The organism is Serratia sp. SSNIH1, from assembly GCF_002935055.1.
GTDB lineage: Bacteria > Pseudomonadota > Gammaproteobacteria > Enterobacterales > Enterobacteriaceae > Serratia > Serratia nevei.
The window spans coordinates 3,055,521-3,973,408 of record NZ_CP026383.1; the positions used below are offsets into that span (position 1 = coordinate 3,055,521).

The following is a 917,888-nucleotide window of genomic DNA, read 5'->3' on the forward strand; positions in this document are numbered from 1 at the left end:
GTGAAGCACGGCGTAAAATGGTCGCGGTAAAGCTGCTCCACGTATTGCGCGATGCCGAGCGCCGCCGTCAGGCCGGTGGAGCGAATGCCCGCCACGCAGATCCACTGCCGATCGGGATAGGGCTGAATGCGGTAGTGTTTCTGTTCGGTCGCGGGCCGCAATCCGGCATAGCTGGCGGTCACGCTGTAATTTGCCAGCGTGGGCAGCAGCCGGGAGCCCTGCTCGATCAGCTCGCGCATTTTGGTTTCGTCCACCGTCGCCGTTTCGCGATCCTGCTGTTCTTCGGCGGTCGGCCCCAGCAACAGATTGCCGAAGATGGTTTTCGACAGCAGCACCCCTTTGGTGATCGCCGTCGGTACCGGCAAGATGATGGCGTTGACCTGCCCGGCGGCGGCCTTGTCGAACACCAGGAACTGCCCTTTGCGCGGGCGAATTTCAAACTCGGGCTGATGGCAGAAACTTTCTACCCGGTCGCCCTGATTGCCGGCGCAGTTGATGACGATCTTGCCGTGAAACTCGCCCCGGTTGCTGGTTAGCCGCCAGCCGGTCGGCACGCGTTCGGCGCCGGTCACCTCGGTATTGAAGCGATAGTCGCCGCCGTGTTTGACGCCCTGCGTCAGGTAAGCCAGCGGCGTGCTCCAGGGATCGATCACGCTCTCTCCCGGCACCTCTACCGCCGCCAACGCGCCGGGCGCCAGCTGCGGCTCACGGCGATACAGCTCGGCGGCGTCGATCTGCGTCACGTCAAGCACACCGTTGTCGTGCGCCTGCTGCACGATCGCGGGCAGCGCGGCCAACTGCTGCTCGTCCCAGGCCACGACCAGCGCGCCGGTGGGCAGCAGCGGCAGATTCATTCGTTCGCGGATGGCGATAAATTCCCGGTAGCCGGCCTGCATGCAACGCAGCTCCAGGCTGCCGCTGGGCGCATCGAAGCCGGTATGCAGCAGCGCGCTGTTGGCTTTGCTGGCGCCGGACAGGATATCGCCCCCCTTTTCCAACAGCAGCGTTCGGGCGCCCATCAGGCAGAATTGGCGGAATACCGCACACCCGACCACACCGCCGCCAATCACGACAATGTCCCAATCCGTTTGTTCTTCCATCATGCTGATGTCCCGTTTTGATGTGATAACCACAATAAAACCACACAACAACCGCATTTTAAATGGCAAAAACAACACAACTCCCAAAAAAAAGCCGCAGAACGCGATGATAAGCAAAAAGTATGAGGTCGATCACGCGGGGTTATTTTATCTTGTGATTTATGTTGCTTTAATGTGTGAAATTGAAGATAGATTATTAAAACAGTCACACAACCAACACCAGGCGCAATAAAAAAACAAAACCTATAAGAGAGCGAAGCAATGATGAATCAACGTTATGCCGCGATTGATCAGGGAACCACCGGCACCCGGGTCGTGGTGTTCGGCGAAGACGGCAGGCACCATTCGCCGGCCAGCATGCCGCACAAGCAGATCACCCCCAATCCGGGCTGGGTGGAACACGACGCCCTGGAGATTCTGGCGAATATCCGCCGCTGTCTCAGCCAGTGCGACATGGTGGACGCCATCGGTTTAGGGCATCAGGGCGAAAGCCTGTTGGCCTGGGACGCCGACAGCGGCCTGCCGCTGTACAACGCCATCGTTTGGCAAGATCAGCGCACCGAGCCGGAGATCCAGCGCCTGAAACGCGAAGGCGTCGAGCCGCTGGTGATGGCGAAAACCGGCCTGCCGCTCGATACCTACTTCTCCGCCAGCAAAATGGGCTGGCTGATGAACAACGCGCCGGGGGCCAGGCAGCTGGCGCAACGCGGCCGCCTGCGGCTCGGCACCATGGACGCCTTCTTCCTGTTCCACCTGTGCGGCCGGCATCTCACCGACTATAACTCCGCCTCGCGCACCTCGTTGTTCAACATTCATACCCTGCAGTGGGACGAGGAGCTGTGCCGTTTGTTCGGCGTGCCGATCGACAGCCTGCCCGAGGTCAGAGACAACATCGGCCACTTCGGCGACGTCGCGCTCAACGGCAAACCGGTGCCGCTGATGGCCTGCATCGTCGACCAGTTTGCCGGCACCTACGGCCACGGCTGCCATCAACCGGGGCAGATGAAAATCACCTTCGGTACCGGCGCCTTTTTACAGGCGATCACCGGGCCGCGCCCGATCGACGCCGGCGAGTCCGGCCTGTTGCCCACGCTGTGCTGGAAGCTGCCCGGCAGCGAGCCGGTGTATGGCCTGGACGGCGGCGTTTATAACGCGGCCTCCGCCATTAACTGGGCGAGAAAGATAGGCCTGTTCAACGACTTCGATGAATTCGGCGATTTCCCGGCCCAACCTGCCATCGCGCGCGGCCTGGCCTTTGTACCGGCGCTCTCCGGGCTGGCCTGCCCGTATTGGGATCGCTCCGCCGCCGGGGTATGGGCCGGCCTGTCGCTGGAAACCGAACGCAAGGATCTGCTGCAGTCGATCCTCGAAGGCATCGCCATGCGTTCCGCCGAGGTGATCAACGCCATGGATAAGTTGAAACCGATCGGCGACAGCATTTCGGTGGACGGCGGTCTGTCCGCCAACCGCTATTTCACGCAGTTCCTCGCCAACCTGATCCAAAAGCGCATCGTTACGCCCGCCAACAAAGAGATCACCGCTCAGGGCGTGGCGCAGTTGGCGCGCAAAGGGCTGGGCGTGGAACCGCCGCTCAAGGTGCTCAACCGCTATGAAGTGACGGAGCCCGCCGAGGTCGATATGGCGGTCTGGTTCGCCCGCTATCAGGAAATCATCGCCCGCTCGCGCGGCTTACGTTCATCGCAGGAGGAACACCATGGCTGAGTTCGGTAATTTCATCATTTATATCATCATGGCCGGCACCCTGATCGGTGCGCTGGCGTCGATCGTGAAACCGGAAGGTGAACTGGGGCGCGAGTTCGTCAACGGCATTCACGCCATCGGCCCGGTGTTTCTCGCCCAGGCAGGCATTATGGCGGCGATCCCGATCATCTCTTACCTGATCATGTACAGCATCGGCCCCTTCTTCTCGGCGCTCGGCTCCGACGCTTCGATCGCCGCGCTGGCGGTGATCGCCGTGGACATGGGCGGCTATCAGCTGGCCGACGCCATCGCCGCCAACCGCGACATGTGGATCGTCGCCATGCTGGTGGGTTACACCTCCGGCGCCAGCATCGTGTACCTGATCCCCGTCGGGCTTATCATGCTGAACCGCGACGACCATAAATATCTGGCGCTGGGCGCGATGGCGGGCCTGATCAGCATTCCGTTCGCCGTGCTGATCGCCCTGGTGACCATCACCTTCAACAACCTGCCGGTCAGGGAGATCATTTCCACCACCTCGCCCGCCGCGCACTATCTGCAGCTGGACTTCCTGCAGGCGCTGCGGCTGCTGTCGCCGCTGTTTGCCCTGTGTTTCCTGCTGGCGCTGGGCCTGAAGTTGCGGCCGGCGGCCATGGTGAAGGGGTTCCTGATCTTCGGCAAGGCGGCGGACGCCTTTATCAAGCTGGTGTTGGCGCTGTGCATCATCGAGCATTTCACCGGCGTGTTTAAAAAGGTGTTCGGCGGCTGGGTATTCGATCCGTTATTCGCCGACAAAGACGAATTATTCCGCGCTATCGAGATTGCCGGTTACATCGGCATTATGTTGGCGGGCACATTCCCCATTTGTTATTTGTTCCAGCGCTATTGCCGCAAGCCGATGCATTTCATCGGCAGAAAACTCGGCCTGTCGGATACCGGTGCCCTGGGCTTTATTATGGTGCTGGCCAATATCATCGCGGTTTATCACCTGTTCAAAGGCATGCGGGCGCGCGATAAGGTGCTGTGCGTCGCCTTCGGCATCTGTGCGCAAGCCACATTGGGCGATCACCTGGCGTTTACCGCCAACTTCCAACCTTCGCTGGTGCTGCCGATCATGATGGGCAAATTCCTCGGCGGCATGATTGCCGTGCTAATCGCCATCAAGATCTCGGTGCCGGAAGCCGAATTGCTGGAAAAAGAACAGACGCAAAGGCAGTCGACGGCCATCGCCACCGCCGCTCGCTGAATTTTCCCTAAGCCATAAAAAATAAACGGGGCGCCGCCTCACGGGGAAGCTGCGCCCTTTTTTCGCCCCGGATATCAATTATTGAGAGAGCAAACGGTAATGAGAAAGATATTTTTGGCCTGCCCCTACAGCCACACCGACGCCAACGTCGTGCAGCAACGCTTTATCGCCTGCAACGAGGTCGCCGCCGCTATCGTGCGCGCCGGCAGCGCCGTTTTTAGCCAGGTCAGCATGTCGCATCCGATCAACCTGTGTTTGCAAGAGCTCGACAAAACCGCCATCGGCAAGTTGTGGGCGCCGATCGACGCCCTGTTCATGGCGGCGATGGATGAGTTGATCGTGCTCGACTTGCCGGGTTGGCAAGAGAGCAGCGGCATCAAGCGCGAGATGGACTCTTTCGCCGCGCGCGGCTGCCGCGTCAGCCTGTGGTCCGAGGTTGCGGGCGAGTTCAATTGAGGCCTGCGCCCCGCCGCTTAGCGCGACGGGGCAGCAGCTTATTTTCCGTTGGCCAATTCGCCGTACACCACCTGACCGCGGAAACCGCGCCGCACCTGCTGGAACAGCTCGCGGAACGCCGGGTAATCCTGCGCCTGGCACAGCGCTTCCTTGCCGCGAATGGCGTTCACCTGCAGCTGATGATTGACGATCACCTGTTGCCCGTCGCGTCGCCACGCTACGCGATAGTCGCCCGCCGCATTGCGGAACTGTCTGTCTTGCGGAATGGCGATGATCGGCACGTTAGCCGGCAGCTGCAGACGGTAGGTTTCGTCGTAGCGCTGTGCGCTGCAGTAGAACGGCGTTTCGTTGCTCGGCGCCGCCGTGGTGGTATACAGCGTGCGGAACGATTTGCCGCCGGGCGGATTCGGCAGCGTCATGCCGCCCACTACGCCGAAATCGACGTAGTCGTCCGCCTTGAAGCGGAAGCGGTAACCGAACTGTTTTTTGAGATCCAGCGGATCGCTGTTCATCGCCACCTCGCCGCTGCCGTCGATGCCGGAGGCGGACATGATCGACGCTTCGGCCTGCGCCCGGTTCTGCCGGTTGATCTGCGAGAAGTAGCCCCGCAGGTCAATCTCTTCCACTTCGCTCAGCCGACGCTCGGTTTGCCCGTGCAGATTGCCCGCTTTGTCGAACACGAAATCGACGCTCAGCGCGCTCTTGACCGGCTGCTCGTCACTGCCCGGCGTACGCGCCAGTTTGGCGTCGCGCGTCAGCAGCACCGGCGCCCCCAGGTCGCCTTCCGGCAGTTGCCCGAACCGCGCCCACGGATTGGTGGAATCCAGGTACAGTTTGAACTCCGGCACGTAGGTGATGGCGTGGTTAAAGCGGCTGAGCAGCGGCACCTTAGGCAGTATCGGGCCTTCGTCCATGCCGATCAGCACCGGCGAGCTTGCAATGCCTTTGGCAGCGAGCAGCGCCTCCAGGATCACCACGTGGTCCTTACAGTCGCCGTAGTGGTTGTCGAGAATGCTCTGCGCCGAATTCGGCTCCAGCCCACCGTTGCCAAGATACACCGCCACGTAGCGAATGTTTTGCGCCACCCAGCGATAGAGGGCCTCCGCCTGCTCGCGCCGATCGCTGATGCCGGCGGTGATGTTGTCCGCCAGCGCCTGGATGCCCGGCGTCACCTGCGCCGCCGCGCCGGCCTTCAGCTGGTAGGCCTTGGCCAACTGCGGCCACTCGCGGTAGGTGCTGGCCATGATGGTCGGGCTGAAGGTCCAGCTGTCCGCCGCCCAGTTTTGTGATTTCATCGGCGCGCTGCGCGAATAATGCCAGCGCCAGTGCGCCTGCCCGTCGCGGATCTGCGGCTGGTCCCCGCCTTCCACGCCGCGCGTGAAGATATGCATCGGCAGCTTGGCCGGTGCCTGCAGCGTCACTTCGGCGTCGTCGAACTGATCGAAAACGCTGAACGTCTCCCACAGGCCGAAATAGTCGGGGAAATACGGGGTGTTTTGCGTGCGGCGCAGCTCATACACCACGCGCGATCCCGGCGCCAGGTTGGAGAACACGATGACGCGCACTTTGCGGTCTGCATACAGCGGCGCCGTGGCGCTGGAGTAGCTTTCCTGGGTATAGATGCGATCGGGCGCCACGTCGTGGCGCTGGCCGTCGGTGGTCAGCGTGTAGGCGGCGACCACCTCCAGCGTTTCCATTTTTTCGCTGTAGCTCAGGCGGATCTGGCTGAATTTCTCGACCGCCGCCTTGGTCTTCAGCAACACTTCGTAGCTTTCCGTCTTCACGTTGGTGGCGTTGGCGTTGACGCGGTAATCCGCGCGATAGCGTACGAAGCTGAAATCATTGTTGGCCGTGTCGTTCTGGCCCTGATCCGCCGCGGCGGGCGGTGCAACGGCTAACACGGTGGCCGGGTGCGTTGCCGTCAAACCGGCGAATAACAGCAGTGAAGGAATAGCGATTTTCATCTTCGGTCCTTGAAGGGCAATAAACGGCGATGCCGGGCTACGCGCCCGTCCCGGCGTCAAAACAGGCGGGCACACTAATATAATTGAGAATCATTTTCAATAAACGGACCTTCAACGCCGGGGCTAGCCCTGTTCGATCAGCATTACGGCGGTGGTCTCCGGTTCCAGCGCCTCGAAAACGTGCTCGCGATCGGCGGAGTAGCTGATGTAATCGCCGGCGCTCAGCTCCAGCGGCTGGTCCGCCGGCCCGAGGCGTGCTCGCCCGCTGCTGATAATCACATGCTCGACGGTGCCGGGGGGATGCGGCCGGGAAAGTTTGGCTTCGCCGGGCTGCACCCGCAGCCGGTAAATGTCGCGCTGCGCCCCCGGTGGGCAGGTGGCCAGCAGCGTGGCGGCGTAGTTGCCCTGCTCCGACAGCGCCGGCGTGCCTTCATGGGCGCGGATCACTTGCACCTGCCTGCTCGGCTGTGAAATCAGCCGGCTGACCGGCACGTCCAGCGCCATCGCCAGCGCCCACAGCGTTTCCAGGCTGGGATTGCCGCTGCCGGCTTCCAGCTGCGACAGCGTGGATTTGGCGATGCCCGCACGCTTCGCCAGTTCGGTCACCGACAGGTTCAACCGCTCCCGCTCGCGGCGGATTGCCGCCGACAGCAGGCCGATAGGCGTGATGTTCTGCATCCGATCGTCACTCATTGTTCGCTATACCATCCATTTGTTCGACTTGACGAACACTCGTGTTCATGTTCATCATAATGTTCGATTGTTCATTTTAATGATTAAGCCGCTTCACCACAAGTACGGCCAGGCAACGAAGGAAACAACATGAAAACGAAAACGCGCGGTGCAGTGCAAATGATCCTCGCCATGACCATCTCCGGCACCGTGGGGTGGCCGGTGCTCGTTTTGGGGCAGCCGCCTGCGACGGTGGTGTTTTGGCGCTGCGCGTTCGGCGCGCTGGCCATGCTGGCGACCTGCACCGCACTCGGTCAGTTGAAACAGGGCGCGATCAACCGCCGCCAGCTGGCCTTCGCCATTCTGGGAGGGATCGCCCTGGTGCTCAATTGGACGCTGCTGTTTGCCGCCTATAAGCATGCTTCGATCGCTGTCGCTACCGTCACCTACCACGTTCAGCCGTTCATGTTGGTGGCGCTGGGGGCGCTGCTGTTCGGCGAAAAACTGACGGCTGATCGGCTGGGCTGGCTTCTACTGGCGTTCGCGGGGATGGTGTTGATCGTCGCCGGCCGGCAAAACGGCGGCAGCGGCGATGGCTACCTGCTTGGCGTGGCGCTGGCGCTGGGCGCAGCCCTGATGTACGCCATTGCGGCGGCGATCGTCAAACAACTGGCCGCGCTGCCGCCGCAGCTGATCGTGTTGATTCAGCTGACCGTCGGCACGTTGGCGCTGGCGCCGTTCGCCGGCCTGGCTACGCCGCCTGCGGCCCCCATAGACTGGCTGCTGCTGGCAACCCTCGGCCTGGTGCATACCGGTTTGATGTCCACGCTGCTGTATGGCGCCATTCAGAAGATCCCCACTGCCCTGGTCGGCGCCCTGTCGTTCATCTACCCGGCGGTGGCGATCGTGGTGGACTGGGCGGTGTTCGGCCACCGCCTCAGCCTGCTGCAGCTGCTGGGCTCGCTGGCGATCCTGGGCGCCGCGGCGGGCATGATGTTTTATAAACGCCATTCAATCTCAGCAGCAGCCGAGCCTGCCGTCGTGAGACAGAAAAATAAGTGAGCATAAACGAATGCCAAAGTCTTTTTTGTCTAACCTTATTATCGATGCCGCCACTCAGCCTATTTAATCCATTCTAATTATTAAGCATGAAAATAATTAGAATATTTACCTTGCGTGTGGAGAAAATATCAATATGAGCAATACCGGTGAGACATTAATCAATGCCATCGTCAGCAATAATTATCTGATGGCAATAAATAATTGCCCTGGCGTCCCCGCCCAAATGAGCCGGGCCGTTTATGGCAAAACGCAGGACGATAGCGGGGCCGGAACCGCGATCGAAAATAACCGTGACATGCAAAAGAATATCAATATCGCGCTGGGGTTCTCTGGGGCGAACTCGGAAACCGCCGTTTGGCATTTCATGATTGGCCCGCCCGTCCACCATTTTGTGGTGATCCCCTGGTACCAGCATACGGCGCCGCACGGACGGGTCTACACCGTATTTATGGCCTACGAGAACCGGTATTCGGTTGGTGGCTATGTTCAGCATACGCCGCCGGCGCCTTCTGCGGTGAAAGGCTACCGTACCGTCTGGAGCGTGACCGACCTGGCGCAGATGTTTAGCGATTTGTTGACCAGTGCCACGGCGTGGCAAACCTATTTCGGTGCGGTGGGCGCAGCGCAGGCCAATAAAATAACCTATTGGAAATATAAGGTAACGTCTTTAGATTCCGCCGTGGCCAACGTCAATAAATACCGCTAATCCCATCCGGCGGGCAAGCTATGCACAATAAGGCATTCGTCTTGCGCCCGGCGCGGTGCTATTTATTTAAACCGTGTAGGGTAGAAGGAGTGTTCTATGTGGCATCACCGCCTGCAACGGCGCATCCGTTTCAGCTACTGGAACGAACTGTGCGTCGCAGAAAAATAAGGGAAGGCGCAAGCCTTCCCTTTTGTCATTCACCGTTCAGATCAGAAACGGTCGGTTTTTACCACGTCGTCGAACGGCAGTTTGCCGATGCGCGGATAAGGTTGCCCCGCCGCCTTACCGATGGCGACCATCAGCGCGATCTGATAGTGCGCCGGTTTGTTGATGATTTCGCCCACGGCGTCGAAATCAAACCCGTCCATCGGGCAAGAGTCGTAGCCCTGCGCCTTGGCCGCCAGCATCAGCGTCTGGGCGAAGATGCCGCTGCTGCGCATCACTTCGTCGCGCTGCACCTGCGGCTTACCGCGATAATACTGATCGACGGCCGGGATCATGAACTGCTGTACCGGCTCTGCCGCCTCGGCCCAAACGTTTTTTACCTGTGACTCCCAGCTCGACAGATCGCCGCACAGCACGACCAGCATCGATGCGTCGGTCACCTGCGCCTGCCCCCACGCCGCCTCGCGAATTTTCTCGCGCTGGGCGCGATCTTCGATCAGCAGCGGGCGCCAGTGCTGCAGGTTAAAAGCGCTGGGTGCGCCCTGCAGCGCGATAGTCAGCAACGCTTTTTTCTCTTCGAGCGTCATCACGTGCTGCGTATCGAACTGCTTGGTGGCGCGGCGCTGGCGGATTGCATCTAACGTATTCATTTTACTGCCTCTGTCCATGTGAAAGGCCCTATTGTCGCCAACGCGGCGTGCCTGTCCAGCCCCCGACTGCTATTTCTGCGCGGTTTCGGCGCGCAGGCGGCCGACCTGCGCCGCCAGATCGGGCCACGGCGCCTGACCGGCGTAGTGCTGCCGCAGGTAGTTGAGCAGGATCGCGATCTGCGCGTCATCCAGGTTATGGCGGAAGCCCGGCATATAGCCCAGCTCGGCGTTCGCCGGCCGCTGTATGCCATCCAGCACCACGCGAATGGCGTTGTCCGGCGCCTCGGCAAACAGGTTGGTGTTCAGCGCCAGAGACGGCCGCACTCCTGCCATCTGCGCGCCTTTTTCCTGCGCGTGGCAAGCCATGCAGGCGCCGGAAAACAGCCGCGCGCCTTGCGAGCTCAGGGGCTCCACCTGCCGTTCCGCCTGAGCGTTCAACGCGGCCGCCGTCGCGCCCACCGCCGTTTCAGGATGATAGCTGCGCAGATAGACGGCGATTGCCTGCAGATCGGCCTGCGGCAAGCGGGACAACCCTTCTTCGATCACCGGCGCCATCGGGCCGGCGGCCACGCCGTGGTTGGCTGAGTAGCCGGTACGCATGAAATCGACCAGATCCTGCTGCGTCCAATCGAGTGGCGCAGGCGAGCGGCCGGTCAACGCCGGCGCCGTCCAGCCTTCCGCCACGCCGCCGGCCAGGTGGTCGCTACCGGTTTTTTCGCCGAACAGCACGTTGCGCGGCGAGTGGCAGGCGCTGCAGTGCCCCAGCCCTTCGGCCAGATAAGCGCCGCGGTTCCAGGCGGCGCTTTGGGCCGGGTCTTCCTGCATCGCGCCCGGCGTCAGGAACAGCAGGTTCCAGGCGAAGATGCCCTGGCGGATATTGAACGGAAAGTGCAGATCGGTGGCCGGCGGCCGGGAGTTGACCGGCGGCTGCGACATCAGGTAGGCGTACAGCGCCTGCAGATCGTCGTCGCGGGTGCGGGTAAAGGCGGTATAGGGAAACGCCGGGTAAAGGTAGCGGCCCTGGCGATCGACGCCGGGCCGTCTTGCCAGTTCGCCTGTCGTTTCAGGGCTTCAATCAAGGCCACCGCACGCGGATCGTTCAGGTAGCGCAAACGAAACGCGATCGGATCCTCGCCGGCGCGCCAGGCCAGCTCGTCGATCCAGGACTCATGGGCGAACACGTTGGGCAGCGCCGAAACGCCGCGCATCCACGAAGCCCGCACGATCGGCGCGGCGTCCTGGCAGATCACCCGCATGTGCGGATACTCGTATTGCGGTATAGATAAGCCCGGTTTTATGATTGCTAACCGTGATTATTGGCGTTCGCCAACGCGGCCTCGGCGCCGTCGACCAACAGCCGGAGGCCGGCTTCGAACAGCGCGTCTGCCCCCTTGTCCTGCAGCTTTTCCCAGCCTCCACACAGCAGCGGGTAGCGCCGGCGATCGGCTTCGTTCAGCGCATCGTCGGGCTGCATTTGCTGCTCTTCCAGCACCCAACCCACCACGAAACGCCCGACGGCGAACAGTAGATTAACGGCGTGTTCCGGCGTAAAGCCCGCCCGGCACAGCAGCGCCACCTTAGCCTCGATAATGGCGAATTGCGGTTCCTGCGGCCGGGTGCCGGCGTGCAGGCGCGCCCCGTCGCGGTAAGCCAGCAACGCGCGGCGGAAATTGATCGCATTGGCGTGCCAGGGGATGTCGGCGGGCACCTCTTCGCGGTGGTCCAACATGATGGTTTCCGCCATCGCCTTCAGCAGCTCGGCCTTGTTTTTGAAGTGCCAATAGAGCGTGGGGGATTGCACGCCCAGATGCTGCGCCAGGCGACGGGTGCTCAGGGCGTCGATGCCGATGTCATCCAGTAACGCCAGCGCCCCGCGCAGGACGGTTTCACGCGTTAAACGCGCCGTAGTATTTTTTTTGCTCATCTCTCTATCACTGATAGGGTAACTATGGAATACTCCATACTCTATCACTGTTAGAGTCACAATTTTGAAAAAACCCATGCTGGTTATTTTGTTGACGGTGTTGCTGGATGCGGTGGGCATCGGTCTGATCATGCCTATTCTGCCGGCGCTGTTGCGCTCGCTGGGCGGTCTCGATGCCGGCAGCGTGCATTACGGCGCCCTGCTGGCGGCCTATGCGTTGATGCAATTTCTGTTTTCGCCGATCCTCGGCGCGCTGAGCGATCGTTTCGGGCGGCGGCCGGTGCTGTTGATTTCGCTCGCCGGCGCGGCGGCCGACTACCTGCTGATGGCGTTCGCGCCGACGCTGGCCTGGCTCTATCTGGGGCGGTTGCTGGCGGGCATCACCGGCGCCAACATGGCGGTCGCCACCGCTTACGTCACCGATATTACCCCCGCCGGCCAGCGCGCGCGGCGTTTCGGCCTGGTGGGCGCGGTGTTCGGCGTCGGCTTTATCGTCGGGCCGCTGCTCGGCGGATCGCTGGGCGAATGGCATCTGCATGCGCCCTTCCTGGCGGCGGCGATGATGAATACCCTCAACCTGGTGATGGCGTTTTTCCTGCTGCCCGAATCGCGTAAATCCCGCCCCCGCGCCGCCGAGAAAATTCGCCTTAATCCCTTCTCGTCATTGCGCCGGCTGCACGGCAAGCCTGGCCTGCTGCCGCTGGCCGGCATTTATCTGGTTATGGCGCTGGTTTCGCAGGCGCCGGCCACGCTGTGGATTTTATACGGTCAGGATCGTTTCGGCTGGAGCATGATGGTGGCGGGCCTGTCGCTGGCCGGCTACGGCACCTGCCACGCGCTGTCGCAGGCCTTTGCCATCGGCCCGCTGGTCGCGCGGCTTGGCGAGCGCAAGGCGCTGCTGATCGGCCTGGCCGCCGACGCCGTGGGCCTGGCGCTGTTGTCTGTCGCCACGCGCGGCTGGGTGCCGTTCGCCCTGCTGCCGTTCTTCGCTGCGGGCGGCATGGCGTTGCCCGCGCTGCAGGCGCTGATGGCGCACAAGGTGGACGACGATCATCAGGGCGAGCTGCAAGGGACGCTCGCCAGCATGGGCAGCCTGATCGGCGTCGCGGGGCCGCTGGTGGCGACAGCGCTGTATGCCGCCACGCGCGATGTCTGGCCCGGCCTGGTGTGGGCGTTGGCCGCCGCCCTGTACCTGGTGGTGCCGCCGCTGCTGGCACGCTCACGCGCCAGGGATGCGGCGCCATAACTTTGCCGTTCTTTCACTTTAGAAAGCAGAAACCGGCATTTTGCCGCCGGAGTAAGCTGACCTATGCTAACCCGGTGTGATGAAACGCGTTTTCATGGCATGTCTTCCGGAACGTTTTGCTTTATTTGTTCGTCGTGAACCCTGGGCCGCGCCTGACTGGTGCGGCTTTTCTTTTTGCCCGGCAGTGCCAGCAGCGGTGAATTTTGCTATGTTAACCCGCAGATAAGCTTCCCGTTTTCAGCCGCCGGACCGACTCATGTTTACCCATAAAGCAATCGCCGAGCTCAACGCCCTGGAGCTGATGGTTTATACCTACGTCAGCAAACACAAGAATCAAGTGATGTACATGACCATCCGCGAGCTGGCCGAGGCCGCCGGCGTGTCCACCACCACCGTGCTGCGGTTTTGCAAGAAAATGGGCTGTGACGGCTATTCGGAATTTCGCATCCGTTTCAAGCTGTACCTGGAACAAACCGATGCGCCGCCGGCCGATTCCGGCATCGGCGAAATCCTCAGTTTTTTTAAAAGCGTCAGCAACGAAGAGTTTAATCAGCTGATCGATCAGGCGGTGCACCATATCGCCGCCGCCGAGCGGATTATTTTCGTCGGTATCAGCACCTCAGGCGCGTTGGGGAAATATGGCGCGCGTTTCTTTTCCAACGTTGGGAAATTCAGCACCCACATCGACGATCCTTATTATCCCGTCAACAGCGACATGTATAAAAACGCGGTGGCGATCATGCTGTCGGTCACCGGCGAAACCGAAGAGATCCTGCGGCTGGCCAGCCAGTTCAGCCTGCACCACTGCAAGATCATCAGCATCACCAACAACGAAACCTCTTCGCTGGCGCGGCTGGCGGACTTCAACCTCTCCTACCACGTTCCGCAGCATTTGATCGGCGGGCATCACAATATCACCACGCAGATCCCCGTACTTTACATTATTGAAACCATCGGTAAACGGCTCGGGCATATTAATTCGGCAAAATAAAACAGGCTGTTTTTTTATTGTGACAAATCACTTTCCACGGTGATTTGTTATATCGTGACATTTCTTTCGGTCTTGCTACTCTATTCCCAACGCAGCGTTATTACCCTTCATTAAATAAACCGATGAGACATTGACGATGAAACAGTTGCCGAAGGATTTTCTGTGGGGGGGCGCGGTCGCCGCGCACCAGGTTGAAGGCGGTTGGGATCGGGGCGGCAAAGGGCCCAGCATCGCCGACGTGCTGTCCGGCGGCTCGCACGGCGTGGATCGCGTGATGACCGACGGCGTGCTCGACGGCTATCGCTACCCTAACCACGAAGCGGTGGATTTCTACGGCCGCTATAAGCAGGACGTGGCGCTGTTCGCCGAGATGGGCTTCAAATGCTTCCGCACCTCGATCGCCTGGACGCGCATCTTCCCGAACGGCGACGAAGCGACGCCGAACGAGGCCGGCCTGCAGTTTTACGACGATCTGTTCGACGAACTGCTGAAATACGGCATCCAGCCGGTGATCACCCTGTCCCACTTCGAAATGCCTTACCATCTGGTGAAGGCCTACGGCGGCTGGAAAAATCGCCGGGTGGTGGAGTTCTTCGTGCGCTTCAGCGAGGTGGTGATGCGCCGCTACCGCGAAAAAGTGAAGTACTGGATGACCTTCAACGAGATCAATAACCAGAGCAACTACCGCTATCCGCTGTTCGGCTACTGCTGCTCCGGCGTGGACTACACCCAGGAAGACAATCCGGAACAGGCGCTGTACCAGGTGCTGCACCACCAGTTCGTCGCCAGCGCGCAGGTGGTCAAACTCGGCCATCAGATCAACCCGGAATTCAAGATCGGCTGCATGCTGGCCTGCGTGCCGTTCTACCCGTATTCCTGCAAGCCGGACGACGTGATGTACGCCGTCGAGGCGATGCACCAACGCTATCTGTATACCGACGTGCAGATGCGCGGCTACTACCCAAGCTACCTGCTGCGCGATTGGGAACGCAAAGGGCTGAAGATCGAGATGCAGCCGCAGGACGCGCAGATCCTGCGCGAGGGCTGCACCGACTACATCGGCTTCAGCTATTACATGAGCAACGCCCTGCAGGCTAACGCGGTGGACGGCAGTGACGGCATGTTCGGCTTCCCGGGCAACGTGCCTAACCCGCACGTCAAAGCCTCCGACTGGGGCTGGCAGATCGATCCGGTCGGGCTGCGCTATTCGCTGAACGTGCTGTATGAACGCTACCAGAAGCCGCTGTTTATCGTGGAGAACGGCTTCGGTGCCTTCGACAAGGTGGAAGCGGACGGCCGGATCAACGATGACTATCGCATCGACTATCTGCGCGCCCATATCGAAGAGATGAAGAAAGCGGTGATTGAAGACGGCGTAGACCTGATCGGCTATACGCCGTGGGGCTGCATCGACTGCGTATCGTTCACCACCGGCGAGTACAGCAAACGCTACGGCTTCATCTACGTCGACAAGCATGACGACGGCACCGGCACGCTCGAGCGTTCACGCAAGAAGAGCTTCGACTGGTACCGCCGGGTGATCGCCAGCAACGGCGAACAGCTGTAACCGCACGGCAGGCAATCAGGGGCGATTTTCGCCCCTTTTTACTGCGCCTTATTCCGCCGCCTGCCCGGCGGCGAGATACTTCGCCATTTCCGCCGGCGGCACCATGCCGCCACCGGTCGCCCATACCAGGTGCGTCGCCTGCGCCAGACTCTCGGCGTTGATGCCTTGCTCGCTGAGCGCCTTCGCATGGGCTGCAACGCGCCACGGCCCGGCCATGCCGGCCAGCGCGGACGGCTCCAGCTGAAGATGCTCGTGCTTGTCCAACAGCCCGAGCAGCGCAAACATCTCTTCATCGCTCAGGGTGTAAAACGCGCTCAGCAGGCGCTCCATCGCCCGGCCGACAAAGCCGGAGGCGCGCCCCACCGCCAGCCCGTCCGCCGCGGTGCGGTTGTCGATGCCGAGATCTTGCACCGCAATGCCGTCATGCAGCCCGCTGTAGACGCCGAGCAGCATGCAGGGCGAATGGGTCGGTTCGGCGAAAATACAGTGAACGTGATCGCCGAACGCCAGCTTGAGGCCAAACGCCACGCCGCCCGGCCCGCCGCCGACGCCGCACGGCAGATACACGAACAGCGGGTGCTGCGCGTCCACCACGATGCCCTGCTCGGCGAACTGCCGCTTCAGGCGGCCGCCGGCCACCGCGTAGCCGAGGAACAGAGTTTGCGAGTTTTCATCGTCGATAAAGAAACAACGCGGATCGTTCGCCGCCTGCTTGCGCCCCTGCTCGACCGCCACGCCGTAATCTTCGGCGTACTCCACCACCGTGACGCCGTTTTCGCGCAGCTTTTGCTTCTTCCACGCCCGCGCATCCGCCGACATGTGCACGCTGACGTCAAACCCCAGCCGGGCGCTGATGATGCCGATGGATAATCCCAGATTGCCGGTCGATCCGACGGCGATGCGGTACTGGCTGAAGAACTGACGAAACTCGTCGGAAAACAGCCGGGTATAGTCGTCGCCGGTCTGCAGCAGCCCCGCCTCCAGCGCCAGCGTTTCCGCGTGCGTCAGCACCTCGTAGATGCCGCCGCGCGCCTTGATTGAGCCGGAGATCGGCAGATGGCTGTCCTTTTTCAGCAGCAGCTTCCCGCCAAGTTGCAGCCCATAGCGCCGATCCAACGCCTGCTGCATGGCGGGGATCGCCACCAGCTCGGATTCGATGATCCCCCCAGTGGGCTGGGTTTCGGGAAAGGCCGCGGCGAGATAAGGCGCGAAGCGCGCCAGGCGCTGCTCCGCTGCGGCGACGTCGGCGGCGGTCAGGCCGACATGGGGCAAGCCTGCGGCCAGCGTTGTCGCACGCGGATTGAACCAGGTGATAGGCTCGAGGGCGACCATTCGTTGCAGCAGCGGATGCTGCGCAACCCACGGTTGAATCTGTGATTTTTGCATAAATGTCCCTGACTGATTTGGCGTTGCCGTCACCATGCCGTGAACGCCGGCGGCTGACAAATGATAAATACTGAACTTGAGGTGCAGCAGATTGATGCAAGCGCGGCGCTAGCCGGCCGCGACGCCAAACAGCATGCCGACGCCGGAGGAAACCGCCATCGCCAGGGCGCTCCAGATCAGGATACGCGCCACGCCCGGCAAGATCGGCGCACCGCCGGTTTTCGCAGCGATGCCGCCGAGAATGCCGAGGGAAATCAGCGCCGATGCCACCAGCGCCGGACGTGTCCAGGCAACCGGCACCCACAGCGCCACCAGCAGCGGCAACAGCGCGCCGAGAGAGAAACTGAGGGCCGATGCCAACGCGGCTTGCAGCGGCCGGGCGCGCGTGGCGGCGGAAATGCCCAGTTCGTCGCGCGCGTGGGCCTCCAGCGCATCATGCGCCATCAGCTTTTCCGCTACCTGCCGGGCCAGCGCCGGATCCAGCCCGCGATGCACGTAGATAGACGTCAGTTCGCGGAACTCACCCGGATAGTCTTCGAGCAGCTCCGCCTGTTCCTCGGCCAGCGCGGCCTTTTCGGTGTCCGCCTGCGACGACACCGACACGTACTCGCCGGTGGCCATCGACATCGCGCCCGCCACCCACCCGGCGACGCCGGCGATCATCAGCGCGGAATGCGAGGCGCTGGCCGCCGCCACGCCCAGCAGCAGGCTGGCCGTTGAGACGATGCCGTCGTTGGCGCCGAGCACCGCCGCCCGCAGCCAGCCGATGCGTTCAATACTGTGCCGCTCTCGATGCATTCTTTCTCTCCCTCGTTCTCTTTCCGCTAGCCCCGCGCCGCCGCTTCCAGGCCGGCGATGTCGATTCTGCCCATCAGCAGCATCGCTTCCGTGACCCGTCGCACGCGCGCGGCGTCGGGGTCGTTCATCAACTCGGTCAGGCGCCGCGGCACGATCTGCCAGCACAACCCCCAGCGATCGCGCAGCCAGCCGCACTGTTCCGCTTCGCCGCCCTCGCTCAACGCATCCCACAGCCGGTCAACCTCCGCCTGATCGTCGCATTCCACCATCACGGAAAAGCTGTGATTGAACGGATCCAACGGCCCGGCCTCGATCGCCGCATAGCGCTGGTCGCCCAAGGTGAAGGAGGCCAGCTTCACGCTGCCGGCCGGGCCGCTCGGCGTATCCGCCGGCAGAACGGAAAACCAGTTCACGGACGAACCGGGGATCAGCGCGACGTAGCAATTCAGCGCCGCCTCCATGTCTTTTTCAAACCACAGATGTTGCGTAATTCTGGCCATCGGCGCCTCCTTCAGGCATCGAGGATCGTCGCGAACCCGCCAAAGATCATGCGTTTGCCGTCAAACGGCATTTCACCCAGCGCCTTCATGCGCGGATCGTTCATCATTTTCTGGTTGGCGGCGTCGCGCACCGCCTTGGAGGGGTACTCTATCCAGCTGAACACCACCACTTCGCCCTCCTGCGCCTTCACCGCGCCGCGAAAGTCGGTGAGTTTGCCGTCGGGCACGTCATCGCCCCAACACTCCACGATGCGCGTGGCGCCAAACTCTTTGAACAACGGCGCTGCAGCGGCCGCCAGCCGGTGATAAGCCTCCTTGTTGGCGGCCGGCACCGCCACCACAAACCCGTCTACGTATTTCATCCTGGTATCCTCTTGTCTGATTAAGGACAGTCGGTTCAGTACGGGCGGACGTTGCCCGTGCCCCTACCAGTTTAGACGGCGGGCGCGCGGCCCGGATCGGAAGTTCAGCGGCCCGGATCGTTCGGCGGGTAAGATTCCGGCGTGGCGACCCGGTTACGGCCGGCATTTTTCGCTTTGTATACCGCCAGATCCGCCAGTTTGAGCAGGTCGGCCAGGCTATGGCCGGAACCGCCCGGGCAGGTCACCATGCCGATGCTGACGGTGATCTGCAGCGGATGGCCGGCCGGCATGGTGATCGATTCCGCCTCAATGCGTTGCCGCAGCCGTTCGGCCAGCTGCAACCCCTGCTGCGGCTGGCCGAGCGTCGAGACGATGGCAAACTCTTCGCCGCCCATGCGGCCGAACAGATCGTTGACGTTCAGATCGGCGGCGATCGCACGGGTAAACGCCATCAGTGCCTGATCGCCACCGGCGTGGCCGAAACGGTCATTGATCGATTTGAAATAGTCGATGTCGAGCATCATGACGCACACCAGCTCGCCTTTCTGATCGATCACCCGCTCGCCGCGCTGCATAAACGCATTGCGCGTCAGCACGTGGGTCAACGCATCGTGATTCGCCACGTGCTCCAGCGTGCGCAACAACGCGTTGCGCGCATAGTTCATGCTGGCGACGGCGATCGGCCCCAGCGCCAGCAGCGCGATGCCCAGGCGCATGGATACCGCGTTCTGCAGCACCTTCATGTCGAGCGTGGTGCTAAGCAACCCGAAATCGATCGCCAGATGGCACCACAGCACGTAAACCAGCACCGCGATCATGGTGCTGAACAGCGAAAAGGACATCGCCAGCCACAGCAGCACCGGCATCGGGAAGATCACCGCGCCGGGGCCGCCGATCAGCACGCTGCAGACCGCCGCCAGCGCCAGCAGCGCCAACACCGCCAGTTTCCCCCCCGCCTGCGGCCATTGGCTGCGCTGTATCAACATGGCGCAGGCCGCGCGCAGGCGATGTCGCCAATCGGCGGGAAACACCAGAATGAACGGCATCAGCGTGACGTAGTTGGTGAATTCAGATGAGAACCACAGCGCCAGCGAGGTCAAATAGGGCCTGCCGAACAGCCACTGCGAGGCAGCGGCCCCCACCAAGCCGGTAGCGGCGGCGGCGGCCAGGCAGATACCGAACAGATACATGCTGGACGCACCGCGTTGCAACATGCGCGCCGGCGGCGACAGCCGCATGAACAGCAGATAGCCCACCACCACGCCGGCCAGATTGGCGGCGTTCAGCAGCAGCGCTTTCTCCAACGCGCTGCCGGTCAACAGATCCGCCGCCAGGTAGCCCAGCACCGCCATTCCCCAGCCGGCGCGCGTCGCCCACTGCGGGCGGCGCACCAAAACGGCCAGCAGCACGGCGTTAGCCGGCCAGAATAGCGCCAGAAAGCTGCCGGGACGGCTCACGATGCCCAGCAGACACAGAGTGAACACCAGTAAAAAAATAATGAGCGCGGGCCAGATTTTCCGGGTATCGGACAACGAGGTGGTTTGCATCTTGGATCCAGAGACTTCCGCTAGCGTAAGGTGACAGTCTTTGCGTGTCACAACCGTCGACGATGAGGAGAAGATAAACGGCCGACCCGCCTATTATTGCCAGTTTTGCCGGCCTGGACACCTGTTTATTCATCAAGGAAAAATATATTTGTGTATCAATATATTGACGATACTCACCCATCTGGCGCAGAAACTGCCAAGGCATCCCGACCGTCTTGATCATTATGGTCAACTCGTCGGATTTTTACCGCTAAAACCACCGTCTTTTTCTTTGATGACAAAATAAAATCGGGCAATGCGCGGATCTCTCCTTTGTCCTCTATCCAAGTCAATTAAATAATAATTATAATGATAATCGTTATTATTTATAATTCACCATGGAATGATATGCACCAGTCAGTTCTTCGCCACCCCAATAAAAGAAATAAAAATCACGTTCTGCGTACGCTGCCCCTGCTTGCCGGCCTGTTCCCCGCTCTGGCGATCGCCGCCGCGCCCGACGCAAAAAAGGAAGACGCCATCACAGTGACCGCCACCGCCCTGCCTGCCGGCAGCTATAGCGCCGATACCGCCTCAACCGGCAGCAAAACCGCCGCGCCAATCGGTGAACTGCCGCAATCGGTCAGCGTCGTTACCTCGCAGGTGATTGACGACTTCCAGGTCAAAAGCGTCAATGACGCGATGAAATTCGTCAGCGGCGTCACCCAGGGCAACACGCTCGGCGGCACCGAGGATGGCTTCGTCAAACGCGGCTTTGGGGTTAACTCCGACGGTTCGGTGTTCATCGACGGCGTGCGCAGCAACCAGGGGCTGAGCATGGACGCCACCACCGATCGCGTCGAGGTCCTGAAAGGTTCCGCTTCGCTGCTGTATGGCATCCTCAGCCCCGGCGGCGTCATCAACCTGATCAGCAAAAAACCGCAGTATGACTGGAACACCCGCATTAGCGGCGCCACCAACAGCTTCGGCGGCGGCAGCGGCAGCGTCGATGTGACCGGCCCGCTGGGCGGCGGCTTCGCCTTTCGCCTGATCGCCGAGCGCCAGCACGAGGATTACTGGCGCAACTTCGGCAGCGACGAACACACGCTGATCGCGCCTTCACTCAGCTGGTTCGGCGACCAGGCTTCCTTTAACATCGCCTACAGCGAATACAAGTACGACATTCCTTACGATCGCGGCACCGCGTTTATCGACGGCAAACCGGTCGACGTGCCCTATAACCGCCGGCTGGATGACTACGCCAACCGCGCCTGGGGCAAGAACAAACGCCTGAACGCCCATTATGAATATGCGCTGGATCCGATCTGGACCACCCGCCTCAACTACGCCTGGCTGCAGCGCCGTTACGACAGCAACGAAGTGCGCGCCACCGCGGTCGACACCACGACCGGCATCGTCTCGCGCCGCGCCGACGCCAACCGCGGCTTCAATCACCAGACCGATTATTATTCCTGGGATCTGACCGGTTCGCCGCAGCTGTTCGGCATGCAGCACGACCTGCTGCTGGGCGTGGACTACGAGAAGAACCAGACTTACAAGGCCTATTCCTACCGCGGCAAGGTCTCGAAGACCTTCAACATGTACGATCCGGCGTATGGCGAAACGCCGGTCACCGACAGCACCACCTACAGCGACGCGTCAAGCAACCTGCGCGCCACGCTGTTCAGCCGTTCCCTGTACGCCAAGGACAGCATTCATCTCACCGACCGGTGGATTGCGGTGCTCGGCGCACGCTATCAGTCGTATTACCAGAACAACAGCAACGGTTTCCAGAAGCCGAAAAATACGCTCAATGACAAAGACGATCAGTTTTTGCCGCAGGCGGGGCTGGTGTATAAGCTGACGCCGAACCTGTCTCTGTACGGTAACTACAGCCGTTCCTTCACGCCGTCCACCGCCATCGACGATAACGGCAACGTCGCCACGCCGGAAACCGGCACCACCTATGAGGTGGGCGGCAAATGGCAGATCGCCCCGGCGTTCGACGCCACGCTGGCGCTCTATCGTATCGATGAAAGCAATATGTCGATCTTTATCAACGGCGTGACCCGCAGCATTCCCAAAGCGCGTTCCACCGGCGTCGAACTGGAGTTGAACGGCGAAGTGGCGCGCAACTGGGATCTCACCGCCAACTACAGCTACGACAAAACCGAGATCGTCGAAGACAACCTCAACCCGACCAACGTCGGCAACCGGCTGGTCAACGCCCCGACCAACATGGGCGGCCTGTACCTCAGCCACCGCATGACGCTGCCGGTGGTGCCCGGCGAGGTGCGCGTCGGCGGCGGCGCACGCTATGTCGGCCGCCGCGCCGGCGATCCGGAGAACAGTTTCACCATGCCGGCCTATACCGTGGCGGATGCCTTTGTCGCCTGGGACAGCAAGCTGCTTGGCAAACATACCCAGCTGAAACTGAATGTGAAAAACCTGTTTAACCGCGAATACTATGCCTCCAGCGCCGGTAACCTGCGCGTGATTGAAGGCGAACCGCGCAGCCTCAGCCTCCAGGCGACGGTCGATTTTTAAGCCGCTCTCTCCGGGCGCCGTTTGGCGCCCGTTTTCTTTTCGCCAGGCGTCAAAGCACCTTGCGGTACATCACAAAACCGGGGCGTTCCGCCACTTTGTCATACAGCCGCATGGCGGTCTGGTTGGTTTCGTGGGTATTCCAGTAAACGCGCGGCAACCCCAGCTCCCGCGCACGCTCATAAACCGCCGCGATCAGCGCCCTCGCCACGCCTTTGCCGCGCACCGTCTCCGCAGTGAACAAATCCTGCAGATAACAGTTAGGTTGCAGCTGGATGGTGCTGCGGTGCAGGAGATAGTGCGTCAACCCGACCACCTGCCCCTGATGCTCCGCGATCAGCGCAAACATCGGTTCGTAGGCGTCGAAAAAGCGCCGCCAGGTGGTCTGCGTCACCTCATCCGGCAGCGCCGTTGCCCCCTCACGGCCGTAAAATGCGTTATACCCTTGCCACAGCGCCAGCCAGGCGGCGTAGTCCCGCGCTTCCAGCGGCCTGACCACAATGCTTTCGCTCATGTTGTCCTCTTCGATGATGTAAAAATGCCCCGTCTCCAGCATAGAACAGCGCACGTCAGCGCGCAGGCGGCGGCATCACATCGACGAGAAAATCCAACAGCGCGCGGTTGAACAATGCCGGCCGCTGCAGCGGCGCGAAGTGGCTGACGCCCGGCAGCGTCACCAGACGGGCGCCGGGGATGCTGCCGCTCAGGTAGGCAGCATGTTCGGCGCGGATAAACTCATCGTGTTCGCTGTGAACGACCGTCACCGGCACACGAATGGCCGCCAATTCCTGCGCGGTGTAGTTCGGCTGGCTGCTCATCATCAGGCTCACGGCGGCGACAAATTCATCGAACTCCTGCGGCGTCGGCGACAGCGCGGCATAGTCCTGCACGTGGCGCGCGAAGCAGCGCTCGACGATCGGATTGGCGGCCGGCGGTTTAACGCCGCTGGGATCCATATTGCAGCCGAAGAAAAAGACGCCGTCCACCCGCTGCGGCGCCCGATGGGCGGCGATAAGCGCGACACAGGCGCCGTCGCTCCAGCCCGCCAGCGCGGCGTGCGGGATTCGCAACGCGTCCATCACCGCCAACAGATCATCGGCCATGCGATCGTAACGGTAAGGCCGGGCGTCGCGCGTGCTGCGCCCGTGCCCACGGCTGTCGATGACCAGCACGCCATACCCGGCGGCCAGCAGCGCCGGCAGCTGATACCCCCAGTTGCCGCTGTGGCCCAGGCCGCCATGCAGCAGGATCACCGTCGGCGCCGAGCCATAGGCGGCATACCAGATGCGCGCCCCGTCATGTTCGACAAACCCCTGCCTGGACGTGGGCGGCAACGGCGGCGCGCCCTGCGCGGCAAAGCGGGTCAACTCGTCGTCGGTTTGCATCTTTTCCTCCTCATTCGCCGACGTTGTGCGCCAACAAGGCATCAAAGGAGTATATATCGCCCCGGCGAGCGGTGCCGTTCGCTTTCCCGACATATACTTAAGGGAGGAATCGCAATGGAGGACGGTGAGATGAAGAAAATAATTCTCGTGTTTTTGATGCTGATGCTGAGTGGGTGTATCGGCGGCGGCGGCCCGTCGAATGCGCCGTCGGCATCGCCGAATGAGCCTTATACCTGCACCAAATCCAGCGCCAACAGCGACTGCTCGCAATCGGTGGAGCCGTCGATGTACTAGCCGCGTTCGGCGGGCCGTCGCATAACGGCCCGCCGCCTTAGGGGGACTAGGAGGAGTGCTCCTCTTCGTTGGTCTGGTATCGCGTCGCCTGTTGCTTCATAAACACCACTTCCTGCGGGCTGGACAGGCTCACTTCCTGCGCGCGCAGCAGCTTGAGGATATTGAACAGCAGTTCGCTCTTGGTGGCGCCGACCATGCGCGGGCTCGGCACGTAGCCGGTCACGCTCAGGATAATGCCGTCCGGCCCCAGCTGGCTGAAGCGCACATAAGGCGCCGGCGTTTCCAGAATAGTTTCGTACTCGTTATAGGCGCTGAGCAAGATATTGCGCACCTGCTCCGGATCGATGGAGGTCGGGAACGTCAGCGCAATGGTCACCACCCCTTGCGCGTTGCCCATGGTGGCGTTGCGCACGTTCTGCGAGATCAGCTGCGAGTTCGGTACGATCATGGTGGAACGGTCGCTGAGCTGGATTTCGGTGGCGCGCACGTTGATGCGCCGCACGTCGCCTTCCACGCCGCCGATGCCGATCATATCCCCCACCTTCACCGGGCGTTCGGTCAGCAGGATCAGGCCGGAAATAAAGTTCTTCACGATCTCCTGCAAACCGAAACCGATACCGACCGACAGGGCGCTGACGATCCACGCCAGGTTGCTCCACTGGATGCCCAGCGCCGCCAGGGTGATCAGAATCACCAGCACATAGCCGATATTGCTGAACAGCGTCACCAGCGAGGCGCGAATGCCGACGTCCGAGATGGTTTTCGGCAGCAGTTCAGAACCCAGCCAGCGCCGCACTGCGCGCAAAATATAGATGCCGATCGCCAGGCAGATCACGGCGTTGAGCAGGTTGCCGGGCACGATGTTGAAACGCTGCAACCCTTCACCGGTCAGGATGGAGACGATTTTATCTATCAGCGAGCCCGGCGTGGTGCTGCCGAATGAGCCGTTAAACAGCGCGACGATCATCAACAGCAACAGGGAACATTTGGCCAGCGCGGTGGTGATGATCGACATCTGCTCCAGATGGCGATCCTTGAAGCTGAGCGTTTTCTTCAGCATCTTGCCGCTGACGGTCTGCGGCGAAAACAGCGCGGCGCACAAATCGGTGGCGAACAGCACCATAAAATAGAACGCCATCAGCACCAGAACCACCCAGATCAGCTGGTAGGTCAGGAAGCGGGCGAAGGCGATGTAGCCGATAAGCAGGGAAAACAGGATCACCATCGAACAGACCAGGGTGACGAGGTGCACCAGCCCGCCGACCAGCGTGCGTTTTTCCAGGGGCGCGCCCTGCTGTTCCAGACGGCGACGAATGCGCTGGCCGCGCAGCGGCGCCGCCAGCAGTACCATGCCGATCAGCCCCGCCACCAGGCCGTTGCCGAAGATGGTGGCGGCCAATGAAGCGCTGACGACGTTGTTGATCAGCTCCACGGTGCCGAACGCCAGCGCCAGGCCGGCCAGCAGCGGCGAGAAGTAACGCAGCCCGGCGGCCACGTCGTTATCCATGGACGCCAGACGCCACGACGGGCGATTCAACGACAGCGCCGCACGCCCCAGCCCGGCGATCAGCGCGCAGAAAATTCCCAGACGGTTGAAACCTTCCGCGAAATCCTCCAGCATCACCGGCAGCGGCTGCACGCGCACAAAGACGTAATACAGCAGGTTCAGCGCGATGGAGGTGGTCACCACCGTCACCGCCACGGTAACGATCGCCATGAAGCTGCGGCGCAAGCGCCCGTCCGGCAGGAAACGGATGCTGAACCAGGCGAGAAAACGCTCGGAAAAATAGCGCCCCCAGGACCAGACAATCACCGCCAGCGCCAGCAACGCCAGCGTGCCGTACCGCCACTCGTCCTGCCAACTGGCGTCCCAGGCCGCTTTCATCTCGGCGTTGAACTGATCCAGCCGCTGTACGTCATCCTCTGACGGCTGCACCACCGGCGCCCAGAATTTGATCCCCAAAATGCTGCCGGTATTCAGCGCCAGCTGGGTTTTAAACGCCACCCGGCGCAGATCGCCAATCTGCTGCCCCAGCTCGAAGGCACTACTCTTGATGGCCTGCGCGCGTTTCACCGCGTCATCCAGCTGCTTTTTGCTGTTGTTCAGCGCGTTGCGCTGCTGGGCCACCGCCGGGGTTTCCGGCAGCGCGCCGGCCGCCGGGGCCGGCCCCAGGACGTCCAGCTGCGCTTTCAGTTTGTCCTGCTCGGGCTGCAGATCGGTGGCAAGTTTTTCCATGCTGGCGACCAGATCGTCGGTCGCCAGCCGCAGTTTGCTGAGCTGGGTATCGGTGGTCGCTTTGGAAACCAGCTGCTTCATGCTGTCCAACTGCTTTTGCGCGGCTTTCAGCTGCGTGGCGGGATCGGGCGCGCTTTCGGCGGCGGGATCATCCTGGGTAGCGGCAACGGCGGCGAGTGGCGTCAGCTGCAAACCCAACAGCAATAACAACAACAGCAGGAACGGGCGAGGCTTTAACATAAATTCAGTGCTCAGCATCATTATCTGATAGACAGACGAACAGGCGGCGGATGAACCGCCGCTTAACCATAAACGCTAATTATAATAGCTGCTTAATGTCGGCCGAAATACAGTAATTATTCCCATTATGTGCCACGCGCTCCCACCGGACTTAGCCTGTTGATTATTCAGGCGCTTTTCCACTGGCGGCGCGGCGCAAAGCGCTCTATACTCCTGCCACCGATTAACCTGCAACCAATAAAAGGAGACTTACTATGCTGATGTGTGAATTGTTTTTTCACTCACACTTCTTTGGTAATCGTCGCCGCTCAAGCATTACCGGTATCGTGCTGCGATAACCCAGCTTGAGCGAAGCTTACTAAAATCCAGGATCTTCCCTCCGGCTTACCGGGTTGTCGTCAGCGATGTTTGACGATAGGCATTGTCATGCCTGTAACTCTTGAGTAAGCAATGAGCACACTACTGTCTGCACAATCTGTCGGTTACGACAACGCGTTCGGCGTCCTGCTGAACGAGATTTCCTTCAGCCTGAAAAAAGGCGATCGCATCGGTTTGATCGGCGACAACGGCTGCGGCAAAAGCACCCTGCTGCAACTGCTTAGCGGTGCCCTGCCCATCCACAGCGGAACGGTGACATTGTCACACCAATGTCTGATGGCGCGCATCGAACAACACCTGCCGCCTGAGCTGCACGCCAGCACCCTGCTGGATGCGGTACTGGCGCAGTTGCCCGCGGGCCAACACCTCAGCGAACGCTGGCGCTGTGAAGCGCTGCTTGCCGAGCTGGGGTTTGAACCGGTGAGCTGGACGTTGACCGCCGGCACCCTCAGCGGCGGCCAGCACACCCGCCTGCTGCTGGCGCGCGCGCTGATCCGCCAGCCCGATCTGCTGCTGCTCGACGAACCCAGCAACCACCTGGATCTGCCCACACTACTGTGGTTGGAGCAGTTCTTGCGCAGCTGGAGCGGCAGCTTCGTGCTGGTATCGCACGATCGCTATCTGCTCGATCAGGTGACCAACTGCACCTGGATCCTGCGCGACAAAACGCTGCAGTTCTTCCGTTTGCCCTGCTCCGCTGCGCGCGTCGCACTGGCGGAACAGGACGCTGCGGACGAGCATCGGCGCCAGGCGGAGCAAAAAGAGATAGACCGGGTGGAAAAAAGCGCCAAACGCCTGGCGATCTGGGGCAAAGTCTATGACAACGAAGATCTGGCGCGCAAAGCCAAGCAAATGGAAAAGCGCGTCGATCGGTTGAAGGAAGAACAGACCACCCTGACCGCCGGCAGCCCGTGGCGGCTGCGATTACAGGGAGAGGCGCTGGACGCCGATCGCCTGCTGGCGCTGCAGCAATGGGCCGTGCGCCCGGCGCCGGATGCGCCGGTGCTGTTCAGCCTGGAACATCTGCGCGTCAAAAGCGGCGATCGCATCGCCATCATCGGGCGCAACGGCTGCGGGAAATCGTCACTGCTGCGCTTGCTGTGGCAGGCGTATCAGCACCCCGCTGAACGCCCGGCGATCTTCCACCCGCGCGTGCGCATCGGCTATTACGATCAGAGCCTGCAACAGCTGCGCGATGAAGACACGTTGAGCGAAGCGCTGGCGCAGTTTGCGCCGCTGACCGAGGAACAGCGGAAAATGGCGCTGATCGGCGCCGGTTTCCCTTACCTGCGCCACCATCAGCAGATCCGTTCGCTGAGCGGCGGCGAGCGTTCGCGGCTGCTGTTCGTCGGCCTGACGCTGGCCAACCATTCGCTGCTGCTGGACGAGCCCACCAACCACCTGGACATGGCTGGCAAAGAAGAGCTGGCGGAAACGCTGCGCCAGTTCGCCGGCGCCGTCATATTGGTCACCCATGACCGGATGCTAATCGAACAGAGCTGCAACCGCTTTTGGCTGATCGACCAGCAAAAACTGGAGGAGTGGCACGATCTGGCGCCGGTGTATCAGCGCCTGGCGGGCGAAGCGCCGGCGCTGCCGACGGCGGACAAAGCCAACGCAGGCGGTCCGACGCCGGATGAGCGACTGGAAGGCGAAGAAGCGCTGTTGACGGCCCTGTTTGCCCTCGAAAGCAAACTGGAGGATGATCTGGCGCGCAAACCAAAGCACCAGAAACCGGCGCTTCAGGCACGCTGGCGCCGCGAGATTGCCGACATTACCGCCCGGTTGAATCTGGGCTAACCTTGACAGGCCGCCCTCCGGCGGCCTGTTTCTTGACGGAGTGCGACATGGCATTTTCCCTTGAGCAAGCTACACGCGCGCAGCGGCCGCTGCTGGCGGTCATGCTGTCCGATTGCCTTCGCGAGCTGGGCGCCGATGGCGATTACCCCTATCTGCCGCTCTACTGGCGCGAGGTCGGCCGCTACCCCTATTTGATTTTGAGCGATCGGCAAACGGCCGGTTTCGCGTTGGTCCGGTGCCTGGACAGCGCCACCGTCGAAATGGCGGAGTTCTACGTCAAGCCCGAGTGGCGGCGCACCGGGCTGGGGCAACGGGCCGCCCACGCCTTGTTCACGCAGCACCCCGGCGGCTGGTCGCTGTCGGTCAGCCCGGAGAATCCGCGCGGGCTGGCATTTTGGCGCGCGGTAATACCGGCCGGGGCCACGACCGAACCGCTTTCGGCCCCCGATGCCACAATGCAGCTGCGTTTTTCATCCCCACCGCGCTGAGCGACACATTACCTTCATCCTTTTATGGCAGGGTAAACCGATTCGTTCTTTGCTATTGAGCCTGTCATGACTTCACTTTCCCCACGGGACATCGAGGCGCGCTACCGCTTTGCGCGTGAGATCGCCCGCGCCGCCGCCGATCTCGCTTTCAGCTTTTATCAACGGCGGCAAAGCCTGGCTGTCAACTTCAAACAGGGGCTGCAGGACGTGGTCAGCGAGGCCGATCGCCGCGTCGAAGCGCTGATCCACCGTATGATCAGCCGCCGCTTTCCTCAGGACGGGTTTCTCGGCGAGGAAAGCGGCAGCACCGGCGAAAACGCCGCCTGCGTTTGGGTCGTCGATCCGATTGACGGCACCGCCTGCTTCCTGAACGGATTGCATACCTGGTGTATCGCGATAGGCGTGGTGATCGACGGCGAGCCGACGATAGGCGTGGTCTACGATCCCAACCACCGCGAGATGTTCCGCGCCTGTCGCGGCCACGGCGCCTTTCTCAACGGGGCACCGATCGGCGTGCATGCCGGGCGCAGCGTCGCGGATGGCGTGATGGGCGTCGGGATTTCACTGCGCGCTTCAGCGGCGGAATTCAGCGGCTTTCTCTGTCGCCTGCTGCAGGCGGGAGGGATGTTTGTGCGCAGCGGCTCCGGCGCGTTGATGACCGCCCAGGTGGCCGCCGGTCGGCTGCTGGGCTATTACGAACCGCACATGAATGCCTGGGACAGCCTGCCTGGGTGGGTGTTGACGCGCGAAGCCAGCGGCGTGGCGAATGACTTTATGCACAACGGCGGGTTGCGGCACGGCAACCCGCTGCTGCTGGCCAACGCGGCGCTCTACCCGCAGTTGGCCGAACTGATTCAAATGCCGGGCTTGATCGGCTCGACGTGCCCTATCGCACGCGTGATGGCAGGATAAAGCGAGCGCAGCCGGCGCTCGACCCGATCAACCGCATCGTGCGCGGCGGCGATGGTGACCGCCGGCGACACCCGGCAGTGGAAGTTGACGATAATGCCCCCGTCGGTCTTGCGCGCGCGGACGTTGTGTACGTCTTGCACGCTCTCCCCCTGCTCCAGCGCCGACTGCAAGATCCGCCGAATATCCGCCAGCTCCGTCGCATCGACATCCTCGCTGGTCAGCCAATGCGGCGTCTGCGGCTCCAGATGCGTCTCTATCTCGGTGTCTTCACCGATCGCCTGGCGCAGGATCCCCTCTATCTCCGTGGCAATGTCATGCGCCTGCGCCACGCTGGCGTTGGCCGGCACCGCCAAATCCATGCCGATCGCCATGCGCGTCGGCAGCTGCTGCAAGGTCACATTCTGCACCTGCGCACCGTGGTTGGCGGCAATCGCCCGAATGCGCGTCGCCATGTCTTCATCGCTGCGGGTCTGCGGCACCGCGATGACGGTGAATTCCGCGCTGGCGTACTGCTCCCGCAGCCGCTCGACGATCTCTCGCTTCAGCGCGTCGATGCGTTCCAGCGGCAAGGTGCGGCACACCGCCACCGTGATTTCGACGAACAGCACCGCGCCGGCGTTGCGGATACGCACGCTGTCGCAGGCCAGCACCGCCGGAAAACTTGCCAGCGTGGCGCGGATCGCCTCGGTAGCCCCGGCCGGTGCGGCATCCATCAACGAGTCAAAGGAGCGTTTGCCCAGTTTGATCGCGGCGACAAAGATAAAGCCGGCGACGATCAGCGCGGCGATGGCGTCCGCGCGGCCAAAGCCCAGCAGCACAAACACCATGCCCAGCAGCACCACGCCGGACGAAAGCATATCGGAGAAGAAATGCAGCGCATCCGCTTCCAGCGCCGCGCTGTCGGTCGCTTTGGCGACGCGGTTGAGCGCCCGCACGCGGAAGAAATCGACGCAGATGGAAATGAGCAGCACCGCAATCACCACCGGCGCGGCGACGATCTCATGCGGCTGCCCGAGCAGGCTGCTGCCCGCCTCATAAACGATCCAGCCGGCGGCGCCCAGCAACAGCAGCACCTCGAACAGCGCCGCCAGGTTTTCCACCTTGCCATGGCCAAAGTGGTGATCGTCATCGGCGGGCTTATCGCTGATGCGCACCGCCAGCCAGGTGATGCTGGTGGCGATAAAATCGGTAAAAGAGTGGATCCCTTCGGATATCAGGCCAATACTGCCGGTAAAAATACCGGCGACGAACTTGCCCGTAGCCAGCAACCCGCTGGCGATCATCGAGTTTCTGGCCACGGCCTGTTTTTCATTCTGCATTATGCTGCTCACATTCGGACGGTGATTTATTTTTTTACTTTAGAGGATAATTGCCAGACAAAGGCGATCAACAGCATACTGCCAGAAAATGTCAGCATGAGGCTAGTAAGAAAATTGGATTTTCCGGTGGAATAAAAATAAATCTCATTAACACCCACCGAGATCATTAAAATGGCGTAGAGCAATCCCAGAATAAGAATCGTCATTATTATCAACTCCCGTATCAGGCCGCACGTTCGGCGCGCCGCTAAAAATCCTCCCCATAATAAATAGCGGTTACGGGGAGGATGCATCTAGGCGGATCTTTTGCGTTCATCAATCATCCCATTTGGTGCTCATATAGGCCGCCAACAGGCCCAGTGAGCTGATCATTGCCAGGAACCCCATAAAAATAGTCATGTTTCCCATTATTTTGTCCTCAGGTTAAATGTTATCGATAAAAGCCCCTTGCGTTAAATATCGGGGTTGGTCGGTATCCATGTTTTTTAACGTCCTCCTCATTAAGGCTTTACATCTCCGCCCGCAACATCGGGCGGAGCGCGGTTAAATACCCAATACCTGCTGGGCAATTTTGAAATAAATAATCAGGCCGGTGCCGTCGATAAAGGTAGCGATAAACGGCGCCGATACCACCGCCGGATCGATGCCGAGACGTTTCAACAGCATCGGAATGATCGACGAGACAATCGCGCTCCACACGGTGATCGCCACCAGCGACAGGCTGACCACCAACGTCACCTCCATGCCGACGCCCATGATCCAGGCGCGTACCCAGGCCGCCAGGCCAATGGTGACGGCGATCAGCAGCGAGGTCGTCACTTCCTTGCGGATCACCGCGCCCAGGTTGCGCAGGCTGACCTCACCCAGCGCCATGGCGCGCACCAGCGTCGAGGTGATCTGGGTGCCGCTGTTGCCGCCGGTGCCGATCAGCAGCGGGATGAAGAACGCCAACGCGATCGCCGCTTCGAGCTGATCTTCAAACGCCTTCAGCACGTTGCCGGTGTAAGCTTCGGCGACGAACAGCATCAGCAGCCACACCGAACGTTTACGCCACAGCGCCCACGGGCTGGTCTCCAGATAAGGCTTGTCCAGCGGCAGGCTCGCGCCCTGGCGCTGTGCGTCTTCGGTGTTTTCATCCTCGACCAGGCGGGCGATCTCTCGCTCCCCCAGCACGCCGACCAGCGTGTTGTTCGCCACGACCGGCACCACGTCCAGGCCGCCCTTGCCGAGCAGATGCGCCACGTCGTTACGATCGTCGTCGGGCGAAACCTGAAAATAGCTGTGGTCCATCATCACGCCAACCGCTTTATCCCGCTCGTCGCACTGCAGCAGTTTTTTCACCGACAGCGTGCCGCGCAGATGATAATCGTCCGCGGTAATAAATACCCGGGTGGGAATTTCGTCCGTTTTTAGCTGTGAAAGTAAATATTCCCGGGCATGATTGACCGTCATCGTCGCGGGAACAGTAATGAAATCGGCGTTCATATAGCCGGCGACCGAGGTCTCGTCGAGAGTTTCGGTCGCGCTCAGCGCCGGAGAAGAATAATGTTGATGTGACTTTATCATTGTCAGTCCCTATTTCTGTTTTGAACTTCAACAGCGAATCGCATAGGGGCGTAACCACAGAGGGAGTGCAGACTGCCTATCTCCGCGTCCAGGTTTTAGCACTATACAACGTATCCGAATTGTTGCTCGGAAGTTACTTTGGGCTGAACCTTAATCCGATAAAGCCTGTCTTAACCTTGGGCATCTCTCGATGTCGTCAGATCAGTAACCTGTGTTTGTATAGGAGCCTCGCCAAACGAGATACTGCATATAAACTACCGGCGCAGTGTAGGCGGTATTTTCTTCAGCGGGAAGAAAAGATTGCCCGTCGTTTATGGAGTATTTAGGATAATGTTATTAAACGCGAATCTAAAAAAACGGCTGATATAAATCAGCCGTTTTTTTATTTCTCAGTGCTCGAGAAGATAGACGTTTTTATCGTACAAGGCACCTTGAGGGGTAAAATCGATCCCCTTCACGTAGGGTTTAATGAGCGTGGCGTTGGCCTCGTAGTACACCGGTGCCACCGGCGTATCGGCGGCCAGCACCGCCTCGGCCTGCTGGAAATATTGCTGCACCTGCTGCGGCGTCTGCGCCGCCGTCGCCTGATGCAGAATACGGTCATAGTCCGGGTTATGGTATTTAGGGCTGTTCTCGCTGCTGTCGGAACGGAACACGTTCAGGAAGGTGGATGGATCGTTGTAATCCGCCAGCCAGCGGGTAAAGGCCACGCCGTACTGCCCGCGGTTGATATTATCCAGCGTCACTTTACGCTCCTGGCTTTGCAAGCGGGCCTCTACCCCAAGGTTCTTTTTCCACATGGCGGCGGCGGCGATGACGATCTTCTTGATGGTGGCGTCGTTGCTGTACAGCACGGTAAAGCGCAGCGGGTTCTCGGCGTTGAAACCGGCCTGCGCCAGCAGTTGCTTCGCCTGGGCGTGCCGCTGTTCCGGCGTCCAGCCGGCCGCAGCGCCGGGCTGCAGGCTATAGCCACCCGCCCCCGTTGGGGTAAAGGTCCAGGCCGGCTGTTGCCCGTATCCCAGCACCTTGCCGGCGATAATCTCTTTGTCCAGCGCCAGATTCAGCGCCTGGCGCACCCGCAGGTCGTTAAACGGCGCCTGGCGGTTGTTGAAGGCGAAATAGCTGGTGGAGAGCAGCGGATAGGTCACCAGCTGTTGCTCGCCGAGCGTTTTTTTCAGCTGCTGATACAGCTCCGGCGGCGTGGTATACCCCAACTCAACCTCGCCGGCGCGAAAACGCGCCACTTCCGGGAAGCCCTGTATCGGCAAGAACGTCACCTTGTTGAGCACGGTGTTGGCGTTGTCCCAATACTGCGGGTTACGTTCCACCACCACCTTTTCGTTCACCACCCACTGTCTGAGGCGGAACGCGCCGTTGCCGACAAAATGCGCCGGTTGAGTCCAGTTCTTGCCGTACTGCTCCACCACCTTGCGGTTAACCGGCAAGACCGGGAAATGCACCAGCTGCTTGAGCAGGTAGGAATTGGGCTCCGACAGCGTCACCTGTAGGGTGTGCGCGTCCAGCGCCTTGACGCCCAGCTCGCTCGGCGGTTTGCTGCCGGCGTTGATCGCCGCGGCATTCAGCACGTAGGCCGAAGCCAGATAGCTGCCGTAAGGCGACGCGGTTTTCGGATCGGTGAGGCGCCGCCAGCTGTAGACGAAATCGTCGGCGGTCACCGGATCGCCGTTCGACCATTTGGCCTGCGGCCGCAGATGGAAGGTCCAGACGTTGCCCTGATGCTCCCATTTCTGCGCCAGCGCCGGGATCGCTTCGCCGTCTTTCCCGACGCGCAGCAAACCTTCGAACAGATCGTTGAAGATGTAGAACTCCACATTGCTCTCGGCCAGGTTCGGATCCAGCGTCGCCGGCTCATAGCCGTTGGCGCGCACCAATTCCTGTACCGGCGCCAGTTTAGTGCCCGCCGGTACGTCGGCCGCCTGAGCTGTCGTCGCGTTAAAAACCAGGAGGATTAAACCAGCCAATTTCTTGCCATTAAATGAATATTTCACGTCGATATCCCTGTTAAGTGTTTTATCGCGTTCAATATGCAATGTGGCAGTAGAATAAATTAAATCATTAATCGCTATGAGTCATAACCAAAAGCGGTGTTGAATTTCTTTCATTATCAACGAAATAGTGGCGAAAACTGACGAAAGCAAGCGGGAGGGCGCGGCGGCCGGCATCGCCGAACGGGAACGTCGCGAACCGACGGTGAAATAAATTCAGGCAATCAATACAGATTATTCCAGCCGAAACTTAACTTATCCTTAGGGCAATTCATTTTGTGAGCGATCGTCAAAAATAATTTAATACGAATCGTTTTCACTATCATTATTGATGTTCTTGGCTAAAATCGGGCTGCTTGCGCTTGCCAGGCGATATTCGTTTTCCTCATTCGAACGCTAAAAAGGATAACTGCATGAAGCTGCGTATTTCATCTCTCGGCCCCGTCGCCCTGCTCGCCTCCTCGATGATGCTGGCCTTCGGCGCTCAGGCGGCCTCCGCCGATCAGGGCATCGTCATTTACAACGCCCAACATGAAAACCTGGTGAAATCCTGGGTCGACGGGTTTACCAAAGACACCGGCATCAAGGTCACGCTGCGCAACGGCGGCGACAGCGAGCTGGGCAATCAGCTGGTGCAAGAAGGCAGCGCTTCACCTGCCGACGTCTTCCTGACGGAAAACTCCCCGGCGATGGTGTTGGTGGATAACGCCAAGCTGTTCGCCCCGCTGGACGCCGCGACGCTGGCCCAGGTGGAACCGCAGTATCGCCCAAGCCACGGCCGCTGGATCGGTATTGCCGCCCGCTCTACCGTGTTCGTCTACAACCCGGCCAAGCTGACCGAAGCGCAGCTGCCGAAGTCGCTGCTGGACCTGGCCAAGCCGGAATGGAAAGGCCGCTGGGCCGCCTCGCCGTCGGGCGCCGATTTCCAGGCGATCGTCAGCGCGCTGCTGGCGTTGAAAGGCGAGAAAGCGACGCTGGAATGGCTGAAAGCGATGAAAACCAACTTCACCGCCTATAAGGGCAACAGCACGGTAATGAAAGCGGTCAATGCCGGCCAGGTCGACAGCGGCGTGATCTATCACTACTACCCGTTCGTGGATGGCGCTAAAACCGGCGAAAACAGCAACAACATCAAGCTGTACTACTTCAAACATCAGGATCCGGGCGCGTTCGTCAGCATCTCCGGCGGCGGCGTGCTGGCTTCCAGCAAGCATCAGCAGCAGGCTCAGGCGTTCATCAAGTGGATCACCGGCAAACAGGGCCAAGAGATCCTGCGTACCAACAACGCCTTCGAATACGCCGTCGGCGTCGGCGCGGCCTCCAACCCGAAACTGGTGCCGCTGAAAGATCTGGACGCACCGAAAGTAGACGCCGCGCAGCTGAACAGTAAAAAAGTGGTCGAACTGATGACCGAAGCCGGCCTGCTGTAAGGCCCGCCGGCAAACCGAGAGTTTTTGATCGTTATGTCAAACTTGAGTACCCACGCCGCGCAGACCGCGCGGCGTTATTCTGTTATCCCCCGTCATCAGCGGCCGGGGACGATCGTAGTGACCAGCGCCGTGCTGCTGTCGCTGCTGGCGCTGTTGCCGCTGGGATTCGTTATCGGCGTGGCGTTTGAAACCGGCTGGCAAACGGTCAAAGCTCTGGTTTTCCGCCCGCGCGTGGCGGAACTGCTGTTGAACACCCTGCTGTTGGTGGTGCTGACGCTGCCGATTTGCGCCGTGCTGGGCGTGGCCCTGGCCTGGTTGACCGAGCGCACCACGCTGCCGGGCCGCCGTCTCTGGGCGGTACTGGCCACCGCGCCGCTGGCGGTGCCGGCCTTTGTGCAAAGCTATGCCTGGATCAGCCTGGTGCCGTCGATGCACGGCCTGGGCGCCGGGGTCTTTATCTCGGTGCTCGCCTATTTCCCGTTCATTTACCTACCGGCCGCCGCCGTGCTGCGCCGTCTGGATCCCGGTATCGAAGACGTCGCCACCTCGCTCGGTTCCCGGCCGCTGGCGGTCTTTTTCCGCGTGGTGCTGCCTCAGCTGAAGCTGGCGGTCTGGGGCGGTTCCCTGCTGATCGCATTGCACCTGCTGGCGGAGTATGGCCTGTATGCCATGATCCGCTTCGATACCTTCACCACCGCGATCTTCGATCAGTTCCAGTCGACCTTCAATGGCCCGGCGGCCAACATGCTGGCCGGCGTATTGGTGCTGTGCTGCCTCGGGTTACTGCTGCTTGAGGCTCTCAGCCGCGGCCGCGCGCGCTATGCTCGCGTCGGTTCCGGCAGCGCCCGCAGCCAAACGCCGCGTCGCCTTTCGCTGCCGCTCGCCGCGCTGGCGCTGCTGCTGCCGATTTCGCTGACCGCGCTGGCGCTGGGCGTGCCTTTCATTACCCTGGCCCGCTGGCTGTGGCTGGGGGGATTCGAGGTGTGGCGCAACGCCGAACTGTGGCCCGCGCTGTGGCAAACGCTGTCGCTGTCCGCCGTCGGCGCGTTGCTGATCACGCTGTGCGCCATTCCGATGGCCTGGCTGTCGGTGCGCTATCCGGCCCGGCTGTACCGCGTGCTGGAAGGCTGTAACTACGTGACCAGCTCGCTGCCCGGCATCGTGGTGGCGCTGGCCCTGGTGACCATCACCATTCACAGCTTCCGGCCGATTTACCAAACCGAAATCACCCTGCTGCTGGCGTATTTGCTGATGTTTATGCCGCGGGCGTTGATCAATCTGCGCGCCGGCATCGCACAGGCGCCGGTGGAATTGGAAAACGTGGCGCGCAGCCTCGGCAAATCGCCGGCGCAGGCGCTGTGGAGCACCACCTTGCGGCTGGCGGCGCCGGGTGCCGCAGCGGGCGCCGCGCTGGTGTTCCTGGCGATCGCCAATGAGCTGACCGCCACGCTGTTGCTGGCGCCGAACGGCACCCGCACGCTGGCCACCGGATTTTGGGCGCTGACCAGCGAGATAGACTACGTCGCCGCCGCGCCTTATGCGCTGATTATGGTGGCGCTGTCATTGCCGCTCACCTGGCTTCTTTATTCTCAATCTAAACGCACGGCGGGACTATGAGCACGCTCGAACTGCACGGTATCGAAAAATCTTATAACGCCATCAGGGTGCTGGAACACATCGACCTGCAGGTTGCCGCCGGCAGCCGCACGGCGATCGTCGGCCCTTCCGGCTCCGGCAAAACCACCCTGCTGCGCATCATCGCCGGCTTTGAAATTCCCGACGGCGGCCAGATCCTGCTGCAGGGGCAAGCCATGGGCAACGGCGGCGGCTGGGTGCCGGCGCATCTGCGCGGCATCGGCTTCGTCCCGCAGGATGGCGCGCTGTTCCCGCACTTTACCGTCGCCGGCAACATCGGTTTTGGCCTTAAAGGCAGCAAGCGTGAGAAACAGCGGCGCATCGAGGCGCTGATGGAGATGGTGGCGTTGGATCGCCGTCTGGCCGCGCTGTGGCCGCACGAGTTGTCCGGCGGGCAGCAGCAACGGGTCGCGCTGGCGCGTGCCCTGTCGCAGCAACCCCGGCTGATGCTGCTGGACGAACCGTTCTCGGCGCTGGATACCGGCCTGCGCGCCGCCACCCGCAAAGCGGTCGCCGAACTGCTGACGGAGGCCAAGGTGGCGTCGATCCTGGTCACCCACGATCAGAGCGAAGCGCTGTCGTTCGCCGATCAGGTGGCGGTGATGCGCAACGGCCGGCTGGCGCAGGTGGGCGCGCCGCAAGATCTCTATCTGCGGCCGGTCGATGAGCCGACCGCCAGCTTCCTTGGCGAAACGCTGGTGTTGACCGCCGAACTGGCGCACGGCTGGGCCGACTGCGCATTGGGGCGCATCGCCGTCGACGATCGGCAACGCAGCGGCCCGGCGCGCATCATGCTGCGCCCGGAGCAGATTCAAATCGGTTTGTCAGATCCGGCGCAGCACGGCCAGGCGGTGATCACCGGCATCGATTTCGCCGGCTTCGTCTCTACGCTCAACCTGCAAATGGCCGCCGGCGGCGCGCAAATCGAGATCAAAACCGTCAGCCGCGAAGGCCTGCAGCCCGGTTCTCAGGTCACTCTCAACGTGATGGGCCAGGCGCACATTTTCGCCGATTGACTCACTTTAGGCCGGGCTTCCGCCTGGCCTCCTCAACGGCAAGTCTTGTCGTGGCGCGGCTTTTTCGGCGCCAGCAGATAATCCACCACGCTTTCGTCAACGCAGCTGTCGATGCCGTTCAGCACCAGCGTATGCCCGTCGCGTTCGCGGGTGATCAGCGGGCTTTTAAAGGCGGCGGCCATCACTTGCGCGTTGCGGTACGGCGTGGTCGGATCGTAGCGCTGCGCGACGAACAGCAGCGGCGGCAACGCGGCAGACGCCACCGGCGTGTGCGGCCGATCTTTGCCGTGGTACGGCCATAGATCGCACATTTCCAGCGGATATTCGTGCAGCGGCAGATAGTGGGCATACATAGCGGCGGTATTGATCTCCTGCCGCTGCCGGCGCAGCAGCTGCGGATCGGCCGTCGGGTTGGCGACGTCGGCGCAGGTAATGACGTTCAGCGCGTCATCGGCATCCGGCGAATAGCTTTCGTCGATCAGATCGGAAACCTGCTGCCCGGCGATCCCGGCATCGAGCTGGCGCAGCACGGTCGCCAGCTCGTGCCAGCGCTCCGGCCACAGCAGCAGCGAACGTGTGACCGTCAGCACGTCGTCGGCGGAGATTTCATACCCCGCCGCGGTGACGAACGGCTGCTCATGCAGCTTGCGCAGCAAGGCATGATAACGCTGCAGCGCCTGATTGGCGCCGCCGCCCAGCTGGCAACTGTCGGTTTTGCCGCAGTAGGCGGCGAAGCGCAGGAAGCTTTGCTGGAAGCCCCGCTCCTGGTTCAGCCGCTGGGTGAAATCGTCTTCCGCCAGATCCACCACCCCGTCGAGCACCAGCGCGCGCGTTTTCTTCGGAAAACGTTCGGCATAGAGCGCCGCCACCTTGGTGCCGTAAGAGTACGCCACCGCCGTCAGCCCCGGTTCGCCCAGCGCGTGGCGGATCGCGTTCAGATCGTTGACCGCTTCGTCGGTGCCGATATGTTGGAGCACGTCCGCGCCGGTCTGTTTTATGCAGGCGGCAATCAGGGTGCGTGTCTGGTTCTCCGCACCGGCCACGTCGTTGTCGTCCGGTGACGGGGTTTCGTCGCCTTCGGCCACCTGACAGGAGATTTTCGGCGTCGATTGGCCGACGCCGCGCGGATCGTAACCGATGATGTCGTAGGATTTACGCAGCCTGGCGACGTGACCATCATTGCCCAAATAAGGATTGATGCCCGGCAGGCCCGGCCCGCCGCTGATTATCACCACGCTGCCCTTTTTCGGCCCGGTGGCGGGCAGCAGGGTCAGCGCCAAACGCACGGTCTGTTCGCCCGCCTGCGCCGCATGAGCGGGCGGCGTGGCGTAGGCTAACGGCACCTCAAGGTAACCGCAGCGCAGCCCCGGTGGTGGCGGCTCATCGAACCAGCGCTGAAAACCGCTGTTGAGACATGATTGCCAACGAATGCCGTTCTCAGCCGCCGCGCCGTGGAGCACAGGCTTGGCCTGGGCGGGCAACGCGGCGGCGGTCGCGGCGAGCAGCGCCAGAATACGCAGTACTGACATGGGGAGTCCTTTCAACTCAACGAATCGGTCAAAGGTTAACGATACCCGGTTAAACAGCTAGCCAATAGAACACAAAAAGCCGCGCGGGTGAAGCCGTCACCGCGTGCCCGGCAAGACTTTTCTCTGCTCGGATTGCTCTTATAACGCACAGAATGCTGCAAAAAACGGCGTCTACCTGCTAGGCTTAGGATTCGTTAACCCATAAGAATCAGGAGAGCAGCATGTTTGGTAAAGCGGAAGACAAAGCCAATGAAGCCGCAGGCGCGGTAGAAGAAGCGTTCGGCAAAGCCGTCGATTCGCCGGAGCATCAGGTGCGCGGTGCGGCGCGCAAATACGCCTCCCAGGCCAGCTATGCCGCCCGAGACGCAGCGGACAGCGTAAGAACACAGGTGGAAGCCAACCCGCTGGCCGGCGTGGCCGTTGCGGCGGCGGTCGGCATCGTTTTCGGCTTCTTGCTGGGACGCAAATAAGCGGCGAACGCGCCGCTCGACAACAGGCCCGTTACGGGCCTTTTTTTCGTCCTTTTCTCCCCCTGCGCGCAAACTTTCATCTATTACAGCCATCGCTTATAAAAACCAACGCCTTCAACTACGATTAGTTTATGACCAGAGCGAGGCTCTGCGATCCGGCAGATAACCCTATGAGGATTATCACCATTATCCATGCTGTTTAAGCCGCTCTCCTTCACGCGGCTAAGAAAGGTTGATTATGGCTCGCACCACCCCTATCGAACGTTACCGCAACATCGGCATCTCCGCGCATATCGATGCCGGCAAGACCACCACCACCGAGCGGATTCTGTTTTACACCGGGGTCAGCCACAAGCTGGGTGAAGTGCATGACGGCGCGGCGACCATGGACTGGATGGCGCAGGAACAGGAGCGCGGCATCACCATCACCTCGGCGGCCACCACCTGCTTTTGGAACGGCATGCAGCATAATTATCCGCAGCACCGCATCAATATCATCGACACCCCCGGGCACGTCGATTTCACCATTGAAGTGGAACGCTCGATGCGCGTGCTGGACGGCGCCGTGATGGTCTATGACTCGGTGGGCGGCGTGCAGCCGCAGTCGGAAACCGTCTGGCGCCAGGCCAACAAATACAAGGTGCCGCGGCTGGCGTTCGTCAACAAGATGGACCGCATCGGCGCGGACTTTTTCCGCGTGCGCAAAATGATGATCGAGCGCCTGAAAGCCAACCCGGTACCGATCGTCATTCCGATCGGCGCCGAAGACCACTTCAGCGGCGTGGTGGATCTGGTGCGGATGAAGGCCATCCTGTGGGACGAAGCCTCGCAGGGCATGAACTTCAGCTTCGAAGAGATCCCGGCCGAGCTGCGCGATTCGGCGCAGGAGTGGCGCGAAAACATGATTGAGGCCGCCGCTGAAGCCTCGGAAGAGCTGATGGAGAAATACCTCAACCAGGTACCGCTGAGCGAAGAGGAGATTGTCCACGGGCTGCGGGTGCGCACCGTCGCCGGCGAAATCCAGCCGATGCTGTGCGGTTCGGCGTTCCGCAACAAAGGGGTGCAGCGCATGCTGGATGCGGTAATTGAACTGATGCCTTCGCCGCTCGACGTGCCGCCGATGGAAGGCCACGGCGAACACGATGAAATCATCACCCGCAAAGCCGACGACAACGAAAAATTCTCGGCGCTGGCGTTCAAGCTGATGACCGACCCCTTCGTCGGCCAGCTGACCTTCGTACGCGTCTACTCCGGGGTGCTGGCCAAAGGCAGCAGCGTTTACAACCCGATCAAGGGCAAAAAGGAGCGCATCGGCCGCATAGTGCAGATGCACGCCAACGATCGTAAGGACATCGACGAGCTGCACGCCGGCGACATCGCCGCCTGCGTCGGCCTGAAAGACGTCACCACCGGCGATACGCTGTGCGACCCCGGCGCCATCATCACGCTGGAACGCATGACCTTCCCCGAGCCGGTGATCGCCCAGGCGATCGAGCCGAAGACCAAGGGCGACCAGGAGAAAATGGGCATCGCGCTGCAGCGCCTCTCTTCGGAAGATCCGTCGTTCCGCGTGCGCACCGATGAAGAATCCGGCCAGACCATCATCTACGGCATGGGCGAGCTGCACCTGGAGATCATCGTCGATCGCATGCGCCGCGAGTTCGGGGTGGAGACCACCACCGGCAAGCCGCAGGTGTCGTACCGCGAAACCATCCGCAAGCGGGTGGCCGACGTGGAAGGCAAGTTCGTGCGCCAGTCCGGCGGTAAAGGGCAATACGGCCACGTGGTGCTGACCGTCGAACCCAACGAACCCGGCAAAGGCTTCGAATTCTTCGATGAGATCAAGGGCGGCGTCATTCCGGGCGAATTTATCCCGGCGGTGAAAAAAGGCGTGCTCGAGGCGCTGAACAACGGCGTGCTGGCCGGTTATCAGGTGGTGGACGTCAAGGTGCACCTGACCTTCGGTTCTTACCATGACGTCGACTCGTCGGAACAGGCGTTCCGCATGGCGGCGATTTTCGGCTTCAAGGAAGCCTGCCGCCTGGCGGATCCGGTGATCCTTGAGCCGATCATGTCGGTGGAGGTGGAAACGCCGGAAGATTACGCCGGCAACGTGATGGGCGACCTCTCCTCACGCCGCGGTCTGGTGCAGGGCATGGAAGAGATCCCGGGCGGCGGCGGCAAGGAAATTCGTGCCAAGGTGCCGCTGTCCGAGATGTTCGGCTACTCGACGACCCTGCGTTCGATGTCGCAGGGCCGCGCCACCTACACCATGGAATTCAGCCACTACGCCGAAGCGCCGCGCAACGTGGCCGAAGAGATCATTCACCACAGCAAGCGTTAACCCTCGCGCCCGCCTTCGCGGCGGGCGTCACCCCTGCTTGTCCTCCAGCGCCACCACCACCGGCTGCGGCTTGATGCGCATGGCGTACACCACGCCGGCGATCAGGCAAACGATGCCGGCCAGCGTCAGCAGCGGCGGCCAGGTCTGGCGCAGCAGAAAGGTATAGGCCAACCCCGCCAGAATTTCGAACACGATGAGCGGCCCCACCAACACCGTCGGCAGGCGCTGGCTGGCTTCGTTCCAGCACAGCGCCCCCAGCCAGGAGCAGAACACGCCGATGACCAGCATCAGCGGGATAAACACCTCAGGGCGCGGGCCGAACGGCAAGGCGAACGCCGGTTCGCTCAGCGCCAATTGGCCGCAGACCGCCAGATAGCCCAGCAGCGCCAACGGCAGCGTCACCACCCCCTGCGCCGTGGCCCAGGTGGCCGGCCGCTGCGTCGGGTTCTCCCGCAGCCAGCGCGAGTTGCGCAGCGGGAACCAGGTCCAGCACGCTACCGCCAACACGGCCAGCCCCAGGCCGCTGAGATAACGCCAGCCATCGATCGGCAGCGCGTTGCCGCGCAGCTCGGCGACGTTCACGCACGCTAACCCGCAGACGATCAGCAGCAGCGCCGGCGCCAGCTTGCCCCAGGCCAGCCGCCCGTCGTGCCGGCCGTAAAACAGATTGGCGCAGAGGGCGATCACCACCGGCAGGGTACCGATGATCATGGTCGATACCGGTGCGCCGGTACGCTGAATGGCGCTGGCCAGGCACAGGTAGTACAGCAGATTGCCGATGGCCGTCAGCTTGAGCGCTTCCAGCCAATCCTGGCGCCGCAGCTTGCGCAGGCGGCGGCGATCGAACCACGCCAGCGGTAAGGTGATCAGCCCGAAGGCCAGATAGCGCCCGGTGGACTGCAGCGCGGCGGGATAATCCGGCACCAGCAGCGGGCCGACGAAGATCAATCCCCACATCAGCCCGGCGGCCAGGGCAAACACAACGCCAATGAACATAACGACTCCGACAAACGGCCGGCGCGGCCAACCCGCCCGACAAGACAGCGGCAGAGTAGCGAAAACGCGGGAAGGAATTATTGTAGCAGGTTGCTGTTTTAACCCAATTTCACCTGTTTCTGGAAACGCACTGGCGTGACGCCGTAACGATTGGCGAAGGCGCGCGTCAGGTGTGCCTGATCGGTCAGCCCCGCCGCCGCCGCCACCTGTGCGGCGGGCATGCCGCGCTCCAGCATGCGTTTGGCCTGCGACAGCCGGATCGCCATCAGCATCTGCTGCGGCGAAACGTGGTATTCGGCCTTGAACTTGCGCAGGAAATGGTACGGGCTGAGCGACACCAGCTCGGCCAGCTGATTGAGGGTCACCGCCTCGCCGAAGTTGTCGTGCAGGTAGCTTTTCACCACCTCGAAACGGTGCGCCGCCTCGGCTTTTTCCCGCCGCCCGGTGCGGATGTGCGGGTGCAGCAGCTCGACCGCCTCCAACAGCAGGCCGTCCAGCGTGAGCGGATCGTCGGTTTGCCACAGCGTGGCGAGAATGGCGGACAAGCGCTGCGCCGCCCGCGGATCGTGGCGCACCGCATCGGTGAACCACTGGCTCCGATCGCCGGACAGCTGCTCCAGCGCCTCGGGCGCCAGATAGAGCATGCGGTAACACCAGCCGCCCGGCGTTTCGGCTTCGCCGGTATGCAGCTCATCGGGGTTCATCAGCACCAGCGCGCCCGGCGCCGCCAGATGCTGCGCGCCGCGATAGCGGAAACGCTCCGCCCCGGTGTCTACGGTGCCGATAGCGAAGGCGTCGTGGGTATGCGGCTCGAAGGCATAGCGCTCGATATGCGCCTGATAAAGTTCGACGCCCGGCAGATGCGACAAATGCCGGAACTGCGCGCAATCCTTCTCGAACGGAAACTGTTGTGGTACCCCTTGCACCCGACCTCCTCGTCCGTGCTGACAATCTGCTCAGCATAGCCAAAACATCGCCGGTTGAGTAGCCACCCTGGCGCTTTCGTGCCCCTCGCCTGGACGATCGCCGCCATTCGGCGTAGGGTTAAGGTCCCTGTCCCTTTCAGGCGCGCCGCATCGCGAAGCTCATCGGCCCCTGACACTCCGCAAACAAGAGGCAACAATGTATCCGGATACTCAACTGTATATCGATGGACAATGGCGCAACGCGCTGGCCGGGAAAACCCTGCCGGTCACCAACCCCGCCACCGACGAAATAATCGGTCAGGTGGCGCACGCCGCCACAGAGGATCTCGATCTGGCGCTGGCCGCCACCGAGCGCGGATTTACCGTCTGGCGCGACACCGCCGCGCACCAGCGCGCCAACCTGATGCGCAAAGCGGCGGCGCTGCTGCGCGAACGCGCCAATGCCATCGCCGCCGTCATGACGCAGGAACAGGGCAAACCGGTGGCGCAGGCCAAAATCGAAATTCTCAACGCCGCCGACGTCATCGACTGGTTCGCCGGCGAAGCTACCCGCACCTACGGGCAGATCATTCCGTCCCGCGCCCGCGACGTACAGCAGCAAACCCTCAAGCTGCCGGTCGGCCCGGTGGCCGCTTTCACGCCGTGGAACTTCCCGATCAACCAGATCGTGCGCAAGCTGTCCGCCGCGCTGGCGGCGGGGTGTTCCATCATCGTCAAAGGCCCGGAAGAAACGCCGGCCTCGCCGGCTGAGCTGATCAAAGCCTTCGCCGACGCCGGGATCCCGGCCGGGGTGATCGCGCTGGTGTACGGCACCCCGGCGGAAATCTCGGAATACCTGATCCCGCATCCGACCATTCGCAAGATCTCCTTCACCGGCTCCACCCGCGTGGGCAAGCATCTGGCGGCGCTGGCCGGCCAGCATATGAAAAAGGCCACCATGGAGCTGGGCGGCCACGCGCCGGTGTTGATCTTCGACGACGCCGATCTCGACGCGGCGGCCAAAGAGCTGGCGCAGTCCAAGTTCCGCAACGCCGGCCAGGTCTGTATCGCCCCGACCCGCTTTCTGATCCAGCAAGGCGTTTATGAAGCCTTCGTGGAGAAATTCACCGCCGCCGTGCGTGAGCTCAAGCTCGGCAACGGGCTGGAAGACGGCGTGACCATGGGGCCGATGGTGCTGGGCCGCAGCGTCGACAATATCGAGGCGCTGGTGCAGGATGCCGTCGCCCACGGGGCAAAAGCCTGCAGCGGCGGCAAACGCGTGGCGGGCAAAGGCAACTTCTTCGAGCCGACGGTGCTGCGCGACGTGCCGCTGAGCGCCCGCGCCATGTCGGAAGAGCCGTTTGGCCCGGTCGCCCTGCTGCGCCCGTTCGCCACCTATGACGAGGCGATCGCCGAAGCCAACCGCCTGCCTTACGGGCTGGCCGCCTACGCTTACAGCCGCAACATCGCCACCGTCAATGCGCTGGGGCGCGACGTGGAGAGCGGCATGCTGAGCATCAACCACATCGGTTTCGGCCTGCCGGAAACGCCGTTTGGCGGCGTGAAAGACTCCGGTCACGGCACCGAAGGCGGCAGCGAAGCGATCGAATCCTACCTGGAAACCCGCTTCGTCACCGTCGCCGGCCGTTAATCGCGCGTCGGATGAATGAGTGCGGGTAATGCTGGTTAGTTAGCGTTTTTCTGAACGTATTTGTGTAGTTTTCGGTCGATAAAGGTGAGATGCGCCATGTGGCTCATACGCTTCGACCGAGCCAGGGGCCGAAGGCGCGGCCCCTGGCAACCCGCGCCTTTGCCCTATCAGACGGTTGGCTTTGCCAACGTTACTCAGCCCATCCCTGGGCCTCGCCCCTGCGGGGCCGCTGCAAGCAGCGTTCAAATCTGCGCCAGGCAGATTTGTCCTCTCTCCGCCATACCGCATTGAGGCCGGTTGCGACAGGCGTCCCTGCCTGTCTCGCCTGAAACCGCCGTCCATGGCGGTTTCGCCTATGCATCGCGACTGCGTTCGACGCCTTCAAGGGCGCTCAACACCGCGCTCATCTCCAACGCCTCTACCAAGGGACAGGTTGCCCGGTACCTTCCAGCTCGGGTGTTGACCTTTAGTGCGCATCACCGGCTGCCGAGCAAGACGGCGTTGTCAGGGGCAACCGGCCAGGGAAGGCCGGTTGAGGCGAGACTAACAGGGACGTTTGTCGCAGCCGACCCGCCCGACAACGCAGACGCGGCGAGGGTATCCGTGCAGCGGACAGGCGGTGTTAAGCAAAGGCGCGGGTGGAGGGGCCGCGCCATCGGCCCCTCCAATTGCCGTTCGCTACGGCATCAGAGAAATGCGAGGGGTTTACGGCAATTCCCCTGCACAGAACGCCCAGAGGATAGATAAAAAATGCCAGTCAGGCTTAACTGACCAGCATTACGCAGTGCGGGGCTTTTTTTTACTCGCGAGCCAGCTCGAACAGCCGCCGCGCCGCCGGGGTCAGCCCCAGCATGTGAATGCAGGCATGCACCATGCCCGGCAACCGTTCGCAGCGCACCGGCACGCCCGCCTCGCGCAGCCGCTGCGCATACTGCTCGGCCTCATCGCGCAGCGGATCATATTCGCAGCTCAGGATGGTGGCCGGCGGTAACCCGCGCAGCGTGGCGGCGTGCAGCGGCTCGGCGCCGGGATCGCGCCGCTGGGCCAGATACTGCTGCCAACAAAATACCATCGCGTCGCGCGTCAGAAAGTGCCCCTCGGCAAACTCGCGATAGCTCGTCGTCGCCATCTCGCGGCTGAGCGCCGGGTACAGCAGCAGCTGGCGCTCGATGTGCGGGCCGCCGCGATCCCGCGCCAGCAGCGCGACCGCCGCCGCCAGATTTCCCCCGGCGCTGTCGCCGCCCACCGCCAGGCGCTGCGCGTCGATCCCCAACTGCGGCGCCTGTTGCGCCACCCAGCAGAGCGCCTGATAGACATCTTCCAGCGGCTGCGGAAACGGGTATTCCGGCGCCAGACGGTAGTCGACTGACAGGATCACCCGGCCGGTGGCGTTGGCCAGCGCCTGACAGGGCCGATCGTACAGCGCCAGCGAACCGAGGCACCAGCCGCCGCCGTGGGCGAACAGCATTGCCGGCTGCGCGGCGGCGCAGTTTTCCCTCGCAGGGAGATAGGCGCGCAGCGCGATCCGATACCCATCGGCGGCGATCACCGTATAGTCCCTGACGCCGCCGCTCGGTTCCGCCTCGCCCTGCAGCCGGCGTAAACCGGTTTCCGTGGCCGCGCGCATTTCCGCCAGCGATGCGGGGGGCGGCGCATCGGCCGATGCCGTCAAAAAAGCGGCAATGCGTTCATCGAGCGGCATGGGGTTCTCCTGCCAGGAACGGCGTAATCAGTGCAATAAATTCCTCATGGCACTCCTCGGTAATGAAATGCCCGCAGCCGGCGACCGTTTCGCCCCGCAGATCGTGCGCATTGCCCCGCAGCGTCGTCAGCGGCGCGTCGCCGGTGGCGTGCTCCGCCCCCACCGTCAACACCGGCATCGTCAGGGGCGTGGCGGCGCGCAGGCGGTTTTGCCGCACGGTCTCCGGGATCGCCCGGTAATAGTCGAATCCGGCGCGCAGGCCGCCCGGCGCTGAGTAAGCAGCGATATACACCTCCGCCGCCACCCGATCGCGCCGATAGGACCAGCGGTTGAAGATATAGCCAAGATACTCCCGCTCACGCCCCTGGGTCAGGGTCTCCGGCAAATCCGCCAGCTGGTTGAACATGAAATGCCACAGGAAAATGTTCTCCTCCGGCGCGACGAAAATCGGCGGCGGCGGCGCCAGGCCGGGGATCACCGCTTCCGTCAGCACCAGGCGCTCCACCGCCTGCGGGAAATCGCTCGCCATGGCGTATCCAATCCACATGCCGATGTCGTGGCCAACCAGTTGGTAACGTTCATGGCCCAATTGCGCCATCATTGCGTGCAACGCCGCACCAATGCTGCCGGTGTCGTAGCCGCCAGCGGGCTTGTCAGAATCGCCGATGCCCGGCGGATCGACGGCGATCGCCTGAAAACCAGCCGCCGCCAGCGCTTGCATCACATGGCGCCAGGTGTACCAGGTTTGCGGCCAGCCGGGGATCAGCAGCACCGGCCGTCCTTCACCGGCCACCACGCAGTGAAGGCGCCGGCCGTTGACCTGGAGATAGACGTGTTCCGCCGCGAGATCCGCCAACGGGACCTCGTTCTGTAGGTATTGCATGGGGTAACTCCCTGAAAGATTAGGCTCAGCGAATGCCAAGCAAGGCATTGATCTGCTGTGGGTTGACCGGCGCGCCGGCGAAGTCGTCGAACACTTTGTCGGTGACGTGGATAATGCGATCGCGAATGAAAGCTGCGCCTTCGCGTGCACCGTCCTGCGGGTTTTTCAGGCAACATTCCCACTCCAGCGCCGCCCAGCCCGAATAACCGTACTGCGTCAGGCGTGAAAAGATGCCGTTGAAATCGACCTGGCCGTCACCCAGCGAGCGGAAGCGGCCGGCGCGATCGATCCAGGATTGATAGCCGCCGTAAATACCCTGCCGACCGGTCGGATTGAACTCGGCATCCTTGACGTGGAACATGCCGATAACCTCTTTATAGATATCGATAAACTCCAGATAGTTGAGCTGCTGCAGCACCATATGGCTCGGATCGAACAGCACCCGGCAGCGCGGATGATGGCCGACGCGCTCATGAAACATTTCGAATGTCACACCGTCGTGCAGATCCTCGCTCGGGTGAATTTCGTAACACAGGTTGATCCCCTGCTCGTCGCAGGCGTTAAGCACCGGCAGCCAGCGCCTGGCGAGCTCGTCGAACGCGGTATCGATCAGTCCTTCCGGACGCTGTGGGAACGGAAACAGATAGGGCCAGGCCAGCGAACCGGAAAAGGTGCCCAGCTCGCTGAGCCCGAGCCGCGCCGACGCCTTCACCGCCAACAGCATTTGCTGCCGCGCCCACTCGCCGCGCGCCTGCGGATTGCCCTGCAGCGCCGGCGGCGCGAAGCTGTCAAACAGCGCATCGTAAGCCGGGTGTACCGCCATCAGCTGGCCGAAGATATGGCTGGTCAATTCGCTGACCACCAACCCCTGTTCCGCCAACATGCCGGTCAGATCGTCGCAGTAAGTTTGGCTTTCCGCGGCGGTGGCCACGTCGAATAAACGCCGATCCCAGGCCGGGATCTGCAGCGCGCTAAAGCCGGTCTGCGCCGCCCACTCGGCGATGGCGGGCAGGCTGTTGAACGGCGCGTTCTCATCGCTGAACTGCGCGAGATGCAGGCTTGGACCTTTGAGGGTTTTCATCGTAAACTCCTATTAGTTGTCGATTGACAAACAATAGAAGCAAAGCGCGATGACCGCAAGAGAAATTTATAAAGACATTGGTATTCCCGCCGATTTAAGCGATCCTATGTCGCTGAATGGCACGTAAATTGGAGCAGCGAATGGCAGGCAGACCGCGCGAGTTCGACCGCGAACAGGCGCTCTTGAAAGCGCGAAACTTATTCTGGCGACAGGGTTACGAAGGCACCTCGATGTCGGATCTGGTGGCGGAATTGGGCATTGCTTCCGCACGCATCTACAAGGCGTTCGGCTCCAAAGAGCAGCTGTTCCGCGAGGCGATCGCCAGTTATGAAACCGAGGAAGGCGGCTTCGCCGATCGCGCCTTCGCGCAGGAAAGCGGCATTCGCCCGGCGATCCAACGTATGCTGGAAGATGCCGTGCGGCTCTACAGCCGGCCGGATCTGCCGCAGGGTTGCATGGTGGTATCCTCCGCCGCCAGCGTCAGTGCGGAAAACGACGGGCTCAAAACCTGGCTGGCTGAGCATCGGTTGCAGCGCACCCAGCAGATCGTCGAACGGCTGCGGCAGGCGGTGCAAGCCGGCGAACTGCCGGCCGACACCGACGCCGACAGTCTGGGTGACTTTTTCGCCGTCTTCCTGCACGGCCTGTCGATTCAGGCACGTGACGGCGTCACAGAAAAGCGATTGATGGCGGCGGTGAACGTGGCGCTCACCACCCTGGGCAACGCTTGATCTCTCTTTAACGCGAACGCGGCTAAGATCCTGGCGCGCTTTTTAAGTGGGGACGTATGGCTGAAGAGGAACTGCGTTTCTGACAAAATCCGCGACGTAAGGATTGGTATTTTCCGGCTTGTGGATCAGGGCAACCTGATACGGGATCTGTTCTCCACTCAGCGGGCAAAAAGAAACGTTTACCCAGCCGCTTTTTTGCATAAATTCAGGAACCAGGCTGACCCCTAATCCTGAAGCGACAAGGCCGACTATCGTTTCCATTTGTACGGCTCGCTGAACAACCTCAGGCATAAATCCTTCCTTTTCGCAGGCCTCAATAATAGAGCGATAAAGACCCGGCCCCTCCTGCTCCGGGAATAATATCCACGGCTCCTCGGCCAGGGCAGAGAGCGGGTCCGCAACGGCCTTAACCACCGTTCCCGTGTTGGTTATTCACTCAGGCCGGGATTTCTGGAGCCGGCCTGAAGATGTGGACGCCATCATGAAAGATGCCCCTTCAGCCGAAAAGCTGGTCATTCCTGAGGCAACCCATTTTGTCCATCTCGATAGAGATAATGCCGGCAGACAACGCTTTCTGCAGGGTGTTGTCAGATTTCTGACGCCGCCGCAGCCCAAAAACGGCGCTTAATCTTCCGGTAGATCGAAAATCACCAGCGTGCCTTCGCTGCCCGGCAACACGCGGTGCGGCATGCCGGCCGCGGCCTGATACAGCTGGCCGGCCTGCACCACAATCGTTTCCTCCGCCACCTGCAGCCGCAGCTGCCCGCGGATCACCAGCAGCCCTTCGCTGTAATCATGCACTTCATCCGCAATGCTGCGCTCATCCATGCGCAGCACTTTGATATTGGCCACACCGACGCGGCCCAGCACGGTAGAACGCCAGGCCTCAGGCAGTTCGGCCGCCTGCAGGTTTAAATCGAACAGCATCGGTATCCCCTGTGGTTATCGAACGTAGCAGCACTCTACGCCGACTGCGGCCGGCGTGGAAAGAATCCCGGGTTGTAGCTTATGCCCGCCAGGCCTATACCGGCACCCGGCGGCTGATCTCCACCACCTGATCGCTGGGCAGGTAATAATAATCCGTGACGTGCATGCCGTTGCGCACCATCAGCGCGAACAGGTTGCGCTGCCAGGACGGCAACCGGTCGTTCGCCTCGCGGCGCACCACGGTTTCATGGCCGAGATAATAAGTCGCCTCGTCGAAGTTCAGGCCGCATTTTTGCGCCTCGACGTGCTGCAGCAGCTGCGGGATGTTCGGCCGCTCCATAAAGCCGTAGCTGGCCACGCCGCACCAAAACCCCGGCGCCAGTTCGCGCATCACCAGGCGTTCGGCATTCGATACCCGCGGTTCATTGACGATGGCAATGGTCAGCGCCAGTACATTGGCGTGCAGCGAGCCGTTGCGTTTGACGTGCCATTTCATTACCGGCGGCGTGCCCTGCAGGCTGCGAGTGAGAAAGACCGCGGTGCCCGGCACCCGCGGCACGGATTCACGCTGGATTTTCGCCAGGAAATCCGCGATCGGCACTGTCGTCTCGCCAAGGGTGCGCACGGCCGCCAGCACCCCGCGATGCCAGATCAGCATCACGGTATAGACCGCGGCGGCCAGCAGCAGCGGGATGTAACCGCCCTGCAACACCTTGGTCAGGTTGGCCGTCAGGAAGCTCAGGTCGACCACGAAGAAACACCCCGCCACCAACAGGCTGGCGGCCAGCCCCCAGCGCCACACCTCGCGCATCGCCACGAACAGCAAGCCGGTGGTCATGATCATGGTCAACGAGACGGCGATGCCGTAGGCGGCGGCCAGATTGTCCGAGGATTTGAAGAACACCGTCAGGAACAGCGTCACCACCATCAGCAGCCAGTTGATGGCGCCGATGTAGATCTGCCCGTAGCTTTCCTCGGTGGTTTGTTTAACCCGCAGCCGCGGCAGCCACCCCAGCTGGATTGCCTGGCGGGTCATCGAAAACGCCCCGCTGATGATCGCCTGGCTGGCGATGATCGTCGCCAGCGTAGCCAGGATCACCAGCGGGATCAGCAGCGCCGGCGGGCACAGGCGGAAGAAGATGTTCTGCGTGACGTCGGCGCCGGCCAAAATCAGCGCGGCCTGGCCGGCGTAGTTGAGCAACAGGCTGGGAAACACAATGCCGAACCAGGCCAGCCAAATCGGCCGTTTGCCGAAGTGCCCCATGTCGGCGTACAGCGCTTCGGCGCCGGTGACGCACAGAAACACGCCGCCCAGCACCAGGAAGCTGGTCAGCCCGTTGGAGAACAGGAAATGAATGCCGTACAGCGGGTTCAGCGCCAGCAGCACCGCCGGGTGCTGGATGATGCCCCACACGCCCAGCGCGGCGATCGACAGGAACCACAGCGCCATGATCGGCCCGAACACGCGGCCGATGCGCGCGGTGCCCAGCGGCTGAATGGCGAACAGGCTGAGCAAAATCACCACCGCCGCCGGCAAAATGTAGGGCTGCGACGCCGGCAGCACGATGTTCAGCCCCTCGAGGGCGGAGAGCACCGAGATGGCCGGCGTGATGGCGCCGTCGCCGTAGATCAACGCCGCGCCGAACAGGCCGGCGAACAGCACCAGCGGCCGGGATTTCCGCCTGCTGACCAGCAGCGACATCAGCGCCATGATGCCACCCTCGCCGCGGTTGCCGATGCGCATGGCGAACATGGCGTATTTGAGCGAGGTGACGATCACCAGCGTCCAGAAAATCAGCGACAGCAGGCCAAGGATCACCGGCGCCGACGGCGCATCGCCGGAGAGAAACAGCACGGTTTTCAGGGTGTACAACGGGCTGGTGCCGATATCGCCGAACACCACGCCCAAAGCGCCCAGCGCCAACGGCGCCAGGCCGGTCTTGTTCGAGGTTTCCGTATCATTGCCGACAGACATCTGCTTGCTCCTTAGCCTTGCACAGTGAGTTGGAATTATTGTCACTTTATTGCCGCCGCGCCACTCGCACGGCAGCGACAAGCATAACCTAACCGTCATCTTCACGGGTTACAGTATCGCCCGTTTGCGGCACAGAAACCGCCGCCGGTGAGCAACGGTTTAGAATCGCCCGCGTCGGATGGTCTATAGTCCTTATGCGATTGTCACTTTCTTGTTTGCGCCCGCCGTGGGAGAAGTGAAATGAACGTCCGGCTCAACACCCATGTTTCCGCCCGGCGCCTGCTGCCCAATGGCTGGGACGTCATCGCCTTTCCGCTGATCATCGGCCTGATCGCCATGATGGCCATCGGCCTGCATCAAACTCTGCAACCGATCGTCACGCTGAAAACGCAGGCGATATCGCTCGATCCCGCCAACCTGCCGGAATACGCCCTGCGCACCACGCTGCGCATGCTGGTGGCGATGGTGGCCGCGCTGGCATTCTCGTTGGTCTATGGCACCCTGGCCGCCAAGAGCCGGCGCGCCGAGAAAGTGCTGGTGCCAATCCTCGATATCCTGCAGTCGGTGCCGGTACTCGGCTACATCTCTTTCACCGTCACCTTTTTCATCGCGCTGTTCCCCGGCCGGGTGCTGGGGGTCGAGCTGGCGGCGATGTTCGCCATCTTCACCAGCCAGGCATGGAATATGACCTTCAGCTTCTACCAGTCGCTGCGCACCGTGCCGCGCGATCTGCAAGAAGTGGCGCGCGGGTTTCACCTCAGCCCGTGGCAACGTTTCTGGAAGCTGGATGCGCCGTTCGCCATGCCGGGGCTGATTTGGAACATGATGATGTCGATGTCCGGCGGCTGGTTCTTTATCGTGGCGTCGGAAGCGATCACCGTCGGCAACAACACCTTTACGCTGCCGGGCATCGGCGCGTATCTCGCGCAGGCGATCCTCAGCCAGGATCTGCCCGCGATAGGTTGGGTGCTGCTCACCATGACGGTGGTAATCCTGGCCTACGATCAGCTGCTGTTCCGGCCATTGGTGGCATGGGCGGACAAATTCCGCATGGAAACCACCCGCTCGGCGAGCGCCCCCACTTCCTGGCTGTTGAACCTGATGCGCCGCACGCGCCTGATCCACCTGCTGCTGACGCCGCTGGGCGCGCTGCTGGCCAAAACCGCGCGCCTGAAACTGAGCCTGCCCGCCCGGCCGTTGCGCCGCGGCAATAGCGCCCAACGGCAGCGGCGTTCGCGCACGATCGATCGGTGTTGGAGCGCCATCGTCATCCTGCTGACGCTGGCGATCGCCTGGCGCGTCATTCTCTATGTACAGACCGGCGTGACGCTCAATGACGTGGGCCATGTGATGGTGCTGGGGCTGATCACGCTGCTGCGCGTGGCGGTGCTGATCGCCCTGTCGTCGCTGATCTGGGTGCCGCTCGGCGTGCTGATCGGCCTGCGCCCGACGCTGGCCGGGAAGATCCAGCCCATTGCCCAGTTTCTGGCCGCGTTTCCGGCCAACCTGCTGTTCCCGGTGTTCGTCATCACCATCGTCCACTTCCGGCTGAACCCCGATATCTGGCTGTCGCCGCTGATCGTGTTGGGCACCCAGTGGTACATTCTGTTCAACGTGGTGGCCGGCGCCACGGCGTTGCCCAACGACTATCGCGAGGCCGCCGCCAATTTTCACATTCGCGGTTGGCAATGGTGGCGCCAGGTGATGCTGCCGGGCATCTTCCCCTATTACATCACCGGCGCCATCACCGCGTCCGGCGGCGCCTGGAACGCCAGCATCGTGGCAGAGTTCGTGCAATGGGGAAGCACCCAGGTGAAAGCGCATGGGCTGGGTGCTTACATCGCCGAAACCACCGCCGCCGGCGATTTCCCCAAGATCATTTTGGGCATCGCCGTGATGTCACTGTTCGTTACGCTGTTCAACCGTCTGCTGTGGCGGCCGCTTTACGCCTACGCCGAATCCCGCTTCCGCATCGATTAAGGAGCCGTTCAGATGTCAGACCTTCACCCAACGCAGGCGACGCACTCGCCCGGCGAGGAAATTTTAGCGGTCAACGCGGTCAGCCATGGCTATGACAAGGCACACGGCGAGCTGCTGATCCTCGACGGGGTCAATCTGTCGCTGCGGGTGGGCGAGATCGTCGGGTTGCTGGGCCGCTCCGGCTCGGGAAAATCGACGCTGCTGCGCATCATCGCCGGTCTGGTTACCCCCACCGCCGGGACGGTGAACTACCTGGGGCAGCCGCTGAACGGCCCCGCCAAAGGCGTCGCCATGGTGTTTCAAACCTTCGCGCTGTTCCCCTGGTTGACGGTGCTGCAAAACGTTGAGGCTGGCCTCGAGGCGCTGGGCGTCGCCCCTGCCGAACGGCGCGAGCGGGCATTGGCGGCCATCGATCTTATCGGCCTGGACGGCTTCGAAAACGCCTACCCGCGCGAGCTTTCCGGCGGCATGCGCCAGCGCGTAGGCTTTGCGCGCGCGTTGGTGGTGGATCCGACGCTGCTGCTGATGGATGAGCCGTTCTCGGCGCTGGATGTGTTGACCGCCGAAACGCTACGCACCGACCTGCTGGATCTGTGGACCGAGGGGCGAATGCCGATCAAATCGGTGCTGATCGTCACGCACAACATCGAGGAAGCGGTCTTCATGTGCGATCGCATCCTGCTGCTCTCCTCCAACCCCGGCCGGGTGATCGCCGAAATCAAGGTGCCGTTCAGCCACCCGCGCAACAGGCTGGATCCGCAGTTCCGCCGTCTGGTAGACGATGTGTACGCCAAGATGACCGCCCGCCCGACCGACGGCAACGTCAAGAAAGGGCTGAAGCTCGGCACCCGACTGCCGCACGTTTCCACCAACCTGATCGCCGGCCTGATCGAAACCCTGGCCGCCGCGCCCTATTTCGGCCGCGCCGACATGCCGGAGATCGCCCTCTCGCTGCATCTGGAGGTGGATGAGCTGTTTCCCATCGCCGAAGTGCTGCAGTCGCTGGGCTTCGCCGACGTGCGCGAAGGCGACATCTTCCTGACGCCACCGGCGCGCGCCTTCGCCGACGGCGACGTTCAGGCGCGCAAAGTGCTGTTCGCGGAGCATCTGCTGCGCTATGTGCCGCTGGCCGCGCTGATCAAAAACGTGTTGGACGAGCGGCCAGGGCACCGCGCGCCGCGCGTGCGTTTCGAGCAGGAGCTGGAGGACTCGCTGTCGGACAGCGCCGCCAAAGAGACGCTGGATACGGTGATCAACTGGGGCCGTTACGGCGAAATATTCTCCTACAACGATCAAACGGCGTTTTTCAGCCTGGAGGACGTCGAGTTTTAAGCGAGCCGGCGCTCATCGGCCTCGCGGCGCAGCCACTGCCGCAGGTTTTCGCTCTCCTGCGACAGTTCGCTATCCAGGCGAGCGCACAGGTAATAATCCCGGCCGTCGTCTATCGGCAGATCGAACATTTTGATCAACTCGCCGCTTTCAAGGTACTGGGCGATTAACGGCTCGCGCATCAATGCACACCCCAATCCCGCCTGCACCGCCGCCAGCGTCAGCAACCCGTCTTCGAACATCGGTCCGATGCTGCGCAGCGGGCGTTTAACGCCGGCCAGCTGAAACCATTGCATCCAGGTATTACGCTCCTCGTCATGCAGCAGCGGCAGCGTCGCCAGCTGATCCGGCGTATCGAGCAAACCGTGCAGTTTGCTGAATGCCCGGCTGCACACCGGCACCATTTGGCCGGACATCAGCTTTTCGCTGCGATAGCCGGTCCACTGCCCAACCCCGAAGCGGATCGACAGATCGGCGGCGTCGCTCAGGTAATTGCGGTGGTTGGCGTAAACCACATTGATGTCGATATCCGGATTTTCGCGCAGAAAGCCGCGCAGCCTCGGAATGAACCAGCCCATGCCGAACAGCGGGATCAGGCTGATGGTGACCTGCCGCGACGCGGACTGCTCGCGAACGTGTTCGGTCGCCTGGCGCAGCACGTTAAACGCCGAGCGGATCGAGCGGTAATATTCCCGCCCCTCGCCGCGCAGCACCAGATGGCGCCCCTGCCTTTCGGTCAACGGCATCTGCAAGAATGCCTCCAGCGTTTTCAGCTGATGGCTGACCGCCGAAGGCGAAATCATCAGCTCCTTCGCCGCCGCGCTGATGCTGCCCAGGCGCGCGATGGCCTCGAACGCCCGCACGGCGCGCAGCGGCGGATCGTTCGGCAGCATCGGTAACGGCTCATCGTACTGTTCTGTTTTTTTCATATATCGATTGTTTTATGGAAAGTCCGGGAGAAGGGTTTATTTAATATACATAAAAATCAAAGCATTAAAATCACTCGTTTTTTGTATAAGAAAGTATTTTTCCGTATTTTACAATTTTTTTAAATTCTCTACTGTGAGCCTCCTGACTCATTATCTCCGGACTCTCCCTATGGATACGCTGGTACAGCAGACCGTCAACGGTTTGATGCTCGGCAGCCTCTATGCGCTGATCGCGCTCGGCTACACCATGGTGTACGGCATCCTGCGCATCATCAACTTCGCGCACGGCGACGTGCTGATGGTCGGGGCGCTCAGCGCGCTGTCGGCGATCGGCGTGTTGCAGCATCATTTTCCCGCGTTACCGCCCTACGCGACGCTGCTGCTGGCGTCCCTGTTCGCCATGGCCGTCTGCGCCATCACCTCGATGGCGATCGAACGTCTGGCCTATCGCCGGTTGCGCAATGCACCACGCCTGGCCCCGCTGATCAGCGGCATCGGCGTCTCGCTGCTGTTGCAAACCCTGGCGATGCTGATCTGGTCACGCAATCCCCTGATGTTTCCGCAGCTGTTGCCGATGACGCCCATCGCCTTGACCGCAGGCAGCGCCGAACATGCGCCGGCGGTGATCACCGGCACCGCGATCGTCACGCTGGCGGTGGCCGTGGCGGTCATGGCCGGCCTCTGGCTGCTGGTCGAACACAGCCGTTTCGGCCGCGCCATGCGCGCCACGGCGGAAAACCCGCAGGTCGCCGGCCTGATGGGCATCAGTCCTGACCGCATCATCGTTCTGACCTTTGCGCTCGGCGGCACGCTGGCGGCGATAGCCGGCATCATGATGGCCAGCAACTACGGCAACGCCGGTTTCTCGATGGGCTTTTTGCCCGGCATCAAAGCCTTTACCGCCGCCGTGCTCGGCGGCATCGGCAACCTGCGCGGCGCGATGCTCGGCGGTTTGCTGCTGGGGCTGTTCGAATCGCTGGGCACCGGCTATCTCGGCGAGCTGACCGGCGGCGTATTCGGCAGCAACTACCAGGACGTATTCGCGTTTCTGGTGCTGATCGCCGTGCTGGTCTTCCGCCCCTCCGGGCTGTTGGGCGAACGCATCGCCACGCGCGCATGAGGACATCACGATGACCGTTTTAACTTCCTCGCTTCCTCTGGCCACGCCTCGGCGCGCCAGGCTGGGGCTGACGCTGTTCATTCTCGCCCTGCTGCTGGCGCCCTGGGTCGCGGGCGCCGCCGGCGGCAACTACTGGGTGCGCGTCGTCGACTTCGCGCTGCTGTACCTGATGCTGGCGCTCGGGTTGAACATCGTGGTGGGCATGACCGGATTGCTGGACATGGGCTTTATCGCTTTTTACGCCGTTGGCGCCTATCTGGCCGCGCTGCTGTCGTCACCGCATCTGACGCAGCAGTTCCCGCTGCTGCTGCAGTGGTTCCCCGATGGGCTGCACCTGTCGATGCTGTGGCTGATCCCGCTGGCGGCCCTGCTGGCGGCGGCGTGCGGCATTCTGCTCGGCGCGCCGACGCTGCGGCTGCGCGGCGACTATCTGGCGATCGTCACGCTCGGTTTCGGCGAGATCGTGCGTATTTTGATGCGCAATCTCGACCGCCCGGTCAACCTCACCAACGGTCCCAAAGGCATTTCCGGCATCGACCCGGTCAGCCTGTTCGGCCTGAAGTTTTCCGGCATGCATGAGTGGTTCGGTGTGCGTTTCTCCGGCCTGTACCTCTATTACTATCTGTTCGCCGCGCTGCTGCTGGCGATCCTGTTTATCAGCCTGCGGCTGCAAAACTCGCGCATTGGCCGCGCGTGGACGGCGATCCGCGAAGACGAGGACGCCGCGCGGGCGATGGGCATCAACACCCGCAACTTCAAGCTGCTGGCCTTTGCCATCGGCGCCACCTTCGGCGGCGTGGCCGGCGCGCTGTTCGCCGCGTTTCAGGGCTTCGTGTCGCCGGAATCGTTCACCCTGCAAGAGTCGATCGCCGTACTGGCGATGGTGGTGCTCGGCGGCATGGGGCACATCCCCGGCGTGATCCTGGGCGCGCTGCTGCTGGCCGCCCTGCCGGAGCTGCTGCGCAGCAGCATGGGGCCGCTGCAGCAGGCGCTGTTCGGCCAGGTGCTGATCGACCCGGAAATTATCCGCCAACTGTTTTACGGCCTGGCGCTGATCCTGGTGATGCTGTATCGCCCGGCGGGCCTGTGGCCGGCCCGCCGCCTAAGAGGAAATGCCGCATGACGCCTTTGCTCGCTTTACACCACGTCAGCAAACGCTTCGGCGGCCTGACGGCGGTGGATGACGTCAGCATGAGCATCCGCCAGGGAGAAATCTACGGCCTGATCGGGCCGAACGGCGCCGGTAAAACCACCTGCTTCAATCTGATCACCGGTTTGTATCGCGCCGACGAGGGCGAATTTCGCCTGCAGGGCCAGCGCTACAGGCCCCAGGCGATCGATAAAGTGGCGCAGGCCGGCATCGCTCGCACCTTCCAGAACCTGCGGCTGTTCAACGGAATGAGCGTGCTGGAAAACGTGATGGTCGGCTGCCACGTACGCACCCGCAACGGCCTGTGGGCGGCGATCGCCCGCCACCGCCGCGCCAGGGAGGAAGAACAGGCGGTGCGCGACAAGGCCCATGCGCTGCTGGAGTATGTCGGCATCGGCCAATTCGCCCATTACCGCGCCGGGGATCTCGCCTACGGCCACCAGCGCCGTCTGGAGATCGCCCGCGCGCTGGCGACCGAGCCCCGGCTGCTGGCGCTGGACGAACCGGCGGCCGGCATGAACGCCGGAGAAAAAGTGGCGCTGCGCGAGCTGCTGCTGCGCATTCGCGACAGCGGCAAAACGCTGCTGTTGATCGAACACGACGTCAAGCTGGTGATGGGCCTGTGCGATCGCCTGACGGTGCTGGATTACGGCAAAGCGATTGCCGAAGGCGAACCGGCGCAGGTTCGGCGTGAACCGGCGGTCATTCAGGCCTATCTGGGAGGCGGCGCGCATGTCTGAAGCCCTGCTGAGCGTTAAACAACTCAAAGTGTCTTACGGCGGCATTCACGCGGTCAAAGGCATCGATTTTATGGTCAACGCCGGCGAACAGGTCACGCTGATCGGCGCCAATGGCGCAGGCAAGACCTCCAGCCTGCGGGCGCTGACCGGGCTGCAGCCGTTCGAGGGCGACATCCTGTTCGACGGCCGTTCGATTCGCGGCGTGCCGCCGCACCGCTTGCTGCAACAGGGGCTGGTGATGGTGCCGGAAGGTCGTGGCATTTTCACCCGCCTGACGGTGCGAGAAAACCTGCAGCTGGGCGCCTATGCGCGCCGTGACAAACCGGCGGTGCGGCACGATTTCGAACGGGTATGCGCCACCTTCCCGCGCCTGAACGAGCGCCTGCATCAACCGGCCGGGCTGCTTTCGGGCGGCGAGCAGCAGATGGTGGCGATGGGCCGTGCGCTGCTCAGCCGTCCGCGCCTGTTGATATTGGACGAACCGTCGATGGGGCTGGCGCCGATTGTGGTGGAGGCCATTTTTTCGGTCATCAAACAGTTAGCCCGTGACGGCGTCACGCTATTGCTGGTCGAGCAAAACGCCCGCCTGGCGCTGGAGTCTACCGATCGCGCCTATGTGTTGGACAGCGGCAGCCTGAGCCACAGCGGCCGCTCTGCCGAGATGCTGGACGATGAAAAAATCAAACAGATCTATTTGGGTGAATAACCGTTGCTACCTTTAACCGCACCAGGAGTATGACATGCAGCAGAACTTTCGCATCAAGCCGTTGGCGCTGGCCGCCGTGACGATGATCCTGAGCCTTCCGGCGCTGGCGGACGACACCGTGTTGATCGGCCTGGCCGGGCCGCTGACCGGCCCTTCCGCACGCATCGGCAAAGATCTCGAAAACGGCGCGCGCCTGGCGATCGCCGACGCCAACGCGCAAAAGCCGACGCTGAACGGCAAACCGGTCACCTTCAAATTGCTGTCCGAGGACGATCAGTCCGATCCGCGCACCGCCGTGGCCGTCGCGCAGCGTTTGGTCGACGAAGGCGTGGCCGGCGTGGTCGGCCACTGGAACACCGGCACCAGCATCCCGGCGGCGCGCATCTACCACGACGCCGGCATCGCTCAGGTGGCGCCGGTCGCCACCGGCCACGGCTACACGCAACAAGGCTTTGACACCAGCTTCCGCGTGATGGGCCACGACGACGACGGCGGCAACTATGCCGGGCAGTATGCGGTGAAAACGCTGAAAGCCCAGCGCATCGCGGTGATCGACGATCGCACCGCCTTCGGCCAGGGCCTGGCGGACGAGTTCATCAAATCGCTGCAGGCCCAGGGCGTGCAGCCGGTCACCCGCGAGTACGTCGACGACAAGACCGTCGATTTCAGCGCCGTACTGACCACCGTGCGCAGCAAAAACGCCGATCTGATCTTCTTCGGCGGCGTGGACTCCCAGGCGGCGCCGCTGGCACGCAAACTGAAACAGCTGGGCATGAACGCGCAGCTGATGGGCGCCGGCGGCTTTGTCAGCCAGACCTTCCTGACGCTGGCGCAGCGGGAAGGCGAAGGCGTGGTGGCGCTGGAGCCCGGGCTGCCGCTGGAACAGATGCCGGGCGGCAAGGCGTTTGAACAAGCCTACCGCGATCGCTACCACACCCACATCGAACTGCATGCGCCCTTCGCCTACGACGCCACCCGGGTGCTGATCGCCGCCATCGAACAGGCCGGCTCGGCCAATCCGGCCGATTACCTGCCGAAACTGCGCGCCATACATTACCAGGGCGTGACCGGCGCCATTGCCTTCGATGCGCAGGGCAACCTGCAACAGCCGAGCTTCACCCTGTACCGGGTAGTGGACGGCAAATGGCAGCCGCAAACCGTGTTGGGCGGCGCCAAACCACAATAAATCAAGAGGAGCAAGGCGATGAGCTGTGCAAACAACGAATTGGGCATTTTGGCCCGCAGAAAGATCGAAGCGGAGATCATCAAACCGATCTACCAGATCCTGGTGCGTGAAATCGGCAAGGTGCGCGCTCAGGCAGTGATCGGCGAAGCCATCGAGAATGCCGCCATCGCGGCAGGCAAGCAGTTCGCCGCACAGGAGCCGAACGGCGCGGATCTGCGCAGCTTCGCCGCCTTGCAGTACCTGTGGGAAAAAGACGATGCGCTGCGCGTCGAGGTGATCAACCAGGACGAACAGCACTTCGACTATAACGTCACCCGCTGCCGCTACGCCGAGATGTATCACGAGATGGGGCTGGGGGAAATCGGCCACCTGCTCTCCTGCGCACGCGACAGCCAGTTTATCGTCGGCTATGCCCCGGATGTCGAGCTGCAGCGCAGCCAAACCATCATGTCCGGCGCCCCCTGCTGCGATTTCCGCTACACCGCCAAAACGCCGGGAGAAGAACAATGACGTATCGGGTCAACGGCGAGCGCCTGTGGCAAAGCCTGCTCGCCATGGCGCAGTTCGGTGCCATCGCCGACAACGGCGTCACCCGCCTGGCGCTCAGCGAAGAGGACCGGCTGGCGCGCGACCAGCTGCGTCTCTGGGCACTGGAGGCTGGTTGCAGCGTGCGCGTCGATCGGATGGGCAACATGTTCCTGCGCCGCGAAGGCTCGCGGCCCGAGCTGGCGCCGGTGGTCACCGGTTCTCACGGCGACTCGCAGCCCCAGGGTGGCCGTTTCGACGGCATCTACGGCGTGCTGGCCGGGTTGGAGGTTATTCGCAGCCTTAACGATCGGCAGATCGTCACCGAACGCGCAATTGAAGTGATCAACTGGACCAACGAAGAAGGCGCGCGCTTCGCGCCGGCGATGATCGCCTCCGGGGTGTTCGCCGGGGTATTCGACCTGGAATACGGGCTGACGCGCCGCGACGAGCATGGCGTCAGCCTCGGTGAGGCGCTGGAACGCATCGGCTACGCCGGTGAGCATCCGGTGGGCGGCATGCCGATCCACGCCGCCTTCGAGCTGCACATCGAACAGGGGCCGATTCTGGAAGCGGAACACCTCGACATCGGCGTCGTGACCGCCGCACAAGGGCAGCGCTGGTACGAGCTGGAAGTCGTCGGCTTCAGCGCCCATGCCGGCACCACGCCGATGGATCGCCGCCGCGACGCCCTGCTGGGCTTCACCGAGCTGGTGACGGCGGTCAACGGTATCGGCTGGGATTTCGCGCCCGATGCGCGCGCCACAGTGGGCATGGCGCAAATCACCCCCAATTCACGCAACGTGGTGCCGGGCCGGGTCTTTTTCAGCGTCGAATTCCGTCATCCAGAGGAGGCAACCCTGGAGCAGATGGAGCAGCGCCTGCTGGCGGCGGTAAACCAAATCAACGGCGGCGGCCTGACCGCTCGCGCCGAGCGCATCTTTCAGTATCCTCCGATCGCTTTCGATCGGGGCTGCATCGACAGCGTACGCCACGCCGCACAAGCCTTGGGCTATCGCCATCGCGACATGATTTCCGGCGCCGGCCACGATGCCTGTTATCTTAATCGCGTCGCGCCGACCGCCATGATTTTCATTCCCTGCGTGGACGGTATCAGCCACAACGAACGGGAAGATATCACCCCCGCCTGGGCCGCCGCCGGTGCCGACGTCTTGCTGAACGCGCTGCTGGCACACGCCGACGCCTGAACCTCGCCCCGGTTTTTCGCCGGGGCAAAAAATATTCAACAAAACGGTTGAATATTAGCCCGCCTGTTCTATATTCAACCATATGGTTGAATTATCTTCCTCACAGCTGGACGCCATTTTTCATGCGCTGGCCGATCCGACCCGCCGTTCGATGTTACGCGCGTTGGCCGGCGGTGAGCGCAGCATCGGCGAACTGGCCGCGCCGCTGCAGATGTCGTTCGCCGGCGCCTCCAAGCACGTAAAAGCACTGGAACATGCGGGCCTGGTGCAACGCACCGTGCAAGGAAGAAACCATATCTGCCGGCTCGAACCCGAGCCTATGGCGCAGGCCATGCACTGGCTGCAAACCTATGAACATTTCTGGACTGAACGGCTGGATGCGCTCGAACAGGCGCTGCTGCAGCCCGAACAGCTTCCTCCCAAGGAGTGAACCATGAATGATTACGGCATGATTATCGAACCCGGCACGCTGCGCATCCAGCGGCTGCTGCCCGGCCCCATCGAGCGGGTGTGGGCCTACCTGACCGAATCCGACAAACGCGCCACCTGGCTGGCGGCCGGCGCCATGACGTTGGAAAACGGCGCGCCGCTGGAGCTGGAGTTTCGCAACTCCGATCTGGCGGGCGAGCACGAACCACCGCCGGCCAAGTACAAACAGCACGGCGGCTGCGTCAGCAACCGCGGCCACATCACCTGCCTGTTCCCGCCGCGCCTGCTGAGCTTTACCTGGGCCGAACAGGATCAGGGCCGCCCTTCCGAGGTGACTTTCGAACTGACGGAACAGGGAAGCGCCGTGCTGCTGACGGTCACCCACCGGCGCTTGGCCAACCGCGACGAAATGCTCAGCGTCGCCGGCGGCTGGCACACCCATCTGGATATCCTGCTGGATCGCCTGCACGATCGAGCGCCGCAGCCGTTCTGGAGCACCCATGCCCGGCTGGAAGAAGAGTACCGCGCCCGCCTGTAATTACGTCTCGTCCCTGCGCCTGAACGCCAGATAACCGGCGATCAGCGTAAAACTGCCGACCAGCAACACCAGCAGGATAAAACCGTGGTGATTGCTGGCCAGCGGGATCCCCCCCACGTTCATGCCGAAGAAACCGGCGACGATATTGATCGGCAGCGCCAGCACGGTGATCACCGTCAGCGTATAGAGCGTGCGGTTATTCTGCTCCATCAGCTTGGCGCCCAGCTCCTCCTGCAGCAGCCGGATGCGTTCGGTCAGGCTGGCGAGATCGTTCAATACCACGGTGAACTCTTCGGTAAACTGCCGCAGATCCTGTACCACCTCGCGGCTCAGCCAGGTCGGCGGCCGGTGCAACAGGCGAAACAGCGCGGCCGGCTCCGGCGCCAGCAGGCGCTGAAAGCGCAATAACATGCGGCGCATGCGCCCCAGCTCGGTGCGGTTGCGTTTGACGCGGCGGATCAACAAGCGGTCCTCAATGGTATCGACATACTGGTTGGCCTGCCGCACCACCTGTTCCAGCACGTCTTCCTGCTCTTCCAGCAGGTGCGCCAGCAGCTCAGTGGACGAGGCCAGCTGCAGCGCCGTCAGGCGGCCGAGCAGCCGTTCAATGAGTCGCACCGGTTTGTGACGCACGGTGACCACCAGCCCACGGCAGCAATAGAGCCACAGCGTCGCCGTCTCCGGGTTACTGTTCTCGGGGTGGAAAATCACGTCGTTGAGCACGGCGAACAGATCGTCGCCCTGGCGCTCGATGCGCGTGGTGTGGGAGCCGTGGCGAATCTCGTGAAAGAAAAAATCGGAAATGGCGAAATGATTTTTCAGCCACTTCTCCGCCGCCGCGTGGTTGAGATTGAGGTGCAGCCAGATAAAACCGTCGCCGGGCGGCAACGCCTGGTAGGCCTGGCAAACCTGCTGCGAGTTCAGGCGCGCCGGCGGCTCACCGGAACGAAACGCATGGCCGTAGATCAGCCCGGTCACTTCATCATCGAAATCCAGCTTGTGCATCTTTTCCGCTAACCGTTGCACCATAACGCCTTATCCTGCCTCTCGCCGTTAACCCAGATCGCCCCCGCTGTTATAGCAATCTTTATCTATCGGCGTTAATGATTTTCAGCGTTCCCGATAATTAATATTTTCGTCATAAAAACGTCATCGCCATTCAACATCGTTTTCATCCCTTGCCCGCTCAGCGACTGCACAATGGCAACATGAATATAGAGACTGGTACCCTCCATCACGCAAGACATATTTACTTAAGGAACACGACCAATAAGGAGATAACAACAATGAATACGTTTATTACAGGCGGATGGAGCCAGTCTCTGACTGGCCAGCCTCTCAAAGAGTTCGATGTCATGATGTATGGCATGGTCACTAACCTTGATGGATTGACCACGGGCACATCAGCGCATCCAGGATGGAGTCCGGAAAAGCAAAACAAACCCGATACTCTCCCAGGTTTTAAAGGAAAGACGCTCTGGGTTTATGGCGGCGGCGGATGCTCCCCACAGCAAAAGCCGGCAAATGAGGATGAAGTGTTGAGGATCGTCGAAGCCACGGTAGACCGGGGCTGGGACGGCGTCGATTTTGATGACGAATGCAATATGAACACCGAACGGGTCATCGAAGCCATGAAACGGCTAAAAGAGGCCCGAAAAGAGACCAGCCTGGGTTTTATTGCCGGCTATTCCTACAATCATCCCAATACGGAAAATGGTAAAAAGCTCAACGAGAAAGTCAGAAAAATCATCCTGTCAGGCCAGTGCGATCGCTTTATTCATTACTGCTATGCCGCAGCGATGTGGAGCAATGACGATATTCTCGCTAATGTCATCCCGGCATTAAAACAATCGTTGGCCAACGGCGCCGAGAATAAAAAATGCATTCTGGCCCTGACGACCCGGGGATTGACCGACTGGAATTTAAATTACTTTATCGATCAGGTTCTGGATTTTAATCTTGGCGGATTGTTTATTTGGAATTACGCCAACCTGACGGATGAACATAATAAAATCATCAAAAACAGGCTAGGCAATTAACACACCCCGTTTGCCCTCGCCTATCAAGAGACCGTCAAGGCGGCCACTTGATAGGCATTCAGACGTTACTCAATAAAACCCAGTTTAAACTGCGCCTTGCCCGCCAGTGAGGTCAGTTCAGGATCCTCCGGGTAGGTAGCCAGAAGCGGGAAAAAGACTGCACCGCCGATAATGCTGCGGCTTTTTGAATCTGCCGGGCGCAGGCCCCAGATATTTTGGTACGTCATCGGGACACTCCGGCCGTTAATCGCCGCATTGCCGATATACAGCATGATATGGCCCGGAATGTAGACCAGCGTGGTGAACGGCTTGCCATGCTCCTTGAGATAGCGCAGCCGCTCATCCGTGTTCGCCTGACTGAGATCGACCACTCGGCTTGCCGCCTCTATCTGCGCGGCGGAATTCCTGGGAAGAAACACCCCGAAAGGCATCAACAGGCTGCGCAGTTCGGCCGAGCAGTCATTATTAAAGTTATCATTCCCCCAGCCGTAGGGCCTGCCGCTCATCGAACGCATCAGCGTGGCAAGATGGTCTGGCGTCATTCGCCACGGCATGGCGGCAAACTCCCCCTCCGTTAAATCGATCCGGCGAATTTGCGCGCGCCCCTCCTCCCGGCGTACCGGCACGGCGACGCTAAAAACGCCCTGCCGATGGCGGTAAAATGGCAGAACCGTGCCATGACGCGCCGTAAAATAAAACAGTTCCCCTTCTTGTACCGACACCGGCTGCTGAATGAATGCCCCCAAATTTTTCCCTGCCAGCGCCAGCCATTCGCTGACAAACCGCCGATCCGCCGCCGCGATATCTTCGCTATGCACCCAGCCGATCACCGTAGGCGATATGACGTATTTCCAGCGTTTATCGCGGCTTTCCGTCACAACGTATACCGGTGTACCGGGGCGGATAGAAGAGTCCTGCAAATTATCAAAGGGATAACCTTGCCCTGCCAGACGCGGATCGTCATAAGCCGGATCGTCTGTCGGCAACATCCTGACCAGCGTTTCCCTAGTCGCAATACCTCTGGCCGAAGAATGATAAGCCTTGTCAATGCCGACAGACGCATTATTCCTGACCTGCTGTTTCCAGCGCTCAGCGTGGGTCCTGAAGTTTTCCCCCCAGGAAACGCTGTCATTTCCAAGATACTTATCCATTGCGGCATCACGGTGGCTTTCCGCTTCACGGCTCAAGACGGAAGCGATGTAATGCGGATTCCAGGGGGACTCCTCATTCGGCCCCATGCCAAAATAGTGGGATTTGAGGGCAGAAAAATGACGTTGCTGCGCAGCGTCATCCAGCACGGCGACCTGCCGCTGCGGGCCGGGGGGCAGCCATTTATCGACAGACTGCGAATATTTGTCCAACGGAAAAAGCGACTTGGTAGGATCGATAGGGGCAGACGCCGTGGCGTCGTGAGGTGGCGGTCTGACCGACGCGCTGTGGCAGGCCGACAGCAACAGCAAGAGAGTCAGGCACAGCGGTTTTATTCCATTAAGCATACGTTATCCACTCCGTGACAGGTTAAAGTCCGTTCTTTATCCTGAAGAGAAATCATACTAATTGATACTTATTAACATCGGCGATTGATTTCCCGTTGAAGAAGACAAAGCCGGTGGTATAGCAAGCGCCAATCGGATTTCCCGCCGCCGCGTAGAACGCGACCTGTCTCGCTGCCCCGCGCCGCCAAACCTGCTACCCTGCGGGTTTGTTTTTTGACAGGAGTCTTCCATGCGCCAACGCATCATTGTCTGCCCGCTGATTGAAAACGATAACGCCTTCCTGCTGTGCAAGATGGCCGCCCACAAGGGCGTATTCCCCGGCCAGTGGGCACTGTCCGGCGGCGGCGTCGAGCCGGGTGAGCAGATCGAACAGGCGCTGCGGCGCGAAGTGCGCGAAGAGCTGGGCGCCGCGCTGATCCTCGACAGCATCACGCCCTGGACCTTCCGCGACGACGTGCGCATCAAAACCTACGCCGACGGCAGCCGCGAGCAAATCTATATGATTTACCTGATTTTCGACTGCCATGCCGCCAACCGCGACGTGACGATCAACGACGAGTTTGACGACTACGCCTGGGTGCCGCGCGAGCGCCTGGCGAAGTACGATCTGAACGAGGCCACCCGCTTCACGCTGCAGCAGAAGGGATTGTTGTAACAGTTTGAGCGATTATCGCCCTATTTCCTTCACATTTGCCGGGCAGACTCTTTTGATATTTTTTAATCACTTAGGGTCACTATTTCCGCCGTTATGCTTTTATCTCACGCTTTTCTCCGTCTGCCCGTCCGGCGCTTCGGCGCCGCCCTCCTGTTCAGCCTGCTGTTCGTTTTGGCGCCCGTGCATGCCGCCACGCCGCCGCGGGTACTGAATGCCAAGTCGGTGCTGGTCGTCAATCAACGCACCGGAAAGACGCTCTATCAGAAGCAGCCGAACCGCGTGCTGCCGATCGCCTCGCTCACCAAACTGATGACCGCCATGGTCGCCCTGGACAGCAAACGCCCGATGGGCAGCCCGCTCAAGGTCACCGCCGCCGATCGCGACCTGCTGAAGAAAACCCACTCGCGCCTGACCATCGGCTCGGTACTCAGCCGCCGCGACATGCTGCACATCGCCCTGATGTCTTCGGAGAACCGCGCCGCTGCGGCGCTGAGCCGCAGCTATCCCGGCGGGCGCAAAGCCTTCGTGGCGAAAATGAACCAGAAAGCGCGCGCCATCGGCATGAAACGCAGCCGCTTCTACGATCCGACCGGGCTGACGCCGCGTAATGTGGCGACCGCCAACGATCTGCTCAAGATGGTCAATCACGCCTATCGCTACCCGTCGATTCGCCACTTCAGCACCGACAAGCAGCAGATCGTGCGCCCCGGCCGCGGCCAGCTGGTCTACCGCAGCTCCAACGGCCTGATCAATAACCCGGCCTGGCAGATTCAGCTGCAGAAAACCGGCTTTACCGACGAGGCCGGCCACTGCCTGGTGATGCGCACCACCATCAAAGGACAACCGGTGGTGATGATCCTGCTCGGCGCGCAGCCGCGCTACGGCCACTACCGTGACGCCATTCGTCTGAAGGCCTGGCTCGAGGGATAACATCGCGGCGCTTTACCGTTCTTCGCATATCCAAATCCGTTTTGGATCAATGGAATATCCTATCGCCAATCAGTATTAAGGCAAGCGCCGCCCGCATGGTATTTGTCAGGCATATCTGATGAGGAAAGGAGCGGGAAAATGGCTTATGCCTTGAGCATATTGGAAAAGAGTCCGATCGCCGACGGGGAAAGCGCCGCCCAGGCGCTGGCGCGCACGCTGCATCTGGCGCAACAGGCGGAACGCTGGGGCTATCGGCGTTTCTGGCTGGCGGAGCACCACAACACGCCGCAGCTCGCCTGCCCGTCGCCGGAAGTGCTGATCGGCTACCTGCTCGGCCAGACGTCGCGCATTCGCATCGGCTCCGGCGGCGTGATGCTGCAACACTACAGCGCCTACAAGGTGGCCGAAAACTTTAACCTGCTGGCGGCGCTGGCGCCGGGGCGCGTTGATCTCGGGGTGGGCAAAGCGCCCGGCGGGCTGCCGCTCGCCACCCAGGCGTTGCAGGCCGCCCATGACCGACAAAACAAACCGGCCTTTCCACAGCAGCTTTCGCAGCTGACCGCCTATCTGAACGACGACGCCGAGCCGGGACTGAGCGCCACGCCGCTGCCGCCGCACGCCGCCCAGCGCTTTCTGCTCGGCGCCAGCAAAGAGAGCGCGACGCTGGCGGCCGAATCCGGCTGGGCCTTCGTGTTCGCCGCGCATCTGAACGGCAATCCGCAGGATATCCGCGAGGCGCTGGCGCTCTACACCGCACTGAGCGGCGGCCGCAAGGCGCTGCTGGCGGTGGCGGCGATCGCGGCGCCAAGCGAGGAACAGGCCGCGGCGCTGGCGGCGGATATTCAGCAATACCGCGTGCACGTCGCCGGTGAGCAGAGTGTGACCGTCGGCAGCCTGGCGCAGGCGGAGAGTTTCGTGCAGCAGGCCGGCGCCACCGACTACCGCATCGAACCAAGAGAAAGCCATATCCTGCTCGGCACTGCGCCGCAGGTGCATCAGCAACTGGCGCAGCTGCAGCAGCGCTACGGCGTGGACGAGTTCATCATCGACACGCCGATCGGCGAACCGAGCGCCCGGCTCACCTCACTGCAGCTGCTGGCGGAGGAGAGCCTGACGCCGGCCTAGTTGATCGCCGCGCTGGCACGCATGGCGTCGGCCAGATCCTGCGCCAGCGGCGCCAGCTGCGCCGGCACGACGTTGGCCAGGCTGACGCGGATCGCAGGGTCGCCCTTCAGGCGGAAAGGTTCGCCGCCCTGCACCAGCCACCCCCGCTGCGCCATCAGCTGCGCGGCGGCGGTTTCCGACCGCACCGGCAACCACAGATGTAGCCCTTCACCCACCGCCAGCGCCGTGTGATTCAGCGCGTTGAGCCGTCGCACCAGCTCATCCCTTCTGGCTTGATACGCCTGTTGCGCCCGCTGCAGCTGCCCCTCCTGCAAGGCCTGCCCCCACAGTCTGGCGGCAATCTGCTGCAAGATATGGCTGACCCAGCGTTCGCTGATGTACTGATCGGCGCGCATCGCCTGCAGCAACGTCGGGTTGCCGCAGGCCAGCGCGATGCGCAGATCCGGGCTGAGAAACTTGCTCAGCGACAGCACGTACAGGCCGCGATCGCCGTCGAACGGCAGATGCAGCGGCTGCTGCGACAGCGGCCCCCAGAAATCGTCGACGATCGCCAGACACTGCGGATTAGCGCTGAGAAAACGCCGCCACTGCTGCGCGCGTTGCGCAGAAAGCGAGGCGCCGGTCGGATTGTGGGCGCGCGGCGTCAGGATCACCGCGCCAGCCGCTCCGCTTTCCGGCAACCGGCATCCCTGCTCATCCATCGCCAGCGGCAGCGGCCGCAAACGCAGGTGGCGCAGCAGCGTCAATAGCGGCGGCCAGCAGGGATCTTCCACCCACACCGCCGCGCCCGGCTGCATATGGCAGCGCAGCGCCTTTTCCATCGCGTCAAGCGCGCCGGAGAATACCGCAGGCTCCCCCAGGCTAACGCCCTGGCGGCCGAGCCACTCGCGCCCCAGGCCGGTCAGTACCGGGAGATCGCCGCTGATGTCATAGCCGTTTTGTTGCGGGAATCCCTCCGCCGCGCCCAGCGCCAACGCCGGCAACAGGGCGGCATCCAGATTGCCGCTGGCCAGATCGCACATTCCCGCCGGCACCTGGCGCGGCGTATAGGCCGCACTCACCGCCGCCAACGGCGGTTCCAGCACCACCGTTCCCGCCCGTCCACGCGTTGCCACCAGACCGGCATCGCGCAATCGGGCGTATGCGCTGGCGACAGTATTCGCATTGACCTCCAGCTCCGCCGCCAGCTGGCGTACCGGTGGCAGCAGCTCACCCGGCCGCAGCGTGCCGCCTTTGATGCGTGCGGCGATCTGCTCGGCAATCTGGACAGCGCCGCCGCCTTTTGCATACAATGAAGTCATACATAAATCCTTTTGTACTAGTTCAAACAAGGTTAGCAGCTTCCGCGGCCAAAAGTAAGGGGTTCCATGGATAAACATTACGTGCTCGACATTCAGTATGCAGGAAAAGCCTTTGCCCGCCTGGAGATGTTCACCCCCTGGGCCGCCGATCAGCTGGAGCAGGCGTGCGCGCTGTTCCCGGCCGCACAGGGTTATCAGGTGCAGCTCAGCCAGGTCAGCGAACGCCGCATCGTCTATCAGAGCGGCGCGCAAGGCATCACCGTGCTGGGCGAGTCGCTGGCGCTGACGCCGTTCACCCACGCTCACGAGGTTAAACAATGAAAAAAGCCGTCGCCATTCGACACGTCAATTTTGAAAACCTGGGCATCCTCGGTTCCCTGCTCTCGCTGCGTGGCTATCAGATCGACTATTACGATGCCGGCCGCGATGATATTCGTGCTATCAATAATGAAGACACCGATCTGTTGGTGGTGCTCGGCGGACCGATCAGCGCTGCCCAGCACTTTTCCGGTGCGCTGCGCTATGATTTTCTCGATCATGAATTGGCGCTGGTCAAACAGCGCCTGGCGCAGCGGCGGCCAACCCTCGGGGTGTGTCTCGGCGCTCAGGTGATCGCCCAGGCGCTGGGCGCCGACGTGATCTCGCTCGGCGTCAAAGAGATCGGCTTCGCCCCGCTGACCACGCTAGCGGCACAAGATGACTCGCCGCTGGCGCCGCTGGCCGATACGCCGGTGCTGCATTGGCACGGCGATATGTTCACGATCCCGGAGGGCGCCCGCTGCCTGGCCGGCACGGCGGTTTGCCCGCATCAGGCCTTCGACTATCAGGGGTTTGCGCTCGGCCTGCAGTTCCATCTGGAGGCAGATCATCGCGATATCGAACGCTGGCTGATTGGCCATGCCTGCGAGCTGGAACTGGCCGGCGTCGCGCCCCAAAGCCTGCGTGAACAGGCGGCGCGCCACGGCACACAGCTGGAACAGCGTGCGCGGCAGGTGTTCGCCCGCTGGCTGGATAATAACGAACCAAGGATGTAACTCATGCAACAGACTTCACCCTTACGGTCACCGTCCATCGACGTGATCAGCATTCAATCTCAGGTGGTCTACGGCAGCGTCGGCAACGGTATCGCCTACCGCGCCCTGCTGAAAAAGGGGCTGGAAGCGCTGCAGGTGCCCAGCGTGCTGTTCGGCTGCCCGCCCTATTACGGCAAACCGCACGGTGGCGTCATCTCCGGCGAGTGGTTCGGCGGCTTTCTCGACGATCTGATCGCCCGCGGCGTGATGAAACGCACCCGGGCGGTGATCGTCGGGTATCTGGGCGACGTGATGCAGTGCCATATTCTGGCCAACTGGCTGCAGCGGGTGCGCGCCCTCAATCCGCAGATAAAGATCTATATCGATCCGGTGATGGGCGATTACGGCGAAGGGATCTACGTGGATGAGCGCATCGTCAACTGCTATCGCTCGCCGTTCCTGCGGCTGGCCAACGGCCTGACGCCGAACGGTTTCGAACTGGAGCAGCTGTGCGGCCGCTCTTTGAGCAGCCGGGAGCAGACGCAACACGCCGCGCAGGCGCTGTTGAACGACACCACCGAATGGGTGCTGGTCACCAGCGCGCCGGGCGTGGCACAGCACGAAGACGAAGTGGGTTTAATGCTGGTCACCCGGCAGGAAGCGCAGTGCTTTACCCATCCGAAGGTCAAATCGGCGGTCAAAGGCACCGGCGATCTGTTCACCGCACTGCTGGTGAGCCATCTGCTGCACGGCGCCGCGCTCGACGCGGCAGTGGTTGCCGCCGGCGGCGAAGTGTGCGACGTGCTGGCCGAAGCGGCGCATTTCGGTTGGGAAGAGATCGGCAGCCTACGGGCGTTAACCTAAACCCTGACCTGGGGCAGCCTGCTGCCCCGCCTCATCCGTCTTGATTGCTCACCGTGGCAATCATTCCGCTGCGAATTTTATTTATTACTCCGTCAATGATGCGCACAGTAATGATAAATTAATTCACTATATATAAAAGATTAAACAACTAATGATTAGAGCCATTTAAAATCATAATCACACTCAACACATTGATTTATTAAAATTAAAGCCAATAAGAAAATAAAAACCGCAAAAAACATTCTGTTTTTTTTGATTTCTTAAACTATTCATCCTCTTTTACAACGCCGTGATTTTATTGATTATCTGTTATGCAAGAATAAACACTTAATTTATTTTTATGTATGTGTTGCTTTTTCAAGCGTCATTGCTATTGTTGAATGTGAGTAAAACGCGGCGACAAAGCGATTCACCACCTCCTTTTTATACCATCCTGCGTATAAGGATCTGACTATGCCTATTAAAAAGTATGTCATTCTTGATAGCGCGCCCAAAGCTGTCGGCAATTCCGATTTTATTCTATTAGGGTTAAAGAACGAAGGTTTTGCCAGAGGTTGCCCGATGTTATTTGGCGGCACCGCTGATGCTAGAGATGGTCCGGTCGATGGAAAAAACTTTGCGTTGAATGTAATAAAAAGAGAAACTTGGGAAGAAACCAATCAGAATATCGGTGTGGAACAGGTGGTAAGATATCAGGTTTACCCCAATGACATCAGCGTTTATACCAGTAAAGACTTCACTTTCACCGGGAAAGTGGCCATTGGCGGTGAGTTTGCCTGGATTCGAAAAGTGAGCAAAGGCAAAATAAAAACCTATTTTAAAAACAAACCCGCTGCCACTAAAGACATGTTTGCTCAAGAGCTTTACACAATGACGCTGGATGTCGATATTGAACCCACCGATGCGGAGTTCGAACAGTATTTATCTTCAGATTGCCTGAGCGCCATTTACGCTTACTGTAAAGAAACCTGCAAATAACGCCTGTTAAAAACGATGGGCACGCCATGATGATGGCGTGCATCTCTGGCAATGCCATTAATTTATTGGTGCCGATATTATGCTCGCAAAAGATTATACGTCAGATGAGAAACGCATCGTAAAAAACGTTATCGACCGATACGAGAACAGCGGCGTATTTCTTATCGAGCCAGGCGATCCGGTTTTAACCGAATTTTATGATATTCAATTAAAACTGGCCGGCGTCACCGCCGCCGCCGCACCGCAATTCACCCAGCTCTGGCAGCAGACGAAACGCGTCAAACGGGTCGCGGGCCGGATGAGCGAGGCCAACACCAGCGGCGCTCAGCCGGTGTACAGCATCGTCAGGCTGGATTCCACCGACGGTAAACGTTATCAAACCGACGCCATCGGCTCTCTGCCGGTTCAGGCGACCAATGTGACGCAAACCCTCGGTCTGTTCGACGGCGGCGCCGATAACGTCGGCAAGGTGGAATACAAAAGCGACTACGTTTACACGGCGGACTGCACCATCGGTGCCAGCGGTGACTATCCGCAAAGCCAGACCGGCGGCAGCTTTCCGGTTACGGTGATCTATACCTTCGCGCAAACGGTCGGCCAGCAAACCGTTTACGGCGCCGAAATCGTCACGACGCAAAGCTACCCGAAAGAAATGATCAACGATTCCCCGAGGAATCTGTATAACCAGCGCATGATCAAGATTTGCCTGACGCGTGACGATGGCGACTGTGATTATCGCACCGGCTACGATCAGGACGGCACGGTTAAAGTGCCGATAAAAGGCAACATCACCTATTTTGGCAATATTGATCTCAGCAATGGCAAGCCGGTCAACGCCAGCAATACCATTTATCTTATCCGCACCCGCGCCGGCGGCGATCCGATCACCCCTTACGGCGGCTATAATATTTTTAATTCTGCCGCAACCCGAATCAGCGGAAGTAACATCACCTGGGATCTTGACTGGCTGAAATTCAACCGCGTCGATTTTGAATCCGGTGAGATGGTTTATTACGTTTTTAAAATTACGCTTGATGTCGAAGGCCGCAGCATCGCCGCCTTTATTACTAACGCGCCAAAAGAAAGCGACCCGGATCGCCGCCTGCTCAATACCGTACAAATCAAACCGATGCAGATTATTTATGGCTGCCTGGCAGAGGATACGTTGATTTTAATGCAGGATGGGACAGAAAAGCCGCTCAATGCTCTCACGGCAGATGAATTCGTTATTTGCGGTAATAACCACCCCAGACGCATTGAGAATATCACCACGGGGCAGGAGCAGCATTACATTGATATTACCGCCCGCGACCAGGCGGCAGGTGAATATCGTATAAAAGCCAGCCTGGGGCACCCTTTCGTCACCGCAAACGGTATTTGTCTCGCCCGTGAATTAACCTCAGGCATGCGTCTTAAAACTCGGCACGGTGAGTGCGAAATTACCGCCCTCTCTCTCCAGCCCGGTGAGTTAACCGTCTATAACCTGCAACTCAGCGCTGACTCTCCGCTGCAAAAAACGCAATGCGCCCTCAGTACTTTTTATGCTAACGGCGTGCTGGTCGGTGACGCGCTGGTTCAACACCTCTATGAAGACGAATATCACCAACGCCCTAAAAACGTGCTGAAAATGCTGCCTGCCGAGTGGCGCCAGGATTACCACAATATGATCAATGCAGCGGAAGAATAATATCATGTATGAAGGCTACCCCGACTTCCAGCGCATTATTATCTGCGATGATCAACGTTTCGTCGCCGCGTATCGGCAAAACGACGCCTATTATTTATATCCGCAGGCGCTCAGCATTCTGGCGGCCGACCCGTTGGCTTTCTCGCTGGATATCGTGCGCAGCTACAGTACCGAAAGCCTCTACGGCTGGCTGAATTTCACCACGCAATTGCAGTTCGCCGGTGAACAAAGCCTGCAGGTATTCAAGCAACAGTATCCGGATTGTGCGGTGAAGGCGCTGCCGGTCTTACCGGGCAGCCTGGGATTCGACGTGCCCATCGACTACCACAGCGAACTGTACGGCCGGCACTACGACACCACCTGGTATTCGGCACAGTGCAGTCAATTCATCATTCTGCTCAATGCGGCAAGCACTCAGTTGATCGAGCGCACCCTGCTCGATGAGACGATAGGCTTCAACGCGCGTCTGGACGGTTTTGTCGAAGGCGTATCGCCGCGTCTGGCCTACCGGGTAGAATTTGATGCACGTGCGCTGATCCTGGCCCTGGCCGCCGGCGTGGAAGGTGCCCATGCCGTGGGCGATACCGGGATTGTCTTTCCCTACGACGGGCTGACCCTCTACCTCAGCCGCAACCTCACCCGCTTGCCGCTCGACATCGACCCACCGCCGCCGGCGAACGATCCGGCCGGGGATCTGTTGCTCAGTCAGGCTTTGCTCGATCGGCTATACAACCTGTACGGTGCGCCGTCTGCCGGTCCCGCCGCCGGCAATGTGGCGCAGATCCTTCTGACGCCGCCCCCGCATGCCGGTCGGACCCGGTGCGATCTGGCCAATGTCGCGCTGACTCAGCGGCCACTTTGCTTCACGTTGGATCCGTTCGCCGCCGCGCAGCAGATCGCCAAAGTTTCGCCCGATACCATTATCCATCGCACCACCGCACCGCCGCTGCCGGCGGGAGAGCGCGAGATCAATGTCTTTTACGCCTACCCGCTGGGGTTGCAATCCGGCGTTACGATCGATATTCAGCTGAGCGTACCGCCCGGCAATATCTACCCGATCGAGCAAACGCAAACGCTGGCGCTGCGCCCCGACCGCACCTGGTTAACCTTCAAGTTTCACAACAGCGCGCTGGATGCACAGCCGTTTTTCTACCAGATCCGCGTGAATTACCCGCAAGACGGCGTTTACCGCACGTTGCCCGGCGAACAACGTCGCTGCGACGAGGATAACCTGGTGCTGGATTACGCCGCGCTGCCTTGCCGCTTCCTGACCCTGTATCTCGACCCAACGTTCGCCCTGCAAAGCCGACTTGGCGGCCCCTATTACTCCGCCGACTGGCGCCAAACATGGGCGCTCAGCGCATCGGCACCCTATTTCAGCGCACCGATCCTGGGCGCCCCGACTTTTGCCGAAGCGACCGCCTATTCGCTTTCCGGCGACGGCGCCGTCCCGTTACCCGCCCCGATCGTGCAAAACGCCACCATCGGCGCCTACAGTTTTCCGCAGTTCGGCGCACAGCAGGCGACGATCACCGTTCGGCTGCCGCCGCAGTCGCTCAGCGCCGTACTGAGTTTTCAGCCGCAGGACAGCGAGCGCATCAGCGACCGCACTTTTACGCATTCGCAGCCGAGCTTCGTCTACAAATGGAACGTCACCTCCATTTTCGCCGCCGGCTTCCGCTACAAGACTCCCACTGGCCCCTGGTCGCCTTATGTCACCGGCGACCAAACGATCGATATCAAGGGTGATACACCATGACCGACGAATTGGATCCACAACGTACGTTGCAAAACTTCTTTCTGCTTGACCGCGCGCTGGCATTTCACGACCAAACGCGCCCCAGCGGCTGTTACACCTACGGCAACTACACGCCGCAGGTGGTGCAGGAAACGCCGGCCGGCAAGATCAGCTCGCTGCATTTGCTGACCAGCCCCGGCGGCGGCCTGGCGACTTTCATTGCACCGAAGCTGCCGGTCGACAGGGCTGCGATCGAGGACTATATCCGCCGCCATTTCGTCCCCGCTCCGGAAACCATCACCCTGGAGCAGGAGGAGATCCAGCAATCGCTGTGGCTGCACTTCGCGCAGCGGCCGGCTGCTGCCGCCTACAGCGTCGAATTTGAACAGTCCAAAATGGCGTTGACCCATGAGGAGTCTGGCCGGCTGGCGGGCGCGATCCAGGGAACAAAAGACCAGGTCTATTTTCTCACTCGCAGCCGATTCAGCGTCGACAGCCGCGTCAATGCCCGTTTGCAGGCCGATTGGGTCGCGTTTGTCACCCTGGCCTTCAACGAGCAGGCGCGGCAACCGGAAGCGATCGCCAGGCTGCTGAACCAACAGATCGACGCCGGCGTCGTCATTGTGCAAGCGCAGTTCGACAATGCGCCTTCAGAACAGACGCAAGCTCGTGTTCGCCAGGCGTTGGTAAACACCGCTTCACTGCTGATCGCCAACACGCTACGCAATATCTCGTCGCCAGAACAAATCCCCAACAAGCTGAATTACCAGATCGAATACGACAACACCGTGCCCCAGCGCTATCTGCTGGAGCAGCAACGCGACATTGCCGAACTGCTGAATCGGCTGCCGGCCGACGGCATCATCTCCTTTACCGCTACGCCCCTGCCGGAACCCAGCAGGCCGGATAAGCCGATCGAGCCTCAACGCTGCACCGTCAGCCTGGGATTTGATCCGAAAGTCTTCAATATCATGGCGATAGAACTGCGCTGGGCAGATCAACAGGCGCCGATGGCGTGGCCCAGCTTCCCGCCAGTGACGCTGGAAACGACAGCGGCGGTGAGCGATATCGCACTCAAGGTGACCTTCGCCGATTACACCAGCTTCGAGAGCCGGCTGGCGTGGCAGAACGCCATCGCGCTGACGCCGCAGGATGTGGGTTTCTATAGCCTGCTGTTCGACGCCGAGTCTTTGAAGTCCGAATTCAAAACGATCTCCGGCAGCGCCAGCTATCTCCCGGCGGGCCAGGGCAAGAAACAAAACTTCACCTTCGCCTTTTCCGCCGCGCAGTGGCAGGCCACCTGGTGGATCAACGCCCATGCCGCCGGCCTCAACGGCCGGGTGGACTATCGCTGGCAAGGGAAAACGGCGGCGCTATTCCCCAAAAACTACGACTCCGGCCCCCTGCAGGCCACCACCGGCCCCATCAAACTGCAATACCACAAGTGACATAAACAAGAGGACCGCCCTATGTTAACCACCGCTTTGCAGCAATCGATAAAAATCGACGTCACCGAGTATTTGGGCGTCAAGGAATACGCGTATACCTGCTACGGCGACAGCGACAGCAAGGATATCTTCTATGTGGTGCCGGAGATCCCGGTGTTTGCCAAACGGGATACCAATACGCCGAGCTTTATGTTTTACAAATACCGCAGCGAAGATACGCAAGGCGGCTACGCACAATTCACCGTGCAGCTGCCGCAGCCGAATGCGGAAATGAAAGACCGCATCCGCCTGCAGCTGTATAACGGCCTTGGCAGAAAAGACGGCCCACTGGATAAAAAATCCGAGCTCATTGTCGCCTACATCGAGGCGAAACAGCGCTATGAAGCAGACCCGGAAAACAACGAGAAGAAGACCAAGATGGACCAGGCGCAGAAGAATACCGGCCTGAGCGATGAACAGCTCAACCGGTTTGTCGCGCTCTATGACCCTACCAAAGGCAAGAGTCAATTCCTCAGCGAACTGATGCCGGCGGACGCCGCGAAAATCGAACTGATGCAGCCGCGCTACACCTCGGCGCAGGCCATGCTGATCCTTGACGGCAACGATAAGTTCTATCGCCAGATCCCAACGCCGCTGTCCCCCTCCGGCCTCGGCGACAACAATACCGTGTTCAGCCTGTCGCTGACCGGGGAAGGCGCCACACTGTTTGAACAGGTGCTGAAAGGCACCGATAAAAACGCCAGCGTCGGCGTGCGCTTCGACCTCTCTCTGGATGCCTCCATGTCGGCGGCCAAGGTGATCGTCACCTACAACAGCGAGCAGGCCAAGTCGGTGACGCAAACCATCAACCGTCACACCTGGTCGGCCGACGAGAAAAAGATCGAGCAGGAGTTTTACGCCAAGGAGGCGATCAAGGTGGACGTCCGGATCGGATTGACTGCACAAGAGATGGGCATGGAGTCCGGCGCCTATGAAAAATGGAAGGAAAGTCTGCGGAACTGGGGACAACAGCAGGTCGAGCAGATCCTGAGCAGCCAAACCGGCATCGACATGAGTCTCAATTTGCTGAACGACGTCGACGGCTTCGACAAATTCGAGTCCAAACTCTCGCAAACCCAGAGCTTCACCCGTGAATATGAAGAAAACGCCGTGGTGTCCTCCACCATTTACCCACAGACCCAGCTTCCGTCGATACGCTCAATCGTCGGCGAAGCCGATTTGGATCAGTACTTCAAAGAGTACGATCTCCACGACCCGTTCTATCAGTACATCCAGCCGGAGTTCTTCGTCACCGAAGACATGGCGAAGTATGACATCGCCAATATCGTGGTCACCGCAGTGTACGACAACGATCTCAAGAGCACGCTGACCTTTACTCCGAAGGATCCGGGGCCGAAAAAAACCGACAAGTGGTTTATCAAACCCGAACTGGGCCGTGCCTACCGTTATCATTACACCGTCAACTTCACCGGCATGCAGGCCAAGCCTTACCTGTCTGGGGAGATCCTGGTCAAAGACGATCTGGTGGTGACCATCAACGCGGCGCAAAGCGGCATCGTCTACGCAGATATCTCCACCCTGCTCAATCCGCTGGGCTGGGAGGTCTTCAGTCAGGTCGTGGTCAAGACCCTGTACGAAGACAAAGATCGCGGCGTTCAGCTCAAGAAATACTCCCAGGTAATCAAAGAAAATAACCCGCCGGTGCCGTTTATTTATCCGATCGGCACCAACGTGGAAAAGCCGCTTTACTATTCGGCCGACTACTATACGCTGGGCGGCGACAGCCTGACCTACCTCCCACCGGGCGTGGAAAGCAACCCGCAGCTGCCGGGCTATGGCGAAACACGTGGCAATCAGATCCTGATCGCCAACGCCCTGCCGAAACAGCAGAAGTACACCATCATCTTCAAACCGTCGCAAAAAGACGTTTCGCTGATCACCTTCGAGATGACGGTGAACTACCCGAAATGGGACTTCTCGCAGACGCAGCCCATTGCGTTAACCGAGTTCGACACCAAGTCACTCACGCAGTACCTGACATTCAACCTGATGCAGCAAGAGAAAGGCAACGAGCCGCAGATCAGCTACACCGCCACGGTCTATTACGGCGATAACCAGGAGAAAACCGTCACCAAGCCGATCACGGGCACCAGCACCATCGTGGTCGTGACCTTCTGACGGCCGGTCTCCGCCGGAGCAAGCACGCCTTGCTCCGGCTCCCTCTCCGATGACGTGGGGTTGCCGCTATGCGCGATCAGGTAATCATGCAAGACATCTGTTTTATTCGGGCTGACCCGGATCGGCCCGTGTATTACTACTGTGCCGCCGCGCCGAGCGTGCAGGTCGCCGCAGGCAATCAACCCGATGTCCAACTGCAAATTTTCAGAAACCTCAACCAGCCGGACGATCTCTACTACGCCACGCTGTCGTTGCAGACCCAGCTGGCCAGTTCGCCCGAAGCGGCGCAACGCGCCGCCGACGCCAGCCCGGACATGCCGCGCGATGCGATCTTATTGCCGCTGCAGGCCATCGCCTGCAGCGCGACGCTGAATATCCCCGATCTTATCCCCGGGCAGACCAGCAAAACCTCGCTGAGCGACCAGCAATATTGCTACCTGTCCGCCAAACTGAACGACGACGACGATATCCTGCTGCTGGCGAGCCTGATGCGCACACCGGCCTCGACGCCGATCGCCGTCAGTTACAAAATCGACTACCTGCAGCAACTGCCGCCGGCCACCTTCGAGCTGGAGGCCAACTGGGACCAGGTTTACCGTTACCTGCAGCGCTCAATAGGTTTTAACCTGCTGATCTTTACCGTCGGTATCGAGCAAACATCCACCCAGTTGATCAGCGAGAAAATCGTCACCGTCAAAGTCAGGGATACCGATCCCGACGGCCATATGGCGCAGGCGGCCGCCGAACTGACGCAGATCCTCACCAGCCAGTTCTTCACGCCGGTTATCGCCAACGAACCGCAGCAGACAAGCCCCAAAGCCGGCTTTTATCTGCAACAGGTCTCGGTGGAAAACATCGATCAACGTCGCCTGAGCGGCAAGATCAGCGAAACCACCGTCGTGCAGCGTTCGCTCTATCCGCAGGCCCTGTTCGCCCAGTTGGTCAACGGCACGGACTATCAGGCCGATCGCGCGATCGTCAAACGCGATCTTCAGGATGACTTTTTCGCCTATCGCGAAGTGCGGGTCAGCCTGCTGTCGGATGCGCTTGACGCCAATATCCTGCTAGTGACGGCACGGTTGCGCTATGGCTCAAACAGCCGACAGTTGAAATTTACCCGGGACGACTTCGGGCCCAAGCAGTTTAAGGAACCCAGCCTGCTCGACCCGAAAACGGGAAAAATGCTGTGGCCGGTCGAGTATGACTTCACCGTATATTTCAACCAGTCGATAGGCGGCGTGACCTCGGTCAGCTCCGGCAGCCTGCAAACGGAGATGAGCGAGGTCTTTCTGGACGTCGAGTCGCTCTACGGCCGCTATGATTTCGCGATCGAAGCAGCGCAACAGTTTGACTGGCAGCGCTATCAATCCGTGCTGGTCACGCTGCGCTATCGCCACCGGCAACAGCCGAACAGCAGCGTGTCGCGCAGCTTCCAACTTGACCAGACCAGCCCGCGAGCCCACTACCCGGTCATGCTGCCGGAGCCGGATGAATACCAATTCGACGTCAACAAAACCTACAGCGCCGCCGTCAACTCACCGCATATTTCCGCCGAGCTGCAAGAACCGACCGGCCAGGACGTCTACCTGTTCTCGACCCTGTATCGCCAGCGCGTGCTGACGCTGTCGGCCGACATGGACTGGCGCCGGGTGGAAATGGTCATCGTTTCCGCCAGCTACGCCTGCACGCCGGCGGAAACGCTGCAGCAGGTGTTTCAATTTACCGAATCCGATGCCGCCCCGCGGTGTTTCAGCGCCGATCAGCTTGATCCGGAGCAGATGAGCGTCGAACTGGATATCTGGTTTACCTATCAACCCGGCGAAGGCGGCGATCGGCCCGAAAACGTGCAGTGCTCGACCGACGCCAACGCTCTCGATCTCGCCACCCTCAGTTAACTAAGGAAACGCCATGTTATTACTCAGAGCCAAAACCGCCACCATCAACAACATCACCTTCTTCGCCGACGATTCAGACGATAACCAGTTCTGGTATCTGCCCGGTGATATCCACATTGCGCAGAAGTCGGGCGAACCGGTGTTTTCGCTGATCAAATACACCGGCGACGCCAGCGATCCGCAAGGGGGATACATCAACTTCGAGGTCAATACGGCGATCGACGAAGCGGTGTTGAACCGTGCCTTCAACGACTATCTGCGCAAACTGAACGTTGATCCCAAGAATGCCCGCAAGGCCCAGGTGCCGTATGATAAAGGCACGGTGAACTTCTTCGTGCTCGACGCGGGCGCCACCAACGGCGAGCTGATCAGCGCCCCTTGCCCCAGCCTGTTCGGCAACAACAGCGCCATTTTCAGCGCCAAGCTGACGCCGTCTCAGGCGGTGATCCTCGAAGCCGCGTTCACCCAGGCCAAGGCGCCGGCCGCCGTCGCCTATAACCTCAGCTTCACCGGCATCACGCCGGCGCTGAAGGTCGAAGTGACCGCACAGTTCGAAAGCATCTATAAAGAATTCGATCTGAAATTCGGCGCCAACATTCCCATTCCGGTTGAGACGCCTGCCAGCTTCTGGCTGGGCTTCGACAGCGTCATCAAAAAACTGCAGCAGGATCAGAAACTGGTGATCAAGGTCACCGAAAGCATGCCGGGCGACGAAGAGGCCAAAGAGAAAGAGTGGGCACTGCAGTTCGTCAAGGAAGAGATCTTGAAAAGCTTTTTCAGCGCCACGCTCAAACCTAACGACGACAGCAACCCGCAGGCGAAATCCGCCAGCGACGCTATTCTGGATTCGCTGATCGCCAGCGACAAGAAAGAAGGCGAAGAAGCCGGCAAAGGCGGCCTGTTCCCCAGCGCTTCGCTGGAGATCAAGCTGGTGCGGATCGAGGAAACCAAAAGCCTGAACTTCAACTACACCTCGTCGAAGGCCCTTAGCCAATCCGCCGTGCCGCAAAACTTCATCGGCAGCGATATTCTGCACGCCCAGAAAACTGCGCCCTACTTTATCCAGGTCAATGTCAACGATCCGTTCTTCCAACAGCTGGATTTGACCGTGCTCGGGCCGGACAGCTTTGAGGAATATGGCATCAAGGCCACCACCTTCAACATCCGTTACAACCACCAGGTGTATACCGCCGCGCCTTTCACCAAAGATGACGGTACATGGACCAAGCGCATCGCCCGCAGCAGCGATAAGAACGAGTTGTTCCATATCACCAGTGATTTCGCCTTCAAGTCCGTCGCCGCCTCTGGCTGGGAAGGCAGCAGCAGCTATCAGTCGCTGTCCCAATCGGCCTCGACGCTGCTGAACATGGATCCCGGTTCGGTGTTGTCTTTCAACGAGATAAGTATCTTCCTCGATCGCAAATTCTCTTGGGAAAACTGCAACCAGGTCATGGTGGAGCTGAGTTATCAGGATGACAAAGGAAGCCGCAAGATCAAGAGATATACCTTTAACCAAGATGCGCACGAGAGCCAAACGTTCAAATACCGCTGTATGACGGAGAACCCCTGGACGGTCAATTACACACTGATCTACTTCCTGGTTGGCGGGGAAACCGTCGAACGCAGCGGCAGCGAAAACCCGCCGGCGATCGTCATCCCCAACCTGGTTTAGGTGAGCACCATGAACGATCGCAACGCAGTGTTACCCGCGGCATGGAACGCCCTGGTCAACGCCCTGTGCAAGGAAGCGCCCCATTTGCAAAACACGCTGGCCCCGGACGTCGCCCGCTTCAGCCGGACGAAGGCGACGCCCGGCGGTTTGTCCGCTGCGTTTACCACCAGCCTGCTCGGTTATAACGGCAGCCCGCTGGAGTTCACCGTGTCGTCGGCCAAACCGCAGGGGCTCGCCTGCACGCTGGATCCCTTTTTACCGCGCTATGCGCAGCGCCGCAGCGCCGGCGCCTTTGCCCGACACTGTGAGGCGATCACCGCGGCCCCGCTCGCCGATCCCGCTAACAGCCTGGAGGCGGTGCGACGTATGCAATGTGCAAGCGTTCAGCCGCTGCGCTTCGGCGCCTGGCTGGGGCGAAAATACGCCCCGGACGCGATCAAAACCAAGGTCTACGTTGAAACCCCCGCGGACATGGCGGCCGCACCCGATGGCTTGCAAGGGCCGCTCACCGCCGAGGCCCGCCGCGCGGCGGGATTGACGCTGCTGATGGTGGGGTATTACCCGGAATCTGCCGACTCTCCGCGCGAATATTACTACCAGTGGCACAGTGCGCGGATCACGCGTGACGATATCCTCGCCGTCATGCGACTGTTCGAGGGAGAAAGCCGTTTTTCCGCCCTGATGCCGCTGCTGGACCGCGCGCTGCGGCAGCAGGACAGGCGGGACTTCCCCCCGACCACCTACGGATTCAGTCTGGGATACGCGCCGGACGGCAATCTGGAGAGTTTTACGCTGTTTGCCATGGCGGCAAGTTTTTTCGGCGACAACCGCCGCGTTTTCGACGGTATCACCGCGCTGCTGGCGCCCGATGGCCAAGCCATGCCGCTGCTTAACCGCGCGGTGAGCGAACAGGTTCCATTGCAGTACAACGTCGTCGGCTTTTCCTGCGATCGCCAGGGCAATCACAGCGTCAGCTGCACGTTCAGCCCGCAAAACGCGCATTTCGAAATCCTGCCATGCAAAGCGCGCGAAACGGCACCGCTTGTGCCATTGCCGTTGGCGGAGCTGTTGGCGCAGCAGTGTGCCAGCGGCGCCTTTCCCTCTCATGTCAGAACGCCGGATGGCCGCTGGCACAAGGATGAAAATGCTTTTGTCACCGCCCAGGTGCTGCGCACGCTGGATTATACCGCCCAGACCGCGCCCCATATCGAGCTCGCGCTCGACTTCTTGCTCAGTTGCGAGAGCCGCCCGCACCACTTCCATTTTTGGCCTGCCGGCAAGCACCCCGCCTGGATGGCGGGCCAGCGGATCGACGCTGACATCGACGATACCGCCATTATCACTGAGCTCTTGTATCGATTTCATCGGCGCTCGTTGGCGCAAGCCAGACAGACGCTGGCGCAGATGCAGGCTTATCAGGTACAGCGCGTCGAACGACGGCTGAAGACGACGCCCTATCCCTGGGCCGAGTGTTACGCCTTTCACACCTGGATGAAAGACGACGGCGACATCACGCAACTGGACTGCTGCGTGAATACCAACGCGCTGATTTTAATCCATGCGTTGACCGCCGCTCACGGCAGCCCGCCGCCGGCCTATCCGCGCATTATCCAAATGCTGAATCAGGCGGTGAGCTGGAGCGACGGCGATTACAACCGCCTCAACGCGTTAACGCCCTATTATGCCCACCCGCATGAGTGGCTAAGTACGCTGGAATACGCCAGGCGGCAAGGGGTGCCGCAGCTTGCACCGGCGATCGATGCGCTGGCCGCCTGGCGCTTGCCGGCGACCAACGACGAAAGCCCGCTCTATCGCCGTCACGACGGTCATTTTCTTTGGACTTCCGCCTGCCTGAACCAGTTCAGACATCTGGCACGCCTTTCTTCCCTGGAGGATCGCTATGAATATCTTTCTCAATGATCTGGTGACGCTGAACAAGGTCATTTTGGACAACGCGCGCAAACAGTTTCCCGACGCCGAAGCCCCCCGTCTGCGCTACCGCGCCGCGCCCGCGCCGGTGGCCGACGAACTGCAGGCCGATGTTTGTACCGAAGTCGTCTCGGGAGAGACGCGCTATCGCATCGCCACCAGCAGTGACGGTACGCGCTGGCATATGACGGTGGATTTCGCGCTCAGCCGCGCCGTTCAGCAGGTGCCTTACGTGGTGCTAACTTTCAGCACTTTCGGCAAGATTGAAGAAATGATCTTCGAACAGGTTTTGCTGGACGTCCCGCCGACCCGCTACCGCGCCCAGCTCGACCTGGACCGCCTGGAACAGCGTGACGCGCTGCTGCGAGCGCTGTCGGATTATGACTCGCAAACCACGCTGGTGGTCGCCATCGTCACCGATAACGGGCTCCTCAACACCATCACCTCGCCGAAAGTCTTCTACTTCGCCGAGAACTACTATCCCTATATCTATCAGGGCATCCTGCCGCCGCCGCCGCGCCTGCAGCTGATCCTCACGCCGCTGGCCTTCGGGCAGCTGTGGTACAACTACTATCAGGACTATGTACGAAAAAACTATCTTTATTACCTGCCGGATACTTTCCTGCTGGCGACCAACGCCGCCGATGACGACAAACCGATGCTGTCTATCTCGTTTTCTGCAGCGCCGCACGCAACCTCGCTCAACGATGTCGAGGTGACGTTCGACTATTTCCTGTCACCCAAGGTCAATCAGGCGCGCATCGGCGACGCCACCGCACAGTTCACGCAGATGCAACCGGACGGCAAGCTGGCACCGTTCGCCAACGCGGACACCCTGACGCTGCTGCTGGGGCTGCCGGACGGTAAAACGGAGGAAAAAAACGCGCTGATCAATCTGCAGAGCGGTATCGTGGATTCATTCACGCTGCCCGCCAGCCAATTTGGATTGATTTGGGATGCCTTCTTCGATCGGTCGCCGCAAAACCTGCTGCTCAAGGGGTATCTGGCGGTGCAATTCACCGGCTTCAACCCGGATAATCTGCCCGTAGCGCTGGCGCTGGACGCCAAATACCAGAACAGGCTGCCGGATTTCATCAAGCAATCCGCACCGGCGGACATCAATAAGACCGTGGAATTCCGCAGCGACACCGGCGCCTACGATCCTGCCGGACCGCGGCCGATCAAGCGCATGCTGGTCAGCATCGACAACCAGACCATTGAGCTGGACAAGGAGCACCCCGTTCAATCGGTTAACATCAAGATTTCCGTGCTGGAACTGATCCTGCATCCGGACAAGAAGCTGGTGTATCACTACGATTTGCAGATTATCTACGTCGACGGCGGCAAAAAGTCCTACTACGACAATACGTCCAGCTTTGAGATTATTTACGTCCCCTGAACGGGGAAAGAATGGCGGCGCGGCCGGGCGGCATCCAGCCCGGCGCGCCGGAACAGAGGATCAGCGTTTTTTCTTTTTGTTGAAATCCAGCTCGAAGGCGAACACCGCGCTCTGAATTTTGCGCTCCATCGCCAGCCCCAGCTTGAGGAAGCGGCATGACAGGCGCGAGAAGTGCACCACCTGATCGTTGTCGTCGGTTTCCTGATCGTCGTTGACCACCACCAGCTCCATGTTGACCTTGAAGCTGCCGTAGCTGCCCAGATCCAGCAGCGCTTTCTTGAACTGCAAGCCCGGCTGGAAGCATTCCGGCAGCGGGCCGTCGAAGCGCAAACCGACGCCGCCGGCGGACAGATCGTGGATCCGCAGCTCATAAGGCGTACCGTCCGGGTATTCGCCGGTGCAGAAGAATTGGCGCCAGTGCGGCGTGGTGATGCGGAACTGGCGACGGCGCTGAATGTAGACCAGCTCCTGCGGCAGACGGGTCGAGCAGGCCTGGACGCCCTGATGTTCGGTCAGCTCCGCCTGGCCGACGGAAAACTCGATTTTGGCGTCGTTGCTTTCAATCACGATGGTGCAGGCGCCGTCGATGGCGCTCGCGGCTTCCTCACCGCTAAACACGATATTGTCCGGCCCGACGCTCAATAACAGACTTTGAAACCGGTGCTGCTGATTTTCTACGCGCAGCGGCGTGCGTTGTTTGCAAATTTCACGCAGAATCGCCAGAACTTCAAAACGCTCCCGTTTGATAAACAGTCCGTTATCGCTGTGCTCCACACGTCTCTCCTGACTTTTTTTCTAATGACGTCTTACGTATTCCTTACGGTTATCATCTCTGGGAATATTCCTAAAGTCAAATTTGCCAGCGTTGCCAGGCCTGTGGCAACAGGCGCGCGAAACGTTTCGCCCACGCCTGCTGCCCGCGTTCGTCGGCGATCAGATCCTGGCGAATTTCGATGCCGACATAAGGCAAACCGCGGCGTTCAGCATGAACCGGCAACGTATAGTCGGTGGCGTCCGTCATTGCATAAGGTTCGTTGATGCCCACCTGCAAATCCCCTTCTTCACGCAGCAGCTCGGCCAGCAGATGGGCAAACTCCGGGTAGCGGTTAAACAGCAGCCCCACCTGCCAGGAGCGCGATTCCCCCTTGAACACCGGCGTAAAGCTGTGCATGGCGATCACCGCCGTCGGCAGTTCACGCAGTTGGCGTTGCCCCAAATGATCGTCGATGGCGTGATGATACGGCAAAAACACCTCGCGCTCGCGCGCCAGCGCGTGTTCGGCGTCGATACCGATATTGCCGGGGATCGGCGTCAGCTCGGACAAGTGCGGGATCGAGCTGGCGATGCCTGGCGCCCGGTTGCAGTCGATCACCAACCGCGAATAGCGCTGATGGATCAGCGTCGCGTCCAGCTGGCGGCTCAGATGGCGCGACACGCTCAGCGCGCCGATATCCCAGCCGATGTGGCGTTCGATCTCCCCTGGCGGTAAGCCGAGATCGCCGAGGGATTGCGGTATCGTCTTGCCGGCGTGATCGCACAGCAGCAAAAATGGCGCTTTGCCATGCGGGATTTCAACGGCGGCGGCAGAGGGTTCATCGGCGGACAATAACGGCGGGATAAAGGAGTGTGGCATGCAAGGCTCCGGCGGTGGAAAGCGAAACGTTTATCGTAGCGCTATCCCGTCACCGGCCCCAAGGTCGTGCTTAGATCAAAAAGGCATGAGTCAGACTACAATCATGCCGTCTCGGCTGGCTGCGGCTGATGCACCGCAATATAACGTTGATAGCGCGACGGCTTGAGCCGCGTGGTGTCCACCAGCACCAGCCCGTCGATGCAGTTGTTGAACGCCGGATCGGTGCCGAAGTCGATAAACTGCACCCCGCCCGGCTCGCACAGCTCGGTGTACTGTTTGTACAGCGTCGGAATCGAACAGCCTATGTTGCTGAGCAGGCTCTTCAGCCGCACCAGATCTTCCTGGTAGTTATCCCCGGCAAACTGCGCCAGCACCTGCGGCAGCGACGCCGGATAAGGCCGGCGCGACTGCGCGAAGGCATGGTCCGGCGAGAAGTAGAGCCGATAGAAGGCGATCAGCAGATCGCGCGCCGCCAACGGCATGCCGCCGGAGATCGACACCGGGCCGAACAGATAACGGTACTGCGGGTATTTCGACAGGTAGGCGCCGATGCCCAGCCACAAATAGTCCAGCCCGCGTTTGCCCCAATAGGCGGGCTGAATGAAGCTGCGCCCCAGCTCGATGCCCTGCGCCAGGATCGGTTCCATATCGCGGTCGTAGTGGAACAGGCTGTTGCTGTAGATGCTTTCCAGCCCTTTGCGTTCGATTTGTTCGGCGGTAGGGATAAAGCGATAGGCGCCGACGATCTCCAGCTCCTCCTCATCCCACAGCACCAGGTGATAATAGTCGTCGTCGTAGCTGTCCAGATCGCGGCGGCGGCCGGAGCCTTCCCCTACCGCACGGAAGGCGATCTCGCGCAGGCGACCCAGTTCGCGCAGGATCGGCGTGCGTGCTTCGTCGTGGCGGCGGTAGAGGTAGATGGTTTTACCGTCCGGCGTCACCCCCAACCGTTCGCAGTTCGCCAGCGCCTTTTTCAGCTCCAAACGCTCTTCCGGCAGCGCGATCGGCGATTCGCTGGCGAACAGCCCCGGTTTGCTCTGGCCCAGGCGATACACATGGCGGCGAAAACGCTCCGCCAGATCCTTGGCGCTGGTGTGACCGTCATGCCAGTTGGCGAACGGCACGCGGCCGCCGATGCGGATCTTGATGCGCCCGCCCCGCTGCTGGAACATTTCGCGCACCAGCAGCAGCGTCGACAGCGGCCGGTAGATCAGCGAAGTAAAGTAGAACAGGTTGCTGTTGCGCGCGCTGATGTGGATCGGCACGATCGGCGCGCGCGCCTTGGCGGCCAGGCGCAGAAAGCCGGTATGCCAGTGGCCGTCGCGGATGCCCTTCGGGCTCATGCGCGACACTTCGCCGGCCGGGAACAGGATCAGCGCGCCCTGATTGTCCAGCTGCTGCTGCATGCCTTCAATCTGCTTGCGGCTGGTTTTATAAGCGACGTTATCCACCGGCACGAACAGGTTGCGCAGCGGTTCGATGTAGGTCAGCAGCTGGCTGGCCACCACTTTCACATCCGGGCGCACCGCCGCGACGGCACGCAGCAGCACCAGGCCGTCGAGCGAGCCGATCGGGTGATTGGCCACGAGCACCACCGGCCCCTGGCTCGGAATGTTTTCCAGATCGCCGTCCACCAGCTCGCAGCTGAGGTTGAAGTAGTCCACCACCTGCTCGATCAGATCGAGCCCTTTCAGGTGGGGATAGTCGGCGGCGAACTGTTTGAATTCTTTTTCGAAGAGAAGGGTTCTTAGCAGGCTGCGCTGCCAGGCAGGGGTATTGCGGTGTGGAAATGCATCTTGCAACAGAGAATCCAGGCTGAACATCGCGTTATCTCCTGACGTAGTCGCTGCAAACTTAAGCCAGAGCCGTGACTCTGACGTGTCAGTTACATGACAATAAAATGAATCCATCGACTATCAGGTATAGCAAAGTAATGGCGATTCGGGAGCGAAAGACGCATTTTCGCCCCCATTGCCCCTCACATCGGCGCCAGCAACGCTTCGATGCGGCGGTTCACCGCTTCTCGCAGGCGCAGCAGCGGCCCGGCCTGGTGCGGATAACGCTTGAAGGTGATGCGCATGCCCAGCTCGCGTTCGATCAGCGCCTCCACCGTCGCCCGGTCGGTCAGACTCTCCAGCAGCTGCAGCGCGCGCATATCCTGCAGCCCCTGGTGCAGCACCCGCAGGCGCAGCGACTCCACCGGCTGCAGATCCTCGCCCGGATAGACCACGAACGGATCGCCGGAGGGAAACGCATGGCCGCTGTCGGTCACCGCGTACGGATTGATGCGCTCGCGCGAATGGGCGCTGTTATAGAAGTTGAATCCCCAATGCAGGAAGCCGGCGATGCGATACAGATACAGCTGCACGCCCAATATGCGGTTGCGCGCCGAAGGCTGGGCGAAGAACCGATTGGCGACCTCGGTCTTCTGCACGCAGCAGTAATAGGCCCACAGGCCGGGCACCCGGTGCTCGATAAAGGGATCGATATGATCGGTCGCGGCGACCGGGGTTTCCACCAGGCCTTGCTGATAGAAAGCGAAATCCGACAGCGCGTCGAAGGTGCGGAAGCCGTCCAGCAACGGCCGCAGCGCGGCGGCGGCGCGCCGGTAGGCCGCCAGGTTGTCCAGCGTCGGCTCATCGGAAACATGGAACCACACCTGCCGTTCCAGCCCCCGCTCGCGGAACCAGGCGGTCAATTCGGGCAGCAGCGCCTGCAGGAAACGCTGATACGGTTCGCCCTGCGCATCGGTGTGCCAGCCGAAAAGCGGTCGCGCCTCGCCCTGCTCCTCCACCACGATCTTCGGCGCATGCGCCGCGCCCCATTGGGTAAACAGCGGCGCGATTTCGAAGTGCTCTATGCCCTCTTCCTGCGCCAGCGCCACCCACTGCGCCAGGCGGCTGAAATCGAAGCCATACCCCTGCGCCGAACGCGTCACCCTCACCAGCTGCACCGTGGTACGTTCGCCGCCGACGGCGGTATCCAGCGGCGGCGTAAACAGCGGCGTCAGCAGCATATTAACCCCGGCATGCACCGCGCAGCGCACAAAGTGGCGCACTGCGCGCCAGTAATCCGGGCTGAACACCGCCAGACGGTAGTAATCCGCCAGGCAGTCGGTGTGCAGCCACTCGGTGTGCAACAGCGTTTGCGGCGGCAACGCCGCCGGCACCAGATGCAGCGTCAGCCTGGCCTCGGCCAGCGCCTCGCCGCTCTGGGCATCCAGCAGCCGCAGGGTCAACGGAAAGTCGCCGGCCAGTTGCGCGTCGGCCGGTGGCGTCAGGGTCAGCCACAGGCTGCCATAATAGCGGCAGGCGGCGAAAAAACGCCGTTGCGGCAGCGGCATCAGCGGATCGGGAAATAAGCCCGGCTCGGTCGTCAGGTAATTCTCGTCGGTCTCGCGATAACAGGGAAAACCGCTCGGCACCGATTGCACCTGGCGCACGCTGATATACTCCGCCAGCGGCCCGTCGAGTTGATAACACAGCTCATGGCGGGTTTCGTTGCCCGACGTTTGCAAACAGTACACCGCCTGCCAGGAAAGCACCTCGTTATTTAACCCGCTCAGCCGTTCTTCCACGGAAATAGGTGGCACACTGTGGCGATGAAATACTTTCTCCAGGCAATGAGTAAATACCAGAGACAGGCGCATGATGTTCGACTCTCTTTATTTTTAATGAATAAACACGGTGAAAATTCAGGCTAGCGCCTTTTATCGCCACAGACAATAGCCGGTAATAAAAATCGTTCCCATGCCCTTCTTTGACTGCCGCAACCCGATTTTTTTGTTTATTTGCATCACAAAAATGAAAGAAGCTGATGCTTGCACAATAAAAATGTTTTTAATCCCCATTATGGTGCAAGGGTTATCAGTTATTCCTATGCCTGCGAGGGCCGCTAAATGCCGCGACAGCAGGGAGAAAACCCATTGGAAGGTTAACAAAATGTGAATTAATCCACCTTTCACTTGGCCGTGAAAGCCTTTCGATTTTAACAACAATGAAACATTAGCGCCCCATTTTTGGGCGTCCGGGGGTGTATTGACACATTGAAAGTTAAGGGATAGAAAGAATTTACGTTGCGAAAAACGTTATTCGTCGCTCACCGAGGGGAAAGCAATGTCACCGATAAAAAATACCGGACGCCTGCTGGTGCACTCTATTCTTGCCAGCGCATTATTATTACCCACCCTGCTCCACGCCGCAGATAAAATAACATTGCGCTATGCCGTTTGGGACAGAAACCAATTACCTGCCGAACAGGAGATCGCCAAACGCTTTGAACAGGCCAATCCGGATATAAAAATAGAAATAGAATTAACGCCCTCTGCGCAATATTTCGTTAAATTGGATTCCGCTGCCGCCGGCGGCGTGGCGCCGGATATATTCTGGATCAATATGCCTTATTTTGTGCAATATGCCAAAAACGGCATTATGGAGCCGCTGGCGCCTTATATTAAGGACAGCGGCCTTAAGCTGGATGACGTGGTCGCCAGTTCGGTGAAAGCCTACCAGTACGACGGCCAACAGATGGCCATTCCGCGCGACGTCGACTCCATCGCCGTGTGGTACAACAAAAAACTGTTCGATCAGGCCGGCGTCAGCTACCCCACCAGCGACTGGAGCTGGGACGATCTGAAACACAAAGCCACCGCCCTGAAAAGCGGGCTGAAAGACGCCGCCTTCCCGCTGGTGATGGATCTCAGCATCGACGGCCAGGACAGCTATATGAACCTGCTGTTCCAAAACGGCAATCATATCGTGCCGAAAGACGGCCAACCCACCGACATCGCCAACGACAAATCCATCTGGGTCTACCAGCAGCTGCAGGGCATGATGAAAGACGGCCTGATGCCGAGCGCCCAGCAAATGAGCGAAGTCAAAACCGAGAACATCTTCCAGTCCAACCGCGCCGCGATGGTCTATGCCGGTTCCTGGCTGGCGGCGCCGTTCGCCAACAACCCGCTGATCAACGATCACATCGGCGTGGTGATGATGCCGAAAATTGAACGCCAGTCCGGTGTAGCGCACAGCCTGGCCTTCGCCATGTCGGCCAAAAGCGCCCACAAGCAGGCCGCCTGGAAATATATCGCCTTCATGAGCAGCGAAGCCTCGCAGGCGGAGCTGGCCAAGGTGGTGATCCCGGCCAACAAGACGGCGGCCAAGGTCTGGGCGCAGCAGATCCAGAAAGTCGACGTCTCGCCTTATATCCAGACCCTTGAAGTGACCCAGGCTTACCCCACCGCCGGCACCAATACGCCGAAATGGCAGAACATGTGGATCGCCAGCCTGAAGAAAATCTTTATGGGCGCGGACGCCAAGCAGGAAATGGACAAGTCGGTCAAGAAGATCGCGCGCGTCATGGAGCAGTAATCGCCCCGCCGCGGCGCGCTACCCCGAGTGTGCGCCGCGGTGGACCCACGCTGAAAGTGATAGGTGAGGAATGGCAACATGTCGCTGGCAGAAACGGCTACGGTCACCCTGAAATCATCCCGGCGCACCGCCCGCCCCGCGCTCAATCGGCTCGAACGCGCCGAACGCTTCTGGGGCTGGGTGATGATCCTGCCGCTGTTGTTGGGGGTGACGGTGTTTTACCTGATCCCCTTTTTGCAGAACATTTTTTACAGCTTTACCGATCTGAACCAGTTCATGCGCTGGAGCAGCATCAGCGTCGATAACTATCTCAACCTGTTCGAAGACGACGACTTCTACACCGCCGCCGCCAACACCCTGTTCTACGTGGTGGTGTGCGTACCGATCAGCCTGAGCCTGTCGCTGCTGTTGGCGATCGGCCTCAACCAGAACATCCGTGGCAAAGGCCTGCTGCGCACCCTGCTGTTCCTGCCGGCGGTCACCATGCCCGCGGCGGTGGCCATGGTGTGGCAATGGCTGTTCAACAAGGATTTCGGCCTGATCAACCAGGCGCTGGGCCTGCTGCACATTGCGCCGGTCGCCTGGCTGTCCGATCCGGACGTGGTGCGCATCAGCGTGTCCATCATCATCATCTGGTCGTCGCTGGCGCTGAAGATCATCATTTTGCTGGCCGGGCTGCAGAGCATTCCACGCCAGCTGTACGAGGCGGCGGATATCGACGGCATCGGCACCCTGCGGCGCTTCTTCTGCATCACGCTGCCGATGATGGTGCCGACGCTGTTCTTCGTGTCGGTGATGAGCTTTATCGAGATCCTGCAAATCTTCGACGTGGTGTTCCTGATGTTCGACCGCGCGCTGGTGGAAAACGACGTGATGACCGTCACCAACCTGTTCTACAAGTACGCGTTTTACCTGCAGGAAAAAGGCTACGCCTCCGCCATCACCGTGGTGCTGTTCGCCGTCACGCTGGTGATCACCCTGATTCAAATGGCGATCGGCAAGCGCCTGAAAGTCAGCTGAGGAGCTGCACATGAACGCAAGCAAGAAAACGCTGGTGTACCTGTTTATGGGGCTGGCGGCGCTGGCCTCGGTCGTGCCCTTTATCTGGATGCTGGTGACCTCGTTGAAAACCCAGGCCGAAAGCATCCAGATCCCGCTAACGCTGCTGCCGGCGCACCCCAGCCTGCAGGCCTACGGCCGGGTGATGCACGAAATCCCGTTCGCCGGTTTTTATCTCAACTCGCTGCTGGCGACCTTCTTCACCGTCACCCTGCAGATGGCGATCGCCACCCTGGCTGCCTATGGTTTCTCGCGCCTGCATTTTCGCGGCCGCGACGCGGTGTTCCTGGTGTGCGTGTCGATCCTGATGGTGCCCGGCCAGGCGTTTCTGATCCCGCAATTTCTGGTGGTACAGAAGCTGGGGCTGGTCAACAGCATCACCGGGTTGGTGCTGCCGGGCATTTTCAGCGTCTACGCCACCTTCCTGCTGCGCCAGTTCTTTCTGGCGGTGCCGAAGGAAATGGAAGAAGCGGCCTTGATCGACGGCTACAGCTACTTCGCCATCTTCTGGCGCATCATGCTGCCGCTGATCCGGCCGGGCATTATCGCCTGCGTCATCATCAACGGCCTGTGGAGCTGGAACAACCTGATGTGGCCGCTGATCGTCAATACCACCACCGAGAAGCTGACGCTGCCGGTTGGCCTCGCCTCGCTCTCCAGCCGCGCCGGGGTGGAATACCCGTTGCTGATGGCCGGGGCGCTGATGGCGGTGATCCCGATGCTGATGCTGTTCATTATTTTCCAACGCTATTTCATCCAGGGCATCGCCAGCGCCGGGGTGAAAGGCTAACGCGCAGATAAGGTAAATGACATGGCCGGAATTCAGTTAAACAGCGTTAAAAAAGTCTACCCCAACGGTTTCCACGCGCTGCACGGCGTCAATTTGGACATTGAGGACGGGGAATTTATGGTGTTCGTCGGCCCGTCCGGCTGCGCCAAATCCACCCTGCTGAGGATGATCGCCGGGCTGGAGAGTGTCAGCGAGGGGCAGATCCTGATCCACGATCGCTGCGTCAACGACAGCATGCCGAAGGATCGCGGCGTCGCCATGGTGTTCCAGAACTATGCGCTGTATCCGCACATGACGGTGTACAAGAACATGGCGTTCGGCCTGATCGGCAAAGAGAGCAAGGCCGAGATCGACCGCCGGGTGCGCGACGCGGCGGAAAAGCTGGAGATCACCAACCTGCTGCAGCGCAAGCCGGGCCAGCTCTCCGGCGGCCAGTGCCAGCGAGTGGCGGTCGGCCGCGCCATCGTGCGCAAGCCCAAGGTGTTCCTGTTCGATGAGCCGCTGTCCAACCTCGACGCCAAGCTGCGGGTGTCGATGCGCGTACAGCTGATTGAACTGCACAATCAGCTGAAACAGGAAGGCGCCGCCGCCACCATGGTGTACGTCACCCACGATCAGGTCGAGGCGATGACCATGGGCGATCGCATTTGCGTGATGAACCGCGGCGCCATCATGCAGGTGGATAAGCCGATCAACCTGTATCACCACCCCGCCAACCGTTTCGTCGCCGAGTTTATCGGCAGCCCGTCGATGAATTTGCACGATCTGGCGATCGTGCGCGACGGCCAAACGGTGCGGCTGCGCATCGGCCGGCAGCACCCGCTCGAGCTGCCGCCGGCGCTGCAACGGCAGTTGGCGGACTATCCGCATGCGCGGGTATGCCTCGGTATCCGGCCGGAATCCCTGCGGCTGTGCGCGCCCGGCAGCGCCAACTGCTTCCCGGCGCAGATCGTCACCATCGAGCGCATGGGCAACGAGGAGCTGCTGCACTGCGAACTGGCCGACCTGCGCTTCGTGCTGCGCATGGCGTCGCTGCCGGACTGGGAGCCGCGCCTCGGCGAAAGCGTTCATCTGGCATTCGATCTGACGCGCGCACATTTGTTCGACGAGCTCAGCGGCCAAAACCTCAAATAACAACAGCGGAGTATCAGCAATGTCGTCAACACAATCCAATAACGTTGCCCAGCGCCCGGTGCGGGTACTGGTAGTCGGCGCCGGCGCGCGCGGTGAAATCTACTCGCGCTATGCGCTGGCGCACCCCGATTTGATGCAGGTGGTGGCGGTGGCGGAACCGCGCGACGCCTACCGCGAGCAGTTCGTGGCACAGCACGCCATCGCGCCGGAAAACGTCTTCACCGACTGGCGCCAGGCCGCCGATGCCGGCAAGCTGGCCGACGCGGTGCTGATCTGTACTCAGGATCAGATGCACCTGGAACCGGCGCTGGCCTTCGCCCGCCAGGGCTACGCCATGCTGCTGGAAAAGCCGCTGTCGCCGGACGCCGACGAGTGCCGCGCCATCGTCGCCGAGGTGGTGCGCCAAAAGCTGATCTTCTCGGTCGGCCACGTGCTGCGCTACACCCGCTATACCCAAAAGCTCAAGCAGCTGCTGCGCGACGGCGCGATCGGCGACATCGTCAGCCTGCAACACCTGGAGCCGGTCGGCTACTGGCATCAGGCGCACTCCTTCGTGCGCGGCAACTGGCGCAACGATCGGCAGGCCGCCTTTATGCTGCTGCAGAAATCCTGCCACGACATCGATTGGATCCGCTACGTGATGGAGCAGCCCTGCGAACAGGTCAGCTCCTTCGGCAACCTGCGCCACTTCCGCCGGGAAAACCAACCGGCCGGCGCGGCGGACAACTGCCTGGATTGCGCGGTGGAGGCGTCCTGCCCCTATTCCGCCAAACGCATCTATCTGGGCGACGACCACAAGGCCACGCCCGGCTTTCTGCGCGTGCTGACGCCGGAACCCGACCAGACGACGCTGCGGGCGGCGCTGCGCGACGGGCCCTACGGCCGCTGCGTTTACCGCTGCGACAATAACGTGGTCGATCATCAGGTGGTCAACATGCAGTTCGCCGGCGGCCGTACCGCGTCGTTCACCATGACAGCCTTTACCCGCCACGAAGATCGCCACACCCGCATCTTCGGCAGCCGCGGCTGCCTGGAAGGTGACGGCCGCCATATCCGCATCACCTCGTTCCTCGACGACGGCGAAACGCATTACGACACCGACGCCGGCCAGGATCTGCACGCCATGGCCGGCCACGGCGGCGGTGACTACTACCTGATGCAGCACTTTATCGCGGCCATTCGCGCCAACGATCCGAGCCAGGTGCTGGCCGGCCCGGCGGAAGCGCTGGAGAGCCACCTGATGGTGTTCGCCGCCGAACGCGCGCGCCGCGAAGCGGCGGTGATCGCCCTGAACGGAGCCTGACCATGAGCACGAGAGAGATGCGTTACGGCTTCGACATCGGCGGCACCAAGATCGAAATGGCCGCTTACGATCGCCGGCTCAATCAGGTGCTGCTCCAGCGCGTGCGCACCCCAACCGGCGATTATGGCGAGTTCGTGGCCTGCATCGCCGGGCTGGTCGAGCAGGCGGACCGCGAGCTGCATACGCGCGGCAGCATCGGCATCGGCCTGCCGGGGATCACCGATCCCGTCAGTCGCCGCCAGCTGGCGGTCAACGTGCCCTGCCTGACCGGGCATTGCCTGGCGGATGATTTGACGCAGGCGCTGGCGCGGCCGATCGCCATCGAGAACGACTGCCGCTGTTTCGCGCTGTCGGAAGCCAGCACGCCGCAAACCGCCCATCTGCCGCTGGTGTTCGGCGCCATCATCGGCACCGGCGCCGGCGGTGGCCTGGTGGTGAACCGGCAATTGCACAAGGGGCGCAACGGGCTGGCGGGCGAATGGGGCCATATGCCGATCTCCGCCCAGCTGGCGCAGCGTTACGATCTGCCGCTGTTCGGCTGCAACTGCGGGCTGACCGGCTGCTTTGAACGCTACGTCTCCGGCAGCGGGCTGCTGGCGCTGAGCCGCCACCTTGCCCATCCGGCCGCCGACGTGCCGGCGCTGGTCGCCAGCTATCGCGCGGGGGATACGCTCGCACAGTGGCTGATGACCGTCTACGTCGACATTCTGGCCAGCGCGCTGGCCGGTTTGCAGCTGCTGCTGGACGTCGACGCCTTCGTGTTGGGCGGTGGGTTGTCGAACGTCGGCGAGCTGTATCGGCTGCTGCCGACGGCGATGCGGCACTGGCTGCTGCCGGGCGCGGAACCGGCAGCGGTATTCCCGCCGGTGCACGGTGACAGCAGCGGCGTGCGTGGCGCGGCGCTATTACAGGCGGCGGCATAAAAAACAGTGAAAGCCCGGCGGCTGTCGAATGCTCGCTGCGGCTTTCGCCGCCGCAGGGCCGAATAAAGCCATCGCGAGAATTGTCGACTGAAAAATAACGAATTTGCCGTTTTCACTTTGTGTTAATACCGCTTTCGGTTACCGCTAAACCGAAAGCAAAATTAAATATAACCAACTGATAGATATAGATATTTTAAAATTAATCGATTGCATTTCAGTATTTCGTTTGCTGTAATTCGTCACGAACAACTGAAAGCGCTCCGGTCGGTATCGCTGCGGCTTATTAAGCCGCGGTCGGGCACGGCTACAGGTAAATCAGGAGTCTGCGTTAATGATCAATACCGCAAAACGCCGGGAATTAATTATCGACCAGCTGTGCCGCGAAGGCTCGGTGCGCGTGGAACAGCTCAGCCAGCAGTTTTCGGTGTCCAGCGTCACCATCCGCAGCGATCTGCGCCAGCTGGAAAAACACGGCTGCGCGGTGCGCGCTTACGGCGGCGCCATGTTGAACAAACAGTTCGCCTTCGACCGCCCGCTGCAGGACAAGGGCCGCATCAACCGCGACGTAAAACACGCCATCGCCTGCGCGGCGGCGGCGCTGATTGAAGACGGCGACGCCGTCATCCTCGACTCCGGCTCCACCACCAGCCAGATGGCGCCGCAGCTGGCGGGGAAAAAGGATCTGGTGGTGATGACCAACGCGCTGAACATCGCCTTCGAGCTGGCCAACAACGAGCAGATCGATCTGATGGTGGTCGGCGGCAGCGTGCGCCGCAAGGCCTGGTCGCTGTACGGCCCCGCCGCCGAACAGCAGCTGCGCCAGTACCGGTTCGACAAGCTGTTTCTCGGCGTCGACGGTTTCGATCTGGCGGGCGGCATCACCACGCCGGATCCGGGCGAAGCGCAGCTGAACCGCGTGATGTGCGAGGTAGCTCGCGAAGTGATCGCCATCGCCGACGCCAGCAAATTCGGCCGCACCAGCTTTTGCATGATCCGCGAAATCGGCCAGATCCACCGCCTGGTCACCGACAGCCGCATTCCGGAACACTATCTGCAGGCGCTGCACCATTTAGGGATCGACGTGATTATCGCCGACCGTTAACCGAGGCTTTTAAGGAGTTGTCATCATGAACGCGTATTTCTCTTACGAGGCGGATTGGCTGAAGCAGCGCAACGCCTGGCACACCGCCGCAGAGATTTGGCAGCAGCCGGATCTGTGGGCGGCGCTGCACCGGCAACTGCAGGATCAACAGGCGCAGTGGCAGCCGTTCCTGGCGCCGCTGTTGGCCAATCCTCGGCTGCAAATCGTGCTGTGCGGCGCCGGCAGCTCGGCGTTCGCCGGCCGCGCCCTGGCGCCCTGGCTGCGCGAACGAACCGGCCGCGACGTGGCGGCCTACGGCACCACCGATATCGTCGCCAACCCGCGGCAGTATCTCGATCCTGAGCGGCCGACGCTGCTGGTCTCCTTCGCCCGCTCGGGCAACAGCCCGGAAAGCGTGGCGACGGTGGAGCTGGCCGACCAGCTGCTGCCGGAAAGCTACCACCTGATGCTGGTCTGCAACCCGGACAGCAAGCTGGCGCAGTATGCGCATCGGCGCGACAACGTCTGTTCGCTGGTGATGCCGCAAGGCTCCAACGATCAGAGCTTCGCCATGACCTCCAGCTTCAGCTGCATGATGCTGAGCGCCGCGCTGCTGCTCGGCCCGCTTTCGCTTGAGGCCGCCCAGGTGCCGCTGAACGCCATGGTGCAGCGCTGCCGCGCACTGCGCGAAACGCTGCAGCCACAGGTAAAGGCGCTGGCCGCCAGCGGTTTCCGCCGTTATATCACCCTCGGCGGCAGCTGCTTTACCGGCCTGGCGGAAGAGGCCTCGCTCAAGATGCTGGAGCTGACCGCCGGGCGCATCGTTACGCGCTACGACTCGCCGCTCGGCCTGCGCCACGGCCCGAAATTTATGATCGACGGCCAAACATTGGTGGTGGTGATGTTCTCCCACGACGACTACGCCCGCCAGTATGACCGCGATCTGTGGAACGAGCTGCAGCGCGACGGGTTGGTGATGCAATTGGTCGGTTTGACCGGCGAGCCCCGGACACCGTGCGATGCCCTGCTGCCTATGCACCAGGCCACGGACGACATCTGGCTGCTGTTCCCGTATCTGCTGTTCACCCAGATGCTGGCCTTCGAGAGTTCGCTGGCGCTGGGACTGACCCCAGACAACCCTTGCCCGACCGGCGAGGTTAACCGGGTGGTGAAAGGCGTGACGATTTACCGTTTCCCTTCCCCCGTGCTGTAAGGAGATCCCATGTATCTGATAGCCAACAGAGAAATGCTGCTCAAGGCGCAGCGCCAGGGTTACGCCGTCCCGGCGTTTAATGTCCACAATCTGGAAACCGTGCAGGTGGTGGCGGAAACCGCCGCCGAGCTGCGCTCGCCGGTGATCATGGCCGGCACGCCCGGCACCTTCAGCTACGCCGGCACCGACTACCTGATCGGCATTTGCCAATCGGCCGCGCACCACTACGATTTGCCGCTGGCGCTGCATCTGGATCATCACGAGGAGCTGGACGACATCGAGCACAAGGTGAAAAGCGGCATCCGCTCGGTGATGATCGACGGTTCCCATCTGCCGTTCGAGCAGAACATCGCCAAAGTGGCTGCTGCGGTCGCCTTGTGCCACCGCTATGGCGCCAGCGTGGAAGCGGAACTGGGCCGCCTGGGTGGGCAGGAAGACGATCTGATCGTCGATACGGCGGACAGTTTCTATACCGACCCGGTGGCGGCACGCGAGTTCGTCGCCGCCACCGGCATCGATTCGCTGGCGGTGGCGATCGGTTCCGCCCACGGCCTGTATCACGGCGAGCCGAAGCTGGACTTCGAGCGCCTGGCGTTGATCCGCGAACAGGTGGACGTGCCCCTGGTGCTGCACGGCGCCTCCGGCATTCCGGAAGCGATGGTCAAACGCGCGATCTCGCTCGGCGTCTGCAAAGTCAACGTCGCCACCGAACTGAAAATCGCCTTCGCCGATGCGGTGAAAAGCTACTTTTCACAGCATCCGGATGCCAACGACCCGCGCAAATATATCGTCCCCGGCAAGCTGGCGATGAAAGAAGTGGTGGCGGAAAAGATCCGCATCTGCGGCAGCAGCGGCATGCTGTAACCCCGCACTCGCCCCCGGTTTCAGTGGCGACACCACGGGGGCGAAAACACCCCGCCATTCCCGCTTTCCTGAGAGAACGATCACAGCCTTTTACCCTGCCCGCGCCGGAAACCATTAACCGGCCTTCACTATGATCCAAATCATGGTTTTACTCACCCTACCTCCCTATTATCAAATTCATTGGATGCAGGCAGTAGGATTTTTGCCCATTCGTTTTTATTTCGCCAGGCGAAATAGCTTATTTGATGAAAACAAGCGTGCTTGTTTTTTAATTGGCAGCATTTTTACTCTGAGAGGAACAGCGTATGAACCATTACTTAGCCGTATTAAGCGCATTGGTCATTCTGCCCTTCGCTCTGCAAGCAAAACCGCTTTCCGGCAGCCCGGTCGCCTCCGGCGTCGTGCGCTTCACCGGCGCCATTACCACCCCGGCCTGCACCATCACACATCAGGATGAACAGCTTATCTCCAACTGCTTCGGTAAAGTGACGGAATATCAGAACGGGTATATTTCCTCTTCGTTAAAAGAAATGCCAAAAGAATTAGTCTCTGCCGTCACCAGCGAAATGGTGAATAACGATCCCTATTTAAAGCGCGTGACCATCAGCTATAAGTAACGCCAAAGCGTTAATGTCTGATGAAATAATAAACAAGACACAACCTGCCTTGATGACTTATAAATTTATTTTATAAATTTAACGTGCAATGACTCCCCGCCTTACCCTGAGCCGGCTATTTGGGCAACCCTGCGGTTGCCCATCAGCATGTCCGAAATCCGCCATCGCTTCCCCCGCTTTCATGCGATAATCGCCATACCAAACCGAGGAGTGATCCAGATGCAGACTTTTTTGATTGATCGTACCGCCACGCCGGTGGGAGAACTGGTGCTGATTGCCGATGAACAGGGGCGCCTGCGGGCGATTGACTGGACCGATCACGAAGCGCGCCTGATGAAGCTGCTGAATACCCACTACCGCGCCGATCGCTTCACCCTGCGTGAGCAGCGCGATCCCAGCGGGCTGACCGACGCGATGCAACGCTATTTCGCCGGTGAGCTGAGCATTATCGATCGGCTGCCGGTGATGACCGCCGGCACCGAGTTCCAACGCACCGTGTGGCAACAGCTGCGCCAAATCCCCTGCGGCGAGATCCTGACCTACGGCCAGCTGGCGCAACGCATCGGCCGCCCAACCGCCTCACGCGCGGTCGGCATGGCCAACGGTTCGAATCCGATCAGCATCGTGGTGCCCTGCCACCGGGTGATCGGTTCGCAGGGCGCGCTGACCGGCTATGCCGGCGGCGTGCAGCGCAAGCAGTGGCTGCTGCAGCACGAAGGTTACCTGCCGCAGGATCTGCTCTCGCACTAACGCGGCACATAGTCCGGCGGGACGCCCTCCACCGGGGCGGCGGGATAGTAGTCCGGCGGCACCGGCGATGAGGTGGCCTCACCATAACCGTAGGCCACCGGCACCTGGTTACCTTTGGCGTACATGCACTGCGTATACACGGTATCGTAGCGGTCTTGCAGGTCATCGCTGCTACGCCAGGCCGAGTTATTGGCCATCGCGCTGCCGACCAGCAACCCGCCGCCCGCGCCGATTGCCCTGCCCTATGCCGCCGGAATGGCGACCGCACGTTGCGCATAAGTGCCAAATAAATCTAGCGACTTCAGCGCGATACAGAATAATCGGCGGCATGTGTGCGCAAAATTCGCACACAATACCCCTATTCATGCTAATGCCACCCTTATCAGCTGCAGCAAAAGATGTTAAAATTGACTCATATCAATTATTGAATGAGCGTAATCTATGATCCCGGAAAAACGCGTGATTCGTCGTATCCAGTCTGGTGGTTGTGCGATCCATTGCCAGGACTGCAGCATCAGCCAGCTGTGCATTCCTTTCACCCTTAATGCCCACGAGCTGGACCAGCTCGACAACATTATCGAGAGGAAAAAGCCCATCCAGAAAGGCCAGACCCTGTTCAAGGCCGGCGACGAGCTGAAGTCGCTGTACGCGATCCGTTCCGGGACCATCAAAAGCTACACCATCACCGAGCAAGGCGACGAGCAAATCACCGGTTTCCATCTGGCGGGTGATCTGGTGGGCTTCGACGCCATCGGCGGTCTGAAGCACCCAAGTTTCGCTCAGGCGCTGGAAACCTCGATGGTGTGCGAGATCCCATTCGAAACCCTCGACGATCTGTCCGGCAAAATGCCTAACCTGCGTCAGCAGATCATGCGATTGATGAGCGGCGAGATCAAAGGCGACCAGGACATGATCCTGCTGCTGTCGAAGAAAAACGCCGAAGAGCGCCTGGCGGCGTTCGTTTACAACCTGTCGCGCCGCTTCGCGGAGCGTGGCTTCTCGCCGCGCGAGTTCCGGTTGACCATGACCCGCGGCGACATCGGCAACTACCTCGGTCTGACGGTGGAAACCATCAGCCGCCTGCTGGGCCGCTTCCAGAAAAGCGAAATCCTCAGCGTGAAAGGCAAATACATCACCATCGAAAACGCCGACGCCCTGTCGGTGCTGGCCGGTACGCCACGCATCAACGTGACCGTCAACGCCTGATTCCCCTGCCGGATCAACATTTCACCGAAATTGTTGATCCGGCACGCTTCTGTTGTTGTTCTGTTTTTCAATGTTGGGTTACTCTGTAAATTAACAGACTGTTGATTTCAGCTGTAAGGAGGCCCTATGGCGAAGTATCAGAATCTTCTGGTGGCTATTGACCCCAATCAGGACGATCAGCCGGCATTGCGCCGCGCCGTGTACCTGGTAAAACGGAACGGCGGGCGCATCAAAGCCTTCCTGCCCATTTATGACTTCTCTTACGAAATGACGACCCTGCTCTCTCCGGACGAAAGAACGGCGATGCGGCAAGGTGTGATCAGCCAACGCGCCGCCTGGATCAACGAGCAGTGCCGTTTCTATCTCAACGACGGCGTGCCGATCGAAATCAAAGTGGTCTGGCATAACCGCCCCTTCGAAGCCATCATTCAGGAAGTGCTTTCCGGCCAGCATGATCTTCTGCTGAAAATGGCGCACCAGCACGACCGCTTGGAGTCGGTGATCTTCACCCCCACCGACTGGCACCTGCTGCGCAAATGCCCTTGCCCGGTGTGGATGGTAAAAGACCAACCCTGGCCGGAAGGCGGCAAAGCGCTGGTGGCGGTCAACCTGTCCAGCGAAGAACCCTATCACGACCCGCTCAATATCAAACTGGTGCAAGAAACCGTCGAACTGGCGCAGAACGTCAACCAGACCGAGGTTCACCTGGTCGGCGCCTATCCCGTTACCCCGATCAACATCGCCATCGAGCTGCCCGATTTCGATCCGAGCGTCTACAACGACGCCATCCGCGGCCAGCATCTGATCGCCATGAAGGCACTGCGGCAGAAATTCTGCATTAAGGAAGAGTTCACCCACGTGGAAAAAGGCCTGCCGGAAGAGGTGATCCCCGATCTGGCCGAACACCTGCAGGCCGGCGTGGTGGTTCTGGGCACCCTGGGCCGCACCGGCATTTCAGCGGCCTTTATCGGCAACACCGCGGAACATGTGATCGACCATCTGAAATGCGATCTGCTGGTGATTAAGCCGGAGAACTTCAACTGCCCGATCGAGGCGGATGAAGACGATGAGCACGACGACGAAGATTAACCTTCACGCATAAAAAAACGGGCCGCTAATAAGCGGCCCATTTTTTTGGTTGCCCAACTACTTTTGCAATGCCCGCAGAATCGCTTCCACGCTGTCTTTGGCGTCGCCGAACAGCATCTGGGTGTTCTCTTTGAAGAACAGCGGGTTCTGCACGCCGGCGTAGCCGGTGTTCATCGAGCGTTTAAACGCGATCACGTTCTGCGCTTTCCACACTTCCAATACCGGCATGCCGGCGATCGGGCTGCGCGGATCTTCCAGCGCCGCCGGGTTTACCGTGTCGTTGGCGCCAATCACCAGCACGGTGTCGGTATCCGGGAAATCTTCGTTGATTTCATCCATCTCCAGCACCACGTCGTACGGCACCTTCGCCTCCGCCAGCAGCACGTTCATGTGGCCCGGCAGACGCCCCGCGACCGGGTGAATGCCGAAGCGCACCTTCACGCCGCGCGCCCGCAGTTTCTCGGTGATTTCCGCCACCGGATATTGCGCCTGCGCCACCGCCATGCCGTAACCCGGCGTGATGATCACCGAGGTGGAATTCTTCAGCTGCTCGGCCACCTCTTCCGCCGTGGTTTCACGGTATTCGCCCATCTCTTCGGCATCGCCGGTAGACGAACCGTCACTGCCGAAACCGCCGGCGATCACGCTGATAAACGAGCGGTTCATTGCCTTACACATAATGTAAGACAGGATCGCACCCGAAGAGCCCACCAGCGCGCCGGTGACGATCAGCAGATCGTTGCTCAGCATGAAGCCCGCCGCGGCCGCCGCCCACCCCGAGTAGGAGTTGAGCATCGACACCACCACCGGCATGTCGGCGCCGCCGATCGAGGCCACCAGATGCCAGCCGAAAGCCAGTGCGATCGCCGTCATCAGCAGCAGCGTCACCACCTGCCAGCCCACGCTGTCGGTACGCACGAACGCCACCAGCAGCAGGAACGAGATCACCAGCGCCGCCAGATTCAGCTTGTGGCGGTTCGGCAGCATCAGCGGTTTGGAAGAGATGATGCCGCGCAGCTTGCCGAAGGCGACTATCGAACCGGTGAAGGTTACCGCGCCGATAAAGATGCCGAGGAACACTTCGGTCAGATGGATGTTCGCCATCACCGGCTCCATCGGCGCGCCGTGATCCAGGTAGCTGTTGAAACCAACCAGCACCGCTGCCAGGCCAACGAAGCTATGCAGCACCGCCACCAGCTCCGGCATTTCGGTCATCTCGACCTTCTTGGCCAGATAGACGCCGATCGAACCGCCGATGATCATGGCGATGATGATCCAGCCGACGTTGCCGGAATCCGGCCCCAGAATGGTGGCGATCAGCGCGATCGCCATGCCGGCGACGCCGAACAGGTTGCCCTGCTTCGACGTTTCATGGCGCGACAGGCCCGCCAGGCTGAAAATAAACAAAATAGCGGCAACAATGTATGCAGCTGTAACCAATCCTCCAGACATTTGTTACCCCTTAGTTCTTGCGAAACATCTTCAGCATGCGCTGAGTGACGGTGAACCCACCGAAAATATTGATGCTGGCGATCAGCACGGCGATAAAGGAGAGGAAACTCACCCAGCCACCATGGCCGATCTGCAACAGCGCACCGACCACGATAATTCCTGAGATCGCGTTGGTGACCGACATCAACGGGGTATGCAGCGCATGGCTGACGTTCCAGACCACGTAGTAACCGACCACGCAGGCCAGCGCGAACACGGTAAAGTGCGACAGAAACTCTTTCGGCGCCGCGTCCGCCAGCCAGCCGAACAGCAGGATCGCCAGGGCCATCAGGCCGTACTTCAGCCACGGCGAGGTCGGTTTGGCTTCGGGTTTGGCCACCGGTGCAGCGGCGGGCGCCGCTTTCGGCTGAGCGGAAACCTGGATCGGCGGCGCCGGCCAGGTGATTTCACCGCTGCGCACCACGGTAACGCCGCGGATCACCGTATCGTCGAAATCGATGTCGATCTCGCCGTTTTTCTCTTTCGACAGCAGCTTCAGCAGGTTGACCAGGTTGGTGCCGTAAAGCTGCGAAGATTGCGTCGGCAAGCGGCTCGGCAGGTCGGTGTAGCCGATGATTTTCACGCCGTTGTCGGTCACGGTAATGGTGTCGGCCACCGTCAGTTCGCAGTTGCCGCCGGTTTGCGCCGCCAGATCGACGATCACGCTGCCCGGTTTCATCGACGCCACCATCTCTTTGGTGATCAGCTTCGGCGCCGGTTTACCCGGGATCAGCGCGGTGGTGACGATGATATCGACCTCCGCCGCCTGCGCGGCGAACAGCGCCATCTCGGCCTTGATAAAGGCTTCAGACATCACTTTGGCGTAACCGTCGCCGCTGCCTGCTTCCTCTTCAAAATCCAGCTCGAGGAATTCCGCGCCCATGCTCTGCACCTGCTCTTTCACTTCCGGGCGGGTGTCGAAGGCGCGCACGATGGCGCCGAGGCTGCCCGCGGCGCCGATCGCCGCCAGGCCGGCCACGCCGGCACCGATGATCATCACCTTGGCCGGCGGCACTTTGCCGGCGGCGGTAATCTGGCCGGTGAAGAAGCGGCCGAACTCATGCGCCGCTTCGACGATCGCGCGGTAGCCGGCGATGTTGGCCATCGAGCTCAGCGCATCCATCGACTGGGCGCGCGAGATGCGCGGTACCGAGTCCATCGCCAGCGCGGTGACGTTGCGCGCCGCCAGCTTGGCCATCAATTCGGGATTTTGCGCCGGCCAGATAAAGCTGACCAGCGTGCTGCCTTCGCGCATCAAGGCGATCTCGTCGTCTTGCGGCGCGTTGACTTTCAGGATCAGATCCGACTGCCACACTTCGCTTTCGTCGACCAGCGCCGCACCGGCGGCTTCGTAGGCGACGTCCTCAAAACTGGCCAGTTTGCCCGCCTCGCGTTCAATCGCGACGGTAAAACCCAGCTTCAGCAGTTGTTCCACCGTTTTCGGCGTGGCTGCGACCCGGGCTTCATTGGCCAACCGCTCTCTTGGTACACCAATACGCATAATGTTCCCTTCTCACCTGTCTTGGATGATGTTTATTATTTTCCTGCCCATAGCATGACGCCAGCGGCGAGCGAGGCGTTAACTTGCCCGCACTGATTTCAGACGCCAACTATAACCTACTGAAAATAAGGTCGATGATCCATAATTGCTTACGCATTCAGCTCTGTTTTTACATAAAAACGCCGCGCGTGATATGACAAATCGCAATTTACCGTGAAAAAATCCATACAGAACAGCGCATTCTGCGTGACAAGAGGTTTACGCCCGGCGTAACGATTTATGGCCACGCGCGGTGAAAAAGCATAAAAGTTATCATTTTGTGAATAATTAACATTAATGACACCAGAGCCTTTATTATGGAAACTTATGACGATGGCGCCATCCGTGCGGCCCGCGTCACCGTCGGCGATTTGTCGCACGGGATAACATAAAATGCTGAGACAGTTTTCAGAATTACATGTAATAATCGACGGCTGAATTACACTTAAACAGTTCAGTACGTTATAAACGTTAATGCGCTAGGCGAAAGGATTTTTTATGAAGCTGAAGACCACGATCATCGCGTCAGCCTTGTTATCACTCACCGCGCTGTCTGCTCATGCGGCGCAGGAGTTAACTCCTGAGAAAGCAGCGGCGCTGAAGCCGTTTGATCGCATCACGATTACCGGCCGCTTCAATGCCATCAATGAAGCTGTCGACGCCGTCTCCCGCCGTGCAGACAAACTGGGTGCCGATTCCTTCTATATCCAGGACAGCAACAACAGCAACAACGGCGGCAACTGGCGCGTCACCGCAGACCTTTATCATAAAGATGCGCCAGAAGTGAGCAAAACACCAAAATACCGCGTATTTAACGGCGTGAACGAACTGCCTAAAGATGAAGCCTATCTGCTGGAGCCTTACGATACCGTGAGCGTCAGCGGTTTCTACCGCAGCCAGCCGGACATCAACGACGCCATCTCCAAAGAAGCGAAGAAAAAAGGTGCTGCATCCTTCTTCATCGTGCGCCAGGTTGACGCCAACTCCGGCGGTAACCAGTTCGTCACCGCCTACATCTATAAGGCCGATGCGCCAAAACGCCGCGTGCAGAGCCCGGATGCCATTCCGGCCGATTCTGACGCCGGCCGCGCCGCGCTGGCCGCCGGTGGCGCCGCTGCCGCGAAAGTCGAAATTCCTGGCGTCGCGTCTTCCGGTTCGCCAAGCCGCGACGTGGGCCGTTTCTTCGAAACCCAGTCCTCTACCGGCCAACGCTATACCGTCACGCTGCCTAACGGCACCAAGATCCAGGAAGTGAACAGCGTGACCGCCGCGCAGATGGTGCCGTTCGATTCCGTCACCTTCACCGGCCACTTCAACAGCATGACCGATGTCTCCACCGAAGTGGCGAAACGCGCGGCCGAGAAAGGCGCCAAGTACTACCACGTCACCCGCCAGTGGCAGAACAAGAGCGGCGGCAACCTGACCGTCAGCGCCGATCTGTTCAAATAAAACCCGCTTTTCGGTTTACCATCGGGCAGCCCTTGAGCTGCCCGTTTTTATTGCCGCTTTTTTCATCGCGCGTTGAATAGTTTTTTGTAAATTCCGCATATTCAATCATTGCATCTCTAATCATCCCTCCGTAAAATTTGCGCCAATTTTTAGGGCTATTGTCTATTCGCGCAGTGGTTGTTAATACATTGTTGCCACCAAGCAGTTCCCTTCCAGTTGTTTATTCTGCGTTCAGGATCCGTCATTGGAAAAAAAACTCGGTCTTACCGCGCTAACCGCTTTGGTGCTCAGCTCGATGCTGGGCGCCGGCGTGTTCAGTCTGCCGCAAAACATGGCGCAGGTCGCCAGCCCCGCCGCGCTGCTGCTGGGCTGGGGGATCACCGGCGTCGGCATTCTGTTTTTGGCCTTCGCCATGCTGCTGCTTACGCGTTTGCGTCCGGATCTGGACGGCGGCATCTTCACCTACGCCAAGGAAGGGTTCGGCGAGCTGGTGGGCTTCTGCTCCGCCTGGGGTTACTGGCTGTGCGCCGTGATCGCCAACGTCTCATATCTGGTGATCGTGTTCGCGGCGCTGAGTATCTTCACCGATCGCGGCGGCAGCGTCATTCTCGGTGACGGCAATACCTGGCAGGCGCTGATCGCCGAATCCGCCCTGCTGTGGATCGTGCATGCGCTGGTGTTGCGCGGCGTGCAAACCGCGGCCAGCATCAATCTGGCGGCCACCCTGGCCAAGCTGCTGCCGCTGGGGATGTTCGCCGTTCTGGCGGCGATCGCCTTTAAAATGGACGTGTTCACACTTGATTTCAAAGGCACCGCCTTAGGCAAACCGGTGTGGGAACAGGTCAAGGACACCATGCTGATCACCCTGTGGGTGTTTATCGGCGTGGAAGGCGCCGTAGTGGTTTCCGCCCGCGCCCGTAATAAGAAAGACGTGGGCCGCGCCACCATGCTGGCGGTGCTGTCGGCGCTGGCGGTGTATCTGATGGTCACGTTGCTGTCGCTGGGCGTGGTGCCGCGCAGCGAACTGGCCGAAATGCGCAACCCGTCGATGGCGGTGCTGATGGTGGAACTGATTGGCCCGTGGGGAGACGTGCTTATCGCCGCCGGCCTGATCATTTCCGTGTGCGGCGCCTACCTGAGCTGGACCATCATGGCGGCCGAAGTGCCGCTGCTGGCCGCGCAGCACGGCGCGTTTCCGCGCGTGTTCGGCAAGCAGAACCGCCATCACGCCCCGTCCTCTTCGCTGTGGCTGACCAACATCGCAGTGCAGCTGGCGCTGGTGCTGATCTGGCTGACCGGCAGCAACTACAACTCGCTGTTGACCATCGCTTCAGAAATGATCCTGGTGCCTTACTTCCTGGTCGGCGCGTTTCTGTTCAAGGTGGCTTACCGCCGCCGCGACAAGCGCCTGATCTTCGCCGCGACCGGCGCCTGTGTCTATGGCCTGTGGCTGCTGTACGCGTCCGGGCTGATGCACCTGCTGATGTCGGTGCTGCTGTATGCGCCAGGGCTGTTGGTGTTCATGTATGCCCGCCGCGGCCACCGGGATATCAATCTGCTGAATCGCCTGGAAAAGAGCAGCATCTTCTTGCTGCTGGTGGCCACGCTGCCTGCCGGCTGGTTTATGTTGCACTAACATCGCCTGCCAATGCGGCTGCCCTGCAGCCGCATTTCGTTTCCCCGCTTTCCTCTTTTTTACCTTTCTCCACGCTATTGATCCGCCGATTGCCACGCTTGCGATCTTAAATACAATTAATTATCATTATCATTTATAGCATCACCGGCAGGACACAGGTGAGGCCCCCGATGAGAAACATCAGGAGGTCTTGTTAAGACAGGCTGAAAATGGAAGGCATTTCATGGCTGAAAAACTGCTGCACGCACTCCCCCTGTTTGCCGCCTGGGAAGCGCTGATCGCCGAAGGCAACACGGCGTTCAATCAGCAACGCGATCGCCTGGCAATGACGCACTATCAACAGGCGCTGGAAGTCGCTCAGGCGATCCTCGCCGAGAAACCCTGGCTAAATACGGACTATACCGCCAGATTTGAAGCGCTGAATCTTTTCGAGTCAGCCCTTGCCGCGCTGATCGTCACGTTCAACAACATGACCCATCTGCGCCTGCGGCAAAAGCCCCTGCGCGGCGTTGAGCCGCACGTGCATCAGGCCCGGCTCGCCATCGAGCAGGTGATGGACGATACCTCGCTGTGCGAACAGATGCAGCAGGTCGCCGAACGGCACCTGCTGCGTTTCCGAATAGAGACGCTGCAGGTGCTGCGCGAACACCGGCTGCCGGAAACCAGCGTCTGCGCACCCGCGGCAAACCATTCCGCCACTGTGCATTAACAACGACACCACGACCTGAGGGGTAATCTGCCAATGAATGAATTGAATGACGACATGAAGAAAATGCTGGCCAAACAGCTGCCTGTACAGGCAACCAGCAGCCCGAGTGGCGTGCCCGATATCGGCCCCAAGCGCTCTCTGCGCCTCTATGATGACCGTACGCTGATTTACAACGAAAATACCGGTGGCCAGACGCTGCAAAATATCAGGGAGGGATCGAAAATGGCCGTCGTGGTCATCGACCGCGAGGCGCTGGACGGTTACCGCTTCGTCGGCACCCCGGAACTGTTCCTGGCGGGCAAGCCGTTTGACGACGCGTTGGCATTTGCAGAAAAAAATGGAATGAAGCCGCCGAAATACGCGGTGCTCATTCATATAGACAGTATTTATACCCTGCGCTCCGGCCCCAATGCCGGGACCCGGCTTTAAAGGCAGGCCGCTACGCAGCGCGGAATTTCACGTTCATGGTTAGGCCATCGGGTCAGTCAATTGCCTAACCATGAACGGGCGGCCGGTCGATGTACCCGATCAGCTTTTAGGGGGAATGGTGACGGTCATACGCTCACCCACCAGGGCAATCGCGATGCCTTCCGCGCACTCTTTCTGAATGGCCGCCAGCTGTTGAGTCTCCAGCGCATAGGGCAGCTGAATATCAAACACCGTCAGGCCCTGTTGCTGCGCCAGGTCAATCAGGCGCACGATATTGGTTTCATCGCTGACCTGCGTTGACACCACCTGCAGCGCCAGCTCTTTCAACTGCTCTTTGCGCGTTTGTGACGTGGTCACGCGCGATTTCAACACCATGCCGAAGATCGGCATCACACCATAAATAGCATCAACAAAGCGCCAGTGCTTCCTGCACGATGCGGACAGAAAATCCATGTAGTCGAAACAGATTTTCTCACTGCGCGCGATGGATGCAAGGTGATTGCTGTTCATCCCCTCATTCCTCTCATGGCCAGTGTTAACCCGTGGTCTTTCAAGCCGCCGCCGGGCGACAACCTGAAATGCATTGGGGATCTTACATCCAGAAATGGATAATCATGCGAAGCTTTAACGACTTTCCGCCGTATAATGGCATAATTCCCCTATTGTTTGCCAGTCTGTCCAGGAGCTTTAATCAATGGAACACCCCAACTCTGCCCCGGTGCTGATTACCGGCGGCGCGCGGCGCATCGGGCTGGCGCTCGCCAAAGCGTTTCTCGAGCGCGGCGTTCCCGTCATCATCGCCTATCGCAGCGAATATCCGGCGATGGCCGAGTTGAAAGCCTTGGGCGCCTGCTGCATTCAGGGCGACTTTTCCACGCACGAAGGCATCTACCTTTTCGCCGATCGGGTGCGGCAGGTGGCGCCCAAACTGCGCGCGGTGATCCACAACGCCAGCGCCTGGCAGGCCGAGTCGCCGGAGGTGCCGCCGGAGCAGGTAATGGCAGCGATGCTGCAGATTCACGTCTATACGCCCTATTTGCTCAATCAGCTGCTCGAATCCTGCCTGACCGGCCAGGGCCAGGCCGGCGCGGACATTATCCATCTGACCGACTACGTGGTGGAAAAAGGCAGCGACAAACACATCGCCTACGCCGCCAGCAAGGCCGCGCTGGACAATATGACCCGATCGTTTGCCCGCAAGCTGGCGCCGGAGGTCAAGGTCAACGCCATCGCGCCGGCGCTGATCATCTTCAATGCGGGCGACGATGAAGCCTATCGCCAGCAGGCGTTGGCGAAGTCGCTGATGAAAGTCGCACCGGGCGAGAGCGAAGTGGTCAACCTGGTGAACTACCTGCTGGAGAGCCGCTACGTGACCGGCCGCACCCACGGCGTCGATGGCGGGCGGCCGCTGCGCTGACGCAAAGATCCGCATGGCGCATCCTCGCAGGCCGCGCTATGCTGAAATCCGCTTTTCTTATTAAAACACGGGCATATGCATAAAATTGTTTTTGTGGAAGACGATCCTGAAGTCGGCAAACTGATCGCCGCCTATCTGGGCAAACACGACATCGAGGTGCTGATCGAGCCTCGCGGCGACAGCGCGCAGGCGCGCATCGAGCGCGAGCAACCCGATTTGGTGCTGCTGGACATCATGCTGCCCGGCAAAGACGGTATGACGCTGTGCCGCGATCTGCGCCCCACCTTCCCCGGCCCGATCGTGCTGCTCACCTCGCTCGACAGCGACATGAACCATATCCTGTCGCTGGAAATGGGCGCCAACGACTATATCCTGAAAACCACGCCGCCGGCGGTGTTGCTGGCGCGCCTGCGTTTGCACCTGCGCCAACACAGCCAGCAGCCGAAAGAAGAGACGGCTCAGCCGCTCACCCAGCACAACGCGCTGCATTTCGGGCTGTTGTGCATCGATCCGGTCAACCGGCAGGTCACGCTGGGCGAAGAAACCGTCACTCTGTCCACCTCGGATTTCGATTTGCTGTGGGAACTGGCGACCCACGCCGGGCAGATCATGGATCGCGAGGCGCTGCTGCAAAACCTGCGCGGCGTGAGCTATGACGGTATGGACCGCAGCATCGACGTGGCGATCTCCCGCCTGCGCCGCAAGCTGTACGACAACGCGCTGGAGCCGTTCCGCATTAAGACCGTGCGCAATAAAGGTTATCTGTTCGCCCCTAACGCCTGGGCATCGGTGCAACAATGAGAAAACTTTTCGTCCAGTTCTTCCTGTTGCTGTTCGTCTGTTTTCTGGTGATGGCGATGCTGGTCGGCCTGGTGTACAAAGTGACCGCCGAGCGCGCCGGCCGCCAGTCGATGGACGACCTGATGAAAAGTTCGCTGTACCTGATGCGCAGCGAGCTGCGCGAAATCCCGCTGAAGGACTGGAACAAGACCATCGCCACGCTGGATCTCAACCTGTCGTTCAAGCTGCATATCGAGCCGCTCGGCAAACAGGAGCTGAGCGAGGATCTGAAAAAACGGCTGCGGCTGGGGGAAATCATCGCCCTCGACGATCAGTACACCTTTATGCAGCGCATTCCGCGCAGCCACTACGTGTTGGTGGTCGGCCCCATTCCTTATCTGTTCTATCTGCATCAGATGCGCCTGCTGGATCTGGTGTTGCTGGTGTTTATCGGCATGTCGCTGGCGCTGCCGGTGTTCCTGTGGATGCGGCCGCACTGGCAAGACCTGCTCAAGCTGGAAAACGCCGCCCAGCGCCTCGGCGCCGGGCATCTGGATGAGCGTACCCACTTCGATCCCACCTCCAGCCTGAGCCGGCTCGGCGTGGCGTTCAACCAAATGGCCGACAACGTCAACACCCTGATCGCCAGCAAGAAACAGCTGATCGACGGCATCGCGCACGAGCTGCGCACGCCGCTGGTGCGCCTGCGTTATCGGCTCGAGATGAGCGATAACCTGTCCGACAGCGAGCTGCAGGCGTTGAACCGCGATATTGGCCAGCTGGAGTCGCTGATCGACGAGCTGCTGACCTATGCCCGTCTGGACCGTCCGCAGGTTGCGTTAAACATTGAACCCATCGATCTGCCAAAGTGGCTCGAGGACAAGGTCGATGATATCCGTCTTATTCATCAGGAACGCGACATCCAGCTCGATATCCCGCACGTCGGCGACTTCGGCGGCGTCGATCTGCGCCTGATGGAGCGCGTGCTCGATAACCTGGTCAACAACGCGCTGCGCTATTCCGAACAGCGTCTGCGCGTGGGCCTGTGGTTTGACGGCGACCTCGCCTGCTTGCAGGTCGAGGATGACGGGCCGGGCATTCCGCCGGAAGAGCGCGAACGGGTGTTTGAACCTTTCGTCCGTCTCGACCCCAGCCGCGATCGCGCTACCGGCGGCTGCGGATTGGGGCTGGCCATCGTCCATTCCATCGCCGTCGCCTACCAGGGACAGGTGTTCGTCGAAGGCAGTTCGCTCGGCGGCGCCAGCTTCCGTTTCTGCTGGCCGGTGAAGCCGACATTCAGTTTAAAAGCCGATCTGGCGTAATACCGCCGGACCTTCTCATTGGAGCCGAATAATAATGACATCTGCACATTCCAACACGTCTGCTTACGATCACCTGCGCGCCCTGTTCAGCCGGCTGTCGCGTTTCGGCCACCTGTCCGCCATCGCCGGTTGGGACATGCAAACCATGATGCCACCGGGCGGCAGCAAGGCGCGCTCCGAAGCGCTGGCCGAGCTGAGCGTGCTGCAGCACCAGATTTTAACGGCACAAAGCACCGGCGAGCTGTTGGATCGCGCACAGCAAGAGACGCTGGACGAAATCGATCGCGCCAACCTGCGCGAAATGCGCCGCCAATATGAAGACGCCGTGCTGCTGCCGGCGTCGCTGGTCGAAGCCAAGTCGCTCGCCGGCGCGCGCTGCGAACACGCCTGGCGCGCCCAGCGCCCGGCCAACGATTGGGACGGCTTCGTCGAGAACCTGCGCGAGGTGGTCAAGCTCAGTCGGGAAGAGGCGCAGATCCGCGCACAGGCGGCCGGCACCAGCCGTTACGACGCCCTGCTCAACCTGTATGAACCGGGCATGCGCAGCAGCGATCTCGACCGCATCTTCGGCGATCTGAAAACCTGGCTGCCCGAGCTACTGCAGCGCGTGGTGGCCAAGCAGGCCAATGAGCCTTGCCAGATGCCGCAGGGGCCGTTCAATGTGGATACCCAGCGCCAGCTGAGCCTCAGCGTGATGAAACTGCTCGGTTTCAACTTCGACAACGGCCGCGTCGACGTCAGCGCCCACCCGTTCTGCGGCGGCGTGCCGGAAGATGTGCGCATCACCACCCGTTACAACGAGAAAGAGTTTCTGACCGCGCTGCTCGGCATCGTGCATGAAACCGGCCACGCCCGCTACGAGCAGAATCTGCCGCGCGATCTGCTCGGCCAGCCGGTCGCCCTGGCCCGTTCCACCGCTATCCACGAATCGCAGAGCCTGCTGTTCGAAATGCAGCTGGCGCGCGGCAATGAATTCCTGAAAATCTTGCGTCCGCTGGTTACCGCGCAGTTTGGCGAACAGCCGGCGCTGGAAGAAACCAACTTCATTCGCCTCAACCAGCGCGTTAAACCGGGCCTGATCCGCGTCGACGCCGACGAGGTGAGCTATCCTGCCCACGTCATCCTGCGCTACGAAATTGAAAAAGCGCTGATCGAAGGCGATATCGAAGTGGAAGACATTCCGGCGCTGTGGAATGAGAAGATGCATGCTTACCTCGGCCTCGACACCATCGGCAACTACCGCAACGGCTGCATGCAGGATATTCACTGGACCGACGGCGCTTTCGGCTACTTCCCGACGTACACGCTCGGCGCGATGTACGCCGCGCAGCTGTTCCACAGCGTGCGTCAGGCCCTGCCTTCTCTCGGCGAGGACATCGCCGCCGGCAACCTGCAGCCGCTGTTCCACTGGCTGCAGCACAACATCTGGCGCCACGGCAGCCGTTTCCCGACCGAGACGCTGATCGCCAACGCAACCGGCGAAGCGCTCAACCCACGCTACTTCCGTCAGCATTTGGAAAACCGCTACCTGTAATCTCCCCTGGCGCGGCCCTGCCGCGCCCTCTTCCCGCCTGCAAGACCGGATAATGCTTCATAACGCACGTTCTGTGCCGACATCGCCTTGGCTACAGAGTGGCGAGTGGCCACCCACCATTAGTATGTTGTAACTAAAATAGCAAAAAACGCTGACATTCCGGCCTCTCATCCCAGCGCATGACGGGCGATCATCGCCGCCAGCTGCGGCCTCAACGGGGCCGGCAGATCATGCCCCATACCTGGCATAATATGTAATTTGGCGTTGGCGACCGCGCGGGCGATCGCCACCCCGCCCGCCTTGCGCACCAGCCGATCGCGATCGCCGTGAATGACCAGCGTCGGCGCGGCAATGCGCCGGCTGTAGCGACGCAGATCGCCGCTGCCGAGCAACGCGGAAAGTTGCCGCTGCATGCCTTCAGGATCTACGCCCCGCTTCAACAGCCGATGCACCAACGCATCCAGCTCCGCCTCCTCCGGCGGGTAAAACCGGGTGCCGAGCGCGCGCAGGAAGGCTTTCATCCCCTCGCGGCGCTGCTGCAGCGTCAGATCGGCGGCAGGTCGGCGCACCAACAGCCACAGCAGCGAAGGTGCCGGCGGCGGCAACAGTGGCTGATTGGTGCTGGAGAACAAGATGCACAACGAGGCGACACGCTGCGGATAGTCGGCGGCCAGCACCTGCGCGATCATGCCGCCCATCGAGGCGCCCAAGACGTGGGCCTGCGGGATACGCAGGTGATCGAGCAGATGCGTCGCGTCCGCCGCCATGTCCGCCAGGGTATAAGGCACCGGCGTTTGCCAACCGAGCTGGGCGCGCAGCATCAGCAGCCACAACGGTTGCGTGCGTTGCGCCTGCGTTTTGCCGGAAAGGCCAACGTCGCGGTTGTCATAACGGATCACCCGAAACCCCTTGGCCACCAGGGCACGGCAGAAATCGTCAGGCCACAGCAGAAGCTGTGCGCCGATGCCCATGATGAGCAGCAGCGGCGGGTGCGCCTCATCGCCCCAGTCCTCATAGGCCAGCGGCACCTCGCCCTGTTCAGTCACGCCACAGCGAATCGTTATCTCGTTCATTTTAAATCCCTTTTATCGCGCCTGGCGGTCATTATAGCAGCAATCCCCCTTGCCGCCGCCGCCCTGTACATTAGGTTACAAGCCGAAACCAATCACTCACGGAAAGCCGGGCGCCGTTTGCCTACTATCATCTCAACGGCCCCGCAGTGGGGTTGATACCCAAAAGTCATGTTGAGGATTCTGCGATGAAAAAAGTATTAGCTCTGGTTGTTGCCGCTGCAATGGGTCTGTCTTCCGTGGCTTTCGCTGCCGAGGCTGCCACCACCGCACCTGCGGCTACCGCAACCACCGCCACCGCTGCGCCGGCTAAAGCTCAGGTGAAACACCACGGCAAGAAAGCCCCGGTTCAGAAAGCTCAGGCGGCCAAAAAGCATCACAAGAAAGCCGGCAAAAAAGCCCCGGCGCAAAAAGCCCAGGCGGCTAAAAAGCACCACAAGAAAGCCAGCCACAAAAAAGCGTAATGACGTGAGGGTCCCCTCACCGCTTCAGGCTTGACGTATACGACACCCGGTTCGCCGGGTGTTTTTTCATCGGGGGGTTCTCATTGATGCTGCGCCGCTACTTGTTCGAGATCGTTCTGACCGCCCTGATCCTTTGTGGACTGATCGCCGTCTTTTTTTACCTGTAGCCTGCCGCATCGCCGGCGGGAAATTATTGAAAAATCAATTATTGCCCATCCACATGGCTGCTAAATCAGTCTATAGTTAGCATTCAGTGTGTTTATGGATGATCCGTATTTGTCAGGCAAGAGATCTATGCGCATATCCGTTTTACTGTTGCTGTGCTCACTCCCGCTCATCGCTGCTCAGGCGGCACGTGCCGACGGCCCGTCCAAGGCCGAGCAAACGCGTCTGTTTTTCGGCAAAGATGAACGAATCAAGGTCACGGATACCGCCGCCCAGCCGTGGCAGGCCATCGGCCAGGTCGAAACCGCCAGCGGCAATCTGTGCACCGCCACGCTGATCTCCCCGCACCTGGCGTTGACCGCCGGCCACTGCGTCCTGGCGCCGCCCGGGCAACTGGATAAAGCCATCGCTTTGCGCTTCGTGGCAGGCGATAAATCCTGGCAGTATCAAACCGGCAATATCGAGACCCTGGTCGACAGCAAGCTGGGCAAAAAGCTGAAGCCGGACGGTGATGGCTGGATCGTGCCGCCCGCCGCCGCCGCCTATGACTTTGCGCTGATCCGCCTGAAAGACAAAAAGCCGCTGCCGATCGCACCGTTGCCGCTGTGGCAAGGCGACAGCAAGGCGCTGACCCAGGCCCTGAAACAGGCCAAACGGCTGATTACTCAGGCGGGTTACCCGGCAGATCATCTGGATGACCTTTACAGCCACCAAAACTGCAAGGTGACCGGCTGGGCCCAGCAAGGCGTACTGTCGCACCAATGTGATACCCTGCCCGGCGACAGCGGTTCACCGCTGCTGTTGAAAACCGCCGACGGCTGGCAGCTGATCGCCATCCAAAGTTCGGCGCCGGCGGCGAAAGATCGCTATCGCGCCGATAACCGCGCCCTGGCGGTACCCGGCATCCGCGAAGCGCTGGACGCCCTGGCCGCAGGCAAATAATCCTCTCTCAGCGGCGCATTATGCGCCGTTGTGCTTTTTCAGCCCCCTTGCATATAGCGCCGCGGCGTGGTGCCGGTGAACTGACGGAAAAAGGCGATAAACGCGCTGTCGCTGGAAAACCCCAACCGCTGCGCCACCGCGCTGACCGACGGCAACGTCGCCAGCAGTTCGATCGCGCGCATCAACCGCCACTGCTGGCACCACTGCTGATAGCTCAGGCCGGTTTCCCGCACAAACAGCCGCGTCAACGTTTTGGCGTGCAGATTCAAGCGCTGCGCCAACGCCGCCAATCCCGGCAACTCGTCACTCTCCGGCAGCGTCGCCAGCCAGGCGGCAAGACGCCTATCCTGCGGCAACCGCAGCTGGGTATTCTCGCACTGCGCCTCGCTCAGCTCATTGATCAGTACCGCCAGCAAATCGCGCGCCTGGGGCTGTGCCAACGCAGAGTCCAGCGGCCAGTGCGCGATGCGCTCGACGATCGCCGCCAACAGCGGGTTCACCGCCAGCACCGCAGCCTGTGGCGGCATGGCGGCGGTCAGCACCGGGTCGAAATACAGCGAGCGATACGCGACGCGGCCGCGCAGCTGCACCCGATGCGCAATGCCGCCCGGTATCCAGACGCCGCGCGTCGGCGGCAGAATCAGCCACTGCTGCGCCAACGTGACCGTCATGCACCCCTGCGGCGCATACAGCAGCTGCGAGCGCTGATGCCAATGCAGCCCGGAGTCGTGCTCCGCCAGTTCGGCCGCAATGCCGAGCACCGGCGCCGGCAGCCGATCCGGATCGAACGGGTGATGCTGTTGAATCAGCGCCATCGGATTGTCCTATATCTGTTGTTTTTTGTCCGAATGATTGTAATCGAACAAAGCGCCGCTCCCTATACTGGCCGCATTAACTTTTAGGGAGAATGTGCATCATGCAACGCTTATCTTTACCGCTGCTCGTCATCGCCATCATGACGCCGCAGATCCTGGAAACGCTGTACAGCCCGGCGCTTACCGCCATCCGCAGCGATTTCGGCATCAGCGCCGCGCAGGCCGGGCAGACGTTATCCATCTATTTCTTCGCCTTCGCCCTCGGCGTCGCCTTTTGGGGAGCCTTCTGCGATCGATTCGGCCGCCGTCCGGCGATGCTGGCCGGCCTGGCGCTCTATCTGGTCGGCGCCGGCATCGCGCTGCTGAGCGGCAACTTCACGCTGTTGCTGGCCGCCCGTGCGTTGATCGCCTTCGGTGCCGCGGTCGGTTCAATCGTCACGCAAACCATGCTGCGTGACGTCTATCAAGGCCCGGCGCTGGGGCGCATGTTCGCGCTGGTCGGCATCGCGCTTTCCATCAGCCCGCTGCTGGGAATGTTTGCCGGTGGCGCACTGGTCGCCTGGGGCGGCAGCGCGGCGATCTTCATCGCGCAGGCGGCCTGGGCGCTAGCGCTGCTGCTGTGGAGCTACGGCACATTGCCGGAAACGCGGCAGCGGCAGACCGCAACGGCCGCCGCACCGGGCATTGCCCTGACGACGATGTTGCGCGATCGGCACATCTGGTGTTCGGCACTGCTGGTCGCCAGCTTCAATATCATGGTGTTCAGCTACTTCAGCCTGGCGCCGTTCATGTTCGAAAGGCTGGGGTTGAGCAGCCAGCAGTTTGGCTACTCGGGCGCGATGCTGGCTTTGGGCAGCCTGGCGGGAGCGCTGTTGAACCGCCACCTGCTGGCGCGCGGCGTCAGCGCCAAGCGTCAGATCCTGCTGGGCGGGTTGCTGGCGGTGGCCAGCGGCGTGGCATTGTTCTGGTGGCAACACAGCCTGTGGATGCTGCTTCCCTGCGCGCTGGTGATGCTGGCGTTCGGGTTGGCTATCCCGAATGTGCTGAGCCAGGCGCTGACCCGCTACCGGGAGCAACTCGGCACTGCCGGCGCGTTATTCGGGCTGCTGTACTATCTGCTGATCGGCCTGGGGTTGACGATCGCGGCGCGCGGGCAGGATTTGGCCGCCACGCTGCTGCTGTGCGGCCTGTTGAGCCTGTGGTGCGCCGGCCGCTTGCCGGCCGGCGCACCTGAGCTTAGCCCGAAAGCTGCTCGATAGTTTGCAAAATGCGCTTGTCGGAGATCGGGTAAGGCGTGCCCAACTGCTGCGCGAACAGGCTGACGCGCAGCTCTTCGATCATCCAGCGCACCGCTTTCACCTCTTCCTCCTGCTGGCGCTTCGGCGGTAGCTTGTTCAGCCACTGCTGCCACGCCTGCTGCACCTGCTCAACCCGCAACATCTGCGCGCGATCGCGATGCGGATCGATAGCCAGTTTTTCCAACCGGCGTTCGATCGCCTGCAGGTAACGCAGCGTGTCCGGCAGGCGTTTCCAGCCGTTGCCGGTCACGAAGCCGCGGTAAACCAGCCCGCCGAGCTGGGTCTTGATGTCCGACAGCGCCAGCGCTAACGACATGTCCACCCGGCCTTTCAGCCGTTTGTTGATGTTGAAAACCGCCGTCAGGATCTGCTCAACCTGCTTGGCCACCTCGACGACCGTGTCGTTCAGCTCGGCGCGGATCTGCTCCTGCAGGCGGGCAAAGCCTTCCTCATGCCAGACCGGGCCGCCGTGTTCGGCGATCAGCTTGTCGATGCCACACGAAATACAGTCGTCGATCAGCTCCAGCACCTTGCCGTACGGGTTGAAATAGAGCCCCAGCTTGGCCTTGTTCGGCAGCTTTTCATGCAGGTATTTGATCGGCGAAGGAATATTCAGCAACAGCAGGCGGCGCGTGCCCTGCCACATCGCCTGTTGCTGCTCGCTTTCGCTGTCGAACAGGCGGATCGCCACGCTGTCCTTTTCATCCACCAGCGCCGGGTAAGCCTTCATCGAATAGCCGCCGCGCTTCTGCTCGTAAAACGCCGGCAGTTGGCCAAAGCTCCAGACATGCAGATTGCTCTGCTCCAGCCCGTCGTCGGCCACCGCCGACAGCGTCTCCTGCACCTTCTCTTTCAGCTGCAGGCGCAACGCGGCCAGGTCTTTGCCTTCGCGCAGCGTCTGGTTTTTCTCGCCCACCACGCGGAAGGTCATCTTCAGGTGATCGGGCACCTGATCCCACTGCCAATCATCACGTGACACGGTCACGCCGGTCATGCGCCGCAGCTCGCGCTCCAGCGCGTCCAGCAGCGGCAATTCCAGCGCGGTGACGCGGCCAAGGAACGCCTCGGCGTAGTTCGGTGCCGGCACGAAGTTGCGGCGCACCGGCTTCGGCAGCGACTTGATCAGCGCAATCACCAGCTCGCGGCGGATGCCGGGGATCTGCCATTCGAAGCCCTGATCCTCCACCTGGTTGAGGATCGGCAGCGGAATGTGCACCGTCACGCCGTCGGCGTCGGTGCCCGGTTCGAACTGGTAGCTCAGCCGCAGCTTAAGGTTGCCCTGATGCCAGAAGTTCGGGTAGTCGAGCGCGCTGATCTTGTTGGCGCCGTCTTTGATCAGCATCTCTTTTTCGAAGTTCAGCAGGTCCGGCTGCTGTTTGGCCGCGCTCTTCCACCAGCTGTCGAAATGACGGCCGGAAACCACGTCGTTGGGAATACGGCGATCGTAGAAGCCGAACAGCGTTTCGTCGTCCACCAAAATGTCGCGGCGGCGCGATTTATGCTCCAGCTCCTCTACCTCGGCGCGCAGCTTTTGGTTTTCGCGGAAGAAGGCGTGGCGCGTCTGCCAGTCGCCCTCCACCAGCGCATGGCGGATAAACAGCTCGCGGCACAGCAGCGGATCGATGGAGCCGTAATTGACCTGGCGCGCCGCGACGATCGGCAGACCGAACAGCGTGACTTTTTCGCAGGCCATCACCGCCCCCTGCGATTTCGACCAGTGCGGCTCGCTGTAGCTGTGTTTCACCAGGTGCTGAGCCAGCGGCTCAATCCATTCCGGTTCAATGCGCGCGGCGATGCGCCCCCACAGGCGGCTGGTTTCCACCAGTTCGGCCACCATGGTCCACTTCGGCGGCTTCTTGAACAGGCCGGAGCCGGGGAAGATCGAGAAACGGGCGTTGCGCGCGCCGGTAAATTCCTGCTTGTCCGCATCCTTCTGGCCAATGTGCGACAGCAAGCCGGTCAGCAGCGCGGTGTGCACGCTGCGGTAGTCGGAAGGCGTGCTGTTGATCGGCAGCCCCAGCTCTTTCACCACCTGGCGCAGCTGGGTATAGATATCCTGCCACTCGCGCACCCGCAGGTAGTTGAGGAAATCGTTGCGGCACAGGCGGCGGAACTGGCTGGAAGAGTTCGCTTTTTGCTGCTCCTGCAGATAATCCCACAGGTTGACGAACGCCAGGAAGTCCGAGTCCTTGTCGGCAAAGCGGCGGTGTTTTTCATCCGAGGCCTGCTGCTTGTCCATCGGGCGCTCACGCGGATCCTGAATCGACAGCGCGGCGGTGATGATCATCACCTCGCGCACGCTGCCGCTCTTCTGCGCCTCCAGCACCATGCGCGCCAGACGCGGGTCAATCGGCAACTGCGCCAGCTGCCGGCCCTGCGGCGTCAGCTGATAGTGGCCGTTTTCGGCGGTGGCGATCGCCCCCAGCTCTTCCAGCAGGCGCACGCCATCCTGAATGTTGCGCTTGTCCGGCGCCTCGACGAACGGAAACGCTGCGATGTCGCCCAGCCCCAGCGAGGTCATCTGCAGAATGACCGACGCCAGGTTGGTGCGCAGAATTTCCGGATCGGTAAACGCCGGCCGAGACAGGAAATCCTGCTCGGAGTACAGACGGATGCACACCCCTTCCGACACGCGGCCGCAGCGCCCTTTACGCTGGTTGGCGGAGGCCTGCGACACCGGTTCGATCGGCAGGCGCTGCACCTTGGTGCGGAAACTGTAGCGGCTGATGCGCGCGGTGCCCGGATCGATGACGTACTTGATGCCCGGCACCGTCAGCGAGGTTTCCGCCACGTTGGTGGCCAGCACGATGCGGCGGCCGTGGTGCGACTGGAACACCCGGTTCTGCTCGCTGTTCGACAGGCGCGCATACAGCGGCAGCACCTCGGTATGCGGCAGATTGAGGCGGTTCAGGGCGTCGGCGGTATCGCGGATCTCGCGCTCGCCGCTCATGAAGATCAGAATGTCGCCCGGTCCTTCGCGCCCAAGCTCGTCCACCGCATCGAAAATCGCCTGCAGCTGGTCGCGATCGGTATCGTCGCCGTCGTCGACCACCGGGCGGTAGCGCACCTCCACCGGGTAGGTGCGGCCGGAAACCTCGATGATTGGCGCATTGTTGAAATGGCGCGAGAAGCGCTGCGGATCGATGGTCGCCGAGGTGATGATCACCTTGAGATCCGGGCGCTTCGGCAACAGTTCGCGCAGGTAGCCGAGAATAAAGTCGATATTGAGGCTGCGCTCGTGCGCTTCATCGATGATCAGCGTGTCGTACTGCATCAGCAGGCGGTCCTGCTGAATTTCCGCCAGCAAGATACCGTCGGTCATCAGCTTGACCAGGGTATTGTCCCCCACCTGATCGTTGAAGCGCACCTTATAGCCGACGCTGCCGCCGAGCGGGGTTTCCAGCTCGTCGGCAATGCGGTTGGCAACGGTGCGCGCCGCCAGGCGGCGCGGCTGGGTATGGCCGATCAGGCCTTTCACCCCGCGCCCCAGTTCCAGACAGATCTTCGGCAGCTGGGTGGTTTTCCCCGAGCCGGTTTCCCCGGCGACGATCACCACCTGGTGATCGCGAATGGCGTTTAAAATGTCCTGCTTTTTTTGGCTGACCGGCAGGCTTTCCGGATAGGTAATGCGCGGGCAAGACGCGGCGCGCACCTGCACTTTTTGCCGCGCCGCCGCGATGTCGCTTTCTACTTCGGCGGCAACCGTCAGCTGGGCATCGGGATTTTTGATTTTTCGTGCGCCCTGCAGGCGACGACGCAGGCGTTGTTGATCGCGGAGCATCAGCTCACCCAGTTGGGCCGGCAGTGCCTCGAGCGGAGATTTCACGTTCGGTGTTCCTTGTTTCTTCGCCGCCAAGGCCAGGCTTAGCAACGGTTTGATGTTTTTTTAGCGATTTTTTTACTTTAGCCGCACAGCCTATCACAAACGGCTTTTTCCCCCTACTTCCGCGAGTAAAGCGTCGCCATGTCATTCAATAAAATCGAACGAAGATCTCGAAATATTGCGCTATCACTGTTGGGGGAATGTGAATAGCATGTACTTCATGCAAGGGACGCTGAGTCCTGATGTCACTGTCACAACGTAAGGAATTATCGATGAGCAACGTATTGGTTCTGAAATCAAGCATCCTGGCGACCTACTCTCAGTCTAACCAACTGGCCGATTTCTTCGTAGAGCAATGGAGCAACGCCCACAGCGGCGACACCATCACCGTACGCGATCTGGCCGCGCAGCCAATCCCGGTGCTGGACGGTGAGCTGGTCGGCGCGCTGCGTCCTTCCGATGCTCCGTTGACCCCGCGTCAACAAGAAGCGCTGGCCCTGTCGGACGAGCTGATCGCCGAGCTGCAGGCCAATGACGTCATCGTGATTGCCGCGCCGATGTACAACTTTAACATCCCAACCCAGCTGAAAAACTATTTCGATCTGGTTGCCCGCGCCGGCGTAACCTTCCGCTATACCGAAAACGGTCCGGAAGGCCTGGTGAAAAACAAACGCGCCGTGATCCTGACCAGCCGCGGCGGCATCCACAAAGGCACTCCAACCGACCTGGTAGAACCTTACCTGCGTCTGTTCCTGGGCTTCATCGGCATCACCGACGTGGAGTTCGTCTTCGCGGAAGGCATCGCCTACGGCCCGGAAGTGGCGACCAAAGCCCAGGAAGACGCCAAGGCAGCCCTGTCTCAGGTGGTTGCTGCCTAAGACCCTGCGCAGGGGTGCCACACCCCTGCCGGACAAGACGCACGTCCTGTCAAACCTGCACTACCCTCATAATAATCATCTATCCGTATCTCTTGGCGCGCCAGACGGCGCGCTTTTTTTATTTCTGCAGCCACTGGCCGTTGATGCCGCGCACGTACTCGCCGCTCTGCGCCCGCGTCACCAGCTTCTGCCCGGCCATGCGCGCCACTTCGTCGACGGCGATATGGTTGCCGTCCGCCACTTCCTGATACTTCTCGGCGCGGCCGGCGTTGATGCGCTTCACCAGCGCCAGCGTTTCCGCGTCCTGCTTCACCGGCGCGATGTAGCCGCTCAGGGTTTCGCCTACCCGCCCTTGCTGCTTCGCCTCATCCAGCGTCAGCGCCATCGCCACGGCGCTGAACAACCAGGCGGCGCCGGCCAGCCACAAATAACGTTTTTTCATGTCGGCTCCTAGAACAGACCGCTTTGGGTTTTCAGCAGGTTCTCGACGTCCTTATCCACCTTGATATGAATTTCATGCTCGATCTTGACGTTCATATTGATGGTGATCGGATCCTTCGGCGTCGCCACCTCGATGCGCGGCACGCAGCCGCTCAGCAGCGAAACGCACAGCACCGCTGCCAGCGCCGGCACACTCATGATTTTCATTGTTGTTCCCCAGGTTGTGAGAGGGCCTGCTCCAGCCACTCCTGTAAATTGTCGCCGAAGCGCAAACTGCGCCACAGCTGAAACACGTTTTCCTGATGGCGATAGTTCAGGATCACCTCGCGCTTGGCGCTCTTCTGCGGGTTGATGCCGTCGATGCGCGCGCTCAGCGTCAGCTCGCCCAGGTTGTCGAGATCGACCCGGGCGTGCGAACGGTTGATTTCCATGTAGCGCAGCCAGTCGATCGCCGCGCCGGTCGCCAGGTTGTTGCTGCCGATGGCGTCGGCCATGTCTTTGTCCAGCCGCAGCGTCAGCGTGCCGGCGTTGGCGATCCAGCCGTTCTGCACCAGCCATTTCGGGTGGTTCAGGAACAGCGGCAGCTCGCCGTCGACGCGGCCGGACATGGCGAACTGCTTCGGTTTCAGGGCGGTGAACAGCGCGCTGAGATCGACCTTGTCCAGCTTCAACACCGCGGCGTCATGCTGCGGCAACCGCAGCGCCGACAGGCTGATATGCCCGTTGAGCATGTCCACGCCGACGTTGCTCAACGTCAGCGGCTGCCTTTCACTGTAGGGATAAGTGCCCTGCAGATCGGCGGAAATGTTCTGCATCTCGAACAGGTTGGTGAAGGACTTGATGCGCAGCGATACCGGCCGTTTGGCACCCAGCAACCACTGATGCTGCTTGAACCGGTACGACAGGATGAAATCCAGGCCGCTCATTTCGCCGTCCTTCAGCCACATGCCGCCGTTTTTCACCACCCAGTGGCCGCCGGCTTCGAAGCCCTGCTCGCGGGCAGCGGAAAACGCCGACTGCGCATAAAACTCGCCGTCGCGCAGCGTGAGATTGAGATCCGGCGCGAGCAGCGGCTGGAAGACCTTCAGCGACTGTTTCGGCCACCAGCCTTCGCCACGCAGGCGTTCGCCGTCCCAGCGGCCGCGCAGCGCGATCGGCCCGATCTGCTGCGCCTGCAGTTTGCCCTGCAGCTGGAAATTGTCCGGCGAACGGCCGTTCAGCTGCAGCGCCAGCACCGGCGCCGGCAGATGGCCGCCGTCGCTGAAGCTGACCTTATCCGCCGCCAGCTGCAGCTCGCCGTTGAACTGCGGGTTTTGTTCATCGCGCCGCCAGCGCAGCGGTTGGTTGAGGCTCAGGCGCGGCGCGGCGACCGTCACCAGACCGTACTTTAATTTGTCGAAGCCGGTGGAGAGTTTGTCGAGCACCAGCTCGCTGTCCTGCCAGCGGCCGCTGCCGGCAACGTCCCAGGCGGCCTGCAGCGGCGGCAACCGGCCGTTGCCCCAGTAGCGCCACTGCCAGTCACCCTTGTCCGGCCAGAAATCCTGCGCCTGGCCGTCCAGGTGCAGCTTGAAGCGCCCCCAATAACTGTCGCTGGCGCTCAAAATCGCCTGCAGGCGGCCGGTGATACCGGCGGCGGTCACCTTCACGCCTGCCAGCGGTAAACGCGCCTCCTCCAGCTTCATTTCCGGCGTCACCTTGCCCCACAGGCGCAGGAGCGACCCCGGCTGCAGCACCAGCGTCGGATTAAGAATGCTGCCGCCAATCACGCCCGGGATCGACGCGGTGGTGGAGAAATCGGCCAGATTGGCCTGGCCGGTCAGCTGGAAGCGCAGATCGCTGTCGGTCAACCCTACCTTGCCCGGCCCGAGAGTGAGCACCGCATTGCCCTTGCCGTTGTGGCCGGCGGTGATCACGTTCAGCCGCGCGCTGATCTCCGTTTCATCCCACCCTTTGCTCCAGTCATGCAGCGCGATGTTCAGGCCGCCGTTCAACGGCTGCCCGCTGTACGGCCAACGCCACTCGCCCTGCTTGATGCTGAGCCGCTGCGGCGCGACTTCCCACGGCAACACCGCCAGCGGGCGATCGTCGCCTTTTTCGCTCACCGTCAACACGCCCTGCTGCTGTTGCCAGCGCATGTCCAGCAACACCGGCTTTTCCAGATAGGCGGTCTGCATTTCCCCCTGCAACGCGCCCTGCGTCGGCAGGCTGGCCAAATCCAGCGGAATGGTTATCTTGCCGGCGAGGTGCAGCGGTTGCGCGCTGTTGGGCGGGACAATGGTCAGACTTTGCAACGTCAGCTGCTGTTTTTCATCCAGCTGCGCCTCGGCGCTGAGATTCGGCCCCTGATAATGCAGGCGTTGCCCGTCAGGGCCGGAGGAAAGCTGCAGCTTGCCGGCATAGCGCTGCCAGGGAATGAGCGTCAGGTCATTAAGGGTGAGATCCAGCGACGGCAGCTCCCGCTGCAGTTGATCGAGCGCCAGCGGCGCGCTGTTGGCGTCGCCGCCCGGCAGTTTTGACAAACAGGCGCTGTCGACGCTGACCTTATCGCTCGACAGCTGCCAGCGGCCCTGGTGATAAGCCAACCGCGTCGGCCCGACGTTGGCCAGCAGGCAATCTTGCGCGGTGAAACGCGCCCCCGCCAACGCCAGGCCGCCCTGACGCCAGTGCAAATTGCCCTGCAATTCCAGCCGGCTCCCCGCCGGTAACCAATGCGATAGCACTCCCGGCAGCCAGCGCGGCAGGGTTTGCCACAACGCCAACACCAGAATTGCACAGCCCGCCACCGTCCCTATGAATACTTTCAATCGCCTGGTCATTAAATGATTGCTTCGTTCCTGAGTTAGGCATTCGTTAAGTCTATGCCTGAATTGACAATAATGATGGCACGAATTTGACATAGGGTGAAGCTGAGTGCGGTTCCAGAAGCGATTTGCACCTTCTTGGCGCAAACGTGTGCGGGGTTGTAGATTTTCGTTACATATACATCACATAAATAGGACAGTTTTCAGACTTTTGTTATTGTCGTTACCGTTGATGATTAATAGTCTTGCAACCATTCTAATAAAAGTTTAGCTGCTAGCTAACTGTGTACTAGAGAAGCCATTCCCCACACCCCCGTGGGGATTTTTTTGCCGCCTGCCGCCACCGTCGCCTTCCCTCCACCGTATCACGCCTCCGCAACTGCCCGGCAGCGGCCATATCGCCCGCGTCGCAAAGGGCTAACTAATTGTCGAATTTACTAAAATCTGTTAAATTGATCACAAAATCACGGTGGAGAAACCACGATGAAATTGGCGATATACAGTACTAAACAGTATGACCGTAAATATCTCGAACTGGTGAATCAGCAGTTTGGCTACGAGCTGGAATTCTTCGACTTTTTACTCAGTAAAAAAACCGCCAAAACGGCCGCCGGTTGCAAGGCAGTGTGCCTCTTCGTTAACGACGACGGCAGCCGTGAAGTGCTCGAAGAACTGGCGGCGCTGGGCGTCGAAATTCTCGCCTTGCGCTGTGCCGGTTTTAATAACGTCGATCTGGACGCCGCCCAGGAACTGGGCATCAAAGTGGTGCGCGTGCCGGCCTATTCGCCGGAGGCCGTGGCAGAGCATGCGGTAGGCATGATGATGTGCCTGAACCGCCGTATTCACCGCGCCTATCAACGCACCCGCGACGCCAACTTCTCGCTGGAAGGGCTGATCGGCTTTAACATGCATAACCGCACCGCCGGCGTGATCGGCACCGGTAAAATCGGCATGGCGACGATGCGTATTCTGAAAGGCTTCGGCATGAAGCTGCTGGCCTACGATCCCTTCCCGAGCGAACAGGCGCTGGAACTGGGCGCGGAGTATGTCGATCTGAAAACGCTGTACGCGCAGTCCGACGTGATCACCCTGCACTGCCCGCTGACGCCGGAAAACCACCATCTGCTGAATGCCGATGCCTTCGCGATGATGAAAAACGGCGTGATGGTGATCAACACCAGCCGTGGCGCGCTGATCGACTCCACCGCCGCCATCGACGCGTTGAAGCAGCAGAAAATCGGCGCACTGGGGATGGACGTTTACGAGAACGAACGCGATCTGTTCTTCGAAGACAAGTCGAACGACGTGATTCAGGACGACGTGTTCCGCCGCCTCTCGGCCTGCCACAACGTGCTGTTTACCGGCCATCAGGCCTTCCTGACCGAAGAGGCGCTGACCAGCATTTCGCAAACCACGCTGCAGAACATCAGCCAGCTGGAACGCGGCGAAGCCTGCCCGAACCAGTTGAACGCCTGAGCGTAACCTCGGGGCGCCCTTGCGGCGCCCTGTTTATTTGAGAGAACGCGATGAGAAAAACCACGGCAACCGCCCTTGCGGCGCTGGCCTTAGCGGGGTGCAGCATGAAACCACACACGGCCGTCACGCCAGGCGATCTGTTACATCACAACTTTGTGTTGCAGAGCGTGGATGGCGAAACGGCGAAATCACCGGCGGGTGGCGGCCTGCTCAATCTAGAGTTCGGCGAGAGCCTGCATGTCTCCGGCGCGATGTGCAACCGCTTCTTCGGCCAGGGGCAATTACGCGACGGCGTGCTGACGGTAAAACCGCTGGCCACGACGCGCAGGCTGTGCCCTGATGAACAGCGCAACCGCTGGGATCGGGTGATCGGCAGCGTGCTGGAAAACGGCGCCGAAGTGACGCTAAACGCCCAGCAGCTGACGCTCAACGGCAGCGGCCACACGCTTATCTATACCCTGCGCGATTGGGTGTATTGATCCTGCACGCCAGGCCTGGCGCCGCGGGCTTACCCGGCGCAGCTGCCCAGGCCCAGCGTGCGTTCTTCGCACTGCTTGCCGTTCGGCATTTGGCACATGCGCAGCGCTTCACCGTTCAGGTTGTGCGCGATGGTGGTGACGCCGCCGACCGCCGCGCAGCCGGCGCTGGTCTGCAACGTATTGATTCTGGCACTGTTGCCCTGCTGTACTGGCTCTTCGTTATTGCTGCTGCAGGCGGCTAAAAGCAGCACGGCGCTGGCAAGCAGCCATTTTGATGTCGTCATTATCCCACTCCTGAACCCGGAACTGCGCTGTATAAAATCGCCATTGCTGATAACGCGCGTCACTTGGCGGACACGTTTCGCTATCTTTGATGCAAACTTGTTTAATCTAGCTCGATATATAAATAATGAAAATATATTCCAGCCATTATTTGTCGTTTTTTTGCATCGGCAGGGCATTTATTTTGTTTGCAGAATATTTCCACACCGGCACGCGGTGCCAAACGTGACGGCGCCACCCGCTACCCGGCCCCGGCCGCATGCAGAAAGTGATAACGTCACTGTTGCCGACGGGGAGATTTCTCCCGCAATATCGGCATTCATTATCTTCGCGTGCTTTCAGTATGACGGCGCATTTTTTGCTACCGGAGAGGAGGATATTAGCGTCTATGCTGGCGGCGCTAAGTAATTAGCATTCCACTATTTTCAGTGAATGATGGCTGAGTTCTTCAACCGGCGCGACTTGCTGTCACGCCGGCCTTTTTTCACATTAAAATAACACTCAGTGCACCGAGGCTTTGGACAGTAAATTAATCACCAGCACGCCGGCAATAATTAATCCCATACCGACGATCGCCGGCCAATCCAATTTTTGCTGATAAACGAATACCGCCGCGACCGACACCAGCACGATGCCCATGCCCGACCAGATCGCATATACGATGCCCAGCGGCATGCTCTTGACCACCATCGACAGCCCCCAAAATGCCACGCCGTAGCCCAGCACCACCAGCAGCGACGGCCACAGGCGGGTAAAGCCTTCGGAGGCTTTCAACATGGTGGTGGCGATCACTTCCGCGACTATCGCCATCGTCAAATACATAAATGCGCTCATGGTTTTCTTCTTCAATTTGCCGATGCGCAATTATGACGTGCCGGAAATAAATTGTCTTTAAACAGTGAAAACAATTATTGCCGCCGGCCCCCAATCGGCGAGGAAATACGACTTTGACGATTTATCACCCGCCACACAAACACGATAAAGCCGCGTTCAAACCCTCTGTTAGACTTTTTTCCATTACTGCGGAAGTGCGCTTTCGCGGCTTTGTGAGCAATGAAAAGGTAACGTCGATGATAACTACAGATGGTAATAATGCAGTCGCCTCCGTGGCCTATCGCACCAACGAAGTGATTGCCATCTACCCTATCACGCCGAGTTCCACCATGGCGGAACAGGCGGATGCCTGGTCCGGCGATGGCCGGCAAAACATCTGGGGCGACATCCCCCGGGTGGTGGAAATGCAGTCGGAAGGCGGCGCGATCGCCACCGTGCACGGCGCCTTGCAAACCGGCGCGCTGTCGACCTCGTTCACTTCATCGCAGGGCCTGCTGTTGATGATCCCGACGCTGTACAAACTGGCCGGCGAGCTGACGCCGTTTGTGCTGCACGTCGCCGCGCGTACCGTAGCCACGCACGCGCTGTCTATCTTCGGCGACCATTCGGACGTGATGGCGGTGCGCCAGACCGGCTGCGCTATGCTGTGCGCCGGCAGCGTGCAGGAAGCGCAGGACTTCGCGCTGATCTCGCAGACCGCCACCCTCAACGCACGCGTGCCGTTTATCCATTTCTTCGACGGCTTCCGCACCTCGCACGAAATCAACAAGATCGTGCCGCTCAGCGACGATACGCTGCGGCAAATGCTGCCACAGGCGGCGATCGACGCTCACCGCAGCCGAGCGCTGTCGCCGGATCATCCGGTGGTGCGCGGCACTTCCGCCAACCCGGACACCTATTTCCAATCGCGCGAAGCCACCAACCCGTGGTATGACGCCACCGGCCGGCACGTGATCGACGCCATGGCGGCCTTCGCCGCCCTTACCGGCCGCCACTATCGGCCGTTCGACTATTACGGCCACCCGCAGGCCGAGCGCGTGGTGGTGGTGATGGGGTCCGCCGCCGGCACCTGCGAAGAGGTGATCGACACCCTGCAGGCCCGCGGCGAGAAAGTCGGCGTCCTGAAGGTGCGGCTGTTCCGGCCGTTTTCCGCCCAGTATCTGCTCGACGCCCTGCCGGACAGCGTGCGCAGCGTCGCGGTGCTCGATCGCACCAAAGAGCCGGGCGCGCTGGCCGAACCGCTGTATCTGGACGTGATGACCGCGCTGGCGGAAGCCTACAGCCGGGGTGAGCGCGCCACGCTGCCGCGGGTGATCGGCGGCCGTTACGGCCTGTCGTCGAAAGAGTTCGGCCCGGACTGCGCGCTGGCGGTGTTCCGCGAGCTGGCCCAGCCGCAGCCGCGTCCGCGCTTTACCGTCGGCATCTTCGATGATGTCACCGGGCTTTCGCTGCCGCTGAGCGACGAAATCCTGCCACAGCGCGCCTCGCTGGAAGCGCTGTTCTACGGTTTGGGCAGCGACGGCTCGGTCTCGGCCACCAAGAACAACATCAAAATCATCGGCAACGCCACGCCGCTGTATGCCCAGGGCTATTTCGTCTACGACTCCAAAAAGGCCGGCGGCCTGACGGTGTCGCACCTGCGCGTCAGCGAGCAGCCGATCAACTCGGCCTACCTGGTCAGCCGCGCGGACTTCGTCGGCTGCCACCAGCTGCAATTTATCGATAAGTACCAAATGGTTGAACGCCTGAAGCCAGGCGGCACCTTCCTGCTCAATACCCCTTACGGCGCCGACGAGGTCTGGTCGCGCCTGCCGCAGGAGGTCCAGGCGCTGTTGCACCAACGCCAGGCGCGTTTCTATATCATCAACGCCGCCAAGCTGGCGCGCGAATGCCGGCTCGGCGCGCGCATCAACACCGTCATGCAGATGGCGTTTTTCCACCTGACGCAGATCCTGCCGAGTGACGTGGCGCTGCAACAGCTGCAGGACGCCATCGCCCGCAGCTACAGCAGCAAGGGCCAGGAGATCGTCGAGCGCAACTGGCAGGCGCTGGGTGCCACCCGCGCCGCGCTGACCGAGATCCCGCTGCAGCCGGTCGACGCCAGCAGCCCGATGCGCCCGCCGGTGGTCTCGGACGCCGCGCCGGACTTCGTCAAAACCGTCACCGCCGCGATGCTCGCCGGGCTGGGCGATGCGCTGCCGGTTTCCGCCTTCCCGCCGGACGGCACCTGGCCGGTGGGCACCACCCAATGGGAAAAGCGCAACATCGCCGAAGAGATCCCGGTCTGGCAGCCCGACCTGTGCACCCAGTGCAACCACTGCGTCGCCGCCTGCCCGCACTCCGCCATTCGCGCCAAGGTGGTTCAGCCGGCGGAGATGGAACACGCCCCCGCCTCCCTGCAATCACTGGATGTCAAAGCGCGCGATATGCGCGGCCAGAAATACGTGCTGCAGGTAGCGCCGGAAGATTGCACCGGCTGTAACCTGTGCGTTGAGGTCTGCCCGGCGAAAGATCGCCAGAACCCGGAGATCAAGGCCATCAACATGGCTTCGCGCCTCGATAATCTGACGGCGGAGAAAGACAACTACGACTTCTTCCTGCAGCTGCCGGAAATCGATCCGGCGCAGCTGGAGCGCATCGACATTCGCACTTCGCAGCTGATCACACCGCTGTTCGAGTATTCCGGCGCCTGTTCCGGCTGCGGCGAAACGCCGTACATCAAGCTGTTGACCCAGCTCTATGGCGACCGTTTGCTGATCGCCAACGCCACCGGCTGTTCGTCGATCTACGGCGGCAACCTGCCGACCACGCCGTACACCACCAACGCCGAAGGGCGCGGGCCGGCGTGGGCCAACTCGCTGTTCGAAGACAACGCCGAATTTGGCCTGGGCTTCCGCCTGACGGTCGATCAACATCGCGCGCGGGTGCTGCGCCTGCTGAATTCGCTGGCGCCGCAGCTGCCGGATCGGTTGGTCAATGCCCTGCAGATGGAGGATGTGGCGCCGGAGCCGCGCCGTAAGCAGATCGCCGAACTGCGCGCGCTGCTGGCGAGTCTCGAAGGCGCAGACGCACGCCAGCTGGCGGCCGACGCCGACTACCTGGTGGATAAATCCATCTGGCTCATCGGCGGTGACGGTTGGGCCTACGACATCGGCTTCGGCGGTTTGGATCACGTGCTCAGCCTGACGGAAAACGTCAACGTGCTGGTGCTCGACACCCAGTGTTACTCCAACACCGGCGGCCAGCAGTCGAAGGCCACGCCGCTCGGCGCGGTGACCAAGTTCGGTGAACACGGCAAGCGCAAGGCGCGCAAAGATTTGGGCGTCAGCATGATGATGTACGGCCATGTCTACGTCGCGCAGATCTCGCTGGGAGCGCAGCTTAACCAAACGGTGAAAGCGATTCAGGAGGCCGAAGCCTATCCGGGCCCGTCGCTGATCATCGCCTACAGCCCGTGCGAAGAGCACGGCTACGATCTGGCGTTCAGCCACGATCAGATGAAACAGCTGACCGCCACCGGCTTCTGGCCGCTGTACCGCTTCGATCCGCGCCGTAGCGCCGAGGGCAAGGCCGCATTGGCGCTGGACTCCCGGCCACCGAACAGCAGCCTGTCGGAAACGCTGCTGAAAGAACAGCGTTTCCGCCGCCTGAACTCGCAGCAGCCGGAAGTGGCCAGCGCGCTGTATCAGGCCGCTGAGAAAGAGCTGAAGGAGAAATACGACTTCCTCAGCCTGCTGGCCGGCAAGCCGGAAAAATCCGCCACTGAGTAATCCCCTTCAGGGCGCGAGCGATTCGCGCCCTGTTCTCTTACCGCCCGTGAAACGTTAACAACAAAACTTACTTATCAACAAATAATCAACAGTGATGGTTATCGTTTTCAAGAATTGACATTCTGAATGCTAATATTTAACCAAAACGGCAATAAGCATAAAAATGCGAGCTGTGCCCCTTAATTTTTGTGTTGATGGCGTGTATACTCCCTGCCGCTGAATACTGACGATAAAAAATAATCATGATACGAAAATTACTTTCTTTCGCCGGGGGGTGGCGTAAAGGCACAGCAGAAGAATATAGAGCATGTTACAACCTTTATGGCGGCAGTTTTGTCACTCATCCTGACGTTTTAAACTTCATGCAACGTCAGTTAAATCTGCGTCATAAGTACTACGTCATGCACGCCCCCAATGGTGCGCTCCTCGGTGGTTTCTGCACCAATGCTAATAAAGAAATCGCCATCGTTGGCCGAGCTTCTAAAAAAATCGGCATCGATAGCTTCATGTTCAATAAAGACGAAATGATTTTACCGATCAATCGTCGGATTAAAACGCTTATTCCCTATCGGTCTAAAATCCTTTCTTCCATCAATGGCCATTCCGTTATTAACTCAACGTTTTCGCTGAATAGTCAAAGAGAGATATGCCTCGCAAAAACCTGCGGCAAGGGCGGCTATTCATCATCGACCAAGAACAGCAGAAACCGCGAATTAAAAAAATTCCTAAATTCCGGAGGCGATGTCGTGGATCAGGCGCTATTAACGCCGAACCAGCTAGCGGACATTTATTTGGAGCTGTTTGAGAGGCGTTGGGGAGTCAAACCCGATAACAAGCAACAAATGGTTGATATGATTACGTCGCTGCGTGACATGATATTCGGCTATGTGTTGTTTTATAACGGCCAGCCCTGTGCATTCCAGTTCATAACCAGGGCGGACAGCCCCAAATGGATTTGCTTTGACTATGTCAACGGGGGGTATGATCGCGAACAGGATGGTTTTTGTCCTGGAACCATCGTCACCTGGTTAAACGTGCGGGCCGCCTATGAGCTATGCGAGCGAGAAGGTAAGGAAATGCGCTATTCCTTCGGCAAACCAACGGCGCCGTATAAAGACCGCTGGTGCGAGCGCGCACCGCTGGGACGCACGCTGGCGGTGTAAACCGCCAGCCGTTTTTAGCTCTGCACGCCCCTGCCCCAAACGTTATTCCGCTCCTGCAGTCTCCGTCTGGACGAATCTGTCGCTAAAACCTGCTGGCATTCCTGCGCGCAATCCGTACCATACAGGCCTCGCGTCGGGCGCGTGGAAGCTGGATGATGAATAATGATCAAAATTGGCCGGTTGAATGGTAAACTCGCGGTCTACAACGCCATGCCCCTAGTGCCCCCCATTGAGAATGAGCACGATTTAAATGTCAGAAAAGCAATCCGTTAGCCAAAAAGAGCAGTACAACCTGAATAAATTGCAAAAGCGCCTGCGCCGCAACGTGGGCGAAGCGATCGCCGATTTCAATATGATTGAAGAAGGCGACCGCATCATGGTCTGCCTGTCCGGCGGTAAAGACAGCTACACCATGCTTGAGATCCTGCGCAACCTGCAGCAGAGCGCGCCGATTAACTTCTCGTTAGTCGCGGTGAATCTCGATCAGAAACAGCCCGGCTTCCCGGAGCATATTCTACCCGCCTACCTGGAAAGCCTGGGGGTGGAGTACAAGATCGTCGAAGAGAACACCTACAGCATCGTCAAAGACAAGATCCCGGAAGGCAAAACCACCTGTTCACTGTGCTCGCGCCTGCGCCGCGGCATTCTGTACCGCACCGCCACCGAACTGGGTGCCACCAAGATAGCGCTGGGCCACCACCGCGACGACATTTTGCAAACGCTGTTCCTCAACATGTTCTACGGCGGCAAGATGAAAGGCATGCCGCCCAAGCTGATGAGCGACGACGGCAAACACGTGGTCATTCGCCCGCTGGCCTATTGCCGCGAGAAAGACATCGAGCGTTTCTCGATCGCCAAAGCCTTCCCGATCATTCCGTGCAACCTGTGCGGCTCGCAGCCTAATTTGCAGCGCCAGGTGATCGGCGACATGCTGCGCGACTGGGACAAGCGTTACCCTGGCCGATTGGAAACCATGTTCAGCGCCATGCAAAACGTGGTGCCTTCGCACCTGAGCGATATCAATCTGTTCGATTTCAAAGGCATTCACCACGGTAGCGCCGTGGTGGACGGCGGCGATTTGGCCTTCGATCGCGAAGACATCCCGATGCAACCGGTCGGTTGGCAGCCGGAAGACTCGGACGACGCGGTGCCAGCGCCAGAGCGGTTGAACGTGCTGGAAATCAAATAAGCCCCTCTCGCCGCTTGCCCTCTGCAAGCGGCGACATTCCCCGCTCTCGACGATCTCGATCCTGTTCACAGTTTGCGCAAAATTTACTGGGCAGTGCCGTTTTTACCCTATACTGTTTATTTATACAGTCAATTGGAGAGCGCGCAATGAATATTACCCCCTGCCTGTCCCACGTCTCGCTAGGCTCCAACGATTTCGAGGCCGCCGCGGCCTTTTACGATCGTGCGCTGGCCGCCTTGGGTTGCCGACGCGTGTTGGAACATCCCGGCGCCATCGGTTACGGCCGCGACTACCCGGAGTTTTGGCTGCAGGTGCCGATTGACGGCCTGCCTGCCTCCCCCGGCAACGGCACGCACGTCGGCTTTTTCGCGACCAGCAAGCAACAGGTGGATGAATTCCATCGGCAGGCGCTGCTGGCCGGCGCCGTCGATGAAGGCGCGCCCGGTTCGCGGCCGCACTACGGTGAGGCTTACTACGGCTGCTTTGTTCGGGATTTGGATGGGCACAAGATTGAAGCCAGCTTCTGGGATGAAAGCGCGGCCTGAAGAAGTGGGCAAGCCGAATAAAAAAATGCCGGTGATTAAACCGGCATTGTACGAATCAAATGTGCTATGCAGTAATTCAAAAATAAGAAAGTAAGACAATTATGGAGCGCAACGCCCATCGCTTGACGTTGCATTCACCTGCGAGAGAGATCATGCCCCATTTCCCCCGGCTAAATGTTGATATTGCTCAATGTTAACCGGGTTTTCGTCATTTTTGCCTACAGCCAGCGGCTGCGCTTCAGCCACCAGGCGACGCCGCCCACCAGGGCCAGCAGCATCAGGCAAAAGGTGACGAAACCAAACGGTGCACTGTTGCCCGGAATGCCGCCGAGGTTGACCCCAAACAGCCCGGTCAGGAAGGTGGTAGGTAAGAATACCATTGCTAATAATGACATGGTGTAAGTGCGGCGGTTCATCGCGTCGGCCATCACCGTGGTAATTTCGTCGGACAAGATGGCGGTGCGTGCGATGCTGCCGTCCAGATCGTCCAATCCCCGCCCCAGGCGATCGGCGATGTCCTGCATGCGGCGGCGATCGTCGTCGCTCATCCACGGCAGGCGATCGCTGGCCAGCCGAGCGAAGACGTCGCGCTGCGGCGCCATGTAACGGCGCAGCACGATCAGCTGTTTACGGATCAACGCCAGCTGGCCGCGCTCCGGCACCTGCTGCTCCAGCAAGGCGTCCTCCAGATCGATAATCTTGTCGTGCAGATCCTCGATAAATTCACTGGTGTGATCGGTCAACGCATCGGAAATCTCCACCAGCCAGCTACCGCTGTTGGTCGGCCCGGCGCCGCTCTGCAGATCGTTCACCACCTGATCGATGGAATACACCTTGCGGTGCCGGGTGGAGATAATCAGTTTATCGGTGATGTACACGCGGATGGTGACCAGCTGATCCGGCCGGGAGTTGGCGTTGAAGTTAATGCTGCGCAGAGTGATCATGGTGCCTTCACCCTGGCGGCTGACGCGCGGCCGTGAGCTTTCGCCTGAGAGCGCCTCACGCACCGAGTCCGGCAGCAGCGGCGTGGTGCTCAGCCATTCGGCGCTGGCTGGGTGCGCATAATCGAGATGCAGCCAGCACGGCGCGTCGCAGGTGATCTTGTCATCCTGCTCGATCGGCGTTACGCCCCCCCTTGCCGTCCAGCTGATAAGCATAAACCGCATCAGCGACCTGCAGCTCGCTCCCCTCAATCACATCCATTCATTTATCCCCTCAGTCTTGCTTATGTTGCTGAGTCTAGCGTTAACACCTTGGAGATCAAAGGCCAAGCTGTAACGCCAGTTTTCACGCCGGGCTAAAAGCGTGCTCTATACTTCAGGCGAAGCCACATTTGCGAACGGGTGAGGAACGACGATGGCGGGAAGCAGTGAATCAGGCGCAAGACATTTTGCATTGAACCTGGCTGTGCTGCGGCGCCTGTTCTGTACCATGGCGGCCCTGCTGCTGTTCGCCAGCCAACCGCTGCGCGCGGAGCCGGCGCTGGAACGCATGTCCAACCCTTTACGGGTCGCGACGCCCGGCGGCAATTTTTCTTACTATGTCGCCCATGAGCACAGCGCCCAGCCGCGTAACGCACTGGTGGTGATGCACGGTCATCCGCGCGACGCCGTTAAAACGCTGCAATCGGCGATCGACGCCGCGCAGGCGGCAGGAGCGGGAGGCGATACTTTACTGGCCGCCCCGCTGTTCCAGGTGCCGGAAAAACTCGCCGTCCACTGCCATTCCGCCGGTCTGCCCCAGCCGCAAGACGGCGACGCCCTGTGGCGCTGCGGCTCCTGGATCGAGGGCGGTTTGGATAATGCCGGGAAGACAGGTTCGTTCAACGCCATGGATAACCTGCTGGCCGATATGAAACGGCGCTGGCCGTCGCTGCAGACGATAACCGTGGCCGGTTTCTCTGCCGGCGCCCAGTTCGTGCAACATTATGTCGGCTTTGCCCATCCGCCAGGCGGGGTGCGGCTGCGCTATGTGGTGGCCGATCCCGGCAGCTGGCTCTATTTTGATCATCTGCGCCCCCAACCAATAAACGGGGGGAGCTGTGGCAGTGAAACAGCCTGCCGCTTCCATTGGCAAACGCTGAACGCCGGCCAGTGCCCACAGGCCAACCGGTGGAAATACGGCCTGGAATCGCTTCCCGCTCACCTGCATCGCACTGCCGATGCGGCACGCCGGCGCTATGCCGCTGCGGATATCTCCTACCTGGCCGCCGCCGATGATACCGGCACCGCGCCGTGCGCCTACTATCGGATACTCGACAAATCCTGCGCTGCCCAGCTGCAGGGCCCCTATCGATTGCAACGTGCCCTGGCCTATGCCGACTATGACCGGCGTTATCTGGCGCCGGATAAGCCGCATCGGTTAACGATCGTTCCCGGCTGCGGGCACAACGTCGCCTGCGTCTTTCCCGCCCCGGCGGCCAGGCAGGCGCTTTTCCCCATTAATGCAGACTAATAATAACGGCAATGAAATAAACCTTTGCCGACAAATCAGGCAATATCGCCGATAAAACGCTGGCAATGCCGTTATTATTATGACTTAACATATTGCTATCATTTTTAATTCAAAATGATAATAATAAATCAACACAAAGCTGTTTCAGCGCAAATTTTAGGGGCATATACTTTTCTCACTACGAGGAGGTAGTTATGTTACGCGACCATTTAAAAATAAACGCCAGCGATACGCTGGAAAAAATCAGTAATATCCATTTGCAAAACCAGGGCCAGGAAGAGATCAGTGAGTTTGTGGTGAAGAACGCCGCCGGCCTGCAGATTGGCAAGGTCTCCGTCCACGATCGTTTCAGCACCCGACGCTCGTACCCCACCAGCTACCGCATCACCCAGACCGACATGAGCGGCCGCGTGGTGGTGGATGCCATGCGGGACTGTCTATAAGCGTAACCTCTCTCTGAAATAACGAAATAATCATGTGATGATGGCAACCCTGTTTATTATTAAACGGGGTTTATCGCGTGGGAAAATTAATTACCTTCTTCGTTGCATCGTCGATAAAATAAAGCCCCCGCATTAGGCGGGGGCGATAAATAAATCGACTCAGTGTTTGATGATATACATCGTCTGGCTGTAGGCCACGTCTTCAGGGTTGGTGATCGGATAGCCTTTTACCCACGGTTTGATCAGGCGGCCGTTGGTGTACTGGTAAATCGGCGCGATCGGCGCCTGGTCGGCAATGATCTGCTCCATCTTGTTGTAATCGGCGGTCACCGCCGCAGGATTGGTTTCCCGCCCCGCCTGCGCCAGCAGCTTGTCGTAGTCCGCGTTCTTGAACTTGGCGATGTTGCCGCTGTGGGTCGAGGTCAGCAGCGACAGGAAGGTCGACGCTTCGTTATAGTCACCCACCCAGGAGGCGCGGATCACGTCGAAATTGCCGGTGTTGCGGCTGTCGATATAGGTTTTCCACTCCTGGTTTTGCAGCTTGACGTCAATGCCGAGCTTCTTCTTCCACATCGAGGCCACGGCGATGGCGATCTTCTGGTGGCTTTCCGAGGTGTTATAAAGCAACGTCAGCTTCAGCGGGTTGTTCGGGCCGTAGCCGGCCGCCTGCAGCAACGCCTTGGCCTGCGCGTCCAGCTCCGCCTGCGATTGCTGTTGCAGCAAACTCGCCTCCGGTTTGAAGCCGGCGGTCACGTCCGGCGTGAAGTGATAGGCCGGTTTTTCGCCGGTGCCCAGCACTTTTTCCGCGATAATCTTGCGATCGATGGCGTAGGACAAGGCCTGGCGCACCCGCACGTCGTTAGTCGGCGCGCGCTGGGTGTTGAACGCGTAGTAATAGGTGCCGAGCTGATCCGGTGTGTACACCTGCCCCGGAATGTCTTTCAGCAGCTTCTGATACATGTTTTTCGGGAAGGATTCGGTGATATCGATGTCACCCGCCAGGTAACGCTTGGTAGCGTTGGATTCCTGGTTGATGGGTACGAAGGTCACTTTGGTCAGCACGGTATGCGCATGATCCCAGTAATGATCGTTAGGCGTCAGCACCAGCTTCTCGTTCACCACCCGCTCCTGCAGTTTGAACGCGCCGTTGCCCACCAGATTGCCGACCTTGGTCCAGTCGTTGCCGTATTTTTCCACCACCGCCTTATTCACCGGGAACAGGCTGAAGTTGGCCGTCAGGCTGACGAAATAAGGCACCGGCTTGTCCAGCTGCACTTTGAGGGTGTAGTCGTCCGGCGCCGACACACCCAAACGCTCGGCCGGTAATTTGCCGCTGATGATCTGCTCGGCGTTCTGGATCCCCGCCAGCTGCGCGAACCAGGCGAACGGCGACAGGTTTTTCGGCTCTACCAGCCGCTGCCAGCTGTAGACGAAATCCTTCGCCGTGACAGGGTCACCGTTTGACCACCGCGCGTCTTTACGCAGATGGAAAATGTAAGTCTGATTGTCGCTGGTCTGCCAGCGCGTGGCGACGCCGGGGATCACTTTCCCGTTGGCGTCCTGATTGACCAGCCCTTCGAACAGATCGCGCGCCAGCTGGGCCTCCGGCAGGCCAACCGCTTTGATCGGATCGAGCGAGGCCGGTTCGTCTTTAATGTGGCGCACGATTTCCTGTTTGGCCGCCAGCGCGGTGCCCGGGGGAACCTGCGCCGCCATGGCGCTGCTCATACAGGCGCCGATCGCCGCCGCGCAAAGCGCCAAACGAAAACCTCGTTGCATTTTTCTTCCCGTCATTATGATGTTCCCCCGTTAACCATCTGAATTTTTTATCATATAGCACAAGATCCGTCCGGCCTAGCGCTCACGGCCGAGAAGTTGCAAAAAGTGGGATTCAGGCGATAAAAAAACCCGTGCGGCGCAGGGCGGCACGGGCGGTGTTTGCAGCAGCGACCGTCAGTCGTACAGGTGGATGCTGTTGATGCGGTAGCTGAACTCTTCGCCTTCTTCTTCATCGAACACGGTGAAAAAGCCTTTCTCGACCAGCGGACGGGCCGAAATATCGGTTTTTTGCAGCTGGCGCGCGTCGGCGTCGTCGTAGCCGTAATCAAGGTAGAAGACATCTTTCTGGTAATCGATATGCAGGGTGAACGGATAGTTCGATTCGTCCCCGCGCCCGTCGTCATTTTTCACCACGCCGAACCACTCCCCCTGACGGATCTGGTTTTCAGCGTCCACGCCGCACAGCAGTGTGATGGTGTCATTTTCATTTTCGCTATAGCTGGCGATAATTCTGGCTACTGGCATGTTAAATCCTCTTGCGGGTGATTGGCTTAGCACTGCCGTTAGTATAACAACAGCGTCAGGCCAGGTGCGGTTTAATTGGCGTTTTCGCCGCCGCCGCGTCACAGATCGCGCAAACGCCGCACAATTGCGATGGGAAAGATGCCTCAAAGCGTAATACACTGAATAAAATGACAATGACTCTCGGCCTTTTACTCAGGGACAACACCATGACCGAACATCGACCGCGCAGTGAACGTGGCCAGTTGGCCGTCGCAGGAGAGAACTACGGCAGCTCGCTGCTGGGCGCGCCGCTGCTCTATTTCCCGGCGGCGGTCAGCGGCCCGGAGACCGGGCTTATCATCGCCGGCACCCACGGCGATGAGAGCGCCGCCATCGTGACCCTGTCCTGCGCGCTGCGCAGCATCGCCCCCGATCGGTTGCGGCACCACGTGGTGCTGGCGGTCAACCCCGACGGCTGCCAACTGGGGCTGCGCGCCAATGCCAACGGCGTCGATCTGAACCGCAACTTCCCGGCCGCCAACTGGCGCTCCGGCGACACCGTCTACCGCTGGAACAGCGCGGCGCCGGTGCGCGACGTCAAGCTCTCCACCGGCGGGCGCCCCGGTTCCGAACCGGAAACTCAGGCGCTGTGTCACCTGATCCATCGCCTGAAGCCGCACTGGGTGGTGTCGTTCCATGAGCCGCTGGCCTGCATCGAAGATCCCGCCAGCTCGCGGCTCGGCGTTTGGCTGGCGCACAAGTTCGAGCTGCCGCTGGTGACCAGCGTCGGTTATGAAACGCCCGGTTCGTTCGGCAGCTGGTGCGCGGATCTGTCGCTGCCGTGCATCACCGCCGAATTCCCGCCGATCTCCGCCGATGCCGCCAGCGAGCGCTACATCGACGCGATGACCGAGCTGCTGACCTACCCGAATTAATCCCTACGGGGCGATATCGACGATCGCCCCGCATTCGAACGTCAGGCCCGGTTCGACGTCCCGCGCCAGCCAGGTTGGGCCGTCCAGATCGACGAAGCGCGCCGCCGGCGCCAGCGGCAAGGCGGCGGATATCGCCCGCGACGTGCATAACATGCAGCCGAGCATGATGGCGAACCCTTGTTCGCGCGCGGCCTGCGCCAGCGCCAACGCCTCGGTCAAACCGCCGGCTTTGTCCAGTTTGATGTTGACCATCTGATAGCGCTGCGCCAGCCGAGGTAGATCGGCGCGGGTGTGGCAGCTTTCATCGGCGCAGATCGGCAGCGGATGAATAAAGTGCTCCAGCGCGGCGTCGTCACCGGCCGGCAGCGGCTGCTCCAGCATCGCCACGCCGAGATCGGCCAGCAGTTGGCAGCGCGCCGCCAGCCCTTCCGCCTGCCAGGATTCATTGGCGTCGACGATCAGCGTCGCCTGGGGTACCGCGGCGCGGATCGCGACCAATCGTTCGCTGATATAGTGATCGTCGAGTTTGATCTTCAGCAGCGTAGCGCCCTGCTGCTCCAGTTCACGCGCGGCGAAGGCCATCGCTTCCGGCGTGCCGATGCTGACGGTCTGCGCCATACGGATATGCGCCGGGGCCGTCACGCCGCTGAGATGCCACAGGCTCTGCCCGTGCAGGCGGCACTCGAGATCCCACAGCGCCGAATCCAGCGCGTTGCGAGCGGCGCCCGCCGGCATCTGTACCAGCAGCTGTTCGCGGGTCATGCCTTGTGCGATCGCCGGCGCCATCTCTGCCAGCTGTGCCATCACCGACTCCTCGCTTTCGCCGTAGCGCGGGTACGGCGTACACTCACCGATGCCGCGCACGTCCTGCTGTTCGATTTCGACCACCACCACCCGGGCTTCGGTGCGGCTGCCGCGCGCAATCACGAAGGCGGTATGCAGCGGCCAGGCTTCCGGGTAAAAACGCATGTCTCTCATAACGGCTCCTGAGCGAAAACTGCGCATTCAGCCAGGCTGATGCGCCGGTGATGTTTTATAGAACAGCCTAATATATACAACTATTTAGCAAACTTTGATATCCAATCCGCCCCGGTTGTCATAAACTGGCGCCAGAGTGTGAACCTGATGTTAAATGCCGTTGCCGGTGCGCCGTTTCATCAGGTTCATACCCTTTGTATAAACACCTGTAAAAGGAATCTAGCAATGACTCAGACAGTACATTTTCAAGGCAATCCGGTCAGCGTAGCGGGCAAACTGCCACAGCAGGGCGAACAGGCCAAGGCCTTCTCACTGGTTGCCAAAGACCTGTCAGACGTGGCGCTGAGCAGCTTCGCGGGTAAACGCAAAGTCCTGAACATCTTCCCAAGCATCGATACCGGCGTCTGCGCGACGTCGGTGCGTAAATTCAACCAGCTGGCCAGCGGCCTGGATAACACCGTGGTGCTGTGCATCTCCGCCGATCTGCCGTTCGCGCAGTCTCGCTTCTGCGGCGCGGAAGGCCTGAGCAACGTGGTCACCCTGTCCACCCTGCGCGGCGCCGAGTTCAAGCAGGCATACGGCGTCGAAATCGCCGAAGGCCCGTTGGCAGGCCTGACCGCGCGTGCGGTCGTGGTGCTGGATGGCCAGGACAACGTGCTGTACAGCGAGCTGGTGAACGAAATCACCACCGAGCCGGACTACGACGCCGCGCTGGCTGCGCTGAAATAACAAAGCCGGCGAACGCCGGCTTTGGAAACCCGTTAAAGGCGCCGCAAGGCGCCTTTCTTATTCCTCGCCCTCGACACCGCCTTTACGGCTGCTCAGGCCATACTCGCGCAGCTTGTTGGCGATGGCGGTATGGGAAACGCCCAGGCGCTTCGCCAGCTTGCGGGTGCTGGGATAAGTGCGATACAGGCGCGTCAGCACCGAGCGCTCGAAACGCTTGCTGATGTCGTCCAGCGAGCCGTCCAGCACCTCGTCGCCCAGCGACATCTCCACCTCGAACTCCGGCAACACGATATCCTGCGGCCGTAGCTCGTAGCCTTCGGTTTGCGTCAGCGCGCGGTAGATGGCGTTTTTCAGCTGGCGCACGTTGCCCGGCCAGCCGTACTTGCTGAGGAAGCCGCCCAGATCGCTCGCCAGCTTGGGCCGCGCCACACCCTGTTCATCGGCGAAGCGCGCCACGAACAGCTCGGTCAGCGGCATGATGTCCTGCGGACGCTCGCGCAGCGGCGGGATGGTGATGGTCAGCACGTTGAGGCGGTAATAGAGGTCTTCGCGGAATTCGCCGCGCTGCACCAGCTCGGTGAGGTTTTTCTGGGTGGCACAGATAACGCGCACGTCGACGTGCACCTCATGCTCTTCGCCAACGCGGCGGAAGGTGCCGTCGTTGAGGAAACGCAGCAGTTTGGTCTGCATGCGCGGCGACATTTCGCCGATCTCATCCAACAGCACCGAACCGCCGTTGGCCTGCTCGAAGAAGCCTTTCTTGCCTTCCAGCGCGTTGGGATAAGCGCCCGGCGCATGGCCGAACAGCTCGCTCTCCACCACGTCATCCGGCAGTGCGGCGCAGTTCAGCGCCAGGAACGGTTGTTTGCCGCGCGGGCTGCGCAAATGGCAGGCGCGGGCCAGAATATCCTTGCCGGTACCGGTATCGCCGACGATCAGCAGCGGCGCATCGAGCATCGCCAACTTGCGCGCCTGCTCCAGCACGTGACGCATCTTGGCGCTTACCGCGACGATGTGGTCGAATTCGGTATCGTCGTTCACCGACAGATTTTGCAGCTGGCGGCCCATGCGCGCGGTGGACTTCAGCATCACCACCGCACCGACCGCGGCCGGCTGCTGCTGTTCGTCTTCCAGATAGATGGGCGTGATGTCCATCAGGAAGTCCTGGCTGCGGATCACCACCCGCTCGGAGTGCGGCGCCGTATGCTCGCTCTCCAGCCAGCGGCTGAAGTTATAGCCGCCGATCAGCGCCCCGGCGGTCTGGTTGCGGATCTTGTCTTCGTTCAGGCTGAACAGCGCCTGCGCCGCCGGGTTGGCCAGCTCGACCTTGCCCTTCATATCGATAGAGAACACCGGTTCCGGCATCGATTCCAGCAGCGCACGCAGCGCGCGATGCTCGCGTTCGGAAGGCATAAAGCTGACGGTGCGCACGTCGGTTACGCCGGCGATGCGGCGGATCTCCGCCATCAGCGCGCGGAAAGTATCGAAATCCAGCTGGGAGAAATTGAGGTAAATGCGGCCGATGGGATCGATCTCGATGCCACGTAAGTCAATGCTGCGCGATACCAAAAGATCGAGTAATTCTCGAGTGAGACCGAGGCGGTCTTCGCAAAATACTTCCAAACGCATCAGTGTTGGCCTTATCTCTGCAGGTGCGGGGATCGTTGACGATGATGATACTCCCTCGCACCGGGCGGTAGAAGCGATCTGTCAGCAAAAGTTGACAGAACTCTGATTTATTGCCGTGGTTGCCGATTTTAAACGCAAGCGGATAACAGCATCGGCGTCATTTTAGCCTACAAACAGAGAGTTATCACAACCAAAATTAATTTTTCAGAGATTTATCACGCACTCACAGGGGGATCGACTGTCGTCAAGTCTCGAGTACGTTCGGCGTCGGCGCCGTTGAGAAAACGGCGCTCCTGAGAGCGCCGTCGTGGGGGTTATTTGGCCTTGCCGTCGCTCTTTTTCAGCGTGTCTTTCAACTGGCCGATCAGCTGGCTGCGGAAATCGCCAAGCTTCGGCTTTTCCCCTTCCAGCCACGGCAGCGGGCGGCACAGTTCCATCGCCTTGATGCCGAGCCGCGCGGTCAACAACCCGGCGCCGATGCCCTGCGCCGCACGCGCCGACAGCCGCGCCGCCAGATCCTGCGACATCCAGTCCATGCCCACTTCGCGCACCAGCTCGGAAGCGCCGGCGAAGGCGATGTTCAACAGCACCAGCCGGAACAGACGAATGCGGCTGAAGTAGCCCAGCTCGATGCCGTACAGCGCGGCGATGCGGTTGATCAAACGGATGTTGCGCCAGGCGATAAACGCCATATCCACCAGCGCCAACGGGCTGACGGCGATCATCAGCGTCGACTCGGCGGCGGAGCGGCTGATTTCGCGCCGCGCCTGGTTATCGAGCACCGGCTGCACCAGTTTGGCGTACAGCTCCACCACTTCACGATCGTTTTGCGTTTCATGCAGCGACGCCTGCCAGCGCTGCAACGCCGGATGCCCCTGATCCAGCCCGGCCTGACGCGCCAGCTTCTCGCAGAATTCGCGCCCTTGCCCCAGCCCGTGGCTGTGCAGCAGCTCGCGCGCCACGTCGCGCTCTTCCGCGCGCTGGCGCAGCCGATACAAACGCCGCCACTCGGTGACCACCGAACCGACGCCAGCGAACACGATCAGGCCGCCGGCCACGCCGCCGCCCATGGCGATCCAGTCCTGCTGCACCCAGGCGGTATGCACCCACTGCACGCCCTGCGCCACCACGCTGACGCCGAACAGCGCCAGGCCAGCGGTGACCATTTTGCGCCACAGGCTGCGTTTAGGTTTCAGCGCGGCGTTGATGATGCCTTCGGCGCGCCCTTCTTCCTCTTCCTGCTGCAGCTCCGGCGCCGCCGGGAAAAAGCTTTCTGCCTGTTCGGCATCGAAAGCGACGCCGGCGCGCAACGCCGGCTCCTGCGGCGGCTGCAGCGGCTCGTCAAAATCGATACGCGGTTTGATCGGCTCGCTCATCGCAATTTGTCTCCCAATAAAAACTCCATCACCGCATCCAGACGGATGTGCGGCAACGGGCTGTCCACGCTCATGGCGCGCGGTCGAAACTCATCGAAGTGGAACCCCTGGCTCTGCCAGAACGCCGGCCCCGGCAGGCGGGCGGGCACTTCGCCGGGGAACACCGTCAGCGGCGCGCCGTCGCTCAGGCGGTTGCCCTTCAGCGCCGGAATACGTTGCCCCTGATGATCGACGATACCGCTCTCGGTCGCCTGCACCGAGGCCAGGCCGACGCAATCCATGCTGATGCCCTCGAACGCCGCATTCTGCCACGCCTCTTGCACCAGCTGTTGCAGCAACGACACCAGATTGGCGTGCTGATCGGCGGTGATATGGTCCGCCTTGGTGGCGGCGAACATCAGTTTGTCGATGGTCGGCGAGAACAAGCGGCGGAACAGCGTGCGCTTGCCGTAATGGAAGCTCTGCATCAGCTGGGTCAACGCCAGACGCATATCGTTGAACGCCTGCGGGCCGCTGTTGAGCGGCTGCAGGCAGTCGACCAGCACGATTTGCCGATCGAAACGGACGAAATGTTCTTTGTAGAAGTTTTTGACGATCGACTGGCAGTAGTAGTTGAAGCGAGCGCGCAACATGCCGATGTTGGTGTGTTTGTCGGCCTGCGCCAACTTCGATTCACCGATCGCAGCCACGTCGGGCCACGGGAAAAACTGCAGCGCCGGCGCGCCGGCCATATCGCCCGGCAGCACGAAGCGGCCCGGCTGAATAAAGTGCAGCCCTTCGCTTTTGCAGCGCAGCAGATAATCGGTGTAGGCCTGGGCGATCGCCGCCAGGCGGTTTTCATCGGCCGGGGCCAGCGGATCGCAGGCCTTGCACAGCTCAAGCCAGGGCTTGGCCCATTCGGCGCGTTCGCCCTGCAGCAGCCCGGCCATCTGGCGCGACCAGGCCAGGTAGTCCTGCTCGAGCATCGGCAAATCCAGCAACCATTCGCCGGGATAATCGACGATCTCCAGGTACAGCGTGGAGGTGTCTTTAAAGTGGCGCAGCAGCGAGTCGTTGGAGCGGTAACGCAGCGCCAGACGAATTTCGCTGACGCCGCGCGTCGGCGTCGGCCAGGCCGGCGGCGTGCCGTATAGCTGCGCCAGCCCTTCGTCATAGGTGAAACGCTGGATGCCGAGATCGCGCTGCGGGATGCGTTTGACGCCCAGCAGGCGCTCTTCGCGCACCGGTGAAAACAGCGGCATGCGCGCGCCGCTGTGCACATGCAGCAGTTGGTTGACGAAGGCGGTGATAAAGGCGGTTTTGCCGCTGCGGCTCAGGCCGGTCACCGCCAGGCGCAGATGGCGATCCATTCCGCGGTTAACCAGCGAGGTTAACTCATTTTGCAGTCGTTTCATTGCTCTCCTTGACGTAACGCCCGAATGCCTTGTTCAGGCCTTTACGGAACAGCGGTTCCAGCACCAGCGCCAGCACGAAGCGCACCGGTTTGCGGCCGACGGTCTTCAACAGCCAGCCGGCGGCGCCCGCCGGGCCATAGTTCAATAACGCTATGATGATGACTTTAGCCAATGTCTTCAACATTGCCGCCGCTCCTCGTTTAAATCCACCCGTTCTGGCGGTGTTTGCGACATCGATTTTATTCATGACAATGCCCTCCGGCACAAGACGATTAAGGTTACATTCACGGGATAACGGCGGCGAAGATACCCGGCCTATGCTGGCCGGGTATCGCAAGAAGGGTTACAGCTTGCGGAAACGGCTCTGTACGCCGAAGGTATCGGACGTCACGTAGCGCTCGACCTGACGCAGCTGCTGCTCGCCGCTGCCCAGCTCATACTCCAGCTGATCGAGCAGCTGGCGCGGCGTCTTCTGATGCTCGCCTTCGAAGCGGCTGGCCGGCGCTTCGTCCAACACGAACACCAGCGCGATATAGGCCACCAGCGTGAAGAAGAACAGCCCGAAGAACAGCGACAGCACCACCATCACGCGAATCAGGCGCACCGGCACGTCGAAATAGTGGGCCAAACCGGCGCAGACGCCTTTCACCATGCCTTCTTCGGGAACGCGATAAAGCTTTTTACTGCCCAGCGTCGTGCTCATCAGGACTGTCTCCAGTTCGGGTGTTCCGTATCTAGGATCTCTTCCAACGCCTGAATGCGTTCACGCATGCGTTTGGCGTCTTCCGCCAGCTGCGCCAGGCGCTGCATTTCTTGCTGACTCAGCTGGATGCCGGTCTGTTGCCGATTGCTGTAATGCAGCCAAAGCCAAATCGGCGCGACAAACAGCACGAAAATTGTCAGCGGAATGGCAAGTAATAAAGCACTCATTGTTATTCCTTCTTATCGGGTCCTGGATAGGCGGCCACCTCCGGCGTGTGGCCGCGGTTCGCCTTACTCTGAGCGGTTCATCTTGGCTTTCAGCGCCGCCAGTTGCTCACTGATGGCGTCGTCGGCCTTCAGTTCGGCAAACTCTTGGTCCAGCGACTTCTTTTTACCGATGCTGATGCTTTCCGCCTCGGCTTCCATGTGGTCGATGCGGCGCTCGAACTGTTCGAAACGCGCCATCGCCTCATCCAGCTTGCCGCTGTCGAGCTGGCGGCGCACGTCATGGGAAGAAGACGCGGCCTGATGACGCAGCGCCAGCGCCTGCTGCCGCGCGCGGGTTTCGGTCAGCTTGTTTTCCAGCTCGCCGATTTCGCTCTTCATGCGCGCCAGCGTTTCTTCTACGGTCGCCACTTCCTGCGTCAGCGTGGCGATCAGATCGGCCACCTTTTGTTTTTCGATCAGCGCCGCACGGGCCAAGTCTTCTTTATCTTTGCGCAGCGCCAGTTCGGCTTTTTCCTGCCAGTCGCTTACCTGGTTTTCACCCTGCTCAATGCGACGCAGCAGCTGCTTTTTCTCAGCCAGCGCGCGCGCCGACGTAGAGCGAACCTCAACCAGCGTGTCTTCCATCTCTTGGATCATCAACCGCACCAGCTTGTGCGGATCTTCCGCCTTGTCCAGCAGGGTGTTGATGTTGGCGTTCACGATGTCGGCAAAACGAGAAAAAATACCCATAATTCACTTCCTCTTGGTTCTGATGGCGTCTGAAGCGCCGAGTTAAGTCGTACAGCTTGCCCAAAGATATAATCAAAACCCGTGCCAACTTTTATATCACTGAAAAATAACGAATATTATTTTTTGACTCTCTGCACGCTTGCTGTAGAGTGATTATTTTCACCAAACATTGGCGAATTTCATCATGAACGAACAGCCAGAGAATTTGTTGGGCGAGGCAAACGCCTTTGTCGAAGTCTTGGAGCAAGTCTCCCAGGTCGCCAAGCTGGACAAGCCGGTGCTGGTGATCGGCGAGCGCGGCACCGGCAAGGAGCTGATCGCCCACCGTCTGCACTACCTCTCCAACCGCTGGCAAGGGCCGTTCATCTCGCTTAACTGCGCGGCGCTGAATGAAAACCTGCTGGATTCCGAGCTGTTCGGCCACGAGGCCGGCGCGTTTACCGGCGCGCAAAAGCGCCATCTGGGGCGCTTCGAGCGCGCCGACGGCGGCACGCTGTTTCTCGATGAGCTGGCGACCGCGCCGATGCTGGTGCAGGAGAAATTGCTGCGGGTGATCGAATACGGCCAGCTGGAGCGCGTGGGCGGCAGCCAGCCGCTGCGGGTGGATGTGCGCCTGGTGTGCGCCACCAACGACGATCTGCCGGCGCTGGCGGCGGCGGGCAAGTTCCGCGCCGATCTGCTGGATCGGCTGGCGTTCGACGTGGTGCAGCTGCCGCCGCTGCGCCAACGGCGGCCCGATATCATGCTGTTGGCCGAGCATTTTGCCATTCAAATGTGCCGCGAGCTGGCGCTGCCGCTGTTTCCCGGCTTTACCGAGCATGCCAGGCAAACGTTGCTCGAGTATGGCTGGCCGGGCAACGTGCGCGAACTGAAAAACGTGGTGGAGCGCTCGGTTTATCGCCACGGCGACAGCGACAGCCCGCTGGACGACATCGTCATCAACCCGTTTGCGCCACGCGAGGCCACGCCGGTCACGCCCGTTCCTGAAGGCGCCGGCGCGTTACCACCGCTGCCGCTGGATTTGAAACACTGGCAGCTTGAGCAGGAGAAGGCATTGATCGAAGCGGCGCTGCAGCAGGGGCGCTTCAATCAGCGCAAGGCGGCGCAGCTGCTGGGGCTCACCTATCACCAGCTGCGCGGCATGCTGAAAAAGCATGCGCTGCTGCAAAACGGCGAAGCGGACGAGGAATAACAGGCAAAAAAAAGCCAGCACCCGAGCTGGCTTAAAAAACACTGGAAGCAATGTGAGCAATGTCGTGCCTTCCACATCAGAGCCGCAAACTGTGGCCTTCCGTGAACTGCCAAACGATGATAATAGTTATCAGTATCGTCTGTAAAGCACTTTGTTGAGAATTTTTCTCATTACCACACGAAGATTGCGCAATTACCACTCAGGGAACGGGTCTGCCATGTCCAGCCAATAATCCACGCCGGCGGCCATTTCATCGTCGCTCAGCAGGCAGTCGTCCAGCAAACGCACGATCGTCGCCTGCTGCAGATGCTGGCCGATAAACACCAGTTCCTGGCGCATATCGCCAAACGGCTCCACCCATTTTTCCTGAATGTGCGCCCGCGCTTCGGGATCCTGCGGCCAATTATCTTGCGGGATGGCGCGCCAAAAGGTGCCCGCGAGGCCGTAGTGGGCGATGCCCCCTGCCTGGCTCCACTGCCCGGCCTGCCGCGGCCGCGTCGCCAGCCAGAAAAAGCCTTTCGAGCGCAGCAGCTTGCCGCCGCCCCAGTCGCCGTTGATCACGCGGTAAAACTTGTCCGGCGCAAACGGCCGCCGCGCCTGATAGACGAAGCTGCTGATGCCGTAGTTTTCCGTTTCCGGCACGTGTTCGCCGCGCAGCTCTTTCAGCCAGCCGGGCGCCTGCTGCGCCTTTTCAAAGCTGAAGCTGCCGGTATTCAGCACCGCCTCCAGCGGCAGTTTGCCCGGCGCGATCGGCACAATGCGGGCATCGGGGTTCAGGCTGGCCAGCAGCGCCATCACTTCGCCTTGCTGGGATGGCGTCAACAGATCGGTCTTACTGACCAGGATCACGTCGCAGAACTCAATTTGCTCAATCAGCAGATCCGCCACGCTGCGCAGATCGTCCTCGCCCAGGCTTTGGCCGGCCTCCTGCAGGCTTTGCGCCTGCTGGTACTGCTGGATGAAATTCACCCCGTCGACCACCGTCACCAGGGTATCCAGCCGGGCGAACTGCGACAGGCTTTCGCCCTTTTCATCCTCAAAGGTAAAGGTTTCCGCCACCGGCAGCGGCTCGGAGATGCCGCTCGATTCGATCAGCAGGTAATCGAAACGCCCGTCCTGCGCCAGCTCACGCACCGATACCAGCAGGTCTTCGCGCAGCGTGCAGCAAATGCAGCCGTTGCTCATCTCCACCAGCTTCTCTTCCTGGCGATCGAGATGCACGGCATTTTCCACCAGCGCGGCGTCGATGTTCACTTCGCTCATGTCGTTGACGATCACCGCCACGCGCATGCCCTGCCGGTTGTTCAGGATGTGGTTCAGCACCGTGGTTTTGCCGGCGCCGAGAAAGCCGGAAAGCACGGTCACGGGAAGTTGTTTCATGGGAGCCTCATTAAAATTCATTGCGTAATGCCTGGTAACCGCGCACCAACTCGACGTTAGTGGCGGCCACTTCTTCCGAAAACTGCAGCGCGCCGCGATCGACCTGGCGATAGCGCGACAGGTCGCTGTCCGGCCCTACGCGCTCGGTCGAGGGGATATAGCGGTTTTCCGGCAGCGTCACGCCGTCCACCACCGCGTTGTAGCGCACCACGCAGCCGGACTGGATGTGGCAGTTGAACAGCACGCTGTTGAAACCGATAAACACCCGATCGTCGATGCGACACGGGCCGTGGACGATGGCGCGGTGGGCGATCGAGCTGTAACGGCCAATGGTGACCGCCGCCCCGCTCTTGGAGTGGATCACCACGCCGTCCTGAATATTGGAGTGCGAGCCGATGACGATCGGCTCCATGTCGCCGGCGGCGTTCAACTCGTCGGCGCGGATCACCGCATAAGGGCCGACGTAGACGAAATCTTCGACGATCACCCGGCCGCAAATAATGGCGGTGGGGTCGATGTAGGCCAGCGGCGAGACCTGCGGCAGATGGCCGCTGGGATTTTTACGCAGCATGATTTTCTCCCCGCCAGCTCAGCTCAGCCACCGCATTGTGGGCATGCAGGCTCTCCTGATGCTCGACGCGCAGCGAGAAGGCGCGGTAATCGCACTGGCTGCGCAGCATGCGATACAAACGACGCGCCGCATCTTCGCAAAACATCAGGTTCTGACCGTTGGCCAGCGCGAAGGCCTGCTCGTCGCGGCGTTTCACCAGCGTTTGTACCGGCGTGCCCAGCGCGTGTTCGATGCGGTCGATCAATTTCACCGGTTCGAACGCCCGTTCATTCTCGGGTGTCACGGTGACCCAGGCCCAGCTGCGCTGGCTGTGAGGGGTGGCCGGCATTCCCTGCTCCAACAGCCACTCGCTCACCTGCCGTTGGCTGACCCGCTCCGCCGCCTGTTCAAAATCAAACTGAAACTGTTGCTGCGCCAACTGACGGCTGAGCGCCGCCGAACTCGGGCAGGTAGAGGAGTAAGGCACGCCGACGGTCAGCGCCAGCGTCAGCGTGTTAGTCAGGGTCGCCTCGATGCGCAGCGGGTAAGCCTTCCAGCCGCGCTGCGGCGACAGCAACGCCGGGCGCGACAGCAGCAGCTCGCCGCTGATCGCCAGTTTGGCGCGATCGCTGTGTTCCGGCTGCGAATCCAGAAAGGCCTGCAGCGTTCGGCCGATGCGCTGCGGCGTCAGCTCACCCTGCGTCAATTCATCCAGCGCCAGATACAGCCGCGACATGTGAATACCGCGCTCGCCCGCCGCTTCGGCGCGCAGGTTGATACCGGCGTCGACCTTCGCCATCAATGGCTTGCCGACCAGCTCCAGCGGCAGTGCGATCCCTTGCATCCCTACCCAATCGAGCCCGACATCACTCATTTCGCCGCGCCATGCCTGAGCATCCGGCAGCGAACGGCGTGGTGGAAGTGCAACTTCGTTCATACATCCCCTTGCGTTATTGTGACTTTGCCGGGGAACGGTAACATGATTTTGTTATATTATAACATAACATGAAAAACTTTTTTCTTGCCCCTGAAAGGGATGATTAATCAAGTCGCAGAAAACTCAGCGATTTTGCTCAATGGATTGGGCTGCCGGTCAGAGTGCGATACACTAACGCTATTGCTGATTAACCCATGAGCCTCTATGCGTGGTTTACCCTTTTGGATACTGTCGTTGTGCCTGACGGGCTCTGCCCTGGCCGCGACAACACCGCCCGCGCCCGCCGCGGCGCCGCTGCCGGACATTCGCCAGAGCGGCTTTGTCTATTGCGTCAGCGGCATACTGAATACCTTTAACCCGCAAATGGCCAGCAGCGGCCTGACGGTGGATACCCTGGCCGCCCAGCTGTACGATCGCCTGCTGGACGTCGATCCCTACACCTACCGGCTGATCCCCGAGCTGGCGCAAAGCTGGGAGGTGCTGGACAACGGCGCCACCTACCGCTTCCATCTGCGCAAGGACGTGCCGTTCCAGACCACCGCCTGGTTCACGCCTACCCGCAAGATGAACGCCGACGACGTGGTATTCAGCTTCGCCCGCGTATTCGATCAGAAACACCCTTATCACGACGTGAACGGCGGCGAATACCCCTATTTCGACAGCCTGCAGTTCGGCGATTCGGTGCAGAGCGTGAGAAAGCTCGACGACTATACGGTGGAGATTCGCCTGCAGTCGCCGGACGCCTCTTTCCTGTGGCACCTGGCGACCCACTATGCGCCGGTGCTGTCCGCCGAGTACGCCGATCTGCTGACGCGTGAGGGCCATCAGGAGCTGATCGACCGCGAGCCGGTCGGCAGCGGCCCGTTCCTGCTCAACGAATACCGCTCGGGGCAATATATTCGCCTGGCGCGCAACGCCGCCTACTGGAAAGGGCTGCCGCGCATGCCGCAGGTGGTGATCGACCTGGGCGCCGGCGGTACCGGCCGCCTCTCCAAGCTGCTGACCGGCGAATGCGACGTGCTGGCCTATCCGGCGGCCAGCCAGCTGTCTATCCTGCGCGACGATCCGCGCCTGCGCCTGACGCTGCGCCCGGGGATGAACATCGCCTACCTGGCGTTCAACACCCGCAAACCGCCACTCGACAACCTCAACGTGCGCCAGGCGATCTCGCTGGCGATCAACAACCAGCGGTTGATGCAGTCGATCTACTACGGCACGGCGGAAACCGCTGCCTCGATCCTGCCGCGCGCCTCCTGGGCCTATGACAACGACGCGCACGTCACCGAGTACGATCCGGCCAAATCGCGCGAGATGCTGCGGCAGGCCGGCGTCGGCCAGCTGAACCTGAAGCTGTGGGTGCCGACCGCCTCGCAGTCTTACAACCCGAGCCCGCTGAAAACCGCCGAGCTGATCCAGGCCGATCTCGGCCAGGTGGGCATCAACGTCACCATCGTGCCGGTAGAGGGGCGCTTTCAGGAGGCGCGCCTGATGGAGATGAACCACGATCTGACCCTGACCGGCTGGGCCACCGACAGCAACGACCCGGACAGCTTCTTCCGGCCGCTGCTGAGCTGCGCGGCAATCCGTTCGCAAACCAACTATGCTCACTGGTGTGACCCGGGCTTCGACGAGGTGTTGCAGAACGCGCTGTTGTCGCAGCAGCTGTCTCAGCGTATCGACAACTACCGCAAGGCGCAGAAGATCCTCGAGCAGCAACTGCCGGTGCTGCCGCTGGCCTCTTCCCTGCGGCTGCAGGCCTACCGCTACGACATCAAGGGATTGGTGCTGAGCCCGTTCGGCAACGCCTCGTTCGCCGGGGTGTACCGTGAATCCGCGCCGGAGGTGAAAAAGTGATTATCTTTACCCTGCGCCGCATTCTGCTGCTGCTGATCACGCTGTTCTTTCTGACGCTGGTCAGCTTCAGCCTGAGCTATTTCACGCCGCGCGCGCCGCTGAACGGCGCCGCCCTGCTGGACGCCTATCAGTTCTACTTCGTCAGCCTGCTGCACTGGGACTTCGGCGTTTCCAGCATCAACGGCCAGGCGATCAGCGAACAGCTGCGCGAAGTGTTCCCGGCTACCATGGAACTGTGCCTGCTGGCCTTCGCCCTGGCGCTGTTTATCGGCATTCCGCTGGGCATCATCGCCGGCGTGCTGCGCGGCAAATGGCAGGACACCGCCATCAGCACCTTCGCGCTGCTCGGCTTTTCGATGCCGGTGTTCTGGCTGGCGCTGCTGCTGATGCTGTTCTTCTCACTGCACTTGGGTTGGCTGCCGGTCTCCGGCCGTTTCGACCTGCTGTATCAGGTGAAGCCGATCACCGGTTTCGCGCTGATCGACGCCTGGCTGTCGGACTCGCCGTACCGCGCCGAGATGATCGGCAGCGCCCTGCGCCACATGATCCTACCGATCGCCGCGCTGGCGGTGGCTCCCACCACCGAAGTGGTGCGCCTGATGCGCATCAGCACCGACGACGTGCTGAGCCAAAACTACATCAAGGCCGCCGCCACCCGCGGCCTGTCGCGCTTCACCATCATTCGCCGCCACGTGTTGCACAATGCGCTGCCGCCGATCGTGCCCAAGCTGGGGCTGCAGTTCTCCACCATGCTCACGCTGGCGATGATCACCGAAGTGGTGTTCAGCTGGCCGGGCCTCGGCCGGTGGCTGATCAACGCCATTCGCCAGCAGGACTATGCGGCGATCTCCGCCGGCGTCATGGTGGTCGGCACGCTGGTGATCACCATTAACGTCCTGGCCGACATTCTGGGTGCGGCAACCAACCCGCTGAAACATAAGGAATGGTATGCCCTTCGATAACGTATACCGCGAGAAAAAGATGCCGAGCCCGCTGCGCTACACCTGGCGGATTTTCTACGGCGACGCGCTGGCGATGATCGGTTTTTACGGCGTGATCGCCCTGCTGCTGCTGTCGCTGTTCGGTAGCCTGCTGGCGCCCTACGCGCTGGATCAGCAGTTCCTCGGCTATCAGCTGCTGCCGCCTTCCTGGTCGCGCTACGGCAACGTGTCGTTCTTTCTCGGCACCGACGATCTCGGGCGCGACATCCTCAGCCGGCTGCTGACCGGCACTGCCGCCACCTTCGGCTCGGCGCTGGCGGTGACGCTGGCCGCGGCGTTCTGCGGGGTGATCCTCGGCGTATTCGCCGGCGTCACTCACGGGCTGCGCTCGGCGGTCCTTAACCATATTCTCGATACCCTGCTGTCCATTCCCTCGCTGCTGCTGGCGATCGTGGTGGTGGCGTTTATCGGCCCCAAACTTGAACACGCCATGCTGGCGGTATGGCTCGCCTTGCTGCCGCGCATGGTGCGCACCATCTACAGCGCGGTGCACGACGAGCTGGAGAAAGAATACGTGGTGGCGGCGCGGCTCGACGGCGCTTCCACGCTGCAGATCCTGTGGTACGCAGTGATGCCGAACATTGCGGCGGTGCTGGTGACCGAGTTCACCCGCGCGCTGTCGATGGCCATTTTGGATATCGCCGCGCTCGGCTTCCTCGATCTCGGCGCGCAGCTGCCTTCGCCGGAATGGGGAGCGATGCTCGGCGATTCGCTCGAGCTGGTGTACGTCGCGCCCTGGACGGTGATGCTGCCCGGCGCGGCCATCCTCGTCAGCGTGCTGCTGGTTAACCTGTTAGGCGACGGTATGCGCCGCGCAATCAATGCCGGGGTGGAATAATGCCGTTACTCGATATCCGCAATCTAACGATTGAATTTATGACCGCCGAAGGGCCGGTCAAGGCGGTCGATCGCGTCAGCATGACGCTGACCGAGGGCGAGGTGCGCGGCCTGGTGGGCGAATCGGGCTCCGGCAAGAGCCTGATCGCCAAAGCCATCTGCGGCGTAACCAAAGACAACTGGCGCGTCACCGCCGACCGTTTCCGCTTCGACGACATCGATCTGCTGCAGCTGAGCCCGCGCGAGCGGCGCAGGCTGGTGGGCCACAACGTCTCGATGATTTTTCAGGAGCCGCAGTCCTGTCTGGATCCTTCCGAGAGCATCGGCCGCCAGCTGGCGCAGGCCATTCCTGGCTGGACCTACAAGGGCCGCTGGTGGCAGCGCTTCAACTGGCGCAAACGCCGCGCCATCGAACTGCTGCACCGCGTCGGCATCAAGGATCACGACGACATCATGGGCAGCTTCCCGTACGAGCTGACCGAAGGCGAGTGCCAGAAAGTGATGATCGCCATCGCGCTGGCCAACCAGCCGCGTCTGCTGATCGCCGATGAGCCGACCAACGCCATGGAGCCAACCACCCAGGCGCAGATTTTCCGCCTGTTGGCGCGCCTCAACCAGAACAACAACACCACCATTTTGCTGATCAGCCACGATTTGCAGATGATGAGCAAGTGGGCCGACCGGGTGAACGTGCTGTACTGCGGGCAAACGGTGGAAAGCGCCCAGTGTGAAGAGCTGCTGGCGGCGCCGCACCACCCTTACACCCAGGCGCTGATCCGCGCCATGCCGGACTTCGGCCGCTCGCTGCCGCACAAGAGCCGGTTGAACACGCTGCCGGGCGCCATTCCTTCGCTGGAACACCTGCCGATCGGCTGCCGTCTGGGGCCGCGCTGCCCTTACGCGCAGAAGAAGTGCATCGAAACGCCGCGCCTGCGCCCGGTCAAAAACCACTTCTTTGCCTGCCACTTCCCGCTGAACATGGAGGAGCAATAACATGGAAACGCTGTTGGAAGTGCGCAACCTGAGCAAAACCTACCGCTACCGCACCGGGCTGTTCCGCCGCCAGCACGTCGAGGCGGTGAAATCGGTCAGCTTTACCCTGCGCGAAGGCCAGACGCTGGCGGTGATCGGCGAGAACGGCTCCGGCAAATCCACGCTGGCGAAGATGCTCTCCGGCATGGTGGAACCGACCGCCGGCGAACTGCTGATCGACGATCATCCGCTGGAATTCGGCGATTATCGCTATCGCAGCCAGCGCATTCGCATGATTTTTCAGGATCCGAGCACCTCGCTCAATCCGCGCCAGCGCATCGGCCAGCTGCTGGACGCGCCGCTGCGGCTGAATACCAGTCTGGAACCTGCCGAGCGCGAGCAGCGCATCAACCAAACGCTGCGCCAGGTCGGCATGCTGCCGGATCACGCTTACTACTATCCGCACATGCTGGCTTCCGGGCAAAAACAGCGCGTCGCGCTGGCGCGTGCGCTGATCCTGCAGCCGAAGGTGATCGTCGCCGATGAGGCGCTGGCCTCGCTGGACATGTCGATGCGCTCGCAAATCATCAACCTGATGCTGGAGCTGCAGGAAAAACACGGTATTTCCTATATCTATGTCACCCAGCACCTCGGCATGATGAAGCATATCAGCGACCAGGTGCTGGTGATGCACGAAGGGGAAATCGTCGAGCGCGGCAGCACCGCCGAGGTATTGGCGGCGCCGCTGCACGAATTGACCAAGCGCCTTATCGCCAGCCACTTCGGCGAGGCGCTGACCGCCGACGCCTGGCGACGCGACGGCGGTCGTTTTTGAGCCACGTCCTGGCCTGCAACAAACCCGCTGCGGCGGGTTTTTTATTGCCGTACACGCCTGCCGTTTAGCAAGAAAGCGCACATACAAATTACATTCTTGTTATATATCCTTATATTTTATTCCTTTCAGTTATTGATTAGTCCGTAACATTATTTTATCTCGCCAGGGCGATCGGTGAGGATATCCCCTACGTTGAGCCTCTCATACGACAGGATATCGCACTGATGAACAGCCTTCGCCATCGCCGCCTCACGCAGTTTCTGCTCACGCTGGCCGCCGGTTTCTCTGTTTACGGCCACGCGCTGTGCTGCGATGAGCTGCGCTAAATCCGCCTTCGCCCCGCCTGCGGGCATGTTGACTCTTTGTCCAGCCGCCGCTGCCGCACGCACCGGTGGCTGTTGCTCATGATTAAGGATTGACCCTATGGAACGACTCCGTCGACAACATAATGCCCAGTGGTATCACGAAACCCAAAGCAGCGTGCGGGGCGATGCGCCGCTGGAGCCGCAGGCGGCTACCCTGCGCGATCGTTTTCTGCTGGGGCTGGGCGCCTTCGCCGATGAAGCGTTAAACGCTGCGCTCGGCGCCCGCGCCGGGGTATTCAACGCCTCGCTGGCCGGTTACCACGCCCTGTTTCCCGACCAGGTGTCGCTATCACGATACGTGACACTGTCACCCTATGATCGCCTCAGTACCGCGCTGACCGTCGCTCAGGTGACCGGCGTGCAGTCGCTCTGTAGCCACTACGCCGCCCGCCTCGCCCCGCTGCACAGCCCGGACGCCTCCCGTGAAAGCAATATCCGCCTCGCCCAGATCACCCAATACGCCCGCCAGCTCGCCAGCCAGCCCACGCTGATTTGCCGCAGAGCGCTGCAGCAGCTTGGCGACGTCGGGCTAAGCCCGGCGGATATCGTCACCTTTTCGCAAATCATCGGTTTTGTCAGCTACCAAGCGCGCGTGGTGGCGGGCATAGCGGCGTTGGCCGGCCGACCGGCGGTAGTGGTGCCCGGCTTCCCGAATGTCGAAGACGCCGATGGCGTCACCTTCAGCACCGAAGAGTTAAGCTGGACTGCACGCCTGCCGCCAATCGACACGGAAGCCGCCGCCGCCGAACAGCTTGACGTGCTGGATCAAAGCCACCCGCAGGCGCGCGCCGAATCTTATTACCTGCTGCTGGCGCACGATGCCGCCGCACTGCGTGAGCGCAACGGCGTGTTTAACGGCATCAATGCCGAAGGGTACGGGTTGTCGAGCCGATTGAAAGCGCTGGCGACGCTGGCGGTCTCGCGCATCAACGGCAGCCGCTACTGCGCGGCTACGGTGGCACAAGAGCTACAGGATGACGGACTGGCGCAGGCGCTGTTCGCCGGGCTGCCTCAGGGATTGGCATTTACCGAGGACACGGTCAAACGCGCGGTGATCCACACCGCCGCCGAGCTGACGCGCGCACCGGAGAAATTCACCCCGCAGAGCGTGCAGCCCTTGTTCAACAGCGGCCTGAATCAGGCGCAGGCGCTGGAAGTGATCCTCACCACCGCGCTCTACGCCTGGGAAAATCGCCTGCGCCAAACGCTAGGCGATGCCGAATCTTTCATCGCCGCCGACTGAAGACCGCTACGCGGCCTGATTACCGGCCGCGATACGCCGCGTTTTAGACATTCTGCTGACGCAGCCACTCGCTGGCGGCGTCGAAGAATTTTTGCGCCAACGGCGTGGCGCGCTCTGCCATATCGACCACCACAGCCGCATGACGCGGCATGGCGCCGATGGCCACCGGACGGCGCTGCAACGCTGGCATCAGCGGCGATTGCAGCTGGCCGCGCGGAAACAGCCCGCAGCCCAGGCCGACGAAAATCCCCTCCAGCAGTTGGAAGATCGAGGCAGTCTCAAGCCGCGTGTGCAACGTCAACCCGGCGTCGCGGAAGTGTTGATCGAGATAGCGGCGGAAATAACGCGTCGGCTCGGCCAGGCACAGCGGCAAAGCGGCAACCGCCTCCAGCGGCAACGGCGTATCGCCCACCAGTTTCGGGAAGTGTTGTGGATGAAATACCAGCTCGACGCCGGTTTCCACCAGCGGTTGCGATTGGAAATGCAGCTCCTTTAAGGTCGACAGCTCGAAAAAGCCGATGCCGATGTCGACGGTATGCGCCGTCAGCGCCTCCAGCAGTTGATCGGCGCTCAGCACCGCCAGCCGGTAATCGAGATGCGGATAACGCTCGCTGACCGCCTTGAGCATTTCCGATACCGAGATACTGCACTGCGGCACCACACCAAGGCGCAGCGTGCCGTGCAAGCCGTGCTTGAGCGACTCCACCTCCAGCTTCAGCCCCTGGTAAACCGAGACGATCTCACGGGCCCACGCCAGCACCCGCTCGCCTTCGGCGGTAAAACCGCCGAAATGGTTTCCGCGGTTAATCAGCGAAACGCCCAGCTCTTTTTCCAGATTTTTCAATCGCATGGATAGCGTCGGCTGGCTAACGAAGCTGGCCTCCGCCGCCCGGCCGAAGTGACGTTCTCGTTCTAAATTACACAAATAAATCAGTTGTTTAATATCCATAGCGCGGCTCAATGATCGGCATTCGCACCAGTATACCACCGGGCACCGTCATCCGCCCGGCGAGTCAGAGCTTCAGCTTCACGTAATCCACCAGGCGCGAGAACACGCCGCCCTGCGGCACCGCCTGCAGCGCCACCAGCGGCAAGGTTTTCACCACCTGGCCATTGTCGCTGATGCGGATCTCGCCAACGGTCTGCCCTTTGCCAATCGGCGCTTCCAGCCGTGCGGTATTGATCACGTACTGCGCCTTCAGCTTGTCCGCCTCGCTTCTCGGCAGGCTGAGCGACTGCTCTTGCGCGCTACCGACCGGTAACCGGTGATTCTCGCCGTACCAAACCGGCTCTTCCCCCAGGCTTTGGCCGGCGCTGAACAGGTGTACGGTGGCAAAGTCACGCAGCCCCCAAGTCAACAGCTTACGCGCCTGCTCCTCACGCCCTTTAGAGCTTTTGCCGCCCATCACCACGGCGATCAGGCGGCGATCCCCTTCGGTAGCGGAGGCAATGATGTTGAAGCCGGCCGAGGCGGTGTGCCCGGTTTTCAGCCCATCGACGTGCAGCGTCTTATCCCACAGCAGGCCGTTGCGGTTCTGCTGCGTGATGCCATTCCAGGTCAGCGACTTCTCGCTGTACATATGGTATTCCGCCGGTTCACTCATGATGATGGCGCGCGCAATCACCGCCAGATCGCCGGCGGTGGTGAACTGCCCCGGCGCATCCAGCCCGTGTACCGTTTCGAAATGGGTGTTCTGCAGGCCCAGCTGCGCGCTCTTCTCGTTCATCAGCTTGACGAAGTTGGCCTGGCTGCCCGCCACATAGTCCGCCATCGCCACGCAGGCGTCGTTGCCGGAATCGATGATGATACCTCGGCTGAGATCGCGTACCGTGACCCTGTCACCTGGCTTCAGGAACATCAACGAAGATCCTTTGAACACCGGGTTGCCCTGCGCCCAGGCGTCTTTCCCCACGGTGACGACATCGTCGAGGCCAATCTTGTGCTGGTCGAGCGCGTGGTCGATCACCAACCCGGTCATGAGTTTAGTCAGGCTGGCCGGGTTGCGCCGTTCGTCGGCATTGCCGGCAGCCAACACCTGGCCGGTGGTGTAATCCATCAAAACGTAAGAGGCGGCGTCTATCGCCGGCGGGGTCATGGTAGGAAAATTGGGCGTCGTTTCCGCCGCCTGCGCCGCTAAAGGCAGCAATATGCCGCCGATTACCACTGATACTGAACGCTTCACGCTGTGTTCCTCAGGCCCGCAGGCTGAATAAAATGCCAATATAATCCGCGAGATAGACTGCATGAATTCACTTTCAGACGAAACCATTACTCTTTTGCAGCGGGTGTCTTTATGCAACCATTTGTTTACGGCACCGCCCGCCGGCGATAGATGCGCTCTATGCCGCCATTGTCCCATTCGATTAGACGCCACCCCGTAGCGCCCCTAAACTTGTGACATAAATACGCAAGACGCATAAAAAAGCGTTTACTTTTTAGCTACAACCACCTGCGAAGTGTCACCATGAAATTCAAACCGTCAATCAAGCCTTATACCGGCCCGGCGGGCGGCTGGGGTTCGCTTGAAGCCACCACCCGCTTTGTCCTCGACAGTAAACAAACGCTAAAAAACATGCGCAACCTGATGCGCGTCAACAAGGCTCGCGGCTTCGACTGCCCCGGTTGCGCCTGGGGCGACGACAATCACAGCACCTTCAGCTTCTGCGAAAACGGCGCCAAAGCGGTCAGTTGGGAAGCGACGCGCAGCGCCGTGGAGCCTGAGTTTTTCGCCGCCCACAGCGTCAGCACGCTGCAGCAGCAGAGCGACTATTTCCTCGAGTATCAGGGTCGCCTCACCCATCCGATGCGCTACAACGCCGAAACCGACCACTATGAACCTATCCATTGGCCGGACGCGCTGGCGCTGATCGCCAAACACATCAACGGCATGGACAACCCGAACCAGATCGAGCTGTATACCTCGGGCCGTGCCAGCAACGAAGCGTCGTACCTTTATCAGCTGTTCGGCCGCATGCTCGGCACCAGCAACTTCCCCGACTGCTCCAATATGTGCCACGAGGCGAGCGGCGTTGGGCTGAAGCAGAGCATCGGCGTCGGCAAAGGCACCATCCGCATCGATGACTTCGAAAAGGCCGACGCCATCTTCGTGTTTGGCCAAAACCCAGGCACCAACCACCCACGCATGCTGCACAGCCTGAAGAACGCCGCCCGACGCGGCGCGCGTATCGTCAGCTTCAACACCCTGCGCGAGCGCGGGCTGGAAAGGTTCGCCGATCCGCAGGATCCGGTACAGATGCTGACGCCAAAATCCTCGCCGATCAGCTCTTCCTATTACCAGCCGAATCTGGGCGGCGATATGGCGGCGGTGCGCGGCATGGTGAAAGCCCTGCTGGAAACCCACCGTCAGCGCCTGGCCGCCGGCGAGCCCGCCCTGTTCGACCTGGCGTTTATCGAGCGGCACAGCGTCGGCGTAGAGGCTTACCTGGCGCAGGTAGACGCCACCGAGTGGCAGACCATTACCGCGCAGTCGGGCCTGAGCGAAGCGCAGCTGCGCCAGGCGGCGGCCACCTATCAGGGCGCCGAACGGGTGATCTGCACCTGGGCGATGGGCGTGACTCAGCATAAACACTCTATTGCGACGGTACGTGAAATCACCAACCTGCAGCTGCTGTTCGGGCAGTTGGGCAAACCGGGCGCCGGCCTGTGCCCGGTACGCGGCCACAGCAACGTCCAGGGTAACCGCACCATGGGGATCGACGAGAAGTCGCCGAAGGCGCTGCTCGACAGCCTGGAGCGCCACTTTAACTTCACCGCCAATCGCGCGCTGGGCCACAACACGGTGGAAGCGATCGAAGCGATGCTGCGCGGCGAAGTGAAAGTGCTGATCGCGCTGGGCGGCAACCTGGCCGCCGCGGCGCCGGACACCGAACGCACCGCCCGCGCCCTGCGTAACTGCGATTTGACGGTGCATATCAGCACCAAGCTTAACCGCAGCCACCTGGTGACCGGCAAAGATGCGCTGATCCTGCCAACGCTCGGCCGCACCGAGCTGGACATGCAGGCCAGCGGCTCGCAGTACATTACGGTCGAGGATTCGTTCAGCATGGTCCACGCCTCGGAAGGCATCGGCAAGCCGCTGGCGGAGACCCAACGTTCGGAGACGGCGATCGTCTGCGGCATCGCCGACGCGGTGCTGGGCACCCAGCAGCTGGACTGGCTGGAATTGGCCGACGACTATTCGCTGATCCGCGATCACATCGCCGCCACCATTCCCGGCTTCGAAGATTTCAACCGGCGCTGCGACCAGCCCGGTGGTTTCTACCTCGGCAATGCCGCCGCCGAACTGCGCTTCGCCACGCCGAGCGGCAAGGCTGAGTTCAGCGCCGCCGCGCTGCCGACCACCCTGTTCCCACAGCTGGGCAGCGAAAAAGCGCCGTTCACCCTGCAAACGCTGCGCTCGCACGATCAGTACAACACCACCATCTATGGTCTGGATGACCGCTACCGCGGCGTTTACGGTCAGCGTGAAGTGTTGTTCATCCATCCGGAGGATCTGGCGGCGCTGGGCCTGCAGGATGGCGAACGGGTAGAGATAGAAACCCTGTGGAACGACGGCGTGGTGCGTAAAGTGGACGGGTTCAAGCTGGTGAGTTACGACATTCCGCGTGGCAACCTGGCGGCCTACTACCCGGAAACCAACCCGCTGGTGCCGCTGGCCAGCTTCGGCGACGGTACCGGTACCCCGACCTCGAAGTCGATCCCGGTGGCGATCCGCCGCAGCGAACGGCAACCTTCGCTGCGCATCGCCTGAAAACGCGCGCCCGGTTCACGCCGGGTGCGCCAATATCCCCAGGATGGTCTGCAACTCGTCCGACAGCTGATGCCGTCGCCAGACGAAGTACAGGTCGCTCAGCCCCTCTTCGCCCATTTCCACCACCTTTAGCCCCGGTGCCGGCATGATCAGCGGCAGCAACGAACCGGGGACGCAGGCGACACCACAACCGGCCTGTACGCAGGCCGCCATCGCGGCATAAGATTCCATTTCCAGCGTCATGCGCGGTTTCAGCCCGCGCGAGGCCAGCCAGTGATCCACCTTCAGGCGAAACGAACATTCGCGGCTGAACGTGTAAAACTCCAGCGGCGCCAGCGTGGCGGCGTCGGGTTCCCCGGCATCGGCCGGCATCAGCAATACCAGCCGTTCATCGAATGCCTTTTGGCTGGCCAGCAGCGGATGTTCAATCGGGCCGTCGGTGATCGCCAGGTCGAGATCGCTGTCGATCAGCATGCGTTCCAGCACCAGCGAGTCGCGGCTCAGCACGTTGATGTGCAGATGAGGCTGTAAACGGCGCAGCCGGGCAATGCGCGCCGGTAAATGGCTGACCAGCGAGAAATCCAGCGCCCCGAGGTTCAGCAGCCCATGCTGATGCTCGCCGGCGAACAGCTGCTTGCTGCGCTCCGCCTGCGCCACAATGTCGCGCGCCTGCTGATAGAACAGTCGCCCTTTGGGATTGACGTACAGCCGGTTCTTGTCGCGGAAAAACAGCTCGCCGCCCAGCGACTCCTCCAGTTCGCGCAGCCGCAGCGTGACGTTGGAAGGCACGCAGTGCAGCTCGCGCGCGGCGGCGGCGATGGTTTTGCACTCCACCACGGTACAGAAAAACTTCAGCTGGCTCAGCTTCATCTATCATTCACTTTTAGTTAGTGTTTTAGTTAAAAACAATCACTTTAGATTAGCATCGATTTCACCTACAGTCTGCCGACACCCTGAGGAGGATCTCTGATGCCACTGAATGATCTACTGACGCTGCCCGGCGTGGCGGCCCAACCGGAGGCGGTAACCGACGGTTACGTGTTCAACCACACCATGATCCGCGTGAAGGATCTGACCAAAGCGCTGGATTTCTACACCCGCGTGCTGGGCTTTACCCCGGTCTATCTGGAAACGTTCGAAGAAGCCGCTTTTACCATCTGCTACCTGACGCGCAGCCCGCGTGAACAGATCCCGCAGGACGACGACGAGCGCAAACGCTGGGCGCTGAGCCAGCCGGGCATTCTCGAACTGACCCATAACCACGGCACCGAAAATCAGACCGATTTCCACTACCACAACGGCAACGGCGAGCCGCGCGGCTTTGGCCACCTGTGCGTCACGGTGCCGGACGTGCGCGCCGCCTGCGAGCGGTTTGAGCGCCTCGGCGTCACCTTCCAAAAGCGCCTGCATGAAGGCCGCATGAACTACGTGGCGTTCATTCGCGATCCGGATGATTACTGGATTGAAATCCTGCAGCCGACGCCGCTGCGGGACTGATCGCCACCCGCCCTTCACCCCGGCCTTCACGCCGGGGTTTTCCATCGACAGCACTCCGATTGACCATTCTTGCGCAAAATCGCGTGGCAACGCGGGGTTCCGTGACGTTAGGCTTGCTCGCAGCGGGTGATTCGCGTAAAACTGTCAGCCGCAAATCTTGCCACTCACAACCCATTCACTGGACGATATGTTTCAAGATAACCCGCTGCTGGCGCAGCTTAAACAGCAACTTCACTCTCAGACCCCGCGCGTTGAAGGCGTAGTGAAAGGGACTGAGAAAGGCTTTGGCTTTCTTGAAGTAGACGGTCAAAAAAGTTACTTCATTCCGCCGCCGTACATGAAGAAAGTCATGCACGGGGATCGCATTATCGCCACCCTGCACACCGAGAAAGAGCGCGAAATCGCCGAGCCGGAAACCCTGGTCGAGCCGTTCCTGTCGCGCTTTGTCGGCCGCGTGCAAAAGCGCGACGACCGTCTGTCCATCGTGCCCGATCATCCGTTGCTGAAAGATGCGATTCCGTGCCGCCCGGTGCGTGAATTGACCCACAACTTCCAGGCCGGCGACTGGGCGGTGGCGGAAATGCGCCGTCACCCGCTGAAAGGCGATCGCAGCTTCAACGCCGATCTGACCCACTTTATCACCGAAGGTGAAGACCATTTCGCCCCGTGGTGGGTGACGCTGGCGCGTCACAACCTGGAGAAAGAAGCGCCGGAAATGCAGGCTCTCAGCGAGCCGGCCGCTGCGCTGGTGCGTGAAGACCTGACCGCGCTCGAATTCGTCACCATCGACAGCGCCAGCACCGAAGACATGGACGATGCGTTGTATGTGACCGACAACGGCGACGGTTCGCTGCAGTTGACCATCGCCATCGCCGATCCGACCGCCTACGTCGAGCAAGGCAGCAAGCTGGACGATATCGCCCGCGTGCGCGCCTTCACCAACTACCTGCCGGGCTTCAACATCCCGATGCTGCCGCGCGATCTGTCGGACAACCTGTGCTCGCTGCGCCCTAACGAGCGCCGCCAGGTGCTGGCTTGCCGCGTAACCATCGCCGCCGACGGCGCGCTGGGCGAGGATATTCAGTTCTTCGCCGCCGAGATCGAATCCAAAGCCAAGCTGGTATACGACGAAGTCTCCGACTGGCTGGAAGGCATTGCCGGCTGGCAGCCGCCGAGCGATGCCATCGCGCAACAAATCACCCTGCTGAAGCGCGTTTGCGACGCGCGCAACGCCTGGCGCCACCGGCATGCGCTGGTGTTCAAAGACCGCCCGGACTACCGCTTCGTGCTGGGTGAAAAAGGCGACGTACTCGAGATCGTTACCGAGCAGCGCCGCAGCGCCAACCGCATCGTTGAAGAGTGCATGATCGCCGCCAACGTCTGCGCCGCCGTCGTGCTGCGCGATCGCCTGGGCTTCGGCGTGTACAACGTGCACACCGGTTTCGATCCTGCTCTCGTCGAGCAAGCGGTCACCGTATTGCAGGCCAACGGTGTGGAAGCCGAAGCCGAGAAGCTGCTGACCCTCGACGGTTTCTGCGAACTGCGCCGCCACCTGGATGCGCAGCCGACCCAGTTCCTCGACAGCCGCATCCGCCGCTTCCAGACCTTCGCCGAGATCAGCACCACGCCGGGGCCACACTTCGGTCTGGGTCTGGAGGCTTACGCCACCTGGACATCGCCGATCCGTAAATACGGCGATATGGTCAACCATCGCTTGCTGAAGGCGATCATCAACCAGCAGCCGGCAGAAAAGCCGCAGGATGACGTCACGGTGCAGCTGGCGGAACGCCGCCGCCTGAACCGCATGGCGGAACGCGACGTCGGCGACTGGCTGTACGCCCGCTTCCTGCAGGACAAGGCAGGTACCGATACCCGCTTCAACGCCGAGATCATCGACGTGACCCGCGGCGGCCTGCGCGTGCGCCTGCTGGACAACGGCGCCGTTGCCTTCATCCCGGCACCGTTTATTCACGCGGTGCGCGACGAGATGCAGTGCAGCCAGGAAACCGGCACCGTGCAGATCAAGGGTGAAGTGGTTTACCGCCAGAGCGACACCTTGCAGGTCACCATCGCCGAAGTGCGCATGGAAACCCGCAGCGTGATCGCCCGTCCGGCGGCCTGAACGCCCGTCTGAAACGGCCGCAACGCAAAGCGCCGACGGTGAAAACCGCCGGCGTTTTTTTTCGGCTAGCGCAGCGGCTCGCCGCCGGTTTCACGCAGCAGCGGCAGCACCGCCAGCGAAGCCAGCGTCGCCAGCATCAGATAGACGGCGGGCGCCAGCAGCGAACCGCTCAGCGCGATCGACTGCGAAGCGATGTACTGAGCGAAGCCGCCGAAAATCGCCACCCCGAGGCTGTAGACCAAGGCAAACCCCAGCGCCCGAATGCGCTGCGGGAACAGCTCCGAAATCATCAGCATGGTCGGCACCGAACCGAGCGTGGTCAACCCGACCAGCACCGCGACAATCAGCAGCAGCACCGCCGGATGCGGTACCGCGCTCAGCCACCAAAATGCCGGCAGGGCCACGATCAGAATCGCGATCCGCGACCCGCGGATCAGCGGCAGACGGCCGTAACGATCGCACCAGTGCCCGACCAGCAGACTGCCGCCGAAGGTGACGAGCCCCGCCAGCAGCATCGCGGCATAGCCGTAAGCCTGCGCCATCCCCAGGTATTTCACCGCGTAGGTGCCGAGATAATACATCGAGATGTAAGTGGCGACGGTGGCGCCGATGGTCAACATCACGCCGAGCACCACCGCCCGCGAGTGCTTGCGCAACTGCGCAGGCGGCTCGTGAGCCCGCGCCGCCGACGGCCGATCGCTCTCCAACCCGAGGCGCAGCCAGCAACCGAGCGGCGCCAGCGCCACGCCGATAAAGAAAGGAATGCGCCATCCCCACTCGGCCATGGCGTTCGGCTCACCGGAAAGCACCGGCAAGGCCGCGCTGAGCGCCAGTGCGGTGACGCCGCCAACCACGGTGGCGATGCCCTGCGTCGCCAGCGACCAGCTGGAATAGAAGCCGCGCCGGTTGGGCGGCGCCGACTCCACCAGCAACGACATCGATGCCCCCACCTCGCCGCCCGCCGCCACGCCCTGGATCAGGCGCGCCGCCACCAGCGTGACGGTTCCCCAATAGCCGGCGCTGGCGTAGGTCGGCGCAAAGCCGATCATCGCCGTGCCCAGGCTCATCAAGGAAATCGTCAGGATCATCGCCGGCTTGCGGCCATGGCGATCGGCATAGGCGCCAATCAGAATGCCGCCCAGCGGCCGCATGAAGAAGCTGACGCCGAACGTGGCAAACGCCAACAGCAACGCCAGATGCGGATCGCTGGACGGCGGAAAGAACAATACGCTGATGTAAATAACGAAGAAGTTATAAATACCGAAATCGAAAAACTCCAGCGCATTGCCGAAGGAGGCGGCGAATATGACCTTTCTGCCACCGGCCTTCGGGGTCGATATTATTGCCGCCTGGGTTTCAGCCGTATTTTCACTCATCATTACCTTCCCTGTTATTATTTTCGAGTTTATTTTAAATAGGCTTCCGCCAACGCTCCCCAATACTGGCTGCCGGCCGCCAGGCAGCCGTCGTTAAAATCATATCCCGGGTTATGCACCATGCAGCTGCCTTCGCCATCGCCGTTGCCGATGATCAGGTAGCAGCCCTGCGGATGCGCATCGAGCATGAAGGCGAAATCTTCACTGCCCATCAGCGGCCGGGCGCCGTAGTGCGCGCGGTCATCGCCGAACTGCTGTTCCGCCACGCGGTGGGCGAAACGGGTCATCGCTTCGTCGTTGACCAGCACCGGCGTGCCGTTAACGTGTTCCACCACCGCGTGAGCGCCGAAGCTTGCCGCCTGCGTCTCGATCAGCGCCGGAATGCGTGCCAGCAAGGTGGCGCGCGCCTGGCGATCCAGCGAGCGCACGCTGAGCTTCATCTCCGCGCTGTCCGGGATCACGTTGGCCGCCTCACCGGCCTTGATGCTACCGACGGTGATCACCGCCGCCTCCAGCGGATCGATATTGCGCGAAACGATGCTCTGCAGCGCGACGGTGATATGCGAAGCCACCAGCACCGGATCGACCGTCAGCTGCGGAATGGCACCGTGGCCGCCGCGCCCCTGCACCCGCACGTTGAACTGATCCATCGAGGCCATAAACGGGCCGTGCTGGAAGAAGAATTCGCCGAGCGGCATCCCCGGCATGTTGTGCATGGCGAAGATGGCGTCGCAGGGGAAACGCTCGAACAGCCCCTGTTCCACCATGCGCGCGCCGCCGTTCAGCATCTCTTCCGCCGGCTGGAAAATCAGATGCAGCGTGCCGTTGAAGTTGCGCGTTTGCGCCAGGTAACGAGCGGCACCGAGCAGCATGGTGGTGTGACCGTCATGGCCACAGGCGTGCATGCGGTTGGCCACGCTGCTGCTCCAGGGCTTGCCGTTGTTCTCCTCGATCGGCAAGGCGTCCATATCGGCGCGCAGCCCGAGGCGTTTAACGCCATCGCCCACCCGCAGCGTGCCCACCACGCCGGTGCCCGCCAATCCGCGGTGCACCTCATAGCCCCACGAATTCAGATAATCCGCCACCAGATCGCTGGTGCGAAACTCTTCGAAACCCAGTTCAGGGTGTTGATGAATATCGTGCCGAATGGCCGTGAGCTGCGGTAAATACCCTTCGATGATTTCATTTATCATAATTAAATTCCTTTCGTGACTTTATTATTTATTTTATGAATGATTAAACCTGCGGGTTGAAATAAAGGTATAACACGGCACGGATGATTTTATTTCGGCACGCCTCGACAGATAAAATAATAATTCGCCAGACGCCGTACCCTGATAAAAAACGACGATGATTCGCTGTACGCGCCGTGAAAATGCAGAATGAATAACTGCCGGGGATTGCGTGGGCGGCAGCCTGCGCCAACGCGGTTTCATCACGTTGTTTTTACACTAAAACCCCACCTGCTTCACATTTCTCATCCGACCTGCCGCAGTTCGGCGGCAAAACTTCTACTGTTAAAACGTCATTCCTAATAACAACGTCGATTTTTACCTCTGTACGCCAAGGAGTTGTTTCATGAAAAACATCAGGTCAGGACTTATCTGGCTGCTGGTGGCGTTGGTCGGCGCCTTCGCCTTCGCCATGCTGGCGCTCAGCCGCGGCGAACATGTCAACGCCGTTTGGCTGGTGGTCGCCGCCGTCGCCTGCTACAGCATCGCCTATCGCTTCTACAGCAGGTTCATTGCCGACAAGGTCTTTGAACTGGACGACCGCCGTCTGACCCCGGCAGAACGTCACAACGACGGCCTGGACTATGTGCCCACCAACAAATGGGTGCTGTTCGGCCACCACTTTGCCGCCATCGCCGGCGCCGGGCCGCTGGTGGGGCCGATTCTGGCCGCGCAGATGGGCTTCCTGCCGGGAACCATCTGGATCCTGGTCGGCGTTATGCTGGCCGGCGCGGTGCAGGATTTCCTGGTGCTGTTCATCTCCACACGCCGCGACGGACGTTCGCTGGGGGAAATGGCCAAGCAAGAGCTGGGTGCATTCGCCGGGGTGATCACCATGCTCGGCGCGCTGGGGGTGATGATCATCATCCTGTCGGCGCTGGCGCTGGTGGTGGTAAAAGCCTTGGCCGACAGCCCGTGGGGGCTGTTCACCATCGCCGCCACCATCCCGATCGCCCTGTTCATGGGCATCTACATGCGCTTTATCCGCCCGGGCAAGATCGCTGAAATTTCGGTGATTGGCTTCGTGCTGATGCTGCTGGCGATCATTTACGGTGGCAACGTGGCGCAAGATCCTTACTGGGGGCCGTTCTTCACGCTGCACGGCACCACCCTGACCTGGGTGCTGGTGATCTACGGCTTCGTCGCTTCGGTGCTGCCGGTATGGCTGCTGCTGGCGCCGCGCGACTACCTTTCCACCTTTATGAAAATCGGCGTCATCATCGGCCTGGCCATCGGCATCGTCTTCGCCATGCCGGAGATGAAAATGCCGGCGGTCTCGCGCTTCATCGACGGCAGCGGCCCGGTGTTCGCCGGCGCCCTGTTCCCGTTCCTGTTCATCACCATCGCCTGCGGCGCCATTTCCGGCTTCCACGCGCTGGTCTCCAGCGGCACCACGCCCAAGCTGGTGGAACGTGAAAGCCACATCCGCTTTATCGGTTACGGCGCCATGCTGATGGAGTCTTTCGTCGCCATCATGGCGTTGATCTGCGCCTCGGTGCTGGATCCGGGCGTCTACTTCGCCATGAACTCGCCGGCGGCGCTAATCGGCACCACGGTGGAAAATGCTTCGCAGGTCATTAACAGCTGGGGCTTTATCGTCACGCCGGAAACGCTGGCGCTGATCGCCAAAGAGGTAGGTGAGAACTCCATCCTGTCGCGCGCCGGCGGTGCCCCAACCTTCGCCGTGGGCATGGCGCACATCATCAGCGAGGTGTTCAACAGCCGGGCGATGATGGCCTTCTGGTATCACTTCGCCATTCTGTTCGAAGCGCTGTTCATTCTGACCGCCGTCGACGCCGGCACCCGCGCCTGCCGCTTTATGGTGCAGGATCTGGTGGGCGTGGCGGTGCCGCAGCTGGCCAACAACCGTTCCTGGTTCGGCAATCTGGCGGGCACCACGGTGGCGGTGGCCGGCTGGGGCTTCTTCGTGTATCAAGGCGTGGTCGATCCGCTCGGCGGCATCAATACCCTGTGGCCGCTGTTCGGCATCGGCAACCAGATGCTGGCGTCAATGGCGCTGATCCTCGGCACCGTGGTGCTGTTCAAGATGAAAAAACAGCGTTACGCCTGGGTGACTATTCTGCCGACCGCCTGGCTGTTCGTGACCTCCATGACCGCCGGCTGGCAGAAGATCTTCCATGAGAAACCGAGCATCGGCTTCCTGGCGCAGGCGAAGAAATTCTCCACCGGCATCGAGCAAGGCACGATCATTGCGCCGGCCAAGTCGCTGAAAGACATGGAAACCATCGTATTCAGCAACCAGATCAACGCCGCGCTGTGCGGGTTCTTCATGCTGGTGGCGGTGACCATGCTGATCGCCGCCTTCTTCGCGATCCGCCGGGCGCTGCGCGCCGAACAGCCGACGGCGCATGAGGTCAGCGCCGCGCTGCGAGAGGAGACCGGCCGCAGCTGAGTCCGAGTTCAAGATAAACGGCCGGCCTCTGAGCAGAAACGCTGAGAGGCTGGGCCGTTATCCAACGGGCAATATTGCGTTATCGGCGGCATCCGCTTCATCGTTCAACGAACTGCCACGGTATTTTATCTCTCGTCCACCGAACAGGTCTTTTCGACCGATCTCATGCAATATAAGCTCCGGAACATTATCCACATCCGCTATTTTTCTGCTGTTAACAATAATCTGCCTCGCATTTTCATACCCGGGCCCCCACAAATCATTATTATCCGTTACGTTTTTGTAAACACAAATCAACGTTTTATTCCATGCGGCAGAAATATGTACGATCGACGTATCTGGGGATATAACTACATCAACCTCTCTAATCAATGCCATGACATGATGCAGTGAATTAAATGGATTTATAACAACACTATCCGAAAGGGATATATCCAGTTCTTTTCGATGATCAAGAATAATTACTTTTATATTGAACGATGCTTTATTAAGCATCTCAACAAGTCGGGAGAGTTGTTCTTTAGATAGGTTTCTCTCTGGACTCCCAGTGAAAGCATTAATTATAACCGTAACTTTATCATTCCAACCACTTAAATACCCCCTTACTTCAAAAGCTATATCATCTGGGATATGCAGGTCATAGGCACGACTATTTTTAAGATTAATCCCTACGGCATGGGCAACCAAAGCAATGGCTTTAGTCACGTGCTCCTTACCATTTTCAAATGAAATAGATTTGCTGTAATGGTTAATGCAATTCCATTTATTAAGACCAAGAACAAACCTTGCGTTTATATCGCTAAAAAGCATCATCCTATGTACCGGAGTATCAAACAAGCAAAGATCGACCACAAGGTCATAGTTATTCCCCCTCAACTTTTCAACCGTTGATTTCGCAACGGTATGAGTGAATCTTTTCAAGAAAACTTCATTATTACAATCCTCTGCCTCGTAGATATTCCTGACATAGGGGTTATGTTCCATCACCACGCTACTTGATTTTGTGAGCAATAAATCCACTGTATAACCCGACTCACAAAGACATTTCACTAGCGGCGTCGTAACCACAACATCTCCTACGGTCCCTTCATTGCGAAGGAGCAATACGGTTTTGACCGATTTGATATCAAACACACTTTTTCTACGCTTATCCCAGATAAGCTTTGCAATATAAATCTTAATGTTCAGCTTTACTTTCTTGAAATAATAATTGCGCCTCCTGTTCCATTCTCTTATTTTTCTGAATCGCCCTGTTGAGATGGAAACATCCAAATCCTTATGCATAACACACTCCATTAATTTTAATAAACAAAAGCCAATATCAAGAAGAAACCGTATGAAATTTACGTAGTAATTAATCTTTTTCGGTTGCCACAACAAGAAAATTTCCATGCGGAATTATTACCCACTACTTATCCACCCACTGCGAGAAATAATAATTCACCCATAAAATGATTACTCCAAAACACATTCACCATTTTTATCGTATCCAGGCGAGAATAATATCAATCACCTTGCCGAGGATTTAACCGTGACATGTTATCGCGTGGGTGAGTTACTTTACCACCAACATCGATGGCTGCCTAGACAGGTATTTCAGAGAAAGGATGCTTAATCTTAATTACAATTACGTTTATTTCCATACGTTCATCCAAGACATAACCCAGGTAGAAATAGATCTGAATTTTCCGACCAACCTGCTGTTTCTCGCTTTCACTCAGCTGCTGCGCCGTCTTGCCCGGGAACAGCTGGCCGGCAATGTAGCGCGCCGCCAATTCACCGCCACCCGCGCCCAGCCCCCCGGCAGCAGCCGACTGGTTGTTCAACTGCGCTGTCACTGCGCCCAGCACTGCATGCGCCATGGCGTTGGCCGCGACGTTGACCTCTTTCGTCTGCGGGTCGGTAGTCATCTCCTTGATTTTTGTTGCCAGGTACGGCGAAGCACCGCTCGCCAGCGCACCCGCCAGGTTATTGCCCGCCAGCGCCGTCAACGCCCCCGTCACCGCCTGCGCCGCCTTCTGCAGGTCGCTGCCGGTGCCGTATTGCCGCATCGCGTTGTCGTACGCCTGCTTCATCACCGCCGCATCGTTCGTCGGTTTACCGCTCTTCTCAAGCTGCTCCCTGGCCTGCGCCAGCGCCGCCGGGTCTTTCTGCGCCTTCAGCCCGGCGATATCGCCCTGCGTGCGGATGACGTCCATCGTCTGGCCGCCAATCTCTCCTATCAACTGCGCCTGCTTGAGCCGGTTTTGCTCCTTCTGCTTGTTGAATATCGGGCTGATGCTGCCGTCGTTGGCGCTATCCGGATCACGGTTTAGCTGCGCCACATCCTGCTGCTGTTTGTCTTTGTCGCGAACTATCAGCGTACCCTCACTGACGCCGGCCTTCGTCGCGCCCTCGGCATGCCCGCTGTGGTTGGCACCCGACAGCATGCCGCCGGCCATGTTGGTCAGCAGGTCTTTGCCCACCGGTCCGCCGGTACTGAAGCTGCCGCCGCTGTGCGTCGCGCTGTAGTCCGCCTGGTTGTGGATGTCCGTCCAGCCAACGCGCCAGTTCCCACCAGAACGTCAGGAAGTTCAGCGCAAACACCACGAACGTCACGGTAATCACCATCGTTATCCTCGTGGCCGACAGCTATTTTGCCCTGGGGTTGGAAGCGCTGCTTTACCACTACTTTACGCTCAGGTGTATACCGGTGCGCTTTTTACCCGAACAGTGCAGCGGCGAGGCGCAGCTGCTCTTTCAAAGTAAGGGTGTCAGCCGCAGCAGGCAGTTTTGTCGTCAGTATCATTTGGGTCACCGGCAACGGGTTATCACCGTGCTGGACACCCCGCGGCCCGTTATTACCAGCCGCCCCAACAGCCCTGCCTGAGCGAACAGAGTGTGATAGAGCACCACATCGGCGTAAAGGCCTTGCTGCTGGATGTTGAACGGGTGCTGGCACTCCCTGCCGAGCCCCCCCCCCCCGCACAACAGTGCCCCCGCTGCGCCCGGGCACTGACGCGACGCGAGTGGCAGGTACTGACGCTCCTGAGGTGCCAGCAGTCCGTCGGGGATATCGCCCGGCATCTGGGACTCAGTCCCAAGACGGTTTATACCTACAAACGCTGCACCATGCACAAACTGGGTTTTACCCGTAACACCGAGCTGTATCACTGGCTGATTAACTGTGGCCTGGACACTGAGAGAAAGGAAATTGCATGACTGCCCCCCACACTGCTGTTTACCGCATCACGCTACTGACCCTGTTCATCTACAGCACCTTCGCGCTGAGCGGATGCGGCGGTAAGCGCCCGGAATGACCGCAACAACCGGGAAAGCCCAACCAGACCGGGAAGCGGAGCGCCTGAGTCAATGCCAAAAAGAACTCGCCGCTCTCAAACTCATCGCGCCGGCACAACACCAGGCATTAAGCCAGGAATTTGGTTGTGTCGCGTTAACGGCGGCAAGTTAGCAAAAGGGGGGGGGCCGGTTATTTAGGCAGCCAACAAATAGAATTGTTCCACGGGTGACAATCCATCATGTTGTGGATGTTGATATTGTCCTTTGCGTATCATGTGGAGCAGTTCGATCCCGGCCAGCAGCGTCTGTGCACGGCGAAACGATTTGAATCTCAGCATCTGTCGTATCCGGCGTTTGATATTGCGGTGATCTTGCTCAACTAAGTTGTTCAGATACTTGCTTTGCCTGACGGTGATGCTTTCTTCAGCCGGCTTGTCGGCATTGAGCGTTGCCAGGGCGGCGGTATTGGCGCCGCTTTTATCGATCGTCACCACTTCAGGTTCGCCGTGGTGACGGATGGCCTTGCGAAAGAAACGCAGTGCGGCGGCGGCATCCCGTTTGGCGATCAACACAAAGTCTATGGTCTGCCCCGTGCTGTCGACGGCATGGTATAGATATTTCCACTGCCCTCTGACTTTGATGTAGGTTTCGTCCATGCGCCAGCGGCACCCCACGGCACGTTTATGTCGGCGAAATGCCTTATCCAGTAACGGCACCAGACGGATGACCCAACGATGGAGCATGGAATGGCCAACAACAATACCGCGCTCCGCCATCATTTCTTCCAGATTACGCAGGCTCAAGGCATAGGCCAGATACCAGCGAACACACTGGGCGATAATATCGACGGGATAATGCAGCCGCCGGAAGGCTTTTCGGATCAAGGGCATGGTCAGGTTACATCATAAAAAAACAGCATGTTACCCGACACAACCCTAGGAGGAGTGCTCCTCTTCGTTGGCCTGGTATCGTGTCGCCTGTTGCTTCATAAACACCACTTCCTGTGGGCTGGACAGGCTCACTTCCTGCGCGCGCAGCAGCTTGAGGATATTGAACAGCAGTTCGCTCTTGGTGGCGCCGACCATGCGCGGGCTCGTCACGTAGCCGGTCACGCTCAGGATGATGCCGTCCGGCCCCAGCTGGCTGAAGCGCACGTAAGGCGCCGGCGTTTCCAGAATAGTTTCGTACTCGTTATAGGCGCTGAGCAAGATATTGCGCACCTGCTCCGGATCGATGGAGGTCGGGAACGTCAGCGCAATGGTCACCACCCCTTGCGCGTTGCCCATGGTGGCGTTGCGCACGTTCTGCGAGATCAGCTGCGAGTTCGGTACGATCATGGTGGAACGGTCGCTGAGCTGGATTTCGGTGGCGCGCACGTTGATGCGCCGCACGTCGCCTTCCACGCCGCCGATGCCGATCATATCCCCCACCTTCACCGGGCGTTCGGTCAGCAGGATCAGGCCGGAAATAAAGTTCTTCACGATCTCCTGCAAACCGAAACCGATACCGACCGACAGGGCGCTGACGATCCATGCCAGGTTGCTCCACTGGATGCCCAGCGCCGCCAGGGTGATCAGAATCACCAGCACATAGCCGATATTGCTGAACAGCGTCACCAGCGAGGCGCGAATGCCGACGTCCGAGATGGTTTTCGGCAACAGTTCAGAACCCAGCCAGCGCCGCACTGCGCGCAAAATATAGATGCCGATCGCCAGGCAGATCATGGCGTTAAGCAGGTTGCCGGGCACGATGTTGAAACGCTGCAGCCCTTCACCGGTCAGGATGGAGACGATTTTCTCCATCAGCGAGCCCGGCGTGGTGCTGCCGAACGAGCCGTTGAACAACGCGACAATCATCAACAGCAACAGCGAACATTTGGCCAATGCAATAGTGATGGTCGACATCTGTTCCAAATGGCGATCCTTGAAGCTGAGCGTTTTCTTCAGCATCTTGCCGCTGACGGTCTGCGGCGAAAACAGCGCGGCGCACAAATCGGTGGTGAACAGCACCATAAAGTAGAACGTCATCAGCACCAGCACCACCCAGATCAGCTGGTAGGTCAGGAAGCGGGCGAAGGCGATGTAGCCGATGAGCAGAGAAAACAGGATCACCACCGAACAGACCAGGATGACGAGGTGCACCAGCCCACCGACCAGCGTGCGTTTTTCCAGGGGCGCGCCCTGCTGTTCCAGACGGCGACGAATGCGCTGGCCGCGCAGCGGCGCAGCCAGCAACACCATCCCGATCAGCCCCGCCACCAGGCCGTTGTCGAAGATGGTGGTGGCTAATGAGACACTGACGACGTTGTTAATCAGTTCCACGGTGCCGAATACCAGCGCCAGGCCGGCCAGCAGCGGCGAGAAGTAACGCAGCCCGGCAGCCACCTCGTTATCCATGGAAATCAAGCGCCACGACGGGCGACTCAACGACAGCGTCGCACGCCCCAGCCCGGAGATCAGCGCGCAGAAAACCCCCAGAAAGTTGAAACCTTCCGCGAAATCCTCCAGCATCACCGGCAGCGGCTGCACGCGCACAAAGACGTAATACAGCAGGTTCAGCGCGATGGAGGTGGTCACCACCGTCACCGCCACGGTGGCGATCGCCATGAAGCTGCGGCGCAAGCGCCCGTCCGGCAGGAAACGGATACTGACCCAGGCGAGAAAACGCTCGGAAAAATAGCGCCCCCAGGTCCAGATGATCACCGCCAGCGCCAGCAGCGCCAGCGTGCCGTACCGCCATTCGTCCTGCCAACTGGCGTCCCAGGCCGCTTTCATCTCTGCCTTGAACTGGTCCAGCCGTTGCACATCATCCGCGGATGGCTGCACCACCGGCGTCCAGAATTTGACGCCCAAAATGCTGCCAGTATTCAGCGTCAGCTGGGTTTTAAACGCCACCTGGCGCAGATCGCCGATCTGCTGCCCCAGATCGACGGCGCTGTTCTTGATGGCCCGCGCGTGTTTCACCGCGTCATCCAGCTGCTTTTTACTGCTGTTCAGCGTGTTGCGCTGCTGGGCCACCGCCGGGGTTTCCGGCAGTGCGTCGGCCACCGGGGGCGGTCCCAGCACGTCCAGCTGCGCTTTCAGTTTGTCCTGCTCGGGCTGCAGATCGGTGGCAAGTTTTTCCATGCTGGCGACCAGATCGTCGGTCGCCAGCCGCAATTTGCTGAGCTGGGTATCGGTGGTCGCTTTGGAAACCAGCTGCTTCATGTTGTCCAACTGCTTTTGCGCGGCTTTCAGCTGCGTGGCGGGATCGGGCGCGCTTTCGGCGGCGGGATCATCCTGGATGGCGGCGACGGCGCCGGGCGGTGTCAGCTGCAAACCCAGCAGCAATAACAATAACAGCAGGAACGGACGAGATTTTAACATAATCAGTACTCGCATCATTATCTGATAGGTAAACGAACAGGCGGCGGATGAACAGTCGCTTAACCATAAACGCTAATTATAATAGCTGCTTAATGTCGACCGAAATACCGTAATTATGGTTGTGTCGCGTTAACGGCGGCAAGTTAGCAAAAGGGGGCTCTACGCCGGAACCCCAGAAAATTCCGTCACCCAACTTCAGCTCGGCTAGGTTCGGCAGAACGGCGAGTTGATCATCGCTGGGGACTGGATCACCGAGTCTGGGATCACCGATGTGGCACAACTGGAGATCACCGCCGCGCCCAGAGTGATCCGGTTGCAGCGGCGGGAAGATGAGGTTTTCAGGGCTTAGAAGCAAAGACCCCGGCCAGTTGGCCGGGGTTAATTATTCGATTATTTTATTGATTTTTAATATATCTTTTCTTAAATCATCGTTAACGTCTGAGGGAGCTAGTTGATTTATAAGTTGCTTTATCTGGATAAAAATACGTTTATGCTCTTTTAGAGCATCGCCTTTTACCGTCGATAATGCTGCTATGAGTTCACCATCATAATATTCTCCAGCCAGCGGATCTTCAGTCAGAACATCCAACACTCTTGGCATTAGCTGATCAACACATAGATCCTGCCGAATGGCACGGCAAAGATCTTCTACCGCCAACTCTTCGATAGGTATATCAATGACGCGTTCGAACCATAGCTCAAGTGGAGACTGTTGACTTTGTTCCTTCGTTAGGTTGATGTTTCCTATCAATTTACGGAAGGTAATCATATCCCATATCCTTTCAAGGCCGATTCTATTTTATTAATGGCTTCGGTTGCTCTGCCGTATGCAGCTTGAGCCTCGGGGGTGTTTACGTTTTTCAGCGTATCCGCATGGTTCCGTAATCCCCTGAGAGTATTTTGCATTTCCTGCATATGATCCCAATAACCACCGTTCTCTTTAGGAACAGGATTACCATCCATATCCTTGAGGGTTCCTGTTATATCGTGATCTTTCAGAGCATTTTTTATAGTGTTATCAATCTTCTTGATCGCACTTTCTTGCTTCTGATTCAGCTTATCGACTTTTTTCTCTTCCGATTTATTCGGATCGTTTTCTGGCGGTGGCGGTGTTCCTGTTCCAGACCCCGAACCACCCAGCTCTTTCTTCTGCTCGTCCGTCAAGTCTTTGCCGAGATTCGGGTTCGAAGCTGCATCCGGTGCATATTTATCCTGAAGTGAACTGAGATACTTTCCGGTGATCTCGTCATTGCCCATCATCTTCAGGGTAACAAGGTGCTCCAGTTCATCGGACGTCATCTTGTCCGCAATATCTTTGATCGCGGCACCGGCCAACCCGGCGATACCTGCTTTTGCTCCGATCTCCAGCAGTTGCTCTGCAACCTTGCTACGACATGGGGCAGCAATGGCACAGCCTTCCGCAACAACCTTCAGGAAGTTATTCTCCACCGCATTCTTCCCAGCCTGCCCGCCGGTCACCGCTCCCGCAGTATCCCCCGTCGCCAGGCCGCCTGCAAGCCCTGCGGCCAACTGGCTCAGTGCGCTGACCTGCTGCTTCTCGCTTTCACTCAGCTGCTGCGCCGTCTTGCCCGGGAACAGCTGGCCGGCAATATAGCGCGCCGCCAATTCACCGCCACCCGCGCCCAGTCCCCTGCCGCGGCCGGCTTGGTTATTGAATAAATCACCTTTATCCATTCTACAGGCAGAAATCCAATCCTAGTCAACGCTAGGATTGGGTGATTATCCCTTCGAAATGGGTTACGTTTGTTTACGTGCTTTCATCCAAGCCATAAACCAGATGCCTATTCCCAGAGGAAGCCCTCCACTTAGACCATAGCTTAATGAATTTAATACCTCTCCCTCCCAACGGAAGTAAAACCTTCCATCTTGAAAATAAAAAACAATAGCTATACTAAGGCTGGCTAAAAAAACAGTCAAAAAAATGACAAAAAACCAATAAACACATAGTAAAAATAAGTTAATTAAACCTGTCTTATTTATTTTCATTGGCTTTTTTCCTTGCATCTAACTGGTCTGTTACCTTTCCGCCAACAACCTCCGAAGTTATAGAACCGACAACTGCACCACCAATTTCTGATGATACATTCTCAGTAATCTTACTAGCTCCAGACCCTATAGCCGAACCAACTCCAGCCCCAATCATCGCATTGGTGACCCTGACCCCGAATATGCTCCAGTCATAATCAGGAATAACCGGCTGTGGTGCCCCTGTTCCCAGACCTTTTGCCAGGTCGCTCTGCGCCTGCGTTACCTCTTGCGGCGTGGCACCATGCTCCGTCATAAACTTGCTCAGTGTCGAAGTGGCACGCCCTGCGTACATTAGCCCATTCGGCAAGCTCAGATGGTTATTCTCAATGACATTATTTCTGGAGATAGTTAAAAATGCTTGTCACTTCACCTGTATCTACTTTTTTTTGCATGCTGATAATAGATCCACCAACAGCCCGTAGCTATCAGTGACCCTGTGAAAAATGCTGCTTTGGTATACTTCCATGAGTCACTCCAAGTCAGCTCAAATGGAATGTGGTAGATCAATAAGAGATAGCCTCTAATGAGAACATATAAAAGTAAAAACAATACGATCATTGCTACATTACAGGCAAAAAATAGATAAGAAAAAATGAAGAACCAACAATTTTTGTTCATTTTTGGTTCCCTTTTTGGAATTTGGCATCTGCTTTACCAGCTTGATCATTGAGGATCTCCGTCGCCGCACTGCCCGAGGCATTACCTGCCATACCTGGCACTGGATTAATCGGCAGCGGTTTAGATATCCCCATACCAACATCAGTCCAGATCCAGTCTTTCCATGGTTTCATTGGGTTTAAAACTTTATCAAGCGGTAATTCAACCAATTTACCAACACCATAGCCCAGCCCAGATGCTGCCCCACTGATAGCGCCACCTTTCAACGGATCATCACCTTTAAGGTAGCTGGACGTAGCACCACTACCAACATTGACTGCCATAGTACCCCACAACCCAGTTCCTGCGGTGAATGCACCTGTCCAGTAACCAAGGATTACATCATTCGGATTCACTTCACCATTAATCAGTAAGCCCACACCAGCATTAGCTCCCGCGCCTATCAGACTTGTCGTTGCAGCAGCTCCAGGCAACAGCGGCCAAGCCATCACACTACCCGCCGCAACAACCATCGTCTGGCATGAAACTGGAGTACCACCGCTACATGCTTCCTTAATTGCAGCTTGTTGTTCAATTTGCCATTTATCAATAGTTCCGGGTTTGTTCTTCCCAGCCGCCGCCAGTACGTTGGCTAGGCCATTATTCTCAACCGCATTCTTCCCGGCCTGTCCACCGGTCACCGTTCCCGCAGTATCGCCCGTCGCCAGCCCGCCTGCAAGCCCTGCAGCCAGCTGGCTGAGCGTGCTCACCCGTTGTCTCTCGCTTTCGCTCAGCTGCTCCGCTGTCTTGCCCGGGAACAGCTGACCGGCAATGTAGCGCGCCGCCAATTCCTCGCCGCTAGCACCCAGTCCACCGGCCAATTCTGACTGGTTGTTCAGTTGCGCCATCACCGCGCCCAAATCGGTATACTGTGCCGTGCCGGCAAGCACCGATGCCGGCATTAGCAGAGGAAACAACGTCAGCAACATGCTGATTTTCATAGTGTGCACTTCTGCGTGGTTAGAATCTACACAGGGTTGCTACGACATGATCAGAAAGGTAGCAAAGAAGTCTTTAATTATTTCTAAAAATTTTTCTTCCCCTACGGGGTAAGTTCGTAGGGGCACGCCGATACTTGCTTCTGATATCTCAGTTGATTATTGCAGGGGACTAGCCCATCGAGTCTGCGACTAGCGTTGCGAGAATGTGAGAAATCACCGCTACATTCTCTTCACCCGATTGCAGCAGCAAGCTCGGGGAGGGAAAACACATAAAAAACAATGACCTGGGTCAACAGGCTGGGGGTTTTGTTAGTCATCGTATTGGAAGCGTATACTTATTTTTTCTTCTGGTATATCAACGGTTATTTCACATTTAGACCAGATAGTTTTCCCATTTGTTAAGTTGTTTTCTACAAAAAATTGCTTATAAGTAACCAAAGCATCCGTTAAATCTGCGACAGCCCTACCATCAGGATCAAACCAGTCCAGATCACCATTCTCATCAAGGTAGTCGAACTCATATGTGCCACCATCGTTATCAGAGAAAACCTTGGCCCTTACGATTATCTTTTGAGCATTACGAGGACCGCAATCAAATAAAGTTTGACCTATTTTTTGTTCAATATCAGCATGTTGCATCATTTACCTCCTGGAGAGTTTTTGAAGTCAACATTCACAGGTCTGCCGCCATCAATTGAGTATTTTACGATTACCCTATCAGGTCTAGTATTATTACCTGAATATATAGGTTGGATATTAACATCAACTTTTTTACCATCCTTCAAAGCTCTAGTCCACGTATTCTCCATGTCAGGGTCTGTTGATATTTACTTCAGCATCTTCATTAGCTCATTCATTAGTTCGGAAGCATCTTCTTTATAGTTTGATTCCCAGTGAGTTTTCCAATCTACTGGGCGTCCTTCATCCTCCCATTCTGATAGAGCAAGTGCATTGATGATTTCCAGTTCAAACCAGATCCTCTGATAATTATCTCTGCTTTTTTCGTCCTCAAACAACTCGTTTAATTGAGCCAAATCCTCTGCATAGCTTACGAACTTAGCAAAGCTAACAACATTATTTAGAGAACTAAACGCACACTCAAGAATAGTATCCTTCTTATTTGTCGCCATATTTAACCGTTACCACCCTTCCTGATTCGTTCGTTACCACTGACACCTTGCTTTCAGGGTCAAAATGGACTGTTGTTCCGCCGCGGCTAGGAGTCGATTTTCCATTTTTAATAGTATTCTCAACAACAGAAGGAGTTATTCCTCGATCCTGCATTCTATCTAAGGCATGACCGGAATACTCTCGGTTTCCTATTGTACCTGGTTGATTCCTGACGGGTTGATAAGATGGATTGCTTGGTTGATTCATCGGATTACGCTTACTTCCCATAGGGATCGTTGCCGATACTTCATCACTGGCCTTATTAATCAGCCTGGACGCTTCAACAACATCCCCTTTCTTCAGCGCTGTTTCGGCTGCCTTAATTGCCTTACCGGCTGCATCTCCAGCACCAGGAATGATGCCTATCGCCGCAACCAGATAATCCAGCGCACTCTGCGCTTCCGCAAAGCTCTTGATATCTCCAACCACCGGCACAAAATCTGCACCTGTCGACAGGATATCTTTCAGTTCTTCCCGTCGTTCAGTATACATCTTCACCGAGCACGCTTCCGCGCTCATTCCGGCACAGTTTTGCTGCTTATAGCGCTCGTTTTCTGCATCGACACGCTCTTCGGCTACCTGCTGAGGTGTCTTACCCTGAGATACAGCGTCAACAATATCACTCAGCGAGTTATTCTCCACCGCATTCTTGCCGGCCTGCCCGCCGGTCACCGCTCCTGCAGTATCGCCCGTCGCCAGCCCGCCTGCAAGCCCTGCGGCCAACTGGCTCAATGCGCTGACCTGCTGCTTCTCGCTTTCGCTCAGCTGCTCTGACGTCTTGCCCGGGAACAGCTGGCCGGCAATGTAGCGCGCCGCCAGTTCACCGCCACCCGCGCCCAGTCCCCCTGCCGCGACCGACTGGTTGTTCAGCTCCGCCGTCACCGCGCCCAGCACCGCGTGCGCCATCGCATTGGCGGCGATATTGTCTTCACCGACCCGCTTTTTAATTTCCGTCGCCAGGTACGGCGAGGCACCGCTCGCCAGCGCACCCGCCAGGTTATTGCCTGCCAGCGCCGTCAGCGCCCCCGTCACCGCCTGCGCCGCCTTCTGCAGGTCGCTGCCGGTGCCGTATTGCCGCATCGCGTTGTCATACGCCCGCTGCATCACCGCCGCGTCGCTCGCCGGTTTGCCGCTCTTCTCAAGCTGCTCCCTGGCCTGCGCCAGCGCCGCCGGGTCTTTCTGTGCCTTCAGCCCGGCGATATCGCCCTGCGTGCGAATCACGTCCATTGCCTGGCCGCCAATCTCCCCAATCAACTGCGCCTGCTTCAGCCGGTTCTGCTCCTTCTCCTTGTTGAATATCGGACTGATGCTGCCGTCGTTGGCATGCTCGGTATCCCGGTTTAGCTGCGCCACATCCTGCTGCTGTTTGTCTTTGTCGCGAACTATCAGCGTCCCTTCGCTAACCCCGGCCTTCGTCGTGCCCTCGGCATGCCCGCTGTTGTTGGCGCCCGACAGCATGCCGCCGGCCATGTTGGTCAGCAGGTCTTTGCCCACCGGCCCGCCGGTGCTGAATGAACCGCCGCTGTGCGTCGCGCTGTAGTCCGCCTTGTTGTGGATGTCCGTCCAGCCCAGCGTGCCGGTATCGAGGCGGTTATTCTCTTTGTCTGCTTGGCTTGCAATCACAGCGCCGTCGAGTTGGGTGTGTTCTTTGACCTTGACGTTATACCCGCCTTGGCCGGCAAACAGCCCGGTCTGCTCTTTCACCGAGTCGAAGTTGCTGTGCAACTTGTCCTTGCTGGCGCTCACGTTGGCCGAACCGGTCATCGAGCCGAAGGTGAAGCTGCCGCCCGCGCTGGCGTTTTGCTGTTTGGCGTCATAGCGGTCGCTGTCCTGTTCGCTTTCAAGCCGAAGGTCACGGCCCACGTCGACGGTGACCTTTTCGCCGCTGGCCTGCGCGCCGGTAAGCCGGGTGTCGCGGCCGCTGGTCACCTTGAGATTACTGCCCGCATCCAGGGTGGTTTCGGTATGAGTCAGGCCGTTGCCGTTCTCATGCCCCTTGCCGGCATATAACCGGCTGTGGTGCCCCTGTTCCCAGACCTTTTGCCAGGTCGCTCTGCGCCTGCGTTACCTCTTGCGGCGTGGCACCATGCTCCGTCATAAACTTGCTCAGTGTCGAAGTGGCACGCCCTGCGTACATTAGCCCATTCGGCAAGCTCAGATGGTTATTCTCAACAAAATTCCCGCTAGAAGAGGGAGAATTTGTTGTTTAAAATGTAAGTTCAGGGATAAAGACTGTCTTCATAAGGGCTGTTAATAAGTATCTCATCAAGATGACACTGCGCTTTTAGCCCCCAACTTTCATTTATCATGTGCATAAGCTCTATAATCTTATGAAAATATATGCGTCGACTGTCTTTTCCAGGAATTCGGTTAGAGAGTTCATAATCCACTGCAACAGCGTGTACAAAATCATAGATTATCCAATAAAGTAGCTCATCTATAGATGAAGTCACCTTTCTGGAAAACTCATATCCTCTCTCAGAACAGATATAATTATATTTTCCGTTCTCAAAAGAAATGTAGGGTGTACCATCACCGACAGGTGAAGTATGAAGAATGATCGACTGGGCTGGAAAATCAATTTTTGCAACCAGCATATCTACCTGTTTCTGAAGATCGTTAATATTTGTTAACATCTTAATTAACCTTCCGAATGTATTTGTTATCTAATAACCATTGCACATCTACTCGCTCCTTCATATCAGGCAGGAGCTGAATACCTCCGCCAGGTTCACCAAAAGCAGGCGCTATTTTTCCCTGGATAACGGGCAATGGTTTGAGAACCTCATATTGATGATACTGTTCCGCTAACGAGCCCGGCGCTAAAGCACGTTGTTCCTGTGGAGTACCCTGCGGTGATAAGAATGAGCCATTAGTTTTACCATATCTGTCAAGACGCGTTCCCACAGGGAGTGTTGCCTGAACTGGTTCCTCCGCAAAACCTAACTTTGCAGGCCAGTTCCAGTCACCTTTTCCATTACGATAATGGTCGTATTGCGACCATCCTGAGGCTTCTTCATCAGCAGCAATTCTATTTGGCTCTGGTGTTCTTCCGGCAGTTGGTTTGGACGGTTTGGCGGTATCTACTCCTGTCGGTTTTTCCATCATCCCGTACACCGCACCACCTATCGCCGCCGTGGTGTGTACAACCGCCATACCATCGTACAGATTAGCAGCCGTTTCCTTACTCACCCCCCAGTTTTCAGCAATACGATTAACGTTAGCTTCACGCTCGGCTTTTGCATCCGCGCTGGCATACTGCCACATCAGGGCGTCAACCTGACCTTTACCTTCCTTGTAAACACTACCCATATTACCGACATACTGGCCGTCGAGTTTCTCGTCGTAGCTTTTCGCCATCGCTGTCAGTTCTTGGCGCATTCCCTGGCAGGCGGTTGATGACAGTCCCTTGCATGCTGCATCCAGCTTCGCATCGAACTCCTTATCTTTGGCGTTCAGGTCGCTGATAAGTTTCTCAGCCTGATGTTTTTTATCCCCTTCCAGATACGGCAGCGACCACTTCGCATCCTGTCGTTTCTTATCATCTGTGGCTGACAGCGCATTATTCTCAACCGCATTCTTGCCGGCCTGACCTCCGGTCACCGCTCCCGCAGTATCGCCCGTCGCCAGCCCGCCTGCAAGCCCTGCGGCCAACTGGCTCAATGCGCTGACCTGCTGCTTCTCGCTTTCGCTCAGCTGCTCTGACGTCTTGCCCGGGAACAGCTGGCCGGCAATGTAGCGCGCCGCCAGTTCACCGCCACCCGCGCCCAGTCCCCCTGCCGCGACCGACTGGTTGTTCAGCTCCGCCGTCACCGCGCCCAGCACCGCGTGCGCCATCGCATTGGCGGCGATATTGTCTTCACCGACCCGCTTTTTAATTTCCGTCGCCAGGTACGGCGAGGCACCGCTCGCCAGCGCACCCGCCAGGTTATTGCCTGCCAGCGCCGTCAGCGCCCCCGTCACCGCCTGCGCCGCCTTCTGCAGGTCGCTGCCGGTGCCGTATTGCCGCATCGCGTTGTCATACGCCTGCTTCATCACCGCCGCGTCGCTCGCCGGTTTGCCGCTCTTCTCAAGCTGCTCCCTGGCCTGCGCCAGCGCGGCCGGGTCTTTCTGCGCCTTCAGCCCGGCAATCTCGCCCTGCGTGCGGATAACGTCCATCGCCTGGCCGCCAATCTCCCCAATCAACTGCGCCTGCTTCAGCCGGTTCTGCTCCTTCTCCTTGTTGAATATCGGGCTGATGCTGCCGTCGTTGGCATGCTCGGTATCCCGGTTCAGCTGCGCCACATCCTGCTGCTGTTTGTCTTTGTCGCGAACTATCAGCGTACCTTCGCTGACCCCGGCCTTCGTCGTACCCTCGGCATGCCCGCTGTTGTTGGCGCCCGACAGCATGCCGCCGGCCATGTTGGTCAGCAGGTCTTTGCCCACCGGCCCGCCGGTGCTGAAGCTGCCGCCGCTGTGTGTTGCGCTGTAGTCCGCCTGGTTGTGGATGTCCGTCCAGCCCAGCGTGCCGGTATCGAGGCGGTTTTTCTCTTTGTCCGCCTGGCTTGCAATAACGGCACCGTCGAGCTGGGTGTGTTCTTTGACCTTGACGTCATACCCGCCCTTGCCGGCAAACAGCCCGGTCTGCTCTTTCACCGAGTCGAAGTTGCTGTGCAGCTTGTCCTTGCTGGCGCTTACGTTGGCTGAGCCGGTCATCGAACCGAAGGTGAAGCTGCCGCCCGCGCTGGCGTTTTGCTGTTTGGCGTCATAGCGGTCGCTGTCCTGTTCGCTTTCAAGCCGAAGGTCACGGCCCACGTCGACGGTGACCTTTTCGCCGCTGGCCTGCGCGCCGGTAAGCCGGGTGTCGCGGCCGCTGGTCACCTTGAGATTACTGCCCGCATCCAGGGTGGTTTCGGTATGGGTCAGGCCGTTGCCGTTCTCATGCCCCTTGCCGGCATTGACGCCGGCCGAGACGCTGATGCCATAGCCGCCCGAGCCGGCGCCGATACCGACGCCAACGTTGCCGCCTTTGCTGCTGTTCTTGCCGACGGTGCTTTCGCTGTTCTGCGCCGACTGCAGGGTAATGTCCCGCGCCGCATCGAGCGACAGGTCTTTGCCCGCCTTCAACTGGCTACCGGTGATGGTGATATCGCCGCTTTGCGCATTGTGGTTCTTGCCGGTTGCCGTTATCGACAGGTTTTGCCCGGCGGTGAGCGTGCTGCCCTGCGACTGTCGGCTGTCGGTGCGGGTTTCGCTTTTCGACGACTGACTGCCGTAGGAGGCGCTGATGCCCACTGTGTTGGTGGCGCCTTTCCCCGCCTCTGTGTTGAGTTTGTCGAGTTCAGCAGCCTGTGCAGCCTGCACGCCGGACAGCGCCGCCTTGGTGTTTTGCAGCGCGGTCAGGCGCCCGTCGCCTTCTTTTCGTGCCTGTTGCGCCGAGCTGACGGCGGTGTTGAGCGCACCGCCCGCGGTGCCTGACAGCGCCACGCTCAGGCCGCTCTGCTTTTGCTCGAAGGTTTCTTGACGCGTACGCTGATCGAAGCCGGGGTCGATAGTCACGCTGTCGCCGGTAAGAGCCAGATCCTTGCCCGCCACCAGGTCGGCGCCGCCTATGTGCAGTTGGTTGCCCGCCGTGATGTTGACACTGCCCTGGCTGCTGCCGACGGTGCTGACGCTCTGGCTCTGGGTCCGGCCTTTTTCGTCGATTTCGTGTTTGCTCGACTGTTTGCCAATGGTGAACCCAATACCACCGCTGCCCAGCAGGCCGCTCTTTTTCTTCTCTTTCAACCGGTAGTGCGTGTCGGTCTCGGTGGCCGCACCGATATCGACGTTATTTCCGGCCTGCAGGTTCACGTCCCGGTCGGCGGCAATGGCCGAGCCGGAGACCGTCAGGTCATTGCCGGCGTTGACGCTGATGCTGTCGCCGCTGAGCAGGCTGCCTTTCTCGCGGGTGGTCGCATCGTTGGCGATACTGTGGCTGCTGCTTTTTTTCAGGAAGCCCTTTTTCTGTGACCGCTCTTCACTGAAGGTCGACTCGCGTTCGGTGGCGGTATTGAGGGTGACATCCTGCTTCGCCTGCAGGGCAACGGCACCCTGTTCGCTGTGCAGGGCGCTGGCCGTGGCGGTGATGCTGCCGTCCTGCGCCACCACAGTAACGCCGTCACGCCCGCTGAGGGTGCTGCCCACCACATTTTCCCGCAGGACTTCTTCGGCGCGCTCACCCTTGGTTTTCCGGCCGCGGCTCTCTTCGCTGGAGACGCGATGTTCGCTGTCGGTGGTGTGGTTAAGGACCACATCCTTTTTCGCCTGCAGGGCGATGGCACCCTGGTCACTGCTCAGGGTACTGCCGGTGACCGTAACGTCACCTTCACGCCCGATCACTGTCACGCCGTCGCGCGCGCTGAAAGTGCTGCCGGTGCTGATTTCACGTTCGGTCTGCTCTTCGCGATGGCTGCTTGTTCTGCCCTCGCGTTTGTTTTCACTGTCCTGGTCTTGCGTGCGGGTGCGCGCGTCTTTAATGGTCACGTCCTGTGCACTGACGCCAATACGCCCCTCTTTGCTGTCAATTTGCGCGCCTTCGGCCAACAGGCGGTTGCCCGCCACCAGGGTAACACCCTGGTCGCCACCGAGCGTGCTTAATGTCAGCCGCTCTTCCTGGCGGTCGTTGCTGACGGATGACGTTCGGCTGTTGGCGTCCAGGTGTGTGGTATTGGTGGTGCTTTCGGCCCCGATGTTGATATCGCCGCCGGCCTGCACGCGGGTGCTGCCGGCGGCGCTGGCCTGGCTGCCCGTGAACGTGACGTCTCGCCCGGCCGAAAGATTAAGGTTGCCGCCGGCGTTAAGTTCACTCCCCTGAGCCTGCTGCCATTCGCCGCTGACGTGCGCCATCCGGGAGCCTGCCGCTTCCGTGCCGCCGCGGGTGCGGTTGCCCATAGAGCCCGAGATAATCTCAAGGTCGGCGGTATGGCGGCTTTGCGCGGCGGTGATGGTCAGGTCGTTGCGCGCGCTCAGGTTGAGCGTATCAGTCGCATCAAGCTTCGCCCCCGTGAGCGTGATATCGGTGCCGCGCAGGCGAATGTCGCCGGCGCTCATCGTCGCCTGGCGCAGTGCGTCCTGCAGGTTAGTGCTCAGGGTCAGACTGTCGGCCTGCACGTCGATGCTGCCGGCTTTGATGTCGCCGCCCTGATGCAGGAACTGCCCGGCGTCGACCGTCAGGGCTTTGTCGGCAAACAGGTTGCCGGCATTGGTGATGCTGTTTGCCGAGAGCTGCAGGTCGCCACCGCCAATCACCGCGCCATCGCCGGTCAGGCGCAGCGTGGTCTGTGCCAGGTACACCTTCGGCACCCACACCGTTTGCGGGCCGCCTTCCGTTTGCACCGTCTCGCTCACCAGCCAGACGATATCCTGTTGCAGCGCCGCAATTTGCTCCGGCGTCAGGGCCACGCCCGGCACCAGATGGAAGTCCTGGGCGACTTTGCTGCCGTTGTTCATCAGTTGCTGATACTGCTCTATCGCATCCCAGCCCTTGACGGACGGTTTGCCGGTCAGCGCCAGCACCTGCTCGCGCACCAGACGCTGCTCGTAAAAGCCGTCGCCCAGGCGCTTATGGGCCTGCGCGGGGTCATACCCTACGCGTTCGAGCATGTAGTCGCTGCTGATAAAGTTGTCGCGGCGGGTAAAACGCTCGTCGGTCACCACCAGGAACGGGCTGCCGATCGCCGTATGTTGACTAAACAAGCCGTTATTGGGGATGGTGGTGGCCACATTGCCCAGATGCTGTAACTGCGTCAGCGCCAGCTCAGACGGCAGCAGCGGGCGCCCCAGCGGCGAGGACGGCGTGGCGCCGGGTTGCGTCATCTGTTCGCCCTGTGCCAGCGTCGTATCGCCGTCAGGTCGGGCAGCCCCCTCTACCGTGAAGGCCAGCGGATTGCGTTCAAGCTCGGCGCGTTCGGCATCTACCGCCTTCAATGCCGCATCCAGTTGACTGATTTGTGCCTGATTGACCGTGGTATTGGTGATACGGGCCCCGTTAATGGTGACCGTGCCGTTGCCGGAGATAATCCCATCAACGGTCGCCAGCGCCGTGGTCTCGTCTCGATTGAACGTCGGGTACCAGTGATGCGTGTCCTTGTCATAGTGGTCAACGATCGCCGCCTGGCGCCGTTCGTTAACCGAGTAACCGCGGTTGTCTACGCTGCCGCCGCCGTCCTGCGTCAGGTTGCCGTTGGCGGTAATGACGCTGGCGTCATTGAGCAATGCTCCCGTGATGCGCAGCACCATGTTGCCGCCCGCCAGAATACGCGCGCCGATACCTTCAGAGACCAGCCTGTCGCGCGTCAGCGTGCCGCTTTCGGTTCGCTCGCGGAAGTTGTTGTAATCGGTGATGAATGGCGCGCTGTCGATGTCGACATGCTTTTCGGGATCCCAGGTCATCACCTGCGTCCAGTCGTGCTCCCAGTGGAAGCCGTTTTGGTACGGCGTCGGGATAGTCGCCAGCTGATTTCCCCCCCGCGTCTCATAGAACGTCATCGCATAGCTGCCGTCGGCATTCGGCTTGAGCGCCAGGTAATTGACCCACAGGTCGGTCATTTGCCCTTTATTGTCCTTGACCCGTACCTGCGCGCGTTTGCCCGCCGCATCAATGACCAGCAGGGTACCGTAGCGGTAGGTTTGCGCCGCCGAATCATCCTGGAAGGTCAGCTGTTGGGTGGTCGGCGCCAGGGTGCTTTTGTCAGGGTTGACCTTTGAACCGTAGGAGCGCCAGTAGTAGTTGTAGCGGTGCCATTTGTAGTCGCTTTTCTCGGCGTCACGCTCAATCACCAGCCCTTCACGCAGGTTGTTCAGGCGACGGGCCTCAACGGTAGCGTCACCATCCGCTTCGATAAAGCTCGCCCGGTTCTCAATCAGGTCATCGCTGTGCAGATGCAGACGGTCGGCGCTGTAAATCAGCGCCCCCTCCCGGTTGGCCAGGCGTTCACCGGCCTGCACCGTCAGGCTGTGGGTCGCCGCCATCACCGCAGGCGCACCGTGGTTGTCGATGACACGCCCGCGCACGGTGATGTCATCCCCCATCAGCGCCGCGGCGTTGTCCAGGGTATCCACGTTCAGCGTCATGCTGTCCGCTTCAATACGCCCGGTGTTTTGCAGTGCCCCTGTCGTCAGCTGCAGCGTTTTACCCACCAACGTGGCCGGGTTGGTGATGCTGGCCGCATTGAGCGCCAGATTGCCCGGCAGCAACCAATCCGCCAGGTTGGTAAAGGCGCCGCTCAGGGAGAACGTCACCGTACCGTTACTGCTGATCGTTTCGCCGGCCTGACGGGTGTAGTCCTGCTGCGCGGACAGCGTCAGCGCCTGCAGCCCCAGCAGGGTACCGTTCTGATTATCCAAGGTACGCGCCTGCAGGGTAAGTTGCCCGGCGCTCTCCACTCGCCCGCCCTGGTTGAGCAGCGCCAGCGGCGAGTCGGTCCGTGACCGGTCAGTATTGATATTGAGGTTGCCGTTGGCCAGGAGACGCCCCTGGCGGTTGTCCAGCTGCGTTACCCCCGAGAGGGTCATCTGGCCGCTACTCTGCAGGCGGCCTGCGGTATTGTCGATATCACGAGAGGTGATATCGGTACGCGTGGTGCCCAGTATCAGTCCGCCATCGCGATTGTTCAGACGCTCGGCCTGCACATCCAGTTCCGCCTGGCTGCTGAGCGTGCCCTGTCCGCTGTTATCGAACGCTTTGGCCTTGAGCGTCAGGCCCTGAGTCGACACCAGTTGCCCACCCTGATTGTTGACCTGCGCCCCCTCAAGCGTGAGTGTGTCGCCGCTGTGCACCTTGCCGTGCTGATTGTTAAGCCGGTCGAGTCGGTAGATGCCCGAGCCCTGACTGATGAGCGTGCCGCCGGCGTTGTCCAGCTGCTTTGATGCCACCGTGATGCCGCCGCGGCTGCTGAATACGCCGCGCGTATTATTGATACCGGCCGCCGACACCTGCTGGCCGCCATTGCCGCGCACCGCGCCGCCGGTATTTTCCAGCAAGCCAAGAATACGCAGTGTCACCTGCTGCTGACCGTCTATCGTTCCGCCGGCGTTATTCAGCGCTTGTGCGTCAAGTTGAAGCGCCTCGCCACTTTGCACTTTCCCATCGCGGTTGTTCAGCGCATCGCTCAACATAAGGCGTTGTTGTTTGTGGCTGTACAGCAACCCACCCTGTGTATTATCGAGTGCACGGGCGGCGATAGTCAGCCCCTCGCCCGCCAGCCACTCGCCGCCGGCGTTATTGATGGTGCCAGCGTGCTCACCGTCAGCGGCCCCCTGTACAGACAGTTGCTCCTGCGCCGAGACCTTACCGCTGCGATTATCGATATCCTGTTTGATGCGCAGCGCCAGGTTTTGCGCCGATTGCATCACGCCTTTGGCGTTGTCCAACCAGTCAGCCGCCAGCTGTGCTTCCTGCTGGCTCTGAACACTACCCTCCGTATTGTCAAAACCGTCGCTTATGGCCCGCCAGCTCCCCTGGCTGCCCATCCAACCCTGCGCGTTGGAGATGGTCTGCCCCCGGAGCGTCTGAGACAGCGCGCTGAAAATACGCCCCTGTCCATTATCCAGCCGGTCGCTGAACTGCATGTCCAGGCTGCCCAGCGAATTGATGGTGCCCTGAGCATTGAGCAGACTGGCAGCGCGCACCTGCGTGCGGCCATTGCCGGTCAAAATGCCGTTTCGGTTGTCCCAGCCCCCCGCCAGCGTCAGAGAAAGTGCCTGACCGCCGAACACCACCCCTGCGGCGCGGTTAGTCAACCGGCCTCCCTGCAGAGACAGATCGCCGCCGCTCTGCAGTGAGCCGCCATCGTTGTCAAACACTCCGGCATCGCCAACCTGGATATCGAGAGCCTGCTGTGCGGTCAGTTTGCCCGTGCGATTGAGGATATTGCCGGCGGCATCAAGACCAAGATCGCCACCAGACTGCAGCCGGCCGCCGGTGTTGTCGAGCCTCTGCGCGGTGGCGGTGACCTGACGGCCGCCCTGCGCGATACCGCCGCGGTTGTCCCAGCCGCCTGTGCTTTTCACGGTGAGGACGTTACCGGCTTCAAGCCAGCCGGCGGTGTTGTTCAGCCCTTGCTGCGCCGTCAGGTTCGCATCCTGCCTGGCGACCATCTTGCCCTGAGCGTTATCCACCTGCTGCGCCGTTAGCGTGAGCGACTCGGCGCTGATTTTCCCCTCGCGGTTGCCAAGCGCCCCTGCCGCAGTGAGAGTGAGCCGTTGCCCACCCAGCAGCTTGCCGGCTTCGTTGCGTACGCTCCCAGCCGCTATGTGGGTTTGCCCGCTCCCCGATATCGTGCCACGGCGGTTATTCAGCTCACCGTCGGTCCGCACGGTCAACGCCTGGCCGGCACCCAGCAGCCCTTGCGTATTGTCCAACCCGTGGCGGGCATGCAGGTCAAGCTGCTCTTGGCCAATCACTTTGCCTTGCGTATTGTCGAGCCGGTCAGACTTCACCGCCAGCACCGCGGCGCTGATTTCGCCGCCGCGGTTGCTGGCATTACCCGAGGTCGTCAGGGTTGATGCCAGGCCTGACAGCAGCTTGCCGCCGTCGTTGTTGAGGGTCGTTGCCGTTGCCGTGACGGCCGTTTCGCCTTGCGCCGTACCGCCGCGGTTGTCCCAGTCGCCGGTATGGATATCCAGCGCCTTGCCGGCACCAATGAGGCCGCGTTGATTATCCAGGCGGCTGGATGTCAGATCGAGATTGCCCTGACCGATGACCTGCCCCTGCATGTTATCCAACCGCTGCGCCACCAGACGTACGTCATCACCGCTCAGGGTGCCGGACGCGTTATTCAGCTCGCTGCCCGCCTCAAGCGTCAGGTCGTTCCCGGCGAGCAGGTTGCCCCCGGCATTATTCACCGCGCCATCCGCATGGAGCGTAAGCCCCGCCTGGGTTTTTACCGTGCCGCTCTGATTATCGAGGCTGCCGGCTTCCAGGCGGAGATCGCCGTTGCTGCCCACCGTCCCACCGGCATTGTCGAGCAGGCCGCCGACCTGCCAGTGTTGCGCCGCGCCGCCCAGCGCCACCAGGCGGCCTCGCTGATTGACTAACTGGCCGGCCGAAAGCCGGAGGTTCTGCGCCTCGATGGTACCGTCACTGTTGTCCAACTTGCCCGCCAGGGTAACGCGGCTCTCACCGTCATCGGTTTGTGACCAAGTGGCCTGTTGGTTGAACAGGTTGTCGGCATCCACCGTCCAGCGCCCAGCCTTGACTTTGGCCTGCTGTGCATCCACATTTCCCTTCGTGCTCACGGCCAGCTCACCGCTATCAACGGTGGACTGGCGTAATGCCACGCCGCCTTCACGTGCCGTCAGCGCAGTACGGCCGGCTCCGACCTGCGCGCCGCTGATATCCACCCGGTGCCCGGTCGCGTTGACGTTCTTTTTAGCGAGCAGACTGCCACTGGCGCGGATATCGCCCTGGCTATCAAGCTTCAGGTTGGCTTCCTGGACCAGGGTGCTGTCGGCATTACTGCCCGCCAGCAGGTGGCCGCTGCTCTGGATACCGCGCGTGGCGTTCAGCTGTACATTCCCGGCCGCCGCCAGCGTCCCGGACTGCGTTAACATTCCCTCACGACTCTGCACGGCCAGTTGGCCACCGCTATACACTTTCCCGTGCGTCTCAATGTCACCTTTTGCCGCCAGTTGGATATCGCCGCCGGCCTGCGTAGCCGCATCCGGCGCATCAGACTGCCAACTGAGCTTACCTTCGCTGCTGACGGTGAGCGTTTTGCCGGCCTGAACCTGCCCGTTCTGGTTGCGCACGCCGACGCCGGCCTCGGTGCCAATCATACGGATACTGCCGCTGTACATGCCGCCCATCTGCCCCATGTCGATGGCAAGCTCTGGTCTGGTACTGCCGTCGTCCGAAAGCGGTTTCGCGGTTTTACCGTCCGCACTCACGCGGTTACGACCGGCCACCACCGACACGCCTTCTTTGGCCCAGACGCCGGCGTTGACTTCCACCGCACGTGCCAGAATGTCGACGTACTCGGTATCATGACGGGCATCACCGTTGAGTCCGCCACCCTCGATGCGCACCACGCCGCGCTCAACCTGGTAGCCCGCCACGCTGCCATCGGCGTTCAGTTGCGGTTTGCCGGTGGTCAGCGTCATGCGCCCGGCGTTGATGGTGCCGCAGCCGTTGCAGACGATGCCGGCGGGGTTGGCCACAATCACCTGCGCCTTGCCGCCGGCCACTTCCATAAAACCGCGCAACTGGCTGGGATTGTTGCTGTTGACTTCGTTGAGGATGACGCGCGCCGGCGCGGAATTGGGATTGAGGTTAGGGTTACCCTGGATCATCCCGGCCATCTGGGTCGAGGTCATCACCGCCGAGTTGTTGAGGATGGCGCCTTTGGTGTCGACATCGAACTGCTGATACTGATTATGTGAGACCCCAGCCTGGTTGGGGGCGGTGATGTTGACCTGCGGCAAGCCGTTCTGGGTATTGATGATCTCCGGCCGCAGGGAAGGATTGGCACCGCCGTCCGCCACAATGCCGTCTGCCATGACGGGGCCGGCGAACATCAACAGCCCAAGCAGCCACACTGGCCGACGCACGGTGACCCACAGACGACGTCCAGCCGTTATCCCTGAACCGATGCGCTGCCCCGGTTCGCTGCTGCAGCTGCGGGCCAGTTCGGACACCACTCGCAACTCCCCGTGAGTGCGGCTGAAAATAAGGCGATAACAATGTTTGTTCATGGGTCACATCCGTGAGAAAAGTCAGTCCGTTTAGATCGGTGTCGGCAATGCTGCCGGTATCGCGATGTTCAGATTTCCAGATTTACGCTAAAACCCGCGGTCGCACCGGAGGTATGGAACCCTGCGGGCTTGTACAGCGGAACGTCGGCAAACAGGTCATAGCTGAATCGCCCCCACAGCGCGCCGCGCACACCGAGCGCACTACCCGCCAACTGATGCCCCACCAGGTAACGGGTGTTTGGGCCGTCCACTCGGCCGTAATCGGCAGCCAGGTACAGTTCATGCCCGCGAGAAAACACGTTCCAGGCGATTTCATTGCGCCACAGCAGGCCCTTTTCGCCGGACAGCATCTGTTCGCCGTCAAAACCGCGCACCGTGTAACGCCCGGCAATGGCCATCCGCTCCTGCGGCGTCAGCGCATTCGGACTCCACTGGCCCCGTACGCTGGTGTATACCCGCCAAGGCTGCCCACCCCAGGAAAATGGCTGATTGATACCCAGGTCACCGAGCAACATGCCGGTACGTGCACTGCCTTCATGACGCGATTCTTCCGGGGCAGGTAGGGCATGGAATGCGCCGGTGCCGCGACGCCAGCTGATATTGGCGTCCAGCGTAGTGGTGCCGAAGTAGCTGCGCTGATTCAGCCCCAGCTCCCAGCCGGCGGTCCGACGTTTTTGCGACACAATATCAACGTCGTCCACGGCGTTAGTGGAATGTTTGCGGTAGCCGCGCAGGTTGAGCGTGGTCTTGTGCGATTGGTCGCGGTACAGCAATCGGGAGACGGTCAACTGAATGTTGTCGCTCTTGCCGCTGTAGCGCAGCACCTCGTTGGCGTTGGGGATGTTCTGATGGTAGGTGTAGTCGTTGTAGTTGGCCGAGAATGCCCAATACCCTACCGGAAAGAAATAGTTCAGCGTATGTGAACGGTTGCCGAACGGCCCGTGCTGGAACATGTCCTTGCCGATGTTGGCGTAGAATAGGTCATTCTGCGCCAACGGGGCATCGATAGCCAGGGTGGCTGAACCGAGATAGCGTCCGGTACTTTTGGAGCCACTGTCGTCCACTCCCAGACTGAGCCGCACCGGGCGCCCCTCGTGCCAGTTGACCTGCAGGTCACTGGTGCCATCCTCGGCGCCGGGTACGATTTTAATGTCGGCATTAACGCTGGGCACCCGCCTGAAGTTCTCCAGCCCCTGTTCGATATCGCGCAGGTTGAGAATATCGCCGCGCGAGGCCGGAATAGCGTTCCACAACCGCCCACGCCAAGAGACCGGTTCCTCAAAGCGGGTCTCACCGACACGCCCCGGTTGCAACGTCAGCGTCAATACTCCCGTAGTCAGGTCCTGCTCCTGCGCCATCACTCGTGTAGTGACATAGCCCTTGGCCAGTATGACGTTTTGCACCTTATTGATGATGAGCACAATGCCCTGGCTGCCCAGGCAGCGGCCTTTGGCATCCGCAGCGGCGTCCAGCGCCCATTGGAAGCGATCGGCAGACTCACCGACCAACGTTAGCTGGTTAATGATGAAACAAGGGCGTTCATCTGTAGGGTAATCGGGCAGCACAACGTCGGGACGGGAAAAGCGCGCATCGGCCTGCGGGGCGTTTTGCTGTTGCAGGGCGCGCTCGCGCTCCTGCTGGCGCTGCTGCTCGCGAGCATCAATGGATGCCACCCCTTCACTGGTAGATGCAGAGGCGGAAAACAGGGGTACAGCGCCGATCAATAATCCCGACAGCCCACAGCGGATAAAATAAAGTAAAGCACGAGCATTATCTGAGCGCATCCCTGGCTCCTCTCCGTTATTGCATGGTTATTTATTGAGTCACAACCATACATTATGTAAATAAATGTAAATAAAATTCCCTTGAGCGGATTATGGGCTTTAGAGGACAAAAATCAACTGCTTTATGCTACTGCAACGCATAAAGCCATACGGGAGGCGGCGGACACGAGAAGCGTTGCGAAACGGTAGGAGGATGACGCCCTATGCGCCATCCCTTAAAATTAATTGTCGATCGGGAGGAGGATCGTAAACGAGGCAGGCAGCTATCACCCCAGCAAATTGCTGCCGAACGCCCCCTGCCAATCCTGTTCGAATTTCTCGACTGCGGCCTGCACTGCCGGCGCATTCAGGAACTGCTCCGCGACATCCACCGGCAGCGTGATGGCCTGGCAGCCCGCCAACAGGCACTCCAGCGCCTGGCGCGGCGTTTTGAAGCTGGCGGCCAGCACCTGCGCCGACGGCGCGTGCAGGCTCAGCAGCTGCTGCAGCTCGTGCACCATTTCGATACCGTCGCCCCCCTGCGCGTCCACCCGATTGACGTAAGGCGCCACATATTCCGCCCCGGCCAAGGCCGCCAGCAGCCCCTGCCCGGCGCCGTATACCGCCGTGCCCAGCGTCGGGATGGACATCGTTTTAAGCTTCTTGATCGCTGCCAGCCCCTCGGCGGTTGCCGGGATCTTCACCACCAGCCCCGGTACGCGCTGGCTGAGCAGCGCCGCCTCCGCCACCATGCGCTCGGCATCGGCCGCCATCACCTGCGCGAACAGCTTGCCGGTGCCGCCGAGGGCATCGCGCAGCGCGGGCAGCACTTCCCAGATCGGCTTGCCTTCCTTCGCCACGATGCTCGGGTTGGTGGTGACGCCGTGCAGCGGCAGAATGCGCGCCAGGCGTTTTACCGCGGTCACATCGGCGGTATCGAGATAAAGCTCCATCACGGACTCCTGTGTCATGTTCTGTGGGCGGATTCAAACTCTGATCATCATAGGGCAAAAACCGCGCTAACTTTTGATCAGAGTCAATTCAACTTTCATTCGAAACATATTTAATGACGAAAGATTCAGCAACGCCAAACGGGTGACTCATGCTCTTCAATCTGCAGCGCTACTCGACCCATGACGGCCCGGGCATCCGCAGCGTGGTCTTTTTAAAAGGCTGCCCGCTGAGCTGCCGGTGGTGTCAGAACCCGGAAAGCCGCTCGCGCCACGCAGACCTGCTGTTTGACGAACGCCTGTGCCTGAGCGGCTGCACGCTGTGCGCCGAGCGTTGTCCGCAAGGGCTGCAGCGCACCGACGGGCCGCTGACGCTGCAACGCGAGCTGATTAGCGCAGACGATTATGCCGCCCTGGCCGCCGCCTGCCCGACCGGCGCGCTCAGCCTGTGCGGCAGCCCGATCAACCCCGACGATATCATGGCCGAGGTGATGCGGGATAAGCCTTTCTACCTGCGCAGCGGCGGCGGTTTAACGCTGTCCGGCGGCGAACCCTTTATGCAGCCGGACATCGCGGCGGACCTGCTGCGGCGCGGCCGCGAGGCCGGCATCCACACCGCCGTCGAATCCTGTCTGCACGTCCCATGGCGTTATATCGCCCCTTCGCTGCCGTGGCTGGATCTGCTGCTGGCCGATCTCAAACACACCGACGAAGCGCGCTTCAGAGCCTGGACCGGCGGTTCCGCCCGCCGGGTGATGAGCAATTTTCGTCGGCTGGCGGCGCACGGCACGCACATGACCGTACGCGTGCCGCTGATCCCCGATTTCAACGCCGATCGCCGCTCTGTCCGTGCGATCGTCGACTTCGCCGCCGACGAGATCGGCGTGTCGGAGATCCACTTTCTGCCGTACCACACGCTCGGCATCAACAAGTACCACCTGCTCGGCGAACCCTACCGTGCCGCCCGCACGCCACTGGACGCACCCGACCTGCTGGCCTTCGCCGAAGACTATGCCGGCGCCAAAGGCCTGACCGCCATTTTGCGAGGATAACACCATGACCACGTTGGATTTGACTACCCTGAGCGCCCGTATCCAGGCGCATAAGAATACGCTGATTCACATCGTCAAACCGCCGGTGTGCACCGAACGCGCGCAGCACTATACCGAGGCCTATCAGCAGCATCAGGACAAGCCGCTGCCTGTTCGCCGCGCCCTGGCGTTGGCCAACCATCTGGCGAAACGCAGCATCTGGATCGCCAACGACGAGCTGATCGTCGGCAACCAGGCCAGCGAGCTGCGCGCCGCGCCGATCTTTCCCGAATACACCGTCGGCTGGATAGAAAACGAAATAGACCAGTTGGCCGACCGGCCGGGCGCCGGCTTCTCGGTCAGCGAAGAGAACAAGGCGATTTTGCACCGTCTTTGCCCCTGGTGGCGCGGCCAAACGGTACAAGATCGCTGCTACGGCATGTTTACCGACGAGCAGAAGGCGCTGCTGGCCACCGGCATCATCAAGGCCGAGGGCAATATGACCTCCGGCGACGCCCATCTGGCGGTCAACTTCCCGCTGCTGCTGGAACAAGGCCTCGATGGCCTGCGTGAAAAAGTGAACGCGCGCCGCAGCCGCCTGCGTCTGACCGAGTGGGAAGATCTGCACAAGGCGCAGTTTCTCAACGCTATCGATATTGTGCTGACGGCGCTGAGCGGGCACATCCTGCGCTTCGCCCGCCTGGCGCGCGAGATGGCGCAAAACGAAGCCCGCGATTGGCGGCGCGCCGAGCTGCTGACCCTCGCGGACAACTGCGACCGGATCGCCCATCGCCCGCCGCAGACCTTCTGGCAGGCGCTGCAGCTGTGCTATTTCATCCAGCTGACGTTGCAGATCGAATCCAACGGCCATTCGGTTTCTTTTGGCCGCCTCGATCAGTATCTCTATCCCTGGTATCGGCGCGACGTGGAGCTGGAGCAAAACCTGACGCGGGAAAACGCCATCGAGCTGCTGCACAGCTGCTGGCTGAAGCTGCTGGAGGTTAACAAGATCCGCTCCGGCTCGCACTCCAAGGCCTCCGCCGGCAGCCCGCTGTACCAGAACGTCACCATCGGCGGGCAAAAACTGGTCGATGGCCGGCCGTGCGACGCGGTCAACCCGCTGTCCTACGCCATACTCGAATCCTGCGGCCGCCTGCGCTCCACCCAGCCCAACCTCAGCGTGCGTTACCACGCCGGGATGAGCGCCGATTTCCTCGACGCCTGCGTGCAGGTGATCCGCTGCGGCTTCGGCATGCCGGCGTTCAACAACGACGAAATCGTCATTCCCGAGTTCATCAAGCTGGGGGTCGAACCGCAGGACGCTTACGACTACGCCGCCATCGGCTGTATCGAGACCGCCGTCGGCGGCAAATGGGGCTATCGCTGCACCGGCATGAGCTTCATCAACTTCGCCCGCGTGCTGCTGGCGGCGCTGGAACAGGGCCGCGACGCCACCTCCGGGCAGATTTTCCTGCCGCAGGAACAGGCGCTGTCCAAAGGAAACTTCGCCGATTTCGAGCAGGTGATGGCGGCGTGGGATCGGCAAATCCGTTACTACACGCGCAAGTCAATTGAGATCGAATGCGTGGTGGACAGCGTGCTGGAGGAGAACGCCCACGATATCCTCTGCTCCGCGCTGGTGGATGACTGCATTGAACGCGGCAAAAGCATCAAGCAAGGCGGCGCCAAATACGATTGGGTTTCCGGCCTGCAGGTCGGCATCGCCAACCCGGGCAACAGCCTCGCGGCGGTGCGAAAACTGGTGTTCGACCAGGGGGCGATCGGCCAGCAGCAGCTGGCGACGGCGCTGGCCGAAGACTTCGCCGGGCTGGATGGCGAGCAGCTGCGTCAGCGGCTGCTTAACGCTGCGCCCAAATACGGCAACGATGTGGACGAGGTCGATCGGCTGCTGGTGCGCGCCTACCAAACCTACATCGAAGAACTGAAGCAGTATCGCAACACCCGCTTCGGCCGCGGGCCGATCGGCGGCGGCTATTACGCCGGCACCTCGTCGATTTCGGCCAACGTGCCCTTCGGCGCCGCCACCCTCGCCACACCGGATGGACGCAAGGCTGGCGCCCCGCTGGCGGAGGGCGCCAGCCCGGCGTCCGGCACCGACCACCTGGGGCCGACGGCGGTGTTCAATTCGCTCGCCAAGTTGCCGACCGAGGCGATCCTCGGCGGCGTGCTGCTCAACCAAAAGCTGAACCCGGCGACGCTGGACAACCCGCGCGATCGGGAGAAGCTGATGCTGATGTTGCGCACCTTCTTCGAGAGCTATCGCGGCTGGCATGTGCAGTACAACATCGTGTCGCGCGAAACGCTGCTGGCGGCGAAGCAACACCCTGACCAATATCGTGATTTAGTGGTTCGCGTAGCTGGCTATTCCGCCTTCTTTACCGCATTATCCCCTGAGGCGCAGGATGATATTATTGCGCGCACAGAACATACTCTTTAAACCTTTGACTCTTAGCGGCCGCACCTTGGCGGCCGCATCATCAGGCCGATATGAATTTACGACAACAGACCATATTGCAGTTGGTTAACGATCGCCGGCGGATCAGCGTCAATGAGCTGGCGCGCGCCTCGGGCGTCTCGGAAGTCACCATCCGGCAAGATCTCAACCTGCTGGAAAAGCGCAGCTATCTGAAACGGGTACATGGCTCCGCCGTGGCGCTGGAGAGCGACGACGTCGACGCCCGCATGATGTCCAACTTCACGCTCAAGCAGCGGCTGGCGCAGTACGCCGCCGCTCAGGTCAACGACGGCGAGACGATCTTTATCGAGAGCGGCAGCGCCAACGCCCTGCTGGCGCGCTACATCGCCGAACGCAAGCGCATTACGTTGATCACCGTCAGCCACTACATCGCCAACCTGCTCAAAGAAACCGACTGCGATGTGATTGTGCTGGGCGGCATGTATCAGAAGAAAAGCGAGACCGTGGTCGGCCCGCTCACGCGGCTGTGCATTCAGCAGGTGCATTTCAACAAAGCGTTTATCGGCATTGACGGCTTTCAGGCCGAAACCGGCTTTACCGGCCGCGACATGATGCGTGCCGACGTGGTCAGCGCGGTGCTGGCCAAGGGCGTGGAGAATATCGTGCTGACGGATTCCAGCAAATTCGGCCAGATCCAGCCCAACCCGCTGGCGCAGCCGGGCCAGATCAGCCGGGTGATCACCGATTCGCGTTTGGCGCTCGAGTATCAGCATCAGCTGAAACGCCAGGGCATACAGGTGGAGTTGGTCAACGACTAACGCGGGCCGCCACCGCACCAAGCGCGCCGCGCGGGCCATACCGCGCGCCTTTCCCCCTGCGCAGCGGGATTTTAAGACTATTTACCTGTTTATCCTTCCCGAGAAACCTATACTCAGTTTCGGCAACTTTTGGGCCTTAACTTGCTAATTATTCGGCTTTTAACAAAAAATGCCATTTTTTATATCGATACTGTATGGGAACCAACGGCAGGCCTGATTTATGGTTAACGCCTATACTTATAGGGCACTTCCATATAGCCAATGCTAAGGAGAAGTCATTATGATGATTATCAATAAACGTTTCGCCACCGCCGCTCTGGCACTGACTCTGGCGTTTTCACTCAGCGCCTGTTCCAACATGTCCAAACGCGATCGCAACACCGCAATCGGTGCCGGTGCCGGTGCAGTCGGCGGTGCAGTGCTGACCAACGGCAGCGCGTTGGGCACGCTGGGTGGGGCCGCGGTGGGGGGCATTATCGGTCACCAGGTTGGCAAATAACCTGACCGAGCGTCCTCGGCCGACAGGCTGGCAAAAGCGCCTCGGCGCTTTGACGTATTAACCAGAATAACGATGATTTCAGGTCTGTTTTACTTTAAGTCTATGGTTCTTTTGCCGTTAACGGGCTAACCCCCGGCAGCAACAACCTCAAGCCATGCCACGGCATTGCACCGCGGCATGGCGATTCAGCTCAACCGCCCGCCAGTTTGACCTTCATGCCTTTGGCTTCCAGCAGCTGCTTGAGCAGATCGCGTTTATCGCCCTGTATTTCGATGATCCCGTCTTTCACCGAGCCGCCGCAGCCACATTTCTTCTTCAGCTCGGCCGCCAGTTTGTCGAGCGCAGCGTCATCCAGATCGATACCTGCGATCAGGCACACGCCCTTCCCCTTGCGGCCGCTGGTTTGACGCTGGATGCGCACGATGCCGTCACCCTTGGCGCGTTGCGGTTTAACCTCTTCCTGCTTGATACGGCCGGTGTCCGTGGAATACACCAGGCGGCTGTTATCGTCATTCATTGGCGGTTCCTCAGGCCAAAGAGGCGCGGATCGCGCGCAGCGTCGCGGCCGGATCGGCAGATTGGGTGATCGGACGCCCAATCACCATGTAGTCCACGCCGGCGGCCTGTGCCTGCGCCGGCGTCATGATACGGCGCTGATCGCCCGCCGCGCTGCCCTCAGGGCGGATCCCCGGCGTAACCAGCTGGAATGCCTGCCCGCAGGCCGCCTTCAGCCGCTGCGCTTCGTGTGCCGAACACACCACGCCGTCCAGCCCGCAGTCGCGGGTCAGGCGCGCCAGGCGCTCGGCGTGTTCCGCCGGGCTGGCCTCGATGCCGATGCCGCGCAGATCTTCCGCTTCCATGCTGGTGAGCACCGTCACGGCAATCAGCAGCGGCGCATCCGCCCCGAATGACGCCAGCGCTTCTTTAGCGGCGGTCATCATGCGCGCGCCGCCGCTGGCGTGGACGTTGACCATCCAAACGCCCAGCTCGGCCGCCGCCGCGACCGCATGCGCGGTGGTATTGGGAATATCGTGGAATTTCAGGTCGAGAAACACGTCGAAGCCACGCCCATGCAGATCGCGCACCAGCTGCGGCCCAAACAGCGTGAACATTTCTTTGCCCACTTTCAGCCGGCAGTCTTGCGGATCGATACGGTCGGCGAACGCCAGCGCAGCGTTCTTATCGGCGTAATCCAACGCCACAACGATTGGAGATGATTTTAAGTCATTGTTATTAGTGTTATTTTCAGACTTCATTTCTTCTACCTTCTCTAAAATAGACATAATCAGGGACTCACCCGCGAAACTGACCGCCGCATTCTACATGTCGGGGGCCAGAAATCCCAGCCGCAGCACGCACCGGCGCTCTGTCATGTTACCTCTCACCTTTGTCATGGCGCGTCAACGAAAGCGCATCAGCGATAAACCACGCAGCGTAAAACGCCGTAAAGATGCGTAAATTGTTAATCAGATATTTTGAATGACTTACTCAGCATTATCAGATTTTCAATCTGTGCAGATGCTTTATTATTCAGCCCATCGGAAGCGAATGGCTTCCTTCCTAAATAAACAGACTGGAGTCACCCATGAAAACCATCAAATATTTTGCAGCCGCTGCCGCTATCGCACTGACCTCTTTCGCCACTTTGGCCGCTGAGCCGATCAACAGCCAGCAGGCCGATAGCCTGACCGCGACCGGCGTCATTTCCGCCGGCCACGCAACGACCCTCAGCAGCCTGGAGAAAAAACTGGCCGCTAAAGCAGATGCTCAGGGCGCCAGCAGCTACCGCATTATCTCCGCCGGCGGTAACAACATGTTGAGCGGCACCGCGATCATCTACAAATAAGGTTTCCGGTACAGGGCCCGAGATTTCGGGCCCTGCCTCTGTTTCCCGCTTGAAAACCCCGCATTTGCCCCGCTCTTTATTGTTACAAAAATATTAAATTTTTATTACACACTAGACACCCGATCGCCAGTGGCTTAGCTTGAAGGCATCTTCCTGCAGAAAGGCTTTCAAAATGAGCGAGATATCGACACTTACCATTAAAATTCCTCTGGAACTCAAGGAAAAAATCCGCGCTGCCGCCGCTGAAAACGAATTTTCATTGAGCGTGGAAGTGTGCCAGCGCCTGGAAAGCAGCTTCAGTACGCCCGCCGCCAAGGCAGAAAAAACGGCCAAAAAGGCGGATGAGCTGCACCATGGCGAGATCGACAACCAAAGCACCGAAGAAGAAATTGAACAGCCTCTGAGCCAGAAAGAGCTGAAGAAACTCCGCCAGCTGTTGAAAACCGGCGCCAAGGGCGGCAAAAAAAAGTAAACGACGAACAGACAAACTGACTAGTCCTGATATAGGTTGACACTTTTCAGCCGGATAACGCCCGATGAACCTCATCGGGCGTTTTGTATTTCAGCGACAGGTGCGGCCGCTGTGCGTTGTAGAGGTTCACCGACTCCCTGACCATCTTTTTTGCCTGTACGATGTCTTCTGGCCTGCCGAGCAGGTATTCCGTTTTAAGTATCCCATTTACCCGTTCCGCCAGCGCATTCTGGTAACAGTCATACCCGTCCGTCATCGAGCAGGTGATGCCATATCTCTGATGTAACGCCTGATATTCCTGTGAGCAGTACTGGATACCCCTGTCCGAGTGGTGCACCAGCGGCAAGTAGGTGATATCCGCCACCCATACCTGTTCCGGACGGCTGGCGATGACCTGATTGTCCCCCGCCTTCAGCAGGTTGGGATGACGATAAAAACGATGATGGCTCTGCGTCGTCTTGTGATATGCCCGCTTAGGCATCACCAGTAACCGCGCGCAACGCAAGATACTGAACAGCCGGTCGCGCCCCACATGCAACGCCGGTTCGGGGCGTTGCCGCAACAGGTGATGCAGCTTACGTGTCCCCAGTCGGGGCTGGTGCAAGCGGATGGCCGTCACCTGTTCGACGAGATGCCGGGCCTGCTCCTCTTTGCCTGCTTCACGCTGCAGGGACTGATACCACGCTTGTCGGCTGATGCCCATCCATCGGCAGGCCCGCGTTACTGTGAGTCCCGGTACTTGTGTTTGCGCGATAAGGCGGTTAGCTGCTTTTTTGTCAGCGTGGCGCCAAAGTCGGTGTTCATCACTTTGACGACAGCTTCGAAGAACTGGGCTTTGACTTCAGATTCAGCCAGTTGCTGCTCAAGTTCTTTAATACGCTGTTCGGGCGTCAGGGGGAGTTTGGGCATGTTGCCTCCGCACTTTTGGGTGGAAGGAGAGGTTCGCCAGTCAAGCTGACCGTATTTGCGCAGCCAGTTCATGACGGTTACGTTGCCTTGGATACCATAACGGTCTGTGGCCTGACGGCAAGTCATTTCGCCTTTTTCGACCTGTTCGACGACGGCCAGTTTAAAGGATAGAGAGTAATCGCGTTGTGTGCGTTTAATATACTGGTTCATCACATTTTCCTCTGTGCGTGAGTAAAATGTGTCAACGCTATTCAGGACGGGTCAAACATAAAAAAACGGGGCGATAAATCGCCCCGTTTTATTTTGGTGCCGCGGCGTTATTGGCCATCCAGGCCGCGGATCGGTTTAACCGATGACCAGGCGCGGCACGACGGGCAATGCCAATAGAGCGAGTGCGCGGTGAAGCCGCATTTGTGGCAGCGGTAACGCGGCTTGGTGCGAATTTGCTCGCCGACCATATCGCGCAACAGCAGCAGGCTCTCTTTCGCCCGGCCGTCTTCGGCGTCCGCCAGGTGATAATCCATCAGCCGGTAAAACACCCGCATGGTCGGATGGCGTTGCAGCTGGCGGTTGATATAGACCTGCACCACGTCGCGCCCTTCGTGCTGCTCGATGATCTCGGCCAGCATCAGATCGGCGGTGGCACCGGTGTTCTCTTCTACGCAGCGCTTCAGGAATTCAGCCCAGTTGTGCTGTTGTTCCGGCAGATGGGTGTAGCATTCCTGCAGCATCGGCAGCGTTTCGCTGACCAACTCTTTATCCTGACTCAATACGCGCTGCAGCGACTCCGCCGCTTTGGCGTAGTCGTTTTGCGCCATGTAAATGCGCCCGAACATGATGGACACGCGCGCACACTGTTTATCGGCTGCGTCCGCACGCTTGAGCAGGCTCATCGCCCGATCGAGATCGTCGCTGCCCATCGCCTGCAGCGCCAGTTCACAATAGAAGTGTGCGATCTCGACGCGTTGTTTCTCTTTACCCAGCTTGACCAACTTTTCCGCCACATCGATTGCTTTTTGCCAATCGCTGGTGGCCTGATGGATCACCAGCAGTTGCTGCAGCGCCGATACGCGAAAATCCTCTTCGTCAGTCAACTGGCTGAACATGTCTTCCGCGCGGTCGTAAAGCCCGGCCGCCATATAGTCGCGGCCCAGCTGCTGTACCGCCAGCAGACGCTGTTCGAAGGTCAGGGAGGCGCTTTCCATCAAGGCCTGATGGATGCGGATGGCGCGGTCGACTTCGCCACGCGAACGGAACAGGTTACCCAGCGTCAGGTGGGCTTCAACGGTGTTGCTGTCCTCTTTCAACATGTCGAGGAACAGATCGACCGCCTTGTCCTGCTGGTTGGAAAGCAGAAAGTTCACCCCTGCCACGTATTCACGCGACAGGCGGTTGGCTTCTTGCTGTTTATCCTGCTGAGCGCTTCTGCGCCCCATGTACCAACCGTACGCGGCAGCCACGGGCAGCAACAGAAACAGCAGTTCTAACATAGAGGATTATTCCTTGCTGACAACGGGCTGAGCCGCCGGTTCAGCGGGCTGCTCAAGCTGCAGCTCCAGCCTTTTGATCTTGCGCTCGGCGCGGCCCAGCGCAATGCGCGTGCGCAGGTAGAACAGACCGCAAATGATCCAGCCAAGAACGAAACCGCCGCCAAACAGCGTGGCCAACAGGGTCGATACGCGATAATCGCCCTGCGCAACCAGATAGTTAAAATTGACCACCTGATCGTTATGCGCACCCAAGGTGACGGAAATCACGAAGATCACCAGAACCAACAAAAAAATCAGCAAATATTTCACATTCTTTCCCGCGAGGCCGAGTGAATCGGATTAACGATGCCAAAACGTGGCGTCCCTAACCCTTAAGTTAGCATTTCCCGTTGCGGCAGGGAAACCCCGCGGCACGATAAAACCACATATCTGCTGGCATATTCGGCAGTAAACGGCCTTAGCGAACAAATTGATGAGAAAGCTTCTCAAAACGTCGAATTTATAAGGATATGGGGGCGGCCGGGCGGATTGCAATGGCGGGAAAATGTAAGCGGTTAATGCGGCGCCGATCCGACGCCGCCTTTTTGTGACATGGTCACATAACGATCATATCTCCGGCTTGCGCGCCGCGATTTCCTGCTGCTCTTGCGGCGGCGGCGTCAGCGGGCCGAACCAGCGCTGCGCCAGCCAGCAGGTAACCACCACCAGCAGCCAGCTGATCAGCGTGGCCATCGCCAGATCGCGCGGCCAGTGCATGCCCAACAGCAGACGGCTGCCCATCACGCCGGTCGCCCACACCATCAGCAGCGCGACGGTTTTATAATGGCGGCGCGGCCACAGCAGCCCTACGCCCAACAGCGCCCAGGTGGCGGCGAACATGGTGTGCCCCGACGGGAAAGCGAAACCGGTTTCAAACTGCCAGTGCTTGCGCAGCCAGTTCGGCACCAGCGTCTGATCCTGCAGTTGCTCGCGCACCAGCGCGCTGCGCTCTTTGCGATGCAGCGAATAGAAATATTTGCCGTCCACGCCGTGGGTTTGCTCCAGCCATACCACAAACGGCCGCGGCTCTTGCACCCGATCCTTGATTAACGACTTCACCCCCTGCCCGATCACCAGCGCGGCGAAAAGCAGGAGCGCCAGACCGATGGCCGCCTTCAGGCGAAAGCGCAGGCACCACAAAAACCAGCCGCAGAGGATAGCGCTGGTCAGAATGCCCCACGGCGAGGTCACGGTTTCGGTCACCCAGTACAGCGCTTTGAGCAGCGGCTCATTGCCGCCGGGTTGCCAGTGCCAACCGGATACCCAGACCGCCAGCGGCATCAACAGCAGCAGCAGTGCGCCGCCCGCCGTGCGTTTTGCTATCTCGTACATTCTATTCTTCCTCTGCGTGAATCAGGCAGCAGTGTAACAAGAGTGCAATATTGATAACACGCGAAAAATTAAACAGATAGGCAACCTATCGCAATAATAGGTGGCCAGAAAACGCCATCTGCTGGTTTGCTGAGCACCGCCCGGCAAGAAGTTGTGGCAAAATAGCCGATAATTAACGAAATAGAGATCGGCGTAGCACGTTTTAGTCTTGGTCAATTTACCGTACCGGACTTAGGATGCGCGACAATGATTGAATCGTACGCTTTTGTGGAGAGTGACATGCAGCTTAAACGGGTGGCAGAGGCTAAACTGCCGACACCTTGGGGCGATTTCCTGATGGTAGGATTCGAAGAACTGGCGACCGGGCATGACCATCTGGCGCTGGTATTCGGTGATATTTCCGGCGAAGCGCCGGTGCTCGCGCGCGTGCATTCCGAATGTCTGACCGGCGATGCTCTGTTCAGCCTGCGCTGCGACTGCGGTTTTCAACTGGAAGCCGCGCTGGAGCAGATTGCCGAAGAAGGCCGCGGCATCCTGCTTTATCATCGCCAGGAGGGCCGCAATATCGGCCTGTTGAACAAGATCCGCGCCTATGCCCTGCAGGATAAGGGCGCCGACACCGTGGAGGCCAACCATCAGCTCGGCTTCGCCGCCGACGAACGCGACTTCACCCTGTGCGCCGACATGTTCAAACTGCTGGGCGTCGACGCGGTGCGTTTGCTGACCAACAACCCGAAAAAGGTCGAGATCCTGACCGAAGCCGGTATCAACATCAGCGAGCGCGTGCCGCTGATCGTCGGCCGCAACCCGAAGAACGAACACTATCTGGCGACCAAGGCCGCCAAAATGGGCCATTTGCTCGACCAGAAGTGATCGCCGCCGCGGCGGAAACAATCAGGGCGCCTTACGGCGCCCTTTTTATTGCTTAATTACAGCATTTTCCTGATCACATAGTGCAGAATGCCGTCGTTTTCGTAGTAGGTCAGCTCATTGCCGGTATCGATGCGGCAACGGGTGTCGATCACTTCCTTGCGCCCGTCGGCATAGGTGATATGCACCGGCACCGTCTGGCCCGGCTGCAGCTGCTGCAGGCCGCCGACGCTGATCTGCTCATCCCCGGTCAGCCCCAGGGTTTTGCGCGTCACTCCCTGCGGGAACTCCAGCGGCAAAATCCCCATGCCGATCAGGTTGGAGCGGTGGATACGCTCGAAGGACTCGGCAATCACCACCCGCACGCCCAGCAGGCGCGGCCCTTTCGCCGCCCAGTCGCGGCTGGAGCCGGAACCGTACTCTTTACCGGCGATCACCGCCAGCGGCACCTTCTCCTGCTGATACTGCATGGCGGCGTCGTAGATAGACAGCTGCTGCTGCGACGGAGTATGGCGGGTATAGCCGCCTTCCACGCCCGGCACCATTTCGTTGCGGATGCGGATGTTGGCGAAGGTGCCGCGCATCATCACTTCGTGGTTGCCGCGGCGCGAGCCGTAGGAGTTGAAATCCTGCGGCGCCACGCCGTGCTCGCTCAGGTAGCGCCCTGCCGGGCTGTCGCGCTTGATGTTGCCCGCCGGCGAGATGTGGTCGGTGGTCACCGAATCGGCCAGAATCGCCAGAATGCGCGCGTCTTTGATGTCCTGCACCGGCTCCGGTTTCACCTTCATGGTGCTGAAGAACGGCGGATGGCGGATATAGGTAGAATCCTCCTGCCACTGATAGGTCGCCGAACCGGCCACCTGGATCGCTTGCCAGTTGGCGTCGCCGTCGAACACTTCGCCGTATTCCTTGTGGAACATCTCGGTGCGCACTTCTTCTACCGCCTGAGCGATGTCCTGGCTGCTCGGCCAGATATCCTTCAGGTAGACCGGTTGACCGTCGTTGCCCTCGCCCAGCGGCTCTTTGGTCAGATCAATCTTCATGCTGCCCGCCAGCGCATAAGCCACCACCAGCGGCGGCGAGGCCAGCCAGTTGGTTTTCACCAGCGGGTGAATACGCCCTTCGAAGTTGCGGTTGCCCGACAGCACCGCGCCCACGGTCAGATCGCCCTCTTTGATCGCCTGCTCGATCGGATCCGGCAGCGGCCCGGAGTTACCGATGCAGGTGGTGCAGCCATACCCCACCAGGTTGAACCCCAGCTCTTCCAGATAGGCGGTGAGTTTGGCGCTGTCGAAGTAGTCGGTTACCACTTTGGATCCCGGCGCCAGCGAGGTTTTTACCCAGGGTTTGCTGCGCAGCCCTTTCTTGACGGCATTTTTCGCCAGCAGGCCGGCCGCCATCATCACGCTCGGGTTGGAGGTGTTTGTGCAGGAGGTGATCGCCGCGATCACCACCGCGCCGTCGCGCAGTTCGTGCTGCTGCCCGTCCAGCGTAAAGGTTTTGCTGTCGGTATCGGCCTTGTGCCCCCCGATATCCAGCTCGGTGGCAGCCTTGAACGCCTGCGGCACATTCGGCAGCGCAACGCGATCCTGCGGGCGTTTCGGCCCGGCGAGGCTGGCTTCCACGGTTGACATGTCCAGCGCCAGCGAGCTGGTGAAGACCGGTTCATCACCCGGGTTACGCCACATGCCCTGCGCTTTGGCGTAGGCTTCCACCAGTGCGATTTGTTCGGCGCTGCGGCCGCTGAGCTTCATATAGCCGAGCGTAACGTCATCCACCGGGAAGAAGCCACAGGTGGCGCCGAACTCCGGCGACATGTTGGCGATGGTTGCCCGGTCCGCCAGCGGCAGATCGGCCAGCCCGTCGCCGTAAAACTCGACGAACTTGCCGACAACGCCGTGCTTGCGCAGCATTTGGGTCACGGTCAACACCAGGTCGGTGGCGGTAATGCCCTCGCGGAGCTTGCCGGTCAGCTTGAAGCCGACCACGTCCGGGATCAGCATCGACACCGGCTGGCCCAGCATCGCCGCCTCCGCTTCGATGCCGCCGACGCCCCAGCCGAGGATGCCGAGGCCGTTGATCATGGTGGTGTGGGAATCGGTGCCCACCAGCGTATCGGGATAAGCCACGCGTCGGCCGCTTTCGTCGCTGTGCCAGACCGTTTGGCCAAGGTATTCAAGGTTAACCTGGTGACAGATGCCGGTGCCCGGCGGCACTACGCGGAAGCGGTTGAAGGCTTTCTGCCCCCAGCGCAGAAAGGTGTAGCGCTCGTGGTTGCGCTGCATTTCGATACGCACGTTGTCTTCAAAGGCGTTGTCATCGCCAAATTCATCGACGGTAACCGAGTGGTCAATCACCAGATCCACCGGCGACAGCGGGTTCACCTGGTCGACGTTGCCGCCCAGCCGCCGTACCGCTTCGCGCATCGCCGCCAGATCCACCACCGCCGGTACGCCGGTAAAATCCTGCATCAGCACGCGCGCCGGACGGTAGGCGATCTCACGGTCAGCATGGCCGGTTTGCAGCCAGGCAACGATGGCCTTGAGGTCGTCAACCTGCACGGTGTCGCCATCCACATGGCGCAGCAGGTTCTCCAACAGCACTTTCATTGATTTCGGCAACCGGTCGATATCACCCAGTTGCTTCGCCGCCAGCGGCAGGCTGTAGTAGTAATACTCGCTATTCAGCGCAACCAGCTTATCCAGACTCGTTTCACGAAGATCGGACGACATAGCTCCTCCATTTCTTATTGTGACTAAAACAGGGTAATCAGTGAGGTCTTGTTTAAAGATACCACAAAGATAAGTTAACGTTTTGATAACAACACGATTTGATCACAACGATAGGCGGGAACAATCAGCAGGAAGGAAGTACGAGCGCCGCCAAGGGGTTAGGCAATGCGCCAACAAAAACGCCGCAGCGAGGCGGCGTTTTGGCAGGGAAAATCCCGCGGCTTTAGCGGGGTTTACGCATTAAGCGTTTGACGACGGCCATTAAAATAAATGTCGCGAGCAACATATAGGTTATCACCACGGGGAGAAACGCTGGATCAAACTCTCCATCACTTTTCGCTATGTTAGCGGCATTCATCCAATCACCAACCTGATTTACAGTCATATCAACCAGATTTTTAAGCACCGGGATTTTGTTAAGAATAAAAAACGACGCTATGAAACAAGTTGCAAACAGCATCAAATTCTTAAACATCGCAAGCCTCGTAGTTAGTTGAACCCGTAACATCTACCCTACCATAGGACATGATACCTACACGTGAGCCGGGGATTTTGAATTTTCTACGTTGGACGAGTGCGTGTCGAAATCGATTAAAATCAGCAATATGGTAGAAGGTAATGCAACCCCATGATTCTCCTTCGCCATTAGGTCTCAATGGATGAATGCGAAAGCCGCCTCGATCTTGTCCATTAATCCACAAATTATCGGTAAGCGTTTGGAAACTGAACAAACCAAGCCACGTAGAATGGTTTGTTCCATGCCATATGTCTTTACCTAATGACTCCAGCTGGTTTCGTATACTCCCATGAGGGCGATCAACAATCCAATACTGCCCCGGGGGTAGCGCCCCTTTGTCTCTGAAAGAGCAATCAGGACGATTTAGCATACTCGGCTTGCCTGAAAACACCGGAAACGTCCCCACCCAGTAGACGTGGAGTTTCAGCACGCGGCGGTCTGGAGAGGCATCGTTGTAGTTAAGTCTGCATATCTGCATATCTGCATAACGTTGAATTTCCTTATTCAATGATCCGAACGTTTGCACTCTACTCAGACGCTAACGGGTTGAAAAGAGGGCAGCGACTTTTCAGGATGATCCTGAGAAGCAAGAAGGCGCGGATTTCCGGGCTAAAAAAAACCCGGTTAGGCAGGCGCCTTTCCGGGTTTGATTTGATATCGTCGATAGTTACTTAATCGGCAGCTTGATGTCCTTGAACATCGCTTCGATCTCTTCGTTGGAGCGCAGCGCCACCGCGCTGTCGACCACATCGCGCGTCAGGTGCGGCGCGAAGCGCTGAATGAAGTCGTACATGTAGCTGCGCAGGAAGGTGCTGCGGCGGAAGCCGATCTTGGTGGTGCTGTAGGTGAAGATATCACGCGCATCCACCGTCACCAGATCCGGATCCTGAACCGGATCCACCGCCATGCTGGCGATCACCCCCACCCCCAATCCCAGACGCACGTAGGTTTTGATCACGTCGGCGTCGGTGGCGGTAAAGACGATGCGCGGCGTCAGGCCGGCGCGGTTGAAGGCGGTATCCAACTCCGAACGCCCGGTAAAGCCGAAGGTGTAAGTGACGATCGGATAAGCCGCCAGCTCTTCAATGCTGATGCTGCTTTTGCCCGCCAAAGGATGGTCGGGCTTCACGACTACCGCGCGGTTCCAGTGATAGCACGGCAGCATGATGAGATCGTCGTACAAGTGCAGCGCTTCGGTGGCGATGGCGAAATCGGCGGTCCCTTTGGAGACCGCTTCAGCGATCTGCGTCGGCGAGCCCTGATGCATGTGCAGCGAGACGCGCGGGTAACGCTCGATGAAGCCTTTGATTACGTTGGGCAAGGCGTAGCGAGCCTGGGTATGCGTGGTGGCGACGTACAGCGAGCCTTTGTCCGGGTAGGTGTGTTCACCGGCGACGGCTTTGATGGCGTCCACCTTGGACAGCACTTCACGTGCGATGCGAATGATTTCCTGGCCGGCCGGGGTGACCTGGGTCAGGTGTTTGCCGCTGCGGGCGAAAATCTGGATGCCCAGCTCATCTTCGAGCATGCGCACCTGTTTACTGATGCCGGGTTGCGAGGTATAGAGCCCTTCTGCCGTCGAGGAGACATTCAGGTTGTGGTTAACCACTTCCACAATGTAACGAAGCTGCTGCAATTTCATATCTTATACCATCCTAGGTTAAACACTGCGGCTTACCCGCAGCCAGGTATATCGGTGTCGCCCCGGTATGCTGAAACTCACAAGCCATAAACACCGTGTTTTACCCTGATGGTGAAGAAAACGCCGTTGTTAATAAGCTTTAATAATAAAAAAACTTTTTATATAACCACTATACCACGTTGCAGCTTCAAGTATAGATCCGCGTCACACTATGATAACGATTATTTTGCATTGGTATCAACGTGAAACGGCGGTGGCGGAGGGATAAAAACAGCAAAGGATAGATCCGTTTGCCGCTTTTCACCAATAAAAAAACCAGCCGCCGGGGCTGGTTTTTCATCTTACTGGCAGGACAGCGGCCTTACTTCTTGCCTTCGACCCACTTGCCGTCCACGTAGAACGCGGACCAACCGGTCGCCTTGCCATCTTTTTCAGAAGAGACGTACTGCTGTTTGGTTTTACGGCTGAAACGCACCAGCGTTTTATTGCCTTCGGCATCCGCCACCGGCGCATCGGCCAGATAGCGCAGCTTCTCCGGCAGGCGATCCTTGAAGCGAGCCAGCTCTTCCACCAGCGGCGCACGGGTCTCGCGCGATTTAGGGAAGGTGTTGGCCGCCAGGAACACGCCGGCAGCGCCGTCACGCAGCACGAAATAGGCGTCAGACTTCTCGCACGGCAGCTCCGGCAACGGCACCGGATCTTCCTTCGGCGGCGCGACATCGCCGTTACGCAGGATCTTGCGGGTGTTTTTACAGTTCTCGTTGGTACAGCCCATGTACTTGCCGAAACGCCCCATTTTCAGGTGCATTTCCGAGCCGCACTTGTCGCACTCCACCACCGGGCCATCGTAGCCTTTCAGGCGGAACTCGCCCTCTTCGATTTCATAGCCGTCACACGCCGGGTTGTTACCGCAAACGTGCAGCTTGCGCTGGTTGTCGATCAGATAGCTGTCCATCGCCGTACCACATTTCTTGCAGCGACGGCGGGCGCGCAGCGCGTTGGTTTCCGCGTCGTCGCCTTCGAGGATGTTGAGCACTTCCGCTTCAGGCACCAGATTGATGGTGGTTTTGCAGCGCTCCTTCGGCGGCAGCGCATAGCCGGAACAACCGAGGAACACGCCGGTGCTGGCAGTACGGATACCCATCTTGCGGCCGCAGGTCGGGCAGTCGATGCTGGTCATCACCATCTGGTTAGGCCGCATGCCGCCTTCTTCCGGATCTTTCTCCGCCGTTTCCAGCTGCTCGCTGAAGTCGACGAAGAACTCGTCCAGCACCGCTTTCCACTCGGCCTGGTTGTTGGCGACCTCATCGAGGCCGTCTTCCATGCGCGCGGTGAAGTCATAGTTCATCAGCTCGCGGAAGTTTTCTTCCAGACGATCGGTGACGATCTCGCCCATTTTCTCGGCATAGAAGCGGCGGCTTTCCACCCGCACATAACCGCGATCCTGAATGGTCGAGATGATGGAGGCGTAGGTGGACGGACGGCCGATACCGCGTTTTTCCAGCTCTTTCACCAGCGAGGCTTCGCTGTAGCGCGCCGGCGGCTTGGTGAAGTGCTGGCTCGGGATCAGTTTCTGCAGATCCAGTTCGCTGCCGATTTCGACGTATGGCAGGGTGCGATCTTCATCGCCCTTGCGCAGCGCCGGCATCACCTTGGTCCAGCCGTCAAAGCGCAGCGTACGGCCCTTGGCGCGCAGCTGATAATCGCCGGCTTTCACCGTCAGCGTGGTGGAATCGTATTGCGCCGGCGTCATCTGGCAGGCGACGAACTGGCGCCAGATCAGCTGATACAGCTTCTGCGCGTCCGCTTCCATGTCTTTCAACTGCTCGGCGAGCACGTTCACGTCCGAAGGACGGATCGCTTCGTGCGCTTCCTGCGAATTCTCTTTGCTGCTGTACTGATTCGGCGCCTTCGGCAGGTATTTGTCGCCGAAGTTGTCGCCGATGTAGCCACGCACCATGTTGAGCGCATCCTGGCTCAGGTTGGTGGAATCGGTACGCATATAGGTGATGTGGCCGGCTTCATACAGCCGTTGCGCCATCATCATGGTTTTCTTCACGCCGAAGCTCAGTCGGGTGCTGGCGGCCTGTTGCAGCGTGGAGGTAATGAAAGGCGCGCCCGGTTTGCTGCTGGTCGGTTTGTCTTCGCGATCCAGCACCGTGTAACGGGCTTTTTCCAGCAGCTTGACCGCGGCGTGAGTCTGCTCGCGGTTGACCGGCTTGAACGGTTTGTCGTGCGCGTGGGTCACTTCCATCTGCAGCGCGGTTTCACCCTTCGCCAGCAGATCGGCATGCAGCTCCCAGTACTCTTCCGGCACGAAGGCCTTGATGTCGCGCTCGCGCTCAACCACCAGGCGCACCGCCACCGACTGCACGCGGCCGGCGGACAGACCGCGGGCGATTTTCTTCCACAGCAGCGGCGAGACCATATAGCCCACCACGCGGTCCATGAACCGGCGCGCCTGCTGCGCGTTGACGCGGTCAATGTTCAGCTCGCCCGGCTGTTTGAACGCCTGCTGGATCGCGTTTTTGGTGATTTCGTTAAACACCACGCGGCTAAAACGTTTGTCATCCCCACCGATCACTTCCCGCAGGTGCCAGGCGATGGCTTCCCCTTCGCGGTCAAGGTCGGTTGCGAGATAAATGTGGTCGGCGTTTTCCGCCAACGATTTTAACTCGGCGACCACTTTTTCTTTACCCGGCAGGATTTCATAATGCGCTTTCCAGCCGTGGTAAGGGTCGACGCCCATGCGATTTACCAGCGCCGCCTTCTCATCTTTTTTAACTTTTTTCTTGGCTTTGTCTTCGGTTGAGTCAGCGCTCTTTTTGCTGGCTGAGCCACTGGTCGGCAAATCACGGATATGACCGACGCTGGACTTCACCACGTAGTCACTTCCTAAATATTTATTAATAGTTTTGGCTTTTGCCGGGGACTCAACTATTACGAGAGCTTTACCCATATTTACCTTTACCTAATTTATTTCTTCTAAAAAGAAGTCTTTTATCTCGCCGTGCCGCGGCAATTCGTGTCTCTTTTTTTATATTGCGGCAGTCTGGCAAGAGATCAACAGATTTTTTTCTTTTGGTTGCCCAACTGCTCAACCTGAACGCAAGTTGTTGATCCTGCCTGCTATTCACCCATGCCCCAGAAGTATGGCTGTGTGAGTTTTATTCATGGCGTAAACAAAACCTTCCACCTGACGCCGCAAAATCCCACACTGTACCTGATAAAAAGCGTCACGCAACCTAATTAGCACGGAAAGACCGATTTCGCCAACCGGCGGGCGCCCATGGCCATCCAGACGGCAAATAAACCTTAGTCGGTTTGCGGATAAAAGCGAACCGGCGTTAGAATATGTGCAGAGTTTTTAGTTTGGAGTCTAATAAATGCGCACAAATACTGCCCCTATCAGCCGCGAGGCCCTGCTGGCGGAGGCAAATAACATCATCCGCCAACACGAAGATTATCTGCACGGCATGATCGCCACCGACGTTGAACAAAAAAGCGGCGTTTTAGTTTTCCGCGGCGAATACTTTTTGGATGCCGATGGATTGCCCACCGCCAAAACCACCGCGGTATTTAATATGTTTAAACATTTGGCCCATCAGCTTTCGGAAAAATACCACCTGGTCGATTGAGAAAAGAAAACGGGGGCACCTGGCCCCCGTTGATTCACGCTATCGCCACCGTTACAGCAGCGGCTTTTCACCACGCTGCCACCAGCGCAACAGCAAGCGATCGACGCTTTCCGCCGCGCTGCCGGTGAAGCGATCCATCAGGCGTTTGCGGCGCGTATAGCGCACGGCGATCACTTCGTGGTTGTCCAGCTCGGCGATCAGCAAGTCATCGCTGGTGCCGATGGCGTCGATCAGCCCCTTCTCTTTCGCCTGTGAACCGAACCAGTGCTCACCGGTGGCGACGCTGTCGATGTCCAGCGACGGGCGCTGCTCATGCACGAAGCGCTTGAACAGCTCGTGGGTTTCGTTCAGATCTTCGCGGAACTTCTCCCGCCCCTGTTCGGTGTTTTCACCAAACAGCGTCAGCGTACGTTTAAACTGCCCGGCGGTGTGCAGCTCCACGTCGATGTCGTTCTTCTTCAGCAGGCGGTGGAAGTTCGGGATCTGCGCCACCACGCCGATGGAGCCGATGATGGCGAACGGCGCCGCCACGATGCGATCCGCGACGCAGGCCATCATGTAGCCGCCGCTGGCCGCCACTTTATCCACCGCTACCGTCAGGCGAATGCCGCCTTTGCGCAGGCGCTCCAGCTGCGAGGCCGCCAGGCCGTAGCCGTGCACCACCCCGCCCGGGCTTTCCAGGCGCAACAGAACTTCATCCTGCGCCGACGCTACCGCCAGCACCGCCGAGATCTCTTCGCGCAGCGAGGTCACCTCGTGCGCGTCCATGCTGCCCTTGAAGTCCAGCACATACAGGCACGGCTTAGTCACTTCCACCGCGCCGGACTTGGCACGCTGCTTCTTCAGCTTGTCGTCGGCCTTGGTCTGCTTCTTGAACTGTTTCAGCCAGACCTTCTGCTCGGTGGTATCCATACGCGCCAGGCGCATATCACGCTGCATCTCGCGATACTGTTCACCGAGATCGGTCAGCTGCAGCTCCCCTTTCTGGCGGTTCTTGCGTTGCCCCAAACTGACCGCCAGGATGGCCAACGCGGCGATGGCGAGCACCACCGTGGCGACCTTGGCCAGAAACAGGCCATAAACAGATATAAACTCCACAGATTCCGCCTTTATTTACAGGTTGTTAGTATACTTCTTTCCATTTTAGCCAACCGCAGCGGCTGCTGTCGCGGCTAAATGAAAATTCATTGCGCACGGATCATCACTATGGGGACGATTCAAGGCCGAACCAAGGCGCCGCCGCCGTGCTTTTGTTACAAAAGAATGCCATTTCAGCCTGCTACGCATTGAAAATGCCCACGGATTAAGGCATATAACACCCATTATTCATCAATACGATGAGACGGATTCGCTGCGCGGCCCGCAGACGGTCGAGCCTTTGCTCCCGCCCCGGCCGCGTGTTTCACCCTTGCTCCCCGATATTCGCGGGAGGACAGCCACCCAGGCGAGGATTTATCGTGCATTACCAACCCAAACAAGATCTGCTCGAACAACGTATCATTTTGGTCACCGGCGCCGGCGACGGCATCGGCCGCGAAGCGGCGCTGACCTACGCGCGCTTCGGCGCTCAGCTGGTGCTGCTGGGGCGCACCGAGAGCAAACTGCTGGCGGTACAACAAGAGATCGCGGCCCAGGGCAGCGCCCCGGCCCGGGTGGTGACGCTGGACTTGCTGCACGCTACTCAGGAGCAATGCCGGCAGGTAGCCGACGATCTGGCGAGCCAGATCCCCCGCCTTGACGGCGTGCTGCACAACGCCGGCCTGCTCGGCGACATCGCGCCGATGGCCGACCTGTCGATGACCATGTGGCAAGAGGTGATGCAGGTTAACGTCAACGCCACCTTTATGCTGACTCAGGCGCTGCTGCCGCTGCTGCTGAAATCCCACGCCGGTTCGCTGGTGTTCACCAGTTCCAGCGTCGGGCGCACCGGCCGCGCAGACTGGGGTGCCTATGCGGTGTCGAAGTTCGCCACCGAGGGAATGATGCAGGTGTTGGCCGACGAGTATAAAAACCGCAATTTGCGGGTGAACTGCATCAATCCGGGCGGCACCCGCACCAAAATGCGCGCATCTGCCTTTCCGCATGAAGACAAGAACAAGCTGAAAACCCCGGCCGATATCATGCCTCTGTATTTGTATCTGATGGGCGAAGACAGCCGCCGCAAAACCGGCATGAGCTTCGACGCACAGCCGAACCGTAAACCCGGCGCGGCCGAATAATAAGGAGCGTTTCATGGCGGAAGATCGTCATCAACAGCGCCAGCAGCGCCTGAAAGAACAGGTCGATGCCCGCATCGCCGCCGCGCAGGACACGCGCGGCCTGCTGCTGGTGTTTACCGGCAACGGCAAGGGTAAAACCACGGCCGCCTTCGGCACCGTCACCCGGGCGGTTGGCCACGGCATGCGCGCCGGGGTGATCCAGTTCATCAAGGGCGAGTGGCCCAATGGCGAAAAAAACCTGCTGCAGCAACACGGCGTTGAATTCCAGGTGATGGCCACCGGTTTTACCTGGGAGACGCAGAATAAAGCCGGCGATACCGCCGCCTGTCAGGCGGTGTGGCAGCACGGCAAACGCATGCTGGCCGACAGCAGCCTGGATCTGGTGCTGCTGGACGAAGTGACCTACATGCTGACCTACGATTATCTGGAACTGGAAGAGCTGAAGGCAGCGTTGCTGGGGCGCCCTGCGCACCAAACGGTGATCCTGACCGGGCGCGGTTGCCATCGCGATCTGCTGGAACTGGCGGATACGGTCACGGAGATGCGGCCGGTAAAACACGCGTTCGATGCAGGCGTGAAGGCGCAACAGGGGATCGATTGGTAACAAAAAGTTCTGGCCCCGAACGGGGCCAGAATGAGGGTTAGCTGCGTTTGCTTGGCTTGCCCGGTTTACCCGGCTTGCTACCTGGCGCACTGCGGCGGCCGCTGCCGGCCACCTGAGAGTGGCGCTTGACCGCGCGGCGGATCTGGTTGGCCTTCACGCGGCGGCGTTCACGCTCCACCGGCATTTTGCTGACCGTTTCCGGCTTCAATTCCACCAGCTCGCGCAGGTAGTTGATCGCCGGCAGATCCAGCTCGGCCCAGCCGCCGCGCGGCAGGCCTTTCGGCAGATCGATGTCGCCGTAGCGCACGCGGATCAGGCGGCTCACCTGCACACCCACCGCTTCCCACAGGCGACGCACTTCACGGTTACGACCTTCGGTCAGGGTCACGTTGTACCACTGGTTGAGGCCTTCACCGCCCTGGAAGCTGATGGTGCGGAAGGCGGCCGGGCCGTCTTCCAGCTGCACACCCTTGCTCAGCTGCTTCACTTTCGCATCGTCAACCTGGCCGAACACGCGTACCGCGTACTCGCGCTCCACTTCACGGCTCGGGTGCATCAGACGGTTGGCCAGTTCGCCATCGGTGGTGAACAGCAGCAGACCGGAGGTGTTGACGTCCAGTCGCCCTACCGCCACCCAGCGTGAACCACGCAGCTTCGGCAAGCGATCGAACACCGTCGGGCGGCCTTCAGGATCGCTGCGGGTACACAGCTCGCCTTCCGGTTTGTAGTAAGCCAGCACCCGGCAAACCACCTCTTCGGATTCTTTGATCGACAGGACATGGCCATCCAGACGAATTTTCATCGCTGGGGTCACTTCAACGCGATCGCCCAGCTTGGCGACCTTGCCGTCGACGCTGACGCGCCCGGCTTCAATCATGGTTTCGATTTCACGACGCGAGCCATGCCCGGCGCGCGCTAAAACTTTCTGTAACTTTTCGCTCATTGAGCAACCTCTAATGTCGCCTTCACAGGCGTCGGGGGGATAACCGCCGCGGCCAAGCGCCACCACGGTAATAATACGTTTATCAGGATCGAACCGCGCATTATACAGGCTTTCTAAGGTGTTGAAACCCACTTTATCGGCGGTGGCCCCCTTCAGACGGCGTTCACGGCGCCAAAAAATCCTCCACCGCCCACAGCACCGCGTCGGGCCGTTCCAGAATGCCGAGGTGAGTACGAGCCTCCCCTAACCGTACCACAGAGAAAAACGGCTGCTCGGCGGCAAAAGCCTGCTGCTGCCGCAGATAGTCGTCGCGGCGATCCAACGAGTAAATATGCCGGCACAGCGGCGGCGCGCTCATTCCCGCCAGGCGTTGCAGCGGCGAGCCGAATTGCCGGTAGGCCTGTTCGATGGCCACGCCGGCGGCACGCCAGAGCCGGTAATCTTCCTGCGCCATCTCGACCTCCAGATGGCGTTTGACCCGATCGTGGCGTATGCCCCCCTGCCAGAAGTCGAACAAGGCGTCGCGCGTCGCCAGCCACTGCTGCGGCTGCTGCATACGGCTCACAGCCGTAAAGAACGCCGGCTCCGGCTGCGTCATGATCCAGTCGAGAAACACCATGCCCCGTATCCGCTGCGGCAACGCTTCGGCCAACGCCACCGCCAGCCAGCTGGCATGCGCCACCGACAGAGTGATCACGTCATCCAAACGCAGCGCCGTCAGCAGCTGACGCACATCTTCCAGCAAATCGTCCGCCGCCAGCGACATCCCCGACGCTTTTGACGACAGGCCGTGGCCACGCCAGTCGATGCTGATCACCCGATAGCGTTCAGCCGCCAAGGCGATAAACGGCGCAAATACGGTTTTCGGCTCGCACCAGCCGGGCAGCAACACCAGCGTGAGCGGCCCTGAGCCGATATCCTGATAGTCGAGCATCATGTTGGCGCTGTGAAATGCGGTCATATTACCTCCTGCGCGTCTCTCCCCGACCCGTTCGGGAAATACCGAGGGGATAAGGTGACAGCGCAGCAGGCATTGATCTATTGAAGTTCGTGCGGAAAGAGCCCGAGCGCACCTTATGAAAAAATGCGCACGAATTGGAATAGGAACTTAATGACGCACGCAGGGATAGGCGGCGGTTAACGCCAGCATGATCACCGACGGCGCGGAATAATGCAGCTGCTCAGGATGCGCGTTCAAATACTGCATCACCGCGTCGGCGGCTACGCCGATGCTAATCCCGGCTTCGGGGCAAATATTGCGGTTGCCCTGCATGGAGTAGGTATCGAATACGCCGGCGACGTATCCCATGAACATGCCGCCATTCAGCGCTTCGGCCACGGTGGCTTCACCGCTTTTATTTTTTACGTAACCGCCGGATTCCGCCAGCAAACCGCTGCCCGAATAAAACCCCGCATTTGCCATTGAGGAAAATAATAAGGCCGCTAAAAAAGAAACCTGTTTAATCATTGCTGCGCATCCTGCCCATTATCAATTCTGAAGTATTCAAGAATAGCGGCTTTCATGCGAAATAGCGTCGCTTCAGCCGATTTTCAGACAATGGTCAAGGTGGCAACAATTGACATCAACGGAAAGGCGCCGCGTCACCCGCTCCTTCACGCACCACTTCCGGTGAGGATTCGGTCAGATCGATAACCGTCGTCGGCTGTTGGCCGAGGAAGCCGCCGTGGATCACCAGATCGACTACCTTGCCCAGGTGATCGCTGATCTCTTCCGGATCGGACTCGGCAAAGTCATTGCCCGGCAGCATCAGCGTGGTGGACATCATCGGTTCGTTCAGCGCCTCCAGCAGCGCCAATGCGATCGGGTTTGACGGCACGCGCAGGCCGATGGTTTTGCGCTTTTCATTCATCAAACGGCGCGGCACTTCTTTCGTCGCTTTCAGAATGAAGGTGTAGTTGCCCGGCGTATTGTTTTTGATCAGGCGAAACGCCGTATTATCGACGTGCGCATAGGTCGACAGCTCGGACAGATCGCGGCACATCAGGGTAAAGTTGTGGTTGCCGTCCAGCTGACGGATGCGGCAAATGCGTTCCATCGCCGCCTTCTCTTCCAGCATGCAACCCAGCGCATAGCCGGAATCGGTGGGATAAACGATCACCCCGCCCTTGCGCAGCACCTCAACCGCCTGGTTAATCAAACGCGGCTGCGGGTTGTCCGGGTGAATATAAAAAAGCTGACTCATGACTTGCTCCTAAAATGATGCCCGCGCGCGTTGCCACGCGCGTAAAATCAGACCGCCTCGCCCGGCTGCGGCCAATCGCGCCACACTGGCTCAACGCCGCCCGGCAGCCACAGTTTGCGGCCCAGTTCGATCCACGAACAAGGCTGATGAAAATCAGAGCCTTGCGAGGCCAACAGGCGGTAGTCCTGGGCGTATTTCGCCAATTGCGAGCGCTCATGCGGCGCCTGCTGACACTGCGCCACTTCCATGGCGTCGCCGCCGTGTTCGGCGAAATGCGCCAGCAAACGTTTCAACCACTTCGCGGTCAGATCGTAACGGCCGGGATGCGCCATCACCGCCTGACCGCCCGATTGATGAATCACATCAATGGCTTGTTCTATTGTACACCACTGCGGCGGCACGTAGCCGGTTTTGCCCTTGGCCAGGTATTTCTTGAATACCTGCGCCATGTTGTCAGCCACGCCAATCTCCACCAGGTAACGGGCGAAATGGCCGCGGGTCACCGCACCGGCCCCCGCCAACCGCTGGGCGCCGGCATAGGCGTCGGGAATGCGCGCCTTACCCAGACGCACGCCGATCTCCTGCGCACGGCGATTGCGGCGTTCGGTTTGTTCTGCCAATAGCGCCACCAGCGCCGGGTGCGCGACGTCCATGCCCAACCCAACGATATGGATCTCATGATTTTCCCACAGCGTCGAGATTTCCACCCCGTTGACCAACCGCAGCGGCAACGCCTGCTCCGCAATGGCGGCGGCGGCCTCGGCCAACCCGGCGGTGGTGTCGTGATCGGTGATCGCCAGCACGCCCACGCGCATCTCGACCGCCCGCTGCACCAGCTGCGTCGGCGTCAGGTAGCCGTCGGAGGCGGTCGTGTGGCTGTGGAGGTCGTACAGAGTAAAAGCGGTGGATTGGGGGTTACTGTCTGTCAAAACGGCTATCCGGCAATGGCTTGGATTTCTATCATACCCGCGATCGGCGGCCGGACGGAAATCTATTCTGCCCTGGCCGCAGGTGCCGGGCGGATGATGAATAGAATTCACGCTGACCGCTAAAACATTGTGCAAAAAGAGGGTTGACTTTGCCGCCTCGAACCAGTTAACTAGTACAAAAGTTCACGGCCGTGGCCGTGTCAGATGAGCGTTAACAGAGAGAGTCTGCAAATGAACAAATATATTTCTCTTCACGGTTGGTGGCGTACCTCCCTCTTGCGGGCGGTGTAATCGCGCATAGCTGTCATCTGACAATGCAGATTTCCTGAGCCCGCACCTGATGCGGGCTTTTTTATGGACAGAATTCACTGGAACCACCGATGATGAACACCAAACCACAACTGACATTGCTGAAGGCGCAAGCCAGCTACCGGGGCGACCCCACCACCATTTTCCACCAGCTGTGCGGTGCCCGTCCGGCCACCCTGCTGCTGGAATCGGCGGAAATCAACAGCAAACAGAATCTGCAGAGCCTGCTGGTGATTGACAGCGCGCTGCGCATTACCGCACTGGGTCATACCGTCAGCGTGCAGGCGCTGACCGCCAACGGCGCAGCGCTGCTGCCGCTGCTGGACGAAGCGCTGCCGCCCGAGGTGCGCAATCAGGCGCGCCCCAACGGCCGCGAACTGACCTTCCCGGCGATCGACGCGGTGCAGGACGAAGACGCCCGCTTGCGCTCACTGTCGGTGTTCGATGCGCTGCGCACGCTGCTGACCCTGGTGGACTCCCCGGCGGACGAGCGCGAAGCCGTGATGCTGGGCGGCCTGTTTGCCTACGATTTGGTCGCCGGTTTCGAAGACCTGCCGGCGCTGCGCCAGGATCAGCGCTGCCCGGACTTCTGCTTCTATCTGGCGGAAACCCTGCTGGTGCTGGATCACCAACGCGGTACGGCCCGTCTGCAGGCCAGCGTCTTCAGCGAGCAGGCGAGTGAAGCGCAGCGTTTGCAGCAACGTCTGGAACAGCTGCAGGCCGAATTGCAACAAACCCCGCAGCCGATCCCGCATCAAACGCTGGAGAACATGCAGCTGAGCTGCAACCAGAGCGACGAAGAGTACGGCGCGGTGGTCAGCGGGCTGCAAGAGGCTATCCGTCAGGGCGAGATTTTCCAGGTGGTGCCGTCGCGCCGCTTCTCCCTGCCTTGCCCGGCGCCGCTGGCGGCCTACCAGACCTTGAAAGACAACAACCCCAGCCCGTACATGTTCTTCATGCAGGATGATGACTTCACCCTGTTCGGCGCTTCGCCGGAGAGTGCGTTGAAATACGACGCGGGCAATCGCCAAATCGAAATCTACCCGATCGCCGGCACTCGCCCGCGCGGCCGCCGTGCCGATGGTTCGCTGGATCTGGATCTCGACAGCCGCATCGAACTGGAAATGCGCACCGACCACAAAGAGCTGGCTGAGCACCTGATGCTGGTCGATCTGGCGCGCAACGATCTGGCGCGCATCTGCCAGGCCGGCAGCCGCTACGTGGCCGACCTGACCAAGGTGGACCGCTATTCGTTCGTCATGCACCTGGTTTCCCGGGTGGTGGGTACCCTGCGCGCCGATCTCGACGTGCTGCACGCCTATCAGGCCTGCATGAACATGGGCACCCTGAGCGGCGCGCCGAAAGTGCGCGCGATGCAGCTGATCGCCGCCTCCGAAGGCACACGCCGCGGCAGCTACGGCGGCGCGGTAGGCTACTTCACCGCCACCGGCGATCTGGATACCTGCATCGTCATCCGTTCCGCCTACGTTGAAGACGGCATCGCCACCGTGCAGGCCGGCGCCGGCGTGGTGCTGGATTCCATCCCGCAGGCGGAAGCCGACGAAACCCGTAATAAAGCCCGTGCCGTGCTGCGCGCCATCGCCACTGCGCACCATGCCAAGGAGGTGTTCTGATGGCCGATATCCTGTTGCTCGACAACGTCGACTCCTTTACCTACAACCTGGTCGATCAGCTGCGCGCCAGCGGCCACCAGGTGGTGATTTACCGTAACCAGATCGCCGCCGAGGTGATCATCGAACGCCTGGAGCACATGACCCAGCCGGTGCTGATGCTGTCGCCCGGCCCCGGTACGCCGTCCGAAGCGGGCTGCATGCCGGAACTGCTGCAGCGCCTGCGCGGCCGGCTGCCGATCATCGGCATCTGTCTCGGTCACCAGGCGATCGTCGAAGCCTACGGCGGCCAGGTCGGCCAGGCGGGCGAGATCCTGCACGGCAAAGCCTCGGCAATCGTTCACGATGGCGCAGGCATGTTCGCCGGCATGGCCAACCCGCTGCCGGTGGCGCGCTACCACTCGCTGGTCGGCAGCAATATCCCGGCCGATCTTACCGTCAACGCCCGTTTCGGCGAGATGGTGATGGCGGTGCGCGACGACCGTCGCCGCGTGTGCGGCTTCCAGTTCCACCCGGAATCGATTCTGACCACCCACGGCGCGCGCCTGCTTGAGCAGACCCTGGCCTGGGCGCTGGCGAAGTAATATAAGGAACACGACGATGCAACCTATTCTTGAGAAACTGTACCGCGCCGAGTCGATGAGCCAGCAGGAAAGCCAACAGCTGTTCAGCGCCATCGTGCGCGGCGAACTGGAGCCGAGCCAACTGGCGGCGGCGTTGATCAGCATGAAAGTCCGCGGCGAGCGCCCGGAAGAGATCGCCGGCGCCGCCAAAGCGCTGCTGGACGACGCTCAGCCGTTCCCGCGCCCTGACTACCCGTTCGCCGATATCGTCGGCACCGGCGGCGACGGCACCAACAGCATCAATATTTCCACCGCCAGCGCCTTCGTCGCGGCGGCGTGCGGCGCGAAGATCGCCAAGCACGGCAACCGCAGCGTCTCCAGCCGCTCCGGCTCCTCGGATCTGCTCGCGGCGTTCGGCATCCGTCTGGATCTGCCGGCGGAAGAAGCGCGTAAGGCGCTGGACGATCTCGGCGTGTGTTTCCTGTTCGCGCCGCAGTACCACACCGGTTTTCGCCACGCCATGCCGGTGCGCCAGCAGCTGAAGACCCGCACGCTGTTCAACGTGCTGGGCCCGCTGATCAACCCGGCGCGTCCGCCGCTGGCGCTGATCGGCGTATACAGCCCGGAACTGGTGCTGCCGATTGCCGAAACCCTGCGCGTGCTGGGTTATCAGCGTGCGGCGGTGGTTCACGGCGGCGGCATGGACGAGGTGGCGATCCACGCCACGACGCACGTGGCGGAATTGCACAACGGCGAAATCAGCAGCTACCAGCTCACGCCGCAGTCCTTCGGATTGGAAACCTATCCGCTGGAAGCCTTGCTGGGCGGCACGCCGGAAGAAAACCGTGACATTTTGGCGCGGCTGTTACAAGGTAAAGGCGAGCCGGCGCACGCCGCGGCGGTCGCGGCCAACGTCGCGTTGCTTCTGAAGTTATTCGGACATGAAGACCTGCGCCAAAATGCGCGGCAGGCACTGGATATGATCAACAGCGGGCAGGCCTATGAGCGTGTCATCGCACTGGCGGCAAGAGGATAAATGATGCAGGAAACCGTGCTACACAAGATTGTCCGCGACAAAGCGCAATGGATCGCGGCGCGACAACAGCAACAGCCCCTGGCCGGCTTTCAGAATGATATCGTACCGAGCGAACGCAGCTTCTATCACGCGCTGCAGGGCACCCGTACGGCTTTCATTCTCGAATGCAAGAAGGCCTCGCCTTCCAAGGGACTGATTCGCGAGAACTTTGATCCGGTGGAGATCGCCACGGTCTATAAAGATTTCGCCTCGGCGATCTCGGTGCTGACCGACGAGAAATACTTCCAGGGCAGCTTCGATTTCCTGCCGCTGGTCAGTAAAACTGTCAGCCAACCGGTGTTGTGCAAAGACTTTATCATCGACCCGTATCAGATTTACCTGGCGCGCTACTATCAGGCCGACGCCATCCTGCTGATGCTGTCGGTGTTGACCGACGAGCAGTACCGCCAGCTGGCGGCGGTGGCCCACAGCCTGAACATGGGCGTGCTGACCGAAGTGATCAGTGAAGAAGAGCTGCAGCGCGCGATCGCGCTGGAGGCGCGCGTGGTCGGCATCAACAACCGCGATCTGCGCGATCTGAGCATCGACCTGAACCGCACCCGTCAGTTGGCGCCGCGCGTGCCGCATGGCGTGACGGTGATCAGCGAGTCGGGCATCAACAACTACGGGCAGATCCGCGAGCTGAGCCATTACGCCAACGGCTTCCTGATCGGCAGCGCGCTGATGTCGGAACCCGATCTGCGCGCCGCCGTGCGCCGCGTGATCCTGGGCGACAACAAAGTGTGCGGCCTGACCCGTCCGCAGGACGCCGCCGCCGCCTATCAGGCCGGCGCCATCTACGGCGGGCTGATTTTCGTCGGGCGTTCACCGCGCTATGTGGACATCACCCGCGCCCGCGAAGTGATCTCCGGCGCGCCGCTGAAGTACGTTGGCGTGTTCTGCGACGCCCAGGTCGATACCGTGGCGTTGACCGTTGAGCGCCTCGGGCTGCATGCGGTGCAATTGCACGGCGCGGAAGACCAGGCCTATATCAACGCCCTGCGCGCCCGCTTGCCGGCCGACTGCCGCATCTGGAAAGCGCTGAGCGTGAAAGATCGAGTGCCGGCGCGCGATCTGCAGCATGTTGACCGTTATCTGCTCGACAACGGCGCCGGCGGTACCGGCCAACGCTTCGACTGGTCGGTATTGCAAGGCGAAGATCTGACTAACGTGATGCTGGCGGGCGGCCTGCGCGCCGACAACTGCGTCGAAGCGGCCAAGCTCGGCTGCGCCGGGCTGGACTTCAACTCCGGCGTGGAAAGCGAACCGGGCATCAAAGATCCCGCGCGCCTGGCCTCGGTCTTCCAGACCCTGCGCGCCTACTGAATACGGCTCTATATTAATAACGGATAATAACGGGAACTCTCATGACGCTGCTTAACCCCTACTTCGGCGAATTTGGTGGCCAATACGTGCCGCAAATTCTGATGCCGGCCCTGAAACAACTGGAAGAAGCCTTTGTCAGCGCCCAGCGCGATCCGGCATTTCAGGCGGAATTTATCGATCTGCTGAAGAACTACGCGGGCCGCCCGACGGCGCTGACGCTGTGCAAAAACCTCACCGCCGGCAGCAACACCAAGCTTTATCTGAAGCGTGAAGACCTGCTGCACGGCGGCGCGCACAAGACCAACCAGGTGCTGGGCCAGGCGTTGCTGGCCAAGCGCATGGGCAAAACCGAGATCATCGCGGAAACCGGCGCCGGCCAGCACGGCGTCGCGTCGGCGCTGGCCTGCGCGCTGCTCGGCCTGAAATGTCGCATCTATATGGGCGCCAAAGACGTTGAGCGCCAGTCGCCGAACGTGTTCCGCATGCGGCTGATGGGCGCGGAAGTGATCCCGGTCCACAGCGGCTCCGCCACCCTGAAAGACGCCTGCAACGAAGCGCTGCGCGACTGGTCCGGCAGCTATGAAACCGCGCACTATATGCTCGGCACCGCCGCCGGCCCGCACCCGTACCCCACCATCGTGCGTGAATTCCAGCGCATGATCGGCGAAGAAACCAAAGCACAGGTGCTGGAGCGCGAAGGCCGCCTGCCGGATGCGGTCATCGCCTGCGTCGGCGGCGGCTCCAACGCCATCGGCATGTTCGCCGACTTTATCGATGACGCCGACGTTGGGCTGATCGGGGTGGAACCCGCCGGTCTGGGCATCGAAACCGGCCAACACGGCGCACCGCTCAAGCACGGCCACGTCGGCATCTACTTCGGCATGAAGGCACCGATGATGCAGACCGCCGAAGGCCAGATTGAAGAATCCTATTCAATTTCCGCCGGGCTGGACTTTCCGTCCGTCGGGCCGCAGCATGCCTACCTGAACAGCACCGGCCGCGCCGAATACGTGTCGATCACCGACGACGAAGCGCTGGAAGCGTTCAAGGCACTGTCGCGCCATGAAGGCATCATCCCGGCGCTGGAATCCTCACACGCCCTGGCACACGCGCTGAAAATGATCCGTGAAACGCCGCAGAAAGAGCAGATCCTGGTGGTCAACCTGTCCGGCCGCGGCGACAAAGACATATTTACCGTTCACGACATTTTGAAAGCACGGGGAGAAATCTGATGGAACGTTATCAGCAACTGTTCACGCGTCTGGAAAGCAGCAAGGAAGGCGCCTTTGTCCCGTTCGTGACGCTGGGCGATCCTAACCCGGCGCTCTCGCTGCAGATTATCGACACCCTGATCGAAGCCGGCGCGGACGCGCTGGAGCTGGGCATCCCCTTCTCCGATCCGCTGGCGGATGGCCCGACCATCCAGAGCGCGACGCTGCGCGCCTTTGCCGCCGGCGTCACGCCGACCCAGTGTTTCGAGATGCTGGCGGCCATCCGCCAGAAGCATCCGACCATTCCCATCGGCCTGCTGATGTACGCCAACCTGGTGTTCCATAAAGGCATCGATGCGTTTTACCAGCGCTGCGCCGAAGTGGGCGTGGATTCGGTGCTGGTCGCCGACGTGCCGTTTGAAGAGTCCGCGCCGTTCCGCGCCGCCGCCGCGCGCCACGGTATCGCACCGATCTTCATCTGCCCGCCGAACGCCGATGACGATCTACTGCGTGAAATCGCGTCACACGGCCGCGGCTACACCTACCTGCTGTCGCGCGCCGGGGTGACCGGCACCGAAAGCCGAGCGCAGCTGCCGTTGCATCACCTGGTGAACAAGCTGCGCGAGTATCACGCCGCGCCGCCGCTGCAGGGTTTCGGCATCTCCGAACCCGAGCAGGTAAAGGCCGCGCTGCAGGCCGGGGCCGCCGGCGCGATCTCCGGCTCGGCAATCGTCAAAATCATCGAACAGCACCATGCCAACCCGGCGGAGATGCTGACCAAGCTGGCGGCCTTCGCCAGCAGTATGAAGCGCGCCACCCGGGCGTGAGCCTCTCCAGCGAGCGCCCTGCCGGCGCTCGCTTTAACAGCTTGTTTCCCCTCAAAGTTTGTTCCATTTATTTACAGCAAAAATTTGAACAAACTCAGGTCTTGTCTCACAATGAACTTTGTTCGCTATGCATTTCTTCGTTTTATTTGGGGAATGCGCTCGCTGCGGCGAAAAACCGTAGCGAATTTCAACCATAACATTGCATGGAGAGTAATTTATGAAGCTGTTTAAAACCCTTTCAGCCTTGTGCATGGCAGCCGTTGTGGCGGTCGCGGTGAGCGCTTGCGCGCCGACGGCAAAATCAGAGGGAACAGGCGGTTATATCGATGACACCGTAGTCACCACCAAAGTGAAATCGGCGTTGCTGGCGGATAAAAACATCAAGTCGCGCGAGATCAGCGTGGAAACCTTTAAAGGACGCGTTCAGCTGAGCGGCTTCGTGACGTCAAGCGATGACGCCAACCGTGCGGTGCAGGTCACTCGTGGCGTGGCCGGCGTGAAATCGGTTGAAAACGTGATGCAGGTTAAATAATACCGACACAGGGAGGCGCAACGCCTCCCTGTTTGTGGCCATCATCAGAAGCGATAACCCGCCCCGAACATGAACACCCACGGATCCAGACGCGTATCGAAGCTGTGGTGCCCGCCATTCGCATCGTTGAAGCGAGTTTTGGTTTCGATGTTCATCCACCACACCGACATGTTTAGCATCCAGTGTTCATCCAGGTTGTAATCCAGGCCGGCCTGCGCCGCCACACCCCAGGAGTCTTTCAGGTCGAGGTTGCTCAACCCGGCGCTTTTGCCGTAGTCGTTGAACTTCTCGTCGAAGAAGGTGGTGTAGTTAACGCCGACGCCCAGGTAAGGCCGCAGTTTGTCCTGCTTGTCGCCGAAGTAGTATTGCGCCATCAGCGTAGGCGGCAATTGGTGAACGGTCGCCAGATCGGTGCCGCCCAGCGTAACCTTGTGGCGGAATGGCGTTGCGGCCAACAACTCAACGCCGATGTTGTCCGTCACCATGTAACCGAAGGTCAGACCGAGCTGGGTATTGTTTTTCGCATCCAGCGAACCCAACCCCAATACGTTGTCCGAACCCGCATTTGGACGCACCGTCGCGGTTCCCGCGCGGAACAGGAAATCACCGGCCTGATGCGCACTTGCCAACATAGGCGCCATCATCGTCGCCAATACCACCAGAGTTGTCTTTTTCATTATCCATTCCATTTGTGTGGTTAATCTCTCGAGGGGGAATATACCTACTTTCGGGTATTTGTGATCCCATCGAGATCACATCTTATGTGTAAAAATTTAAAATCCTACTAAAAACAAGGTTACCTAACCGCTTAATAAATCAAGGATTGATCTGCATCAAAAAATCGATTTTGTTGCAAATTATTTACATGTTCAAATTTCGGTTGCGGAGAAAAATGCGGCTGAGGTAATTTCATTTTCCGTGTTGGTTTTGGTTGGTGCCGTAAGGAGTCGGTGAGCAATCAAGATGAGCGAAATCCTTAATCCCTGTGTCAGCTGCGGCGCATGCTGCGGTTATTTTCGAGTGTCATTCTATTGGGCCGAAGCCGAAGACGGCGGCGGCACCGTTCCCCTTTCCTTAACGGAGCCTTTGACCCCGTTCCTGCGCTGCATGCAGGGGACCAACAGCAAGTCCCCCCGCTGCAACGCTCTGGACGGCGAGATCGGCAAAGCCGTGTCCTGCTCGATCTACCTCAATCGGCCCAGCCCGTGCAGAGAGTTCGATCAGTCCGGTGAAAACGGCCTGCGCAACGAAGCCTGCGATCGCGCCCGGGAACGCTACGGGCTGCCGCCCCTGCCGGTACCCCTGCCGCTCTCGCTGCCTGAGACGACGATCGTTGAAGAAATAGGCGTAGTGCAATTCGCGGGGTGCCACAGCGGCGTGGAACAGGGTACAATCACCCACTGATTTATCTCTGTTTTCCCGACGCCAAGGAGTCTGCATGCCTATCACGGCCAACGCTTTGTACCGTGACAGTTTTAACTTTTTACGCAACCAACTGGCCAGCATCCTGATGCTGGCGCTGTTGACGGCGTTTATCTCCGTACTGCTGAATCAGGCCTTCAGCCCCGATGCCGAACAGTTGGCGACGCTCGCTGCCACCACCAGCGATTTCGCTTCGTCTACCGGTATGGGCATTCAGGAAGTGATCCAGCAGATGACGCCGGAACAGCAGATGGTGTTGCTGAAAGTGTCGGCGGCCGCCACCTTCTCCGCGCTGGTCGGCAACGTGCTGCTGGTCGGCGGGATGCTGACGCTGATCCGTCTGGTGTCGCAAGGGGAACGCACCAGCGCCCTGCGCGCGCTCGGTGCCTCGGCGCCCGATCTGCCGCGTCTGCTGCTGCTGCTGTTTATCTGCACCCTGCTGATCCAGCTCGGCCTGACGCTGTTTGTGGTGCCGGGCGTGCTCATGGCGATCGCCTTCGCGCTGGCGCCGGTGATCGCCTCCGTCGACAAGAAAGGCGTGTTCGCTTCGCTCAAGCTGAGCAGCAAGTTGGCCTTCGGCAATGCGCGCGTGATCGTGCCGGCAATGATGCTGTGGCTGGCGGCCAAGCTGCTGGTGCTGTTTTTGGTGAGCCATCTGTCGGTGCTGACGCCGAACGTCGCCAGCGTGGTGTTGACCGCGTTGAGCAACCTGGTGTCTGCCCTGCTGCTGATCTACCTGTTCCGCCTGTACATGCTGCTGCGCGGCTAACGCCGACGCAACAAAAACCTAAGGGGCACGCTTCGGCGCGCCCCTTTTTATTTACCCCACCGTGGCGGCTTCCGCCTGCTCCTTACTCTGAATCAGCTTCAGCGCCAGATACAGGTCCGGCACCAAAATCAGCTCTTTGTCGCGCCCTAAGCGGTTGATGCGGAACCAGCGCGTCAGCTCGGTGCGGCGCCCCGCCAGCACCAGCTTAACGTTACGCTGTAACAGGTCGCGTTTCAGTTCGTCGATGGCCGCAAGCACGCTGATATCGGCATGGGTAAAACTGGCTACCGCATCCACCACTACCCAGCGCGGCTGGAACGGCGTGCCGTCGACCAAATTGAGAATACGGCGTTTGAAGTACGCCACGTTGAAATAGGTCAGTGGCGAATTGAAGCGATACATCATGACCCCAGGCACCGCCTTCACCCCATTGTTGTTGCCCATGGAGTGGATCATGCCTTCGTCGTTGACACCCAGCAGCTGCTCCGTCGGCCGGAAGACGGTGCGCAGAAACTGCATCAGCCCCAGCAACACCGCCAGCCCGATGCCGCTGATCACCCCCACCAGCAGCACGCTGAGGAAGGTAAACAGCGCCAGGCGAAACGCCTGCGCGTTGCGGCGGCGCAAAACCCAGATGCCGCGAATGTCCAGCAGCGACCAGGCCGCATACATCAGCACCACGCCCAATCCTGCCACCGGAATAAACTGCAGCGGCGCCATCAGGAACAGCAAGACGAAGGCGATGACCGCGGCGGCGATGACCGACACCAGCTGGCTCTTGCCGCCGTTGGCGTCATTCACCGCGGTGCGCGAGTCCGCACCGCTGATAGCGAAACCTTGCGACAGCGCGGAGACGATATTCACCAGCCCCAGCGCACGAAACTCGGCGTCGGCGTTCACCTCATAACCGTTCTTGGCGGCAAAGCTGCGGGCGGTGAGCATCATGCTGACAAAACTCACCACCGCCAGGTTAAGCGCCGGGATCACCATGTCGCGCAGCAAACCGGGCTGGAAGTCCGGCCACTGGACGATCGGCAACACGCCGCTGAAACCGCCCACCGTCACCACGCCATGCTGCTGCAGGCCGCCGGCCCAGGTGACGAACGCCGCCAGCACGATGGCAAACAGCGGCGCCGGCCAGTTAGGCCGCCATTTTTTAAATCCGAGCAGCGTCACCAGCGTCAACAACGACACCGCCATCGTCAGCCAGTCGCTGTGCAGCAGGTTACCGGGCAGCGCGTAGATACGCTCGATCAGCTGCGCCGGGCGCACCGTGAATCCCAACACCTTGCCGATCTGATCGACGATGATGGTGATCGCCACCCCGTTCAGCAGCCCGCTGAGGATCGGCCGCGACAGCAGATCCGCCAGCGCCCCCAGCTTGAACCGGCTGGCCAGCAGGCACCAGCCGCCCATCATCGCGGTCATCATGATGGTCAGTTGCCAATGGCGCTCCATATTACCCGCCGCCAGCGGCGTCACCACCGCGGCGATCACCGCACAGGTGGCGGCGTCGGGCCCGACGATCAGCTGGCGCGACGAGCCGAACAGCGCATAGGCCACCATTGGCAAGATACAGGAATAGAGCCCCACCACCGGGCTGACCCCGGCCAGCTCAGCATAGGCGATGGCCACCGGCAAGGCGACGGCGGCGACGGAAAGGCCGGCGCGAATATCCGGCTTGAGCCAGCTGCGTTGATACCCCAATAAATGCGTCAACCCCGGCGTCAGGGCCTGGAGAGATTTCCACTGCATGCTGTTTTCCGCGGTAAATTATCTGGTTATTATGACACTTACTATGCGGCCTGCGGCCCGCGCTGGCAATGTGCCCGCACTTTCTTGCGTAAGTTTATGCAAATTCCTGCTTTCGCGGCAGAAATCCGCCGGCCAAACGCCGATAATCGGCAACGCCCGGCGGTACACAGAGCTCGCCGAATCCGGTATAGTCGGCCGATGAACAGATGATGGATTGATTTATGAAGCAGTTTCTTGATTTCCTCCCGCTAATTGTCTTTTTCGCTTTTTACAAGCTGTACGACATTTACGTCGCTTCCGGCGCGTTAATTGTCGCCACCGCGCTGGCGCTGGTGTTCACCTGGGTGAAATACCGCAAGGTCGAGAAGATGACGCTGATCACCTTCCTGATGGTGCTGGTGTTCGGCACCCTAACGCTGGTGTTCCACAACGATTTGTTCATCAAATGGAAGGTCACGGTGATTTACGCGCTGTTCGCGCTGGCGCTGCTGATCAGCCAATGGGTGCTCAAAAAACCGCTGGTTCAACGCATGCTGGGCAAAGAGCTGACGCTGCCGGACAAAGTGTGGAGCAACCTCAACCTGGCCTGGGCAGTCTTCTTCCTGGCCTGTGGCCTGGCGAACATTTATGTCGCCTTCTGGCTGCCGCAAAGCGTCTGGGTCAATTTCAAAGTCTTTGGCCTGACGGTGCTGACGCTGGTCTTCACCCTCCTCAGCGGTATCTATATTTACCGGCACATGCCGGAAGAACAGAAAAAATAGTTACAAAATTGTTAATGCCTGCGGCGCTTGCCGCGGGCAGTATGATGTTATTCCCTCCTTTTAAAAGCAGACTGCTATGACACAACAACGACCTTTACCCAGCGGCGAGCTGGTGCTGCGCACGCTGGCCATGCCGGCCGATACCAATGCCAACGGTGATATCTTCGGCGGCTGGCTGATGTCGCAAATGGATATCGGCGGCGCCATCCAGGCAAAAGAGATCGCCGAAGGGCGCGTGGTGACCGTGCGCGTGGACGGCATGACCTTCCTGAAACCGGTGGCGGTAGGCGACGTGGTTTGCTGCTATGCGCACTGCATCCGCACCGGGCGCAGCTCGATCACCATCAATATCGAAGTGTGGGTCAAGAAAGTCTCTTCCGCGCCGATCGGCCAGCGCTACCGGGCGACCGAAGCGGTGTTCACCTATGTGGCAGTCGATGCGGAAGGCAACTCGCGCGCGCTGCCTGAGGGCAAAATGAATTTCCGCGTTGGCTTCGAAGAATAAGCCGGCGGCTGTACCGCAAATGCAAAAAGGGTCGCCGAGGCGACCCTTTCTTTTTTGGTGGTGACCGAACTCAGTTCAATTCGGTCGTGCCGTTCAGCTTGAAGCGGATAGTGACGGTGCGATCTTTCGCCTCTTTGGCCTCATAGCGCCATTTACGCATCGCCTGCTTCACTTCACGCTCGAACATATTGCGCGGCTCGGCCGACAAGATGCGCACGTTGCTGACGCGCCCGTCGCTGTCGATATCGAACTGTACCCGCACGTTGCCTTCGATCTGCAAAGCCTGGGCCCGCGGCGGATAGAGCGGATTGGCGCGGCTGATCGGTCTTGGCCCGACCTCGCGCGAGTTGCCCTGCACCGGCGCGGCAGGCGCCTGCTTCACCGGCGCTTTATCGATCGGTTTGGCCGGTGAATCGTTGTTGAACGGCGACGGCTCGCGCGGCTCAACCTTCTTCGGCTCCGGTTTAACCTGTTTTTCGACCTTCGGTTTCGGCTTAGGCTTCGGTTTCGGCTTGACCGGCTCGGGTTTCACGATCGCCTTCGGCGGCGGCTCCACGATAGGTTCCGGTTCTGGCTCCGGCTCAGGTTCGACCTGCGGCGGCTCCGGCTCGGCCGGCGCCGGTGGCGGCGGCTCGGCCATCGCGGCGGTGTTGACCATCATGACGCTGATCGGCGCGTCCTCTGGCTTCGGCAGCTCCACCACTTCTTTTACCGAAGCGTAAAGCAATCCCGCCACCAGGGCGCTGTGCAGGCCTACGGACAAGACGAAAGGCACGGATATACGGCGATTAAGGAACATCTTTTTTAGCGGCATAATGATTCTGTTTCCTCTGGTTCGCCAAGTTTAAATGCAAATAGCAATCATATTCAATAACGAAAGGCAAACTATCGCTTTAATCGTCAGTATGCGCGGCTAAAACCAGCAAACTCATAAGGATATTAACCTGGCCGTTGCTTTTTTATCGCCGGAACAACACGCTTCATTAACGTTTGGCCGGGCGTCAAAAAATAAAAAACCCGCCGTAGCGGGTTGATTGCGGTGATTATGCGTTATTCTTCATCGCCATAGTAAAGCACGCCCAGCTTAATCAGCGGCCGCCCTTGTGCCTTGCGGTGCAGGTTGGTGTCGCGCAGCGAATAGACGCAGCCGCAGTATTCCTGCTGATAGAAGCGTTCACGCTTGCTGATCTCTATCATGCGCGACGAACCGCCCTTCTTGCGCCAGTTGTAATCCCAGTACACCAAATCGGGATATTTTTCCGCCGCCCGGATGCCGCAGTCGGTGATCTGCTGCATGTTCTTCCAGCGCGAAATGCCCAACGAGCTGGAGATGGTGTCGTAACCGTGCTCATGCGCATACAGCGCCGTGCGCTCGAAACGCATGTCAAAACACATGGTGCAACGAATCCCGCGCTCCGGCTCATTCTCCATCCCCTTGGCGCGGGCGAACCAGTTGTCAGTGTCGTAATCGGCATCGATGATCGGCACCCCGTGCTGCTCGGCGAAGCGGATATTCTCTTCCTTGCGCAGCAGATACTCTTTTTGCGGGTGAATGTTGGGGTTATAGAAGAAAATGGCGTATTCGATCCCGGAGGCCTGGATCGCTTCCATCACCTCGCCGGAACAGGGCGCGCAGCAAGAGTGCAGCAGCAGTTTACTTTTGCCCGCCGGCAAATCGAGTTTTTCCCTTACCAGTTCCGTCATATCCTCACCTCAATGGCATATCAGTTTAAGCGCGCCGCACTATACGAATAAAAAGTAGCGGCTTCAAGGCATAAGCGCCAATCCGCCGGGAAATTCGCCGCGCACCGTTCCCCTGCCGCGCCTTTTGCGCTACCTTGGTAACACCGTTTTATAGCCATGATTTTAAAGGTGAAACATGCTTTATCTGATCTACGCGCAAGACGTCCCCAACTCGCTGGAAAACCGTCTGGCGGTACGCCCGGCACACCTGGCGCGCCTGCAGGCGCTGCGCGACGCCGGCCGCCTGGTGGTCGCCGGCCCTAACCCGGCCATCGACAGCAACGATCCCGGCGCCGCCGGCTTTACCGGGTCGACGGTGATCGCCGAATTCGAGTCGCTAGCGGAAGCCCAGGCCTGGGCGCAGCAGGATCCCTATATCGCCGCCGGCGTCTATGCCGACGTGACGGTGAAGCCGTTCAAACAGGTGTTCTGATCTCCAGCCCTCCCAATACCGGGAACGCCCGTTCGCGCACCGTTCCCGGATCAATGCGTGCTCTCACCCTAAGCCGTCGGTAGAAAAGATGCCCTCCCTCCAGGGGCTGTCGCGTCACCCGCCTATACTCTTCTGAACCCGCGGCATCGCCGCGAATTCCGGAGATCGACCGATGCGACTCGACGTACACGCTCACCTGTGGAGCACAGAGTATCTGGATCTTTTGCAAGCGCATGGCGTGCATGAAGTTGCCGCCTATCGGCACCTGGGCGCCGGCCTGAATGTGAAAGACTTCGCGATTGCCGGCGTTGACGGCGTTTCCGACGCGATTCATGCGGTGCAGGCCGGTGAAATGGTCTCTATCCTGCAAGATGCCAAAGGCCAGATGCAGGGCTCCATCGACGTCGCGCTGCGCGCCGTGAAAGGTGAAAGCTATCAACCTCAGTCGGATATCTGGAAGCAGTACGCCAAGGATCTGAAATGGGAGGGCGGCACGCAGAAGCATTACTACATTCCGTGGGCCGTCGTTACCGCAGAGAACGCCCAAGCGCTGTTGGACGCACGCAAATAATCCCTCGCCCCCTGGCTCCAGGGCACTTGCCCGCAAAAAAAAGCCAGCACGGAGTGGCTGGCTTAAAGGTTCTTCGAGGGAATATCTTGTTCGATAAACATACGCCTTTCGCCGCCCCCTTGACTAACTATCAGTGTGATAGGCGCCGCCGTCTGAGACTCTTTTTTGCCGTTGCATGGTAAAGCGCCGCCGCTGACCTACACTTGAGCCGTAGTCAAGATGCAGTTACGGGTCGTTTTTATCTTCCAAAAGGAATAATTATGAAGGCAACTAAATATCTCTTGGCACTGCTGGCGTTCACCTCATTCTCTTCCCTGGCGGCAATTGAAATCACGCGGGAAGAGGCAGCGAAACATACCGAGATCGGTCCGGTGACCATTTCACAAGACGGCGACGACACCGTGGGGATCGACCATGCGCGTCTGTCGAAAGCGGTAGATGAAAAAGGCGGTAAGTATTACGTCATTATCGGTCGCGAGGGGAAAACCACCTTCGAAACCATCAATGCGATAGCCTATAAATAATCAGGCTTAGCCCGCGGCAGGCTGCTTCCTGCCGCTTGTCCCTGCGTTTACTTGTCGCCGCCCGTCAATATCAATGCCTGCATATCGGCGAACATCGTTTCCCATTCCGCCTGGTCGATATCCATCAAACCAAAGTAACGCAGCATAAAGGCGCCTTCGGTGGCGAGAAACGCCAGGCGCGCGCGCTTGCCTTCTTCGGTCGTCAAATCCAAACCGGCGATGCGGCTGCGATACCATTCGCGCGTGCTCGCCAGATGCTCCGGCGTTTGAATCAGCGTTGCCATCAACCCGGCGGCCTTGGCGCTGGAAGTCTGATCCGAACTGTGGGTGGCCAGCATATGCGCCCGCACGGCGGTCTGCGGCGAAGGCTCGTCGCCGGCGATCGCCGTGAACAACGTCTCGTAGGCACTGCCCCAGCGATCGAACATGGCATCGATAAGGGCGTCTTTGCTGCCGAAACAATACTGCACCCCGCCCTTGGAGATCCCCATCGCTTTGGCGACGGCGTCGATGGTCAAGCCGGCGGCACCCTGGGTGGCGACGATCTCTTCGGCGGTGTCCAAAACCTTGTCGCGATCGATGCTGCGTTGACGTCCCATTAAGAAACCCTTCTTTTCAATACGAACGTATGGATATATATTATCATCAGTATACCACCCGGCATCGCCGGTGGGTTACCCCAATGGCGGCGCCTCCGCGCCGCCCACGTTAACTGGATATGAATTATGTACGCCAAGAACCGCTGGTTGATCCTGACGATGGTCGCCAGCGCCCTTTTCCTGATCGTCATCGATATGACGGTGTTATATACCGCCCTGCCGCGCTTAACCCAGGCGCTGGATGCCAGCGCCTCGCAAAAACTCTGGATCGTCAACGCCTACCCGCTGGTGGTGGCCGGCCTGCTGCCCGGCGCCGGCATGCTGAGCGACCGCATCGGCCATAAGCGGCTGTTTCTCGCCGGACTGCCGGTGTTTGCCGTCGCGTCGCTGTGCGCCGCGTTCTCGCCCACCGCCGAGTGGCTGATCGCCGCCCGCGTGTTCCTCGCCGTTGGCGCGGCAATGATGATGCCCGCGACGCTGTCCATCGTGCGCCACGTCTTTACCGACGAACGCGAACGCGCGCTGGCGATCGGCATCTGGGCCTCGGTGGCCTCCGGCGGCGCGGCCATCGGCCCGGTGGTCGGCGGCCTGCTGCTGGAGTATTTCTGGTGGGGGTCGGTGTTCCTGATCAATGTGCCGGTCGTACTGCTGGTCTGGCCGCTGGCGTGGAAACTGATCCCGCGCTGCGGTGGCGATAACCCGCGCCCTTCGGACATCGTCGGTTCGGTGCAGATCATGATGGGTCTGGTCGGCGCTATCTATGCGCTGAAGGAGCTGAGCAAGCCGACGCCTGATGTGAGCGCCTTGCTTGTGGCGGCCCTGATCGGCGTGTTGTTCCTGGTGCTGTTCGTGCGTCGTCAGCAGCGCAGCGCCCACCCGATGATCGATTTCTCCCTGTTCCGCAACCGGCTGTTCGCAGGCGGCATCGGCGTGGCCCTGCTGTCGATGGTGGCGCTGATCGGCGTCGAGCTGGTGCTCAGCCAACGCCTACAGCTGGTGCTCGGCCTCAGCCCGCTGCAGGCGGCGCTGTTTATTTTGCCGATCCCGCTGGCCTCGGCGCTGGCGGGGCCCGTAGCCGGCCTGCTGTTGCCGCGCTACGGCGAACGCAGCATCATCCTCGGCGGCTTTGTCCTGACTACCCTCGGCATCACCGGTCTTGCCGTGTGGTACCAGAGCGGCATGGCGCCGCAATTGGTCAGCCTGGCGCTGGTGGGCTTTGGCCTCGGCGGCGTGATCACCGCCGCTTCCACCGCCATCATGCTGAACGCGCCGGAGGAGAAGTCCGGCATGGCGGCGTCCATCGAAGACGTCTCCTACGAACTGGGTGGCGTGCTGGGCGTGACGCTGCTCGGCGGATTGATGACGGCGGTTTACAGCCACAGCCTGGCGCTGCCGGCGGAGCTGCCGGTCAGCGATTTGGCCTACGACAGCATCGACGAAGCCCTGCGGCTGGCGGCCGGGCTGGCGGCCGATCGCGCGCAGCAGCTGACGCAGCTGGCGCGCTTGGCCTTTGATCGCGCGTTTATTACGGTGCTGATCGCCGCCGCGCTGCTAATGGCGCTGGGCGCCGGCGCGGTGAAACTGGCGCTGCGCAAGTAACCGATAAAAGCGGCTTTTTTCGCCTGCGGATCCTGCGTAAACTGATTCGGCAATTTGCTCGACGGATTTATCGTCATCGGTTTTAGCGATGGCAATAATGCCTGTTATCGTGTTTAACCCTGCGATAAATCCGGTTACTGTAACAGCTATGGAAATTGATTCTGTCTACTATCGGAACAAATAATCAGGAGAAGATTATTATGGCAACGGCAAAGAAAGCAGCGAAAACCCATATCGGCCTCGACAGTAAACAATCGGCAAAACTCGCCGAGGCGCTGAACGCGCTGTTGGCGAACTATCAGGTATTGTATATGAACGTGCGCGGCTATCACTGGAATATTACCGGCCCGCAGTTCTTTGAACTGCACGCGAAATTCGAAGAGACATATAACGATCTGCTGACCAAGGTGGATGAGCTGGCGGAACGTATTCTGACGCTGGGCTCGCAGCCGCGTCACGCTTTCAGCGACTATCTGAAAACCGCCGACATCAAGGAACACACCAACGTGACCGATGATAAAGGCACGCTGCGCGGCCTGTTGGACGGGTATTCAGTCTTGCTGCAGCAGCAGCGTGAACTGCTGACGGTAGCGGCAGACGCCGGTGACGAAGGCACCGCGTCGCTGATGAGCGATTACATCAAAGAGCAGGAAAAACAGGTCTGGATGCTCAACGCCTATCTGGGCAAATAACCCAGGCGCCATAACAAAACAGTCCCTCACGGGACTGTTTTCGTTTTACCACTCGCAGGATACCGCAAACAGCAGCGCGCGCCGATGCTGATCGTCCAGGCGGCGCCGCACCCGGATAATATGGCGATTGCTGCACGACTGGCGTTCCAGCCAGCGATGCCGGCGGCGTTGACTCTGCCGCAACATGCGCCAGCGGCCCACTTCATTTCTACTGCGTCTCATAATTCCGTCACTTGTTCGTCTAATGCCAACCGCGGGCATTATAGCCCTTTCCGTCCGTGATCCAAGCCGCAGTTATCGGCGGCACAGCGGGTGCCACGCGGGCAAAAGCCGCCCTTTCATTTTCAGCAAGTGCCTTAACTTCATCATATTTATGTAACATAAGCGCCGATAAAAGGTTTCGCCTTGACCGATCTGTGCGTACACTCATCATTGGTGGTTTGCGAACGGGATTTTTCGCCTTTATGACAACATTTTATACCGTAATCAGTTGGCTCATGGTGTTCGGCTACTGGCTGCTGATCGCCGGCGTGACGATGCGCATTTTGATGAAACGCCGTGCGGTTCCCTCTGCCATGGCCTGGCTGCTGGTTATCTACATTCTGCCGCTGTTCGGCATCGTGGCCTATTTATCGTTCGGCGAGCTGCATCTGGGCAAGCGCCGGGCCGAGCGCGCCAAGGCCATGTGGCCGTCAACCGCCCGCTGGCTGAAGGAGCTGAAAGAGAGCCGCCGCATCTTCGCCACCGAGTACAGCGAGGTCGCCGAACCGCTGTTCCAGCTGTGCAACCGCCGCCAGGGCATCGACGGCGTCAAGGGCAACCAGCTGCAGCTGCTCACCACCACCGACGACACGCTGAAAGCGCTGATCCGCGACATCGAGCTGGCGCGCCACAACATCGAAATGGTGTTCTATATCTGGCAGCCCGGCGGCCTGGTCGATCAAGTGGCCGAATCGCTGATGGCCGCCGCCCGACGCGGCGTACACTGCCGCCTGATGCTCGACTCCGCCGGCAGCCTGCAATTTTTCCGCAGCCCCTACCCGGCGATGATGCGCAACGCCGGTATCGAAGTGGTCGAAGCGCTGAAGGTCAACCTGCTACGCGTGTTCTTGCGCCGCATGGACCTGCGTCAGCACCGCAAGGTGGTGCTGATCGACAACTACATCGCCTATACCGGCAGCATGAACATGGTCGATCCGCGTTACTTCAAGCAGGATGCGGGCGTCGGCCAATGGATCGATCTCATGGCGCGCATGGAAGGCCCGGTGGCCACCACCATGGGCATCGTCTATGCCTGCGACTGGGAGATTGAAACCGGCAAGCGCATTCTGCCACCGCCGCCGGACGTCAACATCATGCCGTTCGAGCAGGAAAGCGGCCATACCATTCAGGTGATCGCCTCTGGCCCCGGCTTCCCCGAGGAGATGATCCACCAGGCGCTGCTGACCGCGGTCTATTCCGCCCGCGAGCAGCTGATCATGACCACGCCGTACTTCGTGCCGAGCGACGATCTGCTGCACGCCATTTGCACCGCCGCCCTGCGCGGCGTCGAGGTCAGCATCATCGTGCCGCGCGACAACGATTCGATGATGGTGCGCTGGGCCAGCCGCGCGTTCTTCTCCGAGCTGCTGGAGGCCGGGGTTAAGATCTATCAGTTCGAAGGCGGCCTGCTGCATACCAAGAGCGTGCTGGTGGACGGCCAGCTCAGCCTGGTCGGCACCGTCAATCTGGACATGCGCAGCCTGTGGCTGAATTTCGAAATCACGCTGGTGATCGACGATGACGGCTTCGGCAGCGATTTGGCCTGCGTGCAGGAGGATTACATCGCCCGTTCCCAGCTGCTGAACGCCAAAGAGTGGCTGAAGCGGCCGTTCTGGCATCGTCTGGTCGAGCGCCTGTTCTACTTTTTCAGCCCGCTGCTGTAAAAGCCGCGGCGAGCGTGCTTTAATAGCGCCAAATCATTTGTTATCAGGATTTTTTTATGGATTTGAATAACCGCCTTACCGAAGACGAAACGCTGGAACAGGCCTACGACATCTTCCTCGAATTGGCCGGCGACAATCTGGATCCGGCGGATATTCTGCTGTTCAACCTGCAGTTTGAAGAGCGCGGCGGCGCCGAACTGTACGATCCGTCCGAAGACTGGAGCGAGCACGTGGATTACGACCTGAACCCGGACTTCTTCGCCGAGGTGGTGATCGGTCTGGCGGACAGCGACGGCGAGCCGATCAACGACGTGTTCGCCCGCGTGCTGATCTGCCGCGAGAAAGACCACAAGCTGTGCCACATTCTGTGGAAAGAGTGATTCGCCGTTAGCGCATCGGTAAAAAAAGCCCCGCTCATTCAGCGGGGCTTTTTGTTGCCGACTAGCAGCACATTACAGCGGATCGACCTTCAGGCAGGACACCGCGTGGCGGAAACTGCCCTCCAGCAGCGGACGCGTCTTGGCGCACTCCGGCCCGGCGATCGGGCAGCGGGTGCGGAACACGCAGCCGGTCGGCGGGTTGATCGGCGAAGGCAGCTCCCCTTCCAACAGCTGGATCTGCTTCTCCTTCTCCTTGTCCGGATCCGGGATCGGCACCGCCGACATCAGCGCTTTGGTGTAAGGGTGCTGCGGGTTGTGGTACACCTCGTCATAGGTGCCCAGCTCCACCGCATGGCCTAGGTACATCACCAGCACGCGATCGGAAATGTGCTTCACCACCGCCAAATCGTGGGCGATAAAGATTAATGACAGCCCCATCTCGCGCTGCAGCTGCTGCAACAGGTTCACCACCTGCGCCTGAATCGACACGTCCAGCGCGGAGACCGGTTCGTCGCAGATCACCAGCTTCGGCTCGAGGATCAGCGCGCGCGCGATGCCGATACGCTGGCACTGGCCGCCGGAGAACTCGTGCGGGTAGCGGTTGATCAGGTTAGGCAGCAGGCCGACCTTCAGCATCATCGCCTTGACCTTGTCCTTCACTTCCTGACGCGGCATTTTTGGGTAGTAGGTGCGCAGCGGCTCGGCGATGATCTCGCCGATGGTCATGCGCGGGTTGAGCGACGCCAGCGGATCCTGGAAGATCATCTGGATATCGCTGCGGGTTTTGCGCCAGTCGGCATCGCTCATGCCCAGCAGATCTTTCCCCAGCCAGGCAACGCGCCCGCTGGTGGCTTTCACCAGGCCGATGATGGCGCGCGCGAAGGTGGATTTACCGCAACCGGATTCGCCGACCACGCCCAGGGTTTCCCCCTCGAACAGCCGCAGCGTGACGCCATCGACCGCTTTCAGGGTTTTCGGCGGCTGCCAGAACCACTGTTTGTCGTCATGAATGTCGAAGTGCACTTTCAGATCGGCCACTTCGAGCAGCACTTTCTTGTCGGTTACCGCTGTCATACCAACGCCTCCACCGGTTTAAAGCAGGCGCGCAGGCGCCCTTCCCCAAATTGCTCCAACGGCGGAGCGCTCGCGCACTGCTCCATGGCGTACGGACAGCGCGGCTGGAACGGGCAGCCTTTAGGCAACCGCAGCAGGTTCGGCGGGTTGCCGGGAATGGTCAGCAACGCTTCGCCTTCGGCGTCGAGACGCGGCACCGCGTTCAACAGACCGATAGAGTACGGGTGGCTCGGCTGGTAGAACACCTCGCGCGCACTGCCGTATTCCATGGTGCGCCCGGCGTACATCACCAGCACCTTGTTGCAGATGCCGGCCACCACGCCCAGGTCATGGGTGATCATGATGATGGCGGTGTTGAACTCGCGCTTCAGCTCGTTGAGCAGCGTCATGATCTGCGCCTGGACGGTCACATCCAGCGCGGTGGTCGGTTCGTCGGCGATCAGCAGCTTCGGCCGACACAGCAGCGCCATGGCGATCATCACGCGCTGGCGCATGCCGCCGGAAAACTCATGCGGATACATACGCATGCGCTTGCGCGCTTCCGGCATTTTCACCGCGTCGAGCATGCGTACCGACTCTTCAAAGGCTTCGCTTTTGCTCATTTTCTTATGCAGCATCAGCACTTCCATCAGCTGTTCGCCAACGCGCATATAAGGGTTGAGCGAGGTCATCGGGTCCTGGAAGATCATCGAGATCTCTTCGGCCCGCAGCTTGTTGAGCTGATTTTCCGGCAGGTTGAGGATTTCACGGCCGTTGAATTTGGCCGAGCCGCCGATGCGGCCATTGCTGGCCAGCAGGCCCATCAGAGCGAACGCGGTCTGCGATTTACCGGAACCGGACTCACCGACGATGCCCAGCGTTTCTCCGGCCCGCAGGTCGAAGTTCAGATCGTTCACCGCCGTCACGTCGCCGTCCGGCGTGGAAAACGTGACGCGCAGGTCTTTCACGTCCAGCAGCGGCGACGTTTTGACCCCGGCGCCGGTTTGCAGTTGAGGATGTTCAATGGTGCTCATGATTGCACTCCTTAACGATCTTTCGGGTCGAGGGCGTCACGCAGGCCATCGCCGATAAAGTTGAAACAGAACAGAGTGACAACCAGGAAACCCGCCGGGAACAGCAGCAACCACGGTGAAACCTCCATTGAGTTGGCGCCGTCGCTGAGCAATGCGCCCCAGCTGCTGAGCGGCTCCTGCGTGCCCAGCCCCAGGAAACTGAGGAAGGATTCGAACAGGATCATGCTCGGCACCAGCAGCGACGCATACACCACCACCACGCCGAGCACGTTCGGCACGATATGGCGCAGCACGATATTGCGCGTGGAAACGCCGCACACCAGCGCCGCTTCGATGAATTCCTTACGCTTCAGGCCGAGGGTTTGGCCGCGCACGATACGCGCCATATCCAGCCACGACACCATGCCGATCGCCACGAAGATCAACAGGATGTTCTGGCCGAAGAAGGTCACCAGCAGGATCACGAAGAACATGAACGGGAAGGAGTTGAGGATCTCCAGCAGGCGCATCATCACCGAGTCGACCTTGCCGCCCAGATAGCCGGACATTGCGCCGTACAGCGTGCCGACCACCACCGCCACCAGTGCCGCCGCCACGCCGACCATCAGCGAGATACGCCCGCCGATCGCCACGCGCACCAGCAGATCGCGCCCGGAGGAGTCAGTGCCGAAATAGTGCCCCGATTCCACGCTTGGCGCGGCGGACATCATCGCCCAATCGGTATCGTCGTAGGCAAACTGCGACAGCATCGGCGCCAGCACCACAAACAGCGTGATCAACACCAGAATGAACAGGCTGCTGACCGCCGCACGGTTGTGCATAAAGCGCCGGCGCGCGTCTTGCCACAGGCTGCGCCCTTCCACTTCCAGCTTCTCGCTGAAGTGTTCCAGAGCTTCGCTGTTCTTTTTAGTCAACATCATTCGCGTGCTCCAGATTAATAACGGATTTTCGGATCGATGACCGCATACAGCACATCGACGATCGCGTTGAACAGAATGGTCAGGGCGCCCACCAGAATGGTCAGGCTCAGCACCAGGGAGTAGTCGCGGTTCAGCGCGCCGTTAACGAACAGCTGGCCGATCCCCGGCAGACCGTAGATGGTTTCGATCACCATCGATCCGGTGATGATACCGACGAACGCCGGCCCCATGTAGGACAGCACCGGCAACAGCGCCGGCTTCAGCGCGTGGCGGAAAATGATGCGACGCATCGGCAAGCCTTTGGCGCGCGCGGTACGGATGAAGTTGGAGTGCAGCACTTCAATCATCGAGCCACGCGTGATACGGGCGATGCTGGCGATATAGGCCAGCGACAACGCCACCATCGGCAGGATGATGAATTTAGGCGCGCCGCCGTTCCAGCCCCCCCCGGCAGCCATTTCAGCGTGATGGCGAAGATCAGCACCAGCAGCGGCGCCACCACGAAACTGGGTATCACCACCCCGGTCATGGCGAACCCCATCACCGTGTAGTCCCATTTGGTGTTCTGATTCAGCGCGGCGATAACGCCTGCGCTCACCCCCAGCACCACCGCCAGCAGAAACGCGGCCAGGCCGAGTTTGGCGGACACCGGGAAAGAGCTGGCAACCAGATCGTTCACCGAATAGTCCTTGTATTTAAAGGACGGGCCGAAGTCTCCCTGCGCAAGCTGCGCCAGATAATGACCGTACTGTTTCCAGATCGGGTCGTTCAAATGATATTTGGCTTCGATGTTCGCCATAACTTCCGGCGGCAATGCGCGTTCCCCGGTAAATGGACTGCCGGGTGCCAGGCGCATCATGAAGAATGAGATGGTGATAAGGATAAATAGTGTCGGGATCGCTTCCAACAAGCGACGAAGTATAAATTTAAGCATTGCCCTAACCCTGTGCGACAGCCTGATGACGGCTTATTATTCTCAACATGGGCCGGCGGCCTGCGCCGCCGGCTCTTACCGTATCAATGCTTGATGATGTACAGGTTTTTGTCGTACACGTTATCAAGCGGGTCTTTGCCGGTGTAACCCCCGACGTAAGGTTTCACCAAACGGGCGTTCACATAGTAATACAGCGGAACGATGGCGGAATCTTTATCCAGCTGAACTTCCGCTTTCTGATACAGCTCGGCGCGCTCGTCTTTGGTCTTCGCGGTCAACACGTTGGCCATCAGCTTGTCGAACTCGGCGCTCTTGTAGTGCGGGGTGTTACTGCTGCTGTCGGACAGCATCATGTTCAAGAACGAGCTCGGCTCGTTGTAGTCGGCACACCAACCGGCGCGCGCCACGTCATAGGTGCCCTGATGACGGGTATCCAGGAAGGTTTTCCACTCCTGGTTCACCAGCTTCACGTCCACGCCCAGGTTTTTCTTCCAGATGGAGGCGGCGGCGATCGCCAGCTTCTTGTGCAGATCGGAGGTGTTGTACAACAGGGAGAAGGTCAGCGGTTTGCCCGGGCCGTAGCCGGCGTCGGCCAGCAGTTTCTTCGCCACTTCGTTGCGTTTTTCCTGCGTCCAGCCGAACCACTCCGGTGCGGTCAGCTTGGCACCGTCGGTGTATGGTGGCGTAAAGCTGTAGGCCGGCAGGTCGCCCTGGTTTTTCACCTTGTTGACGATGATGTCGCGGTCCATGCCCAGCTTCAGCGCTTCACGCACGCGCGCATCGGTGAACGGTGCCTTCTGGTTGTTGATTTCGTAGTAATAGGTGCACAGGTAAGGATCGACATGCACCTCTTTCGGGATCTCTTTCTTCAGCTTCTGGAACAGTTCGATCGGCATGTTGTTGTAGGTCATGTCGATTTCACCGGTGCGGTAGCGGTTAACGTCGGTCACTTCCGACGAAATAGGCAGGAACGTCACTTTATTGATGATGGTTTTGGCGTTATCCCAATATTCCGGGTTGCGTTCCAGTACGATGCGTTCGTTGACAATCCAGTCTTTCAGTTTGTAAGCGCCGTTGCTGACGTAGTTGGCCGGCAGCGTCCACTTCTCGCCAAACTTCTCTACCGCGTCTTTGTAAACCGGCTTCATGGCGTAGTGCGGGGTCATTTCAACCAGATAAGGCACCGGCTCGCTCAGGGTCACCTGGAAGGTGTGGTCGTCGATGGCCTTCACGCCCAGCGTCGACTTGTCTTTTTTACCGGCGATGATGTCATCAACGTTTTCCACATGGGCGTACTGCAGGTAGCTGGCGTAAGGCGATGCGGTTTTCGGATCCACCACGCGCTGCCAGCTGTAGACGAAATCTTGCGCCGTCACCGGCTTGCCATTGGACCATTTTGCGTCTTTACGCAGGTGGAAGGTCCAGACTTTGAAATCCTTGTTATCCCAGCTTTCCGCGACGCCCGGCACGATGGAACCGTTCGGGCTGTTGTTCGCCAGGCCTTCCATCAGGTCGCGCGTGACGTTGTTTTCCGGCACGCCCTCGATCTTGTGCGGATCCAGCGACTGCACTTCGGAACCGTTGTTTTTGACGATTTCTTGCTTGTCGGCCAGCTGCACGCCCGCCGGGACGTCAGCGGCGAAAGCGCTGGTGGTTGCTGTGATACCCAGCGCGGCGATGACGCCGGCGGCAATGAGCGTTTTCTTCGTGATGTTGGTCATACTTATCGACTCCAGTTTTTTATTATCACAGGCTCTTCGTGGAACCTGCGTTGCCCGTAAGCGGACTCTGTTTTCCCGCCGCCGCGGAACGAATGCGGCGGCCGGCCTTCCCTATATTCCCCAGCGCCTCGGCGTGAGGAATATCCCTTTACTGCTTGATAATGTAAAGATTTTTAACGTCGGTATAGTCCAGCGGATCTTTGCCGGTGAACCCACCCACCGTCGGCTTGATCAAACGCGCGCTGACGCGGTAATAAACGGGGACCAACGCGGAGTCTTTGTCCAGCTGCGCTTCCGCCTGCTGATAGAGCGCGGCGCGCGCGGCCTCATCCGGCGCCTTCAGCGTGGCGGCCATGATGGCGTCGAACGCCGGGCTCTTGTAGAACACGGTATTGATGCTGCTGTTGGACAGGACCAGGTTCAGGAACGCGCTGGGTTCGTTGTAATCCCCGCACCAGGTGGCACGCGCCACGTCGTATTGCCCCTGATGGCGACTCTCCAGCGAAGTTTTCCATTCCTGGTTGCGCAGCGTGACCTCGGCGCCCAGATTCTTTTTCCACATCGACGCGGCAGCGATCGCCTGCTGTTTGTTTTGATCGGAGGTGTTGTACAGCAGCGAGAACTTCAGCGGCTTGGCGTCGCTGTAGCCCGCTTCCACCAGCAGTTTCCTGGCTTCGGCGTTGCGTTGCTCCTGACTCCAGCCGGCCCACGCAGGCTGAGTGAAGCTGGCGCCTTCCGTGAAGGTTGGCGTGAAGCTGTAGGCCGGGATTTGCCCCTGGCCCATGATCTTGTTGGCGATAATGTCGCGATCCAGCGTCATCTTCACCGCCGTACGCACGCGCGGATCGGTGAACGGCGCCCGCTTGTTATTGAGCTCGTAATAGAAGGTGCACAGATAAGGGTTAACGTGCAGCTGCTCGGGCATTTCGCGTTTCATCTTGACGTACAGGTACGGCGGAATGGCGCTGTTGGTGATGTCGATCTCGCCGCTGCGGAAGCGGTTGACGTCGCTGACTTCCGAGGTAATCGGCAGGAAGGTCGCCTGATTGATCACCGTTTGCTTGTTGTTCCAGTAGCTTGGGCTGCGCTCCAGCACAATGCGCTCGTTCACCACCCACGCTTTCAGGCGGTAAGCGCCGTTGCCGACATAGTTGGCGGGCAGCGTCCATTTATCGCCGAATTTCTCCACCACCGTACGTTTCACCGGTTTGAGCGACGTGTGGCTCAGCATGCTGATGAAATACGGCACCGGTTCGCTCAGGGTCACCTGCAGCGTCTGGTCGTCCAGCGCCTTAACGCCGAGGGTCTGCGGGCTCTTCTTGCCGGTCAGGATGTCGTCGATATTCTCGACTTTGGTGTATTGCAGGTAGCTGGCATAGGGCGAAGCGATTTTCGGATCGGCCAGACGCTGCCAGCTGTAGACGAAGTCTTGCGCGGTCACCGGGCTGCCGTCGCTCCACACCGCGCCGGGGCGCAGGTGGAAGGTCCACTGCTGATAATTCTGGTTTTCCCAGCTTGTCGCCGCCGCCGGCACCACATGCCCGTTGGCATCGGTGCTCACCAGCCCTTCCAGCAGGTTAAGAATGATATTGCTTTCCGGTACGCCCTCGACCTTATGCGGATCCAATGAAGCCACTTCGCTACCGTTGTTGATCACAATATTCTGCTGCTGCGCCAATTGGACGCCGGCCGGAACCTCTGCCGCCAAACTGCTATTTACGGCGCCGGCGCCCAGCGCGCCGCTAATCAACAAGGTCAAAGAAGTACGCTTCAGGGTTTGCTGCATAATCGAGGCTCCTTTTCACCGACAAGCATCGCTTATCGAAGTTTGTGAAGTGTTTATAAGAATTCTAAATAAACGGATACCAGCAAAAATCATTCCCGTTTTTGTGGCGCATTTCAGTTAATTGACCACGGGAAAGTTGCTCGGAAATTAGCAGAAGCCAAATTCCATAGCCAATAAATTTTACGAAAATGTTAAGCAATTCTCTTTTATCGCACGAAGCCCAATCCGGCCTCCAGGATAGAAGGCAGGAAAAATCGAGATCATCAGTATGATTTTAAAGACAAAAAAACCAAATTCATTTCAATCGAAACCATCAGCACGATCTCATCGCCGCAAAAAGAAACATTCAGTTAACAATCCAACCATTCAAAGAACAAACACCTGCCTATGTGCGGTTAATCACTAATAACACCTGGATGAAAGTGAGACAAGCCCCACAGAATGATGTGACTAATTTAACAACAGCGTGACCGTTTAGCGGGGGCGAAATGGGCAGAAATGGGGGAGGAAAAGTGATTGAAATAACGCTTAGCGTTTTTTTTGAGCAACAACATGAGATTTATGCAACATAAGAGTGCAACCGCATAAATTTTATTCATCCTGTGCACTATAATAATGCGAGCCAATAAATAATTTAAACTTTAAAATTAATTTTAGCCGCGCTAACGCGAAAGGTGCGCGGCTAAACAAGGTGTATTACAACAGGCCGGGGAATATCGCCTTAATGCCGGTAACGATAAACTCGATGCCGAGCGCCATCAGCAGCAGCCCCATGATACGGGTGATCACGTTGATGCCGGTCTGCCCCAGCAAACGCACCAACAGCGGCGCGGCACGGAACAACAGCCAGCAGCAAAAGGCGAACAAGGCGATAGCGACCGTAAAACCGAGCAGGCTTTGCCAGTTGTGATAACGGGAGCTCCACACGATAGTGGAACTGATCGCCCCGGGCCCCGCCATCAGCGGCAGCGCTAACGGCACCACGCCGATGCTTTCGCGGATCGCGCTCTCCGACTTCTCCTGTTTGTTCTGTTTGTCTTCCCCCAGCTTGCCGCTGATCATCGACATGGCGATGGTCACCACCAGAATACCGCCGGCGATGCGGAACGAATCGATAGAGATGCCGAACATCCGCAGGATCCCTTCCCCCAGGAACAGCGAGGTCCACAGAATGATGGCGACCGACAGGTTGGCGGTCAGGTTGGTTTTATTGCGCCCCGCTTCCGCCTGGTAACTGGTCATGCTGATGAACACCGGCAAAATGCCCACCGGGTTGACCAGTGCAAACAGACCGACGAAGAACTTGATAAAGCCGGAAAGATCCAACAGAGATTGGCCCACAGATGGCTCCGCGTTAAGTACTATAAAAAGGTGTGCTGCCTATGCGCGCTAATGTAATGGAATTGCCGCGGGTAATCCATCCGGCCAGAGCAGCATTTTTGACTGTCAGCAAGTTATGCAGCGAAACAAATGTCCTTTGTTAAAGTGATGTATGGCCTTTTGATTTTTTATGTTGAAAAAAGAGTCATTGCTCACAGTTATCAAGAATGATTCCCAATACCAGCAAGCTGAAAGGTGTCAGCTTGCAGTTTTCATGATTTAGATCACAAATCAACTACCCAACAGTGAGTAAGCTCTTAGTCGTAGGCAGGGAGTAGAACAAAGTGGGTGGCCACATCGCCGATTCCGTTCTCCTCACGGTCTGCCCCTCCGGCTAGCGTAGGGTAAAGCTCTTTAAGCAAATCAGCAGCATGCGAAGAAATAACGTGGGAAAGCCCCGGTATTCTCATCACCGTTTATTCCCGTTATGGCTATACTAGTGGCTCGCACGGCTTATTTACTGAAAGAGTTTAACATTATCAGGAGAGCATTATGGCTGTAACGAATGTCGCTGAACTGAACGAGCTTGTCGCACGTGTCAAAAAAGCCCAGCGCGAATATGCCAACTTCACTCAAGAGCAAGTGGATAAAATCTTCCGCGCTGCCGCCCTCGCCGCTGCTGATGCCCGTATCCCGTTGGCCAAAATGGCCGTGGAAGAATCCGGAATGGGTATCGTCGAAGACAAAGTGATCAAAAACCACTTCGCTTCCGAGTACATCTACAACGCCTATAAAGACGAAAAAACCTGTGGCATCCTGTCTGAAGATGACACCTTCGGTACCATCACCATCGCCGAACCTATCGGCTTGATTTGCGGTATCGTTCCTACCACCAACCCAACTTCTACCGCGATCTTCAAAGCGCTGATCAGCCTGAAAACCCGTAACGGCATCATCTTCTCGCCGCACCCGCGTGCGAAGAATGCCACCAATAAAGCCGCCGATATCGTGCTGCAAGCCGCTATCGCCGCCGGCGCGCCAAAAGACATCATCGGTTGGATCGACCAACCGACCGTCGAGCTGTCCAACCAGCTGATGCACCACCCGGACATCAACCTGATCCTGGCCACCGGTGGCCCGGGCATGGTGAAGGCAGCCTACAGCTCCGGCAAGCCTGCCATCGGCGTCGGCGCCGGTAATACCCCGGTCGTGGTAGACGAAACCGCAGACATCAAGCGCGTGGTCGCCTCTATCCTGATGTCCAAAACCTTCGACAGCGGCGTTATCTGCGCTTCCGAACAGTCGGTTATCGTCGTCGACTCTATTTATGATGCGGTACGCGAACGCTTCGCTTCCCACGGCGGCTATCTGCTGCAGGGTAAAGAACTGAAAGCGGTTCAGGACATCATCCTGAAAAACGGCGGTCTGAACGCGGCCATCGTGGGGCAATCCGCACCGAAAATCGCCGAGATGGCAGGCATCAAAGTGCCGGCCAACACCAAAGTGCTGATCGGCGAAGTGAAGCTGGTCGACGAGTCCGAGCCTTTCGCCCATGAAAAACTGTCGCCTACCCTGGCGATGTACCGGGCCAAAGACTTCGAAGACGCCGTCGCCAAAGCTGAAAAACTGGTCGCCATGGGCGGTATCGGCCACACCTCCTGCCTGTACACCGACCAGGATAACCAAACGGCTCGCATCGCCTACTTCGGCGATAAAATGAAAACGGCTCGTATCCTGATCAACACCCCGGCTTCTCAGGGCGGTATCGGCGACCTGTATAACTTCAAACTCGCGCCTTCGCTGACGCTGGGTTGCGGCTCCTGGGGTGGTAACTCCATCTCTGAGAACGTCGGACCTAAACACCTGATCAACAAGAAAACTGTAGCGAAGCGAGCAGAAAACATGTTGTGGCATAAACTTCCGAAATCGATCTACTTCCGCCGGGGCTCGCTGCCTATCGCGCTGGAAGAAGTGGCGACCGACGGGGCAAAACGCGCCTTCATCGTGACCGACCGCTTCCTGTTCAACAACGGCTATGCCGACCAGATCACCAAAGTTCTGAAGTCTCACGGCATCGAAACCGAAGTGTTCTTCGAAGTGGAAGCCGATCCGACGCTGAGCATCGTGCGCAAAGGCGCAGAGCAGATGAACTCCTTCAAACCGGACGTCATCATCGCGCTGGGCGGCGGTTCGCCGATGGACGCCGCGAAAATCATGTGGGTGCTGTACGAACACCCTGAAACCCACTTCGAGGATCTGGCGCTGCGCTTCATGGACATCCGTAAGCGTATCTACAAGTTCCCGAAAATGGGCGTGAAAGCGAAAATGATCGCCATCACTACCACGTCAGGCACCGGTTCGGAAGTCACGCCGTTTGCCGTCGTAACCGACGACACCACCGGACAGAAATACCCGTTGGCCGACTATGCGCTGACCCCGGACATGGCAATTGTCGATGCCAACCTGGTGATGAACATGCCGAAATCCCTGTGCGCCTTCGGCGGTCTGGATGCGGTCACCCACGCGCTGGAAGCCTACGTTTCAGTGCTGGCGAACGAATACTCCGACGGCCAGGCGTTGCAAGCGCTGAAACTGTTGAAAGAGTATCTGCCGGCCAGCTATAAAGAAGGCGCGAAAAATCCGGTTGCCCGTGAACGCGTGCACAACGCCGCCACCATCGCCGGTATCGCCTTCGCCAACGCCTTCCTCGGGGTCTGTCACTCCATGGCGCACAAGCTGGGTTCGGAGTTCCACATTCCGCACGGCCTGGCCAACGCGATGCTGATTTCCAACGTCATTCGCTACAACGCGAACGACAACCCGACCAAGCAGACGGCCTTCAGCCAGTACGACCGCCCTCAGGCGCGCCGCCGCTACGCTGAAATCGCCGACCACCTCGGCCTGAGCGCACCGGGCGACCGCACTGCGCAGAAGATTGAGAAACTGCTGGCCTGGCTGGACGAGCTGAAAACCGAGTTGGGCATCCCAACCTCCATCCGTGAGGCGGGTGTGCAGGAAGCGGACTTCCTGGCGAAAGTCGACAAGCTGTCGGAAGACGCATTCGACGACCAATGTACCGGCGCCAACCCACGCTATCCGCTGATTGCCGAGCTGAAGCAAATCATGCTGGATACCTTCTACGGCCGCGAATTCAGCGAAGCGGTAGAAGAGGAAGCGGCCGCTCCGGCTGCCGCCAAAACCGCGGTAAAGAAGCCCAAGAAATAACGGTTCCGTGAACCGATAAAAAAACCCGCCAACGGCGGGTTTTTTATTGCGCCTGAGGCGCTGCATTTCGACTCACGCCGCCAAAACGCTTCAGCGGGCTCTGACGGCGTTTTCACTCCTAATCCAGGGAGTGAATCGCCTCTTTATAATGCTTGCGGCAGACGGAGACATAGCTCTCGTTACCGCCTATCACCACCTGTTCGCCGGCATGCATCGCTTTGCCATTCTCGTCCAGTCGCAGCACCATATTGGCTTTGCGCCCGCAGTGACAGATGGTTTTCAATTCCACCAGCTTATCGGCCCAGGCCAGCAAATATTGGCTACCGGTAAACAACTCACCGAGAAAATCGGTGCGCAGGCCGTAACACAATACGGGAATGTCCAGTTGGTCCACCACATCGCACAATTGCTCAACCTGCGCTTTGGTCAGGAACTGGCTTTCATCGAGCAGCACACAATGCACCTGCTGCTGCTGATGCTCTTGCTGAATCATGGCGAAGAGCATTGAGTCGTTGTTATAGAGCTGGGCCTGCGAAGATAACCCGATGCGCGAGCTGACTTTGCCTACACCATAGCGGTGATCGATCTCCGCGGTGAACACCAGCGTGCGCATACCACGCTCTTGATAGTTATATGAAGACTGTAGCAGCGCGGTAGACTTGCCGGCATTCATCGCAGAGTAATAAAAATAAAGTTGAGCCATGGCCCCGCCACTCCGATGGTATAAGAAATATTCAAATGTTGATTAGGACGGTGAGTGTACCATAACCCGCCCCCCGGCTCAGCCCAAAGCGAACGAATATTGCGTTCGCCGTAATAATGCGCTTTCAAGCGAAACATATCGTTCTGTCGGCATGTTCTTTTTACAGCTATTTACAGGATAATGTATGCCTGTCATCACTATTAATTCTTGCTAATGGTTAGCCCCGGGCATTTGCCCATTAATGCATAGCTGCCCTTTCCCCTCCGCAGGCGCCGTAGCTGCGGCGGAACGCCTGTCTATTATACGTGAGGCCAATAACGGGCATTTAATCGCCTTCGCCGATGCCCCGACGTTACCTGACGCAATCTTTACCTATATACCCCTATTGTTTACAATGTCTGCCTTGCCATGGCGTGATTAAGCCCACAGAACCCATTGTAATATTGATATAAATTACGGCGATAACTTATCGATGAAAGCCTTGCGACACGCGCCCTTTAAAGCCTGTCTGCTGAAATTTTGACTTAAGCTCGATGAAGGTAATAGTTAACAGACCTTCCTATTATTTGTCGGACTGATCCGATTAACGGTTTCTTTAAAGGTAAATTTGAGTATTCAAGTCAATTTGGCTATTGCAGAAAAGAAAAGAGCACTCTATTATTATCGAGACGCCCCCCACCAATATAATTTGAGACTAGGACAATGAGCGAAGCATTAAAGATTTTGAACAACATCCGCACCCTGCGCGCCCAGGCAAGAGAATGCACTCTGGAAACGCTGGAAGAAATGCTCGAGAAACTGGAAGTTGTTGTGAACGAACGTCGCGAAGAAGACAGCCAGGCTCAAGCAGAAATCGAAGAACGCACTCGTAAGCTGCAGCAATACCGCGAAATGCTGATTGCTGACGGTATCGACCCGAATGAACTGCTGCAAACCATGGCTGCCAACAAGGCTGCCGGTAAAGCAAAACGTGCAGCACGTCCTGCTAAATACCAATATAAAGACGAAAACGGCGAGCTGAAAACCTGGACCGGCCAAGGCCGTACTCCTGCGGTGATTAAGAAAGCTATCGAAGAGCAAGGTAAATCTCTGGACGATTTCCTGCTGTAATAGCGATTCAGTCCGTATCAGAAAGGCTCCCTGCGGGGGGCCTTTTCATTTTAAAGCTTATCGTTCTGTACCCCCCTATCCTTTTAGTAAATATCCTAATTCGCTTTTCCTTCGATCATGAAATTTCAGTGAAAAAAAAGGGCCCCTAAGGCCCCCTTTATCGCATTTACCCACGTTCAATTATTGAACCTGGTAGAATGCCTTATACCAGTCAACGAAGCGCTTCACGCCCTCTTCAACGCTGGTTTCCGGTTTAAAACCAATGTCACGATAAAGCTCTTCCGTATCTGCGCTGGTATCCATCACGTCGCCAGGCTGCATCGGCAGCATATTCTTACGGGCGGTCACCCCCAATGCCTGCTCCAACGCACGGATATATTCCATCAGTTTAACAGGCGTGTTATTGCCGATATTATAAACATGATACGGTGCGGAACTGGTCGCCGGCGATCCCTGTTCAACGGTCCATGACGGATCCGCCTGCGGAATAACCGCCTGCAGCCGTACAATCGCCTCAGCGATATCATCAATGTAAGTAAAGTCACGGTGCATTTCACCGTGGTTATATACATCGATGCTCTCCCCCGCCAATATGGCCTTGGTGAATTTGAACAGCGCCATATCCGGACGCCCCCAAGGGCCATATACGGTAAAGAATCGCAGCCCCGTCGTCGGGAGACCGTATAAATGGGAGTAGCTGTGTGCCATCAGCTCATTGGCCTTTTTCGTTGCCGCATACAATGACACCGGATGATCAACCGAATCTTCGGTCGCAAACGGCAGCTTGCGATTCAGGCCATATACTGAACTGGAAGAGGCGTAGAGCAAATGCTCGACTTTATTATGACGGCAGCCTTCCAGAACGTTTAAATGGCCGATCAGGTTAGCATCCGCATAAGCCAACGGATTGACCAGCGAATAACGTACGCCGGCTTGAGCCCCCAAATGAATGACTCGTTGGAACTGATGCTCGGCGAACAGTGCCGCCATCCCTTCACGATCGGCCAAATCCAGCTTGATAAAGCGGAATCCCGGCTTATCCGCCAGTCTGTCCAGACGGGCCGTTTTCAGGCCCACGTCATAATAGTCGTTCAGGTTATCAATGCCGACAACCTGATGACCGGCGGTCAACAAACGCTCTGCAACGTGATAGCCAATAAATCCTGCGGCGCCTGTAACCAGGAATTTCATGCCCACTCCTTAAATAACCGGTTTAATCGAGGCGCCGCGGCCAATCGCGTAGTAGGTAAAGCCGCGATTCTCCAAACGCTCCGGATCGTACAGGTTACGTCCATCGAAGATCACCGGCTGTTTCAGTTCACTTTTGATCACGTCGAAGTCCGGTGCGCGGAAATTCTGCCATTCGGTGCAGATCACCAGAGCATCGGCGCCGTGCAGCGCAGCCTCTTTGGTACCCATCAGCTTTAAGTCGTCACGCTGGCCATAGATGCGTTGGACTTCGTTCATCGCTTCCGGATCGTAGGCTTGAACGGTGGCGCCGGCAGCCCATAGCTGTTCCATCAGCACGCGGCTGGACGCTTCACGCATGTCATCGGTATTCGGCTTGAACGCCAGGCCCCACAGCGCGAAGGTTTTGCCCTTCAGATCGCTGCCGAAGTAGTCTTTGATAAAGCTGTTCAGCTTGTCTTTCTGTTGGTAGTTGACCTGCTCAACCGCCTGCAGCAGCTTCGGTTGGTAACCGATCTGCTCCGCCGTGCGGATCAACGCCTGGACATCTTTCGGGAAGCAAGAACCACCGTAGCCGCAGCCAGGGTAGATGAAGTGATAACCGATGCGTGAGTCGGAACCGATGCCCTGACGCACTTTCTCAATGTCCGCCCCCAGCATTTCCGCCAGGTTGGACATTTCGTTCATAAAGCTGATCTTGGTCGCCAGCATGCAGTTAGCGGCATACTTGGTCAGCTCTGCGCTACGGATATCCATCATGATCATACGATCGTGATTGCGGTTAAACGGCTCGTACAGTTCGCGAATAGGTTCGATCACATCTTTATTATCGGTACCGATAACGATGCGCTCAGGGCGCATACAGTCTGCTACCGCCGCACCTTCCTTCAGGAATTCCGGGTTAGACACCACGTCGAACGGCACACTGCTGCCGCGTTTCGCCAGCGTTTCCGCCATCACCTGACGCACTTTGTCCGCCGTGCCGACCGGAACGGTGGACTTGTCGATCACCACTTTACGATCGGTCATGTGCTCGGCGATGGTGCGCGCAACCGCAGTGACATATTTCAGGTCAGCGGAACCGTCTTCATCCGGCGGCGTACCGACGGCGATGAACTGGATATTCCCGTGCGCCACGCCCGCTTTGGCATCGGTAGTGAAATGCAGACGGCCGGCCTCATAGTTTTGCTGCACCAGCGGCGTCAGGCCCGGTTCAAAAATCGGGATATTTCCTTTTTTCAGGTTTTCGACTTTTCGCTCATCGACGTCAATGCACATAACGTCATGGCCAACTTCAGCCAGCACGGCGGCCTGCACCAGACCCACATAACCAATACCAAAAACTGTTACTTTCATGTGAAAATCCTAGTTTTTCAAATTAAGACGAAAGATCACTCAATTATTTCTTGTCAGCGGCAACAACCTGTTGCAGCCACTGAGAAAATTCTTTACCGAGGCTGGCATGGCGCATGCCGTATTCCACAAATGCCTGCATGTAACCCAGTTTATTGCCACAATCATGGCTCACGCCTTTCAGGTGATACGCTTCCACCGTTTCCTGCTGCATCAACATTTCGATGCTGTCAGTCAGCTGAATTTCGTCGCCGGCGCCTGGAGGCGTTTTCGCCAACAGCGGCCAAATATCGGCGGACAGCACGTAACGACCGACAATCGCCAGGTTGGAAGGCGCTTTATCCGGCGACGGCTTCTCGACCACGCTGACCATCGGCGCGCTTTCACCAGGTTGCAGATCGACGCCCTTGCAGTCGGCTACGCCGTAGTTTCCGACATCCTTGTGCGGCACGGGTTCAACCATGATCTGGCTGACGCCGGTGGCTTCGAAGCGCTGCAGCATGTCGTGCAGGTTGTCTTTTTTCGGATCGGCGCTATATTCGTCGAGGATCACGTCCGGCAACACCACGGCGACCGGCTCATCGCCCACCATCGGGTAGGCGCACATGATAGCGTGTCCCAGGCCTTTAGCATTCCCCTGGCGGACTTGCATCACGGTAACGCCTTTCGGGCAGATCGACTGTACTTCATCCAGCAATTGGCGCTTGACGCGTTTTTCCAGCATCGCTTCCAGTTCGAAACTGGTATCAAAGTGGTTTTCGATCGAGTTTTTGGAGGAGTGAGTGACCAGCACAATCTCGTTAATCCCTGCCGCAATGCACTCATTGACGACGTATTGGATCAGCGGTTTATCAACCAGCGGCAGCATTTCTTTTGGAATGGCTTTGGTGGCCGGTAACATCCGCGTACCCAAGCCTGCAACCGGGATCACGGCTTTTCTGACTTTGCGATTTACAGCAGGCATTATTTCCTCTCTTAAAGCTAAAGCGCTCATTTTATGAGCTTGGGCTCGATATAAAAAAACCTTCGGAGTATACCAGCTTATGCGTGCCGAGCATTAGCCAGAACACAAATAGAAAACATTTAGGACTATTACCCGTTCTGATAATCGGGAGAATAAATAAACGGTTTAATTGCCGATAAGTGAATAGCTTAAGATCTCGCCGCTCGGGGCCCGTTATTCAGCGCTCAGCATCAGCCGCAATCGGCCCCCGCTGCCCCACACCTGACATTGCCAGGCGGTGCAACGTTGACTGATCTGGTTCATGTAGGTCGCCCCCAGCGTCCCCAGCGGTACGCCGTTGCTCAGCTGAATTTGATTATCCCCGGTATTGACGTTGGCATGCAGCCCGGCGGAGACCAGAATCAGGTTCTTATTTTCGGCGTGATAATATCCCAGCAACAGTGGGAATTGGCCATCTAATTTCCCCTGCCGCAATAATTGATTAACCTGCTTTAACAATGCTGACATTTGCGGCAGACGATGTTGTTGATTAGCCAGATGGTCTTGCAGCAACCCATTAAATAATGCGCGCAACAGCAATGCCGCCAATACGCCATTATCGCCGGCGCGCGTGACGTCCAGGCAGTAGAATGCCAGGTCTTTTTCTGACAACGCGGCAATATCCAGCACCAGGCCGGGATTTTCGCCCGTGGTTAACTGCCGATAGTTGATCCGGCAATGTGCAATGGTCTGCTGTACCGGCGGTTGCAGTTGTTTAAGCAGTTTGACGGCTTCTGAAGGGTTTTTGCTCAGCGCATCCCAATCCTGAAACAGCTCAACTTCTTCAATCGCCTGAGAGGTGAACATATTGGGGTATAAACACGCCAGCACCGCTTCACGCAGGCGATTGAGATCGGTCAGGGGCTTCAGCAGGACATCCTGTACGCCCAAGCGCAACACCTTGGCAATGTCGGCCATCTTGTCGGTGGCCGAGATCACCAGCACCGGGATCTGCCCCCCCTGCAAACGCAGGTGCTCAACGAATTCGATACCGCCCATTTCCGGCATCGCGAGATCGCACAGAATCAGATCGGGCTTGAAGTCATCGACGGCACTCAGCGCCTGCAAACCGTTGGTCGCCTCGCCGGTTTCAGCGCCCAGCGAGGTCAAATAACCGACCAGCACGGAACGAAAAACCTGTTCGTCCTCAACGATCAAGATGCGTTTGTGAGTGAGTGGTAATGCCATCAGCCGAGCCTCGTCCCTTTCCATAGTGTAATAGTGGCTCAAAAAGGTCACTTATGCTCGTCTGAATCAGACCGACCGCGCATTGCCAACCGAGAACCGAGAATTATCTATTTTTTATCAACGGCAACAACCGATCCAGTTGTTTTTCCACCGCCAGTAACCCTGCCTCGATTGCTTCATCGGCGCGGTGGAAATCCAGCGTCGAGATTTGCGGGCAGAAAGGTTGGATCAACACGTCCGGCGGATCGCTCGCCATCCGGTTACGCTTCAGGCGATTTTCCAGCATCTGAATCGAGGTGCCCATAATCTCCATCGCCGTCGGCGCCGTCGTCGGTTTACGCTGTCGCATTCTGCCGACGCGTTCTCTCAGACGCCCGCGCCAGGTATCAGCAGGCGCATCGTCCGAACTCTCGTCCTCAATGCGTACCGAGAACAAATCCTGCTGCATCAGGTGCGCGTCATGCTGCAGATCGACCGCGATGACGATATCGGCCCCCAGCGCCCGGCAAAGGGACACCGGCACCGGATTGACCACCGCGCCATCCACCAGCCAATAGCCGTCGGCCCACACCGGCGCCAACAGGCCAGGCATGCTGCAGGAAGCGCGCACCGCCTGATGAATATCGCCTTCGGTCAGCCACAGTTCGCGGCCGGTGCTGAGATTGGTCGTCACGGCGCCGAACTTCAGCGCGCATTCGGCAATATCGTTGATCTTCAACAGCTGTCCGACGGCGTTAAACACGCGATCGCCGCGTAACAAGCCACCACGCTGCCAGGAAAAGTCCATCAGACGAATCACGTCCCAATAGCTGAACGACCGCACCCACTGCTCCATCGCCGGCAGGCGATGGCTGGCGAACGCCGCGCCCACTAACGCACCGACAGAGCAGCCGGCAACGATATCGACCTCAATTCCCAGTTTCTTTAACGCATTGATCACGCCGATGTGCGCCCAGCCTTTAGCCGAGCCAGCTCCCAGCGCCAGTCCGATCTTGATTTGCCGCATAGCGCCATCCTCTCGGTAACAGGGGGTATCTGCTTTCAGGGTAGATTGTCACTGACGAATATTGTTAGGTAACATATGCGCTAAATTCATTTTCTGCCTCGTCTTCTCAGGAGTTATTTTGCCCGAATCATGCCCATGCGGCAGCGGACTGGCGTATAACGCGTGCTGTGCCCCTTTTATCAGCGGCAACCAACCGGCGCCGACGCCCGGCCAGCTGATGCGTTCACGCTTCACCGCCTACGTGAATCATAACGTCGATTATCTGATCGCTACCTGGCACCCCGACTGCGGTGCCGAGGCCTGGCGCAATGCGATCGTCGACAGCTTTAAAAATACCGAATGGCTGGGCCTGACGATCGTGGAAGAGAAAGCCGGTCATGAGCCGGACGCAGGCTTCGTCGAATTCATCGCACGTTTTACCGACGGCGAAAGCGGCGAACCGCAGGCGATGCATGAGCGCTCGCGCTTCCTTCGTCGCGATCAACGTTGGTATTATATCGACGGCACCAAACCCCAGCCCGGCAGAAATGCGATTTGTCCCTGTGGCTCAGGGAAAAAATACAAGAAGTGCTGCGGGCGCTAGCCGGCCGGCGCTTCACGTTTACGCCTGCGCAGACAGGCCGTTCAGTATCAGACAGGATCCTCAAACCCATGCCACACCAAAATGTTCAACGGAAAGTGTTACGCACCATCTGCCCGGACGCCAAAGGGCTGATCGCCAAGATCACCAACATCTGTTACAAGCACGAACTCAATATCGTTCAGAATAATGAGTTCGTCGATCACCGCACCGGGCGTTTCTTCATGCGTACCGAGCTGGAAGGCATTTTCAACGACAACACGCTGCTGGCCGATCTGGACAGCGCGCTGCCGGAAGGTTCGCTGCGCGAGCTGCACAGCACCGGACGCCGCCGCATCGTGGTGCTGGTCACCAAAGAGGCCCACTGCCTGGGCGATCTGTTGATGAAAAGCGCCTATGGCGGCCTCGACGTTGAAATCGCCGCCGTGATCGGCAACCACGACACGCTGCAATCGCTCGTGGAACGTTTCGATATTCCTTTCCATCTGGTGAGCCACGAAGGCTTGACGCGTGAACAGCACGACCGAGAAATGACGGCCCAGATCGATCAATATCAGCCGGATTACGTGGTGCTGGCCAAATATATGCGCGTGCTGACCCCGGCCTTCGTGCAGCATTATCCGAATCAGGTGATCAACATTCACCATTCGTTCCTGCCGGCGTTTATCGGCGCGCGCCCTTACCACCAGGCCTATGAGCGCGGGGTAAAAATCATCGGCGCCACCGCCCACTATGTTAACGACAATCTCGACGAAGGCCCGATCATCATGCAGGACGTGATCCACGTCGATCACACCTATTCCGCCGAGGATATGATGCGCGCCGGGCGCGACGTAGAGAAAAATGTGCTCAGCCGCGCGCTGTATCAGGTGCTGGCACAGCGCGTCTTCGTCTATGGCAACCGCACCGTTATTCTGTAATCGCTCAATAAATCGGTGCATTTCGTTCAGGGATGCACCGTCAAGAATAAAAAAACGGCAAACGATTCATTTTCTGCATTTCAATGCTTTACACATCCGCTTCATTTGATATGATGCGCCCCGCTTACCGAGACAGCGCTCTCGCAAGCAAGGCCAGTTAAATAGCCATGTATATGGTGGGGTTCCCGAGCGGCCAAAGGGAGCAGACTGTAAATCTGCCGTCACTGACTTCGAAGGTTCGAATCCTTCCCCCACCACCATCTTTTCGTTGCTGATACGCATTGGATTAAAGCGAATCAGAAAGGGAAGGATAACGTGCTTTAGCGCGGCCCGAAGGGTGAGGAACGAAGTGACGAATAATCCTTCCCCCACCACCATCTTTTCTCCGCCAGGAGCGAAGGGGCAGTAAAGAAGCCGGCCAGGTTTCTTCCGGATAAAACCGGAACAACAATTAGTAAATCCATGAATATCATGGTGGGGTTCCCGAGCGGCCAAAGGGAGCAGACTGTAAATCTGCCGTCACAGACTTCGAAGGTTCGAATCCTTCCCCCACCACCATTTCTTTATAGAAAATCCCAAACAAACTTAAAGCACATCGCACCCAATGCTCTCGTATCAATAAAACTCAATTTATCTCCCCTTATTCCCCGCTTTCACCTCGATGTTTTATTTCCTCACTCCCAGCCGTAACTTGAACTCCGGCCGACAATTCGCTATACCACTGGCTTCTTTAGTGCAGTAAGGAACAGGTGGATGCGAAACAATATTTGCGTTTTTTGTGGCGCCAGCGAAGGCGTCAATCCCGCTTATGCCGAGCAGGCTCGTCAACTGGGACAGCTGCTGGCCGCACAGGGGCGCCGTTTAATCTATGGCGGCGGCAAGAAAGGATTGATGGGGATCGTGGCAGATGCCGTGTTGGCGGCGGGCGGTGAAGCTGTCGGCATTATCCCCGAGCGCCTGGTTGAAGCGGAAACCGCGCATCGCGGCCTGACCGAACTGGAAGTGGTGCCTGATATGCATACGCGCAAAGCCCGTATGGCCGCGCTGGCGGACGGTTTTATCGCCCTGCCCGGCGGCATCGGCACGCTGGAAGAGCTGTTTGAAATCTGGACCTGGGGGCAAATCGGCTATCACAACAAGCCGGTCGGCCTGCTGAACGTTAACGGCTTCTACCGCCCGCTGAGCCAATTCCTCGAACACGTCGCCGATCAGGGCTTTATGCGCCACGACTATCTCGGCACCCTGCACATCAGTGAATCGGCGCAAACGCTGCTGCAACAGTTTGACGATTATCAACCCAAAAATTACGACCGCTGGGCGAAATAAACCCGCTGCGCAGCCAGCGGTCCTGCCGCTGTCTGCGTTACATTTCCCGCCAAACTCTGCTACTATCACAGCACATTTTTCTCGTGAAAACGGCACCGCTCATGAAGTTTGTCTCTTTTAATATCAATGGACTGCGCGCGCGTCCGCATCAGCTGGCGGCAATTATCGAACAGCACCAGCCCGACGTGATCGGCCTGCAAGAAACGAAAGTTCACGACGACATGTTCCCGCTGGAAGAAGTCAGCCAGCACGGGTATCACGTGTTCTATCACGGGCAAAAAGGCCATTACGGCGTAGCGCTGCTGACCAAAGCGGAGCCTCTGGCCGTGCGCCGCGGTTTCCCGACCGATGAAGAAGATGCGCAGCGTCGCATCATCATGGCCGATCTGGCGACGCCGCAGGGCACACTGACGGTGATCAACGGCTACTTCCCGCAAGGTGAAAGCCGCGACCACCCGATCAAATTCCCGGCTAAAACACGCTTTTATCAGGATTTGCAAAACTACCTGGAGCAGCAGCTGTCGGCGGAGTCCCCGGTGTTGATCATGGGTGACATGAACATCAGCCCGAGCGATTATGACATTGGCATCGGCGAAGACAGCCGTAAACGCTGGCTGCGCACCGGGAAGTGTTCCTTCCTGCCGGAAGAGCGCGAATGGATGGACCGCCTGCTGAACTGGGGCCTGGTAGACACCTATCGCCACGCCAACCCGGGGCGCAACGACGAATTCTCGTGGTTCGACTACCGTTCCAAAGGGTTCGACGACAACCGCGGCCTGCGTATCGATCTGCTGCTGGCCAGCACCCCGCTGGCTTCGCGCTGCATCGCCACCGGCATCGATTACCAAACCCGCAGCATGGAAAAACCTTCCGACCATGCGCCGGTCTGGGCGGAATTTACGCTGTAACCCCATCACCCCGGCGCTCGCCGGGGTTTTACCCTGTGAAGCCAATGAAAATTATCGACGTGGTAGCCGCTATTCTGGAACAGAACGGTCAAATTTTACTGGCCCAGCGCGGCACAGGCAGCGATCAGGCCGGTCAGTGGGAGTTTCCCGGCGGCAAGGTTGAAACGGGCGAAAGCCAGCCAGAAGCGCTGGCGCGCGAGCTGGATGAAGAATTGGGGATTTGCGCCCGTATCGGCGACTATGTGGGTAGCAATCAGTGGCAGCAAGGCGAACGCATCATCCGCCTGCACGCCTGGCAAGTCACGGAGTTCTCCGGTGAACTGCAACAGCGCTGCCACTCGGCGTTGGTCTGGGTTACGCCGCAGCAGGCGCAGGAATACGCCCTGGCGCCCGCCGACGTTCCACTGCTGGCGGACTATATCGCCGCGCAAAGCGGTGCACGCTGAGCGCGGCGACAGGTTACATTGTCACTTCTTCAATCGCACCCAAATCAAAGGGTTGGTGCCGATGGTGTTAGGCTCACGCACGCACTGCAGCACTTCCCCTTCCACTTTAAGCACCGCGCCCTCGGAATAGTTTTGATTCTGGTAGACGCAACAGCGGTTGCAGGGCTGTGCCGGCGGTGGGTTGACGCCGCTTTTGGCCGTGCCCCAAATCTCCGGCGAAACCGGTAACACCACGTCCACATCGCCGCGATTGGCGACCGCCAGGCCGGAAAACATCAGGGCCGCGGCAGCCAATACCCTACTGAGTCCACGCTTCATTCACTCTTCTCCTGCGCCTTGCCGGCGCTTTTCCTGCGTTTTTTGCCTCCGCTGGAGGGCGGCGGCGGCAATCCACGAAACGCCATGCTCGCCCGGCTCTGCTTAGCCTGATAAATCAGCTCTTGCAGCGTGCCGACCAACGGCTGCATAAAGTCCTGATAGCGACAGGATTTCTCGCTGATTTGCGTCAGCGTGGCCTCCCAGTTGGCCGTCATATCAGGGCGCGCAGCAAGATCCGGCAGCGAGTGAATCAACGCGCGCCCGGTTTCGCTGGAGTGAATATAGCGTCCCTTCTTGTACAGAAACGCCCGCTTGAACAGCAATTCGATGATCCCCGCTCGCGTCGCTTCCGTTCCTAAACCATCGGTCGCCCGCAGGATTTTCTTTAACGCTTTATCTTGTACGAATCGCGCGATGCCGGTCATAGCCGACAGCAGGCTGGCGTCGGTAAACGGCCGCGGCGGCTGCGTCTGGCGCTCCACCACTTCACCGCGCTCGCACAGCAGCTCATCGTCCTTGGCCACCACCGGCAGCGGTGCACCTTCGTTTTCCTCGTCGCGCTCCTTGCTGCCCAGCAGCGTGCGCCAGCCGGCCTCCGCCAGAAAACGCGCCTTGGCGATGAATTTGCCGCCGGCGATATCCAGCTCGATCACGCATTTGCGGAACACCGCATCCGGACAAAACTGCATCAGATACTGACGCGCCACCAGCCCATACACGTTCCGTTCATCCTGCGTCAAATTGACCTTGCCGGCGCGGGCGGTGGGAATGATGGCATGGTGCGCATCGACCTTTTTATCGTCCCAGCAGCGGTTGCGGCGATCGCTGTCGATCACCGGCTGCGGATACAGCTCGGGTTGGTGCACGCTGATGGCGTTCAGCACCGCGTGGCGGCCGGCAAAATGTTCTTCCGGCAGATAGCGGCAGTCGGAACGCGGATAGGTGATCAATTTGTGGGTTTCGTACAGCCGCTGGCAAACGTCCAGCACCTGTTGCGCGCTGAGGTTGTAGCGCCGGGCCGCCTCGATTTGCAGCGTGGAAAGCGAGAACGGCAGCGGTGCGGTATCTGATTCCCGTTTATCATTATAGGCCGTGACCAGGGCCGGCTGGCCCTCGATGCGCTTGACCACGTGTTCCGCCAACGGCCGGTGCAGCAAACGCCCTTCTTCATCCTGATAAGGTTCGCAGGAGTCGCTGGGTTGCCACAGCGCCACAAAGCGTTCTTCTTTCGGTGTGACGATGTGCGCCTTGACCTCAAAGAAGTCTTTTGGCACGAAGTTTTCGATCTCTTCGTCGCGGCGCACCACCAATCCGAGCACCGGCGTCTGCACCCTGCCCACCGACAGCACGCCGTCGTAACCGGCGTTGCGGCCCAACAGCGTATAGGCGCGGGTCATATTGATGCCGTACAGCCAGTCGGCGCGCGAACGCGCCAGCGCGGACACGCACAGCGGGATAAAGTCCCGATTGTCACGCAGGCGCTCGACCGCACGCGCCACCGCCTGCGGGTTGAGATCGTTGATCAGACAGCGGCGCACGTTCTGGCGTTTCTCCGCCGTCAAATCCAGGTAGTCCAGCACCTCATCCACCAGCAGTTGCCCTTCGCGATCCGGGTCACCGGCGTGAACCACTTCATCGGCTTCGCGCAGCAGCTTTTTAATCGCGTTGAGCTGTTTGCTGACCGAAGGCCGCGGCTGCAAGCGCCATTTTTCGGGGATGATCGGCAGATCCGCCAACGACCAGCGCGCATAGCGGCTGTCATAGGCGTCAGGCTGAGCCTGCTCCAGCAGGTGGCCGACGCACCAGGTCACCACGTCGTTGTTGCCACAGGCGATATAGCCGTCGCCGCGGCGATGCGGCTTGGGCAAGACGTCGGCAATGGCGCGCGCCAAACTCGGTTTCTCGGCTATGAACAGTCGCATTAATCACCGTTTTTCTGGCTGAACGTCATCAAGAATTCTCTTACTTCTGCATAGTTCCCACGGAAGACGATCCGCTGGGCTTTCTTTTCCAACTGATAGCAATACATCGGATCGTAGTACTGCTGCAACAGAGGCGCCAACCATTCGCGGTGCGCGTCGCCCTGGCCGCTGAGGCGCTGAGCCCGCAGCGCTGCCTCCAACCGCTGCGTCAGCTGCTGGAAGCGCTCCAGGCCCAAACGGCGGCGGATGGCGAACAGGCCGTGATGCAAATAGTCGTCGTACTGCCGCCAGCCTTCTTCCACGCCATAGGCCTGTTCGAACTGTTCGCGCATACCGTCGATATATTCCGCCTGCAGGCGCGCCAGGCGAATGTCGAACGGATCGTCGATCACCGCCACCGGTGCCTGCTGCATGCCGTTGAACAACGGCAACGGCAGATTGTTGCTGCCGATGATCCGCCCTTCGTCTTCCAGCACCCAACGGCGGCTGCCACCATGCTGTTTTTTCAGCAATAACACAGCCAGACGATTCTCAAAATCTATCTGCGAGCTCTGTCCCGCCAGCGTTCGGCCAAAAGATGAACCGCGATGGCGCGCCGCGCCTTCCAGATCGACGCCGTCGGCCAGCTCGTTGACCAGCAGCGTCTTGCCGCTGCCGGTATTGCCACCCACCAGGGCCATCGGCAATGCCGCGCTTTGCGTCAGTACACCGAGCAGATAATTGCGCAGTGCCTTATAACCGCCAGTGATACGCGGATAATCCACGCCGGCCTCATGCAGCCATTGCTGCACCAGCTGCGAGCGCAGCCCGCCGCGGAAGCAGTAAATATAGCCTGCTGGCCGCTCTGCGCAGGCCGCCAGCCAGGCGGCGGTGCGCTGTTCGCGCAGTTTGCCGTTCACCAGGCGGTGGCCGAGCGCGAGCGCCGCTTGTTGCCCATGCTGCTTATAGCAGGTACCGACCGCCTGGCGTTCGCTGTCGATCATCAGCGGTAAATTCACCGCCTGGGCGAAGGCGCCCTGCTGAAACTCGATCGGCGCGCGCACGTCAATCAGCGGCACGTCCTGCAGGAAAATGCGTGGGTAATCGTCGCTGTCCGGCCTTTCTTGCATGTTGGACACTACACAACCTCGATCAGCGGCTGTCCGGTCTGTGCGGCATGCAATTCACCGATAGCGTTGAGCGAGATACCGTGCTGTTCGGCAATCGCCAGCACCTGCGCCTCCGACTCAGGCAATACCGCCAACAGCAAGCCGCCGGAGGTTTGCGGATCGCACAGCAGCTGGCGCTGCAAATCGCTCATCTCACCCACCAGATGGCCATAGCTGTCAAAGTTGCGCCCGGTGCCGCCCGGCACGCAGCCTTCGGCAATATACGCCTCGACGTCCGGCAGCTTCGGCACCCGATCGAACCAGACCGTCGCCTGCAGACCGGAGCCCTGGCACACCTCGCTCAGGTGACCCAGCAGGCCAAAGCCGGTGATATCGGTCATCGCCGTAACGCCCGCCACCTCGGCAAAGTCGGCGCCCGGCTTGTTCAGGCGGCACATCACTTCCGTCGCCAGGCCCTGATGCTCAGGGCGCAGCTTGCTTTGCTTCTCGGCGGTCGTCAGCACGCCGATGCCCAGCGGTTTGGTCAGATAGAGTTTCGCACCGGCCTGTGCGGCGCTGTTTTTCTTCACCCGCTCGGTATTGACCACGCCGGTCACCGCCAGGCCAAAAATAGGTTCCGGCGCATCGATGGAATGGCCACCGGCCAGCGCGATGCCCGCCTGCTGGCAGGCGAAACGCCCGCCGTCGATCACCTGCTGCGCCACCTCCGGCGGCAGTTTGGCGATCGGCCAGCCGAGAATGGCGATCGCCATGATCGGTTTGCCGCCCATGGCGTACACGTCGCTGATGGCGTTGGCGGCCGCAATGCGGCCGAAATCGAACGGATCGTCGACGATCGGCATGAAGAAGTCGGTGGTGCTGATGATGCCGACGCCGTTGCCGATGTCGTACACCGCCGCGTCGTCGCGGGTTTCATTGCCGACCAGCAGACGCGGATCGACAAACTTTTCCCGCTCGCTGTGCAAGATGGTTTCGAGAACTTTCGGTGAGATTTTGCAGCCGCAGCCAGCGCCATGGCTGTACTGGGTTAAACGGATCGCTGGCGATGTCATAGTCCACTCCCTTCTGTAACGGCACTCAAGATATCATAGGGTAGCGCTTGCCGAGGGGATTGATAAGAGCGGGCCGCCGATAAGCGAACGGCCTGCTCAGAAACCATGCGATTTTGCGGGGTTTAGCGCATTTTCGGCGCGCCCCGCGGGAGAAAACTCAGAAATAGCTGACGAAAGGCGTGCTGTCCGGCGGCGTCACCTTGGTGGCGGCCTTCAGCTGTGGCGTGCCCAGATAGAGGAAACCGACGATCTCATCCTGCTCGCGGCAGCCGAAGGCTTCGCGCACCAGCGCATGCTCGGTCCAAGCGCCGGTGCGCCAGATGCCGTTAAAGCCCTGCGCCAGCGCCGCCATCTGCATCGCCTGCACCGCGCAACCGGCGGAAACCACCTGCTCCCAGCGCGGCACCTTGGTTTCTTCAGTACAATGGGCGATGACGGTGATGATCAGCGGTGCGCGGAACGGCGCCTTGGTGGCCTTTTCGATCGCCGCTTCGTCCAGTTGATCCTGCTTCGCCGCCGCCTGCAGCAGCTGGCTGAAGCGCTCCAGGCCCTGATTTTCGATCATCACGAAACGCCACGGCTGCAGCGTGCCGTGATCGGGCGCACGCAGGCCCGCGTTGATGATATTTTGGCGTACTTCCCCCGCCGGCGCCGGTTCCGCCAGGCGCGAAGCCGAGCGGCGATTCAATAAAAGATCCAGAGCATCCATCGTAAACTCCTGATAACAATTTTCATTCCGGCCACGTTAACATAGCTAAACGACGAGTTACAGCCTCGGCGATAGCGTCTGCGTGCCACGATTTAAAGCTGACATTTACTCGGCCGCTCATTAGGATAGCGGAACATTCTCGACTCTTGTTGGAGAGCACATGCGCACATTGTGGCAAATTATTGCCGGCATTTTCCGGTGGACATGGCGTCTGCTGAATTTTATCAGGGAACTGATCCTTAACCTGTTCCTGGTCTTGCTGATCCTGGTTGGGGTCGGCATCTATCTGTCCTTCCAAAGTTCCTCCACCTCGACGGCCCCGGCACGCGGCGCGCTGCTGGTCGACTTAAGCGGCGTGGTGGTCGATCAGCCTTCGGTAAACAACCGGGTACGGCAATGGGGCCGCGAGCTGTTGGGTGCCTCCAGCAGCCGCCTGCAGGAAAACTCGCTGTTCGACGTGGTGGACAGCATCCGCAAGGCCAAAGACGACAAAAACATTACCGGCATGGTGTTGCAGCTGAATGACTTCGCCGGTGCCGATCAACCGTCGCTGCGTTATATCGGTAAGGCACTGCGCGAGTTCCGCGACAGCGGCAAGCCGATCTTCGCCATCGGCGACAGCTATAACCAGACGCAATATTTCCTGGCCAGCTACGCCAACAAAATCTACCTGTCGCCGCAGGGCGCGGTCGATCTGCACGGTTTTGCCACCAACAACCTGTATTACAAGTCGTTGCTGGACATGCTTAAAGTCACCACCAATATCTTCCGCGTCGGCACCTATAAATCGGCGGTAGAGCCGCTGATCCGCGACGATATGTCCCCGGCGGCGCGCGAAGCGGACAGCCGCTGGATTGGCGGCCTGTGGCAGAACTATCTGGAGACTGTGGCGGCCAACCGCCAGCTGACGCCGCAGCAGCTGTTCCCGGGCGCTGCCGGTGTGCTGAGCGGCCTGCAGGCGGCCGGTGGCGACACCGCCCGCTATGCGCTGGACAATAAGCTGGTGGACGAGCTGGCGTCGCGCACCGCGATCGAAAATCAGTTGGTCAAGGCCTTCGGCTGGGATAAACAGGCGAACGATTTCAACGCCACCAGCATCTACGACTACCAGCCGAAGCCGGACGCCAACCAGGGCGGTAAGATCGCCGTGGTGTTCGCCAACGGCGCCATCATGGACGGCCCGCAGACGCCGGGTAACGTCGGGGGGGATACCACCGCCGCCGAGCTGCGCCAGGCGCGCCTGGATCCGGCCATCAAGGCCGTAGTGTTCCGCGTCAACAGCCCGGGCGGCAGCGTCAGCGCATCCGAAGTGATCCGCTCCGAACTGGCCGCCGTGCGCGCCGCCGGCAAGCCGGTGGTGGTCTCGATGGGCGGCATGGCCGCGTCGGGCGGCTACTGGGTTTCGACGCCGGCCGACTACATCATCGCCAGCCCGAGCACCCTGACCGGCTCCATCGGTATTTTCGGCATCATCAACACCTACGAGAAAACCCTGGATACGCTGGGCGTGCACACCGACGGCGTGGCAACCTCGCCGCTGGCCGACATTGCGGTCACCAAGGCATTGCCGCAAGAGTTCTCGCAGATGATGCAGCTGAACATCGAAAACGGGTATAAGAACTTCCTCGATTTAGTCGCCAAATCGCGCAAGATGACCCCGCAGCAGGTTGACCAAATCGCGCAAGGCCACGTCTGGCTCGGCAGCGACGCCAAGGCTAACGGCCTGGTCGATCAATTGGGCGATTTCGACGACGCGGTGAAGAAAGCCGCCGAGCTGGCGAAGCTGCAGCAGTGGCAGCTCGACTGGTTCGTCGATACCCCAAGCCTCAGCGATATGGTGCTCAGCCAGTTCGGCGTTTCCATTCACGCCATGCTGCCGGCGGCGATTCAATCCATGCTGCCCGCCCCGCTGGCCTCGGTCGCCAACGCGGTGAAAGAACAGCCGGGCTTGTTCAATAACCTGAACGATCCGCAAAACCGTTATGCGATCTGCCTGACCTGCGGAGAAGTCCGCTAACAAATAATTCTGCAGCCCGGCCATCGCCGGGCTTTTTTTCTGCCGCCATGCCCCTATAATTCAGCCCATCTTATCTTTGTTAAAATCATGACCATGCAAAAGAAATCCATTTACGTCGCCTACACCGGCGGCACCATCGGCATGCAGCGTTCCGATCACGGCTATATCCCGGTTTCCGGCCACCTGCAGCGCCAGCTGGCGCTGATGCCCGAATTCCATCGCCCGGAAATGCCGGATTTCACCATTCATGAATATGCGCCATTGATCGACTCTTCGGACATGACGCCGGAAGACTGGCAGCACATCGCCGACGACATCAAACAGAACTACGATCGCTACGACGGCTTCGTGATCCTGCACGGTACCGACACCATGGCGTTCACCGCATCGGCGCTCTCCTTCATGCTGGAAAACCTGGCTAAACCGGTGATCGTCACCGGTTCGCAGATTCCGCTGGCGGAGCTGCGCTCCGATGGCCAGACCAACCTGCTCAACGCGCTGTATCTGGCGGCTAACCATCCGGTGAACGAAGTCAGCCTGTTCTTCAACAACAAGCTGTTCCGCGGCAACCGCACCACCAAAGCGCACGCCGACGGCTTTGACGCCTTCGCCTCCCCGAATCTGCCGCCACTGCTGGAAGCCGGCATTCACATTCGTCGCCAGCACGGCATCGACAGCCCGGCTTGCAACGGCGCGCTGCGAGTGCACGACATCACGCCGCAACCGATCGGCGTGGTCACCATCTATCCGGGCATTTCCGGCGCGGTGGTGCGCAACTTCCTGCTGCAGCCGGTCAAGGCGCTGATCCTGCGCTCCTACGGCGTCGGTAACGCGCCGCAAAAGGCCGAGCTGATCGACGAGTTGCGTGCGGCCTCCGAACGCGGCATCGTGGTGGTCAACCTGACGCAGTGCATCTCCGGGCGCGTCAATATGGAAGGCTACGCCACCGGTAACGCGCTGGCGCACGCCGGGGTGATCAGCGGTTTCGACATGACGGTGGAAGCCGCCTTGACCAAGCTGCACTACCTGCTGAGCCAGCCGCTGACGCCGAAACAAATCCGCGCCCTGATGCAGCAAGACCTGCGCGGCGAACTGAGCATCAACGGTTAACCTACTGAACTCTGGAGCGGCGATGAAAACGGCCCTGTTGTTGATCGATCTGCAAAACGATTTTTGCCCCGGCGGCGCGCTGGCGGTCACGGCGGGCGACGCCGTCATCCCGGTTGCCAATCAGGCGATCGCTGCCTGTTTGGCGCGTGGCGAGCCGGTCGTGGCCAGCCAGGACTGGCACCCCGCCAATCACCGCAGCTTTGCGGTGAATTCCCATGCGCAGGTCGGCACCCTCGGCGAGCTGGAGGGCCTGCCGCAGGTGTGGTGGCCGGTGCACTGCGTGCAAGGGAGCCACGGTGCCGATTTTCACCCCCGGTTGCAGCGGCAACATATCAATGCCGTTTTTCGCAAAGGGCAGGAGACGGACATCGACAGCTACAGCGCGTTCTTCGATAACGGCCACCGTGCACAGACCGAACTGCACGGCTGGCTGCAATCGCAGGGCGTCCAGCGGCTGGCAATCATGGGCCTGGCGACCGACTACTGCGTCAAGTTCAGCGTACTGGATGCGCTGGCTGCCGGCTATCCAACGCAGGTGATCGTCGACGGCTGCCGCGGCGTGAATCTGCAGCCGGACGACAGCGGGCGGGCGCTGCAGGACATGGCGCGCGCCGGTGCGCAACTGGTTACCCTGTCACAATTTCTCGCCAACTAAATCCTCCGGGGCGCCACCGGCGCTCTCTCTGAGCGGCGGCGAAAATATCGACGCCGCTCACAATACCGCCCTTCTTCTTCCCCAACGGCTTGTGACCGGCAGGCGCTTTTGCTGTTATGACTGCGACGCTTTCGGCGTCAATCGGTTATACGCATCCGGGGCCCGCTGAGCCCGGCTTTATTGTGACCGCCTCTGGCGGTACGGTCGGCCTTGCCGACCCAAGGAGAAAGACATGAAAATCACCCGAAAACTGCTGCCTTTACTGGCGGCGGTGCAGTTGGCTATGGCCGGCGCAGGCACGGCTCAGGCGGCTTATCTCTCCGTCGGCTACTTCAACGGCGGCGGCGACGTCACCGCCGGCCCCGGTGGCGACATCGACAAGCTGGACGTCACGCAAATCACCCACCTCAACTATTCGTTCGGTCTGATCTACAACGGCGAGAAAGACGAAGCCAATGCGGCGCTGAAAGACCCCGCTCGCCGCCACCAGATCTACCTGTCGCCGAAGGTAACGGCCGATCTGCAGCGGCTGCCGGTGCTGCGCAAACAGAACCCCGAGCTGAAAGTGCTGCTGTCGGTCGGCGGCTGGGGCGCACGGGGCTTCTCCGCCGCCGCGGCGACTGCGGAAAACCGGGCGATATTCATCCGCTCCGCGCTGCAGGTGATCGAACAGTATCAGCTGGATGGTATCGATCTGGACTGGGAATATCCGGTCAACGGCGCCTGGGGACTGGTGGAAAGCCAACCGGCAGACCGCGACAACTTCACCCTGCTGCTGAAAGAGCTTCACCAGGCGCTGGGTAAAGGCAAGCTGTTAACTATCGCCGTCGGGGCCAACGTCAAAAGCCCGCAGGAGTGGGTCGATATGAAAAGCATTGCCCCTTACCTCGACTACATTAATCTGATGACCTACGACATGGCTTACGGCACGCAGTATTTCAATGCCAACCTTTACGATTCAAAGCGTTGGCCAACCGTGGCGGCCGCCGACCGTTACAGCGCCGATTTCGTGGTAAAGAATTATCTGGCTGCCGGACTGAAACCGGCACAGATGAACCTGGGCATCGGTTTCTACGGCCGGGTACCGAAGCGGGCGACCGAGGCGGGCATCGACTGGGACAAGCCGGACGCCGCCAAACATCCGGTGACGCAGCCATACTTCAGCACGCGCGAAACCGCCCTGTTCAACGCGCTGGGGCTGGATCTCGGCAAAGACACCTACTTTAAATACCACGATATCGTCAGCAAATTGCTCAACGATCCGCAGCATCGTTTTCGCGAGCACTGGGATGACGACGCCAAAGTACCTTACCTGACGCTGCAATCCGCCGCAGGCAAACCGCTGTTCGCTATCTCCTACGAGAACCCGCGTTCGGTGGCCATCAAGGCCGAGTACATCAAAAGCCAGGGATTGGGAGGGGCGATGTTCTGGGAGTACGGCGCGGACGATAACAACCGGCTGGCGCAGCAGCTGGCGGAATCGCTGGGTATCAAGGGTGAAAAACGGTGAACCGACGGGGCGATGGCGTCATCGCCCCGCTTTAGGACAACCTTACTGCGGTTTGAGTTTGGCCAGCGGCTCGGCAACGAACTGCTGTTTCAGCTCTTGCTTGCTCTTCATCACGATCTGCCCGTCGGTGCCGATGCTCATGTGCTGCGGATCGACGTTGTTCATCGACTGCCACAGCATCACCGCCTGCAGGCTGTTTTCTTTTTGCTCCGGCGTCAGCGCCACGCCGTCCGGCCATTTGCCCAGCTCAACCGCCTGTACCAGGCGCTGGTATATCTCGGGCGTCATCGCCGCAATCAGATCTTTCACGTCCATCAGAGCCCTTCTCGCTTACGGATGAATAATTTGCTGAATCGATTTTGTTGGTTAAATTACCACTTAGCCGGCCGTTTGGTCACCATTTTCGCCATCGGTGAAACTCAGCGAGGCGGAGTTGACGCAATAGCGGTCGCCGGTCGGCTGCGGGCCATCGGGGAAAACGTGCCCCAGGTGCGCGTCGCAATGGCCGCAGCGGATTTCAACACGGTGCATATTATGTGAATTATCATCAAGATAACGGATTGCATCGGCGGAAACCGGCTCATAAAAGCTCGGCCAGCCGCAGCCGGAATCGTATTTGGTTTCGGAATAGAACAGCGGCTGGTTACAGCACAGGCAATGGTACACGCCCTCGCGCTTATTGTGCAGCAATTTGCCGCTGAACGGCGCTTCGGTGCCGCGCTGTTGCGTCACATAACGTTGGATTTCATTCAGTTCCGTGACCGGATGACCGGGGGTTGTCTCTTTAGCCATTTGTGCTTATCTCTGAATGTGGATAATGTCAACGAAAACAATGATTAATAATAACAAAAAATTAACACCGCTGCAGGGATTTTTGGCCTAAACTGTAGCCCATAAAGGCCACGTCACGATGATATGTGATAGCGATCACACATCTTGCGTATGCTGACTTTATACTTGGCGGCTTGTCCCCATATAACGGATGAGGCCGAGCGCAAATGGACTGTGCAATAAGCGTGCAAAACCACCCTTCCGGTTTGACTTGCCGCAAGAATTGACACGATTCCGCTTGACGCTGGGTAAGGTTTTTGTAATTTTACAACCAACCTTTTATTCACTAACAAATAGCTGGTGGAATATATGACTATCAAAGTAGGTATCAACGGTTTTGGCCGTATCGGTCGCATTGTTTTCCGTGCTGCTCAAGAGCGTTCTGACATCGAGATCGTTGCAATCAACGACCTGTTGGACGCAGAGTACATGGCTTACATGCTGAAGTATGACTCTACCCACGGCCGTTTCAACGGTACGGTAGAAGTTAAAGACGGCCACCTGGTTGTTAACGGCAAAACCATCCGTGTTACCGCAGAGAAAGACCCGGCTAACCTGAAGTGGAACGAAGTGGGTGTTGACGTGGTTGCTGAAGCGACCGGTATCTTCCTGACCGACGAAACCGCACGTAAACACATCACCGCTGGCGCTAAAAAAGTCGTTCTGACTGGCCCATCCAAAGATGCGACCCCAATGTTCGTGCGTGGCGCCAACTTTGACAAATATGCCGGCCAGGACATCGTGTCCAACGCCTCTTGCACCACCAACTGCCTGGCGCCACTGGCTAAAGTCATCAACGACAACTTCGGTATCGTTGAAGGCCTGATGACCACCGTTCACGCGACCACCGCAACTCAGAAAACCGTTGATGGCCCGTCCCACAAAGACTGGCGTGGCGGCCGCGGCGCATCCCAGAACATCATCCCTTCTTCTACCGGCGCAGCGAAAGCGGTTGGCGTTGTTCTGCCAGAGCTGAAAGGCAAACTGACCGGTATGGCGTTCCGCGTACCGACGCCTAACGTATCCGTTGTTGACCTGACCGTGCGTCTGGAAAAAGCAGCTACCTACGAAGAAATCAAGAAAGCCATCAAAGATGCCGCTGAAGGTTCTATGAAAGGCGTTCTGGGCTACGTTGAAGACGACGTGGTTTCCACCGATTTCAACGGCGAAGTGCTGACTTCCGTGTTCGATGCCAAAGCCGGTATCGCACTGAACGACAACTTCGTGAAACTGGTTTCCTGGTACGACAACGAAACCGGTTATTCCAACAAAGTTCTGGACCTGATCGCTCACATCTCCAAGTAATGGCATGATGTTAAGCTGATAATGAGGGCGACATTTTTGTCGCCCTTTTTTATTTGTCTCTCCGGCAAACATTAAGGTAATGAAATGAACGAGAAAATTTTCACCCTGCCCGTTTCCGAACAGATTTCGCCTTACATCAGCCAGCGTCAACTCGATGAACTGGGCGTGGTTGTGGTGTCGCACCCGAAAGTGCGCGCGGCCGTCGCGCTGCAAGGCGCCCATTTGCTGGCCTGGCAGCCCAGCGGTGAGCAGCCGGTGATTTGGCTCAGCAGCAATACCCCCTTCGCCAAAGGCAAGGCCATCCGCGGCGGCGTGCCGATCTGCTGGCCGTGGTTCGGCCCGGTAGCGCAACCCTCCCACGGTTTTGCCCGCAATCAGTCCTGGAGCCTGACGGCGCACGATGAAGATGACAACGGCGTCATCCTGACCTTTACCCTGAAAGACAATGAGCAGACCCGCAAACTATGGCCGCACGCCTTCACGCTGATTGCCCGCTTCAAGCTGGGTGCGGAGTGCGAGATCGAGCTGGAATCGCACGGCGATTATCAGGCTACAGCGGCGCTGCACAGCTACTTCCAGGTCGGCGACATCGATCGGGTCAGCGTGGCGGGCCTAGGCGAGCCTTATATCGACAAGGTGGCGGGCGGCGCTGAGGCGCGCCAGGCGGGCGAAGTGACCTTCGTCGGCCAAACCGACCGCGTCTACACCCGCCCGGAGGCCTTCAGCCAGATCCGCGATCCGGCGCTCGCGCGCACCATCGAGGTTCACCACCATCATATGAGTGACGTTATCGCCTGGAACCCGGGCGTAGAGCTCTCCTGCAGCATGGGGGATATGCCGAACGACGGTTACAAGACCATGGTCTGCGTAGAGACCGGGCGCGTCAGTAAACCGCTGGTCGCCGCCGGCGAACAACCGGCCCGTTTGGGCGTGACCTTCCGCAGCCGTAAGAAAGCCTGAAAAGCCGTGCGCGGCAGCGCACCACAGATGTGCAAAAGGGGCGCCAGCGCCCCTTTTTGATGCACGCCATGCACGATGATCGTGCAATGCGTGATTAGAAGGTGTAGCTCACACCCGTCATCAACAAACCGGTGTAGGATTTATCCACCATCGGACTGTCTTTCACTTCATCAGACAACTTCACATAGCGGCCAACGAAGAAGGCATTCCAACTTTTGTTGATCTGGTAATTGGCGCTCAGCTCGAGATACGGCGCCCAGCTATCGCCTGGGGTGTAGCTGTCCAGGCCGCTGCGGCGCGATTCATTGGCGCTGACGCCATAGTAATATTTGTTCTGGTTCTTGCTGTTCCACATCACGCCCACGCCCGGGACCAGCGTCAGCGCGTCCAGATTAAACTTGTACAGGTAAGTCACATCGCCCACCAGGCCGTTGCTGTTGTTCAGCGTGTCGCCGGTGAAGGTGGTGCGGAGAGTGCCCCACTCGGCGTTGTGCGAGTAGGCCAGGCCGGCCATCAGCGTGCCGCGGCGCTTGTCGAGACGCTTCATGCGATCGTCGTCGCTGTCGCCCGGACGGTAGCCCCATGGCGTGTAGTAACCCATGATGCTCAGCTGGTTTTCTTGATCCTTCCACAGGTAGTAACCGGCGGTCAGAGTACGGAAGTAGAAGTCGTCACCTTCATAGTCAATAACGGGCACCGGATAAACGCGGTCCTGATAACCACGATACGCGTCCGGGCTAACCAGCGCGGCAGCGCCGAGTGACCAGGTTCCCGCCTGAGCACTTTGCGCACAAACCATTGCGGAAGCGATAATTGCTAGCGTTTTGAGTTTTGAAATCTTCACTGGTTCTTTTTCCATAAATTACAGGGTTAATAGCTGCAACAGTTTATGTGAAAATTTAGTTACGCGCCTAATCTTTACAATAGAAAACGACCAAGATCGAATAACTTATAGCGGAATTATGAATTAATCATGGCGGAACGATGACGTTTCATCCCGCAGGCCGCGCCAGACAAGGCATTTGGCTCGCACGGTAATAACTGAGTCATTGATATGACTTAAAAAAAGCTTTTTCTACGGCAGGAAATTTTCCGGCAAGCAAACTAAGCTTAAATCAGAAGGTGAATTTATCCTGGGCCCAGTGGCATACAGCGCAACTCGCGATAATAAGCGCACCAAGTTGGCATACGGGTTGCTGTACTCAGGCGTATTCTCATCTTTCGGGAGCCAGAACACTATCACACGCTCTCTTTAACCTGTGCTAATAACGAAAGGACGGGCATCATGAACATATTTGACCACTATCGCCAGCGCTACGAAGCTGCCAAGGACGAAGAGTTCACACTGCAGGAATTTCTTACCATTTGCCGGCAAGATCGCAGTGCCTATGCCAACGCGGCCGAACGTCTGCTGATGGCTATCGGTGAACCTGTGATGGTCGACACTGCGCTAGAATCACGCCTGTCGCGCCTGTTCTCCAACCGCGTGATCGCACGCTATCCGGCCTTCGAAGAATTCTACGGCATGGAAGAGGCCATCGAACAGATCGTCTCTTACCTGAAACACGCCGCGCAGGGCCTGGAAGAGAAGAAACAGATCCTGTACCTGCTCGGCCCGGTGGGCGGCGGTAAATCCTCGCTGGCAGAACGCCTGAAGGCGCTGATGCAGCGCGTGCCCATCTATACCCTCAGCGCCAACGGCGAACGCAGCCCGGTCAACGATCATCCGCTGTGCCTGTTCAATCCGCAGGAAGATGCCTCGATCCTGGAAAAAGAGTTCAACATCCCCAGTCGCTATCTCGGCACCATCATGTCGCCGTGGGCGGCGAAGCGCCTGCATGAGTTCGGCGGCGACATCACCAAGTTTAAAGTCGTGAAAGTGCGCCCTTCCATTCTGGAACAGATCGCCATCGCCAAAACCGAACCGGGCGACGAGAACAACCAGGACATCTCTGCGCTGGTCGGTAAAGTGGATATCCGTAAACTGGAGAACCACGCGCAGAACGATCCGGACGCCTACGGCTACTCCGGTGCCCTGTGCCGCGCCAACCAGGGGATAATGGAATTCGTCGAGATGTTCAAAGCGCCGATCAAGGTGCTGCACCCGCTGCTGACGGCGACCCAGGAAGGTAACTACAACGGTACCGAGGGCATCTCCGCCCTGCCGTTCAACGGCATTATTCTGGCGCACTCCAACGAATCCGAATGGGTGACCTTCCGCAACAACAAGAACAACGAAGCGTTCCTCGACCGCGTGTACATCGTCAAGGTGCCTTACTGCCTGCGCGTGTCGGAAGAGATCAAGATTTACGACAAATTGCTGGACCACAGCGAGCTGACCCACGCGCCCTGCGCGCCGGGCACCCTGGAGACGCTGGCGCGGTTTAGCGTGCTGTCGCGGCTGAAAGAGCCGGAAAACTCGAGCATTTACTCGAAAATGCGCGTGTACGACGGCGAAAGCCTCAAGGATACCGATCCGAAGGCCAAGTCCTATCAGGAGTACCGCGACTACGCCGGGGTTGACGAAGGTATGAACGGCCTCTCCACCCGTTTCGCCTTTAAAATCCTCTCGCGAGTGTTTAACTTCGATCACGCCGAGGTGGCGGCTAACCCGGTGCACCTGTTCTATGTGCTGGAACAGCAAATCGAACGCGAACAGTTCCCGCAGGATTTGGCCGAGAAATACCTGGAGCACCTGAAAGGCTACCTGATCCCGAAATACGCCGAGTTTATCGGCAAGGAGATCCAGACCGCCTATCTGGAATCCTACTCGGAATACGGACAGAACATTTTCGATCGCTACGTGACCTACGCGGACTTCTGGATTCAGGATCAGGAGTATCGCGATCCCGATACCGGTCAGCTGTTCGATCGTGAGTCCCTGAACGCCGAGCTGGAGAAAATTGAAAAGCCGGCCGGAATCAGCAACCCGAAAGATTTCCGTAACGAAATCGTGAACTTCGTGCTGCGTGCCCGCGCCAATAACAACGGCCGTAACCCGAACTGGACCAGCTACGAGAAGCTGCGCACCGTGATCGAGAAGAAAATGTTCTCCAATACCGAAGAGCTGTTGCCGGTGATTTCGTTCAACGCCAAAACCTCGACGGACGAGCAGAAAAAACACGACGACTTCGTCGACCGTATGATGGAGAAAGGCTATACCCGTAAGCAGGTGCGCCTGCTGTGTGAATGGTATCTGCGGGTCAGAAAATCCTCATAACGCCTCAGGTAAGCGGCATTATCAGGGCCATGTCCACAGTCATGGACGTTGCAGCGCAGCCCACGGAGGGGCTGCACATTGCGCTGCAGCGGCCGGGACATGAAGAGTTGGCAACGTCGTTTGGGGGAAGTATGGCCTATTTCATTGACCGACGGCTGAACGGCAAAAACAAGAGCATGGTGAACCGCCAGCGCTTCTTGCGTCGTTACAAGTCGCAAATCAAACAGTCGATTACCGAAGCCATCAACAAGCGTTCGGTCACCGACGTAGACAGCGGGGAATCGGTCTCCATCCCCACTGACGATATCAACGAACCGATGTTTCATCAGGGGCGCGGCGGCACGCGCCATCGGGTACATCCGGGCAACGACCACTTCGTGCAGAACGATCGCGTTGAGCGGCCTCAGGGCGGATCAGGCGGTGGCGGCGGCCAGGGCAACGCCAGCCAGGACGGTGAAGGCCAGGATGAGTTCGTCTTCCAGATTTCCAAAGACGAGTATCTCGATCTTTTGTTCGAAGATCTTGCCCTGCCCAACCTGAAAAAGAACCAGTACAAGCAGTTGACCGAGTTCAAAACCCACCGCGCAGGCTATACCGCCAACGGTGTGCCGGCCAACATCAGCGTCGTGCGATCGCTGCAAAACTCGCTGGCGCGGCGTACCGCCATGACCGCCGGGAAAAGGCGCGCGTTGCACGAACTGGAAGACGAGTTGAACCAGCTGGAAAACACTGAACCGGTGCAGTTGCTGGAAGAAGAACGGCTGCGCAAAGAGATTGCCGAACTGCGCAAGAAAATCGAAAGCGTGCCGTTTATCGACACCTTCGATCTGCGTTACAAAAACTACGAGCGCCGGCCGGAACCCTCCAGCCAGGCGGTGATGTTCTGCCTGATGGACGTATCCGGCTCGATGGATCAGGCGACCAAAGACATGGCCAAACGTTTTTACATTCTGCTTTATCTGTTCCTGAGCCGTACCTACAAAAACGTCGAGGTAGTCTATATTCGCCACCACACCCAGGCGAAAGAGGTGGACGAACAGGAGTTCTTCTATTCGCAAGAAACCGGCGGCACCATCGTCTCCAGCGCGCTGAAGCTGATGAACGACGTCGTCGAAGAGCGCTACGACCCGGCGCAATGGAATATCTACGCCGCGCAGGCGTCGGACGGTGACAACTGGGCCGACGATTCACCGCTGTGTCATGAGCTGTTGGCGAAGAAGATCCTGCCGATGGTGCGTTATTACAGCTATATAGAAATCACTCGTCGCGCTCATCAAACGCTGTGGCGCGAATATGAGGATCTGCAGGCGAAATTCGACAACTTCGCCATGCAGCATATCCGCGAACCGGACGATATTTATCCGGTATTCCGCGAACTGTTTCGCAAGCAAACCGTGTAATCATAAAACGGCCGGAGAACATATGCCCGGCCGTTTTTTTATTCTCAACGAACTCAAATGCTATTTCTGCGGGATACAGCCTGCGTCAATCAAAGTGGCAACTCACCTGAATACAACACGGGGCCCGTCGGCTGTTGGTTCGGTGAGCCGCCTAATGGCTCCAGGCTAATGGCAATCGTTGTTCCTTTCACTAAATTTGCATCTGCCAAATAAAACTGACTCACGTTCTTCGCGTTCACAAGTCCAATTGAAACGGGCTTATGGCCAACGGGAATCAGCCATAGTTCAAGACTTTTCCCGTCAGGAATAGCGGCCAGGCCTAAGGGGGTTATACGAACAATTTTTCTTTGGCCATCTGAACTCACAACCCACGTCCCTTGATGTGTTCCGTTCAGGACCACTAACGGTTTCAACTCAGGCGTACGCCAATAAAACCACGAGCTCAGGCTCAATACGCCTAATCCTGCCGCAAGCCCCCATGCAATATAATTTCGTCCGCGCCGTCGGGGCGAAGCGTATCGAGGCAGATTTAATTCAATTTTTTTCCAAACGCTTTCGGGGGGAGGTATCGGCGTTATACCAATATCCAGCCCCGACAACATATTTTGCCATTTTCCAACCTGGGTCGCCAAAACGCTATCCGATTTCAGACGGCGCTCAAAATGCAACCTTGCATACCCTCTGAGCGTGCCAAGCGCATATTCTGCAGCCAACATGTCATCACTTTTGCGTCTGTTCATAGGCCCAGGCAATCCTTCAGATGCGCTAGCGCCCTGCGGACCCAGCTTTTTACCGTACCCAGCGGTTGCTGCAACCAATCAGCGATATCCGCGTGCGACATCCCTTGATAATATGCCAGAACAATACTTTGCCGTTGTTCAGAAGTCAGATGCTTCAAACAGTCATTTAGCTTTTTCGCCTGCTCTCCCTCATCATCCAGATTTTCATTTTCCGACTGAGGGATTTGGTCACTATATTCTTCTTCCAGTTCGGCATGGCGTCCCTGCCGGCTGCGCAATCCATCAATGCATCGATTCCTTATAATGTGAGTAAGCCATGTCATAGGCGAGCTCTTGGCCGGATCATAATCCCCGGCACGCTGCCATACGGTAAGAAAACCGTCGACCATAACCTCTTCCGCCCACTGGCGATTACGCAACATGCGTAGCGCAATGGCGAACAAACATGACGATGTCGAACTGTACAAGCGTTCAAATGCTCGGCGATCGCCATTAGCGATCGCCTTTAAGCACATTATCTGGTTTTCTTTCAACGAGTGATCCATGCCATCCCTAAAGGGGTTAAACTTTGCCCATTTCGAGTATAGGCATTACTTGGGCATTAGTACGGTATCAATAACGTCGATTACACCGTTTTGCTGCCGCACGTCATAGGTGCTGATGTTGGCGACGTCGCCTTTAGCATCTTTGATCTGAATATTATGCGGGCCGTTATTCATAAACCATAGCGACTGACCATTGACGGTTTTGAGTTCCGCCCGTCCTCCGCCTTGCTCAATTTTTCTCTCCAGCGCTTTCATGTCATAGTTCCCCGCCACGACGTGATAGGTCAACACGCTGGTCAACAGAGTTTTGTTCTCAGGTTTTAGCAGATTATCCACCGTACCGGCCGGCAATTTGGCGAATGCGGCATTCGTTGGCGCAAAGACCGTATAAGGTCCTTTGCCTTGCAAGGTGTCGACCAAGCCGGCAGCTTTAACCGCCGCGACCAGCGTGGTATGATCTTTTGAATTCAGCGCATTTTGCACAATGTTTTTTGAGGGGTACATCGCAGCCCCCCCAACCATCACGGATGCCGAATCAGCGGCAACGGCCAGGGTTGCGGCGCTGAACAGTAATGAGCCGGTGAAGATAGTGGAGATAAGCGTTTTCATGATTAAGTCCTCAACGTAAGCGGAGCGGAAGTGTCGCTCATTACTGATATACGTATGAGGGGCGCCAAGTGGATGCACGGATGGCAAAAAATAACGCAAAAGGAAAAAGTACCTTTACAAAGATCCCTAACAAATACGTGCTCAGGTGCTGACGGCCACTTTCCATTCTTTCTTCTGAGGTTATTCCTAAACCTTCGCCTCCAGGCCCGCACGGCTTGATAGGAATATTCCCATTCAGTTATCGTTACCTCATCGCTTAAGTCCTTTCCTAAGCGAAATTTGCCTCATTTTATTTTTCCATGGCTTCTCAGCCCGCCACGGCGGGCATTTACCTGTCAGCAGGTTAGACATTATGATCGACTACACTCTCTATGGCCTCAACAAGCAAGATGTTGATGAATACCATAAGCAAATATGCTGCCTGCTCGGCAAAAGCGTGCTGCTGGTGCTGACCGCCAACAAGCCGATAACCAAACAGAATCTGCTCGCCTGCCTTATCCAGGAGGTGGAAAAACAGTCCGATGATTATTTTCAGAGACTGCATCGTGCAGCAATAGAAATGATCGGCGTCAACGGGCGTTAAGGCGATATGCGCAAGGCGGAAATCTACGCCATTATTGCCACCCTCGTGGTGTTAGTAATGATGCTCATTATTACCCTTGATAGCGATATCAACCCTTATCCTTAATAAGCGCCTATTACGCCGGCTCTTTAGCCCGGCGTAATAGACAGCGAAGGTGCAGACCGTCACCTTTTAGCCAGATTACCTTCCTGCCCTGGCTTTATTCAAAACCGGCCGCTTCGTCCATCAATCCCGCCGCCTCTTCGGCATGGGAAACCCGCAAAGCATGCCCCCCGCTGGCATAGCCAAATATCCCCTGCGCGACAACTCGAGGATGACCTTACTCCAGTGCGCGGCGCCGCCCCAGAATCCGTGTACCAGCACGATAGTGGGTTTTGTGCTCATTGCCGACTCCTTCATCATAGGGAAGCGCTATAGACAGATGAACTGCAGCCCTTAAGGGGCACGCCTTGCTACCGGCGACGTCACGCAGTCCTCATTTTATACAGTCAGGCTCGCGGCGTTCGGCAATAGCTACGACGGGTTAACGCACGCGATTTCCCGGCATCGCCATGGCCTATCCACGCAGCGCGCAAAGCAAAAAATCGGGATTAAAACTAGGATTTTTACCCATACCGATCTAAAATTTCGCGCAAAAACAAAGAGAAGTAAATTTAGCTCACCGGGAAAAGGAATGAAGTTGTGAAGGAAATGATCTCCATCGTTTTTATGGCATGCCTGCTGGCGCTGCTGTTTTCGTGGCTGTTCGTCTACGGTCTTAACATTCATTAAACCTGCGGCGGCAATAAATCCCCCTCCCTGGCTGGCAAGCAGCGCATCGGGACGATGCGCTAAAACCGGCCCCAAAAGTGCCCACGAAAGCGAAACCTGACGCTATCCCGCCTTAACCTTTCCGCCCACAGATACATCAATAATATTTACGGATAACAGTCTTATCCCCTTTCTGCGTCCCTCGTCGACTTTTTTCTGACCTGGCGCAGCCCCTCAAACAGAGGGCTTGCCCGACGCAAAATGTTACCGGTAACTATGTTGTTGATTTCTTTTTGTAATAACCGAAAAGCCGTTAATAACCCTACGTTCTTTATAGAAATAAATTATGCATTCTTATGGATAAAGGTATGAATAAACGGCCTTTGGTCATTGATTATCACCCGCCAAGCTCCTAGAATTCGCGCGTAAAAATACAACTGGGATCGGGTTTCATGTCGTCGCTGTGGGTTGCAACGCAATACTGTTATTTTATTGGTCTGTTAGTTTCTATGATTTTCACCTACCTGGTTAGCCGGGACACCGTTAAAATACGCTGTATCAGCGCATTGACCATCGGCTTAACCTGGCCGTTGAGCCTGCCGGTCGTGTTGCTGTTTTCGCTGTTCTAATCCCCCAACAGACCTCGCGGCGGGCTTGGGCTTTTAAACAGCCATGCTAATGAAAAGGGAAGGCCGCCGGCGTCGCGGATTTTTGGCGTGGGATAAAAAAAACGCCAGCGCAAGGCTGGCATGAAAACTGGAAGCAATGTGAGCAATGTCGTGCCGGCTCGGGGGGCACAGAAGGAGACAACCCTTTCCCCTCACCGGCGAAAAGATGATAATACGTCTCATTATTGACTGTAAAGTCATTTCCCTGCGCAACGTTTCCCCTTTGGGAAAATATCAGCCGCGCGGCGCTCGCCAGCACCGATACAACCGCCCCATCCCCCACACCAGCAGCCACAGCAAAATATTCATCCCCAACCAGAGCATCAACAAGTAGAAGAAAGTTTGGTAACCGGGTATGCCCCGGTCGGCCAAAAACGGGTTGAAGTGCAAAAATTTGACGATCGCGAAGGGGTTAAGATTGAAACGGTTGAACACGGCCGCCGTCAACAGCGGCGGCAACAGCGTGTAAAACGCCAGGCTGAACAGCAGCAGAATCTTAGTGCCCGAAGTGTTCTTATAATCTTTCATATCAATATATTGCGTCTTTCACCATGGTGCAGAAACCGCCAAATAGTCGCACGCCAGCCGACCCCGCGAGAGAAAAAGAGTTCCAGGCCAGCGCGTAAATAAAGCCGATCCCGTGTTTAATCGTCATTTAGCGCTCGGGTGATATATACCCTGTGAATTTTAAATTACGATGCCGCCGCGCCGTCTTCAACCGCAGCGTTTGCCTGGCATCATCAGGAGGCATTAATGAAACCGGACGCACTCTCTCTGCCGCCGAGCCTGAAAAAACTCAAAGTGATCTACGGCTGGTATATTTACGTGATCTATATCCTGCTGGTCTTCAACATTTACATGGCGGTCTACAACGTCTGCGTTCGGCATCCGCTTGAGGCGCCCCTGCTGTCGCTGTTTCACAGCCTGTTCCTCGCGCTGATGCTGCAGCAGGTGCTCAAAAAGAACGTCGTTTTCGCCTGGATCTTGCTGAGTTATTTTATTCTGATGCGCCTGTATTACGCCAATGTACTGCATGTTGAATTCACGCTGGTCAGCCGCGGCCTGGTGCTGCTGATTCTGACGCTGCTGCTTACCGGTGCCGTGGCCGTCGGGCAGCTGGCCACGCCCCCGCAGCGGCATGACTGGCTGGCGCGGCTGGGTTGGCGGCAATGGGGAGCGCTCACGGCGCTGGCGGCCATCCTGACCCCGTTGATTACCACTGACTACCTGGGGTAAACACGGCGCTATTTGGGGATATGGGGCTCGGAAATGTCTACGATGCGGCATATTTTGGTGTAGTTGCCCGCCTTCTCACAGATCTTGTCCGTGACGAACACGCTAAGGTAGCCCAGCAGCAGCAAGTAGCCAACCATGCACAGAATAAAGATAAGCGTTCTCACCGATAGCGACCAACCACACAAGAGTATCCCAAGCATCATAACCTGAACGCGGCGCTTTAAAAGGATTTCATGTGCACACCGGCCGCATCGGCGCACGTTCTGTAGTAACATTAAGCCACCACGCCACCCACCGGAAACGCCGATGCACCATCTGATGTTAGATATTGAAACCCTGGATATAAAACCCAGCGCCGTCATCCTGGTGGTTGCGGCGGTGTTTTTCGATCCCCGAACCGGGGAGCTGGGCGCCGAATTCGAAGCCGCCGTCAGCAGCCAGAAAGACCAACCGGGCCGTACCATCAGCCTGGATACGGTCGCCTGGTGGGCGAAGCAGTCCGATGAAGCGCGCAAGCAGGCCTTCGGCGGCACCGAGAGCCTGAAGCGCGTGCTGAGCAACCTTAGCCGCTTCATCCATATGAACAGCACCGATACGGTGAAAGTCTGGGGCAACGGCAAAGAGTTCGACTGCGCGATCCTCGAGCACGCCTTCCAGCAGCTGGAAATGCCCTGCCCGTGGAAATTCTGGGATACTCAGGATGTGCGTACGGTGATCACGCTGGCGGAACTGCACGGCTTTAACCCGAAAAAGACCCGCCCGTTCGAAGGCATGCCGCATCGCGCGCTGGATGATGCTCGCCACCAGGCCCGCTATGTGGCCGATACCGTCTCGGCGCTCTATTACCGCCAGGGGGCGCAGCGCTGACCCGCTTTGCCCCTTTTCATTTACCGCCAGAGTCTCTACTCTAGCCCTCTTTGTCACTCGGACGTGCCTTTCCTGTTATGCAAAAGTTTCTGTTTATGCTTCTCAGCCTGGTGCTGCTCGGCCCATTAGGCATCGATCTTTACCTGCCGACCATTCCCGCCATTGCCGTCGGCCTCGGCAGCAGTGAAGCGCTGATCCAATCCACCATATCGCTGTTTATACTGGTGCTCGGCCTCGGCCAGGTCATCGCCGGCCCGCTGGTCGATAACTATGGACGCAAGCCGGTGGCGCTGGCCGGCATTATCCTCTACATGATCGGCGCCGCGATGGCGGCGCTGGCCACCAGCCCGACGGTTTTCATCGCTTCGCGTCTGCTGCAAGGGGTAGCGGTTTGCTGCACCGCCGTCGTCGCCTTCAGCGGCGTGCGCGATCGCCTGAATGGCGACGACGCCGCCCGCGCTTTCGGTTTTCTTAACGGCACGCTGAACATCATCCCAGCGCTGGCGCCGCTGCTCGGTGGCCTGCTCGCCGAAGCCTTCGGCTGGCGCGCGCCTTTCTGGTTCCTGGTCGGCTATGCGCTGCTGGTGTTGGTGCTCATCGCGCTGCGCCTGCCGGAAACCCGCCCCGCTGATACCGTGCCGGTCAAAGGGCTGCCGGTGCGCCAATACGCGCGCATCCTCAGCGAATGCCGCTTCCTCTCCTTTGCGGTGGTGAACTCCGGGGCGATGGGCATGGCGCTGACCTACGTTTCTCTGGCACCGAACGTGTTGATGGGTACCGCCGGCCTGACCCCGCTGCAATTCTCGCTGGTGTTCGGCGCCAACGGTTTCTGGATCATGCTGGTCAGCTTCTTCGCCAACCGCATCATTCACAAGGTCGGCCGCCCGGTTTGTCTGGCGACCGGCGGCATGTTGATGGGGTTGGGCTGTCTGGGCCTGCTGCTGGGCGTCATGCTGTTGCCTGCAACGGCGCAAGCGCACTGGCTGGCGTATATGCTGCCGGTCGCCAGCGCCTGCGCCGGGTTGGCGTTCGTGATGGGCCCGGCCACCAGCTACGCTTTGGAGCCGTATTCCAATGAGGCCGGCGTCGCGTCCGCGCTGGTCGGTTTCGTGCAGATGGCGGGCGGCGCCGCGCTGGGTTTGGTGGCGATGGCGTTGCCGCTGCAACCCAAGCTCTCGCTGGCGCTGGTGATGCTGGCAGGCTGCCTGCTGGCGCTGCATGCGCGGCGGCTCAGCAAGCAGATTAAAGGGCAGATTAGAAAAGTCGCCTGAGCCACGGCTCAGGCTTCGGTGACGACCGGCACCCGCGCCGCTAAGGCCGACAGCAGCTCATAGCCTAACGTCCCTGCCGCCGTGGCCACCTCGTCCACCGGCAGGCGTTTCCCCCACAGCTCCACTTCGGCGCCCAGTTCGACTTGCGGACAGGGCGTCAGATCCACCGCCAGCATGTCCATCGATACCGTTCCCAGCGTGCGCGTCAGTACACCATCCACCCATACCGGCGTACCGGTCGGCGCATGGCGCGGATAGCCGTCGGCATAGCCGCAGGCCACCACGCCGATACGCTGTGCGCCGGCGGCGCTGTAACGGCCGCCATACCCCACGCGATCGCCAGACTTCAGCTGTTGAATGCCGATGATCTCGCTGCTCAGCGTCATCGCCGGCTGCAGCCCCGTTGCCGCAACATCATTCCAGCAACCGCTCGGCGAAGCGCCATACAGAATGATCCCAGGGCGGACCCAGCTGCCATGGGTCGAAGGGTGCCACAGCGTGGCGGCCGAGTTTGCCAGGCAGCGCGGCAGCGGTATATCGGTAGCCGCCGTCTCGATAGTGGCCATCTGCTGGGTTACGCCTTCCGGGCCGTCGGCGGTAGCGAAATGGCTCATCAGCGTAAGTTCGGCGATATTGGCAACCGCCAGCGCTCTTTGCCACACCTCGCGCAGCCGCTCGGGTGCAAACCCCAACCGATTCATGCCGCTGTTCACTTTCAGATAGACATTGAGCGGCGCGCTCAGCGTGGCGTCGGCGATCGCCGCCAGCTGCCAGTCGCTGTGCACCGCCGTCGTCAGGCGATAACGATCGAGCAACGCCAGATCCTGCGGCTGGAAGAAACCTTCCAGCAGTAGAATCGGCCCTTGCCAACCCAATTCGCGCAACAGCACCGCTTCGGCCAGATCCAGCATGGCGAAGCCGTCGGTTTGTGCCATGCTGCGCCAAACGTGGTTGATGCCGTGGCCATAGGCGTTGGCTTTGACCACCGCCCACACTTTGGCGCCGGGGGCGAAACGGCGCACCACCTGCAGGTTATTTTCAATCGCGCCGAGATGCATCGTGGCGGTTATGGGACGGGGCATCGGTTCTCCTTGGGGCAGCATACAGCGGCCACGCGCGCCTGCGCGTGGCCGGGAAAGTCTATGACAGCGTTGACGATTAACGTGCGGGATGCACGTCGCTCAGCGGAACTGCGTGTTGCTGGCGAAAACCGGCGCTGTAACGCGCCACCGCCAGATCATCGGAAGGGATCGCCGGCGTAATGCCGGACATCAGATCGGACAACAGCTGCCCGGAACCGCAGGCCATCGTCCAGCCCAACGTGCCATGCCCGGTATTGAGATACAGGTTCTTCAGCGAAGTGCGGCCGACAATTGGCGTGCCGTCCGGTGTCATCGGCCGCAGGCCGGTCCAGAACGTCGCGTCCGCCACTCTGCCGCCGTTCGGGTAGAGATCGCGTACCACCATCTCCAGCGTTTCACGCCGTTTTTGCTCCAGCTGCGTGTTGAAACCGACGATCTCCGCCATGCCGCCAACGCGAATACGCTGGTCGAAGCGCGTGATGGCGATTTTATACGTCTCATCCAATACCGTAGAGAACGGCGCCGCCGCTTCGTCGGTGATAGGAATGGTCAACGAATAGCCCTTCAGCGGGTAAACCGGTATCGACACCAGGCCGCGCAGCAGCGCCGTGGAGTAGGAGCCGAATGCCACCACGTAGCTATCGGCCTTGAACACTTCCTCGCCACACTGCACGCCGGCGATCTTGTCGCCCTCCACCAGCAGACGATCGACGCTGCGGTTGAACAGAAAAGTCACGCCCGCCTGCTCTGCCATCTTCGCCAGCTGTTGCGTAAACAGCTGGCAATCGCCGGTCTCGTCGTTCGGCAGCTGCAGACCACCGGTCAGCTTGTGCGCCACCTGGGCCAGCGCCGGCTCAACGCTGGCGAGCTGGCTGGCCTCCAGCAGTTTGTAAGGCACTCCGGCATCTTCCAATACCGCAATGTCTTTCGCTGCGTTTTCGAACTGTTGCTGGGTGCGGAACAGCTGCAGCGTGCCGCCCTGGCGGCCTTCGTACTGGATGCCGGTTTCCTGCCGCAGCGCCTTGATACAGTCGCGGCTATATTCTGCCAGGCGCACCATGCGGCCTTTGTTGGTCATGTAGTGTTCGGTGTTGCAATTTTTCAGCATCTGCCACATCCAGTTGAGCTGGAAGCTGCTGCCGTCGAAACGGATCGCCAACGGCGCATGGCGTTGGAACATCCACTTGATGGCCTTCAGCGGCACACCCGGTGCCGCCCAGGGAGCGGCATAGCCCGGTGAAATCTGCCCGGCGTTCGCCGCGCTGGTTTCCAATGCCGGGCCAGGCTGACGATCGATCACCGTCACCTCATGCCCCGCCTTCGCCAAATACCAGGCACTGGCTACGCCCACCACTCCACTACCTAAAATTACCACTCGCATCGCTGACTCCAGCTCAAGGCTTCACAAAGCATAATCTTCTGCTCACAGGAAATTAACTCAGTGAAAAAATCCGTCCAACAACTTCATCATCAAACGTGACAATATTCACAATTAATTTATCGTCGATGGCCCGCGCATTTGCAATAGCCGCCAGAAAATAGCGATAAGATACGGTTTAAGGGGGATTATGGCGCGAGGTCACCCCTGGATCGCTAGCATTGCTATCATTGATAGCATAGAAAATTGGCGTGATAAGCAACATGGATTTAACAGAATATAAAAATATCAGCCAACCAATAAATAGAATAAAAAACCACAAAAGAAAAAAATACCAAAACAACTGGCAAATAACGGCGCCCCCCGCTGCAGCAGAAAAATCGCGTAAACTTTCAGCCCTCAATAGCCTTATTTTTATTGCTGGAATAAAGCGGCCGCTCACTGTGGCGTCATCTTGTTTTCGCTGCAGCACGATATGAACGTTCAAGCCCCCAGCCGCACCTAGAGTTCATACTGTCGCTATTCAGGAGAACCTCGCATGTTCATCGCTCTCTATCAGTTCTCAGTCAAACCCGGACACGAACAAGCCTTTCGCCAGGCTTGGCTTGAATTGACCCAAGGCATTTATCTGCAGCGCGGCAGCCTCGGCTCCCGCCTGCACCGTGATATGGGCGGGCAGTTTATTGGCTACGCGCAGTGGCCAAGCCGCGCTGCATGGGAAAGCGCCGGTGATATTCAGTTGGATGAGCGCTATCGTCGCGCCCGGGAACGAATGCGCGCGACGTTATTGGCGGATGAAACGTTATTTGAAATGGCAGTGATGGACGATTACCTGCAAATCAGACCGTTTGACTGAGCACAAGCCCACGCAAGCGGGCTTGTGGTTGCGGGGGAACGGCATCAATGATGCAGCATCTCGTCCACGACTTCTTTAGTCTGCAGCTGGAATGGATAATAGGTCGGCCAGTTGTCCATCTCTTTCAGCAATGCCTCCTGTGACGTGTTGCCCATAAAGATATGGAAATGCGCCGATTTGCGCGGGCCAATAATGTGATCGCTGAACTGCACGAATTTCGGCGCCAGGCTGCCGGCATCCTGGCATTCGAACAGATAACGCACGCCCTTTTTACCGGAGACATACGTCAGAATCTTATGCCCGGCGTACTTATACTGACAGGCGCTGGATTGGTCGCCGCGATGAAACTCCATGACGCCGTTCTCAATGCCGATGGTATCCACATCGGTGGCATACCCTTTGCGGTAATAGGCCTTCACTTCTGCGAAGGTCTTGCTCTTATCCTGCTCCGCCTTCTTCTTGAACACCGGATCGAGATCCCCATTGAGCAGATAAGGATACACGGATTGCCACACGCCCTCCCAATCCGCCAGGTCGCGATCTTTGACGTCTTTATCGTCGAATACGCCCGCCTCCGCCTTTTTTTCCACTTCCGTCAGCGGCTTGCCATGTGAATGATGCCCGTGGGCAAGCGCCTGCCCGCCGATAAACAACGCTGCCAGCGCCACCGCCAGTTTGCCAAAATGCCTCGCCAAAAGATGCTCCTTGTCCGTCATTGAGAAAACAAAAAGTTACAATATAACATAACAAATTTCAATCCCTGTCGCGCTGCAGAGTATCTATTGCGCCCCCCTGCCGCAGGGTTATACTCGAAGAGGAAGCGCGGCGCTGCGCCGCCTTCTGCCGGGACGGACGCGGCGCCGGCGGGTGCTGGATTGACTGCCGTTCGCTCCCCTGCGTACCGACATTTTTATTTCACTGATTTGCAACGGTTAATTATGACTTGAACTATGCTTGTTACAGCTGAGTAAACCCCAATAAAACAATTAACAATCAGTTGGTTACCTAATTTTTAGTTCAAAAAAAACACTACAAAACAAGACAAAACACGACAATTCACTAACCATTAATCAAAAGGTTATGAGAAATAATGACCTGTTTTTTATATGACAGGCAGGTCATCCCACTCGCAAGACCGCATATCGTTCACGCAATACATCACCACTCCAAACACCTGGATTCCTTCTTCCGAATCCTCGTTGCCGAGTTCAGTTTCACGGCCAGACCCATCGAGAAACTCGAGCGCGCGATACGGATACCGCCGGCCACAATCTTCTGAGACGCTGGCAGCGCCACAGGAGCGTAGGCACCAGTGTTCGAGGTTTTGCGCAGGACGGTACCGGCCCTGAATACACCAGGCGAGTGGCGCGTACGCCTGGCGGGAGATATCAGTTATCCGGCTACCACGCCGGGCTGTTGGGGTGATAATGTGTGAGGTGTGCGGTCGGAATCCCGACCAAATCAATAGGGGTTAGTTGTGAGCAAAAAAGAACCGGTCCTGTGCTATACAAGTGGCCTTTACGATAAGCTATCTGGTATAGGTGACACATGGATAATTGAAAAAGATATCCCTCCAGGGAAAACCTTGTCTGGCGAGGAGTGGTATTATCCAGTAATAGTTGACAGTGAAGATTGTTTAATATGCACCTACCTAGGTAAATATCATAAAGAGTGGTACTTCCATGAGGAGAAGGAAAAACTAGAAAATACATCTGGGAAAAGAACTAAAGTTACTGAAGAATACTTATTTGAAAAAACAGTAATAGGTTTATAAGAAAGGCCGGATAAATCCGGCCAATAGATTCTTACCATTATCACGCAACGGCCTGCTCACCATAGGTTTTTTGGTAGAACGCGCGAACTTGGGCAGTAACTCGTTCATAGTCAGCATGCTTAGGATTGGTGTATGCCTCGGACTTCATCAGGTCTCGGATGATCTGCTGCTCTTCGAGATTGATTTGGCCATTGCCTACTGGGGTATCCTCGCCCATCTCCACACCGATTTTCGCCAGCATGCGGATCACCATCGGGTTGTTACCGATCTCGTCCATCTTGCCTTGATCGGCGGGGTCAGCCAGCGACATAAACGCGCGGTGCGCAAGCCCGATATTTTTCTGGAATTCCGCATCGGTTTTCCACGTTCCGCGCAGCTCGGTAGCCGCCGCCTCTTGATCCAGCTCTGCAGCACCACCCACCAGCGCCGGGGCGCGGTTCATGTACTTGCCGAGAATAAAGCCCATCTGATCGTTGGTGATGCCCTTGGCGTGCGCAGCCTTGAGGAATCCTTGCATCTCAGGGTCGGCCTTGAACTCATCCCACTTGAAGCCCTCAACGTCTACGGTAGGAGCATACTCGTCTACGGTTTTCGGTACCGCGCTGGTACCGCGCTGTTTTTCCAGGTGCGTGTAGGACTCGGCCAGCTTGCGTGCGGATCCTTCGATATTGAGTTTCCCGTCCTCGCCCATGACGCGGAATTTTTCAGGCACCCAATCATCGCCGCCTGGTTGATTCTGCGCGCCAGTGCTCAGCAAGGAAGTGCTGCCGACATCGCCGGTGCCTGGGTTGCCGCCGTCACCAGCGCCGCCACCTTCCCCACCTTCGCCCACTGCGTTCATGAATAAGTGTTTAAGCTTCCACATCGTCGTTTACTCCGTCTGCTCTGTTAAGTTGCAGCAAAATGAAATCGAGCACGGATCGTTGTCCGGCCCGGTAACAGGTTTCTCGGTCAGCCTCATGGCCGCCCTTCACATAAATTGCTTTCCCGAAACGCGCGGTCAGTTCGTCGAGAATCTCCGGGCCGCCGCGCATTTCGTTAAACAGGGTTTTGTAATCCTGCGGGCCTATCAGTTTCCTTGTCATTGCGACCCCGCCAATCGTTGGCCGATTGCCTCACCGGCGCTTTGTCCCGCCGCGCCTGCCGCCTGCTGGCCGGCCTGCATCAGCAATACCTGTTGCTGTTGTTGCTGCTGAGCCTTAGCACGCTGGTCGCGCAGCGTGGACACGTCCGCCGACGAGCGCATAACCTTGGCCGGTACACCCAGCGCCTCGCCGACAACGCGGCTTGCTTCGTCGCTGTCCATGTTGTCGATAATGTCCGGATAACCATTGTTTTTCGTCTTCGGTCGCCATGGTTCCCCCTATGCCGTGTAGTTGAGCAGTTGGGAGGCGGCGTTTTCTGCAGCCTGCTGATTGGGGAACGAGCGGAACAGAATGAAATTCCAGAGCACGTCGATAGTGGCTTTGTAGAGCTGGGCGAACTCGATATCGTCCATTTTGGCGAACGATACGCTACGGGGTTCTTTGCGCTCGCTGCCATCCGGCATCTGGTATGCGGTGTAGTGGCCGGATTGGATCGCTACCCAGGCGCGGAATACCTCGAACGATTTTGCGGCGCTGATATTTCCGGCGCGCTTTTCTGCCACATCCTGCAGACATTCGTCGGCGGCTGCCTGCAGCGTGCTTTCGTTCCCGGCGTAATACGCGAGGAATTTCACATAACCGGTAATCAGCTCTTTGTCGGTCGGCGATATGGTGCCGCCGGTCGGTTCCCAATACTGGAAGCCGAGATTCAGCAAAGAGAAATATTTGCGGTGAAATGCCGGGTTGCGAGCCTGGCTAAAATCGGCATACAGGACGGCGCCGATCTTCACTTTGGTTTTCAGGAATTCGATCTCGTCCGGAGTGGCCGGCACTAACAAATTTCCTGCGGATTTTACAAACGAATACTGCGCCATGGGCTTTCTCCGGTGGCGCAGCAGTTGCTCAGAATTAGAACGGGCTGGGTGTTCAGTCCAACCCGTTAATTATAGTGCATTTCCATCAGGTCTTACAATTGAATAACCTGCGGATTTTGCCAAAAAAATCAACACATTTAGTGATGCTATATGCTCATTATCTTCAACAATCCGAGCAGCTATTATAGATCCATTCTTACATGTGACAACTACCTTACCATTGTAGGGCAGGGCACCAATAAAACCTTCAGTATCAATCAATTAACCCCCTATTTATTTTATGCAACACTAACAGTAAAAACCGCCAATGAAGTTTTATAAAGGGTTATATTTTGTACTAGAAACAAAACAAATTATTACGCTTCGGTAAATTACTCGAATGCGATGTTTTACCCTCTAATACATATACTTACAAGCTTAGCAATAACTTCTCTAGCGCAATGCTTTTCATCCGCTATAATACTCTCACAGACTTCCCTTGTTATGTGATCATTATACCAGGATTCAGTGACAACAAGCTGCAACCCAAATGTCTTTTGCATTTCCTGTTTTGCTTGCTCTGCATCATTAATTTGTTTTGGAAATCCTTTAATTTTTAAAAGCATTCCTTCCAAACAAACTGGGACAGATTGAATAATCTCAATATCACGCCTCTTCGCTACTTTTAAAACCTCCTCAGTTAGTGGAATATCTGAGTCAATAAACAAGTATTTCTCATCAAAATCTCCTTGGAAATTTATTGCACGATTAAGAGCACCTTTAGGTCCGCCACCGCCTGCTTCATCAATCTGAACTTTCAAATTTCCTTTTCGATCTAAGAAAATTGATTTTATTTTTTCCATCAACTTTTTATCAGAGATTCCTTCACATATAACGAGCCTAGTGAAGTTGTTTACAACCCTTTGTTTTTTAATCGGCTTACTCATAAATCTGGCACTCCACCGAATACCCCCGCCAAATATTTAGCGGCCAGATTATCATCTACCCTTGCTTGAGATGAAGAGAAATCATCCAATCTAAAGCATTCGCTTTCATTGTATTTCTTTTCACAAATAATTATTCTATTTTTACCAAGATAATTAATTAACTCTGGCTTGTGGCAAGTAAATACTAATTGTGCGCCTAATGGATTACTTTCTCTATCACTAAATAATTCAAGTATAGGCTTAATCATATGAGGATGAAGGTCATCGCCTAGCTCATCTATAAAGCAATGTGCACCTGTATCCAAAGACAGTAATATATCATACAATCTTACATATGCACTTTTAGTCCCTGCAGACTCAAAAACAAATGGCAGATTGAAAGATTTCCCATCCTTTAATTTATGAACCCCGTAAGTATGATATCTAACCTGTTCTTCATCGGACTCATCTTTATTAATCTCTTCTTCAATAAGAATGTCATCCAACCCCAAATCCCATTTTTTGAGGATTCTCTTAACTCTAATAAAAACATCATTTTCTTTACTAAAGTATTTAGATGCTTTCTCAATATCTTGATATCCGTGCGACTTTCTTCCACTGAAAACAACATTCGTATTGCAGGCCATAAACATTGCCATATCAGCCGCAAGCTCATCACCTAATCTTCGAGCTGAAGAAATCACGCTAGTGTTACATGGCGTACGTTCACCTTCTAGTATCCCTAATGTAAACAAATTGTTTTTTTCTTTATAGCTATAGCGAATTTTTTTCAAGCAGTCTCCCAGTCCTTTAGAAGATGTTTCTTTAGCTAATTTTAACAGTTCCTCTCCAATTTCGTAAAAGTTATCGAGTATTGCCTCTCGTTTAAAAATATATGTGTACTGATTTCTCAGGTTTTTTGTATAGAGCGTTTCCTTTAAGATGAAGAATTTGCATGCAACTAACTCATACTTATATGTTTTGTTTTTATAAATAAATTCCACATTAATATGAACGAAGTCGCTTACCCCTCTATTAGCGCTCAAATACATATCATCTGTTATTTTTTCTGGAATCTTCCAAAACAGCCAAGCCAAAAATGGAATTGGTTTAAGTAATGTAGTTTTACCCGAACCATTCGCTCCCATAATAGCTGTGATTAAGTTTACTTTATGCTCACCCACTTCTTTGAATAACTCTTTGTGAGTATCTCTACTATGCGTTGTGAGATCAACTAGCCCCCCTTCGGAACCAAAGCTTCCGAAATTTTTAACCTCATACCATAAAAGTGCATTTTCCATGTTTACCTCTTACATACATTTTTTTGTTCATAATACCGATACACTACTAAAGTTCCAAAGATTTAACCAGGGGTATTTGAGATGAAGGTTGATGACATTGGCTGTACACAAACATCAACTGCCCCTCCATGCATGCCCTCGATTCGGCCGCCAAACGGCGCATGACGTCTTGTTCACGTGGAGGCAACCCACTTGCCACGCTTTTCTGTATTTCGCAGCGTACGGCCGTTAGAGGCTTCAGGATGTGCAGCACCCGAGCGAGGGGCATGCGGAGCATCAGCGCGATGCATTCGGGGGAGCGCCCCAGGCGCTGCAACTCGTAGATACCGGTCATCACTCGGCGGCCGTAGCTGATACGGTCACCGATTTTGACGATTGGGCCGGATTCAGCTGCCGGGCGGGCGACGCGCTGGGGTTTCGGAGGTGGGCAATACGGCGCGCGGGAACGGGCTCGGGCCGCCTGGTTGATTCTGTCCATGATGGCCGGCAGGTGATCGCAGCCGTCATCCATCACAAACCGCTTATCGCGGATCATTTCGTTGATAATGCTCATGGTCTTTCCTCGTTTTGATCGTTCAAGCGCTGGTCAGGCGCCGGTTAAAAACTCTTTGTCGCTTCGTTCTTGTCGGCGTAACGCCGCTCTCTCGCTTGCCCGGTTTGCGCCCGGCGCGCGGCCTCCTCGTCGGTTATGTCTCGGATATATCCGTTTTCCAAAAGCGCATACGCGGTGCCAGTGGCGCCCTCGCGGTTCAGGCGCAAAATCACTTCCATCAGCTGCGGGTCTGCACCTTTGTTGTATACGGCGTCGCGGTACAGGCCGATCCACACGTCGCAATCCTGCTCGATCTGGCCAGTGTCCTTACTGTCGCTCGGCACCGGGCGCTTGTCGGCACGGTCTTCGAGTTTGCGGTTCAGTTGGGTCAGCAGCAGCACCGGGCAATCCAATTCTTTGGCCAGATTTTTCAGGCCGGTGGTGATATCGCCATACGCAATATCGCGGCGCTCGGCTTCCTCGGCTTTCATCAGGGTCAGGTAGTCGATCGCCACCAGCCCCACCGTGCCGCGCTGGCGCTTAACTTTGCGGCACTCCGCCACGATGTGCGCCAGCGTTACGCCCGGCGTGCTGTCGATCATCAGATTCGACTCGGCCAGCTCGGTGGCCTTGGCCATGGCGCGCGCCATATCGCTGTCGTCGTGGGCGCCAACGTAGAAAATCTCCGATTTCACGCAGGCTTCCTGCGCAACCATTCGCTCGATGATCACTTCCCCCGCAGCGCGCAGGCCGCCGCGTTTGCCGGTTCTCGCATGGTCGGATACGGCGGTGATCATCTGCTGCACGCTGGCCAGCTTGTTCGCCGCGTCCATGCCGTTGTTGGCGCCCACCAGCTCAACGCAGGCGTAAAGTTTCTCCAGCGCATAGCGGAGAACAGCTTTCTCTCGCACTGCATGCGCATAGCTGACCATCGCCGGGACGCTGGTATTCCTGCCGGTTTTCCAGCAGCGCGCCGCGCAGGTTGAGCAAGTTATCGCTGAGCAATCGGCAGAGGATGGCGACAACCTCGGTATTTGGAACCGCGTTTGTAAAACCGACGCCAAGTTTACCAAGGCATTCAGCAATAACGGCGGCGGCACATCGATCAACGGCACCTACATGGTGATGCAGGCCACCAAAGTATTCGGGCCTCAGGGCATTAACTGGGGCGTAGAAATCATCGAGGAGCGTTTCGACAATGGCGCCTCAATCCTACGCCCGGTAGGCAGCAGGACGGGAGCACCATTCAAGAGATCATCCCGAACGGTGCCGGCGGGTATCACCCGGGCGTGTCGTGTGACCGACGACGCAATCGCTCAATTGCTGAAACCGAGGAAAGACCATGTCCAACAAATTGACCCTGGGGGAGTGGAATAAGCTGCTCCCGCGTCTGCGCAGCCATGAAACCGTTCGCCGCTGGATCCGCGCCGGGAAAATCTACCCGGCCCCGGGACTGGATGGCCGGGAATACCTTTTTGATGAACGGGCGGTAAAAATTGACCTTAAGACACAACGCCCGCCAATGAATACGCTACTGACGAGAATTAAGAATGGCCCGGAATCGAAACCACGCGCGGCGCGACCTGCCACCAAACCTATACGCCCGTAACGGTGGATATTATTGCTATCGCGATCCAAGAACCGGTAAAGAATATGGCCTTGGCCGCGTAAAGCGTGATGCGATAAACCAGGCTATTGAGGCCAATCTGCAGTTGATGGATTCAGCGGTAAGACTGGTTGATCGGATAAATGGAAAATCATGCATTACCTTTCATGCCTGGCTTTTGAGATACGACGAAATCGTGGCTAGCCGTGGCCTGAAGGCGAAAACCCTTGAAGATTATCGCAACAGAATTAAGGCCATAGAGCGAGGCTTTGCCGACATAGAGATCGACGCGATCACCACAAAGGACATTGCCGATTTCGTCAACGAATACGTTAAGCAGGGCAAGAATATGCGTGCTAAATCATTGCGCGCATCTCTCGTTGATATTTTCAAAGAGGCGATCGCCGACGGGCACACTCAAACAAACCCCGTTGATGCTACGCGCAACCCTAAAGCAGAGGTTCAGCGTGAACGGCTTACTCTTGACGATTATCTACGAATCCGCGATGCCGCAAATTCCCAGGCTGAATGGGTTGGGTTAAGCATGGATTTGGCATTGGTTACCGGTCAGCGAGTAAGCGATATCAGCAGCCTAAAATGGTCTGATATTCATGATGGTCGCGTTTGGATCACACAGCAGAAAACGAACGCGAGACTGGCCATTCCCGTTGATCTCGAGCTGGTTTCCGCCGGATTAAAACTTGATGCAGTGCTATCCCGGTGCAAGGTCGCTTTTGGTGAATGCGAAACCGTTCTGGCCAGCCACTTACGGAGCGCCCTTTCTCCAAGCACGATCTCGATGGGGTTTACCAAAGCACGCAAAGACTCCGGCCTTTCATGGACTAGGCCGCCCTCTTTCCATGAGTTGCGGAGCCTTTCCGCAAGACTATACTCGAAGGAAAAGGAGGGTGATTTTGCCCAGCGATTACTGGGGCATAAGACGGCGGAAATGACGGCAAAATATCAGGATGATCGCGGAAATAATTGGGTTAATGTCTAATGGATTGTGACTGAATAGTGGCTGATTATGACCTGTGGTTTTTATTTTACTGATTTTCAACGGTTAATTATGACTTGAACTATGCTTGTTACAGGGCCTGCCGTTTGAGCAAGACCCGTGAATAATGAGGGTGCGCTGATGACTACTTCAACACATGAAAAGGTTAAGGATGATAAACGTCTGAGCGATGGACCGGACTGGACGTTCGAGCTGCTGCAGGTGTATTTGGAGCAGATCGACCGCGTCGCCAAGCATTACCGGCTCGGCACCTACCCCCATCAGATCGAGGTGATCACCTCCGAACAGATGATGGACGCTTATTCGAGCGTCGGCATGCCGATCAACTATACCCATTGGTCCTTCGGCAAGAAGTTCATCGAAACCGAACAGCGCTACAAACAGGGGCAGCAAGGGCTGGCCTATGAAATCGTCATCAACTCCAATCCCTGCATCGCCTACCTGATGGAAGAGAACACCATCACCATGCAGGCGCTGGTGATGGCGCACGCCTGCTATGGCCATAACTCGTTCTTCAAGAATAACTATCTGTTCCGCAGCTGGACCGACGCCAGTTCCATCGTCGATTACCTGCTGTTCGCCCGCCACTACATCAGCCAGTGCGAAGAACGCTACGGCGTCGATGAAGTGGAGCGGTTGCTGGACTCCTGCCACGCGCTGATGAACTACGGCGTCGACAGGTACAAACGCCCGCAGAAAATCTCCCTGGTAGAAGAGAAAGCGCGCCAGAAAAGCCGCGAAGAGTATCTGCAAAGCCAGGTGAACACGCTGTGGAAGACCCTGCCGCGCGTCGAACGCGAAGAATCGCCGGAGCAGGCGCGCCGGTATCCGAGCGAACCGCAGGAAAATATCCTCTATTTCATCGAGAAGAATGCGCCGCTGTTGGAACCCTGGCAGCGTGAGGTGCTGCGCATCGTGCGCAAGGTCAGCCAGTATTTTTACCCGCAAAAGCAGACTCAGGTGATGAACGAGGGCTGGGCCACTTTCTGGCACTACACCATCCTCAACCATCTGTACGACGAGGGTCGGGTGACCGAGCGGTTTATGCTGGAGTTTTTGCACAGCCACACCAACGTGGTGTATCAGCCGCCGTATAACAGCCCGTACTATAACGGCATCAACCCGTATGCGCTGGGCTTCGCCATGTTCCAGGACATCAAGCGCATCTGCCAGTCGCCAACCGAAGAAGACCGCTACTGGTTCCCGGACATCGCCGGCAAAGACTGGCTGGACACCTTGCACTTCGCCATGCGCGACTTCAAGGACGAGAGCTTTATCAGCCAGTTCCTGTCGCCCAAAGTGATGCGCGATTTCCGGTTGTTCACCGTGCTGGACGACGATCGCAACAACTATCTGGAGATTGCCGCGATCCATAACGAAGCCGGTTACCGGGCGATCCGCCAGGAGCTGTCGGCGCAATACAACCTGAGCAACCATGAGCCGAACATTCAGATCTGGAACGTGGACCTGCGCGGCGACCGCTCGCTGACGTTGCGCTACATCCCGCAGGAACGCGCACCGCTGGATAAGAGCCGCCGCGACGTGTTGAAGCACCTGCATCGCCTGTGGGGCTTCGACGTGATCCTCGAGCAGCAAAACGAAGATGGCAGCGTGGAGTTGCTCGATCGTTGCCCGCCGCGGCCGACGCCGCTGTAACCGCCACAACGACAAAGGGCGCCGCAGGGCGCCCTTTCTGATTTCATGAATACGCGATTAGCGACGCGCTTCAGTCAGATCGCTCGGCATGGTGCCCTGCATGCTCTGCCAAATCGCCCCGCTGTCTTTACCGTAGTTGCGCACGGTATCCATCACCTGGTCGTACAGCTTCTCATGGCACAGCGTGGACAGCTTGCTGTAGAAGGTCAGCGCCAGCTTGCGCGCTTCCGGGTTGGAGAAGTAGTAACGGCCCACGCGGGTGTACAGCCCTTTCAGGCCGTTGAAAATCAGGCCGTAGATCGGGTTGCCGGAAGCAAACGCCAGGCCGCGGAAGATCTCATAATCGAGCAGATTGAAAGCGTCCGCCTGATCTTCTACCTCGGCGGCCTTCGCCAGCACTTCCTGGGCCTGTTCCGGATGATTGCGCACCGCGGCGCGAATAAAGATCGACGCGATATTGGTGCGCACCGACAGCAGGTTGTCGATCAGCTGCGGGACGCTCTTGTGATCGAGACGGGCCACGGTCTCAAGGATATTGAGGCCGGACGTTTCCCAGAAATTGTTCACTTTGGTCGGTTTGCCATGCTGAATGGTCAACCAGCCATCGCGGGCCAGACGTTGCAACACTTCACGTAACGTGGTGCGCGTGACGCCAATCAACTCCGAAAGCTCACGCTCCGCGGGCAAAATAGAGCCAGGGGGGAAGCGATTATTCCAAATACTCTCAATAATGTACTCTTCCGCGAAACCGGCAGGACTCTGCGCCTTTATGACCATGTGTTTGACGTTCCGTTGCGACGATAAAATCAGTAAAAGTAATCAGCTCATCATACCAGATCGTGCTGACATGACATAGCGTGAGCGAAAAACAATAAACGAAAGTGTGCATAAAGTGGCAAAAAACGCGCAAAAACACCGGCCGTCAGAAATTTGCCGCCGTAAAACAAGCTCCGGTTGCGCCCGCCCCCGCCGCATTGTTAGGGTACGTGCTACGACTGATTTAAGGATGCATAAAGGACAATGGAAACAACCCTGCGCAGCGCCCTGCTCAAAAACTTTCTGGGGCAATCTCCCGACTGGTACAAACTGACTATTCTCATTTTCTTGGCGATCAACCCCTTGGTGTTCTTCTTCGCCAGCCCGTTTGTCGCGGGTTGGCTGCTGGTGGTCGAGTTCATCTTTACCCTGGCGATGGCGTTGAAATGCTACCCGCTGCTGCCGGGCGGCCTGCTGGCGCTGGAGGCGGTGGCCATCGGCATGACCAGCCCGGCGCAGGTCTCGCAGGAAATCGAACATAACCTGGAAGTCTTGCTTCTGCTGGTCTTTATGGTGGCCGGCATCTACTTTATGAAGCAGCTGCTACTGTTCGTCTTCACCAAGCTGCTGCTCAACATCCGTTCGAAAACGCTGCTGTCGCTGGCGTTCTGCCTGGCCGCCGCCTTCCTTTCCGCCTTCCTCGACGCGCTGACGGTCGTGGCGGTAGTGATTAGCGTGGCCACCGGCTTTTATTCCATCTATCACAACGTGACGTCGAATCGCCCCGATGGCGACATCGGCGATGACAGCGATTTCACCGGTGAAGAACGCAAGCAGACGCTGGAACAATTCCGCGCCTTTCTGCGCAGCCTGCTGATGCACGCCGGCGTCGGCACCGCGCTCGGCGGGGTCATGACCATGGTAGGCGAGCCGCAAAACCTGATCATCGCCAAAAGCGCGGGCTGGGGCTTTATCGATTTCTTCCTGCGGATGGCGCCGGTCACGCTGCCGGTGTTGGTGTGCGGTCTGCTGGTCTGTTGGCTGGTAGAGCGTTTTCGCCTGTTTGGCTATGGCGCGCAGTTGCCGGCGGCGGTGCGCGACGTGCTGAAAGAGTATGATCGCAAAGCCACCGCCGGCCGCAGCAGGCAAGAACGCCTCAAGCTGGTGATGCAGGCGCTGATCGGCGTTTGGCTGGTGCTGGCGCTGGCCTTCCATCTGGCGGAAGTTGGGCTGATCGGCCTGTCGGTGATCATCCTCGCCACTTCCCTGTGCGGCGTAAACGACGAACACGCCATCGGCAAAGCGTTCCAGGAAGCGTTGCCGTTCACCGCCCTGCTGACGGTGTTTTTCACCGTGGTCGCGGTGATCATCGAGCAGCACCTGTTCAGCCCGGTGATCCAGTTTGTGCTGCGCGCCGACCCCGCCTCTCAGCTTTCGCTGTTCTACCTGTTCAACGGTCTGCTGTCGTCGGTTTCCGACAACGTGTTCGTCGGCACGGTCTACATTAACGAGGCGCGCACGGCGCTGGAGACCGGCACCATCGCGCTGAAGCAGTTTGAGCTGCTGGCGGTTGCCATCAATACCGGCACCAACCTGCCTTCGGTTGCCACCCCTAACGGCCAGGCCGCTTTCCTGTTCCTGCTGACGTCGGCATTGGCGCCGCTGGTGCGTCTGTCGTATGGCCGCATGGTGTGGATGGCCCTGCCTTATACGGTGGTTCTGACGGTGGTCGGTCTGCTGTGCGTCCAGTTCACTCTGGAGCCGGCGACCGAGCTGCTGACGCAGTGGCATTGGCTGGCGCTGCCGCCCATCGACGCCGTCGGCCACTAAGGCGGCGCCGGCAGGGTGAACCGACTATTTTTACGCTGAATCCGGCCCAGGTGGCTGGCAGCGAGAAGGAATTGGTTTACACTGCCGGTTCAATTGCTTACTGCATGGAAGAATCTAGATATGTTGCAATTCTTTAACCGCTGTTCACAAGGACGCGGCGCCTGGCTGCTGATGGCCCTGACAGCGTTGGTGTTGGAACTGGTCGCGCTCTATTTCCAGCACGTTATGCTGCTGCAGCCCTGCGTCATGTGCATTTACGAGCGTTGCGCGCTGTTCGGCATCCTCGGCGCCTCGCTGGTGGGTGCCATCGCGCCGAAAACCCCACTGCGCTATGTGGCGATCTTGCTGTGGATCTACAGCGCCTGGGAAGGCGTACAGCTGGCGTGGAAGCACACCATGATCCAGTTGCACCCTTCGCCGTTCAATACCTGCGATTTCTTCGTCAGCTTCCCTTCGTGGCTGCCGCTGGACAAATGGCTGCCGGCGGTGTTCCACGCTTCCGGCGACTGCTCCGTGCGCCAATGGCAGTTCCTGACGCTGGAAATGCCACAGTGGCTGGTCGGCATCTTCGGCGCCTATCTGCTGGTGGCGCTGATTGTGCTGATCGCACAATTTGTTCGCCCACGTCGCCGCGACCTGTTCGGCCGCTGATCGGCAGACAAACAAAAAACGGCGCCGAAAGGCGCCGTTTTTTTAGGGTATTGCGGTCAAATTCAGAGATAACCCCATTTCAGGTATGCGTAAGGAAATAAACGAGCACAATCAGCGCTCCAGCCACGGCAAACAGACGGATCATTTTCATTGTTATACTCTCGAACATGCGGGAGAGCGGCCAAATTACCCAACTTATCGTTTAAAAAGAAGCATTCCGGCTCGGTTAAGCGCGTAATTTACATAACATTAAACTTCTGCGATGTTGGCGGGCAACAACGGGCGGCAGCAGCGCTTTCCTTTCCGCCTTAGAGCAGCAATAAATTACCGTTACTTATGAACCACTGCGTCTTTGTCACATTCAGAGCACAATATTTTGGTGAAGTTTGCCCATAAAATCCTTATAGTATCGGCAAAGTGAGTATTACCGATTTCCCTGGTGTTGTTGTGTGTCTTGCCCCTCATCTTTGCAGGGGCTTTTTTCCTTCCTCCCTCATCTGATTGGCGAATATTCCCCTTTATCCCAAGCCCCGCTCACCGTTCGCGCACTAATGATTAAAATCATTCGCGATGCTTTCCTTATGCTGAATGACGTTGTGATTTTCACCCTTTCTTTCGGTGAGCCAGGCCCTGTCTCTGCCTGACTGCATAACGTCAATGACACCAAGGACACGATTCTATGCCGGATACCGCATTGACCCCTGCATCTCAGCGCCCCCTCCTGCGCCGCCTGCTGCTTAAGCCGGGAAAAGATTCCTGCGCTGGAACGGCCAGTTTCAGACCCGTCATTCGCTAATCTCGACTACGCCGCAGATCGGTAATCATGAATTTAACTGGGTGGCAACGCTGGAAGCCCATTGGCCGGCAATTCGGGCGGAGTTGGATCGGCTGCTGGAGCATCCGGAAGATATTCCCGCGTTCCACCAAATATCTCCGGATCAGAAACGCATCTCTAAAGGGGATAACTGGAAAACCTTCGGGCTGTTCGTCTACGGGCAGCGGGTTGATGAGAACTGCGCCATTTGCCCGCACACCGCACAGGCGGTCAGCGAGATCCCCGGCATGCGCACCGCGATGTTTTCGATCCTTAAACCGCACTATCACATCGTGCCCCACAAGGGCCCGACCCGTGCCGTGGTGCGTGCGCACCTGGGGTTGATCGTGCCAAAGGATCGGGAAAAGCTGTGGATCCGCGTTGACGATCAGATCCTGCACTGGGATGAGGGCAAGGTGATTCTGTTTGATGATTCCTACGAGCACGAGGTCCGCAACGACACCGACGAGCTGCGTGCGGTGCTGTTTATCGATATCGACCGGCCGATGGACAAGGTGGGTACGGCGGTGAATAAACTGCTGTTCAGCCTGATCAAAGCCAGCCCGTATGTGAAGCAGCCGCTGAAAAATCTGGCTAACTGGCATCGCCGCGATAAAAAAGCGTGAAGTGGCGGTTATGCCATAACCCCCACGCCCGACGGTAGCGCGCTAGATAGCGCAGAGGACGGAATGTCTGAATACGCCGCCCTCTTGCTGCCCAAGGGGTGACGTTACCTGGCCCAGTCCGGCTTGTTGAGGATATGATCCTGCCAGTCCACGACTTCGCTCTCGCGCACCGCGATATGCCGCACCGTGATGCGCTCGCCGTGCATCGCCGCCTTGGAGCCACTCAGCAGCGGATGCCAAGGGAACAGCGGTTTGCCTTCACCGATCAGGCGATAGGCGCAGGTCGGCGGCAACCAATCGAAGGTCGTGAGGTTCTCGCGCGTCAGTTTGATGCAGTCCTCTTCCAGCTCGAAGCGCCGCTCATAGTTACGGCATTGGCAGGATTTGATGTTGAGCTGGTTGCAGGCTACGTTGGTAAAATAAATCTCGTCGGTATCTTCGTCGATCAGCTTATTCAAACAGCATTGCCCGCACCCGTCGCACAGCGATTCCCACTCTTGTTCTGACATTTCCGCCAGCGTTTTCTGTTGCCAAAAAGCGAGTTGTGACATGTTAGCGTCCGGTTTCGGTAAATGGATAAGTCACCTGCGCACAGGTTCGAGGGGGGACTATATAGACATTTTAACCACAAGATGCAAGCTTTGCCGCCGACGGCGCCGGCGGCAAGAGAGATCAGATCACGCGGGTGCTGAGCGTTTTGCCGTTCAGGCTGATTTTAAGCATGTCGCCGGAGGCCATCGGGCCCACGCCCTGCGGCGTGCCGGTCAGGATGATGTCGCCGGCGCGCAGCGTGAAGAAACGGCTCATGTAGCTGATAAGCGGCAGGATCGGCGTGATCATGTCACGCGTATTGCCCTGCTGGCGCAGTTGATCGTTAACGGTCAGCGACAGCTCGGCATTTTGCGGATCGCCGAATTCCGCCACCGGGATAAACCCCGACATCGGGCAGGAACCGTCGAAGGCCTTGGCCTTTTCCCAAGGCTGACCGGCTTTTTTAAAGCCCGCCTGCAGATCGCGCAGCGTCAGATCGAGCGCCACACCGTAGCCGGCGATCGCCCGCGCAACGCGGTCTTCGTTGGCCTGTTTCAACGGCGTGCCGATCAGTACCGCCAGCTCCACCTCATGATGCACCGCACCGAACTCTTTCGGGATGGCCACCGGCTGGCGAATATCGCACAGCGCCGTTTCCGGTTTGATAAACACTACCGGCTCGACGGAAACCGCGCTGCCCATTTCCTTGATGTGATCGGCGTAGTTGCTGCCGACGCAGACCACCTTGTTCACCGGGAAATCGAGCAGCGAACCCTGCCAGTCTCTATGTTGATACATACCGCTTCTCCCAAACTGTAGAGGCTTGGCGCGCCAAGCCGATTATTGGTGGGCCGGATCAATGCCCGATCGCGTCCGCCATCATACCCACGGCGAGGGCGAAATAGTAAGAGCGATTCCAGTGCATGAGGGTGCGAAAATTATCATAGACCAGGAACGTCCGCCCCTGCAGGTCATCCGGCGCGATGATCCAACCGCGCTGAACGGCATGCGGCAACGCACTGCCATCCGCACGACGCACCCCGCGTTGTTGCCAGGCATTGACGCTGCGCGCCTGCGCGTCTTTCAACCCCAGCTCGGCCCGATTGAAACCGGCGGGCAATTTGACCTCACGCCCCCAGCCGATACCGGCCTGCCAGCCCTCTTTGGACAAATAACGGGCCGTAGACGCGAAGACATCATCAATGTTGTTCCAGATATCGATGCGCCCGTCACCGTCGCCGTCCGCCGCGTAGCGCAAGAAGGAGCTTGGCATAAACTGGCATTGCCCCATTGCGCCTGCCCAGGAGCCTTTCAGCGGCGTATCGCCGACATGCCCCTGCTCGACTATCTGCAACGCCGCCATCAGCTCCTGGCTGAAAAAGGCCTCGCGGCGCCCTTCAAACGCCAGCGTCGCCAGCGCAGACACCACGTCTTCCCGCCCCTGAATCTTACCGTAGGCGCTTTCCATGCCCCACAGCGCGATGATATAGCGCCCCGGCACCTGATAGCGCTCGCTGGCGCGCGTCCATTGTGCCTGGCGCTGCCGGTACAGTTCGCGCCCCTGGCGTACCTTGGCGGGCGACATCACACGCCGCAGGTAGTCATCCAGGGTGACCTTCTGCTCCGGCTGATTGCGATCGGCCTTGATCACCCGATCGACGAAATGTATTTGCGCAAAAGCACGGTCAAGGGTGCTCTGGCTGATGCCCTGCTCCCGCGCCTGGCGCTTGAGTTGCTCGACATACGCCGGGAACTGCGCCGGATCCCGGCCGCTCGCCGCCAGCGTCGCCTCCTGTGCCGCCTGCGGCGCGCCCGGTATCAGCACACCGCCCAGCGCCAGCCAGGCGGCCAATACGGTTCTTCTCGCCGAACGTGTCATCGCGCCTCCCCTGGCCATAGCCGCCGTCTCAGGCTTTGTCGCCCGCCAGATGCTGATTGAGCAGGTTTTCTACCGGCGGCGGGAACTGCAGGTAATAGCCTTCGTCTTTCAACGCCTGCTTCACCTTTTCGATATCCGCCGAGGCCAATTTCTTGCGCTCATCGAGCGAAAGCATCATGGCGAATTGCGGCACACCGAAACTTTTCATCAGCTCTTCCGGCACACGAGAGAAATCGTCTTTTTTTTCGACATAAAGATAAGTTTGATCGCGTTTCGGGCTTCTATAGATCACACAAAGCATTTTTTTAACTCTATTTAATTGAGGGAGCGTCTTGCCTGGATATAACTCTGACTATAACATGCTTATAGTACATCGGAATATCGCACCCCGAGTGGTATTCCGGGGATTTAAAGTTGCTGAGACTGAGTCAGGATAGATGTCACAATCGCCAATTGAGCTAAAAGGCAGCAGTTTTACCCTATCGGTTGTTCATTTGCATAATTCGCAGCCTGAGGTAATACGTCAGGCGTTACAGGAGAAAGTTGAGCAAGCGCCCGCTTTTCTGAAAAACGCCCCTGTTGTTATCAATGTCGCAACGCTGGATGGCGATGCGAACTGGAAAGAACTTCAACAGGCTGTCGCGGCAGCAGGTCTGCGCGTTGTGGGTATCAGCGGTTGCAGAGATGAGCGTCAAAAGCGCGCGATAGCCCGTGCCGGGCTGCCGCTGCTGAGCGAAGGCAAAGGCCAAAAGATGGCGGCGCCGGAGCCTGCGCCTGCGCCCGTGGTGGCGGATAACGCCCCCGCCAAAACGCGTATCATCAGCACGCCTGTCCGTTCCGGCCAACAGATTTACGCCCGCAACTGCGATCTTATCGTGACCAACAGCGTCAGCGCCGGCGCCGAATTGATTGCCGACGGCAACATTCATGTCTACGGCATGATGCGCGGTCGCGCACTGGCAGGCGCGTCAGGCGACACGCAATGTCAGATTTTTTGCACCCACCTGGCGGCTGAGCTAGTCTCTATCGCAGGGCAGTACTGGTTGAGCGACCAAATCCCGTCCGATTACGTCGGGCAGGCCGTACGACTCAGCCTGTTGGATAACGCTTTAACCATACAACCTTTAAACTAAGCCCTTTTGACAAGGAATCCATTTCATGGCACGCATTATTGTTGTTACATCGGGTAAAGGGGGCGTTGGCAAGACCACTTCGAGCGCGGCCATCGCTACCGGCCTGGCCCAGAAAGGCAAGAAAACCGTCGTGATCGATTTCGATATCGGCCTGCGTAATCTTGACCTGATCATGGGCTGCGAACGTCGGGTAGTGTATGATTTCGTGAACGTGATTCAGGGCGATGCCACGCTGAATCAGGCGTTGATCAAAGACAAACGCACTGAAAACCTCTATATCCTGCCTGCTTCGCAGACGCGCGACAAAGACGCGTTGACCCGCGAAGGCGTTGAAAAAATTCTCAACGATCTCGGCGAGATGGATTTTGACTTCGTGGTGTGCGATTCACCGGCCGGTATCGAAACCGGTGCGCTGATGGCGCTGTACTTCGCCGACGAAGCTATCATCACCACCAACCCGGAAGTGTCTTCGGTACGCGACTCCGACCGTATCCTGGGCATCCTCTCTTCCAAGTCACGCCGCGCCGAGAAAGGCGAATCGCCAATCAAGGAACACCTGCTGTTGACCCGTTACAACCCGGGCCGCGTCAGCCGTGGCGACATGCTGAGCATGGAAGACGTGCTGGAAATCCTGCGCATTCCACTGGTGGGTGTGATTCCGGAAGACCAGTCCGTGCTGCGCGCTTCCAACCAGGGTGAGCCTGTCATTCTGGATGCCGAGTCAGACGCCGGTAAGGCGTACGACGATACCGTTTGCCGCTTGTTGGGGGAAGAACGCCCATTCCGCTTCATTGAAGAAGAGAAGAAGGGTTTCCTGAAACGCCTTTTTGGGGGATAAACCATGGCCTTATTAGACTTCTTTCTGTCCCGCAAAAAACAGACAGCCAATATAGCCAAGGAACGGCTGCAGATTATCGTCGCAGAGCGTCGTCGCGGGGACAGTGAGCCCCCGTATCTGCCTGATCTGAAACGCGATATTCTGGCGGTTATTTGCAAATACATTCAGATCGATCCTGAAATGCTGCACGTGCAATTCGAGCAGAAAGGGGACGATATTTCGGTACTTGAACTTAACGTGACATTACCGGAATCGGAAGAAGCTGCTAAATGATTGCGACGCATTAATTACCCCCTGTATATTTTGTGCAGGGGGTAACTGTATGTGCATCCAGTTATTAAGCTTTATCGGCAGCAAAAAAGCGATTTTTCCCTTTGGGACAATTCCCAATTAACTTTGCCGCCGCCTCGTTTAAAGTAAATTCTGGCCAGATTTACCTTCAACGCATTATTTCCTGCCTATATTCACCCGAGCAGAGTTTCCCTACCCTGCCCTGGTGATAATCAGCGTTTAATAATCTTTCAGGATGTCCTGCAGCGGTGCCATTAATAGATCGCCGCGCCAGCCGCTGATTAATTCAGGGCGACTTTCGCCGTCCTTCAGTTTCCAATGCCAGTTCAGCAATTGGTTAATTTGGCGACGGGATGCCAGCAATTCGCTGCTCAACCCGCTTTGCTCGCTGACGGCAGCAATCGCCGCCTTGATGTCTTTGAACACCTTCTTGTAGCCCGGCTGATCGATAAGGTTAGCCAACGGCGCCGGCAACTCGGATTCTTCCAGCGCTTCGGCTTCCGCCACCAGCGCCAGCAGCGTTTTACCGTGATAACGGATCTCCGGCCCGCTCAGGCCCAGCGAATCCAGTTCTCCCAGCGAAGACGGCATATAGCGCGCCACCTGCCACAGGTTTTCCTCACGCACCACGAAGTTCACCGCCAGATCGCGCTCGCGCGCCTGGCGCAGCCGCCATTCCGCCAACTTCTGCAGACAACCGAGCTGACGCGGGCGCAGCTGCCAGGCGTTGCTGATTTCACGGTAGGCCAATGCCGGCGCCAGCGTCTCGCTACGGCGCTGGCACAGCAGCAGACACTCGTTATTGGCCGCCGCGGTCCAACCGGCCTCTTCCGTCTCCTGCACCAGCTGTTTGGCCATCGGCAGCAGATAGAACACGTCGGCAGCCGCGTACACACACTGCCTTTCGGTCAGCGGACGCGCCAGCCAGTCGGTGCGCGACTCGCTCTTGTCGAGCTCAACCTTCATGTACTCCGCCACCAGCGTCGCGAAGCCACAGGAGAGCGGCCGGCCGGTAAAGGCCGCCAGGATCTGGGTATCGACCATCGGCGTCGGCAGCGTTTTAAAGGCGTTGAGAAACACTTCGAGATCTTCACTGCCGGCATGCAGGAACTTCACCACGGCGGTGTCGGCCAGCAGGTCGACAAACGGCTGCCATTGCTTGATCGGCAGAGGATCTATGAGGGAGAGTTGTTCACCGTCGTAGAGCTGGATCAGGCCCAGCTGCGGATAGTAGGTGCGCGTTCTGACAAACTCGGTGTCCAGCGCAATCTGGGCATGCTTTCTCGCCTGCTCGCAGACCTGCTGCAATCCGGCATCGGTAGTGATCAACTGATAATTCAAAACATCATTCTCTTGTAGGATTCAAACACAACAACGCCGGCATTCACCGGCGTTGTTGATAGTCAGGCGCGAGAGCGACACCTAGGCGGCATCGGCCGGTTTTGGTGTTTTTTGCTCATCACGCAGTTCTCGCCGCAAAATCTTGCCGACGTTCGACTTCGGCAGTTCATCGCGGAACTCAACAATTTTAGGCACTTTATACCCGGTCAGGTGGCGACGGCAATGGGTCAACAGCTCTTCCTTGGTCAGCGAGGCGTCTTTCTTCACCACGCAGATCTTCACCGTTTCGCCGGAGACTTCGCTGGGCACGCCGATCGCCGCACATTCAAGCACCTTCGGATGCTGGCTGACCACGTCCTCGATTTCGTTCGGGTAAACGTTGAAACCGGAGACCAGGATCATGTCTTTCTTACGGTCGACGATGCGCACAAACCCCTGATCGTCTACGGTCACCACATCACCGGTCGCCAGCCAGCCGTCTTTCAGCACTTCGTCGGTGGCGTCCGGGCGCTGCCAATAGCCTAACATAACTTGCGGCCCTTTGACCCACAGTTCGCCGGGTTCGCCCGACGGCACATCGTGACCGTTGTCGTCAACCAGCCGAATGTCCGTCGACGGCACCGGCAAACCGATGCTGCCGCTGTAGTGTTTCAGATCGTAAGGGTTACCGGCCACCAGCGGCGCGCACTCCGTCAGGCCATAGCCTTCCAGCAGGTGTTTGCCGGTGGTTTGCTCCCACTTCTCGGCCACCGCTTTTTGCACCGACATCCCGCCGCCGACCGAGAAACGCAGCGTAGAGAAATCGAGCTTGTGGAAATCCTCGTTGTTCAGCAACGCGTTGAACAAGGTATTGACCCCGCTCATGACGGTGAACGGATATTTGCCGAGTTCCTTCACCAGCCCCGGAATATCGCGCGGATTAGTGATCAGCAAATTGCGCCCGCCCAGGTCGATAAACAGCAGGCAGTTCACCGTCAGCGCGAAAATGTGATACAGCGGCAACGCCGTCACCACCAGTTCCTGCCCTTCGCGGAACAGCGGCAAATAGGCGGCTTTGGCCTGCTCGAGGTTGGCCTGCATGTTGCGGTGCGTCAACATCGCGCCCTTTGCCACCCCGGTGGTGCCGCCGGTGTATTGCAGGAAGGCCAGATCGGCATTAATGATGTCCGGTTTCACATATTGCAGACGCCGGCCGCGCTGCAGCGCGCTGCGGAATGAAATGGCGTCCGGCAGGTTGTATTTCGGTACCAGGCGCTTAACGTACTTGACCACGAAGTTGACCAGCGTGCCTTTGGCGGCCGAAAGCTGATCGCCCATGCGCGTCAGGATCACGTGTTTGATCGGGGTGTTGAACACCACTTTTTCCAGCGTATGGGCAAAGTTGGAGACGATGACGATGGCGCTGGCACCGCTGTCGTTCAACTGGTGCTCCAGCTCGCGCGGGGTATACAGCGGGTTGACGTTGACCACCACCATGCCGGCGCGCAGAATGCCGAACAGCGCGATGGGGTATTGCAACAGGTTTGGCATCATCAGCGCGACGCGGTCGCCCTTCTTCAGGCCCAGTTCATTTTGCAGGTAAGCCGCGAAAGCCCGGCTGCGTTCTTCCAGTTTGCGGAAGGTCATCACCTCGCCCATGTTGATAAAGGCGGGCTGATCGGCATAGCGTTGCACGGCATGCTCAAACATTTCGATCAACGACGAATAGCGATCGGCATCAATCTCTGCGGGCACATCTGCCGGATACCGTTTTAACCAGACCTTATCCAAGGTATTACTCCTGAAATCATTACTAATTATCATCGCAGCCCTCAAACTCGCAGCCTAACCATAACAATATTTTAACTCAGCAGACCAGTTTGGGTTTTAAACATTATTCAGGTTGCGATGTACGTCACTAATTGTCGGATATTCCTTATCCCAAAAAACAAAAAGGCGGCCTGAGCCGCCCTGTCAAATTTGTTCACATCAAGCGTATGCTACTCGGTTACGATGGTTTGCACCTGTGCCGGGCCAGGGTTATACCAGCCATAGCCTGCCCCCCAACCGGGCCCCCACGGGCCACCGCGCCAGCCCCAAGGGCCCATCGGCGCCGGCGGCATCACCACCTGCTGCACCAGATGCCAGCGTTTGAAACCGGTCACGTTCATCGTCACGAAGCGATACGGCGTCATGCCGATCCGCCCCTCTTTCAGCCCGGTAATAGGGCCGACGACGGTCACCAACTGGCCTTTGAAATCAACCGGTTCGAGGAAGCCGTTTACCGTGGCCAGCAAGCGGCCGCGCGACGGTTCGCCCAGTATCGGCCGTGCACCGCTGTCGAGCGGCACCGCCGCAATCTCCAGCACCGTGCGCCCTTGCTCATTGGCGACGTTGACCACGGTGCCGCCGAAGCGGGCTTCCGCGCCGGTAAACAGGTTCGGTGCATTTTGTACCGAGGAAAGCTGAGTCACCGGCGAGGGGCTGGTGCCTTTGATCGCATCCGGTACGGTGACGCACCCGGTCAGAACCAGCGCGCCGCAGGCGACGGCCAGCAGCGACAGCTTTTTACTTGCAGTGCGGATTAACATGGTCGCAATCTCCTGAAATGCCTGTAACTTTGACCGCGTTTCATCGTTCAAGTTGCAGGCTTTCGTCGCCCGGCCTCAACAACAGCACAATACGCCGCGCTTACTCGCGGCCCGGCAGTTTTTTCCAGGTCACTTCATTGCGCAGATAGGTGGGCTCGGCGTTTTCCACCGCCACCGCCAACCCCTGTTGCCAGGCGTGCAGCGCCAGCGGCAGCATGTCTTGCGCCTGCGGCAACAGCATTTGGCCGTCGCGTACGCTCAGGGTTGAACCGTTGACCAGGTCGGGATAGGTTTGCCAGCCGGTTCCGACGTGGGCCCATTCGCCCTGCAGGCGCTGCGCACGCTCCAGCGCCTGCGCCGGCGACAGCACGGCTTCGCCTTCGCTTGCCAACCAGCTGCCGTCCACCTGGCGTTCGAACTGCCCCCAGTAGACTTCCCCCATACGCGCATCGATCGCCGCCAGCACGCGCGCCGCGCCGCTGACGCGCCAGGCGCCCTGCGCCATGGTTTGCAGCGTGGAAACGCCAATCATCGGCAGATCGGCGCCCAGCGCCAGGCCCTGAGCGATGCCGATGCCGATGCGCACCCCGGTAAAGCTGCCGGGGCCGCGACCGAAGGCCAGCGCGTCGAGCTGGTTGAGCGCCAGACCGGATTCCGCCAGCACCTGCTGCACCATAGGTAAAATTCGTTGCGTATGCTCGCGTGGGCACAGCTCAAACAGGGCGTGGATTTCGCCTTGATTCCAGACGGCGACGGAACAGGCTTCCGTCGCGGTATCGATCGCTAAAATTCGCGTGGACATGCCAACCTCTGGCGGGAATAAAACTGGGTTTTTCATACAGGGCGCGCATTGTAGCACAGCCCCGTAAGCCCTTCATCTTTCACGTGGCCGACGCATCGGCGGTCTGCAGGAAGGCGATGGCCTGCTTCAGATCGCGGGTGCGCGGCGTCGGCGGCAGGCTATTGAGGAACACCTCGCCATAAGGCCGCATCACCAGACGGTTATCGCAAATCACCAGCACGCCGCGGTCGTCAGTGTCGCGGATCAAGCGGCCGACGCCCTGTTTCAGGGTGATGACCGCATCCGGCAACTGCACGTCATTGAACGGGTCACCGCCGCGCAGGCGACAATCCTCAATGCGCGCCTTCAGCAGCGGATCGTCCGGTGAAGTAAACGGCAGTTTATCGATAATGACGCAGGACAGCGCGTCGCCGCGCACGTCCACCCCTTCCCAGAAGCTGCTGGTCGCCACCAGCAGCGCGTTACCGGCGGCGACGAACTGCGCGAGCAGCTGCCCTTTGCTGGTTTCCCCTTGCAACAGCACCGGCAGCGTCATCGTGGCGCGGAACTCTTCCGCCAACTCGCGCATCATCTGGTGCGAGGTGCATAAAAAGAAGCAGCGGCCGTTGTTGGCTTCGATTAATGGCCGCAGCATGCGCGCCAGCTGGCGGGCCCCGCCGGGCTGATTCGGCGAAGGCAAAAAGCGCGGCACGCACAGCAACGCCTGTTTGGCATAGTCGAACGGGCTCGGCAACAGCAGCGTTTTGGCCTTGGTCAGCCCCAGCCGTTCGGTGAAATGACCCAACTGGTCATTGACCGACAGCGTGGCCGAGGTAAAGATCCAGCTGCCCGGCTTGTCGTCCAGCATTTCGCGGAACCGATCGGCCACCGTCAGCGGCGTCAGCGCCAGCACGAAGTGGCGCGAGTTGCATTCATACCAATAGCTGTAGCCCGGCTCCGTCACCGCCTTCAGCCGCTTGAGCCGCGCGCGGTACAGCGTGGCGCGTTCAAAGGCAGCGTCCAGCAGCGCCGAACGCCCCAGCGACAGCTTCATCACGTCATAACACAGCTCCAGCGCGTCATCGAGCAGCAACAGAGCGCGCTGCACGTTGGGTTCGCCGAGCACGTCGCGCAGATTGCCGCGAAAACCCGGCTCGCCCAGATTCAGGCGAAAATCTTGCGTGCTCAGGCTGAGACGGTCGGCGCTTTTTTGCAGTTGAGCGGCGTCGCGCACCTCGGTGCGGTAGGCGATGGTGATGTCCTTCGCCAGATCCAACAGTTGGCGGCTGGTGAGCTGCTGGCCGAAATACTGGCTGGCGATGTCGGGGATTTGGTGCGCCTCGTCGAAAATCATCACCTCGGCTTCCGGGATCAGCTCGGCGAAACCGCCCTCTTTCACCACCATATCCGCCAGGAACAGGTGATGGTTCACCACCACCACATCCGCATCCATCGCGCGGCGACGCGCCTTGACCACGAAGCAATCCTGATACAGCGGGCAGTCGCTGCCCAGGCAGTTGTCATTGGTGCTGGTCACCAATGGCCAGACGAAGCTGTCTTCCGCCACTTCGCTGCAGGTGCTGATGTCGCCCTCTTTGGTCTGCGACGACCACTTGCGCAGCTGCACCAGATCGATCAGCGTCTGCCCCGCCAGTTCGCCGCCGGCCATCGACTGCTGCTCCAGCCGTTCCAGACACAGGTAGTTGGAGCGCCCCTTCAGCAGCGCCAGCTTGCCTTTGTACTTCAAGGCCTTGGCAACGGTAGGCAGATCGCGCGCATACAGCTGATCCTGCAACGCTTTCGAACCGGTCGAGATGATCACTTTACGATCGGCGCGCAGCGCCGGCGCCAGATAAGCGAAGGTTTTGCCGGTGCCGGTGCCGGCTTCCACCACCAGCTCCTGCTTGAAATTGATCGCCTCGGTAACGGCTTGCGCCATCTGCCGCTGCGGCTCACGCGGTTTGAATCCCTTGATAGCCTGCGCCAATGCGCCGTCTGTTGCAAAATCGTCTGTCACGCTGTCTCTCTGCCGGTGTCATTCAGCGGTGATTATGCCAAGCCTGCCGCTCGGCTACCACCCACTTTATCGCCGCGCATTTTCATGACCGGCTGTGCTACCCTTAGCGCGACTATGATATGGAGATAAGCAAATGAATATCGAAAGAATTGATCCCGATCAGCGCTGGTCCGAAGCCGTGGTGCACAACGAGACCGTTTACTACACCAGCGTGCCGGAAAACCTGGACGACGACGCGACCGCGCAGACCGCCAACGCCCTCGCCGCCATCGACGTGCTGCTGGCGCGCGTCGGTTCGGACAAAAGCCGCATTCTGGATGCCACCATCTTCCTGGCCAACACCGCCGACTTCGCCGCGATGAACGCCGCCTGGGACGCCTGGGTGGTCGCCGGCAGCGCGCCGGTGCGCTGCACGGTGCAGGCGCAGCTGATGAATCCGAAGTACAAGGTGGAAATCAAAATCATCGCCGCGCTGTAAGCCTGAGCGCAGACGAAAAAAACCGCAGACGGCAACGCCTGCGGTTTTTTTATTGCCGGCTATCAGGACAGTTTGAGGATCACCATCCCCGTCAGCAGCAGCGCCAGGCCAATCCAGCCTTTGGCGTTCAACCGCTGGCCGAACATGATCCAGCCTGCGGCGATGGTGGCGGCGATACCGAAACCGCCCCACAGCGCATAAGCGATCGACAGATCGATGCCCTTCACCGCCTGCGCCAGGGCGCTGAACGCGCCGAGTACCGACAGCAGCGACAACAGCCCCAGCCAAATTTTGCGGAAGCCGTCCGACATCTTCAGGAAGATGTTGGCGATGATTTCCAGCACGATCGCCAGTCCCAGGAACCCAATGTGGTACAACTCAAACTGTTGCATGGTTGTCACCTCGCGGGCTGACCTGTTTTCGCTCTTTGCGGGTGCCGGATTTCACCAGCATGATGCCGGCGATCAGCGTCGCCAGGCCCAACACCTTCAGCGCCGAGATCGGCTCGTCGAACCACAGCACGCTGAACAGGGTAATGAACAGAATGCCGATGCCTTCCCACAGCGCATAGGCCACGCCCAGCGCCACGCGTTTTACCGCCACCGACAGCAACACATAAGAAGCGGTGATCATCACGTACATCACGATGTGCCCGATCATGCCGCCATTGACGCTGGCGTATTTCATCGACAAGGTGCCGATGATTTCGGTCATGATGGCCAAACCTAAAAAGATCCAATAAATCATAATTTTTCTCCCAAACGGCGAATTACGCGCGCCAAGGCATATTTATCCCGATTTATCTCGTCGAACGGCCGTATTGCGGCGCGCAAGACGCAGAGATCCCTGGGGATAAACTGACCCAAACGCAAAAAGAATGTTTGCCCGGCTGAACGGTAGCGTGAAGGCCTAAGCCCGCCACCTGCACCGGTTAAGGGAGAAAGACGCTATAGCTCGCTGCACCAGTGATGCTCACTGGCAAGGATCGCAGACAGGAAGAGTTGGCAAGTAGAGGTTCTGAGGGTAGTTCCGTTAATAGTCATCATAATAGTTCTCTATTATCAGCCGCACACCGTGCGATTTGCCCAATATCCTCATAAAAGTAAAATTTTCGACTGAGATATTTTTACCACAGCCAAAATGAGAAAGCAAACTGCCGTTTTCATAAAAAAGCAGAAAAAAACGGGTTAAAAATAAGAAAGTTAATCTCGATAAAAATTAAAAAAGGCTCAACGAAGCGTTGAGCCTTGCGACATTCGCGGGTGCGCAAATAAGCGCCAACCCCAGGCGCGGTGCGGGTTACAACGCAGCCCCGCTGACGGCGCTGCGCGCCAGTTCAGTGATGCGCGCATAGTCGCCGCTTTCGAGCGCATCCGCCGGCACCAGCCAGGAACCGCCGATGCAAAGCACGCTTTTCAGCGCCAAATAATCGCGGTAGTTGCTCGGCGTAATGCCGCCGGTCGGGCAAAAACGCACCTGCGGGAACGGGCCGCCGATCGCCTGCAGCGCCTTCACGCCGCCGTTGGCTTCCGCCGGGAAGAATTTGAATTCGCGCAGGCCGTGATCCATACCTTGCATCAGCTCGGAAACGGTGCTGATGCCCGGGATCAGCGGGATAGGCCCCACCGTCGCCGCCTGCAGCAAGGCTTCGGTCAGCCCCGGGCTGATGGCGAACTGCGCCCCCGCCTCGGTCACCTCCCGCAGCTGCTGCGGATTGATCACCGTACCGGCGCCGATGATGGCCTCCGGCACCTCGTTGGCAATAGCGCGGATAGCCTCCAGCCCGCAGGCGGTGCGCAGCGTCACCTCCAGTACCCGCACGCCGCCGGCAACCAGCGCTTTCGCCAGCGGCACCGCCTGCTCCAGCTTGTTGATCACGATAACAGGCACCACCGGCCCTGCCGTCAGGATCTGCTCGGCGCTGGTTTTCCAGTTTTTCATCGTTATTTCTCCATTACTCGCGGTTAACAATGGCACGCCCCTGCCACAGGGCTCCGCGCAAATGCGCGGACGTCCGGCCGTACCGTAAGTGATGTGGCCCACGCGCAGATCGCAGGCAAAAAAAAAGCCGGCAGACAGGCTGCCGGCATTGCGCATTACTCGAACTCGTTCCAGGAACGGCCGTCGCGGGTGATCATCGCCACCGAGGCCACCGGCCCCCAGGTGCCCGCCTGATAAGGCTTCGGCGCCTCGTTGTCGGCTTTCCATGCGTCCATGATGGAGTCGACCCACTTCCAGGCTTCTTCCACTTCATCGCGGCGCACGAACAGCGCCTGAATGCCGCGCATGGTCTCCAGCAGCAGGCGCTCGTAGGCGTCCGCCACGTGCTCCTGGTTGAAGGTTTCCGAGAAGCTCAGGTCCAGCTTGGTGGTCTGCAGACGGTGCTTGTGATCCAGCCCCGGCACCTTGTTCAGCACCTGAATTTCGATGCCTTCGTCCGGCTGCAGGCGGATGGTCAGCTTGTTCTGCGGCAGCTGCTGGTAAGAATCGCTGAACAAGTTAAGCGGCGGGTTTTTGAAGTACACCACCACTTCCGAGCATTTGGTCGGCAGACGTTTACCGGTACGCAGGTAGAACGGCACCCCGGCCCATTGCCAGTTGTCGATATCCACGCGGATGGAGACGAAGGTTTCGGTGCTGCTGCTCTTGTTCGCCCCTTCCTCTTCCAGATAACCCGGCACTTTCTTGCCCTGGACGAAACCGGCGGTGTACTGACCGCGCACGGTGGTTTCCCGTACATTGGTCTGATCGATACGGCGCAGCGAGCGCAACACCTTCACCTTTTCGTCGCGGATACGGTCGGTGGTCAGATCCGCCGGCGGCGACATGGCGATCATGGTCAGGATCTGCAGCAGGTGGTTCTGGATCATGTCGCGCATCTGGCCGGCCTGGTCGAAGTAACCCCAACGCCCTTCGATGCCCACCTCTTCCGCCACGGTGATCTGCACCGAATCGATGGTGCGGTTATCCCAGTTGGATGCGAACAGCGAGTTGGCGAAACGCAGCGCCAACAGGTTCAGCACCGTCTCTTTGCCGAGATAGTGGTCGATACGGTAAACCTGGGATTCGTTGAAATACTCCGCTACCTGATCGTTGATCACGCGGGAGGACGCCAGATCGGTGCCCAACGGTTTTTCCATTACCACGCGCGCCGGCTCATGGTTCAGCTTGGCTTCGCCCAACCCTTTGCAGATGGCGCCGAAGGTGCTTGGCGGCATGGCGAAGTAGTTGATGGTGGTACGGTGTTTCTGATCCAGCATTTTACCCAGTTTGGTAAAGTTCTTGCTGTCGTTGACGTCCAGATTGCAGAAGTCCAGGCGTGCGCTCAGCGTGGCCCAGAGTTCATCATCCAACTTTTCTTTCATGAAGGTGCCAAGCGCTTCCTTGACCACTTCGGTATACGCTTTTTTATCCCACTCCGCGCGGCCGACGCCGATGATCCGCGTATCCGGGTGGATGTGTCCGGCTTTCTCTAACTGGTACAGGGAAGGCAGCAGCTTACGGCGCGCCAAATCACCTTTCGCGCCGAAAATAACCAGGTCACACGCCTGGGCTGTAGAGGTTACCGCCATGTTCATCTCCTCGTTGCAGGATATTTGTAATTTTCTTACATTACTAATGTACTCTGTTTGACTACGGCCAGCAAACCCGGTGCAGAAGCAGGAAAAAAGACCTCAAGATTCCAGCGGTAGCGCCAATGCACGCCAGAGCCCGCACAGGCGGGCAAAACTGTAATTTTTCGTCTTTTTTGACGCTCTGTTACCATTATGAAAGTTAGACACAGGTCATATTCTGGTGAAAAAAGCCTGCATACGCCCTGTCGAGACTGCCAACGGTTACCAGCACGTAGTATATTTTCACTAAACCGGCATTGATTTCTCCTTTGTTTGAAATCGACATACCCTATCGATTCCAGGTTACAGCCGCTCGTTTGGCGTCTGCGTGCGCGGCGAACACGGGCGAAATTCGGCGCTGTTGCTTGAAAGCCACAGGGATAAAACCATGAGTGACTCTCGTTATATGAATACGCTGGACAAAATCCAGAGCCATCTGGAACTCCTGAGCAAATCTGAAAGGAAAGTCGCCGAGGTGATCCTGGCCTCCCCACAGACCGCCATTCACTCCAGCATTGCCACGCTGGCGCGCATGGCCGACGTCAGCGAACCTACCGTCAACCGCTTTTGCCGCCGCCTTGATACCAAAGGCTTTCCCGATTTCAAACTGCACCTCGCCCAAAGCCTGGCTAACGGCACGCCCTACGTAAACCGTAACGTTGAGGAAGACGACAGCGTCGATTCCTATACCAGCAAGATCTTCGAATCGGTCATGGCCAGCCTGGATACAGTAAAGGCAAATTTGGATATTGCCGCAATCAATCGTGCGGTTGACCTGCTCACCCAGGCAAAAAAGATCTCTTTCTTCGGCCTGGGCGCCTCCGCGGCGGTGGCGCACGACGCGATGAACAAATTTTTCCGCTTCAATATCCCGGTGGTCTACTTCGATGACATCGTTATGCAACGCATGAGCTGCATGAACTCCGGCGAAGGGGACGTGGTGGTGTTGATCTCACACACCGGCCGCACCAAGAATCTGGTGGAGATGGCTCACCTGGCGCGAGAAAACGACGCCACGGTATTGGCTATCACCTCGCGCGACACCCCGCTCGCTCAGGCGGCGACCCTCCCTTTGCTGCTCGATGTGCCCGAAGACACCGACGTTTACATGCCGATGGTGTCGCGGATCGCGCAATTAACGCTCATTGACGTGCTCGCCACCGGATTTACCTTGCGCAGAGGGGCTAAATTCAGAGATAACTTGAAGCGGGTCAAAGAAGCGCTCAAAGAATCGCGCTTTGATAAAGGGGTGGTCATTCCCAACAGTTTTGACTCGTGACCTGACGAAGAAAAAATCGCCGTTCAACAGACATTTGAATGACGGCATCAGAGGCTGTACCCTGTTAATATGCTCATGCGGGTAACCCGGGTGAAATATCAGTGTTGTAAAATTACATTTCACGCCTGGTTTCGTTATCCGACGTTTATCGCAACACCAATATTTGCTTCACCAGTCAACGGAGTAATACATGTCCAGACGGCTCAGAAGAACCAAAATCGTTACCACCCTGGGTCCGGCTACAGACCGCGACAATAATCTGGAAAAGATCATTGCCGCCGGCGCCAACGTAGTTCGGCTTAACTTCTCCCACGGCAGCCCGGAAGACCACCAGGTTCGCGCTGACAAAGTGCGTGAAATCGCCGCCAAACTGGGACGTCACGTCGCTATCCTCGGCGATCTGCAAGGGCCGAAAATCCGCGTATCCACCTTCAAGGAAGGCAAAATCTTCCTCAACGTGGGCGATAAATTCCTGCTGGACGCCAACCTGTCAAAAGGCGAAGGCGATAAAGAAAAAGTCGGTATCGACTATAAAGGCCTGCCTGCCGACGTGGTGCCGGGCGATGTCCTGCTGCTCGACGACGGCCGCGTTCAGCTGAAAGTGCTCGAAGTTCAGGGCATGAAAGTGTTTACCGAAGTCACCGTCGGCGGCCCGCTGTCCAACAACAAGGGCATCAACAAACTCGGCGGTGGCCTGTCGGCCGAAGCGCTGACCGAGAAAGACAAGGCAGACATCGTGACCGCCGCCAAGATTGGCGTCGATTACCTGGCGGTCTCCTTCCCGCGTACCGGTGAAGACCTGAACTATGCTCGCCGCCTGGCGCGCGACGCCGGCTGCAATGCCAAGATCGTGTCCAAGGTTGAGCGCGCCGAAGCGGTCTGCAGCGACGAAGCGATGGACGACATTATTCTGGCCTCCGACGTGGTCATGGTTGCCCGTGGCGACCTCGGCGTCGAAATCGGCGATCCGGAACTGGTCGGCATTCAGAAGAAACTGATCCGCCGCGCCCGTACCCTGAACCGCGCGGTGATCACCGCGACCCAGATGATGGAGTCGATGATCACTAACCCGATGCCGACCCGCGCCGAAGTCATGGACGTGGCCAACGCCGTGCTGGACGGCACCGACGCCGTTATGCTGTCGGCGGAAACCGCCGCCGGCCAATACCCGGCGGAAACCGTGGCGGCGATGGCGCGCGTTTGTCTGGGCGCCGAGAAGATCCCAAGTATCAACGTCTCCAAACACCGCCTGGACGTGCAGTTCGACAACATCGAAGAAGCGATTGCCATGTCTTCGATGTATGCCGCCAACCACCTGAAAGGCGTTACCGCACTGATCGCCATGACAGAGTCCGGCCGTACCGCGCTGATGATGTCGCGCATCAGCTCCGGCCTGCCGATCTTCGCCATGTCGCGTCATGAGCACACGCTGAACCTGACCGCGCTGTATCGCGGCGTGACGCCGGTGTATTTCGACAGCCACAAAGACGGCGTGATCGCCGCCAATGAAGCCGTCAATCGCCTGCGCGACAAAGGCTTCCTGGTCTCCGGCGATCTGGTGATCGTCACCCAGGGCGACGTGATGGAAACCGTCGGCACCACCAATACCAGCCGTATCCTGCGCGTCGAATAATCCACGCCGCAGACGAAATGCCGGCCGGCTCACGTTGGCCGGCATTTTTTTTGCCCTGACACCGCCATAAAAGACGGAGAACGCCATGCTCCACCAACACACTCCCGCAGCGAGCGGTGATGAGCTCGATCTCGACGGCCACGGCCTGACGCAGCTCGACGAGTCGCCGTTGGCCGGCCACGCGCTGCGCAAGATTAGCCTGTACGACAATCTGCTGACGGCCTTCCCCACCCCGATCTTCCGGCACCGAAATCTGCGGGTGCTGAATATCTCCTGTAATCAGCTCGACCGCCTGCCGCCGGAGATTGGCCAGTTGCAACAGCTCGAGATGTTCGACTTTGGCCACAATCGCGCAAGCGAACTCCCCGAAGAACTGGGGCAGCTGCATCGGTTGAAATACCTCTATCTGAGCGATAACGGCTTTAGCGAGCTGCCGCGCTCGCTGGCGCAGCTGCAGCAGTTGGTTTACCTCAACGCGACCGACAACCATTTAACCGCTTTACCACAGGCAATACCGAGGCTTGTTGCATTGCAGGAGCTGCGTTTATACAACAACCGCATCGGCAGCCTGCCCGCCGAAATCGGGCAACTTCGCGCGCTGCGCGAACTGCATATCATGAAAAATGCCCTGACTTCGCTGCCGGCGGAAATGGCTCAGCTCGGTGAGCTGGAGATACTCGACGCGGCTAACAATGCCATCGCCGAGCTGCCGCAGGCCTTCTGCCGGCTGCCGCGGTTGAGCGAGCTGAACCTGCGTTTCAATCAGCTGTCGCGTCTGCCGGAAAATACCGGCGAGCTGACGGCGCTGAGAAGTCTGGACCTGCGCGCCAACCGCCTGAGCGACCTGCCGGAAAGCCTCGGCGAACTGAGCCGCCTGCGCAAGCTGGACCTGCGCTGGAATGATTTCACCCGCACGCCTAAAGTCGTCGACATCCTGCGGGCTCGCGGCTGTATGGTGCACATCTGAAGAGACGCCAGCCGGGTTGTGGCCCGGCCGGCGTTAGCGGGAGACAGGATTAACGATACAGATCGTCGCGCGAGTAAGGTTCAATCTCCCCTTCCTTGCGCGTCTTCAGCAGTTTGAGGATCCAGGTGTACTGCTCCGGGTTCGGGCCCACCAGATTTTCCACCTCTTCGTTCATGCGGCGGGCAATGCGCGGATCGTCGGCTTCGGCCAGGTCATCCATCGGCTCGCGGATATAAATGTCCAACATGCTGGTTTTGCCGTCGTACACCGGGAATAAAGGCACGATCGCCGCACGACACACTTTCATCAACCGGCCTACCGCCGGCAGCGTCGCCTTATAGGTCGCGAAGAAATCGACGAACTCGCTGTGCTCGGCGCCGTGATCCTGATCGGGCAGATAGTAGCCCCAATACCCCTGCCGTACCGAACTGATAAACGGTTTGATGCCGTCGTTCCGCGCGTGCATGCGGCCGCCGAATTTACGCCGCACGGCATTCCACAGGTAGTCGATCAGCTGATTACGCTGATTGTGGAACATCGCGGCCATCGGTTGGCCGCGCGCGGCCATCAGCATCGCCGGCACATCCACCGCCCAGCCGTGTGGCACCAGGAAAATGACGTTGCGCCCTTCCGCCCGGATCTTGTCCAACACCTCTTCACCGTGCCAACGCACGCGCTTGAGCACTTTCTCGGGCTTGGTGCAGGCCAGTTCCGCCATCAGCACCATCGACTGCGGCGCGCAGGCAAACATCTGGTCGATGATGTGCTCGCGTTCGCTTTCCGGCAGCTCCGGCAAGCAATAAAGCAAGTTGATGCGGGCACGACGGCGTGCGCCCTTCGCCAGCTTGCCGGCCAGTTTGCCGACCGCCCCCAGCACCGGATCGCGTAGGCGCGCAGGTACCAGCGAAATGCCGGCCATCACGCCGGTTCCCAACCACACGCCCCAGTAGCGCGGATATAAAAAGGCTTTCTGAAACTGCGGGATGAACTCTACGTTCGATTTCTTCTCGTTTTGCATGCACATGCTCTTCGCTTAGCGATTCGGCTAATCATAATTGCCATCACCGATTTTGCAATTAACAACCGCGAACCGCCCAGATAAAACAGCATCGGCCCGCAATCAGGCCGATGAAATTGACGGCGCCGAAGCGCCTGAAAAAGGGGGTATTAATCCAGCTGCAGCTGAGGAACCACTTCCTTCACCTGCGCCAGATAATCGCTGCGGTCTTTGCCGCTCAGCCCTTCGGAACGCGGCAGCTTGGCCGTCAGCGGGTTCACCGCCTGTTGGCCGGTCCACAGTTCAAAGTGCAGGTGCGGCCCGGTGGAACGCCCGGTGTTGCCGGAAAGCGCAATGCGATCACCGCGTTTCACCTTCTGGCCCGGTTTCACCAGCAGTTTTTTCAGGTGCATATAGCGCGTGGTGTACTGGCGACCGTGACGGATCGCCACATAGTTGCCCGCCGCGCCGCTGCGTTTGGCGATCACCACCTCACCGTCACCGACCGCCAACACCGGCGTGCCGACCGGCATGGCGAAATCGACGCCCTTGTGCGGCGCCACGCGGCCGGTCACCGGGTTCACGCGACGCGGGTTAAAGTTGGAGGAGATGCGGAACTGTTTCATGGTCGGGAAACGCATGAAGCCGCGCGCCAGGCCAGAGCCCTGGCGATCGTAGAATTTGCCGTCTTCGGCGCGGATCGCATAGTAATCTTTGCCGCCGGTGCGCAGACGCACGCCCAACAGCTGGCTTTGCGATTTTTTACCGTCGAAATGCTCGCGCGACATCAGCACGGAGAACTGGTCGCCTTTGCGCAGCTTGCGGAAATCGAGCTGCCACTGCAGCGCCTTGATCACCGCATTGATTTCGTTACGGCTCAGCCCGGCGTCGCCGGCGCTGCTGACGAAGCTGCCGTTGACCCGGCCGCTGATCACGTTGTTGCGCCATTCCCCCTGCTGCGCCTCTTTCGACTCTTTGAAGCTATTGCCGACGCGGTCATAGGTGCGGGTTTCGCGGCGGGAAACTTCCCAGGTCAACTGCTGCAGATCGCCCGCATCATTGACGGTCCACGACAGCTGTTGGCCGATCTTCAGATTACGCAGATCGCGGTTTTGCGAAGCCAGCAAGGTGACATCCGACATATCGATGCCGTACTGCGTCAGAATGCTGCCGAGGGTGTCGCCGGTGGAAACCACATATTCATGCACGCCATCGTCGCCGGCATCTTTTTGATCCAGCTCATCCTGCGGGATTTCGTCATCGGGGGTGGGTTGGTCGGCATCAATCGGTTCACTGGCTTCGGGGAGCAATGACCGCATCTGGCTGGATTCTAACTCGACGCTCTTGGCAATGGGGTTGTGTTCTGGGTGGTAAACAAAAGGCCGCCAAACAGCGACGGCCAATGTGACGACTGTCAGCGACCCCAGCATGACGCGGTGGGGCCGTGGCAGGTTGTTATACGCCAGAGCGATAGTTCGGACTATCTGCTGCACTCGATAATATCCTCATAAGCTTTACTTCAGGCAGCTCACGTACTGGTTTGACAGCTGAGTCAGGAATTTCCCGTAGCTGTCCTTCCCCAGCGCGATGCCGATGCCCAGCGGGTCCAGCGTTCCGGAACGCACTTTGGTACCCTTGGCGACGGCATTGATTACGGCCGGCCTGAATTGTGGCTCAGCAAAAACGCATACCGCTTTCTGCTCAACCAACTGTGTTCGAATTTGGTGTAGGCGCTGTGCTCCAGGCTGAATTTCGGGATTGACGGTGAAATGGCCCAGCGGACTCAAACCGTAGTGTTTCTCAAAGTAGCCGTAAGCATCATGAAAAACAAAATAACCCTTACCTTGCACAGGCGTAAGCATGTTACCAACATTTTTGTCAGTTTGCGTCAGCAGATTCTCGAACTGGCGCAGGTTTGCGTCTAATTTGTCCTTATTTTGCGGCATAAGTTCCAACAATCTGTCGTGAATCGCGATCGCGGTCACTTTTGCTATCTCCGGCGACAGCCAAACGTGCATATTGTACTCGCCGTGATGATGCCCATGATCGTCATCGGCATGGTTATGCGCTTCGCCTGCATGTTCATGATCGTCGTCATCTTCGCCTTTCATCAGCAACGGCTTCACCGCCGGCAGTTCGCTGATGGCCAGCTTGCGGGTTGCCGAGATCGGCACCAGCGCCTTGTTCAGGAACGCCTCCATATCCGGCCCGACCCACAGCACCAGGTCCGCAGAGCGCAAACGCTGAATATCGGAAGGACGCAGCGCAAAATCGTGCGGTGAAGCGCCGTCCGGCAGCAACACCTCGGTCGGCGTCACGCCGTCGGCGATGGCCGATGCGATAAAGCCTAGCGGACGAATCGAGGTCACCACCGCAGCGGAAGCGCTGCTCAGCGGGCCGGCCATCAACAGTGCGCTGGCCAGCAGCGTGCGCTGCAGCCATTTATTTTTCTTTGCCATCATCAGTAATCCCATCGTTTTCATCAACAAGGCGTGATATTATAACATTCGCTTCGTTCTGCAACCTGTAATCTCGAGATGTCTACACTGATAACGCTAAAAAATATCTCCGTCGCCTTCGGCAGCCGCAAGGTGCTGTCGAACATTTCCCTCAGCCTGCAACCCGGCCGTATTCTCACGCTGCTGGGTCCGAACGGCGCGGGCAAGTCTACGCTGGTGCGCGTGGTGCTGGGATTGGTCAAACCGACCGCCGGCACGCTGGAGCGTGAGCCCGATCTGCGCATTGGCTACGTGCCGCAAAAGCTGCACCTCGACGCCACCCTGCCGCTGACCGTCAGCCGCTTTATGCGTCTCAAGCCCGGCGTAAAGAAAGCCGACATTTTGCCGGCGCTCAAGCGCGTGCACGCCGCTCACCTGCTCGACCAGCCGATGCAAAAGCTCTCCGGGGGAGAAAACCAACGCGTGCTGCTGGCGCGAGCGCTGCTGAACAAACCGCAGCTGCTGGTGCTGGACGAACCCACGCAAGGGGTGGACGTCAACGGCCAGCTGGCGCTGTACGATCTCATCGATCAGCTGCGTAAAGAGCTGGGCTGCGCCGTGCTGATGGTCTCGCACGATCTGCATCTGGTGATGGCGAAAACCGACGAGGTCTTGTGCCTTAATCAGCACATCTGCTGCTCCGGGGCACCGGAGGTGGTGTCGATGCATCCCGAATTCATCGCCATGTTCGGCAACCGCGGCGCAGAGCAACTGGCGGTGTATCGCCACCATCACAACCACCGTCACGATCTGCAGGGAAGAATTGTTTTGAAGAAAACCGGGAGCCGCGAAGCATGATTGAACTGTTACTTCCCGGCTGGCTGGCCGGCGTGCTGTTGGCTGGCGCCGCCGGGCCGCTGGGTTCCTTCGTGGTCTGGCGCCGCATGTCCTACTTTGGCGATACCCTGGCGCACGCCTCGCTGCTGGGCGTCGCCTTTGGCCTGCTGCTGGACATCAATCCCTTCTATGCGGTGATCGCCATTACGCTGCTGCTGGCTTTGGCCCTGGTGTGGCTGGAACGCCGCCCGCAGCTTTCAGTGGATACCCTGCTCGGCATTCTGGCCCACAGCGCCCTGTCGCTCGGGCTGGTGGTGGTGGCGTTGATGTCTAACGTGCGGGTCGATCTGATGGCCTACCTGTTCGGCGATCTGCTGTCGGTCACGCTGAGCGATATCCTGATGATCGCCGGCGGCGTCGCCGTGGTGCTGCTGGTGCTGTGGTGGCAGTGGCGCGATCTGCTGTCGATGACCATCAGCCCGGAGCTGGCGCACGTCGACGGCGTTAACCTGGTGCGCGCACGCACCGTGTTGATGCTGGTCACCGCCTTGACCATCGGTCTGGCGATGAAATTCGTCGGTGCGCTGATCATCACCTCACTGCTGATCATTCCGGCCGCCACCGCTCGCCGCTTCGCGCGCACGCCGGAACAGATGGCCGGCGTCGCGGTGCTGCTCGGTATGGTGGCCGTCACCGGCGGCCTAACCTTCTCGGCGTTTTACGATACGCCGGCCGGCCCTTCGGTGGTGCTCTGCGCAGCCGTGCTGTTCACGCTGAGCCTGTTCAAAAAACAGCAGGCCTGATTAAAACCGGGATATGACAAGGGCCGCAGATGCGGCCCTTTTTTATGACGGGTGGAAAACTTATGCTTCGCGCTCGAGCCCGAAGTGCCGGTAGGCATGCTGCGTCGCCAAGCGGCCGCGCGGCGTGCGCTGGATAAAGCCCTGCTGGATCAGGAACGGCTCGATCACGTCCTCGATGGTTTCGCGCTCTTCGCCGATCGCCGCCGCCAGGTTGTCCAGCCCGACCGGGCCGCCGGTAAACTTGTCGATAATCGCCAGCAGCAGTTTGCGATCCATATAGTCGAAGCCTTCGGCATCGACGTTGAGCATATCGAGCGCCTGCGCCGCCACCGAACCGCTGATCACCCCGTTGGCGCGCACTTCGGCGAAGTCGCGCACCCGGCGCAACAGACGGTTGGCAATACGTGGCGTCCCCCGCGCCCGGCGCGCCACTTCATGGGCCCCCTCGTCGGACAGTTCCAACCCCAGGCACCCGGCGCTGCGCGAGACGATGTGCTGCAAATCCGCCACCTGATAAAACTCCAGCCGCTGGACAATGCCGAAGCGATCGCGCAGCGGCGAGGTCAGCGAGCCGGCGCGGGTGGTAGCGCCCACCAGCGTGAACGGCGGCAGATCGAGCTTAATCGAACGCGCCGCCGGCCCTTCACCGATCATGATATCCAGCTGGTAGTCTTCCATCGCCGGATACAGCACTTCTTCCACCACCGGTGACAAACGGTGGATTTCGTCGATGAACAAGACGTCATGCGGTTCGAGGTTGGTCAGCATCGCCGCCAAATCGCCCGCCTTCTCCAGCACCGGGCCGGAAGTGGTGCGCAAATTCACGCCCATTTCGTTGGCCACGATGTTGGCCAGGGTGGTTTTCCCCAACCCTGGCGGGCCAAAGATCAGTAAATGGTCGAGCGCGTCGCCGCGCTGCTTGGCCGCCTGAATGAAGATCTCCATCTGCTCGCGCACGTGCGGCTGGCCGACGTATTCGGTCAGCAGCTTGGGACGAATGGCGCGATCGAGGATCTCTTCTTCGTTGATCGGTTCGGCGGAAATCAGGCGATCGGCTTCAATCATTATCTACCCCTTTTCGGCCTTACAGGGCGGCGCGCAGCGCGTCGCGGATCAGGGTTTCGCAGTCGGCGCCCGGCTTGGCAATCTTGCTGACCATGCGGCTGGCTTCCTGCGGCTTATAGCCCAGCGCCACCAGCGCCGAAACGGCCTCGGCTTCCGCGTCCACATCCGGCGCTTTGTCGGCGGCGGACGGCAGGCTGATCTCGCTGCTGCTGTTGAACAGGTCGCCGTTAAGCCCTTTGAAACGGTCTTTCATCTCGACCACCAGGCGCTCGGCGGTTTTTTTGCCCACGCCCGGCAGCTTGACCAGTGCAGTGATCTCTTCGCGCTCTACCGCGCTGACGAACTGCTGCGCGGACATGCCCGACAGGATCGCCAGCGCCAGCTTAGGCCCGACGCCGTTGACCTTGATCAGCTCGCGGAACAGCGCGCGCTCCTGCTTGTCGTTGAAACCGTACAGCAGCTGCGCGTCTTCACGCACCACGAAGTGGGTAAACACGATGGCCTCTTGCCCCAGTTCCGGCAGCTCGTAAAAGCAGGTCATCGGCATGTGTACCTCATAGCCCACGCCGTTCGCCTCCAGTAACACCAGCGGCGGCTGCTTTTCCAGAATATTTCCTCTGAGACGACCTATCATTTACCCTCCTGCAGAATGACCGGGCATGGCGCCCTGCCATGCCGTTGCTGGTAAAGCTTATAACATAAAAAAGGCTGGATGAATATCCAGCCTGAGCAATCATCGCTTTGCGTCAGCGCAAACGCCCGCGCGCCAGGTTCAACCGCCCTTCGCTCATCCGCAGCACGTTCTGGCTGAGGTGGCAGTGGGTGATGGCGATGGCCAGGGCATCGGCGGCGTCCGCCTGAGGGTTGGCCGAGAGTTTGAGCAGCGAGCGCACCATGTGCTGTACCTGCGCCTTTTCGGCCGCGCCGGTGCCGACCACGGTCTGTTTGACCTGCCGCGCCGCATACTCGAACACTTCCAGATTCTGATTCACCGCCGCCACGATCGCGACGCCGCGCGCCTGGCCGAGCTTGAGCGCCGAATCCGGGTTCTTGGCCATAAACACCTGTTCGATGGCGAAGAAATCGGGCTGAAACTGGGTGATGATCTCACTGACGCCGGCGTAAATCAGCTTCAGCCGCGTCGGCATGTCGTCCACCACCGTGCGAATGCAGCCGCTGGCGATATAGCTCAACTGACGCCCCTGCTGGCGGATAAGGCCATAGCCGGTGACGCGTGAGCCGGGATCGATACCGAGTATGATCGCCATATCTACATCCACCTTGCATGCACGGCGCCGCCGAACGGCGGCGCCCGTTTTACCGGATTACAGCGTCGCCGCCACTTCGTCGGAGATTTCACCGTTATGGTAAACTTCCTGCACGTCGTCGCAGTCTTCCAGCATATCGATCAGGCGCAACAGCTTAGGCGCGGTTTCCGCGTCCATGTCGGCCTTGGTCGATGGGATCATCGACACTTCCGCCGCTTCGGCTTCGAAGCCCGCCGCGGTCAGCGCGTCTTTCACCGCGCCCAGGCTTTCCCAGGCGGTGAACACGTCGATGGCGCCATCGTCATAGGTCACGATGTCTTCCGCACCGGCTTCCAGCGCCGCTTCCATCACGGTGTCTTCATCCAGGCCCGGTGCGTAGGTGATCACGCCCTTCTTGGTGAACAGGTAAGCCACGGAACCGTCGGTGCCGAGGTTGCCGCCGCATTTGGTGAAGGCGTGGCGCACTTCCGCCACGGTGCGATTGCGGTTGTCGCTCAGGCATTCGATCATGACGGCGGTGCCGCCAGGACCGTAACCTTCATAGATGATGGTTTCCATATTGGTATCATCATCGCCGCCCACCCCGCGCGCAATGGCACGGTTCATGGTGTCGCGCGTCATGTTGTTCGACAGCGCCTTGTCCATCGCCGCGCGCAGACGCGGGTTGGAATCCGGATCGCCGCCGCCCAGCTTGGCGGCCGTGACCAGCTCACGAATAATCTTGGTGAAAATTTTACCGCGCTTGGCGTCCTGCGCCGCTTTACGGTGCTTTGTGTTGGCCCACTTACTATGACCTGCCATAAAAAAATCTCCGAAAAAAACTACTGGACTGAATTGATCACGAACTCTTCAATCGCCTGCTGATTGCTCCATGACTTGGTTAACTTCACGGCCTCGGCCGCCTCAAGCCATTGGTAAGCGTGATGTTCGGTAATCACCGGATCGCGCTCCTCGGGCAACGCCAGACAGAACCAGTGCTCTTTATTGCGCGTGGTTCCCGGCGCATAGCGATGTCGCAAATGGACAAAGAGTTCAAACTCCACGCAGCGCTGGCAATCGAACAACGGCAGGTGCTCTGCTTCGATATCGATGCCGACTTCTTCCATGACTTCACGCTGCGCGGCATGCGGCGGCGACTCATCCTGTTCCAGGCTGCCGGTGACCGACTGCCAGAACTCGGTATCGTCGCGCCGCTGTAACATCAGCACCCGACCACTGGATTTCGCGTAAATCACTACCAGGACAGATTCAGGGCGCTTGTAACTCATCACTCGCTCTCTTGTTCCGCACCGGCTTTCTTTACCACGCTGATAGCCAGCTCCTGCAGCGACGCCGGGTTGGCGAAGCTCGGTGCGTCGGTCATCAGACAGGCCGCCGCGGTGGTTTTCGGGAAGGCGATGACGTCGCGGATGTTGTCGGTGCCGGTCAACAGCATCACCAGACGATCCAGGCCGAAAGCCAGGCCGGCGTGCGGCGGCGTACCGTACTTCAACGCGTCCAGCAGGAAGCCGAACTTCTCGCGCTGTTCGTGTTCGTTAATGCCCAGAATGCTGAACACCGTCTGCTGCATTTCGCTGCGGTGGATACGCACCGAACCGCCGCCCACTTCGTAACCGTTGATCACCATGTCATAGGCGTTGGCGATGGCGTTGACCGGCGCTGCCGCCAGCTCTTCCGGGCTCATGTCGCGCGGCGAGGTGAACGGGTGGTGCATGGCCGCCAGGCCGCCCTCTTCGTCTTCTTCGAACATCGGGAAGTCAACCACCCACAGCGGTGCCCAGCTGTCGAGTTGCGTCAGCGCCAGATCGCGACCCAGCTTCAGACGCAGCGCGCCCATCGCATCGGTGACAATCTTGAAGCTGTCGGCGCCGAAGAACAGGATATCGCCGGTCTGCGCATCGGTGCGCGCCAGGATCGCTTCCAGCACGTCCGCGCTGAGGAATTTGGCGATCGGGCTCTGCACGCCTTCCATGCCGGCGGCGCGGTCGTTGACTTTCAGCCACGCCAGGCCTTTGGCGCCGTAGATGTTGACGAAAGCGCCGTACTCGTCGATCTGCTTGCGGGTCAGCTGTGCGCCGCCCGGTACGCGGATCGCCGCCACGCGGCCTTTAGCGTCGTTGGCCGGGCCGGAGAAGACTTTAAACTCGACGTCTTTGACCAGGTCAGCCACGTCCACCAGCTCCAGCGGGTTACGCAGGTCCGGCTTGTCGGAGCCAAAGCGACGCATCGCTTCGGCGAAAGTCATGACCGGGAAATCGCCCAGATCCACGCCCTTCACGTCCAGCCACAGTTCGCGCGCCAGTTTCTCCATCACTTCACGCACCTGATCGGCGGTCATGAAGGAGGTTTCGACGTCGATCTGGGTGAATTCAGGCTGACGGTCCGCACGCAGGTCTTCGTCACGGAAGCATTTGACGATCTGGTAGTAACGATCGAAGCCGGACATCATCAGCAGCTGTTTGAACAGCTGCGGGGACTGCGGCAGCGCGTAGAATTTGCCCTTGTGCACGCGGCTCGGCACCAGGTAATCGCGGGCGCCTTCCGGCGTCGCCTTGGTCAGCATCGGCGTTTCGATATCGAGGAAGCCGTGGCTGTCCATGAAGCGGCGAACGAAGCTGGTGATTTTGGCGCGGGTCTTCAGACGCTCGGCCATTTCCGGGCGACGCAGATCCAGGTAGCGGTATTTCAGGCGCGCTTCTTCGCTGTTGACCTGGTTGGAGTCCAGCGGCAACGGCTCGGAGCGGTTGATGATTTCCAGCGCGTGGGCGAACACTTCCACTTCGCCGGTGGCCATATCTTTATTGATCTGGCTGTCCGGACGCGCACGCACGGTGCCGACGATCTGGATGCAGAACTCATTGCGCAGGTCGTAGGCCTTGTCGAACGCCACTTTCTGGTCCGGATCGAAGAACACCTGCACGATGCCTTCGCGGTCGCGCATATCAATAAAGATCAGGCCGCCGAGATCGCGACGACGATTGACCCAACCACACAGAGTGACTTCCTGGCCCACGTGGGACAGATTCAACTGCCCGCAATATTCAGTACGCATACGCTATCCTTTTACACAGCCGATGCCGCGCCGGGCTACTGCGCCCCTGTCGCGCGGCTGTTATCTGATAAATTCTACTTGTTACCCGGTTTAAAATCCGTCGCATACCAGCCGGTACCCTTAAGCTGGAAACCGGAGGACGAGATCAACTTGGTCAACGCGGGCTGCCCACACGCCGGGCAGTCTGCCAGCGGCGCATCGGAAAATTTTTGCAATTTCTCTAACCGATGGTTGCAAGCACCACATGCATATTCATAAATCGGCATAGGTCGTTGGATTAAAGAGTGTTGAAAAAAGGGAGTCATTATAAAGGAAATTCATCCGCCCGATAAGTGCGAACACAGCATTGTTACTGCACTAAATGGCGCGTTTTTGTTCGAATCAACACATCGATTAACAAATTTCCCATTAACCTGCGACAGTTTTTTCACGTAGCCTGATTCTCCCCCGGTTTTGCGCCGTACGCTGCTCGCCTGGCGCGCCGAACATCTTTTATCCACTTCGCAACGAGATGAAATCCATGCTGAAACTTGACGCCCAAACCACCGCCCTGGTGCTGATCGATTTGCAAAACGGCATTCTGCCCTACGCCGGCGGCCCGCACAGCGCCGACCAGGTGGTGGCGAACGCCGCCCTGCTGGCCGCGCGTTTTCGTCTGCTGGGCGCGCCGGTGCTGCTGGTGCGCGTCGGCTGGTCCGACACCTTCGCCGAAGCGCTGAAACAGCCGGTGGACAAACCGGCTCCCGCGCCCACCTGCGGCTTGCCGGCCAGTTGGTGGGAGTTCCCCGCACCGCTGGCGGTCAATGACAGCGATATTCTGGTCACCAAACGCCAATGGGGCGCCTTCTACGGCACCGATCTGGATTTACAGCTGCGCCGCCGCAGCATCAAATCCGTGGTGCTGGGCGGCATCTCCACCAATATTGGCGTAGAGTCCACCGCTCGCGCCGCCTGGGAACACGGCTATGAACTGGTGATCGCCGAAGACGTCTGCAGCGCACAGAACGCGGAAATGCACCGCTTTGCTTTCGAACACATCTTCCCACGTCTGGCACGGGTGCGCGACACCGGCGAAATTCTTGCCGCGCTCGAGCGGTAACGTTAAGTTGTAGCCTGATGATCTAAGTAAAGGAAGTCGACGCCGTGATCTACATCGGATTGCCGCAGTGGCAACATGCGGCCTGGAACCGCATCGGGCTGCGAGACTTGGCGGATTACAGCCGCTACTTCAACTGCGTGGAAGGTAACACCACCTTCTACGCGCTGCCGAAGGTGGAAATCGTGCAGCGCTGGCGCGACATGACCGGCGACGATTTTCGCTTCTGCTTCAAATTCCCGTCGGACATCAGCCACAAGGCTGCCCTGCGTAACTGCGCCGCCGAGCTGCAGGCGTTTTACCACTGCCTGAGCCCGGTGCATCAGCGCATCGGCCAACTGTGGCTGCAGCTGCCCGCCGCCTTCGGCCCTGACGAGCTGGCGCGCATGTGGCAATTCTTCGAAAGCCTGCCGAAGGAATTCACCTACGGCGTTGAAGTGCGTCATCCGGCGTTTTTCGCCAAGGGCGACGCAGAGCGTGCGCTGAATCAGGGGTTGCACCAGCGCGGCATCAATCGGGTGATCCTCGACAGCCGCCCGGTGCATCACGCCGCCCCCCATACCGCCGCCGTGCGTGATGCGCAGCAGAAAAAACCGAAGCTGCCGGTGCATGCACTGGTCACCGCCGACCAGCCTCTGGTGCGCTTTATCGGCGGCGATCAGCTGGCCGACAACCTGCGCTGGTTCGAAGCCTGGCAGCAAAAACTGCCGCTGTGGCAGCAACAGCATCAGCCTTATCTGTTTATTCATACGCCGGACAACGGCGATTCGCCCCAGCAGGCGCAAAAAATTTGGCAGCAGCTACGCCTGGCGATCCCCAATTTGCCTGCGCCACCGGACTGGCCGGAACAGGATGCACTGTTTTGACCTATTAATCTGACCAATAACATCAAATATTTCCCCGCGACAGTGAATACAATGACGGCTATGATGCTGGCTGCCAGTTTTGGTTAGGGAACGGAGTTAAAAATGGTAAGCGCGCTTTATGTGGTGCTCGGCGCATTGTTGTTGATCAAACTCTCTTATGACGTAGTCAGATTAAGGATGCAGTACCGCGTAGCCTACGGAGACGGCGGTTTCTACGAATTGCAGACCGCCATCCGCGTGCATGGCAACGCCGTTGAATACATTCCGATCGCTGCCGTATTGCTGGTGATCATGGAGATGAACGGCGCGGAAATCTGGATGATTCACCTCTGCGGCCTGATGCTGATGGCCGGGCGGCTGGTGCATTACTACGGTTTGCGCAACCGCGAGGTTCGCTGGCGCCGTTCAGGCATGGCCGCGACCTATATCTCTTTGCTGTTGATGGTTCTGGCAAATATCTTCTATCTGCCCTGGGATCTGATTTTTAGCCTGCATTGATCCCGTTTTATCATCAGGCGGCCGCGCCGCCTGCTTCCGCTCCGCTTTTTTGCGCTTTTCTGTTAGACTACGCAGCTTCGAATTCTGAACTGATTTGCCGCTATGCCAAACCGCGATACCCTTTTCTCCGCCCCCATCGCCAAATTGGGCGACTGGACCTTCGACGAACGCGTTGCCGAAGTGTTCCCGGACATGATCCAACGCTCCGTTCCCGGCTATTCCAACATCATCTCGATGATCGGCATGCTGGCCGAACGCTTTGTGCAACCCGACAGCCGGGTGTATGACCTGGGCTGCTCGCTGGGCGCGGCGACGCTGTCGATGCGGCGGAATATCAAGGTGCCCGGCTGCAATATTGTCGCCGTCGACAATTCACCGGCGATGGTAGAACGTTGCCGCCGCCATATCGATGCCTTCCGCGCCGAGACGCCGGTCAGCGTCATCGAAGCCGACATTCGCGACATCGACATCGAGAACGCCTCGATGGTGGTGCTGAACTTTACGCTGCAGTTCCTCGAACCGGCCGATCGCCTGCGCCTGCTGGAGAAAATTTATCGCGGCCTGCGCCCGGGCGGCGCACTGGTGCTGTCGGAAAAGTTCAGCTTTGAAGACGCCGAAGTCGGCGAACTGCTGTTCAACATGCATCACGATTTCAAACGCGCCAATGGGTACAGCGAGCTGGAGATCAGCCAAAAACGCAGCATGCTGGAAAACGTGATGCTGACCGACTCGGTAGAGGCGCACAAGGCGCGCCTGCATCAAGCCGGGTTCGAGCATGCCGAAGTGTGGTTCCAATGCTTCAACTTCGGTTCGCTGATCGCCCTGAAAGCGGGGGATGCGCAATGATCGAGTTCGGTGACTTCTATCAGCACATTGCCAAAAGCCCCCTCAGCCATTGGCTGGACACTCTGCCTGCGCAGCTCAGCGCCTGGCAACGCGAATCGCTGCACGGCAAATTCAAACAGTGGTTCAACTCGGTCGAACATTTGCCGACGCTGACCCCCACCCGCCTCGATCTGCTGCACGGCGTACGCGCCGAGATGGAGCCCGCCCTGTCGCCGGGCCAGCTCGAGGGCATCGAGAAAATGCTGCGCACCCTGATGCCATGGCGTAAAGGGCCGTTCTCGCTGTATGGCATCGATATCGATACAGAATGGCATTCCGATTGGAAATGGGATCGCGTGCTGCCGCACATTTCTCCGCTGGCCGGCCGCACCATTCTCGACGTCGGCTGTGGCAGCGGCTATCACCTGTGGCGCATGATCGGCGCCGGCGCACACTTCGCCGTGGGTATCGATCCGATGCAGCTGTTCCTGTGTCAATTTGAAGCCGTGCGCAAACTGCTGGGCGGCGATCAGCGTGCCCACCTGCTGCCGCTCGGCATCGAGCAGTTGCCGGATTTGGCGGCATTCGACACCGTGTTCTCGATGGGGGTACTGTATCACCGCCGCTCGCCGCTCGATCATCTCTATCAGCTGAAAAATCAGCTGGTGGCTGAAGGTGAACTGGTGCTGGAAACGCTGGTGGTGGAAGGCGATCGCCACCAGGTGCTGGTGCCGGGCGATCGTTACGCGCAGATGCGCAACGTGTATTTTATCCCTTCCGCCGAGGCGCTGAAATGCTGGCTGGAGAAGTGCGGCTTCGTCGACGTGAAGATCGCCGATATGTGCGTCACCAGCCTCGACGAGCAGCGCCGCACCGACTGGATGACCAGCGAGTCGCTGGCCGAATTTCTCGATCCGAACGATCGCAGCAAAACGATCGAAGGCTATCCGGCACCCCTGCGCGCCGTGCTGACCGCCAAAAAACCCTAGCGTTCGCATATCGGGCCGGCCTGCGCCGGCCCGAATTTACCCGTTGTCGACATCGACAATCCGCAGCTCATACACCATGGTCGCGTTCGGCGGGATCTGCGGCGCATAGCCCGTTTCTCCATACGCCAACGCCGGCGGCACCACCATCGTCAGCGAGCCATGGTTTTTCAGATGGCCGATTGCCTCGCGGAACAACGGCGGATAGGCGGAGAGCGGCTGTGACATCACCTTCCCACTGCGATCCATATCCTGAATCACGCTGCCATCGGTTAAACTTTCCTTCACCACGATGTCCACCCGCGCGTTTTCCTTAATGGTTTCATCACCCGTATAATCGATGCGATACCAGAAACCGGAAGGCGACTTCTGCGTGCCCTTCTTCTTTTTGAACTCGGTGACGAAGGCCTCTCCCTTGCTGGTCTGCACCTTAGCCGCCTGGTTTCTGGCATCGTTCACCGCTTTTTCCGACTCCGCCAGCGCGCGGGTCAACTGCGCATCACTCAGTTGGTAATGGCCGTTGAAGGTATCGATCACGCCCGCCAGCAGCACGATCTTATCGGGATTGATGCCCCAATTTTTACGCTCCGCCAGCATCGTTTGAATATCGCGCCCCAAAGCGACACCGGCAGCATAGCTCTGTTGCTCCGGTTTTTTCTTGAGCGACTGCGTATCCGGCAGCCATTTGGCCCGCGATCTCAGCCCGTCCAGTTCCTCACGCAAGGCTTGCTGCGCCTGATGGGCGGCCGCCAGCTCCGTTGCCGTTTTATCCGCCTGCTGCGTCGCTTTATCTCGCTGCTGCACAGCCTGCGCGCTTTCTGTCGTTGCCGTTACCAGGCGTTGTTCCAGCGCCTTAGCCTGTTCGGTTTGCGTCTTGTTTTTTTCCTGCAGCTGCGCCAGTTGCTGCTGCAGTTCACCTGTCGCCTTGGCGGTTTCAGCCTTCTGCTGTTCCAGCGCCGTCTTCAGGCTTTTCTCTTGCCGCTCTGCCTGTTGGCGTTGGCCATCACGCTCTTTCTGCAGCTGCGCCAGTTGCTGCTGCAGTTCACCCGTCGCCTTGGCGGCTTCGGCCTTTTGCTGCGCCAGCGCCGTCTTCAGGCTTTTCTCTTGCTGCTCTGCCTGTAGGCGTTGGACATCCTGCTCTTTTTGCCGCTGCGCCAGTTGCTGCTGAAGTTCGCCTATCGCCTTGGCGGCTTCGGCCTTCTGCTGTTCCAGCGCCGTCTTCAGGCTTTTCTCTTGTTGCTCGGCCTGTTGGCGTTGACCATCACGCTCTTTCTGCAGCTGCGCCAGCTGCTGCTGAAGTTCGCCCGTCAGCCTGGCAGCCTCGGCCTTCTGCTGTTCCAGCTCAGCGGCGGCCGCTTTTTTATCCTGCTCATAACGCTGGCGAGCTTTATCGTTGGTGGTCTTGGCCGCCGCCAGTTTCTCCTGCCAAGCCTTATCCGCCTGCTCAGGCAACGCCGCCAGCCGTTGTTCCAGCAAGGCAATGCGCCGGTCGCGCTCCTCGGTTTGCTGCTTTTGCCGCGCTAACGCCGCCTGCGCTTCGGCGATCTGCGCCTGAGCCTTGCGCTCCTGCGGCGTCAGGTTCAGCGCCTGTCTTACGCCGCTGGCGAAGTCGCTCAACACGCTCAAATCAGGCGCCGGCGTCGGTTTATCGGCAGCGGTCAGGGACGACGCAACCCGCAACGCGGTCAGCTCCTGCTGCAGGGATTGAAGAGCGGCTTGCTGTTGCTCCAAGCGAGTCTCTTTCTCGCGCAGCGTCTTTTGCAACTGCGCCAGTTGCTTTCGCTGTGAGCTCGTTTCACGAGTTTGAACCGGCCGGGACGCCGGCTTTTGGCTTTCCTGGGATGGGGTAACCACGGTCTCGGCTGCCGGCGCGTCCTGGCGCTGGTAACGCTCGGCAAACTGCAATAATGCCGGCACATCGTCATCCGCCCCGGCCACCACGGGCGCAAACGCCAGCGGTATCATCAGGCTCAGTAATGCCTTTCTTGCACGAGGGGTCATTGGGCGCGTTCTCCGCGTTCAGCCAGGCCGGTCATCATGGCAGAACTGATGTCCGCGCAAAGACGGCTGGTGCGATAACGATACAGGGCATCGACGGTTTCCTGCGTGCCCGTGTTGACCCGCTGGCGTACCCCGGCATACTGCGCGGCGCCGCCCATCAAGGTATCGAATTCACGTTTGAATTTTTGGTATTTTTCGTTATCCATGCCGCGCATGGCATCCAACTCGCGCTGGCACTGCTGCATGCGCTCGGCCTCACGCTGCCGTTTGTCTTGTTCCGCAATTTCTTCTGCGCTGGGGGGCTGGCTTAATGTAGAAACAGGTCGCTTGGCGGTCTGGCAGCCGCTCAGGGCCAACGTCAGTAAAAGCGCCGCGCTCAAACAGTGTGCCGTTCGGGTCATTATCGTTATCTCCTTGTTTAGTCCGCCGTTAACGCGCCCTGCGGCTGCGCCGACGGCTCTCCTCAATTGATGCTGTGATGTTCCGGCCATAAGGCAGGCGATGAACAGGTAAAAATACCGGCGCGGTGACGAGCGGCAGAACGCAAATCATTCACCACGGCAATAAATACCAAAAAATCATTTAATATGATGATATTTAAAGGATTTTAACTCACAAACTTATCAGCAGGGCATGGCGAGCGCAAGAAGATATGGGGGACAGTTCGACCGAGAAACCGCCTTTAAACGGACACCGCGTCTTTGCAAAACATAAAAAAAGCCCCGGCAAAACGCCGGGGCCTGGTACTTGCGCAATCGCCGAGAGCTCAGTGACACGCAAAGGGGTCTTACGGCCCGGAAACCGGTTTTCAAACGCGGTTAGCTGCGTGTTTATGCGCTTTGCGCCAGAGGATCAACCAAGGCCAGCGCGTTTTTCATCGCCTCCACCATTTCGCCATCCACGCAATAATGGCTAAATTCGTCAAACTCGTTATCGGAGCACATAGTGACGCCCGCCTTGCGGTAACGCATGGTCGACGGCACCAAATGGCCGGAAGAGCTGTGCAGTTCATGCAGGCCGATATCGACAAACTTGTGCAGATTGCTGAGACGCACGCCGGCACCCGCCATGATCACCGGGCCGTGACTGGCCTGGCGCAAATCGCGCAGCAGCGGCAGGCCCAGTTCGGCGCTCTGCTGTTGGCCGGAGGTCAGAATGCGCGCCACGCCCAGCTCGGTCAGTTGTTCCAACGCCACCATCGGATTCTGGCACATGTCGAACGCGCGATGGAACGTCACCGCCATGCCCTCGCACAGCTTCATCACTTCGCGCATGCGCGGCAGATCGATGTGCCCTTCTTCGTCCAGCATGCCGACCACTACGCCGGGGAACCCCATCTCGCGGATCTGGCGGAGATCCTGTTTGATCACCTCGAAATCCACCGTGCCGTAGCAGAAATCGCCACCGCGAGGACGAACGATCGGATGCACCGGGATCGCAACCCGCTCGCGCGCCAGACGCAGCGTGCCATAGCTCGGCGTCAATCCCCCCTCGCTCTGGCTGGCGCACAACTCGATGCGATCGGCGCCTGCCCGTTCGGCCGTCAGCGCGCAGTCGACGCTAAAGCAACAAACTTCCAGTTTTATCATTGTCACCCCCAGATAACGGCCAACATACGGCGGCAATTGTTCATTTCTTCATTTCTCACGTAGGCTCATGCTTAGGCATAAACCGGCTCAGGGTTGTAACTATGGCATTCAATTTTGATCAATGGGTAGACCGCAGTCACAGTGACAGCGTTAAGTGGGATAAATATCGCGACCGCGACATTATTCCGCTTTGGGTCGCCGACAGCGATTTCACCTCACCGCCGGCGGTGATCGAAGCCTTGCAGCGCCGCGTGGCGCACGGCGTATTCGGCTACACCCAGCCATCCCCTGATCTTATTGAGGTTTTTACCCGCCGCATGGTAGAGCGCTACGGCTGGCACATCAAGCCCGAATGGATCATTTTCCTGCCTGGGCTGGTGTGCGGTCTGAACCTGTGCGTGCGCGCCTGCACCGAAGAACACCAGAGCACGCTGGCCCCCTCTCCCATTTATCCGCCGTTTCGCAAAGCGGCTAAATTCGCCGGGCGTAAACACCTCTCGGTGCCGCTAACGGCGGTAGGCCAACGTTGGGTGTTGGACTTCCCCGCGATGCGTGATCGGCTTAGCGGCAACGAGAAGCTCCTGTTGCTGTGCAACCCGCAGAATCCCGGTGGCACCGTTTATCGCCGGGATGAGCTGTTGCAGCACCATCAGTTCGCTCGCGAACACGATTTAATCGTCTGTTCCGATGAAATCCACTGCGAGCTGCTGCTTGAACCCGGCGTGCGGCATACCCCTTTCGCCACCCTGAATGACGATGCGGCCCAACGCAGCGTGACGCTGATGTCGCCGTCAAAAACGTTTAATCTCGCCGGGCTGGGCGCTTCACTGGCGATCGTTCCCAACGAAGCGCTGCGACAAAGGCTGAAACGCGCGCGCAGCGGCATCGTGCCGGAGGTCAATCTGCTGGCGCTGGTGGCGGCGCAGGCGGCTTATCAATACGGGCAGCCTTGGCTGGACGAGCAGCTGATTTATCTACGTGCCAATCGCGATCGGCTGACCAAGCGCATCAACGCCATGCCGGGGTTGACGGTTTTGCCAATCGAAGCCACCTACCTGGCGTGGATCGATTGCAGCGCTTTACCGGTGGACAACCCGCATCAGTTCTTCGAACGTGCGGGCGTAGGATTAAGCGCCGGTTTGGATTTCGGCGATCGGCGCTTTGTGCGGCTTAACTTTGGTTGCCGGTGGGCCCTGCTCGATGAAGCGCTCGATCGCATGGCGCGAGCCTGTGCGGCACTGCCTGGCTAACCTTGCTCGCTGGCGACGATATCTCGAATGGAATAAGGATGAAACTTGATCGTCACCGTTCCGTCGGTGATGGCCAGCGTCGGGTTCGGTAGCCGTTCGCCCTCGCCTTTTGGCGAGCTTTGCTTCAGTTTGATCCCCGGGGTCAGCAGCGCTTCATCGGCAAGGAGGCTCAACGCCCGAGCGTGCAGCGTCTGCGGATCGCCACTGAGCACTAATTCGACGTGTTCCCAGCCTTCGTGCGGATAGCGTTTCTCCCCGGGATACGGCAGCTCGACGCAGTCTATCTGCCACGGCCCCACGGCCAGCGGCTGCGACAAATCGAACAGACAGATAGGTCGCCCGTTGATCATCGACTCGGACAGCAGTGTCCCGCACTGCATCAGCCCCTGGCGCCAGCGTTCGGCAGTGGCGTTCTGATGACAGCGCAGAGAGATGTGATCGGCGGTAAACGCGGCCAGATCGAGCCGCAATTTGGCGGCAAATTGATGCAATGCCTGCTCGAAACGCGGCAGGTCAAGCACCAGGTCGTCCAGCTCGGCAATGGCCTGCAAGGGGGTGATCATAGAAACCTCAAAACAACGGAACGCATGTGAAACGCCGTAATTTACACGGTGGCGGCAGCGCTCGCCACCGTTGCGAGGTTTTTCGGTTACCGTTAAGAATGATTTTCGACTGTGTGCATGGGGAATAGAAACCTGAGAACTTATTAATATGACAGCTTATAAAATAAACAAAAAAAATAAAAAATAAGATTTTTCGCAGTTCATTAAACCCTTTTATCATGACGCTATGATTTAAGTTATTTTACACAAAATCGTACATGGCATGCAGGTCAAACTGATTGAATAGGTTGGCTTACTCAAGTCTTTCCCACTCATCAAAGCCGCACAAAATACGATGCACAACCTATTGTAAAAAAAGACAATAAAATCCAAAAACCGATAAAAATCTAAGGATTATCTTAATTTAACCCCGAGCAATTGATTCATCGAGGCAACTCAGCTACTTTGGAGGAAATTTAAATTCGAGATGATTATTATGTTATTACTGACGATTTCCTTGGTGTTGATAATTATCGCCGTATACGCCATCTACCGTCATTTTAAATCCCGCAGCACCAACACGCTGGATGCCAGACGCCACAATAAAAAACGTTAGTCTCCTAATCCTCTCCGCTACACGTTTTCTTTCATTCATCCTGCCTTTCCGCTTTCGGCCATCAACGCGCCGCACCCGACAACAGTTTCATCGCTGCGGCCGCGCCAACTGCTGACGGGCTCCGTCAGATCGGTTACAATTGCAGGCTGTTTTGTGGAGGTCGCCCATCGTGCCCGCCACCGTTGAATCCCACAGGGGTTGGCTTCAGCCCCTCGTTCGTCATTAAGGTAACCCGGTGAATATTCAGGTTCTTCTTTCAGATAAAGTCAGCCAGGCGCTGATCGCCGCTGGCGCGCCAGCCGATTGCGAAGCGCAGGTCCGCCCATCCGCCAAGGCGCAGTTTGGTGATTACCAGGCCAATGGCGTGATGTCCGTCGCCAAAAAGCTGGGCATGCCGCCCCGTCAACTGGCGGAAAAAGTGGTGCAACTGCTGGATCTCGGCGACGTCGCCGCTAAAGTGGAAATCGCCGGCCCCGGCTTTATCAACATTTTCCTGAACAGCGACTGGGTCGCGCGCCAGGCCGATCGGGTGCTGAACGCACCGAAATTGGGCATCGCACCGGTTGAGCCGCAAACTATCGTAATCGACTACTCCGCGCCGAACGTGGCGAAAGAGATGCACGTCGGCCACCTGCGCTCCACCATCATCGGCGACGCCGCGGCACGTACCCAAGAGTTTCTGGGCCATAAAGTGATCCGCGCCAACCACGTCGGCGACTGGGGCACCCAGTTCGGCATGCTGATTGCCTACCTGGAAAAAATGCAAAATGAAAACGCCAGCGACATGGGCCTGTCCGATTTGGAACAGTTCTACCGCGAAGCCAAGAAGCATTACGACGAAGATGCCGAGTTCGCCGAGCGCGCGCGCGCTTACGTCGTGAAGCTGCAGGGCGGCGATCAGTACTGCCTGAAAATGTGGCGCAAGCTGGTCGACATCACCATGGCGCAAAATCAGCTGACCTATAACCGCCTGAACGTCACGCTGACCGAAGACGACGTGATGGGCGAAAGCCTGTATAACGCGATGCTGCCGGGCATCGTCGCCGATCTGAAAGCCAAAGGGCTGGCGGTGGAAAGCGAAGGCGCTACCGTGGTGTTCCTCGACGAATACCAGAACAAGGACGGCGATCCGATGGGCGTCATCATCCAGAAAAAGGATGGCGGCTACCTCTACACCACCACCGACATCGCCTGCGCCAAGTATCGCTACGAAACCCTGGGTGCCAATCGCGTCCTGTATTACATCGACTCCCGTCAGCATCAGCACCTGATGCAGGCGTGGACCATCGTGCGCAAGGCCGGTTACGTGCCGGAGTCCGTCTCGCTGGAACACCACATGTTCGGCATGATGCTGGGCAAAGACGGCAAGCCGTTCAAAACCCGCTCGGGCGGTACGGTGAAGCTCTCCGACCTGCTGGATGAGGCCATCGAACGTGCCGAACAGCTGATCGCCGGCAAAAATCCGGATATGCCGGAAGACGAAATGAAAACCGTGGCCCGCGTGGTCGGTATCGGCGCGGTGAAATACGCCGATCTGTCGAAAAGCCGCACCACCGACTATGTCTTCGACTGGGATAACATGCTGGCCTTCGAAGGCAATACCGCGCCTTATATGCAATACGCCTATACCCGTGTGGCATCGGTATTCAAACGCGCCGGCATCGACGAAACCAGCCTGACGCTGCCGCTGACGCTGACCGAAGAGCGCGAAATTGCGCTGGCCACCCGCCTGCTGCAGTTCGAAGAAGTACTCACCACCGTCGCGCGTGAAGGCACGCCTCACGTCATGTGCAGCTACCTGTACGATCTGGCCGGCCTGTTCTCCGGTTTCTACGAGCACTGCCAGATCCTTAACGCCGACAGCGAAGAAGCGCGTCAGAGTCGCCTGAAGTTGGCGCTGCTGACCTCGAAAACGCTGAAAACCGGTCTGGATACGCTGGGCATCGAAACCGTCGAACGCATGTAAACTGCGCCGCCCAGAAAGCAAAAAGGTCGCCTAGGCGACCTTTTTTGTATGCTTACCTTTGGCTCAAGCGACCCGGCGCGCAAAATCGCGCGGGCGGAAGCCCAACCCGGCCAGCACGCCAAAGTACGCCACCACACCGGCCACCACCACCGCAGCCAAGCGCAGCAAACGCTCCAGCATGTTGCCCTGATCCCAGGCCGGCATCAGCCACATCACGCCAATCAACACGGCCGACATCACCAGTACGGCGATCACCAGCTTGGTGAGGAACAGCGCCCAACCCGGCTGCGGCTGGAAAATTTTCTGTTTGCGCAGCTGCCAATACAGCAGCGAGGCGTTCAGACAGGCCGCCAAACCGATTGACAGCGCCAGGCCGGCATGCTTCAGCGGGCCAATAAACGCCAGGTTCATCACCTGCGTCATGATCAGCGTGATGATGGCGATCTTGACCGGCGTTTTGATGTCCTGCCGCGAATAGAAGCCCGGCGCCAGCACTTTAACCACGATCAGCCCCATCAGCCCTACCGAGTAAGCCACCAGCGCACGCTGCGTCATCGCCGCGTCAAAGGCGCTGAACTTGCCATACTGGAACAGCGAAACGGTCAGCGGCTTGGCCAAAATGCCGAGCGCGATGGCGCTCGGCAACGCCAGCAGGAAGCACAGGCGTAGCCCCCAATCCATCAGGCGCGAATACTCATCGTGGTTGCCGCTCGAGAAGCTTTTGGCCAGCGACGGCAGCAGGATGGTGCCCAAGGCCACGCCCAGCACACCGGAAGGAAACTCCATCAGGCGGTCGGCGTAGTACATCCAGGATACCGAGCCGGACACCAGGAACGAAGCGAAAATGGTGTTGATGATCAGCGAGATTTGGCTGACCGACACCCCGAGGATCGCCGGCCCCATCTGACGCATCACGCGCCAGACCCCGGCATCGCCCAGCTTGAGGCGCGGCAATACCAGCATGCCGATCTTGCGCAGGTGCGGCAGCTGATACCCCAGCTGCAGCACGCCGCCCACCACCACCGCCCAGGCCAGCGCCAGCACCGGCGGATTGAAATACGGGGCCGCGAACAGCGCGAAGCCGATCATGCTGACGTTAAGCAGCGTTGGCGCAAAGGCCGGGATCGAGAAGCGGTTCCAGGTATTGAGGATCGCCCCCACCAGCGACGCCAGTGAGATCAACAGAATATAGGGGAACGTGATGCGCAGCAGCGCCGACGTCAGGGCAAACTTGTCGGGCGTATCGGTAAAGCCCGGCGCAGTAATGTAGATCACCCAGGGCGCAGCCAGCATCCCCAGCACCGTCACCACCGCCAGCACCAGCGTCAGCAGCCCGGAGACATAGGCGATAAAAGTGCGCGTCGCCTCTTCACCCTGCTGGCTCTTGTATTCGGCCAGGATCGGCACGAAGGCCTGCGAAAACGCCCCTTCGGCAAAGATACGGCGTAACAGATTAGGGAGTTTGAACGCCACGAAGAAGGCGTCCGTTGCCATGCCGGCCCCGAACACGCGCGCGACGATCGCATCGCGGGCAAAGCCCAACACCCGCGAAAACATCGTCATCGAGCTGACGGCAGCCAAGGATTTGAGTAGGTTCATGTGGTTGTCTGATAGGTACCGTAAATATCAACGCCTGCTACAGCAGGCGTCAGTGAAACAATCGGCTCAGTTTACGCATCCGGAAAAGAATAGCTACCGCCATATGTTACATAGAGTTATCCCGCAGTAAGCGCTCGACCACCCGCTGGGCGACCAGCGCCTGTTCGCCGCCGGTTTCCGGCGCGCTCTGGTTGGCAACGGCGCTGAGGAAATGCCGCACCGCCCCGTCGAAGCCGCGTTGCACCAGCGTGCTTTGCCAGCCCGGCACCGGCTGTTCCAACACGCCCTGCGCATCTTCACGCAGCCAGTGACGCATATCGGTCAACTGATACAGCGCGCCGTCGGTCACCGCCTGCACGCTTTCGCGCAGGCTGCCGCCGCGGCGATGCATGCTGGTCGTCACCTGCGTGCCCCCGCAGGCGAAGTGGTGCTCGGCGTACAGCATTTCGCCTGCGGCGTTGGCGCACAAGCTGCCGCTCAGCAGTTGTTCACCTCCGCCCGCCAGCCACAGCGCAGTGTCCACCACGTGCAGGTAATCATCCAACAGGGTAAAACGCAGATCGTGCGGGCCGACGCTGTCCGCCCGATGTTTATCCATGCGAATGGAGGCGGGCTGATTCATTTGCTGTTTGAGCTGCCGGTAAAGCGGCGCGAAACGGCGGTTGAACCCCACCATCAGCGTTTTGCCTCGCCGCTCGGCCAACTCAAGCAACTGCTCGCCCTGCTCCAGCGTTTCCGCCAGCGGCTTATCGACGTAAACGTGCACGCCGCGGTTCAGCAGCTCGCCTATCACGGAAAAATGGCTGGCGGTGCTGCTGTGGACAAAGGCCGCGTCGCACTGTTCGGCCAGGCTGTCCAGACGGGAGAAACAGGCCATGCGGTAGCTGTCGCACAGCGGCTGCGCTTTTTGCTGATTGGGCGAAAAACCGCCCACCAGCGTCCAATCCGCCGCCTGGCCGAGGATTGGCAGGTAAGCCTTCTGCGCAATACTGCCCAATCCCACCACGCCCACACGCAATTTAGTCATTCGTATCCCTCGCCAACAGATGTTGCACCAGCCGTTTCAATTCCGATACTTCGTTTTCCAATGCGCTGACCCTGGCGCTCAGGTCGCCGTCGTCCTCAGACTCAAGCGCCGCCGGCGCTTCATCAATCTGGCCGCTGAACAGATGCATGAACCGGCTTTCGCGTTTGCCCGGCTCACGCGCCAGGCGCACCACGAACGGACCATCTTCGCGCGTAGCCAGCTGCTGCAGCACCTGTTCGACCTCGCTGACATCGTTGAACTCGTGCATCCGGTTGGTGCGGGTGCGCAGCTCGCCCGGCGTTTGCGCGCCGCGCAGCAATAAGGTGGCGATCACCGCCAGTTCGGCCGGCGAGAGTTTCAGTTGGCCGAACTCGGAGTTGCAAAACCGCTGTTCGTACTTGACTACCCGATTGCCGAACCCGCTGAGTGTGCGCAGGAAATGTTTGCGCAGCAACAGATCGAGCAGTTGCTGCACCTCGCTTTCGCTCATATCCATTACCGGCTCGCGGTTGGTTTTTTGGTTGCACGCCAGGGTAATGGCGTTAAGCGAAAGCGGGTATTGGTCCGGGGTCGTGACCTGTTTTTCCAACAGGCAGCCGATGACCCGCGCCTCTTTGGCGTTCAATTCATATTTCATCGTTTGGCCTCAACGTTCGGGTAGCCACTCTTTATTGGTGTATGCCGTCAAAACGTGGTCTTGCCACTTGCCGTCGATCAGCAGGTAATCCTTGGCGTAACCTTCACGTTCGAATCCCAGACGCGTCAGCAGTGCGCCGCTGCGCTGGTTGTGAGGCATATAGTTGGCCATGATGCGGTGCATGCGCTGTTGGCGCAGCATATAGCGGATAGCGGACTGCAAGGCTTCGAACATCAGCCCTTGTCCCTGCCATTTCTCCCCCAGCGAATAACCGAGGAAACAGGCGTGAAACGAACCGCGCAGCACGTTGCTGAAGTTCGCCACGCCGCGCACTTCCTGCTCTTCCGGATCGAGCAGGATAAAATAGTAGGCGCTGCCCTGCTTTTGCATTTCGGTGATCATGCCCAGGCGCGCCTGCCAGCCGGAAGGATAACAGTGGCTTTCGTCGCGCACCGGCTCCCAGGGTTTGAGAAAGGTCCGGTTCTCGGCATAATAATCCGCCAGGCGATAGGCATCCCGTTCATGCACTAAACGGACCACCATCCGGTCGGTTGTAAGACGTACTTTTGGCGATGCAGAGCGATAGCCGAACATCATTTCCCCCGCAGTCAAAACGGTTCGATAAGAAGTATTTATTAGGAAGCCGAGCGGATCATTATCCTGTGTCGATCTTTTGCCATGGTTTTATTTTGCCAATAGCGCCGCAGAACTGCGCTTCCCTGCATTCAATATAACCGTAGCCCGCCCCCGAGGTAAAATCCCGGCCGCTCAGTAAATCGCCGAATACGCGTTTTACGGCGTTTTTCCGCCAATTTTGCAGCCCAGGTAACACCTTGACGATAAAAAAATATTATCTATGCCACCCCTGTCGCCGTACGGGAATTGGGTAGAGAATGGAACAGCTGTCTCCCCTTCTTTCTTGATTGCTCATGGTGAAGCATGTCTCTGGTGTCGCAAGCGCGCAGCTTGGGTAAATATTTTCTGTTGCTCGATAACCTGCTGGTGGTGTTAGGCTTCTTTGTCGTTTTTCCGCTTATTTCGATCCGCTTTGTCGATCAATTAGGATGGGCGGCGCTGATCGTCGGCATCGCGCTGGGTTTGCGCCAGCTGTTGCAACAAGGGCTCGGCATCTTTGGCGGCGCCATTGCCGATCGTTTCGGCGCCAAGCCGATGATCGTTACCGGCATGTTGCTGCGCGCCGCCGGGTTCGCCACCATGGCGATGGCCGATGAGCCCTGGATCCTGTGGTTCTCCTGTGCGCTTTCCGCCCTCGGCGGCACGTTATTCGATCCGCCGCGTACCGCTTTGGTGATCAAACTGACCCGTCCGCACGAGCGCGGCCGCTTTTTCTCGCTGCTGATGATGCAGGACAGCGCCGGCGCGGTGGTCGGCGCGCTGATCGGCAGTTGGCTGCTGCAGTACGATTTTCACTTTGTCTGCTGGGTCGGGGCGGCGATCTTCGTGCTGGCCGCCGGTTGGAATGCCTGGCTACTGCCGGCTTACCGCATCTCTACCGTGCGCATACCGATGAAGGAAGGCATGTTGCGGGTCCTGCGCGATCGCCGCTTTCTCACCTATGTCTTGACGCTGACCGGTTATTACATGTTAGCGGTACAGGTGATGCTGATGATGCCGATCGTGGTCAACGAAATCGCCGGTTCACCGGCGGCGGTGAAATGGATGTATGCGATTGAAGCGGCGCTGTCGTTGTCGCTGCTCTATCCGCTGGCGCGTTGGGGAGAAAAACACTTCCGGCTTGAGCAGCGCCTGATGGCGGGCCTGTTGCTGATGACGCTCAGCCTGCTGCCGATCGGTCTCGCCACCAGTTTGCAGGGCGTGTTCACGCTGATCTGTTGCTTCTATCTGGGATCGATCATCGCCGAACCGGCGCGCGAAACGCTGAGCGCTTCGCTGGCCGATCCGCGTGCGCGCGGCAGCTATATGGGCTTTAGCCGCCTGGGTCTGGCGCTGGGCGGCGCGTTGGGTTATACCGGCGGCGGTTGGATGTACGATACCGGGCGGACGATGAACATGCCGGAGCTGCCCTGGTTGCTGCTGGGGGCAGTAGGCTTCGCTACGTTGCTGGCACTGTACTGGCAGTTCAGCCCGCGGCGCAGTGCGTCGATGCTGCTTCCCGGCGGTTAACGCCATAGAAATCCGGCCGAATCGGCAACAGCTGCTATCCTGTTAGTAAAAACCCACAGGAGCCCGTAGGCATGATTGAAGAAGCGAAGTTACCGCAACTGCTCGAACATATGATACTGAACCTGCGCATGATTTATGCGCGCTCTACCCTGGTGGAAAAAGCGCTGGCCCACATCATCGCCGGCGACAGCGCGCTGAAAAGCGATATCATCAAACAGCTGCAGGTCGTCTCCGCCGCCAACGAGCGCGATCAGGTCGATCTGGAACAGGCCCGCATTCACCTGATCGATGTGCTCAACTCGGTACCGACCAAGAAATAACGCCCCTCGCCCGCGCCTGTTGCGCGGGCAATGTCGCAATAACGCACCATCCAACACACGCGCTTCAAGACAGCCTCGGTAAGCTGTGGTAACTATTGCTGTTAAAACCTGACAACCCGGAGCAAGCATGAAACTGTTCATTTACGATCATTGCCCCTTCTGCGTTAAAGCCCGCATGATTTTTGGCCTGAAGCGCCAGCCGATTCGGCTGGTCACCTTGCTCAACGACGATGAGACGACCCCGGTCAACCTGATCGGCGCAAAAATGGTGCCGATCCTGGTCAAAGACGACGGCGAAGCGATGCCGGAAAGCCTGGATATCGTGCGCTATGTCGATCGCCTGGACGGCAAGCCGGTGCTGACCGGCAGCACCAATCCGGCCATTGCCGAGTGGCTGCAGCGGGTCGACAGTTACAGCGCCAAATTGCTGCTGCCGCGTATTGCGCATGCCGATTTCGAAGAGTTTGCCACCGGCAGCGCCCGCCGCTACTTTATTGATAAGAAACAGGCGGCTATTGGTGATTTTGCCGAGCATCTCGCCAACAGTGCCGATCTGATCGCCGAGCTGGAAGCCGACCTGCAGGCGCTGTCGCCGCTGATCGTCGCCACCGACGCGGTAAACGGTGAGCTGTCCGAGGACGACATTCACCTGTTCCCGCTGTTGCGCTCGTTATCGATCGTCGCCGGAGTTGCGCTGCCGGACAACGTGGAAGCCTACCGCAACCGCATGGCGCAGCGCAGCGAGGTGCCGTTGCTGCTGGATATGGAACAATAACGTTCGAGAATGACAAATAAGGATATGGCGTACTGATGTTGAAAATGGTGCTCGCCACCGCCCGCGACCGGGCGCGGCTGAAGGAAATAACCTCCGTTCTGATTCGTTACGGTCTGCAAGACGTTTTGCGCCTGCTGGGCCTGGGGGCCTTGTTACGCGGCGCCCGCGGCGGAGCCGCCCCGCAGGATGCACAAACCCTGCCTGAGCGGCTGCGTGAAGCGCTCGAGGCGCTGGGCCCCACCTTCGTCAAATTCGGCCAGATTCTGGCCACGCGCTCTGACCTCCTGGATCCGGCCTGGACCGACGAACTGGATCGCCTGCACAGCCAGGCGGCGGTGTTGCCATGGGAAACGCTGGCGCCGCAAATCATCGCCGATCTGGGTGGCGAGCCCGAGCAGCGATTTGCCGAATTCGATCGCACGCCGCTGGCCGCGGCGTCGATGGCGCAAATCTACCGCGCGCGCTTGCACAGCGGCGAACAGGTAGTGGTAAAAGTGTTGCGACCCGGTCTGGCGAAAACCATCCACGCCGATCTGCGGCTGCTGGCCTCGCTGGCGGAGAGCGTGGAGCAGCAGAGCCCGGCGCTGGCGCGTTATCGGCCGCGGCAGATGGTCAGAGCGTTGGCAACGGCGCTCAATCACGAGCTGGACTTGACCCACGAAGGGCATAACTGCGACCGCGTTGCCGGGATGTTCGCGCGTCAACCCGACGTGGTGGTGCCGAAAATCTATTGGCAATACTCTTCGCCCCGCCTGTTAGTGCAGGAATACTTGCCCGGCACCGCGCCGGAAAACCCTGAAAAGCTGGCGGCGGCGGGCTTTGACGGCCCGCTGCTGGCGCAACGCGGCGCCCGCGCCTTTATGAGCATGGTGCTGGAGCATCGGCTGTATCACGCCGATCCGCACCCCGGCAACGTCATGGCGCTGAGCGGTGACCGCGTCGGTTTTATCGACTTCGGCATGGTGGGCCAGCTGTCCGAGCGGCGGCGTAACCAGTTGCTCCTGCTGCTGCAGGCCATCGCCGATCGCCAGTCCGAAGGTATCGTCAACACGCTGATCGCCTGGTCGGATAGCGAACCGTTGGACCTGATGGATTTGGAGTTGGCGGCACAAAACTTTCTCGACAAACAGGCCGCCGCCACCCTGACGCTGGGTAAAGCCTTGACCGACCTGCTGGTGATGGCGCGCGAACACCAGCTGGCGCTGCCGCCCGATCTGGTGCTGCTGTTCAAGGCATTAATCACCGCCGACGGCGTACTGCATCGGCTGGATCCGGCCTTCGACATCGTGGCCACGCTCAAGCCGATGCTGCAACAAACGGTGCTGCAGCGCTACGCCCCCGACGCCGTGCGCCAGCGGCTGTTGGCCCTGGGTGGGGAAGCGCTCGATGCCGGAGAAGAGCTGCCGCAAACTCTGCGGCTATTGGTTCGCCGCCTAAAACGCGGGCGACTCAATGCCGATATCAACGTCAGTAACCTCGGCCAGCTGAGCAAAGCGCTGGAACGCGCCGCCGTGACCCTGGCCATCGCCATCGTTACCGCCGCTTTTGCCCTGGGGCTGGCGCCTTATCTGATGCATTCGTCGCTGCGGCTGTGGGGCATTCCGCTGTTCCCGCTGTTGGGGGGCGCGGCCTGCCTGGCCGGCGTGGTGCTCTTGGCGCTGCGGCTGCGGCGCTGACGCTTTCGGCGTTATCCGATAGGTCTCGCCCGCTTTTGCGCGCACTATCCTCTGCACATCGCCGCCTGCCGTTTTCACGCGCAGGCGGAACGTTTATAATGATTAATCAATTATCTGCAGCACTTTTCGCCAGCAGTCGCAATGAGGCATGAATGAAGAAGATCCTGATGGGCGCAGCCGCCCTGCTGTTCGCCGGCGTATTGGCCGGTTGCAATCAACTGACCCAATACACCCTGAGCGAGCAGGAAGTGAATGATTACCTGCAGAAACACAACGACTATCAGAAGCAGATCGGCGTGCCCGGCCTGGTGGACGCCAACATCGTGCTGACTCAGCTGCAAAGCCAGATCGGTCGCAGCGAACCGGGTAAATTCACCCTTTCCGGCGACGCCAAGGTCAACATCACGTCGATTCTCGGCCCGCAGGTGGCGGACCTGAAGCTGACGCTGAAAGCGCAGCCGGTTTACGACCGTGCGCAGGGCGCCATTTACCTGAAGGATATGGAGTTGACCGATTACAGCGTGCAGCCGGAAAAAATGCAGACGGTGATGAAAGCGCTGACGCCATACCTGAACCAGTCGCTGAAGTCTTACTTCGACCAAAAGCCGGCTTATGTGCTGAATCCTGACAACAGCAAAACCGAAGCGCTGGCGAAAAAACTGGCGAAGGGATTGGAAGTGAAACCGGGTGAGTTGGTGATCCCGTTTAGCGACTGACCGCGTCTTGATGTATCAAGCCCGCCGATCGGCGGGCTTTTTATTACGGGAAAGTATTACTGCGGCGCGCTGTAGGCAATCTCGCCGGTGTTGCAGTTGAGTGTCACGCTGTAGGTTTTATCCATCTTGGTACCCCGCACCGTCAGCGGCACCTGCCACACCTGATCCTTGCCGGTGATGGCATCCGGGCTGACCCAAGCGATCGGGGTTGCGGTGCCCAGCAGCTTTTTGTCCGCCTCCCAGCGCGTGATGCGGTTCTGCAAGAAATCACGCTTGACCTGAGCGGCAATATCCGCCGGCTGCAGACCGGCACACTGCCCCACCTTGGCGGTGCGTTGCTCTTGATCCTGCGCCCACACCGCAGTCGATGCTCCCATCATGGCCAACAAGGCGATAGCCAAACCCGTTTTTTTCATATGTCCTCCCGTTGTGATTAGCGCTATCCGGGCGCCCATCCCTGGCTCACAACAGGGTTTCGGCAAAGAGTTACCGTTTGACGAACTCGATGACAAACAGCGCATCCAGACCCGGATAGATTTCCTTGATCACCTGCTTCAGCTCGCCCAGCGACATGTTCTCCTGCTGTGCGTGGCGTTCGGTCAGCGCATCCAGGCGCACCGGCGTTACCGACAGCACTTCGATAAAGCAGAAAAATACGCCGTCTTCATTGCGGCTTACGCGCAATACCTCACCCGGTTCGAAGTGCGACTCACTGGCATCCCGAATGGTGATGGTTTTACGCCCGGCCAGAATGTCTTGCTCAAAGCGGCTGAAGAAAGTTATTTCACGGCTCATTTTAGATCCTTTTTCATCACAACACCGCAACATAAGTCATTATGCCGCTTGCTTTTCTGACGCAGATCCCTCTTTTGAGTTAGATAGCGCTTTTTTCGCTTTCGCTTCCGTCGGTTTTTTGCCGGTTTCCGCCGGTGATGCGCCGCGCAAAATCAGACCCAGTGCGTCCTTATTCTCTGCCAGGAAGAAGCTCAGCCCTTCGCGCTGTTCGTCGTCCAGGTTCAGCGGCGCCTGTTGCAGCCACTCTCCGAGGTTATCCGCCAAATCCAGCATTTTGTCGTAGGCGTCGGCTTCTTTCTTGCTCGCGAAAGTCATTTTTTCCTCACCGTTTCTCACCACCACATATTTAACTTCAACCGCCATGCGTGCGTCCTCAAATACTCAAATAACTGTAATTATATACAGTATAAATAGATAGCGGCGGGAAGGCAAACCGCCGCCCGCCGTCGGCTTATTTCAGCAGCCGCACCTTGCAGCTCTTGCCTTTGATTTTGCCCTGCTGCAGCTGCTGCAGCGCCTTGCGCGCGCTGGCTTTACGGATCGCGACGTAGGCATGCACCGGGAACATGTCGATCTTGCCCACTTCCGCCGCCGTCAGCCCGGCATCGCCGGTCAGCGCGCCAAGGATATCGCCTGGGCGGATCTTCGCCTTACGGCCGCCGTCGATGCACAGCGTCACCATCTCCGCCTCCAGCGAACCGTTGGCGGCCCCGCTCAGCTCGGACACCGGCGCCCAGGCAATGGTCATCTGCAGGTAGTCTTCAATCGCGTGCGCCCGCGCCATTTCCTGCGGCGTGCACAGGCTGATCGCCAGCCCGCTCATGCCGGCGCGGCCGGTACGACCGATACGGTGCACATGCACTTCAGGATCGAACGCCAGTTCGTAGTTAACCACCAGCTCCAGCTCTTTGATGTCCAGCCCACGAGCGGCGACGTCGGTCGCTACCAACACCCGGCAACTGCGGTTGGCGAAACGCACCAACACCTGGTCGCGGTCGCGCTGCTCCAGATCGCCATGCAGCGCCAGTGCGCTGATGCCGCGGGCCTCCAGGGCCTCAAGCACCGTTTGGCAATCGCGTTTGGTATTGCAGAACACCACGCAGGACGCGGGTTGATGATAACGAATGGCCGACACCAGCAGCGCCGGGCGCTGATCGCGCGTGGTCTCATAGAAACGTTGTTCGATGGCGGTCTGCGCTTCGTCATCGTCCACTTCGACGCTCAGCGGCTGACGCTGAACGCGCTCGCTGATGCGTTCGATACCCGCCGGGTAGGTAGCGGAAAACAGCAGCGTCTGACGCTGCGGCGGCGTGTAACTGATCACATCGTCGATGTCGTCGGCGAAGCCCATGTCCAGCATACGGTCGGCCTCATCCAGCACCAGCACCTTCAGTTCGTCCAGCAGCAGCGTTTTCTTGCGCAGGTGTTCCTGGATGCGGCCCGGCGTTCCCACCACGATATGCGGCGCGTGCACCAGCGAATCGAGCTGTGGCCCCATCGGTTGGCCGCCGCACAGCGTCAGGATTTTGACGTTCTGCGTGAAGCGCGCCAGGCGGCGCAGTTCTTTGCTCACCTGATCGGCCAGCTCGCGGGTGGGACAGAGCACCAGCGCCTGCGTGGCAACCTGAGCAACGACGATGTTATTCAGCAAACCAATGCCGAACGCCGCCGTTTTACCGCTACCGGTTTTCGCCTTGGCGCGCACGTCTCGCCCTTGCAGGATGGCGGGCAACGCGGCGGCCTGTACCGGCGTCATTTTGGCGTACCCCAGTTCGTTGAGGTTGGCCAACTGTTCGGCTGGCAGAGGCAGGGAAGAAAAAGAAACTGTGCTCACGGCGATAACTCTTATATGACGAATGGAATGGCGGCGCGCCCGCAGGTTGGCGCCGAATCAGCGGTAAATGATAACAGAGATGGGCGGCGTTACGGGCAGCGGGCATAAAAAAACCCGCCGGCGGCGGGTTTCTTGGCGGCTCAGTCGTTAAATAGCAACGACGTTGGCTGCGGCTGGGCCACGTTGGCTGTCCTGGATGGAGAACTCAACCTGCTGGCCTTCAGCCAGGGTCTTGAAACCATCGCTGACGATAGCGGAAAAATGAACGAAAACGTCTTTAGAGCCGTCGGCAGGCGTGATGAAGCCGAAACCTTTGCTTTCGTTGAACCATTTAACGTGACCAGTGATCTTGCTCATTTGTGTTTCCTTTACTTGATAAACCTGCCTTGACGGCACGAGACGCGAAAACCTTGCTATATGTAGGCCTTCTTTCGCCGTCGCTTATTAACGCACAATCGCCCATGCAGGGCAAATATTTCTGCTTGTTATAAAAACAGTCAGTTAGCAACAAACTTGGCGCGGCGGCTGCGCACGCAATCGTTTTCGTATATACTGCCCGCCGATCATCAATCCGCTTACTTTCACCGATCCAGGTACGAAACTATGTTAACGATTGGAACCGCCCTGCGCCCTTCCGCCACCCGCGTTATGTTGCTCGGCTCCGGGGAGCTGGGTAAAGAAGTCGCCATTGAATGCCAGCGCCTCGGTCTGGAAGTGATCGCCGTCGATCGCTATCCCGACGCCCCCGCCATGCATGTGGCGCACCGCAGCCACGTCATCAATATGCTGGACGGTGACGCACTGAAAGCCGTTATCGAACAAGAGCGGCCGGACTATATCGTTCCCGAAATCGAAGCGATCGCCACCGCCATGCTGGTCGAACTTGAACGCCAGGGCCACCGCGTAGTGCCCTGCGCCGAAGCCACCCGCCTGACGATGAACCGTGAAGGCATCCGCCGCCTGGTGGCGGAAGAGCTTGGCCTGCCCACCTCCAGCTATCGCTTTGCCGACAGCGAGGCGACTTTCCGGCAGGCGGTCGAACACATCGGCTATCCGTGCATCGTCAAACCGGTGATGAGCTCTTCCGGCAAGGGGCAAAGCCTGATCCGCACGCCTGAGCAACTGCAAAGCGCCTGGGATTACGCCCAACAGGGCGGCCGCGCCGGCGGCGGCCGGGTGATCGTCGAAGGGCTGGTAAGATTCGATTTTGAAATTACGCTGCTGACCATCAGCGCCGTGGACGGCGTGCATTTCTGCGAGCCGATCGGCCATCGTCAGGAGGATGGGGACTATCGCGAATCCTGGCAGCCGCAACTGATGTCGGCGACGGCGCTGAGTCGGGCCCAGGCTATCGCGGAGAAAGTGGTGAAAGCCCTGGGCGGTTTCGGGCTGTTCGGCGTGGAGCTGTTCGTCTGTGGCGACGAAGTGATCTTCAGCGAGGTGTCACCGCGCCCGCACGATACCGGCATGGTCACGTTGATTTCACAGGATCTGTCTGAGTTCGCCCTGCACGTTCGCGCTTTTCTCGGGTTGCCGATCGGCGCCATTCGCCAGTTCGGCCCTTCCGCTTCGGCAGTGATCCTGCCTCAGCTCACCAGCAGCGATGTGCGTTTCAGCGGATTGGAAAATGCGCTACGCGGGCACAACCAGCTGCGCCTGTTCGGCAAACCGGAGATCGCCGGGCAACGTCGTCTTGGCGTAGCGCTGGCGACGGCGAGCACGACGGAACAGGCGGTGGAGCTGGCGAAACAAGCCGCTGCCGCCGTGGCGGTCAACGGCTGAAACTGACGGGGCCGCTTACGCGGCCCCGATAACATCAATAGTCTTCGTCTTCTTCAGCATCGTCATCCCGCGACGCCCCCGGTGCGGCATCATGCTGCTCGTCTTCATCATCGTCATCGAACAGTACCGCAACCTGAGCGCCCTGATGCTTCTCACGAATTTCCTGCGCAACGCGAGCAATGGCTTCACCGCTGCTCATGCCCTGCTCCATCAGTTGATGGATGCGATCCGCCGCTTCCTGCTGCTCCGCGTGACTCAGTAATGGCATACCTGCATGCATGTGTCGTTCTCTCCGGCAAAAGGGAGAAGGAGTATACGCGCTAACGCGACGGATCCCAACGTCTTGTGCCTCAGGCCACTTGCGAACAGCCGTTATCGCTGCGCCACTGCTTCAGGCGATGCCGCCACAGCATGACATGCCACCCCTGCTTCACGCCGCGCGCGTTGGCGAACATCGCTCTGTCGATGCCGCGCTGATAAAACTCTTCGGTAATCTGATTCTGGGCGACCGGATCCGGCTCACGGCGAATGCTGTGGCAAATACCCAACGCTTCACGGGTGATTTGCCAATGGAAAGCCGGACGAATGGCGATGCTGCCAGCATAGCGCAAATTGAGCCGCTCCAGCATTTCGACGATTTTCATATAGTGGCGTTGATAATCCACGTTTGCTTTGCCGGTGCGGCGACGATTGCTGATCGACTTGTCGTGTACCCGTTGACGGTACAGCGGCGTACTTAAATATTTGACCCGTTGGGCATTAAACATAACCTCGGTCGTCCAGGGAATATCCTGATGATGTAACCCCGGTTCAAAATAAAGCCGATGCCGGCGGATAAAATCGAGGCGATATATCGCCAACCATACAACATGAATAAATTTTCTCGATTTCAGCGCACGTTCGAACCACTGTACCCCGGTGATAACGTCAGTGGTCTGTAAACGTGCCTCGGGAAAAATCGGCTGTAATTCGTCTTCGCTGGCGAAATAGCGCTCGCCATTGCATTGCATCACGTCTAATTGGTGGCGCTCCGCCTGCTCCAGCAGCGTGGAATACATGTCCGGTGCCAGCAGATCGTCGGCATCGGGAAACGCCACGTATTTGCCCCGGGCCAATGCGAGCCCGGCATTACGCGCATTAGAAACACCGGCGTTGGCCTGATCGATGACCCGAATATGCGGATGCGCCGCCGCGTAACGGTGCGCGGTCTCTCCTGAACCGTCGGTAGAACCATCGTTGACGATGATCACCTCCAGGCGTTGTTCGCGTTGGGCCAGCAACGAAGCCAGGAAAGGTTCTAATAATTCTCCCACATTGTGCATCGGGACGATGACGCTCAGCATTAATGACATAGGCAGCTCTTCAATGATAATGTAACAAAATAATAATTTTATTTTTTTGAAAAAATATCAGTCTATTCAGCATCAGTTCGGAGGAATATGACTGAAGCACTCAGATTTCCGCAGCGAGCTAAATAAGATTTATCTTGTTTTGTCTTTTCATGCTTTCAGCAAGAAAAGCGGCGTCGAACCAACATCAATTTCTCAGAATGACCAGCGTGACAAAACACAGGCAAAACTTTTCCGCATCACCCAGTTAATAACCATGGGTAACAATAAATTGATGAAATTAACGAAGCGTTTTTGTATTTCTCGGGCCTTGTTCTCTCGATAAATGAGGCTTCCCGTTTATTTGACGTTAAATTTTTAACATACCGAGGTATAATGAATGGCGCAAAAAATGCCTTATTTCAGGTTTATTGAACTGCCGTTTATGTGAACTGTGCTGCATGCCTCGCATGGCAAAACATGCATGCCGTAGCCGTCTATGGCACACTAACGGCCAGACATTGCCGTCTTCACAGCCAGGTTTTTTGACGTTCATGAGCGTAACCGCCCCAAACATAAAGTCTTTGCCCTATAGCCGCAGTGCCCTGATGACGCTTTTCGCCCCGCTTTCAGCACAGCCCTGGGCGATGTTGCTGCATTCGGGCTTTGCCGATCACTCGCATAACCGCTTCGATATTCTGGTCGCACAGCCGCGCGTTACGCTCACCACGCGTGGCCCCGACACGGTAATTGAAAGTGACGGCGTAACCACTCAGTCGAAGGAAGATCCGTTTTCCCTGCTGCAGCAGCAGCTGGCGGCGCAAGGTTGGCAGCCGGCCTTTAACCCGGATCTGCCGTTTCAGGGCGGTGCCCTGGGGCTGTTCGGCTACGATCTTGGGCGCCGGGTGGAAACCTTGCCGCAGTTGGCCGAAGCCGACCTTGCGTTGCCGGACATGGCGGTGGGCATTTATGACTGGGCAGCGATCGCCGACCACCAATTGCAAACCCTGACGCTGCTCAGCTATGGCGATGTGGAGCAGCGCTGGCGCTGGCTCACTCGCCAAACCGCACCGGCGGAGCGCCCTTTCGCGCTGCTGAGCGGCTGGCGTGCCAATATGAGCCGACGGCAATACGGCGAGAAGTTCCAACGTATTCAGCACTACCTGCGCAGCGGCGACTGTTACCAAATTAATCTGGCACAGCGGTTCTCCGCCGACTACCAGGGGGATGAATGGCAGGCGTTTTGCCGACTGAGCGCCTGCAACCGCGCGCCGTTCTCGGCCTTCCTGCGGCTGCCGCACAACAGCGTGCTGAGCGTCTCTCCCGAGCGCTTCCTATGGCTGGAGCAACAGCGTATCCAAACCCGCCCGATCAAGGGCACGCTGCCGCGGCTGGCGGACGCAGAACAAGACGCCGCACAGGCTCGCCGTTTGGCCGATTCGCCCAAGGATCGCGCTGAAAATCTGATGATCGTCGATCTGTTGCGCAACGATATCGGCCGCGTCGCCCAGCCCGGCAGCGTAAGGGTGCCGGAACTGTTCGTCGTGGAGCCGTTCCCGGCGGTACATCACCTGGTGAGCACCATTACCGCCACCCTGCCGGAGCAGGCCTCGGCCACCGAGCTGCTGCGCGCCTGCTTCCCCGGCGGTTCGATCACCGGCGCGCCCAAGGTGCGAGCGATGGAAATCATCGAAGAGCTGGAGCCGCAGCGTCGCAACGCCTATTGCGGCAGCATCGGTTACCTGAGCGCCTGCGGCACCATGGACACCAACATCACCATCCGCACGCTCGTCACGGAAAACGGCCGCATCCACTGCTCCGCCGGCGGCGGCATCGTGGCAGACAGCCAGGAACAGGCGGAATACCAGGAAACCTTCGACAAGGTTGGCCGTATTCTGCCGCAGCTTGGGGAGTGCGCCCTGTCGTGATCCCATCGAATTCGCCGACCTCACTGCACGCCTTTATCAGCCGTTTTCAACTGCAGCTGCCGCAGGCGGCGCAGATCTCGCACAACGTGCGCCCGGCGGCGGTGCTGATCCCGATCGTTTGCCGCGCCGAGCCGACCCTGCTGTTGACCCGCCGTGCTGATTCGCTGCGCAAACATGCCGGTCAGGTAGCCTTCCCCGGCGGGAAAACCGATGCCGAAGACGGGTCGGCGATCGTCACAGCGTTGCGAGAAGCGCAGGAAGAAGTGGCGATACCGCCGAACGCGGTGACCGTACTCGGCCAAATGGCGCCGCTCGACAGCAGCACCGGATTTCAGGTCACGCCCATCGTCGGCCTCATCCCGCCGGACGTGCAGTTCCACGCCAACGAGGGCGAAGTGGCGGACGTGTTCGAGATGCCCCTGCGGGAAGCGCTGACCCTGTCGCGTTACTACCCGCTGGATATCCATCGCGCCGGCCACACGCACCGCATTTACCTCTCCTGGTATCACAGCCAGTTTATCTGGGGGCTGACCGCCGCCATTATTCGCCGCCTGGCGCAGCAGGTCAGTATTTGACCCGCATTGCGTGATCTGACTCGCAATCTGGCATGGCCGTCGACGTCCGCTGCAGGTAAAGCGATCGAAATCACTTCATTTGATCGCTTTTTCAACTACCGTTCCGGTTGAATGGTTTTAAAAAAACTGTAAACCCTCTCTTAAACCTTACGAAATACCTGTAAAATACCGCCGTCCGAGATAAACCACTGTAGAAACAGGGATTAAGCCGGCGGCGTTCAGCACGGAAAGCGGGCGCGATTACCGTTAATGGAGCTTGGGCGAAAGCGGATACCCCGCTTAAGGGTTCGCCCCGGGTAATCAGCAAAAAAGCGACACCACGGATTATTTAATTTCATGCGAAAAAGGCAGCCGAACCCGCACGGCCCTTTTACAATATCGCTGTTCCCTGCGCGGTTTTTAACCGCCGCAGCCATAACAATACGTCTCTTTAAGGAGTTTTAGCGTGATTAGCGTTTTCGACATGTTTAAGATCGGCATCGGCCCGTCCAGCTCTCATACGGTTGGACCGATGAAAGCCGGCAAACAGTTTGTCGACGATCTGGTAAATAAAGGCCTGATGCCTTCTATCACGCGTGTTGCCGTAGACGTTTACGGCTCACTCTCATTGACCGGTAAAGGTCACCATACCGATATCGCCATCATTCTCGGCCTGGCCGGCAATATGCCGGACACCGTCGATATCGATAGCATTCCGGGTTTTATTCGCGATGTAGAACAACGTCAACGCCTGATGCTGGCCAACGGCCTGCATGAAGTCGATTTCCCGCGCGACGGCGGCATGGTCTTCCGCAGCGACAACCTGCCGCTGCACGAAAACGGCATGCAGGTCCACGCCTTCGCCGGCGATAAAGAAGTGTACAGCAAGACCTACTACTCCATCGGCGGCGGCTTCATCGTCGATGAAGAGAACTTCGGCAAGGCCGCCGAGCAAGAGCTGCAAATGCCTTATCCGTTCAACTCCGCGCGCGAAATGCTCGACCACTGCCGCGAGACCGGCCTGTCGCTGTCCGGCATGGTGATGCAGAACGAGCTGGCGCTGCACAGCAAGCAAGATATCGACACCTACTTCGGTAACGTCTGGCAAACCATGCGCGCCTGTATCGATCGCGGTCTGAATACCGAAGGCGTGCTGCCGGGGCCGCTGCGCGTGCCGCGCCGTGCCTCCGCGCTGCGCCGCATGCTGGTGGCGTCGGACAAACTGTCCAACGATCCGATGAACGTGATCGACTGGGTCAACATGTTCGCGCTGGCGGTGAACGAAGAAAACGCCGCCGGCGGCCGCGTGGTCACCGCGCCGACCAACGGCGCCTGCGGCATCGTGCCTGCGGTGCTGGCTTACTACGATCACTTCATCGAATCCGTCAGCCCGGATATCTATATCCGCTACTTTATGGCGGCAGGCGCCATCGGCGCGCTGTACAAGATGAACGCTTCCATTTCCGGCGCCGAAGTTGGCTGCCAGGGTGAAGTCGGCGTGGCCTGCTCCATGGCGGCGGCCGGTCTGGCCGAGCTGCTCGGCGGCAGCCCTGAACAGGTGTGCGTGGCGGCGGAGATCGGCATGGAACACAACCTGGGTCTGACCTGCGACCCGGTTGCCGGCCAGGTACAGGTACCGTGCATCGAGCGCAACGCCATCGCTTCGGTCAAGGCGATCAACGCCGCCCGCATGGCCCTGCGCCGCACCAGCGAGCCGCGCGTTTCGCTGGATAAGGTGATCGAGACCATGTACGAAACCGGCAAAGACATGAACGCCAAGTACCGCGAAACGTCACGCGGCGGCCTGGCGATCAAGGTGCAATGCGACTGACAGACAACCCCGCCGCCCGGCGGGGTTTTTTATGAGTAATCAATTCATTGGCCGCTTTTAGTGACAATGTCACCAGAAAATATCCTGCATTTTTCTCATCGATCGGGCGGTTAGCCTGCAAATTGGCCTTCTGTTTTACCATACTGAAATAATTTACTGAGTTACCATCAATCTTGTATAACCTCAGGCTAGAATTAGCCGAGCGCAACTTAAGGATCTATGGCCTGACTGTGACTCGGAGCTGGATTACCGAACAAGGATTTACCGGATGTTGATGACCCACCTCGCCGCGTCCCGATATCGTTACTACCGTTGGCTGCTGGCCGGAGCGGTGGGCGTGGCTATTCTGTTGGTATCGCTGTATACCCGTTACTATCAAGAGGTCAAAAGCATCGAGCAGAGCCAGCAGACGTTGGCTACCCGCACCGTCGGCAAGATCAACCAATTGCTGACGCCGGCGCAGATGCAGGCGGAACGCAGTATGGACATGCTGGACCAACCCTGCGAAAACGTTTCATCGACCCTGCGCTTTCGCGCCGCGCAAAATCAGGCGCTACGCGCCATGTTGCTGGTGAAAAACGGTGTTATTTACTGCTCCAGCCTGTTTGGCGCCCGTCATTATCAGCTGGCCGCGGTGATGCCCACCTTCGTCGACAGCAACGCCAGGCTGGCGCTGCGCCCCTCTCTGGCGGTCAGCAAAGGCCTGCCCACGCTGGTGATGTGGACGCCATCCCCCCACGATAAAACCAGCGGCGTGCTGCACGTATTCAATATCGAGCTGCTGTCCAACTTTTTACTCGAACCGCAAGAGCCTTACGTTCAGCGAGTGGTCCTGAACGTGGACGACAGCAGCCTGGAATATGGCCGCCGCGAAATCCTGAGCCGCGACACCCTGACCAACGATCTGCGCTACACCGCCGGCTCCGCGCTGTACCCGTTCTCGATTTCACTGTTCGGTCCACAGATCGGCATGCTGGCGCTGTCCGCATTGCCGCGCCATATCCCGCTGGCGCTGTTGATCAGCCTGCTGGCAGCCTATGTGGTCTATCTGCTCACCGCCAACCGCATGAGCCTGTCTTACCACATCGGCCATGCCATCACTCATCGGGAGTTCCGCGTCTACTGTCAGCCTATCATCCACAGCGACACCGGGCGCTGCGCCGGCGTCGAGATGCTGCTGCGTTGGAAAAAGAAGCGACAAGGATGGATCTCGCCTGACGTGTTTATTCCGTTGGCCGAGCAGCATGAGCTCATCATTCCGCTCACTCGCTATCTGATGAACACCGTGACGGAAAATCTGCAGCTGTTCCCGCCACGACCGTCTTTCTACATCAGCATCAACGTCGCCGCCGAGCATTTTAAAACGCTCAACATCATCGACGATATCCGCCAGATTTGGCTGCCGGCGCACCCGATGCCCTCATTGATGCTGGAGCTGACCGAACGCACCGCGCTGTCGGCGATCCAGTATGACCAGATCCGCACGCTGAAAGACATGGGGATCATGCTGGCCATCGACGATTTCGGCACCGGCCACAGCTCACTGAGCTACCTGAAGAACCTCAGCCCGGACGTCTTGAAGATCGATCGCGGGTTTACCGCCGCCATCGGCACCGACGCGGTCAACGCTACGGTGACCGACACCATCATTACGCTGGCGCAGCGCCTGAAGCTGAAACTGGTGGCAGAGGGGGTGGAAACGGAGGAACAGGCCGACTATCTGCGCTCACGCGAGGTCAATGCCCTGCAGGGGTATTATTTCGCCAAGCCGATGCCGATTCATGTTTTCCCGCTGTGGCTGCAGCAGTACGAATCGCGCGTCAGGAAAGCGGAAGAGGATCCGCCGGAGGCCTGAGCCCCCGGCGGGAGGGTTACGCGTGCGCCGTCTCGTCCAGGGGGACGCGGGTAACGCGCACCAGTTCGATACGGTATTCGGACACCTCAACGATATCGAAACGCAGGTGGTTCAGCTCGATGGTATCTCCCACCACCGGCATCTGCCCGTAGTGGGCCAACAGCAGCCCCGCCAGGGTGGCGTAATCGGCGGTGGGGCTGACCAGGTCATCGCAGGCCAGCGCCTGTTCCAGCGAGTGCAGATCGGTTCCGCCCTTCACCAGCCAGCCGTCGCCTTCCGCCACGATGTCCGGCGTTTCGTCCTCGTCCGGGAATTCACCGGCAATCGCTTCCAGCACGTCCAGCGGCGTCACCAGCCCCTGCACGACGCCGAACTCATTGGTGACCACCACCAAACGCCCTTTGGCGCGACGCAGCACCGCCAGCAGCTTGATGACGTCCATGGTTTCCGGCACCACGATCGGCGGCGTGCGGGCGGCGAACTCGGCGATGTCTTCACCTTGCTCCAACGCCACCAGCAGATCCTTGGCGCGTACCACGCCGACGATCTCATCCACCGAATCACGACACACCGGGAACAGGCTGTGCGGCGTATCCAGCAGCTGTGCGCGTACCTCCTCGCGGGTGCGCTCGCAGTCGACCCAGGAAATGTCGGTGCGCGGCGTCATCACGCTGCGCAATGAACGCGAGGCCAGCGTCAACACGCCGCTGATCATATAGCGCTCTTCCGCCGCAAAGGTTTCATCCCTCGGCAAGGCGACCGCATCGTCCGTCTGCGGTGTACGCTGCTGCCCCATCAGGCGCATGATCGCTTCCGCGGTGCGCTCGCGCATCGGGCGACGCGCTTGATGCTTGATGAAGTTGCGACGCGCGATCTGGTTGAACAATTCAATCAGGATCGAGAAGCCGATAGCGGCATACAGGTAGCCTTTAGGAATGTGCAAACCGAAGCCTTCGGCGATCAGGCTAAGGCCAATCATCAACAGGAAGCTCAGGCACAGCACCACGATGGTCGGGTGCGCGTTGACGAAGTTGGTCAACGGCTTCGACGCCAACAGCATCACCGCCATCGCGATCACCACCGCCGCCATCATCACCGGCAGATCGTTCACCATACCCACGGCGGTAATCACCGCATCGAGCGAAAACACCGCGTCAAGAATCACGATCTGCACCACCACCGCCCAGAACTTGGCGTAACCGCGGTTGGCGCCGTCCTGGTGCGTCTGCCCCTCCAGCCGTTCGTGCAGCTCCATGGTAGCCTTGAACAGCAGGAACACCCCGCCGAACAGCAGGATCAAATCGCGGCCGGAGAAGCTGAAATCGCCGACGCTGAACAGCGGCGTGGTCAGGGTTACCATCCAGGAGATCACCGACAGCAGGCCCAAACGCATCAGCAACGCCAGCGACAGGCCAATGATGCGCGCCTTATCGCGCTGCTTCGGCGGCAGCTTGTCGGCCAAAATGGCGATGAACACCAGGTTGTCGATGCCCAGCACGATTTCCAGCACCACCAGCGTAAGCAACCCCGCCCAAATAGAGGGGTCCATTAAAAATTCCATATCAGACTCCAGAGAAAAGTGGGAATGAGCGCACGCAGCTCAGACGTGACGATGCCGCCGCTGCATGGGCGCAGTCGACAATAACAAAGTGACGGGATGGGGTTACCGGGAGATGGCCGAAGGGCCGAACAGCATATGCAACACCAGCAGGTGGCGGGTGAAACCTGGTAAAACAGTAACTTCGGTGACAGTCCATAGGGAGGGCTGAGGCCCTTCACTCCTTAGTGATGAAAGAGGAAATTACTGTATCAGGATTTTTCTGGGGGACAAAGCGGCTTTTTCAACGGCGGTTTAGCATGGCGCCACGCCATATCATCTGCGACAGCTAAGATTTCTCCGAGCATTCAATAACGGAGCAACGTCACAAAAAATATTTTTTCACTCACTAAAATAAATGTCGCGTTCGTGAAGCATCACGCACAGGCATTTGAAACTGCGTGAGAAATGTTAGGCGTGCGTTTCTTTTTTTCTACCATAATGTATCTGAACCGCGGAAGTGACTGCCAAGACGGCGCGGAGAAACGACACAAACCGCGCCTGGAGTTCAACGAGGAGGTAGCGAGTGGCAATAGCTATTATCATCGGCACACACGGGGCTGCAGCGGAACAACTGCTGAAAACGGCGGAGATGCTATTGGGCGAGCAGGACAACGTCGCCTTTATAGACTTCGTTCCCGGTGAGAATGCCGAAACGTTAATCGTCAAGTACAACGAAAAAATCAGTGGGTTGGATACCAGCGGCGGCGTGCTGTTCCTGGTGGATACCTGGGGCGGCAGCCCGTTCAACGCCGCCAGCCGCATTGCGGTCGACAAAGAAAACTATGAGGTCATCACCGGGGTCAACATTCCGATGCTGGTGGAAACCTTCATGGCGCGGGACGACAACCCCGCCTTCGATGAACTGGTGGCGCTGGCGTTGGAAACCGGCCGTGAAGGCGTGAAAGCGCTGAAAAAACCGCAGGAAGAACCCGCAAAACCCGCAGCACCCGTCGCCAAAGCCGCTGCCCCTCAGGCGCCGCTGGGGCCGAACGACCACATGAAAATCGGCCTGGCGCGCATCGATGACCGTTTAATTCACGGCCAGGTCGCCACTCGCTGGACCAAAGAAACCAACGTCAGCCGCATTATCGTCGTCAGCGATGAAGTCGCCGCCGACCATGTGCGCAAAACCCTGCTGACCCAGGTCGCCCCGCCGGGGGTCACCGCTCACGTGGTGGACGTGGCGAAGGCGATCCGCGTCTGGAACAACCCGAAGTACGCCAACGACCGCGTAATGCTGCTGTTTACCAACCCGACCGACGTCTTGCGCCTGGTGGAAGGCGGCGTGGATATTCAATCCGTCAATATCGGCGGCATGGCGTTCCGTCAGGGGAAAACCCAGGTGAACAACGCCGTTTCCGTCGATGAAAAAGATATCGAAGCGTTTAAGAAACTGAACGATCGCGGTATCGAGCTGGAAGTGCGTAAGGTCTCGTCCGACAGCCGGCTAAAAATGATGGACCTGATTAACAAACTCAATTAGTGGCGCCAGCCGCTGATTATTTTACTCAGAGCTTTTTGGTCATAGGAGAAGTGCAATGGAGATCACCACTCTTCAGATTGTGCTGATATTTATCGTTGCCTGTATCGCCGGGATGGGTTCCGTCCTCGACGAGTTCCAATTTCACCGTCCGCTGGTCGCCTGTACTCTGATCGGCTTCATTCTCGGCGATATGAAAACCGGCATCATCATCGGCGGTACGCTGGAAATGATCGCCCTGGGCTGGATGAACATCGGTGCGGCAGTCGCGCCGGATGCCGCCCTGGCCTCCATCATCTCGACCATTCTGGTCATCGCCGGTGGGCAAAGCGTCGGCGCCGGTATCGCCCTGGCCATTCCGCTTGCGGCGGCCGGCCAGGTGTTGACCATCATCGTACGTACCCTCACCGTGGCCTTCCAGCACGCGGCGGACAGCGCGGCGGAGCGCGGCAGCCTGCGGGCCATCACCTGGATCCACATCGGCGCTCTGCTGCTGCAGGCGATGCGTATCGCCATTCCGGCGGTCATCGTCGCCATCTCGGTTGGCACCGCCGGGGTACACGCCCTGCTCAACTCGATCCCGGAAGTGGTCACCAGCGGCCTGAACATCGCCGGCGGCATGATCGTGGTGGTCGGTTACGCGATGGTGATTAACATGATGCGCGCCGGCTACCTGATGCCGTTCTTCTACCTTGGTTTCGTGACCGCCGCCTTCACCAACTTCAACCTGGTTGCGCTCGGCGTCATCGGCGTGGTGATGGCCGTGCTGTATATCCAGCTCAGCCCGAAATACAACAAGTCTCAGGTTGTCCAGGCCGGCCCGGCTAATGCGAACGATCTTGATAACGAACTCGACTAGGAATAGGTGAGAGAAATGGTTGATACAACTGCTCAAAAGAAACTCACGCCGGCCGATATTCGCGGCGTATTCCTGCGCTCCAACCTGTTCCAGGGGTCGTGGAACTTCGAGCGCATGCAGGCGCTGGGTTTTTGCTTCTCGATGGTACCGGTGATCCGTCGCCTGTATCCGGAAAACAATGACGATCGCAAACAGGCGATCAAGCGCCACCTCGAGTTCTTCAACACCCACCCTTACGTGGCGGCGCCGGTGCTCGGCGTGACCATGGCGATGGAAGAGCAACGCGCCAACGGCGCGCCGATCGACGACGGTGCGATCAACGGCATCAAGGTCGGTCTGATGGGGCCATTGGCGGGCGTCGGTGACCCGATTTTCTGGGGCACCGTGCGGCCGGTGTTCGCCGCGCTCGGCGCCGGCATCGCCATGAGTGGCAGCCTGCTCGGGCCGATCCTGTTCTTCGTGCTGTTCAACCTGGTGCGCCTGCTGACCCGCTATTACGGCGTGGCCTACGGTTACCGTAAAGGGGTGGACATCGTCAACGACATGGGCGGCGGCTTCCTGCAAAAACTGACGGAAGGAGCGTCCATTCTCGGCCTGTTTGTTATGGGCGCCTTGGTCAACAAGTGGACGCACGTGAATATCCCGCTGGTGGTGTCCAAGATCACCGACCAGACCGGGCATACCAACGTCACCACGGTGCAGACCATCCTCGACCAGCTGATGCCGGGCCTGGTGCCGCTGCTGCTGACTTTCGCCTGTATGTGGCTGCTGCGCAAAAAAGTCAATGCGCTGTGGATCATCATCGGCTTCTTCGTCATCGGTATCTTTGGCTATTGGATTGGCCTGCTGGGCCTGTAATCGTTCGAATCGGCCGGGGGGCAACCCCCGGCTTTTTTATGTGTGGAGCAAGAGATGTCACTGACCGACGCCGTACTGATGCTGTTTATCGCCCTGCTGTTGCTGTACTCGCTGTATGACGAATTCGGCATGGACCTACTGAAAGGTAAAACGCGGCTTAAAGTGGCGCTCAAACGCCGTAACCGCCTCGACAGCCTGATTTTCGTCGGCCTGATCGCCATTCTGATTTACCGCAACGTCACCACCAACGGTGCGGTATTAACCACCTATTTGCTTATTTCTTTGGCGCTGCTCGCGATCTATATCTCTTATATTCGCACCCCCAAGATGGTGTTTAAAGCACAGGGTTTTTTCTTCGCGAACGTGTTTGTCGAATATAACCGCATTAAAGCCATGAATTTATCGGAGGACGGCATTCTGGCCGTCGACCTGGAACAGCGCAGACTGTTGGTTCAGGTGAACCACCTGGATGACCTGGAGCGGATTTATCATTTTTTCGTTGATAATCAATAAATAAATAAAAAATCTTTTTATTGCCGCTCAAACCTTGCGCTGCTTGTGGATAATTAATCGGCAGCGCCATTTTCACTCTGACTATTATTTCTGCAACATTGTTACCCACGTCTACATTATATTCCCGCATGAACTTAGATTAATGAAAACGAGTCTCAATTAAGAGCGAGCATGACTCTAGAATAAAGTTGTCGATGGCGGAAATAATATGGTATGGTTGCGCCGTCATTGGGGAGTAGCCGGTTTCTGGAGAATAAAACGCCAGAAACGCCCGTATCAACATACTCGTTTCGCCGTATGAAACGTGGTGCGGGCAGCCAGGTAAGGTTGGCGAGACCATAGACACGTAACTCCGTCGTTTGGTTGGGGGTGGGTTACGTGTATATGGAGCCACCCGGCCGAGGCTATTTCACATGAACCTTTCAGCTACACTCATTCTCGCTTTTGGCATGTCCATGGATGCTTTCGCCGCTTCGATCGGCAAAGGTGCCAGCCTGCATCAACCCCGTTTCCGCGAAGCGATCCGTACCGGCCTGATCTTCGGCGTGGTCGAAGCGATCACCCCGCTCATCGGTTGGGCCATCGGTCTGTTCGCCAGCCAATACATCATGGAATGGGACCACTGGGTCGCCTTCTCCCTGCTGTTCATTCTCGGCATGCGCATGATCGTCGAAGGGGTGCGCAACAGGCCCGATGAGGAAGAGAAGGTCAAACGCCACGGCTTCTGGATCTTGGTGGCCACCGCTATCGCCACCAGCCTCGACGCGATGGCTATCGGCGTCGGCCTGGCCTTCCTGCAGGTGAATATCGTGCATACCGCCATGGCCATCGGCTGCGCCACCATGATCATGGCGACGCTGGGCATGATGATTGGCCGCTTTATCGGCCCGCTGCTGGGCAAACGCGCCGAGATCCTCGGCGGCGTGGTGCTGATCGGTATCGGCGTCAACATTCTGCTGGAGCACCTCGGCTACCTGGCCTGAGGCGCTCGCTCTGCAAAAAACCTGCCGCGGCAGGTTTTTTTGTTTCACGATGACTCCAGCCCGGTAGTTCGCTGGACTGCGACGTAGCCCGATACAGCAGGTTTATCAATAGCTTACGCGCTTCCATCATATGCCGGTGCTTTCTGAAACTTGACCCGGTTCTCCCTCGCGCCGCTCCTATCTGGCTCCTGGAATCCGGGTCGTTCCAAGGAGTCATCATGGCAAAGATCAAGCTCACCAAGACCGCCGTAGAGTCGGCGCAACCCCAGGCGAAGGACATCGAACTACGGGATACCGTCGTGCCCGGCTTCCTTTGCAAGATTACCTCGACGGGACGCCGGGTGTTCATGCTCCAGTACCGCACGAACTCTGGCCAGCCCCGCAAGCCCTCGCTGGGACTCTACGGGGAGCTAACCGTCGAACAGGCGCGGGTCAAAGCGCAGGACTGGCTGGCCGAGGTTCGCCGGGGTGGTGATCCCGGCGGTGCCAAGGCCGAGGCGCGCAAGGCGCCCACGATGGCCGAGTTGTGCAAAAAGTTCATGGAGGACTACTCCAAGAAGCGCAACAAGGTCAGCACGCAGGACGGCTACCAGGGCGTCATCGACCGCAACATCATCCCGCTGCTGGGCCGCAAGAAGGTGCATGACGTGAAGCGGCCCGACATTGCGGGGCTCATGGAAAAGCTGGCCTACAAGCCGACCGAGGCCAACAAGACCTTCGGCGTGCTGCGCAAGATGTTCAACTTGGCCGAAGTCTGGGGCTTCCGCCCGGACGGCACGAATCCGTGCCGCCACGTCCCGATGTACCCGCCGGGCAAGGAAACCCGGCTCATCGTGGACGAGGAAATGGTGCGGATCTTCCGCCAGTTGGAGAAACTGGAGGCGGAGGGGCTGGAGAACTACGTCATCCCGTTGGCGATCCGGCTGCAATTCGAGTTTGCGGCGCGGCGCTCCGAAATCTGCCCGCTCGAATGGAGCTGGCTGGACTTCGAGAACCGGCGCGTGGTGTGGCCCGACAGCAAGGTTGGCGGCATTTCCAAGCCCATGAGCGAGGAAGCCTATCGGCTGCTTTCGACGGCGCCGCGTCTGGAAGGCTGCCCTTACGTCCTGCCGTCGCCGAACGACCCGGCCAAGCACCTGACCTTTGGCGAGCACTATGGCGGCTGGTGCCGGACGCTCAAGGCCGCCAGCGTGCCGCACGTAGGCACGCACGGCATCCGTCATCGCTCGACCACCGACATTGCCAATTCCGGTGTGCCGACCAAAGTGGGAATGAAGCTGACGGGCCACAAGACCGTGGCGATGTTCATGCACTACGTCCACACCGAGGACAAGCCGGTGCGCGAGGCGGCCGAGCTGGTGGCCAGCCGCCGCCAAGCCATCACGGGCGCGCGGCAGCTTGCGGAGGCGGTGGCATGAACGGGCGCCGGCCATCAGCAGCATCGCTCGCAGCGCCCGCGGCGCTGCTGGGCGACATTCGGGCACTGATCGAGGCGGCGCGCTTGCGCGCCGCCTCGACGGTGAATAGCGAGCTTACGATGCTCTACTGGCGCATCGGCCAACGCATCCACACGCAGGTCTTGGACAGGCGCCGGGGCGCCTACGGCAAGGAAGTTCTGCCCACCTTGGCTGCGCAGTTGGTGGAGGAGTACGGCAGCAGCTTTGCAGAGCAGAACTTGCGCCGCATGGTGCAGTTCGCCGCCACCTTCCCCGACGAGCGAATTCTCGTATCACTGATACGAGAATTGAGCTGGACGCACTTCATCGCCCTGATGCCGCTGAAAGACCCGCTCCAGCGGGACTACTACGCACAGATGGCCAGCACCCAACGCTGGAGCGTGCGGACGCTGCGCGAGCGTATCGACTCGATGCTGTACGAGCGCACGGCGCTTTCCCAAAAGCCGGAAGAAACCATAGCGCAGGAGTTGGCGACCCTGCGCGATGCGCAGCGCATGTCGCCGGCCCTGGTCATGCGCGACCCGTACATCCTCGACTTCCTGGGCCTGCGGGACACTTGGCAGGAAGGCGACTTGGAAGCGGCGATCATCCGTGAAATGGAGTCCTTCCTGCTGGAGCTGGGCGCGGGCTTCTCATTCGTCGCCCGGCAGAAGCGCATTCCGATCGACGACGAGGATTTCCACCTTGACCTTCTGTTCTACAACCGCAAGCTGCGGCGGCTGGTTGCGGTGGAGTTGAAGGTAGGTGACTTCAAGGCGGCCTACAAAGGGCAGATGGAGCTTTACCTTCGGTGGCTAGACAAGCACGAACGGGAGCCGGAGGAAGCCTCGCCGCTCGGGATCATCCTTTGCACCGGCAAGAAGCGCGAGCAGATCGAATTGCTGGAGCTGGACAAGTCCGGCATCCACGTTGCCGAGTATCTGACCGCCTTGCCGCCGAGGGGCGTGCTGGTGGAGCGGCTGCAACAGGCAACGCAACGGGCGCAGTTGCAAATCGAGCAGCGCAAGACGGACAACGAGTAGTCCTGTCCCAAGCAGTCGGGCGTCCCGGCGTGCCGCCGTCGCGCTGTCGTGCTGCGCATCGAGCTTCGCTGCGCGAGTCTCGCCCCTGTCGGGCTTCCATCACTGACGCCTCCGTCCCGGCTCGTTGATCCGGGCCTGCGCGCTCCGCTTGCCAAAAATCGACTCTGTGCAGTGGGCGGGTGTGGGCGGTCTTGCTGTTCCCTTCACCGTATCACGGCGTTCTCGCCGTCAAGGGCGGCGCGCGCCATGCGCGCTTGCGTCCTGGCGGCCGTCTGCGACCCCTGACTGCTTGCGCTGCGCCGTGCTGCCGCCGGTTCCGGGCAATTCCGCCCGAGCAACCGGAGCACGATCATGTCGCAACTGTCCTTTCCCTCGTTCGATTCCTGTCTGCTGGTGCGCGACGCGCACGGGCGCTATCTACCGGCATCGGCCGACGACATTCTGGAAGCTGCGCGCCAGGTCATTGACCGGAAAATGCGGCGCGGAGCAGAGTTCACTTCGCCGGCGGCGGTCAAGGAATACTTGCGTACAAAGTTGGCCAGCTTCGAGCATGAGGTGTTCGTAGTGCTGTTCATGGATACGCGCCATCGTCTGATCGAATACAGGGAGATGTTCCACGGCACTATTGACGGTGCGTCGGTGTATCCGCGCGAAGTGGTCAAGGAGGCGCTGCGGCTCAATGCGGCGGCGGTCGTCGTTTCGCACAACCATCCGAGCGGAAACCCCGAGCCGAGCGCGGCTGACCGGGCGCTGACCCAGCGGCTCAAGGAAGCGTTGGGTCTGGTGGACGTGCGCGTGCTCGATCACATCATCGTTGCGGGCAACGAAACGGCATCGTTCGCCGAGCATGGGCTGATCTAGCCCAAGGGGCTTCGGCCCCTTTTTGCTGCGCCTGGTGGCATAGCTATGGCCCTCGCGGCCTGATGCTCAGGCCGTCGCAACCTGAATCATCTCGTCGTAATGTTTCTTGTCCACCTCTTCCAGCCACTGGAAGATGTTCCCGATGACGCTGTGGCTTTCGCCTGCCAAGTTTTCTGCGGATTCCTCTGTTATCTCAATAACGTCGCTATGTGAATACTTATTGATAAAGCGGTAGATTTTTTCTTTAAGCTCTGGTGTCGTGATGGTGCAATCTTTTAGGCCAGCCTCCATCAATTGACTAATGTCGCTTCGACGCCTTGGATATTTGAAGGTGAAAAACGATTCAACAAGCTTTCGGGCGAGGTTGGCGGTCAAGAACGCCTCATCTCGATTGAGTGTTGTGTGCGCCCTATATTCGTAGAGCTTCTTGAAGATATAGTGGTACTCGGAACCGTAGTTCTTGAGTGAGTCGTCGGCATCCACAAGTAGGGAGTGACGAGGGGAGCCAGGTGGCGCATCCAGGCGATAAAAGAAGCAATTCTCGGCGTTGCCTTTTTTGACTCGATTCCTATTGGTGCCAGTGAACCAGTCTCTCACTAGCTTAAAGTAAGTGAAGTTGTGAGTCAGCACAAAAAGTTGCTTGGCTTCAGTGCATTGCGTTCTCAAAAACGAGTAGGCGTGAAACAAGTGATTAGAATCAAAGCTTGAGACCGGATCGTCAACGACGACGATCGTATCCTTGATGTTATTTCCATTTTCTTTGAGCTTCGTGATGAAATAGACAAATGCAATCGCAGTTTTCTCACCTTCGCTCAAATTCCCATCGTGCTCACCAACCCCGTTTCTGATGATCTCATAGCCTTTCTTCTTCTGATTGAAGTTCAGGCAAAGCTCAGAGCGGCCAATGAAGCGATGCAGGATGTCATTGAACTCCTTTGCCCCGACCGTTTCATTCGAGAGCGCCGCTTCTATGGCTCCGACCTCTAGACTAATTTTTTCAATTTCCTTATGGTCGTTCTTTGCTTCTGACTCAAGGTCATTGCACTTCTTCTCACTTCCAGCATAGTCAAACTCTTGCACCTCAGCCGCAGCAAAGTGAAGCTCCAGTGCCACCTTGCTTTTTGAGGTCTCAGATTTGAAATTTGAAGTCTTATTGTTGTGCTTTCCAACGAGAGCAACTGACCTGCCCCCACGATTAGATACAACACTCAGTTAGTAACGTCGGAATCTTCATTCTCAGAATGACCCTTTCTCCAGCCCGCTGCAAATTCAGACGGTGTCTGATAATTCAGCGTGGAGTGCGGGCGGCATTCGTTATAATCCTGCCGCCAGTCATTAATAATTTTCCTGGCATGAACGATATCGCTGAACCAGTGCTCATTCAAACATTCATCGCGAAATCGTCCGTTAAAGCTCTCAATAAATCCGTTCTGCGTTGGCTTGCCCGGCTGGATTAAGCGCAACTCAACACCATGCTCAAAGGCCCATTGATCCAGTGCACGGCAAGTGAACTCCGGCCCCTGGTCAGTTCTTATCGTCGCCGGATAGCCTCGAAACAGTGCAATGCTGTCCAGAATACGCGTGACCTGAACGCCTGAAATCCCAAAGGCAACAGTGACCGTCAGGCATTCCTTTGTGAAATCATCGACGCAGGTAAGACACTTGATCCTGCGACCGGTGGAAAGTGCGTCCATGACGAAATCCATCGACCAGGTCAGATTGGGCGCCGCCGGACGGAGCAGCGGCAGACGTTCTGTTGCCAGCCCTTTACGACGTCTTCTGCGTTTTACGCCCAGGCCACTGAGGTGATAAAGCCGGTACACGCGCTTATGATTAACATGAAGCCCTTCACGGCGCAGCAACTGCCAAATACGACGGTAGCCAAAACGCCTGCGCTCCAGTGCCAGCTCAGTGATGCGCCCTGATAAATGCGCATCAGCAGCCGGACGGTGAGCCTCATAGCGGCAGGTCGACAGGGATAAACCTGTAAGCCTGCAGGCACGACGTTGCGACAGACCGGTCGCATCACACATCAACATCACGGCTTCCCGCTTCTGGTCTGTCGTCAGTACTTTCGCCCAAGAGCCACCTGAAGCGCCTCTTTATCCAGCATGGCTTCGGCAAGCAGCTTCTTGAGTCTGGTGTTCTCTTCCTCAAGCGACTTCAGGCGCTTAACTTCAGGCACCTCCATACCGCCATACTTCTTACGCCAGGTGTAAAACGTGGCATCGGAAATGGCATGCTTGCGGCAGAGTTCACGGGCGGGTACCCCAGCTTCGGCTTCGCGGAGAATACTGATGATCTGTTCGTCGGAAAAACGCTTCTTCATGGGGATGTCCTCATGTGGCTTATGAAGACATTACTAACATCGGGGTGTACTAATCAACGGGGAGCAGGTCACAACAATCGATTTCAGGATGTCATTGAAATTGGTGACATCGTCTTCAACCACATCCGAGATCTGAATGTCTGTCTTCCCAGGGTCTGTGATCTTGGCCTTCAGGGCTTCCCGCCAGGCGTCGATTTGCTGGTCGATCTTTTCAGCAGCAGTTGCGTAGTCCTTTTGAAGCTTCTCTGCCTCGGCCGATAGTTCTTTATAAAACTCGGTCGATGCGGGAAACTGATTAGCTGGAGCGCCTTGAGATTCAATCCATGTCGCCGCGTTCTGAAGTCGGCTCTGAAACTCCGTGAACTCCTTGCTGAAGTGGGCAGCAAGCGCCTCGGCACGAAGCTGGGCGAACGGAGAGCCGCAGAACTCGCAGGATTGCGAGTCGTGGTTTTTATGGATTTCCAAGCCTGCTTGAACCCATTCGCGGATTTCCGGGTTATCGGTCAGCCGCTGGATTGCTTGATTGACCGCCGTAGTCCCAATCAAATCTCTGATGCGGCCCGCCGCTTTCTTAAAGTAGTCCGGCTCAATGGCCGTTGAGGCGAAAGCAATGCTTGGAAGCTGATCTGGCTTGGCGGCATTCGTAAGGTCGATAACCCTCTCATCTGGAAGAACCGACTCCGCCTTGATAATTGTCTCGCCGTTATTCTGTATGAAGTTGAAGAGCTTGCGGCGGTCGTAATTCAAGTAATAACTGTCGCTCGTATCAATCGCCTGAAGTCCAAGCTTCATTTTCTTGGCAGCATTGGTCAGGAACTTCTCTAATGCCTCACGCTGCTTCTTGATATCGCTTTGCTTGTCGTCGTGAGCCTTCTTTTTCGACTGAAGCTCGCTCTTCAGCTTCTCCAGCTTCTGCAAGTCATCAATCTTCTCTTTCGCAATAAGAAGGATGCTCTTTACGGATTTGTCCCAATCAATGTTCTCATGCACGAAGCGTTGATTGAAAACATGAATATTCAATTGGGATGAGTGGAGTGTGGATTCCGTGATCGTTGAGCCATCCTCCAGAACTACTGAAAATTGGCCCGTGCTGAAGCGGGGAACCATCGAGCGAAGCTCAAAGCAAGAGAATAGATTCGATAACGTTGACTTGCCTGTTCCATTCCAACCATAGACCAGGTTGTACCGGCCGAACTTTTGGATCTTCGTTCCATTGAAGTCGCTGAAGATTCCGAACTGTTTGAGGCGGTTGATGCAGACAATCATCTCTATATCTCCGTGTTCTTGCTTTCCCATCATTTGCTTGCGAAACAAATGGTAAACGAAGAGTCCTCTTGCGTCTCCGCTTCGCGGATCGCGCTGCTCCAGGTTCGCTAGTCGCTCATCCCTGGCGGGACTGGCTTCGCCAGCCTTCCGCATCGCTGACGCCTACGGCCCGGCTTCCAGCTTCGGGCCTGCGCGCTTCGCTTGCGTGCGGTCAGCACAAAGGGATGGCCGTTGCCTTGTCCAGCCGTCTCCCCTGACTTCATCACCTTACCCGCGACCGTAGCCCGCGACCGTGTGCCGTCAAGGCGCGCAGGGCCGTGTCCTCGGCTGCGCCTGCGGGCCGCACCAACCCTGCGCTTGGCTCCTTGACGGCCCCCGTCCGCGCGCTCCTTTGGGCGCGGGCGATGAACTCAGGAAAGACGGTGGCAACAGGGCCAACCGGGTTCCTCGTGCCGACCGCACCAAACAGCCGAAAGGCTGGGCTCCGAATCTAGAAATCCGGTGTGCGGTGTGAACAGCAAACCTCTTTTGTCAGGAGAAAGACCATGCAACTCGCATCCCGTTTCGCTTTCCGCTCCCCCTCGCTGCGCAGCGATTACCCGCTGTCCGACGACCAGATTCACCGCGTGGCCCCGTCCATCTTCGCGGATGCCCCGCACGAGAGCCGTTCGCAGCGGTACGCCTATATCCCCACCGCCGCCGTGCTGACCGAGCTTCGCAAAGAAGGCTTCCAGCCTTTCATGGTGACGCAAACCCGCGTGCGCGACGAAGGCAAGCGCGAGCACACCAAACACATGATTCGCTTGCGCCATGCCAGCCAGATCAACGGCGCGGAGGCCAACGAAATCGTGCTGCTGAACTCGCACGACGGCACCAGCAGCTATCAGATGCTGGCCGGAATGTTCCGGTTCGTGTGCAGCAATGGCCTTGTCTGCGGCAACACCGTGGCCGATGTGCGAGTGCCCCATAAAGGCGACGTGGCCGGTCTGGTCATTGAGGGGGCTTACGAAGTCTTGAGCGGTTTCGATCGGGTGAAGGAATCGCGCGATGCCATGCGCGGCATCACCTTGGACGATGGCGAATCCGAAGTGTTCGCCCGCGCCGCGCTCGCCCTCAAGTACGACGACCCCGACAAGCCCGCGCCCATCACGGAATCGCAAATCCTGATGCCGCGCCGCTTCGACGACCGCCGCCCCGACCTGTGGAGCGTGTTCAACCGCACCCAAGAAAACCTGACCCAAGGCGGGCTGCGTGGCCGCAGCGCCAACGGGCGCCGACAGCAAACCCGCCCGGTGCAGGGCATCGACCAAAACATCCGACTAAATCGCGCCCTCTGGCTGCTGGCCGATGGCATGCGCCAGTTGAAAGCCTGAATCCCCACGCGGCAGGGGCAGGCAGCAGCCCTTGTCGCTTTCTTCGCTGCTGCATCCCTGAACCGATAGGAGTTATCACCATGAACGCCGTTACCCAAACCGAAGCCCGCGCCATCAACACCGCCGCCGCTATCCCGCTGGAAGCCGCTGATCCGACCAAGAACCTGATTCTGGTTCCGCTGTCGCGGCTGGTGTCGCGTCCCACTGGCCGCAACGTGCGCAAGACCCCGCGCATGTCCATTCCCGAACTCGCCGCCAGCATCCAGCGTGTCGGCCTGCTGCAAAACCTCATCGTGATTGCCGCCGCCGATGGCGAGCATTACGAGGTCGTGGCCGGTGACCGTCGCCTCGCAGCGTTGAAGCTGCTGGCGAAAAAGCACCGCATTAGCAAGGAATGGGAGGTGCCTTGCCTGCTGGTGGCCGATGGCACCGCCCGCACGGCCAGCCTCACCGAGAACGTGCAGCGCGAAGCCATGCACCCCGCCGACCAGTTCGAGGCGTTCGCCGCGCTCGTGGCCGAAGGCCGCAGCATCGAGGACATTGCAGCGGATTTCAGCGTCACGCCGCTGGTGGTGCAGCGCCGTCTGAAACTCGCCAACGTGTCGCCGCGCCTGCTGGCCGACTACCGGGCCGAGGCCGTGAGCCTTGACCAGTTGATGGCCCTCGCCATCACCGACGACCATGCTGCGCAGGAAGCCGCGTTCTACGATGCGCCCACATGGCAGCGCGGCCCGCACAACCTGCGCGACCGCCTGACCGAACGCGAAATCGACGCCTACCGGCATCCGCTGGTGCGCTTTGTCGGGCTGGACGGCTACGAGCAGGAAGGCGGTGGCATCCGCCGCGACCTGTTCGCGGAGGGCGACAAAGGCGTGTATCTGACCGATGCCGCACTGCTGGAACGGCTGGCGCAGGACAAGCTGGCAGGTATCGCCGCCAAGGTGCAGGCCGAGGGCTGGGCGTGGGTGGATGCCACGCCGGGCATGACCCATGCCGATCTGCAAGCCTTCCAGCGTGCGCCAAGGGAACGCCGCAGTCCGAACAAGCGCGACGCGCAGCGCATCGAGAAGCTGCAAACCAAGCTGCACGAACTGGCCGAGGCGGTGGATGCCGCGCTGGACGACGAGGACGAGGAAAAGGCCGATGCCTTGCAGGAAGAAGGCGAACGCCTGGGCGAGCAGTTGCAGGCGCTGGAAGATGGCTTGCTGGACTATGCGGCCAACGTGAAGGCCGCAGCCGGTGCCATTGTCACCATCGACCGCGACGGGCAGGCCGCGATTCATCGCGGGCTGCTGCGCGAAGCGGAGGCCAAGGCACTGCGCACGCTGGAGCGGCTGCGGCAGGGTTTCGGCAGCGAAGGCGAAGCCGCGAACGAGGACGCAGGCGAGGACGACGAGCAGCCCAAGACCGCCGCCATGTCTGACCGACTGGCGCAGCGGTTGAGCGCGCACCGTACCGCTGCGCTGCAAATCGAAGTTGCACGGCATCCGCAAGCAGCGCTGGCCGCCGTGGTGCATGGCATGGTGCAGACCGTCTTGCAGGAAAGGCACTACGGGCACGACCTGCCGCTGGGTGTGCGCCTCACGGTGCAAGACCGGCTGGAAGGCATGGCCCCGGACTGGCCGGAATCACCCGCCGCCGTGGCGCTGCGCGAACTGCAACAGGTGGCAGGCGAAACCTTGCCGGAGGACAGCGCCGAACTGTTCGCCGCGCTGCTGGCGAAATCACAGGATGAACTGGTGCGGCTGTTGGCCGTGTGCTTAGCTTCCACGGTGGACGTGGTGACGCCTCGCGCCACGCCGCACCAGCCCGGCGCGGAACTGGCGCAGGCCGTGGGGCTGGATATGGCCGCGTGGTGGCAGCCCACCAATGAGGGTTACTTCCGGCATGTGCCGAAGGCCGCGATTCTGGAAGCCGTTGGCGGGTTCGCGCCCTCGCACGTCACCCGACTGGCGAAGTTGAAGAAGGGCGACATTGCCAGCGAAGCCGAACGGCTGGCCGCTGGCACCGGCTGGATGCCCGCCATCTTCCGCTCCGAAGGCCCGCAGCAGACCGGGCAGGACGCGCCGGCGGATGGCGAAGCCGAAGCACAGGAAGAAGTGGCCGCCGTGGCGGATGACCAGCCGCAGGCCGAGGCTTTGGCCGCGTGACTTCGCACCGTAGATAGCGCCCCGGTTCCGGCCGGGGCGCTTCATGTTGAGGATGCCTGCCATGACCCACCAACCCGCAAACCGCCCCCGCATAGCTGCGACCTATGCCTCCGGCACGGTGCGCGCCCGCCGCTGGCACGGCGACGGCGACGTGCGCGGCTACCGTCCGCCGCGTGGCTGGACGGCCCGCGCCGACCTGACCGATCTGCATCCCCTCACGGGCCGCGCCTTGCCGCGCGCCGTGTGGTGGATCATCGAAACCAAGGAATAACGAGCCGCACCGGCCCCAAGCCGTGCCGCCTTGGGGCCGGTGGTCGAAAACTCCGGGCGCGGCGGTGGCCGCGCCCGGTTTCACTGCTCAAAGCCAAAACGCCCCATCGCCGCCTTCGGACAGGCGGCGATGGGGCCACGCACAAGGGCGCTCGTGCGCGAAATCCACGAAGCCAGCAAGTGTGGCGGCGCATCGCGCCGCCAACGATTCGACCGAGCCCCGCCGCAATGGGCGGGGCTGGTGTGGCTACGCCCCGGCTTGCTGCGGCAGGTTGCACGAAAGCGTGCCGTCCCCGACGCTGGCGGTTCGTTGTCTGTACGTCACGAAAGACGGTTCACCGACACGCCGCCCAGCCTCGCTTCTATGGAGCTTCCACACCACGCCTCAGTATGTGGCCGTGAGCTGCGGCAGGGGCGCTCTGGCCTTGTCGTCGGGGCATTGACCTGGCCCGCGTCAGGGCGCAAGCCGGTGCAGCCGTCACGCGGGGATGCCGAGTTGGCCACGTCTCCATTCGGGAGCGGGCGGCCTGTGCGTCCTTGTCTTGTTGTGAATCCTGGCGGTGGCGCGGCTGCGCCTTGTGCTTGATGGCCGCAACCTTGCAGCGAAAACAATTTCCCCTGCGCTGCGCGCATTCCTCGCGGGACAAATTCTTTTCGCTTCCAGGTTCTCCACGTTGTTGCGACCGCTGTGCGGTGCGACCAGCCCATCCCCCGCCGGCCGGATCACAACAAGGACGCACTGGCGCGACCTTGTTCAACCCGAAAGGAGAAACATCATGGCTAACATCGGCACCTTCACCGCAGAGAAAGACGGCTTCACCGGCACGCTTCGCACCCTGACGCTCAACGTCAAGGTCAAGCTGGTTCCCAACGACAAGGGCGACACCGAGAACGCCCCCGACTTCCACCTGCAAGCGGCTGGCCACGAAGTCGGCGCAGCGTGGAAGAAGACCAGCGAGGCCGGGCGGGAATACCTGTCCGTATCCATCGACGACCCTTCGTTCCCGGCGACGGTCTATGCCCGCCTGATCGAGAACGAGGACGGCACGCACGACCTGATCTGGTCGCGCAACAAGCCGAAGGCGGCCTGACAGCCGCTTACCGCGTCCCGCCCACTGCGGCGGGGCGCGATGCTGCTGATCGCAGCACCGCACGCGCAGGATTTCTGCTGCTGCCGCGTGCTGGATACGCCCGTCACGGCGGGCCTGCATGCGTGCCTTGTGGCTCGCAATCCGTGTCAACGAGCGGTGTGTGGCGTGTCGGCGCTGTAAGCGCCGCCGGGCTTTCGGGCTTCGCCCCGTGCCGGCAAGCCGTCACGGCCATCCGGCTTCAATCCCTCACGCCTTCGCGCCTGCGGCGCTGCGCGCTCCGCTTGCTGCAATTCAGTACCACACGCCAACGCGCTAAGGCGTGTCGGGCTCTTCCAATATCGCCCTGAGTTCCTGGCGCACCTGTGCCAGCAATTCATCAGCTTCGCGGGTGCTGTCACCGGCATAAGCCAATGTGAGCAGCGTGAGCGGATGCACTTCCATGACCTCGCACAGATCGGCCAGCTTCTGGATGGTTGGGCTTTTCAGGTCGCGCTCCAGCGTGCTCATGTAGGTGCGACTGGACACGTTGGAGAACGCTTCCTGGCTCAAACCACGCGCCTTCCTTACCGTCCGAATCGCCGCTGCCAATGAGTTCTTCGCTGCCACCTATGGTTTCCCCAAAAAACCAAGATGACAGCCCATTGCGCCCTATAGGACTACAATCTATAGTGTTCATTTGGTGGTGATGTTTTCCTTTTCCGTGCTTTTACGGAGATCCGCATCTGCGGATTTCCTCAGACCCAGGGAACCGCATCCGTGTCTTTCCTGACTTCCACCAATACGCCTTCGTGCCTCTCCGCTTTTGCGGCTTCGTGCGCTTGCGCATACGTGCATCCGTCCGCAGGCACAGATGCGCCTCGGCGATTGCGTGTGTTCGTGGAAGGGGCGCGGCCTTGACCACGCTTGTCACCGAGGAAGACCGGGTGCACCTACTGGCCCACGGCCTCACCCGCGCCGCAGGCCAGGAATGTGACCCGCTGCCCGTGGTGCGCCTGTTCACACCGGACGCACATGCGACCTGGCTATTGGCCGCGCTCGATCCGACCGATGGCGATACGGCCTACGGCCTGATCGACCTCGGGATCGGGATGCCTGCCCTGGCGACGGTGAAGCTGTCCGATCTGGCGTCCATCGTCGGGCCGCTCAAGCAGCCCGTGATACGAGATCGGTATTTCCAGCCGACGCGGCCGCTGTCGGAATACGTTCGACTGGCTCAGGAAAACGGTTCGATCACCGATTGACGCATTCCAGCGCGACCAGGCAAAAAGTATCGCATTGTGACTATTTCGGTCTTAGCCAAGACCTGGCAAGTCTTGATCCGCATGCTTGCACCAGGGTGGTGCGCTCCTGACCAAAACAGTCATGATGCCAGGCGCGAGATTCGGCACGGTGTTCAATGCTGCACCCCATTTCCGGGCGGTGCAGTCGTCGCATTTAGACGATTTCGGCAATGCACTGGAGCGAATCTGTCTTGACACCAGCAGTTAAAGCGTAACCCGAGTTTGATGACCACTTGATGGCGATTCGATAGCTCCCGCACAGCGGAATTGTGGCGACGTTCCCAGAAACAGGGAGGTTTCGCCATGACTGACCGCAGCAGCCAACACTGGTATCCCACGGCCGCGTATCTCTACACGCTGCACCTCGATGGCCCAGCGCTGGCTTGGGAGTATTTGCGCAGGAATCCAAGCTACCGGCGCGACTGGCTACGCCGGCGTCGCAAGCCTGATGCGGCGCAGGCCTGGGGCCTGCGCCTGCTGGAAGATCCCGGCCTGGATGCGCGCGACGCACATCCTGCTTGGTTCCCCGATCACGATGCCGTGGTGCAGCTATACCCCGACGCCGACCCACCACCCGATGCGCATACCTTCGAGTTCTGGCGCATTCCTGGGCGCAAGCAACTGACCCACGACGGCAAGCGCCTGGTGCTCGTATCGCATTGGCCAGGCTGCTGCGTTCGGCTGGCACTCGCACCCGACCTGGAAGATGGTTCGGCCTATCTCTACGCCACACGCGCCTGCGCCACGCCCTGTGCGCGCTACCGCACGCTCGCTGCGAAGCTGGATGCGCTATCTGCCGCAACCGTGGCCACGCCTGTGGCAACAGCCCGCTCCCGCCCCACGCCCGCCGCGCTGCTGGAACTGCATACCTTGCAAGCGCTCGACGCGACCCTCGCGGGAGCCTCCTTGCGCGAGGTGGGCGAAGGTCTGTTCGGCGCGGATGCCGTCGCGGCCGACTGGCACAAAGACAGTGCATTGCGTGCCCGCGTACGGCGGCTGGTACGCCGCGGCGATGAGCTGATGCACGGCGGCTACCGCCGACTAGCGCAGCTTCCAATGTTCCCGTCGCATTAGGGGGGACGTTTCTCGACCCGTGCGAATCGTCCCTTAGCAAGAAGCCTTGCTTTCTTGAGAGTGCCTCTATCCGGCCGCGTGGTGTGGCCGGGCTTGATGGAGGTACATCCCATGCGACCTGCTCCCTCGCGGCCTGCCGCCGCTGCCGTCACTGCGACCTCGCAGCCTCAACGCTACCTGACAAACGACGAAGCCGCCGACTACCTGCGGCTGTCGCCGCGCACGCTGGAGAAGCAGCGGGTGATCGGCGGCGGCCCCAAGTTCCGCAAGTTCGGCCGCCGCGTCATGTACGCGGTGTCCGACCTCGATGCCTGGGCCGACCAGCGCAGCTACGAGGCCACGTCCGATCCCGAATACGCCGAGCGCCACGCGGGCGACTACCGTGATGGCCGCTGATCGTCGGCGCGTGGGTGGCCTTCGCCATGTCCAGCCCGCCAGGGCAAGCCTTGCCGCAGCGCGAACAGCTCGATCTGTTCCGCGCGCTGCCGGGCGACATGGCGCCACGCGATTCCCAGGACTTGATGGCCTTTCCGTTCTTCTCGCTTGCCAAGTCGCGGCGCACGGCGCCGATCGACTTCCGCAGCGGGAACGTCACCATTCGCGTGGAAGGCACGCAGGAGCACGGCATCGCAACGATATGGGATGCCGACGTGCTGATATGGGCCGCCTCGCAGATCGTGGAGGCGCGCGACGCGGGCCTGCGCCCGTCGCGCTGGATACGCGCCACGCCTTACGAGATTTTGCGCTTCATCGGGCGCGGCACGTCCCTCAACGACTACCAGCGCCTGAAGGCCGCCCTCGACCGGCTGCAATCGACCACGGTGGCCACGTCCATCCGCGAAACCACGGGAAGGCGCTTGCATCGCTTCTCGTGGATCAACGAGTGGAAGGAACTCGCCGACGCCAGCGGCACCCCGCTGGGCATCGAGCTGATCTTGCCGGACTGGTTCTATGCCGGCGTGCTCGACGCCGCCCTGGTGCTGACCATCGACCCGGCCTATTTCCGCTTGAAGGGCGGTATCGAACGCTGGCTGTACCGCCTGGTGCGCAAGCATGGCGGGCGGCAGGAGCACGGCTGGCAATTCGACTTCCGACACCTGTACCGCAAATCCGGCAGCGCGGCCCGCTTCTCGGACTTCGCCTACGACGTGCGCGCCCTGGTGGCGCGGCAGTCGTTGCCCGGCTACGTCCTCGGCATCGAGCGGATGCCGGACGACAACACCGAGCTGCTGACCTTCCGGCCCGTGCCGCACGCGGCACGGGGATAACTGCGGGAGAACCTGTGGACGGCCTCGTGCTATCAGGAGTACCGGGTATCGTGCTATCAGGAGTACGACCCTCGTGCTATCAGGAGTACGAAAACGCCGGAAAGCCAACAACGGCGCGGGTTTGCGTTCCCTCTAACTTACCTAACAAGAAATACATAACTTTTAGTAGAAGCGCGCCGTTTCGGTGGACAACCACGAAACGGCACGGCCAGGCCGGCTTTCCAGCTCGGAGGGCCGCGCCATGATCTTCGCGTTTCTCAACCAGAAAGGCGGCGTCGGCAAGACCACGCTCGCCACGCACATCGCCGGCGAACTGGCGATGCGCGGCCTGCATGTCATCCTGCTGGATGCCGACCCGCAGGGGTCATCGCTCGACTGGACGCAGCGGCGTAGCCAGCAGGGCCTGCCCCGTCTGTTCAGCGCCGTGGGCCTTGCCCGCGAAACGCTGCATCAGGAAGCGCCAGAACTCGCCAGGCGGGCCGATCACATCATCATCGACGGCCCGCCGCGCATCGCCGCCCTCGCGCGTTCCGCGCTGCTGGCGGCCGAGCGCGTGCTGATCCCCGTGCAGCCCAGCCCCTACGACGTATGGGCTTCTGCCGAGATGGTCGCACTGATCCGCGAAGCACAGGTGTTCCGGCCAGCGCTGCGCGCGGCCTTCGTCATCAACCGGCGCGTCAGCACCACCATCATCGGCAGGGAGGCACGGCAATCGCTGGCCGAACAGCCGCTGCCCGCGCTGCGCTCGGAGATCCACCAGCGCATCGTCTTTGCCGACAGCGTAGCCGCTGGCCGGCTCGCCCGCGAAACCGCGCCCGACAGCGCCGCTGCCCGCGAGATCGCCGCGCTCACCGACGAACTGCTGCGGTGGCCGACATGACTGGGAAGCCACCACCACGCAGCAAGCGCGTCGGCATCGGTGCGCGTCCCCCAGCGAATCCGCACGCCGAAGCGTGGATTCGCCAGGGCGACGCAGATGCCGTGCAGAAAGGCGACCTCTACACCGCTCGACTGACGCTCGACATCACGCCCGCCATGCGGGCGCGCATCAAGGTGTCGGCCTTCACGCGAGGCGTGACCGTAGCCGAACTGCTGCGCGACCTGCTGGAGCGGGAGTTTCCCCCGGAGGGCACGCCGTGAACGCATCCGCTTCGACCGCCCACACCCCCAAAGCAAGTGCGCCCACGGCTGCGCCGCCGCCGGCGCCTTCGACACTCGCCGGCCAGGCCGGCAACGTGCCGCTGACGCGCGTGGCGCTGGCCTACATCGAACCGCGCTTCAAGCTCTACCTGCGCTTCGGCGAACCGGCGCGCACGCTCCAGCTCGACCGCTGGCGGCGCTGCGCCGTGTTCCTGCCGAACGCGGTTCTGTGCCGCATCCGTTGGCAGGCCAACGACTACGGCACGATCCGCTGGCAGCTCATGGTGATGCAGACCGCCACGCCGCTGGACGCCGTGCAGCGCATCCCCGGCGTGCAGCCGGGCGCGCGTCTGCTGCTGCACGCCGAAGGCGATGCCAACGTGCGCGCCGTGCTGGAACGCATCGACGGCATCGAGGCGCTGGGCATCGCAGCCGCAGACACATCGCCCGCGTACTGGCGCACGCTCGCGAACCGGCTCGCAGCGCGCTCGGCGCTACCCACATACACCGCAGAACGGCACGCCGCCTGGCTGGCCGGGAGGGCATTGCCATGACCACGATTTCCACGACCGGCCCCGTGCCGCATCCTCGCTCGCGCCTGCGCGCTCGCCTCGTGCTGGCAGGCTTCGCCACCGTCGGCCTCGCTGCGCTGGCCTGGGCGGCGTTCGTGCAGCCCCTGCCGCGAATGGCCTACAACCCGTCCGACAGCGTGGCGGTCGGTTGGTATCGCATCGAACCGTTCGACCCGCGCACCGCCTCGCGGCCACGTCCGCTGTCCGTGGACAGCATCGTGCTGATGCCGCTGCCCGACAGGGCCGCCATGCTGGCTGCGCAGCGCGGCTACCTGCCGACCCGCGTTCCGCTGCTCAAACGTGTGGGCGCAGTCGCGCCACAACACGTTTGCATCGTCGCCGGCCAGGTTCGCATCGACGGCGTGCCGGTGGCCGCCGCCCTGCCTGCCGACCGGCTGGGCCGGCCGCTGCCATCCTTGCAGCTTTGCCGCCGTCTCCAACCGGGCGAACTGTTCCTGTTGAGCGCGACCAACCCGGCGTCGTTCGACAGCCGCTATTTCGGGCCGGTCAGCGCGTTCGCCGTGATCGGCGTTGCGCATCCGATCTGGCTGGAGACACGTCCATGATGGCCGCCGATTCGCTGCACTTTGCCGCGCCTCTCATCGTGCCATCGGGCATGTCGTTCTACTGTTCGTCGCCGTGTCGTCGCGCGTGCAGTGCGGGTGCATTCGCACCGCACTTCGCGCTGCCTTCGGCGCAGCCGCCCAACGTGCAGGCGTCTTGCCTCGAACGCGCCTGGCCTGCGGCCATTGGCGTGTTCGCCGGCGGGCTGGCTGCTCGTGCAGCAGCGCCGCCGGGCCGCCGATGCCCGGAGCGGGAGCGAGGGGCAAAGGCGGAAGGCAAGACAAAAGGGTTCGGCACTCTGCCGCCCGCAAAGCCAGTCTGCACGTGGGGGTGGCGCGGCACGGCGCGGCTTCGCCGCCGTGCCGCGTGGGGCGCGAGGCACGCGCCGATGCAGGCATGTCCGCGTGCTTCGCACGCTCGGACACGCCGGAGCTTGCAGGGAGCACAGCCATGACCGACCGCGGCGACCATGATTTCTGGGTGCGCCCTGGCGCGCCGAAGAACCGAGGCAAAGGCCAGGGCCAGAGCTTCGTTTCCAAGGTGCTCAAGCAGGCTGGCAAGGCCAGCGGCGGCAAGTCGGCGGTGCGCCGTCCTACCGCTGGCGGGAGCGGCCAGCACGCCGGCCAGCGGCCCGGCTCACGGCTTGGACGCGGCCATACGGCGGCGCGCTTCGCAGGCGCAAAGCTGACCCCTATGTCACGGCGCGTGACCATCAAGACGCTGCTGGTCAACCAGCGCAACGCCAGTCCGCAGTCGCTCGCCAAGCACCTGCGCTACATCGAGCGCGACGGTGCCGGCCGGAACGGCGAGCCGGGCCGTGCCTACGGGCCGCAGACCGACGAAGCCGACCTCGATGCCTTCAAGGAACGCTGCCAGGACGACCGACATCATTTCCGCTTCATCGTCTCACCTGAAGACAGTGCGGAGCTGGACGACCTGCGCACCTACACCCGGCACCTGATGAACCGGATGGAGGCCGACCTGGGGACGCGGCTGGATTGGGTGGCGGTCGATCACTGGAACACCGACAACCCGCACACGCACCTGATCGTGCGCGGACGCGACGATACCGGCAAAGACCTCATCATCGCGGGCGACTACATCGCCCACGGCTTCCGCCATCGCGCCGCCGAGCTGGCGACGGAATGGCTGGGGCCGCGCACCGAACTGGAGATCCAGCAGACCTTGCAGCGCGAGGTGGAGCAAGAGCGGTGGACGAGCCTCGACCGCACGTTGCAGCGCGAGGCCGGCGAGGATGGCCGGGTGCAGATCGAACGCTTCAACGAACCCCGGCTGCAACGCCAGCGCCTGCTGCTGATCGGCCGCCTGCAACACTTGCAGCGCCTGGGCCTGGCCGACGAGGTGCAGCCCGGCACCTGGGCCGTCCATGCGGACGCGGAGAAGACCTTGCGTGCCCTGGGCGAGCGTGGCGACATCATCCGAACGATGCAGCGGGCCATGAGCGGCAAGCCTCGCGAGCTGGCGGTGTTCGAGCCGGGCGACGACGGCCGCACTATCGTCGGTCGCGTGGCTGCTAAGGGTCTGGCCGACGAGCTGCACGACCGCGGCTATCTGGTCATCGACGGGTTGGACGGCAAAGCCCACTACGTCGCGTTGGACGCCCGCGACGAGCTGGCGAACTATCCCATCGGCGCGGTGGTGGAGGTACGCGGTTCCGCCGAGGTGCGGGCGGCCGACAAGAACATCGCCACGCTGGCGAGCAATGGCCTGTACCGCACCGATCACCACCTGGCGATCGAGCAAGGCCGAGCCAAGCCCGGCCGCGACCCGCAAGAGGCTGTGGCGGCCCATATCCGCCGGCTGGAAGCCCTACGGCGGGCCGGCATCGTGGAGCGCGTGGCCGAGGGGTTATGGAAGGTGCCGGACGACTTGGCCGAGCGTGGCCGCCAGTACGACGCGCAGCGGCTGGGCGGCGTGGCGGTCGAACTGAAATCGCATCTGCCGATTGAACGGCAGGCCCGCGTCATCGGCGCGACCTGGCTGGATCAGCAGTTGATCGGCGGCGGCAAGGGACTGGGCGACCTGGGCTTTGGCGGCGATGCTAGGCAAGCCTTGCAGCAGCGCGCCGACTTCCTCGAAGAACAGGGGCTGGCCCAGCGGCGCGGGCAGCGGCTGATTCTCTCCCGGAATCTGCTGGAAACGCTGCGCAATCGGGAGCTGGCGCAGGCCGCCCAGCACATTGCCGCCGATAGCGGATTGGAGCATCGGCACGTCACAGACGGGCAGCGCGTAGCCGGCATCTACCGGCGCTCGGTCATGCTCGCCAGCGGTCGCTATGCGCTGCTCGATGACGGCATGGGATTCAGTCTGGTGCCTTGGCGGCCGATAATCGAGCCACGACTGGGGCAGCAGATCGCCGCGACTGTACGCGGCGGCGGTGTGTCATGGGAGGTTGGACGGCAAAGAGGTCCTGGGATTGGATCGGGGCCGTAGGCTGTCGTACCGAGTTAAGGTGTCGAGCAGCGTTTTGGCCCTAGCTTCTGTGCTCCGTTAAGACGACTAGTCTGTGCTTATCGACGACGCTGTGGGTGCATGGTTGCTTGCCAATTCCGGTGCAACTCGCAAACGCGCTGCCCCGACCTGAACTGCCCATTCAACGATCTGCCCGGCCAATATATCCGTGGCGACACCGAACGCGCTCACCACATCGGCCTCTCGCTTGCTGCCTGTGGCTTGGATTGCTTCGAAGCGTCTACTGGCAATAGCAGTCCGTTTGGCCGGATCGACCAGTTGCACATCGAGCCGAACCGCGGCGATCGCTTCAGTGCCGCGGTATTCGAGCTGGAACGCCCGCAGCGTACTGCGCAACTCCATATCGGCGCTCATTGGGGTGCTATCGGTAATCACGGAAGTCGACCGCCCATCGCGCATGAAGGCTTCGACGATTCGGTCACGCAGCAGCACCGGTGCGGGGTCGGCCCAACGCACTCCTTGCCAAGCCGACAAGCGACCATCGGGCTGCGCAATGAACAGCCGCTCCGAATCCAGGACGCGACTACTCTCAGGGGCGTAGACGCGCAGCGCCCCGGGTCCCGGAACGGCGCGCGGCGTACTCTCCGCCTGGGCGATGTGATAGTCGGGCAATTTGTAGGTGACCATTGGAGCTGCTTTGGGAAGCACACTGCACGCGGACAAGCCGAGTACTAGCGTCATAGTCACGGCAGCGACGGGAATCATCCTGGCGGAAGTGTTCACGGCTTGGTTTCCTCAATGTTCTCTCCACCGAGCAGGTATTGCGCCGGATTGCGATCCAGTCGGCGCAGCACGGTGTTTAGATTGGCCAGCGCCTGCTGGAGTTCGTGCATGGCAGGACCTGTGGCGGCCAAGCCCTGGTTCAGCGATTCCTGATTGTTTTGCAGTAGCGTCTCAACCCTGAAAGCGGCGCGTTCGAGGGATGCCGTTGCATCACGCGTGTTCACCATGATTTGCTTACCATCGTTATTTAGTAGCAGGTTGGCATCGCGAAGAGTGCTATTTGCTTGGCGCACGGCAGCTGTCGATTCTCTGCTTGCTTCGGTCAGATTGCTGATTAACGTCGCGATCTCGGCCCTCTGGTCAGCGACCGCGCCCGTGGTCTGTTCAAGATTCACCAGACTGCGGTGCACAAGAGCCAAATTCTCCTTCGACAGTAACTCCTGCGTGCGCAGCAAGATGCCGTTGAGTGTCGTCATGCTGTTCCCCTCACCGGAGACCAGGGATGCCATCGCCGAACGTGGTGCGAGGATCAACGGTTCCTCGTCCTCTCTCCGATCCAGCAATGGCACGTTTGGCCCACCGTCGCTCAACTCGATCACCGCGTTGCCGGTAATTCCCGTGATGACCAATTCAGCGCGGGTATCCTGCCGGACCGGGATGGTGGCATTGATGCGTACGCGCGCTATCGCCCGCCTTGGGTCTCGCGGTGAAAGAGAAAGTGCAACGACTTCGCCAATCGTGATTCCGCTGTACTGAACCTGGCTGCCGGGCGTAAGCCCGGTCACTGGCTCATCGAACATAATCCGGTAATACTGGTAATCGTGGTCGGAACGTGTGTCGCTGAGCCAAAGCGCGAAGCCAATACCAATCGCACCGAGCAGCACGACGAACAGACCAATGAATACATGATGGGCACGTGGTTCCATGATCAGACCACCTCGTTCTCAGAGTTTAAATATTGCGTGCGCCCAGCCCAATGCGTGCGCGACGGAAGAATGATGCAGATGCGGAGGGGTTTCATGGCTGCGTCTCTTGGCTGGAAGCACCAGTGGCCTGTGCGGCCGCACGGCCACGGGGGCCGTGAAAGTATTCCTGTATCCACGGGTGCTTGAAGCGCTCGACTGCCTCGATGCCGTCGTTGATGAGTACCTTCTGGTTCGCCAGGACCGCGACACGGTCGCATATGGTGTACAGCGTATCGAGGTCGTGGGTTACCAGAAACACCGTGAGGCCCAGTGCATTGCGCAGGGTCAGAATCAATTGGTCGAAAGATGCAGCCCCGATTGGATCCAGTCCTGCGGTGGGTTCGTCAAGAAACAGGATGTTCGCATCAAGCGCCAAGGCTCTCGCCAGTGCTGCTCGTTTCACCATGCCTCCGGACAACGAGGCCGGATACTTGTCTCCCGCTCCGGCAGGCAACCCCACCAAGCCCAGCTTGCTTCTTGCCAAACGCTCGGCAAGAGGCCGCGCCAGACCGACATGCTCGATCAAAGGAAGAGCGACGTTCTCCAAGACGGTCAGCGATGAATACAACGCGCCCTTCTGGAACAGAATGCCGAACCTTCGCTCCATACGCGCGCGCGCAAGCCATTGGGCTCGCAGTAGGTCGCGCCCCCCGATACGGACCACGCCCGAATGCGGCTTCTGCAGCCCGACGACGCTACGCAAGAGCACGGATTTCCCGGTGCCTGACCCTCCCACCACGCCAAGGATTTCCCCGCGCCGCACGTCCAGGTCTAGGTCCTGATGGACCTGCTGGGTTCCAAACCTGTTGTCCAGGCCGCGCACTTCAATAGCGTGTCGCACACCGTTGTCGGTGTCTTGCTTCACCGCGCTCACCAGCCCATCTCCATGAAGAACAGTGCAGCGATGGCGTCTATCAGGATCACCATGAAGATTGATTGCACGACACTAGACGTCGTGTGGTCGCCTACCGACTCAGCGCTACCGGCGACCTTGAACCCTTCATGGCAGCCGATAGCGGCGATCATCACCGCGAAGAGCGGGGACTTGCTCATTCCGACAAGAAAATGGCGCACCTCGATTTTTTCCTGCACGATGGCAAGGAACTGTGCGGGAGGAATTTCCAAGCTCAGTGCGCATACGGTGGCGCCGCCCGCAATGCCAGCCAAGATGCCTACTAAGGTGAGCAGTGGCAAGGACACAAGAAGCGCCAGCACGCGTGGCAGCACCAGTAACTCGATGGGGTCGAGCGCGTTGGAGCGAAGCGCATCGATCTCTTCATTTGCCTTCATCGAACCGATTTGGGCGGTGTACGCGCTTGCGGTACGGCCTGCAATCAATATGGCCGGGAGCAGCACTCCGAACTCGCGCATGAACGAGAAGGCGACCAGATGCACCGAGAAGATGCTCGCACCGAAGTTGGCCAGCACCGTTGCTCCCAGGAACGCCACCACCATTCCTACCATGAAGCTCAGTAGCGCCACGATGGGAATGGCGTCCACCGCTGATCGCTGGATTTGAGCGATCACCGAGGTCGCGCGCCAGCGACGCGGGTGACGAACGGTACGGCTCCATGTTTCGATGATCTGGCCCACGAACCCGGCCAGACCAAGACACGCACGACAGCCCTGTTCCAAGGTCAGGCCTATGCGTCCCAGACCGCGGAGCAGAGGATTCCCGCTCACCGCTGCTTTCTCCGTCTTCTGCTGATCGGTAGCAGCGGCGGCCAGCGCTCTCATTAGGGCGAGGCGATCCGAGGACAGATTTGGAGCTGCCTCCGGCCGGTCGAGTATCGAGTCTGGCCCGAGAATTTCCACCAGCAGAGCCGCGCCGGCGGTGTCCAGTCTCTGGACTTGCGTCCAGTCGAGTAAGGGAGTGGCGTACCCCTCGGCATGACTGATGCGGGCGGCGGACACGGATTTTGCCAGACTGGCGTAGTGCTCTATCGTCCAGTCGCCACCCGCCAGCCATTTGTGATCACCGCCGACCATGGCATCCTGCCGGAGCCAAGCCTGTGAAGCGTTGCTCATGGCTGCGTGTCCCGCCAAGCGCTGTCGATGCGCTCGATGCAGTTCGTGATCGCCGCTTTGGCATGACCCAGCAATGTGTACGAACCGGCGAACTCTTTAATGACGTTGCCGCGCTCGAAGCAACTGGCGGCAGCAACCCGGCGTCCCGTCCTTAAATCGACTGCTTCGAACTCTAGGCTGGCACCACCCGTCGTCACGGGTCCAACCAGCAGGGTCGTCATTGCATTGACTGCCCGATTCGGTGTCTGCAGTTCGGTGACCGCTACACGCACCCGAACCTGTCCCGCGCCACCTGGGGGGGCGGGACTTTTGCCTTCCTGGCGTTTCAGTTCGCTCGTCACATGGTCTAGCACTTCGCGCTGCTGCGCGTCATCGAGCCCATCGATGCGACCCGAGGCGGTCTTGATCTGCGCTTCTTCCACCACGACAGCGGCATAACGCTTGGGCTCGAATCCCGCTGCGCGGTACATCAGTACGTTCTCGTATCGTGTCGGCGATAACTTCTCGTAGTCGCCGAGAAATCCGGAGCGCGTCATGCTGTTGGTCGCGCATCCAGAGAGCGCGCCTGCTACGCAAAAAAAGATGCCGCCGCGGATCAATGCAGTTTTGCTCTTCATAATGGGTCTCCTTGATCAAACGAAACTAAGACAGGCAATGCCTGCTGCGATGAGGGCGGTGCCAGACCAGCGCGTTACCGATGCGACATCGCCTAGTAGGAGGGCGCCGACGCCCAAGTTTCCAAGTAGCCCGATTCCTGCCCAGGCTGCAGAGGCCGCGCTGATCGGAATCCGCTTGAGCGCGAACCACAAAAGTGCGCCGCTGGCCGCCATGCACGTCACTGCCACACAGAGGCCGACCCAGCGCATCGGACCGCCCGCCGTGATGGCCCGCAGGCCCAGTGGATAGCCCGCTCCTAGAACCCCTGCGGCAATGACAATCGACCAGGATTTCCAGATCAGCGGATGGGTGCTGAATCGCATAAGCCTAGCGAGACATACGCATGAAGCGTGGGTGCATACGAATTCTGAGAATGCGCAGCACGCGGCGGCTCGCAAGAGACTCATGAGCGATCTCCATGCGCGGTGGCGACACTCAGGTTCCACGGCCCAATTCGCTTGATTCCAAACAGGACTTCGTAAAGCAGCGGAATCAAGCCCAACGTCACCAGCGTTCCGAGTGCCAGCCCACCGATCATCGCGATCGCCATCCCTTTCCATAATGGTCCGGAGAAGAGCATGAGTGGCACCAGTCCCGAAATGCAGGTGACCTTGGTCATCACGATTGGACGAAGCCGTTGTATCGCGGCCCCAACCAAGGCTTCATGGCGTGGCAGGCCTTCCGCTAGCCCCTGGTCGATGCGTTCCAGCAAGAGCACGGCGTTGTTGACAATGATCCCGAACAGGGCCAGTACGCCGAAGGTCGCCATGAAGCTGAAAGGTGTGCCGGTCAGCTTCAGAGCCAATACCACGCCGATAAGCGTGAAAGGGATCGTCGCGAGGATCACACCGAGCTTGCGGAAAGAATTGAACTGCCATACGAACAGCATCAGCATCGCCAGAAATGCGAGGGGCATGTAGGTCGACAGCGCGGCGTTCGATTCGGCGGCTTCCTCGATCTCGCCGCCAAGTTCAACCGAGTAGCCCGCGGGCAGGTCCAGGGCAGCGACGCTAGGCGCCAGGCGGTTGATGATCTCCTGGGCGGTGTAAGAGGTGTTCTGTCCTTGCACGGTGATCGTGCGGATGAGATTGCGCCGTTGGATGACCGAGGGCTCGCTCGCGAGCGATACGTCTGCGACCTGAGCCAGCGTCACCGCTGGACCGCCGTTGGTGGGATAGATGAGCGTCGCGCCTACGTCTGCCGTGCTGCGACGCTCGCTTACGATACTGCGCAGGACGATCGGGACGGAGGTGTCACCGTCGCGAATAACCGAGATCGATCTGCCGCTGTAGCGGACATCCAGCCCGCCAGCGATGTCTTCAGTCGTCACGCCCGCCCGACGCGCGCGGTCCTGGTCGACCCGTACGTCGATGCGGCCAACGCGCGTATCCCAATCGTTCTTGACGTTGATGGTGCCGGGCAGCTTGCGCAGCGCTGCTTCGATTTTGGACGCGGCCCCCAACAATACCTCCTCATCCGGACCGCTGACGCGATAAATGGCAGTCCCTGACTCGGTCGCACCGAGCGAGAAACGCTTGGGCTCGGCGCGCACGTCGCCATGTGCTTGCGCAAAGTAGCTGCGGGTGCGGGCGAGGACGGCGTCGATGTCGCTCTTCGGCTTCAATGTGACAACGAAGTACGCGATGTTCGATGCCGGCAGTGGTGGATTCAGGCTAAGGATGAAGCGCGGGCCACCATCGGCGACGTAGCCGATGTGATCGGAGACTTCTGGATTGATGTTCGTGTCGCCCAGCCAACCACTGATCTGCTTCACGCGGGCGAGCGTTTCGCGCGAGTCGGTACCGGGGGCGAGCTGCACCGGAATCTGGAACTGAAGCCGGTCGGACTTGGGCATGAAATCGTACGGCAGGGTGGTGAAGCCATACAGCGCAATGGCAAGCGCCGCGATCATCGACGCTACATAGACCGCCTTATGGTGGAGCACCCACTCCAGTACGCGCCGGTAGCCACGGTAGAAGCGGGTGTCATAGGCGTCGCCCTGCTCCTGCTTGTGATGGGGTTTGGCGAAGTGGTAGCACAATAGGGGCGTGACAGTCAGGCACAGCAGCCACGAAGCGAACAACGTCAGTGCCAGCACGACCACGAGATTGTGCAGATACTCGCTCGTGGCGTTCTGGCCAAAAAAGAACGGCGAGAACACGATCACGATCACGAGCGAGGACGTGAGCAGCGGAATGGCGAGCGTGCGGCCCGCCTCGAGGCAGGCATGCTTACGATCTTCGCCACCGGCCAGGCGGCGTTCGATGTCTTCGGCAATCACAATGCCGTTGTCCACCAACAAGCCGAGCGCAATGATGATGGCGCCCATCGAGACGTTCTGAAGCTCGATGTTCATCGCGCGCATGACGATGAGTGCACTGAGGATCGTCAACGGCACGATCATGCCCACGATGATCCCGGTGCGCCAACCGAGAAATAGCACGACGACACCGAGGACGACGATGATCGTCTCCATCATGACGTGGTTCATTTTGCCCATCTCGTGCTTGACGACATCGGCCTGGAAAGTGACGTATGACAGATCGAAACCCGCCGGCAGCAGCTTCTCCTGGTCTGCAACCCGTGCTTTGAGCGCTTTTCCGAACTGCTCCACGTTCTGACCGGAGGCCATCGAAACCGCCATGACGACAGCGGGCTGGCCTTTGTAGATGGCAGCAGATTCCGGCGGATCGGCTGGCCGCACACTCACCTGCGCCAGTTCACCCAATGCGATCGTCGGCACGGGCGCCGTACTACTTTGCGGTCGTGGCAGCGCGATCGGCATTGCTCGCAGGGAGGGAGCGTCACGCACTTCGCCACTGACCGCCAAGGTTGCATTGATGCCGCCGACAACAATTTGTCCACCCGAAGCGACGACGTTCTGTTTGACGAGTTGGTCGATCACCCCCTGTGGTGTCAGCTCCAATCGCGCGAGCCTAGGCCGATCGAATTCGAGATAGACGCGCTCTTCCTGCAGGCCGTAGAAAGTGATGCGCTCAATACCAGGCACGGTGTACAGGCGGTCGCGCATCTGCTTGAGCGCGACGCGCATCTCGCTCATGGAGTAACCTGGTGCAGTGACCGCAATCGAGGCAACCGCGACGCGGCCGAAGTCTTCGTCGACGAAAGGCCCCATCGTGCTCTGTGGTAAGGCATCCTTCGAATCGGCGACCTTGGCCCGGACGCGCTGCCAGATCGGTGCCAAGTCGGTGTAGCGGTCCCAGATCGTGACCTGGATCATGGCGCTGCCTGCGCGCACGGTGCTCGTCACGCGCTTGACCTCTGCCAGTTCGCGCAAGCGCTCCTCGATCGGCCGGGCAATGAGTTGCTCAACGCGTTCGGCGGGCAGCCCCGGGTTCAACGCCGTGACCATCGCATCGCGGACCGTGACAGTCGGCTCCTCCTGAGAAGGAAAATTCAGGAAGGTCGCGATGCCGGCGACGAAAATGATGAGCGCTACAAAGTAGGTAAGTCGACTGGCGCGCAGCGCCATCTCGGTGATCTTCATGATGAAGTAACCTGGTGGATCGCGTTAGCGCTTGGTCAATTGAGTGGTGGCTTCCAGTGGTGTCACTGGCTGTCCATCGGTGAGCCATCCTCCTCCGGCGGCAACCACCGTCTCGCCGGGCTTGAGTCCAGCGAGGACGCGCGCGCTGTCTCCTTCCTGTACCGGCGTGAAGCGCACCGCGCGACGGTGCACCTTCTTATCTTCAGGGGTGTAGACGAAGACGGAAGCCTCGCCCGGCTTCGTGCCGAGCACCAGCGAGGCATAAGGTATGGATACAGTCTCGGGCCGAGAGGTCTTGGAGGTTGCCGCAGGTGCGTCGAGCACGACCTGTACGGGAATACCTGGCCGAAGTGCGCGCGCTTGCGCGTTATCTTCAGGCACTAGCACCACGGGTAGGAGCGAGCCATTTTCGGCGCGCAGACCGACACGACGTACCACCGCTCGGATTGGTTGTTCGGCTCCGCTCCAGCTCAGTTCTGCGCGTTGGCCGACATCTATGTGAGGTGCCTGTGTAGTAGACGCGTTCGCGATGATCTCAGTGCCACTGCGCACGCCGTCGACCTGAAATACCGGCGCACCAGCAGCAATGTCGGTGAACGCCAAAGCCAGCTTTTCCGCCACGACACCATCGAAAGGAGCGACGATCATCGTGCCACGTTGTGCTCGTTCGGCCAGGCCAAGCGCCGCCTTGGCAGTGCGCGCTTGACCCTCTGCGACCGCTAGCTGCGCCTTCGCGCTCTCGAACGCAGCAGGGGAGATGACTTCGCTTTCGAGCAACCGGCGCTGTTGATCTGTCTGTACACGTCGATCCATCAGGCCGGCTTCGGCGGCCGCCAGGGATGCTTGCGCTTGTGTCACGCGAAGCCGGTCAGGTTGCGCATCAAGTTCTGCCAGGACTTGGCCGCGGGAGAACCGTTCACCCACGTCGACGTTCAACTTGGCGATCCGTCCTCCTGTTTCAAATCCTAGGATGCTGCGCTCGGTTGCTCGCGCCGAGCCAGTCAATTCGATGCGAGAGCTATGCGGGAGATCCGACTGCGCGGCGGCGAGCTTCACTGCGCGCGGAGGCTCGGATACGGTGGATTGCGAGTTTCCGCACCCTGAGAGCAGAGTCGAAATGGATAGTGTGCAAGCAACCGCCAAGGAGCGCGGTGCGCACGCGGTCATGACACCGCTACGGACGCGACTCATGTGCGTCCTTTTGCCGGGACAAGTTCGAGATGGCCCGAGGCGAGATCCTGGAGCGCCCGAAAGAAATGCCGCCGCTCTGCGGGTGCGAGTATTGGCAAACCCAGAAGATCGGCGAACAGGGCGCCATCCAATGCCAGCATGATGAGTGCCGCGGTCTCGGTGCCACGCGGGGATCGACGCACGCGTTCGTACTGCACGCGGTAACACTCGCGCAGTGGGTCGAGAAGTGTTGGATCTTCCGCAGCTGCCGCGAGCAGCGCTGCGCCCATCTTCTGCATCTCGTCGTCGGGCATCGCTTCCACCTGGCTCGACAGCCAGGGGTCCGGATCTCCGGCAAACCTGCGCTCGTGATTGGCTTGTACCGCGTCGAACGCCCGGATCATCTCGTCGATCAGTGTCACGAACAAATCGCGTTTGGTCTTGAAGTGATAGAGAAACGCCCCTTTGCTCAACCCGGCCCGCACAACGACGGCGTCCAGTGTCAAGCGACTGGCACCTTCCTCCAGCACCAGTTCGCGGGCGGCCTGCAGGATGCGGTCGCGAGTTCGCTGGGCTCCTTGCTGGAGGCCGGGCTGCGCATCGGCGCTGCTATGGGCAGTGGACGGGGGGGGCAACTTTGTTTTCGCGCGGGGCGGCATGGTCGTGCTCCAAAAAAGCTTGAGTCATATACAGTCCAGACGGTATAGTAGAAGCCATACAACAGTCCGTCAAGACTTTTTCGGAGCGCAAGGAGCTGCCATGTCTCAAATTCTTGAACGCTATCGCCTCATTGCCATGATTTCTCCGCTACTGCTTCTTGCGGCCTGCAGCCATGCCCCGCACTCTGCCGATCCACCTCGCCTGGATGTACCGGCCCATTTCTCAAATGAAGAGGGAGGTGAAGGCATCTTGGACAAATCGTCCCGCCGTACTCTTCCCGTCGATTGGTGGACGGCCTACGGCGATCCGCACCTCAATGCCTTGGTCCGGGCGGCGCTGGAGCGCAATACCGAACTGACGATTGCGCGAGCGCGCGTGGACGAGGCATCGGCCGCCACGCGGCGAGCACGGGCCTCCCTGCTCCCCTCGTTGTCCGCGGGCACGCAGGCAACTCGAGGACGCGACTATTCAGAGAACGTTGCAATCGGCAATGATGGCCGCGCCACGTTGTCCGCATCGTGGGAGGCAGACCTGTCGGGACGGCTTTCGCAGGCAGCAGAAGGTGCGCGCCTGGATGCGGTGGCAGCCGAACAAGCGTGGGTTGCCACGCGGTGGCAGGTCGCGTTTGAAACAGTGTCGGCGGCTGTGCAGCAGCGCCAAGCCAGTGAGCTCGAAGCGCTAGCCGCGGCGCGGCTGGCATCCGCAGAACGACTCGTCTTGCTGATGCAACGGAAGTTCGAGGCCGGACAAGCTACCGGCTTCGACATCGAGCGTACCCGCGCCGGCGTCGTCGCACTGCGCGTGGAGCAAGAGCAACTGCGGCGTGCGCGCGGCGAGGCGACGCATGCACTCGATGTACTAGTGGGACAAACGCCCGGAGCGCCTGCAGCTTCCCCAACTCTTGCGTCGCTCGCCGTCCCGGACTGGACACCGACACGCATACCTGCGGACCTGCTGAGTGAGCGGCCCGACGTGCGCGCCGCCGAAGCGAAGTTCGCCGCCGAAACCGCGCGCTGGAACGCAGCCGAAGGCGAACGCTTCCCCAGGCTGGTGTTGGACCTGAGCGGCGGACGGCAGCGCGTAGAGAGTGTGGGAACCCGCATCACTGGAAACATTTTTTCACTTGGGGCCGGGGTGTCGTTGCCGATCTTCGATGGTGGCGCGATCCGTGCCGGCATCGAGACCGGAGAGGCGCGCAGCCGAGCTGCCCGTGCGGAGTTCGAGCGCACTTTGTTGAGTGCTTTGCAGGACGTAGAGAACGCATATCTCGGTTGGCATACGCAGCACGCAGCACTGGAGCATCAGGCCGAGGGTGTCGCAGTCGCGGAGCGTCAGCTCGATCGCAGCCGACGTCTGTTCGAGGCGGGACAAGTGGACGCCACGGTGGTGGCCGAGGCTGAGGCCGGGGTGCTGTCAGCGCAGGCTTCGCTGATCCGCACGCGGGCCGAGACAGCCATGCAATGGGGCGTCCTGGCAAAAGCATTATCCGGCTCTCCTGTTTGATCGCAGAAACATGCTGGAGCAGCTTGCGAAGGCTAGCTAAATAGCGTGACGCAAGGCGAAGGTGGTGAGGCCTGAGTGATGAGGAATGCGAACATGGAAATTCGACACCTGCGCTACTTTCTGGCGGTGGCAGAGGAGCTGCACTTTGCCCGAGCCGCAGAGCGCCTCCACATAGAGACATCGCCGCTGTCGCGCGCCATCAAGGAACTTGAGGAAGAGTTGGGCGTAGCGCTATTTGCGAGAACCACTCGGAGCACCCGCTTGACTCGTGCGGGCAGGCTCTTCTTTGAGAGCGTGCCGCGTGTCTTCGCAGCTTTGCAGCAGGCGCGCGACAGTGTGAACGCCGCAGCCAATGGCTTTCATTGCCAGCTCCGTATTGCATTGTCTGATGGAATCACGCCATCGCGCCTGCCTGCGTTGTTGGCGCTCTGCCGGCAGGAAGAGCCGGAAGTGGAAGTTCGCTTCTTCGAGGTGCCTTTGGCACAGCAAATCAAGGGATTGTGTGGCGAACTGTACGATCTCGGCTTCGCTCAATCGGATGAAGTCGGCGAAGGCATCATCGCCGTGCCGGTGTGGAGTGACCCTCTGATGGTAGCTGTGCCCGCACGGCACCCCTTGCTATCCCACAAACAGATTCCCCTAGAAGAGCTGTTGCGGTATCCGCTGGTGCTCTGCGACGCGGTGGCGTGTGAGGGCCATGCTCGGCAAGTTGAACGGGTGCTACGTCGCGTGGACATAGAGCCACTGATTGCCGAACGCGTGACTTCCAGCGATCTAATGATGGTCCTGGTTTCGGCGGGACTTGCACTAGGCCTCACAGGAGGCGCGCATATCACAGCCAGCAGGGAACAGGGGGTGGTCGCACGGCCGCTGACTGGACGTTCGCCAATGCTCACGACCTATCTACTACGGCCGGCCAGCGAGCCGTCAGAAATGCTGACTCGCTTCATGGAACGCGTTCATTCGATCAAATCTCCAGATGCCAAAGGTCGGCGGTAAACCATCACACAATCTCCCAAAGAAAATTAACCATGAAGAAGATTGCTCTCATATTGCTTTCCTCGACATTGGCAGCCTGCAGCCCATCTGGGAAACCAGATAAAGCCAACCTTCCGACAGTCGATGAATTAGCGCTCAATCCTGAGCGTCTGAAAGAGTTGCGCAAGCAATGCAAGTTGGATCGACCAATGCTGGGCGACCAACTATGTAACCGGGTTGCCGAGGCTACGCGAAAGCGCTTTTACGAAGATGGCGATGTGCCCCACACCACGCCTAAAGAGCCGCCGAAGTTCTAAGCTGGTGGTCATGCCGGAGTATGTATGCCGGATATGAAAAATTTGAAGGAGAATCGCAATGGGTTGGATCTATCTTGTTTTGGCTGGATTGTTTGAAATCGGATGGCCGGTCGGGCTGAAAATGGCGCAAGAGCCAACATCGCGTTGGAGTGGGGTCGCAGTAGCCGTCTCTTTCATGACAATTAGCGGCGCCTTCCTATGGCTTGCTCAGCGTCAGATACCGATTGGGACTGCTTATGCGGTGTGGACGGGTATCGGAGCGGCGGGAACTTTCTTAGTCGGAATTCATTTCTATGGCGACCCAACCTCCCTGATGCGATACCTTGGCGTGGCGTTGATCATCCTGGGCGTTATCACGCTCAAGTTATCGAGTTGATCGCTAGCTCCATTGGTAGCGTAGTCGCTAGGCGACCCAGCTCCCAGAGTGGATCGGGCGCTGGGAACTCGTACGGTCACCTCCTCTCTCTAGTCGCTATGTGACGAGCTTGCCGGCGCCTCGGGAGAGTTCGAGCCAGTGCGCGTAAGGCGGTGGGAGCACCCATTCCGGGTGGCTCCACCTTCAGTGCCTGCGCCAAGGTGACCTGAGTACGAACTTTGTAGCCAGTCAGGCAGTGAGTTCGGAGGGGATGCTATCGGATTGGATCCAGTTGCGCCGGATCGTCGCCGGCGGTTTGTAAGCATGCGCGCTATGCGGCCGCTGCTCGTTGTAGAACTGTCGCCAACGTTCGATCAGCACCTTCGCTTCGGTCCGACTGCGGAACCATTCGCGGTTGAGCAGTTCGTCGCCCATCGTTGCCTGCGAAGTCAGGACCAGCAGAATCCTGAGGGGAGTTCTCATCATGGTTTTCTCCGTTCAGACGCTTGGGATCAAGCGGCCGGAGACCACTACGCCTGCTTGGCTTTGCGCGCTGCCTCGACCAAGCTGTCGAGCCAGTCCTGATGGCCGTTGATCATCGGGTTGGGTTTGGCGTTGTGCAGCTCCTCGGCCGGTTTGCCCTTCTGAGTTTCCTGCGTGAGGATGCGCACGCGCCTGCCGTCCAGGTTCTCAACCAGCCAGGCGTGATGCACATCCAGGCGCGTATCTGTGCCTTCCTCGCCGGACCAGCCGTGCCAGGCCACGCGGCCGGGTTGCCCATCCGCAGGTGGCACGTATTCGTTGCACTGCCCCTCTACCGGGAAGCCGAAGGTCTCGAAGTAAAACCGATCGCCGTCGGCCAGTACCGGGCCTTTGCCGTCATGAAAGCACACGTTAGCCGAGTTGGCGTAGTAGCTTGGCCACAGCGATGGTGTGACGAGTAGAGGCCATACGTCGGCCGCGCTCAAGCCGGCGGCGATGATCTCATTGGAGGCGAAATTCTCAGTAAAGCCCGGCGTGTAGCCTTCGGGCCAGAGGATGGCGTTCTGTTGCTTGCTCATATCGAAGCTCCTTCACAAAATGTCGATGACGCAACAGGGGTGGCTGCGTCATTCAAGTGGTCATGGAGCAAATCATGAGCCTCCATCTGCAATAAGTGAAATCCTAAGTTTCTATTTTTGATATCATAAAATATGATATCAAGGCCTAGGTTCTGCCATCCACCGACTAGGCTATCTCGCAGCGGCGCTACGAAAGGGCGCGTCTCCAATTGAGCCGACTGATTGCTTATTTGTAGTGCGAGGTAGAGTTGTGCTGAGCATGACGATAGGAGCGATCTTGCCTACTTGTTGTTAGCACAGGAAGTGAACAGCAGTGCTCGTATCCAGCGATGTGCTGGATCGTGATGGGTGCGTTCGTGCCAAGCAGCCGTCTTGGTGAACCCCGGTATCTTCACCGGCGGCAGGGAGATAGCCAGCTTGTCCATACCGGCGACCAAGCGGCTCGGCAAGATCGCAACCATGTCACTGGCACGCAGGATGTCTGGCAAGATCAGAAAGCTCTTGACCGACAGTGTGACGCTGCGTCGTTTGCCCAACTGTTCTAGCGCATCGTCGGTGACGCCGCGGAAACCTCCACCATCGTAGGAAACAAGCGCATGGTCGAGAGCACAGAACTGTTTAACGGTCAGCTTGCGCCCCATAGCCGCAGGATGGTCTTCCCGCAGGACACACACATAGTGTTCCTTGAACAGCTCTCGGGCATGCAGATTTGGCGGAGTGATCTCTGGCGTCAGGAGGGCTAAATCGATCTGACCGCGCTCAAGCTGGTTCTGTAGCTGCCCGCTCTCGACTGGCACTAATGAGACTCGTACACGCGGTGCGTGCCGTTTAAGTGCCGATAGAAATGGGACAGCAACGGCACGCAGCGCATAGTCCGTCGCGGCGATGGAGAAGGTCAGTTGTGCGGTGGCCGGATTGAAGGAAGGTGGCTGGAGCAGCGCGTCGATTTCGGCGAGCACCTGCTTGACAGGCATCCCTAGATCCAGCGCCCGCTGCGTTGGAACGATACCCCGCTGCGAGCGCGCGAAAAGCGGGTCACCGAAGCTCTCGCGCAACCGCGTCAGCATGCCACTCAAGGCCGGCTGGGTTAGTCCCAGACGGGCCGCCGCCCGTGTCACATTGCGTTCGTCTAACAATGCGTCCAGCGCCTTGAGCAAGTTGAGATCCATACTCTTGATATTTTTCATTTTTATTCCAATCTTAAATATCATCGTTTTTCATGATATCTAAATATTGCCTATGAGTGGAAGCAAGGCCCATTGACGGCTTTTTTTGGGTAACTTGCTTGGAACTCTGTATGCGCCGCAGTGCGCTTTCGCTTGCGGCGCTTTTCTTTGACTCGCCACCGCGCTCATTCTTTCTTTTCCCTCGACCATTGTGCTGCGAACGGTCTTTGACCGGCACTAGCCCAGAACCGATCCTGACGCCTGCGACACCCCCTGTGCAACGCTTTCAATGAGACACCAGCGCAGGAGAAATCGGAGGACAGGTCATGCAAGGGACGAACGTTCTGTTCGGCCAGATCGCTGTGGTAATCGGCATCGTGATCGCCGGCGTCTGGGGCGCCACACAATGGACAGCAGCGACCCTTGGCTATCAAGTACGCCTCGGATCGCCCTGGTTCGATCTTCTAGGTGTACCGGTTTATCACCCGTGGCGCTTGTTCGAATGGTGGTTCTTCTTTGATGCCTACGCGCCGCACGTCTTCGACACAGGCGGTGCGATTGCGGGTGGTAGCGGTTTGTTCGCTTTACTCGTCGCCATCGCCATGTCGGTATGGCGTTCTCGGCAGTCGCGGCTGGTTACGACTTATGGTTCGGCACGCTGGGCCGATGCCGTCGACATCCGCAAAGCTGGACTGACCCTCCCGGCGGGCGTCTTCCTCGGCCAACACGACGACCAATACCTCCGACATGAGGGGCCGGAACATGTCCTGAGCTTCGCACCCACGCGCTCGGGCAAGGGCGTGGGCTTGGTGGTGCCTACGTTGCTTTCGTGGCCGGCGTCCGCCGTCATTCACGACATTAAGGGAGAGAACTGGAAGATCACGGCGGGCTGGCGTTCGCGCTTTTCGCACTGCCTGCTTTTCAACCCCACCGATAGGCAGTCGGCCGCCTACAACCCGCTGCTTGAAGTCCGGCGCGGCGCACATGAAGTGCGCGACGTGCAGAACATCGCCGACATTCTGGTTGACCCTGAAGGTGCGTTAGAGAAGCGCAATCATTGGGAGAAGACCAGCCACGCGCTACTGGTCGGTGCAATCTTGCATGTTCTGTACGCAGGCGAGGACAAGACGCTGCGCGGCGTCGCCAACTTCCTCAGCGACCCGGCGTGTCCGTTCGAGCTGACGCTGCACCGGATGATGACGACGAAGCACCTGGGCGATGCGCCTCACCCGGTTGTCGCATCCGCTGCCCGCGAAGTGCTCAACAAGTCGGACAACGAGCGATCGGGCGTGCTCTCCACCGCCATGTCGTTTCTCGGCCTGTACCGCGACCCGACCGTGGCCGAAGTCACATCGCGCTGCGATTGGCGCATCGCCGACCTGATTTCCGCCGAGCACCCGGTATCGCTCTATCTGGTGGTGCCGCCCTCCGACATAAGCCGCACCAAGCCGCTGATCCGGCTCATCTTGAACCAGATCGGGCGGCGGCTGACCGAATCGCTCGACGGCAGCGATGGCATCGCGCGCCGGCACAAGCTGCTGCTGATGCTGGACGAGTTTCCGGCGCTGGGTCGCCTCGATTTTTTCGAGTCCGCGCTTGCCTTCATGGCCGGCTACGGCATCCGCAGCTTTCTCATCGCTCAAAGCCTGAACCAGATCGACAAGGCGTATGGGCAGAACCATTCCATCCTCGACAACTGCCATGTCCGGGTGACTTTCGCCACCAACGACGAAAGGACGGCGAAAAGGATTTCCGAAACCCTCGGCACCGCCACCGAGCTTCGCGCGCAGCGCAACTACGCGGGCCACCGCCTCGCTCCGTGGCTGGGGCACCTGATGGTGTCGCGTCAGGAAACTGCACGTCCGCTGCTGACGCCCGGCGAGGTGATGCAGCTTCCACCTGAGGACGCCGTAGTCATGGTGTCCAGCGTTGCCCCGATCCGCGCGAAGAAGCTGCGTTACTACGTCGACGCCAATTTCAAGGATCGCGTCCTGCCACCGCCCGTGCTCGCAGTCGGGAGGTACGCCGACGCGCCGCCAGCCCGCCCCGACGACTGGAGCGGCTTGGCGATCCCGGCCGTACCTACGGCGCCGACCTCGGTATCCGCCGATGGTCCGGGCGGCACCGATGACGGCGGCCCGCGCCGCCAGCTCGAACTCTCCGAAACCGTCGCCTACGAGCCCGAGTTGGACGCGTGTGCGAACGACCTGGAGCTGCTCGATGACGACGACCTGGCGCTCCCGCTTCCCGGCCAGCTCGACCCGGCCATGCAGCGCACGGCCCGGCTGGCTTCTCTCGACCCCAACGACGGAATCGACCTATGAGCCAATACCGCCTCAATCTTTTCATCCAGCCCGAGCACGCCAAGCGCCTGGATGAACTTGCCGCCAAGAAAGGCGTGTCCAAGTCCTCCATCGTCGCAGCGGCCTTGGCGTCCTGGCTGTCACCCGATGCGGGCGACCAGCGTGAGGCCGCCATTGCCAAGCGGCTGGATCGACTGTCGCGGCAGACCGAACGCATGGAGCGCGACCAGAACATCCAGATCGAAACGCTGGCGCTGTTCATCCGCTATTTCTTGACCATCAGCACGCCGGTGCCAGAAGCCCACAAGGACGCGGCCCGCGCCCAGGGCAAAGCGCGCTTCGAGCAGTTCGTCGAGCAGTTGGGTCGCCACCTGCTGCGTGGCCGCAGTCTGGTGCGCGACGTGGTGGAGGAACTGCACCCCGATCCGATGCGGATGGATGACGCAGCAGCGATGGCGTCCGCCGATGAGCGAGCTGCAGAGCGTGCGTCATGAGTGCCGTTCCGCAGATTCCGCCTGAATCTCGCTCATCCGCCGCGGCGTCCCAGGATCGCCGCATCCAGATGCTGCGCACGGCGATGGGGCCGCTGATCGCCGCTGCGCTCGAAGATCCGGATGTTGTGGAAATCATGCTCAACCCCGATCGCACCCTGTGGGTGGATCGGCTGTCGTCGGGTCGCTCGCCGCTGGGCGTGGAGATGCCCGAGGCCGATGGTGAACGCATCATCCGCCTGGTCGCCGCGCATGTCGGCGCGGAGGTGCATCGCGGCCAGCCGCTCTTGACCGCCGAGTTGCCGGAAACCGGCGAGCGTTTCGAGGGCATCCTGCCTCCGGCCGCCCCGGGGCCAGCCTTCGCGCTACGCAAGCGGGCCGTGAGCATCATCGGCCTGGATCGCTACGTGGCCGACGGCATCCTGACCGCCGGGCAGGCCGAGTTCCTGCGCCGCGCCGTGCGCGAGCGGCAGAACATCCTGATCGCCGGCGGCACCAGCACCGGCAAGACCACGCTGGCGAACGCGCTGCTGGCCGAGATCGCCGCCACAGGCGACCGCGTGCTGGTGCTCGAAGACACCATCGAGCTGCAATGCGCGGCCCGCGACCATGTGCCGCTGCGCACCCGCGCCGGCGTCGTCACAATGACCGAGCTGGTGCGGGCCACGATGCGCCTGCGGCCTGACCGCGTGATCGTCGGCGAAGTGCGTGGCGGCGAAGCCCTGGACTTGGTGAAGGTCTGGGGCACCGGCCACCCCGGCGGCATTGCCACCATCCATGCCGGCTCCGCCTTGGGCGCACTGCTGCGTCTGGAGCAACTGATCCTCGAAGTGGCAGTGAATCCGCCCCGCGCCCTGATCGCCGAGGCGGTCAACGTGGTGATTCACATCGCAGGCCGTGGCCGCAAACGTCACGTCGAAACCATCTCCCGTGTCGTCGGCTTCGACGGTGCGGGCTATCGCCTGACAGATGCGCTGGAAACGCCGTTTCCCGAGCTGCCGCCGGTTCCTCTTGCAGCCGCTGCCGCTGCGCCTTCCTCGACCCCTGACCAACCTGGAGAACTGCCATGACGCACGTTGATGCTTTCCGTCTTTCCGTAAATCCTATTTCTCGCCTGTCCAGCATGGCGCGGCTGCGCCACCTGGCCCGTCCCGCAGGGCAAGGGCTGCTGCTGGCCGCGCTGATGCTGTTGCTGGCGGGCACGGCGCAGGCCGCCGGTTCCTCGATGCCGTGGGAAGGGCCGCTGACCTCCATCCTCGAATCCATCCAAGGGCCAGTCGCCCGGATCGTGGCGGTGATCATCATCATCTCGACGGGGCTTGCGCTGGCGTTCGGTGATACCAGCGGCGGCTTTCGCAAGCTGATCCAGATCGTGTTCGGCCTGTCCATCGCGTTCGCCGCGTCCTCGTTCTTCCTGTCGTTCTTCAGCTTCTCCGGAGGGGCCGTCGTATGAGTAAGGCCACCGATCTTCCGGGCTTTGAAGTGCCGCTGCATCGCTCGCTGACCGAGCCGATCCTGCTGGGCGGTGCGCCGCGCACCGTGGCGATTGCCAACGGCACGCTAGCCGCCGCCGTCGGGCTGGGCCTGCAACTGTGGATTCCCGGCGTGGTGCTCTGGATCGTCGGCCACTCGCTGGCCGTATGGGGTGCGCGCGTCGATCCGCAGTTCATGCAGGTCTTCGCGCGGCATATCAAACACCGCCCGCTTCTGGACGTGTGAGGGGAGGACGCCATGCTGAACCTTGCCGAATATCGTCAGCGCCCGGCCTTGCTTGCCGACTGGCTGCCCTGGGCCGGGCTGGTCGCGCCGGGCGTTGTGCTGAACAAAGATGGTTCGTTTCAACGCACGTTCCAGTTTCGCGGCCCCGACTTGGACAGTGCGACACAGGGCGAGCTGATTGCCACGTCGGCGCGGCAGAACAACGCGCTTCGCCGTACCGGGTCTGGCTGGGCCTTCTATATCGAGGCCGAGCGGATGCGGGCATCGAGCTATCCGCAATCCTCCTTTCCCGAACCACTGTCCTGGCTGGTGGATGAGGAGCGACGCGCGGCGTTCGAGGAGTCGGATGGCCATTTCGAGAGCGTCTATCACTTCACGTTGCAACACCTACCGCCGCAAGAGTCTCGCGCCCGTGCGGCTGGGATGCTGTACGAGAACCGGCCCACTGAGGGTGTGGACTGGCGTGGTCGGCTTGATTCCTTCGTGGCAGAGACCGATCGCGTGTTCGACCTGCTCGATGGTGTGATGCCGGAGATTGCCTGGCTGGACGATAGCCAGACGCTGACCTACCTGCATGCCACAGTCTCCACGCGGCGCTATCGCGTCGGCGTGCCCGACGTGCCGTTCCATATCGACGCACTGCTGGCCGATGCCGCGCTGGTCGGCGGCCTGGCGCCCATGCTGGGCGATCAGCACCTGCGCGTGGTGTCGGTACGAGGCTTCCCGACCTCGACCTGGCCGGGGATCTTGGACGACCTCAACCGCCTGGGCTTTGCGTATCGCTGGAGTACGCGCTTCCTGTGCCTGGACAAAGCCGAGGCGGAACGGGAATTGGGGCGCTTGCGGCGCCAATGGTTCGCCAAGCGCAAGAACGTCATCGCGCTGCTGCGCGAAACGATCTTTCAGCAGGAAAGCCCGCTGGTCGATACCGATGCCAGCAACAAGGCCGCCGACGCCGATGCCGCCTTGCAGGAGCTGGGCAGCGATCAAGTCGCCTTCGGCTACCTCACCGCCACGGTGACGGTGCTCGACGCCGACCCGGCCGTGGCCGACGAGAAGCTGCGCATGGTGGAGCGCGTCATCCAGGGCCGGGGTTTCGTGACCATCCCCGAAACCCTCAACGCAGTCGATGCCTGGCTGTCGTCCGTCCCCGGCAACGCATACGCGAACGTGCGTCAGCCCATCGTTTCGACGCTGAACCTGGCGCACATGATGCCGATGTCAGCGGTATGGGCTGGGCCGGAGAAGAACGAACACCTCGATGGCCCGCCGCTGATCGTCACCCGCACCGATGGCGCGACGCCGTTCCGGCTGGTGACGCACATCGGCGACGTGGGGCACACCCTTGTCGCCGGGCCGACCGGCATGGGCAAGTCGGTGCTGCTCGCCATATTGGCCATGCAGTTCCGGCGCTACTTCGGCTCGCGGATCTTCGCCTTCGACATGGGGCGCTCGATGCGCGCCACCATCCTCGGCCTTGGCGGTGAGCACTACGACCTCGGTGCCGATGGCGGCATCGCCTTCCAGCCACTCGCGCGAATAGCCCACGAGGGCTACCGCACCTGGGCCGCCGAATGGGTGGAGGGCCGGCTGCTGCACGAAGGCGTGACGGTCGGCCCGGACGAGAAGGCTGCCATTTGGTCGGCGCTGCGAAGCCTTGCCGGTGCGCCAGTGGAGCAGCGCACCATGACCGGCTTGTCGGTGTTATTGCAGTCCAACGCGCTGCGCCAAGCGCTCGCGCCCTATGTGTTGGGCGGCGCCCACGGCAAGCTGCTGGACGCTGACCACGACCGGCTGGGCATGGCCGACGTGCAGGGCTTTGAGATGGAAGAACTGATGCACAGCCCCGCCGCCGTGCAAGCAGTGCTGCGCTACCTGTTCGCCCGCTTCGACGAACGTTTTGACGGCGCGCCCACGCTGCTGATCCTCGATGAAGCGTGGCTGTTCCTCGATGAGCCGTCCTTCGCGGCCCGCATCCGGCAATGGCTCAAGACGCTCAGAAAAAAGAACGTCAGCGTCATCTTTGCCACGCAGTCGCTGGCCGACATCAAGGACTCGACCATCGCGCCAGCCATCATCGAAAGCTGCGCGAGCAGGATCTTCTTACCTAACCCGCAGGCCACCGAGCCGCAGATTCGCACGATCTACGAAGGCTTCGGCTTGAACAGCCGCCAGATTGAGATCGTGGCGACCGCACAGCCCAAGCGCGATTACTACTACCAGTCGCGCCTCGGCAATCGCCTGTTCGACCTCGACCTGGGGCCTGTCGCGCTCGCATTCGCGGGCGCATCCACCCCTCAAGACCAACGCGATATTGACCGCGTGCTGACGCAGGCCGGCGCTCCCGGCTTCGCCGGCGCGTGGCTGCGCCATCGCGGCCTCGGCTGGGCCGCCGACCTGCTGCCGTCCGCTCCGGCGGCAGCTTCCTTTCTCGCTTCTCAACCGCTGGAGGTTTCACCATGAAGACCAAGCCCCGTTTGCTCTCTGTCTCACTCGCTGCCGTGCTGTCGGTATCGCTGCTGGCCGTGCAGCCCGCATCCGCGCTGACGGTGTTCGACCCGTCCAACTTCGTGCAGAACACGCTGACCGCCGTGCGCACGCTGGAACAGATCAACAACCAGATCAACCAGCTTCAGAACGAGGCGCAGATGTTGATGAACCAGGCCAGGAACCTGGCAAATCTCGACTTCAACATCGTCAACCGCCTGCGCTCGACGCTCGCCACCACCGAGCGCCTGATCGCCGAGGCGCGCGGCTTGGCCTACGACGTGCAGAGCATGGATGCCACGTTCGCCCGCCTGTACCCGGAACAGTACGCCGCCACCATCAGCGGCGACCGCATGGCACAGGACGCCCGCGAACGCTGGCAGAACACCTTGAACGGCTTGCACACCGCGATGCGGATGCAGGCGCAGGTGTCGCAGAACCTCGCCCAAGACGAAAGCGCGCTGGCCGATCTCGTGAGCCAGAGCCAGTCGGCCACCGGCGCGCTGCAAGCGATGCAGGCGACGAACCAGCTCCTGGCTTTGCAGGCCAAGCAGTCGATCCAGGCGCAGCAGCTCCAGATCACGCAAGACCGGGCCGCTTCACTGGAACTGGCGCGGCAAGCGGCGGCTATGGAGCGCGCCCGCGAAGTGCGGCGGCGCTTTCTGGGCACCGGCACGCCGTACACGCCGCAGTCCGTCAACTTCTATAACAACTGACCGGAGGCGGCCATGCGATGCGCTTCCGTCCTGATGGCCGTGCTGCTGACCGCGTGCGGCCAGCAGCCGGCCGAGAACCTGGCCGACGCCCTGGCCGCAGATCCGGTGCGGCTCAAGGCGTTGCGCGGGCAATGCGCGGCCGACCGGCAGGCCGTGGGCGAGGATGCCTGCCGCGCCGCCGCTGAAGCCTTCCGGCGGCGCTTCTTCGCCGGCCATACCGGGCCGGATGAATACAACTCGCTGGCTGAACTCCCGCCGATTCCGCCGAGCTTCGATACGCCCGCAGATGAATTGCCAGAGGGCGCCGTTCCGCTCACTCCGCCCGAGGATTCGCCATGAACGACGTGACCATCATCGACCGTTTCCTCGATACGTTCTCGCGCTACATCGACTCGGGCTTCGGCTTATTGCAGGGCGAAGTGGCATTTCTCACCGCCACGCTCATCGTCATCGACATGACGATCGCTGGCCTGTATTGGGCCATGAGCCACGCCACCGGCCAGGGCGACGACGTGATCGCCAAGCTGCTGCGCAAGGTGCTCTGTGTCGGCGCGTTCGCCTACATCATCGGCAACTTCAACTGGCTGGCGAGCATCGTGTTCCGCTCGTTCGCCGGCTTGGGAATTACCGCTACCGGCTCGGCCATCACGATGGAGAACTTCCTTCAGCCGGGCCGGCTGGCGAAGACCGGCATCGACGCAGCCGCGCCGATTCTGGAACAGATCGGGGACATGGCTGGGTTCCCCGAGGTGTTCGTGAACATCGACCCTATCGTGGTTCTGTTCATCGCCTGGCTGGTGGTGATCCTCTGCTTCTTCGTGCTGGCCGTACAGCTTTTCATCACGCTGATCGAGTTCAAACTGACTACGCTCGCCGGCTTCGTCTTGATCCCGTTTGCACTCTGGAACAAGACCTCGTTCCTCGCGGAAAAGGTGCTAGGCAACGTGGTGTCGTCAGGCATCAAGGTCTTGGTGCTGGCCGTCATCGTCGGCATCGGTTCAGGCCTGTTCGCCGAGTTCCAGGTGCATCCCGACGAACCATCCATCGACCACGCGCTGGTCGTGATGCTGGCCTCGCTCGCGCTGCTGGCGCTGGGCATTTTCGGCCCCGGTATCGCCACCGGCCTGGTGTCCGGTGCGCCACAGCTTGGTGCGGGCGCGATGGCTGGTGCTGCGGTCGGGGCTGTCGGCACCGGCGTTGCCATCGGCGCCGCCGTAACGGGCGTGGGCGGCGCCGTCATGGCCGGGGCACGAATGGCCCCGGCGGCCGCAAAGCTGGCCGGTGCCGGTGCGCGTGCCGCGACTTCGGCGGCCGGCAGTGCCCGATCGGCGTTCCAGGCCGGTTCCGCTGCGGCCGGCGGCGGTGCCAAGGGCGCGGCGGCTGGCCTCGGCAATGTCGCCAAGACTGGCGCACAAGCCGCAGGCCGCAGCGTCACCTCTGGTGCTTCCGCTGTTGGGCAGAAGGTGGCCGACTCCTTCCGCGCTGGCTGGAACGGCACAGAAGCCGGCAGCGACGGTGCTGGCCCCGGCCAGACCGCAGACGGCACCGCAGGCTCGCAGAAGCAACAGCAACCGACCTGGGCCAAGCGGATGCACCGCCGCCAGCAGGCTACCCATGCCGCGACCACTGCCGCCCACACGCTGCGCGGCGGCGACGGCGGCGGCTCCGGGCAAGGCCCGAGCCTGCGGGATTCCGATACCTAACCTTCAAGGAGAACACCCATGCGATTCAAACGACCGCAGGTGCGCTACGCCGATACGCCGCAGCCTGCCACCCCGTATCAAGCCGCCGCCCAGGTGTGGGACGACCGTATCGGCTCCGCCCGCGTGCAGGCGAAGAATTGGCGCCTGATGGCCTTCGGCTGCCTAGTGCTCGCGCTGTTGATGGCCGGCGGCCTGGTGTGGCGCTCGGCGCAGTCCATCGTGACGCCCTATGTCATCGAGGTCGATCAAGCCGGGCAGGTGCGCGCCGTGGGAGAGGCCGCCACGCCGTACCGGCCCGGCGACGCGCAGATCGCGCACCACCTGGCGCGCTTCGTGACGCTGGTTCGCTCGCTGTCCATCGACCCCATCGTGGTGCGGCAGAACTGGCTCGATGCCTACGACTACACCACCGACAAGGGCGCGGCGGTGCTCAACGACTACGCCCGCACCAATGACCCATTCGCCCGCATCGGCAAGGAATCGGTAACGGTGCAAATCACCAGCGTGGTTCGCGCGAGCGACACGTCTTTCAACGTGCGCTGGACAGAGCAGCGCTATGTCAACGGTGCGCCCGCCGGCACCGAACGCTGGAACGCCGTGCTTTCGACCGTCCTGCAAACCCCGCGTACTGAACAGCGCCTGCTCAAGAACCCATTGGGTATCTACGTCAACGGCCTGTCATGGAGCCGCGAACTGGATTCTTCCGAAGGAGCCAAACCATGAAACTTCGTTTCCGCCTTTACGTTGTTCCTTTGACGCTGCTGGCCCTCGCGGGCTGCGCCTCGCAGGGGAAGCCGCCGCCATCCATCTCGCTCGACGAGACGGTGCTGGCCCAGCCGTTGCCCGAACCGCCCAAGCCCGTCGAAGTCGTCGCCGTCCCTGAACCGCTGGCGCTGCCGGCGCAGTTGAAGCCCCTGCCGGAACTCGATGAGGCCCCCGTTGCGCCGGAGCCGGCCGACGAAAAGGTGCGCGTTTCCCGTGCCAATGCAGAAGCGCGTATCGCGCCTACCCGTGAGGGCTACGTCAACGCGATTCAGGTGTGGCCGTTCACCGATGGCGCGCTTTATCAGGTCTATGCGTCGCCGGGGCGCGTGACGGTGGTTTCGCTTCAACCGGGCGAGGAACTGGTAACGGTCGCCGCCGGCGATACCGTGCGCTGGATCGTGGGCGACACGTCCAGCGGCGGCGGGGCCGATCTGCGCGTCAATGTGCTGGTCAAGCCTATCCGCTCCGGTCTGAAAACCAATCTCGTCATCACCACCAGTCGGCGCACCTACCTGCTGGAGCTGACCTCGACCGAGAGGGCATGGATGGCGTCGGTGTCCTGGGACTATCCGAAAGACCGAATGCTCGCGTTGCAGCGCCAGGCGCAGGCAGCGCAGGCAACAACGCCTGTCGATACGGGCCTGTCGCTGGACAAGATCCGCTTCCGCTACGCGGTATCGGGCAGCAACCCGCCGTGGAAGCCTCTGCGCGCCTTCGATGATGGAGAGAAGGTCTATATCCAGTTCCCGCCGGGCATCGCCCAGGGCGAGCTGCCGCCGCTGTTTGTCATCGGCGCGCAGGGCGACGGGCAACTGGTGAACTACCGTTTTCGCTCGCCGTACTACGTCGTGGATCGCCTGTTCGGCGCGGCCGAACTGCGGCTGGGCGGCGATGGCGGCGACGTGGTGCGGATCGAGCGCACCGATGGTGTTGCACGGAGGAACTGACCATGAGCCAGGATGACACTCCCGACCTTGCCGCGCCGCAGGCGGACAAGGTGGCGCCGGAGGCAGTGGCGCTGCGCGCCCAGCCGCGTCCAGTCACACGCCTGAACCGGCGCTCGCTGGCCATCCTTGCCGGCGTCCTAGCGGTCGCCGTGCTCGGCGCGCTGATGTGGTCGCTGCAACCTCATCGACGCAGCACAGGCGAGCAGACCGAGCTTTACAACGTCGATCGCGTGTCAAAGTCGGAAGGACTGGATGCGCTGCCGACGGACTATTCCAAGCTGCCGCCGGCGTTGCTGCCTGCCGTTCCCGAACTAGGGCCACCGCTGCCGGGCGATCTTGGCCCGGCTATCGTGAAGTCGCAGCAACCGGCGACGGCTGCCTACGCGGCCCCCGGTCACGACCCGAACGATGCCCTGCGAAAAGAAGCCGAGGCGGCCGCGGCCTCGTCCGTGTTCTTCCGCTCGGGTGGGCAGAATGCGGCGCCGGTAGCGCAGACACAGGTGGCCGCTGCGCCGGGCTTCGCCGCCAATGCGGCGTTTGACCCGCTGGCGGCCGGGCCGGCCTCCACGGCGGCCCAACCTGCTGACCCGACAGCGGTGCAAAACCGGCAAGACCAGAAAGAGGCTTTCATGAAAGCTGGCCCCACTGAAACCCGTAATTCCGGCAATCTGACTCTGCCAATTTCGCCGTATCAGGTTATGGCCGGAACAGTGGTCGCAGGTGCCTTGGTGACGGGCATCAAGTCGGACTTGCCCGGCGACGTGATCGCCACGGTGACGGAGCCGGTCTATGACACAGCCACCGGGCGCTTCCTGCTGATTCCGCAGGGTTCGCGCATCCTGGGCAAATACAACAGCCAGGTCAGCTACGGGCAGAGCCGCGTTCAAGTCGTCTGGAACCGGATCATCCTGCCGGACACGTCTTCGCTCACGCTCGACAACCTGGCCGGCACCGACCCAGCCGGCTATGCCGGGCTGGAGGACGATGTGGACTACCACTGGGGCCGCATCTTTGCCGGTGCGGCACTCACCACGCTGCTGGGCGTCGGTGCCGAGCTGGCCGCGCCGGAGAACCGGCAGGATGGTGATCGCGTCATCATCGCTGGGCGCGACAGCGCGCAGGACAGCATCAATCAGGTCGGCCAGGAGATGACCCGGCGCAACCTCAACATCCAGCCGACCTTAACGCAACGGCCGGGCCTGCCGGTTCGCATCATCGTCAACCGGGATCTGGTGCTGCGGCCGTACCAGCCGCTGTTCTTCAACCGGGGGACTTCACGATGAGCACGACCAAGAAGCTGCGGCTCGGCCCGCTGCCGAAGACCGAGAGCACCAAGCTGACTTTCGTTTGCCCGACCAGCTTGAAAGTCGACCTCGACCGCTACGCCGCGCTACACGCGCAGGCGTATGGCGAGGCCGTTGATGCGGCGACGCTGATCCCGCATATGCTGGAAGCGTTCATGGCGGGGGATCGAGGATTCAGGAAGGGCACGGCGACCCGCAGCACACCACCGAAGCCGCCATGATTGCACCGCATGCTATTCAACGGCATCCATCGAACGCGCAGCCCAGGCTGCGCGTTCTTCATTCTGGATGCCGCCGAGCCTGTTGGGCTATGATGATGCGACAGGCCCGCCGTTCCTCGGCAATCCAGCACTACACAGTGCGATGCGGCTTTCTCTCCCAACGCTCCTATGTCGCTCCTAGCCGACAACGCCGCTCTTCTTCTAAGCGGCCCCGAAAGGAGCTAACCTACTGTCCCATATACGGTTTCAAGTCCTTCTTGATTTGCGCGAAAGAATTGACACCGGCACTTTTTTGTTTCTGGGCCCGGTGCGCCGGTTAAGCGCGGCGTCGGTACAGCGCCAACGCGAAATCCGTTTCGCACACGAACTCGCCGCCAGCCGCCAGCCGCTGCTGCACCTCCGGCGTAGCACGCCAGGCGAACGGTGTCATCTGCAGCAGGTTGGCGGCCTGTGTGCCCGGCAGGGTCATCGTATAGGCCAACGCCTCTTTACGCTCACACTCGAAACCGTCGAACTGTTCGTCCTGCTCGGCATGCAGCTGCACCTGTTGGTAGACCTGCTCTTTCAGCTGGTACAGATGACGCGGGCCCGGCGAGACCGTCACTACCACGCCACCCGGCTTCACCACCCGCGCCAGCTCCTCTGCCTTGCAGGGCGCATAAATGCGCAAGACCGCATCCAGCGCCGCGTCGGCGAACGGCAGACGGTGGCTGGAGGCGACGCAGAACGAGACCGCAGGATAACGTTTGGCGGCGTAGCGGATCGCTACCTTGGCGACGTCCAGCCCATAGACCGCCATATTGCGCGCCTGTGCCAGCCGTGCGGCCACGGCAGCGGTGTAATACCCTTCCCCACAGCCTATGTCCAACAACGCGCCAGCATCGGCCGCCAGCGCCAAATCCAGCCACTCGGCCACCTGCTGCTGCAGCGGTTGATAATAACCGCCGTCGAGAAACGCGCGCCGTGCCCGCATCATTTCCGCGCTGTCTCCCGGCTGCTTCGATCGTTTGTGCTGCACCGGCAGCAGATTGACGTAGCCTTCTTTGGCTTGATCGAACTGATGATTGCCGGCGCAACGCCAGTGTTGCGATGAAAAATGCAGCGGTTGATGACACAGAGGGCATTGATAAGACATGAATGGGCTTCCAGAAAGACAGGGCGCGGCTAGTCTAAAGAAGGCGTCGGCTCGATGCAAGGCGCATCCCCGCTCGCTTTCGCCGCCAACAACGCCTGGTCAAGCGGGGAAAAAGCTGGCTACACTGAGAGTCTGTTTTCTCACGCAGGTGAAAATAACTTATGAGCGATCGTTCCGCGCTGCTCAATGCGGTGCCCCACATTCAGCACGGCTTTGGCAGCAAACTCGCGCTGCTGCCCGGGCATCTGCTGCCCTACAGCGCCACGCTACCGGAAAAGAAGCAGGTGCACGGCACCCGTATCGTCGACGTGCTGCAACCGGCGCAGGCGTGCGGCGAGGCCGATGGTTTCTATACCCGCCAGCCCGGCATTCTGCTCAGCGTACTGACGGCGGACTGTCTGCCGGTGCTGTTCAGCCGCCGTGACGGGGGCGCCATCGCCGCGGTTCATGCCGGCTGGCGCGGTTTACTGGACGGCATTCTGGAACAGGTGGCAGCGCGCATTCGCCAGGATGGCGACACCGCCGATTGGGTGGCCTCTATCGGCCCTGCCGCCGGCCCGTGCTGCTACGAAGTCGATGAAGCGCTGGTGGAAAATTTTAAACAGCGCCTGCCGCTGCCCGCCACGCTGATCAGCCCACATTACCGGCATCTGGATTTGGCCGCGATTGCCGAATACAAGCTGGCGGCGCTCGGCTTCGCCGCCGTTGACCGCGCCGGCAGTTGCACCATCTGCACGCCGGACGTCGACCCACAGCGGCCACAGCGCTTCAAATACACCAGCTATCGCCGCAACAGCCACCGGCGCGCGCAGGATCCGACGCATCCGGGGATCAAAGGCCGCAACCAGTACGCCGGCATCATCATCGCCGCCGGATGACGGAAACGAAAAAGCCCGCTCGAAGGCGGGCTTTTTGTACAGCTGACGCTGATTAGATAGCAGTAACGTTTACTGCAGATGGGCCTTTCTGGCCATCTTGGATTTCGAACTCAACGTTCTGGCCTTCAGCCAGGGTTTTGAAGCCGTTACCCTGGATTGCAGAGAAGTGTACGAACACGTCTTTGCTGCCGTCAGCCGGGGTGATGAAACCGAAACCTTTAGACTCGTTGAACCACTTAACTTGACCTTTGATCTTTGCCATCTTGAGTATTTCCTTTGGATTGTTTAAACCGCCCGAGGGCGTTACATAGACAAACTAGAGTCGTTACTGCTTGAGGCACTAAGATAAGGATCGGCAGAGAAGCGGTATTCAACGCTAACGTCTTTACTCAGAACTTCTTTACTGAAAATGCCACACATATACAGAACTGTACCTCGTTTTACCCAGATGCGTTATCACATACTCTGTATGCGATGGCAAGCCATTTTTAATCACTGAACGACATGTCGCACATATTTGAAACGGTCGAGAGCCACATTTGCTTAAATAGGCCAAAAGATGTTGAAGCATCGGCTATTTTCTGCTTGCCAAACTCGCTGCGCCAGACCCCGCATTCTGATAGCGTTTTAACAAAACTTTCATCGTTTTGACGCATCTCCTTCTCGGCGTTTTCGCTTTTTTGTCGCTTATAGCGTTAAAAAATTTGAATCTTTATGGAATGTCATATGCAACATTTGAATATCGATGAACGGGGGCCAATTTATTCAATGCTCCTCCGCCCCTTTACCGTCGGAAAGCGCATTCACCATCGGCCTTCAGCCCTGTCACCGCACGGCATGCACCAGAGCGTGACGAGAGCCGGCGGCCGCGCTGACACGCCGACCAACGGCTGCATAAGCATGCAACGTCCTGACGCCTCCCCCGCTGGCCGGTGGCTTCATCCTAAATAATCCGAAACCCTAAATCTGAATAACCGGAATAACCTTATGAATAGCGAAAGTGCGGCATTGAATTAAATCCGGAAAATCGGGTGGTTATTTGGATCCCACCCCGCACTTATCAATTTTGCTAATTACTGCCACGCTTTCAAACCGTTGATCTTATTCTTTCCTCTGTACCACCGGGTGGATAGACAACGCTTGCTGCGAGTCCTGCAACGCGATGCGCTCGCCAATCTTCAGCGGATGGAATTGATGCTGTTCCAGCCCCGCCTCGCTCAGCGCCAGGTTCAGTTGCTGCGGCGGTTCGTCCAGCGATTCATCCGCCAGTTCGAATACCCCCCAATGGATGGGAATGGCTCGCGGCTGATTCAGCTCGCGATACAGCGCCACCGACTGCTGCGGATCCATATGCTGCTCCTGCATGAACCAGCGCGGCGCATAGGCGCCAATGGGCAGCGCCGCCACGTCGAACGGGCCCAGCCGTTGACCAATTTCCGCCAACCGTGCCGAATAGCCGCTGTCGCCGGAAAAATAGAACCGCAGCGCCGGATGATGGATCACCCAACCGCACCACAGCGAGCAATTGCGATCCCACAACGTGCGCATGCTCCAGTGCCGCGCCGGCGTGGCGTAGACCGTCAGCTCACCTAACGACAGGCTCTGCCACCAGTCCAGTTCATGCACCTTCAGCCGATAACGGCGGAACCAATGCTTCAAGCCGAGCGGCACGATAAACTCGGCCTGTGGGAAGCGCCGCGCCAGCTGCCGCACCGTGCGCCTGTCGAGATGGTCATAATGATTATGGGAGATCAGCACCGCATCCACCGCCGGCAATTGCTCCACCGTCAGCGGCGCCGGCGTTCTGCGCTTCGGCCCGTAGAAGCTCAGCGGCGAGGCGCGTTCGGACAACACCGGGTCGATCAGGATATAGCGGCCACCCAGCCGCAACAGCATGGATGCATGCCCCAGCCACCAGATGCTGTCATCGCTGCCGCTGAGATCGGCGGGTTGCCACCAGCGTTCGGTAAATTGCGCGTAGCCCTGCTGCGGCGGCCTGGGCAGCCCCTGCCGCTTGCGCTCATCCTGCCAACGCTGCAGGTCACCCTCCTGGCGCTGCGAGGGTTCCGGGTTGCGAAATCCCTCCGGCGTGTGATGCGCCTTGGCCGCGTCGTAATAACGATTGATTCTCTTCATCCAGCCCCTTCTCCTGTCCGCTGCGCCCCCTGCACGGGCGTGACTTCCAGTGTAACAAACCCGACGAGACTCGCACTTCGTCAGCCGTGCGCTGCATTGCGGGACCTTTTGCCGTATGCTGTTGTCTCACTCCGGTGAGACAGCCAGGGCCGCCAAGAGCCCGTTAAGACTCTCTTAAGATCTTTGTGATTGACTTGTAGGGCATACAGAAAAGGAGAAGTTATGAGTCGTTCTACATCCCGCAAATCAGGCTCAGGCCTGGGGCGCCGTATTCGCAGCGCGCTGCTGGCGCAGAAGCAATACTGGAAAATGTATTTCGCCATGAAGCTGCGCCGTCTGCGCGTACCGGCGCCACTGGTTCTGCTGGGCGGTTCGCTGCTCGGGTTTTTCATGCTGACCCTGCTGATGCTCAGCGTGGTCGCCATCGACGTGATCAGCACCCTGCTGCTGCTGTGCCGGAAACTGCTGGGACGGGGTCGTGAGGGGCGCGCCTTTATGCCGCGCGGCTGACGCACAAAAGAAGCGGAGGCGCAGACTACGCCTCCGCCGCATACCGATTAGCGCTTGGCGCCTTTACGGCGCGTCAGCATAAACCCGCACCACAGCACCGCAATCCAAACCGGCATCAGCAACACCGAAATGCGGATCCCTTCGCTGAAATACATAATCACCAGAATCAGGCCGAGGAACGCCAGGCACAGGTAGTTGCCGAACGGATACCACAGCGCCTTAAAGCTGGGGATGACGCCCTGGCGGTTCTTGGCGGCGCGGAATTTCAGGTGCGCCAGGCAAATCATCACCCAGTTGATCACCAACGTTGACACCACCAGCGCCATCAGCAGCTCAAACGCCTTGCCGGGCATCAGGTAGTTGATCAGCACGCCAATCGAGGTAATCAACGCCGACAGCGCGATGGACAATACCGGCACGCCGCGTTTATTCACGCGCGTCAGCGCCTGCGGCGCATTGCCCTGGCTGGCCAGCCCGAACAGCATGCGGCTGTTGGCGTAAACGCCGCTGTTGTAGACCGACAGCGCGGCGGTCAACACCACCACGTTGAGCACGGTCGCCACCAGATTGCTGTTCAGCGCATGGAAGATCAGTACGAACGGGCTACCGCCCTCCACCACTTGCCCCCACGGATAGAGCGACAGCAGCACGGTCAGCGAGCCGATATAGAAGATCAGAATGCGGTACACCACCTGATTGGTGGCTTTAGGAATGCTGCGGCGCGGATCGGCGGCTTCCGCCGCGGTGATGCCGACCATTTCCAGCCCGCCGAACGAGAACATGATGACCGCCATCGCCATCACCAGCCCGGAGAAGCCATGCGGCATAAAGCCGCCCTGCTGCCACAGGTTGGTGATGCTGGCCTGCGGGCCGCCGTTGCCGCTGACCAACAGCCAGGCGCCGAACACGATCATGCCGACAATCGCCACCACTTTGATGATGGCGAACCAGAACTCGGTTTCGCCGTACAGACGCACGTTCACCAGGTTAATCAGGTTGATTAGCACGAAAAACAGCGCGGCGGAGGCCCAGGTGGGGATTTCCGGCCACCAGTACTGAATGTAGATGCCGACGGCGGTCAATTCCGCCATGCCGACCAGAATGAACATTGCCCAGTAGTTCCAGCCGGAAAGGAAGCCGGCGAAATCACCCCAATATTTATAGGCAAAGTGGCTGAAAGATCCGGCGACCGGCTCCTCAACCACCATTTCGCCCAGCTGGCGCATGATTAAAAACGCGATAAAACCGCCGATGGCGTAGCCCAACAGCACGGCGGGGCCGGCCATTTTAATGGTTTGCGCAATGCCGAGAAATAAACCGGTACCGATGGCGCCCCCGAGGGCAATAAGCTGTATGTGTCTGTTTTTTAAACCGCGTTTTAGCGGAGTATCCTGATGCTGACCGCCCATCTTATCCTCATATGGCGTACACCCTTGCCGTTATCGGCCAAGATTTCACCAATCAATAAATGTATCTGCGGGCGGCTTTTTAACACTTAACCCCGTGAGCATCAAGGAGAAGCGCCCCGAGACGACGGGCCGGAGCGCGATTTTTTTACCGTGAGAAAGCGGATAAGGGCGGCGTTTAGCCGGGCATTCCGCACAGTTTGGTCAGGTTGCGCGCGCCGATCATCAGCGTGGCGACATAAGATTGGCTACGCGTGACCACTTCCACCGCCACGCGATCGTTTTGATATCTTATCAGGTAGGTCGAGGGCCAGCCCTGACGGCGCTGGCCGAAGCTTTCGGCATGACGATCGATCGCCGCATGGGCAATCACCAGATGAGACAAGTTTTTATCACCTTTGATAATGCGCTTCATAAACAGCCTCCGCCAACGACAGCTCTGTTATTAGAAAAAGGAGAAACTCTTACCAATCACCGGTATTGTTCGAATCAGTTAGCCTGCCGGCTCATCAGGAAGCAGATCATCGCCGCGCGCAGCGGGCTGACGCTGTCCGCCTGCCATTCACCGCCCTGGGTGCTCATGCGCGCCTGCCATTGCGGGCTGTCGCTTTGGTTATCGGGGTTCAGACTGATTTTGTTGGCGCAAATGATCGGCCAGGCATCGGAGGGATTCTTGCAGTAATCTTTACCTTTCACACCACCGTAGGGATACCACTTGTCCGGGTTCTCCCCGGTCAGCAGCGCGATGCTGCGGTTCACTTCGGCATCGCTTTCTTCGTACCATTTAATCATCGGCTTTATCCATCTTTCGTAAGGTTCGCGCTACATTACGATGTCTGTACGACAGTTTTATGACAGCGCCGCCGGTTTTCACATTATCTCTACTAATGCTTTGCCCCCTTTATCTTTCCTTAGCGCCTGCGTACACTTTTCCCTCTGTTCAGCGCCCAGGAAATGCATGCATGTTGACCGGCCTCAATCACCTGACGCTCGCCGTCAGCGATCTCGATCGCAGCTTCGAATTTTATCGTCATCTGTTGGGGTTTACCCCGCACGCCCGCTGGCAAGGCGGCGCTTATCTCTCGTTGGGGGCGTTGTGGCTGTGTCTGTCGCGGGATGAGGCCCGGGCGCAACAAAGCGCGCGCGATTACACCCATTACGCCTTCAGCGTAGCGCCGGAACACATTGAGCAGGTCAGCGAGCGGCTGCGCCAGAACGGCGTCAAAGAGTGGAAGAGCAATCGCAGCGAAGGCGAATCGCTCTATTTTCTCGATCCTGACGGGCACCAGTTGGAGATCCATGCCGGCGATCTGGCCAGCCGCCTGGCGGCATGCCGGGAAAAACCGTATCAGGGCATGGTGTTTTACTGAGGCGCCCCGGCGGCGCTGCCGCCGGACGGAGCATCATGCTCAACGTTCGGGGATAAAACCTTTGAAATCCAGCGCGGGGCTGAGATCGTCGTCTTCAGCAGCATCGCCGCCATCAGCGCGTGCACGGTGCGCCAGGCGTTTCAACAGCGCCGTTTGTTGGCGTTGTTGCTCGGCAATCTCCTGCAGCAGACGAATCTGCTCGTTGGCGCGCACGCTGGCGCGGTTCACCAGAAACCAAATCCACAGCCCAACCAGCAACGCCACGGCGGCGAGGGCCAGCGACAACAGGCCATTCTGGCCAAAACCTAAATCGTACATGGACAACCCTATTTACTGCAACATTCAGGCCGCCATCTTAACACTCGCGGCGGCCGTGCGAACATCCCTGCCAAAAATTGCTTACCAGGGCACGAAGCGCGTTACCGAGCAGATGCCCAGCGCAAAGTTTCCGCCATCGTCGCAATAACTGTCCAGCGCCAACAGGTAGAAAAACAGGCAGGCTGCGACGGCCGTCATTATCACGAGGATTTTTTTTCGCAACAAATTTAGCAGCCTCATTGTTATCTGGGTAATCTATCGCGCATGTTATCACAGCGAAGTTAAACGAAGTTTAACTTGTCGTTTAGATTTCTGGCTATCGCCCGGTTTTCAGACTGTTACCCTTGCCGTCATGCCGTTGTCGTGGCTAGATGGCCCCTCAGGGACAATGAGGAAGCACAATGAGCAGATTGATTAAGTGGGTACTGGTGTTGGCGGTCATTTACGGCGGCTTTTTGATCTCGGGTTACGGCGTGCTGATAGGCAGCAACAAGAACGTTGGCGGGTTGGGATTGCAGTGCAAATACCTGACGGCGCGCAACGTGGCGATCGCCCAGTACGTCAATGGCGACAACGGTTTCATCGGTGTAGCCGACTGCCCGCTGTTCAAGAAAATCGAAACGGTGGTGGACTAACCGCCACCGCCCGACGCCGCCGCCCTGCGGCGGCCCCGCCTCAGCTGCGGGTGAACTTCATCTCGATCAGCGCAATCGCCTTGTCAATCGCGCGGCGAGTCACCGGATCGGCGCCTGCAGGATGCGTGGAGAAATCGATGCTTTTAAGCTGACCCGCCATCTTGTCGCGCACTTCGGTAGGCGCAATCACGTCGATAACGTCCAGAATCTGTTTGATGACCAGTTGGCAAGCGACCAGATCGGAAGCCAGTTCCTGCTCGTTGCTCAGCATGTCAGACATAATAATTTTCCTCTTGATTCAAACGCCGCACAGAATAGCACGCCGCCTGCGGCATTGCCCGCTCTCCCCGCCTTTTTCCCCCTTCTGCGCACCGCCGGGCAAAAGTCCACGGCGGATTAGCCTATACTTGCAGCATGACGGTGGCAAAAACCACCCGTAAGCCACAACCAACAGGAGAAAATTATGGCGAATCACAATGTGAAATCCTGGGCGACAGTGCGTGAAACTTCGGTGGAAATCGCCGAAGCTATTTTTGAACTGGCAGGGAACGACGAAGTGTTGGCACAGAAGATCTGGGAAGAAGGCAGCGACGAAGCGTTGGAGAAGGCCTTTGCCAAAACCACCGCCGATCAGCTTTATTGGGGAGAGGAAACCGTCGAGCGGAAAAACGTTTGAGCGGCTACGCAACAAAAAGCCCGGGTTTCTGACCCAGGCTTTCCCGATTCTCGATCGCCCCGCTCAGCGGCGTGCTATGTCTCTTGCTCTCACGGTTCTTCACCTCCCACACCTTCCGCATTTTTCATGCTCATCACCGGCATCGCCATAAAAGCGCCGACGCCCACGATTACAACCAGAGTAATAATCACTGTCATTAACATGCGATCACCCCATCAACGTTGAGTTGTTACGGCTGACTCTGTTTTGGCGGTTACTTGCTGTGGCCTTTTCCGCGTCACCCACCGCGGCGGCGACAGTCTCAGATTAGCCGTTTTTCCTTTCTACTGACAAGCCGTGGTTGAACGGTTTTTCCGAATAATTGCCCCCCGTCACCGGCGGCGTTTTTGTCCGCGGCGGCAAGTTGTGTATACTTCACCGCTATGTAGATCTCACACTGACGCACTGATGATACAAGAACACCATCTCTCATTGGTCTGCGCCCTCAGCAAATGGGTCGAAACTCACCTTGGACGAGTGATCCATCTCGAAGAGCTGGCCGAGTACTCCGGCTACTCGCTGTGGCACATGCAGAAGCTGTTCAAAGAAGCGACAGGGATTTCGCTGGGCAAATACATTCGCGAACGCCGCCTGGCCGGCGCGGTTTACCAACTGCGCAGCAGTGAAGCGTCGATCTTCGATATCGCCCTGGACTTTGGCTTCGGCTCACAGTCCCACTTCACCTACATGTTCAGAAAGCGTTTTAATATCACGCCTTATGATTTCCGCCAGGATTTGAGCGTCGATCTGCACATCGACCCGCCGTTGCACGTCATTCACCAAAAATCCGCCTGACGCCCGCCGTGAACCGGCGGGTTAACGCCCCCCCCATACCGCCAGCATCGCGATCAAGGCCGGCAACGCCTGCACCCACAAGATCTTGCGGCTGGCGGTCAGCCCGCCGAACACCCCGGCCGCCAACACGCACCCGAGAAAGAACAGCTGCAGCGCCATGTCCTCACGCCAGTAGCCCCATGCCAGCCCCAGCGCCAGAAAACCGTTGTACAGCCCCTGATTGGCGGCCAATACCCGCGTGGCCGCGGCAAACTCCGCCGTTGTACCGAAGGCGCGTCTGCCGAGCGGCGCACGCCACAGGAACATTTCCAGCACCAGGATATAAAGATGGAGCACCGCGATGAGCAACAGCAAAATATCGGCAAACAGCTTCATGATTGTCCCTATCGCTTATTGAAGATGCCATTAAGTATAATCGCGTAGCTTCTATCGCCAGACAATGGCGATAAAAAAACCCGCCGAAGCGGGTTTATGCAGGAGTCATTTTTTGAGGTTAGTTTAATACGGCGACCAACAATGCCGCGACAGAGACCCAAAACAGCGCCGTAGCAATCACGACATGGGACAGTCTTGCACGATAAAGTACCTGGCTCATAATGACCTCACTGACATCTGACTAACGGGAGACAACCTGACTTCCTGAGGGTTATCCTAAACTTCTTCTCATTGTCATTATATGCGCCAGATCACTGTTCTGCCGATAAACCTTATTCTGCGGTAAAGCTGGAGCCGCGATCACAGTAATTTCGCCTTATTAGAGCGAAATAAGCCGAATAAGCGCGGCGATTATATCCTAACGCTATCAAACATCGCCCCAGGGCAGGCGTGGCGCGGTCATGCGCTCGCCGGAATAACCGCTCACCGGCGGAAAACGCGGCGCCCCTTGTTCCCAATCATGCTGGGCCCGAGTAATTTCAGCCTTGGTATGGCCAACGAAATTCCACCAGATAAGGATCTCTTCATTTAACGGCGCGCCGCCAATTAATAATCCCCTACTGCCCTTCCGTGCATTTAACTCGATAGAGTTATTCTTCATGCCCAAATAGGCAAACTCGTCAGGTGAAAAGGTTTCACCATTAAGTTCGAATGCCCCCATTAGGGGCAAGAAGCCGATTTCATAGTCATCGCGCAGCGGCAATTGCACCGTCGCCGCTTCCTGCCATTCCATATCAATGGCGATTAATGGCGAAAGGGTAAATACCGGCGAACGATAAGCGCCAAATTCCCCAACCAGCAAACGGTGATTCACGCCGCTATTCTGCCACTGCGGCAAGTCGGGATAATGATCGAAACGCGGTGCCATGTCGGCATGTTCGGCCGGCAACGCAATCCATAATTGTGCGGCATGCAATCGCCGCGGTTCGCCCACCGACTGTTCAGTATGTGCGATCCCGTGCCCGGCGGTCATCAGATTGACCTGGCCCGGACGGATCACCTGCTCGCTGCCGAGGCTGTCGCGGTGCAGCACTTCGCCTTCGATCATCCAGGTGAACGTTTGCAGACCGATGTGCGGATGCGGCCCCACATCCATGCCGGACGAGTTACCGCTGAATACCGTCGGCCCGGCGTGATCGAGAAAGCACCAGGCACCGACGGTGCGCCTTTCCCGGGTTGGCAGCGCGCGGTTGATCGGAATGCCCCCCACTTCGGCGTTACGTACGGCAATACGCTGGATCTGGCGCACGCCGTCAACGACGGGGCACTCGCGTGAGGGTGAAGAGAGCGTAGGACGGGACTGACTCATCGCAAAGACCTCCTGAATGGCGCCGATTCGCCAAGGGATAACCGTCCCAGCTTAACACAGGACAGCTCACCTCACAGATCGGCGGCGCTCAGGCGCATTCGCGCGGATTAGGACGCTTTGATATAGCAGCTTTTGATGTCAACATCGTCGTGCGCGTGCCTGAGATCGGAGAAATAGGTCACGCCAAAGAGAATTGATACCACCAGCAGCACGGAAACCAACAGGCCGATAATCGCCAGCAGTTTGGTTTCATCATGGAGATTAGGCTCCATTTTATCTCCCCTAGTTAATCGCGTCAGGTCACCCACAGCGTGACCGCCAGCGTAAAGATAATCAGTGAGCAGGACGCCACCGCCAACACGACGATAGCAAATTGCGCATCACCCAAGGTTTCTCGATAGTTTTTATCCGTTGAGGCGTTACGCTGTTGTTTCACTAAATCGGTTTTCACTCGTTCAACTGCTGGATTGCTGTTTGGCGGGGCAAAAGGCCCCCTCAGTATAAGGCGTTAACGCTGCCGCCTTGGGCATTCCGGCCTCAACCGGGGCATGACGCTATCAACTTTCCCCATCAGGGTCAACACCGCGCCTGCCGGCGAGCGAGCGGGTACACAGGGTAGATGTAACCGACATTGAGATCGCAGGGGAATAAGAGACGGCGATTACAGAGGACAAAAAAAAGCCCGGTACGCAACCGGGCTCTGGCAGAGCGACAGATTATTGCGGGATACGCAACACCTGCCCCGGATAGATCTTGTCCGGGCTCGACAGCATCGGCTTATTGGCTTCGAAAATCTTGTTGTACAGATTGGCGTTGCCGTACATCTCTTTGGAGATCGCGCTCAGCGTATCGCCCTTCTTCACGGTGTAGAAACGGCTCTCGGCGTCGGATTGCGCCACCGCCACCTTGTCTTCCACGCCGCTGATGCCGGCCACGTTGCCAATCGCCACCAGGATCTTCTCTTTCAGCTCCTGGCTGACGGCATCGCCGGTCACTACGGCTTTACCATCGACCACCTGCACATCGACTTTGTCGGTGCCTGGCAGGCCGCTCTTATCGAGATGCTCCTTGAGTTTGGCGCTTTGATCTTCGGCGGAGGCATTGCCGGTGACTGTGTCCCACAGTTTTTCGCCCGCTTCTTTGACGAAGTTAAACAAGCCCATATTCACTCCTTTTGATGGTTGCACTGATGCATTGAAGTAAGGCTTGTTAAGCTTAGCATCGTCAAAAGGATATGCCATCCGCTCCCGGCGTCAGAAACGGTTAGAGAATTCCGAAAGTGCCGTCAGCGGCGTCTCGATGGCGATTTATCACGCAATGATGCTGAAAAATCGCGCTTTTTTACCTACACTGTTGCCTACAGGGCGGTTCGACGAAGGAGGCATGCAACGATGTACGCATTGGTGATGTTTGTCTGTTATCTGGATGGCGGCTGCAGTGAAATGGTGGTCGATATATTGCGCGACGAACCGCAATGCCTGATCGCGATGAAGGAACAGAACCTGCGCCACGCCGGTTGTTATCCCATGGAAGAGTTTATCGACGGCTTTTGGTTACCGGCCAGCGAATATTCGGATTTTTAACGCCTTCCCCGGCCAATGCTGAGGAATTTCTGATTTCATCGGAAACTTCGTCTGCCTCCGAGGCTTTAGGCCGCTGTTTTGCTAAATTGCGGCTCCCGAAGAAGAAAGACAGAGAAAGGTCATGTCAGCATCAGCTCATTCCAACGAGCATTATGAAATGCTGCTGCGCAACGTCAGCCTGGCGCTAGGCGATGCGGTGTTGCAGTTAATCAAAAACCATAAAAAGGTCTCCGGCGGCAATATTCTTTCGCAGCTGGTGACAGAGATAGAGCGAGAGCAGGATCAGCAGCGGTTTGCCGCGCTGCGTTCGGCCATCGAGCTGGTGGGGTTGGCGCCAAAAGGCTGAGCGCGCGATACAAACGAAGGCAGGGCTTGCGCCCTCCCTGAGGTTAATGACAAACCTGATGACATTGGCAGGTTTACCGAAGACCACATTTAAAAATAAGGAAAATCAATTCATTGATTTTCGGCTGATAACCACAAAGGAGGAAAACCACGCTTTTTCCTCCTTTGTCATCAAGCTAAGGCAGGGCTTGCGCCCTGCCTGATTACCGATCCCGACACAGGATGAAGGTAATGATGGAAACTTAGAAGCGGTAGGTCAGGTTGACGGCAACGATGTCGTCGGTGTTCAGCTTCAGTTTGTTGTCGTCGTTCAACTGGTTGATCTTGTAGTCGACGTAGGTGTACATGTTTTTGTTGAAGTAGTAAGTCGCGCCCACTTCCACGTATTTCACCAGATCGACATCGCCAATCCCTTCAATATCCTTGCCTTTGGACTGTACGTAAGCCACGGACGGGCGCAAACCGTTCTCGAACTGGTACTGAGCCACAACTTCGAAGTTTTGCGTTTTGTTGGCGAAGCCCGACGTGCCGTTGACGCTGATCGGCGTCATGTTGCGGGTATCGGCATACATGGCCGCCAGATAGACCTGGTTGGCGTCATATTTGATTGCGGTGGTCCAGGCGGTGGCCTTGTCGCCTTTACCGTACTGCAGCGCCTTCTGATCGCTGGTGCGGCTGGAATCGGAGAACGCCGCCGCGACGCCGATGCCGCTGCCGCCGATGTCCTGATAGTCCAGAGACATGCCGTAGCCGTCGCCGTTTTGCTTGGTTACGCTGCGCTTGTCTTCGTTGTTTTTACCCTGGTACTGCAACGCCAGGTTCAGGCCTTCCACCAAACCGAAGAAGTCACGGTTGCGGTAGGTCGCCAGGCCGTTGGAGCGCGCGGTCATGTAGTTGTCGGTGTAGCTGTAGGAGTCGCCGCCGAATTCCGGCAGCATGTCGGTGTAAGCTTCGGCGTCGTACACCACGCCGTAGTTACGGCCGTAGTCGAACGAACCATAGTTGGCGAACTTCAGGCCGGCGAAGCCCAGACGGGTTTTGGTGCCGGTGGTGCCCTGCGCTTCGTCGTGGTTGGCCTGAACGTTGTATTCCCACTGGCCGTAGCCGGTCAACTGATCGTTGATCTGGGTTTCGCCTTTAAAGCCCAGACGAACGTACGTTTTATCTCCGTCTTCACTTTTATCTTTACTGAAAACGTGTTTGGCCGAAACGCGGCCGTACAGGTCGAGTTTATTGCCATCTTTATTGTAGATTTCAGCCGCGTTGGCGAAGGAGGTGATCGCCCCGAGGGCGACAGCTAAGGCTAATACACTGCGTTTCATCATTTATTTTCCTAGGGAAGGTGCGAACAAGTTCCTGATATGAGATCATCATATTCATCCGGAGCGCATCCCAGAGGGACATCATGAGCCATCAACTCACCTTCGCCGATAGTGAATTCAGCACTAAGCGCCGTCAGACCCGAAAAGAGATTTTCCTCTCCCGCATGGAGCAGATTCTGCCATGGCAGAATATGACCGCTGTCATCGAGCCGTTTTATCCCAAGGCGGGCAATGGCCGACGGCCCTATCCGCTGGAGACCATGCTGCGTATTCACTGCATGCAGCATTGGTACAACCTGAGCGACGGTGCCATGGAAGATGCCCTGTACGAAATCGCCTCCATGCGCCTGTTTGCCCGATTATCCCTGGATAGCGCCCTGCCGGATCGCACCACCATCATGAATTTCCGCCACCTGCTCGAGCAGCATCAACTGGCCCGTCAATTGTTCAAGACCATCAATCGCTGGCTGGCCGAAGCAGGCGTCATGATGACCCAAGGCACTTTGGTGGATGCCACCATCATTGAGGCACCCAGCTCTACCAAGAACAAAGAGCAGCAACGCGATCCGGAGATGCATCAGACCAAGAAAGGCAATCAGTGGCACTTTGGCATGAAGGCCCACATTGGTGTCGATGCCAAGAGTGGCCTGACCCACAGCCTAGTCACCACCGCGGCCAACGAGCATGACCTCAATCAGCTGGGTAATCTGCTTCATGGAGAGGAGCAATTTGTCTCAGCCGATGCCGGCTACCAAGGAGCGCCACAGCGCGAGGAGCTGGCCGAGGTGGATGTGGACTGGCTGATCGCCGAGCGTCCCGGCAGGGTAAAAACCTTGAAGCAGCATCCGCGCAAGAACAAAACGGCCATCAACATCGAATACATGAAAGCCAGCATCCGTGCCAAGGTGGAGCACCCGTTTCGCATCATCAAGCGGCAGTTCGGCTTCGTGAAAGCCAGATACAGGGGGCTGCTGAAAAACGATAACCAACTGGCGATGTTATTCACCCTGGCCAACCTGTTTCGGGTGGACCAAATGATACGTCAGTGGGAGAGATCTCAGTAAAAACCGGAAATAACGCCAGAAATGGTGGAAAAAATAGCCTAAATAGGCTGATTCGATGTGTTTGCGGGAAAAAAATCGGCCCAGATCCGCGAAATTTTAATCAGCGAGTCAGCTTGGGAAGAAATGACCTGCTTATTCGCACCTTCCCTAGATATTATAATTAGAACCCTGCCCGTCACGCCCAATTTATGATTTGGGCTGTGATTTTATCTTTTGGTATTTTATGAGCTCCCCTCATGCTGGGGTGATGTGACATTAGCATCATGAATCAAAACTTAAAATCAAAAAGTTCATGAAACAACGAGGAGAAAGCATGTTTATTTGTAACCATATATTTCAAAAAAGAGAACGCATAACCCATTGAATATAAAAAATTTTTATCACATAACTTATAACCAAAACGGTGCAACGCACCAATTTAGTGCATTTTGGTTTCGTTTTGCGTGCTTTCTGCGCGATTCAAAAGTAACAACAAGATTAGCATGGTTATTAAAAGCGTTACTTATTTCACATTTTTATCTTAACAAAGTCACCAGGCAATTAAGGCTTTCCGATAACGGCTGAATACGGCCTTTATTCATTCACATAAAGAAATCCCTATAGAACGAATAAAATTCGATTTATGGCCATTTAAATAGCGGGAAATAGCAGATTAAAATAATGAAAGGAATAAACGGCAGCGCGCTGACGGCGCCGCCGAGGATAAATTAATACAACGTAGAACGGGAAACTTCGCTCAACAACATGCCGGCGCGCAGGCCCAGCGCCACAGTGGGGTTAGGAAACAGTATCCACGCGCCCTCTTGGCCAACGCGATACTCCTCCTGCGGCTGCTCGCACAGCAACATCCCCGGTTTCAACTCGGTGAAGTTGGCGGTGTCATCATCCAGATGCAGCTTGAAATCCTCGCTGTGTTTGATCAACGAGTGCATCACACGGAATACCCGAATCTCATCGGCCGCACGCGCCGGCAGGGGCCCTTCACTGACCGCCGCCCGCAGAGCGAGATCGATGGCGGCGAACTGCTGCAGATCGTTGCTGCCGAACGGCCGCGCCTTGCCCAGCTCGAGCGTACAGCTCGCCGCATTGAGATGTTCGCTGGAATAGTGGCTGAAAGTGCCGCCCGGCGCGCTGTGTACCACCAGCGCATCCAGATCGGCCGCATCCAGCAGCTTCAACATCGGCTCGCTGTACGGGCGTTTCTGGAAAGGCAGAATGCCAAAGCGCGGCAAACGCGATTCACGGATGGCGGTGTGCAAATCGTAATGGAAACGCGCCGCCTGTTCGCCATCGAAAAAGGCGGCGAGCGCACGCTCCAGCTGCTGCGCACGCACGGTTTCGCCGCTGGCGGCGAAGTTGCGGTAGCGGCCGCCGAACATGCGGTTCATATCGCTGTGCAGATAACGCTTGCCGGCCCGCATCGCCGCCGGGTTACCCAGCACCACCAACAGCCGCACCCTCAGCGGCAACCGGCCGGTCAGCAGGTCGCCGACCAGCTGATTGAGCAGTTCGATCGGCGCGGTTTCGTTGCCGTGCACCCCCGCCGACATCACCATTGCCTGGCGGTAGGGCTGCCGCGGCGTGAGCTCCAGCACCCCTTCCCCCTGCCAGCGCCAGCGCAGCTGCGGGGTTTCACCTTGCCATTCGACGGGTTCGTTCCCTTCCAGCGTCAGGGGCAGTAGATCGATCATGACGCCTCCCTTAGCGTTGGAATGGATAGATGGAGCCGAGACCGAGGATCGACGTCAGCGAATCCAGCGCCTCGCGCCCTTCGCGCAGCAGCAGCGGATCGGCCAGATCATCCTGCGTCAGGCGATCGCGATAATGGCGGTCGACCCATTCGTTCAGCGTCGCGAACAGCCGCTCGTTCATCATTACGCGTGGGTTAACCGCCCGCAGCTCCTGCTCGTTAAGCGCCACCCGCAGCCGCAGGCAGGCTGGGCCGCCGCCGTTGCGCATGCTTTCACGCAGGTCGAACACGCGAATTTCATCGATCGGGCCGCCGCTGCCGACCATGTCGTTGAGATAACGCCACACGCCGGCGTGCTGACGCGACTCCTCCGGCACGACGATCATCATCTTGCCGTTCGGCTTGGTAAGAATTTGGCTGTTGAACAGGTAGGTCGCCACCGCGTCCGCCACCGAGACGCGCTCCGTCGGCACTTCGATCGCCACCAGCTCGCTGTCCAGCGTCGCCATCTTGCGGCGCACTTCATCCAGCGCCTGCTGCTGGCGGTAAAACGCCTGCTGGTGGTGGAACAGCACGTTCTGGTTACTGACCGCAATCACGTCGTTATGGAATACGCCCTGATCGATCACCGCCGGGTTTTGCTGCACGAAGACCGTATGCTGCTCGTCCAGCTGGTGCAGGCGAGCGATCGCCTCGCCGGCTTCGCGCGTCTGGCGCGCCGGATAACGCGCCGGCGCCGTTTCGCCGCCGAACTCCTGCCGACCGTAGACGAACACCTGCACGCTGCGTTTGGCGTAGTCGCCGCCCAAACGGTTGTGGTTGGCCGCCCCTTCGTCACCGAACAACGCCACCTGCGGCAGCGCCTCATGGTGGGCGAAATGCCGATCGTCGCTGAACATCGCCCGCAATACGGCGGTGGTGGTTTCCGCTTCGATGGCGCGGTGGAATTTGTTATTCAGGTTGGCGGCGGTGAAATGCACCTTGCCGTCGGCGCTGTCCGCCGAGGGCGACACGGTGGCCGCATTGGCGGTCCACATGCACGACGCCGAACTGAGCGCCGACAGCAGGCGCGGCGACTGACGCATCGCCTGCGCCAGCACCGCCTCATCGCTGCCGCTGAAGCCCAGGCGACGCAGCATCGGCAAATGCGGGCGTTCCTGCGGCGGCAATACCCCTTGCTGGAAACCGAGATCGGCCAGCGCCTTCATTTTCAGCAAGCCTTGTTTCGCCGCCAGCTTCGGGTTCGATACGCTGTTTTGATGCTGCGTCGACGCCTCGTTGCCGAACGACAGCCCGGCATAGTGGTGCGTCGGCCCCACCAAACCGTCGAAATTGACTTCATATCCTGACATGTTTATCCCCTGGGGATAGCGTACGGCGACGCCGGCGCGCCGCCGTAGACGATTAACGGAACGACAAGCCCGGCGAGAGCGTCGCCGGCAGCGACAGGCTTTCGCTTTCCAGCGACGCCATCGGCCAGGCGCAATAGTCCGCCGCATAGAAGGCGCTTGGGCGATGGTTGCCGGAGGCGCCCACGCCACCGAACGGCGCCGCGCTGGACGCTCCGGTCAGCGGCTTGTTCCAGTTGACGATGCCGGCGCGCGCTTCCAGCAGCAATCGCTCGAACAGCTCGCGCTGCGGCGATACCAGCCCTACCGACAGGCCGTAGCGCGTCCGGTTGGCCAGCTGCAGCGCCTCGTCGAAATCGCGGTAACGCACGATGGTGGTCAACGGCCCGAAATACTCTTCGTCCGGTACGCCGGCCACGCCGGTCAGATCGACGATGCCCGGGCTGAGCAGCGAGCTGCCCGGCTCCAGCAGGCGCATGGTCAGCAGCGATTTGCCGCCCAGCGCCAGCAAGTGCTGCTGCGCTTTCAGCATGTTTTCCGCCGCGGTTGCCGACACCACCCCGCCCATGAACGGCTGCGGTTCGGCATCCCAGCGGCCGACCCGCAGTTCGCCCGCCACCTGGACCAGACGCGCGATAAAGGCGTCGCCTTCGGCCCCCTGCTTCACCAGAATACGGCGTGAACAGGTGCAGCGTTGACCGGCGGAGATAAACGCCGATTGGATAGCCAGGTTGACCGCCGCATCGCGATCGTCGAAACCGTCGACGATCAGCGCGTTGTTGCCGCCCATCTCCAGCGCCAGGATCTTCTCCGGCTGCCCCGCCAGTTGGCGATGCAGGTGATAACCGGTGCCGGCGCTGCCGGTGAACAGCAGGCCGTCGATATCCGCACTGGCCGCCAGCGCTTCGCCGGTTTCACGGCCGCCTTGCACCAGGTTGATCACCCCGTCCGGCAGACCGGCCTGCAGCCACAGCTTGAGGGTCTCCTCGGCGGTCAGGGGCGTCAGCTCGCTCGGTTTGAATACCACGCAGTTACCGGCCAACAGCGCCGGCACGATATGGCCGTTCGGCAGATGGCCGGGGAAGTTGTAAGGCCCGAACACCGCCAGCACGCCGTGCGGACGATGGCGCAGCACCGAAGCGCCGTCAGCCATCGCCGCCTGGCTAAAGCCGGTGCGCGTCTGATAGGCCTGCAGCGAAATGCCCACTTTGCCGATCATCGCCTGAATTTCGGTCAGCGTTTCCCAGCGCGGTTTGCCGGTCTCGCGGCTGATGGTTTCCGCCAGCGACTGTTTATGTTCTTCCAGCAAAGCGGCGAAGCGTTTCACCAGCTGTTCGCGCTGCTCGAACGGCGTACGCGCCCAGCCGGGGAATGCGGCGCGCGCGGCTTCGCAGGCGGCGGCGACGTCATCGGCGTCGGCGGCGTTGGCACGCCACAGCGGCTGGTTGCCGACCGGATCGGCCTTGCCGAACTCCGCGCCGCGGCCCTGCCGCCAGACGCCGTTAATCAACAGTGCAGGATGGGACATCATGGTTTCTCCTGTGCAATAAGGGGGAGCACCCGCACCGGGCTGCCCTGCTCGACGCCCAGCGCCGCAGCGGTGGCGGCGTTGATATGCAGGCGGTCGTCATACAGATCGGCATTGACCAACAGTGCGCGGTAGTTCTGATAGTTGTCGTTGGCCACCAGATGCACCGGCGCATCGGCGCGCATCGGCGTGTCATCCAGCACCACTTTCACCAGGCGGCTCTGCTTCACCGCGCGGATGTGATCGATCTCGGCTTCCAGCGTCGGGCCGCCGTCGAAGATATCGACGTAGCCCTGATAGCTCAGGCCTTCCGCCTCCAGCAACCGGCGCGCCGGCAAAGTTTGCGGGTGCACCTCGCCGATCACTTTCTGCGCGTCTTCGGCCAGGAAATCGACATACAGCGGATGTTTCGGCATCAGCTCGGCGATAAACGCCTTTTGCCCGGTGCCGCTCAGGTAGTCCGCCTTGGCGAACTCGATGGAGAAGAAATGGTGGCCGACGCTCTCCCAGAACGGCGAACGGCCGTTTTCATCGGAGAAACCGCGCATCTCGGCGATCAGGCGCCGTGAGAAACGCTCGCGGAACGCGGCAATAAACAGGAAACGCACCTTCGACAGCAGCTTGCCGTTCTCGCCGTGACGATAATCCGGATCGAGGAACAGCGTGCACAGCTCCGAATGGCCGGTATGGTCGTTGCTGAGGAACAGCGTCGGCACCGATTTATAGACGTTCAGCTGTTTGGAAGCGTGCACCTGCGTGCCGACGCGGAAGCTGTACCAGGGTTCCGCCAGGCCGACGGCCACTTCAATCGCGCAGACACCCACCGCCTGCCGGCGCTCGCTGTCCTCCAACACGAACAAATAACACTGGTCACTTTGCGGAAGTTCGCCTTGCCAGGTTTTTAACGCCCGCTCAATGCGTGCCGACAGGGTATCTTCATTTTGCGGCAGTGAAGTGAGACCGATGCCGGATTTACCGGCAAGCGTCAGCAAATCCGCCAGATCGCGACGCTCTATAGGGCGAATAATCATCATAATGCGAACCTCTTCTGAATCAGGCTGCGCCGGTGAAGGCGCAGCCCGCTGATTAGCTGCAAATGCGCGCCACGGCGCGCGCGAATCGCGCCAGCCCCTCTTTCACATCCTGCTCAGGGATGATCAGCGACGGCGTGAAACGCACCACGTCCGGGCCGGCGATCAGCGCGATAACGCCTTCTTCATTGGCCAGCTGGGTGATCTGCTTCGCTTTGCCGGCATAGTCTTTCGTCAATTGGCAGCCGATCAGCAAACCGCCGCCGCGAATCTCGGCGAAAATCGGATACTGGCGGTTGATGTCGTTCAACCCGTCGATAAACCACTGGTGACGCTGTTTGACGCCTTCCAGCACTTCCGGGGTGTTGATGATGGAGAACACCGCTCCCGCCACCGCCGTCGCCAGCGGGTTGCCGCCGTAGGTCGTGCCGTGGGTGCCGACGCCCAGCGTTTTCGCCAGCGCATCGGTGGTCAGCATGGCGCCGATCGGGAAGCCGCCGCCCAGCGCTTTGGCCGTGGTCAGTACATCAGGCACCACGCCGTACTGCATGTAGGCATACAGATGGCCGGTGCGGCCGACGCCGGTCTGCACTTCGTCGAAGATCAGCAGCGCATTATGGCGATCGCACAGTTCACGCAGCCCCTGCAGGAAACTGCCTTCCGCCGGCAGCACGCCGCCTTCGCCCTGGATAGGCTCGACGATCACCGCACAGGTGCGATCGTTGATAAGCTCGGCCGCTGCGGCCAGATCGTTATACGGCGTATGGGTGATGCCGCCTGGCAGCGGCGCAAAGTCCTGCGAGTATTTTGGCTGGCCACCGGCGGACACCGTAAACAGCGTGCGGCCGTGGAACGCGTTGTTGAACGCCAAAATCTGATCTTTACCGGCGCCGTGCTGATCGTGCGCATGCTTGCGCGCCAGTTTCAGCGCCGCTTCGTTGGCTTCGGCGCCCGAGTTACAGAAGAACACCTTGTCGGCGAAGGTGGCGTCGATCAGCTTTTTGGCCAGGCGCAGCACCGGTTCGTTGGTATAGCCATTGCCCAGATGCCACAGTTTGCCCGCCTGCTCCACCAGCGCCGCCTTGACCGCCGGGTGCGCATGCCCCAACGCGTTAACCGCGATGCCGCCGGCGAAATCGATGTAAGACTTACCCTGCTGATCCCACACCTGCGATCCTTCTCCCCGCACCAGAATAAAATCGGCAGGGGCATAAACCGGGACCATCCAGTCATCGAAAGACTGACGGGTAACTGCGATTGGCTGTTCCATAGTGACCTCATAATCTCAGCAAAGGCTGAATTTTGACTGTAAGGACCGCTCAAGCCCGGCTAGGCCGCCACAATGCAAAAAAACCGTTGTTCAAAACCGACTTTCCGGGCGGAGAAAATGCTGTCCCTTACCGCTGATTTAGAAACAAATCTGTTACATAAAATCGGTTTTTCACTATTTATGGCGTATATCCGGTCCCTGAGCGGGGAGTAAATGTTAACGAGCAGTTAAAATACATGTCGTTTGATAAAGAGTGTAGAGCAGCTATCGTGCCAAAACGGGATTTTTGCCGGATTTTGCTATTTTTTACGTTAAAACAACGGCTTATAATGAATATTTATTCATTTTCTATGCATTGGTAATGCATAAATTAAAAAATAAGGCCTAAAATCATCCTTGCGCGCGAAATCCTATTCAATTACGAAAAACTTCAGGATTTCTGATCGGGCTCGCAAAAATAATTTCCCCCCTCTTTGCTCGCTGTCACACTTTTTGCCCCCATCGGGTGCAGCGGTGCGCCAAAATCGTGCAACGCGGCAGCGACGCAGAGATCCCACCCACCATGCTCCCGAAACAGGGCCGCGCTGACCGCGGCTCCTGCTTTGTGCGCCAGCGACTACACTGTGATCCTGACCGCCCCTTCTCTTCTGCGCACAAGGAGTCACCATGCCCAAGAAAACCGTCGATCTCAGCCAGCCGCACGCCCAGCACGACATCCACGCGTTTCTCGACGCGCTGAATACCGGCGGTGGTAAACCCATGGAACAGATGAAGCCCAAAGAGGCGCGCAGGGTCTTGGAGGACGCGCAACGCAGCGTCGAGGTGCCGCTGCGCGAGGTCGAGATCAGCGAGAAAACCATTCACGTAGAAGGTCAGGATATTCTGCTGCAGCTGGTGCGGCCGGCCAGGGTCAAAGAGGCGCTGCCGGTATTCATGTTCTTTCACGGCGGTGGCTGGGTGCTGGGCGATTTCCCCACCCATGAACGGCTGGTGCGCGATCTGGTGCACAGCTCAGGCGCGGCGGCGGTGTTCGTCAACTATCCCCGTTCACCGGAGGTGCGCTACCCTGAGGCGATCAACCTGGCTTACGCCGCCACCGAATGGGTGGCCGAGTACGGCGAGAAGATCAACGTCGACGGTTCGCGGCTGGCGGTGGTCGGCAACAGCGCCGGCGGCAATATGGCGGCGGTGGTCAGCCTGATGGCCAAAGAGAAAGGCATACCGGCGCTGCGTTGCCAGATCCTGCTGTGGCCCGTCACCCGCGCCCAGTTTGATACCGACTCCTATCATCAGTTCGCCGAAGGCCATTTCTTGACTCGCAACATGATGAAGTGGTTTTGGGACAGCTACGCGCCCGATAAGGCGCAGCGCAAAGACATCTACGCCTCGCCGCTCAACGCCACGCCGGAACAGCTGCGGGGTTTGCCGCCGGCGCTGGTGCAAACCGCCGAGCTGGACGTGCTGCGCGATGAGGGCGAAGCCTACGCGCGTCTGCTCGATACCGCCGGCGTCGAGGTCACCTCCACCCGCTATAACGGGCTGATCCACGACTACGGCCTGTTGAATCCGCTCGCCCACGTCCCGGCGGTGCATTCGGCGATCCATCAGGCCGGGCGCGCGTTGAAGCACTACCTGTCCTGACGCTAGCCGACCACGTGGCACGCCACCTGATGACCGGGCGCCACGCTACGCAGGCGCGGCGCCTGTTCACGGCACTGCGCCGTGGCCTGCGGGCAGCGCGGATGGAAACGGCAGCCGTGCGGCGGGTTGGCGGGATTGGGCGGCTCGCCGCTTGCTGCCCGCGGCGGAAAGCGATGTACATCCAGCGTCGGCACCGCCGCCAGCAAGGCCTGCGTGTAGGGATGCAGCGGCCGGCGAAATAACGCATCGCGGTCGGCGCTCTCGACAATCTGCCCCAGGTACATCACCGCCACGTCCTGACACAGATGCTCCACCACGCCGAGATCGTGCGAAATAAACAGCAGCGTCACCCCCTGCCGTTCTTGCAAATCGGAAAACAGATTGATGATCTGCGCCTGAATCGACACGTCGAGCGCCGATATCGGTTCGTCGGCGACGATAAACTCCGGCTGCAGGATCAGCGCGCGCGCGATGCCGATGCGCTGGCGCTGGCCACCGGAAAACTCATGCGGAAACCGCCCGTAATGCTGTGGAGACAGTCCGCAGATCGACAGGGTATCGAGCACCCGCTCGCGCAGTTCCGCCTTGCTCGCCAGGCCGTGCTGCAACAGCGCTTCGCCGATGGCGTCGCCCACGCGCAGGCGCGGATTCAGCGAGCTGTACGGATCCTGAAACACCAGCTGCATTTTCGGCCGCAGGGCGCGCAACGCCTCTTTGCTCAGGCTATCCAACGCCTGCCCTTTGAACATCACCTCGCCGGCGGTTTTGTCGTGCAGGCCAAGCAGCGTGCGGCCAACGGTGGTTTTGCCGCTGCCGGACTCGCCCACCAGCCCGAAAATGCGGCCCTTGCGAATGCTGAAGCTGACGTCGTCCACCGCCTTCAGCTGGCCGCTGGTTCGCCCGAACAGCCCGTCGCGCAGCGGGAAGTATTTCTTTAATCCTTTCACTTCCACCAGAGGTTCAGTCGACATGCGGGCGCCCTCCAGCGTTGAGGAAACAGGCGGACTGGCGCTGCGGCGTGCCGTACAGCGGCGGGATGCCATCGCGGCAGCGAGCGGAGGCCTGCGCACAGCGCTCGGCAAACGCACAGTGTTCTGGCAAGCGCGCCAGATCCGGCACCTGGCCGGGAATGGAATACAGACGGCGGAGCCGCTGGCCCGGCACCGGCCGCGAGGCGATCAGCCCCTGAGTATAAGGATGCCGCGGCTCGGCCAACACTTCCCGGGTCGTGCCCTGCTCGACGACGCGCCCGGCGTACATCACCGCCAGCCGGTCCGCCATCTGGGCGATCACCCCGAGATCGTGGGTGATCAAGATCATCGCCATGTTGTGTCGTCGGCTCTGCTCGCGCAGCAACGCCAGGATCTGCGCCTGTACCGTGACGTCGAGCGCCGTGGTCGGCTCATCGGCGATCAGCAGCGCCGGGCGGCATCCGATCGCCATGGCGATCATCACGCGCTGCAGCATGCCACCGGACAGTTGATGCGGGTAGCAGCGCATCAGCGCCTCCGCGCGCGCCAATCCCACTTCCGCCAGCCGTTGCACCGCCTGACCCCAGGCCGCTTTCGGCGACAGGGCCAGGTGGCGAATCAGCGGCTCCACCAGCTGTTCGCCGAGGGTCAACACCGGATTGAGTGCGCTCATCGGCTCCTGAAAGATCATCGCCAGCCGGTTGCCGCGCAGATCGGCCATCTTTGATGCCCGCAGCGACAGCAGGTTCTGCCCTTCAAAGCGAATTTCACCGCCGTCTACCTGCGCCAGCGGCTGCGGCAACAGCCCCATCAGCGCCATGGCGGTCACGCTTTTGCCGCAGCCCGACTCGCCGACGATCCCCAGCGTTTGCCCGGCCTGCAGCTCAAGGCTGACCTGCTGCACCGCCCGCACCGGCCCTTGCTCTCCCTGAAACGACACCGACAGTCGATCGAACGCCACCAGCGGTTGACTCATCGTGTTACCCCGTTCATTTTCGGATCGAGCGCGTCCCGCAGGCCGTCGCCCAAGATATTGATCGCCACCACGGTGACGAAGATCGCCAGCCCCGGCGGCATCCACAGCCAGGGGCGGCGCTGAAAGTCGATCAGGCTGTTGGCGGCATCCATCATGTTGCCCCACGATGGCGTCGGCGGCACCACGCCCAGCCCGAGGTAGCTCAGCGCCGATTCGCTGAGAATGGCGTTGGCCACCGCCATGGTGGCCACCACCACCAAAATCGGCACGGTGTTGGGCAGCAGATGGCCGAACAGACGCCGCCGGGTGGAGAGCCCCAGCACCTCGGTGGCCAGCATGAAATCCCGCTCGCGCAGCGACAGGATCTGGCCGCGCACCAGCCGCGCCAGCGACGGCCAGCCCAGCAGGCTCAGCATGATCATCACCATGTAGATGCGGTAGTCCGCCGAGACGTCGAGCTCGGTCAGCATCGCCCCCATAATGATCAGCAGCGGCAGGCCGGGGATGGTCATCAGCAGATCGGCGAAGCGCATGATCAGCCTGTCCGCCACGCCGCCCAGATAACCGGCAAGCGCCCCCAGCACATAGCCCAGCGTCACCGACAGCAGCATCGACACCAGGCCGATGGTCAGCGATATCCGCCCCGCCAGCAGCAGCCGGGTGCAGATATCGCGGCCGAGAAAGTCGGTACCCAACCAGTGCGCGCCGCTCGGCGCCTGATTGATATTCAGCACGTCGCCGGCGTCGTCGCGCCACGGCGACAACGACGGCCCAATCAGGCACAACAACGCCAACAGCACCAGCAACGCCAGCGAGATCATCGCCGGCCGGTGGCGGCGCAACCGTCGCCAGGCCTGCGCGGCGGGCGGCGGCGACAGTTGCGCCAGCGCCGGCAGCTGCGCCTGACGCCAGCGGCGGCGGCGGCCGAAAAACAGCGTAGCCAACATAGCGTTACCTCAAGCGAATGCGCGGATCGGCATAGGCGTACAGAATGTCCGCCAGCAGATTGCCGAGAATGGTCAGGGCCGCCAGAAACAGCGTGAATCCCATCAGTACCGGGTAATCACGCGCCGCCAGCGAATCGATATGGATATGCCCGGCGCCCGGCCAGTTGAAGATTTTTTCGGTGATCAGCGCGCCGGAGAACAATCCCGGCAGCTCGAACCCCAGCAGGGTGACGATCGGCAGCAGCGCATTGCGCAGCGCGTGTTTGAGGATCACCGTTTTCTCCCTGAGCCCCTTGGCGCGCGCGGTGCGGATATAGTCCATGCGGATCACGTCCAGCATGCTGGCGCGGAAATAGCGCGTCAGGCTGCCGGCCTGCAGCATCACCAGCGCCAGCACCGGCAGCAGCAGGTGCGCCGCCACCTCCAGTGCCCAGGCCAGCCCGCTCGCTTCGCTGCCGGTGCGCAGCATGCCGCCCGCCGGTAGCCAGTGCAGATCGACGGCGAACCATTTGATCAGCAGCAGACACAGGAAGAACGTCGGAAACGACATGGCGGCGAACACCGCCACGGTGATCAGATGATCGAACAGCGAATAGGGTTTCATCGCCGAGATCACCCCCACCGCCAGCGCGATGCCCCAATACAGCACCATCGCCACCGCCGCCAGCAGGAACGAGTTCCAGATGTATTGGTTCAGCAGCGTGCTGACCGGGATCTGATACTGCAGCGAAAAGCCGAGATCGCCCTGCAGCAGCCGGCCGAGCCAGTGCAGGTAACGGCTGAACAACGGCTGATCCAACCCGTACAGCGCCCGCAGCTCGGCGGCGCGTTGCGCGGTCAGGTTGATGTTGCCGTCGATAAAGTCGCCGGGCGCCAGGGCGAAGATGCAAAAAATCAGCAAGGAAGCCAACAGCAGCATCGGGATCGTCTGCAACAGACGGCGCAGGATAAAATTTCTCATCGCGAATTCCATCGCCACCGCCCGGAATGGCGCGGCGGCGTCAGGGCGTTACGGCGCCGGTTTGACGTTCGGCAGGCTGCCGACCAAGCCGTTGTAGATATCCGGTTTAAAGCCGGTGACGCGCGCGCTGCTGGCGCTCAAAATCTCGCGGTTGCCGAGCAGGATCACCGGCGGATCGTCCGCCAACGCCTGATACAGCTGATGGTACAACGGCTTGCGCTGCGCAATATCCAGCGTGGCGTTGGCCCTGGCGATCAGCGCATCCACCTGCGGGTTGTGATAACCGGTCTCGCTCTCGCGGCTGATGAAATCGCGCACGCCGTCGTGCGGATCGTTCAGCGTGCTGGTGCTGAGGGACGCCAGGTCATAGTTGCCCGCCTTGCGCTGCGCCAGCAGCGCGTTGAAATCCAATACCTGCGGTTTCAGCACCACGCCGAGCCGGCGGTAGTTGTCCTTGGCGATCGGCACCAGCGCATCGTTGATCAGCTTTTTGGTCACCAGCAGCGTCAGCTCCAGCTTTTTACCGTCTTTTTGCCGAATGCCGTCCGCGCCCACTCGCCAACCGGCCTCGTCCAACAGTTTCCCGGCCTTATCGAGATCGTAAGCGTAGGGATTGATGCCGTTGGCGTCGTAAGCCCAGGAGATCGGCGAGATCGGCTGGTTGGCGACCTTGCCGTAACCCTGGTACACCACGGCGATCAGCCTTTGCCGATCCAGGCCGTAGATCAGCGCCTGACGCACCCGTTTGTCCTGCAGCGCCGGGCGCTTGAGATTGAAGTCGATGCGGCTGTAATCGCTTGAGCTGTAGAGGTTGATATTGGCGAAGCCGAGCAGCTTGAGCTGTTCGATATCGTCCGGCTTGGCGGTAAAGGCGTCGTAGTCGGTCTCACCGGTCTGGAACAGCTGGAAGTTGGTGGCCGGGTTGGTGACGCGGTAGATAAAGCGCGCCATCGGCGGCGCACCGAGGTAGAAGTTCGGGTTGGCGTGGAAGCGGATCTCCTGCCCCGGCACGTACTTGTCGTAAATATAGGGGCCGTTGCCGAGCGGCTTGCCGTTCAAGGCGCGCACGCCGTCGAGCTTGCCGCGCTGATAGTCTTTGCCGTAGTAAGCCCGCGACAATACCGGCCCGCCGATCAGTTGCAACGTGGTCGCGCCCGGTTGGGTGGTGACGATCTGAATGGTGCGATCGTCGATCACCTTCAGGCCGCTGATGCCGGCCGCGGTGCCGTTTTTATACTCGGCGCCGCCCTGAATGTGCGCCGGCGTGATATCGGTATCGCCGTCATAGGCCGGATCGTGCAACAGCGTCAGGGTAAAGGCGATATCGTCGGCCTTCAGCGGCGAGCCGTCGCTGTAGAGCAGATTCGGCCGCAGCTTGATGGTGTAGGTCAGATTATCGGGGCTGACCTGCCAGGACTGCGCCAGGCGCCCTTCCGGTTTGCCCCGGCTGTCCAGGCCGATCAGGCGGCTGAAGATCACGTCGGTCACGTTCTCGTCCCAGCCGTTGGTGAACAGATACGGGTTGAAAATCCCCTGCGGCTCCGAGATGCCCGCCACCACGGTGTCTTTGCGCAGTTTGGCGGCGGCCGGCACCCGAGCGGCGTCGCTGGCCGGCGTGGTGCCTTCGGCCAGCGTTTCCGCCTGCGCGCCGGCGCTCAGCCCCAGCGCGCAGACCAACGCCAGCGGCGTCAGCCGATAGCGCAACAGTTTGTTTAGCCTATTTTTTATTCCACTCACCCACAGCCCCTCGTCTTCCCGTTGATAAAAATGTGACAAAATTTATCGCAGAGTAATGGGCGGCTGGAGGGCTGTCTAACAACGAAACCGGCATTCCATTGCCGAAAAAAGCATTATGAATTTTTCTGGGGCGAAGCGCCGTGCAAAATGCGGTTCAGCCTGCCGCCGCCAGCCCCCGGATAAGTTTGGCTAAGGTTTTGATCGCCTCTTCAAACCGATCGTTCCATTCAAAAGAGGCGTTGAGACGGAAGCAGTGGTTGAAATGGTCACCGGTCGTGAACATGCGCCCCGGCGCGATGCTGATCCCCCGGGAAAGGGCCCGCCGGTACAGTTCCATCGACGACAGCGCCGGATCCAGCTCCAGCCACAGGAAGTACCCGCCGTCGGGCTGGCTGACCTTCACCGTCGGCGGGAAATGGTGGGCGATCGCCTGACGCATCGCGCTTTGGCGCTGTGCCAGCAGGCGCCGCAGCCGCCGCAGATGGGTATCGTAGCCGCCGTGCAGCAGATAATCCGCCAGCGCCATTTGGGTCGGCACGCTGGTGGAAACGGTGCTCATCAGCTGCAAACGCTGGACCTGCTGCGCATAACGCCCCGCCGCCACCCAGCCGACGCGAAAGCCCGGCGCCAGGCATTTGGAAAACGACGAGCAATGCAGGATCTGGCCGCCGCTGTCGAGCGCTTTGGCCGGCAGCGGCCGTTCCGCGCTGAAGTACAGCTCACCGTAAACGTCATCTTCAATCAGCGAAATCTGCCGGTCGCGCAGCAGCGTCACCAGACGCTGTTTGTTGGCCTCCGGCAGGGTGGCGCCCTGCGGGTTCTGGAAGTGGGTCATCAGCCAGCAGGCTTTGATCGGATACTGTTCCACCGCCTGCTGCAGCGCGTCCAGATCGATACCGTCCTGCGGATGCGTGGCGATCGCCACCGCCTTTAACCGCAGCCGTTCCAGCGCCTGCAGCGCGCCGTAAAACGCCGGCGATTCGATCGCCACATAGTCGCCCGGTTGGGTCACCGCCTGCAGGCTGAGGCTGAGCGACTCCATCGCCCCGGCGGTGATGACGATTTCGTCCGGCGCGACCTGCATGCCGCTCAGCGCATAGCGTTGGGCGATGTGCCGCCGCAACGCGTCGTTGCCCGGCGGCAGGTTGGCCAGCGAACTGTGCGGCGTGAACTTGCGCGCTACGCTGCTCAGCGCCCGCGCCAGCTTCGGCTGGGCGAACAGCGTGGCGTCGGGAAAGGCCGAACCGAAAGGCACGATATCCGGATCCTTGCAGGCCTGCAGCACGTCGAAAATAAAGGCGTTGATGTCCACCTGCTCGCTCAGCAACAGCTTCTCGCCGCGCGAAGGCTGGGGCAGCGGCTGCGGGCGCGCCGCCACGTAGTAGCCCGACTGCGGCCGGGCGACGATCCATCCCTGGCTCTCCAGCAGTTGGTAAGACTGCACCACCGTCATCAGGCTTAATCCGGCGCGTTTGCCGCTCTCGCGCAGCGAAGGCAGCTTGTCACCCGCCCGCCACACCCGGTTTTGGATCTGTTCTCTAATCTGCTGCGCAAGCTGCTCGTATCGGGTCATAACCATTAACTGTTATATGAAAAAGTAAAATAACTGTCACTATTATAGTCACTGTACTCCGTGCTTAACTTAACGCCAAGTATTTCACATAAAAATGACAGCTATACTCAAGAGGCTAATTTATGTTCAACCCTAGGAGGCGCCATGCTGGGTCTTGATGCACTGGAACTCGCCAGAATACAGTTCGCCTTCACCGTGTCTTTCCATATCATCTTTCCCGCCATCACCATCGGTTTAGCCAGCTATCTGGCGGTGCTGGAAGGGTTATGGTTGAAAACGCACAATGAAGCCTATCGCGAGCTTTACCATTTCTGGTCAAAGATTTTCGCCGTTAACTTCGGCATGGGCGTGGTGTCCGGGCTGGTGATGGCCTATCAGTTCGGCACCAACTGGAGCTTCTTCTCCGAGTTCGCCGGCAGCATTACCGGGCCGCTGCTGACCTATGAAGTGCTGACCGCCTTCTTCCTCGAAGCCGGTTTCCTCGGCGTGATGCTGTTCGGCTGGAACCGCGTCGGCCCGGGGCTGCACTTCTTCGCCACCTGCATGGTGGCGCTCGGCACGCTGATCTCCACCTTCTGGATCCTGGCTTCCAACAGCTGGATGCAGACGCCGCAGGGGCATGAAATCATCAACGGCCAGGTGGTGCCGGTCGACTGGCTGAAGGTGATCTTCAACCCGTCCTTCCCGTACCGCCTGCTGCACATGTCCACCGCAGCCTTCCTCTCCTCGGCGTTCTTCGTCGGCGCCTCCGCCGCCTGGCACCTGCTGCGCGGCCGCGACACCCCGGCGATGCGCAAGATGCTGTCGATGGCGATGTGGATGGCGCTGATCGTCGCGCCGGTGCAGGCGCTGATCGGCGATGCGCACGGACTGAATACGCTGAAACACCAGCCGGCGAAGATCGCCGCCATTGAAGGCCACTGGGAAAACCCGCCGGGCGAAGCCACGCCGCTGATCCTGGTCGGTTGGCCGGACATGCAGCGCGAAGAGACCCGCTTCAAGCTGGAGGTGCCGTACCTCGGCAGCCTGATCCTGACCCACAGCCTGACCGAACAGGTACCGGCGCTCAAATCCTTCCCGCCGGAAGATCGCCCCAACTCCACCGTGGTGTTCTGGTCGTTCCGCATCATGGTCGGACTGGGCATGCTGATGATACTCGCCGGGGTGTGGAGCCTGTGGCTGCGCTGGCGCGGCGGGCTGTATCAGTCGCGTCCGTTCCTGTACTTCATCCTGTGGATGGGGCCTTCCGGATTGCTGGCGCTGCTGGCGGGCTGGTTCACCACCGAGATCGGCCGCCAGCCATGGGTGGTATACGGCCTGCTGCGCACCAAGGACGCGGTCTCCGCGCACGGCGACCTGCACATGAGCATCAGCCTGCTGGCGTTCATTATTGTCTACTGCTCGGTGTTCGGCGTGGGGTATTCCTACATGATGCGCCTGATCCGCAAAGGGCCGCAGCCGCATGAACACCAAGAAGACAATACCGAGGGCCGCCCGGCACGTCCGCTGTCCGCGGTCAACGACACTCTGGACGACAGGAGCTGAACATGGGTATCGATCTTCCGCTGATTTGGTTTGTGATCATCGTGTTCAGCACCATGATGTACGTGGTGATGGACGGTTTTGACTTGGGCATCGGCATCCTGTTTCCGTGGGTGAAAGAGAGCGGCGACCGCGATCTGATGATGAACACCGTCGCCCCGGTGTGGGACGGCAATGAAACCTGGCTGGTACTGGGCGGTGCGGCGCTGTTCGGCGCCTTCCCGCTGGCCTACTCGGTGATCCTCGACGCGCTGGCCATCCCGCTGACGCTGATGCTGATCGGGCTGATTTTCCGCGGCGTGGCCTTCGAGTTTCGCTTCAAGGCGAAGCCGGAGAAACGCCACATCTGGGATAAGGCGTTCATCTGGGGCTCTGTCTTCGCCACCTTCAGCCAGGGTGTGGTGGTAGGCGCCGTGATCAACGGCTTCCCGGTCGAAGGCCGCACCTACGCCGGCGGCGCGCTGGACTGGCTGACGCCGTTTGCGCTGTTCTGCGGGCTGGGGCTGGTGGTGACCTACGCCCTGCTCGGCTGTACCTGGCTGGTGATGAAAACCGCCGGTGACCTGCAGGCGCGCATGTATCACCTGGCGACACCGCTGCTGGCGATCCTGTTGCTGGTGCTGGCCGCGGTCAGTATTTGGACGCCGATCGCGCATCCGGAAATCGCCGCCCGCTGGTTTACGCTGCCGAACCTGTTCTGGCTGCTGCCGGTGCCGGTGCTGGTGCTGCTCAGCGCCTGGGGGATTCAACGCGGGGTGAAACGCGGCGCGCACTACTCGCCGTTCATACTGACGCTGCTGCTGGTGTTTCTCGGCCTGAGCGGGCTTGGCATCAGCATCTGGCCGCACCTGATCCCGCCGGCCATCAGCCTGTGGGACGCCGCCGCCCCGCCACAGAGCCTCGGCTTTATGCTGGTGGGCGCGCTGTTCATCATCCCGATCATTCTGGTCTACACCTTCTGGAGCTACTACGTGTTCCGCGGCAAGATCAGCCATGAACACGGCTATCACTGAGAAGGGAGGACGCTATGCAAGATAAAACGGCAACCGCCGCGCCGGCGCCCTGGTGGAAACGCATCGGTTGGCTGGTGATCATCTGGAGCGCCAGCGTGCTGGGGCTGTTCGTGGTCGCCTCGCTGTTCCGCCTGCTGATGACCGCGGCGGGCATGAAGTCGCATTGACGCGGCGCCTTATCGGGCCGCGCTGTTGGGAAAGTAGAAGGATACCACCAGCGTGACCAGCGGCAAGGCGCCGATCTTCACCAGTTCGAACGCTTGCCTCAGTGCTTCGTTTTTCTCCCAATACGCGTGGGCGGCAAATACGCCCACGCTAACCGCGAATATCCCGCACAGCACCTGGCGCGCCAGGCGCAGCCGCTCCATTTCGTCGAAGACCAAGACCTGCTCCAGATAAACCTGGCTGGCCTCATCGTGCAAATTACGGCTTTCGATGTTCATGGGAAGATCTCCACGACCCGCCCCACCGCTTCAAGCTGTTCACCCTTCTCCCGTACAATGCCAAGAGAAGTACCATCCTGTTTCATCCAGTACTTATCGGCAAGGGTAATCAGTGCAAACGCCATTTTGATTACCTCCGTTTTTTCCATCCCGTGACGCCGGGCAATATCGTTCAGATCATCATCAATTTTGTTCGATAACCGAATCGGCAAGCTGCGCATAGTCCACCTCCTGTGGCCGTTGATTCACAGGGGGAAAGTCTACTGGAAGGGCAAATATCGTTCAATTAGTGAACTGCGTAACGCCTCGCACGATCCACATGCAACGCTAATGCGGTTTGCGCCCCATCGCGCTGAGGAAGCGCTGCTGCAGGCGCAACAGCGCCTCCAGCTCCAGCAGGCGGTAGTCGATGCCGAAACGCGGCGCCACCTCGCCGATGATGCGGCTCAGCGCCGGGTAATGGCGGTGGCTCCAGTGCGGGAACAGATGATGCGTCAAATGCAGGTTCGCCCCGCCGAGCCAGTATCCCAGCCAGCGCGGCCGGGTCAGCCAGTCGAAGGTAGTGGCGAACACATGGTGATACCAGCCGTGCGGCATCGCACCCTGCGCCGGCGCCTGATAAAAATTGGCTTTGGCCCAGTGGGTGCCGATGATCAACATCACGAACAGCAATGAAGAAAGCATCTGGCTCAGCAAATAGACCAGCAGAATTTGCCCGATGCCGATGGCCGGCGGCAGCAGCCAGCACGGGATCGCCAGCGCCAGCAGCAGGTGCGCCGCCTTGCCCGCCAGAAATCCGCACCAGCCGCGCACGCCCTGCTGCGCCATGCGCGCCGCCACGCGGGTGCGGCCCGCCCGGTCCAGCCAGTCGAACAGCCAGATGTAGTACGGGAACGTCAGCGCCGCCACCAGCGGCCAATAGTAACGCTGGGCGCGCATAAAGGGCCGCCAGCGCTGGAACGGCGTTTGCCGCAGCACGCCGTTGGCGTCGATGTCGGGGTCGTAATGTTCGATATTGTTATGGGCATGGTGAAACAGCACGTGGCGCACGCGCCAGCAGTCGGGATCCAGCCCCAGTGGGACGCTCACCAGGGCGTTCAGCCAGCGGTTGGCCCAGGGCCGACGGAAAAACGCGTTATGCGAGGCGTCGTGCACCACGTTCACCGTCAGGAACATGCCGATAAAGATAAAGCCGAAATAACAGGCGAAAAACGCCCAGCCGTTTTGCTGCTGCAGGCTCAACCCGTAACACAGGCCGCACAGCGTCAACAACAGCGCCACCTTCACCAGCATGCCGCCGTCGGCGAAGCGGTGATCGCCGTTGGCCGCCAGATAATGCTGGGCGGCCTGCATCAGCGCGCGATGTAGCCCACTGTCGTCGCGCTGATAGGCTAACGGGCGCAGCGGTTTCATGGCTGCCCCATAAGGCGCAAGAAGCGCTGTTGCTGCGCCAGCAGTTCGCGATAGCCGATGCAGCGATACACCATGCCGTGCCGCTGCGCCACTTCCGCCACCGCGGCGGCCAGCGCCGGATAGTGGCGGTGATTCCAGCCGGGAAACAGGTGGTGGGTCAGGTGATAGTTCAGCCCGCCGGTCAGGTGCTCCAGCCAGCGCGGCTCAGGCTGCCAATCGCAGGCGGTGGCGAAATTGTGCCGGTACCAACCGTGCGGCATGCTGTCGCCCGCCGGCGCCGGGTAAAACTCGGCCTGCGCCCAGTGGGTGCCCAGCAGCAGGAACACCACCAGCAGCGAGGCAAACATCTGGCTGAGCGCGTAAGCCAACAGCACCCAGCCCCAACCGATGCCGTGCAGGTGGCACAGGATCAGCGGCACCACCAGCACCAGCGCCACATGGAGCAATTTGCACAGCACGAACAGCGCCCAACCGCCGCGCCCCGCCAGCACGCGTTTTTCCCGCAGCGGCGTTTTATCGAGCCGATCGGACCAATCGAAAATCCACGCGATGTAGGGTAGCGAGAGCGCGGCGATCAGCGGCCAGTACAGATGCTGATAGCGCATATGCGGCCGCCAGCGCTGGAACGGCGTCTGGCGGAAAAAGCCGTTCTCTTCGGTGTCCAGATCGTAGTGTTCGACGTTGGCGTAAACGTGGTGGTAATCCACGTGCCGCGTGCGCCAATAGTCCGGATCGACGCCCAGCGGCAGCGTCACCAACCGCCCCACCAGGCGATTGGCCCAGGGCGCGCGCAAGAAGGCGTTATGCGAAGCATCGTGATTGACGTTGACGTTGAGCAGCATGCCCATGGCCACGAACAGGAAATAGCAGAGGAAAAACGCCCAGGGCTGATGCTGCATCAGGCTCAGGGCATAAAACCCGACGCACAGCGCCAGCAACAGCGCGGCCTTGGCCAGCCGCGCGGTATCGGCATAGCGATGATCGCCCCCCAGGCAGGCGTGTGCCGCGCGCTTGAGATCGCGGTGAAACGCCTGCTCGCCATCGGTGGGGAAACGCAGCGGCGGTAATGATTCAGCCATGCGGTTCCTCCACGGCGGCCGGTGCGGCCACTCGCCCCCAGCCCAGCGCCACGCACAGGGCATGCAGCGCCACGGCGGCCATGGCGATATGCCAATAGCGCTGCGGCCAGCCAAGATAACCGATAAACAGCAGCGGCATGCCCAGCGCGATCAGCAGCCAGACGGCGCTCGCCCACGGCCGCCCTTCCGTCATGCCGCCCAGCGCCACCGAGCCCAACGCCAGCAGCACCAGCAGCGCCATTTGCGGCCAGCTGATGTCGCCGTAACCATAACCGTATTGGTAGACGTAACCGACCACCAGCGAGAACAACAGCATGGCGCCGCTGAAGACGCTGAGCGCCGAACGGCGGTCGCGCGGCCGGCCCGGTGCCGGGCGCCAGGCCAGACGGAAATAGCGCAGGAACGGCAGATTGCTCGCCCAGAATGGGTTCGCGGACGGCCGATCGCCGCTGACGCCGTAGCTGAACGGCGTGGTCGGTAGCGCCGGGCAGAACGTGCCGAACAGCTTGTCCCAAAAGATAAAGCTGCCGCCGAAGTTCTTATTGGAATACGCCATGTCCTTGACGTGATGCACCCGGTGGTGTGCCGGCGTGACCAGGATTTTTTCCAGCATGCCCAGCTTCGGCGTCAGCGCATTGTGGTTAAACAGCTGAATGCTGTAGTGAAAAATCGACACCGCGACGAACACCGACAGCGGCACGCCCGCCAGCGCCAGCAGCAAAAAGAACGGGATCGACGTCAACGACGAATACCAGGAGTTGCGCACCCCCAGCGACAGGTTGAAGTGCTCCCCCTGGTGGTGCACCACGTGTACCGCCCACAGCACGCGGAAGCGGTGGTGCAGGCGATGCAGCCAGTAGAAACCGAAGTCCCACGCCAGCAGGGCGAACAGCCACATCAGCAGCGGCGGCCAGGCATCCAGCAGCCCCAGGCTGAAATGCGCGGCCACGTAGCCGTAGCAGGTGATCTCCAGCCCGCGGAACAGCCACAGCATGATATGGCCGGAGTTCAGATTGAACACCAGATCGTGCCAGTTGACCGGCTCACGGCGCCCCCACTGCAGCGCCACCGCCTCGGCCACCACGATGAACAGCATGAACACTATCGGCAACGCCAGATCGCTCATCCCACTTCTCCTTTAACCACGCGCCGGCGCAGGGCCTTTATGCGCAGGGCCAGCCAGCCGGCGAACAGCGCCAGCAGCGCACCACCGGCCAGATCGACAAACAAATGGCGGCGCAGCTGCAGGATGGAGAACGCGATCGCCACGCCCCACAGCATCCACAGCGCCGTCCGCACTTTGCGCTCGCCGTCGCTCAGCGCCCACACCGCCAGCACCGTCAGCGCCATGTGCAACGACGGCAGGCAGTTTTGCGGCGAATCCACCTGCGTTAACGCCGCCAGCAGCTGCGCGCTGATCCCTACGCCCTCGTTCTGCGGGTAGGCCATGGTGGTCGGCCACAGCAGGTAAACTGCCCCGGCGCCGAGCGCCGTCAGCTGCATCGCCAGCGTCAGCCATTTGATTCGCTGCAGCGGCGCCAGCAAATAGCCCGCGGGGACGATGAGGAAGAACGAAAGATAGAGCCAAATGGCCGCCGGGTTAAACGGGATCGCCCGGTCAAGCGCCGACAGCGGCAGCAAAGTTCCCGCCCCCTGCAAACGATCGGTCAGGCTATACACGACCCCGACCGTCCCCCAGCCGAGCAACATGTGCCCTAGCCTGAACAGCGTATTCTTCATGCTTCCTCCGCCTGGCGCACGATACGCCGCCGCTTGCGATCGAACTGCGGCAAAACCGCCTGCGCCGTCAGCCGCCATTCGAGCCGATCGGTGGCGATGCCCTGGCGAGCGAACAGCGCGATCAGCTGCGCCTGGCAGTGCGCCAACGCCGCCGGGCTGCAATCGGCGATCAGCTCCAGCCGATGCTCGCCGCGCTGGATAAGGCGGTAATCGCTGGTCAGCGGCAACGCATTGGCGATCGTCCGGCTGCAGGCATCGGCGAACACCGCCTGCGGTTGCCGCTGCGCATCGGGTAACATCAGCTGATCGTCGCGCCGCCCTTCGATACGCGCAATCGCCCGCGTCGGCTGCCCGCACGGGCAGGGTTCCTTGCGCAGCACCAGCACATCGTCCAGCCGATAACGCACGATCGGCTGCGTGCTGCGGGTGAAATCAGTGATCAGCGGCGTAAAACGCTGCTCGTCGATCCACTGCGGTTCGATATGCAAAAACTCTTCGTTCAGATGCAGCGTGCCGTGCGCGCAGCTGGCGGCAAGGAACCCCTCGGTGGCCTGATACACTTCGCCGACCGCCGGGAACACCTGCATCAGCAGACGGCGATCCTGCTCTTCCAACACCTCGGCGACCGAGATCGCTTTTTTGACCGGCAGCTTCACCTGCCCGGCCAGCACCGCCAGCGCCAGGGCGCGCAGCACCTGCGCCGGGGCCACGATGATGCTGGGCGCCTGCCGTTCCAGTGCGGGCAGATGCTCGCTGAACGGCGCCAGCAGATCGTAAAACGCCAGGCTCAGCCAACGGTTGTTTACGCTGTGATAGAGATTATTGTCCGCCCGCAGAAACAGGGCGACGCGCTCGCCGGCCAACAGCCCGTCCGGCAGCATCTTCGCCAGCATGCCACCGGCCCACACCTGCTGTTCGCGCGGGCTGACGACAAACACGCCGCGCTGCCCGGAGGTGCCGGACGACAACCCGACGCTGTAGCGCCCGATCTTCGGCGTGAAATCGCGATCCGCCTCGCTGCGCTGCGCGCAGGCCAGCACCGCCTCCCGGCTCAGCCCGGCGGTATTCATCCGGTCAAACTGCGCCATCATCAGCGCCTTGTCCATCTGCGGCCATTCGGCGAACGGCCGGCGGTTGAAGCACTGAAAATAGGGGCTCTTGCTCAGCACCCGGCGGGCAAAGCCCGCGAGCTGCCGGGCCTGATGCGCCTCCAGCGCCGCACGATCGCCAAAGCGCAGGCGCCGGGCGCGGAAATAGTGCCACAGGGTCATGAAGGGGATCACAGGTCCCCCTCGTGGCACAGCAAAATGTTGACCTGGCCGCCCGCCCACAGTTGGTTAAGCCGTTCCAGCGTGCGGGTGTACGCCACCGCGTCGTCCATCACCAGATTGGCCAGGCGCGAAGGCCCGCGCAGCGTCTGGTAGCTCTGCGGCGACCAGGCGGCGTCGCTGGCCAACAGCGTCCAGCCGGCGTCGGTGAGGATAAAGGCGCCGATATGGCCGGCCGCATGCCCCGGCAGCGGCACCAGGACAATCTGCCCTTCGCTGCCCGGCAGCGCGTAACCGCGATCGAACGGCGCCAGCAGCGCGGGCAACGCCACCGAGGGAAAAGCCTCCATAAACTGCAGACGACTCTCGAAATCCGCCGGGATCAGGCCGGGAATAAAGGCGCGCTTGAGCGCCGCGAAACCGCGCAGCCCGCGGGTTTGCTGCCAGCCTTCGCCGGAGCAAATAAAATCGAGGTGGCTGAAATCCTGCAGCCCGGCGATGTGATCCGCGTGAAAGTGCGAGACGATCAGCGCCTGGATGTCGCCTTCGGCGTAGCCGGCTTCGCGCAGCTGATGCGCCAACGACTCGGCGGGATCGAAATAGACCGGCGTCATGCGGCGGTAAAGGCTGAATACCCCCGACTGCGTGTGCTGCTGAAAATAATGCGCGTAGCCGGTATCCCACAGCCAGCGGCGCTGCCCCACCTCCAGCAGATAGGCGCGTGCCGGGAATTTACACACCCGGAACCCGGCGCCGCGCAGCGCCATGCAGCCGATATGCGTGCAATAGCCCACTTCAAATACGGTGACCTTAGCCATGCTGTATGCCTCCTTGCTGCCGCAGCCACTCGCCGGTCAGGCGGATCCCCTCCTCCATTGAGTAACGCGGCCGATAGCCCAGCTCTTCGATCGCGCGGGTCTGGCTCAGGGTCATGTCAAAATGCACCGCCGCCACGCTGTAGCGCGTCAGCAGCGGTTCCTTGCCGCTCAGGCTTGCCCACAGCTCCATGCCGCCGGCCAGCGCCTGCAACAGTGGATACGGCACGGCCTGCAGCCGGTAACGCAGCCCCAGCTCCTGGCGCAGCAGCGCATCCAGCATCTCCGCCAGCCGCTGCGGTTGGTGGTTGGTGATGTTGTACACGGCGCCGGACGGCAATCCGCGTTGCCGGCTGGCCAGCTCCATGGCGTGCACCACGTTCGGAGCAAAGGTCAGATCCAGCAACGCCTGCCCGCCGCCGGGCAAGCGCAGCACGCCGCGATCGCGTTCGAGCTGTTGCAACAGCCGCGGCACGATCACCCGATCGTGCGGGCCAAACAGGCCGCGCGGCCGCAGAATAATATAGGTGGTTTGCGGGTAGATCTTCGCCTGCGCCAACAGCCGCTGCTCGGCGGCGTGCTTGCTGGCGGCATAGTGGTTGGCGAAGCGCCGGGCGCGATAACCCTCATCAAGATCGTAATGCGGCTGAAAATCGAAGTAGATTGCCGGCGTGGAGATATGCACGAAGCGCCGCACGCCGCAGCGCCCGGCCGCCTCCGCCAGCTTGTCCGTCGCTGCGGCGTTGATGCGGTGAAATTCCGCTTTGCTGCCCCAGGGCGAAGACTTGGCCGCACAGTGCCACACCCACTCGCAGTCGGTCACCAGCTCCCGGCACTGCTGCGGCGTGGCCTGCGCCAGATCGAGCGAGTAAAATTCGGCGCCCAGTTGACGCAACGCTTCGCCGGCCAGCTCATCGCGGCCGGTGGCGCGCACCTGATGCCCGGCCTCCAGCAACCACTCCGCCGCGTTGCGCCCCAGCCCGCTGGTCGCCCCGCTCACCAGCACCCTCATGGCAGCAACACCATGCCGGCCAGCGCCAGCCCGGCGGCGGTGCCGATCAGCATCACCGGCTGCCCGGGGTTGAAGCGCCCGGTGGTCACGGCGGCATGCAGCGCGGTCGGGATAGAGGCCGCCACCTGGTTGCCGTGATGGCGGTAGATGTCCACCAGCGCCTCGCTGGAGACGTGCAGCCGTTTGCGCATATGTTCGAGCGACAAATGGCTGGCCTGGTGCGGCACCACGGTGGCGATCTGCCCCAGGGTCAAGCCGCTGGCGCTCAGCAGCCGGTCGAGGTAGCCCTCAATCAGCGCCGACGCCTGACGGAACAGCGGCTTGCCCTGCATATGAAACAGGAAGTCTTGCTCGCACATGCCGGCGCGCGGGTTACGGCGCGTGCCGCCGGCGCGGATCTCGCACAGTTCGCTGCCGGCGGGATAGGTTTCCACCAGGCTGGCGAGGATACCGCCTGTGCCGTCACCGCGCTCCACGATGGCGCAGGCGGCGCCGTCGCCAAAGATCAGCGACGATTCTTCGTGCTGCCAGTCGATGCCGCGCGAAGCGAGATCCGCCGAGACGATGGCGATACGCCGATACGTCCCGGCGTTCAACAGCCCCGCCGCCACCTGCAGCGCAGAGATAAAGCTGACACAGCTGCTGTTGATGTCGAAGCCCGGCGTACCCGGTGCCAGTCCGGCGACCTTGAGAATATGCGCGGCGGTGCACGGCAGCGCCTGCACCGCTATCGCCGAGGCGGAGATCAAAAGGTCAATGGAGGCTGCCGGAATGGCGCTGCGGGCCAGCGCGTCTTGCAGCGCGGCGGCGGCGAGCTCGGCCTGGCTGGCGTCGTCGGCGGCATGATAGCGGTAAACGATGCCCGAGCGTTTTTCAACGTAGCCGGCCGGTTTCCCCAGGCGGGCATCGAGCGTAGAGGAGGCCACGCGGTTGGGCGGCAACGCAGCCCCGGTGGCGATGATTTTCAGAGGCAACAGCTCGGGTGAGCGACATTGTGTGGTCATTATTGTTGTTGATTAACCTGACTATCCATAAAGCGATTCTCCCGCACGGCGCAAAGGCCATGCGGATCATCCCCGGTTTTTATGTCCCAAAAGGCCTTTCATCAAGGCGGTATCTCTTGTTATCAGCTGGCGCGGGCCGACGTCCGTCGGCGGAAGCATAAGCGTAACATTACTGAGATATTCAGTTTACGGCAAGGCGGCGAGAATGGGCAGACGGCAGGGGAATTATCGGAATAGCGCCGCCGCTGGCAATCGGCGGCGGCGGGGTCAGGCTCAGCGGCGGTTGCGCACCAGCTGGTAACGACGGGTCAGATACTCTACCGGCGCACTCCAGATATGCACCAGGCGGCAGAACGGGAACAGCACGAACAGCGTCATGCCCAGCACCATGTGTAGCTTGAAGATCAGCGCCACGCCTTCCAGGTGCGCAGAGGCGCCGGCGTGGAAGGTCACCACCGCCTGCGCCCAGGCCACCAGCTTCATCATTTCGCTGCCGTCCATATGCTGGGCGGAGAACGGAATGGTCAGCAGGCCGAGGCACACCTGCACCACCAGCAACGTCAGGATCATGATGTCGGCGAAGCTGCTGGTGGCGCGCACCCGCGGATTGGTCAACCGGCGCTTCAGCAACAGCGCGCCGCCGATCAGCGTCATCAGGCCGCAGGCGCCGCCGGCGATCATCGCCAGCTTCTGCTTCACGTCGATCGGCAGGAAGGCCTCATACATCCAGTGCGGCGTCAGCATGCCGAGGAAGTGGCCCGCGAAGATGCCGATAATGCCGATGTGAAACAGGTTGGACGCCAGCCGCATGCCCTTTTTATCCAGCATCTGGCTGGAGCCGGCGCGCCAGCTGTACTGCCCGTAGTCGTAACGCAACCAGCTGCCGATCAGGAATACCGCGCCGGCCAGATAAGGGTAGATATCGAAGAAGAACTGATTCAAAAATTGCATGATTAGCGTCCTTTGGTTCCGGTTAACGCATCCGTCAGGTCCAGATACTGTGGTGCCACCGCGCCGGCGAAGCGCCGCTGGTGCGCCGTCTGCTGGGCGGAGGCGCAGCCCTGTTCGCCGAGAAACTTGACCTGCTCCTCTTCCCACACCGCATCCAACGCCTGCGGCGTATCGTCGCGCGCCTCTTGCGCCACCTGGGGCTCCAGCGCCTGTGCCTGCACCTCGCTGCCGGACAACGCCAGCAGCAGATCGAACAGCACCGCATACGGGCTTTCGCGCTGTTGCAGGCGCGCGCCCAGCAGCGCCAGGATCGGCGCGATGTCCTGCAGCCCTTCCCGCGCCTGCGCCGCGCTGCGGCTGGCCAGATACTCCAGATACAGCGGCAGGAAATCCGGCAGTTCGCGGCTGTCGATCTCCAGCCCGGCGGCGCGGTACTGCGCCATCAGGTCAACCATCGCCTGGCCGCGATCGCGCGACTCGCCGTGCACGTGCTCAAACAGCAGCAGTGAGGTGGCGCGGCCGCGATCGAACAGCTCGCAATAGTCGGCCTGCACGTCCAGTAGCGGGCGGGCGCACAGGCGGCGGATAAACAGAATCAGCTGCGCGCTGTGGTGCAGATCCAGCTCGCTGGCCGGCTCCAGCGCTTCGATGAGCGCCTGCTGATGGTCAAACAGGACCTGCTCCGGGTAATCCAGCAGGCGGGCGATCACTTTCAGGCTGATCATGAGGCGTCCTCCGGCCGTGCGGTTTTCGCGGTCACGTCGATGGCGTCGATACGGCGGCTGTTGAACAGGTTGAACTTGCCGTCGCTGCCGTGGCAGCCGTCGCCGAAGCTGAAACCGCAGCCTTTGCTTTCCGGGAAGGCTTCACGCGCCAGCTCGCGGTGGCTCGACGGCACCACGAAGCGATCTTCATAGTTGGCGATCGCCAGGTAGCGGTACATCTCCTGCGCCTGCGCTTCGCTCAGGCCAACCTGTTCCAACGCGCTGGTGTCCACCACGCCGTCGACGGTTTCCGCCCGCTTGTAGTGGCGCATCGCCAGCATGCGCTTCAGCGCCAGCAGCACCGGTTCGGTATCGCCGGCGGTCAGCAGGTTCGCCAGATACTGCACCGGAATGCGCAGGCTCTCGACGTCCGGCAGCACGCCGCTGTGCGCCAGCTCGCCGGCGTCGGCGGCGGACTGAATCGGCGACAACGGCGGCACGTACCACACCATCGGCAGCGTGCGGTATTCCGGGTGCAGCGGCAGCGCCAGCTTCCAGTCCATCGCCATTTTGTACACCGGCGACTGCTGGGCAGCTTCAATGACGCCCTGCGGCACGCCGTCCGCCAGCGCCTGAGCAATCACCTTCGGATCATGCGGATCGAGGAAGATATCGAGCTGGCTCTGGTACAGATCCTTGTCGTTCTCCACCGCCGCCGCCTGCTCGATGCGGTCGGCATCGTACAGCAGCACGCCGAGGTAGCGAATGCGGCCGACGCAGGTCTCCGAACACACCGTCGGCTGCCCGGCTTCGATGCGCGGGTAGCAGAAGATGCACTTCTCGGACTTGCCGCTCTTCCAGTTGAAGTAGATTTTCTTGTACGGACAGCCGGTCAGGCACATGCGCCAGCCGCGGCACTTGTCCTGGTCGATCAGCACAATGCCGTCTTCGCCGCGCTTGTAGATCGCCCCGCTCGGGCAGGTGGCGACGCAGGCCGGGTTGAGGCAGTGTTCGCACAGGCGCGGCAGGTACATCATGAAGGTGTTTTCGAACTGGCCGTACATCGCCTTCTGCAGGTTGTCGAAATTCTTGTCCTGCGAGCGTTTTTCGAATTCCCCGCCGAGGATCTCCTCCCAGTTCGGGCCGCTTTCGATCTTGTTCATGCGCCGGCCGGTGATCAGCGAGCGCGGGCGGGCCACCGGCTGGTGCTTGCCCTGTTTGGCGGTATGCAGATGCTGGTAGTCGTAATCGAACGGCTCGTAGTAGTCATCCAGCGCCGGCACGTCCGGGTTGGCGAAGATTTTCGCCAGCACGCCGACGCGGTTGCCCATGCGCGGCTCCAGCTTGCCGTTGATTTTACGTATCCAGCCGCCCTTCCATTTTTCCTGATCTTCCCAGGCGTGCGGATACCCGACGCCGGGCTTGCTTTCCACGTTATTGAACCAGGCGTATTCCATACCTTCACGGCTGGTCCAGACGTTTTTGCAGGTGACCGAACAGGTGTGGCAACCGATGCACTTGTCCAGATTCAGCACCATGCCGACTTGCGAACGAATTTTCATTTGCTGTTCTCCTGCTGACTGCCCTGCGCGTAGTCGTTGCCTTCGTCGTCCAACCAATCAATGCGGTTCATCTTGCGCACCACCACGAACTCGTCGCGGTTGGAGCCGACGGTGCCGTAGTAGTTGAAGCCGTAGGCCAGCTGCGCATAGCCGCCGATCATGTGGGTCGGCTTCGGACAGGCGCGGGTCACCGAGTTGTGGATGCCGCCACGCTGGCTGGTGATCTCCGAGCCCGGCAGGTTCACGATGCGCTCCTGCGCGTGGTACATCATGGTCATGCCGGCCGGGATACGCTGGCTGACCACCGCGCGCGCCGTCAGCGCGCCGTTGGCGTTGAAGGCCTCGATCCAGTCGTTGTCCGCGATGCCCAGATCTTTGGCGTCGTCTTCGCTCAGCCAGACGATCGGGCCGCCGCGCGACAGCGTCAGCATCAACAGGTTGTCGCTGTAGGTGGAGTGAATGCCCCACTTCTGGTGCGGCGTCAGGAAGTTCAGCGCCTTCTCCTTGTTGCCGTTCGGCTTGCTGTTGAGCAGCGGCTGCGCGGCGCGGGTGTCGATCGGCGGCCGGTATACCAGCAGGCTTTCACCGAAGGCGCGCATCCACTCGTGGTCCTGATACAGCTGTTGACGACCGCTGATAGTGCGCCACGGGATCAGCTCGTGCACGTTGGTGTAACAGGCGTTGTAGGAAACGTGTTCGTCTTCCAGACCGGACCAGGTCGGGCTGGAGATGATTTTGCGCGGCTGTGCCTGAATGTCGCGGAAGCGAATTTTCTCGTCTTCCTTGTTCAGCGCCAGATGCCGGTGATCGCGGCCGGTGACATTGCTCAGGGCCTCCCAGGCTTTTACCGCCACCTGGCCGTTGGTTTCCGGCGCCAGCGACAGGATCACTTCCGCCGCGTCTATTGCGCTCTCAATCTTCGGCCGCCCCGCCGCCGGGCCGTCGGCCTTGACGTAGTTAAGCTGCTTGAGGAAGTCGACCTCGGTTTGGGTGTTCCAGCTGATGCCCTTGCCGCCGTTGCCCAGTTTGTCCAGCAGCGGCCCCAGCGAGGTGAAGCGCTCGTAGGTGGCTGGGTAATCGCGTTCCACCGCGATGATGTGCGGCGCAGTTTTGCCCGGGATCAGATCGCACTCGCCTTTCTTCCAGTCCTGCACGCCGTAAGGCTGCGCCAGTTCGGCGGCGGAATCGTGCTGGATAGGCAGGGTCACCACGTCGGTTTCCTGGCCCAGATGGCCGACGCACACCTCGGAGAAGGCCTTGGCGATGCCCTTGTAGATCTCCCAGTCGCTCTTCGAATCCCAGGCCGGATCGACCGCCGCCGACAGCGGATGGATGAACGGGTGCATGTCGGAGGTGTTCATGTCGTCTTTTTCGTACCAGGTGGCGGTCGGCAGCACCACGTCGGAGTACAGGCAGGTACTCGACATGCGGAAATCGAGCGTTACCACCAGATCCAGCTTGCCTTCGCCGCCCTGCTCGCGCCATTCCACTTCCTGCGGCATCACGCCGCCCTGCTGGCCGAGATCTTTCCCCTGAATGCCGTTTTCGGTGCCCAACAGGTATTTGAGCATGTACTCATGGCCCTTGCCGGAGGAGCCCAGCAGGTTGGAGCGCCAGACGAACAGGTTGCGCGGGAAGTTCTGCGGATTGTCCGGCTGCTCGGCGGCGAAGCCCAGCGTGCCGTTCTTCAGGCTGTCGACGGTGAACTCGACCGGCGACTGACCGGCCGCGCGGGCCTGCTCCGCCAGGCGCAGCGGGTTGGTGCCCAGCTGCGGCGCCGAAGGCAGCCAGCCCATGCGCTCGGCGCGCACGTTGAAGTCGATCAGGCTGCCACCGAAGCGCGACTTGTCCGCCAGCGGCGACAGCAGCTCGTCGGTGCCGACGGTTTCATAGCGCCATTGGCTGGAATGGTTGTAGAAGAACGAGGTGCTGTTCATGTGGCGCGGCGGGCGCTGCCAGTCGAGGCCGAACGCCAGCGGCAGCCAGCCGGTTTGCGGCCGCAGTTTTTCCTGGCCGACGTAGTGCGCCCAGCCGCCGCCGCTCTGGCCGACGCAACCGCAGAAGATCAGCATATTGATCAGGCCGCGGTAGGTCATGTCCATGTGGTACCAGTGGTTGACGCCGGCGCCGACGATGATCATCGAACGGCCGTGGGTCTTCTCGGCGTTTTCCGCGAACTCGCGGGCAATGCGAATGATGTTGTGACGCGACACGCCGGTGATCTGCTCGGCCCAGGCCGGGCTGTAGGCCTTGACCTCGTCATAGTCGGCGGCGCAGTTGGCGTCGCCCAGCCCGCGCTCGAGGCCGTAGTTGGCAAGCTGCAGGTCGTACACGCTGGTCACCAGCGCTTCGCTGCCGTCCGCCAGCTGCAGGCGTTTCACCGGCAGCTTGTGCAGCAGGATCTCGTCCAGCGCCACGCTGTTGAAATGCTCGCTGTCGGCGCCGCCGAAGTACGGGAAGCCCACCTCGGCAACGTCGTCATGCATGCCCAACAGGCTGAGCTGCAGCTCGACTTCCTGTTGCGACTTGCCCTCGCGCTGTTCCAGGTTCCACTTGCCCTTCTCGCCCCAGCGGAAGCCGATGGAGCCCTGCGGCGCCACCAGATCGCCGCTGCGGCTGTCGATAGCGACGGTTTTCCACTCGGGGTTGTTTTCCTGGCCCAGCCCGTCCACCAGATCGGCGGCGCGCAGCAGGCGGCCGGCGGCGTAATGGCCGCCTTCACGCGCTTCCAGCAGCACCAGCATCGGCATATCGGTATAGCGGCGCACGTAGTCGCGGAAGTAGCCGACTTCGCGATCGAGATGGAACTCTTTCAGCATCACGTGGCCCATCGCCAGCGCCATCGCGCTGTCGGAGCCCTGCTTCGGATTCAGCCAGTGGTCGCACAGCTTGGCGACTTCGGCATAGTCCGGCGTCACCGCCACGGTTTTGGTGCCCTTGTAACGCACTTCGGTAAAGAAGTGGGCGTCCGGGGTGCGCGTCTGCGGCACGTTGGAGCCCCAGGCGATAATGTAGGAGGAGTTGTACCAGTCGGCGGATTCCGGCACGTCGGTCTGCTCGCCCCAGGTCATCGGCGAGGCCGGCGGTAGATCGCAATACCAGTCGTAGAAGCTCAGGCAGGCACCGCCGATCAGCGACAGGTAGCGGGCGCCGGCGGCGTAGGACACCATCGACATCGCCGGGATCGGCGAGAAGCCGATGATACGGTCCGGGCCGAAGGTTTTGGCGGTATAGACGTTGGCGGCGGCGATCAGTTCATTGACCTCCTGCCAGCTGGAGCGGACGAAGCCGCCGCGGCCGCGCGCCACCTTGTAGCTTTTGGCTTTTTCCGCATCGCCGACGATAGAGCCCCAGGCCGCGACCGGATCGCTGTGCTGCGCTTTCGCCTCGCGCCACAGCTTGAGCAGACGCTTGCGCATCAGCGGGTATTTCAGCCGGTTGGCGCTGTACAGGTACCAGGAGTAGCTGGCGCCGCGCGGGCAGCCGCGCGGCTCATGGTTGGGCAGATCGGGCCGGGTGCGCGGGTAGTCGGTTTGCTGAGTTTCCCAGGTCACCAGGCCATTCTTCACGTAGATCTTCCAACTGCAGGAACCGGTACAGTTCACGCCGTGGGTGGAACGCACCACTTTGTCGTGCTGCCAACGGCTGCGATAGCCGTCTTCCCAGTCGCGGTTGGTGTTCAAGGTCTGGCCGTGATCGCCAGAAAAAGGCTCCGCCAACTGCTTGAAATAGCGGAAACGGTCTAAAAATTTGCTCATCCGGAATGCTCCTGAAGGCTCTTGTCGTTATAAGAAGACATGCTCAATCTGCCGCCAGCCTACTGACGGCCAACCGACGGCAAATTGATTGCGATCAAGAGAAAGCGGGAGGCGACGCGCGTATCGGGTGAGAAATACCACCAAAGTATAGGTGCGGGATGTGATGTTAATAGATTGAATTTAAATGAATAAAAGAGGCTGTCATGACAAAGACTGGCGGAAGGGAGGCAAGGCGGGGTATTTGGGGGTAGGACGCGGGAGAACCCTCCCGCGTGACGTTCACTCGACGCATTCAGCGCTGGAGCCACAGCGTCGCGGTGCCCACGGCGGGCAACGCCAGCGTGATCTCCGCCCCCCCATCCTGCTGCCGCCAGCCCGCCGGAAGGCGCAATCGGGTGCTTCCCTCTCGATAGTAAGGATTGGCTACCAGCAGCAAGGCGCGATCGCCCAGAATAAACATCCGCGCCGGCATTTGCGGATCGCTTCCCGCCAGCGGCGTCGATTTTCCCGTCAGCAGATAAGGGGTGAAAGCGGCGATTTGCTGCGATACGGCAGCCACACCGCGCCAGGTGGCGTCAAACTCCCGTTGGTCGAAGCGGCCGGTTTTACGCTTGTAAAACAGATCGGTATAGGAATAAAACAACAGCCCCTTGGCACCGCCGATCAGCGCCTGCCAGGCCTGATTGCGGATTTCCGCCTCTGACGGCGGATGTGGCTTACGGCGGGCGTCATAAGCGGCGTGATCCATGATTTGCATCACCACCCAGGCCCCGCGCGATTGGCGGGCGGCCTGCACCGTGAGTGCGGTATAACGCGTGGTGCGCGTCAGATCGCTATCGTTCCCCACCGGGTAAGGGTCGGTCGCCAAAATGTCGCTGCTGTTGAAGTGTGCGTCCAACTCCCCGGTTTTGTTCAACACCTGGAAGGTGGGATGATCGCCGTCAAGCTGCTTTATTTGCAGGTTTTTTTCCTCGATCTTATCGAGATATTCCGGCCCCAGCTCATCGTTGATGTACCAGGCGAGCAGGTTGGGCTGAGAGCGCAAGCGCTGCACGTACCAGGCCGTCAGCGCCGCGTAGTCACCACCGCGCGCGGGCGGCGCGAAGCGGCTGCCGCGGTACTGATCTTTGACGGAGTAAATAACCAACAGCCCGCGCTGGCGTGCGTTGCGGAAAAAGGCATAAGGATCTTTCTTCTCCCCATAATCATAATTCAGCACCGTGTTGAATCCCGCCGATGCGATGCGCGCCAAATGCTCATCGGTAGCCACGTTGGCGTAAATACCCAACGGGAAAAGCCGTTGACCATCGCGCAGGGTAAAGCCTTCGCTGTCGATCGCCACTTTGGCCGCAGGCTGCCCTACGCGAAAAGACAGCTCGCTGTCCTGTGCCGGCTGGGATTGCTGCCCGGTGACCCGCTGGCGCAGGCGGTATTCCCCCTGGGCCAGGCCGGTCGGCAGTGGGTATTCGATACGGCGCTGCCCTTCAACCTGATAACGGTCGCGGCTACTGTGAACAACCTGCCCCTCGGCATTGAGCAATTCGCTGTTGACCTGCAAACGCTGCGGCTGCGAAGTGACCAACAGCGTGTCGACCTTCCCCTGCGCCGACGCGCCGAGCTGATACAGCGCCGGCGTAGACGCTCGAGCACACGCATAGGCGTCGTCAAACCAGGCGGTACCGGTGCTCCCCTTGCGCAGATAGACGCCAAAAGTGACTCGCGCCGCCTGCGGCGGCACGGTATAGCTGGCGCTCACCTGCCGCCAGCCGCTGTCGCCGGTCACCCCTGCCGGATAGCTGCCTTCCAGAAAGCGCCCCTGCGCATCGAAGCTCTGCAGATAAACCCCGGCGCCGCCGTCGCGGCTTTGCCCGCGTACGCCATGGGTCTTGAGCCAGACGCCGAAATCGATCGTCTGCCCGGGCGCAACCCGCAGCATCTGACTGAAGGTGCGGTACTGCGCGGCATCTGCATTGTCATAACGCAGACTGCCACGGCCGCTGTGCGCATCGCCGTCGGCCTGTGCGCCCTGCGCACGCCAGCCGCTGAGCCCCTCCTCAAAGCCGGGGTTGGCCAACAGATTGAGTTGGCAGCTCTGCGCCAGAGCCGAGGCGCTCCACCAGGCGCAGCAGCCCAGAGCCGCCATCTGATACATCCCCTTCATGGTCATTTCCTTTTCACCACGGCGTTGAACAGGTAAGTGGCGAACAGATAGCAGGATTTCTGGTAAGACAGCCCCAAATGCTGACGGTAAATCCGCCATTGCCAGTCCGCGGCGCGGATTTTGTTGCCCGACAGCGAGTGGGTAGACAATCGGTAACAGGCCAGCGGTTCGGGAATGCAGTAGGCCAGCCCGTTACGCGCCTTCTGCAGCACAGCCAGCCACATCAAATAGTCCTCATGACCCACTTTTTGCTGATACACCTTACCGATGCGCTTCTGGTTGTAAATCCCGGTGAGATTGCCGATCCAGTTGCTTTTCAACATGTCCTGATAGCCAATAAGTTCATCCGCACCACGGGTGTTTTTGATCAACTTCAGGTCGTCTTCGAAGGTGTAATAATGGGAACACACCACGTCGTAGCGGCGGGTTTGCAAAATGCTCGCCTGGCGCGACAGCTTGTTGGGGAGCCATACGTCATCACTGTCGCAGAAGGCGATATAGTCGCCTTTCGCCACCTCAATGCCGATGTTGCGCGTTTCCGCCACGCCCTGGTTATGCTCATTGCGTATGTAGGTGAGGCGATCGTGGATAAACGGCCGCACCACCTCGGCAGTGTCGTCGGTGGACGCATCATCGATCACATACAGGTGATAATCGGTAAATCGCTGATTCAGCACGCCTAGAATCGACTCTTTAATAGAGTTCGCCGCATTGTAGGCCGGCATTATCACGGATATCTTTTCCATTCTGTCCTCACTCGGTGAGCTGTTGCCACTCGGGATAAATACGTTCGGGAGAAAAACGACGGGACATCTCTAACGCGGCGAGAGAAAAGTGCTCACGCAAACCCGGATCGAGCATCAGTTTGATCACCCCTTCGCTGAAGGCGGCGGCGTCGTCATCGGGCACCAGATAGCCGTTGACACCATCGTCTATCAACTCGGCCGGGCCGGTCTTGCAGTCGTAGGCCACCAGCGGCAGGCCGAAACTCATGGCTTCGATCAGCACCATCGGCAACCCTTCATAGCGAGAAGTCATCAGATACAGGCTGGCTTGGCGATAATAGGCCGCCACGTCGGCGGTGGCCGGCAGCAGGCTCACCTGCCGCTCCAACCCGGCGTCTTCAATCTGCCGCCGCAATGCGTCGCGCTCCGGACCGTCGCCAATAATCAGCAGCCGCCAATCCGGCGCCTGCGCCGCCACTCCTCGCCACAACGCGATCAGACGATCGAAGCCTTTCTGATTGCTCAATCGCCCCACCGCCAGCGCCACCTTTTTCTGCAGCGTCGGCGTCGGCGCCTGCGTGCCGAACGGTGAAACGTTCTCGATCACCCGACATTTCCCGGCCCCCACCCAGCGAGCGATGGCATCGCTATCTTGCCGCGTCAGGAAAATCACGCGGTCACCCAGCCGGTAAACCAGCAACTTCAACCACTTAAATACGCGCGGATACTGGTGAAAGCTGACGTGTTCACTCAACAGCAGCCGGCTGCGGGCACAGAACAAACGCAGAAAAGGCGTCATCACCACCGACAGTTTCCCCATGGAAACGGTAATGATCACGTCCGCGCGTTCACGCCGCAGGGCCATCGCCAGCCGCCATGGCCAGAACAGCGAATCGCCGTCGCCGCAGCGCAGCCGGACGTCGTTCGCCAGCGGAAAGAAGCTCCGCTCGCCAAACAGCGAAAACAGCGCCACCTCGTAGCCCGGCAGACGCGCCAGCGCATTGGCCAAACCGCTGGCGACCCGTTCAGTTCCACCCTTGCCCGCTATATTTTCGATAACGATGATTACCTTGCGTGGTTGCATATCATCTCCTGAATCCCTGGCGCACATTGCGCAGCAGCCGGCCGCCAACCGAGAACAACCCCAACCGCGCCAGACAATCGCCATACCATTTGATCATCTTGAACTTGCCGCTCAGGCTGCGCCGCACGATGCGCGACGAGTAATAATTGAACGCCTGGGCGTTCTCCGAATACAGCGAGGCCAGCAGGTGTTTGCAGGCGAACCCGCTGATATGCCGATCGCTGGGACTGAGGAAGGTATTGATAAAGCGATCGCTGGCCTCCAGATTAAGCTTCGCCGTCATGCGCCCGTAGCGCCCTACGTCGAGAAACACCCCTCCGCCGGCGTCGTGCGCCACATGCGCGCCCAAATTGGTGGCATTGACCAAAAAACCCCAATCCTGATGCTTATTGAGGAACTCGGGAAATAAAAAGCGGCGATCGCTTTTTTTACGTATGCTGATGGTGGATGAACGAATATCGCCCATTTCCAGAAAAAGAAAATCTTCGCCGGAAGAGCCGGATTTGTAGTGGAAGTTGAAGTCACGTACCGAATCGCCGCTCACCTCCGCATAGTTACCGAAGATAATATCAATATGGCGATCTTCATGTTTATTCATGCGGCGGATAATATAGTTGGTTGTGAAGTAATCATCGGAATCGAGAAAAAACACGATCTCCGATTGCGCCAACTTGATGCCTAAGTTACGCGATACCGCCGCATTGCTCTTCTTTTTTTTCTCGTGCAGCATCACGTTGCTATTGGTTGCTGCTATCTGGCGAATATATTTGATATCATCCTCGTCAGAGCAATCATCAACCAAAATCACCTGATAGTCGAACCCCTGGCAAGCGTTGAAAACCCGCTTCAGAGTTTTAGGCAGATAGCGTGCACTATTGTAAATAGGGATCACGATCGAGAAATCCATTTCTTAACCCTCTAATTTAGAATTTATCATTTCTTTTCCACGGCAAAGCAACAATAACGACACGTTAAATACCGGGACCAAAAAATAGGTTTCCGTCAACGTTGTTAACAGGAAAACCACCACCACCCAGCGCATGAATCGACTCAGCTTGCGCATGTTACCCAACAGGTGAAAATAACAGAAAAGCATGACGACAGAGGCGATGCCACCGGCCGAATAAAACATGGCAATGAAGAAGAAATCGACGGGTTTATAAGGTTCTATATTCATGCCGAACAGCGGATTGGGTAACCCCACCGACTGAAGCATCTGCCAGGAGAACCAGACTCGCCCGGTCAACGCCTGGTTCAAGAGGACGTCCAATGCCGGATTGCTGCCCCAGAGCATAACGCTGGCGAATTGAAAGCCGACAATAACCAACGTCAGCACGATGCAGACTTTTCTATTGGGGGCCACACGCAGCAGCGGCGCCAGCCAAAACAGCAATAACATCAACAACGCCAGCATAAAACAGGTGCGAGAATAGGAATACATCAGCACCGGGAGAATTAACGCCGATACCGCCAACGACGCAATATTTTTCATTCCACGCGTTAATTTCGCATGGTCGATCAGGCACAGCAGTGTGGCGAACAAGGCAAAAGAATAATACGCCAGGGTATTCGGGTTATCGAAACCCAGCGTTAATCTGTTGCCGTAACGTTCATCAAGATAAACAAACCCATTGGTGTAAAAGCTATAGGGAATGACCATCAGCAACCCTGCCACCAAAAAGGCGACAGCAAACATTTCAGCGCCACGTCCCATGTCTATGCGGCGAAATAAAATGATCACCGCCGTGCTGAATACCGCGCCAAACAGATAATCCCCATGCCCGGTGGCAATATTAACCAGAAACAACAGAGCCAAAAAACCCGCAACCGCTTTTTCCGCCAGCGTAGCGATAAAAAATGCATAACCGACATAGAGCAACATCAGGCCATTAAGCCCCATCACGGTTTTATTAATCAGCTCGCTGTTGAACGATCCCGAGGTCAGGAAAGTTTTCACGAAAAACATCAGCAGAAAGGTCAATACGATGGATTGATTGACTAAATCCCGCGACTGATTATAACCGGGGTTGGCATGCATTTGAAAATTGGAGGCGACTCTTTGCATAAGTGTTTACTCAGTAAAATAACTGCCCCATTCCTGCTCAATGTTTTTCGGCATCAGCTTGCTTAACCCCGCGCCAGGCGTAAACGTCAACTCACCGAAATACACCTTCTCGCCGACCTGGTAGAAATCCACGCGGACATAAGAGAACTGCTGCGCTGCCTGGCGAGCCAAACGCGTCATTTCGTCCAGCCGCGTAGGGCGCGGCATCGGTTCGTCGGCATTCGGCAAGCTGATACGGATTTCGGTGCGGTTCCAGTCGATATCGAAAATATCGCGCCGATGAGTGCCGAAACGCTGATAATCCACCTGGATGAACATGCGAATTTCATGATTGTCGTTGAAACAATGAAACTTGATATCGTTCGGCACCTGCTCGCCATCCAGCAACAGGCGCTCCACCATGATGCAGGGTTCGATATCCAGATAATGCTTTTCGCGACTCTGCTCGTAAAAGTTGCTGCGCATCCACGCGTTGCTGAGATCGTATAACTCCGCGTAGCTAACCTGCCGCTTGTCGAACACCAACCGGTTATAACCGCTGCCGTGGTTGGCCTTCAGCACGAAGGCGTTGGGCAATTGCCTGAACATGTCGTAGCTGAGCTCAGTGCCATGCGCATACAGTTCCACCAGATACTCCTCGCCCCACAGACCGGCGATAAATTCACGTACCTTGAACTTGTCCGACAAGGTGGTGTAGATGCTGCGCGGATAAATTTTGCGACGCATGATCTTTTCGCTGAAGCCGGTCGGTTTTGACAGGTGCGGCAGCTTCTTGAAATAGAGCGCGTATTTAACCTGATGGTGCCAGGCATCGGGCAGGCGCTTGGAAATGTTTTTAACCAGGATGTTTAACATGTTCTCTCCTTAATTTGCTGACAAGACGCGGCAAGCAGTAAAAACAGGTCAGCTGCAGTCGGGTAATTTTTCCGCCACGGAATAAACTGTTCAGCACGAAGAACGAAATGAACTCCGCCAGCAGCGTAGACACCGCCGCACCGATCAGGCCGTAGCGCGGGATCAGCAGCAGATTCATCACCACGTTCGCCACGGCCACCAACGGCATCTTGATGGCGATAAAGCGATAGCCGGCGAACAGCACGATGCTGCGGTACGAAACCGTCCCCATGACCGAGAACAGCGAGGTCAGCGTACAAATAGCCAGGATGCTGGCGGCCGGTTGGAAAGCGGCACCGTACAGCAGCGCAATGGCCGGGTGAGCGAACCACCATAGGCCCAGCAACACCGGCAACGACAGGCCCAAGACCACCAGATAAAGCACCCGGATACGGTATTCCTGCTCCAACGGATCGCGACAGCTGGCAATGCCCGGCATCAACGAGGTGATCAGCGCCATCGGCACGAACACCCAGCCTTGGCTGAGGGTGGTGGCAGCACTGAACCAGCCTACCGCCTGCTCGCCGACCAGATTGCCCAGCATGATTTGATCGATGCGGGTATAGATCACTATCGACAGGCTGGAGATGGCCAGCGGCAGGCCCACCTTGAGCAAATAACGGCCATAGCGCCCGGCCTGGCGCGGCGTAACCCGCGGCGAGGCCGCAGCTTCCCCACGGAATAACCAGAGGCGCGCCAGGTAAGGTACGGCGCTGCTGAGGATGTAGGGCACCGCGAACCACACCAGCGGCAGCGCGGCGCTCACCAGTGCCAGCCGCAGCCCGATCGACAGCAGCAGCGCCAGGTTGTTGATCAGCGTATTGCGTTTCGACTGCAGGCGGGCATCGTAATAAATCTTGTACACGTCCTGAATCGAGAAATAGGCGCTGACAAGCAGCAACAACGTCATCAGTTGGCTGGCGGGCGATTGGCTGAAATAGCTCCATGTCAGTATCGGCAGCGTCACCGCCAGGAACAGCCAACGGCGCAGGCGTATTGACGCCAGCATCAGGCGAATGCCGCTCGGCTGTCGGCGGGCGACGCGGTTGAAAATGATGCTGTCGGCGCCCAACTGCACCAGTGGCACCACGATGGCAATCGTCGCCAACAGATAGTTGAGCGCGCCAAACTGCGCAGGCCCCAGATAGCGCGCAACGTAAATGGAGACGAAGATGCCGGACAGGCTGAGCGAAACGCGTTCGAGCATCAGCCACAGGGCATTGGTGATAATGGCCTTCACCCGCTTATTCCCCTGCCTGTGGGCGATCTTCCCGATGGCTTGGATAGGCGAAGTTGTAGTAGCTCATGTCGGTTGCCGCCTTTTTCACCATGCCGTTGAGGATCACGCCCTTGATCCCCACCCCATTCTGTTCGAAACGGCGCATGCTGGTTTCAATCTGCTTGACGGTGTTGACCTCAAAACGCACCACCAGCAGTGAGGTGCCGGCGTGATTGCCGACGATCGCCGCATCCGTCACCGCCAGAATCGGCGGCGTATCGATCAGCACCAGATCGTAGTTTTGCCCGGCCCAGCGCAGAAAATCGGCGAAACGGCGGTGCATCAGCAGTTCGGACGGGTTCGGCGGCACCTGGCCGCGCGGCACGAAGTCCAGATTGGCGATGGCGGTTTTCCGCACCGCCTGTTCCGCCATCACGTTGCCCACCAGCAGGTCGGACAGGCCCTGATGCCCGTCATCCGCCAGCCAGCGGTGCAGAAAGCCTTTGCGCATATCGGCGTCGATCAACAGCACCCGCTGCCCGGCCTGCGCCACCACCACCGCCAGGTTGGTACTGGTAAAGCTCTTGCCGCTTTCCGGGCTGGCACCGGAGACCATCAGAATGTTGTTCTTGGCCTCCATCATGGCGAAATGCAGGCTGGTGCGCAGGCTGCGGATCGCTTCCACCGACAGATCCGTCGGTTCGGCCACCGCCAGGATCGGCAAGCGCCGGCCGCCGGATTTGGGCAGCAAATGACGCTGTTCGCGGTTGCGCTTCACCTGCCACGGCGACAGCGGCACGGTGGCGTAGACGTTGATGCCCCGTCTCTCCAGGGTATCGATGTCATTGATGCCGCGATGGAAAGCCGCGCGCAACAGCACGACCGAGGCGGCGCCCGCCGCGCCCAGCAGCAGCGCCAACAGCACGATCAACGCCTTTTGCGGCTTAATCGGCCGGATAGCGGTTTCCGCCTCGTCGATGATGCGAACGTTGCCCACCGTGCCGGCCTTGCTGATGCTCAGCTCCTGCTGCTTGTTCATCAGCTGCATGTAAACCTGCTGATCCACCTGCACGTCGCGGGTGAGGCGCAGGATCTCCTGCTGCATTTTCGGCAGCGTCTGCACCTGTTTACCCAGCCGCGCCTTTTCCGCCTCCAGCGTGGCGCGCTTTTCCAGCAGCGCCCGGTAAGCCGGGTGCGCGCGGGTATAGAGCTTGGAGATCTCCGCTTCCTTGAAGGTCAGCTCGTTGAGCTGGGCCTCGAGCTGCACCTGCGTGTCCAACACCGATTTGGCTTCCAGCGACAGATCCACCGAGTCGTTTTGCTGGCGGAATTGATTGAGCTGGGTTTCGGCGTTGTTCAATGAGGTTTGCGTTTGCGGCAGCTGCTCTTGCAGGAACGCCAGCATACGCTGCGTCTCTTCCGTTTTGCGATCCACGTTCTGCTGCAGATAGTTGTCGGTGATGTTCTTCAGCATCGCCTCGGCATTCTGCGGATCTTCGCTCGGCAGCGTAAAGGTCATGATGCCGCTGTCCTTGCCACCCGACGCCACGTCCAGGTATTTACGCAGATCGTCCACCGCTTTTTGACGCGCGACTTTGACCACGGTAAAGCTGGCGCCCGGCGCCGCGTCCAGCGCCGAGACGGTCATGTTCCAACCGCCCTGCGCCACCGGCTGCCCGACCACGCCGCTGAACAGCTTGTCGCCGTCATGGCTCAATTCGTAATGCTGTCCGTCGCGCACCGTCAGCGTCAGCGTTTCGTCCAGCATGTCCTCCGGCGTCGTCAGCGTGGCAATGTCCAGGACCGGCGGCTTTTCGCCGCTCAGCCGGGCAAAGCCTTTGCCGAACACCGGGAAATAGTCCGGGCTGACGCGCACCGTCAGGCCGAGGGCGTCCACCGTTTTGCCCAGCACGTAGCGTGACTTGACCAGCGTCACCTCATCCTCCGTCGCCGAACTTTGCCCCATCGAGCTGTCCAGCGTTTCACGCAGCAGCGAATCGCCGGACAGCTGCTTCTCCACCTGCACCACCGCCGTGGCCTGGTATACCGGGGTGGCCAGCAGGGCGTAGGCGACACCCAGCACGCCGGCCAAACCGGTCACGGCGGCGATCCGCCAACGGTTATCCCACAGCGGCCCGATCAGGCGCTCCCACTCCAGCTTTTCATCTTGTTCGGCCACCATCACGGACAGCGCATTGTTTTTCATCTTCTGTTCCTTATTCACCCTGCGGAGTTACCAATTGCGCACGCGCAAGGTCGCCTCGCTGAGATCGTTAAAGCTGCTGATGGTCGGCACCAGCTGGCTGATCAAACGGTTCCAGCGCGCGACCGGCGCCGCAGTGACGTACACGACGTCGTAAGGTTGCAGCTGAAATTCAGCGCCCATCGCCAGCGCGCTGGCGTCTGAGAGATCGAACTGATACAGCGTCGCCAGCCGCTGCGGCGTTTTACCGCCGCTCGGCCGGATCACGAACACCCCGGTCGCATCCGCCACCGTCTGGCTGATCCCTTCGGAAGATCCGAGGGCTTCGGTCAGGGTCATGCCGCTGCGATCCATCTTCAGCGTCGCTTGCTTACCCACCTCGCCCATCACGAACACTTTCAGTTCGTCATTGCGCGGGATGTAGAGGATGTCGCCCGGCTGCAGCAGCGCGTTCTGGCTGATGTCGCCGCGCTGCATCAGCGCCTGCAGCGAGATAGCCCGCTCCTTGCCCTGATGGGTCAGCACTACGTTGCGCCAGTCGGCGTTGTCCGTCAGGCCGCCGGCGGCGTTGATCGCGTCCAGGATGGTCAACGGCACGTTGGTGATCGCCTGTTGGCCGGAGGTTTTCACTTCGCCGGTCACGTAAGCCTTCTGCGAGCGGAAAGCGGCGATGCTGACGTCCACCTGCGGGCTTTCCACATACTGCGCCAGACGGCCGGCAATCAGGCTGCGCACTTCGGTGACGGTCTTGCCCACCACCGCCACGCGCCCGATATAGGGATAAAAGATCGTGCCATCCGCATGCACCCAGTTGCCGGTGTCGCTGGCGCTGCGGTACTGCCCGGCCGGCGTGGTCAACTCGGGGTGATCCCAAACCGTGACGTTCAACACGTCGCCGACGCCGATGCGGTATTGATAACTCTGCAACCGCTGATCCAGCGCCGGGTTCGGCCGGGCGACCGGTTCTACGCGCCGCATTTTCTGCAGCAGCATCGGCGACATGCGATAGACCTGTACCTGGTTATTCAAATCGAAATCGTCGTCCTGCTGCACGACGATGGCTTTTCCACTGGTCGGTAAATGCGAGCCGGGGACCACCGTACAACCGCTCAACAGCGCGGAGGTGCAGACCAACGGCATCAAAAGGGCCAAATGAAGATTCATGGAGGTACCGTGATAAACGGGCTGCTGCCGCAGCCCGTGAGAGGATTATCGGCCAACGCTGGGGTTGTCGCGGAGTACCGTTGCCTGGCGCGGTTCACGCAGCATGGCGAAATAACCGCAGAAACAGAGCAGAAACGCCACCAGCATCAGGCTTTCCTGCAGCTTCAACACTTCGCTGCAAATGCCGACGCAGGCCAGCGTCACCGCCAGCATGGTGCTCATTGCCAGCGCCTGGCGCGCATTGAGCCCGCGGCGCATCAAAATATGGTGTAAGTGATCGCGGCCCGCTTTGAAGGGGCTTTGGCGGCGCAACAGGCGGCGCACCATCACAGTCACCATGTCCATCAGGGGAATGGCGATCAGCCACAGCGCGGTGACCGGGCGCATCACCGCCTGCGGCCCCTGCGTCGCCAGCAACACCAGCCACAGCACGCTAAAGCCGATCACCATGCTGCCGGCGTCTCCCATAAAGATCTTGTTGCGCGCACCGAACAGGCTCAGGTTAAACAGCAGATAAGCTGCCAGCGCGACGATCAGGCCCAGACACCACAACGCCAGGTCTTCCCGGCCGCCCAATCCGAACAGGATGGCCAACGCCACGAAGGTGACGCAGGACAAGGCGCCCAGCTGCCCATCGATGCCATCGACCATGTTGTAGGCGTTGATCGCCCCCCAGACCGCCAGCGGCGTAAGCAGCAGCGCGCCATAACCGAGCATCACTTCCTGATGGCCCCAGACATAGCCCAGTGAGGAAAGCTGCATCCCTGCCGCCAGCATCATCGCCAGCGCGATCCCTCCCTGCACCATGACGCGCGGCGCCACGGGCAGATCAAAGCGGTCATCCAGTACGCCCAACACCACCAGCGCCGTGACGCACAACAGATAGACGGCGCTGTCGGGCAGCCAGGCGGGTTGCCACAGCGTCATCAGCATCAGCGTCAGGTACACGGCGATGCCGCCGACCAGCGGAATATGCCCCAGATGTTGCTTGCGCGCATTGGGCTTATCCACCAACCCCACCACCAAAGCGGCCCGGCGGGCAATAAGCACCCAGGCGACCGCCAGCACAAATATCACGCTCAGTTGATATAACATCGTTCCTCCAGCGAATAAGCACGCTACCGCCCTTGAGTTACAGCTCCCAATGCGCTATTAACAAAAACAAAATTGATCCTGCCAGGATATAAGTCAGCATGAATTAATCCTGAAAAATGCAGATTTATCCGCTTTTCGGCGGAAAGAGGTAAATAACGCCAGCGTGCGATTAAGTTATCTCTCAGAAAACTCATGCTTAATGGTTCTTTCGATTGCCGAATCAAGTTCTACCGGCGCCACGAAGTCATTCCGCACACTACTTTTAAATTGCGTTCTGGCGCAGAATTTCTGCACTCTGACGCGGCTGATTGGGAATTTTTTGCGACTTATTTTACTGACAACATCCAAGGCGGTTGCGCCGCATATGCCTACGGCATAGGGAATGCGAATCGTCTTATTCTCTCTGCCCAGGGAAGAGGAAATAACGTCGACCAACTGATTCATCGTAAAGTCCGGTTTATCGACGTAGTTGCTGACCTGATACGTTGACTGTTGATCCAGCGCATGTTCCAGCCGCGCGGCAATATTTTCAACGTAGGCCATCGACTTCATATTATTACCGCTGCCAATCATCACGAATCGGCCGCTGGCGATCTGGCGGAACAGGTTATACACGTTGCCGCGGTTGCCTTCCCCGAAAACCACCGTCGGGCGGATGATGGTCAATTTGTTGGCGCTATCCGCCTTGCGCCAGGCTTCATAAACATATTCCGCTTCGAGCTTGGACTTGCCGTAATGGTTGAAGGGCTCGAAACGCCCCCCTTCATCGGTTTCCTGTTCAACGAACCCGTAAACGGCAACCGAGGAGGTGAAAATGATTTGGCGAATATTCAATGCGGAGGCGGTCATGCAGACATGGCGTGCGCCTTCGACATTGACCTGGTAATAGAGCGAAATAGGATCGACATTGTCCTGATGCTTCGCCGCCAGATTAATGATGGCGTCACAGCCCGCCAGCGGTTCTTGCAAGGTCTGGGGCTGCGTCACATCGCCATACTGATAGAGCGCCGGAAAATGTGCGCTGGGTTGCTTGTCAACGATGACCAACGTCAGGTCGTCGCGCTCACTGAGACGTTTCGCCAGGCGTGTTCCGATAAAACCGGAACCCCCGATAATAGCTACTTTACGCTTATCCATAATTTGTCACTCAGCAGGTTTCTCATTATTCCTGTCACCGCAATGGAAACAGGGCGCTAATATGCGTTAGGTAATGAGTTCCAGACTGGACAAATCGAACCTGGCTTTCAAATAACAAATAATGAAATAAAAGATTTCATCAAATGTAAAATTATCGCTAAAGATAAAACCTCATGCAGCGTTAATTTTTAACATCGTAAGCAACTTGATATTGCAAGGTTTTATTCGGCAATATGAGATTAATCCGACCTTTACCCGGCGTAGAAGAGGTCTCATATTTTACCGGCAATTTAAGCTGCCCTTGCTTAGGGTCGACACATTCGATGGTCGCCTGTTCCATGCTCTCGCCCTGGTACAGGCAGAACAGGGTTTGCGGGCTGTTGGTATGGGGATTATTCAGCGTCAGCGTCAACACGACGCGCGTGTTGTTCTGAATATCATTGATCACCGGTGGGCGAGTTTGGTTACCGAGCACATATGAAAAATGTGAAATAACCAGCAACGAAGCGAATACCGTCAGGTATTTCACTACGCGGCTGGCAGGCATGCTGAAAAAGCGACGCACTGCCGCCGGATTCTTTTCCTGCACCGGTGCTTTGGCTGATTCCATCGTTGCGACAGGTGCAGCAACAAGGGGCGATTTACGCGGCTTATCTATTTTCTCTTCGTTGATTTCAGGCGATTCACTTTCGTTTTCGGAAAGTTCCGCTTGAATATCAGCGCCAATATCATTGCCGTCATTTAATATATCGTCGTCAGCGTAGTCCTCATCTTCGGATATAAAGTGAAAAACGGCTTGATTTTCCACCTTGTAACCCAAACGAGGAATGGTTCTGATAAGCGTATGTTCCCCATCGCTAATTTTCTGACGAATAGATTTAATTGTTTGATTTATCGTTGAATCTGAACAATACGTTCCTTTCCAGATATTTTCTATAATTTCCGTTCGGGTAACCAGTTCTGGTGATCTGGCGACAAGCAGCGAAAGAATTTGATACTCCTTACAACGCAGACGGAATTTCTCCCCGGCAGGAGTCAGAACATCGAGATTCCTAATCTTTATTCTTTTATCAAGATTCACTTTTAATTTCCTTAGCGTGCCTGTCCTGCACACTTTGTATAGAAATATCAAAAAATGTTCAAGAAATTAAATGTAAACTCAACAGGTTGCATCCATTGGATATTGGCTTTTATAAAAATTTTCTGATTTCATTTTTTACATTAGGCCTTATTAAGAATGTTATGTTTATCCAAACGACTCTTTTTCCCTGTTGGCAACATGGATTTCTTTCATGATTACCGTAAAATTCAAACTAGCACCCAATTGATTTTAAAAGAAAAAGCCAGCAGTGTTGTTTGATTGTTAATCGAATAAAATTGTGAAATTTCATTCCGCCACGTGAATTCATCCTGTTTTTCCACCTAATCTGATTGCCAGATAGACTACAAAAAGCCGGAAAAAACAGAATGAGAGTTGTCTGATTTAACCCCGGTGTTCATTCCACTGGATGGGCGCAGCATCTAAGGAAGGTGCGAATAAGCAGGTCATTTCTTCCCAAGCTGACTCGCTGATTAAAATTTCGCGGATCTGGGCCGATTTTTTTCCCGCAAACACATCGAATCAGCCTATTTAGGCTATTTTTTCCACCATTTCTGGCGTTATTTCCGGTTTTTACTGAGATCTCTCCCACTGACGTATCATTTGGTCCACCCGAAACAGGTTGGCCAGGGTGAATAACATCGCCAGTTGGTTATCGTTTTTCAGCAGCCCCCTGTATCTGGCTTTCACGAAGCCGAACTGCCGCTTGATGATGCGAAACGGGTGCTCCACCTTGGCACGGATGCTGGCTTTCATGTATTCGATGTTGATGGCCGTTTTGTTCTTGCGCGGATGCTGCTTCAAGGTTTTTACCCTGCCGGGACGCTCGGCGATCAGCCAGTCCACATCCACCTCGGCCAGCTCCTCGCGCTGTGGCGCTCCTTGGTAGCCGGCATCGGCTGAGACAAATTGCTCCTCTCCATGAAGCAGATTACCCAGCTGATTGAGGTCATGCTCGTTGGCCGCGGTGGTGACCAGGCTGTGGGTCAGGCCACTCTTGGCATCGACACCAATGTGGGCCTTCATGCCAAAGTGCCACTGATTGCCTTTCTTGGTCTGATGCATCTCCGGATCGCGTTGCTGCTCTTTGTTCTTGGTAGAGCTGGGTGCCTCAATGATGGTGGCATCCACCAAAGTGCCTTGGGTCATCATGACGCCTGCTTCGGCCAGCCAGCGATTGATGGTCTTGAACAATTGACGGGCCAGTTGATGCTGCTCGAGCAGGTGGCGGAAATTCATGATGGTGGTGCGATCCGGCAGGGCGCTATCCAGGGATAATCGGGCAAACAGGCGCATGGAGGCGATTTCGTACAGGGCATCTTCCATGGCACCGTCGCTCAGGTTGTACCAATGCTGCATGCAGTGAATACGCAGCATGGTCTCCAGCGGATAGGGCCGTCGGCCATTGCCCGCCTTGGGATAAAACGGCTCGATGACAGCGGTCATATTCTGCCATGGCAGAATCTGCTCCATGCGGGAGAGGAAAATCTCTTTTCGGGTCTGACGGCGCTTAGTGCTGAATTCACTATCGGCGAAGGTGAGTTGATGGCTCATGATGTCCCTCTGGGATGCGCTCCGGATGAATATGATGATCTCATATCAGGAACTTGTTCGCACCTTCCCTAAGACAAAACCCTATAGATGATCTTATAACAATCGCACTAATTATGCCATACCCTCCCGGAAATTTCATTTAACCTGCGGGAAAGGCATTAATGATTTAATGCAGGAATACTCTCAATAAAAAGAAAAAACCGTGCAAATAATATAATCCGTTTACGCGAAAGCATTCTGACATTGAGAGATAGTGCTATAAAAAAAGAAAAAAACGGTAATCGGGGATGAGAATTTTACCTAAAGACAGAAAATTTCACTGAGGAGGAGAAAAGAGATGACTCGGAATGAACGAAATATCCCTCCCCTGTCGGGAAGGGATAGAGAAAGCCGTTTGATACTCAGGCCTTTTTCTTGCGGCCATACACCGCCCAAGTGATCACCACGCACAGGATATAAAACACCAGGAACACTTTCATCGCCCCCGCCGGCGAACCGGTCATCGCCAGCGAGGTGCCGAACGCCTGAGGAATGAAGAAACCGCCGGCCGCGCCAATCGCCGAGATAAAGCCCAATGCGGCAGCAGAGTCCGTCACCGCTTCACGCTGCGCGCTTTCATCGCTGCCGCCGGCCGCTTTGACGCGATCGACAGTGATTTTACGGAAAATGACGGCAATCATTTGGAAAGTCGAGCCGCTGCCCAGCCCCGCGGTGAGGAACAGCACCATAAAGATGCCGTAGAAGGCGATGAACGAACCTCCCTCCCCCGCACTCGGCAAGGTCAGGAACAACAGCGCGGCGAAAACGGCCATGACCACAAAGTTGATCAACGTCACCCGCACGCCGCCGAAGCGGTCAGACAGCGCACCGCCAACCGGTCGCGCCAGCGCCCCGAGGAACGGCCCGAAGAACGCGTAATGCAGGATCACCACGTCCGGGAACTGCGTCTTCGACAGCATGGCGAAGCCGGCGGAGAAACCGATGAAAGATCCGAAGGTCGCGAGGTACAGCAAACTCAGCATCCACAAATGCCCGCGCTTAAGCACCGGCAGTTGCTGACGTAATGATGCCTTGGCCGCCGCCAGATCGTTCATGCCGAACCAGGCCGCCAGCGTGGCCACCAGCAGGAACGGCACCCAGATCCAGGCGGCGTTTTCCAGCCACAGTTGGCCTCCCTCTGCCTGATTTTGCGCCGTACCGCCAAACAGGCCGAACAGGCTGAAAGAGATCGCCAGCGGCGCGACCAGCTGCATAACGCTGACGCCCAGATTTCCCAACCCGCCGTTAAGCCCCAACGCACCGCCCTGACGCGCTTTCGGGAAGAAGAAGCTGATGTTGGCCATGCTGGAGGCAAAGTTGGCGCCGGCGAAGCCGCACAGCAGGGAAATGATGACGAACACGCTGTACGGCGTGCTGCTGTCCTGTACCGCGAATCCCAACCACAGGCACGGCACCAGCAGGAAACAGGTGCTGATGGCGGTCCAGCGGCGGCCGCCAAACAGCGGGATCACGAATGAATACGGCACGCGTAAAATAGCGCCTGAAACCGACGGCAGCGCCGTCAGGAGGAACAGCTGGTCGGTAGTGAAAGTGAAGCCCACCTTGTTCAGGTTGACCGCGACGGCGCTGAACAGCATCCAGACGCAGAAGGCCAGCAGCAGACAGGGAATGGAAATCCACAGGTTGCGGGTGGCAATACGATGGCCACGCTGCTGCCAAAAGGCGCTGTCTTCAGGACGCCAGTCCTGAATCAGCGCACCGGTTTTCTTTGATGAAGGCGTTGCAAGTTGCGACATAAAAACCTCAGATACGGGGAATCATTCCGCACACCCTAGGGGGCGGCCCCGGCGGCAAAGTTGATGTATATCAACCCGAATGCAAGTAGTTGGCGCCGCAAATAGCGCCCTCATCCCCTTAGGGGTACGCCACAACTAAAAATTAAATCAATTAAAATCAATACATTGAAAATAAAACTCGCATCACTTTCATCGTCCTGCCCCCCCGCCGGAAACTAATGGGTACTTCATTCGAGGTATGGGGTTATGCTCAGGGATAATCAAAAATACGGCTGAATCGTTACTTGTTTACCTCCATCGCCGCCTTCGTCCCTGAGCCTCAGCGGCGCCAAACGCCAGGAATCCGTGCTTATGAAACGCCTGTTGGCCCCGCTTTCGATCGTGAATCAGGTCGCCCTGCTGATGTTGCTGTCGGGCATTCTGGGCGTGGCCGGCATGGGGATTTCCGCCTGGATGTCTCAGAGCATTCAGGGCAATGCGCACGCCATCAACAAGGCCGGCTCGCTGCGTATGCAAAGCTACCGGCTGCTGGCGCAGGTGCCGCTGGATGAACGGCATGAAACGTTGATCCGCGAACTGGAGCGCGACGAAAACAGCCCCGATCTGCAGCGTTCGGTGGAACAGGAAGGGCTGACGCAACCTTTCGACGCCCTGCGCGACTATTGGCAACAGACCCTGCAACCTCGCCTGCGCAGCGCGCAGCGCCCGGCCGACGCCGCGCCGCAGGTGGCGCACTTCGTGCAGCTGCTGGATAAGCTGGTCTCGGATATCGACAGGCAAACCGAGCGCCGCCTGCTGATGGTGACGCTGGTGCAAGCCGGTTTCATCGCGCTGACCCTGCTGCTGCTGATCGGCACCACCTGCTACCTGCGCCGCCGGTTGCTGCATCCGTGGCGACAGCTGGTGGAGATGGCGTTGGCGGTGGGCCGCGGCGACTTTAGCCGCCGCTTCGCACAGCGCGGCCACCAGGATGAAATGGCGTCGCTCGGCGGCGCGTTGAACACCATGTCCGACGAGTTGTCGGCCACCTACAGCGGGCTGGAGCAGCGCGTGGCCGAGAAGACCGCCGACCTGCAGCAGAAGAATCAGGTGCTGAGCTTCCTCTATCGCGCCAGCCGCCTGCTGCACGCCAGCGAACCGCTGTGCAGCCGCCTGACGCCGCTGCTCAATCAACTGCAAACCCTGACGCCGCTGCGCGCCATTCAGGTACGGCTGTACGAAAACGACAGCCGGGAGCCGCTGCTGCAGCTGAGCGGCAACCAGCCGCTGCGGCCGGAGCATTGCCATAATCCGGTGTGCAGCGCCTGCCTGAACGACAGCGACCGCCAGCATCCCGACAACCCGTCGCTGAGCTGGAGCCTGAGCGACAAGCTCGGCGACTACGGCGTGATCGTGGCGCAGCATGCGCCGCAACAGCCGCTGAATGATGAGCACCGCCAGTTGATCAACACCCTGGTGGAGCAGTTGACCAGCGTGCTGGCCATCGAGCGTCAGGTCGACCACCAGCAGCAGCTGATGCTGATGGAAGAACGGGCGGCGATCGCCCGCGAGCTGCACGACTCTATCGCCCAATCGCTCTCCTGCCTGAAAATGCAGATCGCCTGCCTGCAGATGCAGGGCGAAACGCTTTCGTCCGCCAGTCAGGCGCTGGTGCAGCAGATGCGCGAAGAGCTGAACGGCGCCTATCGCCAACTGCGCGAGCTGCTGACCACCTTCCGCCTGCAGCTGACCGAGCCGGGCCTGCTGGCGGCGTTGCAATCGACGGTCGCGGAGTTCAATCCCAAACTGGGCCTGACCATCCATCTCGATTATCAGCTGGGGCCGCGCACGGTGCCCGCCTACCAGGCCATTCACCTGCTGCAGATCGCCCGCGAGGCGCTCAGCAATATCCTGAAGCACGCCGCCGCCAGCCAGGTGAGCATTCAGGTCATCAACAAACGGGGCGAAGTGACCCTGAGCGTATGCGACAACGGACGCGGCCTGCCGGCCGAGACGTCCCGCCCCGATCATTACGGCTTGATCATCATGCGCGATCGCGCCAAGAGCCTGCACGGCCGCTGTGACATTTTACCGCGCAGCGGCGGCGGCACCGAGGTGCGAGTCAGCTTCACGCCGGATAACCACGCCATCGACTAACGGAGACACCATGACGACAGAAACCGCCGCCACAATCTTACTGATCGACGACCACCCGATGCTGCGCAACGGCGTAAAACAGCTGATTGGCATGGATGCTCGCCTACAGGTCATCGCCGAAGCCAGCAACGGTGAGCAAGGGGTCACGCTGGCAGAACAGCACGATCCGGATCTGATCCTGCTCGATCTGAACATGCCCGGCATCAACGGGCTGGAAACGCTGGATCGCCTGCGCCAGACCGACCTGTCAGGGCGCGTTGTGGTGTTCAGCGTGTCCAACCATGAAGACGACGTCGTCAGCGCGCTCAAGCGCGGCGCCGACGGTTACTTGTTGAAAGACATGGAGCCGGAGGACCTGCTGAAGGCGCTGCATCAGGCGGCGGCCGGGCAGATGGTGCTCAGCGAGACGCTGACGCCGATCCTCGCCGCCAGCCTGCGGGAAAACCGCCCCAGCGCCGATCGCGATATTCAGCAATTGACGCCGCGCGAGCGGGATATCCTGAAGCTGATCGCTCAGGGGCTGCCGAACAAGCTGATCGCCCGCCGCCTGACCATCACCGAAAGCACCGTCAAGGTACACGTCAAACACCTGCTGAAGAAGATGAAGCTAAAATCCCGCGTCGAGGCGGCCGTGTGGGTGCTTCAGGGTAAAAACGGTTAATCGCCGCCGTACAGCGGCCCGGTTTGCGCCGGAATGGGCGGCGGCGTCAGGGTTTTGATCGGCGGCAGGCCCGCGTCTTCCCCGGAGGTCGCGGTCAGCGGCGGCGCCACTTTCAGCTCTATCCAGTTCGAGGTCACGCGCTGCTGTTTATCGTCCTCCAGCGTGACCGACAGCCGGTAGCTGTTGGCGGCGCCCGGCGCGTCGTCCCATGGCGGCACGATCGCCGTCCAGCCCTGCGGATCGTTGGCGTTATGCGGCGGCGTCAGGCTCAGCGCCTGCGTATCCCCCTGCCAACTGACGTGAGAAATTCCGTTCAACGCCTTGATTTCCAGCACCAGCGGCACGGTTTCTCCCGCCTGCAGGCTCCACGGCGGCGTGGCCAGGAACACCTGCAGCGTCTTGCGCTGGCGGAACTCCAGCACCGGCACGTTCTTGCGTTCGATAGGATCGTAACGGCTGCCGCGCAGCGACTTGGCCTGCGCCACATACTCCGGCGAAATCTGCTTCACCAGCGGCACCCCGAGCCGATAGCTCAACGCCAATTCAACCTGCTCCTGGCTCTGCCCGCCCGCGCCAATCTTATGCAGCGCCTTCATCGTCACCAGCGGTACCGGGGTGTAATTGAGCCCCAGCTGCATGGCGCGCGGATCGTTTTGCTTTTTACCGCTGCCGAACAGATCGACATTGTCGCCCAGGTACTGCTCATAGCTGAGCGAACCGCCGATCTGGCGGTAAAACGGCAGATAGCCTTGCGTCGTGATGTCGTAACCGCGTGCCGGGCGGCTGAAAAACACCCCATTGCCGGGCTGCTGCGACAGCGCCGACAGCGGATAATAATAGTTGGTGGAGAAACGCAGGTAGTCTCCCCAGGCTTCCGCACCGACGCTGCCGCGATTGCGCTGCCGGGCGAAATCGCTGTCGAGCGCCGTGTTATACCCCAGCAGCCAGTCGCCGACGATCCAGCGCTGCCCCAGCGCAAAATTGCCCAGCGCCCCAGCGCTTTGCTGCAGCCAGCCGATCTGGCTGTAGGTCAGCAATCCGTCGACGTCGTACAGCGGGCTGAATAACTGCCCGTTGCTGCCGGTAAAGTCCCCCTCCCCGGTCATTTTCAACGATAGCCGCGCGGTGCCCAGCGGCGACAACAGTTCCTGCGCCTGTTGCTGCAGCGTGTCGGCCGCCTGGCCCAGCAAATAATCCTCGGCGCGGCTGCGCATCTGCTGACGTGAAACGTTGTTCAGATCTTTCTCGCCGAGCTGTTTGGCCATCTCGGCCCACTGTTTTTCACGCGCGGCGTCGTCGGGCGCACCACCCAGATCCGGCAAGTTCTCGGCCGGATCCGCGGCTTGCTGTTCGGAAGAAATAACGGCGTCCGGCGCCGGCGGGGATTCGGCGCACACGGGCACCATGCCGGCCAGCCACATCAGCGGCCCAGCCAGCCAGGCCGCCTGGCGACGGCGCCAAAATCGTTTTTGGGTCTTGATAAATCCTGTCTGAATCACGTCTGTCATGACACCGTTGGCTTCTCTCCCTCCTGGATCGCGCCAACCCACTGCTTTGCTATCGCCTTTCCCGCGACAGATCTGAAAAATCTTACGTCCCGGCCTGGCGGGGACGCCTCTCCCTTAAAGCCTAACGGCTTGGCGAACAGAAACAATAGGATAAACCCCAATCGCCCCCAGTGACGCCGTCACATCACACCATTGACTCGCCCCTCTCCGAACGCAGGTGAATTCACACTCTTTTAGCGCCGATTTTGCCGATAAAACGTGCAGTAACGCTGCGAGCCGACACGTAGCGGCTTGTTTCGCCATGCAATACGTAAAGCCGCGCTGCGCGCAACCGCGCATATCCCGCAGGCCGCCGCATTTCACCCCGGTGAAATACGCATTTTGCCGTTATTTTAAACATCTTTTTCACGACTGACGGAACCCTGATGTTTCTTTCCTCACTGTGGCACGTGCTGTTTTTCACCGCCCTGCTGTCGGCCGGCCTGCTCGCCTTCTCACTCATCACCCGGCTGGAGCGAACGGTAGCCGTACGCGCCAACCTACCGAAATTGCGCCGCCGCAGCCTGCTGTTGACAGCTCTGGGGTTGGCGTTGGCGACGCTGCCTTTCGACCTGTCGGCAGCGCACCGGCTGTGGTTGCCACCGGCTGCGGCGCTGCTGATCGCCCTGGCCTGGCTCGACGGGCGCCACCGATGGCTGCCGGACCGGCTAACCCAGCCGCTGCTGTGGGGCGGGCTGCTGTGCAACCTTGACGCCCGCTGGGCACCGCTGGATGATGCGGTTATCGGCGCGGCAGCCGGTTACGGGGCGCTGTGGCTCCTCAACGCGCTTTATCGGCAGGTGCGACGGCGTAACGGCATCGGCCAGGGCGATTTCAAACTGTTGGCGGCGCTGGGCGCCTGGCTCGGTTGGACGACGTTGCCGCTGTTGGTCTGCCTGGCGGCGGCGTTCGGGTTAGGCCTGGCGGTAAGGCGCGGCCGGCACCCGCGCCGCGGCTGGCGAACGCCGCAACCTTTCGGTATCGCCTTGGCGGCGGCCGGCTGGCTGCAGCTCTTGATGGGCGCCGACCAAAGCGCGCTGACGTTGTTCCGTTAGGTCTTCAGCGCCTCGATCAGCCGATTGAGTAATCCGGCCACTTCTGCCGTGCTGGCCGTTGTCGGATTGGCCAGTGGCTGGACCGCCGTGAGCCTGGTCGTGGATAACATCTCGTCGCTACGGATTTCCAACGCATCGGAGGGGGGCGCGCTCAACGAAGCGCCATCCGGCCGCCAGTAACTGCCGCGCGTAGTCTGCACCTGATAACTGCCAAAGCCGAAATCCTTCTCGACGCGATAATATATTTCGCAGCTCAACGGCCCGGTGCGCCGCAACATAAAGGCGCTTTTCGCGCTATAGCTGCCTCTATTGACGACAAAGGCGGTCGCCTGCGAAGACAGGTCGAACGTGATATATAAATCGCACGCCAGCACCTTGGTGCTTACGCCCTGCTGAAGCGTAATGTGCGTTGTGGGTTGCCGATCCGGCGCGGTCAGGGTGCCTAACAAAGTCCACGATGGCTGTTTCGAGATATTGCGCGGCAAATGATTGCTGGTGGAGGAAGGGGCAATAGCCCGCTCCCCCAGACTGTACATCGCTTCGACCCCGCTTAAAAACGACGTGACGTCGACGGTGCTTTTGCCGGCCACCGGGACGCCGCCGTTATAGACGTTACTGAAGGTTACCTCGGTATTGTTGTTGCAGGCGGCGATCGCCACCGGGAAAGGCGTTTTCGAACCGCTGTAAAGATTCAACTGACCGATATCCCAACGGGATTCGTTGATGAACCGGCACAGCACGCCCCCGCTCTCCACGTTCTGCGCGTCCTGGATATTGATATTGCCTATCGTGCCCTGGGCAAAGTTGGTGGACAGCACGCTGACACTGGCGGCGCGCTGCGTATTGCGGTTCTCACAGCCCAATGAATTTATCGTGCCGTTAAAATCTTTGAAATTGTAGATATCGCCGATGCAGTCATCCGCAGCCAACGAGCCGACCGTAGAGTAAAATCCTGAAATTCTGAACGCGGTGCCTTTGGCGCGAGCGGCGTAGAGCCCGTCGATAAAATTGGTGGTGCCGGATTTGTTCATCCACAGCACCCCATCCCCCGGGCGATTGGCGTTAGCTTCCATCTGCACGTTCACCAGCCAGTTAATGAACATGTCGCCCGACACAAACAGCGAATAACCGCCCACCTTGGTGTAGATGTCACGGATATCAAACTTCGTCATATTGAGATCGCTGAACCAGACGCCGTGGGTATCGTCTGCGCCGGTATCATCCCGCAACGTCAAGCCGTGCAGGGTCAGATTGGCGAAGCCTTTCACCACGATCACCGCTTTCTTGGTTTCGCCTTGTTCATTGGTATAGCTGCTGTCCGCGGTCTTGACGATTTTGGTCGCCCGCCCCAATCCGACCACCCGCAAACCGATGCCGCCGTAGATGTCCGTTGTCGTCTGAATGAGTACGTGCCCGGCGACCGTATACACCCGTTTGCCCAGGGACAACGTGCCGCCGGCTTGCAGCGCCGCCGCCGCCGCTTTGTTGATCGCCGGCCCCCAGTTGCTTCCGTCGCTGTCCTGATAAAACTGTTCCGGCGTCACAACCTCACCGGTGGCGAGCAAGGTTGCTGCGCGCTCCACTGCAGCGTTTCCGTAATTGTCCATAATATCTCCTGACGTGATGTGTCCGCATCATTGCGAACGACCGCGCTGAAAGGCGTAAACACCGCCGCCTTTCAGCGCCAATCTATCACCGCCACATGAGCACGTTATGAAATTTCATTTTATTTCACCTTGATACAACATCTCGCGTTTCGCGGTTGCAACAGCACGCGATTTCACAGGCTGTCGGCCTTTGGCGCGCCAGAAAGCCCGGCCAGGCGCGCGGCGCGGTCGCTACTTACTCACCCGGTCCAGATACAGCATGCTGTTGGCGATATCCACCCGGGCATCTTCAACGTTGTCCCGCAATGCCACCAGCGTTTGCCCCTGCAGAGCCACCACATAGGGTGAACTGACCTGCAGTTCACGTTGCAACGTGACGTAACGTGCGCTGCGCGCGGCGCTGTTGCCCTCCGCGGCCGCGGCACGCGTTTCCGCGCTGATGGCGGGAATGCCCCACTGGGTGCGCCAGGCCAGGGTTTTCGGCCCACCGGGCACGTTGTAGGCAAAGGCGCTGGCGTTGGTGTTCGGATCCAGGTAGTCGGCGCCCCAGTAGGTAAAGATTGCCTGAAAATCACGGCCGCGCATCTTGCCCCACAGATCGCTCTCCACCACCGGCTGGATATCCAGCCGCAGCCCGGCCTGCGCAAAGCTGGCCTGCAACGCCTGCGCGATGTCGGTATACGGCGGCTGGTTGATAACGATCAGACTGATGCGCGTCCCTTCGGCGATGCCGGCCTCGCGCAGGATCTGTCTGGCTTTGTCCACGTCGAGCTTAAATGGCCGATCGTCGAGCGCCCCGTCCAATCCCTGCGGCAAGAAGGCCTGATGCACCCGATATTGCCCTTTCAACAGCTGCTCGGCGATGCTCTGATAATCCACCAGCCAGCGCGCCGCCTGCCACAGTGCCGGATTGCCCAGCGCCGGGTTGTCTTTGCTGCCGGTGTTGAAACCGAGGTAATAGACCCGGGGCGCATCGGCCTGCTCGATGCGTACGCCCGGCGCATTGCGCAGCGAGTCGAACTGATCGGCCCCCAGATCGTAGGCCACGTCGGCATCCCCTTTCAGCAGCAACAAACGGCGGGTGCCGGCGTCGCTGACGTTCTTGAACAACACCGTTTTCAGTCTGGCCGGCGACGGCGCATAGTCGTTGCGGCCGAACAGCAGCGCCTCGTGCGGCACATAGTTGCTTACCCGATACGGACCGCCGCCGGCGGAATGGCTGCGCAGCCAGGCATTGCCGTAGTCCCCCTGCTGCGCGTGCTCGTTCAGCAGCTTCTCATCCACGATCGAGGCCACGTTCGCCGTCAGCAGCCTCAGCGCCAGCTCGCTGCCGATGTTGGCGGGCCAACGGAGCTGCACCTGGTTGTCTCCCACCTTCTTCAGCTGCTGCTCAACGTTATCCGGCGTCCAGCCAAACTCGCCGAGAATAAACGACGGCGCCTTGTTCAGCTTCACCGCGCGGACCAGCGAGAAAATGACGTCTTCGGGCCGCAGCGGATTGCCGGAAGCAAAGCGTTGCTGCGGTTTCAGGGTAAAGGTCAGGCTGCGGCCATCGGCGCCCGCTTGCCAACTGCCTGCGGCGTCCGGCGCCAGCTTTTGCGGCGCGGCGCGATCCGGTGCCACCAGGCGCTGATAAAGGTTGACCAGATTGGCCGAGCTGACGGTTTCAAAACTCTCCGCCGGATCGAGGCTGATAATGCCCTCCAGCGAACTGACCACCACCAAGGTATCCTGCGGGGTGGCGGCCTGCGCACCGAAAGCGGCCGCCAGCGCGCCGTACAATAAAGTTGGGATTAACCGTTTCATCAATACACTCTCCACAATCACGCGGTTGCGCTGTTTGTCGAGTGTAGGGGGTAAGAATTAACGGAAGAACGACGATAAATTGCTTTATTTATTACCCAGATGGATATGCCCGCCGCGTTGGCGGGCATAGGTTCAAACGATGATGCGGCCGTGCGCCATCGCCACCGAACGATCGCACATGTGGTCAATCACGTCCGCATCGTGGCTGACCAGCACCATAGTCAGATCGCCCGCCTGTTTCAGCTCGTTGAGCAGGTTGAGGATCTCCGCCTGCACCGACATGTCCAACGCCGAAGTCGGTTCATCCAGCAACAGCAGCTTCGGCCGCAGCAACAATGCGCGCACAATCGCCACGCGCTGCCGCTGGCCGCCCGACAGCTGATGCGGGTAGCGATCCAACAGGCGCGGATCCAACCCCACCTGGCGAAAGCCCGCGCTGACTTTACGTTCGATGTCGCTCTCCTTCAGCAGTTTGAGTGGCTCCGACAGCGTACGCAAAAGCCGGTGTTTGGGGTGTAGCGAAGCATAGGGATCTTGAAACACCATTTGCACCTCGCGCCGCAGTTCGCCGGTAAACGCCTGCCCAGGCTGCAGCCGCCGCCCCAGCAACTCAAAGCCGCCCTGCCAGCTGCCGTTCAGCCCGGCCAGCACCCACAGCAAAGAGGACTTGCCGCAGCCGGAAGGCCCCACCAGCCCGAAGCACTCGCCCGGTTCGATGCGCAGGTTAACCTCATGCACCACGGTGCGCAGTTCGTAGCCCTGGCGGTGACTGACGCTCAGGTTCTCCAGTGCAATCACGCTCATTTCAACGTCTCCAACAGCGCGCGATCCAGCACCGGCAGCGGTTGGCCGCGCGTCTCGCGGCTCGGCCGACACGCCCACAGCGTGCGGGTATAAGGGTGCGTTGCCTGCGCCAGCTCTGCCGCCGGCAGCTGATCCAACAGCTCACCTTTGTACATCACCAGTACCCGCTCGCAGTGGTGCGCCACCTGCTGCAAATCGTGGCTGATCAGGATCAGCCCCATATTGCGTTGCGCCACCAGATTGTCTATCAGCTGCAGCACCTGATCGCGCATCTGGTGATCCAGCGCCGAAGTCGGTTCGTCGGCAATCAACAGCTGCGGATCGTTGATCAGCGCAATGGCCAGCATCACCCGCTGCCCCATGCCGCCGGAGAGCTGATGCGGATAGCGGCGGCACATCGCCGCCGGATCGGGCAAGCCCACCGCCGCCAGCATCTCCAGCACTTTTTCACGCCGCTCGGCGCGACTCAGCTTTGTATGCAGCACCAGCGGCTCCTCCACCTGACGGCCGATCGGTTGATTGGGATTCAGCGCATGCTTGGGGTCTTGCATCACCATCGCCACCCGGTCGCCGCGCAGCCGGCTCCACTGGCGCTCGCTCAGGCGCGTTAAGTCTTCATCGCCCAACGTCAGGCGATGCGCCTGCAGCTGTAACGGCGGCGGCAATAGCCCCATCAGCGCACGCGCGGTCAACGACTTGCCGGAACCGGACTCACCGACCAGCGCCAGCCGCTCCCGCCCCATGCTGAACGAAATATTCTTCACCAGCGCCACCGGCTGTGGCTCCGGCACGCCGATCGCCAGGCGTTCGACGGTCAATAAGGTGTTATCAGTGCCCATGACGAGGATCCATTTTGTCGCGCAGGCCATCGCCCAGCAGGTTAAACGCCAGGCTGGCGAACAGGATCGCCCCGCCCGGCGCGGCGGCGACCCACCATTGATCGAAAATCACTTTACTGCCTTCGGCCACCATCGAGCCCCATTCGGCGGTCGGCGGCGCAACGCCCATGCCGAGGAACCCCAGACCGGCAGCGGACAGGATGATGCCCCCCAGACTCAGCGCCGCGCGCACCACCGCGCTCGGCAGGCATAAAGGCAAAATGTGGCCGACCATCAGCCGCAGCCCGTTGATGCCCTGCATGCGCGCCGCCGCCAGGTAGTCGCTGCGGCGCAGCGCCAGGGTTTCGGCCCGCGCCTGGCGGGCAAAGGCCGGCCAGCTGGTCAATGCCAGCGCCAGCGCGCCGTTCATCAGCCCCGGCCCCATGACCGCCACAAACGCCAGCGCGATCACCAGGCTCGGCAGCGACAGGAAAATGTCGGTCAGGCGCATCAAAATGCGCTCTACCCAGCCGCCGAGATAACCGGCGCCAATGCCGACCAACAGGCCGATGGGAATGGTCAACACCAGAATCAGCGACACCAGAATCAGCGTCGGCCGCGCGCCGTAAATCACGCGGGAGAGCAAATCGCGGCCGAAGCCGTCGGTGCCCAGCCAATGTGCGGCGGAAGGCGGCAATAACCGCAGCTCGATATGCTGCAGATTGGGATCGAAAGGCGCCAGCCACGGTGCCAGCAGCGCGGTGACGATCAAAATCGCCACCAGTGCCGCGCCCAGCGTCAGCGTGGTCAGGCGCCGACCGCGGCGGTAACCGACGGCCGGCTCGCTTTGCGGTTCGTGTTCAGAGAGATATTGGCTCATCGGGTTCGCGGATCCACTAAATAGGTCAAGGCGTCGGCCAGCGCATTCAACAGCACGAAACAGGTGCCGATCAGCAACGTGGCGCCGAGGATCGCCGGCGTGTCGGCGGCAAACAGCGCCGAGGTCAGATAACGCCCGACGCCGGGCCAGGCGAACACCGTTTCGGTCAATACCGCCCCTTCCAGCAGGCTGGCATAGGAGAGAGACAGTACGGTGATCAGCGTGCCCAGCACGTTGGGAAACACATGGCGCAGCAGAATGCGCAGGCGCCCGGCCCCCTTGGAACGCGCCAGCGTCACGTATTCCTTGTTGCACTCTTCCAGCATCGCCGCCCGCAGCAATCGGGTAATGCCCGCCATCGACAGCAGCGCCAACGCCACGACCGGCAGCCACAGGTGGCCGATGGCGTTATAGAACATGTCGCGATCGCCGGACAGCCAGCTGTCGATCAACACAAAACCACTGCGCGGCTCCATGCTGTACAAGTAGATGTCGTCAAGCCGCCCCGGCCCCGCCGACCAGTGCAGAGTGGCATAGAACAGCAGCAGCCCGAGCAGGCTCAGCCAGAAAATCGGCACCGAATAACCGATCAGCGACAGCAGACGCGCCGCGTTATCCAGCCAACTGCCTGGTTTGAGCACCGCCAGAAACGCCAGCGTAATGCCGCCGAGGGCGCCGAGGATAATGGCGCAGGTGGCCAGCTCCACCGTCGCCGGGAAGGTACGCAGCAGATCGCTCAACACCGGCTGGGCGGTGATGCGCGAAATGCCCAAATCGCCGTGCGCCAGGTGCACCAGATAACGCCAAAACTGCACCGGCAACGGCTGATCCAATCCCAGCTCGTGCCGCACCTGCGCATAGGTGGCTTCACTGGCGTGATCGCCCGCCACCTGCAGCGCCGAATCGATCGGCGCCAGATGCGACAGCATGAAGGTGAACAGCAGCAGGCCAAGCAACGTCAGCGCCAGCGACAGCACGCCGCCGAGCAGCCGCCCGCCCCAGCGCCAATACCGCCGGGCCGCCCCGGCGCTGGCGCACAGTTCAGCGGCCATTACTTGCTGACCTTGCTGTAGAACACCATGTCAGGGTTGATGCCCTGCACATAGCCCTTGAGGTTGTCACGCACCGCAATCAGGCTTCGCGCCTGCAGGCCGATGACGAACGGCGAGCTTTGCTGCACCTGTTTTTGCAGTTGCTGGTAGTCGGCCACCCGTTTGGCGGTGTCGTTTTCCGCGGTGGCGGCCAGCGTCAGCTTGCTCAGCGCCGGGATCTGCCAGTTGGCGCGCCAGGCCAGCGTCTTGCTGCCGTCTTCCGGGTTGTAGGCGAAGGCTGCGGCATTGGTGTTAGGGTCGAAATAATCCGGCCCCCAGGAAGTCAGCGTCGCATCGTAGTTAAGCGCTTTCACCTTGGTAGAGACCTGCGAACTGATGCCCGGCACCAGTTCCACCTTCACGCCGCCCTGGGCAAAGCTGGCCTGCAGCGCCTGGGCGATATCCAGGTACGGCGGCTGGTTGTTGACGTCCAGACGGAAACTGACGTTGCTGAGCCCCGCTTTGGCCAGTATCTCTTTGGCTTTTTGCGGATTGAAGCTGTACGGCTGATCCTTGAGCGCCCCCAGATAACCGTCCGGCAGGAATGCCTGATGGCTCTGGAACTGCCCTTTCAGCAGATCGTCGGCGATGCCTTTGTAATCAAACAGCCAGCGCGCCGCTTCCCAGAACGCCGGATTGCCGAGCGCCGGTGACGCCTTGGCGTTGAACTGCAGGAAATAAAGCGAAGCGTAAGGAATGGCCAGGGGTTTGACGCCCGGCTTGCCCTTTAAGGCCGCCATCTGGTCTGCCCCCAGGTTGCGCGCGATATCGGCATCACCCTGCTCGATCAGCAAGCGGCGCGCGGCCGGATCGGGCACGTTTTTGATCAGGATGGTTTTCAGCGTCGGCGCCCCTTCCGGCGAGCCTGGGTTGGCGTCCAGCACCACCACTTCGTGCGGCACATAGGTGCGGATTTTGTAAGGGCCGCTGCCGGCGGAGTGGCTGTTCAACCATTGGTGCCCCAGATCGTCGCCCTGCTGGTGCGCCAGCGCCTCTTTGGCGTCGACGATCGACGATACCGGCGCCGACAGCAGGCTGAGCACGAAGGCCGGGCTGACGTTTTCACTCCAGCTGATTTTAACCTGGTGGTCATCCACCTTGCTCAGGTGTTGCTCCACGTTCTTCGCGTTCCAGCCCAGCTGCGTCAGGATAAACGACGGCTCCAGATTGAGTTTTACCACCCGTGAAAGCGAGAAGATCACGTCTTCCGGCCGCAGCGGATTGCCGCTGGCGAATTTGGCATCCGGGCGCAGGCTGAAAGTCAGGCTGCGATTGTCGGCGCCGGCCTGCCAGCTGCTGGCCAATGTCGGCTTGAGATCGATAGGGTTGTGTGGATCGGACTGGATCAGACGTTGATACAGGCTGTTGAACGACTGCACCGTGGTTAACTCAAATCCCTGGGCCGGGTCAAAGCTGACCACGTCATCGATAGACTGCGCGATCACCAGCGTGTTGGCCGGCGTCGCCGCCTGCGCGTTAACGCTGGCAGCCACGGCTAAAAACAGCAAAGAAGGAACGAGCACTTTCATCTGAAACTCTCCAAGCGGATGGAATTTATAATAATTTCGCGAGTGTATGCGAGCACGATCGGCAGCTGAAGGTACTTAAATCACTATAGATATTCTTTTTATGTATATAGGTGGGATTTTGATTATTAGGGCGAGGATTGCGCGGCCGGTCGCACTCTCGTGGCACCTGGCCGCAATGGATAACTGTCTTTGCGGCGCGATTCGCAGCGATGAACGTCGAGGTTTGAGTCTGTTTCATTGGGTGATTAACGTGAGCTCGGTCACCCAAGGGACAAGAAAATGGAAAACCATCTATCAGAAAATGGCGCCTCACACCGGCATGAGAGAGCGATAGAGCAAACACTGGCGGACATGAACAGCGTCCTGCTTGAGTCGGATCTGTTTATGACTCGTCTGACGGTACAAGACCGGCGCTGGCAAAAAGGCAGAAAAAACGGGCATACGTTAAATTGGCGCTCTCTTTTTAAATATCGTGCCCAAACGCCGATGAGTTTCGCTTTCGTCTATCGGCAAATGGCCCGCCCGCTGAGCCGCGCCGGCTTTTGCCTGTGCCGTTATCTCCAGGCAGAGAACGTTATCGAACTTGTCGCGTTGGAGAATTTCTCCCTGCGTGAAGCGCAACATCCACTGAAAGGCAATATGCTGTGCAACTGCTTGCAGGTACTGTATCTGTATGGCCTGAACCTGCAAGAGCAGAGGCTAACGCCGGTGCCTCCGCCGGACATACTTATCAGCCACGCAATCAATCACCGCGTGTTGGCGCTGTATACTCGTCAGGCCGCCTTTGAGGTGATACCCGGTACCATGACATGTAAAACCAGCTTCAACGTACTGAAAAAGTACATACAATCGCTGGAAAAGTACGGGGCCAAATGTGATAAGGTGCGTATAAATAGCGAGCAGAAAGGCAGCCAAAATGGAAAATAAGGATCTGACCGACCCTACGCTCTCCATTCAAGAGCAAAAACGCATCGCCATCGAGATTTTGCGCCAACACCATCGCTGGGAGATGGCCAACCCGCGTCCGCCTGAAGAACTCCCGGAATGGGAAGCCATCGGCCCGTTCAGAAAAAGTGAACGTCACCTGATCGAACGTACCGACGACTAATCCCCCTTCCCCGTGGCAATCCGCCGGGGCACAGCTGTCCGACTAAATCTGGTAGTCAATCACCGCATCCAGCTGTGACGAGAAGACCTTGTCCTTGATTTCGGTCAGCGACAGCGTCGGGTTGCACAGCTGGATAAAACGCCAGGCATAGTTGCGCTGCAGCTGGCTGCGTTTCAGGCCCAGCCATACCGTATTGGGTTCAAACAGGTGCTCGGCGTTGAGGCTCACCAACCCGCGATCGCGCTCTTTTTCATACGACATGTCCGCCAGCACACCCACGCCCAACCCCAGCTCGACGTAAGTTTTAATCACGTCGGAATCCTGCGCACTGAGCGCGATGTCCGGCGTCAGGCCCGCCGCTTTGAACGCCGCATCCAGCTTCGCGCGCCCGGTAATGCCCTGACGGTAAGTGATCAGCGGCAAGGTGCTGAGCATCTCCAGCGTCACCTGCGGCTGACGCGTCAACTCGTGCCCTTCCGGCACCAGAATGGTGTGATGCCAGCGATAGTAGGGGAACGCCGCCAGCGATTCGTCGCTCATCAGCCGTTCGCTGGCGATGCCGATATCGGCTTCGCCGGCGGCCAGCATCGAAACGATCTCCTCCGGGCTGCCCTGATTGAGCACCACCCGCACCCGCGGGTAAAGCGCGCGAAACTCTTTGATTACCCCCGGCAGGCTGTAGCGCGCCTGGGTATGCGTCGTCGCGATATGCAGCTGTCCCGAATCGTTGCTGCTGAAGACGTCCGCCAGGCGACGGATGTTATTGGCGTCGTTGAGAATGCGTTCCGCCACCACCAGCAGCTCTTTGCCGGGTTCGGTCATGCCCAGCAGCCGCTTGCCGCGGCGAATGAATATTTCAATGCCCAGCTCTTCTTCCAGCTCGCGAATATGCCGGCTGACGCCGGACTGCGAAGTAAATAAGGTATTGGCGACCTCGGTCAGGTTGTAGTTGCAGCGCGCCGATTCGCGAATAATTTTTAATTGTTGAAAGTTCATCCCCGTCTCCCTGTTTCTTGCGGTAGCGTTTGCCATATTGATACGGAGTCCTGCGGGGCTGAACAAATAAGAAATAGCCTTTAGTTATGCAATTTAATACTAAGTGAATTATTTATCGTTACTCTTGGGGGATGAAGACGGGGGAAAATGATGAATGGCTTTAAAAATAACGAGATAAATAACCATACAAAGAAAGGGACTTAGATAATCATGCAGAATAAAGTTATTAAATAGAGGTATTAGATATATGAAAAAGGGCTCAGCGTGCTGAGCCCTTCACTGTTTGCCACCCTGCCAACGCCTCAGGCCGTGGCCTCCGCCCCGAAAGCGCCGGGCCGGTTCTGCTGCAACCATTGCCGTACATAGCGCACCAGATCGCCGATGCAATCATCCTGCATGCCGTGGTGCTTCAGCTCGTTATCCAGCGCAAACAGGTATTGCGCGTTGGTGCCCAGCGGGCCGCTGGCGCTGGCGATCAATGGCGCGATCACCTGGTGGCTGGTGTCTGCTTCAAACAGCGGGTGCTGCGCGTTCATCACGAACACCAGCGCAGTGACAACCTCACCGCCCTCCAGCTGCAGCTCACACCAGGTCGGCACGTAGCAATCGGTGATCATTTCGCGCTTCCACAGCAGCTCCAGCTCTTCGCGCAGCTTGCTTTCCGGCAGACGGAAGGCCAATCCGGTGGTCTGGCCGCCCTCTTTCAGCGCCAGCATGCGCCCCGGCTGATGCAGCGTGCCGCGCCCGGCGGTCAAGCGCATGCAGAACGCCCGGTGCCAACCCTGCAGCATGGCAGGCCGCACTTCTTCCGATTCAAAAACCGGGTTCCACATCAGCGAACCGTAACCGAATACCCAAACCGGGCTGTGATCCGGCCGGCGCGATAACGTGCAATCCAACGAGGCTGCGCGCTGTTCAGGCGTCAGCAACAGCGACTCCTCAATAGCGCCGAATGCGGTTTTGCAATCCGCTTTTTGCAGAAAATCTCGCGTTAACACTGTTACAACCTCCCGGGAATACGATTTCTCGTCCTCCCTCGCCACTACTGAACCTTTGCAATTTTATTTTTAGGTGCGGAATTTTATTAATTCAATAACCGCGCCGATTAATAATGACCATATTCTTTTCCCGCCGCGCAATCAAGTTGCAAAGCGGTGTTAACGTGGAAAAGTATTTGTACTGAGCAGCAATAATATTAATTGCCGGGTCAGCATAACGTCTGCGCGATTTTATCAGGCCATAAAGCGTTACTTTTTGTGCCAATGCTCATCGTCGCCCTTGCGATAGCTTTGCTTGACCGCCGCCCAGGCCACCTTGTGCGCCGTCTCCTCCCGGCTGTCGTCACCGCGTCGGTCTTCAGGATCCCGGTATTGTTGCCAGGCGCTGTTGAACGCTTCTTTATAGATCGCCTGAGCATGGGCCGGCAGCACATGCTTCACATTGTCCGGCAAGTCGTTCGTGTCTTGATAGGGCATCACGTCCTCCCGTGCGTATTCCGTGAAGCTTAAGCCTAGCTCACACGCCGTTGCGCCTCAATAAGCAAACAATTCTCATTATCAAACGGCATGATATACTCACCGCCAAACGAACTATAAGGAGATCCCCGTGACTACCGAAGCCCCTCGCTCACGCGCCCCCTACCTGATCGCCGTCAGCGCCGTACAGGATATTACGCCGCACCTGCGCCGCATCACCTTTACCGCACCCGATCTGCGCTACTACCCGGCCAACGCCGCCGCTGCGCACATCAAGGTCTTTTTGCCGCTCGCCGGCCAAACCCAGCCGGACCTGCCGACGCTGACCGAAAACGGTCCGCGCTGGGCGGCGGACGCCGTACGCCCGATCGTGCGTACCTATTCCATTCGCGCCGTGCGCCCGGAACAGGCGGAGGTGGACATCGAGTTCGCGATCCACGATCACCAGGGCCCGGCGGTCGACTTTGCGCGCCAGGCGAAAGCCGGCGATAAAATCGGCATCAGCAACCCAGGCGGCCCCAAACCGATGTTGCCGGCGGCCGATTTCTACTGCCTGGCGGGCGATCCTTCCTCACTGCCTGCGCTGGCCGCGCTGCTGGAGAATCTGCCGCCGCACAGCGCCGGGCGCGCTTTCGTCCGCGTCGACAGCACCGCCGACGTGATTGATCTGAGAAAACCGACCGGCATTGAGGTGAATTGGATCGTTGGCGGCACGGAGAACACCAACGACCTGATCGCCCGTTTCCGCGCGCAGTCCCTGCCGCAGGGCGAAACGCACTTCTGGCTCGCCGGTGAAGATCGCCTGGTGGTAGAGCTGCGCCGTTACCTGCGTCGTGAACGTCAATGCGATCGTAATCGTCTTTATGCCGTACCTTACTGGCGTGAGGGGCTAAATGAAGAGGGTTACCACAATAAACGGCATGAAATCATGGATAATATTGATGACTAACGGCTGTATTTTCCTTGATTAACCGCATACTAAATAAGTAAACACGACTTTTCTCATATCTAACGTTAAAAATTGGCGTTATTGCGTAAAAGTAAGTAAATAAAACCGCACCCCGTGCGGTTTTTTTGTTACCCTGATCACATAAAGCAAGCAATTGCTTTCTCAGATAAAAACAACATCACACCGGCGCCGTGGGTGTATCCTAATATAAAATACCTACTGTAAACGCAGAGTTGCCGCATCACGGCGACCGGCGCTGACGGGCTACGCTGTTTGAGAAGGAGTGCCACCCTCATGAAGTCGCAACACGATCCTGGCCGATCCACCAAATCTCGCCACACCGAATACTCGCTGATCTTCCCCATCGCCGCGCTGGTGGTGTTGAATCTGTGGAGCAGCACCACTCACTTTCCGCTGATCGTCGGCATCAATATTCTCGCGCTGGTGGGGATCCTCAGCAGCGCCTTCAGCGTGGTGCGCCACGCCGACGTGCTCGCCCACCGTTTGGGGGAACCCTACGGCTCGCTGATCCTCAGCCTGTCGGTGGTGATCCTCGAGGTCAGCCTGATCTCGGCGCTGATGGCCACCGGCGACGCCGCGCCGGCGCTGATGCGCGACACGCTGTATTCCATCATCATGATCGTTTCCGCCGGCCTGGTCGGTTTCGCGCTGCTGCTCGGCGGGCGCAAGTTCGCCACCCAGTACGTCAACCTGGGCGGTATTAAACAGTATCTGATGGCAATTTTCCCGCTGGCGGTGATCGTGCTGGTGTTCCCGAGCGCGCTGCCGGGCGGTAACTTCAGCACCGGGCAGGCGCTGCTGGTGGCGCTGATCTCCGCCGCCATGTATGGCGTGTTCCTGGTGATCCAGACCAAAACCCACCAGAGCCTGTTCGTGTACGAGCATGAAGACGACGATGGTGACCCGCACCACGGCAAGCCCTCTTCGCACAGCAGCGCCTGGCATGCCGCCTGGCTCGTCGTGCACCTGATCGCGGTTATCGCCGTCACCAAGTTCAACGCCAATCCGCTGGAAGGCCTGCTGACCAAGGTGAATGCGCCGGCGCAGTTCACCGGTTTCCTGGTGGCGCTGTTGATCCTGTCGCCTGAAGGGCTGGGCGCGCTGCGCGCCGTGTTGAACAATCAGGTGCAACGCGCCATGAACCTGTTCTTCGGTTCGGTGCTGGCGACCATCTCCCTGACGGTACCGGCGGTCACCATCATCGCCACCCTGACCGGGCAGACGCTGATCTTCGGGCTGCAAACGCCGCATATCGTGGTGATGCTGACGGTGTTGCTGCTGTGCCAGCTGTCGTTCTCGACCGGCCGCACCAACGTGCTGAACGGCACCGCCCACCTGGCGCTGTTCGCCGCCTACATGATGACTATCTTCGCCTGATCAAAAAGGGGCGCACACCGTGCGCCCCAGTCTTCGTTATACCGAGAAGAATATCGCCGCGGCGATCCCCCCGAACAAAATCCACTTGATGATGTAATAACCGGTGCGGTTCCAGGCCTTCAGGCGTTTCCCCACCCGGCGTATCGCATAGATGTATTTGAACATCTTATTGACGCCGCCGGTGCGATCGCCCTCTTCGTTCGGCGCGGTGGCGGCGCTCATCAGATTGCGCCCCAGCCAGTGGTTCACCGCCTGCGCCCAACGGTAGCGCATCGGCCGTTCGATGTCGCAGAACAGGATCAGACGATTCTGCCCGCTCTGATTTTCCGCGTAGTGCAGGTAAGTTTCATCGAACATCACGCCTTCACCGTCGCGCCAGCTGTAGCGCTCGCCGTCCACCTCAATAAAGCAGCGGTCATCGTTGGGGGTAATCAGCCCCAGGTGATAACGCAGTGAACCGGCGTAAGGATCGCGGTGGCGCGGCAAGCGGCTGCCGTCCGGCAGTTCGGCGAACATCGCCGCCTTGACCGAAGGCAGGCTGCGCAGCAGTTCAGTGGTCTGCGGGCACAGGGTCATGGCCGAAGGATGGCTGCCCTCATACCATTTCAGATAAAAGCGTTTCCAGCCGGTCTTGAAGAACGAGTTGAACCCGGCATCGTTGAATTGATCGGACGCTTTGATCTGCTGGATCTCCATCAGCTTCTGTCCTTCGTCGCGGATGGTTTCCCAATTCTCCCGCAGTACCGCCAGCTCAGGGAACTGCTCCGGCTTCAGGTACGGCGTGGTCGGCACGCGGGAAAACAGGTACATAAAGACGTTCAGCGGTGCGGTAAAGGTGGAATGGTCAGACAGCTGTCGCCACACGTTGTAGCGTACCCGCCCGCGGTAATGCACATAGACGACGCATAAAATAAGCAAAATCAGAATGATATATTTCATGTTTGAATCGCATCAAGGAACTCACGCTCAATGCGCCGCGCGGCGCACACCCCAGATAGTGTCCTTTTGGCGGCGCAGGCAAGTTGCGCGCCAATCTGGAACCCAATAATCATTATCGCTAACTCAACGAAAATCTATACAAAAAACCACAATAATTTACACAAAGGTTAAACGAGAGGGGAAATTGCGGAGATAAAAAAGGCTCCGAAGCGGCCTAGCAAAGATATATTAGTCATTTGAAGTAAAAGGATTTACTTCCAAGCGTGTCCACGCATTGACCACACTTCGAAAAAAGCCCCGGATTTCCGGGGTTTCTTCAATTGTCGCGGTAAGCGATGGCCTCGGAAATGCTTTTGCAGCCGTACGCGCTGATATAACCGAACGCGCGCAACCGCTGGCAAATCCCGGCCAGCGCCGTCGCCACCTCCAGCGGATCCAGCCCCGGCACGCCCAGAATACGAGGTTTCACACCGGTGACGGCCTGAGCAGTGAGCAAAGCTTTCATGCCGGTATAGCGGCCGTTTTCGTCCGCGCCGCCAATGATGTTTGACGTGGTTTCCGCTGCATCTTTGCCCTCTTCGACGCGCACAACAACCGTCACCGGCTTGCACTGGTCGCCAATGGCTGACAACGCTTTCGCCAGCGTGCCGGATTTCCCGGCCTTACCGGCAGCGGCAATCACATCGGTAATCAGTACCGGTGTGTTGAGCGGGAAAAGCTTCGGGTCGGCATCTTTGCCGGTGCAGACCATGCCGACGACAGCTGTCGAAACGGTAGAGATGACGCGCGTGCCGTCATTAATTTCGACGACGCGCACACCGTGATGATAATCGCCCATTAACTTGCTCCATGGTGAGTAGGTGCAAGCATGATGACGCCCGGCGCACCGGGCCGCACGCGGTAGGTGCTGGAAGGCCGACCAGACAACAGACCGGGCCGGATTGGAGAATTTTCAGGTAATAACGCTCGCATACACCATTTAACAATTCTATATTGGGCTACATAACCGAGTGGCAGGACTTTACCCAAAGATATAGGCGGTAAATCAATGTAATAGTTTTATCTAACGTTGTAATAATTAAAAACCTTGATAATTTAAGCAGCCAAATTTAATTATCTTTAAGCTGGTGCTTATAGCGTATTGAAGTTACATGGCCTCTTGATAAGGGACAGTTGAGTTGATATCAGAAAGTATCAACCGAGGATGAGGGGCAACCCAAGCCCCAATACTCACCCTCAACATAATAAATCACGTAAAATTCAAGGTAAATCTACAACATACTCATTTAAAAGAAAATGACTCACCTTCTTATAGATTTTATTGACAGATGCGCATTCCTCATGGCATTAATTAGTTGACGGCTATTTTTTGATATATGTTCCCTCATCAAGTGGACCGCTTTAGTCACATCACCGGAGCACATTGTTCTTAAAATCATTTCGTGCTCCTCATCACCATAAAAACCACCACCTTTAGAAAAATAACGCAATCGAGACAACTTATTTAAAACCTCATCGATAGTTCCAACAAAAAATCTATTCCCAGAAACCTTTGCCAACTCAACATGGAAGTTATAGCCATCAGGTTTGACTTTTCGTATGTCGGACAACATCACACTTAAACACTCAGTGGATTCGTTGTTACGCATAATATAGGAAACGACACCAGCCTCAATTGCTTCTCTATAAATGCAAATTTCTTCAATTTCATTATAATCAATCGGGGAGCAGATCCACTTTTTCCCCTCTCGCTCTACTAGCCCCTCATTTTGCAGGCGGACTAAAGCTTCTCTTATCGGTGTTCGAGAGACATTCAGAATGGTCTCCAACCATCTCTCAGTCAAACGTTCCCCCGGCGCTATATCCATTCTTATTATCATTTCACGCAGGGTGTTTAATGTTTGCATTTCGCCATCTTTTTTTATAATCATGTTCCCCTCACCCCAATAATTTAATAATAGTTTCAGTATCTAAAACCTCGGCCTGCATAGGTAGTATATCTTTCATTAGAAATCTGTGCACATGTTCTTCCCTATCTCCACAAGCATCTTCAGCAACAATTATCCTGTAATCCAAGTCAGATGCCTGTCTTACTGTCGATAGTATCACTCCGCTGGTACTTAGCCCAGCCAAAATCAGAGTTTTGACTTTGTTATTCTCAAGGTAACCCGAAAACTCAGATGAAGAAAATGCACTCACTCTATGTTTAATAAAAACCGATTCAGTCACCGATGGAATAATGCGTTCATCTAGACAAGTCCCTTCATCACCGATTTTAAGAATATCCAATTGTTTTATAGATGCAAATAGCTTATTCCACTCATCAATCTCTTCATATCTTTCGGAAAAGGCAACCTTGATATATAAAACTGGCACACCAGCCTCTCTAGCCTTTTCTCTTAACTTAAGAGTATTGATAATTGCACTTTCACTGACAGCAGTAGATACCATATTTTTAACAATGATCTGCTGAAAGTCCATAATAACAAAAACCGAATTAAAACTTAATTGCATAGATTTATTTACCATGTCTACTTATCAACTTGGCACTAAGATATGCTCCAAACATCATTATGATTGAAGTGTATAGAAATACAGGAGACAACCCTTGATAACCACCTATAAACCCTCCCATTAAAGGACCGACAACCTGTCCGCAGAACTGGGCCGAAACGGAAAAACCTAATATCTTACCCGCATTGTCATCATTAACATTCTTCTTGATTACTGCTGTAATACAAGGTAGTAGACCACCAAGGGCCAACCCCATTAAAAACCTCAATGCGATTAGCTGCCAACCATGGGTCACGAATGCTTGTGGAATAAGCAACAAGCCAGATACTAATAATGCGCTGGAGATCACTTTCTCATGTCCAATCCGATCTGCCAATTTACCTAACTGTGCTGCGGACAAAATACTTCCCAAAGCCGCTGCCGACATAACAAGGCCAGCAATAAATGTTGTATCTAACCCATTATTTGCAAGCTTATCAACATAAACTGTAATAATTGGCTCGATCGACATGTTTGCGAACATTAGCAAAAACGCCGTAATTAACATAGTAAATACGACACGATGATTCACTACAGGAGACTCATGCATCACATTCTTTTTATCTGAAAGCAATGCCGTTGTATGATTTTCTTTTACATAAAATGCTGTTAATAAAAATGATAAAAAAATCAGTATACCTGCCCCCCAAAATGTGGGGCGAATACCAATCAACGGTGGCATTACCCCACCGATAAGAGGTCCCATAAGATTACCGGCCATGACACCAGATGCTAAAACGCCTAAAGCCCACGCAGAACGAGCCTTAGGTGTTTGTATTGCAATCAATATAGTAGCTCCTGATGAATAGCCCCCTGCTAAACCAGCCAAAAGTCGTAGAAAAACTAGTTGCCAAATATTCGTAGCAAACCCCATAAGAGACATTACGATAGCCATACCTAAACTCGCCCTAACGAGCATAGATTTACGCCCATATTTATCTCCCAGATATCCCCATAATGGTGCAACAAGACCTGCTGCAAAAAACGTGGCACTAAACGCAATGCCAGACCACTGGACTACTTTTGTGTGCCCGACTACTCCTAACTCCTCCACATATACAGGCAAGAAAGGCAGCATCAGCGTCATTGCAAATACAGTTGTAAAAGCACCTAAAGTGCAAACTAACAAGTTGTTTTTCCAGTAGTTATCAATCAATTAAATCACCTCAAATCAACGACACTCAAAATCCAACCAAAATGGTATACCAAAACGGTATACAAAATCAATGTGGGTGAAGATGAAGCCAGCGCCTACTCAGCGACAATTAACTCGGTGTAAGTAAGTTTCCACTATCAATGTATAGGGGGAGGCAGACTAGATAACGATTTTGGGAGAGTTGTTGATTCTTGAAAGAATGACGATGGTTCGCGCCGATCAATAACGACGCATTGATCTATGCAATCAATTGCAGGGCTGCATGGTCGACAGTCTGGTTGAGTGGACGGACGTTAACCCCTATGCAAGCCGACCTTTCGATGACCGCCCGGTGTGGGTCGGCTATGACCCGGCGCACTCCGGCGACAGCGCCGGTTGTGTGGTGCTGGCCCCACCGATGATCACCGGCGGCAAATTCCGCATACTGGAGCGCCACCAGTGGAAAGGCATGGATTTCGCCACGCAGGCCGAATCCATCCGCAGGCTGACCGAAAAATACAACGTGGAATACATCGGTATCGACGCCACCGGCATCGGGCAAGGCGTTTTCCAACTGGTGCGCGCATTCTACCCGACCGCCCGCGAAATCCGCTACAGCGCCGAGGTGAAGACCGCCATGGTACTGAAGGCGAAAGACACCATCGGCAGCACCATCGGCAGCGGCAGCGGCAGCGGCAGCGGCAGGCTCGAATACGACACCGCGTATACCGACATCACCAAATCGTTTATGGCCATCCGCAAAACCATGACCGCCAGCGGCAGGGGCATGACCTACGAAGCGAGCCGCAGCGAAGAAGCCAGTCACGCCGATGTCGCGTGGGCCACCATGCACGCCCTGTTAAATGAACCGCTGACCGCCGCCAACGGCCAACCGTCTAAATCCATTCTGGACTTCAACCGATGAGCAAACGCAATCGCCGCAAGGCAAAAGAAAATCTGGCCGCCATCAAGCCGGACCAGAAAATGCAGGCGTTCACCTTTGGTGAGCCGTCGGCCGTGTTGGATCGCCGCGACATTCTGGATTACACGGAATGCGTCGGTAACGGTAAATGGATTGAGCCGCCCGTCAGCTTTTCCGGGCTGGCAAAAAGCCTGCGCGCCGCCGTGCACCACAGCTCACCCATTTACGTGAAGCGCCCTGATAAATGCGCATCAGCTACCGGACGCTGAGCCTCATAGCGGCAGGTCGACAGGGACAAACCTGTAAGCCTGCAGGCGCGACGTTGCGACAGACCGGTCGCATCACACATAAACTCAACGGCTTCTCGCTTCTGGCCTGTCGTCAGTACTTTCGCCCCAGAGCCACCTGAAGTGCCTCCTTATCCAGCATGGCTTCGGCAAATAGCTTCTTGAGGCGGGCGCTCTCCTCTTCAAGAGATTTAAGCCGCTTCACCTCAGGAACTTCCATGCCACCAAACTTCTTGCGCCAGGTGTAGAAAGTGGCATCGGAAATGGCGTGCTTACGGCAGAGCGCACGTGCAGAAACTCCGGCTTCCGCTTCGCGAAGAATATTGATGATCTGTTCGTCGGAAAAACGCTTCTTCATGGGGATGTCCTCATGTGGCTTATGAAGACATAACTAAATCGGGGTGTATTAATCAACGGGGAGCAGGTCACATGGGCAAGCATCCCATTCGTTACGCCATACATTCGCAACTCATTTCATGATGAACGGGGGCAATATCATCACGCTCCAGCGGATACTTGGCCATGCTCGGATTGAACAGACAATGAGCTACGCTCACTTTGCACCAGATTTTCTACAGGATGCAATTTCCTATAATCCGCCAGGAGGCAAAATCCATGTTTAGCGTCCACATCGCGTCCACACATAGATAGTTCCCTGAGGGTTATAGCTGTCTGCATTGCAACCTAACTATCTGTTTTATATAGATAATATTGATATTCAAGGCAAGAAAAAGGCCGCCGAAGCGGCCTTTCCATTAGCGGATAGGTTAACTGTAAGCGTTAAGCGTGCGCTGGCACAAAGCGGAGCGCACGCAGTCCTGTTTCTCAAAGCGGATAACGCCGATCATCTCGTCCTCTTCGAAGCGTTCCAGCGCGTCGCTGAGGCCGGATTTCACGCCGCGCGGCAAGTCGCACTGGGTCACGTCACCGTTAACGATAACCGTGACGTTTTCTCCCAGGCGGGTCAGGAACATTTTCATCTGGCTGGCGGTCACGTTCTGGGCTTCATCCAGGATAACGACCGCATTTTCGAAGGTGCGTCCGCGCATATAAGCGAACGGCGCAATCTCTACCTTGCCGATTTCGGGGCGCAGGCAGTACTGCATAAAGGAAGAGCCTAAACGGCGCACCAGAATGTCATACACCGGGCGGAAATAAGGCGCGAACTTCTCGGAGATATCACCCGGCAAGAAGCCAAGGTCTTCATCCGCCTGCAAAACAGGACGGGTAACGATAATCCGATCCACCTCTTTATGGATCAGCGCCTCCGCCGCCTTGGCGGCGCTGATGAATGTTTTGCCACAGCCGGCTTCGCCGGTGGCGAAGATCAGCTGCTTATTCTCTATGGCTGATAAGTAATGACCCTGAGCTTCGGTTCTAGCCTCGATGGGTGAGCTATCGCGCTTGTCTCGCGCCATGCCGATAGACTCGACTCCCCCCATTTGCACCAGCGAGGTCACAGACTCTTCTTCCAGCTGGCGATGACTACGAGCGTCACGACGAATAACGCGTTTCGCTTCACGACGTGCTTTGATCACTGCTTTCTGTCTACCCATAGTGGCACCTTACAGTTTGTTTCACCTACCGCAACGGCCAGGCCGCGCGATTATGTTTCACACACGTATTAGGTTTTGGCCTCCTCCGAGCCAATAAGAGCCAAGGGACAAGGTGAATCGACGGCAACGCTTAAGCGCCGTGTCTTCACGGACAACGCGGACTGCATCAATAAACGTGGAATAAAAAGTGATGAGATTCGATAGCGATAAGAGTGCGGGGTTGCCGGTAAAAGAGAGTCGGAGAGAGAACCCTCGTTACAACGAGAAATCAGGGGAGATGTGTTATTTTTTCTTTCCAGCCCAACCAAGGACTTTACCATTAGCGATCCCCGCAGTGATATTTACAGCTTCAAGCTGTGCACCGTGTGAAAACTACCGCCAGATGATTACAGTATAATGACATTCAATCCTGTCGCGTTACTAAAATGTAAAAAAATTTTATATCTTTTGTTTTCAGTTAGCGCAAAAACACTATATCACGCTCGGCACGTCATTCCAGAAAAATTTTTACCCTATAAATATCAATAAATTATAATTAAAAAGCGCGAATGACACTTTGGTTTACTGATTAAAATTTGCACAACCCAAAGTCGACGGGCCCTTCAGATTTTTTAATCCGCAGGCGACGAATTGAATTGAACTCCGTCGCTTAATGTCCCGCACAATAGGCAAGCCAACGTACAACGAGGCGGAAGATCCCGCCTCGTCATTGCGCGCTCAGGCTTTGAGTAGACCGCTGGCCAAATAGTCGCCGCCCTCTTTCACACCCGGCAATACGAAGAAATACCCGCCGCCGATCGGCTTGATGTATTCTTCCAGCGCTTCGCCGTTGAGCCTTTTTTGCACCGTCAGGAATCCTTTTTCCAGATCGGCCTGATAGCAGACGAACAGCAGCCCCATTTCCAGCTGCCCGGCATTGGAAACGCCAAGGGAATAGCTGTAGCCACGCCGCAGCATCAGGTTGCTTTGGCTTTCCGGCGTGCGGGGGTTAGCCAACCGGATGTGCGCGTCCATCGGGATCACCTTGCCGTCGGGATCGTTCGCGTAGTTCGGCTCGTCATGTTCATGCTTCATGCCGAGCGGCGCGCCGCTGTGCTTTTCGCGGCCGAAAATGGTTTCCTGCTCCTGCAGCGGCGTGCGATCCCAAAACTCCACGCGGAAGCGAATAATACGCGCTGCCTGGTAGCTGCCGCCCGCCGTCCACGCCGGCTCGCCGACGTTGTCGCCGACCCACACCACCTTATCCATCAGCGGTTTGTCGTCGGTTTTCGGGTTGGCGGTGCCGTCTTTGAAGCCCAGCAGGTTGATCGGCGTCTCTTTGCCTTTGCTGCGCGCCGCATGCGCGGAGATAAACCCTTCGCGCTTCCAGCGCACGCTGAGCAGATCCGGCGAATGCTTGATGATGTCGCGCAGTGCGTGAATCACCGTTTCATTGGTGTTGGCGCAGATCTGCAGCAGCAGATCGCCGTGGCAAAGCCCGGCGTCCAGCGCATCGTTGGGGAAGCGGGTCATTTTCTGCAACCGCAGCGGCTTTTGCGCCTGCAGGCCAAAGCGTTCGTCGAACAGCGATGCGCCGACCGAGACGGTGATGGTCAGGTTGTCCGGGTAAATCTCCGGCCCCATGATCCCCGAATCGAGCGGCGGCAATTTGGCGTCCACCTCCGGCGCCTTGCCGCCGTGGGTCAGGAACGCGATGCGGTCGGTCAGCAGCCGGAACAGGCGCTCCAGATCCGCTTTGCTGGTCGCCAGCACGTCGAACGCCACCAGCATCATCGCCGCCTGTTGCGGGGTCAGCACCCCGGCCTGATGGCGGCCATAAAACGGCTGTTTCTGCCAGCGCTCATCCTGCGGCGCCGCCAACGGCTCTGCCGCTTTGTCCGCCGCCTGCACCAGGCGGCTGCCGCCCAGTGCCAGCGCGCTCAGCCCCAGCCCCTGCAGCAAACGGCGGCGTGAAGGGGATGCCGCCTCCTGAGAGTGCGGGTGAGGCCCGTTATTCGGGCCTGCCTTGTTGCTCATAACCGTATGCCTCAGTCCAGACCCAATACGCCGCGCAGTTGGGAAAGGTCTTCCGCCAGCGTGGTGATCGGCCCTTTCAACGCATTGCGGTCGGCATCGGTCAGCTTCTCATAGGACTCATACCCCTCTTTGGTTTGGTACTTCGCCAAAATGGTGTCGACGGTTTTGAAGTTGGCGTCGATCTTGTCCAGCAGCGGCTTGTTGGCCTTAACCAACAGCGGGCGCAGCAGGTTGACGATCTTCTGCGCGCCGTCGACGTTGGCCTGGAAATCCCACAGGTCGGTGCGGCTGTAACGGTCTTCTTCACCGCTGATCTTACTGGCCGCCACTTCTTCGATCAGCCCGGCTGCGCCGCCCACCACCTTGCTCGGCGGGAAGGTCAGTTCACCCACGCGTTTTTGCAGTTCAACGGTGTCGTGATACAGACGATCGGCATATTTGCCCATGTCTTTGGTCGAGTTGTCGGCAAACAGCGCCTTCTCCAGACGGTGGAAGCCGGTAAAGTTCGGATCCGCCGATTTCTTCTCGTAGTCGTCTTCACGGGCGTCGATGCTGCCGTCCAGATCGGAGAACAGCTCGGCGATCGGCTCGATGCGCTCATAGTGCTGGCGGGTCGGCGCGTACAGCTTGCGCGCTTGCTCCACGTTGCCGGCCTTCACCGCGTCGGTGAACAGCTTGGTCTGTTTCACCAGCCCGTCGACTTCTTTGATGACGTAGACCTTGTATTCGGCGATCGGGCCAACCAGATCCAGCGCGTTCGGTTTGCCGTCGGTGGCGCCGTTGGTTGCCGCGGTGACGGTCAGTTTACCTTTCGGGTTGCTCAGCAGCCCGCAGGTCATGTCGTATTCGCCCGCTTCCAGCGTGGCGGTCATTTTCTGGGTGAAGCCCGGCGCGATGTTTTCGCGCTCTTCCACCACCATCACCCCTTTCAGGATTTCCCATTCGACGTTTTTCTGGCTGGTGTTATGCACCACAAACTGCGTCTTGCCGGCCGGCACCGTCAGCTGCATCGGTTCGCACTGCTTGTCGTTGACCGTGACCTTGACCTGCGGCACGTCCGCCGCCAACGCGTCGATGCTCAGCGCAAACGCCGGGATAGCCAGTAATGCTGCGTGCAACGCCTTGCGGCGAAATAACGGAGTAGACATACGAGATTCCCTATTAAACATTAATGATTGATTTTACGTTGCGCCGGGGCCGCTGCCGGCTCCGCGCGCTGCGGCAGGAAAAAGAAAATCAGCGCCGGGATCAGATACAGGAAATAGACGGCCACTTCGCTGACCGTCGGCGCTTCCTGATAACCGAGAATGCCTTCCAGCAGGGTGCCGAACAGCGAATGGGTCGATAGTGTACTGCTGAAATCGAAGGCGATGTCCTGGAAGTGGTTCCACAGGCCGGCTTCGTGGAAGGCGCGGATCGCCCCGGCGGCCAGGCCGGCGGCGACGAACAGAATGAACAGGCTGGTCCATTTGAAAAACTTGGCCAGGTGCAGCTTCACCCCGCCCCAATAAATCATCATGCCCAGCACGATGGCGGCCACCAGGCCGAGCACCGCGCCGATCGGCGCCGCGGCGCCCACGTCTTGCTGGAATGCCGCCAACAGGAAGAACACCGACTCCAGCCCTTCGCGCGCTACGGCGAAGAACACCATCGCCACCAGCGCCCAACCCTGCCCTTTACCGGCGCTGAGCGCCTGATCGATCGCCCCTTCCAGATGCATCTTGACCGACTTGGACACCTTACGCATCCAGAACACCATATAGGTGAGGATCCCCACCGCCACCACCGCCACGATCCCCTCGAACAGCTCCTGCTGCTTCTGCGGGAACTCGCCGGTGGTTTCATTGATGAAGATACCGAGCGCCAGACACAGCGCCGCAGCGACAATCACGCCGATCCACACCGCGCCCAGCCATTGGCTGCGCTGCGTGCGCTTCAGGTAGCTGGCGATCAGGCTGACGATCAGCGCGGCCTCCAGCCCCTCACGGAACATGATAAGAAAGGGAACGAACATAAATAATCACCCCTGAAAAGACCGCGGCGGCAGAGACGGTGGTTGCAAAATGAGCCGCGGCGACTATGTAAAGAAACGTAAAAACCAACGAGAGTGATTATCATTCTGCCAAGAATAAATACAAGAGGCATGACGGTGATTTTTTCTAATCAAATGTCGCCAGGTGTTACAGCCGGATGACGGCGATCGGCAGGCAAAAAAAGGGGCGCTCTGCGCGCCCCTTACCGACTGACATCGAACGACGTTACACCGTTTTGTACTCGGCTTCCGCCTGATCGAAACGCTCGGTCATGGTGGCGGAAGGCTGGCGGCCCATCAGGCTCACCACCACGATGGCGAGGCAGCCCAGGATGAAGCCCGGGATGATTTCATACAGCCCCAGCCATTCGTACTGTTTCCAGACGATCACCGTCACCGCACCGACCAGCATGCCGGCCAACGCGCCGTTGCGGGTCATGCGCGACCACATCACCGAAATCAGCACCACCGGACCGAAGGCGGCGCCGAAACCGGCCCAGGCGTAGCTCACCAGGCCCAGCACGCGGTTCTCCGGGTTGGCCGCCAGCGCGATGGCGATCAACGCCACCACCAGCACCATCACGCGGCCGACCCACACCAGCTCGCGCTGGCTGGCGCCTTTACGCAGGAACGCCTTGTACAGGTCTTCGGTGATCGCGCTGGAGCACACCAGCAGCTGGCAGCTCAGGGTACTCATGACCGCCGCCAGAATCGCCGACAGCAGCACGCCCGCTACCCATGGGTTGAACAGCAGCATCGCCAGTTCGATGAACACACGCTCCCCGTTCTGCGACACGTTACCGGCTTGACCCGGGTTGTTGGCGAAGTAAGCAATACCGAAGAAACCGACGGCGATGGTGCCGGCCAGGCACAGGATCATCCAGGTCATGCTGATGCGACGCGCGCTGCGGATGGTGCGGTGAGAATCCGCCGCCATGAAACGCGCCAGGATGTGCGGCTGGCCGAAGTAGCCCAGGCCCCACCCCAGCAGCGACAGGATGGCGACGAAGTTCAGCCCTTTCAGCATGTCGAGGTTAGCCGGGTTTTGCGCCTGGATCACCAGCATCGAAGTATCGATGCCGCCAACGGCGAAGATGACGATCACCGGCGTCAGGATCAGCGCGAAAATCATCAGGCTGGCCTGCACGGTATCGGTCCAGCTTACCGCCAGGAAACCGCCGATAAAGGTGTAGAGGATGGTCGCCGCGGCGCCGGCCCACAGGGCGGTTTCGTAGCTCATGCCGAAGGTGCTTTCGAACAGGCGCGCGCCGGCTACGATGCCGGAGGCGCAGTAAATGGTGAAGAACACCAGGATGACGATGGCCGAGATCACGCGCAGCAGCTTGCTGTTGTCTTCAAAGCGGCTGGTGAAATAATCCGGCAACGTCAGGGCGTTGTTGTTGGCTTCGGTATGTACGCGCAGCCTTCCTGCCACCAGCTTCCAGTTCAGGTAAGCGCCGATGGTCAGGCCGATAGCGATCCAGCTTTCGGAGATGCCGGAGAGGAAGATGGCGCCCGGCAGGCCCATCAGCAACCAGCCGCTCATGTCGGAAGCGCCGGCGGACAGCGCGGTCACCACGCTGCCCAAACTGCGGCCGCCGAGAATATAGTCATCAAAGTTGTTGGTTGCCCGGTAGGCAAGCAGGCCGATCAGCACCATCCCGAAAATGTACACCAGGAAGGTCACCAGCATAGGTGTGCTCATTGTCATTTAATTCTCCACTTTCATTATTATTCGCGTTTCGCTCCGGCCAAGCCGGCGCCGGTAAACCCACGCGCAATGCATTTCACTGGCCGCCGCGCCGGAACGTGGCGCAGCCTGCGAGCAAGTGCAGGTAAAATAGTTTCTGCCCGTAATTGTTGACCGTCGGTTATCCTAGATGAGCCTTTCATCAACCAACAAGATATTTAACAACAAAGTTACACAAAGTTTACCCTGCGTCACATTTACCGGGCCCAAAGGTTGCACTCACGACAAGCAAAATGAGTTGCACCTGGTTATTACCCTTATATACCGCAAGGTAAAGCGTCTGCGGCAGCATAAACCCCGCCGCATTCGCTCAATAACGCAACATTCGTGCCAACTGCCCATGTTAAAAAATCGATGAAACTCACACTTCGCTCATCAGCCTGATTTAACAAGGTTGCACAAAGTTGCAACATGCAGGATATTGTCTGCATTCTTGACACCACACATCTCACGAACCTATCCCAACAGGCTTTCCGGCCTGCTGTTTGTCTAGCCTGATGGGATAGGTTCTAAACACAGGAGTTGGATTGGCATGGGCACTACCACAATGGGCGTGAAACTCGACGAGGCAACACGCGACCGGATCAAGAGCGCCGCACAGCGTATCGATCGCACGCCGCACTGGCTCATCAAGCAGGCCATCTTTAATTACCTCGAGCGTCTCGAGAGCGGTTCCGATATTCCTGAAATTCCAGCGCTGGCCGCTGCGGGCCAGCCTGAAGCGGACGACATTATGCCGCAAGCGCAGGAAGAGTCACACCAGCCATTCCTCGATTTCGCCGAACAAATTCTGCCGCAGTCGGTTACCCGCGCCGCCATCACCGCCGCTTATCGTCGCCCGGAGACCGAAGCGGTGCCGATGTTGCTCGAACAGGCGCGATTACCCGCCGATCTTGCACAGGCCACTCACAAAATGGCCTATGGCATCGCCGAGAAGTTGCGTAACCAAAAAAGTGCAAACGGCCGCGCCGGCATGGTGCAAGGCCTGCTGCAAGAGTTCTCCCTCTCTTCGCAGGAAGGCGTGGCGCTGATGTGCCTGGCGGAAGCGCTGCTGCGCATTCCGGACAAACCGACCCGCGATGCCCTGATCCGCGACAAGATCAGCAACGGCAACTGGCACTCGCACCTCGGGCGCAGCCCGTCGCTGTTCGTCAACGCCGCGACCTGGGGCCTGCTGTTCACCGGCAAGCTGGTGTCCACGCATAACGAAGCCAATCTGTCCCGTTCGCTGAACCGCATTATCGGCAAGAGCGGCGAACCGCTGATCCGCAAAGGCGTGGACATGGCGATGCGCCTGATGGGCGAACAGTTCGTGACCGGCGAAACCATCGCCGAAGCGCTGGCCAACGCGCGCAAGCTCGAAGAAAAAGGCTTCCGCTACTCCTACGACATGCTGGGCGAAGCCGCCCTGACCGAAGCCGACGCCCAGGCCTACCTGGTTTCCTACCAGCAGGCGATCCACGCCATCGGCAAAGCCTCCAACGGCCGTGGCATCTATGAAGGCCCCGGCATCTCCATCAAGCTGTCCGCCCTGCACCCGCGCTACAGCCGCGCGCAGTACGAACGCGTCATGGAAGAGCTCTACCCGCGCCTACTGTCGCTGACCCTGCAGGCACGCCAGTACGATATCGGCATCAACATCGACGCCGAAGAGGCCGACCGCCTGGAGATCTCGCTCGATCTGCTGGAGAAGCTGTGCTTCGAACCGCAGCTGGCCGGCTGGAACGGCATCGGCTTCGTGATTCAGGCCTACCAGAAACGCTGCCCGTTCGCCATCGACGCGGTGATCGACATGGCGCAACGCAGCCGCCGTCGTCTGATGATCCGTCTGGTGAAGGGCGCCTACTGGGACAGCGAAATCAAACGCGCCCAGATGGACGGCCTGGAAGGCTACCCGGTCTACACCCGCAAGGTCTATACCGACGTTTCCTACCTGGCCTGCGCCCGCAAGCTGCTGTCGGTGCCGAACCTGATCTATCCGCAGTTCGCGACCCACAACGCCCATACCCTGAGCGCCATCTATCATCTGGCCGGCAACAACTACTACCCTGGCCAGTATGAGTTCCAGTGCCTGCACGGTATGGGTGAGCCGCTGTACGAGCAGGTGGTGGGTAAAGTGGCCGACGGCAAACTGAACCGCCCTTGCCGCATCTATGCGCCGGTCGGTACCCATGAAACGCTGCTGGCTTATCTGGTGCGCCGCCTGCTGGAAAACGGCGCCAACACCTCGTTCGTCAACCGCATCGCCGATGCCACCCTGCCGCTCGACGAGCTGGTGGCCGATCCGGTCAGCGCCGTGGAAGCGCTGGCGGCCAGCGAAGGCCAGATCGGCCTGCCGCATCCGCGCATTCCGCTGCCGCGCGAGCTGTACGGCGAGAAACGCACTAACTCCAGCGGTCTGGATCTGTCCAACGAACAGCGTCTGGCCTCGCTCTCCAGCGCCCTGCTCACCAGCGCCAGCCATCCGTGGCGCGCGGAACCGATCATCGATGCCGAATTGGATCAGGGCGTGGAGCAACCGGTGATCAACCCGGCCGAGCCGGGCGATGTGGTCGGCTACGTACGTGAAGCCACCGAAGGCGAAGTCAGCCGTGCGCTCGACGCCGCCGCGGCCGCCGGCCCAATCTGGTTCGCTACGCCGCCGACGGAGCGCGCCGCGATCCTCGAACGCGCCGCCGAGTTGATGGAGAGTCAGCTGCAAAGCCTGCTGGGCATTCTGGTGCGTGAAGCGGGTAAAACCTTCAACAACGCCATCGCCGAAGTGCGCGAAGCGGTGGACTTCCTGCACTACTACGCCGGCCAGGTGCGCGACGATTTCGCCAACGACAGCCACCGTCCGCTGGGCCCAGTGGTCTGCATCAGCCCGTGGAACTTCCCGCTGGCGATCTTCACCGGCCAAATCGCCGCGGCGCTGGCGGCGGGCAACAGCGTGCTGGCCAAACCGGCCGAGCAAACGCCATTGGTAGCCGCGCAGGCAGTGCGCATCCTGCTGGAAGCCGGCATTCCACAAGGCGTGCTGCAGCTGCTGCCGGGCCAGGGTGAAACCGTCGGCTCAACGCTGGTTAACGACGCCCGCGTCCGCGGCGTGATGTTCACCGGCTCCACCGACGTCGCCGGCATTCTGCAGCGCAGCATCGCCGGCCGTCTGGATCCGCAAGGCCGTCCGACGCCGCTGATCGCCGAAACCGGCGGCCTGAACGCCATGATCGTCGACTCCTCCGCCCTGACCGAACAGGTGGTGACCGACGTGGTGGCCTCCGCCTTCGACAGCGCCGGCCAGCGCTGCTCCGCGCTACGTATCCTGTGCATTCAGGAAGACGTGGCCGAGCACACGCTGCAAATGCTGCGCGGCGCGATGGCCGAATGCCGCATGGGCAACCCGGAGCGCCTGTCTACCGACGTGGGCCCGGTGATCGACGCCGAAGCCAAAACCGGCATCGAACGCCACATCCAGGCGATGCGCGCCAAAGGCCGCAAGGTGTACCAGGCCGCCAAAGGCAGCGCGCAGGATGAGAAAGAGTGGGCGCGCGGCACCTTCATCAAGCCGACGCTGATCGAGCTCGACAGCTTCGACGAGCTGCAAAAAGAGATCTTTGGCCCGGTGCTGCACGTGGTGCGCTTCCAGCGCAACAATCTGGACGCGCTGGTCGATCAGATCAACGCCGCCGGTTATGGCCTGACGCTGGGCATTCACACCCGTATCGATGAAACCATCGCCCGGGTGACCGAACGCGCCAAGGTCGGCAACCTGTATGTCAACCGTAACATGGTTGGTGCGGTGGTCGGCGTACAGCCGTTCGGCGGCGAAGGCCTGTCGGGCACCGGCCCGAAAGCCGGCGGCCCGCTGTACCTGTACCGTCTGCTGGCCAACCGTCCGGACGACGCGCTGCAGCGTACGCTGCACCGTCAGGACGATGAGCGCCCGATGGAAGCCACGGCGCGGCCGCAGCTGTTGGGCGCGCTGCAATCGCTGGAGAAATGGGCGGTCACCAGCCAACACGGCGAACTGGCGGCATTGGCGCAGCGCTATGCGGAACTGGGCCAGGGCGGCACCGTACGCCCGCTGCCGGGCCCGACCGGCGAGCGCAATACCTATGCCCTGCTGCCGCGTGAACGCGTGCTGTGCCTGGCGGATAACGAAGCCGACGCGCTGATCCAGTTGGCCGCCGTGCTGGCGGTCGGCAGCAGCGCGCTGTGGCCGGAAGCGGAACTGCAGCGCAATCTGTTCCGCCGCTTGCCGAACGATGTGCAGGCGCGCATCGCCTTCAGCAAAGACTGGCAGCAGGACAAGGTCGAGTTCGACGCCGCCATCTACCACGGCGATGCCGACCAGCTGCGCACCCTGTGCGAGCAGATCGCGCAGCGCGGCGGCGCCATCGTCTCGGTGCAGGGCTTCGCCCACGGTGAAACCAACATCCTGTTGGAACGCCTGCTGATCGAGCGTTCGCTGAGCGTCAACACCGCCGCCGCCGGCGGTAACGCCAGCCTGATGACCATCGGTTAACGCATCGTCAAGGCGGCCATGCATGGCCGCCTGATTGGCTCACTGCTACGTAAACCCTGCACTTGTGCAGGGTTTTTTATTGCCCGCAGCCCGGTCAGCCGTTAGCGTCTTGCTATCCTGGCACGAGGATGCGGCGCCTCATGGGCGATAACAACAGGGTGAACTCAGAACGAATTAGTCTGCTTGCAAACCGTGGCAGAACGCTACTCGTCACATTGACTCTCGGGTTCGGCAACACCCGGGATACGGTAGCCGCAGCGGGTTTCTCGCCGCCGCCGCGCGAAACGAGTTGTTGAAAACGGAGTGAATGCGAACGGGGGAAGCTCCCCCCCGCCGTCTTATTGATTCAAGAATTTGTCGAGGAATTGCTGAGTGCGCTGGTGCTGCGGGTTGGCGAACAGCGCTTTGGCCGGGCCCTGTTCAACGATGCGGCCGTGGTCCATAAAGATAACTCGGTCCGCCACGTCGCGGGCAAAGCTCATCTCATGGGTGACGATCACCATGGTGCGTTTCTCTTCCGCCAATGAGCGCATGGTATTGAGCACTTCCCCCACCAGCTCGGGATCGAGCGCCGACGTCGGCTCATCAAACAAGATCACCTCCGGCTGCATCGCCAGCGCGCGCGCAATAGCCACTCGCTGCTGTTGGCCGCCGGACAGCCGCCGCGGATACGCCTGCTCCTTGCCGCTCAACCCCACCTTGGCCAGCAACGCGCGAGCCCGCTGTTCCGCGCTGGCTTTCGCCTCGCCCTTGACGATAACCGGCCCTTCGATGATGTTTTCCAACACCGAACGGTGCGGGAACAGGTTGAAGTTCTGGAACACGAAACCGACCTGCTGGCGCAGCGCTCGCACCTGATTTTTCTGTTTGCTCAACGGCTTGCTGCCGTCGATCAGGATATCACCGACGCGAATGGTGCCGGAATCCGGCTCCTCCAGCAGGTTAATGCAGCGCAATAAGGTGGTTTTCCCCGAGCCGCTCGGCCCGATGATCGCCACCACTTCGCCGGCGTCCACCGCCAGATCGATCCCATGCAGCACCGTCTGACCCTTAAACTGCTTGGTCAATTGCTTAACTTCAATGGCACTCATGCACTACTCCTGATCCTGGCGATTAACGTGGGCTTCCAGACGGTTTTGCAGCGCGGAAAGCAGGGTCGCCATCACCCAGTAAATCAGCGATGCCGCCAGGTACATGGTGAACACTTCCAGCGTGCGCGAGGTGATCAGCTGCGCCTGACGGAACAGTTCCGGCACCTGAATGGTGGCGGCCAGCGAGGTGTCTTTCACGAGGCCGATGAAGCTGTTGCCCAGCGGCGGCAAGGCGGTGCGCGCCGCCTGCGGCAGGATCACTCGGCGCAGGGTTTGCCAACGGGTCATGCCGATGCTGGCGGCGGCTTCCCACTGCCCTTTGTCGATCGACGAAATCGCCGCACGCAGCGTTTCCGAGGTGTAGGCGGCGGTATTGAGCGACAGGCCAATCAGCGCCGCCGGGAAAGGATCGAACTCGATGCCGAACTGCGGCAGACCGTAGTAGATCATAAACAGCTGGGCGATCAACGGCGTGCCGCGGAACAGCGACACGTAAATGCGCGACAGCCACGACAGCGGCCACAGCGGCGAAAGGCGCATCAGCGCCAGCAGAAAACCGAGCAGCAACCCCAACGCCATGCCGCCCAGGCTGAGCTGAAGCGTCAGTATTGCGCCCTTCAATAAAAATGGCGCTGAATCCAGCGCCAGTTGAATACTTTCGTGCATTATTTAGTTACGTCCGCGCCAAACCATTTCTCGGAGATCTTCGCCAGCGTGCCGTCTTTTTGCATCTCGGCGATCGCCTGGTCAATCGCGGCCAGCAGCTCTGGGTTGTTCTTGCGCAGCGCCACGCCGGACTCCTGACGAGAGAACGCCGGGCCGGCTACCGCCAGCGTATCGCCGGTTTTCTTCACCAGATCCAGCGCCGCCAGGCGATCCACCAGAATGGCGTTAATGCGGCCAACGCGCAGATCCTGATACTTGGTCGGGTCGTCGTCGTAGGTGCGAACATCTACGCCCTGCACGTTCGCGCGCAGCCATTGCTCATAGTTGGTGCCCAGGCCAACGCCGACCTTCTTGCCCTTCAGGTCTTCCGGCTTGGTGATGGTGCCTTCGTTGCCTTTTTTCACCAGCGCCTGAATACCGGAAACGGTGTAAGGGGTGGAGAAGTCATATTTCTTCTTGCGCTCATCGGAGAGCGTCACCTGGTTGATGACCACGTCGATGCGCTTCGAATCCAGCGAAGCCAGCATGCCGTCCCACTTGGTCGGGTTCAGCTTGGCTTTCACGCCCAGGTGTTCCGCCAGCGCGTTGGCGAAATCCACTTCGAAACCGGCCAGCTTGCCGTCTTCCCCCTGGAAGCTGAACGGCGGATAGGTGCCTTCCAGGCCGACGATCAGCGTGCCGCGCTGCTTCACCTGCTGCAGCAGATTGTCGGCAGCGTAGGTTTGGGTCGCCAAACCGGCGGCCAACGCGACGCCCACCACGCCCAACAGCCATTGACGACGAACTTTTGCAAACATCATAAACACCCCTGTGTGTTATTTATCTTTTTTGATATCAGCACTTTAACAGTGCGACTGCCCGCATAAAGGAATATAACTTTATAAATATAGTTCAAAATGGAATAACAAGCGGTGTTTACACCTGCGGATGGTAGGCGAACAGCGCCGGCGCGCCGCCGGTGTGAACGAACAGAATAGGGCCTTCATCGCGGAAGCGCCGCTGGGCAATGCCGTCGATCAAACCGGCCATCGCTTTGCCGGTGTATACCGGATCCAGCAATACGCCCTCTTGCTGCGCCAGCAGCTGCACCGCCGCCATGCCCTCTTCGTTCGGCATGCCGTACTGCGGCGCGAAGTAATCGTCCCACAGCGCGATCGGCGCCAGTTCGTCGATATTCAGCGAACAGGCCAGAGCTTTCTGGATCTGCTCCACCTTCGGCAGCTGATCGATCACGGTGCGCGAGACGGTCACGCCGATCAGTTCGGTTTCCGGCAGCAGCTGCTGCAGCCCCACCGCCAGCCCGGCGTGGGTGCCGGCGCTGCCGGACGCCACCACCACCGAACTGAACGCCACATTGCTGCGTTGGCTCTGCTCGGCGATTTCCAATGCGCACTGCACGTATCCCAGCGCGCCCAGAGCATTGGAGCCGCCCACCGGCACCACGTAAGGGCGAAAGCCCTGCGCCTCAAGGCGCGTCGCCAGTTCCGCCAGCTGCTGCTGCGGATCGTGCAGCGCTTCGCACATCACCACCTCGGCGTTGAACAGGCCGAGCAACAGGCGGTTGCCGTTGGTCAGGTAGTTTTCCGCGCGGGTATCGATAGGGTTTTCCAGCAGCGCGACGCAGTGCAGGCCCAGTTTCGCCGCCACCGCCGCCGTCTGGCGCACGTGGTTGGATTGAATGGCGCCGGCGGTGACCAGCGTATCGGCACCTTGACGCAGCGCGTCGGCGGCCAAAAACTCAAGCTTTCTCAGCTTGTTGCCGCCCATGGCCATAGGAGTGACATCGTCACGTTTAAGGTAGATTTCGCGGCCGAGGTAGTCGGAGAGACGGGACAGCTTTTCGAGCGGTGTGGCGGTGCCAACCAGATCCAGACGCGGGAATTGCGCCAGTTGTTGTTGCAGGTTCACTACTTCCCCCCAGGGAATCGAATATCGACATCAGATAAGCGATAGATTTATCAGATGTGAACTGAATAATCATCCTTTATCACGGGGGAAACAGCAGGCCCCGGCCCAACGGCCGGGGAAAAGTCTCAGTAACTGCGCTGCCAGGCGAGATACTGATCGTATTTGCGCAGCGCAATGCGGTAGTTGTTGTGCGCCGCGGTAGGCAGATCGTCGATGATGCGCTGATGGCTGGCGCTGCTGGCGAACTTGTCCGCCGGGTAGTTGCGCGCCACCAGCATTTCGTCCAGCCGGCGCAGCCGCACCACATACTCACGGATGGTGCTGTGGCTCATCTCGGTCTGCTCGAACAGATACTGTTTGAACGCCATGATGTCGAAATAGCTGGGGTGGCTGTTGCAGGAGATCTCGCTGCAGAAGCGGCACAGCGCGGTCAGCTCGTGCTGCACGTTTTGCCAGACCGCATCGTCGATCGGCTGATCCATGCGCGCGATGGCTTCTTTATTGATAATCTTGCCGCGAAACACCAGCGCCATGCGGTCCAACAGTTTGCCGCACTGGGAGCAATGGGTCTGGCTGTGCTTGTAGTCTTTCAGGTAACGGCTAAGCGGCCGTTTCTTCAACAGTATTCCTGGCATAAAGGGCAGTCCGATTGTCGCATGAGTCATCGAGTTGAGGGGCGGTAGGCCGCCGTCAGGTATCGTTCGCCAGCCGCGCGCGCAGCCGTTTGATCGCCTGACTGTGCAATTGGCTGACGCGGGATTCCCCGACGTCCAGCACGGCGCCGATCTCTTTGAGATTCAACTCTTCCTGGTAATACAGCGTCAGCACCATTTTTTCGCGCTCCGGCAACGCCTCGATGGCGTCGATCACCCGCTGGCGCAGGCTGCCTTCCAACAGGTGATGCAGCGGGTTGGCCTCTTCATGCCCTTCCAGCATCGGTTCCGCGTTCTCGCCATGCTCCTCGCGCCATTCGTCGTAGGAGAAAAGCTGGCTGTTATTGGTGTCCAACAGAATTTGACGGTACTCATCCAGCGAGATATTCAGCGTCTGCGCCACTTCCGTCTCGCTCGCCGGACGGCCATAACGCTGTTCCAGTTGCCGCATCACCTGCGCGACCTCGCGCGCATGGCGCCGCACGCTGCGCGGCACCCAGTCGCGGCTGCGCAGTTCGTCGAGCATCGCGCCGCGAATGCGTTGCACCGCATAGGTGGTAAAGGCGGTTCCCTGTAGGGCGTCATAACGCTCAACGGCGTTCAATAACCCGATTCCCCCGGCCTGCAGCAAGTCGTCAAGCTCCACGCTGGCGGGCAACCTGACCTGCAGGCGCAACGCCTCGTGGCGCACTAACGGGACGTAGCGCAGCCAGAGAGAATTTTTGTCCATCACGCCTTCGGCGGTATACAGATCGCTCACTATGTCTTAAACCTGCGGATAAGAGAGTCAGCGCTATTATGCGTAGGGGGCGAAATGCCAATCGGCTGAACAGTCGCACAAAACGGGCTTTATTTGCGCCATGTAATAACCGCGCGGTGCGCGAGCATAAAAAAACCCCGCCGAAGCGGGGTTTCTTTGCGACAGTTAATCGGGAGAGACGATTAACGCAGCAGGGACAGCACGTTCTGAGTAGACTGGTTAGCCTGTGCCAGAACAGAGGTGCCAGCCTGTTGCAGGATGTTGGCACGGCTCATGTTGGACACTTCGGTCGCGTAATCAGCATCCTGGATACGGGACTGAGAAGCGGACAGGTTGTTCACGGTGCTGTTCAGGTTCTTGATAACAGAATCGAAACGGTTCTGTACCGCACCCAGGGAAGAACGCAGGGAGTCAACCTGAGACAGCGCTTTGTCCAGGGTAGCCAGTGGATCAGGCATGTTTACAGCTGCGCCCCCCTTAGCGAAGGTAACTTTTGCTGGAACGTCTGCAGTTGGAGGTGTTGCAGTTGGGTCACCAGCAACTGCAGCGGTAAATGTAGCCTTAGCTTCGGTATAAGACTTCTTACCGTCAGTGCCGGTAGACTCAATCATGTACAGAGCCTTTCCGTCTTTATCGGTACCAGATACAAATTTTTCGTTGGCAGCTAAACCGGTTGGGGCAACAACAGTAGCGTCAACGGTAGTGCCAGCGTTATCGTACTTGATGGTTGAGCCATCAACGATCTGAGAACCAACTTTGTTGCCTTTGTCGGTCACGTTGAAGGTATCCAGACCCAGTTGCTTAGCGTCGATTTTTTTCAGGTCAATATCGATGGTTTCGCCGTCGTTAGCGCCAACCTGAATGGTCAGTTTCTGATCGCTGCTCAGCACTTTCACGCCGTTGAAATCGGTCTGCTCGGAGATACGGTTGATTTCAGACAGACGCTGAGTGATTTCGTCCTGGATGGATTTCAGGTCGCTGGAAGAGTTGGAACCGTTCTGCGCCTGTACGGTCAGACGACGAATGTTCTGCAGGTTGTCGTTAACTTCGTTCAGTGCGCCTTCAGTGGTCTGCGCCAGGGAGATACCGTCGTTGGCGTTGCGAGAAGCCTGAGTCAGGCCCTTGATGTTCGCGGTGAAACGGTTGGAGATCGCCTGACCCGCAGCATCGTCTTTCGCGCTGTTGATACGCAGACCGGAAGACAGACGCTCAATCGCAGAGCCCAGAGAAGACTGAGATTTGTTCAGGTTGTTCTGCGCCATCAGCGACAGGCTGTTAGTGTTGATTACTTGTGCCATTGTTTGCTTTCCTTACGAGTCAGTTGCGTTCTTCGCAACACAGTTAAAAGGTTCGGGCTTGTTTGCCCACGGCGTCAACCACCGTCCCCTCAGGTATCGGCCCTCCCCTAACAACCTTTAGCAATTTTTTAAAATTTTTTGCGCCGGCGGCAATGGCGGAAATAACGCGGTTTTTCCCTCTTCTATTGCGCCATCGGTTTTTTGTTTTTTTCGGTAAACTTTTTCATCACTGGGCCGATAACGCGTAAAGCGAATAAAGTCATAATCAAGGAGAATTACTCATGGCAACGATCAGTTCATTAGGTCTCGGCTCAGGACTCGACCTCAACGGCTTGCTGGATAAGCTGACCAAAGCGGAACAACAGCGCCTGACCCCTTACACCACCAAACAATCCAGCTATAAAGCCCAGTTGACCGGTTACGGCACGCTGAAGGGCGCGTTGGAAAAGTTCGACAACCTCAGCAAAGAGATGGCGAAAGAGGACTTCTTCAAGGCCACCACCGCCACCGAACACGACGCCTTCAAGATCACCACCAACGCCAAGGCGGTGCCGGGCAACTATGTGGTGGAAGTGAAGAACCTGGCGCAGGCAGAAACCCTGACCACTCAGGCGAAAGTCAGCGACCAGGGCGCCAAGTTAGGCACCGAAGGCGCCACCGACCGCTCCCTGACCATCACCGCCGGCAACCCGCCGAAAGCCACCAAAATCCCGCTGAGCGACGATCAAACCTCGCTGGTTGAGCTGCGCGACGCCATCAACGGCGCCAAGGCCGGCGTCACCGCCAGCATCATGCGCGTCGGCGACAACGACTATCAGCTGGCGATCAGTTCCTCCACCACTGGTGAAAACAACAAGATTTCCCTCCAGGTCGACAACGACGACAAACTGGGCGATATCCTGAACTACACCGCCACCCGCGGCACCACCACCGCCATGAAGCAGACGGTCGCGCCGCAGGACGCGGAGCTGATGGTGAACGGCACGGCCATCAAACGCAGCACCAACTCGATCAGCGATGCCCTGCAGGGCGTCACCATCGATCTGAAAACCAAAACCAAAACCAATGAACCGCAACACCTGGTGATCAGCACCAACACCGCCGGCACCACCGACAAGATCAAAGAGTGGGTCGACAGCTATAACTCGCTGCTGGACACCTTCAACGCGTTGTCCAAGTTCACCCCGGTGAAAACCGGCGAAGCGCCAAACCCAACCAACGGCCCGCTGCTGGGCGACAACACCCTGCGCGGCATTCAGTCGTCGATCAAAAGCGCGCTGAGCGCCGCCCAAGACAATCCGGAATTAAAAGGTCTGGGCAACCTCGGCATCTCTACCAACACCAAAACCGGCAAGCTGGAAATCGACAGCGCCAAGCTGAAGAAAGCGATGGATGAAAAGCCGGATCAGGTCAGCAACTTCTTCGTCGGTAACGGCAAAGACACCGGCATGGCCACCGAGATCCACAACGAGATCCAGAGCTACATCAAATCCGGCGGCATCATCGAGAACTCGACCAAAAGCATCAACACTAACCTCGATCGCCTGAACAGCCAGATCACCACGGTCACGGCCAGCATTCAAAACACCATCGATCGTTATAAACAACAGTTCGTTCAGCTGGATACCATGATGTCGAAAATGAACGGCACCAGTAACTATTTGGCTCAACAGTTCAAATAACCCTTTAACAAGGCAAAGAAAACAGCATGTATAACCGTAGCGGCACTCAGGCCTATGCACAGGTCAGTCTGGAAAGCGGCGCCATGAGCGCCAGCCCGCACCAGTTAATCGTGATGTTGTTCGACGGGGCGCTCAGCGCCCTGCTTCGCGCACGCATCCTGATGAACCAGGGCGATATCGCCGGCAAAGGCCTGGCGCTGTCCAAAGCCATCAACATCATCGACAACGGCCTGAAAGGCGGCCTGGACCCTCAGCAGGGCGGCGAGATCGCCGAAAACCTGGCGGCGTTGTACGACTACATGAAGCGTCGGTTAATGCAGGCCAACCTGCATAACGACGAGGCGGCGATCGCCGAAGTGGTCAAACTGCTGGAGAACATCGCCGACGCATGGCGCCAGATCGGCCCCAACTACCAACCTTCGCAGGACGCCGTGTAATGGAACGTCAACAGCAGCTGTTAGCCGCTTATCAACAAATTTACAGCCTGAGCAGCCAGATGATCGCGCTGGCGCAAACCGGGCGCTGGGAAGAGCTCGTCGAACTCGAATTCGCCTACGTGACGGCGGTGGAAAAAACCGCCGCCTTTACCGGGCAAGCCGGCCCGTCTATGGCCTTGCAGGAGATGCTGCGCAATAAGCTGCAACAGATCCTCGACAACGAAACCGAGCTCAAGCGTCTGTTACAGCAGCGCATGGATGAGCTGAAAACGCTGATCGAGCAGTCCACGCGCCAGAACGTGGTCAACAATACCTACGGCCAGTTTCATGACCGCGCGCTGTTGCTGGGGGAACCACAGGTCCGATAAGATCGACAATACTGACGAAAATGGATTAAATAGCATCATGCGCTATTACTCTCGGGTTACGTTAGGATATTAATCTATGGCATTTGAATTATTCAGTTTATGGGTAATTGGTAAAATGCGCACTTCGAGCCTGGCTCTCACTTTAATGGATAAGCATCATCCCGACACGGACGTTTTCTGTTCAGCAGGAAATTGATTTTTGATAGATAAAACACGCCGCTGTGTTTCACAGCCCATGGAAAAATGTTGCTCCAACGCGGATCAAAGCGTAAAGATATTCCCAGATAATGGCTGCGAAATGAATATCGATGGAACGTACAATTAATCTCTGTCCAGGAATTGGTGCCTCAGCGCACATCGTTCAGCATACTGAATTATTATTCCCTTCAGTTTATTTTGAGCAACCACATCTGTATCTGATACAACAAGGCCATAAGCGCGTACGCTGGCAACAACACGAAGTGGTGGCTCATCCCGGCGAGCTGTTGATTATCGACGGGGGGCAAACGGTGGATATTATTAACGGCCCCTCCGAAGAGGGCGTGTTCAGCTGTCAGTTGCTGACCTGCGACCCTCTGCTGCTCACTTTTCAGCCTCCGGCCGAGGAAACGCCGGCGCCGATGCCGTTCGATGCCGTCCTGGCGCTGCGCAATCTACCCTGCGCCCTGAAGCACAGCTTTGAGACCACCAGCCTGGCGCTGGCGCTCCGGCAGCGTTTTCCCACCATCATCGTGCGGCACAAAATGCTGGAAATTCTGCTGTGGCTGGCCCAGTTCGGCATTCGCTTCATCCACAACGAAGCCAAAGACCTGACGCAGCGCGTGCGCCGCTGCCTGGCAACCGATCCGCACAGCATTTGGACCGCAGCCAAAGTCGCGGAGAGCCTGTCGATGAGTGAAGTGATGCTGCGCCGCAAACTGTCGATGGAAAATACCGCGTTGCGCAACCTGATGATCGACGTGCGCATGAGCAGTGCGCTGGCCCTGCTGCAATCCACCGACTGGCCGATATCCGCCATCGCACAACATGTCGGCTATGAAAGCGCGTCGCGTTTCGCCGAACGTTTTCGCAAGCGCTTCGGCTTTGCGCCGACCGCCATTCGCGGCCACCAAAGGATTATGGAACCTGGCCCCCTGGGGGCCGAAGCAATAGCCGCCGGAGAAACATAAATAAACGCGCAACAAAATGGCTTTATTTGGCACAGGTCCCTAACAGTTGTCACAACGCTGAGATAGGCTACGCAACGTCGAACCGCCGAAGAGCAAATTAAACGATGCTTAATGAAAAGCGATTATTTTCTCTGGCAATAATGTTGTTGGGGCTGTGGCTTTTAGCATTGCTGTATGAAGAAGACATGATGCGCTTACTTGCCGCACAATAAAATGGCCAGGCTTTTATCGCCTGGTCAGACTTCAGTCCAGTTTAACCAGAATGCCAATTAATACGACGAGTACCGTCAGCATTAAAATACTGATCAGACGCCATCTGGATTCGCTTTTCGTGCTCATTGACCTACCTCGAATAATAACCCTACTAATCAGGCCATAATAAAGGGTCATCTGGGCATTCAATAAGCCTGACAGCACCGTTTTCGTCCCTCTATTCGGTACATTAGCGCCCATTTCCTGTCGGTTGCGGCTCCGGCCCTTAGCGTTGTGATACCGACGGCGCCGCAAGCGCCAATTTCCCCGGCAGCTCCGCCACCAGTTTGTCCACCGCCAGTCTCACCTTGAGCGGCTGGTAAGGCATATAGGGCCATACCACATTCACCGGAAAACTGAGGCTGGACTCACCGCGCATGATCTCCACCAACGTCCCCGCCGCCAGCCGATCGCGTACCAGCCACTCCGGCAGCCAGGCAATACCGGCACCGGCGGAAACGGCATCGACGATCCCCTGCATGTCATCCATCATCATCTTGGCCGGTGGCCTGAACGGCTGCAGCTCGCCGTTTTCGCCGCGAAGTTGCCAGGGCAACACCGCGCCCGCGTGCAGATACCCCACCGCCTGATGGCGGCTTAACGCGTCCATCGTGCTCGGCTCACCGCTGCGCCGCAGGTAGTCGGGCGAAGCGCACAGGAGCATGCCGTGTTCCCCCAGGCGCCGGGCAACCAGACTGCCGCTGTCCGCCAGCTCGCCGATGCGTACCGCCAGATCGACCCCTTCGTCGACCAGATCGATCCTGCGGTCGCTGAACGAGATTTCCAGCGTCAGCAACGGATGCTCATTCGCCAGCGCCGTCAGCAAGGGGGCGATGCACAGGTGGCCGAACAACACCGGCACCGAGACCCTGAGCCGGCCGCTGACCTGCATCTTGCCGCTGTCCAGCTGATTTTCCGCCGCCTGTATGTTCGCCAACGCCTGCCGGCAGTGCTCGTAGTACAGTGCCCCCTCATCCGTCAGGCTCAGGCTGCGCGTAGTGCGCATAAACAACATCACGCCGAGCCGCGCCTCCAGCCGCGACACGATTTTGCTGACCGCGGAGCGCGTCAGATGCAGTTTTTCTGCGGCGGCGGCAAAACTGCCGCCTTCCGCCACGGCGACAAAAGCCGGCAGCGCGCTGAGATCGCTTTTCATTTTATAGTTTCCAAATTGGAATCAATTAAGTGAAAACCTATCACCACTGGTGAACACCAAGCAATGATAACCTGCAGTCATTCCGGAATTACCGGTGAAAACCACAGATGACCGTCAGAGGACAACCACATGAAAAAAATACTGGTGCTCAAATCCAGCATTATGGGAAATGACTCGCAGACCAATAACCTGATTGACCGCTATCTGGCGGAACGTCGGGCCAAAGGACACGAAGATAAGATCGTCGAGCACGACCTGACGGCGTTGGATCTGCCGGTATTGGACGGCGAGCTGTTCAGTGCGCTGCGCGGCGCGGAAAACACCAGCCCACGCGCCCAAGCGGCGGTGGCGCTGTCCGATCGGCTGATTGCCGAACTGAAAAGGAGCGATCTGCTGCTGATCGGGGCGCCAATGTACAACCTCAACGTACCGACCCAGCTGAAAAACTGGTTCGATCTGGTGGCCCGCGCCCGGGTAACGTTCAACTATACCGCCACCTACCCGGTCGGGTTGGTCGAGGGCGTCAATGCGCTGGTATTCAGTTCACGCGGCGGCGTACACGCCGGCCAGCCGACCGACGCCGTAACGCCCTACCTGCGGTCGGTGCTGGGGCTGATGGGGATCGGCGACGTGCAGTTTATCTATGCCGAAGGGCTGGATATGAAACCGCATGGCCTCGCGCAGGGACTGGCGAACGCTCACGAACGGATTGCGGAATTGGCGGACTAAAGTCGCCGCGTCGAGTCCCCATTGACGCAGTATCCGCGAGTGACCGCTCTGATACATACCAGGTCAGAGCGGCCATTTTAGCTGCACTTGAGATAAAACCATTCCCCCCATCTCCAGCGGTATTGGGCCATAAATGCTGCTGAAAATACGACGAAGAGAACATGATTAAAATGACCACTCGTTCTTTCAGTTTACAACGCCTAAAAAAACGGCCAGTATTGCCACACCTTCAAGTTTCGACATCATACATTTGAAAATAGAAACACTCATGTCAGCACTATTCTTTTGAAAAGCGCTCGCTAAACCGCCGCTCTCAGTGGCCACTCGACATAATGGCAATTAGGACCGGTTGTTATTGGTACCGAAAAACAACTCATATCAATGTGCCAATTAACACATTGGTCGGAGCTCTTGCGCTATTCGGAGAAAAACATTCACTATAGAAATGTTAACACACTATCGAATTTATTATGATCGCACAGATAACATACAAATCTCCTTTGACTCTCACCGTAGAAGTCTGTCTACCCTCCTTTTTCACTCTCCATCATAGCCTGGGCAGCATGGAATCAATACCGTGTGATTTATCTTAATTCAGGACAGAACACCACGCCTAACTTGTTAATCATTAAAAAATAGGCTATCTATATCGCTATTGTTTCACTTCCTGCCTTATGAAACCACATATCTGAAGGGTATAAAATGCAAAAACAAAAAATCGGTGGCCTCTGTTTGTTACAGGTTATCTTGTGTGTTTTTGTTGTATTAATTCACACTAGGCCTTTTATAAATTATCCATTCATAAACTCAATCACTTCGAACGGTATATTTAGAATAGCAGTCCCTTTGTTTTTTGTGATGAATGGGTATTTTTTTAGCTTCGATAAAGAACAATTCATTTCTAAATTAAAAAAGCTATTTGTTATTTATACCTTTCTCTTGATGCTATTTTTACCACTCTGGCTTGATTTGTCATCACCCTATGGGATAATGAAAACACTGACCTATAACATCGTCATTGGATGGTATCACCTATGGTATTTGTCATCACTCATCGTCGCCTCCGTTATTATTTATATCATGCGCAATAAAATCGGATTATTATTAATAACATCCACCCTTCTATTTATTTTGTCTTATTTTATTCAAAATTCTTATCTTTTACTCGACGGCGATATATTTGAAAAGTTAAACAGAAAGCTATACCTTTACAGGAACGCATTAACATTCGCCGTACCTTTCATGCTGATAGGGATTTATATTAGGAAGAATGAGAATTTAAAGGTTTCATTGCCATTGCTGGCTATTTCCATCGTGGCATTGTTAACTGAAGTTATAATTTTCGCACTCGCGGAGACGAAAGATAACATGGCGCGGGATTTATATGTCACATTGATGCTCACAGCACCAGTACTCTTTATATTCTTTAAAAATATGGCATTATCATTCGAAGAAAAAGTTTCTGGGAGAGTTTACTTTTACCACCCAATCTGCGAAATGATGTTCAAATTTGCAGGGTATACGGGTGGTCTGGTTATCTCTACTGCAACCCTTGTCTTTGCCTTTACCTTCGCCATCGTCATAGAGAAGATGAAAGAGAAAAACATGTTCTAACCCCCTATTTGTCGCGAACTAAGTAGAAGCCTATTTAGTTCGCGAGTGCGCGAATTCGCTGTAAGAAATTTACGCCATGGAGCGATGCATGGCGCCTCTCCTGCTACCGACACCCTCTGTGATATCCCTAGTAGCATGCTATAGCACAGCCCCATTAATTAGCGACAGTCTCAACTCGAATGTCAATAAGATGCTAGCCAAAGTTAAAAAATTTCAGAGGTTTTCTCTTTACCAGATTAATAATATTTTTTTCAACACACTCATGAAAAATCACCCCACTGAGAACGGTGAATATAATTGAGATCATAAATGCATATATCCCATCCATGCCATGTAAAAGTTTTACTGAAAGCTTCATTATAATTGGCAGTGAGAAAACCTGAACCAGATAAATAGAATAGGATGCATCGCCGATGTATGTAAAAAAACCTTTACGAAGATCAACACAAGCAATTGAAAAAGCAACCATAGCAAATGATATAATCCCGATAACTAATGGTCTACTCCAAGAGACAAGATCTATCGGCATATCGCTAATCATAAGCATGGTAACTAGGGTCACAATCAAAGGGATAAACCAAAAAGCGCTGAGTTTATTCTCTATCTTCAACCCATTGACCAAGTAATACAACAGGATACCGAATGAGAATTCTACCGCTACTGGTCTCATGAATCCCAAAAAGGACAGAATAAAAATAAGCGCAACCAACAAAGATATTTTTATGAATTGGTTTCTAATAAAAAGGCACAGTGCAAAAATCGCATAGAAAGTCATTTCAAGCTCAAGACTCCAACCAACATATATGGTTGGATAGTCATAACCTAACAGATAGCTAATAAAAAGCATCGATGAAATATTCTGCTCATTCGTGAATAAACCTTCTCTAAAGGCCTCCGGATAAACAGCCTGCATGAATATCATTAACAAGGTAAAGATCCAATAAACAGGAACAATCCTGACAAACCTATCTTTGATAAAACTTGCAGGCGTTTTACTTTTCACTTTGTCAATCATCGCCATGATATAACCAGATATCACAAAGAATATATCAACCCCACATGCCCCCCAATGTCCAACCTGTAAAAAGCCATCAGCATTGAAACCATATTTATAGACCAAACCTGATGAATGGTTTGCTATTACCATTAAAACAGCCAGAGCCCTAAGTAATTGTATATTATTTATCATTTTAGTAAAAAACCTTGTACTATTGATATTACTAAGAATATGAGTATATACCACCTTTTTTCAATGTAAATATTTGCAACTGCGCTAACTATGTGGTGGCAACCATTCTCATGCCGATGGGAATATCGCTAAAAAAAAACAATATTATTCAGCGGGATAGGAGAGAGGCTATGCCAAATGACTGCCCTGGCATTAATACGATGAAATGGCAATATAGGATTAGTATGATACCTCATAGCCAAAATAGTAAACGATTAAGAATGAGAGCGATTTAGACGACCGATAAAGAATGCTTGAATTAACAAACATAACGGGCAGCCATCAACCTGCTCACATTTCAAATACGATGCAATCGCCCTCCAGATGTGCACGACCAGGCTAACCTCATTCCTTAATCTAGCCACCGCTTAAAGCCAGTAGTCAGGTGTAGCGTTCATCATGAGTTTGGTGATGAACGCGATTTGAGCCTTGGCTGAGTGAGGTAACGACTAAGATGGGAAGCAAAAGTATCCATGGTGATCCCACCGAGCTGTACCTTCTCCCTCATGCAGGTATCAATAAACTGTTGAACGGTGGATTCAAGTTGACCGAATCGTCATGTCCCCCGTCACACCGGCATATTCATAATATCTTGGTAGGCCGCCACCAGCTTGTTGCGCACCTGCACGCCCAGCTGCAAAGAGACCGACGATTTCTGCAGATCGACCATCACATCGTTCAGGCTGATGCCCGGCACGCCCAGTTCGAAATCCTGCGCCTGCTTGCGCGCCGTTTGCTGGGTCTCGCTGATCTTGCCGAGCGCCGCGGTCAGTTCGCTGGCGAAGCTGACGCCCTGTGGCGCCGCATTCTGCCCCATTTTGCCGGCCTGAACCGCCATGGTCTGCATCTGCTGCAGTACCCCTTCAATGCCCTGAATCGCCATCTGATCCTCAATCATCTCGTCTCGCCGGGTGACGTTTCACCCTGCACTTCTCCAATGATGCACACCCTAGCACAGCGTTTTCAGACCTAAAGCGGCTAATTAACTGCAAAAAACCCGGCTTATCGGGCAATCAGAATCGTCTGACAAGGCGAATAATGGCCTGCCCAGAAATGGGAGCGCCGCTATTTAGAAGATATGTGTATCAGGGAGTCTGTTTTGTCACACAACGCTAACCATACCGTTCATCAGCCTGGCAGGGAGCTGCTCAGCGGCCCGTACGGGATCGTGAGCGCCATTGAAGGACGAGACCTAAAATGAGTGCTTCGATAACCGCCGGCGAAAGCCGCGACAACGGCCTGCAGGCCATCTGGAATCGTCTGCGCGCCAACCCGAAAATTCCGTTGCTGGTCGCCGCTTCCGCCGCGATCGCGATCGTCGTCGCGCTGCTGTTGTGGGTGAAAAGTCCCGACTACCGCGTGCTGTACAGCAATCTGAACGACCGCGACGGTGGCGCCATCGTCACCCAGCTGACGCAGATGAATATCCCTTACCGCTTTGCCGAAAATGGCGCAGCGCTGCTGATCCCGGCGGAAAAGGTGCATGAAACCCGCCTGCGCCTGGCGCAGCAAGGGCTGCCGAAAGGCGGCGCCGTCGGCTTCGAACTGCTGGATCAGGAAAAATTCGGCATCAGCCAGTTCAGCGAGCAGATCAACTATCAGCGTGCCCTCGAGGGCGAGCTGTCGCGCACTATCGAATCGCTGGGGCCGGTGCAAAACGCCCGCGTTCACCTGGCGCTGCCTAAACCTTCGCTGTTCGTGCGCGAACAAAAATCCCCTTCCGCGTCGGTAACGCTGACCCTGCAACCCGGCCGTGCGCTGGACGATGGCCAGATCAACGCCATCGTTTATATGGTGTCGAGCAGCGTCGCCGGCCTGCCGCCGGGCAACGTGACCGTGGTCGATCAGGCTGGCCGTCTGCTGACGCAGTCCGACGGCACCGGGCGCGATCTCAACGCCTCGCAGCTGAAATACGCCAACGAAGTGGAAAACGGCTTCCAGCGCCGCATCGAAGCGATCCTCGCCCCGGTGGTCGGCAGCGCCAACGTGCGCGCGCAGGTCACGGCGCAGATCGACTTCGCCACTCGCGAACAAACCGATGAACAGTACCAACCTAACCAACAGCCTGACAAAGCCGCTATCCGCTCTCAGCAAACCAGCCTGAGCGAGCAGATCGGCGGGCCACAGGTAGGCGGCGTGCCGGGCGCACTGTCCAATCAGCCGAGCGCGCCGGCCACGGCGCCGATTGAAACCGCCAAGCCGGCCATCGCGCCAGGCAACAATGCCAACGCCAACGCCACCGCGCAAAACGCCGCGACCACCCGCAGCGCGGCGGCCAGCGGCGTACCGCAAAATACCCGTCGCGACGCGACCACCAACTACGAGCTCGACCGCACCATTCGCCATACCCAGCAAAAAGCCGGCACCGTGCAGCGTTTGTCGGTCGCCGTGGTCGTCAACTATCTGGGCACCGATAAAGACGGCAAACCGCAGCCGATGAGCAAAGAGCAGCTGGCGCAGATCGAAGCGCTGGTGCGTGAAGCGATGGGTTACTCCAGCAGCCGTGGCGATACCCTGAACGTGGTCAACACGCCGTTTACCGACAGTCAGGTGACCGGTGGCGAACTGCCGTTCTGGCAAAGCCAGTCGTTTATCGATCGTCTGCTCGACGCGGGCCGCTATCTGCTGGTGCTGCTGGTGGCCTGGCTGCTGTGGCGCAAACTGGTGCGGCCGCAGCTGCAACAGCGCCAGGCGGCGCAACAGGCCGCCGCCGCCGCCGCCAACGCCCCTGCCGCCAAACCGGTCGACAGCAGCAAACCGAGCAACGAGGAGCTGGCGCAGCGTCGTAAATCGCAGCAGCGCGTCAGCGCAGAAGTCCAGAGCCAGCGGATCCGCGATCTGGCTGACAAAGACCCACGCGTGGTCGCTCTGGTAATCCGCCAATGGATGAGTAACGAGATATGAGCCTGACCGGAACCGACAAAAGCGCCATCCTGCTGATGACGCTGGGTGAAGATCGCGCGGCGGAGGTGTTCAAACACCTCTCCTCGCGCGAAGTACAGCTGCTGAGCGGCACCATGGCCGGCATGAGCCAGGTTTCGCACAAACAGCTCGGCGAAATACTGACCGAGTTTGAAGACGACGCCGAGCAATACGCGGCGCTGAGCGTCAACGCCAGCGACTACCTGCGTTCGGTGCTGGTCAAAGCGCTGGGCGAAGAGCGCGCCGCCAGCCTGCTGGAAGACATTCTCGAATCGCGCGAGACCACCACCGGCATGGAAACGCTCAACTTTATGGAGCCGCAGAGCGCTGCCGATCTGATCCGCGACGAACACCCGCAGATCATCGCCACCATTCTGGTGCACCTCAAACGCGGCCAGGCGGCAGATATCCTGGCCCTGTTCGACGAACGCCTGCGCAACGACGTGATGCTGCGTATCGCCACCTTCGGCGGCGTACAGCCGGCGGCGTTGGCGGAGTTGACCGAAGTGCTGAACAATCTGCTCGACGGCCAGAACCTCAAGCGCAGCAAAATGGGCGGGGTGCGCACCGCCGCCGAGATCATCAACCTGATGAAAACCCAGCAGGAAGAAGCGGTCATCGACGCGATGCGCGAATACGACGGCGAGCTGGCGCAGAAGATCATCGACGAGATGTTCCTGTTCGAAAACCTGGTGGAGGTCGACGATCGCAGTATCCAACGCCTGCTGCAGGAAGTGGAAGGCGAGTCGCTGCTGATTGCGTTGAAAGGCGCCGAGCAGCCGCTGCGCGAGAAGTTCCTCAAGAACATGTCGCAACGCGCTGCCGACATCCTGCGCGACGATCTGGCCAACCGTGGGCCGGTGCGCATGTCGCAGGTGGAGAACGAGCAGAAAGCCATCCTGCTGGTGGTAAGACGCCTGGCGGAAAGCGGCGAAATGATCATCGGCGGCGGCGAGGACACCTATGTCTGATCGCATTAACACCCTGCCCTGGCAGCCCTGGTCGCTCAACGACCTGGGCGAACAGAAACCGGCTGTCGAACTGCCGCAGTTGCCGGATCTCGAGCTTGACGATCCGTCGCCGGACGCACAGGCCGAATTGCAGCAGCAGTTGGCGACGCTGCGCCTGCAGGCGGAGCAACAGGGCCAGCAGTTGGGCTATGCCGACGGCCAGCAAAAAGGCTATGAGGCCGGTTTTCAGTCCGGACTGGAAGAAGGCCGCCAGCAAGGGCTGCTGGAAGCGCAACAGCAGCAGCAGCCGCTGACCGCCCACTGGCAGCAGCTGGTCACCGAATTCCAGCACACGCTGGACGCGCTCGACAGCGTGATCGCTTCGCGGCTGATGCAGCTGGCACTGACCGCCGCCAAACAGGTGCTGGGCCAGCCGCCGGTGTGCGACGGCACTGCCCTGCTGGCGCAGATCCAACAGCTGATCCAACAGGAACCGATGTTCAACGGCAAGCCGCAGCTGCGGGTGCACCCGGACGACTACCCGCGCGTCGAGCAGCAGCTGGGGGTCACCCTCAGCCTGCACGGCTGGCGCCTGCTGGCGGACGGCGAGCTGCACCCGGGCGGCTGCAAGGTCAGCGCCGAGGAAGGCGATCTCGACGCCAGCCTGGCGACGCGCTGGCATGAACTGTGCCGCCTGGCGGCACCGGGAGAAGTCTGATGACCGCGCGTCTCGGCCGCTGGCTGAGCTCTCTGGATACGCTGGAAAAACGCATCGCGCGCGCGCCGACGGTGCGCCGCTACGGTCGCCTGACCCGCGCTACCGGGCTGGTGCTGGAGGCCACCGGCCTGCAGCTGCCGCTCGGCGCGACCTGCCTCATCGAACGGCACGACGCCGGTGAGGTGCAGGAAGTGGAAAGCGAAGTGGTCGGCTTCAACGGCCAGCGGCTATTCCTGATGCCGCTGGAAGAAGTGGAAGGCATCGTGCCGGGCGCGCGGGTTTACGCCCGCATCGCGCCGGAAGGCCAAAGCGCCGGCAAACAGCTGCCGCTCGGCCCGGCGCTGTTGGGGCGGGTGCTGGACGGCAGCGCCAAACCGCTCGACGGCCTGCCTTCACCGGAAACCGGTTACCGCGCGCCGCTGATCACCGCGCCGTTCAACCCCTTGCAGCGCACGCCGATCGAGCAGGTGCTGGACGTGGGGGTGCGCACCATCAACGGACTGCTGACCGTCGGCCGCGGCCAGCGTATGGGCCTGTTCGCCGGCTCCGGCGTCGGCAAGAGCGTGCTGCTCGGCATGATGGCCCGTTATACCCAGGCGGATGTGATCGTCGTTGGCCTGATCGGCGAGCGTGGCCGCGAGGTCAAAGACTTTATCGAGAACATTCTCGGCGCCGAAGGCCGGGCGCGCTCGGTGGTGATCGCCGCGCCGGCGGACGTGTCGCCGCTGCTGCGCATGCAGGGGGCGGCCTACGCCACCCGCATCGCCGAAGATTTCCGCGATCGCGGGCAGCATGTGTTGCTGATCATGGATTCCCTCACCCGCTACGCCATGGCGCAGCGTGAGATCGCCCTGGCCATCGGCGAGCCGCCGGCGACCAAAGGCTATCCGCCTTCGGTCTTCGCCAAGCTGCCTGCGCTGGTGGAACGCGCGGGCAACGGCATCAGCGGCGGCGGTTCCATCACCGCCTTCTACACCGTGTTGACCGAAGGGGACGATCAGCAAGACCCGATCGCCGACTCGGCGCGCGCAATTCTCGATGGCCACGTGGTGCTGTCCCGGCGCCTGGCGGAAGCCGGTCACTACCCGGCGATCGACATCGAAGCGTCAATCAGCCGCGCCATGACGTCGCTGATCGACGAAGAGCATTACCGCCGGGTGCGCACCTTCAAACAGATGCTGGCCAGCTATCAGCGCAACCGCGATCTGATCAGCGTCGGCGCCTACGCGGCGGGCAGCGATCCGTTGCTGGACAAGGCGATGACGCTGTATCCGCAGATGGAAGCTTACCTGCAACAGGGCATCTTTGAACGCAGCGGCTATGATGAAGCCTGTCAACAGCTGCAGCAGTTGATTGTTTAACGTCACCAGAGGCGCACAGCGATGAAATCACAATCTCCCCTGATTACCCTGCGAGATCTGGCGCAGGATGCGGTGGAACAGGCCGCACAACAGCTGGGTCAGGTACGGCAGGCGCAGCAGGCGGCAGAGCAGCAGCTGTCGATGCTGCTCAACTATCAGGACGAATACCGCCAGAAGCTGAATCATACGCTCTGCGACGGCATGGACAGCTCACGCTGGCAAAACTACCAGCAGTTTATCGGCACGCTGGAACAGGCCATCGACCAACACCGCCAGCAGCTGCTGCAGTGGGGGCAGAAAGTGGATCATGCGGTGAAGCAATGGCAAGACAAACAACAGCGGCTGAACGCTTTCGAGACCCTGCATACCCGCGCTCTGACGGCGGAGCAGCAGCAGGAGAACAAACGGGATCAAAAACTGATGGATGAGTTCGCTCAACGCAGTGCACAAAGGAATATCAACCCATGAATCTGAACGCCCTGCCCGGCCTGGCCTTACCCGGCGACGCCGGCGGCCTGGCCGAACTGACGTCGGCGCTGGATGAGAGCCAGCTGTCGTCCGCTTTCGCCCAGCTGCTCGGCGCTCGTTTCGCGCCCGCCGCCGACGGCAAACAGCCGCCGGTCGCGCTGAGCGCGGACGAAGAACGCGCCCCGGCCCTGAGCCGCAACCAGCTCAATCAACTGCTGGCCACCTTCGGCGAGCGCGGCGGCCTGCTGCCGGGCCAGACCGTCTCAGCCGACGCGCTTTCAGCTGAGGGCGCCGAGGGCGAAGCGCCCGCCGCCGGCGACAAACCGGCGCAGCCGCCGATCGCCGCCGCCAAAGAGCTGGATGCCGCAACGCTGCAGGCGCTGTACGCCATGCTGCCGGCCGCGATCGTCGCCCAGGCGCAACCGGCCGAAGGCCAACGCTCGCTGCCGGTGGATAGCGCTGACGAAGCGACTGCGCTGCAGCCCGGCAATGGCCTGCTGAACATCGCGGCGGCCGGTGATAAAACCGCCGCGCGTTCATCGGCATCCCCCGCTCCGTCGCTGACAGGGGCGAAAACGTCGGCTACCGACGGCGATAATGCCAAGGCGGCGCTCCCGCAACCGACCAACGGCGAACGTGCAAGCACCGCACAACCGCTGCCGGCGAGCGATGCGCAGCAGCCACCGACGCTCAACCACGCCGTCGCCCTGGCCGCCGCCAGCCCAACGCAAACGGCCGCTCCTGCCAGCGCACTGGTGACCGCACCGCCTGCGCCGCAGCTCAACGCGCAGCTGGGCAGCCCGGAGTGGCAGCAGGCGTTGAACCAACAGGTGCTGATGTTCCACCGCAACGGCCAGCAAAGCGCCGAGCTGCGCCTGCACCCGCAGGAACTGGGCGCCCTGCAGATCACGCTGAAACTAGACGATCAGCAGGCGCAGCTGCACATCGCCTCCGCTCACGGCCAGGTGCGTGCGGCGGTGGAAGCGGCGATGCCGCAGCTGCGGCACGCGCTGGCGGAGAGCGGTATCAACCTGGGGCAGAGCAGCGTGGGCGGCGAGTCCACCCCGCAATGGCAGCAGCAGGCGCAACAGCAGGCTTCCAACGGCCAGGGGCGTTCCAGCTATGCTGAACATCATGGCGGTGACGGTGCAGCCGCCGAGGGCGTCAGCGCACCGGCGGCGCTGCAGCGTATGGCCAGCGCGGTCAACGGCGTCGATATTTTCGCCTAAGCCGCCGCAAACGCCCAAGCTGGCACCCATTTGCGCGTCTATTCAGGCTATTGCACGCCGCAATAGACGCGATAATACCTTTACCCGTCATACTTGAAGCTGCATCTTTGTTGGCTGCATTTGCGCGCCCCAGTCACATAGTTACCTATGCTCCTGGGGACTTACAAATTTGCCGCCGCGATGCAGCCCCAATTATTTTGGGTAAATTATGTCGTGCGTGCGGCTTTTATACGCGCTATGTACCCGATATCCGCGAGATACTCGGTTGCAGCTTGAAATATCAAGTATATATGCCCTATGGATTTCAAGTTGCAGCTAGGCGGCCAGCGCATGAGTCCCCAGGAGCTTACTCAAGTAAGTGACTGGGGTAAGTGCGTGCAGCCAACAACGCTGCGGCTTGAAAGACGACGGGTATAACAACAGGAATTAGATTTGGCTATGTCTCAGAACTCCCTTCCGGCAGCACCGAAACGCCCCCTTCTGGTCATCCTGCTGGTCTTGATCAGCGTCGTCGCCTGTGGCGCCGCGGGCTACAGCTGGTGGCTGCTGCAACAGCATAAAAACGGTGCCGAACCGGCCGCCGCCAAACAGCAACCGCCGGCCGCGCCGGTGTTTATGCCGCTCGACACCTTTACCGTCAACCTGGTGACGCCGGACAACAACCCGGATCGCGTGCTGTACATCGGCCTCACGCTGCGTCTGCCGGACGAAAGTACCCGCCGCCAGCTGAACGATTTTCTGCCGGAAGTGCGCAGCCGTCTGCTGATGCTGCTCTCCCGTCAGGAAGCGAGCCAGCTGGCCAATGAACAAGGGAAGCAACAGTTGGTGGCGCAGATTAAGGACGTGCTCAGCCCGCCGCTGGTTAAGGGACAACCGAAGCAGGTGGTCAGCGACGTGCTGTTCACCGCCTTCATACTGCGGTAATCACTATGGGCGATAGCATTCTTTCACAGGCAGAGATCGACGCCTTGCTCAACGGCGACAGCGCGGGTGATGAACCCGAAGCGATAGTCGGCAAAGAGAGCGAGGTCAAGCCTTACGATCCGAACACCCAGCGCCGCGTGGTGCGCGAGCGTCTGCACGCGCTGGAAATCATCAACGAACGTTTTGCCCGGCAGTTCCGCATGGGGTTGTTCAACCTGCTGCGCCGCAGCCCGGACATTACCGTCGGCCCGATCAAAATCCAGCCGTATCACGAGTTCGCCCGCAACCTGCCGGTGCCGACCAACCTGAACCTGGTGCATCTGAACCCGCTGCGCGGCACCGCCCTGTTCGTGTTCGCGCCGAGCCTGGTGTTCATCGCCGTCGATAACCTGTTCGGCGGCGACGGCCGCTTCCCGACCAAGGTCGAAGGCCGCGAGTTCACCCCGACCGAACAGCGGGTGATCAAGCGCATGCTGCGCCTGGCGCTGGACGCCTACGGCGACGCCTGGAGCGCCATCTACAAGATCGACGTAGAGTACGTGCGCGCCGAAATGCAGGTGAAGTTCACCAACATCACCACCTCGCCGAACGACATCGTGGTCACCACGCCGTTCCAGGTGGAGATCGGCGCGCTGACCGGCGAGTTCAACATCTGCATTCCGTTCGCGATGATCGAACCGCTGCGCGAGCTGTTGACCAACCCGCCGCTGGAAAATTCGCGGCAGGAAGACAGCCACTGGCGCGAAACCCTGGTGAAGCAGGTGCAACACTCCGAACTGGAGCTGATCGCCAACTTCGTCGATATCCCGATGCGGCTGTCGAAAGTCCTGAAGCTGCAGCCGGGCGATGTATTACCGATAGACAAGCCGGAACGCCTGATCGCCCATGTGGACGGCGTACCGGTTCTGACCAGCCAATACGGCACGTTGAACGGGCAATATGCCCTGCGTGTTGAACATTTGATTAACCCTATTTTGAATGCTCTGAGTGAGGAACAGCCCAATGAGTGATCCTAAGCAACCGTCTGGCGAAGGAAAGGAATCCGTAGACGATCTGTGGGCTGATGCGTTTAACGAGCAACAGTCGACAGAGAAATCCGGCGCAAGCACCGAAGGGGTGTTCAAGTCGCTGGAAGCTCAGGATGCGCTCGGCAGCCTGCAGGATATCGACCTGATCCTGGATATTCCGGTCAAGCTGACCGTGGAACTGGGGCGCACCAAGATGACCATCAAAGAGCTGCTGCGCCTGTCGCAAGGCTCGGTGGTGGCGCTGGACGGCCTGGCCGGCGAGCCGCTGGACATCCTGATCAACGGTTACCTGATCGCACAAGGTGAAGTGGTGGTGGTGGCCGACAAGTTCGGCGTGCGCATCACCGACATCATCACCCCGTCCGAACGCATGCGTCGACTGAGCCGCTGATGACCGTCGCGGCGCCCGTTACCGTCCAAAGTACTCAACCACCCGCCGCGCCGGCCTTGCCGGCCGGTTCGGTGTTGATGCAGGTCAGCAGCGCGCTCGGCGGCATTCTGCTGCTGATCCTGCTGGCCGGTTGGCTGTTCCGCCGGCTGGGCTTCGCCCCGCAGGCGCGCAACAACAAGCTGCTCAACCTGCGCGCCAGTTGCCAGGTCGGGCAGCGCGAGCGCGTGGTGGTGGTGGAAGTCGACGATACCTTGCTGGTATTGGGCGTCACCGCCCAGCAGATCACCCCGCTGCACACCCTGCCCGCCCCGCCGAAAGACGAAGGTGCGGCCGATGCGGCGACGCCGGCGGACTTCCGCCAACTGATGCAAAAAGTTCTGAAACGCCCGGAAAAATCGGCATGACCTCGACTCTTCATACCCTCGTCCGCCGTCCGGCGGTTTGGCTCCCTGCCGCCCTGCTGTTCATCAGCCCGGCGGCTTTGGCGCAACTGCCGGGGCTGATCAGTCAGCCGCTGGCCAACGGCGGCCAAAGCTGGTCGCTGCCGGTGCAGACGCTGGTGCTGTTGACCTCGCTGACCTTCCTGCCCGCCATGCTGCTGATGATGACCAGCTTTACCCGCATCATCATCGTGCTCGGGCTGCTGCGCAACGCGCTGGGCACCCCGTCGGCGCCGCCGAATCAGGTGATGCTGGGGCTGGCATTGTTCCTGACCTTCTTCATCATGTCGCCGGTGTTCGACAAGGTCTATCAGGACGCCTACCTGCCGTTCAGCCAGGACAAGATCGGGCTGGAGGTCGCGCTGGATAAAGGCGCACAGCCGCTGCGCGAATTCATGCTGCGCCAAACGCGCGAAACCGATCTCGCGCTGTACGCCAGGCTGGCCAATCAGCCGCCGCTGGCCGGCCCGGAGGCGGTGCCGATGCGCATCCTGCTGCCCGCCTACGTCACCAGCGAACTGAAAACCGCCTTCCAGATCGGCTTTACGGTGTTCATTCCGTTCCTGATTATCGACCTGGTGGTCGCCAGCGTGCTGATGGCGCTGGGGATGATGATGGTACCGCCGGCCACCATCTCGCTGCCGTTCAAGCTGATGCTGTTCGTGCTGGTCGATGGCTGGCAGCTGCTGCTCGGCTCGCTGGCGCAGAGTTTCTATTCGTAACCCCCGATCGGAGAACGCGAGATGACACCTGAATCGGTTATGGCGCTCGGCACCGAGGCGATGAAAGTGGCGCTGGCGCTGGCCGCGCCGCTGCTGCTGGCGGCGCTGATCAGCGGCCTGGTGGTCAGCCTGCTGCAGGCCGCCACCCAGATCAACGAAATGACGCTGTCGTTCATCCCCAAAATTCTGGCGGTGGTGGCCACCATCATCATCGCCGGCCCCTGGATGTTGAACCTGCTGCTGGACTACATGCGCACCCTGTTCAGCAACCTGCCCACCCTGATCGGCTAACCGTGCTCACCTTCGACAGCGCCCAGCTCACCGTCTGGCTCAGCCACTATTTTTGGCCGCTGCTGCGCATTCTGGCACTGATAAGCACCGCGCCGATATTCAGCGAAAAGCAAATCAGCAAAAAGGTCAAAATCGGCCTTGGCGGGCTGATCGTCATCCTGATCGCGCCGACGCTGCCCGCCAGCAATATCCCGATCTTCTCCGCCGCCGGCCTGTGGCTGGCGATTCAACAGATTCTGATCGGCGTGGCGCTGGGATTGACCATGCAGTTCGCCTTCGCGGCGGTGCGCCTGGCGGGGGAAGTGATCGGCATGCAGATGGGCCTGTCGTTCGCCACCTTCTTCGATCCCAGCGGCGGCCCGAACATGCCGGTGCTGGCGCGCCTGCTCAACCTGCTGGCGATGCTGCTGTTCCTCAGCTTCGACGGCCATCTGTGGCTGATTTCGCTGCTGGCGGACAGCTTCCACACCCTGCCTATCCAGACGCAGCCACTGAACGGCAACGGCTTCCTGGTGCTGACCCAAGTCGGCTCGCTGATCTTCATCAACGGCATGATGCTGGCGCTGCCGCTGATCTGCCTGCTGTTGACGCTGAACATGGCGCTCGGCTTGCTCAACCGCATGACGCCGCAGCTGTCGGTCTTCGTGATCGGCTTCCCGGTCACCATGACCTTCGGCATCATGACGCTGGGCATGATGATGCCGATGTTGGCCCCGTTCTGCGAGCATCTGTTCGGTGAAATCTTCGATCGGCTGGCGGCGGTGATCGGCGGCATGACCTTCTAAGCCCCTGCTCACCCCCTTCCTCCCCCGTTTTCGCCTGAGACAAAATGGCAATAAAAACGCTTTCTTGGGACAAAAGCCTGAGAAACGTCTTTTATCCGGATTAAGGTTCAAATGTCTCCGGTGGCTTGAATAAATAAAACCCTGACCTAGAATAGACCCGGCAACAAAAAATATCGCCTTGCACCCCTTATTTTTTGCAGCGATAACGTACGTTTATCTCGAGTAAAAAATAAGAATAACACAGCCACGCATTGTTAAATGCGCGGCAGATAACTTACACCCTGAATAAATGCGTCCGGCAGCCTGCCGGCTGCAGGGCGCAGCATCGACCTTTGCTAACCACAGGAGCGAGATCATGATTAAAGCGAAAAGCAACCGCAAAGCACGCCGGTTATTCGGCATGGCCCACTGGAAGAGCAACAAATTTAAAGTTGCCATCAGCGAAACGGCCGCTGGTGAAAAATGGAAAGTGGTGAAGAAAAAGAAATAATCCCGTACGGTTTTTAGCAAAATATTCCGGGTTGCGCCCGTATCCGGCCTCTGCTGCGCCATTCGACGCAGCACCGGGACGGCAACCCGGCTCCTGCCGTAACCGGCATTGATCACCCGTCGGCAAGTCATGTCGACATCCTGTGCATTTCATTGTCAGGAATGAAATAATGCAGCACGTCGCCCTCGCTGACACGCTAAATTTAAAGATAATGCATTAATAATTTGCTTTACTCACATCTCTTATTTATTCACTGACAAGAAAAATCGATTTCCCACCTTATTCCCCCAGCGTTATATTGGAAGAAACCTTGCAGACAGCACACTGCAAGTCTCGCCCAAATATAACCGGTGTAAATATGAAGATAAAATTCCAGCTGAGTGATTTATTCATCAGCGGCATCGCCCTTTTGATCATGAGCACTATTTTAAATACGCTGGGCTTTTCCTGGGGGTTATTTATTCTTCCGCCTGGCGTCGATAGTTTCGTCATCATCCCGTTTACTTTATTTGGCTCATTGAAGTTGGCCGAGTGCCTCTATACGCCAATACGGTGGCTGTTCAATGAGAGCCGCAAGCCTCAAATCGAAAACAACAACCCTAAAAATAACGCCAAGTCGCGTTAACAGGAGATCGACCTATGTTGAGAGAACTGGCCAGAGAAGAAATGCAACGGATGGGCGGTGCCGGCGACGGCAATAACGGCGGCGACCGAGATCGCGACTATGGCCGAAGCTCCTACGGCGCGCAGGCGAACGGCTTCCAGCCTAATTGGGCGGCTAAAGGCTATGGGCTATTTCAGGATCCTTGTACCGGCTCGGTGGTTACCGGTGCCATTGCCATGGCCGGCGCCCTGGCCAGCCGTAACGGCAGTGCGGTTGGCACTGCGGCGGCCTCAGCCTTCGTCAACATAGGCAGTCAATGCACTAAAGGGTCCGGCAACGATCGCGGCGTGCCTTTCCGCTAAGGCTTAAGGTGAATGGGGAACACGCAGACAAAAAAAGGCGCGTCACTCAGTCAGTAGTGGGAGAACGAGCGACGCGCCAAACGAGTGCGCCCGGTTTCAAGAAGCCTCCCTCCCCGCGGGGCGGAGAAGGCGTTTTCTAAGCGCACTAAAGGGAAACCCGTCGCGGTCAGGCAACGGGGTCTTGCTCTTAACGATTCATCTGGAACAGCGACATGCCCTGCATATCGCTGAAGGTTTTATACGACGCCTGCAGCGCCGCCTGCTGCATAAAGTAAGACGAGATAGACTCAGCCAGATCGGCGTCCGTCAACGCGCTCATCTGGACCTGGTTGGTCATGTCGCGCTCTTTACCGATGCTGTCCAACTGATCCATTTCCTGCAGCTGGCTGCCCAGCTCGGCGCGCACGCTCAGCACGTTGTTGTAGGAGTTGTCCAGGCCGCGGTTGGCTTTCGCCAGCGCATCGTTCACCTGCTGCTTGGTGGCCTCATCGGCGCCCTGCAGCGGTGTTTTCAGCGCGTTCAGCGCGATATCGATACTCTCGAACACGTTGCTGACCGGCGCGCTGCCGTCAGGCTCAGGCTTCGGGTTGCTGGTCAACGACATGAACACCGCGTTGCCGGTATGGCCGATGGTCATGGTGCGGTTGGCGTCCACCTTCTGCTGAACCGTCTTGTCGCCGCCCTGATAGCTGACGGTGCCGCCGTTGTCGACAAACGGCGCCTTGTCGTTCACGTATCCGCCGAACATATAGCGGCCGTTGCCGTCGGTGCTGTTGGCCTGGTTCAGCAGCTGATCTTTCAGCCCCTGCAGTTGGGTGGCCAACGACTGGCGGTCGTTATCGCTTTCCGTGCCGCCGGCGTTGACGATCAGCGCTTTCATGTCCGCGATGGTGGACGTCGCGCCGGCCAATACCGTTTCTTCCATCGAGACGCTTTGGCGAGCGAAAGTACGCGCCAGCGTGTATTGGCTGTTTTCCGCCTGCGACTGCGACAACATCACCGCGCGCGACGCCGCCAACGGATCGTCGGACGGGTTGATCACTCGCTTGCCGGAGGAAAGCTGCTCGGCGGCCTTCATGAACAGCGACTGGTTGCCCGTGATGCCGTTCATGTTTTGTTGGTACATCATGCCGGTACTCATGCGCATGCTGTGGGTTCCTTACTCTGAGCGACCGGCGCCGTTATCGGCGCCGGTTAACAATGAAATCAACGAATTTTCAGCAGCGCATCGAACAGCGAGCTGGCGGTCTGAATCACCTGCGCGTTGGCCATGTAGTACTGCTGGAAACGCAGCAGCTCGCCGTACTCTTCGTCAAGGTTAACGCCGGACATCGACTGCTGTTGCTCGCCCAGCTGCGTGACGATCTTGGCCTGCGAAGTGGCGATCGCCTTGGCGGCAGCGGTCTGGTTACCGACGCCGCTGACGATGCCGGCGTAAGCGCCGCTCAGGGTCGCCTTGCCGTCCACCAGGTTTTTGGTCTGCAGATCCAGCAGCTTCTTGGCGTTTTCGTTATCGCCGCGGCCGCTGTCGTCTTTACCGGCGGCGGCGATCTTGGACGAATCGGTGATGGCCACTTTCAGGTTGCCCGCCACGTCGCTGACCGGCTTCACGGTGAAGCTGTCTTTAGCCTGCGCATTGCCGTCGATGCTCACTTCCAGCCCATCGAAGTTCAGCGTCGGTTTGCCGTCCGCGCTGGTGCCCGGCGTGGCGTTGACTTTCACGTTGTCCGGCAGGCGGCTGACCTGCCAGTTGCTGCCGTCGAACTCGACGCGATAATCGTTGGCCTTCACCTTGCCGGTGTCGGTGTAGGCGACCGACAGCGACGCGTCGCCGGTGTTGCGGGTGTTATCCACCACCCGGCCACCGCTAAAGCTGAAGAAGTCGCCGCCTGCATCGCCGTTCAGGTCGAAACCGGCGCGATGCTGCTGGTTAAAGCTGTCCGCCATCGCCAGCGCCAACTGGCCCAGCTGATTGCGCACGCCGTCCAGCGTCTCGCTGCGGAATTTCAGCACACCGCTCAGCGTGCCGCTGGTGATCTGGCCTTCCGGCACTTCGCTGGCGCCATTGCCGCGGTTATAACCAATGGTCAGGCGGGAAGGATCGCTGCTGGAAGGCACGGCTTCCACCTGATACGTATTGCTGCCCTGCACCAGGGTCAAACCGTTGGCGAAGGAAACGGTATAGGCGTCGCCGTCCTGTTGCGTGACCTGCACGCCCACCAGCTGATTCAACTCGGTAACCAGCTGATCGCGCTGATCCAGCAACGCATTCGGCTCGCCGCCGGCGCTGCCGCGCAAACGGGTGATCTCGTCGTTCAGCTTGGCGATCTGTTGGCCGTAGCTGTTGATCTGCTGCGCCGTATCGCTGATCTGCTGATTGACGCCGTTGTCCATGTCGCGCAGGAATTTGTCGGTGTTATTGAACTGGTTCACCAGGCCGTTGGCCTTGCCCAACACCGTCTGGCGCGCGGCGTCGTCACCGGCGTTGCTCACCAGGTTCTGCAGGTTGGTGAAGAAATCCTGCATGTTGGTCGACAGCGGGTTGGTTTTGCTCGCCAGCAGGTTGTCTATCTGCGAAATCTTCTCGTAATAGGCGTTTTGCGCCCCGAAGGCGCTTTGCGCGCCGCGCAGCTGGTTGGTGATGAACTGGTTGTACTCGCGGTTGACGCTGGTGACGGTCACGCCGTTGCCGATAAAGCCGCTCATGGTGGCCATGCCGCCGTTCTGCGCCAGGATCGCGGTCTGGCGGTTATAGCCCGCCACGTTGTAGTTGGAGATGTTGTTGCTGACGGTACTGAGCGCCACCTGAGCCGCATTCAGCCCGCTCATCGCGGTATTGATTAAGCTATTGGACATCGGGATTCCTTATGCTGCGGCGCCGGTGGCCCACAGGGTTCTAATTGAGCTGCTGAGCCTGTTCGCTCAGCCTGTCTCGGTTATCGGCAAAAATGAGAAGAACTTGAGGAAAAAAAGCGGCAATGCGGTCAGCATCCAGCCAGCCTTCATTACCGCCTATCCCCTCAATAATTGGCGTCGCAGCAAGGCGACAAGCAAGGGCGTCCCCGGGAGCCTGGTTAAGCCAAGTGACCGGGGCGAGCTTGTGCAGTCAACGCCGCTGCGGCGTCAAGCCTGACGGGGATTTAGAACAAATCTTTCAGATCGTGGGTGTAAGCTTTGACCGCCTGTTCCCCCGCGCTCTTCATCTGCTGAATCACGCTGACCAGTTTGCTGGCGTACTGCGGATCGGTGGCGTAGCCGGCGCGCTGCAGCGCATGCGCCGCCTGCTCCGGGCTGCGCGCGGCGGCCACGTCGGCATAGCGCGGGTTGTTGGTCAGCAGCTTGACGTAATCGGCGATCGCCTCGACGTACGAGCCGTAGACGCGGAACTTCGCCTTCACCTTCTTCGCCGCACCCTGTTCGAACTCGGTGGTGGTGATCTCCGTCACCGGCCCGTTCCAGCTGCCGCCGGCCTTGATGCCGAACAGGTTGTAGCTCGGCGTGCCGTCCGAGGTCGGGATCTCGCGCTGCCCCCAGCCGGACTCCAGCGCCGCCTGCGCGACGATCAGCTGATGCGGAATGCCGCTCTGCTGGCTGGCGACCTTCGCCGGTATCGACAGGCGAGCGACGAAGTTGCCGTTGTTGAGCGACAGCGGCGCGGCGGCCGGCGGGGCTTTCGGCATCGCGCGGCGCACCATCTGCTCCAGCGCCTGGTTCGGCAGCGTTTGCAGCACCTCGTTGTCCAGCGCCATCGGCGACAGGCCCGCCGTTTCGCTCGGCACCGTGTTGGCGTTGCTCATCTGCTTGACCATCATGTCGGCCAGCCCCAGCCCTTTTTGCGACATCTGCTGGGCGATTTGCTGGTCGTACATCGAGGTATAGAGCCGCGTTTGATCGCTGCTCAATACCCCGTCCTGCGGCAAGGCGGAACGCATGCTTTTCAGCATCATCTGCACGAACATGCCTTCCACCTGCTGGGCCACCTGCTTGAGGTTGCCCTGCGGGTCGGCCGCCGCATCGCGCTTCAGGCCATTCAGCGCCTGGGCGTCATAGGCCGCGCCCGACATCGCCATCAGATCGCCGGCCATCAGATGATTTCCAGCTTGGCGCGCAGGCAGCCGGCGCTCTGCATCGCCTGCAGGATCGACATCAGATCGATCGGCGTGGCGCCCAGCGCGTTCAGCGCGCGGATCACGTTGTTCAGGTTGGCGCTGGCGTTCACCTTCTGCAGCGATCCGCCCTGCTGTTGCACCGAGATCTGGGTGTTTGGCGTCACCACCGTCTGGCCGCCACCGAACGGCGTCGTCGGTTGGCTGACGGTGTTCTGCCGATCGACCACCACCGACAGGTTGCCCTGGGCGACGGCGCAAGAGTCGAGGATCACATCGCGATTCATCACCACCGAACCCGTGCGCGAGTTGATGATCACTTTGGCATCCATCGCCCCGACGTTGACGGTGATGTTTTGAATCTCCGCCAGGAAGCGCACCTGAGAGCTGTTGCCCTGCGGCACCAGCACCTGGATCGTGCGGGCGTCGAGCGGCGTCGCGGTGCCGCCGCCGCGTTGGCGGTTGATGGCGTCGCTGATCTGCTGCGCCAGCGTGAAATCTTCGTCGTTCAGCTGCAGGTTGAGAACGCCGCCGCTGCCGAAGGTGGTCGGCAGCTCGCGCTCGATGGTGGCGCCGTTGCTGATGCGCCCGCCCGCCAGCTGGTTGACCTGCACGCTGCTGCCGCCGGCCGCCGCGCCCGCGCCGCCGACCAGCACGTTACCCTGCGCCAGCGCATAAACCTGGTTATCCACGCCTTTGAGCGGCGTCATCAGCAGGGTGCCGCCACGCAGGCTCTTGGCGTTGCCCATCGAAGAAACCACCACGTCGATGTTCTGCCCGGCGCGCGAGAACGGCGGCAGTTTGGCGGTCACCATCACCGCCGCCACGTTTTTCAGCTGCATGTTGGTGCCCGGCGGCACGGTGATGCCCAGCTGCGACAGCATGTTGCTCAGGCTTTGGGTGGTAAACGGCGTCTGCATGGTCTGGTCGCCGGAGCCGTCCAGCCCCACCACCAGGCCGTAGCCGATCAGGGCGTTGTCTCGCACGCCCTGCACCGTCACCAGATCGCGGATGCGCTCCGCCGCCGCCGGCAGACTCATCGTTCCGATCAGCAAAGCCATCAGGATTTTTTTTGTCATTAGAACCTCATTCGCCTTAGCCAAAAGGCGTTATTGTCGCAGGCAGTTTGAGGGCGGACAGCGCGCAGGAAACGGAGCGTACACGCAGTACGTGACGTTTCCGAGCACTGCCCAACCTCAAAATGGCAAGTAAAATAGCCTGTACTCAAAACGGTGAAACATTTAAGAAGAAGCGCTGCAGCCAGCCCATGGTCTGCGCTTCGTTGATATAGCCATTGCCGACGTATTCGATACGTGCGTCCGCCACCTGCGTCGAAGTCACCGAGTTGTTGCCGCTGATGGTGCGCGGATTGACGACGCCGGAGAAGCGGATGAATTCCGTGCCTTGGTTGATGGCGATCTGCTTTTCCCCTACCACGTGCAGGTTGCCGTTGGCCAGCACCTGGTTGACCGTCACCGTAATGGTGCCGTTGAAGGTGTTGTTGGCGTTGGCGCCGCCCTTGCCGCCGAAGGTGCTGTCGCCGGAAATGTCCATATCGGCGCGCGCATTGCCCAACAGGCCGTCGAGGTAACGCGGCGAGGTGGCGACGCCGAACTTGCTGGCGCCTTTGCGGCTGGCGTTGGCGGAGGAGCTTTTGCTGGCGCTGACGTTTTCCTGCAGCACGATGGTCAGGGTGTCGCCGACGTTGCGCGGACGGCGGTCCTCGAACAACGGCTGGTAGCCGTAGTTCATCGGCTGCACCGTCTGGAAGATCGAGCCGTTCGGCATCGGCGCGCTGGCCGGCGCGGGCTGCGCCGTGGTCGCGCCGTCCACCAGCGGTTTGTGCGGGATGTAGGCGCAGCCGCTCAGCGTCAGCATCACCATTCCCGCCAGCCAGCGTTGTCCCTGCCGCGGCAGGATTGCCATCGAATATGTGGTTACCACGGGTATCGCCTTTGTTTCACGAAAGAGAATGACGGGCGCGGCAAGCCGGCCCGTCAATGACAGATTACAGTTGCGTCAGCTTTTGCAGCATCTGATCGGAAGTCGAGACCGCTTTGCTGTTGATCTCGTAAGCGCGCTGAGTCTGAATCATGTTGACCAGCTCTTCCGCCACGTTGACGTTGGAGGTTTCCACGTAACCCTGATACAGCAAACCGGCACCGTTCAGCCCCGGGGTGCTCTCGTTCGGCGCGCCCGAGCTTTCGGTTTCCTGATACAGGTTCTCGCCCACGCTCTCCAGACCGCTGTCGTTGACGAACGTGGTCAGCGTCAGTTGGCCTACCTGCTGGGCGGCGGTTTGGCCCTGCTGGGTGACGCTGACGATGCCGTCGCGGCCGACGGTGATGGACAGCGCGTTAGCCGGAATGGTGATCGCCGGCTGCACCTGGAAACCGCTGGAGGTCACCAGCTGGCCGTTCTGATCGATCTGGAACGACCCGTCGCGGGTATAGGCCTGAGTGCCGTCCGGCAGCATCACCTGGAAGAAACCCTGCCCCTTGATGGCGACGTCTTTACTGTTGTTGGTCTGCGACAGGTTGCCCTGGCTGTGCAGACGCTCGGTCGCCACCGGACGCACGCCGGTCCCGATCTGCAGGCCGGAGGGCAGCGTGGTCTGCTCGGAGGACTGCGCCCCCGGCTGACGCATGGTCTGATACAGCAGGTCTTCAAATACCGCCCGCTGGCGTTTGAAGCCGTTGGTGCTGACGTTCGCCAGGTTGTTGGCGATCACGTCCATGTTGGTCTGCTGCGCGTCCAGACCGGTTTTGGCAATCCATAAGGATGGAATCATCGGTTATTTCCTTGCTGCTTAACTCATTGAGAGCAGTGAGTTGGCACGCTGTTCGTTTTCATCCACGCTGTGGATGACCTTCATTTGCATTTCAAAGCGGCGGGCGTTGGCGATCATGTCGACCATGGTTTCCACCGGCTTGACGTTGCTGCCTTCCAGCACGCCCGGCATCACCCGCACCTGCGGATCGTTTTGCAACTGATTGCCGCGCTGCTGTTGGGTTTCCGGCGTCAGGCGGAACAGCCCGTCGTCACCGCGCATCACTTCGCGCGCATCGGCTTTCACCAGCTTCAGGCGGCCGATCTGCGCGATGGTGTTCGGCGGATCGCCGGCGTTCAGCGCCGAAATGGTGCCGTCGGCCGCGATGGTGATCTCCGCCGACGGCGGCACCTCGATCGGGCCGCCGTCGCCCATCACCGGCAGCCCCTGCACCGTCAACTGCCCGGTGGAGGAGATCTGAATGTTGCCGTTGCGGGTATAGGCTTCCCCCCCACCCGGCAGGCTCACCGCCAGAAAACCGTCCTGCTGCAGCGCCACGTCCAGCGGACGCGACGTGTAGTTCAGCGCCCCCTGGCTCATGTCGGCGCCCGGCGTCGACGCGGTCACCAAGGTGCGCGTCGCCATACTCGGCCCGTCGACCGGTACCGCGCGCAACGCGGCGAGCTGGGCGCGAAAGCCCGGCGTCGACGCATTGGCCAGGTTGTTGGCGGTGATGGACTGCTGTTCCAGCGTTTGGCGCGCCGCGCCCATCGCGGTATAAATCGCGTGATCCATGACTCGGCCCTATTAGCGCAGGCTAACCAGCGTCTGCAGGATGGAGTCCTGCGTCTTGATGGTCTGGGCGTTGGACTGGTAGTTACGCTGTGCGACGATCATGTTCACCAGCTCCTGGCTCAGATCGACGTTGGAAGACTCCAGCGCGCCGCTGGTCAGCTTACCGAAGCCGCCGCCGCCCGACAGACCAACGCGCGGCTGGCCGGACGCACCGGTTTCCTGCCACACGTTATCGCCCTGCGACGCCAGCCCTTCCGGGTTGGAGAAGTTGGCCATGACGATCTGGCCCAGCACCTGGGTCTGCTGGTTGGAGTAGATGCCCACGACGGTACCGTCGTTGTTGATTTGGAAGTTGGTGTATTCACCGGCGGCATAGCCGTCCTGCGCCACTTTGCTCACCGAGTCGCTGCCCACGTTCTGCTGCATGCTGCCGGCGAAGCTCAGGGTGAAGTTTTGCGCCGGTGCACCGTCTTTGGCGGTCATCGGGATCACCATGTTGAACTCGCCCGGCGCGCCGTTGGTGCTGGTGGTTTTCACCAGGTTGCCGCTGGTGCTGAACTCCATGGTGCCGGCGTTCACTGGCGCTGCGCTGCCGTCCTGGGTATAGACCTGCCACTTGTTGTCTTCCGTCTTCACGAAGTAGGCGTTGATGTTGTGCGCATTACCCAGCGAGTCGTAGGCGGTGATGGTGTTGACGTAGTTGTAGCTGTCCTGTTTGGTCGGATCGAACGTCTTGTTCTCCGGCACTTTATGGGTGGACTTCAGGTTGGCGACCATCTCACCGGAGGTAGACGCCTTGGCGTTCATCATGCCTTCAGGAATGCTCAGCGGCACCGGGTTGGCACCCTGCTGGATGGTCGGCGGGGAACCGGCCGCCGGATAACCGGTCAGCTGCAGGCCCTGCATGTTGGTCAGGTTGCGGTTCTCGTCCAGCTTGAACTGGCCGTTACGGGTATAGAAGATGCCGCCGTCTTTATCCTGCATGCGGAAGAAGCCGTTGCCGTTGATGGCCACATCCAGCGCACGGCTGGTGCCGGTGGTGGTGCCGCCCTTAAAGTTCTGGGTGATGCCGGACACTTTAACGCCCAGCCCAACCTGCGAACCGGCGAACATGTCGGCGAAGGACACGCTGCCGGATTTGAAGCCCGCGGTCGCGGAGTTGGCGATGTTGTTACCGATCACGTCCAGGTTGGTTGCTGCCGCGTTCAAGCCGCTGACTGCCTGAGAAAAGGCCATGTTATTCTCCGAATAGTGGTCAGGCTATCGTCCGATTGAGCCTGATGCTTAGGGTTATAAGATCTGTCGCACGTCTTCCAGGGTGGCGTTGCCCGCCAGGCCGAGATCCAGCTTGGCGCCGTTGCCGTCGCGGATCACGCCGTTCACCAGCCCGAAGTGCAGGCTACGCGCCACCAACTGTTCACCGTTGCCTTTGGCATTAATCGCCACTTTGTAGGCGCCGTCTGGCGCGGTGGAGCCGTCATCCAGCGAACCGTCCCAGGTGAAGGCGTGTACGCCGGCGGTCAGGCCGCCGATTTCGATGGTGCGCACCACCTGCCCGCTGGCGTTGGTGATGGTGGCGGTCACCTGATCGGCGGCGCGCTCCAGTTCCACGCCAAACGGCGTGGTGCTGACCTTGCCATCCTTGCTGCCGACCAGAATGTTGTTGCCCGGCACCATCACGCCGTGACCGATCAGCGCCGTCGCCTGCAGCGACTGGTTGCTGTTGATCTGGCCGGAGATCGAGCCCAGCGTGGTGTTGAGTTTTTCGATGCCCTGAACGGTGTTGATCTGCGCCAGCTGCGAGGTCAGCTCGTTGTTCTGCATCGGATTGGTCGGATCCTGGTTTTTCAACTGCGCCACCAGCAGCGTCAGGAAGCTGTTGTGCAGATCCTGGCTGTTGGTATTTTTGCTGTTGTTACCGATGACGGTGTTGTCCAACGACTCGTTAGTGGTTGCGGCAATAGCCATGGGAACCTCCGGTTACTGACCCAGCGTCAGGGTTTTCATCATCATCGACTTGGTGGTGTTGAGCACCTCGACGTTGGCCTGGTAGCTGCGGGAAGCGGAGATGGTATTGACCATTTCCCCCACTACGTCGACGTTCGGCATGCGCACGTAGCCCTTGGCGTCCGCCAGCGGGTTGCCCGGCTGGTACACCAGACGCTCGGGCGCCGGATCGTCCACCACCTGGGCAACGCGCACGCCGCCGGTCGGCTGCCCGGGCGCCGCCGCGACCTGGAACACCACCTGCTTGGCGCGGTAAGGCTCGCCGTCCGGGCCGGTCACGCTGTCGGCGTTGGCCATGTTGCTGGCACTGACGTTCATGCGCTGGGATTGCGCCGATAACGCCGAGCCGGAGATATCAAAAATATTCAGTAAAGACATGCGCCTTATCCTTGTTGCAGCACGGACATCATCCCTTTGATCTGCCCGTTGAGCAGCGTCAGGTCGGTCTGATATTTCAGGCTGTTATCGGCAAAGTTGGTGCGTTCGCGATCCATGTCCACCGTGTTGCCGTCCATCGACGGCTGGTCCGGTACCCGGTACAACAGATCGAGCTGCGGCGGCTGCAGGGTTTGCGCCGGGATGTGGCGCGCCGCCGTCAGGTTCAGCGACATGCCGTTGCCGTTGACGCGCCCTTGTTCCAGCACTTTGTTCAATTGGCTGGCGAAATCGATATCCCGCGCCTGATAACCCGGTGTGTCTGCGTTGGCGATGTTGGCGGCCAGAATTTCCTGCCGCTGGGCGCGCAAGTTCAGCGCCTCTTGGCCAAAGCGCAGAGCCGCGTCCAGTTTGTCGAGCATGCTCCCTCCGCGAGGTTAGAATTTGGAGTCGACAGGATAAACGCCCCCAGCACCACCCTATCGCGGGAATAGACGCAAAATGGGGCGCTATTTATCTGCTTAGCCTGCGCGCGCTGCGGGTACACTTACGCGTATCCCGATGAAGCTTGAGAAGATGACGATGAAAGGTAAAATGCTGCTGCTTATCGGCCTGCTGTGCAGTCTGAACGCGCGCGCCGACGATCTGGCGACGCAAATCGATAGCTTCATCAAAGGCAAGTTCACCGGCGAGCCGGTACAGGTGAAAGTGCGGGTGCGCACGCCGCCGGCCCAATGGCCCGCCTGCGAACTGCCCCAGCTGTCGCTGCCGCCCAACGCGCGGATCGGCGGCAACGTCAGCATTTCGGCACGCTGTGGCCAGGAGCGGCGTTTTATCCAGACGCAGGTGCAGGTGTTCGGCCGCTATCTGGTTTCGGCGCGCGGCATCAGCGCCGGCAGCCGATTGACCGCAGCGGATCTGACGCTGAAGGAAGGCCGGCTCGATACCCTGCCGCCGCGCGCGCTGACCGAGGCGAGCAAAGCGTTAGGCGCCGTCAGCCTGCGCAACATCAGCCCCGGCCAACCGCTGACCCTCGCCATGCTGCGCCGCGCCTGGATTATCAAAGCCGGGCAACCGGTACAGGTCACCGCGCAGGGCGAAGGGTTCAACATCAGCGGTGCGGGCAAGGCGATGAACAACGCCGCCGCCGAAGACAGCGTGCGCGTGCGCATGGCGTCCGGGCAGATCGTCAGCGGCGTGGTCGGAGACGACGGCGCGATTCGCATTACGTTATAAAAAAGTAAAGGTTCCGCAAACCTTGCCGATAAGACAAATCAAGCAGCATTTTATTGGCCACCAGGGCCGCAAAACTTTCATTGCAGCGTCGTCGCCCCCGAGCGGTCACGGCGTAAACGGAGATGGACCATGAGTATCGATCGCACCCAGCGGTTACAGCCGGTTTCCACTGTGCAACCGCGTGAAACCCCGGCCGACAACCCGCTTCAACCGCGTAAGGCCGCCGTGGCCGAAACGGCCGTCAGCGGCACGCAGGTCAAACTGAGCGAGGCGCAGGCGCGCCTGATGCAGCCGGGCACCCAGGATATCGATATGGGCCGGGTCGAGGCCATCAAGCAGGCGATCCGCAACGGCGAACTGAAGATGGACGCCGGCAAAATCGCCGACGCGCTGCTGCAAGACGCGCAGAGCGACATTCAATGGAACGCCGGGCGCGACTGACGGCGCGGCGGCGAGTAGCGGTAAAGGATAAGTCATCACTATGGAAAACCTGGCACAACTGCTGGATAAACTGTTGGAAACGCTGCAGGCGCTCAATGGCGTGCTGGAGGAAGAGCACGACTTGCTGTGTTCCGGCCAGTTGCCCGGCGTGGCGTTGCAGCGTGTAACCGATGCCAAAAGCCAACTGCTGGCGACGGTCGCCTACCTCGAGCAACAACGCCTGGGGGAGGAAAAAGCCTGCGGGCAACGCGCCCCCTACGCCAACCATGCGCCCTTGGCCGATCGCTGGCAGCGCGTTCAACTGCTGAGCCAAACGCTACGCGAAAAGAATCAGCACAATGGCCTGCTGCTCAATCAGCAGATCGACCATAACGCTCAGGCGCTGGCGATCCTCAGTAAGAACAACAAATCGCTGTATGGCCCGGACGGCCAGTCGCACGCCGGCAGCCTGCTCGGCAGAAAAATCGGCGTCTGACCTGACTCATTTCGCCCGGTGAACGCACCGCCGGGCGCGGGTTTCCCCGGTTATGCGCAACCTCTCGCATTTTCTTCTTACCGCTTTCTGAATTCCCTTAACGCTATGCGCCAGGCTGCGCATGCCGTGAATTTGGCTGTTTCTTTCCCTTTGGCCGCTTGTCACCCTGTGGTTATTTTTAAACCACTTGAAATATACCCTTAACGGGTATAGATTCGCAGGAAGAGCGAATGGCCGATATTTATCTCACCAAAACCTTTCTGGGTTTTGCCGCGCGCGAACGCATCAGCGACGCCACGATAGTGAAAGCGGCGCGAGAGATGCAAAATCAGTTGTACGACGCCAGTCTTGGCGGTTGCATATACAAAAAGCGCATCGCTCGGACTGGTGCGGGCAAACGGGGCGGCTATCGGGTACCGATCGTTTTTCGCGATGAAGAACGCCTGTTTTTTATGCGCGGCTTTGCCAAAAGCGAGAGAGAAAACATCAGTACGGACGAGTTACAAGGATTGAAACATCTGGCTGCGCTGTATCTGGATTATTCGCCATTCAGACTTTACCAGCTGGCCAACAACAAGGAATTACGGAGGCTAAGCGATGAGTAAAATTCTTGCCGAGATCCACCAGGAAGTTCAGGGCCTGCACCGCGCCGGTTTCGTCGACGACGTGACCATGCGCACCTTCGACATGCTGTGCCTGCGGCCGGTGAAACAGTTCGGGCCGGCCGAGATCCGCGCATTGCGCGAACGCGAAAACGTCAGTCAGCCGGTGTTTGCGCTATATCTCAACGTCAGCAAAAAGGCGGTACAGAAATGGGAGCGCGGCGAAGCGCAACCGAACTCCGCCGCGATGAAGCTATTGACGTTGGTGGAACGCAACGGCCTGGCGATCCTGGCCTGAGCCGCCCCTCCCGCCACTTCGCTCATCGGATGAGGTCGGCAGCCGTCGGCCAGACAATCGATGTTGAAATCAGAACACATTAAACAGCCCTCGATACAACAAGGAACTATCCGATGTATATTATCGATTCTATTAATTGCTTCATATCGAGAGCCAGCGAATCGGCCTATTGAATAAAACGCTTCAGGGTATTTATATTCATACCATAAATGCCCGTAGCTTATATTTACCTTACCTATTTTTGTTACTTAAACGGCGTCAATTTAGACGCTCGCAGCTTATAAAGCTCTTTGTTTTTCGCTTTAAACTGCCCATCGATAATGCCGCCATACCAATCGCCATACATCGGATTCGGGAAGATAATAAAACGCTTGCCAAATTCTTGCTGCACATCCTCCATCATTTTATTCCTTTCAGCCTGGCTTTTACCTTTTGAATCAATAAAGTCAGCCAGATTGTCGCCAAAATACAGCACGACGTCATACTGGCTTTCCAACGCGTCGCGACGACTCTGTTTACCCTGCATCTCCGGTGTTTTTAACAACAGATTTTCTTTTTTCGCCTGAGGCAAATTAATGCGGCGTAAATTTTTTAGCGTCACGTCAATCTGCGACTGCTTTCTGTCACTCAGGTAGAAAATGGTAACGCCGTTTTCATCGGCAAACCTCAGGAAATCGATAGCGCCGGGCACGGCTTCCGCCGCTGCCATGTCGACCCATTCATCCCAACCGTCAAGCAAAAACGACTGGCTCTTTATCAACCAGGCCTGGTGCGGGCTGTCATCCAGCACGGTCTCATCAAGATCCAGCACGACGGCACGCGGCTTCTCCGATTTGTTCTTTAATTCCTGCTCAAGTCGGAGCTTGCCCAACTGATACCCTTGATAAAAAGCCGCCCGTGCCTCTGCCGCATTCTGATACCACAATACCGACATGGCGAATTGTTCCGTGAGGCAACTCGCGGGCAGTTCAGTCCGGGAAGGATCGCAGTGATTATTTGACGAAGCGGTGAAAGCCACGCATAAAAGTAATAATGGCATATATGATTTTAAAATTTTCATAGATACTCCATATAAGTTTAATTTTATGAGAGTACGGCGAGGGTTATTTATATAGTTGATACATTGCGCATAATTTACTGAGGGACGGGTAAATTAACGCGCTTCACGCACATCTAATCTTCATAAATTTGAAGATTAAGCGTAAATTACAATAAAACAAAGAGAGAAACAACGTATAAAAATAGGATTATGACTGTTGTCACACAAACAGGCTCCAGATTGTGCCGCGCGACAAAGGCGGCCGTGAGTCTTGAATTTCCAGGCTCATTTTATCGCTTAAGCATAACGCCGGCCGGCGCCAAACTACCCCGCCGAACCGGGCGGCGATCTATTCGTAATTGACGATCACCTGATTGCCAATCACGCGCAGCGGCGGATTCAACCCGCCTTGCGACTGCACGTAATAGACAAAGCGCAATTCCGCATTGGCCGGTTCGCCCTGCAGACCGTTGCTGCTGCCGCTGCCACCGCCGAGCGGAATGCAGCGGTTTACCGTGCAGAGCTGGGCCTGCAGCCCCACCGGCTCCGGCCCCAGCAAACGGTAGCGCCAACTGACGCGGGTGATGCGCGCATTGGCATCCGGCAACGCGTTCGGCGGCCGCAAACCGGCGGACTCATCGCGCATGCCGCCCTGTTCCAACGTCACGCCCCCCCCTTCGGCCACCCAAGAGCCGGACACCGCACCGGCGGTTAACGGCGCCAGCAAACACAACACGAACAGACAGCGTTTCATCAGGCGGCTCCAATGGTCGACGTCATGCGAATCTGGCGATCGTCGTTGATTTCGAGGTTGGACAACACCACGATCTGCGGCAGACTGCGGCGCAGGAAACGCGCCAGCAAGGCCCGCAGCGCATGGTTGACCAGCAGCACCGGCGGCGCGCTGAGCATCTCTTGCCGCTGCAGCGCCTGGCGCGCCTGATCCAGCAGGCGATCGGCCAGCCCCGGCTCCAGACCGCCACCGCCCTGCAACGCCTGCAACAACAGGCGCTCCAGTTGGGTATCCAAACCGATGACCTGAATCTCGCCGTTGCCCGGGAACCACTGCTGCGTGATCGCCCTGCCCAGCGCTACCCGCACCACGGTGGTCAGCTCATAAGGATCGCTTTGCGCCGGAGCATGCTCCGCCAGCGTTTCGACGATGGTGCGCATATCGCGGATAGAAACACGCTCGGCCAGCAGGTTTTGCAGCACCTTGTGCAGCGTGGTCAGTGATACCACGCCCGGCACGAAGTCTTCGGTCAGTTTCGGCATCTCCTGCGACACGCGATCCAGCAACTGTTGGGTTTCCTGGCGGCCAAACAGCTCGCTGGCGAACTGGCCGATCAGGTGATTGAGGTGTGTCGCCACCACGGTGCTGGCTTCCACCACGGTAAAGCCCTGGATCTGCGCCTGCTCGCGCAATGCGCTGTCGATCCACACCGCCTCGAGCCCAAAAGCCGGATCGACGGTTTTGTCTCCCGCCAGCTCGCCCACGGCATTGCCGGGGTTGATCGCCAGCCAGCGGCCCGGCTGCGCTTCACCGCTGCCGATCTCGACGCCTTTCATCAGGATGCGGTAGCTGGCAGGCGGCAGTTCCAGGTTGTCGCGAATGTGTACCACCGGCGGCAAATACCCCATGTCCTGCGCGAATTTCTTGCGAATACCGCGGATACGCCCCAGCAGCTCACCGTTTTGTTGAAAATCGACCATCGGAATCAGCCGGTAACCCACCTCCATCCCCAGCGGATCCTCCAACTGCACGTCGGCCCAGCTGGCTTCGGCGGCCTGCGGGTTGTCCGGCATCACCGGCGCCTCCACCGCTTTCGGTGCCTGTTGTTCACGGCCGCGCAGCCACCAGGCCAGGCCCAGCAAAGCGGCGGTAAACAGCAGGAACACCAGGTTCGGCATGCCCGGCACCAGGCCCAACAGCCCCAGTACCCCGGCGCTCAGCAGCATCACGCGCGGATTGTTGAACAGCTGGCCCACCATCTGCTCGCCGACGTCCTGATCGGTTGCGACGCGAGTGACGATAACGCCGGCGGCGGTAGAGATCACCAACGCCGGGATCTGCGCCACCAGGCCGTCGCCGATGGTCAGCAGCGTATAGCTTTCCGCTGCCGCCCCCAGCTCCATGCCGTGTTGCACCACGCCGACCAACAGGCCGCCGACCACGTTCAGCACCATGATCATCAGGCCGGCGATGGCGTCGCCGCGCACGAATTTACTGGCACCGTCCATTGAGCCGTAGAAATCGGCCTCCTGGGTGACTTCGGCGCGGCGTTTCTTCGCTTCGTCCTCGCCGATCAACCCGGCGTTCAGATCGGCGTCGATCGCCATCTGTTTACCCGGCATGCCGTCCAGGACGAAACGCGCGCCCACTTCGGCGATACGCCCGGCCCCCTTGGTGATGACCATGAAGTTGATCAATACCAGGATGATAAACACCACAATACCGATGGCGAAGTTGCCCCCCACCAGGAAGTGCCCGAAGGCCTCCACCACGCGGCCGGCCGCGGCGGAACCGGTGTGCCCTTCCAGCAGGATGATGCGCGTGGACGCGACGTTGAGCGACAAACGCAGCAGCGTGGAGAACAGCAGAATGGTCGGGAAGGCGGCGAATTCGAGCGTGCGCTGGGTGAACATCGCCACCAGCAGCACCATGATCGACAGCGCGATGTTGAAGGTAAACAGCAGGTCGAGGATAAACGCCGGCAACGGCAGCACCATCATCGACAGGATCAGCAGGATCAACACCGGGCCGGCCAACACCTGCCACTGCGTATCTTTAAAATTGCCCGGCAAACGAAGCAGGGAGGCCAAATTAGCCATCAGAGTCACTCTCTCTTGCAAAATCCAGTGCTTCCGGCACCGGTAAACGTTCAGGTTTTTTCGGGATCAGGCCGCCCTCGCGCCGCCAGCGGCGCAGTTGGTACACCCAGGCCAGCACTTCGGCGACCGCGGCATACAGGGTGGCCGGAATATGTTGTCCAATCTCGCTGTGTCGATACAGCGCACGCGCCAGCGGCGGCGCTTCCAGCATCGGGATGCGGTGCTCCGCACCGAGTTCGCGAATGCGCAAGGCGATTTCGCCCGCCCCCTTGGCCAGCACTTTCGGCGCACTCATTTTTTTGTCGTTGTATTGCAACGCGACGGCGTAGTGCGTCGGGTTGGTGACGATCACGTCCGCCTTGGGCACATCGGCCATCATGCGGCGCCGGGCGATCGCCCGCTGCTGCTGACGAATACGTCCCTTAACGTGCGGGTCCCCTTCCTGGTCTTTGAATTCGTCGCGAATATCCTGCTTGGTCATCTTCAGCTTTTTGAAGTGGCTCCACAGCTGGTAGAACACGTCGAACGCCACCATCGGCGTCAACCCCAGTACCACCAGAAAACCGCAGAACAGAATCATCTGCAGCGCATTGCCCAACGCGTCGAGCGGCTGTTGGGTCATCAGATGCAGCATTGCCGCCCAGTTGTGCCACAGATAGAGGCCGGTCACCCAGCCGACCAGCGTCGCTTTCAGGATCCCTTTCAGCAGTTCGGCCAGCACCTGGCTGGAAAAGATGCGCTTCAACCCGGACAACGGCTTCAGCCGCTTCAAATCGAATTTGATCGACTTGCCGCTGAACAGAATGCCCCCCAACAACATCGGCGCGGCGAGCGCCACCAGCACCAGCCCCGCCATGATTGGCAACAGCGCCAGTACGGCCTGGCGCAGCAACATGCCCAGCTGGCGCAGCATCTGTTTATCGTTGCTGACCATGCCATGGTCGAAGTTCAACCCCTGCGTGAGCATCGCCGCCAACTGTTGCGCCATGTTGCTGCCGGACATCAGGATGATCGCGAGGCCCGAGAGCAGCATCAGTACCGAGGTCAGTTCGCGGGAACGCGGGATCTGGCCGTCTTCACGCGCCTTCTCCAGCCTGTGGGGCGTGGGGGCCTCGCTTTTTTCCAGATCGCTGTCTTCAGCCACGAAACGCCGTTCCTGTGTCGAGAGGGTAAAGAATGGCGGTCAGCATGCCAAAAAATTGGCGATGTCATTGACGGAACAACGGGGGAAAAGGCGGGTTATTTAGGGGATGAGACCATCAGGGAGACGTTACAACCAATTTTCCAGCCGCAAACCCTCAACGCGCTCAAATTCGCGTCGATTATTGGTCACCAGGATCAATCCTTCGCTGCGCGCATGCCCGGCGATATGTAGATCGTTTACGCCAATAGGCGTTCCCTGGCGTTCCAGCACAGCCCGGATGTTGCCGTAGTGCGATGCCGCTTTGGCGCTGTAATCGAGAATGTCCAATCGGGAGACAAAATCCTCAACGACTCTGGCGTTCACCGCTGGGCGAGCGCTGTTCTCCACCCCGTGAACCAATTCGCCATAGGTAATCGACGAAATGACCATTTTACCTGCATAGCGATTGAATACCTCCAGCACTTCCAGCGGCCGGCGCTTAATGACATAGATAACAATGTTGGTGTCCAGCATATGGCTGAACATCAAAAATCTTCCCGCTCGCGTTGGTGCTGTCCGGCACGTTCATTGAGGAAATCATCGCTCACCTCATTTTCCGCACAGAAGAAGCTGTCCCAGGTATTCTCCAGGGGGGGCAAGAATGCGCTCTTTGCCCACTACGCGGACGGTCACTTTAGAAACGGTATCAGGGAAACGCACCTCTGCAGGCAGGCGTACAGCCTGTGTCCGATTATTGGTAAAGACAGAACCTAACGCCATGGCGACCTCCTTTAACTGGAGTACAAATTATAACCGCCATGATGTATATAGCAATGCCATATACATTAATCTTTGCGGGACACCGCGCAACTTTCGGGGCGCGCCGTCGCGCGCCCCGAAAAGCCTCAGAACCCGAGACTGTCGAGCAGATCGTCGACCTGTGCCTGGTTGGCGATCACGCCGACGCCGTTCTGGTCGAGCTGCGGGCCGTTCAGCAGGCTGTCGTTCGGCCGCTTTTCCTTCACCGGCTGCTCCGGCATGTTTTCCATCAGCACCATCAGCAGCTGCTTTTCGATCTCCTGCACCACGTCCATCATGCGCTTGATCACCTGACCGGTCAGATCCTGGAAATCCTGCGCCATCATGATTTCCAGCAGCTGGGCATTGGTGAAGGCCGTATGGCCCGGTACCTGATCCAGATACTGGCGCGTGTCGTTAACCAGAGAACGCGCGTCGTCCAGTTCGATGGGGTTGGCGAACCACTCGTCCCAGCGCCCTTTCAACGCGTTCGCCCCGGATTCCAGCTCCGCCTGGCGCGGTTGCGCCGCCTCCACGCAGTTCAACGCCCGTTCCGCCGCCTGCGCCGTCATGGTTACGACATAGTCAAGACGGTCGCGCGCATCCGGGATCGCCTCTGCCGCCTGGGCGATCGCCTGATCGAGCCCCAGTTCGCGCATGCTGTCGCGCAGCATTCGGGTCAGTTGGCCGATGCGGGAGATGATCTCTCCCGCGGTCGCTGCATCGCTGGCAGGCATTGGAATGTCTCTCATCGCCCTCTCCTTACATGCCCAATTTTTCAAAAATCTTGTTGAGCTTTTCTTCCAGCGTCGCCGCCGTAAAAGGTTTCACTACATAACCGCTGGCGCCGGCCTGCGCCGCCGCGATGATATTTTCTTTCTTGGCTTCCGCCGTCACCATCAGTACCGGCATCGCGGCCAGCGCGCTATCGGCGCGGATGGTTTGCAGCAGCTCCAGCCCGTCCATGTTCGGCATGTTCCAGTCGGACACCACGAAGTCGAAACCGCCGGCGCGCAGCTTGTTCAGCGCATCCGCGCCGTCTTCAGCTTCTTCGACGTTGTTGAAGCCCAGCTCTTTGAGCAAATTTCTGACGATGCGACGCATGGTGGAAAAATCGTCCACAACCAGAAATCTGAGGTTCTTGTCTGCCATTGTTACTCCTGAAAAAGTTAACCGTTTAATGATGCAAAACCGCAGGCCGCCGCGCGGCGAACCTGGGTCATATCGCCGCCGGGAAGACCCTGCGGACTAAAATCAAATGCGCAATGCCTGGCCGCCGGCGATCTGCGCCAGCATGCGCTGGCTCATCCTGTCCAGCTCAACCACTTCGCTGACGCCGCCGCTGGCGATCGCCTCGCGCGGCATGCCGAACACCACGCAGCTCGCCTCGTTCTGCGCCAGGGTATAGGCCCCGGCGCGGTGCATCTCCAGCATCCCCGCCGCTCCGTCGTTGCCCATCCCGGTGAGGATCACGCCCACCGCATTGCGGCCGGCATATTGCGCCACCGAGCGGAACAGCACGTCGACCGAGGGGCGATGGCGGTTGACCGCCGGGCCGTCATGCAGCTTTACCTGATAGTTGGCGCCGCTGCGCGTCAGCTCCAGGTGACGATCCCCCGGTGCGATGTAGGCGTGGCCCGGCAGTACGCGCTCGCCGTCCTCCGCTTCTTTCACCGTGATCTGGCACAGCTTGTTCAGCCGCTCGGCGAACGAACGGGTGAAACCCGGCGGCATGTGCTGGGTGATCAGCAGCGCCGGGCTGGTTGCCGGCAACGGCTGCAGCACCTGGCGGATCGCTTCGGTGCCGCCGGTGGAAGCGCCGATGGCGATCAGTTTTTCACTGCTCAGCAGCGGCGCATGGCTGAGGATCGCCGGCGCCGGGCTGCTGGAACGCTGCGGCAGGCGCGCTCTGGCGGCGGTGCGAATCTTCTCGGCAATCAGCTCGCTGTAGGCCAACATGCCCTCGCGAATGCCGAGCTGCGGTTTGGTCACGAAGTCCACCGCGCCCAGCTCCAGCGCGCGCAGCGTGATTTCCGAGCCTTTGCCGGTCAGCGAAGAGACCATCACCACCGGCATCGGCCGCAGGCGCATCAGCTTCTCGAGGAAATCCAGCCCGTCCATGCGCGGCATCTCGACGTCCAGCGTCAGCACCTGGGGATTAAATTTTTTGATCAGATCGCGCGCCACCAACGGATCCGGCGCGGTCGCCACCATCTCCATGTCGGCGTGGCCGTTCACGATTTCCGTCATCAGCTGGCGCATCAATGCCGAATCGTCTACGCATAACACTCTGATTTTACTCATTACCTCTCCTTGGTCAGCCCATACACGGTCTGCCCACGCAAGTAGAAATCCCGGCTGATCTGGCTGAAATTCTCGGAGTGGCCGGCAAACATCAGCCCCCCCGGCTTAAGCAAGGGAACGAAGCGGCGCAGGATGCGCTCCTGCGTCGCCTTATCGAAATAGATCATGACGTTGCGGCAAAAAATGGCGTCGAATTGCCCCGGCAGCGCCCACTCCGGCGCCAGCAGGTTCAGCGGCTGAAAGTTCACCCGCGCCGCCAGCTCCGGCCGCACGCGCACCAGCCCCTGATGCGGCCCGGTGCCGCGCAGAAAATAGCGCTGCATTTGGGTCGGCGTCAGGGTGCGCAGATCTTCCTGGCGGTAAACGCCCGCCTCCGCTTTTTCCAGCACCTGCGTATCGATGTCGCTGGCCCAGACCTGGCAACTGCCGGCCCGCTGGCCCAATGCATCGCTCAGCGTGATGGCGATCGAATACGGTTCTTCGCCGGTCGAGGCTGCGGTGCTCCAGACGCTGTAGCCGTTCGGCCGCGAGCGCGCGTGCTCCGCCAGGATCGGGAAGTGATGCGCCTCGCGGAAAAAGGCCGTCAGGTTGGTGGTCAGCGCGTTGATAAACGCCTGCCACTCCGCGCTGTTCGGGTCGCTTTCCAGCAGCGCCAGGTAGTCGCCGAAATCGTGCAATCCCAACAGCCGCAAACGGCGCACCAGGCGGTTGTAAACCATCTCGCGCTTATGCTCCGCCAGCACAATGCCGGCGCGTTGATAAATCAACTGGCTGATACGGCGAAAATGCACGTCCGACAGCGGCAGGCGCTGCACCATTTGCGTCAACATCGACGCAGTATCCCGGTTAGAAGTTGACGGCGCCTGTTTCATGCCACCTCACCGGGGAAAAACGTGCTGCTTATGCGGTTTAACAATCTTGGGCTTCCTTTACCACGGGTGAAACTGCGTTGTTGCTGTTACCTGGCGCGACGAAGTTATCGTCCGCCAGACGGAATACCGCGACCGCGTCGGCCAGGGTAATGGCCTGCTCTTCCAACGCGGTGGCGGCTGAAGCGGACTCTTCCACCAGCGCGGCGTTCTGCTGGGTGACCTGGTCCATCTGGGTCACCGCCTGCGTCACCTGCTCGATGCCGCGGCTCTGTTCATCCGAAGCCGACGCGATCTCGCCCATGATGTCGGTCACGCGGGTCACCGAACGCACGATGTCCTGCATGGTGGCGCCGGAGTTTTCCACCAGCACCGAGCCGTGTTTGACGCGGCTGACCGATTCGTCGATCAGCACCTTGATCTCTTTCGCCGCCTGCGCGCTGCGGCTCGCCAGGTTGCGCACTTCGCCGGCGACCACGGCGAAACCGCGCCCCTGTTCGCCGGCGCGCGCCGCTTCCACCGCCGCATTGAGGGCCAGAATGTTGGTCTGGAAAGCGATGCCGTCAATCACGCTGGTGATGGCGCCGATTTTCTGCGAACTGTTGGCGATATCGTGCATGGTGGTCACCACGTCGCCGGCCAGTTCGCCGCCCTTGGCCGCGGTGGCCGAGGCGTCGCGCGCCAGCTGAGAGGCCTGCCGCGCATTGTCGGCGTTCTGTTTCACCGTGGCGGTCAGCTGTTCCATGCTGGCGGCGGTCTCTTCCAGCGAAGCGGCCTGCTGCTCGGTGCGGGAAGAGAGATCGTTATTGCCTTCAGATATCTCCTGCAGGCCGATCAGAATCGACTCCGCCCCGTCGCGCACGGCGCCGACGGTGCCGATCAGCGACTGCTGCGTGCGTTGCAGGCTGGCGAACAGCATGCTGATTTCATTGCGGCCATACACCTGAATCGGCGTCGCCAAATCGCCGGCGGCGATGCGTTCAAAGTGGCTGCGGATTTGGTTCAGCGGCTGCACCAGCATGGTACGCAACCACCACATGGCGCTGCCGGTCACCACGATCAGCATCAAGACCGCCCCCGCCAGCATCAGGCCCGCCAGCGTGAAGGAGAACTGGTTGGCGTCTCTGGCTTCGCTGATGTCGCCGTTGACCAACTGCAGGTACTGCACGAAGTCGGCTTCGAACAGGTCCTGGGTTTTCTGCGTCGGCTGATCCATAAATGCCTGCAGCTCCCCCTTCTCCAGGAAGCCGATCAGTTCGCGCAGCGCGCCGCGCAGCCGCTCGTAGCTGGCCTTGGTCGTTGCCGTCTGCTGACTCTGTTGCTCACTGCTGCGCTCAACCGCCATAAATTGATTGAAATAGAGATCGGCCTTCTGCAGCGAACTGCGGGCGCTGCTCATCAATTCGTTCACCTGCTCCTGCGGCAGTTTCAGCGCCGCGCGGGTGCCGGCGCGGTTCAGCGTATTGCGCGCCTGCAACAGCGACACCCAGCTCAGGCTGAGCGAATCGCGCTGCTGGCTGCCGAGGGTGATGATGTCGAGGTTGTGGTTATCGGAGCGAAACGCGGAATACGACAGGCCGCTGCTGGCCAACTGCAGAACGCAGAAGGTCATCAACAACAGGAACAAGCTGGTAGAGATACGGATTCGGTTAAACACTGTGAACCTCCTTGCAGCCGGCCGGCGACCGGCCTACGTAGGGAAAAGGGCCTCTGCGAGAGAGGCCCGATACCGGTCAGAACGTTTCCCAGTTATCCTGCAGATCGCTGGCGTTCATTTTCTTATGATTGATTACCGGTGTTACCGTCGCCTTGCTGGTGACAGGCGCTTTAAACTCTTCCTGGCCTTCCGACCTCAGCCGGAATACCGCCACCGACTGGGTCAGCATGCTGGCCTGTTCTTCCAGCGCCGCCGCCGCCGAGGCGGATTCTTCCACCAACGAGGCGTTCTGCTGGGTCACGCGGTCCATTTCCGCTACCGCCTGGCCAACCTGATCGATACCGCGGCTCTGTTCGTCAGAAGCCGACGCGATTTCGCCCATGATGTCGGTCACGCGGGTGACGGCGTTGACGATGTCGCCCATGGTTTCACCGGCGCTTTCCACCAGCACGGAGCCCATATCGACGCGGCTGACCGAGTCTTCAATCAGGCCTTTGATCTCTTTCGCCGCCTGCGCGCTGCGCTGCGCCAGGTTGCGCACTTCACCGGCCACCACCGCGAAGCCGCGGCCCTGCTCGCCGGCGCGCGCGGCTTCCACCGCGGCGTTCAACGCCAGGATGTTGGTCTGGAAGGCGATGCCGTCGATCACGCCGGTGATATCGGCGATTTTCTGCGAGCTGCCGGCGATGTCGTGCATGGTCTGCACCACGTTGGCCACGACCTTGCCGCCTTTCTGCGCGGTTTCGGAGGCGCTCAGCGCCAGCTGTGAAGCCTGACGGGCGTTTTCGGCGTTCTGTTTCACCGTCGCGGTCAGCTGTTCCATGCTAGCGGCGGTCTCTTCCAGCGAAGCGGCCTGCTGCTCGGTGCGGGAGGAGAGATCGTTGTTGCCCGCGGCAATTTCCGACGCGCCGCTGTAGATGGCGTCCGCGCCCTGACGCACGCCGCTGACGGTTTCGATCAGCTCGCTTTGCATGTGTTTCAGGCTGGCCGCCAGCACGCCCATTTCGTTGCGGCTGGTCACGACGATCTGCTGAGTCAGGTCGCCGGCGGCGATCTGTTTGATGTGGTCAATCATGCGGTTCAGCGGGCGCACCAGGATATGATGGATGCCGGTCCAGGCCAGTACGATCACCGCCAGCACCACCACCAGAACCACGATCAGCGTCCAAATGGCCGAGTTGTAGGAGCTGTTGCTGCCGTCAACCGCGATTTGATACAGCTTGCCGTTTTGCTCCAGATAAACGTTGTAGCTCTGCTCAAAGTTGTCCTGGTAGCTCTGCGTAGGCTGATCGAAGAAGGCGTTAATCTTGCCCTCGCCCAGCAGTTGGATCAGTTCGGAGAGCGCACCGTACAGAATGTCGTACTGTTGCTTAACGCGCTCTGCCGACTGGGGATCCTGACGCGGATCCTGAGGGATTTTTTCGTAAGCGGCATAGTGTCTTTCCGCCTCGGCCAGCTCTTCTTTCGCTTTGCCCAGCAGTTCATCAATGGTGGCGCCGCTGCCGATCTTATTGGTATCCATCATGTAGCGAATACCGGCACGGTTCAGGGAGTTGCGCGCCTGCAGCAGGTCAACGCGGCTTTCACTCAGCTGCAGCTGCTGCTGGCGGATAGTTTGCAGGACGGTAAAGTTTTCCTTATCGCTTTTCAGCGAGGAGAAAAAGAGTCCGCCCGAAATCAACTGCAAGGCGCCAAACAGCACCAACACCAGCAACAGGCTGGTGACCACCTTCATACGATTTAACATGATTTCCCTTGTTGAAGCCCGCGCAGACAGGCTCTGATGACGTTGAATGTGAGAGTTATCGGCGCCGTGCGGCAAAACTTTATGCGGGAAAGTAACTATTTTTAGTGGGGGTTCCGGGCTCAGTCGGCGGCGTCGCGACAGGTCAGGAAGAGTGATGGATGAAGGGGGCAGCGCCCTGCCCCCTGGGGTCATGAATCAGACGCTTTTTGCCACGCTGTCGACCAGCGACATCTCTTCGCTGCTCAGCAGCTTTTCGATATCCACCAGGATCAGCATGCGCTCGCCCAGCGAACCGAGACCGGTGAGATATTCGGTCGCCAGCGTTACCGCGAACTCCGGCGCCGGGCGGATCTGCTCGGCGGTCAGCGACAGCACGTCGGAAACGCCGTCGACCACGATGCCCACCACGCGCTGGCCAAAGTTCAGCACGATCACCACGGTGTTTTCATCGTAAGACACGCTTTGCTGCGAGAATTTCACCCGCAGATCGATGATCGGGACGATCACGCCGCGCAGGTTAGTGACGCCCTTGATGAACGCCGGCGTGTTGGCGATACGGGTCACCTGATCGTAGCCGCGAATTTCCTGCACCTTGAGGATATCGATGCCGTACTCCTCGTTGCCCAGGGTAAAAATCAGAAACTCTTGCCCTACCGTTTCGCCAGCCAATTTGCTGACGGCTGCCAATCCTGCCATATCATTCACCTTTTAAATCAATAAACTCATTATTATGCGGCGGCGTCCGTCAGACGCTTTTCACGGTTCAAGGTTTGCAACGCCGAGACATCGACGATCAATGCTACGCTGCCGTCGCCCAAAATGGTCGCGGCGGAGATGCCCGGCACTTTGCGGTAGTTGCTTTCCAGATTCTTCACCACCACCTGATGTTGGCCAATCAGTTGATCCACCAGCAACGCATAGCGGCGACCGGCGCTTTGCAGGATAACGACGATGCCCTGCGTGGCATCGGTTTTGGCGCCTTCCACTTCAAATACCCGATACAGCTCCACCAGCGGCAGATATTCGCCGCGCACCTGCAGCACGCGTTCGCCTCCGGCCAGCGGATGCAGATCTTCCGCCTGCGGCTGCAGCGATTCCATCACCGCGTTCAGCGGCAGGATAAAGACTTCGTCGTTCACCTTAACCGACATGCCGTCGAGGATCGCCAGCGTCAGCGGCAGCAGGATGCGGATGGTGGTGCCTTTACCGGCCTGCGAACGGATCTCGACGTGGCCGCCCATTTCCTGAATATTCCGTTTCACCACGTCCATGCCGACGCCGCGGCCGGAAACGTCGGTCACCTGCTCGGCGGTGGAGAAGCCCGGTGCAAAGATCAGCATGCCGACCTCTTCATCGCTCATGCTGTCGCTCACCGCCAGCCCTTGCGACGCGGCCTTGGCGAGAATTTTTTCGCGGTTCAGGCCCGCGCCGTCGTCGATAACCTCAATACAGATGTTGCCGCCCTGGTGTTCGGCCGACAGCACCAGATTGCCGACCGCCGACTTGCCGGCGGCGATGCGGGTGGCCGGCTCTTCGATACCGTGATCGAGGCTGTTGCGCACCAGGTGCGTCAACGGATCGATAATGCGTTCGATCAGGCTCTTGTCCAGTTCGGTGGAACTGCCCTGCAGCGTCAGCTCCACCTGCTTGTTCAGCTTGCCGGCCAGATCGCGCACCAGGCGCGGATAGCGGCTGAAGACATATTCCATCGGCATCATGCGGATCGACATCACCGACTCCTGCAGATCGCGCGCGTTACGCTCCAGCTGACTCATGCTGTTCAGCAGGTCGCCGTGGTTCACCGGATCGAGCGTGCCGGAGCGCTGCGCCAGCATCGACTGGGTGATCACCAGCTCGCCCACCAGGTTGATCAGCTGATCCACCTTTTCCACCGCCACGCGAATGCTGGTGGACTCGCTCGCCTTGGCGCGCGCTTTCGGCACTTCCGCCGGAGCGGCGGCCGGTTTGGCGGCAGGCGGCGCGGCGTTCGCGACCGGCGCAGGCGCAGGTTCCGGCGCGGCGACCGCTGCCGGTAAGCTCGCTTCTGCAACGGCCGGTTCGCTCTGCGTCGGCGTCGAGAAGCTGATTTGTTCCGGCTCCAGCACGAAGCACAGCACGGCGCTGATGTCGTCTTCGCTGGCGGAGGTGAGCAACGTCACGTCCAGACTGTGTTCCGTCTGATGAGGGTCTTTAACCTCGCCGAGGTTGCCCAGCCCTTCCAACATCAAGGGGATTTCACTGGCTTTCAGCCCGTTCAGGCTGATGCGCATGCCGCCTTCGATCGCCGCCGGCGCAGCCGCCGGCTTCACGACAGGCTGCTGAACGGCCGGTTGAGCCGCAGGCGCCTCCTGCTGCTGTTGCGCCTCCAACGCCAGCTGGCGCAGCGCCTGGCAAATGTATTCAAAGCTTTCGGCATCAGGCTGTTGCGAGGTTTTATAGGCGTCCAGTTGCTCCTGCATAATGTCTTTGGTTTCCAGAAACAGGTTGATAATCTCGGTGCTCAGGCTCATTTCCTGGCGTCTTGCACCGTCCAGCAGGTTCTCCAGCAGGTGGGTCGTTTCCTGCAGCACCGAAAAGCCAAAGGTCGCCGCACCACCCTTGATCGAGTGCGCCGCGCGGAAGATGGCGTTTAACGGCTCGATATCGGGGGCCAGCGGATCCAGCTCCAGCAGGTGTTGCTCCATGTCGGCCAGCAACTCGTCCGCTTCATCAAAGAAGGTCTGATAAAAATCGCTAATGTCCATGCTCACGGGGTCACCTCTGGCTGTGAGTCGCGGTTAGTCGGTGCGGGTGCGGCCGCCGGTTGTTCCGGCGCTTGGCCGGCCGGGGCTATCGCCGGGGATGCCTGCGATTGAGCAACAGGGTCCGCCGCCGCCGGCGGCGTCGCTTGATCGGTCGGCGTTACCGCCTGGGGTTCCGGCGTTTGGCTGGCCGGCGCAGTCGCCGACGGCGCCAGCTGCTTCAGGCTATCCGGCTGGGCGATATCCATCGCGTTGCTTTCGGCATTTTCGTGTTCGATGCCTTCTTGCGTTTGCTTATTCAGCACCAGCACGGTGATGCGACGGTTAATCGCGTCATCGGCACCGTGCTGTTTCAGGCTCATGGTGGCCGCCATGCCTACCACCCGCAGCACCTTGCCTTCCGCCAGGCCGCCGGCGATCAGCTCGCGCCGGGAGGCGTTGGCGCGATCGGCCGACAGTTCCCAGTTGCTGTAGCCGCGCTCGCCGGTGGCGTAAGGGATATCATCGGTGTGGCCGGACAGGCTGATCTTGTTCGGCAGGTCGTTAAGGATCGGCGCTATCGCCCGCAGAATATCGCGCATGTAGCTCTCGACCTGCGCGCTGCCGGTTTTGAACATCGGCCGGTTCTGACTATCGATAATCTGGATGCGCAGCCCTTCGTCCATCATGTTGATCAACAGATGCGGACGCAGCGCCTTCAGGCGCGGGTCGGACTCAATCAATTCGTCCAGCTTTTCGCGCAGCTTGTTCAGGCGCAGCTCTTCGGCGCGCGAGTCCGGCGAGTCGACCTGCTTTCTCACCAGGCCGTGCTGCTGGGTAGGATCGTCGCCGCCGCCCGGGATCGGGCTGCTTTCGGAACTGCTCTTGTCGCCGCTGGTCAGGGCGACCTTGAGCGGCGTGCGGAAATATTCGGCGATTTGCGTCAGCTCCTGCGGGCTGGCGATCGCCAGCAGCCACATCACCAGGAAGAACGCCATCATCGCCGTCATAAAGTCGGCATAAGCGATCTTCCAGGAGCCGCCATGATGGGCGGCATGATGCGACTTGCGCTTTCTGACCAGAACGACCGGATGATTCTGTTTCATGCTTCTTCTTCTTCCGTCACCTGCTGCACCGGCGCTTTCACGCGGCGCACGTGTTCTTCCAGCTCAACGAAAGAAGGACGTTCGGTGGTATACAGCGTTTTGCGGCCAAACTCGACGGCGATCTGCGGCGCGTAACCGTTCAGGCTCGACAGCAGCGTGACCTTGATGCACTGCATCATCTTGACGTTTTCGGCGCTCTTCTGGCGCAGCAACGTGGCCAGCGGCGAGATAAAGCCGTAGGCCAGCAAAATGCCGAGGAAAGTACCGACCATGGCGTTAGCGATCAGCGCGCCCAGTTCCGCAGCCGGCCGATCGGCCGAAGCCAGGGCGTGCACCACCCCCATCACCGCCGCGACGATACCGAACGCCGGCAAGGAGTCGCCCACCATCGCCAGGCTGCCGGCGGGCACTTCACTTTCCTGCTCGTAGGTTTCGATCTCTTCGTCCATCAGCGCTTCGATCTCGAACGCATTCATATTGCCGCTCACCATCAGCCGTAAATAGTCGGTAATGAACTCCACCAGGGTGTTATCGGCAAGGATGCGCGGATAATTAGAGAAAATTTCACTTTCTTGCGGATTATCGATGTCGAACTCGAGCGACAGCATGCCTTGCTGACGCGATTTGGCCAGCAGGCGGAACAACAGCGCCATCAGATCCATGTACAGATCTTTGTTGTATTTGGAACGACGCATCAGCCGCGGCAGCGCGCGCAGCGTAGCCTTGATCGCCTTGCCGTTGTTGCCGACGATGAAAGCGCCGACCCCCGCCCCGCCGATAATCAGAAACTCCGCAGGTTGATATAACGCACCGAGATGACCGCCCACGATCAGGTAGCCGCCAAACACCGCACCCAATACCACGAGATAACCCAAAATAACTAGCACACGCATTCCTTAAATTAACAATGTGGATGGAAGGTGGGGCAAACGCGCCCTGGCGCGACAGACCAGGCTGCGTGTCTGGGGGCGGCATGCCGCCCCTGCGTATCACACGTCGGTATTCATTGCCGAGAGCCGGCAATGTGGCGGCTCAAATGGCGCGTTTGACCTGCTCGTCCAGCAGTTGAGGAATAATATCGGCCAGTTGCGGCGAAAGTTTACGTCTTTTTACGGCGCGGGATGGGGGTTGGCATAAACTGCAGATGAAACCGTTCAGCGGCTGGTGCGCGTGGGTGATAAATGCGCCGCCACAGCAGCTGCAGGCGGAAAGCTGCAGCATGCCGCTATCGACGAAACGCACCAGCGTCCAGGCACGGGTCAGCGCCAGCAGCGGCGCATCGCCGGCCTGCTGGGGGCACTGCTCCAGATAGAGGCGATAGGCTTTAATCACCGCTTCCACCCCGCTGCACTGCCCGCTTTTCATCAGAAACAGGTAGGCGTTGTAAAACATCGACGAGTGAATATTCTGTTCCCAGGTCATAAACCAGTCGGTTGAGAACGGCAACATCCCTTTTGGCGGCGGGCTACCGCGCAACTCCTTATAAAGTTTAATCAAGCGCCCGCGGCTGAGCTGGGTTTCGCTCTCCAGCATCTGCAAACGGGCTCCCAGTGAAATCAGCTCCATGGCGAGCTGAATGTCCTTGGCTTCTTGAACAATACTTTTCTCAACCATCATCAGGCTCTTTTCTTCGTCGGGCTAGCGTCTTTACTCGATAGCTCTTGCAGTAAATGGCTTGATAGCAAAATGCCGGTATGGATTTGTTGCAGATCGTCGACGCGCGACTCTTTGGTCAGGCGTTCGATGGTCTGGTGATCGTTAAAGCGGAAGTGGCAAACCAGCTGGTTGGTCTCGGCCAGTTTGACCATTTGCGGTAAAGTCAGCTGCGCCAACGCGTCGGCCATGGTTTCATCGATACCAAGGCGGAACATCGCGGACGCTTTTTCATCGTTGATCAAACGCTGTGCTAAAAGTAAATATGACAAATTGATGTCATAAATATGCTTAAGTAATTCAGACGTACCCATATTCCCCATCCCGACAGACTATGTTTAAAAACATACGCTGGGTGATAAATTTTATCGCCCGTGACCTGGGTTGTTTCCCAAAGTTGGCAAATTAATCTCTCAAAAACGACTGCTATAATTTTCGCCAATCGCTAAATTCGACCACTGTTCAGTATTTGCTACGAGCGTAAACCAACGTGTATGGATGTACAGCATTCTGCTTCGATAGTGTTTAGTCACCATGAAACTATTTTTACAAATTTAATAAGATTATTCCTAAAGCAGCGCAACTCTACCCCCGAACCATTAGCACACACAATGTAAGTGAGAGGCAATTTTAAATACAATGTGACATAGATCACAAAAATAAAAAATATTTAAGCCAAATACCCTCAAATACGCACATTTATTGACCACTATTTTGCTCACAAAACAGACACAGGTAAAAAAACGTCTTAAAAACAATGTTTATCAGCCAAAAAATTATCTTTTTTAGATCAATTCGAACAAAAGCATCACCAAACCAAAATAACAGAACAAAAATCTGCATGTAGCCGACAAACTCAGCATAAATAACCAGTTAAACCGCTAAAAAATATCCAAGCTGAAAAATAACCTCTGTAAACTATAAGGTTATTAGCTATCAGATTTGACTTAAGCCCCCTGCTTGAGGCTGTTCTAATTTTCAACATCAGGTGATTAAGCCTTATCAATGATTCGCTGGCGTAGTGAACAAGCAAACAGACGTAACGATATGTTTCCGTATCAGCACGGCGAAAGAATGGTCTTTTTACGTTAAATCACCCCTAAAACGGCATATCGGCAGCACACCCTAAAACTTTAATGCTTTTTTATTTCTTTTCTGTCACCGTTATAATTATTCCGCAGGTGAATAGATTATTAACCCGCCCCCGTTTCCATCCTTTCATTGCGATAAAATAAAACGCAGTTTTGTTTTACTCTCCCCAATCTTCAGCGTCAGAGAGGCAAAGCCTCAACGCAGGCGGCAATGACAAACACCGCGTAATGCCGTTGCGCCTCTTAGGGCGGGTGAAAAAAACGCCGCGAAAGCGACAGCGCGAACTGGCGCGCAGCAGGAACAGCGGCGCTTCTGCCGTCATCCGCGCAGCCTCGCCCTGAGACTTTCCCTATTTCTTCATTTATCAGCAGGATGAGATTGCTGATGGCGCACTTGCATATTATGATTTATCGAAGCGCCGCCGCAGGCGACGCCTCATTATTACCCAGTGCAATTTATCTACTTGAAATGATTTTTGTCAGGTCGTACATCACTGCCTCGGCGGCGTCGCCGTGAGCCGCTGATGTGTTATTCACCCGGCTTTAACTATTAACAGGCTATATTTTAATCATGACCGATACGCTCGAATATTTGCTGACATTCCGTAAATGCTCCTCTTTGGACAGCCTGGAAAAGGTGTACGACAAACTGAACTACTCCATTGAAAATGATACAGAAATTAGCAACATGTATCGCGCCGCCGACCACCGTCGCGCCGAGCTGGTTGCCGGTAAATTGTTCGATCTGGGCAAAGTGCCGAAAACGCTGTGGGCGCAGGTGCTTTAATTCAGCGAAATTACGTGCGGCAACGGTTTTATCTTTTATTGCTATATAACCGGGCAAACGCAGCTTTTATTGCCGCGCGTGATGCGAAACACATTTATTACGCCCATCAGGTTCTACCCTTTATCCGAGCGCAGCATGTTCTCTAAGGCCACCGACGCGGCAGCCTGAAACACGGCGTAGACAACAAGGAGTGGGATATGGGGTATCAAAACGTTCTGGTCACCGTCGCCGTCGCGCCTGACAGCCACCGCCTGGTGGAAAAGGCCGTCTCTATCGTCCGCCCCCACGCCGGCAACATCACCCTGTTAAGCACCCTCGCCAACCCGGAAATGTACAACAATTTCGCAGGGCCGATGCTGGGCGATTTACGCACGCTGATGGAGGAGGAAACCCGGCTGTTTATGGAAGAGCTGCGTCAACGCGCCGGTTACCCAATTGCCGATATGCTGATCGTGCACGGCGAACTGGGTGACAGCCTGGAATACGCCAGCCGCAGCAGGCCGTTCGACCTGCTGCTGTGCGGCAATCATCGCGACGGTATGATGAACAAAGTCTCCTGTTCCGCCGCCCGCTTCATCAATATCAGCCATATTGACGTACTGATCGTCCCGCTCTAAGGCTAAGCACATTCGGTAACGTTGCCTTGCCGCCCCTGAACTAGGCTTAACGAACCTTGTTTGTCGCAATGCAAAGGAGCTTTCTATGTCCCCTTCTCAACAGAACCGCCGCTTCCTGCTGGCCTCGCGCCCCCACGGCGAACCGACGGCGGCGAACTTCCGTCTCGACACTGTCCCCGTGCCGCAGCCCGGCGCGGGACAGCTGTTGTTGCGTACCGTCTATCTGTCGCTGGATCCTTATATGCGCGGGCGCATGAGCGATGCCCCTTCTTATGCACCGCCGGTTGAGATCGGTCAGGTGATGGTGGGCGGCACGGTCTCGCGCGTGGCGGTCTCACAGCATCCCGACTTCAACGTCGGCGATTGGGTGCTGGGCTATGACGGCTGGCAGGATTATGCCCTGTCCGACGGCAGCGGCCTGCGCAACCTCGGCCCACACCTGCCGCGCCCTTCCCGCCTGCTGGGCGTGCTGGGCATGCCGGGGTTTACCGCTTACATGGGATTGCTCGATATCGGCCAACCGCAGGCGGGTGAAACGCTGGTGGTGGCCGCCGCCAGCGGGGCAGTCGGTTCGGTGGTCGGCCAAATCGGGAAGCTGAAAGGCTGCCGCGTTGTCGGCGTTGCCGGCGGAGCGGAAAAGTGCCGCTATGCGGTGGAAGAATTGGGTTTCGACGCCTGCATCGATCACCGCGCGCCCGACTTTGCCGAGCAATTGGCCGCTGCCTGCCCGCAGGGCATCGACATCTATTATGAAAACGTCGGCGGTGCGGTGTTCGACGCCGTGTTGCCGCTGTTGAACGCCAAAGCCCGCATTCCGGTCTGCGGCATCATCGCCCATTACAATGCCACCGGATTACCCGCCGGGCCGGACCGTTTGCCGCTGCTGGAGGGGCTGATCCTTCGTAAACGCATTCGTATGCAAGGCTTTATCATCTTCGACGACTACGGCTCTCGCTTTGATGAGTTCCTGCAACAGATGAGCAGTTGGGTCGAGCAGGGGAAAATCAAGTTCCGCGAGGACATCGTCGACGGGCTGGAACAGGCGCCGCAGGCGTTTATCGGTCTGCTGCAGGGCAAGAACTTCGGCAAGCTGGTGATCCGCGTCGCCGACGAGTAACCGGTAACAGGGCGTGGTACACCACGCCCTGCTTTTAATGCACGGCACCGTCGCCGAATCGCGCATCCTCCTCTACCGTCAGCGTCACCTGCACGATAGTGCGTACCGCTTCCACCATCGTCGCCAGCGCCATACTCGGCTTACCCGGATGCGCCGCCGCCAGCGTGTGGCTGTACGGAATATGCACGAATCCCCCCCTGACCCTCGCGTGCTGCGTCTCCAGATAGTGCCGCAGACCGTAAAAGATATGGTTGCAGTTATAAGTGCCTGCCGTATAGGACACCCCCGCCGGGATCCCCTGCCGGCGCAGCTGCTGCACCGCGGCCTTGACGGGCAGCGTACTGAAATAGCCCGCCGGCCCGCCGGCGACTACCGGTACGTCGATCGGCTGCTTACCGGCATTGTCGGGAATGCGGGCATCGATCAGATTGATGGCCACCCGTTCCAGCGATATCTCGGCGCGGCCCCCGGCCAGCCCCAGACAAATCACCGCCAGCGGCTGCAATGCCTCGATCGCAGCGATCAACTGCAGGTTGGCCTGGCCCAATACGCAGGGCAGCTCGAGCACCGCGATCTCCGCGCCGGCGATCTGCTCACCGGCCAATGCCTGCGCAACCTGCCAGGAAGGGTTCACCGCGTCACCATCGAACGGCTCAATGCCGGTAACCAAGACTTTGTTCATCATTTCTCCTGACTGAAGGCCAAATTCGTGTGCTACCAGCCTAGAGAACGCAGTATGATTCTGGAAATGGATTATCTGTATATAGAGTATTCATAAAATGAATTTAGCCAACGTCGATCTCAACCTGCTGGTGGTGTTCGAGGCGTTGTATCAGACGCGCAACGTGACCGCCGCAGGCCGGCGTCTCAACCGCGCCCAGCCCTCCGTCAGCAATGCCTTGGCGCGGCTGCGCACGCTGCTGAACGATCCGCTGTTTGTTCGCAGCGGCGGCGGCATGGCGCCCACGCCGCGTGCCCATCAGCTTATGCCGCAGATACGGCAGGTACTTGAACAGATCCACCTGGCGTTGGCACCCCCTGCCCGTTTCGATCCGGCCACCGCCGGGCAACGGCGCTTTACGCTGGCGGCCGGCGACTATGCCGATATCTTGCTGCTGCCCGCCATCATCAGTCGGTTGCGTCAGACAGCGCCCGGCATCGATATTCGCGTTTCGCGTCTGGACCGTCACAATATTTACCGGCAGCTGGATCGTGGCGAGGTGGACATCGCGCTGGGAGGGCATCTTTCAGGTACGGAAAGCCACTATGTGCGCACGTTGTTTGAAGAGCACCTGGTGTGCATCGCCAGCCGTTCGCACCCACAGCTGGCGGATGACCGCTGGGATCTGGCGCGCTATCTCAGCCTGCCGCATGGGCTGTACGCACCGGCCGACGACGGCTCTGCCAGAGGATTGGTCGACCGTCGCCTGGCGGAAATCGGCGGCCGGCGGCGCGTCGCCGTAACCTTTTCGCATATTGTCGCTCTGCCGGCCGTGGTCGCCGACAGCGATCTGATCGCCACCCTGGCCGCCAGCGTGGCTCGGCGCTTTTCCGATCCGCAACGCGTACGTTTTCTCCCGCTGCCCGACGAGTTGGCCATCGCCCCTTTTCCCATTGAACTGATCGCCGGCCGGCAGGCGCAACGCGACCCGGCCTTAATCTGGCTCTGCGAACTGATCGGCCAAATTCCCCTCGATTTCTGCCCGGCTTAACGCCGGCACTCGCTGCATTTTCAACCGTTCAAACCCGCACCTCAGGCCCCGTCGCTGGGCCTTTTTTCGCCCACCAAATAGGAATCATCCGAATTCACATTCAACAAATTTATATATTTGATCATCTTTAACTGGCAAATGGTAAGGATAAAAAACAGTCAGTGACTTTTTTTACGAAAAAAAAGAGTTGTTTTATAAACACGTTGGTTTAAGTGTTACACATTTACTTTTTGGTATTACCAATTTCCCAATAATTTGATATAAAAAACGATCTGCTCGCATCTATATGTTTTAGATAATAAAAAACAAGATCGTGAGCAAGTTAACGAATTGAGCATTGATCCAAAAGGCTATTTTGCAAATGCAGAGCTCTATTGTAGACTGCACAAATCGTGCCTTTGTGTAAACTTTGTTAAATATTTCGTCAGTTCCTGTCTCAATTCGTGACAGATACGCCATCGGGATCGCGCGCCAATTCTCGTGCGGTAGCTATGCCTAAACCGGGGAATAGTATGGATCGCCTTATCATTGCGCACACGCCTTTGCCCTCCCATCAGCTGTTGTTCCGAAGCCTTTCCGGTGAGGAAAAACTGGCCGGGCTGTTCGAATTCGACGTCGAGCTGCTCAGCCCCGACAATCGGCTCGATCTGAAAGCACTGCTGGGACAAAAAATCACGCTGGAGCTGCGGGGCAATCCGTTGGCGCCGCGTTATCTCAACGGCAATATCACGCGCATGACGCTCTCCGGACGAGAAGCCGGCGGCAACCGTTACTATATCTACCGCGCCGTGCTGCGCCCCACGCTGTGGTATCTGACGCAAAACCGCGACTTTCGCATCTACCAGGAAAAGACCGTTCCCGACATCCTGACTCAGGTGCTGGGGCAGTATCAGGTGAAAATCGATAATCGCCTGAGCTACGACTACCGCATCTGGGGATACTGCGTGCAGTACCAGGAGAGCGATTTCGACTTCATCAGCCGCCTGATGGAACACGAAGGCATCTATTACTATTTCACGCACCAGCAAGACGGCCATACGTTGGTGCTGGCTGACGCGCCGTCGGCACATCAGGAACTCGCCGGCTACGCCAGCATTCCCTATCAGCTCGCAGAAGGCGGCCTGGTGGAAAATAAAGACAGCATCAACAGCTGGAGCGTCTCGGACGCCATTACGCCCAGCCTGTATAGTCTGGACGACTACGATTTTCGCAAACCGCGCGCGCGGTTGCTGGAGGCCCGGCAGAATCCCGCCTCGTTCGCGCAGGACAAAGCCGAGGTGTTCGACTGGCCCGGGCGTTATACCGATCACGCCCACGGCCAGTTTTACGTCAAGGTTCGCCAGCAGGAGTTCGAAGCGCAGCATGAACAGATGAGCGGCGAAGGCAGTTCGCAGGGCATTGCCCCCGGCTACCGTTTCCAACTGACTCAGGCGCCGCGCACGGAAGACAACCAGGCCTACCTGGTCGTCAGCGCGCATTACTTCATGCAGGAAAACAGCTACGCCAGCAATGATAACGACGCCGGCGAGCAACGTACCGAATTTCAGGTCGTTCCGGCGGGCATCAACTGGCGCCCCGCGCGCACCACGCCCTGGCCGAAAACCCATGGCCCGCAAACCGCCGAAGTGGTTGGCCCGGAAGGCGAAAGCATCTGGACCGATAAATATGGCCGGGTGAAACTCAAGTTCCGTTGGGATCGCCACGGCAACGGCAATGAAACCAGCTCGTGCTGGGTGCGCGTCTCCAGCGCCTGGGCCGGCTGGAAATACGGCGGGATCCAGATCCCGCGCGTGGGTGAGGAAGTGGTGGTCGACTTTATCAACGGCGATCCGGATCGCCCGATCATCACCGGCCGCGTTTACAACGAAGACAGCATGCCACCGTGGGATCTGCCCGGCGACGCCACCAAAATGGGCTTTATGAGCCGCAGCAAAGGCGGCGGCACCGACAACGCCAGCTTCCTGTTCCTGGAAGACGCGCCCGGCAACGAATCTTTCGACATGCACGCCGAACGCAACATGAACATGACGGTGGAAAACGACAAGAACGTCAATATTGACGGCAGTCGCACCACCACCATCGGCCGCCTGCAGGACGACACCGTCACCGGCGACGCCACATTCCTGTACAAAGCAAAACGCACCACCACCGTCAATGGGCTCGAAACCGCCAACCTGAACGCTCACCAGACGGTGAACATCAAAGGCGGCCGCGACCTGACGATTATCGACGGCGGTGATAAGATCGACATCACCGGCAATCAGTCCTTCAAGCTTGACGGCGCGCAGACGCAAGACATCACGCAGACGCAACATGTGACGGTGAAAGGCAATCAGACCCTCGACATTACCGAGGGGCAACAGACCAGCACCATCAACAAGGGGCAGACGGTCAACATCACCGCCGGCGGCCAGCACACCACCATCACCGCCGGCGGGCAAACCACTACGGTCACCGCAGGCGGTCAAACGCTGACGGTGGAGGCTGGCGGCCAGACCACCGACATCACGGGGAATGTCAAAGAAACCTACAAAAACGATCAGCAAACGACCATTAGCGGTTCGCTCACCATCACGGCAAAAACCATCAACATTACCAGCGAGGACGGCGTGTCTATTTCGGCGCCCACCTGGAAAGACAACTGCCATGGCTATAAGTGGACCGCGATAGGCGCCAACCTTGCCTTAACGGGGCTGAGCGTCAAACATACGATGTTCGATGTTTCCCATAACCCGCTTTCGATCAGCAAAACCAATTTCAAGCTAAGCAACGATCCCATGACGTTCACGCAGCTTGGGGCCTTAATAACCAACGGTTCTTTGCGATTGAGCAGCAAGGCGCTGGCGATCTTTTTATAAGTAGGGATGCCCATGTCAAAAGCCAAAAATATCTTCACCGTCATCGGTTTGATTTTATTGGCCCCTATCCTCAGCCTGGTGGGTTTTTTCAAATTCATCACGGTCGATATCTGGGGCTATTTCAAACATATCGGTTCTTCTCTCAGCGTGATGGAAAACGGCGTTTCCGCCTCCGGGCAAATCGTCAGCATTCGCCAGACCAATCTCTGGGACGGCAACCGACCGGTCTGTGAAGTCGAGATCAAGTACATCGCCCAAGACGGAAAGAACCATACGGCGGTGGCGAAAGGCCCGATCAGCGTCGTGGATCTGCCGCGATATCAGCCGGGTCATTTCACCGCGATAAAGTACGACCCGAAGAACCCCAAGAAAGCGGTGATCGAAGAGCTTTCCCGGCTTTGAGCGAAAATATACCTTTCAATCGACGCGTTCCGGTTTCTACGTGCTGAAAGCGACTTGTCGTCCATCAGTTCGCTAAATCACCTTGTATAAGGAAGTGTCACGATGGGTGCGTTTATTGCCTTTTCGACGCAGGACAGCCTTTGGGGACAAATCCTGTTTACCTTCTTTGGCATCCTGGTTGGCTGCGTCTTGCTCGCCGCGATCGGCAAAATCTTTTTGTCGGCAAGCCGGGCAGAGGCGTTACCTGTGCGGCTGCTGATCTTTGTCGCGCTGATGCTGGCGCTCCTGAAATACAACCAACAAGTGATGTCTGCGGTGAATGCGCCCGCAGAACTGATCGGGTTCCTGGTCTTGCCCGGTTTTTTGATGAGTTACCTGGGTGCGGCGGCACCCGGCAGACTGGCACTGGCGATAGAGCTGGGCTGTTTTGCAGCGCTGGCCGCGCTGTTGATTCTGGGCACCGCCGACATCGGCTTTTTTGCGCCCTATCACCTGGAAAGCGCCGGCCAATTTATCGCCAAGACGATCGCCGCGGCGTTGTCCGTGGCCACCGTGCTGCTGGTTCGCGGAATAAACGGGAAAGACAGCGCGCTGTCCTCTTGATCATCCATTTCGAAGCGGGGCTCGCTCCCCGCATTAACGTTCGGCGCTGAACGCCGCATCGTTTTCTTCATCTGTTGTGACATAGCCTGATATCTATTAAACCGAAAAACGGATTGTTTTTGAGCAAGCAGCCTGGCTGCCGGCTGATATCCACAGGAAGCTTTACACACACACAATGAAAGTCGTAAAACCTCTGCGCCTCAGCGCGCTTCATCGCCCCTTCTCTTGGCAAGGGCAAAATCATCTGGGCGTTTCCGTTTTGGCCTTGGCCGATATGGGGGCTTCCCCGCGCCTGCGCCCCGAACCGGAGCTGTGGCAGCTGGCTGCCGAAGAGCTCACGTTGAGCGGCGGCGTGCTCGACCTGGCTATCCCGAAAGCCTGTGCGGAGTTTCTCGCCACCGGCAACGCCTACACCCACCATCAGCAAGACAAAACCGCCTGCGCCGTGAAGATCCAGCTGGATTCGCTGGAGAAAACGCTGGTGGTTTTCGGCGATCGCCATTGGATCAACGATCGTCCTTCCACTCCCCTTCCTTTTGCAGAAATGCGTCTGGACTGGCGCCGGGCTTACGGCGGCACCCAGTTCGCCGATAATCCACACGGCATCGGCGCCACTCCGGAAACATTTCCGCAAGGCCGTATCCATCGCCTACCCAATATCGAACCGCTGCAGGAGCGCCTTACGTCGCCTCGGCATAGCGCGCAACCGGCAAGTTTTGACGCGTTGGATATCACCTGGCCGCGTCGCTTCTCCCGCATCGGTAAAAACTACGACGCCGACTGGTTGAAAAACGGCTTTCCCGGCTTCGCCAACGACATCGACTGGCGCCTGTTCAACATGGCAGACAGCGATCAGCAGTTTCCCCAGCGCGACACTCTGCCGCCCCAGGCCGCCTACCGGATATGGAACATGCATCCGTCGGAGCCGATGCAGCAAGGGCATTTACCGCCGTGGCGCGCACGCTGCTTCATCAACCGGCTGCGCGGCGGCGAAGCGCATTTCGGGGAAATCACGATGCGCCACACCACCGTGTGGTTCTTTCCCCATCGCGAACAAATGCTGTTGATCTACCAGGGCAGCCTTCCCATCAATGAAGACGATGCCGCAGACGTCATGCAGCTCATGCCGGCGCTGGAAATTGAGGGTAAAAGCCGCAGCGTCGCTCATTATCGGCAGGTGCTCGATCAGCGGCTTGATAAAGAGCATGGCGCTCTGCACGCTTTTCGTGAAAAAGATTTGCTGCCGGAGTGCTGTATCGGCCCCTGGCTGGATACGGAAACGCCGACGCTGCAAAGCCCGATGGTGGAAAACATCGCCGCCTACGAACATCACCAACGCGAACAACACCGCCAACGTCTGCAGCGCGAAGGCCGAGACATCGACGACATGTTTCCCGCACCGCCAGCGGAACCGATGCCCTCTTTGGAGAAGTTGGCCGAGTTTGTCGACGGCATGGAACAGCGCGCTGAAGCGCATTACCGTGAAATCCTTGATGGCGCGCAGGCAAACGGCATTGATATTGACGGCCCAGGCCCCGCCGACCTTTCCGGCGCGGAAAGCTACCAACAGCAGCGCGACCAGCTGTTTCAACAAGCGCGTCAACGCCCCGATGCGTTTAGCGACAAGCAGCTGGGGGAAAGCGAGCGCGCGCTGCACCAGATGTATTTAATGTCGGCACAGGCGCAAAACCCGGCGTTGCGTTTAAGCGGCGATCTGGCGCAAATCATTCGCCAACGCGTCACCGCTGCGATGCAGCGCGATAAAGATCTCAGCGGCCTGGACCTCACCGGCGCCGATCTGTCCGGCATGGACCTCAGCCATGCCACCTTGCGCGGCACGTTGCTGGAAAACGCCAATCTGCGCCAAACCCGGTTGGTGGGCTGTGACCTTCGCGAGGCGATGTTGGCGCGCGCCGATCTCAGCGGCGCCGTCTTGCAGCAGGCGGATCTGAGCCACGCCTCTTTGGCCCTGGCGAAATGCGAAGCGACGGATTTCGGCGGCGCGCAGCTGCACGAAACCAACATTCAACAAACCTTGTTTCAACGCTGCGATTTCACGATGGCGTCATTACGCGATTTGCTGGGATACGAAACCTTGCTCGGGCAGTGTGACTTCAACCGCGCCACGCTGGCCAACATTACGTTGATGGAACTGCAGCTGGAGCAGCTGATATTCAGCCACGCCCGGCTCGACAAAGTCAGCTTCATCAAATGCCGGCTGCTGGCGGTGAACTTCGATCGGGCGCGGCTGGAGAGCTGCGCCTGGGTTGATACCGAGACGCAAAGCCTCAGCTTCCGCGCCGCACGCCTCACCGCCTGCGCCTTCGCAGCGAAGACGCTGTTGCCGCAGGCGGATTTCAGCGACGCGACGCTGAACCAGTGCAATTTGCGCCAAATGCCGTTGCAGCGGGCTAATTTCAGCCGTGCGCGCCTCGATAACTGTGACCTGTCGGAAACCCAGCTGAACGAGGCCGATTTCCGTCAGGCCAACGGCAGCGGCAGCCTGTTCATTCGCAGCGATTTGTCCCAGGCCAACCTGCGCGACGCCAATTTCATCGCGGCGATCCTGCAAAAATGCGTGCTGTCAGGCGCCGACCTGCAGGGCACCAATCTGTTCCGGTCCGATTTGTCGCAGTCGCAGGTGGATCGGGCGACCCGGCTCGACGGTGCCTATACCGCCAGGGTGAAAACATTGCCTCGCCATAACGGGAAGGAAGTATGACCTCAAAACCTGAGCAGATACGCCAGCGCGTGAAACGCGGCGAGCTGATTGCCGGTGAGGATTTGCACGGCCTGTCATTCGCCGGTATGGATTTGGCCGGCGGCATGTTCAACGAGTTGAACCTGAGCGGCGTGAACTTCTCCGATTGCGATCTGCGCGACAGCGTCTTCAGCGATTGCCGGCTCGACCACGCGCAATTTGCACGAGCGAACCTGAAGCAAACGGCCTTCAATCAGTGCGCCATGTCGGGCGGCCGCTTCTGCGAGAGCCATATCGAACTGACGATGTTCAACAACTGCCGGCTTGAACAGAGCGACTTCAGCCGGCTGTCGCTCAATCAAAGCCACTGGATGTCATGCCAATTGGCCGGCGCGAACTTTTCCGCCACTCAGCACGATCGCACCACCTTTTACGAAAGCCCGCTCGACGGCGCCGCGTTGAATCATGCGCGGCTATCCCTTGTCACGTTCTTTCGATTAAACCTCTGTGAAACAGGGTTTGAAGGGGTAGATTTCGACCGCGTCACGTTTTTCGAATGTGACCATCGCGGCAAAAGTTACGCCGGGCAGCGCCTCGTCGCCTGCCAGTTTACCGATAACCAACTGGACGACGTCGATTTCAGCCAGGCGACGCTGCGTCAAAGCAACTTCAAGGGCGCTTCGCTGCGGCGCGCCAACCTGACGGGCGTGCAAGCGCAGCAGTCGCTGTGGCTGGAGGCCAATCTGACCCACGCGCAGTGCCGCAGCGGGCAGTTCGATCAGGCGATCTTCAGCGAAGCGACGCTGGATGCCGCCAACTTCAGCCAGGCGCGCCTGTATCAATGCGTGTTCCAACGCAGCCGCGCGGCACGCTGTGATTTCAGCGACAGCGACCTGACCTACGCCGATTTCTGTTATGCCGATCTCGGCGCTGCCGATTTCCGGCGCGCGCGCTTTATGCGCACCCGCATGCATCGTGCCCACCAGCAGCAAACGCGCTGGGGCGATCGCAGCGGGATTCTCGAGCGCGACGAAGAGCTGTACGCCGCCGAAACCTGGAGCGCACAGCGCCAGAGCCGAATCTGAATGCATTGACCACTTCACGAGGGGATCACCATGAGCGTTGCCAACACAACTCGCGCCGTCAACATCACACCGCCCCAGCAGGCCGCCGGCCAGGTCGTCAACCTGTTGCCGGACGGCAGCCTGGTGGTGGAGTGCGAAGGCCGCGGCTGGCACTGCCGCCGGGCGGCGAGCTGCCTGCTGACGCCGGCCCTCGGCGATAGCGTGCTGGTCGCCGGCTGCGGCCACCAGCTGTGGGCGATCGCCGTTCTCGAACGTGCGGAACCGCAAAGCGCGGCGCGGCTCTGCGTCACAGGCGATCTGCAAATTGAAACGCCGAGCGGTTCGCTGTCGCTGCACAGCGCGCAGGCGCTAAAGCTGAGCGGCGACGCCATGACGCTGCAGGCCAACAGCGGCGACTGCCACGTCGACAAGATGAAATACAGCGGCGAGGAGCTGTCGGCCTTTGTCAGCATCAGTCGCCTGGTCGGCAAGCGCTGCGAGTCGCTGTGGCATTCGGTCAGCCAGATCAGCCATTCGCTGTTCCGCAAAGTGCGCCAAACCGAGCACGTGCGCGCCGGGCAGCTGGATTATCAGGCGGAAGATTACGCCCGCATTCATGCCCGTAACACGCTCATTACCTCAAAAGACATCACCAAGCTGGATTCGGAACAAATCCACGTCGGATAACCTGCGGAGGCCTTTTATGTTTGCCAACAGCCAAATGATCGGCGTGGACCTGGCGTTTCCCGACGTCTGTCTGACGCCAAGCCCGGCGCCGGTGCCCGTGCCCTACCCGGATATCGCCCTGGCGCCGACCGCCATCCCGAACGCGTTCAACATTCTGTTCGTCGGCACCCCGGCGCACAACATGGCAACGGTGACGCCGCTGACCAACGGCGACAACCCCGGCGTGGCCACCGGCGTCGCCTCCGGGACGGTGATGGGGCCGTCCCGCCACCTGACCGGCGCCTTTACCGTATTGCTCAAAGGCACCCCGGCCACCCGGCTGACCAGCCTCAGCCTGCAGAATTCCACCAACGCGCTCGGCATGCGCATTGTGCCGAGCCAATTAAAAGTGTTGCTGCTTGCGCCCTGATGACGGCGCCTTATTACACAGCCATTCAATCAAGAAAAGAGGACATTGTGAAAACACGGATTACCCTGACGCTGTTGACCGCCCTGACGCTTGCCGGTTGTTCCACCCCGCCACCACCGCCGCCGGCGCTCAATAACGACGCTATCGTCAGCAGTGAAGTCAACGGCGTCACGCTGCAGCACCGCGCCGCGGTGAGCGCGCCGAAGCAGTTCAAGCCGATCGGTGAGGAGTACCGCAGCCTGTACGCCGCCAGCATCATGAGCAGCCCGAATTATACCGGCACCGCCGTCGGCAGCCTGGACAACGCCGCCGCGTTCTACGCGCTGGGCGAAGTGGAAAACAACTGGCTGGCGATCTCCGCTATCCGCGGTGGCGATCTGGTGGGGTATATCCAGGCCAACGCCGGCGTACCGGAAGCGCGCTACAAATCGACGCTGCGCAAAGATCTGCCGCGCCGCGCACGCGCCACCAAACAGGACTGCGTCAAAGTCGGCGGCGACAGCAAGGCGTGTAAAAACGCCGGTTCAGCTACCTGGATCCTCCAGTAGTCAGCACGCCTGCGGGCGACGAGATTCCCATGATGACAACCCCTATCACTTCCCGCTGGTGCGGGATGCTGTTTCTGCTGCTGGGCGCGTTGGCGCTCGGCGGCTGCATGTCTTCCGCCAAAAACGTGCCGTCGCGTTACAGCCTGGTGTTCGATGCCGATCGCCAGGTCAACGCCGCCGGCGCGCAACCGGCGCCGATCAAAATCCGCGTGCTGCTGCTGCGTTCGGATGCGGAATTTATGGATGCCGACTTCTTCAGTCTGCAAAACGACGCCAAAAGCGTGCTCGGCAACAGCCTGCTGGACAGCGATCAGTTCTTCCTGACGCCAGGCCAGACCGGCAAAAAGCTCGGCGGGCAAAGCGCGTTGGATGCGCGCTACATCGGCGTGATCGCCGAGTATCAAAATCTGGACGGCAAGACCTGGCGCATTTCACTGCCGCTGCCGGAACCCACCGAAACCAATTTCTACAAGGTATGGCAATTCTCGCCGGATGAGCTGGAAGCGCATATCGTCGCGGGCGTGAATGGCCTGCGCCCCGTAAAAAAGGTCGACTGACCTACCGCTGCGCTGAAGCGAAGTAACTATAGGTGTGATGATGAAAGATGCTCATAAGGTTGTCTGGACTGAGGGAATGTTTTTGCGCCCTCACCATTTCCAGCAGGCGGAAAACTATCTCGAAGGCTATATACGCAACTGGGGCCAGGCCCACAGCGGCTGTTTCTGGGGGTTCCTCACCCTGGATCTGGACCAAACGCTGCTGCGCCAGGGCAAGATTGCGCTCAACGCCGCCAGCGGCATCATGCCGGACGGCACGCCGTTTCGCTTCGCCGGCGCCCGGCAGGCACCCGCACCGCTGACCATCGCCGAAAACAAGACCGGTGAAAACGTGGTGCTGGCCCTGCCGACCTATCGTGCGGGGCGTGAAGACGTGATCTTTCAGGAAAGTCCGGAGGCGCTGGCGCGCTATCTGGCTTACGAGAACGAAGTCGACGATCTCAACGCCGTCTCGGTGGGCAGCGCGGCGCTGCAGTTCGGCCGCCTGCGCCTACGGCTGATGCTGGAGAGCGAACTCAACGCCGAATGGACCGCGCTCGGCGTGACCCGCGTGCTGGAAAAACGCGGCGACAACAGCCTGCGCCTCGATACCGCACAGATCCCGCCGATGCTGAACTGCCAGGGCAACCCGGCACTGAAAACCTTCATCAACGATCTGCAGGGCCTGCTGCAACAGCGCAGCCAGCAGATGAGCCAGCGCCTGCTGCAGCCGGGCCGCGGCGGCAGTTCCGAAATGGTCGATTTCATGCTGCTGCAGCTGATCAACCGCCATCTTGGCCAGGTGAGCCACGCCTACCACCTCGACCATCTGCACCCGGAGCGCCTGTTCGCCGATTGGCTGCAGTTCGCCACCGAGCTCGCCAGCTTCTCGGCGCAGCGCACCCCGGAAGGCCGCCTGCCGGTGTATGACCACGACAACCTGGCGCTGTGCTTCGGCAAGCTGATGCTGTTGCTGCGTCAGGGGCTGTCGGTGGTGCTGGAAGACAACGCCATTCAGCTGACGCTGGTCGAACGCTCCCACGGGCTGAACGTCGCCACCGTGCAGGACGCCAAAATGATGCGCGATTTCGGCTTCGTGCTGGCGGTGCGCGCCGACGTGGCCGCCGAGGTGTTGCTGACCCATTTCCCGGCGCAGATGAAGATCGCACCGGTCACGCGCATCCGCGATTTGGTGCAGCTGCAGCTGCCGGGCATCGGTTTGCGCACCATGCCCGCCGCGCCGCGCCAGATCCCCTATCACGCCGGCTACACCTACTTCGAGCTGGAAAAAGGCGGCGACCTGTGGAAACAGATGGAAAAATCCAGCGCCTTCGCCCTGCACCTGGCCGGCGAATTCCCGGGGCTGGACATGGAATTTTGGGCGATTCGCAGCCATACGGACCGGTAACCTATGACTCAGGAAAATAGCATGGCGCCGGCGGCCAATCCGCTGGTGGACGCCGCCAACCCGCTGCTGAACGCCATTTCGCAGATCCGCCAGTCGGCCACGCACGCCAACCCGGCGCAGCTGCGCCAACAGCTGATCGACGAAATGCGCCGCTTCGAGATCCGCGGCCAACGCGCCAACCTGCCGTACGAAGTGATCATCGGCGCGCGTTATTGCCTGTGCACCGCGCTGGATGAAGCGGCGGCGCTAACCCCGTGGGGCAGCAACAGCGTGTGGTCCGGCAGCGGGCTGCTGGTGACTTTCCATAACGAAACCTGGGGCGGCGAGAAGTTTTTCCAGCTGCTGGCCAAGCTGTCGCAAAGCCCGCGCGAGCACATCAACCTGCTGGAGCTGATCAATTATTGCCTGTTGCTGGGCTTTGAAGGCCGCTACCGAGTGATGGAAAACGGCCGATCGCAGCTGGAAACCATGAAGCAGCGCCTGTTGCAGCTGATCCGGTCGGTGCGCGGCGGCTATGCCCCGCCGCTGTCGCCTCATGCGCTGGATCTGCCGGTGCAGCAGAAGCTGTGGCGCCCGCTGGTGCCGCTGTGGGCCTGCGTGGCGTTGACCGGCTTCCTGGCTTCGCTGCTGTTCATCGCCCTCAACTGGCGGCTGGGCGACAACACCAGCCCGGTGCTGGCGGCAATTTACCAAACCAATCTGCCGCAGGTGGCGATCGGTAACCCGGCGCCGGCCGCGCCGCCGACGCTGAGCCTGAAAAGCTTCCTGCGCAAAGAGATCGCCGAAGGGCTGGTGGTGGTGCGCGACGAAGCGCAGCAAAGCGTGGTGATCCTCAAAGGCGACGGGCTGTTCGACTCCGCCGCCACCACGGTGCGCGCCAACTATATTCCGGTCATCGACCGCATCGCCGCCGCCATGAACGGCGTCAGCGGCAAGATCCTGGTCACCGGCTACAGCGACAACGTGCCGATCCGCAGCGCCCGTTTCGCCTCCAACTGGGAGCTGTCGCTGGCGCGCGCCGAAGCGGTCAGCGCCCGCTTGCAAAAGCACCTCGCCAACCCGCAGCGGGTCAAGGCCGAGGGCCGCGGCGAAAGCAACCCCGTCGCGCCGAACGATAACAAAGTGAACCGCGCGTTGAACCGCCGGGTAGAAATTACGCTGTTGGTCGCCCCGGAAAATACCCAGGCGGAAATCAACGGCTTGCCGCAAGGAACCGGAAAGTAATGCTCAGTACGTTATTCTCCATCATCACCAGCCGCCTGCTGTGGGGCTTTGTCGGCATCACCGCGCTGGCGTTCATCATCTGGATGATCGGCCCGCTGGTGGCCATCGGCGACTATCGCCCGCTGGAGCCGGAACTCAACCGCCAGATCGCCATCGGCGTTATCTACCTGATCTGGTTCCTGTGCCGCCTGATCCCGCGCCTTTACAGCGCCTGGTTCAACAGCCGTTTGCTAAGCAACCTGCGCGCCGCCGAAGCAGTACCGGCGGAAGACGGCAAGCCCGAGATTAAACAAGACGAACAGCTGGCGCAGCGCTTCGACGAAGCGACGCAGCTGCTGAAGAAGGCGCGCTTCGCACCGGGCCAGGAGGGCGGCAAGCACCGCTGGATGACCCGCTTTAGCCGCCAATACCTGTACCAGCTGCCGTGGTATGTGATCATCGGCGCGCCCGGCGCCGGCAAGACCACCGCGCTGGTCAATTCCGGCCTGCACTTCCCGCTGGCGGATCGCTTCGGCAAAACCGCGCTGCGCGGCGTGGGCGGCACCCGCAACTGCGACTGGTGGTTTACCAACGACGCCGTGCTGCTCGACACCGCCGGCCGCTATACCACCCAGGAAAGCCAGCGTGAAGAAGATGCCGGCGAATGGCAAAGCTTCGTCGCGCTGCTGAAAAAATACCGCACCCGCCAGCCGATCAACGGCGTGATGGTCACCATCAGCGTCGCCGATCTGTTGAGCGACAGCGCCGAAGCGCGCGCCGCCCAGGCCAGCGCGCTGCGCAAACGCCTGATCGAACTGCACGAACAGCTGGGCATTCACTTCCCGGTCTATGTGCTGGTGACCAAAACCGACCTGCTCAACGGCTTTATGGCCTATTTCGGCAGCTTCGACAAAGCGCAGCGCGACCAGATCTGGGGATTCACCTTCCCTTACGAACGCTCGCGGCAGCCGGACTTCAATCTGAACGCCGCTTTCGAACAACAATACGCCCTGCTGCAACAGCGCCTAGACGCGGCGCTGCCGGATACGCTGCTGATGGAACACGACGCGCGCCAGCGCGCCGAAAGTTACCTGTTCCCGCAGGAGTTCGCCGCGCTGCGCCCGCTGCTGGGCCAATACCTGGAACAGGTGTTCGCCACCTCCAGTTTTGAAACCCGCTTTACCCCGCGCGGTATCTATTTCACCAGCGGCACGCAGGAAGGTCTGCCGTTCGACCGGGTGATGGGCGAGCTGAACCGCTACCTGCAGCTGCCAACGGCAAACTCAGGGGCGCAGGCCAACGCGGCCTGGGACAGCGTGGGCCAGGAAGCGCCGATCCCGGCGGCCAAAGGCCAAAGCTTCTTCCTGAAAGAGACGCTGGAATCGGTGGTCTTCCAGGAGTCCGGGCTGGCGGGCAGCAACCGCTGGTGGGAATACCGCAATCGCGCCCTGCACTGGGCGGGTTACATCGCGCTGGCGGTGATCCTGGCAGTGCTGGCGATGCTCTGGTTCACCAGCTACGGCAACAACAAGGCCTATCTGGCGGAAGTGGCCGCCAAGGTGCCCGGCGTCGAGCGCCAGGGGCAAAACCTGACGCAGTTGGGTAACGGCGACATGTTCTCGCTGCTGCCGTTCCTCAATAGCCTGCTGCACCTGCCGGACAGCCAGAACTTTTCGCCGGACGATCCGCCGTTCACCTACCGCATGGGGCTGTTCCGCGGCGATCAGGTGGGCGACGCCGGCAATGCGCTGTACCAAAAAGCGCTGAAAGAGCTGCTGCTGCCGCAGGTGGCGCAACAGATCGCCACCACGCTGCGCAACGACAACCACGGCGATGCGGACTTCAGCTACGAAGCGCTGAAGGCCTATCAGATGCTGTATCTGCCAAAGCAGTACGACGGCAAATTCCTGCGCGCCTGGGTGATGCTCAACCTGCAGCGCAACCTGCCGCAGGGCAGCACGCAGAAACAGCTGCAGCAGATCGAATGGCACCTGAGCCAGCTGCTGGATACGCAGATCCAGGCCTCGCCTTACGCCAAAGACGAACAGTGGGTGGCGCAGGCGCAGACCGCCATCAATCGGGCGCCGCTGTCGCAGCGCGTCTATGGCCGCCTCAAACGTCTGCTGCTGAAACAGACCGACATCAAGCCGGTCAGCCTGGTCGATTTGGCCGGCCCGCAAACCGAGCTGGCGTTCAGCCGCAAAAGCGGCAAACCGGTCACCGACGGTGTGCCGGGCCTGTTCACCTCACAAGGGTACTGGAAAGCGTTCAGTGACAACATCGACCCGGTGACCGACACGCTGCGCAAAGAAGACGTCTGGGTGTTGAACAGCCCGACGCCGGAGCAGAAAAGCGCCGATCTGACCAAAACCATCCGCCAGCTGTACATGCAGGACTTTATCAGCGCCTGGGATGAGCTGCTGGGCGATATCCAACTGGCCAGCATCGGCAACCTGACCCAGCGCATCAGCAGCGCGCGCCTGCTGTCCGGCAATCCGTCGCCGATGCGCAATCTGCTGGTCAACGTCAGCAAAAACGTCACCCTGCGCGACGAGAAAAGCGACGCCGATTCCCGCTCGCTGCTGGCCAAAACCGAAGACAGGCTGAACCAAAACGCCAACCGCACGCTGGAGGCGTTGTTCACCAACCGGCCGGCCAGCGCCGACGGCGACGTGTCGGCCCAGCCGGAACAGCTGGTGATGGCGCACTTCGCGCCGCTGCTGGAGCTGGCGCAAAGCCAGGGCGAAGGCAATAAGGCGATCCCTTTCGACAGCGTGCTGAAGCAGGTCGATGAGCTGTACAGCTATCTGACGGCGGTACAGGGCGCGGCCAACAGCGGCATGTCGGCGCCGCCGAGCGACATCATCCCGCGTCTGCAGGCCGAATCCGGCCGTTTGCCGGTGCCGTTCAAACAGATGCTGCTGTCGCTGGCGATCGGCGCCAGCAGCGACACCCAGCGTAAAGAGATGGAGAACGTGAAAAAGCGTATCAGCTTCGAAGTCGGCAGCTTCTGCCGCCAGGCGATCGCCGGCCGTTATCCGCTGGTGGCCCGGGCGCGCCAGGACGTGACGCCGGACGATCTGGCACGCATGTTCGCGCCGAACAGCGGGCTGATGGACAGCTTCTTCCGCGACAATCTGCAGGGCAAGGTCGACACCACCCGCGCCAACTGGCGCTTTACCCCCGGCGTGGACGGCAAGACGCTGCCCGGCGGCGAAGGCATCCTGCGTTCGTTCCAGCAGGCGCAGCGCATCCGCGACGCCTTCTTCGCCAACGGTACCGCGACGCCCTCGTACCGCGTGACCGTGCGGCCGGTACGGATGGATAACGATATCCTCAACCTGACGCTGGATATCGACGGCCAGCTGTTCAAATACAGCCATGGTCCACAGGTGCCGCTGGTGGTCAGCTGGCCGGGCACCCGCAATACCAACCAGGTGCATTTGCAGCTGGCGCTGGCCAACGGCACCACCGCCAGCCTGGTGACCAGCGGGCCATGGGCGCTGAACCGCCTGGTAGACATGGCGCAATCCTCGGGCACCGGCGGCCTCGGCCGCCAGGCGACGTTCAACCTCGACGGCCATCGCGTCACGCTGGAGTTCACGCCCAACAGCATCCGCAATCCGTTCCAACTGCCGGCCTTCTCGTGCCCGTAGCCCCGAAAGGACATGATCATGAGCACTGATTCAAGCGCCCCGACGAGCCTCGGCTGGTACGGCAAACTTCCTTCCGCCGGCGATTTTCTGCAGCGCCGCCTGCCCGATCCGGTGGTCAACAACTGGGCCCACTGGTTCCATAACGGGCTGGTGAATTTGCAGCGCGATGCGCAGGGGCCAAACGGCCACCCGTTCAGCAACGCACCGGTGTGGAACTTCGTGATCCCCGCCACGCTCGGCAGCCCGTACGTGCAGATGGGCTGCCTGTTGCCGGCGCGCGATCGCGTCGGGCGGCGCTATCCGATCTGCGCGCTGCGCCTGTTCAGCCTGCAAGAATGGCGCCCGCAACAGCTGAACATGGCGGCGAGCTGGTACCAGCAGCTCGGCCATACCCTGCTGAACGGCGTGCGCAACGGTTTCTCCGCCGAACAGATCGACCGCACGCTGCAGGCAATCCCGGCGCTGCCCAGCCCGCCGGCGGAAGCGGATTCCGAGATATTGTCGATTATCGGTTTTCAGCATCCGGACGTGCCGGGTCTCGGCTGGCAACAGGCCGCCGACTGTTTCGACCCGGCGCAGTACACCAGCTTCTGGTGGACCAATCAGGCCGACGGACACCCGCTCTACACTCACGTACACAGCGGCAACCTCACCGTGCAGCTGTTTTCACTGCTGTTCGAGCCCAACGGCTGGGCACGCCCCGGCCGCGGCGGCCAGTACCCGCAAATGTTTGATTAACATCGTTCGTTGAAGGAAATTCTATGGCTATCGACACCGATACCCTGCTGGCCCCGGTTGACGCGGACAATCCCTGCGGCGACAACCTGGAATACGACGCCGACTTTCTGGCCATGGCGCGCGCCGCCACCGGCAAAGCCGAACAGCAGTTCGGCAGCACCATCATTCCGGAAGAAGCGCCGGATTGGGTGCAGGTCGAACGCCTCGCGACCTCGCTGCTGGCGCGCACCAAAGACCTGCGCGTCATGCTGTATCTCACCCGCGCCTGGACCCAGCTGCGCGGGTTGCCGGGCTACGCCGACGGGCTGACGCTGATCCACCAGTCGATACTCCGTTACTGGGATGCTCTGCAACCGGCATTGGAGTTCGACGGCGAAGCCGACCCGCTGTTTCGCATCAATGCGCTGGCCGACCTTGGCGACAAAGCCGCGCTGGCCGCCAGCGTGCGCACCGCGCCGCTGCTGAAAAGCGCCGCCGGTGAAATCTCGCTGCGCGATGCCGGCGCCCTGCTCGACGGCAGCAAGCAAGAGTGCCCCAACTTTCCCGGCGGCCGCGCACGGCTGCAGGATGAGCTGGCGCAGCAGGGCCGCCCCGAAGGCGCACTGGTGACGCACATTGCCAATACCCTGGGCGCCATTCGCAGTGAAGTGACCCGCCATCTGGGGGAAAGCGCCCTGCCGGAAATGGGCGCGCTGACCAAGGTATTTTCCCTGGTGGCGCTCGCCGGCCAGAGCGATGCCCCGGCCGCCGCCGAACCCGACGCCCCGCCGGAAACCGCCGCCCTGCAACAACCGGCTGCGATGCAAAACGCCACGGCACCGCTCAACTGGCGCAGCGCGCAGATCCAGTCGCGCGACGACGCCCAGCTGATGCTGGACAAGGTGAAAAACTATTTTCGTCTTCATGAGCCGAGCCACCCGGCGCCGCTGATGATCGATCGGGTCCAGCGGCTGATTACGCTGGACTTTATGCAAATCGTCCGCGATTTGGCGCCCGATGGGCTTAACCAACTGGAGACCATTCTCGGTCGCCCCGACCACGAGGAGAACAGCTAGCCGCCGACCTTTGTTCTCTTGACGCATCCGATACCGTCTGCCCCGGCGCAGACCCGAATCAGAACCTGACTCTCCCAGCCGGACGAGGCGCGTTCCCAATCGCCATTAGATGGAGTAAATCATGTCAAACTCGAAATCCCGCAGCGGGCAGAAATTCATCGCCCGCAACCGCGCGCCGCGCGTACAGATTGAATACGATGTCGAAATTTATGGCGCAGAGCGCAAAATCCAGCTGCCGTTCGTGATGGGCGTGATGGCAGATCTGGTGGGGAAAGCGGTCGATCCGCAAGCCAGCGTGGAAGAACGCAAGTTCATGGAGATCGACGTCGACAACTTCGACGAGCGCATGAAATCGCTGAAGCCGCGCGTCGCTTATCAGGTCGATAACACCCTGACCGGCGAAGGCAAGCTGAACATCGATCTGACCTTCGAAAGCATGGAAGACTTCTCCCCTGCCGCTATCGCCCGCAAGGTCGACTCGCTGGGCAATCTGCTGGACGCCCGCACCCAGCTTTCCAACCTGCTGTCTTATATGGACGGCAAGAACGGCGCCGAAGAGCTGATCTCCAAGATCCTGCAAAACCCGGCGCTGCTGCAATCCCTGACCGACGCGCCGAAGCCGGCGGTTAACGACGACAACAACGAGCGTGAGGATTAATCGATGAGCAACTCGCCTCAGCAACAAAATGCGTTGCAGACTACCGAGACTTTTTCCAGCGATGAATTCAGCGCGCTGTTGAACAAAGAGTTCCGGCCGAAGACCGATCAGGCCAAAGAAGCGGTCGAGAACGCGGTGAAAACCCTGGCGCAACAGGCGCTGGAAAACACCGTCACCGTCTCTTCCGACGCCTACCGCACTATCCAGGCGCTGATCGCGGAAATCGACGAAAAGCTGTCGCAGCAGATCAACCAGATCATTCACCACGACGACTTCCAGAAGCTGGAAGGCGCCTGGCACGGCCTGCATTATCTGGTCAACAACTCCGAAACCGACGAGATGCTGAAGATCCGCTTTATGAGCATTTCCAAACAGGAGCTGGGCCGCACGCTGAAGCGCTATAAAGGCGTGGGCTGGGACCAGAGCCCGATCTTCAAGAAAATCTACGAAGAAGAGTATGGCCAGTTCGGCGGCGAGCCGTTCGGCTGCCTGGTGGGCGACTACTACTTCGATCACAGCCCGCAGGACGTGGAGCTGCTGGGCGAAATGGCCAAGATCGGCGCCGCCTCGCACTGCCCGTTCATCGCCGGCACCGCGCCGAGCGTGATGCAGATGGAGTCCTGGCAGGAGCTGTCCAACCCACGCGATCTGACCAAGATTTTCCAGAACACCGAGTACGCCGCCTGGCGCAGCCTGCGCGAGTCGGAAGACGCACGCTACCTGGGCCTGGTGATGCCGCGCTTCCTGGCGCGCCTGCCGTACGGCATCCGCACCAACCCGGTGGACGAGTTTGACTTCGAAGAAGAAACCGACGGCGCGACCCATGGCAACTACACCTGGACCAACGCCGCCTACGCCATGGCCGCCAACATCAACCGTTCGTTCAAAGAGTTCGGCTGGTGCACCGCCATTCGCGGGGTGGAATCCGGCGGCGCGGTGGAAAACCTGCCGTGCCACACCTTCCCGAGCGACGACGGCGGCGTGGACATGAAGTGCCCGACCGAGATCGCCATCAGCGATCGCCGCGAAGCCGAGCTGGCCAAAAACGGCTTTATGCCGCTGGTGCACCGCAAAAACTCCGACTTCGCCGCCTTTATCGGCGCGCAGTCGCTGCAGAAGCCGGCGGAATACTACGATGCCGACGCCTCCGCCAACGCCCAGCTGTCCGCGCGCCTGCCGTACCTGTTCGCCTGCTGCCGCTTCGCGCACTACCTGAAGTGCATCGTGCGCGACAAAATTGGCTCCTTCCGCGAGCGCGACGACATGGAACGCTGGCTGAACGACTGGATCATGAACTACGTGGACGGCGATCCGGCCAACTCCTCGCAGGAAACCAAGTCGCGCAAACCGCTGGCCGCGGCGGAAGTGCAGGTGGAAGAGATCGAAGACAACCCGGGCTATTACAGCGCCAAGTTCTTCCTGCGCCCGCACTACCAGCTGGAAGGCCTGACCGTCTCCCTGCGCCTGGTGTCGAAGCTGCCTTCGCTGAAGCAAAACGACGCGTCCTGATGGACTGAAGTCAGGCCGCGAGAGTGCGGCCTGATAAATAAAACATGGAGGTAAATCATGGGAACAAGACCCCGTTTTCTGGCTGCCTGGACTGCGGCTAAAAATATTTATGACCCAAACGATCCTCTGGGAAAAGTTAAAAATACGATTGGCGGTGCCGTAAAACGAAACTTTGAGATACCCGCCGAATCAGGTGGCTGGGAAAACAGCTGTGCTGTAAGGATGAGTTACGTGCTCAATTACACAGGCCATCCAGTTCCCAGAATAGGTCAGTTAACCGTCTCAGGCGCAGATAAAAAATGGTACTTTTTCCGCGTGCGGGATTTGATTCCCTACCTGACTAAAACGTGGGGAAAACCTGACATGATTGTTAATTACCCTCAATTACCTGTTACGCAACTGGCCAACAAAAAAGGATTAATACTTTTTGAAGTATCAGGTTGGGGAAATGCGGGCGGGCACGCCACTTTCTGGAACGGAAACAGTTGTTCAGATCATTGCTATTTCAATGAGCCCGGAACCAATTACTCTACTCCGCGAGCCAATTTTTGGGAGTTGCCATGAACAAGTTAATCACAATCGGATTGGCAACTACCTTGTTGGGGCTCTCGCAGTCATCGCTCGCCAAGGACATTCAAGATCCGGTGGCATTTATCAAACAGATGCCTTATCACCAGGTCGTAAAAGAACTGGCATTGTCACGCTGCCTGGCACAGGTCTCCGATTCGGATAAAGCGTTCTCTCTTGATGCAGCCAGAACGGCGAATGCGATGAGAGAATGGATGCCATTCGATATCGAATCAGGTGATGAGAAAATCAATGCTCTCATCGGCAAATATAAATCCAGAGTCAATGAGTTTCACAGTGAAACCAAAGGCAAGAGTCAAGGTGTCACCTTAAACTGCCTGCGGTTGTACCATAGTCCGGAATTGGACAAGCTTTCCCGACAGCTCATTGCAGGCAATCCAGATCGCACGTGGAATCAAGATAACGCGAAATAATTAAGCATTGAGCCATTAGCACTTAATAGTGGCTCGGTAACCCGTACCGATAGTTTTCGGTATTTAAGAAGGTGCATGGCACAAGGATATAAATTGGTAATGCATTACCACACTTGCAATTCCTGCTGCTATTACCTGAGTTTTTCAACGTAACGTTAATACTACTGTTAACCCTTAATAAAGAGTGAAGAAACTATGGCTATTGATATGTTCCTGAAAGTTGAAGGTGCCAGCGGCGAATCCAAAGATTCGAATCACAAAGGCTGGACCGACATTACTTCTTTCTCCTGGGGCGCTTCTCAACCGGGCAATATGGGCGTTGGCGGCGGCGGTGGCGCCGGTAAAGTGTGCTTCAACGATCTGCACGTCAACGCGCTGATCGACAAGTCAACCCCGGCCTTGCTGAAACACTGCTCAAGCGGCAAACACCTGACCAAGATTGAGCTGTCGGTTTGTAAGGCGGGCGGTAGCCAGGTTGAATACGCAAAAATCACCCTGGAAGACGTGCTGGTCACCGCCGTGCAGTACACAGGCGCAGGCGGCGAAGACACCGTGGGCGTCACCTATTCCTTCCAGGCGGCGAAAGTGAAACAGCAATACTGGGAGCAGAGCGACAAAGGCGGCAAAGGCGCCGAAAGCAGCGCAGGTTGGAACATCAAAGAAAACCGCGAAGCTTAATCTGCATGCCCCCGGCTACGGCCGGGGGTTCATAACATGGATACAATGGAGAGTCAGGATGAAAAAACCTCTATTTGGGCCCGCATGGATTCGTTTTTCTGAAGTCAATGTCAATGTAAAAAAAGTGGGTGCATTGATTGGTGGAAAAGTAGAAAGCAATATTGAAAACGGTATTTTTGAAAATGCTTGTCCTATACGAATGAGTTATGTACTCAACTATACAGGCATACCAATTCCCTCTAACTCCGGTTATGCGACTGTGTCTGGTAAAGATAAAAAATGGTATCTTTATCGTGTTAACGATATGATTCTCTTTTTAGAAAAGAACTTCGGCAAGCCTGATATCACGGTGAAATCCCCTACCCCAGCTAAATTTTCAGGTAAAAAAGGGATAATGGTTATACAAGGAAATGGCTGGCGAAATGCCAGAGGACATGTCACATTATGGAACGGTGACATTTGCTCTGACTCTTGTCATTTCATGGGGGATCCTGAGAATGGATCTTTTGTTCCTGAAGTCGCATCACTTTGGATATTAAAATGAAGACTACCCACATCGCCCTTGCTCTTCTTCTCGTTTCTCCTATGTTGCTGGCGGAAGATATAAAAATAGAAAACTTACCTCAAAGCGAAATTTATGAAAATTGGCTGATTAGCCGCTGTATTGGGAAGTCTACTGACTCAGAAAAAACCAAGCAAGATGCCTTCCGTTCCGCTTCCGCCTATTTAGAATTCAGTAAACTCCCCATGGATGCATTCGAACAAGGCGAAAAACTGGCTGAACAGTACGCAAATAAAAATAGTCAAGGCTCAGTTAAAGGAAGTTATCATACTTTAGATTGCCTTTCGCTGCAGAGTTCCAGTGAGGCTAAAGCCATCTTCGAACGTTACTCTAATTAATAATTAATATTGTAAGTTGCAGTTTTATAAAACCATCAATTTAAGCAAATTAGAGTTTTATTAATTATTTTCACTGGGCATTAACCATCAAGCATTGAGATACTCATGCGCTGGTTATGTATTACTCTGCACAAACCATACGGATTTGGAGTGTTGAGATGAAAAAAATCCTTATCTCCTTTTTTTGTCTATATGCCACTTGTGCTATAGCACAGAAAAATCAAGAAGAACCGATTGAAAAGTGGCCACCGCAGGCAGCATACAGAAACTATTTGCAAAACTATAAAGATATCGCTCTAACCTACTGCATTTCAGTCGTTTATAAGACATCACCTGAAGCCAGCAAAGATGCAATTGCCTCATCGAATGGAATCGATGCTTGGTCATACTATGCAATTCGTGATGAAGAATCCCCTATCATTGCGCTGACAAAACAGTACTTGCAAAAGAATTACATTGCTCAGGACGGAAAAAGCCGCTTAGACTTAATGAAGTGCATGGATATGTACCATAGTGAAGATCTTGACAAACTTGCGAAAGACTATGTACAGCATCCTAATGATAATTGGGTGAAAGACAATCTGGATAGAGTAAATGAAAATCATCCTCGGAAATAATCAGTGCAAAAAATCTCACTCACTGTGGCCATCGCCGCAACGTTGAACGCTAATGCAGTGACAAAAATTGACTATTCCCCTGCCGAGTACCTCAGAAACTACGCGCTTAGCGTTTGTATCGCCGAGGGGTACTCCGCAAAAGAAGTCAAAAACGATGCCGCGGCCGCCGCTCGGGGTTACATGGAGTTCGGCGATTATTCTCTGGAAGCGCATACCGCCGTCAGGGCGCTGGCAAAAGAATTTCTGGCAAAGCCCTATGACAGCATGTCTGGGGAGCCGATGACGATGGCCAAGTGCATCGATCTTGTACACAGCCAAGAGCTGCAAGCCATCATCAAGAAATACCAAGGGAAAGGCGATAACTGAGAGTAAATCCGTATCCCTTCACAGGGTAAATGTTGGTATAAAGAATAGGAAAGGAATCCTTATGCAATACAAAACAAAAGCAGATCTGGATAGATCTATCGATGAACTCAAAAAACTATCAAGAACGTTTTCACGACAGTATCTATACACTAACGAATCCAGAGCTAATTTCTCACTGGAAATAGACCAACTTATTCAGTTTGCAAAAAGGGATATCAGTATACACTGCACATCCTACGCTGGGGCAATCAGGGACATTGAAGACGAGACCAATCATCTTAAACGCCAAGCCTTTGCTATCGACGCAGGAAGAAACACGCTCTATATATCAATAGAAAAAAAGAAGAGTAACAACACCACCAACCTTATTTTGAAGCAGATAGGTTTTGTCGGTGGCGGAACACAAATATTCGCCGGAGTCGGTACTTGTGCAGCGACTCTCGGTATGACGTGTGGCAGTTTTGGCTTACCGCTGATTGCTCAAGGCACGAACAATATTTATGAGAACGGTTACTATTTACTTTTCCGAAAAGATAAATCAGGCAGTGTAAGAAATGCCTATCGATATACTGCAAAAGCACTAGGATATAGTCAGGATACTGCGGATACAATTTATGGCACTGTAGACCTTAGCCTATCTGGATATGGAATAATCAGGAAAACATTAAAACCAGATGCCTGGAGATTATATAGGTATATCAATAGCGACTTCATTCGTGGTTGGCAAGAGATGGGCCGAACAGGTTTGACGATTGAGGTTATATCAGATTTAACAACCGGAAGCGGGATGTACGAACTCATAAAGGACAACCAAAGAAAATGACTCCAGACGTCACGCTATCAACTTACTCATATGGATTCTTACTTTCCTATTTCTCATTGTCACTCATCACTTTAGTGGCTTTATATTACTTAAAAAAATTATCGGCTCGCAAACACAATTATCCATTCTTTGTTTTCAACTGTCTCATTGTGGTTTTCATGGGTGTCATACAGCTCTCAACCTTTGCATACGGGAATGATTTTCTTAATCTTTTCTACCCACTAGGCAACGATAACTATGACTCTATACACTACGGCAGTTTGATATTCACCTTTATCTACTTAACTCAACTACCAAAAAACACCTATTACAAAAAAGAAAAGAATAGAAGTTAGCCATCAGATTAGATGACTAAATCAACATACGCCCAAAGCAGTCTACAATCCCCATCAGCAGGAATGCCTTATGCGATTTTCCATTGTAAAAAATAAAAGCGGCCAGGTTCCGCCGCAGAGCAGTTGCGATTTTCTGCCGCCGGGCGGCACCATCGGCCGCAGCGTGGACAACAACCTGGTGCTGCCGGACGAAGAGCGCGCCATTTCCCGCCTGCAGGCGATCGTGCATATTTCCGCTGACGGCGAATGCCGCATCACCAACCGCGGCAACGTTACCCGCGTGCTGCTGAACGACATTCCGCTGGAACGTGGCCGCCAGGTTGAACTGCAGGACGGCGACGTGCTCGGCATCGACGATTACCAGATTGAAGTCAGCGCGCTGCAGCAGCACGCCGCGCCACAGGCTCAACCGGTGGCCAAGGCCGCCGCCGTTGCCGCTGCTGCGGCCCCAACAGCCGCCGCCAAAGAAAAATCTGCCGCGCCCATCCCCAATGAAATCTGGGACAGCCTGGTGGAAGAATTTACCCCGAATGCGCCGGTCGCCGTCACGCCGCCGCCGGTCGCCAATCCTGGCAACCACCCGCTGCTGGACACCCCCGCTCGCGAGCTGAACCCGGCCGATCCGCTGGCGCAGCTGGCGGGCGATGTCGATCTGCGCCAGCTGCAGCAGCAGCAAACCGATCCGGCGGCGCTGTTCAACACCGACACCACCTTTGAGCGCGAACACATCCTGGCCGATACCACTCCCAGCGCGCTGCTGGCGGAACAGGCTGCGCCAGCGCGGCCGGCAACCCCGGCTCAGAATGCGCAGCAACCGGAGCAAGAGCTGGATCCGCTGGCGCTGTTCGGCGGTTCATCCGCTCCCGCGTCGCCCGAAGCGTTAAACAGCAACGATCCGCTGGGGCTGCTGATGGGCGGCGCCGTGCCGCTGGCTCAGCCGGACGAGCCGGTACAGCCGCCCGCACCGCCGTCTCCGCCACCGATCGCCGCACAACCGCAAGCGCCCCGCCCACAGCCGACGCCGCCACCCGTGCAGACGCCTGAGCCGCAACCCCAATCTGCGCCGCAGTTCTGCCAGCAGGAACCGCCTGCACAGCCGCCGCGCCCGCGCCAGGGCAACCGCCTGGGCATCGATCCAGTCGCCTACCAGTCCGCTCAACGGCAGCACGCCGCCGCGCCGAATGGCGACACCTTAGAGGGGCCGCTGCTGACGGCGCTGTTGCAAGGTATCGGCCTCGACGATCTGCAGCCGCAGCCGCACTTCGACGAACGGCAAATCCGCCAGGCCGGCCGCCTGCTGAGCCTGTTCTCGCAGGGCACCGTCGCCCTGCTTTCATCCCGCTCGATCCTCAAGCGCGGCGTGAAAGCCGAGATGACCATGATCCTCGACGAGGCCAACAACCCGTTCAAACTGCTGCCTTCGGGCAAAACGGTGCTGATGCAGATGTTCGGCAGCCAGATGCCGGGCTTTATGCCGCCGGAGCAGGCGGTGCGTGACGCGCTGATCGACCTGCAGGCGCACCAGCTGGGGATGATCGCCGGCATCCGCGCCATCATCGCCGCCATGCTGCAGTCGTTCAACCCGGAGCGCCTCGAAGAGGAAGCGCGCAAGGAAGGCGTGGCGCCGCGTCTGTCGCTGCCCGCCAACCGCAAGGCTGCGCTGTGGGACTACTTCGTGAAGAACTATCAGCAAACCTCCGGCGAGATCGAGGACGATTTCCACACCCTGTTCGGCGAAGCCTTCCTGCACGCCTATGACGTTGAAGTGAATCAATACAAAGACTCACAGACCAAACCGGACGCGTAATGAATATCACCATAGCCTCTACCTCCAACCAGGGCGGCCGCGCCTCCAACCAGGATCAGACCGGCGAGGTGCTCGGCAACCGCGCCGCCTGCTTCGTGGTGTGCGACGGCATCGCCGGCTTTCCGGGCGGCGATATCGCCGCCAAACTGGCGCGCGACACCATTTTGCATAACTTCGACGGCGAAAAGCACCTGAACGCCCAAAGCATTCGCCAGCACATTACGCGCGCCAACGCCGCCATCCACCAGCAACAGCGGCAATCGGACGAATACAGCAAGATGGGCACCACGCTGGTCAGCCTGTTTATCGATCGTGATTACCAGCTGGCCTACTGGGCGCACGCCGGCGACAGCCGCCTGTACCTGTTCCGCCGCGGCTACCTGCATGCCGTCACCACCGACCACAGCCTGATCCAGCAGATGCAGGACGCCGGCTATCAGACCAACGGCATCAACAGCAACCTGCTGTATTTCGCGCTGGGGCTGAACGAAGAGCGCGACGCCACCTACAGCGACGTGCTGCAGCTGGAAGACGGCGACGTTTTCCTGCTGTGCACCGACGGCTTCTGGCACAGCTTCAGCCAGGCCGAACTGGAACAGTCGCTGCACATGGTCAACTCCCCCAGCGAGTGGATCGCCCTGATGCAGCAGGCATGGAAGAAAAACAATAACAGCGATAACTACAGCGCTATCGCCGTCTGGATTGGCTCACCGCAGGAAACCACCCTGCTGCATTCGCTGGCGGATGCGGAACGGTTTCTGAGCCGCGACTGAGCAGCGCACATTCACAGCAAGGTTCACTATGAAATATTGGATGCCGGGGCTCGTCGCCCTGATGGCGGTACCGACCGCGCAGGCGATGAACTATCGCCTGGTTTACTCCCCCAGCCAGAAGCTGGAAGTGTTTATCGATGACGTCAAAAACAGCAATCCCGAAAGCTGGTGCGACAAGAGCATCCCGCTGCGCATCGTCGCGGCGCAAAGCCAAGATCCGGCGGTGCTGAACGACTTTCTGCCGCGCGTCGGCAATCTGTTGGAAAAACAGTGCCCGAAAGCCGGCCACCTGCCCTGGACGCTGACCGACAAGCGCGGTGAAAAGCTGGCCAGCGGCGAAGCCGCCAAAGCGCACGGCTGGAAACCGGTGGTCAAACAGGAGGCCGTCGAGCAGCCGGCGATCCCTGCTGCGGTAGCCGTGATCTCTCCGCAGGCGGACACCGCGCCGCCTCAGCGTTTCAACCTGCCGCAGGGCTGCCACTTCCGCACCTTCTGGCATGACGACGCCAACGGCGGCGCGCTGTTCATTCCCGCCGGCGACGCGCTGCGCTGCGGCGAGGACGGCTGGCTGCAGGGCAGCGGCGCGGTCACGCTGCAACAGGGTGGCCAAACCCTCTCGCCGACATTGTGGTTCCTGCAGGGCTATCCGCTGGCGCAGATCAACGGCGGCGATCGCGCGCTGACCGTCGTCAGCGCCAACGCCCAACGGCTCATTTTGGGCGGCAACCCGCAGGCGCCGGGCAGCTTCCTGCTGCTGACCTTCGAACCGCAGTTGCATGCCTGGGCGTTCAACGGTGAAGCGATCGTTGAAATGCCGCGTGTCGACGCCGCCGACGAGACCAAGATCACACAGCGCGTGCAGCAGGCGCAAACCGCCTGGCAGCCGCTGCTGAGCGCCGCCACCCCGCTGACCTTCAAGCTGGTGGAACAGTTGGCCGCAGACCGGGTCGATCCCGCCAGCGGCAGCTACCTGTCGGTTAACGGCGCCACTCACTGATATAAGGAAAGCCTGTGAAATCATTAGCAAGCATGCTGCAAGGCCACTCGATCGCCGCGGCCATCACCGCCGTCGAAAACGAGATCAAGGGAAAACCGGCGGATGCCGACCTGCGCGCCGCGCTGGTGCAACTGCTGTGCCTGAGCGGCAACTGGACGCGCGCCAACGCGCAGCTGAAATCCTGGCAGGCGCTGAAACCGATCGCCCAACCGACCACGCTGCTGCTGATGCAGTCGGTCAACGCCGAGCTGCAACGCCAGGCGGTGTTCGCCGGCACGGCCGCGCCGGCGCTGCTGCGGCAGGATCAGCCCTGGCTGAAACTGATGGTGCAGGCGCTGCATCAGGATGCGCAAGGCGCGGCCGAACAGGCCCAGGCGCTGCGTGACGAAGCGCTGGAGGCCGCCCCGGCCGGCGCCGGGCGGTTAACGCTGGCCGAAGGCGACCAAGAACGGCAGCTGAGTTTCGACTGGCTGACCGACGGTGACGGCCGCCTCGGGCCGGTGTGCGAGCTGGCGCTGAACGGCGTTTACTACTGGCTGCCGTTTGCCGACATCGCCACGATCCAGTTCCAGGCGCCGCAGAGCGCCATCGATCTGGTGTGGAGCCACGCGCTGGTGCGCCTCACCGACGGCCGCGAACAGGTGTGCCAACTGCCCGCCCGTTATCCGCTGGCCGAAGGCAGCGACGACGCGCTGCTGCTCGGCAAACGCACCGAATGGCAACCGCTGGGCGACGGCACCCACTATGCGGGGCTGGGCCTGAAGACCTGGCTCAGCGAAAGCGACGAATTCCCGCTGCACAGCCTGCGGCAGCTGAGCTTCGACGCGAGCGCCTGAACATGAACGATAAGCGCCCACCCCACTACGACGGCGGCGATCTGCGCCGCCAGGGCTATCGCTATCGTCAGGACAGCGAGCGCCTGACGTCGCGCGACAAAATGCAGCCGGTGCTGCTCGACATGCTGACCGACGACGAACCGCAGAAAAAGCAGGAAGCACAGGTGCGCAACCTGGTGTCGCACAGCGAGCTGCGCCGCCGGGTGCTGCGCGATCTGCAGTGGCTGTTCAACTGCGTCAACAGCGAATCCAATCTGGATCTCGGCGACTTTCCGCAGGTGCGGCGCTCCACCCTTAATTACGGCATCGCCTCGCTGGCGGGCAAGCGCATGTCGGACATCGAATGGCTCGACATTCAGCGCGCGCTGACCGAGTCCATTCTCCATTTCGAACCGCGCATTTTGCCCGAGGGGCTGCAGGTGCGCTGCATCTCGGACACCGGCTCGCTGGAGCTGCACAACGTGCTGTCGATCGAAATCAAGGGCCGCCTGTGGTGCGTGCCCTATCCGCTGGAGTTTCTGTTCCGTACCGACGTGGATCTGGAAAACGGCCACTTCGATCTGAAAGACATAGGGTAAGGCGATGGACAGTAAACTTTTAGACTATTACAACCGCGAGCTGGCCTATCTGCGTGAGATGGGCGCCGAGTTCGCCGAACAATACCCGAAGGTCGCGGGCCGTCTCGGCATGCGCGGCATCGACGTGGCGGATCCCTATATCGAGCGCCTGATGGAGGGCTTCGCCTTCCTCACCTCGCGCGTGCAGCTGAAAATGGACGCCGAGTTCCCGCGCTTTTCTCAGCGCTTGTTGGAGATCATCTACCCCAATTACCTGTCGCCGACGCCGTCGATGGCGATCGCCGAGCTGCAGCCGGACAGCAGCAAAGGCGACATCAGCAACGGCTTCGTGGTGCCGCGCGGCACCATGATGGACAGCCAGACGCTGAAGAAAAGCGGCATCACCTGCAGCTACACCACCGCCCATGACGTCACGCTGCAGCCAGTGCGCATCGCCGGCGTCGAGCTGGGCGGCATTCCGGCCGATATTCCGCTGGCCTCGCTGGGGCTGCAGCACAGCGGCTGTGTCAGCGCGCTGCGCATTCGTCTCGAGTGCTACGAAAGCGTGACGCTCAACAACCTGCAGCTGGATCAGCTGATGTTTTACCTGGCCGGGCCGGACATGCAGGCGCAGCAGTTGCTGGAACTGCTGATGCAGCACAGCGTCGGGCTTGTCTGCCAAACGGTGGAGCCGCAGCCGCAGCGGCGCGCGCTGGCGCTGGATGGGCTGCGGCAGGAGGGCTTCGCCGCCGATCAGGCGCTGCTGCCCAACGACCTGCGCAACTTCGAAGGCTACCGGCTGCTGCAGGAGTACTTCGCCTTCCCGGCGCGCTTCCAGTTCTTCAGCGTCAACGGCCTGCGCCCGCTGCTGCAAAGCGTGCGCGAAGGGAAAAAGGCGCTGCGCCAGTTCGAGATCGTGGTGCTGCTGGATCGGCACGACGCCGCGCTGGAACGGGTGGTCGACGCCGCCCATTTGGCGCTGCACTGCACGCCGGTGATCAACCTGTTTCCGAAGGTCGCCGAACGCATCGCAATCAACGAAAAAAACCACGAATACCATCTGGTGGTCGACAATATCCGGCCGCTGGATTACGAAGTGTTCTCGGTGCAGCGGCTCGGCGGCAGCGCCAGCGAAAAACGCTACGAGCAAGAGTTTCGGCCGTTTTACAGCACCCTGAGCGCGGACGACGGCAACTATGGCGCCTACTTCTCGCTGCGGCGCGAACAGCGTACGCTGTCGGAGCACGCCCGCCGCTACGGCACCCGCACCGGCTATGCCGGTTCGGAAGTGTTCGTGTCGCTGGTGGACGAGCGGCAATCGCCGTGGCACAGCGATCTGAAATACCTCACCGCCGACGTGCTGTGCACCAGCCGCGACCTGCCGTTGATGCTGCTGCAACAGGATCAGGGCAACTTCGTGATGCCCGACTCGATCCCGATCAAGCAGGTCTCGCTGCGCAAAGGCCCCACCCCGCCGCGCCCGGCGCTGGCCGAAGGCATGATCACCTGGCGGCTGATCAGCCAGCTGCAGCTGAACTACCTCAGCATGATGGACGGCGATCCGGAACAGGGCGCCGCCAGCCTGCGCCAGCTGATGGGGCTGTACGGCAACCTGAGCGAACCGGCGATCGCCAAACAAATTCAGGGCGTGCGCCACTGCAACCTGCGGCCGGTCTATCGGCGAGTGCCGGAGCCGGGCCCCATCGTGTTCGCACGCGGCATCGCCATCGATCTGACGGTCGATGAGCAGGCGTTCTCCGGCAACAGCCCCTATCTGCTCGGCAGCGTGCTGGAGCGCCTGTTCTCGCGCCTGGTGGCGATGAACACCTTCACCGAGATGACGCTCTCCAGCCAGCAGCGCGGCGAAATCGCCCACTGGCAGGCGCGCATGGGCAAAAGGACGCTGATATGAACGCGGAGATGATTGCCACCGAACTGGCGCCGCCGCAGATCAACGCGCTGTATCGCCTGCCGGACGACTTCTGGCCGCGGCTGCGCAGCGCGCCTTACAAGCACGATCTGTTTCAGCTGCTGCGCCGTATCGACGCCCAGGGCGGCCAACCCTACCTGCTGGGGCGCGCGCCGCTGCCGCGTCACGAGATGCTGCGCCTGGGCCAGGAGCCGTCGCTGTCATTCGCGCCCTCCACGCTGGCGCAGGTGGCGCCGCGCGCCAACAGCCCGCTGCACGACGTCTCGATCTTCAGCTTCGGCCTGTTCGGACCCAACGGACCGCTGCCGCTGCACCTGACCGAATACGTGCGCGAACGGGTGTACCACCATCAGGACACCACCCTGCTGGCGTTCACCAACCTGTTCCATCACCGGCTGACGCTGCTGTTTTACCGCGCCTGGGCCGACGCGCAGCCGACGGTGTCGCTGGATCGCCCGGACAACCGGCGCTTCGACGAATACCTGTCGAGCCTGATCGGCATCGGCCAGCCGGCGCAGCAGGAACGCGACAGCATCAACGCCCACGCCAAACATTTTATGGCCGGTCATCTGATTCGCCACAGCCGCGATCCGGAAGGCCTGAGCAAGATTTTGCAGCAGTATTTCAAGGTGCCGGTGCGCATCGTCGAAAACGTGCCGCACTGGCTGCGGGTGGAGCCGCGCGAGCAAGCTCGGCTCAAGGCCGGGCGCGGTGCGCCACGGCTCGGCGAGTCGGCCTTTCTCGGCATCGCGGTGCGCGATATTCAGCACAAATTCCGCATCGAGCTGGGGCCGATGCCGCAGCGGGACTATGACCGCTTCCTGCCCGGCGCCGACCTGTGCCGGCAGCTGCGCGACTGGGTGCGCCAATACCTGGGCATCGAGTTCGTCTGGGAAGTCCGTCTGATCCTGGCGAAGGAACAGGCGCACGGCCTCCAGCTCGGCGGCGCGCAACGATTGGGCCTGAGCAGCTGGTTGGCCGACGATCGGCGGCAACGCGATCTCGACGACCTGATCTTCAGCCCTGAACCGCTGGAAAATCCGTTCTGACCCTATTTCGGCCGGCGCCCTGCGGCGCCAGGCCACTCTGAGACCTGAGGAAAACCATGTCTGAAATCAGCCGCTCGGTATTATTTGGCAAACTGGATAGCCTGTTATTCACCTCTCTGGAAAGTGCGACGGCGTTTTGCAAGCTGCGCGGTAACCCCTACGTCGAACTGGCGCACTGGCTACATCAGCTGATGCAATCGCCGGACGGCGATCTGCAGCAGATCGTCCGCCACTTCGCGCTGGACGAGGGGCAGCTGGCGCGCGACATCGTCGAGGCGCTCGATCGCCTGCCGCGCGGCGCCAGCGCCATCTCCGATCTGTCCGAGCACATCGACAGCGCGGTAGAACGCGCCTGGGTCTATGGCTCATTGAAATTCGGCGCGACGCGCATCCGCGGCGGCCACCTGCTGCTCGGCATCCTGAAAACCTACAGTCTGCGCCATCTGCTGAAGGCCATTTCCCCGCAGTTCGAGCGCATCAACGCCGATCTGTTGATGGAGCAGTTCGCCGCCATCACCGCTCACTCGGCGGAAAACGCCCAGGATGCGCCGGCGGAAAGCAGCGCCGAGAACATATCCGGCGCGCCGCGCAGCGGTGAAAGCGTGCTGGCGCAGTATGCCCAGGACCTGACCGCCAAAGCGCGCAACGGCGAGATAGATCCGGTGGCCGGCCGCGACGAAGAGATCCGGCAAATCATCGATATCCTGATGCGCCGCCGCCAGAACAACCCGCTGCTGACCGGCGAGGCCGGCGTCGGGAAAACCGCGGTGGTGGAAGGCCTGGCGCTGCGCATCGTGGCCGGCGACGTGCCGCCGCAGCTGCGCGACGTGAAGCTGTGCCTGCTGGACATCGGCATGCTGCAGGCCGGCGCCGGCGTTAAAGGCGAGTTTGAAAAACGGCTGCAGGCGGTGATCGACGAAGTGCAGTCCAGCCCGACGCCGATCATCCTGTTTATCGACGAGATTCACACGCTCATCGGAGCCGGCGGCGCCCAGGGCACCGGCGATGCCGCCAACCTGCTGAAACCGGCGCTGGCGCGCGGCCAGCTGCGCACCCTCGGCGCCACCACCTGGTCGGAATATAAGAAATACATCGAGAAGGATCCGGCGCTCACCCGCCGTTTCCAGGTGGTGCAGGTACACGAGCCGAGCGAAGACAAGGCGCTGCTGATGCTGCGCAGCACCGTCAGCCCGCTGGAGCAACACCACCGCGTGCTGCTGCTGGATGAAGCGGTAGACGCCGCGGTGCGGCTGTCGCATCGCTATATTCCGGCCCGCCAGCTGCCGGACAAGGCGGTGGCGCTGCTGGATACCGCCTGCGCGCGCGTGGCGGTCAGCCAACACGCCGAGCCTGCCCAGGTCGAAGACTGCCGCCATCGCATCGATGCGCTGCAGATAGAGTTAGATATCGCCCGCCGCGAGACCAAAGTGGGCATCGGCGATCCCCTGCGCCCGCAGGAGATTGAAGCCCAGCTGACCGCGCTGCACCAGGAGTTGGAACAGTTGACCGACCGCTGGCAGCAGGAGCTGGCGCTGATCCAAGAGATCATCACACTGCGCGCCCAGCTGCACCGGCAGGAAGAAGAGTCTACTGAAGAAGAGACGCAGGCGGGCCCTGACGCGGACGCGCTGCGCGCCCAGTTGGGCGAACTGCAGCAGCAGCTGAGCGCGCTGCAGGGCGAAGCGCCGCTGATCTTCGCCGCTGTCGACGCCAACATCGTGGCGGCGGTAGTGGCCGACTGGACCGGCATCCCGCTGGGCCGCATGGTGAAAAACGAGATTGAAGCGGTGCTGCAACTCTCCGACACCCTGAACCAGCGCGTGATCGGCCAACGCCATGCGCTGGATCTGATCGCCCGCCGGGTGCGCACCTCACGGGCGCGGCTGGACGATCCGAACAAGCCGGTCGGGGTGTTCCTGCTGGCCGGGCCGTCCGGCGTCGGCAAGACCGAAACCGCGCTGGCGCTGGCGGAAACTCTGTACGGCGGCGAGCAGAACGTCATCACCATCAACATGAGCGAATTCCAGGAGTCGCACACCGTTTCGACGCTGAAAGGCGCGCCCCCCGGCTATGTCGGCTACGGCGAAGGCGGCGTGCTGACCGAGGCGGTGCGCCGCCGCCCATACAGCGTGGTGCTGCTGGACGAAATCGAGAAGGCGCACCCGGACGTGCATGAAATCTTCTTCCAGGTGTTCGACAAGGGCTGGATGGAGGACGGCGAAGGCCGCCATATCGATTTCCGCAACACCATCATCATTCTGACCTCCAACGTCGGCACCGATCTGATCGCCGGGCTGTGCAGCGATCCGGAGCTGCTGCCGGAGCCGGCAGCGCTGAGCGGCGCGCTGCGCCAGCCGCTGCTGTCGGTGTTCCCGGCCGCCTTGCTCGGCCGCCTGCTGGTGGTGCCGTATTACCCGCTGACCGATGCCACGCTGGGCAACATCGTGCGCCTGCAGCTGGGCCGCATCCAGCGTCGCCTGGCGGAGAATCACGAGATCGTCTGCACCTTCGACGACGCGGTCATCGAGCAGATCGTCAGCCGCTGCACCGAGGTAGAGTCCGGCGGCCGCATGGTCGACGCCATCCTGACCAACACCCTGCTGCCGCAGATCAGCCACACCCTGCTGACCGGCAGCGCCAACGACCAGCGCTATCGCCAGCTGCATATCGCGCTGCAGAACCACGAATTCATTTGTCAATTTCAGGCATAACGCCGCGGCCGCCGAGACGGCGGCCCTTTGAACACAGAGAGTCATCACTATGTCGGGAACCGGGATAACCAAACCGAATTCGAACAGCCTGCCGAGCGGCTATCGGTTCAACGAATTCGAGATCCAGGAAGCGATCGGCGAAGGCGGCTTCGGCATCGTCTATCGCGCCTACGATCACCAACTGGAACGCACCATCGCCATCAAAGAATACATGCCGACCTCGCTGGCGAAACGCAACGACGATCTCAGCATCGGGCTGCGCGGCGAGCGTTTCGGCAAAACCTTCCAGGCCGGGCTGAACAGCTTTATTCAGGAGGCGCGCCTGCTGGCCCGCTTCTCGCACCCCGGCCTGCTGCACGTGCTGCGCTTCTGGGAAGAGAACGGCACCGCCTACATGGGCACCCAGTTTTACAGCGGCACCACGCTGAAGAACCTGCAGGCGCAGCAGCCGGAGAAGATCGACGAGGCGTGGATCCGTCGGCTGCTGCCGCCGCTGTTCAGCGCCATCAACACCATCCATCAGGAAGGCTACCTGCACCGCGACATCTCGCTGGATAACATCCAGATCCAGGAGAGCCAGCTGCCGGTGCTGCTGGACTTCGGGTCGGCGCGCAAAGAGATCGGTAACCTGTCTGACGAAACGGAGATCATGCTGAAGCCAGGCTTCGCGCCGATCGAGCAGTACACCGAGAACAGCGACGGCGAGCAGGGGCCCTGGACCGATATCTACGCGCTGGGCGCCGTGCTGCACACGCTGATCGTCGGTTCACCGCCGCCGGTGAGCGTGGTGCGCAGCATCGAAGACAGCTATCAACCGCTGGCCGAGCGCCGCCCCGCCGGTTACTCGCCGGAACTGCTGCGCACCGTCGACCGCGCGCTGGCGCTGAAGCCGGAAGACCGGCCGCAGACCATCGATGAAATGGCCGAGCTGTTGCATCTGCCGATCGCCGATGAAAACGAAATCGTCAGCACCCCGGCCGCCGCGCCGGAGAACCTGCTGGTGGCCGCCAACCCGGCAGCCGCGGCCGCGGCCGCCGGCGCCGTTACCGCGCGCAGCACCCAATTCTCGCGGCCGATGATAGCCGGCGCCGGCGTCGCGGCGCTGCTGGTGATTGGCACCGTCGCCTGGCTGAGCGGCGGCAAGGACGATGCCCGGGCCGTAGCGCAAAATACCGAGGCGTCACCGGCGCAGAAAACCCTGACGGAGCAGCCGAGCGCGCCGCAAACCGCGCCATCTGCGCCGGTGGAACCAGAAAAGGCGGCGCCGCCACCGCAGCCGGTGGCGCTGGTGTACTTCAAACTGCAGCCGGGCGAACAGGTCAGCCTCGACGGCAAGCCGCAGCAGGTAACGCCCGGCGAAAACGGCTTCGCCAGCCTGAATCTGGCGCCGGGCCGTTATCAGCTGGAGATCCGCCACAACGATCGGCTCCGCCGGCAGCAACTCAGCATCGACACCGCCGGCACCTGGCTGGTCAATCCGGCCAGCGCCGGTTAATTCCGTTCTGAATCCCCGCCGCAGCGGGGTTTCCCCTATTTCATGAGACTGACGCACCGCTGCCCACCCTCATTGGCCGCGCGGCAAGGCCGCTGCAACGCTGGGGTAAGCAGAACACGACGTCAATCACAGAGGATGTTCTCATGTTGGATCGCATTATTGCGCACACGCCGCTGGGCCAGGAGCAACTGTTGTTCCGCTCACTGGACGGCATCGAAGCGCTTTCCACCCCTTTCGACTTCTCTATTGAATTGCTGAGCACCGACGCGCGGCTCGATCGCAAAGCGCTGCTCGGCCAACCGCTGACGCTGGAGATCCCGACTCAGGGCTTTCTCAGCGCCCCACGCTACCTGAACGGCAAGATCACCGCCATCGCCGTCAGCAGCGAAGAGATCGGCGGCACCCGTTACGCGGTGTATAGCCTGCACGTGCAGCCGGATCTGTGGCCGATGACCAAGGACCGCAACTTCCGCATCTTCCAGGAACAGACGGTGCCGCAGATCGTCAAGACTCTGCTGGCGGAGCACAACGTGCAGTTGGAAGATCAGCTGACCGGCGACTATCGCCTGTGGGGCTACTGCGTGCAGTACAACGAAAGCAGCTTCAACTTCATCAGCCGCCTGATGGAGCTGGAGGGCATCTATTACTATTTCAAACACGAGATGGGCAAACACACGCTGGTGCTCGGGGATGCGCCCCACCATCATCAGCCCTATCCCGGCTACGAGATGATCCCCTACCACCTGACGCCATCCGGCGGCAGCACCAGCAAGGAAGGCATCAGCCAGTGGACGTTGTCCGATCGCGTCACGCCGGGCATCTACAGCCTGGACGACTACGATTTCCGCAAGCCGAACGCCTGGCTGTTCCAGGCGCGGCAAAACCCGGTCTCGCCGACGCCGGGGCAGATTGACGTCTACGACTGGCCGGGCCGCTACACCGAGCATCAGCAGGGGGAGTTCTACGCCCGCGTGCGCCAGGAAGCCTGGCAGGCCGAGCATCAGCAGATCCGGGGCACCGCCACCGCGCTGGGCATCGCCCCCGGCAGCACCTTTACGCTGTATAACGCCCCGCACGCCGACGACAACCGCGAGTACCTGACGCTGCAGGCCAACTACCATCTGAAAGAGAACCGCTATGCCAGCGGCGACGATCAAAGCAGCGAACACCGTATCGATTTCATCGTGCTGCCGGCGGACGTGCCCTGGCACCCGCCGCAGCAGGCCACCTGGCCGAAAACCCACGGGCCGCAGACCGCCCGGGTGGTCGGCCCGGCCGGCGAATCAATTTGGACCGACAAATACGGCCGCATCAAGGTGAAATTCCACTGGGACCGCTTCGGGCCGAAGGACGACGGCAGCTCCTGCTGGGTGCGCGTCTCCAGCGCCTGGGCCGGCCAGGGCTACGGCGGCGTGCAGATCCCGCGCGTCAACGACGAAGTGGTGGTGGACTTTATCAACGGCGATCCGGATCGGCCGATCGTCACCGGGCGCGTTTATAACGAAGCCAGCATGCCGCCGTGGGCGCTGCCTGCCGCCGCCACCCAGATGGGCTTTATGAGCCGTTCCAAAAATGGTACACCTGATAATGCCAACGCTCTTAGGTTTGAGGATAAAATGGGCAAAGAGCAGGTTTGGATTCAGGCAGAACGCAATCTAGACGTTAATGTCAAGAACGATGCCAGTCGAACCATTGCAAACAATCATACTCACTATGTCGGTGCTGACGAGTTGTACCGTGTTGAAACAAATCGAGTTCAAGGAACCAAAAGTGAAGAGCATTTATTGACCGGAAAAGGAAAAAGTGACTCTGTCGTTGAGGACTATATTATTGCTTCAGGGACCCGCTTGCGCCTCGAATGTGGAGAAAGCGCTATTGAGCTTACTGCCGATGGACAAATTAATATTGTCGGTAAAAATTTTAACTTCCATGTAGAAAGTGATGGTTTTATCAACACGGGCGGTAAGCTTAACCTTAACGATGGAACGGGTGCCGCGATCGTCGCTCCTGGTTCGGGTCATAAAGAAGATATTAACAAAGCGGTAATCGAGCTGTTTCCCCCGAAAGAAAAGGGAAATTCGGCTTTGTCCCCGAGAGGGCCAAATGTGACTAAGTCAAACTCTTCTACAGCAACACCAGAAAAAACACCGTTGTTAAATTCAAACAGAGAAAAACCAGATAAAGCTACATTTGTCAAAGAGGTTCATGAAGCCGCGAAAATTGAGGAGCAAAAGACAGGTGTCCCTGCCGCCGTCACAACTGCGCAGGCGATACTAGAAACGGGCTATGGTAAGTCCGTTCCCACTGATGTCAACTCAGGAAAATATAGTCATAATCTCTTTGGCATAAAGGCGCATGGTAATCCTAATTATGTTGAGGTTTGGACACATGAAAACTTGAATGGTAAAAGAGTAAAGATCCTCGACAAGTTCGCTTCATATGACTCTTTCGAAGATAGTATTGCTGGCAGGACAGAGTTTCTGACAAAAAACAAAAGATATCATGATCTATTTAAGAGCACAGACCCTAAAGAATGGGCTCAAGGGTTGCAGGATAAAGGCTACGCTACGGATCCTGACTACGCTAAGAAACTTATTAGCATAATGAACTCACAAGGACTTCTTTAATGAAAAAATTATCAGCTCTACTTTTCCTGCTATCATTCAGCTCAATCGCCAATGTTAATTGTGATGTTCTGGACAAAAGAGCCCAAGATAATGCTGTACACTTTGAAAACTCAAATAATGGGTTTTCTGTTATCGGCAAAGGACGTTTGTATTTTCACTCTGCTCCCGACTTAAGATGTAAAGAAAGTGAGGTATTTATTATACCTAACGATAAGGTCAATGCTTACCTCGACTACCACGGTTACTATTACGTCATGTACTTCAATCGTAAAGGAGAACAAGTTGAGGGATGGGTAGATAGCAACCGACTAAAGGAAAACAATACGGGTATAGGTCCGGTAGAAAAATAAACTTACACTCTCGCTCGCCTGTTCACGTCCCTCTAAATTGAGCGGAATGACAATCACAGGCTGAATCGGCACATCCCATCGATTCAGCCTCTCTTCGCATCACCCTGCTCTCACCACTTCTTCACCGTCTGGTAAATCTCGAGGTCGAAATAGCCGTCGGCCTCGCAGTCGTTGAGATAGTGCTCATAGCTCACCCCCTCAACCGGCTGATAGCCGCTGGCCGGCAGCAGCTTCTGGTAGAACTCGCCCCAGACCCGTTCGAAATCGCCATCGCTGATGCGTACGTGGTAGACCGCATACTGCCCGGCGGGCAGCGTCTGCACGGCAACGCCCTCGCTGCCCGCCGGCAGCGCGAAATCGTCCGCCACGCTCATCACCACGTCGGCGCGCAGCTTTTCCGGCGCCACTTCCGCCGGATCGTCCCAGTACAACACCAGCCATTTGCCGAACGGCACGCCGTGGCGCTGACGCCAGGCCAGCAGTTGCTGCGAGCCCTGCGGAATCGTCTGCGGATACGGCCCCACGACTCTCACCCCCACCACCTTCTCCGCCGCCTTATCGATAATCCTCACGCTCATCGCCCTTCCCCCTCACATTGTCTCAGGCGCCGATTTCGGTACGCACGTCCAGCAGCTCGGGGAAAAAGGTCAGATCCAACGCCTTTTTCAGGAAGCTGACGCCGCTGGAACCGCCGGTGCCTGACTTAAAGCCGATGATCCGCTCCACCGTTTTCATATGGCGGAAGCGCCACAGATGGAAACTCTCTTCGATGTCCACCAGCTTCTCCGCCATTTCATACGCTTCCCAGTAGGTCTGCGGGTTGTCGTAGATCACTTTGAACGCCGGCAACAGATCCGGGTTGCGCTGGTAGGGCTGCGTCCAGTCGCGCTTGAGGCATTCCTGCGGGATCGGCAAACCGTGGCGCGCCAGGTACAGCAAGTATTCGTCGTACAGGCTCGGCGCTTCGAGGATCGCCTTCAGCGCGGCGTGTTTTTCCGCGTCGTTGCTGAACACCGCCAACATGGCGGCGTTCTTGTTGCCGAGCAGAAACTCGATCGACCGGTACTGGTGCGACTGGAAGCCCGACGAGCTGCCCAGCACATCGCGAAACTCGACGTATTCCGACGGCGTCAGCGTTTCCAGCACCGCCCACTGTTCGAACAGCAGCCGCTGGATCTGTTTGACGCGCGCAAGGATTTTGAAGCAGTGGCTGAGTTTGTCCTGCTGCACCAACCGCACCGCTGCCCGCAGCTCGTGCAGCATCAGCTTCATCCACAGTTCGGAGGTTTGGTGCTGTATCACGAACAGCATTTCGTCATGATGCGGCGGGTTGGAGAGCGGGTGCTGGCAGTTCAGCAGCGAGTCCAGGCACAGGTAGTCGCCGTAGCTCATGCGTTTGGAAAAATCGGTGACAATCGCGCTTTCTAATTCCCGTTTGTTCATCTGTGATCTCCGTTGCGCCCAGCGCCCCATCGGCCTGGAACGTGCCGCAAAGAGAAAACAATAGTACAGAACCCGCCGCCCCGAAGGGCGATAAACGAGAGGTGCTTCGCAGATCTCACTCATCTGCGTCAACACATTGCCGTCTCCCCACTGCTGTTTAGTAAACACCCGGCCCTGCGCCTGACGATTCTCACAAATGCGCGATCCCAAGCGCTCTGCGCCCCGGTTGCGGCTTGCCTGCGGCCGGCTTCCCTTATAGATTGCAGGCTAACGGCAGGCAGCAAGGGATCGGCAAATGGCAAATATTCGTGATGTCGCGCGGTTGGCCGGCGTCTCCATCAGCAGCGTGTCGAACCTGCTGAATAACCGCAGCCACCAGATGAGCGCGCAGACCCGTGAACGCATCGAACAGGCGATGGCGACCCTGGGGTATCGGCCGGCCCGGGCGGCGGCGCTGCCCGCACCGCAGGCCAAGATCATCGGCCTGCTGCTGCCGTCGATCGTCAACCCGAGCTTTTCAGCGCTGGCGCATGCGGTCGACGGCGCGGCGCGGGCTCACCGCTACCGCGTCTTGCTCGGCAACGCCTACCGCCAGGAACAGGAAGAGGCCGCGTTTATCGACGATATGTTCCTGCATGGCGTGCGCGGCATCATCGTGGCGGCGAGCGACATTCGCCAGACCCATTTTGTCCGGGCCGCCGAGCGGGGCATGAAGATCGTCAGCTACGACAATCCGTTTCCCGAGCGGGCGGCCATCGATACCCCGCTGTTCGACAGCGTCTCGATGGACAATGTCGCCGCCGGGCGCCTGGCCGCTCAGCACCTGCTCGAACGCGGCTGCCGACACATCGTGTTCGCCACCGAAGCGACGCTGACCGTCGGGCGCAGCCACAAAATCGACGGTTTTCTGAGTGCGCTGGGGCACAGCCTGAGCGAACGCCAACGGGTGATCGAAGGCAAAGCCAACAGCGCCTACGGCGACACGGAAATGTTTGAATTGGGGCTGACGCTGGCGCCGCGCGTGCTCGCGCTGACGCCGCGCCCGGACGGCATCGTGGCGATTAACGATGCGCTGGGTATCGGGCTGATGGTGGGATTGCGCGCCGCCGGCGTCCAGGTGCCCGCAGACATCTCGGTGATCGGCATCGATAATATCGCGCTGGCCGGCCTGGCCGAACCGGCGCTGACGTCCGTCAGGCCGCCGCTGGCGGAGATGGCACAGCTGATGGTCGAGCGCCTGATCGGCCGCATCAACAATGATGCACAACCGCCCGGCGAGTTTCTCTTCCCGCCGACGGTCATCAGCCGGCGCTCGGTCAAAGCCGCCGGCTAACTGAAATAACAGCGTCTTCCCCAGGCGATGCGCAGCGGCATCGTCCGGATCGGTGTCAGCCAAAAACAAAGGAAAAGGCCGTCGCGCTTAAGGGATGCCCACGCCTCAATGAATCAGCATCGTGCCGTTATTTAACGTTCAGCTCAGGGTTATGGGCCGGGCCTCTATTATTCCGATTAACCACATTGGAAATATCAAAATGAAAATAAGCAAGCCGCAGGATATTGAACGCAGCGCTATCAGGAAATTGACGCTGCATATTGTCCCTCTCATGATTTTATTGTATTTCCTGGCGTTTCTCGATCGCAATAACATGGCCTACGCCGCCAAAGCGCTGGAAGATAACCTGGGCCTGACTGCCTCGGCCTTCGGCTTCGCCTCCGGGATTTTCTTTATCGGGTATTTTCTGTTTGAAATACCCAGCAACGCCGGCACCATTAAATTCGGCCCGCGCATCTGGTTCGCCAGAATATTAATTTCCTGGGGCATCTTCGCGACCCTGCTCGGCTTTGTGCGCACGCCGCTGGAGCTGTATATCTGCCGTTTTATGCTGGGCGTGTGCGAAGCCGGATTCTTTCCCTCGGTGGTGTATTACTTCACGGTGTTCTTCCCGGAAAAATACCGCACCAAAATTCTCGGTATGTTCATCATCGTCCAGCCGCTGTCCAACGCCGTCGGCTCGCCGATTTCCGGCTTTATTCTCAATATTCAGCATGATTGGTTCGGGTTCGCTCCCTGGCAACTGCTGTTTATCCTCGAAGGGCTGCCGCCGATCGTCATCGGCCTGCTGATCCCGTTCCTGATCAAGAACTCGCCCAAGGACGTCGGCTATCTGAACGTGGAGGAAAAGGCCTGGCTGATGAGCAACGCCGGCCGCTCCAAATCCGGCTCTAAAATCACGCTGGGCGACTTCCTGAAAGGGATTAAAAACAAGAAATACCTGCTCTACGCGCTGCTCAACTTCGGCATGGTGTGCGGCATTTATGGCTTCGGCACCTGGCTGCCGTCGATCATTACCGCCCTTTCCGGCAGCGATATCTTCCGCGTTAGCCTGCTGGCGCTCATTCCCTACGGCCTGGCCGCGCTGCTGGTGTACCCGTGGAGCCTGTGGGCCAGCAAAACCAAAAAGCTTGGCGTGTTCGCCGGCCTCAGCATGGTGGTCGCCGCTATCGGCCTGATGGGGGCGGTAACGTTTTTTAAATACGATCCGCTCGTCGCGCTGTCGTTCCTGTGCATCGCCGCCATCGGCATCTACACCGCCGTACCGCCGTTTTTATCCATGCCCGCCAACATTTCCACCGGTGCGGCCGCGGCCGCCGGGCTGGCGGTGGTCAGCTGCATCGGCAATATCGGCGGCTTCGTCGCGCCTTATGCGGTGGGCGTGTTGAACGATCTGACCGGCAGCAGCGCGCCTGGGCTGTTTTTCCTGGCCTCGTGCCTGCTGGCCACCGGGTTGATCTGCATTTTCTACTGCGCGAAACAGCGTGAAGGCGTCATCAATGCTTAACGAACCAATGAACCAATAAGGAGTCAATTATGGGCGATCTTGCGGGCAAAAAGGTCTTTATCACCGGGGCGGAACAGGGCATCGGCCACGCCACCGCAGAGCGGCTGCTCAAGGCCGGTTGCGACATCTATTTTCACTATCACAGCGACGAAAGCGGCCCCAAAGCGCTGGTGGCGCTGGCCCATTCATTGGGGCAAAAGGCCGCTTACGGCTACGCCGATCTCATCGATACCGACGAAACGCTGCGCTGCGTCTCGGCCGGCGCCGAGTTTCTCGGCGGCATCGACATTCTGGTCAATAACGTCGGCGGCATCGTCGGGCGCAAATGGCTGGGCGAGATCGACCGCGCCTTCTGGCAAACCGTGATCGACGTGAACATGACCACCATGCTGAACGTGACCCAGAGCGCACTGCCGTTCCTGAAGGCGGCAAACGGCGCCAGCATCGTCAACCTGGCCTCGCAGGCCGGCCGCGCCGGCGGGCACTCCGGCTCGCTGGTCTATTCCGCCACCAAGGGTGCGGTGCTCACCTGGACGCGCTCGCTGGCAGCGGAGCTGGGTGAATACGGCATCCGGGTGAACGCGGTGGCGCCCGGCCTGATCCTCGGCACCCGTTTCCATAATCGCCACACCACCCAAGAATCGGCGGAGGAAACCGTTCGCGCCATTCCGCTGGGCCGCGCAGGTACGCCGGACGACGTGGCGCGCGCCATCGCCTTCCTGGCGGCGGAATACGACGGCTTCATTTCGGGTGCCACCCTCGACATCAACGGCGGCATCTACCGCATGTAGTTCAGCCGCGGGCGGCACGGCTGCCGCCCTTTCATTCAGGAATCGCTTTATGATCAAATCCGCCATCACCCACCCGCCGCTGCTCGCCGCGCTGGCGCAATGCGGGCATAAAACTCAGGTGCTGATCGCCGACGGCAACTACGCCTGCGTGACCCATGCGCCGAAAGACGCCACCGTGGTCTATCTGAACCTGGCGCCCGGCACGCTCGCCGCCCCGCCGATCCTGGAAAAACTGCTGGCCTGCATCAACGTGGAAAGCGCGGCGCTGATGGCCTGCCCGCCGGACTTCACCAACACCATCGAAGCCGAATACCGACAGCTGCTGCCGGCGCATTGCCCGGTAGAACACCTGCCGCGCGAGGCGTTTTACGCCGCGGTCAAATCGGATCGGACGCTGCTGGTGATCGCCTCCGGCGAACAGCGCCGCTTCGCCAACCTGCTGCTGACGGTGGCGCCGGTGGTGTGATGACGCCATTGCGTTAATGGCGGTTGTGCCCCAACCGCCATACCTGCGCTTTACGCCAGCTGCTGATTCACGATATCCGCCACTTCTTTCGGCTGATGATTGATGAAGAAATGATCCGACGAAACGGTGTGCAGACCGATATGCGCGCTTGTATAGCGCGCCCAAGCCGCCATGTCCGTCTTGGAAACAGTGCTGTCGCAGCTGCCGTGAATCAACACCAAAGGATAATTGATCGTCTTCTCCTTCAACGCCCGTTTCATATGAAAATTAATCGACAGCTCGTTGCGTATAATAGGAAAAAATAAGCTTCTGAAATCAACGTCATCCAAAATATCAGGTTGAGTTCCGCCATAACGACGCAATACTTCGGCCATTTCATCATCATCTGAATGCATCGGATCATGCTTAAAATCCGTAATGTGCGGCGGTGCTTCTGCGGCGATAAAAATTCGCGCCGGCGGTTTATCCTGAGCGATAAAACGACTCGCCAATTCAAAGGCGAATAATCCGCCATTGCTGTGACCAAGAAATGAGTACTGTTTTCCCGACATCAGGCTCGTGGCTTCTCGTTCAACCTCATCCAGAATTTTGCAGACATCATTGCACAACGCCTCTGAAAAGCGGCGTCCATTGCCGGGCAGTTGCATGGCGTACACGGACGTATTGCTATTGACGTAGTGAGAGAATGGCACGAATACCTCGGCATTTCCGGCGGCATAAGGGAAACAAAATAAAATATGCTCATCATCCCCACCGGTACCCCTTTTTATTTGCTCAAACCACATACGGCTTCCTCTGCTTTGCAAGAATATGACGCTATCCGCCACCGCGGAGAACGGGAGCGGCGTAATCAAAATCAATACCGTAGCGGGATCAGCGGAATAGTTTATCCCGCTGATTTCCTCTCAGGTATAGCGAACACACTGCGGCATCAAGCCAGCGTCCAATGCCCTAACCACGAAGTCATTTTTTCCGCCATCATTGCCGCGCCTTCTCCCGCGTTCATCGTCAGGTGGTTCCCCGGAATTACCTGCACCTCGAAGCGGCCCAACACCCAGGGATGCCAGAACTTGCTTTGATTTTCAGGAAAATCTGCAATCACCTCACGGTGAGAGAAAAACAGCACATCACTCATCAACGCATGCGGGTGGTAACGCTGCATCATCACGTTATGCCGTTGCCAGGTGCTCAAGTAACGAGGTAAGAACGCCGAGGAAAAGAGCGTTTCGGCCGCGGTTCCTTTGGTGATCTCAGATAAATAATGGATTTTATCCGCCATTTGGGTCATCGCCTTCCAGGCATCCCAATCAATATCCAGCGACACCAGGCCAAATGAAAGCAGGTAGTCCAAAATCTGTTCATCCGTCATGGCCGCAGGCAGATTTCCCTGTCCTGGAGAATCAATCATCACTACCGGCAGAGACACATGTTTTCCCTCTTGGTACTGCCGCGCCATTTCAAACGCGATAATACCGCCGAACGAAGAACCGGCCAGGCAACATTCGCCTCGCTCAAGATGCGGCTCCAGCAAAGCCAGATACTCCCCCGCCAATTGTTCGATGCTCTCGAAGACGCCCGAGCCATTGAGCAGAGGCGAACGTATGGCATAAATCGTTCTGCTGCTCCCCAAGCATTGAGCCAACTCCCGGTAGAAATAGATGTCACCGCCGATGGGGTGGATCAACACAAGTGGTATCATCCCCTCATCCTCACCGTCGCGCAGCCTCACCAAACCGCTTTCGCCCTGAGGCTTCGCTGTCGCATGAGCCTCCAGCGATTGCGCTATTTGCACGACGCTCGGCTGTTCCATGGCCATAAGCTCAAGACGTATACCGGTCATTTTTTGCAGGCGGCCAATCAGTTGCAATGCGCTCAGCGAGTCGCCGCCCAGTTCGAAGAACCCGCGTTGTGGATCGACCGACTCACACCCCAGAACCTCGTTGAACAACATTGCTACCCGTTGTTGCATATCCCCTTGGTGCACGGCTGCCTCCGCCGGAACCGGGGCCGGCCGCGAATGAGCGGGTGAATTCATCACACCGAACCAATGCCGCTGAGGCGCGAAAGGATATGCCGGTAGACGCAAAGACGCTTGCCCCGTGCACCGCCAGAAACGCTCCTGGTTGATTTCCACACCTGACATATGCAGCACGCCTACGGAACGCCACAGCATCTGCGCAGCCTGCCGCTCATCCGTAGCGTTGCGCGGTGAAGAAACGACAACGGCCGCATTCCCCAATGCCGGATGGCGCGACGCCAGCGTACTCAGAATTTGACGCGGCCCTACTTCCAGCAATACCCAGTTGTCATCGGCACGGCGTTCAAGCAAGGTGCGCAGGCCGGCGTCATATTGCACCGTATGCCGCAGGTGCTGCACCCAATATTCGGGCTGACAAACCTGTTCCGCCGTTGCCCACTGGCCGGTCAAATTGGAGATAAACGGTAACTGCGGCTCGTTGAAGGCAATTTCTTGCAGCGCGGTCTTAAACTCTGCCAACACAGGCTCCAATAAACGCGAATGGAACGCGTGTGAAACCTTAACCGGATGGCAAGATACCCCTTGGGCGATCAAGCTCGCCTGCAAAGAGGCGATTGCCGACGCCGCGCCGGAAATGACACAGCTTCCCGAGTCATTAACGACGGCGATATCGACGCCCAACGCGGCAGCCTGTTCGCTTATGCCCTCCGCCGACTGTTTGATAGCCAGCATCGCCCCCGGTGCGGTGTGCGCCAATAGCGCACCGCGTTTGAGCATCAACTTGAGCGCATCCTCCAGTGAAAATACGCCGGCGATACATGCGGCAACATATTCGCCCAGGCTATGACCAATCATCACCGTCGGCTCAACACCGAGGAAGCGATACCACTGCGCCAACGCATATTCATACACAAACAGCGCCACTTGAGTGACTGCGGTGTGGTGTACGCTCTCCCCGTTCGCCAATACGTCTTCCCGCGTTATTTCACCGCCCATCATCGGCTCGAGCAATGCGAGGCAACGATCGACCTCCGCTCGGAATTGCGGTTCGGCTTCATATAACGCCTGTGTCATGCCGACGAATTGTGCGCCCTGGCCCGGGAACATAAAGGCCACCTGCGCCTCGAACGCAGGTCGGGCCATCGTTTCACCCTTCTCGCGCAACTGCGCGACGACCGCTTCCCGTGAATCTCCGGATACCCAGCGTTGACATGCATAGCGGTGTCGCCGCGCCATCAGGGCATAGCCAACCGCCTCGATCGAATGCTCAGGATGCATTGCCAAATGATCGGCCAAAGCCTCACTCATCCGTTCGAGAGCTGCGTCATCCGCCGCAGAAACGCACAGCATATTGCGCTGAGCGGACCGAGGCGCGGTTGTCGGCGTGTTCGGCGCCTGCTGAAGGATAACGTGCGCGTTGGTGCCGCCAATGCCGAAAGCGCTGACGCCGGCGGTGCGGAGCCCTGAGGCGCTTTCCCAGTCGCGGGTTTCAACATTCACATAAAACGGCCCCTCAGCCAGTTTTAATGCCGGATTCTCACGCTGCATATGTAGCGTGGGAACTAACGTGCGATGCTGCAGGCACAACGCCGTTTTAATCAAGCCGGCGATGCCTGCCGCGACATCCAAATGCCCCAGGTTACTTTTCACCGAGCCTATTGCGCAGGCGTGTTCCGCCTGTTGTCCGGCGAAGGCCGCTTTCAACCCGGCAATTTCAATAGGGTCGCCCAATGGCGTGCCGGTGCCGTGCGCTTCGACATAGGAAATGTCCGCCGGCGTGACATCGGCATCGGCCAATGCCTTGGCAATCACCGCCTGTTGACGGCTCTCGCTTGGCGCAGTGAATCCCATTTTATCCCGCCCGTCATTATTTACGGCCGACCCTTTCACAACGGCATACACAGCATCACCGTCCGCCAGCGCTTGCGCCAAAGGTTTCAGCACGACAATACCTACCCCTTGTCCTTCAATGGTTCCCGACGCTTGCGCATCAAACGGACGGCAGTGACCATCAGGTGAGAAGATCATCCCTGGCTGGTACAGGTAACCACCGCGCGCTAATTGGCCAATGGAGATGCCGCCTGCCAATGCGACCTGACAGTCACCCACCTGCAAGGCACGACAAGCCTGATGAACAGCGACCAGCGAGGATGAACAAGCCGTTTGGATCGTCATCGCCGGCCCGGTCAAATTCAACTTGTACGCCGTTTTTGTCGCCAGGAAGTGGGATTGGTTATGAATCATCAACTGGTAATGATCGATCAAATCAGCCTGCGGCATGTTCGGTAGAACAACGTCTCTTTCGTAGTTGCTGTTGCCGATGGCCGCATAGACGCCGATATCACCGGCAAAGCGCTGCGGATCGCAGTTCGCATCTTCCAAAGCATGCCAGGCGCATTCCAGGAAAATTCGCTGCTGCGGATCCATCAAACGCGCTTCCTGAGCCGTACAGCCGAAGAAATCGGCGTCAAAGCGATCGATATCGTCGAGTATCCCCTGGGCGCGAACATAATGCGGATGATCCAGCAGTTCGGGGTCAACCGATGCCGCCAGCGCCTCGCGCGAGTAATGCGTAATAAACGCCTCGCCATCGCATAACCGTTGCCAGAATGCCGCCAGCGTTTGCGCGCCAGGGAAGCGGCCCGCCATCCCCACAATGGCGATATCGTCCCGGGCATTGATCGGTCCAGTCGTCGGCGCCGGCGCCGCTTCATGTTGGCGACCTTCGATATGCGCGGCAATGCGGGCAATGGTCGGCAGACGGAAGAGATCTATCAGACCGATTTTTTGCTGAACCTGGTCGGGTAACATGCCATAGAGCCGGGTCAACATGATGGAGTTCCCACCCAGTTCAAAGAACGAGGTATTGACGCCCACCGCCTCGCAACCGAGCAATTCTTGCCAGATAACCTGCAACTGCTTCACCAGCGGCGTAGCGATTTCGCTTTGCGCCGCTGGTGATGCTTCACCGGCGTCAACCGACGGCAACGCACGAACATCCAGCTTGCCGTTAGCGTTCAGCGGCAAGGCAGACAACGCAATCCAATAGGCAGGCACCATGTAGCCCGGCAGGTGTCGACCGACGTGTTCATTCAACAGCCCGGCGTCAATTTCGCCCTGCGCCACATAATAGGCAACCAACGCCTGACCGACGTTCCCATCTCCCGCCAGTTGGCATATTTGCACGGTGACCTGCAAGATCGACTCGTGCTGCAATATAACCTGCTCAATCTCGCCCTTCTCAATACGATGGCCGTGCAACTTGACTTGCTGATCCTGCCGCCCAAGGAATGCTATTTCACGATTTGGCAAAATGCGCGCGCGATCGCCGCTGCGATACCATATCCCCTCAGCGAACGACAGTGAGACAAAGCGTGAGGCGGTCAGCTCAGGCTGGTTGTGATAACCCTCGGCCACGCCGCTGCCCCCGATATAGAGCTCGCCGATGGCCCCGACGGGCAAAGGTCTGCCGGCCGGATCCAACACCAGACAACGTTCTCCCGGCAGAGGGCGGCCTATCGTTAAAACGCGATCCGTCGCAGCACGCCGATAATGTTTACCGGTTGACCAAATGCAGGTTTCCGTCGGACCGTAGACATTGACAAGCGCCGTGAAAACAGCCAGGGCCTTCTGCGCCAAATGCGGCTCAAGTTTTTCACCGCCGACCAGAAGTAAACATTCCTTGTCCCCCTGCAATACCGGCAGGACAATTTCCAGCATGCTGGGCGTTGACTGGATGAAATCGAACTTACGGCAATCCAGCGCAGTGACATGGTGAGTTCCCAAGGTAACGCAGCCACCGCTCAATAACGGCAAACCGTATTCAAGACCGAAAATGTCGAAAACGGGGTTGGTCATGCTGTACGTTTTCAGCGCTTCCCTGCCCTGGAAGTACTGCTGCCAGAAACCTCGCAATGTGGCGAGCAGCGCCCCATGCCCCACGCTAACCCCTTTGGGTTTACCCGTCGTGCCGGACGTGTAAAGTATGTAGGCGGTCTTCTCCGCCGCAGGTGTGAACATCGGCATCGTGGCCTGTTTGCGCCACAGCGCTTCTCCCGCGGTGCCGAACAAGGGAATAGACGGAATACCGTACTCGGCCCCTTCATCCCCAGACATCGTCAATACGGCAATAGCCTGGCTGTCACGCAGAATGAAATCGATACGCTCCTGCGGATAGTCTTTGTCCAGCGGCACATAAGCTGCGCCCAGTCGCCCTATCGCCAACAAGGCCATGACCGTCAAGACTTTGCTGTGCAGCCGCAAGGCAATAGGCGCGTGCGGCGTCTTCTCAAGGCTGCCGGCGATGAGATTGGCGAGTTGCGTCACTTCTGCGTCAAGCTGGGCGTAGTTCCAGCTGCGCTCGCCGTCACTCAGCGCCGGAGCGTCTGACCGGCTGCATGCGTAGTGCGCCAACACCTGCGATAAGGTGGCGGCATTCCCCGGCGCAGGAAGCAACAAGGGTTGCTCCGGCTCACAATAAACCGGAGCTATCGCCACCGTCTCCGTACTCGCGTCTTTCGCCATGTGGCCGACGATGTCCTTTAACAGTGCCATCGCTTGCCGCATCATCGCCGCATCAAAGTACTCCGCCGCATATTCCAGCTTAATCAGCAGAACGTCCGGCGCCTCCTCCACGCTGACGACCAATGGATAATCCCTCTGCTCATTGCGACCGACGAATTGATGACGCAGTTCGCGGTGGCGGTCTTCATCAGGCTGCGGGTAATTTTCATAAATGAACAACGAGTCAAACAGGCGTTGGCCCGCAGGCTGCAGATGAGCCAGATCGACCAGGCATCGGGTATTGGCTTCATTAATATCTTGCTGCAACCGATGTGCCTGCTGAATCAGAGGCACATCGCTTTGATGCTCCACCTTCAACGGCAGCGTATTGAGGAACATGCCCAGCGTGTTTTCAATACCATTCAACGGCAGCATCCTTCCCGCCACCACGGTGCCCACTACGGTCACGGCAGCACCGGAGTAGAGTGCGAGCACCTTGTGCCAGGCGTATTGCAGCAAGGCGTTCAGGGTCATGCCTTGGCGCTGGGCAGCGTCGAGCGCGCACCGGCGCTCTTCGGCGCTCAGTTCACAGCGGCAAATCCCCGCAGCGGAGACGCTCTTAATGGCTGCTAGCGCCGATGACTCCGCATCCGGACGGCGCCATCCGCTCAGATCCGGCGAGGTGTCGACCGAGCTCAGGTAATCGCGCCAGAAATCCGTGTCCCTATCGCGATACCGTTGAATGTAGCGCTGCACTGAAGCAAAGAGATCCGGTCTGTCCGCCGGCTCACGTCCGTGAGAAAAAGCCAGGTAAGCGTCATGCAGCGCCCCCACCAGCAGCGGACTGCTCCAACCATCGAGGATCGCGTGATGTACACAGAACAGGCAAGCGAAGTGATCATCCGCCAGTTTGACCAGGCAAACACGGTACAGTCCGCTTTGTTGGAGATCGAAGCTGACCTGCTGCTCACTTTCCTGCAGCCTGTGCAAGGCGTGTTCCCGCTCTTCAGGCGACAGATGGCTGATGTCATGGACGCGCCAAGGGAAGCGCCCTTCATGATCCACGACCTGCACGATTTCACCGCGCCAATCGAACCGCAACCGCAGGCAGGAGAACTGTTGTTGCACCCATTGCCACGCCCGCTTGAACGTCTCGGGCTCGATCGCACAGTGATAATCCCAGCGTGTAGCCACGCGATACACCCGATCGGCGTCGCCAAAAGCCAGCGAATGGTGCAACATCCCTTGCTGCAGACTATTGGCCATGAAGACCGCATCAACCGCCTGCGCATGTTGCAGCCGATCCAGATGGGATTGCGGGAGGGCGAAATCGACATCCGATTCGGTTAACCAACGCCAGGATGGCCAATTCATCGATACCAGGCCATCTTCCAACTCTCGAATAAGCCGCTGCGTCAACCAGGCCGCGTCATGCTCCCGCAGCCGGCTTTCGACCCGCAATTCAAGACGATCGCCAACGTTCAACACGACGATATCGATCAGATGCGTCCCTTCCTGGGAGGCATGGCGATGCAGCCCCACAAAGTGGTGATCCAGCGCCCAGTCACCCGCCGCCTCCATCTTGCCCAGGTAGTTGATGCTGATGCCGTCCTCTCTCACCACGGGCAAACCACACAGGACACCGAAGTTTTCCGCCCGCTGCGACCAACGTCTCAGATTATTTTTCACCGCGAGCAAATGTTCCCTGGCATCGCGTTGATAGCTAAAACGCACGGGATAACGACTGGTGAACCAGCCCATCGTCCTGGAGATATCCAGCGTTCGCTCATCCGTTTGCCGACCGTGCCCCTCAAACCATAGGCTAAAGGCGGTTTGTCCGGTCAAATCATGCAAAACGCGGCCAACCGCCCAGGCCACCATGTCCTGCGGCTGCATGCCGAACATGGCGAGGTGCTGCATCAAGCGACAGGATGGCCCTTCTCCCCACGCAAAGGCATGACGCGTCGTCGTGGTTCCGCCCAGCGCTTGCAACGCATGAACTTCGCTGCCCGGCAATTGCCCCAGCCACTCTTCACGTTCATGAGAGGTAATTTGCGCACGTTGCCGCAGATGGTTCACCCATTGGCGATAGCTGCTGGCCTTCTCCGGCAGCGTTTCCTCTTGGCTCAGGCGTCGTAAATCGTCGACGATCACCTGCAGACTGACCGCATCGACAATCAGGTGATGGCAAGCGACGAACACCCTGGCCTTGCCGTCCGCGTACCCTTCAAGAACGGCAAACGCGGCCAAAGGCCCGCTCTGCAGATCGAACGCCTGCTGCCAGTCGGCAAAACGCTGCAACAGCGCGGCGTCAAAATCCGGGTGGTCTTCCGGCAGCGACAATGCGCGAATGTCCAAAGCGTGGCAGGGCGGCAGCGCAGCCTGCGGCTGGTAACATTGACGCCATTCTCCTTGGGTATCTTTTTCGAAGCGCAGATTGAACGCGTCGTGCTGCGCCACGAGGCGCGGCAACAGGCATTGCAGGCGGGCCATTGTCATGCCAGGCGCCACCAACAGCCCGTACTGGTTCCACTACTGCGGATGCGGCAGATCATGTGCCAGGAACCATTGCTGGATGGGCAGCAGCGGAGCTGCGCCGCTCAAGGCCCCCGTTTCGCGCTGAACGGTCTGGATACCGCCAACGGTTTGACGGCCGAGCAGAGTGTCGTAGAACGATGCGATGGTGCGATACGTCAGCAACTCTTTCAGCGTGACATCCAGCTGCAATTCGCGTCTTAACCGCCCCGCCATTTGGATACTGGCGATACTGTCGATGCCCAACTGGAACAAATCCGCCTGGGTACTGAGTTCATCCGCCGGCACGTGCAGGATCTCGCCCCACAGCCGACACAGTTGATGTTCACGGTCGTCACGCGGCGGGCAGTAAGTCGCCTGCTCTTCGGCTGCGGGTAGCGGCAAGGCGTTGCGATCCAGTTTGCCATTCGCCGTCAGCGGCAAGGCATCCAAAGCGATAAGATGCGCCGGTACCATATATTCCGGCAATTGTTCAGCCAGCCGCGAACGGAGCATTTTCTCGTCAGCGTTCGCTTCGCCGACGTAATAAGCCACCAGCATCGGTGCCGGCTGCGCCATCACCAGTGCCACGGCCTGGTGGATCCCGCCGCATTGCAGAAGCCGGCTTTCAATCTCCCCGAGCTCAATGCGATGCCCGCGCAGCTTGACCTGGAAGTCGTTGCGCCCCAGGAATTCGACATAACCTGCCGCATGCCAGCGCCCTAAATCTCCCGTCTTGTATAGGAGTCCGTGACGAGGGTGCGAAATGAAACGCTCCGCCGTGAGCTGTGGATTTCGCCAATAATTTAATGCCACCCCCATCCCGCCAAGATAGAGCTCACCGGTCACGCCAACCGGACACATCTGTCCCTGCGGATCCAAAACATAAAGCGTCTGATGAGGCATCGCGGTGCCATAAGGGATGGAACGCCAGGCCGGATCGATCGCCTCTATCGGGTACCAAACGGACCAAATGCTGCCCTCGGTCGCCCCGCCCAGGCTGATGCAGTCAGCGTGCGGCCAAAGTGTGCGCAACGTCTCCGGCAGATTCAGCGGGATCCAATCACCGCTCATTAAAAACGCGCGCAGCCTTGGCAGTGAGCAGCCCTGCCGTGCCACGGCATCGGCCAGCAGCCCGGCAAGCTGTGGAACGCTGTTCCAGACGGTGACTTCACGCTCAGCAAGCAGCGGCAACCACCGTTCCGGATCTTTTACGCTCTCTTGAGCCGGTAAGACGATCTCCGCACCGACGCTAAGCGCGCCGAAGATGTCATAGACGGAGAGATCGAAGCTCAATTCAGACAGCGCGAACAGGGCATCTTCAGCGGTCAGCGAGAGGCGTCGATTCACCGCTTGCAGCGTATTCACTGCGCCACGGTGATCGATGGTGACCCCTTTTGGCCGCCCGGTGGAACCGGAAGTGAAAATGACATAGGCCACATCGGCGGCGCTGACGTGCGGCAAGCCGAAACACGGTGGCAAAGCGGTCGCCTCATCCAGCATATCCTCGATGACCAGAAGTTGATAACCCGCTTCGCTCAGTGTCCGGATATCCACACGCGCCGACTGTGCCCGGGTCAGCCAGAGCTGTTCTACACCGGCCTGTTGTAAAATATCGGCGATGCGCCCCGCCGGCCACTCCACATGCAACGGTAGATAGCCCTTGCCGGCCTTCATGATCGCCAGACAGGCACAGACCTGGGCGTAGCTTTTTTCCGCCAATACGGCAATCAGCGGCGCGGATGAACCTACCCCCTGCTGCGCCAAAGCATCGCTGTCTTGTTTCAATTGGCCATAGGTCATGCCGATCGCCGCTTCCCCGTCATACACCGCGATCGTTTCTCGATGCCGTGCTTGCGTCGCCAACAGATCGAACGCGCTGAACAGGGTTTCTTCACTGAGAGGCTGAGTGACGGCATTTGCCTGCTGCATCATTTCTCTTTGTGCTTCAGGCAAATAGTTTTCGCATCCCACCGGCATTTCCCAAGGCTGCTGCGCTAATAGCGAGATCAGCCGGCAATAGGCGCGATTCAGATGCGCAATGGTTTCTTCATCAAACAGCTGTTCGACATAAAGCCACTTGCTCATAAAGCGGCCATCGACTTCAATAGCCTGCAGGTCGATCCAAGCCTGAGAGGTTTGCGCACACCAATATCGCTGCTCGCGCGCCTCGCTGTCTTCCAGATACGCCTGTTTATCCCAATCGCCGGTTTGTTGCCCTACGACGCCAGTGAAGACCAACGGCGACACCGCCGAATGGCGATCCAGACCGTGCAGTTTCACCAGATCGCGCTGCACATCCAACCCGCTGTACAATGCATGCTGAATGTCGTCCCACATGCGCTTATGCGTCGTCTCGATGGTGGTGAACAGGTCCTCGCCGGCATCGCGAAAATGGAACAGGTTGGTCGAGGTAAAATCACCCAAAATGTCGTTTACGTCCTCGCAAACCGCGTAGCGGTTGAACAGCGTCATGGTAATGAGAAACTCGCTGTTGCCGGAATATCGCGCGATGAGGTAGCCATAGAGGCTCAGCAATACCGACGAGTATGAGACCTGATAATGCTGCGCTTGCCGTTTGAAATCCTGCCAAATTTGTTTGTCTATATATAGCGTATGCTCTGCAAAGCGCGGGTGTTCAACCGTGGCCGACGGCACCTTGAGCGGTAAGTTTGGCCGCAGCGGCATATCGGCCAGCTTGTCCTGCCAATAAGCGCAATCTCGTTGATACCAACGGGAGGCCTTCAGGTGGGCCAGATGCTCCTGGTAGTCTTTGAAGTTCACGGTTGCCAGCGGCGGCAAGACATTTCCCCGATACAGCGCATTAAGCAGTTGATACAGCGCCAGACGGCTTTGCACATCCAGCAAAATCAGATCGAGACTGATATGCAGCACGTCGCGATCGCGCAGCCGGCTGATTTCAAAAGTGAACAACGGGAAACGGTCGACCTGATAGACCTGATGGGACAGACGCTTGCGCGCACGCGCCAGCGCGGTAGCCTCATCGTCGAGGCGCAGATCATTCACCGCCAAGGCATAATGGCCGGCCTGCGACACCGAAATGAAGCGCTGAGTCATGCTTTCCGCGTCATACACGGTGCGCAGCACCGGACAGAGGGCGATCAATCGGTTAATCGCCAGCTCCAGACGTTCGTCATCAAGGCGCGGATAAACGAACTCGTTGTAGATGTGGTTGGCGACGTTGCCGATCTCATAGTTTTCAAAACGCCCAACCAGGTAGGCTTTCTGAATCTCGGTCATGGCAAAGCAGTCGCCGTTTTCGGCACCGCCCTGCAGAGGTAAATGCTGTAAGTCGCGTTCATCCGCAACATTGATGAAATCGCCAAGGCCGTATTGGGTTCTTCCCTGCCGTTCACAGCACGCTATCAGCGTGTCTATAGCCGCCTCCCAGGCCTCCAGCAACTGTTGATTTTGCTCACCGGACAGACCACTGACGACTTCGAGCTGCAACCGACCTTGCTCTATGTAGCTAAAGAGCGTAATACCGAAAGGCAAGCCGTTGTCAGGATGGCGCGTCTCACCGACCGGCGACATGACCAGCGCCCAATCCTTTTCATCCGGCGAAGTCAGCTGTCCCAGGTAGTTGAAACAAACATTGGGCAGCGGCAACCCTAGCTCACGGGCAAACGCGCCAAATCCTACGCCCTGATGAGGCACGCCGCGCAGTTGCGCTTTGGCCGCCTGCAAACGCATTGCCGGATCGGGAGAGGATGAGAGCGCACAGGGATAAAGTGACGTGAACCACCCGACGCAACGATGAACGTCCAGAGCGGCATCAATCTCTTCGCGTCCGTGCCCTTCAACGGTCACATGGGTCAGCTCTCCGTTAAACCAGTGAGCGAGCATGCCGTCTGCACACGCCAGCAAACATTCGTCGATTTTCGCATTGAAGGCACGTAAACCCTCGGTTTGCAGCGCCTGCGTCACTTTTATTGATAACGCGAGGCGGCTGCATGCCAGCGTAGCGCCGCGCGCAGCCGGCAACGCAACGTGGCGGTAGTCCGCCATCCTGTCCCGCCAGTAAGACGCCTCTTCCGCGTGATTGGCACAATATTGCTCGAAGTGCTCAGTCCACTGACGATAACTCGTTCCCTTATCCCCAAGGCTTTCACCGTGGTAGGCGTTCGCCAGATCGCGAGCCAGAATGCCCCAGCTGACGCTATCGAGCACCAAATGGTGGCAAGCGCAGAAAATACGGGCTCGCCCCTCGTCAAACCCCGTGACATAACCAAAACGATAAAGCGGCCCGTCGGCCAGATCGATATCGCTTTGCCATTCGGTCAGCACGGCGGACAGGGCCTCTTGCCATTGCGGCGCCGAGCGTTCGACATGATGACACCGCAGTTCGATGGCGTCCGTCATCGGTTGATAGCCTTGGCGCCAATGCGACGAATCCTCAGACGTAAACGTCAGGCGTAGCGCATCGTGATGTTGAATCAATGCGTGCAGCGCTTCGCGCAGGCGTTCGACGTCCAGCGCCGGCACATCCAGCAGAAACGCCTGGTTCCAATAACTCGGATAAGGGAATGCGCAATCAAAGAACCAGCGTTGGACAGGCAGCAGCGGCAGCTCGCCAACCAATACGCCCTGCTCCCGTTTACCTTCAATCATCACCTGCTGCTGATGCTGAGCGAGCCGTAAATGGAGTGCATGCACGGTTTTGCTGGCGAACACGTCTTTCACCCGGATCGATACGCCCATCGCCTGGCGCAATTTGCTCACCAGCTTGATCGCCATGATGCTGTCCAGCCCCAACTGATACAGGTTAGCCTCACAGCTGAAATGCGCTTCATCGATCCCCATCATTTCCGCAACAATGGCGGCGATCTGCGCTTCCTTCTCCGACTGCGGTGTGACACGTTCCTGTACGACCGGCAGAGACGGTTCAGGAAGCGCACGCCGATCCAGTTTGCCATTCACCGTGACGGGCCATTCTTTCAACCAGATAAAGGTCTCCGGCACCATGTACTCGGGCAAGGCGGCGGCAAGAAAGTGTTGTAGCGTCGCCTCCGGCAACGGTGCCTGCGCCGTGTAATAGGCCACGAGGCGGGGATGGGGCTGTTGATAAACCAGCGCCACCGCCTGGCGCACCAAGTCAAACGCTTCGAGATGCTGGGCGATTTCACCCAACTCAATGCGATATCCGCGTATTTTCACTTGAAAATCATTGCGGCCAACATAAACGATTTGCCCATCATTCCGCTGATACACCAAATCACCGGTTTTATACAAACAGGCATAGTCATCCGTCCGCTCATCCCATTCGGTGCAATACGGATTGACGATGAATTTCTCCGCCGTCAGCGCCGCTTTATTCAGATAGCCGCGCGCCAGTCCGACGCCGGAAAGGTAGAGTTCACCCACCGCACCGGGCGGCAAAAGCCGCTGCCCTTTGTCCAGGACCAACACTTTCATGTTATCAATCGGCCGCCCGATCGCGACGTTATCTATATCCGGATCGTTACAGTCGAAATACAGCACATCGATGGAGGCTTCGGTTGGCCCATAAAGATTGTGCAGGGCGATATGAGGCAAACACTGCTTAATCCCTTTGACCTGGGTCAGTTTGAGTTCTTCACCGCTGCAGAACACGTAGCGCAAGCTCGGCAAGCTGACGTTTCGATCGCGCTGAATACCCTGTAACGTCTCGGTAAAAGCCGCCAGCATTGATGGCACAAAATGCAGTACGGTGATGGTTTCGCGCTCGATCAGTTCAATCAGATAATCCGCGTCCTTGTGGCCGTCCGGATCGGCAAAAACGATGTTGGCACCGTAAAGAGAGGCCCAAATCAGTTCCCATACAGAGACATCAAAAATGTACGGCGTTTTTTGTAACACCCGATCGGCTGCCGTCAGCGGATAGGATTTATTCATCCATTGGATACGGTTGATCAAACCGCGGTGCGTGCACATCACCCCCTTGGGCTGCCCTGTGGTCCCGGAGGTATAGATGACATAGGCCAGATCGTTCGGTGATATCTGACGCGCCATGTTTTCATCGCTCAACAGCTCAAGCTCGTGGCGCAGCGATTCATCATCCAACACCACCAGCCGCCGCCCTGGCGCCGCCACCCGGTGTCGGTAGGCCTGATGGCAGATAATCACCTCGGCCCGGCTATCTTGTAGAATGTAATCGAGACGATCGTCGGGGAATGCCGGGTCGACAGGCAAATAGGCGGCCCCCAATTTCAGGATCGCCCAAATACCGACCAACAGCTCGACGCTGCGATCCAGACACAGCGCAACGCATGCGCCATGCCCCACCCCGCGTGCCGATAAGGCGGCCGCCAACTGATTGGCTTGTAGATTCAACTGGCGATACGTCAATTGCCGATGCCGATCCGCACAGGCGATATTGTCCGGCGTCAGCGCGACCTGCGCTTCCAATAAAGACGCAATATGCTCATCTTCTGAATAATCGCAGTGCGTGTCATTCCATTCGGACAGCACCTGCCGACGCTGGGCTGGCGTAATTAAATCGATTTGTTCGAGCGGCGTCTCCCAGGATTGCCGATCAAACTGGCCCAGCGCATAAACCAAAGCCTCGAGAATATTGCGAACGTAGTCCTCTTCGTAACGATTCTCCGCCGCGGTTAACGTGAAATCGATTTGACCGTCTCGTTGAGCGGCAAATAAGGACATGCCAAACTTTTCCGCCAGATCGGGATAAGGCTCCAGACGATATTCCACACCGGGGACGGCGATATCGCCGTTTTCAAAGTTATGGAAGGTAAACAGCAGCTGAACCAGTTCATTGATGCGCACCGCGCCACCGTCGATCTCCGGGGCCAAGTGCCCAATGTTTACCCACGGATGTTCCTGCAACTGCAGAATATCGTGCTGAATGCTTTTGACATTGCTCAACACGCTTTGGTCTGCGCGCAATGCGGCGATGACCGGCAGGGTGCTGATAAACGGCCCAATGGCGCGGCTGAACGCCTCGGGGCGATTCATCACTGTCAGTCCAATAGGGAAATCGCTGTCCTGGCCGCTAAAGGTCCGTAATACATGGGCGAACGTCGTAAACAACAGAGAATAGAGCGTCAGTCCCCGTTCGCCGCATGCCTGCGTCAAACGCGCGACAACCTCCGACGTCAATCCTGCCTGCACGGCAAAGGCACGATTCTCCACGCCAGAGAGATGGCGCTGCCGCAATGCCGGCGGTTCTGCCTGATTCAAACGGGCGGCCAACGATGTTCTGAACGCCTGAACATCATCTTGCCGCACCCGCCACTGTTGATATGCGGAGTAATCCAGGTACCCCGCTTCAGGCTGCGCCGATACAGACGGTGTGGCGTACGCACTCAACAGTTGATGAGCAAAATGCTGGACGGAAGGAGCATCAGACAGCATATGATGGTGAACGCACGCCAAAACGGCCTCTTGCGTCTCAGCCCGCACCAGCAGCACAAAGCGCGCAAACTGCCCTTCCGGCATCGGGAAGGTTTGTTGTGCCAACGCCCGTTTCTTACTTTCCAGCTCGGACCAGGAAATCCTTTCTACTTCCAGTGCAAACTGCTCAGGCGCCAGAAAAACGCGCGTCATATCGCTATCAATCGACTGACGCAACAGGGGCTGATGCCGTAAAAAGTTTTGCAGCGCGTTCCGCAACCGCGCGATATCCACCTGCGGCAATCCAATGAACAAGGGTACCGTATAGGTGTACGGCAAGCCGTCGATGTCGCTTTGCAGATACATGCCTTGCTGAATTGAGTCCAGCGCAAGTGGCCAGCTACTTGGCGGCAGCCTCAGAAAAGACTTTTCCTTCGCGAGCTGTTCGCTGGTCACGCCATTGTCCTGTAACAGCGTCAACAATTCGTCTTTGCGTGCCGCTACTTCAGCCTTCAGATCGGCATCAAAGCCGATATCCTTGTCGACAGAAAAACCCAACCGATCGTCCGCTTTGGCCCACAATAAAATGTTATTTTTTTTCAGGTTGTTCAATAAATCCGTCAACATCATTACAGCGCCCCTTCTTCTCTGCCGTTGCCACAAGGTTGCCCGGCGACCCACGCCGCCATTTCCTGAATCGTATTGTTGTTGTAGAGGTCTTCCAGACGCATCTCGGTTCCCGTCGCGAGGCTGATCTTGCGTACCAGTCGCATAGCCAGAAGCGAATTCCCCCCTTGAGTGAAAAAGCTTTGGTCACAACCGATTCGCTCTTCACGCTTGTCCAGAAGCTCCGCCCAAAGTCGGCGCATCCGTATCTCATCATCGCTGCGCGGAGCCAGACATTCGCGGTGCTTGACGACTTTCGGCAAGCGTGATGTATCGACCTTACCGTTGTTAGACAAGGGGATTTCCGGGATCAAAGTAATGTGCTGCGGCAACATATAGTCCGGCAAACGACGCGCCAAATGCCGTCTGATCGCCTGGGTCATCGAGACAGTGAGCGCAGGAACGTCAAAGGCCGGTTCATCTTCGGCCCGCGCATACCCTATCGCCATGCTGCACAACGTGTCCTCGGCCGGCGTGACGCCAAGAATGCAGCCGCCAATTCGCCGCTGGGCGGCGAGCGCGCCAAATCGCTGCATCATCCAGCCACTGGCCTGATAATGACACGCGTTCTTAGCGCCATGGACCTGCAACAACACCTGAGACGACTGCAACACCCCGTACACGTCTGATGATTCGGCCAGCACGGAGGTCTCGCCGAGGCAATAGTGTCGCCCTGACGCGCGAGCGACATAGGCGCCCCCCTCGTTTTCCATCACGCTGAAATCGACGCTGACTTGCGGCGGTGAAGTGACGGCGCAAGCGCCGAGATGGATCCGACACGCTAATGCGCCCTCGTCAGGTGAAACGGCGTCAGCGGGCTTGACGTAATAAGCGACGCCCAAAGACTGGAGATGCTCAGTCAGCAAGGCCAACATGTGGCCGACTTCGATCTGCGCCAAAGCGAATGCGCGCTCGGCATATAACGCGGTGATGGTTTCCCACCGAACCACCAAGTCCAGATAAGGCCCGGTGTGCTCCCCCGACGCTTCTGCCTGGTATAGATGCTGTTCCAGCGGATGGTAGTAGTAATAACCCGCGGCATATTCTCCCATCGCCGCCGGGAGCCCGAGATACACTTGCACCGCATAGAGGCTGCTGGCGGAAGGATAGCGATATTTTGGCAACGCGCGCTGCGGCGAACGGAAAGCGGCGCAGACGGCCAACAGCCCGGCCAAAGATGCAGGCGGCAGCGCGCTTCCCTCTTGCGCCATCTGTTGCGTCAACCACCCCGGCAGCGCTTCGTACAGACTGCTGATGGTTTCGGCGGATAACGCCTCCGCGGTAAACTGGCGAGTGCTCTTGCGGGCACGGTAAACCGTTTCATCCAGCGGATAGGGTATCGCTCGCGAAGATTGCAGATCTTGACGTAACGCCGGCAGCGAAAGCACGAATGCGTCGCGGTTAGCAAAATAGAGCGGCACCGGCTGTTGCGTCTCGGGAACAACGTAAGCCATGAGGTCACCTTCGCTGAGCCGCACGATCGTCTGCCGGATCCCAGGTAATTGGCTCAAGTTATTCTCGATATCCTCCAGCTCCACGCGATAACCGTTAAGCTTGACCTGGGCATCTCTTCGGCCGAGGAACTCGATATAGCCTTCCGCCGACCAGCGGCCCAGATCGCCGGTTTTGTACAGGCGTCCATAGGTTGGATGATAAATGAAACGTTCTCGAGTCAGCGTTTCAGCCTGCCAATATCCCTGAGCAACGCCGAGCCCACCGATATGTATTTCTCCGGTTACGCCGAAAGGACAAGCACTCCCCCACTCATCCAGCACCCACATCTGTTGATTCGGCATGGCGACGCCATAAGGAATGCTTTTCCACCTCGCGTCTACCCGTTCGATTTCATGCCAAATGGACCAGATGCTGCCCTCTGTCGCGCCCCCCAGGCTCACCATCTTGCCGTCTGGCGATTGGGTTTTCAGGCGATCGGGCAAATTGAGCGGCAACCAATCGCCGCTCAACAGGAACAGCCGTAACCGGGTTAGCGCCCGCGTCGCAGGTTCGACTTCGTCAACCAGCAGGCCCGCTAATTGCGGCACCGAGTTCCAGAGGGTCACGTCATGTCGGCGCAGCGCGGCCACCCAAGCTTGCGGTGCTTTGGTCTCACGCTGGGAAGGGATCACCACGCCGCCCCCCACAGCCAACAAGCCAAACAGATCGTAAACGGACAGATCAAAGCTCAGCTCGGACAGCGCCAGTATCCGGTCTTCCCGACCGACCGACCAACGTTGGTTAACAGCCAGGATGGTATTGACCGCCCCCTGGTGATCGATCGCTACCCCTTTCGGTTTACCGGTAGAGCCAGAGGTAAAAATAATGTAGGCCAGATCGTCAGCCCTGACGATCGGCCAGGCAACCTCCGTCGACGCACGTTCCTGCGCCGGCGCCACTATCTCGTCGAACACCAAAATCGTGATATCCGAAGGCAACGCCGACAGCTCATGTGCCAGGTCATGACACTGCTGAGCAGAGAGCAGCAAGATATCGCACCGGGCTTGCTGCAGAATGTCGCGTATGCGCTCCCATGGCCATTCGATGTGCAACGGCAAATAAGCGCCGCCGCTTCTCATGATCCCAAGGGTTGAGACGGCCTGCGCATACCCTTTCTCCAGCAGAATAGCGGTAATACGCCCCTTTTCGCCCTTGGTATGCCGCAATAGCGCACGCCCCAGCGTATTGCTGTCCTGTTCCAGCCTGGCGTAGGTAAAGTGGCGTTCGCCCTCGGTTTCGATCACCGCAATGCGCTCGGCCGTTTGCGGCGTTTCCAGACTGGAAAGGAACAACCCGTGCAGCGTTTGCTCCGACACCGTACTTTGCGTGGCATTCCAGCGCATGACCGCTTCCGCATGTTCCGCCGGCAGTTCAGGCTGCGGGAATGACATGGTTTCTCAATCGTGTTCTGCCACCCATCGAATCAGAGAACAATAGCCCTCGTGCATGGCCTTGATGGTTTTTTCATCAAACAATTGTTCGACATAATCCCACTCGGCAACGAACCCTTCATCGTTTTCGTAGGCTTTATGGTCGAGCCACACCTGAGACGTTTGAGAGATCGCGTATTGAACGCCGCGATATCCTTCATTAAGCGGCAATTCAAACATGCTCGCTTTATTGTTCATGCCAAGCACGCTGGTCAGCACCACCGGCGCGATAACCGTATTGGCGGATAGATTCCGCCGCTGTTTCAACAAACGCTGTACGTCAATGCCGTCAAATAAATTATTATCGACGTCATTAAGCAAGGTGCGGTGGATAGCCGATAGCTGCTCGCTCATCGCAACGCCATTTTGACGTTGGTAATTGAACAGGCTTAAAACGGTGAAATCGCCAATAATTTGCTCGACCTGAGAATGTAACGGCAAACGGTTGAACAGCGTTAAATTAAGGCAAAGGCTCTCTTGACCAGACCAATAACATAACGTTCTGCTGTAGAGCTCAAGGATCAGAGCGGTCGGACTAATATTGAAGCGCTGGCATTTGTCGACGATCTTTTGCCAGCTCGACATAGGTATCGTCGCAGACAAACGCCGGAAGCTCGGCTTATCGATCCTGGCGGGATGCGCGGCCAGCGGTAATCCGGCCTCCAGCGTATAGTCATCGATTTTCTGCAGCCAATATTGCTGCGCCCGCTCAAATAATGCGCCGCCGCGCAGGCGCTCGTACTGCAGCTGATAATCGCGGTAGCTGATGTCCAGCGGCGGCAGCACCAGATTTTCGTCGTGATATAACGCAATCCACTCGCCGAATAATATTTCAAAACTGGTCATGTCAATGATAATGGCATCAAAGCTGACATGCAGAAGGTATTTCCCTTGATACTCGCTCAGGAAAATATCGAACAGCGGATAACAATCCGGTTTGTAAACCTTGTGCGAGTACTCGGCGCGCAAAGCCAATAGCTCGTCTTCATTTCTCAGGGGGTGGTAGCCTATTTTGTAATGCGCTACCGCACTTAAAAATCGCTGTTCTCCCTCTTCAAATACGGTGCGCAACGCAGGATGGCGTGCAATAAGTTGATTATAGGCACGCTCCAATTTGTCGTGATCAATATGGTCGAAAATAAATTCATTATAAATATGGGTGGAGACCTCGCTGAGATCGAAACTTTTCATTCGTCCCAGATAATAAGATTGCTGAACATTATTCAGCGGAAAAGGATGGTACAGATGGGTCTCATCACATTGCGCAATCTGGTAGTCTTGGTAAAGAAAACTGCCGCGCCCGGCGGCCACCAATGGCGTTAACCTGGCCACATTTTTTCTTTCGAAAATATCTTTAACTTTCAGATCGCACTGAAGCGTACCGTTTATGCGATTTACCAAGCGAATGGCCGACAGGCTGTTGCCTCCCAAAGCAAAAAAGTCGTCGGTAATGCCGATTCGTCCGCTTTCGCTCCCCAATACATCCTGGAATAGCTGGCACAGGCATCGCTGGAACTCGTTTCCCGGCGCTACGTAATGCGCTTTATCTTGCGCTTGTACCGGCGGCAAGGCTTTACGATCCACTTTGCCATTCATATTCAAGGGGATCTCAGGCAGGTACATATAAGCGCTGGGGAGCATGTAGTCCGGAAGCAACGTCACCAGATAATCCTGCAATTGCTGGCGTGCCACCGGCGATTTGGCCTGATAATAGGCAACCAGGAACGCCTGTTGTTCTTCCTTGGCCGGCTGTAAATTTACAACAACCTGCTGCATCCCGGGGTAGGTTCGCAAAACCGACTCTATTTCACCCAGTTCGATCCGATGTCCCCGCAATTTTATCTGGTTATCCCATCGGCTGAGGTATTCAAATCTGCCGTCGGGCAAACAACGCACGCGATCGCCCGTCTTGTACATGATGCGACCGAACCAGGCTGACGGCGTGCTGGAACATATGTTCGGCAAAAAGCTTGCTTGCGTCTGACGCGCATTGCCGTAGTATTCGCGCGCAACGCCCAACCCCGAAATATACATTTCCCCGATCACGCCGGGAGGAAGTAAACGCCGCCGTTCGTCCAAGATAAAGCACTGGGTATTCGCCAGCGGGCGCCCAATGGTGACGCTATCAACCCCAGGCAACAGTTCATCCGCGGTAGACCAAACCGTCGTTTCGGTTGGCCCATACACATTCCACGCACGCTCGGTGTTTTCTGACAACCAACGCGCCACCGCATGCGGCACCGCTTCCCCACCGCACAATGCCCGAACGGGTAGCGTTGTCTCGGCATATTGCTGCGCGACCTGATGCCAAAAAGAAGGCGTCCCCTGCATCAGGCTCACGGAATGACTCGCGATAAACTGCGGCAAGTCATTATTCGCCAACAACGTCTTCTGGTCGGTTAATACCACCGTGGCGCCAAACATGAGCGGCATAAATATTTCCAGAGTTGAAATATCAAATGCCAACGTAGTGATCGCCAGAAAACGATCCTGATGCGTCACAGACATGCGTCGAGAAATATCGCTGGCGATATTCACAAAGCTGCGATGTTCTACGGCAACCCCTTTAGGCTTACCTGTCGTTCCCGAGGTGTAAATAATATAGGCCAATGCCGAAGCCTCAGCCTTGGAGGGGAATTCGTTGCAACCGTCGGCTCCAGCGAAAGGAGAAGCGGCATATTCACGCCAATCCAAATAATTCAGCCCTTGCGGCAGGCTGCCGGCTGACTGAGCATGCGCACCGATGATTAACGCCGGCTGGGCATCGGCCAAAATAGAATAGGTCCTCACTACGGGCGCATTTTTGTCGATCGGAATATAGGCGCACCCCAGCTTAAGCACGGCCATCAGGCATACTACCAACTCCGCCTCACGCGGCATCATCAAGGCAATTTTGTCGCCTGCCGCTACCCCATATTGCCGTTGCAGATAGTCGGCAAGGCGACTGGCCTGTTGCTGCAGCATTCGATAACTGAGCACTTCATTTTTCGTTATCACTGCAGGGTGATCGTTAAGCGCCCGTGCCTGTTGTTCAAACATCCCGACGATAGTCTGTCTCGGATATTCACATTGCGTGGCATTAATTTTCGCATAATAACGTTGGTAGCTATTTTCAGACACGCCGGTCAACGCATCTATATCCCCTTCATTACGCATGAATGTGGCGAGCGCCGCCATAAACTCATCGATATTAGCGGCTACAACGTCGAAAAATGGGTTTTCGCCATAAAATTGCAAACTGAGCGTACAGCGCGTGCTGTTCCATACGATCCTGACCGGGGCCGCTGCCGTGTCGACATCCCCCTCATCCATGATGACATCCACGCCAACCACAGATAAAAAACGGCCGTCATGATGGGATTCGTAGAATGGGTTCGCCGGGTCCCCCTGCAGTACCCGCACTAACCAAGGAGAGAGATCGGCGTATGTTTCCCCTCCGTTGAGTAACCGTAATACTTTGCTGCTGCGTTGCCTATCTTGCAATTGCAGTGCATAAAGCCCAGGCCGCCGTGCGTTGAGCAGAAACTGCAACTGGAAAGCCAACAGCAAAGCCTGTTGCGGCTGCGCAACGCCATCGATCGTCCGTTGAACCACTGCAGCATCGTTAACGGCAGACACTTCATCCCTCAGGTTGAAGCAGCCATAACGCAGTTCGTCGTTTTCCAGCGCTCGCTGCTCTTGCTGTACCCTCTGCTGGGCAACCAGCCAATCCGTAACTCGGTTTGGCCCTTCGGGCAGAGCAATATCCAGATCTTTCGCCTCACGGCTGAGCATGACCACGCCATCGATGAACAACTCGCCCAACACCGCCTGCGACAACGCTCTGCGGGCTTCCCGCCAATGCAGCTCACGCTGAGCTAACGCCCTGATATTCCCATCTTCTTCAGCATGAATCTGGAACAACACATTTTGTCGATCGGCGAAAACGGCTAACCGGACGATGGGGCCTCTCACCGATGCGCTTTCTTCGAGACAGAGCTCATAGTCGATACGCTGATCGCCAACGTCGGAATAGCAAAAGAGGTTGTGCTGTGAACCTGTCCAGCGCGTTCGCTCAGCGTCGCTCAGACCGATTAAGTAGACAAAGTGGCCGGCATCCAGCAAGTAACGGACAATATGGCTGCGCAACGGTTCTACGGTATGGTTGACGAGAATGTTCAGAATCTTCATGGATATTACTCTTTTGGGTTATCAGGGTTTTACCGCCACGAGAATCGGCAACACGCCGCGCGAGCTGTAGTTGATATCTTTAACCGTGAACCCTGCCTGGGTTATCTGTTGTCTGATCTCTGCTTCTGAAGTGAAATTAAGGTAGGTAGCCTGAATAATGTCGCCAAAGATCGCGAACTCCTGCAAAAGGTCCGCCATTGGCGTTTCATATTTATCCCACTCACCGGTGGGCGCGTTCTTTTCCGGTGGTGGCGTGAGGAAACTGAGCAACAAGGTTCCCCCTGGTTTCAATGCCTCGAAGAACCGACGATACAAAGCCACCAGCCTGTCCGGGTCAGACTCATACATATTCAGGCCGTTACTGGTAATCACATCGAAAGCGTTTTTTTCTTTTAACTCCCAGGCATTCTGCTGCGAGAATCGGCAACGGTTCGCCATGCCAACGCGCTTGGCCTTTTCGTTGGCGTGATAAAGTGACTCAGGGTCAAGATCAATGCCGGTCAATTGCACCGCGCCATGGCCGCTGTAATCCAGATCCAATAAATCATCCATCACGCCGCACGGGATTGAAGCCAGGGTCTCCGCCTGCGTAATCAACTCAGCCAGCAAGGTCTGATAACGGTAGTAACGCTCGCGCGCCCGGCACAGCAACGAGCGATTCAGAAGCCAGTCTTCCAAAACATGTTCAGCGGGTTTTCCGGCAGGATGCTGGAAAATGTAAGACGTCCAGTAGCCATTGAGGCCGCGGTTATGCAGGAGGAAACGACCGAGCTCAAACTCCGTCAATTGATCGACCAGTTCAAGATTTCTCTCTAATGGAAGAATAAGCGAATTGCTATTTCGTAAACGCGCTTTTATTTCATCGGCCAACATTTTTGTTTCAGTCAAACAGGCCAATTTAGAATGTGTTTTATGCGAGGCGAAACTATCCATACCCATCTCCATGATTAAATTATCCAACCAATATTTTCGAATCCCTGGCGCACTATCGGCGAATTCAGAATGCCGGTTCGTTTCAAAGCCATTAGCACGTTTTTGACAATGGGGACATCAGGCGTCACTTCAAAACCGCGATAAACCTTATTGATTGACTCCCGGCTGGCTTCGCAATCATGAGTTATCTTCGATAACAGCTCAATGTTAAACTGTTTCTCTGACTCAACATTCAAATACATTTTTACGAAATCAGCGATCTGCCCGCCGATCATCGCCTGATCGTTTTCATCCAACCTCGTCCAGATATAGCCAAGTAATTCGAGAAAGAAAATATAGTGTCTGGACTCATCGTTCATATGGTCATTAACATAGTATTTAATCGATGGATGAACGCCGTCACTATTAAAGAACTCCACCAGCTCTCTCACCAGGGTCGTTTCAAAAATGCACACCGCAATGATCTCGAAAATGTCATGGCAGCGCTCAGGTAACCGTTTCATCACCTCTGTAACGGCCACATAGGCGTCAGAATCCGGGTAACTCAGCGCACCGAGATCGGCATCATGTTCTCTAAGTTGATTGATCATATGTCGGGCGATATAAACATGGTAATACTCGTCGATGATGACGGTATAGGCATTCAATTTAATCTGTTCGTCGAATTTGACAGCGAGATCGCCGTAGATAATTTTATTGCATGCTGAGTTAATGAGTTTAATCTCAAGATTAACGATATCATTGAGGTATTTAAACAATGACTGAGTCAGTATTTTCGACTTCCTCTCATTGTCCATGCCGCTCATCATGTCAGCCAAAAATATCGGCTGATTCTCCTCGGGGAAAAATGCGCCAGGAATAGTAAAGTCGATAAATTTACCGGGGCGGGTTCTTATTGATGCGCGCTGTTCCCATTTATCAGTATAGGCGGCAGACAAACCGCCCTTCGAAACCATGGTTTCATTTTCCATAGATATTCTCCAGATGAAGGAATACATGTATTTAAAAAAGTCATGCCGAGCCCGGCCAAATATAAATATTTAGCCGGGAGTCACGCGAAAACGATTATTTATTCTTCAGCTTTGCTTGGGGATGCCACGATACTCAACATAGACAACAACACGACAACGCCTATCACACTCGCCATCACATAGCTCATTTCCTCCGGCCGCCCGATAAAGACGTAGCTGGCCATCCCCGTGATAGCCACAACCAGCAGCGAGCGCATGCTCATAATATAGGAGGCCGCCACACCGTAAATTTCAGGGTAGACACTCATGGAACGTGCGAACAGCGTCGGATAACAGATAGAAAACCCGAAGCAGAACAGGCTCATCAGCAGGGTGATCGCCCAAGGCGTTGTCGCCGTCAGTAGAGCTAGAATGCTGACGATGGCTAACGCCATACCGATTTTCTCAGCGCGCCGATCGCCACCAAATGCGGCGATAATACGGGCGGAAAAGAGGCTGGGGATTGAAAATGACGCCACGATAATAAAAAAGTGAACGACAAATGCCGACAGCGAGAACGCAAAGGTTTCACGGTAAAGAAAAGCACTGGAAGCGATGAATACCATATAAGCAGCGAAGAAAAGTGAAGGAATCAACGATAATCGCATGAATTGGAAGCTCGCCGTCAGCCGGGCATAGCTTCCCACAATGGCTTTGAGATCGAATGGCGTTTTTTCTTTCTTCGTTTCCGGCAGGAACAACAATTCCAGCAGTACCGCCGCTGCGGTGATCACCGCGACAACCGCATAGTTTCCTCTCCACCCCCAATGCTCATTAATCCACCCCCCGGCGATTGGCGCTAGCGACATGAAAATCGAGATACAGGCATTAACCAGACCGATCATGCTGTACATGGCCGCCCCTTGATACCGGTCTGCGATGATCGCGTAAGCTACTACCACCGGGGTGCAAGCCCCCAACCCCTGAATAAAGCGGGACAACATCAAAAGATCGATTGAAGTGGCGTAGGTACATCCCAGAGCACCCAACAGCATGATAGCCCCACCGATCAACATGGTTTTGCGTCGACCAATCGACTCTGACAGTGGGCCATAAATCAACGCACCAAACACAAACCCCAAGAAGTTATAGGTGATCGTACGCTGAATATGCCCTTCAGAAACACCGAAACTGGCAGCCATATCCGGAAAGCTGGGAACGGACATATCCACTTCAATACACCCAGCCAATAAGGAAACCACAAGGATAAAGGGCAGAGGCACCCACCTTCCTGTCAACATAGCCATACTCCAACAGAACATTAATCCGAATGTTAATAACCATGAGCAAACTAGGAGAACAATTGTTATATGTAAATATCACTAATGAATAAAGGATGATAAATAGTGTGTTACGTGAAGAAAATCACATAACAGGAAGAAAAGTAATGAAATTATTCGATGACGGAGGAAGTGGCTACATAAGGTATGCTGCACAGATAAAAATCATCAACTTAAGATCAACATGAGACATGCTAATGCATTGTTCAGGGCGCGTTCATACCCCATAAAAGAGGGGGCATGCCCCCTCTTCTGCCATGAACTCGTTACATCTCGAGGATGAATTTTTCCAGTTCTCCTGCAAGAGCCGCATCGATATAGCTGGTAGCCCAGCCAAACAGATAAGCGAAGGCGAAAATGCCCACCGTCGACGACACCAGCGTCGGCGCGAAAAACGCGGCGATAGCGGAGAGCGTGTAGCCTGCCCCGATGGACAACCCGAGTGCCTCAAGCTGATTACGGAACGCTTTCCAGCTGCCGGTAGAGAAACCCTCGATCGCGGCGTTTATCAGGTCAGCCCCTTTAATCGCCCAGTCCACGCCGGTAAACCCCTTGCCCAATACCCGCGCATTGCGGGCATACTGTTCCGCATCGATCTTTTTCAACCAGGCGACAATCGCCGCTTTATCCTGCGCCTTGAGCTTTTTGTTCAAGCCCTTCGTCAATTGCTCGTAGGTTTTCTCCGCATCCTGCACATTGCGGATATATCTGCCTTGAATTCCTGCCTCCAAATCCTTGGCGAGCTTGGCGTATTTCGCGCCGAGCTTTTCCGCGATATCTTTATTGATGCCGGCGGCCAGGCTGACGCCATCCTTGATCGCTTTTAATTCCGCATTTTGATATTCGACGAACTCCTTAACGATATTTTTTACCGAACCTGGAGATTTCACCGGCTTACCGTTGGCATATTTCAGCTCCATGCCATTCAGATTATCCCCTCTCACCACGGCGATAAATGCGGGCCGGTTCTTATTGGCCTTATAGTAGAGACTGTAGGCCACCATTCCGTCTTGCTTTTCCACCTTCAAATGATGAAAGCCGAAATAACTCCCGGTCGTGCGGGTCGTCGAGAATTCGCCGGTTTTGCCGTTGCCATGCCAGCCGCTGACGGGCCGATCGCGATGCGAGTCTGTCACGAAACTGCCTAACGAAGAGGCGCCGATCTGCCCGGCATTCAGGCCATTGTTGCTGCCTTTACCGGGGGTTGAGGGCTTGCGCGCATGGCCGGTTTCGATATCCCCAATCGCTACCATTCCTCCCTTGGCGTTGACTCCCATCACCAGTCCCCCCAAGCCAATGTGCTTCGCCTGATCGGCCGTCAGACCGGTGGCAGAAAGGCTCAGCGTGCCGGACGGGCTGACGCTTTCAATACGCAATTGTGCATCCGGGTTGATTCTGCGAGCCGCCTTGATCACCGCCGCCAGCTTCATGCGCAACGCCGGATCGTTTTGGATCGCCGCTATCTGTTGCTGTTCCGGGCTGTTGCCAACACTAGCGCCGCCGCGATCGCCGGAATGGCCTTTATCGCCGCCCCCCGGCTCTGGGCCCGTACCGCGTTCAGAACTCCAATTAGTTCCATCCCCTTTACCACCATAATTAAATCCAGGCATATGCTTTCATCCTTATTTCGTTTTATTTTTAAGATGCCGATATCCTCGTTTAGCGTTCACTAACGCGTGCCTGAGTAATATCGGCAAACCGTTTTTAGCTGCCCGCCATTTATAAAAAACCGCAGAAATAAGGACAACGGATGACGGCTGTCTGGTCGGTGAAACAAATAGGCTCCCTTTTGCAGAGCCTGAATATACCGCCGCAGGTCACGCCTGGGCAGCGGCCGACGCGCGCATTTCATGGCAATCAATACTGTCAGGGAGCTCTGGGGGAGTCGCTGATCGATTTCCCTCAACGGCAAGATCGAACTTTCAGTTATACCCAAGCTTTCAATGCTTGTTACGTTTACGGGGAAATTGTTAGATATCGTCGCAAAGTAGCTCAACACCTTTCCACGGAGTATCAGACTAAAGAATTAACATGGATAAATGAGGCATTGGATTCTGCAACAATGATGCGATTTAATCTGGCCGAACGTTTATATCACGTCAGAGACGCATTTTTGCCTCCCTGGAAATCACTCATCGAAGAATGGCAGTTTGAAAATGAGACGGGGAAATATTTCAACTCGGAGGAAACATTATGAGTAATATAGTCGAAGGGGAAGGTTATCTGATTTTTGACGAGTTTTTGAGTAGCGATGAGCTCTTCGCCCTTCAGTTATATATGCAATTTGAGAATTACTATCTCGTCCATTCTCAAGGGTGGTCAAAATCATGGAGAATGACCGACGGTGAGCCTTTGGTGAGTGTTAGTTACTTTTACTCATTGCTGACAGGAAAAACCACCATAGATGATAATGTTATTATGGATGGTATCCATATTTTAAGTGAAAAGATTAGCATAATAACATCACGTCTGCGTGATTTTCTTGGGGAAGACTGGAATGCGTTTTCACTCACAACATTCTTGTATCCCGCAGGTAGCGGACTGGGCTGGCATGAAGACGATGCTCAATACAAAGGGGCATATATATTTTATGCGCACCCCGAATGGAAACCTAATTGGGGTGGGGAGCTTTGCGTCATCAATACACCTGTTAATTCCAGTGCGGGGTTATCTGAACAAACCTACAATGCTTCTGAAGAAGTTTTACGCATGTCAGGGATAACCGGAGGGGCGGTCGGACCGGAGTTTGGATGGACCATCCGTGAACGCAGCATCAATGATTCTGGGATCGGGACATTTATTTATCCAAAACCCAATCGACTTGTGATCATAAAACCAAATTATTCACACTGTATCAAAAAGGTTGATGTCAGTGCTGGGGACATTATGCGTTGTTCCGTTGCTGGTTTTTTTCATAAAAGCTGAAGCTACGGCCGGTAATCAATACCGGCCGTTTTAATGTCATTAAGACTGACGTTTTACATGCAAAATCAGTAGAGAAGACAGCAATAACCCTGTCATAGAACAAATGATAAGTGCCAGAGGACTACCTACTTTGTCAGCCAATGTGCCCGCCGAGATACTGACAACTGCACCGATAATAATTTGTTTTCTGTAGCTGCTGGCAGAGGCGGCAGCTACCTGATCGTTGTCAAAGTTCGTCAACAAACTGTACCAGCCAAGGCTATAGATAATATTTGAAAATACATGGGCAGAAAAAACCAGTAATAGCGAAACACTCAATAACGGTGTCAATGGAACGAATAAATAGCACACAATAAATGCCGCCATGCACGCAATAATAAACAGTGATGACTGATTCTTGTAACGATCTTCATTGACCAAAAATGGCCCAAGAAGTTGTCCCAGACTGCGGGCAAACAATAAAAACAGCAGTGTTTCTTTTTGGTCACTGTTGCTGTGGACCAATGTAGGCAAGAGCGACATGGCCGGTGCTCCAGTCATCGCCAGTGCCGGCAATAAATAAAGGCTAGCACGTTGTTTTGATGACAACCTTTTAGGCAACCCTTGTGCATAAATATTCTGTTCTGCATAATTCGCCAGCTTTGGCAGTGAAAATATAAATGTAATGGCTATGATGTAGCTGACTAGATTTGCCAACAAATAGGTATTGCTCTGAACGGTGCCATAAAGAAATACGCCGACACCTATGCCAAATAAAACCTGGCAAGCAAACACCAGCGTGTCGATAACCGCACCGGCCCCAATATCTTCTGGAGCAAGTTTAGCTTTGGTATAATGATTAATGGCAGGAATGGTTATCCCCGCAGATACTGACGAGGCAACGCCAGCAAGCTGTAGGATGGTCACGGAACTATGAACCAATCCGTACCAAGGAACAATTAAACCCAGTGCGCCAATACACTCAGCGATCATGAAGCAATATTTTGCTTCAATACGTGCAAGCAGATATTTTCCTGCAATACTCCCCAAAAACCCCGGTGATGTTGACAAAATAAACGCCAAGGCAAAGGAAGACGGTGCCGCATTCAATCTGGCTAGCTCACCAAAAACCATGATGAACGTCAATCCAGAACCTACTGAACTGCAAACTAGTGCCAACAAGAGTGTTCTTAACCAAAAATACTTACGCATTGAGCGTAACAATATCAAAAACATAGTCACCTCAAGACCATTAAACGATTAATTGAATTGATTCCCCTCCATGAGATGTCAATTACATCGTCTAACTCCTTATCTGGATTTGGTTGTTGAGGTGGGTATACTCGACCGAGTATAGGTAATCTTTTCCTATTTTCCAGTTTTTAGTCCCATATTTAAATCTCCGAACATATTGACTTTACTGATGATAGAGCTCCGGCGTAGCGTTCGCGGCGGTGAAATCCAGGATGGCATCACGATCCGCCGCCGACACCGGCAATAGCCCATCCTCCAGGGTTTGGCCAAGTCGTTTGCGATTTGGGATGCTGAGATCGGTGGTGATTCCGTTTACCGATCGCTCAAACCCCACCTGATCAAAGAATTTGACGGTGTAGTGCTTCTCCCGCCACAGAGGAACGCGTGGTGCCAGAAGTTCCCTGTGCCTCACCCACCGGTAAAACATGATGCAATTGCGCATATATTCAGACGCCGTGGAGGGGCTGATCTGACCCGCATTACGCATCGTGATCAACGCTCCACGGTATAGCACTAAACAACGATCGGCTTTTCGGACAGGAAACTCGAACCAATGCAACCCACGCGACTCAAGGAGCTTGGCGTAATTCAAAAGGCCATTCATGTTACTGGCAACGGTTTTCAGGGAAGCTTCCCCCGCCGTTGCTCGCTCCATGGCCCACAGGTTTGCCTCTCTCCATGGCATTTTCCCTGCCCAGAAAATCTGAGGAAAACCCTTGATAGAGGGCCGGTTGCTGCTGACTGAGTAAGTTACGCGGCTTTCTCTACGCTCGAGAATGTGGGGTACAAAATGAATGTGTTCCAGTGTCGCCGTGCAACCCCCTCAGACGTTTAAAAATGTCCATAGCTCGGATTCCACTGCTGGGTGACCACACTATACAACTTACTCTTATCCAGCGAGTAGATCTCCACCGCCGGCGCCATCTCTTCCAGCGTGTCCATCACCCGGCGGGACATGTCGGCGTACAGCGCGTAGTTGGAGGAGAACACCGCGACGTTGCGGCGACGCATCTCCTCTTTGATTTTGAAATAAGGCGCGCCCATCGGCACGCCCAGCGCCTTCGCCTCGGCGCTGCGGGCGATCACGCAGCCGTCGTTGTTGGACAGCACGATCACCGGCTGCCCGCGCAGATCGGGCCGAAAGATGGTCTCGCAGGAGGCGTAGAAGCTGTTAACGTCCACCAGAGCGAACATGGTTACCGGGCCGCGTAGACGATAAAGGTCACCACGCCGAAGATCTCCAGCTGCGCCTCGTCGTCGAACACGATCGGCGCGTAGGCGGGATTCATCGGCAACAGCCGCACGTCGGGGTGGCGCTGCAGCTTTTTGACGGTGAATTCGCCGTCCACCGCGGCGATCACGATATTGCCGTGCTCCGGCGTCAGGGCGCTGTCGACGATCAGCAGATCGCCATCCTGGATATTGCCGTCGATCATCGACTCACCGCTGGCGCGCACGAAATAGGTGGCGTTGGGGTGCCGCACCAGCAGCTTGCCGATATCCAGCCTGCTCTCGACATAGTCCTGCGCCGGGGAAGGAAAGCCGCAGGCCACGCGATCGGCAAACAGCGGTAACGTCAGGGGATCACCTGGTGAAAAAGCATACAATCTTGAATTGCTCAGCATAATCATAACCAAACTGTATATTTATACAGTAGAGCATAAACAAAACGCGAACGCGTGCAACCCCCTATCCCCCTGCGGATCGCGCTTTCCCGCGTAATATAATAATTTTCTGAGCGATTTTTTTTTTACGCCTGCTAAGCGTTTCACCGCCCCTTGCACACACGTTATCCACCAAAACTGTGGATAACCTGATGGGGGCGTCGACAGAGCGTCATTTCCTTACGTGAGCGGGATCAGGATCCTGTATAATCCCCACACCTGCTAATAAGAATTCACTCCCGTCGGCGCCTCGTCACCGACGGTCACGAGAACGTTATGAACAAGCACCTGCTCCTCGCAGAAACCGACGATATCGAACAGGAATGCCTGTCGCGCCACGCGGTCTGGCAGCGCAACGATCTGGCTCAGGCGCAACAGGATTGGCTGGCGGAAGAAGTGCCGGTCGCCCTGGTGTACAACGGCATTTCCCACGTGGTGATGATGGCGACGCCGAAAGATCTGGCGGCCTTCGCCATCGGTTTTTCGCTGTCCGAAGGCATCATTGCCTCCCCCGACGATATCTACGACATCCGCCAACAGCCGGCCTGCAACGGCATTGAAGTGCATGTGGAACTCTCGAGCCGCCGCTTTATGCAGCTGAAAGAGAAGCGCCGCAGCCTGGCCGGCCGCACCGGCTGCGGCGTCTGCGGGGTGGAGCAGCTGCAGGAGGTCGCCCAGCCCATCGCGCCGCTGCCCTTCACGCAACGCTTCGATTTGGCCCTGCTCGACCGGGCGTTGGCGCAGCTGCAGGAGGTGCAAACGGTGGGGAAACTGACCGGCTGCACCCACGCGGCGGCCTGGATCCAGCCGGACGGCGCACTCAGCGGCGGGTGTGAAGACGTCGGCCGCCACGTGGCGCTCGACAAACTGCTGGGCTACCGCAGCCAACAGGCGTGGCTGCAGGGGGCGGCGCTGGTGTCGAGCCGCGCCAGCTATGAAATGGTGCAAAAATCCGCCATGTGCGGCGTCGAGATCCTGTTCGCCGTTTCCGCCGCCACCCGCCTGGCGGTCGAGGTGGCCGAGCGCAGCAACCTGACGCTGGTGGGCTTCAGCAAGCCGGGGCGCGCTACCGTCTATACGCACCCGCAGCGGCTCTGGCAATCGACGCCGGCGGCCTAACGCCGCCGGACAAGAATCGACTATTCTCAATAGCAGAACACCAGGAAGCCCCACGTCATGATCATTCGCCCGCACCAGAACTGGTTTATTCGCCTGTTCGCCTGGCACGGTTCCGTGCTGTCAAAGATCACCTTTCGTCTGTCGCTGAACGTACTGATGTCGATAGTGGCGGTGATCAGCTATCAATGGTACGAGCAGCTCGGCGTACATTTAACCATCGCGCCGTTCAGCCTGCTGGGTATCGCCATCGCTATTTTTCTCGGCTTTCGCAATAACGCCGGCTACAGCCGCTTTGTCGAAGCGCGCAACCTGTGGGGCTCGCTGCTGATTACCGAGCGATCCCTGCTGCGCCAGATCAAAAGCCTGCTGCCGGACGAACCGGCGGTGCATCAGAAGGTCGCCAAGCTGCTGATCGCCTTCAGCTGGAGCCTGAAGCATCAGCTGCGCGCCACCGATCCGACCGCCGATCTGTACCACAACCTCACCAGCAAAGAGCTGGCGGAAGTGATCGCCAGCCCGATGCCGACCAACCGCATCCTGCTGATGCTGGGCCAAGAGATCGGCAAGCTGCGCCGCCAGGGGCTGCTGAGCGACATCACCTTCGAGCTGCTCGACAACAAGCTGAGCGAACTGTCCCACGCCCTCGGCGGCTGCGAACGGCTCGCCAGCACGCCGGTGCCGTTCGCCTATACCCTGATCCTGCAGCGCACCGTTTACCTGTTCTGCAGCCTGCTGCCTTTTGCCCTGGTGACCGACCTGCATTACATGACACCGTTTGTTTCGGTGTTCATTTCCTATACCTTCTTATCCTGGGACTCACTGGCCGAAGAGCTGGAGGATCCGTTCGGCGTGTCGGCCAACCATCTGCCGTTAAACGCCATCTGCAACACCATCGAGCGCAACCTGCTGGAAATGAACGACCAAAGCCCGCTGCCGCCGCCGATGAAACCCGACGAGCACTTTAATTTGATTTGACCTATCTCACCCGAACACACTGGAGCCGAATGCAATGAATGCAAATAACCACCCGCCACAAGCCGTATTCACGCCGGTGACGCGCCATGCCATCTTCATCGTCGCCACCCTGTCGCCCGTTCCCGCCCATCTGGCGGCGGTGCGCGCCTGGTGCGGCGATATCGCCGCCGTGGTGCGTTCGGTCGGCAAACGCGCGCCGGCGGGCAACCTCACCTGCGTCTGCGGCTTCGGCTCCGAAGCCTGGGATACGCTGTTTGGCGCGCCGCGCCCTCGCCAGCTGCATCCGTTCAGCCCGATCGGCAGCGGGGAACGCGTCGCCGTCGCCACGCCCGGCGATATCCTGCTGCATATCCGCGCCGATGAAATGGATCTGTGTTTCGAACTGGCCTCGCAGCTGGTCGGCAAGCTCGGCGACGCCGTGACGGTCATTGAAGAGGTGCACGGCTTCCGTTACTTCGATCAGCGCGCCATGATCGGCTTCGTCGACGGTACGGAGAACCCGGAGGGGCACGAAGCCTTCGACTATACGGTAATCGGCGACGAAGACGCGGCGTTCAGCGGCGGCAGCTATGTGCTGGTGCAAAAATACCTGCATGATATGCAGGGCTGGAACTCGCTCAGCGTGGAAACGCAGGAGAAGATCATCGGCCGCCATAAGCAGTCCAACATCGAGCTGGATGAAGCGGTCAAACCGTCGTCATCGCACAGTTCGCTGACCACCATCACCGACGAGCAAGGCAACGAGGTGAAAATTCTGCGCGACAACATGCCGTTCGGCCGCCCCGGCCTGCGCGAATTCGGCACCTACTTTATCGGCTATGCGCGCTCCCCGCAGCCGATCGAGCAGATGCTGGAAAACATGTTTATCGGCCGCCCGGCCGGCAACTACGATCGGCTGCTCGATTTTAGCCACGCGGTGACCGGCACCCTGTTCTTCGTGCCTTCCGCCCCGCTGCTCGAAGCGCTGGCCGACCGCAGCGGCGCCGAACTGCACTGATTTTGCCAGACGCCGGGCCGCAGCGATCAGCCTTTGGTTATCCTGCGGCCCTGCGCATCGATTACCGGCTCCCCATCCTCTTTGCTGAAAGCGCCGCGCTGCGGATCCGGCAGAATATCCAACACCGCCTCCGACGGCCGGCACAGACGCGTGCCGAGCGGTGTCACCACAATCGGCCGATTGATCAGGATCGGCTGTTGCAACATGAAGTCGATCAGTTGCTCATCGCTCCAGCCGCTTTCGTCCAGTTTCAGTTCGGCATAAGGCGCGACGTTTTTACGCAGCAGCGCGCGCGGCGTCATGCCCATCTCGGCCAGCAGCGCAATCAACCGTTCGCGGCTGGGAGGCGTTTCCAGATACAAAATCACCTCCGGCTCAACGCCGCTGTTGCGGATCAGCGCCAACGTGTTGCGCGACGTGCCACAGGCCGGGTTGTGAAAAATCTTGATACTGCTCATGACGGTTTCTCCGGTTAAGACAAAACGGACAGCCGCAGCGCCAGCGCGGCCAAGGTGACGAACAGGATTGGCAGCGTCATCACCAGCCCCACGCGAAAATAATAGCCCCAGGTAATGACGATGTTCTTCCTTGCCAATACATGCAGCCACAGCAACGTGGCCAGGCTGCCGATCGGGGTGATTTTGGGGCCGAGATCGCTGCCGATGACGTTGGCGTAAATCATCGCCTGCTTGATGACGCCTTCCGCGCTACTGCCGTCAATTGACAGTGCCCCCACCAGCACCGTCGGCATGTTATTCATGATGGAAGAGAGAAACGCGCTCAGGAAGCCGGCGCCGAACGTCGCCGCCCACAGCCCCTGCCGCGCCAGCGCGTCCAATACGCCGGAAAGCAGCTCAGTCAAGCCGGCATTGCGCAGCCCATAAACCACCAGATACATGCCCAGCGAGAAAATCACGATCTGCCAGGGCGCCCCGCGCAGCACTTTACCGGTATCGATCGCCCGTCCGCGTTTCGCCACCGCCAGCAGAACCAGCGCACCGCAGGCAGCGACCAAACTTACCGGCACACCGAGCGGCTCCAGGGCGAAGAAACCCATCAGCAACAGCGCCAATACCGCCCAGCCGGTTCGGAAAGTCGCACGATCGCGAATCGCATCCTGGGGTATCGGTAAACGCGTCAACGCGTAGCACCGCGGAATATCCTTGCGAAAGAACAGATGCAACATCACCAGGGTCGCCGCCACGGCGGCAATGTTGACCGGCACCATCACCGCCGCATACTCCGTAAAGCCCAGCCGGAAAAAATCCGCCGAAACGATATTCACCAGATTGGACACCACCAGCGGCAGGCTGGCGGTATCGGCGATAAAGCCCGCCGCCATCACGAAAGCCAGCACCGCCGCAGGGCGGAAGCCGAGCGCCGACAGCATGGCGATCACGATCGGCGTAAGGATTAACGCGGCGCCGTCGTTCGCGAACAGCGCCGCCACCACGGCCCCCAGCAGCAGCATGTAGGTAAACAACCATCGGCCTTTGCCGTTGCCCCAGCGCGCGACGTGCAAGGCGGTCCAGGCAAAGAAGCCGCTCTCATCCAGCAGCAGGCTGATGATGATGACGGCGATAAAGGTCGCAGTCGCATTCCAGACTATCTGCCACACCACGGGAATATCGCCGACGTGCACCACGCCGCTCAGTAATGCCAATCCCGCGCCGAACGCCGCGCTCCAGCCGATACCCAGCCCTCTCGGTTGCCAGATCACCAAGGCCAACGTCAGAATAAAGATCGCCCCTGCCACCATCATCGCCGTCTCACTGCCTCTTTAAATTTACATATATGATTTTTCGCATGTGTTTATGCAAGATTTTTATCGTTACGGGCAGCCTTTCGCCACGCGTTGCGCCAACGCCATCATCTGTTCTGGCCGACACTGATAAGCCTGCTCAATAATCCCCGCCGCCCAGGCCGGCATATGCGGCGACAGGCGATAATGTATCCACTTGCCATCGCGCCGATCGAGCAACAGCCCGTTTTCACGCAGCATCGCCAGATGCCTTGAGATTTTGGGTTGCGGCAGCGCCAATGCGCCCGACAGCTCGCACACGCACAGCTCGCCGGCGTGGCGCAGCAACAGCACCAGCGTCAGACGCGTTTCGTCCGACAAGTTTTTAAACAGCCTCAGCGGCGTCAATGACGTCATTTCGCACTCCCGTTAACCTTTCTCTTCTCCACAAATCGCTTGTGAAGATACCATCTTCATATTCGAAAAAACAAATATAAAACGCAGACATTGTCCCTCTCGCCGAGGCATATACTTATCGTTATGCTGTTCTTGCAGGAAGGAGGCACCATGCCGCTCACATTCAAACGTTCGGAAAAGCTCTCCATCGGCACCGAAATAGAGCTGCAGCGGGTCGATGACGAGCGCTACGATCTCACCGATCGGGCCGATCGGGTGGTCAGCGCGGTCGGCGATCGCCGGCGCGTCACACATGAGCTCACCAAATCGATGGTGGAGCTGAACAGCTCGGTGCATCGCGATCTCGATGAGCTGCACGCCGAGCTGCGCGCCCTGACGGAAACCGTCCGGCGCAGCGCACAGCGCCAGAGCTGCGACGTCTGCGGCGGCGGCCGCCATCTCAGCAACGACTGGCGCAAGCAGGTCATCAGCGACAGCGCGCGCTACAGGCAGTTGGCCAGCCGCTTTGGCTATCTCTCCAAGCTGGCCTGCGTGTTCGGCCAACACATCCACCTCGGCGTCAACGACGGGGACGAGGCAATGTACCTGTGCCATGCGCTGACGCCCTATTTTCCGCAGCTGATCGCGCTCAGCGCTTCGTCGCCGCTGTATCAGGGCGTCGACACGCACTTTGCCAGCTCCCGTTTCAGCGCCCAGAATTCCTTCCCCAACTACGGGTGCCTGGAACACATCTACAGCTGGTGCGAATTCAGCGCCTACTACGAACGGCTGAACGCCGCCGGCGTGATTGAAAACGTCAAGGATATTTACTGGGATGCGCGGCCGAAACCGGAGCTGGGTACGGTGGAGATCCGCATCTGCGATACGCCGCTGCGCCTCTCGCATGCCGTGCGGCTGGTCGGTTACTGCCGTCTGCTGGCTGATTTTCTGTTGCGGCGCAGGACGCCGATCGCGCCGGAATACGATGCCTTCACCCATTACAACAAGATCAACGCCTATCGCAGCGGTTTCGCCGCCGAATACGTCGATTCCGCGACGCTGCGCCGCAGCAGCCTGACCGCCCACATCCTGCACACGCTCGAAGCGCTGAGCAGTTGCGCCGAGCGACAGGAGGATCGGGCCGTGCTGCAGGCGATCGAGCGCCATGTCCGCCAGGGCATCAGCGATTCGGAGCATATCCGTCAGATGTTGCACAACGGCCTGCCGCAGGCTCAGGTGATCAAGCGCCTGTGCGACGAGCTGTTGCAACCGGCAAGTTAAGTTTCAGCTATCGATTCCATACGCTAAAGCCACTGTTCATTATGTGCTCTTTCGCTACAATCGTGAGCACTGACATTCACCGTATCGAGGACACCATGTACAACTTCTCCCGCTATCAGGCAAAAGAACTGGCGCTGGCTTACATGAGCGGCAAAAAACACGATCTGTCGCCGCAAGAGTTTTTGCAGCAGCTGAAAAGCAGCGAACGTTCGTTTGAGCACCTGCTGAAACACGGCAGCGAAATGCCGCGTGACGTGCTGGTTAAAAGCTTCTGAACGGCCGGTCGCCGGCCACTTTTCCTCTACGCCGCCGGTGGCGAGCCTGACAGGCCCGCGCATTCCCGGCCGTTCATCCCCCACTGCTCGCCCAGCCTCGTTTCGTCCCCACAGGCGAAAACCTGATAAATTCGCATTCACAGGCGAATTGTTGACATATTCGTATCCAGGTGCGAATTTATAGTCATCCCTCGGCAAACAACGGAACACGCCATGCCGACGCCAATCAGCGTTATCAGCGGCGATCTGGTCGATTCTCGCCGGTCAGACACCGCCAACTACCTCAATGGGCTGCATAGCCTGCTCGATCGGCTGCGGCGCGACGGGCGGCTGCATCAGGTGGAAATCTTTCGCGGCGATGCCTTCCAGGCGCAGGCCGCCCCGGAGGACGGGCTGCTGCTGGCGGTGTACATTCGCCTCGCGCTGCGGGCAATGGGTGCCGCGCACTGGGATGCGCGCATCGCCATCGGGCTGGGCAGCCAACGGCCCGACGCCGCCGGTTACGGCAGCGCCTTTATCAATTCCGGCAGCGCGCTGGACGCCATGGCAAAAAATTGCCGGCTGGCTCTGAAAACCGACAACGATCGGACAAACGCCATTGTCAGCGATCTGCTGCCGATGTTAGATCATGTGATTGGCCGCCTGTCACAGGCCGAAGCGCGCATCGTTCAGGCGAGAATGTTCGCCGACAGTGGCGCCGCCGTGGCGGACCAGCTGCAGAAAGCCGCCTCCACGGTCTCCGCCGCGCTGAAACGCGCGGCCTACGAGGAAATCATGCGGTTTATTCACGCCATTAACAGGATCGTCTGACTATGGATCTGACCTACGCGCCTTTGCTGGCCTGGCTGTTGCTCGTCCACCTGCTGGCGGATTTTCCGCTGCAGCCGCTGAGTTGGGTGGAAGATAAAATCCAACAGCGCGCACGTTCACGTTTTCTGGTGTTGCACGCGTTGCTGCACGGGGTGCTGGCCGCCTGGGTGGTGGCCGGTTTCGGCCTGCTGCACGGCGGGCTTTCCTCACTTCAGGTGCTGGCCAGCCTGCTGGTCATCGCCGTCAGCCACTACCTGATCGATCTGCTGAAAGTCACCGCGATGAGCCGCCTGAGCCCGGCCCGCAGTTTCCTGCTCGATCAGGGATTGCATCTGGCGGTGATCGCCTTGCTGTGGCTGGGGCTGACGCCGAACGCCGGTGAACTGCTCGCTGCACTGGGGCGGCAACTGGGGCGCTGGCAAACCGGCCTGGTGCTGGTGGCCTACAGTCTGATCTATCTGCCGATGAGTCTGCTGATCGGGCAGCTGCTGGCGCGCTGGACGCCGCAAATGCCGCCTTCGGCCAAGGCCGACAACGACTCGCTGCTGCGTGCGGGCAAACAGATTGGCTATCTGGAGAGAACGCTGATCCTGACTTTTGTGCTGCTGGGGCAAATCCCGGCGATCGGCTTTTTGCTGGCGGCCAAATCTATCTTCCGTTTCGGCGATCTGCGCCAGAGCGACGATAAGATGCGCACCGAGTATGTGCTGCTCGGCACGCTGTTTTCCTTCACGCTGACCATCATGCTTGGCCTGTTGGTCAACAAACTGCTGTAGGGGTGCGGGGGCGAAGAATTTCGCCCCCGAAGTGAACGCCGAGGCGGCTTAGAGCCACTCGCCGAAGCGGCGGATATAGAAACGCTTCATCAACTGCGCGACCACGCAGTAGCTGACCAGCGTAGCGGCCAACCACGGGAAGTATTCCCACGGCAGCGGCTGCAGGCCAACCAGGGCGCCGAGCGGCGAGAACGGAATGTAGATGCCGAGCGCCATCACCAACCCGGTGGTCAGCAACACCGGCAGCGCCGCGGTGCTCTGAATGAACGGGATCTTCTGGGTGCGCAGCATATGCACCACCAGCGTTTGCGACAGCAGCCCCTCAATGAACCAGCCGGACTGGAACAGCGCCTGGTGTTCCACGCTGTTGGCGGCGAACACGTACCACATCAACGCATACGTCGTGATATCGAAGATTGACGAGGTCGGCCCAATCCACAGCATAAAGCGCCCGATGTTTTTGGAGTCCCACTTGCGCGGCTTGCGCAGGAACTCTTTATCCATCTTGTCCCACGGCAGCGACAGCTGAGAAATGTCGTACATCAGGTTTTGAATCAACAGGTGGATCGCCAGCATCGGCAGGAACGGGATGAAGGCGCTGGCCACCAGCACCGAGAACACGTTGCCGAAGTTGGAGCTGGCGGTCATGTTCAGGTACTTGATGATATTGCCGAAGGTCTCGCGCCCTTTGATCACCCCCTCTTCCAGCACCATCAGGTTCTTTTCCAACAGGATGATGTCCGCCGACTCCTTGGCGATGTCGGTGCCGGTGTCGACCGAAATGCCGACGTCGGCGTCGCGCAGCGCCGGCGCATCGTTGATGCCGTCGCCGAGGAAACCGACGGTATGGCCGTTGGCCTGCAGCATTTTCAGCACCCGCGATTTTTGCAGCGGCGTCAGCTTGGTGAAGACCGTGCGCTGCTCCACTTCGCGCGCCAGTTCTTCGTCATCCATCTGCTCAATTCGCAGCCCGGAGAGCGGTTCACCCGGCTCCAGCCCAACGTCGCGGCAAATCTTGCAGGTGATCACCGGGTTGTCGCCGGTCAGCACCTTCACCGTCACGCCGTTTTCCTGCAGCGCGGCGATCGCCTGCTGCGCGCTCTCCTTCGGCGGATCGAGGAAGGTCAGCAGCCCTTGCACCACCATGTCGCGCTCGTCGGCCACGCTCAGCGGGTCGGCCGGGCATTGCGCATCCAGCTCGCGCGTCGCCAGCACCAGCACGCGGAAACCGTCTTCGTTATACTCGCGGGCCAGCGCCTGCAGCGCCGCACGGCGCGCGTCGTCCAGTTCCAGCGTCTTGTCGCCTTCGCGCACGTGAGTGGCGATCTCCAGCATCTCCTCTACCGCGCCCTTACAGATCAGCTGCTGCTTGCCATTTTCGTCCGCCACCACGATCGACAGCCGGCGGCGCACGAAGTCGAACGGCAGCTCATCCACCTTGCTGAAACGGCCCAGGGCTTCGATCCCCGGTTTGCCGCGCCCGAAGCGGATCACCGCCTGGTCCATCAGGTTCTTCATGCCGCTCTGATGGAAGCTGTTCAGCCAGGCCAGGTGCAGCACCTCGTTATCCCTGGCGCCAGTGACGTCGATGTGGTGCTCGAGAATGATGCGATCCTGGGTCAGGGTGCCGGTCTTGTCGGTGCAGAGCACGTCCATGGCGCCGAAGTTCTGAATGGCGTTCAGGCGCTTCACCACCACCTTGCGGCGCGACATGGCGATCGCCCCTTTGGCCAGGTTGGAGCTGACGATCATCGGCAGCATTTCCGGCGTCAGGCCGACCGCCACCGCCAGTGCGAACAGCGCCGCCTCGCTCCAGTCGCCTTTGGTGAAGCCGTTGATCAGCAACACCACCGGCACCATCACCAGCATGAAGCGAATCAGCAGCCAGCTGACGCTGTTCACCCCGCGATCGAACGCGGTTTGCGCCCGCGAACCGACGATCGACTTGGCCAGCGAGCCGAAGTAAGTGCGTCCGCCGGTCGCCACCACCACCGCCGTGGCGGTGCCGCTGGCGACGTTGGTGCCCATCAGGCAGATATTGGAGAGCTCAAGCAGCGCGTTCTCGCTGGATACCTCCCCGTCGCTCGACTTCTGCGCCACGTTGCCCATCGCATCGTATTTCTCGATGGGGATCGCTTCGCCGGTCAAAATCGCCTGGCTGATGAACAGATCGCGCGAGGCGATAAGACGCACGTCGGCCGGCACCATGTCACCGGCGGAGAGCTGAATGATATCCCCCGGCACCAGTTCACGGATCGGCACTTCCAGCGTCAGCGGATGCGCGCTGTAGCTGCTGCGGCGCAGCACCGTGGCGGTGGTGCGCACCATCGACTTCAGCGCTTCCGCCGCTTTGTTGGTGCGGTATTCCTGCCAAAAACGCAGCAGCCCGCTCAACGTGACCATGGTCAGAATGATAATAACGCCGGTGAGTTCAGTTTCTTCACCGCTCTGGCGCGGCAACCAATAATCGGTAAAGAAACTGATCGCAGCCAGCACCATCAGCACGAAGATAAACGGGTTGTTAAAGGCCTTGATCAGCTGAATCAAAGCATGCGGCGCCTTGTCGTGGGCGACCTGGTTGGCGCCGAACTGCTCCAACCGCTCATCGGCGTCGTCCTGGGTCAAGCCGTTGCGGTTGCACTTAAGGTTCGCCAGCGTTTGGGCGATGCTGTTAGTCGCCTCTTGCGCAATGGCGTAGGTCACCGCGTCTTTATCACGGCGACGCGTTCTTTCATTAATCTGAGTCATAACGCTATTCTCTTATTTTCGTTCTGCGCACAGGGATATCCCGCCCGATAAACAGGTGACTCTGCGCAGAATGGAATTTTTTAATTAGCGTGACTGAATAGCGTGATTACCCTGTCAGCCACGCAGAAATCATTTCCCTTCCGGGGTCATCGTCCATAACGCCTCCTTAATGCTCCGCGTTATTCAGGCGTGCCTGAATAAACCTGAACATATAATCAAGTTAGTAAATATTTATATAAATTAATTAGACCGGTAATTCGGACGCGACGCGCCAGCGAACGGCACTCACGCTTTTTTCCAGGCTGACGCGGCAGACAATACCCTCAATTTCTTTTTGCGCAGCCGGCGTAGCGGTAATTTCCGCACACACTTCCAATTGCCCCGGGCTGGAAATATCGGCGCTGCGCAAGGACTGCAGCCGCAAGGCGACGCCATTCAGCGCCTGCAGAATCAGGGTGCGCACCAGAATTTCATCCTGTTCGCCGCAGGTCACCTGAATGCGATAGCACAGTTCCAGATCGGTCGCCTGCTGGTGCGGCTGCAGGTTGATGCGCTGCGCGGCTTCGCGCAGCAGGATATTGGCGCACAGGATAACCAGCGTGGCGACCACCGCATCCCAATGCTGGCCCAGGCCGCAAAGGACGCCGATCCCCGCCGAACACCACAGCGTGGCGGCGGTGTTGAGGCCGCGAATGTTCAGCCCTTCCCGCATGATAACGCCGGCGCCGAGGAAGCCAATACCCGAGACTACCTGCGCGGCCACGCGGCCGGCGCTGGCCGGATCGGTGGACATGGAGCTGAGAATAAAGACCGCCGCGCCGGTCGCTACCAGCGCATTGGTGCGCAGGCCGGCCATACGTTGGCGCCACTGGCGCTCGGCGCCAATCACCGCGCCCAGGCACATTGCCAGCAATAAATTTAAAACGAAAGGAGTCATAGCCATGACTGTCCCCTTAATTAACCGCAGGAGATAAAATCATGTGCTGTTTAGCACACGCAAAGTCGCGCCGAAAATAAATCAGCGAATCAGCGTGCTGTGCCTGGAGGGAAAAGGCTGTGGCTGCAGAATACCATAATAACGTCCAACTCAATTCACCTGAAACCGTCAGGCCTCAGGACACGTTTTTTATTCGGGTATGCACAGCTCAGGAATAACTGGAGAGGGGTGCTGCCCGCCGATAACGGCAAGCAACAAATCAGAAGAGAATTGGTCAGCTTGCCTTATTTGTTTTATTACAACTACAACTGTCCAATTGGGTTTCTCCACCGAAATTTTGGCTGAGTATAGTGACGTCAGGTAATGAAGTAAAGGCTAATTTATTAAACGAAAAATAAACTGGAATACCGCGATCATATTTCGATGTCACAAATAGGCAGCGACAACGTTGGGTGCCAGTGCGCTTATCGGTAAACTGTCCTCCTTCATCTTTCAAGGACGCCCCCGATGAAACACCGGCTTTCTCCGCTCGCGCTCGCGCTGCTCGTCAGCTTTCCCGCCGATGCCCTGCTGCTGCAGCAAGGCGACGCGCAGTTCGAACTCGATCCCGCCACGCTGCGCATTGCCGCCGGCGCTGTGCCGGTCAATCTGGCGCAGCCCGCGCAACCGGTAGCGGATCTCACTGCGTCGCCACAACGCGCCAGCTGGCGCTGGCCGCAGAGCGCGGTCAAGGTTAGCGCCAGGCTGGAGGACGGCGATCTGCGCCTGAGCTTCAGCAGCGACCGGCCACAGCTTCTGAACTGGTATCGCCTGCCGCCGCAGGCGGAAACGCTGTTGCTGCCGATCGGCGAAGGCAGCCGCATTCCGCTCGACAACGCGGTCTGGCGCCATTACCTGACGGCGGAAATGACACCGCTGGATACCAACTGGGATCTGAAGCTGCCGCTGTGGAGCCAGCAATACCAGGGCAAGGTCTACAGCTGGCTGATGTTGACGCCGTTCAGCAACCGGGTCACCTTCGCCGCCGCGCAGGAAAAGCTGGAGATGCGCGCCGGGCATCAGTTCAACCGCTTCAACCAACAGCAGGCATTCGAGGTGCTGCTGCACGTCGGCGACACCCCGCTGTCCGGCGCCCGCCGCTACCGCGACTATTTGCAACAAAACGGCCAGTTCAGCAGCCTGCGCGAGAAGATAAAACAGGCGCCCGAAGGCGAAAAGCTGATCGGCGCCACCCATGTCTACCTGTGGGGCGACAAACTGCTGGCGGCGGAAGACGTCAAAGATTGGCCGGGGTTACTGCACTACCTTGCCTCTCCCGCCGCCGAAGGGCTGCGGCAGAAGATGGATGCCGAGAGCAGAAAATCCTTGCTGCAGCTGGCGGGCAAAACACCGGAGGGCTGGCAGCAACAGCCCCTGATCGACGGCATCAACCAGGCGTTGACGGCGCAAATTCCGCTGGGCGCCACGCCGGATGACGCCGATTTTCTGCAGGCGCAGCAGCGCCAGGCCGCTGCGGTGCGGGAGCGGGCGCAGCGAGAGCTGGGGCGTTGGTTAACCCCGGCGGACCGTTGGGGGCCAGGGCTGGCCAAACCGGTGATCGATGCGCTGCGCCAGGCCGGTTTGCCGCGCCTGTGGTTGGGCACAGATAACTGGACCGCCGCCTTCCTGCACCCGCAGGCGGTAACCGCCGCCAAAGCGGCCGGCTATCTGATCGCCAGCTACGACTCCTACGATACCGCCATTCCACGCGGCGTGAACGACAGCTGGCTCACCGCGCAACTGCCGACGGCGCTGCGGGAAACCTGCGCCATCGTGCGCGCCGACGGCAGCAAGAAACCCGGCTTCGGCAAACAGGGTTACTACCTCAATCCGGGCTGCGTCCTGCCCTATTCTCAACAGCGCATGCGCGAATTGGTGCAACTGGCCGGGTTGAACAGCCTGTTTCTCGACGTGGACGGCACCGGCATGGTCTCCGACGACTATCAGCCCAACCACCCGACCGGCGCGGCGCAAATGGCCGAAGCGCGCAACGCCAGGCTGGCCTGGTTCAGCGCCACCCTTAAGCTGCCGCTCGGCTCGGAGGACGGCAATGCGGTGACCGCCCGCAGCCTGATGTTCGCCCACGGCATGGAAACCTGGGGATTCGGCTGGGGCGATAAACAGATGAATCAGGATAAATCCTCGCCCTATTATCTCGGCGCCTGGTGGCCCAACGCCCAACCGGCGTTTTTCTTCCGCCCTGCCAAGGTGAAACAGCCCTACCGCACCGTCGAATTCGATCCGCGTTACCGCCTGCCGCTGTACCAGGCCGTTTTCCACGATGCGATCGTCAGCAGCCACCACTGGAATTACGACAATCTGAAGTTCAGCGACGTTCAGACCACCCGTAGTCTGCTCAGCGAGCTGTACAACACTGCGCCGATGTTCCATCTGAGCCGCGCCACCCTGGCGGCCCGCCTGCCGGCGATCAAGCGCGCCGACGCCGCCTTCCGGCCGCTGCATCAGGCCCTGTGGGACAAAGCGCTGACCGACTTCCGCTGGCTCGATCGGGACGGCTGGGTGCAACAGACGACGTTCAGCGACGGGGCGACGCTGACCGCCAACTTCAGCGCGCAGCCGTTCGCCGGCGTAGCGGCCCTCAGCCTGCGCGCCCAACTGGCCGACGGCCGCACGTTCGACGTTGCGCCTTAGCAAGGTCGCCGGCGGTGGGCTACGCTAGGCTATATTTCCGACGACCCGCAAGGAGTGGCCGATGACGCCTCTGATCCACACTCTGCTCGACGAGATTTGGCAAAGCCTGGAGCAACGCCCCGCGCCCTGCGACCGGTTAACCGTAAGCGGTACCGGCGCATTGCCTTCGGCTTTTCCCGTCACCGAATTGGCTACCGCCGCCTGGAGCGCCGCCGGTTTGGCCTGCGCCGAATTGCTTCGCCGCGAGGCAGCCGAGGCGCCGCAGGTCTGGATCGATCAACGCCTGGCCTCGCTCTGGTTCGGCTGGACGCTGCGTCCGCTGGGTTGGACGCTGCCTGCGGCCTGGGACGCCCTGGCCGGCGACTACGAGACGACAGACGGCTGGATACGCCTGCATACCAATGCGCCGCACCATCGGCGGGCGGTGGAACAGGTGCTGGACCCGGCATCGGATAAAGGCACGCTGGCGGCGCGCGTGCTGAGCTGGAAAAAGAGCGAGCTGGAGCAGGCAGTGATCGAAGCCGGCGGATGTGCGGCCCAAATGCGCTCGGCGGCCGCGTGGCGGCAACATATTCAGGGCAAGAGCGTGGCGCTCGAACCCTTGATCCACACCTCGCTGCAGCCGGAAGCGTCGCCGCCGGGTTGGGCGCTGCCCATAGCCCGGCCGCTGCACGGCGTGCGGGTGCTGGATCTGACGCGCATTCTCGCCGGGCCGATCGCCACCCGTTTTCTCGCCGGTTTGGGTGCCGACGTGCTGCGCATCGATCCTTACGGTTGGGATGAGCCCGGCGTCGAGCACGAGGTGATGCTGGGCAAGCGCAGCGCACGCCTCAACCTGACCAATGCGCGCGATCGCCATACGTTTGAACATCTGCTGAGAAACACCGACGTGATCGTGCATGGCTACCGTGCCGGTGCGCTGGAGAAGTTGGGCTATGGCGCGGAGGAAAGACGCGCGCTGGCGCCGGGCCTGATCGACGTTTGTCTGAATGCCTACGGCTGGAGCGGGCCGTGGCGTACCCGGCGCGGTTTCGACAGCCTGGTGCAGATGAGCTGCGGGTTGGCGGAGGCGGGCATGGTTTGGCGCAGCGCCAGTTTGCCGGTGCCGCTGCCGGTACAGGCTCTGGACCACGCCACCGGCTATTTGATGGCGGCGGCGGTGCTGACCGGTATGGCGCAGCGCCTGAGCCACGGCACCGGCTACCACGCAAGGCTGTCGCTGGCGCGCACGGCGCAACTGCTGCTGGCGCATCCCTATCCGGCGCATTATCGGCCACAAGCGCCGGCGCCGGCCGGCCCCGCCGACGAAAACCCGGAAACGGAACTGACCGACTGGGGCGCCGCGCAACGTCTGCGCGCCCCGTTAAGCCTGCAGGGCACGGCGCTGCAATGGGCGCTGCCGGCGACCGCGCTCGGCACCTCGCAGCCGGCTTGGCTGCGCCGTTAAATAGCCGCCAACTGTTGCTGCAGCCACTGCAGCAACCGCAAAACAGCTGGCGTCAACCCGGCGGTCTGCGGCCACACCAGATAAACGTCGTCATCGCTCAGGCGACAGGGTGCGGCCAACGCCACCAGCCTCCCGGCGGCGATCGCATCCTGCACCAGCAGCTTTTTCGCCAGCGCGATGCCAAACCCCTGCTCGGCCGCGCGAATCAACAATCCTGCATCGTTGAACAACGCCTGTTGCCGCCCGCACAGCGAGCGCCCTTGCGTATTGAACCAGGCGCGCCAAGGGCTGACGTCGTGCTCCAGCAAGGGAACGTCGCCGCCGTTCTCGAATGCCGTTCCCCACTGCAGCGCCATGTCCGGCGAGGCGACCGGCAGCACGTCGCCCGACGCGATGCGCTGTGCCTGCAGTCCCGCCCACTGACCGTTGCCGATGCGGATCGCCGCATCGAATCCGCGCTGCGACAGATCCTGCAATGTCAGCGACGCATCGATATCCAGCGCAATATCGGCGCAGGCTTCATGGAAGGCCGGCAGGCGCGGTAACAGCCAGTAATGGGCAAAAGACGGCAGCACGCTGATACGCAGCGTCTGGCTTGCCGCGGCGCGCCGGGCGCGGGCAACGCCCTGCTGCAGCGCCTGCAGCGCCGGCTCTACCGCCGCCAGCATCTCTTTCCCGGCCGCATTCAGACGCACACCGCGCCCGCGCCGTTCAAACAGCGGGTAGCCGACCGCCTGCTCCAGCAGCTGGATTTGCTGGCTGACCGCACCATGCGTTAAATGCACCTGCTGCGCCGTGGCGCGCAAATTCTCCAACCTGGCGGCGATAACGAAGGTCGGCAAGACGTGCAGGGGAAGGCGTTCACTCATCACTGGTTAGCCGGATTATCCAAAAAGGTTATTTTTCATCGATTTTGGCCCGCAGGCAACTGTTCTATGTTTATGCCATCTATCCCTGATGCTTTCGGAGCCGCCATGCACCCACGTTTACAACAGGATCTTACACAGTTTCCGCAGATCCTCGACCACACCCGCCAGTTGGCGGAAGATTTTCTGGCCGGGCTGCAGCAGCGATCGGTCTGCCCACCGCTCGCGCAACAGCAGCTGCAACCCGGTGACGATCGGCTGGCGGAAAACGGTGAAGGCGCCCTGGCGGCGCTGGATGACTTTTGGCAACGTTATCAGGCGGGCATTTCCGCCAGCGCCGGCCCGCGTTATTTCGGCTTCGTCACCGGCGGTGGCACCCCGGCGGCGGTCGCGGCGGACTGGCTGGTTAGCGTGACAGACCAAAATAGCCAGCTCAGCCATGATACGATCGCCGCGGCGATCGAGCTGGCCGCCGTGACGCAGTTGAAATCCCTGCTGGGCCTGCCGGAAGCGTTCAGCGGCAGCCTGGTCAGCGGCGCCACCATGGCCAATTTCGCCGGGCTGGCCATTGGCCGGCAGTGGCTGGGCCAACAGCACGGCGTGGATGTTGCCCAACGGGGCCTGGCGGCGCTGGGGCCCATCCGGGTGCTGGCGGCCAATCCGCACGCCAGCAGCGTAAAGGCGCTCAGCATGCTCGGCATCGGCCGCGACGCGCTGACGACCGTCGCCAGCCTGCCGGAGTCTGAAGCTATGGATATGGCGGCGCTGGAGCGGCAGCTCGCCGCCGGCGAGGGCCGCCCCACGTTGGTGCTGGCCAGCGCCGGCACGGTCAACACCGTCGCTTTCGACGATCTGCCGCGTCTGCTGGCGCTGCGGGAGCGTTATCCGTTTTGGCTGCATGTCGATGCGGCCTTCGGGGGCGTGGCGGCCTGTTCGCCGCTGTATGCACCGCGACTTGCAGGCTGGCAACAGGCGGACTCCATCACCGTCGATGCGCACAAATGGCTGAACGTGCCTTATGACAGCGCGATCCAATTTACCCGCCATCTGGATCTGCAGATGCAGGTATTTCAGAACCATTCGGCCTACCTGGAAGCGCCGACGCCGCGGCCGGACAACTATCTGCATCTGACGCCGGAAAATTCGCGGCGCTTTCGCGCCCTGCCGCTCTGGCTGACGCTGAAAGCCTATGGCCGCAGCGGCATACGGGATATCGTCGAGCGCAACGTCCGATTGGCGCAGGCGCTGGGTGCGGCGTTAGCGGCCGACGACGGCTTCCATTTGCTGGCGCCGGTGAATTTGAACGTGGTGTGCTTCGCGCTCAGCCGCCCGCAGGGCGACAGCGAAGCGGCGCGCGATCGCTTTCTCGAGCGCCTTAACCGGCACGGCGTGGTGCGTTGCACCCCAACGACCTATAACCATCAGCCGGGGATCCGCGCCGCGCTGGTCAACTGGATGACGGAGGAACGGGACATCCGGCTGGCGCTGGACTCGCTGCGCCACTGTCTGCCAGAGACGGCCTAAGGCGCGCGGCGCTACCCGAGTTGGAAGGCCTGCAAACGCCGCGCTTGCCGCCCGTCATCGCTGATGTTATCCGGCGACAGCCAGGCGGCAAAGGCGGCGTGTCGCGCCGGCCATTCCGCGTCGATGATCGACAGCCAATCGGTGTCGCGCGTGCGTCCTTTGACGACAACCGCCTGGCGGAAAGTGCCTTCGTAACGGAAACCCAAGCGCTCGGCGGCCTGGCGCGAAGGCAAATTGAGGCTATCGCACTTCCATTCGCAGCGCCGATAGCCAAGATCGTCAAACAGATGCCGCAGCATCAGGAAAATCGCCTCGCTGCCCAGCGCGCTGCGCCTCATCAGCGGCGACCAGTTGATGGTGCCCAGTTCGGCCACGCCGTTGGCGGGATCGATGCGCAAAAAAGCGCAGGTCCCCACGGCGCGTCCGTTTGCCTGATCGACCACCACCATCGTGTTTCTGTCAGCGCTGGACGCCTGAGCCTGGAGATAACGCTGGAAATCCTCGCGCGTCTGCGGCCGTTCCCAAAACAGATAGGTCCAGTCTCGGTCATCCTCGGCGGTTTGGTAAGCCCGATAGAGCTCATCCCCCCAGCGCTCAAGGCTAAGGGGTTCAAGGCGGCAAAACCGCCCTTGCAGTAACCTGTGACCGGGCAGGCCTGCCGGCTGCCAATGAGGAAGGGCATCGCCTATTGGCTGCCCATACTGATTCTGTCTCACTGCGACATCCTGCTTTTGAAAGGTGGAAAGGCAAGTTAAAACCAACGCGGGCCGGAGACAACTCCGACCTGCCCCCGCCCCGCTGGCGCGGACAACAGGATGATAGTTTAGAAAAACAACTCAATCACCGTTAAATATTCACCAAAATTATTTCAAGCGAAATAAATACCCATATAACCCATTGTAAAACGGTGAGTTATAGCAACAATTAAGCTACACATTTCAGCCACAACGTTAACTTTTTTTGGTTGTTATGATAAAAAAAGAAGTGATTATCATTATCAAATAAGGAGAGAAAACATTCAACTTAATGATTTTTATCGTTAAAAAAACAAAAAATCGAAAGAACACTTTTTAGTCACTCAAAAAGTGCACTGAAAATCCTCAAAAATCTAACACATGAATTTTTTTTAAGACTTTTCCTAGCAAACTAAAATTTTGTTTCGTGACATGATGAACAGAATCTCGGCAAGCAATGTCAGCAAGCGCGGGCGCCAAGCGCAAGTCAGGCCGATCGCGTCAACGCCGAGCGATCAGCAAATCTCTCTGACTTAAGCCAAACTTATAGATTCATGTGATTAATAAGTTTAGTATGAAAATATCATTGAGTGCCGTCGTGTTTATTGATAGAACACTGGCTACACTGAATTATTGCTCCATTTTGCCTTTCGGCTTTTTAGGCTTTTTCTCATATTACCGCAGTAAAACGGATTTAAGTGGGGGTGCGATATGCCAACGATCATCATGGATTCATGTAGCTATACCAGATTGGGATTAACCGACTATCTGACTTCGCATGGCGTGAAAAAACGCCATATTAATGCTATCGAGGATATTGACAGCCTGCATGAAAAATGCAGCAAGTTGAATCCAAGCCTGGTATTTATTAACGAGGACTGCTTCATCCACGAAGCAAACGCCACCGAGCGAATAAAACGGGTGATTTCACTGCACCCGGATACGTTATTCTTCATCTTCATGGCTATTACCAATGTACATTTCGACGATTATTTATATGTTCGCAAAAACGTTATCATATCGTCAAAATCCATCAAACCAGAGACTATGAATCAGCTACTTAGTCACTATCTCGAGAGAACGTCCCTACGGGCGGAGAAGTCCTCTCTGGACCAAACGCCGGTAACGCTGAGCCAGACCGAATCGAACATGTTACGCATGTGGATGTCCGGTCAAGGCACCATCCAGATATCAGACCAGATGCAAATAAAGGCCAAAACGGTCTCCTCCCACAAGGGAAACATCAAGCGGAAAATAAAGACGCACAACAAGCAGATCATTTACCACGTTGTTCGTTTGACCGATACGCTGACCAGTGGAATATTTGTCAATAGCCGTTGAGCCGCAGAGAATGCCCCCACTCTGTTTTGTCGGCCGTTAAATATCCGGTGATAAAGTCACCTGGATATCGGATACTGGAACCACCAAAAGAATACCTGCTGCGCTATCCCCCGCTAGCGCAGCGGGTATTTTTTTGCCGTCGATAAAAAAAATCTTACCGCAATGAAATAATCTCAAAATGGACAATTTCATTAGCAAATTAATGAGATTAACCGACGTTACTGCCCATGCTCGCGACATGGCTCCACAAACGTCCCGTCACGGCTGTCGATTTCATTAAAAAACCATACGCCCGCCGGATAGTCTTCAAGAGAAACCAGATACATAGTCCCTTCGTTGAATACCTCTACGGCCAGAATGACGCCCTCGCGCCGCGGGCCGCCGTCTGTTTTTACCGTCACTCGATCGTTAACCTGCATACCGTTCCCCATCATTTGCGATTGGCATCAGTGTATGACAAAACCCAGGGGGAAGGACACCGCCCCGCGCCAAGCCGGCCTCGCTCTCAGCGTAGCAGCCGCCCGGATTTTCACTTTCTTAACGGTTTGGCCGCAGAATCTTAAGCCGGCCTCGCGTAGCCTGTCTTCAGGCGTTTCCCCCCAGAGAAGCGCTCGCAAATGAAGAAGTAACAAGGAACTTTTGCCCGCAGACTTGCGGGCTTTTTTTTGCGCACCGCCGAATTGCAGGCATAAAAAAACCCGCCGCGGCGGGTTTTTTTCAATCAGCGGTAGACGCCAATTAGATAGCGGTAACGTTAGCCGCAGATGGACCTTTCGCACCGTTCTCGATAGAGAACTGTACGTTCTGGCCTTCAGCCAGGGTCTTGAAGCCTTGATCCTGGATAGCAGAGAAGTGTACGAATACGTCTTTGCTGCCGTCTGCTGGGGTGATGAAACCAAAACCTTTAGCTTCGTTGAACCACTTCACTTGACCTTTGATCATGTTGGACATGTCTAATTTCCTTCAATAATAATGTTAGCCGCCATGGGCGAGATAGCCGGTCATCAGTTACTTATGGAGGCACTGGAAAGGAAATTCGTCAGAGAAGGGCTATCCGGGATAACGCTTTAAATTTGAACTACTTTACTCAAAATGTCGTGCATAAATAGGTCTGTACCACAGGCCGACATCATTAACTCACGAGCGAGCGGCAATAGCAACCTTTTTCGCCGTGCAGGGGCGTTAATCTCGGCTAAGCGCACAGGATTTGACCCCGCCCGCCTACGGGATCGCCACCTTCCCCCTCATTTCATCGAAGGCAAATGATAGTAATTATCGTTACGCTGTTTTATAGTTGCACAAAGAAATCATTCAGGGAGATTCACCATGCCAAGATGGCTCACATTACCGGCCGCCAGCGTTACCGCCCTGCTGGTCTTTGCTGCTTGCAGCGCCCCACTGGGCGCGCTGGAGCTGAATTATCAGCCACCAGAGCCCAGCATTGCCCCGTCCCCAAAACCGGTGGCTCCGCCGGGGCCGGCCCCCAAGGCGGCGAAACCGCCGATTACCTGGGCAGAGGCACGCGACAAGAACGGTTTTCGCGTCGATATCGAATGCGATCATCCAGGCTGCAGCAAGCCGCGCGCCAAACCTTATCCCGCCTATGAGGGCCCGGTGAAGAAAACCGATCGCCGCCGCCAATCCGATCCTTACTCCACCAATCAGGATCCCGATTACAACATTCAGTTGGGCTATGAGTGGTAGCAGCGCTTTCGGAGTAATACCTATATCAGCCGCCCTCGCCGCTGCATAGAATAGCGCCAGTTCACCACTCCTCCTGGTGTTGAACACAACAAGCTGTGTTGCAAATCTTTATGCGCCTCCCTATAGGCGCTTTTTTTTGCTCCTCCCTCATGCCCGTTTCCCGATTACAGATTGCTCTCATTGCCCCGTAAAGTGATGAATGTCACAAATACGCCTCCTTGCCATTCTTATTCGGAGGTGATGTTCATGGCCACAGGATCCCTTGCCCTCTTGGCTGCCTTGGCCGGCATTGCGGGCTATTCGCTCTATAAACACTTAAAATCTCAGAAGAAAAGCACATTCGTTCGCCCGCACGATCGGTAATAGATAACGTGTTTACACCGCAAAGGCGCGGCACGCCGCACGCCGCGCCTTCGTGGACCGTCATGTTTTCATCACAAAAATGTCACAATATGGCCATATGATGATTCGCGATTATCCGCTCTGGCTTAACACCAAGGATTTCGCCCATGACCATAATTAAAGCTGCAAACCATCAGGAAGCAGAAAAGCTCATCCGCGCCGGCACAGCCAAGAAAATCGAACTGGCCTACGATATCGGCAGCGATGACTTCTTCCAGCTTGCCAGCCTGTGGTGCGATAAAGGCGCCAAGATCTCCAAAGGGAAAGAACACTTTATCGTCTCGTTAAAAGGGTTCCGCATCCCCCCTAACGATTGATATCCAGCCGCCCATCGCGGCGGCGTCCTCCCTTTCTCGCAAAACCGCTCTATTCGACCACGCGCACCTCATTCGATTTCGCTAAGCTAACAGCAGACTTTATTGCGGGCGTTCCGCCTGGATAACCACGTCCGCCACGATGAGGAGAATGAGCATGTCAACAAATGCAGCGCAGCCCGGCACGATGAAAGCCATTGAGATCAGCCAACCCGGCGCTCCCGAGGTTCTGGTCGTCACCGAACGCCCGATGCCCGTCCCGCAAGCGGGCGAACTCCTGGTGAAAATCGCCGCCGCCGGCGTTAACCGCCCCGACGTGCTGCAGCGTCAGGGGAACTATGCGCCACCGCCCGGCGCTTCGGATATCCCCGGCCTGGAAATCGCCGGCGAAGTCGTCGCCATCGGTGAAGGCGTAACTCACTTCGCGCTCGGCGATCGGGTTTGTGCCCTCATCGCCGGCGGCGGCTATGCCGAATACTGCACCGTGCATGAAAGCAATGCGCTGCCGGTGCCGGCGGGCCTGAGCCTGACCGAGGCCGCCGCGCTGCCGGAAACCTTCTTTACCGTCTGGGTCAACGTGTTCCAGCGTGGCCACCTCAAAGCCGGCGAAACCGTGTTGATCCACGGTGGCACCTCCGGCATCGGCACGGTCGCCACCATGCTGGCAAAAGCCTTCTGCGCGCAGGTGATCACCACCGTTGGCTCCGAAGAGAAGCGCCAGGCCAGCCTGGCGTTGGGTGCCGACGTGGCGATTAACTACCGCAGCGAAGATTTTGTCGCACGCACCAAAGACGCCACCGACGGCAAAGGCGCCGACGTGATCGTCGATCTGATCGCCGGCGACTATGTGGCCAAGAACTATCAGGCCGCGGCGATGGAAGGTCGCATCGTACAAATCGGCACGCAAAATGGCGTGGTAAAAGAGCTCAATCTGATGCCACTGCTGTTGAAACGCCTGACCCATACCGGTTCAACGCTGCGCTCGCGCAGCGTCGCGGACAAAGCGCAGATTGCCGCCGATCTGCACGAGAAGGTTTGGCCGCTGCTGGAGCGCGGCGTCCTGAAGCCGCAAATTTTTAAAACCTTCCCGCTCGAGCAGGCCGCCGCCGCGCATGCGCTGATGGAGTCCAGCGAGCACATCGGCAAGATCATGTTGACGTTCTGAAGCCGTTCCCCGCAGCCTGCGCTGCGGGGAAACCAATGCCGCACTCAGGGAATGATGCCACGGCGGCGGAACTCATCGAACAGCGAGAAAAACATGGCTTCGGTTTCGACAAACTGATGGAAACCGAAACGCCGCGCCTTGCTGCCGTCCGCGAACATGTCATAGTCCCAGGAAAAGACGAAGTCGGCGAAACGCCAGCCGGCCACCGCGCGATAGTCCGGTTCGGTCAATTGGTGCCGTTGCACCAGCTCTCGCCACAGCATCGCTTTGTCCGCCATCATGCTCTCCAACGGCATCGGCAGCGGCGGCGCGCATTCCAGCCCGAAGTAAGCGGCGATTTTTGGCCACATCTCGCTCCACCGAAACAGATCGCCATTGTTGATATTAAACGCCTGATTGGCCGCCGCCGGTTCGGTCGCCGCCCAGAGCGTGGCACGCGCCAACAGCCCGCCCTCGGTCATTTCCAGCAGGCTGTGGTAAGCGCCCAGTTTGCCGGGGAAACGCAACGGCAGCCCAAGCGCTTTACTGATCGACGCGTAAACCGCGATGCTTAACGCCAGGTTCATCGGATTGCCGAGAGAGAAGCCCCCCACCACGCTCGGGCGAATGGCGCTCCAATGCCAACGTTTGCCGGCCTGACGCTGCGCCAGATACCGCTGTTGCGCCACGTTAAACTCCGGCGGCATATGCCCGGCGTCGCTTTCACGCGCCGGTGTTTTAAACGGCCCCAAATGGGCGCCATACACCTTGTAGCCCTGCATCAGGCTGATATGCTCCAGCGCCGGCGCGATCGGCTCCAGCCCCTCGACGACGTGTTGCAACATCTGCAGATTGGGCGCCACCAGGCCTGCCCAATCCGGCGCATCCTGATAGGCGGCATAGAAGACGTGGCTAATCGCGCTCAGCGGCCGCAGCGCGTCGCGCGTTGCCTCCGCATCCAGCAGATCCACCTGCAGGTGGCGCACACCAGGCGCCGGTTCCCCACCCCGGCGCGAGACACCCACCACGGGCCAGCCTTGACCGGTCAGTTCCTCAATCAATCGGCGCCCTATTACGCCATTGGCGCCGATCACTAACGCCTGCCGCTTTGCGTTCATCTTGTCACTCCTCGGGTTGTCGATGCCCCGAGTGTTATTGATTAGCACTGCTTGCGGTAGACGAGAAACTCCACTAACACTAATAAGAAAAACCTATAGGCAAGATCGACATGGATAAGCTGAACGCAATGAAAACCTTTATGCGGGTGGCGGAGCTGGGCAGCCTGTCGGCCGCCGCTCGCGATCTGCGCTTGACGCAGCCGGCGGTCAGTCAGCAAATCGCCGGTCTGGAGCAGGAACTGGGGACGCAGCTGCTGTTTCGCAGCACCCGGGCAGTCTCCCTGACCGAGGCCGGCAGCGGTTATTATCAACGCCTCAAAGCGATTCTGGCGGCGGTCGACGAAGCGGAAGAGGCGCTGCACGGCCAGCGCCACCGGCTGCAGGGCAACCTGCGCCTTCACGCACCGACCGGATTCGGCCAGCGGCACGTCACGCCGCTGGCCATCGCTTTCCAGCAGCGCCATCCGGACCTCACCATCGAGCTGCTGCTGGACGATCGCCGCGCCGACGTGATCGGTGAAGGCATCGACGTGGCGCTGCGCTTCGGCGAACTGCACGCGCCCGGCATGGTGGCGAAACGGCTGGGCGAACTACAACGCCTGCTGGTGGCATCACCGGCGTATCTGGCAAAGCATGGCGTTCCACGTTCGCCGGCGGAGCTGGCAAAACATGCGCACATTCGCTACAGCGGATTGAACGACGGCGATACACTCACCCTGATCGGCCCGCACGGCCCCGAGATAGTGGCGCTGCGGCCCACGTTCCGCGCCAACAATACGCTATCGCTGCTGACGGCCATCGAGGCGGGGCTTGGTATCGGCGGCGCTCAGCGGCCGTTGATCGGCGAGCAGCTGGCGACAGGGGCGCTGGTGCCCGTATTGCCGGAATACCGCTATCCACCCATGGCGCTGCACGCGGTCTATCCCGCATTACGATTTATTCCGGAGAAAGTGCGCGCCTGGGTGGCGCATCTGCAACAGGCGTTGACGGCGATCGAGGGAATTAGCGGAGTGAATGCCCCCGGCCAGACGCCGGGAGCATAAGCCTTATTTGAACAGTTTGCCGACCATGTCGCCCAGTTCGTTGCTGTCTTGCTGCACTTCGCCATTTGGCGAAGCGGCATCCGCGACCGTTGGCAAAAACTGTGCAATGGTGCTGGAGGCCTGAGCCGGATCGACACCCAGCTTTTCAGCCAGCTGATTGATCGCATCGCTGCCCAACGCCTGCTGTACGTGATCGCCGGTAATCGGTTGGTTTTCGCCATTGCCGAGCCAGGAGCCGACAATATCGCCGAACTGACCCTGACGGAACTTGTCCAAAATGGCCTGCAGGCCACCTTGTTGCTCAACCCACTGCATGATGGCGATGTAATCGATGCCTTTACCGTTGGCGCCGCCGCCCAGAATGTTACCCAATACGCTATCGAACAGACCCATGATATTCCCCTTTCAGCCGATACGGCCCGCGCCGCACCGCCGGATTGATTTCACGAAAAAGGGCCGCCGCGGCGACCCTGTTGAGCAACGGCTGCTTAGCCTTTGATCTTCCTGTAGACAAAAAGCACCACCAGGGCACCGATTACCGCCACCACAAAGCTGCCCAGGTTAAAGCCGTCAACGCGACCCATACCGAAGAAGGTGCTGATATAGCCGCCGACCACGGCGCCCACGACCCCCAGTACCACGGTCATAATAAACCCGCCGCCGTCTTTGCCCGGCATAATCCATTTGGCCAGGATACCGGCGATTAAACCAAAAATGATCCAGGAAATGATGCCCATCTCTACTCTCCCTATTACCTTTTGCCTAACAGAAATCCTATTACCAGGCCCACGACGGCGCCGGCGCCTATCCCCGCCCAAGGATTATCCTTGATGCAGGCACATGATTGCTCGAGCGCCGCTTTTACACCGCTGCGCACTTCGCAGGCGGTGGTTTTCACGTAGTCGCTCGGTTGCTCAACACCGTTTAGATCGTCATTTTCATATGACATGTCAAATCCTTACAGACCAACCCTCTGAGAATTGCGTCACATGTTTCACGCCCGGCACCGCCCGCCCCGCGATCTTGCTCCAGGCAATCTGCCCACAGCCGCTCAATGCAGGGCGTACGGCGACAAACGCACAACTTCACACTATGACTATAGTAAAAAATCAGCGGTTTACCCATTTCCGTCCGTCTGAATTTCACCGTACAAAAAACGATCTAATTTCATCCTGCTGTCATCTCGGCAGGCTAAACTTTACACAAATCTCTGGGAGGAAAAGCCCATGTTCAATGCCCCGTTCGTCCTGATTCTCGCACTGCTGTACGCGCTGGCCGCCGTTTGGGACGGTTCCGCCGCGTTACTGTTTCTCTAAGGTTACATAGCGGTTGTCACTTTTGCGATTCGCTTAATTGTGTCTTTATTTTTCAATTGCGCCAGCCGGTTGAAATAGCGGTAAATATCCTCCTTTTCCTCAGTAAAAATCCTAACTCACCCCGTTATCCGCGCGTTGCTAAATAAAGCGCAAAAAAAAGCATTAATGGAAAACCCTATTTAGCACCAAATATTCTATCATTTGCCCTATAACAATTTGGGTTAAGGTCCCATTGGGAAAGAAAAGGAAGAACAGGAAAAATGCTTTCAAACCAACGCTTTGAGCGCGAATTCTTGCGCCCTCGTTATTGGTTGCTGTGGATAGGGCTGGGAATGCTCTATCTCTTGGTGTTACTGCCCTACCCGCTCATATATCGGCTTGGACACGGCCTCGGCAGACTAGCCATGCGCCTGATGAAACGCCGGGTAAAAATAGCGCGCCGCAATTTGGCACTCTGCTTCCCCGCAATGCTCGCCGCCGAGCGCGAGGCGCTGATCGTCAAAAATTTTGAGTCCGTCGGCATGGGCCTGTTCGAAGTCGGCATGGCCTGGTTCTGGCCCGACTGGCGCATCGCCCGCTGGTTCAAGGTGAGCGGCATGGAAAACATGCAGCTGGCACGCCAGGACGGCAAAGGCGTTTTGCTGATCGGTCTGCATTTCCTGACGCTGGAACTGGGCGCGCGCATTTTCGGCATGCAAAATCCCGGCATCGGCGTGCATCGCCCGCATAACAACAAGCTGATGGAGTGGGTACAGACCCGCGGCCGGCTGCGCTCGAATAAGTTCATGATCGATCGTAAAGATATCAAAGGCATGATCCGCAACCTGAAACAGGGGGAAATCCTGTGGTACGCGCCGGATCACGATTACGGCCCGCAAAGCAGCGTGTTCGCGCCGTTCTTCGCCGTTGAAAACGCCGCCACGACAACCGGTACCTTTATCCTGGCGCGCATGGGGCGGCCGTCGATCGTGCCTTTCGTGCCGCGCCGCCTGCCGCATGCGCAGGGCTATGAGCTGATCGTACAGCCGCCGCTGAAGGACTTCCCGCTGGACGATGAAACGCGCGCGGCGGCCATGATGAACCGCGTGGTGGAAGAACAGGTGCTGCTGGCACCCGATCAGTACATGTGGCTGCACCGCCGGTTTAAAACCCGTCCGCCCGGCGAACCTTCGCTGTATTAACGCCCTCGCGCCTTCGCCCGCCACACCGCTGGCGAAGGCGCGCTCGCCTCGCACAAGCATTCTTCGCCACGGGAACTACACTAATAAGTCACCGACGGCAATCATTGCCGCCAGCAACCATTTCTTCCTGCCCGCGGGCCGGTCGTTGCCTGTCGGGTCACAACCGAGGTCAATGTCATGCTGGTACAACCCTATCTGTTTTTCAGCGGTAACTGTGAGCAAGCGATTAACTTCTACGTGCAGCAGTTGAATGCCAAAATTGAAATGGTCATGCGTTACAAAGACATGCCCGAAGAAGCTCGGCAAGGCGGGCCACAGGACGTCAACCCGGAGGCGATCATGCATGCGCGCCTGCTGATCGGTGACGGCGTGCTGATGGCCTCCGACGGCTGCCCGCAGGACGACAGCGGCGGCGCTTCGCATAAAGGCTTCTCGCTGTCGCAGAATCCGAGCGATGCGGAGCAAGGGCGCAAGCTGTTCGATAATCTGGCGCAGGGCGGCCAGGTGACGATGCCTTACCAAGCCACCTTTTGGGCCAAAGGCTTCGGCATGCTGACCGATAAATTTGGCGTCAACTGGATGATCAACGTCGAATAACCCGCCATGGCGCCGCTAGCTATAGCGGTGCCAGTCATACGCCGCCTTGGCGAACAGCACGAACAGCAGCGTCAACAGCACCAACCCCAACCGCCAGTAGGGCGATCGGCGGCGCCGCCAGGCGATGTACATCATCCCCGCCAGCGCCCCCAGCGTAAGGGGGTAATACACCGCCAGCGTCAGTAAAGTGATAATGATGTAATCCGACATTGACTCTATACTCCGTAGTCTTCACACCGCCGCAGAGGCAGATTGCGGCATGCCTTTCTCCGTATCGCCTCGTTAAGGGCTAGAGGTCTGGCGCATTTATGCATAAAATATAGGATTGCTCTTAACTCAAGTTGAATAGTAATCAAACCACAAGGGTGACATGACTCAGCAGCAACCCATACAGGATGCCGTGCCGCCGCGCAGCGTTAAAAGCTCCCCATTATTATTTCAGGCCGGCGTGTTTGTCATCATCGTTGCCGCCACGCTGATCCTCTTTAACAGCTGGCAAATCTGGAACGCGCACCAGCGCGATCTGCGCAGCGCCGAGCATGAATCCGCCAACCTCGCCCGCTCGCTGGCGCAGCACGCCGACGATACCTTCATGCAGGTGGACGGCAATCTGCTCGATCTGACCGAACGCCTCCTGAACGACGGGCTGGGCCCATCGCAGCTGACGCGGCTGCAGCGCGTCATGCAGACGCAGGTCGGCAATCTGCCGCAGCTGCATGGGCTGTTTATCTACGACGCGCGCGGCCGCTGGCTGGCGACCTCCTCGGGCAAGTTCATCAAGAACGCCAACAACGCCGATCGTGATTACTTCAAATACCATCAAAACCGCGACGGCGGCGGCCTGTACATCGGCAAGGTGATCCGCAGCCGCACTAGCGGCGATCTGATCATCCCCGTATCACGGCGCTTCAACAACCCGGACGGCAGCTTTGGCGGCGTGGTGCTGGCGACGCTGTACGTCGATTATTTCCGCCAGTTTTACGACAGCTTCGCCCTCAACACCGACGCCTCGTTGAACCTGCTGCTGGCGGACGGCACCATCCTTTACCGCCGCCCTTACTCAGCGGCCTCGATCGGTAAAAACATCGCCAAGGGCGTGTTGTTCAGCGAAATTTTACCGCATTCGGAGTTCGGCAACGCCACCATCACCTCGCTGTACGACAAAGTAGAGCGCATCTACGGCTATTCGCGGGTCAATCGCTTTCCGCTGGTGATCGCTGCCGGGCTGTCGAAACGCGACGCGCTGGCGGACTGGCGCACCGACGCCGGCCTGTTCGCCGCCGGCGGCCTCTCTCTGCTGATGATCCTGTTGGCGATGGGCATGGTGCTGCTGCGGCAAATCAAGCACAGCATGCAAACCGAAGCCGAGCTGATGCGCACCCGCGATCAGCTGACCAGCATCAACCAGATGCTCGAAGAGTTGGCGCTGCTGGACGGCCTGACCGGTCTGGCCAATCGTCGCCAGTTTGATATCGCGCTGAAGAACGAGCTGGCGCGGGCTTCGCGCAACTACCGCAGCGTGGCGCTGCTGATGCTGGATATCGACTACTTCAAGCAGTACAACGACAGCTATGGCCACGTCGCCGGCGACCAGTGCCTGCAGCAAATCGGCCAAACGCTGAAGGGGCTGGCGTGCCGCAGCAACGACATACTGGCGCGCTACGGCGGCGAAGAGATGGGGATTATCCTGCCGGATACCGACGTGCAGGGCGCGCTGATTTTCGCCGAACGCGTCATCCAGGCGGTGCGAGATCTGAAAATTCCGCATCAGGGCAACCCGCACGGCATCGTTACCATCAGCATCGGCATCTGCGCCAAAGTGCCGCATATGTATAATGATACGCCGATCAGCTTTATCAATGAGGCGGACAGCGCGCTGTATCAGGCCAAGAAAAAAGGCAAAAACTGCATTTACGGTGCTTAAGCAATCATCGGGTCACCAAAATTTGGCGGCCCGATTTATTCACCCGGCAAAAATGAAATAGTTTCCCTCCGAAACATTATTTCACCGACTCGCTCCACTCTCTGAATGAAATAACGCCAATAAATAAGCAGGGTATTTATTTCTAATATAATTCAATAAGATAAAAACACGCCATTCAACAACCCATTCGTGCCATTTTTGATTATTCGTGCCTACGCCAGGCCTCGTTTAGCCCCCGTTTACTTTTTATTGGCGTTGCCGGTGATACTCTTATCAGGACTATTCTATATATCAGGAAGCCATCGCACGCTTCGGCGCACTGCGCCCTGCTGATACATCCATAATAGAACCCGCAAATTTCACGTTGCAATTGGGCGACCGGTGCAAAAATTTCTGGCGCCGCTCCAGCCAGCCACTGCTCAAGCCAGTGCAGCCAACCACGCGGCAACCTGAAAGGCGGGAATAAAGCGATATAGATTTGCGAGGAGATCTCATGCCTACTGGCGATATTACGCGTGAACGGGCCATCCTGACGCTGCCGTTGCAACAATGGGCGGCGCAAGAAGCGTCCAGCGCGGTCAGCGAACTGGAACAGGGCAAGGTGCTGTTTCTGCCCGAGCTGGCCTTCACCCTGTCTGAGCAGGAAATGCCGCTGCTGGATCCGGCATTGGTCGATCCGAAGCGCAAGAACATCAGCTATCAACCGCTGTCCGGCAAGCTGACCGGCGTCGCCGTCGCGGAACGCCGGCAGCAGGTTCAGCAACTGCTGGAGCGCTATTACCAATCGTGCCGTCAGCTGATCGCCGGGCTGTTGCCCGAGTATCAGGAGGCGCTGCACCACCCAACCGGCAGCCTGCGTTTACATCCGGTCTCCGCCTGGCGCGCCAATAGCTCCTGGCGCAAAGACGACAGCCGGCTGCACGTCGACGCTTTCCCGTCGCGCCCGAACTACGGCGAACGCATTCTGCGCATTTTCACCAACATCAATCCGCACGGTGAACCTCGCCAATGGCGGGTCGGCGAGCCGTTCCCTGAGCTGGCGGAACGCTTTATGCCGCGTCTGGCCCGCTATTCTGCGTTAAGCAGCTGGCTGCAGCACCAGGTGCGCATCACCAAAACTCGCCGCAGCCATTATGACCACCTGATGCTGCAGTTGCATGACGCCATGAAGGCCGATGGCGATTATCAGCAGCGTGGCCCACAGCTGGCGCTGGCGTTCCCGCCGGGCAGCAGCTGGATTTGCTTCTCGGACCAAACGCCGCACGCCGCGATGGGCGGCCAGTTTATGCTGGAACAGACCTTCCTGCTGCCGGTGAATAAAATGCAGGATCCGCAGCGTTCACCGCTGAAAGTGTTGGAACAGCTGCGCGGCCAGCCGTTGATCTGACTGATTTGCCGCCGTCGGTGTTACCGGCGGCGGCAAACGCGCATCACGCCTCGAAATCCCCCTGTTGGCGCGCCACCAGCGTCAGAATGCTGTACAGCGCCACCGGCTGCTGTTCCTGATTCAACACCTGCACATCCCACACCACTACGCCGTGCGGGCGATCTTCGGCGGTTTTCTGCGGCTTGCGGATTTTCTTTTTGCAGGTCAACCGCACCTGAATGGTGTCGCCGATCTTCACCGGCTCGATAAAGCGCAGATTCTCCATGCCGTAGTTGGCGATCACCGGCCCGACGGCGGCGTCAACAAACAGCCCGGCCGCGGCGGACACCACAAAGTAACCGTGCGCCACCCGTTCGCCGAACAGCGAGTCGGCGGCGCCGATCTTGTCCATGTGCGCGTAGAAATGGTCGCCGCTCAGGCAGGCGAAGTTGACGATATCCGCCTCGGTCACGGTGCGGCGCGCGGTCAACAGGCTGTCGCCCAGCTGCAGCTGCTCGAAGTATTTCCGGAACGGATGCACCGGATGCTCGACGACCGGCGCGCCGCGCACCCATTCGCCGCCGATGGCCGCCAGCATCGCCGGGCTGCCCTGGATCGCCGTGCGCTGCATATAGTGCTTCACCGCGCGCAGCCCGCCCAGCTCTTCACCGCCGCCGGCGCGCCCCGGGCCGCCGTGCACCAGCATCGGCAACGGCGAACCGTGGCCGGTGGACTCCGCCGCCGCCTGCTCATCCAAAATCAACATGCGGCCGTGGGCGCAGGCCGCCGCGCGAATGAAGCGCTTGGCCAATGCCGGATCGGCGGTCACCAGCGATCCTGCCAGGCTGCCCTGCCCCAGCAACGCCAACGCGATCGCCTGCTCGGTATCCGCATACGGCATCAGCGTCGCCACCGGGCCGAAGGCCTCAGTGCCGTGCACCGCCTGATGGGTGAGCGGATCGGCGCAATACAGCAGGGTCGGCGGATAAAACGCCCCGCCGCGCGCACCGTCGCCCAGGACTTCCAGCTTATCCAGCGCCGCGCCACAGAGCGGTTCGCAGCCGTTGCGCAGCAGGAAATCCACCTTGCTTTGCACATCATCACGCTGCTCGTGGCTGACCAACGCCCCCATGCGCACCTGCTCCAGCTGCGGGTCGCCTACCGTCACCCCCGCCAGGCGCTGCAACAGGGCCTGACGCACCGCCGCCACCTGCGCCGCCGGCACGATGATGCGGCGGATCGCGGTGCATTTCTGCCCCGCCTTGGCGGTCATTTCACGGCACACTTCTTTGATGAACAGCGCAAACTCCGGCATCTCCGGCGTCACGTCTTCCGCCAGCACGCAGCAGTTGAGCGAATCCGCCTCCATGGTGAACGCGATTGATTTTTCCAGCAGGCGCGGATGCGCCCGCAGCCGCTGCCCGGTCTGCGCCGAACCGGTGAAAGTCACCGCATCCTGATAATCCAGGTGCGCAAACATGTCGCCGACGCCGCCGCAAACCAGCTGCAGCCCTCCTTCCGGCACCAGCCCGCTGTCGACGATCAGCCTGACCATTGCCTGCGTCAGCTGCGCGGTAGCGGTGGCCGGCTTGATGATGGCCGGCATGCCCGCCAGCCAGGTCGGCGCCAGTTTTTCCAGCATGCCCCAGCACGGGAAGTTGAAGGCGTTGATGTGCAGCGCCACGCCGGGGCGCGAGGTCAGCACGTGGCGGGCGGCGAACTGCGCCTGTTTCGACAATGGGATCAGCTCGTCTTCCGGCCACAGGGTATCGTCCGGCAGATCGCGACCGGCCATGCCGGCATAGGCGAACAGCGTGGCGATGCCACCCTCGATATCAACCCAGCCGTCGCTGCGCGTCGCGCCGGTTTGATAGGAAATCTGATACAGCGCCTCTTTGTGCGCCAACAGGTGTTTCGCCACCGCTTTCAGCATCTGTGCGCGCTGCTGGAACGTCATGTGCGCCAGCGCCGGGCCGCCGTGGCTGCGCGCATAGCTCAGGCTCGCCGCCAAAGGCAGGCCGTCGGAGCAGACCTGGTACAGCGCCTCACCGGTCACGGCGTGGCGGATCTCGCGCCCCTCTCCCTGCCCGTACACCCAGGCGCCAGAAAGATAACTGTGTAACTGCTGCATGTGCCCTCCGAAATTCATAAATTTTCACCCTATAGCTTAATTACGTATCACATAAATGCCAGCCTGCGCCAAACCAAATTTTAACAAAAAGAAAACAAAAGGCGCTTTCAGGGCATTTAACCTGCTATAAACAAGGAATTAATCACTTTATTTATCAAATAAAATCAACAAAATAACAAACCACCTTGTGAGTCACCTCGCAAAACCACATGAATTACGTTTGATCTTTTTGTTATCAGTTTGTAGCCTTATGGTTAGTTAAAGTGATTCACATTTTTATGTTTAATGTGAAAAATACGAATCACCAAGAGGCAAGCATGACAACTGACGCACAGTATCAGCAGCATTTCGACGACAAGATCGCGGCGGACATCGCCATTGAGGCCAAAGACTGGATGCCGGACGCCTACCGTCAGAACCTGATTCGGCAGATTGGCCAACACGCCCACTCGGAAGTCATCGGCATGCTGCCGGAAGCCAACTGGCTGACGCGCGCCCCCACGCTGCGCCGCAAGGCGGTGCTGCTGGCCAAAGTGCAGGACGAAGCCGGCCACGGTCTGTACCTCTACAGCGCCGCCGAGACCCTCGGCTGTTCGCGCCAGGACATCTACCAAAAGATGCTCGACGGCAAGATGAAGTACTCCTCTATCTTCAATTACCCCACGCTCAACTGGGCGGATATCGGCGTGATCGGCTGGCTGGTCGACGGCGCCGCCATCGTCAACCAGGTGGCGCTGTGCCGCGCGTCCTACGGCCCCTATGCGCGGGCGATGGTGAAAATCTGCAAAGAGGAAAGCTTCCACCAGCGCCAGGGCTACGAGGCGGTGATGGCGATGGCCAACGGCAGCGACACGCAGCGCGCCATGTTGCAGGACGCTATCGATCGCTTCTGGTGGCCGGTGCTGATGATGTTCGGCCCGAGCGACGCCGACTCCCCCCACAGCGCCCAGAGCATGGCGTGGAAAATCAAACGCCACAGCAACGATGAGCTGCGGCAGAAATTCGTCGACAACACCGTGCCGCAGCTTGAGGCGCTGGGCATGACGGCGCCGGACCCGAGCCTTACCTGGGACGAGGCCGCCGGCCACTATCGCTTCGGCGAAATCGACTGGAGCGAACTGCATGAGGTGATCAAAGGGCGCGGCCAATGCAACCACGAACGCCTGCAGGCCAAACGCCGCGCCTGGGAAGACGGCGCCTGGGTACGCGACGGCGCCATGGCCCACGCCGCGAAAAACGCTGCCTCCGCCGCATAGCCAACATAAGGAACCGAGATCATGAGCCACGTTGAATGGCCGCTGTATGAAGTGTTTATCCGCAGCAAACAAGGGCTGGCGCATCGCCACGTCGGCAGCCTGCACGCCGCCGACGACCAAATGGCGCTGGAAAATGCCCGCGACGCCTATACGCGCCGCAACGAAGGCTGCTCGATCTGGGTGGTGCAGTCGCGCCATCTGATCGCCTCGCAGCCGGAAGATCGCGGCGCGTTCTTCGATCCGTCCGAAGACAAGATCTACCGTCATCCGACGTTTTACACCATTCCCGACGGCATCAAGAACATGTAGAGGCGACCATGACGGTTAACGATCCGCGCATCAGCTATTTGCTCCGCCAGGGCGACACGCCTCTGATCCTCGCCCAGCGCCTGTGCGCCTGGTGCGGCCACGCGCCCGAGCTGGAAATCGATCTGGCGTTGGCCAACATCGGGCTCGATCTGCTCGGCCAGGCGCGCCACTTTCTGGGTTATGCCGCCGAACTGGCCGGCCCGCCCTGCAGCGAAGACAGCCTGGCCTTCGGCCGCGACGAACGCCAGTTTCATAACCTGCTGTTGGCGGAGCAGCCGAACGGCGGTTTCAACGACACGCTGGTGCGTCAGTTCCTGCTCGATGCCTACCACGTACAGCTGCACCAGGCGCTGAGCCGCAGCCGCGATGCGCAGATCGCCGCCATCGCCGCCAAGTCGTTGAAGGAGGCCGATTATCACCTGCGCTTCAGCCACGGCTGGATGATCCGCCTGGGCGACGGCAACGACGTCAGCCACCGCAAGATCCAGCAATCGCTGGATAACCTGTGGCGCTTCACCGCCGAGCTGTTCCACGCCGACGCGCTGGAGCTGGAACTGGCGGAACAAGGCATCGCCGTCGATCCGCGCGAACTGCAGGCCCCCTGGCAAGCGCAGGTGGAAGAGACGCTGCGCCAGGCGACGCTGGCGCTGCCTGCCGAGCAGGCGTTCCGGCACGGCGGCAAGCAAGGCCGGCACAGCGAACACCTCGGCCCGCTGCTGGCGGAAATGCAGTTCCTGCAGCGCGCCTATCCAAACGGTCAATGGTAGGAGGCCACAATGAACGTCACCCGTTTGCAACCCGCCGAAATCCCGCAGATTTGGCACTGCCTGCAGCAGATCAGCGATCCCGAACTGCCGGTGCTGTCGATCACCGATTTGGGCATGGTGCGCGACGTAGCGCGCGACGGCGCGGGCTGGCGCGTGACCTTCACCCCGACGTACTCCGGCTGCCCAGCCACCGAATTTCTGCTCAACGCCATCGAGCAGCGGCTGGCGGCCGCCGGCTTCAGCCCGGTGCAGGTGGACATTCGCCTCAGCCCGGCCTGGACCACTGACTGGATGAACGCCGACGCCCGCGAGCGGCTGCGGCAATACGGCGTAGCGCCCCCGCAGGGCCACACCTGCGATCGGCCGCACGCCCACGGCCCGGTAGCCTGCCCGCGCTGCGGCAGCACCCACAGCGAGAAGATCAGCGAGTTCGGCTCCACCGCTTGTAAAGCGCTGTACCGCTGCTGCGACTGCCGGGAACCGTTCGATTATTTCAAATGCATATAGGAGCGCTGACACCATGACGGTCTTTCATCGCCTGAACGTTGCCGCCATCGAGCGCGAAACGCCGGACGCCGTAGCCATCACCCTGCGGGTGCCCGAAGAGCTGCAAAACCAATACCGCTATACCCCCGGCCAGCACCTGACGCTCAAGGCGTTGGTCAACGGCGAAGAGCTGCGGCGTTGCTACTCCATCTGCAGTTCGCCGCAGGAAGGCCTGCTGCAGATCGGCGTAAAGGCGATTGACCAGGGGCGCTTCTCCGGCTTCGTCAACCGCATGCTGAAGGTCGGCGACGCGCTGGAGGTGATGGTGCCGCAGGGGCGCTTCGGCTACCAGCCGCAGGCAGAGCGCCACGGCAACTACCTGGCGATCGCCGCCGGCTCCGGCATCACGCCGATGCTGTCGATCATCAAGGCGACGCTGCTGCTCGAACCGGGCAGCAGCTTCACCCTGATCTACGGCAACCGCAACAGCCGTTCGATGATGTTCAAAGAGGCGCTGTCGGATCTGAAAAACCGCTACCCGCAGCGTTTTCAGCAGCTGTATCTGTTCAGCCAGGAAAGTCTCGACAGCCCGCTGCTCAGCGGCCGCATCGACCGTGAACGCCTGACGGCGATCGGCGGCGCGCTGCTGGATTTCCGCGACTATGACCACGCCTTTATCTGCGGGCCGGAATCGATGATGGACGACGCGCAAACCGTGCTGGAACAGGCCGGCGTCCCGGCCAACCACATCCACAGCGAACGCTTCAACACCAGCGGCCTGGCCGCCCGCCCGCGAAGCAGCAGCGATCGCAACGCCACTCGGGTGGCGATCCTGCTCGACGGCCGCCGGTTGGATATCGAGGTCGGCGAACAGGACGACAGCATTCTCGACGCCGCGCTGCGCCAGGGCGCCGACCTGCCCTACGCCTGCAAAGGCGGCGTATGCGCCACCTGCAAATGCCGTCTGAAGGCCGGCCAGGTGGAGATGGGCGTCAACTACAGCCTGGAGCCGGATCAGCTGGCGGCAGGCTACGTATTGAGCTGCCAGTCGTGGCCGAAAGGCGACGGCGTGGTATTGGACTTCGACGTCTAGGAGCCGCGATGGACACCCCCTTTATTTTGCATCAGCAGCAGCACCGCGTGGTCACGCTGACGCTGCATCGGCCGGAGGCGCGCAACGCCCTGAGCACGCCGTGCCTGGAACAGTTGGTTGCTCGCCTGGAGCAGGCCGACGCCGACAGCGGCGTGGGCGCCGTGGTGATCGCCGGTGCGGCGCGCTTCTTCGCCGCCGGCGCCGATTTGCGCGAACTGCAACAGCAGGATCTGCCGGCCGCGCTGGCGGATCGCCGTCCGCAGCTGTGGCAGAGTCTGGCGCAGTTCAGCAAGCCGCTACTGGCGGCGGTGAACGGTTATGCCCTGGGCGCCGGCTGCGAGCTGGCGCTGGCCTGCGACATCGTCATCGGCGGCGAAAGCGCCCGCTTCGGCCTGCCGGAGATCACCCTCGGCCTGATGCCGGGCGCCGGGGGCACCCAGCGCCTGATCCGCTGCGTCGGCAAGTCGCGTGCCAGCCAGATGGTGCTGACCGGCGAGCCCATCGACGCCCGCGCCGCGCTGCAGGCCGGCCTTATCAGCGAAGTGTGCGTCGATGCCCTGACGCTGGAACGCACGCAGCAGATGGCCGATCGCATCAGCCGTCAGGCGCCGCTGGCGCTCCGCGCCGCCAAACAGGCGCTGAAACAGGCCGAGGAAATCGGCCTTAGCCAGGGGCTGGCGATGGAGCGTCAGCAGTTCGTCACCCTGGCCGCCACCGACGATCGCCGCGAAGGCATCGCCGCCTTTTTCGAAAAACGTACGCCAAACTATCAGGGGCGCTGATTTATGGATAACGCATTGATTCTCAGCCATCTCAACGCCGGCGTGTTGACGCTGACCCTCAACCGGCCGGATCGGCTCAACAGCTTTAACGATGAGATGCATCGCCAGCTGAGCGAAGCGCTGACGCAAGCCGAGCGCGACGACAGCGTGCGCTGCCTGTTGATCGCCGGCGCCGGGCGCGGTTTCTGCGCCGGGCAGGATCTCAACGATCGCAACGTCAGCGCCGATCAACAGGCGCCGGATCTCGGTCTGTCGGTCGAACGTTTCTACAACCCCCTGATCCGTCGCCTGACCGCCCTGCCGAAGCCGGTGGTGTGCGCGGTCAACGGCGTGGCGGCCGGCGCCGGCGCCGCGCTGGCCCTGGCGTGCGATATCGTCATCGCCGCCGACAATGCCAGCTTCATTCAGTCGTTCTGCCGTCTGGGGCTGGTGCCTGACTCCGGCGGCAGCTGGTTCCTGCCGCGGCTGGCCGGCCACGCCCGCGCGATGGGCATGGCCATGCTGGGTGACAAAATCAGCGCCCAACAGGCACTGGCGTGGGGCATGATCTGGCAGGTGGTACCGGCGGATGAATTGGCCGACCGCACGCAAACGCTGGCGCGCCATCTGGCCACCCAGCCGACCTACGGCCTGGGGCTGATCAAGAAAGCCCTCTACAGCTCGGCCACCAACAGCCTCGATCAGCAGCTCGATCTGGAGCGCGATCTGCAGCGCCTGGGCGGCCGCAGCGACGACTATCGCGAAGGCGTCAGCGCGTTCTTTGCCAAACGCACGCCAAACTTCAGCGGGAAATAGCCATGAACGCGCCCCTTCTTAACGGCCAGGTGGCGGTGATCGGCGCCGGCACCATGGGCATCGGCATTGCCCAGGTGGCCGCCGCCGCCGGCCACCCGGTGCGGCTGTTCGATATCGCGCCCGCCGCCGCCCAGCGCGCGATCGACGATCTCGCTCGCCGCCTGCGCCAGCGGGTCGACGACGGCAAGGCCGACGCCGCGCCCACCGAAGCCCTGCTGGCGCGCCTCGAATGCGCCGACTCGCTCGAGCAGCTGGCCGACTGCACGCTGGTGATTGAAGCGGTGGCGGAAAATTTGGCGATCAAACAGGCTCTGTTCCGCGATCTGGAGGCGCTCTGCTCGCCCACGACGCTGTTCGCCAGCAATACCTCTTCGCTGTCGATCACCGCCATCGCCGGGGCACTGAAACACCCGGCACGCATGGCCGGGCTGCACTTCTTCAACCCGGCGCCGCTGATGAAACTGGTGGAGATCGTCAGCGGCCTGGAGACCGGCGCCGAGACCCTCGCCGCGCTGCAGGCCCTGGCGCAGCGCTGGGGTAAGCAGAGCGTCGTGTGCCGATCGACGCCGGGATTTATCGTCAACCGCGTGGCGCGGCCGTTCTATGCCGAAACCCTGCGCGCGCTGGAGGAACGGGTGGCCGACGCCGCCACGCTGGACGCGGTCTTGCGCGACGCCGGCGGCTTCGCCATGGGCCCGCTGCAATTGACCGATCTGATCGGCCAGGACGTCAATTACGCCGTGACCGACTCGGTGTATCAGGCCTTCTATCAGGATCCGCGTTTCACTCCCTCACTGGTGCAGCAGGAGTTGGTGGCCGCCGGGCACCTCGGCCGTAAATCCGGCCGCGGTTTCTACCGCTACGACGCGCCGCGATCCGCCGCCGCGATCGCCTTTGCGCCACCGGCGCAGGCCGCACTGCCGCAACGCGTTACGCTGCACGGCGACTGGTCTTCGCTGGCCGATTTGGCGCAGCTGTTAAGCGAAAATGCGGGGGCGATCAAACAACCTGGCCAGACCAGCCCACACGTCACGATCGACGACGTTACACTGATGTTAACCAATGGTAAAACCGCCGGCCAACTGGCCGACGAACGTGGAACGCCCGTGGTGCTGTTCGATCTCTGTGCCGACTATGCGCACGCCTCCGCCATCGCCATCAGCTGCGCGGCGCAAAACGATGCGCAACACAATGCCAAAGCGATTCGCCTGCTGCAGTCCCTCGGCAAGCAGGTCATTCCGTTGCCGGATTACCCCGGCCTGCTGACGATGCGCACCCTGGCCATGCTGGCCAACGAAGCGCTCGACGTGGTGAACAAAGGCGTCGCCAGCGCCGAAGATACCGATCTGGCGATGCTGCGCGGCGTCAACTATCCGCGCGGCCCGCTGGCCTGGGGCGCCGCGCTCGGCTGGCGCCACATTCTGGCGACGCTGGAAAACCTGCAACGCTATTACGGCGAAGCGCGCTATCGCCCGATGCCGCTGCTGCGCCGCTACGCTTCCCCCGCCTCTTTCCCAGGAGCCGAACGATGAACGCCAATACGCCGCGCGCGCTGGCTCAGCGCTGCGCCGAACAGATGTTTCAGCAAGATACCTGCGCTCAGGCGATGGGGATGCACATCGATGCCGTCGACGCCGGATACGCTCAGGTCAGCATGACCGTCGGCCCGCAGATGCTCAACGGCCACCAGACCTGCCACGGCGGCCAGCTGTTCAGCCTGGCGGACACCGCCTTCGCCTACGCCTGCAACAGCCAGGGGTTGGCGGCGGTGGCCTCCGGCTGCAGCATCGACTTCGTCCGCCCGGCGCTGGCCGGCGATCGCCTCACCGCCAGCGCGGAGATGCGCCATCAGGGCAAAGCCACCGGGCTGTATGACGTCGAAATCGTTAACCAACGGGGCAAAACCGTCGCCTGGTTCCGCGGCCGCGCGCACCGCCTCGGCCACAGCATTTTAGGAGATCAGGCATGAATCAGGCATTTATCTGCGACGGCGTGCGTACCCCGATCGGCCGCTATGGCGGCGCGCTGGCCCAGGTGCGCGCCGACGACCTCGCCGCCCTGCCGCTGCGCGTGCTGTTGGAACGCCATCCGCAGGTAGATTGGGCGCAGCTGGACGACGTGATCCTCGGCTGCGCCAACCAGGCCGGAGAAGACAACCGCAACCTGGCACGCATGGCGCTGCTGCTGGCCGGAGTGCCGGTCGGCGTGTCCGGTACCACGGTGAACCGCCTGTGCGGTTCGGGCCTGGATGCGCTGGCGATGGCGGCGCGCAGCATCAAAGCCGGTGACGCCGGGCTGCTGCTGGCGGGCGGCGCGGAATCGATGACCCGTGCGCCGCTGGTGATGGGCAAGGCAGACAGCGCCTTCAGCCGCCAGGCGCAGCTGTACGACACCACCCTCGGCTGGCGCTTCGTCAATCCGCGGATGCAGGCCGAGTTCGGCACCGATTCGATGCCGGAGACCGCCGAAAACGTCGCGGCACAGTTCAACATCAGCCGTGCCGATCAGGACGCCTTTGCGCTGCGCAGCCAGCAGCGCGCCGCTCGGGCGCAGGCGCTGGGCCACCTGGCGCAGGAGATAGCCCCGGTCAGCCTCACCGGCAAAAAAGGCGCGGTGACGCTGTTCAGCCAGGATGAACACCCGCGCCCCGACACCACCTTTGATCAGCTGCAGGCGCTGAAAACCCCGTTCCGTCAGCCCGGCAGCGTCACCGCCGGCAACGCCTCGGGCCTGAACGACGGTGCGGCGGCCCTGATCGTCGCCTCCGAAGCGATGGCGGCGCGCCAGGGGCTGACGCCGCGCGCGCGCATCGTCGCCACCGCCACCTGCGGCGTGGAGCCGCGGCTGATGGGCATCGGCCCGCTGCCCGCCACCCGCAAGGTGCTGGAAATCGCCGGGCTGAGCCTGGCGCAGATGGACGTTATCGAACTGAACGAAGCGTTCGCCGCCCAGGCGTTGGCAGTGATGCGCCAGCTTGGCCTGCCGGACGATGCCCCGCAGGTCAACCCCAACGGCGGCGCGATCGCCCTGGGGCATCCGCTGGGCATGAGCGGCGCGCGCCTGGCGCTGGCCGCCCTGTTTGAACTGGAACGGCGAGCCGGCCGCTACGCGCTTTGCACCATGTGCATCGGCGTCGGCCAAGGTATCGCCATGATCATTGAGCGTGTCTGACCCCCTGAGGCTAACCATGACAATAAATCCACAGCCCCTCGAAACGATCGAATTCGCCTCGCGCGATGAGATTGAAGCGTTGCAGCTGACGCGTCTGAAGTGGACGCTGCACCACGCCTACGACAATGTGCCGATGTACAAACGCAAGTTCGACCAGGCCGGCGTGCACCCCGACGATCTCAAACAGCTGAGCGATCTGGCGCGCTTCCCCTACACCACCAAGCAGGATCTGCGCGACAACTACCCGTTCGACACCTTCGCGGTGCCGATGGAACAGGTGGTGCGCATCCACGCCTCCTCGGGCACCACCGGCCGCCCGACGGTGGTGGGTTACACCCAGCGCGACATCGATAACTGGGCCGATATCGTCGCCCGCTGTCTGCGCGCCGGCGGCGCCACCGCCAAAGACAAGGTGCACGTCGCCTACGGTTACGGCCTGTTCACCGGCGGCCTCGGCGCGCACTACGGCGCAGAGCGGCTCGGCGCGACGGTGATCCCGATGTCCGGCGGCCAGACGGAACGCCAGGCGCAGCTGATCCTCGATTTCAAACCCGACATCATCATGGTGACGCCGTCCTATTGCCTGACGCTGATCGACGAGCTGGAGCGCAAGATGGGCGGCGACGCGCGCGGCTGCTCGCTGCGGCTCGGCGTGTTCGGCGCCGAACCCTGGACCGAAGCCCTGCGCCACGAGATCGAAACCCGCATGGGCATCAAGGCGCTGGATATTTACGGCCTGTCGGAAGTGATGGGGCCGGGCGTGGCGATGGAGTGTCTGGAGAGCGGCGGCGGCCCTACCATTTGGGAAGACCACTTCCTGCCGGAGATCATCTGCCCGGAAACCGGCGTCGCCCTGCCGGACGGCGAGCACGGCGAACTGGTGTTCACCACCCTGACCAAAGAGGCGCTGCCGGTGATCCGCTACCGCACTCGCGATCTCACCCGGCTGCTGCCGGGCGACGCGCGCCAGATGCGCCGCATGGGCAAGATCACCGGCCGCTCCGACGACATGCTGATCATCCGCGGCGTCAACGTCTTCCCGTCGCAGGTGGAAGAGCAGATCATGCAGTTCGAGCAGCTGTCGCCGCACTACCAGCTGCAGGTCAGCCGCAGCGGGCACCTGGACACGCTGGCGGTGCGCGTCGAGCTCAAGGAGTCGGCGCTCAGCCTCAGCCACCAGCAGCGTTGCGACATCTGTCACCAGCTGCGCCACCACATCAAATCGATCGTGGGCGTCAGCACCGACGTCAGCATCGCCAACTGCGGCGATATTCCGCGCTCGGAAGGCAAAGCGCAGCGCGTGGTCGATTTGCGGCCGCGCTGAGGCGCACGGCGTCACGGATGACGCCGCCCCAAATTAGGCGTAATGTTATGGCTCATCGAAGGCTAACCCATGGAAAAATATGGAACATAAACTGGATGAGTTCATTCGCCATGCCGTCGACGCGCAGCCGATCAGCGGCACCTCGCTGATCATTTCGTTGTACGGCGACGCACTCAGCCACCGCGGCGGCGAAGTGTGGCTCGGCAGCCTGAGCGCGCTGCTGGAGGCCTTCGGCTTCGGCGATCGCTTCGTGCGCACCTCGGTGTTCCGCCTGCAGAAAGAGGGTTGGCTGGCGGTGGAGAAAATAGGCCGCCGCAGCTTCTACCGCGTGACCGAGCAAGGGATGCGCCAGTTCCGCCACGCCGAATCGAAAATCTATCTGCGCGAGCAACCCGCCTGGGACGGCAAGTGGGAGCTGTTGCTGCTGGAAAGCGCCGAAAAAAACGCGCGCGCGCGGCTGAAAAAAGAGTTGGGCTGGCTCGGCTTCGGGCAAATCGCCAGCAACCTGATGGCCGCCCCCACCCATGCGCAAACCGACGTGACGGCGCTGCTCGGCGAGCTGAACGCCGGCGAGCAGGTGATCTACTTTCGCGCCGATTACCCCTACAACCGCTCCGAGCAAACCCTGCAGAAATTGGTGGCCGACTGCTGGTCGCTAAGCGAAGTGGCGGCCGGTTATCACGAATTTATCGTCTCCTTCCGGCCGCTGATGGCGCTGCTGCGCGAAGTCGACCCGGCGGCGCTGACGCCGCTGCGCTGTTTCCAGATTAAGCTATTATTGATTCACTTCTTCCGTCGCGTGGTGTTGAAAGATCCGCTGCTGCCGGACGCGCTGCTGCCCGCGCAGTGGGAGGGCCAAATCGCCCGCAACCTGTGCATCAATCTCTATCAGCAGGTCGATCGCGCCGCGACGGAGTACGTCAGCGCGCTGGCGGAAACCACCATCGGCGCCCTGCCCGCGCCGGCCGCCGGCTATTATCGGCGCTTCGGCGGCCTGCCGCGCGACCCTACATTTTAAGGAACTCACGCTATGCCTGTGTATCAGATTGACGGCCTGACGCCGGTCGTCGACCCCAGCAGTTACGTGCACCCGACGGCGGTGCTGATCGGCGACGTGATCGTCGGCAAGCACGTATACATCGGCCCGAATGCCAGCCTGCGCGGCGATTTTGGCCGCCTGGTGATCTGCGACGGCGCCAACATTCAGGATAACTGCGTGATGCACGGCTTCCCGCAGCAGGACACGGTGGTGGAAGAAGACGGCCATATCGGCCACGGCGCCATCCTGCACGGCTGCCGCATTCGTCGCAATGCGATGGTGGGCATGAACGCGGTGGTGATGGACGGCGCGGAGATCGGCGAGAACACCATCGTCGGCGCGATGGCGTTTGTCAAAGCCGCGGCGGTGATCGAAGCCAACAAACTGGTGGTCGGCAGCCCGGCGCGCGTGCTGCGCGATCTGACCGAACAGGAGCTGGCCTGGAAGATCGCCGGCACCCGCGAGTATCAGGATCTGGTACAGCGCTGCAAATCCTCGCTGCACGAAGTGGCGCCGCTGACCGAAATCGAACCGGGCCGCCAACGCCTGAGCTTCGGCGACCACCTGATCCCGAAAAGCCAGCTGTAATCCCAGGAAATGACGCGGGCCTTCCGACCGCTAACTTGATTCAGATAGCCTGAAACAGGCTATCTGATCTGCTCAACTTTCAAGACCCCCGATTCACGGTATAACCGGAATGACGAACTAAAGTTCCGTCCACCTGATTGACCTTCCCCTTTAAAGAAAGTCTCAGTCAGGAACCCGTAGGTATGTCCTTCCTTGAACGGATAACCGAAATCAGGCACGCACGAGTCTTGTGATAAAAGGAGAGGTTGGCTTTCATTTACATCAAAATATTTTCTAAACGCTTCATTCTCTTTATCCGCTTCTACGATCTGGATCCCATTTAGATACTCATGACTTTTCGCGGGCACCTGCAGGCATACCTTATCATCGACCACATTCACCTTTGCAGCCTGAATATCGAGAATCCTTGACTCACACGCTGACAACATCAGAATGGAACAAAGCGTCGCCAGGTATTTCCTCTTTTCCATTATCATTTCACTCCTTGCAAAAAGCGGAACAGCGTTTTGCGATACCTTGTCGCTAACGTATTTTGATCTGAAACACCTTGATAAGTGACCACCGGCCAAGCCTTACACCGCTGGATATTCCATTCACGGTAGCCATAGGCCTGCAAAACATAGTAATCAGCAATAATCTGAGCCTGCTGCTCAAGCCCATAGTCCAATAACGCTCTGTCATCCAATCGATAGGTATAATCAGCTGCCCAACTGAACATTCCCCGAGCTCTTACCCACATACCTTTCTGATGCTGCCATACGTGCATCATTTCATGAATAATAGATGCCTGATATCAACGGTTGATTCAGCGCCAAAAATCCGGGGAGTACAGCTCTTTTCTGAAAAACAATTCGCCATTAGGCGTCATAGCCGTTCCACGCCTTTGTAAGCCAAAAGGAAGATAGCTAGCGCAATGTATCCACACGCGCGGATAAGCTATCTCCCCACCAAAAACCGTTCTTGCTAAAGCAATCTCTTTCAACGTTAGCTGTCTGAGCGATCCTTCTTCCTTTTGCATGCGCTATCCTTTATCCCTGTACGCTAAAACCACAAACCTCATGTTAAAAATCCGCCTTTTCAGACTAACAGTACATTACCCCTCCGTTTTGAGCACGCCATAACCGTATCAGCCTATCGATTACTCCACTTCCGGCGCTTTGAACGGCGACGGCACGGCCGCGCGGCGGCTCTGGACGTGATAAGCCACCACCAGCAGCAAGGTGAACGGAATACCGAACCACAGCGTCATGTGGAAGAATTCGGTAAACGCCGTCGAGATCATCAGCGCCGCCATCAGCCCGGCACCCAGCAAGGTGGTATAGGGGAATCCCCACATGCGGAACTTCAGGTGGGTCTGCCGGTGCCGGCGGCGGAAGAACAGGTGGGTGACGAAAATCATCAGCCAGGTAAAGCAGGCGCCATACACCGAGATAGACATCATGGCGGCGAACGACGTTTCCGGCGCCACCAGGCTCAGTACGATAGACACCACGATGCCGATACACGACATCGCCAGCGCATTGACCGGAATGCCGCGCCGGCTGACGCGCCCCAACGCCGCCGGCGCCTGACCGGCGCGCGACAGCGAAAACATCATGCGGGTGGTAATATACAGCTGGCTGTTCATCGCCGACAGCGCCGCCACCAGCACGATAAAGTTGAAAATACCGGCGGCGGCGGGCAGATGGATCACGTTCATCGCCATCAGGAACGGGCTTTCGCCGGTGCCGGACTGCCGCCAGGGCACAATGGCCAACATCAGGGCAATCGACAGCATGTAGAAGATAAACAGCCGCACGATGGTGCCCTTGAACGCCGCCTTCACCGCAATCACCGGATTTTTCGCCTCGCCGGCGGCCACCGCGATCATTTCAATGCTCAGGTAGCTGAAGATGGACACGATCACCGCGAACCACATGCCCTTGACGCCAAACGGCATGAAGCCGCCGGCGGTCAGGTTGCGCAAGCCGTAGGCCGGGTTGCCCGAGAACGCCAGAATGCCGATGCCGATCAGAATGAACGCCACGATCGCCGTCACTTTGACGGTGGACAGCGCGTATTCCACTTGGCCGAACGACTTCACGCCGATCACGTTGACGACGATCACCGCCGCCGAGAACAGCAGCACCCACGGCCAGGTCGGCGTCGCCGGGAACCAGAACTGCATGTACATGCCGATGGCGGTAACTTCAGTGCCCACCGCCAGCACCACGCAAGACCAGTAGGAATAACGCACCAGAAAACCGAACAGCGGGCCGAGATAGAATTCGGCGTAGTCGCCGAACGAGCCGGGTGTCGGGTGCTCGGAGGTCATTTCCGCCAGGCTGCCCATCAACAGCAGCGCAATAACGCCGCCGATCAAGTAGCTCAGCAATACCGACGGCCCCGCCATCTGAATGGCGTAGGCGCTGCCGAGAAACAGCCCGGTGCCGATGGCGCCGCCGATCGCCAGCATCGACATCTGCCCGGCGGTAAGATGCTTGTTCAACCCGCCCTGACGGCGGGCGATATGCTCAAAATCATTCATCTGTGGCATGGCTGGGTTCCCGAGCGAAGTTAGGCGGTACGGGTGACGCCGAGAATGGCGGCGGTCACGTAGTCGATATTGCCGGGGTTGAGTCCCGGCAGGCACATGCGGCCGGGCGAAACCAGATAGATGGCGTAGCGCTGCCGCAGGGTCTGCAGCTGCGCTTCGTTCAGGCCGGTATAGCTGAACATGCCGCGCTGATCGCGTATGCGCCGGTGATCCAGCGAAGAGCCGCCCCGCGCCAGGCCGGCGGCCAGCTGCTCACGCATCTGCTTGATGCGCACGCGCATTTCCGCCAGCTCATTGCGCCAAAGCTCACCGAGTTCAGCGTCGCCGAGCAGGGTTTCCACGATCTGGCTGCCGTGCGTCGGCGGGCAGGAGTAGCTGCGGCGGATCAGCGTTTTTAACGCGCCTTTGACGTTGGCGGCGTTTTCCGCATCAGCGCAGCGCACCGACAGCGCGCCCAACCGCTGGCCGTACAGCGCCACGTTTTTGGAAAACGAGTTGCAGACCAAAAACGGCAGATCGGTTTTCAGCGCTTCGCGCAACGCAAAGCCATCCTCCTCCAGCCCGTCGCCGAAGCCCTGATAGGCGATATCGAACAGCGGCAGCAGCTTACGCCGCTGCAGCACGGCGAGCGTGGCACGCCACTGCTCCGCCGTCAGATCGGTGCCGGTCGGGTTATGGCAGCAAGGATGCAACAGGACTACGCTGCCGGGCGGCAGACTGTCCAGCGCGTCGAGCATGGCGGCGAAACGCAGGCCGCCCGCCGCTTCGTCAAAGTAGGGATAGGTATTCACCTGCAACCCGGCGCCTCCAAATATCGCCCAGTGATTGGCCCAGGTGGGATCGGACACCCAAATTTCACCGCGCCCCAGAAAGTGGCGCAGAAAATCCGCCGCCAGCTTCAACGCGCCGGAACCGCCGACGGTCTGCACCGTAGCGATCTCGGCCGCCTGTTGCTCGCCGAACAGCAGCGCCTGCACCTGGCGAGCGAACTGTGGCGAACCTTCGATCGGCGGATAGCCGTGCGGGCGGCGCAGCGCCAACAATCGCTGCTCGGCCGCCTCCACCGCCTGCATCAGCGGAATATTCCCCTGCCGGTCGTAATAGAGCCCAATACCTAAATTCACTTTTTTCGGATTGGGGTCCTGCAAATAGGCTTCCATCAGCGACATAATAGGATCGGCTGCAGAAGGTGCAATCTGTTTAAACATGACGCATCCTTAACTCGTTATTGAATTAATATGAAGACGGACTTAATAAAAATTAAATCAGGCGATGGCGCTGACGGTGATTTCTATTTTCATTCCCGGCACCACCAGTTTTTCGACAATAACCGTGGAACGATTGGGATAAGGATAATTAAAGTGTTTCCGGTAAATATCATCGAGCCATTTAACGTCGTTGACGTCGGTAAGATAAACGATCACCTGCAGTACCTTATCGCTGTGGCTGCCCGCCGCCTTCAACGTCTGCGCCAGGTTATCGAAGGTTAACGCAATCTGTTGCTCCGGCGTGCCGGTCTCGATGCTGCCGTCCGCCCGCACCGGGCCGTGGGCGGTAAACAGCATGCCACCGCCCCGGGTGGCCCAGGAAAAAGGCTGGCCGATGTCCGGCAGCCCGGTCTCTACGATCTCGCGCATGTCAGTGGTTTCCGTAGTGGTCAAGTTGGCGAAGCAGCGCGCCACCGGCGGCGAACAACGCATCCAGAATGGTGAAATGATTGGCGCCGGGCACCGCGACCAGTTCGGCCGGCAACCCGCGTTGGCGCAGCGCCGCGTGATAGTGTTGCGACTGACCGATCAACTCCGGCAGCTCAGCCGCGCCGTAATACAGCGTGAGCGGCTTACTGCGCGTCGGCGGGTGGCGCGCCGGGCTTAGCGTTTCAATCTGCCGCGCGGTCAGCTGCAGCGCCCGATTGACATAGCTCTCTTGCAGCGGCGCCAGTTCGAACAGGCCGCTGATGGGAAAGACCGCCTCCACCAACGCATGCTGCTGCCAAAACGCCGCCAGATGCCCGCCGGCGGAATGGCCGCACAGATAAACCGGATGGGCGTAGTGCGGCGGCAGGCGGCGCTGAATGGCATCCAGCGCCCCCCCGACCTGTCGGCATATTTCGTCGAGATCCACCGTCGGCGCGAGCGCATATTCCACCAGCACCACGTCAAAACCCAACGCCAACGGCTCGGCGGCGATAAAGGCGAAATCCGCCTTATCGCAGAATTGCCAATAGCCGCCGTGAATAAATATTAACGTCCCCTGATGCTGCTTTGCAGAATAGAGCCAATCCATCGTCTCGCGTTCGCTTTCGCCATACGCAATATTCTTTTCATGTTTTGTCTGATGATAAATAGCCGCGCTACGGGTCTGAAATGAAGCCAAAATAGCGTCTTCATTATCCACCGTAGCGCCGTTGTCATAGCTCCCCGCAAGTTGTTTCATATATTAAACTTCGTTTATTATTTAAGATATGAATTAACTATTAGCACCCGCAACATTATTGTCAAGACGGGTCTATCAGCAATGCGCGCCCGGTAAAATAAAACAACACCGGCAGCGAAAAAGTTTAACCCATGAAACTTTTTGCGCTTATTTTCCCCGCCCGTCCGGCTGAATTTGCGGCAATGCGCTTAGCCGCTCAAACGCATAATCCCAAAAGGCGCGCACCTTCAGCGGCATGCGCTGCGCCTGCTGCGCCACCAGCTGCACCGGCATCGGCAACGGTTCATGGTCCGCCAGCAGCCGCACCAGCGTACCGGCGGCCACATCGTCCGCCACCTGATACGAAAGGAAGCGGGCGACGCCCTTGCCGGCGCGCACCGCCAGCAGTTGCGCTTCCACGTCGTTGAGCAACAACCGGGGGGCCAATCGCACGCGCTCGCCGTTTTCCTGCGGGCCGAAGCGCCATTCACGCAGCGACGGCCGCTGGGTGCCGACGATGGTGGCGTGCTCCGCCAGCTGCGCCGGCGATCGCGGCTCACCGCAGCGCGCCAAGTAATCCGGGCTGGCGACCGTCACCCGGCTGACCTGCCCCAGCCGCCGCGCCACGCGGGAAGAGTCCTGCAGATGACCGATGCGCACCGCGATATCCAGCCCTTCGTCAATCAGATCGAGATTGCGATCGTTCAACACCATTTCGATCTGCATCTGCGGGTAATCATCGAGAAATGCCATCACCACCGGCGCCACGTACCGGCGGCCGAACTGCACCGGCGAAGTAACGCGCAGCAAGCCGCTCAGCTGCGCTTCGGCGGTATCCTGCACCACCGCCTGATAATCCTGCAGCAGCTGTTGCGCGCGCTCCAGCAACCGCACGCCCGCTTCGGTAGGCGCCAGCCGCCGGGTGGTGCGCTCCACCAGCCGGGTGCCGAACCGCTGTTCCAGCGCGGCGATGGCCCGGGTGATCGCCGGCGCCGAACGCCGCAGTTTGCGCCCGGCCGCCGCCAGGCTGCCCTGCTGCACCACCGCCACGAAGATTGCCAACTCGTCTAACCGATCCATAGATTCTTCCGAAAAATGAAATTATCAATTTCCACATTGCCGGATTTCGCTCATTCAACGCAAGAGTATGCTGACAAAAAGCACAGAGGAGAAACGCCATGTCCACCATCACACTCTACGGCACCCCGCTTTCCGGCCACGTTCATCGCGTGGCGTTGCTGCTGCGCATGCTGGCGCTGCCCTATGCATGGGTCGAAGCCTCGGCGGACGTACGGCAGAGCGCAGCCTTCCGCCGGCTCAACCCATTCGGCCAGATCCCGGTCTTGCAGGATGGCGATCTGACGCTGGCCGACAGCAACGCCATTCTGGTCTATCTGGTGAAGCGCTATGCGCCGGACAGCCACTGGCTGCCGGAACAGCCGGCCGCGGCGGCGCGGGTGCAGGCCTGGCTTTCCAAAGCCGCCGGTGAAGTTCGCTACGGCCCGGCGGCCTGCCGACTGATCGCCCAGTTCGCGGTGCCGGAGGATTATCAGGCGGCGCGGGCGGTCAGCGATCGTTTTCTGCCGCAGATGGAGCAGCACCTGAGCGAGCGCGACTACCTGGCCGGTGAACACCCCACCATCGCCGATCTGGCCTGCCACAGCTACGTGGCGGTCGCGGCCGAGGGCGGCATTTCGCTGTCGCCTTATCCTGCGATACGTCGCTGGACGGCGCGCATCGCTGCACTGCCCGGCTTCTTCGCCATGCCGGCCCTGCCGGCACCGGCGGCGAGCTGACGCCATGATCCCGCAACTGTTCCATCCCGATGAGCTGCGCGCACAGACGCTGGCCGGTTTCGATCGCGTGGGCGGCGGCATCTACCCCGCGATGCCGGATCAGCACCGCGCGTTTTTCGCCGCGCTGCCCTACCTGTTTGTCGCCACGCTGGACGACCAGGGCTGGCCCATCGCCACCCTGTTCAGCGGCCCGCCCGGATTTTTACGCACGCCGGATGACACGCACCTGCGCATCAGCGCGCCGCGCCGCAGCGACGATCCCGCCCAGGCGCTGTTGCTGCCCGGCAAACCGGTCGGCGCGCTCGGGCTCGACTTCAGCAACCGGCGGCGCAACCGCGCCAACGGCACCGTCGGCCGCACCGATAAAAACCGGGTGGAGATCGTCGTTCACCAAAGCTTCGGCAACTGCCCGCAGTACATTCAGCGCCGCGAACTCTACCCGATGGAGAGCCGGCCACAGCCGGTTGAGCATTTAGCGTCGCTCGATGCGGCGGCGCAGGCGCTGATCCGCACCGCGGACACCAGCTTCGTCGCCAGCGGCGCGCACCTGGAACTGGCGCAGGGCGGCGTCGATATTTCCCATCGCGGTGGGCGGCCCGGTTTTATCCATCTGGAAGGCGACAGGCTGTGGATGCCGGACTTTCGCGGCAACCGTTATATGAATACGTTGGGCAACCTGCTGGCCGAACCGCGGGCGGCGCTGCTGTTCATCGATTTCGATCGCGGCGACGTGCTGCACCTGCAAGGAAAAACGCAGATCCTCTGGCAGACGCAAGGGGATCCCGGCGTTGAAGGGGCGGAACGCTATTGGCGGTTTGACGTTCACCGCGCCTGGCGCTTTGCGGCGGCGCTGCCGTGGCGGGGACGCGATCTTGAGTATTCGCCCGCGACGCTGGCGACCGGAGTGTGGCACCGCTGAAATGAAAAGCCCCGCTGCGGCGGGGCTGAATCGGGAAATTACAGGCTGTGTTCGGCCGCCGCTGCGGCCTGATAAAGCTGACGAAAATAACGCAACCGCGCAAAGAACAGGCGGCTTTGCTGTTCCGACATATTGCCGGCCACCTGCCCGGCGTCAATCTGCCGCCCTTGCCATTCCATCAGGGCGATACTCGACGCCAAAAAATCCATTTCGCTGCCGTAGGCCGCGAGATGTCTGTCCACTGATTTCATCATTCGCACACTCCTTTTAATCACATCGAAAAGGGTCATATGCCTGCTCTTTCAGTATCGGCCCGACGGCGGATATTTTTTGTACAGAAGGTGCGCATGAAGAAAACGCGCATCTTGTCGCCACGCTGGCAAACGGCGACGGCAAAGTTTGCTAGGGTAAAGGGTAGCCGTATGGGATAGACCATTCTGTTGAACTCAGCAAAGGAAGAGACTAATGAGCACCAGCATCAGCGCTCCCCTCAAGGACCCCTCGCTGTTCCGCGAGGCCAATTACATCGACGGGCAATGGTTGCCGGCCAAAGCAGGCCACGCGATCGCCATCCATAACCCCGCCAACGGCGAGCTGGTTGGCCATGTGCCGGCCTTCGGCGCCGAAGAAACCGCGCGCGCCATCGCCGCCGCCAAGAAGGCGCTGCCCGCCTGGCGTGCGCTGACCGCCAAAGAGCGCGCCGGCAAACTGCGGCGGCTGTTTGAGCTGATGATGGAAAATCAGGAGGATCTGGCGCGCATCATGACGGCGGAACAGGGTAAACCGCTGGCTGAAAGCCGCGGTGAGATCGCCTATGCCGCCTCCTTTATCGAATGGTTCGCCGAGGAAGGCAAGCGGGTCTACGGCGACACCATTCCACAGCCCCAGGCGGGCCGCCGCATCATCGTGCAGAAAGAGCCGATCGGCGTGTTCGCCGCCATCACCCCGTGGAATTTTCCGGCGGCGATGATCACCCGCAAAGCCGGCCCCGGCTGGGCGGCGGGCTGTACCGGGGTGATCCGCCCCGCCAGTCAGACCCCGTTCTCGGCGCTGGCGATCGCCGTGCTGGCGGAGCGCGCCGGGCTGCCCGCCGGGGTGTGCAACGTGATCACCGGCCCCAGCAAAGGCATCGGCGGCGAGCTCACCGCCAACCCGGACGTGCGTAAACTCTCCTTCACCGGCAGCACCGAAGTCGGCGCGCAGCTGCTGGCCCAGTGTGCGCCCACCATCAAGAAAACCAGCATGGAGCTGGGCGGCAACGCGCCGTTTATCGTGTTCGACGACGCCGATCTGGACGCCGCCGTGGCCGGCGCGGTCGCCTCGAAATACCGCAATGCCGGCCAGACCTGCGTCTGCACCAACCGTTTTCTGGTGCAGGACGGCGTGTACGACGCCTTCGCCACCAAACTGAAAGCCGCCGTCACCAAGCTGAAAGTCGGCAACGGCCTGGATGACGGCGTCACCATCGGCCCGTTGATTAACCCGGACGCGGTGGAGAAAGTGCGCGAACATATCGCCGACGCCGTCGAGCACGGCGCATCGGTGCTGCTGGGCGGCAAGCCTGACGCGCTGGGCGGCAATTTCTTCACCCCGACCATCCTGACCGATGTGCCGCGCACGGCGAAAATCTTCCGCGAGGAGACGTTCGGCCCGGTAGCGCCCCTGATCCGCTTCAGCCAGGAAGCGGAAGCCATCGAACTGGCCAACGACACGCCGTTCGGCCTGGCCGCTTACTTCTACAGCCGCGACATCGGCCGGGTGATGCGCGTGGCCGAAGCGCTGGAGTACGGCATCGTCGGCATCAACGAAGGGCTGATTTCCACCGAGGTGGCACCGTTCGGCGGCATGAAGCACTCCGGTTTGGGCCGCGAAGGCTCAAAATACGGCATCGAGGACTATCTCGAGATCAAATACCTGTGCCTTGGCGGTTTGGGCGCTTGATGCGATCGGCCTCCGCGTCTGCGGGGGCCCTGTCTGGCGGATCCGGAAAGCCTTTGCTACCTTTAGGCCTCTCGTTCAGAACGGTTAAAAGGCATTTCCAGTATGCAACCTCTCGTGGTACAGCTGCCCGGCTTTTACGTCGCCGGCCAAACGGTCAGAACCACCAATCAGGACGAAACCCGGCCCGAGACGGCAAAAATCCCGGCGCTGTGGTCAGACTTTTTCGCCACCTCGCCCGCCACGCCGGTCTATGGGGTCTACGCCAACTACGCCTCCGACGCCGGCGGGCCATTTGACGTCACCGCCGGCAGCGCGGCAGAGAGCGGTTTGCACATCCAACCCGGCCGCTATCTGGTGTTCCAGGCCCGTGGCGCCATGCCGGCGGCGGTTATTGCAGGCTGGCAAGCCATCTGGGCCTACTTCGAGCAACACCCGGAAATCGAACGCCGCTTCCTGACCGACTTCGAAACCTATACCGGCCCCGAGGCGGTCGATATCCATATCGGCTGCCGCTAACGTCGCATTGAACTCAACGATGACAACGTTCTTCTCCACCATTCCTATGGCGCATGTCTTTTCGGGGGACAAAACCAAGGCGTTTTACCTGAATTTTCTCGGTGACACGCTGGAATGTGAGCACCGTTTCAGCAAGGAGAACATCCCATCGCGAGATAATCTATACTGATGCCAGGATGCATTACTCTTTTCGTTTAGCGTCATGTAGATGGAGCGACAGATGGCTAACTCTGAATCGACCTGCGATTCCCTTTCAATACCAGTGGCAGATTTATTCCATGATCAATAAGAAAAACGCCGTGCTTACCCCGGCTGCAATGCTATTGCTACAGCCTATTTTCGCCAGCCAGGCACTGGCGGCAGAAAATAATGAAGAAAAAAGCGACACCCTGGTGGTGATGGCGCAACCCACCGGATTGACCGAGCTGGGATCGCCGGTCTCCGTCAGCGTGATCGACGGCGAAACCCTGCGCAACGCCGCGCCGCAGATTAACCTGTCGGAAAACCTCGGCAGCGTGCCGGGCCTGCAGATCCAAAATCGGCAAAACTATGCGCAGGATCTGCAGATGTCGATACGCGGGTTCGGCAGCCGTTCGATGTTCGGCGTGCGCGGGGTGCGCATGTACGTCGACGGCATTCCCGCCACCATGCCCGACGGCCAGGGTCAAACCTCCAATATCGACATCAATTCCGTCGAGCGCATCGAGGTGCTGCGCGGCCCTTATTCCGCGCTGTACGGCAACGCCTCAGGTGGGGTAATCAACGTTGACACCCAGACCGGCGCCCAGCCGCCGACGCTGGAAGCCGGCGGCTATTTCGGCAGCGACAACACCTGGCGCTACGGGGTGAAAGCGACCGGCGCCACCGGCGACGGCACCCAGGCCGGCGACGTCAACTACGCTATTTCCGGCACCCGATTCACCACTCAGGGCTATCGCGATCACAGCGCCGCGCGGAAAAACCTCGGTAACGGCAAGCTCGGCGTGCGCCTGGACGACGTCAGCACCCTGACGCTGATGTTCAACAGCGTCTCGATTGACGCCGGCGATCCGGGCGGCCTGACCGAGGCGGAATGGAAGGCCAACCCGCGCCAGGCGCCGCGCGCGGATCAATTCAACACCCGCAAATCGCTCGACCAGACCCAGGCCGGCCTGCGCTATCAGCGCCGGATGAGCGAGCGCGACGAACTGACCCTGACCGCCTACCACGGCGAGCGCCACACCACGCAATACCAATCAATCCCGATGGGGCCGCAGCTCAACCCCACCCACGCCGGCGGGGTGATCGTGCTGGAAAGAAAATATCAGGGCATTGACACTCGCTGGAAGCATGAGGATACTTTCGCATCGTTACCGGTAACACTGATCGGCGGTCTGGATTATGAAACCATGACCGAACGCCGCCAGGGGTTCGAAAACTTTATTCTGCGAGACGGCACAGTGGACTACGGCGAGAAAGGCGACCAGCGGCGCAACGAGAAGAACCGCATCTGGAACCTGGATCCTTACCTGCAAACCTCCTGGCAACTGACGCCGCACTGGACGCTGGACGCCGGCCTGCGCTACAGCACGGTCAGCTTCGACTCGACCGACTATTACATCACGCCGCGCAACGGCGACGACAGCGGCAGCAAACGCTACCACCAGTGGCTGCCGATGGGCTCGCTCAACTATAAGATCAGCCCGGCATGGAACGTTTATCTCTCCGCCGGCCGCGGCTTTGAAACCCCCACCATCAACGAGCTCTCCTACCGTCCCGACGGCCAGACGGGCCTCAACATCGGCCTGCAGCCTTCCACCAGTGATACCGTCGAACTCGGTAGCAAACTGCGCCTCGGCAACGGCCTGGTGAGCGCGGCCCTGTTCCAGACCGATACCGATAACGAGCTGGTGGTTGCGGAAAGCAGCGGCGGACGCACCAGCTATGCCAACGCCGGCAAAACCCGGCGGCGCGGCCTGGAGCTGGCGCTGGATCAAGAGTTTGCGCTGGACTGGCGCCTGCATATGGCCTGGACGCTGCTGGACGCCACCTACCGCAGCGATATGTGCGGCAAAGCCGTTTGTACCCCAGCCCAGACCATTCCCGCCGGCAATCGCCTGCCGGGCATCGCGCGCAACATGGGCTACGCCTCGCTGGCCTTTGCGCCGCCGGAAGGCTGGCATGCCGGCGCGGAGCTGCGCTACATGAGCGACATTCAGGCCAACGACGCCAACAGCGCGCAGGCCCCCGCTTACACCGTGGCCGGCGTAAACGCCGGCTATCGCTTTACCTGGAACCGCTGGGCGCTGGACGTGTTCAGCCGGGTAGATAACGTGTTCGATCGCCGTTACGTCGGTTCGGTGATCGTCAACGAAGGCAACGGCCGCTATTTCGAGCCGGCGCCGGGTCGCAACTGGGGTGGCGGCGCCACCTTGTCTTACCGCTTTGAATAAGGCAAAGCACCTTAAGGTTAAAAGACGGAATAGGTTTTACGTCACCCTAGCGGCTTCCCGCTGAAATATTAGGGAGAAACCGCGTGTTTTTTCCGATTTGGCTTAATCTCTAAATCGGGGACTTTCATTTTTGGTAAGGGTATTGCTATGCAAAATAAAGCGTCACTATCGCCGCTTATCGTCATAACGGCGCTGTTTGCCGCCCTGAGCGGGCTTTATCTGCTCGGCGGCGGCATTTGGCTGGCCAAGTTGGGCGGTTCGCTGTATTACATCATCGCCGGGCTGGTGCTGCTGGCGACCTCTTGGCTGCTGTTCCGCCGCCGCGCCACCGCGCTGCTGCTGTACGCCGTGTTCCTGTTGGGCACCACCGTTTGGGCCTTGTGGGAAGTCGGCCCGGACTTCTGGGCGTTGACGCCGCGTCTGGACGTCACCTTCTTCTTCGGCCTGTGGCTGGTACTGCCGTTTATCTACCGTAAGCTGGTCGCCAACGGCAAGTTCGCCTACGGTGCGCTGAGCGCGGCGCTGGTCATCACCGTCATTGCGCTGGCCTATGCCGTGTTCAACGATCCGCAAGAGATCAACGGCACCCTCGACGCCGCGCAGGTACAGCCTAAAGACACCACCGGCGCCGACTGGCCGGCCTATGGCCGCACCCAGGAAGGCACCCGTTACTCGCCGCTGAGCCAGATCAACGACAAAAACGTTGGCCAGCTGCAAGAGGTTTGGCGTTTCCAGACCGGCGATCTGAAGACCGCCAACGATCCGGGTGAGATCACCAACGAAGTCACGCCGATCAAGATCCGCGATACCCTTTACATGTGTACGCCGCACCAGAAGCTGTTTGCGCTGGATGCCGCCACCGGTAAAGAAAAATGGAAGTTTGATCCGCAGCTGAAGTACAACCCGACCTTCCAGCACATCACCTGCCGCGGCGTGTCTTACCACGAAACCGCTGCCGCCGCAGACGCTGCCGGCAACGCCGCACCGGCGATGTGCGCACGCCGCATCATTCTGCCGGTCAACGACGGCCGCCTGTTCGCGCTGGACGCCGAAACCGGCAAGCCGTGCCCAGACTTCGCCAACAACGGCGAACTGAACCTGCAGAGCAACATGCCGTATGCGACGCCGGGCCACTACGAGCCGACTTCGCCGCCGGTAATCACCGATAACGTGATCGTCGTCGCCGGCGCCGTGACCGACAACTACTCCACCCGCGAGCCTTCCGGCGTGATCCGCGGCTTCGACGTCAACAGCGGCAAGCTGCTGTGGGCCTTCGATCCTGGCGCGAAAGATCCGAACGCCATCCCGGCGGACGAGCATCACTTCGTGCCGAACTCGCCGAACTCCTGGGCACCGGCCGCCTATGACGCCAAGCTGGATATCGTCTATCTGCCGATGGGCGTCGCCACGCCGGACATCTGGGGCGGCAACCGCACCCCGGAAATGGAGCGCTACGCCAGCGGCCTGTTGGCGCTGAACGCCTCCACCGGCAAGCTGGCCTGGTTCTATCAAACGGTCCACCATGACCTGTGGGACATGGACGTGCCGGCGCAGCCGACCCTGGCGGACATTACCGACAAGAGCGGTAAAAAAGTGCCGGTCATCTACGTGCCGACCAAAACCGGCAACATCTTCGTGCTGAACCGCACCAACGGCGAACTGGTGGTGCCGGCGCCGGAGAAACCGGTACCGCAGGGGCCGGCCAAAGGCGATCGTCTGTCACCGACCCAGCCGTTCTCCGAGCTGACCTTCCGTCCTGAGAAGAAACTGACCGGTGCAGACATGTGGGGCGCGACCATCTATGACCAGCTGGTCTGCCGCGTGATGTTCCACAGCCTGCGTTATGAAGGCACCTTCACCCCGCCTTCCGAGCAGGGCACGCTGGTGTTCCCGGGTAACCTCGGCATGTTCGAGTGGGGCGGCCTGGCCGTCGATACCGATCGCGAAATCGCTATCGCCAACCCGATCGCGCTGCCGTTCGTGTCCAAACTGATCCCACGCGGCCCAGGCAACCCGATTGAGCCGCCGGAAGGCGACAAGGGCGGCAGCGGTACCGAAACCGGTATCCAGCCGCAGTATGGCGTGCCGTTCGGCGTCACGCTGAACCCGTTCCTGTCACCGTTCGGCCTGCCGTGCAAACAGCCGGCCTGGGGTTACATTTCCGCCGTTGATCTGAAAACCAACGACATCGTGTGGAAAAAACGCATCGGCACCGTGCGCGACAGCTCCCCGCTGCCGCTGCCGTTCAAAATGGGCATGCCGATGCTGGGCGGCCCGGTGACCACCGCCGGTAACGTGTTCTTCATCGGCGCCACCGCAGACAACTACCTGCGCGCCTTCAGCGTGACCAACGGTGAGAAACTGTGGGAAGCGCGCTTGCCGGCCGGCGGCCAGGCGACGCCGATGACCTATGAGGTCAACGGTAAGCAGTACGTCCTGATCTACGCCGGCGGCCACGGTTCCTTCGGCACCAAGCTGGGCGACTATGTAGTCGCTTACGCGCTGCCCGATCAGAAGTAACCGCCACCGGTAATACCCTGCAAAGCACGCCGCAAGGCGTGCTTTTTCTTTTTACGCCCCGCCTGATGCGCCGCCCGCAATACCCTTAATTTTTTATTTTCATTATTGATAATAATTATCATTCGCAATATTATAAGTGCGTGGCCCCGGCAGTGGCCCGCAATCCTTCTCCACCTTAATGGGCAATATGGCAGTCGGCCGCCTGCGGGCGGCCCTATTCGGAGGCGCATGGTCGACCACACGCAAAGACACCAAAAGAAGATCCTGCAAGCGGCGGTGAAAACGCGGCGCGCCGGCCTGCCGTTCGAGCCGGCTCCCCCCGTCCATTCGCCCTTTGTCGGGCTTCCCCATCAAACAGAGGCCGTGCTGGTGCACCTGATCGGCCAAGATGACCCACAGGAGCCGTCGGAATGAATGTGCAGCCTTTTACCGCCATGCTGATGTTTGCCTACGTGCTGCTGATGGTGCCGCTGCTCTACGTCATCGACAGCCGTCTGAGCGCCGGTAAGCTGGTGCGCAAAGCCACGCAAAACGTCATCATCATCGCGTTGACGCTGTTGTTCTTCAGCGCGATGACCCTGCTGTATTGACGCCGCAGCGGCTCAGGCGTAGGTCTGGCGCCTAAGCCGCGCCTTCACCCTCGCGGCCGCTCTACGGTTTTCAACCCGCCCATTCGCAGCCAGTGGTAGAGATCCGCGTTGCGTTTGAAACCCAGTTTTCTCATCGCCGCCTGTTTGTGGTTGCTGACGGTTTTCACGCTCAGGTGCAGGTTGCGCGCAATGGTGGCCTGCGGCAATTCACAGGCCAGATAGCGCATCACGTCCTGCTCATGGCGGGTAATGCCCTCGCGTTATACCAATGAGAACGGTGGCTCTCACTGCCGTTCACCCACATCGTCAATACCCGCTCCAGCGGGCCTAATACACTGGTTCATATGTCCCGCCCCGTTGAAATATTCATAAAACTAAACAAACAACACTTATATTTCACACTTGCGTGACTTGAATCACAACAAATTGTGGATAAAACCGCATTAATACTTAAATATTTTTTATGTGAAATAAGACCGCATTTCACTCATTCCGAGCAGTTCCCTTTGAACGGCTCACCACAAGTAGGGGTAATTTATGCTTTTGCAGAAAACGTTGTTAGCTTTGGCTTCCTGTTCACTATTCTCAGTCGCTGCATTCGCCCAAACACCTCCGTCCCCGTACCAAAACGTAGCCGCCTCCTCCCTGCAACCGCGACATGGTTCTCCGGCGATCCCCATCTCTCGTCAATACCAGTGCTACAAAGAGGGCGGATATTATTGGCCGGCAGACGGTTCCGGCATTCCGCAAAGCGACTGTAAAGCGGCGTATCAGCTCGTCTATCACAAGTACCTTGATAAGTCTGGGATTGTTGTGCCGAAAGAAGAAGGGAAAAAAAGCGCCATCAACAGCAAAAAAAATGCTGTCGATATTATCGAGCAGTCCAACTATCAGTTCAGGCAGTGGAATGAGGCCTCCAAGAATGTTGCTGACTACAACAATCCGGATGCCGTTAAAGCCGCCATCCCGGACGGGCAGCTTTGTTCCGCCGGTAATGTCGGCGCTGAATGGGATGAGCGTTCGAAAGTCTGGAATGACAAATCCGGTTTAGACGCTGTGACCGCCTGGCGCGCCACCGATATCCAAAAAACCAGTGAAGGCAAGATAGATATTGTCTATGACGCCACGGCGACCCACGATCCCAGCTTCTTCGAGGTTTATATCTCAAGGCCGGATTATAACGCCGCCACCGCGCCCCTGAAGTGGAGTGACCTGGTGTTGCTGGAGAAAGTCGAGAATGTCAAACCGGAAAACCAGCAATACAAATTCGCCGTAAACGCCAAAGACTATACGGGAAAACACGTTATCTACATTCGCTGGCAACGCATCGATCCTGTCGGCGAAGGCTTTTACAGCTGTAGCGACGTAAACATCAAAGGATAATCACCGTGACCGACAGCCGGTTCACTCCCTGTACCGGATTGCCGCCTCCTCCGAGGGGCGGCATAGGTCTCTCTCCTCGGCCCTGACCCGCGGATATTTCCACAGCCAGCGCCCGCTGACCATACGCCAGTAAAACAAAGCGCCGCGCACCGCCCAATCGAGGAACATCCCCAGCCAGACGCCCACCACGCCCATGCCCAGTTCAATGCCCAGCACATAGCCGGCCACCACGCGGCAGCCCCACATGCCCAGCATCGTCACCCACATGGCGAAGCGGGCGTCGCGCGCGCCTTTCAGCCCGGCGGGCAACACCCAGGAAGCGGCCCAGATCGGCATAAAGGCGGCGTTGAGCCAGATGAGGGTTTTCACTACCGTTTTTACGTCATCCTGCGAGGTATAGAACGCGGCAAAGACGCCGGCCAGCGGCGCCGTGCCCCAGGCGATGGCGCTCAGCCCGAGGGTCGACAGCCAGAAAATATGGCGCAGCTGCCGCTCCGCCTGGCCGATCTCGCCTTTGCCGAGCCGCCGCCCCACGATGATGGTCGAGGCCGAGCCCAGCGCGTTGCCCGGCAAGTTGATCAGCGAAGCGATAGAAAAAGCGATGAAGTTACCGGCGATCACGTTGGTGCCCATGCCGGCGACGAACATCTGCGTCAGCAGCTTGCCGCCGTTGAACAGCACCGATTCGACGCTGGCGGGAATGCCGATCCCCAGCACTTCCCACAGGATGCCCATCTTCAGCGGCGTGAAATAGCTTTTCAGCGTGATGTGCAGCGCCGGGTTAAAGCCGATCGCCAGCACATAGAGAATGGCGATGGCGCCGATATAGCGGGAAATCGTCAGCCCCAGCCCGGCGCCGACGAAGCCCAGCCCGTGCCAGCCGAGCATGCCGTATATCAGAATGCTGCTGATGATGATATTGAGGATATTCATGCCGCCGTTGATCAGCAGCGGGATCTTGGTGTTGCCCGCGCCGCGCAACGCGCCGCTGCCAATCAGCGCAATCGCCGCCGCCGGATAGCTCCACACCGTGGTCTGCAGGTAAGAAAGCGCCAGCGCCTTCACCTCCGGCGAGGCCGCCCCGGCGATCACATCGATGATCGATTCGCCCGCCAGATGAATGCCTGCCGCCAACAGCAGCGCCACGCCGGTCATCAAGACCAGGGACTGACGCGCCGCCGCGCGCGCGCGCCGACGATCGCGCTTGCCGAGGCTGAAGGCCACCACCACGGTGGTGCCGAGATCCACCGCGGCGAAAAAGGCGATGATCACCATGTTGAAGCTGTCCGCCAGCCCCACCCCGGCCATTGCCTCTTTACCGAGCCAGCTCACCAGAAAGGTGCTCAGCACCCCCATCAACAGAACGCAGGCGTTCTCCAGAAAAATTGGCACCGCCAGCGGCGTGATTTCGCGCCAGAACAGCACGCGGTAGCTTTTCCGTTTGGCGTACCAGGGCGTATTTTCCACGCGCTGACGCAGGGCGGCATACAGGTTCAAGGTGGGCTCGATGAATAAAAGTGAAACATCATTTCAAATGATGAGCGATAAATCGTTATCCTGCAAAGAATTTTTGGGCGCCCGCGACGAGCGCCCGAAAGGCACACCGTCGCGCTACTCCATGTAGTCTTCCTGATCGGCCTGCGCCGCCGCGATAAAGCGTGCGGTGCTGCGGCTGAGCGTGGTGCATTTGTCCGTCAGCAGCTGATTGTCCTGCTGCAGAGTCAGGTAGCGCGCCTGGGTGAGCGCCGGCAGCTGCCGATACCCTGCCGCCTGCGTATCCCAGCCGCGATGCTGCGCCGCCCGCATCGCGGTGCGTTGCAATTTGACATCGTCCGGCACATCGCTGCGCCCGCAGTCCACGCGCAGGAAGTGGCCGCCGGCCAGCATCGAAGCGATGTGATCCAACTGCGCCTGCAGCGGCGGCGTCGGTTTATGCGCCGTTTGCTGACAGCCCGCCAGCAGCAACAACGCCACCGCGCCGCAAAGAGAAGTGCGAAACTGAGTAGACATGGGAGCTCCCGGAAAACCTGTGGGTGATGCAATGATCTTAGGTGAGCGGATGCCGGGCGGCAAGGCGAGCAGCACGCGCTGCCCGCTTAACGCCGACCGCTGCTGACCTTGGTGGCGCGGGCGGGGTTGCCGGCGACGAACTCCAGCGTGGGGGAATAGTAAAACGGCAGCCAGGCGTTATAGCCGCTCTCCCACTCCCATTTGACCGGGCAGGGCCACAGCATGTCTTCATGCAGGATGTAATAGATCCACCGCCCGGGCGGACGGCGCGGTTTGCGCATTTTCATAGCGAGTACGGCGGCCTGATGGCGTGCGATAAGGTCAACTGCTGCATTTTACCGCGATTTTGGCCGCGGGGACAGCCTGGGTTGCCGAGCGAGCGTTAGCCGCCGCTCGCGGCCCCCAGCGCCACCACCCTATCCGCCGAGTCGATCGTCGATTTTCTGTGGGCGACAATCACGCGCGTGATATTCAGCGAAGATATCGCCCGGTTGATCGCCAATTCATTCTCAACGTCCAGATGGCTGGTCGCTTCATCCATAAACAGCACGCTTGGTCGCCGGTAGAGGGCGCGTGCAATAAACAGACGTTGCTTTTGCCCGCCGGAGATGCCGTTCCCCAACTCTCCGATCAGGGTTTCGTAACCCATCGGCATCTGCATGATTTCCTCGTGAATGTTGCTGTGCATCGCACAGGCCACAATCCACTCTCTATTGGCGTTGACCTCGAAGCCGCTGATGTTTTCCGCGATCGAGCCGGAGAATAGTCGGTCGTCCTGCAACACGCAGGCGATCGCATTGCGGTAGTTATTCACGCCGATTTTATGGATATCCATCATGTCGGCCAGGATCTCTCCCGAGGTCGGGTTGAGCAAGCCGCACATGACCTTCAGCAAGGTGGTTTTCCCCACGCCAGACGCCCCGACGATGGCGACGCTCTCGCCGGCGGCGATGCGGATATCCAGGTCTTTAAAGATCGGCCGAGACAGCGCGTCATATTGATAGGTGAGGTTTTTAACCTCAACGGCAACCCCCTTGCCCGGTTCGAAGACCTGCCGCGGCGCGGACTCCACCTCCGCATCGGTAAAGACGATGTCAGATATCCTCTCATTGTGCAGCGACAGCATGCGCAGGCCGATCGCCAGATCGATCAGGCTGGAAGCCCGCTGCGAGAACTGGCCTCGATAGGCGTTGAACGCCATGAACATGCCGAGCGTCATAGTATTGTCGATGACCATCATGGCGCCGAGCCAAAGTATCGCCACCTGATCGAGCGTGGTGATAAAGGTATTGATCCCGCCGAACATCATATTGAAACGGGTGATTTTGATATTGGTATTGGCGGCATCGACATTCAAATTGAGCCAATAGCTGGAGCGCGTTTCCTTGATGCCCAGCGCTTTGACCGTGGAAATACCGTACAGCGTCTCCATGAAGTGCGAGTTCGCCTTGGCCGCCTTGACGATTTGCTCCTCCGAGAATTGGCGGTAGGTGCGGTAGGTCATCATCCTGATGAGGATGTAGACCAAGGTGAAGCCTGACACCACCCAGACCAGCCAGCCGCCATAGACCATCATCATCACGAACAAGCCGACTGTCATGATGCCGTCGATGATCCCGCCGACGATATTATTGGTAAAGGTGGTTCTGATCGCATCCAATGAGGAAAACCGCGATTGGATATCCCCCAGGTGCCGTTTCTCGAAAAAGTCCAGCGGCAGCTTCAGCAGATGTTCGAACAGCGTCGTCTTCCACTGAATATCGGTCAGCGTCCCCAGCACGATGGAAATCCAGGCCCTGGCGATGCTGACCACCGCGCGAAACAGGGTGAAGAAGATCAGCCCCAAACAGATGACCGTCAGCAAGCTGTAGTCATGCGCCTGAATGACATGGTCGGTCACGAGCTGGGTCCCCACGGGCAGCAGCAGGTTGACCGACTCAATGACGAGCGATAAGGCAAAAATCTTGAGCAGCGTCCCCGGCAGCCCCTCGATGTTTTTCATCAAATCCAGCAGGCGTAAACGGGTCTTTAAGGTCTCTTGCTGAAAAGCCTTGTCGGGCCACAGCTCCAGCGCAATGCCGGTAAAATGGTTCGACATCTCTTGCAGGCCAATCACTCGGCGCCCGAAGGCAGGGTCATGAATCACAAAGCCCGCGCGCTGAACCTTAACCAGCACCACGAAATGGTTCATGTTCCAATGCAATATGCAGGGCGTTTTCAGCTGATTGATTTCATCGATGTCCAGCGACAAGGCCCGCGTCTTCAGCTGAATTTGCGCCGCGATTTGTGACAGGGTGCCCAGGGTCGCGCCCTGGGTGGAAATGCCGAATCGCTGCCGCAGGCTCAGCATATCCACATTAAATCCGTAATAAGCAGAGATCATCGCGAGGCAGGCCAGGCCGCACTCCGATGACTCCGACTGCAAGATGCTCGGCACCCGTTTACGCAGAGAGAACGTTAACTTTTCGTTGATCCGTTCAAAAAGATTATGATCCTTCATCGACTCTCCCCACCACGCTGTTTTTTATGTCATACAAAGGCGCGACCGCCCATTGATAAAGCGGTTTCTTATCCAGGAACACAATCACCCTGGCCTGCAGCCCACTGCTGATCTCCAGATATTTCCCTTTGTCGCTGAATTGCGTGTCGCTGATGGACGCCAACACTTTGTAGTAGGCGTTTCGCTCCCTTTTATTGCCGCTGCTGTATTCCGCCATCTCCTGCGGAGAAGCCGGAACCGAAGAGATGGATTCAATGCGCCCCGGAAACTGGCCGAACTTGTCCGAGGGAAAAGCCTCGTAGCGAATGTTGATGCCATCGCCGATTTTCACGTAGGGCAAACTGTTATTCGGCAGCCACAACACCAGGTAATATTTGATGTTTTCAATCGGCTTGATCTGCGCCAGGCTGCTGCCGCTCTCGACCACCTGCCCGGCGGTCACGCTCAGCGACTCGATTGTCCCCTTCAGCGGCGCCTTGATAATCACCTGGTCGCCGGCGTTGGATTCCGCCAATTGGCGTTGCAGCTCGCTGCGTTGCGATTCGCTTTGCGATATTTGATTGTCGTAATCGGCGGCGCGAATCAGCAGATCGCTGCGCAGCTGCGACAGCTGGATATTTTGCTGAATCTTTTGGCTGTTGAGCGCCTGATAGGAACTCTGCTGTTGCTGAAAGAGCGAACGCTGATAATTCAGCTGATCCTTGGTAATCAGCCCTTTCGTCAGGTAATGCTCGTAGTTTTTCAAACTCTCCCTCATTTTTTCCATGCCATCTCTGGCACTGAGGTTAAGTTTTTCCGTTTCTTTATACGCTATCTCATAGCTGTCAATCTGTTTTCTCAGGTTCTCCAGCATCGCGTCTTTGTTTTTTTTCAGCTTGCTGATGATCGAATCCAGATTGCCGATCTGCTTGTTGATTTCACCCGCGGCAATATGGCTGACGTTACCCGAGGCCGTGCTTCTGGAAACATCGATGATATAGAGCGGCTCGTCTTTTTCCACCACATCACCGGCCTGGTGAAAAGACCGATTTACATAGCCATATTGGGAAGAAAAAACGTTCGTCGAATGCGGAATGCTGATCACCTCCCCCTCGACATCCACCCTGCGCGTATATTCACAAAAATAGAGCGCGCTCGCCAAAATAAGAATAAAAACGAGGCACGTCACGGCAATCACAGAGCTGGACGCGCCGGAAATCAGCAGCGCTCTGCCGGTCCATCTTTGACGTTGATAATTGACCGCCTCCTGGCGGAAAATATTTCTGCTCTTATTATCACTCATAGGAAGACCTGCGCATGCCTGACCGGGAGACAGCCGCAGCGCGAGCGCTGCGGCCTTGGACAGCAATATTGATTTAGCTGATGGTGCCGTTAATCAGCCCATCGAGGCCTTTTTTGGAGTATTCCAGGGTGGTATCCCAGCCAACAACGGCTGCGGCCACGCCGCTGGCCACGCCACCCAGAATACCCGCAGCGACCATGCCAACGCCCTGGCCAATGGAGCCGACGCCCAGCAGACCGCCGCCGTCGCCGCCGTGCTTACCGCCGATGACGGCGCCCGCCATGCTGCCGACCGCGGCGCCCAAAGCAACGGACGAAACGGCTTCCGCGGCATTCGTGACGGCGCTGCCAATCAGGCCGGACAGCCCATTGCTCATATCCCAGGAATAGGCGCCTGACACTTCATTCATTTCGATAACAGACAGTTCTTTCATTGGTTAATCTCCATATTTAAACCGACAAACACAGCCATACATGCGTGTTGTCATTGCATTGGCATCGGCCTGCAGCGCCGGATGCCACCAATAATGCCGCGGGAAAAGACGGCATTATATTTTTGATACGGCTCCCTTAATTCTGCGTAACGGTGAATGTCATGACGGCATCGGCCTGCCCGGGGCTAATGTCCCCCGTCTGCTTATAACGCGCCATTAAGGGAATTCTGATCTCTTTTTCGGCAGCGGTGTGATAGTTAATCGGCCGGGAAAACGTGAGCGGATTACGGTTCTCGTCCAGGACTTCCACGGCAACGCCCTTTGCCGCATCAGAACCGTCGGCAATAGCGATCATGCCTACGCCCGGCGAATTTCCGGCCGCTTCAAACGTCACCTGTACCGGAATATTGTCTTCCTGGCATTGCAGGACCACGAAGAAGTTACGTTCGGAAGACACCGCGCTGCTGCCGACCCCATTAAATTCGCTGCGTTTTGGGCTGCCTAAGTCCACCGTTTGATTTTTATAATTCAAATCCACCAGGCAGCTTTTCTGAATGACCTTCATGCCGGAAATGCTCAAATCCAATACCGAGGTCGAGTCCAGATAATATCTGGCGATAATCTTCCCCCCCATATCACCGCCGGTTTTAATCGGGCCGGTTTTGATAAACGTCAGCCTGACATCATTGCGGTTGATCCACGGCGTCAGCAGGTTGGGCGAAATCGCCGTATTGAAAGGCACGTTCTTATTGCTCTGCCACAGATCCGAAATCGTCACGCCTACGCCGTCGATGCCCGTTTCAAACACGCCGGGCAGCGCACTCGGCGTCAGCGGCGACAGGGAACGATAGGCCACCGAGCCCGAGCAAAGAAAAGAAAACGTCGTGCCGCTGATGCTGTTTTCCGTACGGACTGCCAACTGTTCGCCGATTTCAATACGCGGATCCACGGCCAGCGTCAGCAACCCCATGCGGATGGTTTTCGCGTTGGTGGTACAGGTGCCGGCATACGCCACCGTCGTTAGCGTCGCCAGCCATAGCAGAGCGCCGTAACCGAATATCCTGATAAAAACGTTCATTTTCACTCTCACTTAACAAGTCATGATGGATACGGAGCGAGATCTATTGGCAAACGCCATTGAGGGTTTGGATCCCTGCGACGGGTTTCTCCGCCGGCAGTTGATAGCTGATGCGGCACTGATGCTCGGCATTTCGCCCCCACTGCACGACGAGCCGGCCTTGTTCCGCCATGCCGGAGAGATAAACCAATCCATCCCCGCCAATCAGGAACGGCTGCGCCGAATGATCCGCATCGCGGACGCTGGCCCCCAGAGGGAGAGGCACCCCATGTGGATCCGTGACTCTCATCAGGATCCTTTTGCCGACGTGCGCCTTGAAATTCGCCCGGCTTACCGCGCCGCGGGTAGGCGTGACCGACTGGTTGGTCAGCGCGAGATCGACATCATCCGGCAAACTCTCCACATCAAGACGAATCGAGTTGTTGCGATAAGGGGTGGCGTAAGGAACGATGGCATAGCCGCGCCAGTCGGTTTTCACCCCGACCTGGTTGCCGACCGCCACATCGCTGGCGCCGGCCGCCGTCACCAGGGCGGCCGTCTCGCCAAAGGGCTGGCCGAAGGTGACGCCGTCTTCGTGGGCAATCACGCCCCCTTTTACGCCATAGTTGACGCGCTGTTGGCTGCGATCGTAAGCGTATCCCGCGACGAGTTCGCCGTAGGTGGCGCGCCAGTCGAGGTTGGCGTTGCCGCTGTTGCCCTGGCCCTGATTGCCATACCCTTCCTGTACGCTCCAGTTGAGGTTGTTGCCGGCCAGCGCCGTGCCGTTGAGCCCCGCCGTATGGCTGGTATTGCCCTTTTGGCTGGTATTGAGGCTATAGGTGGCGTAGGTGTTGCTCAGCCATTTCTCCAATGGCACGCTGATATTGAAGGCAAACAGTTGGTCGCGATCGTAAATACGCCGTTGCCCCCGGTCTGAGTCACCGTAAATCGCCTGTGAATTACGGTTGTAGCTGTAGTTAAAACCGTAACTGATGCCATTCCAGCTATTGTTGTAACCCGCGCTCAGCGATTGCATGTTGCGCTCGGAATTCCAGTAATCTTCGCTGACCGCGCTGAGGGAAAGCGACCCCGCCCCCTCCCATAAATTCTGGTTGAGCGTAATCTCGGCGCGGTTTTTACGGCGGTCTGTCAGGGCGTAGCGGTTGCCGCTGCGGTAGGTGTCCAGCACTTCCTGCAGCCCATAATAGCCGCTGGTCGAATAGCGGTAGCCGGCAATGGCGAAGTTCGTGCCGGTCGCTACGATGTTTTTGCTGTAGCGCACGCGCCACGACTGGCCGTCGCTTTTCGGCTGATGTTCCTGTTTCGCCCAGGCCTGAGTCGCGTCCACCGACAGGGCGCCGAACTCACCCAGGTTTTTACCCACCCCCAAGGCCAAGGATTGATACGGGCCGGCGAACTGTCCGCCGCCATAGAGGGTAAAGCCGGCCGGCAAGCCGTAAATCAGGCTGCCCTGCGAGAAAACCTTTTTCTCCACGCTGTGATCGTAGGTGCGGTATTGGCCGGACGTCAGCGCGTATTTCAGGCGCCCTTCGCGTTGCAATACCGGCAAGCTGGCAAAAGGCACGGTCATATGCTGTTCGCTGCCGTCCGCCTCTTTGATGGTCACGTCCAAATCGCCGCTGCCGCCGGTCGGATACATGTCAGAAATCTCGAACGCGCCCGGCGCGACATAACTCTGGTAGATGACATAACCGTTTTGGCGAATGACCACCTGCGCGTTGCTGCGCGCAATGCCGCGCACCACCGGCGCATAGCCGCGCAGGCTTTCCGGCAACATGTCGTCATCGGAGGCCAGCTGCGCGCCGCGAAACGACACGCTGTCAAACACATCGGACGGACTGCTGCTTTCACCGAGTGTGAGCAAGCTCTTCATGCTGATGATATTGCGCTGGGCGTAGGTATAGACGGTGTCCCAGCGATCTTCCGACTGCCGCCCGCCACCGCCGCTGTTGTAGCTCCAGGTGGTGTAATTCCGCACCCGCCAGGCCCCCAGATTGAACCCCGGCCGCAGGTTGAGGTAGTAACTGCTCGCGCTCTGGGTAAAACGATCGCGCCCCTTGCTGTTGCTGCCGGTGAAACCGTAGTTAAGCAGCATCGCCGGCATCCCTTCGTCCCACAGTTCGGGCGGTACATAGCCGCGCACCCGATTTTCCAACGCCGCCTGGGGAATGCTCAGCACCAGCCGCTGGCGGTTAAATTGAAATTGCGCCGAGGCCTGCGGGATGGCGGCCAGATTCGCGCACTCTTCCGCGCGGTTCAATGCGGGAAACCGCTCGATCTTCACCCCGAGCCGTTGTAAATCCTCCCCCGTCAGGCAAGGCTGCAGGCCGGCTTTATCATCGCCGCCGGGCTTGATGACAAACCGAACGTCACGCGTCTCCATCAGCATGTCATTCACCCAAATATCCACCCGATACTTGCCGGGCACCTGGTTGCCGTTTTCAAACACCGACAGGTCAACAGGCTGTTGGCCCGAACGCCCCGTTTCCAGCAACGCCGGATTGAAATAGTCACGGGAAAAGGCAGGGTTGGCCATATTGCCGCATACCGCCGTGGTTGCCGTGAATAAGACGATGCGCTTCAGCCAAGCATCCCGCTTCGCTGCTCTACGCTGACGAGTTATCATTCATTAGCTCCATTATTGAATTCGTTATTCCCTTCTGCCGCCCATCCCCTGGCGGTTAAATACCTGACTGATGCTCCTTGCCGGTGCCGCCGTAGTCGTTAATTAATTTCCAACTGACCGACGACGCGCCAGAAACCGGCAATGAAAAAATTTCACTGCTCATCGGCGCGATATAAGTCACCTCTTTCATTTCGCGCCCGCCGATGCGAACATAATGAAAATTCATATAATACGGCGTGGGATTGGTGAGTTTTAATTCCTTGCCGACGCGCTGCCACGTCAACCGTTGAGTCACATCCTCGGGAACCTGTTTGAGCAACGCCGCAGGGCGATAAATCAGTTTGAGGCGCGTTTTTACCGCGATTTGCAAAGTGTTCGACTTACCCGTGAGTTCCGTCGAGGGAATGGACTTTATATTCATCCAATACAAGCTCTCTTTATCCTTCGGCAAGTCATCGCCGACGCGGACGATACGCAGCATATTCTCCTGATGCCCATCCAGACGAAATAAAGGCGGCGTAATGATAAAGGCTATCTTATCCACGCCGCTCTGTTGATTATCCAGCCAGGACTGAATTAAATAAGGTTCGTTGTCCGGGTTGTCGACGCTGATTGAGGCTTCTTTTTTTTCACCGTTAAAAATTACTCGCGTCCCACCGACAACCACACCGGCCTGCGCCGTAGAAAAAAATAATAATAAAATGAATCCCATTAGGGCACTGCAGCGATTAAACCGCATAATATTATCTCCGAGGCAATACGGCCCGCTGGAAACCAGCGGGCAAGAAAATATTATCAGTTGTAATTCAGCGTGAAGGTCGCGACGCTATTGGCTTTACCGGCAGTCACATCTGCAAGCGTGGAAATATAACGCGCGGTAAAATCAAGATTGTTTTTTACGCCGCTGCCGGAAGCCAGCGGATAGGCCGTTGAGGCCGTGTAAAGCGGAAGAACATTATTAGAAATATCAGACAGCTGGATGCCAACGCCCGTGGCGACATCCGTTTCCTGGGTCAGCTGCAATACGTTGTTGTCACCATTATCGGCCGCGCCGTCGAACTTAACGGTGGCGCTTTTTACCGTATCCGGACAATCCGTCACTTCCAGCGTAAATTTAGTCGCCGAGGAAGTGGATCCCTTGCCCCCCCGCAAATGCCGTTCGGGCCACATCGCCCAGAACAACATTTAATGGATTACTCAAGTCATTTGTGACCTTGCACGCGGCATCAACAATATTCCCGGTAAAATTAACCTGCCCGTCTGCCGCCAGGGCCGGCAAAGCACTCGAAAAACCCGCCGCAACCAATGCCAACATAATCACTTTTTTTTCCATCATGGGTACTTCTCCTTTTGATTGGACAAACTTAATAATATCCCTATCACGGCTAATCCGTGATAAGGCGAATAGGAGCTCCGCCCCTTTCACAGTTAATTATGCTTGGCTTTCCCTCTTTAGCAATACATAAAATCAATGTAAAGATGAGAAAAGATAATTACCCCGAATCGAATTGGCATCATTCTTATTTTTATTTTAAAAAAACCAAAAAAACGGCGTTTCTTGATTCATTCATCTGGCCGAAAAGGAAAGGTTTATCAGCGTGTTTCATACACCAACCACAAGATAAACCACTCATTCCCTCTTCAATGAATGTGCGTAAGGATGAATTGCCACAAAAATGAAAGACGCCGCGCGGGAGCCAATGACTGGAGAGGTTTTTGATTCTTGCAAGGACAGTGGCGCGCCGACGGCGAAACCGGATGGGGCAATAAAGGTTAAGCGTCCAGAAGAGATGAAATATGAGGGGGGGGGGATTTTCTATTAAATAAGAAAACGCCGACAATAAATCAGCGTAATAATGCTGCAGAAAGGGCGCCGCCGATCATCAACGGTTCCCTTCTGACGCAGGTTAATTCAGCGATGTAGCCGCGTTATCTTGACGTTCAATTCACAGTCAACGCTTTTCCGTCTTATTTTCAGCGGGATTAATCGTCATGGCGATAATCCTCCCCCAGCCCTCGACCCGGTAAGGTTTCACACGCCAGGCCATCGTCCGCCGGTGCGGCGATCGGGTAGCGATCGTCAGGGGTGATAAAGACCGGCGAGGTCGCGATATACCCGTCGCTAAACTCGGCTTCGATAAAGGTGGCCTCCCAACCCTGTGCAGGGGCGTTCAGCCGAAATTCACCGCGGTTCGCCTCCAGCGGCGCCGGGGTATAACGCACGCCGCACGAGTAGCGAAAATCTCGGGCCGTGCGGTTATGCGCAGTCCAGCGCAACACCCTGATCGGCGGCTCGGAAAAGCGGAGCGTGCGCAGCGCCGTCTCTGAGGCGTTGCTCTGCACCTCGATCGTCGGTAGCGCAATATCACGCTGACGACGGTTGACCAAGGCCAGAACAGCGCGTTCGGGGACCGTGCGCTCATCGCCGGCGATGGCTCGCATCGAGACCTCCCCCGGCAGCTTATTCAAATAAAACCGCGTGCTGTCGGGCGGATAGCGTTCGTCGCCGCCGGCGACGATGAAATACTTCGGCGCAGGAGGCCGCCCGCGCTCGGCCAGGGGGGGATATTCGATGGGATCTTCAATCTGCATCAGCTTGTCAAACGCCGGGGTCTCTATGCGCCGATCGATGCCCAGTTGGTAATAAGGGTGAAATGCCAAAGGCCAACGCCCGCCATACGTGCGATAGGTATGCTTCATCACCTGCCGCGCCGCGATCCCCTCAGGGAAAATGGCGGCTACGGCATCGATGCGCTCATCTGAAAGCGCCGTCAGCAAGGCCGTGGTTCCCCCCTCAGACACGCCCGCGACGATAAATTTGTCTATCTCCCACTGGCGCAATTCGCGCTGCGCCAGCGTCATGGTTTGCGACAGCGCCGCCGTCATCGGGATATGCAGCGGCATCATCAAATATTCATCGGCATCATCCAGGAACAATCGCCATCCTCTGGCCCGGCTTTCCGCCCCTGAACGGCGCCGTCCCTCATTTTGGTATTCCAGGTACGGGTAAGGCAGCCGATTGACCACCACCACCACTGTTTTGCTCTGCGCCGCCAGCGCCTCGGCGGAAAACGCCGGTTTTTGATTGCCCGACGTTCCCGGGCCGGCGGCGCTGCACGCGCAGTCTTCGCTCATCACCAGCAACGCTTTACCGGTGAATGCCCCGTTGGGAATATAAATGTCCACGTCGTGCCACCACTGCGTCGGCCGGATCGCGTCTTGCGGCGACCAGGATTGCGACATCAGCCGATAATGACGAATTTCCGTGTGTTGGCCGCTCTCCACGCTTTTTAACGAAAATGACAGGGGCAGCGTGGCCAGTTGCTGGTTATAGCAAGGGATCACCGTCTGTAATGCTGGGTGCTCATCGGCGAAACAGGCGTCTTCCTCCTTGGCCGCGGCGTACCGGCAGACGGCCAAAGCCAGCCAAATCAAGGTAATATAAGCGGAGATCTTTAACATTTTTCCCCCACGATAGTTGGCGTTGCCCCGCCCTCTCAGGCCGGCGCGGCGGCAAACGGGCATCAACAGCCTCACGAGGCGTGATGAAATAATATCGGGTAGCCGAAGCTGTCTTTTTCGAACATCACATCTTTCTCGTTTTCCCCCACCAGCACGCTATAAATGCGGTTCTCCTGATAACGACTCATGGCGACGTAGAGCACGGCCTCGCGATGATCCGTCAGGGTGAACTGCCTGCGCTTGGCAGTAATTTCCAACGTAAACGCCACCACGGGATTGTTGTTTAAAAACACCGCGGTCTGTCTCATAGACAGGATTCTGGCCTGCGCTTTCTCCGCGACCTGAAAGGGGGTGGCGTCACTGGGGTAGCGGATATCCATCTTCTTTTGGATATAGATGACGTTAAACACCGCCAATGCCACCGCCACAAAAAGATTGATAACCATAATCAGCATGATTTTATTTGCCATTCATCCTCCCGCCCCGTTCCCTGCACCGCGCTCGCGGTTGATTTAAAAGTGCCCTTGCGGGCACTTTACATTAGAGGCTCAAGAGGATTTGCGGCCAAACAACTGTGAGAACGCGCTAATCCCGGCATCGATGACGGCGCCAATGCCTTCACCGAGTTTTGCGCCGGCGTTTGACGCATCCGCATGGATACCGAAAAGACCGGTGCCGGCATCCACGATGGCGCCAATACCCGTACCCAGGATTTTGCCGGCGTCGGAAGCGATGCCCGCGCCGGATACCGCCATAACTTCTGCTTCAGTCAGTTCTTTCATACTCGCTCCTTTGCATTAATCTAACGTGTTCCGTTTTGAGAAAATGAAACCCTCACTGTTCGTTCACCTCCTTTTGTCTGCCAATAAACCTCGCCCGGTGAAAACGTCAGAACAGACCGAATTCACGACAGAGATAGTCTGCGACGCCATTGCGGCTGTTGGGCAACGCCACCGGATTCAACGGCAGAGCGCGTTTCAATTCGCTCATGGCATTGCCCATGACCACGCCCGTTCCGGCCCAGCGCAGCATGTCCAGATCGTTCATCGCATCGCCGAAAGAGAGGCAATCGCGCATCGCTATCTGTTTGGAATTCAAATAGTCGGCCACGCTTCTGGCCTTGGAAATATGCTTATCCATGATGTCTATCGTTTCCGTGGAGGACTTACAGATGGACAGCGTTTTTCCGAAGGCCTGGTTGACCTGGTCAAAGAGCGTCTCGATCGGCGCCGCGTCGCCATGCACCAGCACTTTCAATATCCGCTGCCGCTTCATGGCCTCAGGCTCGACATAGCGGCAGGCCACGCCCGACGTTTTGACGTAGTCAGAAAAATGCGGGTTCTCTTCGGCCATCATCCAGCCCTCTCGGGTGAACAGGGTCACGTGGAACGGGCTGGCGAATAAAAAATCGATCAGCCCGGTTTGCAGCTCTGCGGGCAAAAAATAGCTTCTATCCGCCGCCGCCTGCCCTTCGATGTTGACCATCGCGCCGTTGCAAGAAACGATCACCGGCGAGAACCCCAGCCCATCCACGATCCCGCGCGCATCCGCGTCGCAGCGCCCCGTTGCAATGACGATTTCCAACCCCCGACGCTGTAAAATGTTGAGCGTTTCCACCGTCACATCGGATAAATTCCCGGACGGATCGAGCAAGGTGCCGTCAAGATCGCTCACGATCGCCCGGTACTTTATTTTGCCGTCGACTGCCAGCCACATATCATGCCTCCTCAGCCTGGATTATCCCGTCCTCAGCGCAGATGTCGCTGTCGGGCGGGAGATTGGCGATCGCGAGCGCAATAATCAGAAAACGTCGGCCCAATTCGACGATGTTTTCCCGAGCGATCTCGTGGGAATCATAAAACAGTGAAATGGCGAGCCGTTCCGCCTCGGGGAACAGGCACAGCACCGTTTGGTGATTGCTGCCGCTGACGATATCCATCACGCGGCACTGAAACGGCAGCCGCGGATCCATCGCCGGTTTCGGCATGTTTTCGAACACGAACAGGCTGCCGAACGGCGAGGTGGGCACCCAATTCTCGTCGTATCGATTCAGTTCGGAAAAGGCGTATTTCTGCCGGAAGGTTTGTGAATCCGCAATGTCATCCAGCAGCTCATAAAGGGGGCGGCGGCGAATCGCCCGCAGCCGCAGCACCGGGCTTGCTACACACAGGCCAAACAGCGTCTGCACCTGCTCAATGTCGGCCGGGCGCTCGCTCATGGTCGTGCCGATGGCGATATCATCGCAAGCCAGCGCCTCGGCCAGCGCCAGCATCCAGGCCAGCTGCGTCAGTTGGTTGACCGTGATCCCCTGCCGCCGACAAAACGCGGTAAGGCGCGCCATCTGCGCGCTGGAGAATTCGTCGCCATGCTGACGCATCCGGCGCCCCTGCGGTACGAGCTGCGGTGCGGCAGTCAGCGGCAAGCGTTGATTGACCGGCGCATCCCGCAAATAGTCTGCCCAGAAGGCCCGCGCCTCAGGATCATTGCCGTGCGTGCGCACATGGGCGGCAAAAGGCTCGAATCGGTTAATCTCCAGCGCCGGCACCCTGCCCGCCAACAGGGCGAGGTAATCGTTGAACCACTGGCCGAACAAGACTCCCAGCGACCATCCATCAAACAGAATGTGGTTAAAGGTCTGCACCAGATAGTGCTCGTCCGCATGCAACCTGATGAGGCGCCAGCGAATCAACGGCGGCGCATCCAGCTCAAACGCGGTCTCCCTCTCCCGGGCCAGCAGCGCCTCCATCCGTTCCTCCAGAGAGGCTGGCGCGGTATCCGACCAATCGTCCATCGCGATTGGCGCCTGCAGCGTCTCGCAGATAAAGACGTTGGGCCGGCCGCGGCGGGTTTGATCGTCAAATCCGGCGCGCAGCATTTCAAACCGCTGCAGCGCCAGCGCCCATGCCTGATTCAACACCTCCGGCTGCAACGGCCCCGCGATCTCATAAACCGCCTGATCGATCTGATACTCGCGGTTGAGTCGGTTGAAATACATCAACTCTCGCTGGGTTACCGTGGCTTCGAAAACGGCGGCGAGGCGATGCTTTTGCTGCCAGCGATCCAATTCGGCGAGGCTGACGTCGGCATGGGGGAAGTCGCCCGGGCTGGCGAGACAAACGCCGTTGCCGGCTTCGTGGCAGCAGTGCTCGACCAGCGCCGACAGGCTGTCGACATAGTGCGACCCGATCCGCGACAGCGTTTCATGCGGCAGCAGACCTGACATGACGATGCTTAGCCGATCGTCGTGAACATAAAGCACCAGATCCAATACGTTGCCGCTGACCGGCATCGCGCCATTTTCCAAATCCGCCGTTTGGTCGATCAAGGCCCATAACGCGTCGTCGGCCTGCTCGTTGAACGCGCCGAGATAATTGAACGAAATGGCCGGCAGGCGGTGGCGCCGCAGGCAAGCCGGCACCTCATCGCCCGGCGCTGAAGCGTATTTCAGCGCCGAATAACCGATACCGTGGTCAGGCATCTTTCTCAGCCTGTCCTTGATGGCGCGCAGCGTGGTTTTTTGGCACTCGTGCGCGGTGATGCGCAAGGGCATCAAGGCGGTGAACCAGCCGACGGTACCCTCAAGCCGGATCTTATCGTCATTGATATCGCGGCCATGGTGTTCCAGCGTGAGGTAACTGTCCGCACTGCCGTGCCATGCCTGCAGCACCGGCGCCAGGGCCGCTAACAGCACTTCGCGCACCGAGGTGTTGTAGGCCTGGTGGCAACCGTCCATCAGCAGCGCGGTCAACGCCACATCGCACTCGAAGCGGCAAAATTCAGGGGCCTGCGTCACGCCGCTGAGCGTGGCGTAATCGGGCTGCCCGGCGATCATCGCCAGCCAGTAAGCGCATTGGTCTTGCCGGGTTGCCGCGTATTGCCTTAACCATTCTCCCCATTGGCGGTAGCTGGTGCCTTTTGCCGGCAGCGATTCCCCCTGATGCAACCGCTGCAGATCGCTGACGATGACGCGCCAGGAAACCACATCGACGATCAGATGATGAAACGCGCAGAACATCAGCGCGTAGCCGGGGGCGCGGCTGTCAAAGATGTAAACGAAGCGGCATATCGGCCCTGTCATCGGATCAAGCCCCGATTGCCATTGACGCAGCAGCTCGGCGCGGCTTTGGCGACAAAGCGCCAGGTCATAGTAGCCCCATGAAGGGCCGCCGTCGGCCGCTGACAGGTAGCGCTGCGACACGATGACGCCGGCGTCATCGACGCTAAAACGCGCGCGCAGCATGTCATGCTGATCCGCCAGCGCGGCCACCAGATCGGCGACCTGTTCGGCGGACATCGGCGGTACCCGCACCAAAAAAGTCTGGTTGAAGAAGGCGCTGCGATTCGGCGCCAGCTCACGGTACCAGCGCTGAATCGGCAGCAGCTCGAATTCGCCCTGCAGTTCGCCCTGTTCGTTGAGCGCGGTAACCGCGTCTTGCTGCCGCAGAATGCGCTGGGCCAGAGCCCGCGCATTTCTGGTTTCGAACACCGCACGCGAGTTGCTGTGGTAACCCGACTTGCTCAATTCACTGGTGAACACAATGCTTTGGATCGAATCGCCGCCCAATCGGAAAAAGTCGTCGTCAATGCCCACGGTCTCCACGCCAAGAATGTTCGACCACAGGGAACAAATCAGCGCCTCCAGCGGGTTCTCCGGCGCGGCATAACGCCCGCTTTGCGCAAATTGCGGCGCGGGCAAGGCCGAGCGATCCAACTTGCCGTTAACCGTCAGCGGTATCTCGTCAATCTCCACATAGCTGGACGGCACCATATAATCCGGCAAACGGCGTTCAAGCCGGGAGCGCAGCTCAGCAGGATCCCAGGCCACGCCCCGCGCCATCAGCAAATAGGCGGCAAGGCGCTTGCTCTCCCGATGGACGACATCCACCACTACGCCTTTCTCGACGCCCTCCAGGGCATTGATCGCATTTTCTATCTCGCTGAGTTCAATCCTGAATCCGCGAATTTTCACCTGGCAATCATTTCTGCCGAGATATTCCAGATTGCCGTCGCGCAGCCAACGCACCCGATCGCCGGTTTTGTATAGGCGCCGGCCGTGCAACTCGATGAAACTCGCCTGGGTTTGCTGCGGCTGGTTGAGATAACCGCGCGCCAGCGCCGAACCGCCGATATACAACTCGCCGGCCAAGCCCGGCGGCAGCGGTTGCCGCCAGCGATCCAGCACGTAGAGCTCACGCCCCGGTATCGCCCTGCCGATGGGAATGCTGCTGCGCGCTTCGTCCTGAGCGATAGCGTACATCGTGGTGAACGTGGTGCATTCGGTGGGGCCATAGCCATTGATGACCCACTGCGGACGGTGGGGTTGCCGCACCAGGCGCTGCATCAGCGTGGCGGTCAGCGCCTCCCCGCCCACCAGCAGATAGCGCAGCCCGGCAAACAGATCGGGGTTGCTGAGGTAGAGATGATCGAACAAGCTGCGCGTGGCCCAAAGAATCGACACCTGCTGCCGACGCAGCAGCGCTTCCAGCTGCGGCACATCGCCGGCGATATCTTCCGTGTCGCGGATGACCACCAGTTTGGCGCCGTTGAGCAAGGCGCCCCACACTTCGAACGTCGCCGCGTCGAACGCCGGGCTGGACAGGAACAACAAGACATCTTCGGGCGTGATCGCGATGCCAGACGCGGTCGCCAACCCGCACATCGCCTGCTGCTCGAGCATCACGCCTTTCGGCACTCCCGTCGACCCCGAGGTATAAATGATCGCGCCAAGCCGTTCGGCAGCGGTGACCACCGGCAGATTATGTCGTTCATGCGGCAGACGGCTCAGATCGCCCAGTGTCAGCACGGCCTGGGGATGCGGCATCATCGCCGCCAACGCTTCCGCCGCCGTCTGCATAGAGGGCCCGGCAATCACCAAGGCCGCCCGCGTTTCCTCAAGAATATGCCGAATACGCGCCTGAGGATAATGGCAGGAGATCGGCACATAGGCCGCGCCGGTTTTCAGCACCGCCAGCAGCGCCACGACCATTTCCAGGCTTTTTTCGCTGTACAAGGCGATCGGCGAGTCCGCCTGGGGCTCGGCCCCGGTCACCGACGCATAGCGAAGCACGATCTCGCGCGCCAGGCTGTTCGCCATGCCGTTCAACTCACGGTAGCTGACGCGCAGCCCCTCATACTCCAGCGCGATATTTTCCGGGTAGCGTTGCGCGATCGCTTCAAAACGGGCGCTGAGGGTCTCCCCTGGCAGCGGGAGACTCTCATTATCCGACGGTGACCTGTCGGCGGCGGGATAGAAGGCCATGTGGCTTAACGGGGCGTCAGGCGCGCTCATCGCCTGTTGCATCAGGCGAGTAAAATGCGCCGCGCAGTCGCGCATGTCTTCCTCGTCAAACATGCCCTGGCGAAAGCGCAACCGGAACTGCAACGCATCAATATCGGCCCGGTCTTCGTATTCCAGCGAGAGCGCCGCGCTGGCCATGTCGTGATTGGCTTCGAATAGCGGCCAGGTGACGCAATCGGCCAGCGGCAATGCCGCATCGCGCAAGTTGGTTTGGGCAAAGGAGATCGGCAACGCGCGGATCCCCAACGCCCGCACCACCTCTTGCGTGGGCAGCTGGTTAAAACGTTGGCGCGACTGCGGCGGCGCGGCGGTAATAAATGCCAGCGCCCGTCGATAAACGTCGGAAAAACTCGCGCCGTCACGCAAAGAGAGGGGCAACACGCTGGTGTTCACATGGCCGCCGAGCGCAAATTTTTGCCCCTTCTTTATCGACACCGGATAGCTGATGTAGACCGTTTCCTGATTGCCGCTGCGCGCCATCAAGATGCCCCACAGCACCAGCAACGCCAGGAAATCATTCACTCGCCGAATCCCCGAGGCCTGTTTCAGCGCTTTCCATTGCGCTTTGGGACAGTGGAAGCGCAGCTCGCCCGCTTCGTCTTCACGGCCGGCGCCGCTTCGCTCAAACGGTACCTCGAGCGCGCCCAAACTTTCCGCTTCGGCGCGCCAATGCGCCAGCGCCCCATCGGCGGCCAGTTGCTTCACCTCCTGTTGCAGTTGCCGGTTAACGGCGGCGATCTCGGCCGCCTCGACGCGCGTCGCCAGCCGTTGTTGGCGATAGTACTGGCTCACCAGGGTGAAAAACTCGTCGGAAGAGGCGCCGTCAATCACCAGATGATGGCCGACCAACGCCAAGGTATAGCGCCGCTCTCCCTCGGCGAATAGCGCCCAGCGATAAAGCGGCCCGCGGTAAATATCGAAGGGCCGGCGAATCACTTGCGTCAGCAGCGTACGGTCCGTGTAATGCTGCAACGGATGGATTGCGTCATTGCGGCGCCAATACAGCTCGCCATCCTGTTCATGAATATGGCTGTTCAGCAGAACATGATCTTGCACCAGCGCATTCAGCGCGGCTTGCAACCGGATGGGATCCAGCGCGCCCTCAATTCGCTGCAGCACCAATACGTTGTAATTGCAGCCTTCAGGATAGCGATCATATTCATCGATAAAAACTTTTGAGTAGGGTGATACAGGAATTTCTTCCATGACAAACACTCCATTTAGAATACACAAGCCCTGCTTAACGGCGATCCATGCGGCATACCCAAACCTCTTTCGGCATCAGATCGCTTATCTTTTGTGAGTAATAGCCGATAAGCATGTTGATGCGTTTTTCTGAAATGACCTCCGCCGCCTGAGCGCAAACTGACTTATAAAAAGCGAGGGGGATCATTACCTTGCAACGGCTATGCAGATGCCGACACACACCGATGGCCCAAGAAAAACACTCCCTGGAAGGGTTGGAAATATCCAAGAGTTCGGCACATTCATGAGAACAGCCAATCACGGCGTAGTGGCTGCCTTTGTTGATATAATGAATTTTATGGTACAGGGGGTGTTTTTCAATATACTCAAAGGCGCGGCGATCTTTTTCCCGCCCTAAATTATTGATGAAGCTTGCCTGCTGTGCGAGCCCACTTTCAGCAAAACGAAATGCCATAAACTTGTCAGGCTTTAAGGTTAATTCGACATAAGGATAGATTTGGGTATTGGTTGTTAAATACTTTCTAAATATTTTTTCGTAAACCCGGATCTTCCTGTCATCGGAAAAGCAGATATCCGCCGCCACATCCGACCGTCTGGCCTGCAGGAAAAAGTCTTTCAATACGGTGGAGGACTTTACCTGACGATGGATGCCAAGATCGCCAAGCATATTGACATTGACATTAACACCGTTGATCTTAAAGGGATAAAAGCTGGAAACGAACATCCCGAGATAACGCTCCCGATCCTTGTAGAATATGCCCGTCTTCTCCCTTGGCGCATCACAATGCGGATCGAGCAGATGCTTCCAGTGCAGGAAACGCTCCCCGCCCAGATCTCTGCCATAAAGGTCCTGCAATAATTTGAAATGATTTTTGGAAACCGTTTCCCTTACAAAACCAGCCATGTTTTATCTCCCTATAAAACCGATTCCATGCCAGGCGGCAACCATGAACGATCGCCGCCCGCGCCGGTAAAAATACCGAATCAGATCGTCACTTCCCCCCTCTCCATTAACAAGAGTCGCTGTGCATTTTTAACCAGCGCAAGAATTCAATATTGTTATCGATATTCAGTTTTCTCATCGCAGAGCGTTTATGAATGCTGACCGTTTTCGGGCTGATGCCGAGCAACATCGCAGTTTGATTTTGCGAGTATCCCAGATGAATCAGACGGCACACCTTCCCTTCGCTAAAGGTCAACTGGGTGCGGCAACGCGGGCAATAGCTTGAAACCAAACTGTTTTTCTTGCGATAGCAAGACATGACCTTATCCACGATCGCCGCCACGCCGTCTTTGCGCGTAATGCTTCCGGCCTCTAGATTGCAATGGATTTTTGGAAAAATCGTTTTATGCTCAAGTATTGAAAAATAGAGCGGAATAGAAGAAAAATTGCCCTGCAAAAGCTGGGTATGGCAAAAATTGATGGACACCCGCTTATCCGGTGCCCGAAATATAATGTTGGCCCGTTCCTCTCCCGTGATCTTGGCCTTGACACCATTCTGGAGAAAACCCTCTTGCAAGGCGAGCCCCAACCCAAGCTTGAAAAATTGATTTTGATCGACGATAGCAATATTGACGCGCTCCATAAACAAACCTCCCTTTTGACTACGCTTGCCCACTCTCCTTACTGCAATATGATTGCTGTGATTATTTTTTAGTTTTGAGATGCTTTTTAATAAAAAAGCGTTATATGCGATACGGAAACGTCTTCGCCTCGCAAAAAGTGTATTTTATATATAATGATATAAACTCATCAGCCCTGGCGAGCACACAAAAGCAAGACGCGGGGAAGCACCGCGTTTTACAAGGTAATGGGTTACCGTAAGTTATATTTATAGTGCATCATTGCCATCGGCAGCACGGTGCCAAGTGCTTTCTCTGATAAGTTAATTTTACTCCAAGAGCGCAATATATCCAGATAAATATCGAAAAAAAACATAATATAGAACATAACACGGCTCTGTATTGATTGTTAAGAGCATCCGATTATGTATTAGGATTTTACTTAGAAGAAAGGTGGCATAATGCTTTATCTCGAGATGTACCTTTACCCCGACAAGCCATATTAAAAAACCCTATAACCATATTAATCCTATTGTAAAAAAAATGCATAAAGAAAAGCTACACTTTATGACGATAAGTGATTCCAAAAAAAATGCGTTGATGGGTTGAAAAAAAGCGAACGCATCGTCCGCGGATATAAGAGAATCCAGGCAGGGACAGAGATTATTCAGCGATGTGACGAAAAACAAGAAGAACGCAATCGGCGTTGCCGATGCGGATCATTGTTTATATCTTTTTTAACCTCACCAGTTTTTTAGCCTCCAGGCAGGCGATCAGCCCGAGGTGATCTTTTTTTAACTGCTTATGACTTCCGATGGGGAGAATCAGTTTCACCGTTTGCAACTTACCGTGATTATTATAGATATCAAAGACAATCACCGGCGGACCATACCCCTGGATCAGGCAGTCTAAAAATCGCAGAGCGGCGCAGCCCAAGCGGCTTCTGGCCTCGGTGACAATTTTTTCCGCCAGATCTTCATAGCGGAAAGGCCTTTCCGGTGTCGTCAAAACCTTCATAAACTCCCCTTCGGATATAGGTCATTCAGATTGAAAATAAAAACCGGCATCCCTCATTCAGCACAAACGGGGGAGACGAAAATCAGGCTTCGGCAATATATACTCTAACGATACGAAATTAAAATAACAAACAACAGAATAGTATAAAAAACAGTAATACTTCTGTTGAAAAAAAGACCTGATTTGCAATAATGAAATTGCCTGAAGTAAAGGGCTAACTGAAAAAGGAGTTTCAATCATGAAAGAATTATCCGCAATTGAAATTGAACAAGTGAACGGTGCTGGTTTTTTTGGTGACGTAGGGACACTGATTGGCAGTGCAGTGGGAACCGGTATTGATACCATTTCCGCGATTGCCGGTGTTAACCCGGATGCCAAAACCGTTGTCGGCACCATCGGTAAAGGTATTGGTCTGGCCGTCGATGCGCTGATCTCCAGCGGATTGCAGATCATTTCAAAACTGTAATAACGCATTTTCATCCCTTCCTATTTTTTAATTCGTTTCACTTTAAGCACCTTAGCGGGTGCTTTTTTTTACCTCAAAGAATCAAAAAAGATAAAAGGTCAGAAAAAGCATCATCCAAAAAAACAGGCTGGGGACCACCACAATAAAAAAGCCCATGCGTTTGTTGGCATTTCTTAACATCCATTCGTTGATCATCTCACTTCTCCTTGTGAATACCAGGGGGCATTTCGGCCCCCCGGTAAATTACCCACCGAGTCGCAGATTACAGTTTCGGCACTTTGGAAAAGAAGTCCGCCATTTCGTGCGGGAACCCTTTCGCAATCGCCGGGCGAAGATCGTCCATAGAAACATTAAAATCTTTCGGCTGTTCGCCCGTTTGCATTTTTTGGTGTGCGTTCACATTCGACTGCAACCCATTAAAAATGCCCTTCATATTGCCGAACATATCATCGCAAGATTTTGTCACGTTACTCATGACCGACTTGGCCGCATCCGGCCCCGACATTTGAATATTGCTGACGCCTTGCATAAACGGCTGGCTCAGCGACGATTGGGAGTTGGTGCCCAAATTGCCGCCGGCCTTCATGGTTTCTAAAATTTTGGCTGGATCTAACATGTTTATCACCTCTTTACGGTTGTGTTTACATCGCTTTCGGGCACGAGAATCCTCGCAACGCCCGTGACCAAAGTGGGAAATCTTTCATCGTCGAGCGCAGTTCCAGTTTGAGCACGCCCACCACCGAAGACATCGACATCGTCAGCTCTCGCCTGTCGCTGGAAAGCGGCACGGGATTGCTGGCGTCGAACATCCGGAATAGGGCCCAGGGCCCGTCGAAACTGGCGACCTGGATCTGGCCGGTGCCGGTGCGGAAGGTCAGCCGAACATAGCTGCCGCCTTTCGGGCCGGGCCAGTCGATACGCGTGGGTTGGCTAAAACCATGGCTGTAGTTAATCACCTGCCCATCGATGTCCAGGGTCGCTTCCGTGATGGTCGGCGTCAGGGACAGCGGCCTGATGAACATGGAAAACGAGAGTTTGTCGCCGGCGGTGAAGAAGGTGTCGCGAATCAAACGGGCATTTTCAAATGCGCCGAGCGTGCTCGCATTGACGATCCCCTCAGACCCCGGTTTGGCATTCCATTTCTGCGCGTTGACATCCACGTAAGCGGCCAGGTTTTCATCGAAGAACTGCTGCATGGCGCCGTTCTGCCCAAACATGCGCGAGAAGTCCTCGATGCCGACCTCCGCTCTGGCGTTGCGCGAGAACGGATAGCGCCCGCTGATGCTGCCCTTGCACAGCCCGGAAGCCAGCGATGAAGCCCCTTTGCTCAGGTTCTTCTGGCTCTGCTGGATCGTTTGGCTGTCGCCGACCTGCAACAGATCCATCATGACGCTGCGCACCGGTTCCGGCTGACGCGCCGCATCCAGCTGCAGCCGCTTCAGCGTGCCGCCGGCGGGCACCACCTGGCCACCGCGCAATGAGGTGGAGAGCGTGGTCAGCTGGCTGTACAGCGCTTCGAAACTGCGGCTCAGCGGATCGTTGCTGGCGTTGGTGGTCTGCAACAGCTGATACCCCAGGCGGCGAAGCAGCTCAAAACGGTCTTCCACCGCGCGTTCCGGCGTGAGACGAAAACGCGCACGCTCGCCGGAAATCTCGCCGAGGATGTCACGCCGCTGCTGTTCAATACGATTGCGCTGGCGATCGAACCAGCTCGCCGCATCGCCCTGGTTGGTGCCGGTCATGCTGGTTTCACGCGCGGCGAAACGCACCAGGTTGGCCAGCGGGGATGAAGGATCGGACAGCTGGCGCGCCAATATCGCCGCATCCTCCAGCCCGTTGACCGGCCGGGCGCGCACGTCGCGCATAAAGGCATCCCATTTATCGGCATACTCGATGAGGTAAAGCTTCCTCGCCTCGTCGGCCAGCTTCTGCGCCGAGGCCAGCGAGTTCACCGCGTTTTTCCCTTCCGCGCTGTCGCGCAGCACCCAGGACTCTTCTTCGATCATGTCTTTGGCGGCGTCATCGAGCTGCGCCAGGAAAACATCACGGTAGCTGGCGCGGGTATAGAACCCCGGCACGGCGGTATCGGTGACCGTCGCCTGGCTCTTGCGGCGCAGCATCAATGACACGTTCGGCCCCGCGGCATCGGCCAACGAAATGTCGTTGATCGCCGCCGGTAGCGGTTTCTCTTCGATGCGGCGCACCACCCTGACCTGCATCGGAATATTCATCGCTTTCACCCGCGCCAGGCGCAGCAGATCACCGTTCATTTTCATGACCGGCGCATTCGGCAGAGAGAACATTTCCCGCAGGTGGTAAGCGAAAATGCCTTTGTTCATGTCGGTGTAGCCCTGCGGCATGAAGCTATCCCAGCGCGTCATGAACCAGTCGACCAGCGCCTCGGCGGAACGGTGCGAGGGTTCGCCCATCATCAGATACACTTTCAGCGTGCCGTAGACGTCCTTATTGGACGCCGAAACGTCATTCTTGAGTTCGTCCGCGATATAGTTTTCCACCGCCGGCCAGAAAATCTGCAGCAAATGGCGTTGATAGGTCTTTTGCGCCGCGCTGTTGATCAGCTTGTGCTCGAAATAGGGATTCGGCACCGGCGAAACCTCGCCGCCCAGCTGCGCGTTCATGTATCCCAACTGCTCATAGGCGGCGATGACATCGTCGCTGACGCGGTTCGTGACCGGTATTTCGCGCACGATGCGCTTCGTTTCGTCAAAACGCGCCGCAATGTAAGAGATGTAATCGCTCTCCCACAGGTAACGCATCGCCAGCAGGTTAAAAGAGACCGCCAGCAGCACCAGCACCAGCACATAGCGGCCCAGGGAACTCATGCGGCTGCCGAGCGGCCTGGCGTGAGAAGACTGCTGCAGCACCCCGCGCTCCTGCCTGGCGTAATTCAGCTCTGGGTGGTAAATGCGCCCGGTGGGACGGGCTTCATAGATATCCGCCGCTTCCGCGTTATAAATCGCGCCCTGCGGCGGCAAGGCGATGGTGCTGCCCAGCCATACCTGTTGCAAATGGCAGGCGTAGCCCACCGGCGTTTGCGGGAAAATCTGCTCCAGCAGCGAATACAGCGGGTTGCCCAGCGATCCCAACGACTCGGTGAAGAACAGCAGCTGTTGGCGGTTCTGGCCATCCGGCGCATCGTGCAGCAGTTCGAGCACGTGATGGCTGACGCGCGCCACCATCTCCCGGTAGAGATCTTCATACTGCTCGAACGGGGTTTCGCCCTGTTCGGCCCGGTTCAGACTGAACCCCATCCCTTTTTGCAACAGGTCGTCGCCCAGCATCGACAGGAAGGTCTCGCCGCCGACCAGTTGATCGAGGTGGCTGATGGTAAGATAGACCGGCAGCTCGCAGCGGAACCATGAGGCCATTTCCAGCAGGCGCACGCGCAGCGCATCGGCGACGGATTTTCTTTCCGTCAGCGAGGCATGCAGCAGCCAGCGTGCATCCAGGCACAGCATGATGCCGTCGATGCCCGGATGGCGGCGGTGGCGCCTGATCAGTTTGAACAGGGTATCGCGCGCCCTGGCGCCGTCTTCGCCAAGACCGTTCAGCTGCAGCCATTCACCGGAGGTGTCCACATACACCGAGTTCTCCGCCAGCCACCAGTTGCAATCCTGGGTCGGCCCGACGTCCACGGTCTGCTGCAGGCCGTAGTGTTCAGCCAGCAAGAAACGTTCGCCGCTTTCGCCGATCAGCGAGGTTTTGCCGCTGCCCGGCGGCCCAATGACGAGGAACCAGGGCTTTTCGCTGATATAACGGCGCGTCAGGCGGTATTTGAAACGCTGCCAGGGGGTGCGCTGCTTCGACGTGCCGACGTATTGCAAGGTGCGCAAGGCGTCGTAAAAACGTGAGGTCACGCGATCTCGCTGCGCGGTTTTTCTTTTAGCCGGGGCCGGCGCCCGCGCGTGGCGGAACACCCAGGATAAAAACGTCGCCACGAACGGCCACAGCGCCCAGCACAGGATCAGGGCGATGATGATGCCTCTGACCCAAACCGACAGCAGCGGCCGGTAGGTGCCGATGGCGATCAGCGGCCCAATCCACCACACCACCGCACACAGCAGCAAGGCAATCACCAATATGAATGATCTACGTATCATATAATTTCCTTATTATCTCTACGCCGACGGATGTCTTAGTTATCCTCGGGGACCTCGGCGGCTACCCCTGCCTGATTCAACGTGGCAGACGGTGAAGCCATCTCCCTCTCGCCGATTTTCCAAAGGATGTCCACCCGGCGGTTGCGGCGGCGCCCTTCTTCCGTCGCGTTGTCGTCCAGCGGCTCCTGATCGCCCTTGCCGACCGACGTCACGGTGCGGTTGTATTTACTGTTGGCCAATGATTCCCGCAGCTTGTCGGCCACCGTCTGCGCGCGGGCTTCAGACAGTTTCAGGTTGGAGTTGTTGGAGGTGTTGCGATACGGTTTGTTGTCGGTATGCCCGATCACCTCCAGATCGCCTGGCCACGGCGCCAGCGCTTCCCCCAGACGCTCAATGTTGCGTTTCTTTTTAAACTCTTCCGACAGCTTCGACTGCCCGGTGGCAAAGGCGCCGTCGGAGGTGAAGATCAGCAGCCAGCCGCGCGGATCGGCGCGCACCTCCAGCCACCCTTCGCTGAGGATTTGCGGCAGCGGCTGCGGCAGCGTCTCCATAATGTTGATTTTGCGCGGCTGCGGCGGCGTCCAGGCCAGAATGGCGTTGCGCAGCGCGCGGGACTGGTCATGCAGATACCAGGCGGCCGAGGCATACGCCAGCAGCGCTATCGCCAGGCCGTAGCACAGCAGTTTGAGCGGCGTGATACGGGTGGCCTTGCGCACCACTTTGCTCGGTTCGGCATCGGCCAGCGTCTGCGTCGGATTCTGGCTGTACAGATAACCGTCAAGGCGATTGCGCACGTCGGCCAACAGCACCGCGCCGCGCTCCATCACGTGGAACTGCCCCTCAAACCCCAGCGACAGGATCAGATCGTAAAACGCCAGGATCTCCTTGTTGCGCGGCGAGGCGGCCAGATACTCTTGCAGGTGCTCGAAGCATTTTTCCCCACCCCAGGCATCGCGATAAAACTCCACCAGCAGGCTGAGGTTCAGTTCCCCGGACTCCAGCGTGCTCATGCAACACTCGTCCACGTAGGAACACAGCAGATAGGCCAGCTTGTCCACATCGCCCGGCGCAACGTGATCTGCCAGCAACGTCTGCTGGAATTGTTGAATCTCCCGCACGATCTGCGCACGCACCGCCGCCGGGTTCAGCTGCTTCTGATCGCGCACCCGCTCCACCTGCAGCAATACCGGAATGGCGGCGGCGATCAGCGGGTTGTCCCAGTGGCCCATCATCACCCCGGGCTTGCTCAGCGCGGCGCGGCCAAACAGCCCGCTCGAGGTCGGCGCCGCATCGGCCTGGCGATCGCCAGGCGCGGGTTCGGCGCTTTCCGGGGCGGCGGTTTCCGCTTCATACGCCGGATGTTCGGGGGGCGCCGCCACGCCGGCGCTTCCCGGCCGCAGCTTGGCCGCCAGCGCCCGCGCGCCGAAGGACAGCGCGGCGATTTCCGCCGTGGTTTTGCCCACCGTGCCGGACGTGGGGAGACGCGGGTTCGCGTTGTTGCGCGTTACCGCCATCGCCTCGCGGATTTTCCTCTCGAATTCGTTCATCCCACCCTCCCTTGCCTTAATCCCCAGACGTCAAAACGCAGGTCCGGGAAATCACCCACGATGCTGAGCGCCATCGCCGAGCCGCCCATCATTTCCTTGTAAATCGGGTCGGCATGATCCACCTCGAAGTAGATGCTGTTCGGGTAATACGGTATGTGCCGCGGCGGCGAAGCCATCGGCAGCAAGCGAGCGCCCGGTAATTGGAGATCGATCAGCTGAATGATTTTCTCGACCGGCCCCAGCTTGACCTGCGCGGGGAAATACGAGCGCAGATGCTCGATGGACAAACCGCAGCTGACGGCAAACACCAGTTTTTCCAGCCGCAGCTGCGAGTCGTTCGGGCACAGGTAGATGCTGTCGCCGCGATCGATAAACGGCAGCGCCACCGCCGGCGCTTCGATCACCAGCGACAGCGCGCGGCGAATCGAGGCGAACAGCTGGAAATAGCAGTTGTGCGGTTCATCGTGCAGATATACCAAGTCGGCCCGGTCCCAGAGCCGCTCGCCGCCGGGAATGATGCTGAGCCGCCCCAACAGGCTCAGCAGCGTGTCGAACAGGGTTTCTGGATGCACCTGCGGGCTGGCCAACAGTTGGCTGATGCGCAAATTGAACTCGCTCAAGGTTTGCAGCAGCAGCAATTCCAACAGCTCGGACAGCCCGCCGATCGTCATGTGCACGTCCGGGCGGAACACCGACTCCAGACGCTGGCTGATCAGCCCAAGCAATTCGGTGGTGAACGCGGGCAGCCAGCCGATGGCGCGGAAATCCAGCATCGGCGGCAGGGCGCGCTCATCCAGCAGCACCCGACGATCGCTGGTGAGTTCGCGCACGAAGCCGACCGGCAGCACGCTTTCCGCGCTGCTGACCGCATCTTCCAGACTTAGCCGCGTCACCAGGCTCCCCAGCTGCATCGTGCACACGCGTGGCGTTCCCTCCAGGCTGACCCCGTGGTTGCGATCCGGCACGTCGGCGTCCATGGTGCGAAAACGGCTGCTTTTCCGCTCATCCTGGATAAGATCGATCTGGGCATTGCCGGCAATGTCCATCAGCACGGACAGGCACACCACTTTCCCCTGGCAGCCCTCTCCCAGCACCAGCGGCGGCGGCAGCGGAATATCCTCAGGCATGCTGAACGCCGTGCCGTCGGGGAAAACGCCCTTGGCTTTCTTGAGCGCAAACTTGCCCTGCTCCAATAGTCCGTTGTCGATTTCCAGCGTCAGGAACCCCCAGGTAAAGGTTTCGACGCTGCGCAAGCGCGCTTCAATCAAGTGCTCGAAAAAACGTTCCTGCTGCTGGAAATGCTGCGGTTCCATCAACATGCCTTCTACCCAGGCGACGCGTTGTTTAGGTAACATGTCATTCATCCATTTTGTCGTTAGTCACTATGCTGAGTGACGTCATCCCCACCATCACCTTCATTTGCGAATCAGCCTGCGCGGGCGATTTTTGCTCGGCGAGCGGCAATACCCCGCTGATTTGCTGAAATTCCGCCCCCACGACGACCCATCGCTCTTGCCCCGCCGGCACCTCGAAGCGATAACGCAGCGTCTCCCTCGGTTGCAAAATGCTCTGGTGCCGGCTCAGCGCCCCTTCCGACGGCGCCGTCTCGCGGCAAGGGGCACCATCGCCAATACCGTCGGGCATCCACCCCGAGCGATTGGTTTCGATGACGCACACCTTGACCGGCTGCGCCTCCCCGGCCGCATTCGGGTTCACGTTGTCGTTCGCGGTCACCTCGACGTCGATAAACCGCAATCGACGCCCCGCATCCGCAGCTTCGTCGTGAGAAAACCAGCTGCACCCGCTCAGCATCCCCACCGCCAACAGTCCCCCTGCTGCGATCCCCCGGAGCGTTTTCACCATGCTGAACTCCTATGCATTAACGAAACATTTGGTCTGGCTCGGCGCGACCTGAGTGGCGACCATGTTGTTGTTGTTCGTCGTGCTGGAATCACCTAACCGCGTGACCGGCATGCCGCCGGTGAAATACTTCCCCGACCCCTGCATCGGCTGCATCTGCGCCGAATGCGTCCCCGAGGCGGCGCCGATCACCCCGCCCGAATCGACGGTGGCCACGCGAATGCTGCCGATGTTCTGTTCATTGCCGCCGCAAAGGAAATAGTTAGGCACGTTCGGTATGCCGGTATTGTTGGGCGCGGTATTCGGGCCCGGCGCCGGGATCATCGGGTCACAGCCGGCGAAGCTGATCCCGGCCGTGTTGTTGTTGGCTGCGGTCATGATGGCTTACCCCATATGTATCTGGCCGCCGTCGATCTTCAGCACCGCCGAAGACTTCAGGGAACCAATTTCACTGTTGATGACGAGGGATTGTCGGGCATCCTGAATGATGTGCTTCGCCAGCACCTCGTCGGTTTCCTCCACCCGCCGGCTTGCGTGCTTGCTGCGCACAAACAGGCGTTGAGAGATTTGGTGCAGCGTTTCGGCGACCCAGCGGCTGCTGCGCGTCAGCAGCGTGAAGTGCGGGCTGCGCAACGTCAGCCGCTTGCCGCCTTGCAGTTCGATCTCCGGCGCCACGATGCGCAAGTTGGCGCAGCGGCTGTCCAGCGTCATGACGGCGTTCGCCTGCTGGCGCGACAGGATCTCGGTAATGACCAATTTGTCGCCGTCGACGATGACGCAAACGCGATCGCCCGCCAGCGGCTGAACCAGGCAGCTGGTGGCGACCGCCAGGCAGTGGGCGCGCATGCCATCGACATACAGGCCGCCATTGGCGTCCGCCGCCAGCGTCACCACCTTGCGCCCCCCTTGTTCGGCAAGCGGAGCGCTGCGCACCAACTGCAAAGGCGTTACCCTGGCGTTGGCATAGACCTTCTGATGCTCTCTTCTGGACTTATACATATCTGCTTACTCCTGTTGGCCGTTGATAAGACGGTTGCCGCGGTCCCGGTTGTTGATGCGCATACCAGGCGTCGATCGCACTCAAGAACGGATCGGCGGTAAGCGGCACATTTTCGGCGCGATGACGCTTCGCCCCATGCAGGCGGGCGCTCTGTTGCTGGGCGGCGGTCAACGGCTGTTCCATCAGGTTCGCTTCCCGCATCTCGGCCTGCTCCATGTTGGCCAGCGCCAGATCGCACGCCCTGAACTCCGCCTGCGTCAGCCTGGCGCGCCCCCAGTGGGCGCCGTTCATCGCGCATTCGCTGAACCGGGCCTTCTGCGCCTGCGCCAGGGTCAGCGTCGCACGCTCGAAATCGCAGCGCAGCGCCTGCACTTCGGCAAAGATCGCCGACGTCAGATCGCTGTCGGCGAACGAGCACCCTTCCAGCTCGCTGCGGTGAAAGCTGGCGCCCTGCAGCCGCAGCTGGGCCAGGTTGCAGCCCGACAGGCGGCAGGTGAACCAGATGCGCGCCTGCCCCTCGATCGTCTGCCAGCTGCATTTCTCCAGCCGGCAGCTCCCCATGATGTGGCGTTCGAGGGTCGATGCCTGCCACAGGCACTGCGTGAGTTGGCAGGCATACCAGTTGGCGTCCTGAATGATGTCCTGTTGGAACATCAGGTTGGTCAGGATGCTGGACTGCACGGCCAGGTGCCCCAGGCTGCTACGCTCGACTTCCGCCCCGTTGACCTCGCACTGGATCAAACTGCAGTCGTCCAGCAGACAGTCGCCGATGTAGCCCCCCCGCAGCGTGGTGTCGTTGCACGCCAGATTGCACAGCAGCCCCCGTTGCAGCGTCAGGTTGTCAAACCGGCATTCGTTGAACGACAGGCGCAGCAAGCTGCCGCCGACCACGTTGACCTGGTTCAGGGTGCAGCCCTCAAAGCGCACCGCCCGTAAATCGCATCCTTCAAACGTGACGCGCTCGAAATGGCAGTCGATGAAAAAACAGTCGCTCAGCGTCAGCCCTTTCAGCTCGCGATCGTGGAAGCGCCGCTTTTTGAAGGTTCGCGGCAGGGGCGGCGTCTGCGACACCGCCTGAGCGACCTCCAGCTCAATCACCTCGGTGTCAGGCAGGGCCTGCTGAATCACGCGGCTTTCAGTTTTCATGCGCATAGTCCCCCTGAATAATTCTGCGCGGCACCCAGCACGCGCGCTCCAGCAAACACCCGCTGAAACGGGTGCCGGCGTCCTGCCAGGTCATCGCCAGATTCGCCGCCGCCAGGTTGCACTGCTCAAATCCCGCATCGCGCAAATCGGCGTTATAAAACATGGCTTGCTGGGCGCTGCTGTTTTGCCAGCGGGCGTGCGTCAGCACGCTGTCTTTAAACCGCACGCCGGCCATGTCGCAGCCGACGATCGCGCAAGCCGTCAGGTCGGCCTCGTCGAAATTGCATTCGGTGAAAACGCTGTACTGCAGCTGACACCTCTCCATACGCGCCGCTTTCAGCCCCACTTTGGTGAAGCAGCAGTCGCTGAACACGCCGTGGGAGAAATTCACCTGCATCCCCGCCGTCATGCTCTCGATTCGGCAACGTTCGAAGCGCACGCCGCGCCAATTGCCGCCAAGCAACGAGTTCTTGGTTAACGCCATATCCAGCGCCACCGCCCCCTCGACCAGGCAGCGGTTGAAGACGCAGGCGTCCAGCTCCCCTTGCAGGAATTGCGTGCGGATCAGCGTCGAGCCGTTGAACATGCCGTTGCCAATCGCCCCGCGCTCAAAGCGGCTCGCGGTGAAATCTCCCCGCTCGAAGACGCAGTAATCCAGCCTCACGCCCTCGGCCCGCATGCCTTGCCCCTGCGGCTCTTCCAGCGTCACTTTTTCGAGCACCGCCTCCTGCCATACGCTTTCCGCCATCAGCGGCTTTTGCAGGGTGCATGACACCATGCGGATCCGGCGCAGCGCCGCCTGCGTCAGGTTGACCGCATCAAAAACGCAGTTTTCGAAGGTGCAGTTCTCCAAAACGGCCTGTGAAAAATCGCAGCGCTCAAAACGGCATTGCAGAAAATGCTTGTCCGACAGCGCAGGGCTGCGCAATCCGGTGAAGGTTTTCCCTTCCACGGTCGCGCTAGCGGGGAAAAACGCGTCGTTGCCGTCTTCGGCAGGCAGATCCGGCAAATCGGGCAACGTCACGGGGGCGGGCTCCGCCGCCGTCTGTTGCTGGTGCAAGGCAATCGCCTCGCGAATGCGTTGATAGAAAACGGCGGAGTCGCCCAAAGACATGGGCGACGGATCGTAACGCAGATCGCTGGGGTGATCCGACGCCGCCTGGATGACGTTCAGCCCCATCTCCGCCGGCATCAGATCCGGATCGAACAGGAACTCGAAAGGCGAAGCGTCGTCGTCGCTGCGTTTATGGTGCACCTGCCGGAAATAATCGAACGGGCGCGGCGCGTCGCAACGATCCAACGCCAGCATCAGGGACTCGATGGATTCGTCCAGAAGATGCGTCAGCGGCGCATTGCCGGTGAAAATAATCAGCGCCATGTCGCTGTCGGGCAGGAACCACAGCGTTTTTCGCTGCAGTTCGATTTCCTCGAGGCCTTCGCTATCGTGGCGGCGTATGAATGCCCGCCCGCGCACCGCCGGCAGCTCGCCGCGAATCGCCTGGCTCTGCGCACCGACGCCCTGCAGTTCGAAGGGCACCCTATCCGGCCACGCCGCTTCCGGCAGCCACTGTGCCGGCGGCGCCATCTGGTAATAGCGCCGATCGATATCGGCCGGCAGCCCGGGAAACGCCTTCTCCAGGTAGGCCTTGCTCGCGATCTGGCCCGCCACCTTATCGATATGCGCCTTGCGCAGCGCAAACTCGTGCGGCACCGGCGCCGGCGCCGCCAGCGGGGAACGCTCCTGTGCAGAACCCTCGGCGGACAAGGTCATCAGCAGCGGCCGCAGCCCATCATTGCAGCCGCGCCCCACCGGGTTCTCCTTGCTGTCTTTACCGCCCCAGGCCGAGGTGTGGTCCAGCGGCACGCTGAGGAACGGCTCCGCCCCCATCGCGCCGCGTCGTCCCTCGCCCTCCACCCGCCAACGGCGCTTAAGCCCGCCGATGTCGGCGCTGACGTCCAGCGTTTTTACCGGCTGCCCGACGCCGGCATGGCCGGCGATCAGGTATTCGGCGAACGGCTTCGGCTCAGCAACGTCCAACACCGGCAGACTGAGCGGCGCACGCTTCCACGCCTCCCAGATTTCGGCTTCGTTCACGAAGTGTTCCGGTCGGGACAGGTAGCATCCGGCCACGACGCTGATGCCGAGCCGGCTGTCTGCGCCGATCTGGTAACCCCCTTTAATCACTACCAATTGCTGTGGCCGTATGATTCTCATTGCCGCGCCTCGTTAGTTTTTGCTTTGCATCCCGACTTTTTTCAAATCGACGCCGGTCTCGGACAGTGACGCGCCGGTGTAGCTGATGGACACCCCCGTCGTGCTGGTGCTGCTGCCGGTATTGCTGACGCTGCTGCCGGTATTGCTGACGCTGCTGCCGGTGCTGCTGACGCTGCTGCCGGTGGTGCCGACGCTGCTGCCGGTGGTGCTCACGCTGCTGCCTGTGGTGCTGATGCTGCTGCCGGTGGTGCTGGTCGACGAGCCGGTGGTGCTGATGCTGCAGCCGGTGGTGCTGGTCGATGAGCCGGTGGTGCTCACGCTCACGCCGGTAAAGCTGGTGCTGCTGCCGGTCTGGCTGGTGCTGACCGTGGTGTAGCTGTTGCTTTCGCCGGTCATGCTGTTGCTGATGCTGGTAAAGGAGTTGCTTTCGCCGGTCATCGAGTTGGAGACGCCGGTGCAGCTGGTGCTCTGCCCGGTAAATGACGTGCTCAATCCGGTGAACGACGTGCTGACGCCGGTAAACGAGGTGCTGACGCCGGTGAACGAGGTGCTCACGCCGGTGAACGAGGTGCTCACGCCGGTGGCGCTGAGGCTGACGCCGGTCAGCGAGGCGCTGACGCCAGTGATGGACGCGCTAAACCCGGTGATGCTGAAGACGTAATCCTTGTAAGAAACGTGGTTGGTGAACCAGTCAGTAAAGGTGCGGCGGATGATGTCGAACTTGTCCATCCCCACCTCGGTGGCCTGGTTGCGCTCGACCGTGGTTTGCAGATCGCGTTCGGCGTGCAGCATGACGCGTTCGTTGTTGCGGTTGTCGTCGAAGGTCAGCTGGCTGGCATGCTGCGGTTTGCCGAAGCGCAGCGAACGCGACACCATCCCCGAGTAGTTGATGTATTCAGGCAGTTGATAAGGCGGCGGGTTATCGCCGTTATAAACGATACCTGTCACCATCGGGCGATCGAGATCGCCGTCGACATAGGTCACCAACACTTCCTGGCCGACGCGCGGCATGGCGATCACCCCCCAGCCTTTCCCCGCCCAGGCCTGCACCACGCGGATCCAGCACGAGCTGTCTTCCTCGGTGGTTTTGTAGCGATCCCAGTGGAAGTGCACGCGAATGCGCGCAAACTTGTCGGTATGCACTTCGGAATTGGGCGCGCCGACCACGGTGGCGCTCTGGATGCCCGGCATCTGCGGCTTGGGCGTCTCGCGTAGCGGGCGGAACGCCACGTCGTCGTTCAAGGCGTTGAAACGGCAGGTCACGTTGCGGCCGTCGCTGCTGCTGTCGGGGCCATCTTGCACGAACACATAGTCGCAGCGGGTCAGTTTGAAACGGCGGTTGCGGTTGGCATCCGGGTGCAAAATCAAGGAGAAGTCCTTGCCGGCCATCAACCCGACGGCGTTGCTCTCGCCAAACAGCAGGTGGCCGTCGCTTTGCATTTCTTCCAGGCGCAAACGCGCCAGATTCTCGCCGCGTTCGGTATCCACATAGCCCGCAGCGTAGTCGTACCACTCCAGCGGCGTGTTCTGCAGGCCGAGGCGGCTCTCTTCCACCTTGGTTTGCAGGTTCTTGCGCGGGTTCTGGAAGTCGAAGTCGCGCAGCACAATTTCATTCGGACGCACTTTGCGGGAACGCTGGATGCGCTGGATCCCTTCGCGGATGGCGCGGTTTTCTTCGCTGTCCGGCATGAACGGCAACACGGCGTAACCGAAATCCAGATCGTCGAAATCCTGCCGGTCGGTGATCACCAGCGTGTGCTTATCCTCGGCGTGATCGAAGTAATACCAGATGCCTTCGTCTTCCAGCAGGCGGCTGATAAACGCGAAATCCGTTTCGGAAAATTGCACGCAATACTCACGCGTCGGATAGGTGCCTTGAATATCCAGACGGTAGTCGGCAAAGCCATAGCGAGAGAAAATTTGCTCGATGATGTCGAGCACGTTCAGATCCTGGAAAATACGGCTGTTGCGGTTCTGCATCAAAAACCACAGCCAGGTGCTCAGCTCCAGTTTGTACACGAACTTATCCTGATGCTGCCCCGCATCGGACGCGCCGATCACGTAAGCGTAGAAAGGCCGCGAGCCGAAATCCGGCCTTTCTATCTGGATGCGGATCCCTTCACCCAGCAAGGATTCATAATCCACGTCCGCCTGTTCGCATTCGAATTCGAGCGAATATTGCGAGTTGCTCGACAACCCTTCTTGGGTGGTGAAGCTGAGTGGAAACGCATTTAATTCGGCTAACACCGGGTTATCAATTTCGATTAAAGGCATAACAACCTCTCTGATCCGATATCGAACCCCGCCCCGCGTTTGCGGGCCGGCGGTAAATTAAAAATCAGTCGAAATAAACACTTAAGCTATCGTTCTCGACCATGAGTTGGATATTCTGCAGTTCCTGTCCCGTCCGTTTGCGCTGCAGCACTTCATTGCTGATCGGCGGCAAGATCGCCTGCTGCAGCAGCGACTCGACCGCTCTTCCGCGCGATGGATGGGCGCTGATGCGTTTGGCGATCCAACCTGGGATGTCGCCCTCCAGCACCAGCGACACGCCCACTTCTTTGCGCAAACGCTGCTGTAAACGTGAAATCTGTTTGGTGGCGATATGGGTTATCGCTTCGGTGGAAAGCGGCACGTAGGGAATGACGTTCATGCGCGCCAACAGCGCCGCCGGGAAGAAGCGCGCCAGCACGTCGTGCAGCATCGGCCGCAGCGCTTCGGTTTTCAGATCCGGCGTTTCCGCCAGCGTCGCTTCTATTTCGCCGGCGCCGATATTGCTCGTCATTAAAATGAAACACTGGCGGAAGCTGATCATGCGGCCCTCACCGTCTTCCATCACGCCCTTGTCGAAGACTTGATAAAACGCCTCGTGGATATCGGGATGCGCCTTGTCGAATTCGTCGAGCAAGACGATGGAATAAGGTTTGCGGCGCACCGCCTCCGTCAACTTGCCGCCCTTGCCGTAGCCGACATAGCCCGGCGGCGCCCCCTTCAGCGTGGAGACGGTGTGCGACTCTTGAAACTCGCTCATATTGAAGACGATCAGGTTATGCGCGCCGCCGTACATCGCCTCCGCCAGGGCGAACGCGGTCTCCGTTTTGCCGACGCCGCTCGGGCCGGACAGCATGAAAACGCCCAACGGCCGATCGTGCGCCTGGATACCGGCGCGGGAGATCCTCACCGCCTGCGCGATTTCATCGATCGCCGTCTGCTGGCCGAATATCTGGCGGCTCAGCAGTTGGTTGAGATTGAGCGCATTGTCCAGATCGCTTTGCAGCATGCGGCCGGTGGGGATGCCGGTCCAATCCGACAGCACCTCCGCCACGACGCGATCGTCCACCCACGGATACACCAGCGGCAGGCCGCCGTCCTGCAGCTCGCCCAACTCGGTAGCCAGCTGCGGCAAACGATCCGGCGACTGCTGCTCTGCATCGAGCAAGGTGGTGACGGCCTGCTGCTCCTGCGCCTGCCGCTGACGCAGCGCATCCAGCTCTCCCTCCATCTCGCTGAGCGTCTGCTGCAATTCGCTGATGCGGGTGAGCGCCAGATCGTCGAATTTGCTTTCTTCCTGCAGGCCGTGCATTTCGGTACGCTTCACCGCCAGCCCGGCCTCGAGCGACTCGATTTTTTCAGGCTGCGCATGCCGGCTCAGCGCCACCCGCGCGCAGGCGGTGTCCAGCAGGCTGATGGCCTTATCCGGCAGCTGCCGCGACGGCAGATGGCGCAGCGACAAATGCACCGCCGCCTGCAGCGCCGACTCGCGGATCTTGACGCTGTGGTGCTGCGCAAAATGCGGGGCGATGGCGCGCATCATGTTCACCGCATTCTCTTCGTCCGGCTCTGAAACCAGCACGTACTGGAAACGGCGCGTCAGCGCGGCATCCGGCTCGATGAACTGTTTGTATTCCGACCAGGTGGTCGCCGCCACCATGCGCAGCGCGCCCCTGGCCAGCATCGGTTTCAACAGGTTGACGGCGTCGCCGGTGCCCGCCTGCCCGCCGGCGCCCACCAGCGTATGCGCCTCGTCACAGAACAAAATCACCGGCACGGCCGAATGCGCAATGGCGTCGATCAGCGCTTTCAGGCGCGATTCGAATTCGCCCCGCATGCTTGCCCCAGCCTGCATGCGCCCGAGATCCAAAGACAGCAGCCGGGCGCCCTGCAGCAGCGGCGGCACCTGCCCTTGGGCTATCTTGCAGGCCAGCGCTTCCGCCACCGCCGTTTTGCCGACCCCGGCTTCGCCCACCAAAATCGGGTTGTTCTGCCGACGGCGCAGCAAAATGTCGATCACCTGGCGCAGCTCCGCTTCGCGGCCAATCACCGGGTCGATTTCACCGTCGCGCGCCTGACGAGTCAGGTCCGCACACCATTTATCGAGTATCTCGACCGTCTCGGGCGCATCCGGCGCCTCGCCGAGCGCGCCGTAGCTTTCTTCTTCCTCCTCCTCGTGTTCGACAGACTCCGCCAGAATCACCGGGTAGTCGTCGAACAGCTGCGGGATCGGCAGCTTTTTAAACTCTTCGCTCAGCCGGTACAGGCTGCGCTGCAACGTGGGATCCTGCAAAATGCCGACCAGGATATGGATGGTGCGCACGCCGCCGGACGGCGTTTCGGCGAGCTGGCTCATCAGCAGCCCTCTTTCCACCACCGTTTCCAGCTGCGTCGACAGATCCACCACCGCATTCGTCCGGTTTGGCAAGGTATGGAGAATGCGATCCAACGCATCGCTGACGCGCTGAATATTGATCGCGTAGTGCGCCAGGATCAGCGGCAAGTCGCCGCGTTCTTTGTCCACCAGAACTTTCAGCCAGTGTTCAAGCTCCACGTATTCGTGCCTGAAGGTCCGGCACAGCTTGGTGGCTTCAACGAAGGACTGATAAGCAAAGTGGCCCAATCGCGAAAAAAGACGTTCTCGTTGATACACCTTAAATTTCCTTATATTAAGTTGTTGATTGATAAACCAGCTGCCTAAACGTCCCTGTCTTAGGTGTCAGCCAGCTGTCTTTACTCAGCGACTTGCCGCCCAGCTGCGCCGCCATGCCCGGCTCCGTGGCGATCAGCAGGCTGACGTCCAACATCAGCTGATGGCTCGTGAAGTCATGGCAGATGCTCACCAGCGCCTGCAGCCGCCGGCTGCCGCGCTGATACTGCTGATAATGCGGGGCCCCCAGCGGCCCGATTTGAATATGCGCGCCGTACTGGGCATCGAAAAAGCGGCTACCGATACGCGTGCTCCCCAGCTTGCCCAGCTTTTGGCTGCCGTTTTTTTTGCCGTCGTCGATCCATTTGGCGTAACGCGGCGTAATTTTGATGGGGACGGCAAAGTAGGCCGCCAACATCTTGTTAAGCTGGCGCAGCGAGCGGCGGCCCGGCAGATAAATGCCGGGGTAGGCTTCACGCAGGCGCTGGATATGCGGGTTCACGGCCAACGTGGTGTCGACGCCCACCGTCTGCCGCAGATGATGCAAGAACGGGTTTTTGTCATCGTCATGGTCATGCCCGATCATCGCCTTCAGCTGCGCCCAGGCCCGGTAATGCAGTACGGCGAAGCGCTGGCTGACGATGCCGACAAACTGCTGGAACGCCTGATTACGCCTGGCGATGACTTCGGTGCGCGCGTGCTCGGTCACATGGATCGGCAGCGGGCCGTAAGGGGCGAACATGCCGAAATGCCGCGCCTGAATCAGCACCTGCGTAGGGCGTTGTACGATGGAGGCGATTTCACGCGAGGCGAAGCCCATATCCGCCGGCTGGGTGATGCAGAGCCTTTCGCGGCTGCGATCGTTGGAGACGCCGAGCCGCGGCGCATCCGGCTGCGCACGCTCAATGCGCCGCAACAGCTCGAAGAAATCCTGCCGATTGGACAGCCCGCGGATTTCGGCCTGGCCCACGCTTTCGCCTTGGGACTCCGGCGCCGGCGCCTGTTCCAACGACAGCGCCGTTTCGCGCATCAGCGACATATCAGCCATAGTAGAGCGCCCCCAGTCGGCGTGGGTTTCCCCATCCAGCAACAGCTTCATGCTCAACGTTTGGTTTAGATCGCCGTATTGGCTCAGCGCGTGGTGCAATATTTTGCCGAACAGATAGGCGCCGTGATCGGCATGATGATTGGCGCTTAGGTTGACGGCGATCTCGGCCCCGCGGATCCAGGCGAGCGGCCCCGGCCCCTGATTGCGTTCGAAGTGGTGCTCCACCCAGGCGTTTTTGATGCTGGCGATGCGTTTGCGCTGGCTGGAGTCATCCTGATGGCAGAACAACGACAGCCAGTCGCGCAACAGCGCCGAGCAATCCTGCACGTCAGGGCGCGCATGGCGCAAAGGATTGGAGGCCAGCATCTGGATCGCTTGCCACGCCTGGCTGATGTTAGGCACTGCAACAGGGTTGCTCGGATAGCGGACGATCTCCACCTGGTGGATCGGCATCGCCGTTTCCAGCTGAAAATGCGGTTGCTGCAGGTGCGCAGGCACCAGATGCCGTTCGCAGACCAGCGCCTCGACGCTGAGCGACGTGATGTCATCGATGTCGATGCCGCTTTTGCCCGGCGAGATGGCGATGAAGGTATCTTCGTTGGGCAGGTGCGGATTGTTGTATTTGGATGGCGACGGCTCCCGGCGACGGTGCAGCGTATAACCGGCCGGCTCCCGCTCGCAGTCGTAGTGCACGTCGGCCTGCAGCGAAGAGAAAATCACCGGGTTGCCGTCGGGCAGCATGCCTTTCACCTGTTTTACGCTGTGTATCTCATACAGCGAGGTGTTCAAACGATCGACCACCAGCTGGTGCTCCGTGCGCTCTCCCGTCAGCAGCACCGGCGAGCAATGGCGGCGATACAGGTTGATGACCGGGGTCGCGAAAAGATGAAAATCCCTGGCGTTGACGCGGCCGATCAGCGTAAGCGGGCGTTGCTCAAGCGCGAACAAAATCTCGAATTCATGGACGCGTTCACATTGGCGCAGAAAATCCCGCACGCCATGCAGCTCCAGGCTGAAGAAGCGGCTCGGCGCCGCAAAGTATTCGCGCATCAGCCGGTTGCCGGGCAATTCCCCCACCGCGGTGGGCAACAGCGCCTCTTCGTCGCCGACGCCGCCCAGACGCAGGCTTTCCGGTTGCAAGACTTTGATGACCGGCCGATCGTCGTTTTTCGCCCATAGCACGATGCGCAAAGTGCGATTAAGCAGCGCGGCCATCAGCTGGTTGGCCCGCACCGTATCTTCCGCCAACGTCAGGTGCAACGGCTCGAGATCCAGTTCCGAGACGGGCAACACGCCGTGCGTGGTCAGGCCGATTCTGACGTAGGCCGAACAGTCTTGCATATGCCTGGCTGCGCCGTCGGGCAAATGGTGAGGCGGCAGGATTTCGCATTCCGCCAGTGCAATCTCAACGGGCTGCACTTTAATATGCCGCGCCGTGGTGAACGTGGCGGGTTTGTTGTTCAGCGAGATATCGTTCAGGGTCATTCGGCTCCCGCGCGGCAGGTCAACCTGGCTATGCCACTGGGGAAAAGAGAGATCGGGCTTAATCGCGACGGTGGCGATCGCAGGAACCGGCGTGTACCACAAGGGCGCTAGGCGCGAAAGCATTTGCAAGGCGAATTCTGGCTGCTCGTTGTTCAGCTTTTCCTGAATGCGGGTGCAAAGAAAAGCAGAGCCCTCCAACAGGCGCTCGACGAAAGGATCCAGCACGCCGTCGATATGCATGCCTAAATGCTGAGCGACCTGGGGATGCGAAGAGGCGAACTGACGGCCGGCCTCGCGAAAATAACGCAGCTCATCATTATATAATTGGAGAAAACGCTCACTGAACATAGTCACCTCTATTAATCAAATACGTGTACGGCGCCACAGGAATAATCAAGAGCTATGCGCAAATTCACCAGCATTTCGTCACCCGGTAATGAGCAGGTGCCATAGATATCGAATAAGATCGCCAATACATACGATTGACGCTCATTCACTACCGGCACCACGCGAATCGTTTTCGGATCCAGCCGTGGCTCAAAAGACGTAATGATTCTTTGTATATGTCTCGCCAGCGTTAGCGGATCGGTATTAATCGGTATTCGTTGGCTCAGCGACGGCAGGCCATAATTCAATACCGAGCTTTCGCTGTGCGCATAATCGTGAAGTTTTAAATCTGCGCTGCGCGATGCGTCATTCAATAAGAATTCGATATCGCGCACCAGGACGCGCCGCCAATTATCGGCGCTGCCGCTTTGACTTCTCACGCTGAGCTTATCGAATAGCATGGGTAATGACGCTTTCATTTAACACCTCGCGGTAATGATTGTGTCTGCCCGCAAGATCTGCGGGCAGACGGCCTGCAATAAGTGTTACGACATCAATGATCAGATGCGGGCGTTAAGCTTGAGGTCATACCCCGTCTTAATCACCGCACCCATGGAGCCATCGTTGTTTTGCTCTTTGTACTCAACTTCGATACGTGCGAAATTCAGCTTGATAACATCGGTTGGCAGCACGGTATCGATTTCAGTACCGATGGTGGAGTTCAGCGGCATATTACCCACGGTCTTGAATGAGGAAACCAGGCAGTTACTGAAGGTCACGGCAATAAAATCTTGCTGACCCTGGCCTGATTTACGGCAAACAAGTTTTGCCTGAGGAATATGCTCGCCGGTGGCGCACATCAGAAACAGCTTCGGCGAAGCCTTATTGCTTACCATACGGAATTCAAAGTCTTTCATTTCGACTTTGCCGGAACCACCGCCGCTGCCGAATCCCCAGCGCCCGGCATTTTCCTCCGCCCATTGCCAGGCTTGCAGCTGAATCCATCCCGGATAAGTTTGGTCAGGGGATTCACCGTCAACACCTTCAATCTTCAAAAAATAGTCTACTAAAGCTTTAGTGCTCATTTTTGTCTCCTTGACTGATAGGTCCTACTACGTTAATTGAAATGTCTACTCAGATAAGTCGTTATATTGCCTACGCAATCATTGAAATAGCGACAATGGGAACCCATTAGCCATTAATAAATAGCCATGACGCAGAGAATAACGCCGCTAAATTTCAATGAAATATCAATTCTCACCCACGCCATTTAATAATTAACGTCGGCAATATCCAAACCAATAACCAGCCGTGACTTATCTGCTCCCATCTTTTTTGGCTGACGGAAGTTTTGATACCAATCGCAAGGACACGGTCATGCCTTCCAACTGGTAATGCGGGCGCAAATAGAAATGTGCGCGGTAATAACCCGGATCGTCTTCAACGTCCTCAACGCGAACTTCGGCGGCGGCCAATGGACGACGCGCTTTCGTCGCTTCCGTCGACACGGAAGGATCGCCATCCACGTAATTCATCAGCCAATCATTCAGCCACAGCTGCATATCGTCTCTGGAACGGAAAGAACCGATTTTGTCGCGTACGATGCATTTCAAATAGTGTGCAAAGCGGCACGTGGCAAAAATGTACGGCAGCCGGGAAGAAAGCTTGGCGTTGGCCGTCGCATCCGGATCTTCATATTTCGCCGGGGCATGCATGGTGCAAGAACCGATAAAGGCGGCGAAATCAGAATGTTTGCGATACACCAAAGGCAAGAACCCGGCGTCTGACAGCTCTTGCTCGCGCCGATCGGAAATGGCGACCTCCGTCGGGCACGTCAGCTCATAACCGCCCTCATCGGAAGGGAACGCGTAGGCGGGCAGTTCCTCCACCGAGCCGCCGGATTCGATGCCGCGGATTTTCGAACACCAGCCGTACTCATGGAAGGCGCGGTTGATGTTGACGCCCATCGCATACGCCGAGTTGGCCCAGGAGAAATCATCATCCATATCCGGCCTGACGGCCTCCTCGAAAGCGAACTCTTCGATCGGGTTGGTCTTCGCACCGTAAGGCAAACGCGACAGGAAACGCGGCATGGTCAGCACCAGATAACGCGAATCGTTGCTTTCGCGCAGGCGGCGCCAGGAAGCGTATTCCGGCGTGGTGAAAATCTTGCCGATATCCCGCGGGTTGCCCAATTCGTTCCACTTGCTCATCTGCAGCAGCGACGGCGAAGCGGCGGAAATAAACGGACAGTGCGAGGCGGCGGAAATTTTCGCCAGCTCCGTCAGCAGCGTCACGCTCATCGGGCTGTGATCGAACTCAAAATCGCCGATGATGCAGCCGAACGGCTCGCCACCGAACTGGCCATACTCTTGTTCATAAATTTGTTTGAACACCGGGCTTTGATCCCAGGCCGATCCGCGGTAGCGCCGCAGATTGCGCGTCAGCTCATCCTGGCTGATGTTCAATACCCGAATCTTCAGCGTTTCGCTGACGTTGGTATTGTCAACCAGATAACTCAGACCTTGCCAGGCGGACTCCAGCTTCTGGAACTCCTTATGGTGCAAGATATTGTTCATCTGCTGCGAAAGCTGCTCGTCAATCTGGGCGATCAGCGATTCAATGGTCAATACGACATCCTGGCTGACCTTGACCTTGCCCTGGTTGGCATATTCGGACAGCGTGCCGATGGCCCGACGAACCGCTTCTGAGGCCTCGTTCGTTCTGGGCCGGAACGAACGCTTGAGCAGACCGTCAAGCTCGTTTTCCGTTTCCTGCGTTTCAACTTCAGCGACCGCCGTTGCCTGCTGCTTAGCTGAATAGCGTCGTTGCCTCGCTCTCATTCCTCATCTCCTTTATTCCCGGAATCCTGCACATCCTGTTCTGCATCCGCGACCGTTTTACGTGCATCCGTCACCAAACGATGCAGAAAATCGGGCTTCTCAAGCAGATTCTTCACCACCTCTTCCGCGCTGGATTTGCCATCCATATACGTGATCAGTTCCGTGAGATGTTCGCGGGCCTCCAGCAGGCGTTGCATCTGCGGAACCCGTTTGGCGATGGCGCCGGGCGAAAAATCCTCCATCGATTCAAACTCTAATTCCACGTCCAGCAGCGCATCGTCCTCACTCAAGGTATTCTCCACGTAAAATTGAAGACGAGGTTTAATGGCCCGCATGCGATCGTTGAAATTGTCCTGATCGAACGTCAGGAATTTCCGCTCTTCGATCGGCAGCAAAGGTTTTTTCCGATGCCCAGAGAGATCGGACATGACCCCCGTGACAAAAGGTAACTCTACTTTCTTTTGTGAACCGTAGAGCTCTACGTCATATTCAATTTGCACGCGGGGCGCGTTATTTTTACCGATAAATTTCTGAGAGCTTGAGTCCTTAGCCATTGGAAAACTCCTTTGTGAGAAAAATTACTTCCCGGACAATTGATTTAACGAGGCCAGAGATTCCGGCAAAAGCTCCTCAACAATCGTCGCGAAGTCCATACCGATCATTTTTTGTGAACGTCGAATAAGAATGGGGGCCGGATGGCTGGGCTCATAGTTTTGGAAATAGTCCAAAACCTGGTCCAACAGCAAAATGACATCCTGCCGGGAACGGATATATTTGCCAGGCAGGGTGGCCGGCACCTCCGCCGCTTCCGCGTCGGCCGGCGCAGCGCCGATCTCCTCCGGCAACTCCTGCTGTTCGAGAGAGAGCAGTTGGCGGCTGAAGAGCGCTAAATAGTCGCGTACCTGGCGGCAGTCCAGCCGGTAATCTTCAGCCTGCAGGTTGGCGTAGTTTTCCACGCGCTCCAGGGCGTCGATTCCCCGCGACAGCTGTTCTTTTAATGACGGCATATTTCTGCCGGCAAAATAGCTGTCAGCCTGCCCCAACACCTTCACCACTTCCGAAAAATGCAGGCTTTTGCCTTCCTGCTCGTCCATTCGCATATTGAGCAGTTCATCGGTGGTTAACGGCGTATCGGGGAAGATCTTGCTGTTTTTGATTTCGTGCAGGCAGGACGAGGTGGCGAGCCAGCCTAACGCGGCCGCATGGAAGCTGTCCGTCGCCGGCTCCATATCGGCCTGAGGGAAAATGGTGCTCCCCTCTTCGGCATATTTGCCGTCGATAGTCGTGATGCCTTGATAGACAGCCGAAAAACCATCGATATGAAGGTTAGCGCGCATAAACCACAGCACGACATGTAAATCGAAGCACTGTTCAAGTAAGGCGGCGGATTGCTCGCGAATAGCATGCCAATTGATGTCGCGCGCATTATCCACGGCATTCAGCGGATCGGTTTGGCTGTCAAATTCCGATAACGTGAATTCAATTTCACTGTATCGAGGGTCAAATTCGACGCCGTTAACTGCTGTTGAGATGACTTCATTCATGGCCTGATATCCTTTTCATCAGCACTACAAACATAAAGCCTATAAAAATGGGCTTTTACATTCGCCAGTCTTTCCCAGAGTCCTTTTAGCGTAATTAGTCGTCACCAAGCCCGCAAATTGTTTAGATGTATTAATATTAACAACAATAATAGATTAAACCTATCAATAAAAACTCAGTGATCGGTTTAAACTATTTTACATTTACATATTTATTTTTTAATTTTAAAATCAATAAGTTACAAGCAATAATTATGCAAGCTAATAATAGGAAAAAAATCAAAAAATGCCCTAAAAACAACGTTTCTCCGTTGGTAGGATAATTCCAATAAAACCTCAGAATACAAATAATTTAACAATCAAATGGTAACCATGCTAAATAGTGAAATTTTTTCATACAAGCATGACAGTCATTCGTTTCTTGCGATCGGGTAGCACGAAATGATCATGAGAACACGATGACAGTGTGACTTTCATTTCCAGCACTCAGTACTTACAAATGCGAAACCTGGTGTGAAAATAAACAATTTGGCGAGAGTTTTGATTATTAATTTTAAAGCTTAGGTTCTGAGTTAACATTCCGCCGTGGCGCACCTAACACGGTATTGGCGCGCAAACAGCTGGGTTGATAAAGCGCATTTTTTATAGTTAACCCAGGGTAATGATCAGATTAACTTAAGATTCACTCCCCCACTCACCGACGTATTCTTTTACGCCAGGCCAGCACTGAGTCAGCATCTAAAAAATCGCTGGGTTCGATAAAGTGGTATAAATAATATCATTTCACCTGCCGGAAAAATAACCACTTCAATCTTGTGACGGCGATAACCCCGTTATGACCAGCGATCCACTCCATGCTCAAGGGATGTTTTCCTAACTGATAAGACCACTAATTTGATACTAGCAAAGCCAAAACCAATATCAAGGAAAAACATTATTTTTTTAATAAAAAATTAACAAAATAATATACAATTATTAAACAATTCAATAACTTAAAAAATCAGTATTTCTGTTATTTTTAGTCTGATAAAAATAGTTCACCAAAGTTTACAACCGATCATAATGCCACTCATAAAATCAGTCGGAATCTCTTCACCGTTGAATTCACATCAAAAAAAAAGGAAAAAATCGAAAATAAATGCAACGAGCAGCATTCCTTTCCACAGGATCAACTTTCGCAAAACAAAATAAGCAAGATAATTCCCAATAAGATGGCGAAAAAGAACCGCTAATTAGTTAGCGGTACAAAATAAAAACAAGATTAACCCTATGGAGTTATATCACACGCGCTTCGTCGATTATTATTAAGGAAAAAAACCTTATTGATCTTTATGTTGCCACCATCCTCACACAGTGACGCCGCCGCGACTCCGGGGGTAAACAAAGACATAAAAAGAATGTGCAGCCGCATAACCAGGTAACGCGTGAAAACGGCCCAGAGACTTTTTTTACCCTACGTTCAGCCGGTGTGAGAATGTTATTGCGGGTGAAAAAGCGGAACGCAACCTCCCCTGCCTCCTTGAACGTGCGCTCCCTGAGAGAGCCGCCGCCTTTCAGCTATCCCTCCACCTCACGCGAAAAGTCGGCGCGAAGCCCACCGTTTTACTGATCCAGGACATCTTTCGCATTCACCTGGCTGGTACATTGATTGAAAATCATTCCTATTCAGGAGAAAAGGCCATGGTTAAATCACTGAATGCGGCATTCACTCGTCTTTTTGATCGCCCGGACGCCGGCAAGTTGGCGCTCAGATTGACCTTCGGCGGGCTGATGCTGTTTCACGGCGTAGCGAAAATTCAGCATGGCGTCGGCTGGATCGCCGGCGCGCTGCGGGAACAGGGGCTGCCCGCCTTCATCGCCTATGGCGTGTATGTGGGCGAGATCCTGGCGCCGATACTGATCATTTTGGGGCTGTTCACCCGCCCCGCCGCGCTGGTTTACGCCTTTACGCTGGTGGTGGCGTTTTTGATGGTGGGCACTGGCAAGGTATTCACCGTCACCGACGTCGGCGCCTGGGGCATTGAAAACGAACTGGTGTTCTTTATGGGCGGGCTTGCCATCCTGCTGCTGGGCAGCGGCAAATACGCGATCGCGCGCAATGAAGCCTATCGATAAGCGGTACCATGATTAAGGAGGTTCCTGATGTGAACCTCCTTTTTGCACGCTTAAGGTTTGGTGAGCAGCGTGTTCGCCATGAAAGACAATAAGGCGGTCGATTCGGGGAAGGCCGCGCGGTTCTCGGTGACCGCGCGATCAAACCGCCAGTTCATGATGTAAACCACGGGCGCAGTCGGATACCGATTAATGAAATCCCAATACAGTTGAATTTGCGCATGAAGTTGCTGGTCGTTCATTCCTAACGACGCCGTAGAAGGCGGTACCAACACCCACTTTTGTCCGGCTGCGCTTATCGGCGCCAGGCGATTGTAGGTACTCCACATATCCGCCACCGACCAGTTGTAGTTATCCACCCCAACCCAATCGGGCGTGCTTTTGACGTTGGCCGGGCACGCGGTCGCGGGTGCGCCCTGCTGTATTTCACGGATCCATTCGGCGTTGTTGGCATGCCGGTAGGACAAGATGGTATAGACGGGGATCGCGACCCCATACTGCTGCATGGCCTGCCGCAGGGTGCAAACATAGCTGGAGTATTGGTAAGCGTCATATTTCCCCGCGGTCTGTAAGGCAGGAACGTCGAACGGCTCATCGATAAAATAAATGGCGCCGGGCTTATATTTAGCTTCGGCGATCTTCTTGACCACCGTCCAGATGGCGTTCCAGGAACCTGCGGCCCGGCAACTGCTGTTCGAGACCGCCCCAGGGCAGATATCGATAAACGGCGATCCCGATACCGCCCCCGAACCAGCCTGAATATTCACGGCGCAGGTGCCACCGGCGCAAACAGGCAGATTAAGGCTTGCCATCGTGTGCACCACATTCAGATTGGTCATACTGAAGCCGGTGTCGGTAATCGCCTTAAGCGCTTCTGTGGCGCTGAAAGACGGCGTGGCGGTTTCATAAAAGTCCAGCCAGTCATAGCCGTAATACTTGATATTGGCATTGGGGCCCGCCGCCAGCGCGTTAGCGCCGAACAGGCACCAGCACAGCAGTGCAAAACGTTTCAACATACTCTTCCCCTTCAAACCCTCGTCGATGCTAGCCAAAGGTGGGCGGCAAACGGCGCCGCCGACCGGAAACACCATCATGGCACCGGCTATCGGCGGTGGCCCGCCGTTTGCGTTGTACAGCGGCAGAGCGAACACGTTTCAGGTTTGAGGAATACGTCGCGTCGGTTTGCTTGCCGAGCGGCGAGGAGACGCGGGTAAAAAAGAACCTGGAAGAGCCAGGCAAAGCCCGGCGGGAATCAAGCTTTAGAGTCTGAACCGCCGGCTATCGGCCATTAACTCTCGGCCAGGCGGTACACCGGGACCTTGCGCGTGGTGCCGGTCAGGGTGTCGAAGATCTCCGTTTCCGCCGTCACGATCGCCATGCCGGTTTTTCTTAGCCTGCGCACCTCGGCGGCAATGCGCTGGATGCCGAACCAGAACAATCCGTCCAGCGCCGTTACCGGCAGCCCTTGCTCGAGCGCCAGTCTGAGCCGCTCACGCGGCGCCTTGAGCGCCTTGGCGATTTCCCGGTAAGGCAGCGCGTCCACGCCCGATGCCGCCCGGCGGTGAATGCGGGTCGACAGGCTGTACTGAAAGGCCTCCGGCACGCCGCTCAAATCGCTTTTCAGGCTGTAGACGCAGCCGAAACGCTTGCCGTTGAACACCACATTCTTCTGGCTGAGCGGCAGCTCCTCCCGTATTCCGGCGATCAGCTGCGGCGCCCGCACCAGCAATAACCGGAAAGGCAGTTCGAAGCTGGTTACGTAGTCCACATTGAGCAGCGCAATGCGCAGACGCTCTTCCGCTCCGGCCTGCGTCTCGCGGCACTCGTTCAGCACCTCGCTCCACTGGTGCGCAAGCCGCGGGGCCTCATCCAGCGGCGCGAAATGGTATTTCTCGATGTGATAGTCGATTTTCTCGTTCATGCCCGTTAGCCCCCGCGTCAGTCATCATTGCCATCAGCAAATTACCCTATCGTCTACGCTGACATTCGCAACAGCCAGCGCATCGGCAATAACGCGAGCTTGCCCGCTGACACTGGGAGCGGAATACCCGACTTTGTCATTACCGTCGTTGTTAACAGCACTGCCAAGGATCACTCCGTGGATAGCATTACCATCTCGAAGCGCATCCTCAAGGCGCTTGAGAGCAACAATGGCAATACCGGCACCGTCGATCGTGCCATTAGCATCCACTGAAAATGGGCGACACAGGCCATCCGGTGATAAGAATCCACCGGGGATGGCTAACTGAGACTCAGCGCTAAAAGCCGGTATTGCGGCCCCGCCCGCCAGCGCAACGTCGCATTCCCAGGTCAGAAGACTGTTACAGGCAAGATGAACGGCAAGCAGCGACGTCGAGCAGGCCGTATTGACACTAATGGCCGGGCCACCCAGGCCCAGACGATAGGCAATAAGCGTAGCCGCACTGTCTTTGCGGTTCATCATTTGCAAATAGTCCGGGCCAAAAGCGGCTAAATGACGGGGGTTGTGCTGTAAATGTTCTTCGAAATAGCGGGAGTGGCGTACACCGGCGAAAATACCCGTGCGCAAGCGCTGATCTTCATGGCATCCGCCAGCCTGTTCCAATGCCAGCCAAGATTGCTCCATCAACAACCGAAGCTGCGGGTCGAGAGCTTCGGCCTCTATTGCACTTAACCCGAAAAACTCGGCGTCAAAAAATTGAGGATTTTCGAGAAGTGGACGACGATGGATCCAATTTTGCCCCGGTTTTTCTTCAGTGGTTGCTGGAAACTCATGAATTGAAACAATGCCAGACTTAATATTTTTCCATAACAAATCGACGTCTTCGGCGCCTGGGAAAACCCCTTGCATTGCAACGATGGCTATATTCATTTTTATTTACCAGAAAAAACATTGAAAAGCGCCTACCGAAAAGGCACCACGTTTATTCCTGGCAATAAATTACTACTTATAAGATAAAATTATATTTTATGTATTATTATTTAATAATTAACTTTAGTTTTTTTACTATATATCTTTGTAATGAAGTGTCAATACCATTGACATGAAAAATTCACAAAAATCAAATCACCCTTTAGACTGGCATTGCTTTCACATAAAAAACCAAAATCCTTATCATTATTTGGCCACCTCACTAACTTTTAGTCCCGAGAAAGAATAAAATGCTAATGGCAATTGTTGAGATAAAAAACAAAAAATTACCAGAGAGGTTAAAATACAAAAAAATCAATCGGATAGCATAGATTTTTTTACCCTTACCTAATTTCATAAGAGGATTTTATGACAATGAGCCATGGAATAAGAACTTCTTATTTTCAATAAAAACCCAACATCTTGCCGAAACATACAGCTTCAGAGCGGCCAACATAAACCCCATAATTTTCAATAACCTGATAACCGTTCTTCAAATAAAAGTTTACCGCAACATGATTAATCCTTCTGGTTTCGAGACAGATACGCTGATAACCATAACTTTTAGCCGCGGATTCTAACTCTTGCAGAATTCTTAGTCCTAGTCCGGATTTCTTTTCCATTGCAAACATCCTTTTGAGTTCACAAGTTGTAGAACTCAAAGGACGAAAACCGCCACATGCAACGGCCTCTCCGTTTCTCAACGCCAGTAGAAACAGTGCACTTTCTTGGGAAAAATCTGCTAAATCGGCATTCTTCGAACCATCATTTCCTGTTATGTGATTAAGAGCTGCGTTTAATTGTTCAATTAACAAAACAACACGTTTGTCATTTGACGGGTCTATAACAGGTTTGATTTCAATATTCATTATTACCTCAAATTTTTTGTTAAAATTAAGTTCGAAGCGGCAAAGCTGGTTGTCGACCATGGGTACACGCACGTGAAAGCCGCTGAGACAGTCAATGTCAGTCATTCGCACCTCCTTGGGCATCGGACTTGTTCATCTTTCGAGCTTGCTATCATACCGGCTTTTCGGGCAATCAGCGAAACAGGACCCCGTTGCTATAGACCGAGTTATGCTGTTTGATGGTGAAGTTAAAGGTAAATCCACGATCCTTCACTGGCTGACCGTGCCGTCGTATTCGATATCGTATTTCACATTGACAATGCCATTGGTATTTTTCAACAGAGCCTGTTCAGGAAAAACAGGGATGATTTTGATGATGGCGCAAGGTGCCGCACCGGCACCGTGCGTCGGCTTAATGCACAATACAGCAGCGGCAAACGTAGGTTTTCTCATGTCATCATCCATTGGTTAAAAATGAACTTTTGCTGCAAGACTTCTCCTCGACGATCGTCCCTAACTATAGGGCAGACCTGATAATATTGCGTTGCTGCGGTGATCACAGCTCGCCGTACAACGCGGCGGGTTCCGCCAGTGCCGCAAATTCGGCAGAACCAGACCGATGTCACCGTTCTCCTGCACATGCAACGAGACATGTCGCCCTTGATAGCTGCGGGTGCGATTGCCATCCCGACGAGTGCGCAGCAGGCGGCACAACTCGGCGAACACCGGCCTGCTGAAGGTCGCGCGCAGCTGTCCGGATGCGCGAACGACAGTGTAAAATCTGGCGATGGCGTTCAAACATTACAACGAATGGCATCCGCACAGCGCGTTAGGCTACCGTTCGCTGCGGGAATATCTTCGACATCGGCAAGCTTAAATAATAGATCCGATGACTCTGGAATTATGGGGACATACCCACCAAATCTATTCATCATTATCTGGCTGTAGACATCCCCCCAATAATCCTATCCACGACTCGTCCCAATGGAGCGATATCCGTCGTCGTAACACTTTGTATGGTCTTTTGCCAGGTAATCCATACGTTTCAGTAAATCGGTAACCTGTTGCATATAATCAGAGGAATTACTATTCAAATAATACATCCCATTTTTAGTCAGATTAGCCAATGCCGAATATTGTTCCCTGTCCACATTTAATGCACTGCACCACGCCTGCTGGATTAATGCAGCTAAACTGTCATTTGAATCAAATTTTCCAGCGCCGTAGTAGAAGTCTTTATTCAGCAGGAGTAAAACGTGATAATGCTTACGGCGATTACGCTCACCGACCTCCCGCACCCACGCATAGCGCAATCTATTAACCCAATTACGTCTCCAGCGTCGATTCTTCTTTTGGCAATCCACTTTCAGTTTGGCCTTCAGCGATTCGATAAAACGGGTAACCTCTTTGTTGGATAATCCATATTGATAACCTCGAGGAAAACGCAAATCAACTCTTAAAGCTAAAGTGCGTGGAAACTCACTTACAGCATCCTGAATAACATCATAAAATACCTGTTGATATTGAGAATTATAGGAATATATTTTCACCTTAGCTCCATAGTAAGCCGCCTGCTCATTTGGTTAAATAAGATTATTTCACGATTACGTATGCAGAGTAAAAATCCACACCTGTTACATTGAATAACCCGACAACAATTCAATATTTAACCAGGCAATTCATAGTGGGCTCATCAAGCTACCGTCATTAATCACATGTCATCGTTAATAGATTTATCACTCATACTCACAACACATGAGCGCAGACGCAAACGCGGTCATTTTATGTCTCTGTTGATGGCAGTGACCCCATCCCATTCAATGACGTGCTCTCCCGTGTGGGTGCGGATAGCGTGCGCTTCGCCTGGGACAAGCTGCGCAAAGGCAAGACGGTGGTCGTTAGCGGTGAAGGGATGCAAACCACCCGTTTTACACTGAAAGGTGCCGGACAGGTTTTGCCCGCGTTTCCACAATCCGACTGTAAAGTCGGCGCCGCCATTCCCGCTGGTGAGAACTAATCTTTCCCCCTCCACGTTTATTCGCTGACGATGGCTCACTTCCCGTACCGCGCTCTCCGTTCGGGGAGTGAGTTCAACACGCGTTACACGCTGCAGCAATAAAAGACACTAATACTCCCAATGAGTTAAGATCTTTCTCAGTACCCCTGCAATTTGTAAAGGATTGATCGTTTTCAACGATCGGTAAGATCACATTGATCTGTACAACCAATTATCTTTGCCGCGCTGTCGCCGTTAAGATCGGGCAGGATATTATTCGGTGGTAACTATTTATTCATCCTGTGAATACCACGTAGCGCTCGACAATTTGTCAGGATAAAACCCCGTACTCAGCCATGTCGCGAACGTCTGCTAACCGCACGCTTTCCCGCGATAACGAGATTGACGGTTCAGGGAGCACGGCAGAAGGAACGGCGTTTTCTCCCTGCAGCCTTCCCGGGTTATCGGACCGTGGCGCAGAGCTCTTTTTATCCTCACGGACTCTTTCGGCCCTGAAGCGGCCTTTTGTTTTTTTCTGAGGCGACGAACCATGAATGCCCATCGCACCACAGGCAAACGCCCCGTATCTCCGCTGGCCACACTCCCCGATCGCCGGGTGCCCAATGCACTTTTGCACCGGGAGAGCGTGCAGCGCATTCTCGTCATCAAGCTGCGCCACTTCGGCGACGTCCTGCTGATGACACCGCTGCTCAGCACATTGCGCGTCAACTACCCCAATGCGTTGATCGATGTTCTGGTCTATGACGGCACCGAGGCGATGCTGGCCGGCAATCAGGATGTTTATCTGGCTTTTACCGTGGATCGAGAGCTCAAACGCGAGGGGCTGAAAGCGCAATACCGCGGCGAATATGCGTTATGGAACAGCCTGCGGACCGGCCATTACGATCTGGTGATTAACCTCTCCGATCAATGGCGAGCAGCGTTGTACTGTCGTTTTCTCAAGCCGACTTTCAGTCTGGGGTTTCGCTATCCCAAACGCGACAATCGACTCTGGCGGGGCTGCCATTCGTTACTGGTCGACGTTGCCGACACGGCGCAGCACACCGTGCTGAATAATCTCAGCATTCTGGCCCCTCTGGCCTTGCCCACGACAATCACGCAGGTGACGCAGGCCTGGCGGCAATCTGATGCGGATGACGTTGACCGGCTCAGCCGACGCCATCACCTGTCCGATTTTGTGCTGATACAACCAACTGCTCGCTGGGCTTTCAAGACCTGGACGGTGGACGGATTCAGCGCCGTGATTAACCACCTGACCGCCCAGGGCAGAACGGTGGTGCTCACCGGCGGACGCACGCAGGATGAAACCACCATGATAAGCGCCATTATGGCCAGCTGCCTGTTACCGCAGCGGGTGGTTAATCTGGCCGGGCGTCTGGAGCTGCCGGAGCTCGCGGTGTTGATTGACCGGGCACGGCTGTTTATCGGGGTCGACTCGGTACCGATGCACATGGCCGCCGCGCTGAATACGCCCTCGGTGGTGCTGTTCGGGCCCAGCGACCTCGCGCGATGGTCCCCGTGGCAGGCGCCCCACACGTTGCTGTGGGCCGGAGATTATCGTCCGCTACCCGCCCCGGAAGCCGTTGACACCAACACCCGTGAGCGTTACCTCGCGGCCATCCCGGCCGGCGATGTGATACAGGCGGTTAACAGGCAACTGGCATCCATCGCCGAGTCTGCGCAGTGTTAACCCTATCGCGGCTTTTCACCGTTTATTTTCTCTTATCAATGAGTACGCAACGATGCTATTCAACTCAACAGTTTCCTCGTCGATACAGACGCCCCCTCAGCAGCGGTTGTTTGCGTTTACCGCCTTTTTGCTGGGTGTCTCCCTCCCGACCTCCAATCCCCTGATGAATATCTCACTGGGGCTGGTTGTCATCTGTCTGCTCTGGCAGCGCGATATCCGGCAGTTAGCTGCTCTCGCTTGTCATCCTCTGGTCTGGTTGCCGGCCCTGATGTTTGCCCTGCTGGCGTTGTCATTGCTGACGCATGCCCACACCTACGGCCCCAAAATGGTCGGCAAATACCAAAAATTGCTGTATGTCCTGCCGCTGGCGCTGTTCTTCCTGGCGGACCCGCGGCTGATGACGCATTTTGTCCGCGGCTTTCTGTGGGCCAATGCCACGATATTGGCCATCAGCCTCACGAGCGGGCTTGGCCATGTCACATTGGGCGGGCTGAATCCCGACAACCCTACGGTGTTTAAGCTGCAAATCACCCAGAACGTGTTTATGGCGCTGGCGGCACTGGTCTGGTTGTCGCGTGCTTTTGCCTGTAGCGGCAAACGGCGCTGGGGGTATGCGGGGCTGGTGTTGCTGGCGACGGTTAATGTTCTTCTCCTGGTGCAAGGGCGTACCGGGTATGTGGCCTTGGCCGTTGGCATGGGCGTCTGGTTATTGCTTACCCTCCGGCGCAAGCAGCAAATGGCCGTGCTCGCCTGCGGCATACTGGCTATCGTGATGCTGGTCATGACCCCCAATCGCGCCATGGAGCGCCTGTCACTGGGCGTCCAGCAAATTCAGGGGTGCATTTTCGCCCCGGCTCAAACGGCTTATGCGGCCTGCGACAACTCCATGGGGCAGCGCACGGCTTTCGCCCGGGAAGCCCTGCGACTGATACAGCAATCCCCGCTGCTGGGTAACGGCGCCGGCAGCTTCTGGTACGGTAATACACAAACCGGCTATGGCGTGCATAACCCACACAATGAGTACCTGCTGGAAACGGTGCAGAGCGGCTTACTGGGATTGATGGTGTTCCTCACCTGGATGTGGGGCTGCTACCGCGTTGCCTGGCGCTTGCCGCCGGCGCGCCGCAATCTGTTTGTTGCGGTGCTCAGCAGCTACATGGCCTGTCATATGTTCAATTCCTTCCTGCTGGACTCGTCCGAAGGGCACCTGTTTGTCATTATCGCCGCGCTGCTGGCCGGGCTTTCCCTCAATGCACAGCAGCCAAAGCCTATATGCGCCAGACCGCCCCAAACATGATAATGGCCTGAGAGGCCTCAAAACCACGCGCTTGTCAAAGGGGTTCATCCCCGGCAATCACAACCTGCCATCTCTGAGCAACACCAACATGCCCCGTTCATCTGAGCGGGGCATTTTTTATGGCGTGATACCGCCGTTTCTCACTGTCCCCACTGTGGCCGGCCCAATCCACCTCAACGTAAGGATAATTCCTGTGAAAGAGAATAGTGCCAACAGCACATCATCAACACGTCCGATAATCGACCGCTCAACACTGACAGCGAGTCTCGTTCGCGACGAAGATCGCCTGTCATTTTGGCTACAGCACTTTGGTGACACTCCGCAATGGCTTCACCTCGAGTCACCGATATTTTCCTGGATCAACCTCCTGTGTAAGGACTACCACGGAGATTATTGGGAGTTTTACACCCTCAGTAACGGCGGCGCCTTTATCATCCCTTCAACGGAGAGAAAATACGCCCTCTTTAACGCCCTTAACGGCAATAGCGCAACGGTGGGACATGAAGCCGCCGGCATTATTGCTTGCCTCATCACTTACAGCCACCACGCCTGCCGCACCGAATGCGATGCCATGACCGAACACTACTATCGCCTGCGGGATTACGCCCTCAGCCATCCCGAAAGCAACGCCATTATGCGCATCATCGACTAACCCTCCAGACAACGGCACCCCATCATGATGAATATCACCTTATCTCCGGCAACCGCCGGTTTGCCCTTACCCACCCAACGCACCATTCAACGCGCACTGGCGTTGCTGGAGCAGCATTTACGCAAACCGGGTGAACCCTTCACCGCCCCGTTCATGGTGCGTGACTGGCTGCGCCTGCAAATGGCCCGGCTGGAGCGCGAAGTCTTTATGGCGCTCTACCTCGATAACCAGCATCGCCTGCTGGCGCATGAGTCCCTGTTTAGCGGCAGTATTGCCAGCACGCAGGTGCATCCGCGTGAAATCGTGAAGGGCGCACTGAAGCATAACGCCGCCGCAGTCATTGTCGCGCACTGCCATCCTTCCGGGCATGCCGACCCCAGCGAGGCAGACCGACTCATCACCCAACGGATACAGGACGCGCTGGCGCTGATTGAAGTCAGGGTACTGGACCACTGCATTGTCGGCGGCATGATCGTGTACTCGTTCGCCGAACACGGGCTCTTATGATTTATCCGACGCAATATAGAGGGAGGCTCGCATGTCATCGAACAACACTGTTCCCGCCTGGGGACTGAAACGCAACGTCACGCCACAGCTTGGCGCCCGTCTGGTGCAGGAGGGGGGACGACTGCATTTTTTGGCCGACCGTGCTGACATCAGCGGAATTTTCAGCGACGCACAGCGCCATGATTTAGATAATGCTTTTCCGCAATTTATCAAGCATCTGGAGTTGATGTTGCTCTCCGGTGAGCTCAATCCTCGCCATCAGCACTGTGTCACGCTGTATTGCCATGGCCTGACCTGCGAAGCAGACAGCCTCAGCTCATATGGCTACGTCTACATTTCGATTTATCCGACATCTGAAACGCCCAGGTAAAACTCCCACCCATTTTTAGTCTCACACCGTTCTTATTATCCAACAAAGAGATACGCCTTATGCGAACAGCACCCGCGTCACCCACACGGGCGGCTCAGCCTTGCCCGTCGCCCATCACTGTCTGGCAATCCTTGCTCACTTACCTGCTGGCGCAGCACTACGGCCTGATGCTCAACGACACCGCATTCAACGACGATGCAGTGATACAAGCCCATATCGATGACGGTATGTCCCTCGCGGATGCGCTGAATGCCATGGTGGAAAAGTTTGATCTGGTACGCATTGACCGCCGGGGCTTCAGCGGTCTGGCGCAATCGCCCCTTGTGACCGCCATCGACATCTTGCGCGCCCGCAGGGCCTGCGGCCTGATGACGCGAGCCGGTTACCGGGAGGTCACACGTGCCATTCAGGGAGACAAGCAACCATGAGCAGTGACACATACCCCACCTGGGCGCTGTTCACGGGTATTCAGTGCAGCACCGCCCACATCACCGATGGTGACAACGCGTTGCTGTACCACGCCTCATACCAGCAGGAGGAGTATGGCCACGGCGAGTGGCTCCATTTTACCGGAACGGGGTACCTGATTCGGCTCAATGCGTGGCGACATCCGGTACTTCATCTTAAACGGTTGGGACTGTCAAAAGCCTGCCGCCGGCTGGTTGCTACGCTGATGAACCATCACCCCATCGCTCTCCTGCACCTCGATGCGGCAGGCGATATTTTGTCGGGGATTGAGACCTTTGACTGGTGAGTGCCTCCGGCATCATCCCTGACCCGAGCTCAATGACAGGTACCACAACAGAACACCCGCCCTTAAACCGGCGGGTGTTTTCATTATGGAGTAACAATATGATGCAGACTGAACCTGAAGTATTAACCGACCACACAGAGGTGATTTGCTCCACCAGCATTGAACGCATCATCACCGGACGTAATACCGCCCTGGAACAGATTGATGCGTTAATCCGCCAGCTTGATGCTATCTCAACGCTGACCAACAGCATCGGTGGTGGCACCGTCAAAGACTGGGGTATTCGGCCGGGACATCGCTACGACTGCTGGTTTACGGAAAAACCGGAAATCGCCATGAAAGCCATTACCCGTAGTATTGATCGCGATATATGGAGAGACCTCATGAACAAATCGGGAATGCTGAGCCTGATGGATGCGCAGGCTCGCGCTGAATGGCACAACAGCCTGGAAAAAGAAGATATTCCCGCCATCAGCGAAAGCAACATCCTCAGTACGTTTGAGCAACTCCATAAAAATAAGGGAGAGGTATTTGAACGCGGCGTCATCAACACATTCAAAAGCCTGAGTTGGGACTATAAAACCAATAACCCATGCAGGTTTGGCAAGAAAATCATTGTGGAAGGTGTCGTAAAGCACGACCAATGGGGATTTGGACTCAACTGGGGCTGGCAACGTGACCGGCTGACTGACCTTGAACGCATGCTGCTGTTGCTTGATGGCAAACCGATCCCGGACAATCGCGAAGATGTCACTCGCCTCCTTGGCGATCATATCCATTCAAAAAGGAGCAGTACCTACTATGAGGATGATATGTTCGCAATCAGGTACTTTCAGAAAGGGACGGCGCATATCACTTTCAAACGCCAAGACTTAGTTCACAAATTGAATGACATAGTCGCAAAGCACTACCCGAATATGCTGGCTAAGTGATAACGTGTTCTGTGGAAAGCTGTCTAAATGAGTCCAGATGGAATCAAAGCAAGCTAGCCATGAATGGCACACTGATTGGCATACCGGAAGATGGTTAAATGGGAAATAACCTTTTAATTCAATGAAATAATAGAATTTAGTGGCGGAGAGAGGGGGATTTGAACCCCCGGTAGAGTTGCCCCTACTCCAGTTTTCGAGACTGGTCCGTTCAGCCGCTCCGGCATCTCTCCTAACAACGCTTGCTATCATGCCCGCTTTTACGGCATTTTTACAGCATTAGCATACCGCTGAACGTTCAAGTGATGAGTTTACGAGCAACCTGATGATTAAATGGCCGTGGAAAGCGACTCAACCCTCTCAACCCCAGGCAGACACTCAGGCCCAGTGGCAGGACGCGCTGGCGATCCCGCTGCTCTCGCCGCTGAATGAGCAGGAGCAGCAGCGGCTGGTGGCCGTTGCCGGGCAGATCTTGCAGCAAAAGCGCATCGTGCCGCTGCAGGGGCTGCAGCTCACCTCGCAAATGCAGGCGCGCATCGCCCTGCTGTTCGCCCTGCCGGTGCTGGAACTCGGCGCGGAGTGCCTCGACGGCTTCAACGAAATTCTGCTCTACCCCACTCCGTTCGTGGTGGAAGACGAATGGCAGGACGAAATTGGCCTGGTGCACTCGGGGCCGGTGGTGCAGTCCGGCCAAAGCTGGGAACAGGGGCCGATCGTGCTCAACTGGCAAGACGTGCAGGACTCTTTCGATCTTTCCGGTTTCAATCTGGTGATCCACGAAGCGGTGCACAAACTGGATATGCGCAACGGCGGCGTCGCCACCGGCGTACCGCCGATCCCGCTGCGCGAAGTGGCCGCCTGGGAGCACGATCTGCACGCCGCGATGGAAAGCCTGCAGGACGAGATAGACATGGTCGGTGAAGAGGCCGCCAGCATGGATGCCTACGCCGCCACCGATGCGGCCGAGTGCTTCGCCGTGCTGTCGGAGTATTTCTTCAGCGCCCCCGAGCTGCTGGCCGAACGCTTCCCGGCGCTGTACCAGCACTTTTGCCGCTTCTACCGCCAGGATCCGCTGGCGCGCCTGCTACGCAGCCAGGCGGAGAACGACGCGCAATGGGCTGATTGACGGGCACATTGCTCAGATACCGAGCATTCGCACCACTCAAGGCAATTTAGCGTTGACACACCCGGGGCCGCTGGATATCATGCGCCCCGTTCACACGATTCCTCTGTAGTTCAGTCGGTAGAACGGCGGACTGTTAATCCGTATGTCACTGGTTCGAGTCCAGTCAGAGGAGCCATATTTAGAGAAGCCCGCTTAAGGAAACTTAAGCGGGCTTTTTGCTATGGGGCATTTACAGCCCGCGTTGTTCCATCAGCAGCGCCAAATCGACCAAGCGGTTGGAGAAGCCCCACTCGTTGTCATACCAGGCGAGCACTTTCACCAGGTTGCCGCCGATGACCAGCGTAGACAAACCATCGATAATCGACGAACGCGCGTCGCCCCGATAGTCGCTCGACACCAGCGGTTCATCGCTGTACCCCAAGATCCCTTTCAGCGGGCCGGATACCGCCGCCGCGCGGAAAGCGGCGTTAATCTCCTCCGCCGTCGCCGGGCGTTTCAGCGTCACCGTCAGATCGACGATGGAAACCACCGGCACCGGCACCCGCAGCGAGTAACCGGTCAGGCGGCCGTCGAGATCCGGGATCACCTTGCCGAGCGCCTTGGCCGCGCCGCTGGAGTAAGGCACGATCGACTCTGCCGCCGCCCGCGCGCCGCGCAAATCTTTTTCCGGCTGATCGTGCAGCGCCTGGCTGTTGGTGTAGGCGTGGGTGGTGTTCATCAGCCCGTATTCAATGCCGAAGGCCTGATGCAACACCTGCGCGGCGGGCGCCAGCCCGTTGGTGGTGCAGCTGCCGTTGCTGACCACTTTATGCAGCGCCGGATCGTAGAGCTGGTCGTTAACCCCCATGACGATGGTGATGTCGTCGTTCTTGGCCGGCGCCGAGATAATCACCCGCTTGGCGCCGCCGTGCGTGATGTGCACTTCCGCCTTGGCTTTATCGGTAAAGAAGCCCGTCGCTTCGATCACCACGTCCACGCCCACGCTGCTCCAGGGGATCGCGGCGGGATCGCGCTGCGAAAACACCTGGATCGGCCGGCCGTCCAGCAACAGCTGGTTGTCGCCGGCTTCCACCCTGGCCGCCAGCGTGCCGGAAAGCGTGTCGTATTTCAGCAGGTGCGCCAGCGTCTTGCTGTCCGTCAGATCGTTGATCGCCACCACTTCAAAATCGCTGCGCCCCAGCGCCGCGCGCAGCACATTGCGCCCGATCCTGCCGAAGCCGTTAATGCCTACTTTCACCATGATGCTCTCCTCGTTTTGGGCTTTGCCTCAAATCTAGCCTTGCCCCGAGGCGGCGTAAATGACGTTTACCGATCAATTTACGCCAAATTGCGCGCATGGAAGCGTTCGCGGTATTCACTCGGGGTCAGCTGCAGTTTGCGCTCAAACACCCGCCGCAGGTTAAGGCCGTTGCCGAAGCCGGTGGCCAGCGCGATCTGTTCGATGCCCTCCGCGCTCTGCTCAAGGCGCTGTCTGGCGGTATGCAGCCGCCCTTCTTCGACGAATTTGGCGGGAGAAATGCCCGTCTCGCGGGTGAACACCCGGGTAAAGTTGCGCGGGCTCATCGCCACGCGTTCGGCCAACCGATCGACGCTGAGATCGTCAGCGAGGTTTTCCAGGATCCAGGACTGCAGATCGCGGATCGGGCCCGGCAATTTGGCCTGGTTGAGCGGGTAGCGGCTGAACTGCGCCTGCCCGCCGGGGCGACGCAGAAACATCACCAGATCCTGCGCCACTTCGCGCGCCTGCACGAAGCCGTAGTCGTCCTCCACCAACGCCAACGTCAGGTCGAAGCCGGAACTGACGCCGCCGGAGGTCCAAATCGGCCCGTCCTGCACGTAGATCGGGCCGTTCTCGACCTGCACCCGCGGGAAGCGCGCCTGCAGCGTTTCCGCCAGCCGCCAGTGGGTAGTCGCCCGCCGCCCGTCCAGCAATCCGGCTTCGGCCAGCAGCAGAGCCCCGCCGCAAACGGAGGCAATACGGCGCGCCTGCGGGGCCGCGCGACGCAGCCAATCCGCCACCACGGCCCCCTCTTCTTCGGTCGCCCCCTTGCCGGCGACAATGACGGTATCGCGCGGCAGGGCCGGATCGAGATCCGCCAGGCGATGGTCGGCCAACAGGCTCAGGCCTGACAGACCGTGCACCACCCGATGGGATTGCGTGGTGGCGACCGCGATCTGATACAGCGGCGCTTCGGCAGGGCTCAGACGGTTAGCCTGCATCAGGATATCGGCGATACCCGCCGCTTCGAACAGCATGCCCCCTTCAGGGACGATAATCAGGAATGTATGCATGGCGATAATAAGAAGAACGAGCAAAACAGGTCAGACAGCCACTGTATAAGAAAAGCGCCGCCGGTTCACCCTGCGGGCATAAAAAAGCCCGCAGGCAAGCGCCGACGGGCCAACAAAGCACTGCCCTCAAGCCTGCGGCAGGTTCACCCCGCCGGCGCGCGCCAACTGCGCCAGCAGCGCCGTTTGAAACGCCTCGTCGTGTACCGCCGCGTGGGGATCGAACCGTTGCTGATGGTGCCAATAGCCGCCGGACGCCAGGGCCTGCGGCTCATCGCTGGTCACCAACCACGCCTGCGTCACATGCCCCAGCGCCAGATCGTCGGGCGCATCCGCGCCGCCCATTTTGGTCGGCACCCAGCCGGGATCGACCGCGCTGCTGATCACGTCAGGCCACAGGCGCGCCACGGCGGCGGCCAGCGCGGTGACGAACAGCTTGCTGTCCGAATAGGAACCCGCTGCGCCGCCGAGCCAATCCACGCCGTTCAGTTCCGGCACGCCGTCAAAATGCATACTGCTGCTCAGGTAGACGATACGCTTGGGGCGTTCGATCAGGGCCGTCAGCAGGTAGGGCGCAATCACGTTCACCGGCATCACCTGCGGCCCGGTAAACATACCGGCGTTGTGGATCACCGCGTCCGGGCGGCCGAGGCGGTTGACCTGCTCGGCAAGCTGCCGGATCTGCTGCACATCGGACAGATCGCCAATCGCCGCCTGCGCACCGCGATCCAGCAGATCGCGCACCGCGTCCAAACGGCCGGGCTCACGCGCATGCAAAATCACCTGATGCCCTTCGTCCAACAGCGTTTGCGCGGCGGCGCGGCCCAGCCCGTCTACCGAACCGGTAATGAAAATGCGTGACATGCCACTCCTCCGTTTAGCGCCAGCCGAGCGCCGGCGCAACATGGGTTAAAATCGACTCGATGACGTGGGCGTTGTAATCCACGCCCAGCTGGTTAGGCACGGTCAGCAGCAGCGTATCCGCTTCGGCGATGGCCTCGTCCTGCGCCAGCTGCTCGATCAGCACGTCCGGCTCGGCGGCATAGCTGCGGCCGAAGATCGCCCGGGTCTGCGCGTCGATATATCCGAGCTGATCGCCCTCCTTGCCACCGCCGCCGAAGTAGTTGCGATCCCGCTGATCCACCAGCGCGAAGATGCTGCGGCTCACGGAAACCCGCGGCTCATGCGCGTGGCCGGCCTCTTGCCAGGCGGCTCGGTAGGCGCGGATCTGCTTGGCCTGCTGGATGTGGAAGGGTTCGCCGGTCTCGTCGTTCTTGAGCGTCGAGCTTTGCAGGTGCATGCCCAGCTTCGCCGCCCAGACGGCGGTGGCGTTGGAACCGGCGCCCCACCAGATGCGATCGCGCAGCCCGGCGGAAAACGGCTCCGGCCGCAGCAGCCCGGGCGGATTCGGGAACATCGGCTGTGGATTGGGTTCGGCGAACCCTTCACCACGCAGCGCTTCCAGGAACACTTCGGTATGACGGCGGGCCATGTCCGCGTCGCTCTCGCCGTCGGCCGGGGCATAGCCGAAATAGCGCCAGCCGTCGATCACCTGCTCCGGCGAGCCGCGGCTGATGCCGAGCTGCAGCCGCCCGCCGGCGATCAGATCCGCCGCGCCGGCGTCTTCCACCATGTACAGCGGATTTTCATAACGCATGTCGATCACGCCGGTGCCGATCTCGATGCGTTGGGTTTTGGCGCCGATGGCGGCCAGCAGCGGGAACGGCGACCCCAACTGGCGTGCAAAGTGGTGTACGCGAAAATAGGCGCCGTCCGCCCCCAGATCTTCGGCGGCGACCGCCAGATCGATGGACTGCAACAGCGCATCCGCCGCGGAACGGGTGCCGGACTGGGCGGAAGGCGACCAGTGGCCAAACGAGAGAAAACCAATCTTTTTCATCGGGCATCGTCCTCAAAGGCAAAACATGGGCCTACAGTGACAAAAATCGCGCGCTTTGCGCCAGCAAAATCGCCCCCGATCGCACTAAACGAACCGATTGCTACCGCGCCGCCCGGCGATTGTAATCAAAAAACAAATGTCGTATAACAAGCAGCTCCGAGGGGTGTCCTGTTACGGGCTGAGATGGCGCAAGCCGAACCCTTTGAACCTGATCTGGGTCATGCCAGCGAAGGGACGGTTAGGCAACAACGCTCTCACCCGTTGCCTGTTCATACCCCAGCGTGCCCGGATCTCCACTGACTCAAGGAGGTCCCATGTCCATCACCACCCTGTTCGAAAGCGGTCTTTACGGCCGGCTGCGCCAACAAGCCGGCAGCCACTGGCAGGACTACGTCGATCACCCGTTTCTGCAGCAGCTGGCCGCCGGCACCTTGCCCGAACGCGCTTTTCGCCGCTACCTGACCCAGGACTACCTGTTCCTGCTGCACTTCGCCCGCGCCTACGCGCTGCTGGTCAGCAAGCTGCGCACCCTGCCGGAAATGCGTGCCGCCACGGCGTCGCTCAACGGCATCGTCGCCGAACTGCCGCTGCACGTGGCCTACTGCGCCGAATGGGGGCTAAGCGAAGCGCAGATCGCCGCCCAGCCGGAAGCGGCGGAGACCATGAACTACACTCGCTACGTACTGGATATCGGCCATGCCGGCGACGCCCTCGATCTGCTGGCCGGCCTGCTGCCCTGCGTGGCCGGCTATGCCGAAATCGGCCTGCGGCTGCTGCACGATCCCGCCACCAAGATGGAGGGCAATCCTTACGCCTCCTGGATCCGCAACTACGGCGAAGAGGGCTATCTGGCCGGCGTGCGTGCCGCCATCGAGCTGCTCGAGACCGTCGGCCACCAGCGCGGCGCACCAGGCCGCTTCACCGAGCTGGCGCAGATTTTCACCACCGCCACCCAGTTGGAATCGGCATTTTGGCAGATGGGGCTGAACGCCTCATGACCTCCCCGCTTCTCCCGCCCGGCATCCAGGTGCGGGATCTCAGCCTGCGTTTCGGTCAGCAAATCGTCTTCGACCGGCTGAGCTTCGACATCGCCGGCGGCAGCTTCGTCGCCCTGCTCGGCGCCAGCGGCGCCGGCAAAACCAGCCTGCTGAAGATCATCGCCGGCCTGGAACGGGCTACCTCGGGCACGGTGACCGGCAGCGACGGTTTGCCGATCGCCGGGCGCATCGCCTACATGGGGCAAAAAGACCTGCTCTACCCCTGGCTGACCGTCGAGGAGAACGTCGCCCTCGGCTCGCGGCTGCGCGGCGAAACGCCGGACCGGGCGTGGGTGGCGCACCTGCTGGAGCGCGTGGGCCTGGCCGCGCATGGCCGCAGCCTGCCCGCCGCGCTGTCCGGCGGCATGCGCCAGCGCACCGCCATCGCCCGCACGCTCTACGAACGCCAGCCGATCGTACTGATGGACGAACCCTTTTCCGCACTGGACGCCATTACCCGCGCCGAGATCCAGAGCCTGGCCGCCGAATTGCTGGCGCAAAACACCGTGCTGCTGATCACCCACGATCCGATGGAGGCCTGCCGACTGAGCCACCGGCTGCTGGTGCTGTCGCCCTGGCCGCTGGGCCTCGACGATACCCACCGCATCAGCGGGCAACCGCCGCGCGCGCCGGATGACGCCGACCTGCTGAGAAGCCAGGCCGAACTGCTGCAACAGCTGGTGAGGGCCGCGCAATGAATATTCCCAAAGAGCGTGGGCTTACCCGCCTGCGGCGTGGGCTGACGGTGTTTGCCGGCCTGCTGCTGCTGTGGTGGCTGGCGGCGCAAAGCGGCATTCCGGCCTTTCTGCTGCCCACGCCGGGCGCGGTGGCGCAGGCGCTGTGGGACGAGCGCGGCTATCTCGCCTGGCACACGCTGGTCACCGCATCGGAGATCGTCAGCGGGCTGGCGCTGGGTGTCTTGCTCGGCGCGGCGCTGGCGCTGTGCATGATCTTCTCGCCGCGCCTGCAGCGCTGGCTGATGCCGCTGGTGCTCACCAGCCAGGCGATACCGGTGTTCGCCCTGGCCCCGCTGCTGGTGCTGTGGTTCGGCTTCGGCATGAGCGCCAAGGTGGCGATGGCGGTGCTGGTAATCTTCTTTCCGGTGGTGTCGGCCTTTTTCGACGGGCTGCGCCGGGTCAACAACGACTATCTCGATCTGGCGCGCACGATGCGCGCTTCGCGCTGGGCGCAGCTGCGGCACGTGCGGCTGATGGCGGCGCTGCCGGCCTTCGGCTCCGGCCTGCGCATGGCCGCCGCCGTCGCGCCGATCGGCGCCATCATCGGCGAATGGGTCGGCTCGGCCGAAGGGCTGGGCTACGTGATGCTGAACGCCAACGCGCGCATGCAGACCGACGTCTGCTTCGCCGCGCTGTTTATTTTGGTGCTGATGACCGTGCTGCTGTGGGCTGCGGTGGATGCGCTGCTGCGGCGCCTGATCGCCTGGGCGCCGGAAAACGACTGATATACCCGTCATATTTCAAGTTACAGGTGTGTTGGCTGCCTTTGCTCACCCGAATCACTTACTTAAGTAAGCTCATCGGGACTCGCTCAGTTGCCGCCTTCCTGCAACTCGAACTATTTAGGGTATAACCTTTGAATAATAAGGAACCAACCATGATTAAAAAGACCCTCTGCGGGCTGCTGCTCAGCGCCGCTCTGGCTGGCCAGGCCGGCGCGGCCGAAAAGCTGACGCTGGTGCTCGACTGGTACATCAACCCCGATCACGCGCCGATTATGGTGGCCGAGCAGATCGGCGCCTTCAAGGCCGCAGGGCTGGACGTCAAGATCGTGCCGCCGTCCGATCCGGCGCTGCCGCCGCGGCTGGTGGCCGCCAAACAGGCCGACCTCGCCATCACCTATCAGCCGCAGCTGCATTTCTTCGCCGATCAGGGCCTGCCGCTGATGCGCGTCGGCACGCTGATCAACACGCCGTTGAATACGGTGATCGCGCTGGATAAAAACATCACGTCGCCGGCGGATCTCAAGGGCAAAACGGTGGGTTACTCGGTCAGCGGCATCGAACAGGCGACGCTGGCCACCATGGTCGAACACGAGCACCTCAAGCCGCAGGACATCAAGCTCATCAACGTCAACTTCCAGCTGACCAGCGCCCTGCTGGCGGGCCAGGTCGATGCGGTGATCGGCGGCTACCGCAACATCGAAGCGCTGGAGCTGAAGCTGCAGGGCAAGACGCCGGTGGTGTTCAACGTCGAAGATTTCGGCGTGCCGGCCTACGACGAGCTGATCATCGTCGCCCACCGCGATGCGGTGAACGAGCCGAAAATTCGCAAGTTCCTCGCCGCGCTGAAGCAAGGCAGCGACTACCTGCATGCGCACCCGCAGGACACCTGGCTGGCGTTCGCCAAGGCGCACCCGGAGCTGAATACCGAGCTGAACAAACAGGCTTGGCAAGCCAGCCTGCCGCTGTTCGCGCGCGATCCGGCCAAGCTGGATCGGGCACGCTACCAGGCTTACGAACAGTTCCTGTTCGACAACAAGCTGATCAAGAAAATCACCCCGGTGGAACGGTACGCGGTGGAGCTGGACTGATCACGCCGAGGCGGCCGGCGGCGCCACCGTCACCTCGCCCTGGCCGCTGCGCTGCAAGGCCGCCTTCACCAACCCGTTGGCTTTGCAGCGCTCGATAAAATCGTTCACGTAGGCGGCGCCCTGCGTTTTTTGCCGCGGCACCGCCATCGCCTGGCGGATGGCGGTGAAATGCCCCTCCAGCACCCGGTTGCCGGGATGGGCGGCCGCGGCGGCCAACAGCGGCTGGCGCACGCCGGCCGCCGCCTCCAGCCCCCGTTCGAAAAACAGCGCGATCGCCTCGGCGGAGGTTGCCGCCCGCACCAGCTGCGCCTGCTGCAGCGTGCGCGATAAAAACAGATCGTACGCCGCCCCCTGGCCGACCGCGATGCGCACCTCCGGCCTGTCAAGCTGCGCCACCTCAAAGTAAGGCGCGTCGTTCGCCACCAGATAGGTTCCCTCGATGATCACGTAGGGCTCGCTGAAGGCGATCTGCGCCGCGCGCACCGGCTCGATGGCCATAAACGCCAGGTTCCAGGCGCCGCTGTCCAGATCGGCGAACACCTTACCCGCCGCGTCATAGGGGACCAGTTCGAGCGCCACGCCCAGCTCCTGGGCCAGCGCGGCGGCCAGCTCCACCGAAGCGCCCTGCGGTTTGCCGCCGGCCCCGGCCTGCGCCAGCACCGGATTGCCGTAGTTGATCGCCGCGCGCAACACGCCTTGCGGGGCCAGATCGTCGAGTACCGCGGCGGGAATCGTCTGCATACTTCCTCCTGAATGGGGCTGATGGGCGCACCGTCGTGGCGCTCATTAAGCGTAGAGCGAAACCTCCGACCAGCAAGCTTTCGCCGCCGAGGCCGCCGTCGGCGTGATTAACGTCACACTATTGTCATAAAAATGTACAATAGCCGCCGCTCGTCGGCCGTAGCGGGAGATCGCGCGTTGTTCCGCCGCCGGCAATAGGCTATACCCTTCACTTTTCGCGCCGCGGCACGCTCGGCGGCGCAAACCAGGGCAGCAACGGTTTTATTTCAATCAGACAAGGTTTGGCGGATGGTTTTAGCAGTCGTTTCGTTTGTTCTCTTTTTGGCGTCGATTTTGATTTATCGCACCCGGGCCGCCGCCAACCGCTGGTGGTTCGCTATTCTGCTGACGCTGCTCGGCAGCTATCTGGTGCTGAACGTCATCCTGATCGCCAGCAACTACTTCACCGGCGACGGCATCACCGACGCGGTGATTTACACCGTCACCAGCAGCCTCAAAGGCGCGGGCATCAGCAAATACGTGCTGCCGTTTATCGGCCTGCTGGCGGCGTTGGGGCTTATCTTCGCGGTGCTGGCCCGCAGCCTGCTGCGCCGCAAGGCCAAAGGCAGCAGCGTGGCCTACAGCGTCGTCGCCGTGCTGCTTGCGCTGTTTTCGGTCGGTACCACCCCGGCGTTTCAGGACATCTCGCTGCTGGTCAAGAGCCAGATCGTCGGCGATACCGCCGATTTCACCACCTACTACAAGGCGCCGAAAAAGACCGTGCAGGGCAAACGGCCGAACCTGGTGTACATCTATGCCGAGAGTCTGGAGCGCACCTACTTCGATACCGAGCTGTTTCCCGGCCTGGCCGACGAGCTGAACGCCCTGCGCATGGACAGCATCGATTTCAGCAACACCCAGCAGCTGCCGGGCACCGGTTATACCATCGCCGGCATGGTCGCCTCGCAGTGCGGCATTCCGCTGTTCGCACCTTTCGACGGCAACGCCTCCAGCGCGGTCTCCACCTTCTACCCGGAGAATGTCTGCCTGGGCGACGTGCTGAAGGCCGCCGGCTACAGCAACTATTTCTATCAGGGCGCCGAGCTGGCGTTCGCCGGTAAAGACACCTTCCTGAAATCCCACGGCTTCGACCACGTTTACGGCTTCAAAGAGCTGCGCGAACAGGTCGCCGATCCGAGCTACAAAAACGACTGGGGCTGGTACGACGACAGCGTGCTGGACGTGGTGTACGGTAAGTTCGTCGAGCTGTCCAAACAGCGCCAACCCTTCTCGCTGTTCACCCTGACCGTCGACACCCATCACCCGGACGGCTTTATCTCCGCCGGCTGCAGCAAAAAGAGTTACGCCTGGCAGAATAAAGAAAACCGCTCGCTGAGCGCGGTGGCCTGCAGCCAGCAACACATCGCCGCGCTGATCGACAAGATCAAACGCTCGCCCTATTTCAGCAACACCGTGATCGTGGTGTCCTCCGATCATCTGGCGATGAACAACACCGCCTACGATATCCTGACCAAACAGAAGCGCCGCAACCTGTTCTTCATCATCGACGGCACCCGGCCGCTGGCGGAACAGCGCAACGAGAAGCGCAGCACGCTGGACAACGGCGCCACGGTGCTGGACGTGATGGGCGGCGACAACTACATCGGCCTCGGCCGCAGCAGCCTGTCGGCGCCGTCGCTGTCTACGGTGTTCCTGAACATCGAAGAGAAGATCAACGGATGGAAACCGGCGGTGATCAACCAGTGGGGCCTGCCGAACCGCATCAGCGACTACAGCGTGGATACGCGCCGGCGCAGCTTCAGCTTCTCCGGCGTCACCTACAAGGTGCCGTTCATTCTGCGGGTGGGCGATAACCGCATCGAACCGATGTTCAACGTCTACCTTTCCACCCCGCTGCGCAAGCAGCTGGCCGGGCTGGGGGCGGGGGAGAAATTCGTCTGGGTCGATAAATGCTACGAGATCGGCCGGGTCTGGGCGCCACAGCTGGCGCTGAGCACCGACATCTGCGTGGCCTCCGGCACCCTGGTCTCGCCGCCGCAGATCGTGCAGGCCAACGGCGATCGCTTCCGCGGCAAGGTGAGCTTTACCGCCCCGGCGGCGGACAGCGTCGCCGATTATCAAAACGCCGTCGCTCGCCTGCAGGTGGACGACGCGGCGATGAAGTACCGGGCGGACAGCATCGAGTTCATGCTGCCCGGCATGCCGGAACAGGTGAAGGCCATCACCGGCGTTTCCGGCGTCGAGGAGTGGGGCCGCTGGTCCGACGCCAACCTGGCGCCGGCGGTCGACATCGATTACGTCGATCCGCTGCCGAAGCGCTTCGATCTGGTGCTGCGCGCCCGCGCCTACGGCAATAACGTCGGCGAACCGATTTCGGTGCGCGTCGGCGACGAAGAGCGTTTCGTGTCGCTCGGTGAACAGGACAGCACCGTCACCCTGCGCTTCGACAACCCGCGCGGCGCGCAGAAGATCAGCATTACCCCGCCGGCGCCGACCGAGCCGAAAGAGAGCGCCAGCGGCGGCTTTACGCCGAAGAAGCTGGGCATCGGCCTGGTGTCGCTGAAGGTCGAAGCGGCCGCCCCCGCCTCCTGATCCCCACGCCTTCACGGACGCGGTATTTTCTTTGCCGCGCCCGTCATTTCGGCCAAGCTTTTACGCCCTTCTTCGGCTAACCTGTGACGGTAAAACGCCGCAACCCCGCCACAGAGCCGGGACATCCAAGGAGAAAGTATGAGCTATGCCCCACCTCGCAGCGGCCTCAGCGCCGATCAGGCACTCGATCAACTGGAAGCCCTGTATGACGCCGCGGTAGACGCGCTGCGTCAGGCGGTCGGCGACTTTATCAGCCACGGCACGCTGCCGGATGCGCAGGCGCGCGCCGCCGGGCTGTTCGTGTATCCCGAACTGCGCGTCAGCTGGGACGGGCAGCAATCCGGCCCGAGCAAAACCCGCGCCTTCGGCCGCTTCACCCATCCCGGCAGCTACAGCACCACCGTGACCCGGCCGCAGCTGTTCCGCCACTATCTGGCCGAACAGTTGGCGATGCTGGAGCACGATTACGCCGCCCATATCGAAGTGGCGCCGTCGCAGCAGGAGATCCCGTTCCCTTACGTGATCGACGGCTCCAGCCTGGCGCTCGATCGCTCGATGAGCGCCGGCATCGCTCAGCATTTCCCCACCACCGAGCTGGCGCAGATCGGTGACGACACCGCCGACGGCCTATATCACACCACCGACAACCATTTCCCGCTGTCGCATTTCGATGCGCTGCGCGCGGATTTCTCGCTGGCGCGGCTGCGGCACTACACCGGCACGCCGGTGGAACACTTCCAGCCGTTCGTGCTGTTCACCAACTACACCCGCTATGTGGATGAGTTCGTGCGCTGGGCCTGCGCCCAGATCGCCGATCCGGCCAGCCCGTACATCGCGCTCTCCAGCGCCGGCGGCACCTATATCACGCCGGAAACCAACGCTCCGGAGCAGGCGGTATCCGATCTGGCGTGGAAAAATCACCAGATGCCGGCCTATCACCTGATTTCACGCACCGGCCAGGGCATCACGCTGATCAACATCGGCGTAGGCCCGTCCAACGCCAAGACTATCTGCGATCACCTGGCGGTGCTGCGCCCGAGCGCCTGGCTGATGATCGGCCACTGCGGCGGCCTGCGCGAGAGCCAGTCGATCGGCGATTATGTGCTGGCCCACGCCTATCTGCGCGACGATCACGTACTGGATGCGGTGCTGCCGCCGGATATCCCGATCCCGAGCATCGCCGAGGTGCAGCGCGCCCTGTACGACGCCACCAAGATGGTCAGCGGCATGCCCGGCGAAGAGGTCAAACAGCGCCTGCGCACCGGCACCGTGGTCACCACCGACGATCGCAACTGGGAGTTGCGCTATTCCGCTTCGGCGCGGCGTTTCAACCTCAGCCGCGCGGTGGCGGTCGACATGGAGAGCGCCACCATCGCCGCCCAGGGTTACCGCTTCCGGGTGCCGTACGGCACGCTGCTGTGCGTCTCCGACAAACCGCTGCACGGCGAAATAAAACTGCCGGGCCAGGCCAACCGCTTCTATGAAGGGGCGATCTCCGAGCACCTGCAGATCGGCATCTGCGCCATCGATCTGCTGCGCGCCGAGGGCGATCGCCTGCACTCGCGCAAGCTGCGCACCTTCAACGAACCGCCGTTCCGGTAACGGTTCTCAGGCCCGCTGCGGCGTAATGTTTGCCAGTTAGCGTTCTTATGAAGTTGTTCGTGGAGTTTCGGTCGATAAATAAAAGTTGCGCCATGAAACTCATGTGCCTCGACCGAACAAGGGGCCGTAAGCGCGGCCCCTTGCAACCCGCGCCTTTGCCCAATCAGACGGTTGGCTTTGCCAACTGCCCTCCCTCCGCCATTTTCATTGTCTTTTAAGCAGTTAACATCAAACAGTGAGGAACACTTTCCCGATGGCAGAAATTCGGGAGTTGGCCCTGACGCACATCACCAACTGCCGATTAAAGCTGCACACAACGCACTCAGGTGGGATAAAAATTGCCGATCAAGCTTAATTGACCAGTAATTTTTATCCTCAACGCACCAGCGCCAGCGCGCGTTTCTCCTGGCTGCGGCCGCCGGCGATCGACAGCAGCATGTCTTTGACCAGCAGAGCCGGGGCGGACAGCGCCTGTTGGCCCGACATGCACAGCGCCAGCGGCACAGACATCGTCGGCGCATTGATGCGCGCCATCCAGGCCTTGGCCGGGCCGATCATCGCGCGCGCCACCGATTCCGGCAGCACGGTCGCCCCCAGCCCGCCGGCGATCGCGGCGCTCAGCGCGCCCGAGGATTCGATCTCCCCCACCACGTTGACAGCCAGCTTGCGCAGCGCCATCGCCTCTTCCAGCTGATTGCGTACCGCATCGCCCTCGCGCGGCAGGAACAGGTTCAGCCGCGCCACGTCCAGCAGCTCGACGCTGTTGCCGGGATGCGGCACCGCACGCGTCGCCACCAGATAGAGATCTTCCCGCATCAATGCGATGGCGTGCAGCCCGGCGGGCATTTTGGCGCCGTAGACCATCGCCATGTCCAACGTCTGGTTAGCCACCTGCCCGGCCAGCGCCGCGCCGCTGTTCTCATGCAGGCTGAGCAGGATGCCCGGCTGCTGATCGCGCAGGCTCTGCAGCAGCGGCAGCGCCAGCTGCGCCGCCGTGCTGCCTGACGCCAACCCGAGAGACACCTGGCCGCTCATCGCCTGCCCGGCGCTGTTGACCGCGCTCTGCGCCTGCTCGCACTGGCGCAGAATGGTCTGCGCGTGGGCATAGAGAATATTGCCGGCCTCGGTCGGCTGTACGCCGCGCTTGGTGCGGATCAGCAGCTGTTGTTTCAGCTCCCCCTCCAGCGTCGCCAGCTGCTGGCTGAGCGCCGGCTGGGCGATGTGCAACACCTCCGCCGCCTGGGTCAGGCTGCCGATATCAACGATTTTCACGAAGTACTTCAGACGTCTGAAATTCATAGTGCCTCCAGCGAGCCGCTAAATTGAGAATGCCGAAATCCGGTCAGGCACCGCAGCAAGATCCGGGCCAGAGTCGGTAAACGGCCACGGAGGCGGGATATAAGGCGGTCAACGGCCGTTCGTCGGGCGGCGAGCGCCACAGCGCAGGGCAGACGTTGCACCACAGGCAAGCAACGGCCCGAACAACGGGCCACCCGGGGGCACTGCGCGCGGGATAAGCGACAAAAGCGAGAAAAAGCAGCAGGTTGGGCAATCTTGCAGCAAACGGGCGCATCGGGTGTTTTCGCGCTTTACAAGCCGCAACCGCCCCGCTATTATTCGCCCCGTTCACACGATTCCTCTGTAGTTCAGTCGGTAGAACGGCGGACTGTTAATCCGTATGTCACTGGTTCGAGTCCAGTCAGAGGAGCCATATTTAGAGAAGCCCGCTCAGGGAAACCCGAGCGGGCTTTTTGTTTGGCGCAAATTTTAAATCGATAGACATCCATATTATCCAGCAAATAACGATGCGCTTTTGATACTACACTGGCAGTTTTGAAAATAAAGCGCTTGTCGTTTTTCAGCGCTTTCAGCCAGGAAGCAATATAGCTTAATTGCTGGACCTCTTCGACAATCCCCCATGTCTGCCATCAGTAACACACTTCCCAACTCGGCAATCAGCTCTTCAAAAGCATAACCCTCACTGCCGAATCTTCCTTTCATTTCACGGTTAAGCCGTATTTTACCACTGCTCCAGTGTACCAATTCATGCAGGCCAGAGGCGTAGAAATTAGCGGCATCAGAAAAAGTGGAGCTCTAGCAAACCAAGCCTCGCCGATTGAGGTTCTGAAAAAGCATTTTGTCCTTTCTTAATGATATTTGCATCGCTGCTACGAAACAGGTTTTCAGCCTCTAGCAGCGGCTCGAACGTTTCAGCGGAACTAACTGCTCCGGTAGTCAAGAGCAGGCTATCAATTTGTTCAACGCTAAACACAATGAAAGGCTTTAGCATCGGAATATGGTCAATTTCTCCGGCGTCGTTTTCCTTCTCCAAGGTGGAATGGAAAATAGTTGTTGTGCCGTATTCACCCTTTCGGACCTGTCCACCTGCCACCTGTGACTACTTGTCAGTCATTCAGCGGGAATCACTGTCCCCCTGTTTTGACGCGCTGTACCACAGCAATTGATATTCACCCCGCTGTAAGCAGATCGCTCCAGTGGCTATTGTTACAAAATAATCCGGACATGCCCGCTACACGCGGCCTCCGACACGCCTATGGCTAAACTCCTGCCTCCAATGCGGCAATGGTGCTGTCGGTGACAGTCTGATAAATGTCGGTTTTGGTCTTAGAAAATTTCAGTTTTTAGGAGCCTCACTGCTCCAGAGAGGGTACTTCCGCTGCGATGTTAGGGCGCTTGTTCGCGTATACAGGGAATCATCATAGTTTCTCTCCATCAGTGATGTCATTTTCTTCATCGTACCGCCTGAAGGTTCGCTTTCACGGTATCGTTCCGGCCTGCAAAGGGACAGTTTGCGTACCATTTATCCTATCGGGAAGCATTATGGTAGGAAACGACTAACCGAAAGCAAAAACGAGTACGGAAAGCACACGGGAGAAAAACTGCATCTGCTTAACTGGCCATAGCATCCCTTGGTTCGCAGCAGTAAAAATGGTTTTGATTATTAATCGGATTGTCATTTGTACCTCTGCTTGCATTTCAGAGAAATTTTTACTCGCAAACGCCTAAATCCAACGCTCCATGGATAATAACGCTAAAATTTCGTAGTTATCTGATTGCGAGATTGACTAAACACATAAATTGGGTAGCATTTGTACAAGCGCAGTGCCTATGTCACTGAGGGCGGTAGCTTGAGTGTAAGCCATCGCTTGCTACCGTTCAAAGCCAATTGACTATCAAATTCGAAGCCATTTTTAAAGGCAGTATACAAGAAACGAGTGATCTGATTAGTCCTAATGATACCTGTATGACATTCAATGTCACTGTCAAGGCAAAATGCAGTTATCAACTAAGAAGATGTTTTTAAAACATGAGGTTTTGTTTATGCACGTCGTTTACGGTGAAACTATTAACGATATAACAATAAAGATCCTAGAAAAAGTGCTTAAGGAAGGTGTGAGCATATCAACAAGAAACGGGAATGCTGTAACAATATATGATGTTAGTATGATTTTGCACAATCCGAGATCAAGGCATTTAAGTTTAAAAGGTCGGAAAAATAACATATTCTCTACTTTTGCTGAGGCTATGTGGGTGCTCGCTGGCGATAACCGGATTAATCCATATTTAAATTTTTTTTTGCCAAGAGCACCTAAATATTCAGATGATGGTGTAATTTGGCGAGCAGCTTATGGAGAGAGGCTCTACGCTCATGGACAACTGGAAAATGTAGTACAACAATTCAAAAAAGAGGGAATATTTACCAGAAGAGCTGTTATTAGCTTATATATGCCTGACAGAGACACTCATGATAGCCTCATAAATGTATACAATTTAGAAGATAGTCTTGATATACCTTGCAATAATTTAATCCATTTTTTTATCACCCCAGACAAAAAGTTAAACATTAAAATAACTCAAAGAAGTGGCGATCTAATATTTGGTGTAAGTAATATAAACATCTTCGAATTTAGCTTGCTTCAAGAGGTGGTGCTTTTTATACTACAGAGAGAGGTTGATAATCAAATTGAATTGGGATATTTACATCAATCAGTAACAAACCTTCATATATATGAAGACAGGATGGCTCAAGCCAATGAGATTTACAAAAGAAAAGAAAAACAAAAAACAGGGTTGATAAATGATGACAACATATCATTCCCAACATCACTGGCCGGTATTAAATTGTTATTTTGTGATATAGTGTCATTTCTTGAGAGAATAATAATAGATATTCCAAATAAAATAGACACAATGGATAAGGAAAATGAAAAACTAAAGGATATTTTTAGAAAACATATTGTAGAAACTGAAGATAATTTACTCTGGGGATATGCAGAAGCAGCATTGTCATATGTTTTCCAAGAAAGATTTAATGAAAGAATAGTGTTAACAACTAAGTTGAGCAACGAGTTCAATTTAAGTATCACTTCAAACCACTTTAATAATTCCAATAAGGAGTGGCTATGAGAATTGCATTTATGGGCATATCTGGTAGTGGGAAGGATTTTCTTTCCAATTATCTAATATCCAATCACGAATTTATTAGATTATCATTTAGCGATCAACTTAAGAAATTGGCCAATTACATCTATCCATGGATGAAAAAAGACTATACTCCCGATGAAAAAATGTCACCTCTGAATTTAACCTTGCCTACCGGTGACTTTATTTCTTATTCACCACGAGAAATATGGCTAAGTCTAGACAAGTTAAGAAAGATTGAAGAAAAAATATTCATTAGAATGTTATCAGAAGAGTTGAAATTGTTAGAAAATGACGGAGAGTCTAAGAAAAACATAATAATTACTGACATTAGATCGAATGAAGAATTCGCATGGTCGAAGAACAATCAGTTCACCATAGTACATATCGAACGACAAAATAACAATTATAAAAAATATGAGATTGATAAATATGTCAATGAGAATAAATTAAAATCAGACTATCATTTCGACAATAGTACGAGCGGATTAGATAATTTTATAAATTTCTTCGAAAAGGTGCTCTTCAGTGAATAACAAAAATGATCAACTTTTTTGTAATGTCAGAGAAAAGAAAATTAAAACCGCCAAACCCATATTAAATGAAACTATTATCAGGGAATGGTTTTATCATCAAAGAGAGAGAACTTCGATATATTACAAGAAAGAAATACTAAATCTCCCTCCCTATTGGACAGATGACGAAATATTGAGAAGGTATAAATTTGTAAATACTAAAAGAACGTGGGACAGAGAAACCAAGTGGTTATTAATAAATGTAATTAACAACCCCCTATTGAGCTATGAAGATAAAATCCTTAACTCATTTCTATTTAGAGTGATAAATAAAAATGAAACATTATATGAAATTGATGCTCCTTTCAATTTTTCAAAAATGACCATTGGCGACATTAATGAAAAAATCAGAGAGAAAATTTACAATATTACTCTAGAAAGACCAGATTATGTTTTTTTTAGTGCCGCTTATATTTTGGGAGGACCGAAGGTTAACTTTGGTAAATTCTTAGAAAAAAAAGAAAGTACCATTGAAAAAAATATGATTCTTAGAATGATAAAATTTGTTTTCTATAACCAAGAAATAATAGTAAATGGAGTCAAATCTTCGGCAAATCAGCTCGAAGTGTTTAATCACCTTAAATCATTTTCAGGCATTGGAGATTTTCTTGCTTATCAAATTTTTATAGATTTAACATACATAATAGATTTTCCTTTTACAGAAATGAATTTTGTTATTTCAGGTCCGGGATGTGAAAGAGGATTAAATTGGATTTTTTCTGATAGGGACGGAATGAATAGCGAAGAGTGCTTATTTTGGTTTACTATTAATCAGAATAATGTTGCAGAAAGGTATAATGAAAAATGGGATATGGATGAAATTTTTCACTTCCTATCTAAAGAGGAAAGGATTTACACCTTGATGGATATGGAAAACAGTGGCGCATGTGAGATTGATAAAAGATGTAGAACTAAGTTTAGTAGCAAAAGACCAAAACAAAAATATCATTATCAACAAAATTATAATTTCAAGTTAGTTTGATAACACCTAAACCTTAGAAAGGATTTAATAAATGTCTAAAGAAATTAAGAAAAATGTTTTTGTTAGTCATCATCACAAAGATGATGCTAGCGTTGATGGTGTTTCTCGCTTGGTTGCGGCAAAAGGTTATCAGTTACGTAACAGTTCTGTCAGAATGAAACCTGAAAACCAGAGACGTGCAGATGAAAAAAAGATTAGTGATAGAACGATAGCTCGCCTACTAAGAATGAAAATGAGATGGGCCGGTCAAGTTATAGTAGTTATCGGGAAAGAAACCCATACAAGACCTTGGGTAAACTGGGAAATTCAAGCAGCTCATCAGCTTGGAAAGCCGATTATAGGTGTATATGAGAATGGCCTAAAAGGGGATGTAAAACTGCCAGAAAATCTCGAAAAATATGCAACCTCTATCGTTGCGTGGAGAGGGGACGCTATTATAAACGCATTAGAAGGTAAAACTAGCTTTCAAAAGCCAGATGGTACAGTTCGGGAGAAAAATCAAGGAGGTAATGTTGTATGCTAATTGAACCTAACTCTCATCTTTATGCTTATATAATAACACGAGACTTTGGTTTTGCCCCTAACCCATTTCATGGTCATTGTACTTTAGCAACATGCAAACCTGGAATTAGAAAATCTGCTAAGGTGGGTGATTGGATCTTAGGAGTTGGTGGAGCTAATTTAAAACCAGTTAAACATAAATGTATTTTGTTAATGAAAGTTACTGAAAAAATTAGCTTTAATGATTATTGGAGAGATACCAGATTCTCTATCAAAAAGCCAGCTAGAAATGGTAGCCATGTACAGATGTTGGGGGATAATATCTATCATCAAGATGACAATAATCAATGGATTCAAGAAGACTCGCATCATAGCAATGCTGATGGCTCATTTAATATGACCAATCTAAAACGTGATACTAGTGCTGACCAAGTGTTGATTTCAGATCATTTCTATTATTTCGGTGATAAGGCAATTGAAGTAGACTTAAACTCGATTGGGTATCATAGAGGTATAGGTTATAAAAAGATCCCCTTAAAAAAATCCATACCCGCAAATAATATTATAAAAAAAATAGAACTTGATTTTCGCAATGATAGAAATTTAGTTATATCTGACCCATGTCAATTTTCTGATTACTATAAACGTGTTGATCAGGGTACGGGAGAGATCTATTTGTAAACACATCCATTTTCTTCAATTTTTTTCCCAGTATTTAATCATCGACTGGTACCATTCCGGCGTCAGTTTTTTAGGGGTTCATGGGGCGCTCGTTGTTATATTTTCTCTACCAACGCTCCATGATTTTCCTCTATTGCCATATTAGATATATCGCTTACTTAGGCTGTGCGATAGTCCTGCTTAATATCATTTTCTTGCATTAACTGATAGGTAGCAACTTTCGACGAAACAAACTAGAATAAGTTCTATCACGCGCAAGTAACGGATCATATTGCCCCCGCTCATAAATAATCCTTGCGGCGGCGCCTGTCGTTGAGAGAGGCAGCACTACAGCATTGGGATGGCATTCAATAAATAATTCATGCTCCTCATAGACGCCCTCCATGCCGCCAATGATCACAGCTGCGTTGAAACGTTGACTCTTGATCATTGCACGCCTCATGGCTGTCAAACTAGCCTCTTTGTTATTATTAACCGCAGGAATCATGTGTACGTTGACGAAATTTTCCAATTCAGGAGGCAAGCGCCCCTCAAATAGTTTACTTTGGTAAATTGCCAACCGGTTACGATCTAGGTTGGCCTCACGAGAAAATAACGCCAAGAGAGGAGTTATTGCTGGATGACCACCACACGTAATTCGTCCAATCGGCAGCACTACTTCAACCAAAGCTTTTATCGCCTCCCTAATAGCAAGAACGTCTGCGGTATCGAAAAATTCTCGATCACGATTGGGCAAGGGTACGCTGGCAGATAGAAATATCTCTTTCACGCAATGAACTCCTTCAGAAGTTGGGGAACCTTCGACATCTGTACAGCCCTGATCGGTAAATAGGAATCAAGCCAATCTAGGTGCGAGAGCCAAGTTTTCAGTACGCCTCTGTTGTCATAAATCATCCATATCTCCTTCGTTTCAACAACATTATGGGTGATGGCTTCGAAAACTTCATTGATACGATCAGAGGTAGGTATACCCACTGCTGGCACTATAGCGAGTCCCCTTTCTGACTTGGGTTCAAGAGAAATCCAGCCTTCAATCTGAACACTTGGATTAAACCCCTCATCACGGGCTGCGTCACAAAAGTTATCAACCAAATACCGGTGGCGGGCAGCAATTGCCGGTGCGCGCAGTCGCTCGACCTCGACGCATATTCTCTTCACCAGTCCCTTTGTTGCCCAACGACCCCGCATAGGAAGGTATCCAACAAAATCGCTACGCTTAAGCTTCATGAAGTGACTGAAAGATGATGCTGGATCTTCCTTTTGCCCCGGCCATAGAAGATGCAAGATTTGAACATTGGTCGCATTAGCGCGAGCCAGCTCTTCGGAAGTCCAGCGGCCTTCTCTGAATCCAGGAGTGTCAATCAGAACCACGACATCGGAATCCGACATCCTGTGCCAGAGTTGAGATTGGAAATCTGCGGCTGGAGGTACCGACCTCACGTCAATAAAAACGTCAAAACCGCGAGCATCTAGAGCATCGTACAATCGATCGGCTAGGGGCTGAGAGCCAGCTCGCTTGTAGCTGATAAACAAACGTCGCTCACGTCGTAACAACCGGAAAGTCTCGAGGACTAACGTGACTAGACGGTCAATTCCTTCATCATTTGAGCCCAACACAATAGCGTTTATGTGTCTTAGCTGCGACGGAATTTCTTCATGTACTTGAGACAAATCTGAGACAATCGGAGCGATCACGATCGAATCGTCAATCAATTCTGTGACAAGGGCTGTATCGACAGTATTTTCTGGAGAGCCGAAAAATATTGCCATCGTCGGCAACTTTAAGCTGCGGTCAGCGGCGTTGAATTCGCAGAAGTATTTGATCGCGCAAGTCGGGATCCCAAGTTTATGAAGCGCCGAATCAATATTATGACGTAGGCCATTATCATGCCCATTGGATGCACCAAGCATAATAAGCTGGTACGGAGATCTTATATTTGAAGTATCGCTCATCGACCAGCCATTTCCGCAGCAGTTTCAATCCACCCGCCAATATTTTTTCTGCCATCTTGGCCAATGAAATCGTAGCTCAGGTAGTGAGTTGACAGTTGGACTACGTTGTTCGTTTTTGGTGCAGTGAACCATAGGTCCCCCTCAGAAATTGCAAGAGTGTAATCTGCATAAGCTACCCACTTTCCGCCCTTCCATTCGGCGAGATAGATGCCATGCTCTGTTCTATAAAGGCCCATCTGCGCTAATGGATTAGCCCCTTTTGTAGATGTCTCTTTGTCTTTGTTTTGGACCCCGTGAATGTAAACGGTAAGTAATCCATTTCCTTTGATTACGCTACGGGCAATTTCATAGCGTACCCACCGACGTTCCCATGTTTGGGTTCCAGCAAGGACACAGGTAACAGAAGTGTTGTCTAATCCCTTACGGAGAAAATTTTTTAGTGTATTGTCACTCTCTTTTTTCGATGCCTCAAGCACGCTGCTATCAAAGAAGCCCCTGTCTTCCTTATTGGCTTCCCTCACAACCCAACTGTTACGGACATTCCAAGCGCGCCAGACATCAGGCCCATAGTGAAAGGAAAAGAATGTTCTGCGTGGCATTTTGACTCCATTTATCGTATTTAAGCCCGTGTCAGCTCGGGAGATAGCTTAGCAGTCGCCAAATCTGGGGATTCAGTCCGTGTCCTTGGCTTTACAGCATCGCTCACCGAAATTACTTACCAGCTGCCTCAGCAGCAGCCTCAATCCACTTCCCTAAGTTTTCTCGACCATTTCCTTTATTCCATAAATAGTGAGGGGCATCAGGAACGCGAAGAGAACAGCAGTCGGTAGTGTTCCCTTTGAGATCTGCGATTTTACTGATGTCGATAGTCAAGATACCATTGCCACGGTCAATGCTTTGCTCAATCTCGTACTTAACCCATTTGCTCTTGTTGGTTGTGGCTCCGATAAGAACTACAGTGACACTCGTACCGTAAAGCTGATCGTTTATCCATTTCTTAATGGCAGCATCTCCCTTGCGCTCAACTTCTTCAAAATCGGCTTTATCGATGAAACCCACCTTGGTATCAGAAGCGATCACGTTGCTGTTTCGTACGTTCATCGCACGTTGCACGTCTTCATACTGGAAACTAAAAAATACTTTTCTTGTCATAATTTCGTCCTTAAATGAGGGAGAGGAGAGACAGTATGATGTCATGGGCATGAGCCAAATCAGTACCTTGGGAGCCCAGCTTGTGAAGCAACGGGGTGATTTTCTTACCATTCTCGTGCTTTGATTCATCATAAGCACTAATCACCTCTTGCCATAGTTCGGCGGAGATCGAACCGGTAATCCCAACCGGAATAACGAAAAGTCCGTTAGCCACTGCAATATCAAACTCTTCACGCATACCGTGGGATGGTATAACAGTCCCAGTCTTGTCCAACTTGTTGCCGAAAAGAAAGATCGCAACGCCTGCATGAGCGAGCATGTTACGGCGGTATTCTGTCCAGAGTTCAGGCAAAGCACGCTCCCCTGACTGGTTTTGGGGAAAAGGACGTAGGACTAATTGATCATTGTCGAGACGACCACCATTCATGATGGTCTCTTCAAGTACCCCAGTAATAACAGCACTACCGATCCCCAAACCGAATCCTGAGATAACACGGTACTGCTGCTTGCTGATAGTTTTACTTAGCCTATAAACAAACTGTTCCGCCTCTGATACGCTCCAAGGAGTGTAGTCATGAGCCGCACCAGATATAAAAATGGTTTTACGTTTGTGGCGACGTTCAATCTCTCGCAGGATATCGGTGATCTCAGAAAACTCATCAACGTATACAACCTTGATACCAACCCGTAGCAATTCATGCTTGAAGAGGTCTTCTTTGCGTTCACGATATTCGAAATCGGCCAGCTCTTCGCCTTCCTCTCTGCTAGCCTTACGAAGGATGCAATAGTGCTGACGCTGGTCCTGTGCGAATTGAATTCTAACTCGACTCAAAATGTACTCAAGATTGGGATCAGTGAAGCTGAAGCCTAAAAAAAGGAAAGTTTTAGCTATCAGGTCACCGCTGAGTGCAGTAATGAACGGCTGCATCTTTATGTGATAGCGTTCATAATCATCCCGGATCAGCACTGCCTCCGATGCGTGATCAACATCTCCATGCATCTTATAAACGATGGCATCTCGTTTGGGACGGGTAGTTGCTAATTGCTTATTGGTGTACTTGACGTCAGGAGTTTTACCATTTCGTTCGAGCGAACTCTCTATGAGCTTGTCGTAGTTTGTAGTCCAATAGGTCTGGATTGGTAGTCTGGCTAGAATTTCATGATTATCTGTTGGTGCTAAGCCAGATGAAAATTCAGAGACAAGCATCTGATTCAATTTCGAGCGATTTGCCGCGTTGGCATTAGCATGGTACTGAGCAAGAGTCACCAGATCCCATTCTCTTTCAACATCAAGATCTAAGTCGTCAGCGATTGGTTTCAACAGTGACTTCCAATCTACAAAGCCTGCTGTTCGGGATAAACCAGCACCTGCAAAAACTGCAAGATTGCCTTCGTCTAGTTCTTTAGATAGGTTGTCAATGAGGCGCAGAAGTTTTCTTTTCATATTTTGATTCTTTGCTTATAAAATTAAAGATAGCGCACCCACTTACCATTGCCGAGAATAACAAAACCGCAAGGCTAGAAGTACCAGTAGATACGTCAATTTTGTTATAGAGATTTAGGCATTCATTACCATAGTAATGCCATTGAATGCTGTGTTGCGAGAAAGAAAAACCAATCAGCACGGACAATGGCAGCTTTGATATTGGGGACAGTCTCGGCATCCCATTTTTCAGGCATTGTCTGATCTTGCCAGTCGATGTAGACGTCCCATCCTTGATTATTCAGCAATTCCTGTAACCCTAGAGCAAGCTGAGCATCCCTGTGGCTGTGACTTAGAAAGGCTGTGGGCTGACCAAAGCGTTTGGTAAATTGCCCATGCACTGAGCGGCGTTGGCCTGCGTTAAGAAGGTCTGACTGAAGAATCGGCATTATTAATTCTTTCCTGCTTCTATTGGGTAAAGATCAACCATTTGACATTAAACTCAAGATGCCATCATTGAGCAAAATCAACATCGATAATACCTCGTACATCAGATTCACTTTCAGATAATTATCTCAGAAAGTGGGCGTATTATATTCAACACGATGAGCATAATGCCACTATCTTTGATCTGAATTGGTTCACTATTGGTACCGAGACGATAGTCATATCTACCTACGGTCAGAACAACAATCACAGATGTGATATACATCACATTTAAAAACAGCAACAACATTCGGGGCCTTATTGAGGGCCCCGCTTCAATTTAAAAAATTAAATCAATTTAATTTCAACAAGATATATGAGATTTCGCATCCAGTCAGAGGAGCCATATTTAGAGAAGCCCGCTCAGGGAAACCCGAGCGGGCTTTTTGCCTTTCAGCCGCCGTCAAAAGCTGCGTTTCGCCACCAGATAGGCGCCCGCCACCAGCAGCAGGGCACCGAACAGCGCCGGCAGATTCTCGCGCAGCGCCGCCGGGCCGGCGCGGTAGACGTCCACCAGCAGCCCCATGCACAGCTGGCTGGCGACCAGGATCGAGATGGTGGCCGCCGCGCCCAGTTTTTGGTAGCCCAGGATACCGGCAAACACGAACAGCGATCCCAGCAGCCCCGGCAGCAGCATCCACCACCTGGCGGCGCCGGTCACTTCCGCCACCGCGCCGAGGCCGTTTTTGGCCAGCAGCAACCCCACCAGCAGCAGCAAACCGACGCTGGAATTGATCACCAGCGTGATAAGGATGGTCGAGACGCTTTCGGTCATGCGCACCATCAGCAGATTCTGCACCACCAGCCCCATTCCCGCCGCAATCAGCAGCAATAGCATATTCATCGCCCTGTCTCCCGGGATCAGCGCGCCGGCGGTGCCGCCCGCTCGTCGAGCGTCAGCTGCAGGAAAGTCAGATCCAGCCATTGGCCAAATTTGGCGCCCACCTGCTCCATGCGCCCCACCTCGCGGAACCCGAGCGCCAGGTGCAGCTGAATGGAGGCCTGATTACCGGATTCGATGCCGGCCACCATCACATGCTTGCCGATCTCCCGCGCCCGTGCGATCAGGGCGATCAACAGCGCTTTGCCAATCCCTTCACCGCGATGCGCCTGATGGACATACACCGAGTGTTCTACGGTATGGCGATAGCCGTCCCAGGCGCGCCAGTCGCCGAACGACGCGTAGCCGATCGCCTCGTCCGCGCCGTTCACCGCCACCAGCACCGGGTAGCCCGACGCCTGCCGTTCGCCGATCCACGCCGCGCGATTGGCCGCATCCACCGTTTGTTCATTCCAGATGGCGGTGCTGTTCAACACCGCGTCGTTATAGATGGCGGCAATCGCCGCGCTATCGTTAAGCGTCGCATTTCGTATAATCATGGTTTACCCCGGCCAATTGTCCACTATAATACTACGATATGAATATTAAATTAGACAATCTAAATCAGCTGATCGGCGCACGCATTCGCATTGAACGCGAGGCGCGCCACTGGTCGCTGTCCGATCTGGCCGAGCAGGCGGGCGTCTCACGGGCGATGGTTCATAAGATCGAGCGCGGCGAGAGCAGCCCGACGGCGATGCTGCTGGGCAGGCTGGCGGGGGCGTTCGGCCTCAGCATGTCCAAGCTCATCGCTCGGGCGGAAACGCAGGAAGGCCGGCTGCTGCGCCGGGAAGATCAACCGGTCTGGGTCGATCCGGAGAGCGGCTACGTGCGGCGCCACGTTTCGCCGCGCACCGATCTGCCGCTCGATCTGGTGCGTATCGAACTGCCGGCCGGCGCGACGATCCCGATGCCGGCCTCGGTGTATGCCTTCAAGCGCCAGCTGATCTGGGTCTTATCCGGCGAGTTGGTCTTTGTGGAAGGTGACGCGCGCCATGACATGGCCGAGGGAGACTGCCTGGAGCTCGGCCCACCGGCGGACTGCCGCTTTGAAAACCAGAGCGACCAACCGTGCGTGTATATGGTGGCGGTGCTGAGCGCCGCCTGACGCCCCGCCCGCGCTAGCCCTGCGTCGGCCGGTTATAGCCGGCGCGGAAAAATTTCTCCGCCAGCCGGCTGTCGCCGCCGGAAAAGAACTCGCTCATCGGCTCGCTGCCGAGGCCATAGGCGCGGCTCAGCTGCCCGGCCTCGAACGCCGCCCGGTTCTCGTCGCCGCAGCGCTGCGCCAAATGGTGCGCATAGCCGAGCACAAAGCCGCGCTTGTAGTCGGAGCAAAAGCGCGACAGCTCCGTCTCCGGCTTCAGGTTCTCCGCCTTTAGCCCCGCCAACAGCCCTTTGCCAAAATGGTCACCCACGGTTTCCTCCTCATCACGCCATCGCTATATAACAAAATATACAGCGAATAAACGAACGAGAACATACTCCCTAAGTTTTACTCGCCGCATAAAAAAGGCCCGCCAAGCGGGCCTGAGGGAAGGCGGGCAATCACAGCGTGAAATTCAGCCCTTCGCTGACGGTCTTGCCCAGCGGCAGACGGCCCGACGGCGCCTCTTTTTCCTGCAGGAAATCCGGCAGGCGGGCCTTGTCGCCCGGTTTGCCGATCGCCACCATGGCGTGCACCGCATAGTCGTCCGGCAGCTGCAGCGCCGCCTTAATCTTGTCGTGGTGAATGCCGCTCATGCAGTGGGTCAACCAGCCTTTCAGGTGCGCCTGATGCGCCAGGCTAGCCCAGGCGGCGCCGGTATCGAACGCGTGGGTCGGGTTGTCCACCAGCCGTTCGCCGTTCAGGCTGGTGGTTTTGGAGACGATCACCACCAGCGCCGAGGCGTGCTGCGCCCAGCCGCGGTTGAAGTCGATCAAGAATTCCAGGTAGTTCTCCCAGCTGTCAGAACCGTGCTTGCTGTAGGCAAAGCGCCACGGCTGAATGTTGTAGGCCGATGGCGACCAGCGCGCCGCTTCAAAAAAGCTCAGCAGCGTTTGATCGTCGATGGCGTCGTTGGCCATCGCGCGCGGCGACCAGCGTTCGATAAATTGCGCATCAATCGGGTAATCGGAGGTTCTTGGCTGGCTCATGATAGGTTCTCGCAGTGAAGTAAAAACAAAAGTTCGCTGATATTCCCACAGCTTAGGACGGTAAAACTTTTATTTCGTGCCATTGCCCTGCGGCAGCTCCTGCTGCAGCCAGGCGAGAAATGCCCTGACCGGCGGATGCCGCTCGCGCCCCGGCGCGCACAGCACGCTGTACGCGGCGCCCGGTACGCGCACCTCCGGCCGGTACGCCACCAGCAGGCCGTTGTCCACCATATCGGACACCATCACCGAGCTGGCAAGCACCAGCCCCTGCCCGGCCACCGCCGCCTGCAGGGCATAATGCTCCTCGTGATAGCTGCGCATCGCCGCATGGCGCTGCCACCAGTCTACGCCAGCGGCCCGGCACCAGTCATGCCAGCCGCTGTCGTACAGCGCCGAATCCCCCCACTTGACGGTGATCAGCACCGGGTTTTCCGGCTCGGCGGCGGCCAGCTCCGGCGCGGCGTAGACGCCAAAGCTTTCCTCCAGCCGCGCCGTCTGATGCAGCGCAGGATACTGCGCGCGGCTGTAACGCACCGCCACGTCCACGCTGGCGTCCTGCTGCAGATCGATCACCTCGGCGCAGGCCTCCAGGCGCACCAGATAGTGCGGGTACGCCTGGTAGAAACGTCCCAGGCGCGGCACCAGCCACAGCGCCGCGAAAGAGTGCGTGACCGAGACGCACAGCGACCCGGTGCTGGGCTGCGGCCGCAGGCCCTCGAGCGTGGCGGCGACGTCCAGCAGCGCGCCGTGCACCCCGGCAAACAGCGTTTCGCCTTTCGGCGTCAGCCGCACGCCGCGCGGCACCCGCTCGAACAGCGCAAACCCCAACTGCTGTTCCAGCGCTTTGATCTGGTGCGAAATCGCCGTCGGCGTCACCGTCAGCTCGGCCGCCGCCAGCTTGAAGCTGCGCAGGCGAGCGGCGGATTCAAAGGTGCGTAATGCGTTGACGGGCAGCATGGCAAACATGGCGAAGCCTCTTGAGATGAGTTGAAATCATCCTGGCAGAAAAGCCGTCATTTGTCGCCTGCCGGCACTTGTTTCTAGAGTAGGACTGAATCCACTTCATACCGAGGAATATGACATGAATAAAACTCATCAACCCAAACGTCTGGTAGTGCTGGTCGGCAGCCCGCGCCGCGACGGCAACAGCGCCACGCTGGCGCAGGCGATCCTGGCGGGCGCCGCCGAAGCCGGTACTTCCGCCAGCCTGCATTTTCTCGATGATTACCTGAGCGGTTTTCTGAGCGATGAACGCCACACGCCGCCGCCGGCCGATCGCTACGCCGAGCTGTTCCTGGAGCACTTCCTGCCGGCTGACGGCGCGGTATTTTGCACGCCGATTTACTGGTACGGCATGTCGGCGCAAACCAAAGCCTTTTTCGATCGCTCGTTCAGCTTCTATTCCAACGCCTACCCTCAGGCGGAACAGGTGCACCAGCGCATGAGCGGTAAACGCATCGGGCTGGCAGTGGCGTCGGAAGAAACCTACCCCGGCGCGGCGCTGGGCATCGTGCATCAGCTCCAGGAATTCAGCCGCTACACCCATTCCGCGTTCGTCGGCGTGGTGCACGGCGCCGGCAACCAGCGCGGCGAGATCGCCCGCGATCCGCGCAATCCGCTGCAGGCCGCCCGCGAACTGGGGCGCGAGTTCTTCACTCGCCCCTACTCGGATTATCAGATGGACAGCCCGCGCAGTACGCAAGTCTGGGAAGAGTAAGCGCGGCGCGCGGCGACAATTGCAAACATAACGTTAGCATCTGTCGCAATCTGTTGCGGGCCATTGGCCCGCCGTTGCCGCGCTTGTATGATACGACGCGGCGCCAGACGGTGGCCGCCGATCTCAAGCGGAAGCGAACTGCAATGTCTAAACAGTGGAAAATAGCGGCGGCCAACGCCGGTTTACGTCTCTATACCCGCATCGCGGGCAATTTCCGGCCCGCAGCGAGCTTCGATCCGCAGCAATCCTTTGAACGCATCGTGATTTTCTCCACCAGCGCCCTCGGCGATCTGATGTTCAATACGCCCGCCATCCGCGCACTGTGCGAACGCTATCCCGGCGCGCAAATCACGCTGGTCTCCAGCCATAAAAACCGGCAGCTGGTCGAAGGCAGCCCCTGCTTTCATGACGTGATTTACTGGGACCACAAGGCCAAAGACATGTTGGCCGTTATCCGGCGCCTGCGAAAAAACCGGCCACAGCTGGCGGTCATCCTGCACTCGAAGGCGCCTTACGACGTGCTGGTCGCCATCGCCGCCGGTTGCCAATACCTGTTCAAAGACGTTTACGGCAACAAACCGAGCGGCATGGAGCGCTGGCTGACCGGCGTCAGCCACAGCAGCGACGGCCATTTAATTCAGCGCAAGCTGGATATGGTGGGGCAATTGGGATGCCGTACCGACAATCCTGACATGTTCATCCCGGTCGCGTTTCCCGCGCTTGAGAAGCCGGCGGGCAAGATCCTGATCGGCTTTCAGATGGGCGCCTCCGAAATGCTGCGCCGCTGGCCGGTCGACCGCTTTGTTGAGCTGGCACAACGGCTGCTGGCGCACTCCCCCGACTGTCAGATCGAGTTGATTGGCAGCAAGGCGGAGCGCAGCCTCGAGCGGGAATTTATGGCGGGTTTGAGCGAGGAACAGCAACAGCGGGTGGTAAGCCATATCGGCGCGACCACGTTACCGCAACTGCTGACGACGATCGCCAATCTGCAGGTGCTGGTGACCGGCGATACCGGGCCGCTTCACCTCGCCGTGGCGTTGAAAACCGCCACCGTCAGCCTGTTCGTCACCGCTAACCCGCGGCATACCGGCCCCTATCAGGACAGCGAACGGCATCAGGTGATGCACGTGCCGGTTGACAGCGCCGCGCTGAGTGCCGCTGAGCGCCGCCAGCCGCTTAGTATTATCGCGGCGGAACAGGTGCTGGAGAAGACGCTGGCGGCGCTGTCGTCTGCACAGTCCCGATCGGCCGCCGTTTAGGCTGCGACAGCAGCAGCGCCAGCGGCAGCCAAAACAGGTACCAAAACTCCGCCGGATTGGCGATCACAAACATGCCCTGCGAACTGTAGAACACCAGCATAAACAGAAACAGGCCCGCCTCCCAGCGCCGCCCTGTGCGCCAGTGTGCGATGGCGAGCCGCGCGCCATATCCCAGCAGCGCCAGCAGCAACAGGAAACCCACGCAGCCGCCCTTCAGCAACGCGCCGAGGTACAGGCTGTGCGTGGTGTGGTTCAGCTCGCCGGTGTAATTGAGAAAGTTAAGCTGCTTGTCAAAGCCGTAGCCGAAGAACGGCGCCTGTTCGATCAGCGCCAGGCTGTGGCGCCAGATGCTGATGCGAACAAAGCTCTGTTGATACAGCTCGCCAAAACGCGTCAGCAACATTTCGCCGATCGCGCTGTAAACGACGGCGAGAACCACAGCCAGCGCGCCGGGCAACAGAAACCACAGCCACCGTCCCGGCCGGTGTCGATAAGGCATCGCCACCACCACCGCGAGCGCCAGTGCGATCAGCGGGCCGCGGCTTTGCGTCAGCACCATGAATGCCAGCAGCGGCGGGATAAAGCACAGCGCCGCTTTTTGCCCGGTATCGCGGAAAATCATCAGGCTCAACAAAATGGCGATGGCGGCGTAACCGGCCAGATCGATCACGTTGCTCGGCCCCGGATTGCGGGCGGTGGTTTCCCGCAGATAATAAATCGACGGGGCGTCGACCAGCGTCAGATACAGGCACAGCGCCGTCATGCCGGCCAGCATCGCCCACTGCAGTTGATGACGCCGCTCACCGTCGAGCAGCGTCACCAGCCAGGCGAGGTAGAGCAGGATATAGGCGCTGTGGGTCAGGGCCGACGGCATGTCGCCCGGCGTCTCGCCCCACAGCGCGCTGAGGGAATAATAAAGCAAAAACATCAGCGCCAGCCCGCCGCCCCAGCGCGCCTGACGATTGGCCCACAGCTGCCGCCGCAGCGGCGGCCAGGTGAACACGGCGGCCAGCCACAGCAGCGCCGCCAAATGAAACAGGTTGTTGACGCGGGTCTGCCCGCAAAAGATCGCGCTGAAAAACGCGAAGGCTAAAAACAGCGCGCTGCCGAAGCGATAACACCGCTCAGGCTTGCTGAAAGTAAACATTGCCGTCCACCTTCTCGAAGATATCGCTGCCGATAGCGCTGTGCAGGGAGAGGTTTTTAATCGCGATCTGCTGCTTTTTCATGATCGCGCCGGCGTGTCGAAAAGCGGGGATCACCAGCGACTCCACCTTGTCCGCCAGGAACGTCGGCAAGCGATCCTGCTCGGTTTCGTAAAAGCGCGGCTGGTGGAAGTTGTTCATGTCCAGTCCGGCGATAAACAGCTGCTTGAAGCCGAGATAGGCGATGATTTGCAGCGCCCAATAGGCCACGGTGCCGGCATCGAAAATGCCGCAGCGGATATCCTGGCTAAAGCCGAGCATGCGGCTCTCGGCGGCAAAGACCACGCCGTTTTCCCGGCAGTAGTGATCCCACAGCGCGCCGCTGTCGATCCGGGGGCGGTAAATCTTGCAGGCCGCGTCTTCGACGATCGCCAATCGGCAGCCGATCGCCGCCGGGCCAAAGCGATCGAGAATGCGCGCCACGCCGTGCACGGTGGTGAACAGCGTCAGCCCAGGCCGTTGAATGACGTCGCGCACGATCTCTGGGCGGCTGTCGATAAACCCCATGTCCACGATGACGTAGAAACGAAAATCCAGCTGCCGATGCAGGCAATAGGCGCCGTTGACCCCGATGGCGGGCATGGCGGGAATATTTTCGAAGCGCAGCGCCTTCACCGACGGGCCGGTAGCCGTCAGCAGCACCTCCCCCCGGCAGCTACTGCGCAGTTCGCTCAGCGGGACGATCGGCACCGCCCGGTGCTTGTACCATAAGGCGGCGATTTCACCGCCTTCGCCGCGCGCGATCTTCACGTAGGGCCAGAGGTTTTCGTTATGCCGATAAGGGCGCGCGTGGGAATAGCGGTAGATCTGCTTAAAAAAAGAGCCCATGGTGGCGATGTCCTGTCCAGAGTGCGTGACGATACCTACAGAGGCATCTTTCTGTATGCTCAGAATTTAAAAACGTGTCAGCACTGGCCAGGCCGCACAGCGAGTATCTAAATATTCGTTTAGTGAGGCAATTTTTGTAATTTGAATTATTAGTCAGCGTATCGATAAGAGATATGTCGAAGTGTTAATTGAATGAGAAACTGTTGCAGCACGTAAAAATAACGTGAGTGGCAGCGGCACCGCCGCTTGGCATTGAAGGGGTTTTGTTATAATGTATCACAACTTCAGCCAAAGGAAGACGACGATGAAAATCCAGCTGTCGCTGCTGTTTCTCAGCCTGCTGGCCGGCAAGGCCGCGGCGTTTCAGTCAAAAGTGCCCGAACCGCGCCCGGAACAGGCGCGCGCGGCGGAACAAAACATCGAAAATCTGTTTTACGGCTTTCACGCCATGGACGCCCAGCCGGTGAACATCGGCAGCTGCGCGGCGGTGCCGGTAGCGGGATGCCAATGCGCGTTCTGCACCCAGCTGCGGCAGGCCGGGCGCTGAACCTTATTCACCCCAGCTCATACTGCACGATCAGCTGACCTTTCTTCATCTTTACGCCGGTGATCGCAATTGCCCCCACCTCGCCCAGCCTGGCGACATGGGTGCCGCCGCAGCCGTAGGCGGGCAGTTCGCCGAAGCCGACCTGGCGCATCCCCTCCACCGCCTGTTGGCGGCGCGGTAAATCGGCGGCGATCAAGCGCACCAGCTCCGCCTGCAAAAAGTTCGCTTCTACCGTCTGCGCATCCAGCCCTGGCGTAAACGTGATGCGCCCTTCCCCCGGCCAATGATGTGCCTTGACCGGCCGCCAGCCTCGGGTTTCTCCCAGCCAGCCGATCAGATGCCCGCCGGAGTGCCAGCGGGCGTGCAGGCGGCGCTGCGCTTCATCGATTTGCATCGTAACCGGCCCGAGCGGCAGCGGCGCAGCGGTAAAGTGCAGCACGGTATCCCCTTGCTGCTGCACCCGCAGCACGGCGACGCCGCCTAACGTCCCCACGTCGGACGGCTGGCCACCGCCCTGCGGGTGGAACAGCGTGGCGTCGAGCTCTACGGCGTAAGCGCCCGCCTCGGCCGGCGCGCAGCTCAACACCTGCGCCTGGCCCTGTACATCGTCACTGTAGTAATAACGTCGTTCGGTCATCATTTTTCTCCTCGGTTCGAAGAGCCATTATATTCATGTCATAATCGAGGGATAATCCGCCGCTATCACAATGGACCTTTGCGTCATGAGCACAAATCTTTCTTACGCCCTGTTGCCCGAAATGGCCGTTTTCGTTCAGGTGGTAGAGAGCGGCAGCTTTTCCGCCGCTGCCCGTAAACTGGGCACCTCGCCTTCCGCCGTCAGCCGCAGCGTGGCGAAACTCGAGCAGGCGCTGGCGCTGCAGCTGCTGCACCGCACCACCCGCAAACTGCGGCTGAGCGAAAGCGGCGAAGAGGCGTTTGCGCACTGCCGCACCCTGCTGGCGGCGGCCGACGCGGTCATGGCGATCGGCGGGCGCGGCGCCGTGGAGCCCGAGGGGCTGGTCAGCGTCAGCGTGCCCAAGGCGGTGGGCCGCTTCGTGCTGCATCCGCACATGCCGGAGTTCCTGCGCCGCTACCCGAAGGTGGACGTGAGGCTGCGGCTGGAAGATCGCTACATGGATTTGATCGACGATCGGGTCGATCTGGCGCTGCGCATCACCGATCGCCCGTCGCCCGGGTTGATCGGCCGCCAGTTGATGAGAATAGACCATCTGCTGTGCGCCACGCCGCACTACCTGGCGCAGCACGGCACGCCGCAGCACCCGCACGATCTGGCGGCGCACAGCTGCATCTATCTGGGCGAAACGCCGAGCGACGCGCAATGGAAGTTCCGCCGCAGCGGCAAAACGGTGACGGTCAACGTGCGCGGCCGCTACGCCGCCAACCACACCGGTGTGCGGCTGGACGCGGTAAAACAGCATATCGGCATCGGCAGCCTGCCGTATTTTACCGCCCGCCAGGCGCTCGACGACGGCGAGATCGTGCAGGTGTTGCCGGAGTGGGATTTCCTCAGCAGCTATCACGGCGGCCTGTGGTTACTCTACGCGCCTAACCAGTATCTACCGCCCAAACTGCGGGTGTTTATCGACTATCTCGTCGCCTGCCTGGCGCAGGAGCCGCAGCTAAAGCGCCTTGCGTAACGTGATGTTGATGCGGTGTGGCCCCACCAGCGAGTGGTAGCCTTCCTTGACCGGCAGGATGCCGTGAAAACAGAGCCGCGCCGGGCCGCCCCATACCACCACGTCGCCGTGCGCCAATGGGATGCGCCGCGCCCGGTCGCTGCGTTGCAGCCCGCCGAACTGAAACACCGCCGGCAGCCCAAGCGACACCGAGACGATCGGCGCACCGAAGTCGTGCTCGTCTTTATCCTGATGCAGCGACAGCTTGCTGCCAGGATCGTAACGGTTCATCAGGCAAGAGTCCGGCACGAAGGGGCCGAAGCCCGCCTGCTGCGCGGCTTCGTCCGCCAGCGCCATCAGGATGGGGGGAATGGCCGGCCAGCGTTTGCCGCTGCGCGCGTCGCGTTCCGAATAGCGGTAACCGCGGCTGTCGCTGGTCCAGCCATTGCCGCACCAGCTCATCGCCACCGACATCACGTGCCCGCCGGGGGTAGTCAAATGCCGCCACGGCACCTGGGCGACTACGCCCTGCACCGCCGCCAGCAGTTCCGGCCCGTGATCGCGCACGAAGCCGTGCATCACCACCGCGCCGGGGGCGATCTCTTCTCGCCACGGCGGCGGCAGCGCGTCTTCAAAAAGATCGATTGTCATCGCCAAAACCTGTATTAATATACAGTATTCATTGTAACCCGCCGCCGCCGATTGTCCAGCGCCCGGCAACGCCATTGTCGTTGGCGGCAAATTTCTCTACAGTAGCCGCCATAAAATCAATCACTCACCAGGAATGCGTGTGATTAAGGGCATCACTCTTTCGGTCGTCGCCTCCATCTTGTTCGGCGCGATGTATTACTTCACCTCTACCCTCACCCCGCTGAACGGCGAACAGGTCTACGGCTGGCGCACGCTGCTGACGCTGCCGTTCCTGACGCTGTTTATGGCGCTGTCCGGCGATTGGCGCAAAGTGGGCGACACGCTGGCCTGGATCGGCCAACGGCCGCAGCGCCTGCTGGGCCTGCTGCTCACCTCGGCGCTGCTGGGGGTGCAGCTGTGGCTGTTCCTGTGGGCGCCGCTGCACGGCAAGGCGCTCGACGTGTCGCTCGGCTATTTTCTGCTGCCGCTGACCATGGTGCTGGCGGGCCGTTTTTTCTACCGCGATCGGCTGTCGCTGCTGCAAAAGCTGGCGGTGGCGTGCGCCATGGTGGGGGTGGGCAATGAGCTGTATCAGGCGGGCGGCGTCTCGTGGCCGACGCTGGTGGTGGCGCTGGGCTATCCGCTCTACTTTATTTTGCGGCGGCGTTTCGGCACCGACAATCTCGGCGGGCTGTGGTGCGAGCTGGCGCTGATGCTGCCGGCGGCGGCCTGGTTTGCCTTCGGCGACGGCGGCGCGGCGGCGCTGCAGATCAATGCCGAGCTGTATTGGCGCATTCCGCTGCTCGGCGTCATCAGCGCCGTGGCGCTGGTGTGTTACATCCTCGCCAGCCGCCTGCTGCCGTTCAGCCTGTTCGGCCTGCTGAGCTATGTGGAACCGGTGCTGCTGGTGATCGTCGCGCTGCTGCTCGGCGAAAGCATCGGCCAAAGCGAATGGCCGACCTATCTGGCTATCTGGCTGGCGGTGCTGCTGCTGGCGGCGGAAGGCGCGCAGCACCTGCTGCGCCGCCAGCGGGTCTGACTCAGGCGGCCAGCGTGGCGCCGCCGTCGATCACGATGTCCTGCATGGTGATGTGGCTGGCCAAATCGGAGGCCAGGAACAACACCGCGTTGGCGATCTCATCCGGGCGGGCGATTTTGCCCAGCGGGATCCCCAGCTTGAACATCTCGGGGAAACCGGCGATGGTGCGTTGCTGCGCGTCGTCGGTCTGCCACATGCCGCGCTGCATCGGCGTGTCGGTCGAGCCCGGCGACACCAGATTGCAGCGCACGCCGAACGGCGCCATCTCCAACCCCACACAGTGGTTCAGGCTGGTCAGCGCCGCCTTGGAGGCGCAGTAGGCCGCCATCTGCGCGCGCGGTACGTGCGCGGCATTGGAACCAATGCTGACGATCGCCCCGCTGCGCTGCGCCTTGAAGTGCGGCAGCACGGCGCGGAACAGGTAGAACGCCCCCGAGGCGTTGACGTTGATGCACTGATGCCAGTCATCCACGCTCAGATCTTCGGTATTGCCCATGCGCAGAATGCCGGCGGCGTTGACCAACACGTCCAGTCGCGGGTTCTCCGCCAGCTGTTGGCGGCACACCGCCTCCACCTGCTCCGGCCGGCTGATGTCCAGCATCACGCAAGGGTAAGGCAGATCCGGGTTGGCGAACTCGCGGTCAAATCCCACCACCTCGGCGCCCTGCGTCAAAAAATGCCGGGCGATCTGCTCGCCGATGCCGCGCGCCGCGCCGGTCACCCACACGCGTTTGCCGGTGAAGTCCATCTGAATGCTCATGCGCACACCGCCATCCGGGCACGCTGCCGGGTCATGTTGTTGTTCATCGTTGTCTCCTGCGAAAGCGTATGACGCGGCGCGCACTGCGCCGCAAAGAGGCCTACAGCGCGCCGCTGTTCAGGCCGAAAGCGTTGAGCATGGTGCCCAGTTTGGCGGCGGTTTCCATCCACTCGGACTGCGGCGTCGAGGCGGCGACGATGCCCGCGCCGGCGAACAGCCGTACCCGGTTGCCGCGCAGCAGGCCGCTGCGGATGACGATCGCCCACTCACCGTCGCCGTTGGCGTCGCACCAGCCGACGATGCCGCTGAACAGGCCGCGATCGTGCGGTTCCAGATCGGCGATCAGTTGGCGGGCGCTCTCGGTCGGGAAGCCGCACAGCGCCGGCGTCGGATGCAGCAGGCAGGCCAGCTGCATCACGTTGAGATTCGGGTTCAGCAGCTCGCCGCGAATGCGGGTGGACAGGTGCCACATGGTGCCGGTGCTGAGCAACGACGGGCCGCTGGGCACGCTCAGGCTGGCGCACAATGGCGCCAGGTGGCGGCGAATGTCGTCGATCACCAGCTTGTGTTCGTATTTGTCTTTGGTCGAGCGCATCAGGCGCTCGCTGCCGAGGCGATCCTGCTGCGGATCGTCCTGACGGCGCGCCGAGCCCGCCAGCGGATTGGTGTGGATCTCGCCTCCCTGCTTGCGGATCAGCAGTTCCGGGCTGGCGCCGATCAGCACGCCGCCATCGGCCAGCGGCAGGGAAAAGTGGTAGCCGGTCGGGTTCTGCACCATCAGGTTATTGAGGATCTGGTGGCCCGCCACCGGCTGCTCCAGCTCGATGTCGAGGATGCGCGACAGCACCGCCTTGTCCAGCTTGCCCTGTTTAAAGCGGCTGACCGCTTCCGCCACCGCGTGCTTGAAGCGCGGCTCGTCCGGAATGCTGGTGCAGGCGGCCAGGCGATGCGCCTGTTGCAGCATCGGGCGCGCGGCGCGGGTAAAGCTGTCGTTGGCGACAAACTGGCAGTTTTCAGGCACGTACAGTCTGGAAGGCCGGCGCGTATCGAACGGAATGGCGCCCACTACCACCGGCGTCTCCTGGCCGGCGGCTTTGGCGCGCGCCAGCACCTGGCGGATATGCTGCGCCAGCGCGCTGCCTTCCTGCTCGCCGCCGAACGCCGGCGTCTCGATACGCTCGAACACGCCATCGGCGAAGAGGGAACGGAATTCGGACCGGTACAAAAAGGTCGATTGTTCGGCGTACACAAACCCGGGGAAGGTTTGGTTTTCTGTCGTCAGTGTCGCCACTAGACCACTCCTTTGTTGCGCCTTACCAATGATAATGTTTATGCGAATAATTATCATTAGCTATAAAAGGAGGATAAATTACACCGGATCCCCACCGTGGGTCAATCTCCGATGAATGAATCTTTCCGCCCGCTGCGGCAAATCCGCGTTACGGCAAAGTAAGAAATAACACACTGTTATGATTGTGTTTTAGCAGAAAATAAAAGTCGTGACGTCGTCACCTTCACGCCAAAAGCGCCCGTTAAACCGGCGGCCGGCGGGGCAATTTGGCGTCAACGTCTTAAGCAGCGCTAATACAAACGTCTGCCGCTGCATATCCACGGCGACCATGCGCGCATCGAGAAAATCGAAGTAACAGCGCACCTGCGGATAAAGCGCCTTGAACAGGCTCTCTTTGGCGGAAAACGTCAGCGTCAGCAGTTCATTGAACGGCAGCGCCTCGCGCAGCAACGCCTCGCGCTCCCCCGCCGAAACGATCGCGCCCCACAGCTCCTCCGCCCGCACGTCGGAGAGCAGCGTCTCCACATCCAGCCCAACGCCGCCCAGCCCGCTCTCGCGGTGCACGGCGCACAGCGCGGTATCAGAATTATGGCTCAGCGCCCCGGCGATGCCCGGCGGCCACTGCGGCGCGCGATCTTCGCCGCGCGCCAGGGTGAAATCGGCAAAACCGAGCGGCGCCAACAGTTGCCGCGCCAGAAAACGCCCGGCCAGATACTCCGCGCGGCGCTTCGGCACCGCGCGCGCCAGATGATCCGGCAGCGCAAAGCCCGCCTCGGGAAAACTCTCGTCACGATACTCCGCCAGCGCAAAATGGCAGCGCGCCACCTGGCCCGGATAGCCGTCCGGCGTGAAAAATTCGATATGGCGGATAAAAGTAGGCAACGGCGGTATCCATGATAAGCAGGCAGGCTGATGATGTTAGCCCCCGAAACGGCCTGCAACAATGACCCTGGGCAAAATAAATGGCGTTAAGGCCCGCACAGCGGCGCGTTAGCCGGGATGGGGAGAGGCCTCTCCCCCGCATTCGGGAGAGAGGCTGAGCATTACAAGATGCCTTTCATGGTCTTTTCGAAATCGCTCCAGGCGCAGAAACCGTCCTTGTCGATCGGGCAGCCTTTCAGCGCCAGCGTCACCCGCTGCGGCGGGGTTTGCAGCGTCAGCGGCGTCGCCTTGCGCAGCTGTTCGGTGGACTGATAGACGTACTCGATCTTCAGCAATTCACGGTCGTTCTGCGCGTCGCGCCAGCGCTGGAACACCAGTTTGCCACCGATCGGCGTTTTCTCGTATTGCTGCGGCAGCTGATACGGCTGGAACTGCATGGCCGACAGCAGCGAGGCAATATTGGAATCGTGGCCGACCAGCACCGTCAGCTTCGGCGCGTCCGGTTTGCGCTCGCCGAGCAGCGCGTTGTTGATGTAGGTCAGCAGCGGCTTGGCAACGTTCTGCGCCACCACCGGTGAGGTGAACAGCGAGTCCTGATAGCCGTCTTTCAGCTGCGCCAGCTGCTGCCACTGGTGCGGGGTGGCGATTTTGCCCCAGGCCACCTCTTTCATCGGGAAACCTTCGTAATACTGCAGCATAAAGGCGTCCACCAGCGAGTTGCCTACCCGCAGCGGGCCGGAAACGCCCGGCTCTTTGCCCGGCACCGCGCTCATCACGCTGGTTTCTTTGGTCAGGTCACAGTGTTTGTCGGTCTTGCAGGCGGCGGAATCCTTGTAGTCGATGATCTTCGCCAGCTGTTGGTAAGAAGCGTCCAGCTTCAGCGAGCCCAGCGCGGCGTTCATCGCCGCCAACGCCTGCTGGTTGAAGGCCTCGCTGGTGTCGGTGATGATCGGGTTGAAGGTCGGATCCATCTCGCCCATCTTGTCCTGATGGTGCACGCTGACGTCACAGCCGGGGAACGCGCCGTTGCTGAAGAACTGCGCGGTGGCCACCGTGCGCTGCAGGCTGTTGGCGTAGACGTACACGCTGCCGGCGGTCGGGCAACCCTCTTGCGGCAACAGGCCGGTCTGCTTCAGCCAGGCGTTGAAGTAGTGCCCCATATACACTTCCAGCACCCCGCCCTTGGTGGTCAGCTGGCCGCCCGGCGTTTCCCAGGCCGGCCAGGCCTTCGGCGTAGACTGCGCCAGCACGCTGCCGTTGTTGGCCAGCGGCGCGCGCAGGTTATGGCGGCTCATGACCAGCACCTGTTCCAGCTGATAACCGCCGGCTTCCGCCAGCGCGTTCCCGGTGAATAACAAAGGCAGGCACAGCAATAACGTTTTTTTTCTCATCCGCAGAGGCTCCCGGAAAATGATTATTTTTAAGGTGTTAGCGTTTGCCCAAGTATGATGGCGGGGTTAGTGTGACAAGTGTGTGACAGGGTTCACGGGAAAGGATCGTAACCGCGGCCACCGGGCGGTGGCCGCGTGGCTTCAACTCAGTACCACAGGCTCATGATCGGCCAGCCGATCAGCAGCAGCGCGGCGATGTACACCACGCCGAGAATGCCGCCCAGGCGCCAGTAGTCTTTCGACTTCACGTAGCCGCAGCCGTAGATGATCACCCCCGGCCCGGTGGCGTACGGCGTCAGCACGCCCATGATACCGATCGACAGCACCAGCAGCATCGACAGCTGCTCCATCGGCACGCCCGGCAACCCTTTACCGACCGCCAGGATCACCGGCAGCATGGTGGCGGTGTGCGCCGACAGGCTGGCGAACAGGTAGTGGGCGAAATAGAACACCAGCACCAGCGCCACCACCGTCATGTTCGGCGAGAAGCCGTCCAGGTGGGTGCTCATGGTCTGGGCGAACCAGTCGATAAAGCCGGAGCGCGTCAGGCCGTTGGCCATCACCACCAGCGTCGCCAGGTTAACCAGCGTGTTCCAGGCGCTGGAATATTTGGTGATCTCTTTCCACGACACCACGTGCAGCGCCAGCATCAGCGACACCGCCAGCAGACACACCGCAGTAGCGTCCAGCATTTTGCCGCCGAACACCCACAGGCACAGGCTGAGCAGCACCAGGCCGATCAGGGTGTATTCCTTGCGCGTCAGCTTGCCCATTTCCCCCAGCGCGGTATCCGCCCAGGCGGCCACTTCGCTGCTGTGGGTCACGCCCGGTTTGTACAGGTAGTAGGAGATCAGCGGCGCGATGATCAGCAGCAGCAGGCCGACCGGCAGGAACGCCAGGAACCACTGCATCCAGCTGATGTGCACCCCGGCGATCTTGCCGACGAACTCGATGCCCAGCACGTTCGGCGCGGCGCCGGTGACGAACATCGAGGAGCTGATGCTGGTGCCGACCACCATCATCCACATCAGGTAACCGCCGATGCGGCGTGAAGAGGGATCGTTGGGGAAGGAATCGAACAGCGGCGGCAGGTTTTTCACCACCGGAAATACCGTGCCGCCGGTGCGCGCGGTGTTGGACGGCGTGAACGGCGCCAGCAGGATATCGATGATCACCACCGCATAGCCCAGCGTCAGCGTGCGCTTGCCCATGAACTTCACCAGGAACAGCGCGATGCGCCGCCCCAGCCCGGTGGCCTCGTAGCCCAGCGCGAAGATAAAGGCGCCGAACACCAGCCAGACGGTGGTGCTGGAGAAGCCCGCCAGCCCCCATTTCAGCGCCTCTTTACCGGCCTTGAAGCCCGGCTCCGCCAGCTCCTGCGCGCCGAACAGCACCCAGTTGGCGCTCAGCACGCTGACGGTCACTGCGATAAAGCTGATGGCGGTGGCCGGGATCGGCTCCAGAATCATGCCGACGATCATCGCCACGAAGATGGCGAAGTAGTGCCAGGCCTGCGGCGGCATGCCGTCGGGCACCGGTATCAATAACAGGATCGCGAGCACCGCCAGCGGTGCTATCGCTTTCCAGATCTTTTCCTGGGTTTGGGACATAGGGACTCTCCTGAAGGCTTGGTTATTATTCTTGGGCACCCAGCTGCGCCAGCAGCCAGGTCACTATCAACAGGTCGGCACTGCCGCCGGGGCTGAGGTTGCGGGCGATGCAGTCGGCATCGAAGCGCCGCAGGCGCGCCAGACCCGCCTCCCCCGCCGAGCCGCCCTGTGCCAGCAGCAATGCCGCCCGGCGCCGCAGCCAGCGCAGCCCGTGCAGGCCGCCGCGCGAGGCGACGTTGGTGTCGTCGTTGTGGGCCATCAGCCACAGCAGGCTGTCCAGCAGCGCCCGCTGTTCGTCGTCGCCGCCGGCCAGCCGTTGCCGATACAGCGGCAGCGCGCCGTCAATGACCAGCCGGAAACCGGCCTCCGCCTCGCCGCGCGCGCCGCTCAGCCCGTGTGCGGCGAACAGCCGCTGGCCGGCGGTCTGCCCGGCGTTGTTGCGCCGCAGCTCGCGATCCACCAGCCCCCGGCACATCGCCGCCACCTCGGCGCACAGCGCTTCGGCGCCGATGGCGCGGCCCTGCTGCTGCAGGCGGCCGAAGGCGGTGCACAGCAACCCGAGCGAGAACACGCTGCCCTTGTGGGTGTTAATGCCGCCGGTAGCGCGAAACATCTGGTTTTCGCAGGCCAGGCCGAGCGGCCGCAGCCGCGCCAGCTGCTGCTCTGCCGGCAAAGTGGCGTCTTCGCGCCCGCGTTGGATAAAGCGCGGCAGCCACACGCCGATGGCGCGGGCGCTGCGATAGAAGTGCCCGAGATCCATGTCGCGGTGGGCGCCGGTGTTATGGCGATCCACCAGCCCCGGCTTGGGCGTGAGGTTGACTTCCACCAGCAGCGCGCGGAAAGCGGCGCGGGCGAAGTCGCAGGCCGGTTCGGCACGGTGGGCGGGCAGGTTAATCGGCAGAGATCGCATCGTTGAACATCCTTTCCATTTCATGCAGCAGCTGCTCGCTGCTGTGCCGCCGCTGGCGGGCGCAGATCTTGGCCGGTTGGCCGCACAGCAGGCAGCGCCGTTCCGGCAGGCCGATGTCGCGGCGCGACAAAATGCGCCCCTGCGTATCCAGCACGTCGATATCCCACAGCCGGCCGATCGGGCGGCTCACCTCCAGCTGCATGGCGCAGTCCTTCACCCGCTGGGCATCGGCGCGCAGCGCGACAAACCCTTCGCAGCCGGTGGAGAGCGCCAGCGCCTCGGCCTGCGGGCTGGGCCAACCCTGTTCGGCGCACAGCCGCAGCAGCGCCGTCCACCCCAGGTTGAAGATGCCGCGCGTCAGCGCGCTGTCCTTCACCGGGCCGGGCACCACCAGCGTCAGCACCAGCAGCGTGCACTCGTGCTGCGCCAGCCATGCCTGCTGCCGCGCCTGGCGGCATTCGCGGCTGGTGAGCAGCGCCGGCAGGCTGACCGCACGTTCGGCGGCCAGTTGGGGATCGACGGCGGCCATCGCTTACTCCGCCACCTGATGCACCACGTCGATCACCGAGCCGTCGCGGTAGCGCACCACCGCCACCACCTTGTCGGTAAAGGCGATCGGCTGCGGTTCGCCGGTCAGCTGCAGCGCACGGGCGCGCAGCCAGTCGATGCTCACCACCTCGAGGCCGGCCTCCCGCAGACGCTGCGCCAGCTCCGGCCGCGCCGGGTTGACGGCGATGCCGTGGTCGGTCACCAGAATGTCGATGCTGGAGCCCGGCGTGACACAGGTAGTCACCTGCTCCACCAGCGTCGGGATGCGCCCGCGCACCAACGGCGCAACGATGATCGCCAGCCGCGCGGCGGCGGCGGTATCGCAGTGGCCGCCGGACGCGCCGCGCAGCACGCCGTCGGAGCCGGTCAGCACGTTAACGTTGAAGCCGGTGTCGATTTCCAGCGCGCTCAGCACCACCACGTCGAGCCGATCGACCGACGCGCCCTTGGAACTGAAGTTGGCGTACTGGTTGGCGCTGATTTCGATATGGCGCGGGTTGCGCGCCAGCGAGGTCGCCGCCGCCCGATCGAAGCTCTGCACGTCCAGCAGCTTGCCGATCAGCCCTTTCTCGTGCAGATCCACCATGGTCGAGGTGATGCCGCCGAGGGCGAACGCGGCGCGAATGCCGCGGGCGCGCATCTTGTCCTCCAGGAACCGGGTCACCGCCAGCGAGGCGCCGCCGGTGCCGGTTTGCAGCGAGAAGCCTTCGGTGAAGTAGCCGGAACCGGCGATCACCTCGGCGGCGCGGCGGGCGATCAGCAGCTCGCGCGGGTTCGAGGTCATGCGCGTGGCGTCGGCGCCGATCTTGTCGGCGTCGCCCACCCGCTCCAGCTGCACGATCAGATCCACCCGATCCTGCGCCAGGCTGGCGGGATGATGCGGGTACGGCACCAGCTGCTCGGTCAGCAGCACCACGGTGCCCGCCGCCTCGGCGTCCACCCGCGCATAGCCGAGCGAGCCGCAGCAGGCTTCACCGCTGTAGCCGTTGGCGTTGCCGAACTCATCGCAGGCCGGCACGCCAAGGAAGGCCACGTCTATCTTCAGCTCGCCGGATTCGATCAGGTTGACCCGGCCGCCGTGCGAGTGAATTTGCACCGGCTCCGCCAGCAGGCCGCGCGAAACGGCGTCCGCCAGCGGGCCGCGCAGCCCGGAGGTGTAGATGCGGCTCACCACGCCGTGGCGGATATGCTCAACCAGCGGCGCATGGCAGTCGGTCAGCGAGCTGGACGCCAGCGTCAGGTTGCGGAACCCCATCGCCGCCAGCGTCTCCATCACCTGATTGAGCGCCAAATCGCCACCGCGAAACGCATGGTGGAAGGAAATGGTCATGCCGTCCTGCAGTCCGCTGCGGCGCACCGCTTCCTGCAAGGAGTCGCACAGCTTGAGATCGCGCGGTTTGCGCGCCTGCAGGTTGGCTTTGGACACGTCCTGATAGCCCGGCAGATCCGCCGGGTTGGCGAAGGTCATCAATCGTTGTTGGCGGTTCATCATGCTTCCTCCCCGTGCTGCGCCGGTTCTTCCCGTAAGCCGGACAGCGCGGCGCGCTCCAGCACCAGCCGGGCGCGCTCAATCACCGGGCTGTCGACCATTTTTCCGTTGAGCGACACCACGCCGCGCCCTTCTCGCTCCGCCGCTTCGGCGGCGTCCACTACCCGCTGCGCGTGCGCCACCTCTTTGGCGGTCGGCGCGTACAGGTTGTGCAGCAGCTCAATCTGGCGCGGGTTAATCAGCGATTTGCCGTCGAAGCCGAGCTGTTTGATCAGTGCCGCTTCCTGCAGGAAGCCGGCCTCGTTATTGGCGTCGGAATAGACGGTGTCGAACGCCTGAATGCCGGCGGCGCGCGCCGCCTGCAGCAACGAGCAGCGGGCGAACAGCAGCTCGATGCCCTCCGGCGAGCGCTCGGTGCGCAGGTTGCGCACGTAGTCTTCCGCCCCCAGCGCGATGCCGATCAGCCGCGGCGAAGCATGCGCGATCGCCACCGCGTTGGTGATGCCCTGCGCCGATTCGATCGCCGCCAGCAGCCCGGTGCTGCCGACCGGCCGGCCGCAGGCCGCTTCGATGGCGGCAATCTCGCGCTCCATGTCGACAACGTCCTGCGCGCTGTCGGTCTTCGGCAGGCGCACGATGTCCGCGCCGCCGCGCACCACCGCCTGCAGGTCCGCCAGGCCGTAGGCGGAGTCGAGCGCATTGACGCGCACGATGGTTTCCACCTCCTGGTACAGCGGGTGCTGCAGCGCGTGGTACACCAGCCGGCGCGCCGCATCTTTTTCACGCAGGACAACCGAGTCTTCCAGATCGAACATCAGCGCATCGGCCTGGTAGATAAAGGCGTTGCTGACCATCGCCGCGTTGGCGCCGGGGACGAACAACATGCTGCGGCGCAGCCGGCTTTTATTCAGCGTTTTCATCTTTCGCCTCCCACGGCAGTTGGCCGCCCTCGCAGGCGCGCATCAGTGCCGTTTCCAGCCGGGCGCGCAGCACGCAGTCCAGCGCCCCCTTGTCGTCGACGATCACCTGCACCGGCTCCACCTCATAGCGCTGCAGTACCTCCAGCAGGGTGTGGCGGATCGCCGCGCCGAACTGTTTTTCCACGCTGCTGGCGATCAACAGATCGTGCTGCGGCCCCTCGGCGGGCGCGATGCGCACCATGACATCGCTGGATTCCAGCGTGCCGGCCATTGCTTCTCGGATAATTTTCATCATTCACCTGATTGTGCGGACTCAAAAGGATGCGGGGCCGCCTTGGCCCGGCGCTGCGTTTGCAGATCCTGCAGGTAGTACAGGGTGTCCGGCGGCACCAGCGGCGCGGCGGCGTGGAAGTCCCCCGCCGCCAGCAGCTTGCGCACCCAGGAGGCGGAGATCGCCGTGCCCTGATATTGCAAACGCTCGATTTCCACCAGCGCGATCGGCGGGCTGGGCAGCGCCGGCGTTTCCAGCCAGTAGCGCATGTCGCGGTTGTATTTCGCGGTCACCGCGCAGAACGGTTCGTTGCCGACGAAGCGGTGCGTAATGCCCAGCGCGGGCGCCAGATACTGGCGGAAGATCTTCAGATCGATTTCGGTGTAACAGTCGTCGGCCACGCCCTGATCCTTGATGAAGTAACAGGGGAAGGTGGCGCGCGAGATCACGTACTGCGAGCCTTCGTGTACCCTGAGGTTGGGGATATCGGCGGTGCCGGCCAGCACCAGTCGGCGGCGGTCTTCATAGCTGAAGCGCGAGGTGTTTTCCTTCACCAGAAACAGGTGCAGCCAGTCGCAGCGTTTGGCCGCCTGACGCACCAGATACTGATGCCCGCGGGTGAAGGGATTGGCGTTCATCACGATGCTGCCGATGATGTCGCCCGGCCGGCGCTGGCTCGCCAGCTGGGCGGCGTAGCGCTTCAGGCGGCACGGGCTATTTTCCATCAGCACCACGATGCCCGGCACGGTGGCGATCGGGTAGAAACCGCACTGGCGGAACAGCGGCTCGTTCTGCACCTTGGTGTAGATAAACAGCTGAGTGTGGTGGCGCTCGTAGGCCAGGTTCACCAGCTCGGTCGCCAGCGCCAGCGCCAACCCTTCGCCGCGCATCAGCGGGCTGATGGCGACGCATTTGATAATATTGTCGGCGATGCCGCCGCAGGCAACCAATTTGTCGTGCTGGGTAACGGTAATAAATATTTCAACCGTGGTGTCGATATTCAGATCGTTACTGCGCAAGAAGGTGCTTATTTCCGAAATCGCTTTATGATCCGATCGCTTTACCCGATTAAATACGGCATCGCCTAACATAACACGCTCTCTGGGTTAACTGGCAAACAACAAATTAAATACAAAAAGGCATTTTAATTAACATCATAAAGACTAATTAAAACCTTAAAAACCATGGAGATAAACGCCGTCTCGCGTTCGATAAATCAATGGTAAACAGAAAAAAAACGCCGATTATTGACCTATTTCACAAACCGATTCCGGTTAATAAGTTATTTAATGTTCTTTATTTACTTAATTAATCTTATGGTGTTTATTATTGAGATAATCTTTATTTGGCGCCGCAATTTACTTACATTCATTTAGCATCTTGATTGCAATAGCAGGTTTCATTATGGAATGGCTGAACATCCTGATCGTTGAAGACGAAACGCCGCTGGCGGAAATGCACGCGGAGTTTATCCGCCAGAACGGCGGCTGCCGCCAGATTTGGCTGGCCGGCACCCTGGCGCAGGCGCGCGCCATGACCGAGCGTTTCAAGCCGGACCTGATCCTGCTGGACAACTTTCTGCCCGACGGCCAGGGCATCACCCTGCTGCGCGAACTGACGCTGAGCGGGTATCGCGGCGGCATCGTGTTCATCACCGCCGCCAGCGACATGGCCACCGTGGCCGAGGCTTTGCGTTACGGCGTGTTCGACTACCTGATCAAACCGCTGGCCTATGACCGGCTGAGCCAGACCCTGCAGCGCTTCAGCCAACGCCGCGAAGCGCTGAAGGACAAAGCGCGCCTCAACCAGCGCCGCATCGACGAGATGTTCAACACCTACGCCCGCGGCGAACAGCAGGCGGCGCTGCCCGCCGGCATCGACGAGCTGACGCTGGGTAAGGTCCGCGCGCTGTTTGCCGAACCCGCCGCGCGCCACACCGCTGAAAGCGTTGCGCAAAAAATGGGGCTCAGCCGCACCACCGCGCGCCGTTATCTGGAGTTTTGCACCGCCGCACAGCAGCTGCGCGCCGAGATCATTTACGGCAAGGTCGGCCGCCCGCAGCGGATCTACCGCGCCGGCGAACCGCATTAACGGTTATTTGATCGCCCTTGCAAGGTTGCGTGTAACCGCTTTACTTTTTATGCGCCGGTCAGCATCTTGGTGAGCATCACCTAGCCGACTGGACGATCGCCGATGCCCGCTGCGCCCCTTGCTTCCCTGACCGAGATCCTCGCCCGCCGTGACTGGCAAAACCCGGCCTGCACCCACTCCCGCCGGCTGGACGCCCACCCGCCGTTCGCCAGCTGGCGCACGGTGGAAGACGCGCGCGACGACGCCCCCAGCGCCAGCCGCAGGTCGCTGAACGGCGAGTGGCGCTTCAGCTATTTCCCGCGCCCAGAGGCGGCGCCGGAAGGCTGGCTGCAGCAGGATCTGCCGGACGCCGCCCCGCTGGCGGTGCCGAGCAACTGGCAGCTCGCCGGCTACGATGCGCCGATCTATACCAACGTGCGCTACCCGTTCCCGGTCGATCCGCCGCGCGTGCCGGAAGACAACCCAACCGGCTGCTACTCGCGCACCTTCAGCGTCGATCCGGCCTGGCTGGCCGCCGGCCAGACGCGCGTCATCTTCGACGGCGTCAACTCGGCGTTCTATTTGTGGTGCAACGGCCACTGGGTCGGCTATTCGCAGGACAGCCGCCTGCCGGCGGAGTTCGATCTCAGCCCGTGGCTGCAGCCGGGAGAAAACCGGCTGGCGGTGATGGTGCTGCGCTGGTGCGACGGCAGCTATCTCGAAGATCAGGACATGTGGCGCATGAGCGGCATCTTCCGCGACGTCAGCCTGCTGCACAAACCCGCCGCGCACCTGAGCGATGTGCGCATCACCACGCCGCTGCATGACAGCTTTACCCGCGGCGAACTGGTGGTGACGGCGCGCGCCAGCCGGCCCGGCCCGCTGCAGGTGCAGGTTCAGCTGTGGCGCGATGGCACACGGGTGGCCGAACGCACCCAGCCACTCGGCGGCGAGATCGTGGACGAGCGCGGCGCCTATGACGATCGGGTCACGCTGCGCCTGCCGGTGGAACGCCCGGCGCTGTGGAGCGCCGAAACGCCCGCGCTGTATCGCGCCACCGTCGCCCTGCTCTCACCCGAGGGGGAGGTCATCGAGGTGGAGGCCTATGACGTCGGCTTCCGCCAGGTAGAAATCAGCGGCGGGTTGCTGAAGCTCAACGGGCAGCCGCTGCTGATCCGCGGCGTTAACCGCCACGAGCATCATCCGCGCCACGGCCAGGTGATGGACGAGGCGACGATGCGCCACGACATCCTGCTGATGAAGCAGCACAACTTCAACGCGGTGCGCTGTTCCCATTACCCCAACCACCCGCTGTGGTACCGGCTGTGCGACCGCTACGGGCTGTACGTGGTGGACGAAGCCAATATCGAGACCCACGGCATGCAGCCGATGAACCGCCTGGCTGACGATCCGCTGTGGCTGCCGGCGATGAGCGAGCGCGTCACTCGCATGGTGCAGCGCGATCGCAACCACCCTTGCATCATTATCTGGTCGCTGGGCAACGAGTCCGGCCACGGCGTGAACCACGACGCGCTGTACCGCTGGGTGAAAAGCCAGGATCCGACCCGCCCGGTGCAATATGAAGGCGGCGGCGCCGACACCGCCGCTACCGACATCATCTGCCCGATGTATGCGCGAGTGGATCAGGATCAGCCGTTCCCGGCGGTGCCCAAATGGGCGCTCGGCAAGTGGATCGGCCTGCCGGAGGAACAGCGGCCGCTGATCCTGTGCGAATACGCCCACGCGATGGGCAACAGTTTCGGCGGTTTCGAGCGCTACTGGCGCGCGTTCCACGCACATCCGCGCCTGCAGGGCGGCTTTGTCTGGGACTGGGTCGATCAGGCGCTGATCAAACGCGACGCCCAGGGCGAAGAACACTGGGCCTACGGCGGTGACTTCGGCGATACCCCCAACGATCGCCAGTTCTGCCTGAACGGGCTGGTGTTCGCGGATCGCACCCCGCATCCGGCGCTGTTCGAAGCGCAGCGGGCGCAACAGCTGTTCCGTTTCGCCTTCGACGCCGCCTCGCTGACGCTGACCGTCACCAGCGATTACCTGTTCCGCCACACCGACAACGAGCAGCTCAACTGGCGGCTGGAGCTGGACGGCGTGGAGCGCGCCAGCGGCAGCTTCGATCTGGCGCTGACGCCGCAGGGCAGCCATAGCTTCACCCTGCTCGATCGCCTGCCGATGCTGCATCAGCCCGGCGAGCTGTGGCTGAACGTGGAGGTGGTGCAGCCGCAGGCCACCGACTGGTCCGAAGCGCACCACCGCTGCGCCTGGGATCAGTGGCGGGTGCCGCGCGCGCTGCATCCCGCGCCGCCGCCGGCGCAGGGCGTGCCGCCCACGCTGACTGAAAACGAGCAGGGGCTGACCCTCACCCACGGCGACCAGCGCTGGCGCTTCGAGCGCAGCAGCGGCCATCTGACGCAGTGGTGGCAGAATGAGCAGCCGCAGCTGCTGACGCCGCTGCGCGACGGTTTTGCCCGCGCGCCGATCGATAACGACATCGGCGTCAGCGAGGCGGACCATATCGATCCCAACGCCTGGGTCGAACGCTGGAAGCTGGCAGGCCTGTACCGGCTGGAGGAACGCTGCACGCGGCTGCAGGCCGATGCGCTGCAAAACGGCGTGCGGGTGGTGAGCGAACACCAGTTCGGCGTGGACGAGCAGATTTTGCTGATTAGCCGCAAGCAGTGGCTGTTCGACGCGCTGGGCGCGGTGAGCGTGAACGTGGAGGTCGAGGTGGCCGACGCCCTGCCGCCGCCGGCGCGCATCGGCCTGCACTGCCAACTGGCGACGGTGCAGCCGCAGGTGGAATGGCTGGGCCTGGGCCCGCACGAGAACTACCCGGATCGCCGCCTGGCCGCGCAGCACGGGCGCTGGCGCCTGCCGCTGGCGGATCTGCACACGCCGTATATTTTCCCCGGCGAGAACGGCCTGCGCTGCGACACCCGCAGCCTGCGCTACGGCGGCTGGCGCATCGACGGCCGCTTCCACTTCTCGCTCAGCCGCTACGGGCTGCAACAGCTGATGGCCTGCAGCCACCAGCATCTGCTGCAGCCGGAAGCGGGCACCTGGCTGCACCTGGACGGTTTCCATATGGGGGTGGGCGGCGACGACTCCTGGAGCCCGAGCGTGCACCGGGATTACCTGCTCACCGCCGGCATTTACCGCTATCAGCTGCGCCTGCAGCGGGCGCCAGAGAGCTAAATCTGCCAAAAAACTCAACGGGTTGCGCATTCTGTAAGCAAACAGTCACAGAATGTGTAATCCGCCTTTGACATGCCGACGGCGCCTCGCTATTATTCGCCCCGTTCACACGATTCCTCTGTAGTTCAGTCGGTAGAACGGCGGACTGTTAATCCGTATGTCACTGGTTCGAGTCCAGTCAGAGGAGCCATATTTAGAGAAGCCCGCTCAGGGAAACCTGAGCGGGCTTTTTGCTGTTGGGAGGTCATCATCGATGATCCCCTGCACTCTCCCTACCCGAAACCGTTCAGCCATCCGTTGAACGGGTAAGTTTCTCCCATTGTTCAATTTCCTTGCCTAACGCCTCAAGCTTTTGCCGCACCAAACTTAATGCGTCACTACCTAACAACAGATGCGTGGGTGGGTTCCGGCTCTCGATCAATGCCAGCATGGCGCGAGCCGCCTTCACGGGATCGCCCAGTTGCTTGCCGCTTTTTTCCTGGCGCGCCTGACGAACAGGTTCAAATAACGCGTCATAGTCCGGGAGACAGCGAGGGCTGCGTACCATTGAACGCCCGGCCCAGTCCGTCCGAAACGAGCCCGGCGCCACGGCGGTCACGTGTAGGTTGAACGGGGCAAGCTCTTTACTTAAGGTTTCTGATATCCCTTCCAGTGCAAATTTGCTGCCGCAGTAATAGCTGATACCGGGCAAGGTAATGAAACTGCCCATTGAGGTGATATTGATAATGTGGCCGCGACGGCGTTGGCGCATGCCTGGTAGCACGGCTTTGATCATCGCCACTGCGCCAAACACATTGACGTCAAACTGGCGGCGCAGCTCTGCAAGCGGGGATTCTTCCAGAATGCCTTCGTGGCCGTAACCGGCATTGTTCACCAGCACATCTATTGGACCGACGGCGGACTCAATCTTTCCAACCACCTCATCAATACGCTCAACGTCCGTGACATCAAGCAGATAGCCAAAAGCCCGCTGCGTATCGAGCGCGCCGAAAGCCTGCAGTGCTTCGCTGTTGCGCACCGTCCCTACAACCCGATGCCCTACGGCGAGGGCTTCCCGTGCCAGCGCCTGGCCAAAGCCACTGCTGACGCCGGTGATTAAAATCGTTTTTGCAGATGCCATAAAAAGAACTCCCGTGAACCATGAAGGTTGCATGGTATTCTCTACTCTGCCGCATTTTTAGGCCGTATCTTCTCTTTTTCTTGCCTGATTTTATGAGGTGGTGGGATGTCCGACATGATTGCCCTGATGAATAAACTTGCGGTGCAAGAGGGATACAACCTCACTGCCCTACCTGATGTGCGAATTTTACGTTCCGATCGCCCGCTTGCCAGAACGCCGGTGCTTTACGATCCGGGGATCGTGATCGTCTGCCAGGGCAGCAAACGCGGCTATTTCGGTCAACAGACCTATTTATATGATGAGCAGCACTACCTGGCGGTTTCGGTGCCGGTGCCGTTTGTGATGGAAACCGACGCGTCGTCAGCACATCCGCTGCTGGCGATTTATATGCATCTGGATTTTCAGCTTGCCGCTGAACTGATGTTACAGATTGAACAGCATGGCGCCCCGCATCCTCCCGTCGCGCCGCAAAGCATGATGTCGAGCCCCATGGACGACAGGGTAAAAATGGCCGTACTTCGCTTACTTGACGTCCTGACCAACCCGCTTGAGGCGGCGATCCTCGGCCCGGCGCGGGTGCGTGAGCTTTATTTCCGCGTGCTGACAGGCGCACAGGGCAACGCAATGCGTGCCGCGCTGGCCTTGCAGGGCCAGTTTGGCAAAATCGGTAAAGCGTTGCAGCACATCCATGCCGCTTACGCGGAGCCGTTAACGCTGACGCAGCTGGCGATAAGAGCCGGCATGAGCGTGCCGACCTTTCATAGCCATTTCAAGGCGATAACGCAGATGCCGCCAATGCAGTATGTGAAATCGGTACGCCTGCACCAGGCACGGATGCTGATGGTACGCCAACAAATCACCGCCGCCGCCGCGAGTTACGCCGTTGGCTATGAAAGCCCATCGCAATTTAACCGCGAATTCAAACGTCTGTTTGGCCTGCCACCGGCAGAGGAGATAAAACGCATGCAGCGTCACTTCGCCATTCCGCCCGCGCAGCCTGCCTCGGTATTTGTTTCGTCGCACTGAGGCTTATTTGGGCAGGCGAACGATAGTCCGCTATGAGCGAGGAGCGGACTTTACTTACGTCCACTTTCACAAATAAGCAAAACAAATGCTTTATTTTGAAGCAACAAGAACATTTTTATTTACTGAGATCAATTTTACAAACACCACCCAGCTCTGAATCTTTTTTAACCATTAGCATTAAATCCGGAATGGCATTTATTGATTGTTGTATGTAATTTCTCCCATCATTTACATCCCCTTTCGCACATAATATTTTAGCCGCATTAATGGCCATGTATTTTCTTACTTTATCATTATCACTGCCAATCCTAAGCGCAATGGAAATACTATTCATTGCATCAGTATAATTTCCTGCTCTAAATTGTGCATAAGCTTTTTGATTCCACAAAGAAGCATCTACGGGTGTCATTTTAGTTGCCTGGGAGAATGACTCTGCTGCCTCCAGAAAATTTTTATTTTGCAAATAGTTGAACCCAAGACTCTTGTAATGCTCGATGCTGTAAGTCGGCTTATCTTGGCTACCTACTGATTGATTTTTGTTTTTTGATAAGCAGTTTGTTTGAACCTTTGCAATCATGATATTTTTCTTTTCTGATGAAGAATAGTAAGCATCAGCATAAGATTTTATTTTCCCAATTGATAACTCTCCATCTTTTTGGCATTCTTCATAGCTTGTTCTTAAAAAATCAATATCAAGTTTCTGTGAATTCAAACCTTGCTCTGCACTCTTTATGAATAACTCTTTATTTTGAATGGAGAGAATACTTTGCGCGTTTTGTCTCTCGAAAGCAAGTCTTTCATCGTTTTGACTTTTTGTTATCCAAATATTTGCTATTCCCATTGGGAGAGTTGCAATAAAAACCATTGTTAATTCAGTTATCTTGATTTTATTTTCAGTGTTCAATGTCGACATCTATTTATCATCCAAGTCTAGATTTTAATTATAACTGTTATCGGCAATAGAGTAATTTTCTTTATTTATAAACCCATTGATGGTGGTATGTGTATATATTTAGGTGGCATATGTAATGTCCGCTCCTGGCACAAAACCAACCGCCAGAGTCCCCACGCCGGCATTTCCCCACCCCATTCCACACTCCAGCAGCGCCCCCCGGCGTTGCCGTCGGTGTGAATCCGCAAAGCGGCAGCCACAATCACCACCATAACGCCAACGTTTGGCCAATCCCCCCAGCGAAACCCACTCTTTTATCTAAGAAGATTCCTAACCCAGATGACGGAAATCCCTCCCTGGCGCCAATACTCAGGTTAACCCGCAGATTTACAGTAATAACCCTGTAAAAACAATCGATAAGCGAATTGTTCGCACTCGATAAGTTGCGTCTATCCTTTCGCTATGGGCGCCTGCCGCCCATCGTTCGCTGCGGCTCGCGGCATGCGCGTTTCTGGCTGTACGGGTTTCGGTTTATTTCATCGCGCGTCTCCATTCATCATGTTGAATTTCACAGCAATCTCTCAGCAACAAGGAGTGTTTATATGGCTTACGTCATTACCGACCGAGAAAAACTGCAAGCGATTTGGGAGGCCGCCAAAGCCGGCGACTGGCCGGCCGTGTATGCCGCCTCCGTCGATGCGCTCACCGATCCCAACCATGCCAATCAACCTATTCAGGGCGTGGATATCGCGGTGTATACCTGGATCAAAGGCGCCTATGGCGTGAACTCGAACCAGGGGGCGTTTGCCCATTACATTCGTGACCAAACCAAGCTGCAGTATGAGCTGCGCACCGGGCATGTGCCCGATGACTGGGAAACGCGCATCCAGAATGCCTCCGACAACATCGCCAAAAACTTCGCCAAGACGCTGTTTGGCGTCGATCTGAGCAGCGATCCCAACGCGCCGCTGCCGGATGCCCCGCCCACCAGCGCCAAAGTGCCGGACATTCACGAGGTCGGCCTGATCGACGCCGGCGCGGCGGCGTCCGAGGTGTTCACCGATGCCTCCTCGACCGGCGCCCCCAACTATTCCCCCTGGGCCGGCACCACGCTGTTCTCCTATTTAGGCGACACCTCGTTCTTTACCGAATGGGTGGCCACCAACGACACCTCGCCTTTTAAGATCGAAAGCGGCACCTACGATTTGATTGCGGCGGCGCAGGTCTCCATGCAGATGAAAAACCTCAGCTACGTGGTTGAAACGCTGCTGGCGGGCGAAGTGCCCACCTATTTAACTACCCTCGGCATTGGCCACGAGACCATCCGCCTCGCCGCCGAAGCGGCGCGTGATTTCTACACCGAATCCTACGGCAGCAGCGTGACCGGCGGCGGCAGCATCATTCCCGGCAAGCTGGATATCGGCTCGGCGATTTTCAACGACATTGCCGACGTGCTGTCCACGCCGAATCTGTACCGCGTCGGTACGCTGTATGACGACGATTTCACGCTGGCGTTCGGCAATATCGCCGTTAACACCGGCAGCGGCGACGACACCATCAGCGTGCCGCGCGGCTGGCAAAACAACGCCGGCAACTACGGCTGGACGGTGATCGACGGCGGCAGCGGCCACGATACGGTCGATTATTCCAGCCTGTCGCACGGGGTAAACCTGAAGTTTGACGCCCAGGGCAGCTATGGCGGGCGCGGGGTGGTCGAGAAAAACGGCATCGGACTGTATGGCTTTAAGGACGGGCTGTACAACATCGAGGCGGTGAAGCTGACGGACTTTAAGGATAACGTCACCTTTAACGATCGGGTGCTGACGCCGGCCAACGGTCTGGAGGTCAACCTGGGCAAAGGCTCCAGCGAGATTCGCTTCGAACACGGCTATACCACTGCGCCGGGGGGGGAGCGCGCCGCAGGATTATCTCGGCGTGAACCTGAGCATGCTGTCCAACGATGTGCCCTTCCCCAACAGCCTGCTGAATATTCCCGTAAAGCAGACCCACAATATCTACATCGACGACAGCTTCGAGCTGGGCTTTTTACAGGCCTCTTCCCTGTCTATCGATAACCACCTGCTGGCCTTCGGCACCGAAGGCTCAAACAGCAGCTTCTCGCTGAACTACAACGCGCAAACCCATACGCAGGATCTGTCGATATTCATGCAGGGCGAAAGCGCGCTCAATCAGCACGTCGTCAATATCTACAATTGGGCGCAAGGCGACTTCGGCATCACGCTGGAGCAGCCGGCCATTCAGCTTGTCGGTTTGCAAACCGTTACGTCGCAAGAGCTCGCGGCCGCCTAAGCGAAGCCCGCCGGGTTTACCGGCGGGCGGTTTACCTTCAGCGCGACGGCTCAGGCCCCATCCCGCTCCGCAACCCGCGCCATCAACGCTCCCAGCAGCGCCAGGTCGATCAGCAACGCCAGCGCGAAACAGCCGCCTCTCGCGCCCGGCGCGGCGTAGGTTTGAATCAGCAAAGCGGCAACCACCACGGCGACGATGCTCACCACCGTCGCCAGCCTGCACGCCACGGCGAACGCCGTTTTCTCCCCCACCGCCGTGCGGTAGGCTACGCCCTGCCCCAGGCCGCCGAGGGCGATGCCCGCCAGCAGGGCCGGCCAATCATGGCCGCCGAACAGCATCAGCAGCGTCAATAGCCACCCCGCCGCCGCCAGCAAAAAACCGTAGCGGAGCATAGCCAGCACAGGCCGGTTCCGCAGCGGCTGCCAGCGGGCCAGCGCGGCGCCGCCGAGAAACGCCAGCACCAATGCCGTTAGCAGCATCAGCGTTGCAACGATGCCCAGCAGGCTCTCCGCCTCCAGCAGCAAAGCGCCCGCCGCGACCGGCACGCTGAGCGCCAGGGCGCTCGCCGCCGTTCCCGTGTGTTCCATGGCGCCCAGGGCGCCGTTGTTGATATAGAGGCTCATCGTTAACTCCCGACATGTGGGAATGATGAAATTAATTCATTCCCCTGTTCACATGTTGCCAGCCTATCTCTTGTATAATCGATCAGACAAACTCATAGTTTTCAGCCTTAGATGAGAATAACTCAGCCATGAGAAAAACCCGTTTGCCGCCGCTGGGCGCGCTGCGCGCCTTCCACGCCGTGGCCGGCTGCCGCAGCTTCAAACTGGCCGCCGAGGCGCTGGGCGTCAGCGCGACGGCGGTCAGCCACCAGATCAAGCTGCTGGAGTCAGTGCTGGAATGCCGGGTGTGCGAGCGCAGCGCGCAGGGCGTCAGCCTGACCGAGACCGGCGAGATCCTGTATGCCGGCACCCAGCGCGCCTTCGCCGCGCTGGAGCAGTCCGTCGCCCAAATCACCCGCGCCCGGCAGCCGCCGGCGCTGACCGTCACCACCACCTCCAATTTTCTCACCCACTGGCTGGTGCCGCGCCTGGCGGATTTCAAGGCGGAATTTCCCGCCATCGATCTGCGCCTGCATACCAGCGTCGAGCGGGTCGATCTCAGCCAGCGCACCGTGGACGTCGCCATCCGCTACCGCGAAACGCCGGAAAGCGATCTGCACTGCACCCTGCTGCATGAGGATCGCTTTATGGTGGTGGCCAGCCCGGCACTGGCGCTGGAGCGCAGCGAGGATTTGCAGCGGGTAACGCTGTTTCACGTGGAACATCGGCAGGTGCCTGCCGACTCCCCGACCTGGGAAAACTGGCGGCGGCGCTATGGGCCGGAAGGGTTGAACGTGGAAGCCGGGCTGACCTTCAGCGACGAGACGCATGCGCTGCAGGCGGCGGTGGCGGGCCAGGGGGTGGTGATCGCCAGCCGGCTGCTGGCGCGCGATTTGTTGCAGCGCGGCGTGCTGGCCGCACCGTTCGAGATGGCGTTACCCGGCGCCAACTATTACCTGGTGACCACCGAAGAAACCGCGCAGCGCCCCGATATCATCGCGCTGCGCGAGTGGTTGCTGCGGCAAATGACGGCGGGCTAACGGCGCTCGGGGGCGATCTCCCCCAGGCGGATCGCCACGCCGATCGCCTGCGCGGTGGTGGCGGCGCCAAGGCGTTGGCGAATGCGGCGCAGGTGGTTTTCCACCGTGCGTTCAGACAGGCCGAGCATCGCGGCGATATCCGCCTGCCGCCGGCCGATGGCGGTCCAGCTCAGCACCTCACGCTCGCGTGCCGACAGCCGGCCCTCTCCCTCGCCGGCCGCCGGTGCGAACAGCCGCCGCGCCGCCTGAAAGGCCGCCGAGCCCACCAGCGACAGCGCCAGCCGCACCGGCGGTGAAGCGTCGATACGCTCGCCCCCCAGGCTGACGGCGCCCTCCAAACCGGCCGGGCCGAACACCGGGATCTGCACGCCGTGCAGGCCCGCGCCGCGCGGCGTGCGCACAATCCGGTAGCGTTCGCCCTGCTGCGCCCGGGTCTTGGTCCAGAAAAACGGCTCGCTGACCCGCAGCATGTGCCGGGTCACCGGGCAGTGCCGCACGTAGGTCAGGGCATCGACGGCCTCGCCGTCGCCGAACCAGTCGCCCTCGACCCAATAGATATGCTCGATCCCCGCCTCCGCCGTGGCGGAAGCGGAAAACAGCACAAAGCGATCGAAGCCGAACGGCGCGGCAAAGGCGCGAACCCGCCCCTGAATGGCGGACAGGGTTCGCTCGTGGTCCATCGCCAGCGCCGTCTGGAAAGCGCGCTGCGCGATCTCGTCGCTCATCGCGCGGCGACGTCGGCCAACAGCGTCTCCGCCGCCAGCTTGCCGAGGTTGTTGGAGGCCAGCGGGCTGTCGCCGGTCAGCAGGCGCCGATCTTTATGCACCTTGCCGGTGATGTCGGCGTTGACGATCTTGACGCCCCGCTCGCGCAGGCGCTCGCCCACCAGCCAGGGCATCGGGCCGGGGATGTAGCCGATGTCGATGTTGGCGCCGGTATCGAGCGAGTCCGGGAACACGCACATCTCATAGCCGCGATAGAGGAAATCCTCTTTGCGCTCGCCGATGCCCGCCGCCAGCAGGCCCGCCGGCCCGTGGCACAGCGAAATCACGTAGCGATCGTTGTCGTGCGCCCAGTGCAGGGTCTTTTTCACCTCTTCGCTGAACGGAATATCATTCAGCACGCCGTGGCCGCCGGGGATGAAAACGCCGAGGTAGTTGCCGCCATCCAGATCCTTCACCACCTCCGTCAGCTTTTTCGGCTGCTTGAGTTGGCTACGGTACTTCTCGTAGGTGGCCTTGACCGCTTCGTCTTCCTGCGGGAACGCCCACATCTCCAGCTTCACCGGATCGCCGGACGGCGTGGCGATGTCGATCTCGAAACCGGCCAGATCCAGGTGATACATCGGCAGCAGCATCTCGACCGGGTGGTTGCCGGTGGAGAAGAACTTGCCGTTTTGCATCAGCAGGTAGCGCTCCTGCGAGGCGATCATCAGCACCTTCCACTTGCCGCCGCGATAGGCGTTCGGGTAGCTGGCGCCCGCAAAGTCGGTTTTGGACGAGGTGTACTGGCTGAGGGAGTAAGGCGATGGGAAGAACGCGTTGTCTTCCGCCACATCCGGGGTAGGATTACGATCGTTGGACACTGAATCAGTCATGATTATCTCCATATTCACCGTTACGTTGCCCTTTCAGCTTAAATAACCGCCGGCGGGGCCGCAATGAGGGATATCCCTCAAGCATCGCCCAGGCGGTGGAGATTCCGCCCGGGCGATAGGGTTAGCTGTTCACGAACGCCAGCAGATCGGCGTTGACCTGATCGGCATGGGTGGTCGGGATACCGTGTGGCGCGCCCTTATAGGTATGGAGCGTGCCGTTCTGCACCAGCTTGGCCGACAGCACGCCGGAGTCCTGATAAGGCACCACCTGATCGTCGTCGCCGTGGATCACCAGCACCGGAATGGCAATCTTCTTGAGATCCTCGGTGAAATCGGTCTGCGAGAAGGCGACGATGCCGTCGTAGTGCGCCTTGGCGCCGCCCATCATGCCCTGGCGCCACCAGTTCCAGATAATCGCCTCAGAGGGTTTGGCACCCGGACGGTTATAGCCGTAGAACGGGCCGGCGGGCACGTCGTAATAGAACTGTGCCCGGTTGGCGGCCAGCTGCGCCTGGAAATCATCGAACACCGCTTTGGGGGTGCCCTGCGGATTGGCGTCGGTTTTTACCATCAGCGGCGGCACCGCGCTGATCAACACCGCTTTGGATACTTTGTCCTCGCCGTGGCGCACGATATAGCGCACCACTTCGCCGCCGCCCGTCGAGTGGCCCACGTGCATCGCGCCCTGCACGCCCAGGTGTTTTACCACCGCGGCGACGTCATCGGCGTAGTGGTCCATGTCGTGCCCTTCCGACACCTGGCTGGAGCGGCCGTGGCCGCGGCGATCGTGCGCAACCACGCGGAACCCTTTGTTCACGAAGAACAGCATCTGGGCATCCCAGTCATCGCTGGACAGCGGCCAGCCGTGGTGGAAGTAGATAACCTTGCCGTTTTTGGGGCCCCAATCCTTGTAGAAAATCTCGACGCCATCGCTGGTCGTTACGTAACCCATGTCGTTTCTCCCATTTACACTATGGTTAAAAAAGAAGGTTTATACTGCGCGCGGCGCCGGGATCTCTGGCTCCCTCATCCCGGTTGGCCGACGATCTTGCGTTGATCGTTTAACGAGTATAGGTTTAAAGCTCACTTTAAGGTCAAACACGATTCGGCAAACCGCATTCCCGCTTTCACTCGGCATCAGGAGAATTCAAGTGCAGGGAGATGACATCCTCATGACGATGGAGCAACGGCTTGCCGCCCTGCGCCGCCTGCGGAGCGCCATTCTGGCCCAGCGCGGTGCGCTGACGGCGGCCGTCAGCGCGGACTTCGGCCACCGCTCGCCTTACGAAACCGACATCCTGGAGATCCTGGTCACCGTGCAGGCGATCGATTATCTGCTGCGCCACCTGAAGCGCTTTATGCAGCCGGAACGCCGCCACGTCGCCCTGCCGTACCAGGCCGGGCGCGCCTACGTGCAATACCAACCTAAAGGCGTGATTGGCGTCATGGCGCCGTGGAACTATCCCTTCTCGTTGACCTTCATCCCGCTGGCCACCGCCCTGGCCGCCGGCAACCGCGTGATGCTGAAACCTTCGGAGCTCACGCCGCGCACCAGCCAACTCATCGAAACGATGTTGGCGGCGCTGTTTCCCGCCGATGAGGTCGCGGTGGTGACCGGCGGGCCGGACGTCGGGGCCGGGTTCAGCACACTGGCGTTCGATCACCTGGTGTTCACCGGCAGCACGGCGATCGGCCGCCAGATCATGCAGGCGGCCGGTAAAAATCTGGTGCCCTTGACGCTCGAGCTGGGCGGCAAAAGCCCCGCCGTCGTGGCGCCCGGCGCGCTCACCGCCAGAACCGTTAACAGCCTGGTGTTCGGCAAGCTGTCGAACGCGGGCCAAACCTGCATCGCACCCGATTACCTGTTGCTCCATCAGGACGATGTGGAAAACTTCATCGCGCTCTACGACGCGGCGGTCAAGGCGTTTTACCCTGACGGGCCGACGAGCCATGACTACGGCGCCATCATCAACGACAGGCACTACCACCGTTTGCAGGATCTGCTCACCGACGCCCAGGCGCGGGGCGCGCGGATCGTTCCGGTGGGCCACCGCCCGGACTCGGCGGCGGAACGGCCGAAAACCCTCGCCCCCACGCTGATCGTCGGCGCCCCCGACGACAGCCGGATCATGCAAGAGGAGATCTTCGGGCCGCTGCTGCCGATACGCACCTACGCCGCCTTTGATGAAGCGATCGACGTTATCAACGCCGGGCCGCGCCCGCTGGCGCTGTACTACTTTGGCCCAGGCGGCCCCCTGCAGGACAGGCTGCTGGCGCGCACCACCTCCGGCAACGTCAGCGTCAACGCCACCCTGCTGCATTTTGCCCAGGACGATCTGCCGTTCGGCGGCATCGGCCCCAGCGGCATGGGGGCCTATCACGGCATTGAAGGATTCCGGGCGCTGAGCCACGCCAAGGGCGTCTTCATCCAAAGCCGCTGGCACTTCACCGATCTGCTGCGCGCACCGTTCGGCAAGCTGGCGGACGCGGTGCTCGCGTTCATGTTGCGGCGTCGATAACGCGACGTGTTGACTATCAATAGCACATCGATGAATCGCCGCAAGCTATCACAATATTCACTCATTCCTATTTTATCTCTCCGCCGCCGCTGACTAAGCTTACCCATGTGTCACCCTCTGCCCGTTGACGGTGGGGGTGACGTAAATCGATTGAGTTCAGTTATTTAGCGCAATACCCGACGCAAGCCTGACCCGCCTGCCTTGTTAACCGCTCCACGCCCGGCGGCTGGAGCATTTTTACGGAAGCAGAGAGCGCATTATGACAACTGAAAGCAAATGCCCGTTTTCGGGCGGCAAGCAGCCCGCACCGCAGAACGGCCCCACCAATCAGGATTGGTGGCCTAATCAGCTCAGCCTGAAACCGCTGCACCAGCACTCCCCCCTGTCCGATCCGATGGATAAAGACTTCAACTACGCCGATGCCTTCAACAGCCTCGATCTGGCGGCGGTCAAACAGGATCTGCACGCCCTGATGACCGACTCGCAGGCATGGTGGCCGGCGGACTTCGGCCACTACGGCGGCCTGTTCATCCGCATGGCCTGGCACAGCGCCGGCACCTACCGCATCGGCGACGGCCGCGGCGGCGCAGGCGAAGGCCAGCAGCGCTTCGCCCCGCTCAACAGCTGGCCGGACAACGTCAGCCTCGACAAGGCGCGCCGTTTGCTGTGGCCTATCAAGCAGAAATACGGCCGCAACATCTCCTGGGCCGACCTGATTATCCTGACCGGCAACGTAGCGCTGGAATCGATGGGCTTCAAAACCTTCGGCTATGCCGGCGGCCGCGCCGACACCTGGGAGCCGGACGACGTCTACTGGGGCTCTGAGAAGATCTGGCTGGAGCTGAGCGGCGGGCCAAACAGCCGCTACTCGGGCGACCGTGACCTGGAAGACCCGCTGGCGGCGGTGCAGATGGGCCTGATCTACGTCAACCCGGAAGGCCCGGACGGTAATCCCGATCCGGTGGCCGCCGCGCGCGACATCCGTGAAACCTTCGCCCGCATGGCGATGAACGACGAAGAAACCGTGGCGTTGATCGCCGGCGGCCACACCTTCGGCAAGACCCACGGCGCCGGCCCGGCGTCTCACGTCGGCGCCGATCCTGAAGCGGCCGGGCTGGAGTCGCAGGGTCTCGGCTGGCACAGCACCTTCGGCACCGGCGTCGGCAAAGACGCCATCACCAGCGGCCTGGAAGTCACCTGGACCACCACCCCAACCCAGTGGAACCACGACTTCTTCCGCCACCTGTTCGAATACGAATGGGAGCTGAGCCAAAGCCCGGCCGGCGCGCATCAGTGGGTGGCGAAAGACATCGGTGAAACCATTCCCGACGCCTTCGATCCCAACAAGAAACGCCGCCCGACCATGCTGACCACCGACCTGTCGCTGCGCTTCGATCCGGCCTACGAGAAGATTTCGCGCCGCTTCTATGAGCACCCGGAAGAGCTGGCCGACGCCTTCGCCCGCGCCTGGTTCAAGCTGACCCACCGCGACATGGGGCCGCGTGCGCGCTACCTCGGCCCGGAAGTGCCGCAGGAAGAGCTGATTTGGCAGGATCCGATCCCGGCAGTCGATCATCCGCTGATCGACGAGCAGGACATCGCCGCGCTGAAAAACGCCGTGCTGGCTTCCGGCCTGTCGGTGTCGGCGCTGGTCTCCACCGCCTGGGCTTCTGCTTCCAGCTTCCGCGGCTCAGACAAGCGCGGCGGCGCCAACGGCGCGCGCATTCGCCTGGCGCCGCAAAAGGACTGGGCGGTCAACCAACCTGCGCAGCTCGCCGCGACGCTGGCCAAGCTGGAGAGCATCCAACGCGCCTTCAACGATGCGCAGACCGGCGGCAAACGCGTCTCGCTGGCGGATCTGATCGTGCTGGCCGGCGCGGCGGGCGTGGAACAGGCGGCGAAGAACGCCGGTTTCACCCTGACGGTGCCGTTCGCCCCGGGCCGTATGGACGCCTCGCAGGAACAGACCGACGTGGACTCCTTCGAGGCGATGGAGCCGCTCGCCGACGGTTTCCGCAACTTCCTGAAGGGCAAATACCGCGTGCCGGCCGAAACGCTGCTGGTCGACAAGGCGCAGCTGCTGACCCTGACCGCGCCGGAAATGACGGTGCTGGTCGGCGGGCTGCGGGTGCTCGGTGCCAACGTCGGCGGCACGCAGCACGGCGTGTTAACCCAGCGGCCGCAGGCGCTGACCAACGACTTCTTCGTCAACCTGCTCGACATGGGCACCACCTGGCACCCGGTCGGTGAAGACGGCCTGTTCGAAGGGCGCGATCGCCGCAGCGGCGCGGTCAAATGGACCGGCACCCGCGTCGATCTGGTGTTCGGTTCGCACGCGCAGCTGCGCGCGCTGGCCGAAGTCTACGGCAGCGCCGACGGGCAAGAGAAGTTCGCCCACGACTTCGTCGCCGCTTGGAACAAAGTGATGAACCTCGATCGTTTCGATCTGGCGTAACTAAGCGACAGCACAAAGCCCGCCACGGTAAACCTGGCGGGCTTTTTAATTTGAGGGTAAAAACCGACGACACAACACATAAAAATGACTAACTGATTGATAAAATTTATAACCCCATGATAGGTTAGGCGATTAAATGTATACAAAGACAATTTAAAAATATTAAAAATCAATAAAATAGGAGTAATCATGGACGATATTAATGTTTACGGAGAAACAGGAATATTTATCATTAAAGAACAAATTTTCAGCAAAAATGGACTCCCGTCCATAGGACACTTCTCTCCTTCTGCTGTACAAATCCAGCGCTACGTCTACCAATTGCGTAAGGAACAAGAGGTTTTTTGGGAGGGGCGAAAGGTCGACTATACACAGCTCGGCATTTGGGAAAAATTTAAGATACTGATGGGCAACGACTTGGTCAGTAGAGACAAACAAGGGGGCAGCACGCTCTATTCACTGGAGTTCGCCGGATTTGAAACAAGAATAACACCTCTGGATGGAGCAAAAGCACCCCTCCCCGAATTTTTAGGAAAATCCTATAAGATTAACGTACCCACACCTTACATTTATGGCCAAGATCCTATCCCAGAGATGAAGCTCTATGGCAGGAAAGACGTCTCATTCATTATGAGCAACGGTGGACAATCAGCCCCTACTGCAATGGCAAAATACAACAAGACGACCAAGAATCTGATAATGATTCGTACTGAACTAGAAATGAAAAATTTGATGTTATCCTTGAGCAGCGCCAAGGAGCTAAAAAAATGAAGAAAACGATGCTGTTCATTAGTCTGATAGTCATTTATGGTTTTATTGGTTATTTTCTGCACATCCCAATGGCAAAGCTCTACTTTGCCGGGAAAACATTGTTTGTTTCTGACGTTGCAGCAACGGTCGTTACCCAGTTTAAGGCCGCCGGGATTTTCATTTTGTGCGGTGTCATCATCCTGACGCAGATCGTACTGACAAAAAAATCAAAATCCCTTAGACGATATGCCGTTATCTATAGCACTTGGGCGGGTATCCACTTCGTCTACCTTCTCGTCATCTTGATACTTAAGAGCAAGTTCCTAGAACCTCTCAACAAAATCCCGATGGATGCAATTGCTATTGAACAGTTTAACCTTGCTGGCCCAGCGCTTATTTCTCTGGTTTTAACCTGTTCGTCGCTATGGCTCGTCAACAAGTCAGGACAATCAGCACGCAATGTCTAAACAACCGAGAATCCTGAATAGTCTACTCAGCAGTTACAAAAAGACCTTCACCTACTCAGGTCGCGAAAGCCGTGGGCCTTATTCAATGCTGCTTTTGTGCCAGCACGTTTGGTTTCTGCTTTATCTCGCTGTTATCGCCAGCAAGATGAATGAGATTTCCATTTTCGCGCTTGCGGCGTTTTTGCTGCCTATGCTAGCGGCCAATGTGCGCCGTTTGCACGATGCGGGTTACTCCGGTGGTTGGTGCCTGACATGGTTCTGCTTCACACCCTATGTAATGCTGATCTTCGCGCTGTTCCTTCCCGCAAAGAACCTCAACAATCCTTACGACGATCGCCCAAACCTGGCGTAAGCCCCCTCAACGGCCTGCTTCGGCGAGCCATGGCTGGCGCCGCGATATTCTCTTTACCCGCTTATTCGTATTTACTCAACAAGTCATATAAAAATTTGATGGGCGGCAATTCTTTTAATGCTGTATTTATATTTAGACGGCAATGGAGACCGTAAACTCAGCTGGCTAATGCGATATATCCCATCCAGGAGAACACCGTTATGGATTATCCTCGATTCACCTCAATATGCGCCAAGGCGGGCCTTATTCTCATCGCCGCCCCTTAGCGGCTGCGGGCCCGGCCGCCAAAGGCGCCCAACGTTTTTATGCCAATAAAAAAAAGAGGTTCTGCACCTGGGCGATATTCGCTTGGGCGCCAGACGCTCGCCCTTATTTAATGCTTCACTCCGCGCACTGCGCTTTTCTTTTTTATTTTTCAACCGACGGGAAAGGTCATAGGGAATCACTCTTCACTCAGGAAAATAACCGCTACCTGGAGGTCATCATGCAACATATCATCGGTATTTCTTCTCGTCGGCTGAGGATATCGGCCCTTGCGCTGCTGCTCCCGGCAATGTCCTGGGCGGCCGATACGGCGTCTCTCGCCGTAGGGCCGCAATATGACACCACCCATGTCTACGTCGAACGCGGCAAGATGGATGCCTTTGTCGACAGCATCCTGAAAACCTTCGGCGGTACCAGCACCGAACGCGTGCTGGTCAACGTCACGCCCACGCCGAGCGAAACCTACTCCCAGCTGATACTGACGCCGGCCGGCAGCTTCTCGGTGTTCGATTTCAAAACGCCGATCCCGCACCCGTTCGGCACCGAGCGCAATGGTTTTCTGGTCAGGGATATGGACGCCGCCATCCACCAGGCCAGGGCCGCCGGCGCCGATGTGCAGGTCGAGCCTTTCGACGATCCCATCGGCCGCGACGCGGTGATCCAGTGGCCCGGCGGCGTCAACATGCAGCTCTATTGGCACACCAAGGCGCCTGACTACAAGCCGCTGCTGAGCGTGCCGGAAAACCGCCTGTATCTCTCCGCCTACCGCGTCGACGATTTCCTGAAAAGCTACCAGGCGTTCTCGCACGGCAAGGTCGTGAGCGACGAACGGGTCAGCGATACGGCGATCGGCCGCAGCGACAACGGCAAGATCCGTCAGATCGAACTGGACTCCCGCTTCGGCAAAACGCGCATTTTCGTCACCGACGGGCATCTGCCTTATCCGTTCGGCCATGAGCGCACCGGCTATGGCGTCGACGATCTGTCGGCCACGCTGGCCAAAGCCACGGCCAGCGGCGCGCAGGTGCTGTGGCGTTCGACGGCGGCGGAACGCCGCGCCTCGGCGCTGGTGCGTTTCCCCGGCGGCTACATCGCCGAAATTCACCAGGCGGCTAAATAAACCCAAGGCGCGCTGCGGCGCGCTTTTTTCTTCGGATATCCATGATGAAACACACGCTACCCGCACTGTTGCTGTTCTCCACGCTCCCCGCCCTGGCGGCGGAGCCCGCCGCGTCCCCCTGGAAAAACATCCCGTTGGGCGATGCGGCCACCCTGTCTTTCGACGGTTCACTGCGCGAGCGCTATGAATGGACGGATCAACGGGATCTGAGCGGCGGACGCGACGATACCTTCATGCAGCGCTTGCTGGTTGGCGCGCGCCTCGACTACGGCGACTATTTCGGCGCCTATGTGCAGGTGGGATCGTCACTGGCCACGCCGCGCGATCGCGGGCGCAAGCCGACCGACGAAGATCATGCCTATCTCGGCCAAGGCTATGTGGACTTAAAACTGCCCACCGCCTACGGCCTCGGCACCCTGCGGGTCGGCCGCCAGGAGATTGCGCTGGGTTCGCTGCACCTGATGGGCACCCGCGACGGCCCCAACGTGCGCCGTTCTTTCGACGCCGTCCGCGCCAGCTGGGCCAAGGATAAAAACCGCCTCGACGCCTTTATCGGCCATCCCGTCACCCTTAAAACCGGCAGTTTCGACGACGATACCGACAACAGCCAAAAGGTGTGGGGGCTGTACGGCACCACGCCGCTGGCCGCGCTGGCTTCCTCGCTCGATCTCTACACCTTCGGCTTTGAGGATAGCGATGCCCACTACGCGCAGCTCAGCGGGCAAGAGCGGCGTTATACCGTCGGCGCGCGCATTTTCGGCGCGGCGCAGGGATTCGACTGGGACAACGAGGCCGCCTGGCAGTTCGGCAGCGCAGAACAGCGCGACATCCGCGCCTGGTCGGCGTCGGCGCACGCCGGGTATACGGTGAGCGACTGGCGCTGGCAACCGCGCTTCGGCGGCAAAATTGGCATCGCCAGCGGCGATAAAAACGGTCGCGATGGGCAGCTCAATACCTTTAACGCCATGTACCCCAAGCTGCCCTACCTGACCGAGAACGGGCTGGTGGCGCCGGCTAACCTGATCGCCATCCACCCTTCGGTCACGATGACGCCTTGGCAAACCCTGTCCATCGATTTCAGCTGGGACGCGTTGTGGCGACAACGTCGCGAGGATGCCTTCTACCTCGGCCCGATGCGCCCGGTGAAAGGCAGCGAGCAAGGCTCGCGCTTTATCGGCAATCAGTATCAGGTCGAAACCACCTGGACACCGCGCAGCGATCTTCAGTTCAAGGTGGCCTATGTCTACTTCGACGTCGGCCACAGCCTGCAACAGCATGCCGGACTGAAAAACATGAACTTCGTGCTGGCGCAGGGCACCTACAGCTTTTAACGCCAGGCCAAGAAAAAGGGCGCCGAATCTGGCGCCCCGTCTCCCTTACAGCGCTTCCAGCTCCGCCGCCAGGGTGGCGACCAGCTCCGCCGCCGGCATCGGCCGTGCCAGGCCCACGCCCTGCCCGGCCCACAGCGACATAAACTCTCCGCGACCGGCCTTGGCCGCCGCCTGGCGGATATCGCCGGTGAGCGCGTTCTGCACCGGATAAGGCAGGATCTGCGCCTCTTCCGCGCGCATCTGGCACATGAAATCATTGACGATACCGCGCGCCGGGCGGCCGCTGAAGGCGCGCGTCAGGCGCGTGCTGTCATCACCGGCGTTGCGCAGCGCCGCCCGCCAGGCTTCGGCGATGCCCGACTCCGGGCTGCACAGGAACGCGGTGCCCAGCTGCGCCGCCTGCGCGCCCAGCAAGCGCGCCGCCGCGATGCCGCGCCCGTTCATGATGCCGCCTGCGGCGATCACCGGGATCTTCACCGCCGCCACCACCTGCGGCAGCAGGGCCATCAGGCCAACGCAGGATTGCTCGATGTCGCCGAGGAAGGTCGGGCGGTGCCCGCCCGCCTCCGAGCCCGAGACGCAAACGAAGTCGGCACCCGCCTCTTCCCAGGCGCGGGCTTCCGCCACCGTGGTGGCGGTGCCGATCACCCGCGAGCCGGCCTTCTTGAACTGCGTAACCGTGGCGCGCGGCAGCACGCCGAAGGTGAAGCTGGCCACCGGCGGCGCAGCCTCCAGCAAGGCCGCGATCTGGTCACGGTTGTTTTCGGCAAATTGGGTGGGGATCGGCGGCTCGCTCAGCCCCAGCGCTTCGCGGAACGGCCGCAGCAGGTGCTGGGCGCGCTTGAGCTCGGCGAGATCCGGGTGCTGCTCATCGAGCAGAAACAGATTGATGTTGAACGGCGCGGCGGTCTGCGCGCGGATCTGCTGCACCCGTTCGAGGATCACCGCCGGTGAAAACAGCGCCGCCGCGCACGAGCCCAGCGCCCCGGCGTTGCTCACCGCCACCGCCAACGCCGGCGGCGACGCGCCGTTCATCGGCCCCTGAACGATCGGATAGCGCAGCCCAAGCTCGCGGACAAAAGCAGAAGGTGCCGTCATCAATGTGTCTCCCTGTGCTGACTACATTCGTCTTACGGCGGCCGCGCCGCCGAACCGACCAAAAGCATAGCACCTTCTCACCGCCTGGCCGTGCAGTTAATGCTTCGCCTGATGCCTGTCGAGCGACAGGAAGTGATGCACCACCGGTTTCTCCAGCCCGATGTGGAAGCGCAGCGCCTCCTGCTGCAGATCGGCGTCGGCGTGCGACACCCGCTGGTGCTGCCGCAGGTGCTCCGCCCAGGACTCCACCAGGAACCACTCCATGATGCATTCCGGATCGCCGGTGTGCTCGGTGATGCCCCAGGCGTAAGCGCCGTCGCGGCGACGCGCCCGCTCCAGCATCAGTAGCGTGCGCAAGAACTGCGGCCGATCCTGTTCGCGGATGCGGTACTCCACCTGAATCATCACCGGGCCGCGATCGTTCTCAACCGGCGTGTTGACCAGCGGCTCCGGCCAATGGTTCGACGGCTGCAGATCGGCCTCGCCGGTCGGCAAGCGCAGGCGGTGGAACAGCAGCCCCGCCGCCAACAGGCCGACGCCGCCGACCAGCAGCGTGGCGGCCACGCCCAGCTCCTGTGCCACCAGCCCCCACAGCAGGCTGCCCGCCGCCATCGCGCCGTTGAACACCATCAGGTAGATGGCCAGGCCGCGGCCGCGCACCCAGTTGGGCAGCACGCCCTGCGCCGCGCCGTTGAGCGTAGTCAGCGCAATGATCCAGCCGGCGCCCAGCACCAACAGCAGTACCACCGCCAGCCACTGCGGCGGCGCCAGCGACAGGGCCGCCATCACCACGGCGGTGAGCACCGCCGCCAGCAGCACCAGCCCGTCAGCGTTGAGCCGCTGGCGCAGGCGCGGCAGCGCGATCGCCCCGAGGATCGCCCCGGCGCCTACCGCCCCCAGCAGCACGCCGTAAAAACCGGCGCTGCCGCCCAGCATGCGGCGCGCCACCAGCGGCAGCAGCGCCCAGACCGAGCTGGAGAAGGCGAAGAACACCGCTGCCCGCAGCAGCACCACGTGCAGCTCACGGCTGGAACGGGCATAGCGCAGCCCGGCGCGGAAAGCGCCGAAGAAGTGTTCCGACAGGCCGCTGTCCTCGGCCTTCGGCCGCTTCCACCACAGCAGCGCCGCGATCACCAGCACATAGCTCATCACGTCCGCGCCGTAGGCTGCGCCGGCGCCGAAGCTGGCCAGCAGCAGGCCGCCGGCCGCCGGGCCGATGGAGCGGGCGATGTTAATGCCCAGCGAGTTCAGCGCCACGGCGTTTTTCAGCTCGGTGCGCGGCACCAGCTCCGGCACGATCGCCTGCCAGGTCGGCCCCATCAGCGCCGCACCGATGCCGCCGACGAAGGTCAGCGCCAGCAGGTATTCCACCGTCAACGCACCGGTCTGTGACAGCACCAGCAGGCTGCCGCTGACGCAGGCCAGCAGAATTTGCACGAAGATCAGAAAGCGCCGCCGATCGAGGATGTCCGACAATACCCCGGCCGGGATCGCCAGCAGGAACACCGGCAGCGTGGCGGCGGTCTGCATCAGCGCCACCGCCGAGGGGTTGCTCGACAGATCGGTGATCAGCCACGAGCTGGCGACGTCGCGCATAAAGCTGCCGACGTTGCCGAGCACCGTGGCGCCCCAGAGCACCGCAAATAATGGGATTTTCAGCGGCGCGAAGCCGCCCGCCGCCGCCTTGTTTTCCGTCTGTTCAGCCATCCGCTCGCTCCTTCAAATCGTTAAATGCCACCAGCAACAGCGCGCCGGCCAGCCCGAGGTGTTCAAAAAATCCGTTCATCATCTGGCCGCGTTCCGCCCCGTCGAACTGCCAGAACGGATTGGCCATCAGCGTCGCCATCAGGGTAAAACCGGCCAGCGCCAACGCGCCGAGCCAGCGATAAAAGCCACTCAGGATCAGCGCCGACGCCGCCAGTTCCAGCAGCGTCACCAGCACGGCGAACAGCGCCGCCGGCTGCAGGCCGAAGTGGGTCATCTCGGCGATGGCGCCTTCGACGTTCAGCGCCTTGACCAACCCGCCCTGGATGTAGGCGGCGCAAATGGCGAGCAGCAGCAGCCAGCGCACTGCGGGCGCATGCAGCCGCTGCGCGCAGCGGGCGGCGATAGCAGTCAGGTTCATCGCGCCCCCTTAAAACGGCGAATTCTGGATAAAGGCCAGCAGATCGGCGTTGAAGCGATCGGGATCGACCTGCGCCAAGCCGTGAGCGCCGCCGGCGTAAACGTTCAGCTCCGCCTGTTGCATAAGCTTAGCGGCTTTCAGCGCCGAGGCGCCGATCGGCACGATCTGATCGGCGTCGCCGTGCACCAGCAGCGTCGGCTTGTCGATCGCCAACAGATCGGCGGTGTAATCCACTTCGGAGAACGCGCTCACGCCGTCGTACTGCCCTTTCACGCCGCCCTGCATGGCCATCAGCCAGAAGTGGTCGATCAGCCCCGCATTGCTCTCCACCTCGTCGCAATGGAAGCCGTAGAACGGCACCGCCAGATCTTTGAAGAACTGCGGGCGGTTGCCCGCCACGCCGCTGCGAATGCCGTCGAAGGCCGCCATGGGTGCGCCTTCCGGGTTGGCCGGCGTTTGCAGCATCAGCGGCGGCACGGCGCCCACCAGCACCACCTTCGCCACCCGATCGCTGCCGTGGCGGCCGATGTAGCGCGCCACTTCGCCGCCGCCGATGGCGTGGCCGACCAGGATCAGATCGCGCAGATCCAGCGTTTCAATCAGCAGAGCCAGATCGTCGGCGTATTGGTTGATGTCGTTGCCGTGCCAGGTCTGATCCGAACGGCCGTGGCCGCGGCGATCGTGGGCGATCACCCGGAACCCGCTCTGGCCGAAAAACAGCAGCTGGTTGTCCCAGGCGTCGGCGGACAGCGGCCAACCGTGGGAGAACAGGATCGGCTGGCCGCGGCCCCAATCCTTGTAGAAAATGCGCGCGCCATCGGGCGCGGTGAGGATGCTCATGACGTGTTCCCCGCTCGGTATTGAATTGGATTTTGTACCGGGTAACAGTACGGCAGGCGCAAAAGCAGTGATAACGGAATAATTTTCGCATGATCGCGAGTTTTTTTGCTGAAGAGGCCGGCGTCGCCGCCGGCGCAAAACGTCAGATGTTTTCCAGATCGATGCCGCGCGTTTTCGGGCCGAACAGCCCGATCACCAGCATCACGATCAGCATGCTGGCGACGATAAACGCGATCACCCCCAGCGAGCCGCCGTACTGCAAGATAATGCCGATAATGATGCTGCTGAACACCGTCGACAGCCGGCTGAAGGAGTAGCAGAAACCGACGGCGCGGGCGCGGATGTGGGTCGGGAAGATCTCGGATTGATAGGAGTGGTAGCTGTAGGTCAGCCAGGCGTTGGACCAGGTGATGAAGAAGCCGCACAGGATCAGCCACAGCGGGTTGTTCTGCAGCGCGAACAGCGAGCCGAAGATCACCGTCACCAGGCAAGACAACACGATCTGCCACTTATTCTCCATCTTATCGGCGTAGAAGCTGCACAGCAGCGAGCCCAGCGGGTAGGCCAACGTAATGAAGAAAGCGTACAGCAGGCTGTGGGTGACCGAAGCGCCCTTGCCCGACAGCAGCGCCGGCAGCCAGTTGCCGAAGCCGAAGAAGCCGATGGCCTGAAAGAAATTCATCACCACCAGCATCAGCGTGCGATCGCGATACTGCGGCGCCCAGATGTCGCGAAAGCGGCCGCGCGGCGGCGCGCCCTCGGCATCGTCAACCGGGCGCGACGGGAAGTCCGTGGCCACCACGCCGCAGCGCCGCTCCATATCCCGCATCACCAGCCGGGCCTGCGCATAGCACCGCTGCTGCACCAGCCAGCGCGGCGACTCCGGCAGCCCCTTGCGCACCAGCCAAATCACCAGCGAAGCCAGCGCGCCGGCGATCACCACGTAGCGCCAGCCGCTCAGGCCCCAAATCGTCTGCGGCACCAGCCACCAGGACATCAGCGCCACCGCCGGCACCGACAGGAACTGCACGAAGAACGCGAAGGCGAAAGCCCGAGTGCGCAGATGCGCGGGCACCCACTCCGTCAGGTAGGTATCGATGGTCACCAGCTCCATGCCGAGCCCGACGCCCACCAGAAAGCGCAGAAAGATCACCCACTCCGCCTGCTGTTGAAACGCCAGCAGCAGCGAGAAGGCGCCATACCAGATCAGGGCGAACATGAAGGTGGCGCGGCGGCCGAAGCGATCGGCGTACGGGCTCAGCAGGCTGGCGCCGACGAACAGGCCAAGAAAGGTGGCGGAGGCGAAGGCCGCCTGGTCCGAGACGCCGAAGACGCCCTGCGCGCCGGTGTGGAAAATGCCGTCGGCGATAAGGCCGGTGCTGATATAGCCGGTCTGGAACAGATCGTAGAGTTCGAAAAAGCCGCCCAGCGACAGCAGAATGATAAAGCGCCACAGGCCGGCCGACGCGGGCAAGGCGTCGATTCTGGCCGCCAAATCCCGCGCATGGATCGGCGACGCCGCTACAGAGTCACTCACCGTTAACCTCGCATTAACATTTTTGATGACTTTCTATGCTAGCGAAGCGGCGTCGGAGTTAAATTTTTAATTAGCAGACTATGAAAAAAAGTTAAGCATAAAACGCTGCAGCAGCCTGTTTTATAGCAGGAAAATGCAACCTGGGATGCCGCAGCGGCATCCCGAATCGGTGGCTTAACGGCTGGGGTGCTGCTGCAGCCGTTCGCTGCGGTAGAAGCTCAGCAGGCACCAGCCGAGGGCGATCAGCGCCAGCGGCGCGGCGACGAAGCCGATGTTGCCCATGCCCAGATGCAGGCTCACCTGGTTGCCCAGCAGCGCCCCGCTGCCGATGCCGAAGTTGTACAGGCCGGAGAAGATCGCCATCGCCACGTCGGTGGCGTCCGGCGCCAGGCTCAGCACTTTGGCCTGCATCGACAGGCCGATGGCCATGATCGCCATACCCCAGAAAATGCACAGCACGGTCAGGTGGCTTTCGCTGCCGGCGGCCGGCAACAGCAGCACCAGGCTCAACGTCAGCAGCGCGATGGCGCCGATAAAGAAGCCGGAAGGAAAACGCTCGCTGTAGCGGCTGAACAGCAGGCTGCCGACGATGCCGGCGGCGCCGAACAGCAGCAGCATCAGCGTGGTGAAGTTCTCCGACAGCCCGGCCACGGTCTGGATAAACGGCTCGATGTAACTGTAGGCGGTGAAGTGCGCCGTCACCACGATGACGGTCAGCATGTACAGCGCCAACAGCGCCGGGCGTTTGAACAGCAGCGGCACGCTGGCCAGCGAACCGGAGTGCTCGCTTTTCAGCACCGGCAGCAGGCGCCACAGCAGCACCAGCGCCAGGGTGGCGCACACCGCGATGCCGATAAAGGTCATGCGCCAGCCGAGCAGCTGCCCCACCACCCGCCCGAGCGGCAGGCCGAGCACCATCGCCAGCGCGGTGCCGCCCGCCAGCAGGCTCAGCGCCTGGGCTTTCTTGCCTGGCGGTGCCACGCGGATCGCCAGCGAGGCGGTGATCGACCAGAACACCGAGTGCGCCAGCGCCACGCCGGCGCGCGAGATGACCAGCGTGGTGAAGTTCCAGGCCACGGCGGTCAGCACGTGGCTGGCGATAAACAGCATGAACACGCCGATCAGCAGCTTGCGGCGCTCGATTTTGCTGGTCAGCAGCATGCACGCCAACGAGGCGGCGGCGACGATCCAGGCGTAGATGGTGATGATCAGGCCGACCTGCTCGGTTTGCATCGAGAAGCTGGCGGCGATGTCGCTCAGCAGACCGACCGGAATAAATTCGGTGGTGTTGAAGATAAAGGCCGAGACGGCGAGGATAACCACGCGCAACCAGGCGGTTGAGCGCGAAACGGCAGCGTGTTCCATGGTAAACAAAATCCGGACAGGTGCGGGCAAGTAGCGATATTTTAACCAACCGGCCCGCTAAATGCGATACGCGTCACACTTTAATTGTGTGGTTTTATTCGCCGCATTTCGACACATTCGCAGACACACGGTTGCACAAATGCTGTGCTAATCTATTGAAGCGTACCAATTTTTCCTGCCGCTCTTCCCCTCCGGCCGCCGCAGACGACGCGCCGCGCCGAAGAACCGCGCGCAGTGTCCATTTGGCGTTTTCTGAGGCGAGGTCATTATGTCCGCGATTTATGATTGGTCCGTGCTCGCATTGCGCAATGTTTACGATCGCCGCATTCAGGGCAAGCCGGTGCTCGACAGCGCCGCGCTGTTCCCCGACGCCGAACGTTTCACCGCCCAATGGCGGCAGATCCGCGAGGAGGCGCTGACCGTCGCCCACGATCTGCACAATATTCCCCGTTTTCACGAGATCATGATCCAGCAGGAATCGATCTCCGCCAACGACGCGCGCGACTGGCGCATGTTCATCATGAAGGCCTACGGCCAGCCGATCGCCCGCAACCTGGCACGCTGCCCGACGCTGGCGGCGCTGATCGCCTCGTCGCCGGACGTGCTGTCCGCCTCGCTCTCCTTCCTGGCGCCCGGTAAACAGGTGCCGCCCCACCGCGGGCCGTTCCGCGGCATTCTGCGCGGCTATCTGGTGCTGGACATGCCCAAACGCGCCGACGGGGTGCCGGCGGCGGTGCTGAAAGTGGACGGCCGCGAATACCGGCTGCACGAGGGGGAGTTCATGCTGTGGGACGATACCTTCGAACACGAGGTGTGGAACGACAGCGCGCAGGTGCGCACCGTGCTGCTGCTGGACATCCGCCGCCGCGACATACCCGGCGGGCTGCGGCTGCTCTCCAGCGCCATCATCGCCCTGGTGCGGCTGAACGTGCGCTGGATGCAGCGCCAGTTCTAAGTCCGGCGCTCAGGCGACTAACCGTCCTGCGAGGTCGGGCATTGCTGCGCCAGCCACTGCTCGGCGGTGGTGGTGGCTATACCCTGGCGCGCATTGAAGGTCTTCGCCTTATCCCAGGCCACGCCGTCGGGCCGGGCGAAAGCCAGCCGGTATTTGGCGCCGACGTCACGCGGATGGTTCAGCACCTCCTCCTGCAGCCGCTCTTTGTTCAACAGGACTCTGTTGACCTCAACGCCCCAGTGCGCCTGCATGACATCGGCAAGCTCGCGGTAGGTCAACGTGTCCCCGGCGATATAGACCACCTGGTTGCGAAACGCGGGCCGATGGAAAAAAATCGCGGCCGTCAGCCGGCCAATGTCCTCGGGGGTGGTCAGCGTCACCGCGTAACGCCAGTCGCCCAACGCGCGCACCGTTTTGGTGGCCGCGTCCACCACGCCAAAACCCGAGTCAAACAGGTAGCTGGTGAAAATGCCCGTGGAAACAATCACCCACTCCGTCGCCTTCTGCGCACGCAGCAGGTGGCGCACTTCGAGCTGTTCATCCCACACCTGTTGCCCGCTGCCTGTACCGACAACATCGTAGTCCACGCCGAACTGCCACGGGAAATAACGCGCCACGCCCGCCTGCAAAACGGCCTGGGTGATCTTTATCTGCGTGCCCGCCCCGCCGACAAAGCCGCTGCAGTTGATCACCGCGTCAAAGCCGCGCAGCAGCGTACTCAGCTCATCCACGCTGTTTTGCTGCAGATCGCCTTCCACCACGGCGATACCGAGCCGCGCCAGCGCACCCCGCCGCGCGCGATGCGGGCCGGTGACGGCGCGGGCAGCCTCCGGCCGCAGCAGCACGCTGATATTTAAAGCGTGGTGTAACCGGGCCTGCCGGCTCATCGCGCGCAATACCGGCAGCCCCAGTTCACCGGCGCCGAGTATGAGCACGGTATTGATGGATGGATTTGTGGATTTCATTCTTGCCTCCTGTCTTGACACTGCGCCATCCTGACAGCTGACAAAAACGGGTTCAATTAGGTACACGCGTGATACCGGAGAGGAATATGGCGAACGATCGGGAAACGCTGCTGCAATTTTCGCAGGCGTTCTGTGAAGAATTGAGCAACGACGATGAAGGGTTGAAGCGTGAGATCCTCGCGCATGCGGGCAACCGTTGGTCGCTGGGGGTATTGCATATCCTGGGCACCCACGGGCCGCTGCGCCACGGCGAGATAGGCCGCCAATTAGCGGGCGTGACGCAGAGAATGCTGACGCGGACGCTGCGCCATCTCGAACGGGACGGGCTGATATCGCGCTGCGATTATCAGGAAAAGCTGCCCCGCGTGGTTTACACCATCACCGACGCGGGGAAAGAGATGCTGCTCAACATGCTGCCGCTCTGGTCGTGGATTATCGCCTCCGCCGACGCCTTCAGGGCAGCCCGCTCACGCTACGATGATCAAGAACGAAGCGCCGCCGAGGGATGAACGCGGGCCTCCCTGCCCGTGGGGCGGCGCTCAACCGCCGCCCAGATAGGCCTTTCTTACCTCCGGATCGTTCAACAGCTCCTGCCCGCTGCCGGTGAGGCGGATCTGGCCGTTGACCATCACATAGCCGCGATCGGACAGCTTCAGCGCATGGTTGGCGTTCTGCTCCACCAGAAACAGCGTCATGCCGCTGCGGGTCAGCTCGCGCAGCACGCCGAAGATCTGCCGCACCACGATCGGCGCCAGCCCCAGGCTCGGCTCGTCCAGCAGCAGCAGCTTCGGCCGGCTCATCAGCGCGCGGGCAATCGCCAGCATCTGCTGCTCGCCGCCGGACAGGGTCATCGCCCGCTGGTTGCGCCGCTCCTTGAGGCGCGGAAACAGCTCGAACATGCGCGGCAAATCCTCTTCCAGATAGCGGTTGCCGACGGTGATGGTGCCCATCAGCAGGTTCTCCTCCACGCTCATGTCCGGAAAGATGCGCCGCCCCTCCGGCGCCTGCGCGATGCCGCCGGCCGCCACGTAGTGCGTGGAGCGGCGGCTGATGTCCTCGCCGCCAAACAGGATCTGCCCGCCGGCGATGCGCGGCTGGCCGAAGATTGACATCAACAGCGTGGATTTGCCCGCGCCGTTGGCGCCGATCAGCGCCACCGTCTCCCCAGCGTTGACCTGCAGTGACACCTGGCGCAGCGCCTGGATCGGCCCGTAAAACACGTCCACTTCGCGAAATTCCAGCATCGCTTCGCTCATCCCGCCAGCTCCTCTTCGTCCGCGCCCAGGTAGGCGGCGATCACCGCCTCATTGTGCTGGATCTCCTGCGGCGTGCCGCGGGCGATCACGTCGCCGTGATCGAGCACGATCACCCGATCGGAGATCTCCATCACCATGCCCATGTCATGCTCGATCAGCAGCACCGTGATGCCGTGATGCTGGCGCAGAAAACGGATGATGCGGCTCAGCGTAGCCGTTTCCACCGGGTTCAGCCCGGCGGCCGGCTCGTCGAGGCAGATCATCTCCGGCGCGGTGCACATGGCGCGCGCGATCTCCAGCCGCCGCTGCTGGCCGTAGGACATCTCCCCCGCCAGCCGGTTGGCGCAGTCCACCAGATCCACCACCTCCAGCCAGTAGAAAGCGTGATCCAGCGCGGCGCTCTCCGCCCGGCGGTAGCCCGGCGTGTTCAGCACCCCGGCGATCAGGTTGCGGTTGCTCTGCATGTGCTGCGCCACCAGCAGGTTCTCCACCACCGACATTTCGCGGAACAGGCGGATATTCTGGAAGGTGCGCGCCAGCCCGGCGCGGTTGACCAGATGGGTGCCGCCGAACATCTTGTAATAGAGGCGCGAGCCGAACCGCTTCGGGCGTATCCAGTCGCCGGCGCGAAACTTCTGCCCCAGCACCTGGATCACGTCGGTCGGCCGCTTGTGGGTATTGAGCAGGATCGCGCCGCCGCTGGCGCGGTAAAAACCGGTCAGGCAGTTGAACACCGTGGTCTTGCCGGCGCCGTTGGGGCCAATCAGGGCGGTGATGGAGCCGCGTTCCACCTCCAAATTGACGTCGTTCAGCGCCTTGATGCCGCCAAAGCGCATCATCAGGTGCTCCACCCGTAAAATGGCGTCGCTCATGGCGCCACCCCCTTGCGTTCGGCGAAGCTGGCGCGGCTGATGCGCACCAGCCCGCGCGGCCGCCAGATCATCATCGCCACCATCAGCACGCCGAACAGCAGCACCCGGTATTCGGCGAAACTGCGCAGCAGCTCCGGCGCCACCGTCAGCACGAAGGCCGCCAGCACCACGCCGAGGGTGGAGCCCATGCCGCCCAGCACCACGATCGCCAGGATCAGCGCCGACTCGAAGAAGGTGAACGAGGTCGGGTTGACGAAGCCCTGATAGGTGGCGAAAAATACCCCCGCCAGCCCGGCGGTGGAGGCGCCCAGCATAAACGCCGACAGCTTCACCAGCACGTGATTGAGCCCGAGAGAGCGGCAGGCTATCTCATCCTCGCGCAGCGCCTCCCAGGCGCGGCCGATCGGCATGCGCGTCAGCCGGTGCTTGATGTACAGCACCAGCAGCACCACCAAAAACAGCACCGCATAGATGAAAATGAACTTGAGGTTGGGGTTGTAATCGATGCCGAGAAATTCGTGGATCGGCACCCCGCCGTCTTTGGCGCGGCGGCCGAACTCCAGGCCGAACACCGTCGGCGCCGGCACCGAGACGCCGTTCGGCCCGCCGGTGAGCGACATCCAGTTGTTCAGCACCAGCCGGATGATCTCGCCGAACCCGAGCGTAACGATGGCGAGATAGTCGCCGTGCATGCGCAGCACCGGAAAGCCCAGCAGCGCGCCGGCCAACGCCGCCATCAGCGCCCCCAGCGGCAGCATCGCCCAAAAACCGAGCCCGAGATACTGGTAGCCCAACGCCAGTCCGTAGGCACCGATGGCGTAAAACGCCACGTACCCCAGATCGAGCAGCCCCGCCAGGCCGACCACAATGTTCAGCCCCAGGCCGAGCAGCACGTAGATCAGGCCGAGGATCGCCACCGTCAGCAGGTATTTGGTGGCGACGAACGGGAACAGCAGCGCGATCGCCGCCATCAGCGGCAGGATCCAGCGCAGGTTGGATTTATAGCCCAGCGGCCGCACGTAAACGCCGTCGTTGCCACCGTCGAAGCGCGCCAACACCCTGCGCCCCGGCGCGGTTTGCAGGAACAGGCTCAGCAGCAGCCGCCCGGCCATCACCGCGACGATAATCCACACCAGCCGGTGCGGCTCGAAGTTGAAGCTGTAGCCGTTCAGCACGATGCCGACGATCGGCCCGAACACGATCAGGGCGATCAGCCCGGCCAAGACGGCGTCCAGCAGGCTGCGTTTGACGTTCAGCCCGCCGTTGATTGCGGATTGCGACATGGCGTTCTCCTTAAACCTTGGCGATCAGCGGCCGGCCGAGCAGGCCCTGCGGACGGAAGATCAGGATCGCCACCAGCAACCCGAAGGAGAACACGTCCTTGTAATCCGAGTTCACCATGCCGGCGAACTGCGCCTCCGCCACGCCGAGCAGCAGCCCGCCCAGCATCGCGCCCGGCAGCGAGCCGATGCCGCCCAGCACCGCGGCGGTGAAGGCCTTGATGCCGATGATAAAGCCGACGTAAAAATCGAAGGTGCCGTAGTTCATGGTGATCAGCACCCCGGCCAGCCCGGCCATGGCGGCGCCGATCACGAACACCAGCGAGATCACCCGATCGGTATTGATGCCGAGAATCGAGGCCATTTTGCGATCCTGCTGGGTGGCGCGGCAGATGCGCCCCAGCCGGGTGCGCTGAATGATGTAGGTGAGGATCGCCATGCCGAGCAGCGACGCCACCAGAATAAACACCTTGGTGTAAGTGATCTGCACCACGCCGCCGTCGAACTCCAGGCGGAACACGCCGCTCAGCAGCGTCGGGATGCCCTGCTGGCGCGGCCCCTGGCTGATCTGCGCGTAGTTTTGCAGGATTAACGACATGCCGATGGCGGAGATCAAGGGCGCCAGGCGGGTGGAGTTGCGCAGCGGCCTGTAGGCGATGCGCTCGATCACCCAGCCGTACACCCCGGTGATGACGATGGTGAACACCAGCGTGCCGAGGATCAGCAGCGGGAACGAGTGCAGCCCGAAGAACGACAGCAGCGCCAAGCCGATGGCGCACAGGTAGGCGGAGATCATGTACACCTCGCCGTGGGCGAAGTTGATCATGCCGATGATGCCGTAAACCATGGTGTAGCCGATGGCGATCAGGCCATACACTGCGCCAAGGGTCAGGCCGTTGATCAGCTGTTGCAGAAAGAATACGTCCATAATGAGCAGTCTCGCCTGGTAAGGCCGCCAACGCAGTCCGACGCGGCCCAAAGGTCATCGCGGAACGGGCTCGCCAAGGCGGCGAGCCCGTCGGTCATAGGGTCACACCCTCAATGTTCGGCCGTTTACAGCTGGTGATATTTACCCTTGTCATCCCATTGGTAGACCACGTAGTCCGAGACCTTCAGGTCGCCCTTCTGGTCCCAGGCTTTTTTGCCCATCACGGTATCGACGTCGTGCGACTTCAGCCATTCGGCGGCCTTGGCGCTGTCTTTGCCGCCGGTGGCGTTGAAGGCGGCGGCGATCGCCTGGATAGAGGCGTAGGAGTAGAGGGTGTACCCTTCCGGCTCAAAGCCGCTGGCGCGGAACTTGGCGATCACCGCCTTGCCTTCCGGGATCAGGCGCGGATCGTTGCCGAAGGTCATCAGCACGCCGTTGGTGTACTGCGGCCCGCCGGCGGCGGTCACCAGCTCTTCGGTCACCACGCAGTCGCCGGAGAAGAACTTGGCGGTCACGCCCTGCTCGCGCATCTGGCGCACCAGCGGCCCGGCTTCGGGATGGCAGCCGCCGAAGTAGACCACGTCCGGCTTGACCGAGGCGATCTTGGTCACCAGCGCGTTGAAGTCTTTCTCGCCGCGCGACAGCCCCTCATACAGCACCTCTTTAACCCCGCGCTTGTTCATCGCCGCCTTCGCCGCGTCCGCCAGCCCCTGGCCATAGGTGTCTTTATCGTGGATCACCGCGATGCGTTTGGCCTTCAGAGTATCCAGCATGTAGTTGGTGGCGATCGCGCCCTGCTGATCGTCGCGCCCGCACATGCGGAACATGGTCTTCATGCCGCGCTCGGTGATTTGCGGGTTGGTGGAGCCGGGGGTGATGGCGATGATGCCGGCCTCGTCATACACCTCGGAAGCGGGCATGGTGGAAGAGGAACAGAAGTGGCCGACCACCGCCGAGACCTTGTCCTGATCCACCAGCCGGTTGGCGACCGCGACCGCCTGTTTCGGTTCGCAGGCGTCATCCCCCTGCACCAGCTTGATTTTTTCCCCTTTGATGCCGCCGGCGGCGTTGATGTCCGCCGCCGCCTGCGAAGCCCCGCGCCAATACTGATCGCCATAGGTGGCGTTCGGCCCGGAGAACGGCCCGGCGACGCCGATGACGATATCGGCCTGCGCGGAAAACGCCGTACCTAAACAACCGATGAGCAAAGCAGCGAGCGGACTTTTTATCAATTTCGATGACATTGTTATCTTCCTCAGCACTGTTTTAATACCCTAGATAATTGGCGTTGCATCCAGGCGGCAAGAGCATGAGCCCCGAGAGCTGACTCAAGGTCAGTGACCGGGGTAAATGCTCGCAGCCAACACCGAGGCAGCGTCAAGTATGACGGGTATAGCGGAACGCCCGGGGGCGCGGAACTTTCACTTTATGTGTAGACGGGGAAAATAATTTTCTTGAGAGCGCAGTCGCATTCCCCAAAAATGGGTAAGCAAAAATCCAGCCATTGTGACGACGAATACATATTGTTTGCTTATTCATCCTACATATCAGTTGCGGCGCGGCGTGTGGCAGGGATAACAGGGGGCAAGGCCGTACGGCTAACGTGAGAGGGTGAGTGGCCCTGCACCATCGCCGTGCAAGGGCTTGTGCAAGCGATGCGACAACGAGACAGGCGGGAAAAATCAGCGCCTGCCGGCGAAAGATGCCGAAAAACAGCGCAAGGTGCTCATTCCCTCAGCAAACGCGCTTTTTTTGCAGTTTAGCGCTTTGACAAACCCCAGGCGCCCCGCTATTATTCGCCCCGTTCACACGATTCCTCTGTAGTTCAGTCGGTAGAACGGCGGACTGTTAATCCGTATGTCACTGGTTCGAGTCCAGTCAGAGGAGCCATATTTAGAGAAGCCCGCTCAGGGAAACCCGAGCGGGCTTTTTGCTTTTGGATTTCCGGGCAATGGCGGAGACGCCACCGGTTATCCGCGCATCGCCACACAACCATAACCTATTGAAGTAACTCACATGAAGTACGGTTTATCACCGTCAGTCCCCGGCTGGTTAACACCGATATTTTCGCCAATGTGTTTCTCTGGCTCATCAATAATATCGGCAATTAAAGCGGCGACGCTCTTACGCGATACGATCGTCCCTCTGAACGGCTCATGGCGTGCCGTGAGTTCATAGTCAACCTGCTCTTCATCCGTCATCCAGGCCGGACGCAGAATGGTGTAGTCGAGCCCAGAAGCTTCAATGGCATCAGCCGCCCGCCGAAATGGCTTGAGGGGTTCACCGATAATCGCATGATTCCATTTGCCAAATTTGCCCGGAACTTCATCGTAAATGCCCAGAGAAAGAACGAAGATCAGCCGTTTAATGCCGCGGACCTGCATGGCGGCAATCACCACCCTGGCCTGAACATCCAGGTCATCTCCCGTCAGGTTGGCATACACCAGATCCTGCCCCAGCATCGCTTGTTCCAAAACGGATGGGTTCAACACATCACCGATAAAGATCCGCGCGTTGGCCGGATGCGGCTGCTGGATTTTCTCAGGCTGACGGGCGAACAGCGTTTGCACTACCGCTTGTTCATCCGCCAACCGGTCGATAACGTGACGGGCAATTTGGCCGCCGGCGCCAAGAATCAGTACATTTTTCATGGTGTTTTCCATCGATTATTCACCCAGGTGCGCGGCGAAAAACGGCAGCACCTTGTCCAACGCTTCACGAACGGCTTCCGGTTGGTCATACAGCTCGTAGTGTGAGAAATCCGCCAACGAAACCAGCTCACGATGCTGCGAAGCCGTTGCACGCCCGTAGACTTCCATCCCATCGCGATAGGCGCCAAAGGCACCGACTTTCTCCCCCACCACCACCATCACCGGCTGAGTCAGCAGCACCTCGGCAAACGCGAAGGCATCCCAGGCCAGCGTTTTTTGCGCATGTGAGAACAACATGCGCGTCGCCCCGCCCGGCTGCTGGCCGCGCGCGGTCTTGTAGTAGTCCGTGGCTTCAAAAACGTCGCGCTCGGTGAGCCCGTGGGCGGTTGCCGCCTCAGGGCTGGCGGGCAGCAGCTCATTGACCTGAAGCTCGCCGCCGCGCGCTTCAAGGGTGCGCTGCGCGGCCATCGCATTCAGCGCCGCTAGCGGATCATAACCGCTGAAACCTTCGCGGAAGAGCCGCCCGATATTCACGCCGGTGATGCTCACTACGGCTTTGATGCGTTTCTCTGTCAGCGTGGCATTGACGGCATAGCCGCCACCGCCGCAAATGCCCAGCACGCCGATACGTTCCGCATCGACATACGGCAAGGTAACGGCGTAGTCGATGACGCGGCTGATGTCTTCCACCCGTTGGGTCGGATCCTCTACCCAGCGCGGAGCCCCGCCGGATCCCCCCTGAAAGCTGGCGTCATAGGCGATAACGACGTAGCCCTTCTCAGCCAGCGCCTTGCCGTAAACATTGCCGGAGGTTTGTTCCTTACAGCTGCCGAAAGGATGGACGCTGACCACCGTCGGGTAGCGTTTGGATTCATCGAACCCCGGCGGCAATTGAATGTGGGCGGCGATGTGCCAGGCCATGTCGGCGTTTTGGATGCGAACGTTTTGCATTACAGCGTCTCCTGAAAGAAGGGAGCCAGGACGGAGATGGCTTCTGCGACATAGGCTTTGCCGTCATACAGATCCATATGATTCGCGCCTTCGACGATGTGGTAGCGCTTATCACGGCTTGATGCACGATCGTATAAATCGTCACTCATCCATTTACTCCCCGCCACGCTGCCCGCCACAATCTGCACCGGCTGAGTCAGATACACTTCGGCCATATGGTAGGCGTCGTAGGTAATGATCTGGTTGAGGCTGCGCAGCGTGGCATAACCAGGCGCCGTCGGATATTGCGCGCGCGGAGTGTGATAATACTCCCAGGCCTGACGCAGCTCTTCGTTCGACGCATCGGATTCTTTCATCGGCGCCAGCGGCATGGTGGCATGTTCACCGCTGTTGATATCACCGGTACGGGCGTTGGAGCCTGCCTCAACATACGGCAGCGCATCAATGGACTTCACATTGTTTTCCCACCCGTTGCGGAACATCGAGCCGATATTGACGGCGCTGACGGTGCCGATCGCCTTGATGCGTCGATCCTGAATCGCGGCGTTCACGGTATAGCCCGCCCCGGCGCAAATTCCCATCGCGCCAATGCGCGCATTGTCGATATAAGGCAGCGTGGTCAGGTGATCAATCACCGCGCTGACGTCTTCGGTGCGGATATAAGGGTTTTCCAACTGACGAGGTTGGCCGCCGCTTTCCCCCTGATAAGAGGCATCGTAAGCCACGGTCACAAAGCCCTGTTCCGCCAGTTTTTCTGCGTAGGTTCCGGCAGTTTGCTCTTTCACGCCGCCGCCCGGGTGAGAAACGACGATAGCCGGATACTGGCGGTTCGCGTCGAATGCCGGTGGCAAATAGAGCACGGCGGAGAGATCAATCGTCGGGTTATTGCTATTAGTGAAGTGGATTTTCTGGTTCATCATCCGGTTCCTCGTAGGGGTTATCGGTTAACTGCAACGTTGGGTGTTATCACTATAGATATTGAACATTCAGATGATTAGACCCAAAATCATGATTGAACCTATCATTTAAATGATTAATCAGCTGAGCGTGAAACAGAGATGAAACGTGATGAGATAGCCGATCTGGTGGCATTCGTGGTGGTTGCAGAGGAACGCAGTTTCACCCGGGCAGCCGCCCGCCTGGGGATGGCGCAATCGGCGTTAAGCCAGATAGTCCGCCGCATTGAGGAACGGTTGGGGTTTCGTCTGCTGACGCGTACCACGCGCAGCGTGGTGCCCACGGAAGCCGGCGAGCAACTCTTGTCGACTCTCGGCCCCATGCTGCATGACTTAGATGCGGTCATGACCTCATTGGGCGACCTGCGCGATCGGCCTTCCGGCACGCTACGCATCACCACGGTTGAACACGCGGCAAAGACGATATTGCTGCCGGCCATGCGCACGCTGCTGAAATCCCACCCTGAAATTAATGTGCAGCTCGTCATCGACTACGGCCTGAGCGATGTGGTCGCCGAACGTTTCGATGCCGGCGTCCGCCTGGGGGGAGAGATGGATAAGGATATGATTGCCGTGCGCATAGGGCCTGACATTCCGATGGCGATCGTCGGCGCACCGGTCTATCTCGCCCGACGAGGCACCCCGACATCGGTGGCGCAGCTGGTCGATCATCAGGCGATTAACCTCTATCTTCCCACATCGGCTACCGCCAACCGCTGGCGGCTCATCCGCGGTGGGCGTGAAGTCCGGGTACGCATGGAAGGCCAGCTGTTGTTAAACACCATCGACCTGATCCTGGATGCCGCAATCGACGGGCACGGTCTGGCCTACCTGCCCTACGATCAGGTGCAGACCGCCCTTGATGAGAAAAAACTCGTCCGCGTCTTGGACAAGTTCACCCCGGATTTACCGGGGTATCACCTTTACTACCCGCATCGCAAACACCCTGGCTCCGCCTTTTCTCTGCTCATTGATGTGCTGAAGTTTGATGGGGCACCTGCCCCAAAGTAGCGGCGTTCTGCCGCGCGAACGCCCCCTGACAATAAGCCATATCGAGAAAAGCCCGCTCAGGGAAACCTGAGCGGGCTTTTTGTTTTTTAGCGCTAAATGAGTCGCAAGGAAGCGCTACTCTTTGGCTATCGGCACAGCATTCTCATCGATTTTTACCTTGCCCTGAATATCAGCAATCTTCTTCTCCAGATCCGCCACCTGCGCCTTGCTGTGCAGCAAGGTATAGGTCAGATCAAACTGCGCACTGGCGCCAGGCTGCAGCTGTTTAACGCGTTTTTGTTCGCGCTCGATAGTGACCGGATAGGCATAGCTGGTGCCCGGCTCAATCCCCGTCACATACCCCTGTTTTAACGTATCGGTATTCTTCCACAGCGTCAGGACGGGCAATTGACGGGTATCGAACTGAATAGCCACCCCTTTGTCGCCCGCGTTATTGACCAGCGCCGCCAGCGCCTGATGATTCGGGTCCGATAATGGCTTAATGTTAAAGACCATTTCATCAAACCCTTTGGTGGGGCCGGCATAGGTTCCCCAGGTCTTCAGCCCGGCTTTGGCATAGTCGTTAAACGGGCTGATGCTGGCCATCGGCGCCAGGAAGCGGGCGCCATTTTCCAGAATCGGCGCACCGAAATTACTGTGATAAATAATCTGGTAGTCATGGGGGTAATCCGCCCGGTTGGTTAACACATCATGCAGGCTGAAACTGTTGCTGCCGGGCACGTAGCGCAGTTCGGTCAGGGTTTGCAGATCGGCTTTTTTGAATGTGTTCTCTTTGATCAGGCCGCGAATACGAATTTCATACGGCGCCGTATCCGCTACCTCAACCTCAACCCGCGAGGCCGGCGTATTGCCCGCTTTACCGTGCAACGTGTAAATTTGCCCTCCTTCGGTCACCGGATGACCGGTCCACTCATAGCCACAACGCACCATCATCTCATTGAAACCTTCCAGCCAACCGAGCCCATTGCGGCTTTCCAGGTTGATAAAGGCGGGGTTGACCACCTCTTTGACCGGGGAATCCCATCCCATTTTCGCGCCAAATCCTTCTGCCCTCAGGAGGTTCATGCCGCGCGTGGGGCTCAGCGTGATGGTCAGGCCATCCTGGCTGCGGATAATCACGACTTTGCTGCCTTCCTGCTTGCCGCCGTGCAACACTTTCTGCTCAATGCTGAACGTTTTATCCTTAACCTTCAGCGCCTCACTCGTTATTTGCCAGTTTCCTTTCTCCACGCCATCTTCAGCGCTGGTCAGCACCCAACTCTGCGCCGCCGTCTGCCCTGAAATCAGAGCCGAAAACACCGCTATAACCCACGTTTTCTTCATTTCCCTTCCCCTTTGGCTGAATCGATTTTTTTATTCACGAGAAAAATCTACTGTTAAGCAGGTTAAAGAAATGTGATGAGCTTCACCGGGTGAATATTTGAATAAATAGTGCGATAAAAATACGAACATCATGGCAATTTTAATGAAATGCATTGAGTTCTTGCACGTTTAAGTGAGGGACTCATCAACACAAGTCGTATCGTTTCAGCTTTAAGCAAGAGGATGGTTTATCGCGAAGGCACGGCGGGTGGCTTGTTAACGCTATCTGGCCCTAACGAAAGCGCCCATACAGCCTGGCCTCTTTGCTTTCACGACTGCCTCCTGATATCGGAGGTGCCATATTGCGAAAAGCCCGCTCGGGGGAGCCTGAGCGGGCTTGGTGCCTTTCTGCCGTTAGCGCTTACAGCACAAGGCATGGGGCGTTTCTTCGCCGCCCCTTTATGAACCCTGTCACAAAATGCGCATGCCGTTTTCGGCGTTCTACGCCGCGGGCGGTGAGCAATAAATTTGTTAACGCCACGTTACGCCGGGTTAGGCAACATTGTTAACGCCGATTGATGCGTCAAACGCATCGCGCCATGCGTTTATTGCGCTTATTTAGTTTATTTTCCTGAGCGAGTCTTCAGCGACAGGCGCGGCGTCAGGCGCCCATAACAAACTGGAGATAAAGATGCATTCCTCTACCTCACCCATGACCACCCGGGCCAGAACCGGCGCGATCCTGCGCGTCACTTCCGGCAACTTTTTAGAGCAGTTCGATTTTTTCCTGTTCGGCTTTTACGCCACCTACATTGCACACACCTTTTTCCCGGCCAGCAGCGAGTTCGCCTCGCTGATGATGACCTTCGCGGTATTCGGCGCAGGTTTTCTGATGCGCCCGATCGGCGCCATCGTGCTGGGCGCTTACATCGATAAAGTCGGCCGCCGCAAAGGGCTGATCGTGACCCTGTCGATCATGGCTGCGGGCACCTTCCTGATCGTGCTGATCCCCTCTTACCAAAGCATCGGGCTTTGGGCGCCGCTGCTGGTGCTGTGCGGGCGCCTGTTGCAAGGCTTCTCGGCGGGCGCGGAGCTGGGCGGCGTGTCCGTTTATCTGGCCGAGATCGCCACGCCAGGCCGTAAAGGCTTCCACACCAGCTGGCAGTCCGGCAGCCAGCAGGTGGCTATCATGGTGGCGGCAGCCATGGGCTTCGCGCTCAATGCGGCGCTGGAAGAAAGCGCCATTCGCGAGTGGGGCTGGCGCATTCCGTTCCTGTTCGGCTGCCTGATCGTTCCCTTCATCTTCATCCTGCGCCGCAAGCTGGAAGAGACGCAGGAATTTACCGCCCGCCGTCACCACCTGGCGATGCGCGACGTGTTTAAAACCCTGCTGAAAAACTGGCCGGTGGTGATCGCCGGTATGCTGATGGTCGCCATGACCACCACCGCGTTTTACCTGATCACCGTCTATGCGCCGACCTTCGGCAAAAAGGTGCTGCTACTCAGCGCTTCCGACAGCTTGCTGGTCACCCTTCTGGTGGCGATCTCCAACTTCATCTGGCTGCCCATCGGCGGCGCGCTGTCGGACCGTTTCGGCCGCAAACCGGTGCTGGTCGCCATGACGTTGCTGACGTTGGCCACCGCCTACCCGGCGCTGAGCCTGCTCGCCGCCGCCCCCAGCTTCAGCATGATGCTGGCCGTGCTGCTGTGGCTGTCCTTCATTTACGGCCTGTACAACGGCGCGATGATCCCGGCCTTGACGGAGATCATGCCAACTGAAGTACGGGTGGCCGGATTCTCGCTGGCCTACAGCCTGGCGACGGCGGTGTTCGGCGGCTTTACGCCGGTGGTCTCCACCGCGTTGATCGAATACACCGGCGACAAGGCTTCACCGGGCTACTGGATGAGCTTCGCCGCGCTGTGCGCCCTGCTGGCGACGCTGTATCTGTATCGCCGCATCGCCATGCCGCTGCAAACCGCGCGCTAAGCCTCCATCGCAAAAGGAATAATGCCATGCAAAAACTCACTCGTTCGATCCTCGCCGCGCTGGTGTGCGCCTCCTGCAGTACGGCGGCGCTGGCCAAAGACGTGACCGTCATGATCTCCGGCGGCTTCAAAGCCGCGCTGGAGAAGCTGGCCCCGGAGTATGAAGCCCAAAGCGGCGACAAAATCATTCTGGTGTCCGGCCCTTCGATGGGCAAAACGCCACAGGCGATCCCCGCGCGGCTGGTGCGCGGAGAGCAAGCCGATGTGCTGATCATGGTGGGCGACGCACTCACCCAACTGGAAAAAGAGCGCTGGACCCAGCCGGGTTCGCGCGTGGAGCTGGCCGATTCGCCGATCGGCATGGTGGTCAAACAGGGCGCGCCCAAGCCGGTGATAAAAACGGATGCCGACCTGCGCAATGTCTTGCTGCAGGCTGACTCTTTCGCCTATTCCGACAGCGCCAGCGGCCGCTACGTCAGCGGCCAACTGTTCAAAAAGCTGGGCATCGAGGAACAGGTGAAAGGAAAAGCGCACGTGGTTGAGCGCATTCCGGTGGCTTCTGAAGTGGCGCAAGGTAAATATGCGCTGGGCTTCCAGCAGGTCAGCGAATTGCTGCCCGTGGCGGGCGTGACCTTTATCGGCGAGCTGCCGGAAAACGTGCAGTACATCACCCGCTTCGCCGGCGCGGTAACCGCCAAAGCGGAGCACCGCCGCGAAGGCAAAGCGCTGCTGGACTTCCTCGCCTCCTCTCAGGCACAGCTGACCATTCGCGCAACCGGCATGCGAACCGTGCCGGCGCAGCAGCCGGTCAGGCAGAGTGATACTGTTCAGTAATCAGCTTTTCCAGCTCGGCGGCGACGAAAGACTGCATGCGGCCGCCGCGTCTGATGAGGCCTACGGTGCGTTTCACCACCGGATCGACCAGCGGCACCGACGTCAACACCGAATGTTCTGAAGCGGGCATCGACATGGCGGGCACGGCGGCAATGCCGATGCCCGCCTCAACCATGCCCAGCATGGTCGTCACATGGCGAGTTTCGCACACGCTGGGGCGCTCCGGCATGAGGTGTTCCAGGCGCTGATCGAGCAGATTGCGATTGCCGGAGGTTTTATCCAGCGACACGTAGTCCTGCTGATAAAATTCCCGCCAGGTGAGGCTCTTTTTAGCGGCGAGCGGATGGTCGCGTCGGCAAGCGGCCACGTAAACGTCCCCCACCAACGGCACAAATTCAAGATGAGGTTGCAGCCGCCCGGCAAAGCAGATGCCGAAATCGGCCTGGCCGCCGGTGACCGCCTCAATGACATTGCCTGCGCTGCCGTCGATCAGCTTAACGCGCACGCGCGGATAGCGAAGCCGGAAGCGGCGTATCACGTCGGGCATGAAATAGTAGGCCGCCGACGGCACCGTGGCGACGGTGACCAGCCCGGTACGCTCCTGGCTGACCTTATCGATATCGGCCAACACCGCTTCGACATTCATCAGCAGCTGATCCGAACGCTCGGCAAAAGCCTGCCCGTACAGCGTCAAGGTCACGCGCCGGGTGGTGCGATCGAACAGTTTGCTGCCCAGCGCGTTTTCCAGCTTCTCAATCCTGCGGCTCAGCGCCGACTGCGACAGGCAGATAGACTCCGCAGCCAGCCGAAAATTGCCGTACTCCACCAGCGCGCGGAAGGCATAAAGATCGTTGAGATCAAAATTCACGGGCATAGCGGCAACCTATCCTTACCATGGCGCCAAAGGCGCAAAGCAACGATAATAGCCGCTTATTTAGCCGCAGCAACCGGTTTAATGCCGAAGCGCGCCTCGCCGTTATCCTCCCAACAGCACCGTCCCCCAAATAATGATGGTCATTATCACCGCCACCAGCCGCGCTGCGCCGCCCAAATCTTTGGCGCGTTTGGATAACGGATGCAATTCCAGCGAAATGCGATCGACCACGGTTTCAATCGCCGTATTCAGCAGCTCCACCACCAATAGCAAGAAACTGCAGGCGATTAATAACAGCCGCTCCATTTTTGTAATATCCAAACCAAATGTAACAACCAGTAAAATGACGTTAATAACTAATGTTCGTGGAATGAAGATGGTTGAATAACAAACTTATTCAAAACCTATTCATAGTAAAATATCAATTACCTCGCCAAGAGTCTTTTATCTCTTTTGGTGATTTTTAATCTATGGCTAGTTTGTCTATGTCTGAAACAAGTTCCGTTCATTCTCTTCCCATGCGCTATGCGGACTTCCCCACTTTAGTGGACGCGTTGGATTACGCGGCGCTGGGCAATACGGGAATGAATTTTTACGATCGGCGCAATCAACTCGTGACCGTTCTCGAATATCGCACGCTGCAGCAAAAAGCGATCTCGGGCGCGCGGCGTTTATTGTCCCTGAAGCTCAAGAAGGCTGCTGACCTACATCGCTTACCAGATCGTCCTCAACCTGGGGTTGCTGTTCGCCCTCAACGCGCCCTTCACCGCCCTCGCCCCGCCGCTTTTGATCCTGGCGCTGGCGTTGGCGCTGGTTTATCGGTTTGATCGGCGGGGTTAAAAACCCGCAGCAGCCTTTGGAAAACAAGAACTTTCCGGTTAATCTTTGGCCGGCTTTACAAATTGGCTTGAGCCGTTATCATCCCTTATCTGGTGTCCTATGCGCCGTTAGCTACCGCTGACTGCCGTTCGATAACATGCCCCCTCAGGGCCCATCGAGTGCAAGGAGTGCGAGCGCCCGCCTGAACAGGCCGAGACGCAGCAAGCAAAGGAAGAGACACACTATGTTTTCCCGTTTGAAACTGCTGTATATCGCCGATGATATTATTTCACCTGATGAATTCCCCCGTATAGTCAGCCCTTCCCGCGCCTGTCACGGCCTTTCATACATGCCGGATAAAGACATTCTGTCGCTTTTTTCTGGTTTTCGCGGTGGTGAGCGGATCCGCCGTGAAGTTGGCGTTACGCAAAACGGAATAAGCTCTAACTTGCGCGCAAGAGTGCAGAGCGACCTGATGAGCGGCGTTGTCGTGGCGGTCGAAACCCGGCCCGGTGTGTTGGCGACGATGGGGCCATTTTACGCCGACAATAACGAAAGTGATTATGAGCTTATAAAAAATGCCCTGCCCGATTCTTTGCAAAAACCCTGGGGCGTAGCATTGCCTTTCACCTTGAAAGAGTGGTCATCACTGGCGCTGCCTGATGCCGCTGGCATACCGCACACGCTTGCCGGTGGGGCAGGAATCCTGCTCGATAAACACCGTATAGACCAGACAATAACGTTGATTGAAGACCAGAAAGACGAGGATGTCGCCACTATTAGGGGGAGAATATGAGCAAGTTGATAATGGCAGTCGCGTTACTCTTTACTGTTCTCATGATGCAAGGATGCAAAAAAAACATGGAATATGAACCACAGGATTTTTTTGAAGGCCGTCAACTGGAAGTCGCAAAGCTGATTTATGATGGCGACGAAGTGAAACTGAATGAGAAGCTTCCTTCAATAAGCAAGGAAGAACTGAATCGACCAGTGAAAGCAGACATGACCCTGCTGTTTTGGTCGGTGCTAAACGCAATCTATGATAAAAATACGCCTAAAAGACTGAGCATTATTACTGACTTGGTTAAAGCGGGTGCAGACCCATTGCAACCCAGACCGGAAGGGGGAAGCAGTCCAGCTGAGTTTGTCCTGCAGGGCGATAAAGGCGTCTGGATAAAAGCAATGTTGGATGGTGGGTTACCACCGAATTCTAGAGATAAAGTTCATAACGAGCCAATTATATTCGAAGCGTTAGACGCGAAAAACACTGAGACTTTAAAGGTGATGTTGGATTATGGTGCGGATATAAACACAAGGGATTCATTGGGAAACACCTTGTTAATAAGCTCACTGGATTCTCGTTCGTTTGATCATACTATACTTCTGTTGGAGAGAGGCGCGGATAGTAAAATCAAAGGGAAGTTTGGTTGGACTATGGGTAATCAGCTCCAACGCTTTATAGATAGAGACGTAGGAGATGCCGAAGACAAAGAGAAAATTAATAAGATAAAAGAGTTGTTAATTAAAAAGGGTGGTGACTGGCCTCCACTACCTGTAGAGAATTGACTCTATTCTATCGCCACTATCAGGGAGAGAATATGAGAAAGTTGATAATGGCAATGGCGTTACTATTTACTGTTCTCATGATGCAAGGATGCAACAAAAACATGGAATATGAGCCACAGGATTTTTTTGAAGGCCGGCAACTGGATATCGCACAGCTGATTTATGATGGCGATGAAGTGAAACTAAAAGAAAAGCTTCCTTCTATAAGCAAGGAAGAAATGAATCGACCGGTTAAGGCGGACATGCCCCTGCTGTTTTGGTCGGTGCTAAACGCAATCTACGATAAAAATACGCCGGAAAGGCTGAAAATAATAACCGACCTGGTTAAAGACGGTGCAGATCCGCTGCAACCCAGACCGGAGGGCGGGAGCAGCCCAGCGGAATTCGTCATGAAAGCCGACAAGGGGATTTGGGTCAAAGCCATGCTCGACGGCGGTTTACCGCCAAACGCAAAAGATAAGGTATTCAATGAACCCATTGTATTCCAAACAATCAAAGCCAAAAACACTGAAACGTTAAAGGTGATGCTGGATTACGGAGCGGATATAAATATCAGAGACTCCTTGCAACAAACCTTATTAATGGATGCTTTTTTTAGCTCAGCCTTTGAACACATGACCCTACTGCTCAATCGGGGTGCGAATCCTAACCCAGTAAATATAAACAATCTTTCGCTGTTAACAGCAGTGAATCGGCAAATAAAAGACAGCCAAGATGGCTCAGAATACAATGAACAGTGTAAGAAAATACTCGAGCTCATGCTTTTGAAAGGGGCAAAGGAAGCGCAGTAATTTCATCAACGCTGATCTGACAGCTTCCGGTTATTTATACTGAGGCTGTCAGATGGCGTCTGGCTAAATTTTCTCAGCCCAGATGCATGTTTCACCAAGTAACGTTTTCATTGGCACCCGCTCACAACACAGAGCACTTTCCCGCGATCGACAAAGTACCTAACTATGTATTCCACATCTTTGAGCAGGTGTTGAATGGCTGCTCACCCCGCCGCTACTGATCCTGGCGCTGGTGTAAAGGCGATCTTGGCAAGGTTTGCGAGAAAAGAAAAGTACCAAGCGGCCCGCAGGTTGAACCCTATCGGCCAGGGTTGAGGGAGTGCCTGCGCCGCCACTCATCGGCGACATCACCTAACGTCTTTGGCATGTCATTGCGTATCCATGCCATAAATTCACGATCGAAGCGAAAATCCTCTCCGCACGCCTCAACCATGAAACGACGAACGTTTTGCGTATTTTTGTAGCTTTTATCCACGATCGTGGCGCGTGTTAGCAATGCGCTATGCCAATCGATTTTCAATTTAACCACTCCTGTGAAGAGCCGTTCGATAAAGAGCTTCAACCTGGCCTGACATATCGCACTTTTGTCACGCCCGTTTCGGCGCAAAGTGGATGTGGGGAAAAGCATAGCCCAGATCGCCGTTTCCGCGCTGTTATATGCGCGAGCGCATTTATGCCATCGCCGTCGAACAGGGGCGAAATGGCAACCGCCCCTGCTTGCTACGTGGAATTAACGCAATTCCTTCGCTATCGCGCTAAACATCAGCGACGCCTCCAGCGGTTGGGCGCTGAAAGACGGCTCCGCCTGCGGCCAGGTAGACCACTGGACGATCACCAGATTCTCCGCCTGATTGACCATAATCATCTGGCCGAAGATCCCCAGCGCCCACAGAGAATGCTTGAGGGATACCTGCG

847 protein-coding genes, 7 tRNA genes, 23 pseudogenes, 3 riboswitches and 1 other annotated feature (2 of these 881 cut by a window edge) are annotated in these 917,888 nt (G+C 59.0%); of the genes and pseudogenes, 412 read left to right on the forward strand and 465 right to left on the reverse strand.

Translation table 11 applies throughout. The features are described 5' to 3' along the window. Window positions 1-1,103, reverse strand: the 5' portion of a protein-coding gene (locus tag C3F38_RS14790; RefSeq protein WP_048234005.1) for an NAD(P)/FAD-dependent oxidoreductase. It extends 301 nt beyond the left edge of the window; 1,103 of the gene's 1,404 nt are visible here — the first part of the coding sequence; it begins with the start codon at window positions 1,101-1,103; its stop codon lies beyond the left edge, outside the window. Window positions 1,104-1,361: 258 nt separating this feature from the next. Between C3F38_RS14790 and C3F38_RS14795 the strand changes: the two genes are divergently transcribed. From C3F38_RS14795 to C3F38_RS14805, 3 genes are all read left to right on the forward strand, one after another. Further along, entirely contained in the window at window positions 1,362-2,822 is a 1,461-nt protein-coding gene (locus C3F38_RS14795; RefSeq protein WP_055317256.1) for a glycerol kinase, read from the forward strand. Beyond that, the gene (eutH, locus tag C3F38_RS14800) at window positions 2,815-4,047 is read left to right on the forward strand and encodes an ethanolamine utilization protein EutH (protein ID WP_055317255.1); all 1,233 of its coding nucleotides are present in this window, start codon (window positions 2,815-2,817) and stop codon (window positions 4,045-4,047) included. The genes C3F38_RS14795 and eutH overlap by 8 nt, the downstream gene beginning before the upstream one ends. Before the next feature lie 99 nt (window positions 4,048-4,146). Beyond that, the gene (locus C3F38_RS14805; RefSeq protein WP_055317254.1) at window positions 4,147-4,503 is read left to right on the forward strand and encodes a DUF1937 family protein; all 357 of its coding nucleotides are present in this window, start codon (window positions 4,147-4,149) and stop codon (window positions 4,501-4,503) included. Window positions 4,504-4,541: 38 nt separating this feature from the next. On the opposite strand, the gene C3F38_RS14810 is transcribed toward C3F38_RS14805, so the two are convergent. Both C3F38_RS14810 and C3F38_RS14815 read right to left on the reverse strand, forming a co-directional pair. Then, the gene (locus C3F38_RS14810; protein ID WP_055317253.1) at window positions 4,542-6,467 is read right to left on the reverse strand and encodes a DUF3857 domain-containing protein; all 1,926 of its coding nucleotides are present in this window, start codon (window positions 6,465-6,467) and stop codon (window positions 4,542-4,544) included. A gap of 123 nt (window positions 6,468-6,590) precedes the next feature. After that, window positions 6,591-7,160, reverse strand: a complete 570-nt coding sequence (locus C3F38_RS14815) for a helix-turn-helix domain-containing protein (protein ID WP_047730677.1) — start codon at window positions 7,158-7,160, stop codon at window positions 6,591-6,593. Window positions 7,161-7,289: 129 nt separating this feature from the next. Between C3F38_RS14815 and C3F38_RS14820 the strand changes: the two genes are divergently transcribed. After that, the gene (locus C3F38_RS14820; protein WP_055317252.1) at window positions 7,290-8,201 is read left to right on the forward strand and encodes a DMT family transporter; all 912 of its coding nucleotides are present in this window, start codon (window positions 7,290-7,292) and stop codon (window positions 8,199-8,201) included. Between the two features lie 133 nt (window positions 8,202-8,334). Next, entirely contained in the window at window positions 8,335-8,907 is a 573-nt protein-coding gene (locus C3F38_RS14825) for a hypothetical protein (protein WP_055317251.1), read from the forward strand. A gap of 209 nt (window positions 8,908-9,116) precedes the next feature. On the opposite strand, the gene C3F38_RS14830 is transcribed toward C3F38_RS14825, so the two are convergent. The 4 genes and pseudogenes from C3F38_RS14830 to C3F38_RS14845 form a co-directional block, all read right to left on the reverse strand. Next, window positions 9,117-9,722: a nitroreductase family protein gene (locus C3F38_RS14830; protein ID WP_038871554.1), complete on the reverse strand. Its 606-nt coding sequence runs from the start codon at window positions 9,720-9,722 to the stop codon at window positions 9,117-9,119. A 69-nt stretch (window positions 9,723-9,791) separates the two neighbouring features. Then, window positions 9,792-10,775, reverse strand: a pseudogene (locus C3F38_RS14835) (cytochrome c); the annotation flags it as partial. Further along, window positions 10,736-11,005, reverse strand: a pseudogene (locus tag C3F38_RS14840) (xanthine dehydrogenase family protein molybdopterin-binding subunit); the annotation flags it as partial. The pseudogenes C3F38_RS14840 and C3F38_RS14835, both read right to left, overlap by 40 nt. A 20-nt stretch (window positions 11,006-11,025) precedes the next feature. Continuing rightward, window positions 11,026-11,646, reverse strand: a complete 621-nt coding sequence (locus C3F38_RS14845) for a TetR/AcrR family transcriptional regulator C-terminal domain-containing protein (RefSeq protein ID WP_103767485.1) — start codon at window positions 11,644-11,646, stop codon at window positions 11,026-11,028. Between the two features lie 64 nt (window positions 11,647-11,710). Between C3F38_RS14845 and tet(41) the strand changes: the two genes are divergently transcribed. From tet(41) to C3F38_RS14860, 3 genes are all read left to right on the forward strand, one after another. After that, window positions 11,711-12,892, forward strand: coding sequence for a tetracycline efflux MFS transporter Tet(41) (tet(41), locus tag C3F38_RS14850; RefSeq protein WP_065425903.1), 1,182 nt, complete (start codon window positions 11,711-11,713; stop codon window positions 12,890-12,892). Between the two features lie 256 nt (window positions 12,893-13,148). After that, window positions 13,149-13,883, forward strand: coding sequence for a MurR/RpiR family transcriptional regulator (locus tag C3F38_RS14855; RefSeq protein ID WP_047730675.1), 735 nt, complete (start codon window positions 13,149-13,151; stop codon window positions 13,881-13,883). Window positions 13,884-14,013: 130 nt separating this feature from the next. Next, the gene (locus C3F38_RS14860; protein WP_094966299.1) at window positions 14,014-15,450 is read left to right on the forward strand and encodes a 6-phospho-beta-glucosidase; all 1,437 of its coding nucleotides are present in this window, start codon (window positions 14,014-14,016) and stop codon (window positions 15,448-15,450) included. 48 nt (window positions 15,451-15,498) lie between these two features. Here the strand turns inward: C3F38_RS14860 and C3F38_RS14865 are convergent, their stop codons facing one another. From C3F38_RS14865 to C3F38_RS14885, 5 genes are all read right to left on the reverse strand, one after another. Beyond that, window positions 15,499-16,836, reverse strand: a complete 1,338-nt coding sequence (locus tag C3F38_RS14865) for a D-serine ammonia-lyase (protein WP_055317249.1) — start codon at window positions 16,834-16,836, stop codon at window positions 15,499-15,501. 108 nt (window positions 16,837-16,944) lie between these two features. Beyond that, on the reverse strand, window positions 16,945-17,634 hold the full coding sequence (locus C3F38_RS14870) for a VIT family protein (RefSeq protein WP_038871544.1): 690 nt from the start codon (window positions 17,632-17,634) through the stop codon (window positions 16,945-16,947). A 26-nt stretch (window positions 17,635-17,660) separates the two neighbouring features. Then, complete coding sequence (locus C3F38_RS14875) at window positions 17,661-18,134, reverse strand: VOC family protein (RefSeq protein WP_038871542.1); 474 nt, start codon at window positions 18,132-18,134, stop codon at window positions 17,661-17,663. Window positions 18,135-18,145: 11 nt separating this feature from the next. After that, window positions 18,146-18,496: a DUF1428 domain-containing protein gene (locus C3F38_RS14880; protein ID WP_055317248.1), complete on the reverse strand. Its 351-nt coding sequence runs from the start codon at window positions 18,494-18,496 to the stop codon at window positions 18,146-18,148. Between the two features lie 104 nt (window positions 18,497-18,600). Next, window positions 18,601-20,043 carry a diguanylate cyclase gene (locus tag C3F38_RS14885; protein WP_047730670.1) on the reverse strand — a complete coding sequence of 481 codons (1,443 nt, stop codon included), beginning with the start codon at window positions 20,041-20,043 and terminating at the stop codon, window positions 18,601-18,603. A 387-nt stretch (window positions 20,044-20,430) separates the two neighbouring features. On the opposite strand from C3F38_RS14885, the gene C3F38_RS14890 reads away from it, so the two are divergent. Further along, entirely contained in the window at window positions 20,431-22,569 is a 2,139-nt protein-coding gene (locus tag C3F38_RS14890) for a TonB-dependent siderophore receptor (protein WP_369916773.1), read from the forward strand. Between the two features lie 49 nt (window positions 22,570-22,618). On the opposite strand, the gene C3F38_RS14895 is transcribed toward C3F38_RS14890, so the two are convergent. Beyond that, window positions 22,619-23,080: a GNAT family N-acetyltransferase gene (locus C3F38_RS14895; protein ID WP_038871698.1), complete on the reverse strand. Its 462-nt coding sequence runs from the start codon at window positions 23,078-23,080 to the stop codon at window positions 22,619-22,621. A gap of 55 nt (window positions 23,081-23,135) precedes the next feature. Beyond that, window positions 23,136-23,951 carry an alpha/beta fold hydrolase gene (locus tag C3F38_RS14900; RefSeq protein WP_055317247.1) on the reverse strand — a complete coding sequence of 272 codons (816 nt, stop codon included), beginning with the start codon at window positions 23,949-23,951 and terminating at the stop codon, window positions 23,136-23,138. 129 nt (window positions 23,952-24,080) lie between these two features. On the opposite strand from C3F38_RS14900, the gene C3F38_RS14905 reads away from it, so the two are divergent. Further along, a complete protein-coding gene (locus C3F38_RS14905) occupies window positions 24,081-24,245 on the forward strand; it encodes a hypothetical protein (RefSeq protein WP_223294939.1) in 165 nt (54 codons plus the stop codon). Window positions 24,246-24,291: 46 nt separating this feature from the next. Here the strand turns inward: C3F38_RS14905 and C3F38_RS14910 are convergent, their stop codons facing one another. Next, window positions 24,292-26,721, reverse strand: a complete 2,430-nt coding sequence (locus tag C3F38_RS14910) for a DUF3772 domain-containing protein (protein ID WP_065794267.1) — start codon at window positions 26,719-26,721, stop codon at window positions 24,292-24,294. Window positions 26,722-27,171: 450 nt separating this feature from the next. Here C3F38_RS14910 and C3F38_RS14915 point away from each other — a divergent pair, with 450 nt between their 5' ends. The 3 genes from C3F38_RS14915 to C3F38_RS14925 all read left to right on the forward strand — a co-directional run bounded on the left by C3F38_RS14915 (window position 27,172) and on the right by C3F38_RS14925 (window position 30,299). Beyond that, window positions 27,172-28,899 (forward strand): ABC-F family ATP-binding cassette domain-containing protein, encoded by a 1,728-nt coding sequence (locus C3F38_RS14915; protein ID WP_055317555.1) that lies wholly within the window; start codon window positions 27,172-27,174, stop codon window positions 28,897-28,899. Window positions 28,900-28,946: 47 nt separating this feature from the next. Beyond that, window positions 28,947-29,387, forward strand: coding sequence for a GNAT family N-acetyltransferase (locus C3F38_RS14920; protein ID WP_055317556.1), 441 nt, complete (start codon window positions 28,947-28,949; stop codon window positions 29,385-29,387). 66 nt (window positions 29,388-29,453) lie between these two features. Continuing rightward, the gene (locus tag C3F38_RS14925; RefSeq protein ID WP_055317557.1) at window positions 29,454-30,299 is read left to right on the forward strand and encodes an inositol monophosphatase; all 846 of its coding nucleotides are present in this window, start codon (window positions 29,454-29,456) and stop codon (window positions 30,297-30,299) included. On the opposite strand, the gene C3F38_RS14930 is transcribed toward C3F38_RS14925, so the two are convergent. The 5 genes from C3F38_RS14930 to C3F38_RS14945 form a co-directional block, all read right to left on the reverse strand. Then, window positions 30,242-31,618, reverse strand: coding sequence for a cation diffusion facilitator family transporter (locus tag C3F38_RS14930; protein WP_048234025.1), 1,377 nt, complete (start codon window positions 31,616-31,618; stop codon window positions 30,242-30,244). The two genes, C3F38_RS14925 and C3F38_RS14930, sit on opposite strands and share 58 nt — an antisense overlap. Window positions 31,619-31,644: 26 nt before the next feature. Next, window positions 31,645-31,824, reverse strand: a complete 180-nt coding sequence (locus tag C3F38_RS14935) for a hypothetical protein (protein WP_004938106.1) — start codon at window positions 31,822-31,824, stop codon at window positions 31,645-31,647. Window positions 31,825-31,933: 109 nt separating this feature from the next. Continuing rightward, window positions 31,934-32,026, reverse strand: a complete 93-nt coding sequence (mgtS, locus tag C3F38_RS26240) for a protein MgtS (protein WP_004938109.1) — start codon at window positions 32,024-32,026, stop codon at window positions 31,934-31,936. Between the two features lie 135 nt (window positions 32,027-32,161). Continuing rightward, complete coding sequence (locus tag C3F38_RS14940) at window positions 32,162-33,184, reverse strand: magnesium transporter (protein WP_055312597.1); 1,023 nt, start codon at window positions 33,182-33,184, stop codon at window positions 32,162-32,164. Between the two features lie 73 nt (window positions 33,185-33,257). Beyond that, window positions 33,258-33,431, reverse strand: a riboswitch (M-box (ykoK) riboswitch). 142 nt (window positions 33,432-33,573) lie between these two features. Next, window positions 33,574-35,193, reverse strand: a complete 1,620-nt coding sequence (locus tag C3F38_RS14945) for an ABC transporter substrate-binding protein (RefSeq protein ID WP_055317558.1) — start codon at window positions 35,191-35,193, stop codon at window positions 33,574-33,576. A gap of 410 nt (window positions 35,194-35,603) precedes the next feature. On the opposite strand from C3F38_RS14945, the gene C3F38_RS14950 reads away from it, so the two are divergent. The 3 genes from C3F38_RS14950 to C3F38_RS14960 are packed head-to-tail and all read left to right on the forward strand — an operon-like array spanning window position 35,604 to window position 39,271. Beyond that, window positions 35,604-36,620, forward strand: coding sequence for an iron ABC transporter substrate-binding protein (locus C3F38_RS14950; protein ID WP_047730668.1), 1,017 nt, complete (start codon window positions 35,604-35,606; stop codon window positions 36,618-36,620). Window positions 36,621-36,653: 33 nt separating this feature from the next. Beyond that, the gene (locus tag C3F38_RS14955; protein ID WP_038880039.1) at window positions 36,654-38,237 is read left to right on the forward strand and encodes an iron ABC transporter permease; all 1,584 of its coding nucleotides are present in this window, start codon (window positions 36,654-36,656) and stop codon (window positions 38,235-38,237) included. Next, window positions 38,234-39,271, forward strand: a complete 1,038-nt coding sequence (locus C3F38_RS14960) for an ABC transporter ATP-binding protein (RefSeq protein WP_038880042.1) — start codon at window positions 38,234-38,236, stop codon at window positions 39,269-39,271. The genes C3F38_RS14955 and C3F38_RS14960 overlap by 4 nt, the downstream gene beginning before the upstream one ends. A 32-nt stretch (window positions 39,272-39,303) precedes the next feature. Here C3F38_RS14960 and C3F38_RS14965 read toward each other — a convergent pair whose 3' ends face one another. Beyond that, window positions 39,304-40,800 carry an alpha/beta hydrolase gene (locus tag C3F38_RS14965; protein ID WP_038880045.1) on the reverse strand — a complete coding sequence of 499 codons (1,497 nt, stop codon included), beginning with the start codon at window positions 40,798-40,800 and terminating at the stop codon, window positions 39,304-39,306. Window positions 40,801-41,021: 221 nt separating this feature from the next. On the opposite strand from C3F38_RS14965, the gene C3F38_RS14970 reads away from it, so the two are divergent. Together C3F38_RS14970 and fusA are read left to right on the forward strand one after the other, a co-directional pair. Continuing rightward, a complete protein-coding gene (locus C3F38_RS14970; protein WP_004938127.1) occupies window positions 41,022-41,270 on the forward strand; it encodes a DUF883 family protein in 249 nt (82 codons plus the stop codon). Window positions 41,271-41,508: 238 nt separating this feature from the next. After that, on the forward strand, window positions 41,509-43,614 hold the full coding sequence (fusA, locus tag C3F38_RS14975; protein ID WP_015377944.1) for an elongation factor G: 2,106 nt from the start codon (window positions 41,509-41,511) through the stop codon (window positions 43,612-43,614). Window positions 43,615-43,641: 27 nt separating this feature from the next. Here the strand turns inward: fusA and C3F38_RS14980 are convergent, their stop codons facing one another. Both C3F38_RS14980 and C3F38_RS14985 read right to left on the reverse strand, forming a co-directional pair. Continuing rightward, complete coding sequence (locus C3F38_RS14980) at window positions 43,642-44,610, reverse strand: DMT family transporter (protein WP_047730665.1); 969 nt, start codon at window positions 44,608-44,610, stop codon at window positions 43,642-43,644. Between the two features lie 98 nt (window positions 44,611-44,708). Then, on the reverse strand, window positions 44,709-45,536 hold the full coding sequence (locus C3F38_RS14985; RefSeq protein ID WP_038880052.1) for an AraC family transcriptional regulator: 828 nt from the start codon (window positions 45,534-45,536) through the stop codon (window positions 44,709-44,711). 196 nt (window positions 45,537-45,732) lie between these two features. On the opposite strand from C3F38_RS14985, the gene C3F38_RS14990 reads away from it, so the two are divergent. Further along, the gene (locus C3F38_RS14990) at window positions 45,733-47,166 is read left to right on the forward strand and encodes an NAD-dependent succinate-semialdehyde dehydrogenase (protein ID WP_038880055.1); all 1,434 of its coding nucleotides are present in this window, start codon (window positions 45,733-45,735) and stop codon (window positions 47,164-47,166) included. Window positions 47,167-47,965: 799 nt separating this feature from the next. On the opposite strand, the gene C3F38_RS15000 is transcribed toward C3F38_RS14990, so the two are convergent. From C3F38_RS15000 to C3F38_RS15010, 3 genes are read right to left on the reverse strand one after another with little or no spacing between them, the layout of a single operon-like run. Beyond that, window positions 47,966-48,868, reverse strand: a complete 903-nt coding sequence (locus tag C3F38_RS15000) for an alpha/beta hydrolase (RefSeq protein WP_055316067.1) — start codon at window positions 48,866-48,868, stop codon at window positions 47,966-47,968. Then, a complete protein-coding gene (locus tag C3F38_RS15005) occupies window positions 48,855-49,751 on the reverse strand; it encodes an alpha/beta fold hydrolase (protein ID WP_038880144.1) in 897 nt (298 codons plus the stop codon). The genes C3F38_RS15000 and C3F38_RS15005 overlap by 14 nt, the downstream gene beginning before the upstream one ends. Window positions 49,752-49,776: 25 nt before the next feature. Next, a complete protein-coding gene (locus C3F38_RS15010) occupies window positions 49,777-50,832 on the reverse strand; it encodes a sugar phosphate isomerase/epimerase (RefSeq protein ID WP_038880147.1) in 1,056 nt (351 codons plus the stop codon). 140 nt (window positions 50,833-50,972) lie between these two features. On the opposite strand from C3F38_RS15010, the gene C3F38_RS15015 reads away from it, so the two are divergent. After that, window positions 50,973-51,563 carry a TetR/AcrR family transcriptional regulator gene (locus tag C3F38_RS15015; protein ID WP_038880150.1) on the forward strand — a complete coding sequence of 197 codons (591 nt, stop codon included), beginning with the start codon at window positions 50,973-50,975 and terminating at the stop codon, window positions 51,561-51,563. 42 nt (window positions 51,564-51,605) lie between these two features. On the opposite strand, the gene C3F38_RS15020 is transcribed toward C3F38_RS15015, so the two are convergent. Further along, window positions 51,606-51,977: a LysR family substrate-binding domain-containing protein gene (locus tag C3F38_RS15020; RefSeq protein WP_225984364.1), complete on the reverse strand. Its 372-nt coding sequence runs from the start codon at window positions 51,975-51,977 to the stop codon at window positions 51,606-51,608. 67 nt (window positions 51,978-52,044) lie between these two features. Between C3F38_RS15020 and C3F38_RS26245 the strand changes: the two genes are divergently transcribed. Then, a complete protein-coding gene (locus C3F38_RS26245) occupies window positions 52,045-52,191 on the forward strand; it encodes a hypothetical protein (protein WP_154235546.1) in 147 nt (48 codons plus the stop codon). Here the strand turns inward: C3F38_RS26245 and C3F38_RS15025 are convergent. Beyond that, window positions 52,188-52,490 carry a cupin domain-containing protein gene (locus tag C3F38_RS15025; protein WP_055316068.1) on the reverse strand — a complete coding sequence of 101 codons (303 nt, stop codon included), beginning with the start codon at window positions 52,488-52,490 and terminating at the stop codon, window positions 52,188-52,190. The two genes, C3F38_RS26245 and C3F38_RS15025, sit on opposite strands and share 4 nt — an antisense overlap. Before the next feature lie 94 nt (window positions 52,491-52,584). Continuing rightward, on the reverse strand, window positions 52,585-54,465 hold the full coding sequence (locus C3F38_RS15030; protein ID WP_048234056.1) for a potassium transporter Kup: 1,881 nt from the start codon (window positions 54,463-54,465) through the stop codon (window positions 52,585-52,587). Between the two features lie 240 nt (window positions 54,466-54,705). On the opposite strand from C3F38_RS15030, the gene C3F38_RS15035 reads away from it, so the two are divergent. Next, window positions 54,706-56,445, forward strand: coding sequence for an ABC transporter permease subunit (locus C3F38_RS15035; RefSeq protein ID WP_038880161.1), 1,740 nt, complete (start codon window positions 54,706-54,708; stop codon window positions 56,443-56,445). Between the two features lie 12 nt (window positions 56,446-56,457). Further along, entirely contained in the window at window positions 56,458-57,777 is a 1,320-nt protein-coding gene (locus C3F38_RS15040; RefSeq protein WP_055316069.1) for an AAA-associated domain-containing protein, read from the forward strand. Here the strand turns inward: C3F38_RS15040 and C3F38_RS15045 are convergent. Beyond that, window positions 57,774-58,703, reverse strand: a complete 930-nt coding sequence (locus C3F38_RS15045) for a LysR substrate-binding domain-containing protein (protein WP_038883177.1) — start codon at window positions 58,701-58,703, stop codon at window positions 57,774-57,776. The genes C3F38_RS15040 and C3F38_RS15045 overlap by 4 nt on opposite strands. A gap of 169 nt (window positions 58,704-58,872) precedes the next feature. Between C3F38_RS15045 and C3F38_RS15050 the strand changes: the two genes are divergently transcribed. The 9 genes from C3F38_RS15050 (at window position 58,873) to C3F38_RS15090 (ending at window position 66,305) form a co-directional block, all read left to right on the forward strand. After that, window positions 58,873-59,823, forward strand: a complete 951-nt coding sequence (locus C3F38_RS15050; RefSeq protein WP_038880173.1) for a branched-chain amino acid ABC transporter permease — start codon at window positions 58,873-58,875, stop codon at window positions 59,821-59,823. Window positions 59,824-59,833: 10 nt separating this feature from the next. Next, complete coding sequence (locus C3F38_RS15055) at window positions 59,834-60,946, forward strand: ABC transporter ATP-binding protein (RefSeq protein ID WP_048234060.1); 1,113 nt, start codon at window positions 59,834-59,836, stop codon at window positions 60,944-60,946. Then, window positions 60,943-61,713 carry an ABC transporter ATP-binding protein gene (locus C3F38_RS15060; RefSeq protein WP_055316070.1) on the forward strand — a complete coding sequence of 257 codons (771 nt, stop codon included), beginning with the start codon at window positions 60,943-60,945 and terminating at the stop codon, window positions 61,711-61,713. The genes C3F38_RS15055 and C3F38_RS15060 overlap by 4 nt, the downstream gene beginning before the upstream one ends. Next, complete coding sequence (locus C3F38_RS15065; RefSeq protein WP_038880182.1) at window positions 61,706-62,419, forward strand: ABC transporter ATP-binding protein; 714 nt, start codon at window positions 61,706-61,708, stop codon at window positions 62,417-62,419. The genes C3F38_RS15060 and C3F38_RS15065 overlap by 8 nt, the downstream gene beginning before the upstream one ends. A gap of 82 nt (window positions 62,420-62,501) precedes the next feature. Then, window positions 62,502-63,605, forward strand: a complete 1,104-nt coding sequence (locus tag C3F38_RS15070) for a branched-chain amino acid ABC transporter substrate-binding protein (RefSeq protein WP_369803927.1) — start codon at window positions 62,502-62,504, stop codon at window positions 63,603-63,605. An 18-nt stretch (window positions 63,606-63,623) separates the two neighbouring features. Then, window positions 63,624-64,115 carry an L-2-amino-thiazoline-4-carboxylic acid hydrolase gene (locus C3F38_RS15075; protein ID WP_038880187.1) on the forward strand — a complete coding sequence of 164 codons (492 nt, stop codon included), beginning with the start codon at window positions 63,624-63,626 and terminating at the stop codon, window positions 64,113-64,115. Next, the gene (locus tag C3F38_RS15080) at window positions 64,112-65,338 is read left to right on the forward strand and encodes a Zn-dependent hydrolase (protein WP_055316071.1); all 1,227 of its coding nucleotides are present in this window, start codon (window positions 64,112-64,114) and stop codon (window positions 65,336-65,338) included. Before C3F38_RS15075 ends, C3F38_RS15080 begins: the two co-directional genes overlap by 4 nt. Window positions 65,339-65,420: 82 nt before the next feature. Continuing rightward, window positions 65,421-65,768, forward strand: coding sequence for a helix-turn-helix transcriptional regulator (locus C3F38_RS15085; protein WP_004938187.1), 348 nt, complete (start codon window positions 65,421-65,423; stop codon window positions 65,766-65,768). 3 nt (window positions 65,769-65,771) lie between these two features. Continuing rightward, window positions 65,772-66,305, forward strand: coding sequence for an SRPBCC family protein (locus tag C3F38_RS15090; RefSeq protein ID WP_038880195.1), 534 nt, complete (start codon window positions 65,772-65,774; stop codon window positions 66,303-66,305). Here C3F38_RS15090 and C3F38_RS15095 read toward each other — a convergent pair whose 3' ends face one another. Next, complete coding sequence (locus C3F38_RS15095; protein ID WP_055316072.1) at window positions 66,306-67,334, reverse strand: transporter; 1,029 nt, start codon at window positions 67,332-67,334, stop codon at window positions 66,306-66,308. Window positions 67,335-67,591: 257 nt separating this feature from the next. On the opposite strand from C3F38_RS15095, the gene C3F38_RS15100 reads away from it, so the two are divergent. Continuing rightward, a complete protein-coding gene (locus tag C3F38_RS15100) occupies window positions 67,592-68,344 on the forward strand; it encodes a hypothetical protein (protein ID WP_038880200.1) in 753 nt (250 codons plus the stop codon). Window positions 68,345-68,409: 65 nt separating this feature from the next. Here the strand turns inward: C3F38_RS15100 and C3F38_RS15105 are convergent, their stop codons facing one another. Continuing rightward, complete coding sequence (locus tag C3F38_RS15105; protein ID WP_065772198.1) at window positions 68,410-69,840, reverse strand: SH3 domain-containing protein; 1,431 nt, start codon at window positions 69,838-69,840, stop codon at window positions 68,410-68,412. Between the two features lie 229 nt (window positions 69,841-70,069). Between C3F38_RS15105 and nudI the strand changes: the two genes are divergently transcribed. The 3 genes from nudI to C3F38_RS15120 all read left to right on the forward strand — a co-directional run bounded on the left by nudI (window position 70,070) and on the right by C3F38_RS15120 (window position 72,550). Next, window positions 70,070-70,495 carry a nucleoside triphosphatase NudI gene (nudI, locus tag C3F38_RS15110; protein WP_048234067.1) on the forward strand — a complete coding sequence of 142 codons (426 nt, stop codon included), beginning with the start codon at window positions 70,070-70,072 and terminating at the stop codon, window positions 70,493-70,495. 93 nt (window positions 70,496-70,588) lie between these two features. Beyond that, on the forward strand, window positions 70,589-71,425 hold the full coding sequence (pbpG, locus tag C3F38_RS15115) for a D-alanyl-D-alanine endopeptidase (protein WP_055316992.1): 837 nt from the start codon (window positions 70,589-70,591) through the stop codon (window positions 71,423-71,425). 138 nt (window positions 71,426-71,563) lie between these two features. Continuing rightward, complete coding sequence (locus C3F38_RS15120; protein ID WP_038880224.1) at window positions 71,564-72,550, forward strand: LLM class flavin-dependent oxidoreductase; 987 nt, start codon at window positions 71,564-71,566, stop codon at window positions 72,548-72,550. Here C3F38_RS15120 and C3F38_RS15125 read toward each other — a convergent pair. Beyond that, window positions 72,547-73,851: an aminotransferase class I/II-fold pyridoxal phosphate-dependent enzyme gene (locus tag C3F38_RS15125; RefSeq protein WP_047730653.1), complete on the reverse strand. Its 1,305-nt coding sequence runs from the start codon at window positions 73,849-73,851 to the stop codon at window positions 72,547-72,549. The two genes, C3F38_RS15120 and C3F38_RS15125, sit on opposite strands and share 4 nt — an antisense overlap. A 66-nt stretch (window positions 73,852-73,917) precedes the next feature. Here C3F38_RS15125 and C3F38_RS15130 point away from each other — a divergent pair, with 66 nt between their 5' ends. From C3F38_RS15130 to C3F38_RS15185, 12 genes are all read left to right on the forward strand, one after another. Further along, complete coding sequence (locus C3F38_RS15130) at window positions 73,918-74,172, forward strand: hypothetical protein (RefSeq protein WP_004938217.1); 255 nt, start codon at window positions 73,918-73,920, stop codon at window positions 74,170-74,172. Beyond that, window positions 74,169-74,885 (forward strand): glutamine amidotransferase, encoded by a 717-nt coding sequence (locus tag C3F38_RS15135; protein ID WP_048234074.1) that lies wholly within the window; start codon window positions 74,169-74,171, stop codon window positions 74,883-74,885. The genes C3F38_RS15130 and C3F38_RS15135 overlap by 4 nt, the downstream gene beginning before the upstream one ends. Window positions 74,886-74,888: 3 nt before the next feature. Beyond that, window positions 74,889-75,728: a pyridoxal kinase gene (pdxY, locus tag C3F38_RS15140; RefSeq protein WP_055315530.1), complete on the forward strand. Its 840-nt coding sequence runs from the start codon at window positions 74,889-74,891 to the stop codon at window positions 75,726-75,728. A gap of 453 nt (window positions 75,729-76,181) precedes the next feature. Beyond that, window positions 76,182-76,706: a hypothetical protein gene (locus tag C3F38_RS15145; protein ID WP_047730650.1), complete on the forward strand. Its 525-nt coding sequence runs from the start codon at window positions 76,182-76,184 to the stop codon at window positions 76,704-76,706. 79 nt (window positions 76,707-76,785) lie between these two features. Continuing rightward, on the forward strand, window positions 76,786-78,393 hold the full coding sequence (locus C3F38_RS15150) for a hypothetical protein (RefSeq protein ID WP_055316991.1): 1,608 nt from the start codon (window positions 76,786-76,788) through the stop codon (window positions 78,391-78,393). 4 nt (window positions 78,394-78,397) lie between these two features. Further along, the gene (locus C3F38_RS15155) at window positions 78,398-80,152 is read left to right on the forward strand and encodes a hypothetical protein (protein ID WP_055313382.1); all 1,755 of its coding nucleotides are present in this window, start codon (window positions 78,398-78,400) and stop codon (window positions 80,150-80,152) included. Then, on the forward strand, window positions 80,149-81,579 hold the full coding sequence (locus C3F38_RS15160; protein WP_055316990.1) for a hypothetical protein: 1,431 nt from the start codon (window positions 80,149-80,151) through the stop codon (window positions 81,577-81,579). The genes C3F38_RS15155 and C3F38_RS15160 overlap by 4 nt, the downstream gene beginning before the upstream one ends. Window positions 81,580-81,600: 21 nt before the next feature. Then, window positions 81,601-83,757, forward strand: coding sequence for a hypothetical protein (locus tag C3F38_RS15165; protein ID WP_047730647.1), 2,157 nt, complete (start codon window positions 81,601-81,603; stop codon window positions 83,755-83,757). Window positions 83,758-83,885: 128 nt separating this feature from the next. Then, window positions 83,886-85,652: a hypothetical protein gene (locus tag C3F38_RS15170; RefSeq protein WP_229704744.1), complete on the forward strand. Its 1,767-nt coding sequence runs from the start codon at window positions 83,886-83,888 to the stop codon at window positions 85,650-85,652. Between the two features lie 13 nt (window positions 85,653-85,665). Then, the gene (locus C3F38_RS15175) at window positions 85,666-87,324 is read left to right on the forward strand and encodes a hypothetical protein (RefSeq protein ID WP_047730645.1); all 1,659 of its coding nucleotides are present in this window, start codon (window positions 85,666-85,668) and stop codon (window positions 87,322-87,324) included. Window positions 87,325-87,333: 9 nt separating this feature from the next. Then, window positions 87,334-89,244: a hypothetical protein gene (locus C3F38_RS15180; protein ID WP_055316989.1), complete on the forward strand. Its 1,911-nt coding sequence runs from the start codon at window positions 87,334-87,336 to the stop codon at window positions 89,242-89,244. Further along, window positions 89,225-90,652 (forward strand): hypothetical protein, encoded by a 1,428-nt coding sequence (locus C3F38_RS15185; protein WP_055316988.1) that lies wholly within the window; start codon window positions 89,225-89,227, stop codon window positions 90,650-90,652. The genes C3F38_RS15180 and C3F38_RS15185 overlap by 20 nt, the downstream gene beginning before the upstream one ends. Window positions 90,653-90,712: 60 nt before the next feature. On the opposite strand, the gene C3F38_RS15190 is transcribed toward C3F38_RS15185, so the two are convergent. The 4 genes from C3F38_RS15190 to C3F38_RS15205 all read right to left on the reverse strand — a co-directional run bounded on the left by C3F38_RS15190 (window position 90,713) and on the right by C3F38_RS15205 (window position 95,934). Next, entirely contained in the window at window positions 90,713-91,426 is a 714-nt protein-coding gene (locus tag C3F38_RS15190; RefSeq protein ID WP_038880238.1) for a flagellar brake protein, read from the reverse strand. Window positions 91,427-91,502: 76 nt separating this feature from the next. Next, complete coding sequence (locus C3F38_RS15195) at window positions 91,503-92,285, reverse strand: N-formylglutamate amidohydrolase (RefSeq protein WP_055316987.1); 783 nt, start codon at window positions 92,283-92,285, stop codon at window positions 91,503-91,505. 101 nt (window positions 92,286-92,386) lie between these two features. Then, on the reverse strand, window positions 92,387-94,108 hold the full coding sequence (gene olsF / locus C3F38_RS15200) for an ornithine lipid synthase OlsF (RefSeq protein ID WP_038880245.1): 1,722 nt from the start codon (window positions 94,106-94,108) through the stop codon (window positions 92,387-92,389). A gap of 155 nt (window positions 94,109-94,263) precedes the next feature. Then, window positions 94,264-95,934, reverse strand: coding sequence for a DUF4091 domain-containing protein (locus tag C3F38_RS15205; protein ID WP_055316986.1), 1,671 nt, complete (start codon window positions 95,932-95,934; stop codon window positions 94,264-94,266). Window positions 95,935-96,400: 466 nt separating this feature from the next. Between C3F38_RS15205 and C3F38_RS15210 the strand changes: the two genes are divergently transcribed. The 11 genes from C3F38_RS15210 to ogt all read left to right on the forward strand — a co-directional run bounded on the left by C3F38_RS15210 (window position 96,401) and on the right by ogt (window position 107,388). Then, complete coding sequence (locus C3F38_RS15210; RefSeq protein WP_055316985.1) at window positions 96,401-97,654, forward strand: sugar ABC transporter substrate-binding protein; 1,254 nt, start codon at window positions 96,401-96,403, stop codon at window positions 97,652-97,654. Between the two features lie 78 nt (window positions 97,655-97,732). Continuing rightward, entirely contained in the window at window positions 97,733-98,674 is a 942-nt protein-coding gene (locus C3F38_RS15215; protein WP_047730640.1) for a carbohydrate ABC transporter permease, read from the forward strand. Window positions 98,675-98,684: 10 nt separating this feature from the next. Then, window positions 98,685-99,503: a carbohydrate ABC transporter permease gene (locus tag C3F38_RS15220; RefSeq protein ID WP_004938251.1), complete on the forward strand. Its 819-nt coding sequence runs from the start codon at window positions 98,685-98,687 to the stop codon at window positions 99,501-99,503. 21 nt (window positions 99,504-99,524) lie between these two features. Next, window positions 99,525-100,637 (forward strand): ABC transporter ATP-binding protein, encoded by a 1,113-nt coding sequence (locus C3F38_RS15225; RefSeq protein ID WP_038880257.1) that lies wholly within the window; start codon window positions 99,525-99,527, stop codon window positions 100,635-100,637. Window positions 100,638-100,656: 19 nt separating this feature from the next. Further along, entirely contained in the window at window positions 100,657-101,940 is a 1,284-nt protein-coding gene (locus C3F38_RS15230; RefSeq protein WP_055316984.1) for a Gfo/Idh/MocA family protein, read from the forward strand. Between the two features lie 17 nt (window positions 101,941-101,957). Next, complete coding sequence (locus C3F38_RS15235; RefSeq protein WP_055315532.1) at window positions 101,958-102,863, forward strand: ROK family protein; 906 nt, start codon at window positions 101,958-101,960, stop codon at window positions 102,861-102,863. A gap of 331 nt (window positions 102,864-103,194) precedes the next feature. Then, a complete protein-coding gene (gene agaR, locus C3F38_RS15240) occupies window positions 103,195-103,965 on the forward strand; it encodes a transcriptional repressor AgaR (RefSeq protein ID WP_038880262.1) in 771 nt (256 codons plus the stop codon). Window positions 103,966-103,990: 25 nt separating this feature from the next. After that, window positions 103,991-105,157: an SIS domain-containing protein gene (locus C3F38_RS15245; RefSeq protein ID WP_055316983.1), complete on the forward strand. Its 1,167-nt coding sequence runs from the start codon at window positions 103,991-103,993 to the stop codon at window positions 105,155-105,157. 9 nt (window positions 105,158-105,166) lie between these two features. Then, window positions 105,167-106,021, forward strand: coding sequence for a tagatose bisphosphate family class II aldolase (locus C3F38_RS15250; RefSeq protein WP_055313463.1), 855 nt, complete (start codon window positions 105,167-105,169; stop codon window positions 106,019-106,021). A 305-nt stretch (window positions 106,022-106,326) separates the two neighbouring features. Further along, entirely contained in the window at window positions 106,327-106,638 is a 312-nt protein-coding gene (locus tag C3F38_RS15255; RefSeq protein ID WP_055316982.1) for a hypothetical protein, read from the forward strand. Between the two features lie 219 nt (window positions 106,639-106,857). Then, complete coding sequence (ogt, locus tag C3F38_RS15260; RefSeq protein WP_047730638.1) at window positions 106,858-107,388, forward strand: methylated-DNA--[protein]-cysteine S-methyltransferase; 531 nt, start codon at window positions 106,858-106,860, stop codon at window positions 107,386-107,388. On the opposite strand, the gene C3F38_RS15265 is transcribed toward ogt, so the two are convergent. Then, window positions 107,385-107,603, reverse strand: coding sequence for a hypothetical protein (locus C3F38_RS15265; RefSeq protein WP_233211718.1), 219 nt, complete (start codon window positions 107,601-107,603; stop codon window positions 107,385-107,387). The genes ogt and C3F38_RS15265 overlap by 4 nt on opposite strands. Before the next feature lie 226 nt (window positions 107,604-107,829). On the opposite strand from C3F38_RS15265, the gene C3F38_RS15270 reads away from it, so the two are divergent. Next, on the forward strand, window positions 107,830-108,594 hold the full coding sequence (locus C3F38_RS15270; protein WP_004938278.1) for an FNR family transcription factor: 765 nt from the start codon (window positions 107,830-107,832) through the stop codon (window positions 108,592-108,594). A 126-nt stretch (window positions 108,595-108,720) separates the two neighbouring features. Beyond that, window positions 108,721-109,683, forward strand: a complete 963-nt coding sequence (gene uspE / locus C3F38_RS15275; protein WP_047730637.1) for a universal stress protein UspE — start codon at window positions 108,721-108,723, stop codon at window positions 109,681-109,683. Between the two features lie 57 nt (window positions 109,684-109,740). Here the strand turns inward: uspE and pntB are convergent, their stop codons facing one another. The 3 genes from pntB to C3F38_RS26250 all read right to left on the reverse strand — a co-directional run bounded on the left by pntB (window position 109,741) and on the right by C3F38_RS26250 (window position 113,094). Then, window positions 109,741-111,135, reverse strand: a complete 1,395-nt coding sequence (gene pntB / locus C3F38_RS15280) for a Re/Si-specific NAD(P)(+) transhydrogenase subunit beta (RefSeq protein ID WP_049198296.1) — start codon at window positions 111,133-111,135, stop codon at window positions 109,741-109,743. Between the two features lie 10 nt (window positions 111,136-111,145). Next, window positions 111,146-112,675: a Re/Si-specific NAD(P)(+) transhydrogenase subunit alpha gene (pntA, locus tag C3F38_RS15285; RefSeq protein WP_055316981.1), complete on the reverse strand. Its 1,530-nt coding sequence runs from the start codon at window positions 112,673-112,675 to the stop codon at window positions 111,146-111,148. 149 nt (window positions 112,676-112,824) lie between these two features. After that, window positions 112,825-113,094 (reverse strand): hypothetical protein, encoded by a 270-nt coding sequence (locus tag C3F38_RS26250; RefSeq protein ID WP_134268390.1) that lies wholly within the window; start codon window positions 113,092-113,094, stop codon window positions 112,825-112,827. Between the two features lie 118 nt (window positions 113,095-113,212). Here C3F38_RS26250 and ydgH point away from each other — a divergent pair, with 118 nt between their 5' ends. Continuing rightward, window positions 113,213-114,163: a DUF1471 family protein YdgH gene (ydgH, locus tag C3F38_RS15290; RefSeq protein WP_038880287.1), complete on the forward strand. Its 951-nt coding sequence runs from the start codon at window positions 113,213-113,215 to the stop codon at window positions 114,161-114,163. On the opposite strand, the gene C3F38_RS26760 is transcribed toward ydgH, so the two are convergent. Next, the gene (locus C3F38_RS26760; RefSeq protein ID WP_255411725.1) at window positions 114,156-114,287 is read right to left on the reverse strand and encodes a hypothetical protein; all 132 of its coding nucleotides are present in this window, start codon (window positions 114,285-114,287) and stop codon (window positions 114,156-114,158) included. The two genes, ydgH and C3F38_RS26760, sit on opposite strands and share 8 nt — an antisense overlap. Window positions 114,288-114,407: 120 nt before the next feature. Here C3F38_RS26760 and C3F38_RS15295 point away from each other — a divergent pair, with 120 nt between their 5' ends. The 3 genes from C3F38_RS15295 to C3F38_RS15305 all read left to right on the forward strand — a co-directional run bounded on the left by C3F38_RS15295 (window position 114,408) and on the right by C3F38_RS15305 (window position 116,937). Continuing rightward, window positions 114,408-115,799 carry an amino acid permease gene (locus C3F38_RS15295; protein WP_038880289.1) on the forward strand — a complete coding sequence of 464 codons (1,392 nt, stop codon included), beginning with the start codon at window positions 114,408-114,410 and terminating at the stop codon, window positions 115,797-115,799. 223 nt (window positions 115,800-116,022) lie between these two features. Further along, window positions 116,023-116,508 carry a hypothetical protein gene (locus C3F38_RS15300; protein ID WP_038880292.1) on the forward strand — a complete coding sequence of 162 codons (486 nt, stop codon included), beginning with the start codon at window positions 116,023-116,025 and terminating at the stop codon, window positions 116,506-116,508. A gap of 33 nt (window positions 116,509-116,541) precedes the next feature. Then, the gene (locus C3F38_RS15305) at window positions 116,542-116,937 is read left to right on the forward strand and encodes a pyridoxamine 5'-phosphate oxidase family protein (protein ID WP_038880295.1); all 396 of its coding nucleotides are present in this window, start codon (window positions 116,542-116,544) and stop codon (window positions 116,935-116,937) included. A 99-nt stretch (window positions 116,938-117,036) separates the two neighbouring features. On the opposite strand, the gene C3F38_RS15310 is transcribed toward C3F38_RS15305, so the two are convergent. After that, window positions 117,037-117,447 carry a hypothetical protein gene (locus C3F38_RS15310; protein ID WP_038880297.1) on the reverse strand — a complete coding sequence of 137 codons (411 nt, stop codon included), beginning with the start codon at window positions 117,445-117,447 and terminating at the stop codon, window positions 117,037-117,039. Window positions 117,448-117,631: 184 nt separating this feature from the next. On the opposite strand from C3F38_RS15310, the gene folM reads away from it, so the two are divergent. From folM to C3F38_RS15330, 4 genes are all read left to right on the forward strand, one after another. After that, window positions 117,632-118,354, forward strand: a complete 723-nt coding sequence (gene folM / locus C3F38_RS15315; protein ID WP_038880299.1) for a dihydromonapterin reductase — start codon at window positions 117,632-117,634, stop codon at window positions 118,352-118,354. Window positions 118,355-118,429: 75 nt separating this feature from the next. Beyond that, complete coding sequence (gene rstA / locus C3F38_RS15320; protein WP_038880301.1) at window positions 118,430-119,155, forward strand: two-component system response regulator RstA; 726 nt, start codon at window positions 118,430-118,432, stop codon at window positions 119,153-119,155. Beyond that, window positions 119,152-120,456 (forward strand): two-component system sensor histidine kinase RstB, encoded by a 1,305-nt coding sequence (rstB, locus tag C3F38_RS15325; RefSeq protein WP_038880311.1) that lies wholly within the window; start codon window positions 119,152-119,154, stop codon window positions 120,454-120,456. Before rstA ends, rstB begins: the two co-directional genes overlap by 4 nt. 34 nt (window positions 120,457-120,490) lie before the next feature. Continuing rightward, window positions 120,491-121,990: a carboxypeptidase M32 gene (locus C3F38_RS15330; RefSeq protein WP_055316980.1), complete on the forward strand. Its 1,500-nt coding sequence runs from the start codon at window positions 120,491-120,493 to the stop codon at window positions 121,988-121,990. Window positions 121,991-122,157: 167 nt separating this feature from the next. Here C3F38_RS15330 and C3F38_RS15335 read toward each other — a convergent pair whose 3' ends face one another. Continuing rightward, window positions 122,158-123,063 carry an alpha/beta fold hydrolase gene (locus tag C3F38_RS15335; RefSeq protein WP_038880317.1) on the reverse strand — a complete coding sequence of 302 codons (906 nt, stop codon included), beginning with the start codon at window positions 123,061-123,063 and terminating at the stop codon, window positions 122,158-122,160. Window positions 123,064-123,248: 185 nt separating this feature from the next. Here C3F38_RS15335 and asr point away from each other — a divergent pair, with 185 nt between their 5' ends. Next, window positions 123,249-123,524, forward strand: a complete 276-nt coding sequence (gene asr, locus C3F38_RS15340; RefSeq protein ID WP_025302975.1) for an acid resistance repetitive basic protein Asr — start codon at window positions 123,249-123,251, stop codon at window positions 123,522-123,524. A gap of 294 nt (window positions 123,525-123,818) precedes the next feature. Next, entirely contained in the window at window positions 123,819-124,631 is an 813-nt protein-coding gene (locus tag C3F38_RS15345) for a serine protease (protein ID WP_047730632.1), read from the forward strand. 38 nt (window positions 124,632-124,669) lie between these two features. Here the strand turns inward: C3F38_RS15345 and C3F38_RS15350 are convergent, their stop codons facing one another. After that, entirely contained in the window at window positions 124,670-125,446 is a 777-nt protein-coding gene (locus C3F38_RS15350; protein ID WP_055316979.1) for a helix-turn-helix domain-containing protein, read from the reverse strand. 101 nt (window positions 125,447-125,547) lie between these two features. Between C3F38_RS15350 and C3F38_RS15355 the strand changes: the two genes are divergently transcribed. Next, window positions 125,548-126,705: an MFS transporter gene (locus tag C3F38_RS15355; protein ID WP_055313568.1), complete on the forward strand. Its 1,158-nt coding sequence runs from the start codon at window positions 125,548-125,550 to the stop codon at window positions 126,703-126,705. Here the strand turns inward: C3F38_RS15355 and hrpA are convergent. Continuing rightward, window positions 126,683-130,570: an ATP-dependent RNA helicase HrpA gene (gene hrpA, locus C3F38_RS15360; protein ID WP_071934099.1), complete on the reverse strand. Its 3,888-nt coding sequence runs from the start codon at window positions 130,568-130,570 to the stop codon at window positions 126,683-126,685. The genes C3F38_RS15355 and hrpA overlap by 23 nt on opposite strands. A gap of 269 nt (window positions 130,571-130,839) precedes the next feature. Between hrpA and azoR the strand changes: the two genes are divergently transcribed. Then, on the forward strand, window positions 130,840-131,445 hold the full coding sequence (gene azoR, locus C3F38_RS15365) for an FMN-dependent NADH-azoreductase (RefSeq protein ID WP_015377994.1): 606 nt from the start codon (window positions 130,840-130,842) through the stop codon (window positions 131,443-131,445). A 118-nt stretch (window positions 131,446-131,563) separates the two neighbouring features. Here azoR and C3F38_RS15370 read toward each other — a convergent pair whose 3' ends face one another. Genes C3F38_RS15370 through C3F38_RS15380 form a run of 3 tightly spaced genes read right to left on the reverse strand, consistent with a single transcriptional unit; the run spans window position 131,564 to window position 134,702 of the window. Then, window positions 131,564-131,887 (reverse strand): YdbL family protein, encoded by a 324-nt coding sequence (locus C3F38_RS15370; RefSeq protein WP_038880325.1) that lies wholly within the window; start codon window positions 131,885-131,887, stop codon window positions 131,564-131,566. A gap of 8 nt (window positions 131,888-131,895) precedes the next feature. Next, window positions 131,896-132,093, reverse strand: coding sequence for a YnbE family lipoprotein (locus C3F38_RS15375; protein WP_038880327.1), 198 nt, complete (start codon window positions 132,091-132,093; stop codon window positions 131,896-131,898). Next, window positions 132,090-134,702, reverse strand: coding sequence for a YdbH family protein (locus tag C3F38_RS15380; protein ID WP_055313564.1), 2,613 nt, complete (start codon window positions 134,700-134,702; stop codon window positions 132,090-132,092). Before C3F38_RS15380 ends, C3F38_RS15375 begins: the two co-directional genes overlap by 4 nt. Before the next feature lie 468 nt (window positions 134,703-135,170). Here C3F38_RS15380 and C3F38_RS15385 point away from each other — a divergent pair, with 468 nt between their 5' ends. Both C3F38_RS15385 and hslJ read left to right on the forward strand, forming a co-directional pair. Then, window positions 135,171-136,163, forward strand: a complete 993-nt coding sequence (locus tag C3F38_RS15385; protein ID WP_055316978.1) for a 2-hydroxyacid dehydrogenase — start codon at window positions 135,171-135,173, stop codon at window positions 136,161-136,163. A 50-nt stretch (window positions 136,164-136,213) separates the two neighbouring features. Next, complete coding sequence (gene hslJ / locus C3F38_RS15390; RefSeq protein WP_038880335.1) at window positions 136,214-136,642, forward strand: heat shock protein HslJ; 429 nt, start codon at window positions 136,214-136,216, stop codon at window positions 136,640-136,642. A gap of 29 nt (window positions 136,643-136,671) precedes the next feature. Here the strand turns inward: hslJ and C3F38_RS15395 are convergent, their stop codons facing one another. Next, on the reverse strand, window positions 136,672-136,926 hold the full coding sequence (locus tag C3F38_RS15395) for a DUF333 domain-containing protein (protein WP_015377999.1): 255 nt from the start codon (window positions 136,924-136,926) through the stop codon (window positions 136,672-136,674). A 499-nt stretch (window positions 136,927-137,425) separates the two neighbouring features. After that, window positions 137,426-137,758, reverse strand: a complete 333-nt coding sequence (gene ssmE / locus C3F38_RS15400) for a multidrug efflux SMR transporter SsmE (RefSeq protein WP_004930487.1) — start codon at window positions 137,756-137,758, stop codon at window positions 137,426-137,428. 236 nt (window positions 137,759-137,994) lie between these two features. Here ssmE and nifJ point away from each other — a divergent pair, with 236 nt between their 5' ends. The 4 genes from nifJ to C3F38_RS15420 all read left to right on the forward strand — a co-directional run bounded on the left by nifJ (window position 137,995) and on the right by C3F38_RS15420 (window position 144,425). Beyond that, window positions 137,995-141,528, forward strand: coding sequence for a pyruvate:ferredoxin (flavodoxin) oxidoreductase (nifJ, locus tag C3F38_RS15405; protein ID WP_055316977.1), 3,534 nt, complete (start codon window positions 137,995-137,997; stop codon window positions 141,526-141,528). A 242-nt stretch (window positions 141,529-141,770) separates the two neighbouring features. Continuing rightward, window positions 141,771-142,691 (forward strand): GNAT family N-acetyltransferase, encoded by a 921-nt coding sequence (locus C3F38_RS15410; protein WP_038880339.1) that lies wholly within the window; start codon window positions 141,771-141,773, stop codon window positions 142,689-142,691. 250 nt (window positions 142,692-142,941) lie between these two features. Further along, complete coding sequence (gene ttcA / locus C3F38_RS15415; RefSeq protein ID WP_049198275.1) at window positions 142,942-143,880, forward strand: tRNA 2-thiocytidine(32) synthetase TtcA; 939 nt, start codon at window positions 142,942-142,944, stop codon at window positions 143,878-143,880. 146 nt (window positions 143,881-144,026) lie between these two features. Then, window positions 144,027-144,425 carry a VOC family protein gene (locus C3F38_RS15420; protein WP_038880343.1) on the forward strand — a complete coding sequence of 133 codons (399 nt, stop codon included), beginning with the start codon at window positions 144,027-144,029 and terminating at the stop codon, window positions 144,423-144,425. A gap of 218 nt (window positions 144,426-144,643) precedes the next feature. Here the strand turns inward: C3F38_RS15420 and zntB are convergent. Continuing rightward, window positions 144,644-145,628: pseudogene (gene zntB, locus C3F38_RS15425) on the reverse strand (zinc transporter ZntB). A 228-nt stretch (window positions 145,629-145,856) separates the two neighbouring features. Between zntB and C3F38_RS15430 the strand changes: the two are divergent. Both C3F38_RS15430 and C3F38_RS15435 read left to right on the forward strand, forming a co-directional pair. Beyond that, complete coding sequence (locus C3F38_RS15430; RefSeq protein WP_055316994.1) at window positions 145,857-146,879, forward strand: hypothetical protein; 1,023 nt, start codon at window positions 145,857-145,859, stop codon at window positions 146,877-146,879. A 194-nt stretch (window positions 146,880-147,073) separates the two neighbouring features. After that, a complete protein-coding gene (locus C3F38_RS15435) occupies window positions 147,074-147,322 on the forward strand; it encodes a hypothetical protein (protein WP_004930507.1) in 249 nt (82 codons plus the stop codon). Between the two features lie 159 nt (window positions 147,323-147,481). Here the strand turns inward: C3F38_RS15435 and C3F38_RS15440 are convergent, their stop codons facing one another. Then, the gene (locus tag C3F38_RS15440) at window positions 147,482-149,116 is read right to left on the reverse strand and encodes an ABC transporter substrate-binding protein (protein ID WP_038880347.1); all 1,635 of its coding nucleotides are present in this window, start codon (window positions 149,114-149,116) and stop codon (window positions 147,482-147,484) included. Window positions 149,117-149,275: 159 nt separating this feature from the next. Continuing rightward, complete coding sequence (locus C3F38_RS15445; protein ID WP_038880349.1) at window positions 149,276-149,626, reverse strand: hypothetical protein; 351 nt, start codon at window positions 149,624-149,626, stop codon at window positions 149,276-149,278. Between the two features lie 206 nt (window positions 149,627-149,832). On the opposite strand from C3F38_RS15445, the gene mpaA reads away from it, so the two are divergent. After that, a complete protein-coding gene (mpaA, locus tag C3F38_RS15450; protein WP_038880352.1) occupies window positions 149,833-150,540 on the forward strand; it encodes a murein tripeptide amidase MpaA in 708 nt (235 codons plus the stop codon). A gap of 3 nt (window positions 150,541-150,543) precedes the next feature. On the opposite strand, the gene ycjG is transcribed toward mpaA, so the two are convergent. Then, the gene (ycjG, locus tag C3F38_RS15455) at window positions 150,544-151,518 is read right to left on the reverse strand and encodes an L-Ala-D/L-Glu epimerase (RefSeq protein ID WP_038880354.1); all 975 of its coding nucleotides are present in this window, start codon (window positions 151,516-151,518) and stop codon (window positions 150,544-150,546) included. Window positions 151,519-151,743: 225 nt separating this feature from the next. On the opposite strand from ycjG, the gene tpx reads away from it, so the two are divergent. Then, the gene (tpx, locus tag C3F38_RS15460; RefSeq protein WP_004930536.1) at window positions 151,744-152,247 is read left to right on the forward strand and encodes a thiol peroxidase; all 504 of its coding nucleotides are present in this window, start codon (window positions 151,744-151,746) and stop codon (window positions 152,245-152,247) included. 57 nt (window positions 152,248-152,304) lie between these two features. Here tpx and tyrR read toward each other — a convergent pair whose 3' ends face one another. The 7 genes from tyrR to pspA all read right to left on the reverse strand — a co-directional run bounded on the left by tyrR (window position 152,305) and on the right by pspA (window position 158,305). After that, window positions 152,305-153,876: a transcriptional regulator TyrR gene (gene tyrR, locus C3F38_RS15465; protein ID WP_055316976.1), complete on the reverse strand. Its 1,572-nt coding sequence runs from the start codon at window positions 153,874-153,876 to the stop codon at window positions 152,305-152,307. 314 nt (window positions 153,877-154,190) lie between these two features. Next, complete coding sequence (locus C3F38_RS15470) at window positions 154,191-155,252, reverse strand: YcjF family protein (protein ID WP_004930545.1); 1,062 nt, start codon at window positions 155,250-155,252, stop codon at window positions 154,191-154,193. After that, a complete protein-coding gene (locus tag C3F38_RS15475) occupies window positions 155,249-156,646 on the reverse strand; it encodes a YcjX family protein (RefSeq protein WP_055316975.1) in 1,398 nt (465 codons plus the stop codon). Before C3F38_RS15475 ends, C3F38_RS15470 begins: the two co-directional genes overlap by 4 nt. Continuing rightward, window positions 156,627-156,893 (reverse strand): phage shock protein PspD, encoded by a 267-nt coding sequence (gene pspD / locus C3F38_RS15480; RefSeq protein WP_031299672.1) that lies wholly within the window; start codon window positions 156,891-156,893, stop codon window positions 156,627-156,629. The genes C3F38_RS15475 and pspD overlap by 20 nt, the downstream gene beginning before the upstream one ends. A gap of 96 nt (window positions 156,894-156,989) precedes the next feature. Next, window positions 156,990-157,349: an envelope stress response membrane protein PspC gene (gene pspC / locus C3F38_RS15485; protein ID WP_004930552.1), complete on the reverse strand. Its 360-nt coding sequence runs from the start codon at window positions 157,347-157,349 to the stop codon at window positions 156,990-156,992. Continuing rightward, window positions 157,349-157,576, reverse strand: a complete 228-nt coding sequence (gene pspB, locus C3F38_RS15490) for an envelope stress response membrane protein PspB (protein ID WP_039565931.1) — start codon at window positions 157,574-157,576, stop codon at window positions 157,349-157,351. The genes pspC and pspB overlap by 1 nt, the downstream gene beginning before the upstream one ends. Window positions 157,577-157,639: 63 nt before the next feature. Continuing rightward, window positions 157,640-158,305, reverse strand: a complete 666-nt coding sequence (pspA, locus tag C3F38_RS15495; RefSeq protein ID WP_055316974.1) for a phage shock protein PspA — start codon at window positions 158,303-158,305, stop codon at window positions 157,640-157,642. Between the two features lie 184 nt (window positions 158,306-158,489). Between pspA and pspF the strand changes: the two genes are divergently transcribed. Further along, complete coding sequence (gene pspF / locus C3F38_RS15500; protein ID WP_055316973.1) at window positions 158,490-159,497, forward strand: phage shock protein operon transcriptional activator; 1,008 nt, start codon at window positions 158,490-158,492, stop codon at window positions 159,495-159,497. A gap of 192 nt (window positions 159,498-159,689) precedes the next feature. Here pspF and zigA read toward each other — a convergent pair whose 3' ends face one another. The 3 genes from zigA to folE2 are packed head-to-tail and all read right to left on the reverse strand — an operon-like array spanning window position 159,690 to window position 162,364. Next, window positions 159,690-160,877 carry a zinc metallochaperone GTPase ZigA gene (gene zigA / locus C3F38_RS15505; protein ID WP_049270860.1) on the reverse strand — a complete coding sequence of 396 codons (1,188 nt, stop codon included), beginning with the start codon at window positions 160,875-160,877 and terminating at the stop codon, window positions 159,690-159,692. 10 nt (window positions 160,878-160,887) lie between these two features. Continuing rightward, complete coding sequence (locus tag C3F38_RS15510) at window positions 160,888-161,448, reverse strand: carbonate dehydratase (RefSeq protein ID WP_025303003.1); 561 nt, start codon at window positions 161,446-161,448, stop codon at window positions 160,888-160,890. Further along, window positions 161,438-162,364 carry a GTP cyclohydrolase FolE2 gene (gene folE2 / locus C3F38_RS15515; RefSeq protein WP_047730586.1) on the reverse strand — a complete coding sequence of 309 codons (927 nt, stop codon included), beginning with the start codon at window positions 162,362-162,364 and terminating at the stop codon, window positions 161,438-161,440. The genes C3F38_RS15510 and folE2 overlap by 11 nt, the downstream gene beginning before the upstream one ends. Before the next feature lie 204 nt (window positions 162,365-162,568). Between folE2 and sapA the strand changes: the two genes are divergently transcribed. The 6 genes from sapA (at window position 162,569) to C3F38_RS15550 (ending at window position 169,471) form a co-directional block, all read left to right on the forward strand. Continuing rightward, on the forward strand, window positions 162,569-164,218 hold the full coding sequence (sapA, locus tag C3F38_RS15520; RefSeq protein ID WP_055316972.1) for an ABC transporter substrate-binding protein SapA: 1,650 nt from the start codon (window positions 162,569-162,571) through the stop codon (window positions 164,216-164,218). Beyond that, a complete protein-coding gene (gene sapB / locus C3F38_RS15525) occupies window positions 164,215-165,180 on the forward strand; it encodes a putrescine export ABC transporter permease SapB (protein ID WP_004930575.1) in 966 nt (321 codons plus the stop codon). The genes sapA and sapB overlap by 4 nt, the downstream gene beginning before the upstream one ends. Next, window positions 165,167-166,057, forward strand: coding sequence for a putrescine export ABC transporter permease SapC (gene sapC, locus C3F38_RS15530; RefSeq protein ID WP_004930580.1), 891 nt, complete (start codon window positions 165,167-165,169; stop codon window positions 166,055-166,057). Before sapB ends, sapC begins: the two co-directional genes overlap by 14 nt. Beyond that, complete coding sequence (sapD, locus tag C3F38_RS15535; protein ID WP_019452674.1) at window positions 166,057-167,049, forward strand: putrescine export ABC transporter ATP-binding protein SapD; 993 nt, start codon at window positions 166,057-166,059, stop codon at window positions 167,047-167,049. Before sapC ends, sapD begins: the two co-directional genes overlap by 1 nt. 1 nt (window position 167,050) lies before the next feature. Then, window positions 167,051-167,863, forward strand: coding sequence for a putrescine export ABC transporter ATP-binding protein SapF (gene sapF / locus C3F38_RS15540; protein WP_033648455.1), 813 nt, complete (start codon window positions 167,051-167,053; stop codon window positions 167,861-167,863). A 423-nt stretch (window positions 167,864-168,286) separates the two neighbouring features. Then, window positions 168,287-169,471 (forward strand): carboxymuconolactone decarboxylase family protein, encoded by a 1,185-nt coding sequence (locus tag C3F38_RS15550; RefSeq protein ID WP_038880391.1) that lies wholly within the window; start codon window positions 168,287-168,289, stop codon window positions 169,469-169,471. Between the two features lie 43 nt (window positions 169,472-169,514). On the opposite strand, the gene C3F38_RS15555 is transcribed toward C3F38_RS15550, so the two are convergent. Together C3F38_RS15555 and dacD are read right to left on the reverse strand one after the other, a co-directional pair. Beyond that, window positions 169,515-170,420 (reverse strand): LysR family transcriptional regulator, encoded by a 906-nt coding sequence (locus C3F38_RS15555; RefSeq protein ID WP_025303008.1) that lies wholly within the window; start codon window positions 170,418-170,420, stop codon window positions 169,515-169,517. A gap of 64 nt (window positions 170,421-170,484) precedes the next feature. Continuing rightward, window positions 170,485-171,654, reverse strand: coding sequence for a serine-type D-Ala-D-Ala carboxypeptidase DacD (dacD, locus tag C3F38_RS15560; protein ID WP_038880393.1), 1,170 nt, complete (start codon window positions 171,652-171,654; stop codon window positions 170,485-170,487). A gap of 282 nt (window positions 171,655-171,936) precedes the next feature. Here dacD and C3F38_RS15565 point away from each other — a divergent pair, with 282 nt between their 5' ends. After that, a complete protein-coding gene (locus tag C3F38_RS15565; protein WP_047730583.1) occupies window positions 171,937-174,243 on the forward strand; it encodes an FdhF/YdeP family oxidoreductase in 2,307 nt (768 codons plus the stop codon). A gap of 15 nt (window positions 174,244-174,258) precedes the next feature. On the opposite strand, the gene C3F38_RS15570 is transcribed toward C3F38_RS15565, so the two are convergent. Continuing rightward, on the reverse strand, window positions 174,259-175,113 hold the full coding sequence (locus C3F38_RS15570) for a LysR family transcriptional regulator (protein WP_038880407.1): 855 nt from the start codon (window positions 175,111-175,113) through the stop codon (window positions 174,259-174,261). 99 nt (window positions 175,114-175,212) lie between these two features. Here C3F38_RS15570 and gloA point away from each other — a divergent pair, with 99 nt between their 5' ends. Together gloA and C3F38_RS15580 are read left to right on the forward strand one after the other, a co-directional pair. Continuing rightward, window positions 175,213-175,740: a lactoylglutathione lyase gene (gloA, locus tag C3F38_RS15575; protein WP_047730582.1), complete on the forward strand. Its 528-nt coding sequence runs from the start codon at window positions 175,213-175,215 to the stop codon at window positions 175,738-175,740. A 187-nt stretch (window positions 175,741-175,927) separates the two neighbouring features. After that, window positions 175,928-177,862 (forward strand): exoribonuclease II, encoded by a 1,935-nt coding sequence (locus C3F38_RS15580; RefSeq protein ID WP_047730581.1) that lies wholly within the window; start codon window positions 175,928-175,930, stop codon window positions 177,860-177,862. A 65-nt stretch (window positions 177,863-177,927) separates the two neighbouring features. Here the strand turns inward: C3F38_RS15580 and C3F38_RS15585 are convergent, their stop codons facing one another. Beyond that, window positions 177,928-179,238, reverse strand: a complete 1,311-nt coding sequence (locus C3F38_RS15585; RefSeq protein WP_047730580.1) for an MFS transporter — start codon at window positions 179,236-179,238, stop codon at window positions 177,928-177,930. A 29-nt stretch (window positions 179,239-179,267) separates the two neighbouring features. Continuing rightward, the gene (locus C3F38_RS15590; protein ID WP_055317601.1) at window positions 179,268-180,431 is read right to left on the reverse strand and encodes a M20 aminoacylase family protein; all 1,164 of its coding nucleotides are present in this window, start codon (window positions 180,429-180,431) and stop codon (window positions 179,268-179,270) included. Between the two features lie 385 nt (window positions 180,432-180,816). On the opposite strand from C3F38_RS15590, the gene C3F38_RS15595 reads away from it, so the two are divergent. Beyond that, the gene (locus C3F38_RS15595) at window positions 180,817-182,883 is read left to right on the forward strand and encodes a carbon starvation CstA family protein (protein WP_047730578.1); all 2,067 of its coding nucleotides are present in this window, start codon (window positions 180,817-180,819) and stop codon (window positions 182,881-182,883) included. A 57-nt stretch (window positions 182,884-182,940) separates the two neighbouring features. Here C3F38_RS15595 and C3F38_RS15600 read toward each other — a convergent pair whose 3' ends face one another. Beyond that, on the reverse strand, window positions 182,941-184,167 hold the full coding sequence (locus C3F38_RS15600) for a glycosyltransferase family 9 protein (protein ID WP_080213356.1): 1,227 nt from the start codon (window positions 184,165-184,167) through the stop codon (window positions 182,941-182,943). Window positions 184,168-184,466: 299 nt separating this feature from the next. Next, on the reverse strand, window positions 184,467-185,348 hold the full coding sequence (locus C3F38_RS15605; RefSeq protein ID WP_055317602.1) for a hypothetical protein: 882 nt from the start codon (window positions 185,346-185,348) through the stop codon (window positions 184,467-184,469). A gap of 466 nt (window positions 185,349-185,814) precedes the next feature. On the opposite strand from C3F38_RS15605, the gene C3F38_RS26870 reads away from it, so the two are divergent. After that, entirely contained in the window at window positions 185,815-186,084 is a 270-nt protein-coding gene (locus tag C3F38_RS26870; RefSeq protein ID WP_370447789.1) for a response regulator transcription factor, read from the forward strand. 272 nt (window positions 186,085-186,356) lie between these two features. Here C3F38_RS26870 and C3F38_RS15620 read toward each other — a convergent pair whose 3' ends face one another. The 15 genes and pseudogenes from C3F38_RS15620 to fsa form a co-directional block, all read right to left on the reverse strand. Beyond that, entirely contained in the window at window positions 186,357-187,052 is a 696-nt protein-coding gene (locus C3F38_RS15620; protein WP_047730574.1) for an IS6 family transposase, read from the reverse strand. Between the two features lie 45 nt (window positions 187,053-187,097). After that, window positions 187,098-189,527, reverse strand: coding sequence for a DUF3772 domain-containing protein (locus C3F38_RS15625; RefSeq protein WP_065772207.1), 2,430 nt, complete (start codon window positions 189,525-189,527; stop codon window positions 187,098-187,100). Window positions 189,528-189,909: 382 nt separating this feature from the next. Then, entirely contained in the window at window positions 189,910-190,296 is a 387-nt protein-coding gene (locus tag C3F38_RS15630; protein ID WP_055317704.1) for a contact-dependent growth inhibition system immunity protein, read from the reverse strand. After that, a pseudogene (locus tag C3F38_RS15635) lies at window positions 190,293-191,177 on the reverse strand (VENN motif pre-toxin domain-containing protein); the annotation flags it as partial. The pseudogene C3F38_RS15635 and the gene C3F38_RS15630, both read right to left, overlap by 4 nt. A 108-nt stretch (window positions 191,178-191,285) precedes the next feature. Then, a complete protein-coding gene (locus C3F38_RS26255) occupies window positions 191,286-191,534 on the reverse strand; it encodes a hypothetical protein (RefSeq protein ID WP_071934116.1) in 249 nt (82 codons plus the stop codon). Next, window positions 191,521-191,829, reverse strand: a complete 309-nt coding sequence (locus C3F38_RS15640) for a hypothetical protein (RefSeq protein WP_134268356.1) — start codon at window positions 191,827-191,829, stop codon at window positions 191,521-191,523. Before C3F38_RS15640 ends, C3F38_RS26255 begins: the two co-directional genes overlap by 14 nt. Window positions 191,830-192,190: 361 nt before the next feature. Then, window positions 192,191-193,174 carry a VENN motif pre-toxin domain-containing protein gene (locus C3F38_RS15645; protein ID WP_168653913.1) on the reverse strand — a complete coding sequence of 328 codons (984 nt, stop codon included), beginning with the start codon at window positions 193,172-193,174 and terminating at the stop codon, window positions 192,191-192,193. A 309-nt stretch (window positions 193,175-193,483) separates the two neighbouring features. Continuing rightward, window positions 193,484-193,816, reverse strand: a complete 333-nt coding sequence (locus tag C3F38_RS15650) for a hypothetical protein (protein WP_369916793.1) — start codon at window positions 193,814-193,816, stop codon at window positions 193,484-193,486. Beyond that, the gene (locus C3F38_RS15655) at window positions 193,813-193,983 is read right to left on the reverse strand and encodes a DNA/RNA non-specific endonuclease (protein ID WP_071934115.1); all 171 of its coding nucleotides are present in this window, start codon (window positions 193,981-193,983) and stop codon (window positions 193,813-193,815) included. The genes C3F38_RS15650 and C3F38_RS15655 overlap by 4 nt, the downstream gene beginning before the upstream one ends. 18 nt (window positions 193,984-194,001) lie before the next feature. Then, entirely contained in the window at window positions 194,002-194,304 is a 303-nt protein-coding gene (locus C3F38_RS15660; protein WP_080479057.1) for a hypothetical protein, read from the reverse strand. Further along, window positions 194,291-196,318 (reverse strand): VENN motif pre-toxin domain-containing protein, encoded by a 2,028-nt coding sequence (locus tag C3F38_RS15665; protein WP_349774068.1) that lies wholly within the window; start codon window positions 196,316-196,318, stop codon window positions 194,291-194,293. Before C3F38_RS15665 ends, C3F38_RS15660 begins: the two co-directional genes overlap by 14 nt. 245 nt (window positions 196,319-196,563) lie before the next feature. Beyond that, the gene (locus C3F38_RS15670) at window positions 196,564-196,980 is read right to left on the reverse strand and encodes an Imm63 family immunity protein (protein ID WP_055317780.1); all 417 of its coding nucleotides are present in this window, start codon (window positions 196,978-196,980) and stop codon (window positions 196,564-196,566) included. A 1-nt stretch (window position 196,981) separates the two neighbouring features. Beyond that, window positions 196,982-208,057 (reverse strand): hemagglutinin repeat-containing protein, encoded by an 11,076-nt coding sequence (locus C3F38_RS15675; protein WP_103791731.1) that lies wholly within the window; start codon window positions 208,055-208,057, stop codon window positions 196,982-196,984. 68 nt (window positions 208,058-208,125) lie between these two features. Continuing rightward, window positions 208,126-209,841: a ShlB/FhaC/HecB family hemolysin secretion/activation protein gene (locus C3F38_RS15680; RefSeq protein ID WP_055317212.1), complete on the reverse strand. Its 1,716-nt coding sequence runs from the start codon at window positions 209,839-209,841 to the stop codon at window positions 208,126-208,128. A gap of 266 nt (window positions 209,842-210,107) precedes the next feature. Further along, window positions 210,108-210,773, reverse strand: a complete 666-nt coding sequence (fsa, locus tag C3F38_RS15685; RefSeq protein WP_055313663.1) for a fructose-6-phosphate aldolase — start codon at window positions 210,771-210,773, stop codon at window positions 210,108-210,110. A 149-nt stretch (window positions 210,774-210,922) separates the two neighbouring features. On the opposite strand from fsa, the gene C3F38_RS15690 reads away from it, so the two are divergent. From C3F38_RS15690 to osmB, 4 genes are all read left to right on the forward strand, one after another. Continuing rightward, window positions 210,923-211,822 carry a glycyl-radical enzyme activating protein gene (locus C3F38_RS15690; RefSeq protein ID WP_055313664.1) on the forward strand — a complete coding sequence of 300 codons (900 nt, stop codon included), beginning with the start codon at window positions 210,923-210,925 and terminating at the stop codon, window positions 211,820-211,822. Window positions 211,823-211,826: 4 nt separating this feature from the next. Beyond that, the gene (locus tag C3F38_RS15695; RefSeq protein WP_103791732.1) at window positions 211,827-214,259 is read left to right on the forward strand and encodes a formate C-acetyltransferase/glycerol dehydratase family glycyl radical enzyme; all 2,433 of its coding nucleotides are present in this window, start codon (window positions 211,827-211,829) and stop codon (window positions 214,257-214,259) included. 50 nt (window positions 214,260-214,309) lie between these two features. Continuing rightward, the gene (locus C3F38_RS15700) at window positions 214,310-215,056 is read left to right on the forward strand and encodes a DNA-binding transcriptional regulator YciT (protein ID WP_038876236.1); all 747 of its coding nucleotides are present in this window, start codon (window positions 214,310-214,312) and stop codon (window positions 215,054-215,056) included. 280 nt (window positions 215,057-215,336) lie between these two features. Beyond that, complete coding sequence (gene osmB / locus C3F38_RS15705) at window positions 215,337-215,555, forward strand: osmotically-inducible lipoprotein OsmB (RefSeq protein WP_004930634.1); 219 nt, start codon at window positions 215,337-215,339, stop codon at window positions 215,553-215,555. A gap of 190 nt (window positions 215,556-215,745) precedes the next feature. Here osmB and yciH read toward each other — a convergent pair whose 3' ends face one another. Both yciH and pyrF read right to left on the reverse strand, forming a co-directional pair. Then, window positions 215,746-216,072 (reverse strand): stress response translation initiation inhibitor YciH, encoded by a 327-nt coding sequence (gene yciH, locus C3F38_RS15710; protein ID WP_038876234.1) that lies wholly within the window; start codon window positions 216,070-216,072, stop codon window positions 215,746-215,748. Between the two features lie 10 nt (window positions 216,073-216,082). Next, window positions 216,083-216,811 carry an orotidine-5'-phosphate decarboxylase gene (gene pyrF / locus C3F38_RS15715; protein ID WP_170310541.1) on the reverse strand — a complete coding sequence of 243 codons (729 nt, stop codon included), beginning with the start codon at window positions 216,809-216,811 and terminating at the stop codon, window positions 216,083-216,085. A 329-nt stretch (window positions 216,812-217,140) separates the two neighbouring features. Here pyrF and C3F38_RS15720 point away from each other — a divergent pair, with 329 nt between their 5' ends. Continuing rightward, window positions 217,141-217,401: a YdgH/BhsA/McbA-like domain containing protein gene (locus C3F38_RS15720; RefSeq protein ID WP_038876230.1), complete on the forward strand. Its 261-nt coding sequence runs from the start codon at window positions 217,141-217,143 to the stop codon at window positions 217,399-217,401. Between the two features lie 172 nt (window positions 217,402-217,573). After that, a complete protein-coding gene (locus C3F38_RS15725; RefSeq protein WP_047730569.1) occupies window positions 217,574-217,873 on the forward strand; it encodes an Arc family DNA-binding protein in 300 nt (99 codons plus the stop codon). 46 nt (window positions 217,874-217,919) lie between these two features. Here the strand turns inward: C3F38_RS15725 and C3F38_RS15730 are convergent. From C3F38_RS15730 to pgpB, 4 genes and pseudogenes are all read right to left on the reverse strand, one after another. Further along, window positions 217,920-218,992, reverse strand: a pseudogene (locus tag C3F38_RS15730) (integrase core domain-containing protein). Window positions 218,993-219,099: 107 nt separating this feature from the next. Further along, window positions 219,100-220,272, reverse strand: coding sequence for a lipopolysaccharide assembly protein LapB (lapB, locus tag C3F38_RS15735; protein WP_047730566.1), 1,173 nt, complete (start codon window positions 220,270-220,272; stop codon window positions 219,100-219,102). Between the two features lie 6 nt (window positions 220,273-220,278). Then, window positions 220,279-220,581: a LapA family protein gene (locus tag C3F38_RS15740; RefSeq protein WP_038874444.1), complete on the reverse strand. Its 303-nt coding sequence runs from the start codon at window positions 220,579-220,581 to the stop codon at window positions 220,279-220,281. A 297-nt stretch (window positions 220,582-220,878) separates the two neighbouring features. Then, window positions 220,879-221,643 (reverse strand): phosphatidylglycerophosphatase B, encoded by a 765-nt coding sequence (gene pgpB, locus C3F38_RS15745; RefSeq protein WP_038874446.1) that lies wholly within the window; start codon window positions 221,641-221,643, stop codon window positions 220,879-220,881. Window positions 221,644-221,922: 279 nt separating this feature from the next. Here pgpB and ribA point away from each other — a divergent pair, with 279 nt between their 5' ends. Further along, window positions 221,923-222,516 carry a GTP cyclohydrolase II gene (ribA, locus tag C3F38_RS15750; protein ID WP_019452695.1) on the forward strand — a complete coding sequence of 198 codons (594 nt, stop codon included), beginning with the start codon at window positions 221,923-221,925 and terminating at the stop codon, window positions 222,514-222,516. A 56-nt stretch (window positions 222,517-222,572) separates the two neighbouring features. Here the strand turns inward: ribA and acnA are convergent, their stop codons facing one another. The 5 genes from acnA to topA all read right to left on the reverse strand — a co-directional run bounded on the left by acnA (window position 222,573) and on the right by topA (window position 230,363). Next, window positions 222,573-225,245: an aconitate hydratase AcnA gene (acnA, locus tag C3F38_RS15755; RefSeq protein WP_055316716.1), complete on the reverse strand. Its 2,673-nt coding sequence runs from the start codon at window positions 225,243-225,245 to the stop codon at window positions 222,573-222,575. A gap of 223 nt (window positions 225,246-225,468) precedes the next feature. Continuing rightward, window positions 225,469-225,720 (reverse strand): hypothetical protein, encoded by a 252-nt coding sequence (locus C3F38_RS15760; protein ID WP_038886047.1) that lies wholly within the window; start codon window positions 225,718-225,720, stop codon window positions 225,469-225,471. Next, entirely contained in the window at window positions 225,713-226,240 is a 528-nt protein-coding gene (locus tag C3F38_RS15765) for a DUF2778 domain-containing protein (RefSeq protein ID WP_071934063.1), read from the reverse strand. The genes C3F38_RS15760 and C3F38_RS15765 overlap by 8 nt, the downstream gene beginning before the upstream one ends. Window positions 226,241-226,429: 189 nt before the next feature. Continuing rightward, on the reverse strand, window positions 226,430-227,404 hold the full coding sequence (gene cysB, locus C3F38_RS15770; RefSeq protein ID WP_004930690.1) for an HTH-type transcriptional regulator CysB: 975 nt from the start codon (window positions 227,402-227,404) through the stop codon (window positions 226,430-226,432). 361 nt (window positions 227,405-227,765) lie between these two features. Beyond that, window positions 227,766-230,363, reverse strand: coding sequence for a type I DNA topoisomerase (topA, locus tag C3F38_RS15775; protein ID WP_038881773.1), 2,598 nt, complete (start codon window positions 230,361-230,363; stop codon window positions 227,766-227,768). A gap of 427 nt (window positions 230,364-230,790) precedes the next feature. Here topA and C3F38_RS15780 point away from each other — a divergent pair, with 427 nt between their 5' ends. After that, window positions 230,791-231,042, forward strand: a complete 252-nt coding sequence (locus C3F38_RS15780) for a YciN family protein (protein WP_055316717.1) — start codon at window positions 230,791-230,793, stop codon at window positions 231,040-231,042. 51 nt (window positions 231,043-231,093) lie between these two features. Here C3F38_RS15780 and sohB read toward each other — a convergent pair whose 3' ends face one another. Beyond that, a complete protein-coding gene (sohB, locus tag C3F38_RS15785) occupies window positions 231,094-232,140 on the reverse strand; it encodes a protease SohB (RefSeq protein ID WP_055316719.1) in 1,047 nt (348 codons plus the stop codon). 359 nt (window positions 232,141-232,499) lie between these two features. Between sohB and C3F38_RS15790 the strand changes: the two genes are divergently transcribed. Next, the gene (locus C3F38_RS15790; RefSeq protein ID WP_055316721.1) at window positions 232,500-233,261 is read left to right on the forward strand and encodes a YciK family oxidoreductase; all 762 of its coding nucleotides are present in this window, start codon (window positions 232,500-232,502) and stop codon (window positions 233,259-233,261) included. Between the two features lie 13 nt (window positions 233,262-233,274). Further along, window positions 233,275-233,865, forward strand: a complete 591-nt coding sequence (gene cobO / locus C3F38_RS15795) for a cob(I)yrinic acid a,c-diamide adenosyltransferase (protein ID WP_038877297.1) — start codon at window positions 233,275-233,277, stop codon at window positions 233,863-233,865. 37 nt (window positions 233,866-233,902) lie between these two features. Here the strand turns inward: cobO and rluB are convergent, their stop codons facing one another. The 5 genes from rluB to C3F38_RS15820 all read right to left on the reverse strand — a co-directional run bounded on the left by rluB (window position 233,903) and on the right by C3F38_RS15820 (window position 237,941). Beyond that, window positions 233,903-234,808, reverse strand: coding sequence for a 23S rRNA pseudouridine(2605) synthase RluB (rluB, locus tag C3F38_RS15800; protein ID WP_025303042.1), 906 nt, complete (start codon window positions 234,806-234,808; stop codon window positions 233,903-233,905). A 163-nt stretch (window positions 234,809-234,971) separates the two neighbouring features. Next, a complete protein-coding gene (locus tag C3F38_RS15805; RefSeq protein WP_047730563.1) occupies window positions 234,972-235,769 on the reverse strand; it encodes an alpha/beta fold hydrolase in 798 nt (265 codons plus the stop codon). Between the two features lie 147 nt (window positions 235,770-235,916). Then, window positions 235,917-236,276: a Rap1a/Tai family immunity protein gene (locus C3F38_RS15810; RefSeq protein WP_047730562.1), complete on the reverse strand. Its 360-nt coding sequence runs from the start codon at window positions 236,274-236,276 to the stop codon at window positions 235,917-235,919. Between the two features lie 115 nt (window positions 236,277-236,391). After that, window positions 236,392-237,012 (reverse strand): L-threonylcarbamoyladenylate synthase, encoded by a 621-nt coding sequence (locus C3F38_RS15815; RefSeq protein ID WP_033643268.1) that lies wholly within the window; start codon window positions 237,010-237,012, stop codon window positions 236,392-236,394. A 47-nt stretch (window positions 237,013-237,059) separates the two neighbouring features. After that, a complete protein-coding gene (locus tag C3F38_RS15820) occupies window positions 237,060-237,941 on the reverse strand; it encodes a PHP domain-containing protein (protein WP_055316723.1) in 882 nt (293 codons plus the stop codon). A 252-nt stretch (window positions 237,942-238,193) separates the two neighbouring features. After that, window positions 238,194-238,297 (forward strand) — a sequence feature (Trp leader region). Window positions 238,298-238,321: 24 nt separating this feature from the next. Here C3F38_RS15820 and C3F38_RS15825 point away from each other — a divergent pair. The 6 genes and pseudogenes from C3F38_RS15825 to C3F38_RS15855 all read left to right on the forward strand — a co-directional run bounded on the left by C3F38_RS15825 (window position 238,322) and on the right by C3F38_RS15855 (window position 245,415). After that, the gene (locus C3F38_RS15825; RefSeq protein ID WP_038877289.1) at window positions 238,322-239,884 is read left to right on the forward strand and encodes an anthranilate synthase component 1; all 1,563 of its coding nucleotides are present in this window, start codon (window positions 238,322-238,324) and stop codon (window positions 239,882-239,884) included. Further along, window positions 239,884-241,480 (forward strand): annotated as a pseudogene (trpD, locus tag C3F38_RS26620) (bifunctional anthranilate synthase glutamate amidotransferase component TrpG/anthranilate phosphoribosyltransferase TrpD). The gene C3F38_RS15825 and the pseudogene trpD overlap by 1 nt, the downstream one beginning before the upstream one ends. A gap of 3 nt (window positions 241,481-241,483) precedes the next feature. Continuing rightward, complete coding sequence (gene trpCF / locus C3F38_RS15840; RefSeq protein ID WP_079656981.1) at window positions 241,484-242,845, forward strand: bifunctional indole-3-glycerol-phosphate synthase TrpC/phosphoribosylanthranilate isomerase TrpF; 1,362 nt, start codon at window positions 241,484-241,486, stop codon at window positions 242,843-242,845. Window positions 242,846-242,886: 41 nt separating this feature from the next. Continuing rightward, complete coding sequence (gene trpB, locus C3F38_RS15845) at window positions 242,887-244,077, forward strand: tryptophan synthase subunit beta (RefSeq protein WP_033634762.1); 1,191 nt, start codon at window positions 242,887-242,889, stop codon at window positions 244,075-244,077. Next, window positions 244,077-244,883: a tryptophan synthase subunit alpha gene (gene trpA, locus C3F38_RS15850; RefSeq protein ID WP_038877280.1), complete on the forward strand. Its 807-nt coding sequence runs from the start codon at window positions 244,077-244,079 to the stop codon at window positions 244,881-244,883. Before trpB ends, trpA begins: the two co-directional genes overlap by 1 nt. Window positions 244,884-245,100: 217 nt before the next feature. Then, window positions 245,101-245,415 carry a BON domain-containing protein gene (locus C3F38_RS15855; protein ID WP_016927515.1) on the forward strand — a complete coding sequence of 105 codons (315 nt, stop codon included), beginning with the start codon at window positions 245,101-245,103 and terminating at the stop codon, window positions 245,413-245,415. Window positions 245,416-245,459: 44 nt separating this feature from the next. Here C3F38_RS15855 and ompW read toward each other — a convergent pair whose 3' ends face one another. Then, complete coding sequence (ompW, locus tag C3F38_RS15860) at window positions 245,460-246,092, reverse strand: outer membrane protein OmpW (protein ID WP_019452715.1); 633 nt, start codon at window positions 246,090-246,092, stop codon at window positions 245,460-245,462. A 286-nt stretch (window positions 246,093-246,378) separates the two neighbouring features. Between ompW and C3F38_RS15865 the strand changes: the two genes are divergently transcribed. After that, on the forward strand, window positions 246,379-246,819 hold the full coding sequence (locus C3F38_RS15865; protein WP_033634766.1) for a YkgJ family cysteine cluster protein: 441 nt from the start codon (window positions 246,379-246,381) through the stop codon (window positions 246,817-246,819). A 34-nt stretch (window positions 246,820-246,853) separates the two neighbouring features. After that, complete coding sequence (locus tag C3F38_RS15870; RefSeq protein WP_038877276.1) at window positions 246,854-247,606, forward strand: YciC family protein; 753 nt, start codon at window positions 246,854-246,856, stop codon at window positions 247,604-247,606. A 51-nt stretch (window positions 247,607-247,657) separates the two neighbouring features. On the opposite strand, the gene C3F38_RS15875 is transcribed toward C3F38_RS15870, so the two are convergent. Further along, entirely contained in the window at window positions 247,658-249,361 is a 1,704-nt protein-coding gene (locus C3F38_RS15875; RefSeq protein WP_038877273.1) for a SulP family inorganic anion transporter, read from the reverse strand. A 221-nt stretch (window positions 249,362-249,582) separates the two neighbouring features. On the opposite strand from C3F38_RS15875, the gene C3F38_RS15880 reads away from it, so the two are divergent. After that, a complete protein-coding gene (locus tag C3F38_RS15880) occupies window positions 249,583-250,122 on the forward strand; it encodes a septation protein A (RefSeq protein WP_004932082.1) in 540 nt (179 codons plus the stop codon). Window positions 250,123-250,198: 76 nt separating this feature from the next. Further along, the gene (yciA, locus tag C3F38_RS15885) at window positions 250,199-250,627 is read left to right on the forward strand and encodes an acyl-CoA thioester hydrolase YciA (protein WP_004932085.1); all 429 of its coding nucleotides are present in this window, start codon (window positions 250,199-250,201) and stop codon (window positions 250,625-250,627) included. Window positions 250,628-250,697: 70 nt separating this feature from the next. On the opposite strand, the gene tonB is transcribed toward yciA, so the two are convergent. Both tonB and C3F38_RS15895 read right to left on the reverse strand, forming a co-directional pair. Then, window positions 250,698-251,441, reverse strand: a complete 744-nt coding sequence (gene tonB, locus C3F38_RS15890) for a TonB system transport protein TonB (RefSeq protein ID WP_016927510.1) — start codon at window positions 251,439-251,441, stop codon at window positions 250,698-250,700. Window positions 251,442-251,677: 236 nt separating this feature from the next. Further along, the gene (locus C3F38_RS15895) at window positions 251,678-252,331 is read right to left on the reverse strand and encodes an epoxyqueuosine reductase QueH (RefSeq protein ID WP_025303057.1); all 654 of its coding nucleotides are present in this window, start codon (window positions 252,329-252,331) and stop codon (window positions 251,678-251,680) included. A 175-nt stretch (window positions 252,332-252,506) separates the two neighbouring features. Here C3F38_RS15895 and C3F38_RS15900 point away from each other — a divergent pair, with 175 nt between their 5' ends. From C3F38_RS15900 to C3F38_RS15910, 3 genes and pseudogenes are all read left to right on the forward strand, one after another. Next, a complete protein-coding gene (locus C3F38_RS15900) occupies window positions 252,507-252,803 on the forward strand; it encodes a YciI family protein (RefSeq protein WP_038877267.1) in 297 nt (98 codons plus the stop codon). Window positions 252,804-253,071: 268 nt separating this feature from the next. Further along, a pseudogene (locus tag C3F38_RS15905) lies at window positions 253,072-253,374 on the forward strand (sugar ABC transporter substrate-binding protein); the annotation flags it as partial. 260 nt (window positions 253,375-253,634) lie between these two features. Next, complete coding sequence (locus C3F38_RS15910) at window positions 253,635-253,898, forward strand: hypothetical protein (protein WP_019452732.1); 264 nt, start codon at window positions 253,635-253,637, stop codon at window positions 253,896-253,898. Window positions 253,899-253,945: 47 nt separating this feature from the next. On the opposite strand, the gene C3F38_RS15915 is transcribed toward C3F38_RS15910, so the two are convergent. Then, entirely contained in the window at window positions 253,946-254,497 is a 552-nt protein-coding gene (locus tag C3F38_RS15915) for a TetR/AcrR family transcriptional regulator (protein ID WP_038877264.1), read from the reverse strand. 126 nt (window positions 254,498-254,623) lie between these two features. On the opposite strand from C3F38_RS15915, the gene smfY reads away from it, so the two are divergent. Next, entirely contained in the window at window positions 254,624-256,096 is a 1,473-nt protein-coding gene (gene smfY / locus C3F38_RS15920) for a multidrug efflux MFS transporter SmfY (protein WP_047730558.1), read from the forward strand. A gap of 200 nt (window positions 256,097-256,296) precedes the next feature. Then, complete coding sequence (locus C3F38_RS15925) at window positions 256,297-256,788, forward strand: Dps family protein (protein WP_038877260.1); 492 nt, start codon at window positions 256,297-256,299, stop codon at window positions 256,786-256,788. Between the two features lie 45 nt (window positions 256,789-256,833). Here C3F38_RS15925 and C3F38_RS15930 read toward each other — a convergent pair whose 3' ends face one another. Beyond that, window positions 256,834-257,010, reverse strand: a complete 177-nt coding sequence (locus C3F38_RS15930; protein WP_025159792.1) for a YciY family protein — start codon at window positions 257,008-257,010, stop codon at window positions 256,834-256,836. Window positions 257,011-257,252: 242 nt separating this feature from the next. On the opposite strand from C3F38_RS15930, the gene cls reads away from it, so the two are divergent. Both cls and C3F38_RS15940 read left to right on the forward strand, forming a co-directional pair. After that, on the forward strand, window positions 257,253-258,713 hold the full coding sequence (cls, locus tag C3F38_RS15935) for a cardiolipin synthase (protein ID WP_038877257.1): 1,461 nt from the start codon (window positions 257,253-257,255) through the stop codon (window positions 258,711-258,713). Window positions 258,714-258,769: 56 nt separating this feature from the next. Further along, window positions 258,770-259,093 (forward strand): HI1450 family dsDNA-mimic protein, encoded by a 324-nt coding sequence (locus C3F38_RS15940; protein WP_004932139.1) that lies wholly within the window; start codon window positions 258,770-258,772, stop codon window positions 259,091-259,093. Between the two features lie 72 nt (window positions 259,094-259,165). On the opposite strand, the gene oppF is transcribed toward C3F38_RS15940, so the two are convergent. The 7 genes and pseudogenes from oppF to C3F38_RS15975 all read right to left on the reverse strand — a co-directional run bounded on the left by oppF (window position 259,166) and on the right by C3F38_RS15975 (window position 267,882). Then, window positions 259,166-260,167, reverse strand: coding sequence for a murein tripeptide/oligopeptide ABC transporter ATP binding protein OppF (gene oppF / locus C3F38_RS15945; RefSeq protein WP_025303071.1), 1,002 nt, complete (start codon window positions 260,165-260,167; stop codon window positions 259,166-259,168). Then, the gene (locus tag C3F38_RS15950) at window positions 260,164-261,180 is read right to left on the reverse strand and encodes an ABC transporter ATP-binding protein (protein ID WP_033634782.1); all 1,017 of its coding nucleotides are present in this window, start codon (window positions 261,178-261,180) and stop codon (window positions 260,164-260,166) included. The genes oppF and C3F38_RS15950 overlap by 4 nt, the downstream gene beginning before the upstream one ends. Before the next feature lie 11 nt (window positions 261,181-261,191). Further along, window positions 261,192-262,100, reverse strand: a complete 909-nt coding sequence (oppC, locus tag C3F38_RS15955; RefSeq protein ID WP_038877253.1) for an oligopeptide ABC transporter permease OppC — start codon at window positions 262,098-262,100, stop codon at window positions 261,192-261,194. A 14-nt stretch (window positions 262,101-262,114) separates the two neighbouring features. Beyond that, a pseudogene (oppB, locus tag C3F38_RS15960) lies at window positions 262,115-263,034 on the reverse strand (oligopeptide ABC transporter permease OppB). Window positions 263,035-263,117: 83 nt separating this feature from the next. Further along, window positions 263,118-264,755 (reverse strand): oligopeptide ABC transporter substrate-binding protein OppA, encoded by a 1,638-nt coding sequence (oppA, locus tag C3F38_RS15965; RefSeq protein WP_038877252.1) that lies wholly within the window; start codon window positions 264,753-264,755, stop codon window positions 263,118-263,120. A gap of 148 nt (window positions 264,756-264,903) precedes the next feature. After that, window positions 264,904-266,541, reverse strand: coding sequence for an ABC transporter substrate-binding protein (locus C3F38_RS15970; RefSeq protein ID WP_047730555.1), 1,638 nt, complete (start codon window positions 266,539-266,541; stop codon window positions 264,904-264,906). Window positions 266,542-267,237: 696 nt separating this feature from the next. After that, window positions 267,238-267,882 (reverse strand): YchE family NAAT transporter, encoded by a 645-nt coding sequence (locus tag C3F38_RS15975; RefSeq protein ID WP_015378089.1) that lies wholly within the window; start codon window positions 267,880-267,882, stop codon window positions 267,238-267,240. Between the two features lie 531 nt (window positions 267,883-268,413). Between C3F38_RS15975 and adhE the strand changes: the two genes are divergently transcribed. Continuing rightward, window positions 268,414-271,086: a bifunctional acetaldehyde-CoA/alcohol dehydrogenase gene (gene adhE / locus C3F38_RS15980; protein WP_038877249.1), complete on the forward strand. Its 2,673-nt coding sequence runs from the start codon at window positions 268,414-268,416 to the stop codon at window positions 271,084-271,086. A 118-nt stretch (window positions 271,087-271,204) separates the two neighbouring features. Here the strand turns inward: adhE and C3F38_RS15985 are convergent, their stop codons facing one another. Further along, on the reverse strand, window positions 271,205-271,789 hold the full coding sequence (locus C3F38_RS15985) for a thymidine kinase (protein WP_038877247.1): 585 nt from the start codon (window positions 271,787-271,789) through the stop codon (window positions 271,205-271,207). A gap of 702 nt (window positions 271,790-272,491) precedes the next feature. On the opposite strand from C3F38_RS15985, the gene hns reads away from it, so the two are divergent. Then, on the forward strand, window positions 272,492-272,899 hold the full coding sequence (gene hns, locus C3F38_RS15990; RefSeq protein ID WP_004932170.1) for a histone-like nucleoid-structuring protein H-NS: 408 nt from the start codon (window positions 272,492-272,494) through the stop codon (window positions 272,897-272,899). A 180-nt stretch (window positions 272,900-273,079) separates the two neighbouring features. On the opposite strand, the gene C3F38_RS15995 is transcribed toward hns, so the two are convergent. The 5 genes from C3F38_RS15995 to rssA all read right to left on the reverse strand — a co-directional run bounded on the left by C3F38_RS15995 (window position 273,080) and on the right by rssA (window position 278,637). Then, window positions 273,080-274,090 carry an NAD-dependent epimerase gene (locus C3F38_RS15995; protein WP_038877245.1) on the reverse strand — a complete coding sequence of 337 codons (1,011 nt, stop codon included), beginning with the start codon at window positions 274,088-274,090 and terminating at the stop codon, window positions 273,080-273,082. Between the two features lie 9 nt (window positions 274,091-274,099). After that, window positions 274,100-275,443 carry a UDP-glucose/GDP-mannose dehydrogenase family protein gene (locus C3F38_RS16000; RefSeq protein ID WP_038877243.1) on the reverse strand — a complete coding sequence of 448 codons (1,344 nt, stop codon included), beginning with the start codon at window positions 275,441-275,443 and terminating at the stop codon, window positions 274,100-274,102. Window positions 275,444-275,486: 43 nt separating this feature from the next. Next, window positions 275,487-276,404, reverse strand: a complete 918-nt coding sequence (gene galU, locus C3F38_RS16005; RefSeq protein ID WP_055312650.1) for a UTP--glucose-1-phosphate uridylyltransferase GalU — start codon at window positions 276,402-276,404, stop codon at window positions 275,487-275,489. 213 nt (window positions 276,405-276,617) lie between these two features. Beyond that, complete coding sequence (gene rssB / locus C3F38_RS16010; protein ID WP_038877239.1) at window positions 276,618-277,631, reverse strand: two-component system response regulator RssB; 1,014 nt, start codon at window positions 277,629-277,631, stop codon at window positions 276,618-276,620. A gap of 103 nt (window positions 277,632-277,734) precedes the next feature. Next, complete coding sequence (gene rssA, locus C3F38_RS16015) at window positions 277,735-278,637, reverse strand: patatin-like phospholipase RssA (protein WP_047730554.1); 903 nt, start codon at window positions 278,635-278,637, stop codon at window positions 277,735-277,737. A gap of 118 nt (window positions 278,638-278,755) precedes the next feature. Between rssA and C3F38_RS16020 the strand changes: the two genes are divergently transcribed. The 7 genes from C3F38_RS16020 (at window position 278,756) to C3F38_RS16055 (ending at window position 282,817) form a co-directional block, all read left to right on the forward strand. Then, entirely contained in the window at window positions 278,756-279,220 is a 465-nt protein-coding gene (locus C3F38_RS16020; protein ID WP_055316727.1) for a YchJ family protein, read from the forward strand. A 68-nt stretch (window positions 279,221-279,288) separates the two neighbouring features. Next, the gene (purU, locus tag C3F38_RS16025; RefSeq protein WP_047730553.1) at window positions 279,289-280,137 is read left to right on the forward strand and encodes a formyltetrahydrofolate deformylase; all 849 of its coding nucleotides are present in this window, start codon (window positions 279,289-279,291) and stop codon (window positions 280,135-280,137) included. A gap of 175 nt (window positions 280,138-280,312) precedes the next feature. Further along, window positions 280,313-280,397, forward strand: a tRNA-Tyr gene (locus tag C3F38_RS16030). 213 nt (window positions 280,398-280,610) lie between these two features. Then, window positions 280,611-280,695: transfer RNA gene (locus C3F38_RS16040), tRNA-Tyr, on the forward strand. A 195-nt stretch (window positions 280,696-280,890) separates the two neighbouring features. Next, the gene (locus C3F38_RS16045; RefSeq protein ID WP_033647601.1) at window positions 280,891-281,463 is read left to right on the forward strand and encodes a TIGR00730 family Rossman fold protein; all 573 of its coding nucleotides are present in this window, start codon (window positions 280,891-280,893) and stop codon (window positions 281,461-281,463) included. 101 nt (window positions 281,464-281,564) lie between these two features. After that, a complete protein-coding gene (xthA, locus tag C3F38_RS16050) occupies window positions 281,565-282,371 on the forward strand; it encodes an exodeoxyribonuclease III (RefSeq protein ID WP_038877231.1) in 807 nt (268 codons plus the stop codon). A 44-nt stretch (window positions 282,372-282,415) separates the two neighbouring features. After that, window positions 282,416-282,817 carry a pyrimidine (deoxy)nucleoside triphosphate diphosphatase gene (locus C3F38_RS16055; RefSeq protein ID WP_038877229.1) on the forward strand — a complete coding sequence of 134 codons (402 nt, stop codon included), beginning with the start codon at window positions 282,416-282,418 and terminating at the stop codon, window positions 282,815-282,817. 21 nt (window positions 282,818-282,838) lie between these two features. On the opposite strand, the gene C3F38_RS16060 is transcribed toward C3F38_RS16055, so the two are convergent. From C3F38_RS16060 to C3F38_RS16080, 5 genes are all read right to left on the reverse strand, one after another. Next, complete coding sequence (locus tag C3F38_RS16060) at window positions 282,839-283,135, reverse strand: YnjH family protein (RefSeq protein WP_038877227.1); 297 nt, start codon at window positions 283,133-283,135, stop codon at window positions 282,839-282,841. Continuing rightward, entirely contained in the window at window positions 283,132-285,057 is a 1,926-nt protein-coding gene (locus tag C3F38_RS16065) for a DNA topoisomerase III (RefSeq protein ID WP_055316729.1), read from the reverse strand. The genes C3F38_RS16060 and C3F38_RS16065 overlap by 4 nt, the downstream gene beginning before the upstream one ends. After that, the gene (gene mnmH, locus C3F38_RS16070) at window positions 285,057-286,175 is read right to left on the reverse strand and encodes a tRNA 2-selenouridine(34) synthase MnmH (protein WP_080347984.1); all 1,119 of its coding nucleotides are present in this window, start codon (window positions 286,173-286,175) and stop codon (window positions 285,057-285,059) included. The genes C3F38_RS16065 and mnmH overlap by 1 nt, the downstream gene beginning before the upstream one ends. Next, entirely contained in the window at window positions 286,175-287,218 is a 1,044-nt protein-coding gene (selD, locus tag C3F38_RS16075; protein ID WP_038877223.1) for a selenide, water dikinase SelD, read from the reverse strand. The genes mnmH and selD overlap by 1 nt, the downstream gene beginning before the upstream one ends. 157 nt (window positions 287,219-287,375) lie before the next feature. After that, window positions 287,376-287,927, reverse strand: coding sequence for an NAD(P)H nitroreductase (locus tag C3F38_RS16080; RefSeq protein ID WP_055316731.1), 552 nt, complete (start codon window positions 287,925-287,927; stop codon window positions 287,376-287,378). 160 nt (window positions 287,928-288,087) lie between these two features. Between C3F38_RS16080 and sppA the strand changes: the two genes are divergently transcribed. The 4 genes from sppA (at window position 288,088) to C3F38_RS16100 (ending at window position 293,219) form a co-directional block, all read left to right on the forward strand. After that, a complete protein-coding gene (gene sppA, locus C3F38_RS16085) occupies window positions 288,088-289,944 on the forward strand; it encodes a signal peptide peptidase SppA (protein ID WP_049201700.1) in 1,857 nt (618 codons plus the stop codon). Window positions 289,945-290,037: 93 nt separating this feature from the next. Next, complete coding sequence (gene ansA, locus C3F38_RS16090) at window positions 290,038-291,054, forward strand: asparaginase (protein ID WP_038877354.1); 1,017 nt, start codon at window positions 290,038-290,040, stop codon at window positions 291,052-291,054. Window positions 291,055-291,076: 22 nt separating this feature from the next. Continuing rightward, a complete protein-coding gene (gene pncA, locus C3F38_RS16095; protein ID WP_055316733.1) occupies window positions 291,077-291,709 on the forward strand; it encodes a bifunctional nicotinamidase/pyrazinamidase in 633 nt (210 codons plus the stop codon). A gap of 232 nt (window positions 291,710-291,941) precedes the next feature. Continuing rightward, the gene (locus C3F38_RS16100; protein ID WP_055316735.1) at window positions 291,942-293,219 is read left to right on the forward strand and encodes a glycoside hydrolase family 18 protein; all 1,278 of its coding nucleotides are present in this window, start codon (window positions 291,942-291,944) and stop codon (window positions 293,217-293,219) included. Between the two features lie 42 nt (window positions 293,220-293,261). Here C3F38_RS16100 and C3F38_RS16105 read toward each other — a convergent pair whose 3' ends face one another. Further along, window positions 293,262-293,534, reverse strand: a complete 273-nt coding sequence (locus C3F38_RS16105) for a YeaC family protein (protein ID WP_033634809.1) — start codon at window positions 293,532-293,534, stop codon at window positions 293,262-293,264. 63 nt (window positions 293,535-293,597) lie between these two features. Beyond that, window positions 293,598-294,011, reverse strand: coding sequence for a peptide-methionine (R)-S-oxide reductase MsrB (msrB, locus tag C3F38_RS16110; RefSeq protein WP_004932219.1), 414 nt, complete (start codon window positions 294,009-294,011; stop codon window positions 293,598-293,600). A gap of 348 nt (window positions 294,012-294,359) precedes the next feature. Here msrB and gapA point away from each other — a divergent pair, with 348 nt between their 5' ends. Both gapA and C3F38_RS16125 read left to right on the forward strand, forming a co-directional pair. After that, entirely contained in the window at window positions 294,360-295,355 is a 996-nt protein-coding gene (gene gapA, locus C3F38_RS16120) for a glyceraldehyde-3-phosphate dehydrogenase (protein ID WP_004932222.1), read from the forward strand. An 84-nt stretch (window positions 295,356-295,439) separates the two neighbouring features. Then, window positions 295,440-296,315, forward strand: coding sequence for a D-hexose-6-phosphate mutarotase (locus tag C3F38_RS16125; protein ID WP_055312647.1), 876 nt, complete (start codon window positions 295,440-295,442; stop codon window positions 296,313-296,315). Window positions 296,316-296,409: 94 nt separating this feature from the next. Here the strand turns inward: C3F38_RS16125 and C3F38_RS16130 are convergent, their stop codons facing one another. After that, window positions 296,410-297,174 carry a MipA/OmpV family protein gene (locus C3F38_RS16130; protein WP_038877206.1) on the reverse strand — a complete coding sequence of 255 codons (765 nt, stop codon included), beginning with the start codon at window positions 297,172-297,174 and terminating at the stop codon, window positions 296,410-296,412. A gap of 426 nt (window positions 297,175-297,600) precedes the next feature. On the opposite strand from C3F38_RS16130, the gene yeaG reads away from it, so the two are divergent. Together yeaG and C3F38_RS16140 are read left to right on the forward strand one after the other, a co-directional pair. Further along, window positions 297,601-299,535 carry a protein kinase YeaG gene (yeaG, locus tag C3F38_RS16135; RefSeq protein WP_004932230.1) on the forward strand — a complete coding sequence of 645 codons (1,935 nt, stop codon included), beginning with the start codon at window positions 297,601-297,603 and terminating at the stop codon, window positions 299,533-299,535. 131 nt (window positions 299,536-299,666) lie between these two features. Next, window positions 299,667-300,935, forward strand: coding sequence for a YeaH/YhbH family protein (locus C3F38_RS16140; protein WP_104456921.1), 1,269 nt, complete (start codon window positions 299,667-299,669; stop codon window positions 300,933-300,935). 89 nt (window positions 300,936-301,024) lie between these two features. On the opposite strand, the gene C3F38_RS16145 is transcribed toward C3F38_RS16140, so the two are convergent. From C3F38_RS16145 to C3F38_RS16155, 3 genes are read right to left on the reverse strand one after another with little or no spacing between them, the layout of a single operon-like run. Further along, window positions 301,025-301,675 carry an anti-sigma factor domain-containing protein gene (locus tag C3F38_RS16145; protein WP_071605359.1) on the reverse strand — a complete coding sequence of 217 codons (651 nt, stop codon included), beginning with the start codon at window positions 301,673-301,675 and terminating at the stop codon, window positions 301,025-301,027. Continuing rightward, window positions 301,672-302,220, reverse strand: a complete 549-nt coding sequence (locus C3F38_RS16150; RefSeq protein WP_038877201.1) for an RNA polymerase sigma factor — start codon at window positions 302,218-302,220, stop codon at window positions 301,672-301,674. Before C3F38_RS16150 ends, C3F38_RS16145 begins: the two co-directional genes overlap by 4 nt. A 45-nt stretch (window positions 302,221-302,265) precedes the next feature. Then, window positions 302,266-302,829, reverse strand: a complete 564-nt coding sequence (locus C3F38_RS16155) for a fasciclin domain-containing protein (protein WP_038877198.1) — start codon at window positions 302,827-302,829, stop codon at window positions 302,266-302,268. Between the two features lie 352 nt (window positions 302,830-303,181). Between C3F38_RS16155 and C3F38_RS16160 the strand changes: the two genes are divergently transcribed. Both C3F38_RS16160 and C3F38_RS16170 read left to right on the forward strand, forming a co-directional pair. Beyond that, window positions 303,182-303,412 (forward strand): hypothetical protein, encoded by a 231-nt coding sequence (locus tag C3F38_RS16160; RefSeq protein ID WP_038877195.1) that lies wholly within the window; start codon window positions 303,182-303,184, stop codon window positions 303,410-303,412. 1,202 nt (window positions 303,413-304,614) lie between these two features. Further along, a complete protein-coding gene (locus C3F38_RS16170) occupies window positions 304,615-304,791 on the forward strand; it encodes a GhoT/OrtT family toxin (protein WP_033634815.1) in 177 nt (58 codons plus the stop codon). A 273-nt stretch (window positions 304,792-305,064) separates the two neighbouring features. Here C3F38_RS16170 and C3F38_RS16175 read toward each other — a convergent pair whose 3' ends face one another. Continuing rightward, a complete protein-coding gene (locus C3F38_RS16175) occupies window positions 305,065-305,358 on the reverse strand; it encodes a hypothetical protein (RefSeq protein WP_038877192.1) in 294 nt (97 codons plus the stop codon). Between the two features lie 225 nt (window positions 305,359-305,583). Between C3F38_RS16175 and C3F38_RS16180 the strand changes: the two genes are divergently transcribed. Next, the gene (locus C3F38_RS16180; RefSeq protein WP_038877190.1) at window positions 305,584-306,066 is read left to right on the forward strand and encodes a hypothetical protein; all 483 of its coding nucleotides are present in this window, start codon (window positions 305,584-305,586) and stop codon (window positions 306,064-306,066) included. 8 nt (window positions 306,067-306,074) lie between these two features. On the opposite strand, the gene C3F38_RS16185 is transcribed toward C3F38_RS16180, so the two are convergent. Further along, window positions 306,075-306,230 carry a hypothetical protein gene (locus tag C3F38_RS16185; protein WP_223294931.1) on the reverse strand — a complete coding sequence of 52 codons (156 nt, stop codon included), beginning with the start codon at window positions 306,228-306,230 and terminating at the stop codon, window positions 306,075-306,077. A 142-nt stretch (window positions 306,231-306,372) separates the two neighbouring features. Here C3F38_RS16185 and C3F38_RS16190 point away from each other — a divergent pair, with 142 nt between their 5' ends. Further along, window positions 306,373-306,933, forward strand: a complete 561-nt coding sequence (locus C3F38_RS16190) for a 3'-5' exonuclease (protein WP_047730541.1) — start codon at window positions 306,373-306,375, stop codon at window positions 306,931-306,933. A 77-nt stretch (window positions 306,934-307,010) separates the two neighbouring features. Then, complete coding sequence (locus C3F38_RS16195; protein WP_055316737.1) at window positions 307,011-308,204, forward strand: multidrug effflux MFS transporter; 1,194 nt, start codon at window positions 307,011-307,013, stop codon at window positions 308,202-308,204. An 8-nt stretch (window positions 308,205-308,212) separates the two neighbouring features. Here the strand turns inward: C3F38_RS16195 and dadX are convergent, their stop codons facing one another. From dadX to C3F38_RS26260, 3 genes are all read right to left on the reverse strand, one after another. Next, complete coding sequence (gene dadX / locus C3F38_RS16200; protein WP_055316739.1) at window positions 308,213-309,286, reverse strand: catabolic alanine racemase DadX; 1,074 nt, start codon at window positions 309,284-309,286, stop codon at window positions 308,213-308,215. Window positions 309,287-309,362: 76 nt separating this feature from the next. Continuing rightward, entirely contained in the window at window positions 309,363-310,667 is a 1,305-nt protein-coding gene (locus C3F38_RS16205) for a D-amino acid dehydrogenase (protein WP_055316741.1), read from the reverse strand. A gap of 175 nt (window positions 310,668-310,842) precedes the next feature. Then, window positions 310,843-311,151: a hypothetical protein gene (locus C3F38_RS26260; RefSeq protein ID WP_139108026.1), complete on the reverse strand. Its 309-nt coding sequence runs from the start codon at window positions 311,149-311,151 to the stop codon at window positions 310,843-310,845. A 51-nt stretch (window positions 311,152-311,202) separates the two neighbouring features. Here C3F38_RS26260 and C3F38_RS16210 point away from each other — a divergent pair, with 51 nt between their 5' ends. Then, complete coding sequence (locus C3F38_RS16210) at window positions 311,203-311,520, forward strand: antibiotic biosynthesis monooxygenase family protein (protein WP_047730539.1); 318 nt, start codon at window positions 311,203-311,205, stop codon at window positions 311,518-311,520. Window positions 311,521-311,564: 44 nt separating this feature from the next. On the opposite strand, the gene zinT is transcribed toward C3F38_RS16210, so the two are convergent. Continuing rightward, window positions 311,565-312,215, reverse strand: coding sequence for a metal-binding protein ZinT (zinT, locus tag C3F38_RS16215; protein ID WP_047730538.1), 651 nt, complete (start codon window positions 312,213-312,215; stop codon window positions 311,565-311,567). Window positions 312,216-312,997: 782 nt separating this feature from the next. Here zinT and C3F38_RS26265 point away from each other — a divergent pair. Then, window positions 312,998-313,294 carry a hypothetical protein gene (locus C3F38_RS26265; RefSeq protein WP_139108027.1) on the forward strand — a complete coding sequence of 99 codons (297 nt, stop codon included), beginning with the start codon at window positions 312,998-313,000 and terminating at the stop codon, window positions 313,292-313,294. A 40-nt stretch (window positions 313,295-313,334) separates the two neighbouring features. Here C3F38_RS26265 and C3F38_RS16225 read toward each other — a convergent pair whose 3' ends face one another. The 9 genes and pseudogenes from C3F38_RS16225 to C3F38_RS16265 all read right to left on the reverse strand — a co-directional run bounded on the left by C3F38_RS16225 (window position 313,335) and on the right by C3F38_RS16265 (window position 318,903). Continuing rightward, window positions 313,335-314,159, reverse strand: coding sequence for a hypothetical protein (locus C3F38_RS16225; RefSeq protein ID WP_055316745.1), 825 nt, complete (start codon window positions 314,157-314,159; stop codon window positions 313,335-313,337). Further along, window positions 314,146-314,379 (reverse strand): hypothetical protein, encoded by a 234-nt coding sequence (locus C3F38_RS16230; RefSeq protein WP_055316747.1) that lies wholly within the window; start codon window positions 314,377-314,379, stop codon window positions 314,146-314,148. Before C3F38_RS16230 ends, C3F38_RS16225 begins: the two co-directional genes overlap by 14 nt. Then, window positions 314,376-314,600, reverse strand: a pseudogene (locus C3F38_RS16235) (phage tail protein); the annotation flags it as partial. The gene C3F38_RS16230 and the pseudogene C3F38_RS16235, both read right to left, overlap by 4 nt. A gap of 57 nt (window positions 314,601-314,657) precedes the next feature. Further along, window positions 314,658-315,254 carry a DUF1367 family protein gene (locus tag C3F38_RS16240; protein ID WP_055316751.1) on the reverse strand — a complete coding sequence of 199 codons (597 nt, stop codon included), beginning with the start codon at window positions 315,252-315,254 and terminating at the stop codon, window positions 314,658-314,660. A gap of 69 nt (window positions 315,255-315,323) precedes the next feature. After that, window positions 315,324-315,515 (reverse strand): hypothetical protein, encoded by a 192-nt coding sequence (locus tag C3F38_RS16245; RefSeq protein WP_071934061.1) that lies wholly within the window; start codon window positions 315,513-315,515, stop codon window positions 315,324-315,326. A gap of 128 nt (window positions 315,516-315,643) precedes the next feature. Beyond that, window positions 315,644-316,180 carry a hypothetical protein gene (locus tag C3F38_RS16250; protein WP_055316754.1) on the reverse strand — a complete coding sequence of 179 codons (537 nt, stop codon included), beginning with the start codon at window positions 316,178-316,180 and terminating at the stop codon, window positions 315,644-315,646. Next, window positions 316,177-317,460 (reverse strand): ATP/GTP-binding protein, encoded by a 1,284-nt coding sequence (locus C3F38_RS16255; protein ID WP_055316755.1) that lies wholly within the window; start codon window positions 317,458-317,460, stop codon window positions 316,177-316,179. Before C3F38_RS16255 ends, C3F38_RS16250 begins: the two co-directional genes overlap by 4 nt. 46 nt (window positions 317,461-317,506) lie before the next feature. Then, window positions 317,507-318,013, reverse strand: coding sequence for a hypothetical protein (locus C3F38_RS16260; RefSeq protein WP_233211724.1), 507 nt, complete (start codon window positions 318,011-318,013; stop codon window positions 317,507-317,509). Window positions 318,014-318,057: 44 nt separating this feature from the next. Next, complete coding sequence (locus tag C3F38_RS16265) at window positions 318,058-318,903, reverse strand: DnaB helicase C-terminal domain-containing protein (RefSeq protein WP_233211725.1); 846 nt, start codon at window positions 318,901-318,903, stop codon at window positions 318,058-318,060. Between the two features lie 431 nt (window positions 318,904-319,334). Here C3F38_RS16265 and C3F38_RS16275 point away from each other — a divergent pair, with 431 nt between their 5' ends. The 3 genes from C3F38_RS16275 (at window position 319,335) to C3F38_RS16285 (ending at window position 322,272) form a co-directional block, all read left to right on the forward strand. Further along, window positions 319,335-319,601 carry an excisionase gene (locus tag C3F38_RS16275; RefSeq protein WP_071934062.1) on the forward strand — a complete coding sequence of 89 codons (267 nt, stop codon included), beginning with the start codon at window positions 319,335-319,337 and terminating at the stop codon, window positions 319,599-319,601. After that, window positions 319,543-320,598 (forward strand): tyrosine-type recombinase/integrase, encoded by a 1,056-nt coding sequence (locus C3F38_RS16280; RefSeq protein ID WP_055316761.1) that lies wholly within the window; start codon window positions 319,543-319,545, stop codon window positions 320,596-320,598. The genes C3F38_RS16275 and C3F38_RS16280 overlap by 59 nt, the downstream gene beginning before the upstream one ends. Window positions 320,599-320,736: 138 nt before the next feature. Continuing rightward, window positions 320,737-322,272, forward strand: a complete 1,536-nt coding sequence (locus C3F38_RS16285) for a SpoVR family protein (protein WP_047730537.1) — start codon at window positions 320,737-320,739, stop codon at window positions 322,270-322,272. 57 nt (window positions 322,273-322,329) lie between these two features. Here C3F38_RS16285 and fadR read toward each other — a convergent pair whose 3' ends face one another. Next, window positions 322,330-323,049: a fatty acid metabolism transcriptional regulator FadR gene (gene fadR, locus C3F38_RS16290; protein ID WP_025303107.1), complete on the reverse strand. Its 720-nt coding sequence runs from the start codon at window positions 323,047-323,049 to the stop codon at window positions 322,330-322,332. A 243-nt stretch (window positions 323,050-323,292) separates the two neighbouring features. Here fadR and nhaB point away from each other — a divergent pair, with 243 nt between their 5' ends. The 3 genes from nhaB to C3F38_RS16305 all read left to right on the forward strand — a co-directional run bounded on the left by nhaB (window position 323,293) and on the right by C3F38_RS16305 (window position 326,949). After that, window positions 323,293-324,858 (forward strand): sodium/proton antiporter NhaB, encoded by a 1,566-nt coding sequence (nhaB, locus tag C3F38_RS16295; RefSeq protein WP_047730536.1) that lies wholly within the window; start codon window positions 323,293-323,295, stop codon window positions 324,856-324,858. A 120-nt stretch (window positions 324,859-324,978) separates the two neighbouring features. After that, window positions 324,979-325,509 (forward strand): disulfide bond formation protein DsbB, encoded by a 531-nt coding sequence (gene dsbB / locus C3F38_RS16300; RefSeq protein WP_033643335.1) that lies wholly within the window; start codon window positions 324,979-324,981, stop codon window positions 325,507-325,509. An 837-nt stretch (window positions 325,510-326,346) separates the two neighbouring features. Continuing rightward, window positions 326,347-326,949, forward strand: coding sequence for an aspartyl/asparaginyl beta-hydroxylase domain-containing protein (locus C3F38_RS16305; RefSeq protein WP_233211726.1), 603 nt, complete (start codon window positions 326,347-326,349; stop codon window positions 326,947-326,949). A 104-nt stretch (window positions 326,950-327,053) separates the two neighbouring features. On the opposite strand, the gene C3F38_RS16310 is transcribed toward C3F38_RS16305, so the two are convergent. The 4 genes from C3F38_RS16310 to C3F38_RS16325 form a co-directional block, all read right to left on the reverse strand. Continuing rightward, a complete protein-coding gene (locus C3F38_RS16310) occupies window positions 327,054-327,500 on the reverse strand; it encodes a YcgN family cysteine cluster protein (RefSeq protein ID WP_025159803.1) in 447 nt (148 codons plus the stop codon). 121 nt (window positions 327,501-327,621) lie between these two features. Continuing rightward, entirely contained in the window at window positions 327,622-328,278 is a 657-nt protein-coding gene (locus C3F38_RS16315; protein ID WP_004932286.1) for a fumarylacetoacetate hydrolase family protein, read from the reverse strand. A 58-nt stretch (window positions 328,279-328,336) separates the two neighbouring features. After that, the gene (locus C3F38_RS16320) at window positions 328,337-329,359 is read right to left on the reverse strand and encodes a lytic transglycosylase domain-containing protein (RefSeq protein WP_055316763.1); all 1,023 of its coding nucleotides are present in this window, start codon (window positions 329,357-329,359) and stop codon (window positions 328,337-328,339) included. Between the two features lie 28 nt (window positions 329,360-329,387). Beyond that, window positions 329,388-329,660 (reverse strand): YcgL domain-containing protein, encoded by a 273-nt coding sequence (locus tag C3F38_RS16325; RefSeq protein WP_004932294.1) that lies wholly within the window; start codon window positions 329,658-329,660, stop codon window positions 329,388-329,390. A 136-nt stretch (window positions 329,661-329,796) separates the two neighbouring features. Between C3F38_RS16325 and minC the strand changes: the two genes are divergently transcribed. The 3 genes from minC to minE are packed head-to-tail and all read left to right on the forward strand — an operon-like array spanning window position 329,797 to window position 331,603. Beyond that, window positions 329,797-330,492, forward strand: coding sequence for a septum site-determining protein MinC (minC, locus tag C3F38_RS16330; protein WP_038877161.1), 696 nt, complete (start codon window positions 329,797-329,799; stop codon window positions 330,490-330,492). Between the two features lie 25 nt (window positions 330,493-330,517). Continuing rightward, window positions 330,518-331,330: a septum site-determining protein MinD gene (gene minD / locus C3F38_RS16335; protein WP_016927452.1), complete on the forward strand. Its 813-nt coding sequence runs from the start codon at window positions 330,518-330,520 to the stop codon at window positions 331,328-331,330. A gap of 3 nt (window positions 331,331-331,333) precedes the next feature. Then, window positions 331,334-331,603 carry a cell division topological specificity factor MinE gene (gene minE / locus C3F38_RS16340; RefSeq protein ID WP_004932303.1) on the forward strand — a complete coding sequence of 90 codons (270 nt, stop codon included), beginning with the start codon at window positions 331,334-331,336 and terminating at the stop codon, window positions 331,601-331,603. Between the two features lie 237 nt (window positions 331,604-331,840). Here the strand turns inward: minE and rnd are convergent, their stop codons facing one another. The 5 genes from rnd to C3F38_RS16365 all read right to left on the reverse strand — a co-directional run bounded on the left by rnd (window position 331,841) and on the right by C3F38_RS16365 (window position 338,330). Further along, window positions 331,841-332,962, reverse strand: a complete 1,122-nt coding sequence (rnd, locus tag C3F38_RS16345) for a ribonuclease D (protein WP_038877158.1) — start codon at window positions 332,960-332,962, stop codon at window positions 331,841-331,843. Window positions 332,963-333,043: 81 nt separating this feature from the next. Next, a complete protein-coding gene (fadD, locus tag C3F38_RS16350; protein ID WP_038877156.1) occupies window positions 333,044-334,732 on the reverse strand; it encodes a long-chain-fatty-acid--CoA ligase FadD in 1,689 nt (562 codons plus the stop codon). A 209-nt stretch (window positions 334,733-334,941) separates the two neighbouring features. Beyond that, window positions 334,942-335,532 carry a Slp family lipoprotein gene (locus C3F38_RS16355; RefSeq protein WP_038877154.1) on the reverse strand — a complete coding sequence of 197 codons (591 nt, stop codon included), beginning with the start codon at window positions 335,530-335,532 and terminating at the stop codon, window positions 334,942-334,944. Between the two features lie 100 nt (window positions 335,533-335,632). After that, window positions 335,633-336,334 (reverse strand): tRNA (adenosine(37)-N6)-threonylcarbamoyltransferase complex dimerization subunit type 1 TsaB, encoded by a 702-nt coding sequence (gene tsaB, locus C3F38_RS16360; RefSeq protein ID WP_038877152.1) that lies wholly within the window; start codon window positions 336,332-336,334, stop codon window positions 335,633-335,635. 79 nt (window positions 336,335-336,413) lie between these two features. Further along, on the reverse strand, window positions 336,414-338,330 hold the full coding sequence (locus tag C3F38_RS16365; RefSeq protein WP_055316765.1) for an ATP-dependent DNA helicase: 1,917 nt from the start codon (window positions 338,328-338,330) through the stop codon (window positions 336,414-336,416). Window positions 338,331-338,463: 133 nt separating this feature from the next. Here C3F38_RS16365 and C3F38_RS16370 point away from each other — a divergent pair, with 133 nt between their 5' ends. Next, window positions 338,464-338,808 (forward strand): RidA family protein, encoded by a 345-nt coding sequence (locus C3F38_RS16370; RefSeq protein WP_015378124.1) that lies wholly within the window; start codon window positions 338,464-338,466, stop codon window positions 338,806-338,808. Between the two features lie 62 nt (window positions 338,809-338,870). Here C3F38_RS16370 and mdtI read toward each other — a convergent pair whose 3' ends face one another. The 4 genes from mdtI to zwf form a co-directional block, all read right to left on the reverse strand. Then, window positions 338,871-339,200 (reverse strand): multidrug/spermidine efflux SMR transporter subunit MdtI, encoded by a 330-nt coding sequence (gene mdtI, locus C3F38_RS16375; RefSeq protein WP_016927446.1) that lies wholly within the window; start codon window positions 339,198-339,200, stop codon window positions 338,871-338,873. Continuing rightward, window positions 339,187-339,555 (reverse strand): multidrug/spermidine efflux SMR transporter subunit MdtJ, encoded by a 369-nt coding sequence (gene mdtJ / locus C3F38_RS16380; protein ID WP_004932327.1) that lies wholly within the window; start codon window positions 339,553-339,555, stop codon window positions 339,187-339,189. Before mdtJ ends, mdtI begins: the two co-directional genes overlap by 14 nt. A 552-nt stretch (window positions 339,556-340,107) precedes the next feature. After that, a complete protein-coding gene (locus tag C3F38_RS16385; protein ID WP_038877147.1) occupies window positions 340,108-340,749 on the reverse strand; it encodes a bifunctional 4-hydroxy-2-oxoglutarate aldolase/2-dehydro-3-deoxy-phosphogluconate aldolase in 642 nt (213 codons plus the stop codon). 155 nt (window positions 340,750-340,904) lie between these two features. After that, window positions 340,905-342,380, reverse strand: a complete 1,476-nt coding sequence (zwf, locus tag C3F38_RS16390; protein ID WP_019452799.1) for a glucose-6-phosphate dehydrogenase — start codon at window positions 342,378-342,380, stop codon at window positions 340,905-340,907. Between the two features lie 448 nt (window positions 342,381-342,828). On the opposite strand from zwf, the gene C3F38_RS16395 reads away from it, so the two are divergent. The 3 genes from C3F38_RS16395 (at window position 342,829) to C3F38_RS16405 (ending at window position 346,301) form a co-directional block, all read left to right on the forward strand. Beyond that, entirely contained in the window at window positions 342,829-343,701 is an 873-nt protein-coding gene (locus tag C3F38_RS16395) for a MurR/RpiR family transcriptional regulator (protein ID WP_038877144.1), read from the forward strand. A gap of 190 nt (window positions 343,702-343,891) precedes the next feature. Continuing rightward, complete coding sequence (pyk, locus tag C3F38_RS16400) at window positions 343,892-345,334, forward strand: pyruvate kinase (RefSeq protein WP_038877142.1); 1,443 nt, start codon at window positions 343,892-343,894, stop codon at window positions 345,332-345,334. 85 nt (window positions 345,335-345,419) lie between these two features. Next, window positions 345,420-346,301 (forward strand): leucine-rich repeat domain-containing protein, encoded by an 882-nt coding sequence (locus C3F38_RS16405; protein ID WP_038877140.1) that lies wholly within the window; start codon window positions 345,420-345,422, stop codon window positions 346,299-346,301. Between the two features lie 49 nt (window positions 346,302-346,350). On the opposite strand, the gene lpxM is transcribed toward C3F38_RS16405, so the two are convergent. The 3 genes from lpxM to znuA form a co-directional block, all read right to left on the reverse strand. Continuing rightward, window positions 346,351-347,319, reverse strand: a complete 969-nt coding sequence (lpxM, locus tag C3F38_RS16410; RefSeq protein WP_055316768.1) for a lauroyl-Kdo(2)-lipid IV(A) myristoyltransferase — start codon at window positions 347,317-347,319, stop codon at window positions 346,351-346,353. A 149-nt stretch (window positions 347,320-347,468) separates the two neighbouring features. Continuing rightward, window positions 347,469-348,791 carry a murein DD-endopeptidase MepM gene (gene mepM, locus C3F38_RS16415; RefSeq protein WP_038877136.1) on the reverse strand — a complete coding sequence of 441 codons (1,323 nt, stop codon included), beginning with the start codon at window positions 348,789-348,791 and terminating at the stop codon, window positions 347,469-347,471. A gap of 21 nt (window positions 348,792-348,812) precedes the next feature. Further along, window positions 348,813-349,757 (reverse strand): zinc ABC transporter substrate-binding protein ZnuA, encoded by a 945-nt coding sequence (znuA, locus tag C3F38_RS16420; RefSeq protein ID WP_038877353.1) that lies wholly within the window; start codon window positions 349,755-349,757, stop codon window positions 348,813-348,815. Window positions 349,758-349,835: 78 nt separating this feature from the next. Between znuA and znuC the strand changes: the two genes are divergently transcribed. After that, complete coding sequence (gene znuC, locus C3F38_RS16425; RefSeq protein ID WP_004932357.1) at window positions 349,836-350,594, forward strand: zinc ABC transporter ATP-binding protein ZnuC; 759 nt, start codon at window positions 349,836-349,838, stop codon at window positions 350,592-350,594. Continuing rightward, the gene (gene znuB / locus C3F38_RS16430) at window positions 350,591-351,376 is read left to right on the forward strand and encodes a zinc ABC transporter permease subunit ZnuB (protein ID WP_038877132.1); all 786 of its coding nucleotides are present in this window, start codon (window positions 350,591-350,593) and stop codon (window positions 351,374-351,376) included. The genes znuC and znuB overlap by 4 nt, the downstream gene beginning before the upstream one ends. Window positions 351,377-351,436: 60 nt before the next feature. Here the strand turns inward: znuB and ruvB are convergent, their stop codons facing one another. The 7 genes from ruvB to C3F38_RS16465 all read right to left on the reverse strand — a co-directional run bounded on the left by ruvB (window position 351,437) and on the right by C3F38_RS16465 (window position 357,066). Continuing rightward, a complete protein-coding gene (gene ruvB / locus C3F38_RS16435) occupies window positions 351,437-352,441 on the reverse strand; it encodes a Holliday junction branch migration DNA helicase RuvB (RefSeq protein WP_038877130.1) in 1,005 nt (334 codons plus the stop codon). Window positions 352,442-352,460: 19 nt separating this feature from the next. Next, the gene (ruvA, locus tag C3F38_RS16440; RefSeq protein WP_038877128.1) at window positions 352,461-353,075 is read right to left on the reverse strand and encodes a Holliday junction branch migration protein RuvA; all 615 of its coding nucleotides are present in this window, start codon (window positions 353,073-353,075) and stop codon (window positions 352,461-352,463) included. 112 nt (window positions 353,076-353,187) lie between these two features. After that, complete coding sequence (gene ruvC / locus C3F38_RS16445) at window positions 353,188-353,709, reverse strand: crossover junction endodeoxyribonuclease RuvC (protein ID WP_004932367.1); 522 nt, start codon at window positions 353,707-353,709, stop codon at window positions 353,188-353,190. Window positions 353,710-353,766: 57 nt separating this feature from the next. Beyond that, entirely contained in the window at window positions 353,767-354,510 is a 744-nt protein-coding gene (locus C3F38_RS16450; protein WP_033647638.1) for a YebC/PmpR family DNA-binding transcriptional regulator, read from the reverse strand. Between the two features lie 20 nt (window positions 354,511-354,530). After that, entirely contained in the window at window positions 354,531-354,977 is a 447-nt protein-coding gene (nudB, locus tag C3F38_RS16455; protein WP_055316770.1) for a dihydroneopterin triphosphate diphosphatase, read from the reverse strand. Continuing rightward, window positions 354,977-356,761, reverse strand: a complete 1,785-nt coding sequence (aspS, locus tag C3F38_RS16460) for an aspartate--tRNA ligase (RefSeq protein ID WP_038877125.1) — start codon at window positions 356,759-356,761, stop codon at window positions 354,977-354,979. The genes nudB and aspS overlap by 1 nt, the downstream gene beginning before the upstream one ends. A 74-nt stretch (window positions 356,762-356,835) precedes the next feature. Continuing rightward, window positions 356,836-357,066: a zinc ribbon domain-containing protein gene (locus C3F38_RS16465; protein ID WP_320204121.1), complete on the reverse strand. Its 231-nt coding sequence runs from the start codon at window positions 357,064-357,066 to the stop codon at window positions 356,836-356,838. Between the two features lie 215 nt (window positions 357,067-357,281). Between C3F38_RS16465 and C3F38_RS16470 the strand changes: the two genes are divergently transcribed. The 5 genes from C3F38_RS16470 (at window position 357,282) to cmoB (ending at window position 361,035) form a co-directional block, all read left to right on the forward strand. Beyond that, entirely contained in the window at window positions 357,282-357,860 is a 579-nt protein-coding gene (locus tag C3F38_RS16470) for a hydrolase (RefSeq protein WP_038877352.1), read from the forward strand. 47 nt (window positions 357,861-357,907) lie between these two features. Beyond that, a complete protein-coding gene (locus C3F38_RS16475; protein ID WP_100247399.1) occupies window positions 357,908-358,723 on the forward strand; it encodes a DUF72 domain-containing protein in 816 nt (271 codons plus the stop codon). Between the two features lie 102 nt (window positions 358,724-358,825). Beyond that, window positions 358,826-359,221, forward strand: coding sequence for an MAPEG family protein (locus tag C3F38_RS16480; protein ID WP_004932387.1), 396 nt, complete (start codon window positions 358,826-358,828; stop codon window positions 359,219-359,221). A 102-nt stretch (window positions 359,222-359,323) separates the two neighbouring features. Then, on the forward strand, window positions 359,324-360,067 hold the full coding sequence (gene cmoA, locus C3F38_RS16485) for a carboxy-S-adenosyl-L-methionine synthase CmoA (RefSeq protein WP_038877120.1): 744 nt from the start codon (window positions 359,324-359,326) through the stop codon (window positions 360,065-360,067). Next, window positions 360,064-361,035, forward strand: a complete 972-nt coding sequence (gene cmoB, locus C3F38_RS16490; protein ID WP_038877118.1) for a tRNA 5-methoxyuridine(34)/uridine 5-oxyacetic acid(34) synthase CmoB — start codon at window positions 360,064-360,066, stop codon at window positions 361,033-361,035. Before cmoA ends, cmoB begins: the two co-directional genes overlap by 4 nt. 36 nt (window positions 361,036-361,071) lie before the next feature. Here cmoB and C3F38_RS16495 read toward each other — a convergent pair whose 3' ends face one another. The 3 genes from C3F38_RS16495 to cutC all read right to left on the reverse strand — a co-directional run bounded on the left by C3F38_RS16495 (window position 361,072) and on the right by cutC (window position 364,622). Next, window positions 361,072-363,033 carry an FKBP-type peptidyl-prolyl cis-trans isomerase N-terminal domain-containing protein gene (locus C3F38_RS16495; RefSeq protein WP_055316773.1) on the reverse strand — a complete coding sequence of 654 codons (1,962 nt, stop codon included), beginning with the start codon at window positions 363,031-363,033 and terminating at the stop codon, window positions 361,072-361,074. Further along, window positions 363,030-363,434 carry a hypothetical protein gene (locus C3F38_RS16500; protein WP_047730530.1) on the reverse strand — a complete coding sequence of 135 codons (405 nt, stop codon included), beginning with the start codon at window positions 363,432-363,434 and terminating at the stop codon, window positions 363,030-363,032. The genes C3F38_RS16495 and C3F38_RS16500 overlap by 4 nt, the downstream gene beginning before the upstream one ends. Window positions 363,435-363,863: 429 nt before the next feature. After that, window positions 363,864-364,622 carry a copper homeostasis protein CutC gene (gene cutC / locus C3F38_RS16505; protein ID WP_048234720.1) on the reverse strand — a complete coding sequence of 253 codons (759 nt, stop codon included), beginning with the start codon at window positions 364,620-364,622 and terminating at the stop codon, window positions 363,864-363,866. A 101-nt stretch (window positions 364,623-364,723) separates the two neighbouring features. Here cutC and C3F38_RS16510 point away from each other — a divergent pair, with 101 nt between their 5' ends. Continuing rightward, window positions 364,724-365,872, forward strand: a complete 1,149-nt coding sequence (locus tag C3F38_RS16510; protein ID WP_038877113.1) for a MalY/PatB family protein — start codon at window positions 364,724-364,726, stop codon at window positions 365,870-365,872. On the opposite strand, the gene C3F38_RS16515 is transcribed toward C3F38_RS16510, so the two are convergent. After that, a complete protein-coding gene (locus C3F38_RS16515) occupies window positions 365,869-366,435 on the reverse strand; it encodes a VOC family protein (protein WP_094300735.1) in 567 nt (188 codons plus the stop codon). The genes C3F38_RS16510 and C3F38_RS16515 overlap by 4 nt on opposite strands. A gap of 830 nt (window positions 366,436-367,265) precedes the next feature. Here C3F38_RS16515 and argS point away from each other — a divergent pair. Further along, complete coding sequence (argS, locus tag C3F38_RS16520) at window positions 367,266-368,996, forward strand: arginine--tRNA ligase (protein ID WP_038877112.1); 1,731 nt, start codon at window positions 367,266-367,268, stop codon at window positions 368,994-368,996. 63 nt (window positions 368,997-369,059) lie between these two features. Here argS and murJ read toward each other — a convergent pair whose 3' ends face one another. From murJ to rimJ, 4 genes are all read right to left on the reverse strand, one after another. Continuing rightward, window positions 369,060-370,595 (reverse strand): murein biosynthesis integral membrane protein MurJ, encoded by a 1,536-nt coding sequence (gene murJ / locus C3F38_RS16525; protein ID WP_038877110.1) that lies wholly within the window; start codon window positions 370,593-370,595, stop codon window positions 369,060-369,062. A 106-nt stretch (window positions 370,596-370,701) separates the two neighbouring features. Beyond that, window positions 370,702-371,622 carry a Gfo/Idh/MocA family protein gene (locus C3F38_RS16530; RefSeq protein ID WP_055316775.1) on the reverse strand — a complete coding sequence of 307 codons (921 nt, stop codon included), beginning with the start codon at window positions 371,620-371,622 and terminating at the stop codon, window positions 370,702-370,704. Beyond that, complete coding sequence (locus C3F38_RS16535) at window positions 371,615-372,259, reverse strand: YceH family protein (RefSeq protein WP_038877107.1); 645 nt, start codon at window positions 372,257-372,259, stop codon at window positions 371,615-371,617. Before C3F38_RS16535 ends, C3F38_RS16530 begins: the two co-directional genes overlap by 8 nt. A 9-nt stretch (window positions 372,260-372,268) precedes the next feature. Further along, window positions 372,269-372,853, reverse strand: a complete 585-nt coding sequence (gene rimJ / locus C3F38_RS16540) for a ribosomal protein S5-alanine N-acetyltransferase (RefSeq protein ID WP_038877348.1) — start codon at window positions 372,851-372,853, stop codon at window positions 372,269-372,271. A gap of 345 nt (window positions 372,854-373,198) precedes the next feature. Here rimJ and mdtH point away from each other — a divergent pair, with 345 nt between their 5' ends. The 5 genes from mdtH (at window position 373,199) to C3F38_RS16565 (ending at window position 377,891) form a co-directional block, all read left to right on the forward strand. Continuing rightward, the gene (gene mdtH / locus C3F38_RS16545) at window positions 373,199-374,404 is read left to right on the forward strand and encodes a multidrug efflux MFS transporter MdtH (protein ID WP_038877106.1); all 1,206 of its coding nucleotides are present in this window, start codon (window positions 373,199-373,201) and stop codon (window positions 374,402-374,404) included. A gap of 71 nt (window positions 374,405-374,475) precedes the next feature. Continuing rightward, entirely contained in the window at window positions 374,476-374,724 is a 249-nt protein-coding gene (locus C3F38_RS16550) for a hypothetical protein (protein WP_038877105.1), read from the forward strand. A gap of 127 nt (window positions 374,725-374,851) precedes the next feature. After that, window positions 374,852-375,499, forward strand: a complete 648-nt coding sequence (gene grxB, locus C3F38_RS16555) for a glutaredoxin 2 (RefSeq protein WP_055316776.1) — start codon at window positions 374,852-374,854, stop codon at window positions 375,497-375,499. Window positions 375,500-375,534: 35 nt separating this feature from the next. Then, window positions 375,535-377,175, forward strand: a complete 1,641-nt coding sequence (locus tag C3F38_RS16560) for an AarF/ABC1/UbiB kinase family protein (protein ID WP_038877101.1) — start codon at window positions 375,535-375,537, stop codon at window positions 377,173-377,175. Window positions 377,176-377,327: 152 nt separating this feature from the next. Then, window positions 377,328-377,891, forward strand: a complete 564-nt coding sequence (locus tag C3F38_RS16565) for a lipoprotein (protein WP_055316781.1) — start codon at window positions 377,328-377,330, stop codon at window positions 377,889-377,891. A 56-nt stretch (window positions 377,892-377,947) separates the two neighbouring features. On the opposite strand, the gene yebF is transcribed toward C3F38_RS16565, so the two are convergent. The 5 genes from yebF to cspC form a co-directional block, all read right to left on the reverse strand. Then, a complete protein-coding gene (yebF, locus tag C3F38_RS16570; protein ID WP_038877096.1) occupies window positions 377,948-378,307 on the reverse strand; it encodes a protein YebF in 360 nt (119 codons plus the stop codon). A 70-nt stretch (window positions 378,308-378,377) separates the two neighbouring features. After that, the gene (yqfB, locus tag C3F38_RS16575) at window positions 378,378-378,686 is read right to left on the reverse strand and encodes a N(4)-acetylcytidine aminohydrolase (RefSeq protein ID WP_004927562.1); all 309 of its coding nucleotides are present in this window, start codon (window positions 378,684-378,686) and stop codon (window positions 378,378-378,380) included. A 39-nt stretch (window positions 378,687-378,725) separates the two neighbouring features. Next, window positions 378,726-379,049 (reverse strand): YebG family protein, encoded by a 324-nt coding sequence (locus tag C3F38_RS16580; RefSeq protein ID WP_038877091.1) that lies wholly within the window; start codon window positions 379,047-379,049, stop codon window positions 378,726-378,728. Window positions 379,050-379,137: 88 nt separating this feature from the next. Next, complete coding sequence (gene dbpA / locus C3F38_RS16585; RefSeq protein WP_038877089.1) at window positions 379,138-380,520, reverse strand: ATP-dependent RNA helicase DbpA; 1,383 nt, start codon at window positions 380,518-380,520, stop codon at window positions 379,138-379,140. 147 nt (window positions 380,521-380,667) lie between these two features. Continuing rightward, on the reverse strand, window positions 380,668-380,877 hold the full coding sequence (gene cspC, locus C3F38_RS16590) for a cold shock-like protein CspC (protein WP_004927572.1): 210 nt from the start codon (window positions 380,875-380,877) through the stop codon (window positions 380,668-380,670). Between the two features lie 246 nt (window positions 380,878-381,123). Between cspC and purT the strand changes: the two genes are divergently transcribed. Further along, window positions 381,124-382,302, forward strand: coding sequence for a formate-dependent phosphoribosylglycinamide formyltransferase (gene purT / locus C3F38_RS16595; protein ID WP_038877086.1), 1,179 nt, complete (start codon window positions 381,124-381,126; stop codon window positions 382,300-382,302). 34 nt (window positions 382,303-382,336) lie between these two features. On the opposite strand, the gene C3F38_RS16600 is transcribed toward purT, so the two are convergent. Beyond that, entirely contained in the window at window positions 382,337-382,582 is a 246-nt protein-coding gene (locus C3F38_RS16600; protein ID WP_038877085.1) for a YoaH family protein, read from the reverse strand. Window positions 382,583-382,652: 70 nt separating this feature from the next. Further along, entirely contained in the window at window positions 382,653-383,654 is a 1,002-nt protein-coding gene (locus C3F38_RS16605) for a glycosyltransferase (RefSeq protein ID WP_047730525.1), read from the reverse strand. A 530-nt stretch (window positions 383,655-384,184) separates the two neighbouring features. Here C3F38_RS16605 and pabB point away from each other — a divergent pair. The 4 genes from pabB (at window position 384,185) to C3F38_RS16625 (ending at window position 389,798) form a co-directional block, all read left to right on the forward strand. Then, window positions 384,185-385,558 carry an aminodeoxychorismate synthase component 1 gene (gene pabB / locus C3F38_RS16610; protein ID WP_038877346.1) on the forward strand — a complete coding sequence of 458 codons (1,374 nt, stop codon included), beginning with the start codon at window positions 384,185-384,187 and terminating at the stop codon, window positions 385,556-385,558. Next, window positions 385,555-386,133, forward strand: a complete 579-nt coding sequence (locus tag C3F38_RS16615) for a CoA pyrophosphatase (protein WP_038877080.1) — start codon at window positions 385,555-385,557, stop codon at window positions 386,131-386,133. Before pabB ends, C3F38_RS16615 begins: the two co-directional genes overlap by 4 nt. A gap of 445 nt (window positions 386,134-386,578) precedes the next feature. Further along, the gene (sdaA, locus tag C3F38_RS16620) at window positions 386,579-387,943 is read left to right on the forward strand and encodes an L-serine ammonia-lyase (protein ID WP_038882658.1); all 1,365 of its coding nucleotides are present in this window, start codon (window positions 386,579-386,581) and stop codon (window positions 387,941-387,943) included. Window positions 387,944-388,211: 268 nt separating this feature from the next. Then, a complete protein-coding gene (locus C3F38_RS16625) occupies window positions 388,212-389,798 on the forward strand; it encodes an EAL domain-containing protein (RefSeq protein ID WP_055317600.1) in 1,587 nt (528 codons plus the stop codon). Window positions 389,799-389,814: 16 nt separating this feature from the next. Here C3F38_RS16625 and C3F38_RS16630 read toward each other — a convergent pair whose 3' ends face one another. Further along, window positions 389,815-391,359 carry a TerC family protein gene (locus C3F38_RS16630; RefSeq protein WP_055317599.1) on the reverse strand — a complete coding sequence of 515 codons (1,545 nt, stop codon included), beginning with the start codon at window positions 391,357-391,359 and terminating at the stop codon, window positions 389,815-389,817. A gap of 562 nt (window positions 391,360-391,921) precedes the next feature. Here C3F38_RS16630 and manX point away from each other — a divergent pair. The 8 genes from manX to radC (C3F38_RS16670) all read left to right on the forward strand — a co-directional run bounded on the left by manX (window position 391,922) and on the right by radC (C3F38_RS16670) (window position 399,431). Continuing rightward, window positions 391,922-392,881, forward strand: coding sequence for a PTS mannose transporter subunit IIAB (manX, locus tag C3F38_RS16635; protein ID WP_055317598.1), 960 nt, complete (start codon window positions 391,922-391,924; stop codon window positions 392,879-392,881). A gap of 55 nt (window positions 392,882-392,936) precedes the next feature. Then, on the forward strand, window positions 392,937-393,737 hold the full coding sequence (locus C3F38_RS16640) for a PTS mannose/fructose/sorbose transporter subunit IIC (protein ID WP_033634888.1): 801 nt from the start codon (window positions 392,937-392,939) through the stop codon (window positions 393,735-393,737). A gap of 15 nt (window positions 393,738-393,752) precedes the next feature. Then, window positions 393,753-394,595: a PTS mannose transporter subunit IID gene (locus C3F38_RS16645; RefSeq protein ID WP_033634889.1), complete on the forward strand. Its 843-nt coding sequence runs from the start codon at window positions 393,753-393,755 to the stop codon at window positions 394,593-394,595. Between the two features lie 54 nt (window positions 394,596-394,649). Next, window positions 394,650-395,108, forward strand: a complete 459-nt coding sequence (locus tag C3F38_RS16650; protein ID WP_038877069.1) for a DUF986 family protein — start codon at window positions 394,650-394,652, stop codon at window positions 395,106-395,108. Window positions 395,109-395,326: 218 nt separating this feature from the next. Further along, a riboswitch (yybP-ykoY riboswitch) is annotated at window positions 395,327-395,514 on the forward strand. A gap of 7 nt (window positions 395,515-395,521) precedes the next feature. Then, window positions 395,522-396,091 (forward strand): manganese efflux pump MntP, encoded by a 570-nt coding sequence (mntP, locus tag C3F38_RS16655; RefSeq protein WP_004927615.1) that lies wholly within the window; start codon window positions 395,522-395,524, stop codon window positions 396,089-396,091. 218 nt (window positions 396,092-396,309) lie between these two features. Then, window positions 396,310-397,509, forward strand: coding sequence for a site-specific integrase (locus tag C3F38_RS16660; RefSeq protein ID WP_001062689.1), 1,200 nt, complete (start codon window positions 396,310-396,312; stop codon window positions 397,507-397,509). Beyond that, window positions 397,506-398,570 (forward strand): YhcG family protein, encoded by a 1,065-nt coding sequence (locus C3F38_RS16665; protein ID WP_003092331.1) that lies wholly within the window; start codon window positions 397,506-397,508, stop codon window positions 398,568-398,570. Before C3F38_RS16660 ends, C3F38_RS16665 begins: the two co-directional genes overlap by 4 nt. A gap of 351 nt (window positions 398,571-398,921) precedes the next feature. After that, window positions 398,922-399,431, forward strand: a complete 510-nt coding sequence (gene radC / locus C3F38_RS16670; RefSeq protein ID WP_003092330.1) for a DNA repair protein RadC — start codon at window positions 398,922-398,924, stop codon at window positions 399,429-399,431. Window positions 399,432-399,497: 66 nt separating this feature from the next. Here the strand turns inward: radC (C3F38_RS16670) and C3F38_RS16675 are convergent, their stop codons facing one another. The 3 genes from C3F38_RS16675 to C3F38_RS16685 all read right to left on the reverse strand — a co-directional run bounded on the left by C3F38_RS16675 (window position 399,498) and on the right by C3F38_RS16685 (window position 403,179). Beyond that, complete coding sequence (locus C3F38_RS16675; RefSeq protein ID WP_193787585.1) at window positions 399,498-400,643, reverse strand: AAA family ATPase; 1,146 nt, start codon at window positions 400,641-400,643, stop codon at window positions 399,498-399,500. Beyond that, a protein-coding gene (locus C3F38_RS16680; protein ID WP_085950818.1) for an IS3-like element ISSen4 family transposase occupies window positions 400,640-401,760 on the reverse strand; the annotation gives its coding sequence in 2 pieces (ribosomal slippage) (window positions 400,640-401,502 and window positions 401,502-401,760; 1,122 coding nt in all). Before C3F38_RS16680 ends, C3F38_RS16675 begins: the two co-directional genes overlap by 4 nt. Window positions 401,761-401,793: 33 nt before the next feature. Next, window positions 401,794-403,179 carry an AAA family ATPase gene (locus tag C3F38_RS16685; RefSeq protein WP_233211739.1) on the reverse strand — a complete coding sequence of 462 codons (1,386 nt, stop codon included), beginning with the start codon at window positions 403,177-403,179 and terminating at the stop codon, window positions 401,794-401,796. A 392-nt stretch (window positions 403,180-403,571) separates the two neighbouring features. Between C3F38_RS16685 and C3F38_RS16690 the strand changes: the two genes are divergently transcribed. The 4 genes from C3F38_RS16690 to C3F38_RS16715 all read left to right on the forward strand — a co-directional run bounded on the left by C3F38_RS16690 (window position 403,572) and on the right by C3F38_RS16715 (window position 407,910). Continuing rightward, window positions 403,572-404,399, forward strand: coding sequence for a DUF932 domain-containing protein (locus C3F38_RS16690; protein ID WP_003092327.1), 828 nt, complete (start codon window positions 403,572-403,574; stop codon window positions 404,397-404,399). 80 nt (window positions 404,400-404,479) lie between these two features. Next, a complete protein-coding gene (locus tag C3F38_RS16695) occupies window positions 404,480-406,549 on the forward strand; it encodes a ParB/RepB/Spo0J family partition protein (protein WP_000994919.1) in 2,070 nt (689 codons plus the stop codon). Window positions 406,550-406,610: 61 nt separating this feature from the next. After that, entirely contained in the window at window positions 406,611-406,820 is a 210-nt protein-coding gene (locus tag C3F38_RS16700; RefSeq protein ID WP_022580212.1) for a hypothetical protein, read from the forward strand. Window positions 406,821-407,595: 775 nt separating this feature from the next. Next, window positions 407,596-407,910, forward strand: coding sequence for a DUF736 domain-containing protein (locus C3F38_RS16715; protein WP_001273857.1), 315 nt, complete (start codon window positions 407,596-407,598; stop codon window positions 407,908-407,910). Between the two features lie 312 nt (window positions 407,911-408,222). Here the strand turns inward: C3F38_RS16715 and C3F38_RS16720 are convergent, their stop codons facing one another. Continuing rightward, window positions 408,223-408,516: a helix-turn-helix domain-containing protein gene (locus C3F38_RS16720; RefSeq protein WP_006379425.1), complete on the reverse strand. Its 294-nt coding sequence runs from the start codon at window positions 408,514-408,516 to the stop codon at window positions 408,223-408,225. Window positions 408,517-408,803: 287 nt separating this feature from the next. Here C3F38_RS16720 and C3F38_RS16725 point away from each other — a divergent pair, with 287 nt between their 5' ends. From C3F38_RS16725 to C3F38_RS16775, 9 genes are all read left to right on the forward strand, one after another. Then, window positions 408,804-409,151 (forward strand): DUF2958 domain-containing protein, encoded by a 348-nt coding sequence (locus C3F38_RS16725; RefSeq protein ID WP_016487838.1) that lies wholly within the window; start codon window positions 408,804-408,806, stop codon window positions 409,149-409,151. A gap of 342 nt (window positions 409,152-409,493) precedes the next feature. Continuing rightward, window positions 409,494-410,264 carry a DUF2285 domain-containing protein gene (locus C3F38_RS16730; protein ID WP_003092318.1) on the forward strand — a complete coding sequence of 257 codons (771 nt, stop codon included), beginning with the start codon at window positions 409,494-409,496 and terminating at the stop codon, window positions 410,262-410,264. A 111-nt stretch (window positions 410,265-410,375) separates the two neighbouring features. Beyond that, on the forward strand, window positions 410,376-410,660 hold the full coding sequence (locus C3F38_RS16735; RefSeq protein WP_001247107.1) for an AlpA family transcriptional regulator: 285 nt from the start codon (window positions 410,376-410,378) through the stop codon (window positions 410,658-410,660). Between the two features lie 26 nt (window positions 410,661-410,686). Beyond that, entirely contained in the window at window positions 410,687-411,532 is an 846-nt protein-coding gene (locus C3F38_RS16740; protein WP_022652188.1) for a replication initiator protein A, read from the forward strand. 241 nt (window positions 411,533-411,773) lie between these two features. Next, on the forward strand, window positions 411,774-412,412 hold the full coding sequence (parA, locus tag C3F38_RS16750) for a ParA family partition ATPase (RefSeq protein ID WP_003092312.1): 639 nt from the start codon (window positions 411,774-411,776) through the stop codon (window positions 412,410-412,412). Then, window positions 412,409-412,672 carry a hypothetical protein gene (locus tag C3F38_RS16755; RefSeq protein WP_000147048.1) on the forward strand — a complete coding sequence of 88 codons (264 nt, stop codon included), beginning with the start codon at window positions 412,409-412,411 and terminating at the stop codon, window positions 412,670-412,672. The genes parA and C3F38_RS16755 overlap by 4 nt, the downstream gene beginning before the upstream one ends. Then, window positions 412,669-413,226 (forward strand): DUF2840 domain-containing protein, encoded by a 558-nt coding sequence (locus tag C3F38_RS16760; RefSeq protein WP_023093372.1) that lies wholly within the window; start codon window positions 412,669-412,671, stop codon window positions 413,224-413,226. Before C3F38_RS16755 ends, C3F38_RS16760 begins: the two co-directional genes overlap by 4 nt. Then, on the forward strand, window positions 413,223-413,810 hold the full coding sequence (locus C3F38_RS16765; RefSeq protein ID WP_003092304.1) for a S26 family signal peptidase: 588 nt from the start codon (window positions 413,223-413,225) through the stop codon (window positions 413,808-413,810). Before C3F38_RS16760 ends, C3F38_RS16765 begins: the two co-directional genes overlap by 4 nt. 448 nt (window positions 413,811-414,258) lie before the next feature. Beyond that, on the forward strand, window positions 414,259-416,262 hold the full coding sequence (locus tag C3F38_RS16775) for a relaxase/mobilization nuclease and DUF3363 domain-containing protein (protein WP_000132148.1): 2,004 nt from the start codon (window positions 414,259-414,261) through the stop codon (window positions 416,260-416,262). Between the two features lie 66 nt (window positions 416,263-416,328). Here C3F38_RS16775 and C3F38_RS16780 read toward each other — a convergent pair whose 3' ends face one another. The 9 genes from C3F38_RS16780 to C3F38_RS16820 form a co-directional block, all read right to left on the reverse strand. Then, a complete protein-coding gene (locus C3F38_RS16780; RefSeq protein ID WP_003124411.1) occupies window positions 416,329-416,928 on the reverse strand; it encodes an ABC-type transport auxiliary lipoprotein family protein in 600 nt (199 codons plus the stop codon). 92 nt (window positions 416,929-417,020) lie between these two features. Next, the gene (locus tag C3F38_RS16785) at window positions 417,021-417,950 is read right to left on the reverse strand and encodes an MlaD family protein (RefSeq protein WP_000433686.1); all 930 of its coding nucleotides are present in this window, start codon (window positions 417,948-417,950) and stop codon (window positions 417,021-417,023) included. Window positions 417,951-418,041: 91 nt separating this feature from the next. Continuing rightward, complete coding sequence (locus tag C3F38_RS16790; protein WP_023093371.1) at window positions 418,042-418,863, reverse strand: ABC transporter ATP-binding protein; 822 nt, start codon at window positions 418,861-418,863, stop codon at window positions 418,042-418,044. After that, complete coding sequence (locus C3F38_RS16795) at window positions 418,860-420,017, reverse strand: ABC transporter permease (RefSeq protein WP_000063629.1); 1,158 nt, start codon at window positions 420,015-420,017, stop codon at window positions 418,860-418,862. The genes C3F38_RS16790 and C3F38_RS16795 overlap by 4 nt, the downstream gene beginning before the upstream one ends. Further along, window positions 420,014-420,634 (reverse strand): DUF3313 family protein, encoded by a 621-nt coding sequence (locus tag C3F38_RS16800; RefSeq protein WP_000837791.1) that lies wholly within the window; start codon window positions 420,632-420,634, stop codon window positions 420,014-420,016. The genes C3F38_RS16795 and C3F38_RS16800 overlap by 4 nt, the downstream gene beginning before the upstream one ends. 15 nt (window positions 420,635-420,649) lie before the next feature. After that, window positions 420,650-421,081 carry a multidrug efflux SMR transporter gene (locus C3F38_RS16805; protein WP_000055206.1) on the reverse strand — a complete coding sequence of 144 codons (432 nt, stop codon included), beginning with the start codon at window positions 421,079-421,081 and terminating at the stop codon, window positions 420,650-420,652. After that, window positions 421,078-424,182 (reverse strand): efflux RND transporter permease subunit, encoded by a 3,105-nt coding sequence (locus C3F38_RS16810; RefSeq protein ID WP_003092293.1) that lies wholly within the window; start codon window positions 424,180-424,182, stop codon window positions 421,078-421,080. The genes C3F38_RS16805 and C3F38_RS16810 overlap by 4 nt, the downstream gene beginning before the upstream one ends. 24 nt (window positions 424,183-424,206) lie before the next feature. Next, a complete protein-coding gene (locus C3F38_RS16815) occupies window positions 424,207-425,373 on the reverse strand; it encodes an efflux RND transporter periplasmic adaptor subunit (RefSeq protein WP_003092290.1) in 1,167 nt (388 codons plus the stop codon). Continuing rightward, window positions 425,370-426,011: a TetR/AcrR family transcriptional regulator gene (locus C3F38_RS16820; RefSeq protein WP_024944154.1), complete on the reverse strand. Its 642-nt coding sequence runs from the start codon at window positions 426,009-426,011 to the stop codon at window positions 425,370-425,372. Before C3F38_RS16820 ends, C3F38_RS16815 begins: the two co-directional genes overlap by 4 nt. 100 nt (window positions 426,012-426,111) lie before the next feature. Here C3F38_RS16820 and C3F38_RS16825 point away from each other — a divergent pair, with 100 nt between their 5' ends. The 4 genes from C3F38_RS16825 (at window position 426,112) to C3F38_RS16840 (ending at window position 429,186) form a co-directional block, all read left to right on the forward strand. Beyond that, window positions 426,112-427,515, forward strand: a complete 1,404-nt coding sequence (locus tag C3F38_RS16825; RefSeq protein ID WP_000078291.1) for an efflux transporter outer membrane subunit — start codon at window positions 426,112-426,114, stop codon at window positions 427,513-427,515. A gap of 93 nt (window positions 427,516-427,608) precedes the next feature. After that, complete coding sequence (locus C3F38_RS16830) at window positions 427,609-428,514, forward strand: LysR family transcriptional regulator (protein WP_000405670.1); 906 nt, start codon at window positions 427,609-427,611, stop codon at window positions 428,512-428,514. 32 nt (window positions 428,515-428,546) lie between these two features. Continuing rightward, a complete protein-coding gene (locus tag C3F38_RS16835; protein WP_000717310.1) occupies window positions 428,547-428,810 on the forward strand; it encodes an EexN family lipoprotein in 264 nt (87 codons plus the stop codon). Between the two features lie 58 nt (window positions 428,811-428,868). Next, the gene (locus C3F38_RS16840; RefSeq protein WP_000539741.1) at window positions 428,869-429,186 is read left to right on the forward strand and encodes a multidrug efflux SMR transporter; all 318 of its coding nucleotides are present in this window, start codon (window positions 428,869-428,871) and stop codon (window positions 429,184-429,186) included. Window positions 429,187-429,414: 228 nt separating this feature from the next. Here the strand turns inward: C3F38_RS16840 and C3F38_RS16845 are convergent. The 3 genes and pseudogenes from C3F38_RS16845 to C3F38_RS16855 form a co-directional block, all read right to left on the reverse strand. After that, window positions 429,415-429,594: pseudogene (locus tag C3F38_RS16845) on the reverse strand (integrase core domain-containing protein); the annotation flags it as partial. A gap of 101 nt (window positions 429,595-429,695) precedes the next feature. Continuing rightward, complete coding sequence (locus C3F38_RS16850; protein ID WP_000043569.1) at window positions 429,696-430,226, reverse strand: hypothetical protein; 531 nt, start codon at window positions 430,224-430,226, stop codon at window positions 429,696-429,698. 281 nt (window positions 430,227-430,507) lie between these two features. After that, window positions 430,508-431,413 (reverse strand): LysR family transcriptional regulator, encoded by a 906-nt coding sequence (locus C3F38_RS16855; protein WP_023093368.1) that lies wholly within the window; start codon window positions 431,411-431,413, stop codon window positions 430,508-430,510. 305 nt (window positions 431,414-431,718) lie between these two features. On the opposite strand from C3F38_RS16855, the gene C3F38_RS16860 reads away from it, so the two are divergent. The 13 genes from C3F38_RS16860 to C3F38_RS16920 are packed head-to-tail and all read left to right on the forward strand — an operon-like array spanning window position 431,719 to window position 444,048. Then, complete coding sequence (locus tag C3F38_RS16860) at window positions 431,719-433,716, forward strand: conjugal transfer protein TraG (RefSeq protein ID WP_001163195.1); 1,998 nt, start codon at window positions 431,719-431,721, stop codon at window positions 433,714-433,716. Further along, window positions 433,713-434,189 carry a ribbon-helix-helix protein, CopG family gene (locus C3F38_RS16865; protein ID WP_000085131.1) on the forward strand — a complete coding sequence of 159 codons (477 nt, stop codon included), beginning with the start codon at window positions 433,713-433,715 and terminating at the stop codon, window positions 434,187-434,189. The genes C3F38_RS16860 and C3F38_RS16865 overlap by 4 nt, the downstream gene beginning before the upstream one ends. Continuing rightward, window positions 434,186-435,256: a P-type conjugative transfer ATPase TrbB gene (trbB, locus tag C3F38_RS16870; RefSeq protein WP_023093367.1), complete on the forward strand. Its 1,071-nt coding sequence runs from the start codon at window positions 434,186-434,188 to the stop codon at window positions 435,254-435,256. Before C3F38_RS16865 ends, trbB begins: the two co-directional genes overlap by 4 nt. Further along, window positions 435,253-435,639, forward strand: coding sequence for a TrbC/VirB2 family protein (locus tag C3F38_RS16875; RefSeq protein WP_000150010.1), 387 nt, complete (start codon window positions 435,253-435,255; stop codon window positions 435,637-435,639). Before trbB ends, C3F38_RS16875 begins: the two co-directional genes overlap by 4 nt. Next, window positions 435,636-435,905, forward strand: coding sequence for a VirB3 family type IV secretion system protein (locus C3F38_RS16880; protein WP_003092280.1), 270 nt, complete (start codon window positions 435,636-435,638; stop codon window positions 435,903-435,905). The genes C3F38_RS16875 and C3F38_RS16880 overlap by 4 nt, the downstream gene beginning before the upstream one ends. A gap of 12 nt (window positions 435,906-435,917) precedes the next feature. Next, window positions 435,918-438,368: a conjugal transfer protein TrbE gene (gene trbE / locus C3F38_RS16885; protein WP_000933135.1), complete on the forward strand. Its 2,451-nt coding sequence runs from the start codon at window positions 435,918-435,920 to the stop codon at window positions 438,366-438,368. Next, window positions 438,365-439,108: a P-type conjugative transfer protein TrbJ gene (gene trbJ / locus C3F38_RS16890; RefSeq protein WP_003092277.1), complete on the forward strand. Its 744-nt coding sequence runs from the start codon at window positions 438,365-438,367 to the stop codon at window positions 439,106-439,108. The genes trbE and trbJ overlap by 4 nt, the downstream gene beginning before the upstream one ends. A 12-nt stretch (window positions 439,109-439,120) precedes the next feature. Then, the gene (locus C3F38_RS16895; RefSeq protein ID WP_014603538.1) at window positions 439,121-439,447 is read left to right on the forward strand and encodes a hypothetical protein; all 327 of its coding nucleotides are present in this window, start codon (window positions 439,121-439,123) and stop codon (window positions 439,445-439,447) included. Then, window positions 439,444-440,811, forward strand: a complete 1,368-nt coding sequence (trbL, locus tag C3F38_RS16900) for a P-type conjugative transfer protein TrbL (RefSeq protein WP_103791764.1) — start codon at window positions 439,444-439,446, stop codon at window positions 440,809-440,811. Before C3F38_RS16895 ends, trbL begins: the two co-directional genes overlap by 4 nt. 18 nt (window positions 440,812-440,829) lie before the next feature. After that, window positions 440,830-441,534: a conjugal transfer protein TrbF gene (gene trbF / locus C3F38_RS16905; protein ID WP_001211312.1), complete on the forward strand. Its 705-nt coding sequence runs from the start codon at window positions 440,830-440,832 to the stop codon at window positions 441,532-441,534. Next, entirely contained in the window at window positions 441,531-442,523 is a 993-nt protein-coding gene (gene trbG, locus C3F38_RS16910; RefSeq protein ID WP_000776560.1) for a P-type conjugative transfer protein TrbG, read from the forward strand. Before trbF ends, trbG begins: the two co-directional genes overlap by 4 nt. 2 nt (window positions 442,524-442,525) lie before the next feature. Beyond that, complete coding sequence (locus C3F38_RS16915) at window positions 442,526-443,806, forward strand: TrbI/VirB10 family protein (RefSeq protein WP_003092274.1); 1,281 nt, start codon at window positions 442,526-442,528, stop codon at window positions 443,804-443,806. Further along, entirely contained in the window at window positions 443,803-444,048 is a 246-nt protein-coding gene (locus C3F38_RS16920) for a DUF2274 domain-containing protein (protein ID WP_000108283.1), read from the forward strand. The genes C3F38_RS16915 and C3F38_RS16920 overlap by 4 nt, the downstream gene beginning before the upstream one ends. 316 nt (window positions 444,049-444,364) lie before the next feature. Here C3F38_RS16920 and rlmA read toward each other — a convergent pair whose 3' ends face one another. Continuing rightward, window positions 444,365-445,183, reverse strand: a complete 819-nt coding sequence (gene rlmA / locus C3F38_RS16925) for a 23S rRNA (guanine(745)-N(1))-methyltransferase (RefSeq protein ID WP_055312480.1) — start codon at window positions 445,181-445,183, stop codon at window positions 444,365-444,367. 161 nt (window positions 445,184-445,344) lie between these two features. On the opposite strand from rlmA, the gene C3F38_RS16930 reads away from it, so the two are divergent. Continuing rightward, window positions 445,345-446,061 carry a polyphenol oxidase family protein gene (locus tag C3F38_RS16930; protein ID WP_047730520.1) on the forward strand — a complete coding sequence of 239 codons (717 nt, stop codon included), beginning with the start codon at window positions 445,345-445,347 and terminating at the stop codon, window positions 446,059-446,061. 52 nt (window positions 446,062-446,113) lie between these two features. Here the strand turns inward: C3F38_RS16930 and cspE (C3F38_RS16935) are convergent, their stop codons facing one another. From cspE (C3F38_RS16935) to C3F38_RS16945, 3 genes are all read right to left on the reverse strand, one after another. Continuing rightward, on the reverse strand, window positions 446,114-446,323 hold the full coding sequence (gene cspE, locus C3F38_RS16935; protein ID WP_002221949.1) for a transcription antiterminator/RNA stability regulator CspE: 210 nt from the start codon (window positions 446,321-446,323) through the stop codon (window positions 446,114-446,116). Window positions 446,324-446,364: 41 nt separating this feature from the next. Beyond that, window positions 446,365-446,481: a DUF2627 domain-containing protein gene (locus C3F38_RS16940; protein ID WP_002211058.1), complete on the reverse strand. Its 117-nt coding sequence runs from the start codon at window positions 446,479-446,481 to the stop codon at window positions 446,365-446,367. 681 nt (window positions 446,482-447,162) lie between these two features. Then, window positions 447,163-448,197 (reverse strand): MBL fold metallo-hydrolase, encoded by a 1,035-nt coding sequence (locus tag C3F38_RS16945; RefSeq protein WP_038877061.1) that lies wholly within the window; start codon window positions 448,195-448,197, stop codon window positions 447,163-447,165. A 222-nt stretch (window positions 448,198-448,419) separates the two neighbouring features. Here C3F38_RS16945 and C3F38_RS16950 point away from each other — a divergent pair, with 222 nt between their 5' ends. After that, window positions 448,420-448,707: a hypothetical protein gene (locus C3F38_RS16950; protein WP_055316802.1), complete on the forward strand. Its 288-nt coding sequence runs from the start codon at window positions 448,420-448,422 to the stop codon at window positions 448,705-448,707. Window positions 448,708-448,754: 47 nt separating this feature from the next. Here the strand turns inward: C3F38_RS16950 and C3F38_RS16955 are convergent, their stop codons facing one another. The 3 genes from C3F38_RS16955 to C3F38_RS16965 all read right to left on the reverse strand — a co-directional run bounded on the left by C3F38_RS16955 (window position 448,755) and on the right by C3F38_RS16965 (window position 450,905). Further along, entirely contained in the window at window positions 448,755-450,116 is a 1,362-nt protein-coding gene (locus C3F38_RS16955) for an amino acid permease (protein WP_038877059.1), read from the reverse strand. A gap of 175 nt (window positions 450,117-450,291) precedes the next feature. Next, on the reverse strand, window positions 450,292-450,528 hold the full coding sequence (locus C3F38_RS16960) for a DUF4060 family protein (protein WP_038877057.1): 237 nt from the start codon (window positions 450,526-450,528) through the stop codon (window positions 450,292-450,294). A 74-nt stretch (window positions 450,529-450,602) separates the two neighbouring features. After that, a complete protein-coding gene (locus C3F38_RS16965) occupies window positions 450,603-450,905 on the reverse strand; it encodes a phage protein NinX family protein (protein ID WP_038877055.1) in 303 nt (100 codons plus the stop codon). Window positions 450,906-451,075: 170 nt separating this feature from the next. On the opposite strand from C3F38_RS16965, the gene fos reads away from it, so the two are divergent. Then, window positions 451,076-451,483 carry a fosfomycin resistance glutathione transferase gene (gene fos / locus C3F38_RS16970; RefSeq protein WP_038877053.1) on the forward strand — a complete coding sequence of 136 codons (408 nt, stop codon included), beginning with the start codon at window positions 451,076-451,078 and terminating at the stop codon, window positions 451,481-451,483. 39 nt (window positions 451,484-451,522) lie between these two features. On the opposite strand, the gene C3F38_RS16975 is transcribed toward fos, so the two are convergent. Together C3F38_RS16975 and C3F38_RS16980 are read right to left on the reverse strand one after the other, a co-directional pair. After that, the gene (locus C3F38_RS16975; RefSeq protein WP_048234326.1) at window positions 451,523-451,801 is read right to left on the reverse strand and encodes a YebO family protein; all 279 of its coding nucleotides are present in this window, start codon (window positions 451,799-451,801) and stop codon (window positions 451,523-451,525) included. Between the two features lie 81 nt (window positions 451,802-451,882). Continuing rightward, the gene (locus tag C3F38_RS16980; RefSeq protein ID WP_004927688.1) at window positions 451,883-452,041 is read right to left on the reverse strand and encodes a PhoP/PhoQ regulator MgrB; all 159 of its coding nucleotides are present in this window, start codon (window positions 452,039-452,041) and stop codon (window positions 451,883-451,885) included. Between the two features lie 161 nt (window positions 452,042-452,202). Here C3F38_RS16980 and C3F38_RS16985 point away from each other — a divergent pair, with 161 nt between their 5' ends. Further along, window positions 452,203-452,436 (forward strand): YobH family protein, encoded by a 234-nt coding sequence (locus tag C3F38_RS16985; protein ID WP_038877047.1) that lies wholly within the window; start codon window positions 452,203-452,205, stop codon window positions 452,434-452,436. A gap of 40 nt (window positions 452,437-452,476) precedes the next feature. On the opposite strand, the gene C3F38_RS16990 is transcribed toward C3F38_RS16985, so the two are convergent. After that, the gene (locus tag C3F38_RS16990) at window positions 452,477-452,716 is read right to left on the reverse strand and encodes a DUF2766 family protein (RefSeq protein WP_025303170.1); all 240 of its coding nucleotides are present in this window, start codon (window positions 452,714-452,716) and stop codon (window positions 452,477-452,479) included. A gap of 183 nt (window positions 452,717-452,899) precedes the next feature. On the opposite strand from C3F38_RS16990, the gene C3F38_RS16995 reads away from it, so the two are divergent. Further along, on the forward strand, window positions 452,900-453,112 hold the full coding sequence (locus C3F38_RS16995; RefSeq protein WP_004927694.1) for a YccJ family protein: 213 nt from the start codon (window positions 452,900-452,902) through the stop codon (window positions 453,110-453,112). Between the two features lie 447 nt (window positions 453,113-453,559). Continuing rightward, a complete protein-coding gene (locus C3F38_RS17000; RefSeq protein WP_004927697.1) occupies window positions 453,560-453,946 on the forward strand; it encodes a helix-turn-helix domain-containing protein in 387 nt (128 codons plus the stop codon). Between the two features lie 21 nt (window positions 453,947-453,967). Here the strand turns inward: C3F38_RS17000 and C3F38_RS17005 are convergent, their stop codons facing one another. The 5 genes from C3F38_RS17005 to lysM all read right to left on the reverse strand — a co-directional run bounded on the left by C3F38_RS17005 (window position 453,968) and on the right by lysM (window position 456,853). Continuing rightward, window positions 453,968-454,315 (reverse strand): DUF1304 domain-containing protein, encoded by a 348-nt coding sequence (locus C3F38_RS17005; protein WP_223294934.1) that lies wholly within the window; start codon window positions 454,313-454,315, stop codon window positions 453,968-453,970. Between the two features lie 433 nt (window positions 454,316-454,748). Further along, a complete protein-coding gene (locus C3F38_RS17010) occupies window positions 454,749-455,690 on the reverse strand; it encodes a pirin family protein (protein WP_038877042.1) in 942 nt (313 codons plus the stop codon). Window positions 455,691-455,797: 107 nt separating this feature from the next. Next, on the reverse strand, window positions 455,798-455,962 hold the full coding sequence (locus C3F38_RS26425) for a hypothetical protein (protein WP_164491940.1): 165 nt from the start codon (window positions 455,960-455,962) through the stop codon (window positions 455,798-455,800). 23 nt (window positions 455,963-455,985) lie between these two features. Then, entirely contained in the window at window positions 455,986-456,141 is a 156-nt protein-coding gene (locus tag C3F38_RS26430; protein WP_016927390.1) for a hypothetical protein, read from the reverse strand. A gap of 265 nt (window positions 456,142-456,406) precedes the next feature. Continuing rightward, window positions 456,407-456,853: a peptidoglycan-binding protein LysM gene (gene lysM / locus C3F38_RS17015; protein ID WP_016927389.1), complete on the reverse strand. Its 447-nt coding sequence runs from the start codon at window positions 456,851-456,853 to the stop codon at window positions 456,407-456,409. A gap of 228 nt (window positions 456,854-457,081) precedes the next feature. Here lysM and C3F38_RS17020 point away from each other — a divergent pair, with 228 nt between their 5' ends. After that, complete coding sequence (locus C3F38_RS17020; RefSeq protein WP_038877040.1) at window positions 457,082-457,273, forward strand: YebW family protein; 192 nt, start codon at window positions 457,082-457,084, stop codon at window positions 457,271-457,273. A gap of 121 nt (window positions 457,274-457,394) precedes the next feature. Next, complete coding sequence (locus C3F38_RS17025) at window positions 457,395-457,619, forward strand: biofilm development regulator YmgB/AriR family protein (RefSeq protein ID WP_055316804.1); 225 nt, start codon at window positions 457,395-457,397, stop codon at window positions 457,617-457,619. A 241-nt stretch (window positions 457,620-457,860) separates the two neighbouring features. Here C3F38_RS17025 and ompC read toward each other — a convergent pair whose 3' ends face one another. After that, entirely contained in the window at window positions 457,861-458,943 is a 1,083-nt protein-coding gene (gene ompC, locus C3F38_RS17030) for a porin OmpC (RefSeq protein WP_055316806.1), read from the reverse strand. An 80-nt stretch (window positions 458,944-459,023) separates the two neighbouring features. Between ompC and C3F38_RS17035 the strand changes: the two genes are divergently transcribed. Together C3F38_RS17035 and C3F38_RS26875 are read left to right on the forward strand one after the other, a co-directional pair. Then, complete coding sequence (locus C3F38_RS17035; RefSeq protein ID WP_009310076.1) at window positions 459,024-460,004, forward strand: IS5-like element ISKpn26 family transposase; 981 nt, start codon at window positions 459,024-459,026, stop codon at window positions 460,002-460,004. Then, window positions 459,986-460,168 (forward strand): hypothetical protein, encoded by a 183-nt coding sequence (locus C3F38_RS26875; protein WP_341535433.1) that lies wholly within the window; start codon window positions 459,986-459,988, stop codon window positions 460,166-460,168. The genes C3F38_RS17035 and C3F38_RS26875 overlap by 19 nt, the downstream gene beginning before the upstream one ends. Before the next feature lie 543 nt (window positions 460,169-460,711). Here C3F38_RS26875 and astE read toward each other — a convergent pair. The 5 genes from astE to C3F38_RS17065 are packed head-to-tail and all read right to left on the reverse strand — an operon-like array spanning window position 460,712 to window position 466,872. Beyond that, the gene (gene astE, locus C3F38_RS17045) at window positions 460,712-461,695 is read right to left on the reverse strand and encodes a succinylglutamate desuccinylase (protein WP_038877034.1); all 984 of its coding nucleotides are present in this window, start codon (window positions 461,693-461,695) and stop codon (window positions 460,712-460,714) included. A 10-nt stretch (window positions 461,696-461,705) separates the two neighbouring features. Further along, entirely contained in the window at window positions 461,706-463,046 is a 1,341-nt protein-coding gene (gene astB / locus C3F38_RS17050) for an N-succinylarginine dihydrolase (protein ID WP_038877031.1), read from the reverse strand. A 52-nt stretch (window positions 463,047-463,098) separates the two neighbouring features. Beyond that, window positions 463,099-464,571: a succinylglutamate-semialdehyde dehydrogenase gene (gene astD / locus C3F38_RS17055; protein WP_038877345.1), complete on the reverse strand. Its 1,473-nt coding sequence runs from the start codon at window positions 464,569-464,571 to the stop codon at window positions 463,099-463,101. Next, window positions 464,571-465,605, reverse strand: coding sequence for an arginine N-succinyltransferase (gene astA, locus C3F38_RS17060; protein WP_047730514.1), 1,035 nt, complete (start codon window positions 465,603-465,605; stop codon window positions 464,571-464,573). The genes astD and astA overlap by 1 nt, the downstream gene beginning before the upstream one ends. Window positions 465,606-465,657: 52 nt before the next feature. Continuing rightward, window positions 465,658-466,872 carry an aspartate aminotransferase family protein gene (locus tag C3F38_RS17065; protein ID WP_055316808.1) on the reverse strand — a complete coding sequence of 405 codons (1,215 nt, stop codon included), beginning with the start codon at window positions 466,870-466,872 and terminating at the stop codon, window positions 465,658-465,660. Between the two features lie 666 nt (window positions 466,873-467,538). Between C3F38_RS17065 and C3F38_RS17070 the strand changes: the two genes are divergently transcribed. Then, the gene (locus tag C3F38_RS17070) at window positions 467,539-468,513 is read left to right on the forward strand and encodes an alpha/beta hydrolase (protein ID WP_038877025.1); all 975 of its coding nucleotides are present in this window, start codon (window positions 467,539-467,541) and stop codon (window positions 468,511-468,513) included. Between the two features lie 2 nt (window positions 468,514-468,515). Here the strand turns inward: C3F38_RS17070 and C3F38_RS17075 are convergent, their stop codons facing one another. The 6 genes from C3F38_RS17075 to C3F38_RS17100 all read right to left on the reverse strand — a co-directional run bounded on the left by C3F38_RS17075 (window position 468,516) and on the right by C3F38_RS17100 (window position 475,678). Further along, window positions 468,516-469,484, reverse strand: coding sequence for an ABC transporter ATP-binding protein (locus tag C3F38_RS17075; RefSeq protein ID WP_047730512.1), 969 nt, complete (start codon window positions 469,482-469,484; stop codon window positions 468,516-468,518). Then, entirely contained in the window at window positions 469,474-470,460 is a 987-nt protein-coding gene (locus C3F38_RS17080) for an ABC transporter ATP-binding protein (protein ID WP_047730511.1), read from the reverse strand. Before C3F38_RS17080 ends, C3F38_RS17075 begins: the two co-directional genes overlap by 11 nt. After that, complete coding sequence (gene opp4C / locus C3F38_RS17085) at window positions 470,457-471,407, reverse strand: oligopeptide ABC transporter permease (protein ID WP_048234330.1); 951 nt, start codon at window positions 471,405-471,407, stop codon at window positions 470,457-470,459. Before opp4C ends, C3F38_RS17080 begins: the two co-directional genes overlap by 4 nt. A 4-nt stretch (window positions 471,408-471,411) precedes the next feature. Continuing rightward, the gene (locus C3F38_RS17090; RefSeq protein ID WP_048234726.1) at window positions 471,412-472,368 is read right to left on the reverse strand and encodes an ABC transporter permease; all 957 of its coding nucleotides are present in this window, start codon (window positions 472,366-472,368) and stop codon (window positions 471,412-471,414) included. Between the two features lie 48 nt (window positions 472,369-472,416). After that, complete coding sequence (locus C3F38_RS17095; protein WP_055316810.1) at window positions 472,417-474,072, reverse strand: ABC transporter substrate-binding protein; 1,656 nt, start codon at window positions 474,070-474,072, stop codon at window positions 472,417-472,419. A gap of 187 nt (window positions 474,073-474,259) precedes the next feature. Continuing rightward, entirely contained in the window at window positions 474,260-475,678 is a 1,419-nt protein-coding gene (locus tag C3F38_RS17100) for a PLP-dependent aminotransferase family protein (RefSeq protein WP_038877016.1), read from the reverse strand. A 144-nt stretch (window positions 475,679-475,822) separates the two neighbouring features. Here C3F38_RS17100 and C3F38_RS17105 point away from each other — a divergent pair, with 144 nt between their 5' ends. The 3 genes from C3F38_RS17105 to C3F38_RS17115 are packed head-to-tail and all read left to right on the forward strand — an operon-like array spanning window position 475,823 to window position 478,400. After that, entirely contained in the window at window positions 475,823-477,223 is a 1,401-nt protein-coding gene (locus C3F38_RS17105; RefSeq protein ID WP_004934615.1) for a cytochrome ubiquinol oxidase subunit I, read from the forward strand. A 2-nt stretch (window positions 477,224-477,225) separates the two neighbouring features. Beyond that, window positions 477,226-478,233: a cytochrome d ubiquinol oxidase subunit II gene (gene cydB, locus C3F38_RS17110; RefSeq protein WP_038877014.1), complete on the forward strand. Its 1,008-nt coding sequence runs from the start codon at window positions 477,226-477,228 to the stop codon at window positions 478,231-478,233. A gap of 14 nt (window positions 478,234-478,247) precedes the next feature. Further along, window positions 478,248-478,400 (forward strand): DUF2474 domain-containing protein, encoded by a 153-nt coding sequence (locus C3F38_RS17115; RefSeq protein WP_071605360.1) that lies wholly within the window; start codon window positions 478,248-478,250, stop codon window positions 478,398-478,400. Window positions 478,401-478,409: 9 nt separating this feature from the next. On the opposite strand, the gene C3F38_RS17120 is transcribed toward C3F38_RS17115, so the two are convergent. The 29 genes from C3F38_RS17120 to C3F38_RS17260 all read right to left on the reverse strand — a co-directional run bounded on the left by C3F38_RS17120 (window position 478,410) and on the right by C3F38_RS17260 (window position 512,178). Beyond that, a complete protein-coding gene (locus C3F38_RS17120) occupies window positions 478,410-478,676 on the reverse strand; it encodes a hypothetical protein (protein WP_055313318.1) in 267 nt (88 codons plus the stop codon). After that, window positions 478,673-478,897, reverse strand: coding sequence for a hypothetical protein (locus C3F38_RS17125; protein ID WP_025303190.1), 225 nt, complete (start codon window positions 478,895-478,897; stop codon window positions 478,673-478,675). The genes C3F38_RS17120 and C3F38_RS17125 overlap by 4 nt, the downstream gene beginning before the upstream one ends. Window positions 478,898-479,003: 106 nt before the next feature. Further along, a complete protein-coding gene (locus C3F38_RS17130) occupies window positions 479,004-480,089 on the reverse strand; it encodes an acyl-CoA desaturase (RefSeq protein WP_055316812.1) in 1,086 nt (361 codons plus the stop codon). Next, the gene (locus tag C3F38_RS17135; RefSeq protein WP_055316814.1) at window positions 480,086-481,168 is read right to left on the reverse strand and encodes an acyl-CoA desaturase; all 1,083 of its coding nucleotides are present in this window, start codon (window positions 481,166-481,168) and stop codon (window positions 480,086-480,088) included. The genes C3F38_RS17130 and C3F38_RS17135 overlap by 4 nt, the downstream gene beginning before the upstream one ends. Next, a complete protein-coding gene (locus C3F38_RS17140) occupies window positions 481,161-482,294 on the reverse strand; it encodes a sterol desaturase family protein (protein WP_048234334.1) in 1,134 nt (377 codons plus the stop codon). Before C3F38_RS17140 ends, C3F38_RS17135 begins: the two co-directional genes overlap by 8 nt. Further along, entirely contained in the window at window positions 482,291-482,908 is a 618-nt protein-coding gene (locus C3F38_RS17145; RefSeq protein WP_038877000.1) for a phosphatase PAP2 family protein, read from the reverse strand. Before C3F38_RS17145 ends, C3F38_RS17140 begins: the two co-directional genes overlap by 4 nt. Beyond that, window positions 482,905-484,191: a F390 synthetase-related protein gene (locus C3F38_RS17150; RefSeq protein WP_055316818.1), complete on the reverse strand. Its 1,287-nt coding sequence runs from the start codon at window positions 484,189-484,191 to the stop codon at window positions 482,905-482,907. The genes C3F38_RS17145 and C3F38_RS17150 overlap by 4 nt, the downstream gene beginning before the upstream one ends. After that, the gene (locus C3F38_RS17155) at window positions 484,188-484,994 is read right to left on the reverse strand and encodes an MBL fold metallo-hydrolase (protein WP_038876996.1); all 807 of its coding nucleotides are present in this window, start codon (window positions 484,992-484,994) and stop codon (window positions 484,188-484,190) included. Before C3F38_RS17155 ends, C3F38_RS17150 begins: the two co-directional genes overlap by 4 nt. Continuing rightward, window positions 484,987-486,003 (reverse strand): NAD(P)-dependent oxidoreductase, encoded by a 1,017-nt coding sequence (locus C3F38_RS17160; RefSeq protein ID WP_055316820.1) that lies wholly within the window; start codon window positions 486,001-486,003, stop codon window positions 484,987-484,989. Before C3F38_RS17160 ends, C3F38_RS17155 begins: the two co-directional genes overlap by 8 nt. Next, a complete protein-coding gene (locus C3F38_RS17165) occupies window positions 486,000-487,007 on the reverse strand; it encodes a 3-oxoacyl-[acyl-carrier-protein] synthase III C-terminal domain-containing protein (RefSeq protein ID WP_038876992.1) in 1,008 nt (335 codons plus the stop codon). Before C3F38_RS17165 ends, C3F38_RS17160 begins: the two co-directional genes overlap by 4 nt. A gap of 273 nt (window positions 487,008-487,280) precedes the next feature. Then, window positions 487,281-487,958 carry a respiratory nitrate reductase subunit gamma gene (gene narI, locus C3F38_RS17170; protein ID WP_019452883.1) on the reverse strand — a complete coding sequence of 226 codons (678 nt, stop codon included), beginning with the start codon at window positions 487,956-487,958 and terminating at the stop codon, window positions 487,281-487,283. Window positions 487,959-487,960: 2 nt separating this feature from the next. Continuing rightward, the gene (gene narJ, locus C3F38_RS17175) at window positions 487,961-488,683 is read right to left on the reverse strand and encodes a nitrate reductase molybdenum cofactor assembly chaperone (protein ID WP_038876990.1); all 723 of its coding nucleotides are present in this window, start codon (window positions 488,681-488,683) and stop codon (window positions 487,961-487,963) included. After that, window positions 488,680-490,224 carry a nitrate reductase subunit beta gene (gene narH / locus C3F38_RS17180; RefSeq protein WP_047730502.1) on the reverse strand — a complete coding sequence of 515 codons (1,545 nt, stop codon included), beginning with the start codon at window positions 490,222-490,224 and terminating at the stop codon, window positions 488,680-488,682. The genes narJ and narH overlap by 4 nt, the downstream gene beginning before the upstream one ends. Next, on the reverse strand, window positions 490,221-493,982 hold the full coding sequence (locus tag C3F38_RS17185) for a nitrate reductase subunit alpha (protein ID WP_055316822.1): 3,762 nt from the start codon (window positions 493,980-493,982) through the stop codon (window positions 490,221-490,223). The genes narH and C3F38_RS17185 overlap by 4 nt, the downstream gene beginning before the upstream one ends. 292 nt (window positions 493,983-494,274) lie before the next feature. Beyond that, on the reverse strand, window positions 494,275-496,134 hold the full coding sequence (locus tag C3F38_RS17190) for a carbohydrate binding domain-containing protein (protein ID WP_055316826.1): 1,860 nt from the start codon (window positions 496,132-496,134) through the stop codon (window positions 494,275-494,277). An 11-nt stretch (window positions 496,135-496,145) separates the two neighbouring features. Beyond that, entirely contained in the window at window positions 496,146-496,889 is a 744-nt protein-coding gene (locus tag C3F38_RS17195; protein ID WP_103767520.1) for a glycosyltransferase family 2 protein, read from the reverse strand. 7 nt (window positions 496,890-496,896) lie between these two features. Beyond that, window positions 496,897-497,952 carry a glycosyltransferase family 4 protein gene (locus tag C3F38_RS17200; protein ID WP_055316824.1) on the reverse strand — a complete coding sequence of 352 codons (1,056 nt, stop codon included), beginning with the start codon at window positions 497,950-497,952 and terminating at the stop codon, window positions 496,897-496,899. A 1-nt stretch (window position 497,953) separates the two neighbouring features. After that, a complete protein-coding gene (locus tag C3F38_RS17205; RefSeq protein WP_038876980.1) occupies window positions 497,954-498,859 on the reverse strand; it encodes a glycosyltransferase family A protein in 906 nt (301 codons plus the stop codon). Between the two features lie 3 nt (window positions 498,860-498,862). Further along, on the reverse strand, window positions 498,863-500,017 hold the full coding sequence (locus tag C3F38_RS17210; RefSeq protein WP_047730499.1) for a hypothetical protein: 1,155 nt from the start codon (window positions 500,015-500,017) through the stop codon (window positions 498,863-498,865). A 6-nt stretch (window positions 500,018-500,023) separates the two neighbouring features. Beyond that, window positions 500,024-500,872: an ATP-grasp fold amidoligase family protein gene (locus C3F38_RS17215; RefSeq protein WP_038877335.1), complete on the reverse strand. Its 849-nt coding sequence runs from the start codon at window positions 500,870-500,872 to the stop codon at window positions 500,024-500,026. Next, on the reverse strand, window positions 500,853-502,151 hold the full coding sequence (locus tag C3F38_RS17220) for a flippase (RefSeq protein WP_038876976.1): 1,299 nt from the start codon (window positions 502,149-502,151) through the stop codon (window positions 500,853-500,855). Before C3F38_RS17220 ends, C3F38_RS17215 begins: the two co-directional genes overlap by 20 nt. Before the next feature lie 4 nt (window positions 502,152-502,155). Beyond that, the gene (locus C3F38_RS17225; RefSeq protein ID WP_047730498.1) at window positions 502,156-504,336 is read right to left on the reverse strand and encodes a polysaccharide biosynthesis tyrosine autokinase; all 2,181 of its coding nucleotides are present in this window, start codon (window positions 504,334-504,336) and stop codon (window positions 502,156-502,158) included. Between the two features lie 27 nt (window positions 504,337-504,363). After that, the gene (locus tag C3F38_RS17230; RefSeq protein WP_038876972.1) at window positions 504,364-505,497 is read right to left on the reverse strand and encodes a polysaccharide export protein; all 1,134 of its coding nucleotides are present in this window, start codon (window positions 505,495-505,497) and stop codon (window positions 504,364-504,366) included. Between the two features lie 45 nt (window positions 505,498-505,542). After that, on the reverse strand, window positions 505,543-506,592 hold the full coding sequence (gene wecA / locus C3F38_RS17235; RefSeq protein WP_047730496.1) for a UDP-N-acetylglucosamine--undecaprenyl-phosphate N-acetylglucosaminephosphotransferase: 1,050 nt from the start codon (window positions 506,590-506,592) through the stop codon (window positions 505,543-505,545). 174 nt (window positions 506,593-506,766) lie between these two features. After that, entirely contained in the window at window positions 506,767-507,729 is a 963-nt protein-coding gene (locus tag C3F38_RS17240) for an NAD(P)-dependent oxidoreductase (protein WP_103767519.1), read from the reverse strand. A gap of 181 nt (window positions 507,730-507,910) precedes the next feature. Beyond that, window positions 507,911-508,810: a transcriptional regulator gene (locus tag C3F38_RS17245; protein WP_055317750.1), complete on the reverse strand. Its 900-nt coding sequence runs from the start codon at window positions 508,808-508,810 to the stop codon at window positions 507,911-507,913. A gap of 415 nt (window positions 508,811-509,225) precedes the next feature. Next, window positions 509,226-509,420 (reverse strand): hypothetical protein, encoded by a 195-nt coding sequence (locus tag C3F38_RS26880; protein ID WP_341533149.1) that lies wholly within the window; start codon window positions 509,418-509,420, stop codon window positions 509,226-509,228. Further along, window positions 509,402-510,382, reverse strand: coding sequence for an IS5-like element ISKpn26 family transposase (locus C3F38_RS17255; protein ID WP_009310076.1), 981 nt, complete (start codon window positions 510,380-510,382; stop codon window positions 509,402-509,404). The genes C3F38_RS26880 and C3F38_RS17255 overlap by 19 nt, the downstream gene beginning before the upstream one ends. Before the next feature lie 401 nt (window positions 510,383-510,783). Then, window positions 510,784-512,178 (reverse strand): NarK family nitrate/nitrite MFS transporter, encoded by a 1,395-nt coding sequence (locus C3F38_RS17260; protein WP_048234345.1) that lies wholly within the window; start codon window positions 512,176-512,178, stop codon window positions 510,784-510,786. A gap of 351 nt (window positions 512,179-512,529) precedes the next feature. Here C3F38_RS17260 and narX point away from each other — a divergent pair, with 351 nt between their 5' ends. Together narX and narL are read left to right on the forward strand one after the other, a co-directional pair. Then, window positions 512,530-514,314 carry a nitrate/nitrite two-component system sensor histidine kinase NarX gene (narX, locus tag C3F38_RS17265; RefSeq protein WP_047730492.1) on the forward strand — a complete coding sequence of 595 codons (1,785 nt, stop codon included), beginning with the start codon at window positions 512,530-512,532 and terminating at the stop codon, window positions 514,312-514,314. 10 nt (window positions 514,315-514,324) lie between these two features. Next, window positions 514,325-514,975 (forward strand): two-component system response regulator NarL, encoded by a 651-nt coding sequence (gene narL, locus C3F38_RS17270; RefSeq protein ID WP_016927346.1) that lies wholly within the window; start codon window positions 514,325-514,327, stop codon window positions 514,973-514,975. Here the strand turns inward: narL and C3F38_RS17275 are convergent. Then, on the reverse strand, window positions 514,972-516,483 hold the full coding sequence (locus tag C3F38_RS17275) for a YchO/YchP family invasin (RefSeq protein WP_055313071.1): 1,512 nt from the start codon (window positions 516,481-516,483) through the stop codon (window positions 514,972-514,974). The two genes, narL and C3F38_RS17275, sit on opposite strands and share 4 nt — an antisense overlap. A gap of 425 nt (window positions 516,484-516,908) precedes the next feature. Here C3F38_RS17275 and C3F38_RS17280 point away from each other — a divergent pair, with 425 nt between their 5' ends. Continuing rightward, window positions 516,909-517,577, forward strand: a complete 669-nt coding sequence (locus C3F38_RS17280) for an A24 family peptidase (protein ID WP_038876957.1) — start codon at window positions 516,909-516,911, stop codon at window positions 517,575-517,577. On the opposite strand, the gene C3F38_RS17285 is transcribed toward C3F38_RS17280, so the two are convergent. The 7 genes from C3F38_RS17285 to C3F38_RS17315 form a co-directional block, all read right to left on the reverse strand. Then, entirely contained in the window at window positions 517,574-519,184 is a 1,611-nt protein-coding gene (locus C3F38_RS17285; protein ID WP_038876955.1) for a hypothetical protein, read from the reverse strand. The two genes, C3F38_RS17280 and C3F38_RS17285, sit on opposite strands and share 4 nt — an antisense overlap. Before the next feature lie 231 nt (window positions 519,185-519,415). Beyond that, the gene (locus C3F38_RS17290; protein ID WP_047730490.1) at window positions 519,416-520,990 is read right to left on the reverse strand and encodes an ABC transporter substrate-binding protein; all 1,575 of its coding nucleotides are present in this window, start codon (window positions 520,988-520,990) and stop codon (window positions 519,416-519,418) included. Between the two features lie 132 nt (window positions 520,991-521,122). Next, window positions 521,123-521,794, reverse strand: coding sequence for an ABC transporter ATP-binding protein (locus tag C3F38_RS17295; RefSeq protein WP_038876950.1), 672 nt, complete (start codon window positions 521,792-521,794; stop codon window positions 521,123-521,125). Continuing rightward, window positions 521,791-522,633, reverse strand: a complete 843-nt coding sequence (locus tag C3F38_RS17300) for an ABC transporter ATP-binding protein (protein ID WP_055316304.1) — start codon at window positions 522,631-522,633, stop codon at window positions 521,791-521,793. The genes C3F38_RS17295 and C3F38_RS17300 overlap by 4 nt, the downstream gene beginning before the upstream one ends. Continuing rightward, window positions 522,623-523,492, reverse strand: coding sequence for an ABC transporter permease (locus tag C3F38_RS17305; RefSeq protein WP_033647740.1), 870 nt, complete (start codon window positions 523,490-523,492; stop codon window positions 522,623-522,625). Before C3F38_RS17305 ends, C3F38_RS17300 begins: the two co-directional genes overlap by 11 nt. Beyond that, window positions 523,489-524,544: an ABC transporter permease gene (locus tag C3F38_RS17310; protein ID WP_055316307.1), complete on the reverse strand. Its 1,056-nt coding sequence runs from the start codon at window positions 524,542-524,544 to the stop codon at window positions 523,489-523,491. Before C3F38_RS17310 ends, C3F38_RS17305 begins: the two co-directional genes overlap by 4 nt. Continuing rightward, window positions 524,544-526,112, reverse strand: a complete 1,569-nt coding sequence (locus C3F38_RS17315) for an ABC transporter substrate-binding protein (protein WP_055316309.1) — start codon at window positions 526,110-526,112, stop codon at window positions 524,544-524,546. Before C3F38_RS17315 ends, C3F38_RS17310 begins: the two co-directional genes overlap by 1 nt. 279 nt (window positions 526,113-526,391) lie before the next feature. Between C3F38_RS17315 and C3F38_RS17320 the strand changes: the two genes are divergently transcribed. Next, a complete protein-coding gene (locus C3F38_RS17320; RefSeq protein WP_055316311.1) occupies window positions 526,392-527,039 on the forward strand; it encodes a hypothetical protein in 648 nt (215 codons plus the stop codon). Beyond that, entirely contained in the window at window positions 527,029-527,220 is a 192-nt protein-coding gene (locus C3F38_RS17325) for a hypothetical protein (RefSeq protein WP_055316313.1), read from the forward strand. Before C3F38_RS17320 ends, C3F38_RS17325 begins: the two co-directional genes overlap by 11 nt. A 42-nt stretch (window positions 527,221-527,262) precedes the next feature. Here C3F38_RS17325 and cbl read toward each other — a convergent pair whose 3' ends face one another. The 3 genes from cbl to chaB form a co-directional block, all read right to left on the reverse strand. Continuing rightward, on the reverse strand, window positions 527,263-528,216 hold the full coding sequence (gene cbl, locus C3F38_RS17330; protein WP_033634950.1) for an HTH-type transcriptional regulator Cbl: 954 nt from the start codon (window positions 528,214-528,216) through the stop codon (window positions 527,263-527,265). A 302-nt stretch (window positions 528,217-528,518) separates the two neighbouring features. After that, complete coding sequence (locus tag C3F38_RS17335; protein ID WP_038876938.1) at window positions 528,519-529,214, reverse strand: gamma-glutamylcyclotransferase; 696 nt, start codon at window positions 529,212-529,214, stop codon at window positions 528,519-528,521. A 249-nt stretch (window positions 529,215-529,463) separates the two neighbouring features. Beyond that, window positions 529,464-529,691 carry a putative cation transport regulator ChaB gene (chaB, locus tag C3F38_RS17340; protein WP_055316315.1) on the reverse strand — a complete coding sequence of 76 codons (228 nt, stop codon included), beginning with the start codon at window positions 529,689-529,691 and terminating at the stop codon, window positions 529,464-529,466. 130 nt (window positions 529,692-529,821) lie between these two features. Between chaB and C3F38_RS17345 the strand changes: the two genes are divergently transcribed. Continuing rightward, on the forward strand, window positions 529,822-530,640 hold the full coding sequence (locus C3F38_RS17345) for a siderophore-interacting protein (protein WP_048234349.1): 819 nt from the start codon (window positions 529,822-529,824) through the stop codon (window positions 530,638-530,640). 294 nt (window positions 530,641-530,934) lie between these two features. Next, entirely contained in the window at window positions 530,935-532,038 is a 1,104-nt protein-coding gene (gene chaA, locus C3F38_RS17350; RefSeq protein ID WP_038876929.1) for a sodium-potassium/proton antiporter ChaA, read from the forward strand. 36 nt (window positions 532,039-532,074) lie between these two features. On the opposite strand, the gene lpxO is transcribed toward chaA, so the two are convergent. The 5 genes and pseudogenes from lpxO to C3F38_RS17375 form a co-directional block, all read right to left on the reverse strand. Continuing rightward, window positions 532,075-532,977, reverse strand: coding sequence for a lipid A hydroxylase LpxO (lpxO, locus tag C3F38_RS17355; protein WP_103767408.1), 903 nt, complete (start codon window positions 532,975-532,977; stop codon window positions 532,075-532,077). Between the two features lie 319 nt (window positions 532,978-533,296). Next, window positions 533,297-533,815: pseudogene (locus C3F38_RS17360) on the reverse strand (phage tail sheath subtilisin-like domain-containing protein); the annotation flags it as partial. 463 nt (window positions 533,816-534,278) lie between these two features. Next, window positions 534,279-534,908 (reverse strand): GntR family transcriptional regulator, encoded by a 630-nt coding sequence (locus C3F38_RS17365; RefSeq protein ID WP_055316317.1) that lies wholly within the window; start codon window positions 534,906-534,908, stop codon window positions 534,279-534,281. 7 nt (window positions 534,909-534,915) lie between these two features. Further along, window positions 534,916-535,491: a cysteine hydrolase family protein gene (locus C3F38_RS17370; protein ID WP_060433314.1), complete on the reverse strand. Its 576-nt coding sequence runs from the start codon at window positions 535,489-535,491 to the stop codon at window positions 534,916-534,918. A 4-nt stretch (window positions 535,492-535,495) separates the two neighbouring features. Beyond that, window positions 535,496-536,686 carry an MFS transporter gene (locus tag C3F38_RS17375; protein ID WP_055316322.1) on the reverse strand — a complete coding sequence of 397 codons (1,191 nt, stop codon included), beginning with the start codon at window positions 536,684-536,686 and terminating at the stop codon, window positions 535,496-535,498. 250 nt (window positions 536,687-536,936) lie between these two features. Here C3F38_RS17375 and C3F38_RS17380 point away from each other — a divergent pair. Together C3F38_RS17380 and C3F38_RS17385 are read left to right on the forward strand one after the other, a co-directional pair. After that, window positions 536,937-537,590 (forward strand): annotated as a pseudogene (locus tag C3F38_RS17380) (oxidoreductase); the annotation flags it as partial. Next, window positions 537,587-537,823 (forward strand): annotated as a pseudogene (locus tag C3F38_RS17385) (Presumed portal vertex protein); the annotation flags it as partial. The pseudogenes C3F38_RS17380 and C3F38_RS17385, both read left to right, overlap by 4 nt. Here C3F38_RS17385 and C3F38_RS17390 read toward each other — a convergent pair. Then, a pseudogene (locus C3F38_RS17390) lies at window positions 537,814-538,232 on the reverse strand (transposase); the annotation flags it as partial. The pseudogenes C3F38_RS17385 and C3F38_RS17390 overlap by 10 nt on opposite strands. Window positions 538,233-538,305: 73 nt before the next feature. On the opposite strand from C3F38_RS17390, the pseudogene C3F38_RS17400 reads away from it, so the two are divergent. Beyond that, window positions 538,306-538,497 (forward strand): annotated as a pseudogene (locus tag C3F38_RS17400) (tyrosine-type recombinase/integrase); the annotation flags it as partial. A 144-nt stretch (window positions 538,498-538,641) separates the two neighbouring features. Here the strand turns inward: C3F38_RS17400 and phoH are convergent. The 5 genes from phoH to putP form a co-directional block, all read right to left on the reverse strand. After that, a complete protein-coding gene (gene phoH / locus C3F38_RS17405) occupies window positions 538,642-539,430 on the reverse strand; it encodes a phosphate starvation-inducible protein PhoH (RefSeq protein ID WP_015378226.1) in 789 nt (262 codons plus the stop codon). A 717-nt stretch (window positions 539,431-540,147) separates the two neighbouring features. Continuing rightward, the gene (gene efeB, locus C3F38_RS17410; protein WP_047730480.1) at window positions 540,148-541,446 is read right to left on the reverse strand and encodes an iron uptake transporter deferrochelatase/peroxidase subunit; all 1,299 of its coding nucleotides are present in this window, start codon (window positions 541,444-541,446) and stop codon (window positions 540,148-540,150) included. Window positions 541,447-541,457: 11 nt separating this feature from the next. Further along, window positions 541,458-542,594 carry an iron uptake system protein EfeO gene (gene efeO / locus C3F38_RS17415; RefSeq protein WP_047730479.1) on the reverse strand — a complete coding sequence of 379 codons (1,137 nt, stop codon included), beginning with the start codon at window positions 542,592-542,594 and terminating at the stop codon, window positions 541,458-541,460. Between the two features lie 20 nt (window positions 542,595-542,614). Beyond that, on the reverse strand, window positions 542,615-543,460 hold the full coding sequence (gene efeU / locus C3F38_RS17420) for an iron uptake transporter permease EfeU (RefSeq protein ID WP_047730478.1): 846 nt from the start codon (window positions 543,458-543,460) through the stop codon (window positions 542,615-542,617). Window positions 543,461-543,704: 244 nt separating this feature from the next. Continuing rightward, entirely contained in the window at window positions 543,705-545,189 is a 1,485-nt protein-coding gene (gene putP / locus C3F38_RS17425) for a sodium/proline symporter PutP (RefSeq protein WP_038876917.1), read from the reverse strand. Between the two features lie 571 nt (window positions 545,190-545,760). On the opposite strand from putP, the gene putA reads away from it, so the two are divergent. Next, on the forward strand, window positions 545,761-549,732 hold the full coding sequence (gene putA / locus C3F38_RS17430) for a trifunctional transcriptional regulator/proline dehydrogenase/L-glutamate gamma-semialdehyde dehydrogenase (RefSeq protein ID WP_055312424.1): 3,972 nt from the start codon (window positions 545,761-545,763) through the stop codon (window positions 549,730-549,732). Window positions 549,733-549,946: 214 nt separating this feature from the next. After that, window positions 549,947-550,039 (forward strand): annotated as a pseudogene (locus C3F38_RS26625) (type II toxin-antitoxin system HicB family antitoxin); the annotation flags it as partial. Between the two features lie 31 nt (window positions 550,040-550,070). Here C3F38_RS26625 and tcyN read toward each other — a convergent pair. The 7 genes from tcyN to C3F38_RS17465 all read right to left on the reverse strand — a co-directional run bounded on the left by tcyN (window position 550,071) and on the right by C3F38_RS17465 (window position 556,108). Beyond that, window positions 550,071-550,823, reverse strand: a complete 753-nt coding sequence (gene tcyN / locus C3F38_RS17435) for an L-cystine ABC transporter ATP-binding protein TcyN (protein WP_038876913.1) — start codon at window positions 550,821-550,823, stop codon at window positions 550,071-550,073. 3 nt (window positions 550,824-550,826) lie between these two features. Next, the gene (tcyL, locus tag C3F38_RS17440) at window positions 550,827-551,489 is read right to left on the reverse strand and encodes a cystine ABC transporter permease (protein ID WP_025303237.1); all 663 of its coding nucleotides are present in this window, start codon (window positions 551,487-551,489) and stop codon (window positions 550,827-550,829) included. After that, on the reverse strand, window positions 551,489-552,289 hold the full coding sequence (gene tcyJ, locus C3F38_RS17445) for a cystine ABC transporter substrate-binding protein (RefSeq protein ID WP_055312425.1): 801 nt from the start codon (window positions 552,287-552,289) through the stop codon (window positions 551,489-551,491). The genes tcyL and tcyJ overlap by 1 nt, the downstream gene beginning before the upstream one ends. Window positions 552,290-552,404: 115 nt before the next feature. Next, window positions 552,405-553,397: a D-cysteine desulfhydrase gene (locus C3F38_RS17450; RefSeq protein WP_025303239.1), complete on the reverse strand. Its 993-nt coding sequence runs from the start codon at window positions 553,395-553,397 to the stop codon at window positions 552,405-552,407. A gap of 125 nt (window positions 553,398-553,522) precedes the next feature. After that, a complete protein-coding gene (fliZ, locus tag C3F38_RS17455; RefSeq protein WP_025303240.1) occupies window positions 553,523-554,032 on the reverse strand; it encodes a flagella biosynthesis regulatory protein FliZ in 510 nt (169 codons plus the stop codon). Between the two features lie 55 nt (window positions 554,033-554,087). Beyond that, a complete protein-coding gene (locus C3F38_RS17460) occupies window positions 554,088-554,810 on the reverse strand; it encodes an RNA polymerase sigma factor FliA (RefSeq protein WP_004934752.1) in 723 nt (240 codons plus the stop codon). Between the two features lie 182 nt (window positions 554,811-554,992). Next, window positions 554,993-556,108, reverse strand: a complete 1,116-nt coding sequence (locus tag C3F38_RS17465) for a flagellin FliC (RefSeq protein WP_055316326.1) — start codon at window positions 556,106-556,108, stop codon at window positions 554,993-554,995. A gap of 281 nt (window positions 556,109-556,389) precedes the next feature. On the opposite strand from C3F38_RS17465, the gene fliD reads away from it, so the two are divergent. The 4 genes from fliD to C3F38_RS17490 all read left to right on the forward strand — a co-directional run bounded on the left by fliD (window position 556,390) and on the right by C3F38_RS17490 (window position 559,764). Further along, window positions 556,390-557,790 (forward strand): flagellar filament capping protein FliD, encoded by a 1,401-nt coding sequence (gene fliD / locus C3F38_RS17475; protein WP_047730475.1) that lies wholly within the window; start codon window positions 556,390-556,392, stop codon window positions 557,788-557,790. A 26-nt stretch (window positions 557,791-557,816) separates the two neighbouring features. Then, window positions 557,817-558,227, forward strand: coding sequence for a flagellar export chaperone FliS (fliS, locus tag C3F38_RS17480; RefSeq protein ID WP_038876901.1), 411 nt, complete (start codon window positions 557,817-557,819; stop codon window positions 558,225-558,227). Next, window positions 558,227-558,595: a flagella biosynthesis regulatory protein FliT gene (gene fliT / locus C3F38_RS17485; protein WP_038876898.1), complete on the forward strand. Its 369-nt coding sequence runs from the start codon at window positions 558,227-558,229 to the stop codon at window positions 558,593-558,595. Before fliS ends, fliT begins: the two co-directional genes overlap by 1 nt. 308 nt (window positions 558,596-558,903) lie before the next feature. Further along, a complete protein-coding gene (locus C3F38_RS17490) occupies window positions 558,904-559,764 on the forward strand; it encodes a helix-turn-helix transcriptional regulator (protein WP_038882061.1) in 861 nt (286 codons plus the stop codon). Between the two features lie 478 nt (window positions 559,765-560,242). Here the strand turns inward: C3F38_RS17490 and C3F38_RS17495 are convergent, their stop codons facing one another. Beyond that, window positions 560,243-561,172, reverse strand: coding sequence for a LysR family transcriptional regulator (locus C3F38_RS17495; RefSeq protein WP_048234355.1), 930 nt, complete (start codon window positions 561,170-561,172; stop codon window positions 560,243-560,245). Between the two features lie 129 nt (window positions 561,173-561,301). Between C3F38_RS17495 and C3F38_RS17500 the strand changes: the two genes are divergently transcribed. After that, window positions 561,302-561,901: an FMN-dependent NADH-azoreductase gene (locus C3F38_RS17500; protein WP_055316328.1), complete on the forward strand. Its 600-nt coding sequence runs from the start codon at window positions 561,302-561,304 to the stop codon at window positions 561,899-561,901. 702 nt (window positions 561,902-562,603) lie between these two features. Next, the gene (locus C3F38_RS17505) at window positions 562,604-563,515 is read left to right on the forward strand and encodes an acyltransferase family protein (protein WP_071934039.1); all 912 of its coding nucleotides are present in this window, start codon (window positions 562,604-562,606) and stop codon (window positions 563,513-563,515) included. Between the two features lie 193 nt (window positions 563,516-563,708). Here C3F38_RS17505 and C3F38_RS17510 read toward each other — a convergent pair whose 3' ends face one another. Together C3F38_RS17510 and fliE are read right to left on the reverse strand one after the other, a co-directional pair. Beyond that, window positions 563,709-564,704, reverse strand: coding sequence for an acyltransferase (locus C3F38_RS17510; protein ID WP_071934040.1), 996 nt, complete (start codon window positions 564,702-564,704; stop codon window positions 563,709-563,711). Window positions 564,705-565,311: 607 nt separating this feature from the next. Beyond that, complete coding sequence (fliE, locus tag C3F38_RS17515; protein WP_025159836.1) at window positions 565,312-565,626, reverse strand: flagellar hook-basal body complex protein FliE; 315 nt, start codon at window positions 565,624-565,626, stop codon at window positions 565,312-565,314. Between the two features lie 314 nt (window positions 565,627-565,940). Here fliE and fliF point away from each other — a divergent pair, with 314 nt between their 5' ends. The 16 genes from fliF to C3F38_RS17590 all read left to right on the forward strand — a co-directional run bounded on the left by fliF (window position 565,941) and on the right by C3F38_RS17590 (window position 578,428). Further along, a complete protein-coding gene (gene fliF, locus C3F38_RS17520) occupies window positions 565,941-567,647 on the forward strand; it encodes a flagellar basal-body MS-ring/collar protein FliF (RefSeq protein ID WP_038876884.1) in 1,707 nt (568 codons plus the stop codon). Continuing rightward, window positions 567,644-568,636: a flagellar motor switch protein FliG gene (gene fliG / locus C3F38_RS17525; RefSeq protein ID WP_033634975.1), complete on the forward strand. Its 993-nt coding sequence runs from the start codon at window positions 567,644-567,646 to the stop codon at window positions 568,634-568,636. Before fliF ends, fliG begins: the two co-directional genes overlap by 4 nt. Next, on the forward strand, window positions 568,629-569,333 hold the full coding sequence (gene fliH / locus C3F38_RS17530) for a flagellar assembly protein FliH (RefSeq protein ID WP_038876881.1): 705 nt from the start codon (window positions 568,629-568,631) through the stop codon (window positions 569,331-569,333). The genes fliG and fliH overlap by 8 nt, the downstream gene beginning before the upstream one ends. Continuing rightward, window positions 569,333-570,694, forward strand: coding sequence for a flagellar protein export ATPase FliI (fliI, locus tag C3F38_RS17535; protein WP_004934781.1), 1,362 nt, complete (start codon window positions 569,333-569,335; stop codon window positions 570,692-570,694). The genes fliH and fliI overlap by 1 nt, the downstream gene beginning before the upstream one ends. Window positions 570,695-570,715: 21 nt before the next feature. Then, entirely contained in the window at window positions 570,716-571,162 is a 447-nt protein-coding gene (gene fliJ, locus C3F38_RS17540) for a flagellar export protein FliJ (RefSeq protein WP_033647768.1), read from the forward strand. Then, the gene (locus C3F38_RS17545; protein WP_038876877.1) at window positions 571,159-572,391 is read left to right on the forward strand and encodes a flagellar hook-length control protein FliK; all 1,233 of its coding nucleotides are present in this window, start codon (window positions 571,159-571,161) and stop codon (window positions 572,389-572,391) included. The genes fliJ and C3F38_RS17545 overlap by 4 nt, the downstream gene beginning before the upstream one ends. Window positions 572,392-572,829: 438 nt before the next feature. After that, entirely contained in the window at window positions 572,830-573,315 is a 486-nt protein-coding gene (gene fliL, locus C3F38_RS17550) for a flagellar basal body-associated protein FliL (RefSeq protein WP_004934797.1), read from the forward strand. Window positions 573,316-573,320: 5 nt separating this feature from the next. After that, window positions 573,321-574,325, forward strand: coding sequence for a flagellar motor switch protein FliM (gene fliM, locus C3F38_RS17555; RefSeq protein ID WP_025303254.1), 1,005 nt, complete (start codon window positions 573,321-573,323; stop codon window positions 574,323-574,325). Next, complete coding sequence (fliN, locus tag C3F38_RS17560) at window positions 574,318-574,734, forward strand: flagellar motor switch protein FliN (protein WP_038876868.1); 417 nt, start codon at window positions 574,318-574,320, stop codon at window positions 574,732-574,734. The genes fliM and fliN overlap by 8 nt, the downstream gene beginning before the upstream one ends. Further along, window positions 574,734-575,138, forward strand: a complete 405-nt coding sequence (gene fliO, locus C3F38_RS17565) for a flagellar biosynthetic protein FliO (RefSeq protein ID WP_038876866.1) — start codon at window positions 574,734-574,736, stop codon at window positions 575,136-575,138. Before fliN ends, fliO begins: the two co-directional genes overlap by 1 nt. Continuing rightward, window positions 575,135-575,896: a flagellar type III secretion system pore protein FliP gene (gene fliP / locus C3F38_RS17570; RefSeq protein ID WP_025303257.1), complete on the forward strand. Its 762-nt coding sequence runs from the start codon at window positions 575,135-575,137 to the stop codon at window positions 575,894-575,896. Before fliO ends, fliP begins: the two co-directional genes overlap by 4 nt. 21 nt (window positions 575,897-575,917) lie before the next feature. Next, window positions 575,918-576,187: a flagellar biosynthesis protein FliQ gene (gene fliQ / locus C3F38_RS17575; protein ID WP_004934803.1), complete on the forward strand. Its 270-nt coding sequence runs from the start codon at window positions 575,918-575,920 to the stop codon at window positions 576,185-576,187. 2 nt (window positions 576,188-576,189) lie between these two features. Then, window positions 576,190-576,972: a flagellar biosynthetic protein FliR gene (gene fliR, locus C3F38_RS17580; protein ID WP_033632754.1), complete on the forward strand. Its 783-nt coding sequence runs from the start codon at window positions 576,190-576,192 to the stop codon at window positions 576,970-576,972. Window positions 576,973-577,327: 355 nt separating this feature from the next. Next, a complete protein-coding gene (gene sra / locus C3F38_RS26435) occupies window positions 577,328-577,462 on the forward strand; it encodes a stationary-phase-induced ribosome-associated protein (RefSeq protein ID WP_004934807.1) in 135 nt (44 codons plus the stop codon). A gap of 358 nt (window positions 577,463-577,820) precedes the next feature. Further along, entirely contained in the window at window positions 577,821-578,087 is a 267-nt protein-coding gene (locus C3F38_RS17585; protein WP_047730467.1) for a hypothetical protein, read from the forward strand. 14 nt (window positions 578,088-578,101) lie between these two features. Further along, complete coding sequence (locus C3F38_RS17590; RefSeq protein ID WP_055316335.1) at window positions 578,102-578,428, forward strand: hypothetical protein; 327 nt, start codon at window positions 578,102-578,104, stop codon at window positions 578,426-578,428. Window positions 578,429-578,615: 187 nt separating this feature from the next. Here C3F38_RS17590 and flgL read toward each other — a convergent pair whose 3' ends face one another. Continuing rightward, on the reverse strand, window positions 578,616-579,575 hold the full coding sequence (gene flgL, locus C3F38_RS17595) for a flagellar hook-associated protein FlgL (RefSeq protein ID WP_038876856.1): 960 nt from the start codon (window positions 579,573-579,575) through the stop codon (window positions 578,616-578,618). A gap of 59 nt (window positions 579,576-579,634) precedes the next feature. Then, window positions 579,635-581,284 carry a flagellar hook-associated protein FlgK gene (gene flgK, locus C3F38_RS17600; protein WP_055313212.1) on the reverse strand — a complete coding sequence of 550 codons (1,650 nt, stop codon included), beginning with the start codon at window positions 581,282-581,284 and terminating at the stop codon, window positions 579,635-579,637. On the opposite strand from flgK, the gene C3F38_RS17605 reads away from it, so the two are divergent. Continuing rightward, complete coding sequence (locus C3F38_RS17605; RefSeq protein ID WP_038876852.1) at window positions 581,277-581,561, forward strand: hypothetical protein; 285 nt, start codon at window positions 581,277-581,279, stop codon at window positions 581,559-581,561. The two genes, flgK and C3F38_RS17605, sit on opposite strands and share 8 nt — an antisense overlap. A gap of 7 nt (window positions 581,562-581,568) precedes the next feature. On the opposite strand, the gene flgJ is transcribed toward C3F38_RS17605, so the two are convergent. From flgJ to flgB, 9 genes are all read right to left on the reverse strand, one after another. Next, window positions 581,569-582,513 (reverse strand): flagellar assembly peptidoglycan hydrolase FlgJ, encoded by a 945-nt coding sequence (flgJ, locus tag C3F38_RS17610; RefSeq protein ID WP_038876850.1) that lies wholly within the window; start codon window positions 582,511-582,513, stop codon window positions 581,569-581,571. Continuing rightward, window positions 582,513-583,613: a flagellar basal body P-ring protein FlgI gene (locus C3F38_RS17615; RefSeq protein WP_038876847.1), complete on the reverse strand. Its 1,101-nt coding sequence runs from the start codon at window positions 583,611-583,613 to the stop codon at window positions 582,513-582,515. Before C3F38_RS17615 ends, flgJ begins: the two co-directional genes overlap by 1 nt. Before the next feature lie 145 nt (window positions 583,614-583,758). After that, window positions 583,759-584,460 carry a flagellar basal body L-ring protein FlgH gene (gene flgH / locus C3F38_RS17620; RefSeq protein WP_038876845.1) on the reverse strand — a complete coding sequence of 234 codons (702 nt, stop codon included), beginning with the start codon at window positions 584,458-584,460 and terminating at the stop codon, window positions 583,759-583,761. A gap of 82 nt (window positions 584,461-584,542) precedes the next feature. Continuing rightward, window positions 584,543-585,325, reverse strand: coding sequence for a flagellar basal-body rod protein FlgG (flgG, locus tag C3F38_RS17625; RefSeq protein ID WP_004934819.1), 783 nt, complete (start codon window positions 585,323-585,325; stop codon window positions 584,543-584,545). Window positions 585,326-585,343: 18 nt separating this feature from the next. Next, window positions 585,344-586,099 carry a flagellar basal body rod protein FlgF gene (locus C3F38_RS17630; protein ID WP_038876842.1) on the reverse strand — a complete coding sequence of 252 codons (756 nt, stop codon included), beginning with the start codon at window positions 586,097-586,099 and terminating at the stop codon, window positions 585,344-585,346. 12 nt (window positions 586,100-586,111) lie between these two features. Beyond that, the gene (gene flgE, locus C3F38_RS17635) at window positions 586,112-587,335 is read right to left on the reverse strand and encodes a flagellar hook protein FlgE (protein WP_055316337.1); all 1,224 of its coding nucleotides are present in this window, start codon (window positions 587,333-587,335) and stop codon (window positions 586,112-586,114) included. A 54-nt stretch (window positions 587,336-587,389) separates the two neighbouring features. Next, window positions 587,390-588,067, reverse strand: coding sequence for a flagellar hook assembly protein FlgD (gene flgD / locus C3F38_RS17640; protein ID WP_016927297.1), 678 nt, complete (start codon window positions 588,065-588,067; stop codon window positions 587,390-587,392). A gap of 12 nt (window positions 588,068-588,079) precedes the next feature. Further along, window positions 588,080-588,484, reverse strand: coding sequence for a flagellar basal body rod protein FlgC (gene flgC, locus C3F38_RS17645; RefSeq protein ID WP_004934826.1), 405 nt, complete (start codon window positions 588,482-588,484; stop codon window positions 588,080-588,082). Window positions 588,485-588,489: 5 nt separating this feature from the next. Beyond that, complete coding sequence (gene flgB / locus C3F38_RS17650) at window positions 588,490-588,903, reverse strand: flagellar basal body rod protein FlgB (protein ID WP_033634995.1); 414 nt, start codon at window positions 588,901-588,903, stop codon at window positions 588,490-588,492. Between the two features lie 160 nt (window positions 588,904-589,063). On the opposite strand from flgB, the gene flgA reads away from it, so the two are divergent. The 5 genes from flgA to C3F38_RS17675 all read left to right on the forward strand — a co-directional run bounded on the left by flgA (window position 589,064) and on the right by C3F38_RS17675 (window position 591,533). Further along, window positions 589,064-589,717 carry a flagellar basal body P-ring formation chaperone FlgA gene (gene flgA, locus C3F38_RS17655; protein WP_055313118.1) on the forward strand — a complete coding sequence of 218 codons (654 nt, stop codon included), beginning with the start codon at window positions 589,064-589,066 and terminating at the stop codon, window positions 589,715-589,717. Window positions 589,718-589,846: 129 nt separating this feature from the next. Further along, complete coding sequence (flgM, locus tag C3F38_RS17660; protein WP_038876837.1) at window positions 589,847-590,158, forward strand: flagellar biosynthesis anti-sigma factor FlgM; 312 nt, start codon at window positions 589,847-589,849, stop codon at window positions 590,156-590,158. A 40-nt stretch (window positions 590,159-590,198) separates the two neighbouring features. Beyond that, window positions 590,199-590,633 carry a flagella synthesis protein FlgN gene (locus tag C3F38_RS17665; protein WP_038876835.1) on the forward strand — a complete coding sequence of 145 codons (435 nt, stop codon included), beginning with the start codon at window positions 590,199-590,201 and terminating at the stop codon, window positions 590,631-590,633. Window positions 590,634-590,863: 230 nt separating this feature from the next. Continuing rightward, entirely contained in the window at window positions 590,864-591,238 is a 375-nt protein-coding gene (locus C3F38_RS17670; RefSeq protein WP_055316340.1) for a type II toxin-antitoxin system RelE/ParE family toxin, read from the forward strand. Then, on the forward strand, window positions 591,231-591,533 hold the full coding sequence (locus C3F38_RS17675; RefSeq protein WP_047571545.1) for a DNA-binding transcriptional regulator: 303 nt from the start codon (window positions 591,231-591,233) through the stop codon (window positions 591,531-591,533). Before C3F38_RS17670 ends, C3F38_RS17675 begins: the two co-directional genes overlap by 8 nt. Before the next feature lie 244 nt (window positions 591,534-591,777). Here the strand turns inward: C3F38_RS17675 and C3F38_RS17680 are convergent, their stop codons facing one another. The 18 genes and pseudogenes from C3F38_RS17680 to flhD form a co-directional block, all read right to left on the reverse strand. Beyond that, a complete protein-coding gene (locus C3F38_RS17680) occupies window positions 591,778-592,593 on the reverse strand; it encodes a 5'-nucleotidase, lipoprotein e(P4) family (protein ID WP_055316342.1) in 816 nt (271 codons plus the stop codon). Window positions 592,594-592,921: 328 nt separating this feature from the next. After that, window positions 592,922-593,326 (reverse strand): flagellar protein FlhE, encoded by a 405-nt coding sequence (locus C3F38_RS17685; protein WP_047730460.1) that lies wholly within the window; start codon window positions 593,324-593,326, stop codon window positions 592,922-592,924. Continuing rightward, window positions 593,326-595,404 carry a flagellar biosynthesis protein FlhA gene (flhA, locus tag C3F38_RS17690; RefSeq protein WP_038876828.1) on the reverse strand — a complete coding sequence of 693 codons (2,079 nt, stop codon included), beginning with the start codon at window positions 595,402-595,404 and terminating at the stop codon, window positions 593,326-593,328. Before flhA ends, C3F38_RS17685 begins: the two co-directional genes overlap by 1 nt. Beyond that, a complete protein-coding gene (gene flhB / locus C3F38_RS17695; protein WP_055316344.1) occupies window positions 595,397-596,548 on the reverse strand; it encodes a flagellar biosynthesis protein FlhB in 1,152 nt (383 codons plus the stop codon). The genes flhA and flhB overlap by 8 nt, the downstream gene beginning before the upstream one ends. Before the next feature lie 126 nt (window positions 596,549-596,674). Continuing rightward, entirely contained in the window at window positions 596,675-597,073 is a 399-nt protein-coding gene (locus C3F38_RS17700) for a type II toxin-antitoxin system VapC family toxin (protein WP_047730458.1), read from the reverse strand. Then, a pseudogene (gene vapB / locus C3F38_RS17705) lies at window positions 597,073-597,307 on the reverse strand (type II toxin-antitoxin system VapB family antitoxin). The gene C3F38_RS17700 and the pseudogene vapB overlap by 1 nt, the downstream one beginning before the upstream one ends. Before the next feature lie 125 nt (window positions 597,308-597,432). Next, complete coding sequence (gene cheZ / locus C3F38_RS17710) at window positions 597,433-598,077, reverse strand: protein phosphatase CheZ (RefSeq protein ID WP_004934858.1); 645 nt, start codon at window positions 598,075-598,077, stop codon at window positions 597,433-597,435. Window positions 598,078-598,087: 10 nt separating this feature from the next. Then, window positions 598,088-598,477 carry a chemotaxis response regulator CheY gene (gene cheY / locus C3F38_RS17715; protein WP_004934862.1) on the reverse strand — a complete coding sequence of 130 codons (390 nt, stop codon included), beginning with the start codon at window positions 598,475-598,477 and terminating at the stop codon, window positions 598,088-598,090. A 102-nt stretch (window positions 598,478-598,579) separates the two neighbouring features. Next, window positions 598,580-599,629: a chemotaxis response regulator protein-glutamate methylesterase gene (locus C3F38_RS17720; protein WP_015378262.1), complete on the reverse strand. Its 1,050-nt coding sequence runs from the start codon at window positions 599,627-599,629 to the stop codon at window positions 598,580-598,582. Then, window positions 599,629-600,501, reverse strand: coding sequence for a protein-glutamate O-methyltransferase CheR (gene cheR / locus C3F38_RS17725; RefSeq protein ID WP_025159837.1), 873 nt, complete (start codon window positions 600,499-600,501; stop codon window positions 599,629-599,631). The genes C3F38_RS17720 and cheR overlap by 1 nt, the downstream gene beginning before the upstream one ends. 37 nt (window positions 600,502-600,538) lie before the next feature. Then, window positions 600,539-602,155, reverse strand: coding sequence for a methyl-accepting chemotaxis protein (locus C3F38_RS17730; RefSeq protein WP_047730456.1), 1,617 nt, complete (start codon window positions 602,153-602,155; stop codon window positions 600,539-600,541). Between the two features lie 76 nt (window positions 602,156-602,231). After that, window positions 602,232-603,902 (reverse strand): methyl-accepting chemotaxis protein, encoded by a 1,671-nt coding sequence (locus C3F38_RS17735; RefSeq protein ID WP_038876813.1) that lies wholly within the window; start codon window positions 603,900-603,902, stop codon window positions 602,232-602,234. A 195-nt stretch (window positions 603,903-604,097) separates the two neighbouring features. Then, complete coding sequence (gene cheW, locus C3F38_RS17740; RefSeq protein ID WP_025303271.1) at window positions 604,098-604,598, reverse strand: chemotaxis protein CheW; 501 nt, start codon at window positions 604,596-604,598, stop codon at window positions 604,098-604,100. 32 nt (window positions 604,599-604,630) lie between these two features. Further along, window positions 604,631-606,652: a chemotaxis protein CheA gene (gene cheA / locus C3F38_RS17745; protein WP_103791722.1), complete on the reverse strand. Its 2,022-nt coding sequence runs from the start codon at window positions 606,650-606,652 to the stop codon at window positions 604,631-604,633. Continuing rightward, complete coding sequence (motB, locus tag C3F38_RS17750; protein ID WP_047730453.1) at window positions 606,649-607,728, reverse strand: flagellar motor protein MotB; 1,080 nt, start codon at window positions 607,726-607,728, stop codon at window positions 606,649-606,651. The genes cheA and motB overlap by 4 nt, the downstream gene beginning before the upstream one ends. After that, window positions 607,725-608,615, reverse strand: coding sequence for a flagellar motor stator protein MotA (gene motA, locus C3F38_RS17755; RefSeq protein ID WP_038876807.1), 891 nt, complete (start codon window positions 608,613-608,615; stop codon window positions 607,725-607,727). Before motA ends, motB begins: the two co-directional genes overlap by 4 nt. A gap of 145 nt (window positions 608,616-608,760) precedes the next feature. Then, window positions 608,761-609,345 carry a flagellar transcriptional regulator FlhC gene (gene flhC / locus C3F38_RS17760; RefSeq protein WP_019452971.1) on the reverse strand — a complete coding sequence of 195 codons (585 nt, stop codon included), beginning with the start codon at window positions 609,343-609,345 and terminating at the stop codon, window positions 608,761-608,763. Beyond that, on the reverse strand, window positions 609,345-609,695 hold the full coding sequence (gene flhD, locus C3F38_RS17765) for a flagellar transcriptional regulator FlhD (protein ID WP_033643537.1): 351 nt from the start codon (window positions 609,693-609,695) through the stop codon (window positions 609,345-609,347). The genes flhC and flhD overlap by 1 nt, the downstream gene beginning before the upstream one ends. 1,348 nt (window positions 609,696-611,043) lie before the next feature. Between flhD and ydgT the strand changes: the two genes are divergently transcribed. From ydgT to C3F38_RS17780, 3 genes are all read left to right on the forward strand, one after another. Continuing rightward, a complete protein-coding gene (gene ydgT / locus C3F38_RS17770) occupies window positions 611,044-611,259 on the forward strand; it encodes a transcription modulator YdgT (protein ID WP_038876804.1) in 216 nt (71 codons plus the stop codon). 197 nt (window positions 611,260-611,456) lie between these two features. Beyond that, window positions 611,457-611,876 carry a universal stress protein UspC gene (uspC, locus tag C3F38_RS17775; protein ID WP_038876801.1) on the forward strand — a complete coding sequence of 140 codons (420 nt, stop codon included), beginning with the start codon at window positions 611,457-611,459 and terminating at the stop codon, window positions 611,874-611,876. 85 nt (window positions 611,877-611,961) lie between these two features. Next, window positions 611,962-612,993, forward strand: coding sequence for an NADP-dependent oxidoreductase (locus C3F38_RS17780; RefSeq protein ID WP_104456922.1), 1,032 nt, complete (start codon window positions 611,962-611,964; stop codon window positions 612,991-612,993). 34 nt (window positions 612,994-613,027) lie between these two features. Here C3F38_RS17780 and pcp read toward each other — a convergent pair whose 3' ends face one another. Beyond that, entirely contained in the window at window positions 613,028-613,675 is a 648-nt protein-coding gene (pcp, locus tag C3F38_RS17785) for a pyroglutamyl-peptidase I (protein ID WP_038876799.1), read from the reverse strand. A 97-nt stretch (window positions 613,676-613,772) separates the two neighbouring features. On the opposite strand from pcp, the gene C3F38_RS17790 reads away from it, so the two are divergent. From C3F38_RS17790 to C3F38_RS17965, 36 genes are all read left to right on the forward strand, one after another. Further along, the gene (locus C3F38_RS17790) at window positions 613,773-614,705 is read left to right on the forward strand and encodes a LysR family transcriptional regulator (protein ID WP_055316348.1); all 933 of its coding nucleotides are present in this window, start codon (window positions 613,773-613,775) and stop codon (window positions 614,703-614,705) included. Window positions 614,706-615,217: 512 nt separating this feature from the next. Continuing rightward, window positions 615,218-617,563 carry a type VI secretion system Vgr family protein gene (locus tag C3F38_RS17795; RefSeq protein ID WP_038876797.1) on the forward strand — a complete coding sequence of 782 codons (2,346 nt, stop codon included), beginning with the start codon at window positions 615,218-615,220 and terminating at the stop codon, window positions 617,561-617,563. 12 nt (window positions 617,564-617,575) lie between these two features. Then, the gene (locus C3F38_RS17800; RefSeq protein ID WP_038876796.1) at window positions 617,576-617,965 is read left to right on the forward strand and encodes a DUF3592 domain-containing protein; all 390 of its coding nucleotides are present in this window, start codon (window positions 617,576-617,578) and stop codon (window positions 617,963-617,965) included. A 102-nt stretch (window positions 617,966-618,067) separates the two neighbouring features. Then, a complete protein-coding gene (locus tag C3F38_RS17805; protein WP_038876795.1) occupies window positions 618,068-618,568 on the forward strand; it encodes a hypothetical protein in 501 nt (166 codons plus the stop codon). Between the two features lie 175 nt (window positions 618,569-618,743). Then, window positions 618,744-621,290, forward strand: coding sequence for a DUF2169 domain-containing protein (locus C3F38_RS17810; RefSeq protein WP_055316349.1), 2,547 nt, complete (start codon window positions 618,744-618,746; stop codon window positions 621,288-621,290). Further along, complete coding sequence (locus tag C3F38_RS17815) at window positions 621,287-622,354, forward strand: pentapeptide repeat-containing protein (RefSeq protein WP_055316350.1); 1,068 nt, start codon at window positions 621,287-621,289, stop codon at window positions 622,352-622,354. Before C3F38_RS17810 ends, C3F38_RS17815 begins: the two co-directional genes overlap by 4 nt. Before the next feature lie 30 nt (window positions 622,355-622,384). Then, window positions 622,385-623,020: a DUF3540 domain-containing protein gene (locus C3F38_RS17820; protein ID WP_055313133.1), complete on the forward strand. Its 636-nt coding sequence runs from the start codon at window positions 622,385-622,387 to the stop codon at window positions 623,018-623,020. Between the two features lie 16 nt (window positions 623,021-623,036). Then, window positions 623,037-623,429: a DUF4150 domain-containing protein gene (locus C3F38_RS17825; protein WP_004934933.1), complete on the forward strand. Its 393-nt coding sequence runs from the start codon at window positions 623,037-623,039 to the stop codon at window positions 623,427-623,429. Between the two features lie 47 nt (window positions 623,430-623,476). After that, window positions 623,477-623,977 (forward strand): type VI secretion system accessory protein TagV, encoded by a 501-nt coding sequence (gene tagV / locus C3F38_RS17830; protein WP_055316351.1) that lies wholly within the window; start codon window positions 623,477-623,479, stop codon window positions 623,975-623,977. Window positions 623,978-624,006: 29 nt separating this feature from the next. After that, a complete protein-coding gene (gene tssJ / locus C3F38_RS17835) occupies window positions 624,007-624,534 on the forward strand; it encodes a type VI secretion system lipoprotein TssJ (RefSeq protein WP_047730446.1) in 528 nt (175 codons plus the stop codon). A gap of 40 nt (window positions 624,535-624,574) precedes the next feature. After that, entirely contained in the window at window positions 624,575-625,921 is a 1,347-nt protein-coding gene (tssK, locus tag C3F38_RS17840; protein WP_047730901.1) for a type VI secretion system baseplate subunit TssK, read from the forward strand. A 21-nt stretch (window positions 625,922-625,942) separates the two neighbouring features. Then, window positions 625,943-627,145, forward strand: coding sequence for a DotU family type VI secretion system protein (locus tag C3F38_RS17845; RefSeq protein ID WP_049272050.1), 1,203 nt, complete (start codon window positions 625,943-625,945; stop codon window positions 627,143-627,145). Continuing rightward, the gene (gene tssM, locus C3F38_RS17850) at window positions 627,145-630,780 is read left to right on the forward strand and encodes a type VI secretion system membrane subunit TssM (RefSeq protein WP_055316352.1); all 3,636 of its coding nucleotides are present in this window, start codon (window positions 627,145-627,147) and stop codon (window positions 630,778-630,780) included. Before C3F38_RS17845 ends, tssM (C3F38_RS17850) begins: the two co-directional genes overlap by 1 nt. Before the next feature lie 18 nt (window positions 630,781-630,798). Continuing rightward, on the forward strand, window positions 630,799-631,518 hold the full coding sequence (tagF, locus tag C3F38_RS17855) for a type VI secretion system-associated protein TagF (protein WP_038876781.1): 720 nt from the start codon (window positions 630,799-630,801) through the stop codon (window positions 631,516-631,518). A 23-nt stretch (window positions 631,519-631,541) separates the two neighbouring features. Then, window positions 631,542-632,573 (forward strand): type VI secretion system protein TssA, encoded by a 1,032-nt coding sequence (tssA, locus tag C3F38_RS17860; RefSeq protein WP_038876779.1) that lies wholly within the window; start codon window positions 631,542-631,544, stop codon window positions 632,571-632,573. A 121-nt stretch (window positions 632,574-632,694) separates the two neighbouring features. Further along, window positions 632,695-633,231 carry a type VI secretion system contractile sheath small subunit gene (tssB, locus tag C3F38_RS17865; RefSeq protein ID WP_047730442.1) on the forward strand — a complete coding sequence of 179 codons (537 nt, stop codon included), beginning with the start codon at window positions 632,695-632,697 and terminating at the stop codon, window positions 633,229-633,231. A 3-nt stretch (window positions 633,232-633,234) separates the two neighbouring features. Continuing rightward, window positions 633,235-634,740, forward strand: coding sequence for a type VI secretion system contractile sheath large subunit (gene tssC, locus C3F38_RS17870; protein WP_047730441.1), 1,506 nt, complete (start codon window positions 633,235-633,237; stop codon window positions 634,738-634,740). Between the two features lie 57 nt (window positions 634,741-634,797). Beyond that, window positions 634,798-635,304: a type VI secretion system amidase effector protein Tae4 gene (locus tag C3F38_RS17875; RefSeq protein ID WP_071605363.1), complete on the forward strand. Its 507-nt coding sequence runs from the start codon at window positions 634,798-634,800 to the stop codon at window positions 635,302-635,304. Then, window positions 635,301-635,741 carry a T6SS amidase immunity protein Tai4 family protein gene (locus C3F38_RS17880; RefSeq protein WP_038876774.1) on the forward strand — a complete coding sequence of 147 codons (441 nt, stop codon included), beginning with the start codon at window positions 635,301-635,303 and terminating at the stop codon, window positions 635,739-635,741. Before C3F38_RS17875 ends, C3F38_RS17880 begins: the two co-directional genes overlap by 4 nt. A gap of 195 nt (window positions 635,742-635,936) precedes the next feature. Further along, window positions 635,937-636,419: a type VI secretion system tube protein Hcp gene (locus C3F38_RS17885; protein WP_038876771.1), complete on the forward strand. Its 483-nt coding sequence runs from the start codon at window positions 635,937-635,939 to the stop codon at window positions 636,417-636,419. A 58-nt stretch (window positions 636,420-636,477) separates the two neighbouring features. After that, window positions 636,478-636,963 (forward strand): type VI secretion system amidase effector protein Tae4, encoded by a 486-nt coding sequence (locus tag C3F38_RS17890; protein WP_071605364.1) that lies wholly within the window; start codon window positions 636,478-636,480, stop codon window positions 636,961-636,963. Further along, window positions 636,960-637,319 (forward strand): T6SS amidase immunity protein Tai4 family protein, encoded by a 360-nt coding sequence (locus C3F38_RS17895; RefSeq protein WP_033643555.1) that lies wholly within the window; start codon window positions 636,960-636,962, stop codon window positions 637,317-637,319. Before C3F38_RS17890 ends, C3F38_RS17895 begins: the two co-directional genes overlap by 4 nt. Before the next feature lie 158 nt (window positions 637,320-637,477). Next, window positions 637,478-637,936 carry a T6SS amidase immunity protein Tai4 family protein gene (locus C3F38_RS17900; protein ID WP_055316470.1) on the forward strand — a complete coding sequence of 153 codons (459 nt, stop codon included), beginning with the start codon at window positions 637,478-637,480 and terminating at the stop codon, window positions 637,934-637,936. Between the two features lie 12 nt (window positions 637,937-637,948). Next, complete coding sequence (locus C3F38_RS17905) at window positions 637,949-638,302, forward strand: T6SS amidase immunity protein Tai4 family protein (protein ID WP_223294933.1); 354 nt, start codon at window positions 637,949-637,951, stop codon at window positions 638,300-638,302. Between the two features lie 61 nt (window positions 638,303-638,363). Next, window positions 638,364-639,125: a DUF4225 domain-containing protein gene (locus tag C3F38_RS17910; protein ID WP_055316353.1), complete on the forward strand. Its 762-nt coding sequence runs from the start codon at window positions 638,364-638,366 to the stop codon at window positions 639,123-639,125. Between the two features lie 405 nt (window positions 639,126-639,530). Continuing rightward, window positions 639,531-641,267 carry a type VI secretion system-associated FHA domain protein TagH gene (gene tagH, locus C3F38_RS17915; RefSeq protein WP_055316354.1) on the forward strand — a complete coding sequence of 579 codons (1,737 nt, stop codon included), beginning with the start codon at window positions 639,531-639,533 and terminating at the stop codon, window positions 641,265-641,267. Continuing rightward, window positions 641,267-642,040: a PP2C family serine/threonine-protein phosphatase gene (locus C3F38_RS17920; RefSeq protein WP_038876757.1), complete on the forward strand. Its 774-nt coding sequence runs from the start codon at window positions 641,267-641,269 to the stop codon at window positions 642,038-642,040. The genes tagH and C3F38_RS17920 overlap by 1 nt, the downstream gene beginning before the upstream one ends. 28 nt (window positions 642,041-642,068) lie before the next feature. Next, the gene (locus tag C3F38_RS17925) at window positions 642,069-643,037 is read left to right on the forward strand and encodes a hypothetical protein (RefSeq protein ID WP_055316355.1); all 969 of its coding nucleotides are present in this window, start codon (window positions 642,069-642,071) and stop codon (window positions 643,035-643,037) included. A 14-nt stretch (window positions 643,038-643,051) separates the two neighbouring features. Then, window positions 643,052-643,873, forward strand: coding sequence for a type VI secretion system accessory protein TagJ (locus C3F38_RS17930; RefSeq protein ID WP_048234375.1), 822 nt, complete (start codon window positions 643,052-643,054; stop codon window positions 643,871-643,873). A gap of 2 nt (window positions 643,874-643,875) precedes the next feature. Beyond that, complete coding sequence (locus C3F38_RS17935; RefSeq protein WP_038876749.1) at window positions 643,876-644,451, forward strand: type VI secretion system baseplate subunit TssE; 576 nt, start codon at window positions 643,876-643,878, stop codon at window positions 644,449-644,451. 4 nt (window positions 644,452-644,455) lie between these two features. Beyond that, window positions 644,456-646,342 carry a type VI secretion system baseplate subunit TssF gene (gene tssF, locus C3F38_RS17940; protein ID WP_048234376.1) on the forward strand — a complete coding sequence of 629 codons (1,887 nt, stop codon included), beginning with the start codon at window positions 644,456-644,458 and terminating at the stop codon, window positions 646,340-646,342. After that, entirely contained in the window at window positions 646,339-647,409 is a 1,071-nt protein-coding gene (gene tssG / locus C3F38_RS17945) for a type VI secretion system baseplate subunit TssG (protein ID WP_055316357.1), read from the forward strand. Before tssF (C3F38_RS17940) ends, tssG begins: the two co-directional genes overlap by 4 nt. Before the next feature lie 56 nt (window positions 647,410-647,465). Then, complete coding sequence (gene tssH, locus C3F38_RS17950; protein WP_055316360.1) at window positions 647,466-650,120, forward strand: type VI secretion system ATPase TssH; 2,655 nt, start codon at window positions 647,466-647,468, stop codon at window positions 650,118-650,120. 49 nt (window positions 650,121-650,169) lie between these two features. Then, on the forward strand, window positions 650,170-651,615 hold the full coding sequence (locus C3F38_RS17955; RefSeq protein WP_055316364.1) for a serine/threonine protein kinase: 1,446 nt from the start codon (window positions 650,170-650,172) through the stop codon (window positions 651,613-651,615). Window positions 651,616-651,758: 143 nt separating this feature from the next. Next, window positions 651,759-654,242 carry a type VI secretion system tip protein TssI/VgrG gene (gene tssI, locus C3F38_RS17960; RefSeq protein ID WP_038876741.1) on the forward strand — a complete coding sequence of 828 codons (2,484 nt, stop codon included), beginning with the start codon at window positions 651,759-651,761 and terminating at the stop codon, window positions 654,240-654,242. Beyond that, window positions 654,242-654,592 carry a hypothetical protein gene (locus C3F38_RS17965; RefSeq protein ID WP_071605365.1) on the forward strand — a complete coding sequence of 117 codons (351 nt, stop codon included), beginning with the start codon at window positions 654,242-654,244 and terminating at the stop codon, window positions 654,590-654,592. The genes tssI and C3F38_RS17965 overlap by 1 nt, the downstream gene beginning before the upstream one ends. Before the next feature lie 110 nt (window positions 654,593-654,702). Here the strand turns inward: C3F38_RS17965 and sbmC are convergent, their stop codons facing one another. Continuing rightward, entirely contained in the window at window positions 654,703-655,170 is a 468-nt protein-coding gene (gene sbmC / locus C3F38_RS17970) for a DNA gyrase inhibitor SbmC (protein ID WP_055312246.1), read from the reverse strand. Between the two features lie 22 nt (window positions 655,171-655,192). Beyond that, window positions 655,193-656,035 carry a tryptophan 2,3-dioxygenase gene (gene kynA / locus C3F38_RS17975; protein ID WP_055316367.1) on the reverse strand — a complete coding sequence of 281 codons (843 nt, stop codon included), beginning with the start codon at window positions 656,033-656,035 and terminating at the stop codon, window positions 655,193-655,195. A gap of 295 nt (window positions 656,036-656,330) precedes the next feature. On the opposite strand from kynA, the gene C3F38_RS17980 reads away from it, so the two are divergent. From C3F38_RS17980 to C3F38_RS17995, 4 genes are all read left to right on the forward strand, one after another. Next, entirely contained in the window at window positions 656,331-657,368 is a 1,038-nt protein-coding gene (locus tag C3F38_RS17980) for a LacI family DNA-binding transcriptional regulator (RefSeq protein WP_055316370.1), read from the forward strand. 271 nt (window positions 657,369-657,639) lie between these two features. Further along, the gene (locus C3F38_RS17985) at window positions 657,640-658,875 is read left to right on the forward strand and encodes an MFS transporter (RefSeq protein ID WP_170310536.1); all 1,236 of its coding nucleotides are present in this window, start codon (window positions 657,640-657,642) and stop codon (window positions 658,873-658,875) included. 29 nt (window positions 658,876-658,904) lie between these two features. Beyond that, a complete protein-coding gene (locus tag C3F38_RS17990; protein ID WP_055316373.1) occupies window positions 658,905-659,666 on the forward strand; it encodes an SDR family NAD(P)-dependent oxidoreductase in 762 nt (253 codons plus the stop codon). Window positions 659,667-659,715: 49 nt separating this feature from the next. Then, entirely contained in the window at window positions 659,716-660,132 is a 417-nt protein-coding gene (locus C3F38_RS17995; protein ID WP_019453017.1) for an RbsD/FucU domain-containing protein, read from the forward strand. A gap of 50 nt (window positions 660,133-660,182) precedes the next feature. On the opposite strand, the gene C3F38_RS18000 is transcribed toward C3F38_RS17995, so the two are convergent. The 9 genes from C3F38_RS18000 to C3F38_RS26785 form a co-directional block, all read right to left on the reverse strand. Then, window positions 660,183-660,917, reverse strand: coding sequence for a thioesterase II family protein (locus tag C3F38_RS18000; RefSeq protein ID WP_038876729.1), 735 nt, complete (start codon window positions 660,915-660,917; stop codon window positions 660,183-660,185). A 146-nt stretch (window positions 660,918-661,063) separates the two neighbouring features. Further along, window positions 661,064-669,112 (reverse strand): hybrid non-ribosomal peptide synthetase/type I polyketide synthase, encoded by an 8,049-nt coding sequence (locus C3F38_RS18005; protein ID WP_104456923.1) that lies wholly within the window; start codon window positions 669,110-669,112, stop codon window positions 661,064-661,066. 33 nt (window positions 669,113-669,145) lie between these two features. Further along, on the reverse strand, window positions 669,146-677,110 hold the full coding sequence (locus C3F38_RS18010; protein WP_104456924.1) for a non-ribosomal peptide synthetase: 7,965 nt from the start codon (window positions 677,108-677,110) through the stop codon (window positions 669,146-669,148). Further along, the gene (locus tag C3F38_RS18015; protein ID WP_055316378.1) at window positions 677,110-680,031 is read right to left on the reverse strand and encodes an amino acid adenylation domain-containing protein; all 2,922 of its coding nucleotides are present in this window, start codon (window positions 680,029-680,031) and stop codon (window positions 677,110-677,112) included. Before C3F38_RS18015 ends, C3F38_RS18010 begins: the two co-directional genes overlap by 1 nt. A 6-nt stretch (window positions 680,032-680,037) precedes the next feature. After that, window positions 680,038-684,240 carry a non-ribosomal peptide synthetase gene (locus C3F38_RS18020; RefSeq protein ID WP_055316382.1) on the reverse strand — a complete coding sequence of 1,401 codons (4,203 nt, stop codon included), beginning with the start codon at window positions 684,238-684,240 and terminating at the stop codon, window positions 680,038-680,040. Between the two features lie 21 nt (window positions 684,241-684,261). After that, the gene (locus C3F38_RS18025) at window positions 684,262-685,173 is read right to left on the reverse strand and encodes a class I SAM-dependent methyltransferase (RefSeq protein WP_047730899.1); all 912 of its coding nucleotides are present in this window, start codon (window positions 685,171-685,173) and stop codon (window positions 684,262-684,264) included. 14 nt (window positions 685,174-685,187) lie between these two features. Continuing rightward, window positions 685,188-686,144 (reverse strand): diiron oxygenase, encoded by a 957-nt coding sequence (locus tag C3F38_RS18030; protein ID WP_025303320.1) that lies wholly within the window; start codon window positions 686,142-686,144, stop codon window positions 685,188-685,190. Window positions 686,145-686,242: 98 nt separating this feature from the next. Then, window positions 686,243-687,406, reverse strand: a complete 1,164-nt coding sequence (locus C3F38_RS18035; protein ID WP_025303321.1) for an MFS transporter — start codon at window positions 687,404-687,406, stop codon at window positions 686,243-686,245. A gap of 323 nt (window positions 687,407-687,729) precedes the next feature. Then, window positions 687,730-689,073 (reverse strand): colicin-like pore-forming protein, encoded by a 1,344-nt coding sequence (locus C3F38_RS26785; RefSeq protein ID WP_055316386.1) that lies wholly within the window; start codon window positions 689,071-689,073, stop codon window positions 687,730-687,732. Between the two features lie 140 nt (window positions 689,074-689,213). Here C3F38_RS26785 and C3F38_RS18045 point away from each other — a divergent pair, with 140 nt between their 5' ends. Both C3F38_RS18045 and C3F38_RS18050 read left to right on the forward strand, forming a co-directional pair. Further along, a complete protein-coding gene (locus C3F38_RS18045) occupies window positions 689,214-689,660 on the forward strand; it encodes a hypothetical protein (RefSeq protein ID WP_055316389.1) in 447 nt (148 codons plus the stop codon). Beyond that, a complete protein-coding gene (locus C3F38_RS18050; protein WP_055316392.1) occupies window positions 689,657-690,388 on the forward strand; it encodes a 2OG-Fe(II) oxygenase in 732 nt (243 codons plus the stop codon). The genes C3F38_RS18045 and C3F38_RS18050 overlap by 4 nt, the downstream gene beginning before the upstream one ends. Before the next feature lie 39 nt (window positions 690,389-690,427). Here the strand turns inward: C3F38_RS18050 and C3F38_RS18055 are convergent, their stop codons facing one another. The 4 genes and pseudogenes from C3F38_RS18055 to umuD all read right to left on the reverse strand — a co-directional run bounded on the left by C3F38_RS18055 (window position 690,428) and on the right by umuD (window position 693,252). After that, window positions 690,428-691,603 (reverse strand): MFS transporter, encoded by a 1,176-nt coding sequence (locus tag C3F38_RS18055; protein ID WP_139108003.1) that lies wholly within the window; start codon window positions 691,601-691,603, stop codon window positions 690,428-690,430. Window positions 691,604-691,784: 181 nt separating this feature from the next. After that, window positions 691,785-692,276 carry a hypothetical protein gene (locus C3F38_RS18060; RefSeq protein WP_199179253.1) on the reverse strand — a complete coding sequence of 164 codons (492 nt, stop codon included), beginning with the start codon at window positions 692,274-692,276 and terminating at the stop codon, window positions 691,785-691,787. Between the two features lie 224 nt (window positions 692,277-692,500). Beyond that, window positions 692,501-692,815, reverse strand: a pseudogene (locus C3F38_RS18065) (DNA polymerase V subunit UmuC); the annotation flags it as partial. A gap of 2 nt (window positions 692,816-692,817) precedes the next feature. After that, window positions 692,818-693,252 (reverse strand): translesion error-prone DNA polymerase V autoproteolytic subunit, encoded by a 435-nt coding sequence (gene umuD, locus C3F38_RS18070; RefSeq protein ID WP_047730422.1) that lies wholly within the window; start codon window positions 693,250-693,252, stop codon window positions 692,818-692,820. Between the two features lie 309 nt (window positions 693,253-693,561). On the opposite strand from umuD, the gene fdhD reads away from it, so the two are divergent. Genes fdhD through C3F38_RS18085 form a run of 3 tightly spaced genes read left to right on the forward strand, consistent with a single transcriptional unit; the run spans window position 693,562 to window position 696,376 of the window. Next, window positions 693,562-694,404: a formate dehydrogenase accessory sulfurtransferase FdhD gene (fdhD, locus tag C3F38_RS18075; RefSeq protein WP_038876693.1), complete on the forward strand. Its 843-nt coding sequence runs from the start codon at window positions 693,562-693,564 to the stop codon at window positions 694,402-694,404. Between the two features lie 57 nt (window positions 694,405-694,461). Beyond that, window positions 694,462-695,379, forward strand: a complete 918-nt coding sequence (locus C3F38_RS18080; RefSeq protein WP_038876691.1) for a bestrophin family protein — start codon at window positions 694,462-694,464, stop codon at window positions 695,377-695,379. Window positions 695,380-695,413: 34 nt separating this feature from the next. Then, the gene (locus tag C3F38_RS18085) at window positions 695,414-696,376 is read left to right on the forward strand and encodes a Dyp-type peroxidase (RefSeq protein ID WP_047730421.1); all 963 of its coding nucleotides are present in this window, start codon (window positions 695,414-695,416) and stop codon (window positions 696,374-696,376) included. A 26-nt stretch (window positions 696,377-696,402) separates the two neighbouring features. Here the strand turns inward: C3F38_RS18085 and arsC are convergent, their stop codons facing one another. From arsC to C3F38_RS18100, 3 genes are all read right to left on the reverse strand, one after another. After that, window positions 696,403-696,834, reverse strand: a complete 432-nt coding sequence (arsC, locus tag C3F38_RS18090) for an arsenate reductase (glutaredoxin) (protein ID WP_047730420.1) — start codon at window positions 696,832-696,834, stop codon at window positions 696,403-696,405. Between the two features lie 14 nt (window positions 696,835-696,848). Further along, window positions 696,849-698,138 carry an arsenic transporter gene (locus tag C3F38_RS18095; protein ID WP_055316402.1) on the reverse strand — a complete coding sequence of 430 codons (1,290 nt, stop codon included), beginning with the start codon at window positions 698,136-698,138 and terminating at the stop codon, window positions 696,849-696,851. A 69-nt stretch (window positions 698,139-698,207) separates the two neighbouring features. Further along, window positions 698,208-698,534 carry a metalloregulator ArsR/SmtB family transcription factor gene (locus C3F38_RS18100; RefSeq protein WP_038876678.1) on the reverse strand — a complete coding sequence of 109 codons (327 nt, stop codon included), beginning with the start codon at window positions 698,532-698,534 and terminating at the stop codon, window positions 698,208-698,210. Window positions 698,535-698,684: 150 nt separating this feature from the next. On the opposite strand from C3F38_RS18100, the gene C3F38_RS18105 reads away from it, so the two are divergent. The 4 genes from C3F38_RS18105 (at window position 698,685) to C3F38_RS18120 (ending at window position 701,655) form a co-directional block, all read left to right on the forward strand. Beyond that, on the forward strand, window positions 698,685-699,794 hold the full coding sequence (locus C3F38_RS18105) for a YbdK family carboxylate-amine ligase (protein ID WP_055316473.1): 1,110 nt from the start codon (window positions 698,685-698,687) through the stop codon (window positions 699,792-699,794). A gap of 95 nt (window positions 699,795-699,889) precedes the next feature. Then, window positions 699,890-700,069 (forward strand): hypothetical protein, encoded by a 180-nt coding sequence (locus C3F38_RS18110; protein WP_004935085.1) that lies wholly within the window; start codon window positions 699,890-699,892, stop codon window positions 700,067-700,069. A 213-nt stretch (window positions 700,070-700,282) separates the two neighbouring features. After that, window positions 700,283-700,879 (forward strand): hypothetical protein, encoded by a 597-nt coding sequence (locus tag C3F38_RS18115; RefSeq protein ID WP_038876672.1) that lies wholly within the window; start codon window positions 700,283-700,285, stop codon window positions 700,877-700,879. A 2-nt stretch (window positions 700,880-700,881) separates the two neighbouring features. Continuing rightward, the gene (locus tag C3F38_RS18120; RefSeq protein WP_038876670.1) at window positions 700,882-701,655 is read left to right on the forward strand and encodes a DUF3307 domain-containing protein; all 774 of its coding nucleotides are present in this window, start codon (window positions 700,882-700,884) and stop codon (window positions 701,653-701,655) included. Between the two features lie 48 nt (window positions 701,656-701,703). Here C3F38_RS18120 and mgtA read toward each other — a convergent pair whose 3' ends face one another. Both mgtA and C3F38_RS18130 read right to left on the reverse strand, forming a co-directional pair. After that, window positions 701,704-704,403: a magnesium-translocating P-type ATPase gene (mgtA, locus tag C3F38_RS18125; RefSeq protein WP_055316405.1), complete on the reverse strand. Its 2,700-nt coding sequence runs from the start codon at window positions 704,401-704,403 to the stop codon at window positions 701,704-701,706. Between the two features lie 244 nt (window positions 704,404-704,647). Next, window positions 704,648-705,346 carry an MgtC family protein gene (locus tag C3F38_RS18130; protein WP_038876666.1) on the reverse strand — a complete coding sequence of 233 codons (699 nt, stop codon included), beginning with the start codon at window positions 705,344-705,346 and terminating at the stop codon, window positions 704,648-704,650. 501 nt (window positions 705,347-705,847) lie between these two features. Between C3F38_RS18130 and C3F38_RS18135 the strand changes: the two genes are divergently transcribed. Together C3F38_RS18135 and C3F38_RS18140 are read left to right on the forward strand one after the other, a co-directional pair. Continuing rightward, entirely contained in the window at window positions 705,848-708,031 is a 2,184-nt protein-coding gene (locus C3F38_RS18135) for a glycoside hydrolase (protein WP_055316408.1), read from the forward strand. Between the two features lie 61 nt (window positions 708,032-708,092). Then, window positions 708,093-709,478, forward strand: a complete 1,386-nt coding sequence (locus C3F38_RS18140) for a CoA transferase (protein ID WP_055316410.1) — start codon at window positions 708,093-708,095, stop codon at window positions 709,476-709,478. Here C3F38_RS18140 and C3F38_RS18145 read toward each other — a convergent pair. Continuing rightward, window positions 709,475-710,350 carry a LysR substrate-binding domain-containing protein gene (locus C3F38_RS18145; RefSeq protein WP_048234386.1) on the reverse strand — a complete coding sequence of 292 codons (876 nt, stop codon included), beginning with the start codon at window positions 710,348-710,350 and terminating at the stop codon, window positions 709,475-709,477. The two genes, C3F38_RS18140 and C3F38_RS18145, sit on opposite strands and share 4 nt — an antisense overlap. Before the next feature lie 102 nt (window positions 710,351-710,452). Here C3F38_RS18145 and C3F38_RS18150 point away from each other — a divergent pair, with 102 nt between their 5' ends. Further along, window positions 710,453-711,868 (forward strand): pyridoxal-dependent decarboxylase, encoded by a 1,416-nt coding sequence (locus tag C3F38_RS18150; protein WP_055316412.1) that lies wholly within the window; start codon window positions 710,453-710,455, stop codon window positions 711,866-711,868. An 11-nt stretch (window positions 711,869-711,879) separates the two neighbouring features. On the opposite strand, the gene C3F38_RS18155 is transcribed toward C3F38_RS18150, so the two are convergent. Continuing rightward, the gene (locus C3F38_RS18155; protein ID WP_080213379.1) at window positions 711,880-712,521 is read right to left on the reverse strand and encodes a GNAT family N-acetyltransferase; all 642 of its coding nucleotides are present in this window, start codon (window positions 712,519-712,521) and stop codon (window positions 711,880-711,882) included. A 792-nt stretch (window positions 712,522-713,313) separates the two neighbouring features. On the opposite strand from C3F38_RS18155, the gene rcsA reads away from it, so the two are divergent. Further along, window positions 713,314-713,943, forward strand: coding sequence for a transcriptional regulator RcsA (gene rcsA, locus C3F38_RS18160; RefSeq protein WP_033635078.1), 630 nt, complete (start codon window positions 713,314-713,316; stop codon window positions 713,941-713,943). Between the two features lie 218 nt (window positions 713,944-714,161). On the opposite strand, the gene dsrB is transcribed toward rcsA, so the two are convergent. Then, entirely contained in the window at window positions 714,162-714,362 is a 201-nt protein-coding gene (dsrB, locus tag C3F38_RS18165; RefSeq protein WP_038877309.1) for a protein DsrB, read from the reverse strand. A 319-nt stretch (window positions 714,363-714,681) separates the two neighbouring features. Beyond that, window positions 714,682-714,894 carry a transcription antiterminator/RNA stability regulator CspE gene (gene cspE, locus C3F38_RS18170; protein ID WP_004935122.1) on the reverse strand — a complete coding sequence of 71 codons (213 nt, stop codon included), beginning with the start codon at window positions 714,892-714,894 and terminating at the stop codon, window positions 714,682-714,684. A gap of 375 nt (window positions 714,895-715,269) precedes the next feature. Here cspE (C3F38_RS18170) and C3F38_RS18175 point away from each other — a divergent pair, with 375 nt between their 5' ends. From C3F38_RS18175 to C3F38_RS18185, 3 genes are all read left to right on the forward strand, one after another. After that, complete coding sequence (locus C3F38_RS18175; protein WP_038872120.1) at window positions 715,270-715,647, forward strand: hypothetical protein; 378 nt, start codon at window positions 715,270-715,272, stop codon at window positions 715,645-715,647. A gap of 509 nt (window positions 715,648-716,156) precedes the next feature. Next, window positions 716,157-716,366: a hypothetical protein gene (locus C3F38_RS18180; protein WP_004935132.1), complete on the forward strand. Its 210-nt coding sequence runs from the start codon at window positions 716,157-716,159 to the stop codon at window positions 716,364-716,366. 154 nt (window positions 716,367-716,520) lie between these two features. Next, on the forward strand, window positions 716,521-717,528 hold the full coding sequence (locus C3F38_RS18185; protein WP_038872122.1) for an NAD(P)H-quinone oxidoreductase: 1,008 nt from the start codon (window positions 716,521-716,523) through the stop codon (window positions 717,526-717,528). Between the two features lie 44 nt (window positions 717,529-717,572). On the opposite strand, the gene C3F38_RS18190 is transcribed toward C3F38_RS18185, so the two are convergent. After that, entirely contained in the window at window positions 717,573-718,625 is a 1,053-nt protein-coding gene (locus C3F38_RS18190) for an SDR family oxidoreductase (RefSeq protein ID WP_055316415.1), read from the reverse strand. Between the two features lie 110 nt (window positions 718,626-718,735). Here C3F38_RS18190 and C3F38_RS18195 point away from each other — a divergent pair, with 110 nt between their 5' ends. Next, entirely contained in the window at window positions 718,736-719,668 is a 933-nt protein-coding gene (locus C3F38_RS18195; RefSeq protein WP_038872125.1) for a LysR family transcriptional regulator, read from the forward strand. A 3-nt stretch (window positions 719,669-719,671) separates the two neighbouring features. On the opposite strand, the gene C3F38_RS18200 is transcribed toward C3F38_RS18195, so the two are convergent. The 3 genes from C3F38_RS18200 to C3F38_RS18210 form a co-directional block, all read right to left on the reverse strand. Continuing rightward, window positions 719,672-720,061, reverse strand: a complete 390-nt coding sequence (locus C3F38_RS18200) for a YidB family protein (protein ID WP_019453502.1) — start codon at window positions 720,059-720,061, stop codon at window positions 719,672-719,674. Between the two features lie 95 nt (window positions 720,062-720,156). Continuing rightward, window positions 720,157-720,405, reverse strand: coding sequence for a GlsB/YeaQ/YmgE family stress response membrane protein (locus C3F38_RS18205; RefSeq protein WP_019453501.1), 249 nt, complete (start codon window positions 720,403-720,405; stop codon window positions 720,157-720,159). A gap of 14 nt (window positions 720,406-720,419) precedes the next feature. Continuing rightward, the gene (locus C3F38_RS18210; RefSeq protein WP_033635087.1) at window positions 720,420-720,617 is read right to left on the reverse strand and encodes a YqjD family protein; all 198 of its coding nucleotides are present in this window, start codon (window positions 720,615-720,617) and stop codon (window positions 720,420-720,422) included. Window positions 720,618-721,244: 627 nt separating this feature from the next. Between C3F38_RS18210 and C3F38_RS18215 the strand changes: the two genes are divergently transcribed. Then, window positions 721,245-722,165, forward strand: coding sequence for a Kdo(2)-lipid IV(A) acyltransferase (locus C3F38_RS18215; protein ID WP_055312681.1), 921 nt, complete (start codon window positions 721,245-721,247; stop codon window positions 722,163-722,165). Between the two features lie 177 nt (window positions 722,166-722,342). After that, complete coding sequence (locus tag C3F38_RS18220) at window positions 722,343-722,762, forward strand: VOC family protein (protein ID WP_055316418.1); 420 nt, start codon at window positions 722,343-722,345, stop codon at window positions 722,760-722,762. Between the two features lie 15 nt (window positions 722,763-722,777). Here C3F38_RS18220 and C3F38_RS18225 read toward each other — a convergent pair whose 3' ends face one another. Continuing rightward, entirely contained in the window at window positions 722,778-722,972 is a 195-nt protein-coding gene (locus C3F38_RS18225; RefSeq protein WP_055316423.1) for a hypothetical protein, read from the reverse strand. Window positions 722,973-723,132: 160 nt separating this feature from the next. Here C3F38_RS18225 and C3F38_RS18230 point away from each other — a divergent pair, with 160 nt between their 5' ends. Beyond that, window positions 723,133-724,686 carry a sensor domain-containing diguanylate cyclase gene (locus C3F38_RS18230; RefSeq protein ID WP_047730370.1) on the forward strand — a complete coding sequence of 518 codons (1,554 nt, stop codon included), beginning with the start codon at window positions 723,133-723,135 and terminating at the stop codon, window positions 724,684-724,686. Window positions 724,687-725,179: 493 nt separating this feature from the next. Beyond that, window positions 725,180-726,073: a Kdo hydroxylase family protein gene (locus tag C3F38_RS18235; protein WP_047730369.1), complete on the forward strand. Its 894-nt coding sequence runs from the start codon at window positions 725,180-725,182 to the stop codon at window positions 726,071-726,073. A 43-nt stretch (window positions 726,074-726,116) separates the two neighbouring features. Here C3F38_RS18235 and paaZ read toward each other — a convergent pair whose 3' ends face one another. Further along, a complete protein-coding gene (gene paaZ / locus C3F38_RS18240; RefSeq protein ID WP_055316426.1) occupies window positions 726,117-728,183 on the reverse strand; it encodes a phenylacetic acid degradation bifunctional protein PaaZ in 2,067 nt (688 codons plus the stop codon). Window positions 728,184-728,500: 317 nt separating this feature from the next. Here paaZ and paaA point away from each other — a divergent pair, with 317 nt between their 5' ends. The 13 genes from paaA to paaY all read left to right on the forward strand — a co-directional run bounded on the left by paaA (window position 728,501) and on the right by paaY (window position 739,793). Further along, entirely contained in the window at window positions 728,501-729,439 is a 939-nt protein-coding gene (gene paaA / locus C3F38_RS18245) for a 1,2-phenylacetyl-CoA epoxidase subunit PaaA (protein WP_033647856.1), read from the forward strand. A 21-nt stretch (window positions 729,440-729,460) separates the two neighbouring features. After that, window positions 729,461-729,748 (forward strand): 1,2-phenylacetyl-CoA epoxidase subunit PaaB, encoded by a 288-nt coding sequence (paaB, locus tag C3F38_RS18250; RefSeq protein WP_004935173.1) that lies wholly within the window; start codon window positions 729,461-729,463, stop codon window positions 729,746-729,748. A gap of 8 nt (window positions 729,749-729,756) precedes the next feature. Further along, window positions 729,757-730,515, forward strand: a complete 759-nt coding sequence (gene paaC / locus C3F38_RS18255; RefSeq protein ID WP_055312682.1) for a 1,2-phenylacetyl-CoA epoxidase subunit PaaC — start codon at window positions 729,757-729,759, stop codon at window positions 730,513-730,515. 9 nt (window positions 730,516-730,524) lie between these two features. Further along, entirely contained in the window at window positions 730,525-731,022 is a 498-nt protein-coding gene (gene paaD, locus C3F38_RS18260) for a 1,2-phenylacetyl-CoA epoxidase subunit PaaD (RefSeq protein WP_033653577.1), read from the forward strand. Between the two features lie 13 nt (window positions 731,023-731,035). Then, window positions 731,036-732,094: a 1,2-phenylacetyl-CoA epoxidase subunit PaaE gene (paaE, locus tag C3F38_RS18265; RefSeq protein WP_055312683.1), complete on the forward strand. Its 1,059-nt coding sequence runs from the start codon at window positions 731,036-731,038 to the stop codon at window positions 732,092-732,094. An 8-nt stretch (window positions 732,095-732,102) separates the two neighbouring features. Continuing rightward, on the forward strand, window positions 732,103-732,876 hold the full coding sequence (gene paaF, locus C3F38_RS18270) for a 2,3-dehydroadipyl-CoA hydratase PaaF (protein ID WP_055312684.1): 774 nt from the start codon (window positions 732,103-732,105) through the stop codon (window positions 732,874-732,876). Between the two features lie 3 nt (window positions 732,877-732,879). Continuing rightward, the gene (gene paaG, locus C3F38_RS18275) at window positions 732,880-733,671 is read left to right on the forward strand and encodes a 2-(1,2-epoxy-1,2-dihydrophenyl)acetyl-CoA isomerase PaaG (protein WP_038872164.1); all 792 of its coding nucleotides are present in this window, start codon (window positions 732,880-732,882) and stop codon (window positions 733,669-733,671) included. 2 nt (window positions 733,672-733,673) lie between these two features. Further along, window positions 733,674-735,203 carry a 3-hydroxyacyl-CoA dehydrogenase gene (locus tag C3F38_RS18280; RefSeq protein ID WP_047730363.1) on the forward strand — a complete coding sequence of 510 codons (1,530 nt, stop codon included), beginning with the start codon at window positions 733,674-733,676 and terminating at the stop codon, window positions 735,201-735,203. Further along, entirely contained in the window at window positions 735,200-735,640 is a 441-nt protein-coding gene (gene paaI, locus C3F38_RS18285; protein WP_047730362.1) for a hydroxyphenylacetyl-CoA thioesterase PaaI, read from the forward strand. Before C3F38_RS18280 ends, paaI begins: the two co-directional genes overlap by 4 nt. Next, window positions 735,637-736,842: a 3-oxoadipyl-CoA thiolase gene (gene pcaF / locus C3F38_RS18290; RefSeq protein WP_038872173.1), complete on the forward strand. Its 1,206-nt coding sequence runs from the start codon at window positions 735,637-735,639 to the stop codon at window positions 736,840-736,842. Before paaI ends, pcaF begins: the two co-directional genes overlap by 4 nt. Before the next feature lie 16 nt (window positions 736,843-736,858). Next, entirely contained in the window at window positions 736,859-738,166 is a 1,308-nt protein-coding gene (paaK, locus tag C3F38_RS18295; RefSeq protein ID WP_038872175.1) for a phenylacetate--CoA ligase PaaK, read from the forward strand. A 79-nt stretch (window positions 738,167-738,245) separates the two neighbouring features. Beyond that, window positions 738,246-739,184, forward strand: coding sequence for a phenylacetic acid degradation operon negative regulatory protein PaaX (gene paaX / locus C3F38_RS18300; RefSeq protein WP_047730361.1), 939 nt, complete (start codon window positions 738,246-738,248; stop codon window positions 739,182-739,184). Window positions 739,185-739,196: 12 nt separating this feature from the next. Continuing rightward, window positions 739,197-739,793, forward strand: a complete 597-nt coding sequence (paaY, locus tag C3F38_RS18305) for a phenylacetic acid degradation protein PaaY (protein ID WP_021505794.1) — start codon at window positions 739,197-739,199, stop codon at window positions 739,791-739,793. 59 nt (window positions 739,794-739,852) lie between these two features. Here paaY and C3F38_RS18310 read toward each other — a convergent pair whose 3' ends face one another. The 8 genes from C3F38_RS18310 to C3F38_RS18340 all read right to left on the reverse strand — a co-directional run bounded on the left by C3F38_RS18310 (window position 739,853) and on the right by C3F38_RS18340 (window position 745,824). Then, on the reverse strand, window positions 739,853-740,263 hold the full coding sequence (locus C3F38_RS18310) for a putative T6SS immunity periplasmic lipoprotein (RefSeq protein ID WP_139108004.1): 411 nt from the start codon (window positions 740,261-740,263) through the stop codon (window positions 739,853-739,855). 2 nt (window positions 740,264-740,265) lie between these two features. Beyond that, window positions 740,266-740,511, reverse strand: coding sequence for a hypothetical protein (locus tag C3F38_RS26885; RefSeq protein ID WP_308382763.1), 246 nt, complete (start codon window positions 740,509-740,511; stop codon window positions 740,266-740,268). An 87-nt stretch (window positions 740,512-740,598) separates the two neighbouring features. Then, complete coding sequence (locus tag C3F38_RS26890) at window positions 740,599-740,811, reverse strand: hypothetical protein (protein WP_369916739.1); 213 nt, start codon at window positions 740,809-740,811, stop codon at window positions 740,599-740,601. 120 nt (window positions 740,812-740,931) lie between these two features. Next, entirely contained in the window at window positions 740,932-742,329 is a 1,398-nt protein-coding gene (locus C3F38_RS18320; protein ID WP_047730359.1) for an amino acid permease, read from the reverse strand. Window positions 742,330-742,349: 20 nt separating this feature from the next. Continuing rightward, complete coding sequence (locus tag C3F38_RS18325) at window positions 742,350-743,537, reverse strand: amino acid aminotransferase (RefSeq protein WP_055316429.1); 1,188 nt, start codon at window positions 743,535-743,537, stop codon at window positions 742,350-742,352. 57 nt (window positions 743,538-743,594) lie between these two features. Beyond that, complete coding sequence (locus tag C3F38_RS18330) at window positions 743,595-743,966, reverse strand: RidA family protein (protein ID WP_055316432.1); 372 nt, start codon at window positions 743,964-743,966, stop codon at window positions 743,595-743,597. 1 nt (window position 743,967) lies between these two features. Continuing rightward, the gene (locus C3F38_RS18335; protein WP_055316435.1) at window positions 743,968-744,765 is read right to left on the reverse strand and encodes an alpha/beta hydrolase; all 798 of its coding nucleotides are present in this window, start codon (window positions 744,763-744,765) and stop codon (window positions 743,968-743,970) included. Window positions 744,766-744,912: 147 nt separating this feature from the next. Further along, the gene (locus C3F38_RS18340) at window positions 744,913-745,824 is read right to left on the reverse strand and encodes a LysR family transcriptional regulator (protein ID WP_055316438.1); all 912 of its coding nucleotides are present in this window, start codon (window positions 745,822-745,824) and stop codon (window positions 744,913-744,915) included. A 98-nt stretch (window positions 745,825-745,922) separates the two neighbouring features. On the opposite strand from C3F38_RS18340, the gene C3F38_RS18345 reads away from it, so the two are divergent. Together C3F38_RS18345 and C3F38_RS18350 are read left to right on the forward strand one after the other, a co-directional pair. Beyond that, on the forward strand, window positions 745,923-746,540 hold the full coding sequence (locus tag C3F38_RS18345; protein WP_055316441.1) for a glutathione S-transferase family protein: 618 nt from the start codon (window positions 745,923-745,925) through the stop codon (window positions 746,538-746,540). 4 nt (window positions 746,541-746,544) lie between these two features. Then, complete coding sequence (locus tag C3F38_RS18350) at window positions 746,545-747,459, forward strand: pyridoxamine 5'-phosphate oxidase family protein (protein ID WP_038872198.1); 915 nt, start codon at window positions 746,545-746,547, stop codon at window positions 747,457-747,459. Between the two features lie 38 nt (window positions 747,460-747,497). Here C3F38_RS18350 and C3F38_RS18355 read toward each other — a convergent pair whose 3' ends face one another. Then, the gene (locus C3F38_RS18355; protein ID WP_038872200.1) at window positions 747,498-747,713 is read right to left on the reverse strand and encodes a glycogen synthase; all 216 of its coding nucleotides are present in this window, start codon (window positions 747,711-747,713) and stop codon (window positions 747,498-747,500) included. A gap of 211 nt (window positions 747,714-747,924) precedes the next feature. Between C3F38_RS18355 and gabD the strand changes: the two genes are divergently transcribed. The 5 genes from gabD (at window position 747,925) to C3F38_RS18375 (ending at window position 754,868) form a co-directional block, all read left to right on the forward strand. After that, entirely contained in the window at window positions 747,925-749,400 is a 1,476-nt protein-coding gene (gene gabD, locus C3F38_RS18360; RefSeq protein ID WP_055316443.1) for an NADP-dependent succinate-semialdehyde dehydrogenase, read from the forward strand. 102 nt (window positions 749,401-749,502) lie between these two features. Further along, entirely contained in the window at window positions 749,503-749,916 is a 414-nt protein-coding gene (locus C3F38_RS18365) for a GyrI-like domain-containing protein (protein WP_055316446.1), read from the forward strand. 19 nt (window positions 749,917-749,935) lie between these two features. Continuing rightward, window positions 749,936-750,085 carry a glyoxalase superfamily protein gene (locus C3F38_RS26640; RefSeq protein ID WP_220035413.1) on the forward strand — a complete coding sequence of 50 codons (150 nt, stop codon included), beginning with the start codon at window positions 749,936-749,938 and terminating at the stop codon, window positions 750,083-750,085. Window positions 750,086-750,194: 109 nt separating this feature from the next. Then, the gene (gene pqqU, locus C3F38_RS18370) at window positions 750,195-752,348 is read left to right on the forward strand and encodes a TonB-dependent receptor PqqU (protein ID WP_055316450.1); all 2,154 of its coding nucleotides are present in this window, start codon (window positions 750,195-750,197) and stop codon (window positions 752,346-752,348) included. Window positions 752,349-752,495: 147 nt separating this feature from the next. Next, a complete protein-coding gene (locus C3F38_RS18375; RefSeq protein WP_038872207.1) occupies window positions 752,496-754,868 on the forward strand; it encodes a glucose/quinate/shikimate family membrane-bound PQQ-dependent dehydrogenase in 2,373 nt (790 codons plus the stop codon). On the opposite strand, the gene C3F38_RS26765 is transcribed toward C3F38_RS18375, so the two are convergent. Next, a complete protein-coding gene (locus tag C3F38_RS26765; protein WP_255411646.1) occupies window positions 754,859-754,990 on the reverse strand; it encodes a hypothetical protein in 132 nt (43 codons plus the stop codon). The two genes, C3F38_RS18375 and C3F38_RS26765, sit on opposite strands and share 10 nt — an antisense overlap. A 106-nt stretch (window positions 754,991-755,096) precedes the next feature. Here C3F38_RS26765 and C3F38_RS18380 point away from each other — a divergent pair, with 106 nt between their 5' ends. Then, the gene (locus C3F38_RS18380) at window positions 755,097-755,282 is read left to right on the forward strand and encodes a hypothetical protein (protein ID WP_047730349.1); all 186 of its coding nucleotides are present in this window, start codon (window positions 755,097-755,099) and stop codon (window positions 755,280-755,282) included. Next, window positions 755,279-755,458 carry a hypothetical protein gene (locus C3F38_RS18385; protein WP_038872213.1) on the forward strand — a complete coding sequence of 60 codons (180 nt, stop codon included), beginning with the start codon at window positions 755,279-755,281 and terminating at the stop codon, window positions 755,456-755,458. Before C3F38_RS18380 ends, C3F38_RS18385 begins: the two co-directional genes overlap by 4 nt. A gap of 44 nt (window positions 755,459-755,502) precedes the next feature. Here the strand turns inward: C3F38_RS18385 and C3F38_RS18390 are convergent, their stop codons facing one another. After that, window positions 755,503-755,685 (reverse strand): LuxR C-terminal-related transcriptional regulator, encoded by a 183-nt coding sequence (locus tag C3F38_RS18390; protein ID WP_038872216.1) that lies wholly within the window; start codon window positions 755,683-755,685, stop codon window positions 755,503-755,505. Window positions 755,686-755,995: 310 nt separating this feature from the next. Here C3F38_RS18390 and C3F38_RS18395 point away from each other — a divergent pair, with 310 nt between their 5' ends. Beyond that, window positions 755,996-756,841 (forward strand): lytic polysaccharide monooxygenase, encoded by an 846-nt coding sequence (locus C3F38_RS18395; RefSeq protein ID WP_038872219.1) that lies wholly within the window; start codon window positions 755,996-755,998, stop codon window positions 756,839-756,841. A gap of 21 nt (window positions 756,842-756,862) precedes the next feature. Here the strand turns inward: C3F38_RS18395 and C3F38_RS18400 are convergent, their stop codons facing one another. The 18 genes and pseudogenes from C3F38_RS18400 to C3F38_RS18485 all read right to left on the reverse strand — a co-directional run bounded on the left by C3F38_RS18400 (window position 756,863) and on the right by C3F38_RS18485 (window position 780,316). Continuing rightward, entirely contained in the window at window positions 756,863-758,338 is a 1,476-nt protein-coding gene (locus C3F38_RS18400) for an EmmdR/YeeO family multidrug/toxin efflux MATE transporter (protein ID WP_055316453.1), read from the reverse strand. Window positions 758,339-758,452: 114 nt separating this feature from the next. After that, window positions 758,453-758,851: a type II secretion system pilot lipoprotein GspS gene (gene gspS / locus C3F38_RS18405; RefSeq protein ID WP_038872224.1), complete on the reverse strand. Its 399-nt coding sequence runs from the start codon at window positions 758,849-758,851 to the stop codon at window positions 758,453-758,455. Between the two features lie 86 nt (window positions 758,852-758,937). Then, window positions 758,938-759,138 carry a hypothetical protein gene (locus tag C3F38_RS18410; RefSeq protein WP_016927170.1) on the reverse strand — a complete coding sequence of 67 codons (201 nt, stop codon included), beginning with the start codon at window positions 759,136-759,138 and terminating at the stop codon, window positions 758,938-758,940. A 95-nt stretch (window positions 759,139-759,233) separates the two neighbouring features. Further along, on the reverse strand, window positions 759,234-761,351 hold the full coding sequence (locus tag C3F38_RS18415) for a peptidase domain-containing ABC transporter (RefSeq protein WP_038872229.1): 2,118 nt from the start codon (window positions 761,349-761,351) through the stop codon (window positions 759,234-759,236). Further along, window positions 761,338-762,633 carry an HlyD family secretion protein gene (locus tag C3F38_RS18420; RefSeq protein WP_038872232.1) on the reverse strand — a complete coding sequence of 432 codons (1,296 nt, stop codon included), beginning with the start codon at window positions 762,631-762,633 and terminating at the stop codon, window positions 761,338-761,340. The genes C3F38_RS18415 and C3F38_RS18420 overlap by 14 nt, the downstream gene beginning before the upstream one ends. A 73-nt stretch (window positions 762,634-762,706) precedes the next feature. Next, a complete protein-coding gene (locus tag C3F38_RS18425) occupies window positions 762,707-763,066 on the reverse strand; it encodes a hypothetical protein (RefSeq protein WP_038872235.1) in 360 nt (119 codons plus the stop codon). A 136-nt stretch (window positions 763,067-763,202) separates the two neighbouring features. After that, a complete protein-coding gene (locus tag C3F38_RS18430; protein WP_038872238.1) occupies window positions 763,203-764,144 on the reverse strand; it encodes a fimbrial protein in 942 nt (313 codons plus the stop codon). Between the two features lie 43 nt (window positions 764,145-764,187). Then, a complete protein-coding gene (locus C3F38_RS18435; RefSeq protein WP_038872241.1) occupies window positions 764,188-766,770 on the reverse strand; it encodes a fimbria/pilus outer membrane usher protein in 2,583 nt (860 codons plus the stop codon). 55 nt (window positions 766,771-766,825) lie between these two features. Further along, a complete protein-coding gene (locus C3F38_RS18440; RefSeq protein WP_055316456.1) occupies window positions 766,826-767,509 on the reverse strand; it encodes a molecular chaperone in 684 nt (227 codons plus the stop codon). Between the two features lie 56 nt (window positions 767,510-767,565). Next, window positions 767,566-768,106: pseudogene (locus C3F38_RS18445) on the reverse strand (fimbrial protein). A 647-nt stretch (window positions 768,107-768,753) separates the two neighbouring features. Further along, the gene (locus C3F38_RS18450) at window positions 768,754-770,232 is read right to left on the reverse strand and encodes a PhoPQ-activated protein PqaA family protein (protein WP_055316464.1); all 1,479 of its coding nucleotides are present in this window, start codon (window positions 770,230-770,232) and stop codon (window positions 768,754-768,756) included. Window positions 770,233-770,303: 71 nt separating this feature from the next. Next, complete coding sequence (locus C3F38_RS18455; protein ID WP_038872252.1) at window positions 770,304-770,702, reverse strand: hypothetical protein; 399 nt, start codon at window positions 770,700-770,702, stop codon at window positions 770,304-770,306. Window positions 770,703-770,780: 78 nt separating this feature from the next. After that, the gene (locus C3F38_RS18460) at window positions 770,781-771,014 is read right to left on the reverse strand and encodes a hypothetical protein (protein WP_038872255.1); all 234 of its coding nucleotides are present in this window, start codon (window positions 771,012-771,014) and stop codon (window positions 770,781-770,783) included. 106 nt (window positions 771,015-771,120) lie between these two features. Next, entirely contained in the window at window positions 771,121-771,948 is an 828-nt protein-coding gene (locus tag C3F38_RS18465) for a Cof-type HAD-IIB family hydrolase (RefSeq protein WP_038872258.1), read from the reverse strand. A 1-nt stretch (window position 771,949) separates the two neighbouring features. Beyond that, window positions 771,950-777,736: a non-ribosomal peptide synthetase gene (locus C3F38_RS18470; protein WP_055316467.1), complete on the reverse strand. Its 5,787-nt coding sequence runs from the start codon at window positions 777,734-777,736 to the stop codon at window positions 771,950-771,952. Window positions 777,737-777,770: 34 nt separating this feature from the next. After that, window positions 777,771-778,640: a hypothetical protein gene (locus C3F38_RS18475; RefSeq protein WP_038872265.1), complete on the reverse strand. Its 870-nt coding sequence runs from the start codon at window positions 778,638-778,640 to the stop codon at window positions 777,771-777,773. A gap of 106 nt (window positions 778,641-778,746) precedes the next feature. Continuing rightward, window positions 778,747-779,322, reverse strand: a complete 576-nt coding sequence (locus tag C3F38_RS18480; protein ID WP_038872267.1) for a LuxR family transcriptional regulator — start codon at window positions 779,320-779,322, stop codon at window positions 778,747-778,749. A gap of 703 nt (window positions 779,323-780,025) precedes the next feature. Next, complete coding sequence (locus tag C3F38_RS18485) at window positions 780,026-780,316, reverse strand: hypothetical protein (protein WP_038872271.1); 291 nt, start codon at window positions 780,314-780,316, stop codon at window positions 780,026-780,028. 238 nt (window positions 780,317-780,554) lie between these two features. On the opposite strand from C3F38_RS18485, the gene C3F38_RS18490 reads away from it, so the two are divergent. Next, window positions 780,555-780,782 carry a hypothetical protein gene (locus C3F38_RS18490; RefSeq protein WP_019453435.1) on the forward strand — a complete coding sequence of 76 codons (228 nt, stop codon included), beginning with the start codon at window positions 780,555-780,557 and terminating at the stop codon, window positions 780,780-780,782. Between the two features lie 262 nt (window positions 780,783-781,044). Here the strand turns inward: C3F38_RS18490 and C3F38_RS18495 are convergent, their stop codons facing one another. From C3F38_RS18495 to C3F38_RS18580, 17 genes are all read right to left on the reverse strand, one after another. Next, on the reverse strand, window positions 781,045-781,398 hold the full coding sequence (locus C3F38_RS18495) for a DUF6277 family protein (RefSeq protein WP_004935323.1): 354 nt from the start codon (window positions 781,396-781,398) through the stop codon (window positions 781,045-781,047). Between the two features lie 25 nt (window positions 781,399-781,423). Then, on the reverse strand, window positions 781,424-784,903 hold the full coding sequence (tssM, locus tag C3F38_RS18500) for a type VI secretion system membrane subunit TssM (protein WP_048234389.1): 3,480 nt from the start codon (window positions 784,901-784,903) through the stop codon (window positions 781,424-781,426). Between the two features lie 35 nt (window positions 784,904-784,938). After that, window positions 784,939-786,450: a type IVB secretion system protein IcmH/DotU gene (icmH, locus tag C3F38_RS18505; RefSeq protein WP_038872280.1), complete on the reverse strand. Its 1,512-nt coding sequence runs from the start codon at window positions 786,448-786,450 to the stop codon at window positions 784,939-784,941. Then, window positions 786,447-787,805: a type VI secretion system baseplate subunit TssK gene (tssK, locus tag C3F38_RS18510; protein ID WP_038872282.1), complete on the reverse strand. Its 1,359-nt coding sequence runs from the start codon at window positions 787,803-787,805 to the stop codon at window positions 786,447-786,449. The genes icmH and tssK (C3F38_RS18510) overlap by 4 nt, the downstream gene beginning before the upstream one ends. Before the next feature lies 1 nt (window position 787,806). Continuing rightward, window positions 787,807-788,313: a type VI secretion lipoprotein TssJ gene (locus tag C3F38_RS18515; protein WP_038872284.1), complete on the reverse strand. Its 507-nt coding sequence runs from the start codon at window positions 788,311-788,313 to the stop codon at window positions 787,807-787,809. Between the two features lie 9 nt (window positions 788,314-788,322). Further along, a complete protein-coding gene (locus C3F38_RS18520) occupies window positions 788,323-788,688 on the reverse strand; it encodes a PAAR-like domain-containing protein (RefSeq protein WP_038872288.1) in 366 nt (121 codons plus the stop codon). Window positions 788,689-788,694: 6 nt separating this feature from the next. Continuing rightward, complete coding sequence (locus C3F38_RS18525) at window positions 788,695-789,309, reverse strand: DUF3540 domain-containing protein (protein ID WP_038872289.1); 615 nt, start codon at window positions 789,307-789,309, stop codon at window positions 788,695-788,697. Continuing rightward, window positions 789,302-790,456, reverse strand: coding sequence for a pentapeptide repeat-containing protein (locus C3F38_RS18530; protein WP_223294888.1), 1,155 nt, complete (start codon window positions 790,454-790,456; stop codon window positions 789,302-789,304). Before C3F38_RS18530 ends, C3F38_RS18525 begins: the two co-directional genes overlap by 8 nt. Next, window positions 790,446-792,671, reverse strand: a complete 2,226-nt coding sequence (locus C3F38_RS18535) for a DUF2169 domain-containing protein (protein WP_055317103.1) — start codon at window positions 792,669-792,671, stop codon at window positions 790,446-790,448. Before C3F38_RS18535 ends, C3F38_RS18530 begins: the two co-directional genes overlap by 11 nt. Window positions 792,672-792,683: 12 nt before the next feature. After that, complete coding sequence (gene vgrG, locus C3F38_RS18540; protein WP_038872296.1) at window positions 792,684-794,945, reverse strand: type VI secretion system tip protein VgrG; 2,262 nt, start codon at window positions 794,943-794,945, stop codon at window positions 792,684-792,686. A gap of 64 nt (window positions 794,946-795,009) precedes the next feature. Beyond that, complete coding sequence (tssH, locus tag C3F38_RS18545) at window positions 795,010-797,595, reverse strand: type VI secretion system ATPase TssH (protein ID WP_038872299.1); 2,586 nt, start codon at window positions 797,593-797,595, stop codon at window positions 795,010-795,012. 16 nt (window positions 797,596-797,611) lie between these two features. Next, entirely contained in the window at window positions 797,612-800,473 is a 2,862-nt protein-coding gene (gene tssF / locus C3F38_RS26645) for a type VI secretion system baseplate subunit TssF (protein WP_233211692.1), read from the reverse strand. Between the two features lie 11 nt (window positions 800,474-800,484). After that, window positions 800,485-800,931 carry a type VI secretion system baseplate subunit TssE gene (locus C3F38_RS18560; RefSeq protein ID WP_038872306.1) on the reverse strand — a complete coding sequence of 149 codons (447 nt, stop codon included), beginning with the start codon at window positions 800,929-800,931 and terminating at the stop codon, window positions 800,485-800,487. 81 nt (window positions 800,932-801,012) lie between these two features. Then, complete coding sequence (locus C3F38_RS18565; RefSeq protein WP_004935369.1) at window positions 801,013-801,537, reverse strand: Hcp family type VI secretion system effector; 525 nt, start codon at window positions 801,535-801,537, stop codon at window positions 801,013-801,015. A gap of 231 nt (window positions 801,538-801,768) precedes the next feature. Beyond that, entirely contained in the window at window positions 801,769-803,295 is a 1,527-nt protein-coding gene (gene tssC, locus C3F38_RS18570; RefSeq protein WP_019456177.1) for a type VI secretion system contractile sheath large subunit, read from the reverse strand. Beyond that, window positions 803,292-803,849, reverse strand: coding sequence for a type VI secretion system contractile sheath small subunit (tssB, locus tag C3F38_RS18575; RefSeq protein WP_038872309.1), 558 nt, complete (start codon window positions 803,847-803,849; stop codon window positions 803,292-803,294). Before tssB (C3F38_RS18575) ends, tssC (C3F38_RS18570) begins: the two co-directional genes overlap by 4 nt. Before the next feature lie 24 nt (window positions 803,850-803,873). Beyond that, window positions 803,874-804,839, reverse strand: a complete 966-nt coding sequence (locus tag C3F38_RS18580) for an ImpA family type VI secretion system protein (protein WP_038872313.1) — start codon at window positions 804,837-804,839, stop codon at window positions 803,874-803,876. A gap of 1,677 nt (window positions 804,840-806,516) precedes the next feature. Between C3F38_RS18580 and C3F38_RS18585 the strand changes: the two genes are divergently transcribed. Further along, window positions 806,517-806,951 (forward strand): DoxX family protein, encoded by a 435-nt coding sequence (locus C3F38_RS18585; protein ID WP_038872322.1) that lies wholly within the window; start codon window positions 806,517-806,519, stop codon window positions 806,949-806,951. A 50-nt stretch (window positions 806,952-807,001) separates the two neighbouring features. Here the strand turns inward: C3F38_RS18585 and C3F38_RS18590 are convergent, their stop codons facing one another. From C3F38_RS18590 to C3F38_RS18610, 5 genes are all read right to left on the reverse strand, one after another. Then, complete coding sequence (locus tag C3F38_RS18590) at window positions 807,002-807,964, reverse strand: hypothetical protein (protein WP_047730886.1); 963 nt, start codon at window positions 807,962-807,964, stop codon at window positions 807,002-807,004. A 272-nt stretch (window positions 807,965-808,236) separates the two neighbouring features. Beyond that, a complete protein-coding gene (locus C3F38_RS18595; RefSeq protein WP_038872328.1) occupies window positions 808,237-808,869 on the reverse strand; it encodes a helix-turn-helix domain-containing protein in 633 nt (210 codons plus the stop codon). 33 nt (window positions 808,870-808,902) lie between these two features. Beyond that, complete coding sequence (locus tag C3F38_RS18600) at window positions 808,903-809,799, reverse strand: polyketide synthase (protein WP_055317411.1); 897 nt, start codon at window positions 809,797-809,799, stop codon at window positions 808,903-808,905. A 443-nt stretch (window positions 809,800-810,242) separates the two neighbouring features. Further along, entirely contained in the window at window positions 810,243-810,812 is a 570-nt protein-coding gene (locus tag C3F38_RS18605; RefSeq protein ID WP_080479024.1) for a GNAT family N-acetyltransferase, read from the reverse strand. 144 nt (window positions 810,813-810,956) lie between these two features. Further along, entirely contained in the window at window positions 810,957-811,139 is a 183-nt protein-coding gene (locus C3F38_RS18610) for a hypothetical protein (protein ID WP_134268199.1), read from the reverse strand. A 325-nt stretch (window positions 811,140-811,464) separates the two neighbouring features. Between C3F38_RS18610 and C3F38_RS26650 the strand changes: the two are divergent. Further along, window positions 811,465-811,563 (forward strand): annotated as a pseudogene (locus C3F38_RS26650) (integrase core domain-containing protein); the annotation flags it as partial. An 88-nt stretch (window positions 811,564-811,651) separates the two neighbouring features. On the opposite strand, the gene C3F38_RS18615 reads toward C3F38_RS26650, so the two are convergent. Then, window positions 811,652-812,236, reverse strand: coding sequence for an inovirus Gp2 family protein (locus C3F38_RS18615; protein WP_071934073.1), 585 nt, complete (start codon window positions 812,234-812,236; stop codon window positions 811,652-811,654). Between the two features lie 996 nt (window positions 812,237-813,232). Here C3F38_RS18615 and rfaQ point away from each other — a divergent pair. The 8 genes from rfaQ (at window position 813,233) to C3F38_RS18660 (ending at window position 818,905) form a co-directional block, all read left to right on the forward strand. Then, complete coding sequence (gene rfaQ, locus C3F38_RS18625) at window positions 813,233-814,393, forward strand: putative lipopolysaccharide heptosyltransferase III (protein ID WP_055317414.1); 1,161 nt, start codon at window positions 813,233-813,235, stop codon at window positions 814,391-814,393. A 52-nt stretch (window positions 814,394-814,445) separates the two neighbouring features. After that, complete coding sequence (locus tag C3F38_RS18630; protein WP_055317415.1) at window positions 814,446-815,690, forward strand: O-antigen ligase; 1,245 nt, start codon at window positions 814,446-814,448, stop codon at window positions 815,688-815,690. Window positions 815,691-815,883: 193 nt separating this feature from the next. Continuing rightward, the gene (locus C3F38_RS18635; RefSeq protein ID WP_226909024.1) at window positions 815,884-816,342 is read left to right on the forward strand and encodes an antirestriction protein; all 459 of its coding nucleotides are present in this window, start codon (window positions 815,884-815,886) and stop codon (window positions 816,340-816,342) included. A gap of 27 nt (window positions 816,343-816,369) precedes the next feature. Then, window positions 816,370-816,849, forward strand: coding sequence for a DNA repair protein RadC (radC, locus tag C3F38_RS18640; protein WP_055317427.1), 480 nt, complete (start codon window positions 816,370-816,372; stop codon window positions 816,847-816,849). Between the two features lie 31 nt (window positions 816,850-816,880). Beyond that, window positions 816,881-817,219, forward strand: coding sequence for a type IV toxin-antitoxin system YeeU family antitoxin (locus C3F38_RS18645; RefSeq protein WP_055317416.1), 339 nt, complete (start codon window positions 816,881-816,883; stop codon window positions 817,217-817,219). 59 nt (window positions 817,220-817,278) lie between these two features. Beyond that, entirely contained in the window at window positions 817,279-817,647 is a 369-nt protein-coding gene (locus C3F38_RS18650) for a TA system toxin CbtA family protein (protein ID WP_055317417.1), read from the forward strand. Beyond that, a complete protein-coding gene (locus C3F38_RS18655; RefSeq protein WP_055317418.1) occupies window positions 817,644-817,973 on the forward strand; it encodes a DUF5983 family protein in 330 nt (109 codons plus the stop codon). The genes C3F38_RS18650 and C3F38_RS18655 overlap by 4 nt, the downstream gene beginning before the upstream one ends. Window positions 817,974-818,074: 101 nt before the next feature. After that, a complete protein-coding gene (locus C3F38_RS18660) occupies window positions 818,075-818,905 on the forward strand; it encodes a DUF4942 domain-containing protein (RefSeq protein ID WP_055317428.1) in 831 nt (276 codons plus the stop codon). 140 nt (window positions 818,906-819,045) lie between these two features. Here the strand turns inward: C3F38_RS18660 and C3F38_RS18665 are convergent. Next, window positions 819,046-819,135, reverse strand: a tRNA-Ser gene (locus C3F38_RS18665). Window positions 819,136-819,227: 92 nt separating this feature from the next. Between C3F38_RS18665 and mtfA the strand changes: the two genes are divergently transcribed. Continuing rightward, a complete protein-coding gene (gene mtfA, locus C3F38_RS18670) occupies window positions 819,228-820,028 on the forward strand; it encodes a DgsA anti-repressor MtfA (protein WP_038872331.1) in 801 nt (266 codons plus the stop codon). A gap of 99 nt (window positions 820,029-820,127) precedes the next feature. After that, window positions 820,128-820,203 (forward strand) — tRNA-Asn (locus tag C3F38_RS18675). A gap of 54 nt (window positions 820,204-820,257) precedes the next feature. Here C3F38_RS18675 and gap read toward each other — a convergent pair. From gap to C3F38_RS18695, 4 genes are all read right to left on the reverse strand, one after another. Further along, complete coding sequence (gene gap, locus C3F38_RS18680) at window positions 820,258-821,268, reverse strand: type I glyceraldehyde-3-phosphate dehydrogenase (protein WP_038872334.1); 1,011 nt, start codon at window positions 821,266-821,268, stop codon at window positions 820,258-820,260. Between the two features lie 77 nt (window positions 821,269-821,345). Beyond that, window positions 821,346-822,320 carry a GlxA family transcriptional regulator gene (locus C3F38_RS18685; protein WP_055317429.1) on the reverse strand — a complete coding sequence of 325 codons (975 nt, stop codon included), beginning with the start codon at window positions 822,318-822,320 and terminating at the stop codon, window positions 821,346-821,348. A gap of 126 nt (window positions 822,321-822,446) precedes the next feature. Then, entirely contained in the window at window positions 822,447-823,181 is a 735-nt protein-coding gene (locus C3F38_RS18690; protein ID WP_055313475.1) for an SDR family NAD(P)-dependent oxidoreductase, read from the reverse strand. Window positions 823,182-823,194: 13 nt separating this feature from the next. Beyond that, window positions 823,195-824,217, reverse strand: a complete 1,023-nt coding sequence (locus tag C3F38_RS18695) for an LLM class flavin-dependent oxidoreductase (RefSeq protein WP_055313476.1) — start codon at window positions 824,215-824,217, stop codon at window positions 823,195-823,197. 149 nt (window positions 824,218-824,366) lie between these two features. Next, window positions 824,367-824,469, forward strand: a riboswitch (TPP riboswitch). 62 nt (window positions 824,470-824,531) lie between these two features. Between C3F38_RS18695 and C3F38_RS18700 the strand changes: the two genes are divergently transcribed. The 4 genes from C3F38_RS18700 to C3F38_RS18715 all read left to right on the forward strand — a co-directional run bounded on the left by C3F38_RS18700 (window position 824,532) and on the right by C3F38_RS18715 (window position 827,804). Continuing rightward, a complete protein-coding gene (locus C3F38_RS18700) occupies window positions 824,532-825,215 on the forward strand; it encodes a TenA family protein (RefSeq protein WP_047730320.1) in 684 nt (227 codons plus the stop codon). Further along, window positions 825,212-825,952, forward strand: coding sequence for an ABC transporter ATP-binding protein (locus tag C3F38_RS18705; protein ID WP_055317419.1), 741 nt, complete (start codon window positions 825,212-825,214; stop codon window positions 825,950-825,952). The genes C3F38_RS18700 and C3F38_RS18705 overlap by 4 nt, the downstream gene beginning before the upstream one ends. Next, complete coding sequence (locus C3F38_RS18710; RefSeq protein ID WP_055317420.1) at window positions 825,949-826,716, forward strand: ABC transporter permease; 768 nt, start codon at window positions 825,949-825,951, stop codon at window positions 826,714-826,716. The genes C3F38_RS18705 and C3F38_RS18710 overlap by 4 nt, the downstream gene beginning before the upstream one ends. 152 nt (window positions 826,717-826,868) lie before the next feature. Then, window positions 826,869-827,804, forward strand: coding sequence for an ABC transporter substrate-binding protein (locus C3F38_RS18715; RefSeq protein WP_055317421.1), 936 nt, complete (start codon window positions 826,869-826,871; stop codon window positions 827,802-827,804). On the opposite strand, the gene C3F38_RS18720 is transcribed toward C3F38_RS18715, so the two are convergent. Beyond that, window positions 827,805-828,545, reverse strand: coding sequence for a transporter substrate-binding domain-containing protein (locus tag C3F38_RS18720; protein WP_055317422.1), 741 nt, complete (start codon window positions 828,543-828,545; stop codon window positions 827,805-827,807). It lies immediately after the preceding gene. Between the two features lie 288 nt (window positions 828,546-828,833). Here C3F38_RS18720 and opgB point away from each other — a divergent pair, with 288 nt between their 5' ends. Together opgB and C3F38_RS18730 are read left to right on the forward strand one after the other, a co-directional pair. Next, complete coding sequence (gene opgB / locus C3F38_RS18725; RefSeq protein WP_055317423.1) at window positions 828,834-831,137, forward strand: phosphatidylglycerol--membrane-oligosaccharide glycerophosphotransferase; 2,304 nt, start codon at window positions 828,834-828,836, stop codon at window positions 831,135-831,137. A 138-nt stretch (window positions 831,138-831,275) separates the two neighbouring features. Beyond that, on the forward strand, window positions 831,276-832,739 hold the full coding sequence (locus C3F38_RS18730; RefSeq protein ID WP_055313289.1) for an AMP nucleosidase: 1,464 nt from the start codon (window positions 831,276-831,278) through the stop codon (window positions 832,737-832,739). Window positions 832,740-833,114: 375 nt separating this feature from the next. Here C3F38_RS18730 and nac read toward each other — a convergent pair whose 3' ends face one another. Then, entirely contained in the window at window positions 833,115-834,038 is a 924-nt protein-coding gene (nac, locus tag C3F38_RS18735; protein WP_047730312.1) for a nitrogen assimilation transcriptional regulator NAC, read from the reverse strand. Window positions 834,039-834,374: 336 nt separating this feature from the next. Between nac and C3F38_RS18740 the strand changes: the two genes are divergently transcribed. Then, a tRNA-Asn gene (locus C3F38_RS18740) sits at window positions 834,375-834,450 on the forward strand. Window positions 834,451-834,523: 73 nt separating this feature from the next. On the opposite strand, the pseudogene C3F38_RS26275 reads toward C3F38_RS18740, so the two are convergent. Continuing rightward, window positions 834,524-835,381, reverse strand: a pseudogene (locus C3F38_RS26275) (ArdC family protein); the annotation flags it as partial. Window positions 835,382-836,081: 700 nt separating this feature from the next. Here C3F38_RS26275 and C3F38_RS18755 point away from each other — a divergent pair. From C3F38_RS18755 to C3F38_RS18775, 5 genes are read left to right on the forward strand one after another with little or no spacing between them, the layout of a single operon-like run. Then, window positions 836,082-837,167 (forward strand): thymidylate synthase, encoded by a 1,086-nt coding sequence (locus C3F38_RS18755; RefSeq protein ID WP_055317430.1) that lies wholly within the window; start codon window positions 836,082-836,084, stop codon window positions 837,165-837,167. Continuing rightward, window positions 837,164-837,718: a hypothetical protein gene (locus C3F38_RS18760; RefSeq protein ID WP_055317424.1), complete on the forward strand. Its 555-nt coding sequence runs from the start codon at window positions 837,164-837,166 to the stop codon at window positions 837,716-837,718. Before C3F38_RS18755 ends, C3F38_RS18760 begins: the two co-directional genes overlap by 4 nt. Continuing rightward, a complete protein-coding gene (locus tag C3F38_RS18765) occupies window positions 837,711-838,739 on the forward strand; it encodes a nucleotide kinase domain-containing protein (RefSeq protein ID WP_103767404.1) in 1,029 nt (342 codons plus the stop codon). The genes C3F38_RS18760 and C3F38_RS18765 overlap by 8 nt, the downstream gene beginning before the upstream one ends. Window positions 838,740-838,770: 31 nt before the next feature. After that, the gene (locus C3F38_RS18770) at window positions 838,771-839,262 is read left to right on the forward strand and encodes a TIR domain-containing protein (protein ID WP_071934092.1); all 492 of its coding nucleotides are present in this window, start codon (window positions 838,771-838,773) and stop codon (window positions 839,260-839,262) included. After that, window positions 839,256-839,921: a hypothetical protein gene (locus tag C3F38_RS18775; RefSeq protein WP_071934093.1), complete on the forward strand. Its 666-nt coding sequence runs from the start codon at window positions 839,256-839,258 to the stop codon at window positions 839,919-839,921. The genes C3F38_RS18770 and C3F38_RS18775 overlap by 7 nt, the downstream gene beginning before the upstream one ends. A gap of 199 nt (window positions 839,922-840,120) precedes the next feature. Here C3F38_RS18775 and C3F38_RS18780 read toward each other — a convergent pair whose 3' ends face one another. The 8 genes from C3F38_RS18780 to C3F38_RS18815 all read right to left on the reverse strand — a co-directional run bounded on the left by C3F38_RS18780 (window position 840,121) and on the right by C3F38_RS18815 (window position 846,315). Beyond that, complete coding sequence (locus C3F38_RS18780) at window positions 840,121-840,690, reverse strand: hypothetical protein (RefSeq protein ID WP_055317509.1); 570 nt, start codon at window positions 840,688-840,690, stop codon at window positions 840,121-840,123. Further along, window positions 840,687-841,874 (reverse strand): toll/interleukin-1 receptor domain-containing protein, encoded by a 1,188-nt coding sequence (locus C3F38_RS18785; RefSeq protein ID WP_055317510.1) that lies wholly within the window; start codon window positions 841,872-841,874, stop codon window positions 840,687-840,689. Before C3F38_RS18785 ends, C3F38_RS18780 begins: the two co-directional genes overlap by 4 nt. Next, window positions 841,871-842,473 carry a TIR domain-containing protein gene (locus tag C3F38_RS18790; protein WP_055317511.1) on the reverse strand — a complete coding sequence of 201 codons (603 nt, stop codon included), beginning with the start codon at window positions 842,471-842,473 and terminating at the stop codon, window positions 841,871-841,873. Before C3F38_RS18790 ends, C3F38_RS18785 begins: the two co-directional genes overlap by 4 nt. Before the next feature lie 112 nt (window positions 842,474-842,585). Further along, window positions 842,586-843,026: a TIR domain-containing protein gene (locus C3F38_RS18795; protein WP_055317512.1), complete on the reverse strand. Its 441-nt coding sequence runs from the start codon at window positions 843,024-843,026 to the stop codon at window positions 842,586-842,588. A 10-nt stretch (window positions 843,027-843,036) separates the two neighbouring features. Then, entirely contained in the window at window positions 843,037-844,470 is a 1,434-nt protein-coding gene (locus C3F38_RS18800; protein WP_055317513.1) for an SIR2 family protein, read from the reverse strand. 125 nt (window positions 844,471-844,595) lie between these two features. Beyond that, a complete protein-coding gene (locus tag C3F38_RS18805) occupies window positions 844,596-844,898 on the reverse strand; it encodes a toll/interleukin-1 receptor domain-containing protein (protein ID WP_055317514.1) in 303 nt (100 codons plus the stop codon). Between the two features lie 440 nt (window positions 844,899-845,338). After that, entirely contained in the window at window positions 845,339-845,779 is a 441-nt protein-coding gene (locus C3F38_RS18810; protein ID WP_038878024.1) for a DMT family transporter, read from the reverse strand. Window positions 845,780-845,796: 17 nt separating this feature from the next. Continuing rightward, the gene (locus tag C3F38_RS18815) at window positions 845,797-846,315 is read right to left on the reverse strand and encodes a GNAT family N-acetyltransferase (RefSeq protein ID WP_055317515.1); all 519 of its coding nucleotides are present in this window, start codon (window positions 846,313-846,315) and stop codon (window positions 845,797-845,799) included. Window positions 846,316-846,353: 38 nt separating this feature from the next. On the opposite strand from C3F38_RS18815, the gene C3F38_RS18820 reads away from it, so the two are divergent. Beyond that, a complete protein-coding gene (locus C3F38_RS18820) occupies window positions 846,354-846,923 on the forward strand; it encodes an XRE family transcriptional regulator (RefSeq protein ID WP_038878021.1) in 570 nt (189 codons plus the stop codon). 13 nt (window positions 846,924-846,936) lie between these two features. Here the strand turns inward: C3F38_RS18820 and C3F38_RS18825 are convergent, their stop codons facing one another. From C3F38_RS18825 to C3F38_RS18835, 3 genes are all read right to left on the reverse strand, one after another. Continuing rightward, window positions 846,937-847,230 (reverse strand): DUF2623 family protein, encoded by a 294-nt coding sequence (locus C3F38_RS18825; RefSeq protein ID WP_038878018.1) that lies wholly within the window; start codon window positions 847,228-847,230, stop codon window positions 846,937-846,939. A gap of 130 nt (window positions 847,231-847,360) precedes the next feature. Continuing rightward, window positions 847,361-847,948 (reverse strand): nitroreductase family protein, encoded by a 588-nt coding sequence (locus C3F38_RS18830; RefSeq protein ID WP_033635168.1) that lies wholly within the window; start codon window positions 847,946-847,948, stop codon window positions 847,361-847,363. A gap of 69 nt (window positions 847,949-848,017) precedes the next feature. Further along, complete coding sequence (locus C3F38_RS18835; protein ID WP_047730310.1) at window positions 848,018-848,914, reverse strand: LysR substrate-binding domain-containing protein; 897 nt, start codon at window positions 848,912-848,914, stop codon at window positions 848,018-848,020. Window positions 848,915-849,029: 115 nt separating this feature from the next. On the opposite strand from C3F38_RS18835, the gene C3F38_RS18840 reads away from it, so the two are divergent. Beyond that, on the forward strand, window positions 849,030-849,665 hold the full coding sequence (locus C3F38_RS18840) for a flavodoxin family protein (RefSeq protein ID WP_055317516.1): 636 nt from the start codon (window positions 849,030-849,032) through the stop codon (window positions 849,663-849,665). A 143-nt stretch (window positions 849,666-849,808) separates the two neighbouring features. Further along, a complete protein-coding gene (locus C3F38_RS18845; RefSeq protein WP_055317517.1) occupies window positions 849,809-850,924 on the forward strand; it encodes a glycosyltransferase family 9 protein in 1,116 nt (371 codons plus the stop codon). Here C3F38_RS18845 and C3F38_RS18850 read toward each other — a convergent pair. Further along, window positions 850,848-852,071, reverse strand: a complete 1,224-nt coding sequence (locus C3F38_RS18850; protein WP_038878010.1) for an O-antigen ligase — start codon at window positions 852,069-852,071, stop codon at window positions 850,848-850,850. The two genes, C3F38_RS18845 and C3F38_RS18850, sit on opposite strands and share 77 nt — an antisense overlap. Continuing rightward, on the reverse strand, window positions 852,049-852,957 hold the full coding sequence (locus C3F38_RS18855; RefSeq protein ID WP_038878008.1) for a sugar glycosyltransferase: 909 nt from the start codon (window positions 852,955-852,957) through the stop codon (window positions 852,049-852,051). Before C3F38_RS18855 ends, C3F38_RS18850 begins: the two co-directional genes overlap by 23 nt. A 304-nt stretch (window positions 852,958-853,261) precedes the next feature. On the opposite strand from C3F38_RS18855, the gene C3F38_RS18860 reads away from it, so the two are divergent. Beyond that, a complete protein-coding gene (locus C3F38_RS18860) occupies window positions 853,262-853,504 on the forward strand; it encodes a hypothetical protein (RefSeq protein ID WP_025303447.1) in 243 nt (80 codons plus the stop codon). Between the two features lie 7 nt (window positions 853,505-853,511). Here C3F38_RS18860 and C3F38_RS18865 read toward each other — a convergent pair whose 3' ends face one another. Then, the gene (locus C3F38_RS18865) at window positions 853,512-854,141 is read right to left on the reverse strand and encodes a hypothetical protein (RefSeq protein ID WP_103791723.1); all 630 of its coding nucleotides are present in this window, start codon (window positions 854,139-854,141) and stop codon (window positions 853,512-853,514) included. 85 nt (window positions 854,142-854,226) lie between these two features. Between C3F38_RS18865 and C3F38_RS18870 the strand changes: the two genes are divergently transcribed. After that, window positions 854,227-855,162, forward strand: a complete 936-nt coding sequence (locus C3F38_RS18870) for a LysR family transcriptional regulator (RefSeq protein ID WP_033647920.1) — start codon at window positions 854,227-854,229, stop codon at window positions 855,160-855,162. On the opposite strand, the gene alkB is transcribed toward C3F38_RS18870, so the two are convergent. Then, a complete protein-coding gene (gene alkB / locus C3F38_RS18875) occupies window positions 855,145-855,792 on the reverse strand; it encodes a DNA oxidative demethylase AlkB (RefSeq protein WP_019452474.1) in 648 nt (215 codons plus the stop codon). The genes C3F38_RS18870 and alkB overlap by 18 nt on opposite strands. 139 nt (window positions 855,793-855,931) lie before the next feature. Between alkB and rarD the strand changes: the two genes are divergently transcribed. After that, window positions 855,932-856,810 carry an EamA family transporter RarD gene (gene rarD / locus C3F38_RS18880; RefSeq protein ID WP_039565258.1) on the forward strand — a complete coding sequence of 293 codons (879 nt, stop codon included), beginning with the start codon at window positions 855,932-855,934 and terminating at the stop codon, window positions 856,808-856,810. A 1-nt stretch (window position 856,811) separates the two neighbouring features. On the opposite strand, the gene dhbA is transcribed toward rarD, so the two are convergent. From dhbA to citC, 11 genes are all read right to left on the reverse strand, one after another. Further along, window positions 856,812-857,570, reverse strand: coding sequence for a 2,3-dihydro-2,3-dihydroxybenzoate dehydrogenase (gene dhbA / locus C3F38_RS18885; RefSeq protein ID WP_038878000.1), 759 nt, complete (start codon window positions 857,568-857,570; stop codon window positions 856,812-856,814). A gap of 100 nt (window positions 857,571-857,670) precedes the next feature. Further along, a complete protein-coding gene (locus C3F38_RS18890; protein ID WP_055317518.1) occupies window positions 857,671-858,861 on the reverse strand; it encodes an isochorismate synthase MenF in 1,191 nt (396 codons plus the stop codon). A 189-nt stretch (window positions 858,862-859,050) separates the two neighbouring features. Continuing rightward, window positions 859,051-859,743: a 4'-phosphopantetheinyl transferase gene (locus C3F38_RS18895; RefSeq protein WP_038877995.1), complete on the reverse strand. Its 693-nt coding sequence runs from the start codon at window positions 859,741-859,743 to the stop codon at window positions 859,051-859,053. 161 nt (window positions 859,744-859,904) lie between these two features. Continuing rightward, window positions 859,905-861,134: a bifunctional glucose-1-phosphatase/inositol phosphatase gene (gene agp / locus C3F38_RS18900; protein WP_038877993.1), complete on the reverse strand. Its 1,230-nt coding sequence runs from the start codon at window positions 861,132-861,134 to the stop codon at window positions 859,905-859,907. 146 nt (window positions 861,135-861,280) lie between these two features. Further along, window positions 861,281-862,744, reverse strand: a complete 1,464-nt coding sequence (locus C3F38_RS18905; protein WP_004940821.1) for an anion permease — start codon at window positions 862,742-862,744, stop codon at window positions 861,281-861,283. A gap of 25 nt (window positions 862,745-862,769) precedes the next feature. Next, complete coding sequence (gene citG, locus C3F38_RS18910; RefSeq protein ID WP_038877991.1) at window positions 862,770-863,654, reverse strand: triphosphoribosyl-dephospho-CoA synthase CitG; 885 nt, start codon at window positions 863,652-863,654, stop codon at window positions 862,770-862,772. Beyond that, a complete protein-coding gene (gene citX, locus C3F38_RS18915; RefSeq protein WP_038877989.1) occupies window positions 863,635-864,183 on the reverse strand; it encodes a citrate lyase holo-[acyl-carrier protein] synthase in 549 nt (182 codons plus the stop codon). The genes citG and citX overlap by 20 nt, the downstream gene beginning before the upstream one ends. Before the next feature lie 3 nt (window positions 864,184-864,186). Continuing rightward, the gene (citF, locus tag C3F38_RS18920) at window positions 864,187-865,692 is read right to left on the reverse strand and encodes a citrate lyase subunit alpha (protein WP_028130661.1); all 1,506 of its coding nucleotides are present in this window, start codon (window positions 865,690-865,692) and stop codon (window positions 864,187-864,189) included. Beyond that, a complete protein-coding gene (gene citE, locus C3F38_RS18925; protein ID WP_055317519.1) occupies window positions 865,692-866,612 on the reverse strand; it encodes a citrate (pro-3S)-lyase subunit beta in 921 nt (306 codons plus the stop codon). Before citE ends, citF begins: the two co-directional genes overlap by 1 nt. Then, entirely contained in the window at window positions 866,596-866,904 is a 309-nt protein-coding gene (gene citD / locus C3F38_RS18930) for a citrate lyase acyl carrier protein (protein ID WP_019452464.1), read from the reverse strand. The genes citE and citD overlap by 17 nt, the downstream gene beginning before the upstream one ends. Further along, window positions 866,904-867,974 carry a [citrate (pro-3S)-lyase] ligase gene (gene citC, locus C3F38_RS18935; RefSeq protein WP_055317520.1) on the reverse strand — a complete coding sequence of 357 codons (1,071 nt, stop codon included), beginning with the start codon at window positions 867,972-867,974 and terminating at the stop codon, window positions 866,904-866,906. Before citC ends, citD begins: the two co-directional genes overlap by 1 nt. Window positions 867,975-868,287: 313 nt before the next feature. Here citC and dpiA point away from each other — a divergent pair, with 313 nt between their 5' ends. The 3 genes from dpiA to C3F38_RS18950 all read left to right on the forward strand — a co-directional run bounded on the left by dpiA (window position 868,288) and on the right by C3F38_RS18950 (window position 872,356). Continuing rightward, complete coding sequence (dpiA, locus tag C3F38_RS18940) at window positions 868,288-868,974, forward strand: two-component response regulator DpiA (protein WP_021505854.1); 687 nt, start codon at window positions 868,288-868,290, stop codon at window positions 868,972-868,974. Between the two features lie 102 nt (window positions 868,975-869,076). Next, window positions 869,077-872,166 carry a beta-galactosidase gene (locus C3F38_RS18945; RefSeq protein WP_055317521.1) on the forward strand — a complete coding sequence of 1,030 codons (3,090 nt, stop codon included), beginning with the start codon at window positions 869,077-869,079 and terminating at the stop codon, window positions 872,164-872,166. A gap of 114 nt (window positions 872,167-872,280) precedes the next feature. Beyond that, window positions 872,281-872,356, forward strand: a tRNA-Asn gene (locus C3F38_RS18950). Between the two features lie 96 nt (window positions 872,357-872,452). On the opposite strand, the gene C3F38_RS18955 is transcribed toward C3F38_RS18950, so the two are convergent. Continuing rightward, a complete protein-coding gene (locus tag C3F38_RS18955; protein ID WP_055312007.1) occupies window positions 872,453-873,286 on the reverse strand; it encodes an oxidoreductase in 834 nt (277 codons plus the stop codon). 105 nt (window positions 873,287-873,391) lie between these two features. Between C3F38_RS18955 and C3F38_RS18960 the strand changes: the two genes are divergently transcribed. Continuing rightward, window positions 873,392-874,312, forward strand: coding sequence for an AraC family transcriptional regulator (locus C3F38_RS18960; RefSeq protein ID WP_055312008.1), 921 nt, complete (start codon window positions 873,392-873,394; stop codon window positions 874,310-874,312). A gap of 115 nt (window positions 874,313-874,427) precedes the next feature. Here C3F38_RS18960 and C3F38_RS18965 read toward each other — a convergent pair whose 3' ends face one another. Then, entirely contained in the window at window positions 874,428-875,225 is a 798-nt protein-coding gene (locus tag C3F38_RS18965) for a tetratricopeptide repeat protein (RefSeq protein WP_055317522.1), read from the reverse strand. Window positions 875,226-875,806: 581 nt separating this feature from the next. Here C3F38_RS18965 and C3F38_RS18970 point away from each other — a divergent pair. Next, window positions 875,807-877,279 (forward strand): hemolysin, encoded by a 1,473-nt coding sequence (locus C3F38_RS18970; protein ID WP_233211775.1) that lies wholly within the window; start codon window positions 875,807-875,809, stop codon window positions 877,277-877,279. Between the two features lie 285 nt (window positions 877,280-877,564). Here C3F38_RS18970 and C3F38_RS18975 read toward each other — a convergent pair whose 3' ends face one another. Then, on the reverse strand, window positions 877,565-878,137 hold the full coding sequence (locus C3F38_RS18975) for a hypothetical protein (protein ID WP_038877967.1): 573 nt from the start codon (window positions 878,135-878,137) through the stop codon (window positions 877,565-877,567). 12 nt (window positions 878,138-878,149) lie between these two features. Here C3F38_RS18975 and C3F38_RS26895 point away from each other — a divergent pair. Next, window positions 878,150-878,215: pseudogene (locus tag C3F38_RS26895) on the forward strand (SWIM zinc finger family protein); the annotation flags it as partial. Between the two features lie 50 nt (window positions 878,216-878,265). Then, on the forward strand, window positions 878,266-879,156 hold the full coding sequence (locus C3F38_RS18980; RefSeq protein ID WP_055317523.1) for a LysR substrate-binding domain-containing protein: 891 nt from the start codon (window positions 878,266-878,268) through the stop codon (window positions 879,154-879,156). Here C3F38_RS18980 and C3F38_RS18985 read toward each other — a convergent pair. The 3 genes from C3F38_RS18985 to C3F38_RS18995 all read right to left on the reverse strand — a co-directional run bounded on the left by C3F38_RS18985 (window position 879,153) and on the right by C3F38_RS18995 (window position 881,705). Next, window positions 879,153-879,881 carry a PA1136 family autoinducer-binding transcriptional regulator gene (locus tag C3F38_RS18985; protein WP_055317524.1) on the reverse strand — a complete coding sequence of 243 codons (729 nt, stop codon included), beginning with the start codon at window positions 879,879-879,881 and terminating at the stop codon, window positions 879,153-879,155. The two genes, C3F38_RS18980 and C3F38_RS18985, sit on opposite strands and share 4 nt — an antisense overlap. Further along, window positions 879,878-880,753: a glyoxalase III HchA gene (gene hchA / locus C3F38_RS18990; RefSeq protein ID WP_038877961.1), complete on the reverse strand. Its 876-nt coding sequence runs from the start codon at window positions 880,751-880,753 to the stop codon at window positions 879,878-879,880. Before hchA ends, C3F38_RS18985 begins: the two co-directional genes overlap by 4 nt. 121 nt (window positions 880,754-880,874) lie before the next feature. Beyond that, a complete protein-coding gene (locus C3F38_RS18995; RefSeq protein WP_038877959.1) occupies window positions 880,875-881,705 on the reverse strand; it encodes an alpha/beta fold hydrolase in 831 nt (276 codons plus the stop codon). A 199-nt stretch (window positions 881,706-881,904) separates the two neighbouring features. Here C3F38_RS18995 and C3F38_RS19000 point away from each other — a divergent pair, with 199 nt between their 5' ends. From C3F38_RS19000 to C3F38_RS19030, 7 genes are all read left to right on the forward strand, one after another. Continuing rightward, window positions 881,905-883,272: a coniferyl aldehyde dehydrogenase gene (locus C3F38_RS19000; RefSeq protein ID WP_100247381.1), complete on the forward strand. Its 1,368-nt coding sequence runs from the start codon at window positions 881,905-881,907 to the stop codon at window positions 883,270-883,272. A 259-nt stretch (window positions 883,273-883,531) separates the two neighbouring features. Beyond that, window positions 883,532-885,727 (forward strand): catalase/peroxidase HPI, encoded by a 2,196-nt coding sequence (gene katG / locus C3F38_RS19005; RefSeq protein WP_055316137.1) that lies wholly within the window; start codon window positions 883,532-883,534, stop codon window positions 885,725-885,727. Window positions 885,728-885,916: 189 nt separating this feature from the next. Next, the gene (locus tag C3F38_RS19010) at window positions 885,917-886,498 is read left to right on the forward strand and encodes a hypothetical protein (protein WP_049193805.1); all 582 of its coding nucleotides are present in this window, start codon (window positions 885,917-885,919) and stop codon (window positions 886,496-886,498) included. After that, window positions 886,495-886,944: a hypothetical protein gene (locus C3F38_RS19015; RefSeq protein WP_038877953.1), complete on the forward strand. Its 450-nt coding sequence runs from the start codon at window positions 886,495-886,497 to the stop codon at window positions 886,942-886,944. The genes C3F38_RS19010 and C3F38_RS19015 overlap by 4 nt, the downstream gene beginning before the upstream one ends. After that, entirely contained in the window at window positions 886,937-887,296 is a 360-nt protein-coding gene (locus C3F38_RS19020) for a DUF805 domain-containing protein (protein ID WP_049193807.1), read from the forward strand. The genes C3F38_RS19015 and C3F38_RS19020 overlap by 8 nt, the downstream gene beginning before the upstream one ends. A 484-nt stretch (window positions 887,297-887,780) precedes the next feature. Beyond that, entirely contained in the window at window positions 887,781-888,680 is a 900-nt protein-coding gene (locus C3F38_RS19025; protein WP_055316139.1) for a VOC family protein, read from the forward strand. Between the two features lie 41 nt (window positions 888,681-888,721). Next, entirely contained in the window at window positions 888,722-890,011 is a 1,290-nt protein-coding gene (locus C3F38_RS19030; RefSeq protein ID WP_055316141.1) for an alginate export family protein, read from the forward strand. A gap of 45 nt (window positions 890,012-890,056) precedes the next feature. Here the strand turns inward: C3F38_RS19030 and C3F38_RS19035 are convergent, their stop codons facing one another. The 6 genes from C3F38_RS19035 to C3F38_RS19060 form a co-directional block, all read right to left on the reverse strand. Next, window positions 890,057-891,109: a nitronate monooxygenase family protein gene (locus tag C3F38_RS19035; RefSeq protein ID WP_055316142.1), complete on the reverse strand. Its 1,053-nt coding sequence runs from the start codon at window positions 891,107-891,109 to the stop codon at window positions 890,057-890,059. Window positions 891,110-891,205: 96 nt separating this feature from the next. Next, window positions 891,206-892,816 (reverse strand): MFS transporter, encoded by a 1,611-nt coding sequence (locus tag C3F38_RS19040; protein WP_055312019.1) that lies wholly within the window; start codon window positions 892,814-892,816, stop codon window positions 891,206-891,208. Continuing rightward, window positions 892,809-893,234, reverse strand: a complete 426-nt coding sequence (locus C3F38_RS19045; protein ID WP_055316143.1) for a DoxX family protein — start codon at window positions 893,232-893,234, stop codon at window positions 892,809-892,811. Before C3F38_RS19045 ends, C3F38_RS19040 begins: the two co-directional genes overlap by 8 nt. A 9-nt stretch (window positions 893,235-893,243) precedes the next feature. After that, window positions 893,244-894,074 carry an alpha/beta fold hydrolase gene (locus tag C3F38_RS19050; RefSeq protein WP_055316144.1) on the reverse strand — a complete coding sequence of 277 codons (831 nt, stop codon included), beginning with the start codon at window positions 894,072-894,074 and terminating at the stop codon, window positions 893,244-893,246. A gap of 142 nt (window positions 894,075-894,216) precedes the next feature. Next, entirely contained in the window at window positions 894,217-895,611 is a 1,395-nt protein-coding gene (locus C3F38_RS19055) for an MFS transporter (protein ID WP_170310530.1), read from the reverse strand. Between the two features lie 174 nt (window positions 895,612-895,785). Further along, on the reverse strand, window positions 895,786-896,976 hold the full coding sequence (locus C3F38_RS19060) for a sugar transporter (RefSeq protein WP_047730275.1): 1,191 nt from the start codon (window positions 896,974-896,976) through the stop codon (window positions 895,786-895,788). Between the two features lie 268 nt (window positions 896,977-897,244). Here C3F38_RS19060 and C3F38_RS19065 point away from each other — a divergent pair, with 268 nt between their 5' ends. Further along, window positions 897,245-897,931: an aspartyl/asparaginyl beta-hydroxylase domain-containing protein gene (locus tag C3F38_RS19065; protein WP_038877933.1), complete on the forward strand. Its 687-nt coding sequence runs from the start codon at window positions 897,245-897,247 to the stop codon at window positions 897,929-897,931. A gap of 17 nt (window positions 897,932-897,948) precedes the next feature. Here C3F38_RS19065 and C3F38_RS19070 read toward each other — a convergent pair whose 3' ends face one another. Next, window positions 897,949-898,896 carry an aromatic alcohol reductase gene (locus tag C3F38_RS19070; protein ID WP_055316145.1) on the reverse strand — a complete coding sequence of 316 codons (948 nt, stop codon included), beginning with the start codon at window positions 898,894-898,896 and terminating at the stop codon, window positions 897,949-897,951. An 86-nt stretch (window positions 898,897-898,982) separates the two neighbouring features. On the opposite strand from C3F38_RS19070, the gene C3F38_RS19075 reads away from it, so the two are divergent. Next, window positions 898,983-899,405 carry a helix-turn-helix domain-containing protein gene (locus C3F38_RS19075; RefSeq protein WP_038877929.1) on the forward strand — a complete coding sequence of 141 codons (423 nt, stop codon included), beginning with the start codon at window positions 898,983-898,985 and terminating at the stop codon, window positions 899,403-899,405. A 30-nt stretch (window positions 899,406-899,435) separates the two neighbouring features. On the opposite strand, the gene C3F38_RS19080 is transcribed toward C3F38_RS19075, so the two are convergent. From C3F38_RS19080 to C3F38_RS19100, 5 genes are all read right to left on the reverse strand, one after another. Further along, a complete protein-coding gene (locus C3F38_RS19080) occupies window positions 899,436-900,152 on the reverse strand; it encodes an ABC transporter ATP-binding protein (protein ID WP_041035896.1) in 717 nt (238 codons plus the stop codon). Then, entirely contained in the window at window positions 900,149-901,024 is an 876-nt protein-coding gene (locus tag C3F38_RS19085; protein WP_038877925.1) for an ABC transporter ATP-binding protein, read from the reverse strand. The genes C3F38_RS19080 and C3F38_RS19085 overlap by 4 nt, the downstream gene beginning before the upstream one ends. Further along, on the reverse strand, window positions 901,021-902,307 hold the full coding sequence (livM, locus tag C3F38_RS19090) for a high-affinity branched-chain amino acid ABC transporter permease LivM (RefSeq protein WP_055316147.1): 1,287 nt from the start codon (window positions 902,305-902,307) through the stop codon (window positions 901,021-901,023). Before livM ends, C3F38_RS19085 begins: the two co-directional genes overlap by 4 nt. 10 nt (window positions 902,308-902,317) lie before the next feature. Continuing rightward, window positions 902,318-903,232 carry a branched-chain amino acid ABC transporter permease gene (locus C3F38_RS19095; protein ID WP_047730272.1) on the reverse strand — a complete coding sequence of 305 codons (915 nt, stop codon included), beginning with the start codon at window positions 903,230-903,232 and terminating at the stop codon, window positions 902,318-902,320. A gap of 125 nt (window positions 903,233-903,357) precedes the next feature. Beyond that, complete coding sequence (locus C3F38_RS19100; protein ID WP_048234441.1) at window positions 903,358-904,476, reverse strand: branched-chain amino acid ABC transporter substrate-binding protein; 1,119 nt, start codon at window positions 904,474-904,476, stop codon at window positions 903,358-903,360. A gap of 570 nt (window positions 904,477-905,046) precedes the next feature. Between C3F38_RS19100 and C3F38_RS19105 the strand changes: the two genes are divergently transcribed. Next, window positions 905,047-905,122, forward strand: a tRNA-Asn gene (locus C3F38_RS19105). 122 nt (window positions 905,123-905,244) lie between these two features. On the opposite strand, the gene C3F38_RS19110 is transcribed toward C3F38_RS19105, so the two are convergent. From C3F38_RS19110 to C3F38_RS19120, 3 genes are read right to left on the reverse strand one after another with little or no spacing between them, the layout of a single operon-like run. Then, window positions 905,245-905,883, reverse strand: coding sequence for an SDR family oxidoreductase (locus tag C3F38_RS19110; RefSeq protein ID WP_055316150.1), 639 nt, complete (start codon window positions 905,881-905,883; stop codon window positions 905,245-905,247). A 15-nt stretch (window positions 905,884-905,898) separates the two neighbouring features. After that, window positions 905,899-906,834 (reverse strand): alpha/beta hydrolase, encoded by a 936-nt coding sequence (locus tag C3F38_RS19115; protein ID WP_055316152.1) that lies wholly within the window; start codon window positions 906,832-906,834, stop codon window positions 905,899-905,901. Then, entirely contained in the window at window positions 906,834-907,754 is a 921-nt protein-coding gene (locus C3F38_RS19120) for an alpha/beta hydrolase (protein WP_055316154.1), read from the reverse strand. Before C3F38_RS19120 ends, C3F38_RS19115 begins: the two co-directional genes overlap by 1 nt. Window positions 907,755-907,892: 138 nt before the next feature. Between C3F38_RS19120 and C3F38_RS19125 the strand changes: the two genes are divergently transcribed. Continuing rightward, window positions 907,893-908,801: a LysR family transcriptional regulator gene (locus C3F38_RS19125; RefSeq protein WP_055316156.1), complete on the forward strand. Its 909-nt coding sequence runs from the start codon at window positions 907,893-907,895 to the stop codon at window positions 908,799-908,801. A gap of 114 nt (window positions 908,802-908,915) precedes the next feature. Here the strand turns inward: C3F38_RS19125 and C3F38_RS19130 are convergent, their stop codons facing one another. Continuing rightward, window positions 908,916-910,124: an aldose 1-epimerase family protein gene (locus tag C3F38_RS19130; RefSeq protein ID WP_055316158.1), complete on the reverse strand. Its 1,209-nt coding sequence runs from the start codon at window positions 910,122-910,124 to the stop codon at window positions 908,916-908,918. A gap of 670 nt (window positions 910,125-910,794) precedes the next feature. Here C3F38_RS19130 and C3F38_RS19135 point away from each other — a divergent pair. After that, window positions 910,795-912,090 (forward strand): MFS transporter, encoded by a 1,296-nt coding sequence (locus C3F38_RS19135; RefSeq protein ID WP_103767403.1) that lies wholly within the window; start codon window positions 910,795-910,797, stop codon window positions 912,088-912,090. Between the two features lie 26 nt (window positions 912,091-912,116). Continuing rightward, window positions 912,117-912,923, forward strand: coding sequence for a substrate-binding domain-containing protein (locus tag C3F38_RS19140; protein ID WP_055316160.1), 807 nt, complete (start codon window positions 912,117-912,119; stop codon window positions 912,921-912,923). Here the strand turns inward: C3F38_RS19140 and C3F38_RS19145 are convergent. Together C3F38_RS19145 and C3F38_RS19150 are read right to left on the reverse strand one after the other, a co-directional pair. After that, window positions 912,898-913,797 (reverse strand): LysR family transcriptional regulator, encoded by a 900-nt coding sequence (locus C3F38_RS19145; RefSeq protein WP_047730266.1) that lies wholly within the window; start codon window positions 913,795-913,797, stop codon window positions 912,898-912,900. The genes C3F38_RS19140 and C3F38_RS19145 overlap by 26 nt on opposite strands. A 102-nt stretch (window positions 913,798-913,899) precedes the next feature. Further along, a complete protein-coding gene (locus C3F38_RS19150; protein ID WP_229704736.1) occupies window positions 913,900-914,103 on the reverse strand; it encodes a diacylglycerol kinase in 204 nt (67 codons plus the stop codon). A gap of 179 nt (window positions 914,104-914,282) precedes the next feature. Here C3F38_RS19150 and C3F38_RS19155 point away from each other — a divergent pair. From C3F38_RS19155 to C3F38_RS19175, 4 genes and pseudogenes are all read left to right on the forward strand, one after another. Then, window positions 914,283-914,492 (forward strand): annotated as a pseudogene (locus tag C3F38_RS19155) (fatty acyl-AMP ligase); the annotation flags it as partial. 368 nt (window positions 914,493-914,860) lie between these two features. Further along, window positions 914,861-915,412: a hypothetical protein gene (locus C3F38_RS26660; RefSeq protein ID WP_055316163.1), complete on the forward strand. Its 552-nt coding sequence runs from the start codon at window positions 914,861-914,863 to the stop codon at window positions 915,410-915,412. Further along, window positions 915,409-916,182 carry an ankyrin repeat domain-containing protein gene (locus C3F38_RS19170; RefSeq protein ID WP_038877899.1) on the forward strand — a complete coding sequence of 258 codons (774 nt, stop codon included), beginning with the start codon at window positions 915,409-915,411 and terminating at the stop codon, window positions 916,180-916,182. Before C3F38_RS26660 ends, C3F38_RS19170 begins: the two co-directional genes overlap by 4 nt. A 32-nt stretch (window positions 916,183-916,214) precedes the next feature. Further along, the gene (locus tag C3F38_RS19175) at window positions 916,215-916,973 is read left to right on the forward strand and encodes an ankyrin repeat domain-containing protein (RefSeq protein WP_038877897.1); all 759 of its coding nucleotides are present in this window, start codon (window positions 916,215-916,217) and stop codon (window positions 916,971-916,973) included. A 298-nt stretch (window positions 916,974-917,271) separates the two neighbouring features. On the opposite strand, the gene C3F38_RS19180 is transcribed toward C3F38_RS19175, so the two are convergent. Next, window positions 917,272-917,493: a DUF6434 domain-containing protein gene (locus C3F38_RS19180; protein WP_047730881.1), complete on the reverse strand. Its 222-nt coding sequence runs from the start codon at window positions 917,491-917,493 to the stop codon at window positions 917,272-917,274. 210 nt (window positions 917,494-917,703) lie between these two features. Next, a protein-coding gene (locus C3F38_RS19185) for a serine hydrolase (RefSeq protein ID WP_055316165.1) crosses the window boundary here: on the reverse strand, window positions 917,704-917,888 show its final stretch. 1,123 nt of this gene lie beyond the right edge of the window; the window shows 185 of its 1,308 coding nt (coding positions 1,124-1,308); the start codon falls outside the window, past its right edge — the gene reads right to left on this strand; its stop codon occupies window positions 917,704-917,706.

Excerpts from the sequence above, each read along its gene's own strand:
- C3F38_RS14795 (WP_055317256.1), top strand. The coding sequence starts at position 1,362 with ATGATGAATCAACGTTATGCCGCGATTGATCAGGGAACCACCGGCACC.
- eutH (WP_055317255.1), top strand. The coding sequence starts at position 2,815 with ATGGCTGAGTTCGGTAATTTCATCATTTATATCATCATGGCCGGCACC.
- C3F38_RS14805 (WP_055317254.1), top strand. The coding sequence starts at position 4,147 with ATGAGAAAGATATTTTTGGCCTGCCCCTACAGCCACACCGACGCCAAC.
- C3F38_RS14810 (WP_055317253.1), bottom strand. The coding sequence starts at position 6,467 with ATGAAAATCGCTATTCCTTCACTGCTGTTATTCGCCGGTTTGACGGCA.
- C3F38_RS14815 (WP_047730677.1), bottom strand. The coding sequence starts at position 7,160 with ATGAGTGACGATCGGATGCAGAACATCACGCCTATCGGCCTGCTGTCG.
- C3F38_RS14820 (WP_055317252.1), top strand. The coding sequence starts at position 7,290 with ATGAAAACGAAAACGCGCGGTGCAGTGCAAATGATCCTCGCCATGACC.
- C3F38_RS14825 (WP_055317251.1), top strand. The coding sequence starts at position 8,335 with ATGAGCAATACCGGTGAGACATTAATCAATGCCATCGTCAGCAATAAT.
- C3F38_RS14830 (WP_038871554.1), bottom strand. The coding sequence starts at position 9,722 with ATGAATACGTTAGATGCAATCCGCCAGCGCCGCGCCACCAAGCAGTTC.
- C3F38_RS14845 (WP_103767485.1), bottom strand. The coding sequence starts at position 11,646 with ATGAGCAAAAAAAATACTACGGCGCGTTTAACGCGTGAAACCGTCCTG.
- C3F38_RS14855 (WP_047730675.1), top strand. The coding sequence starts at position 13,149 with ATGTTTACCCATAAAGCAATCGCCGAGCTCAACGCCCTGGAGCTGATG.
- C3F38_RS14865 (WP_055317249.1), bottom strand. The coding sequence starts at position 16,836 with ATGCAAAAATCACAGATTCAACCGTGGGTTGCGCAGCATCCGCTGCTG.
- C3F38_RS14870 (WP_038871544.1), bottom strand. The coding sequence starts at position 17,634 with ATGCATCGAGAGCGGCACAGTATTGAACGCATCGGCTGGCTGCGGGCG.
- C3F38_RS14875 (WP_038871542.1), bottom strand. The coding sequence starts at position 18,134 with ATGGCCAGAATTACGCAACATCTGTGGTTTGAAAAAGACATGGAGGCG.
- C3F38_RS14880 (WP_055317248.1), bottom strand. The coding sequence starts at position 18,496 with ATGAAATACGTAGACGGGTTTGTGGTGGCGGTGCCGGCCGCCAACAAG.
- C3F38_RS14885 (WP_047730670.1), bottom strand. The coding sequence starts at position 20,043 with ATGCAAACCACCTCGTTGTCCGATACCCGGAAAATCTGGCCCGCGCTC.
- C3F38_RS14890 (WP_369916773.1), top strand. The coding sequence starts at position 20,431 with ATGCACCAGTCAGTTCTTCGCCACCCCAATAAAAGAAATAAAAATCAC.
- C3F38_RS14895 (WP_038871698.1), bottom strand. The coding sequence starts at position 23,080 with ATGAGCGAAAGCATTGTGGTCAGGCCGCTGGAAGCGCGGGACTACGCC.
- C3F38_RS14900 (WP_055317247.1), bottom strand. The coding sequence starts at position 23,951 with ATGCAAACCGACGACGAGTTGACCCGCTTTGCCGCGCAGGGCGCGCCG.
- C3F38_RS14905 (WP_223294939.1), top strand. The coding sequence starts at position 24,081 with ATGAAGAAAATAATTCTCGTGTTTTTGATGCTGATGCTGAGTGGGTGT.
- C3F38_RS14910 (WP_065794267.1), bottom strand. The coding sequence starts at position 26,721 with ATGTTAAAGCCTCGCCCGTTCCTGCTGTTGTTGTTATTGCTGTTGGGT.
- C3F38_RS14915 (WP_055317555.1), top strand. The coding sequence starts at position 27,172 with ATGAGCACACTACTGTCTGCACAATCTGTCGGTTACGACAACGCGTTC.
- C3F38_RS14920 (WP_055317556.1), top strand. The coding sequence starts at position 28,947 with ATGGCATTTTCCCTTGAGCAAGCTACACGCGCGCAGCGGCCGCTGCTG.
- C3F38_RS14925 (WP_055317557.1), top strand. The coding sequence starts at position 29,454 with ATGACTTCACTTTCCCCACGGGACATCGAGGCGCGCTACCGCTTTGCG.
- C3F38_RS14930 (WP_048234025.1), bottom strand. The coding sequence starts at position 31,618 with ATGCAGAATGAAAAACAGGCCGTGGCCAGAAACTCGATGATCGCCAGC.
- C3F38_RS14935 (WP_004938106.1), bottom strand. The coding sequence starts at position 31,824 with ATGACGATTCTTATTCTGGGATTGCTCTACGCCATTTTAATGATCTCG.
- mgtS (WP_004938109.1), bottom strand. The coding sequence starts at position 32,026 with ATGGGAAACATGACTATTTTTATGGGGTTCCTGGCAATGATCAGCTCA.
- C3F38_RS14940 (WP_055312597.1), bottom strand. The coding sequence starts at position 33,184 with ATGATAAAGTCACATCAACATTATTCTTCTCCGGCGCTGAGCGCGACC.
- C3F38_RS14950 (WP_047730668.1), top strand. The coding sequence starts at position 35,604 with ATGAAGCTGCGTATTTCATCTCTCGGCCCCGTCGCCCTGCTCGCCTCC.
- C3F38_RS14955 (WP_038880039.1), top strand. The coding sequence starts at position 36,654 with ATGTCAAACTTGAGTACCCACGCCGCGCAGACCGCGCGGCGTTATTCT.
- C3F38_RS14960 (WP_038880042.1), top strand. The coding sequence starts at position 38,234 with ATGAGCACGCTCGAACTGCACGGTATCGAAAAATCTTATAACGCCATC.
- C3F38_RS14965 (WP_038880045.1), bottom strand. The coding sequence starts at position 40,800 with ATGTCAGTACTGCGTATTCTGGCGCTGCTCGCCGCGACCGCCGCCGCG.
- C3F38_RS14970 (WP_004938127.1), top strand. The coding sequence starts at position 41,022 with ATGTTTGGTAAAGCGGAAGACAAAGCCAATGAAGCCGCAGGCGCGGTA.
- fusA (WP_015377944.1), top strand. The coding sequence starts at position 41,509 with ATGGCTCGCACCACCCCTATCGAACGTTACCGCAACATCGGCATCTCC.
- C3F38_RS14980 (WP_047730665.1), bottom strand. The coding sequence starts at position 44,610 with ATGTTCATTGGCGTTGTGTTTGCCCTGGCCGCCGGGCTGATGTGGGGA.
- C3F38_RS14990 (WP_038880055.1), top strand. The coding sequence starts at position 45,733 with ATGTATCCGGATACTCAACTGTATATCGATGGACAATGGCGCAACGCG.
- C3F38_RS15000 (WP_055316067.1), bottom strand. The coding sequence starts at position 48,868 with ATGCCGCTCGATGAACGCATTGCCGCTTTTTTGACGGCATCGGCCGAT.
- C3F38_RS15005 (WP_038880144.1), bottom strand. The coding sequence starts at position 49,751 with ATGCAATACCTACAGAACGAGGTCCCGTTGGCGGATCTCGCGGCGGAA.
- C3F38_RS15010 (WP_038880147.1), bottom strand. The coding sequence starts at position 50,832 with ATGAAAACCCTCAAAGGTCCAAGCCTGCATCTCGCGCAGTTCAGCGAT.
- C3F38_RS15015 (WP_038880150.1), top strand. The coding sequence starts at position 50,973 with ATGGCAGGCAGACCGCGCGAGTTCGACCGCGAACAGGCGCTCTTGAAA.
- C3F38_RS26245 (WP_154235546.1), top strand. The coding sequence starts at position 52,045 with ATGAAAGATGCCCCTTCAGCCGAAAAGCTGGTCATTCCTGAGGCAACC.
- C3F38_RS15025 (WP_055316068.1), bottom strand. The coding sequence starts at position 52,490 with ATGCTGTTCGATTTAAACCTGCAGGCGGCCGAACTGCCTGAGGCCTGG.
- C3F38_RS15030 (WP_048234056.1), bottom strand. The coding sequence starts at position 54,465 with ATGTCTGTCGGCAATGATACGGAAACCTCGAACAAGACCGGCCTGGCG.
- C3F38_RS15035 (WP_038880161.1), top strand. The coding sequence starts at position 54,706 with ATGAACGTCCGGCTCAACACCCATGTTTCCGCCCGGCGCCTGCTGCCC.
- C3F38_RS15040 (WP_055316069.1), top strand. The coding sequence starts at position 56,458 with ATGTCAGACCTTCACCCAACGCAGGCGACGCACTCGCCCGGCGAGGAA.
- C3F38_RS15045 (WP_038883177.1), bottom strand. The coding sequence starts at position 58,703 with ATGAAAAAAACAGAACAGTACGATGAGCCGTTACCGATGCTGCCGAAC.
- C3F38_RS15050 (WP_038880173.1), top strand. The coding sequence starts at position 58,873 with ATGGATACGCTGGTACAGCAGACCGTCAACGGTTTGATGCTCGGCAGC.
- C3F38_RS15055 (WP_048234060.1), top strand. The coding sequence starts at position 59,834 with ATGACCGTTTTAACTTCCTCGCTTCCTCTGGCCACGCCTCGGCGCGCC.
- C3F38_RS15060 (WP_055316070.1), top strand. The coding sequence starts at position 60,943 with ATGACGCCTTTGCTCGCTTTACACCACGTCAGCAAACGCTTCGGCGGC.
- C3F38_RS15065 (WP_038880182.1), top strand. The coding sequence starts at position 61,706 with ATGTCTGAAGCCCTGCTGAGCGTTAAACAACTCAAAGTGTCTTACGGC.
- C3F38_RS15070 (WP_369803927.1), top strand. The coding sequence starts at position 62,502 with ATGATCCTGAGCCTTCCGGCGCTGGCGGACGACACCGTGTTGATCGGC.
- C3F38_RS15075 (WP_038880187.1), top strand. The coding sequence starts at position 63,624 with ATGAGCTGTGCAAACAACGAATTGGGCATTTTGGCCCGCAGAAAGATC.
- C3F38_RS15080 (WP_055316071.1), top strand. The coding sequence starts at position 64,112 with ATGACGTATCGGGTCAACGGCGAGCGCCTGTGGCAAAGCCTGCTCGCC.
- C3F38_RS15085 (WP_004938187.1), top strand. The coding sequence starts at position 65,421 with ATGGTTGAATTATCTTCCTCACAGCTGGACGCCATTTTTCATGCGCTG.
- C3F38_RS15090 (WP_038880195.1), top strand. The coding sequence starts at position 65,772 with ATGAATGATTACGGCATGATTATCGAACCCGGCACGCTGCGCATCCAG.
- C3F38_RS15095 (WP_055316072.1), bottom strand. The coding sequence starts at position 67,334 with ATGGTGCAACGGTTAGCGGAAAAGATGCACAAGCTGGATTTCGATGAT.
- C3F38_RS15100 (WP_038880200.1), top strand. The coding sequence starts at position 67,592 with ATGAATACGTTTATTACAGGCGGATGGAGCCAGTCTCTGACTGGCCAG.
- C3F38_RS15105 (WP_065772198.1), bottom strand. The coding sequence starts at position 69,840 with ATGCTTAATGGAATAAAACCGCTGTGCCTGACTCTCTTGCTGTTGCTG.
- nudI (WP_048234067.1), top strand. The coding sequence starts at position 70,070 with ATGCGCCAACGCATCATTGTCTGCCCGCTGATTGAAAACGATAACGCC.
- pbpG (WP_055316992.1), top strand. The coding sequence starts at position 70,589 with ATGCTTTTATCTCACGCTTTTCTCCGTCTGCCCGTCCGGCGCTTCGGC.
- C3F38_RS15120 (WP_038880224.1), top strand. The coding sequence starts at position 71,564 with ATGGCTTATGCCTTGAGCATATTGGAAAAGAGTCCGATCGCCGACGGG.
- C3F38_RS15125 (WP_047730653.1), bottom strand. The coding sequence starts at position 73,851 with ATGACTTCATTGTATGCAAAAGGCGGCGGCGCTGTCCAGATTGCCGAG.
- C3F38_RS15130 (WP_004938217.1), top strand. The coding sequence starts at position 73,918 with ATGGATAAACATTACGTGCTCGACATTCAGTATGCAGGAAAAGCCTTT.
- C3F38_RS15135 (WP_048234074.1), top strand. The coding sequence starts at position 74,169 with ATGAAAAAAGCCGTCGCCATTCGACACGTCAATTTTGAAAACCTGGGC.
- pdxY (WP_055315530.1), top strand. The coding sequence starts at position 74,889 with ATGCAACAGACTTCACCCTTACGGTCACCGTCCATCGACGTGATCAGC.
- C3F38_RS15145 (WP_047730650.1), top strand. The coding sequence starts at position 76,182 with ATGCCTATTAAAAAGTATGTCATTCTTGATAGCGCGCCCAAAGCTGTC.
- C3F38_RS15150 (WP_055316991.1), top strand. The coding sequence starts at position 76,786 with ATGCTCGCAAAAGATTATACGTCAGATGAGAAACGCATCGTAAAAAAC.
- C3F38_RS15155 (WP_055313382.1), top strand. The coding sequence starts at position 78,398 with ATGTATGAAGGCTACCCCGACTTCCAGCGCATTATTATCTGCGATGAT.
- C3F38_RS15160 (WP_055316990.1), top strand. The coding sequence starts at position 80,149 with ATGACCGACGAATTGGATCCACAACGTACGTTGCAAAACTTCTTTCTG.
- C3F38_RS15165 (WP_047730647.1), top strand. The coding sequence starts at position 81,601 with ATGTTAACCACCGCTTTGCAGCAATCGATAAAAATCGACGTCACCGAG.
- C3F38_RS15175 (WP_047730645.1), top strand. The coding sequence starts at position 85,666 with ATGTTATTACTCAGAGCCAAAACCGCCACCATCAACAACATCACCTTC.
- C3F38_RS15180 (WP_055316989.1), top strand. The coding sequence starts at position 87,334 with ATGAACGATCGCAACGCAGTGTTACCCGCGGCATGGAACGCCCTGGTC.
- C3F38_RS15185 (WP_055316988.1), top strand. The coding sequence starts at position 89,225 with ATGAATATCTTTCTCAATGATCTGGTGACGCTGAACAAGGTCATTTTG.
- C3F38_RS15195 (WP_055316987.1), bottom strand. The coding sequence starts at position 92,285 with ATGCCACACTCCTTTATCCCGCCGTTATTGTCCGCCGATGAACCCTCT.
- olsF (WP_038880245.1), bottom strand. The coding sequence starts at position 94,108 with ATGTTCAGCCTGGATTCTCTGTTGCAAGATGCATTTCCACACCGCAAT.
- C3F38_RS15205 (WP_055316986.1), bottom strand. The coding sequence starts at position 95,934 with ATGCGCCTGTCTCTGGTATTTACTCATTGCCTGGAGAAAGTATTTCAT.
- C3F38_RS15210 (WP_055316985.1), top strand. The coding sequence starts at position 96,401 with ATGTCACCGATAAAAAATACCGGACGCCTGCTGGTGCACTCTATTCTT.
- C3F38_RS15215 (WP_047730640.1), top strand. The coding sequence starts at position 97,733 with ATGTCGCTGGCAGAAACGGCTACGGTCACCCTGAAATCATCCCGGCGC.
- C3F38_RS15220 (WP_004938251.1), top strand. The coding sequence starts at position 98,685 with ATGAACGCAAGCAAGAAAACGCTGGTGTACCTGTTTATGGGGCTGGCG.
- C3F38_RS15225 (WP_038880257.1), top strand. The coding sequence starts at position 99,525 with ATGGCCGGAATTCAGTTAAACAGCGTTAAAAAAGTCTACCCCAACGGT.
- C3F38_RS15230 (WP_055316984.1), top strand. The coding sequence starts at position 100,657 with ATGTCGTCAACACAATCCAATAACGTTGCCCAGCGCCCGGTGCGGGTA.
- C3F38_RS15235 (WP_055315532.1), top strand. The coding sequence starts at position 101,958 with ATGCGTTACGGCTTCGACATCGGCGGCACCAAGATCGAAATGGCCGCT.
- agaR (WP_038880262.1), top strand. The coding sequence starts at position 103,195 with ATGATCAATACCGCAAAACGCCGGGAATTAATTATCGACCAGCTGTGC.
- C3F38_RS15245 (WP_055316983.1), top strand. The coding sequence starts at position 103,991 with ATGAACGCGTATTTCTCTTACGAGGCGGATTGGCTGAAGCAGCGCAAC.
- C3F38_RS15250 (WP_055313463.1), top strand. The coding sequence starts at position 105,167 with ATGTATCTGATAGCCAACAGAGAAATGCTGCTCAAGGCGCAGCGCCAG.
- C3F38_RS15255 (WP_055316982.1), top strand. The coding sequence starts at position 106,327 with ATGAACCATTACTTAGCCGTATTAAGCGCATTGGTCATTCTGCCCTTC.
- ogt (WP_047730638.1), top strand. The coding sequence starts at position 106,858 with ATGCAGACTTTTTTGATTGATCGTACCGCCACGCCGGTGGGAGAACTG.
- C3F38_RS15270 (WP_004938278.1), top strand. The coding sequence starts at position 107,830 with ATGATCCCGGAAAAACGCGTGATTCGTCGTATCCAGTCTGGTGGTTGT.
- uspE (WP_047730637.1), top strand. The coding sequence starts at position 108,721 with ATGGCGAAGTATCAGAATCTTCTGGTGGCTATTGACCCCAATCAGGAC.
- pntB (WP_049198296.1), bottom strand. The coding sequence starts at position 111,135 with ATGTCTGGAGGATTGGTTACAGCTGCATACATTGTTGCCGCTATTTTG.
- pntA (WP_055316981.1), bottom strand. The coding sequence starts at position 112,675 with ATGCGTATTGGTGTACCAAGAGAGCGGTTGGCCAATGAAGCCCGGGTC.
- ydgH (WP_038880287.1), top strand. The coding sequence starts at position 113,213 with ATGAAGCTGAAGACCACGATCATCGCGTCAGCCTTGTTATCACTCACC.
- C3F38_RS26760 (WP_255411725.1), bottom strand. The coding sequence starts at position 114,287 with ATGATTAGAGATGCAATGATTGAATATGCGGAATTTACAAAAAACTAT.
- C3F38_RS15300 (WP_038880292.1), top strand. The coding sequence starts at position 116,023 with ATGGCTGAAAAACTGCTGCACGCACTCCCCCTGTTTGCCGCCTGGGAA.
- C3F38_RS15305 (WP_038880295.1), top strand. The coding sequence starts at position 116,542 with ATGAATGAATTGAATGACGACATGAAGAAAATGCTGGCCAAACAGCTG.
- C3F38_RS15310 (WP_038880297.1), bottom strand. The coding sequence starts at position 117,447 with ATGAACAGCAATCACCTTGCATCCATCGCGCGCAGTGAGAAAATCTGT.
- folM (WP_038880299.1), top strand. The coding sequence starts at position 117,632 with ATGGAACACCCCAACTCTGCCCCGGTGCTGATTACCGGCGGCGCGCGG.
- rstA (WP_038880301.1), top strand. The coding sequence starts at position 118,430 with ATGCATAAAATTGTTTTTGTGGAAGACGATCCTGAAGTCGGCAAACTG.
- rstB (WP_038880311.1), top strand. The coding sequence starts at position 119,152 with ATGAGAAAACTTTTCGTCCAGTTCTTCCTGTTGCTGTTCGTCTGTTTT.
- C3F38_RS15330 (WP_055316980.1), top strand. The coding sequence starts at position 120,491 with ATGACATCTGCACATTCCAACACGTCTGCTTACGATCACCTGCGCGCC.
- C3F38_RS15335 (WP_038880317.1), bottom strand. The coding sequence starts at position 123,063 with ATGAACGAGATAACGATTCGCTGTGGCGTGACTGAACAGGGCGAGGTG.
- asr (WP_025302975.1), top strand. The coding sequence starts at position 123,249 with ATGAAAAAAGTATTAGCTCTGGTTGTTGCCGCTGCAATGGGTCTGTCT.
- C3F38_RS15345 (WP_047730632.1), top strand. The coding sequence starts at position 123,819 with ATGCGCATATCCGTTTTACTGTTGCTGTGCTCACTCCCGCTCATCGCT.
- C3F38_RS15350 (WP_055316979.1), bottom strand. The coding sequence starts at position 125,446 with ATGGCGCTGATTCAACAGCATCACCCGTTCGATCCGGATCGGCTGCCG.
- C3F38_RS15355 (WP_055313568.1), top strand. The coding sequence starts at position 125,548 with ATGCAACGCTTATCTTTACCGCTGCTCGTCATCGCCATCATGACGCCG.
- azoR (WP_015377994.1), top strand. The coding sequence starts at position 130,840 with ATGAGCAACGTATTGGTTCTGAAATCAAGCATCCTGGCGACCTACTCT.
- C3F38_RS15370 (WP_038880325.1), bottom strand. The coding sequence starts at position 131,887 with ATGAAAAAACGTTATTTGTGGCTGGCCGGCGCCGCCTGGTTGTTCAGC.
- C3F38_RS15375 (WP_038880327.1), bottom strand. The coding sequence starts at position 132,093 with ATGAAAATCATGAGTGTGCCGGCGCTGGCAGCGGTGCTGTGCGTTTCG.
- C3F38_RS15380 (WP_055313564.1), bottom strand. The coding sequence starts at position 134,702 with ATGACCAGGCGATTGAAAGTATTCATAGGGACGGTGGCGGGCTGTGCA.
- C3F38_RS15385 (WP_055316978.1), top strand. The coding sequence starts at position 135,171 with ATGAAATTGGCGATATACAGTACTAAACAGTATGACCGTAAATATCTC.
- hslJ (WP_038880335.1), top strand. The coding sequence starts at position 136,214 with ATGAGAAAAACCACGGCAACCGCCCTTGCGGCGCTGGCCTTAGCGGGG.
- C3F38_RS15395 (WP_015377999.1), bottom strand. The coding sequence starts at position 136,926 with ATGACGACATCAAAATGGCTGCTTGCCAGCGCCGTGCTGCTTTTAGCC.
- ssmE (WP_004930487.1), bottom strand. The coding sequence starts at position 137,758 with ATGAGCGCATTTATGTATTTGACGATGGCGATAGTCGCGGAAGTGATC.
- nifJ (WP_055316977.1), top strand. The coding sequence starts at position 137,995 with ATGATAACTACAGATGGTAATAATGCAGTCGCCTCCGTGGCCTATCGC.
- C3F38_RS15410 (WP_038880339.1), top strand. The coding sequence starts at position 141,771 with ATGATACGAAAATTACTTTCTTTCGCCGGGGGGTGGCGTAAAGGCACA.
- ttcA (WP_049198275.1), top strand. The coding sequence starts at position 142,942 with ATGTCAGAAAAGCAATCCGTTAGCCAAAAAGAGCAGTACAACCTGAAT.
- C3F38_RS15420 (WP_038880343.1), top strand. The coding sequence starts at position 144,027 with ATGAATATTACCCCCTGCCTGTCCCACGTCTCGCTAGGCTCCAACGAT.
- C3F38_RS15430 (WP_055316994.1), top strand. The coding sequence starts at position 145,857 with ATGGCGGCCCTGCTGCTGTTCGCCAGCCAACCGCTGCGCGCGGAGCCG.
- C3F38_RS15435 (WP_004930507.1), top strand. The coding sequence starts at position 147,074 with ATGTTACGCGACCATTTAAAAATAAACGCCAGCGATACGCTGGAAAAA.
- C3F38_RS15440 (WP_038880347.1), bottom strand. The coding sequence starts at position 149,116 with ATGACGGGAAGAAAAATGCAACGAGGTTTTCGTTTGGCGCTTTGCGCG.
- C3F38_RS15445 (WP_038880349.1), bottom strand. The coding sequence starts at position 149,626 with ATGCCAGTAGCCAGAATTATCGCCAGCTATAGCGAAAATGAAAATGAC.
- mpaA (WP_038880352.1), top strand. The coding sequence starts at position 149,833 with ATGACCGAACATCGACCGCGCAGTGAACGTGGCCAGTTGGCCGTCGCA.
- ycjG (WP_038880354.1), bottom strand. The coding sequence starts at position 151,518 with ATGAGAGACATGCGTTTTTACCCGGAAGCCTGGCCGCTGCATACCGCC.
- tpx (WP_004930536.1), top strand. The coding sequence starts at position 151,744 with ATGACTCAGACAGTACATTTTCAAGGCAATCCGGTCAGCGTAGCGGGC.
- tyrR (WP_055316976.1), bottom strand. The coding sequence starts at position 153,876 with ATGCGTTTGGAAGTATTTTGCGAAGACCGCCTCGGTCTCACTCGAGAA.
- C3F38_RS15470 (WP_004930545.1), bottom strand. The coding sequence starts at position 155,252 with ATGAGCGAGCCGATCAAACCGCGTATCGATTTTGACGAGCCGCTGCAG.
- C3F38_RS15475 (WP_055316975.1), bottom strand. The coding sequence starts at position 156,646 with ATGAAACGACTGCAAAATGAGTTAACCTCGCTGGTTAACCGCGGAATG.
- pspD (WP_031299672.1), bottom strand. The coding sequence starts at position 156,893 with ATGAATAAAATCGATGTCGCAAACACCGCCAGAACGGGTGGATTTAAA.
- pspC (WP_004930552.1), bottom strand. The coding sequence starts at position 157,349 with ATGAGCACGACGCTGGGCAGTAAAAAGCTTTATCGCGTTCCCGAAGAA.
- pspB (WP_039565931.1), bottom strand. The coding sequence starts at position 157,576 with ATGAGTGCTTTATTACTTGCCATTCCGCTGACAATTTTCGTGCTGTTT.
- pspA (WP_055316974.1), bottom strand. The coding sequence starts at position 158,305 with ATGGGTATTTTTTCTCGTTTTGCCGACATCGTGAACGCCAACATCAAC.
- pspF (WP_055316973.1), top strand. The coding sequence starts at position 158,490 with ATGAACGAACAGCCAGAGAATTTGTTGGGCGAGGCAAACGCCTTTGTC.
- zigA (WP_049270860.1), bottom strand. The coding sequence starts at position 160,877 with ATGAAACAACTTCCCGTGACCGTGCTTTCCGGCTTTCTCGGCGCCGGC.
- C3F38_RS15510 (WP_025303003.1), bottom strand. The coding sequence starts at position 161,448 with ATGCTGCGTAAAAATCCCAGCGGCCATCTGCCGCAGGTCTCGCCGCTG.
- folE2 (WP_047730586.1), bottom strand. The coding sequence starts at position 162,364 with ATGAACGAAGTTGCACTTCCACCACGCCGTTCGCTGCCGGATGCTCAG.
- sapA (WP_055316972.1), top strand. The coding sequence starts at position 162,569 with ATGCGTGGTTTACCCTTTTGGATACTGTCGTTGTGCCTGACGGGCTCT.
- sapC (WP_004930580.1), top strand. The coding sequence starts at position 165,167 with ATGCCCTTCGATAACGTATACCGCGAGAAAAAGATGCCGAGCCCGCTG.
- sapD (WP_019452674.1), top strand. The coding sequence starts at position 166,057 with ATGCCGTTACTCGATATCCGCAATCTAACGATTGAATTTATGACCGCC.
- sapF (WP_033648455.1), top strand. The coding sequence starts at position 167,051 with ATGGAAACGCTGTTGGAAGTGCGCAACCTGAGCAAAACCTACCGCTAC.
- C3F38_RS15550 (WP_038880391.1), top strand. The coding sequence starts at position 168,287 with ATGGAACGACTCCGTCGACAACATAATGCCCAGTGGTATCACGAAACC.
- C3F38_RS15555 (WP_025303008.1), bottom strand. The coding sequence starts at position 170,420 with ATGGATATTAAACAACTGATTTATTTGTGTAATTTAGAACGAGAACGT.
- C3F38_RS15565 (WP_047730583.1), top strand. The coding sequence starts at position 171,937 with ATGAAATTCAAACCGTCAATCAAGCCTTATACCGGCCCGGCGGGCGGC.
- C3F38_RS15570 (WP_038880407.1), bottom strand. The coding sequence starts at position 175,113 with ATGAAGCTGAGCCAGCTGAAGTTTTTCTGTACCGTGGTGGAGTGCAAA.
- gloA (WP_047730582.1), top strand. The coding sequence starts at position 175,213 with ATGCCACTGAATGATCTACTGACGCTGCCCGGCGTGGCGGCCCAACCG.
- C3F38_RS15580 (WP_047730581.1), top strand. The coding sequence starts at position 175,928 with ATGTTTCAAGATAACCCGCTGCTGGCGCAGCTTAAACAGCAACTTCAC.
- C3F38_RS15585 (WP_047730580.1), bottom strand. The coding sequence starts at position 179,238 with ATGAGTGAAAATACGGCTGAAACCCAGGCGGCAATAATATCGACCCCG.
- C3F38_RS15590 (WP_055317601.1), bottom strand. The coding sequence starts at position 180,431 with ATGATAAATGAAATCATCGAAGGGTATTTACCGCAGCTCACGGCCATT.
- C3F38_RS15595 (WP_047730578.1), top strand. The coding sequence starts at position 180,817 with ATGAAAAACATCAGGTCAGGACTTATCTGGCTGCTGGTGGCGTTGGTC.
- C3F38_RS15600 (WP_080213356.1), bottom strand. The coding sequence starts at position 184,167 with ATGCATAAGGATTTGGATGTTTCCATCTCAACAGGGCGATTCAGAAAA.
- C3F38_RS15620 (WP_047730574.1), bottom strand. The coding sequence starts at position 187,052 with ATGCCCTTGATCCGAAAAGCCTTCCGGCGGCTGCATTATCCCGTCGAT.
- C3F38_RS15625 (WP_065772207.1), bottom strand. The coding sequence starts at position 189,527 with ATGTTAAAATCTCGTCCGTTCCTGCTGTTATTGTTATTGCTGCTGGGT.
- C3F38_RS15630 (WP_055317704.1), bottom strand. The coding sequence starts at position 190,296 with ATGATTACCTTCCGTAAATTGATAGGAAACATCAACCTAACGAAGGAA.
- C3F38_RS26255 (WP_071934116.1), bottom strand. The coding sequence starts at position 191,534 with ATGAAAATAAATAAGACAGGTTTAATTAACTTATTTTTACTATGTGTT.
- C3F38_RS15640 (WP_134268356.1), bottom strand. The coding sequence starts at position 191,829 with ATGACGGAGCATGGTGCCACGCCGCAAGAGGTAACGCAGGCGCAGAGC.
- C3F38_RS15645 (WP_168653913.1), bottom strand. The coding sequence starts at position 193,174 with ATGAAAATCAGCATGTTGCTGACGTTGTTTCCTCTGCTAATGCCGGCA.
- C3F38_RS15650 (WP_369916793.1), bottom strand. The coding sequence starts at position 193,816 with ATGATGCAACATGCTGATATTGAACAAAAAATAGGTCAAACTTTATTT.
- C3F38_RS15655 (WP_071934115.1), bottom strand. The coding sequence starts at position 193,983 with ATGGAGAATACGTGGACTAGAGCTTTGAAGGATGGTAAAAAAGTTGAT.
- C3F38_RS15660 (WP_080479057.1), bottom strand. The coding sequence starts at position 194,304 with ATGGCGACAAATAAGAAGGATACTATTCTTGAGTGTGCGTTTAGTTCT.
- C3F38_RS15670 (WP_055317780.1), bottom strand. The coding sequence starts at position 196,980 with ATGTTAACAAATATTAACGATCTTCAGAAACAGGTAGATATGCTGGTT.
- C3F38_RS15675 (WP_103791731.1), bottom strand. The coding sequence starts at position 208,057 with ATGAACAAACATTGTTATCGCCTTATTTTCAGCCGCACTCACGGGGAG.
- C3F38_RS15680 (WP_055317212.1), bottom strand. The coding sequence starts at position 209,841 with ATGCGCTCAGATAATGCTCGTGCTTTACTTTATTTTATCCGCTGTGGG.
- fsa (WP_055313663.1), bottom strand. The coding sequence starts at position 210,773 with ATGGAGCTTTATCTCGATACCGCCGATGTGACCGCGGTAAAACGCCTG.
- C3F38_RS15690 (WP_055313664.1), top strand. The coding sequence starts at position 210,923 with ATGCTCTTCAATCTGCAGCGCTACTCGACCCATGACGGCCCGGGCATC.
- C3F38_RS15695 (WP_103791732.1), top strand. The coding sequence starts at position 211,827 with ATGACCACGTTGGATTTGACTACCCTGAGCGCCCGTATCCAGGCGCAT.
- C3F38_RS15700 (WP_038876236.1), top strand. The coding sequence starts at position 214,310 with ATGAATTTACGACAACAGACCATATTGCAGTTGGTTAACGATCGCCGG.
- osmB (WP_004930634.1), top strand. The coding sequence starts at position 215,337 with ATGATGATTATCAATAAACGTTTCGCCACCGCCGCTCTGGCACTGACT.
- yciH (WP_038876234.1), bottom strand. The coding sequence starts at position 216,072 with ATGAATGACGATAACAGCCGCCTGGTGTATTCCACGGACACCGGCCGT.
- pyrF (WP_170310541.1), bottom strand. The coding sequence starts at position 216,811 with ATGAAGTCTGAAAATAACACTAATAACAATGACTTAAAATCATCTCCA.
- C3F38_RS15720 (WP_038876230.1), top strand. The coding sequence starts at position 217,141 with ATGAAAACCATCAAATATTTTGCAGCCGCTGCCGCTATCGCACTGACC.
- C3F38_RS15725 (WP_047730569.1), top strand. The coding sequence starts at position 217,574 with ATGAGCGAGATATCGACACTTACCATTAAAATTCCTCTGGAACTCAAG.
- lapB (WP_047730566.1), bottom strand. The coding sequence starts at position 220,272 with ATGTTAGAACTGCTGTTTCTGTTGCTGCCCGTGGCTGCCGCGTACGGT.
- pgpB (WP_038874446.1), bottom strand. The coding sequence starts at position 221,643 with ATGTACGAGATAGCAAAACGCACGGCGGGCGGCGCACTGCTGCTGCTG.
- ribA (WP_019452695.1), top strand. The coding sequence starts at position 221,923 with ATGCAGCTTAAACGGGTGGCAGAGGCTAAACTGCCGACACCTTGGGGC.
- acnA (WP_055316716.1), bottom strand. The coding sequence starts at position 225,245 with ATGTCGTCCGATCTTCGTGAAACGAGTCTGGATAAGCTGGTTGCGCTG.
- C3F38_RS15760 (WP_038886047.1), bottom strand. The coding sequence starts at position 225,720 with ATGTTTAAGAATTTGATGCTGTTTGCAACTTGTTTCATAGCGTCGTTT.
- C3F38_RS15765 (WP_071934063.1), bottom strand. The coding sequence starts at position 226,240 with ATGCAGATATGCAGACTTAACTACAACGATGCCTCTCCAGACCGCCGC.
- cysB (WP_004930690.1), bottom strand. The coding sequence starts at position 227,404 with ATGAAATTGCAGCAGCTTCGTTACATTGTGGAAGTGGTTAACCACAAC.
- topA (WP_038881773.1), bottom strand. The coding sequence starts at position 230,363 with ATGGGTAAAGCTCTCGTAATAGTTGAGTCCCCGGCAAAAGCCAAAACT.
- C3F38_RS15780 (WP_055316717.1), top strand. The coding sequence starts at position 230,791 with ATGCGCACAAATACTGCCCCTATCAGCCGCGAGGCCCTGCTGGCGGAG.
- cobO (WP_038877297.1), top strand. The coding sequence starts at position 233,275 with ATGGCGGAAGATCGTCATCAACAGCGCCAGCAGCGCCTGAAAGAACAG.
- rluB (WP_025303042.1), bottom strand. The coding sequence starts at position 234,808 with ATGAGCGAAAAGTTACAGAAAGTTTTAGCGCGCGCCGGGCATGGCTCG.
- C3F38_RS15805 (WP_047730563.1), bottom strand. The coding sequence starts at position 235,769 with ATGACCGCATTTCACAGCGCCAACATGATGCTCGACTATCAGGATATC.
- C3F38_RS15810 (WP_047730562.1), bottom strand. The coding sequence starts at position 236,276 with ATGATTAAACAGGTTTCTTTTTTAGCGGCCTTATTATTTTCCTCAATG.
- C3F38_RS15815 (WP_033643268.1), bottom strand. The coding sequence starts at position 237,012 with ATGAGTCAGCTTTTTTATATTCACCCGGACAACCCGCAGCCGCGTTTG.
- C3F38_RS15825 (WP_038877289.1), top strand. The coding sequence starts at position 238,322 with ATGATGAACACCAAACCACAACTGACATTGCTGAAGGCGCAAGCCAGC.
- trpCF (WP_079656981.1), top strand. The coding sequence starts at position 241,484 with ATGCAGGAAACCGTGCTACACAAGATTGTCCGCGACAAAGCGCAATGG.
- trpB (WP_033634762.1), top strand. The coding sequence starts at position 242,887 with ATGACGCTGCTTAACCCCTACTTCGGCGAATTTGGTGGCCAATACGTG.
- trpA (WP_038877280.1), top strand. The coding sequence starts at position 244,077 with ATGGAACGTTATCAGCAACTGTTCACGCGTCTGGAAAGCAGCAAGGAA.
- C3F38_RS15855 (WP_016927515.1), top strand. The coding sequence starts at position 245,101 with ATGAAGCTGTTTAAAACCCTTTCAGCCTTGTGCATGGCAGCCGTTGTG.
- ompW (WP_019452715.1), bottom strand. The coding sequence starts at position 246,092 with ATGAAAAAGACAACTCTGGTGGTATTGGCGACGATGATGGCGCCTATG.
- C3F38_RS15865 (WP_033634766.1), top strand. The coding sequence starts at position 246,379 with ATGAGCGAAATCCTTAATCCCTGTGTCAGCTGCGGCGCATGCTGCGGT.
- C3F38_RS15870 (WP_038877276.1), top strand. The coding sequence starts at position 246,854 with ATGCCTATCACGGCCAACGCTTTGTACCGTGACAGTTTTAACTTTTTA.
- C3F38_RS15875 (WP_038877273.1), bottom strand. The coding sequence starts at position 249,361 with ATGCAGTGGAAATCTCTCCAGGCCCTGACGCCGGGGTTGACGCATTTA.
- C3F38_RS15880 (WP_004932082.1), top strand. The coding sequence starts at position 249,583 with ATGAAGCAGTTTCTTGATTTCCTCCCGCTAATTGTCTTTTTCGCTTTT.
- yciA (WP_004932085.1), top strand. The coding sequence starts at position 250,199 with ATGACACAACAACGACCTTTACCCAGCGGCGAGCTGGTGCTGCGCACG.
- tonB (WP_016927510.1), bottom strand. The coding sequence starts at position 251,441 with ATGCCGCTAAAAAAGATGTTCCTTAATCGCCGTATATCCGTGCCTTTC.
- C3F38_RS15895 (WP_025303057.1), bottom strand. The coding sequence starts at position 252,331 with ATGACGGAACTGGTAAGGGAAAAACTCGATTTGCCGGCGGGCAAAAGT.
- C3F38_RS15900 (WP_038877267.1), top strand. The coding sequence starts at position 252,507 with ATGCTTTATCTGATCTACGCGCAAGACGTCCCCAACTCGCTGGAAAAC.
- C3F38_RS15910 (WP_019452732.1), top strand. The coding sequence starts at position 253,635 with ATGAAGGCAACTAAATATCTCTTGGCACTGCTGGCGTTCACCTCATTC.
- C3F38_RS15915 (WP_038877264.1), bottom strand. The coding sequence starts at position 254,497 with ATGGGACGTCAACGCAGCATCGATCGCGACAAGGTTTTGGACACCGCC.
- smfY (WP_047730558.1), top strand. The coding sequence starts at position 254,624 with ATGTACGCCAAGAACCGCTGGTTGATCCTGACGATGGTCGCCAGCGCC.
- C3F38_RS15925 (WP_038877260.1), top strand. The coding sequence starts at position 256,297 with ATGGCAACGGCAAAGAAAGCAGCGAAAACCCATATCGGCCTCGACAGT.
- C3F38_RS15930 (WP_025159792.1), bottom strand. The coding sequence starts at position 257,010 with ATGAGACGCAGTAGAAATGAAGTGGGCCGCTGGCGCATGTTGCGGCAG.
- cls (WP_038877257.1), top strand. The coding sequence starts at position 257,253 with ATGACAACATTTTATACCGTAATCAGTTGGCTCATGGTGTTCGGCTAC.
- C3F38_RS15940 (WP_004932139.1), top strand. The coding sequence starts at position 258,770 with ATGGATTTGAATAACCGCCTTACCGAAGACGAAACGCTGGAACAGGCC.
- oppF (WP_025303071.1), bottom strand. The coding sequence starts at position 260,167 with ATGACAGCGGTAACCGACAAGAAAGTGCTGCTCGAAGTGGCCGATCTG.
- C3F38_RS15950 (WP_033634782.1), bottom strand. The coding sequence starts at position 261,180 with ATGAGCACCATTGAACATCCTCAACTGCAAACCGGCGCCGGGGTCAAA.
- oppC (WP_038877253.1), bottom strand. The coding sequence starts at position 262,100 with ATGATGTTGACTAAAAAGAACAGCGAAGCTCTGGAACACTTCAGCGAG.
- oppA (WP_038877252.1), bottom strand. The coding sequence starts at position 264,755 with ATGACCAACATCACGAAGAAAACGCTCATTGCCGCCGGCGTCATCGCC.
- C3F38_RS15970 (WP_047730555.1), bottom strand. The coding sequence starts at position 266,541 with ATGCAGCAAACCCTGAAGCGTACTTCTTTGACCTTGTTGATTAGCGGC.
- adhE (WP_038877249.1), top strand. The coding sequence starts at position 268,414 with ATGGCTGTAACGAATGTCGCTGAACTGAACGAGCTTGTCGCACGTGTC.
- C3F38_RS15985 (WP_038877247.1), bottom strand. The coding sequence starts at position 271,789 with ATGGCTCAACTTTATTTTTATTACTCTGCGATGAATGCCGGCAAGTCT.
- hns (WP_004932170.1), top strand. The coding sequence starts at position 272,492 with ATGAGCGAAGCATTAAAGATTTTGAACAACATCCGCACCCTGCGCGCC.
- C3F38_RS15995 (WP_038877245.1), bottom strand. The coding sequence starts at position 274,090 with ATGAAATTCCTGGTTACAGGCGCCGCAGGATTTATTGGCTATCACGTT.
- C3F38_RS16000 (WP_038877243.1), bottom strand. The coding sequence starts at position 275,443 with ATGAAAGTAACAGTTTTTGGTATTGGTTATGTGGGTCTGGTGCAGGCC.
- galU (WP_055312650.1), bottom strand. The coding sequence starts at position 276,404 with ATGCCTGCTGTAAATCGCAAAGTCAGAAAAGCCGTGATCCCGGTTGCA.
- rssB (WP_038877239.1), bottom strand. The coding sequence starts at position 277,631 with ATGGCATTACCACTCACTCACAAACGCATCTTGATCGTTGAGGACGAA.
- rssA (WP_047730554.1), bottom strand. The coding sequence starts at position 278,637 with ATGCGGCAAATCAAGATCGGACTGGCGCTGGGAGCTGGCTCGGCTAAA.
- purU (WP_047730553.1), top strand. The coding sequence starts at position 279,289 with ATGCCACACCAAAATGTTCAACGGAAAGTGTTACGCACCATCTGCCCG.
- C3F38_RS16045 (WP_033647601.1), top strand. The coding sequence starts at position 280,891 with ATGCGAAACAATATTTGCGTTTTTTGTGGCGCCAGCGAAGGCGTCAAT.
- xthA (WP_038877231.1), top strand. The coding sequence starts at position 281,565 with ATGAAGTTTGTCTCTTTTAATATCAATGGACTGCGCGCGCGTCCGCAT.
- C3F38_RS16055 (WP_038877229.1), top strand. The coding sequence starts at position 282,416 with ATGAAAATTATCGACGTGGTAGCCGCTATTCTGGAACAGAACGGTCAA.
- C3F38_RS16060 (WP_038877227.1), bottom strand. The coding sequence starts at position 283,135 with ATGAAGCGTGGACTCAGTAGGGTATTGGCTGCCGCGGCCCTGATGTTT.
- C3F38_RS16065 (WP_055316729.1), bottom strand. The coding sequence starts at position 285,057 with ATGCGACTGTTCATAGCCGAGAAACCGAGTTTGGCGCGCGCCATTGCC.
- selD (WP_038877223.1), bottom strand. The coding sequence starts at position 287,218 with ATGACATCGCCAGCGATCCGTTTAACCCAGTACAGCCATGGCGCTGGC.
- C3F38_RS16080 (WP_055316731.1), bottom strand. The coding sequence starts at position 287,927 with ATGGATGCTCTGGATCTTTTATTGAATCGCCGCTCGGCTTCGCGCCTG.
- sppA (WP_049201700.1), top strand. The coding sequence starts at position 288,088 with ATGCGCACATTGTGGCAAATTATTGCCGGCATTTTCCGGTGGACATGG.
- ansA (WP_038877354.1), top strand. The coding sequence starts at position 290,038 with ATGCAAAAGAAATCCATTTACGTCGCCTACACCGGCGGCACCATCGGC.
- pncA (WP_055316733.1), top strand. The coding sequence starts at position 291,077 with ATGAAAACGGCCCTGTTGTTGATCGATCTGCAAAACGATTTTTGCCCC.
- C3F38_RS16100 (WP_055316735.1), top strand. The coding sequence starts at position 291,942 with ATGAAAATCACCCGAAAACTGCTGCCTTTACTGGCGGCGGTGCAGTTG.
- C3F38_RS16105 (WP_033634809.1), bottom strand. The coding sequence starts at position 293,534 with ATGGACGTGAAAGATCTGATTGCGGCGATGACGCCCGAGATATACCAG.
- msrB (WP_004932219.1), bottom strand. The coding sequence starts at position 294,011 with ATGGCTAAAGAGACAACCCCCGGTCATCCGGTCACGGAACTGAATGAA.
- gapA (WP_004932222.1), top strand. The coding sequence starts at position 294,360 with ATGACTATCAAAGTAGGTATCAACGGTTTTGGCCGTATCGGTCGCATT.
- C3F38_RS16125 (WP_055312647.1), top strand. The coding sequence starts at position 295,440 with ATGAACGAGAAAATTTTCACCCTGCCCGTTTCCGAACAGATTTCGCCT.
- C3F38_RS16130 (WP_038877206.1), bottom strand. The coding sequence starts at position 297,174 with ATGGAAAAAGAACCAGTGAAGATTTCAAAACTCAAAACGCTAGCAATT.
- yeaG (WP_004932230.1), top strand. The coding sequence starts at position 297,601 with ATGAACATATTTGACCACTATCGCCAGCGCTACGAAGCTGCCAAGGAC.
- C3F38_RS16140 (WP_104456921.1), top strand. The coding sequence starts at position 299,667 with ATGGCCTATTTCATTGACCGACGGCTGAACGGCAAAAACAAGAGCATG.
- C3F38_RS16145 (WP_071605359.1), bottom strand. The coding sequence starts at position 301,675 with ATGAACAGACGCAAAAGTGATGACATGTTGGCTGCAGAATATGCGCTT.
- C3F38_RS16150 (WP_038877201.1), bottom strand. The coding sequence starts at position 302,220 with ATGGATCACTCGTTGAAAGAAAACCAGATAATGTGCTTAAAGGCGATC.
- C3F38_RS16155 (WP_038877198.1), bottom strand. The coding sequence starts at position 302,829 with ATGAAAACGCTTATCTCCACTATCTTCACCGGCTCATTACTGTTCAGC.
- C3F38_RS16160 (WP_038877195.1), top strand. The coding sequence starts at position 303,182 with ATGATCGACTACACTCTCTATGGCCTCAACAAGCAAGATGTTGATGAA.
- C3F38_RS16170 (WP_033634815.1), top strand. The coding sequence starts at position 304,615 with ATGTCGTCGCTGTGGGTTGCAACGCAATACTGTTATTTTATTGGTCTG.
- C3F38_RS16175 (WP_038877192.1), bottom strand. The coding sequence starts at position 305,358 with ATGAAAGATTATAAGAACACTTCGGGCACTAAGATTCTGCTGCTGTTC.
- C3F38_RS16180 (WP_038877190.1), top strand. The coding sequence starts at position 305,584 with ATGAAACCGGACGCACTCTCTCTGCCGCCGAGCCTGAAAAAACTCAAA.
- C3F38_RS16190 (WP_047730541.1), top strand. The coding sequence starts at position 306,373 with ATGCACCATCTGATGTTAGATATTGAAACCCTGGATATAAAACCCAGC.
- C3F38_RS16195 (WP_055316737.1), top strand. The coding sequence starts at position 307,011 with ATGCAAAAGTTTCTGTTTATGCTTCTCAGCCTGGTGCTGCTCGGCCCA.
- dadX (WP_055316739.1), bottom strand. The coding sequence starts at position 309,286 with ATGCCCCGTCCCATAACCGCCACGATGCATCTCGGCGCGATTGAAAAT.
- C3F38_RS16205 (WP_055316741.1), bottom strand. The coding sequence starts at position 310,667 with ATGCGAGTGGTAATTTTAGGTAGTGGAGTGGTGGGCGTAGCCAGTGCC.
- C3F38_RS16210 (WP_047730539.1), top strand. The coding sequence starts at position 311,203 with ATGTTCATCGCTCTCTATCAGTTCTCAGTCAAACCCGGACACGAACAA.
- C3F38_RS16225 (WP_055316745.1), bottom strand. The coding sequence starts at position 314,159 with ATGTGGAAGCTTAAACACTTATTCATGAACGCAGTGGGCGAAGGTGGG.
- C3F38_RS16230 (WP_055316747.1), bottom strand. The coding sequence starts at position 314,379 with ATGACAAGGAAACTGATAGGCCCGCAGGATTACAAAACCCTGTTTAAC.
- C3F38_RS16240 (WP_055316751.1), bottom strand. The coding sequence starts at position 315,254 with ATGGCGCAGTATTCGTTTGTAAAATCCGCAGGAAATTTGTTAGTGCCG.
- C3F38_RS16250 (WP_055316754.1), bottom strand. The coding sequence starts at position 316,180 with ATGAGTAAGCCGATTAAAAAACAAAGGGTTGTAAACAACTTCACTAGG.
- C3F38_RS16255 (WP_055316755.1), bottom strand. The coding sequence starts at position 317,460 with ATGGAAAATGCACTTTTATGGTATGAGGTTAAAAATTTCGGAAGCTTT.
- C3F38_RS16260 (WP_233211724.1), bottom strand. The coding sequence starts at position 318,013 with ATGAGCATTATCAACGAAATGATCCGCGATAAGCGGTTTGTGATGGAT.
- C3F38_RS16275 (WP_071934062.1), top strand. The coding sequence starts at position 319,335 with ATGTCCAACAAATTGACCCTGGGGGAGTGGAATAAGCTGCTCCCGCGT.
- C3F38_RS16280 (WP_055316761.1), top strand. The coding sequence starts at position 319,543 with ATGGCCCGGAATCGAAACCACGCGCGGCGCGACCTGCCACCAAACCTA.
- C3F38_RS16285 (WP_047730537.1), top strand. The coding sequence starts at position 320,737 with ATGACTACTTCAACACATGAAAAGGTTAAGGATGATAAACGTCTGAGC.
- fadR (WP_025303107.1), bottom strand. The coding sequence starts at position 323,049 with ATGGTCATAAAGGCGCAGAGTCCTGCCGGTTTCGCGGAAGAGTACATT.
- nhaB (WP_047730536.1), top strand. The coding sequence starts at position 323,293 with ATGGAAACAACCCTGCGCAGCGCCCTGCTCAAAAACTTTCTGGGGCAA.
- dsbB (WP_033643335.1), top strand. The coding sequence starts at position 324,979 with ATGTTGCAATTCTTTAACCGCTGTTCACAAGGACGCGGCGCCTGGCTG.
- C3F38_RS16310 (WP_025159803.1), bottom strand. The coding sequence starts at position 327,500 with ATGTCACAACTCGCTTTTTGGCAACAGAAAACGCTGGCGGAAATGTCA.
- C3F38_RS16315 (WP_004932286.1), bottom strand. The coding sequence starts at position 328,278 with ATGTATCAACATAGAGACTGGCAGGGTTCGCTGCTCGATTTCCCGGTG.
- C3F38_RS16320 (WP_055316763.1), bottom strand. The coding sequence starts at position 329,359 with ATGACACGTTCGGCGAGAAGAACCGTATTGGCCGCCTGGCTGGCGCTG.
- C3F38_RS16325 (WP_004932294.1), bottom strand. The coding sequence starts at position 329,660 with ATGCTTTGTGTGATCTATAGAAGCCCGAAACGCGATCAAACTTATCTT.
- minC (WP_038877161.1), top strand. The coding sequence starts at position 329,797 with ATGTCACAATCGCCAATTGAGCTAAAAGGCAGCAGTTTTACCCTATCG.
- minD (WP_016927452.1), top strand. The coding sequence starts at position 330,518 with ATGGCACGCATTATTGTTGTTACATCGGGTAAAGGGGGCGTTGGCAAG.
- minE (WP_004932303.1), top strand. The coding sequence starts at position 331,334 with ATGGCCTTATTAGACTTCTTTCTGTCCCGCAAAAAACAGACAGCCAAT.
- C3F38_RS16355 (WP_038877154.1), bottom strand. The coding sequence starts at position 335,532 with ATGTTAATCCGCACTGCAAGTAAAAAGCTGTCGCTGCTGGCCGTCGCC.
- tsaB (WP_038877152.1), bottom strand. The coding sequence starts at position 336,334 with ATGTCCACGCGAATTTTAGCGATCGATACCGCGACGGAAGCCTGTTCC.
- C3F38_RS16370 (WP_015378124.1), top strand. The coding sequence starts at position 338,464 with ATGAATATCGAAAGAATTGATCCCGATCAGCGCTGGTCCGAAGCCGTG.
- mdtI (WP_016927446.1), bottom strand. The coding sequence starts at position 339,200 with ATGCAACAGTTTGAGTTGTACCACATTGGGTTCCTGGGACTGGCGATC.
- mdtJ (WP_004932327.1), bottom strand. The coding sequence starts at position 339,555 with ATGATTTATTGGATCTTTTTAGGTTTGGCCATCATGACCGAAATCATC.
- C3F38_RS16385 (WP_038877147.1), bottom strand. The coding sequence starts at position 340,749 with ATGAAAAACTGGAAAACCAGCGCCGAGCAGATCCTGACGGCAGGGCCG.
- zwf (WP_019452799.1), bottom strand. The coding sequence starts at position 342,380 with ATGGCGGTAACCTCTACAGCCCAGGCGTGTGACCTGGTTATTTTCGGC.
- C3F38_RS16395 (WP_038877144.1), top strand. The coding sequence starts at position 342,829 with ATGAATACGCTGGACAAAATCCAGAGCCATCTGGAACTCCTGAGCAAA.
- pyk (WP_038877142.1), top strand. The coding sequence starts at position 343,892 with ATGTCCAGACGGCTCAGAAGAACCAAAATCGTTACCACCCTGGGTCCG.
- C3F38_RS16405 (WP_038877140.1), top strand. The coding sequence starts at position 345,420 with ATGCTCCACCAACACACTCCCGCAGCGAGCGGTGATGAGCTCGATCTC.
- lpxM (WP_055316768.1), bottom strand. The coding sequence starts at position 347,319 with ATGCAAAACGAGAAGAAATCGAACGTAGAGTTCATCCCGCAGTTTCAG.
- znuA (WP_038877353.1), bottom strand. The coding sequence starts at position 349,757 with ATGGCAAAGAAAAATAAATGGCTGCAGCGCACGCTGCTGGCCAGCGCA.
- znuC (WP_004932357.1), top strand. The coding sequence starts at position 349,836 with ATGTCTACACTGATAACGCTAAAAAATATCTCCGTCGCCTTCGGCAGC.
- znuB (WP_038877132.1), top strand. The coding sequence starts at position 350,591 with ATGATTGAACTGTTACTTCCCGGCTGGCTGGCCGGCGTGCTGTTGGCT.
- ruvB (WP_038877130.1), bottom strand. The coding sequence starts at position 352,441 with ATGATTGAAGCCGATCGCCTGATTTCCGCCGAACCGATCAACGAAGAA.
- ruvA (WP_038877128.1), bottom strand. The coding sequence starts at position 353,075 with ATGATAGGTCGTCTCAGAGGAAATATTCTGGAAAAGCAGCCGCCGCTG.
- ruvC (WP_004932367.1), bottom strand. The coding sequence starts at position 353,709 with ATGGCGATCATACTCGGTATCGATCCCGGCTCACGCGTCACCGGCTAT.
- C3F38_RS16450 (WP_033647638.1), bottom strand. The coding sequence starts at position 354,510 with ATGGCAGGTCATAGTAAGTGGGCCAACACAAAGCACCGTAAAGCGGCG.
- nudB (WP_055316770.1), bottom strand. The coding sequence starts at position 354,977 with ATGAGTTACAAGCGCCCTGAATCTGTCCTGGTAGTGATTTACGCGAAA.
- aspS (WP_038877125.1), bottom strand. The coding sequence starts at position 356,761 with ATGCGTACTGAATATTGCGGGCAGTTGAATCTGTCCCACGTGGGCCAG.
- C3F38_RS16465 (WP_320204121.1), bottom strand. The coding sequence starts at position 357,066 with ATGACTCCCTTTTTTCAACACTCTTTAATCCAACGACCTATGCCGATT.
- C3F38_RS16470 (WP_038877352.1), top strand. The coding sequence starts at position 357,282 with ATGCTGAAACTTGACGCCCAAACCACCGCCCTGGTGCTGATCGATTTG.
- C3F38_RS16480 (WP_004932387.1), top strand. The coding sequence starts at position 358,826 with ATGGTAAGCGCGCTTTATGTGGTGCTCGGCGCATTGTTGTTGATCAAA.
- cmoA (WP_038877120.1), top strand. The coding sequence starts at position 359,324 with ATGCCAAACCGCGATACCCTTTTCTCCGCCCCCATCGCCAAATTGGGC.
- cmoB (WP_038877118.1), top strand. The coding sequence starts at position 360,064 with ATGATCGAGTTCGGTGACTTCTATCAGCACATTGCCAAAAGCCCCCTC.
- C3F38_RS16495 (WP_055316773.1), bottom strand. The coding sequence starts at position 363,033 with ATGACCCCTCGTGCAAGAAAGGCATTACTGAGCCTGATGATACCGCTG.
- C3F38_RS16500 (WP_047730530.1), bottom strand. The coding sequence starts at position 363,434 with ATGACCCGAACGGCACACTGTTTGAGCGCGGCGCTTTTACTGACGTTG.
- cutC (WP_048234720.1), bottom strand. The coding sequence starts at position 364,622 with ATGATAAAACTGGAAGTTTGTTGCTTTAGCGTCGACTGCGCGCTGACG.
- C3F38_RS16510 (WP_038877113.1), top strand. The coding sequence starts at position 364,724 with ATGGCATTCAATTTTGATCAATGGGTAGACCGCAGTCACAGTGACAGC.
- C3F38_RS16515 (WP_094300735.1), bottom strand. The coding sequence starts at position 366,435 with ATGATCACCCCCTTGCAGGCCATTGCCGAGCTGGACGACCTGGTGCTT.
- murJ (WP_038877110.1), bottom strand. The coding sequence starts at position 370,595 with ATGAACCTACTCAAATCCTTGGCTGCCGTCAGCTCGATGACGATGTTT.
- C3F38_RS16530 (WP_055316775.1), bottom strand. The coding sequence starts at position 371,622 with ATGACTAAATTGCGTGTGGGCGTGGTGGGATTGGGCAGTATTGCGCAG.
- C3F38_RS16535 (WP_038877107.1), bottom strand. The coding sequence starts at position 372,259 with ATGAAATATGAATTGAACGCCAAAGAGGCGCGGGTCATCGGCTGCCTG.
- rimJ (WP_038877348.1), bottom strand. The coding sequence starts at position 372,853 with ATGTTCGGCTATCGCTCTGCATCGCCAAAAGTACGTCTTACAACCGAC.
- mdtH (WP_038877106.1), top strand. The coding sequence starts at position 373,199 with ATGTCTCTGGTGTCGCAAGCGCGCAGCTTGGGTAAATATTTTCTGTTG.
- C3F38_RS16550 (WP_038877105.1), top strand. The coding sequence starts at position 374,476 with ATGATTGAAGAAGCGAAGTTACCGCAACTGCTCGAACATATGATACTG.
- grxB (WP_055316776.1), top strand. The coding sequence starts at position 374,852 with ATGAAACTGTTCATTTACGATCATTGCCCCTTCTGCGTTAAAGCCCGC.
- C3F38_RS16560 (WP_038877101.1), top strand. The coding sequence starts at position 375,535 with ATGTTGAAAATGGTGCTCGCCACCGCCCGCGACCGGGCGCGGCTGAAG.
- C3F38_RS16565 (WP_055316781.1), top strand. The coding sequence starts at position 377,328 with ATGAAGAAGATCCTGATGGGCGCAGCCGCCCTGCTGTTCGCCGGCGTA.
- yebF (WP_038877096.1), bottom strand. The coding sequence starts at position 378,307 with ATGAAAAAAACGGGTTTGGCTATCGCCTTGTTGGCCATGATGGGAGCA.
- yqfB (WP_004927562.1), bottom strand. The coding sequence starts at position 378,686 with ATGAGCCGTGAAATAACTTTCTTCAGCCGCTTTGAGCAAGACATTCTG.
- C3F38_RS16580 (WP_038877091.1), bottom strand. The coding sequence starts at position 379,049 with ATGGCGGTTGAAGTTAAATATGTGGTGGTGAGAAACGGTGAGGAAAAA.
- cspC (WP_004927572.1), bottom strand. The coding sequence starts at position 380,877 with ATGAGCAAGATCACTGGTCACGTTAAATGGTTCAACGAAAGCAAAGGT.
- purT (WP_038877086.1), top strand. The coding sequence starts at position 381,124 with ATGTTAACGATTGGAACCGCCCTGCGCCCTTCCGCCACCCGCGTTATG.
- C3F38_RS16600 (WP_038877085.1), bottom strand. The coding sequence starts at position 382,582 with ATGCATGCAGGTATGCCATTACTGAGTCACGCGGAGCAGCAGGAAGCG.
- C3F38_RS16605 (WP_047730525.1), bottom strand. The coding sequence starts at position 383,654 with ATGTCATTAATGCTGAGCGTCATCGTCCCGATGCACAATGTGGGAGAA.
- pabB (WP_038877346.1), top strand. The coding sequence starts at position 384,185 with ATGAGCGTAACCGCCCCAAACATAAAGTCTTTGCCCTATAGCCGCAGT.
- C3F38_RS16625 (WP_055317600.1), top strand. The coding sequence starts at position 388,212 with ATGTTGATGACCCACCTCGCCGCGTCCCGATATCGTTACTACCGTTGG.
- C3F38_RS16630 (WP_055317599.1), bottom strand. The coding sequence starts at position 391,359 with ATGGAATTTTTAATGGACCCCTCTATTTGGGCGGGGTTGCTTACGCTG.
- C3F38_RS16640 (WP_033634888.1), top strand. The coding sequence starts at position 392,937 with ATGGAGATCACCACTCTTCAGATTGTGCTGATATTTATCGTTGCCTGT.
- C3F38_RS16645 (WP_033634889.1), top strand. The coding sequence starts at position 393,753 with ATGGTTGATACAACTGCTCAAAAGAAACTCACGCCGGCCGATATTCGC.
- C3F38_RS16650 (WP_038877069.1), top strand. The coding sequence starts at position 394,650 with ATGTCACTGACCGACGCCGTACTGATGCTGTTTATCGCCCTGCTGTTG.
- mntP (WP_004927615.1), top strand. The coding sequence starts at position 395,522 with ATGAACCTTTCAGCTACACTCATTCTCGCTTTTGGCATGTCCATGGAT.
- C3F38_RS16660 (WP_001062689.1), top strand. The coding sequence starts at position 396,310 with ATGGCAAAGATCAAGCTCACCAAGACCGCCGTAGAGTCGGCGCAACCC.
- C3F38_RS16665 (WP_003092331.1), top strand. The coding sequence starts at position 397,506 with ATGAACGGGCGCCGGCCATCAGCAGCATCGCTCGCAGCGCCCGCGGCG.
- radC (WP_003092330.1), top strand. The coding sequence starts at position 398,922 with ATGTCGCAACTGTCCTTTCCCTCGTTCGATTCCTGTCTGCTGGTGCGC.
- C3F38_RS16685 (WP_233211739.1), bottom strand. The coding sequence starts at position 403,179 with ATGCGGAAGGCTGGCGAAGCCAGTCCCGCCAGGGATGAGCGACTAGCG.
- C3F38_RS16690 (WP_003092327.1), top strand. The coding sequence starts at position 403,572 with ATGCAACTCGCATCCCGTTTCGCTTTCCGCTCCCCCTCGCTGCGCAGC.
- C3F38_RS16695 (WP_000994919.1), top strand. The coding sequence starts at position 404,480 with ATGAACGCCGTTACCCAAACCGAAGCCCGCGCCATCAACACCGCCGCC.
- C3F38_RS16700 (WP_022580212.1), top strand. The coding sequence starts at position 406,611 with ATGACCCACCAACCCGCAAACCGCCCCCGCATAGCTGCGACCTATGCC.
- C3F38_RS16715 (WP_001273857.1), top strand. The coding sequence starts at position 407,596 with ATGGCTAACATCGGCACCTTCACCGCAGAGAAAGACGGCTTCACCGGC.
- C3F38_RS16730 (WP_003092318.1), top strand. The coding sequence starts at position 409,494 with ATGACTGACCGCAGCAGCCAACACTGGTATCCCACGGCCGCGTATCTC.
- C3F38_RS16735 (WP_001247107.1), top strand. The coding sequence starts at position 410,376 with ATGCGACCTGCTCCCTCGCGGCCTGCCGCCGCTGCCGTCACTGCGACC.
- C3F38_RS16740 (WP_022652188.1), top strand. The coding sequence starts at position 410,687 with ATGTCCAGCCCGCCAGGGCAAGCCTTGCCGCAGCGCGAACAGCTCGAT.
- parA (WP_003092312.1), top strand. The coding sequence starts at position 411,774 with ATGATCTTCGCGTTTCTCAACCAGAAAGGCGGCGTCGGCAAGACCACG.
- C3F38_RS16755 (WP_000147048.1), top strand. The coding sequence starts at position 412,409 with ATGACTGGGAAGCCACCACCACGCAGCAAGCGCGTCGGCATCGGTGCG.
- C3F38_RS16765 (WP_003092304.1), top strand. The coding sequence starts at position 413,223 with ATGACCACGATTTCCACGACCGGCCCCGTGCCGCATCCTCGCTCGCGC.
- C3F38_RS16775 (WP_000132148.1), top strand. The coding sequence starts at position 414,259 with ATGACCGACCGCGGCGACCATGATTTCTGGGTGCGCCCTGGCGCGCCG.
- C3F38_RS16780 (WP_003124411.1), bottom strand. The coding sequence starts at position 416,928 with ATGGTCACCTACAAATTGCCCGACTATCACATCGCCCAGGCGGAGAGT.
- C3F38_RS16785 (WP_000433686.1), bottom strand. The coding sequence starts at position 417,950 with ATGGAACCACGTGCCCATCATGTATTCATTGGTCTGTTCGTCGTGCTG.
- C3F38_RS16795 (WP_000063629.1), bottom strand. The coding sequence starts at position 420,017 with ATGAGCAACGCTTCACAGGCTTGGCTCCGGCAGGATGCCATGGTCGGC.
- C3F38_RS16800 (WP_000837791.1), bottom strand. The coding sequence starts at position 420,634 with ATGAAGAGCAAAACTGCATTGATCCGCGGCGGCATCTTTTTTTGCGTA.
- C3F38_RS16805 (WP_000055206.1), bottom strand. The coding sequence starts at position 421,081 with ATGAGTCTCTTGCGAGCCGCCGCGTGCTGCGCATTCTCAGAATTCGTA.
- C3F38_RS16810 (WP_003092293.1), bottom strand. The coding sequence starts at position 424,182 with ATGAAGATCACCGAGATGGCGCTGCGCGCCAGTCGACTTACCTACTTT.
- C3F38_RS16815 (WP_003092290.1), bottom strand. The coding sequence starts at position 425,373 with ATGAGTCGCGTCCGTAGCGGTGTCATGACCGCGTGCGCACCGCGCTCC.
- C3F38_RS16820 (WP_024944154.1), bottom strand. The coding sequence starts at position 426,011 with ATGCCGCCCCGCGCGAAAACAAAGTTGCCCCCCCCGTCCACTGCCCAT.
- C3F38_RS16825 (WP_000078291.1), top strand. The coding sequence starts at position 426,112 with ATGTCTCAAATTCTTGAACGCTATCGCCTCATTGCCATGATTTCTCCG.
- C3F38_RS16830 (WP_000405670.1), top strand. The coding sequence starts at position 427,609 with ATGGAAATTCGACACCTGCGCTACTTTCTGGCGGTGGCAGAGGAGCTG.
- C3F38_RS16835 (WP_000717310.1), top strand. The coding sequence starts at position 428,547 with ATGAAGAAGATTGCTCTCATATTGCTTTCCTCGACATTGGCAGCCTGC.
- C3F38_RS16840 (WP_000539741.1), top strand. The coding sequence starts at position 428,869 with ATGGGTTGGATCTATCTTGTTTTGGCTGGATTGTTTGAAATCGGATGG.
- C3F38_RS16850 (WP_000043569.1), bottom strand. The coding sequence starts at position 430,226 with ATGAGCAAGCAACAGAACGCCATCCTCTGGCCCGAAGGCTACACGCCG.
- C3F38_RS16855 (WP_023093368.1), bottom strand. The coding sequence starts at position 431,413 with ATGAAAAATATCAAGAGTATGGATCTCAACTTGCTCAAGGCGCTGGAC.
- C3F38_RS16860 (WP_001163195.1), top strand. The coding sequence starts at position 431,719 with ATGCAAGGGACGAACGTTCTGTTCGGCCAGATCGCTGTGGTAATCGGC.
- C3F38_RS16865 (WP_000085131.1), top strand. The coding sequence starts at position 433,713 with ATGAGCCAATACCGCCTCAATCTTTTCATCCAGCCCGAGCACGCCAAG.
- trbB (WP_023093367.1), top strand. The coding sequence starts at position 434,186 with ATGAGTGCCGTTCCGCAGATTCCGCCTGAATCTCGCTCATCCGCCGCG.
- C3F38_RS16875 (WP_000150010.1), top strand. The coding sequence starts at position 435,253 with ATGACGCACGTTGATGCTTTCCGTCTTTCCGTAAATCCTATTTCTCGC.
- C3F38_RS16880 (WP_003092280.1), top strand. The coding sequence starts at position 435,636 with ATGAGTAAGGCCACCGATCTTCCGGGCTTTGAAGTGCCGCTGCATCGC.
- trbE (WP_000933135.1), top strand. The coding sequence starts at position 435,918 with ATGCTGAACCTTGCCGAATATCGTCAGCGCCCGGCCTTGCTTGCCGAC.
- trbJ (WP_003092277.1), top strand. The coding sequence starts at position 438,365 with ATGAAGACCAAGCCCCGTTTGCTCTCTGTCTCACTCGCTGCCGTGCTG.
- C3F38_RS16895 (WP_014603538.1), top strand. The coding sequence starts at position 439,121 with ATGCGATGCGCTTCCGTCCTGATGGCCGTGCTGCTGACCGCGTGCGGC.
- trbL (WP_103791764.1), top strand. The coding sequence starts at position 439,444 with ATGAACGACGTGACCATCATCGACCGTTTCCTCGATACGTTCTCGCGC.
- trbF (WP_001211312.1), top strand. The coding sequence starts at position 440,830 with ATGCGATTCAAACGACCGCAGGTGCGCTACGCCGATACGCCGCAGCCT.
- trbG (WP_000776560.1), top strand. The coding sequence starts at position 441,531 with ATGAAACTTCGTTTCCGCCTTTACGTTGTTCCTTTGACGCTGCTGGCC.
- C3F38_RS16915 (WP_003092274.1), top strand. The coding sequence starts at position 442,526 with ATGAGCCAGGATGACACTCCCGACCTTGCCGCGCCGCAGGCGGACAAG.
- C3F38_RS16920 (WP_000108283.1), top strand. The coding sequence starts at position 443,803 with ATGAGCACGACCAAGAAGCTGCGGCTCGGCCCGCTGCCGAAGACCGAG.
- rlmA (WP_055312480.1), bottom strand. The coding sequence starts at position 445,183 with ATGTCTTATCAATGCCCTCTGTGTCATCAACCGCTGCATTTTTCATCG.
- C3F38_RS16930 (WP_047730520.1), top strand. The coding sequence starts at position 445,345 with ATGAGCGATCGTTCCGCGCTGCTCAATGCGGTGCCCCACATTCAGCAC.
- cspE (WP_002221949.1), bottom strand. The coding sequence starts at position 446,323 with ATGGCAAAGATCAAAGGTCAAGTTAAGTGGTTCAACGAGTCTAAAGGT.
- C3F38_RS16940 (WP_002211058.1), bottom strand. The coding sequence starts at position 446,481 with ATGTGTGGCATTTTCAGTAAAGAAGTTCTGAGTAAAGACGTTAGCGTT.
- C3F38_RS16945 (WP_038877061.1), bottom strand. The coding sequence starts at position 448,197 with ATGAAGAGAATCAATCGTTATTACGACGCGGCCAAGGCGCATCACACG.
- C3F38_RS16950 (WP_055316802.1), top strand. The coding sequence starts at position 448,420 with ATGAGTCGTTCTACATCCCGCAAATCAGGCTCAGGCCTGGGGCGCCGT.
- C3F38_RS16955 (WP_038877059.1), bottom strand. The coding sequence starts at position 450,116 with ATGGGCGGTCAGCATCAGGATACTCCGCTAAAACGCGGTTTAAAAAAC.
- C3F38_RS16960 (WP_038877057.1), bottom strand. The coding sequence starts at position 450,528 with ATGAAGCGCATTATCAAAGGTGATAAAAACTTGTCTCATCTGGTGATT.
- C3F38_RS16965 (WP_038877055.1), bottom strand. The coding sequence starts at position 450,905 with ATGATTAAATGGTACGAAGAAAGCGATGCCGAAGTGAACCGCAGCATC.
- fos (WP_038877053.1), top strand. The coding sequence starts at position 451,076 with ATGTTGACCGGCCTCAATCACCTGACGCTCGCCGTCAGCGATCTCGAT.
- C3F38_RS16975 (WP_048234326.1), bottom strand. The coding sequence starts at position 451,801 with ATGTACGATTTAGGTTTTGGCCAGAATGGCCTGTTGTCGCTGGCCCTC.
- C3F38_RS16980 (WP_004927688.1), bottom strand. The coding sequence starts at position 452,041 with ATGAGGCTGCTAAATTTGTTGCGAAAAAAAATCCTCGTGATAATGACG.
- C3F38_RS16985 (WP_038877047.1), top strand. The coding sequence starts at position 452,203 with ATGAGCAGATTGATTAAGTGGGTACTGGTGTTGGCGGTCATTTACGGC.
- C3F38_RS16990 (WP_025303170.1), bottom strand. The coding sequence starts at position 452,716 with ATGTCTGACATGCTGAGCAACGAGCAGGAACTGGCTTCCGATCTGGTC.
- C3F38_RS16995 (WP_004927694.1), top strand. The coding sequence starts at position 452,900 with ATGGCGAATCACAATGTGAAATCCTGGGCGACAGTGCGTGAAACTTCG.
- C3F38_RS17000 (WP_004927697.1), top strand. The coding sequence starts at position 453,560 with ATGATACAAGAACACCATCTCTCATTGGTCTGCGCCCTCAGCAAATGG.
- C3F38_RS17010 (WP_038877042.1), bottom strand. The coding sequence starts at position 455,690 with ATGAGTCAGTCCCGTCCTACGCTCTCTTCACCCTCACGCGAGTGCCCC.
- C3F38_RS26425 (WP_164491940.1), bottom strand. The coding sequence starts at position 455,962 with ATGGAGCCTAATCTCCATGATGAAACCAAACTGCTGGCGATTATCGGC.
- lysM (WP_016927389.1), bottom strand. The coding sequence starts at position 456,853 with ATGGGCTTGTTTAACTTCGTCAAAGAAGCGGGCGAAAAACTGTGGGAC.
- C3F38_RS17020 (WP_038877040.1), top strand. The coding sequence starts at position 457,082 with ATGTACGCATTGGTGATGTTTGTCTGTTATCTGGATGGCGGCTGCAGT.
- C3F38_RS17025 (WP_055316804.1), top strand. The coding sequence starts at position 457,395 with ATGTCAGCATCAGCTCATTCCAACGAGCATTATGAAATGCTGCTGCGC.
- ompC (WP_055316806.1), bottom strand. The coding sequence starts at position 458,943 with ATGATGAAACGCAGTGTATTAGCCTTAGCTGTCGCCCTCGGGGCGATC.
- C3F38_RS17035 (WP_009310076.1), top strand. The coding sequence starts at position 459,024 with ATGAGCCATCAACTCACCTTCGCCGATAGTGAATTCAGCACTAAGCGC.
- astE (WP_038877034.1), bottom strand. The coding sequence starts at position 461,695 with ATGATCGATCTACTGCCCCTGACGCTGGAAGGGAACGAACCCGTCGAA.
- astB (WP_038877031.1), bottom strand. The coding sequence starts at position 463,046 with ATGTCAGGATATGAAGTCAATTTCGACGGTTTGGTGGGGCCGACGCAC.
- astD (WP_038877345.1), bottom strand. The coding sequence starts at position 464,571 with ATGTCCCATCCTGCACTGTTGATTAACGGCGTCTGGCGGCAGGGCCGC.
- astA (WP_047730514.1), bottom strand. The coding sequence starts at position 465,605 with ATGATGATTATTCGCCCTATAGAGCGTCGCGATCTGGCGGATTTGCTG.
- C3F38_RS17065 (WP_055316808.1), bottom strand. The coding sequence starts at position 466,872 with ATGGAACAGCCAATCGCAGTTACCCGTCAGTCTTTCGATGACTGGATG.
- C3F38_RS17070 (WP_038877025.1), top strand. The coding sequence starts at position 467,539 with ATGCCCAAGAAAACCGTCGATCTCAGCCAGCCGCACGCCCAGCACGAC.
- C3F38_RS17075 (WP_047730512.1), bottom strand. The coding sequence starts at position 469,484 with ATGTCGACTGAACCTCTGGTGGAAGTGAAAGGATTAAAGAAATACTTC.
- C3F38_RS17080 (WP_047730511.1), bottom strand. The coding sequence starts at position 470,460 with ATGAGTCAACCGCTGGTGGCGTTCGATCGACTGTCGGTGTCGTTTCAG.
- opp4C (WP_048234330.1), bottom strand. The coding sequence starts at position 471,407 with ATGTTGGCTACGCTGTTTTTCGGCCGCCGCCGCCGCTGGCGTCAGGCG.
- C3F38_RS17090 (WP_048234726.1), bottom strand. The coding sequence starts at position 472,368 with ATGAGAAATTTTATCCTGCGCCGTCTGTTGCAGACGATCCCGATGCTG.
- C3F38_RS17100 (WP_038877016.1), bottom strand. The coding sequence starts at position 475,678 with ATGACCCGATACGAGCAGCTTGCGCAGCAGATTAGAGAACAGATCCAA.
- C3F38_RS17105 (WP_004934615.1), top strand. The coding sequence starts at position 475,823 with ATGCTGGGTCTTGATGCACTGGAACTCGCCAGAATACAGTTCGCCTTC.
- cydB (WP_038877014.1), top strand. The coding sequence starts at position 477,226 with ATGGGTATCGATCTTCCGCTGATTTGGTTTGTGATCATCGTGTTCAGC.
- C3F38_RS17115 (WP_071605360.1), top strand. The coding sequence starts at position 478,248 with ATGCAAGATAAAACGGCAACCGCCGCGCCGGCGCCCTGGTGGAAACGC.
- C3F38_RS17120 (WP_055313318.1), bottom strand. The coding sequence starts at position 478,676 with ATGAACATCGAAAGCCGTAATTTGCACGATGAGGCCAGCCAGGTTTAT.
- C3F38_RS17125 (WP_025303190.1), bottom strand. The coding sequence starts at position 478,897 with ATGCGCAGCTTGCCGATTCGGTTATCGAACAAAATTGATGATGATCTG.
- C3F38_RS17130 (WP_055316812.1), bottom strand. The coding sequence starts at position 480,089 with ATGAAACCGCTGCGCCCGTTAGCCTATCAGCGCGACGACAGTGGGCTA.
- C3F38_RS17135 (WP_055316814.1), bottom strand. The coding sequence starts at position 481,168 with ATGGCTGAATCATTACCGCCGCTGCGTTTCCCCACCGATGGCGAGCAG.
- C3F38_RS17140 (WP_048234334.1), bottom strand. The coding sequence starts at position 482,294 with ATGAGCGATCTGGCGTTGCCGATAGTGTTCATGCTGTTCATCGTGGTG.
- C3F38_RS17145 (WP_038877000.1), bottom strand. The coding sequence starts at position 482,908 with ATGAAGAATACGCTGTTCAGGCTAGGGCACATGTTGCTCGGCTGGGGG.
- C3F38_RS17155 (WP_038876996.1), bottom strand. The coding sequence starts at position 484,994 with ATGGCTAAGGTCACCGTATTTGAAGTGGGCTATTGCACGCATATCGGC.
- C3F38_RS17160 (WP_055316820.1), bottom strand. The coding sequence starts at position 486,003 with ATGAGGGTGCTGGTGAGCGGGGCGACCAGCGGGCTGGGGCGCAACGCG.
- C3F38_RS17165 (WP_038876992.1), bottom strand. The coding sequence starts at position 487,007 with ATGACCACACAATGTCGCTCACCCGAGCTGTTGCCTCTGAAAATCATC.
- narI (WP_019452883.1), bottom strand. The coding sequence starts at position 487,958 with ATGCAATTTTTGAATCAGTTCTTCTTCGATATCTACCCTTATCTGGCC.
- narJ (WP_038876990.1), bottom strand. The coding sequence starts at position 488,683 with ATGATCAGCCTGAAAGTGATCGCCCGCCTGCTGGATTACCCGGAGCAG.
- narH (WP_047730502.1), bottom strand. The coding sequence starts at position 490,224 with ATGAAAATTCGTTCGCAAGTCGGCATGGTGCTGAATCTGGACAAGTGC.
- C3F38_RS17185 (WP_055316822.1), bottom strand. The coding sequence starts at position 493,982 with ATGAGCAAATTTTTAGACCGTTTCCGCTATTTCAAGCAGTTGGCGGAG.
- C3F38_RS17190 (WP_055316826.1), bottom strand. The coding sequence starts at position 496,134 with ATGTATCAGATGGCGGCTCTGGGCTGCTGCGCCTGGTGGAGCGCCTCG.
- C3F38_RS17195 (WP_103767520.1), bottom strand. The coding sequence starts at position 496,889 with ATGGAAAAGATATCCGTGATAATGCCGGCCTACAATGCGGCGAACTCT.
- C3F38_RS17200 (WP_055316824.1), bottom strand. The coding sequence starts at position 497,952 with ATGCAACCACGCAAGGTAATCATCGTTATCGAAAATATAGCGGGCAAG.
- C3F38_RS17205 (WP_038876980.1), bottom strand. The coding sequence starts at position 498,859 with ATGGATTTCTCGATCGTGATCCCTATTTACAATAGTGCACGCTATCTG.
- C3F38_RS17210 (WP_047730499.1), bottom strand. The coding sequence starts at position 500,017 with ATGCAAAGAGTCGCCTCCAATTTTCAAATGCATGCCAACCCCGGTTAT.
- C3F38_RS17215 (WP_038877335.1), bottom strand. The coding sequence starts at position 500,872 with ATGTTAAACATCCTGGTTAAAAACATTTCCAAGCGCCTGCCCGATGCC.
- C3F38_RS17225 (WP_047730498.1), bottom strand. The coding sequence starts at position 504,336 with ATGAAAAACAATGCGCTGTCCGTGATGGTGGCCGAACAAGATGAAAAG.
- C3F38_RS17230 (WP_038876972.1), bottom strand. The coding sequence starts at position 505,497 with ATGAATCTTCATTTGGCCCTTTTGATGCCGTTGGTCTGCACCTCCGCG.
- wecA (WP_047730496.1), bottom strand. The coding sequence starts at position 506,592 with ATGTTATATCAACTGAGCGTGATATTTGTGCTGGCGGTCGCCTGGGTG.
- C3F38_RS17240 (WP_103767519.1), bottom strand. The coding sequence starts at position 507,729 with ATGGATAAGCGTAAAGTAGCTATTATCGGGGGTTCCGGTTTTATCGGA.
- C3F38_RS17255 (WP_009310076.1), bottom strand. The coding sequence starts at position 510,382 with ATGAGCCATCAACTCACCTTCGCCGATAGTGAATTCAGCACTAAGCGC.
- C3F38_RS17260 (WP_048234345.1), bottom strand. The coding sequence starts at position 512,178 with ATGTCGCAACTTGCAACGCCTTCATCAAAGAAAACCGGTGCGCTGATT.
- narX (WP_047730492.1), top strand. The coding sequence starts at position 512,530 with ATGAAACGCCTGTTGGCCCCGCTTTCGATCGTGAATCAGGTCGCCCTG.
- narL (WP_016927346.1), top strand. The coding sequence starts at position 514,325 with ATGACGACAGAAACCGCCGCCACAATCTTACTGATCGACGACCACCCG.
- C3F38_RS17275 (WP_055313071.1), bottom strand. The coding sequence starts at position 516,483 with ATGACAGACGTGATTCAGACAGGATTTATCAAGACCCAAAAACGATTT.
- C3F38_RS17280 (WP_038876957.1), top strand. The coding sequence starts at position 516,909 with ATGTTTCTTTCCTCACTGTGGCACGTGCTGTTTTTCACCGCCCTGCTG.
- C3F38_RS17285 (WP_038876955.1), bottom strand. The coding sequence starts at position 519,184 with ATGGACAATTACGGAAACGCTGCAGTGGAGCGCGCAGCAACCTTGCTC.
- C3F38_RS17290 (WP_047730490.1), bottom strand. The coding sequence starts at position 520,990 with ATGAAACGGTTAATCCCAACTTTATTGTACGGCGCGCTGGCGGCCGCT.
- C3F38_RS17295 (WP_038876950.1), bottom strand. The coding sequence starts at position 521,794 with ATGAGCGTGATTGCACTGGAGAACCTGAGCGTCAGTCACCGCCAGGGC.
- C3F38_RS17300 (WP_055316304.1), bottom strand. The coding sequence starts at position 522,633 with ATGGGCACTGATAACACCTTATTGACCGTCGAACGCCTGGCGATCGGC.
- C3F38_RS17305 (WP_033647740.1), bottom strand. The coding sequence starts at position 523,492 with ATGAGCCAATATCTCTCTGAACACGAACCGCAAAGCGAGCCGGCCGTC.
- C3F38_RS17310 (WP_055316307.1), bottom strand. The coding sequence starts at position 524,544 with ATGGCCGCTGAACTGTGCGCCAGCGCCGGGGCGGCCCGGCGGTATTGG.
- C3F38_RS17315 (WP_055316309.1), bottom strand. The coding sequence starts at position 526,112 with ATGAAAGTGCTCGTTCCTTCTTTGCTGTTTTTAGCCGTGGCTGCCAGC.
- C3F38_RS17320 (WP_055316311.1), top strand. The coding sequence starts at position 526,392 with ATGGAAAACCATCTATCAGAAAATGGCGCCTCACACCGGCATGAGAGA.
- C3F38_RS17325 (WP_055316313.1), top strand. The coding sequence starts at position 527,029 with ATGGAAAATAAGGATCTGACCGACCCTACGCTCTCCATTCAAGAGCAA.
- cbl (WP_033634950.1), bottom strand. The coding sequence starts at position 528,216 with ATGAACTTTCAACAATTAAAAATTATTCGCGAATCGGCGCGCTGCAAC.
- chaB (WP_055316315.1), bottom strand. The coding sequence starts at position 529,691 with ATGCCCTATCAAGACACGAACGACTTGCCGGACAATGTGAAGCATGTG.
- chaA (WP_038876929.1), top strand. The coding sequence starts at position 530,935 with ATGAAGTCGCAACACGATCCTGGCCGATCCACCAAATCTCGCCACACC.
- lpxO (WP_103767408.1), bottom strand. The coding sequence starts at position 532,977 with ATGAAATATATCATTCTGATTTTGCTTATTTTATGCGTCGTCTATGTG.
- C3F38_RS17365 (WP_055316317.1), bottom strand. The coding sequence starts at position 534,908 with ATGATTATAAAAAAAGATGGCGAAATGCAAACATTAAACACCCTGCGT.
- C3F38_RS17370 (WP_060433314.1), bottom strand. The coding sequence starts at position 535,491 with ATGCAATTAAGTTTTAATTCGGTTTTTGTTATTATGGACTTTCAGCAG.
- phoH (WP_015378226.1), bottom strand. The coding sequence starts at position 539,430 with ATGGGTAGACAGAAAGCAGTGATCAAAGCACGTCGTGAAGCGAAACGC.
- efeB (WP_047730480.1), bottom strand. The coding sequence starts at position 541,446 with ATGAGCAACAAGGCAGGCCCGAATAACGGGCCTCACCCGCACTCTCAG.
- efeO (WP_047730479.1), bottom strand. The coding sequence starts at position 542,594 with ATGTCTACTCCGTTATTTCGCCGCAAGGCGTTGCACGCAGCATTACTG.
- efeU (WP_047730478.1), bottom strand. The coding sequence starts at position 543,460 with ATGTTCGTTCCCTTTCTTATCATGTTCCGTGAGGGGCTGGAGGCCGCG.
- putP (WP_038876917.1), bottom strand. The coding sequence starts at position 545,189 with ATGACAATGAGCACACCTATGCTGGTGACCTTCCTGGTGTACATTTTC.
- putA (WP_055312424.1), top strand. The coding sequence starts at position 545,761 with ATGGGCACTACCACAATGGGCGTGAAACTCGACGAGGCAACACGCGAC.
- tcyN (WP_038876913.1), bottom strand. The coding sequence starts at position 550,823 with ATGAGTGCCATTGAAGTTAAGCAATTGACCAAGCAGTTTAAGGGTCAG.
- tcyL (WP_025303237.1), bottom strand. The coding sequence starts at position 551,489 with ATGCACGAAAGTATTCAACTGGCGCTGGATTCAGCGCCATTTTTATTG.
- tcyJ (WP_055312425.1), bottom strand. The coding sequence starts at position 552,289 with ATGATGTTTGCAAAAGTTCGTCGTCAATGGCTGTTGGGCGTGGTGGGC.
- fliZ (WP_025303240.1), bottom strand. The coding sequence starts at position 554,032 with ATGCCAGGAATACTGTTGAAGAAACGGCCGCTTAGCCGTTACCTGAAA.
- C3F38_RS17465 (WP_055316326.1), bottom strand. The coding sequence starts at position 556,108 with ATGGCACAAGTAATCAACACTAACAGCCTGTCGCTGATGGCGCAGAAC.
- fliD (WP_047730475.1), top strand. The coding sequence starts at position 556,390 with ATGGCAACGATCAGTTCATTAGGTCTCGGCTCAGGACTCGACCTCAAC.
- fliS (WP_038876901.1), top strand. The coding sequence starts at position 557,817 with ATGTATAACCGTAGCGGCACTCAGGCCTATGCACAGGTCAGTCTGGAA.
- fliT (WP_038876898.1), top strand. The coding sequence starts at position 558,227 with ATGGAACGTCAACAGCAGCTGTTAGCCGCTTATCAACAAATTTACAGC.
- C3F38_RS17490 (WP_038882061.1), top strand. The coding sequence starts at position 558,904 with ATGGAACGTACAATTAATCTCTGTCCAGGAATTGGTGCCTCAGCGCAC.
- C3F38_RS17495 (WP_048234355.1), bottom strand. The coding sequence starts at position 561,172 with ATGAAAAGCGATCTCAGCGCGCTGCCGGCTTTTGTCGCCGTGGCGGAA.
- C3F38_RS17500 (WP_055316328.1), top strand. The coding sequence starts at position 561,302 with ATGAAAAAAATACTGGTGCTCAAATCCAGCATTATGGGAAATGACTCG.
- C3F38_RS17505 (WP_071934039.1), top strand. The coding sequence starts at position 562,604 with ATGCAAAAACAAAAAATCGGTGGCCTCTGTTTGTTACAGGTTATCTTG.
- C3F38_RS17510 (WP_071934040.1), bottom strand. The coding sequence starts at position 564,704 with ATGATAAATAATATACAATTACTTAGGGCTCTGGCTGTTTTAATGGTA.
- fliE (WP_025159836.1), bottom strand. The coding sequence starts at position 565,626 with ATGGCGATTCAGGGCATTGAAGGGGTACTGCAGCAGATGCAGACCATG.
- fliF (WP_038876884.1), top strand. The coding sequence starts at position 565,941 with ATGAGTGCTTCGATAACCGCCGGCGAAAGCCGCGACAACGGCCTGCAG.
- fliG (WP_033634975.1), top strand. The coding sequence starts at position 567,644 with ATGAGCCTGACCGGAACCGACAAAAGCGCCATCCTGCTGATGACGCTG.
- fliH (WP_038876881.1), top strand. The coding sequence starts at position 568,629 with ATGTCTGATCGCATTAACACCCTGCCCTGGCAGCCCTGGTCGCTCAAC.
- fliI (WP_004934781.1), top strand. The coding sequence starts at position 569,333 with ATGACCGCGCGTCTCGGCCGCTGGCTGAGCTCTCTGGATACGCTGGAA.
- fliJ (WP_033647768.1), top strand. The coding sequence starts at position 570,716 with ATGAAATCACAATCTCCCCTGATTACCCTGCGAGATCTGGCGCAGGAT.
- C3F38_RS17545 (WP_038876877.1), top strand. The coding sequence starts at position 571,159 with ATGAATCTGAACGCCCTGCCCGGCCTGGCCTTACCCGGCGACGCCGGC.
- fliL (WP_004934797.1), top strand. The coding sequence starts at position 572,830 with ATGTCTCAGAACTCCCTTCCGGCAGCACCGAAACGCCCCCTTCTGGTC.
- fliM (WP_025303254.1), top strand. The coding sequence starts at position 573,321 with ATGGGCGATAGCATTCTTTCACAGGCAGAGATCGACGCCTTGCTCAAC.
- fliN (WP_038876868.1), top strand. The coding sequence starts at position 574,318 with ATGAGTGATCCTAAGCAACCGTCTGGCGAAGGAAAGGAATCCGTAGAC.
- fliO (WP_038876866.1), top strand. The coding sequence starts at position 574,734 with ATGACCGTCGCGGCGCCCGTTACCGTCCAAAGTACTCAACCACCCGCC.
- fliP (WP_025303257.1), top strand. The coding sequence starts at position 575,135 with ATGACCTCGACTCTTCATACCCTCGTCCGCCGTCCGGCGGTTTGGCTC.
- fliQ (WP_004934803.1), top strand. The coding sequence starts at position 575,918 with ATGACACCTGAATCGGTTATGGCGCTCGGCACCGAGGCGATGAAAGTG.
- sra (WP_004934807.1), top strand. The coding sequence starts at position 577,328 with ATGATTAAAGCGAAAAGCAACCGCAAAGCACGCCGGTTATTCGGCATG.
- C3F38_RS17585 (WP_047730467.1), top strand. The coding sequence starts at position 577,821 with ATGAAGATAAAATTCCAGCTGAGTGATTTATTCATCAGCGGCATCGCC.
- C3F38_RS17590 (WP_055316335.1), top strand. The coding sequence starts at position 578,102 with ATGTTGAGAGAACTGGCCAGAGAAGAAATGCAACGGATGGGCGGTGCC.
- flgL (WP_038876856.1), bottom strand. The coding sequence starts at position 579,575 with ATGCGCATGAGTACCGGCATGATGTACCAACAAAACATGAACGGCATC.
- flgK (WP_055313212.1), bottom strand. The coding sequence starts at position 581,284 with ATGTCCAATAGCTTAATCAATACCGCGATGAGCGGGCTGAATGCGGCT.
- flgJ (WP_038876850.1), bottom strand. The coding sequence starts at position 582,513 with ATGGCCGGCGATCTGATGGCGATGTCGGGCGCGGCCTATGACGCCCAG.
- C3F38_RS17615 (WP_038876847.1), bottom strand. The coding sequence starts at position 583,613 with ATGACAAAAAAAATCCTGATGGCTTTGCTGATCGGAACGATGAGTCTG.
- flgH (WP_038876845.1), bottom strand. The coding sequence starts at position 584,460 with ATGGCAATCCTGCCGCGGCAGGGACAACGCTGGCTGGCGGGAATGGTG.
- flgG (WP_004934819.1), bottom strand. The coding sequence starts at position 585,325 with ATGATTCCATCCTTATGGATTGCCAAAACCGGTCTGGACGCGCAGCAG.
- C3F38_RS17630 (WP_038876842.1), bottom strand. The coding sequence starts at position 586,099 with ATGGATCACGCGATTTATACCGCGATGGGCGCGGCGCGCCAAACGCTG.
- flgE (WP_055316337.1), bottom strand. The coding sequence starts at position 587,335 with ATGGCCTTTTCTCAGGCAGTCAGCGGCTTGAACGCGGCAGCAACCAAC.
- flgD (WP_016927297.1), bottom strand. The coding sequence starts at position 588,067 with ATGGCTATTGCCGCAACCACTAACGAGTCGTTGGACAACACCGTCATC.
- flgC (WP_004934826.1), bottom strand. The coding sequence starts at position 588,484 with ATGTCTTTACTGAATATTTTTGATATCTCCGGCTCGGCGTTATCGGCG.
- flgB (WP_033634995.1), bottom strand. The coding sequence starts at position 588,903 with ATGCTCGACAAACTGGACGCGGCTCTGCGCTTTGGCCAAGAGGCGCTG.
- flgA (WP_055313118.1), top strand. The coding sequence starts at position 589,064 with ATGAAAGGTAAAATGCTGCTGCTTATCGGCCTGCTGTGCAGTCTGAAC.
- flgM (WP_038876837.1), top strand. The coding sequence starts at position 589,847 with ATGAGTATCGATCGCACCCAGCGGTTACAGCCGGTTTCCACTGTGCAA.
- C3F38_RS17665 (WP_038876835.1), top strand. The coding sequence starts at position 590,199 with ATGGAAAACCTGGCACAACTGCTGGATAAACTGTTGGAAACGCTGCAG.
- C3F38_RS17670 (WP_055316340.1), top strand. The coding sequence starts at position 590,864 with ATGGCCGATATTTATCTCACCAAAACCTTTCTGGGTTTTGCCGCGCGC.
- C3F38_RS17675 (WP_047571545.1), top strand. The coding sequence starts at position 591,231 with ATGAGTAAAATTCTTGCCGAGATCCACCAGGAAGTTCAGGGCCTGCAC.
- C3F38_RS17680 (WP_055316342.1), bottom strand. The coding sequence starts at position 592,593 with ATGAAAATTTTAAAATCATATATGCCATTATTACTTTTATGCGTGGCT.
- C3F38_RS17685 (WP_047730460.1), bottom strand. The coding sequence starts at position 593,326 with ATGAAACGCTGTCTGTTCGTGTTGTGTTTGCTGGCGCCGTTAACCGCC.
- flhA (WP_038876828.1), bottom strand. The coding sequence starts at position 595,404 with ATGGCTAATTTGGCCTCCCTGCTTCGTTTGCCGGGCAATTTTAAAGAT.
- C3F38_RS17700 (WP_047730458.1), bottom strand. The coding sequence starts at position 597,073 with ATGTTCAGCCATATGCTGGACACCAACATTGTTATCTATGTCATTAAG.
- cheZ (WP_004934858.1), bottom strand. The coding sequence starts at position 598,077 with ATGAGAGACATTCCAATGCCTGCCAGCGATGCAGCGACCGCGGGAGAG.
- cheY (WP_004934862.1), bottom strand. The coding sequence starts at position 598,477 with ATGGCAGACAAGAACCTCAGATTTCTGGTTGTGGACGATTTTTCCACC.
- C3F38_RS17720 (WP_015378262.1), bottom strand. The coding sequence starts at position 599,629 with ATGAGTAAAATCAGAGTGTTATGCGTAGACGATTCGGCATTGATGCGC.
- cheR (WP_025159837.1), bottom strand. The coding sequence starts at position 600,501 with ATGAAACAGGCGCCGTCAACTTCTAACCGGGATACTGCGTCGATGTTG.
- C3F38_RS17735 (WP_038876813.1), bottom strand. The coding sequence starts at position 603,902 with ATGTTAAATCGTATGAAGGTGGTCACCAGCCTGTTGCTGGTGTTGGTG.
- cheW (WP_025303271.1), bottom strand. The coding sequence starts at position 604,598 with ATGGCAGGATTGGCAGCCGTCAGCAAATTGGCTGGCGAAACGGTAGGG.
- motB (WP_047730453.1), bottom strand. The coding sequence starts at position 607,728 with ATGAAACAGAATCATCCGGTCGTTCTGGTCAGAAAGCGCAAGTCGCAT.
- flhC (WP_019452971.1), bottom strand. The coding sequence starts at position 609,345 with ATGATGGTTGAGAAAAGTATTGTTCAAGAAGCCAAGGACATTCAGCTC.
- flhD (WP_033643537.1), bottom strand. The coding sequence starts at position 609,695 with ATGGGTACGTCTGAATTACTTAAGCATATTTATGACATCAATTTGTCA.
- ydgT (WP_038876804.1), top strand. The coding sequence starts at position 611,044 with ATGACCGATACGCTCGAATATTTGCTGACATTCCGTAAATGCTCCTCT.
- uspC (WP_038876801.1), top strand. The coding sequence starts at position 611,457 with ATGGGGTATCAAAACGTTCTGGTCACCGTCGCCGTCGCGCCTGACAGC.
- C3F38_RS17780 (WP_104456922.1), top strand. The coding sequence starts at position 611,962 with ATGTCCCCTTCTCAACAGAACCGCCGCTTCCTGCTGGCCTCGCGCCCC.
- pcp (WP_038876799.1), bottom strand. The coding sequence starts at position 613,675 with ATGAACAAAGTCTTGGTTACCGGCATTGAGCCGTTCGATGGTGACGCG.
- C3F38_RS17790 (WP_055316348.1), top strand. The coding sequence starts at position 613,773 with ATGAATTTAGCCAACGTCGATCTCAACCTGCTGGTGGTGTTCGAGGCG.
- C3F38_RS17795 (WP_038876797.1), top strand. The coding sequence starts at position 615,218 with ATGGATCGCCTTATCATTGCGCACACGCCTTTGCCCTCCCATCAGCTG.
- C3F38_RS17800 (WP_038876796.1), top strand. The coding sequence starts at position 617,576 with ATGTCAAAAGCCAAAAATATCTTCACCGTCATCGGTTTGATTTTATTG.
- C3F38_RS17805 (WP_038876795.1), top strand. The coding sequence starts at position 618,068 with ATGGGTGCGTTTATTGCCTTTTCGACGCAGGACAGCCTTTGGGGACAA.
- C3F38_RS17810 (WP_055316349.1), top strand. The coding sequence starts at position 618,744 with ATGAAAGTCGTAAAACCTCTGCGCCTCAGCGCGCTTCATCGCCCCTTC.
- C3F38_RS17815 (WP_055316350.1), top strand. The coding sequence starts at position 621,287 with ATGACCTCAAAACCTGAGCAGATACGCCAGCGCGTGAAACGCGGCGAG.
- C3F38_RS17820 (WP_055313133.1), top strand. The coding sequence starts at position 622,385 with ATGAGCGTTGCCAACACAACTCGCGCCGTCAACATCACACCGCCCCAG.
- C3F38_RS17825 (WP_004934933.1), top strand. The coding sequence starts at position 623,037 with ATGTTTGCCAACAGCCAAATGATCGGCGTGGACCTGGCGTTTCCCGAC.
- tssJ (WP_047730446.1), top strand. The coding sequence starts at position 624,007 with ATGATGACAACCCCTATCACTTCCCGCTGGTGCGGGATGCTGTTTCTG.
- tssK (WP_047730901.1), top strand. The coding sequence starts at position 624,575 with ATGAAAGATGCTCATAAGGTTGTCTGGACTGAGGGAATGTTTTTGCGC.
- C3F38_RS17845 (WP_049272050.1), top strand. The coding sequence starts at position 625,943 with ATGGCGCCGGCGGCCAATCCGCTGGTGGACGCCGCCAACCCGCTGCTG.
- tssM (WP_055316352.1), top strand. The coding sequence starts at position 627,145 with ATGCTCAGTACGTTATTCTCCATCATCACCAGCCGCCTGCTGTGGGGC.
- tagF (WP_038876781.1), top strand. The coding sequence starts at position 630,799 with ATGAGCACTGATTCAAGCGCCCCGACGAGCCTCGGCTGGTACGGCAAA.
- tssA (WP_038876779.1), top strand. The coding sequence starts at position 631,542 with ATGGCTATCGACACCGATACCCTGCTGGCCCCGGTTGACGCGGACAAT.
- tssB (WP_047730442.1), top strand. The coding sequence starts at position 632,695 with ATGTCAAACTCGAAATCCCGCAGCGGGCAGAAATTCATCGCCCGCAAC.
- tssC (WP_047730441.1), top strand. The coding sequence starts at position 633,235 with ATGAGCAACTCGCCTCAGCAACAAAATGCGTTGCAGACTACCGAGACT.
- C3F38_RS17875 (WP_071605363.1), top strand. The coding sequence starts at position 634,798 with ATGGGAACAAGACCCCGTTTTCTGGCTGCCTGGACTGCGGCTAAAAAT.
- C3F38_RS17880 (WP_038876774.1), top strand. The coding sequence starts at position 635,301 with ATGAACAAGTTAATCACAATCGGATTGGCAACTACCTTGTTGGGGCTC.
- C3F38_RS17885 (WP_038876771.1), top strand. The coding sequence starts at position 635,937 with ATGGCTATTGATATGTTCCTGAAAGTTGAAGGTGCCAGCGGCGAATCC.
- C3F38_RS17890 (WP_071605364.1), top strand. The coding sequence starts at position 636,478 with ATGAAAAAACCTCTATTTGGGCCCGCATGGATTCGTTTTTCTGAAGTC.
- C3F38_RS17895 (WP_033643555.1), top strand. The coding sequence starts at position 636,960 with ATGAAGACTACCCACATCGCCCTTGCTCTTCTTCTCGTTTCTCCTATG.
- C3F38_RS17900 (WP_055316470.1), top strand. The coding sequence starts at position 637,478 with ATGAAAAAAATCCTTATCTCCTTTTTTTGTCTATATGCCACTTGTGCT.
- C3F38_RS17910 (WP_055316353.1), top strand. The coding sequence starts at position 638,364 with ATGCAATACAAAACAAAAGCAGATCTGGATAGATCTATCGATGAACTC.
- tagH (WP_055316354.1), top strand. The coding sequence starts at position 639,531 with ATGCGATTTTCCATTGTAAAAAATAAAAGCGGCCAGGTTCCGCCGCAG.
- C3F38_RS17920 (WP_038876757.1), top strand. The coding sequence starts at position 641,267 with ATGAATATCACCATAGCCTCTACCTCCAACCAGGGCGGCCGCGCCTCC.
- C3F38_RS17925 (WP_055316355.1), top strand. The coding sequence starts at position 642,069 with ATGAAATATTGGATGCCGGGGCTCGTCGCCCTGATGGCGGTACCGACC.
- C3F38_RS17935 (WP_038876749.1), top strand. The coding sequence starts at position 643,876 with ATGAACGATAAGCGCCCACCCCACTACGACGGCGGCGATCTGCGCCGC.
- tssF (WP_048234376.1), top strand. The coding sequence starts at position 644,456 with ATGGACAGTAAACTTTTAGACTATTACAACCGCGAGCTGGCCTATCTG.
- tssG (WP_055316357.1), top strand. The coding sequence starts at position 646,339 with ATGAACGCGGAGATGATTGCCACCGAACTGGCGCCGCCGCAGATCAAC.
- tssH (WP_055316360.1), top strand. The coding sequence starts at position 647,466 with ATGTCTGAAATCAGCCGCTCGGTATTATTTGGCAAACTGGATAGCCTG.
- C3F38_RS17955 (WP_055316364.1), top strand. The coding sequence starts at position 650,170 with ATGTCGGGAACCGGGATAACCAAACCGAATTCGAACAGCCTGCCGAGC.
- tssI (WP_038876741.1), top strand. The coding sequence starts at position 651,759 with ATGTTGGATCGCATTATTGCGCACACGCCGCTGGGCCAGGAGCAACTG.
- C3F38_RS17965 (WP_071605365.1), top strand. The coding sequence starts at position 654,242 with ATGAAAAAATTATCAGCTCTACTTTTCCTGCTATCATTCAGCTCAATC.
- sbmC (WP_055312246.1), bottom strand. The coding sequence starts at position 655,170 with ATGAGCGTGAGGATTATCGATAAGGCGGCGGAGAAGGTGGTGGGGGTG.
- kynA (WP_055316367.1), bottom strand. The coding sequence starts at position 656,035 with ATGAACAAACGGGAATTAGAAAGCGCGATTGTCACCGATTTTTCCAAA.
- C3F38_RS17980 (WP_055316370.1), top strand. The coding sequence starts at position 656,331 with ATGGCAAATATTCGTGATGTCGCGCGGTTGGCCGGCGTCTCCATCAGC.
- C3F38_RS17985 (WP_170310536.1), top strand. The coding sequence starts at position 657,640 with ATGATTTTATTGTATTTCCTGGCGTTTCTCGATCGCAATAACATGGCC.
- C3F38_RS17990 (WP_055316373.1), top strand. The coding sequence starts at position 658,905 with ATGGGCGATCTTGCGGGCAAAAAGGTCTTTATCACCGGGGCGGAACAG.
- C3F38_RS17995 (WP_019453017.1), top strand. The coding sequence starts at position 659,716 with ATGATCAAATCCGCCATCACCCACCCGCCGCTGCTCGCCGCGCTGGCG.
- C3F38_RS18000 (WP_038876729.1), bottom strand. The coding sequence starts at position 660,917 with ATGTGGTTTGAGCAAATAAAAAGGGGTACCGGTGGGGATGATGAGCAT.
- C3F38_RS18005 (WP_104456923.1), bottom strand. The coding sequence starts at position 669,112 with ATGACAATGGCCCGCCTGCAATGCCTGTTGCCGCGCCTCGTGGCGCAG.
- C3F38_RS18010 (WP_104456924.1), bottom strand. The coding sequence starts at position 677,110 with ATGATGTTGACGGATTTATTGAACAACCTGAAAAAAAATAACATTTTA.
- C3F38_RS18015 (WP_055316378.1), bottom strand. The coding sequence starts at position 680,031 with ATGTCATTCCCGCAGCCTGAACTGCCGGCGGAACATGCGGAAGCGGTC.
- C3F38_RS18020 (WP_055316382.1), bottom strand. The coding sequence starts at position 684,240 with ATGAAGATTCTGAACATTCTCGTCAACCATACCGTAGAACCGTTGCGC.
- C3F38_RS18025 (WP_047730899.1), bottom strand. The coding sequence starts at position 685,173 with ATGGATAGTTTCGCCTCGCATAAAACACATTCTAAATTGGCCTGTTTG.
- C3F38_RS18030 (WP_025303320.1), bottom strand. The coding sequence starts at position 686,144 with ATGGAAAATGAAACCATGGTTTCGAAGGGCGGTTTGTCTGCCGCCTAT.
- C3F38_RS26785 (WP_055316386.1), bottom strand. The coding sequence starts at position 689,073 with ATGCCTGGATTTAATTATGGTGGTAAAGGGGATGGAACTAATTGGAGT.
- C3F38_RS18045 (WP_055316389.1), top strand. The coding sequence starts at position 689,214 with ATGACGGCTGTCTGGTCGGTGAAACAAATAGGCTCCCTTTTGCAGAGC.
- C3F38_RS18050 (WP_055316392.1), top strand. The coding sequence starts at position 689,657 with ATGAGTAATATAGTCGAAGGGGAAGGTTATCTGATTTTTGACGAGTTT.
- C3F38_RS18055 (WP_139108003.1), bottom strand. The coding sequence starts at position 691,603 with ATGTTTTTGATATTGTTACGCTCAATGCGTAAGTATTTTTGGTTAAGA.
- C3F38_RS18060 (WP_199179253.1), bottom strand. The coding sequence starts at position 692,276 with ATGGAGCGAGCAACGGCGGGGGAAGCTTCCCTGAAAACCGTTGCCAGT.
- umuD (WP_047730422.1), bottom strand. The coding sequence starts at position 693,252 with ATGATTATGCTGAGCAATTCAAGATTGTATGCTTTTTCACCAGGTGAT.
- fdhD (WP_038876693.1), top strand. The coding sequence starts at position 693,562 with ATGAACAAGCACCTGCTCCTCGCAGAAACCGACGATATCGAACAGGAA.
- C3F38_RS18080 (WP_038876691.1), top strand. The coding sequence starts at position 694,462 with ATGATCATTCGCCCGCACCAGAACTGGTTTATTCGCCTGTTCGCCTGG.
- C3F38_RS18085 (WP_047730421.1), top strand. The coding sequence starts at position 695,414 with ATGAATGCAAATAACCACCCGCCACAAGCCGTATTCACGCCGGTGACG.
- arsC (WP_047730420.1), bottom strand. The coding sequence starts at position 696,834 with ATGAGCAGTATCAAGATTTTTCACAACCCGGCCTGTGGCACGTCGCGC.
- C3F38_RS18095 (WP_055316402.1), bottom strand. The coding sequence starts at position 698,138 with ATGATGGTGGCAGGGGCGATCTTTATTCTGACGTTGGCCTTGGTGATC.
- C3F38_RS18100 (WP_038876678.1), bottom strand. The coding sequence starts at position 698,534 with ATGACGTCATTGACGCCGCTGAGGCTGTTTAAAAACTTGTCGGACGAA.
- C3F38_RS18105 (WP_055316473.1), top strand. The coding sequence starts at position 698,685 with ATGCCGCTCACATTCAAACGTTCGGAAAAGCTCTCCATCGGCACCGAA.
- C3F38_RS18110 (WP_004935085.1), top strand. The coding sequence starts at position 699,890 with ATGTACAACTTCTCCCGCTATCAGGCAAAAGAACTGGCGCTGGCTTAC.
- C3F38_RS18115 (WP_038876672.1), top strand. The coding sequence starts at position 700,283 with ATGCCGACGCCAATCAGCGTTATCAGCGGCGATCTGGTCGATTCTCGC.
- C3F38_RS18120 (WP_038876670.1), top strand. The coding sequence starts at position 700,882 with ATGGATCTGACCTACGCGCCTTTGCTGGCCTGGCTGTTGCTCGTCCAC.
- mgtA (WP_055316405.1), bottom strand. The coding sequence starts at position 704,403 with ATGACTCAGATTAATGAAAGAACGCGTCGCCGTGATAAAGACGCGGTG.
- C3F38_RS18130 (WP_038876666.1), bottom strand. The coding sequence starts at position 705,346 with ATGGCTATGACTCCTTTCGTTTTAAATTTATTGCTGGCAATGTGCCTG.
- C3F38_RS18135 (WP_055316408.1), top strand. The coding sequence starts at position 705,848 with ATGAAACACCGGCTTTCTCCGCTCGCGCTCGCGCTGCTCGTCAGCTTT.
- C3F38_RS18140 (WP_055316410.1), top strand. The coding sequence starts at position 708,093 with ATGACGCCTCTGATCCACACTCTGCTCGACGAGATTTGGCAAAGCCTG.
- C3F38_RS18150 (WP_055316412.1), top strand. The coding sequence starts at position 710,453 with ATGCACCCACGTTTACAACAGGATCTTACACAGTTTCCGCAGATCCTC.
- rcsA (WP_033635078.1), top strand. The coding sequence starts at position 713,314 with ATGCCAACGATCATCATGGATTCATGTAGCTATACCAGATTGGGATTA.
- dsrB (WP_038877309.1), bottom strand. The coding sequence starts at position 714,362 with ATGCAGGTTAACGATCGAGTGACGGTAAAAACAGACGGCGGCCCGCGG.
- cspE (WP_004935122.1), bottom strand. The coding sequence starts at position 714,894 with ATGTCCAACATGATCAAAGGTCAAGTGAAGTGGTTCAACGAAGCTAAA.
- C3F38_RS18175 (WP_038872120.1), top strand. The coding sequence starts at position 715,270 with ATGCCAAGATGGCTCACATTACCGGCCGCCAGCGTTACCGCCCTGCTG.
- C3F38_RS18180 (WP_004935132.1), top strand. The coding sequence starts at position 716,157 with ATGACCATAATTAAAGCTGCAAACCATCAGGAAGCAGAAAAGCTCATC.
- C3F38_RS18185 (WP_038872122.1), top strand. The coding sequence starts at position 716,521 with ATGTCAACAAATGCAGCGCAGCCCGGCACGATGAAAGCCATTGAGATC.
- C3F38_RS18190 (WP_055316415.1), bottom strand. The coding sequence starts at position 718,625 with ATGAACGCAAAGCGGCAGGCGTTAGTGATCGGCGCCAATGGCGTAATA.
- C3F38_RS18195 (WP_038872125.1), top strand. The coding sequence starts at position 718,736 with ATGGATAAGCTGAACGCAATGAAAACCTTTATGCGGGTGGCGGAGCTG.
- C3F38_RS18200 (WP_019453502.1), bottom strand. The coding sequence starts at position 720,061 with ATGGGTCTGTTCGATAGCGTATTGGGTAACATTCTGGGCGGCGGCGCC.
- C3F38_RS18205 (WP_019453501.1), bottom strand. The coding sequence starts at position 720,405 with ATGGGCATCATTTCCTGGATCATTTTTGGTTTAATCGCCGGTATCCTG.
- C3F38_RS18210 (WP_033635087.1), bottom strand. The coding sequence starts at position 720,617 with ATGTCATATGAAAATGACGATCTAAACGGTGTTGAGCAACCGAGCGAC.
- C3F38_RS18215 (WP_055312681.1), top strand. The coding sequence starts at position 721,245 with ATGCTTTCAAACCAACGCTTTGAGCGCGAATTCTTGCGCCCTCGTTAT.
- C3F38_RS18220 (WP_055316418.1), top strand. The coding sequence starts at position 722,343 with ATGCTGGTACAACCCTATCTGTTTTTCAGCGGTAACTGTGAGCAAGCG.
- C3F38_RS18225 (WP_055316423.1), bottom strand. The coding sequence starts at position 722,972 with ATGTCGGATTACATCATTATCACTTTACTGACGCTGGCGGTGTATTAC.
- C3F38_RS18230 (WP_047730370.1), top strand. The coding sequence starts at position 723,133 with ATGACTCAGCAGCAACCCATACAGGATGCCGTGCCGCCGCGCAGCGTT.
- C3F38_RS18235 (WP_047730369.1), top strand. The coding sequence starts at position 725,180 with ATGCCTACTGGCGATATTACGCGTGAACGGGCCATCCTGACGCTGCCG.
- paaZ (WP_055316426.1), bottom strand. The coding sequence starts at position 728,183 with ATGCAGCAGTTACACAGTTATCTTTCTGGCGCCTGGGTGTACGGGCAG.
- paaA (WP_033647856.1), top strand. The coding sequence starts at position 728,501 with ATGACAACTGACGCACAGTATCAGCAGCATTTCGACGACAAGATCGCG.
- paaB (WP_004935173.1), top strand. The coding sequence starts at position 729,461 with ATGAGCCACGTTGAATGGCCGCTGTATGAAGTGTTTATCCGCAGCAAA.
- paaC (WP_055312682.1), top strand. The coding sequence starts at position 729,757 with ATGACGGTTAACGATCCGCGCATCAGCTATTTGCTCCGCCAGGGCGAC.
- paaD (WP_033653577.1), top strand. The coding sequence starts at position 730,525 with ATGAACGTCACCCGTTTGCAACCCGCCGAAATCCCGCAGATTTGGCAC.
- paaE (WP_055312683.1), top strand. The coding sequence starts at position 731,036 with ATGACGGTCTTTCATCGCCTGAACGTTGCCGCCATCGAGCGCGAAACG.
- paaF (WP_055312684.1), top strand. The coding sequence starts at position 732,103 with ATGGACACCCCCTTTATTTTGCATCAGCAGCAGCACCGCGTGGTCACG.
- paaG (WP_038872164.1), top strand. The coding sequence starts at position 732,880 with ATGGATAACGCATTGATTCTCAGCCATCTCAACGCCGGCGTGTTGACG.
- C3F38_RS18280 (WP_047730363.1), top strand. The coding sequence starts at position 733,674 with ATGAACGCGCCCCTTCTTAACGGCCAGGTGGCGGTGATCGGCGCCGGC.
- paaI (WP_047730362.1), top strand. The coding sequence starts at position 735,200 with ATGAACGCCAATACGCCGCGCGCGCTGGCTCAGCGCTGCGCCGAACAG.
- pcaF (WP_038872173.1), top strand. The coding sequence starts at position 735,637 with ATGAATCAGGCATTTATCTGCGACGGCGTGCGTACCCCGATCGGCCGC.
- paaK (WP_038872175.1), top strand. The coding sequence starts at position 736,859 with ATGACAATAAATCCACAGCCCCTCGAAACGATCGAATTCGCCTCGCGC.
- paaX (WP_047730361.1), top strand. The coding sequence starts at position 738,246 with ATGGAACATAAACTGGATGAGTTCATTCGCCATGCCGTCGACGCGCAG.
- paaY (WP_021505794.1), top strand. The coding sequence starts at position 739,197 with ATGCCTGTGTATCAGATTGACGGCCTGACGCCGGTCGTCGACCCCAGC.
- C3F38_RS18310 (WP_139108004.1), bottom strand. The coding sequence starts at position 740,263 with ATGGAAAAGAGGAAATACCTGGCGACGCTTTGTTCCATTCTGATGTTG.
- C3F38_RS26885 (WP_308382763.1), bottom strand. The coding sequence starts at position 740,511 with ATGTTCAGTTGGGCAGCTGATTATACCTATCGATTGGATGACAGAGCG.
- C3F38_RS26890 (WP_369916739.1), bottom strand. The coding sequence starts at position 740,811 with ATGCAAAAGGAAGAAGGATCGCTCAGACAGCTAACGTTGAAAGAGATT.
- C3F38_RS18320 (WP_047730359.1), bottom strand. The coding sequence starts at position 742,329 with ATGCCACAGATGAATGATTTTGAGCATATCGCCCGCCGTCAGGGCGGG.
- C3F38_RS18325 (WP_055316429.1), bottom strand. The coding sequence starts at position 743,537 with ATGTTTAAACAGATTGCACCTTCTGCAGCCGATCCTATTATGTCGCTG.
- C3F38_RS18330 (WP_055316432.1), bottom strand. The coding sequence starts at position 743,966 with ATGCGCGAGATCGTAGAGACCGGGCTGCCGGACATCGGCCAGCCTTTT.
- C3F38_RS18335 (WP_055316435.1), bottom strand. The coding sequence starts at position 744,765 with ATGAAACAACTTGCGGGGAGCTATGACAACGGCGCTACGGTGGATAAT.
- C3F38_RS18340 (WP_055316438.1), bottom strand. The coding sequence starts at position 745,824 with ATGGATCGGTTAGACGAGTTGGCAATCTTCGTGGCGGTGGTGCAGCAG.
- C3F38_RS18345 (WP_055316441.1), top strand. The coding sequence starts at position 745,923 with ATGTCCACCATCACACTCTACGGCACCCCGCTTTCCGGCCACGTTCAT.
- C3F38_RS18350 (WP_038872198.1), top strand. The coding sequence starts at position 746,545 with ATGATCCCGCAACTGTTCCATCCCGATGAGCTGCGCGCACAGACGCTG.
- C3F38_RS18355 (WP_038872200.1), bottom strand. The coding sequence starts at position 747,713 with ATGATGAAATCAGTGGACAGACATCTCGCGGCCTACGGCAGCGAAATG.
- gabD (WP_055316443.1), top strand. The coding sequence starts at position 747,925 with ATGAGCACCAGCATCAGCGCTCCCCTCAAGGACCCCTCGCTGTTCCGC.
- C3F38_RS18365 (WP_055316446.1), top strand. The coding sequence starts at position 749,503 with ATGCAACCTCTCGTGGTACAGCTGCCCGGCTTTTACGTCGCCGGCCAA.
- C3F38_RS26640 (WP_220035413.1), top strand. The coding sequence starts at position 749,936 with ATGACAACGTTCTTCTCCACCATTCCTATGGCGCATGTCTTTTCGGGG.
- pqqU (WP_055316450.1), top strand. The coding sequence starts at position 750,195 with ATGATCAATAAGAAAAACGCCGTGCTTACCCCGGCTGCAATGCTATTG.
- C3F38_RS18375 (WP_038872207.1), top strand. The coding sequence starts at position 752,496 with ATGCAAAATAAAGCGTCACTATCGCCGCTTATCGTCATAACGGCGCTG.
- C3F38_RS26765 (WP_255411646.1), bottom strand. The coding sequence starts at position 754,990 with ATGATAATTATTATCAATAATGAAAATAAAAAATTAAGGGTATTGCGG.
- C3F38_RS18380 (WP_047730349.1), top strand. The coding sequence starts at position 755,097 with ATGGTCGACCACACGCAAAGACACCAAAAGAAGATCCTGCAAGCGGCG.
- C3F38_RS18385 (WP_038872213.1), top strand. The coding sequence starts at position 755,279 with ATGAATGTGCAGCCTTTTACCGCCATGCTGATGTTTGCCTACGTGCTG.
- C3F38_RS18390 (WP_038872216.1), bottom strand. The coding sequence starts at position 755,685 with ATGCGCTATCTGGCCTGTGAATTGCCGCAGGCCACCATTGCGCGCAAC.
- C3F38_RS18395 (WP_038872219.1), top strand. The coding sequence starts at position 755,996 with ATGCTTTTGCAGAAAACGTTGTTAGCTTTGGCTTCCTGTTCACTATTC.
- gspS (WP_038872224.1), bottom strand. The coding sequence starts at position 758,851 with ATGTCTACTCAGTTTCGCACTTCTCTTTGCGGCGCGGTGGCGTTGTTG.
- C3F38_RS18410 (WP_016927170.1), bottom strand. The coding sequence starts at position 759,138 with ATGAAAATGCGCAAACCGCGCCGTCCGCCCGGGCGGTGGATCTATTAC.
- C3F38_RS18415 (WP_038872229.1), bottom strand. The coding sequence starts at position 761,351 with ATGAAGGATCATAATCTTTTTGAACGGATCAACGAAAAGTTAACGTTC.
- C3F38_RS18420 (WP_038872232.1), bottom strand. The coding sequence starts at position 762,633 with ATGAGTGATAATAAGAGCAGAAATATTTTCCGCCAGGAGGCGGTCAAT.
- C3F38_RS18425 (WP_038872235.1), bottom strand. The coding sequence starts at position 763,066 with ATGAAAGAACTGTCTGTTATCGAAATGAATGAAGTGTCAGGCGCCTAT.
- C3F38_RS18430 (WP_038872238.1), bottom strand. The coding sequence starts at position 764,144 with ATGAACGTTTTTATCAGGATATTCGGTTACGGCGCTCTGCTATGGCTG.
- C3F38_RS18435 (WP_038872241.1), bottom strand. The coding sequence starts at position 766,770 with ATGATAACTCGTCAGCGTAGAGCAGCGAAGCGGGATGCTTGGCTGAAG.
- C3F38_RS18440 (WP_055316456.1), bottom strand. The coding sequence starts at position 767,509 with ATGCGGTTTAATCGCTGCAGTGCCCTAATGGGATTCATTTTATTATTA.
- C3F38_RS18450 (WP_055316464.1), bottom strand. The coding sequence starts at position 770,232 with ATGTTAAAGATCTCCGCTTATATTACCTTGATTTGGCTGGCTTTGGCC.
- C3F38_RS18455 (WP_038872252.1), bottom strand. The coding sequence starts at position 770,702 with ATGGCAAATAAAATCATGCTGATTATGGTTATCAATCTTTTTGTGGCG.
- C3F38_RS18460 (WP_038872255.1), bottom strand. The coding sequence starts at position 771,014 with ATGAAAGAACTGACTGAAGCAGAAGTTATGGCGGTATCCGGCGCGGGC.
- C3F38_RS18465 (WP_038872258.1), bottom strand. The coding sequence starts at position 771,948 with ATGTGGCTGGCAGTCGACGGCAAAATAAAGTACCGGGCGATCGTGAGC.
- C3F38_RS18470 (WP_055316467.1), bottom strand. The coding sequence starts at position 777,736 with ATGGAAGAAATTCCTGTATCACCCTACTCAAAAGTTTTTATCGATGAA.
- C3F38_RS18475 (WP_038872265.1), bottom strand. The coding sequence starts at position 778,640 with ATGGCTGGTTTTGTAAGGGAAACGGTTTCCAAAAATCATTTCAAATTA.
- C3F38_RS18480 (WP_038872267.1), bottom strand. The coding sequence starts at position 779,322 with ATGGAGCGCGTCAATATTGCTATCGTCGATCAAAATCAATTTTTCAAG.
- C3F38_RS18485 (WP_038872271.1), bottom strand. The coding sequence starts at position 780,316 with ATGAAGGTTTTGACGACACCGGAAAGGCCTTTCCGCTATGAAGATCTG.
- C3F38_RS18490 (WP_019453435.1), top strand. The coding sequence starts at position 780,555 with ATGAAAGAATTATCCGCAATTGAAATTGAACAAGTGAACGGTGCTGGT.
- C3F38_RS18495 (WP_004935323.1), bottom strand. The coding sequence starts at position 781,398 with ATGTTAGATCCAGCCAAAATTTTAGAAACCATGAAGGCCGGCGGCAAT.
- tssM (WP_048234389.1), bottom strand. The coding sequence starts at position 784,903 with ATGATACGTAGATCATTCATATTGGTGATTGCCTTGCTGCTGTGTGCG.
- icmH (WP_038872280.1), bottom strand. The coding sequence starts at position 786,450 with ATGAACGAATTCGAGAGGAAAATCCGCGAGGCGATGGCGGTAACGCGC.
- tssK (WP_038872282.1), bottom strand. The coding sequence starts at position 787,805 with ATGTTACCTAAACAACGCGTCGCCTGGGTAGAAGGCATGTTGATGGAA.
- C3F38_RS18515 (WP_038872284.1), bottom strand. The coding sequence starts at position 788,313 with ATGGTGAAAACGCTCCGGGGGATCGCAGCAGGGGGACTGTTGGCGGTG.
- C3F38_RS18520 (WP_038872288.1), bottom strand. The coding sequence starts at position 788,688 with ATGACCGCAGCCAACAACAACACGGCCGGGATCAGCTTCGCCGGCTGT.
- C3F38_RS18525 (WP_038872289.1), bottom strand. The coding sequence starts at position 789,309 with ATGTATAAGTCCAGAAGAGAGCATCAGAAGGTCTATGCCAACGCCAGG.
- C3F38_RS18530 (WP_223294888.1), bottom strand. The coding sequence starts at position 790,456 with ATGAAAACTGAAAGCCGCGTGATTCAGCAGGCCCTGCCTGACACCGAG.
- C3F38_RS18535 (WP_055317103.1), bottom strand. The coding sequence starts at position 792,671 with ATGAGAATCATACGGCCACAGCAATTGGTAGTGATTAAAGGGGGTTAC.
- vgrG (WP_038872296.1), bottom strand. The coding sequence starts at position 794,945 with ATGCCTTTAATCGAAATTGATAACCCGGTGTTAGCCGAATTAAATGCG.
- tssF (WP_233211692.1), bottom strand. The coding sequence starts at position 800,473 with ATGTTCAGTGAGCGTTTTCTCCAATTATATAATGATGAGCTGCGTTAT.
- C3F38_RS18560 (WP_038872306.1), bottom strand. The coding sequence starts at position 800,931 with ATGAAAGCGTCATTACCCATGCTATTCGATAAGCTCAGCGTGAGAAGT.
- C3F38_RS18565 (WP_004935369.1), bottom strand. The coding sequence starts at position 801,537 with ATGAGCACTAAAGCTTTAGTAGACTATTTTTTGAAGATTGAAGGTGTT.
- tssC (WP_019456177.1), bottom strand. The coding sequence starts at position 803,295 with ATGAGAGCGAGGCAACGACGCTATTCAGCTAAGCAGCAGGCAACGGCG.
- tssB (WP_038872309.1), bottom strand. The coding sequence starts at position 803,849 with ATGGCTAAGGACTCAAGCTCTCAGAAATTTATCGGTAAAAATAACGCG.
- C3F38_RS18580 (WP_038872313.1), bottom strand. The coding sequence starts at position 804,839 with ATGAATGAAGTCATCTCAACAGCAGTTAACGGCGTCGAATTTGACCCT.
- C3F38_RS18585 (WP_038872322.1), top strand. The coding sequence starts at position 806,517 with ATGGTTAAATCACTGAATGCGGCATTCACTCGTCTTTTTGATCGCCCG.
- C3F38_RS18590 (WP_047730886.1), bottom strand. The coding sequence starts at position 807,964 with ATGTTGAAACGTTTTGCACTGCTGTGCTGGTGCCTGTTCGGCGCTAAC.
- C3F38_RS18595 (WP_038872328.1), bottom strand. The coding sequence starts at position 808,869 with ATGAACGAGAAAATCGACTATCACATCGAGAAATACCATTTCGCGCCG.
- C3F38_RS18600 (WP_055317411.1), bottom strand. The coding sequence starts at position 809,799 with ATGAATATAGCCATCGTTGCAATGCAAGGGGTTTTCCCAGGCGCCGAA.
- C3F38_RS18605 (WP_080479024.1), bottom strand. The coding sequence starts at position 810,812 with ATGACTGACATTGACTGTCTCAGCGGCTTTCACGTGCGTGTACCCATG.
- C3F38_RS18610 (WP_134268199.1), bottom strand. The coding sequence starts at position 811,139 with ATGAGAAAACCTACGTTTGCCGCTGCTGTATTGTGCATTAAGCCGACG.
- rfaQ (WP_055317414.1), top strand. The coding sequence starts at position 813,233 with ATGAATGCCCATCGCACCACAGGCAAACGCCCCGTATCTCCGCTGGCC.
- C3F38_RS18630 (WP_055317415.1), top strand. The coding sequence starts at position 814,446 with ATGCTATTCAACTCAACAGTTTCCTCGTCGATACAGACGCCCCCTCAG.
- radC (WP_055317427.1), top strand. The coding sequence starts at position 816,370 with ATGAATATCACCTTATCTCCGGCAACCGCCGGTTTGCCCTTACCCACC.
- C3F38_RS18645 (WP_055317416.1), top strand. The coding sequence starts at position 816,881 with ATGTCATCGAACAACACTGTTCCCGCCTGGGGACTGAAACGCAACGTC.
- C3F38_RS18650 (WP_055317417.1), top strand. The coding sequence starts at position 817,279 with ATGCGAACAGCACCCGCGTCACCCACACGGGCGGCTCAGCCTTGCCCG.
- C3F38_RS18655 (WP_055317418.1), top strand. The coding sequence starts at position 817,644 with ATGAGCAGTGACACATACCCCACCTGGGCGCTGTTCACGGGTATTCAG.
- C3F38_RS18660 (WP_055317428.1), top strand. The coding sequence starts at position 818,075 with ATGCAGACTGAACCTGAAGTATTAACCGACCACACAGAGGTGATTTGC.
- mtfA (WP_038872331.1), top strand. The coding sequence starts at position 819,228 with ATGATTAAATGGCCGTGGAAAGCGACTCAACCCTCTCAACCCCAGGCA.
- gap (WP_038872334.1), bottom strand. The coding sequence starts at position 821,268 with ATGGTGAAAGTAGGCATTAACGGCTTCGGCAGGATCGGGCGCAATGTG.
- C3F38_RS18685 (WP_055317429.1), bottom strand. The coding sequence starts at position 822,320 with ATGCATACATTCCTGATTATCGTCCCTGAAGGGGGCATGCTGTTCGAA.
- C3F38_RS18690 (WP_055313475.1), bottom strand. The coding sequence starts at position 823,181 with ATGTCACGCATTTTCATTACCGGTTCGGTAGACGGGCTGGGCCGCGCC.
- C3F38_RS18695 (WP_055313476.1), bottom strand. The coding sequence starts at position 824,217 with ATGAAAAAGATTGGTTTTCTCTCGTTTGGCCACTGGTCGCCTTCCGCC.
- C3F38_RS18700 (WP_047730320.1), top strand. The coding sequence starts at position 824,532 with ATGTCCATCACCACCCTGTTCGAAAGCGGTCTTTACGGCCGGCTGCGC.
- C3F38_RS18705 (WP_055317419.1), top strand. The coding sequence starts at position 825,212 with ATGACCTCCCCGCTTCTCCCGCCCGGCATCCAGGTGCGGGATCTCAGC.
- C3F38_RS18710 (WP_055317420.1), top strand. The coding sequence starts at position 825,949 with ATGAATATTCCCAAAGAGCGTGGGCTTACCCGCCTGCGGCGTGGGCTG.
- C3F38_RS18715 (WP_055317421.1), top strand. The coding sequence starts at position 826,869 with ATGATTAAAAAGACCCTCTGCGGGCTGCTGCTCAGCGCCGCTCTGGCT.
- C3F38_RS18720 (WP_055317422.1), bottom strand. The coding sequence starts at position 828,545 with ATGCAGACGATTCCCGCCGCGGTACTCGACGATCTGGCCCCGCAAGGC.
- opgB (WP_055317423.1), top strand. The coding sequence starts at position 828,834 with ATGGTTTTAGCAGTCGTTTCGTTTGTTCTCTTTTTGGCGTCGATTTTG.
- C3F38_RS18730 (WP_055313289.1), top strand. The coding sequence starts at position 831,276 with ATGAGCTATGCCCCACCTCGCAGCGGCCTCAGCGCCGATCAGGCACTC.
- nac (WP_047730312.1), bottom strand. The coding sequence starts at position 834,038 with ATGAATTTCAGACGTCTGAAGTACTTCGTGAAAATCGTTGATATCGGC.
- C3F38_RS18755 (WP_055317430.1), top strand. The coding sequence starts at position 836,082 with ATGCACGTCGTTTACGGTGAAACTATTAACGATATAACAATAAAGATC.
- C3F38_RS18760 (WP_055317424.1), top strand. The coding sequence starts at position 837,164 with ATGAGAATTGCATTTATGGGCATATCTGGTAGTGGGAAGGATTTTCTT.
- C3F38_RS18770 (WP_071934092.1), top strand. The coding sequence starts at position 838,771 with ATGTCTAAAGAAATTAAGAAAAATGTTTTTGTTAGTCATCATCACAAA.
- C3F38_RS18775 (WP_071934093.1), top strand. The coding sequence starts at position 839,256 with ATGCTAATTGAACCTAACTCTCATCTTTATGCTTATATAATAACACGA.
- C3F38_RS18785 (WP_055317510.1), bottom strand. The coding sequence starts at position 841,874 with ATGAGCGATACTTCAAATATAAGATCTCCGTACCAGCTTATTATGCTT.
- C3F38_RS18790 (WP_055317511.1), bottom strand. The coding sequence starts at position 842,473 with ATGCCACGCAGAACATTCTTTTCCTTTCACTATGGGCCTGATGTCTGG.
- C3F38_RS18795 (WP_055317512.1), bottom strand. The coding sequence starts at position 843,026 with ATGACAAGAAAAGTATTTTTTAGTTTCCAGTATGAAGACGTGCAACGT.
- C3F38_RS18800 (WP_055317513.1), bottom strand. The coding sequence starts at position 844,470 with ATGAAAAGAAAACTTCTGCGCCTCATTGACAACCTATCTAAAGAACTA.
- C3F38_RS18805 (WP_055317514.1), bottom strand. The coding sequence starts at position 844,898 with ATGCCGATTCTTCAGTCAGACCTTCTTAACGCAGGCCAACGCCGCTCA.
- C3F38_RS18810 (WP_038878024.1), bottom strand. The coding sequence starts at position 845,779 with ATGAATATGCTATTGCTGCTGATTGCGGCGGGAATGGGGCTGGTGGTG.
- C3F38_RS18815 (WP_055317515.1), bottom strand. The coding sequence starts at position 846,315 with ATGATTATACGAAATGCGACGCTTAACGATAGCGCGGCGATTGCCGCC.
- C3F38_RS18820 (WP_038878021.1), top strand. The coding sequence starts at position 846,354 with ATGAATATTAAATTAGACAATCTAAATCAGCTGATCGGCGCACGCATT.
- C3F38_RS18830 (WP_033635168.1), bottom strand. The coding sequence starts at position 847,948 with ATGAGCCAGCCAAGAACCTCCGATTACCCGATTGATGCGCAATTTATC.
- C3F38_RS18835 (WP_047730310.1), bottom strand. The coding sequence starts at position 848,914 with ATGTTTGCCATGCTGCCCGTCAACGCATTACGCACCTTTGAATCCGCC.
- C3F38_RS18840 (WP_055317516.1), top strand. The coding sequence starts at position 849,030 with ATGAATAAAACTCATCAACCCAAACGTCTGGTAGTGCTGGTCGGCAGC.
- C3F38_RS18845 (WP_055317517.1), top strand. The coding sequence starts at position 849,809 with ATGTCTAAACAGTGGAAAATAGCGGCGGCCAACGCCGGTTTACGTCTC.
- C3F38_RS18850 (WP_038878010.1), bottom strand. The coding sequence starts at position 852,071 with ATGTTTACTTTCAGCAAGCCTGAGCGGTGTTATCGCTTCGGCAGCGCG.
- C3F38_RS18855 (WP_038878008.1), bottom strand. The coding sequence starts at position 852,957 with ATGGGCTCTTTTTTTAAGCAGATCTACCGCTATTCCCACGCGCGCCCT.
- C3F38_RS18860 (WP_025303447.1), top strand. The coding sequence starts at position 853,262 with ATGAAAATCCAGCTGTCGCTGCTGTTTCTCAGCCTGCTGGCCGGCAAG.
- C3F38_RS18865 (WP_103791723.1), bottom strand. The coding sequence starts at position 854,141 with ATGACCGAACGACGTTATTACTACAGTGACGATGTACAGGGCCAGGCG.
- C3F38_RS18870 (WP_033647920.1), top strand. The coding sequence starts at position 854,227 with ATGAGCACAAATCTTTCTTACGCCCTGTTGCCCGAAATGGCCGTTTTC.
- alkB (WP_019452474.1), bottom strand. The coding sequence starts at position 855,792 with ATGACAATCGATCTTTTTGAAGACGCGCTGCCGCCGCCGTGGCGAGAA.
- dhbA (WP_038878000.1), bottom strand. The coding sequence starts at position 857,570 with ATGAGCATTCAGATGGACTTCACCGGCAAACGCGTGTGGGTGACCGGC.
- agp (WP_038877993.1), bottom strand. The coding sequence starts at position 861,134 with ATGAGAAAAAAAACGTTATTGCTGTGCCTGCCTTTGTTATTCACCGGG.
- C3F38_RS18905 (WP_004940821.1), bottom strand. The coding sequence starts at position 862,744 with ATGTCCCAAACCCAGGAAAAGATCTGGAAAGCGATAGCACCGCTGGCG.
- citG (WP_038877991.1), bottom strand. The coding sequence starts at position 863,654 with ATGCGATCTCTGCCGATTAACCTGCCCGCCCACCGTGCCGAACCGGCC.
- citX (WP_038877989.1), bottom strand. The coding sequence starts at position 864,183 with ATGGCCGCCGTCGATCCCCAACTGGCCGCCGAACGTGCGGTCAGCCTG.
- citF (WP_028130661.1), bottom strand. The coding sequence starts at position 865,692 with ATGAACCGCCAACAACGATTGATGACCTTCGCCAACCCGGCGGATCTG.
- citE (WP_055317519.1), bottom strand. The coding sequence starts at position 866,612 with ATGAAAACGCTGAATAAAAGCCGGCTGCGCCGCAGCATGTTGTTCGTC.
- citD (WP_019452464.1), bottom strand. The coding sequence starts at position 866,904 with ATGAAAATTATCCGAGAAGCAATGGCCGGCACGCTGGAATCCAGCGAT.
- citC (WP_055317520.1), bottom strand. The coding sequence starts at position 867,974 with ATGTTAGGCGATGCCGTATTTAATCGGGTAAAGCGATCGGATCATAAA.
- dpiA (WP_021505854.1), top strand. The coding sequence starts at position 868,288 with ATGGAATGGCTGAACATCCTGATCGTTGAAGACGAAACGCCGCTGGCG.
- C3F38_RS18945 (WP_055317521.1), top strand. The coding sequence starts at position 869,077 with ATGCCCGCTGCGCCCCTTGCTTCCCTGACCGAGATCCTCGCCCGCCGT.
- C3F38_RS18955 (WP_055312007.1), bottom strand. The coding sequence starts at position 873,286 with ATGGCATCTGCAAAAACGATTTTAATCACCGGCGTCAGCAGTGGCTTT.
- C3F38_RS18960 (WP_055312008.1), top strand. The coding sequence starts at position 873,392 with ATGTCCGACATGATTGCCCTGATGAATAAACTTGCGGTGCAAGAGGGA.
- C3F38_RS18965 (WP_055317522.1), bottom strand. The coding sequence starts at position 875,225 with ATGTCGACATTGAACACTGAAAATAAAATCAAGATAACTGAATTAACA.
- C3F38_RS18970 (WP_233211775.1), top strand. The coding sequence starts at position 875,807 with ATGGCTTACGTCATTACCGACCGAGAAAAACTGCAAGCGATTTGGGAG.
- C3F38_RS18975 (WP_038877967.1), bottom strand. The coding sequence starts at position 878,137 with ATGAGCCTCTATATCAACAACGGCGCCCTGGGCGCCATGGAACACACG.
- C3F38_RS18980 (WP_055317523.1), top strand. The coding sequence starts at position 878,266 with ATGAGAAAAACCCGTTTGCCGCCGCTGGGCGCGCTGCGCGCCTTCCAC.
- C3F38_RS18985 (WP_055317524.1), bottom strand. The coding sequence starts at position 879,881 with ATGAGCGACGAGATCGCGCAGCGCGCTTTCCAGACGGCGCTGGCGATG.
- hchA (WP_038877961.1), bottom strand. The coding sequence starts at position 880,753 with ATGACTGATTCAGTGTCCAACGATCGTAATCCTACCCCGGATGTGGCG.
- C3F38_RS18995 (WP_038877959.1), bottom strand. The coding sequence starts at position 881,705 with ATGGGTTACGTAACGACCAGCGATGGCGTCGAGATTTTCTACAAGGAT.
- katG (WP_055316137.1), top strand. The coding sequence starts at position 883,532 with ATGACAACTGAAAGCAAATGCCCGTTTTCGGGCGGCAAGCAGCCCGCA.
- C3F38_RS19010 (WP_049193805.1), top strand. The coding sequence starts at position 885,917 with ATGGACGATATTAATGTTTACGGAGAAACAGGAATATTTATCATTAAA.
- C3F38_RS19015 (WP_038877953.1), top strand. The coding sequence starts at position 886,495 with ATGAAGAAAACGATGCTGTTCATTAGTCTGATAGTCATTTATGGTTTT.
- C3F38_RS19020 (WP_049193807.1), top strand. The coding sequence starts at position 886,937 with ATGTCTAAACAACCGAGAATCCTGAATAGTCTACTCAGCAGTTACAAA.
- C3F38_RS19025 (WP_055316139.1), top strand. The coding sequence starts at position 887,781 with ATGCAACATATCATCGGTATTTCTTCTCGTCGGCTGAGGATATCGGCC.
- C3F38_RS19030 (WP_055316141.1), top strand. The coding sequence starts at position 888,722 with ATGATGAAACACACGCTACCCGCACTGTTGCTGTTCTCCACGCTCCCC.
- C3F38_RS19035 (WP_055316142.1), bottom strand. The coding sequence starts at position 891,109 with ATGACGGCACCTTCTGCTTTTGTCCGCGAGCTTGGGCTGCGCTATCCG.
- C3F38_RS19040 (WP_055312019.1), bottom strand. The coding sequence starts at position 892,816 with ATGGCTGAACAGACGGAAAACAAGGCGGCGGCGGGCGGCTTCGCGCCG.
- C3F38_RS19045 (WP_055316143.1), bottom strand. The coding sequence starts at position 893,234 with ATGAACCTGACTGCTATCGCCGCCCGCTGCGCGCAGCGGCTGCATGCG.
- C3F38_RS19050 (WP_055316144.1), bottom strand. The coding sequence starts at position 894,074 with ATGAGCATCCTCACCGCGCCCGATGGCGCGCGCATTTTCTACAAGGAT.
- C3F38_RS19060 (WP_047730275.1), bottom strand. The coding sequence starts at position 896,976 with ATGGAACACGCTGCCGTTTCGCGCTCAACCGCCTGGTTGCGCGTGGTT.
- C3F38_RS19065 (WP_038877933.1), top strand. The coding sequence starts at position 897,245 with ATGTCCGCGATTTATGATTGGTCCGTGCTCGCATTGCGCAATGTTTAC.
- C3F38_RS19070 (WP_055316145.1), bottom strand. The coding sequence starts at position 898,896 with ATGAAATCCACAAATCCATCCATCAATACCGTGCTCATACTCGGCGCC.
- C3F38_RS19075 (WP_038877929.1), top strand. The coding sequence starts at position 898,983 with ATGGCGAACGATCGGGAAACGCTGCTGCAATTTTCGCAGGCGTTCTGT.
- C3F38_RS19080 (WP_041035896.1), bottom strand. The coding sequence starts at position 900,152 with ATGAGCGAAGCGATGCTGGAATTTCGCGAAGTGGACGTGTTTTACGGG.
- C3F38_RS19085 (WP_038877925.1), bottom strand. The coding sequence starts at position 901,024 with ATGAGCGACGCCATTTTACGGGTGGAGCACCTGATGATGCGCTTTGGC.
- livM (WP_055316147.1), bottom strand. The coding sequence starts at position 902,307 with ATGTCGCAATCCGCAATCAACGGCGGGCTGAACGTCAAACGCAGCCTG.
- C3F38_RS19095 (WP_047730272.1), bottom strand. The coding sequence starts at position 903,232 with ATGGACGTATTCTTTCTGCAACAGCTGATCAACGGCCTGACCCTTGGC.
- C3F38_RS19100 (WP_048234441.1), bottom strand. The coding sequence starts at position 904,476 with ATGTCATCGAAATTGATAAAAAGTCCGCTCGCTGCTTTGCTCATCGGT.
- C3F38_RS19110 (WP_055316150.1), bottom strand. The coding sequence starts at position 905,883 with ATGAAAAATGTACTGATTCTTGGCGCCGGCGGCCAAATTGCCCGTCAC.
- C3F38_RS19115 (WP_055316152.1), bottom strand. The coding sequence starts at position 906,834 with ATGCAAAACGTTCGCATCCAAAACGCCGACATGGCCTGGCACATCGCC.
- C3F38_RS19120 (WP_055316154.1), bottom strand. The coding sequence starts at position 907,754 with ATGATGAACCAGAAAATCCACTTCACTAATAGCAATAACCCGACGATT.
- C3F38_RS19125 (WP_055316156.1), top strand. The coding sequence starts at position 907,893 with ATGAAACGTGATGAGATAGCCGATCTGGTGGCATTCGTGGTGGTTGCA.
- C3F38_RS19130 (WP_055316158.1), bottom strand. The coding sequence starts at position 910,124 with ATGAAGAAAACGTGGGTTATAGCGGTGTTTTCGGCTCTGATTTCAGGG.
- C3F38_RS19135 (WP_103767403.1), top strand. The coding sequence starts at position 910,795 with ATGCATTCCTCTACCTCACCCATGACCACCCGGGCCAGAACCGGCGCG.
- C3F38_RS19140 (WP_055316160.1), top strand. The coding sequence starts at position 912,117 with ATGCAAAAACTCACTCGTTCGATCCTCGCCGCGCTGGTGTGCGCCTCC.
- C3F38_RS19145 (WP_047730266.1), bottom strand. The coding sequence starts at position 913,797 with ATGCCCGTGAATTTTGATCTCAACGATCTTTATGCCTTCCGCGCGCTG.
- C3F38_RS19150 (WP_229704736.1), bottom strand. The coding sequence starts at position 914,103 with ATGGAGCGGCTGTTATTAATCGCCTGCAGTTTCTTGCTATTGGTGGTG.
- C3F38_RS26660 (WP_055316163.1), top strand. The coding sequence starts at position 914,861 with ATGTTTTCCCGTTTGAAACTGCTGTATATCGCCGATGATATTATTTCA.
- C3F38_RS19170 (WP_038877899.1), top strand. The coding sequence starts at position 915,409 with ATGAGCAAGTTGATAATGGCAGTCGCGTTACTCTTTACTGTTCTCATG.
- C3F38_RS19175 (WP_038877897.1), top strand. The coding sequence starts at position 916,215 with ATGAGAAAGTTGATAATGGCAATGGCGTTACTATTTACTGTTCTCATG.